The sequence below is a fragment of the Klebsiella sp. DY2415 genome, from assembly GCF_026314315.1.
Classification (GTDB): Bacteria; Pseudomonadota; Gammaproteobacteria; order Enterobacterales; family Enterobacteriaceae; genus Klebsiella; species Klebsiella ornithinolytica.
Genome location: NZ_CP111115.1, coordinates 1,086,622 through 2,009,367, shown reverse-complemented (window position 1 = coordinate 2,009,367; position 922,746 = coordinate 1,086,622). Strand labels below are relative to the sequence as shown.

803 protein-coding genes, 22 tRNA genes, 3 rRNA genes, 3 other RNA genes, 11 pseudogenes, 1 riboswitch and 2 other annotated features (1 of these 845 only partly in view) are annotated in these 922,746 nt (G+C 55.4%); of the genes and pseudogenes, 348 read left to right on the top strand and 494 right to left on the bottom strand.

Annotated elements, in window-relative coordinates; genetic code table 11:
• Window positions 1-232: 232 nt before the first annotated feature.
• From OQV00_RS09330 to yobA, 3 genes are read right to left on the bottom strand one after another with little or no spacing between them, the layout of a single operon-like run.
• Complete coding sequence (locus tag OQV00_RS09330; protein ID WP_015584012.1) at window positions 233-571, bottom strand: YebY family protein; 339 nt, start codon at window positions 569-571, stop codon at window positions 233-235.
• 16 nt (window positions 572-587) lie between these two features.
• A complete protein-coding gene (copD, locus tag OQV00_RS09325; protein WP_004863974.1) occupies window positions 588-1,457 on the bottom strand; it encodes a copper homeostasis membrane protein CopD in 870 nt (289 codons plus the stop codon).
• Between the two features lie 3 nt (window positions 1,458-1,460).
• Window positions 1,461-1,835 carry a CopC domain-containing protein YobA gene (gene yobA / locus OQV00_RS09320; protein ID WP_004863975.1) on the bottom strand — a complete coding sequence of 125 codons (375 nt, stop codon included), beginning with the start codon at window positions 1,833-1,835 and terminating at the stop codon, window positions 1,461-1,463.
• Between the two features lie 126 nt (window positions 1,836-1,961).
• Here yobA and OQV00_RS09315 point away from each other — a divergent pair, with 126 nt between their 5' ends.
• Both OQV00_RS09315 and exoX read left to right on the top strand, forming a co-directional pair.
• Window positions 1,962-2,192 (top strand): DNA polymerase III subunit theta, encoded by a 231-nt coding sequence (locus OQV00_RS09315; RefSeq protein WP_004863978.1) that lies wholly within the window; start codon window positions 1,962-1,964, stop codon window positions 2,190-2,192.
• A gap of 78 nt (window positions 2,193-2,270) precedes the next feature.
• A complete protein-coding gene (gene exoX / locus OQV00_RS09310) occupies window positions 2,271-2,930 on the top strand; it encodes an exodeoxyribonuclease X (protein ID WP_004863981.1) in 660 nt (219 codons plus the stop codon).
• A 5-nt stretch (window positions 2,931-2,935) separates the two neighbouring features.
• On the opposite strand, the gene ptrB is transcribed toward exoX, so the two are convergent.
• The 3 genes from ptrB to OQV00_RS09295 all read right to left on the bottom strand — a co-directional run bounded on the left by ptrB (window position 2,936) and on the right by OQV00_RS09295 (window position 6,272).
• Window positions 2,936-4,996: an oligopeptidase B gene (gene ptrB / locus OQV00_RS09305; protein ID WP_032724251.1), complete on the bottom strand. Its 2,061-nt coding sequence runs from the start codon at window positions 4,994-4,996 to the stop codon at window positions 2,936-2,938.
• Between the two features lie 117 nt (window positions 4,997-5,113).
• Window positions 5,114-5,800: a tellurite resistance TerB family protein gene (locus OQV00_RS09300; protein WP_004863985.1), complete on the bottom strand. Its 687-nt coding sequence runs from the start codon at window positions 5,798-5,800 to the stop codon at window positions 5,114-5,116.
• Window positions 5,801-5,897: 97 nt separating this feature from the next.
• Complete coding sequence (locus tag OQV00_RS09295) at window positions 5,898-6,272, bottom strand: YebG family protein (protein WP_015584009.1); 375 nt, start codon at window positions 6,270-6,272, stop codon at window positions 5,898-5,900.
• 135 nt (window positions 6,273-6,407) lie between these two features.
• Here OQV00_RS09295 and purT point away from each other — a divergent pair, with 135 nt between their 5' ends.
• Window positions 6,408-7,586 carry a formate-dependent phosphoribosylglycinamide formyltransferase gene (gene purT, locus OQV00_RS09290; protein ID WP_088911373.1) on the top strand — a complete coding sequence of 393 codons (1,179 nt, stop codon included), beginning with the start codon at window positions 6,408-6,410 and terminating at the stop codon, window positions 7,584-7,586.
• Window positions 7,587-7,647: 61 nt separating this feature from the next.
• Here purT and OQV00_RS09285 read toward each other — a convergent pair whose 3' ends face one another.
• The 3 genes from OQV00_RS09285 to zwf all read right to left on the bottom strand — a co-directional run bounded on the left by OQV00_RS09285 (window position 7,648) and on the right by zwf (window position 11,837).
• Window positions 7,648-8,289 (bottom strand): bifunctional 4-hydroxy-2-oxoglutarate aldolase/2-dehydro-3-deoxy-phosphogluconate aldolase, encoded by a 642-nt coding sequence (locus OQV00_RS09285; protein WP_004863992.1) that lies wholly within the window; start codon window positions 8,287-8,289, stop codon window positions 7,648-7,650.
• Window positions 8,290-8,328: 39 nt separating this feature from the next.
• Window positions 8,329-10,140, bottom strand: a complete 1,812-nt coding sequence (edd, locus tag OQV00_RS09280) for a phosphogluconate dehydratase (protein ID WP_004863996.1) — start codon at window positions 10,138-10,140, stop codon at window positions 8,329-8,331.
• A gap of 221 nt (window positions 10,141-10,361) precedes the next feature.
• The gene (gene zwf / locus OQV00_RS09275; RefSeq protein ID WP_004863999.1) at window positions 10,362-11,837 is read right to left on the bottom strand and encodes a glucose-6-phosphate dehydrogenase; all 1,476 of its coding nucleotides are present in this window, start codon (window positions 11,835-11,837) and stop codon (window positions 10,362-10,364) included.
• Between the two features lie 319 nt (window positions 11,838-12,156).
• On the opposite strand from zwf, the gene OQV00_RS09270 reads away from it, so the two are divergent.
• Window positions 12,157-13,062, top strand: a complete 906-nt coding sequence (locus OQV00_RS09270; RefSeq protein WP_160873290.1) for a MurR/RpiR family transcriptional regulator — start codon at window positions 12,157-12,159, stop codon at window positions 13,060-13,062.
• A gap of 126 nt (window positions 13,063-13,188) precedes the next feature.
• Window positions 13,189-14,631 carry a pyruvate kinase gene (gene pyk, locus OQV00_RS09265; protein WP_004864005.1) on the top strand — a complete coding sequence of 481 codons (1,443 nt, stop codon included), beginning with the start codon at window positions 13,189-13,191 and terminating at the stop codon, window positions 14,629-14,631.
• Between the two features lie 64 nt (window positions 14,632-14,695).
• On the opposite strand, the gene OQV00_RS09260 is transcribed toward pyk, so the two are convergent.
• A complete protein-coding gene (locus OQV00_RS09260; RefSeq protein WP_004864007.1) occupies window positions 14,696-16,030 on the bottom strand; it encodes a 2-hydroxycarboxylate transporter family protein in 1,335 nt (444 codons plus the stop codon).
• Window positions 16,031-16,457: 427 nt separating this feature from the next.
• Here OQV00_RS09260 and OQV00_RS09255 point away from each other — a divergent pair, with 427 nt between their 5' ends.
• From OQV00_RS09255 to dcuR, 3 genes are all read left to right on the top strand, one after another.
• Entirely contained in the window at window positions 16,458-17,405 is a 948-nt protein-coding gene (locus OQV00_RS09255; RefSeq protein ID WP_004864011.1) for an AEC family transporter, read from the top strand.
• Window positions 17,406-17,477: 72 nt separating this feature from the next.
• The gene (locus tag OQV00_RS09250) at window positions 17,478-19,163 is read left to right on the top strand and encodes an NAD-dependent malic enzyme (protein WP_004864014.1); all 1,686 of its coding nucleotides are present in this window, start codon (window positions 17,478-17,480) and stop codon (window positions 19,161-19,163) included.
• A gap of 79 nt (window positions 19,164-19,242) precedes the next feature.
• Window positions 19,243-19,959: a two-component system response regulator DcuR gene (gene dcuR / locus OQV00_RS09245; RefSeq protein WP_100663346.1), complete on the top strand. Its 717-nt coding sequence runs from the start codon at window positions 19,243-19,245 to the stop codon at window positions 19,957-19,959.
• A 55-nt stretch (window positions 19,960-20,014) separates the two neighbouring features.
• Here dcuR and lpxM read toward each other — a convergent pair whose 3' ends face one another.
• The 3 genes from lpxM to znuA form a co-directional block, all read right to left on the bottom strand.
• Window positions 20,015-20,989: a lauroyl-Kdo(2)-lipid IV(A) myristoyltransferase gene (lpxM, locus tag OQV00_RS09240; RefSeq protein ID WP_004864019.1), complete on the bottom strand. Its 975-nt coding sequence runs from the start codon at window positions 20,987-20,989 to the stop codon at window positions 20,015-20,017.
• 176 nt (window positions 20,990-21,165) lie between these two features.
• Window positions 21,166-22,485 (bottom strand): murein DD-endopeptidase MepM, encoded by a 1,320-nt coding sequence (gene mepM, locus OQV00_RS09235; RefSeq protein WP_004864022.1) that lies wholly within the window; start codon window positions 22,483-22,485, stop codon window positions 21,166-21,168.
• A 15-nt stretch (window positions 22,486-22,500) separates the two neighbouring features.
• Window positions 22,501-23,445 carry a zinc ABC transporter substrate-binding protein ZnuA gene (gene znuA, locus OQV00_RS09230; RefSeq protein WP_032717095.1) on the bottom strand — a complete coding sequence of 315 codons (945 nt, stop codon included), beginning with the start codon at window positions 23,443-23,445 and terminating at the stop codon, window positions 22,501-22,503.
• A gap of 78 nt (window positions 23,446-23,523) precedes the next feature.
• Here znuA and znuC point away from each other — a divergent pair, with 78 nt between their 5' ends.
• Both znuC and znuB read left to right on the top strand, forming a co-directional pair.
• Entirely contained in the window at window positions 23,524-24,276 is a 753-nt protein-coding gene (znuC, locus tag OQV00_RS09225; RefSeq protein ID WP_004864029.1) for a zinc ABC transporter ATP-binding protein ZnuC, read from the top strand.
• Entirely contained in the window at window positions 24,276-25,061 is a 786-nt protein-coding gene (gene znuB, locus OQV00_RS09220; protein ID WP_004864032.1) for a zinc ABC transporter permease subunit ZnuB, read from the top strand. The genes znuC and znuB overlap by 1 nt, the downstream gene beginning before the upstream one ends.
• A gap of 93 nt (window positions 25,062-25,154) precedes the next feature.
• On the opposite strand, the gene ruvB is transcribed toward znuB, so the two are convergent.
• The 6 genes from ruvB to aspS all read right to left on the bottom strand — a co-directional run bounded on the left by ruvB (window position 25,155) and on the right by aspS (window position 30,458).
• Complete coding sequence (gene ruvB / locus OQV00_RS09215) at window positions 25,155-26,165, bottom strand: Holliday junction branch migration DNA helicase RuvB (RefSeq protein WP_004864035.1); 1,011 nt, start codon at window positions 26,163-26,165, stop codon at window positions 25,155-25,157.
• Window positions 26,166-26,173: 8 nt separating this feature from the next.
• Window positions 26,174-26,785, bottom strand: a complete 612-nt coding sequence (gene ruvA, locus OQV00_RS09210) for a Holliday junction branch migration protein RuvA (RefSeq protein ID WP_004864039.1) — start codon at window positions 26,783-26,785, stop codon at window positions 26,174-26,176.
• Between the two features lie 79 nt (window positions 26,786-26,864).
• Window positions 26,865-27,386, bottom strand: a complete 522-nt coding sequence (gene ruvC, locus OQV00_RS09205; RefSeq protein ID WP_004864044.1) for a crossover junction endodeoxyribonuclease RuvC — start codon at window positions 27,384-27,386, stop codon at window positions 26,865-26,867.
• Window positions 27,387-27,423: 37 nt separating this feature from the next.
• Entirely contained in the window at window positions 27,424-28,164 is a 741-nt protein-coding gene (locus tag OQV00_RS09200; RefSeq protein WP_004864047.1) for a YebC/PmpR family DNA-binding transcriptional regulator, read from the bottom strand.
• Window positions 28,165-28,225: 61 nt separating this feature from the next.
• Window positions 28,226-28,669 (bottom strand): dihydroneopterin triphosphate diphosphatase, encoded by a 444-nt coding sequence (gene nudB, locus OQV00_RS09195; RefSeq protein ID WP_004864050.1) that lies wholly within the window; start codon window positions 28,667-28,669, stop codon window positions 28,226-28,228.
• Between the two features lies 1 nt (window position 28,670).
• Window positions 28,671-30,458, bottom strand: a complete 1,788-nt coding sequence (aspS, locus tag OQV00_RS09190) for an aspartate--tRNA ligase (protein ID WP_048023979.1) — start codon at window positions 30,456-30,458, stop codon at window positions 28,671-28,673.
• Between the two features lie 268 nt (window positions 30,459-30,726).
• On the opposite strand from aspS, the gene OQV00_RS09185 reads away from it, so the two are divergent.
• Genes OQV00_RS09185 through cmoB form a run of 5 tightly spaced genes read left to right on the top strand, consistent with a single transcriptional unit; the run spans window position 30,727 to window position 34,350 of the window.
• Window positions 30,727-31,293: a hydrolase gene (locus tag OQV00_RS09185; RefSeq protein ID WP_004864056.1), complete on the top strand. Its 567-nt coding sequence runs from the start codon at window positions 30,727-30,729 to the stop codon at window positions 31,291-31,293.
• On the top strand, window positions 31,290-32,108 hold the full coding sequence (locus OQV00_RS09180; RefSeq protein ID WP_266280216.1) for a DUF72 domain-containing protein: 819 nt from the start codon (window positions 31,290-31,292) through the stop codon (window positions 32,106-32,108). Before OQV00_RS09185 ends, OQV00_RS09180 begins: the two co-directional genes overlap by 4 nt.
• 53 nt (window positions 32,109-32,161) lie before the next feature.
• Window positions 32,162-32,557: an MAPEG family protein gene (locus OQV00_RS09175; RefSeq protein WP_004864064.1), complete on the top strand. Its 396-nt coding sequence runs from the start codon at window positions 32,162-32,164 to the stop codon at window positions 32,555-32,557.
• Between the two features lie 39 nt (window positions 32,558-32,596).
• A complete protein-coding gene (gene cmoA / locus OQV00_RS09170) occupies window positions 32,597-33,340 on the top strand; it encodes a carboxy-S-adenosyl-L-methionine synthase CmoA (RefSeq protein ID WP_004864067.1) in 744 nt (247 codons plus the stop codon).
• The gene (cmoB, locus tag OQV00_RS09165; protein ID WP_064367723.1) at window positions 33,337-34,350 is read left to right on the top strand and encodes a tRNA 5-methoxyuridine(34)/uridine 5-oxyacetic acid(34) synthase CmoB; all 1,014 of its coding nucleotides are present in this window, start codon (window positions 33,337-33,339) and stop codon (window positions 34,348-34,350) included. Before cmoA ends, cmoB begins: the two co-directional genes overlap by 4 nt.
• Window positions 34,351-34,438: 88 nt before the next feature.
• On the opposite strand, the gene cutC is transcribed toward cmoB, so the two are convergent.
• Both cutC and OQV00_RS09155 read right to left on the bottom strand, forming a co-directional pair.
• Window positions 34,439-35,182, bottom strand: a complete 744-nt coding sequence (gene cutC / locus OQV00_RS09160) for a copper homeostasis protein CutC (RefSeq protein WP_100663037.1) — start codon at window positions 35,180-35,182, stop codon at window positions 34,439-34,441.
• Between the two features lie 75 nt (window positions 35,183-35,257).
• Window positions 35,258-35,827 carry a VOC family protein gene (locus OQV00_RS09155; RefSeq protein WP_032717090.1) on the bottom strand — a complete coding sequence of 190 codons (570 nt, stop codon included), beginning with the start codon at window positions 35,825-35,827 and terminating at the stop codon, window positions 35,258-35,260.
• A gap of 230 nt (window positions 35,828-36,057) precedes the next feature.
• Here OQV00_RS09155 and argS point away from each other — a divergent pair, with 230 nt between their 5' ends.
• Window positions 36,058-37,791: an arginine--tRNA ligase gene (gene argS / locus OQV00_RS09150; protein ID WP_004864079.1), complete on the top strand. Its 1,734-nt coding sequence runs from the start codon at window positions 36,058-36,060 to the stop codon at window positions 37,789-37,791.
• A 101-nt stretch (window positions 37,792-37,892) separates the two neighbouring features.
• Here argS and bglB read toward each other — a convergent pair whose 3' ends face one another.
• Window positions 37,893-39,032 (bottom strand): beta-galactosidase BglB, encoded by a 1,140-nt coding sequence (bglB, locus tag OQV00_RS09145; protein WP_015583999.1) that lies wholly within the window; start codon window positions 39,030-39,032, stop codon window positions 37,893-37,895.
• A gap of 4 nt (window positions 39,033-39,036) precedes the next feature.
• Entirely contained in the window at window positions 39,037-40,620 is a 1,584-nt protein-coding gene (locus OQV00_RS09140; RefSeq protein ID WP_032717089.1) for an MFS transporter, read from the bottom strand.
• 360 nt (window positions 40,621-40,980) lie between these two features.
• Here OQV00_RS09140 and uspC point away from each other — a divergent pair, with 360 nt between their 5' ends.
• Window positions 40,981-41,409, top strand: coding sequence for a universal stress protein UspC (gene uspC / locus OQV00_RS09135; RefSeq protein WP_004864087.1), 429 nt, complete (start codon window positions 40,981-40,983; stop codon window positions 41,407-41,409).
• A gap of 35 nt (window positions 41,410-41,444) precedes the next feature.
• Here uspC and otsA read toward each other — a convergent pair whose 3' ends face one another.
• The 5 genes from otsA to OQV00_RS09110 form a co-directional block, all read right to left on the bottom strand.
• Window positions 41,445-42,869, bottom strand: coding sequence for an alpha,alpha-trehalose-phosphate synthase (otsA, locus tag OQV00_RS09130; RefSeq protein ID WP_004864090.1), 1,425 nt, complete (start codon window positions 42,867-42,869; stop codon window positions 41,445-41,447).
• Entirely contained in the window at window positions 42,844-43,647 is an 804-nt protein-coding gene (gene otsB / locus OQV00_RS09125) for a trehalose-phosphatase (RefSeq protein ID WP_015583997.1), read from the bottom strand. Before otsB ends, otsA begins: the two co-directional genes overlap by 26 nt.
• Before the next feature lie 161 nt (window positions 43,648-43,808).
• On the bottom strand, window positions 43,809-44,789 hold the full coding sequence (araH, locus tag OQV00_RS09120) for an L-arabinose ABC transporter permease AraH (protein WP_004864095.1): 981 nt from the start codon (window positions 44,787-44,789) through the stop codon (window positions 43,809-43,811).
• Between the two features lie 14 nt (window positions 44,790-44,803).
• Window positions 44,804-46,318 carry an L-arabinose ABC transporter ATP-binding protein AraG gene (gene araG / locus OQV00_RS09115; protein WP_004864098.1) on the bottom strand — a complete coding sequence of 505 codons (1,515 nt, stop codon included), beginning with the start codon at window positions 46,316-46,318 and terminating at the stop codon, window positions 44,804-44,806.
• 62 nt (window positions 46,319-46,380) lie between these two features.
• On the bottom strand, window positions 46,381-47,361 hold the full coding sequence (locus OQV00_RS09110; protein ID WP_004864103.1) for an arabinose ABC transporter substrate-binding protein: 981 nt from the start codon (window positions 47,359-47,361) through the stop codon (window positions 46,381-46,383).
• An 894-nt stretch (window positions 47,362-48,255) separates the two neighbouring features.
• Here OQV00_RS09110 and OQV00_RS09105 point away from each other — a divergent pair.
• Both OQV00_RS09105 and OQV00_RS09100 read left to right on the top strand, forming a co-directional pair.
• Window positions 48,256-48,759, top strand: a complete 504-nt coding sequence (locus OQV00_RS09105; RefSeq protein ID WP_162661009.1) for a non-heme ferritin-like protein — start codon at window positions 48,256-48,258, stop codon at window positions 48,757-48,759.
• Between the two features lie 493 nt (window positions 48,760-49,252).
• A complete protein-coding gene (locus tag OQV00_RS09100; RefSeq protein WP_015583996.1) occupies window positions 49,253-50,764 on the top strand; it encodes an MFS transporter in 1,512 nt (503 codons plus the stop codon).
• Window positions 50,765-50,812: 48 nt separating this feature from the next.
• On the opposite strand, the gene OQV00_RS09095 is transcribed toward OQV00_RS09100, so the two are convergent.
• Together OQV00_RS09095 and azuC are read right to left on the bottom strand one after the other, a co-directional pair.
• On the bottom strand, window positions 50,813-51,064 hold the full coding sequence (locus OQV00_RS09095; RefSeq protein WP_004864113.1) for a DUF2766 family protein: 252 nt from the start codon (window positions 51,062-51,064) through the stop codon (window positions 50,813-50,815).
• A 79-nt stretch (window positions 51,065-51,143) separates the two neighbouring features.
• Window positions 51,144-51,227, bottom strand: a complete 84-nt coding sequence (gene azuC, locus OQV00_RS09090) for a stress response protein AzuC (protein WP_015583995.1) — start codon at window positions 51,225-51,227, stop codon at window positions 51,144-51,146.
• Between the two features lie 210 nt (window positions 51,228-51,437).
• Between azuC and OQV00_RS09085 the strand changes: the two genes are divergently transcribed.
• Window positions 51,438-52,859, top strand: coding sequence for an MFS transporter (locus tag OQV00_RS09085; RefSeq protein ID WP_004864116.1), 1,422 nt, complete (start codon window positions 51,438-51,440; stop codon window positions 52,857-52,859).
• 52 nt (window positions 52,860-52,911) lie between these two features.
• Here the strand turns inward: OQV00_RS09085 and OQV00_RS09080 are convergent, their stop codons facing one another.
• On the bottom strand, window positions 52,912-53,550 hold the full coding sequence (locus OQV00_RS09080) for an RpiB/LacA/LacB family sugar-phosphate isomerase (protein WP_162661007.1): 639 nt from the start codon (window positions 53,548-53,550) through the stop codon (window positions 52,912-52,914).
• A 434-nt stretch (window positions 53,551-53,984) separates the two neighbouring features.
• On the opposite strand from OQV00_RS09080, the gene ftnA reads away from it, so the two are divergent.
• Window positions 53,985-54,482 carry a non-heme ferritin gene (ftnA, locus tag OQV00_RS09075; protein WP_004864122.1) on the top strand — a complete coding sequence of 166 codons (498 nt, stop codon included), beginning with the start codon at window positions 53,985-53,987 and terminating at the stop codon, window positions 54,480-54,482.
• Window positions 54,483-54,518: 36 nt separating this feature from the next.
• Here ftnA and OQV00_RS09070 read toward each other — a convergent pair whose 3' ends face one another.
• Complete coding sequence (locus OQV00_RS09070; RefSeq protein WP_004864125.1) at window positions 54,519-54,758, bottom strand: YecH family metal-binding protein; 240 nt, start codon at window positions 54,756-54,758, stop codon at window positions 54,519-54,521.
• 194 nt (window positions 54,759-54,952) lie between these two features.
• Here OQV00_RS09070 and tyrP point away from each other — a divergent pair, with 194 nt between their 5' ends.
• On the top strand, window positions 54,953-56,164 hold the full coding sequence (tyrP, locus tag OQV00_RS09065) for a tyrosine transporter TyrP (protein WP_032717084.1): 1,212 nt from the start codon (window positions 54,953-54,955) through the stop codon (window positions 56,162-56,164).
• Between the two features lie 381 nt (window positions 56,165-56,545).
• Here tyrP and OQV00_RS09060 read toward each other — a convergent pair whose 3' ends face one another.
• The 9 genes from OQV00_RS09060 to uvrY form a co-directional block, all read right to left on the bottom strand.
• Window positions 56,546-57,214 carry a YecA/YgfB family protein gene (locus OQV00_RS09060; protein ID WP_015583992.1) on the bottom strand — a complete coding sequence of 223 codons (669 nt, stop codon included), beginning with the start codon at window positions 57,212-57,214 and terminating at the stop codon, window positions 56,546-56,548.
• 85 nt (window positions 57,215-57,299) lie between these two features.
• Window positions 57,300-57,875, bottom strand: a complete 576-nt coding sequence (locus OQV00_RS09055; protein WP_004864134.1) for a DUF805 domain-containing protein — start codon at window positions 57,873-57,875, stop codon at window positions 57,300-57,302.
• Between the two features lie 143 nt (window positions 57,876-58,018).
• Complete coding sequence (locus OQV00_RS09050; protein ID WP_224050135.1) at window positions 58,019-58,984, bottom strand: metallophosphoesterase; 966 nt, start codon at window positions 58,982-58,984, stop codon at window positions 58,019-58,021.
• A gap of 275 nt (window positions 58,985-59,259) precedes the next feature.
• A tRNA-Leu gene (locus OQV00_RS09045) sits at window positions 59,260-59,345 on the bottom strand.
• Window positions 59,346-59,358: 13 nt separating this feature from the next.
• Window positions 59,359-59,432 (bottom strand) — tRNA-Cys (locus tag OQV00_RS09040).
• A gap of 39 nt (window positions 59,433-59,471) precedes the next feature.
• Window positions 59,472-59,547 (bottom strand) — tRNA-Gly (locus OQV00_RS09035).
• A 151-nt stretch (window positions 59,548-59,698) separates the two neighbouring features.
• Window positions 59,699-60,247 carry a CDP-diacylglycerol--glycerol-3-phosphate 3-phosphatidyltransferase gene (gene pgsA, locus OQV00_RS09030; RefSeq protein WP_004864143.1) on the bottom strand — a complete coding sequence of 183 codons (549 nt, stop codon included), beginning with the start codon at window positions 60,245-60,247 and terminating at the stop codon, window positions 59,699-59,701.
• A gap of 57 nt (window positions 60,248-60,304) precedes the next feature.
• Window positions 60,305-62,137, bottom strand: coding sequence for an excinuclease ABC subunit UvrC (gene uvrC / locus OQV00_RS09025; RefSeq protein WP_004864146.1), 1,833 nt, complete (start codon window positions 62,135-62,137; stop codon window positions 60,305-60,307).
• Complete coding sequence (gene uvrY / locus OQV00_RS09020) at window positions 62,134-62,790, bottom strand: UvrY/SirA/GacA family response regulator transcription factor (RefSeq protein ID WP_004864149.1); 657 nt, start codon at window positions 62,788-62,790, stop codon at window positions 62,134-62,136. Before uvrY ends, uvrC begins: the two co-directional genes overlap by 4 nt.
• 465 nt (window positions 62,791-63,255) lie before the next feature.
• Between uvrY and OQV00_RS09015 the strand changes: the two genes are divergently transcribed.
• Window positions 63,256-63,480, top strand: coding sequence for a DUF2594 family protein (locus tag OQV00_RS09015; protein ID WP_004864152.1), 225 nt, complete (start codon window positions 63,256-63,258; stop codon window positions 63,478-63,480).
• Between the two features lie 66 nt (window positions 63,481-63,546).
• On the opposite strand, the gene sdiA is transcribed toward OQV00_RS09015, so the two are convergent.
• Entirely contained in the window at window positions 63,547-64,269 is a 723-nt protein-coding gene (sdiA, locus tag OQV00_RS09010) for a transcriptional regulator SdiA (RefSeq protein ID WP_004864155.1), read from the bottom strand.
• A gap of 145 nt (window positions 64,270-64,414) precedes the next feature.
• Here sdiA and OQV00_RS09005 point away from each other — a divergent pair, with 145 nt between their 5' ends.
• Window positions 64,415-65,773: a CoA transferase gene (locus OQV00_RS09005; RefSeq protein WP_152305708.1), complete on the top strand. Its 1,359-nt coding sequence runs from the start codon at window positions 64,415-64,417 to the stop codon at window positions 65,771-65,773.
• Between the two features lie 3 nt (window positions 65,774-65,776).
• Here the strand turns inward: OQV00_RS09005 and tcyN are convergent, their stop codons facing one another.
• The 4 genes from tcyN to tcyJ all read right to left on the bottom strand — a co-directional run bounded on the left by tcyN (window position 65,777) and on the right by tcyJ (window position 69,091).
• Window positions 65,777-66,529, bottom strand: a complete 753-nt coding sequence (gene tcyN, locus OQV00_RS09000; protein WP_004864162.1) for an L-cystine ABC transporter ATP-binding protein TcyN — start codon at window positions 66,527-66,529, stop codon at window positions 65,777-65,779.
• Window positions 66,526-67,194 (bottom strand): cystine ABC transporter permease, encoded by a 669-nt coding sequence (gene tcyL / locus OQV00_RS08995; protein ID WP_004864166.1) that lies wholly within the window; start codon window positions 67,192-67,194, stop codon window positions 66,526-66,528. The genes tcyN and tcyL overlap by 4 nt, the downstream gene beginning before the upstream one ends.
• Window positions 67,195-67,209: 15 nt before the next feature.
• Window positions 67,210-68,196, bottom strand: a complete 987-nt coding sequence (gene dcyD / locus OQV00_RS08990) for a D-cysteine desulfhydrase (protein ID WP_004864169.1) — start codon at window positions 68,194-68,196, stop codon at window positions 67,210-67,212.
• A 94-nt stretch (window positions 68,197-68,290) separates the two neighbouring features.
• On the bottom strand, window positions 68,291-69,091 hold the full coding sequence (tcyJ, locus tag OQV00_RS08985; RefSeq protein WP_004864171.1) for a cystine ABC transporter substrate-binding protein: 801 nt from the start codon (window positions 69,089-69,091) through the stop codon (window positions 68,291-68,293).
• A gap of 200 nt (window positions 69,092-69,291) precedes the next feature.
• On the opposite strand from tcyJ, the gene amyA reads away from it, so the two are divergent.
• Window positions 69,292-70,779, top strand: a complete 1,488-nt coding sequence (gene amyA, locus OQV00_RS08980) for an alpha-amylase (protein WP_004864174.1) — start codon at window positions 69,292-69,294, stop codon at window positions 70,777-70,779.
• A gap of 46 nt (window positions 70,780-70,825) precedes the next feature.
• On the opposite strand, the gene yedD is transcribed toward amyA, so the two are convergent.
• The gene (gene yedD / locus OQV00_RS08975; protein WP_160873412.1) at window positions 70,826-71,242 is read right to left on the bottom strand and encodes a lipoprotein YedD; all 417 of its coding nucleotides are present in this window, start codon (window positions 71,240-71,242) and stop codon (window positions 70,826-70,828) included.
• Window positions 71,243-71,711: 469 nt separating this feature from the next.
• Between yedD and rcsA the strand changes: the two genes are divergently transcribed.
• The gene (gene rcsA / locus OQV00_RS08970) at window positions 71,712-72,335 is read left to right on the top strand and encodes a transcriptional regulator RcsA (RefSeq protein ID WP_004864179.1); all 624 of its coding nucleotides are present in this window, start codon (window positions 71,712-71,714) and stop codon (window positions 72,333-72,335) included.
• Window positions 72,336-72,389: 54 nt separating this feature from the next.
• Here rcsA and dsrB read toward each other — a convergent pair whose 3' ends face one another.
• On the bottom strand, window positions 72,390-72,578 hold the full coding sequence (gene dsrB / locus OQV00_RS08965) for a protein DsrB (RefSeq protein WP_004864183.1): 189 nt from the start codon (window positions 72,576-72,578) through the stop codon (window positions 72,390-72,392).
• 183 nt (window positions 72,579-72,761) lie between these two features.
• Here dsrB and yodD point away from each other — a divergent pair, with 183 nt between their 5' ends.
• A complete protein-coding gene (yodD, locus tag OQV00_RS08960; protein WP_015583989.1) occupies window positions 72,762-72,989 on the top strand; it encodes a YodD family peroxide/acid resistance protein in 228 nt (75 codons plus the stop codon).
• Between the two features lie 268 nt (window positions 72,990-73,257).
• Here the strand turns inward: yodD and dgcQ are convergent.
• The 3 genes and pseudogenes from dgcQ to OQV00_RS08945 all read right to left on the bottom strand — a co-directional run bounded on the left by dgcQ (window position 73,258) and on the right by OQV00_RS08945 (window position 76,226).
• Window positions 73,258-74,951 (bottom strand): annotated as a pseudogene (gene dgcQ / locus OQV00_RS08955) (cellulose biosynthesis regulator diguanylate cyclase DgcQ).
• Between the two features lie 107 nt (window positions 74,952-75,058).
• Window positions 75,059-75,238 (bottom strand): YodC family protein, encoded by a 180-nt coding sequence (locus OQV00_RS08950; protein ID WP_015583987.1) that lies wholly within the window; start codon window positions 75,236-75,238, stop codon window positions 75,059-75,061.
• A gap of 76 nt (window positions 75,239-75,314) precedes the next feature.
• The gene (locus OQV00_RS08945; RefSeq protein ID WP_004864193.1) at window positions 75,315-76,226 is read right to left on the bottom strand and encodes a DUF808 domain-containing protein; all 912 of its coding nucleotides are present in this window, start codon (window positions 76,224-76,226) and stop codon (window positions 75,315-75,317) included.
• Between the two features lie 228 nt (window positions 76,227-76,454).
• Here OQV00_RS08945 and yedA point away from each other — a divergent pair, with 228 nt between their 5' ends.
• A complete protein-coding gene (yedA, locus tag OQV00_RS08940) occupies window positions 76,455-77,366 on the top strand; it encodes a drug/metabolite exporter YedA (protein ID WP_015583985.1) in 912 nt (303 codons plus the stop codon).
• Here the strand turns inward: yedA and OQV00_RS08935 are convergent.
• From OQV00_RS08935 to drpB, 4 genes are read right to left on the bottom strand one after another with little or no spacing between them, the layout of a single operon-like run.
• Window positions 77,341-77,841 (bottom strand): very short patch repair endonuclease, encoded by a 501-nt coding sequence (locus OQV00_RS08935; RefSeq protein ID WP_180862551.1) that lies wholly within the window; start codon window positions 77,839-77,841, stop codon window positions 77,341-77,343. The genes yedA and OQV00_RS08935 overlap by 26 nt on opposite strands.
• Window positions 77,816-79,249, bottom strand: coding sequence for a DNA cytosine methyltransferase (locus tag OQV00_RS08930; RefSeq protein ID WP_064359125.1), 1,434 nt, complete (start codon window positions 79,247-79,249; stop codon window positions 77,816-77,818). The genes OQV00_RS08935 and OQV00_RS08930 overlap by 26 nt, the downstream gene beginning before the upstream one ends.
• Before the next feature lie 56 nt (window positions 79,250-79,305).
• Window positions 79,306-80,001 (bottom strand): phosphohydrolase, encoded by a 696-nt coding sequence (locus OQV00_RS08925; protein ID WP_004864205.1) that lies wholly within the window; start codon window positions 79,999-80,001, stop codon window positions 79,306-79,308.
• A gap of 41 nt (window positions 80,002-80,042) precedes the next feature.
• Window positions 80,043-80,324, bottom strand: a complete 282-nt coding sequence (gene drpB / locus OQV00_RS08920) for a cell division protein DrpB (protein ID WP_004864207.1) — start codon at window positions 80,322-80,324, stop codon at window positions 80,043-80,045.
• 614 nt (window positions 80,325-80,938) lie between these two features.
• Between drpB and OQV00_RS08915 the strand changes: the two genes are divergently transcribed.
• Window positions 80,939-82,009 (top strand): porin, encoded by a 1,071-nt coding sequence (locus OQV00_RS08915; protein ID WP_032717073.1) that lies wholly within the window; start codon window positions 80,939-80,941, stop codon window positions 82,007-82,009.
• Between the two features lie 294 nt (window positions 82,010-82,303).
• Here OQV00_RS08915 and OQV00_RS08910 read toward each other — a convergent pair.
• A tRNA-Ser gene (locus OQV00_RS08910) sits at window positions 82,304-82,393 on the bottom strand.
• Window positions 82,394-82,480: 87 nt separating this feature from the next.
• On the opposite strand from OQV00_RS08910, the gene mtfA reads away from it, so the two are divergent.
• The gene (gene mtfA / locus OQV00_RS08905; protein WP_160873414.1) at window positions 82,481-83,281 is read left to right on the top strand and encodes a DgsA anti-repressor MtfA; all 801 of its coding nucleotides are present in this window, start codon (window positions 82,481-82,483) and stop codon (window positions 83,279-83,281) included.
• Between the two features lie 100 nt (window positions 83,282-83,381).
• Window positions 83,382-83,457 (top strand) — tRNA-Asn (locus tag OQV00_RS08900).
• A gap of 118 nt (window positions 83,458-83,575) precedes the next feature.
• Here OQV00_RS08900 and OQV00_RS08895 read toward each other — a convergent pair.
• The 9 genes from OQV00_RS08895 to nac all read right to left on the bottom strand — a co-directional run bounded on the left by OQV00_RS08895 (window position 83,576) and on the right by nac (window position 93,380).
• Window positions 83,576-84,439: a ribokinase gene (locus tag OQV00_RS08895; RefSeq protein WP_032717843.1), complete on the bottom strand. Its 864-nt coding sequence runs from the start codon at window positions 84,437-84,439 to the stop codon at window positions 83,576-83,578.
• 2 nt (window positions 84,440-84,441) lie between these two features.
• Window positions 84,442-85,299, bottom strand: coding sequence for a MurR/RpiR family transcriptional regulator (locus OQV00_RS08890; protein ID WP_004864376.1), 858 nt, complete (start codon window positions 85,297-85,299; stop codon window positions 84,442-84,444).
• Window positions 85,299-86,270, bottom strand: coding sequence for an ABC transporter permease (locus OQV00_RS08885; RefSeq protein ID WP_004864377.1), 972 nt, complete (start codon window positions 86,268-86,270; stop codon window positions 85,299-85,301). The genes OQV00_RS08890 and OQV00_RS08885 overlap by 1 nt, the downstream gene beginning before the upstream one ends.
• 35 nt (window positions 86,271-86,305) lie before the next feature.
• On the bottom strand, window positions 86,306-87,808 hold the full coding sequence (locus OQV00_RS08880; protein ID WP_004864380.1) for a sugar ABC transporter ATP-binding protein: 1,503 nt from the start codon (window positions 87,806-87,808) through the stop codon (window positions 86,306-86,308).
• A gap of 16 nt (window positions 87,809-87,824) precedes the next feature.
• Entirely contained in the window at window positions 87,825-88,865 is a 1,041-nt protein-coding gene (locus OQV00_RS08875) for a sugar ABC transporter substrate-binding protein (RefSeq protein WP_004864381.1), read from the bottom strand.
• Between the two features lie 58 nt (window positions 88,866-88,923).
• Complete coding sequence (locus OQV00_RS08870) at window positions 88,924-89,904, bottom strand: TIM barrel protein (RefSeq protein ID WP_015583980.1); 981 nt, start codon at window positions 89,902-89,904, stop codon at window positions 88,924-88,926.
• A 450-nt stretch (window positions 89,905-90,354) separates the two neighbouring features.
• Window positions 90,355-91,296 carry a L,D-transpeptidase gene (gene ldtA / locus OQV00_RS08865; RefSeq protein ID WP_162786332.1) on the bottom strand — a complete coding sequence of 314 codons (942 nt, stop codon included), beginning with the start codon at window positions 91,294-91,296 and terminating at the stop codon, window positions 90,355-90,357.
• A 109-nt stretch (window positions 91,297-91,405) separates the two neighbouring features.
• Window positions 91,406-92,356, bottom strand: a complete 951-nt coding sequence (gene cbl / locus OQV00_RS08860) for an HTH-type transcriptional regulator Cbl (RefSeq protein ID WP_015583978.1) — start codon at window positions 92,354-92,356, stop codon at window positions 91,406-91,408.
• Between the two features lie 106 nt (window positions 92,357-92,462).
• Complete coding sequence (gene nac / locus OQV00_RS08855; protein ID WP_004864391.1) at window positions 92,463-93,380, bottom strand: nitrogen assimilation transcriptional regulator NAC; 918 nt, start codon at window positions 93,378-93,380, stop codon at window positions 92,463-92,465.
• A 185-nt stretch (window positions 93,381-93,565) separates the two neighbouring features.
• Here nac and OQV00_RS08850 point away from each other — a divergent pair, with 185 nt between their 5' ends.
• Window positions 93,566-93,688, top strand: coding sequence for a hypothetical protein (locus OQV00_RS08850; RefSeq protein ID WP_255555508.1), 123 nt, complete (start codon window positions 93,566-93,568; stop codon window positions 93,686-93,688).
• Between the two features lie 21 nt (window positions 93,689-93,709).
• A tRNA-Asn gene (locus tag OQV00_RS08845) sits at window positions 93,710-93,785 on the top strand.
• Window positions 93,786-94,180: 395 nt separating this feature from the next.
• Here the strand turns inward: OQV00_RS08845 and ybtS are convergent.
• The 4 genes from ybtS to ybtP are packed head-to-tail and all read right to left on the bottom strand — an operon-like array spanning window position 94,181 to window position 100,293.
• Complete coding sequence (gene ybtS, locus OQV00_RS08835) at window positions 94,181-95,491, bottom strand: yersiniabactin biosynthesis salicylate synthase Irp9/YbtS (protein WP_103072746.1); 1,311 nt, start codon at window positions 95,489-95,491, stop codon at window positions 94,181-94,183.
• Between the two features lie 27 nt (window positions 95,492-95,518).
• Complete coding sequence (gene ybtX / locus OQV00_RS08830; RefSeq protein WP_004864395.1) at window positions 95,519-96,799, bottom strand: yersiniabactin-associated zinc MFS transporter YbtX; 1,281 nt, start codon at window positions 96,797-96,799, stop codon at window positions 95,519-95,521.
• The gene (gene ybtQ, locus OQV00_RS08825) at window positions 96,792-98,594 is read right to left on the bottom strand and encodes a yersiniabactin ABC transporter ATP-binding/permease protein YbtQ (RefSeq protein WP_064367680.1); all 1,803 of its coding nucleotides are present in this window, start codon (window positions 98,592-98,594) and stop codon (window positions 96,792-96,794) included. The genes ybtX and ybtQ overlap by 8 nt, the downstream gene beginning before the upstream one ends.
• The gene (gene ybtP / locus OQV00_RS08820; RefSeq protein WP_004864400.1) at window positions 98,581-100,293 is read right to left on the bottom strand and encodes a yersiniabactin ABC transporter ATP-binding/permease protein YbtP; all 1,713 of its coding nucleotides are present in this window, start codon (window positions 100,291-100,293) and stop codon (window positions 98,581-98,583) included. Before ybtP ends, ybtQ begins: the two co-directional genes overlap by 14 nt.
• Before the next feature lie 455 nt (window positions 100,294-100,748).
• Between ybtP and ybtA the strand changes: the two genes are divergently transcribed.
• The 7 genes from ybtA (at window position 100,749) to OQV00_RS08785 (ending at window position 123,211) form a co-directional block, all read left to right on the top strand.
• Complete coding sequence (gene ybtA, locus OQV00_RS08815; protein ID WP_004864402.1) at window positions 100,749-101,708, top strand: yersiniabactin transcriptional regulator YbtA; 960 nt, start codon at window positions 100,749-100,751, stop codon at window positions 101,706-101,708.
• 190 nt (window positions 101,709-101,898) lie between these two features.
• Window positions 101,899-108,006, top strand: a complete 6,108-nt coding sequence (gene irp2, locus OQV00_RS08810; RefSeq protein ID WP_266280202.1) for a yersiniabactin non-ribosomal peptide synthetase HMWP2 — start codon at window positions 101,899-101,901, stop codon at window positions 108,004-108,006.
• Between the two features lie 87 nt (window positions 108,007-108,093).
• Window positions 108,094-117,585 carry a yersiniabactin polyketide synthase HMWP1 gene (irp1, locus tag OQV00_RS08805; protein ID WP_266280200.1) on the top strand — a complete coding sequence of 3,164 codons (9,492 nt, stop codon included), beginning with the start codon at window positions 108,094-108,096 and terminating at the stop codon, window positions 117,583-117,585.
• Window positions 117,582-118,679 (top strand): yersiniabactin biosynthesis oxidoreductase YbtU, encoded by a 1,098-nt coding sequence (ybtU, locus tag OQV00_RS08800; protein WP_099843878.1) that lies wholly within the window; start codon window positions 117,582-117,584, stop codon window positions 118,677-118,679. The genes irp1 and ybtU overlap by 4 nt, the downstream gene beginning before the upstream one ends.
• Entirely contained in the window at window positions 118,676-119,479 is an 804-nt protein-coding gene (gene ybtT, locus OQV00_RS08795; protein WP_075808391.1) for a yersiniabactin biosynthesis thioesterase YbtT, read from the top strand. Before ybtU ends, ybtT begins: the two co-directional genes overlap by 4 nt.
• Window positions 119,480-119,482: 3 nt before the next feature.
• Entirely contained in the window at window positions 119,483-121,060 is a 1,578-nt protein-coding gene (ybtE, locus tag OQV00_RS08790; RefSeq protein WP_004864412.1) for a yersiniabactin biosynthesis salycil-AMP ligase YbtE, read from the top strand.
• Window positions 121,061-121,189: 129 nt separating this feature from the next.
• Window positions 121,190-123,211, top strand: coding sequence for a TonB-dependent receptor (locus OQV00_RS08785; RefSeq protein WP_064359029.1), 2,022 nt, complete (start codon window positions 121,190-121,192; stop codon window positions 123,209-123,211).
• 243 nt (window positions 123,212-123,454) lie between these two features.
• On the opposite strand, the pseudogene OQV00_RS27130 reads toward OQV00_RS08785, so the two are convergent.
• The 4 genes and pseudogenes from OQV00_RS27130 to OQV00_RS08770 all read right to left on the bottom strand — a co-directional run.
• Window positions 123,455-123,568, bottom strand: a pseudogene (locus tag OQV00_RS27130) (IS3 family transposase); the annotation flags it as partial.
• 167 nt (window positions 123,569-123,735) lie between these two features.
• Window positions 123,736-124,497: a DeoR/GlpR family DNA-binding transcription regulator gene (locus OQV00_RS08780; protein WP_048023871.1), complete on the bottom strand. Its 762-nt coding sequence runs from the start codon at window positions 124,495-124,497 to the stop codon at window positions 123,736-123,738.
• 54 nt (window positions 124,498-124,551) lie between these two features.
• Entirely contained in the window at window positions 124,552-125,478 is a 927-nt protein-coding gene (locus OQV00_RS08775; protein ID WP_048023869.1) for an ROK family protein, read from the bottom strand.
• Between the two features lie 47 nt (window positions 125,479-125,525).
• Entirely contained in the window at window positions 125,526-126,557 is a 1,032-nt protein-coding gene (locus OQV00_RS08770) for an SIS domain-containing protein (protein WP_048023867.1), read from the bottom strand.
• Window positions 126,558-126,774: 217 nt separating this feature from the next.
• On the opposite strand from OQV00_RS08770, the gene OQV00_RS08765 reads away from it, so the two are divergent.
• The 6 genes from OQV00_RS08765 to OQV00_RS08740 all read left to right on the top strand — a co-directional run bounded on the left by OQV00_RS08765 (window position 126,775) and on the right by OQV00_RS08740 (window position 134,090).
• Entirely contained in the window at window positions 126,775-128,256 is a 1,482-nt protein-coding gene (locus OQV00_RS08765; protein WP_048023866.1) for an APC family permease, read from the top strand.
• Between the two features lie 16 nt (window positions 128,257-128,272).
• Window positions 128,273-129,868 carry a choline dehydrogenase gene (locus OQV00_RS08760; protein WP_266280195.1) on the top strand — a complete coding sequence of 532 codons (1,596 nt, stop codon included), beginning with the start codon at window positions 128,273-128,275 and terminating at the stop codon, window positions 129,866-129,868.
• A gap of 331 nt (window positions 129,869-130,199) precedes the next feature.
• Window positions 130,200-131,132, top strand: a complete 933-nt coding sequence (locus OQV00_RS08755; RefSeq protein ID WP_015583967.1) for a nucleoside recognition domain-containing protein — start codon at window positions 130,200-130,202, stop codon at window positions 131,130-131,132.
• A 105-nt stretch (window positions 131,133-131,237) separates the two neighbouring features.
• Window positions 131,238-131,492: a histidine kinase gene (locus OQV00_RS08750; protein WP_004864420.1), complete on the top strand. Its 255-nt coding sequence runs from the start codon at window positions 131,238-131,240 to the stop codon at window positions 131,490-131,492.
• A 134-nt stretch (window positions 131,493-131,626) separates the two neighbouring features.
• Window positions 131,627-133,081 (top strand): AMP nucleosidase, encoded by a 1,455-nt coding sequence (locus tag OQV00_RS08745; protein ID WP_004864423.1) that lies wholly within the window; start codon window positions 131,627-131,629, stop codon window positions 133,079-133,081.
• 199 nt (window positions 133,082-133,280) lie between these two features.
• Window positions 133,281-134,090, top strand: coding sequence for an HAD-IIB family hydrolase (locus tag OQV00_RS08740; protein WP_104896786.1), 810 nt, complete (start codon window positions 133,281-133,283; stop codon window positions 134,088-134,090).
• A gap of 305 nt (window positions 134,091-134,395) precedes the next feature.
• Here OQV00_RS08740 and OQV00_RS08735 read toward each other — a convergent pair.
• The 3 genes from OQV00_RS08735 to OQV00_RS27125 form a co-directional block, all read right to left on the bottom strand.
• Window positions 134,396-134,471, bottom strand: a tRNA-Asn gene (locus OQV00_RS08735).
• Between the two features lie 126 nt (window positions 134,472-134,597).
• Window positions 134,598-136,034 carry an EmmdR/YeeO family multidrug/toxin efflux MATE transporter gene (locus tag OQV00_RS08730; protein WP_064359032.1) on the bottom strand — a complete coding sequence of 479 codons (1,437 nt, stop codon included), beginning with the start codon at window positions 136,032-136,034 and terminating at the stop codon, window positions 134,598-134,600.
• 8 nt (window positions 136,035-136,042) lie between these two features.
• Window positions 136,043-136,222, bottom strand: a complete 180-nt coding sequence (locus OQV00_RS27125) for a DUF5951 family protein (RefSeq protein WP_219173556.1) — start codon at window positions 136,220-136,222, stop codon at window positions 136,043-136,045.
• A 6-nt stretch (window positions 136,223-136,228) separates the two neighbouring features.
• Here OQV00_RS27125 and OQV00_RS08725 point away from each other — a divergent pair.
• Window positions 136,229-136,304, top strand: a tRNA-Asn gene (locus OQV00_RS08725).
• Window positions 136,305-136,491: 187 nt separating this feature from the next.
• Here OQV00_RS08725 and OQV00_RS08720 read toward each other — a convergent pair.
• Window positions 136,492-137,391 (bottom strand): alpha/beta hydrolase, encoded by a 900-nt coding sequence (locus OQV00_RS08720; RefSeq protein ID WP_015583965.1) that lies wholly within the window; start codon window positions 137,389-137,391, stop codon window positions 136,492-136,494.
• Between the two features lie 290 nt (window positions 137,392-137,681).
• Here OQV00_RS08720 and OQV00_RS08715 point away from each other — a divergent pair, with 290 nt between their 5' ends.
• The 4 genes from OQV00_RS08715 (at window position 137,682) to OQV00_RS08700 (ending at window position 141,751) form a co-directional block, all read left to right on the top strand.
• On the top strand, window positions 137,682-138,386 hold the full coding sequence (locus tag OQV00_RS08715) for an IclR family transcriptional regulator (RefSeq protein WP_015583964.1): 705 nt from the start codon (window positions 137,682-137,684) through the stop codon (window positions 138,384-138,386).
• A gap of 97 nt (window positions 138,387-138,483) precedes the next feature.
• A complete protein-coding gene (locus tag OQV00_RS08710; protein ID WP_004864432.1) occupies window positions 138,484-138,879 on the top strand; it encodes a GlcG/HbpS family heme-binding protein in 396 nt (131 codons plus the stop codon).
• Complete coding sequence (locus tag OQV00_RS08705) at window positions 138,876-140,072, top strand: MFS transporter (protein ID WP_128320966.1); 1,197 nt, start codon at window positions 138,876-138,878, stop codon at window positions 140,070-140,072. Before OQV00_RS08710 ends, OQV00_RS08705 begins: the two co-directional genes overlap by 4 nt.
• A gap of 158 nt (window positions 140,073-140,230) precedes the next feature.
• Window positions 140,231-141,751, top strand: coding sequence for an MFS transporter (locus OQV00_RS08700; protein WP_004864436.1), 1,521 nt, complete (start codon window positions 140,231-140,233; stop codon window positions 141,749-141,751).
• 58 nt (window positions 141,752-141,809) lie between these two features.
• Here the strand turns inward: OQV00_RS08700 and OQV00_RS08695 are convergent, their stop codons facing one another.
• Genes OQV00_RS08695 through OQV00_RS08685 form a run of 3 tightly spaced genes read right to left on the bottom strand, consistent with a single transcriptional unit; the run spans window position 141,810 to window position 144,568 of the window.
• The gene (locus OQV00_RS08695) at window positions 141,810-142,595 is read right to left on the bottom strand and encodes an aldo/keto reductase (protein WP_266280190.1); all 786 of its coding nucleotides are present in this window, start codon (window positions 142,593-142,595) and stop codon (window positions 141,810-141,812) included.
• On the bottom strand, window positions 142,592-143,770 hold the full coding sequence (locus OQV00_RS08690; RefSeq protein WP_266280188.1) for a glycerate kinase: 1,179 nt from the start codon (window positions 143,768-143,770) through the stop codon (window positions 142,592-142,594). The genes OQV00_RS08695 and OQV00_RS08690 overlap by 4 nt, the downstream gene beginning before the upstream one ends.
• An 18-nt stretch (window positions 143,771-143,788) precedes the next feature.
• Window positions 143,789-144,568, bottom strand: a complete 780-nt coding sequence (locus OQV00_RS08685; RefSeq protein ID WP_004864443.1) for a 3-ketoacyl-ACP reductase — start codon at window positions 144,566-144,568, stop codon at window positions 143,789-143,791.
• Window positions 144,569-145,053: 485 nt separating this feature from the next.
• Between OQV00_RS08685 and OQV00_RS08680 the strand changes: the two genes are divergently transcribed.
• The 5 genes from OQV00_RS08680 (at window position 145,054) to OQV00_RS08660 (ending at window position 150,805) form a co-directional block, all read left to right on the top strand.
• The gene (locus OQV00_RS08680) at window positions 145,054-146,169 is read left to right on the top strand and encodes a sugar ABC transporter substrate-binding protein (RefSeq protein WP_004864444.1); all 1,116 of its coding nucleotides are present in this window, start codon (window positions 145,054-145,056) and stop codon (window positions 146,167-146,169) included.
• A gap of 67 nt (window positions 146,170-146,236) precedes the next feature.
• A complete protein-coding gene (locus OQV00_RS08675; RefSeq protein WP_004864446.1) occupies window positions 146,237-147,202 on the top strand; it encodes an ABC transporter permease in 966 nt (321 codons plus the stop codon).
• Between the two features lie 5 nt (window positions 147,203-147,207).
• On the top strand, window positions 147,208-148,713 hold the full coding sequence (locus OQV00_RS08670) for a sugar ABC transporter ATP-binding protein (protein WP_032717863.1): 1,506 nt from the start codon (window positions 147,208-147,210) through the stop codon (window positions 148,711-148,713).
• A gap of 19 nt (window positions 148,714-148,732) precedes the next feature.
• Entirely contained in the window at window positions 148,733-149,749 is a 1,017-nt protein-coding gene (locus OQV00_RS08665) for an ABC transporter permease (RefSeq protein WP_015583959.1), read from the top strand.
• A gap of 12 nt (window positions 149,750-149,761) precedes the next feature.
• Window positions 149,762-150,805, top strand: coding sequence for a zinc-dependent alcohol dehydrogenase (locus OQV00_RS08660; RefSeq protein ID WP_032717864.1), 1,044 nt, complete (start codon window positions 149,762-149,764; stop codon window positions 150,803-150,805).
• A gap of 117 nt (window positions 150,806-150,922) precedes the next feature.
• Here OQV00_RS08660 and OQV00_RS08655 read toward each other — a convergent pair whose 3' ends face one another.
• On the bottom strand, window positions 150,923-151,951 hold the full coding sequence (locus tag OQV00_RS08655) for an aldo/keto reductase (protein ID WP_004864455.1): 1,029 nt from the start codon (window positions 151,949-151,951) through the stop codon (window positions 150,923-150,925).
• A gap of 183 nt (window positions 151,952-152,134) precedes the next feature.
• Here OQV00_RS08655 and OQV00_RS08650 point away from each other — a divergent pair, with 183 nt between their 5' ends.
• On the top strand, window positions 152,135-153,643 hold the full coding sequence (locus tag OQV00_RS08650; RefSeq protein WP_004864457.1) for an acyl CoA:acetate/3-ketoacid CoA transferase: 1,509 nt from the start codon (window positions 152,135-152,137) through the stop codon (window positions 153,641-153,643).
• 21 nt (window positions 153,644-153,664) lie between these two features.
• Here OQV00_RS08650 and OQV00_RS08645 read toward each other — a convergent pair whose 3' ends face one another.
• Complete coding sequence (locus OQV00_RS08645; protein WP_004864459.1) at window positions 153,665-154,309, bottom strand: TetR/AcrR family transcriptional regulator; 645 nt, start codon at window positions 154,307-154,309, stop codon at window positions 153,665-153,667.
• Between the two features lie 332 nt (window positions 154,310-154,641).
• On the opposite strand from OQV00_RS08645, the gene OQV00_RS08640 reads away from it, so the two are divergent.
• The 6 genes and pseudogenes from OQV00_RS08640 to OQV00_RS27115 all read left to right on the top strand — a co-directional run bounded on the left by OQV00_RS08640 (window position 154,642) and on the right by OQV00_RS27115 (window position 161,244).
• Complete coding sequence (locus OQV00_RS08640; RefSeq protein WP_032717865.1) at window positions 154,642-156,159, top strand: aldehyde dehydrogenase family protein; 1,518 nt, start codon at window positions 154,642-154,644, stop codon at window positions 156,157-156,159.
• A gap of 21 nt (window positions 156,160-156,180) precedes the next feature.
• On the top strand, window positions 156,181-157,767 hold the full coding sequence (locus OQV00_RS08635) for a GMC family oxidoreductase (protein WP_044351168.1): 1,587 nt from the start codon (window positions 156,181-156,183) through the stop codon (window positions 157,765-157,767).
• 111 nt (window positions 157,768-157,878) lie between these two features.
• Window positions 157,879-158,628 carry an electron transfer flavoprotein subunit beta/FixA family protein gene (locus tag OQV00_RS08630; protein ID WP_004864465.1) on the top strand — a complete coding sequence of 250 codons (750 nt, stop codon included), beginning with the start codon at window positions 157,879-157,881 and terminating at the stop codon, window positions 158,626-158,628.
• A 1-nt stretch (window position 158,629) separates the two neighbouring features.
• Window positions 158,630-159,559, top strand: coding sequence for an electron transfer flavoprotein subunit alpha/FixB family protein (locus OQV00_RS08625; RefSeq protein ID WP_160873433.1), 930 nt, complete (start codon window positions 158,630-158,632; stop codon window positions 159,557-159,559).
• 24 nt (window positions 159,560-159,583) lie between these two features.
• A pseudogene (locus tag OQV00_RS27120) lies at window positions 159,584-160,449 on the top strand (NAD(P)/FAD-dependent oxidoreductase); the annotation flags it as partial.
• Window positions 160,438-161,244: an electron transfer flavoprotein-ubiquinone oxidoreductase gene (locus OQV00_RS27115; RefSeq protein WP_416309818.1), complete on the top strand. Its 807-nt coding sequence runs from the start codon at window positions 160,438-160,440 to the stop codon at window positions 161,242-161,244. The pseudogene OQV00_RS27120 and the gene OQV00_RS27115, both read left to right, overlap by 12 nt.
• Before the next feature lie 143 nt (window positions 161,245-161,387).
• Here the strand turns inward: OQV00_RS27115 and OQV00_RS08615 are convergent, their stop codons facing one another.
• Window positions 161,388-162,521: an acyl-CoA dehydrogenase family protein gene (locus tag OQV00_RS08615; protein WP_015583953.1), complete on the bottom strand. Its 1,134-nt coding sequence runs from the start codon at window positions 162,519-162,521 to the stop codon at window positions 161,388-161,390.
• A 277-nt stretch (window positions 162,522-162,798) separates the two neighbouring features.
• On the opposite strand from OQV00_RS08615, the gene OQV00_RS08610 reads away from it, so the two are divergent.
• Window positions 162,799-163,962: a dihydrodipicolinate synthase family protein gene (locus OQV00_RS08610; RefSeq protein WP_266280185.1), complete on the top strand. Its 1,164-nt coding sequence runs from the start codon at window positions 162,799-162,801 to the stop codon at window positions 163,960-163,962.
• 56 nt (window positions 163,963-164,018) lie between these two features.
• On the opposite strand, the gene OQV00_RS08605 is transcribed toward OQV00_RS08610, so the two are convergent.
• From OQV00_RS08605 to OQV00_RS08585, 5 genes are all read right to left on the bottom strand, one after another.
• Window positions 164,019-164,852, bottom strand: coding sequence for a sugar phosphate isomerase/epimerase family protein (locus OQV00_RS08605; protein WP_266280183.1), 834 nt, complete (start codon window positions 164,850-164,852; stop codon window positions 164,019-164,021).
• Between the two features lie 355 nt (window positions 164,853-165,207).
• Window positions 165,208-165,546, bottom strand: a complete 339-nt coding sequence (locus OQV00_RS08600) for a DUF1869 domain-containing protein (RefSeq protein ID WP_004864476.1) — start codon at window positions 165,544-165,546, stop codon at window positions 165,208-165,210.
• A 10-nt stretch (window positions 165,547-165,556) separates the two neighbouring features.
• Window positions 165,557-165,889 (bottom strand): TehB family protein, encoded by a 333-nt coding sequence (locus OQV00_RS08595; protein ID WP_004864478.1) that lies wholly within the window; start codon window positions 165,887-165,889, stop codon window positions 165,557-165,559.
• A 210-nt stretch (window positions 165,890-166,099) separates the two neighbouring features.
• Entirely contained in the window at window positions 166,100-168,022 is a 1,923-nt protein-coding gene (locus OQV00_RS08590; protein ID WP_004864480.1) for a putative bifunctional diguanylate cyclase/phosphodiesterase, read from the bottom strand.
• A 10-nt stretch (window positions 168,023-168,032) separates the two neighbouring features.
• The gene (locus tag OQV00_RS08585; RefSeq protein WP_004864483.1) at window positions 168,033-168,530 is read right to left on the bottom strand and encodes a putative pterin-binding protein; all 498 of its coding nucleotides are present in this window, start codon (window positions 168,528-168,530) and stop codon (window positions 168,033-168,035) included.
• A gap of 291 nt (window positions 168,531-168,821) precedes the next feature.
• On the opposite strand from OQV00_RS08585, the gene shiA reads away from it, so the two are divergent.
• Together shiA and OQV00_RS08575 are read left to right on the top strand one after the other, a co-directional pair.
• Entirely contained in the window at window positions 168,822-170,144 is a 1,323-nt protein-coding gene (shiA, locus tag OQV00_RS08580) for a shikimate transporter (RefSeq protein WP_004864485.1), read from the top strand.
• 44 nt (window positions 170,145-170,188) lie between these two features.
• A complete protein-coding gene (locus OQV00_RS08575; protein ID WP_004864487.1) occupies window positions 170,189-170,929 on the top strand; it encodes a lipoyl protein ligase domain-containing protein in 741 nt (246 codons plus the stop codon).
• Here OQV00_RS08575 and OQV00_RS08570 read toward each other — a convergent pair.
• A complete protein-coding gene (locus tag OQV00_RS08570; protein ID WP_015583950.1) occupies window positions 170,922-171,845 on the bottom strand; it encodes a LysR family transcriptional regulator in 924 nt (307 codons plus the stop codon). The two genes, OQV00_RS08575 and OQV00_RS08570, sit on opposite strands and share 8 nt — an antisense overlap.
• A 116-nt stretch (window positions 171,846-171,961) precedes the next feature.
• On the opposite strand from OQV00_RS08570, the gene OQV00_RS08565 reads away from it, so the two are divergent.
• Complete coding sequence (locus OQV00_RS08565; RefSeq protein ID WP_015583949.1) at window positions 171,962-172,351, top strand: tautomerase family protein; 390 nt, start codon at window positions 171,962-171,964, stop codon at window positions 172,349-172,351.
• A 20-nt stretch (window positions 172,352-172,371) separates the two neighbouring features.
• On the opposite strand, the gene OQV00_RS08560 is transcribed toward OQV00_RS08565, so the two are convergent.
• The gene (locus OQV00_RS08560; RefSeq protein ID WP_004864493.1) at window positions 172,372-173,103 is read right to left on the bottom strand and encodes an HPP family protein; all 732 of its coding nucleotides are present in this window, start codon (window positions 173,101-173,103) and stop codon (window positions 172,372-172,374) included.
• Between the two features lie 204 nt (window positions 173,104-173,307).
• Between OQV00_RS08560 and OQV00_RS08555 the strand changes: the two genes are divergently transcribed.
• On the top strand, window positions 173,308-174,417 hold the full coding sequence (locus OQV00_RS08555; protein ID WP_004864495.1) for an adenosylhomocysteinase: 1,110 nt from the start codon (window positions 173,308-173,310) through the stop codon (window positions 174,415-174,417).
• A 43-nt stretch (window positions 174,418-174,460) separates the two neighbouring features.
• On the opposite strand, the gene cobT is transcribed toward OQV00_RS08555, so the two are convergent.
• The 5 genes from cobT to dacD form a co-directional block, all read right to left on the bottom strand.
• The gene (gene cobT, locus OQV00_RS08550; RefSeq protein ID WP_032717871.1) at window positions 174,461-175,519 is read right to left on the bottom strand and encodes a nicotinate-nucleotide--dimethylbenzimidazole phosphoribosyltransferase; all 1,059 of its coding nucleotides are present in this window, start codon (window positions 175,517-175,519) and stop codon (window positions 174,461-174,463) included.
• Between the two features lie 164 nt (window positions 175,520-175,683).
• Window positions 175,684-176,007, bottom strand: coding sequence for a DUF496 family protein (locus OQV00_RS08545; protein ID WP_004864499.1), 324 nt, complete (start codon window positions 176,005-176,007; stop codon window positions 175,684-175,686).
• 168 nt (window positions 176,008-176,175) lie between these two features.
• Window positions 176,176-177,234: an FUSC family protein gene (locus OQV00_RS08540; RefSeq protein WP_004864501.1), complete on the bottom strand. Its 1,059-nt coding sequence runs from the start codon at window positions 177,232-177,234 to the stop codon at window positions 176,176-176,178.
• Window positions 177,235-177,346: 112 nt separating this feature from the next.
• The gene (gene sbmC, locus OQV00_RS08535; RefSeq protein WP_064367671.1) at window positions 177,347-177,820 is read right to left on the bottom strand and encodes a DNA gyrase inhibitor SbmC; all 474 of its coding nucleotides are present in this window, start codon (window positions 177,818-177,820) and stop codon (window positions 177,347-177,349) included.
• A gap of 146 nt (window positions 177,821-177,966) precedes the next feature.
• Window positions 177,967-179,103 carry a serine-type D-Ala-D-Ala carboxypeptidase DacD gene (gene dacD / locus OQV00_RS08530; protein ID WP_225612343.1) on the bottom strand — a complete coding sequence of 379 codons (1,137 nt, stop codon included), beginning with the start codon at window positions 179,101-179,103 and terminating at the stop codon, window positions 177,967-177,969.
• On the opposite strand from dacD, the gene OQV00_RS08525 reads away from it, so the two are divergent.
• Both OQV00_RS08525 and sbcB read left to right on the top strand, forming a co-directional pair.
• Complete coding sequence (locus tag OQV00_RS08525; protein ID WP_223306675.1) at window positions 179,033-179,203, top strand: hypothetical protein; 171 nt, start codon at window positions 179,033-179,035, stop codon at window positions 179,201-179,203. The genes dacD and OQV00_RS08525 overlap by 71 nt on opposite strands.
• A gap of 110 nt (window positions 179,204-179,313) precedes the next feature.
• The gene (gene sbcB, locus OQV00_RS08520; protein WP_015583944.1) at window positions 179,314-180,738 is read left to right on the top strand and encodes an exodeoxyribonuclease I; all 1,425 of its coding nucleotides are present in this window, start codon (window positions 179,314-179,316) and stop codon (window positions 180,736-180,738) included.
• 114 nt (window positions 180,739-180,852) lie between these two features.
• Here sbcB and fusA read toward each other — a convergent pair whose 3' ends face one another.
• Window positions 180,853-182,955, bottom strand: a complete 2,103-nt coding sequence (fusA, locus tag OQV00_RS08515) for an elongation factor G (protein WP_015583943.1) — start codon at window positions 182,953-182,955, stop codon at window positions 180,853-180,855.
• Between the two features lie 240 nt (window positions 182,956-183,195).
• Between fusA and OQV00_RS08510 the strand changes: the two genes are divergently transcribed.
• Window positions 183,196-183,495, top strand: a complete 300-nt coding sequence (locus OQV00_RS08510) for an ArsR/SmtB family transcription factor (protein WP_004864510.1) — start codon at window positions 183,196-183,198, stop codon at window positions 183,493-183,495.
• Between the two features lie 108 nt (window positions 183,496-183,603).
• Here the strand turns inward: OQV00_RS08510 and OQV00_RS08505 are convergent, their stop codons facing one another.
• The 4 genes from OQV00_RS08505 to OQV00_RS08495 form a co-directional block, all read right to left on the bottom strand.
• Entirely contained in the window at window positions 183,604-184,962 is a 1,359-nt protein-coding gene (locus tag OQV00_RS08505; protein ID WP_004864512.1) for an APC family permease, read from the bottom strand.
• Window positions 184,952-185,017 carry a membrane protein YoeI gene (gene yoeI / locus OQV00_RS27110; protein ID WP_099002043.1) on the bottom strand — a complete coding sequence of 22 codons (66 nt, stop codon included), beginning with the start codon at window positions 185,015-185,017 and terminating at the stop codon, window positions 184,952-184,954. The genes OQV00_RS08505 and yoeI overlap by 11 nt, the downstream gene beginning before the upstream one ends.
• Window positions 185,018-185,253: 236 nt before the next feature.
• The gene (locus OQV00_RS08500; protein WP_032717873.1) at window positions 185,254-186,144 is read right to left on the bottom strand and encodes a LysR family transcriptional regulator; all 891 of its coding nucleotides are present in this window, start codon (window positions 186,142-186,144) and stop codon (window positions 185,254-185,256) included.
• A 37-nt stretch (window positions 186,145-186,181) separates the two neighbouring features.
• On the bottom strand, window positions 186,182-187,006 hold the full coding sequence (locus OQV00_RS08495) for an SDR family oxidoreductase (protein ID WP_015583941.1): 825 nt from the start codon (window positions 187,004-187,006) through the stop codon (window positions 186,182-186,184).
• 175 nt (window positions 187,007-187,181) lie between these two features.
• On the opposite strand from OQV00_RS08495, the gene hisL reads away from it, so the two are divergent.
• The 9 genes from hisL (at window position 187,182) to hisIE (ending at window position 194,437) form a co-directional block, all read left to right on the top strand.
• On the top strand, window positions 187,182-187,232 hold the full coding sequence (hisL, locus tag OQV00_RS08490; RefSeq protein WP_099130698.1) for a his operon leader peptide: 51 nt from the start codon (window positions 187,182-187,184) through the stop codon (window positions 187,230-187,232).
• Window positions 187,208-187,330, top strand: a sequence feature (His leader region). (Overlaps the previous gene by 25 nt.)
• Before the next feature lie 46 nt (window positions 187,331-187,376).
• Complete coding sequence (gene hisG / locus OQV00_RS08485; RefSeq protein ID WP_015583940.1) at window positions 187,377-188,276, top strand: ATP phosphoribosyltransferase; 900 nt, start codon at window positions 187,377-187,379, stop codon at window positions 188,274-188,276.
• Window positions 188,277-188,332: 56 nt separating this feature from the next.
• Entirely contained in the window at window positions 188,333-189,637 is a 1,305-nt protein-coding gene (gene hisD, locus OQV00_RS08480) for a histidinol dehydrogenase (protein WP_048756280.1), read from the top strand.
• Complete coding sequence (gene hisC, locus OQV00_RS08475; RefSeq protein ID WP_064367668.1) at window positions 189,634-190,695, top strand: histidinol-phosphate transaminase; 1,062 nt, start codon at window positions 189,634-189,636, stop codon at window positions 190,693-190,695. Before hisD ends, hisC begins: the two co-directional genes overlap by 4 nt.
• On the top strand, window positions 190,692-191,759 hold the full coding sequence (gene hisB / locus OQV00_RS08470; protein WP_015583937.1) for a bifunctional histidinol-phosphatase/imidazoleglycerol-phosphate dehydratase HisB: 1,068 nt from the start codon (window positions 190,692-190,694) through the stop codon (window positions 191,757-191,759). The genes hisC and hisB overlap by 4 nt, the downstream gene beginning before the upstream one ends.
• Window positions 191,759-192,349 carry an imidazole glycerol phosphate synthase subunit HisH gene (gene hisH, locus OQV00_RS08465; RefSeq protein ID WP_266280178.1) on the top strand — a complete coding sequence of 197 codons (591 nt, stop codon included), beginning with the start codon at window positions 191,759-191,761 and terminating at the stop codon, window positions 192,347-192,349. The genes hisB and hisH overlap by 1 nt, the downstream gene beginning before the upstream one ends.
• Window positions 192,349-193,086 carry a 1-(5-phosphoribosyl)-5-[(5-phosphoribosylamino)methylideneamino]imidazole-4-carboxamide isomerase gene (hisA, locus tag OQV00_RS08460; protein ID WP_044348427.1) on the top strand — a complete coding sequence of 246 codons (738 nt, stop codon included), beginning with the start codon at window positions 192,349-192,351 and terminating at the stop codon, window positions 193,084-193,086. Before hisH ends, hisA begins: the two co-directional genes overlap by 1 nt.
• Window positions 193,068-193,844 carry an imidazole glycerol phosphate synthase subunit HisF gene (gene hisF / locus OQV00_RS08455; RefSeq protein ID WP_004864530.1) on the top strand — a complete coding sequence of 259 codons (777 nt, stop codon included), beginning with the start codon at window positions 193,068-193,070 and terminating at the stop codon, window positions 193,842-193,844. Before hisA ends, hisF begins: the two co-directional genes overlap by 19 nt.
• Complete coding sequence (gene hisIE / locus OQV00_RS08450) at window positions 193,838-194,437, top strand: bifunctional phosphoribosyl-AMP cyclohydrolase/phosphoribosyl-ATP diphosphatase HisIE (protein ID WP_015583934.1); 600 nt, start codon at window positions 193,838-193,840, stop codon at window positions 194,435-194,437. Before hisF ends, hisIE begins: the two co-directional genes overlap by 7 nt.
• Before the next feature lie 106 nt (window positions 194,438-194,543).
• Here the strand turns inward: hisIE and OQV00_RS08445 are convergent, their stop codons facing one another.
• From OQV00_RS08445 to OQV00_RS08410, 8 genes are all read right to left on the bottom strand, one after another.
• On the bottom strand, window positions 194,544-195,551 hold the full coding sequence (locus tag OQV00_RS08445) for an acyltransferase family protein (RefSeq protein WP_044023510.1): 1,008 nt from the start codon (window positions 195,549-195,551) through the stop codon (window positions 194,544-194,546).
• Window positions 195,552-195,899: 348 nt separating this feature from the next.
• The gene (locus OQV00_RS08440) at window positions 195,900-197,204 is read right to left on the bottom strand and encodes a glycosyltransferase family 2 protein (protein WP_048336082.1); all 1,305 of its coding nucleotides are present in this window, start codon (window positions 197,202-197,204) and stop codon (window positions 195,900-195,902) included.
• Window positions 197,205-197,325: 121 nt separating this feature from the next.
• A complete protein-coding gene (locus tag OQV00_RS08435; protein ID WP_023157139.1) occupies window positions 197,326-198,471 on the bottom strand; it encodes a glycosyltransferase family 4 protein in 1,146 nt (381 codons plus the stop codon).
• On the bottom strand, window positions 198,472-199,362 hold the full coding sequence (locus OQV00_RS08430) for a glycosyltransferase (RefSeq protein WP_152308763.1): 891 nt from the start codon (window positions 199,360-199,362) through the stop codon (window positions 198,472-198,474).
• Window positions 199,359-200,513: a UDP-galactopyranose mutase gene (gene glf / locus OQV00_RS08425; protein ID WP_044352105.1), complete on the bottom strand. Its 1,155-nt coding sequence runs from the start codon at window positions 200,511-200,513 to the stop codon at window positions 199,359-199,361. Before glf ends, OQV00_RS08430 begins: the two co-directional genes overlap by 4 nt.
• An 18-nt stretch (window positions 200,514-200,531) precedes the next feature.
• A complete protein-coding gene (locus OQV00_RS08420) occupies window positions 200,532-202,424 on the bottom strand; it encodes a DUF4422 domain-containing protein (RefSeq protein ID WP_048023819.1) in 1,893 nt (630 codons plus the stop codon).
• Window positions 202,425-202,438: 14 nt separating this feature from the next.
• Window positions 202,439-203,179, bottom strand: coding sequence for an O-antigen export ABC transporter ATP-binding protein RfbB (gene rfbB, locus OQV00_RS08415; RefSeq protein WP_000433876.1), 741 nt, complete (start codon window positions 203,177-203,179; stop codon window positions 202,439-202,441).
• Complete coding sequence (locus tag OQV00_RS08410) at window positions 203,179-203,946, bottom strand: ABC transporter permease (protein ID WP_015583927.1); 768 nt, start codon at window positions 203,944-203,946, stop codon at window positions 203,179-203,181. Before OQV00_RS08410 ends, rfbB begins: the two co-directional genes overlap by 1 nt.
• A 1,383-nt stretch (window positions 203,947-205,329) precedes the next feature.
• Between OQV00_RS08410 and OQV00_RS08405 the strand changes: the two genes are divergently transcribed.
• A complete protein-coding gene (locus tag OQV00_RS08405; RefSeq protein ID WP_064359046.1) occupies window positions 205,330-206,334 on the top strand; it encodes an NAD-dependent epimerase in 1,005 nt (334 codons plus the stop codon).
• A 384-nt stretch (window positions 206,335-206,718) separates the two neighbouring features.
• On the opposite strand, the gene ugd is transcribed toward OQV00_RS08405, so the two are convergent.
• The 4 genes from ugd to gndA form a co-directional block, all read right to left on the bottom strand.
• The gene (ugd, locus tag OQV00_RS08400) at window positions 206,719-207,885 is read right to left on the bottom strand and encodes a UDP-glucose 6-dehydrogenase (protein ID WP_044350299.1); all 1,167 of its coding nucleotides are present in this window, start codon (window positions 207,883-207,885) and stop codon (window positions 206,719-206,721) included.
• Window positions 207,886-208,046: 161 nt separating this feature from the next.
• On the bottom strand, window positions 208,047-209,417 hold the full coding sequence (rfbK, locus tag OQV00_RS08395; protein WP_097357877.1) for an O9 family phosphomannomutase RfbK: 1,371 nt from the start codon (window positions 209,415-209,417) through the stop codon (window positions 208,047-208,049).
• A gap of 23 nt (window positions 209,418-209,440) precedes the next feature.
• Window positions 209,441-210,856: a mannose-1-phosphate guanylyltransferase/mannose-6-phosphate isomerase gene (locus OQV00_RS08390; protein ID WP_266280172.1), complete on the bottom strand. Its 1,416-nt coding sequence runs from the start codon at window positions 210,854-210,856 to the stop codon at window positions 209,441-209,443.
• A 282-nt stretch (window positions 210,857-211,138) separates the two neighbouring features.
• Window positions 211,139-212,545: an NADP-dependent phosphogluconate dehydrogenase gene (gene gndA / locus OQV00_RS08385; RefSeq protein ID WP_266280170.1), complete on the bottom strand. Its 1,407-nt coding sequence runs from the start codon at window positions 212,543-212,545 to the stop codon at window positions 211,139-211,141.
• Window positions 212,546-212,790: 245 nt separating this feature from the next.
• Here gndA and wcaM point away from each other — a divergent pair, with 245 nt between their 5' ends.
• Entirely contained in the window at window positions 212,791-214,134 is a 1,344-nt protein-coding gene (gene wcaM / locus OQV00_RS08380) for a colanic acid biosynthesis protein WcaM (protein ID WP_266280168.1), read from the top strand.
• A 254-nt stretch (window positions 214,135-214,388) separates the two neighbouring features.
• Here the strand turns inward: wcaM and wcaJ are convergent, their stop codons facing one another.
• From wcaJ to OQV00_RS08285, 19 genes are all read right to left on the bottom strand, one after another.
• Window positions 214,389-215,786 (bottom strand): undecaprenyl-phosphate glucose phosphotransferase, encoded by a 1,398-nt coding sequence (wcaJ, locus tag OQV00_RS08375; protein WP_266280166.1) that lies wholly within the window; start codon window positions 215,784-215,786, stop codon window positions 214,389-214,391.
• A gap of 241 nt (window positions 215,787-216,027) precedes the next feature.
• On the bottom strand, window positions 216,028-217,251 hold the full coding sequence (locus OQV00_RS08370; RefSeq protein ID WP_266280164.1) for a glycosyltransferase WbuB: 1,224 nt from the start codon (window positions 217,249-217,251) through the stop codon (window positions 216,028-216,030).
• Window positions 217,252-217,271: 20 nt separating this feature from the next.
• Window positions 217,272-217,718 (bottom strand): GDP-mannose mannosyl hydrolase, encoded by a 447-nt coding sequence (locus tag OQV00_RS08365; RefSeq protein ID WP_032695387.1) that lies wholly within the window; start codon window positions 217,716-217,718, stop codon window positions 217,272-217,274.
• A gap of 2 nt (window positions 217,719-217,720) precedes the next feature.
• Complete coding sequence (gene fcl / locus OQV00_RS08360) at window positions 217,721-218,686, bottom strand: GDP-L-fucose synthase (protein WP_032695388.1); 966 nt, start codon at window positions 218,684-218,686, stop codon at window positions 217,721-217,723.
• Window positions 218,687-218,692: 6 nt separating this feature from the next.
• Window positions 218,693-219,811: a GDP-mannose 4,6-dehydratase gene (gene gmd / locus OQV00_RS08355; RefSeq protein WP_032695389.1), complete on the bottom strand. Its 1,119-nt coding sequence runs from the start codon at window positions 219,809-219,811 to the stop codon at window positions 218,693-218,695.
• Window positions 219,812-219,904: 93 nt separating this feature from the next.
• Window positions 219,905-220,447: a putative colanic acid biosynthesis acetyltransferase gene (locus OQV00_RS08350; protein ID WP_266280160.1), complete on the bottom strand. Its 543-nt coding sequence runs from the start codon at window positions 220,445-220,447 to the stop codon at window positions 219,905-219,907.
• The gene (locus OQV00_RS08345) at window positions 220,428-221,195 is read right to left on the bottom strand and encodes a glycosyltransferase (RefSeq protein WP_032695606.1); all 768 of its coding nucleotides are present in this window, start codon (window positions 221,193-221,195) and stop codon (window positions 220,428-220,430) included. Before OQV00_RS08345 ends, OQV00_RS08350 begins: the two co-directional genes overlap by 20 nt.
• Window positions 221,196-221,199: 4 nt before the next feature.
• The gene (gene wcaD / locus OQV00_RS08340) at window positions 221,200-222,414 is read right to left on the bottom strand and encodes a putative colanic acid polymerase WcaD (protein WP_266280158.1); all 1,215 of its coding nucleotides are present in this window, start codon (window positions 222,412-222,414) and stop codon (window positions 221,200-221,202) included.
• Window positions 222,401-223,651, bottom strand: coding sequence for a glycosyltransferase family protein (locus tag OQV00_RS08335; protein WP_266280156.1), 1,251 nt, complete (start codon window positions 223,649-223,651; stop codon window positions 222,401-222,403). Before OQV00_RS08335 ends, wcaD begins: the two co-directional genes overlap by 14 nt.
• 18 nt (window positions 223,652-223,669) lie before the next feature.
• Window positions 223,670-224,647, bottom strand: a complete 978-nt coding sequence (locus OQV00_RS08330; protein WP_032695392.1) for a polysaccharide pyruvyl transferase family protein — start codon at window positions 224,645-224,647, stop codon at window positions 223,670-223,672.
• Window positions 224,644-225,738, bottom strand: a complete 1,095-nt coding sequence (locus OQV00_RS08325; protein ID WP_266280154.1) for a glycosyltransferase family 4 protein — start codon at window positions 225,736-225,738, stop codon at window positions 224,644-224,646. The genes OQV00_RS08330 and OQV00_RS08325 overlap by 4 nt, the downstream gene beginning before the upstream one ends.
• Window positions 225,728-227,035, bottom strand: a complete 1,308-nt coding sequence (locus OQV00_RS08320) for a lipopolysaccharide biosynthesis protein (protein WP_080724309.1) — start codon at window positions 227,033-227,035, stop codon at window positions 225,728-225,730. Before OQV00_RS08320 ends, OQV00_RS08325 begins: the two co-directional genes overlap by 11 nt.
• Window positions 227,036-227,093: 58 nt before the next feature.
• Window positions 227,094-229,277, bottom strand: a complete 2,184-nt coding sequence (locus OQV00_RS08315; protein ID WP_032695395.1) for a polysaccharide biosynthesis tyrosine autokinase — start codon at window positions 229,275-229,277, stop codon at window positions 227,094-227,096.
• A gap of 15 nt (window positions 229,278-229,292) precedes the next feature.
• Window positions 229,293-229,727, bottom strand: a complete 435-nt coding sequence (locus OQV00_RS08310; protein ID WP_072009503.1) for an arsenate reductase/protein-tyrosine-phosphatase family protein — start codon at window positions 229,725-229,727, stop codon at window positions 229,293-229,295.
• A 2-nt stretch (window positions 229,728-229,729) separates the two neighbouring features.
• On the bottom strand, window positions 229,730-230,866 hold the full coding sequence (locus OQV00_RS08305; RefSeq protein ID WP_032695396.1) for a polysaccharide export protein: 1,137 nt from the start codon (window positions 230,864-230,866) through the stop codon (window positions 229,730-229,732).
• Window positions 230,867-231,011: 145 nt separating this feature from the next.
• Window positions 231,012-232,445 (bottom strand): capsule assembly Wzi family protein, encoded by a 1,434-nt coding sequence (locus OQV00_RS08300; RefSeq protein ID WP_054829255.1) that lies wholly within the window; start codon window positions 232,443-232,445, stop codon window positions 231,012-231,014.
• Between the two features lie 950 nt (window positions 232,446-233,395).
• Window positions 233,396-234,025 carry a phosphatase PAP2 family protein gene (locus OQV00_RS08295; protein ID WP_180862520.1) on the bottom strand — a complete coding sequence of 210 codons (630 nt, stop codon included), beginning with the start codon at window positions 234,023-234,025 and terminating at the stop codon, window positions 233,396-233,398.
• Window positions 234,026-234,498: 473 nt separating this feature from the next.
• The gene (gene galF / locus OQV00_RS08290; RefSeq protein WP_004864586.1) at window positions 234,499-235,389 is read right to left on the bottom strand and encodes a UTP--glucose-1-phosphate uridylyltransferase GalF; all 891 of its coding nucleotides are present in this window, start codon (window positions 235,387-235,389) and stop codon (window positions 234,499-234,501) included.
• 171 nt (window positions 235,390-235,560) lie between these two features.
• On the bottom strand, window positions 235,561-235,854 hold the full coding sequence (locus OQV00_RS08285; protein WP_266280146.1) for a hypothetical protein: 294 nt from the start codon (window positions 235,852-235,854) through the stop codon (window positions 235,561-235,563).
• A 447-nt stretch (window positions 235,855-236,301) separates the two neighbouring features.
• On the opposite strand from OQV00_RS08285, the gene OQV00_RS08280 reads away from it, so the two are divergent.
• On the top strand, window positions 236,302-237,888 hold the full coding sequence (locus OQV00_RS08280; RefSeq protein WP_075808353.1) for a TerC family protein: 1,587 nt from the start codon (window positions 236,302-236,304) through the stop codon (window positions 237,886-237,888).
• Window positions 237,889-238,022: 134 nt separating this feature from the next.
• On the opposite strand, the gene asmA is transcribed toward OQV00_RS08280, so the two are convergent.
• From asmA to alkA, 4 genes are all read right to left on the bottom strand, one after another.
• Complete coding sequence (asmA, locus tag OQV00_RS08275) at window positions 238,023-239,870, bottom strand: outer membrane assembly protein AsmA (protein ID WP_015583899.1); 1,848 nt, start codon at window positions 239,868-239,870, stop codon at window positions 238,023-238,025.
• 27 nt (window positions 239,871-239,897) lie between these two features.
• Window positions 239,898-240,479 carry a dCTP deaminase gene (dcd, locus tag OQV00_RS08270; RefSeq protein WP_004864592.1) on the bottom strand — a complete coding sequence of 194 codons (582 nt, stop codon included), beginning with the start codon at window positions 240,477-240,479 and terminating at the stop codon, window positions 239,898-239,900.
• Window positions 240,480-240,569: 90 nt separating this feature from the next.
• On the bottom strand, window positions 240,570-241,211 hold the full coding sequence (udk, locus tag OQV00_RS08265) for a uridine kinase (RefSeq protein ID WP_004864593.1): 642 nt from the start codon (window positions 241,209-241,211) through the stop codon (window positions 240,570-240,572).
• A 229-nt stretch (window positions 241,212-241,440) separates the two neighbouring features.
• Window positions 241,441-242,289, bottom strand: coding sequence for a DNA-3-methyladenine glycosylase 2 (gene alkA / locus OQV00_RS08260; RefSeq protein ID WP_044350028.1), 849 nt, complete (start codon window positions 242,287-242,289; stop codon window positions 241,441-241,443).
• A 137-nt stretch (window positions 242,290-242,426) separates the two neighbouring features.
• On the opposite strand from alkA, the gene yegD reads away from it, so the two are divergent.
• From yegD to OQV00_RS08235, 5 genes and pseudogenes are all read left to right on the top strand, one after another.
• Window positions 242,427-243,779: a molecular chaperone gene (yegD, locus tag OQV00_RS08255; protein ID WP_032717933.1), complete on the top strand. Its 1,353-nt coding sequence runs from the start codon at window positions 242,427-242,429 to the stop codon at window positions 243,777-243,779.
• Window positions 243,780-244,289: 510 nt separating this feature from the next.
• A pseudogene (locus OQV00_RS08250) lies at window positions 244,290-246,217 on the top strand (sensor histidine kinase).
• Entirely contained in the window at window positions 246,214-246,909 is a 696-nt protein-coding gene (locus OQV00_RS08245; protein WP_015583895.1) for a response regulator transcription factor, read from the top strand. The pseudogene OQV00_RS08250 and the gene OQV00_RS08245 overlap by 4 nt, the downstream one beginning before the upstream one ends.
• Before the next feature lie 416 nt (window positions 246,910-247,325).
• The gene (locus tag OQV00_RS08240; protein ID WP_054829388.1) at window positions 247,326-247,463 is read left to right on the top strand and encodes a small membrane protein; all 138 of its coding nucleotides are present in this window, start codon (window positions 247,326-247,328) and stop codon (window positions 247,461-247,463) included.
• Window positions 247,464-247,614: 151 nt separating this feature from the next.
• Window positions 247,615-248,232, top strand: coding sequence for a helix-turn-helix transcriptional regulator (locus tag OQV00_RS08235; RefSeq protein ID WP_015583893.1), 618 nt, complete (start codon window positions 247,615-247,617; stop codon window positions 248,230-248,232).
• A 316-nt stretch (window positions 248,233-248,548) separates the two neighbouring features.
• On the opposite strand, the gene OQV00_RS08230 is transcribed toward OQV00_RS08235, so the two are convergent.
• Together OQV00_RS08230 and OQV00_RS08225 are read right to left on the bottom strand one after the other, a co-directional pair.
• A complete protein-coding gene (locus OQV00_RS08230) occupies window positions 248,549-249,775 on the bottom strand; it encodes a dicarboxylate/amino acid:cation symporter (RefSeq protein ID WP_155075235.1) in 1,227 nt (408 codons plus the stop codon).
• Window positions 249,776-250,054: 279 nt separating this feature from the next.
• Window positions 250,055-251,173, bottom strand: coding sequence for a succinylglutamate desuccinylase/aspartoacylase family protein (locus OQV00_RS08225; RefSeq protein ID WP_071359664.1), 1,119 nt, complete (start codon window positions 251,171-251,173; stop codon window positions 250,055-250,057).
• 14 nt (window positions 251,174-251,187) lie between these two features.
• Here OQV00_RS08225 and OQV00_RS08220 point away from each other — a divergent pair, with 14 nt between their 5' ends.
• The gene (locus tag OQV00_RS08220) at window positions 251,188-251,643 is read left to right on the top strand and encodes an Lrp/AsnC family transcriptional regulator (protein WP_004864612.1); all 456 of its coding nucleotides are present in this window, start codon (window positions 251,188-251,190) and stop codon (window positions 251,641-251,643) included.
• On the opposite strand, the gene OQV00_RS08215 is transcribed toward OQV00_RS08220, so the two are convergent.
• The 5 genes from OQV00_RS08215 to OQV00_RS08195 all read right to left on the bottom strand — a co-directional run bounded on the left by OQV00_RS08215 (window position 251,644) and on the right by OQV00_RS08195 (window position 256,415).
• The gene (locus OQV00_RS08215; protein ID WP_015583890.1) at window positions 251,644-252,369 is read right to left on the bottom strand and encodes an ABC transporter permease; all 726 of its coding nucleotides are present in this window, start codon (window positions 252,367-252,369) and stop codon (window positions 251,644-251,646) included.
• Window positions 252,366-253,058: an ABC transporter permease gene (locus tag OQV00_RS08210; protein WP_266280143.1), complete on the bottom strand. Its 693-nt coding sequence runs from the start codon at window positions 253,056-253,058 to the stop codon at window positions 252,366-252,368. The genes OQV00_RS08215 and OQV00_RS08210 overlap by 4 nt, the downstream gene beginning before the upstream one ends.
• 64 nt (window positions 253,059-253,122) lie before the next feature.
• Complete coding sequence (locus tag OQV00_RS08205) at window positions 253,123-253,896, bottom strand: ABC transporter substrate-binding protein (protein WP_015583888.1); 774 nt, start codon at window positions 253,894-253,896, stop codon at window positions 253,123-253,125.
• 30 nt (window positions 253,897-253,926) lie between these two features.
• A complete protein-coding gene (locus OQV00_RS08200) occupies window positions 253,927-254,688 on the bottom strand; it encodes a dimethylarginine dimethylaminohydrolase family protein (protein WP_032717915.1) in 762 nt (253 codons plus the stop codon).
• Between the two features lie 188 nt (window positions 254,689-254,876).
• Window positions 254,877-256,415, bottom strand: coding sequence for an EAL domain-containing protein (locus OQV00_RS08195; RefSeq protein ID WP_032717916.1), 1,539 nt, complete (start codon window positions 256,413-256,415; stop codon window positions 254,877-254,879).
• Between the two features lie 346 nt (window positions 256,416-256,761).
• Between OQV00_RS08195 and OQV00_RS08190 the strand changes: the two genes are divergently transcribed.
• The 8 genes from OQV00_RS08190 (at window position 256,762) to yegS (ending at window position 270,572) form a co-directional block, all read left to right on the top strand.
• Window positions 256,762-258,012 carry an MdtA/MuxA family multidrug efflux RND transporter periplasmic adaptor subunit gene (locus OQV00_RS08190; protein ID WP_015583885.1) on the top strand — a complete coding sequence of 417 codons (1,251 nt, stop codon included), beginning with the start codon at window positions 256,762-256,764 and terminating at the stop codon, window positions 258,010-258,012.
• On the top strand, window positions 258,012-261,134 hold the full coding sequence (locus tag OQV00_RS08185) for an MdtB/MuxB family multidrug efflux RND transporter permease subunit (protein WP_128321126.1): 3,123 nt from the start codon (window positions 258,012-258,014) through the stop codon (window positions 261,132-261,134). Before OQV00_RS08190 ends, OQV00_RS08185 begins: the two co-directional genes overlap by 1 nt.
• Window positions 261,135-264,212, top strand: coding sequence for a multidrug efflux RND transporter permease subunit MdtC (mdtC, locus tag OQV00_RS08180; protein ID WP_266280140.1), 3,078 nt, complete (start codon window positions 261,135-261,137; stop codon window positions 264,210-264,212).
• A 1-nt stretch (window position 264,213) separates the two neighbouring features.
• Window positions 264,214-265,629, top strand: a complete 1,416-nt coding sequence (gene mdtD, locus OQV00_RS08175; protein WP_032717919.1) for an MFS transporter — start codon at window positions 264,214-264,216, stop codon at window positions 265,627-265,629.
• The gene (gene baeS / locus OQV00_RS08170; RefSeq protein WP_015583881.1) at window positions 265,626-267,143 is read left to right on the top strand and encodes an envelope stress sensor histidine kinase BaeS; all 1,518 of its coding nucleotides are present in this window, start codon (window positions 265,626-265,628) and stop codon (window positions 267,141-267,143) included. The genes mdtD and baeS overlap by 4 nt, the downstream gene beginning before the upstream one ends.
• Entirely contained in the window at window positions 267,140-267,862 is a 723-nt protein-coding gene (gene baeR / locus OQV00_RS08165; RefSeq protein ID WP_004864635.1) for an envelope stress response regulator BaeR, read from the top strand. Before baeS ends, baeR begins: the two co-directional genes overlap by 4 nt.
• Before the next feature lie 170 nt (window positions 267,863-268,032).
• Window positions 268,033-269,394, top strand: coding sequence for a prephenate-dependent tRNA uridine(34) hydroxylase TrhP (trhP, locus tag OQV00_RS08160; protein WP_137055990.1), 1,362 nt, complete (start codon window positions 268,033-268,035; stop codon window positions 269,392-269,394).
• A 284-nt stretch (window positions 269,395-269,678) separates the two neighbouring features.
• On the top strand, window positions 269,679-270,572 hold the full coding sequence (yegS, locus tag OQV00_RS08155) for a lipid kinase YegS (protein ID WP_015583876.1): 894 nt from the start codon (window positions 269,679-269,681) through the stop codon (window positions 270,570-270,572).
• Window positions 270,573-270,655: 83 nt separating this feature from the next.
• On the opposite strand, the gene OQV00_RS08150 is transcribed toward yegS, so the two are convergent.
• The 4 genes from OQV00_RS08150 to dalD form a co-directional block, all read right to left on the bottom strand.
• On the bottom strand, window positions 270,656-271,318 hold the full coding sequence (locus OQV00_RS08150; protein WP_015583875.1) for an HAD family hydrolase: 663 nt from the start codon (window positions 271,316-271,318) through the stop codon (window positions 270,656-270,658).
• A gap of 52 nt (window positions 271,319-271,370) precedes the next feature.
• The gene (locus tag OQV00_RS08145; RefSeq protein WP_064356845.1) at window positions 271,371-272,648 is read right to left on the bottom strand and encodes an RbtT/DalT/CsbX family MFS transporter; all 1,278 of its coding nucleotides are present in this window, start codon (window positions 272,646-272,648) and stop codon (window positions 271,371-271,373) included.
• Between the two features lie 69 nt (window positions 272,649-272,717).
• Window positions 272,718-274,181, bottom strand: a complete 1,464-nt coding sequence (gene xylB, locus OQV00_RS08140) for a xylulokinase (protein ID WP_266280137.1) — start codon at window positions 274,179-274,181, stop codon at window positions 272,718-272,720.
• 9 nt (window positions 274,182-274,190) lie between these two features.
• Entirely contained in the window at window positions 274,191-275,558 is a 1,368-nt protein-coding gene (gene dalD, locus OQV00_RS08135) for a D-arabinitol 4-dehydrogenase (RefSeq protein ID WP_015583872.1), read from the bottom strand.
• Between the two features lie 268 nt (window positions 275,559-275,826).
• Here dalD and OQV00_RS08130 point away from each other — a divergent pair, with 268 nt between their 5' ends.
• Window positions 275,827-276,768: a sugar-binding transcriptional regulator gene (locus OQV00_RS08130; protein ID WP_032717927.1), complete on the top strand. Its 942-nt coding sequence runs from the start codon at window positions 275,827-275,829 to the stop codon at window positions 276,766-276,768.
• 32 nt (window positions 276,769-276,800) lie between these two features.
• Here OQV00_RS08130 and OQV00_RS08125 read toward each other — a convergent pair whose 3' ends face one another.
• Window positions 276,801-277,811 (bottom strand): LacI family DNA-binding transcriptional regulator, encoded by a 1,011-nt coding sequence (locus OQV00_RS08125; RefSeq protein WP_004864654.1) that lies wholly within the window; start codon window positions 277,809-277,811, stop codon window positions 276,801-276,803.
• A 267-nt stretch (window positions 277,812-278,078) separates the two neighbouring features.
• Between OQV00_RS08125 and OQV00_RS08120 the strand changes: the two genes are divergently transcribed.
• The 3 genes from OQV00_RS08120 to OQV00_RS08110 all read left to right on the top strand — a co-directional run bounded on the left by OQV00_RS08120 (window position 278,079) and on the right by OQV00_RS08110 (window position 281,838).
• Window positions 278,079-278,828, top strand: coding sequence for an SDR family oxidoreductase (locus OQV00_RS08120; RefSeq protein WP_004864656.1), 750 nt, complete (start codon window positions 278,079-278,081; stop codon window positions 278,826-278,828).
• 32 nt (window positions 278,829-278,860) lie between these two features.
• Window positions 278,861-280,468, top strand: coding sequence for an FGGY-family carbohydrate kinase (locus OQV00_RS08115; RefSeq protein ID WP_015583869.1), 1,608 nt, complete (start codon window positions 278,861-278,863; stop codon window positions 280,466-280,468).
• Window positions 280,469-280,560: 92 nt separating this feature from the next.
• Window positions 280,561-281,838, top strand: coding sequence for an RbtT/DalT/CsbX family MFS transporter (locus OQV00_RS08110; RefSeq protein ID WP_155074973.1), 1,278 nt, complete (start codon window positions 280,561-280,563; stop codon window positions 281,836-281,838).
• Between the two features lie 242 nt (window positions 281,839-282,080).
• Here OQV00_RS08110 and fbaB read toward each other — a convergent pair whose 3' ends face one another.
• Window positions 282,081-283,133, bottom strand: coding sequence for a class I fructose-bisphosphate aldolase (gene fbaB, locus OQV00_RS08105; RefSeq protein ID WP_015583867.1), 1,053 nt, complete (start codon window positions 283,131-283,133; stop codon window positions 282,081-282,083).
• A 247-nt stretch (window positions 283,134-283,380) separates the two neighbouring features.
• Here fbaB and OQV00_RS08100 point away from each other — a divergent pair, with 247 nt between their 5' ends.
• Genes OQV00_RS08100 through OQV00_RS08090 form a run of 3 tightly spaced genes read left to right on the top strand, consistent with a single transcriptional unit; the run spans window position 283,381 to window position 286,621 of the window.
• Window positions 283,381-284,658, top strand: a complete 1,278-nt coding sequence (locus tag OQV00_RS08100) for a nucleoside permease (RefSeq protein WP_015583866.1) — start codon at window positions 283,381-283,383, stop codon at window positions 284,656-284,658.
• On the top strand, window positions 284,655-285,659 hold the full coding sequence (locus tag OQV00_RS08095) for an ADP-ribosylglycohydrolase family protein (protein WP_064356844.1): 1,005 nt from the start codon (window positions 284,655-284,657) through the stop codon (window positions 285,657-285,659). Before OQV00_RS08100 ends, OQV00_RS08095 begins: the two co-directional genes overlap by 4 nt.
• The gene (locus OQV00_RS08090) at window positions 285,656-286,621 is read left to right on the top strand and encodes a PfkB family carbohydrate kinase (protein ID WP_032717943.1); all 966 of its coding nucleotides are present in this window, start codon (window positions 285,656-285,658) and stop codon (window positions 286,619-286,621) included. Before OQV00_RS08095 ends, OQV00_RS08090 begins: the two co-directional genes overlap by 4 nt.
• Here the strand turns inward: OQV00_RS08090 and OQV00_RS08085 are convergent.
• Genes OQV00_RS08085 through thiM form a run of 3 tightly spaced genes read right to left on the bottom strand, consistent with a single transcriptional unit; the run spans window position 286,595 to window position 288,956 of the window.
• Window positions 286,595-287,341, bottom strand: a complete 747-nt coding sequence (locus OQV00_RS08085; protein WP_015583863.1) for a GntR family transcriptional regulator — start codon at window positions 287,339-287,341, stop codon at window positions 286,595-286,597. The two genes, OQV00_RS08090 and OQV00_RS08085, sit on opposite strands and share 27 nt — an antisense overlap.
• Before the next feature lie 41 nt (window positions 287,342-287,382).
• Entirely contained in the window at window positions 287,383-288,183 is an 801-nt protein-coding gene (thiD, locus tag OQV00_RS08080; RefSeq protein ID WP_015583862.1) for a bifunctional hydroxymethylpyrimidine kinase/phosphomethylpyrimidine kinase, read from the bottom strand.
• Window positions 288,180-288,956, bottom strand: coding sequence for a hydroxyethylthiazole kinase (gene thiM, locus OQV00_RS08075; protein ID WP_044350880.1), 777 nt, complete (start codon window positions 288,954-288,956; stop codon window positions 288,180-288,182). The genes thiD and thiM overlap by 4 nt, the downstream gene beginning before the upstream one ends.
• A gap of 34 nt (window positions 288,957-288,990) precedes the next feature.
• A riboswitch (TPP riboswitch) is annotated at window positions 288,991-289,087 on the bottom strand.
• Window positions 289,088-289,318: 231 nt separating this feature from the next.
• Between thiM and OQV00_RS08070 the strand changes: the two genes are divergently transcribed.
• Entirely contained in the window at window positions 289,319-291,295 is a 1,977-nt protein-coding gene (locus tag OQV00_RS08070) for an alkyl/aryl-sulfatase (RefSeq protein WP_266280133.1), read from the top strand.
• A gap of 37 nt (window positions 291,296-291,332) precedes the next feature.
• On the opposite strand, the gene OQV00_RS08065 is transcribed toward OQV00_RS08070, so the two are convergent.
• The gene (locus tag OQV00_RS08065) at window positions 291,333-291,968 is read right to left on the bottom strand and encodes a helix-turn-helix domain-containing protein (RefSeq protein ID WP_182952299.1); all 636 of its coding nucleotides are present in this window, start codon (window positions 291,966-291,968) and stop codon (window positions 291,333-291,335) included.
• Between the two features lie 216 nt (window positions 291,969-292,184).
• Here OQV00_RS08065 and OQV00_RS08060 point away from each other — a divergent pair, with 216 nt between their 5' ends.
• A complete protein-coding gene (locus OQV00_RS08060) occupies window positions 292,185-294,161 on the top strand; it encodes an alkyl/aryl-sulfatase (RefSeq protein ID WP_064359070.1) in 1,977 nt (658 codons plus the stop codon).
• A 190-nt stretch (window positions 294,162-294,351) separates the two neighbouring features.
• Complete coding sequence (locus OQV00_RS08055; protein WP_032724796.1) at window positions 294,352-294,774, top strand: universal stress protein; 423 nt, start codon at window positions 294,352-294,354, stop codon at window positions 294,772-294,774.
• On the opposite strand, the gene OQV00_RS08050 is transcribed toward OQV00_RS08055, so the two are convergent.
• Window positions 294,758-295,699, bottom strand: a complete 942-nt coding sequence (locus OQV00_RS08050) for a LysR family transcriptional regulator (protein ID WP_015583858.1) — start codon at window positions 295,697-295,699, stop codon at window positions 294,758-294,760. The two genes, OQV00_RS08055 and OQV00_RS08050, sit on opposite strands and share 17 nt — an antisense overlap.
• A gap of 124 nt (window positions 295,700-295,823) precedes the next feature.
• Here OQV00_RS08050 and OQV00_RS08045 point away from each other — a divergent pair, with 124 nt between their 5' ends.
• Complete coding sequence (locus tag OQV00_RS08045) at window positions 295,824-297,635, top strand: adenine deaminase (protein WP_228399907.1); 1,812 nt, start codon at window positions 295,824-295,826, stop codon at window positions 297,633-297,635.
• 2 nt (window positions 297,636-297,637) lie between these two features.
• Window positions 297,638-298,981: an NCS2 family permease gene (locus tag OQV00_RS08040; RefSeq protein WP_015583857.1), complete on the top strand. Its 1,344-nt coding sequence runs from the start codon at window positions 297,638-297,640 to the stop codon at window positions 298,979-298,981.
• On the opposite strand, the gene OQV00_RS08035 is transcribed toward OQV00_RS08040, so the two are convergent.
• Window positions 298,978-299,904 (bottom strand): LysR family transcriptional regulator, encoded by a 927-nt coding sequence (locus tag OQV00_RS08035; protein WP_004864695.1) that lies wholly within the window; start codon window positions 299,902-299,904, stop codon window positions 298,978-298,980. The genes OQV00_RS08040 and OQV00_RS08035 overlap by 4 nt on opposite strands.
• Window positions 299,905-300,091: 187 nt before the next feature.
• Between OQV00_RS08035 and OQV00_RS08030 the strand changes: the two genes are divergently transcribed.
• Window positions 300,092-300,409: an RcnB family protein gene (locus OQV00_RS08030; RefSeq protein ID WP_004864698.1), complete on the top strand. Its 318-nt coding sequence runs from the start codon at window positions 300,092-300,094 to the stop codon at window positions 300,407-300,409.
• Between the two features lie 101 nt (window positions 300,410-300,510).
• On the opposite strand, the gene apbC is transcribed toward OQV00_RS08030, so the two are convergent.
• Entirely contained in the window at window positions 300,511-301,620 is a 1,110-nt protein-coding gene (apbC, locus tag OQV00_RS08025) for an iron-sulfur cluster carrier protein ApbC (RefSeq protein WP_071359672.1), read from the bottom strand.
• 153 nt (window positions 301,621-301,773) lie between these two features.
• Between apbC and metG the strand changes: the two genes are divergently transcribed.
• Window positions 301,774-303,807: a methionine--tRNA ligase gene (gene metG / locus OQV00_RS08020; protein ID WP_015583855.1), complete on the top strand. Its 2,034-nt coding sequence runs from the start codon at window positions 301,774-301,776 to the stop codon at window positions 303,805-303,807.
• Between the two features lie 193 nt (window positions 303,808-304,000).
• Window positions 304,001-304,462 carry a YehR family lipoprotein gene (locus OQV00_RS08015; protein ID WP_004864707.1) on the top strand — a complete coding sequence of 154 codons (462 nt, stop codon included), beginning with the start codon at window positions 304,001-304,003 and terminating at the stop codon, window positions 304,460-304,462.
• A gap of 76 nt (window positions 304,463-304,538) precedes the next feature.
• On the opposite strand, the gene OQV00_RS08010 is transcribed toward OQV00_RS08015, so the two are convergent.
• From OQV00_RS08010 to OQV00_RS08000, 3 genes are read right to left on the bottom strand one after another with little or no spacing between them, the layout of a single operon-like run.
• Window positions 304,539-305,006: a YehS family protein gene (locus OQV00_RS08010; RefSeq protein ID WP_004864709.1), complete on the bottom strand. Its 468-nt coding sequence runs from the start codon at window positions 305,004-305,006 to the stop codon at window positions 304,539-304,541.
• A gap of 53 nt (window positions 305,007-305,059) precedes the next feature.
• Window positions 305,060-305,779, bottom strand: a complete 720-nt coding sequence (gene btsR / locus OQV00_RS08005; protein ID WP_004864711.1) for a two-component system response regulator BtsR — start codon at window positions 305,777-305,779, stop codon at window positions 305,060-305,062.
• Window positions 305,773-307,461: a sensor histidine kinase gene (locus OQV00_RS08000; RefSeq protein WP_004864713.1), complete on the bottom strand. Its 1,689-nt coding sequence runs from the start codon at window positions 307,459-307,461 to the stop codon at window positions 305,773-305,775. Before OQV00_RS08000 ends, btsR begins: the two co-directional genes overlap by 7 nt.
• Window positions 307,462-307,670: 209 nt before the next feature.
• Here OQV00_RS08000 and OQV00_RS07995 point away from each other — a divergent pair, with 209 nt between their 5' ends.
• A complete protein-coding gene (locus OQV00_RS07995) occupies window positions 307,671-308,402 on the top strand; it encodes a MerR family transcriptional regulator (protein ID WP_004864715.1) in 732 nt (243 codons plus the stop codon).
• A gap of 59 nt (window positions 308,403-308,461) precedes the next feature.
• A complete protein-coding gene (locus OQV00_RS07990) occupies window positions 308,462-308,575 on the top strand; it encodes a protein YohO (RefSeq protein WP_004103838.1) in 114 nt (37 codons plus the stop codon).
• On the opposite strand, the gene OQV00_RS07985 is transcribed toward OQV00_RS07990, so the two are convergent.
• The 5 genes from OQV00_RS07985 to bglX form a co-directional block, all read right to left on the bottom strand.
• The gene (locus OQV00_RS07985) at window positions 308,550-309,287 is read right to left on the bottom strand and encodes an ABC transporter permease (RefSeq protein ID WP_044350051.1); all 738 of its coding nucleotides are present in this window, start codon (window positions 309,285-309,287) and stop codon (window positions 308,550-308,552) included. The two genes, OQV00_RS07990 and OQV00_RS07985, sit on opposite strands and share 26 nt — an antisense overlap.
• Window positions 309,271-310,218: an ABC transporter ATP-binding protein gene (locus tag OQV00_RS07980; protein ID WP_015583852.1), complete on the bottom strand. Its 948-nt coding sequence runs from the start codon at window positions 310,216-310,218 to the stop codon at window positions 309,271-309,273. The genes OQV00_RS07985 and OQV00_RS07980 overlap by 17 nt, the downstream gene beginning before the upstream one ends.
• Window positions 310,211-311,368, bottom strand: a complete 1,158-nt coding sequence (locus tag OQV00_RS07975; protein ID WP_004864722.1) for an ABC transporter permease — start codon at window positions 311,366-311,368, stop codon at window positions 310,211-310,213. Before OQV00_RS07975 ends, OQV00_RS07980 begins: the two co-directional genes overlap by 8 nt.
• 7 nt (window positions 311,369-311,375) lie before the next feature.
• Complete coding sequence (osmF, locus tag OQV00_RS07970; RefSeq protein ID WP_004864724.1) at window positions 311,376-312,293, bottom strand: glycine betaine ABC transporter substrate-binding protein OsmF; 918 nt, start codon at window positions 312,291-312,293, stop codon at window positions 311,376-311,378.
• Between the two features lie 200 nt (window positions 312,294-312,493).
• Window positions 312,494-314,791 (bottom strand): beta-glucosidase BglX, encoded by a 2,298-nt coding sequence (gene bglX, locus OQV00_RS07965; protein WP_015583851.1) that lies wholly within the window; start codon window positions 314,789-314,791, stop codon window positions 312,494-312,496.
• Between the two features lie 194 nt (window positions 314,792-314,985).
• On the opposite strand from bglX, the gene dld reads away from it, so the two are divergent.
• Complete coding sequence (dld, locus tag OQV00_RS07960; protein ID WP_086816110.1) at window positions 314,986-316,731, top strand: D-lactate dehydrogenase; 1,746 nt, start codon at window positions 314,986-314,988, stop codon at window positions 316,729-316,731.
• Window positions 316,732-316,816: 85 nt separating this feature from the next.
• A complete protein-coding gene (locus tag OQV00_RS07955; RefSeq protein ID WP_004864731.1) occupies window positions 316,817-317,371 on the top strand; it encodes a GNAT family N-acetyltransferase in 555 nt (184 codons plus the stop codon).
• 39 nt (window positions 317,372-317,410) lie between these two features.
• Here OQV00_RS07955 and pbpG read toward each other — a convergent pair whose 3' ends face one another.
• Entirely contained in the window at window positions 317,411-318,358 is a 948-nt protein-coding gene (pbpG, locus tag OQV00_RS07950) for a D-alanyl-D-alanine endopeptidase (RefSeq protein WP_048023187.1), read from the bottom strand.
• Window positions 318,359-318,558: 200 nt separating this feature from the next.
• Window positions 318,559-319,146, bottom strand: coding sequence for a Yip1 family protein (locus tag OQV00_RS07945; RefSeq protein ID WP_004864735.1), 588 nt, complete (start codon window positions 319,144-319,146; stop codon window positions 318,559-318,561).
• Between the two features lie 405 nt (window positions 319,147-319,551).
• On the opposite strand from OQV00_RS07945, the gene OQV00_RS07940 reads away from it, so the two are divergent.
• A complete protein-coding gene (locus OQV00_RS07940) occupies window positions 319,552-320,121 on the top strand; it encodes a DedA family protein (protein WP_004864738.1) in 570 nt (189 codons plus the stop codon).
• 63 nt (window positions 320,122-320,184) lie between these two features.
• On the opposite strand, the gene mdtQ is transcribed toward OQV00_RS07940, so the two are convergent.
• Window positions 320,185-321,630, bottom strand: a complete 1,446-nt coding sequence (gene mdtQ / locus OQV00_RS07935; protein WP_004864740.1) for a multidrug resistance outer membrane protein MdtQ — start codon at window positions 321,628-321,630, stop codon at window positions 320,185-320,187.
• Window positions 321,631-321,753: 123 nt separating this feature from the next.
• Between mdtQ and OQV00_RS07930 the strand changes: the two genes are divergently transcribed.
• A complete protein-coding gene (locus OQV00_RS07930; protein ID WP_032717953.1) occupies window positions 321,754-322,488 on the top strand; it encodes a class I SAM-dependent methyltransferase in 735 nt (244 codons plus the stop codon).
• 123 nt (window positions 322,489-322,611) lie between these two features.
• On the opposite strand, the gene OQV00_RS07925 is transcribed toward OQV00_RS07930, so the two are convergent.
• The 5 genes and pseudogenes from OQV00_RS07925 to dusC form a co-directional block, all read right to left on the bottom strand.
• Window positions 322,612-324,006: a glycoside hydrolase family 1 protein gene (locus OQV00_RS07925; RefSeq protein WP_266280125.1), complete on the bottom strand. Its 1,395-nt coding sequence runs from the start codon at window positions 324,004-324,006 to the stop codon at window positions 322,612-322,614.
• Window positions 324,007-324,021: 15 nt separating this feature from the next.
• Window positions 324,022-325,991, bottom strand: a pseudogene (gene bglF, locus OQV00_RS07920) (PTS beta-glucoside transporter subunit IIABC).
• Between the two features lie 31 nt (window positions 325,992-326,022).
• Window positions 326,023-326,856, bottom strand: coding sequence for a transcriptional antiterminator BglG (gene bglG / locus OQV00_RS07915; protein ID WP_004864750.1), 834 nt, complete (start codon window positions 326,854-326,856; stop codon window positions 326,023-326,025).
• A gap of 176 nt (window positions 326,857-327,032) precedes the next feature.
• Complete coding sequence (locus OQV00_RS07910; protein ID WP_088883761.1) at window positions 327,033-328,397, bottom strand: carbohydrate porin; 1,365 nt, start codon at window positions 328,395-328,397, stop codon at window positions 327,033-327,035.
• 352 nt (window positions 328,398-328,749) lie between these two features.
• Window positions 328,750-329,682: a tRNA dihydrouridine(16) synthase DusC gene (gene dusC, locus OQV00_RS07905; protein ID WP_004864755.1), complete on the bottom strand. Its 933-nt coding sequence runs from the start codon at window positions 329,680-329,682 to the stop codon at window positions 328,750-328,752.
• Window positions 329,683-330,052: 370 nt separating this feature from the next.
• Between dusC and OQV00_RS07900 the strand changes: the two genes are divergently transcribed.
• The 4 genes from OQV00_RS07900 (at window position 330,053) to sanA (ending at window position 332,997) form a co-directional block, all read left to right on the top strand.
• Entirely contained in the window at window positions 330,053-330,460 is a 408-nt protein-coding gene (locus OQV00_RS07900) for a CidA/LrgA family protein (RefSeq protein WP_004864758.1), read from the top strand.
• Window positions 330,450-331,145: a CidB/LrgB family autolysis modulator gene (locus tag OQV00_RS07895; protein WP_004864760.1), complete on the top strand. Its 696-nt coding sequence runs from the start codon at window positions 330,450-330,452 to the stop codon at window positions 331,143-331,145. Before OQV00_RS07900 ends, OQV00_RS07895 begins: the two co-directional genes overlap by 11 nt.
• A 127-nt stretch (window positions 331,146-331,272) precedes the next feature.
• On the top strand, window positions 331,273-332,157 hold the full coding sequence (gene cdd, locus OQV00_RS07890; RefSeq protein ID WP_004864761.1) for a cytidine deaminase: 885 nt from the start codon (window positions 331,273-331,275) through the stop codon (window positions 332,155-332,157).
• A 126-nt stretch (window positions 332,158-332,283) separates the two neighbouring features.
• The gene (gene sanA / locus OQV00_RS07885) at window positions 332,284-332,997 is read left to right on the top strand and encodes an outer membrane permeability protein SanA (RefSeq protein WP_004864763.1); all 714 of its coding nucleotides are present in this window, start codon (window positions 332,284-332,286) and stop codon (window positions 332,995-332,997) included.
• Between the two features lie 239 nt (window positions 332,998-333,236).
• On the opposite strand, the gene mglC is transcribed toward sanA, so the two are convergent.
• From mglC to folE, 6 genes are all read right to left on the bottom strand, one after another.
• Window positions 333,237-334,247: a galactose/methyl galactoside ABC transporter permease MglC gene (mglC, locus tag OQV00_RS07880; protein WP_004864765.1), complete on the bottom strand. Its 1,011-nt coding sequence runs from the start codon at window positions 334,245-334,247 to the stop codon at window positions 333,237-333,239.
• A gap of 15 nt (window positions 334,248-334,262) precedes the next feature.
• Window positions 334,263-335,783: a galactose/methyl galactoside ABC transporter ATP-binding protein MglA gene (gene mglA, locus OQV00_RS07875; protein WP_004864767.1), complete on the bottom strand. Its 1,521-nt coding sequence runs from the start codon at window positions 335,781-335,783 to the stop codon at window positions 334,263-334,265.
• A gap of 176 nt (window positions 335,784-335,959) precedes the next feature.
• Complete coding sequence (gene mglB / locus OQV00_RS07870) at window positions 335,960-336,958, bottom strand: galactose/glucose ABC transporter substrate-binding protein MglB (protein ID WP_004864769.1); 999 nt, start codon at window positions 336,956-336,958, stop codon at window positions 335,960-335,962.
• A gap of 293 nt (window positions 336,959-337,251) precedes the next feature.
• Complete coding sequence (gene galS / locus OQV00_RS07865; protein ID WP_004864771.1) at window positions 337,252-338,274, bottom strand: HTH-type transcriptional regulator GalS; 1,023 nt, start codon at window positions 338,272-338,274, stop codon at window positions 337,252-337,254.
• A gap of 155 nt (window positions 338,275-338,429) precedes the next feature.
• On the bottom strand, window positions 338,430-339,587 hold the full coding sequence (gene yeiB / locus OQV00_RS07860) for a DUF418 domain-containing protein YeiB (protein ID WP_004864773.1): 1,158 nt from the start codon (window positions 339,585-339,587) through the stop codon (window positions 338,430-338,432).
• Between the two features lie 17 nt (window positions 339,588-339,604).
• Window positions 339,605-340,273: a GTP cyclohydrolase I FolE gene (folE, locus tag OQV00_RS07855; RefSeq protein ID WP_004864775.1), complete on the bottom strand. Its 669-nt coding sequence runs from the start codon at window positions 340,271-340,273 to the stop codon at window positions 339,605-339,607.
• A gap of 370 nt (window positions 340,274-340,643) precedes the next feature.
• Here folE and fghA point away from each other — a divergent pair, with 370 nt between their 5' ends.
• Window positions 340,644-341,480, top strand: coding sequence for an S-formylglutathione hydrolase (fghA, locus tag OQV00_RS07850; RefSeq protein ID WP_004864777.1), 837 nt, complete (start codon window positions 340,644-340,646; stop codon window positions 341,478-341,480).
• A gap of 75 nt (window positions 341,481-341,555) precedes the next feature.
• Here the strand turns inward: fghA and OQV00_RS07845 are convergent, their stop codons facing one another.
• From OQV00_RS07845 to yieE, 5 genes are all read right to left on the bottom strand, one after another.
• The gene (locus tag OQV00_RS07845; protein ID WP_266280122.1) at window positions 341,556-343,079 is read right to left on the bottom strand and encodes an EAL domain-containing protein; all 1,524 of its coding nucleotides are present in this window, start codon (window positions 343,077-343,079) and stop codon (window positions 341,556-341,558) included.
• Window positions 343,080-343,504: 425 nt separating this feature from the next.
• Window positions 343,505-345,478, bottom strand: a complete 1,974-nt coding sequence (gene cirA / locus OQV00_RS07840; protein WP_015583841.1) for a catecholate siderophore receptor CirA — start codon at window positions 345,476-345,478, stop codon at window positions 343,505-343,507.
• A complete protein-coding gene (locus OQV00_RS07835) occupies window positions 345,466-345,732 on the bottom strand; it encodes a hypothetical protein (RefSeq protein ID WP_004864783.1) in 267 nt (88 codons plus the stop codon). The genes cirA and OQV00_RS07835 overlap by 13 nt, the downstream gene beginning before the upstream one ends.
• A 58-nt stretch (window positions 345,733-345,790) precedes the next feature.
• On the bottom strand, window positions 345,791-347,260 hold the full coding sequence (locus OQV00_RS07830; protein WP_032686702.1) for an amino acid permease: 1,470 nt from the start codon (window positions 347,258-347,260) through the stop codon (window positions 345,791-345,793).
• A gap of 191 nt (window positions 347,261-347,451) precedes the next feature.
• Window positions 347,452-348,318: a DNA-binding transcriptional regulator YeiE gene (yieE, locus tag OQV00_RS07825; RefSeq protein WP_004864789.1), complete on the bottom strand. Its 867-nt coding sequence runs from the start codon at window positions 348,316-348,318 to the stop codon at window positions 347,452-347,454.
• A 371-nt stretch (window positions 348,319-348,689) separates the two neighbouring features.
• Here yieE and OQV00_RS07820 point away from each other — a divergent pair, with 371 nt between their 5' ends.
• Complete coding sequence (locus OQV00_RS07820) at window positions 348,690-349,739, top strand: YeiH family protein (protein WP_004864791.1); 1,050 nt, start codon at window positions 348,690-348,692, stop codon at window positions 349,737-349,739.
• 93 nt (window positions 349,740-349,832) lie between these two features.
• Window positions 349,833-350,690 carry a deoxyribonuclease IV gene (gene nfo / locus OQV00_RS07815; protein ID WP_004864792.1) on the top strand — a complete coding sequence of 286 codons (858 nt, stop codon included), beginning with the start codon at window positions 349,833-349,835 and terminating at the stop codon, window positions 350,688-350,690.
• Between the two features lie 115 nt (window positions 350,691-350,805).
• Here nfo and fruA read toward each other — a convergent pair whose 3' ends face one another.
• The 3 genes from fruA to fruB are packed head-to-tail and all read right to left on the bottom strand — an operon-like array spanning window position 350,806 to window position 354,583.
• Window positions 350,806-352,497, bottom strand: coding sequence for a PTS fructose transporter subunit IIBC (gene fruA / locus OQV00_RS07810; protein WP_004864795.1), 1,692 nt, complete (start codon window positions 352,495-352,497; stop codon window positions 350,806-350,808).
• Window positions 352,498-352,513: 16 nt separating this feature from the next.
• Window positions 352,514-353,452, bottom strand: a complete 939-nt coding sequence (gene fruK, locus OQV00_RS07805; RefSeq protein WP_004864796.1) for a 1-phosphofructokinase — start codon at window positions 353,450-353,452, stop codon at window positions 352,514-352,516.
• The gene (gene fruB / locus OQV00_RS07800; RefSeq protein ID WP_069475767.1) at window positions 353,453-354,583 is read right to left on the bottom strand and encodes a fused PTS fructose transporter subunit IIA/HPr protein; all 1,131 of its coding nucleotides are present in this window, start codon (window positions 354,581-354,583) and stop codon (window positions 353,453-353,455) included. It lies immediately after the preceding gene.
• A 331-nt stretch (window positions 354,584-354,914) separates the two neighbouring features.
• Here fruB and setB point away from each other — a divergent pair, with 331 nt between their 5' ends.
• The gene (setB, locus tag OQV00_RS07795; RefSeq protein ID WP_032717962.1) at window positions 354,915-356,096 is read left to right on the top strand and encodes a sugar efflux transporter SetB; all 1,182 of its coding nucleotides are present in this window, start codon (window positions 354,915-354,917) and stop codon (window positions 356,094-356,096) included.
• Here setB and OQV00_RS07790 read toward each other — a convergent pair.
• Complete coding sequence (locus OQV00_RS07790) at window positions 356,093-356,347, bottom strand: YkgJ family cysteine cluster protein (RefSeq protein WP_015583834.1); 255 nt, start codon at window positions 356,345-356,347, stop codon at window positions 356,093-356,095. The two genes, setB and OQV00_RS07790, sit on opposite strands and share 4 nt — an antisense overlap.
• Before the next feature lie 149 nt (window positions 356,348-356,496).
• On the opposite strand from OQV00_RS07790, the gene yeiP reads away from it, so the two are divergent.
• The gene (gene yeiP, locus OQV00_RS07785; protein WP_004864815.1) at window positions 356,497-357,069 is read left to right on the top strand and encodes an elongation factor P-like protein YeiP; all 573 of its coding nucleotides are present in this window, start codon (window positions 356,497-356,499) and stop codon (window positions 357,067-357,069) included.
• A 585-nt stretch (window positions 357,070-357,654) separates the two neighbouring features.
• Here yeiP and uxuA read toward each other — a convergent pair.
• Window positions 357,655-358,845 carry a mannonate dehydratase gene (gene uxuA, locus OQV00_RS07780; protein ID WP_004864817.1) on the bottom strand — a complete coding sequence of 397 codons (1,191 nt, stop codon included), beginning with the start codon at window positions 358,843-358,845 and terminating at the stop codon, window positions 357,655-357,657.
• 206 nt (window positions 358,846-359,051) lie between these two features.
• Here uxuA and OQV00_RS07775 point away from each other — a divergent pair, with 206 nt between their 5' ends.
• The 9 genes from OQV00_RS07775 to yejF all read left to right on the top strand — a co-directional run bounded on the left by OQV00_RS07775 (window position 359,052) and on the right by yejF (window position 370,690).
• Window positions 359,052-360,518: a mannitol dehydrogenase family protein gene (locus OQV00_RS07775; protein ID WP_004864819.1), complete on the top strand. Its 1,467-nt coding sequence runs from the start codon at window positions 359,052-359,054 to the stop codon at window positions 360,516-360,518.
• A 121-nt stretch (window positions 360,519-360,639) separates the two neighbouring features.
• Window positions 360,640-361,617, top strand: coding sequence for a CobW family GTP-binding protein (locus OQV00_RS07770; protein ID WP_015583833.1), 978 nt, complete (start codon window positions 360,640-360,642; stop codon window positions 361,615-361,617).
• A 42-nt stretch (window positions 361,618-361,659) separates the two neighbouring features.
• Window positions 361,660-362,367, top strand: coding sequence for a phosphatase PAP2 family protein (locus OQV00_RS07765; protein ID WP_004864822.1), 708 nt, complete (start codon window positions 361,660-361,662; stop codon window positions 362,365-362,367).
• Between the two features lie 425 nt (window positions 362,368-362,792).
• Window positions 362,793-363,365, top strand: coding sequence for a bifunctional murein DD-endopeptidase/murein LD-carboxypeptidase (gene mepS / locus OQV00_RS07760; RefSeq protein ID WP_004864824.1), 573 nt, complete (start codon window positions 362,793-362,795; stop codon window positions 363,363-363,365).
• Between the two features lie 187 nt (window positions 363,366-363,552).
• Window positions 363,553-365,115 (top strand): cyclic di-GMP phosphodiesterase, encoded by a 1,563-nt coding sequence (locus tag OQV00_RS07755; protein ID WP_004864826.1) that lies wholly within the window; start codon window positions 363,553-363,555, stop codon window positions 365,113-365,115.
• 43 nt (window positions 365,116-365,158) lie between these two features.
• Window positions 365,159-366,970 (top strand): extracellular solute-binding protein, encoded by a 1,812-nt coding sequence (locus OQV00_RS07750; RefSeq protein ID WP_113990930.1) that lies wholly within the window; start codon window positions 365,159-365,161, stop codon window positions 366,968-366,970.
• Window positions 366,971-366,979: 9 nt separating this feature from the next.
• A complete protein-coding gene (locus OQV00_RS07745; protein WP_004864831.1) occupies window positions 366,980-368,074 on the top strand; it encodes a microcin C ABC transporter permease YejB in 1,095 nt (364 codons plus the stop codon).
• The gene (locus tag OQV00_RS07740; protein WP_004864833.1) at window positions 368,074-369,099 is read left to right on the top strand and encodes a microcin C ABC transporter permease; all 1,026 of its coding nucleotides are present in this window, start codon (window positions 368,074-368,076) and stop codon (window positions 369,097-369,099) included. The genes OQV00_RS07745 and OQV00_RS07740 overlap by 1 nt, the downstream gene beginning before the upstream one ends.
• A 1-nt stretch (window position 369,100) precedes the next feature.
• Window positions 369,101-370,690 carry a microcin C ABC transporter ATP-binding protein YejF gene (gene yejF / locus OQV00_RS07735; protein ID WP_032717967.1) on the top strand — a complete coding sequence of 530 codons (1,590 nt, stop codon included), beginning with the start codon at window positions 369,101-369,103 and terminating at the stop codon, window positions 370,688-370,690.
• A gap of 3 nt (window positions 370,691-370,693) precedes the next feature.
• Here the strand turns inward: yejF and OQV00_RS07730 are convergent, their stop codons facing one another.
• From OQV00_RS07730 to rsuA, 3 genes are all read right to left on the bottom strand, one after another.
• Window positions 370,694-371,038: a YejG family protein gene (locus OQV00_RS07730; protein WP_004864837.1), complete on the bottom strand. Its 345-nt coding sequence runs from the start codon at window positions 371,036-371,038 to the stop codon at window positions 370,694-370,696.
• A gap of 333 nt (window positions 371,039-371,371) precedes the next feature.
• Window positions 371,372-372,568, bottom strand: coding sequence for a Bcr/CflA family multidrug efflux MFS transporter (locus tag OQV00_RS07725; RefSeq protein WP_004864839.1), 1,197 nt, complete (start codon window positions 372,566-372,568; stop codon window positions 371,372-371,374).
• Window positions 372,565-373,284: a 16S rRNA pseudouridine(516) synthase RsuA gene (gene rsuA, locus OQV00_RS07720; protein WP_004864842.1), complete on the bottom strand. Its 720-nt coding sequence runs from the start codon at window positions 373,282-373,284 to the stop codon at window positions 372,565-372,567. The genes OQV00_RS07725 and rsuA overlap by 4 nt, the downstream gene beginning before the upstream one ends.
• A 147-nt stretch (window positions 373,285-373,431) precedes the next feature.
• Between rsuA and OQV00_RS07715 the strand changes: the two genes are divergently transcribed.
• Together OQV00_RS07715 and rplY are read left to right on the top strand one after the other, a co-directional pair.
• Window positions 373,432-375,189: a DEAD/DEAH box helicase gene (locus OQV00_RS07715; protein ID WP_123629505.1), complete on the top strand. Its 1,758-nt coding sequence runs from the start codon at window positions 373,432-373,434 to the stop codon at window positions 375,187-375,189.
• Between the two features lie 137 nt (window positions 375,190-375,326).
• Window positions 375,327-375,611, top strand: a complete 285-nt coding sequence (gene rplY, locus OQV00_RS07710) for a 50S ribosomal protein L25 (protein ID WP_004864846.1) — start codon at window positions 375,327-375,329, stop codon at window positions 375,609-375,611.
• A 56-nt stretch (window positions 375,612-375,667) separates the two neighbouring features.
• Here rplY and OQV00_RS07705 read toward each other — a convergent pair whose 3' ends face one another.
• Entirely contained in the window at window positions 375,668-376,558 is an 891-nt protein-coding gene (locus OQV00_RS07705; protein WP_032717969.1) for a LysR family transcriptional regulator, read from the bottom strand.
• Window positions 376,559-376,663: 105 nt separating this feature from the next.
• Between OQV00_RS07705 and OQV00_RS07700 the strand changes: the two genes are divergently transcribed.
• The gene (locus OQV00_RS07700; protein ID WP_032717971.1) at window positions 376,664-377,977 is read left to right on the top strand and encodes a serine hydrolase domain-containing protein; all 1,314 of its coding nucleotides are present in this window, start codon (window positions 376,664-376,666) and stop codon (window positions 377,975-377,977) included.
• Here the strand turns inward: OQV00_RS07700 and OQV00_RS07695 are convergent.
• Complete coding sequence (locus tag OQV00_RS07695; RefSeq protein ID WP_015583826.1) at window positions 377,974-378,594, bottom strand: NUDIX domain-containing protein; 621 nt, start codon at window positions 378,592-378,594, stop codon at window positions 377,974-377,976. The genes OQV00_RS07700 and OQV00_RS07695 overlap by 4 nt on opposite strands.
• Before the next feature lie 81 nt (window positions 378,595-378,675).
• On the opposite strand from OQV00_RS07695, the gene OQV00_RS07690 reads away from it, so the two are divergent.
• Entirely contained in the window at window positions 378,676-379,440 is a 765-nt protein-coding gene (locus tag OQV00_RS07690) for a DeoR/GlpR family DNA-binding transcription regulator (protein ID WP_004864854.1), read from the top strand.
• 48 nt (window positions 379,441-379,488) lie between these two features.
• Here the strand turns inward: OQV00_RS07690 and yejK are convergent, their stop codons facing one another.
• A complete protein-coding gene (gene yejK, locus OQV00_RS07685) occupies window positions 379,489-380,496 on the bottom strand; it encodes a nucleoid-associated protein YejK (protein ID WP_004864857.1) in 1,008 nt (335 codons plus the stop codon).
• 189 nt (window positions 380,497-380,685) lie between these two features.
• Here yejK and OQV00_RS07680 point away from each other — a divergent pair, with 189 nt between their 5' ends.
• The 5 genes from OQV00_RS07680 to eco all read left to right on the top strand — a co-directional run bounded on the left by OQV00_RS07680 (window position 380,686) and on the right by eco (window position 385,035).
• Window positions 380,686-380,913 (top strand): YejL family protein, encoded by a 228-nt coding sequence (locus OQV00_RS07680; RefSeq protein ID WP_015583825.1) that lies wholly within the window; start codon window positions 380,686-380,688, stop codon window positions 380,911-380,913.
• Window positions 380,914-380,932: 19 nt separating this feature from the next.
• Complete coding sequence (gene yejM, locus OQV00_RS07675; protein ID WP_032717972.1) at window positions 380,933-382,693, top strand: LPS biosynthesis-modulating metalloenzyme YejM; 1,761 nt, start codon at window positions 380,933-380,935, stop codon at window positions 382,691-382,693.
• 77 nt (window positions 382,694-382,770) lie between these two features.
• Window positions 382,771-382,847 (top strand) — tRNA-Pro (locus tag OQV00_RS07670).
• 232 nt (window positions 382,848-383,079) lie between these two features.
• Complete coding sequence (locus OQV00_RS07665) at window positions 383,080-384,189, top strand: AI-2E family transporter (RefSeq protein ID WP_004864864.1); 1,110 nt, start codon at window positions 383,080-383,082, stop codon at window positions 384,187-384,189.
• 354 nt (window positions 384,190-384,543) lie between these two features.
• Complete coding sequence (gene eco, locus OQV00_RS07660; protein WP_004864866.1) at window positions 384,544-385,035, top strand: serine protease inhibitor ecotin; 492 nt, start codon at window positions 384,544-384,546, stop codon at window positions 385,033-385,035.
• Between the two features lie 52 nt (window positions 385,036-385,087).
• Here the strand turns inward: eco and mqo are convergent, their stop codons facing one another.
• A complete protein-coding gene (mqo, locus tag OQV00_RS07655; protein ID WP_266280113.1) occupies window positions 385,088-386,719 on the bottom strand; it encodes a malate dehydrogenase (quinone) in 1,632 nt (543 codons plus the stop codon).
• A gap of 274 nt (window positions 386,720-386,993) precedes the next feature.
• On the opposite strand from mqo, the gene OQV00_RS07650 reads away from it, so the two are divergent.
• Window positions 386,994-388,241: a SulP family inorganic anion transporter gene (locus tag OQV00_RS07650; protein WP_004864870.1), complete on the top strand. Its 1,248-nt coding sequence runs from the start codon at window positions 386,994-386,996 to the stop codon at window positions 388,239-388,241.
• On the opposite strand, the gene mgtE is transcribed toward OQV00_RS07650, so the two are convergent.
• The 6 genes from mgtE to OQV00_RS07620 all read right to left on the bottom strand — a co-directional run bounded on the left by mgtE (window position 388,204) and on the right by OQV00_RS07620 (window position 395,555).
• Window positions 388,204-389,640: a magnesium transporter gene (mgtE, locus tag OQV00_RS07645; protein WP_004864871.1), complete on the bottom strand. Its 1,437-nt coding sequence runs from the start codon at window positions 389,638-389,640 to the stop codon at window positions 388,204-388,206. The genes OQV00_RS07650 and mgtE overlap by 38 nt on opposite strands.
• 142 nt (window positions 389,641-389,782) lie before the next feature.
• Complete coding sequence (locus OQV00_RS07640; RefSeq protein WP_104897094.1) at window positions 389,783-391,426, bottom strand: multidrug ABC transporter permease/ATP-binding protein; 1,644 nt, start codon at window positions 391,424-391,426, stop codon at window positions 389,783-389,785.
• Between the two features lie 68 nt (window positions 391,427-391,494).
• Window positions 391,495-392,151 (bottom strand): DNA oxidative demethylase AlkB, encoded by a 657-nt coding sequence (gene alkB / locus OQV00_RS07635; RefSeq protein WP_015583823.1) that lies wholly within the window; start codon window positions 392,149-392,151, stop codon window positions 391,495-391,497.
• On the bottom strand, window positions 392,151-393,215 hold the full coding sequence (gene ada / locus OQV00_RS07630) for a bifunctional DNA-binding transcriptional regulator/O6-methylguanine-DNA methyltransferase Ada (RefSeq protein WP_266280111.1): 1,065 nt from the start codon (window positions 393,213-393,215) through the stop codon (window positions 392,151-392,153). The genes alkB and ada overlap by 1 nt, the downstream gene beginning before the upstream one ends.
• Before the next feature lie 72 nt (window positions 393,216-393,287).
• Entirely contained in the window at window positions 393,288-394,340 is a 1,053-nt protein-coding gene (gene apbE, locus OQV00_RS07625) for an FAD:protein FMN transferase ApbE (RefSeq protein ID WP_015583821.1), read from the bottom strand.
• A 102-nt stretch (window positions 394,341-394,442) separates the two neighbouring features.
• Window positions 394,443-395,555, bottom strand: a complete 1,113-nt coding sequence (locus OQV00_RS07620; RefSeq protein WP_004864882.1) for a porin OmpC — start codon at window positions 395,553-395,555, stop codon at window positions 394,443-394,445.
• Window positions 395,556-396,329: 774 nt separating this feature from the next.
• On the opposite strand from OQV00_RS07620, the gene rcsD reads away from it, so the two are divergent.
• Together rcsD and rcsB are read left to right on the top strand one after the other, a co-directional pair.
• On the top strand, window positions 396,330-398,987 hold the full coding sequence (gene rcsD, locus OQV00_RS07615; RefSeq protein ID WP_015583820.1) for a phosphotransferase RcsD: 2,658 nt from the start codon (window positions 396,330-396,332) through the stop codon (window positions 398,985-398,987).
• A gap of 16 nt (window positions 398,988-399,003) precedes the next feature.
• On the top strand, window positions 399,004-399,654 hold the full coding sequence (gene rcsB, locus OQV00_RS07610) for a response regulator transcription factor RcsB (protein WP_002913007.1): 651 nt from the start codon (window positions 399,004-399,006) through the stop codon (window positions 399,652-399,654).
• Window positions 399,655-399,717: 63 nt separating this feature from the next.
• Here rcsB and rcsC read toward each other — a convergent pair whose 3' ends face one another.
• Complete coding sequence (gene rcsC, locus OQV00_RS07605) at window positions 399,718-402,573, bottom strand: two-component system sensor histidine kinase RcsC (RefSeq protein ID WP_097357955.1); 2,856 nt, start codon at window positions 402,571-402,573, stop codon at window positions 399,718-399,720.
• A gap of 167 nt (window positions 402,574-402,740) precedes the next feature.
• On the bottom strand, window positions 402,741-405,380 hold the full coding sequence (gene gyrA / locus OQV00_RS07600; RefSeq protein WP_004864890.1) for a DNA topoisomerase (ATP-hydrolyzing) subunit A: 2,640 nt from the start codon (window positions 405,378-405,380) through the stop codon (window positions 402,741-402,743).
• 234 nt (window positions 405,381-405,614) lie between these two features.
• Here gyrA and ubiG point away from each other — a divergent pair, with 234 nt between their 5' ends.
• From ubiG to yfaE, 4 genes are all read left to right on the top strand, one after another.
• On the top strand, window positions 405,615-406,343 hold the full coding sequence (ubiG, locus tag OQV00_RS07595) for a bifunctional 2-polyprenyl-6-hydroxyphenol methylase/3-demethylubiquinol 3-O-methyltransferase UbiG (RefSeq protein WP_004864892.1): 729 nt from the start codon (window positions 405,615-405,617) through the stop codon (window positions 406,341-406,343).
• A 356-nt stretch (window positions 406,344-406,699) separates the two neighbouring features.
• On the top strand, window positions 406,700-408,985 hold the full coding sequence (gene nrdA / locus OQV00_RS07590; protein ID WP_004864894.1) for a class 1a ribonucleoside-diphosphate reductase subunit alpha: 2,286 nt from the start codon (window positions 406,700-406,702) through the stop codon (window positions 408,983-408,985).
• A gap of 103 nt (window positions 408,986-409,088) precedes the next feature.
• A complete protein-coding gene (gene nrdB, locus OQV00_RS07585; RefSeq protein WP_015583818.1) occupies window positions 409,089-410,219 on the top strand; it encodes a class Ia ribonucleoside-diphosphate reductase subunit beta in 1,131 nt (376 codons plus the stop codon).
• On the top strand, window positions 410,219-410,473 hold the full coding sequence (gene yfaE / locus OQV00_RS07580) for a class I ribonucleotide reductase maintenance protein YfaE (RefSeq protein WP_004201692.1): 255 nt from the start codon (window positions 410,219-410,221) through the stop codon (window positions 410,471-410,473). The genes nrdB and yfaE overlap by 1 nt, the downstream gene beginning before the upstream one ends.
• Window positions 410,474-410,550: 77 nt before the next feature.
• On the opposite strand, the gene glpQ is transcribed toward yfaE, so the two are convergent.
• Both glpQ and glpT read right to left on the bottom strand, forming a co-directional pair.
• Window positions 410,551-411,621, bottom strand: a complete 1,071-nt coding sequence (glpQ, locus tag OQV00_RS07575; RefSeq protein ID WP_004864899.1) for a glycerophosphodiester phosphodiesterase — start codon at window positions 411,619-411,621, stop codon at window positions 410,551-410,553.
• 9 nt (window positions 411,622-411,630) lie between these two features.
• Window positions 411,631-412,977 (bottom strand): glycerol-3-phosphate transporter, encoded by a 1,347-nt coding sequence (glpT, locus tag OQV00_RS07570; protein ID WP_004864901.1) that lies wholly within the window; start codon window positions 412,975-412,977, stop codon window positions 411,631-411,633.
• Between the two features lie 270 nt (window positions 412,978-413,247).
• On the opposite strand from glpT, the gene glpA reads away from it, so the two are divergent.
• From glpA to glpC, 3 genes are read left to right on the top strand one after another with little or no spacing between them, the layout of a single operon-like run.
• Window positions 413,248-414,870, top strand: coding sequence for an anaerobic glycerol-3-phosphate dehydrogenase subunit A (glpA, locus tag OQV00_RS07565; RefSeq protein ID WP_032717980.1), 1,623 nt, complete (start codon window positions 413,248-413,250; stop codon window positions 414,868-414,870).
• Window positions 414,860-416,119, top strand: coding sequence for a glycerol-3-phosphate dehydrogenase subunit GlpB (glpB, locus tag OQV00_RS07560; RefSeq protein ID WP_266280106.1), 1,260 nt, complete (start codon window positions 414,860-414,862; stop codon window positions 416,117-416,119). The genes glpA and glpB overlap by 11 nt, the downstream gene beginning before the upstream one ends.
• Window positions 416,116-417,294 carry an anaerobic glycerol-3-phosphate dehydrogenase subunit GlpC gene (glpC, locus tag OQV00_RS07555; RefSeq protein ID WP_266280104.1) on the top strand — a complete coding sequence of 393 codons (1,179 nt, stop codon included), beginning with the start codon at window positions 416,116-416,118 and terminating at the stop codon, window positions 417,292-417,294. Before glpB ends, glpC begins: the two co-directional genes overlap by 4 nt.
• 240 nt (window positions 417,295-417,534) lie before the next feature.
• Here glpC and yfaU read toward each other — a convergent pair whose 3' ends face one another.
• The 6 genes from yfaU to OQV00_RS07525 form a co-directional block, all read right to left on the bottom strand.
• Entirely contained in the window at window positions 417,535-418,338 is an 804-nt protein-coding gene (yfaU, locus tag OQV00_RS07550) for a 2-keto-3-deoxy-L-rhamnonate aldolase (protein WP_015583814.1), read from the bottom strand.
• Between the two features lie 14 nt (window positions 418,339-418,352).
• Window positions 418,353-419,642: an MFS transporter gene (locus tag OQV00_RS07545; RefSeq protein WP_015583813.1), complete on the bottom strand. Its 1,290-nt coding sequence runs from the start codon at window positions 419,640-419,642 to the stop codon at window positions 418,353-418,355.
• Window positions 419,643-419,694: 52 nt separating this feature from the next.
• A complete protein-coding gene (gene rhmD, locus OQV00_RS07540) occupies window positions 419,695-420,900 on the bottom strand; it encodes an L-rhamnonate dehydratase (RefSeq protein WP_015583812.1) in 1,206 nt (401 codons plus the stop codon).
• Window positions 420,901-420,913: 13 nt separating this feature from the next.
• The gene (locus OQV00_RS07535; RefSeq protein ID WP_015583811.1) at window positions 420,914-421,696 is read right to left on the bottom strand and encodes an IclR family transcriptional regulator; all 783 of its coding nucleotides are present in this window, start codon (window positions 421,694-421,696) and stop codon (window positions 420,914-420,916) included.
• 204 nt (window positions 421,697-421,900) lie between these two features.
• On the bottom strand, window positions 421,901-423,097 hold the full coding sequence (locus OQV00_RS07530; RefSeq protein WP_015583810.1) for a nicotinamide mononucleotide deamidase-related protein YfaY: 1,197 nt from the start codon (window positions 423,095-423,097) through the stop codon (window positions 421,901-421,903).
• Window positions 423,098-423,200: 103 nt separating this feature from the next.
• Window positions 423,201-423,743, bottom strand: a complete 543-nt coding sequence (locus OQV00_RS07525; protein ID WP_266280102.1) for a YfaZ family outer membrane protein — start codon at window positions 423,741-423,743, stop codon at window positions 423,201-423,203.
• Window positions 423,744-423,972: 229 nt separating this feature from the next.
• On the opposite strand from OQV00_RS07525, the gene nudI reads away from it, so the two are divergent.
• Window positions 423,973-424,398: a nucleoside triphosphatase NudI gene (gene nudI / locus OQV00_RS07520; protein ID WP_015583808.1), complete on the top strand. Its 426-nt coding sequence runs from the start codon at window positions 423,973-423,975 to the stop codon at window positions 424,396-424,398.
• 32 nt (window positions 424,399-424,430) lie between these two features.
• Here nudI and menE read toward each other — a convergent pair whose 3' ends face one another.
• The 7 genes from menE to OQV00_RS07485 form a co-directional block, all read right to left on the bottom strand.
• Window positions 424,431-425,807: an o-succinylbenzoate--CoA ligase gene (menE, locus tag OQV00_RS07515; protein ID WP_266280100.1), complete on the bottom strand. Its 1,377-nt coding sequence runs from the start codon at window positions 425,805-425,807 to the stop codon at window positions 424,431-424,433.
• A complete protein-coding gene (gene menC / locus OQV00_RS07510; RefSeq protein ID WP_048756673.1) occupies window positions 425,804-426,769 on the bottom strand; it encodes an o-succinylbenzoate synthase in 966 nt (321 codons plus the stop codon). Before menC ends, menE begins: the two co-directional genes overlap by 4 nt.
• Window positions 426,769-427,626, bottom strand: coding sequence for a 1,4-dihydroxy-2-naphthoyl-CoA synthase (gene menB, locus OQV00_RS07505; protein ID WP_032686654.1), 858 nt, complete (start codon window positions 427,624-427,626; stop codon window positions 426,769-426,771). Before menB ends, menC begins: the two co-directional genes overlap by 1 nt.
• A gap of 14 nt (window positions 427,627-427,640) precedes the next feature.
• A complete protein-coding gene (gene menH, locus OQV00_RS07500; protein WP_048023224.1) occupies window positions 427,641-428,399 on the bottom strand; it encodes a 2-succinyl-6-hydroxy-2,4-cyclohexadiene-1-carboxylate synthase in 759 nt (252 codons plus the stop codon).
• Window positions 428,396-430,066, bottom strand: coding sequence for a 2-succinyl-5-enolpyruvyl-6-hydroxy-3-cyclohexene-1-carboxylic-acid synthase (gene menD, locus OQV00_RS07495; RefSeq protein ID WP_064359090.1), 1,671 nt, complete (start codon window positions 430,064-430,066; stop codon window positions 428,396-428,398). The genes menH and menD overlap by 4 nt, the downstream gene beginning before the upstream one ends.
• A 76-nt stretch (window positions 430,067-430,142) precedes the next feature.
• Window positions 430,143-431,438 carry an isochorismate synthase MenF gene (gene menF / locus OQV00_RS07490; RefSeq protein ID WP_032717988.1) on the bottom strand — a complete coding sequence of 432 codons (1,296 nt, stop codon included), beginning with the start codon at window positions 431,436-431,438 and terminating at the stop codon, window positions 430,143-430,145.
• Between the two features lie 160 nt (window positions 431,439-431,598).
• Entirely contained in the window at window positions 431,599-432,060 is a 462-nt protein-coding gene (locus tag OQV00_RS07485) for a GNAT family N-acetyltransferase (RefSeq protein WP_015583801.1), read from the bottom strand.
• Window positions 432,061-432,114: 54 nt separating this feature from the next.
• Here OQV00_RS07485 and rnz point away from each other — a divergent pair, with 54 nt between their 5' ends.
• The gene (gene rnz / locus OQV00_RS07480; protein ID WP_015583800.1) at window positions 432,115-433,035 is read left to right on the top strand and encodes a ribonuclease Z; all 921 of its coding nucleotides are present in this window, start codon (window positions 432,115-432,117) and stop codon (window positions 433,033-433,035) included.
• 109 nt (window positions 433,036-433,144) lie between these two features.
• Here the strand turns inward: rnz and nuoN are convergent, their stop codons facing one another.
• The 14 genes and pseudogenes from nuoN to OQV00_RS07410 form a co-directional block, all read right to left on the bottom strand.
• Window positions 433,145-434,602, bottom strand: coding sequence for an NADH-quinone oxidoreductase subunit NuoN (nuoN, locus tag OQV00_RS07475; RefSeq protein ID WP_015583799.1), 1,458 nt, complete (start codon window positions 434,600-434,602; stop codon window positions 433,145-433,147).
• A 6-nt stretch (window positions 434,603-434,608) separates the two neighbouring features.
• Window positions 434,609-436,138 carry an NADH-quinone oxidoreductase subunit M gene (nuoM, locus tag OQV00_RS07470; RefSeq protein WP_015583798.1) on the bottom strand — a complete coding sequence of 510 codons (1,530 nt, stop codon included), beginning with the start codon at window positions 436,136-436,138 and terminating at the stop codon, window positions 434,609-434,611.
• Between the two features lie 239 nt (window positions 436,139-436,377).
• Entirely contained in the window at window positions 436,378-438,219 is a 1,842-nt protein-coding gene (nuoL, locus tag OQV00_RS07465; protein ID WP_015583797.1) for an NADH-quinone oxidoreductase subunit L, read from the bottom strand.
• Window positions 438,216-438,518, bottom strand: coding sequence for an NADH-quinone oxidoreductase subunit NuoK (gene nuoK / locus OQV00_RS07460; protein ID WP_004865088.1), 303 nt, complete (start codon window positions 438,516-438,518; stop codon window positions 438,216-438,218). Before nuoK ends, nuoL begins: the two co-directional genes overlap by 4 nt.
• Window positions 438,515-439,069, bottom strand: a complete 555-nt coding sequence (gene nuoJ, locus OQV00_RS07455) for an NADH-quinone oxidoreductase subunit J (RefSeq protein ID WP_015583796.1) — start codon at window positions 439,067-439,069, stop codon at window positions 438,515-438,517. The genes nuoK and nuoJ overlap by 4 nt, the downstream gene beginning before the upstream one ends.
• Before the next feature lie 10 nt (window positions 439,070-439,079).
• A complete protein-coding gene (nuoI, locus tag OQV00_RS07450) occupies window positions 439,080-439,622 on the bottom strand; it encodes an NADH-quinone oxidoreductase subunit NuoI (protein WP_004865092.1) in 543 nt (180 codons plus the stop codon).
• A gap of 14 nt (window positions 439,623-439,636) precedes the next feature.
• Window positions 439,637-440,614, bottom strand: coding sequence for an NADH-quinone oxidoreductase subunit NuoH (gene nuoH, locus OQV00_RS07445; RefSeq protein WP_004865093.1), 978 nt, complete (start codon window positions 440,612-440,614; stop codon window positions 439,637-439,639).
• Complete coding sequence (gene nuoG / locus OQV00_RS07440) at window positions 440,611-443,337, bottom strand: NADH-quinone oxidoreductase subunit NuoG (protein ID WP_015583795.1); 2,727 nt, start codon at window positions 443,335-443,337, stop codon at window positions 440,611-440,613. Before nuoG ends, nuoH begins: the two co-directional genes overlap by 4 nt.
• A gap of 85 nt (window positions 443,338-443,422) precedes the next feature.
• Window positions 443,423-444,760 carry an NADH-quinone oxidoreductase subunit NuoF gene (gene nuoF, locus OQV00_RS07435; RefSeq protein WP_015583794.1) on the bottom strand — a complete coding sequence of 446 codons (1,338 nt, stop codon included), beginning with the start codon at window positions 444,758-444,760 and terminating at the stop codon, window positions 443,423-443,425.
• Entirely contained in the window at window positions 444,757-445,257 is a 501-nt protein-coding gene (gene nuoE / locus OQV00_RS07430) for an NADH-quinone oxidoreductase subunit NuoE (protein ID WP_004104075.1), read from the bottom strand. The genes nuoF and nuoE overlap by 4 nt, the downstream gene beginning before the upstream one ends.
• 2 nt (window positions 445,258-445,259) lie before the next feature.
• Window positions 445,260-447,068 (bottom strand): NADH-quinone oxidoreductase subunit C/D, encoded by a 1,809-nt coding sequence (nuoC, locus tag OQV00_RS07425; protein ID WP_015583793.1) that lies wholly within the window; start codon window positions 447,066-447,068, stop codon window positions 445,260-445,262.
• A gap of 89 nt (window positions 447,069-447,157) precedes the next feature.
• Entirely contained in the window at window positions 447,158-447,832 is a 675-nt protein-coding gene (gene nuoB, locus OQV00_RS07420) for an NADH-quinone oxidoreductase subunit NuoB (protein ID WP_002913178.1), read from the bottom strand.
• Window positions 447,833-447,847: 15 nt separating this feature from the next.
• Window positions 447,848-448,292: pseudogene (gene nuoA / locus OQV00_RS07415) on the bottom strand (NADH-quinone oxidoreductase subunit NuoA).
• Window positions 448,293-448,942: 650 nt separating this feature from the next.
• The gene (locus tag OQV00_RS07410; protein ID WP_044348174.1) at window positions 448,943-449,869 is read right to left on the bottom strand and encodes a LysR family transcriptional regulator; all 927 of its coding nucleotides are present in this window, start codon (window positions 449,867-449,869) and stop codon (window positions 448,943-448,945) included.
• An 891-nt stretch (window positions 449,870-450,760) separates the two neighbouring features.
• Here OQV00_RS07410 and alaA point away from each other — a divergent pair.
• Together alaA and yfbR are read left to right on the top strand one after the other, a co-directional pair.
• Window positions 450,761-451,981 carry an alanine transaminase AlaA gene (alaA, locus tag OQV00_RS07405; RefSeq protein ID WP_004865108.1) on the top strand — a complete coding sequence of 407 codons (1,221 nt, stop codon included), beginning with the start codon at window positions 450,761-450,763 and terminating at the stop codon, window positions 451,979-451,981.
• 84 nt (window positions 451,982-452,065) lie between these two features.
• Window positions 452,066-452,665: a 5'-deoxynucleotidase gene (gene yfbR, locus OQV00_RS07400; RefSeq protein WP_004865109.1), complete on the top strand. Its 600-nt coding sequence runs from the start codon at window positions 452,066-452,068 to the stop codon at window positions 452,663-452,665.
• 56 nt (window positions 452,666-452,721) lie between these two features.
• Here yfbR and OQV00_RS07395 read toward each other — a convergent pair whose 3' ends face one another.
• The 4 genes from OQV00_RS07395 to yfbV all read right to left on the bottom strand — a co-directional run bounded on the left by OQV00_RS07395 (window position 452,722) and on the right by yfbV (window position 456,338).
• Window positions 452,722-454,554, bottom strand: a complete 1,833-nt coding sequence (locus tag OQV00_RS07395; protein ID WP_266280096.1) for an SLC13 family permease — start codon at window positions 454,552-454,554, stop codon at window positions 452,722-452,724.
• Between the two features lie 76 nt (window positions 454,555-454,630).
• Entirely contained in the window at window positions 454,631-455,302 is a 672-nt protein-coding gene (locus tag OQV00_RS07390) for a sugar phosphatase (RefSeq protein WP_155074965.1), read from the bottom strand.
• On the bottom strand, window positions 455,302-455,796 hold the full coding sequence (locus tag OQV00_RS07385) for a YfbU family protein (protein WP_004865120.1): 495 nt from the start codon (window positions 455,794-455,796) through the stop codon (window positions 455,302-455,304). The genes OQV00_RS07390 and OQV00_RS07385 overlap by 1 nt, the downstream gene beginning before the upstream one ends.
• 86 nt (window positions 455,797-455,882) lie before the next feature.
• On the bottom strand, window positions 455,883-456,338 hold the full coding sequence (gene yfbV, locus OQV00_RS07380) for a terminus macrodomain insulation protein YfbV (RefSeq protein ID WP_015583789.1): 456 nt from the start codon (window positions 456,336-456,338) through the stop codon (window positions 455,883-455,885).
• Window positions 456,339-456,675: 337 nt separating this feature from the next.
• On the opposite strand from yfbV, the gene ackA reads away from it, so the two are divergent.
• On the top strand, window positions 456,676-457,878 hold the full coding sequence (ackA, locus tag OQV00_RS07375; protein WP_004865128.1) for an acetate kinase: 1,203 nt from the start codon (window positions 456,676-456,678) through the stop codon (window positions 457,876-457,878).
• Window positions 457,879-458,077: 199 nt separating this feature from the next.
• A complete protein-coding gene (gene pta, locus OQV00_RS07370; protein ID WP_015583788.1) occupies window positions 458,078-460,222 on the top strand; it encodes a phosphate acetyltransferase in 2,145 nt (714 codons plus the stop codon).
• A gap of 109 nt (window positions 460,223-460,331) precedes the next feature.
• Here pta and yfcD read toward each other — a convergent pair whose 3' ends face one another.
• The 4 genes from yfcD to OQV00_RS07350 all read right to left on the bottom strand — a co-directional run bounded on the left by yfcD (window position 460,332) and on the right by OQV00_RS07350 (window position 463,709).
• A complete protein-coding gene (gene yfcD / locus OQV00_RS07365; RefSeq protein ID WP_015583787.1) occupies window positions 460,332-460,883 on the bottom strand; it encodes an NUDIX hydrolase YfcD in 552 nt (183 codons plus the stop codon).
• A 58-nt stretch (window positions 460,884-460,941) separates the two neighbouring features.
• Window positions 460,942-461,493: a phosphodiesterase gene (yfcE, locus tag OQV00_RS07360; RefSeq protein WP_015583786.1), complete on the bottom strand. Its 552-nt coding sequence runs from the start codon at window positions 461,491-461,493 to the stop codon at window positions 460,942-460,944.
• 56 nt (window positions 461,494-461,549) lie between these two features.
• Window positions 461,550-462,194, bottom strand: a complete 645-nt coding sequence (gene yfcF, locus OQV00_RS07355; protein WP_015583785.1) for a glutathione transferase — start codon at window positions 462,192-462,194, stop codon at window positions 461,550-461,552.
• Between the two features lie 96 nt (window positions 462,195-462,290).
• Window positions 462,291-463,709 carry an aldehyde dehydrogenase family protein gene (locus tag OQV00_RS07350; RefSeq protein ID WP_266280094.1) on the bottom strand — a complete coding sequence of 473 codons (1,419 nt, stop codon included), beginning with the start codon at window positions 463,707-463,709 and terminating at the stop codon, window positions 462,291-462,293.
• A gap of 103 nt (window positions 463,710-463,812) precedes the next feature.
• Here OQV00_RS07350 and OQV00_RS07345 point away from each other — a divergent pair, with 103 nt between their 5' ends.
• From OQV00_RS07345 to OQV00_RS07320, 6 genes are all read left to right on the top strand, one after another.
• Entirely contained in the window at window positions 463,813-464,727 is a 915-nt protein-coding gene (locus tag OQV00_RS07345) for a LysR family transcriptional regulator (protein ID WP_015583783.1), read from the top strand.
• Between the two features lie 71 nt (window positions 464,728-464,798).
• A complete protein-coding gene (gene yfcG, locus OQV00_RS07340; RefSeq protein ID WP_015583782.1) occupies window positions 464,799-465,428 on the top strand; it encodes a GSH-dependent disulfide bond oxidoreductase in 630 nt (209 codons plus the stop codon).
• A gap of 66 nt (window positions 465,429-465,494) precedes the next feature.
• Window positions 465,495-465,857, top strand: coding sequence for a dihydroneopterin triphosphate 2'-epimerase (gene folX, locus OQV00_RS07335; RefSeq protein WP_015583781.1), 363 nt, complete (start codon window positions 465,495-465,497; stop codon window positions 465,855-465,857).
• Window positions 465,858-465,875: 18 nt separating this feature from the next.
• On the top strand, window positions 465,876-466,769 hold the full coding sequence (locus tag OQV00_RS07330) for a TIGR01777 family oxidoreductase (RefSeq protein WP_015583780.1): 894 nt from the start codon (window positions 465,876-465,878) through the stop codon (window positions 466,767-466,769).
• Between the two features lie 475 nt (window positions 466,770-467,244).
• Window positions 467,245-467,811, top strand: a complete 567-nt coding sequence (locus OQV00_RS07325; RefSeq protein ID WP_032718026.1) for a hypothetical protein — start codon at window positions 467,245-467,247, stop codon at window positions 467,809-467,811.
• A 67-nt stretch (window positions 467,812-467,878) separates the two neighbouring features.
• Window positions 467,879-468,376, top strand: coding sequence for a GNAT family N-acetyltransferase (locus OQV00_RS07320; protein ID WP_032718027.1), 498 nt, complete (start codon window positions 467,879-467,881; stop codon window positions 468,374-468,376).
• Between the two features lie 42 nt (window positions 468,377-468,418).
• On the opposite strand, the gene hisP is transcribed toward OQV00_RS07320, so the two are convergent.
• The 15 genes from hisP to pdxB form a co-directional block, all read right to left on the bottom strand.
• Entirely contained in the window at window positions 468,419-469,192 is a 774-nt protein-coding gene (gene hisP / locus OQV00_RS07315; protein WP_015583777.1) for a histidine ABC transporter ATP-binding protein HisP, read from the bottom strand.
• Window positions 469,193-469,199: 7 nt separating this feature from the next.
• A complete protein-coding gene (gene hisM, locus OQV00_RS07310; protein ID WP_004865184.1) occupies window positions 469,200-469,916 on the bottom strand; it encodes a histidine ABC transporter permease HisM in 717 nt (238 codons plus the stop codon).
• Window positions 469,913-470,599, bottom strand: coding sequence for a histidine ABC transporter permease HisQ (locus OQV00_RS07305; protein WP_015583776.1), 687 nt, complete (start codon window positions 470,597-470,599; stop codon window positions 469,913-469,915). Before OQV00_RS07305 ends, hisM begins: the two co-directional genes overlap by 4 nt.
• Before the next feature lie 66 nt (window positions 470,600-470,665).
• On the bottom strand, window positions 470,666-471,448 hold the full coding sequence (hisJ, locus tag OQV00_RS07300; RefSeq protein WP_137056018.1) for a histidine ABC transporter substrate-binding protein HisJ: 783 nt from the start codon (window positions 471,446-471,448) through the stop codon (window positions 470,666-470,668).
• Window positions 471,449-471,714: 266 nt separating this feature from the next.
• Window positions 471,715-472,497, bottom strand: a complete 783-nt coding sequence (gene argT, locus OQV00_RS07295; protein ID WP_004865192.1) for a lysine/arginine/ornithine ABC transporter substrate-binding protein ArgT — start codon at window positions 472,495-472,497, stop codon at window positions 471,715-471,717.
• A 273-nt stretch (window positions 472,498-472,770) separates the two neighbouring features.
• Window positions 472,771-473,355, bottom strand: coding sequence for a UbiX family flavin prenyltransferase (locus OQV00_RS07290; protein WP_015583774.1), 585 nt, complete (start codon window positions 473,353-473,355; stop codon window positions 472,771-472,773).
• 134 nt (window positions 473,356-473,489) lie between these two features.
• Window positions 473,490-475,007, bottom strand: a complete 1,518-nt coding sequence (purF, locus tag OQV00_RS07285; RefSeq protein ID WP_015583773.1) for an amidophosphoribosyltransferase — start codon at window positions 475,005-475,007, stop codon at window positions 473,490-473,492.
• Between the two features lie 33 nt (window positions 475,008-475,040).
• Window positions 475,041-475,529, bottom strand: a complete 489-nt coding sequence (gene cvpA / locus OQV00_RS07280) for a colicin V production protein (RefSeq protein ID WP_004865201.1) — start codon at window positions 475,527-475,529, stop codon at window positions 475,041-475,043.
• Between the two features lie 198 nt (window positions 475,530-475,727).
• The gene (dedD, locus tag OQV00_RS07275) at window positions 475,728-476,426 is read right to left on the bottom strand and encodes a cell division protein DedD (RefSeq protein ID WP_044350107.1); all 699 of its coding nucleotides are present in this window, start codon (window positions 476,424-476,426) and stop codon (window positions 475,728-475,730) included.
• The gene (gene folC, locus OQV00_RS07270) at window positions 476,416-477,684 is read right to left on the bottom strand and encodes a bifunctional tetrahydrofolate synthase/dihydrofolate synthase (RefSeq protein WP_163980596.1); all 1,269 of its coding nucleotides are present in this window, start codon (window positions 477,682-477,684) and stop codon (window positions 476,416-476,418) included. Before folC ends, dedD begins: the two co-directional genes overlap by 11 nt.
• A gap of 189 nt (window positions 477,685-477,873) precedes the next feature.
• Window positions 477,874-478,788 carry an acetyl-CoA carboxylase, carboxyltransferase subunit beta gene (gene accD, locus OQV00_RS07265; protein WP_015583770.1) on the bottom strand — a complete coding sequence of 305 codons (915 nt, stop codon included), beginning with the start codon at window positions 478,786-478,788 and terminating at the stop codon, window positions 477,874-477,876.
• 200 nt (window positions 478,789-478,988) lie between these two features.
• On the bottom strand, window positions 478,989-479,648 hold the full coding sequence (locus tag OQV00_RS07260; RefSeq protein ID WP_015583769.1) for a DedA family protein: 660 nt from the start codon (window positions 479,646-479,648) through the stop codon (window positions 478,989-478,991).
• 149 nt (window positions 479,649-479,797) lie between these two features.
• Window positions 479,798-480,610: a tRNA pseudouridine(38-40) synthase TruA gene (gene truA / locus OQV00_RS07255; protein WP_015583768.1), complete on the bottom strand. Its 813-nt coding sequence runs from the start codon at window positions 480,608-480,610 to the stop codon at window positions 479,798-479,800.
• On the bottom strand, window positions 480,610-481,623 hold the full coding sequence (locus tag OQV00_RS07250) for an aspartate-semialdehyde dehydrogenase (RefSeq protein ID WP_015583767.1): 1,014 nt from the start codon (window positions 481,621-481,623) through the stop codon (window positions 480,610-480,612). Before OQV00_RS07250 ends, truA begins: the two co-directional genes overlap by 1 nt.
• A 62-nt stretch (window positions 481,624-481,685) precedes the next feature.
• A complete protein-coding gene (gene pdxB, locus OQV00_RS07245; protein ID WP_048023246.1) occupies window positions 481,686-482,822 on the bottom strand; it encodes a 4-phosphoerythronate dehydrogenase PdxB in 1,137 nt (378 codons plus the stop codon).
• A gap of 108 nt (window positions 482,823-482,930) precedes the next feature.
• Here pdxB and flk point away from each other — a divergent pair, with 108 nt between their 5' ends.
• Window positions 482,931-483,905: a flagella biosynthesis regulator Flk gene (gene flk / locus OQV00_RS07240; RefSeq protein ID WP_044023501.1), complete on the top strand. Its 975-nt coding sequence runs from the start codon at window positions 482,931-482,933 to the stop codon at window positions 483,903-483,905.
• Window positions 483,906-484,000: 95 nt separating this feature from the next.
• Here the strand turns inward: flk and OQV00_RS07235 are convergent, their stop codons facing one another.
• The 4 genes from OQV00_RS07235 to OQV00_RS07220 all read right to left on the bottom strand — a co-directional run bounded on the left by OQV00_RS07235 (window position 484,001) and on the right by OQV00_RS07220 (window position 487,816).
• Complete coding sequence (locus OQV00_RS07235; RefSeq protein ID WP_128320482.1) at window positions 484,001-485,674, bottom strand: carbohydrate porin; 1,674 nt, start codon at window positions 485,672-485,674, stop codon at window positions 484,001-484,003.
• 59 nt (window positions 485,675-485,733) lie between these two features.
• A complete protein-coding gene (locus OQV00_RS07230; protein WP_004865228.1) occupies window positions 485,734-486,045 on the bottom strand; it encodes a PTS lactose/cellobiose transporter subunit IIA in 312 nt (103 codons plus the stop codon).
• Between the two features lie 21 nt (window positions 486,046-486,066).
• Complete coding sequence (locus OQV00_RS07225) at window positions 486,067-487,389, bottom strand: PTS sugar transporter subunit IIC (RefSeq protein ID WP_064368171.1); 1,323 nt, start codon at window positions 487,387-487,389, stop codon at window positions 486,067-486,069.
• Window positions 487,390-487,501: 112 nt separating this feature from the next.
• Entirely contained in the window at window positions 487,502-487,816 is a 315-nt protein-coding gene (locus tag OQV00_RS07220) for a PTS sugar transporter subunit IIB (RefSeq protein WP_004865232.1), read from the bottom strand.
• A gap of 196 nt (window positions 487,817-488,012) precedes the next feature.
• Between OQV00_RS07220 and OQV00_RS07215 the strand changes: the two genes are divergently transcribed.
• Window positions 488,013-488,732 carry a GntR family transcriptional regulator gene (locus OQV00_RS07215; RefSeq protein WP_004865235.1) on the top strand — a complete coding sequence of 240 codons (720 nt, stop codon included), beginning with the start codon at window positions 488,013-488,015 and terminating at the stop codon, window positions 488,730-488,732.
• 15 nt (window positions 488,733-488,747) lie between these two features.
• On the opposite strand, the gene OQV00_RS07210 is transcribed toward OQV00_RS07215, so the two are convergent.
• Together OQV00_RS07210 and fabB are read right to left on the bottom strand one after the other, a co-directional pair.
• Window positions 488,748-489,923: an MFS transporter gene (locus tag OQV00_RS07210; protein WP_004865239.1), complete on the bottom strand. Its 1,176-nt coding sequence runs from the start codon at window positions 489,921-489,923 to the stop codon at window positions 488,748-488,750.
• A gap of 922 nt (window positions 489,924-490,845) precedes the next feature.
• Complete coding sequence (gene fabB, locus OQV00_RS07205) at window positions 490,846-492,063, bottom strand: beta-ketoacyl-ACP synthase I (RefSeq protein ID WP_004865242.1); 1,218 nt, start codon at window positions 492,061-492,063, stop codon at window positions 490,846-490,848.
• Between the two features lie 158 nt (window positions 492,064-492,221).
• Here fabB and mnmC point away from each other — a divergent pair, with 158 nt between their 5' ends.
• The gene (gene mnmC, locus OQV00_RS07200) at window positions 492,222-494,210 is read left to right on the top strand and encodes a bifunctional tRNA (5-methylaminomethyl-2-thiouridine)(34)-methyltransferase MnmC2/FAD-dependent 5-carboxymethylaminomethyl-2-thiouridine(34) oxidoreductase MnmC1 (protein ID WP_015583760.1); all 1,989 of its coding nucleotides are present in this window, start codon (window positions 492,222-492,224) and stop codon (window positions 494,208-494,210) included.
• 108 nt (window positions 494,211-494,318) lie between these two features.
• On the opposite strand, the gene OQV00_RS07195 is transcribed toward mnmC, so the two are convergent.
• Genes OQV00_RS07195 through prmB form a run of 6 tightly spaced genes read right to left on the bottom strand, consistent with a single transcriptional unit; the run spans window position 494,319 to window position 498,859 of the window.
• A complete protein-coding gene (locus tag OQV00_RS07195; RefSeq protein ID WP_004865246.1) occupies window positions 494,319-494,594 on the bottom strand; it encodes a YfcL family protein in 276 nt (91 codons plus the stop codon).
• Window positions 494,595-494,625: 31 nt separating this feature from the next.
• Window positions 494,626-495,174 (bottom strand): elongation factor P hydroxylase, encoded by a 549-nt coding sequence (locus OQV00_RS07190; protein ID WP_004865249.1) that lies wholly within the window; start codon window positions 495,172-495,174, stop codon window positions 494,626-494,628.
• Window positions 495,174-495,983, bottom strand: a complete 810-nt coding sequence (locus OQV00_RS07185) for a sulfite exporter TauE/SafE family protein (RefSeq protein ID WP_004865251.1) — start codon at window positions 495,981-495,983, stop codon at window positions 495,174-495,176. Before OQV00_RS07185 ends, OQV00_RS07190 begins: the two co-directional genes overlap by 1 nt.
• Entirely contained in the window at window positions 495,983-496,807 is an 825-nt protein-coding gene (gene mepA, locus OQV00_RS07180) for a penicillin-insensitive murein endopeptidase (protein ID WP_004865256.1), read from the bottom strand. The genes OQV00_RS07185 and mepA overlap by 1 nt, the downstream gene beginning before the upstream one ends.
• 3 nt (window positions 496,808-496,810) lie before the next feature.
• Window positions 496,811-497,896, bottom strand: coding sequence for a chorismate synthase (aroC, locus tag OQV00_RS07175; protein ID WP_004865259.1), 1,086 nt, complete (start codon window positions 497,894-497,896; stop codon window positions 496,811-496,813).
• Between the two features lie 30 nt (window positions 497,897-497,926).
• On the bottom strand, window positions 497,927-498,859 hold the full coding sequence (prmB, locus tag OQV00_RS07170) for a 50S ribosomal protein L3 N(5)-glutamine methyltransferase (RefSeq protein ID WP_015583759.1): 933 nt from the start codon (window positions 498,857-498,859) through the stop codon (window positions 497,927-497,929).
• Between the two features lie 166 nt (window positions 498,860-499,025).
• Between prmB and smrB the strand changes: the two genes are divergently transcribed.
• On the top strand, window positions 499,026-499,577 hold the full coding sequence (smrB, locus tag OQV00_RS07165; protein WP_015583758.1) for an endonuclease SmrB: 552 nt from the start codon (window positions 499,026-499,028) through the stop codon (window positions 499,575-499,577).
• Window positions 499,578-499,597: 20 nt separating this feature from the next.
• Here smrB and sixA read toward each other — a convergent pair whose 3' ends face one another.
• The 4 genes from sixA to OQV00_RS07145 all read right to left on the bottom strand — a co-directional run bounded on the left by sixA (window position 499,598) and on the right by OQV00_RS07145 (window position 504,190).
• Complete coding sequence (gene sixA, locus OQV00_RS07160; protein WP_015583757.1) at window positions 499,598-500,083, bottom strand: phosphohistidine phosphatase SixA; 486 nt, start codon at window positions 500,081-500,083, stop codon at window positions 499,598-499,600.
• Window positions 500,084-500,292: 209 nt separating this feature from the next.
• Window positions 500,293-502,437, bottom strand: coding sequence for a fatty acid oxidation complex subunit alpha FadJ (gene fadJ, locus OQV00_RS07155; RefSeq protein WP_266280088.1), 2,145 nt, complete (start codon window positions 502,435-502,437; stop codon window positions 500,293-500,295).
• Window positions 502,437-503,747 carry an acetyl-CoA C-acyltransferase FadI gene (fadI, locus tag OQV00_RS07150; protein ID WP_032718007.1) on the bottom strand — a complete coding sequence of 437 codons (1,311 nt, stop codon included), beginning with the start codon at window positions 503,745-503,747 and terminating at the stop codon, window positions 502,437-502,439. Before fadI ends, fadJ begins: the two co-directional genes overlap by 1 nt.
• Window positions 503,748-503,905: 158 nt before the next feature.
• Complete coding sequence (locus tag OQV00_RS07145; RefSeq protein ID WP_004865274.1) at window positions 503,906-504,190, bottom strand: YfcZ/YiiS family protein; 285 nt, start codon at window positions 504,188-504,190, stop codon at window positions 503,906-503,908.
• Between the two features lie 371 nt (window positions 504,191-504,561).
• Between OQV00_RS07145 and fadL the strand changes: the two genes are divergently transcribed.
• Entirely contained in the window at window positions 504,562-505,902 is a 1,341-nt protein-coding gene (gene fadL / locus OQV00_RS07140; protein WP_193757884.1) for a long-chain fatty acid transporter FadL, read from the top strand.
• 68 nt (window positions 505,903-505,970) lie between these two features.
• On the opposite strand, the gene mlaA is transcribed toward fadL, so the two are convergent.
• Window positions 505,971-506,732 (bottom strand): phospholipid-binding lipoprotein MlaA, encoded by a 762-nt coding sequence (mlaA, locus tag OQV00_RS07135; RefSeq protein WP_015583753.1) that lies wholly within the window; start codon window positions 506,730-506,732, stop codon window positions 505,971-505,973.
• A gap of 268 nt (window positions 506,733-507,000) precedes the next feature.
• On the opposite strand from mlaA, the gene OQV00_RS07130 reads away from it, so the two are divergent.
• Window positions 507,001-507,906 carry a formate/nitrite transporter family protein gene (locus tag OQV00_RS07130; protein WP_004865281.1) on the top strand — a complete coding sequence of 302 codons (906 nt, stop codon included), beginning with the start codon at window positions 507,001-507,003 and terminating at the stop codon, window positions 507,904-507,906.
• Between the two features lie 74 nt (window positions 507,907-507,980).
• Window positions 507,981-508,055 (top strand) — tRNA-Arg (locus tag OQV00_RS07125).
• 22 nt (window positions 508,056-508,077) lie between these two features.
• On the opposite strand, the gene OQV00_RS07120 is transcribed toward OQV00_RS07125, so the two are convergent.
• The 23 genes and pseudogenes from OQV00_RS07120 to tssB form a co-directional block, all read right to left on the bottom strand.
• Window positions 508,078-509,427 (bottom strand): VasL domain-containing protein, encoded by a 1,350-nt coding sequence (locus OQV00_RS07120; RefSeq protein WP_266280084.1) that lies wholly within the window; start codon window positions 509,425-509,427, stop codon window positions 508,078-508,080.
• A 37-nt stretch (window positions 509,428-509,464) separates the two neighbouring features.
• Window positions 509,465-509,938, bottom strand: a complete 474-nt coding sequence (locus OQV00_RS07115) for a hypothetical protein (protein ID WP_266280082.1) — start codon at window positions 509,936-509,938, stop codon at window positions 509,465-509,467.
• 19 nt (window positions 509,939-509,957) lie between these two features.
• Window positions 509,958-510,428, bottom strand: coding sequence for a type VI secretion system baseplate subunit TssE (gene tssE, locus OQV00_RS07110; RefSeq protein WP_004865289.1), 471 nt, complete (start codon window positions 510,426-510,428; stop codon window positions 509,958-509,960).
• Window positions 510,428-510,973 carry a type VI secretion system lipoprotein TssJ gene (gene tssJ, locus OQV00_RS07105; RefSeq protein ID WP_004865293.1) on the bottom strand — a complete coding sequence of 182 codons (546 nt, stop codon included), beginning with the start codon at window positions 510,971-510,973 and terminating at the stop codon, window positions 510,428-510,430. Before tssJ ends, tssE begins: the two co-directional genes overlap by 1 nt.
• Entirely contained in the window at window positions 510,951-512,036 is a 1,086-nt protein-coding gene (gene tssG, locus OQV00_RS07100) for a type VI secretion system baseplate subunit TssG (RefSeq protein ID WP_142631404.1), read from the bottom strand. The genes tssJ and tssG overlap by 23 nt, the downstream gene beginning before the upstream one ends.
• Entirely contained in the window at window positions 512,000-513,754 is a 1,755-nt protein-coding gene (gene tssF, locus OQV00_RS07095; RefSeq protein ID WP_266280078.1) for a type VI secretion system baseplate subunit TssF, read from the bottom strand. Before tssF ends, tssG begins: the two co-directional genes overlap by 37 nt.
• A gap of 37 nt (window positions 513,755-513,791) precedes the next feature.
• A complete protein-coding gene (tssA, locus tag OQV00_RS07090; protein WP_004865303.1) occupies window positions 513,792-515,393 on the bottom strand; it encodes a type VI secretion system protein TssA in 1,602 nt (533 codons plus the stop codon).
• Window positions 515,393-518,878, bottom strand: coding sequence for an ImcF-related family protein (locus OQV00_RS07085; protein WP_100663490.1), 3,486 nt, complete (start codon window positions 518,876-518,878; stop codon window positions 515,393-515,395). The genes tssA and OQV00_RS07085 overlap by 1 nt, the downstream gene beginning before the upstream one ends.
• The gene (locus tag OQV00_RS07080) at window positions 518,875-519,216 is read right to left on the bottom strand and encodes a hypothetical protein (protein WP_137056028.1); all 342 of its coding nucleotides are present in this window, start codon (window positions 519,214-519,216) and stop codon (window positions 518,875-518,877) included. The genes OQV00_RS07085 and OQV00_RS07080 overlap by 4 nt, the downstream gene beginning before the upstream one ends.
• Window positions 519,217-519,456: 240 nt before the next feature.
• Window positions 519,457-519,729: pseudogene (locus OQV00_RS07075) on the bottom strand (PAAR domain-containing protein); the annotation flags it as partial.
• Window positions 519,730-520,333: 604 nt separating this feature from the next.
• Window positions 520,334-521,494, bottom strand: a complete 1,161-nt coding sequence (locus OQV00_RS07070) for a hypothetical protein (protein ID WP_227699800.1) — start codon at window positions 521,492-521,494, stop codon at window positions 520,334-520,336.
• A 98-nt stretch (window positions 521,495-521,592) separates the two neighbouring features.
• Window positions 521,593-522,087 carry a hypothetical protein gene (locus OQV00_RS07065; protein WP_128319042.1) on the bottom strand — a complete coding sequence of 165 codons (495 nt, stop codon included), beginning with the start codon at window positions 522,085-522,087 and terminating at the stop codon, window positions 521,593-521,595.
• A gap of 542 nt (window positions 522,088-522,629) precedes the next feature.
• Window positions 522,630-523,085 (bottom strand): hypothetical protein, encoded by a 456-nt coding sequence (locus tag OQV00_RS07060; RefSeq protein WP_137056031.1) that lies wholly within the window; start codon window positions 523,083-523,085, stop codon window positions 522,630-522,632.
• Entirely contained in the window at window positions 523,066-523,506 is a 441-nt protein-coding gene (locus tag OQV00_RS07055; protein ID WP_137056032.1) for a hypothetical protein, read from the bottom strand. The genes OQV00_RS07060 and OQV00_RS07055 overlap by 20 nt, the downstream gene beginning before the upstream one ends.
• Before the next feature lie 92 nt (window positions 523,507-523,598).
• Window positions 523,599-524,279 carry a hypothetical protein gene (locus OQV00_RS07050; protein ID WP_086816057.1) on the bottom strand — a complete coding sequence of 227 codons (681 nt, stop codon included), beginning with the start codon at window positions 524,277-524,279 and terminating at the stop codon, window positions 523,599-523,601.
• Window positions 524,280-524,282: 3 nt separating this feature from the next.
• A complete protein-coding gene (locus OQV00_RS07045) occupies window positions 524,283-526,823 on the bottom strand; it encodes a type VI secretion system Vgr family protein (protein ID WP_266280072.1) in 2,541 nt (846 codons plus the stop codon).
• A complete protein-coding gene (gene tssH / locus OQV00_RS07040; RefSeq protein WP_266280070.1) occupies window positions 526,820-529,474 on the bottom strand; it encodes a type VI secretion system ATPase TssH in 2,655 nt (884 codons plus the stop codon). The genes OQV00_RS07045 and tssH overlap by 4 nt, the downstream gene beginning before the upstream one ends.
• A 176-nt stretch (window positions 529,475-529,650) precedes the next feature.
• Window positions 529,651-530,142 carry a type VI secretion system effector Hcp gene (gene hcp / locus OQV00_RS07035; protein ID WP_004865348.1) on the bottom strand — a complete coding sequence of 164 codons (492 nt, stop codon included), beginning with the start codon at window positions 530,140-530,142 and terminating at the stop codon, window positions 529,651-529,653.
• A 13-nt stretch (window positions 530,143-530,155) separates the two neighbouring features.
• On the bottom strand, window positions 530,156-531,859 hold the full coding sequence (locus tag OQV00_RS07030) for an OmpA family protein (protein ID WP_004865351.1): 1,704 nt from the start codon (window positions 531,857-531,859) through the stop codon (window positions 530,156-530,158).
• Window positions 531,856-532,545 carry a type VI secretion system protein TssL, short form gene (gene tssL, locus OQV00_RS07025; protein WP_004865354.1) on the bottom strand — a complete coding sequence of 230 codons (690 nt, stop codon included), beginning with the start codon at window positions 532,543-532,545 and terminating at the stop codon, window positions 531,856-531,858. Before tssL ends, OQV00_RS07030 begins: the two co-directional genes overlap by 4 nt.
• Entirely contained in the window at window positions 532,542-533,882 is a 1,341-nt protein-coding gene (tssK, locus tag OQV00_RS07020) for a type VI secretion system baseplate subunit TssK (RefSeq protein ID WP_086816050.1), read from the bottom strand. The genes tssL and tssK overlap by 4 nt, the downstream gene beginning before the upstream one ends.
• Window positions 533,883-533,898: 16 nt before the next feature.
• Window positions 533,899-535,449: a type VI secretion system contractile sheath large subunit gene (gene tssC / locus OQV00_RS07015; protein WP_266280066.1), complete on the bottom strand. Its 1,551-nt coding sequence runs from the start codon at window positions 535,447-535,449 to the stop codon at window positions 533,899-533,901.
• Window positions 535,450-535,484: 35 nt separating this feature from the next.
• On the bottom strand, window positions 535,485-535,982 hold the full coding sequence (gene tssB, locus OQV00_RS07010) for a type VI secretion system contractile sheath small subunit (RefSeq protein ID WP_004865361.1): 498 nt from the start codon (window positions 535,980-535,982) through the stop codon (window positions 535,485-535,487).
• 631 nt (window positions 535,983-536,613) lie between these two features.
• Between tssB and OQV00_RS07005 the strand changes: the two genes are divergently transcribed.
• Together OQV00_RS07005 and OQV00_RS07000 are read left to right on the top strand one after the other, a co-directional pair.
• A complete protein-coding gene (locus OQV00_RS07005) occupies window positions 536,614-537,096 on the top strand; it encodes a WbuC family cupin fold metalloprotein (RefSeq protein ID WP_015583750.1) in 483 nt (160 codons plus the stop codon).
• A 208-nt stretch (window positions 537,097-537,304) separates the two neighbouring features.
• On the top strand, window positions 537,305-538,105 hold the full coding sequence (locus tag OQV00_RS07000) for a MipA/OmpV family protein (protein ID WP_004865368.1): 801 nt from the start codon (window positions 537,305-537,307) through the stop codon (window positions 538,103-538,105).
• 10 nt (window positions 538,106-538,115) lie between these two features.
• Here OQV00_RS07000 and cynR read toward each other — a convergent pair whose 3' ends face one another.
• Window positions 538,116-539,015 (bottom strand): transcriptional regulator CynR, encoded by a 900-nt coding sequence (gene cynR / locus OQV00_RS06995; RefSeq protein ID WP_064359098.1) that lies wholly within the window; start codon window positions 539,013-539,015, stop codon window positions 538,116-538,118.
• Window positions 539,016-539,156: 141 nt separating this feature from the next.
• Between cynR and OQV00_RS06990 the strand changes: the two genes are divergently transcribed.
• From OQV00_RS06990 to ypdK, 3 genes are all read left to right on the top strand, one after another.
• The gene (locus OQV00_RS06990; RefSeq protein WP_044349625.1) at window positions 539,157-539,615 is read left to right on the top strand and encodes a nucleoside deaminase; all 459 of its coding nucleotides are present in this window, start codon (window positions 539,157-539,159) and stop codon (window positions 539,613-539,615) included.
• Complete coding sequence (locus OQV00_RS06985) at window positions 539,612-540,808, top strand: cyanate transporter (RefSeq protein ID WP_265104072.1); 1,197 nt, start codon at window positions 539,612-539,614, stop codon at window positions 540,806-540,808. The genes OQV00_RS06990 and OQV00_RS06985 overlap by 4 nt, the downstream gene beginning before the upstream one ends.
• A gap of 377 nt (window positions 540,809-541,185) precedes the next feature.
• Entirely contained in the window at window positions 541,186-541,257 is a 72-nt protein-coding gene (gene ypdK, locus OQV00_RS06980; RefSeq protein ID WP_099130696.1) for a membrane protein YpdK, read from the top strand.
• 74 nt (window positions 541,258-541,331) lie between these two features.
• On the opposite strand, the gene alaC is transcribed toward ypdK, so the two are convergent.
• Window positions 541,332-542,570 carry an alanine transaminase gene (alaC, locus tag OQV00_RS06975; RefSeq protein WP_004865380.1) on the bottom strand — a complete coding sequence of 413 codons (1,239 nt, stop codon included), beginning with the start codon at window positions 542,568-542,570 and terminating at the stop codon, window positions 541,332-541,334.
• 381 nt (window positions 542,571-542,951) lie between these two features.
• Here alaC and OQV00_RS06970 point away from each other — a divergent pair, with 381 nt between their 5' ends.
• Window positions 542,952-544,649, top strand: coding sequence for a sensor histidine kinase (locus OQV00_RS06970; RefSeq protein WP_015583745.1), 1,698 nt, complete (start codon window positions 542,952-542,954; stop codon window positions 544,647-544,649).
• Between the two features lie 11 nt (window positions 544,650-544,660).
• Complete coding sequence (locus OQV00_RS06965; RefSeq protein WP_015583744.1) at window positions 544,661-545,404, top strand: LytR/AlgR family response regulator transcription factor; 744 nt, start codon at window positions 544,661-544,663, stop codon at window positions 545,402-545,404.
• 68 nt (window positions 545,405-545,472) lie between these two features.
• Here the strand turns inward: OQV00_RS06965 and glk are convergent, their stop codons facing one another.
• Entirely contained in the window at window positions 545,473-546,438 is a 966-nt protein-coding gene (glk, locus tag OQV00_RS06960; protein ID WP_064356794.1) for a glucokinase, read from the bottom strand.
• A 264-nt stretch (window positions 546,439-546,702) separates the two neighbouring features.
• Between glk and OQV00_RS06955 the strand changes: the two genes are divergently transcribed.
• Window positions 546,703-547,938, top strand: a complete 1,236-nt coding sequence (locus tag OQV00_RS06955; protein ID WP_004865391.1) for an ion channel protein — start codon at window positions 546,703-546,705, stop codon at window positions 547,936-547,938.
• Here the strand turns inward: OQV00_RS06955 and OQV00_RS06950 are convergent.
• Window positions 547,935-549,596: an alpha-keto acid decarboxylase family protein gene (locus OQV00_RS06950; protein WP_004865393.1), complete on the bottom strand. Its 1,662-nt coding sequence runs from the start codon at window positions 549,594-549,596 to the stop codon at window positions 547,935-547,937. The two genes, OQV00_RS06955 and OQV00_RS06950, sit on opposite strands and share 4 nt — an antisense overlap.
• A 177-nt stretch (window positions 549,597-549,773) precedes the next feature.
• Between OQV00_RS06950 and mgrA the strand changes: the two genes are divergently transcribed.
• Window positions 549,774-550,766: an L-glyceraldehyde 3-phosphate reductase gene (mgrA, locus tag OQV00_RS06945; protein WP_048023293.1), complete on the top strand. Its 993-nt coding sequence runs from the start codon at window positions 549,774-549,776 to the stop codon at window positions 550,764-550,766.
• 153 nt (window positions 550,767-550,919) lie between these two features.
• Entirely contained in the window at window positions 550,920-551,270 is a 351-nt protein-coding gene (locus OQV00_RS06940; protein WP_004865399.1) for a DUF2502 domain-containing protein, read from the top strand.
• Window positions 551,271-551,319: 49 nt separating this feature from the next.
• Here the strand turns inward: OQV00_RS06940 and OQV00_RS06935 are convergent, their stop codons facing one another.
• Window positions 551,320-552,558, bottom strand: coding sequence for an Nramp family divalent metal transporter (locus OQV00_RS06935; RefSeq protein WP_004865403.1), 1,239 nt, complete (start codon window positions 552,556-552,558; stop codon window positions 551,320-551,322).
• A 346-nt stretch (window positions 552,559-552,904) separates the two neighbouring features.
• Here OQV00_RS06935 and OQV00_RS06930 point away from each other — a divergent pair, with 346 nt between their 5' ends.
• Window positions 552,905-554,107 (top strand): NupC/NupG family nucleoside CNT transporter, encoded by a 1,203-nt coding sequence (locus tag OQV00_RS06930; RefSeq protein ID WP_004865408.1) that lies wholly within the window; start codon window positions 552,905-552,907, stop codon window positions 554,105-554,107.
• A gap of 42 nt (window positions 554,108-554,149) precedes the next feature.
• Here OQV00_RS06930 and OQV00_RS06925 read toward each other — a convergent pair whose 3' ends face one another.
• From OQV00_RS06925 to OQV00_RS06915, 3 genes are all read right to left on the bottom strand, one after another.
• Window positions 554,150-556,330: a sensor domain-containing phosphodiesterase gene (locus tag OQV00_RS06925; RefSeq protein WP_069476541.1), complete on the bottom strand. Its 2,181-nt coding sequence runs from the start codon at window positions 556,328-556,330 to the stop codon at window positions 554,150-554,152.
• Window positions 556,331-556,541: 211 nt separating this feature from the next.
• Window positions 556,542-556,617, bottom strand: a tRNA-Ala gene (locus OQV00_RS06920).
• 40 nt (window positions 556,618-556,657) lie between these two features.
• Window positions 556,658-556,733 (bottom strand) — tRNA-Ala (locus tag OQV00_RS06915).
• Window positions 556,734-556,952: 219 nt separating this feature from the next.
• On the opposite strand from OQV00_RS06915, the gene OQV00_RS06910 reads away from it, so the two are divergent.
• Together OQV00_RS06910 and OQV00_RS06905 are read left to right on the top strand one after the other, a co-directional pair.
• Entirely contained in the window at window positions 556,953-557,306 is a 354-nt protein-coding gene (locus OQV00_RS06910; protein ID WP_004865414.1) for a YfeC-like transcriptional regulator, read from the top strand.
• A gap of 4 nt (window positions 557,307-557,310) precedes the next feature.
• Entirely contained in the window at window positions 557,311-557,703 is a 393-nt protein-coding gene (locus tag OQV00_RS06905) for a YfeC-like transcriptional regulator (RefSeq protein WP_015583740.1), read from the top strand.
• A 60-nt stretch (window positions 557,704-557,763) separates the two neighbouring features.
• Here the strand turns inward: OQV00_RS06905 and gltX are convergent, their stop codons facing one another.
• The gene (gltX, locus tag OQV00_RS06900) at window positions 557,764-559,182 is read right to left on the bottom strand and encodes a glutamate--tRNA ligase (RefSeq protein ID WP_004865422.1); all 1,419 of its coding nucleotides are present in this window, start codon (window positions 559,180-559,182) and stop codon (window positions 557,764-557,766) included.
• Between the two features lie 259 nt (window positions 559,183-559,441).
• On the opposite strand from gltX, the gene OQV00_RS06895 reads away from it, so the two are divergent.
• The 6 genes from OQV00_RS06895 to OQV00_RS06870 all read left to right on the top strand — a co-directional run bounded on the left by OQV00_RS06895 (window position 559,442) and on the right by OQV00_RS06870 (window position 560,168).
• A tRNA-Val gene (locus tag OQV00_RS06895) sits at window positions 559,442-559,517 on the top strand.
• A 42-nt stretch (window positions 559,518-559,559) separates the two neighbouring features.
• Window positions 559,560-559,635: transfer RNA gene (locus OQV00_RS06890), tRNA-Val, on the top strand.
• Window positions 559,636-559,681: 46 nt separating this feature from the next.
• Window positions 559,682-559,757, top strand: a tRNA-Val gene (locus tag OQV00_RS06885).
• A gap of 4 nt (window positions 559,758-559,761) precedes the next feature.
• Window positions 559,762-559,837, top strand: a tRNA-Lys gene (locus tag OQV00_RS06880).
• Window positions 559,838-559,880: 43 nt separating this feature from the next.
• Window positions 559,881-560,017: non-coding RNA, RtT sRNA (locus OQV00_RS06875), on the top strand.
• A gap of 26 nt (window positions 560,018-560,043) precedes the next feature.
• Window positions 560,044-560,168: non-coding RNA, RtT sRNA (locus OQV00_RS06870), on the top strand.
• A gap of 56 nt (window positions 560,169-560,224) precedes the next feature.
• Here the strand turns inward: OQV00_RS06870 and OQV00_RS06865 are convergent.
• The gene (locus tag OQV00_RS06865; protein ID WP_266280060.1) at window positions 560,225-561,151 is read right to left on the bottom strand and encodes a LysR family transcriptional regulator; all 927 of its coding nucleotides are present in this window, start codon (window positions 561,149-561,151) and stop codon (window positions 560,225-560,227) included.
• An 89-nt stretch (window positions 561,152-561,240) separates the two neighbouring features.
• Here OQV00_RS06865 and OQV00_RS06860 point away from each other — a divergent pair, with 89 nt between their 5' ends.
• On the top strand, window positions 561,241-562,239 hold the full coding sequence (locus OQV00_RS06860) for a bile acid:sodium symporter family protein (RefSeq protein WP_004865433.1): 999 nt from the start codon (window positions 561,241-561,243) through the stop codon (window positions 562,237-562,239).
• On the opposite strand, the gene OQV00_RS06855 is transcribed toward OQV00_RS06860, so the two are convergent.
• From OQV00_RS06855 to zipA, 3 genes are all read right to left on the bottom strand, one after another.
• Window positions 562,236-562,454: a DUF3820 family protein gene (locus OQV00_RS06855; RefSeq protein WP_004865436.1), complete on the bottom strand. Its 219-nt coding sequence runs from the start codon at window positions 562,452-562,454 to the stop codon at window positions 562,236-562,238. The genes OQV00_RS06860 and OQV00_RS06855 overlap by 4 nt on opposite strands.
• A 1-nt stretch (window position 562,455) precedes the next feature.
• Window positions 562,456-564,471 carry an NAD-dependent DNA ligase LigA gene (gene ligA, locus OQV00_RS06850; RefSeq protein WP_004865440.1) on the bottom strand — a complete coding sequence of 672 codons (2,016 nt, stop codon included), beginning with the start codon at window positions 564,469-564,471 and terminating at the stop codon, window positions 562,456-562,458.
• A 74-nt stretch (window positions 564,472-564,545) separates the two neighbouring features.
• Window positions 564,546-565,580: a cell division protein ZipA gene (zipA, locus tag OQV00_RS06845; RefSeq protein ID WP_015583739.1), complete on the bottom strand. Its 1,035-nt coding sequence runs from the start codon at window positions 565,578-565,580 to the stop codon at window positions 564,546-564,548.
• 230 nt (window positions 565,581-565,810) lie between these two features.
• On the opposite strand from zipA, the gene cysZ reads away from it, so the two are divergent.
• From cysZ to crr, 5 genes are all read left to right on the top strand, one after another.
• The gene (gene cysZ / locus OQV00_RS06840; protein ID WP_064356788.1) at window positions 565,811-566,572 is read left to right on the top strand and encodes a sulfate transporter CysZ; all 762 of its coding nucleotides are present in this window, start codon (window positions 565,811-565,813) and stop codon (window positions 566,570-566,572) included.
• Window positions 566,573-566,771: 199 nt separating this feature from the next.
• Window positions 566,772-567,743 carry a cysteine synthase A gene (cysK, locus tag OQV00_RS06835; protein WP_004865450.1) on the top strand — a complete coding sequence of 324 codons (972 nt, stop codon included), beginning with the start codon at window positions 566,772-566,774 and terminating at the stop codon, window positions 567,741-567,743.
• Window positions 567,744-568,122: 379 nt separating this feature from the next.
• Window positions 568,123-568,380, top strand: a complete 258-nt coding sequence (gene ptsH, locus OQV00_RS06830; RefSeq protein ID WP_000487600.1) for a phosphocarrier protein Hpr — start codon at window positions 568,123-568,125, stop codon at window positions 568,378-568,380.
• Window positions 568,381-568,424: 44 nt separating this feature from the next.
• Window positions 568,425-570,152 carry a phosphoenolpyruvate-protein phosphotransferase PtsI gene (ptsI, locus tag OQV00_RS06825; protein ID WP_004866073.1) on the top strand — a complete coding sequence of 576 codons (1,728 nt, stop codon included), beginning with the start codon at window positions 568,425-568,427 and terminating at the stop codon, window positions 570,150-570,152.
• Window positions 570,153-570,194: 42 nt separating this feature from the next.
• Window positions 570,195-570,704 (top strand): PTS glucose transporter subunit IIA, encoded by a 510-nt coding sequence (gene crr / locus OQV00_RS06820; protein WP_003861316.1) that lies wholly within the window; start codon window positions 570,195-570,197, stop codon window positions 570,702-570,704.
• Between the two features lie 42 nt (window positions 570,705-570,746).
• Here crr and OQV00_RS06815 read toward each other — a convergent pair whose 3' ends face one another.
• Both OQV00_RS06815 and pdxK read right to left on the bottom strand, forming a co-directional pair.
• Window positions 570,747-570,986 carry a cytoplasmic protein gene (locus OQV00_RS06815; RefSeq protein ID WP_266280057.1) on the bottom strand — a complete coding sequence of 80 codons (240 nt, stop codon included), beginning with the start codon at window positions 570,984-570,986 and terminating at the stop codon, window positions 570,747-570,749.
• Entirely contained in the window at window positions 570,983-571,849 is an 867-nt protein-coding gene (pdxK, locus tag OQV00_RS06810) for a pyridoxine/pyridoxal/pyridoxamine kinase (protein ID WP_065906906.1), read from the bottom strand. The genes OQV00_RS06815 and pdxK overlap by 4 nt, the downstream gene beginning before the upstream one ends.
• 82 nt (window positions 571,850-571,931) lie before the next feature.
• Between pdxK and ptsJ the strand changes: the two genes are divergently transcribed.
• The 3 genes from ptsJ to OQV00_RS06795 are packed head-to-tail and all read left to right on the top strand — an operon-like array spanning window position 571,932 to window position 574,375.
• Complete coding sequence (gene ptsJ / locus OQV00_RS06805) at window positions 571,932-573,227, top strand: MocR-like B6 salvage transcription factor PtsJ (protein ID WP_266280055.1); 1,296 nt, start codon at window positions 571,932-571,934, stop codon at window positions 573,225-573,227.
• Between the two features lie 14 nt (window positions 573,228-573,241).
• Window positions 573,242-573,958 (top strand): type 1 glutamine amidotransferase, encoded by a 717-nt coding sequence (locus tag OQV00_RS06800; protein WP_044349523.1) that lies wholly within the window; start codon window positions 573,242-573,244, stop codon window positions 573,956-573,958.
• Window positions 573,959-573,973: 15 nt separating this feature from the next.
• Window positions 573,974-574,375, top strand: coding sequence for a YybH family protein (locus tag OQV00_RS06795; protein ID WP_004866092.1), 402 nt, complete (start codon window positions 573,974-573,976; stop codon window positions 574,373-574,375).
• Here the strand turns inward: OQV00_RS06795 and cysM are convergent.
• From cysM to OQV00_RS06750, 9 genes are all read right to left on the bottom strand, one after another.
• Window positions 574,372-575,283 carry a cysteine synthase CysM gene (gene cysM, locus OQV00_RS06790; RefSeq protein WP_004866094.1) on the bottom strand — a complete coding sequence of 304 codons (912 nt, stop codon included), beginning with the start codon at window positions 575,281-575,283 and terminating at the stop codon, window positions 574,372-574,374. The two genes, OQV00_RS06795 and cysM, sit on opposite strands and share 4 nt — an antisense overlap.
• Before the next feature lie 119 nt (window positions 575,284-575,402).
• Window positions 575,403-576,497 carry a sulfate/thiosulfate ABC transporter ATP-binding protein CysA gene (gene cysA, locus OQV00_RS06785; RefSeq protein ID WP_004866097.1) on the bottom strand — a complete coding sequence of 365 codons (1,095 nt, stop codon included), beginning with the start codon at window positions 576,495-576,497 and terminating at the stop codon, window positions 575,403-575,405.
• A complete protein-coding gene (gene cysW / locus OQV00_RS06780) occupies window positions 576,487-577,362 on the bottom strand; it encodes a sulfate/thiosulfate ABC transporter permease CysW (RefSeq protein WP_004866100.1) in 876 nt (291 codons plus the stop codon). Before cysW ends, cysA begins: the two co-directional genes overlap by 11 nt.
• Complete coding sequence (gene cysT, locus OQV00_RS06775; protein WP_004866101.1) at window positions 577,362-578,195, bottom strand: sulfate/thiosulfate ABC transporter permease CysT; 834 nt, start codon at window positions 578,193-578,195, stop codon at window positions 577,362-577,364. The genes cysW and cysT overlap by 1 nt, the downstream gene beginning before the upstream one ends.
• Complete coding sequence (locus tag OQV00_RS06770) at window positions 578,195-579,211, bottom strand: sulfate ABC transporter substrate-binding protein (protein ID WP_044349522.1); 1,017 nt, start codon at window positions 579,209-579,211, stop codon at window positions 578,195-578,197. The genes cysT and OQV00_RS06770 overlap by 1 nt, the downstream gene beginning before the upstream one ends.
• Window positions 579,212-579,491: 280 nt before the next feature.
• A complete protein-coding gene (locus OQV00_RS06765) occupies window positions 579,492-580,391 on the bottom strand; it encodes a Dyp-type peroxidase (RefSeq protein WP_004866106.1) in 900 nt (299 codons plus the stop codon).
• A 94-nt stretch (window positions 580,392-580,485) separates the two neighbouring features.
• The gene (locus OQV00_RS06760) at window positions 580,486-581,061 is read right to left on the bottom strand and encodes an RpoE-regulated lipoprotein (RefSeq protein ID WP_004866110.1); all 576 of its coding nucleotides are present in this window, start codon (window positions 581,059-581,061) and stop codon (window positions 580,486-580,488) included.
• Window positions 581,062-581,122: 61 nt separating this feature from the next.
• Entirely contained in the window at window positions 581,123-581,572 is a 450-nt protein-coding gene (locus OQV00_RS06755; protein ID WP_004866113.1) for a DUF2919 domain-containing protein, read from the bottom strand.
• A complete protein-coding gene (locus OQV00_RS06750) occupies window positions 581,559-581,984 on the bottom strand; it encodes a GNAT family acetyltransferase (RefSeq protein WP_004866116.1) in 426 nt (141 codons plus the stop codon). Before OQV00_RS06750 ends, OQV00_RS06755 begins: the two co-directional genes overlap by 14 nt.
• 210 nt (window positions 581,985-582,194) lie before the next feature.
• On the opposite strand from OQV00_RS06750, the gene amiA reads away from it, so the two are divergent.
• Complete coding sequence (amiA, locus tag OQV00_RS06745) at window positions 582,195-583,070, top strand: N-acetylmuramoyl-L-alanine amidase AmiA (RefSeq protein WP_015583734.1); 876 nt, start codon at window positions 582,195-582,197, stop codon at window positions 583,068-583,070.
• Window positions 583,067-583,966: an oxygen-dependent coproporphyrinogen oxidase gene (gene hemF / locus OQV00_RS06740; protein ID WP_075808317.1), complete on the top strand. Its 900-nt coding sequence runs from the start codon at window positions 583,067-583,069 to the stop codon at window positions 583,964-583,966. Before amiA ends, hemF begins: the two co-directional genes overlap by 4 nt.
• 623 nt (window positions 583,967-584,589) lie before the next feature.
• On the opposite strand, the gene maeB is transcribed toward hemF, so the two are convergent.
• A complete protein-coding gene (gene maeB / locus OQV00_RS06735) occupies window positions 584,590-586,869 on the bottom strand; it encodes an NADP-dependent oxaloacetate-decarboxylating malate dehydrogenase (RefSeq protein ID WP_004866124.1) in 2,280 nt (759 codons plus the stop codon).
• Between the two features lie 288 nt (window positions 586,870-587,157).
• Here maeB and tkt point away from each other — a divergent pair, with 288 nt between their 5' ends.
• Complete coding sequence (gene tkt, locus OQV00_RS06730) at window positions 587,158-589,152, top strand: transketolase (protein ID WP_004866125.1); 1,995 nt, start codon at window positions 587,158-587,160, stop codon at window positions 589,150-589,152.
• Here the strand turns inward: tkt and OQV00_RS06725 are convergent.
• The 3 genes from OQV00_RS06725 to aegA form a co-directional block, all read right to left on the bottom strand.
• A complete protein-coding gene (locus OQV00_RS06725; RefSeq protein ID WP_054829095.1) occupies window positions 589,121-590,188 on the bottom strand; it encodes a DUF1176 domain-containing protein in 1,068 nt (355 codons plus the stop codon). The two genes, tkt and OQV00_RS06725, sit on opposite strands and share 32 nt — an antisense overlap.
• Before the next feature lie 66 nt (window positions 590,189-590,254).
• Window positions 590,255-590,851 (bottom strand): GDP-mannose pyrophosphatase NudK, encoded by a 597-nt coding sequence (gene nudK, locus OQV00_RS06720; protein ID WP_004866133.1) that lies wholly within the window; start codon window positions 590,849-590,851, stop codon window positions 590,255-590,257.
• Between the two features lie 57 nt (window positions 590,852-590,908).
• Window positions 590,909-592,891, bottom strand: a complete 1,983-nt coding sequence (gene aegA, locus OQV00_RS06715) for a formate-dependent uric acid utilization protein AegA (RefSeq protein ID WP_266280050.1) — start codon at window positions 592,889-592,891, stop codon at window positions 590,909-590,911.
• A gap of 378 nt (window positions 592,892-593,269) precedes the next feature.
• Here aegA and acrD point away from each other — a divergent pair, with 378 nt between their 5' ends.
• Window positions 593,270-596,383, top strand: a complete 3,114-nt coding sequence (gene acrD, locus OQV00_RS06710) for a multidrug efflux RND transporter permease AcrD (RefSeq protein ID WP_004866137.1) — start codon at window positions 593,270-593,272, stop codon at window positions 596,381-596,383.
• Window positions 596,384-596,520: 137 nt separating this feature from the next.
• On the opposite strand, the gene ypfM is transcribed toward acrD, so the two are convergent.
• Window positions 596,521-596,580: a protein YpfM gene (ypfM, locus tag OQV00_RS06705; protein WP_100181659.1), complete on the bottom strand. Its 60-nt coding sequence runs from the start codon at window positions 596,578-596,580 to the stop codon at window positions 596,521-596,523.
• 408 nt (window positions 596,581-596,988) lie between these two features.
• Here ypfM and OQV00_RS06700 point away from each other — a divergent pair, with 408 nt between their 5' ends.
• The 7 genes from OQV00_RS06700 to OQV00_RS06670 all read left to right on the top strand — a co-directional run bounded on the left by OQV00_RS06700 (window position 596,989) and on the right by OQV00_RS06670 (window position 602,564).
• A complete protein-coding gene (locus OQV00_RS06700; protein ID WP_015583730.1) occupies window positions 596,989-597,345 on the top strand; it encodes an ArsC family reductase in 357 nt (118 codons plus the stop codon).
• A gap of 3 nt (window positions 597,346-597,348) precedes the next feature.
• Window positions 597,349-598,476 carry a succinyl-diaminopimelate desuccinylase gene (gene dapE, locus OQV00_RS06695; RefSeq protein ID WP_004866142.1) on the top strand — a complete coding sequence of 376 codons (1,128 nt, stop codon included), beginning with the start codon at window positions 597,349-597,351 and terminating at the stop codon, window positions 598,474-598,476.
• A gap of 29 nt (window positions 598,477-598,505) precedes the next feature.
• The gene (locus tag OQV00_RS06690) at window positions 598,506-598,706 is read left to right on the top strand and encodes a YpfN family protein (protein ID WP_004866145.1); all 201 of its coding nucleotides are present in this window, start codon (window positions 598,506-598,508) and stop codon (window positions 598,704-598,706) included.
• Window positions 598,707-599,207: 501 nt separating this feature from the next.
• Window positions 599,208-599,579 carry a carboxymuconolactone decarboxylase family protein gene (locus tag OQV00_RS06685; RefSeq protein ID WP_004866148.1) on the top strand — a complete coding sequence of 124 codons (372 nt, stop codon included), beginning with the start codon at window positions 599,208-599,210 and terminating at the stop codon, window positions 599,577-599,579.
• Window positions 599,572-600,507, top strand: a complete 936-nt coding sequence (locus tag OQV00_RS06680; RefSeq protein ID WP_048024156.1) for a tripartite tricarboxylate transporter substrate binding protein — start codon at window positions 599,572-599,574, stop codon at window positions 600,505-600,507. Before OQV00_RS06685 ends, OQV00_RS06680 begins: the two co-directional genes overlap by 8 nt.
• Window positions 600,508-600,579: 72 nt before the next feature.
• The gene (locus tag OQV00_RS06675) at window positions 600,580-601,014 is read left to right on the top strand and encodes a tripartite tricarboxylate transporter TctB family protein (RefSeq protein ID WP_048024157.1); all 435 of its coding nucleotides are present in this window, start codon (window positions 600,580-600,582) and stop codon (window positions 601,012-601,014) included.
• Between the two features lie 29 nt (window positions 601,015-601,043).
• Entirely contained in the window at window positions 601,044-602,564 is a 1,521-nt protein-coding gene (locus tag OQV00_RS06670; protein WP_163980612.1) for a tripartite tricarboxylate transporter permease, read from the top strand.
• 49 nt (window positions 602,565-602,613) lie between these two features.
• On the opposite strand, the gene ypfH is transcribed toward OQV00_RS06670, so the two are convergent.
• From ypfH to dapA, 6 genes are all read right to left on the bottom strand, one after another.
• Window positions 602,614-603,312: an esterase gene (gene ypfH / locus OQV00_RS06665; protein WP_004866158.1), complete on the bottom strand. Its 699-nt coding sequence runs from the start codon at window positions 603,310-603,312 to the stop codon at window positions 602,614-602,616.
• Between the two features lie 76 nt (window positions 603,313-603,388).
• Window positions 603,389-605,389, bottom strand: coding sequence for a tRNA(Met) cytidine acetyltransferase TmcA (locus tag OQV00_RS06660; protein ID WP_113990919.1), 2,001 nt, complete (start codon window positions 605,387-605,389; stop codon window positions 603,389-603,391).
• A 12-nt stretch (window positions 605,390-605,401) separates the two neighbouring features.
• On the bottom strand, window positions 605,402-606,271 hold the full coding sequence (gene ypfJ, locus OQV00_RS06655) for a KPN_02809 family neutral zinc metallopeptidase (RefSeq protein WP_266199353.1): 870 nt from the start codon (window positions 606,269-606,271) through the stop codon (window positions 605,402-605,404).
• Window positions 606,272-606,392: 121 nt separating this feature from the next.
• Window positions 606,393-607,106, bottom strand: coding sequence for a phosphoribosylaminoimidazolesuccinocarboxamide synthase (purC, locus tag OQV00_RS06650; protein WP_004866167.1), 714 nt, complete (start codon window positions 607,104-607,106; stop codon window positions 606,393-606,395).
• Between the two features lie 109 nt (window positions 607,107-607,215).
• Window positions 607,216-608,250, bottom strand: coding sequence for an outer membrane protein assembly factor BamC (gene bamC / locus OQV00_RS06645; protein ID WP_004866171.1), 1,035 nt, complete (start codon window positions 608,248-608,250; stop codon window positions 607,216-607,218).
• Between the two features lie 16 nt (window positions 608,251-608,266).
• A complete protein-coding gene (dapA, locus tag OQV00_RS06640) occupies window positions 608,267-609,145 on the bottom strand; it encodes a 4-hydroxy-tetrahydrodipicolinate synthase (RefSeq protein WP_015583724.1) in 879 nt (292 codons plus the stop codon).
• A 153-nt stretch (window positions 609,146-609,298) separates the two neighbouring features.
• On the opposite strand from dapA, the gene OQV00_RS06635 reads away from it, so the two are divergent.
• Both OQV00_RS06635 and bcp read left to right on the top strand, forming a co-directional pair.
• Window positions 609,299-609,868, top strand: a complete 570-nt coding sequence (locus OQV00_RS06635) for a glycine cleavage system transcriptional repressor (RefSeq protein WP_266280615.1) — start codon at window positions 609,299-609,301, stop codon at window positions 609,866-609,868.
• A 3-nt stretch (window positions 609,869-609,871) separates the two neighbouring features.
• Window positions 609,872-610,342, top strand: coding sequence for a thioredoxin-dependent thiol peroxidase (gene bcp / locus OQV00_RS06630; protein WP_004866178.1), 471 nt, complete (start codon window positions 609,872-609,874; stop codon window positions 610,340-610,342).
• A gap of 80 nt (window positions 610,343-610,422) precedes the next feature.
• On the opposite strand, the gene OQV00_RS06625 is transcribed toward bcp, so the two are convergent.
• Entirely contained in the window at window positions 610,423-611,490 is a 1,068-nt protein-coding gene (locus OQV00_RS06625; protein WP_004866181.1) for an AI-2E family transporter, read from the bottom strand.
• A gap of 226 nt (window positions 611,491-611,716) precedes the next feature.
• On the opposite strand from OQV00_RS06625, the gene bepA reads away from it, so the two are divergent.
• Together bepA and arsC are read left to right on the top strand one after the other, a co-directional pair.
• Window positions 611,717-613,180: a beta-barrel assembly-enhancing protease gene (gene bepA / locus OQV00_RS06620; protein WP_004866184.1), complete on the top strand. Its 1,464-nt coding sequence runs from the start codon at window positions 611,717-611,719 to the stop codon at window positions 613,178-613,180.
• Between the two features lie 9 nt (window positions 613,181-613,189).
• Entirely contained in the window at window positions 613,190-613,549 is a 360-nt protein-coding gene (gene arsC / locus OQV00_RS06615) for an arsenate reductase (glutaredoxin) (RefSeq protein ID WP_004866188.1), read from the top strand.
• Between the two features lie 89 nt (window positions 613,550-613,638).
• Here arsC and OQV00_RS06610 read toward each other — a convergent pair whose 3' ends face one another.
• The 5 genes from OQV00_RS06610 to bglK all read right to left on the bottom strand — a co-directional run bounded on the left by OQV00_RS06610 (window position 613,639) and on the right by bglK (window position 618,965).
• On the bottom strand, window positions 613,639-614,340 hold the full coding sequence (locus tag OQV00_RS06610; RefSeq protein ID WP_071824600.1) for a DnaA inactivator Hda: 702 nt from the start codon (window positions 614,338-614,340) through the stop codon (window positions 613,639-613,641).
• Between the two features lie 94 nt (window positions 614,341-614,434).
• On the bottom strand, window positions 614,435-615,724 hold the full coding sequence (uraA, locus tag OQV00_RS06605; RefSeq protein WP_004866193.1) for a uracil permease: 1,290 nt from the start codon (window positions 615,722-615,724) through the stop codon (window positions 614,435-614,437).
• A 96-nt stretch (window positions 615,725-615,820) separates the two neighbouring features.
• Entirely contained in the window at window positions 615,821-616,447 is a 627-nt protein-coding gene (gene upp, locus OQV00_RS06600; RefSeq protein ID WP_004866196.1) for a uracil phosphoribosyltransferase, read from the bottom strand.
• Window positions 616,448-616,630: 183 nt separating this feature from the next.
• Entirely contained in the window at window positions 616,631-618,061 is a 1,431-nt protein-coding gene (locus OQV00_RS06595; RefSeq protein ID WP_220668097.1) for a 6-phospho-beta-glucosidase, read from the bottom strand.
• Window positions 618,062-618,071: 10 nt separating this feature from the next.
• Entirely contained in the window at window positions 618,072-618,965 is an 894-nt protein-coding gene (gene bglK / locus OQV00_RS06590; RefSeq protein WP_004866201.1) for a beta-glucoside kinase BglK, read from the bottom strand.
• A 265-nt stretch (window positions 618,966-619,230) separates the two neighbouring features.
• On the opposite strand from bglK, the gene purM reads away from it, so the two are divergent.
• The 4 genes from purM to ppx all read left to right on the top strand — a co-directional run bounded on the left by purM (window position 619,231) and on the right by ppx (window position 624,782).
• Window positions 619,231-620,268 (top strand): phosphoribosylformylglycinamidine cyclo-ligase, encoded by a 1,038-nt coding sequence (purM, locus tag OQV00_RS06585; protein WP_004866203.1) that lies wholly within the window; start codon window positions 619,231-619,233, stop codon window positions 620,266-620,268.
• Entirely contained in the window at window positions 620,265-620,906 is a 642-nt protein-coding gene (purN, locus tag OQV00_RS06580; protein WP_004866205.1) for a phosphoribosylglycinamide formyltransferase, read from the top strand. Before purM ends, purN begins: the two co-directional genes overlap by 4 nt.
• A 273-nt stretch (window positions 620,907-621,179) precedes the next feature.
• Entirely contained in the window at window positions 621,180-623,240 is a 2,061-nt protein-coding gene (gene ppk1, locus OQV00_RS06575) for a polyphosphate kinase 1 (protein ID WP_004866208.1), read from the top strand.
• 3 nt (window positions 623,241-623,243) lie between these two features.
• The gene (gene ppx / locus OQV00_RS06570; protein WP_015583721.1) at window positions 623,244-624,782 is read left to right on the top strand and encodes an exopolyphosphatase; all 1,539 of its coding nucleotides are present in this window, start codon (window positions 623,244-623,246) and stop codon (window positions 624,780-624,782) included.
• A gap of 42 nt (window positions 624,783-624,824) precedes the next feature.
• Here the strand turns inward: ppx and OQV00_RS06565 are convergent, their stop codons facing one another.
• A complete protein-coding gene (locus tag OQV00_RS06565; RefSeq protein ID WP_048024164.1) occupies window positions 624,825-627,062 on the bottom strand; it encodes a sensor domain-containing phosphodiesterase in 2,238 nt (745 codons plus the stop codon).
• A gap of 352 nt (window positions 627,063-627,414) precedes the next feature.
• Here OQV00_RS06565 and OQV00_RS06560 point away from each other — a divergent pair, with 352 nt between their 5' ends.
• Entirely contained in the window at window positions 627,415-627,606 is a 192-nt protein-coding gene (locus OQV00_RS06560) for a YfgG family protein (protein ID WP_015583719.1), read from the top strand.
• Between the two features lie 42 nt (window positions 627,607-627,648).
• Here OQV00_RS06560 and OQV00_RS06555 read toward each other — a convergent pair.
• Window positions 627,649-628,568 (bottom strand): annotated as a pseudogene (locus OQV00_RS06555) (LysR family transcriptional regulator).
• Between the two features lie 72 nt (window positions 628,569-628,640).
• Between OQV00_RS06555 and OQV00_RS06550 the strand changes: the two are divergent.
• Window positions 628,641-629,843: an MFS transporter gene (locus OQV00_RS06550; RefSeq protein WP_075808326.1), complete on the top strand. Its 1,203-nt coding sequence runs from the start codon at window positions 628,641-628,643 to the stop codon at window positions 629,841-629,843.
• A gap of 26 nt (window positions 629,844-629,869) precedes the next feature.
• On the opposite strand, the gene OQV00_RS06545 is transcribed toward OQV00_RS06550, so the two are convergent.
• A complete protein-coding gene (locus tag OQV00_RS06545) occupies window positions 629,870-630,754 on the bottom strand; it encodes a LysR family transcriptional regulator (protein ID WP_266280042.1) in 885 nt (294 codons plus the stop codon).
• A 94-nt stretch (window positions 630,755-630,848) separates the two neighbouring features.
• Here OQV00_RS06545 and OQV00_RS06540 point away from each other — a divergent pair, with 94 nt between their 5' ends.
• Window positions 630,849-631,841, top strand: a complete 993-nt coding sequence (locus tag OQV00_RS06540) for a nitrilase family protein (RefSeq protein WP_075808328.1) — start codon at window positions 630,849-630,851, stop codon at window positions 631,839-631,841.
• Window positions 631,842-631,905: 64 nt separating this feature from the next.
• Here OQV00_RS06540 and guaA read toward each other — a convergent pair whose 3' ends face one another.
• Window positions 631,906-633,483 carry a glutamine-hydrolyzing GMP synthase gene (gene guaA, locus OQV00_RS06535; RefSeq protein ID WP_048024172.1) on the bottom strand — a complete coding sequence of 526 codons (1,578 nt, stop codon included), beginning with the start codon at window positions 633,481-633,483 and terminating at the stop codon, window positions 631,906-631,908.
• A 65-nt stretch (window positions 633,484-633,548) separates the two neighbouring features.
• On the bottom strand, window positions 633,549-635,015 hold the full coding sequence (gene guaB, locus OQV00_RS06530) for an IMP dehydrogenase (RefSeq protein ID WP_004866245.1): 1,467 nt from the start codon (window positions 635,013-635,015) through the stop codon (window positions 633,549-633,551).
• A gap of 158 nt (window positions 635,016-635,173) precedes the next feature.
• On the opposite strand from guaB, the gene xseA reads away from it, so the two are divergent.
• Window positions 635,174-636,544 carry an exodeoxyribonuclease VII large subunit gene (gene xseA / locus OQV00_RS06525; protein WP_044349492.1) on the top strand — a complete coding sequence of 457 codons (1,371 nt, stop codon included), beginning with the start codon at window positions 635,174-635,176 and terminating at the stop codon, window positions 636,542-636,544.
• A 6-nt stretch (window positions 636,545-636,550) separates the two neighbouring features.
• Here the strand turns inward: xseA and OQV00_RS06520 are convergent, their stop codons facing one another.
• From OQV00_RS06520 to OQV00_RS06465, 12 genes are all read right to left on the bottom strand, one after another.
• Complete coding sequence (locus OQV00_RS06520; RefSeq protein ID WP_086816030.1) at window positions 636,551-636,769, bottom strand: zinc ribbon domain-containing protein; 219 nt, start codon at window positions 636,767-636,769, stop codon at window positions 636,551-636,553.
• Window positions 636,770-636,818: 49 nt separating this feature from the next.
• Window positions 636,819-637,910, bottom strand: coding sequence for a Gfo/Idh/MocA family oxidoreductase (locus tag OQV00_RS06515; RefSeq protein ID WP_266280039.1), 1,092 nt, complete (start codon window positions 637,908-637,910; stop codon window positions 636,819-636,821).
• 137 nt (window positions 637,911-638,047) lie between these two features.
• On the bottom strand, window positions 638,048-639,526 hold the full coding sequence (gene der / locus OQV00_RS06510; protein ID WP_004866324.1) for a ribosome biogenesis GTPase Der: 1,479 nt from the start codon (window positions 639,524-639,526) through the stop codon (window positions 638,048-638,050).
• Between the two features lie 192 nt (window positions 639,527-639,718).
• Window positions 639,719-640,897, bottom strand: a complete 1,179-nt coding sequence (bamB, locus tag OQV00_RS06505) for an outer membrane protein assembly factor BamB (protein WP_004866328.1) — start codon at window positions 640,895-640,897, stop codon at window positions 639,719-639,721.
• 10 nt (window positions 640,898-640,907) lie between these two features.
• Entirely contained in the window at window positions 640,908-641,528 is a 621-nt protein-coding gene (locus OQV00_RS06500) for a YfgM family protein (RefSeq protein WP_015583712.1), read from the bottom strand.
• 34 nt (window positions 641,529-641,562) lie between these two features.
• On the bottom strand, window positions 641,563-642,837 hold the full coding sequence (gene hisS / locus OQV00_RS06495; protein ID WP_004866334.1) for a histidine--tRNA ligase: 1,275 nt from the start codon (window positions 642,835-642,837) through the stop codon (window positions 641,563-641,565).
• Window positions 642,838-642,928: 91 nt separating this feature from the next.
• Complete coding sequence (gene ispG, locus OQV00_RS06490) at window positions 642,929-644,050, bottom strand: flavodoxin-dependent (E)-4-hydroxy-3-methylbut-2-enyl-diphosphate synthase (protein WP_004866336.1); 1,122 nt, start codon at window positions 644,048-644,050, stop codon at window positions 642,929-642,931.
• Window positions 644,051-644,076: 26 nt separating this feature from the next.
• On the bottom strand, window positions 644,077-645,045 hold the full coding sequence (rodZ, locus tag OQV00_RS06485; protein ID WP_004866341.1) for a cytoskeleton protein RodZ: 969 nt from the start codon (window positions 645,043-645,045) through the stop codon (window positions 644,077-644,079).
• A gap of 272 nt (window positions 645,046-645,317) precedes the next feature.
• Window positions 645,318-646,484: a dual-specificity RNA methyltransferase RlmN gene (rlmN, locus tag OQV00_RS06480; protein ID WP_004866345.1), complete on the bottom strand. Its 1,167-nt coding sequence runs from the start codon at window positions 646,482-646,484 to the stop codon at window positions 645,318-645,320.
• Between the two features lie 333 nt (window positions 646,485-646,817).
• Window positions 646,818-647,249 carry a nucleoside-diphosphate kinase gene (gene ndk / locus OQV00_RS06475; RefSeq protein ID WP_004866348.1) on the bottom strand — a complete coding sequence of 144 codons (432 nt, stop codon included), beginning with the start codon at window positions 647,247-647,249 and terminating at the stop codon, window positions 646,818-646,820.
• A gap of 161 nt (window positions 647,250-647,410) precedes the next feature.
• Window positions 647,411-649,735, bottom strand: coding sequence for a peptidoglycan glycosyltransferase PbpC (pbpC, locus tag OQV00_RS06470; protein WP_004866351.1), 2,325 nt, complete (start codon window positions 649,733-649,735; stop codon window positions 647,411-647,413).
• Window positions 649,736-654,685 carry an alpha-2-macroglobulin family protein gene (locus OQV00_RS06465; RefSeq protein ID WP_266280035.1) on the bottom strand — a complete coding sequence of 1,650 codons (4,950 nt, stop codon included), beginning with the start codon at window positions 654,683-654,685 and terminating at the stop codon, window positions 649,736-649,738.
• Window positions 654,686-655,309: 624 nt separating this feature from the next.
• Here OQV00_RS06465 and OQV00_RS06460 point away from each other — a divergent pair.
• The 3 genes from OQV00_RS06460 to sseA all read left to right on the top strand — a co-directional run bounded on the left by OQV00_RS06460 (window position 655,310) and on the right by sseA (window position 658,708).
• On the top strand, window positions 655,310-656,518 hold the full coding sequence (locus OQV00_RS06460) for a hypothetical protein (protein WP_015583708.1): 1,209 nt from the start codon (window positions 655,310-655,312) through the stop codon (window positions 656,516-656,518).
• A gap of 37 nt (window positions 656,519-656,555) precedes the next feature.
• Window positions 656,556-657,740: an amidohydrolase gene (locus OQV00_RS06455; RefSeq protein WP_004866358.1), complete on the top strand. Its 1,185-nt coding sequence runs from the start codon at window positions 656,556-656,558 to the stop codon at window positions 657,738-657,740.
• Window positions 657,741-657,862: 122 nt separating this feature from the next.
• Window positions 657,863-658,708: a 3-mercaptopyruvate sulfurtransferase gene (sseA, locus tag OQV00_RS06450; protein ID WP_004866360.1), complete on the top strand. Its 846-nt coding sequence runs from the start codon at window positions 657,863-657,865 to the stop codon at window positions 658,706-658,708.
• 34 nt (window positions 658,709-658,742) lie between these two features.
• Here sseA and sseB read toward each other — a convergent pair whose 3' ends face one another.
• The 11 genes from sseB to trmJ form a co-directional block, all read right to left on the bottom strand.
• Window positions 658,743-659,519: an enhanced serine sensitivity protein SseB gene (gene sseB / locus OQV00_RS06445; RefSeq protein ID WP_032718057.1), complete on the bottom strand. Its 777-nt coding sequence runs from the start codon at window positions 659,517-659,519 to the stop codon at window positions 658,743-658,745.
• A 93-nt stretch (window positions 659,520-659,612) separates the two neighbouring features.
• Window positions 659,613-660,899: an aminopeptidase PepB gene (gene pepB, locus OQV00_RS06440; protein WP_266280033.1), complete on the bottom strand. Its 1,287-nt coding sequence runs from the start codon at window positions 660,897-660,899 to the stop codon at window positions 659,613-659,615.
• A gap of 197 nt (window positions 660,900-661,096) precedes the next feature.
• Window positions 661,097-661,297 carry a Fe-S cluster assembly protein IscX gene (iscX, locus tag OQV00_RS06435; RefSeq protein WP_004866369.1) on the bottom strand — a complete coding sequence of 67 codons (201 nt, stop codon included), beginning with the start codon at window positions 661,295-661,297 and terminating at the stop codon, window positions 661,097-661,099.
• Between the two features lies 1 nt (window position 661,298).
• The gene (fdx, locus tag OQV00_RS06430) at window positions 661,299-661,634 is read right to left on the bottom strand and encodes an ISC system 2Fe-2S type ferredoxin (RefSeq protein WP_004866372.1); all 336 of its coding nucleotides are present in this window, start codon (window positions 661,632-661,634) and stop codon (window positions 661,299-661,301) included.
• A 1-nt stretch (window position 661,635) separates the two neighbouring features.
• Complete coding sequence (hscA, locus tag OQV00_RS06425) at window positions 661,636-663,486, bottom strand: Fe-S protein assembly chaperone HscA (RefSeq protein ID WP_004866374.1); 1,851 nt, start codon at window positions 663,484-663,486, stop codon at window positions 661,636-661,638.
• 15 nt (window positions 663,487-663,501) lie between these two features.
• Window positions 663,502-664,017, bottom strand: coding sequence for a co-chaperone HscB (gene hscB / locus OQV00_RS06420; RefSeq protein ID WP_004866378.1), 516 nt, complete (start codon window positions 664,015-664,017; stop codon window positions 663,502-663,504).
• A 193-nt stretch (window positions 664,018-664,210) separates the two neighbouring features.
• On the bottom strand, window positions 664,211-664,534 hold the full coding sequence (gene iscA / locus OQV00_RS06415) for an iron-sulfur cluster assembly protein IscA (RefSeq protein WP_004866380.1): 324 nt from the start codon (window positions 664,532-664,534) through the stop codon (window positions 664,211-664,213).
• A 15-nt stretch (window positions 664,535-664,549) separates the two neighbouring features.
• Window positions 664,550-664,936 (bottom strand): Fe-S cluster assembly scaffold IscU, encoded by a 387-nt coding sequence (iscU, locus tag OQV00_RS06410; protein ID WP_004866383.1) that lies wholly within the window; start codon window positions 664,934-664,936, stop codon window positions 664,550-664,552.
• A 26-nt stretch (window positions 664,937-664,962) separates the two neighbouring features.
• Window positions 664,963-666,177, bottom strand: a complete 1,215-nt coding sequence (iscS, locus tag OQV00_RS06405) for a cysteine desulfurase (RefSeq protein ID WP_048024182.1) — start codon at window positions 666,175-666,177, stop codon at window positions 664,963-664,965.
• Window positions 666,178-666,354: 177 nt separating this feature from the next.
• Window positions 666,355-666,846 (bottom strand): Fe-S cluster assembly transcriptional regulator IscR, encoded by a 492-nt coding sequence (iscR, locus tag OQV00_RS06400; protein ID WP_004866388.1) that lies wholly within the window; start codon window positions 666,844-666,846, stop codon window positions 666,355-666,357.
• Between the two features lie 235 nt (window positions 666,847-667,081).
• Window positions 667,082-667,816 carry a tRNA (cytosine(32)/uridine(32)-2'-O)-methyltransferase TrmJ gene (gene trmJ, locus OQV00_RS06395; RefSeq protein ID WP_015583705.1) on the bottom strand — a complete coding sequence of 245 codons (735 nt, stop codon included), beginning with the start codon at window positions 667,814-667,816 and terminating at the stop codon, window positions 667,082-667,084.
• A 120-nt stretch (window positions 667,817-667,936) separates the two neighbouring features.
• Here trmJ and suhB point away from each other — a divergent pair, with 120 nt between their 5' ends.
• Complete coding sequence (suhB, locus tag OQV00_RS06390) at window positions 667,937-668,740, top strand: inositol-1-monophosphatase (RefSeq protein WP_004866394.1); 804 nt, start codon at window positions 667,937-667,939, stop codon at window positions 668,738-668,740.
• A gap of 40 nt (window positions 668,741-668,780) precedes the next feature.
• On the opposite strand, the gene OQV00_RS06385 is transcribed toward suhB, so the two are convergent.
• On the bottom strand, window positions 668,781-669,761 hold the full coding sequence (locus tag OQV00_RS06385) for a nickel/cobalt transporter (protein WP_004866396.1): 981 nt from the start codon (window positions 669,759-669,761) through the stop codon (window positions 668,781-668,783).
• On the bottom strand, window positions 669,752-670,390 hold the full coding sequence (locus OQV00_RS06380; protein ID WP_015583704.1) for a DUF1007 family protein: 639 nt from the start codon (window positions 670,388-670,390) through the stop codon (window positions 669,752-669,754). Before OQV00_RS06380 ends, OQV00_RS06385 begins: the two co-directional genes overlap by 10 nt.
• 124 nt (window positions 670,391-670,514) lie before the next feature.
• On the opposite strand from OQV00_RS06380, the gene csiE reads away from it, so the two are divergent.
• Window positions 670,515-671,792 carry a stationary phase inducible protein CsiE gene (csiE, locus tag OQV00_RS06375; protein WP_004866400.1) on the top strand — a complete coding sequence of 426 codons (1,278 nt, stop codon included), beginning with the start codon at window positions 670,515-670,517 and terminating at the stop codon, window positions 671,790-671,792.
• Here the strand turns inward: csiE and OQV00_RS06370 are convergent.
• From OQV00_RS06370 to OQV00_RS06340, 7 genes are all read right to left on the bottom strand, one after another.
• The gene (locus OQV00_RS06370) at window positions 671,789-672,922 is read right to left on the bottom strand and encodes a 3-phenylpropionate MFS transporter (RefSeq protein ID WP_004866402.1); all 1,134 of its coding nucleotides are present in this window, start codon (window positions 672,920-672,922) and stop codon (window positions 671,789-671,791) included. The two genes, csiE and OQV00_RS06370, sit on opposite strands and share 4 nt — an antisense overlap.
• A 90-nt stretch (window positions 672,923-673,012) precedes the next feature.
• A complete protein-coding gene (locus OQV00_RS06365; RefSeq protein WP_266280612.1) occupies window positions 673,013-673,894 on the bottom strand; it encodes an aldose 1-epimerase in 882 nt (293 codons plus the stop codon).
• A 9-nt stretch (window positions 673,895-673,903) separates the two neighbouring features.
• Window positions 673,904-674,965 carry a zinc-dependent alcohol dehydrogenase family protein gene (locus tag OQV00_RS06360; protein ID WP_004866406.1) on the bottom strand — a complete coding sequence of 354 codons (1,062 nt, stop codon included), beginning with the start codon at window positions 674,963-674,965 and terminating at the stop codon, window positions 673,904-673,906.
• A 26-nt stretch (window positions 674,966-674,991) separates the two neighbouring features.
• Entirely contained in the window at window positions 674,992-675,990 is a 999-nt protein-coding gene (locus tag OQV00_RS06355) for an ABC transporter permease (RefSeq protein ID WP_004866408.1), read from the bottom strand.
• A gap of 27 nt (window positions 675,991-676,017) precedes the next feature.
• Complete coding sequence (locus OQV00_RS06350) at window positions 676,018-677,532, bottom strand: sugar ABC transporter ATP-binding protein (RefSeq protein ID WP_015583701.1); 1,515 nt, start codon at window positions 677,530-677,532, stop codon at window positions 676,018-676,020.
• Window positions 677,533-677,564: 32 nt separating this feature from the next.
• On the bottom strand, window positions 677,565-678,548 hold the full coding sequence (locus OQV00_RS06345; protein ID WP_015583700.1) for a substrate-binding domain-containing protein: 984 nt from the start codon (window positions 678,546-678,548) through the stop codon (window positions 677,565-677,567).
• Window positions 678,549-678,688: 140 nt separating this feature from the next.
• The gene (locus OQV00_RS06340; protein ID WP_266280027.1) at window positions 678,689-681,967 is read right to left on the bottom strand and encodes a DUF5107 domain-containing protein; all 3,279 of its coding nucleotides are present in this window, start codon (window positions 681,965-681,967) and stop codon (window positions 678,689-678,691) included.
• Between the two features lie 115 nt (window positions 681,968-682,082).
• On the opposite strand from OQV00_RS06340, the gene OQV00_RS06335 reads away from it, so the two are divergent.
• Both OQV00_RS06335 and OQV00_RS06330 read left to right on the top strand, forming a co-directional pair.
• Entirely contained in the window at window positions 682,083-683,276 is a 1,194-nt protein-coding gene (locus tag OQV00_RS06335) for an ROK family transcriptional regulator (RefSeq protein WP_004866415.1), read from the top strand.
• A 73-nt stretch (window positions 683,277-683,349) separates the two neighbouring features.
• A complete protein-coding gene (locus OQV00_RS06330; RefSeq protein WP_266280025.1) occupies window positions 683,350-683,772 on the top strand; it encodes a DoxX family protein in 423 nt (140 codons plus the stop codon).
• 68 nt (window positions 683,773-683,840) lie between these two features.
• Here the strand turns inward: OQV00_RS06330 and glyA are convergent, their stop codons facing one another.
• A complete protein-coding gene (glyA, locus tag OQV00_RS06325) occupies window positions 683,841-685,094 on the bottom strand; it encodes a serine hydroxymethyltransferase (protein ID WP_004866418.1) in 1,254 nt (417 codons plus the stop codon).
• 323 nt (window positions 685,095-685,417) lie between these two features.
• Here glyA and hmpA point away from each other — a divergent pair, with 323 nt between their 5' ends.
• Window positions 685,418-686,608, top strand: a complete 1,191-nt coding sequence (hmpA, locus tag OQV00_RS06320; RefSeq protein ID WP_004866421.1) for an NO-inducible flavohemoprotein — start codon at window positions 685,418-685,420, stop codon at window positions 686,606-686,608.
• A gap of 94 nt (window positions 686,609-686,702) precedes the next feature.
• On the opposite strand, the gene glnB is transcribed toward hmpA, so the two are convergent.
• From glnB to purL, 5 genes are all read right to left on the bottom strand, one after another.
• A complete protein-coding gene (gene glnB / locus OQV00_RS06315) occupies window positions 686,703-687,041 on the bottom strand; it encodes a nitrogen regulatory protein P-II (RefSeq protein ID WP_002914032.1) in 339 nt (112 codons plus the stop codon).
• Window positions 687,042-687,254: 213 nt separating this feature from the next.
• Window positions 687,255-688,592, bottom strand: coding sequence for a two-component system response regulator GlrR (gene glrR / locus OQV00_RS06310; protein WP_004866424.1), 1,338 nt, complete (start codon window positions 688,590-688,592; stop codon window positions 687,255-687,257).
• Window positions 688,579-689,283 (bottom strand): two-component system QseEF-associated lipoprotein QseG, encoded by a 705-nt coding sequence (gene qseG, locus OQV00_RS06305; RefSeq protein ID WP_032718077.1) that lies wholly within the window; start codon window positions 689,281-689,283, stop codon window positions 688,579-688,581. The genes glrR and qseG overlap by 14 nt, the downstream gene beginning before the upstream one ends.
• A 17-nt stretch (window positions 689,284-689,300) precedes the next feature.
• Window positions 689,301-690,737, bottom strand: coding sequence for a sensor histidine kinase (locus tag OQV00_RS06300; protein ID WP_015583696.1), 1,437 nt, complete (start codon window positions 690,735-690,737; stop codon window positions 689,301-689,303).
• A 711-nt stretch (window positions 690,738-691,448) separates the two neighbouring features.
• Entirely contained in the window at window positions 691,449-695,336 is a 3,888-nt protein-coding gene (gene purL / locus OQV00_RS06295) for a phosphoribosylformylglycinamidine synthase (protein ID WP_048024202.1), read from the bottom strand.
• 256 nt (window positions 695,337-695,592) lie between these two features.
• Between purL and mltF the strand changes: the two genes are divergently transcribed.
• Window positions 695,593-697,125: a membrane-bound lytic murein transglycosylase MltF gene (gene mltF / locus OQV00_RS06290; protein ID WP_048024195.1), complete on the top strand. Its 1,533-nt coding sequence runs from the start codon at window positions 695,593-695,595 to the stop codon at window positions 697,123-697,125.
• Here the strand turns inward: mltF and tadA are convergent.
• A complete protein-coding gene (gene tadA, locus OQV00_RS06285) occupies window positions 697,122-697,628 on the bottom strand; it encodes a tRNA adenosine(34) deaminase TadA (protein WP_004866434.1) in 507 nt (168 codons plus the stop codon). The two genes, mltF and tadA, sit on opposite strands and share 4 nt — an antisense overlap.
• A 59-nt stretch (window positions 697,629-697,687) precedes the next feature.
• On the bottom strand, window positions 697,688-698,260 hold the full coding sequence (gene yfhb / locus OQV00_RS06280) for a phosphatidylglycerophosphatase C (RefSeq protein ID WP_230132538.1): 573 nt from the start codon (window positions 698,258-698,260) through the stop codon (window positions 697,688-697,690).
• Between the two features lie 281 nt (window positions 698,261-698,541).
• Between yfhb and OQV00_RS06275 the strand changes: the two genes are divergently transcribed.
• Window positions 698,542-699,390: a MurR/RpiR family transcriptional regulator gene (locus tag OQV00_RS06275; RefSeq protein ID WP_004866439.1), complete on the top strand. Its 849-nt coding sequence runs from the start codon at window positions 698,542-698,544 to the stop codon at window positions 699,388-699,390.
• 56 nt (window positions 699,391-699,446) lie between these two features.
• Window positions 699,447-699,707 carry a YfhL family 4Fe-4S dicluster ferredoxin gene (locus OQV00_RS06270; RefSeq protein WP_004866440.1) on the top strand — a complete coding sequence of 87 codons (261 nt, stop codon included), beginning with the start codon at window positions 699,447-699,449 and terminating at the stop codon, window positions 699,705-699,707.
• 18 nt (window positions 699,708-699,725) lie between these two features.
• On the opposite strand, the gene acpS is transcribed toward OQV00_RS06270, so the two are convergent.
• From acpS to rpoE, 11 genes are all read right to left on the bottom strand, one after another.
• A complete protein-coding gene (gene acpS / locus OQV00_RS06265; protein ID WP_004866442.1) occupies window positions 699,726-700,106 on the bottom strand; it encodes a holo-ACP synthase in 381 nt (126 codons plus the stop codon).
• Window positions 700,106-700,837, bottom strand: a complete 732-nt coding sequence (pdxJ, locus tag OQV00_RS06260) for a pyridoxine 5'-phosphate synthase (RefSeq protein ID WP_004866444.1) — start codon at window positions 700,835-700,837, stop codon at window positions 700,106-700,108. The genes acpS and pdxJ overlap by 1 nt, the downstream gene beginning before the upstream one ends.
• 8 nt (window positions 700,838-700,845) lie before the next feature.
• A complete protein-coding gene (gene recO / locus OQV00_RS06255; RefSeq protein WP_032686559.1) occupies window positions 700,846-701,589 on the bottom strand; it encodes a DNA repair protein RecO in 744 nt (247 codons plus the stop codon).
• 131 nt (window positions 701,590-701,720) lie between these two features.
• On the bottom strand, window positions 701,721-702,626 hold the full coding sequence (era, locus tag OQV00_RS06250) for a GTPase Era (protein ID WP_004866448.1): 906 nt from the start codon (window positions 702,624-702,626) through the stop codon (window positions 701,721-701,723).
• A complete protein-coding gene (gene rnc, locus OQV00_RS06245; RefSeq protein WP_004866451.1) occupies window positions 702,623-703,303 on the bottom strand; it encodes a ribonuclease III in 681 nt (226 codons plus the stop codon). Before rnc ends, era begins: the two co-directional genes overlap by 4 nt.
• Window positions 703,304-703,598: 295 nt before the next feature.
• A complete protein-coding gene (lepB, locus tag OQV00_RS06240) occupies window positions 703,599-704,573 on the bottom strand; it encodes a signal peptidase I (RefSeq protein WP_044351455.1) in 975 nt (324 codons plus the stop codon).
• Between the two features lie 16 nt (window positions 704,574-704,589).
• Window positions 704,590-706,389, bottom strand: a complete 1,800-nt coding sequence (gene lepA / locus OQV00_RS06235) for a translation elongation factor 4 (protein WP_004866454.1) — start codon at window positions 706,387-706,389, stop codon at window positions 704,590-704,592.
• 187 nt (window positions 706,390-706,576) lie between these two features.
• Window positions 706,577-707,056, bottom strand: a complete 480-nt coding sequence (rseC, locus tag OQV00_RS06230; RefSeq protein ID WP_266280022.1) for a SoxR-reducing system protein RseC — start codon at window positions 707,054-707,056, stop codon at window positions 706,577-706,579.
• Window positions 707,053-708,009, bottom strand: coding sequence for a sigma-E factor regulatory protein RseB (rseB, locus tag OQV00_RS06225; protein WP_004866458.1), 957 nt, complete (start codon window positions 708,007-708,009; stop codon window positions 707,053-707,055). Before rseB ends, rseC begins: the two co-directional genes overlap by 4 nt.
• Window positions 708,009-708,659: an anti-sigma-E factor RseA gene (gene rseA / locus OQV00_RS06220; RefSeq protein WP_004866460.1), complete on the bottom strand. Its 651-nt coding sequence runs from the start codon at window positions 708,657-708,659 to the stop codon at window positions 708,009-708,011. Before rseA ends, rseB begins: the two co-directional genes overlap by 1 nt.
• A gap of 31 nt (window positions 708,660-708,690) precedes the next feature.
• Window positions 708,691-709,266 (bottom strand): RNA polymerase sigma factor RpoE, encoded by a 576-nt coding sequence (rpoE, locus tag OQV00_RS06215; protein WP_004866461.1) that lies wholly within the window; start codon window positions 709,264-709,266, stop codon window positions 708,691-708,693.
• A 421-nt stretch (window positions 709,267-709,687) separates the two neighbouring features.
• On the opposite strand from rpoE, the gene nadB reads away from it, so the two are divergent.
• Window positions 709,688-711,307: an L-aspartate oxidase gene (gene nadB / locus OQV00_RS06210; protein WP_266280020.1), complete on the top strand. Its 1,620-nt coding sequence runs from the start codon at window positions 709,688-709,690 to the stop codon at window positions 711,305-711,307.
• Here the strand turns inward: nadB and trmN are convergent.
• Window positions 711,292-712,029, bottom strand: a complete 738-nt coding sequence (trmN, locus tag OQV00_RS06205; protein WP_004866466.1) for a tRNA(1)(Val) (adenine(37)-N(6))-methyltransferase TrmN — start codon at window positions 712,027-712,029, stop codon at window positions 711,292-711,294. The genes nadB and trmN overlap by 16 nt on opposite strands.
• 131 nt (window positions 712,030-712,160) lie before the next feature.
• Here trmN and srmB point away from each other — a divergent pair, with 131 nt between their 5' ends.
• Complete coding sequence (srmB, locus tag OQV00_RS06200) at window positions 712,161-713,486, top strand: ATP-dependent RNA helicase SrmB (protein ID WP_004866469.1); 1,326 nt, start codon at window positions 712,161-712,163, stop codon at window positions 713,484-713,486.
• A gap of 47 nt (window positions 713,487-713,533) precedes the next feature.
• Here the strand turns inward: srmB and grcA are convergent, their stop codons facing one another.
• The gene (grcA, locus tag OQV00_RS06195; RefSeq protein WP_004866471.1) at window positions 713,534-713,917 is read right to left on the bottom strand and encodes an autonomous glycyl radical cofactor GrcA; all 384 of its coding nucleotides are present in this window, start codon (window positions 713,915-713,917) and stop codon (window positions 713,534-713,536) included.
• A gap of 315 nt (window positions 713,918-714,232) precedes the next feature.
• On the opposite strand from grcA, the gene ung reads away from it, so the two are divergent.
• Window positions 714,233-714,922, top strand: a complete 690-nt coding sequence (gene ung, locus OQV00_RS06190; RefSeq protein WP_004866475.1) for a uracil-DNA glycosylase — start codon at window positions 714,233-714,235, stop codon at window positions 714,920-714,922.
• Window positions 714,923-714,988: 66 nt separating this feature from the next.
• Here ung and OQV00_RS06185 read toward each other — a convergent pair whose 3' ends face one another.
• Window positions 714,989-716,059: a tRNA/rRNA methyltransferase gene (locus OQV00_RS06185; RefSeq protein WP_004866478.1), complete on the bottom strand. Its 1,071-nt coding sequence runs from the start codon at window positions 716,057-716,059 to the stop codon at window positions 714,989-714,991.
• Window positions 716,060-716,262: 203 nt separating this feature from the next.
• On the opposite strand from OQV00_RS06185, the gene trxC reads away from it, so the two are divergent.
• The 5 genes from trxC (at window position 716,263) to OQV00_RS06160 (ending at window position 721,985) form a co-directional block, all read left to right on the top strand.
• Window positions 716,263-716,688 carry a thioredoxin TrxC gene (gene trxC, locus OQV00_RS06180; protein WP_004866483.1) on the top strand — a complete coding sequence of 142 codons (426 nt, stop codon included), beginning with the start codon at window positions 716,263-716,265 and terminating at the stop codon, window positions 716,686-716,688.
• Window positions 716,689-716,758: 70 nt separating this feature from the next.
• On the top strand, window positions 716,759-717,457 hold the full coding sequence (gene tapT / locus OQV00_RS06175) for a tRNA-uridine aminocarboxypropyltransferase (RefSeq protein ID WP_004866485.1): 699 nt from the start codon (window positions 716,759-716,761) through the stop codon (window positions 717,455-717,457).
• A 35-nt stretch (window positions 717,458-717,492) separates the two neighbouring features.
• The gene (locus tag OQV00_RS06170; RefSeq protein WP_015583688.1) at window positions 717,493-720,150 is read left to right on the top strand and encodes a bifunctional acetate--CoA ligase family protein/GNAT family N-acetyltransferase; all 2,658 of its coding nucleotides are present in this window, start codon (window positions 717,493-717,495) and stop codon (window positions 720,148-720,150) included.
• A 114-nt stretch (window positions 720,151-720,264) separates the two neighbouring features.
• A complete protein-coding gene (pssA, locus tag OQV00_RS06165; protein ID WP_032718074.1) occupies window positions 720,265-721,620 on the top strand; it encodes a CDP-diacylglycerol--serine O-phosphatidyltransferase in 1,356 nt (451 codons plus the stop codon).
• A 41-nt stretch (window positions 721,621-721,661) separates the two neighbouring features.
• Window positions 721,662-721,985 carry a YfiM family lipoprotein gene (locus OQV00_RS06160; RefSeq protein WP_004866495.1) on the top strand — a complete coding sequence of 108 codons (324 nt, stop codon included), beginning with the start codon at window positions 721,662-721,664 and terminating at the stop codon, window positions 721,983-721,985.
• A 2-nt stretch (window positions 721,986-721,987) separates the two neighbouring features.
• Here the strand turns inward: OQV00_RS06160 and OQV00_RS06155 are convergent, their stop codons facing one another.
• The gene (locus OQV00_RS06155) at window positions 721,988-723,286 is read right to left on the bottom strand and encodes an MFS transporter (RefSeq protein ID WP_004866498.1); all 1,299 of its coding nucleotides are present in this window, start codon (window positions 723,284-723,286) and stop codon (window positions 721,988-721,990) included.
• Between the two features lie 532 nt (window positions 723,287-723,818).
• Between OQV00_RS06155 and OQV00_RS06150 the strand changes: the two genes are divergently transcribed.
• Window positions 723,819-723,977: a hypothetical protein gene (locus OQV00_RS06150; protein WP_266280017.1), complete on the top strand. Its 159-nt coding sequence runs from the start codon at window positions 723,819-723,821 to the stop codon at window positions 723,975-723,977.
• A gap of 19 nt (window positions 723,978-723,996) precedes the next feature.
• Here the strand turns inward: OQV00_RS06150 and rrf are convergent.
• The 7 genes from rrf to rluD form a co-directional block, all read right to left on the bottom strand.
• Window positions 723,997-724,112, bottom strand: a 5S ribosomal RNA gene (gene rrf / locus OQV00_RS06145).
• Between the two features lie 93 nt (window positions 724,113-724,205).
• Window positions 724,206-727,108 (bottom strand): 23S ribosomal RNA (locus OQV00_RS06140).
• 218 nt (window positions 727,109-727,326) lie between these two features.
• Window positions 727,327-727,402, bottom strand: a tRNA-Glu gene (locus OQV00_RS06135).
• A gap of 85 nt (window positions 727,403-727,487) precedes the next feature.
• A 16S ribosomal RNA gene (locus OQV00_RS06130) occupies window positions 727,488-729,026 on the bottom strand.
• Together the 16S, 23S and 5S rRNA genes with 1 tRNA gene alongside form the textbook arrangement of a ribosomal RNA operon.
• 450 nt (window positions 729,027-729,476) lie before the next feature.
• Window positions 729,477-732,050 (bottom strand): ATP-dependent chaperone ClpB, encoded by a 2,574-nt coding sequence (clpB, locus tag OQV00_RS06125; RefSeq protein WP_015585933.1) that lies wholly within the window; start codon window positions 732,048-732,050, stop codon window positions 729,477-729,479.
• 128 nt (window positions 732,051-732,178) lie between these two features.
• Window positions 732,179-732,910, bottom strand: a complete 732-nt coding sequence (gene yfiH, locus OQV00_RS06120) for a purine nucleoside phosphorylase YfiH (RefSeq protein ID WP_088402229.1) — start codon at window positions 732,908-732,910, stop codon at window positions 732,179-732,181.
• On the bottom strand, window positions 732,907-733,887 hold the full coding sequence (gene rluD, locus OQV00_RS06115) for a 23S rRNA pseudouridine(1911/1915/1917) synthase RluD (protein WP_004866507.1): 981 nt from the start codon (window positions 733,885-733,887) through the stop codon (window positions 732,907-732,909). The genes yfiH and rluD overlap by 4 nt, the downstream gene beginning before the upstream one ends.
• A gap of 131 nt (window positions 733,888-734,018) precedes the next feature.
• Here rluD and bamD point away from each other — a divergent pair, with 131 nt between their 5' ends.
• The 4 genes from bamD to pheA all read left to right on the top strand — a co-directional run bounded on the left by bamD (window position 734,019) and on the right by pheA (window position 736,784).
• Window positions 734,019-734,756: an outer membrane protein assembly factor BamD gene (bamD, locus tag OQV00_RS06110; protein WP_004866513.1), complete on the top strand. Its 738-nt coding sequence runs from the start codon at window positions 734,019-734,021 to the stop codon at window positions 734,754-734,756.
• A 269-nt stretch (window positions 734,757-735,025) separates the two neighbouring features.
• Window positions 735,026-735,361: a ribosome-associated translation inhibitor RaiA gene (raiA, locus tag OQV00_RS06105; RefSeq protein WP_004866516.1), complete on the top strand. Its 336-nt coding sequence runs from the start codon at window positions 735,026-735,028 to the stop codon at window positions 735,359-735,361.
• A gap of 106 nt (window positions 735,362-735,467) precedes the next feature.
• Window positions 735,468-735,592, top strand: a sequence feature (Phe leader region).
• Complete coding sequence (pheL, locus tag OQV00_RS06100; protein WP_193312497.1) at window positions 735,469-735,516, top strand: pheA operon leader peptide PheL; 48 nt, start codon at window positions 735,469-735,471, stop codon at window positions 735,514-735,516. It overlaps the preceding feature by 48 nt.
• Before the next feature lie 31 nt (window positions 735,593-735,623).
• The gene (gene pheA / locus OQV00_RS06095; protein WP_266280014.1) at window positions 735,624-736,784 is read left to right on the top strand and encodes a bifunctional chorismate mutase/prephenate dehydratase; all 1,161 of its coding nucleotides are present in this window, start codon (window positions 735,624-735,626) and stop codon (window positions 736,782-736,784) included.
• Here pheA and OQV00_RS06090 read toward each other — a convergent pair.
• From OQV00_RS06090 to aroF, 3 genes are all read right to left on the bottom strand, one after another.
• Window positions 736,781-737,653 (bottom strand): SMP-30/gluconolactonase/LRE family protein, encoded by an 873-nt coding sequence (locus OQV00_RS06090; RefSeq protein ID WP_004866520.1) that lies wholly within the window; start codon window positions 737,651-737,653, stop codon window positions 736,781-736,783. The two genes, pheA and OQV00_RS06090, sit on opposite strands and share 4 nt — an antisense overlap.
• Before the next feature lie 66 nt (window positions 737,654-737,719).
• Window positions 737,720-738,841: a bifunctional chorismate mutase/prephenate dehydrogenase gene (gene tyrA, locus OQV00_RS06085; RefSeq protein ID WP_004866523.1), complete on the bottom strand. Its 1,122-nt coding sequence runs from the start codon at window positions 738,839-738,841 to the stop codon at window positions 737,720-737,722.
• Between the two features lie 9 nt (window positions 738,842-738,850).
• Window positions 738,851-739,921: a 3-deoxy-7-phosphoheptulonate synthase AroF gene (gene aroF / locus OQV00_RS06080; RefSeq protein WP_004866527.1), complete on the bottom strand. Its 1,071-nt coding sequence runs from the start codon at window positions 739,919-739,921 to the stop codon at window positions 738,851-738,853.
• 347 nt (window positions 739,922-740,268) lie between these two features.
• Between aroF and OQV00_RS06075 the strand changes: the two genes are divergently transcribed.
• The 3 genes from OQV00_RS06075 to OQV00_RS06065 are packed head-to-tail and all read left to right on the top strand — an operon-like array spanning window position 740,269 to window position 742,488.
• A complete protein-coding gene (locus OQV00_RS06075; protein WP_032718208.1) occupies window positions 740,269-740,778 on the top strand; it encodes a regulatory sequestration protein YfiR in 510 nt (169 codons plus the stop codon).
• Window positions 740,771-741,994 carry a diguanylate cyclase DgcN/YfiN gene (dgcN, locus tag OQV00_RS06070; RefSeq protein ID WP_104895855.1) on the top strand — a complete coding sequence of 408 codons (1,224 nt, stop codon included), beginning with the start codon at window positions 740,771-740,773 and terminating at the stop codon, window positions 741,992-741,994. Before OQV00_RS06075 ends, dgcN begins: the two co-directional genes overlap by 8 nt.
• Before the next feature lie 11 nt (window positions 741,995-742,005).
• Complete coding sequence (locus tag OQV00_RS06065; protein ID WP_015585930.1) at window positions 742,006-742,488, top strand: OmpA family protein; 483 nt, start codon at window positions 742,006-742,008, stop codon at window positions 742,486-742,488.
• Between the two features lie 4 nt (window positions 742,489-742,492).
• Here the strand turns inward: OQV00_RS06065 and OQV00_RS06060 are convergent, their stop codons facing one another.
• The 7 genes from OQV00_RS06060 to ffh form a co-directional block, all read right to left on the bottom strand.
• On the bottom strand, window positions 742,493-743,857 hold the full coding sequence (locus tag OQV00_RS06060) for a PepSY-associated TM helix domain-containing protein (RefSeq protein ID WP_075808287.1): 1,365 nt from the start codon (window positions 743,855-743,857) through the stop codon (window positions 742,493-742,495).
• Between the two features lie 53 nt (window positions 743,858-743,910).
• Window positions 743,911-744,351, bottom strand: a complete 441-nt coding sequence (locus tag OQV00_RS06055; RefSeq protein ID WP_004866543.1) for a DUF2946 domain-containing protein — start codon at window positions 744,349-744,351, stop codon at window positions 743,911-743,913.
• Between the two features lie 121 nt (window positions 744,352-744,472).
• The gene (rplS, locus tag OQV00_RS06050; RefSeq protein WP_002914145.1) at window positions 744,473-744,820 is read right to left on the bottom strand and encodes a 50S ribosomal protein L19; all 348 of its coding nucleotides are present in this window, start codon (window positions 744,818-744,820) and stop codon (window positions 744,473-744,475) included.
• A 39-nt stretch (window positions 744,821-744,859) separates the two neighbouring features.
• The gene (trmD, locus tag OQV00_RS06045) at window positions 744,860-745,627 is read right to left on the bottom strand and encodes a tRNA (guanosine(37)-N1)-methyltransferase TrmD (RefSeq protein ID WP_004866546.1); all 768 of its coding nucleotides are present in this window, start codon (window positions 745,625-745,627) and stop codon (window positions 744,860-744,862) included.
• Between the two features lie 31 nt (window positions 745,628-745,658).
• The gene (rimM, locus tag OQV00_RS06040) at window positions 745,659-746,207 is read right to left on the bottom strand and encodes a ribosome maturation factor RimM (protein ID WP_004866548.1); all 549 of its coding nucleotides are present in this window, start codon (window positions 746,205-746,207) and stop codon (window positions 745,659-745,661) included.
• Between the two features lie 18 nt (window positions 746,208-746,225).
• A complete protein-coding gene (rpsP, locus tag OQV00_RS06035; protein ID WP_004866550.1) occupies window positions 746,226-746,474 on the bottom strand; it encodes a 30S ribosomal protein S16 in 249 nt (82 codons plus the stop codon).
• A 249-nt stretch (window positions 746,475-746,723) separates the two neighbouring features.
• The gene (ffh, locus tag OQV00_RS06030; RefSeq protein WP_004866553.1) at window positions 746,724-748,088 is read right to left on the bottom strand and encodes a signal recognition particle protein; all 1,365 of its coding nucleotides are present in this window, start codon (window positions 748,086-748,088) and stop codon (window positions 746,724-746,726) included.
• Between the two features lie 166 nt (window positions 748,089-748,254).
• Here ffh and OQV00_RS06025 point away from each other — a divergent pair, with 166 nt between their 5' ends.
• Complete coding sequence (locus OQV00_RS06025) at window positions 748,255-749,046, top strand: cytochrome C assembly family protein (protein WP_004866556.1); 792 nt, start codon at window positions 748,255-748,257, stop codon at window positions 749,044-749,046.
• A 118-nt stretch (window positions 749,047-749,164) separates the two neighbouring features.
• Complete coding sequence (locus OQV00_RS06020; RefSeq protein WP_032718085.1) at window positions 749,165-750,451, top strand: HlyC/CorC family transporter; 1,287 nt, start codon at window positions 749,165-749,167, stop codon at window positions 750,449-750,451.
• A 133-nt stretch (window positions 750,452-750,584) separates the two neighbouring features.
• Here the strand turns inward: OQV00_RS06020 and grpE are convergent, their stop codons facing one another.
• Window positions 750,585-751,175, bottom strand: a complete 591-nt coding sequence (grpE, locus tag OQV00_RS06015) for a nucleotide exchange factor GrpE (RefSeq protein ID WP_004866563.1) — start codon at window positions 751,173-751,175, stop codon at window positions 750,585-750,587.
• A 123-nt stretch (window positions 751,176-751,298) separates the two neighbouring features.
• On the opposite strand from grpE, the gene nadK reads away from it, so the two are divergent.
• From nadK to bamE, 3 genes are all read left to right on the top strand, one after another.
• Window positions 751,299-752,177, top strand: coding sequence for an NAD(+) kinase (gene nadK, locus OQV00_RS06010; protein WP_004866566.1), 879 nt, complete (start codon window positions 751,299-751,301; stop codon window positions 752,175-752,177).
• A gap of 86 nt (window positions 752,178-752,263) precedes the next feature.
• Entirely contained in the window at window positions 752,264-753,925 is a 1,662-nt protein-coding gene (gene recN / locus OQV00_RS06005) for a DNA repair protein RecN (protein WP_044348888.1), read from the top strand.
• Window positions 753,926-754,072: 147 nt separating this feature from the next.
• Window positions 754,073-754,414 carry an outer membrane protein assembly factor BamE gene (gene bamE / locus OQV00_RS06000; RefSeq protein WP_004866572.1) on the top strand — a complete coding sequence of 114 codons (342 nt, stop codon included), beginning with the start codon at window positions 754,073-754,075 and terminating at the stop codon, window positions 754,412-754,414.
• A 68-nt stretch (window positions 754,415-754,482) separates the two neighbouring features.
• Here bamE and OQV00_RS05995 read toward each other — a convergent pair whose 3' ends face one another.
• Entirely contained in the window at window positions 754,483-754,773 is a 291-nt protein-coding gene (locus tag OQV00_RS05995) for an RnfH family protein (RefSeq protein ID WP_004866575.1), read from the bottom strand.
• Window positions 754,763-755,200, bottom strand: a complete 438-nt coding sequence (locus OQV00_RS05990; RefSeq protein ID WP_004866577.1) for a type II toxin-antitoxin system RatA family toxin — start codon at window positions 755,198-755,200, stop codon at window positions 754,763-754,765. The genes OQV00_RS05995 and OQV00_RS05990 overlap by 11 nt, the downstream gene beginning before the upstream one ends.
• Before the next feature lie 152 nt (window positions 755,201-755,352).
• On the opposite strand from OQV00_RS05990, the gene smpB reads away from it, so the two are divergent.
• From smpB to OQV00_RS05975, 3 genes are all read left to right on the top strand, one after another.
• Window positions 755,353-755,835 (top strand): SsrA-binding protein SmpB, encoded by a 483-nt coding sequence (gene smpB, locus OQV00_RS05985; RefSeq protein WP_004866580.1) that lies wholly within the window; start codon window positions 755,353-755,355, stop codon window positions 755,833-755,835.
• A gap of 146 nt (window positions 755,836-755,981) precedes the next feature.
• Window positions 755,982-756,346: a transfer-messenger RNA gene (gene ssrA / locus OQV00_RS05980) on the top strand.
• A gap of 184 nt (window positions 756,347-756,530) precedes the next feature.
• Entirely contained in the window at window positions 756,531-757,727 is a 1,197-nt protein-coding gene (locus OQV00_RS05975) for an integrase domain-containing protein (RefSeq protein WP_032445284.1), read from the top strand.
• A 36-nt stretch (window positions 757,728-757,763) separates the two neighbouring features.
• Here the strand turns inward: OQV00_RS05975 and OQV00_RS05970 are convergent, their stop codons facing one another.
• From OQV00_RS05970 to OQV00_RS05955, 4 genes are all read right to left on the bottom strand, one after another.
• Window positions 757,764-759,173: a hypothetical protein gene (locus OQV00_RS05970; RefSeq protein ID WP_180242225.1), complete on the bottom strand. Its 1,410-nt coding sequence runs from the start codon at window positions 759,171-759,173 to the stop codon at window positions 757,764-757,766.
• 518 nt (window positions 759,174-759,691) lie between these two features.
• Window positions 759,692-760,258, bottom strand: coding sequence for a phage polarity suppression protein (locus OQV00_RS05965; protein WP_266280009.1), 567 nt, complete (start codon window positions 760,256-760,258; stop codon window positions 759,692-759,694).
• Window positions 760,259-760,275: 17 nt separating this feature from the next.
• Complete coding sequence (locus tag OQV00_RS05960; protein ID WP_266280007.1) at window positions 760,276-760,521, bottom strand: ogr/Delta-like zinc finger family protein; 246 nt, start codon at window positions 760,519-760,521, stop codon at window positions 760,276-760,278.
• Window positions 760,518-761,255 (bottom strand): glycoprotein 3, encoded by a 738-nt coding sequence (locus OQV00_RS05955; protein WP_266280005.1) that lies wholly within the window; start codon window positions 761,253-761,255, stop codon window positions 760,518-760,520. The genes OQV00_RS05960 and OQV00_RS05955 overlap by 4 nt, the downstream gene beginning before the upstream one ends.
• 539 nt (window positions 761,256-761,794) lie before the next feature.
• Between OQV00_RS05955 and OQV00_RS05950 the strand changes: the two genes are divergently transcribed.
• The 6 genes from OQV00_RS05950 (at window position 761,795) to OQV00_RS05925 (ending at window position 766,912) form a co-directional block, all read left to right on the top strand.
• Window positions 761,795-762,061: a helix-turn-helix transcriptional regulator gene (locus OQV00_RS05950; RefSeq protein WP_004174792.1), complete on the top strand. Its 267-nt coding sequence runs from the start codon at window positions 761,795-761,797 to the stop codon at window positions 762,059-762,061.
• Entirely contained in the window at window positions 762,058-762,615 is a 558-nt protein-coding gene (locus OQV00_RS05945; protein WP_266280003.1) for a host cell division inhibitor Icd-like protein, read from the top strand. The genes OQV00_RS05950 and OQV00_RS05945 overlap by 4 nt, the downstream gene beginning before the upstream one ends.
• Window positions 762,612-762,839, top strand: coding sequence for a hypothetical protein (locus tag OQV00_RS05940; RefSeq protein ID WP_265796127.1), 228 nt, complete (start codon window positions 762,612-762,614; stop codon window positions 762,837-762,839). The genes OQV00_RS05945 and OQV00_RS05940 overlap by 4 nt, the downstream gene beginning before the upstream one ends.
• Window positions 762,836-763,156 (top strand): DUF5375 domain-containing protein, encoded by a 321-nt coding sequence (locus OQV00_RS05935; RefSeq protein ID WP_265796128.1) that lies wholly within the window; start codon window positions 762,836-762,838, stop codon window positions 763,154-763,156. The genes OQV00_RS05940 and OQV00_RS05935 overlap by 4 nt, the downstream gene beginning before the upstream one ends.
• 11 nt (window positions 763,157-763,167) lie before the next feature.
• Window positions 763,168-765,501 carry a primase-helicase zinc-binding domain-containing protein gene (locus tag OQV00_RS05930; RefSeq protein ID WP_266279999.1) on the top strand — a complete coding sequence of 778 codons (2,334 nt, stop codon included), beginning with the start codon at window positions 763,168-763,170 and terminating at the stop codon, window positions 765,499-765,501.
• 700 nt (window positions 765,502-766,201) lie between these two features.
• The gene (locus tag OQV00_RS05925; protein WP_032445253.1) at window positions 766,202-766,912 is read left to right on the top strand and encodes an RES family NAD+ phosphorylase; all 711 of its coding nucleotides are present in this window, start codon (window positions 766,202-766,204) and stop codon (window positions 766,910-766,912) included.
• A gap of 38 nt (window positions 766,913-766,950) precedes the next feature.
• Here OQV00_RS05925 and OQV00_RS05920 read toward each other — a convergent pair whose 3' ends face one another.
• Window positions 766,951-767,595, bottom strand: coding sequence for a hypothetical protein (locus OQV00_RS05920; protein ID WP_032445252.1), 645 nt, complete (start codon window positions 767,593-767,595; stop codon window positions 766,951-766,953).
• An 842-nt stretch (window positions 767,596-768,437) separates the two neighbouring features.
• Between OQV00_RS05920 and OQV00_RS05915 the strand changes: the two are divergent.
• From OQV00_RS05915 to OQV00_RS05900, 4 genes and pseudogenes are all read left to right on the top strand, one after another.
• Window positions 768,438-768,583: pseudogene (locus OQV00_RS05915) on the top strand (integrase core domain-containing protein); the annotation flags it as partial.
• Between the two features lie 731 nt (window positions 768,584-769,314).
• Window positions 769,315-770,502 carry an ROK family transcriptional regulator gene (locus OQV00_RS05910; RefSeq protein ID WP_004866608.1) on the top strand — a complete coding sequence of 396 codons (1,188 nt, stop codon included), beginning with the start codon at window positions 769,315-769,317 and terminating at the stop codon, window positions 770,500-770,502.
• Between the two features lie 35 nt (window positions 770,503-770,537).
• Window positions 770,538-771,815: a hypothetical protein gene (locus OQV00_RS05905; RefSeq protein WP_266279996.1), complete on the top strand. Its 1,278-nt coding sequence runs from the start codon at window positions 770,538-770,540 to the stop codon at window positions 771,813-771,815.
• Window positions 771,816-771,832: 17 nt separating this feature from the next.
• Window positions 771,833-772,996: an MFS transporter gene (locus OQV00_RS05900; protein ID WP_004866618.1), complete on the top strand. Its 1,164-nt coding sequence runs from the start codon at window positions 771,833-771,835 to the stop codon at window positions 772,994-772,996.
• Here the strand turns inward: OQV00_RS05900 and OQV00_RS05895 are convergent.
• Window positions 772,974-773,189 (bottom strand): annotated as a pseudogene (locus OQV00_RS05895) (hypothetical protein); the annotation flags it as partial. The gene OQV00_RS05900 and the pseudogene OQV00_RS05895 overlap by 23 nt on opposite strands.
• Before the next feature lie 112 nt (window positions 773,190-773,301).
• Here OQV00_RS05895 and uraH point away from each other — a divergent pair.
• A complete protein-coding gene (uraH, locus tag OQV00_RS05890; protein ID WP_004866621.1) occupies window positions 773,302-773,703 on the top strand; it encodes a hydroxyisourate hydrolase in 402 nt (133 codons plus the stop codon).
• Between the two features lie 418 nt (window positions 773,704-774,121).
• Here the strand turns inward: uraH and OQV00_RS05885 are convergent, their stop codons facing one another.
• A complete protein-coding gene (locus OQV00_RS05885) occupies window positions 774,122-774,475 on the bottom strand; it encodes a helix-turn-helix domain-containing protein (RefSeq protein WP_004866624.1) in 354 nt (117 codons plus the stop codon).
• Window positions 774,476-774,808: 333 nt separating this feature from the next.
• Here OQV00_RS05885 and OQV00_RS05880 point away from each other — a divergent pair, with 333 nt between their 5' ends.
• Together OQV00_RS05880 and oqxB are read left to right on the top strand one after the other, a co-directional pair.
• Entirely contained in the window at window positions 774,809-775,984 is a 1,176-nt protein-coding gene (locus tag OQV00_RS05880; RefSeq protein WP_015585913.1) for an efflux RND transporter periplasmic adaptor subunit, read from the top strand.
• Window positions 775,985-776,007: 23 nt separating this feature from the next.
• Window positions 776,008-779,160, top strand: a complete 3,153-nt coding sequence (gene oqxB, locus OQV00_RS05875; protein WP_015585912.1) for a multidrug efflux RND transporter permease subunit OqxB — start codon at window positions 776,008-776,010, stop codon at window positions 779,158-779,160.
• A gap of 573 nt (window positions 779,161-779,733) precedes the next feature.
• On the opposite strand, the gene OQV00_RS05870 is transcribed toward oqxB, so the two are convergent.
• The 3 genes from OQV00_RS05870 to OQV00_RS05860 form a co-directional block, all read right to left on the bottom strand.
• Window positions 779,734-780,213 (bottom strand): RrF2 family transcriptional regulator, encoded by a 480-nt coding sequence (locus OQV00_RS05870; protein WP_004866631.1) that lies wholly within the window; start codon window positions 780,211-780,213, stop codon window positions 779,734-779,736.
• Between the two features lie 185 nt (window positions 780,214-780,398).
• On the bottom strand, window positions 780,399-780,746 hold the full coding sequence (locus OQV00_RS05865; RefSeq protein ID WP_064367829.1) for a DUF6404 family protein: 348 nt from the start codon (window positions 780,744-780,746) through the stop codon (window positions 780,399-780,401).
• Between the two features lie 130 nt (window positions 780,747-780,876).
• Window positions 780,877-781,788, bottom strand: coding sequence for a LysR family transcriptional regulator (locus OQV00_RS05860; protein ID WP_004866636.1), 912 nt, complete (start codon window positions 781,786-781,788; stop codon window positions 780,877-780,879).
• A 112-nt stretch (window positions 781,789-781,900) separates the two neighbouring features.
• Here OQV00_RS05860 and speB (OQV00_RS05855) point away from each other — a divergent pair, with 112 nt between their 5' ends.
• The 8 genes from speB (OQV00_RS05855) to OQV00_RS05820 all read left to right on the top strand — a co-directional run bounded on the left by speB (OQV00_RS05855) (window position 781,901) and on the right by OQV00_RS05820 (window position 789,713).
• On the top strand, window positions 781,901-782,851 hold the full coding sequence (speB, locus tag OQV00_RS05855; RefSeq protein ID WP_004866639.1) for an agmatinase: 951 nt from the start codon (window positions 781,901-781,903) through the stop codon (window positions 782,849-782,851).
• A 12-nt stretch (window positions 782,852-782,863) separates the two neighbouring features.
• Window positions 782,864-783,724 carry a sugar phosphate isomerase/epimerase family protein gene (locus OQV00_RS05850; protein WP_015585911.1) on the top strand — a complete coding sequence of 287 codons (861 nt, stop codon included), beginning with the start codon at window positions 782,864-782,866 and terminating at the stop codon, window positions 783,722-783,724.
• Window positions 783,724-784,800 (top strand): isopenicillin N synthase family dioxygenase, encoded by a 1,077-nt coding sequence (locus tag OQV00_RS05845; RefSeq protein WP_015585910.1) that lies wholly within the window; start codon window positions 783,724-783,726, stop codon window positions 784,798-784,800. The genes OQV00_RS05850 and OQV00_RS05845 overlap by 1 nt, the downstream gene beginning before the upstream one ends.
• A 9-nt stretch (window positions 784,801-784,809) precedes the next feature.
• A complete protein-coding gene (locus OQV00_RS05840; protein ID WP_044023589.1) occupies window positions 784,810-785,613 on the top strand; it encodes an ABC transporter substrate-binding protein in 804 nt (267 codons plus the stop codon).
• A gap of 33 nt (window positions 785,614-785,646) precedes the next feature.
• Window positions 785,647-787,167, top strand: a complete 1,521-nt coding sequence (locus OQV00_RS05835) for an amino acid ABC transporter permease/ATP-binding protein (protein ID WP_004866653.1) — start codon at window positions 785,647-785,649, stop codon at window positions 787,165-787,167.
• Complete coding sequence (locus tag OQV00_RS05830; RefSeq protein ID WP_004866655.1) at window positions 787,168-787,896, top strand: class II aldolase/adducin family protein; 729 nt, start codon at window positions 787,168-787,170, stop codon at window positions 787,894-787,896.
• Between the two features lie 5 nt (window positions 787,897-787,901).
• Window positions 787,902-788,834: a 2-hydroxyacid dehydrogenase gene (locus OQV00_RS05825; RefSeq protein ID WP_266279993.1), complete on the top strand. Its 933-nt coding sequence runs from the start codon at window positions 787,902-787,904 to the stop codon at window positions 788,832-788,834.
• An 84-nt stretch (window positions 788,835-788,918) separates the two neighbouring features.
• A complete protein-coding gene (locus OQV00_RS05820) occupies window positions 788,919-789,713 on the top strand; it encodes an SDR family NAD(P)-dependent oxidoreductase (RefSeq protein WP_004866661.1) in 795 nt (264 codons plus the stop codon).
• A 22-nt stretch (window positions 789,714-789,735) separates the two neighbouring features.
• Here OQV00_RS05820 and OQV00_RS05815 read toward each other — a convergent pair whose 3' ends face one another.
• The 6 genes from OQV00_RS05815 to speB (OQV00_RS05790) form a co-directional block, all read right to left on the bottom strand.
• Window positions 789,736-790,062, bottom strand: a complete 327-nt coding sequence (locus OQV00_RS05815; protein ID WP_004866665.1) for a MerR family transcriptional regulator — start codon at window positions 790,060-790,062, stop codon at window positions 789,736-789,738.
• A gap of 50 nt (window positions 790,063-790,112) precedes the next feature.
• Window positions 790,113-790,568, bottom strand: a complete 456-nt coding sequence (locus OQV00_RS05810; RefSeq protein ID WP_004866667.1) for a PTS sugar transporter subunit IIA — start codon at window positions 790,566-790,568, stop codon at window positions 790,113-790,115.
• Window positions 790,565-791,929 carry a PTS galactitol transporter subunit IIC gene (locus OQV00_RS05805; RefSeq protein WP_004866671.1) on the bottom strand — a complete coding sequence of 455 codons (1,365 nt, stop codon included), beginning with the start codon at window positions 791,927-791,929 and terminating at the stop codon, window positions 790,565-790,567. The genes OQV00_RS05810 and OQV00_RS05805 overlap by 4 nt, the downstream gene beginning before the upstream one ends.
• 3 nt (window positions 791,930-791,932) lie before the next feature.
• Window positions 791,933-792,214, bottom strand: a complete 282-nt coding sequence (locus OQV00_RS05800; protein WP_004866676.1) for a PTS sugar transporter subunit IIB — start codon at window positions 792,212-792,214, stop codon at window positions 791,933-791,935.
• A gap of 223 nt (window positions 792,215-792,437) precedes the next feature.
• Window positions 792,438-793,256 carry an ABC transporter substrate-binding protein gene (locus OQV00_RS05795; protein ID WP_266279991.1) on the bottom strand — a complete coding sequence of 273 codons (819 nt, stop codon included), beginning with the start codon at window positions 793,254-793,256 and terminating at the stop codon, window positions 792,438-792,440.
• A 13-nt stretch (window positions 793,257-793,269) separates the two neighbouring features.
• A complete protein-coding gene (gene speB / locus OQV00_RS05790) occupies window positions 793,270-794,241 on the bottom strand; it encodes an agmatinase (RefSeq protein WP_015585905.1) in 972 nt (323 codons plus the stop codon).
• A gap of 135 nt (window positions 794,242-794,376) precedes the next feature.
• Here speB (OQV00_RS05790) and OQV00_RS05785 point away from each other — a divergent pair, with 135 nt between their 5' ends.
• Complete coding sequence (locus tag OQV00_RS05785; protein ID WP_015585904.1) at window positions 794,377-795,279, top strand: LysR family transcriptional regulator; 903 nt, start codon at window positions 794,377-794,379, stop codon at window positions 795,277-795,279.
• 27 nt (window positions 795,280-795,306) lie between these two features.
• Here the strand turns inward: OQV00_RS05785 and OQV00_RS05780 are convergent, their stop codons facing one another.
• Window positions 795,307-796,059, bottom strand: a complete 753-nt coding sequence (locus OQV00_RS05780) for an AraC family transcriptional regulator (RefSeq protein ID WP_004866685.1) — start codon at window positions 796,057-796,059, stop codon at window positions 795,307-795,309.
• Window positions 796,060-796,273: 214 nt separating this feature from the next.
• Between OQV00_RS05780 and OQV00_RS05775 the strand changes: the two genes are divergently transcribed.
• From OQV00_RS05775 to OQV00_RS05760, 4 genes are all read left to right on the top strand, one after another.
• Window positions 796,274-798,373 carry a TonB-dependent siderophore receptor gene (locus OQV00_RS05775; protein ID WP_266279988.1) on the top strand — a complete coding sequence of 700 codons (2,100 nt, stop codon included), beginning with the start codon at window positions 796,274-796,276 and terminating at the stop codon, window positions 798,371-798,373.
• Between the two features lie 74 nt (window positions 798,374-798,447).
• A complete protein-coding gene (locus OQV00_RS05770; protein WP_226951612.1) occupies window positions 798,448-799,233 on the top strand; it encodes an ABC transporter substrate-binding protein in 786 nt (261 codons plus the stop codon).
• Complete coding sequence (fhuB, locus tag OQV00_RS05765; RefSeq protein ID WP_075808279.1) at window positions 799,226-801,208, top strand: Fe(3+)-hydroxamate ABC transporter permease FhuB; 1,983 nt, start codon at window positions 799,226-799,228, stop codon at window positions 801,206-801,208. The genes OQV00_RS05770 and fhuB overlap by 8 nt, the downstream gene beginning before the upstream one ends.
• A gap of 33 nt (window positions 801,209-801,241) precedes the next feature.
• On the top strand, window positions 801,242-802,834 hold the full coding sequence (locus tag OQV00_RS05760) for a cyclic peptide export ABC transporter (protein WP_266279983.1): 1,593 nt from the start codon (window positions 801,242-801,244) through the stop codon (window positions 802,832-802,834).
• A 76-nt stretch (window positions 802,835-802,910) separates the two neighbouring features.
• Here the strand turns inward: OQV00_RS05760 and OQV00_RS05755 are convergent, their stop codons facing one another.
• On the bottom strand, window positions 802,911-803,672 hold the full coding sequence (locus OQV00_RS05755; RefSeq protein WP_004866701.1) for a transporter substrate-binding domain-containing protein: 762 nt from the start codon (window positions 803,670-803,672) through the stop codon (window positions 802,911-802,913).
• 316 nt (window positions 803,673-803,988) lie between these two features.
• Between OQV00_RS05755 and OQV00_RS05750 the strand changes: the two genes are divergently transcribed.
• From OQV00_RS05750 to OQV00_RS05720, 7 genes are read left to right on the top strand one after another with little or no spacing between them, the layout of a single operon-like run.
• The gene (locus tag OQV00_RS05750) at window positions 803,989-804,858 is read left to right on the top strand and encodes a MurR/RpiR family transcriptional regulator (RefSeq protein ID WP_004866702.1); all 870 of its coding nucleotides are present in this window, start codon (window positions 803,989-803,991) and stop codon (window positions 804,856-804,858) included.
• Window positions 804,859-804,895: 37 nt separating this feature from the next.
• Window positions 804,896-805,480 (top strand): D-alanyl-D-alanine dipeptidase, encoded by a 585-nt coding sequence (gene ddpX / locus OQV00_RS05745; RefSeq protein WP_004866705.1) that lies wholly within the window; start codon window positions 804,896-804,898, stop codon window positions 805,478-805,480.
• A gap of 2 nt (window positions 805,481-805,482) precedes the next feature.
• A complete protein-coding gene (locus OQV00_RS05740; RefSeq protein ID WP_369974013.1) occupies window positions 805,483-807,039 on the top strand; it encodes an ABC transporter substrate-binding protein in 1,557 nt (518 codons plus the stop codon).
• 54 nt (window positions 807,040-807,093) lie between these two features.
• On the top strand, window positions 807,094-808,113 hold the full coding sequence (locus OQV00_RS05735) for an ABC transporter permease (protein WP_004866710.1): 1,020 nt from the start codon (window positions 807,094-807,096) through the stop codon (window positions 808,111-808,113).
• On the top strand, window positions 808,114-809,010 hold the full coding sequence (gene ddpC / locus OQV00_RS05730) for a D,D-dipeptide ABC transporter permease (RefSeq protein ID WP_032724284.1): 897 nt from the start codon (window positions 808,114-808,116) through the stop codon (window positions 809,008-809,010).
• Window positions 809,007-809,993 carry an ABC transporter ATP-binding protein gene (locus OQV00_RS05725; protein ID WP_004866715.1) on the top strand — a complete coding sequence of 329 codons (987 nt, stop codon included), beginning with the start codon at window positions 809,007-809,009 and terminating at the stop codon, window positions 809,991-809,993. Before ddpC ends, OQV00_RS05725 begins: the two co-directional genes overlap by 4 nt.
• Entirely contained in the window at window positions 809,986-810,951 is a 966-nt protein-coding gene (locus OQV00_RS05720; RefSeq protein ID WP_004866718.1) for an oligopeptide/dipeptide ABC transporter ATP-binding protein, read from the top strand. Before OQV00_RS05725 ends, OQV00_RS05720 begins: the two co-directional genes overlap by 8 nt.
• Here OQV00_RS05720 and OQV00_RS05715 read toward each other — a convergent pair.
• The 5 genes from OQV00_RS05715 to exaC all read right to left on the bottom strand — a co-directional run bounded on the left by OQV00_RS05715 (window position 810,948) and on the right by exaC (window position 818,278).
• Window positions 810,948-812,054, bottom strand: coding sequence for a fimbrial protein (locus tag OQV00_RS05715; RefSeq protein ID WP_266279980.1), 1,107 nt, complete (start codon window positions 812,052-812,054; stop codon window positions 810,948-810,950). The genes OQV00_RS05720 and OQV00_RS05715 overlap by 4 nt on opposite strands.
• Window positions 812,055-812,070: 16 nt before the next feature.
• On the bottom strand, window positions 812,071-814,566 hold the full coding sequence (locus OQV00_RS05710) for a fimbria/pilus outer membrane usher protein (protein WP_099844185.1): 2,496 nt from the start codon (window positions 814,564-814,566) through the stop codon (window positions 812,071-812,073).
• Window positions 814,567-814,640: 74 nt separating this feature from the next.
• On the bottom strand, window positions 814,641-815,309 hold the full coding sequence (locus OQV00_RS05705; protein ID WP_375545083.1) for a fimbrial biogenesis chaperone: 669 nt from the start codon (window positions 815,307-815,309) through the stop codon (window positions 814,641-814,643).
• 96 nt (window positions 815,310-815,405) lie between these two features.
• Window positions 815,406-816,002: a fimbrial protein gene (locus OQV00_RS05700; RefSeq protein ID WP_004866728.1), complete on the bottom strand. Its 597-nt coding sequence runs from the start codon at window positions 816,000-816,002 to the stop codon at window positions 815,406-815,408.
• A 755-nt stretch (window positions 816,003-816,757) separates the two neighbouring features.
• The gene (exaC, locus tag OQV00_RS05695; RefSeq protein WP_004866732.1) at window positions 816,758-818,278 is read right to left on the bottom strand and encodes an acetaldehyde dehydrogenase ExaC; all 1,521 of its coding nucleotides are present in this window, start codon (window positions 818,276-818,278) and stop codon (window positions 816,758-816,760) included.
• A gap of 250 nt (window positions 818,279-818,528) precedes the next feature.
• On the opposite strand from exaC, the gene OQV00_RS05690 reads away from it, so the two are divergent.
• Window positions 818,529-820,325 carry a sigma-54-dependent Fis family transcriptional regulator gene (locus OQV00_RS05690; RefSeq protein WP_266279978.1) on the top strand — a complete coding sequence of 599 codons (1,797 nt, stop codon included), beginning with the start codon at window positions 818,529-818,531 and terminating at the stop codon, window positions 820,323-820,325.
• Between the two features lie 7 nt (window positions 820,326-820,332).
• On the opposite strand, the gene OQV00_RS05685 is transcribed toward OQV00_RS05690, so the two are convergent.
• Entirely contained in the window at window positions 820,333-820,929 is a 597-nt protein-coding gene (locus tag OQV00_RS05685; protein ID WP_048025127.1) for an undecaprenyl-diphosphatase, read from the bottom strand.
• Between the two features lie 88 nt (window positions 820,930-821,017).
• A complete protein-coding gene (locus tag OQV00_RS05680; protein WP_152292601.1) occupies window positions 821,018-821,938 on the bottom strand; it encodes a LysR family transcriptional regulator in 921 nt (306 codons plus the stop codon).
• A 106-nt stretch (window positions 821,939-822,044) separates the two neighbouring features.
• Here OQV00_RS05680 and OQV00_RS05675 point away from each other — a divergent pair, with 106 nt between their 5' ends.
• The 4 genes from OQV00_RS05675 (at window position 822,045) to OQV00_RS05660 (ending at window position 823,832) form a co-directional block, all read left to right on the top strand.
• Window positions 822,045-822,650, top strand: a complete 606-nt coding sequence (locus OQV00_RS05675; protein WP_004866743.1) for an FMN-dependent NADH-azoreductase — start codon at window positions 822,045-822,047, stop codon at window positions 822,648-822,650.
• A 78-nt stretch (window positions 822,651-822,728) separates the two neighbouring features.
• A complete protein-coding gene (locus OQV00_RS05670) occupies window positions 822,729-823,028 on the top strand; it encodes an ArsR/SmtB family transcription factor (RefSeq protein ID WP_004866746.1) in 300 nt (99 codons plus the stop codon).
• A gap of 9 nt (window positions 823,029-823,037) precedes the next feature.
• A complete protein-coding gene (locus OQV00_RS05665) occupies window positions 823,038-823,559 on the top strand; it encodes a rhodanese family protein (RefSeq protein ID WP_004866749.1) in 522 nt (173 codons plus the stop codon).
• A 93-nt stretch (window positions 823,560-823,652) separates the two neighbouring features.
• Window positions 823,653-823,832, top strand: coding sequence for a hypothetical protein (locus tag OQV00_RS05660; protein ID WP_015585895.1), 180 nt, complete (start codon window positions 823,653-823,655; stop codon window positions 823,830-823,832).
• 84 nt (window positions 823,833-823,916) lie between these two features.
• On the opposite strand, the gene stpA is transcribed toward OQV00_RS05660, so the two are convergent.
• Window positions 823,917-824,318 carry a DNA-binding protein StpA gene (gene stpA, locus OQV00_RS05655; protein ID WP_004866755.1) on the bottom strand — a complete coding sequence of 134 codons (402 nt, stop codon included), beginning with the start codon at window positions 824,316-824,318 and terminating at the stop codon, window positions 823,917-823,919.
• A gap of 715 nt (window positions 824,319-825,033) precedes the next feature.
• Here stpA and alaE point away from each other — a divergent pair.
• On the top strand, window positions 825,034-825,483 hold the full coding sequence (gene alaE / locus OQV00_RS05650) for an L-alanine exporter AlaE (protein ID WP_004866758.1): 450 nt from the start codon (window positions 825,034-825,036) through the stop codon (window positions 825,481-825,483).
• Window positions 825,484-825,571: 88 nt separating this feature from the next.
• Here alaE and OQV00_RS05645 read toward each other — a convergent pair whose 3' ends face one another.
• Window positions 825,572-825,934: a DUF2002 family protein gene (locus OQV00_RS05645; protein WP_004866760.1), complete on the bottom strand. Its 363-nt coding sequence runs from the start codon at window positions 825,932-825,934 to the stop codon at window positions 825,572-825,574.
• Between the two features lie 150 nt (window positions 825,935-826,084).
• Between OQV00_RS05645 and OQV00_RS05640 the strand changes: the two genes are divergently transcribed.
• Window positions 826,085-826,411 (top strand): DUF883 family protein, encoded by a 327-nt coding sequence (locus OQV00_RS05640; RefSeq protein ID WP_004866763.1) that lies wholly within the window; start codon window positions 826,085-826,087, stop codon window positions 826,409-826,411.
• 130 nt (window positions 826,412-826,541) lie between these two features.
• Here OQV00_RS05640 and pdxR read toward each other — a convergent pair whose 3' ends face one another.
• On the bottom strand, window positions 826,542-827,903 hold the full coding sequence (gene pdxR / locus OQV00_RS05635; protein ID WP_015585893.1) for a MocR-like pyridoxine biosynthesis transcription factor PdxR: 1,362 nt from the start codon (window positions 827,901-827,903) through the stop codon (window positions 826,542-826,544).
• Between the two features lie 111 nt (window positions 827,904-828,014).
• Here pdxR and OQV00_RS05630 point away from each other — a divergent pair, with 111 nt between their 5' ends.
• From OQV00_RS05630 to leuA, 14 genes are all read left to right on the top strand, one after another.
• Complete coding sequence (locus tag OQV00_RS05630; RefSeq protein ID WP_015585892.1) at window positions 828,015-828,446, top strand: carboxymuconolactone decarboxylase family protein; 432 nt, start codon at window positions 828,015-828,017, stop codon at window positions 828,444-828,446.
• A 183-nt stretch (window positions 828,447-828,629) separates the two neighbouring features.
• Window positions 828,630-828,872 (top strand): glutaredoxin-like protein NrdH, encoded by a 243-nt coding sequence (gene nrdH / locus OQV00_RS05625; protein WP_004866773.1) that lies wholly within the window; start codon window positions 828,630-828,632, stop codon window positions 828,870-828,872.
• Window positions 828,869-829,279, top strand: a complete 411-nt coding sequence (nrdI, locus tag OQV00_RS05620) for a class Ib ribonucleoside-diphosphate reductase assembly flavoprotein NrdI (protein WP_004866776.1) — start codon at window positions 828,869-828,871, stop codon at window positions 829,277-829,279. Before nrdH ends, nrdI begins: the two co-directional genes overlap by 4 nt.
• The gene (nrdE, locus tag OQV00_RS05615; RefSeq protein WP_032718130.1) at window positions 829,252-831,396 is read left to right on the top strand and encodes a class 1b ribonucleoside-diphosphate reductase subunit alpha; all 2,145 of its coding nucleotides are present in this window, start codon (window positions 829,252-829,254) and stop codon (window positions 831,394-831,396) included. Before nrdI ends, nrdE begins: the two co-directional genes overlap by 28 nt.
• A gap of 10 nt (window positions 831,397-831,406) precedes the next feature.
• Window positions 831,407-832,369 carry a class 1b ribonucleoside-diphosphate reductase subunit beta gene (gene nrdF, locus OQV00_RS05610; RefSeq protein WP_266279974.1) on the top strand — a complete coding sequence of 321 codons (963 nt, stop codon included), beginning with the start codon at window positions 831,407-831,409 and terminating at the stop codon, window positions 832,367-832,369.
• A gap of 355 nt (window positions 832,370-832,724) precedes the next feature.
• Window positions 832,725-833,927: a glycine betaine/L-proline ABC transporter ATP-binding protein ProV gene (proV, locus tag OQV00_RS05605; protein ID WP_004866784.1), complete on the top strand. Its 1,203-nt coding sequence runs from the start codon at window positions 832,725-832,727 to the stop codon at window positions 833,925-833,927.
• Window positions 833,920-834,984, top strand: a complete 1,065-nt coding sequence (gene proW, locus OQV00_RS05600; protein WP_004866787.1) for a glycine betaine/L-proline ABC transporter permease ProW — start codon at window positions 833,920-833,922, stop codon at window positions 834,982-834,984. The genes proV and proW overlap by 8 nt, the downstream gene beginning before the upstream one ends.
• Window positions 834,985-835,055: 71 nt before the next feature.
• The gene (gene proX, locus OQV00_RS05595) at window positions 835,056-836,054 is read left to right on the top strand and encodes a glycine betaine/L-proline ABC transporter substrate-binding protein ProX (RefSeq protein ID WP_069476493.1); all 999 of its coding nucleotides are present in this window, start codon (window positions 835,056-835,058) and stop codon (window positions 836,052-836,054) included.
• Between the two features lie 207 nt (window positions 836,055-836,261).
• Window positions 836,262-836,990: an AzlC family ABC transporter permease gene (locus OQV00_RS05590; protein WP_015585890.1), complete on the top strand. Its 729-nt coding sequence runs from the start codon at window positions 836,262-836,264 to the stop codon at window positions 836,988-836,990.
• Window positions 836,980-837,321 carry an L-valine transporter subunit YgaH gene (gene ygaH / locus OQV00_RS05585; RefSeq protein ID WP_004866795.1) on the top strand — a complete coding sequence of 114 codons (342 nt, stop codon included), beginning with the start codon at window positions 836,980-836,982 and terminating at the stop codon, window positions 837,319-837,321. Before OQV00_RS05590 ends, ygaH begins: the two co-directional genes overlap by 11 nt.
• A gap of 84 nt (window positions 837,322-837,405) precedes the next feature.
• Window positions 837,406-837,936 carry a transcriptional repressor MprA gene (gene mprA, locus OQV00_RS05580; protein ID WP_004866799.1) on the top strand — a complete coding sequence of 177 codons (531 nt, stop codon included), beginning with the start codon at window positions 837,406-837,408 and terminating at the stop codon, window positions 837,934-837,936.
• A gap of 130 nt (window positions 837,937-838,066) precedes the next feature.
• Window positions 838,067-839,239, top strand: coding sequence for a multidrug efflux MFS transporter periplasmic adaptor subunit EmrA (gene emrA, locus OQV00_RS05575; protein WP_004866802.1), 1,173 nt, complete (start codon window positions 838,067-838,069; stop codon window positions 839,237-839,239).
• A 15-nt stretch (window positions 839,240-839,254) separates the two neighbouring features.
• Window positions 839,255-840,793 (top strand): multidrug efflux MFS transporter permease subunit EmrB, encoded by a 1,539-nt coding sequence (emrB, locus tag OQV00_RS05570; RefSeq protein WP_004866805.1) that lies wholly within the window; start codon window positions 839,255-839,257, stop codon window positions 840,791-840,793.
• Between the two features lie 146 nt (window positions 840,794-840,939).
• Complete coding sequence (gene leuA / locus OQV00_RS05565; protein WP_088402248.1) at window positions 840,940-842,616, top strand: 2-isopropylmalate synthase; 1,677 nt, start codon at window positions 840,940-840,942, stop codon at window positions 842,614-842,616.
• Here the strand turns inward: leuA and OQV00_RS05560 are convergent.
• From OQV00_RS05560 to mltB, 20 genes are all read right to left on the bottom strand, one after another.
• Window positions 842,574-843,362 carry an AraC family transcriptional regulator gene (locus tag OQV00_RS05560; RefSeq protein WP_004866811.1) on the bottom strand — a complete coding sequence of 263 codons (789 nt, stop codon included), beginning with the start codon at window positions 843,360-843,362 and terminating at the stop codon, window positions 842,574-842,576. The two genes, leuA and OQV00_RS05560, sit on opposite strands and share 43 nt — an antisense overlap.
• A gap of 51 nt (window positions 843,363-843,413) precedes the next feature.
• The gene (gene luxS / locus OQV00_RS05555; RefSeq protein ID WP_004866815.1) at window positions 843,414-843,929 is read right to left on the bottom strand and encodes an S-ribosylhomocysteine lyase; all 516 of its coding nucleotides are present in this window, start codon (window positions 843,927-843,929) and stop codon (window positions 843,414-843,416) included.
• 163 nt (window positions 843,930-844,092) lie between these two features.
• Window positions 844,093-845,649, bottom strand: a complete 1,557-nt coding sequence (gene gshA, locus OQV00_RS05550; protein ID WP_015585888.1) for a glutamate--cysteine ligase — start codon at window positions 845,647-845,649, stop codon at window positions 844,093-844,095.
• Between the two features lie 198 nt (window positions 845,650-845,847).
• Complete coding sequence (locus OQV00_RS05545; protein ID WP_004866820.1) at window positions 845,848-846,276, bottom strand: YqaA family protein; 429 nt, start codon at window positions 846,274-846,276, stop codon at window positions 845,848-845,850.
• Window positions 846,273-846,839, bottom strand: coding sequence for a fructose-1-phosphate/6-phosphogluconate phosphatase (yqaB, locus tag OQV00_RS05540; RefSeq protein ID WP_004866822.1), 567 nt, complete (start codon window positions 846,837-846,839; stop codon window positions 846,273-846,275). Before yqaB ends, OQV00_RS05545 begins: the two co-directional genes overlap by 4 nt.
• Before the next feature lie 120 nt (window positions 846,840-846,959).
• Window positions 846,960-847,274 (bottom strand): BON domain-containing protein, encoded by a 315-nt coding sequence (locus tag OQV00_RS05535; RefSeq protein WP_004866826.1) that lies wholly within the window; start codon window positions 847,272-847,274, stop codon window positions 846,960-846,962.
• Between the two features lie 473 nt (window positions 847,275-847,747).
• A tRNA-Arg gene (locus tag OQV00_RS05530) sits at window positions 847,748-847,824 on the bottom strand.
• 227 nt (window positions 847,825-848,051) lie between these two features.
• Window positions 848,052-848,128: transfer RNA gene (locus tag OQV00_RS05525), tRNA-Arg, on the bottom strand.
• 225 nt (window positions 848,129-848,353) lie between these two features.
• Window positions 848,354-848,430 (bottom strand) — tRNA-Arg (locus OQV00_RS05520).
• Window positions 848,431-848,628: 198 nt separating this feature from the next.
• A tRNA-Arg gene (locus OQV00_RS05515) sits at window positions 848,629-848,705 on the bottom strand.
• A gap of 4 nt (window positions 848,706-848,709) precedes the next feature.
• Window positions 848,710-848,802 (bottom strand) — tRNA-Ser (locus OQV00_RS05510).
• 323 nt (window positions 848,803-849,125) lie between these two features.
• Window positions 849,126-849,311, bottom strand: a complete 186-nt coding sequence (csrA, locus tag OQV00_RS05505; protein WP_000906486.1) for a carbon storage regulator CsrA — start codon at window positions 849,309-849,311, stop codon at window positions 849,126-849,128.
• 238 nt (window positions 849,312-849,549) lie between these two features.
• Complete coding sequence (gene alaS, locus OQV00_RS05500) at window positions 849,550-852,177, bottom strand: alanine--tRNA ligase (RefSeq protein WP_032718140.1); 2,628 nt, start codon at window positions 852,175-852,177, stop codon at window positions 849,550-849,552.
• A gap of 254 nt (window positions 852,178-852,431) precedes the next feature.
• The gene (gene recX, locus OQV00_RS05495; protein WP_015585887.1) at window positions 852,432-852,932 is read right to left on the bottom strand and encodes a recombination regulator RecX; all 501 of its coding nucleotides are present in this window, start codon (window positions 852,930-852,932) and stop codon (window positions 852,432-852,434) included.
• 68 nt (window positions 852,933-853,000) lie between these two features.
• The gene (gene recA / locus OQV00_RS05490; RefSeq protein WP_004866835.1) at window positions 853,001-854,065 is read right to left on the bottom strand and encodes a recombinase RecA; all 1,065 of its coding nucleotides are present in this window, start codon (window positions 854,063-854,065) and stop codon (window positions 853,001-853,003) included.
• 80 nt (window positions 854,066-854,145) lie between these two features.
• The gene (gene pncC, locus OQV00_RS05485; RefSeq protein WP_004866836.1) at window positions 854,146-854,643 is read right to left on the bottom strand and encodes a nicotinamide-nucleotide amidase; all 498 of its coding nucleotides are present in this window, start codon (window positions 854,641-854,643) and stop codon (window positions 854,146-854,148) included.
• A gap of 138 nt (window positions 854,644-854,781) precedes the next feature.
• On the bottom strand, window positions 854,782-855,660 hold the full coding sequence (locus OQV00_RS05480; protein WP_004866838.1) for a metal ABC transporter substrate-binding protein: 879 nt from the start codon (window positions 855,658-855,660) through the stop codon (window positions 854,782-854,784).
• Window positions 855,661-855,669: 9 nt separating this feature from the next.
• Window positions 855,670-856,533, bottom strand: a complete 864-nt coding sequence (locus OQV00_RS05475) for a metal ABC transporter permease (protein ID WP_004866839.1) — start codon at window positions 856,531-856,533, stop codon at window positions 855,670-855,672.
• Window positions 856,530-857,240, bottom strand: coding sequence for a metal ABC transporter ATP-binding protein (locus OQV00_RS05470; protein ID WP_162098167.1), 711 nt, complete (start codon window positions 857,238-857,240; stop codon window positions 856,530-856,532). Before OQV00_RS05470 ends, OQV00_RS05475 begins: the two co-directional genes overlap by 4 nt.
• Before the next feature lie 201 nt (window positions 857,241-857,441).
• Complete coding sequence (gene mltB / locus OQV00_RS05465; protein WP_004866842.1) at window positions 857,442-858,515, bottom strand: lytic murein transglycosylase B; 1,074 nt, start codon at window positions 858,513-858,515, stop codon at window positions 857,442-857,444.
• A gap of 299 nt (window positions 858,516-858,814) precedes the next feature.
• Between mltB and srlA the strand changes: the two genes are divergently transcribed.
• The 7 genes from srlA (at window position 858,815) to gutQ (ending at window position 863,752) form a co-directional block, all read left to right on the top strand.
• Window positions 858,815-859,378, top strand: a complete 564-nt coding sequence (gene srlA / locus OQV00_RS05460) for a PTS glucitol/sorbitol transporter subunit IIC (RefSeq protein WP_004866844.1) — start codon at window positions 858,815-858,817, stop codon at window positions 859,376-859,378.
• A complete protein-coding gene (gene srlE / locus OQV00_RS05455; protein ID WP_004866845.1) occupies window positions 859,375-860,352 on the top strand; it encodes a PTS glucitol/sorbitol transporter subunit IIB in 978 nt (325 codons plus the stop codon). The genes srlA and srlE overlap by 4 nt, the downstream gene beginning before the upstream one ends.
• Window positions 860,353-860,365: 13 nt before the next feature.
• Complete coding sequence (srlB, locus tag OQV00_RS05450; protein WP_015585885.1) at window positions 860,366-860,728, top strand: PTS glucitol/sorbitol transporter subunit IIA; 363 nt, start codon at window positions 860,366-860,368, stop codon at window positions 860,726-860,728.
• A gap of 17 nt (window positions 860,729-860,745) precedes the next feature.
• Window positions 860,746-861,525 carry a sorbitol-6-phosphate dehydrogenase gene (srlD, locus tag OQV00_RS05445; protein WP_004866849.1) on the top strand — a complete coding sequence of 260 codons (780 nt, stop codon included), beginning with the start codon at window positions 860,746-860,748 and terminating at the stop codon, window positions 861,523-861,525.
• Between the two features lie 64 nt (window positions 861,526-861,589).
• Window positions 861,590-861,949 (top strand): transcriptional regulator GutM, encoded by a 360-nt coding sequence (gene gutM / locus OQV00_RS05440; protein WP_069476488.1) that lies wholly within the window; start codon window positions 861,590-861,592, stop codon window positions 861,947-861,949.
• Window positions 861,950-862,020: 71 nt separating this feature from the next.
• Window positions 862,021-862,794 carry a glucitol operon DNA-binding transcriptional repressor SrlR gene (srlR, locus tag OQV00_RS05435; RefSeq protein ID WP_004866853.1) on the top strand — a complete coding sequence of 258 codons (774 nt, stop codon included), beginning with the start codon at window positions 862,021-862,023 and terminating at the stop codon, window positions 862,792-862,794.
• A complete protein-coding gene (gene gutQ / locus OQV00_RS05430) occupies window positions 862,787-863,752 on the top strand; it encodes an arabinose-5-phosphate isomerase GutQ (RefSeq protein WP_266279967.1) in 966 nt (321 codons plus the stop codon). The genes srlR and gutQ overlap by 8 nt, the downstream gene beginning before the upstream one ends.
• Here gutQ and norR read toward each other — a convergent pair.
• A complete protein-coding gene (gene norR / locus OQV00_RS05425) occupies window positions 863,715-865,259 on the bottom strand; it encodes a nitric oxide reductase transcriptional regulator NorR (protein ID WP_266279965.1) in 1,545 nt (514 codons plus the stop codon). The genes gutQ and norR overlap by 38 nt on opposite strands.
• A gap of 187 nt (window positions 865,260-865,446) precedes the next feature.
• Between norR and norV the strand changes: the two genes are divergently transcribed.
• Together norV and norW are read left to right on the top strand one after the other, a co-directional pair.
• A complete protein-coding gene (gene norV / locus OQV00_RS05420) occupies window positions 865,447-866,895 on the top strand; it encodes an anaerobic nitric oxide reductase flavorubredoxin (RefSeq protein ID WP_044349640.1) in 1,449 nt (482 codons plus the stop codon).
• Window positions 866,892-868,025, top strand: coding sequence for an NADH:flavorubredoxin reductase NorW (gene norW, locus OQV00_RS05415; protein ID WP_004866860.1), 1,134 nt, complete (start codon window positions 866,892-866,894; stop codon window positions 868,023-868,025). Before norV ends, norW begins: the two co-directional genes overlap by 4 nt.
• Window positions 868,026-868,288: 263 nt before the next feature.
• Here the strand turns inward: norW and OQV00_RS05410 are convergent, their stop codons facing one another.
• From OQV00_RS05410 to OQV00_RS05395, 4 genes are all read right to left on the bottom strand, one after another.
• Window positions 868,289-869,335, bottom strand: a complete 1,047-nt coding sequence (locus tag OQV00_RS05410) for a HoxN/HupN/NixA family nickel/cobalt transporter (RefSeq protein ID WP_004866862.1) — start codon at window positions 869,333-869,335, stop codon at window positions 868,289-868,291.
• A complete protein-coding gene (gene hypF / locus OQV00_RS05405; RefSeq protein ID WP_266279962.1) occupies window positions 869,332-871,566 on the bottom strand; it encodes a carbamoyltransferase HypF in 2,235 nt (744 codons plus the stop codon). The genes OQV00_RS05410 and hypF overlap by 4 nt, the downstream gene beginning before the upstream one ends.
• 12 nt (window positions 871,567-871,578) lie before the next feature.
• Entirely contained in the window at window positions 871,579-872,106 is a 528-nt protein-coding gene (gene hydN, locus OQV00_RS05400; protein WP_004866866.1) for an electron transport protein HydN, read from the bottom strand.
• Between the two features lie 147 nt (window positions 872,107-872,253).
• On the bottom strand, window positions 872,254-873,267 hold the full coding sequence (locus OQV00_RS05395; RefSeq protein ID WP_015585878.1) for a LacI family DNA-binding transcriptional regulator: 1,014 nt from the start codon (window positions 873,265-873,267) through the stop codon (window positions 872,254-872,256).
• A 266-nt stretch (window positions 873,268-873,533) separates the two neighbouring features.
• Here OQV00_RS05395 and ascF point away from each other — a divergent pair, with 266 nt between their 5' ends.
• From ascF to OQV00_RS05380, 3 genes are read left to right on the top strand one after another with little or no spacing between them, the layout of a single operon-like run.
• A complete protein-coding gene (gene ascF / locus OQV00_RS05390) occupies window positions 873,534-874,976 on the top strand; it encodes a PTS cellobiose/arbutin/salicin transporter subunit IIBC (protein WP_266279960.1) in 1,443 nt (480 codons plus the stop codon).
• Between the two features lie 28 nt (window positions 874,977-875,004).
• Complete coding sequence (locus tag OQV00_RS05385; protein WP_004866872.1) at window positions 875,005-876,429, top strand: 6-phospho-beta-glucosidase; 1,425 nt, start codon at window positions 875,005-875,007, stop codon at window positions 876,427-876,429.
• Between the two features lie 23 nt (window positions 876,430-876,452).
• The gene (locus OQV00_RS05380; protein WP_266279958.1) at window positions 876,453-876,752 is read left to right on the top strand and encodes a hypothetical protein; all 300 of its coding nucleotides are present in this window, start codon (window positions 876,453-876,455) and stop codon (window positions 876,750-876,752) included.
• A 254-nt stretch (window positions 876,753-877,006) separates the two neighbouring features.
• Here the strand turns inward: OQV00_RS05380 and hycI are convergent, their stop codons facing one another.
• From hycI to hycA, 9 genes are all read right to left on the bottom strand, one after another.
• Window positions 877,007-877,477 (bottom strand): hydrogenase maturation peptidase HycI, encoded by a 471-nt coding sequence (gene hycI, locus OQV00_RS05375; RefSeq protein ID WP_004866873.1) that lies wholly within the window; start codon window positions 877,475-877,477, stop codon window positions 877,007-877,009.
• Window positions 877,470-877,880, bottom strand: coding sequence for a formate hydrogenlyase maturation HycH family protein (locus tag OQV00_RS05370; RefSeq protein ID WP_015585877.1), 411 nt, complete (start codon window positions 877,878-877,880; stop codon window positions 877,470-877,472). The genes hycI and OQV00_RS05370 overlap by 8 nt, the downstream gene beginning before the upstream one ends.
• Entirely contained in the window at window positions 877,877-878,644 is a 768-nt protein-coding gene (locus OQV00_RS05365) for an NADH-quinone oxidoreductase subunit B family protein (protein WP_004866877.1), read from the bottom strand. The genes OQV00_RS05370 and OQV00_RS05365 overlap by 4 nt, the downstream gene beginning before the upstream one ends.
• Window positions 878,644-879,186, bottom strand: coding sequence for a formate hydrogenlyase complex iron-sulfur subunit (locus OQV00_RS05360; RefSeq protein WP_004866880.1), 543 nt, complete (start codon window positions 879,184-879,186; stop codon window positions 878,644-878,646). Before OQV00_RS05360 ends, OQV00_RS05365 begins: the two co-directional genes overlap by 1 nt.
• Window positions 879,187-879,195: 9 nt before the next feature.
• Complete coding sequence (hycE, locus tag OQV00_RS05355; RefSeq protein ID WP_004866882.1) at window positions 879,196-880,905, bottom strand: formate hydrogenlyase subunit HycE; 1,710 nt, start codon at window positions 880,903-880,905, stop codon at window positions 879,196-879,198.
• A 16-nt stretch (window positions 880,906-880,921) separates the two neighbouring features.
• On the bottom strand, window positions 880,922-881,845 hold the full coding sequence (locus OQV00_RS05350) for a respiratory chain complex I subunit 1 family protein (protein ID WP_088402250.1): 924 nt from the start codon (window positions 881,843-881,845) through the stop codon (window positions 880,922-880,924).
• 2 nt (window positions 881,846-881,847) lie between these two features.
• The gene (gene hycC, locus OQV00_RS05345) at window positions 881,848-883,674 is read right to left on the bottom strand and encodes a formate hydrogenlyase subunit 3 (RefSeq protein WP_015585875.1); all 1,827 of its coding nucleotides are present in this window, start codon (window positions 883,672-883,674) and stop codon (window positions 881,848-881,850) included.
• Window positions 883,671-884,279 (bottom strand): 4Fe-4S dicluster domain-containing protein, encoded by a 609-nt coding sequence (locus OQV00_RS05340; protein WP_004866887.1) that lies wholly within the window; start codon window positions 884,277-884,279, stop codon window positions 883,671-883,673. The genes hycC and OQV00_RS05340 overlap by 4 nt, the downstream gene beginning before the upstream one ends.
• An 82-nt stretch (window positions 884,280-884,361) precedes the next feature.
• Entirely contained in the window at window positions 884,362-884,811 is a 450-nt protein-coding gene (gene hycA, locus OQV00_RS05335) for a formate hydrogenlyase regulator HycA (protein WP_004866889.1), read from the bottom strand.
• Window positions 884,812-885,022: 211 nt separating this feature from the next.
• Between hycA and hypA the strand changes: the two genes are divergently transcribed.
• The 11 genes from hypA to sitD all read left to right on the top strand — a co-directional run bounded on the left by hypA (window position 885,023) and on the right by sitD (window position 895,123).
• Window positions 885,023-885,373, top strand: coding sequence for a hydrogenase maturation nickel metallochaperone HypA (gene hypA, locus OQV00_RS05330; RefSeq protein ID WP_004866890.1), 351 nt, complete (start codon window positions 885,023-885,025; stop codon window positions 885,371-885,373).
• An 81-nt stretch (window positions 885,374-885,454) separates the two neighbouring features.
• Complete coding sequence (hypB, locus tag OQV00_RS05325; protein WP_015585874.1) at window positions 885,455-886,327, top strand: hydrogenase nickel incorporation protein HypB; 873 nt, start codon at window positions 885,455-885,457, stop codon at window positions 886,325-886,327.
• Window positions 886,318-886,590: a HypC/HybG/HupF family hydrogenase formation chaperone gene (locus OQV00_RS05320; protein ID WP_004866894.1), complete on the top strand. Its 273-nt coding sequence runs from the start codon at window positions 886,318-886,320 to the stop codon at window positions 886,588-886,590. Before hypB ends, OQV00_RS05320 begins: the two co-directional genes overlap by 10 nt.
• A complete protein-coding gene (gene hypD / locus OQV00_RS05315) occupies window positions 886,590-887,711 on the top strand; it encodes a hydrogenase formation protein HypD (protein ID WP_004866895.1) in 1,122 nt (373 codons plus the stop codon). The genes OQV00_RS05320 and hypD overlap by 1 nt, the downstream gene beginning before the upstream one ends.
• Window positions 887,708-888,718 (top strand): hydrogenase expression/formation protein HypE, encoded by a 1,011-nt coding sequence (gene hypE / locus OQV00_RS05310; protein ID WP_004866898.1) that lies wholly within the window; start codon window positions 887,708-887,710, stop codon window positions 888,716-888,718. Before hypD ends, hypE begins: the two co-directional genes overlap by 4 nt.
• Window positions 888,719-888,969: 251 nt before the next feature.
• Window positions 888,970-891,027, top strand: a complete 2,058-nt coding sequence (gene flhA / locus OQV00_RS05305; protein ID WP_266280604.1) for a formate hydrogenlyase transcriptional activator FlhA — start codon at window positions 888,970-888,972, stop codon at window positions 891,025-891,027.
• A 38-nt stretch (window positions 891,028-891,065) separates the two neighbouring features.
• Window positions 891,066-891,494, top strand: a complete 429-nt coding sequence (locus OQV00_RS05300; protein WP_004866901.1) for a TOBE domain-containing protein — start codon at window positions 891,066-891,068, stop codon at window positions 891,492-891,494.
• Window positions 891,495-891,691: 197 nt separating this feature from the next.
• Window positions 891,692-892,609, top strand: coding sequence for a metal ABC transporter substrate-binding protein (locus OQV00_RS05295; protein WP_044347427.1), 918 nt, complete (start codon window positions 891,692-891,694; stop codon window positions 892,607-892,609).
• Window positions 892,606-893,427: a manganese/iron ABC transporter ATP-binding protein gene (locus OQV00_RS05290; protein WP_004866905.1), complete on the top strand. Its 822-nt coding sequence runs from the start codon at window positions 892,606-892,608 to the stop codon at window positions 893,425-893,427. Before OQV00_RS05295 ends, OQV00_RS05290 begins: the two co-directional genes overlap by 4 nt.
• A complete protein-coding gene (gene sitC, locus OQV00_RS05285; protein ID WP_004866907.1) occupies window positions 893,424-894,275 on the top strand; it encodes an iron/manganese ABC transporter permease subunit SitC in 852 nt (283 codons plus the stop codon). Before OQV00_RS05290 ends, sitC begins: the two co-directional genes overlap by 4 nt.
• Window positions 894,266-895,123, top strand: a complete 858-nt coding sequence (gene sitD, locus OQV00_RS05280; protein WP_004866908.1) for an iron/manganese ABC transporter permease subunit SitD — start codon at window positions 894,266-894,268, stop codon at window positions 895,121-895,123. Before sitC ends, sitD begins: the two co-directional genes overlap by 10 nt.
• A 68-nt stretch (window positions 895,124-895,191) precedes the next feature.
• Here the strand turns inward: sitD and OQV00_RS05275 are convergent, their stop codons facing one another.
• Both OQV00_RS05275 and OQV00_RS05270 read right to left on the bottom strand, forming a co-directional pair.
• On the bottom strand, window positions 895,192-895,542 hold the full coding sequence (locus tag OQV00_RS05275) for a nitrous oxide-stimulated promoter family protein (RefSeq protein WP_004866910.1): 351 nt from the start codon (window positions 895,540-895,542) through the stop codon (window positions 895,192-895,194).
• Window positions 895,543-895,617: 75 nt separating this feature from the next.
• Window positions 895,618-895,911: an Rdx family protein gene (locus OQV00_RS05270; RefSeq protein ID WP_004866911.1), complete on the bottom strand. Its 294-nt coding sequence runs from the start codon at window positions 895,909-895,911 to the stop codon at window positions 895,618-895,620.
• Window positions 895,912-896,128: 217 nt separating this feature from the next.
• Here OQV00_RS05270 and OQV00_RS05265 point away from each other — a divergent pair, with 217 nt between their 5' ends.
• The 6 genes from OQV00_RS05265 to OQV00_RS05240 all read left to right on the top strand — a co-directional run bounded on the left by OQV00_RS05265 (window position 896,129) and on the right by OQV00_RS05240 (window position 904,070).
• Window positions 896,129-898,498, top strand: a complete 2,370-nt coding sequence (locus OQV00_RS05265) for a TonB-dependent receptor domain-containing protein (RefSeq protein ID WP_266279954.1) — start codon at window positions 896,129-896,131, stop codon at window positions 898,496-898,498.
• Window positions 898,499-898,682: 184 nt separating this feature from the next.
• Window positions 898,683-899,714, top strand: a complete 1,032-nt coding sequence (locus OQV00_RS05260; RefSeq protein WP_004866914.1) for a hemin-degrading factor — start codon at window positions 898,683-898,685, stop codon at window positions 899,712-899,714.
• Window positions 899,711-900,529, top strand: coding sequence for a heme/hemin ABC transporter substrate-binding protein (locus OQV00_RS05255; RefSeq protein ID WP_004866916.1), 819 nt, complete (start codon window positions 899,711-899,713; stop codon window positions 900,527-900,529). The genes OQV00_RS05260 and OQV00_RS05255 overlap by 4 nt, the downstream gene beginning before the upstream one ends.
• A complete protein-coding gene (locus tag OQV00_RS05250) occupies window positions 900,529-901,524 on the top strand; it encodes a FecCD family ABC transporter permease (protein ID WP_004866917.1) in 996 nt (331 codons plus the stop codon). The genes OQV00_RS05255 and OQV00_RS05250 overlap by 1 nt, the downstream gene beginning before the upstream one ends.
• Window positions 901,517-902,305 (top strand): heme ABC transporter ATP-binding protein, encoded by a 789-nt coding sequence (locus tag OQV00_RS05245; RefSeq protein WP_004866920.1) that lies wholly within the window; start codon window positions 901,517-901,519, stop codon window positions 902,303-902,305. The genes OQV00_RS05250 and OQV00_RS05245 overlap by 8 nt, the downstream gene beginning before the upstream one ends.
• 427 nt (window positions 902,306-902,732) lie before the next feature.
• Window positions 902,733-904,070 carry an MFS transporter gene (locus OQV00_RS05240; RefSeq protein ID WP_004866921.1) on the top strand — a complete coding sequence of 446 codons (1,338 nt, stop codon included), beginning with the start codon at window positions 902,733-902,735 and terminating at the stop codon, window positions 904,068-904,070.
• On the opposite strand, the gene OQV00_RS05235 is transcribed toward OQV00_RS05240, so the two are convergent.
• On the bottom strand, window positions 904,039-904,734 hold the full coding sequence (locus OQV00_RS05235) for an IclR family transcriptional regulator domain-containing protein (protein ID WP_032718161.1): 696 nt from the start codon (window positions 904,732-904,734) through the stop codon (window positions 904,039-904,041). The two genes, OQV00_RS05240 and OQV00_RS05235, sit on opposite strands and share 32 nt — an antisense overlap.
• A 63-nt stretch (window positions 904,735-904,797) precedes the next feature.
• Between OQV00_RS05235 and OQV00_RS05230 the strand changes: the two genes are divergently transcribed.
• Window positions 904,798-907,056: an FAD-dependent oxidoreductase gene (locus tag OQV00_RS05230; protein ID WP_266279951.1), complete on the top strand. Its 2,259-nt coding sequence runs from the start codon at window positions 904,798-904,800 to the stop codon at window positions 907,054-907,056.
• A gap of 528 nt (window positions 907,057-907,584) precedes the next feature.
• Window positions 907,585-908,202, top strand: coding sequence for a Fic/DOC family protein (locus OQV00_RS05225; protein ID WP_266279949.1), 618 nt, complete (start codon window positions 907,585-907,587; stop codon window positions 908,200-908,202).
• Here OQV00_RS05225 and OQV00_RS05220 read toward each other — a convergent pair.
• Together OQV00_RS05220 and OQV00_RS05215 are read right to left on the bottom strand one after the other, a co-directional pair.
• On the bottom strand, window positions 908,199-908,369 hold the full coding sequence (locus OQV00_RS05220) for a hypothetical protein (RefSeq protein WP_004866926.1): 171 nt from the start codon (window positions 908,367-908,369) through the stop codon (window positions 908,199-908,201). The two genes, OQV00_RS05225 and OQV00_RS05220, sit on opposite strands and share 4 nt — an antisense overlap.
• Before the next feature lie 140 nt (window positions 908,370-908,509).
• Window positions 908,510-908,722: pseudogene (locus OQV00_RS05215) on the bottom strand (Arm DNA-binding domain-containing protein); the annotation flags it as partial.
• Window positions 908,723-908,865: 143 nt separating this feature from the next.
• On the opposite strand from OQV00_RS05215, the gene mutS reads away from it, so the two are divergent.
• On the top strand, window positions 908,866-911,427 hold the full coding sequence (mutS, locus tag OQV00_RS05210) for a DNA mismatch repair protein MutS (protein ID WP_213894811.1): 2,562 nt from the start codon (window positions 908,866-908,868) through the stop codon (window positions 911,425-911,427).
• 405 nt (window positions 911,428-911,832) lie between these two features.
• Here mutS and OQV00_RS05205 read toward each other — a convergent pair whose 3' ends face one another.
• Window positions 911,833-912,720, bottom strand: coding sequence for a LysR family transcriptional regulator (locus tag OQV00_RS05205; protein WP_266279946.1), 888 nt, complete (start codon window positions 912,718-912,720; stop codon window positions 911,833-911,835).
• Window positions 912,721-912,828: 108 nt separating this feature from the next.
• On the opposite strand from OQV00_RS05205, the gene OQV00_RS05200 reads away from it, so the two are divergent.
• Window positions 912,829-914,043, top strand: coding sequence for an MFS transporter (locus OQV00_RS05200; RefSeq protein WP_266279944.1), 1,215 nt, complete (start codon window positions 912,829-912,831; stop codon window positions 914,041-914,043).
• Complete coding sequence (locus OQV00_RS05195) at window positions 914,040-914,417, top strand: DUF4440 domain-containing protein (RefSeq protein ID WP_004866936.1); 378 nt, start codon at window positions 914,040-914,042, stop codon at window positions 914,415-914,417. Before OQV00_RS05200 ends, OQV00_RS05195 begins: the two co-directional genes overlap by 4 nt.
• Window positions 914,418-914,472: 55 nt before the next feature.
• Here the strand turns inward: OQV00_RS05195 and rpoS are convergent, their stop codons facing one another.
• The 11 genes from rpoS to cysN all read right to left on the bottom strand — a co-directional run.
• Complete coding sequence (gene rpoS / locus OQV00_RS05190; protein ID WP_004866938.1) at window positions 914,473-915,465, bottom strand: RNA polymerase sigma factor RpoS; 993 nt, start codon at window positions 915,463-915,465, stop codon at window positions 914,473-914,475.
• Window positions 915,466-915,618: 153 nt separating this feature from the next.
• On the bottom strand, window positions 915,619-916,743 hold the full coding sequence (nlpD, locus tag OQV00_RS05185) for a murein hydrolase activator NlpD (protein ID WP_004866940.1): 1,125 nt from the start codon (window positions 916,741-916,743) through the stop codon (window positions 915,619-915,621).
• Window positions 916,744-916,866: 123 nt separating this feature from the next.
• Entirely contained in the window at window positions 916,867-917,493 is a 627-nt protein-coding gene (locus tag OQV00_RS05180; RefSeq protein ID WP_004866942.1) for a protein-L-isoaspartate(D-aspartate) O-methyltransferase, read from the bottom strand.
• Window positions 917,487-918,248, bottom strand: coding sequence for a 5'/3'-nucleotidase SurE (gene surE, locus OQV00_RS05175; RefSeq protein WP_104896439.1), 762 nt, complete (start codon window positions 918,246-918,248; stop codon window positions 917,487-917,489). The genes OQV00_RS05180 and surE overlap by 7 nt, the downstream gene beginning before the upstream one ends.
• Window positions 918,229-919,278, bottom strand: a complete 1,050-nt coding sequence (gene truD / locus OQV00_RS05170; protein WP_048023747.1) for a tRNA pseudouridine(13) synthase TruD — start codon at window positions 919,276-919,278, stop codon at window positions 918,229-918,231. Before truD ends, surE begins: the two co-directional genes overlap by 20 nt.
• A complete protein-coding gene (gene ispF / locus OQV00_RS05165) occupies window positions 919,275-919,754 on the bottom strand; it encodes a 2-C-methyl-D-erythritol 2,4-cyclodiphosphate synthase (RefSeq protein WP_004866948.1) in 480 nt (159 codons plus the stop codon). The genes truD and ispF overlap by 4 nt, the downstream gene beginning before the upstream one ends.
• Window positions 919,754-920,464 (bottom strand): 2-C-methyl-D-erythritol 4-phosphate cytidylyltransferase, encoded by a 711-nt coding sequence (gene ispD, locus OQV00_RS05160; RefSeq protein ID WP_004866950.1) that lies wholly within the window; start codon window positions 920,462-920,464, stop codon window positions 919,754-919,756. The genes ispF and ispD overlap by 1 nt, the downstream gene beginning before the upstream one ends.
• Before the next feature lie 19 nt (window positions 920,465-920,483).
• A complete protein-coding gene (ftsB, locus tag OQV00_RS05155; protein ID WP_004866952.1) occupies window positions 920,484-920,795 on the bottom strand; it encodes a cell division protein FtsB in 312 nt (103 codons plus the stop codon).
• Window positions 920,796-920,935: 140 nt separating this feature from the next.
• Complete coding sequence (locus OQV00_RS05150) at window positions 920,936-921,262, bottom strand: DUF3561 family protein (protein WP_004866953.1); 327 nt, start codon at window positions 921,260-921,262, stop codon at window positions 920,936-920,938.
• 48 nt (window positions 921,263-921,310) lie between these two features.
• Window positions 921,311-921,916: an adenylyl-sulfate kinase gene (cysC, locus tag OQV00_RS05145; protein ID WP_032718167.1), complete on the bottom strand. Its 606-nt coding sequence runs from the start codon at window positions 921,914-921,916 to the stop codon at window positions 921,311-921,313.
• On the bottom strand, window positions 921,916-922,746 hold the 3' portion of the coding sequence (gene cysN / locus OQV00_RS05140; protein WP_004866956.1) for a sulfate adenylyltransferase subunit CysN. It continues 597 nt past the right edge of the window; only the last 831 of its 1,428 coding nucleotides appear in the window; the start codon falls outside the window, past its right edge; the stop codon is at window positions 921,916-921,918. Before cysN ends, cysC begins: the two co-directional genes overlap by 1 nt.

Sequence of the window (922,746 nt, the reverse complement as noted above, 5' to 3'; positions counted from 1 at the left end):
TCGGTCCAGGGAAATGGCTCTTGGGAGAGAGCCGTGCGCTAAAAGTTGGCATTAATGCAGGCTAAGTCGCCTTGCCTTATAAGAATAGTTTACCGCGTCAGGTTTTCCAGTCCGCAACAAAAGTGGTCGAATAATTCCTGACAAAATGGCCGGTGCCAACAAAAAACCGCCGCTTCCTGAAAGGAATGCAGGCGGTTTTTTATATGTTAATACAGTAAGATAGGTTCGGGTATCAACAAAGCTTCTGCGCGCGCTCAATAAATGGCGCGAGGCTCATTTTTTGTCCCGGATGTTGCGGATCGTCGACCAGGATCACTGAGATCGGCTGAGCGCTGGTTTTCCCCGCTTTCACCTGCTGCTCAGCAACATCATTCAACGGATACTGCACCAGCGTGCTGGGGTTAATGGCAAACAGCGCATTCCCCGGGCGACAGGTCAACATCACCTCTTCGCGATTGAACGCCCAATTATCTTTCCCCACTTCGAAGCGGCTAACGGTGATAATCTGCGGTGCTGCCAGCGCGACGCCAGAGCTTGCCAGTAACAACATAGTTAAAAGAGTTTTTTTCATGATTTAGCCAGTTAATTCAGTAAGGTTCCCAGGTCGCAAACAGGCTGACGGCCAGCAGCGCCAATGCTCCGAGCGCCATTTCAACCTGCGTGGTGCGCAAAATGAGCTGCTCCGCTCGCGTTCCGTTCACCGACATACGTGGCACCAGAACATACCTGTTCACCAGCGCAATTGCTACCATCCCTGCGACCAGGGCACATTTGATCAATAGCATCTCTCCCCACAGCGAATCACGGAATAATCCGCCCTGGATCAGCAGCGCATTTATCACGCCGCTGGCGATCGCGCCCGCAACCGCCAGATGTCCGTAGCGAGAAAAGCGCATCATGGTGCCGATAGCGGCCTGACGCCAGCGCCCGCGCGCGAGGCGCAGGCAGTAGATGAACGGCAGCAGCCCGCCAAACCAGCCGGCGACACAGAACAGATGCACAGCATGGTTAGTCCGCTGCACCACGCCCCGTCCCCCCTCGCTCATTGCCGCATGGCCAACGCCCGCCATCAGCAAGATCTGCGCGCACAGCAGCACCAGCAGCAGACGCGCCGGACGACGAGGTTTGAGCCACGCGATCGCCAGCGCAATCCACGCCAGCAGAATCTGCCAGACCCAGACGCTGCCAAAGCGAGTACCGGCAACGGCTTGCCAGATAGCAGGCTGCCAGAGATCCGCCCAACCATTCCCCATCAGACCGCCCTGTACCATCAGCATCAGCAGCGCAGAAACCGCGCTGAGCAGCAGAAGGTGGCGCAGTAGCGGGAAGAAACGCTGCATCAGCAAACGCCGCAGCGTCAGCGGCGCCCACCACGCGCCGTACAGCACGCAGCCAAACGCCACCATCAGCGAGAGAAAGTGGACGAAGCGCAGACCGATATAGATTCCCGTGAGCATGCGTTATTTCACGGTAAAGTGATATTGCCCTTTGGTTTTGTGGCCATCAACGGAGACCACGTGCCAGTCAACGGTATACTCCCCCGCCGCCAGCGGCTGCGTCAGCGGAACAATCAGCTGGGCTTTATTGCTGTCGCTGCGGGTAAGCTTACCGGTCGCAACGGCTTTCTGCTGCGGGCCGGTCAGGGTCACGGCGCTAAAGGCCGTTTCGATACCTTCAGAAAAGCTCAAGGTCAGTGATTCGGGAGAGGCGGCGACAGTCGAATCTGCGGCTGGCGTTTGCTGTTGAAGATGCGCATGGGCAAAGGCCGCGGTGCTGACGAGGAAACCGGCGAAAAAAGCAGAGGCGCGCAGCGCGCGCCCGGCGATGGTACGCATAATCGTCATTCCTTTTCGTTATGTATGTAGCACAGAGAATAACCCTGTATAATGGCGTAGTCGAGCGATGCGTCCCGGTCCGACGTCGCGCCCGATCGGTTTTCAGCATCATGAAGGAGAAACCATATGGAAAAAAATCTGGCCAAAATTTCGCAGGACGAGATGGACAAAGTGAACGTCGACCTTGCCGCGGCCGGTGTCGCCTTTAAAGAACGCTACAATATGCCCGTTGTCGCCGATTTAGTGGAGCGGGAGCAACCGTCACACCTGCGTGACTGGTTCCGTGAACGCCTGATCGCCCATCGACTGGCGTCTGTTTCGCTGTCGCGCCTGCCCTATGAACCCAAAGCGAAATAATTCTCGTCCCTTACGGACGTCCCGGTTGGCAAGCGCTGCGCATTCATTTACGCTGGTTTCTTTGGGCCGGAGTGAGCCATGCTACGCGTAATCGATACGGAAACCTGCGGACTGCAGGGAGGCATTGTGGAAATCGCCTCTGTTGATATTGTCGATGGTCAGATAACCAATCCCATGAGTCATCTGGTTCGTCCCGACCGACCTATCAGCCCCCAGGCCATGGCAATTCACCGTATCACCGAAGAGATGGTCGCCGACAAGCCGTGGATTGAAGAGGTTCTGCCGCATTACATCGGCAGCCGATGGTATGTCGCCCACAACGCCAGCTTCGATCGCCGGGTGTTACCGGAAATGCACGGGGAGTGGATCTGCACCATGAAGATGGCCCGCCGTCTGTGGCCAGGCATTAAATACAGCAATATGGGGCTGTATAAATCGCGTAAGCTCAGTGTCGCAACGCCTGCCGGACTGCATCAACACCGCGCGCTGTACGACTGCTATATCACCGCCGCGCTGCTTCTCGATATTATCAACGTTTCCGGCTGGCAGCCTGAGGAGATGGCGACCATTACCGGTCGTCCGGCGCTGCTGACCACCTTTACCTTCGGTAAATATCGCGGCAAGGCGGTGGCCGAAATCGCAGAAAACGACCCGGGCTATTTACGCTGGCTGTTCAATAACCTGGATCGGATGAGCCCCGAGCTGCGCTTAACGCTCAAGCACTATCTCGGGGAGTAGCGACGCTAAACGTCCGCCTGGCCGGGTAACGTCCCCTGCGCCAGGCCAATCAGAAAGGCATACTCCAGCGCAACCCCTTCATAGCTTTTAAAACGCCCCGACTTACCGCCGTGCCCTGAATCCATATCGGTGCACAGCAGTAACAGGTTATCGTCCGTTTTCAGCTCGCGCAGCCTGGCCACCCATTTTGCCGGTTCCCAGTATTGCACCTGGGAATCGTGCAGGCCGGTGGTAACCAGCAGATGGGGATAGGCCTGCGCCGTGACGCCATCGTAAGGACTGTAGCTCTTCATATAGCGATAGTACTCTTCGTCCTGCGGATTTCCCCACTCTTCAAATTCCCCGGTCGTCAGCGGAATCGACTCGTCGAGCATGGTGGTCAGGACATCGACAAACGGAACCTGAGCCACTACGCCGTGAAACAGCTCCGGCCGCTCATTAATAGCGACGCCCATTAACATGCCGCCCGCGCTGCCGCCCATGCCGTAGCACAGGCGAGGATCGCCATATCCCTGCGCCAGCAGCGCATCGCAGACATCAAGATAATCATTAAAGGTATTCTTTTTACACAGGAACTTGCCGTCTTCGTACCACTGCTGCCCTAATTCACCGCCGCCGCGAACGTGGGCGATCGCAAACACGAAACCACGATCGAGCAGGCTCAACCGGCTGGCGCTGAAATCAGCATCTTCGCTGGCGCCGTACGACCCGTAGGCATAGACCAGCAGCGGGCTGACGCCCTTGCGGAAATGCTCACGCCGATAAACCAGCGAAACAGGAACCTCCACACCATCCCGAGCCTTAATCCACAGATGTTCACTGCGATAATGGCTGGCCTCAAACCCTTTCACTTCCTGCTGTTTCAGTACCCGCCGCTCACCGGTATCCATATCCAGCTCAAAGAGCGTATCCGGCGTGGTCATGGATGAGTATCCGTAGCGTAAGCGCGAAGTTTCCGGCTCCGGATTATAGGCAAGCCAGGTCACGTAGGCCGGGTCATCAAAGGCAATGCCAACCGCTTCCCGGGTCTTGCGGTTAATCTGGCGCAGGCTGGTTAACCCGCGCTGGCGCTCTTCAACCACCAACCAGTCGGTAAACAGGGTGAATCCCTCGAGCATCACATCCTGGCGTGGCGCAATCAGCGTCTCCCACTGCTGTTCGTCGCGTTCATGGGTACGATAGAGACCAAAGTTTTTCCCCTCGCGGTTGGAGCGAAGATAAAAAGCATGCTGGTAATGATCGAGACTGTACTCGTGATCTTTACGTCGCGGCAGGAAACACACCGGTTCCGCATCCGGCATTTCGGTATTCAGCAGCCGCACTTCACTGGTTGTCGCGCTGGCAAGATAGATCACGGCGAATTGCCGGGAGGTGGTCGTATGGAGGCTGACGTAGAAGGTTTCATCCTTCTCCTCGTAGACCAGCACATCGGAACGCGGCGAAGCGCCCACGGTATGCCGCCAGACCTGGTAAGGCAGCAGCGTAGTCGGGTGCTTGCGGACATACCACAGCGTTTGCGAATCATTGCTCCAGGCAAATTCCGGGGAGACGTTTTCCAGCACTTCAGGATACCATTCGCCATTTTGCAGATTGCACAAACGCAGGCCATACTGCCGACGGGAGAGATAATCCTCCGCCAGCGCCATGATCATGTTATCCGGCGAAATGCCCAGCCCACCGAGAGTATAGAATTCACTCTGCGCCGCGCGCTGGTTGCTATCGAGCAGCACCTCCCATTCATCCCACTCCTCTTTCAGCACCGACTGACGCTGATAAATAGCGTATTCACAGCCCGGCTCATATACCTGACGATAGCGGTAGCCATTTTTGCTGTAGGGCGCGGAGACTTCGCGCGGCGGGATACGATCAATAATCTCTTTTAGCACCCGCTCCTGCAGGCTACGTTGAGTCGCCATGACCTGCCGGCCGTACTCATTTTCCTCGCGAAGATAATCAAGCACTTCCGGCCGCGAACGCTCATCGTCGCGCAGCCAGAAGTAATTATCGATACGGGTATCGCCATGAAGGGTCATGGCGTGGGGGATTCGTTTTGCTTTTGGTGGCATCTTTTGGTCTTCTGCATCCTGTATTTCATACACAAAATCATTCAAGAAGCGGCTTGAAGGATGGCGTGTGTATAAGGGTGGCAAAAGTGGCCCACGTTGCAAGCAAAACCTGCTGATTTAGGTAGAAAGCGCCTGTTTTTGTGCCTGAATATCCTGTTCGATGTCGGCACGCACTTCTGGCGGGAGGCCTAAAGCTTCGCCCAGAGCGTTGAGATAGCTACGCTCCATAAAATGGTCGATATCGATCGCCGCACAGCTGATGTAATAGATCTCCAGCGCCTCTTGCTCGCTGTTGAGGCCCTGCGCCAGACGCTGCGGATCGAGAGGCTGGGACAGCGCGCGATCGATCAGAACGCGCCCCTGCACGGCAATACCGGCCGCGCGCAGCTGCTCTTCAATGTTTGCCCGCTCGCTGTCATCAATGTGCCCGTCGCTTTTAGCGGCAAACACCAGCGCCAGAATGAGCCGTTCGCTGCGGGCATCAAGCCCGGAGGCTGGCGAGGTTGACGCCCCGGTGGCTTGCCCCGGCGAAGCGACAGATTGCGCAGGGGAATTTTCCCGCATTTTCTGCTGATACTTGTTCCACAGTACGCTTCCCGCCACCGCCCCGCCGCCAACCAGCAGTGCGCTGGTGCCATATTTGGCCAGCAGCTTGCGCGATGATTTACTGGCCACCAGCAGCCCCGCCAGGCCGCCCAGCGCCCCGGGCAGAAGGAAGCTTTTACCATCCGGCCGCTCGCCTGATGAGGAAGACGGTCCCTGCTGGCCCAGCAGGGACTGGAGTTGATTAAGCCAGTTAGCCATGATTTCCCTCGTTGCTTTTTAAGCGATGTCATCAGCCTAAACGACGAGATGTCAGGAAATGTTATGAGCAGCTAAAGATGCGCAAATTCGGCCGGACTCAGGCGGCCTTTACCTTGCGCGATTTTGCCGGCGCGGTTGCCGCGGGTTGTTCGCTTGCCCCCTCGGCTACGGCCTCTGAGATTTCAGCCGCGGAGCTCTCATCCTGAGAAGCCTGTCCGGTTGCCCCGTCTTCTGCTTCCGGGCGTTTTCCTGACCTCAGAATGTGGTGCAATGTCTCTTTGCGTTCCGCCAGCCACATTGCCATTTCATCACGCTGGGTTTCATCCAGCGTCAGCGGGCACTCTACCAGCCAGTCGTTGAGGACCTCGGCAAGATCGAGCATTTTGTCGTAAGCATCGGCCTCTTTTTTGCTGGTAAACGACATCTTTTCCTCACCTTCGCGGATCACCACATATTTAATTTCAACCGCCATTCTGCAGCCTCTTTATACTGTATTTTTATACAGTATAGCAAATTTTCACCCAGGACTCAACCAACGGTCATAAAGACAGACGCAAACGTTTTCGTTTATAATGTGGCGCATGTTTTTTTACTGTGGAAAAGAGTCATGACGTTATTAGGCACAGCGCTGCGTCCGGCAGCGACACGGGTGATGTTGTTAGGTTCCGGCGAACTGGGTAAAGAAGTCGCCATTGAGTGCCAACGGCTGGGTATTGAGACCATCGCAGTCGACCGCTACCCCGACGCGCCGGCGATGCAAGTGGCGCACCGTTCGCACGTCATCAACATGCTGCATGGTGAAACGCTGCGCGCGCTGATTGCGGAAGAAAAACCTGACTTTATCGTGCCGGAAATTGAAGCTATCGCCACGGATACGCTGGTGGAGCTGGAGCAGGCCGGGCAAAAAGTCGTTCCCACCGCTCGCGCGGCGAAACTGACCATGAATCGCGAAGGTATTCGCCGCCTGGCTGCGGAGGAGCTGCAGCTTCCCACCTCGGCATACCGCTTTGCCGACAGCGAAGCGGCCTTTCGCGAAGCCGTCGCGGAGATTGGCCTTCCCTGCATTGTGAAGCCGGTCATGAGCTCTTCTGGCAAAGGTCAGAGCTTTATTCGTCACGCTGATCAGCTGGCTGAGGCCTGGCGCTATGCGCAACAAGGTGGCCGCGCGGGCGCCGGTCGGGTTATCGTCGAGGGGGTGGTGAATTTCGATTTTGAAATTACCCTGCTTACCGTCAGCGCGGTCGATGGCGTCCATTTCTGCGCCCCGGTCGGCCATCGCCAGGAGGATGGCGATTATCGCGAATCCTGGCAGCCGCAGCAGATGAGCGAGCTGGCGTTGGCCCGCGCCCAGGACATTGCCAGCAAAGTCGTGCTGGCGCTTGGCGGCTACGGTCTGTTTGGCGTAGAGCTGTTCGTCTGCGGCGATGAGGTGATTTTCAGTGAAGTCTCCCCTCGCCCACACGACACCGGGATGGTGACGCTGATTTCCCAGGACCTCTCGGAATTTGCTCTGCACGTTCGCGCCTTCCTCGGTCTGCCGGTTGGCGCGATTCGCCAGTATGGCCCGGCGGCCTCCGCGGTCATTCTGCCGCAGCTCACCAGCCAGAACGTCACCTTTAGCAATATCCAGGGCGCGGTAGGGGCGGGACTGCAGCTGCGCCTGTTCGGTAAGCCGGAGATTGACGGTTCTCGTCGACTGGGCGTCACGCTGGCCGTCGCCGATAGCGTCGAGGAGGCGGTGGCGCGCGCGAAAGCCGCCGCGTCGGCCGTGCTGGTTCAGGGATAAAAAAACCCGGTCGCCTCAGCGCTACCGGGTCTGGATTTCGCTCGTTATCAGGGCGTGAAAATTACTTCGCGCCTTCCACCGCTTCGCGAGCAATTTTGGTAATACGGTCGTAATCGCCCGCTTCCAGCGCATCCGCCGGAACCAGCCAGGAACCACCGATGCACAGCACGCTGTTCAGTGCCAGGTAGTCGCGGTAGTTCGCCGGAGAGATGCCGCCAGTCGGGCAGAAACGGATATGGGCGAACGGACCGCCAATCGCCTGCAGCGCTTTCACGCCGCCGTTAGCTTCTGCCGGGAAGAATTTGAACTCTTTCAGGCCATACTGCATGCCCAGCATCAGTTCGGACACGGTGCTGATCCCCGGGATCAGCGGGATGGTGCCTTCTTCAGTCGCCGCTTTCAGCAGGGACTCGGTCAGACCCGGGCTGATAGCGAACTGCGCGCCAGCTTCGGTGACGGCTTTCAGCTGCTCAACGTTTGTTACGGTACCTGCGCCGACAATCGCCTCCGGCACTTCTTTCGCAATCGCGCGAATCGCATCAAGCGCGCATGCGGTACGCAGCGTGACTTCCAGTACGCGTACGCCGCCGGCAACCAGCGCTTTGGCCATCGGCACAGCGTGTTCCAGCTTTTTCACCACGATCACCGGGACAACCGGGCCGTTGGTGAGGATTGCTTCTGCAGTTGTTTTCCAGTTTTTCATCAGAGTTTCTCTCTCGCCAGATCTACAAATTGTATCGTCTTAAAAAGTGATGCAGGTTGCGCCCTGTTCGGCTCCGGAGAGTTTTTCACGCAGCGCTGCGAACATTTCCCGGCCGCTCCCGACGCGCGAACTGCTGAGGTCAGGAACATGCGGCTGGCGTGCAGCCAGTTCAGCGTCATCCACCAGCAGCGTCAGTTCGCCCGTCTGCCCGTTGACGCGGATGATATCGCCATCACGTACTTTTGCCAGCAGCCCGCCATCATACGCTTCCGGCGTAACGTGGATTGCTGACGGAACCTTGCCGGATGCGCCAGAGAGTCGACCATCGGTAACCAGCGCAATTTTGAAACGGCGGTCCAATAATACACCAAGTGGCGGCATAAGTTTATGTAATTCTGGCATGCCGTTCGCTTTTGGCCCCTGGTGGCGAACAACCACCACGCAATCCTTGTCCAGCATTCCGGCCTCGAAAGCAGGCAAAACGTCGTGCTGGCTTTCAAACACCACCGCCGGCGCTTCAATGATCTGGTTCTCAACCGGTACGGCCGAGGTTTTCATCACCGCACGCCCGAGGTTGCCGCTCAGCACTTTCGTCCCGCCATGGCGAGAGAATGGCTTGTCGAAAGTTGCAATAACCTGATCGTCCAATGGCGCCGTCGCCCCTTCACGCCAGTCCAGTTCGCCGTTATTCAGCCAGGGTTCCATGGTGTAACGCGAGAGACCAAAACCGGCTACGGTGTTGACATCTTCGTGCAGCAGGCCGCCTTTCAGCAGCTCACGGACCAGCACCGGTACGCCGCCCGCGGCCTGGAAGTGGTTTATATCCGCCGGACCGTTCGGGTAAAGGCGCGCCAGCAGCGGCACAACGTCGGAGAGATCGGAGAAATCATCCCAGTTAATGATAATGCCCGCCGCGCGAGCCATCGCCACCAGGTGCATCGTATGGTTGGTCGAACCGCCGGTTGCCAGCAGCGCCACGATCCCGTTGACCACCACTTTCTCATCAAACATTTTGCCTAACGGCATCCATTCATTACCGTTACCGGTCATGCGCGTCACCTGGCGTGCGGCGGCGGCGGTCAGCGCCTGGCGCAGTTCGGCATCCGGATGCACAAACGACGAGCCCGGAAGCTGCATGCCCATAAACTCCACCACCATCTGGTTGGTGTTCGCCGTACCGTAAAATGTGCAGGTACCCGGGGCGTGGTAGGACGCCGCTTCAGACTCCAGCAGCGCCATACGATCGACTTTACCCTCAGCATACAGCTGGCGGATGCGCACTTTTTCTTTATTTGGCAGGCCGCTGGCCATCGGGCCCGACGGTACGAAGACTGACGGCAGGTGGCCAAAGGAGAGCGCGGCCATCGTCAGTCCGGGGACGATTTTGTCACATACGCCCAGATACAGCGCGCCGTCGAACATGTTATGCGACAGGCCGATAGCGGCCGACATTGCAATCACTTCGCGGCTCAGGAGGGAGAGTTCCATCCCATCCTGACCTTGAGTGACACCATCGCACATCGCCGGAACGCCCCCCGCGACCTGGCCTACCGCATTTACCGAATGCAGCGCTTTGCGAATGATATCCGGGTAATACTCATAGGGCTGGTGGGCGGACAGCATGTCGTTGTAAGAGGTAATAATGGCGATATTGTTACGCAACATGCTTTTCAGCGAGGCTTTATCGTCCGACTGACAGGCAGCAAAGCCGTGGGCGAGATTACCGCACGCCAGCTGCGCGCGATGGACGGTATCGGTCTTCGCCTGGTTAATCCGTGCGAGGTAGGCGGTGCGGGTATCGCGCGACCGTTCGATAATGCGATTTGTTACCCGTAACATTGTCGAATTCATAAAGGCTCCTGAATTTTTATCTGTCCGGCCACAGCATTTTAGCAACCTCTTAGAAGGTGAAAGGCACCAACACTGCAGCTCAGCGGCAAAATATCTATCCGCAGTGTAATAAAAAAAGCCCCGGGGGTGAATCCTCCCGGGGCTTAAAAGAGCAAAAATTATGCGACTTGCTGCGTCAGATCATGTTACCGGTAAAATAACTCCTCCGGATAACCCGCAAACTATTCAAATTCGTTCCAGGAACGACCGTCGCGGGTGATCATCGCCACAGAGGCGACCGGCCCCCAGGTACCTGCCTGATAGGGCTTCGGCGCATCGCGGTCGGCAGCCCAGGCTTCAGTAATGGAGTCAACCCACTTCCACGCCTCTTCGACTTCATCACGACGCACGAACAGCGCCTGGATACCGCGCATGGTTTCCAGCAGCAGACGTTCATAGGCATCCGCCAGGTGAGTCTGGTTGAAGGTCTCCGAATAGCTCAGATCCAGCTTGGTTATCTGCAGATTGTGTTTGTGGTCAAGGCCCGGCACTTTGTTGAGGACCTGAATATCCACGCCCTCATCCGGCTGCAGACGAATCGTCAGCTTGTTCTGCGGCAGCTCCTGCCAGTTCTCTTTAAACAGGTTCAGCTCCGGGGTTTTGAAATACACCACCACTTCAGAACATTTGGTCGGCAGGCGTTTACCGGTACGCAGGTAGAACGGCACGCCGGCCCAGCGCCAGTTATCGATATCGACGCGGATAGCCACAAAGGTCTCGGTATTGCTGGATTTGTTCGCCCCCTCTTCTTCGAGGTAGCCCGGGACTTTTTTACCCTGGGCGAAGCCGGCGGTGTACTGGCCGCGGACCGTTTTCTCACGCACGTTGGAGCGGTCGATACGGCGCAGCGACTTCAGCACTTTTACTTTTTCGTCACGAATACTGTCGGCACTGAGGTCTGACGGCGGCGACATCGCGATCATGCACAGGATCTGCAGCAGATGGTTCTGGATCATGTCGCGCATTTGCCCGGCCTGATCGAAGTAACCCCAGCGACCTTCGATACCCACTTCTTCCGCTACGGTGATTTCAACGTGGTCGATCGTGCGGCAGTCCCAGTTATTGACAAACAGGGAGTTCGCAAAGCGCAGCGCCAGCAGGTTGAGCACCGTTTCTTTGCCGAGGTAATGGTCGATACGGTAAACCTGGCACTCTTCGAAGAATTCGCCGACCTGATCGTTGATCTCGCGGGAGGTATCCAGAGAGGTACCCAGCGGTTTCTCCATCACCACGCGCGCAGGTTTGGCGTTCAGTTTCGCCTGGCCGAGGCCTTTGCAAATGGCGCCAAAAGTGCTCGGCGGCATGGCAAAGTAGTTGATGGTGACGCGGTTTTCCTGATCCAGCATTTTGCCCAAACGGGAAAACGCTTTGGTATCGTTCACATCGAGGTTACAAAAATCCAGACGTCCGCTCAGGGTTTCCCACAAACCTTCATCAATCTTTTCCTTCATGAAGGTTTCAAGCGCTTCACGGACGACTTTGGTGTAAGCATCTTTATCCCAGTCAGCACGTCCGACCCCGATGATCCGGGTCTCAGGGTTGATCTGGCCAGCTTTTTCGAGCTGATACAGGGAAGGCAACAATTTACGACGCGCCAGGTCACCCTTCGCGCCGAAAATGACCAGATCGCATGCCTGGGCCGTTTGCGTTACCGCCATGTCATTCTCCTCAGTTGATAGTCTGGTGCTTATGCCAGGCTATATTTGTAATTTTCTTACACTGCACTGTACTGTGTTTACGAACTTCCCGAAACCCTCAGGCCGCCATTCCCGACGCTAAACCGCACGCGGAGAAAAGTTCCGGCGACTATTTGGGCAAACGGCTAAACTTGTTCGTTCTTTCGACCGGTTTTAAGTTAATAAAATACGACTCTGATCATGTAATGAAAAAAAACAACATTTTTTAACGTCATTCCTCCCCGCTTAGCGTAACGGAGGGGTATATTCTTGCTAAAACGCCTGATGATTTCATCCATTAATGAAATCGCTTCCACTGATGAGCGCTCCGTTACCCATGAACATGCTGGAAAAAATCCAGTCCCGGCTGGAACACCTTAGCAAATCCGAACGCAAAGTGGCGGAAGTCATTCTTGCTACGCCTGCTCAGGCAATTCATTCAAGCATTGCGGCCCTGGCGCTGGAAGCTGGCGTCAGCGAACCGACCGTTAACCGTTTTTGCCGGAGTCTGGAAACCCGCGGCTTTCCTGATTTTAAACTTCACCTGGCACAAAGCCTGGCACACGGTACTCTCTATGTTAACCGCAATGTCGATGAAGACGACAGCGTAGAGTCCTATACGGGGAAGATTTTCGAGTCAGCCATGGCCAGTTTAGATCAGGTCCACCACTCTCTCGATATGTCAGCGGTTAATCGTGCCGTCGACCTTCTGACCCAGGCCAAGAAAATTGCCTTCTTTGGCCTCGGCTCCTCGGCAGCCGTCGCGCATGACGCCATGAACAAATTTTTCCGTTTTAACGTTCCGGTTATCTACTCCGACGACATTGTCCTGCAACGCATGAGCTGTATGAATTGCAATGATGATGACGTTGTCGTGATTATCTCACATACTGGCCGGACAAAAAGCCAGGTCGAACTGGCGCAGCTGGCGCGTGAAAACGATGCCATGGTCATCGCCATCACGTCGGCGGGTACCCCGCTGGCGCGAGAGGCAACCTTGTCGATTACGCTTGATGTCCCCGAAGATACGGATATCTATATGCCCATGGTTTCACGTCTTGCTCAGCTGACGGTAATAGATGTGCTGGCCACCGGTTTTACCCTCCGTCGAGGAGCGAAATTCAGAGATAACTTGAAGAGGGTCAAGGAAGCATTGAAGGAATCGCGTTTTGATAAAGAGCTGCCTGTACACAGCGACAACCCATAAAACTTGATAATTAGGTAGTGACCCATTACACCTTCGGTAACGTTCCGGCAGAGCGACATTGCTGACCGGCACCGCCGATTCCATGTTCACGCAACACCAAAGTTGTTTTAGTCAACGGAGTATTACATGTCCAGAAGGCTTCGCAGAACCAAAATCGTAACGACCTTAGGCCCGGCAACCGATCGTGATAACAACCTTGAAAAGGTGATCGCCGCAGGCGCTAACGTGGTACGTATGAACTTCTCTCACGGTACCCCGGAAGATCATCAGATTCGCGCGGATAAAGTCCGTCAGATCGCGGCAAAACTGGGCCGTCATGTGGCCATCCTCGGCGATCTGCAAGGCCCCAAAATTCGCGTATCCACCTTCAAAGAAGGCAAAATTTTCCTTAATATCGGCGACAAATTCCTGCTTGATGCAGAGCTGGGCAAAGGCGAAGGCGACAAAGAGAAAGTCGGTATTGATTATAAAGGCCTGCCGGCGGATGTCGTGCCAGGCGATATCCTGCTGCTGGACGATGGCCGCGTACAGCTGAAAGTCATCGAAGTTAAGGGTCTGAAAGTGTTCACCGAAGTCACCGTCGGCGGACCGCTGTCAAACAATAAAGGTATCAACAAACTGGGTGGCGGCCTGTCTGCCGAAGCGCTGACTGAGAAAGACAAGGCTGACATCGTCACCGCGGCGAAAATCGGCGTTGATTACCTGGCCGTCTCCTTCCCACGCTGTGGCGAAGACCTGAACTATGCCCGCCGCCTGGCGCGCGAAGCCGGCTGCGATGCGAAGATCGTCGCGAAAGTTGAGCGTGCGGAAGCGGTTTGCGATCAGGACGCAATGGACGACGTAATTCTGGCCTCTGACGTGGTGATGGTTGCCCGTGGCGACCTTGGCGTTGAAATCGGCGACCCGGAGCTGGTGGGTATCCAGAAAGCCCTGATTCGCCGCGCTCGTCAGCTGAACCGTTCGGTCATCACCGCGACTCAGATGATGGAGTCGATGATTACTAACCCGATGCCAACCCGCGCGGAAGTCATGGACGTCGCTAACGCCGTCCTCGACGGTACCGATGCCGTGATGCTCTCAGCGGAAACCGCCGCCGGTCAGTATCCGTCAGAAACCGTGGCCGCTATGGCGCGCGTCTGTCTGGGCGCCGAAAAAATCCCAAGCCTCAACGTCTCCAAACATCGTCTGGATATCCAGTTCGATAACGTTGAAGAGGCGATTGCCATGTCAGCGATGTATGCGGCGAACCACCTGAAAGGCGTCACCGCGATCATCACCATGACCGAGTCCGGTCGTACCGCGCTGATGACTTCACGCATTAGCTCTGGCCTGCCCATTTTCGCCCTCTCCCGCCATGAACGTACGCTGAACCTGACCGCCTTGTATCGCGGCGTGACGCCGGTTCACTTCGACAGCACCAACGACGGCGTCGCTGCGGCGCACGATGCGGTGAATCTGCTGCGTGATAAAGGCTATCTGGTCTCCGGTGACCTCGTTATCGTGACCCAGGGTGACGTGATGAGCACCATCGGCAGCACTAACACCACGCGTATTCTGACCGTCGAGTAATACCGACCTCGTGGTGAACGCCCAACCTGCCAGCATCATGCTGGCAGGTTTTTTTTATCCGTAATCAGACAATCCAGCTCAGCAGCAACGTCGCGGCAATCACCGTTGAGGCGCCGCCAATACGGGTGGCAATCTGTGCAAACGGCATCAGCGACATGCGATTCGATGCCGAGAGTATCGCCACATCCCCGGTGCCGCCCAGCCCACTGTGGCAGCTGGTCACAATCGCCGCTTCAACAGGATACATATTCAGCCGGGAAGCGATGAAAAATCCGCTTAATGCCATGGCAATCACGATGGAACCGCAAACCACGACGTAGCCAATCGAGAAGACGGAAACCACGCTCTCCAGAGGGACATACAGCATCCCAAGGCCGATCATCAGCGGCCAGACGAGGGCTGCGGACACAAATTTGTAGCAGCTATGCGCCCCCAGCTCCATCGCTGCGGGGATAATTTTGGTGTATTTGCACAGAACGGCGGCCAGAATCATCAATACCGGTCCCGGGATGTGCAGCACTTTCTCCAGCAGCCCGCCAACGATGAAAAATGCGCAGATCATTAGCAGCCCGGCCCCCATCAGCTGGAAATCGGTGGGCTGCCCTCCCTGAGACTGCGAGAAAACGTGGTTATCATCATGGCTGCGAATTAACATGCCATCGCCGGACAGCGCCGGGCGGCGGACGCCCAGGCGAGCCAGAAAGCCTGCGCAGATAATGGCGAAGATATTCCCCACCACCGCAGCTGGCGCCAGCTGTGCCACATACACGTCCGGCGTTTGCCCAAGGATCGCAGAATATGCCAGCGACAGCGGCAGGATGCCTTCCCCAATACCGCCGCCGATAATCGGCACAATAATAAAGAAAAAGGTATGGTACATGCTGTAGCCAAACAGGCTTCCCACCAGCAGCCCCGTCGCGATCGCCGCTCCGGTCCCCACAACCAGCGGAACGAACATACGCACCATTCCCTGGATAAGAATGGTTCTGTTCATTCCCAGAATACTGCCAACCACCAGACAGGCGATGACAAAATAGAGTAAATTGGCCTCTTTCATCAACAGATGCACGGTGCCCAGAGTGTGGGGATCAAATACCCCGAAATAGACCAGTACCGACGGCATCATCAGACACAAAATGGCCGGGCCGCCGATATCTTTAAGCACCGGCACCATTCGCCCGATTTTGGCCAGCGCGAATCCCAGGGTCATAATGACCGCCAGCCCGCCAATCATGTTCTTTGGCAACAGTCCCGCCATTGATGAGACGGCGACAATCATTGCAATACCGACAAACAGCGTTAAAGGTACGGCGCCGACATCAACGTTGGATAAGAACCGCGGAGTTTGCCCACTCGAGTGCGTTTGTTCTACCGGATGGTTGAGTGAATTATTTTTCATGTTTCACCTGAATTGTGATAGATGGCGTAGGATCGAGGCGCAATATTAAAATTGCGCAGTCAAATAAAAATAAAAAGAAACAAAAAATGAAGAAGCATTCGAATTAAAACCACGTAAACGGTAGCACAGGAATTTTCGCTAAAAAAGAAAACAACGTTCTCCGTTCACGACTTTGTGACTGAGTTAGAAACTCCCTTTTAAGTAATTTAAATTATTACGCCGTAGTTAAAGTTATTGGTTACGACATTGCGTTATCGACAGCCATGAAAAACAAGGAGTTAATCTCCGCACCGCTATTTGTAAGTAAAGTTCCCAAGGCGAAATTATTTAAATACCCGCCATTGTGATTTCAATCACCTTTCATTCCATAGGGGATCGTTAGATTAAAAACCACAAGCAACCCTACACCCTATTTTCAGGATAATTTATGCCTACGCTGCTATTGCAATCATTGTTCCCATTAGTTTTTATCATGTTACTCGGTTGGCTCAGCGGTAAGTTAGGCTATACCCGTCGTGAAGATGCTTCGGTGTTAGCCACCGTGGTCATTCGGTTTGCTCTGCCCTTTCATCTTTTTATTGGCGCGTTAAATACCAACCCGGATAAAATTAAAAACTTCGCCTTTATGGCCGTATTAGTGATTGGCCTGATGGGGTCTTATTTCCTTACTCTACTGATCTCGCGCTACGTATTCCGCCATGACATCAAAACCAGCGCGATCCAGTCCCTGGTGTGCGCATTTCCTGATATGGCCTATTTCGGTGCGCCGGTCCTTGCCGTCCTGATTGGACCCGAAGGCTTTCTGGGCGTGCTTATCGGCAACTTAATCACCAGCGTGTTCATGATTCCCCTGACGATAATCCTGATTCGGATGGGCGATAAACATGCCGCTGGCGATAGCGAGGAGATTCATGCTGGTAAGCTGATTGTGCAAAACCTGCTGAAAGCCATAAGAAATCCAATCGTCTGGATCCCTATCTCAGGGGTGCTGCTGAGCCTTGCTGGCGTACAGCTTCCCCATATGCTCAGCATGCCGATTGAAATGGTCGGGAAAATTGCCGGCGGCCTGTCGCTGTTTGCTCTTGGCCTGCTGTTTTATGGCGAACGCCCGACGGTTAATATTCAGACCTGCACCAATATCAGTATTAAAAATCTGATTCAGCCCGCCATGATGGCCGCGGCAGGCCTGGCTTTTGGTCTTAGCCACACGCTGATGCAGCAGGTCATTATCATTGGCGCAACCCCTTCAGCCATCGCCGCCGGTATGTTTGCACTGCGCAGCGATACGTATATTGAGCCGGCCTCATCCTCTATTTTACTCGGCACCGCCATTGGCGTGGTCACCGAAGGGATCATGATTTATTTAATTTCTTAATTACCGTCTCAGGGCAACATTTCTATCAAGTTAAAACCTGTTTTTATTTAAACAATGTTCAGGAGTCATCAAATGTTAGTCAAAGAAACATTATATACCCCTTATAATGGCGCAGTCCTGCTGGAAAATCCGCTGTTAAATAAAGGGCTCGCATTTACCGAGGGGGAAAGAACGGCGTTTAATCTCCAGGGATTGCTTCCGCATAATGTTGAAACTATCGAAGAACAAACGGAGCGCGCGTGGAAGCAGTTCAGTGAATTTAAGCGCGATATTTCCCGGCATATCTATCTGCGGAATATTCAGGATACTAACGAGACACTATTTTATCATTTACTGCGCCGTCATATGAAAGAGATGCTGCCGGTGATTTATACGCCAACCGTCGGAGAAGCCTGCGAACACTTCTCTGAAATTTATCGTCGCGGCCGCGGCCTGTTTATTTCCTGGCCTAACCGCCATCACATTGACGAGATGCTGCAGGGCTTCTCGCGCAACGATATTCAGGTGATCGTCGTCACCGACGGCGAGCGTATTCTTGGTCTGGGCGATCAGGGCATCGGCGGGATGGGTATTCCGATCGGTAAACTCTCGTTGTATACCGCCTGCGGCGGCATTCATCCCGCCGCGACGCTGCCAGTGATGCTGGACGTCGGGACCAACAATGCGAAGCTCCTTGAAGACCCGCTGTATATGGGCTGGCGTCATCCGCGCATTAACGACGATCAGTATATGGAGTTTATGGATATGTTTGTCGATGCGGTAAAACGTCGCTGGCCGCATGTCCTGCTGCAATTCGAAGATTTTGCCCAGAAGAATGCCAGCCGCCTGCTTAATCGCTATCGCAACCAGCTGTGCTGTTTCAACGATGATATCCAGGGAACCGCTGCCGTCACGACAGGTACGCTGATTGCCGCCGCCGCGGTGGCAGGTACCCGTATGCGCGACCAGCGCGTTGTCTTCCTCGGCGGCGGTTCCGCCGGCTGCGGTATTGCTGAAAAAATTATTGCGCTGATGGTTGATGATGGTTTGTCGGAGGAAGAGGCCCGCAGCAAAGTCTTCATGGTCGATCGTTTTGGTTTACTGACCGATGAGATGCCCAATCTGCTCGATTTTCAGCAACGCCTCGTGACGCCGCGGGACACTACTGCCCACTGGGATGTCACGTCTGCCAACCTGTCGTTGATGGATGTCGTGCGCAATGTGCACCCGACCGTGCTCATTGGCGTATCCGGCCAGCCGGGTCTGTTCAGCGAAGAGATTATCAAAGAGATGCACCGCCACTGCCCGCGGCCAATCGTGATGCCGCTCTCTAACCCAACTTCCCGCGCCGAAGCGCAGCCGAAAGAGTTGCTTGAATGGACTCAGGGTAACGCGCTGATCGCCACCGGCAGCCCGTTTGAACCGGTGTTCTGTCAAGGTGCGACTTACGATATCGCTCAGTGCAACAACGCCTATATTTTCCCGGGACTGGGGCTAGGCATCCTGGCGACCAAAGCAGAACGCGTCACCGAAGCCATGCTGATTACCTGCAGTAAAACGCTGGCGGCGCACTCGCCGTTAGCCACAACCGGAAAAGGCGGATTATTACCCCCGGTAGAAGAGATTGAGATGATTTCCCGGGCCATTGCCCTTGATGTCGCTCTGGTGGCCCAGGCCGAAGGCGTCGCCGCAAAACTCAGCGAGGAAGAGCTGATCGCGAATATTGATAAAACCTTCTGGCACGCGCGTTACACCTCCTATAAGCGTTCATCGCTATAGCGACACGTCTCTTCATTAATCCTGCGGGAAGCATCGAGGCGTCGACTCCCCTGCTTCCCGATAGTCAAAGGAACCACGCATGTTCAATGTGCTTATTGTGGATGATGATTCGATGGTTGCGGAGCTGAACCGGCTGTTTATCAGCAGGGTCGCCGACTTTCGCTGCTGCGGTATCGCCTCAACGCTGGCGGAAGCTGAGCAGATGCTGAACCATTTGCCACCGATCGATTTGGTTCTGCTGGATGTGTACATGCAGCGAGAGAACGGGCTGGATCTGCTGCCCACCCTGCGTACGAGCGCCCGCAGCATCGATGCGATCATGATTACTTCCGCCGCCGATGCGGCAACCGTCCAGGCGGCAATGCGCTATGGCGTGGTTGATTATTTAATTAAACCGTTTCAGTTCCCGCGCTTTGAAGAGGCGCTGCTGACATGGCGTAAACGACGCGAGCTGCAGCGCGCCAAATCCCGCTACGAGCAGTCCGATGTTGACGATTTACTGCGCAGCGGTATTCAGCGCCCGGATAACGCCCGCCGCTTACCTAAGGGATTAACGCCGCAAACGCTGCGCCTGGTATGCCAATGGATCGATACCCATCAGGAGAGTGCCTTCTCGACAAATGAGATCGCCACCGCGCTGCAAATCTCCAGAGTTTCGTGTCGTAAATATTTAATCTGGCTAGAAAAAACGGGGATTCTCTTCACCAATAACCACTATGGTCTCACCGGCAGACCGGAATACCGCTATCGGTTGATTAGCGAGCATATCGCTTTACTCAGACAATACAGCCAATGAACCCGACAGGTTCATTGGCTCTCTTTTGCTACGTCGGTGCAGGAACAGGCGGGCGCTATTTCTTTTTCGGGAAGAGCTCTTTGCGCTTATAAGGCTCGATTTCCCCCGGTTTACGCGTCTTCAGCAACTTGAGGATCCAGGTATATTGCTCGGTATGCGGCTTGACGAAAATCTCGACCTCTTCGTTCATCCGCCGCGCGATCGTGCGATCATCGGCGTCCAGCAGGTCATCCATCGGCGGACGCACCAGCACCGTCAGACGATGAGTTTTCCCATCATAGACCGGAAACAGCGGCACCACGCGCGCACGGCAGACTTTCATCAGCCGGCCAATCGCCGGCAGGGTGGCTTTATAGGTCGCGAAGAAATCGACGAATTCGCTGTGCTCGGCGCCGTGATCCTGGTCGGGCAAATAGTAGCCCCAGTAGCCCTGGCGGACCGACTGGATAAACGGTTTAATGCCATCGTTACGCGCGTGCATGCGCCCGCCAAAGCGACGTCTGACGGTATTCCACACGTAGTCGAAGACCGGATTCCCCTGGTTATGGAACATTGCCGCCATTTTCTGACCGCCCGAGGCCATCAACATGGCTGGAATATCCACCCCCCAGGCGTGCGGCACCAGGAAGATCACCTTTTCGTTATTGCGCTGCATCTCTTCGATGATCTCTTTGCCCTGCCAGTCGACGCGGGAAAGAATATGAGCAGGATCCCGCAGACCCAGCTCGGCCATCATGACCATCGCCTGCGGTGCCGACATATACATTTCATCGATAATTGCCTCGCGCTCCTGCTCGCTCTTTTCCGGGAAGCAGTACAGCAGGTTTATCTGCGCACGCCGGCGCGAGCTTTTCGCCAGCCGACCCACCGCCCGTCCCAGTTTACCGAGGATCGGATCGCGAAAAGAGGGAGGCGTCAGAGCGATACCGGCAAACGCAAAAACCCCCAGCCAGGCGCCCCAGTAGCGCGGGAGTAAAAAGGATTTTTCAAACTTTGGAATAAACTCAATATTATTTTTTTTCGTTTCCATGCCCAGTCCACAGCCGTACTGCATAAAAAAGATAATGGGGTAATCCCGTCAAACCGCAAGTTGCAGCCTCAGAAGCCGTAAGACGACTTATTGTGGGTATAGTTTAGCGATACGACGGGGAACCTACAAAAGAAAAAGCCGGCGCGCGACAGGCACCGGCTTGCATTGACATCCTGCTAGTCAAACCGCAGCTGCGGGATGACCTCTTTGACCTGCGCCAGATAATCGGTGCGATCGGAACCGCTCAACCCTTCGGTACGCGGCAGTTTCGCCGTTAATGGGTTCACGGCCTGTTGGTTAATCCACACTTCGTAGTGCAGATGCGGACCGGTAGAACGGCCGGTGTTACCCGACAGCGCAATACGATCGCCGCGCTTCACTTTCTGCCCCGGTTTCACCAGCAGTTTACGCAGGTGCATATAGCGAGTGGTATAGGTGCGACCATGGCGTACGGCCACATAGTATCCCGCCGCGCCGCTGCGCTTAGCGACCACGACTTCACCATCGCCGACCGCAAGAACCGGCGTCCCCTGCGGCATAGCAAAATCGACGCCGCGGTGCGGCGCCACGCGCCCGGTCACCGGATTCAGGCGACGCGGATTAAAGTTCGAAGAGACGCGGAACTGGCGCGCCGTCGGGAAGCGCATAAAGCCCTTCGCCAGACCGGTACCGTTACGATCGTAGAACTTACCGTCTTCCGCACGAATCGCGTAGTAATCCTTGCCTTCTGAACGCAAACGCACGCCCAGCAGCTGGCTCTGTTCCCGTTTACCGTCAAGCATTTCGCGCGACATCAGTACCGAGAACTCATCGCCTTTTTTCAGCTTGCGGAAGTCCATCTGCCACTGCATCGCTCGGATCACCGCGCTGACTTCCGTACTGGTTAACCCGGCTTCACGAGCGCTGGCAACAAAGCTGGCGCCCACGGTGCCTTTCAACACGTTGTTGACCCAATCCCCTTTCTGCAGCTCGCTGCTCATTTTAAAGCCGTTCGCAACCCGGGTATAGGTGCGGGTTTCACGGCGCGACATTTCCCATGTCAGACTTTGCAAATCCCCCTCTGCCGTTAAGGTCCACGAGAGCTGTTGACCAATTTTCAGGTTTCGCAACTCTTTGTCGGCTGAGGAGAGCTGGGCGATATCGCCCATATCGATGCCGTACTGGTTGAGGATGCTGCTCAGCGTATCGCCAGTGGAGACCACATATTCGTGGCCGCCTGACTCACTGTCGGCTTTATCATCCAGTTCATCCTGGGGAATGGCTTCTTCTTCCTGCGGCGCCTGGTCGATAGGTTCGGAGGCTTCCGGCAGCAGAGAGCGGATTTCGCTTTTTTCCAGCTCAATCGTCCTGACGATAGGGGCGGATTCTGGATGGTAGATATAGGGTCGCCAGACGGCGACCGCTAATGTCAGAACGCTCAACGACCCCAGCATGACGCGGTGAGGTCGTGGCAAATTGTTGAATGCCTGAGTGACAGCGCGGGCTATCTGTTGCACGTATTCACTTCCTCGTTAATCTCCTTTCAGGCAGCTCGAATACTGTTTCGCCAGTTGGTCGAGGAACTGCGGGTAACTTTCTTTACCCAGCTTAATCCCGGTACCGAGAGGGTCCAGAGTCCCCATGCGCACAGAGGTGCCCCTGGCAACAGCTTCTATAACGGCTGGCCTGAACTGTGGCTCAGCAAAAACGCACGTTGCTTTTTGCTCAACCAGCTGTGTTCTGATTTCGTGTAAACGCTGCGCACCGGGCTGTATTTCAGGGTTTACGGTAAAATGCCCCAGAGAGGTCAGACCGTAGTGTTTTTCAAAGTAGCCATAGGCATCATGAAAAACGAAATACCCTTTTCCTTTCAGCGGTGCGAGCTCGTTACTCACCTGCTTATCGGTTGAGGCTAATTTTGCCTCAAATTCTTTCAGGTTAGCGTCAAGTTTGGCTCGACTCTGCGGCATAAGTTCCAATAATTTATCGTGGATTGCAACCGCTGAAAGCCGCGCTATCTCTGGGGATAACCACAGATGCATATTGTAAACACCATGATGGTGATCACCGTCACTATTTTCACCTGCGGCGTGTTCGTGGCCATGATCGTCATCGTCGTCATCCGCCCCTTTCATGAGCAGCGGTTTCACGCCGGCAAGCTCAGCGATGGTCACCTTTTTATTCGACGCAATGCTTTGCGTTGACTTGTCCATGAACGCTTCCATCTCTGGACCAATCCAGACCACTAAGTCTGCGTTCTGTAAGCGTTTTGCATCGGAAGGACGCAGTGAATAATCATGCTCTGAGGCACCGTCAGGCAGGAGCACCTGGGTCTCCGTGACCCCATCCGCGATAGCGGAAGCGATAAAGCCTAAGGGTTTCATTGAGGTAACCACGGCAGCATTCGCCGTAGAGGTCTGAGCGAACAAAAAAACGGCGCTAAGTCCAGCGCAAAGAAGCGTATTTTTATGTAACATAATGCGTCTAGTCATCGTAATGAATGAGAAAGATGTGATATTATAACATTCACTCGCTTGTGCAACCCTTAATTTGACATGACAAATCTTGTAACTCTCGAAAACGTCTCGGTCGCCTTCGGCCAACGACGCGTACTGTCTGACATTTCGCTGACGCTAAAGCCCGGCAAAATTTTGACCTTACTCGGCCCTAATGGCGCAGGCAAATCCACGCTCGTGCGGGTGGTTCTTGGACTGGTAGCACCGAGTGACGGTGTTATCAAGCGCGAGAACAATCTGCGGATTGGCTACGTCCCGCAAAAACTGCATCTGGATGCCACGATGCCGCTGACCGTTAGCCGGTTCATGCGCTTACGTCCCGGCACCCGCAAGCAGGACATCCTGCCGGCGCTGAAACGTGTCCAGGCCGGGCACCTGATTGAAGCGCCGATGCAAAAACTCTCCGGTGGCGAAACCCAGCGCGTGCTGCTGGCCCGGGCCCTGCTGAACCAGCCGCAGCTGCTGGTGCTGGATGAACCCACGCAGGGCGTCGACGTTAACGGGCAGGTTGCCCTGTACGATCTGATAAACCAGCTGCGCCAGGAGCTTGATTGCTCGGTGCTGATGGTCTCCCACGACCTGCATCTGGTGATGGCAAAAACCGATGAGGTGCTGTGCCTGAATCAACATATTTGCTGTTCCGGCACCCCGGAAGTGGTCTCCACGCATCCGCAGTTTATCTCGATGTTTGGCCAGCGTGGGGCGGAACAGCTGGGAATCTATCGTCACCATCATAATCACCGCCATGACCTGCAGGGGCGGATCGTACTGCGTAGGGGAAATGAGCGCTGATGATTGAACTTCTGTTACCCGGCTGGCTGGCCGGGATGATGCTTGCCTGTGCGGCAGGCCCGCTCGGGTCGTTTGTGGTCTGGCGCCGGATGTCCTATTTCGGCGATACCTTAGCGCATGCCTCTTTGCTTGGCGTGGCCTTCGGGCTGTTGCTTAACGTCAATCCGTTTTATGCGGTGATCGCCGTGACCTTAATGCTGGCAGGCGGTCTGGTGTGGCTGGAAAAACGTCCGCATCTGGCGCTCGATACCTTATTGGGGATTATGGCGCACAGCGCGCTGTCGCTTGGTCTGGTGGTGGTTAGCCTGATGTCGAATATTCGCGTCGACCTGATGGCCTATCTGTTTGGCGATTTACTGGCGGTAACGCCGGAAGATTTGATCTCTATCGCCATTGGCGTGGTGATTGTGCTGGCTATCCTGCTCTGGCAGTGGCGCAACCTGCTGTCGATGACCATCAGCCCCGATCTGGCGTTTGTCGATGGCGTGAAGCTGCAGCGGGTGAAACTGCTGTTAATGCTGGTCACCGCGCTGACCATTGGCGTCGCCATGAAGTTCGTCGGCGCGTTGATTATTACCTCGCTGCTGATCATTCCTGCCGCCACGGCGCGCCGCTTTGCCCGTACGCCGGAACAGATGGCCGCCGCTGCCGTTGGGGTGGGGATTATCGCGGTGACCGGTGGACTGACCTTCTCGGCGTTTTACGACACCCCCGCCGGCCCGTCCGTGGTGCTGTGCGCCGCGCTGCTGTTTATCTTCAGCATGATGAAAAAATCGGCCGCCTGAGCCGCGCCCTCTTCCCCGGTCGCGGCGAGTTGACCGGGGTCCTCATCCCTGCCCTGCCGGAACAAGCTCACCGCTCATCTGCCGGCAGCCAGGTTACGGCATTGCCGGCGGCGTAATACCGAAGTGATTCCAGGCGCGTACCGTCGCCATACGCCCACGCGGCGTGCGCTGCAAAAAGCCTTGCTGGATCAGATACGGTTCCAGAACATCTTCGATAGTTTCCCGCTCTTCGCCAATCGCCGCCGCCAGGTTATCCAGGCCGACGGGGCCGCCGAAGAATTTATCGATGACCGCCAGCAGAAGTTTGCGGTCCATATAGTCGAACCCTTCCGCATCAACATTCAGCATGTCCAGCGCCTGAGCGGCAATCTCCAGCGAAATGGTGCCATCATGGCGCACTTCGGCAAAGTCACGTACCCGGCGCAGCAGGCGGTTGGCGATACGCGGCGTGCCGCGCGCGCGGCGGGCCACCTCCAGCGCACCTTCGTCGCTCATTTCCAGCCCCATAAAGCGCGCGCTGCGGCTGACGATATGCTGCAGGTCAGGAACCTGGTAAAACTCGAGGCGCTGTACAATCCCGAAACGGTCACGCAGCGGCGAAGTTAATGACCCCGCGCGCGTCGTGGCGCCAATCAGGGTAAACGGCGGCAGATCGATTTTGATCGACCGCGCCGCAGGCCCTTCGCCGATCATAATATCCAGCTGATAGTCTTCCATTGCCGGATACAGCACCTCTTCCACTACCGGCGAGAGGCGGTGTATTTCATCAATAAACAGCACATCGTGGGGTTCGAGGTTGGTGAGCATGGCGGCCAGGTCACCCGCCTTCTCAAGCACCGGACCGGAGGTGGTTCGCAGGTTGACGCCCATCTCATTGGCGACGATGTTTGCCAGCGTCGTCTTTCCCAGCCCCGGTGGACCAAAGATCAGCAGGTGATCGAGTGCGTCCCCGCGCAGCTTTGCCGCCTGGATAAAAATCTCCATTTGCGAACGCACCTGCGGTTGACCGACATACTCTGCCAGCAATTTCGGGCGGATTGCGCGGTCGGCCGTCTCTTCAAACCCGGCGCTGTCTGCCGATACCAGCCTGTCTGCTTCAATCATCCCTTACCTCACAACGCGGCGCGGAGCGCTTCGCGAATTAGCATTTCACTGTTGGCATCCGGGCGAGCGATTTTACTCACCATCCGGCTGGCCTCCTGAGGTTTATAGCCCAGCGCCACCAGCGCAGCAACCGCTTCCTGCTCCGCATCGTCATCAGACGGACCCGCCGGTGAAGTCAGCACCAGATCCGTCGCCGGCGTAAACAGATCGCCGTGCAGACCTTTGAACCGGTCTTTCATTTCAACAATCAGACGCTCAGCGGTTTTCTTACCGATACCCGGCAGTTTCACCAGGGCAGCCAGCTCCTCGCGCTCTACGGCGTTAACAAACTGCTGCGCCGACATACCGGAGAGGATCGCCAGCGCCAGCTTTGGCCCGACGCCGTTGGTTTTAATCAGCTCTTTGAACAGGGTGCGTTCCTGCTTGTTATTAAAACCATAGAGCAGCTGCGCATCTTCGCGAACGACAAAATGGGTAAAAACGATGGCCTCGTTGCCCACATCCGGCAGTTCATAAAAACAGGTCATTGGCATATGTACTTCATAGCCTACGCCTCCCGTTTCCAGTAATACAAGCGGGGGTTGTTTTTCGAGAACGATGCCTCTGAGTCTGCCTATCACATGGAGCTCCTGCGTTAAGGGCTAAAGTATCTGCGGTATCATAAAAAAAGGCTGGATGAATATCCAGCCTGATTTGACGTTATCGTAAGCGCCCACGCGCCAGATTGAGCCGCGTCTCGCTGATCTGAGCCGCGTTCTGACTGACGTGGCAGTGGGTAATGGCGATAGCCAGCGCATCCGCCGCGTCCGCCTGGGGGTTGGCGGGAAGCTTAAGCAGCGTGCGCACCATGTGCTGCACCTGGCTTTTTTCCGCGCTGCCGATGCCGACAACGGTTTGCTTAACCTGCCTCGCGGCATACTCGAACACCGGCAGGTCCTGATTCGTCGCCGCGACAATCGCCACGCCGCGCGCCTGCCCCAGCTTCAGCGCCGAGTCGGCGTTTTTCGCCATAAACACCTGCTCGATGGCGAAATAGTCCGGCTGAAACTGGGTGATAATTTCCGTCACGCCTGCGTAAATCAGCTTCAGGCGCGACGGTAAATCGTCGACTTTGGTCCGAATACAGCCGCTGCCAAGATAGCTCAGCTGCCGCCCGACCTGACGAATAACGCCATAACCGGTAATGCGTGACCCCGGGTCAATGCCGAGAATAATGGCCATCACGCACCTCCGGTTAGTGATTTAACGGTCAGCAACATTAGAGCGTTGCGGCGACCTCATCAGAGATCTCGCCGTTATGATACACTTCCTGCACGTCGTCGCAGTCTTCCAGCATATCGATCAGACGCAGCAGTTTGGGTGCCGTTTCCGCATCCATATCCGCCTTGGTCGAAGGAATCATGGAGACTTCAGCCGCATCAGCCTTCAGGCCAGCCGCTTCCAGCGCATCGCGCACCGCGCCCATCTCTTCCCACGCGGTATACACGTCAATCGCGCCGTCGTCATAGGTCACAACGTCTTCCGCGCCAGCTTCCAGCGCGGCTTCCATGATCACGTCTTCGTCGCCGGCTTCAAAAGAGATGACCCCTTTTTTGCTGAACAGATAGGCTACGGAGCCATCGGTGCCGAGGTTGCCGCCGGTTTTGCTGAAGGCATGGCGCACTTCGGCAACGGTACGGTTGCGGTTGTCGCTCAGGCATTCAACCATGACCGCGGTGCCGCCAGGGCCGTAACCTTCATAAATGATGGTTTCCATGTTCGCGTCATCATCGCCGCCAACGCCACGGGCGATAGCACGGTTCAGGGTGTCGCGGGTCATGTTGTTGGACAGTGCTTTATCTACTGCCGCACGCAAACGCGGGTTAGAAGCGACATCGCCGCCGCCCAGACGCGCAGCGGTAACCAGCTCACGAATGATTTTAGTAAAGATCTTACCGCGCTTGGCATCCTGTGCCGCTTTGCGGTGTTTGGTGTTGGCCCATTTACTATGACCTGCCATAAAAAACTCTCCAAAAATGCCTGCTTCCCGCAGCCTTTCGACCTGCAAATGGCTGGGAAGACTAGTCGGCGTTAATTACAAATTCTTCAATCGCCTGCCGGTTACTCCACGACTTGGTCAGGGCGGCGGCTTCTGCCGCATTGACCCAGCGGTAATCCAGATGTTCCGTAAAGACAATCTGGCGTTCATGAGGGAGCGCAAGACAGAACCAAAATTCCGTATTGCGCTCAACGCCCGGCGCGTAGCGATGACGTAAATGAGAAAAAATCTCGAAATCCACCGTGCGCTGACAGTCCATTAAGGTCAGCTGCTCATGAGCAACATCAATCGCGACCTCTTCCTTTACTTCACGCACGGCGGCTTGCGCTGCGGTCTCCCCCGCTTCCAGGCTGCCGGTTACCGACTGCCAGAAAGCGGGATCGTCGCGTCGCTGCAACATCAGCACCCGCTTCGTATCTTCGGCATAAATGACCACCAGAACGGAAACGGGAAGCTTGAATGACATCTTACTTATTCTCCAGAGACTCTTTTGTCTCTTTCGCCACAACCTGAATACCTAACTCACCCAGGGATGTCGGGTTAGCAAAGCTCGGCGCTTCGGTCATCAGACAGGCCGCGGCGGTCGTTTTCGGGAAGGCAATAACGTCACGGATATTATCGGTACCGGTCAGCAGCATGGTCAGACGGTCAAGACCGAAGGCCAGACCCGCGTGCGGCGGCGTACCGTACTTCAGCGCGTCCAGCAGGAAGCCGAATTTTTCACGCTGTTCCTGTTCGTTGATGCCCAGAATACCGAAGACGGTCTGCTGCATGTCGCCATTGTGGATACGGACGGAACCGCCGCCCACTTCATACCCGTTGATCACCATATCGTAGGCGTTAGCGATCGCCGTTTCCGGCGCGGTTTTCAGTTCATCCGCAGTCATGTCTTTCGGCGAAGTGAACGGGTGGTGCATCGCGGTCAGACCGCCTTCACCATCATCTTCGAACATCGGGAAGTCGATAACCCACAGCGGCGCCCATTTGGTTTCGTCGGTCAGGCTCAGGTCTTTACCCAGCTTCAGACGCAGCGCACCCAGCGCATCGGCAACCACTTTCTTATTGTCCGCGCCGAAGAAAATCATGTCGCCATCCTGGGCGCCGGTGCGCTCAAGAATGGCGTCGACGATCTCTGCGTTGAGGAATTTCGCTACCGGGCTGTTGATGCCTTCGAGACCTTTCGCACGCTCGTTGACTTTCATGTACGCCAGGCCTTTCGCGCCATAGATCTGGACGAACTTGCCATACTCATCAATTTGTTTACGGGTCAGCGCAGCGCCACCCGGTACGCGCAGCGCAGCGACGCGCCCTTTGGCATCATTGGCCGGGCCGGAGAAGACGGCAAACTCTACGGCCTTCACCAGGTCGGCAATATCGACCAGCTCCATCGGGTTACGCAGATCCGGCTTATCGGAACCGAAGCGGCGCTCGGCTTCCGCAAAGGTCATCACCGGGAATTTGCCCAGGTCGACGCCTTTCACGTCCAGCCACAGCTGGTGAACCAGCTCTTCCATAACTTCACGCACCTGCGGCGCGGTCATAAAGGAGGTTTCCACATCGATCTGGGTGAATTCCGGCTGGCGGTCTGCACGCAGGTCTTCGTCACGGAAGCATTTCACTATCTGATAGTAACGGTCAAAGCCGGACATCATCAGCAGCTGTTTAAACAGCTGAGGAGACTGCGGCAGCGCGTAGAATTTGCCTTTGTGAACGCGGCTCGGCACCAGATAGTCGCGCGCGCCTTCCGGGGTCGCTTTGGTCAGCATCGGGGTTTCGATATCGAGGAAACCGTGATCGTCCATAAAGCGGCGCACGAAGCTGGTGATTTTCGCACGGGTTTTCAGACGCTGAGCCATTTCCGGACGACGCAGGTCCAGGTAACGGTATTTCAGACGCGCTTCTTCGGTGTTGACGTGATTGGAGTCAAGCGGCAGCGCTTCTGCACGGTTGATGATCGTCAGCGAAGAGGCCAGCACTTCGATGTCGCCCGTAGCCATCTCGCTGTTGACGTTTTTTTCGTCGCGCGCACGCACGGTACCGGTGATTTGGATGCAAAACTCATTGCGCAGTTCGGAAGCCAGCTTTAACGCCTCCGCACGATCCGGATCGAAAAACACCTGCACGATGCCTTCGCGGTCACGCATATCAATGAAGATAAGGCTACCAAGATCACGACGACGGTTGACCCAACCACACAGAGTCACCTGCTGCCCCACGTGGGACAGACGTAGCTGTCCGCAATATTCTGTACGCATGAGATATCCCTTAACTTAGCCGCAGGCGGATTGTTGCCTGCCTCGCAGGCGACGGAGTCGCAGCTTTAGCTGAATGTCACAACTGAATGAAAAAAGGCGGTCATTATAATAGAATTTCCGCCGCACGATAAGCCCGATGCAGTTTGTACGTTGCTTTGCTGTACGCTTATTGCCTGTGCTCACAAAAATTAACAAAAATTGTTACCCATGAGCCGGATCGGCAACGGTATTGTAACGGTCAAACCACAGAAGAAGATACGGGGATACCATGTTAGAACTCAATGCGAAAAAAACTGCGCTCGTTGTCATCGATCTGCAAGAGGGTATTTTGCCCTTCGCCGGTGGGCCGCATCGTGCCGATGACGTGGTAACGCGCGCGGCCCGTCTGGCTGAAAAGTGCCGTCAGCAAGGCTCGCCGGTCATCATGGTCCGCGTTGGCTGGTCCGCTGATTTTGCCGAAGCGCTAAAGCAACCGGTTGACGCGCAGGCCGGCGGGCACGCGCTGCCGGATAACTGGTGGACCTACCCGCAGGCGCTGGGCAAACAGGACGGCGATATCGAAGTCACCAAACGCCAGTGGGGCGCCTTCTATGGTACCGACCTCGAGCTGCAGCTACGTCGTCGCGGTGTTGATACCCTTATTCTCTGCGGCATCTCCACCAACATCGGCGTTGAATCCACCGCGCGTAATGCCTGGGAGCTGGGCTTCAACCTGGTTATCGTCGAAGACGCCTGCAGCGCCGCCTCTGCCGAGCAGCACCAGGGCAGCATGACGCATATTTTCCCGCGCATCGCCCGCGTGCGCAGCACCGAGGACGTCCTCGCCGCCTTATGATTTATATCGGGCTCCCGCAATGGTCGCACCCGAAGTGGGTGCGTCTGGGCATCACCAGCCTTGCAGACTATGCTCGCCACTTTAACTGCGTGGAGGGTAATACGACCCTTTACGCCCTGCCGAAGGCGGAGATTGTCGCCCGCTGGTATGAGCAAACTCACGATAATTTTCGCTTCTGCTTTAAATTTCCGGCCACCATTTCGCATCAGGCCGCTCTGCGCCATTGCGACGACCTGAGCCACGAGTTTTTTACTCGTCTGGCGCCGCTGGAAACGCGTATTGGCCAGTACTGGCTGCAGCTGCCCGCCACCTTTGGCCCCGGAGACCTCCCTGCCCTGTGGCACTTTCTCGATACGCTGCCGACCCAATTCACCTATGGCGTCGAAGTACGGCATCCAGAGTTTTTCGCCAAAGGGGACGCCGAAAAGGCGCTCAATCGCGGGCTGCATCAACGTCACGTGAATCGCGCCATCCTCGACAGCCGCCCGGTGCATAGCGCCCTCGCGCGAAATCCGGCCATGATCGACGCCCAGCGTAAAAAACCCAAACTTCCGGTTCATGCCGTGGTCACGGCGGGGAATCCGCTGGTTCGCTTTATCGGCAGCGACGACATGGCCCACAATCACCGGCTGTTTGGCGTCTGGCTGCAGACCTTACCCCAATGGAGCCAGTCGACAACGCCCTATTTATTTCTCCACACCCCGGACATCGCGCAGGCCCCGGAGCTGGTCAGCACGCTTTGGGAAGATTTGCGCCGGGTGATGCCAGAGGTCGGGACCGCACCGTCAATTCCGCAGCAAACCGCGCTTTTCTGATATCCTGCTATGCTAATCGGAGCCATCTGAAAGAGTGAAAGGGAGTTTTTTGTATGGTCAGCGCGCTGTACGCGGTGTTGGGTGCGTTATTGCTAATTAAGTTTTCTTTTGATGTTGTACGTCTGCGCACGCAATACCACGTCGGGTATGGTGACGGAGGGTTTAGCGAGCTGCAGGTTGCTATCCGCGTGCACGGCAACGCCGTTGAGTATGTCCCCATTGGCATCATCCTGCTGCTGTTTATGGAGATGAATGGCGCGCAGAACTGGATGGTGCACGTCTGCGGTATTTTGCTGATTGCCGGACGACTGATGCACTCTTACGGTTTTCACCACCGGCTCTTCAGCTGGCGTCGCTCCGGAATGAGCGCCACCTGGTGCGCCCTGTTGCTGATGGTGCTCGCGAATCTGTGGTATATGCCCTGGGAGTTGGTTTTCTCCTTACATTAGCGCACAATACGCCGTTTTCGTTTTTTCGGGTTTAACGTTATGTCTCACCGCGATACGCTTTTTTCCGCGCCGATTGCCAGCCTCGGCGACTGGACCTTTGATGAACGGGTTGCTGAAGTCTTCCCGGATATGATCCAGCGCTCCGTGCCCGGCTATTCCAATATCATTTCTATGATCGGCATGCTGGCTGAACGCTTCGTTCAGCCCGATACCCAGGTTTATGACCTCGGCTGCTCGCTTGGAGCGGCAACGCTCTCTATCCGGCGTAACATTGCCCACCCTGGCTGCAAAATTGTGGCGGTGGATAACTCTTCGGCGATGGTCGAACGCTGCCGTCGCCACATCGATGCCTATAAAGCGCCGACGCCCGTCGAGGTTGTGGAAGGCGATATTCGTGATATCACCATCGACAACGCCTCCATGGTAGTGCTGAACTTTACCATTCAGTTTCTGGCCCCCGATGAACGCCAGGCTATTCTGGATAAGGTTTACCAGGGGCTGAATCCCGGGGGCGCGCTGGTGCTGTCCGAAAAATTCAGTTTCGAAGATGCGCATGTTGGCGAACTGCTGTTCAACATGCATCACGACTTTAAGCGTGCCAATGGCTACAGCGAGCTGGAAATCAGCCAGAAGCGCAGCATGCTGGAAAACGTCATGTTGACCGATTCGGTCGAAACGCACAAAGCCCGCCTGCATAAAGCCGGGTTTGAACATGCCGAATTGTGGTTCCAGTGCTTTAACTTTGGTTCACTGGTGGCGGTGAAATCAGAGGAAAAAGCATGATCGATTTCAATCATTTTTATCAACGCATCGCTCTCAGCCCGCTATCTCACTGGCTGGAGACGCTCCCTGCCCAGGTCGCGGCGTGGCAACGGGAAGCTCTGCACGGCAAATTCCGCGAGTGGGAACGGGCCGTAGAGTTTCTGCCGGAGCTGGCCCCGTATCGTCTGGACCTGCTGCATAGCGTCACCGCCGAAAGCGAAGCGCCGCTAAGCGAAGGCCATCGGCTGCGCGTAGAGAACCTGCTGAAAAACCTGATGCCCTGGCGCAAAGGGCCCTACTCGCTTTACGGCGTGAATATCGATACCGAATGGCGTTCTGACTGGAAATGGGAGCGCGTGCTGCCGCATCTGTCCGATCTGACCGGGCGCACGATTCTCGACGTTGGCTGCGGCAGCGGCTACCACATGTGGCGCATGATCGGCGCCGGCGCGCATCTGGCGGTCGGGATTGACCCGACGCAGCTGTTTTTATGCCAGTTTGAAGCGGTGCGTAAGCTGCTGGGTAACGATCAGCGCGCCCACCTGTTGCCGCTGGGCATTGAGCAGCTTCCGGCGCTCAACGCCTTCGATACCGTCTTTTCGATGGGCGTGCTGTACCATCGCCGCTCGCCGCTCGACCATTTATGGCAGCTCAAAGATCAGCTGGTCGACGGTGGCGAACTGGTGCTGGAGACGCTGGTGGTCGAAGGGGATGAAAATAGCGTTCTGGTACCAGGCGACCGCTATGCGCAGATGCGCAACGTCTACTTTATTCCGTCGGCCGCGGCGTTGAAAATGTGGCTGGAGAAGTGCGGATTTGTCAATGTGCGGATTGTCGATGTCTGCGCCACCACCACCGAAGAGCAGCGCCGTACCGAATGGATGATTACGGAGTCGCTGGCTGACTTCCTCGACCCCGAAGACAGCAGTAAAACGCTTGAAGGTTACCCGGCGCCGGTGCGCGCGGTGATTATTGCCAACAAACCTGAGACCCAGCAATCGCTGGCGAAAAAGTCAGCCGGGGGCAAATAAAGGTGAAAAAAAGACCCCTGTTGAAATTGCAGGGGCCTGGTACGGGCAATCATCATATTGGGCGACATGATGTGCAGCAAAAAACGGTTTAACTTCTCTGCGCAGAAATGATTTGCTTCATTTCTGCCACCGCTACGCCATTAACGGCATAGCGTGAATATTCATCTGCGTCGGCATCGGCGGACATCGATAATCCGGAATGACGGAAGCGCATTGGCGATGGCACCCAGTGTCCGGCCGAGCTGTGGACCTCTTTGACACCTGCCTGAAGAAACTTCGCCAGGTTGGCCGCTCGAACACCTGCACCAGCCATAATGGTTGGAGTATCCCCCAGGGCAATAAGTTCCGTAATTAATGAAAGACCTTTTTCAGCGCTGGCCTGCTGACCCGATGTCAGGATACGGGCAACGCCGGAATCGGCCAGCGTGCGATAAGCCTGATACGGATCCGCACACATATCAAAAGCCCGGTGGAACGTGACCGCCAGCGAACCGGCCGCCGCCTTAATTTTTTGCATGCGCGCGGTATCGACCCGACCATCCACATCTAACACCCCGATGACCACGCCGGGAAAACCCAGCTCCCTGACCGTCGCCACATCGTCGAGCATCGCCGCAAACTCGCTTTCGGTGTAGCAAAAATCACCACCGCGCGGGCGAATAATCGGATGCACCGGAATGGTCACCGTTTCGCGTACTGTTTTCAGCACGCCCAGCGACGGGGTTAATCCCCCTTCATGCGGCGCGGCGCAGAGCTCAATGCGATCGGCTCCACAGCGCTGCGCCTCTTGCGCACAGGCCATGCTATAACAGCAGACTTCCAGTAGCGTCATTTCCTTCTCCTTTACGCTGCGGGCAACACAGCATGTCATGATTTATCCGTTCAAAAACCGCGTCGCTTCACACTGTTACGCATCAGATTGTTCGCTGGCGACAATTTGCTCAATTGACCACGGGTGAAATTTAATCGTGACGCGGCCATCCGTCACCGCCAGGGTCGGGTTTGGCAGCCGTTCGCGCTCTCCTTTCGGCGAGCTGGTTTTGACAAAAATCCCCGGCTGACTCAATCCCTCATCAGACAGCAGCGCCAGCGCGCGAGCATTGAGCGCATCCGGCTCGCCCGGCAGCACAATCTCAACGTGCTCCCATCCTTCATGCGGATAGCGTTTCTCGCCCGGCCACGGCAGCTCAACCACGCTGAAACGCCAGTGGGCCACCGAAACCGGCTCATCCAGTTTGAACAGGCAGATAGGTCGACCGTTGATCGTGTTTTCCGACAGCAGCGTGCCGCATTGTTCAAAACCGCGACGCCAGCGCTCTGCCGTGGCGTTTTGGTGGCAGCGCAGGGAAATATGGTCGGCATCCAGCGGCGCGATATCCAACCCAAGTCGGTCGGCCAGCCCGCTTAGCGCGTCGGTGAAACGCGGCAGATCCGCGGAAATATCGTTAAGCTCATCAATTTGCTGCCAGTTTGCCATACTGCACCTCAATGCACGTCAAAGGGGGGTAATTTAGCGTGTTTCCCGGCGGCGACCAACCGGGAATCTTCTGTGGGGTTCGCCGAGTGGCTATTCATTAAGCGTGCTGCCCGGCAACGCGCGCACGGTGCTGACGCATGGGCGCAAATGCAGTATACTCCTGCCCTAATTTGTCCACATTCCGGCGCTGCCCCACAGGGGTTATAGCGCCTTAAACGTAAGGTATTCCGGTGAATATTCAGGCTCTTCTCTCAGAAAAAGTCAGCCAGGCCCTGATCGCGGCAGGTGCGCCTGCCGATTGCGAACCTCAGGTCCGCCAGTCAGCAAAAATCCAGTTCGGCGACTATCAGGCCAACGGCGTGATGGCAGTAGCGAAAAAACTGGGTATGGCGCCGCGACAACTCGCAGAGCAGGTACTGTCTCATCTCGACCTTAACGGGATTGCTAACAAGGTTGAAATCGCCGGGCCCGGCTTTATCAATATTTTCCTCGATCCGGCCTTTTTAGCGGAAAATGTGAACAGCGCGCTGGCGTCTGAGCGTCTGGGCGTCGCCCGGCCGCAGGCGCAAACTATCGTCGTTGACTACTCCGCCCCGAACGTCGCCAAAGAGATGCACGTCGGCCATCTGCGTTCCACCATCATCGGTGACGCTGCCGTCCGTACGCTTGAATTCCTCGGTCATAAGGTGATCCGTGCGAACCACGTCGGCGACTGGGGCACTCAGTTCGGCATGCTGATCGCCTGGCTGGAAAAACAGCAGCAGGAAAACGCCGGTGAAATGGCGCTGTCCGACCTCGAAGGCTTCTACCGCGATGCGAAAAAGCATTATGACGAAGATGAAGTTTTTGCCGAACGCGCCCGTAACTACGTAGTAAAACTCCAGGGTGGCGATGCTTACTTCCTGGAGATGTGGCGCAAGCTGGTTGACATCACCATGACCCAAAACCAGATTACCTACGATCGTCTGAACGTCACCCTGACCCGCGATGACGTCATGGGTGAAAGTCTCTACAACCCGATGCTGCCGGGCATTGTTGCCGATCTGAAAGCCAAAGGTCTGGCCGTCGAGAGCGAAGGCGCGACCGTGGTGTTCCTTGATGAGTACAAAAACAAGGAAGGCGAACCGATGGGCGTCATCATCCAGAAAAAGGATGGCGGCTACCTCTACACCACTACCGATATCGCCTGTGCGAAGTATCGTTATGAAACGCTGCACGCCGACCGGGTGCTCTACTACATCGATTCCCGTCAGCACCAGCACCTGATGCAGGCGTGGACGATCGTGCGTAAAGCGGGCTATGTACCGGAATCCGTGCCGCTGGAACATCACATGTTCGGCATGATGCTGGGCAAAGACGGGAAGCCGTTCAAAACTCGCGCCGGCGGTACCGTGAAGCTGGCGGATCTGCTGGATGAAGCGCTGGAACGCGCGCGCCGCCTGGTGGCCGAGAAAAATCCGGACATGCCTGCCGATGAGCTGGAACAGCTGGCCAATGCGGTCGGTATTGGCGCAGTGAAGTATGCCGATCTGTCCAAAAACCGGACCACCGATTACGTATTTGACTGGGATAACATGCTGGCCTTCGAAGGCAACACCGCGCCGTATATGCAGTATGCCTATACCCGCGTGCTCTCCGTCTTCCGTAAAGCGGAAGTTGACGAGCAGGCGCTGGCTGCGGCACCGGTGATCATTACCGAAGCGCGCGAAGCGCAGCTGGCCGCGCGCCTGCTGCAGTTCGAAGAGACGCTGACCGTTGTGGCCCGCGAAGGCACGCCGCACGTCATGTGCGCCTATCTCTACGATCTGGCGGGCCTGTTCTCCGGTTTCTACGAGCATTGCCCGATTATCACCGCCGAGAGCGAAGCCGCACGCAACAGCCGTCTGAAGCTGGCGCAGCTGACGGCCAGAACCCTGAAACAGGGTCTGGATACGCTGGGTATTGAAACCGTCGAGCGGATGTAAGTCGGCGGGGGATTTTGTCGCCCCGGCTAGCCGCGCGCTGCCGGGGAAATGCCTGATGGCGCGGTGCTTGTCAGCGTCTGTCAGGGCGAGCAAATCCTGCCTTAGAAGTATTTGCGCAAATACTCCGTCAGACACAATATCGCCATTGCCTGACCATACGGCATCGAAGTCAGCGGGATCTCGCGGTAAAAGTCGAGATTGCCGCCCATCCCGGTCCCAAACGAGGTCTGTAACAGCTCGCCTTCCGGGGAGATATTTTTCACCACCCCGCGAATCGCCTTCTCCGCCACCTCGGCGTACTCCGCCGCGACATAGCGCTTACGCACCGCTTTCAGAATGCCATAGGCAAATCCGGCGGTGGCCGATGCTTCCAGGTACGAGTGCGGATCGTCCAGCAGCGTATGCCACAGGCCGCTGTCATCCTGACATTTTGCCAGCGCGGCAATTTGCGCATTCAGCACCTGGATCAAATAGCGTCTGACGGCGCTGTGCTCAGGTAAATCAACCAGTTCAAGGAAATCGGGGATCACCATCGTCAGCCAGCTGTTACCCCGCGCCCAGCGAGCGCGGGCGAAGTTATGCTGACCGTCATAGCTCCAGCCGTGAAACCACAGCCCGGTTTCCCGATCCATCAGGTTCTGAACGTGAAGTAAAAACTGATACACCGCCTCTTCCACATACTGCGGACGATTGAGCAATTTGCCGATTTTAGCCAGCGGCAGTACGGTCATCATCAGCGTATCGTCCCACATCTGCTGATGGTTCTCTTCCGCCAGCGTGATGTGCTGCATTCCCCCATGCTCCGTGCGCGGCATCTCATGCATCGCCCACTCCGCCCAGCTATCGAGCCAGGGCAGATACTCCGGTCTCCCGGTCTCTTCGTAGCGCCAGGCCAGGGTCAGGAATGGGGCCATGGTATTAACGTTCTTCGTGGTCGCCCCTTCGGCGAAGCGATCGGCAAACCAGCTGTCGATAATATCGCGCATCGCCGTGTCCCCGGTCTGCTGGTAGTACTGATGAATACCGTACAAACCTACGCCATGCGTCCACTCCCAACCGGCCCACCCTTTGGTATCAATGACCCGCCCGTCGTCCAGCCGCAGCAGAAACGTCCCCGCTTCATCGCGAATATTGACCAGATTATGGGTCACTTTTTGGATCAGCGACTGCAGTTCATGGCGGCTAATAAAATGCGCCGGCTGACGCAGTAACGGGCTATGTTTGACAGGCCACACCTTCATCTCTTTACCCTCTGTTGTATGTCGATTTCATTTCAGCACCCTGCTTCAGCGATGGCGCGGCAGGTTTATTGCGGTTCAGATAACCAATATTGTTATTTCCCCACAGCGCGTCGAACGGCATGCCGGCCAGCATCTCAACCACCGCGCGATCTTCCGCTGTCGCCAGCTCTGGCTGTGCGCGGCCCGAGCGACGCATTTTGAGCGTCTCCGCCCGCAGCACGCTATGCGTGGCAAGATTGAGCCTGAAGCGCAGGGAGACGAGGAAACCGCAGGCCAGCACCGCCAGCGTGCCGACGCTCAGGATCAACAGGATGGTATGGCTCACTTCATAGGGCTGGGTCTTCTGCCCGGAAACAAACCCCGAGAGCTGCATAATGATACCCACCAGCATCACCGCGCCGGCCTGAGAGGCTTTGCGCGTCAGCGTCATAATGCCGGCAAAAATCCCTTCACGACGCTGCCCGGTGATGACCTCATCCACATCCGCGATATAGGTGTAGGTATTCCATGGCACATAGTTGATTCCGCCACGCCCAAGTCCCGCGACGGCAGAGATCAACAGCAGCAGCGAGTAGACATCGCTCAGTCCGGCGTAATAGAGAATCGCGTAGGACAGCGAGCTCAGGCCAAACAGCACGACCACCATACGATACGAAGGGGCGGGCCCGAAGCGAATACAGAGCGGAATCATGGCGATGACGGCAATAAACTGGAAGATAGCCATGGTGCCCAGCAGGTTGGACGCCATTGAGGCCTCCTGCATCAGCACAAACACCACGTAGTAGGTAAACACGGCATTAAAGACGTCCTGAGCGATATAGCCGCCAAGGTACATCCCCAGGTGCTGGCGGAAAATCTTAATCCGCAGCGTCGAACTCAGCTCAATAAACAGGCGATTGAGGCTCTGAGCCAAAGACAAATTGCGCTTCTCTTCTTCCGCCCGCAGCGCGGCTTCGGACCACTCTTCCCGCGGACGTTCCCAGGTAAAGAACCAGACGAAGGTCAGCATCAGCGCGCACAGCACGGAGAAGACGAGACTTGCGTAGAAAAAGGAAACCGCATTGTCCTTACCAAACTGGGTCAGCAGAATGCCCGGCAGGAATGACGCCAGAATGGCCGACATCTGCGCCATCGAAATACGCGCGCCGGAGAATTTGGTTTTTTGTTTAAAATCATCCGTCATTTCCGGTACCAGCGTTTCATACGGCACCAGAATCATGGTGTAGACAATATCGAACAGCAGATAGGTGAGCAGGTAATACCAGAATCCCATATCGCCAACCCACATGATGGAGTAGCTGAACACGCAGGGGATGCCGAGCAGAATAAAGAACTTACGTCGGCCAAAGCGTTTGCCGAGCCACGTGGTCCCAAAGTTATCGGTCAGAAAGCCCATCAGCGGGCTGATCACCGCATCCAGCACTCTCGCCGTGGCAAAAATCAATGTTGCTTCAATAGGGGAAAGGCCGCAGAAGGTGGTGTAGAAGTAGAGGAGCCAGGCCGCGGTCAGCGCGGTGGTCCCGGCGCCGAGGAAGTCGCCCGAGCCATAGGCCAGATAATTAACTAAACCGATTTTACGTGTTTTCATCGCCGTAAATCCTGTGTCTTTTTTTTAGTGAACTCCGACAAGCTTTCTGGCTTAGCCAAAAGGGAGTGGATACATGGCTACAGTAGAAGTATGAGAACAGGGTTACCTTTTCGTTTTTGCCAGCTCGCCCCCGTCCATGGCAAAAATACAAAGAGTCGACGAACACGCATCACCTATTTATAAAACAGCATTTCCTTTATAACAAAACGCATGTCCAAAACTAAAACTTGGTCGATGAAAACGTGATTTATCTCCACCAGAAATCAGTCGCTTAATGTGTGATGAACAGGGATTGCGGGAGATAAAAAATGAGAGTAAAGAAAGTATGAAGGGTTAATTCGCGTATCTGAAGGAGGCCTGATGTCCTATTCTCATCTGCTCGTTGCCGTCGCCCCAACGCCGGAAAGCCGCGTGCTTATCAATAAAGCGGTCTCTATCGCACGTCCGCTGGATGCCAAAGTCAGCCTGATCACGCTGGCCACCGATCCGGAGTTATATAACCAGTTTGCTGCGCCGATGCTGGAAAACCTGCGGGACTTGATGCATGAAGAAACGCGAGATTTTCTCTCCGGACTGGCGAAAGAAGCCAATTACCCTATCGACAACGTGACGATTGCCAGCGGCGAACTCAGCCACCACATCAAAGATTTTTGCCAGCAGCATCACGTGGACCTGGTGATATGTGGCAATCACAACCACAGCCTGTTTTCGCGCGCCACCTGCTCGGCGAAAAGCATCGTCGGCAGCAGCGGCGTGGACGTTTTACTGGTCTCTCTGGAAAAAGGCTGACGCCAAAGGCGTCAGCCTTTTTCCCGCTTACCGCGCTACGCCAGTTTGGGGAAAGTTGAGACTTTGCGTTGCAATCGGCTCTCCTCACTGCGCGGTTCGATCTGCTGCAAATCGCTGATGAACCGCTCCTGCCAATGATGGATATCGTTATCCTTGATGACCGCCAGCATCTCCGCATGACGCGCAATGCGTTCCGCCAGCGGCATCGTCAGACCACGATCCAGCGCCGCGGCCACCTCATCGCGATCGTAGGGATTGACGATCAGCGCACTGGTCAGCTCATTCGCCGCCCCGGCAAACTGCGACAGGACCAGCACGCCCGGGTTCTGCGGATCCTGGGCAGCAATAAACTCTTTCGCCACCAGATTCATCCCGTCGCGTAGAGGCGTCACTAACCCGACATCGGAATAGCGGAAGATCTTCATCAACAGTTTGCGTTCAAAATGTTGATTCAGGTAGTACAGCGGCGTCCAGCCCAGCTGTCCGTACTGGCCATTGATTCTGCCGCTGGCGGTCTCCAGCTGATGGCGAATATCCTGATAGGCCTGTACTTCGCCGCGGGAGGTTGGCGCAATCTGCGTATAGCGAATCTTGCCATGGTGCTGCGGGTATTTCTCCAGCAGGGCTTCATAGGCGAGAAAGCGCTCCGGCAGGCCTTTAGAGTAATCCAGTCGCTCAACGGAGAAGATATTTTTTACCCCCTTAAGCTCGCTTTTCAGCTGTGCCAGTTTGGGCGGCAGCGGCCCCTTCGCACTGCGCGCAATCTCGTCAGGATCGATGCCTATCGGGTAAACCTCGGTGCGGAAATGTTTGCCCCATGCCTCATGGCGTCGGCCATCTCGCGTTACTACCCGGGTCTGTAGCGAGACGCTATCAAGAAACGCCACTCTGTCGTTATCGGTCTGGAAGCCAAGCAGATCGTAGTCACAGAGCTGCTCAAGAAGCTCGGCATGCGGAGGCAGCGCGTTAAAAATCTCTGGCGTCGGGAACGGAATGTGCAAAAAGAAACCGATACGGTTATTGACCCCGAGCTTGCGCAGCTCGCTGGCAAAAGGCAGCAGATGATAATCATGAATCCACAAAATATCATCGGGCTCAATCAGCGGGAGAAGCTTCTTCGCCAGGTTGGCGTTAACCCGCAGATAGCCGTCCCATGACGGACGCTGGAAGTCCACCAGATCCAGGCGATAGTGAAATGCCGGCCACAGCACGGCGTTGGAAAACTGGTTGTAGTATTCGTCATGATCCCGTTCATTGAGCGTAAACGAGGCCCAGGTGATATTGCCTCGCGTCACCGTGTTTAGCGGTTTCTGGTCATCGCCAATCTCTCCGCTCCAGCCAAACCATAATCCACCGGCGGCCTTCAGCGCGCCCAAAATGCCCACGGCCAGGCCACCCGCGCTGGCCTTTTTATCATCCGGTGGCGCAATACGATTAGATATTACGACTAAGCGCCCCATAACCCTCCCTCCTGTCATTTTGCGCATCAGGTTGTTGCTTATTATTTGCGATGCTGATTAACCAATGCTGAACGGCCGCGACATCCGGCAGACGCCATTGCGCCTGGGTGTCGCCCTTGCCAACTTTTACCGACATGCCGCCGAGCTGATTCACGACGTTGAACCCGGCTTCGTCCGTCAAATCGTCGCCAACGAATACCGGTTTACGCCCCTGAAACGGCGCCTCCTGCATAAACGTCGCAATCGCTTCCCCTTTATTGACCCCACGCGGCTTAATCTCCACCACGCACTTACCCAACTGCAATGCGAGGATGGGGTAACGTTTGACAATCCCCTGCGCCAGCGATAGCGCCGCGCTCTGGTACGTCGGCGCCTGGCGATAATGCAGCGCAAACGCCATGCCTTTGTGTTCCAGCTCACATCCCGGCATCGTCTCCAGCGCCGCCCGCAGCTGCTCATCCAGTTCCCGGAGCAGCGCATCAGGAAGCGTGACGATGTGCGTTTTACCATTGATATCGCGGCGTTCTGCCCCGTGAACACCGGCCAGCGGCAGCCGGTATGGATGGGTAAGCGCATCAAGCTCAACCATTGAGCGCCCTGAAATCAATGCCACCGCCCCACCGTGCTGCTGCGCAAGCTGCCGCAGCGCCTGAAGCGCCTGTGTGGGGATAACAACCTGATCGGGATGAGGTTTGATATCGGCAAGCGTGCCGTCGAGGTCAAAGAAAAATGCATGATGTTCGGTTGGCACAGGCGGTACAGATATCTTGTCAGCCACCCTGTTCTCCTCCTTTCATGGCCAGCACAACGCTGGTTGTTAACGGATTGTTAGCCATGTAAGTATAGACAGTGTGACCGGGATCGCCATTTTTGATAGCTATCGCCAGCGTAGCGGGCGCTGGCGATAATCAGGGATTAGACTAAAAGGTTGGGGGATTATTAAGCAGCCCGTTTTGCTTTTTGTTTATAACGGTCGAAGATAACCGCCGCCAGCAGAATCACCCCGCGCACCACGTACTGAGAGAACGGCGAGATATTGAGCAGGTTCATGGCGTTCTCTACGGTGCCGAGGATCAGGATCCCGGCAACCACATAAGAGATCTTACCGATCCCGCCTTTCAGCGACACGCCACCCAGCACGCAAGCTGAGATAACGATCAGCTCATAGCCAATCGAGGTCATCGGCTGGCCGCTGGTCATGCGCGAGGCGAGGATAATCCCCGCGGCCGCAGAAACCACGCCTGAGATCACGAAGATAATAATTTTGGTCCGCACCACCGGCACCCCCGCCAGACGGGCCGCCTCTTCATTGCCACCGATAGCCAGCGTATTGCGGCCAAAGGTGGTTTTGTTGAGCAGTAAACCAAAAACAATCAGGCAGGCGACGGTCAGCCAGATCGGGGCCGGCAGGCCAAACCAGTTGGCATAGCCTAAGGTAAAGAAGCGCTCATCTTCAATGCCGACCGCCTTTCCGTCGGAGATAATATAAGCCAGGCCGCGCACAATCTGCATTGTGGCCAGCGTCGTGATCAGGGCGTTAATTTTCAGCCGGGCAATCACGAAGCCGTTAACCAGCCCGCTGATTGCCCCCAGCAGCAGACCGGCGGCAATCCCTATCCACATGCTTTCCGTCAGATTAATCACCACTGCCGTCGTTACGCCAGCGCAGGCGATGACCGATGCCACCGACAGATCAAAATCCCCGGACGCCAGGCAAAACAGCATGCCGCAGGCCACCATACCGGACATTGAAATCGCCAGCCCCAGCCCTTTCATATTGATAAACGAGGCAAAATTGGGTACAAAAATCACGCAGCCGATAAACAACACGGCAAAAACAACCAGCATGCCAAACTGATCCCAGATTCGGGCAAAGCTAAACGAACTCTGGCGGGCATTAGGGGTAGTAACAGAGGACATTATTGACTCCTTACTCAGGCGACCGCCTGGCTCACTTTTGGCATCGCAAGGCTTAACGCCTGCTGTTCATTGGCATCATCATGCAGCAGTTCGCCCGCCACCTCACCTTCGCGCATCACCACGATACGATCGGCCACGCCGAGCACTTCGGGCAAATCGCTGGAGGCGAAAACGACGGCGACACCGGAGGCCGCCAGGGCATAGATAACGTTATAAATTTCATGCTTAGCGCCCACATCAATGCCGCGGGTCGGCTCATCCAGCAGGATCACTTTCATCTCTTCCGACAGCCAGCGTCCCAGAATCGCCTTCTGCTGGTTGCCGCCGGAGAGATTCATAATCAGCTGTTCGGGGCCCGGGGTTTTGATATTAAGCGACTTAATATGCCGATCGGCGTTGTGCGCTTCCCAGCCGTTGTTAATGATGCAGCCCGCGTGAATATGCCGGCGACGCGCGCTGATATTGATATTGTCGCGTACGGAATGGACCGGAATAATGCCCTCCGCTTTGCGGTCTTCCGGGCACAGCATCATTCCGGCCTCGATAGCCTGTGCCGGTTTGCGAATATCGATCGCCTGCCCGTCGATATACACCTGACCGCCGGTGATACGGGTTCCGCCAAACAACCCTTTCATCAGCTCGCTACGCCCGGCCCCGACCAGCCCAAACAGGCCGACGATTTCCCCGCTGCGCACCGACAGATCTACCGGCCTGCGGACGCCGGGCGCTTTGACCTGCTCCAGGCGCAGACGCTCTTTGCCATACTCACGCGGTTTCCAGCCGTAAACATCGCCCAGCTCGCGCCCGACCATCGCCTGCACCAGCGCGTCATGACTCACGGTCTGCATATCATCGAAGGTGCGTACGTAGCGGCCATCTTTAAACACGGTGATCGCATCGCTGAGCGCAAAAATCTCCTCCATGCGGTGCGAAACATAAATAATCACGCGCCCTTCCTCACGCAATTCGCGGATGACGCGAAACAGATGGTCGATCTCGCGCGCCGAAAGAGAGCTGGTCGGTTCATCAAATGCGATAACCTTTGCGTTACGGGTGAGCGCCTTAGCAATCTCAACCATCTGCCACTGGCCGATGGAGAGGTATTTCAACGGCGTTTCCGGGTCGATATCCAGCCCCAGATGTTCCAGCTGCAGCCGCGCTTCGTAGTTGAGCAGCGAGCGGTTCACTAAGCCGTACTTATGCGGGATTTGGCCGAGGTAGATATTCTCCGCGACGGTCATTTCCGGAATCAGGTGCAGCTCCTGATAAATGATTGCCACTCCGGCGTTCAGCGCTTCGGTAGTGTTGCTGAATACGCGCGGTTGGCCGTCTATCTGCAGGTCGCCGGCGGTAGGTATATAGTTGCCGCTGAGAATTTTCAGCAGCGTCGATTTTCCGGCTCCATTTTCCCCCATCAGGGCGTGGATCTGTCCGCTATAGCAGTCAAAGCTAATATCGGAGAGCGCCTTAACGCCGGGAAAGGTCATGGTAATGCCGCGAAATGAGAGATAAGGGGTAGACTGTTGCATAACAACTCCGCTCTTCTATGCTCAGCCTCCCGCAGGCTGCGGGAGGCAGGGTCAACCAGGCCTTACAGCCCTTTTTTCGCCAGCTCTTCTTTGAAGTTGTCGCGCGTGATCAGCACCACATCGGTGACCGCAGTGAATTTCGGCGGTTCTGCGTCTTTTGTGACCCAGTTGTAGAGCATCTCGCTGGTTTTATATCCGTGGATATCCGGGCTAGGCAGCAGAGAACCGTAGAAACCGGTCGCCTGCGCTTTGGAGAGTTCGTTAACCGCATCCACACCATTAATGCCAATGCCAATCACATCCCCGGCTTTAAAGCCCTGACCTTCGGTGGCGCGCACGCCGCCCAGTACAGTGTTGTCATTCATCCCCACGATCAGCCAGTGCTTCACCTGAGGATGCTGTACCAGCATCGAGTTACCGGCGTCGAAGGCGCCCGGGATATCGTTGGATTTAGTCGGCACGCGGTAGATCTGTTGGTCAGGGAAACCGGCCGCTTTCAGCGCGTCGATGGAACCCGTGGTACGACGACGGGCGGTATCGAGTTCATCAGCGGTAATCGCCATCACGCCGGTATCCTTCACATCCCAGCCGCGTTTTTGCATCTCTTTGTACAGCTCCTGCCCCTGACGGGCGCCAATTTCACTGGCGGCCATCATCACCAACGGTACGCTCTCCATCGGTTTACCTTTCGCATTCACGAACTGGTCATCGACGGTGATGACTTTCATATCGTATCCGCGCGCTTTAGCGACAATCGCCGCCCCGAGTTTCGGGTCAGGTGTACAAATAACGAAGCCCTTTGCCCCGCTGGCCGCCAGGCTGTCGATGGCATTCAGGGTTTTCTCACCATCCGGGACCGCAATTTTAATTACCTCAAAGCCCAAATCTTTGCCGGCCTTATCGGCAAATTTCCACTCGGTTTGAAACCAGGGTTCTTCCGGTTGTTTGACCAGAAATCCGAGTTTAAGCGTTTCAGCCATAGCTGATTGTGACATAACCGCAGCGAGACCGATCGCCGCCAGCGCTTTAGTAAATTTGTGCATGGTAAACTCCAGCTTTATTTCGCTTTTCTGTAGGGAAGTATCGGACTTAATTTTTTTATCGGACGTAAAACAAGGCATTAGAAAAATCGCACACCGAACTGCCGTTGTTCATTAAGTAATAACTGGAAATCAATTCTCCATACGAGAGCATTATCACATCGCGGAATTACAGTAATTGCGTGCATAGATTTAGCGAAAAATGACATAAAAAAAGAGCCAATTGTCAGACAATTAGCCCTGCATATAGCAATATTATCCATATCATCAGCAGACTTATCCTTGTCGCTACCGCCGCCTGCTCTCAGGAGATGTCCCGAAAGTGCTGTGCCCCCTTTTTCAGCCGTTTCCCTTACCGATACGACTTCTCACAAGATGAAATATCGCACAGGAGAATTTTATTACCGTTAATAACAGAATACACCTCATCACCCCGCTTATCTGGTCCTGTAAAAATGACGTCACTCAATCATTTCTCGTGATTTCTTTTTTACCGAATGGTTGATGCGACATGACCGAATTATGACCTCAGGATTAAATTCATATTTAATTAATATGTCGTAGGCATCATCCATATCATAAAAAAAGCCATAAAAATAAATTCAATAAAATCATCAAGATATAGATATTAAAATCAAGTAAAAGACAAAAACAACACGCTTTATAAGGATGTTGTAACGAAACGTAAACAGATGCACTTGAGAGTTTTCTTAGTCTATTATTGAGGGTATTCTATATATATCGGCAGGCGCTAATTAATTACCGATACACATAGGGAAAGTGCAAATTCATTATTTTGCCGACAATGTTACGCGTAAAGAGTCTCGCATTTTATCGTTCACCGGCGAAGATTCCCGACGCGTGAATGATACCTCCAGCTTAATAAGGATATTTTTTATGGTCGTTTCAGGAATGGCTCAAAAACTCAATAATCAGATGAACCTTGAGTTTCATGCCTCAAATTTATATCTGCATCTCAGCGAATGGTGCGAACAGCACCGTCTGAACGGCACCGCCATCTTTTTGCGCTCCCGGGCACAATCCCACGTGACGCAGATGATGCGCGTATTCGATTTCATGAAGACCGGCGGAAACTGGCCGATCGTCAAAAATGAAGGCAGCTACAGCTATAACTGTCACTCCCTCGAAGATCTGTTTACCACCACCCTGGCCGATTATGAACAGCGTAGCAGCATGCTGTCCGGATTGACCGAAGAGGCTAAAGCGCAACGCGACGACACCACCTGGCGCTTCCTGACGCTGCTGGAGAAAGAGCAGCAGCAGGACGGCGTGCTGTTGCAAAGCGTGCTTGAAGAGGTTCGTAACGCGGATAAAGCCGGCCTGGGTATGCTTCAGACCGATCACCGCCTGCTCAGTCTGGTGACACGTCGCCAGGATTAAGGCCATCGCGCCGGCATCACATCAACCGTTCTCTCAGCGAGTATGGATCCCGAGAGAACGGCTTTCGCATCGCAGCATAGCGCTCGCCCTGGCCGGCGCAACCGCGCAGCGTTGGCACTAAAACCCGCCGGACGATGCCCTGCAGACCGCCGTATGGCCACCGTTCCGCTGCGCGAATAAACGACACCGGATCATCAATCCCTCCGCTTCACGCCTCCGTCCATCGCGGATAACGTTCCAGCGATCGCTGTTTCTGACACATCATTTCCGCCGTTCAGGCGCCGTTCTTATTCCTGAAAAGCATTAAAAACTTTTAAGCCGATCGCATTCCTGCTCTGGGAAATGGCGCAGCGGGTGATTAGTGACGGCGATCACTTTTCGCCATCGACTTTAAGAATATAAAAACAGCGTTTCAAAAATTTAAAACATGAGGTTTATATTAATGGCAAGATACGCGGCTTCAACCTCACAAGGGTTGCAGGGAAGACCGATTTTGTTACGCCATCAGCTAGCCTACGGCGGCGGTAATTTACTGGGGAGCGGCGCGCTGGCGATCAGCGGCGCCTGGCTACTTTATTTCTACACCACGTTCTGCGGACTGACGCTGATTGAGGCGTCGTTCATTTTCTCCGTCGCCAGCATCATCGATGCGATCAGCAATCCGTTAATGGGCTACCTGACCGATAACTTCGGTAAAACGCGGCTCGGCAAACGCTTCGGACGCCGACGTTTCTTTTTATTGATCGGCATCCCGCTGATGATGTTTTACCCGCTGCTGTGGGTTGAGGGGCTGGGTTTCTGGTACTACCTCTGCACCTACGTCGTCTTTGAGATTATTTATACCTCAGTCATGGTGCCTTATGAAACCTTAGCCACCGAAATGACCGACGACTTCTCATTACGCTCTAAACTGACCGGCTATAAAGCCATTTTCGGCAAGCTTGCCAACTTCCTGGCGGCGTTCATCCCAGGTCAGTTTATCCTGTTGTACGGCAAAGATTCCGCCACACCGTTCTTCCTGACCGGGCTGACCTACGGGGTTATTCTGATTATCGCCATCTCCTGCCTGTGGTTTTGCAGCTGGGAGCGCCCGCGTGAAGAAGACGTTCGCGTGAATGAGAAAAAAGGCCTGCTCACGACCCTGCTGATGCTGGCGAAGGATATGCGTTCAACCTTCTATCTACGCGTGTTCCGCAAACATCTTGGGATGTATCTCTGCGGTTTCGGCGCAGAATGGCTGTTTGCCTCGATCTTTACCTACTTCGTTATCTTTGTCCTGCAGCACGATCCGGCGATGGTCGCCGGGCTGAACAGCCTGAACTCGATTCTGCAGCTGCTCTCTACGGCGTTGTTTATCGGCCTGTGTGTGAAAAAGGGATTCAGCAAGCCCTATATTCTGGCGCTGAGCATCGTGATTTTCTCCGTGTTGCTGTACACCTCGCTGTGGTTTTTCCATCTGCCCGCTCATCTGGCAACCATCCTGATGTTTGGGATCACGGTGCTGTTTGGCCTGGGTACCGGCGGCGTGTACTACATTCCATGGACCGTTTACACCTTCCTCGCCGATGTTGATGAGATCTATACCGGCCGCCGCCGCGAAGGGATCTACGCGGGCGCCATGACCTTCTCCGGAAAAATCCTGCGTTCGATTATTGTCTTCACGATGGGAGCTATTCTCAGCTTTTACGGGTTCCAGTCTAAAGCGCATACGCAACCAGAAAGCGCCGTGACCGCCATTGCGGTGGTGTTCTGTAGCGGCGTGATCCTGCTGGCGCTGGCGGCCATTGTCTTCAGCAAGCAGATGAAACTGGATCGCAAAGCGCACCTGGTCGTATTGCAGGAAGTGGCGCGGATTAAAGCAGGGGGTAAGGTTAGCGATATCCCGTCCGATGTGCGTATTATCGTGGAGGATTTAGTCGGCCATCGTTATGAAGAGTGCTGGGGCAACAGTAAGCTATTTAAAGATGAACAGCCGGCGTCGGCAAGGGCCGCTATCTCTCATTAACGTCTGGTTTTCGCCCCGCCATCGACAGCGATAGCGGGGCGAAACAACTTAGTGTGCTTCACCCTGCGGCGTAAACTTAAGCTCAATCAGCGCAATCGCTTTTTGGACCGCGCGCAGCGTCACCGGATCGGCCGAAGCCGGATGGCTGGCAAAATCGATGGCTTTCAGCTGCGTGGTCATTTTTTCGCGGACTTCAACAGGGGCGATGACATCAATGACGTCGAGAATCTGTTTGATAACCAACTGGCAGGCGACAACGTCAGAAACCAGTTCGTCTTGTTCGGTGAGATGTTGAGACATTTATTACTCCTTTTTCGAGGAGCGTAATAGTAACCTAAATCCCGAGAGATAAAAAAACCTGCCGCAGCAGGTTTTTTTATCAGAACATACCGGCAGGCGGTACATCTTTGAATGTTTTGCAGTACTGCTCGAACATGCTCTTCAGAATTTTGCGCAGTTTCATGAAGCGACTCCGGTTTTGTTATGCAGGTGTTACCATTGATGGGGTCTATAATATGACTTGCATCACATAAATCAATAGAAACATGCGCTAAATCACAATTTATTTACAAGAATAATTTATAAATTAAACAAAAGTGAGGGAAATCGCAGAGTTAAGAGCCTGCACGTTTTTCCCGCGATAGGCACCTCACCAGGCGATGGCAAACACACAATGAGTACAGATATCTCTTCACGAGAAGGCCGCGCCTTCTCTGCTCCTGCGCTGCTGGTCGCCGGCGCATTTTTCATGGAGTTTCTTGACGGGACGGTAATCGCTACCGCGCTGCCGGACATGGCAAAAGATTTTGGCGTTGCGGCGGTTGACCTCAATATCGGTATCAGCGCCTACCTGATTACGCTGGCGGTATTGATCCCGGCCAGCGGCTGGATTGCCGATCGCTTCGGCGCGCGTAAGATCTTCACGCTGGCGTTGGCCATTTTTACGCTTGCCTCCGTTTTTTGCGGCTTTGCCGGCAACGTGGACACCTTTGTCGCCATGCGAATCCTTCAGGGTATTGGTGGCGCGCTGATGGTGCCCGTCGGCCGCCTGGCGGTACTGCGTACCACGCCAAAAGATCAGCTCATCAAAGCCATTGCCACACTGACATGGCCGGCGCTGGTTGCGCCGATCATCGGTCCACCGCTGGGTGGCTTTATTACCCGCTATGCCAGCTGGCACTGGATTTTCTTTATTAATGTTCCTCTGGGATTGATCGCCATCGCGCTGTCGCTGCGAATTATTCCCGATATCCGCGAAGCGCAGCGACGTCCCTTTGACCTTCCCGGCTTCTTTGCGACATCGGTTGCTATGGTGAGCCTGGTGAGCGCCATGGAGTTGCTTGGCGATACCCGACCACAAGGCTGGACAACCCTGGTCCTGCTGGGGATCGGTACGGGATGCATGCTGTTCGCTCTGCGCCATTTCCGCCGGGCAGAGTGGCCGATGGTGCGTCTCGATGCGCTACAGGTGCCCACCTTTCGGGTTACGATGTACGGAGGATCGCTTTTCCGTGCTTCCATCAGCGCCGTCCCCTTTCTGTTACCGCTGCTGTTTCAGGTTGGCTTTGGTATGGATCCGTTCCATTCCGGGCTGCTGGTGCTGGCGGTGTTTGTCGGCAACTTCACCATTAAACCCGCCACCACCCCGCTCATCCGTTGGCTCGGCTTCCGTCGGCTGCTGTTAATAAACGGGACGCTAAACGTCATCTCGCTGCTCGCCTGTGCTTTTTTAACGCCGCAGACCCCGGTCTGGCTTATTTGTATGATCCTGTATCTCGGCGGCGTATTCCGCTCGATTCAGTTTACCGGTGTGAGCACGCTTGCTTTTGCCGATGTTCCGCCTGCGCAGATGAGCTACGCCAATACGTTGTTCAGTACCGCGTCACAGCTGGCCGTGGGTCTGGGGATCACCCTCGGCGCGATCGGCATTCGCATGGGTGAAAAAGCCAGTGAGTGGTTAAGTCTGACGACCCTACCGGGGATCAGCTTCCGGCTCTCCTTTGTCTTTATTGCCTTAATTTGTCTGGTGGGAATGGTAGATAGTCTGCGATTGAGCAAAGATGCCGGTAGCAGCGTCTCGCAGAGCAAAAAATAGCAGCAAAAAGGCCAGCGGAGGCTGGCCTTATTCGAAAAAAACGAGAGCTTGCTTAGCCGACTATCTGGCGGACAAAAGCTTCGATCTCTTTATCCTGGCAGTTCTCGAAGAAGCACTGCTGGAAACGCGGGCCGGAGACAGCCGTTTTGACCAGTTCCGGATCGATAGCGCGCAGAGTATCCAGATAGTTATCTTTCACCACGGCAGCTTTCACCGTATTCAGGATCCCGGCGTTACGCACCTGCGGCTCTTTGCGCTCCGGTGGGTAACCTTCGCCATTGCGACCGGTGAAGGCTTTTTCAAAAATAAAGCGCACGTTCAGCTCGGCACCCCAGCCAAAACCTTTGGCAAACGGCAGGGACAGCGCATTACCGTTATTAATCTGCGCAAACAGGAAGGCATCAGCCGGATCAATACAGTAGCCGCACACTACGCCTGGGTGGATGTTCAGCGACATCAGCGCGCCCTGTCCGGTTCCGCAGCCGGTTACCACGAAATCAACCGCTTTCGAATTCAACAGAATGCTGGCCATGATGCCCAGATGAATATAGGTCAGATGATGGTCGTGCTCATCGCTCATCCCGACGTTGTATACCGGGAACCCTTTTTCATCGGCAACGGCGTTTAGCTCGTTGAGGATGACGGCGTTTTTGCTGGCCTGGCTGTTTTCCATCATCAGTGCAATTTTCATGCTTTACTCTCCTGAATGCTGTGCGGGCACTCCCGCGATAGTTCGTTAGCGTTATGATGGACTCTACTACTTAACAAACACACTTTCAAATTTTATGAAAAGTTGTTTTATAAATTACGTAGCGCTTCACATTTTTCGCCTTCGCCCCCGCCCTCCCGGTACCAGCCGCCACAGGCAGAGACGCAGTCAGCTCCCTGGCAGCCCATCTTCCTGCCAACGCCAGACACCTTATTTCTGTTTTTTATTTTGATAATACGAACTGACTAAAATATTAAACCGAAACCATTCTCATTACTTATTAAATTGCCAATGCGTTTTATTCCCATTTTCATTTTTAATAAATAAGTTTTTTAATTTACTTTTTGCAAATAAATTAATAACAAATTATAGTAACCGCACAATTACGTTGACCCTTTATTTTCGGAGCACACGCGATGCTGAAAACAGAAATGATCGATAAACTGAATGAGCAGATGAATCTTGAACTTTATTCTTCTCTGCTTTATCAGCAAATGAGCGCATGGTGCAGCTACCACAGCTTTGAAGGCGCCGCCGCATTCCTCCGCCGTCATGCGCAGGAAGAGATGACCCATATGCAGCGCCTGTTTGATTATTTGACCGATACCGGCAGTCTGCCCTGCATCAACGCTATCTCCTCGCCGTTTGCCGAGTACGCATCGCTGGATGAGCTGTTCCGCGTCACCTACGAACACGAACAGCTGATTACCCAGAAAATTAATGAGCTGGCCCACGCCGCCATGACTAATCAGGATTATCCGACGTTTAATTTCCTGCAGTGGTATGTGGCTGAACAGCACGAAGAAGAGAAATTATTTAAATCTGTTATTGATAAGCTGACCCTCGCCGGTAAAAGCGGCGAAGGCCTGTACTTTATTGATAAAGAGCTGGCGACGCTCGACACGCAGAATTAATTATCCCGGCGGCGAAGTTTCGGCTTCGCCGCTAAATTAATGCCGGCAGATCTTACTCTCACGCGTATTAAACCCCGCCTCTACGGCAACAAACTTCCCCTTTTTCTGTAGAAATGCCACCAGCTCCGCCGCGCTTAAATTTTCTGCCGAGCAGGTATGAAAACGTGCATCTGCGCCGAAGCGGGCGATGATTGCCGCCTCAAGACTGGCCGTTGAGTAAGGTTCGCCCGAGGCGATCATCATCTGCAGCACTTCATGACCATGAATCGATTGCATAGCTCCTCCTGTAAAACGCCCAGCATAGCCCGGCGAACGGCTGGAAGCTTTGCGCCAGCGCAGCCTTCAGGCGGCCTTCGCGGAGTGTAAATATTTAATTACAACCACTGTAACCCTCATTTGACGAGAATGATAATTTCACATACTCTGCGCGACATATTTTATTGTTAATTCCTTCATGGATAGAGAGAAACGTGAAGAACCGCACTCTGGGTAGTATTTTAATCGTGGCCGGGACCACAATCGGCGCAGGGATGTTGGCAATGCCGCTGGCTTCCGCGGGCGTGGGTTTCGGCGTCACCTTCTGCTTACTGATCGCGCTGTGGGCGCTGATGTGCTACACCGCGTTATTACTGCTGGAGGTCTATCAGCACGTGCCCGCCGATATGGGGCTCGGTTCGCTGGCGGCACGTTATCTCGGACGTTACGGGCAGTGGGTGACCGGCTTCTGCATGTTATTCCTGATGTATGCGCTAACCGCAGCCTACATTAGCGGCGCGGGCGAACTGCTGGCCTCCAGCCTCAACCAGTGGCTGGGCTGGTCGCTTCCTCCTGCGGGCGGCGTATTGCTGTTTACCGCCATTGGTGGCGCGGTAGTCTGCCTCGGCACATCGCTGGTTGATCTGTTTAACCGCTTCCTGTTTAGCGCCAAGATCATTTTTCTCGCCATTATGCTGGCGCTGCTGTTGCCGCATATCCATCGCATCAATCTGCTGACGCTCCCGCTCCAGCAGGGCCTGGCGCTATCGGCGATCCCGGTGATTTTTACCTCTTTCGGTTTTCACGGTAGCGTGCCGAGCATCGTCAGCTATCTTAACGGCGATATTCGTAAGCTGCGTCGGGTCTTTATCATCGGTAGCTTTATCCCGCTGGTCGCCTATATTTTCTGGCAGCTGGCGACGCTCGGCAGTATTGACTCCCCGGCGTTTACCGCGCTGCTGGCGCAAAATGCCGGCCTGAACGGACTGCTGGAAGCACTGCGCGAAGTCGTGGCGTCGCCGCACGTTGAACTGGCAGTGCATCTGTTCGCCGACCTCGCGCTGGCCACCTCGTTCCTTGGCGTGGCGCTTGGACTGTTTGATTATCTGGCCGATCTGTTCCAGCGTAAAAACAGCCCCGGCGGTCGTCTGCAAAGCGGTGCAATCACCTTCCTCCCGCCGCTGGCGTTTGCCCTGTTTTATCCGCGCGGCTTCGTGATGGCGCTGGGCTATGCCGGCGTCGCGCTGGCGGTGCTAGCGCTCATGCTGCCTTCGCTGCTGGTGATGAAGAGTCGGAAACAGCACCCTGACGCTCCCTGGCGGGTCGCCGGGGGAACACCGGCGCTGTGGCTGGTGCTGTTGTGTGGTATTGCGATTGTCGCTATTCAGTTTTGCATCGTCGCGGGTTTGCTCCCGGCGGTAGGATAAAAAAAACGGCCTCTGGCCTAATGCGGGTCACTTAAAGGCGACCCGCATTTTTTTGGTTTATCGCCGGCCAGAGCGATGCCGGGTTCCCAGGGCCGGGCGAAACCGGCCCTGGGAAGTTCACCTGTCGCGCAGGAAACAGAAATACGCGGACGGAATATTCCCCGGAACCCACGCGACAGACCCCTTTCGCGCAAACCAGCGTAAAACCGACATCCCTGGCTTAACAGCGATCTCCAGGACAGACTTGCCCGCAGACGTGTTGAAAACCTGACAGCGCCGGATAAAAATCGGCAATCTCTTTGAGATGACGGATACTTCCCCCTCTGCCGGAGCGGTCAGCCGATCCTTAAACGATCGGCATCAGACCAGCAGACCCGTTATTTATTTCGCTAAGCAACACTGCTTATATTTTTTGCCGCTGCCACAGGGACAGGGATCGTTACGCCCGACCTTGACTTCATTGCGGATCGGTTGCTGCACGACTTCCGGCTCAGCATGCTCAGTCCAGTATTGGTACAACGAGAGCGCTGCCGGGCGGATATGATCCACGCTGGCGATAAACTCATCGACAGAGAGCGCCTCAACCGCTGTAAACTGCGCTTCCGTGCCGTGCAAAGCAATGCTGTCCAGCGCCGACTGCGGCTCTTCCGGCAGGGCGGGCCAGTTTCCGAGAGCGACGCCGCGCATATAGCCGAAGCACCACTCCTCAACAATCGTCAGCTCCTGACCTTCCTCTTCGCGGGTCCCAAACAGCGGTTCAAACTGATCGGGATACTCGTCCAGACGCTCGGCAATGTCGCTCATGTGCTGCAGAGTCAGGTTAACAAAGTGGTCACGCTCGCGGTCATTCGCCCAGCGCGGCACATTGTCCGCTCCGCCCCAGATAGCCAGCAGCCACTGAGCCGGTTCAATCTCTTTCGGGCCGGAGAGAATGGCCGTCAGCAGGCCGTCAAGCTCTGAGACATCAAGGATGGCGCCCTCGGTGGCGTATTTCGACAGGATATCGTCCAGCCATTCAAGTTCGCTTTCGTTCAGGGGTCCGGTTTTCATAAACAGGCTCGTCGTGGTAGAAAAATGGCGCATACAGTAGCGGAAATGCCGGGAGAAAACCACCCGGCAGCGTACTCAGCAAGCGTTAAATGTCTTTAATGATGCTGGCGCGCATCGTTTCGTATTCGCTCTCGGTAATGGTTCCGTCATCGAACATTTTTTTCGCCTGCGCGAGGCGTTCCCGCACATCATCGGCGGATGAGAGCGGCGCGCTCTGCCGGGCTGCTGACGGGCTGTATTCACTCTCTTGTTGAATGTCGCCATAGCGGTTAACACCATCGGTGCCGCGGGCAAACAGCAGCCAGATAGACAACGCCAGCGCCGCCATGCCTCCCGCCGCCGTTATCCATACCCAGACGGCCGCCTCGCCGTTATCAACGGTGGCGATAATGCCGATAAAGCCAACCAGCAGAACAGCATAGGGTGACAGCAGCCACCAGCCTGATTTGTTCAAATCGTGCAGACGGCGCACCGCAACCGCGATGCCGGGGATAATGATGATCAGGCCAAACAGGCCTCCCACGATCGGAATCAACCCCAGTACGGCCGAAAGCACAAAGTTGGCGACGGTAAAAACCACATACTCCTTGCGCGCCGAACGCCCGCGAAAGGTGGCATATTTGCGGAAGCAATCACCGTAGCTTTCAAGCAATGTAGCCATAAGATCCCTCATTTAATTTGTTTTTATTGCCATAACGGCGTTCCGTTCCCAAAGGATAATAGTCCGGCGAACCGGAGCGCTATTTTACCGCAGTTTGGCCATACCGCGCCTGAGAAAAATGGGGGAAACGCTGAATACCGGTACTACCCGGCAGGATGGCGGGAGAGGATTGTGGGCTGGCGGACAAACGTCCCCGTTATCGCGCGCCGCGAACCGGGTTCCTGAATCCAGGCGTAAAGCGGGTTATCGGCTTTCGCCGCGTTGTAATCGACGCAGACAACACGCTCGCTCAAGGAGCAAGGTTCACCGGATAAAGTGTAGTGACCGATCACCACCGGGACATCTGTTGTGTCCAGATGGGTCTGCTCCAGAGGAATATCCGGGATCCGGCCGATCATTTCCGGCTGAACCTGGGCTATCTGGCGATAGGTTTTCGCATCATCCCGCCACCAGCGCAGACGAATATGGCGGCGCTCGACGCCCGTCTTATCCACGAAGCTAAAGCCTGCAGGTAGTTTCAGTTCTGGTCCTTTAAGCACGGTCTCGATCATCCGGAACAGAGGATGCTGTTGATCAAAAGCAGCGACCCAGTTTTCGGGTTTCAACCGATTCTGCTCATCCAGCCACGGTCGCAGTCGGGCAATCGTCTTGTCCTGCCAACAGGCATGTACCGCCCGAATATCGCCATAATCAACAAACAGCGGCAGCGTTTTAAACCAGTCGATCCAGAAATCATGCCGCGGAGTGTCTTCGACGACATCGGCCAGAAAGGCCTGATGCTGACGTCGATTATTCGGGGAGTGCGACAGCAGCGGCTGAGCGCTATGCGGATGGCGCAGTGCCCAGCCAACGGCGTTAAATTCATGATTGCCCATCAGACATATCGCCTGTCCCGATTCCACTTCCGCCCTCACCCGCTCCAGCACCGCCAGGTGGTCGATCTGCGCCCCTGGCTGATTATCAATCAGATCGCCGACGAAGATCAGTAAACGCTCATCCGGTTGGTACAGAGCATCAAGGTGTTCCAGCAAAGCGGCGAGCTTGTGGTACTGACCGTGGATATCGCCGATGAAAATTCTACGCCTCGCCGGCTGGCCAGAATGCAGCATATGAACACCTTTTCCGAAGAACAGAGACATTGATGATATCAGTTTAAGCGGCTGGCCTGGCGGGATTTCACCCGGCGTAAATTACCCCGTCATGAGATCTTCGGGAAACGGTCGGTATGGCAGAATAATTGCGGTCGCTCCGTCAGTCGACGGACCGTGCGACAAGAAAGATGTTACGCCGTGATATCAGGAATGGAGGGATTTCAGGAATGAAAAAACCACCCGTAGGTGGTTTCACGACACTGCTTATCATTGATTTTATTCTATAATCCCAATGGTACCCGGAACGAGACTTGAACTCGTACAGCCTATGGCCGAGGGATTTTAAATCCCTTGTGTCTACCGATTCCACCATCCGGGCTCGGGATGTAAATTGGAGGCGCGTTCCGGAGTCGAACCGGACTAGACGGATTTGCAATCCGCTACATAACCGCTTTGCTAACGCGCCTTAATACTTAAACACCCGCATCTGCCGATGTTTTTAATCTGGAGCGGGAAACGAGACTCGAACTCGCGACCCCGACCTTGGCAAGGTCGTGCTCTACCAACTGAGCTATTCCCGCATTATCAAGCAAATTTGCTAATCACTTGATTTTGTTATCGTCTGGCAAGCTGTGCTGCCGTTCGATGCGTTGCATTCTACTTACCTGGCGAAATGAGTCAACGATATTTTTTAAATCCTTGTGTCGTTTGCTGAAATTTGCGGCGAAACGATCACTGATCAAGCAAATCTCCGCGTGCGGCGTTCAAATACTGCAGCATAGACCACAGCGTCAGCACCGCTGCCACGAGGAACAGGGCGATTCCGGCCCACTCTACCCAGGCGTTTGGTCGCCACAGCATCCACACCAGTGCCGTCATCTGCGCGGTTGTTTTCACTTTCCCGATCCAGGAGACCGCCACGCTGCTGCGTTTGCCCAGTTCGGCCATCCACTCACGCAGCGCAGAAATAATAATTTCACGGGCAATCATGGTCGCGGCCGGCAGGGTTACCCACCAGGTGTGATAGTGCTCAACCACCAGCACCATTGCAATCGCCACCATCACCTTATCGGCAACCGGGTCTAGAAAAGCGCCGAAACGGGTGCTCTGATTCCAGCGGCGGGCCAGATAACCATCAAACCAGTCGGTAACGGCAGCGACAAAAAAGATCAGGGCGCAGGCAAAAGGGGCCCAGACGAAAGGCAGATAAAACGCCAGCACAAAGAACGGTATCAGGATGACGCGAAACAGAGTAAGCAATGTAGGGATATTAAATTGCATAGTGACAGGTAACTATCTGTTAGAAGTAAAAATTAGCCCTATGTTGCTACAGAGCCCCTAATGTTTCAACGAGTAGAAGATCTTTTCTGCCAGACCGTGAGATATACCCGGTACTTTGGCTATCTCCTCGACGCTGGCTTGCTGTAACCCTTGCAATCCGCCCATATACTTCAGCAGCATCTGGCGGCGTTTCGGCCCTACCCCTTCGATAGTCTCCAGTGAACTGGTGCTTTTCACTTTTGCCCGTTTTTTACGATGCCCGGCAATGGCATGATCGTGGGATTCATCGCGAATGTGCTGAATAACGTGCAGCGCAGGCGAATCAGGCGGCAGGTTAAACCCTTCGCCTTCTGGTTCGAAGAATAACGTTTCCAGCCCGGCTTTACGATCGCTGCCTTTTGCCACCCCCAATAAGAGAGGATGCTGTTTATCCCAGGGCACATCCAGCCCGGCAAAGACGCTTTTCGCCTGCCCAAGCTGCCCTTTACCGCCGTCTATCAGGATAACGTCAGGAATCTTGTTCTCTTCTATTGCCTTACCATAGCGGCGGCGCAGAACCTGGTTCATCGCCGCATAATCATCGCCCGGGGTAATGCCGGTAATATTGTAACGTCGATACTCGGCACGCAGTGGCCCGTTACTGTCGAACACCACGCAGGAAGCCACCGTCTGTTCACCCATAGTATGGCTGATATCAAAGCATTCCATACGTTTAACGGCCGGCAGTTTCAGTACGGTAGCCAGGGCCTGCAGACGTTGATGGATCGTCGACTGTTGGGAAAGTTTCGTGGTGAGCGCCGTGGCCGCATTGGTACGTGCCAGCTTCAGATAGCGGGCCCGGTCGCCGCGCGGTTTCGTCTGGACGTTCACCCGGCGCCCCGCCAGTTCAGAGAGGGAATCCGCCAGCAAGGTTTTATCGCCAAGATTAAAATCGAGCAGAATCTCTCCCGGCAGGGTACGCATCTGGCTGCCCTGCAGATAGAACTGGCCGACAAACGTCTCCACCACTTCACCAAGCTCCGTACCGCCGGGCACTTTCGGAAAATAGCTGCGGCTACCGAGAACCTTGCCCTGACGAATAAACAGAACGTGGACGCAGGCCATGCCCGCATCAAAGGCGACGCCAATAACGTCGAGGTCATCCCCGGTATTCGAGACGAACTGTTTCTCGGTCACCCGGCGTACGGCCTGAATTTGATCGCGAATGCGCGCCGCTTCTTCAAACTCCAGCGCCTGGCTGGCCTTCTCCATCCGGGCAATGAGCTGCGTCAGCACCTGATCATCCTTACCCGCGAGGAACAGCCGCACATATTCAACCTGCTGCGCGTACTCCTCTTCACTCACCAGGCCTGACACACAGGGTCCCAGGCAGCGGCCAATTTGATACTGCAGGCAAGGACGCGACCGGTTACGGTACACGCTGTTCTCGCACTGACGCACAGGGAAAATTTTTTGTAGCAGTGCAAGCGTCTCGCGAACCGCATAACCATTCGGGAAAGGACCGAAATACTCGCCCCTGGCGTGTTTCGCCCCGCGGTGCATTGCCAGGCGTGGGTGGGTATCACCGCTAAGGAAAATGAAGGGGTAGGATTTGTCATCACGCAGCAGCACGTTATAACGCGGCTGATACAGCTTGATGTAGTTGTGCTCCAGCAGCAGCGCTTCCGTTTCCGTATGGGTTACGGTCACGTCGATTTGCGCAATCAGCGCCACCAGCGCTTCGGTTTTACGCGAAGCCAGGTTGCTCCGAAAATAGCTGCTCAGCCTTTTTTTCAGATCTTTTGCTTTGCCAACATAGATGACGGTGCCGCCAGCATCATACATGCGATAGACGCCCGGCTGGCTGGTTACCGTTTTCAGGAAAGCTTTTGCGTCAAAAACATCACTCACTGACTTGCTAACGACTCCGCATTGCACAGACCATGTCGAATGGCCAGGTGGGTCAACTCGACGTCACCGTGGATGTTTAATTTACTGAACATCCGGTAGCGATAGCTGTTCACGGTTTTGGGACTCAGATTTAGCTGCTCTGAGATCTCATTCACCTTCTGACCCTTGGTGATCATCAGCATAATCTGCAATTCGCGTTCAGACAAACTGGCAAAAGGCGATTCTGTCTTTTCCGGTTCAATCTGGCTAAGCGCCATTTGCTGGGCGATATCGGAAGCAATATAACGCTGGCCGGACGCTACGCAGCGAATGGCATTCACCACTTCCTGAGGCGCAGCACCTTTACTCAGATAACCTGCGGCACCAGCCTGCATCACTTTTGCCGGCAGCGGATTTTCGGTATGCACGGTGAGCATAATCACTTTGGTATCGACAATGGAACGCGCAATCTTGCGCGTGGCTTCCAGACCACCCATTCCAGGCATGTTCATGTCCATCAGAACAACATCAACGGAATTGGCGCGGCACCATTTCACCGCATCCTCGCCGCAGCAGGACTCACCGACAACTTTAATCCCTTTTATATCTTCCAGAATGCGTCGTATCCCTGCGCGCACTAGCTCGTGGTCATCAACAAGAAGGACGTTGATCAAAGGAATAATCTCCAGAATTAGGGATAACGCTACGGATAGCTTATCTCATACATATTACCGGGTTTTCTCGTCACTTTAAAAGGCAAAAAAATGCCCTACGGAAAGTTTCTTCCCCGGATATGTCAATTTGTCTGCACAGCAAGTGGAAACTTATAGATAACAGTAAGTTGTATTACGCTTCATTTTTAACATTTGCCCTACAAAAACACCCGCAGGGCGCCGCGATACCGCAGGGCAAAATACGAAACAAAATATGTAACAATAATTAACGATGAAAACACACTACCGCAAAAATTAACCTGCGATGCGCGGAGAGAGTACGTATTATTCAGGCAATTAATGCGCCTACACCTCTGATGAGAGGACACAAATTACGCGCTCCTTTTTTTCCCGTCGCTTGTGGTATACTGCGCCGCCTTAACATTTAGTATTGCGCAAAAGCGCCGATAGCAAACGAGGATATCGATGAGCACTCCAGATTTTTCCACTGCAGAAAATAATCAAGAACTGGCGCAGGAAGTGACCTGCCTGAAAACGCTGCTGACGCTGATGCTCCAGGCAATGGGCCAGGCGGATGCGGGTCGGGTGATTATTAAAATGGAAAAACAGATCACGCAGATGGAAGATGAGGCTCAGGCTGCCGTATTCTCCAGCACCGTTAAGCAAATTAAACAAGCTTACCGCCAGTAACAGTCAACCGGCTGTGAGTTCAGCACAGCCGGTCCCCACGTCTGACACGCAGAACACCCTACCTGCTCAAATTAAACCGGTCGCCACCGCATAACAGGCGATTTGCGTTTTATTTGGCGCATTGAATTTTCGTTGCATATTTTTTTGATGGAAATTAACGGTATTTTCTGAGATAGAGAGAATAATCGCCACTTCAGCCGATGTTTTTCCCTCCGCAGTCCATTTCAATATTTCCAGTTCACGACGACTAAACTTCATTTCCGGCGGCATGACCATCGCATCTTCCAGCCGCAGTAACGTCAGCAGGCTCAGCTCGGTCAGCGTTCTTAAGCGCATCTCCTGCTCGTCTTCATGAAACGGCCCTGCGCTGCGGCTGCGGCCGGAAACGGACAAAAACCCCTGAGCATGATTAGGCAAGGTCAGACACTGGGTAACCCCCTTGTTCAACCCGTGATCCCGCGCGCCATCCCACAATTCCGGCGTATCGCGGAAGAGTCTGTCATCCCACGGCAGATGGCCACGGAGAAAGTTTTCGGGACGCAATACCGGATCGATAGCAAAATAATTCTCCGCCTGGTAGTGTGTCATCCACGCCTGCGGGTAGGTCGATTGCAGCGTAATCCTGGGCCGGGTAAAAGGCACGGGGTGGCGTACGCAAAGCGCAAAATAGTCATATTCCAGCCCTTCCGTTTGTTGTTGCAGGAGATTATAAACTTCCCCTCCCGTCGCGATTGACTGAAATTGTTGCAGCATTTCCCGCCGCCAGCTGAAAAAATCAATGTCCCTCATAACCGACCAAATAACTCCTGAGTAATAATCATTATTAGAAATACAGAAAACTAACACATAAATCTTATTTATATGTATAAAATATCGTATGCATCGCACTTATTAGGCCATGACTGGCGCTCCTCACCCGTTACCGGAGAAAAGTATGTCGGATCCATTATCGCTAAACACGATATATTCCCGGCTATGGCAGGCCTTTAGTTCCCACCCGGCCCCGGAAGTCGAATTTACCCAGACGGGAGCGTTGCGTTCCTGCTTTGCCGTCACCGATTTTGCCTCAGCTTCTATTGCCGTCGTGGGCGGTCAACTGGCACAACTCTCAGGCTCTCCCTCGCCCATCCGGATCGACCGGCGCCTCGCGTCTTACTGGTTTAATCATAGCCTGTATCCTGTAAACCGGCCGCCCCAGTCGCTTTGGGATCCCCTGGCCGGCGACTACCCGACTGAGGAAGGCTGGATCCGTTTGCATACCAACGCACATCACCACCGTCGTGCCATGGCGCGCGTTTTAGGTGAACATGACTCCCGGGCTTCTCTGGCGTCCGCGGTTAGCCAGTGGCAGGCTGAGGCGCTTGAACAAGCGGTCGTCGAAGCAGGCGGTTGTGCGGCGGCAATGCGCAGCGCCCGACAATGGCAGGCGCACCCGCAGGGCATGGCGGTCAGTCAGGAACCGCTGCTGATCGAAACACCGTTACCGTCTGGCTCCCCCGTCGACTGGCGTTTATCTCGCAGCAGGCCGCTGCTCGGCATTCGGGTTCTCGATCTGACGCGGATTATTGCCGGACCGGTGGCCACCCGTCTGCTCGCCGGCCTCGGTGCGCAGGTGCTGCGGATCGATCCGCCAGACTGGTATGAGCCGACGCTCGAAGAGGAAATCACGCCCGGCAAGCGCTGCGCACGACTGAATATTAAAACAGCAATCGATAAGCAACGTTTAATAGATTTGCTCTCTCAGGCTGATGTTATCGTACACGGCTACCGTGCCGATGCGCTGGACACCCTGGGATTCGATAGCGAAACGCGGGCTCGACTCAGACCAGGGCTGGTCGATGTGTCGCTGAATGCCTGGGGATGGAGCGGTCCGTGGCGTAACCGCCGCGGTTTTGACAGTCTGGTGCAGATGGCCTGCGGCATTGCCGCAGCCGGTCAACAGTGGCGCCTGGCGGATAAACCGGTGCCTCTGCCGGTTCAGGCCCTGGATCATGCCACCGGTTATTTAATGGCTGCCGCGGTACTCAAAGGTCTTTATCGTCGTGCGACCTGCGGTGAGGGTTACCGCGCGCGCCTGTCGCTGGCTCGGGTGGCGGCATGCTTAATGCAATATCCCACGCCAGAAAGCCCCCTCTCTTTTCGTGAACCGCAGCGGGGCGATTTCCAGCCGGCGCTGGAGTGGTCAGCTTTCGGCCTGGGTGAGCGTCTGCGCTTTCCGTTACAGCTGGCGGGAACACCGGTGGTCTGGTCGCGGCCGCCCTCGCCGCTGGGGACGGCCGCCGCGAGCTGGTAAAAATTACTGCATCAGAAATTTTTCAAGGAACTGGCGGGTGCGCGGCTGCTGCGGGTTAGCAAACAGCGCTTTCGCCTCACCCTGTTCGACGATACGCCCCTGGTCCATAAAAATAGCGCGGTCCGCGACATCGCGGGCAAAGCTCATTTCATGAGTCACAATCACCATCGTGCGCTTCTCCTGCGCCAGCTGGCGAATGGTGTTCAGCACCTCGCCAACCAGCTCAGGATCGAGAGCCGATGTCGGCTCATCAAACAGAATCACATCCGGGCGCATCGCCAGCGCACGCGCGATGGCCACACGCTGCTGCTGGCCGCCGGACAGACGGCGGGGATAGCTGTTTTCTTTACCGTTCAGCCCCACTTTTGCCAGCAGTTCCCGGGCGCGAACAATGGATTCGTTTTTATCCTCACCCTTGACGATAACCGGCCCCTCAATGATGTTTTCCAGTACCGTACGATGCGGGAACAGGTTAAAGCTCTGGAACACGAAACCCACATGCTGGCGCAGGCGGCGAATCAACCCTTTTTGCTGGCTGAAACTGCGCGCGGTATCAATGGTCACATCGCCCACCCGGATGGTCCCGCTTTCCGGCTGTTCCAGCAGGTTAATACTGCGCAGCAGCGTCGTTTTACCGGAGCCGCTGGGGCCGATGATCGCCACCACTTCCCCCTCCTGGACATTGAGGTCGATACCGTGCAGTACCGTCTGGCCGTGGAATTTTTTCACCAGGTTTTTGACTTCAATGGCACTCATTTTGGATCACGCTCCTGGCGATTCAGCTGGTTTTCAAAATAGTTCTGCAACGAGGACAGCACCGTCGCCATCACCCAGTAAATCAGCGATGCGGCCAGATACATAGTAAATACCTCCAGGGTGCGCGAGGTAATCAGCTGCGCCTGACGGAACAGTTCCGGAACCTGAATGGTGGCCGCCAGCGAGGTATCTTTTACCAGGCTGATAAAACTATTGGAGAGCGGCGGCAGCGCCACGCGCGCAGCCTGCGGCAAAATCGCCCGGCGCAGGGTTTGCCACGGCGTCATACCGATACTGGCCGCCGCTTCCCACTGCCCTTTGTCAATCGAGGCGATCGCCGCCCGCAGCGTTTCCGCCGCGTAGGCCGCGGTGTTAAGCGACAGGCCAATCATCGCCGCCGGGATCGGGTCGAGCTCAATACCAAACTGCGGCAGACCATAATAGATCATAAACAGCTGGGCAATCAGCGGGGTACCGCGGAAGATGGAGATATACATTCTCGCCAGCCATTTCACCGGCCACAGAGGCGACATCCGCATCAAAGCGAGGATAAAGCCCAGCACCAGGCCAAAGAACATACCGCCGATGCTCAGCTGTAAAGTAAACACCGCGCCTTTCAGCAGATAAGGCGCGGAATCGATAACCAGTTGGATACTCTCTTGCATTCTGTATGTTCTGCTTTAGATATGGGGATGATAGGCAAACAGCGCCGGCGCTCCACCCGTGTGGATAAATAAAATCGGCCCTTCATCCTTAAAGCGCTTCTGATTAATGCCGTCAATCAACCCGGCCATCGCTTTGCCGGTATAAACCGGATCCAACAGAATGCCTTCCAGCTGCGCCAGCAGCTTCACGGCTTCCATTCCTTCGTCGTTCGGCGTGCCATATCCCGGCGCAAAATAGTCATCCCACAGCTTAATCTCCGCATTGGCCTGGAGCTCCAGACTGTTCGCCACCGCCTGCTGAAGCGCAACGACTTTCGGCAACTGATCCGCCACCTTGCGTGATACGGTGACGCCAATCAGCTCAGCCCCTGGCATCAGCTGTTCCAGTCCTACGGCCAGTCCGGCATGAGTACCCGCGCTCCCGGAGGCGACCACCACGGAAGAGAGTTCCACGGCGCCTTCGCACTGCTGAGCGATTTCGAGGGCGCTTTCCACATAGCCCAGCGCGCCAAGCGCATTTGAGCCCCCCACCGGAATGACATAGGGCCGATAGCCCTGCGCTTCAATGCGGGTTGCCAGCTCCTCCAGCTGAACATCGGGTTGGGTCAGCGCATCGCACATCTCAACCTGAGTATTAAACAGATCCAGCAGCAGGCGGTTACCGTTGGTCAGGTAGTTCTCGGCGCGAGTGCCAATAGGGTTTTCCAACAGCGCCACACAGTGCAGACCCAGTTTCGCGGCCACCGCCGCCGTTTGACGAACGTGGTTCGACTGAATCGCGCCGGCGGTGATTAACGTATCCGCACCTTCACGCAGCGCATCTGCCGCCAGGAACTCCAGCTTACGCAGCTTATTGCCGCCCATCGCCAGCGGGGTCACGTCGTCACGTTTTATAAAAATCTCGCGGCCCAGATGATCGGACAAGCGCGGTAGATATTCCAGCGGCGTCGGCGCGCCAATCAATTCCAGGCGCGGGAAGCGCGTTAAATTTTGCAGTGACATGGTACCTCCTGACTGAGTTATCTTTATTATGCACACACTGGCGTACGAAATAAAAAAAGGCGCTATCAATAGCGCCTTTTTTCACCGCCCGCCGTTACATCGTCACGTCAGCGCCAAACCATTTTTCCGACAGCGCTTTCAGGCTGCCATCTTTCTGCATATCTGCAATCGCGCCATCAACCGCTTTCAGCAGGTCTTCGTTGCCTTTACGCAACGCCACGCCAGACTCCTGACGGGAGAACGCTTCGCCGGTCACCGCCAGGGTATTGCCGGTTTTCTTCACCAGATCCAGCGCCGCCAGGCGATCGACCAGAATCGCGTCAATACGGCCCACGCGCAGATCCTGATATTTAGTCGGGTCATCATCATAGGTACGAATATCTACGCCCTGGACGTTCTGGCGCAGCCACTCTTCGTAGTTGGTCCCCAGACCGACGCCGACTTTTTTACCTTTCAGGTCCGCTGCGGTTTTGATAATGCCTTCATTGCCTTTTTTCACCAGCGCCTGGATACCCGACACCGTATAGGGGGTAGAGAAGTCATACTTTTGCTTGCGCTGGTCGGAAATGGTGACCTGGTTAATCACCACGTCAATACGTTTAGAATCGAGGGAAGCCAGCATGCCGTCCCATTTGGTCGGTTTCAGATCGGCCTTCACGCCCAGATGTTTCGCCAGTTCATTAGCAAAATCAACCTCGAAACCAGTCAGCTTTCCGTCGTCGCCCTGATAGCTGAACGGCGGATAGGTCCCTTCCAGGCCTACGCGCAGCGTCCCGCGCTCTTTAATCTGCCCGAGCAGATTTTCCGCAGCAAACGATTTTGCGCTGACGCCGGCCATTAAAACTACAGCCATCGCGCCCATCAGCGCCTGACGACCCAGAAGTGCTAATTTCATAGATGCCCCTGATAAGTGATATTTTCCAGTAGTGTAAGGCGTTTAGTTTCGCTCACCAACACCTATACGCTACATCTTATTCCGAAATATTATATATGCAGCGATTTAAGACATAGCGAAAAGAGAGCCAAAATTGATCGGATTTGCTGGAGATATCTCATACTGCAAAGGTCAGCTTGATGACGTCTGGAGCATGGAAGATGAAAAACCCCACGTTACTGCAGTGCTTTCACTGGTATTACCCCGCCGGCGGCGAGTTGTGGCGCGAAGTCGAAGCCCTGGCCCCGAACCTGAATGAAATTGGCATTAACATGATTTGGCTACCGCCGGCTTACAAAGGGGCGTCCGGCGGTTACTCCGTCGGCTACGATAGCTACGATCTGTTTGACCTCGGCGAGTTCGACCAAAAAGGCTCCATTGCCACGAAATATGGTGATAAAGCCCAGCTCCTTGCCGCCATTGCGGCCCTTCACCAGCACGATATTGCGGTGCTGCTTGATGTGGTGGTCAACCACAAGATGGGCGCAGATGAGAAAGAGCATATTCGCGTGCAGCGCGTCGATGAGCAGGACCGGACGCAAATCGCGGAGGAGATTATCGAGTGCGAAGCCTGGACACGCTACACCTTCCCGGTCCGGGACGGGCAGTACTCTCAGTTTATCTGGGACTACAAATGTTTCAGCGGCGTCGATCACATCGAGAATCCCGACGAGGACGGCGTTTTTAAAATTGTTAACGATTATACCGGCGAAGGCTGGAGCGATCAGGTCGATGATGAGATGGGTAATTTCGATTACCTGATGGGCGAGAATATTGATTTCCGCAATCATGCGGTCGCCGAAGAGCTGAAGTACTGGGCCCGCTGGGTTATGGAGCAAACCGGCTGCGACGGTTTTCGTCTCGATGCGGTTAAACATATTCCCGCATGGTTTTATAAAGCGTGGATTGACCACGTCCAGGAAGTGGCGACAAAGCCGTTGTTTATCGTGGCGGAGTACTGGTCGCATGAAGTTGATAAGCTCCAGCAATATATTGAGCGCGTCGACGGTAAAACGATGCTGTTTGACGCCCCTTTGCAGATGAAGTTTCACGAGGCGTCACGTCAGGGGCGCGACTACGATATGAGCCAGATTTTTAGCGGCACGCTGGTTGAAAGCGACCCGTTTCATGCCGTTACGCTGGTGACCAACCATGACACTCAACCCTTGCAGGCACTGGAGGCCCCCGTCGAACCGTGGTTCAAACCGCTGGCCTATGCGCTCATTCTGCTGCGCGAAAACGGCGTCCCCTCGGTTTTTTATGCCGACCTCTTCGGCGCCAGCTATGAAGATACCGGTGGTGATGGCCAGACCTATGCCATTGAGATGCCGGTTATTGAGCAACTGCATGAACTGATTGATGCCCGCCAGCGTTTTGCCCACGGCGTCCAGACGCTGTGGTTCGATCATCCCAACTGCATTGCGTTCAGCCGCAGCGGCACCGATGAAGATCCGGGATGCGTCGTTGTATTGTCTAACGGCGATGAGGGAGAGAAGCAGCTGCCGCTGGGCGCCAACTATGGCAATAAGCGCTGGAAAGATTTTCTGGGCAATCGCCAGGAGGTGGTAGAAACCGACGACGAAGGCTGCGGCACTTTTACCTGCAACGGCGGAAGCGTCAGCGTTTGGGTCATTGAGGAGGTGCTGTAGTCGTTGGAAGCTCGCGGGCTGAACGTTGCCTCAGCCCGCACCTGCATTAGTTCACGCTTTTCCCTGCCGCGGCTTTTTTCCACGCCTGCTCGCACTCGGCGGTCAGGCGGTCAACGCGAGTCAGGGTCATGCGATCGTATTGCAGCGTATTACCAGAGCGCTCAACAGGATAAACATCGAGTCTGGAGGTGACGTTATAGACCTGCTCGTCACGCAGCATTAATTTACCCGGCGTGGCGATGACGCGCTGCCACTGACGACAATCCAGGGTGTCGCCATTTTTCGTCACAATCAGGCTGGCAATCGCGTCCGGGCTCATCATTTCGCTCTGCGGGCCTTTTGACTGCCAGTATCCCTCTAACCCGGCGGGCGCTGGCGCTTTAACGACGGTATCGTAATTATCAACCTGGACACACCCGGCCAGCATCAACAGCGCACCGACAATCACTAACTTTTTCATCATCCATCCCACAAACCGATAAAAAAGTATTGTGGCATTAAAGCGTTAAGCCCGCCACCCCTGCCGTTGACCGGCGTCAAACTTGCCAACATGACCGTACGCAAAACGCCACCGTCGCTCCAGGAAAAAATGCAGCCGACCGCCGCATTATTAATTAATAACGATCATGAAGGGCCGATGACAAAGCGCTGGCTATTTACGCAATCAACATAAGGAAAATCCTAAAAATATTTATTATTTGTGGCCCACGCTCTCTGGAAAAGAGGCAATTTTGCTTTTAATTCCCTCACATAACCCGGGCCACACATTACTTTGGGAGTATTCCTGGCAAATTATGGGCAATATTACGGAATAGTTTAGACTCTCTGATGGTTCCTGTGCTGAACCGGGTTTTTATTACCCACTTAAATGGATTTCATCGCGCTTGTCGGCGAGGGATAAATTATCGTTACGTGTTGATTGAGGATGGGTCATGTCAACGATTATCATGGATTTGTGTAGCTATACCCGGCTGGGATTGTCCGGGTATCTGACAAGCCGGGGAATAAAAAAGCGCGACATTAGTGAAGTACATTCTGTGGAATGCCTGAAAGAGGCCTGTGAATTCATGCATCCGGCAGTGGTATTTATCAATGAAGATTGCTTTATTCATCATCCGGACAGCAACCAGCTTATCCGGCATATCATTACCCAGCACCCTGGGACGTTATTTGTTATCTTTATGTCGTTAGCTAACATTCATTTCGATCGCTATCTGCTGGTGCGCAAGAATTTACTTATTAGCTCCAAATCACTGACGCCAAAAGACCTTGATGAAATTCTGGGTAATCGTCTTAAATACGATAACTACAGCAGCGCCCGTATCAATATACCGACACTGTCGCTCAGTCGTACCGAATCGAATATGTTGCAAATGTGGATGGCGGGCTATGGTACAGCGCAGATTTCAAGCCAGATGAACATCAAGGCAAAGACGGTTTCGTCGCATAAAGGAAATATTAAAAAGAAAATTCAGACCCACAATAAACAGGTGATTTACCATATCGTACGCCTGGCGGAAAACATTACCAGCGGAATACACGTTAACCTGCGCTGAACCAGGCGCAGGCAAAACTGGCGGTGCTCTCCGCCAGTTCAGATGCCTTACGAACTAATCTTCTCTCTCAACAAAGATCCCGTCCGGGTGCCCTGCTTCGTTAAAAAACCAGATCCCCAGCGGGTAGTCTTCCAGCGAAACCAGATACATTGTCCCTTCACTAAACGACTCTATTGCCAGAACTACACCCGATCGACGTGGGCCACCGTCGGTCTTCACCGTGACACGATCGTTCACCTGCATAACTTATCTCCTCTATTTTTGAGCCAGTGTAGAACAAAACTGCCCGCTGTGCAGCGCCCTGCCCGGTGAGTGCGTTTTTATCGACCATCCGCCATTACGACGGCCCCTATGCCGCGCCGACCATCCGGTGATTTTTTGCCTATACTTAAACAGGCACGATCTGAGCCAAGCGAGGTAGCCATGATGAAAACCGCCAAAGATAGTGGATATGCGGGAAGTCGCGGGGTGAATGTCGATGTTGATGCCCTGCTGGCGGCGATTAATGAAATCAGCGAGAGCGAGATACGGCGTTCGCGCGACGATCCGCATCACGTCAGCGTTGATGGCCGCGACTATCACACCTGGTGCGAACTAGCGGAAGCGTTTGAACTCGATATTCATGACTTTAGCGTCACGGAGATCAACCGCTAGGTACAGGTGAAAAAAATCCCGACTCGCAGGAGTCGGGATGAAACTTGCTAATGCAAGAAGCACTTGAAAATTCGTTACACCGGGATATCCGTTGCGGGAAAACATTATCCTCAATTATTTTGCATGACAAGAGCTATTCATGAAGAAAATAATTGAGAAATGGGATGAACTTTCTGTCACTCTCCCAGAATGCTGATGGCGCAAGGGTTTGTTGCGTTCTTTTTTCTCCAATCGCGCATTGGTCACGGGTGTTTTTTTAAGATAAATCTCATTTCCGCAAACCAGCGCACGACGGCAAATCGTTAAAGCAGACCTGGTTGCGTCCATTTTGTTTGGCGAGGTAGAGCCGGTGATCGGCCGTTGACTGCAGGTTTTCAAAATTAAATCCGGCACAATCATCGCTGCTGCTGACCCCCAGTGAAGCACTGATCCGCAAACTGGTGTCGTTGCAGAGCAGAATTTCACGGCTGTAAATGCGGATGCGGATACGTTCGGCGATGGCTGTTGCCACCTGTAAGGTGGTGTCAGGCATCACAACACAGAACTCTTCACCGCCGACGCGGCCAGCCAGATCGCCTTCACGGATATTGCTCGCGATGGTACTGGCAACCAGCGACAGGACCCGGTCGCCCGCCTGGTGCCCGTGCTGATCATTCACCTTCTTAAAGTAATCGAGATCGAGCTGGATCACCGAGATCGGCCGCCCCGTCCGCTCGCACATTCTGGTGGTAGCGATTGCCCTTTCAAATAAGGCCCCGCGATTCAACAGGCGGGTTAACGCGTCATGCCAGGCCTGCCACTCCAGCGACTTTTGCAAAACACTCATATTACGCACCATCCGCAGAATCACCAGCCAGGAGATGATCAGCATCAGCGTAAAGAGTAGCCACATCAGCGTCAGCGCAATAGTAATGGTCCCGAAAGCACCGCGCACGCCTTCCTGCAGCGTATGGATCCTCAGCAGCACGCCATCAAAGTTGTTTAATTTCTGCCAGCTGATATAGCGCGTTAATAAACGAATCCCCCCCTGGTTTTGATGCAAAAACGCGTAGCTAAGCATCGCCTGTTCACGGGCGGACAACAGGGTCAGTACATTCCCCGACGCCGAGGAAGCAATCAGGTTAAGCCGACTATCATACAGCTGATATTCCCCCTCCTGGCCCCCTTAATGGCGCTGACCAGAAACGCTTTCATCTCTCGCACCGAAAAATCCATCGACAGCACCCCGAGCCAGTCATGTCGGAAATCAAGGGGAATGGAGGCCGTCACTACCGGATCGTCGTTTTGCGCATGCTCATCGAGAACGGTCTGCCAGAACACGCCGCGACCGGGATTATTGCGCTGCGATTGCCGGGTAAACCACGGGGCGGCGATCGCATGGGTATATAACGTCTGGGCCTGTACCGCGTTTTTTGGCAACGTGGTGCTGGTAAAAAAACCGCTGCGCGAAATGTACAGCATGCGTTCGTTAAATCCGCGGTTATTCTCGACCAGACGCAGGAGATACCCCAGCTCCAGAACCGCCATCAGCTCATTACCGGTCAGGGCATCGTTGCGCGAGAGCGAGCTCTGACTGTCGACAAAGTCATCGGAAACGCCATACACCGGCAGAGTACGCCGGTTATGTAACGCGACGGACCAGATCGGTTCATGGCGTTTGCTCATGTATTCCTGTTCTGCATTACGCAAAATCTCAAAATCCAGCGGCGTTTCCAGCGCCGACTGCATCCCGTTGCGAAAAAACACCATTCTGTCGATGTTGAACAGCAGCAGACTGTCCAGTTCATCGGCGACGTTTTCAAGATTGTTGCGCTGGTTGGTGACGTAGGCCCCTTCCAACACCATCACTTCGCGCCAGATCAGGAGCGTAGAAAAAAAGAGTACTGCGACAAAACAATAATTAACCACATGTCCCGGGCGAGAAACGCGGCGAAGTTTTCTTACCCACAGTGGTTTATCCATTGTTCTCTCGCAGTACAATCAAAGCAACAAACGTCATCAACGCTCCCTGTTGGTTAACTAAGCAGCATAACGACAAAGCGCCCGGCTTTTGCCGGGCGCTATAGGGGTCAGGCACTCTTCTGTCGCTGCCCTTCCCCACGCACTAACTCATCTTCACGAAACGCCTCGCGTTTTACGACATAACCGTCGTACCAACGACACTCGACCATTCCGCTGGCGAAGCCCGTCACAACCATGCGCGGCCCTCCGCTTTTTCGCCTCACTTCATCACTGACCAACAATACCATTTTTTAGTCCGTCATCTGGGAGAAACCGTTTCACCATAGACGAAGCTGAGCAATTTTGCATAATCGCCGGGCGATTTTACTCTGCCGTAGCGCGAAAGCCGCTGATAACCTTCACGCCCGCCAGCACTACCGCACCGACGATAAAGCCCAGCACCAGGTGGACGCCGGTCGGCAGCAGTGAGGCGATGAGGGCGGACTGTTCACCAGCCCACTGTTCAACCGCATGATGAAGCGGCGCGATGCCGTGTACGATAATGCCGCCGCCGACCAGAAACATCGCCAGTGTCCCGACGATGGAGAGCAGCTTCATCAGGCGCGGCGCAACCGCCAGTAACCCGTTACCGACCCAGCGCGCCAGCGCGCTGCTCTTCTTCACCAGCCAGTAGCCCATATCATCCAGCTTCACGATAATGCCGACCAGGCCGTACACGCCAACGGTCACCAGGATGGCAATCCCGGATAGAATCAGAATCTGATTGAGCAGCGGCGCGTCGGCCACGATTCCCAGCGTAATGGCCACGATTTCAGCGGACAGAATAAAGTCTGTGCGTATCGCCCCTTTCACTTTATCGCGTTCAAAGGCCTGCGGATCTTGCTGCGCCAGCGCTTCCAGACGCTGCTGACGGGCCTGCGGATCTTCCTTGTGTTTGCGCGCCTGCAGACTGTGCAGCACTTTCTCAACGCCTTCGTAGCACAGGAATGCGCCGCCCAGCATCAGCAATGGCGTAATCGCCCAGGGAATAAACGCGCTGATCAGTAAGGCCAACGGCACTAAAATCACTTTATTGACCAACGATCCCTTTGCAACGCCCCAGACAACGGGGAGCTCACGATTGGCCCGTACGCCCGTCACCTGCTGAGCATTGAGAGAGAGATCGTCTCCCAGTACGCCGGCCGTTTTTTTCGCTGCCAGTTTCCCCATCACGGAGATATCGTCAAGCAAGGTGGCGATATCATCCAACAGCGTTAAAAGACTACTTCCTGCCAAAATTGTATTCCTTCATTTATTGAGGGTTAATCCCCTGGCGTCCAGCCGCAGCCTGAACGCTTAGCGGCCATGTCCGCATAAGTATGAGGTAAAAGTGCTTTTTCGCCCAGAGATGCGCGGAGTCAATATAAATTTAACAATTATCGATCAATTAAAGCGCTCGCCAGCGCAGTAGTTTTCACGTTTACTATATGTCTCCTTTCTATCTCTGTACCGTCGTGAGGACGTATGTCTACCCGCCAGCTTCTGCCCCTTATCGGCGCCCTGTTTGCGCTTTATATCATCTGGGGATCGACCTATTTTGCCATTGCCATTGGCGTTGCCAGCTGGCCGCCGTTGATGATGGCCGGTATCCGTTTTCTCTCCGCCGGCGGGCTACTGCTCGCTTATTTGCTGGCAACCGGCCACTCGCTTCCACCGCTCAGGCCTCTGCTCAATGCGGCGCTGATCGGCATCCTGCTGCTGGCCGTCGGCAATGGTTTTGTCACCCTGGCCGAGCACCAGCATGTGCCTTCTGGCATTGCGGCGGTCATGGTGGCGACCGTGCCGCTCTTCACGCTCTGCTTTAGCCGTTTTTTTGGTATCACCACCCGCAAGATTGAGTGGCTGGGGATTGCTATTGGTCTGGCGGGCATCATTCTGCTTAACAGCGGCGGGAATCTGAGCGGTAATCCGTGGGGGGCGCTGTTGATCCTTATCGGTTCAATGAGCTGGGCATTTGGTTCGGTTTACGGCTCCCGAATTGAGCTTCCAACGGGCATGATGGCTGGGGCGATTGAAATGCTCGCCGCGGGCGTGGTCCTGGCGGTCGCCTCCTGGGCGACCGGCGAAACCCTGAGTCAAATGCCGTCATGGTCCAGTATTTTTGCCGTTGCCTATCTGGCGATTTTTGGTTCTCTTATCGCCATTAACGCCTACATGTATTTAATTCGTAACGTTACCCCCGCCGTCGCCACCAGCTACGCTTACGTGAATCCCGTGGTGGCGGTCCTGCTGGGGACCGGATTTGCCGGAGAGAGCCTTTCGTCCATCGAGTGGCTGGCGCTGGGCGTCATTATTTTTGCCGTGGTGCTGGTCACGCTGGGGAAATACCTGTTCCCCGCCCGAGCTGAAGTTACGCCTTGTGAGGTGGAGAAGTAAGCTCTGGCTCGCCAATGCCCTGCGTGTCGATCTGCGCGCGGTGACCGCCGCCGCAGATCCACTCTTCCAGACGCTCAGTCAGCGCCTCATCGCTCAGCTTCAGTCGCCCGCGCAGCGCACATTCCCAGACGATCAGCACCCGCCACCCCTGCTCTTGCAAGCGCATGATATCGCGGCTATCGCGCTCGACGTTCTTGCCAATTTTCTCCAGCCAGAACGCCGTGCGCGTTGCGGGCACTTTAAACAGATAGCAACGATGGTGATGCCAGAAACAGCCGTGGGCAAAGATAGCGCAGCGGTACTCTGGCACGACAAAATCCGGCCGCCCCGGCAGGGTCGCATCCTGAACGGTAAACGTAAATCCGGCCTGAGCGAGCAGCGCGGCAAGGCGTTTTTCGATCGCCGTATCGCGCTGGCCAATCGCCCGCATGTTTTTACTGCGCGTGGCTTTATCGTGGACGTCCACCGGCTTCATCCTCGGATTCACGCTGCGCCACGGCCTGCGCGATTCGCGGCGCAAGTAATTTCGCGACGGCCGCAAACACCGGCACCACCACCGAATTGCCGAACTGACGATAGGCCTGGGTATCGGAAACCGGAATACGGAAGCGATAGCCCTGCGGGCTTTCAAACCCCATCAACCGCGCACATTCGCGCGGCGTCAGCCGGCGCGGACGACGAAGCTGATTTTGCGCATCGTCGAAGTGTTGTTCCCCCAACGGGCGGTCCCAGCCGCGATCGACCAGAATCTCGGCTCCGTCTTTGTAATAGCGTGCGGATAGCGTGCGCGCCACGCTCTGAGGATTGCGCGGATCAACCAGGCCGTAACCGAACCCGTTGCCCAGCGCCTGGTGCTTGCGCGCATAGTGATACAGATACTTCCACAGCACCGGCGTCAGAATAAATTTAGCATCCACCGTCGGTTCCAGCAGATCGCCAAAGGTCGGCCGCGCGGTCGGGTAATATTTTGAGATATCGCGCAAGGTAAAACCGTCGTGCAGCTGGAGATCGCGACGGAAGCCCACCAGTACAATACGTTCGCGGTGCTGGGGTAAGAAATGACGTCCATCGATCACTTTCGGATCGTCGGCGCCGCTGTGGTCGGCATCGGAGACTTCATAACCCAGTTCATCCAGCGTCTGCATGATAATGCGGAATGTCCGTCCTTTATCATGGCTTTTCAGGTTTTTAACGTTCTCCAGTACAAAGATGGCAGGCCTGCGGGCGGCGATAATTCTGACCACATCAAAGAACAGCGTGCCCTGGGTTTCACACGCGAAACCGTGGGCCCGGCCCAGCGCATTTTTCTTCGATACCCCGGCGAGCGAAAAAGGCTGGCAAGGAAAGCCCGCCAGCAGAACATCGTGGGGAGGAATGGTCTCGCGAATATGCTGCGCGGCTTGTTCATCGCTGACATCCGGGCGATGGCTGAGGGTAATATCACGAATGTCTTCGTTGAAGCGGTGCTGATTCGGGTCACAATACCAGTTGGCTTTGTAGGTGCGCACCGCGTGCTTATTCCATTCGCTGGTGAAAACACACTGCCCGCGGATCGCCTCAAAGCCGCTGCGGATCCCGCCGATTCCCGCAAAGAGATCGACGAACCGAAAAGCATAACGGGGATGGTGGGCCGGCGGTGGCGGCAGCAGCGTTGCCAGACGGGCATACTCATTGGCCGTAATACGGCTAGCCGCCCGCTGAACCGTCGCCACGCGTTTTAAGATCGCCGGGCTCCAGTGGCGATCGCCAACGGCCAGCAGAAATGCCACCAGCGTTTTCACATCGTATATTGCCATCAGCTGGCGTAACAGCGCCTGAGCCTCTTCCCCGGCAGGTTCCGGAGGCAACAACAGGCTCTTTTCCTTCGATAAATTTTGCGGCATACCCTCAACCAGCCCGGACAATTTTGCAGAGATTACCATAAATCATGCGGGCAGTTTCAGGCCAGTGGCTCAAAGCGCCTTAAAACCGCCTCATCGACCGACAGCGGGTCGCCGCGAAGTTCAGCGCTAAGCTTGGCCATAAATTGCACGAGGAAGCGCGCATTGTGTATCGCCATCTCTTTGCCTTTGTCCGTTTGCATCGTGTCGGGTAAACGCAACAGCTTGCACTGGAAATGGTCCAGCGCATATTTTTTGTCATCCAGTTTACGCTGGTCAGCAAAGGGATCGTCAGCATCAAACAGGATGTTGTTCAGCGCCCCGGAGACCGCGAAGACGCGGGCCAGACCAATTGCGCCAAGCGCCTCCAGCCGATCGGCGTCCTGGACAATTTTCGCCTCCGCGCTTTGTGGGGAAATACCGGCACTGAAACTGTGCGCTTCAATCGCATGATAAACGGCTGGATAGCGGTCGTGCGGAAAATCAGGGAATGACGACTGGAGAATAGCCAGCGTTTTTTCTGCCGCCATCACCGAGGAGCGGCTGCGCTCGGGATGGTTTTTCGGCAGGCTAACAATGTCATGAAAATAACAGGCGGTCAGAATGACCAGGCGATCGGCCTGACTCTCTTCAGCCAGCCGCTGTGCGGTTCCCCACACGCGACGAAAGTGCGAAATGTCGTGGGCGGAGTCGCCCTGGGTGAGATGTCCCGCAAGCCAGGCTTCAAAGCGTTGCTGCCAGTCTAGTTGTTGCATACGCGTTCCTCTGAGAGAAGTCAGCGTTGAGCATAGCAACTTTAATCGTGTTGTTCATGCATCCTGGGGTCAGGGCGGGTGTACCAGGCTATCGCCCCCAGAATAGCGCCAACCACGCTCAGCACAAGGAACCCGAGCAGAGCGCCAAGCCACTTACCTGACGTCGATCCCAGATCGCCGTCAATTGTCGCACCGGGGACACTTTCAATTTTGCCAACGACCCACCAGTAGCGCGCCATTGCCCACAGAAAGTAACCACAAAAGGCATAAAAGACCCACAGGGCAAGTTTCCCACCCGGGCTTCGTTTCGCTTTCTGCTCCATTAACTCCTCTCCTTTAACTGACAACGAAACCGCGGCACCCGGCAAAAAGGTGACGCACGTCACATTATACTGTGAAAAAGATAACGAAACAGCACCTTCCTCCGGTGAACAAGCGCTTTTAACCATCGCGAGATAGCGATACTTACGTGCCACTGCAGCACAGGATTTATTATCCATCGCCATAAATCTGTGGCGGATAATAATAACCAGCACGCTGGCTCACTACCGTTCGTATAGCGGAGAGATATTTCTCCATCCTCAAAGCCCGTATAAATCCGCACGCACATTGCAGCATCACGCATTATCCGAGAATTAAATAACCCACCCAAATCATTTAAATGACACTCATAATTTATGATAATTAAATTAATGACATGAATACATCACCACAAACACCTAACATATTGTTATTAAAAACAATAAACCACAAAAATACATCATTTCAAAATGATAAATTTTTAATATAAAAATTCAAAATGAAACATTTTGTAATATTGGATATAATTTATTTACATTTTTATTTTAAATAAAATTGAACCTTGCCGATACTATGAAATTGCTTTTTGCAACACGCACACCTATTCATATTAATGATGATTAAAAGGGAATATATAATGAAAAGAAAAACACTGGCACTTTTGATTCCGGCATTATTAGTGGCCGGAACCGTCAATGCAGCAGAAATCTACAATAAGAACGGAAACAAGCTGGATTTCTACGGCAAAATGGTGGGTGAACACATTTTCACCAACACCGATCGCAACAACAGTGACAATAACTCCAAAGATACCACTTATGCCCGTTTCGGCGTAAAAGGTGAAACGCAGATTAACAGCGATCTGACCGGCTATGGACAGTTTGAATACAACATCAAAGCCGATAAACCAGAAGGCGAACAGGGTAGCGCAACGCGTCTGGCGTTTGCTGGTTTAAGATTCGCCAACTACGGCTCATTTGATTATGGTCGTAACTATGGTCTGGTTTATGACGCGGCAGGTTACACCGATATGCTGGTCGAATGGGGTGGCGATGGCCTGGTAGCAACCGACAACTTTATGACGGCTCGCACCAACGGCGTCGCCACTTATCGTAACAGCGACTTTTTCGGCCTGGTTGATGGCCTGACAATCGCACTGCAATATCAGGGTAAAAATAATAACCGCGATCGTTTGAAAGCTAACGGTGACGGGTATAGCACGTCAGTCGATTACAACATCGATGGATTTGGTTTTGCCGCCGCATACAGCAATTCAGACCGTACCGACGAGCAGGCGGCAGATCGTAAAGGTGAAACCGCAGAAGTCTGGAGTTTAGCCGCCAAGTATGATGCCAATAGCCTTTACACGGCGGTGATGTATGCCGAATCGCATAATATGACGCCAATGGAAAATGGCGTTTTCGCCAACAAAACGCAGAATATCGAGGCCGTTGTTCAGTACCAGTTTGATTTTGGTCTGCGCCCTTCTCTCGGCTATGTTTATGCAAAAGGCAAAGATCTCGGCACTAATGGCGACAAGACTGCCGAAATGAAGAATTATATCGAGCTGGGTACCTGGTACTACTTCAACAAAAACTTCAATGTCTACAGTGCTTACAAATTTAACCTGATCGATCACAAAGACAGCATCGTAACTGGTGCCGCCGAAGACAATCAGTTTGCTGTCGGTATTACCTATCAGTTCTGATGCAATTTACGTTTTAAAGCCCGCCGCGTGCGGGCTTTGTTTTTCAGATTCGACTTCTGCCCTGCCCACCTGCTCTTGCCTTAACGTCAGCACCCCCCCCTTCTCTCATCTATAGCGACGAGGAGAGAAATCTTCTGCCAGCAGGAAGCATTCGGATATCCTCGAGGTAAGCGCTTCCCGTCGACGAGAAATCAGAGGATGATGATTGATGGACTTGCGACGCTCCGTTATACCAACACAATAGAAGTGTGTGACGCGGGTCGTTGAAAGGAATTGACGTAAGTGTTTGAATAGTGGCGGAGAGAGGGGGATTTGAACCCCCGGTAGAGTTGCCCCTACTCCGGTTTTCGAGACCGGTCCGTTCAGCCGCTCCGGCATCTCTCCGCTGAGGTTGCTATAATGCCAGGTTCTTTGGCACTTTAATAGTTCCTGTCTCTTTAATTATGTTCAAGTGACGACTTTGCGAGCAATATGATGTTTAAATGGCCCTGGAAAGTAGATGAAGAGTCCGGCAACGCAGAAATGCCCTGGGAACACGCGCTTGCCATTCCTGTTTTAGCCAATCTTTCTGCGCAAGAGCAGCAGGAACTGGTGCAGATGGCGGCACGCTTTCTGCAACAAAAACGCCTGGTTGCCCTGCAAGGGCTTGAACTCACTCCGCTGCAAAACGCCCGCATTGCCCTGCTGTTCTGTTTGCCGGTTCTTGAGCTTGGCATTGAGTGGCTGGATGGCTTCCACGAGGTGCTAATCTACCCTGCCCCATTCGTGGTTGATGATGAATGGGAAGACGATATTGGTCTGGTCCACAATCAACGGATTGTCCAGTCCGGCCAGAGCTGGCAACAAGGGCCAATCATCCTGAACTGGCTGGATATTCAGGACTCTTTCGATGCATCTGGTTTCAACCTTATCGTGCACGAAGTTGCACATAAGCTGGATATGCGCAATGGCGATCGCGCCAGCGGCGTGCCGCTGATTCCGTTACGTGAAGTCGCCGGCTGGGAGCACGACCTCCACGCAGCGATGAACAACATTCAGGATGAGATCGATCTGGTTGGCGAGAGCGCCGCCAGTATTGACGCCTATGCGGCGACCGACCCGGCCGAGTGTTTTGCCGTGTTATCCGAATATTTCTTTAGCGCACCAGAGCTGTTTGCCCCGCGCTTTCCGGCTCTTTGGCAGCGTTTTTGCCATTTCTATCGCCAGGATCCCTTACAAAGATTACGTGAGAATGGCCGGCTAGATACAGATGACGAACACCTTGTGCACTAAAACAACGGGTTGACTTAAATTTAGCCATTTGAATCAGTGAGTTAATTTTAGTGTTGACACAAAAATGCCAGGCCAGTAGTATGCGCCTCGTTCACACGATTCCTCTGTAGTTCAGTCGGTAGAACGGCGGACTGTTAATCCGTATGTCACTGGTTCGAGTCCAGTCAGAGGAGCCATATTTAAGAAGCCCGCTTAAGGAAACTTAAGCGGGCTTCTTGCTTTTCAGCCTTCTTCTGAAGACAAATCAGCTGTTAGTTTTGCCATACAAAAGGCTCTGGATGGCGGAAGACCTGTTTATGCCCGGGGTTGAGAGACATGGCGGGCGGCAGCTTCATTCGCACGAAATACCGCATCGCTAAGCGCCTCTCCATGCATCAGGCTGGTGCATAAAACCCCCATAAAACAATCACCAGCGCCATGAGTACTCACCAGCGTTATCCGCCTGGCGGCTAACGTCGAGCCTGCAATGCCCGCTTCACAAAACGCGACACCATGTTCGCCGGCAGTGACAACAACCTGAGAGAAACGTTTAGCCAATGATTCAGCGGCCTCCAGAGCTGAAGAAAGGTCGTTCACCGTCACGCCACTCATATCACGCGCCTCTATGGCATTAACCACCAGCAAAGTGATGCAGCTTTCCAGCTGCGGACTCAGTTCTCTGGCCGGCGCCGCATTGATACAGACCGGAATCCCCCGCTTGCTGGCTTCGATGGCCGCACATAGATTTATCGTTTCCGGAACTTCATTTTGTAGAACCAGCATTCCGGCATCTTGCCAGATGTCACCCCGTTGAAAGAGTTTTGCCGGAATATGCTGATTCGCATTTGAGACGACAACCGCACCATAATCACCATCGACATCAGAAATCGCCACGCTCATCCCGGAAGGTATCTCATCTATTTTGGCGACTGACTCGATATTGACTCCGGCATCACGAAGCGTCTGCAGAAGAAACGCCCCTTGCGCATCAGCCCCTACCGCACCAATAAAAATGACGTCCCCTCCCGCACGAGCAGCGGATATGGCTTGATTGCCCCCTTTACCGCCAAACTTGTAAGCACAGCCCGTGCCCATTACCGTTTCACCTTTTTCCGGGCGATGATGCGCATCCAGCATGATGTCGTAATGGAGGCTGCCCGCCACAACAATTTTACCCATAGTTAATATTCTCGCAGGTCCTGAACCGCATGCTGGGTTTTCATCAAATTCTTCTCCGCCTGCTTCAGATCCTTCTTCGCAATGGCCACAAACAATGCATCCAGAATGTTGAGCTGAGCAATGCGTGACGCGGCGTTTTCCCCTAGCAAATGCGATCCCTGAGACGTTGAATTGAGTACCACATGCGCATTACGCGCAATAGGCGATTCGGCATAATTCGTAATCGCAATCACTTTAGCGCCATTGCGTGCCGCCAGTTTTACCGGATCGTTAACGGCACGCGTTGCGCCAGAGTGACTGATTGCAAGTACAGCATCGTCGTCAGATAGCACCGCAGCGGACATCAACATAATATGGGCGTCGTCATAGACCGTCGACTTAATACCAATCTTTAAAAGCTTGTGGGATAAGTCACGTGCTACCGTGGCAGAACCACCGACAGCATATAAGTCAATATGTCGAGCCTTGAATATAATGTCCGCAGCGCGGTCAAACTCTGCAATATCCAGAATAGACATTGTCTCTTCAATAGCCTGAATCGATGTTCTGAATACTTTTGACAACAGTTGTTCCGATGAATCATCAGGCTCAATTTCCGCGTGTAAACTTGCCACTTCAGACTGGTTATAATAAATCAAGCCAGTTCTGAAGTTTCTAAAACCTGAAAAGTTAAGCTTCTTGGCTATTTTGACAATCATCGCTTCTGAAACATTATTCTCCTGGGCAATTTCTTTTAGAGAGGTTTGCTCAGTAATATCGGTTCGGGCGATGATCGCCTCAACCACACGTCGCTCTAAGGGTGTCAGCTGGGGCAGTCGCATACGGATTTGAGCACCAATGGCTCGTGGATCTTGCTTCATTACTTGCCTCTGGTCGCTCTGTCAATCAACATAGCTATGATAATAATAAGACCAGTAGCAAGCAATTGGTAAAAGGCCTGAATATTTAGTAACGTCAAACCATTGCGTAATGCGCCGAGAATGATCGCGCCAATAATTGTGCCTACAACGCTGCCTTTCCCTCCCATCAGTGAAGCCCCACCGATGGCCGCGGCGGCAATGGCATCCAGTTCCCACAGATTGCCAATCGTTGGTTCCGCAGCGCCTAACCGGCCAATCAAGATCAGAGAGGCCAGAGAGGCCAGGGTTCCTGAGATAACAAATACCGTGACCTTGGTTCTTTTCACCGGCACGCCGGCAACGCGAGCGGCTTCTTCATTGCCGCCAACAGCCAGAATATATTCTCCTAACGGCGTTTTATTCATGACGGTCCACAGCACTAAAGCAATAACGGCGACAATAACGATAGGCGTTGGAATGCCAAAGATTTCACTGTTAATCAGGCTACGGAATTCCGTCGGGATGCCAAATACCGGATTGCCGCCGGTATAAATCAGCGCGACAGCACGGAACAACGACAGCCCCCCGAGGGTAACAATGAAGGGTTGCAATCCGGCATAGGCAACCAGCGAACCGCTAAAGACGCCGCAGATAGCCCCAATTCCCAGCGTTGCCAGAATGGCCAGCGGCACGGGGACGCCGGCTACCATCATGGTTGCCCCTAAAACCGCCGATAATGCTGCGGTCGGACCAACCGAAAGATCGATCCCTCCGGAGATAATGACCAGAGTCATCCCGAGCGCAATTAATGCGTTAATGGATGATTGCTGTAAAATATTCAACAAATTAGGGATGGTGAAAAACACCGGTGATAGAAAAGAAAACGTAATAATGATAATAAGCAAACCAATTAATGTTCCGGCATCGCGAAGGTTAAATTTAAACGGCAGTGCACGAAGCTTTTCGGGCCGGGAATTACTTTGTGAAATCATGATTATGGCCTTTCAAATTAATACGGGTAAGAAGTTTAAATGGTCTCTTCGACATCTTTAATGGCAGAGCGTGCAATATTATCTTCAGTGATGGCATCACCTTTCAGTTCTTTAGTAATCTTCCCTTCACGCATAACCAGTACGCGGTCAGAAATACGAATAATCTCTGTCATCTCTGAAGAGACAACAACAATCGCTTTGCCTGCACGGGCCAGTTTTTCTATCAGATTATAAATTTCTGATTTTGCCCCAATATCAATTCCCCGGGTTGGCTCGTCAAACAGAAAAACCTGAGCATCTGCGGCGACCCAGCGTCCAATAATAACTTTCTGCTGATTACCTCCACTTAATGTGCCAATCGTTTTATCAATGTTCAGTGGTCGTAGCTTCAAATCGCTCATCACTTCATGCGCCACCCGATTAAGCTTAACTTTACTGATCATTCCCGAAATGGTGAAGTTACGCATTGAAGGCAGCGCCATGTTCATCTTCACCGCACGTTCTTTAATAATCCCTTCTTTCTTGCGGTCTTCAGGCACCAGGCCGATACCGGACCTGATGGCAGCAGTGACGTTGTGATTGCGTACTGCCTTACCGTTAACAAACACGTTGCCGCTGCTGCGCTTATCAATACCGGCAATCAGTTTCATCAGTTCCGTACGCCCGGCTCCGACCAGACCCGCAATACCGAGCACCTCACCCGCACGGACGGTAAAACTGGCATCGCTCACAGCGCCACCCCGAGAGAGATTCTCTACGCGAAGCACTTCGCGCTCGGTCACATATGAGTTGTGCTCAAGTTTCTCAATCTTGCGCCCGACCATCTTTGAGACGATGCTCTCTTCATCCTCATCACAAATATTCACCACCCCAACCTGCCTGCCATCCCGCATAATGGTGGCCCGGTCGCAGACTTTGAAAATTTCGTTCATCTTATGAGAAACATAGATAAGCGATACCCCCATAGCTTTCAGATCCGAAATCAGCTCGGCCAACCGGTCGAACTCTCTCGGAGTCAGACTGGATGTCGGCTCGTCCATCGCGATAATTTTTGCATCGTCGAGCATGGCGCGAGCTATTTCCACAATCTGCTGCTGTGAGACTTTCAGGTTCTTGATCGGCTCATTGGGATCGATTGTCGGATCCAGTTGCTTGAGGATCAGCTCAGCTCTTTCCAGCTGAGCCTGTTTATCCACCCATAGACCTTTTGCTTTGGTTAGCGGTCGGCCAAGAAACATATTCTGCGCGACGGAGAGTTCCGGAACATGCTGTAATTCTTGATGAATCATGGCAATGCCGGCATGGCGCGCACTCAACGGATTCTTCATCTGAACGGTTTGCCCGTTGACGCTAATCTCACCGCTATCGGCCTCTCGTACACCTGAAAGAATATTTAACAGCGTGGATTTTCCCGCGCCATTCTCACCAATCAGAGCATGTACCTCTCCAGGTTTGACCGCAAAGTCCACGTCCTGCAATGCCGCCGCATTACCGTATGTTTTACTAATTCCACGCATCATTAAGCGATACTGTTCCATACACCCTCCGCCTGGCTTACTGCTGAGCCAGCAGTTGACGCAGCTTGTCGTTATCTTTGGTTGAGAAGGCGTCCGCATTCTCTTTGGTGATTAAAGCCTGGGGCGTCGAGACCACGCGGGAGATTTTCTGACCATCAATCAGACGCAGCATAACTTCCATTGCAACTTCCCCCGTCAGCACCGGGAAGCTATCCACCGTTCCTGTCAGCTCACCGCGTTTAATCGAGGCATAAGCATCTGAAATACCATCGGTACCGAAGACGGCCACCTGCCCGGCTTTATTCAACGAACGAACCGCTTCCACGACCCCCAGCGCCATGGTGTCGTTATTCGCGTAAAAGCCAATCAGATCGGGATGCTGCTGTAAAATGGTTGAGGCGGCATTAAACGCCTGTTCGCGACTCCAGTTCGCCGGCACGCTGGCGACAATATTGAATTTGCCATTGGCCTGCAGCGTCTCTTTGAAGCCACTGGTACGCTGACCGGCAGCATAGACTCCTGGCTGGCCCTCGATCACCGCGACCTTGCCGCCCTGCGGATGATGTTCAATGAACCATTTCGCCACCCGTACACCGTTATCCTTCTGCACATTACCCACGTAATACGGAGCATTTGGCATCACGGCATCGTTAACGTTGACCACGGGAATTCTTTTACTGGTGGCACTTTCGAGAGCGGGCTCAAGGTTAATATCGGTCTGGGGTGATACCAGAAGACCATTAAACCCTTGGGAGATAAGCGTTTCCGCAATTGATAACTGGCCCAGCTGATCGTCCTCATTTGCAGCTGCCTGATAAGCCACGGTGAAACCATATTTTTTACCGACGTTTTGGTAACCTTCGCCAAGTGAACGCCAGTATTCATTGGTCAGCGTTTTTGATACGCCGCCTATTTTTAGTTTGCTGTCGACTTTCGGCATTGGACCATATTTGCTGCTGAGCTGGGTCCAGTCCGTGCGATCGGGCTCAGTATCCGATTTCAGCGGGGCTAAATCGGCGGCATAAGCCATCGAGCACAGTAAAGAAGAGGCGAGTACAGAGAGTATGAGTTTTTTCATTTTTCAGCCTTCTATTGTCACGTAGGGAACGCTTTCTTATTTTTGCTAATGCTTGCCACTATCTGGCTAGCATGATGTCATTGACGATTCGTTGAGAGGCCACCGCATCCTGACGGCTGATGGCTGAGGTCAGTTCATCATTATCATTAAGCCGGGCACACAGTTTGAGCAATCGAGTAACGGTAGCAATGTTGATTTCAGCTTCACGAACCGGATCAAGACCGCTGGCATCCGGGAAGGTGTCAAAGTAATAGGCGCCCTGATAACCATCTCTCTGCATCTGCCAGAGGAATTCCAGCGTGGCACGCGGATTTACCGACCCCACCATCAAGCCATCGTCACGTTTCCCCCAGCCATCATTGAGATCAAGCCCCAGCAGGCGTGAACGGCGAGCGACCATCGCGGCTGCGTAGGCCGGGATCTCATTAGCAAACAGCACATGAGCAAAATCGAGCGTGATACCCAGGTTCGGGCAACCCGCCTCTTCTACCGCCAGCAAACAGGTCGTGGCATTGGGGAAAATACTGTAAGCCCGCGGTTCATTCGGTTTGTATTCAATACTGATATCAACGTCCGGCGCATATTCGGCAATTTCGCGGACCGCACTCACCGCATCGTCCCAGATTTTTTTGTAATCGGCCTGGAAGCAATAGTCATAGCCATCCTGCCCCATCCAGAGCGTCATCAGGCGGGAACCAAATTCCCGTCCGGCATCAATCCCGCGTTTTGTCAGTTCAATGGCCTCGCGGCGGATCTGCGGATTAGGGTTTGTAAATGCCCCGATTTTAAATTGCGGTGCATCCCAGCGCATTTGCATTCCGTTGACCGCCAGCCCCGCATCTTCAATGGCCTGGCGCAGCGTTTGAATATCCGTCGTGATGTGTTGCGGGTAGTTCAGATCAAGGTGGGTTAACCCCTTAACCGTACCGGCACGAGCAATCATCTGCAGTACAGAGGGTTTTCCCTGAAGATCCGGCCAGTAGAGGTTAGCTCCTGAGGCAAAAGAGTTTAAACGCGTGGCAAATTTCAGTTCGGACATAAGGGTGGATCCTTCAAAACAGGTTTGTGATGTACTTTCCATCTTCACAATTATTTGTGAAGTTATATGCTAAAATACACTTCGCCACATAGTTAGCAAGAGTGACCATTTGAAAAATGGATAAAATGGGAGTCGGGTCACGAAATGAACAGGGGGGTATTCGTGGAAATGATCCCGCTAAGGCGCGAAAGAAAGTGGCTTCAAAGAGGCATGACAAATGAAGACATTCCCGGCTGACAGAGACGGGTTTCATGCTTTGGGGTGGGTATGATTGGTTGTAAAATGATCTGTATTACATTGATAAAATAGATAATTTATTGAAAATGACAGGCCAGAGCGATCTTCTGGCCCTGGCCTGTCATAAATAATACCGGAGACTAAATTTTGATCTGAAAAAACCGCAGGTCAGTGATGCCTTATGCAACAAAGGCCCCAAAAGAAGCGGGCTCGCTAGCTCCCGATATGACTTTGCGTGCCGGCCTCGCTGATATTGACCGGCATTCCGGAGCGTCGTTCGAGAGCCTGCTCCGCCCGAATCACATTGACGCCTTCCCCCTTCACAAACGCCTGGATGCCTGTGGTCGTGGGTAACGGCACTTTTCTGTCAGATTCGTATTCTGCGCGGTTACGCGATAGCGGCTCATGAACTTCCACCCAGCGGCTACCGTCCGGCTCTGCGGTAAACTTCACCGGCCGATCGATAATCTGCACGCGAGTGCCAACCGGGACGTTATCGAACAGATATTTGATATCGTCATTACGTAAGCGAATGCATCCCTGACTGACGCGCAGCCCGATACCAAAATTGGCATTGGTGCCATGAATCGCGTACAACCTGCCGATATAAATTGCGTACAGTCCCATTGGGTTATCCGGCCCCGCCGGAACGAACGCTGGCAGGCTCTCACCTCGGCGGGCATATTCACGCCGGGTATTAGCCGTTGGCGTCCAGGTCGGCGCTTCCTGCTTACGTTCTACGGTCGTCACCCAGTTGCGCGGCGTTTCGCGCCCCGCCTGGCCGATGCCAATCGGCAAAACTTCAACGGTGTTGCCTTCCGGCGGATAGTAATAGAGGCGCATTTCCGCAACGTTGATCACAATACCTTCGCGAACCGTGTCAGGTAAAATCAACTGCTGCGGGATCACCAGCGTCGTCCCCGACTTCGGGAGAAAGACATCAACGCCGGGGTTGGCCTCCAGCATGTTGCTCAGCCCCTGGCCATATTGCGCCGCAAAGGCCTCCAACGGTTGCGTATTGTTGTGCGGTACGGTAACCCGCTGCGGGCTTCCCACCAGGCGGCTTCCTTCCGGCGGCAGCGGATAACTGACGGCCAGCGCACACTGGCTTGAGAGAATAACTAAAAGAGAGCAAAACCATTTCACACGCCGCACCATTTATTTCCCTTCCTCAGTCGCGACAATCGTGAATGAATTATAGCGTTTTTCTCACCTCCTCGTGGCAGCGGACCGCTGTTCCTTTATCCGCCACCGCGATGGCATTTTAAATCTGATAATCAATGGCCGCTTCTTCCGGCTCCATTGCCTGGCGTTTAATTTCATCCAGCGACAGCCCGGCGTTGCACAGCTCGATAAACCGCCAGACGTAATTACGCTGCAGCTGCCCGCGTTTAAGCCCTAACCAGACGGTATTGGCATCGAAAAGGTGCCGGGTTTCCAGGCGGGTGAAGGTGTCTGACTCCCGGGCATCGCCCGATTGTTCCGCCACCAGCCCGACGCCGAGTCCGAGCTCAACATAGGTTTTAATGACATCGGAGTCCTGTGCGCTAAGGACAATATCCGGCATCAGCCCTTTACGGTTAAAGGCTTCATCAATACGCGAGCGCCCGGTGATGCCCTGGCGGTAGGTAATTAACGGCCAGCGGGAAATAGCTTCCAGGGTTAAAGGGGTGGTTTGCACCAGCGGGTGATCTTTCGGCACCAGCAGGCTGTGATGCCAGCGGAACCAGGGAAAAGCCACCAGCGTCGGATCGTTACTCAGACGTTCACTGGCGATACCGATATCTGCGCCACCGTTATGCAATAGCGCTTCAATCTCCTGAGGGGTACCCTGAATCAGCTCCAGCCGCACATCGGAAAAGAGCTCCCGGAAAGCTTTAATCACCGGCGGCAGGCTGTAGCGCGCCTGGGTATGAGTCGTCGCAATCGTGAGCACACCGGAGGCATCGTTGGTAAACAGGTCGGCAAGACGGCGGACATTGCTGGCTTCATTGAGAATGCGTTCGGCAATGGATAAGAGCGCTTTACCCGGCTCCGTCATCCCCAGCAGACGCTTACCGCGTCGGATGAAGATCTCGATCCCCAGCTCTTCTTCCAGTTCACGAATATGACGGCTCACGCCCGATTGCGATGTATACAGCATATTTGCGACTTCCGTCAGGTTGTAGTCCTGACGGGCAGCCTCACGAATAATTTTTAGTTGCTGGAAATTCACCCTTTCCTCCGGGCTATCAGACATAACATATGCTCTATTGTTAAAGTCTGTTGTCCTTACTAACAAATAATAAAAACCAGCAACTTATTCCTTTCGGGAATATAGATTAACTTACCAACAACAATTCACGATTCTCCAGCGAAGGACGACTCACCAGCGAAAGCAGAATCTCTTTCACCGCCTGTGCCTGCGGCGACAGGCTGCCCTTCGCCGACATGTTCAGCGATAACGACAGACTCATCGATGGGGTACTGATCCGCGCCATCCAGCCGTTTGCCGCCCCGCACAGCGATCGCGCCGCGGACTCAGGCAGCACGGTGACGCCCATTCCGCTGGCAATCGCCGCGGTTAGCGTCGTAATGGATTCGATTTCGCCGATAATTTTCGCCGACAGACGACGCAGGGTGAACGCTTCCGTCACTCGCGCACGTACTGCGCTGTAATCGCGCGGCAGGAACAGGTTCATCTCCGCCACTGCGGTCAGATCGACGCTCTGGCCCGGGCAATCGCGGGTTCCCACCAGATAAAGATCTTCTTTCAACAAAGGCTGGCTGATGATGCCAGCGACCGGCGAGCGCTCGTAGAGCACGGCCATATCCAGCTGGCCGCTGAGCAATTTGTCGTTCAGGATTGTCCCGCTACTTTCCTGCAGATAGACCATCACTTCAGGCAGCTCATTGCGGACCGTCTGCAGCAGCGGCATGGTAATGGCAGAAGCCGCGGTCCCCGGCGCAAGGCCAATCGAGACCTGGCCGCTGAGCGTATGACCCACGTTATTCACCGCCAGCTGCGCCTGCTCGCACTGACGCAGGATTGTACGCGCATGGGTGTAGAGAATCTTCCCGGCTTCGGTCGGCGTCACGCCGCGCTTTGTCCGAATCAGCAGCTGCTGGTCCAGTTCGCCTTCCAGGGTCGCCACCTGCTGGCTCAGCGCCGGTTGTGCGATGTGCAAGACTTCAGCAGCCTGAGTCAGACTGCCGATATCGACGATTTTCACAAAATACTTCAGTCGTCTTAAGTTCATTTTGCCTCCTGTAAGGAAAGCCAGTACCAACGCTGGCTATTGAGTTACAGAGGTTTTGCAATTTGCTTGCCAGTTTTTTCGCAACGGTGCAAAGGCCGCGCCAGGCGGCGTGATAAGCGATTCTGATAGCAACAGAGCATTTATTTGCCCGGTAAGCGGATTACGCTATGCTCCATTAGGGGTATATGTGCACCACAACGGTGCGCATTGATGGAAAACAGCGCAAACGCATCGCCATTGCTGAAATTGTCAGCAATCAAACAGATTCGGGTGATTCTGTCTTTGACAAGGTCATGCGCCGCCGTTAATATGCGCCCCGTTCACACGATTCCTCTGTAGTTCAGTCGGTAGAACGGCGGACTGTTAATCCGTATGTCACTGGTTCGAGTCCAGTCAGAGGAGCCATATTTAAGAAGCCCGCTTAAGGAAACTTAAGCGGGCTTTTTGCTTTGGCGTATCCTTATGAATCCTTATATCGCGTTGATTCAATAAGCTAGCGTGAAAATTTTCCCGGTGCGTTTTGATGTCATCCTCAGCATCGGAAAAATGCGTCGTCAAATCCGGACAGGTCAGTTCGACCGCCAATAAAACTCGTCATCTCATTGACCGACTGAAAGGAATTGAAGAAAAGTTCTGCGGGAAGTGGCTTCCTGCAGACGGCCGTACCACGGTAATAACAAGCGCCAGGCTATCCATCAGGGATTAATCGACAGCAACCCGGTGACCAGTCGCGATGACATCGCCCATCGGCGCCACTCTTCCGCCCTTGTCCCGGAGGGACGACCGGAACGGCTTAGCCATCACTCCGATACCATGAGATAGGGCGCAATGCTCGCTAATTTCTCCCGGGTTTCCGTCAGTTCACGTTCCGGCGTAGATTGGGCAATGATCCCTGCTCCCGCCTGTATCCAGCACCGTTGACTGTCCTGAAATACGGAACGCAGGACTAACGCCGCATCGAAGCGCGCATCTTCCAGTAGCAGGATTGCGCCGGAATAGAGCTCTCGCGGGGTCTTCTCAATTCGCATAATGGCGTTCAGAGCAGCATTTTTAGGGATACCCGAGGCGGTAATCGACGGGAACAGCACGGTAAATGCATCCCAGGCATCTTTGTTTTCCGCAAGCTGACCGCTCACGCCAGAGCCCAGATGCTGAACGCTGCCACGCTTGCGGACCGACATTAAATCTTCAACCACCACGCTGCCCGGCCGGCAAACCACCGCCAGTTCAGCAAGCGCTTCTTTGACAGAAAGGATATGCTCAAGCACCTCTTTACTGTCGTGCAGCAGCTCTGCCTCTTTCGCCTTATTTTGCTCCGGGCTTCCCATGCGATCGCGGGTGCCCGCAAGCGGTTCAGTGACCACTTTATTGCCCGTTACCGACATCACCAGCTCCGGGCTAAACCCTAGCGCTTCGCGTCCTTGCTGGCGGAACATAAACGACCGCGTGGGCGTGTTTGCCTGCCGCCCGTATAACAGGGTGGCGGGCATATCAATCCGCGATGGCAGCGGAATGGCGCGCGAGATAATCACTTTGACATATTCGCCCCGGCTGATCTCCGCAACGGCGCGCGCCACCTGTTGTTTATACACCTCACCATTGAGGGCGGTATCCACAGCCATGGAGTCCCCTCGCGTGGTTGTACTGGCCTCTTTTACCCACTCGCACAGACGTCGACATCCCTCAGCGGAGTCCGTATAAACGGTGACATTTCCCTTTTCAAACACAAGCTCTTCCCGGGGAACGGTTAATGTCAGCAGCGGCCACTCGCCGGCGTCGAAGGCAATCCCCCGCGCATGCGCCGCAAAGTTGAACCCAACCTGCCCATATACCCGACGCCCTTGCACCTGCGGATGCGCCATAAAACGACGCGCGCAGTCGACAATGGAATCCACCGCCCATTTTTGCTCCCCGGCATCATCAATGAATGTCGCCTGCGTTCCGTCGGCATTAATGTGCAACCGTGCCAGGCATCCTTTACCTAAATACCAACAGGGTTGACGCTCGTAGACATAGCACTCTTCATCTCCGAACTGGCGTAAGACGCCAGAAATCGTCGGCAGCCATTGTTCCTCTGGTAGCGCCAGGTGTAAAAATTCACTGATTTTCATCCCTTACCTCTCTGTGTTATTCCCGGTTCAATCAATTGAGCTGGTCATCAGTTTGTTTGCCGAATGCAGCCGGATATGGGCAACCCACGCCGCCAGTAACGTGAATATCCCGGCAAACAGGAAGCAGGCCGCATAGCCAAAATGTTGGGCCACAATGCCGCCGACAACGCCAGCCAGAATGGCGATTGCCGCGTCAGTACATTGAAAGAGGGTGAAGTCGACGCCGGCCTGTAAGGGTGATGAAAGCGACATCAGCGTGGCATAAAGACAGACCAGCGCGCAGGCCAGCGAAATGGACTGGATAATGACCAGACACTGGAGAACGGGCAGCAGCAGATGACCCGGCGCCATCATCAGCGTCACCACCACCGCCAGCAGTGCGATCCCCTGGACGCCATAAGCCGTCAACAGCGCTCTGCCGGGTGAGGTGTACTTCATCAGTAATCCGCCGGCCAGCGTTCCTGCTATGCCCGCCGCAATATTACCGCCGCTAAACAGCGCACCCAGCGCTGACATACTCAGCCCATGATCCAACAACAGCGGCGCCAGAAGAGGCAGCACAAACCGCATACCGGAATTCAGCATCAATACCAGCAGTAAGCCCAGACGCGCCTGTCTTCGCCTTAGCGCATAACCTAACGCCGGAACATGCGGGACCGTCACCGTTCGCGTCGGCTCCGTAATGCGCCACAGCGGGAGTGACAACACCATAATCAGCAGCGCCATGATCAGCATGGCGACAGGCCAGCCGGATGCCGCCGACAGCATCAGGAACACCCCGCCACCGCACATCATCCCCAGATAGCTACCGCCAACCTGCACGCTGTTTCCCCAGCCATAACCCGCGCGGGTCAGCTGATCGACGCAAAAACCGTCGCTGGCGATATCAATGGTGGAGGCGACCGTGCCTGCCACCATGAACAGAACAAATAACGCCACGATTTGCGTATCGGGAAATCCCCCTTCTCGCCCGAACCAGCCGATCGCTGCGGCCATCATCAGGAGCGCCGCTAACGCGACCTGACCACGCAGGATTAACATGCGGGAACGGCGCTCCGGGCTATCGGGCGGGAGCCGCCAGCGCTCGATCCACGGCGCCCAAATAAACTTCAGCGCCCAGGGCAACATAAACAGCGTTGTCGCCCCAGCAAGTGCCAGCGATCCGCCGGCAGCGCGCACCAGCGCGGGTAAGGACTGCATAGACAGCGCCGATACCAGACTCTGCGTCACATAAACGCCGGCAATAGCAAAAATCACCCGCCCGGTTGTTAACGTCAGCGGTTTCACATTCGACTGAAGGTCACTCATGAGCCCATTCTCCAGGCGCAGAAGCCCCTTCGTCGCGCCACGCGCGCGCGGCCATTTGCGCTTGCCACAGCGCCTGATAACGTCCTGGACGGGAGAGCAATTGCGCGTGAGTGCCCTGCTCAACCACGCGCCCCTCTTCCATCACCAGGATGTTTCCCGCTCCGGCGATGGTTGATAAACGGTGGGCGATAATAATCACCGTCCGATTGTGAACCAGGTTATCGATAGCTTTCTGTACCGCCAGTTCGCTTTCAATATCCAGTGCGGCGGTCGGTTCATCAAGAATGACGACCGGCGCATTTTTCAATAACGCTCGGGCAATGGAAATCCGCTGGCGCTCGCCGCCCGATAACTGCCCACCCATCTCACCCATTGGCGTCAACCAGCCTTGCGGAAGACGGGAAATAAACTCAAGGCACTGCGCCGCGCGGGCGGCTTCCTCCACCTCCTGCTGCGTCGCCTGTGGGCGCGCGATACGGATATTCGCCAGCAGCGTGTCATCAAACAGCCAGACATCCTGGAAAACAACAGAAATCAGGCTATTGAGCTGTTCTGGCCTCAGGCGGCGAATATCGACGCCGCCAATAGAAATCTGTCCTTGCTGCGGATCGGCGTAGCGCATTAACAGTTTTGTGACCGTGGTTTTGCCTGCCCCAGAGGCGCCCACCAGCGCGCTCATACTGGCTGCGGGGAACGTCAAAGAAACGTTATTGAGTGCCTGCCCGTCGCCTTCTTCGTAGCGATAGCTGACATGATCAAAACGGATATCGTAACGTTCCGGCAGCTCGCTTTGTTCTGTGACGGCAAGCGGCGCAATCGCCATAAACTGCTCAATCCGCTGGAGGGCGCTGGCGATCAGTTCCACGACCGAGGTGTAGCTGATAAACATCGCCATCGGTTCTGCGAAGCGCATAATCATCGCGACGGCGGCAATCAGGAAGGCGAGGTTCAGGGTCCCCGTCACCACCCAGACGATCCCGGATAACACCACCACCTGCAGACCCAGCTCTACGACGCTGGCGATCAACATCGTCGCGCCAGCGCTTTGACGGTGAGTGCGGGTCTGTAAGTTTTCCAGCGCATCGAAATGCGCCAGCAGCGCCCGGCTTTTATCGGCATCGCTACCGCAGGTACGCAATACCATCATCCCCTGAGCAAATTCAACGATATCACCGCTCAGCTGCTGATGCGCTTTCCCCAGCATCTGCATCTGTCGCCGCATCGCTGGACGGCGCCAGTAATAAAACGGCACCAGCAGAGGGAAGACCAGTAGCATCACCAGCCCCAGTCGCCAGTCTATCCACAAAGTCGCCAGCGACGCCGTCAATGGCGTAACAAGGGTGAGTAACAAAATATTGGCTATCGCAATAACATAATTAAGGTTTTCATCCACGCTGCCCAGCAGCAAAGCGTTCATTTCCCCTGCCCGTCCGCGCTGGAGTTTCTCCAGCGGCACGCGGCGTAATTGCTCGCCCAGGCGCAGACGTAACTCATGGGTAGCCTGCGCCAGATGGCCGCGGTATTCAAAGCCCAGGCCATACCAACGTAGCGCCAGCGTCACAATCGCGGCAACGCTGAAGGCCACTGCCCAGTTGAGAAGTGACGATGCATCCCCCCGTAACAGCGCATCAATGATCGGATAAAGACAGGCAAAGGCGATCCCCTGCATGAATGCCGCCAGCAATAGCGCCAGCATACTGCGCCGCAGCATCCCGGCCTGGCTGCCAACGCTGGAGATAAGCTGACGCCAGATGACGCGCCAGGCCAGGTTATCCGCAGGATTATTGTCTTCCATTTTCCACTCCCTCTTCCTGTACGCCACCCGGTACCCAACGCTGCGCCTGCTGATAGTGTTGCCAGAGCCGTTGATACAAGCCGCCCTGTTCCAGAAGTTGCGCATGGTTGCCCATTTCCCTGAGCCGACCGTCGGAAAACAGCAATATCACATCAGCCTGAGTCACCATTGAGAGGCGATGCGCGACCATGATGACCGTCCGGCCGCGCATCGCCGCCGCCAGCGCCTTGATAAGCGCGGCTTCGTTTTCCGGGTCAGCAAACGCCGTCGCCTCATCGAGCACCAGGATGGGGCGGTCCTGCAAAAGCGCCCGGGCGATGGTGATGCGCTGTCGCTGACCGCCGGAGAGAAATACCCCGCGTTCCCCGACTCGCGTGTTGTACCCCTCTGGCAGTGCGCTAATAAATTCATGGGCCTGCGCCACCCTGGCCGCCGCGACTACCGCCTCCAGCGGCGTATCCGGCGCGCCCAGACGAATGTTATTGGCGATTGTGTCGGCAAAAAGGAAGTTATCCTGAAACACAAAAGAGAGTTGCTTCATCAAGGTGTTCGTCTGCATATCGCGAAGATCCACGCCGCCAATACGGATGTGGCCTTTGTCGGGATCGGCGTAACGCAGCAGCAAGCGTGCCACGGTGCTTTTCCCGGCGCCGCTTGGCCCGACCAGCGCCACAATTTGCCCGGCAGGTACATGAAAGCTCACCTCCTGCAACGCGGCATCAGCCCGCGCTTGCGGATAATGGAAGCTCACCTGCTCAAAGGTAATACTCGCCTCTTTCGGCTGTTGGTCAGATAGCGGCAGCGATAACTCCGGCATTGCGAGAACCTGATAAATACGCTGAATGCTTAAACGCGTTTGCGCGACCAGGTTATTGAGCATCATCATTGGCATCACGGCTTCGGCCATTCCGCTGCCGAGCAGTAAAACGGCCACCCACGCGATAAAGTCGAAACCGCCATAGTGCAACAGGCCGTATCCCGACCAGATCAGGACAAATAAGGTCGGGAGAGGATTCAGAATCGAGAATGAAAAACGTGCTGAAAAACCGGCTTTGCGATACCAGGTTTTGAGCACGCCAACCCACTCTTCAAGGGCATGTTGGTAGCGCAAAAAACTGCTGCTGCCGCTGTCAAACGTTCTCACTACGGGCATGGCCTGCACGAACTCAATAACCGCCGCGCTGACTTGCTCGCGCGCCTGATGATAACGCTGGGCCAAATCTTCCGAACGCTGGCGGGCGAGCACGAGAACAACCGAGCCAAACGCCAGTACCCCCAGCGTCGCGATAGCCAGTCGCCAATCCAGCCAGAACAAGATAACGATAGTCGCCAGCGGCATGATGACCGCGCGGGCGTAGAGCGGCGTGCTGTCAGCCACAAAAATATGTAACGACTTCACATCATCCAGCATCACTTTCGCCACTGATCCGCTGCCCATTTGCTGTAACGCGCCAGGCGAAAGCTGCAATGCTTTACGGGCTAACCTGCTGCGCAGAATGTTCTCCAGATGAAAAGCCGCGTAATGAGAGATATTGAATGCCTGCAGGCGCAGGACAAAAGTCAATACCACGCAGCTAATCAGGCCACTCAGCGGCCAGGCAGGAATCGCGTCAGGCGTCGCGCGGATGTCGCGCAGACTCCACGCCAGAAAAAGGAGCGCTCCCAGGCTGGTTAATGCCGCCAGCCCCGCCAGCGCCATCGCTAAAATAACCTTCCGGCGAACCGGTGTAATCACCTGCCAGAGCGGAAATCGGGATAGCGATTCAGTATTTGATGATTGAGATGACATGGGAATGGCTGAATTTCCTGATGAATTTTTACGCACACCAAAAACGACAATTCAGAGTGGCGTTCTGATAATTAATGTGAATAATAACCATTATCAATTACTCATCTACCCCATTCGGTTCTATTTTTACCCTAAATAGTTCGAGTTGCAGGAAGGCGGCAAGCGAGGGAATCCCAGAAATTTATAGCAATCATTGACGGGGGGGCGGGACAAATCTGTCTGGAACAGAGTTGAATGCCGTGTCGCGGCGGCCCGCCAGGGTAAAGCTCATGAATGAGCCGAGTAACCCAATCAACGCACATGCAGCTTGAAGTATGACGGGTATATACCCGCATTGGACTAAGCCACAGGGAGATAACCAGGTCATGACGGAGTCACCACAAACGCAATCTGAAATCTCTATTCATCAGTTGGTAGCCGGGAAACCCGTAAAGGATGGCAATATTCCTGCCCAGTGTGAACTGCTACGCTGTTCGTTGCAGGAAGGGATGGATATTTTGCTCTGGAGGGGGAATTTTGCGCGGCCTGAGACGTTGCAGCTACATGACGATCTGGGCAGGATTAACTTCTCGTGCATTCTGGAAGGCACATCTCACTTTGCTATCCAGGGACTCAGACGCCATACCGACTGGGAGCTTGCGCGTAATCGCCATTACATTACCCATACGCCCGGCTGCCGCGGCAGCGCCTCCTATTGTGGCCGCTTCGAGAGCATTACGCTCTCCTTCAGCCCTGAAACCCTCGCGCTGTGGGTGCCGGATATTAGCGCGGTCATTAAGAAGAAGATCGACTCCCACTGCTGCTGTCAGCAGCAGCGTTGTAATGCTGAAACCCACTTAACGGCTCAAGCCTTGCGTCACGCGCTGATGCGGATGCACAGCGGCTTCAGTCATGAGCAAAAGCCATCGACGCTTTGGCTACAGGGACAAAGTCTGGTGATGCTCAGTCTGGTGCTGGATGAACATCGCGAAGACACCGGTTGCCTCTCCTGCCACTTCAACCCAATGGAACGCCAGAAACTGCTGCGGGCGAAGGATCTGCTGCTGGCAGACCTGACGCAAGCACCGGGCGTCGCAGAGCTGGCCAGAGAGTCCGGTCTGAGCGTGCTCAAAATTAAGCGGGGGTTCCGCGTTCTGTTCAACAACAGCGTCTATGGTCTGTTTCAGGCAGAACGCATGCAGGAAGCCAGAAGACGCCTGGCCAATGGCAATACCTCGGTCATGACGGTGGCAGCCGATCTGGGCTATGCCAACGCCAGCCATTTCTCTGCCGCCTTCCAGAAACAGTTTGGTGTTACCCCTTCGACCTTTAAACGCGTGATGTAATCGGGGTTGTCTCCTCATCAATTCCTCCCTGACAGAGGCCCGGATATCCCATCCGGGCCTCTGCGCTTTCTGCCTGCCGCCAACCCGAAACGGGCATAAATAAACCCGTTTCGGGTAGCACTCAATTGTTAATAATTATTATTCTCATGTAGACAATGCTTTTTGGTAAGACGTGCCATCAGGAGGAAGAATGATTTCTGGCGCACCCTCTCAGGATTCGCTGTTACCGGGCAACCGCCACACGGCTGATTACCAACAATTACGCGAGCGGCTCATGCAGGAGCTGAATTTAACGCCGCAGCAGTTACATGAAGAGAGCAATCTGATCCAGGCAGGCCTGGATTCAATCAGGTTGATGAGATGGTTACACTGGTTCCGTAAAAAAGGCTATCGCCTTACCCTTCGCGAACTGTATGCCGCCCCCACGCTGGCCGCATGGCGCCAGTTGATGCGCAGCCGTAGTGTTGAAAAACCGGACGACGAAACACCGCCGGACGAAACCGCCTGGCCGAAAATGGCTGAAAGTACCCCCTTCCCTCTGACGCCGGTACAGCACGCCTACCTGACGGGCCGTATGCCGGGACAGACGCTTGGCGGCGTGGGGTGCCACCTGTATCAGGAGTTTGCAGGCCATTGTCTGACGGCGTCGCAGCTGGAGCAGGCCATCACGACCTTGCTGCAACGCCACCCGATGCTGCATATCGCCTTTCGCCCCGACGGGCAGCAGGTCTGGTTGCCGCAACCTTACTGGAACGGCGTCACCCTTCATGATTTACGCCATAATGATGCTGAAAGCCGCGAGGCCTATCTGCAAGCGCTGCGCCAGCGCCTGAGCCACCGTCTTTTACGCGTGGAGATCGGCGAAACGTTTGATTTTCAGCTAACGCTCTTACCGGACAATCGCCACCGCCTCCATGTCAATATTGACCTGTTGATTATGGATGCCTCCAGCTTTACGCTTTTCTTCGATGAACTCAACGCACTGCTGGCCGGAGAATCGCTATCGGCTATCGACACCGGCTATGATTTCCGCTCGTATTTACTGCACCAGCAGAAGATTAATCAACCGCTGAGAGACGAAGCGCGCGCCTACTGGCTGGCGAAAGCACCGACGCTTCCTCCCGCGCCTGTCTTGCCGCTGGCCTGCGAACCCGCCACGCTACGTGAAGTCCGTAATACCCGGCGCCGCATGATTGTCCCGGCAACACGTTGGCACGTCTTTAGCCAACGGGCTGGCGAATATGGCGTCACGCCGACAATGGCACTGGCGACCTGTTTTTCCGCCGTTCTGGCTCGCTGGGGCGGCCTGACGCGTCTGCTGCTTAACATCACTTTATTCGACCGCCAGCCGCTGCACCCGGCGGTTGACGCAATGCTTGCCGACTTCACCAATATTCTTTTGCTGGATACCGCCTGCGACGGCGATACCGTCAGCAACCTGGCGCGGAAAAACCAGCTGACGTTTACTGAAGACTGGGAGCATCGCCACTGGTCCGGCGTCGAACTGCTCCGTGAACTCAAACGCCAGCAGCGCTACCCCCACGGCGCCCCGGTGGTATTTACCAGCAATCTGGGGCGTTCCCTCTACAGCAGTCGCGCAGAGTCACCGTTGGGCGAGCCTGAATGGGGCATCTCGCAAACGCCGCAGGTCTGGATAGATCATCTGGCGTTCGAGCATCAAGGCGAGGTCTGGCTGCAATGGGACAGCAACGACGCGCTGTTCCCTCCGGCCTTAGTCGAGACGTTGTTCGACGCCTACTGCCAGCTGATTAACCAACTCTGCGATGACGAAACCGCCTGGCAAAAGCCGTTCGCCGATATGATGCCCGCCAGCCAGCGCGCGATACGCGAACGGGCCAACGCCACCGACGGCCCCATTCCCAAAGGCTTGCTGCATGAAGGCATTTTCCGTATCGCTCTGCAACAGCCGCAGGCGCTGGCGGTGACGGACATGCGTTATCAGTGGAGTTATCGTGAGCTGACAGACTACGCCCACCGTTGCGCGGGCAGGTTAATTGAGTGCGGGGTTCAGCCCGGCGACAATGTGGCTATCACGATGTCGAAAGGCGCGGGACAACTTGTTGCCGTTCTGGCCGTCCTGCTGGCCGGCGCGGTTTACGTTCCGGTTTCGCTGGACCAGCCCGCCGCCCGGCGCGAGAAAATCTACGCTGACGCCAGCGTCCGGCTGGTGCTCATTTGCCAGCACGACGCCGGCGTCTGGTCAGACGCGATACCCGTCCTTGCCTGGCAGCAGGCCATTGAGGCGAAGCCGATCGCCAACCCGGTGGCACGCGCCTCCACGCAACCGGCCTACATTATCTACACCTCCGGTTCTACCGGCACGCCGAAAGGCGTAGTCATTTCGCACCGGGGAGCGCTCAACACCTGTTACGACATCAATAGCCGCTATCAGGTTGGCCCCGGAGACAGGATGCTGGCGCTGTCCGCCCTGCATTTTGACTTATCGGTTTACGACATTTTTGGCGTGCTGAGCGCCGGCGGCGCGCTGGTTATGGTGATGGAAAATCAACGGCGCGATCCTCACGCATGGTGTGAGCTGATCCAACGCCATCATGTCACGCTCTGGAACAGCGTCCCGGCGCTGTTCGATATGCTGCTGACCTGGTGTGAAGGTTTCGCCGACGCCACGCCGGAAAATCTGCGCGCGGTGATGCTTTCCGGCGACTGGATCGGTCTTGCGCTCCCCGCCCGTTATCGGGCCTTCCGGCCGCAAGGACAATTTATCGCCATGGGCGGCGCCACCGAGGCGTCGATCTGGTCTAACGTCTGCGAGGTTAAGCAGGTCCCTGACCACTGGCGTGCCATCCCTTACGGTTTTCCTCTAACCAACCAACGCTACCGGGTGGTGGATGAACAGAACCGGGACTGCCCTGACTGGGTGTCAGGCGAATTATGGATTGGCGGCATCGGGGTCGCGGAAGGCTATTTCAACGATCCCCTGCGCAGCGAGCAGCAATTTTTGACGCTCTCCGGCGAGCGCTGGTATCGCACCGGCGATCTCGGCTGCTACTGGCCAGACGGCACAGTAGAGTTCCTCGGTCGTCGTGACAAGCAGGTCAAAGTCGGAGGATATCGCATCGAGCTGGGCGAAATAGAAAACGCGCTCAGCCAGCTGACGGGCGTGAAACAATCAACCGTGGTGGCGGTTGGCGAAAAAGAAAAGACGCTGGTGGCATATGTTGTTCCTCAAGGCGAGGATTTTTGCGTTACCCATCATCGAGACCCGGCACTACCGCAGGCATGGCACGCGCTTGCGGGCGCATTGCCCTGCTGCACGCTCTCGCCAGAGATATCCGCCGAACAGGTCGCCGATTTCCTTCAGCATCGGCTGTTAAAACTGAAGCCGGGTCAAACCCCTGGCGCCGATCCGCTCTCCCTGATGAACACACTCGCTATCCAGCCACGCTGGCAGGCCGTGGTGGAGCGCTGGTTAGCATTTCTCGTCACGCAACAGCGCCTGAAGCCCGTAGCTGAAGGGTATCAAGTCTGCGCTCATGAAGAACGCGAGGATGAACACCCGCATTTCAGCGGGCATGATGTCACCTTAGCGCAAATTCTTCGCGGCGCCCGCGACGAACTGTCATTACTGAACGATGCCCGGTGGTCGCCGGAAAATCTGGCCTTCGACCATCCGGCCAGCGCCTGGTATATTCAGGAACTGGCGACAATTTGCCAACGGCTTGCGTCACGTTTACAGCGCCCGGTACGCCTGCTTGAGGTGGGAACCCGCACTGGCCGCGCCGCAGAATCGCTGTTAACACAGCTTAATGCTGAACAGATTGAGTATGTCGGGCTTGAGCATAGCCAGGAGATGCTGCTGAACGCCCGGCAGAGGCTTTCTCCCTGGTCCGACGCCCGGCTGCTCCCCTGGCATGCAGACACGCTGGCGGCGCACGCCCACTCGGCGGACATTATCTGGCTTAACAACGCTCTGCATCGTCTGTTGCCAGAAGACCCCGCTCTCCTGGCAACATTACAACAGCTTGCCGCCCCCGGCGCACTGCTCTACGTGATGGAGTTTCGTCAGTTAACGCCGTCTGCCCTGCTCAGCACGCTCCTGTTAACCGATGGGCAGCCGGAGGCTTTGCTCCATAACAGCGCAGACTGGGCGGCATTATTTACCGCCGCCGCCTTCAACTGCCAGCATGGCGATGAGGTCGCGGGGTTACAACGCTTCCTCGTACAATGTCCTGATAGCCAGGTGCGTCGCGATCCTCGTAAACTTCAGGCCGCCCTCGCCGAACGCTTGCCGGGGTGGATGGTGCCGCAACGAATGGTCTTCCTCGATGCCCTACCGCTGACGGCTAACGGGAAAATTGACTATCAGGCGCTGAAGCAGCGTCATACCCCGGAAGCGGAAAACCGGGCCGAGGCGGATTTACCTCGGGGCGACATTGAAAAACAGGTTGCCACCCTCTGGCAACAACTCTTATCGACGGGCCCCGTCACCAGAGAGACCGACTTCTTCCAACAAGGCGGCGATAGTTTGCTGGCTACCCGTCTGACCGGGCAACTCCGTCAGGCAGGTTACGAAGCGCAATTAAGCGACCTGTTTAATCAGCCCCGGCTGGCAGATTTTGCCGCCACGCTGCGTAAAATCGACGTTCCTGTCGAACAACAATTTGTCCACTCCCCTGAAGAACGCTACCAGCCCTTTGCGCTTACCGACGTGCAGCAGGCTTACCTGGTGGGGCGTCAGCCGGGCTTTGCCCTGGGCGGCGTCGGCTCTCACTTCTTTGTTGAATTTGAAATTGCCGAACTGGACATCACCCGGCTGGAGACGGTCTGGAACCGATTAATCGCCCGCCACGATATGCTGCGCGCCGTTGTGCGTGATGGTCAACAGCAGGTTCTCGCACAGACGCCCCCTTGGGTGATACCCACGCACACCTTCCATACGCCTGAAGAGGCGTTGCGGGTACGGGAAAAACTGGCGCATCAGGTACTCAATCCCGAAGTCTGGCCGGTATTCGATCTCCAGGCCGGATTTGTGGACGGGATGCCCGCCCGCCTGTGGCTGTGTCTGGATAATCTGCTGCTGGACGGGCTGAGCATGCAGATCCTGTTGGCGGAGCTGGAACACGGCTATCGCTATCCGCAACAGCTCCCTCCGCCGCTTCCCGTCACCTTCAGGGACTATCTACAGCAATCCTCGCTCCAGTCGCCCAATGCAGACTCTCTGGCCTGGTGGCAGGCGCGACTTGATGATATTCCGCCAGCGCCTGCGTTGCCGCTGCGCTGCTTGCCTCAGGAGGTTGAGGCGCCGCGCTTCGCTCGCCTGAACGGTGCAATGGACAGTGCGCGCTGGCGTCGTCTGAAAAAACGGGCGGCTGACGCACGCCTCACCCCATCGGCCGTGCTGTTGTCCGTATGGTCGACGGTTCTCTCTGCATGGAGTGCGCAGCCTGACTTCACGCTTAACCTTACGCTTTTCGACAGACGGCCACTGCACCCGCAAATCAACCAGATCCTCGGCGATTTCACCTCGCTGATGCTGCTGAGCTGGCATCCCGGCGAGAGCTGGTTGCACAGCGCGCAGTTACTGCAGCAGCGACTGAGCCAAAACCTCAGCCACCGCGATGTGTCGGCAATCCGCGTGATGCGTCAACTGGCGCAGCGGCAAAACGTGCCCGCCGTTTCGATGCCCGTCGTCTTTACCAGCGCGCTGGGCTTTGAACAGGATAACTTCCTTGCCCGGCGCAATCTGCTCAAGCCGGTCTGGGGCATTTCCCAGACGCCGCAGGTCTGGCTCGATCACCAGGTTTATGAGTCCGAAGGCGAACTGCGCTTCAACTGGGATTTTGTCGCTGCCCTGTTTCCTTCGGGCCAGGTGGAACGCCAGTTTGAACAGTATTGCGCATTGCTCAACCGAATGGCCGAGGATGAAAGCGCCTGGCAACGGCCGCTCGCCGCGCTGGTGCCCCCCGCTGAGCACGCGGGGCAACGCGCAGAGCGCCCACAGCGCGTATGCCCTGAGCACGCTCAGCCACACGGTGCGGCGGACGAACGCACGGTCAGCCTGATTTGCGACGCCTTCCGCGAAGTGGCTGGCGTGCCAGTCACCCCAGCTGAAAACTTCTTTGAGGCGGGCGCAACGTCGCTGAATCTGGTGCAACTGCACGTTTTATTACAGCGTCACGAATTTTCCACCCTGACGTTGCTGGATCTCTTCACCCACCCTTCTCCTGCCGCCCTGGCTGATTATCTGACCGGCATCGCCTCGGTGGAGAAAACCCAACGCCCTCGCCCTGTTCGCCGTCGTCAGCGACGGATATAGCGCGAAGCAAACTGATTTTCCCCGGAACGCTATTGTGCATGCATGGCGTTCCATTGACTTTGTGAATCTTAGGAAACGGGACCGATTATGGATAACTTGCGCTTCTCTTCTGCGCCGACAGCAGATTCCATTGATGCATCGATCGCTCAACACTTCCCGGACTGCGAACCTGTCGCGGTTATCGGCTATGCCTGCCATTTTCCTGAATCGCCGGATGGCGAAACGTTCTGGAAAAACCTGCTGGAAGGTCGTGAATGCAGCCGACGCTTTGCGCGCGAAGAGCTTCTGGCCGTCGGTCTGGAAGCCGCCACCGTTGACGATCCTCATTACGTCAATATCGGTACGGTTTTAGAAAATGCCGATTGCTTCGACGCCACTCTGTTTGGCTATTCACGACAGGAAGCGGAATCGATGGACCCGCAGCAGCGCCTGTTTTTACAGGCGGTCTGGCATGCGCTGGAGCATGCCGGTTATGCCCCCGGCGCCGTCCCGCATAAGACCGGCGTTTTCGCCTCTTCCCGGATGAGTACCTATCCCGGTCGTGAGGCGCTGAACGTGACTGAAGTCGCGCAGGTAAAGGGCCTGCAATCTCTGATGGGCAACGACAAGGACTATATTGCCACCCGCGCCGCCTACAAACTCAATTTGCACGGTCCGGCACTCTCAGTACAGACCGCCTGCTCCAGTTCGCTGGTTGCCGTGCATCTGGCTTGCGAAAGCCTGCGCGCAGGTGAATCCGATATGGCGGTTGCCGGCGGCGTGGCGCTCTCTTTCCCCCAGCAGGCGGGCTACCGCTACCAGCCCGGGATGATTTTTTCTCCCGATGGTCACTGTCGTCCTTTTGACGCCTCAGCGGAAGGTACCTGGGCCGGTAACGGTCTGGGTTGCGTGGTTTTGCGTCGCCTGAGAGATGCGCTGCTGTCAGGCGATCCGATTATCTCGGTGATCCTCTCCAGCGCGGTCAACAACGACGGCAACAGAAAGGTCGGTTATACCGCCCCTTCCGTCGCAGGACAGCAGGCGGTCATCGAAGAGGCGTTAATGCTGGCGGCCATCGACGACAGGCAGATCGGTTACATTGAAACGCACGGCACCGGCACACCGCTGGGCGACGCGATTGAAATTGAAGCGCTACGCAACGTCTACGCGCCACGTCCGCAGGAGCAACGCTGTGCGCTGGGTTCCGTGAAAAGTAACATGGGCCACCTGGATACCGCAGCGGGTATTGCCGGATTGCTGAAAACCGTTCTGGCGGTAAGCCGCGGCCAAATTCCGCCAATGCTGCATTTTCACTCGCCCAACCCGGCGCTTAAGATTGAAGAGAGCCCTTTTACCATACCGGTGTCGGCACAGGCGTGGCAGGACGAAATACGCTATGCGGGCGTCTCCTCCTTTGGTATTGGTGGCACCAACTGCCATATGATCGTCGCCTCGCTGCCCGATGCGCTCAAAACGCGCCTCCCCAATGCCGATGGCGACAGAGAGAGCACCGCGCTACTACTCAGCGCCGCCAGCGACAGCGCGCTGCGGCAACTGGCGACCAATTATGCCGGGGCGCTGGCGCAGAATGCAGATGCCAACAATCTGGCCTTTACGGCCATGCACGCGCGCCGTCTCGATCTTCCCTTCCGCCTGGCGGTGCCATTAAACCGTGAAACCGCCGCTGCGCTCAGTGCCTGGGCTACTGATAAATCGGGGCCGCCTGTTTACAGCGGCCACGGCGCCAGCGGCAAGCAGACATGGCTGTTTACCGGGCAGGGTTCGCACTGGCGCACGATGGGCCAGGCAATGTACCGACATTCGACGGCGTTTGCCGACACGCTGGATCGCTGTTTTTCCGCCTGTAGCGAAATGCTCACGCCATCACTGCGGGAAGCGATGTTTAACCCCGACTCGACGCAGCTGGACAATATGGCCTGGGCCCAGCCGGCGATTGTCGCGTTTGAAATCGCAATGGCGGCGCACTGGCGCGCTGAAGGGCTAAAACCAGACTTCGCTATGGGTCATTCCGTCGGTGAATTTGCCGCTGCCGTCGTCTGCGGACACTATACGATTGAACAGGTCATGCCACTGGTTTGTCGGCGCGGCGCGCTCATGCAGCAGTGCGCGAGCGGCGCCATGGTGGCGGTATTTGCAAACGAAGACACGCTAATGCCGCTGGCCCGCCGCTTTGAGCTGGATCTCGCCGCCAACAATGGCACGCAACATACGGTATTTTCCGGGCCGGAGGCCCGTCTCGCGGAATTTTGCGCCGCACTTTCTCAGCATGACATCAACTATCGTCGTCTGAGCGTAACCGGCGCCGCGCACTCCGCTTTACTGGAACCCATACTCGACCGCTTTCAGGAAGCCTGCGCGGGGCTGCACGCTGAGCCGGGACAAATACCGCTTATCTCCACGCTCATCGCCGACGTCATCGATGAGTCAACGCTCAATCAGGCGGACTACTGGCGCCGACACATGCGCCAGCCGGTACGTTTTATCCAGAGTATTCAGGTGGCGCATGAACTCGGCGCCCGCATTTTTCTTGAGACAGGGCCTGATGCTCAGCTGGTTGCTTGCGGGCAGCGCGAATATCGCGATAACGCATACTGGATAGCCAGCGCCCGACGTAGCAAAGAGGCGAGCGATGTCCTCAATCAGGCCCTGCTCCAGCTTTACGCGGCCGGCGTCGCCTTACCGTGGGCCGACCTGCTGGCGGGCGATGGACAACGTATCGCTGCCCCCTGCTATCCGTTTGATACCGAGCGTTACTGGAAAGATCGCGCCTCCCGCGCCAACGAGCCTGCCGACGCAGCGCTGTCCGCCGGGCTGGCGGTGGCGAGTCGCGCCGCGACAGCGCTCGATCTCCCCCGTCTGGAAGCGCTTAAACAGTGCGCCACGCGACTGCACGCCATCTATGTCGATCGGCTGGTTCAACGCTGTACCGGCGATGCCATTGAGCACGGCGTGGACGCCATAACCATCATGCGCCGTGGCCGTCTGCTGCCCCGCTACCAGCAGCTGCTCCAGCGCCTGCTCAACAACTGCGTGGTCGACGGCGATTACCGCTGCGCCGACGGACGTTACACCCGCGCCCGTCCCATAGATCATCAACAGCGGGAATCACTGCTGACGGAACTTGCCAGTTATTGTGAAGGTTTTCAGGCCATTCCCGACACCATCGCCCGTGCCGGCGATCGGTTATATGAAATGATGAGCGGCGCGGAAGAACCGGTGGCGATTATCTTCCCGCAAAGCGCCTCCGACGGCGTGGAGGTGTTGTACCAGGAGTTCAGTTTTGGCCGCTATTTCAACCAAATCGCCGCTGGGGTATTACGCGGTATCCTCCAGACGCGTCAGCCCCGCCAGCCATTGCGCATTCTTGAAGTCGGCGGCGGAACCGGCGGGACCACCGCGTGGCTACTGCCGGAACTCAGAGGCGTTCCAGCGCTGGAGTACCATTTCACCGATATCTCCGCGCTGTTCACCCGCCGCGCGCAGCAGAAATTCGCCGACTATGAGTTTGTGCATTACAACGAGCTGGATCTCGAAAAAGAGGCCCAATCTCAGGGTTTCCAGGCGCAGTCTTACGATCTTATCGTGGCGGCGAACGTGATTCATGCCACGCGCCATATTGGCCACACGCTCGACAATCTGCGCCCCCTGCTCAAACCGGGCGGACGCCTGCTGATGCGCGAAATCACCCAGCCAATGCGTCTGTTTGATTTCGTTTTCGGTCCGCTGGTCCTCCCGCTACAGGATATCGGCGCCCGCGAAGGTGAGTTATTCCTCACCACCGATCAGTGGCAACAACAGTGTCGCCGGGCCGGATTCAGCAAAGTGGAGTGGCTACCGCAGGATGGCAGCCCAACCGCCGGGATGAGCGAACATATCATTCTTGCCACGCTGCCCGGTCAGGCGGTTTGTGCAACCTCAGGCAGCGCGCCATCAGACCCGGTGTTGGGACAGGCGTTGACGGATAGCGCTGACTACCTCGCCGACTGGTCTGATTGTGCTGGTCAGCCTGAGCGGTTTAACGCCCGCTGGCAGGAGGCCTGGCGCCGGCTCTCACAGCGTCATGGCGATGATTTTCCCGGGGAGCCGCCCCTCGTCACCGCCCCGGAATGGCTGGGGGACGTTCGTTTAAGCTGGCAAAACAACGCGTTTTCCCGCGGTCAGATGCGCGTTGAAGCCCGTCGTCCTGATGGCGAGTGGCTGCCGCTTTCGCCCGCCGCGCCTCTTCCTGCCCCGCAAACGCATTATCAATGGCGCTGGACGCCCTGCAACGTCGCCAGCGTTGACCATCCTCTTACCTTCAGCTTCAGCGCCAATACGCTTGCGCGCGGCGACAAGCTGGCGCAATACGGCATCATCCACGATCCGCAGGCCTCTTTGCTCCTGATGGTTGTTGAGGAGAGCGAGGATACTCTGGCCTTAGCGGAGAAAGTGATGGAGGCACTTACCGCCAGCACAGCCGGTTTGATTGTGGTTACTCACCGCGCGTGGCGAATCGAGGAAAATGAGGCGCTTTCTGCCTCCCATCATGCTCTATGGGCCTTGCTTCGTGTCGCGGCCAACGAACAGCCAGAACGGTTGATTGCCGCCATCGATCTCGCCGAAAACACCCCGGGAGAAACGCTGCATCGAGGGTTGAGCGCCGTCTCCCTCTCTCAGCGCTGGCTCGCCGCGCGGGGTAACACCCTCTGGCTCCCTTCACTGGCGCCCAATACGGGATGCGCCGCCGAATTACCGGCAAACGTGTTTGCTGGCGATAACCGCTGGCATCTGGTAACGGGAGCGTTTGGCGGATTAGGCCGTCTTGCCGTGAACTGGCTCAGAGAAAAAGGGGCGCGACGCATCGCCCTGCTGGCGCCGCGCGTGGATGAATCATGGCTACGCGACATCGAGGGTGAGCAGACCCGCGTCTGCCGTTGTGATGTGGGCGATGCCGGACAACTGGCCACGGTTCTTGATGAACTGGCGGCCAACGGCGGCATTGCCGGGGCGATTCATGCCGCTGGCGTATTGGCTGATGCCCCCTTGCAGGAGCTTGATCACCCCCCGCTGGCCGCCGTTTTCGCGGTAAAAGCGCAGGCGGCAACCCAGCTATTGCAAACCCTGCGCAACCACGGCGGACGTTATCTTATTCTCTACTCCTCCGCTGCCGCCACCCTCGGCGCCTCGGGTCAAAGCGCCCATGCGCTGGCCTGCGGTTATCTCGACGGGCTGGCCCAACAGTTTTCCACCCTTGATGCGCCGAAAACGCTCTCTGTCGCCTGGGGCGCATGGGGGGAAAGCGGTCGGGCGGCCACGCCGGAAATGTTGGCGGCGCTCGCCAGCCGTGGCATGGGTGCGTTAAGCGATGCTGAAGGCTGCTGGCACCTGGAACAGGCGGTGATGCGCGGTACTCCGTGGCGGCTGGCGATGCGCGTTTTCATCGACAAAATGCCCCCGTTACAACAGGCTCTGTTTAACGTCGGTGCTGCCGGAAAAACCGCAACGCCCGTCATCCCTCCTGCTGATGACAACGCCTTTAACGGCAGCCTGAGCGATGAAACGGCGGTGATGGCATGGCTGAAAAAGCGGATTGCGGTTCAGCTACGACTAAACGATCCGGCGTCATTGCTCCCTAACCAGGATCTGTTGCAACTTGGCATGGACTCGCTGCTCTTCCTTGAACTCAGTAGCGATATTCAGCACTACCTGGGCGTACGCATCAATGCGGAACGGGCATGGCAGGATCTGTCGCCTCATGGCCTCGCGCAGCTTATCTGCGGTAAGCCCGAGGCGACGCCTGGCGCTTCGCAGCCGGAAGTATTGCGGCACGACGCCGGTGAGCGTTATATGCCCTTCCCGCTGACACCCATTCAGCACGCCTACTGGCTGGGGCGCACACATCTCATTGGCTATGGTGGCGTTGCCTGCCACGTCCTGTTTGAGTGGGATAAACGCCACGATGAGTTCGATCTCACCGTGCTGGAGAAAGCCTGGAACCAGCTCATTGCCCGTCACGATATGTTGCGCATGGTGGTGGATGCCGACGGGCAGCAGCGAATCCTGGCGACAACGCCGGAATATCGCATCGCCCGTGATGATCTGCGCACGCTTTCTCCGACAGAACAGCGCATAGCGCTGGAAAAACGGCGGCATGAACTTAGCTATCGCGTTTTGCCTGCCGACCAGTGGCCTCTCTTTGAGCTGGCGGTCAGCGAAATCGACGATTGCCGCTACCGCCTGCACATGAACCTCGACCTTTTGCAGTTCGATGTGCAGAGTTTTAAAGTCATGATGGACGACCTGGCGCAGGCCTGGCGCGGCGAAACGCTGGCGCCGCTCGATATTACCTTCCGTGATTATGTGATGGCTGAACAGGCGCGTCGACAGACCCCGGCATGGCACGATGCCTGGGACTACTGGCAGGAAAAACTGCCGCAATTGCCCTTAGCGCCCGAGCTCCCGGTGGTTGAAACAGCCCCGGAAACGCCACGCTTCACCACCTTCAAATCGACGATCGGCAAGAAAGAATGGCAGGCAGTAAAACAGCGCTGGCAGCAGCAAGGCGTCACGCCGTCTGCCGCGCTGCTCACGCTGTTTGCCACCGCCCTTGAACGCTGGAGTCGCACCCCGGCCTTTACGCTAAACCTGACCTTCTTCAATCGCCAGCCGATCCATCCGCAAATCAACCAGTTGATTGGTGATTTTACCTCCGTCACGCTGGTCGATTTTAACTTCTCAACACCGGTGACGCTGCAGGAGCAAATGCAACAGACCCAACGGCGCCTCTGGCAAAACATGGCACACAGTGAAATGAACGGTGTTGAGGTGATCCGTGAGCTGGGTCGCCTGCGCGGGTCACAACGTCAACCGCTCATGCCGATAGTCTTTACCAGCATGCTGGGGATGACGCTGGAAGGGATGACTATCGATCGGGCAATGAGCCATCTGTTTGGCGAACCCTGCTATGTGTTCACCCAAACGCCGCAGGTCTGGCTGGATCATCAGGTCATGGAGAGCGACGACGAGTTGATGTTTAGCTGGTACTGCATGGACAACGTACTGGAGCCAGGCGCTGCTGAAGCGATGTTCAATGACTACTGCGCCATTCTGCAGGCCGTCATGACCAGCCCTGAAAGCCTGAAGACTAGCACCAGTGGCATCGCCGGGCATATTCCCCGCCGACGCTGGCCGCTGAGCGCGCAGGCCGACTACGATCTGCGGGATATTGAGCAGGCGACGCTCGAACATCCGCACATCCAACAGGCCAGGGCGGAAATAAGCGATACAGGCGCGTTAACGCTGGATATTGTGATGGCCGACGTTCCGCCGCGCTTAACCGCCGCTTCTGACGGGCACGATCTTGCCCGGCTGGCGCTGCCGTTGCCTGAGCAGGCGCAACTTGATGAGCTGGAGGCGACCTGGCGCTGGCTGGAAGCGCGTGCGCTGCAGGGTATTGCGGCCACGCTAAATCGCCACGGCCTGTTCACCACGCCGGAGATCGCCCATCGCTTTACCGGGATAGCAGAGGCGCTGTCCGCGCAAGCGTCTCACCAGCGCCTGCTGCGCCAGTGGCTACAGTGTCTGACGGAAAGAGAATGGTTAATCCGCGAAGGTGAAAGCTGGCGCTGCCGTATTCCGCTCAGCGAGATTCCTGAACCTCAGCAGGCATGCCCGCAAAGCCAATGGAGCCAGGCGCTGGCGCAGTATCTGGACACCTGCATCGCCCGGCACGACGATCTCTTCTCCGGACGCTGTTCTCCGCTGGAATTGCTGTTCAACGAGTCGCTGCGCGTCACTGACGCACTGTATCGGGACAACCCTGCCAGCGCCTGTCTGAATCGCTACACCGCGCAGATTGCCGCCTTGTGCGGCGCAGAACGGATTCTGGAGGTTGGCGCCGGAACCGCGGCCACTGCCGCACCGGTGCTGGAAGCCACGCGGAACACGCGGCAGTCGTACCACTTTACCGACGTCTCTGCGCAATTCCTCAACGATGCCAGAGGCCGTTTCCACGATCAATCATGCGTCACTTACGCATTGTTCGATATCAACCAGCCGCTGGATTTCAGCGCCCACCCGGAGGCGGGTTACGACCTGATCATTGCCGTCAACGTGCTCCACGACGCCAGCCATGTCGTCCAGACGTTGCGCCGATTAAAACTGTTGCTGAACGCCGGCGGACGCTTGCTGATCGTTGAGGCGACGGAGCGAAACAGTGTATTCCAGCTGGCGAGCGTGGGCTTTATTGAGGGATTAAGCGGATACCGCGATTTCCGCCGTCGGGATGAGAAGCCGATGCTCACCCTTTCGGCGTGGCAGGAGGTTCTTGTTCAGGCCGGGTTTGCCAACGAGCTGGCGTGGCCCGCGCAGGAGTCGTCACCGCTGCGCCAGCATCTGCTGGTGGCCCGTTCACCCGGTGTAAATCGCCCGGACAAAGAAGCCGTGCGCCGCGATTTACAGCAGCGTTTCGGCAGCGGTCTGCCCGTTTTACAGATCCGGCAAAGAGAAACGCTGTTTGCGCCGCTGCATGCTCCATCTGATGCGCTGGTTGAACCTGCTGAACCCATGCCAGCTGCCGGGGGGAACCCGGCGCTGGAAAAACAGGTGGCTGAACTCTGGCAATCGCTGCTGTCTCGCCCTGTGGCAAGACATCACGACTTTTTCGAGTCGGGAGGCGACAGTCTGATGGCGACAAGGATGGTGGCGCAGTTGAACCAAAGAGGGATTGCGAGGGCCAACCTTCAGGATCTGTTCACCCATTCAACGCTGAGCGACTTCTGCGCCCACCTGCAGGCCTGTTCGGCGGGAGAGGACAACCCGATCCCCATTTGCCAGGGCGATGGCGACGAAACCCTGTTCGTCTTCCACGCCTCGGACGGCGATGTCAGCGCCTGGCTCCCACTCGCCAGTACGCTGAATATGCGCGTTTTCGGCCTGCAGGCAAAATCACCGCAGCGCTTTGCAACGCTTGACCAGATGATCGACGAATATGTCGAGTGCATCCGCCGCCAGCAGCCTCACGGCCCGTACGTGCTGGCGGGTTGGTCGTACGGCGCTTTTCTCGCGGCGGGCGCCGCACAGCGCCTGTACGCCAGGGGCGAGCCGGTTCGGATCGCGTTAATCGATCCCGTGTGTCGACAGGATTTCTGTTGCCAAAACCGGACAGCCCTGCTGCGCCTGTTAGCTGCAGGACAAACGCCTCTGGCGCTGGCGGAACATTTCGACCAACAGGCGCCCGACAGCCAGCTGGCCGACTTTATCAGCCTCGCTAAAACGGCCGGTATGGTGTCGCCAAACCTGACGCAGCAAGCGGCAGAAGCGTGGCTCGACAACATCGCGCATCTGCTGCGTTTGCTGGTTGAGCATACGCCAGGCGAAAGCGTTCCGATCCCCTGTCTCATGGTCTATGCCGCCGGGAGACCCGCGCGCTGGACGCCGGCAGAAACCGAATGGCAGGACTGGATAAACAACGCTGACGACTATGTGATTGAAGCCAGCCACTGGCAAATCATGCTGGAACTTCCCCACGTTCAGGCCTGCGCACGACACATTAAGCGCTGGCTTGGCGCCACCTCAACGCAACCGGAGAACACGTTATGATGCAGTCTGCCATCCCAAAACAACGCGTACTGATTGTGGGCGCCAAATTTGGCGAAATGTACCTTAATGCCTTTATGCGGCCCGGGAAAGGGCTGGAACTGGTTGGCCTGCTGGCCCAGGGAAGCGCGCGATCGAGGGAGCTGGCTCATGCCTTTGGTATTCCGCTGTATACCTCGTCGGAGCAGATAACCGAGATGCCGGATATTGCCTGTATTGTCGTGCGTTCGACCGTCGCCGGTGGCACCGGTACGCAGCTTGCCAGACACTTTCTGACGCGCGGTGTGCACGTCATTCAGGAGCATCCCCTCCATCCGGATGACATCAGTTCATTACAAACGCTGGCGCAGGAACAGGGCTGCTGCTATTGGGTCAACACGTTTTATCCGCATACGCCTGCAGGACGCACATGGCTTAGCGATGCGCAGCAGCTACGGCGCTGCCTGGCGAAGGCGCCGCCGGTAGTCCACGCCACCACCAGCCGACAGTTGCTCTACTCGACCCTGGATTTGTTGCTGCTGGCGCTGGGCGTGGATGCCGCCACCGTAGAGTGCGACGTGGTCGGCAGCTTTAATGATTTTCACTGCCTGAAACTCTGCTGGCCGGAAGGAGAAGCCTGCCTGCTGCTTCAGCGCTATCTCGACCCTGAGGATCCGGATATGCATAGTCTTATTATGCACCGCCTGCTGCTGGGCTGGCCGGAAGGCCACCTTTCGCTGGAGGCGAGCTACGGCCCCGTCATCTGGTCATCCAGCCTGTTTGTCGCAGACCATCAGGAGAACGCCCACAGCCTCTATCGCAGGCCGGAGATCCTGCGCGACCCACCCGGTCTGACGCGCAGCGTAGCCCCTCTGAACTGGCGTGACTGTTGCGAAAGCGCCGGGCCGGAGGGCGTCAGTTGGCTGCTGCAACAGCTGTGCGGCCATCTGGCGGGCGAACATCCGCCAGCGGCCTGCCACAGTGCTCATCAGATAGCGCTATCCCGTTTATGGCAGCAGATATTACGTAAGGCTGGCAGCGCGGAGATCAGACGCCTTACGCCGCCGCACCACGACCGCTTAGTCGGTTTCTACACCGATGATAAGGAGGCGCAGTGATGCAATCTACAATGTGTATCCCGCTGTGGCCCGCCCGGGGCGCCAATACTGCGCATCTGGTCATGTGCCCTTTCGCTGGTGGCAGCAGTAGCGCGTTTCGCCACTGGCGAGATGCTCAAATGGCGAACTGCGCGCTTTCCCTGGTGATCTGGCCGGGGCGCGATCGCCTTCGCCATCTGGCGCCGGTCAGAAGCATTACGCAACTGGCGGAGCTGCTGGCCAACGAACTGGAAGAGACGCTATCGCCTGATACACCGCTTTTACTCGCCGGGCACAGCATGGGCGCTCAGGTGGCGTTTGAAACCTGCCGACTTCTGGAACAGCAGGGGCATGCGCCGCAAGGACTGATTATTTCCGGGTGCCATGCCCCGCATCTGCGTTCTGAACGCCAGCTCAGCCACCGCGATGATGCCGACTTTATCGCTGAGCTGATAGACATTGGCGGATGTTCTCCTGAACTACGGCAAAACAAGGAGTTAATGTCGCTGTTTCTTCCTCTCCTGCGCGCTGACTTTTACGCCACCGAGAGCTATCACTACGACTCGCCCGATGTCTGTCCCCCCTTGCGCACTCCCGCGCTGCTATTGTGCGGCAGCCACGATCGCGAAGCCTCCTGGCAACAGGTCGATGCCTGGCATCAGTGGCTGCGCCACGTTACAGGCCCGGTCGTGATTGACGGCGACCATTTCTATCCCCTTCAACAATCCCGGTCTTTTTTTACGCAGATTGTCCGCCATTTTCCCCACGCATTTTCTGCGATGACCGCTTTGCAAAAACGGCCCAGCATTTTAGAAAGGTGATGTATGCATTCTTCTTTTGAATCTCTGATTAAACCGTATCCCTTCCCCATTGCCGAGCAGTTGCGCCACTGGGCGGTCCGCTATGCCTCGCGAATTGCCGTCGTTGATGCACAGGGTTCACTTACCTACAGCGCGCTTGATGCACGGGTCGACGAACTTGCCGCAGGTCTGTCCTCACTGGGTTTACACCCGGGGGAGCAGGTGATTGTGCAGCTTCCTAACGGCAACGCGTTTGTGATCCTGCTGTTCGCCTTGTTAAGACTGGGCGTTATCCCGGTTCTGGCGATGCCCTCCCAACGGGCGCTGGATATCGACGCGCTGATGGCGCTGGCGCAACCCGTCGCTTACGTTATTCACGGGGAAAACCACGCAGAGCTGGCCCGCCAGATGGCGCACAAACACGCCTGCTTACGTCATGTTCTGGTTGTAGAAGAGCGCGCAGGCGACGATTTTACGCCTCTCTTCTCGCTGCGCGGTGAACGGCAGGAGTGGCCGCAGCCTGATGTTTCCGCCACCGCGCTGCTGCTGCTCTCAGGCGGCACAACCGGGACGCCAAAGCTTATCCCGCGCCGGCATGCCGACTATAGCTATAACTTCAGCGCGTCTGCCGAACTGTGCGGCATCAGTCAACAGAGCGTGTATCTCGCCGTCCTCCCCGTGGCGCATAACTTTCCGCTAGCCTGCCCCGGCATTCTGGGAACGCTGGCCTGCGGCGGAAAAGTGGTGCTGACCGACAGCCCCAGTTGCGATGAGGTGATGCCCTTAATCGCTAATGAAGGAGTCACCCACGTTGCTCTGGTTCCGGCATTGGCGCAATTGTGGATCCAGGCCAGAGAGTGGGAAGAGAGCGATCTCTCCTCTCTGCGCGTCATTCAGGTGGGCGGCGCCCGGCTCGACCCGACGCTTGCTGAGCAGGTTATCGCCACCTTTGACTGCACCTTGCAACAGGTCTTCGGTATGGCGGAAGGGCTGCTCTGTTTTACCCGGCTGGACGATCCGCGAACCACCGTTCTCCACAGCCAGGGACGTCCGTTGTCTCCCGAGGATCAAATCCGAATCGTTGATGAAAACGAGAACGACGTCGCCCCGGGCGAAATCGGGCAGTTGTTAACACGCGGCCCTTACACCATTTCGGGCTATTACCGCGCTCCTGCTCACAACGCGCACGCTTTTAATGCGCAGGGGTTTTACCGCACTGGTGACAATGTCAGGCTGGATGAGGCGGGAAACCTGTGCGTTGAGGGGCGCCTAAAAGAGCAGATCAATCGTGCCGGAGAAAAAATCGCCGCGGCGGAAGTCGAATCGGCATTGATGCGTTTAGAAGAGGTGAAGGATTGCGCCGTGGTCGCCGCGCCGGACACGCTACTTGGCGAGCGGATTTGCGCATTTATCATCGCGCAACAAACACCATCTGACTATCAGCAGCTACGTCAACAGTTGACCAGTATGGGGCTCAGCGCGTGGAAAATCCCTGACCAAATCGAGTTCCTGAACCACTGGCCGCTCACCGCCGTCGGCAAGATAGACAAAAAGCGCCTGACGGCTCTCGCCATCGACCGCTATCACCCTTCTGCCCAATAAGCGTAACCCTACCCGAAACAGGTTGAAATAAACCCGTTTCGGGTAGCAGCGCAATTAGAAATGGTTATCATTTTCAACTCAATATTGTCGGTATTTTGGCGCTTCGCCGTTTTACAGGGACTCATAACAATGAAAATGACACGGTTTTATCCTCTGGTTCTGGGAGGTTTTTTGCTTCCTGCCATTGCCCATGCCCAAACTTCCCAGCCGGACGAAAGCACGATGGTGGTAACCGCCAGTAAACAATCTTCTCGTTCGGCCTCAGCCAACAATGTCTCTTCTACCGTTGTCAGCGCGCCGGAGTTAAGCGACGCCGGCGTGACCGCCAGCGACAAACTCCCCAGAGTCTTGCCCGGGCTCAATATTGAAAATAGCGGCAACATGCTTTTTTCAACGATCTCGCTACGCGGCATCTCTTCAGCCCAGGACTTTTATAACCCTGCCGTCACCCTGTATGTCGATGGCGTCCCTCAGCTTTCCACTAACACCATCCAGGCGCTAACCGATGTGCAAAGCGTAGAGTTGCTGCGTGGCCCGCAGGGAACGTTATACGGCAAAAGCGCTCAGGGCGGGATTATCAACATCGTCACCCAGCAGCCGGACAGCACGCTTCGCGGCTATATTGAAGGTGGCGTCAGCAGTCGCGACAGTTATCGTAGCAAATTCAACCTGAGCGGCCCCATTGAGGATGGCCTGCTGTACGGTAGCGTCACTCTGTTACGCCAGGTTGATGATGGTGAGATGATTAACCCCGCGACGGGAAGCGATGATCTAGGCGGCACCCGCGCCAGCATAGGGAATGTGAAACTGCGTCTGGCGCCGGACGATCGGCCCTGGGAGATGGGTTTTTCCGCCTCACGCGAATGTACTCGCGCCACCCAGGATGCCTATGTGGCATGGAATGATATTAAGAGCCGTAAGCTGTCGCTCGGCGAGGGTTCACCAGACCCGTACATGCGGCGCTGCACTGACAGCCAGACCCTGAGCGCGAAGTACACCACCGCTGACTGGGTTTACAATCTGATCGGCGCCTGGCAGCAGCAGGATTATTCGCGAACCTTCCCTTCTGGCTCGTTAATCGTCAATATGCCCCAGCGCTGGAATCAGGATGTGCAGGAGCTGCGCGCCGCCACCCTCGGCGATACGCGTACCGTTGATATGGTGTTCGGGTTGTATCGGCAGAACACCCGCGAGAAGATAAATTCGACCTACGACATGCCGACAATGCCTTATTTAAGCAGCACCGGCTATACCAGCGCTGAAACTCTGGCCGCCTACGGTGACCTGACCTGGCATTTAAGCGATCGTTTTGATATCGGTGGCGGCGTTCGCTTCTCACATGATAAGGCCAGCACGCAATATCACGGCAGCGTGCTCGGTAGCCCATTTGGCGACCAGGGTAAGAGCAATGACGATCGGGTGCTCGGGCAACTCTCCGCAGGCTATATGCTGGCCGACGACTGGAGAGTGTATACCCGCGTAGCCCAGGGATATAAACCTTCCGGATATAATATTGTGCCTACGGCGGGTCTTGATGCCAAACCGTTCATGGCAGAGAAATCTATTAACTATGAGCTTGGCACTCGCTACGAAACCGCCGATGTTACGCTACAAGCCGCAGCGTTTTATACCCATACCAAAGACATGCAGCTCTACTCAGGTCCGGTCGGGATGCAAACTTTAAGCAATGCGGGGAAAGCCGACGCCACCGGCGTTGAGCTTGAAGCAAAATGGCGGTTCGCACCAGGCTGGTCATGGGATATCAATGGCAACGCGATCCGTTCCGAATTCACCAATGACAGTGAGCTGTATCGCGGTAACCGGGTGCCGTTCGTGCCGCGTTATGGCGCAGGAAGCAGCGTAAACGGCCTGATCGATACCCGCTATGGGGCGCTGATGCCCCGACTGGCGGTCAATCTTGTCGGGCCGCATTATTTCGATGGCGACAACCAGCTGCGGCAAGGCGCTTACGCCACTCTGGACAGCAGCCTGGGCTGGCAGGCGACTGAACGGATGAATATTTCCGTTTATGTCGATAACCTGTTCGATCGTCGTTACCGTACCTATGGCTATATGAACGGCAGCAGCGCCGTAGCGCAGGTCAATATGGGTCGCACCGTCGGTATCAATACGCGCATTGATTTCTTCTAAGAGTGTATAAAGGGGTGCTGTCACCGCACCCCTCTCACAACTGAATTGGTATTGTGATCATCACAGACCAAAAACCTTATTTACCCATCCTCGGGAAGCCGCGGAAATTTAAACCTCTCGTAGAACAACCCGTACCTGGATGCCCAAATTACCCCTCACCGCAATATCTGCAATATTTCCCGAAGTAAAAAGTCACCTCTCCGGTTAACTTATTTAGCGTTCTGACCAGTTAAAAATTCAGTATTCTGTCCGGTGCATCCGGTTGCACCGTTCGATAAAGGTATTCGGTGCTGTCCGACCGGGTTTGATAAATACCAACATGACACCATCCCTTTCAACCTGTTGCGTCAGGGCCAGCACCGGGTCATATTTAACAAGGTCGCTTAAAGAAACTTAAGCGGCCTTTTTACTTTCTCTCGCTACGCCTGTTCCCTACTCTTTGGTTTCGGATCGTGAGTGCCACAGCCTTCCATCTGATTTGAAAAGACCTCGCCGCGTAATAGCCCTCGTGACCTCCCCGCCCTTTACATACTCACTATTTCCAGTTTATCACCGTAGCGCTTAACATCTTTGATAGCGCGCCGATCGTCAGTGATAACCCGGGTAATAAGATCCAGGCCGCATACATGTGAGAATGCTTTATGACCAATTTTAGAACTATCGGCTAGCACTATTGTCTGGTTTGCCGCTGCGATCATCGCCTGTTTTACAGAGACTTCTACCGTATTGATGTTGGTAATCCCGCTATCGAAATGAACGCCCTCAGCGCCAAGAAACGCCCAATCAGTATGCACGTTCGCAAATTTACTGAGGGTATCCGGTCCAACAAGGGTATACACATTATTGAGCATCACTCCGCCAGCGACATGCAAAGTGATAGACGGATGCTGAGAGAGTTGCATGGCGATCATCAAATCGTTAGTAATAACGGTAATATTTTTTCTTTCCCGCAGCGCAACGGCCAGCTGATATACGGTTGAGCCATTATCCAGAATCAGCGTCTGACCATCTTGAATACAGGCCAATGCCGCCTGGGCTATTGCACATTTGGCCTGAACGTTCATATCACGCCGCACGTTCCAGGGAGAATCGCCATCCAACGAGTCTTGCTGCGGCAGAACGCCGCCGTGGGTGCGCAACAGGCGGCCATTCTTTTCAAGAAACGCTAAATCACGGCGAATGGTTGAGCTATCAACAGAAAAAAAAGCGGATAGCTCGCCGCTATTGATGTATCCCCGCTCATTGATCAGCTCGATAATTTGATTTCTGCGCTCTGTCGCGGTCATTGACTACATCCCATGTGATATGCACGATTTCGTGTGAATAGTAATAGTAATCAGCTAAATAAGCAAAGTCGCATCAGGAAGAAGCCGGGTTGCTCCCATGGCTCCGGCAGTATCGCCAAGCAGCGAAATATGAATATCGCGATTAATCTCGAAACCCGCAGCGCGCTGAAGAACACTTTGCAGACCCTGTTCGAACAACGGATAGAGTGACGCCGCGCTGCCGCTCAATACCGTCGTGTCAGGACCGTACGCCATCAAGAGAGATCCCAACCCTTTCCCGACCTGCCGTCCATACTGATAAAACACGCTGGCTATCTCCGGAGACTGCCGGCAAATTTCCAGCCAGTCGACCAGGCGTTGCCGCCGATAATCAACCTCTGGCACTCGTTCCATGAGCGTAGTTTGCAACCAGCTACGTGCAGCCAGGCTTTCCCAACACCCGGTCAGACCGCAGTAGCAAACCCGCTCATCATCACTGACAGCAATATGCCCGGCTTCCGGATGGCTGCCGTTTGCCATCCGAAACGGCTTACCGCGATCGAGCAATGCGACCCCTACTCCGGTACCCAGTGTCACCATCAACATCCGCGAGCTGCCAATCCCCGCGCCAAAATGGTGCTCGCCCAATGCGGCTGTCGTAGCATCGTTATCCATTCTGACCGGTACCTGCAGACAGGTTTCCATCTGTGCCGCGAGAGGAAAACCTGAAAAAGCTGGCAAGGTATACGGATTATCAATCACCCCCGTCTCGACATTAACCGGCCCGCTGGCCCCGATACCCACGCCAATAAGTCGGGTACCGTAGGGAAGCAAGCCGAGAATACTCTGCGCTAATATCGAAACTCGCTGTCGTTGCGCGAGATCGGCAAACGATGCTGTCGATATCGTCGTGGAGGCCAAAACACGCTCTTCACGCATAATAACAATCCGGATGCCCGTCCCCCCCATATCAAGGCCAGCACAAACATTTGGCTGCATCATCTCAACCTACTCTCCCTACCGTGTATGCCGACAGCGCCGACGGAATATTAAATTTTTACCGTAATTTTCTGTCCATAGAAAAACTGGCCTGGCACCAGTCCTTTCGCTTTCGCAAACGCTACGGTCATGTGCTGGATGTACAGCATCCCGCCAATCAGGCGTAATAAAGCTTCACCGGACGAGGTCGGTAGATGTACTCCATTCCCATAACGTTCTGGTCCAATAGTCACCACGGTCGTACCATTGGCACCCAGCTCCTCAGCAAGGTGGGTCAGCGTTTCACTGCCTTTATCGCCAATCAACAGAGCCAGCATTCCTTCGCCGGAGGTTTCCATTGGACCATGTCGGAACTCACCACCAAGATAACCTTCTGCGGTCATTTTGCTGGCCTCTTTCAAAATGAGTGCCCCCGTCATAGCTGTTGTGCCATCAGCCCCAATACCAATTAACGCAATGCGCGGCTGTGAATGGCGAAATAGCGCCTCGGTTAAAGGATGTACGAAGGTATCTTCGGCAATTAGTCCGGCAACATGTGGTAAAAATGCCGTCAGTTCTGCCAGTAATGAAGCTTCACTCTGCCCGGTCAGCGCCAGGAAAATACGATACTGCGCGACCAGAGTATTGAGATAGCTTTTCGCGCTGACGGTGGACTCATGCCCAGATTTCAGCGTAACCACAATATCGCTTTGCTTTGCCAGCTCGCTGGTTTCGCCATTCGTGACGCCAATGATAGTCGCCGGTCGCCGTTCCCCTTTCAACATATCCAGTAGTGCCACCACTTCACCACTCATTCCTGACTGAGACGTTAGCCACAGCAGGGTATCCGACGTAACAAGCTCAGGCGTATCCATCAATTTCCCTGCATCCACGCGCCATACGGGTAATCCCATCGCCAGCAGTTCACGCTCCACCGGGATGGTTGCATAGTCTGATGAGCCCATACCTGATAACACAATTCGCCCGAAAGCGTGCAAATCCAATTCACCTAATGCCGGCGGTAAGGTATAAGCAAGCTGCGCCTTTAGCGCAGTGACCTGTTCATGAAGATCGGCTTCGTATGGACTGTCCTTAAGTGACATAAGTTTACCCTCTTTGTTGATGATGTTTTCATGCTACATGCACGAATTCGTGCAGTCAATATTAAAAAAACGCTATACAAGTCACAAAAAGGCGAATAAATCATCTCGACACACAATATCAGGCGTTGACTTGCACGATTTCATGCATACATACTCCCCAACGAAACATATCAACAACATTTGATGAATTTTCCTAACACTGAACCAGGAGTTTTCAATGAAAGCCGATCGTTCTTCCATTGGGCAAGAGACGGGTTTGCAGCGTAACTCGATTGGCCTGCCTACCGTTTTGATGCAAAGCATTGCGCAGATAGCCCCCGCCGTGGGGGTACTGACCACGATTGCATTTAATACTCAGCAGGCAGGCCTGAGCGCACCTTCCGCCTACATTGTGGCTTTCATCATCGGCCTCATCGTCGCGGTTTCGCTGGCACAGCTGGGGAAACACTTTCCATCTGCGGGAGGGTTCTATACCTACGTGAGCGCCACCGTCGGCCCGAGCGCAGGTTTTATCGTCGGCTGGATGTATTCATGGATAGTGGCACTGATTCCAGGCGGACTGGCTGCCTATACCGGTTTTGTTATGCAAAATGAAATTGCCAGGAACTACGGAATTCATATTCCCTGGCAGGCTATCACGTTGTTTATTTTGATTCTGGTCGGAACGGTGGCCTACAGAGGCATTAAAACCTCCGGAAAAATGCTGACTGTCTTATCGGTTTTCGAAATTCTTATTGTCGCTGCCCTGGCATTATGTGGTCTGCTTTCACCCGGTGAAGGGGGCGTCACACTTGCTGGCTTCCTGCCAACCAACGCGCCAACCTCTCACGGTTTTTTCCTGGCCGTGGTTTTATCCATCTTTGCGTTCACCGGCTGGGAAGGTGCGGCCGCCGTTGCAGAAGAGGCACGCAACCCGCGGAAAGTCATTCCTCAGGCTATCGTAGGCTCTGTCATTTTACTGGGTATTTTTTATGTCTTCTGCGCATGGGGAATTCAGTCCGGCTGGGGAATTGCCCATATGGACACGCTAGGAGCGGCAACGGAGAACCCGGCATTAACCGTCGCGCATCGTTTGTGGGGACCGGCGTGGGTACTGGTATTACTGGCGTTACTGAACTCTGGTATCGCGGTCTGTATTGCTTGCACGGTTGATGCCACGCGTAACTGGTTTGCCATGGCTCGTTCAGAGACCATGCCGGTATGGTTGAAAAAAGTGCATCCACAGCATCGTACGCCGCACATCGCAATTCTGACCCAAACCTTGTTAAGTCTGGTGATTGGCCTCATTGCGGGATCTCTTGTCGCCCCCGATCAGGTGTTCTTTATGCTGGCCACGCTCGCGACCATTATTTATGTTTTCGTCTACATAATGGGCAATATCGGCGTGATCCGCTTTTTCACCACAACCATGCGCAAATCGTTAAGCATTACGATGCACATCCTGTTCCCCATCTTTTCCAGCGCAGTCCTGCTGTGCGTCCTCTACTATTCTCTGTTTCCTTTACCGGAGCCGCCGGTCGGTTACGCGCCGGTTGCCTTTGCCGGGCTATTACTCATCGGCTTATGGCGCTTATATAAGCTGAAAAGCAGCGGTCAGCGCCGTTGGGAAGCGTTATCACTATATGTTGTCGCCAATGAACCCGAACATACCGATATTACGTCATCTGCCAGACAACAATCCGTATCCATTAAGTCATAAGAGTCAGGTTAAAAACATGGTTAAACATATTCAGGAGTTTGATTATCTGGTGATTGGCGCAGGTTCCGCAGGCTGTGTGATGGCAAACAGACTCACGGCCAATCCTGAAATACGCGTCTGCCTGATAGAGGCGGGCCCACGAGATAACAGCATCTTTATCAAGATGCCCGCAGCGCTGACCTTTCCGATTGAGAGCGATATCTATAACTGGAAATTTGAAAGCGAACCAGAAACAGAACTCGGCGGTCGCACCATCGGTCAGGCGCGCGGGCGCTGTCTGGGAGGAAGCTCATCGATCAATGGGATGGTTCATGTCCGAGGCCACCACAAAGATTATGACAACTGGAAAAATCTAGGCGTCAGCGGTTGGGATTTTGCCGACTGCCTCCCCTTTTTCAAAAAACTGGAAAACTTCGAGGATGGACGCGACCCCGAACGCGGGGGTCATGGTCCAATCTCCGTAACACGCAGTAAAGCAGACCATCCTTTGTATCAGCGTTTTCTCGACGCTGGCCAACAGTTTGGCCTGAAAAATGCCGGGGACTATAACAGCGGTTCTCAAGAAGGCGTCCACGTCACTCAGGCAACGATTCGCAACGGGGTACGGTGCAGTACCAGCCTGGCTTATCTCAAACCTGTGGCAAACCGACCGAATCTGACCGTGATGACCGACTGTCTGGTCGAGCGTATTCTTTTTTCTGGTACAGAGGCGACAGGCGTGACATTGCAACATGGCGGAACACGCCAGGATATTCACGCCTCTCGCGAGGTTATTGTGTGTGCAGGAAGTATTGGATCTCCTCATCTACTCCTGCTGTCAGGCGTGGGCGACCGGGCGCAGCTCAGCAAGCACGGCATAGATCTCGTCACCCATCTTCCTGGCGTCGGCGCCTGCTTGCAGGATCACGTTGTGGCCCCTCTGCGTTTTCGCTCCCCGGCAGGAGTCTCTATCTGCAAACAGCTTAATATGCTGGGACGTCTCAAGCTCGGAGCTGAATGGTCATTATTCAAATCCGGGTTAGGGGCGACGAATTTCTTCGAAGTTGGCGCTTTCTTTAAGAGCAGCGATGACGTTGACTACATCAATATGCAGCATGAATTTTTACCTTTCCTGGCCGATTTCCAGTCAGGAAAAGTGCATATCGCCGATGGGTTCCAGTATTTTGTCAGCCAGATGCGTCCTTACAGTCGGGGGTCCGTCTCACTTCGCTCGGCAGATCCTCGGCAAAAACCCGTGATTCGCTTCAACTATTTATCCGATAAACGGGACATTACGGAGATGATTCAGGGGATCAGGAAAACATTGGAAATGGTTCATCAGCCCGCATGGGAGGGCTATCTTAGCGGATTTGTCGACACGCCTTCGCTCTCCGCAAGTGATAGCGAGATAGAAGCCTGGCTACGCCGGGTAGCAAATACGGAACATCATCCGACCAGCACCTGTCGTATGGGCAGCGATGAGATGGCGGTTACGGACAATCAGGGCCGGGTTCATGGTCTGTCGAAATTACGTATCATCGACGGTTCCATCCTGCCGCGTGTCCCCACCGCCAATATCAATGCGCCTATTATTATGGTGGCTGAGAAAATTGCGTCCGAAATGATTCGCTAACTTCCTCCGGTGACGATATGTGTCGTCACCGGGTTATTTTCTGATGGCTTCGCTGATGACGTTAGTTGGCCATATAGTTGACCATATTTTTCCAGATAGCATCCCAGGTCGTTAACGCATCGAATGAAAAAATATCTCACCAACAGCCCTCCTCATTCAAAACCGAAACACGACATATAAACCGCAAGCCGTCATATTATGAAGTCATATCGTTAGCTTATTCTTTCATTTCATTGCTGGACGGCTGATAACGGGTAGCCGTATCATTTCCGTCTGACGAGGATTATGATGATGACCATTATCATTTCGCTATTCGATGATTGAGAGTTAAATGGATCTTATCGGCATTATTATGTCGGCGGGAAAATCTTCCGTTGATGTCGCGCTTTATACGCTATTGCCCATTATGGTCGTCATGCTGATGATCATGAAATATCTGGAAGTCCGCGGAGTACTGGACGTTATCGTCCGCTGGGTCGCGCCGCTGCTCAAACCTTTTGGCCTTGGCGGGATGAGCGCCTTCGCGTTGATTCAGATTAACTTCGTGAGTTTCGCCGCCCCGTTGGCGACGCTGGCCATTATGGATAAGCGTGGCGTCTCAGATCGCCAGATGGCCGCCACGCTCGCTATGGTCTTTGCCATGGGCCAGGGCAACGTCTTTTACCCTCTCACTCCTTTCGGACTGCACTGGATGGCCTCGATTTGCATTTCGATTATCGGCGGTCTGTGTGCGGGGGCGGTCACCTGGCACGTCATCGGGCGCCGTCTGTCAGTGATGGAGAATGCCCGGGCGGAGGCGCTACCCAACGCCGAACAAAACAGCCAGGGGGTGATTGCGGTCATTAACAATGCGGGATCAGATGCCATTCGTCTTGCGCTCGGCGCGGTGCCGATGCTGATCCTGTCATTAACCATCGTCGGGGTGATGCAAGCGGCCGGCATCATCGGCATGCTTCAGCATCTGCTGATGCCGCTGCTGCAGTGGCTGCATATTCCAGTCAACTTTGTCCTTCCTGCGCTGGTCAAATGTATCGCAGGCGGTACCGCCTATTTTGGCGTGGTCTCTGAACTGCTGCAGCAAGGCAAAGTCACCGTCAGCCAACTCAACGCCTCAGCCGGACTATTAATTCAGACCTTCGATCTGCCCGGCATTGGTATATTCCTTGGCGTGAGCTCGCGCTTTGTTCGACTGTTCCGCTTTGCCGCCCCTGGCGCGATCATTGGTATTCTTATTCGGACCATTATGCATGTGACGATATTCTGAATCTTTTCAGATTAAACGCATCCTAAACCATTAGGCTATTCTTATTGTAAGAAAAGAGGTAACGGGCAATTATCGCCAGGAATAGCGCAGATCAGGGAATGTCTTATGGAATGGCGGATAAAAAAAGTACAATCATCTAAGAACGCACAAGACTATTACGCAGTATTACAAAGCGCGCATTTATTGGTGATTGCCGAAATCACCACCCGGCAATGCGCTTTGCAGTGTGGGGATAAACTCACGCCGCTGGCAAATGCCCTGTATTGCCTCAATGACAATCCTGCTATGACATTAAAAGTGATAAAAGCCACGCACTTCAGCAGCGAACGTTGGGCGGAAATCACCCAGCCTGGGCAATAAATCAGCACCCGACCCTGCAGCAACAATATTTAATTCAATCACTTTCACCGTGGAACGGCTGAAATTCCCCTTCGCTCTTTTCCGTCTGTGACATACTATCAAGCATGTCAGCAGACCTGAAAAAAGGAGCGAAGATGAACCACAAGGCCGCCAGTCTGACCCCGGAACAAGCGCTGAATCAGCTTGAACTGCAGTATGAGCGTTCGGTCAATGCATTACGTAAAGCCATCGGCGAATATATCAACCACAGCGTTCTCCCGGATGACGACGATCGAGCTAACGGCTTGTTTGTCTATCCGCAGCTGTCCGTTTCGTGGGACGGCGCAGACCATAAAGCGCTAAAAACCCGGGCCTGGGGCCGCTTCACCCATGCCGGTTGCTACACCACCACCATTACCAATCCTAAGCTGTTTCGCGCCTATCTGCTGGAGCAGCTCACGTCGTTGTATCAGGATTACGGCGCGCATATCAGCGTCGGGCTATCGCAGCATGAAATCCCTTATCCGTATGTCATCGACGGCTCCGCCTTAACGCTCGATCGTTCGATGAGCGCGGGCCTGACCCGCCATTTCCCGACCACCGAGCTGTCGCAAATTGGCGATGAAACCGCAGACGGGCTGTTCCATCCCACCGAACATCACCCGCTTTCTCATTTTGACGCCCGTCGCGTCGATTTCTCTCTCGCGCGCCTGCGGCACTATACCGGGACACCGGTCGATCATTTTCAGCCGTACGTTCTGTTTACCAACTATACCCGTTATGTTGATGAGTTCGTGAGCTGGGGGTGCAGTCAGATTCTCGATCCTGACAGCCCTTATATCGCGCTTTCCTGCGCCGGCGGGATCTGGATAACCGCCGATACGGAAGCGCCGGAGCAGGCCATTTCCGACCTGGCGTGGAAAAAGCATCAGATGCCCGCCTGGCATCTGATCACCAAAGATGGCCAGGGTATTACGCTCATTAATATTGGCGTCGGCCCGGCGAACGCCAAGAACATCTGCGATCATCTGGCGGTGCTGCGCCCTGACGTCTGGCTGATGATTGGCCACTGCGGCGGTCTGCGTGAAAGCCAGACCATCGGCGACTACGTGCTGGCCCACGCCTACCTGCGTGATGACCACGTTCTGGATGCCGTGCTGCCGCCGGATATCCCGATTCCCAGCATTGCCGAAGTACAGCGCGCGCTGTACGACGCTACCAAGCAAATCAGCGGTATGCCTGGCGAAGAGGTTAAACAGCGGCTGCGTACCGGTACGGTGGTGACCACGGATGACCGCAACTGGGAGCTGCGCTATTCCGCCTCGGCGCTGCGTTTCAACCTCAGCCGTGCCGTGGCCATCGACATGGAGAGCGCCACCATCGCGGCCCAGGGCTACCGCTTCCGCGTCCCGTACGGCACATTGCTATGCGTCTCCGATAAACCGCTGCACGGCGAAATTAAGCTACCGGGCCAGGCCAACCGCTTTTATGAAGGGGCGATTTCCGAGCATCTGCAGATAGGTATTAAAGCTATTGATCTGCTGCGCGCCGAGGGTGACCACATGCATTCGCGCAAGCTGCGTACCTTCAACGAACCGCCGTTCCGCTAACCTTTCACCCTCTTTATCCGACGCCATTACGGGTAAAGAGAAAGCGACGAAGCGGTCTCGCGACCGACCACCATCGGCCCGCCCACCGGCGGGCTTTCTCCCAGCGCCGGACTTCAGCCACGGTATAACTCATCGCCTTCCGTTATAACGCCTGCGACCCAAAGCGCGATAACATCGTTTCTTTATATTGGGAGTGGATATGCGACCGCTTGCGCTGGCATCACAGGGACTCTTCTCTTCGGTGCAATATGTTCTGACCGATATGGATGAAACGCTCACCTTTCGCGGACGGCTTTCCGCCGCCACCTATGCGGCATTAGAGCGGCTGCAGTCTGCCGGTATCCGGGTGATACCCGTTACCGGCGCCCCGGCAGGATGGTGCGATCAGATGGTCAGAATGTGGCCTGTCGATGGCGTCATCGGCGAGAATGGCGGCTTTTTCTTTCAGCGTGCCGCCGATGGCCATGGGGTAAACCGCTATTTTTGGCATGCGGACAAGCAGGCCGACGTGCAGGAAAAACTCGCCGCGATTGCGCGGAAAATCACCGAACAATACCGGTGGGCAACCCTTGCGGCAGACCAGCCCTTCCGCCTGTCCGGCCTGGCCTTTGACCTGCCCGCTCATACCGCGCGCACTGACACGCTGCGTGAGTCGTTGCACGAGGCCGGGTTAAAGACTACGGTGAATAATCTATGGGTGCTGGCCTGGTCCGGGGAATACGATAAGTTAATCATGAGCCGTCACGTCCTCAGGACCTTTTACCACCTGGATGAACGGGCCGGACTGGAGAGCGTCTTTTATAGCGGAGACTCTGAAAATGACGCCCCGATGTTTGCCGGATTCAGACATACCCTCGGTATGAGTACCCTACGCCATCACCTGGCGACCATCCCGGCGCTGCCTGCGTGGATAAGCGTGGGCCCCGGAGGAGACGGTTTTATCGAAGGGGTGGATAAAATACTGGAGCACAAAACAGCGCCGGCATCGCGGCTTAAGGCCGGGCTTTAATCCGCCGGTAGCCGTCAGCAGGCATAGAGAGAGTTGACCTTCCCGCCAGGCGGAAATCGTTTTATCCCGGCGGTCGCTTTGGGGGCGGGTATCGGCACTCTCTTTTCACCGCCCGGCATCCGGAGCACATCTTGCGGGAACGGCGAAGTCAGTAGATGAAAGCGAATGCCTGACGGCGATAGCAGCGCCCCCCTCAGGGCCCAGCAGTCGCGTGGGTAGGACGACGCGGGATTGTGGTCGGCTATCGGGGATAGCGTTGAAAGCAAAAAGCCCGCTTAAGTTTTCTTAAGCGGGCTTCTTAAATATGGCTCCTCTGACTGGACTCGAACCAGTGACATACGGATTAACAGTCCGCCGTTCTACCGACTGAACTACAGAGGAATCGTGTGAACGGGGCGAATATTAACGGCGCCGCCGGGCCTTGTCAAAGGCTGTTTTCACAATTTAAATCGTTTGCCGATTTATTCTCCACTTTGGGCAAAAAGTACCGTTACGCCCGAAAAATGGTTATGTTTCGTCCACTTGAATCTTGCTACGCGGATATTTCCATAGCCAGCGCCCGCTGACCATTCGACTATAGAACAGCACGCCGCGCACCGCCCAGTCGAGCACCATTCCCAGCCAGACGCCAATCACCCCCATTCCCAGCACAATGCCCAGGGTATAACCCGCCACGACACGGCAGCCCCACATTCCCAGCATCGATACCCACATGGTGTAGCGCACATCGCGCGCGCCTTTAAAGGCGCAGGGCAGGATCCACGAAGTCGCCCAGATAGGCATAAAGAAGGCGTTGAGCCACAGAAGCTCTTTAACCACTACTTTGACATCTTCTTCGCTGGTGTAGAAAGAGGCAATAAGATTGGCAAACGGCGCCGTCCCCCAGGCAATCACCGTCAGAACGATGGTGGATAACCAAAAAACATGCCACGCCTGGCGCTCTGCCTGTCCGATTTGCCCTTTCCCCAGCCGTTTACCGGTAATAATCGTCGAAGCGGAACCCAGCGCGTTCCCCGGCAGGTTAATCAACGCAGCGAAGGAAAAAGCAATAAAGTTGCCGGCGATAACGTTGGTCCCCATCCCCGCAACAAACATCTGCGTCAGCAGCTTGCCACCATTGAACAGGACCGACTCAATACTCGCCGGGATGCCAATGCCCATCACTTCCCAGATAATCGCCAGATTGAACGGCTGGAAGTAGCTCTTCAGCGAGATGCGCAGCGCCGGGTTAAAACCAATTGCCAGCACCCAGACTATCGCCACGGCGCCAATATAGCGGGCGATGGTCAGCCCGAGACCGGCGCCGACAAACCCCAGACCCGGCCAGGAAAAAATGCCGTAGATCAGGATGCTGCTGATAATGATGTTGAGGATGTTCATCCCGCCATTGATCAGCAGGGGAATTTTGGTATTCCCCGCCCCGCGCAGCGCTCCGCTGCCAATAAGCGCAATGGCCGCCGCCGGGTAGCTCAAGACCGTCAGCTCCAGATAGGTCAGCGCCATGGCCTTCACCTGCGCCGAGGCATCGCCGGCGACAAAATTAATGATCTCGCGGCCAAATGCATGGATCGCGACCGCCAGCAGAACCGAGAACAGCGTCATAATCGCCAGCGATTGTCTTGCCGCCGCTCTCGCCCGCCGCCGGTCGCGTTTGCCGAGGCTAAAGGCGACCACCACCGTGGTGCCGAGATCGATGGCGGCGAAGAACGACATAATCACCATATTAAAACTGTCGGCCAGCCCCACCCCGGCCATGGCCTCTTTTCCCAGCCAGCTGACGAGGAACGTACTCAGGACGCCCATCAGCAAAACACAGGTGTTTTCGAGGAAAATCGGCACCGCAAGAGGGCTGATTTCACGCCAGTAAAGTACACGATAACTTTTACGCTTTTTGAACCAGGTGGTGCGTCCCAGGACCTGGCTTACTGCGGAGGTGACGTTCAAAGGAGACCTTAGTGAGAAAAGTTGAAACTACATTTCAAATAATGATAGAGAATGAGGGATCCTGCAAAACATTTTTCCTTATTAATTGTCGGTAATAGCAACAAATTGTTGATGGAAGCGGCAGTTGAACATTTGCGGGCAAATTGATGTTTGACAAAATTTTTTTCGCCGCTAAGATACGACTCCACAACGATTCCTCTGTAGTTCAGTCGGTAGAACGGCGGACTGTTAATCCGTATGTCACTGGTTCGAGTCCAGTCAGAGGAGCCATACATAGAAAAGCCTGCTTTCGAGCAGGCTTTTTGCTTTTCTGCGCTCAGCGAAACAGCCCCTGCCATCGGGAGGAAGATGCCCCCCGATGCGACAGACCGCGCCGGCGGCTCGCTTAAATTATCACCTCGCGCCCCCTCAGTGACAGCGCGTCAGGAGAGATGCCTCGCCGAGCACACCGTTCGGGCTAGCGGTGTTCGCACCGTTGCTCACCGCTCTCGCCAGCCGTAGCGATATGCAGCAAAGCACTCCGGAAGGAGGCATTAAACATCGGCCCGTGCGTCAGCCCCGGATAATGCCAGTAGGTGGCTGCCAGCCCCTCCTCCTTCAGGAGGGAAACCGTGTTACGCACTCTGCTCAGCACACCGGCCGCACCGGCGGCGGCGCTGCTTCCCGACGGGTCGTCGCCCTCCAGTAAATAGAGCTGCTTGTGGCAGGCCTCTTGCTTATTAAGCGATTCCATTCTCGTCAGCAGGGCGAAATTATCTCTGCCCAGAGAGGGGCTGGCCGCATAATAAAAGTGGAAGAAAGAGGAGCTTAACCAGCTGTCCAGTACGAACAGCCCGCCGAAGGAGTGTCCCCAGAGGCCTCGTTTATTGGGGTCGATGTTAATATTTTTTTCTACCGTCGGGGCGATACGCCCTTCCAGCAGCCGGCGGAACGTCGCGCTGCCGCCGCCCTCGCGCGTATAATGGCCGACGGCAACGGCCCCGGCCCCCTGCTGCACCGCAGGCGTATAGTCGTAGGCTCTGGCGCGGGTGTCGAAAGGCAGCGGCGTCTGGTAGCCAATCGCCACAATCACCGGCGGCGTTTTTTGGGTCAGCTGTTTCAGTAGCTCATCAGACAAGCGGTCCATCAGCGCATTACCGTCCAGCATATACAGGACCGGGTAGCCCGATGGCGGCGGCGATGTGTCAGGTACGCCGGTCCAGACCCGGTAGTGCCTTTTGCCATCCGCAGAGTCAAACTGATGAACGCTGAAGTGATATACCGCAGACCCGCGATCGGCAATATTCGGCCCCAGCGGTTTCATATCCGGTTTCGCCGCGCTTTTTCCGGCGTACAGCAGCGCCATACAGGAGAGCATGCAAGATACCGCGATGCGCTGGACCCTGTTTCGGGACGGATGATCCTTCCCCTGTTGATACTCTCTCTTCACCTGTTTTTCCCGTATCACTCTGGCGGATAAGCCTTATTCACGTAGCGCCATGATGATAATGGTTAGCAATATCATTTTCAATTACGCAAAAAAGTGACGGCACAGGAGCGCGCGGCAATCGACACGCCGTATTGTATCACCGGTCTTTTTTATTCATTATTCGCCCCATTATCTGCCCCGCCATTGAGCGTCGGGATCGGCAACAGAGAGAAACATCGATGATCGATGAAAGTCGTAAAATTCAGTCCGTAGAACGGGCGATGAATCTCCTTGAGATCATCGCTGAGCAGGGTGGCGATGCCCGATTAGTCGATCTGGCCCGCCGGTCGGCACTGCATAAAAGTACGATATACGGGTTGCTGAATACTTTAGCGTCAATGGGGTATATCACCCGTAACGGCACCCGCTACTCGCTGGGTCTGCGCTTAAGAACCATTGCCCAGACGCTGATTGATGCCGACCAGGAGGTGAAATCCTTTTTCGCCCCGTTGCTGCAATATGCGGCGGAAATCAGCGGCGAGGTGTGTTATCTGGCGGTGCCGTGCGGAACGCGCGAATACCTCTACCTGGATGCCATCGATGCTAACGGCCCGCTGCCGGTATTCAGCGCGCGTGGCCGCAGAGAAGGCATGACCACCTCAGCCATCGGCAAAGTGCTCCTCGCCGATAAAGCGGAAATTATTCGCAGCCTGCGCCGGGCGGACGGGATGTCCGCGGAGCTGGAAAAAGAGCTGCAGGCGATTATCCGTCAGGGCTATGCCGTTGATCTCGAAGAAGCTGAATGCGGATTGCACTGCCTGGCGCTCCCGCTACGTCAACACGGGAAAATTGTTGCCGCGCTGGGTATTTCCGGCCCCTCTCAGCGCCTGAGCGCAGAGCGAATCAACCACCTCGTCACACAATTGATGCGGTGGAAAGTTTGACATTATCAAACAATAAGCGGATATCTCCCTCCCCTGTTTCTTCATCCCGGCCGTTCTGGAATCATCAAAACACCTGTTAACACGAGGAGTTTTGAAAATGAAATTAGAGCAGCTTTCCCGGGATGTTATTTTACGTGCCTCAACCCTGGCCCGTGAGCGAGGTTTTTCGGTTTCAATTTGCGTCGTCGACGATTCAGGCCTGCTGCGTCAGTTCCTGCGTATGGACGGTGCGGTTGCCGGAACCATTGACGTATCGATCAAGAAAGCGCGCACCGCCGCCTTATTTGGCGTCGACAGCATTGACCTTGGCGAACACGCCCAGCCCGGCGGGGCCATCTATAGCCTGGAATACACCAACGGCGGATTAATCAGCTTTGGCGGCGGCGTGGTACTACATGATACGAATGGCGACATACTGGGCGCCGTCGGTGTCGCGGGCGCCACGGTTGAACAGGATCAGTCTATCGCCCAGGCCGCTGCAGGTGAACGATGAGTCAGAAAACGCCAATACATCCGGGGATTTGGGCCCTGGCGGTGACCTCTTTTGCCATTGGCGTAGCTGAGTTCATTGTTGTCGGGGTTCTTCCGGCCATCGCGCAAGATCTCCACGTCTCGTTGGCCGCGGCGGGTAAACTGGTCGGACTCTATGCGCTCGCACTGGCGATTGGCACGCCGCTGGCGGTACTGGGTCTGGCGCGGTTAGCGCGTAAAACGGTGTTGTTGAGCCTGATAACGCTATTCCTGGCCGGCAATATCCTCTCCTCGCTGGCGGACAGCTACCCGCTGCTGCTGGCAGGCCGGGCCATCACCGCGGTGGCGCACGGCAGTTTCTTTGCCATCGGCGCGACCGTGGCCAGCCGCCTCGCGCCACCTGGGCAAGGCGGACGAGCGATTGCCCTGATGTTTTCCGGCCTGACGTTAGCCATGGTGATCGGCGTCCCGCTGGGCAGCCTGATCGGTAATAGCGTCGGGTGGCGGCTACCGTTTTACGCCGTCGCCGGGCTGACGGTGATAGCGTGGGTCGCCACGGCAATCTGGGTGCCCCGGCTGGCCGTACCTGAGGCCGGTAAAACCGTCACGCAACTCGCGGCGTTACTGCGGCCGGAAATTCTGGCCATGATGGCGATAACCGTCACCGGCTTTGGCGCCAGCTTTGCCGCGTTCACGTTTATTACGCCGATCCTGACCGACATCAGCGGCTTTTCATCGCAGACCGCGAGTTTACTGCTGATTATTTTTGGCATCGCCACGCTAATCGGGAATCAACTCGGCGGCAAACTGACGGTGACCCAGGGCTGGACATCCGCATTACGCCGGATGCTGTTGCTGCTGGCAGTCACCCTCATTTTACTGGCCGTGGCATTACCCTGGCGCCTGCCTGTGATGGTCCTGTTATTCCTGTGGGGACTGCTGGCGTTCGGGATGTCACCGGCTTTTCAGGCCGGCATGCTGAGCACCGCTGAACGCTGGACGCCAAAAGCCGTCGATTTTGCTTCAGCCTTAAATATTGCGGCGTTTAATTTGGGGATAACCCTCGGTGAAACGCTGGGCAGTGCTGTCGTGGCGAAGGGGCTGATGGCGATGACCCCCTTAGCCGGTGTACTCCTGGTGACGATAGCTCAGCTTCCGCTGTTTTGGTTAAGCAGCCGATTTACCCGGGATGCACGCCGCGCCCATCGGGCGTAGACCGCTGCTTTTTTCACGTTCCCCTGCTGCCGGTAACGGCGTGACTGGTGGTTAATGAAATGTGATCCACGATCAAAAGTAACTAACAAGTTGGTTACTTTTAGATATCAGTGAACTATGGTACTGCGAACTCGTTACTCAGATAACAGGCGTATATCATGGCAAGAAAAATCACGTTAAAACACTATCTCAGCTACGGCTCAGGGGATTTTTTTGGTATGGGAACGACGGCACTCACCGGTGCCTGGCTGCTGTTCTTTTATACCAATTTCTGTCACCTGAGCGCGGTTGAAGCGGCATCCATTTTCGCCATTGCGCGAGTCTTCGATGCCATCGCCAGTCCGTTAATGGGCTATATTACCGATAACTTCGGCCATACTTTTCTGGGGAAAAAGTTTGGTCGCCGCAAATTCTTTATTCTGTCGGGTATCCCCGCCGTCTTTTCCTACTGTTTTATCTGGGTCAGCGATATGGGTTACCTCTATTATCTGTTGACCTACCTTGTCTTCGAACTGGTCTACAGCATGGTTCTGGTGCCGTATGAAACCCTGGTTCCGGAAATGACCGATGACTTCAAAAAGAAAACCCGCTTCTCAGGGGCCAGAATCTCTTTCGCCCAGCTGTCGTACATCATCACGGCCTACCTGCCGGCCCTGTTTTTTAGCTGGTATGGAAAAGATAACCCCCACGCCTTCTTTTATGCCGGGCTGGTGATTGCCATCATCTGCGCCATCGCCCTGACGTTGGTGTATTGCAATACGTGGGAACGAGAGCGCAGCGTTGACCAGCAGGCGCCGCCTGCGGCGTCCGGATCTTTACTCAAGCGTTTTTTCAGCGACGCACTCTCCACCCTGAAAGTGAAGGCCTTCCGCACCCATCTTGGGATGTATCTCGGCGGGTTTATCGCCCAGGATGTATTTAATGCCGTTTTCACCTACTACGTCATCTACGTCCTGTTCCAGACCGCCACCGTCTCCTCCGAATTGCTCGGCATCATGTCCATCATGCAGCTGATCGCCGTACTCTGCATGATCCCACTGTGTATTCATTGGGGCCCCGCCCCGGCCTATCGTCTGGCGGTGGCCTTTTTTGCGCTTGCCTGCCTGACCTACGGTTTTTTATGGCTCGGGGATTTTACCCATCTTGCCGTATTGATGCTGGTCTCGGCGGTAGCGGGCTTCGGTCGCGGCGGTATTAACTATATCCCGTGGAATACCTACACCTATATGGCCGACGTCGACGAAGCGATCACCGGTCTGCGGCGCGAAGGTATTTTCGCCGGCGTCATGACCATGACGCGTAAGGCATCGCAGGCGGTCGCGGTGATGCTCGTCGGCGTTCTGCTGCAGCTGGCGCATTTTAATCCCGGCCAGCCACAGCAACCGGCGTCGGTGCATTACATTATCCTGGCCGTACTCAGTCTCGGCACCACTCTGCTTCTGATTGGCGGTTACCTGGCGTCACGTCGCTTTACGCTGAATATCAAAACGCATGCGGTACTGCGCGAGGAGTGCGACAGAATGCGCCTCGCCGGCGGGCCACTCGCCCCCGCAAGTCCGCAAAACCAGCGTATTCTCGAGGAGATTACCGGTCTGCGTTATCAGGAACTGTGGGGGAACAACTCGGTTTCACGTCTTAGCCGCCAGCCAGACGCTGACACGGTCACAGCGTCAAAATAAACAATAACGGGGAAGGCGATACTCGCCTTCCCCGTCAGACACCGCCGCATAACGCGGCTTACACCATCACAACGCGATAATTGGCACTTTTTAATTCGGCTATCTGCTGCATGTGGATATGGGACAGCGTAAAATCGAGGATCGCGAAGTTCTCAGCCATTCTCTGCGGATCGGAGGACATGGTATTTGACTGCACGCCCGACTGTAAAATCCAGCGCAAAATAATTTGCGCCGGCGTGCGGGCATAATATTCCGCCAGACTCTGAATAAGCCGGTATTTAAGCACTTCCCCCCGGGCTATTGAACAGTATGAGGAGAGCGGGATTTGCGTAGCGACCGCGGCCTGCAATAAGTCGCTTTGATCCAGCAGCGGATGGAACTCCACCTGATTGACAACCAGCGGCGCGGCAATGGCTTCACGTGCCCTTACCATCTGCTGCGGAGAGAAATTACTTAAGCCGATATATTTCGTCAGCCCTTGCCGCTGCGCCTGTTCCAGCAAACGCAACGTGGCGCTGAAATCCTGCTTTGGCGGACTATGCAGCAACAACACATCCACCTGTTCAACATTCAATGCCACCAGGCTTTGCGCCACCGAAGCCATAAACCGCTCAGCGGAGTAATTCGCCGGCAGCACTTTGGTGGTAATACAAAGTTCGCTGCGAGCAACGGGATGATGACGCAGGACTTGCCCAATCTCCTGTTCATTTTCGTACATCTGCGCGGTATCAATCGCCCGATAGCCCACGTTCAGAGCCTGTTCCAGGGCCGTCATTAATCTCTCTGCGCGCAGTTTATAGGTGCCAAAACCGCGGATAAACTCGGGCCGATAAAGAATATTCATGCTTTTTCCCTCAACGGAGGGCGCTGGCGACAAACCGCCTGGCTCGCAGCCAGATGCCACAACGAGGCAATATTGAACGCCGTCGATTCCAGCAGAGCGGCGGCTTCGCGCAGCGCGCGTTCATAGGAGATAATGCCAGGAACCAGCGAAAATGCCGAACGGAGCCCGAGCGCGTACAGCGCTTCATAACCACTGCCGAGCGACCCGGCCAGCGCAATACTGGGGCAACCGTGGGCATGCGCACGGCTGATCACGCCGGCAGGCCCTTTGCCGCGACTGGTCTGGGCGTCAAGGCGCCCTTCACCGGTAATCACCAGATCGGCCCCGCGCACCTGCTCATCAAAGTTAAGCGTGTTGAGCACAAGATCGATGCCGCTGGAGATATCGGCTCCCAGTATCCCCTGCAGCGTAGCGCCCATTCCGCCGGCCGCACCGCCGCCCTTGAGGCTGGCGATATCCGTTCCGGAGCGGCCCCTGAGAACGCTGGCGACCCGGGCGAGGTTGTTTTCAATTCTCAGCGCCGTGTGCGCGGTCACCCCTTTTTGCGGACCAAAAACGGCCGTAGCGCCCTGCTCGCCGAGCAACGTATTGTTCACATCGCAGGCCAGCTGGAACGTTACCCCGGCTAATCGCGGATCGAGACCGGAGCAATCAATCTCAGCCAGTTGATCAAGTCCTCCAGCGCCCCACGAGACCTCGTCTCCGCCGGCGGTGGTACAGCGACAGCCCAACGCCTGCAGCATGCCAATCCCCCCCTCATTGGTGGCGCTGCCGCCCAGACCAATAATGATTTTGTCGACCTCGCGATCCAGCGCCGCGCGAATGAGCTCCCCGACCCCATAGCTGGTCGCTATCAGCGGGTCCCTCTCCTGCGGCGCCACCCACTGCAAACCGCAGGCGGCGGCCACTTCAATGACCGCCGTTTTCCCATCCCCCAGCAGGCCAAAAAAGCCGTTCACCGGCCTTCCCATCGGCCCGGTAACCGGGACGAAAATCAGCTGTCCGGCGGTGGCATTAAGCAGCGCGTCAACCGTGCCTTCGCCGCCATCGGCGATCGGCAGTTTCACGTATTCCGCATCTGGCAGCGCTCTGCGCAGACCGCGTTCGATAGCATCAGCCACCGCGCTGGCGGAGAGGCTCTCCTTGAAGGAGTCCGGGGCAATAATTATTTTCATCGCATTTACCTGCTTAAATCAGAAACGGGGAACCAGCATTCCGCCATCGGCGCTAATCACCTGACCGGTTAAATAGGGCATTCCCCCGCTGGCGAGGGTGGTCACGATCGTGCCTATCTGAGCGGGAGTCCCCAGCTCCGGCAACAGCGTTAAGCCTTCATCAACGCGCTGTTGATACATGGCCAACGAGGGCTGGGTCATTTCGGTGACAATCAGCCCCGGCTGGATATCAAAAACCTGCACTCCGGCCTGCGCCAGTCGCGCGGCAAACAGTTTCGCCACCATCGCCGCCCCGGCTTTCGACACGCAGTACTCTCCGCGATTGATGGAGGCCGCGGAGGCGTTCGAAGAAGAGACCACGATCAGGCTGTAGTGCAGTTCTGGCTGGCAGGTGCGCGCCAGCAGGCGTCTGGCAAAAGCCTGACAGAGGAAGAACGTGGCGCGGGCGTTAACCGCCTGACAGCGATCGTAGCTTTCCGGCGTCACGTCGAGGAGATCGCCGCGGCTGGTCACCGAGACGCCGGCGTTATTCACGAACGTCGTCAACGGTCCAAGCGCATTTTCCGCCCGCGCCAGCATCCTGTCGTGCAGGCTGATATCCGCCACATCCCCGGGGATCGCAACCGCATTCACCCCCCAACCTTCCAGCCGCGCTACGGATGCCTGTAGCGTGGCGGAATCCTGATAATCATTCAGCGCAATATCAAAACCGGCCTGCGCCAGCTTCGCAGCAATCTCAAAACCAATGCCGCGAGCCCCGCCGGTGATAAACGCAACCTGTCGTGTTTTAACCGTCATTTTTTCGTCCCATTGTTGGTTGAGCATACGCCGAAATCATAGCGACGGCCCTCGCCACTTGTAAATAAATAGTTACTTACAAATATCAAATATGCGATCCAGGTAGATAGCGGAGTTGAGGGCAAGATCGTCAGCAAAATCTTTGTGACTGATCTCCCAAACGCAAGCAAAACACCACCGGCAGAAAAATAACAACAAAAACAATATAAATCATAGCGATAAGAGTAATTCGCTGGCAAAGAACCGTCACACCGGCGCTGACGCATTTGCCAACGGTACATTCATAAATAATCAATAAAAACAAATAACTAGATAATTCATAATCAGATAAAAACGCCAGGCAAACTGTCTCTCTCCCCCTTCATTGCCAATTACTTTCCTGGATGATATATCCTCAACTTGTAAGTAATTAGTTATTTACATGTTACACGTTTTATCACCAGAAACGATCCTCCATGTGAACCGAAAAGACAGGAAATATCGCTATGTCATTTATTAAAAAATTCGTTGAAAAAAGCGTGATTAGCCGACGTGAATTCCTGCTGAAAAGCGCCCTTGGCATCGGCGGCATGGCTGCGCTCCCGCTTATCAGCCCACTCTCGAAAGCCATGGCTGCCGAAGGGGGGAATTTCACTCTGGCCTGGGGCTACCGCGATCCTGATAACTCCTACTGGAACGCGATTGCCGCCGGGGGGCAATCTTATGCGAAGACGCAAAACTCGCCGATGGTGAGTCTGATTAACGGCGGTAATAACGAGAAGGTGCTCTCTGATATCAAAGCCCTGCTCTCGAAAACCGAAGGGAAGCTGGCGATCGGCTGCGATCCGAACGATGCCCCTAACGCCCGGGCGGTGGTGACGGCCTGTCAGCAGCGCGGCGCATTTATTACCACTATCTGGAACAAAACCGACGATCTGCATCCGTGGGATTTTGGCGACAACTACGTCGCCCATATCAGCTGGTCTGATTTCGAACCGGCCCAGCAGTGCGCGCAGCTGCTGTTTGACGCGATGGGCAAAAAGGGCGGGATTGTCGGGCTGGGCGGTATCGCCTCTAACGTCCCGGCGATTGAGCGCAAAGCGGGGTTGATGCACAAGCTGAAGGAGAATCCGGATATCAAGCTGCTGGACTGGCAGGATGCGGACTGGAGTACGTCAAAAGCCAACGACATGATGTCAACGATGCTCACCCGCTTCGGGGATGATATCAAAGGTATTTTCTCCTCCAACGACAGCATGACTCTCGGCATTATTGAAGCGCTGCGCGCTGAAGGCCTCGCGGGGCAGATACCCATTGTCTCCTACGACGGTACCCCGGACGCCGTCAAGCTGTGCATCAGCGGTGAAATACTCTGCACCGTGAGCACTGACCCCTACTGGGCCGGCGGCATCGCGCTTTCCCTGGCTCACCATGCGGCTATCGGCAGCTTCAAACCATCCGCCGAACCGCATGAGCATCGCGAATTTTATGGCCCGACGATCATGATAACCAAAGATGACGCGCAGAAATGGTATCAGGAGAATATCGTGAATACGCCGGTGGTCGACTGGAACAATTTCTGGCAGGCGTCGAAAGGCCCCATTCAGTATCGCAAATTATAGTATTCCCCCTTCTGCGAATATTTATTCTCAATGAAGACGTTATACATTCAATGAGTGAAGGTCGAACATGTCATCACATTCAAGCTATAAAGAGTTTTTGCGCAAATGGGCGCCGCTGATGGTGCTGCTGCTCCTGTGCACCATCATCAGCGTGATTTATCCCGGATTTTTATCGGTGCGTAATTTCTCGCGTTTACTGACCGCCAGCGCCGCGCCGTTAATGATCGCGATTGGCGTGACGTTTATCATCATTATGGGTTCGATCGACCTGTCAATTGAAGGCATTATGGCTTTCTGCGGTTCGATGCTGGCCATTATTATGGTGAAGCTGGGCGGCTTTAGCGAACTCGGTTATTTAGCGATCCCCGCAGCGATTCTTATTTCGGCCGCCTGTGGGCTCATTAATGGTCTGATTCACGTCACGCTAAAAATCCCCTCGTTCCTGGTCAGCCTGGGAATTGGTTTCAGCTTAATTGGTGTCACCATGGTGATTACCGGCGGCGAACGCATTCCCCTGCCCGACCGGACATTCCGGCTCCTGCTGACCGAACGCATTTTTGATTTCCCGCTGATGGTCTATCTCGCCGGGGCGGCCCTGCTGTGCGCCTGGTTTATTCAACGCTATACCGCGCTGGGACGTAATTTTTATGCGGTCGGCGGCGGCGAGCACCTGGCCTACGCGTCCGGTCTGTCGGTAAAACGTATTCGCGTGCTCGGCTTTGCGCTGGCCGGGGTCTTTTACGGCCTGGGCGCCGTCTTTGCGGTGGCCCGCCTGGGGTCGGTCGCCAGCAACCTGGGCGACGGTTACACCTTTATCGCCATCACTTCCGTGGTCGTCGGCGGTACCTCCTTAATGGGCGGCAACGGCGGCGTATGGCAAAGCCTGATCGGCGTGCTGATTATCAACGTGATTAACAATGGCATGGTGCTGGTCGGTTTCCCGACCTATATCCAGCAGGGCGTTTTAGGCGCGTTAGTTATTATCTCGGTGGCATTAGTCACTAATCGTAAACGTCTGCAAATAGTGAAGTGACGATTATGCTTGAATTCAAAAATGTTGGTAAATCGTTTCCGGGCGTTCTGGCTTTGCAAAATATTAATCTGCAAATTAATCCCGGAGAAATTGTTGGATTAGTCGGTGAAAACGGCGCCGGAAAATCTACGCTGATGAAAATCATATATGGCGCCTATCAGCACGATAAAGGCGAAGTGCTGATTAATGGCCAGCCGGTGGTATTTCGCTCACCGCGCGATGCCATGATGCAAGGTATCGGGATGGTGTTTCAGGAGCAGTCGCTAATTTCCAATCTGAGCGTAATGGAAAATATTTTCCTCGGCTTTGAACAACCGTTTAAAAAACTTGGGGTGATTAACTGGAAAAAAATGGCGGCGGCCGCCAGAAAGCAGCTGGCGAAAGTCAAACTGGATATCGACCCGAAAACAATCACCTCAGAGCTTTCGTTTACCCAACGTCAGCTGGTAGAGCTGGCGAAGGTTTTAACTCTCGAGGAGAGGAGCAGCGGCCATTTAATCATCCTGCTCGATGAGCCGACCTCGGTGTTACCTGCCCAGGAGATAGAGCTGCTGTTTGCGCTGGTCAGAGAGCTAAAAAGCCGGGCCTCTTTCATTTTTGTTTCGCATCGTCTTGACGAAGTGATGACCCTTTCCGACCGCATCTACGTGATGAAGGACGGGCAGGTCATGGATATGCTCACCCGCGACCGTTTTGATGTGGTGAATATTCAGCGCCAGATGGTCGGTCGGGATATTGATGAACGCTATTATCGCGAGCATCGCAAGCATGGCATTCATAAAGCGACCACCCTCGTCGAGTTAAAAAATATCTCATTACCGGGCCATTATCAGAATGTCTCGCTGTCGCTGCACGCCGGCGAAGTGCTGGCGCTGGTTGGCACCGAAGGGGCAGGTACCGAAGAGATTATCCGCACCATCTTCGGTTTGCTGCAGCCCGAGCAGGGAGAAGTGATCCTCAACGGTAGAGCGGTACGTAAATTCAGCCCCACGCACAGCATCGCTGAAGGGGTGGGATATATCCCGCGCGAGCGCAAAATCGAGGGTATCGTCGAAGGAATGTCGGTGGTGGAAAACATCACTCTCGCCAACCTGCAGGACTATTCCCGCGCCGGACTGCTGCAGGTGCATCACGAGCGCCAGATGGCCAATGAGTGGGTTAAAAAGCTGTCGATTAAAACCGCCAGCATTGATACACAGTGCGGCAAGCTCTCCGGCGGCAATCAGCAAAAGGTGGTGCTGTCTAAATGGCGAACCGCCGAGGCGAAAATCATCCTGCTCGACCACCCTACCCGCGGCCTCGATATCGGCGCCAAAGAGGATGTCTACGACTTAGTCCGCGACTTCACCGATGAACAATGCGGCGTCATTTTGATCGCCGATTCTCTGGAGGAGGCCATCGGTCTCGCCCATACCATCGCTATTTTTAAGGACGGCCAGCTGAGATATCAGTTCACCGGCTGTGAAGAGAAGCGTCCGGAGCAATATGAATTATTGCAGCACTTCGTCTAGGTTATTAAGGCAAATCTCCATGAAAATCATCCGTTCTGATTTATTAGCAGTGCCGACAAAAAATAATACCGGCAGCCCGACCCGGCCGCCGTTAACCGGGCGTGAAAAAATCACCCGTTATTTACCCATTCTGACCCTGGTGGTATTAGTCGCCCTCGTCAGCCTCTATAACCCGGATTTTCTTAAACCCGACAATATATTCCAGCTCCTGCAGGATGCGTCGACGCTGTTTATTATGGCGATTGGCATGACTTTTGTGATTTATATCGGCGGCATAGATTTATCCGCCCAGTCGATTGCCAGTATGTCAACGGTGGTGCTGGTCATTCTGTTGTCGCAAACCGGCGTGCTGGCGATTCCGCTCACCCTGGCGGTCGGCGCGCTGTTCGGCGCGATCTCCGGCTGGGTGCATACCCGCTTCAAAATATCGTCATTCATAACCACGCTCGCCGTCGGCGGAATTGCCTATGCCAGCGGACAGGTCATTTCCGGACAACGCGCGTTTTATATTCCAGGGGATATTCGCAGCCAGACGGTTGGCTGGATGACCTCCACTGTCTTTACGCTGCCGATGGAAATCATTATCGCGGCGGTACTGCTGCTGCTGGCCCTGCTGATGGAAAGACGCACCGCGCTGGGACGCCACATGAAGGCGATTGGCGCCGGCGAGTCCGCGGCGCTCGCCAGCGGCGTGAAGGTTATCAAGGTGAAGATTATCACCTTCGCCATTGCCGGCGCGTTCTCCGCCGCCGCCGGGGTGCTGCTGGCGACGCGTCTTTCCGGCGCATCGCCGACCATGGCCGACCAGTTCCTGCTACCGGCCATCGTTGCGGTGCTGCTGGGCGGCACGCCGCTGACCGGGGGCGTGGGCGGCGTATTGAGCACGCTTATCGGCACCCTCATCGTGGCCGTTATTCGTACCAGTATGACTTACCTGAACGTCGAAGCGCAGGCGCAGCAGATCTTCTTCGGCGTGCTGATGATTGCGGCGATCGCGATGACCATCGATCGCGCCAAAATTTCCACCGTTAAATAACCGGAGCAGGCGATGATCCCCAAATTAATGAAGGCCGCGGTGCTGACGGCACCTAAAACGTTCGAAATACGCCAGGTTGCGGTCCCCGCCTACGGCGACGACGAGGTACTGATTCGCGTCACCCGCTGTTCAATCTGCGGAACCGATATTCATATCTATAATGGCCATTACTCCCAGGATAAGCTGCCGTTAATTCCCGGCCACGAGTTCAGCGGGGAAATTGTTGCCGTTGGTCGCCAGGTCTCGACTCTGACGCCGGGCCAGCGGGTGGTCGCCGATATCAATATCGGCTGCGGCCACTGTTATTATTGTCGGCGCAACGAACTGCTGAACTGCCCGGAGATCCGCCAGCTCGGCATTCACACCCACGGCGCGTTTGCGCAGTATGTGGCGATTCCAGCCCGTCTGGTGATCCCGATCGGCGATGAGATTGCGGATAGCGTTGCCTGCCTGACCGAACCCTTCTCTTGCGTGGTGCGCGCCAGTAAAAAAATCGGCCTCAGCGTGGCAGAGTCCGTGGTGGTGATTGGCGCGGGCCCGGTGGGCAACATGCATATTCAGATGGCGCGTTTGCTGGGCGCCGCGCCGATTATTGCCGTGGAGCTGAATCCGCAGCGGGCCGAGCTCGCCAGACAGTGCGGTGCGGATAGCGTCATCACCGACCCCGAACGCGCGCTGGAGCAGATCAAGGCGCTCACGGAGGGACGCGGCGCCGACGTGGTCATCGAAAGCGTCGGCCATCCGGAATTGTATCAACAGGCGCTGACGTTTATGCGCCCAGGCGGACGGCTGCTGGCCTTCGGTTTAACCGATGCGGAAACCGAGATAGCCATTAAACCGCTGGAGATAATTTTAAAGGAGCAAAGGATTCAGGGCAGCGTGGCCGGGATGGGGGAAGATATGCACCAGGCGCTGCATCTGCTGAGCCATCAACGTTTTATTACCGCCCCGTTCCGCGAGTCCGTTCACCCGCTGGAGGATATTCAGCAGGTTTTCTCCACCCTGCTCGCTCATCCGCAGCACCTGAAAATTCAGCTACGTATTGCCGAGGAGTAAGATTTTCGCCGCACGGATAAGACGGCAGAATCAATCACCACCTCCCCAGGAGGTGGTTAGGGATGACAATAAAAAAAGGTGCTCCTGATGAGCACCTTTTTTGCCTTCCCGGGTCACTCAGGCCTTGCGGTCGGCTGGCGTCGGCGCCCCTTCATCCAGCAGGCCCTGTTGTTGCAGCGTACGCCAGAAATCATCCGGGATCGGCGCGGCAATCCACTCCAGGCAGTTTTCCAGCTGCGCTACCGTGCGGGTGCCGGGAATAATCGTGGGCACCGCCGGGTGAGCCAGGACAAACTGCAGCGCGGCCGCTGGCAGACTGACGTGATAATCGCGGCAGACGTTTTCAATTTTGCTGACTTTTTGCAGAATCGCCGGGCTGGCCGGGCCATAGTTATATTTCGCGTTCTCAACCGCCCCGGTCGCCAGTATCCCGCTGTTGAATCCCCCGCCAATCACCACCGCCGCATTACGCTCTTCGCACAGCGGCAGGAACGCTTTTAACGCCTCCTGTTCCAGCAGCGTATAGCGCCCGGCCAGCAGGAAACAGTCAAAGTCGGCTTCCTGCAGCGCAGCATGGCACACCTGCCATTCATTGACGCCCATCCCTACCGCCTTAATCACGCCTTCATCGCGCAGCTGCGCCAGCGCGCGCCATGCGCCATCCATCGCCTGACGAAAGTAGTGCGGCTGTTTATCCCCGTGAGTATAAAAATCGCAGTCGTGAATAAACGCGATATCGATATGCTCCAGCGCCATGCGCTGCAGACTGTCTTCGATGGATCGCATCGTTGCCGAATAGGAGTAATCAAAGACCGCCTCAAACGGCAGCGGGTTGACCCACACCCCGGAATCAATTTCGCTACGTTTTTTCGGCTTCAGCAGACGACCGACCTTAGTGGACAACACATACTCATCGCGTGGATACCAGCGCAAACCGTGGCCAATCCTCGCTTCGCTCAGACCATGGCCATACAGCGGCGCGGTATCAAAATAGCGCAGACCGTTGTCCCACGCCTGGCGAATCATGTTCTGCGATTCTTGTTCACTGATGGGACGGAAAATATTGCCAATTGGCGCGGCACCGTAACCCATTGCCGTAACCTGAACAGCGGTACGGCCAAACGCATTCTTCTGTGATGGATCCATGTCTGTGCTCCTGCAGGTTTAGAGTTTAATTAACTAACAAGATAGTTATATCAAAACGAATGTTGTGAAAATGTTACCTGGATAACAAAGCGGCATTAATGACGTTGATCCGGCTTTTACTTTCTGCAATTGTAACTAACTAGTTAGTTTATTTTTGTGCTGAGTTCAACGAGGATAACGAGCATGCATGGCAAACTAAAAAGCGTCGAAGAAGCGGTTGCTTTGATTAAAGATAACTCCACCGTTGCCTTCACCGGCTCCGGCGGCGGCCTGCTGGAGTCTGACTACGTCATGGCGGCCATCGCGACGCGCTACCGCGAAACCGGACATCCGCGGAATCTCACCCTGATTCATGCTTTAGGGATTGGCAATGGCAAAGGATCCGGTCTTGGCCGCCTCGCTATACCGGGACTGGTGAAACGGATCATCGGCGGCCACTGGTCATGGTCTTCCGAGCTACAAAAAATGGCCCGCGACAATGAGATCGAGGCCTACTGTCTGCCCACCGGCATCATCATGACGCTGTATCGCGAAAGCGGCGCCGGGCGACCGGGCGTCATTTCCAGCGTCGGGCTGGGCACTTTTGTCGACCCGTTGATAAGCGGTGGCAAATGCAATGACATCACCTGCGAGGATATCGTTTCGCGTATTGAACTCGACGGTAAAACCTGGCTGCATTACAAACCGTTTAAAGTGGATGTTGCGGTGATTCACGGATCGCAGGCGGACGTCGTGGCGAACATATCCACCAGCGAAGAGCCCGCGGAGCTGGATACTTATGCCGTCGCCTTAGCAGCACACAACAACGGTGGGATGGTTATCGCCCAGGTGAAATCCACCGCCGATCAGCACTTTGTCCCGGCCCGTAAGGTCACCGTTCCCGGCGTGATGATCGACCATATCGTTGAATGCCCGGCGCAGTGGCAGAGCTATCTTGCCGAATACGATCCGGCCATCTCCGGACAGGTCGCCCCGCCGGATGAACACCCGCTCGACGCGCCGGCAGAGGGCATTCGCCGCCTGATCTCGGGTCTGGCGGTACGGGAACTGAAGCCAAATATGCGGGTCAATTATGGGTTCGGCATCCCCGGCGGGATCTCAGCCATGGCGGACAAATCGCTGGTCGACTCCTGCTGGCAAATGGTGGAACAAGGCATTCACAACGGCCAGCTTCTCGACGGCGCGCTGTTCGGCGCGGCAAAATATCCGCATGCCATTGTCAGCTCGCTCGATCAGTTCGATCTGTTTAGCGGCGGCGGGCTGGATATCACCTTCCTCGGCATGGGCGAGATGGACGCTGAAGGGAATGTCAACGTTTCGCAGCTGGGCGACACTATCGTCGGACCGGGCGGCTTTATCGATATTACCTGCGGTGCCAAAAAGGTCGTTTTCTGCGGCACCTTCGAAGCAAAAGGCCTACAGGTGTGCCAGCAGGGTGCGCGTTTACAGATCGAGTCCCATGGGCAAATTCCCAAACTGGTGCGGAAAGTTCGCCATATCACTTTCAGCGGGCCGGAAGCCATAAAACGCGGACAGGAAGTGTTGTACGTTACGGAGCGCGCCATTTTCCGGCTGACGGAAGAAGGCGTGGAGCTGGCGGCAATCGTCAGCGGGGTTAACCTCGAGCAGGATGTATTGCAGCGTATGCAATTCTGCCCGAAAGTCGACAGCCCCGCGGTCGTCTCTCTCTGAATGAGCAAAGCGATGCGGATATCAGGGCTGTAATATCCGCATTATCGTTTCGACGTTAAAATCAAGGCGCTGCTGAAGGGAATCAGCATCCATGAAATTGCGATCGAACAGAATGGCGCCGGTATATTTATTATTGAAGTAATAATAGTTGACCGCCGCAATGGTGATCACCAGCTGTTCAGCATCAACGCCCGCCCGGAAAACACCCTGCTCCACACCGCGCTGCAGAATCCCCTCCATCAGGGTAACCATTGATTTCTGTGCCGACTTGATCGCCACTGATTTTTTCAGATGTACGGCGCGATGCAGGTTTTCGCTGTTCACCAGCGTCAGAAACTCCGGGTTTTTCAGGTAGTAGTTCCAGGTAAACCTGACCAGCGCTTCAACCGCTTCTTTCGGCTCCAGACTGTCGAGATTTAATTTTTTTTCCGCGGCACGAATATCAAGGTAGGAATCTTCGACCACTTTCTGGAAAAGCTGCTCCTTGCTACCAAAATAGTGATAAATCATACGCTTATTTGATTTTGCTTTTTCAGCGACAACGTCAATGCGTGCGCCGCCGAGTCCCTTTTGCGCGAACTCTCGTTTCGCGGCTTTCAGGATCCGATTTTGTGTCGCAACAGGGTCACGGACCTGTACTGTTTTTTCCGTAGCTGATTTAGTCATTACATCGTTTTGGTTGCGGATCTGGCTGATGATTAACCCTTACTCATTGGCGGAAATCAAGAAAAATTTTTCGCTAATCTCCTTTCTGCTAGCCGCTTAACAATTTCATTACAAGGGCTGGCGTTTCCTTATTCAATCCAAAAACAGCATGCTAATATATGTAACCATATAGTTATATATAAATAACATTATACTTATAAAACATAAAGTTAAACACAAACACAATCAACCCATCTTGTCCCCATCTAAAAATGCGATGGACAGGATGACAACGATCACTCGCTGGCTCTTACCGAGCGGTAAGGAAGGCTATGAACGATGGGAAGAGGACGATGAGTAATACATTTCACCCTGTAGACGTTAACCACCCTTTGCTGCCTGAAAAAGCGCGTGAATTTCAGATGTTCATCAATGGCAAATGGACCACGGGCCACAGCAGCGAAAGTTTTGTCCGTAAAAGCCCGGCCCACGATATTGTCGTTAGCACCTATCCGGCGGGAACCGTTGAAGACGTTGATGAGGCGGTAAAGGCAGCCAGAGACGCTTTTGACTGCGGAAAATGGTCGCGCATTAGCGGCGCAGCGCGTGCGGCGGTATTGCTGAAAACCGCCCAGCTCATTCGCGAGAACCTTGCGGAACTGGCGCTGCTGGAAACGCTGGAAACCGGTAAACCTATCGCCCAGTCGCGCGGCGAGATCCAGGGCGCGGCCGATATCTGGGAATATGCCGCCGGCCTGGCGCGCAGCATCAATGGCGACAGCTTTAATAATCTCGGCGACAACATGCTGGGTCTGGTGACTCGCGAACCCATCGGCGTCGTCGGCGTCATCACGCCGTGGAACTTCCCTTTCTTTATTGGCGCAGAACGCTACCCCTATATTCTGGCCGCCGGCTGTACGCTGGTGGCGAAAGCCGCCGAGATCACATCCGGTACGACTCTGCTGTTGGCCGGTATTCTTAAAGAGGCGGGGCTGCCCGACGGCGTATTTAACGTCGTCACCGGCAGCGGTTCGGTCGTCGGCCAGCGGATCACCGAACATGTCGATATCGATATGGTCTCTTTCACCGGATCCACCGCCGTCGGACAGATGGCGCTGCACGCGTCGGCAAAAAACATCAAACGCCTTGGTCTGGAGCTGGGCGGTAAAAATCCGCAGGTGGTTTTTGCCGATGCCGATATTGACGCCGCGCTGGACGGTACGCTGTTTGGCTTCCTGTTCAATACCGGGCAGTGCTGCGTCAGCGGCAGTCGTTTACTGGTTGAACGTTCTATCCATAAAGATTTCTGCCAGAAGCTGGTTGAACGCGCGCAGAAAGTGCGCAGCGGCGATCCGCTGAATGAAAGCACCCAGATTGGCGCGATCGTTACGGAGAAACACTACCAGACCGTGCTCGGCTATATCGAGCAGGGGAAAAATGAGGGGGCGACCCTGCTCACCGGCGGCAAGGCGGTTCCCACCGGGAATGGGCTGTTTATCGAACCGACCATTTTCGATGATGTGACCCCGGAAATGACTATTTTCCGCGAAGAGATCTTCGGCCCGGTGCTCTGCGTTACCCCGTTCGACAGCTATGAAGAGGCGATCGGCATTGCCAATGACACCTGCTACGGGCTGGCGGCCAGCATCTGGACGTCGAATCTGGATAAGGCGGTGCAGGGCTTCCGCGATCTGAAGGCGGGCAGACTGTGGGTGAATACCACTATCGCCGGCGGCCCCGAGCTCCCTTCCGGCGGCTTTAAACAGTCCGGTATCGGGCGCGAAAGCGGCAGCTATGGTCTGGATGAATATACCGAGATTAAATCCGTACATATCCAGTTGGGCAAGCGCGCTAAATGGCTCGCTGAGTGATTTTGGGGCAGAGGATCAGACATGTACGACTACATTATTATTGGCGGCGGTTCGGCGGGCAGCGTCCTTGCGTCGCGCTTAAGCGAAAACGCCGACTGCAAAGTGCTGCTGGTTGAGGCCGGTCCAAAGGACAGCAACCCCTACATCCATTTACCGGTTGGCTTTAGCAAACTCACCGCCGGGCCGCTGACATGGGGTTATAAAACGGTACCGCAGCCCCAGCTCGGCAATCGTGAGCTGCTGTTTGCCCAGGGGCGGGTGCTGGGCGGCGGGAGTTCTATCAACGCCGAAGTATTCACCCGCGGTACGCCGGCGGACTATGACCGCTGGGCGGCGGAAAAGGGCTGTGACGGTTGGTCATTTGCCGATATTCAGCGCTATTTTATTAAATCCGAAGATAACGACACCTTTTCTGACGCCTGGCACGGCGTCGGCGGCCCGCTCGGCGTCTCCAGCCCGATCGGCGCTAATCTGATGAGCAAAACCTTCAGTCAAGCCTGCCAGCAGGCGGGACTGCCCTACAATCCCGACTTCAACGGCGCGACCCAGGCCGGCTGCGGTCTGTATCAGACCACCACCCGCAACGCCCGTCGCTGTTCTGCGGCGGTGGGCTATCTGAAAGACGCGCGCCAGCGGAGCAATCTCACGATTAAGACCGGCTGCCATATTTCCCGGCTGCTTATCGATAACCAGCGCGCCGTCGGCGTGGAGATCTATCAGGATGGCACACCGCAACGGCTGCATGCCAGCCGTGAAGTCATCGTCAGCGCCGGAGCCATTGGTTCTCCTAAACTGCTGCAGCTTTCGGGAATTGGCGCGGCCGATGAGCTGAGTAAAAAAGGCATTCCGGTGGTTGCCGATCTCCCGGGGGTCGGGGAAAACCTGCAGGACCATCTGGGCATCGACCTGATCTTTGAGCTCAGTAACGCGCTGAGCTATGACAAGTACAAAAAGACGCACTGGATGCTGTGGGCCGGGCTGGAATATCTGCTGTTCCGCAAAGGGCCGGTATGTTCGAACATCGTCGAAGGCGGCGCGTTCTGGTATGTCGATAAACAGTCCGTCACTCCCGATACGCAAATTCACTTCCTGGCGGGTGCCGGGGTGGAAGCCGGTATCGAACCGGTGCCTTCCGGCTCCGGGGTGACGATTAACAGCTACTTCCTGCGTCCGCGCAGCCGCGGTCGGGTCACATTACGCTCGGCTAACGCCAGCGATGCTCCGCTGATCGACCCGAACTATCTCAGCGATCCGTACGATCTCAAAATGAGTGTCGAAGGCTGCAAGCTGATGCGCGATATCATGCAACAAAGCGCCTTCTCGCCCTATATTCGCCGCGAACATATGCCGGGACAGGACGCGCAAAGCGATAAAGATCTGGAAAACTACATCCGCCAGTTTGCGCGCACCTGCTATCACCCGGTGGGCACCTGCAAAATGGGCGTCGACGAAATGTCGGTGGTCGATACCCAATTACGCGTTCGCGGCATTGAAGGGCTGCGCGTGGTGGACTCGTCGGTGATGCCCGATCTGGTCAGCTCCAACACCAATGCCCCCACCATTATGATCGCCGAGAAAGCCAGCGATCTGATTATCGCGTCGCACTGATCACAAATTGTCGCCCATGTTCGTTTTCATGGGCAAAAACCGGTTGAATAAATAACTAAATAGTTATTTACTTAAAACCAGAAAGACATGTCAACATCCCGAGAGGTAACGATGAAAGTTCTCGTCCCCGTAAAACGCGTTGTCGATCATAACGTTAAGATCCGCGTACAAAACGATGGCAGCCAGGTTGATCTGAGCAACGCGAAAATGGCGCTCAACCCGTTCTGCGAAATTGCGGTTGAAGAAGCCATTCGCCTGAAAGAGCTCGGCATCGCCAGCGAGATCGTGGTGGTCACCATCGGTGAAGAAGTGGCCCAGGAGCAGCTGCGCAGCGCGCTGGCGATGGGAGCCGACCGCGGGTTGCTCATCGCTACCCCTTCGTCCCTCGAACCGCTCAACCTGGCAAAGCTGCTGGCGAAAGTGGTCGAACGGGAGCAGCCGTCGTTAATCCTGATGGGGAAACAGTCCATCGATGGCGACAATAACCAGACCGGGCAAATGCTTGCCGCGCTGTGCGGTTATCCGCAGGGAACTTTTGCCGCCGAGCTGCGTATTGAGAATGGCCAGGCGCTGGTCACCCGTGAAATAGACGGCGGCCTGCAGACCGTGTCGTTGACGCTGCCGGCAGTGGTCACCACCGACCTGCGCCTTAACCAGCCGCGCTATACCTCCCTGCCCAACATGATGAAAGCGAAAAAGAAACCGCTCAGCATCCTGCCGGTGGAGGAGTTTGGTCTTGAGCTACGCCCGCACACGACCCTGTTAAAAGTCGAAACCCCGCCAGTGCGCGAAGCCGGCGTACGCGTCGATAGCGTGGATGAACTGTTGAACAAGCTGAAAAACGAAGCGAAGGTGATTTGATATGGCTACTTTACTCCTTGTCGAACATGACAATAACCAGCTCAACGCAGTGACCAAAAATGCGGTCAGCGCCGCCCGGGAGCTGGGTGGCGAGGTGACCCTGCTGGTGGCGGGCGAAAACTGCCGCGCGGTGGCGGAACAGGCTGCGCGCATTGCCGGGGTGGCGAAAGTGCTGCTCGCTGACGATAGCGCCTTTAGACATCAGCTGGCCGAAAACGTCGCCGCGCTGATGCTTTCGCTCCGCGGGGATTACAGCCATCTGCTCGCCGTCGCCAGCGCAAACGGGAAAAACATCCTGCCGCGCGTTGCGGCCCTCGCCGACGTCGCGCAAATCTCCGACGTGATTGCAGTGGTCGGCCCCAGGGTCTTCAAACGTCCGGTTTATGCGGGCAGCGCAATCGCCACCGTTGAGAGTCTCGACCCGCAGGTGGTCATGACCCTGCGCGCCTCCAGCTTCCCGGCAGCGCAAGAAAGCGAGTCTGCCGCGCCCATTGAGCAGGTCGCCGGCGTCGCTCACCAGCCGCTATCCCGTTTTATTCATGAAGAGCTGGCGCAATCCGATCGCCCGCAGCTTGCTACCGCCCGCGTGGTGGTTTCCGGCGGCCGCGCGCTGGGCAGCCGCGAAAACTTTGCCCTGATCGAACAGCTTGCCGACAAACTGCACGGCGCCGTCGGCGCATCCCGCGCAGCGGTCGATGCCGGGATGGTCGCCAACGATCTGCAGGTCGGGCAGACCGGAAAAATTGTCGCGCCGGAGCTGTATATCGCAGTGGGTATTTCCGGGGCCATTCAGCACCAGGCCGGGATGAGCAATGCCAAAGTCATCGTGGCGATCAACAGCGACGAAGAAGCGCCAATTTTCAAAATCGCCGACTACAGCCTGGTGGGCGATCTGTTTGAGATTGTGCCGCAGCTGGTCGCGAAACTGTGATGAGCATGGGGCAGGCAACAAAAGATGGAGGTTATGGTGGAACGTGAAACGATGGAATTTGACGTCCTCATTGTCGGTGGAGGACCCGCCGGGCTATCGGCAGCCTGCCGATTGATGCAAATGGCGCAGCAGGAACAACGTCAGCTGAGCGTTTGCGTCATTGAAAAAGGGGCTGAGGTTGGCGCGCATATTCTTTCCGGAGCACTGTTCGAACCCCGGGCGCTCAACGAACTCTTCCCCGACTGGTCGTCGCTCGGCGCACCGCTGAACACGCCGGTGACGCAAGATGAACTCTTGTTGCTGCGCGATGGTGAAAAAGCGTGGAAGATCCCGGCGGCTTTTATCCCTGCCCCAATGCATAACGCGGGTAATTACGTCATTAGCCTGGGGGATTTTTGCCGCTGGCTGGCCCGCCAGGCAGAAGCGATGGGAGTAGATATTTTCCCCGGTTTTGCCGCCGCCAGCATCCTGTATGACGATGCCGGCGCCGTCGCCGGCATCACCACCGGCGATATGGGGATTAATGCCCGGGGGGAAGAAAAACCCGGTTTTACCCCGGGTATGAACCTGCTGGCGAAATATACGCTGTTCGCCGAAGGCTGCCGCGGTCATCTGGGCAAACAGCTGATCGCGAATTATCAACTTGATGCCGGCCGGGATCCGCAGCACTACGCGCTGGGTATTAAAGAGCTGTGGGAGATCCCAGCGGAAAAAAGCCGCCCCGGAGAGGTTATCCACGCTTCCGGCTGGCCGCTGAGCGACGGCGCATCGGGGGGAGTTTTCTCTACCACGCCGGGAATAATCAGGTGGTCGTCGGGCTGATTGTCGATCTCAACTACCGTAACCCTTATTTAAGCCCGTTCGATGAGTTTCAGCGTATGAAGCATCACCCGGCCTTTAGCGAAACCCTCAGCGGCGGAAAACGTCTCTCCTACGGCGCGCGCGCCATCACCAAAGGGGGTATCAACGCGCTGCCCAAAATGCATTTTCCCGGCGGGCTGCTGATTGGCTGCGACGCGGGCACGCTCAATTTCGCCAAAATTAAAGGAAGCCACACGGCGATGAAAAGCGGGATGCTGGCCGCTGAATCGGTCTATCGGGCGCTGATACAAACCCCCGATGACAAACGGGACCTTGCTGATTTTGCGCAGGCGTTTCATCAATCATGGCTCGGGGAAGAGCTACGCCAGTCACGTAACTTTGGCCCGCTGCTGCACCGCTTTGGTACGCTGACAGGCGGGGCGCTTAACTATATCGATCAGAACTGGTTTAAAGGCAAGCTACCGTTCACGCTGCATGACCGTCAAGCGGATCACTTGCAGCTGCAGACAGCGGAACAAAGCACCCCCATTAACTATCCCAAACCGGATAACCAGCTGAGTTTTGATAAGCCCTCCTCCGTCTATCTGGCGAACACGTCGCACGATGAAGATCAGCCCTGCCATCTCAGGTTAAAAGATCCTGAGCTGTCGGTACGGGAAACGCTGCCGCGTTTTGCTGAACCGGCCCAGCGTTATTGCCCGGCGGGGGTTTATGAAATCATCACCCTTGCCGGAAAGCCTAAATTGCAGATTAATGCGCAAAACTGCGTGCACTGTAAAACCTGCGATATCAAAGATCCTCTGCAGAATATCGTCTGGACGGTGCCCGAAGGGGGCAGCGGCCCCAACTACCCGAATATGTGATCAGTTCTTTACCCCGGCAGCGCCGGGGTTTTCTTTATCGGGGTTTGCTTTGCCTGCGTTCTGCCCCCTTCCCGCCATATGCCGGTGACAGGCAAAAAAAAAGCACCCCGTCTGGAGTGCCTGTTCTTCCGGGTAACAGAGGATTACGCCAGTAAATTGCGACCGATAATCATGCGCTGAATCTGGTTAGTCCCTTCATAGATCTGAGTTATCTTGGCGTCGCGGTACAGGCGTTCCACCTCCACGCCGCGAATATAGCCGCCGCCGCCAAAAATTTGCACCGCATTGCCGCTGTGCTGCACCGCAACATCGCCGGCAAAGCATTTCGCCATCGAGCAGGCAATCGAAGTATCCGCGGCGTCAGTGTCAATTTTATAGGCCGCGCTGTGCACCAGCAGACGAGCGGCTTCGGTATCTTTGGCGATATCCGCCAGCATAAACTGCACGCCCTGGAAATCAGCAATCGGTTTGCCGAACTGTTCGCGCTGTTTCGCATACTCAATCGCCGCTTCCAGCCCGGCGCGGGCAATACCGACTGCCAGCGCGCCGATGCCCACCCGACCTTTATTCAGCACGCTCATCATAATGTGAAAGCCGCGGTTTTCCGGCCCCAGCAGCGCGTGTGCCGGCAGCCTGACCTGGTTGAAATGCAGTTCGCCCACCTGCGATGAGCGCTGACCCATTTTGTGCTCTTTCGGGCCACGGGAGACGCCATCGCGGGAGCAATCGACAATAAAGATGCTCATGCCGCGGTGACCAGCCTCTTTATCCGTGCGCGCCAGCACAAAAGCCACATCGGCCACCGGCGCATTATGGATCCACAGCTTACTCCCGTTCAGCACCCAGCCATCCGCAGTACGGGTCGCGGTGGTTTTAATTCCTGAGACATCGGAACCGGCCCCGGCTTCGGTGATGCAATAGGCCCCTTTCAGCGAGGCATTCAGCAGGCCCGGCAGCCACTGGGCGCGTTGCGCATCATCCCCGTATTTTGATAACAGCGTTCCCAGCAGTTCGACCAGGCCGCACTGATCGGCAATCGAGGCGTAACCGCGCGACAGTTCTTCCATCACCACGGCATAGGCCACCGCATCCAGTCCGACGCCGCCATACTCTTCCGGAACGGTGATACCGAACAGCCCCAGCTCCCCCATTTGTTGGTAGATCTCCGCGGCAAAGCGCTCTTCTCTGTCCAGCTCTTCCGCCTGAGGCCGAATCACTTCGTCGGCAAACTTACGGGTCATCTCGCGGATCTGTTGATGGGTTTCAGTCAAATACATGGTCATCCTCCTGCCAGCTATTAGTCATGCCGTCTGTTTCTCACGACATTCGAACACATTAATTAAATAACCAGATAGTTACTACATTGGATAAATATGGTTGTCAATCCAGTTAAATAATTGTTGTTAACCAATCGACAAATATTGCAATCACAGGCAGCGGTCAGCTCACCATTCGCTGCCCGGCTTATCACTTTAGTCGTGAGTATCTTGACTTTTCCGCGGGCAAAAAGTACACCTAAAAGTAACTAAATAGATACTTAACTGAGGAGTCAATATGCTTAGCATTCACCTGCCAACCCCACAAGGGATCATGACGAATTATCCGCTCGTGACCACAGAAGAACGTCCGACGGTTATCACCCCCGCGTTTAACCGTATCGCCTATGCCGCCGCCCACGTGGTGATCGACCCGCGGCATCAGGGAGCGGACTGGCTGAACAATCCGCGCATAGACTGGGACGCGACGCTGGCCTATCGCCACCATCTCTGGCGACTGGGGTTTAATATTGCCGAAGCAATGGACACCGCCCAGCGCGGCATGGGAGTCAGCTGGGAGATCGCCAAAGAGCTGATTATCCGTTCGCTGCAAGAGGCGCAAACCGTACCCGGCGCCGATCTTGCTGCCGGCGTGGGGACCGATCAGCTGGAGGCGGCCCACGCCACCACGCTGGAACAGGTTATCGCGGCCTATGAAGAGCAGATGGAACTGGTCGAACAACATAACGGCAAAATCATTTTGATGGCCAGCCGGGCCTTAGCCAAAGTGGCAAAAACGCCGCAGGATTATCTTGCCGTCTATAACCGTCTGCTGGAACAAAGCCAGGATAAAATTATCCTCCACTGGCTGGGAGAGATGTTTGACCCGGCGTTAGCCGGCTACTGGGGGTCGACGGATTTTGCTGCCGCCGCGGATACCGTGCTGGAGATCATCGCCAACAACGTTGATAAAGTGGAAGGCATTAAGATTTCGCTGCTGAGTAAAGAAAAAGAGGTCGCCTTCCGTAAGCGCCTGCCTTCACAGGTGAAAATGTACACCGGCGACGATTTCAACTATCCCGAACTGATTGCCGGAGAGGATGGCCATTACTCGCATGCGCTGTTAGGTATTTTCGACGCTATCGCCCCGGTAGCCGCCGCCGCACTCAACGAACTGGCGCTGGGCAATAGCGGGGAATACTATCGGCTGATGAACCCCACTGTCGCCCTGTCGCGGGAAATCTTTAAAGCGCCGACGCAGTATTACAAAGCGGGCATTGTATTTCTGGCCTGGCTCAACGGTCACCAGAGTCATTTCTCGATGGCCGGCGGCATGCAGGCGGCACGCGAGATTAGCCACTATGCCGAAATTTTCCGCCTGGCGGACCAGGCCGGTCTGTTGCAAGATCCGCAGCTGGCTACCCGGCGAATGAAAAATCTGCTGACGGTTTATGGCCTCTGAGTATTATGCGACGAGGCGTTTATTTCCCAGAGTCACCGCTCTGGGAACCCCCTCCCCTAGCCAAATTCGCGGTGCCGCTGCTTGCAGATAGCAAGCACCTCATCCGGGTCCCGCTGCCACCAGTTGTTACGGGAGAATATCTCCACTTCGTGCAGACCGCTGTAGCCCAGCGCCTCGATAGCCTGGCGATGGCTACGAATGTCGATAACTCCGTCCCCCATCATGCCGCGATCCAGCAGCATATCCGTAGTGGGCACTAACCAGTCGCAAATATGGAAAGCCAACAGCCGATCGACGCCTGCCCGTTCAATCTGCTGCTGAAACTGCGGATCCCACCAGGTGTGATAGAGATCCACGGCGATACCCAGCCCCTCGTCGCCTAGTTCGTCGCAAAGATCGTTGGCCTGGGCCAGCGTATTTACGCAGGCGCGCTCGGCGGCGTACATCGGATGCAGGGGCTCAATCGCCAGCGGCATGCCGAGCGGGCGCGCGTAGTCCAGCAGTTCACTCAGCCCATCACGCACCTGCTGCCTGGCGGCGAGTAAATCTTTCGATCCCGCAGGCAGCCCTCCGACCACCAGCACCAGGCAAGGTGCGCCAAGCTCCAGAGCTTCATCCACTGCCCACCGGTTATCCAGAGCCTTCTCCCGACGCTCCTCCGGGGTGCTGCCGGGAAACATACCGCCGCGACAATAGCCGCTCAGCAGCAGGTCATGGTGGCGGATAAGACGTGCGGACTCTTTCAGCCCCAGCGCCTGGACCTGATCGCGCCAGGGCGCAATGCCGCGAATCTCATGCCGGGCACAGCCTTCAATGATCTGATCAAGTGTCCATTTCTCCCGCACCGTGGCGGTATTGAGGGATAGTTTACGGCTGTCGGGTTGACTCATCTCTGTGACCTCAGTGTTTTGTGCCTGAAAAACGTTAAACCAGATAAGTTGAGCATCATTTTTCTCAACAAAGCATTATAGAAATTAATATGTTGTGTAAATACGACAGCAATCACATAACCAACTAGTTAGTTATATTTACAAATAAAAACGCGCATAAAGCGAGGGAACGGCAGACGACGGATCCGTGCCGGGACAATAAGCTTGTCGTACGAAAATCGATCCGAAGGAGCGTCAGATGCTGCTTTTCAGGTGACAGCGGAAAGAGCGGAAGTGACAATACCGCCAGCTAAGATGGGCTGGCCGGTGAAGAAAGCAGACACCCGGGGTGTCTGCCCGATATTTCGCTTGTAAACTACCAGCCGCAGACGTTGGTCTCTTCATCCGATTCATAACCGCGCACGATATTAATCAGATCTTTGACGGCATCGGCAGCCACCCCCGGCGCCTGCAGCTCATTCAGGGAGGCAAACTCTTTATCCACCGATACACCATTATTATTATTGGTCACCGACAGCGTGAACCCCTTCCCCTGGCTATTGTCAGACGACAGCGGGGCAACAAGTTCTGCCAGCGCCTGCTCGGCCATGGCGGGAATATATAGCGCCATCGGCTTCAAATAGACTTTCTCTTGTCTGTCATTATTGTTGCCATTAGCAACAGCCAGTGAATAACCTCTATTTTCGTTGTTCATACGTGCAGCCTTATCCCTCTATCAGAATTTGAGGATCGACATAAAAATCTACGTTGAAGACGGTGTCTTCAGTCAATGCTTCAATTCGGTGCCATTTCTCCGGCGGAAATACGCCAAACTGTCCGGCTTCAATGGTCAGCGTTTCCACCGGCTGCGGGCTGGTCTCATCGGCATAGCCGTAATAGCGGATAGCCCCCTGCATCACAGCCAGACGGGGATAGACTCCCTGCCGGGTTCCGGCATCAAGATGCCGCTGCCAGATAGAGGCGGGCGCCGTCTCTGTAGTCCACAGGGGCGTAGTTCGCGTATGAACATAGTGGGTGGGAATAATAATTCGCTGCATGATTCGGCCTCGCTTTCCGCACCCTTGCGTGCGGTGGGAACGGTGAAATATGTTGCATATGATATACCCCTTTTAATCACTAAGGGTATTATTTTTAAAGATGAGAATTTTCTACCCCCGTTAATACTCAATAAGGGTTAGTTTTTCTGAAATATAAGAATGGACGGACCTGGTGAATCAGATCCGCGATAAGACAGGAGAGAAGATGATTTATTTTACCGGCGTGTTCAGGGGCCCGGGTTTACCAATTAGATAACCCTGAACCAGATCGCAACCTAATTGTTGCAGCGAATGGAGTTGTTCTTCTGTTTCGACGCCTTCGGCGACAATACGCATATGTAAACTTTTTCCCATGCTGATGATCAGACGCACAATATCAAGATCGTCTTTTTGCAGCGGAATATTAATCACAAACGAGCGATCGATTTTTATCTTATCGAACGGGAAATAGCTCAACCGCGACAATGACGAGTAGCCGGTACCAAAATCATCAATCGAAATCTGGATCCCCAGCTCACGCAGCTGGCTGAGAATCTCTAAAGAGCGGGTGTTTTCATTGAACACATCCGACTCGGTAATTTCCAGATCCAGACGATGCGGATCGAGGCCCGTTTTTTTCAATACGCTGACAATCACATCGGTCAACGAGCTGTTAATCAACTGAATAGGCGACACGTTTACCGAGACCTTAAGCGGCGATGACCAACGCGCCGCCTCTTCGCAGGCGGTGCTGAGCACCCACTCGCCGAGGGCGTTTATCATGCCCGTTTTCTCGGCAATCGGAATAAAGGTGCTCGGCGGAACCACGCCGCGTACCGGATGGAACCAGCGCACCAGCGCTTCGTAACCGTAAATTTCACCGCTGACCGTGTCGGCTATCGGTTGGTAATACACCCGGAATTCACCATTACCGAGCGCCTGCAGCAGATCATCCTCGAACGATTTATTCTCCTGCAGACGTTGCAGCATGCCGGCGCGGAAGACCTTGACGGTACCTGCGCCCTCTTTTTTCGCCTCATACAGCGCCAGATCGGCACATTTATATAAATAATCGGTGCGCGTTTCGCGATCGGAAAGCACGATGCCGATGCAGGCATCGATGTTGATCATCGAGTCATAGATTTGATAGGGCTGGATGATTTTTTCCCGGATCACCATCGCCCGTTCCAGCGCCATCTCTTCGCTCAGGTCACAGGAGATCAGGGCGAATTCATCGCCTCCCAGACGATAGAGCGTTTCCGCAGTTTTACGGAAAAACGACAGGCGGCTGGCCAGTTCCTGCAGCAGTTTATCGCCGGAATCGTGGCCCAGCGTATCGTTTACATCTTTAAAATTATCGAGGTCGAAAAGCATCACCACGGCACAGCCATCGTAAGGCCTGACCTGATTGACAATTTCCTGCAACTTTTGCCAGAAGGAGAGCCGATTCGGCATACCGGTCAGCGAGTCATGGTAAGCATCGTACTGCAGACGGCGGTTTTGCACCTGCAGCTTCTCTTTTGACAGCTGCAGATCGTCGGCCAGCAGCTTCATTCGCACATGGGCACGCCGCAGATTGTTATTCTGCCGCAGCATCAACAGGCCCAACGTGATACAGGTTGTAATCAACAGGATGGAGATAATTGAATAGATGTAATACAGATTCTGAATTTTATCGTGAGTATGATTAACAACGTCAATCCCCTGCACCAGCGAGGTGGAGGCGAGCGAGGTCATCGGGCCGTCAATCTCTCTCATTTTGCCTAACACCGTCTTAATCTGAGCAGGTGTCATTTTATCCAGCCCGCTATCGAGCTGCTGCAAAATAGCGAACAACGTATCGACGGTAGCCTGGCGCCCGGCATCTTTATGAATAAAATTCCTCAGTTCGCCCTGCTGCAACAGTTCAATCTGGCTCAACATAATATCCAGGCGCAGACGTACCTGATCGCGGTCAGCGCTCTCCACGCCAAGTGCGAATGCGCCTAAACTCGACTCCAGCCGCATATACTCGGATACTATCTGGGCGACTGACCAGGAGTCCGTATAGCGGGTTAATTTCTGTAACTCACTTTGCCGCTCATGCACCAGATAGGTAATGTATCCGGTGATGATGAACAGCGACAAAATAATCCCGGTAAGTATTCGATTCAAGATCAAACCCTTACTCAATGATAATTTTTGAAACTTGCCACGCTGAACGGGAATAATAAACCTGGTTTTGCAGTTCAGGGCTGCTATCGTACGGATAAACAATAAATAAAGGGCCTTTATCACGGATGTGCATATATTCGCCATTTAATTTTAGCGCGAGGATAACAGGGAACTGGCGAAAATCATCGAGCGGGACCATCGTCGTATAGTCGTTCAAGGCAATAACCTTGGCCGTCTTGCCCCTGGCACCGACTAAATCCATGAGTTTGCTAAGGGAAACGCCCTCAAAGCGCACTTTTCCTGAGTACCAGGGCGTGGTGGTGACAATGGTCTCCATCCCCAGTTTTTCTAATGCCGCCAGGTCAAAAACCGCGGTATCGCCTGCATTTGTATTTCCAATCAAGCCGGAAATGGTTAAAACGGGCTTCCCCGTAGGGGCAGGCAGTTTTTCTGCAAAAGCATTAGGCAAAACCATAACACAAAATAAAACTGCGAAAAGTAGACGCATTTAGCTCACCATTCCGGAATTGGAGATAAGTTAATTGTAAACCATTAAGGTCAATTCTTAAAAGACGTCAGCAGCGGGTTGTGAGGTTCTCGATTAAAAATATTTTCTCTTTCCAGAACACTCTGAACCTGTGTTTACGCCTGACGATAAAAAGCACATTTTTTGCCATTAAGGCAGCACTTTCGGTAAAAATCTTTTCTCTCATCCTGGAGCGCGGTAGTCTTTGTACAGACGCCGCTAAGACTGCGTCTCATTCCAATAATGATAAACACGGCAACAGACAGGACAGGTATGGACTCAACGCTTATTTCCTCCCGCCCCGGCAAGGAGACATGTTCACTCAATCGCGCCAGAAGAGCGGCCTGGGGCAGCTTTGCCGGCGCGGTGGTTGACTGGTACGATTTTTTACTCTACGGCATTACCGCCGCGCTGGTTTTTAACCGCGAATTTTTCCCGCAGATTAGCCCGGCAATGGGTACGCTGGCCGCCTTTGCAACTTTCGGCGTCGGCTTCCTGTTTCGTCCCCTCGGCGGCATTATCTTCGGTCATTTCGGCGATCGCCTCGGCCGCAAACGGATGCTGATGATGACCGTCTGGATGATGGGGATTGCGACCGCCTGCATTGGTCTGCTCCCTTCTTTCAATCAAATCGGCTGGTGGGCCCCCGTGCTGCTTGTCACCCTACGCGCTATTCAGGGCTTCGCCGTCGGCGGAGAATGGGGCGGCGCGGCGCTGCTGGCAGTAGAAAGTGCGCCCAAAAATAAAAAAGCCTTCTACAGCAGCGGAGTTCAGGTGGGTTACGGCGTGGGTCTGCTGCTTTCCACCGGCCTGGTCTCGCTGATCAGCGCCAACACCACCAACGAGCAGTTTCTCAGCTGGGGCTGGCGCCTGCCGTTCTTGTTCAGCGTGGTGCTGGTGTTAGTTGCGCTGTGGATCCGCAACGGCATGGCCGAATCCGCCGAATTTGAAAATCAGCAGCAGGAAGCGCAGCTGAAGACGGCCAAAAAGCGCCTGCCGGTCGTCGAAGCCCTGTTTCGTCATCCCGGGGCGTTTTTACTGATTATCGCCCTGCGTTTGTGCGAACTGCTGACCATGTATATTGTCACCGCCTTCGCCCTGAATTACTCAACGCAGAACCTCGGCCTGCCGCGTGAACTGTTCCTTAATATCGGCCTGCTGGTCGGTGGGATTAGCTGTCTAACAATCCCCTGCTTCGCCTGGCTTGCGGATCGCTTTGGCCGCCGGCGGATCTACATTACCGGTGCGCTAATCGGCACGCTCAGCGCGTTCCCGTTCTTTATGGCGCTGGAGAGTCAGTCGTACTTCTGGATCCTCTTTTTCGCCCTGATGTTGGCCAATATCGCCCATGATATGGTGGTTTGCGTTCAGCAACCGATGTTCACCGAGATGTTTGGCGCCAGCTATCGTTACAGCGGGGCCGGCGTCGGCTATCAGGTCGCCAGCGTCATTGGCGGCGGCTTTACGCCATTTATTGCCGCAGCACTGGTCACCTTCTCCGGTGGCTCCTGGCACAGCGTGGCGATTTACCTGACCGGCGGCTGTCTGCTCTCTGCCGTCACCGCCATGTTGATGAAAAAGACCCCTCACCCCTGATTGCGCGGTACGCGGCGGGGAACCGCCGCGTACATGGAGACCTTATGATTCAGGACAACCGCCCGGCCTGCTGGCCCGCACAGTTTCATCCCCAGCCGCTACCGCTGCTCTACTGCCCTGACCCGACGCTGGCTGAGCAGCCGCTGTTTGAACAGGCCCGCCGCGGCGATGCGGTGGCGCAGATCTGGCAGGCGCCGCAAGGACTGGTGGTGCCTGGCAGCTATCGCAAATTCAGTGAGCTCAGCGCCGTCAGCGCGCTTTTTTCCCGCCGCGGCTGGCCGGTGTGGCTTCGCCGCTCCGGCGGTGGACTGGTCCCGCAGGGCCCCGGGATTATCAATCTCAGCCTCGCCTGGCCTATCGCGCAACCGCTGGGCGAAGCGGCAGAACCTATCTATCAGCAGCTCTGCGGGCTACTTCAGCGCACGCTGGCAACGTTTGGCGTCGGGAGTCACTATCAGGCGGTGACGGGATCATTTTGCGACGGGCGCTACAACCTGGCCTGCGGCGAGGGTGACCATGCCCGCAAAATTGTCGGTACTGCCCAGTACTGGCGACCGCTGGCCGATGATCGAGGACATGTTGTCCTGGCGCATGCGGTGATTTTAGTGGATACCGATCTGATCGGCGCGCATCAGGCCGCGAACGATTTTGAAGCCCGCCTCAACAGTGGCCGGGTCTATCGTGCTGATAAAACCGTGACGCTGGCGCAGCTGCTGCCCGGCGAAACAGAGTTACTTCCCCGCTTTCACCAGGCGTTGGCGGAACAGCTGGCGCTGTTCAGCTGAAGGTGTGCTTCAAATAGTGGCTGAATGTCTCTACCGCGCGTGATACGCGCGGCGCATAGGGGCGGATAACGTACAGATTTGGCGCGAAAACCTCGACCGGCCGCCAGCCAGGAAGCAACTCCTGCACCAGCCCACGGCCGATGGCCTCCCGGGCGCTGAAATCAGGCAGCAGCGCAATACCCAGCCCTGCCAGCACCGCATCACGAAGCGATTCGCTATTGTTGGTCGCGAAGGGGCCATGAACCTTGACACTCACCCGTTCGGCCGGTTGCTCGCTGGACTCGAACGTCCACTGCGGGCTTTGCGCCCCGCGCGGATAGGTCAGACACTGATGATGGCGCAACGTCTCCGGGGAATCCGGACGGCCAAAACGGCGGATATACTCTGCCGAGGCGACGATCAGCGTCGCCGTACTGCACAGCGGCCAGGCCACGTGGGTCTCCGGCAAGGCTTCGCGGCGGCAGTGACGTATCGCCAGGTCAAATCCCTCGCTGGCCAGGGATACCAGCCGGTCGGTCACCTCCAGCTGCAGTTGCAGCTGCGGGTGCTGGTGCAAAAATGGCGTAATCGCCGGTACCAGCTGTTGACGGGAAAAGGCGACCGGCGCCGTGACCCGTAGCGTTCCCCGCAGCGGCCCGCCTTCATCACAGGTACCGGCAAAAATATCGCGCAGCTGTCCGAAAGGTTCGTTCAGCTCCGCCACCAGCCGCAGGCCATCCTCGCTGAGCGTCACATTCCGCGTCGTGCGATGCACCAGCTTTTTGCCGGTGATCCGTTCCAGCTCGCTAATTTTCTGACTGATCGCCGACTTGCTGACCGCCAGTTTTTCCGCGGCGCGGGTATAGCTTTTTTGCTCTTCCAGCACCGTCAGCCAGTACAGATGGGTCCAGTAACTCTCCGGGCGAATCTCATTCATCTCGATTGTTCACCTGTATAAACAATGAATTCCACTATAGCGGTTTTTGCCCGGCAGAACATGGATTAGCATCGCGGAAGTCAGCTTACCAACCGCGGAAGTAAGGAGTACCTGCCATGCCGTTACTGATATTTGATGTGATTGAAGGCCGTAGCGAACGCGAACTTAATACTCTGCTGGATGCCGCACATCGCGCGGTTATTCATGCGTTTAAAGTGCCGGAGCGCGATCGCTACCAGATTGTTCACGAAAACAAGGCCCACCATATGGTGATTGAGGATACCGGACTGGGATTCACGCGCAGCAACAAGCTGCTGGTCGTGCGGGTGTACACCAGCCCGCGCAGCGAAGAACAAAAGCAGCTCTTCTATGCCACCCTGCTCGCTGAGCTGCAGGAACATTGCGGACTCAGCGCTGATGACCTGATGATTTCCATGATCGGTAACCAGAAAGGCGACTGGAGTTTTGGCCGCGGCGTCGCCCAATATATGACCGGAGAGCTTTAACCTTCCCGGGCCCCGTGCCGTTATGCTTTCGGCGCGGCGGCCATCCGCATACGTGCCTTTTGCTCGATGTTTTCCAGCAGTTCCTGCACGTCATCCTCATCAATATCAAGGAACTGACCGTCGAGTAATGCGGCATGAATATCTTCACGAGTCACCGGGATCCCCAGCGGCACAACCTTGGGTTTGACCTCTTCAGCCGCCAGAGGGTGGGGATAGCGGCGCCCGACCAGGTTGTTGAAGATGATTGCCAGTAGCGCCAGCATCGCCGAATTTAGCAGTACCGGCGTCAGCACAAAGTGGTATCCCGCGCTGTGTACGCCCGCTCCGCCGAGGATAGCCGTCAGCGCAACGGCACCGCCGGGCGGATGCAGACAGCGGAGGAAGTACATGGCGGCGATAGCCAGTCCGGCTGCCAGACCACAGGCCAGGGCAAGCTGAGGCACCCACATCCCGACGGTAACACCGATCAACGCCGAAACCACATTCCCCCCGACGATTGACCACGGCTGCGCCAGCGGACTGCTCGGCACGCCGAACAGCAGCACTGCAGAGGCCCCCATCGGCGCAATAAACCACAGATTCATCTCACCCAGCAGCCAGTGGCTGAACATACTGGTGACGGCCAGCCCCGTACCGGCACCTATCGAGCCGAGGAGAATATGTTTTCGGGCAACGGGCAGAGCATGCGGCTTTAATCGGCCAAGAAAAATGCGGACCCGCGAAAACAGTGCGGTCGGTAAAACGCTTAACATCGAACGGCTCACTCACGTCATATAAATTACTTATATTTTATTTTCATTTTTTAACCATATTTTAACAACCATATCTTTCGAAGGGCTACTTCCCTCCCCCCTGAATTTAGCGATGCGCCGCCGTTATGTGATCCCGGGACACTACGTTAGAATCATTTCCCCACCGGGATTTAACCCACTCTACGGATTGAAGGTCACAATACAGTGAATAATAAGACAAATTTAGTGAAAGACGTGGCATGGGCCAGCCAGAATATGCCGCGCACGCTGCGTCAGGTCGCCGCCCTTCCCGATCTGAGCCATGTCCGCCTGGCCTGCTGCATGCATCTGGATATGAAAATGATTCCGCTGGTGCAGGGGATACTGGAGAAAGGAGCGAAAGTCTTTCTGACCACCTGTAACCCCACCACCGTTCAGGACGACGTTGTCGCCTGGCTGGTTGAGCGCGGTGCACAAGCCTGCGCCTGGCGCGATATGAGCGATGCCGACTGGCAGCAGTCCTGGGAAAAAGCGATCGCCTGGGGCCCGACCCATCTGTGTGAAATGGGCGCCGATATCACCACCCTGCTGCACCAGCGCGGGGAATTTGGCAACATCGTCGCCGGTCTGGAAGCAACCGGCTCCGGCGTCAGCCGCCTGGGCGATATTCGTCCCGGCTACCCTATCTTTAACTGGGACGATCTCCCGGTTAAAGAGGGACTGCATAACCGCCATATGGTGGGTCTCACGGCCTGGCACACCTTCTTCCAGACGACTCACCTGACGCTGCATGAGAAGAAAGTGCTGGTCATTGGCTACGGTCTGGTGGGACAAGGCGTTGCCGCCGCAGCAAAAGCCTTTGGCGGACAGGTGATGGTGGCAGAGATCGATCCCGCCCGTCGCCTGCAGGCGGCCTACGATGGCTGGCATGTTGTTGATTTACAGGATGCCATCGCCTCGGCAGATGTGGTCGCTACGGCAACCGGTGCGAAAAAAGTGGTCAATAGTACGGCGCTGGATAACGCCAAAGATGGCGTCTTTATTCTCAATGTCGGCCACGTTGCGGAAGAGATCGACTGCGGCTACCTGCGTCAGTTCAGCCACGATGAGGTGATGCCGTATATTAATGCGTACCGGGTGGGCGATAAAACCGTCTACCTGATGGCCAACGGCTCAATGCTGAACCTGACTGCGGGATTTGGTGACAGCCTGAACGCCTTTGACGTGACCCTCGCCGTCATGGCCAGCGGGATTCATCACATCGTCACGGACGGCATGAACGCGGAAGCGAATGTCTATCTGCTGCCGCAGAGCGTATGGCAAAAAGCGCTGTAAATCCGCAAAAATTCAGGGCGACGGCCGTCGCCCTGAATCTGGCTTAGCGGCTTTCCGGCAGCACGATATTACTCTCCGCCAGGGTGCCCATTTCGTTAAATACGGTGCACGCCGCCTGCACAAGATGCATCGCCAGCGCGGCACCGCTCCCCTCTCCCAGCCGCATATCCATATCCAGATAGGGCTTCAGCTGCAGATGTTCCAGCGCAATACGCGCCCCTTTTTCCGCCGACAGATGTGAAGGGATCAGATACGAATGCACGCCTGGAGCCAGACGGCAGGCTGCCAGTGCGGAGGCATAGGAGAGGAAACCGTCCAGCACAACCGGCAGTCCGCAGGAGGCGGCACCCAGCATCACGCCGGTCATCCCCACCAAATCAAATCCGCCAACTTTCGCCAGCACGTCAAGACCATCGTCGGCCTGCGGCTGATTCACAGCAATCGCCCGACGGACGACATCGGCTTTGTGTCCCAGCTGCGAGACCGGCAGGTTAGCGCCGATGCCCACCACATCCTGCGCATCGTTCCCGGTAAGAACGCTGACGACCGCCGCCGCCGGCGTGGTGTTCGCCATCCCCAGTTCGCCAACGCCGAACACGCGTACGCCCTGCGACGCCAGTTCTCGCGTATAGCGAATGCTGGCCAGCAGCAGCGCCGTCGCCTGTTCCCGGCTCATTGCCGCCGTGCGGGCAATATTACCGCTGCCGCGCGCCACTCTCATATCCACCAGCCCAGGGATCGGATCCGCGTCGATACCGGCATCGACTACATGCACCTGCGCGCCCGCCTGGGCCGCCAGCACGCAGACGCCGGTATTCTTGCGGGTCATGTTTATCGCCTGAATCGCCGTAACGGCCTGCGGCGAGATCGCCACCCCTTCGTGCCAGACGCCGTGATCGGCGCACATCACCACAATGGCTTTTTCCGCCAGCTGCAGCTGTCCCTGCAGCCCTGGCATTCCGGCCAGCTGTACTGCCAGCGCCTCCAGTCGTCCCAGACTGCCCGGTGGTTTCAATAACCCATCCAGATGTTGTTGCGCCTGAGCCATCGCCGCGCGGTCCGGCAGCGGAATGTCGGCGATGAAGGCCGAAAGATTGTCCATCATGTTCCTCGTAGCACTTGCAGGTGATTTGCCATAGCCCGTCGTGAACGCCGTCGCGCATGAAAGCTGGCGTGACGCAGCGGTTCGCCACCGGGAGAAGGAGATAAATCAGAGAGGGGATAATTCCCGACGGCGAGAGCCGCCGCCGGGCAGGTACGATGCGATTACTCTTCGACCTTCGCTTCGCCCATGACTTTCAGCTTTTTGGAAATGTCACGACGTTCTTTCGACAGTTCGGCATTTTTGATGATGTAGTCATCAACACGATCTTCGTAATCGCTTTTCATGCTGGCGATGATGCCCTGAATAGCTTCAACGCTCATGCCCGGTTTGATGTAGTCACTGAGGTTGTCCAGCAGCAGTACGCGCTTCTGGTTATCACGGATCTTTTTCTCAACGTCCTGAATTTCACGCTGCAATTTGTTCTTACGACGATACAGACGAACAAACTCCAGTACGTCCTGGAAAGAAGGCTTAGTTGTTTCCATTTTTACACCCCTAATATTTGAGATTCGGATTCGCTAAAGCGACTGCTATATAGGGCTAACATAACTGTTAGCAGCCGCGGATGACAATGTTTTTTCCTTTACGTTTATCATAACCCTAAATGCTGCTGAATCGAAGCAACCTGTGGGCAAATTGCGCGCATCTGGTTTTTATTTACGCAAAGCCCGGCAGATTAAATTCGACAGCAGTTCAAGCTGGCGCGCCAGTTCTATCGTCAGCCAGACGTAGCCGTGGATCGGGGTTTCCGCCAGGCTATCTCCCTGATGCTCTTTCATTAGTTCGCGCAGTTCGGCGACGATATCATTGAGTTTTTCCGTGTTGGCGCGAATCGGCTGCGGATTACCTTCATACAGCGCATGCGCAATCGTCAGCAGCGTTTGCTGGGTCATCTGCTGGGTCTCGCGCAGCGTGTGGGCGTTCAGCATCACAAAATGGCCGGGACGCGAGCTCCAGTATGCATTGATCTGCAGTTCCAGCATGCAGACCAGGTTACGACTCACGGTTTGAATAGCTTCAAAGATGGCTTTCTGGATATGGGTTTCTTTACTCGCCGGGGTAATCAGCCCGCGCATCTTCACCACATCGTTAAGCACTTTTTGCAGATGTTTTTCCAGCCGCGGTCTTTCCACCAGATTGGGGGAGAACCCGGCCTGATAAAGACGGTTGAAGGCGGTGACGTAATTTGCCATCTGGATTCGCCAGTGCAGGAACGCCCGCTGCGGCCAGATGCCGGTGAACAGCATGGCCAGCAGGGAACCAAAGATAACATCGCCGCTTCGCCATAGCGCGGTGTGCATATCCCCTGGCGGCGCGCCCACCACCACCGCCAGCGTAATGCCGATGAGCAGCGCCTGATACGGTTTTTTCCCTAACGCCAGCCAGCCGCAGAGGAACATCGCCACCGCGCACCACAGCACCATGACGGGTAAGGAGATAAGCTCAAGCTTTAACGCCACCAGCCCGAGCGCCGAGCCCAGGATAGTGCCGCCGATACGCTCAAAGGCGCGCGGTACGACGTTGCCCCAGAACGAAATCGGCCCCATCACCACCACCAGAGTGATCAGAGGCCACGTCCCTTCCGGTACATTCAGCAAACGAACCAGCAAAAAGGTAAGGACAAAGGCCAGAGCAATTCGAATACCATGCACCACGCGATAGTGGCGATACAGACGGATTTCGAAAGGCTTAAGTGATTTATCAGCGCGCACAGACCTCTCCAGCAAGCAAACGGCGGCAGGAAGCAAAGGCCAATTGTAACTGCTTTTTCAATGTAAGCAGTACGCTAATGTAAAAAACCTTGTCCACTGCAGGGGTAAGCGCTTATTTCGCCACCCGTTCCACCGCGACATACATTTCGATGTCCCAGTAACCGTCCTGATTGCCGTCGTTGAGATAGACCTCAAAACAGGGTTTTTCCGCCAGCCGATACGCCTTGCTCTGCACCAGGCTATTGAAGAACGCCAGCCACGGCGTCGAGAAGTCGTGATTTTCCACCCGCGCGCTGGCGACTGCATACTCTCCCCCGGCAATCTCAGTGAGAATAACCCCTTCGCTGTTGGGCGGAATGACGAAATCGTCTGCTACGGTGACCACCGTATCGCAGCGCAGCTTCTCCGGTGGAACCTGATCGGGATTGTCATAGTAAACGGCCACCCACTCCTGTGCCGGAATCTGACGGCCGCTGACCCACGCCATAAGCTGCTCAAAACCCAGCTTAACGGTCTGCTCCCAGGGCCCCACCATATGAAAACCGGCAATGGTTCGTTTGCCGACGGACTTCACGCTGTAGTTCATATTGCCTCCACCAGTGATAACAACTGTATAAATGTACATATAATGTAGCCAGGTGATGCACATCAGTATGTGCGCTGATTCACAGAGTGGCCAATGAAGGGGGGCGAAAAATGAGCAAAAAAAACGCCCCGTGCGGGGCGTTGCGGTTACAGCGCGTGATGCAGATAATCGCTCATCCGCGAGAACACCCCGCCCTTGCCGACGCTTTCCAGCGTCACCAGCGGCCAGTGAGCGACCACTTTATCGCCGTCATAGAGTGAGATTTCCCCGACCCGTTGATTTGCGGCAATTGGCGCCTCAAGATCTTTTTTATCCAGCACATATTTGGCTTTAATACGCGGCACTTCCGACTTTGGCAGCGCCAGCCAGAAATCCTGATCGGTGCCCAGCTGGATTTGTTCTTTATCACCGTACCAGATACGTTCGCTGCCGACCTTTTTGCCCTTTTGCAGCACCTGAACGGTGTCGAAATTTTGCTGACCCCAGTGCAGCAGTTTTGCCGCCTGCTGTTCGCGCCCTTTCGGGCTATCGGCCCCCATCACTACGGCAATCAGGCGCCGCTGGCCGTCCACCGCGGAGGCAATCAGGTTAAAGCCGGCGCCGGAGGTATGCCCGGTCTTTAATCCATCAACATTCATGGTCTTATCCCACAGCAGCCCGTTCCGGTTCTGCTGGGTGATCCCGTTCCACGTCAGGCTTTTTTGGCTGTACATGTGATAAACGTCAGGCTCGCCGTGAATGATCGCCCGCGACAGCACCGCAAGATCGTACGCCGAGCTGTGTTGACCCGGCGCATCCAGGCCATGCACGGTTTCAAAGTGGGTATCCTGCAGATGCAGTTTTTTTACGTACTCATTCATCATGGCCACGAACTGCGGCTGGCCGCCTGCGACATAATCAGCCAGCGCCACGCAGGCATCATTGCCGGAGTCGACGATGAGGCCGCGGCTTAAATCCCGGACGCTGACCCGATCGCCGGCCTTAAGGAACATCAACGACGAGCCGTCAAAGACAGGGTTGCCTTTCGCCCAGGCGTCGCGGCCGACGGTCACAATATCGTCAAAGGAGATACGATGACTGTCGATGGCGCGATCGACGACGTATCCGGTCATGAGTTTGGTCAGGCTGGCAGGGTTGCGCTGCTGGTGTTCATTACCCGCAGTCAGGATCTGCCCGGTCGTGTAATCCATCAGTACCCAGGAGCCCGCCTGAATGGACGGTGGCGGCACGGTGACGGGGAAATCATTGGCAGCAAATGCGCAAGAAACGCTCGAAGCGAGCAAAGTTACAGCAATAAAAAAACGGCCTTTCAACGGCATATCCTCTAAATTGACAGATTCGCCGTCCTTTTTACGGAAATTCTCCTTTCAAATCAGGGTTTAATTGCAAGAAAATATGACACGGCAAAAGCGCCGCGCAGCCAACGCCCTTCTGATGCCCAGGTAAATCGTTTACCATAACGGGTGCCAGCCACCATGGAAAATGAACAGATTATGCAAGATAGCGCCAACCAGCCCGGATTTTTATTCCACGATTACGAAACCTTCGGTACCCACCCTGCGCTCGATCGGCCGGCCCAGTTCGCCGCCATTCGCACCGATGCCGAACTGAATATCATCGGTGAGCCGGAGGTTTTCTACTGCAAACTGGCCGACGACTATCTGCCGCAGCCGCAGGCGGTGATGATAACCGGGATCACCCCGCAGGAAGCGAACGCCAAAGGCGATAATGAAGCCGCCTTTGCCCGCCGGATTCACGATCTGTTCACGGTGCCGAAAACCTGCATCGTCGGCTATAACAACGTGCGCTTCGATGATGAGGTCAGCCGGAATATTTTCTATCGTAACTTTTACGATCCCTACGCCTGGAGCTGGCAGCACGACAACTCTCGCTGGGATCTGCTGGATGTAATGCGCGCCTGTTACGCCCTGCGCCCGGAAGGGATCAACTGGCCGGAGAACGACGACGGACTGCCAAGCTTTCGCCTTGAGCATCTGACTGTCGCTAATGATATTGAACACAGCAACGCCCACGACGCGATGGCCGACGTTTACGCCACCATCGCCATGGCAAAACTGGTCAAAGCCCGGCAACCGCGTCTGTTTGACTATCTCTATAGTCATCGCAACAAGCGCAAGCTGGCGACGCTGATCGACGTTCCGCAAATGAAGCCGCTGGTCCATGTTTCCGGCATGTTCGGCGCGGCGCGCGGCAACACCAGCCTGGTGGCTCCGCTGGCCTGGCATCCGGATAACCGCAATGCGGTGATCATGGTCGATCTGGCCGGCGATATGACTCCGCTACTGGAACTGGATGCCGATACCCTACGCGAGCGTCTGTACACGCCAAAAGCCGATCTGGGCGAACTGGCGGCGGTACCGATTAAGCTGGTTCATCTCAACAAATGCCCGGTGCTGGCTCAGGATAATACGCTACGCCCGCAGGATGCCGACCGCCTGGGGATTAACCGCCAGCGCTGTCTGGATAACCTGCAGCTGTTGCGCAGTCATCCGCAGGTGCGGGAAAAAGCGGTGGCTATTTTCGCTGAAGCGGAGCCGTTTGTTCCCTCCGACAACGTCGATACTCAGCTCTATAACGGCTTTTTCAGCGATGCCGACCGCGCGGCGATGAAAATTGTGCTGGAAACCGAGCCGCGCAACCTGCCGGCGCTGGATATTACTTTTGCCGACAAACGGATCGAGCGTCTGCTGTTTAACTACCGCGCCCGCAACTTCCCCGGCAGCCTTGACGAGGCCGAGCAGCAGCGCTGGTTAGAACATCGTCGCGAGGTGTTTACGCCGGCGTTTTTACAGGCCTATGCCGATGAGTTGCAGATGCTGTATCAACAGCATGAACAGGACAGTGAAAAGCTCGCGCAGCTGAAGGCGCTGTGGCAATACGCGCAGGAGATTGTTTAATTTGCGGGAGCGCCCGGAGGCGGCGCTTGCTGTGTCTTGTCCGGGCGATAAAATCTAATACAGCACGCTCCCGTCTCCCGGGTGAGGCAAGAGCCACGACCCGGGAACGGTGATTTAGCCTTTGGCGCGGCTGGCGATAATCGCGTCAGCCACGTTGCGCGGGGCTTCCGCGTAGTGATGGAACTCCATACTGTAGGTCGCTCGTCCCTGCGACATCGAGCGCAGCGTAGTGGAATAGCCAAACATTTCAGCCAGCGGAACATCCGCGCGGATAATCTGGCTGCCGAATCGCTCTTCCATCCCCTGCACCATGCCACGACGAGAAGAGAGATCGCCCATAATATTCCCGGCATACTCTTCCGGCGTTTCCACCTCCACATGCATCACCGGTTCGAGAATCACCGGATCGGCTCTGCGCGCCCCCTCCTTGAAGCCAAAAATCGCCGCCATGCGGAAGGCCATTTCCGATGAGTCGACATCATGATACGAACCAAATGTCAGGGTCGCTTTGACATCGACGACCGGATAACCCGCCAGCACGCCGGTGCCCATCGCTTCACGCAAGCCTTTCTCCACCGAAGGAATGTACTCGCGTGGCACCACGCCGCCTTTCGTTGCGTCTTCAAACACAAAGCCGCTCCCCGGCGCCAGCGGTTCGAGGGTCAGCACAACATGACCATACTGCCCTTTCCCGCCGGACTGACGGACAAATTTACCTTCCACCTCTTTCACCGTTTTACGCAGTGTTTCGCGGTAGGTGACCTGTGGACGGCCGATATTCGCCTCAACGCCAAACTCACGCTTCATCCGGTCGACGATAATTTCCAGGTGCAGTTCGCCCATCCCGGAAATAATTGTCTGTCCGGACTCTTCATCCGTATGCAGACGGAAAGAGGGATCCTCAGAGGCCAGCCGCTGTAGGGCAATCCCCATTTTCTCCTGATCCGCTTTGGTTTTCGGCTCAATCGCCAGCGAAATCACCGGCTCCGGGAACTCCATCCGTTCCAGGGTAATGATCGCATTCGGATCGCACAGGGTGTCGCCGGTGGTGACATCTTTCAACCCGACGCAGGCGGCAATATCCCCGGCATGCAGCTCATCTACTTCATGGCGATCGTTGGCATGCATCAGCACAATACGCCCGATGCGTTCTTTCTTGCCTTTGACCGGATTATAGACCGCATCGCCTTTTTTCAGGGTGCCGGAATAGACACGAATAAAGGTCAGCTGGCCGACGTACGGGTCGGTCATCAGTTTAAACGCCAGCGCCGAGAACGGTTCGTCGTCGCCAGGATGGCGTTCCGCCGGCAGCCCTTTCTCATCAACGCCGTCAATCGCCGGCACATCCTGCGGCGAAGGCATCAGTTCGATAACCGCATCCAGCATCCGCTGCACGCCTTTATTTTTAAAGGCGCTGCCGCACAGCACCGGCTGAATTTCGCCGCCGACGGTACGTTTACGCAGCCCGGCCACAATATCGGCCTCGCTCAACTCGCCGCTCTCGAGATATTTATCCATCAGCTCATCGTTAGCTTCCGCCGCTGCGGAGACCATTTTTTCTCGCCACTGCCGGGCGGTTGCCAGCAGCTCGTCCGGTACCGGCGCATAGCTGAAAGTCATCCCCTGGGTTGCGTCATCCCATAAAATGGCGCGCATTTTGATGAGATCCACCACGCCGGTGAAATGCTCCTCGGCACCAACGGGGATTACGATCGGCACGGGATTCGCTTTCAGGCGGTCAATCATCATCTGCACGACGCGGAAGAAGTCGGCGCCCGGACGGTCCATTTTATTGACGAAGGCCAGTCGCGGAACGTGATATTTATTCGCCTGTCGCCACACGGTTTCCGATTGCGGCTGCACGCCGCCGACGGAGTCATAGACCATCACCGCACCATCCAGCACGCGCATCGAGCGCTCTACTTCGATGGTGAAATCCACGTGGCCCGGGGTATCGATAATATTGATACGATGCGGCTCGAAGCTACGGTCCATGCCGGGCCAGAAGCAGCTCACCGCAGCGGAAGTAATCGTAATTCCGCGCTCTTGCTCCTGCGCCATCCAGTCAGTGGTTGCCGCGCCATCGTGTACTTCACCCAGTTTGTGGCTCATTCCGGTGTAAAACAGAATGCGCTCGGTGGTGGTGGTTTTACCGGCATCGATATGCGCGGAGATACCGATGTTGCGATAACGTTCGAGAGGGATGGGTCGGGGCATGATGCGTCCTTAGTCATTTTGACTGTCAGTAAGCGGCCAAATGGTGCCGCAGAGTGGTTAACTGCCGTCATCATAGTACAACTGTACGAGTATATTCGAACTATTTTTGCTATTACTGTCATTGGTGAAGCGACGGCTTGCACGCGTGGCGTTAGACCCTCAGTTTGGATATATTAGCTGCCAGCCGCCGATACGGGCCGCGACTCCCGGGAGCCGCGCAACCGCCGACACAGGATTATTATGATCGCCAATCACCCCGAACGTGAACACATTCGCCTGGAAAATGTTCTTTTTGCCCTTGGTAACCCGATGCGCCTGGAGATCGTTCGCATCCTGGCCGACGGCAGCGAGCAGAGCTGTAACGCATTGCGTCATGAAGACATCGCCAAGTCGACGATGACCCACCACTGGCGCGTCCTGCGCGATAGCGGCGTCATCTGGCAGCGCCCTCAGGGGCGGGAGAATATGATTTCCCTGCGCCGGGAGGATCTCGACGCGCGCTTTCCCGGGCTGCTGGATGCGCTTCTGAAGGTGATGTAGGAAGGCGTGATTCGGGTTATCAGCCGCAGTCAGGCCGGGAACGGCCGAGGACAAAAACAAAAAAGCCGGAGGTTTCCCTCCGGCTTTTTTAATCACAACGGGCGATGGTTACGCTACGTCTTCGTACTGCGGTACCGGGTTGCGGAAACTTTTGGTCACGCAGGCCAGGTACACCAGACCAATACCGCCCCAGATCAGGCCCAGAATCATTGAGCTCTCTTCCAGGTTAATCCACAGCGCACCCACGGTCAGGGCGCCGCACACCGGCAGGATCAGGTAGTTAAAGTGATCTTTCAGCGTCTTGTTACGCTTTTCACGGATCCAGAACTGGGAGATGACCGACAGGTTAACGAAGGTAAATGCCACCAGCGCACCAAAGTTAATCAGCGCCGTCGCCGTCACCAGGTCGAATTTAATCGCCAGCAGAGCAATCGCGCCAACCAGCAGCACGTTCCACGCCGGAGTACGCCATTTCGGGTGTACGTAGCCGAAGAAACGGGTCGGGAACACGCCATCGCGGCCCATGACGTACATCAGACGAGAAACGCCTGCATGTGCGGCCATGCCGGAAGCCAGCACGGTCACGCTGGAGAAGATCAGCACGCCCCACTGGAAGGTTTTACCCGCGACGTACAGCATAATTTCAGGCTGCGATGCGTCCGGATCTTTAAAGCGCGAGATATCCGGGAAATAGAGCTGCAGGAAGTAAGAGGCACCGATGAAAATCAGGCCGCCAATCAACGCAGTCAGGAAGATAGCCTTCGGAATCACGCGCTCAGCGTCTTTGGTCTCTTCAGACAGCGAAGAGATGCCATCGAAGCCCAGGAACGAGAAGCACAGAATGGTCGCACCGGTAATCATCGGCACCACGTGCGCCCCTTCAGACCAGAACGGACGGGTGCTGGTCAGTGTGCCTGCGCCTTCGCCGTGCATCACGCCGTAGATAATCAGGCCAACAATCACCGCCACGATCCCCATCTGCAGGATAACGATCAGGGTGTTGAAGTTTGCTACGGTCTTGATGCTGCGCAGGTTAGAGATGGTCATAAAGGCCACCAGCGCGACAACGAAGATCCACGAAGGAATAGAAGGCACCAGCGCTTCAAAGTAAATTTTGGCCAGCAGAATGTTGATCATCGGCATGAACAGATAGTCCAGCAGCGATGACCAGCCCACCATAAAGCCCACGGCCGGGCTGATGGATTTCTGAGCGTAGGTGTAAGCGGAACCCGCTGACGGGAAACGACGAACCAGTTTACCGTAGCTGAGTGCCGTAAAGAGAATGGCGATCAACGCGAAGGCGTAAGCCGTCGCGACGTGACCGTCGGTCAAACCAGAGACGATACCAAACGTATCGAACAGCGTCATCGGCTGCATATAGGCCAGGCCCATCATTACAACCGGAATCAACGTAAGCGTTTTACGTAATTCCACGCGAGAGGTTTTTGGAGTAGCGTTATGCGACATGGTGGTTATCCCCTTTTACGGCGAAGGCCAGCGCGTAAGCAAAAAATTGCCCCATTTTAGTGTATTCCTCAGCGACAACGACTGTCGGTTTTTAGTAAATATCTATCCGGTACGAAGCCCGGCCTCTTGGTATTGAATGATGTGTCTTTAAAGCAAAAAAATAACCGACACTTTAAAAAAGCGTCGGCTAGTTTCTATTTTTTCAGGCCGCGTATTTTGCAACACTTACTGGCCAAATGACAAGATGTTGAAGCGGCAAATCGTCGCCACAATTACTTAACAGATTAATATTTATACAATTTTAATATCATAGATCGTATGGATAGCATTATTTGCTAAAATCTCGCTGCGCCACCATGCGCAAGAGAGTCCGGCGGCGTCTTCATTCCAGCCAAGCCATGCCCGATGCGCGGGTAAATGAGAGGCCACCTCTTTCTCTATCAGCTCACCGCTTTCCAGCTGATCCTGCACCAGATACCTGGGCACATATCCCCATCCGAGCCCCGCGCTAATCAACATCAGCTGGCCGGCAAAATCGTACGTCACGAGGCTTTCCTGATCGTCAACCGGCGGCCATTCTCCCCCGCTGACGATAGCCCGATAGTGTTTCATCGCCCGCCAGCTTAACGGCGCATCCATTTTTGCCAGCGGGTGCTGCGGCGCGATAACAAAGATGTGCGCCAGCTCGCCCAGCGGGCTAAAACCATAGCCGACGAGCGCCGGCGGGTCGCTTAAGACCCCTACGACGATATCAGCCCGCCCTTCCACCAGCGCACTCCAGCCGCTGGCCGGCGTATCGCGGACAAAACGCAGTCGGGCAGCGGTATGCTGCTGATAGAAGCGGCTCACCAGAGGCGCCAGTAAAAAGAAGGGAAAGGTGTTATCCACCGCCAGCACCAGCGCATTTTCCCAGCCCTGATGCAGTTTAATCGCCTGTTTTTCCAGCTCGCGGACGGTATGCAGAACTTCGCGCCCCTTTTCCAGCAGCATCTGTCCGGTGGGGGTAAAGCGCGCCCGATGGCCGCTGCGGTCAAGCAGCTGAATATTGAGATCGCTTTCCAGCTTATGAATGGTATAGCTCAGCGCAGAAGGCGTTTTGTACAGCTTTGCCGACGCAGCGGCAAAGCTCCCCTCTTTTTCCAGCGCATCCAGAATGACGAGCACATCCAGCAGTGGTTTCATCGCCGCCCCCTTAGGTTCGCGATTCCCCGCTGGCGGATTACTCCATCGGCATCACCAGCGGATCGGGGTACTGATAGTCAAACCCCAGTTCATAGCAGATACGGTTACCATCGATAATTTTTCCGCTGCCGCCGTTTGGGCTATCGGCAAACACCGGGGCCGGTAAGCCAAGTTCACGGGCCATTTGCGGGTAGAACACGCCGCGCGCCGGATGTTTGGGCGCACATATATTATAGATGTGTCCGCCCTTCGGAGCCTGCAGCAGCAGCTCGATAGCCGAAATGACATCCTGCAGGTGTACCAGGTTCACGCCGTGCTGACCGTCCGGCGCGGACTTCCCGGCAAAGAAACGCCCGGGATGACGAGAGGGCCCTACCAGTCCGGCCAGACGCAAAATATCCACCGAGGTGCCCGGAAGGTTGTGCAGCCAGTCCTCCAGCTCCTTCAACACCCTGCCGCTGGCGGTTTGCGGATCGCGCGGCGAATTTTCTTTTAACGTCCCGCTGGCATTGCCGTATACGGAAGTGGAACTGGTGAAGACGATCCGCGGGATATGGTAGGCCAGCGCCGTATCGACAAGCTCCTGTACCGCCTGCAGATAAAAATCCTCCCCGGGCCCGCTGCGGCGAGCCGGCAGCGTAATCACCAGCGCATCCACGTTCATCAATGCATCCAGATCTTCGGCATCGCAGACCAGCTGCGGCTCCAGGCGTAACGGAAAGCTGTCGATACCGCACATCCTCGCCGCCTCCACGCCGTCCTGGGTGGTTTTGCTGCCGGTAACCTGCCATCCCCGCGCGCTCAATGACAAAGCGAGCGGCATGCCCAGCCATCCTAAACCGACAATTGCGACCTTTTTCATACCTGGCTCCTGACTCTTTCGCTGTGCTGACTTAAGGCTACGCCAGCCAGCGGCAACTGACAATTTCTTCAGTGAAGATGAAATGAATTAATGATGGTAAAAAGCCCTTGCTTTCTGCGCTTGAAGTGGTTTAGGTTAAAAGGCATCAAATGCATAGTCATTCAAAGAGAATTTTATGAACAGCGTTCAATTTAAACACCATCATCATCACCATCATCCTGACTAGTCTTTCAGGCGATGTGTGCTGGAAGACGTTTAGATCTTCCAGAGGTGCATGAGCGCGAATAGAGCCCCCGGAAGATTTACTTCCGGGGGCTTTTTTTTGAACCAAATTCGGACAGATTCAGACAGGAATTAAGAGGAAACAAGAATGTTAGACAACAGCCGTTTACGCATAGCTATTCAAAAATCAGGCCGCCTGAGTGAAGATTCACGCGAATTACTGAGCCGTTGTGGCATTAAAGTGAATTTGCACACCCAGCGTCTGATTGCGCTGGCGGAAAATATGCCGATCGACATTCTGCGTGTCCGCGATGACGATATCCCGGGCCTGATTATGGACGGCGTGGTGGATCTGGGCATCATTGGCGAGAACGTGCTGGAAGAAGAGCTGCTGAGCCGTCGCGCTCAGGGTGAAGACCCGCGCTATTTCACTCTGCGTCGTCTTGATTTTGGCGGCTGCCGCCTGTCGCTGGCCACTCCGGCGGATGAACGCTGGGACGGCCCGGCGTCGCTGGACGGCAAACGTATTGCCACCTCCTACCCGCACCTGCTGAAGCGCTACCTCGATCAGAAAGGCATCTCCTTTAAATCCTGTCTGCTGAACGGTTCCGTTGAAGTCGCCCCGCGCGCTGGCCTGGCCGACGCCATTTGCGACCTGGTCTCCACCGGCGCCACCCTGGAGGCCAACGGTCTGCGCGAAGTGGAAGTGATGTTCCGCTCTAAAGCCTGCCTGATTCAGCGCGATGGCGAAATGGCCGATGCCAAACAGCAGCTAATCGACCGCCTGCTGACCCGTATTCAGGGGGTGATTCAGGCGCGCGAATCCAAATACATCATGATGCACGCCCCGACCGAACGTCTGGAGGAAGTGGTGGCCCTGCTGCCTGGCGCTGAGCGCCCGACCATTCTGCCGCTGGCAGGTGACAAACAGCGCGTTGCCATGCACATGGTCAGCAGCGAAACCCTGTTCTGGGAAACCATGGAAAAACTGAAAGCGCTGGGTGCCAGCTCCATTCTGGTACTGCCCATCGAGAAAATGATGGAGTAATCCACGGGGAACAGGCCCGACGGGTCTGTCTCAGAGATTAGACAGGGGAAACGACCATGAGCTTCAATACCATCATCGACTGGAACAGCTGTAGCGCACAACAGCAGCAGCAGCTCTTAATGCGCCCGGCGATTTCTGCCTCCGACAGCATCACCCGCACGGTGGCGGACATTCTTGATAACGTCAAAAACAATGGCGACGCGGCGCTGCGTGAATACAGCGCAAAGTTTGATAAAACCGACGTCAAAACGCTGCAAGTCAGCGAAGAAGAGATTGCCGCCGCCGGCGCGCGCCTCAGCGATGAGCTGAAACAAGCCATGGCGGTCGCGGTCAGCAATATCGAGACCTTCCACAACGCGCAAAAACTGCCGGGCGTGGATGTGGAGACGCTGCCGGGCGTACGTTGCCAGCAGGTGACTCGCCCTATCGCCTCCGTCGGCCTCTATATTCCCGGCGGTTCTGCGCCGCTGTTCTCGACGGTACTGATGCTGGCGACGCCGGCGCGCATCGCGGGATGCCAGCAGGTGGTTCTGTGCTCGCCGCCGCCGATTGCCGATGAGATTCTTTACGCGGCCCAGCTTTGCGGCGTGCGCACAATCTTCAACGTCGGCGGCGCTCAGGCGATTGCCGCCCTCGCTTTCGGCACCGAGTCGGTGGCAAAAGTTGATAAGATTTTTGGCCCGGGCAACGCCTTCGTCACCGAAGCCAAGCGCCAGGTCAGCCAGCGACTGGACGGCGCGGCGATCGATATGCCGGCGGGACCGTCGGAAGTGCTGGTGATTGCCGACGGCGGCGCGACGCCGGACTTTGTCGCCTCTGATCTGCTGTCGCAGGCGGAGCACGGCCCGGATTCTCAGGTGATCCTGCTGACGCCGGATGTGGCGATGGGGCAACAGGTCGCCCGCGCCGTTGAGCGCCAGCTGGCGGAGCTGCCGCGTGCGGAGACCGCCCGGGAAGCGCTCTCGGCCAGCCGTATTATCGTGGCCCGCGATCTCGCCCAGTGCGTAGAAATCTCCAACCAGTACGGTCCGGAACACCTGATTATCCAGACCCGTAACGCCCGTGAACTGGTTGACAGCATTACCAGCGCCGGTTCGGTGTTCCTCGGCGACTGGTCGCCGGAGTCCGCCGGTGATTATGCCTCCGGCACCAACCACGTGCTGCCGACCTATGGCTATACCGCCACCTGTTCAAGTCTGGGACTGGCGGACTTCCAGAAACGAATGACCGTGCAGGAGCTGTCGCGCGAAGGTTTTGCCGCCCTCGCCTCGACCATTGAGATCCTCGCCGCCGCAGAGCGCCTGACCGCCCACAAAAATGCCGTTACGCTGCGCGTTGCAGCCCTTAAGGAGCAAGCATGAGCATCGAAGATTTAGCCCGCGCTAACGTGCGCGATCTGACGCCTTATCAGTCTGCTCGCCGTCTGGGCGGCAAAGGCGATGTCTGGTTGAACGCCAATGAATTCCCGACCGCCGTCGAATTTCAGCTGACCCAGCAGACGCTGAACCGCTATCCGGAATGCCAGCCCAGGGCGGTGATTGAGAATTATGCCCGCTATGCCGGCGTTAAGCCGGAGCAGGTTCTGGTCAGCCGCGGCGCCGATGAAGGTATCGAGCTGCTGATCCGCGCCTTCTGCGAACCGGGACAAGATGCGGTGCTCTATTGCCCGCCAACCTACGGCATGTACAGCGTCAGCGCCGAAACCATCGGCGTGGCCTGTCGTACCGTGCCGGCCCTGAGCGACTGGCAGCTCGATCTGCCCGGTATTGCCGCCAATCTCGACGGTGTGAAGGTGGTTTTTGTTTGCAGCCCCAATAACCCGACCGGACAGATTATCAATCCCGACGACATGCGTAAGCTGCTGGAGATGACCCGCGGGAAGGCGATCGTGGTGGCCGATGAAGCCTATATCGAATTCTGCCCGCAGGCGACGCTGGCCGGCTGGCTGAGCGACTATCCGCACCTGGTGGTGCTGCGCACGTTGTCAAAAGCCTTTGCCCTCGCCGGGCTGCGCTGTGGGTTTACCCTCGCGAACGCCGAGGTGATTAGCCTGTTAATGAAGGTCATCGCCCCCTACCCGCTGTCAACGCCGGTAGCCGACATTGCCGCCCAGGCGCTCAACGAGCAGGGTATCGCCGCGATGCGCGCGCGCGTGGCGCAGATTCTCGACGAGCGCGAGTATCTGATCGGCCAGCTGCGCGGTATCCCGTGCGTTGAACAGGTCTTTGACTCCGAGACTAACTATGTCCTCGTGCGCTTTAAAGCGTCCAGCGCAGTGTTTAAATCTTTGTGGGATCAGGGCATTATCTTACGAGACCAGAATAAACAACCCTCATTAAGCGGCTGTTTGCGTATCACTATCGGTACCCGTGCAGAGAGCCAGCGCGTGATTGACGCTTTGACTGCGGAGAATGTATGACCCAGAAGTTTCTCTTTATTGACCGTGACGGTACGCTGATTTCCGAGCCACCGGTTGATTTTCAGGTAGACCGCTTTGAAAAGCTGGCCTTTGAGCCGCAGGTGATCCCGGCCCTGCTGAAACTGCAGCAGGAAGGTTACAAACTGGTGATGATCACCAATCAGGACGGTCTGGGGACCGACAGTCTGCCGCAGGCGGAGTTTGACGGCCCGCACAATCTGATGATGCAGGTGTTCTCTTCCCAGGGCGTCAGTTTCGACGACGTGCTGATTTGTCCGCATCTGCCGGCTGACAACTGCGAATGCCGTAAGCCGAAAACCCAGCTGGTGCTGCCGTGGCTGGAAGAAGGCGTCATGGATAAAGCTCACAGCTATGTTATCGGCGATCGCGCCACCGACATCCAGCTGGCGGATAACATGGGCATTACTGGCCTGCGCTATGATCGCGAGACGCTGAACTGGCCGACTATCTGCGAACAGCTGACTCGCCGCGACCGCTATGCCCACGTTGAGCGCAACACCAAAGAGACCCAGGTGGATGTCAAAGTCTGGCTGGATCGCGAAGGCGGCAGCAAAATCCACACCGGCGTCGGCTTCTTCGATCATATGCTCGATCAAATCGCCACCCACGGCGGCTTCCGTCTTGAAATTAACGTTGGCGGCGACCTCTATATTGACGATCACCACACCGTGGAAGATACCGGTCTGGCGCTGGGCGAGGCGTTGAGGCTGGCGCTGGGCGATAAGCGCGGGATCAACCGTTTTGGGTTTGTGCTGCCGATGGACGAATGTCTGGCCCGCTGCGCGCTGGATATTTCCGGTCGCCCGCATCTGGAATATAAAGCCGACTTCGCCTATCAGCGCGTCGGCGATCTGAGCACCGAGATGGTTGAGCACTTCTTCCGCTCGCTCTCCTACACCATGGCGGTCACGCTGCACCTGAAAACGAAGGGCAAGAACGACCATCATCGCGTCGAAAGCCTGTTTAAGGCCTTTGGCCGTACGCTGCGTCAGGCCATTCGCGTGCAGGGCGATACGCTGCCCTCGTCGAAAGGAGTCCTGTGATGAACGTGGTGATCCTCGACACCGGCTGCGCCAACCTCAATTCGGTAAAGTCGGCAATCGGCCGCCACGGCTACGAGCCGGCGGTCAGCCGCGATCCGGATGTGGTGCTGCGCGCCGATAAACTGTTTTTACCCGGCGTCGGTACCGCGCAGGCGGCTATGGACCAGATTCGCGAACGCGAGCTGATTGAGCTGGTGAAAGCCTGCACCCAGCCGGTGCTCGGCATCTGCCTCGGCATGCAACTGCTGGGGCGGCGCAGCGAAGAGAGCAACGGCGTGGATTTGCTGGGCATTATCGAAGAAGACGTGCCTAAAATGACCGACCACGGGCTGCCGCTGCCGCATATGGGCTGGAACCGGGTCTATCCGAAAGCCGGGAATCGTCTGTTCCACGGTATCGATGACGGCGCTTATTTTTATTTCGTTCACAGCTATGCCATGCCGGTGAATCCTTACACCATCGCCCAGTGTCATTACGGCGAGCCGTTCACCGCGGCGGTACAGAAAGATAACTTTTTTGGCGTCCAGTTCCACCCGGAACGCTCGGGCAGCGCCGGCGCGCAGCTGCTGAAAAACTTCCTGGAGATGTGATGATCATTCCTGCTTTAGATTTAATTGACGGCACGGTTGTCCGTCTCCATCAGGGCGATTACGGCCAGCAGCGCGACTACGGCAACGATCCGCTGCCGCGCCTGCAGTCGTACGCGGCGCAAGGGGCCGAAGTGCTGCATCTGGTCGACCTGACCGGCGCGAAAGACCCGGCCAGGCGCCAGATCCCGCTGCTGAAAACGCTGGTGGCCGGCGTGAACGTACCGGTGCAGGTTGGCGGCGGCGTGCGGACGGAAGAAGATGTGGCGGCCCTGCTTGCCGCAGGCGTGGCGCGCGTGGTGGTGGGTTCGACGGCGGTGAAATCGCCGGAAGTGGTAAAAGGCTGGTTTAAGCGTTTTGGCCCGCAGCATCTGGTGCTGGCGCTGGACGTGCGTATCGACGCGGAAGGCAACAAGCAGGTGGCAGTCAGCGGCTGGCAGGAAAACTCCGGCGTGACGCTGGAAGAGCTGGTGGAGAGCTATCAATCCGTCGGGCTGCAGCACGTCCTGTGCACCGATATCTCTCGCGATGGCACTCTGGCGGGGTCCAACGTCGCGCTGTATGAAGAAGTGTGCGCCCGCTATCCGCAGGTGGCCTTTCAGTCTTCTGGCGGTATCGGCGATCTGCAGGATATTGCCGCGCTGCGCGGAACCGGTGTGCGCGGCGTGATTGTCGGTCGCGCGCTGCTGGAAGGTAAATTTAATGTAACGGAGGCCATTCAATGCTGGCAAAACGGATAATCCCCTGCCTCGACGTTCGTGACGGCCAGGTAGTGAAAGGCGTGCAGTTCCGTAATCACGAAATCATCGGCGATATCGTCCCGCTGGCGAAACGCTATGCCGACGAAGGCGCTGATGAGCTGGTGTTCTACGATATCACCGCCTCCAGCGACGGCCGCGTCGTCGATAAAAGCTGGGTGTCGCGGGTAGCGGAAGTGATCGATATTCCTTTCTGCGTCGCGGGCGGAATTAAATCCCTCGACGATGCGGCGCAGATTCTCTCCTTCGGCGCCGACAAGATTTCGATTAACTCCCCGGCGCTGGCCGATCCGACGCTGATTACCCGTCTGGCCGATCGTTTTGGCGTGCAGTGTATTGTGGTGGGTATCGACACCTGGTTTGATGCCGAGAGCGGTAAATATCACGTCAACCAGTACACCGGCGATGAGAGCCGCACGCGCGTGACTCAGTGGGAGACTCTCGACTGGGTGCAGGAAGTCCAGAAACGTGGCGCCGGCGAGATCGTGCTGAACATGATGAATCAGGACGGCGTGCGTAACGGCTACGATCTTGAGCAGTTGCGCAAAGTCCGCGCCGTCTGCCACGTACCGCTTATCGCCTCCGGCGGCGCCGGCACCATGGAGCACTTCCTTGAAGCCTTCCGCGACGCCAACGTCGACGGTGCGCTGGCGGCGTCGGTGTTCCACAAGCAGATTATTAATATTGGTGAACTAAAAACGTACCTGGCAGCACAGGGCGTGGAGATTAGGGTATGTTAACTGAACAGCTGGACTGGGAAAAAACCGACGGCATGATGCCGGCCATCGTACAGCACGCCATCTCCGGCGAAGTCCTGATGTTGGGCTATATGAATCAGGATGCGCTGGCGAAGACCGAAGAGAGCGGTAAAGTGACCTTTTATTCGCGGACCAAACAGCGTCTGTGGACCAAAGGGGAAACCTCCGGCAACTTTCTCAACGTGGTGAGCATTACGCCGGATTGCGACAACGATACCCTGCTGGTGCTGGTTAACCCAATCGGTCCGACCTGCCATAAAGGCACATCAAGCTGCTTCGGTGACGCCGGGCACCAGTGGCTGTTCCTGTATCAGCTGGAGCAACTGCTGGCCGAGCGTAAGCATGCGGATCCGCAAAGCTCATATACCGCGAAGCTGTACGCCAGCGGTACCAAGCGTATTGCGCAAAAGGTCGGGGAAGAAGGCGTGGAAACCGCGCTGGCCGCGACGGTGCATGACCAGTTCGAACTGAAGAACGAAGCGTCGGATCTGATGTATCACCTGCTGGTACTGCTGCAGGATCAGGGGCTGGATTTGACGGCAGTGGTCGAGAACCTGCGTAGCCGGCATAAATAAATCGATGAAGGGAGGGGATTCCCCCTCCCCTTTTAAGCGTCGCAACGCTACTCCGGCGACAGCGCACTAATCAGTCAACTACCGTTCAATAAAATCCAAACCATAATTAACTTATTTTGGCAATCTGACGCTTTAATGCCCGATAGAGAGGATAATCGATAAATCGGGCATAAATATAGGCAATGAATATTGAGGCAAATGCCGCTAATGATATCGATACCCAGGCATTCTCAGCGTCAAAAATGAATCCGGATACGATAACCAGCTCATGCAATAAATATAAAGGGAAACTAATATAACCGAGAAATAAGAATAAATTTGAAGTGAAAACTCTCTTTATTAGTTGATTATCCGGAAGATGATCGATAAATAGCATCGGGATAAATGCAACGAATAAAAAGTAATCCAGTCGGCTATGGTTCATAGCATATACGCCAACGATCGATACGACAGCCGCTGCGGTAATAAAAAATGCCATGAATTTTTCTTTCATCAGACACTTAAAATACTCTGTCTGTGATAAAGAAAAAAACAATGAACCAATCAGCATTGACAGCATTGCTGTCAGCATTGATGGGGGTATCCCTGATGGATGTTTATGCCACAGGAAAATAAAAAACAATCCTGCAACAACAGCGCGAGTCATATTTCCTAATCGCGTAAAGATCAGAGGAATTAAAAGCGATACCCAGAATTCAATACTGATACTCCACGATGGTTCATTGACCAACTTGAAGTCATGCCAATAAAGACCATGAAGAAATAATATATTTTTTAATATCACGCTAATAGAAAAAACATCCGGGCTGGAAACGTAGCCGCCATGGTGCGCATTATAGTAATAAATGGCTACCATCAGCATCGTCGACAGAAAATGAAGCGGCCATAATCGGGCAAATCGTGTAAGAACGTATTTGAAAAAGTTTCCTGATGCGTGGGCATAGGTTAGAACAAAGCCGCTCATGATGAAAAAATATACCACACACAGATAGGCACCGCTAAATGGTCTGACTTGCGGCCAACCCATAAAGCTGCCAAACATATGGCTGAGCATGACCATACCCGCCAATATCCCACGAGTGCCATCAATGGCATCAAATCTGTTAACAGACAATCTACACCCCATATTCCAATGAGTAAAACTACATTCTTTTAGAAGAAAGAATTTATTAGTAATAAAAAGAATAGCTATCAATATTCAAAGGTGATTACTGCCCAATAGGAAAAACTTTAAAGGCAGGAAGTCACAAAAAACACAAGTACACACATCGAAATTTTACTGCCCCCAGTAAAACTCGACAAAAAATCTATTACTCTCTAGCTAATAAATCATTAATCTAACAGGAATAGAGACTCGCAAATCATGTGACCACGAGCTCTTTTATTTAACGAAAAAAAATTTTTATTGAAAATAACAAGATCACTGACAAAGAAGTGAAACTTGCTTAACTTCTTTTTGAAATTATTTAAAAAAACGTCTTACCACGCGTAGCGGCTTAGTCAACTTCCAGGATAAAGAAGAGATTAAATTTTTGTGATGCTGATAAATTTCATTGAACTCTTGCTGTTTGATAGTCATCTCATGATGCATATCATTATTTTTGTCGGTTAACTGACGAATATTCTGTTCCTGTTCAGTTACCCGCTCTTCAATCTCATGCAATTGATTATGCAATATCGCATTTTCATCCTTTTGCCCGGCGAATGAGTGGGTAAGCGTCTCAACTTCTTGCTGTAATGCGGAGCTCCTGGCCTGGAAAAACTCAAGTTCCTTCAGAACCCGATCTTTAAGAGAGAATAGGTACTCTTCAGCTGACAGCGTGGTGATCCTATGATGGGCGGCGGCGATAAATTCATCATAAAAATCATCACTCTTTGCATCCAGGGCAACAACAAACTCTTTCACTTGCTGATAAAACGGGTGAAATGCCGGACCAGAAATCGTGTTTAAATGCCACTCAAGGAACACGACAACATAGTTTTTATAATCTCTGAGACGGTGTTCCATCATCCCCTGCTGACAGATAAACGCTTTAAGCGCCACCAATGCTTCAACAGCACAGCGGTGCGACTCTGCTCGCGTGGCGGATAGGGATTCACTACGGTTGATGGTATGAGAAATTAACGTTTCATTTAAGACCGAAATTCTGTTCGCCATGAGCATAAATGCGCAGACGAAGAAAAGATCGTTGGTCGTCCTGATTTCCTGAAAGCGAAGCTGATGACTAGTAATAAATTGACGCCTGAGAAGCTTGTCCCATGGCCACCAGACAAAGGTGCGGAAAAAGTCAGAGGGAATATCCTGGGATGAAAAAAACTTGAGATCAGGTAACAGCTCCTGGCGCACTGACCACGGCATCGGAGCATAAACCTGCAAGGCGGGATCAAAAGACTGGCTGCGACAGATAACGACATCCGCTTGTATATCGCTAGCACGTGCGTACATGCGCTCCAACATCATGTTATCGGCATAATCGTCGTCATCAAGAAAAATAACGTACTCACCGGTAGCAGCATCCAACCCGATGTTTCTTGAGCCTCCCCCACCAAGATTTGTCGTGTTGTTAATGACTCTAATTCGTGAATCAGTTTCAGCCAGCGCCGAGACAATCTCTAAGGTATTATCGTCAGAACAATCGTTGACAATAATGATTTCAATATCATTTAATGTTTGCGACAAAACAGTGCTCAATGTGTCGGAAATATATCCCGCCGCATTGTGCACAGGGATAATAACGGAAACAGCTATACTCTCTTTTTCAGACATGCAATCACCTTGACGCTTAGCTTATAAACGCAATTATATTTATTTATGGGTAGCGTTTAATTTGTAGGTTGCCAGTTTATTAAGGATGGGTAAGATGAAAGCGACTGAGCTTCATCAAAAATTACTCTTCAACAACATCACGATATGTTTTTAATGTTTTATTAATGATCATCACGCTCGAGAATTTATCTTGAATGCGTTTTCTGCCATTGATACCCATTGCGACGCGCGTTTCTGGGTTATCCAACAGGAAACCGAGTTTCTCCGCTAATTCCTCGACAGATTTACTTTTTACAATCAACCCATTATCGTTATTGATAATTAAGCTATCACAGCCACCAACATCATAAGCGATACAAGCGCGCCCGACAGAGGAAGCTTCCAGCAAGATACGCGGTACGCCTTCGGCGTAGACCGACGGCAAAGCAACGATATTTGATTCTTCAATTAAATCAAATACATTAGAGCAATGACCGAGCCAGTTAATCACGCCTTCGCTTTGCCACTTCTGTATCGTCGCCAGCGGAATCGCGTCTTTATCATTCTCAACTAAAATACCGGCAACATTCAGCGTAAAGTGAATATTTTTATTACTCAGTATTTTTTTGGCTTCAATCAGGTCACCCAGTCCTTTACTCCACAACATACGGCTGGCAAAAAGGACGACCGGAACATCACGCTGCTGCTCCAGAGAGTATTTGTAAATCTCTGGATTAATACCCGCGCCATCAATAACAATAGTCTGTTTGTAATCGATACCAACCAGATCGGCAAGTTTAGCTCTGTCTTTATCATGTTCGAACATAAACAAGCTGCATTTATTACTGGCGATATACTTATATGCCATGACAGTAAAACTTCGCAGCAGCTTAAGACAGGCAGACTCTGCGGAAAATACTCGGCCCAAACCGACAAAACTCAGAATAACAGGACGATGGGTACTTTTAGCCAGAAAACCGCCGATCAAACAGGGCTTGATGGTAATGCAGTGCAATAAATCTGGATTGATGTTTTGGATAATTTTTCGAGCCTTAGAAAAGGCCCGAAAGAAAATCAAAACGTTGAATGATTGGGCGACAAGTGGAATGTTATGGCAAACAAAACCTAATGTCCTGAATTTTTCCGCTATTTTATCATCGACAAAATGGCTAATAATGTGAATCTCATAACCGGCATCTCGGGCGGCAATTGCACGATCGGTCCAATGCAAATCAAAATACCAATCCGAATTTATGAAATAACACAGTTTTTTCATTGCTATGTCCACTTAGTGAAACTTACCGCTGATTCCTTTTACACCATGTACAATCCCACGGCATAAAAACTTTAGATATACCCATTTCCGGCGCTGCACAGGGAATATGGTGATATACTTACACAGGCGCAAAAGGATTGATGAACTACTAAAAATGTCCACTTCCGTGAATATTCTCTTAGCCAAAATCAAGTTCCGACAAAGATAGTAAACCTTCCACTCTGGCGATATAACCTTTCCCTGAATACTCACGTCATGAGTAAAAACAAGCTCCGGTTGATAAGTGATTTTCTCGCCACTTAAAGTTAATTGATAACCAAAATAGAGATCATCAAAATAAAGGAAAAGTTCATCATAAATATGATGAAGGTGCTCATTCAAGACTTCACGCTTAATGATCATGCCAACAAATGAAACGGTTTGCACCAGCATTTTCTTATTATCTGGTACATATCGTTGGGGATGTTTGATATATTGCAAGGTATCACTAAACGAGGTCGGGACTTTTGCAAATGGAACATTCATCGCACATGTCCGGCCCTGTAAATCTTTAACTAAAGCCGTAAAAACACGACAATCTTCTTTATTTATCGTCGCGAACTTATCAAGAATATCACTTTGCGGATAAGCATCATCGTCATAAAAGAAGACCCAATCGCTATCAACAGAACTGCATATATATTGACTACCGGCCTTAAACCCGCCGGCCCCCCCGTTATTACTGGCCAGATTTAAGACAATGACTCGGGGATCAGTGATTGTCTGCAGCCAGTCAGAGGTCCCATCCGTGGACCCATTATTGACAATAACGATAGAGGTAAAGTGCAGCTTAACAGTTTCAGCAACCGTCTTTTTTAGCTTCTCAAGACGGTTGAAAGTGACTATTAGTGCAGTATGTTTCATCGTACATCGGCCACAAATACAGGCATTGCTTCGTCATTGGACAATGAAGACAGGTATTTATCGGCCGTTTTTAAGGCTTCTGCAATCGTTACATCCATATCAAGATAGCGATATGTCCCTAAGCGTCCGACGAAAGTAATATTTTTCTCACCTTCCGCCAGTGATAGATATTTATCCAGCAGAGCCATCTCGCCCATCTGGCGGATTGGATAGTAAGGAATATCATTTTCACCGCAGGCGCGACTATATTCTTTATAACATACGGAGCCTTCGTGGTTTTCCCACGGGGAAAAATATTTATGTTCGGTAATGCGCGTATACGGGACATCAACTGAGCAATAGTTCATGACCGCGCAGCCCTGATAATCACCTTGCCAGGTAAATCGCTCAAAGTCCAGAGTACGGTAGCCAAGACGCCCATGCTGGTATGAATAGAAGGCGTCTAACGGCCCGCTATAAAATACATGATCATAACTTTCGCGATTTTCAGCCGCAAACTCACGCTGTAATTGCAGAGTGATATTTTCATGATCGGCGATCGCTTCAATCATATGGGTATAGCCTAACTTCGGCATGCCCTGGAATTTATGATTGAAATAATTATCGTCATAATTGAAACGCACAGGCAAACGTTTGAGTATAGATGCCGGAAGCTCGGAAGGCTGCATCCCCCACTGTTTTATGGTGTAGCCTTTGAAGAACGCTTCGTATAATTCTTTACCAATGAAGCGCAAGGCCTGCTCTTCAAAAGTCTTCGGTTCCAGAATGGAACTATCACCTTTTTCGCTAATGAGCGCGCGAGCTTCATCAGGAGAACAGGTTTTAGCAAAGAACTGATTAATAGTATGCAGATTAATCGGCAGTGAAAAAACCTGACCATTAACAGTAGCTTTTACTCTATTCACATAGGGCATCATTTCCGCATACTGATTGACATAGTTCCAGACGGTTTCATTATCCGTATGGAAAATATGCGGACCATAGACATGAACCATGACATCAGTCTGAGGATCGCGAGTGTCATAAGAGTTTCCTCCAATGTGGTCCCGCTGATCGATGATTTTAACCTTGTGACCTTGTTCAGCAAGCTGGCGGGCAATGACCACACCTGAAAAACCAGCGCCGACGATGAGAATATTGTTACGCTTCATAATGTATCTCCAGTTGTATTAGCCAAGAATCGAACGGCGAACTTTATAATAATATTTGGTGAGCTTATTTCTTCTTGGCGAACCGACAGGAGCATATTTGTTAACATATGGCATTAAAGCTCTTTTAATCTTTGTCTGCAGTAACACGGTTTGCTGCAGTTCAGTATGTTGGTTAGGTACTACCGTGGCCACAGGTAACTGGCGATAGTAGATTTCTTTTTCCCATGGCGTATTTAAAACATTCTCAAGAAAATCATCATAGAAATCGACTTTCTCAGTATTCCATGGTTTGTTTTCACCCGCATAGTGAATCATTTTTGGATTTCTTCTGGCTTGTAAAAAGCGCATATAGGTTGAAAACTTAAGATTCGGGAAGAAATCATCGGTATTACCATTACCATGGTACACGTTCCATTCTAATGGTAAGAATTTGACTCGGCCAAAGAAGACTTTGTTCATGATATCCTGATCTAAGAACCAATACTTTTTGGCTTTCAATGCTGACATCAATTGAGCAAAGGTATTCTCTGTAACCATTTGTTCGACATTAAAAACAATAATCCCGGCCTGAAAATATTCGTCAGGATTAGTCATTCCTAATGTCTTTTTCAGGTATTGCTCTGCAGGCATAATGCCATCATCTGATTCTGACATGGTACCAAACTTCACAAACCCTTCCATGACGATGTCTTTAACAGCGGCAACCAGGTTAGTGCCGATCTCGACATCCAGAAGTGTCGCCAAATCAGCCTTCACCACGGTGTCAGAATCGATAAACACAACTTTTTTATACTCGCGGAAAAGTTGCGGGATGAACAAGCGCGCATAGGTCGACGCACTAAAATGTGCACGGGTATGAACATCACTCATCTCAGTGAATGAATTCACATCAAAAAAGCGCAATGATATGTTGTTATGACCAGCAACTAGCTTGATAAGGCGTTGTTTATTTAAATGACTGACCTTATTTTCCAGAACAACGATATCATAGTTTCTGTTCGCATCAGAATGGCGAACAATTGAATTGATTAATGCCCCGCCACTTAATGCATAGTTATTATCAAAACTGATAACAACCGGTACGCTTTCGTCAAAAACGGGCTTTAATTTACCATTAAATGTTTCAGCAGTAACAAACGTGCGCTGTAGTTCTTTTATTTTTAGCTGTTTATCTTGTTGACATTTGATGATATAGATATTGAATAAACGCTCAGCAATGTGTCCTATAACTCGTTTTTCTTGAGCGTTGTAGTTATTCATCGAAATCCGATCTTCAAGATTAGACAAAATAGCAAAAAGCCATTCAGAATAATCCAGGAACATGTCTTTGCGCATAACAAACATGTTCGTATAATAACCATCAGTTGCATTATTGAATTGTTGAATCGCAGCTTTATATTGTGGATACAGCTCTTCAACGACATCCAGGGCAGACTGATAGTCTTTAATGTGTAAAAACTCACCTTTTGCATAATGATCAAGGTTATTCTTACTTCCTGCCGATGTTACCGACCATTTTTTGGGTAACAGCAGATCATATCCATCAACGCAGGTGCTTATGGATTCATCACTTAATCCAAACTGGCTTTCGTATTCGGCATTGATGAGCGGGTAGTTGACCACCCCCCAGTTATCCTCAGGATGATTTTGTTGTTCTGCAAAGTTCAAGTGTCTGCGGTAATGCATGAATCCCACATAGTCAGCCAGGGATTCATTCTTCCACACCCAGTAGTGGGCCGTCAGCTCACAATAGAATGGGTTTTTAAAGGAAATGTTGTCTCCGCTATCATCCCCTTCACAGCCAATATCATTATAAGTATTAGCCTTCCCGACATGCAGTGGTTTAATAATAGAGGCATTTAGAAAAGCACTGGGTTTGTGGTGACATGTATAAATTTTGATACTATTCATCTTATTACCAATTATTAAGCCATTGCTTGCTTGTAAAGTTCAATGATTCTCTCTGCTGAGCCAATTTCACGGAGTTTATGGTTTTCGATCCAAACAACTCTGTCACAGATTTTTTCAACATCACTCATATTGTGGCTAACGAATAATATCGTTACACCCTTATTTTTGAAGTCTCGTATTGTTTGTATACATTTGGCCTGGAACGAAATGTCACCGACAGCAAGTACCTCATCGATAATAAGTATATCGGGTTCTACCTGGCTGATGACAGAGAATCCAAGCTTCGCAAGCATACCACTTGAGTACACGCGAATAGGTTCGTCAATGAAATCACCCAGCTCGGAGAACTCAATTATCCGATCCATCCGTTGCTGAACCTCTTTGCGGCGTAGCCCAAGCAGGGTCGCATTGAGATAAATATTTTCTCGCCCGGTTAATTCAGGGTGAAAACCGCCGCCTAGCTCAAGCATTGAGGCAACGCGCCCCTGGGTTGTAACAGTGCCTTTTGTTGGCTTAATGACGCCGGCCACCAGCCCGAGGGAGGTACTTTTCCCTGCGCCGTTACGACCAATCAGCGCTACGGCCTCGCCTTTACCCACGGTGAAGGTAATGTCTTCGATCGCAAGATATTTACGCCCTTTTAACAGCTGAAAAGCTCTTTTAGGGTGAAATACGAGATCCTTAATTCCTGAGCCAATATGGTGGTAAAGAGGATACTCTTTCGTAACGTGACTAAAGTTTATTACTGGTTCCATTACAAAATCTCTGCAAATCGATATTTTAATTTATTAAAAATACTCAGGCCCACAATTGTCAGGACTAAACCTGTAATGTAAAGGATTGAAATATATTCATAATTTAAGACGCCATCCATGAACAGCTGCCGCCAGCTGAGGATCATGCTTGCCAGAGGATTATAGGTAATAATCCAGCTAAATTTTTCAGGAATCATATCTGACGCATATAATATCGGCGTGCAATAAAACATGAGCATGATACCAAGGCTGACAAATCGCTCTAAATCCCTGAAGAACAGATTTAGCGTAGAAAATATGATTGAAATACCAAATGTAAAAATCACCTGACCAAGCGCAATAATTGGTACGCCCCAGAGCCATGAGAGCGATGGACGCATACCATACACGAACAGGAATGCAATAATCACAGGAATTGTACACAAGAAATGTAACCCTTCCATCATGACATTACTCAATGGAATAACTGAGCGCGGAAAAACTGTTTTTTTGATTATTTGTGCATTGGCTATAAACGAAAACAAGGAATTTGTCGCCGAGCTGGCAAACCACTGCCACGGAAATAAACCGGTAATCAAGAAAAGGGTATAATTCGGGATCTGCACTCGCATAACGAGTTTAAAAATGAAATAATATATCATTGCAAAAAGCAGTGGATTCGCAATTGACCATAAGTAACCAAATACGCTGCTTTTATAACGTACCTTTAAATCTTTGTTTGTTATAACAACAAGAAGATCAAACAAATACCCTATATTATACTTCATTTTTATACTCATAAATTATTCTACAAAAAATTCCGTACGTAATATGTATCAAACAGAATTATCGATAAGATCTGCTGTGCTCGAGAGACGAACAGCTATTCCCATAAACAAAGACCAATTGTAACATTATTTTGCACAAGCAATATGTAAACAATCTTTCCTGCGCATTAGCACTCCGGAATCGGAGATGATCGCTAACCTCAGTCACCGCTGAATGAAAATGTGATTCTCGTGGAAGACACATAAACCATCCTTTAAGATTGTAAATAAAATGTTAAATCGAACAATGAGTTTATTCTAAAATTCAGACACGCTACCGCCATTGGCTATCGCAACCAAAATGCGGACTCCCCTCTCTAAAGTGTCTGTCTTACCCGGTCTTACCGTAACGAAGAGGATACGCTCGTCGTTAGCTCCACAAGCATTACCGGCGCAGCATTCATGAAGCCACAAACAGCCTAGTCAGCGTTCGGCAAAAAAGCTAAAAACCAACGGATATCTGTACTCAGCGCCCCTCTCCGGACTCACATCCATCGCTACACCGCAACAAATGCACCGCTACTCTCCTCAGTTTATGGCATCCTATCCATCAGGACTTTCTCATTTCACCCTTGAAACCAACAAAAAGCGTCACTCTCGGCAGTATGACTTCAACAGCCATGTAGCAGGGCGCTCCGCATCTCTACATAAGTCAGGCAGAGTATTAAGTTCGCGGGCAGGCAGCGGCAACACCACCAGGATAACGTACTTCCTCATCCTATCTTGCATAAAAGTGAATTTGACTTTTCTTCAAAAGTGGTCAAATCCGAGCGTCGTAGGGTACGTTTGCTGCGCATTATCAATAATGCATCCGTAGGATGTGAATTACGCGCGCATTATAGCTCTGGTCTGGAAGAATAAAAATGAAAAAGCATGACCAATCCATTCAGCCAAAAAATACACAGTTGCTGCACATTATTCGAACACTTCAGCGCACCCGCTTAACAATATGATTATAAAAGAAAAAATAGATTTCATTACTATCATTACAATAGTAATACTGACTGATTATTGAGGAATTGTTCGGAAAATATATAAAAAGAAACAATATTGACCAGACTCAGCCTTTCCGCTGCTTTGCTTGCGAGGCGAACAGAGTACGGTAACTATCAAAGAACAGCAGTAACAATTATTCAGCTAACTTATTTTCATGTAATAATGATTATCATTTGCGAACTTACCCTAAAATCTTCAGCACCCACCTGGACCCGGGAAGCGTGCAACCCTGCGCTTTCTACGGTACCCGCTTATATCCTGCAACGGTAAAGCAGATGATCCCGAAGGCAAGCCAGTGTAAAATCGACAAATATATATAGCGGGGAACACCGAACCCGGAGGATGAATATGAAGTTTTTAGTCACTGGAGCCGCAGGATTTATCGGCTTTCATGCAAGTCAGCGCCTTCTGGAGGCGGGTCATGAGGTTGTTGGCATCGACAACATGAACGATTACTACGATGTCAATCTCAAGCAGTCTCGCCTGGATCTTTTACAGTCCCCTCGGTTCAGTTTTTACAAAATCGATCTTGCCGATCGCGAAGGCATGGCGCAAATTTTTGCTACTGAGAAGTTTGATCGGGTGATCCATCTGGCAGCGCAGGCTGGCGTGCGTTATTCGCTGGAAAATCCGCATGCCTATGCCGATGCCAACCTGATTGGTTATCTGAACATTCTGGAAGGCTGCCGACACAACAAAGTACAACATTTGCTGTACGCCTCTTCCAGTTCAGTATATGGCCTGAACCGCAAGATGCCGTTCTCCACGAATGATTCGGTCGATCACCCGGTGTCACTGTATGCGGCAACCAAAAAAGCCAATGAACTGATGGCGCATACCTACTCTCATCTCTATGGCATCCCCACCACCGGCTTACGTTTCTTCACCGTGTATGGCCCGTGGGGGCGTCCAGATATGGCCCTGTTCAAATTCACTAAGGCGATGCTGGAAGGTAAGAGCATTGACGTCTACAACTACGGCAAGATGAAGCGTGATTTCACCTACATCGATGACATCGTAGAAGCGATTGTCCGCGTGCAGGATGTCATTCCGCAGGCAGATCCTGAATGGACCGTAGAAAACGGCTCACCGGCCACCAGTTCAGCCCCTTATCGAATCTATAATATCGGCAACAGCTCGCCGGTGGAGTTGATGGACTACATCACCGCTCTGGAAGAAGCGATGGGGATGGAAGCTGAGAAAAACATGATGCCGATCCAGCCGGGCGATGTCCTGGAAACCAGCGCCGATACCAAGCCACTGTATGATCTGGTTGGCTTTAAACCGCAGACATCCGTTAAGGATGGCGTGAAGAAATTCGTGGAGTGGTACAAGGCATATTACAACGCCTGAGTGGTTACCTGATTCTTTCTGAACCGCAATCGATGGTTGCGGTTTTTTTGTTCCCGCGTTTTACAGAAGCTTTGATGAGCCTCTGCTTTGGTCAGCTCCTGTTTATTTCGTGCCCAATCCCTGAATACAAAAACAAAAAAAGCCCGCATAGCAGGCTTCTTTTCCCTTCCGGCGCTTATCTCCGGCATCTACATCTCAGTGACGGTAGCTCTTCACAAGGTATGATTTAACATATCTGACCACCGTAAGCCGGGCAATGGTTTTAGCATAAAATTACAGACTGCATCACACTACCGAGGTCGTCGTTATAGAAAATTTGTAAAAGCGGAGGCAAGGGAGAGATCAGACCAGCGGCAGCACCGCTGGCACTCAGGATCGAAAGGGCTAATCGTTGCCAAAGAGATCGCGGGTATAAACCTTATCCGCAACATCAGCCAGCTCTTCCGCCATACGGTTAGAAATGATGACATCAGCTTCTTGCTTAAAGGCATCCAGATCGCGAACGACGCGAGAATTAAAGAATTCATCTTCTTGCATCACCGGTTCGTAAATAATAACCGGGATACCTTTGGCTTTAATACGCTTCATAATCCCTTGGATTGAAGAGGCGCGGAAGTTATCTGAGCCGCTCTTCATGATCAGACGATAAACCCCAACCACTTTCGGTTTACGCGCAAGGATAGAGTCAGCAATAAAGTCTTTACGGGTACGGTTAGCATCCACAATAGCGCCAATGATATTGTTTGGCACCGATTCGTAGTTCGCCAGCAGCTGTTTAGTATCTTTCGGCAGGCAGTATCCACCGTAACCGAATGACGGGTTGTTATAGTGATTGCCGATCCTCGGGTCCAGGCACACGCCTTCAATAATCTGCTTGCTGTTGAGACCCTGGCTTTCCGCATAGCTATCCAGCTCATTAAAATACGCTACCCGCAGAGCAAGATAGGTATTAGCAAACAGCTTGATCGCCTCCGCTTCGGTCGAATCGGTAAACAGTGTCGGGATATCCTGCTTGATAGCCCCCTCTTTCAGCAGACTGGCAAAACGCTCTGCCCGCTCCGAACGTTCACCGATGACGATACGAGAAGGATGAAGGTTGTCATACAGCGCACGGCCTTCACGCAGGAACTCCGGGGAGAAGATGACATTGTCGATCCCCAGACGCTCTTTAATATCACGGGTGAAACCGACCGGAATGGTCGATTTGATGATCATGACGGCGTTGGGGTTAATCTCAGTGACATCACGAATAACGGCTTCAACGGTTGAGGTATTGAAGTAGTTGGTTTTCGGATCGTAGTCAGTCGGTGTGGCGATAATGACATAGTCAGCATTGCGATATGCATCTTGTTTGTCAGTTGTCGCACGAAAATTCAGCGGTTTTTCGGCCAGATATTCCTGAATCTCTTTATCGACAATCGGCGACATCTTCTGGTTAAGCATATCGACTTTAGATTGTACGATATCCAGCGCAACCACTTCGTGGTTCTGCGCAATCAGGATGCCGTTCGATAAACCAACATAACCGGTACCGGAAATAGTAATTTTCATTCGATCACACTTTAATCAGTTAACTGGACGGCGGCATAGTAGCCACCCTGTAATCAACACTTCTGGCGGTTTTACTCTCAGAAAAATAGGAAGTCAAGGAAGAGCCATAAGGTGATGTATAATCCCACACATCAGCCCTATAGCTCTAAGTAAAATAAGTTCTATTTAAGTAGAGCTAATATTTCTTCTGTTTTAGCCTTCATTAATGCATCATCTGCTTTTGACTCCACGTTGAGACGCACTACCGGCTCAGTATTCGAGCTGCGCAGGTTAAAGCGCCACTCCGGGTATTCAATACTGATACCGTCGGTGGTATCCACGTTGACGGCATCTGGTTCATAGCGTTCGCGGATACGCGCAATAGCCGCCGCCGCATTACCCAGCTTGCGGTTAATCTCCCCTGACGCCGGGAACGCCGCCTGGCGATCCGCCACCAGCGACTTCAGCGAGCTGTTTTTCAGACACAGCAGCTCCGCCACCAGCAGCCACGGGATCATCCCGCTGTCGCAGTAGGCAAAGTCGCGGAAGTAATGGTGCGCACTCATCTCCCCGCCGTAGATGGCGTCTTCCTGGCGCATCCGCTCCTTGATGAACGCATGCCCGGTCTTCGACATCACCGGCTGACCACCGCTGCAGGTCACGATGTCCACCGTGTTCCACGTCAGGCGCGGGTCGTGAATGATTTTCGCCCCCGGTTGCTTCTGCAGGAACGCTTCCGCCAACAGCCCGACAATGTAGTACCCCTCGATAAACGACGCCTCGTCATCAAACAGGAAGCAGCGGTCGAAGTCGCCATCAAAAGCAATCCCCATGTCCGCCTGATGCTCGCGCACCGCGTCGGCAGTATCCTGGCGACACTCCGGCAGCAGCGGGTTCGGAATACCGTTCGGGAAATGCCCGTCCGGCTGGTGATGCACCTTGATAAAAGTCACCGGCGCCCCGGCCGCCGCGAAGCGTTTCTCCACCTCATCAATCACGTGCCCTGCCGCCCCGTTGCCGGAGTTCACCACCAGCTTCAGCGGACGGGTGAAGTTCGCCAGGTTTACATAGCCCATCAGGTGGTCGACGTACTCCTTCAGCACCGAAATCTGACGCAGGGTGCCGCGGCGCTCCGGGTCCACCGGTGGGAACTGGTTCTGCTCCGCCAGGCGCTGGATATCACGCAGGCCGGTGTCGCCGCTGATGGGCTTCGCGTTCTCTCGCACCAGCTTCATGCCGTTGTAGTTCATCGGGTTGTGGCTTGCCGTCACCTCGATCCCGCCGTCTACCCCGAGGTGGAAGGTGGCAAAGTAAATCTCTTCGGTACCGCTCAGGCCGATATCAAGCACATTGGTACCGGCGTCCATCAGCCCCCGAGCCAGAGCCAGCTTCAGCGACTCGCTGGTGAGGCGCACATCGCCCCCGACTACAATCTTCCCGGGTTTCAGAAATTCGCCATAGGCGCGCCCGATACGGTAGGCGATGTCCTCATTCAACTCTTCGCCCAGTTCACCACGGATGTCATAAGCCTTAAAGCATGTTAACTGTGTCATTCTGCGTCTTGTCCCGAAAAATATTAGCAACGACCATACTGGTCTTTAATACGGATAATGTCGTCTTCACCGAGGTATGACCCCGACTGGATCTCCAACACTTCCAGCGGAATACGGCCCGGGTTTTGCAGACAGTGCTCGGCCCCGATGGGAATAAAGGTGGACTGGTTCTCCGTCAGCAGGAATTGCTTCCCGTTCACCGTCACCTGGCCAGTGCCAGCGAGAATAACCCAGTGCTCTGCGCGGTGGTGGTGCATCTGCATAGAGAACGCCCCGCCCGGTTTCACCGTGATGCGGTTGACATTAAACCGCGGAGTCTGCACCACAACATCGCAGCGGCCCCAGGGACGGTAAATCTCGCGGTGGCGCTTGTACTCGCTGCGCTGGTTCTGTTTAAGGAACTCGACCGCCTTCTTCACGTCCTGGGCGCGCTCGCGGTTCATCACCAGCACTGCGTCCTTGGTACTGACAATCACCAGGTTTTCCACGCCAATCGCCGCCACCAGCTTCTCGTCGCTGTTGATGTAGCAGTTTTCGCTGTTATGCACCCACGCATCGCCGCTGAGCACGTTGCCCTGCGCATCTTTCGGGCTGACGTCCCACAACGCCGACCACGAGCCAACGTCACTCCAGTCGGCATCGAGGCCGACCACCACCGCATCGGCGGTTTTTTCCATCACCGCGTAGTCGATGGATTCGTCTGGACACTCGCAGAAAATGTCATGCGGAATACTGATGAAGTCGCTGCCGTTATCCGCGGCGCTGACTGCGGCCTGGCAGGCCTCAAGGATATCCGGGCGAAATTTGGCCAGCTCGGAGAGGAATTTTTTGGCACGGAACATAAACATGCCGCTGTTCCAGTAGTACTCTCCGGAAGCGAGGTAGGTCTCGGCGCGCTCCCGGTCTGGTTTCTCAACGAAGCGAGCCACATGGTAAGGGGTGTGGTCACTGTCGGTAAGCGCCACGCCGCGCTGGATGTAGCCGTAGCCGGTTTCTGGAGCGTTTGGCACAATCCCGAAGGTGACCAGATGCCCTGCATCGGCATACTGCTCGGCGACGCGGATGGCATCGTGGAAGACCGGTTTGTTATTGATGATATGGTCTGCGGCAAGAACCAGCATCAGCGGGTCGTCCCCATGGCGAGTGGCCTGGAGGGCAGCCAGGGCAATGGCCGGGGCGGTATTGCGCCCGACTGGCTCAAGAATGATGTTATTAGACAGTTTATTGAGTTGGCGCAGCTGTTCGGCCACCAGGAAGCGATGCTCTTCGTTACAGATGACCATCGGTTCATGAATTTCAAGGCCCGAGAGTCGGGTGATGGTTTCCTGCAGCATGGAGTTCTGCCCGTACAGCCGGAGGAACTGTTTCGGGTAAAGCTCGCGAGACATCGGCCAGAGACGACTGCCAGTACCGCCAGCCATTATCACAGGAAGTAACATATTAATTTCCTTTAATTAAAACCCTGTTATTTAACACCCAGTAAATTACTGAGGCCAGAAGCGAACTAATATAGGAGCACAAGATAATAAATATGGTGATTTCTTAAAAAGATTTAAAAATACACATTAAAGTATTTTCAGAAAGGAAAAGTATTTAGTCAGCTTATAGAACCAAATATAAAGGTTAAGATAAAAATAAAGGTAAAGGTAAAGGTAAAGGTAAAGGTAAAGGTAAAGGTAAAAAATAGTCAGGCCGAATGGCCTGACTGCGACAAATAAAGATTATGCCATCCACTCAGTATGAAATACGCCTTCTTTATCAGTGCGCTTATAGGTATGAGCACCGAAATAGTCACGCTGAGCCTGAATCAGGTTAGCAGGCAGGACTGCAGAACGATAGCTATCGTAGTAGGCAATGGCAGCAGAGAATGTCGGAACAGGGATGCCGTTCTGAACAGCATAAGCCACAACATCACGCAGCGCCTGCTGATATTCATCAGCAATCTGTTTGAAGTACGGCGCCAGCAGCAAGTTGGCAATACCCGCATTCTGCTCGTAAGCATCAGTGATCTTCTGCAGGAACTGAGCACGGATAATGCAACCGGCACGGAAGATTTTGGCAATCTCACCGTAGTTCAGATCCCAGTTGTATTCATCAGACGCAGCACGCAGCTGGGAGAAGCCCTGAGCATAAGAAACGATTTTGCCCAGATACAGAGCGCGACGAACTTTCTCGACAAACTCAGTCTTGTCACCAGCCGGTTGAGCTTTTGGCCCCGACAGGACTTTAGACGCTGCAACACGCTGCTCTTTCAGTGAAGAGATGTAACGCGCAAAGACAGATTCGGTGATCAGGGACAACGGTTCACCCAGGTCGAGTGAGCTCTGGCTGGTCCATTTACCGGTACCTTTGTTGGCCGCTTCATCAAGAATCACATCAACCAGGTATTTACCTTCTTCATCTTTTTTAGTGAAGATGTCTTTGGTGATATCAATCAGGTAGCTGCTGAGCTCGCCTTCGTTCCACTCGGTAAAGGTTGTTGCCAATTCTTCATTAGAAAGCGCCAGACCACCTTTCAGTAACGCATAGGCTTCGGCAATCAGCTGCATGTCGCCATATTCGATACCGTTGTGGACCATTTTGACATAGTGACCCGCACCGTCAGCACCGATATAGGCGACACAAGGTTCACCGTCTTCGGCACGTGCAGCGATCTGCTGAAGAATTGGCGCTACCAGCTCGTAAGCTTCTTTCTGCCCACCAGGCATGATAGACGGGCCTTTCAGTGCGCCCTCTTCCCCACCAGAAACACCGGTACCAATGAAGTTAAAACCTTCGGCAGACAATTCGCGGTTACGACGAATTGTGTCCTGGAAGAAGGTGTTACCCCCATCAATGATGATGTCGCCTTTGTCCAGATACGGCTTAAGAGAATCGATCGCGCTATCAGTACCAGCGCCTGCTTTCACCATCAACAGGATGCGGCGTGGAGTTTCGAGGGATTCAACAAACTCTTTAACGGTATAATGCGGGACCAGTTTCTTGCCCGGATTCTCGGCAATCACTTCTTCGGTCTTTTCACGGGAGCGGTTGAAAACAGAGACGGTATAACCACGGCTTTCGATGTTGAGCGCAAGGTTGCGCCCCATCACTGCCATACCGACAACCCCGATCTGTTGCTTGGACATTACATACTCCTGTCTGGTGTGGTCACTGCGACACGTTCGCAGCTTAAATGTGATGATTATGTTAGCTCAAAAGAAACATATACGATAGTTAATATTGCTAATAAACATTGGGCTCTAAGGTAAATTATTGAACAAAGTCAATATCGAAAACATGTAAGGAAATGAAATAAAAAATCAATGCACCTTGATTATCACGGATATCGATTTAGAATCAGAACTGTAAAAGTATATAGGAGATATTAGAAATGATTAGTAACATATCATTGTCGCGTCGTAATTTCTTTAAGTTTAAGATATCTTTTTTTGTATATGTCTACAGCATACCATCAATAGCTAGATCAATTGAGAGTACAAAGCAAGCCTTAATCACAGATTACTATAGGGGTGATTGGGAGGATGCATTCCATAGAGCATTTCAGAATTCAACTGTAGTTATAATACCCGAAAATGTTGAATGCAAGAATTTTAATTTTAATCTAAAAATCCCCTCAGATAAAAAAATAATAATCAAGGGAACCATTAGTGGTAATGGCAAAGGCACAATACAAATTAGTGGTAATAACCAAATTGAAGGTATCAATGGGAAAATAATAGATGTTATGATTATAATTTCCGGAGGAACTCCATCACTGACAGGACTAGAATTATCAGGATTTACCCGAACGGCCAGAGTTTTTATCGATGGAGCGGATGGAAACATTGAAAATTTATTGATACACAACGTCGTGTTCCGTGATGCAAACTATGGAATTCTCAGGCAAGGACATTCATCCACCTTAACAAAAGGAACAATTACTAACTGTAGATTTTATAACCTACAAGGCGATGCCATAGAGTGGAATGTTGCTATAAATGACGAACAATTATTAATAGCGAATCACATTATTGAAAATATTAATAATACAAATAAAAAACCCTATTGGGGAATAGGAATAGGACTTTCAGGGGCACATTATGATAATTTATATCCAAAAAATAAAACAGTGAAGAACTTTATCATTGAAAATATAAAGGGAACAAATTTAAGACAACTAATACATGTAGAAAATGGAAGCAACTTTACAATCCGAAATATTACAGCAGAAAATATTCTCAGTGAGTATAGCGATAATTCCGGATTAGAACCATCAACAATTGCAATTTATGGCTCTGAAAAATTCAACATACAAAACATTACAATGAAAAACAGTAACGGGATTATTATCGGATTTGGCGTCAATTACGGAAAATATATATCAGCCCCTCAAAATTTCACAATAAAAGATGTCAAAATTAACAATACAACTCAACTCAACGTTGGAATAAAGCTTGCACTAGGAAATAAAAAAAGCAGTGTATCAATTGAGAACATAAATATCATTGGTGCTAGTATGAATATCTTAAATAAACCAGAAAACTTGACTTTAAAAAACATATCAATCAAGTCAATGGATCTTAAAGAATCAGCTATAACACTAAACCTAGATAAAAGACAAGATTCAAGATATAAATTCAACGTCATCGATAATAATTTAATAGCAATTACAAATGTGCAAGGGATCAGTGCAAGTGGAGAAAAAAGAGTTTATACCCAAAAAGATCTAAAATGAATCTTTCAATCTAATTAATTATTGCACCTGCATAAACATCGAACATCAAATAATATAATGACTACGGATAACCATCTAATAAAATGAGGTTATCCAAAGTCAACCCCTTGCAATTAAAATAAGTTTATTCTATCTCAATTTAAAAATTGCCAATATCAATCTAAACATTATTTAATCAGTAATTAGAAAATTTCTAGCAGAATATATAAATTCCATCAAAAGAAAAATTTATAAAAAATGGCAATAAAAATTATTTAGTAAACTGTTTTCCCTACAAACCCTTTAAATATAGTTAAGAATACAATTTTTAAATCAAACCAGATACTCCATTCCCTAATATACTCCAAATCATATTCAACTCTTTTCTCCATTTTATCTAGGGTATCTGTTTCACCACGCCAGCCATTCACTTGTGCCCATCCAGTGATTCCTGGTTTGACTTTATGCCGTAGCATATAGCCCTGTATTAAATTACGATATTGCTCGTTATGAATTATTGCATGAGGTCTAGGCCCAACAATAGACATTTGACCGCAAAAGACATTAAAAAACTGAGGAAGTTCATCTAATGAAGTCCGCCTTAAAAAACGACCAATTTTCGTAACCCGAGGATCATTCTTTGTCGCTTGAACAACAATACTTTCATTTTCCATGACGTGCATTGTTCTAAATTTCCAAACTTGAATTGGTTTACCATCCATTCCGTATCTTTTTTGCCTAAAAATTACAGGTCCGGAACTAGTGGCTTTGATCAAAATAGAAATAAGCAGTAAAACGGGAGATATTAACAATATAATAACAACAGACAATATGATATCTTCCAGCCTCTTAAAAACCATATTTATGCCATTAAGAGGTGTATCAAACAATGGCACAACAGGAACTCCATTAACCTCTTCGGTTCTTGACTGTAGTATATTAAAGGTAAATATATCGGGTATGAGCATTACTGAGCACGTCGAATCAGTTAATTGCTGAACTAGATTTTTCATAAGTAATTCATCACGCATGCTCATAGCTATATAAATTTTATCAATCATTCCAGCCTTAGCATCTTTTACAAGCTTATCCAAATTGCCAACATATGGAACTTCAGTAGATGATTCTAATGGATTATTATCATAAACCCCAACAATAATAAAACCTAACCAAGGTTCATTTGCGAAACTCTTTAATAAATTGATACCTGCTGGTAATGTTCCCGCAACAGCAACACGCCTAGTATTATAGCCCAAGTTTCTAATTATTCGTGCACAATAACGTATCGCCATCCGAGAAATAATAAAACCCAAACATACTATGATATACCAGGTAATATAGAATTTAAAATCGGCATCAAAAAAAGAGAAGAAAGACATTAACCCAACTGCGAAAACTAGGCTCAAAGTCCAATTCTGCAAAATAAGATTAAGTTCAACAGAAATTTTAACTCCACGCCATGAACGATAAAAGTCAGTTATCCCTCCTATCATTTGAAATATTACTAAAACCAAAAAAGACATCATGAGATACTGTAGTGAAAAAACTAACCCATAATAAAAACAAACTGCACCAACACCAAGAAAAATAACTGATATATCTGAAAAGCGTTGCATTATAGATATTATCGAGGCGTTAGTTTTTGAGCGTGCTCTATGTTGTAAAATTGGCATGACAACCTCATGTACTTATTAATCTTGTTAGATCTCGCATACTCTAGAGAATATTTTAGCACATCAAAGTAAGGAACAGGCCTAACACATAATAATCCTTAATATTTTACAAATACTATAGTAGTGAGTCATTACTAATAAAATGATTGGTATATAACAATATGCTCAACGATAATATCTTGTCGAATAAGAATAAATAAAAATTATAAGACTATAAATTAATCCTGTCCAGCTTATGCTATCAGATATTAGAATTGAGACTGTCGATTAGCTTACCCAATATTGAGTTTTTATTTAAGTTTGTCTCAGCATATCGCGAAGCTACTTCATTCTCTCTATTAAGGGTCAAGCTCTCTGTAATCCCAGAAGCTAAGGCACTGGCAGATTCAGGCTCAACATTTATCGCAATTCCTGGATATAATGAGCAAAGCTTTCCAAGCTCAGTATCTGGATCAGCCGTTATCACAGAATTTCCGCCTACTGCTAAAATATTGGTTAGCTTAGATGGAAGCACAGAATCAGCAGCACCTCTTCGTTGAATAACCAAATGACAATCAGCTAACTTTAATAAAGCTGGCAAATATTCATAAGGCTGCAATGGTCTAAATAATATATTAGTAATCCCCAAACTATAGCATCGTTTTTCCAACTCATGTTTACCAAGACCATCGCCTACAATCAGAAATATAATATTTACATTTGATTGCATCATTTTCGCGACTTCAAGGATAATTTCTAAGCCTTGTTTCTCTCCAATATTACCTGAGTATAAAACTATCTTTTTAGTCCTTGAAACACCCAATATTGATGCAATTTTATCAATAGCACCTTCTGTAACATTTCTAAATCTTTCTACTTCAGACCAATTCGGAAAATACAGAATTCTATCCTTTGAAACGCCCTTAGACACAGCCTTATCGACCATTGAGTTTGATATAGTTGATACAATGTCAGCTTTCCTCAAACACCAGCGTTCAAAAGCACTTGCCATCAAACCTAATTGTTTATGCTTAGTCATTCCTAACCCTAGCATTGCATCCACTTCATAATCTTGTATATGCAACATAAGCTTTGATGAAGTTATTTTTTTTAAAAAATAAGAGCCTGGGAAACAAAACATGGTAGGAGCAATACATATAATGTAATCAGGTTTCCAAGAGGTTTGCTTTAACAATGAAAAGAATGACGTAAATGAGAAACTCAGCAAATGCAGAATTCGCTTAACTGTAGATTTTTCGCGTGGAACATAGAGTGGACATCTATATATGGGGTACCTTGTATTCTCAAGTTTGTAACGAATGCTCGAATACCCCTTAGAAATTTTCCACTCTGGATAATATGGGGGTGCCGTAATTACGTGGACATCAACGCCATGATCAGTCATCCACTCGACCATTTCGCCAGTATATTTTCCAATACCTGTTAGCTCAGGAGAGAAATTTATCCCATAGACAAGCACTTTCATATTATAGTGTCCTTCCTTTGCTAAAAATAGGCTTTAGTATTATGATGAACAAACTCACTTGTTAATATATCATCCTTTTTAATCCATAAATATTCATTATGTTGCTCGTGATTAGATGGAATGAATTGCTTTAATGTTATTAATTTAAAAGCTAACACAACGTAATGAGTTGAAAACATCTCTTCCGAAAAGTTATCGTCATAAAAATGCTCGTAAACCCCCATAAAATGGGCGGAATTCCTATCAAAAGATATTCCTAATTCAGATGAAGTAATTCTTAGAAACGCGTCATCTAACGATTCGTTTTTTAGTATACGCCCCCCCGGTACGAACCAAAAGCCCCTTGCGGGGCGATTGTTCCTTCTTCCTAACAAAAAGGAATTATTATCATCTTCAATAATTAAATCAATTGAAATAAGAGGAGCATTTCTTACAATACATTTAAATAATGCAGTGTCTAAATACATTTCTAGCCTCTAAATATATTTTGGTTCTCCAAAAACCATTTATATGTACTTTTCAAACCATCTTCTAAAGTTATTTTATACTCCCAACCCAAACTGGACAATCTAGACACGTCGAGTAGTTTTCTTGGTGTACCATCAGGTTTGGTGGCATCAAAAGATATAATCCCCTGATATCCAACAACCTTCGCAATTGTTTCTGCTAATTCTTTAATAGTACAATCAACACCAGTACCCACATTTATATGTGACAGCATGGGACTTGTTTTAGATTTCCAAATTTCTTTTTCTAATTCCATAACATAAATACTGGCACTCGCCATGTCATCAACATGTAAAAACTCTCTCATGGGATTACCACTTCCCCAGACAACCACTTCAGGTAACGAAGCGGCAGTAGCTTCATGAAAGCGTCGAATCAATGCAGGAATAACATGTGAATTCTGAGGATGGAAATTATCGTTTTCTCCATATAAATTAGTTGGCATTACAGATCTATAATCACGTCCAAATTGTCGATTATATGACTCACATAATTTTATCCCGGCAATTTTCGCTATTGCATAAGGCTCATTTGTTGGTTCTAATGTCCCCTGCAATAACTCAGACTCTGCAATGGGTTGATTAGCATATTTTGGATAAATACATGAGGACCCGAGGAACATCAATTTGTTAACATTATTCAGATGCGCAGAATGAATTACATTATTTTGTATAACGATATTTTGATAAATGAAATCAGCAGGATATGTATTATTCGCAATAATTCCACCTACTTTAGCTGCAGCTAAATAAACTTCATCAATGTGCTCTGATTCAAAAAAATGCTGAACAGCCGTTAAATTTAAAAGATCTAATTCATTTCTATTTTTAAAAACTACTTCGACATCATCTCGATATTGTAATTTCCGCAAAATTGCAGAACCTACCATACCATTATGGCCCGCAATAAAAATATTCTTTTTGCTCATTGAAAATTACTCCAACGCGATGGAAACATCGTAACCATGAGATTTAAGTAAGGAAAACTTCTTCGCTGCTTCGAGATCTTTCTGTACCATTTCGGTAACCATCTCTTGAAGGGTAGTTTCTGGCTTCCACCCCAGAACTTCATGAGCCTTCGTAGGATCACCTAACAATGTTTCAACCTCTGCTGGACGGAAATAACGAGGATCTACAGCAACAATTACATCACCGACATTAACACCAGGAGCATTTTCCCCTTCAACAGCTACAACTACTGCTTTTTCATGAATGCCTTCCCCCTCAAACCGAAGAGTAATACCCAATTCAGATGCAGAAAACTCAACAAATTGGCGTACAGAATACTGAACACCAGTAGCTATAACAAAATCTTCAGGTTTATCTTGTTGTAACATAAGCCATTGCATTTTTACATAATCGCGTGCATGCCCCCAGTCTCGCAATGAATCCATATTGCCAAGATATAAGCATTTCTCTAGCCCTTGTGCAATGTTTGCTAGTCCACGCGTAATTTTTCTTGTAACAAACGTTTCTCCACGACGAGGTGACTCATGATTAAAGAGAATACCATTGCATGCGTACATTCCATACGACTCACGATAATTAACAGTAATCCAATATGCATAAAGTTTAGCTACGGCGTACGGAGAGCGTGGATAAAATGGTGTAGACTCTTTTTGAGGTATTTCCTGCACTAATCCATATAATTCAGAAGTCGATGCTTGATAAAATTTAGTTTTTTTCTCTAAACCAAGAAAACGTATAGCTTCTAATAAACGTAGTGTACCAATTGCGTCAACATCAGCCGTGTATTCTGGTGATTCAAACGAGACAGCAACATGACTCATAGCACCCAAATTATACACTTCATCTGGTGAAATTTCGGATAGAAGACGCGTCAGATTTGAAGTATCAGTTAGATCACCATAATGTAAGTGAAATTTAGGATTTTTTTCATGAGGATCTTGATAAATATGATCAACCCTTTCAGTATTAAAAGATGATGAGCGTCTTTTGATACCATGAACCTCGTATCCTTTCTCAAGTAAAAGTTCAGCAAGATAAGAACCATCCTGCCCAGTAACACCAGTAATTAAAGCTACCTTAGTCATCATAACTCCTTAATATATTAGTTGAGGCGTGCATACAAGCATCATCAATAAAAATGATGATTTTAAATAACATACTATTATGATTTAAAATTATTAAAATCTTGCTTTTATTTTCTTGGCAGGATTCCCGACGTAAACATAATTTTTATCTAAATCGTTAAATACAGAACTGCGAGCACCGACCAGGCAGTCATCTTCGATAGAAACACCTGGAGATACAAAGACGTCGGTTGCTAGCCAACACCCATTTCCGATAATTATATCTTTAGAGAAAATATCGAAACGATTACTTAAATAATCATGACTTCCAGCGCATAAATAACTTTTTTGGGAAACAACTGTATTTTTTCCAATTTTGATATGTCCTAAAGAATAGATAACAACATCATCACCTATCCAAGAATAATCTCCAATTGAAACCTTCCATGGATAAGTGATCTTGACAGAAGGACGAATTAATACTCCCTTTCCAATTTGGGCTCCAAAAGCCCTCAATATTAATCTCCGCCACTTATAACAAAACTGTGGTGACCAAGCAAATAGCGTTGCTTGTACCAGCCACCATAACTGGACATATAATGCACTTTTCCCACGAAAACCGTTAGGCATTGAAAACTTATTTAATTGCTGTCCCATCTACTTTTTCCCAATTTTTTTTAACTCTATTTGTCATTAACCTTCTAAAAAAATAAGATAGACATATAAACGGCTTGGGCATTTTCAGTATTTCTTTTTGAACTTTCATTGCATCTAGACATAATTGTTCACTATTTACTGTGGATACGCCGCCTATGGAGAAAGAGGAAAGTATCTCAGAAAATCTAATAAACTTAAATCCTTTTTTATATAGTTTTGCTGTCAGTGCATAATCAGATGATACTTTATATGACAAATCATACCTTACTTCCTTTAAAACTGACAATGGATAAATAATTGCCTGATGGCTAGCAGGTAAACTATGATATATATATATAATTTTTTTAGCCTTTCTTATTTTAGTAAAGCTATTCCCAAAATTAAGAATGGCATCACAAAGAAAAACCGTATTATCTATTTTTGATATACAAATTTCATGTATTAAATCTGCTGCACCTGCAACTATCGAATCTCCCGAATTTAGAAACAAGGCATACTTACCAGTACTAATTGCAATCCCCTTATTCATTGCATCATATATCCCTTTATCACTTTCAGATATATATTTTAAGTTATATACACTCCCTAATTTCGAAAGATATTCAGAAGTTCCATCCGAAGAACCACCATCAATTACAACCCACTCAATATAGTCGTAATCCCTTCCATTAATATGGGACAGCGATTCATATGTTTCTTTAATGCCTTCTAAATTATTGTAAGCGACGGTAATAATTGAGAGCTTTATCATGTTAATTTCCGTAATCTTTATTTATTTTTCGGGCAATAACTGGTGCAATAATAGTAAATATATATTCAGGACTAAAAATTGCACCAGTAAACATTAACGAGAGCGGAACGAAAAGTAAAAGAATGACTATCCCTTTATCTTTTCCGTTTCTATTAATTTTAACTTCAGAACAAAATATTTTCATAAAACAAAACAAATATACCGCTATTGCTAAAATCGCTAACCATGAAAAATGCACAATAAGTACATAAATACCATTATCAAGTGTTTTGCCAACTTGTGAACCATTCAGAATACCAAATGAGCTAACCAATTCATACAATGAACCAAACTGAATGATTCCATCAATGTTAGTGAGTGCACTAGAAACGATTTTCAGGGGACCGATAATGCGATAATATGAAGATGTACCAGCGCTACCTAATTCACCGAGTCTAATCAATATATATGGTAATAAAAAGTATATAACTATAATTAAAACCAATAATGATAGTATTATATATGGTATCTTTTTCTTCAAACTTTTCCTTTCAGAATAAACTAGAATCATTTCAATTCCAAAAAGAATAATGAAAGTCATAAGTCCGGAAAAAGATCCTGATGATAACACCCCGACAAAAACAATAATATCAAATAACTTATTCCTATATTCTAATTGTCTCAAACACAACCACATAGAAATTAAAACTAAAGAATAAAATGCCGGTTCAAAGTATAGTGAATTAGAACGTAGTGCTCCATACTGTAAAAAATTTATGAGGTATTCATTAGAATAAATTAATACTTTAGAAAAAAAGCTGATTAACTGACTACTACCCAATATTAATAATTCTAGCACCTCTAGCACCGATATAGCTACAACTATGAGTATAACGCGTTTTACTGCGTAAATCAGTGTATTATTATTTTTTAATTTTATAAAAGTAGAGCTATAAATTAAGGAAGAAACTGTCCCAACATATATAAATAGCATTAAAGAAGTAAAATATTTACTTGGATCTAATGGGCGCCCAAATATTTTATTAAATAGCACAAGACATATTAGTAACCCAAATGAAAGCAATATTTTATTTTTACTAATTCCTCTAACACAAAATGCAATAAACAAAATGGTAAAAGTAGCAAGAGTAATAGGAAATGTTTCTCCCAGCGATCCAATCTTAACATTCAGAAGTAAATATGTTAAGGGTATGTATGAGTATTTAGATAGTTTCATATATTTTCATATACTCTTTCAGCATCATATTTCCACTAAATACATCCGAGGCTCGGGCTTTCAGTTCACTTAATGTTTGGTTATATAGATACTGACATAACTGTATCTTGTCCATAGATAGACACTTACTAAGCTCATCCTCTGAAATTACTCTTCCATTTACCTTAGATAATACTTCAATAGAGGCTTCACTTCTTGTAGCCACCACAGGAATTCCCAAAGATAGACATTCACAAAGAATCAATGGATAATTATCCACTTTTGATGTAAAAATCAAAGCATCCATATGTCTTAAATGCACAAGTAAATCATCTTTATTACTTATATATCCGTGATTGACAAACACATCATTGTTAAATGGAGAGTTCTTACCAAATGTATGAATTTCTATATCGTGCATTGGTACTGAGTTTATTAAATTAGCATCAGTTTTACCATCATATGCAAGATCATGCGCAACTACTGCAAATTTTCGCTTCTTATCATCGTTAATTTCTTTCCTTTTGTAATTATCGCTTTTTTCCAAAGATAGTGTTGAAATAAAATTCTCACTGTCAATATCGAATCCATTGTTAATCACGCGACATTCTGATATTCCAATATGACTGTATTGCATATTAAACGATTTTGCGACATGTAAGCTTGGAGAAATAAATTTGCACCCTAACAAACTCATTTTCTTTACAAAATCAATCTTATTACTAAGTTCATTACGTGCATTATCAATTCGGACTGGCGGATAATTATTTTTTTGAGGACATTCATAACAATTATTTTTCCAATTTTGGCAATTATTCAGAAAGGCACAGCGGCCAGTAATTGCCCAGTGATCGTGCAATGTCCATACATAGGATATATTATATCTAGAGCTAATCTGTGAAAATATATCTGTCAGAATATGATAATTAAGCCAATAGCTATGTAACACATGGAGATGTACAATAATCTTTTCTTTAGGGTCAGACTGCTCTATTTCTTTTCGTAGTTTATTAATATTCCCAAAAAGATCATAATTGATAAAAGGGAAACATAGTAAATTCAAATATGACTTAAATATACTAGTATTTTTAATTACGTTAGGAACTGATTCATGACTTTTGCTTTTGAGTCCACTTTTCCCATAGCCATATACAAAAAAAGATGGGACACCATGTTTAAGTGCTCGTCGATGTAAGTCAAGAGCAACGCCAGCTGCCCCCCCTTCAGCCAGACGAACATTTAATTGGAATATTTTCATTATTGTTACCATTCAATATCAAAATACAGAATCTAATTTAGATAATTGTTCTCTAAAAATTCTAATTTCATTATCTTTCAAGTTTATGCTTGTTTTTTCGCCAGATGAAATCCAAGCTCGCATTGCATCAGTATCACCACGTTCGCAGATTGGTAGATTTGTATCTGACGATATTTCTTTGGCTCTATTATCTATAGCAACAACAAGTGTTCTTCGTAAGTGTTGAAGCGCAAAAACACCAGCATGTAATCTTGTACCAATGTAATCAATACCTTCATCTCTTTTCAAGATCTTTTCATAAGAATATAAATTAGGTGGTACTATCTTCACTTTATTTTCATAACCTATTTTTTTCAAGAATTTTAAATCTCCATCTCCCTGCAACCATAAATATACCGAATCGTAATTATCAATTAGAAGATCAAGCATTTGTTTATCATTTTTAATATCTGTATTATAATCTGTGATAGTTGTAATTACATCGTTAGCTTTCTCTCCAGGGATTTTATCACAATGGCTTTGGTTTAAATCCCACATAGTTGGGCAACCTGTGTTGATTACATTCTTAATACCAATAGACTCTAGCATATTTGCTGTATATTGATCTCGCACACTATGATAATACTCTTTCGAAAGTACTTTTTTATATAAAAATGATGTATATAAGTTAGGTTTGCTTTGATACTGCCACCAGCCTGTTCCAAATAAAATACAGTTCTTGAGAATGAATGGATCGGTTAATCTTATCTTCCATTGCCGATAAAATGGCATATTAGATGAAAGTAAATTTGAACCACCAACAAATGAATATTTACTTTTGAGTACTTTTTTATAAGCAGGAATACTTAAATAATCATGTGATGGTATATTAACAATTTGATTATTCGAAACTATATTATTCAGCTCACGCATTACAGCCCTGGTTATTATTTGATCCCCTAAATTAGTACTGCACGAAGATACATCAAACAAAGTAAAAAGATTTTTATATTTCATGCCTTAACAACCTCATCAATTGCATTTAAAGTATTATTTACAAAAATATTCGATTCAAATCTCTTTAAAAATTTTTCCCTAGCACCATAACACATATTCTTATGTACTGCTGAATTAGAACTTAACCACATTATTTTTTCAGCTAACATAATTGGGTCATCTGCTAGTAAGCCATCTACTTCATTTTCAATTAATTCAGGAAAGGCCCCTTTATTATAGCAAAGTGTAGGTACTAAATATGCCATTGCTTCGGTGATGACTCTTCCAAAAGCTTCATCTTTTGATAGCATAATATGCAAGTCATTGTTTGTATATATCTCCGACAAATCACGAACATAACCTCGGATATTGATCTCAATGATCTCACCAAAATCATATTGAAGTTTTTCTACAAAATAAAGTAATGGTCCTTCTCCATATATATTAAACACTATTTTTCTTGATGTATTTGCTATTTTATTTTTTAGTACTTTTATTATATGCTCAAGATCAAGAAGGCCTTTTCTTTCAGTTAATTCACCTACAATACAAATCCTAAACTCTGTTCCTGACTCCTTCCCGTCTAAATAATTATCAAGAATGGTTTCCCCAAAAAATGGATCTTCAGATCCATTATATATTACTTTTCCAGATATTTTTTTAAGTTTTAAATTATTGCGTATGTTTTCCTTTACAAACTCGGAGATAAATATACATAGATTGGCATTACTCAATGCATTCTTATATATCTTGCGATGTATTTTGCTTTTCAAGCCAATTTCATTATACAGCGGAGAATGTACAGTAATTATATATGGAATATTTAGTAACTTAAGTAACAAGTAAAATCGGATACACACATTTGGTAAATGTAGATGGACATAGCGAATATTTTTCCTTTGTTTAATGATTTCTTTCGCAACCCTTCCCCATTCATTTGTATTTACATAATCAAACGGAACCTTATCAGCATCAGAATATTTATCTGAGATCGGAGATTTAGGAATAAATGTTTTTGTAACTAATTTTCTTTTTTTAAGCTCATCATTTAAAATATAGCAATAACGCCTAGCTCCCCCACTAAGGTTCATTCCGACAATTCTATATATCATTATTTCCCCTTGAATAAAACAGTTGTTCCGACTCCCATTTTTTGGTCATTACAAAAACATAGGCTATTAATATAAAATTACTTATTGCATTTACCCCACAAAAGACTGCAACTGATAAGGCTGCATTATGTGTTACATAGCCTACCCACCATATAGGTATTAATCTTACTGGGAGCATAAGCAACATATAATATAATAAAAATTTTTGTTTACCTATAATAGGTACTAACACTATAGCCGGCACATTTATGAATAGAGAAAAAACCCAAATAGATATCCACTTAGAATATTCACCAGCGACCTCCCATCCAGCGCCAAAGATTAATGCAAAGGCATCCCCACCCCATATAACAACAAAAAGAATGGGAATTATTCCTATCAATGATAATGCTAAGGTAGCTTTTAAAGCTGGAGTTAGTAATTTTTTATTATGATTATGTAGTTCACTTAACTTCTGATATAGGACCTTACGAACAGCCTCTGAAATTAACGAGCTTGGGAGTCTTAATACTCTATTAGCTAACCAAAAAAAACCAACAATTCTGGGCTCAAATATATAGCCTAATATCAAACTAGGCATATTTTGTGATAACGAGTTTATCAAATCCTGTGGTGCTCTATATATGACAAAGTCTTTATATTTAATAGCATTAGATTTTATATCACTTAGCGAAAGCCCATTCCTCTTATAATCGAACGGTGACTCTTTAATAGTTTTCATTAAAATAAAAATTATTTTCGCCACGTTATTAAATATACTACCTAATAATAAAGTAACGATACTTGCACCAATCCCCCATCCTAATAACATTACAATGGATGATGCCAAAGTGCCAATTATAGTGGAAATTGATAGTAACCGAAAATTTTTATTTCTACTTAACCATGAATCATAGAGCGATGAAATAGTAAAAAAAAGTACGCCGATCGGGATTAAAAAATATAAATGGGCGATATCTCCTAATCCGATCATTGACATTAATGGTTTATTAATGAACTGAAATAAGAGAAGTAAGATACAAATAAAGGTACAAATTAATAGTCCAAGAACAAATATTGCACGTGAATCTTTAATTTCCTTTGGTAATACTATCGCTAAATCGTATCGTAATGCAGCTACTGTACTAATTACAGTTACTGTTGCAACAAATATCCCCATTACACCAAAAGATTCAGCGCCATAGATCCTCGTTAAAAGTGGGCTGATTAATACTGATATTAATTGAGCTATTGCTGTGCCCGACATTACGATTGTAACATTTCTTACAAATTCACTTTTTTTTAATGACCCAATCATATTTTTACCAATAACTCAAAAAGTTATTTGGGCATATATACATATGCCCTCAGGTTATTTATTTTTTGTCAGTGTATGAATAGTCGTAGTAGCTATAGCCATAACCATAGTAGCTGCTTGCTTTCTTTACTACACCATTCAAAATACACCCTTTGACAACAACCCCACTTTGTTCAAATCTTTTTATGCTTACATCTATCTCTTTTGCTGTATTAACCTCGAATCTAGCGACTACTAATGTAGTTCCTACATATCGACCAATTATGGCAGCATCTGTCACTGCCAAAATTGGGGGTGTGTCTACAATTACCAAGTCATAACTCTTCGTTGCCCAACAAAAAAAATCGCTTAGTCTGTCATGCATTAATAGTTCTGCTGGATTCGGTGGTGACATACCTCTAACAACAAAGTCGAATCCTAATTCATCATTTCTATTTATTATAGCTTCTTTACTAGTCTTACCAGAAAGAAAATCTGACAGGCCTATATTTTCAGTTATACCGAACATTTTATGCACATATCCTTTACGCATATCTGCATCGATAAATAAGACTTTCCTTCCACTTTGAGCAATTACTTCCGCTAAATTAGTGCTAATAAATGTTTTACCTGCATCTGGACTAGCTCCAGAGATCATCAAAATGTTGTTTTTTGCTTCCATCATTGCAAAGTGTAAACTAGTTCTCAATCCTCTAATAGCTTCTATTGCTAAATCTGCTGGATTATCTATTGCTAAAAAACTTAAAGAGTTTTTACTCTTGGATATAACCCTTGCTGCTTTGTATCTACTTTCTTTATTAGTATTTTTGCTCAACAACCACTCTGACACTGGAATACTCGCATAAACGTTAATACCCAATTCTTCCAGTTGCTCCGGTGATTCTATTCCTCGCCTCAACATAATACGGCATAATACAATACATACTGATATGATCAAGCCTATAAATATACCCAGTAAGACTATTAAGAGTTTCTTTGGTTTTATCGGAGTAGGATCTGTAACAGAGTTATCAATAATTCTTACATTTCCTATTGCACTCGACTTCGCAATATTAAGCTCTTGCTGCCGGTTAAGCAATTGCATATATACTGCTTGACCTGATTCAACATCTCGACTAAGCCTTAAAATCTCTTGTTGAGTTTTAGGCATAACAGAAACTGCTTTGTTTAATTTTTCTCTTTCTTGCTGTAAAGTTTTTCTTTTTTCCATAAGAGCCTTATAACTTGGATGCTCTTTTGTGAACAACTGAGAAATCTCTGCTTCTCTAAAAGTCAGTTCATTTAGTTGATTATCAACATTAACTATCTGATCTAAAACAGATTTAGCTTCTAACGAGAGATCAACAGAATCATTTTGCCTTCTGAATGTATTTAATTTTTCTTCAGCACTATCTAAATCTGCTCTTACTTTCGGCAATTGTTGCTGTAGAAAATCCAAACTTTTTGCATCTTGAGCTGCTTGTCTAGCAATATTTTGTGCTAAATAACTTTGGCTTATACTATCCAGAATATTTGATATCAGGATTGGATCGCTGCCAACAAAATTTAATGTCAACATTCCAGTATCTTTACCAAGATCAGATACGGAAAATGCATCGACTAACTCACCAATTGCCTTTAACTTTGATTGCAGCGTCAAGACAAATTTGCTACCCGGTTGCGCGTCTATTTTGTCCACCATTATGGTAATATATTTACCACTGGTTAACACTCCTGCTTTGCCTTTTATTTTCTCATCATTATTCTCAACAATGTAATGTTCATTATCAATAACAGTTAATTTTATTGGGTCATCACCAGTATTGGAGTTTTTATCTATATATAGTCTTGAAACATTTAAAGACCCCTCACTTTTCCCTGTTAATCTAGCGAAACCTTTGCCAAAAATGGGAAAATAATCAGGTTCAACGACAATTTGTAGGTTAAGCTCATCAACTGTTTTCCCCATAATCATTCTTGACTGCAATAAGGCAATCTCTGGAGCAGATTGTGGTGCGGTATTAGGCAAGACTTGACTGAGACTATCAAGTATCGCATTACCTTGCTTTTGTTCTACCTGAACTAGTGCGTTAGCTTGATAAATCGGGGTACTGAACAACGCAAAAATAAATGCTATAGCGGTCGCCAACAATGTTAGCGAAATTATTAATTTCCGATGATCAATTAATTCACCAATTAAACGTCCGAGATCTATCTCATCTGTTTCGACATTCTGAGGCTTATTTGTAAGATGTGAAGGCATGAGTTTTTCCTTAATTTAGTCGCTCAGCTTTTCTACCCAATCTTGGCATGATTTATCAATCAGCGTATATACAGATTCAAACGCTTCATCACTTTTTCTATAAGGATCAGGTATATCACGCCCATTCATCCAATGACCTAAAAGCATTGTCTTACCTCTTGCTTCAGGAGAAATACGTCCAATTTTTTCAAGATGTTTACGTTCCATAACTAATATTAATTCATATTTTTGAGCTAAAGATGACGTGAATTGCTGACCCTTATGGTCTTCTAAAGATACACCATGCTTACTTGCCACAGCTACAGCGCTGGAATCAGCTGCATGCCCTACTAATGCATCCGTCCCCGCTGAATCGATCGTTCTTCCCTTGAGGATGCTTCGCAATAAACGTTCAGCAATAGGTGAACGACATATATTCCCAGTGCAAACTATTAGTATTGAATTAAACATTGTTATGGCCATGTTTTGATATAGCGTAAAGTTTCTGTCATATCATGTACGCCCGTAATTGTAGGCACTAACTGTGAAATTACTCGATTCCAGCGAACAAGTGGTGCACTTGTCACATATACAATATCATATGGTTGTAATTGAAACTCTGTTCCAAGTACCATTGCGGAAGCATCCTGTGCATTAAGCTGGTATATATTAGCAATTTTTCCTGTTTTATCACCCTTCAGTTGACGCACAACAAAAATTCCAGTCGCATCACTAAGTGATTGAGACAATCCTTCAGCATTTCCAATCGCCTCAGCTAATGTCATTCCACTTCTGTCCATCCGCAAGGTACTCTGTTTCCCGACTTCCCCCATAACGAAAACTTTCAAATCATCATTACGTGGGATAAATAATATATCGCCTGGATAGAGTAAATGATTCTGTTTTAAATCACCTTTTTGCATTAGCTCATATAACGACACTTTTGTATCTTTCCCATTATGGGTCAATACTACATTACGCCAATCTGCATCTGGAGCTAAACCGCCAGCAGCGTTTATTGCATCCATCACAGTTAACGGAATATTAGTTATTGGTTGTTGACCAGATTTTAGTACCTCCCCTGTAACATATACTTTTTGGGAGCGAAACGCAGCAATGCTTACATCAACCTGCGGGCTTTCAATATATGTTGTTAGTCGGCTAGCTATATCTTGTCTCACTTGAGCTAACGTTTTACCTGCTACTAGGACTTTACCAATATAAGGATAAAATATTGTACCATCAGAATTAACCCAGTTCCCCGTATCACTGGCACTTCTATACTGACCTGCAGGTGTTGTCAATTCTGGATGATCCCATACAGTAACCATAAGTACATCGCCAACACCAATACGATACTCATAGTTTTGAAGTAAATTATCCAACTGGGGATTAGAACGAGCTATAACAGGTTCTGGACGCAATTGATCAATGAGGCCTGGTGTCATAGGGTAAACATTAACCAGTTTGTCCAGATCATAATCGCTATCAGGTAGTTCAACTACATTCTTCCGTAAGCTATTTAATCCCTGACCTGGAATAATTGTACAACCCGATAAAATACCTATTGCCAATGCTAACGCCGAAAATCTAACAATTTTTTTCTTCATAATGTCACATCATCAGTAAACCAAAATTTGACAATTTCTGAGCAGCTGTTTGATTTTCCAACACATCCTTGTGTGGTCATGTACAGAGATCGATTCGTATCCTATGACAGTCATTTAATCTCTTTACCAATCTGCCGCATTCAGCCTATAAACTAAATGGGATCTCAATCCCTGCACCTGCACCCACATCATCGCTTTGACTATGATCGGTATCGGTATACCAGAGTGAGGTATTCAAACGCACCGACTTATAGACGTCACCACTCCATCCAAGTTGTACTCCCTTCAAGCTATCGGAGTGTGGAAACGCCTTATTAAATGATTGATTATCAGGGTTCACTTTGGCGTAGACTAGACGCGTACTCCAGCGCTGATTATCTTCAGTAATCAGTTCGACTTTACCAGCAAACAGTTGCCCATCCCCTCCCATGGCATCACCCAATGGATAACCCTGCTGATAGTATCCGCCTTTATAAATATGATGCCAGTAACTATATCCTGTCCTACTCATATTCGTACGAGTATCATGTGCTTCCAAGTACCAGTTAACTGCATTTTTTCCCCAACCATGATGACCTTCAATACCAGCAAGAAACATATTTGCCGATGGTAAATATCCTGCTTCATCCTCACCGACTAGTTGACCATATATACTAACAGGCCAACCCAATGTAGGTTCTAACTTAAATTTAAAATCAAAACCCGCCAGTTGGTTACCTGGCTCATTGTCCGTCCCGGTATTATCATGCCCGGTAAAACCATCCCAAAAGCTGCTAAAGGATTGAGGGCGTCCCTCCCCGCCCCACTGCATAATTCGTGAAGCCCCCAGTTCAAGAGACTGAAACGGAGTGAAGGTCAAACGGCCGCCGATAATCTTGGTATGCGGTACCGCCGTGTACTGGTTCATCTGGCTGGCGGAGATCTGGTACTGCCAGGGACCAATCCAGCGTAGCCACCAGGTTTCCGGCGCGGTCTGTTCTGCGCGCTGCATCAGAAATCCGGTCATTGGTCTGGCGGCATCGCCGCGGATCAGGCTCCCTTCATAGCCAGGCCCCCACCACTGCGGCATCTGGCCAAACGACAGCCACTGATTCCAGAATTTTACCGCGCCGTACGCGCCGTTGGCATTGAAACGGGAGCCATTGCTGATACGCTCACCGCCTTCAACATTGCCCTGCAGATGAACATCCCACCAGTCACCGCTGTTATTAAAGGCCAGCGATAGCGAATTATCTGCCGGTTGGCTTTGTGCAAAGCCCTGCGGAGTTCCCGGCTGATCGGTAGAAGTGTAGCCGCTGGCGCGGAAATCAGCCTTTAATGAGGAGAGACGCTGATTAATACGCGCCAGCACCACCTGTTCAGAAGAATAGGAGGGTTTGGCCTTTTTTAACGCCCGAGTAATCTCTTCCTGACTCAGGGGCCAGGTCGAAAGGCTAAGCTGGATAACTCCCCGGTCAGACAGCCAGGAGAGATCGTTGCGCAGTTCGTTATCATTGAGTACCAGACCAGAGGCATACACCTGCGCACTCACCGATGTCAACAGCCCCAAAGCAAGTGCAAGACGCGCGATTTTCATCATTATACAAGATCCATTTTTAGCCCCGTTTCCGCAAGCTGGCGAGTCATGGGGAATATGAGTTTAGAGAGCGCACGCTGACGCCAGTCGTAGTATGTTTGTTCAGCAGTGATGATGCAATAAGCAGTCTCTTCGAACGCAATCAGCCACGCACATTTGAAATGTCAGTACAGTAGTCTAAACGCCAGCGACGCCCCTCACACCGATCGCTGCCGACCGTGGACATGCTCAGGTCAACCAGAGGTATAAAACGCTGTTGAGTCAGAAAGAGTGTCGATTATATACCGCTGCTGCGGATAATCATCCGTCGCTACCGGTTTTAGGAATTTCGAACATATGATGATGACTGCGGAATTGAGACTGACGGTTTCGATACGCTACCGCCCTTGGCTTAACAGCTACCAATGCACTGTACTTCATTTATACATTTTTGCTGGCGCAGCGCCCGCCGGATTATTAGTCACTGACAATATTTTAGCGGCATCAAGTTTACGAGATTCTGCCGTAAAATGGGAGTAAAAATGACAACTATTCGCTTATAAAAACAACCAAATCTTACTCCCCCGACAAGCGGACGACATCACAATAAGATTGTTTAATAATATCTCGCTGTTCCAGCCAGCGAAACTTACCCACGCATCAATACAAAATTAACACCATGTTTTTTAAGGGTTTTACTGACAAAATAAACTATCTACTCGAATTGTCGTCACTTTCGTCAACTACAAAAATTAATACCTTTCATTCACTTTTTATACTTGACAAAGATAATTTAACTTCAGGCATCAGGCGCTGGCTGTCTATTTAGGATTGTTCTCAGCCACGTTATTTCCTGTGCCAGCAAAACATTGCTGCAGAATGTAGTATCAATTATTTATTTCATGAATATGAATGCGTGAGGCCGGGACTGATTCTATTATTTTCGCTGGTCTCATTCATTGTCAGCAGCACACTCAGTAAAAATGCTTATGCATATCCGCCCGGGTAAAGGGTTTTTCCAGCGGACCAATCTTGACGGCAATTTCGCCCAGCAGTGACTGGGTCGGCGCTTTAGTGCCAATATTTAGCAACACGACGGGGATGATAATCAGACTGAGCACCCCGCCCCAGGAGAGCTGCGCATCGACGACACGTGATGAGTTCCGCTGCAGCAGCAGAAACAGCGCGCTACCGCAGGCGCCAAGCAGCAACCCTGCAATCACTTCTGATGGGGAGTGGGCATGAATCGCCAGACGGGAATACCCCACGAGGCCAGCCAGCAGATACCCCATCACCATGGCAGTCCGGCGTAAAGCAACGCTACCGCGAGCGCAGAGCAGCCATAAGAAAATAGGCCAGAAGGCGGTAGATAAAGCGGTGTGCCCGCTAAAACCGGTGAAATCTAACTCGCGGATGCCGATGCCCCAGCCCATAAACGCCAGTTTTGATGCACTGACGATGGCGCCGGTAATACCAAATAGCAATCCCCATTGCCAGGCAATCTGTCTGGAAGGCCTGCGCAGAAATAAAACCATGAACACGGCTGCCGCGCTGGGTAACAACACGGTACTATCACCAAAAAAAGAGACCCACTGCCAGTTCATTTATTTTTCATCCTTTGACGATTTTCCAGTTCGCAGCGCCTTTGTCCATGACGTTGGTATGGGCATACACATCCGATAACTTCACATTTTTATGCATGCATCACTGTTGTTTAATGCGTAAGCATGATCTCAGTCAAGTTTTATTTTTTTATGACAGCCAGCGGCAGGCATACTTTTTTAAGAATATTCTTACTAACTCATTAATAGCAAACATAAAATTATGCTACTCCGACCATTCCATCACAGGAGGGCCAGCACAACAACCAGATGTCTCTGAAGACGCTTTTTGTTTACACATTAAGCGTGTTTCAGCAAATCAGCATAACCATCTGATTTATATTGATTAATATTTATCTAGAATAGCCTTATTTAATCCGCAGGGCTGTCTACAGAAGCATGCAACATCGCGGACTTAAGCCACATACTTCTGTAAACCCTACATTTTCACACTTCTGAAATCCGGCAGAGCCTATTTACGCGAGTAACTTCTTAATGCTCTCGCGGAATTTCGTGCCTTCTTTATGGTTACGCAGCCCGTAGTTTACGAAGGCCTGCATATAGCCCATTTTTTTCCCGCAGTCGTAGCTATCGCCGGTCATTAGCATCGCGTCAACGGGCTGCTTCTTCGCCAGTTCCGCGATCGCATCGGTCAGCTGAATACGGCCCCATGCGCCAGGTTGAGTCCGCTCCAGCTCGGCCCACACATCGGCGGAAAGCACATAGCGTCCTACGGCCATCAGATCGGAATCCAGGGTCTGCGGTTCGTCAGGTTTCTCGATAAACTCGACGATCCGGCCAATCTGCCCTTCCACGTTCAGCGGGTCTTTGGTCTGGATCACGGAATACTCCGACAGGTCGCCGTCCATTCTCTTGGCCAGCACCTGGCTGCGCCCGGTTTCATTAAAACGGGCCACCATCGCGGCCAGGTTATAGCGCAGCGGGTCAGCGCTGGCATCGTCCAGCACGATGTCCGGCAGCACCACAACGAACGGATTATCTCCGACGATCGGGCGCGCGCAGAGAATAGAGTGTCCCAGCCCCAGCGGCTGCGCCTGGCGTACGTTCATGATAGTCACGCCCGGCGGACAGATTGCCTGTACCTCAGCCAGCAGCTGACGTTTAACACGCTGCTCAAGCAGCGCTTCCAGTTCATAGGAGGTATCGAAATGGTTTTCCACGGCATTCTTAGACGAGTGGGTAACCAGTACAATTTCCTTGATGCCTGCCGCCACAATCTCGTCGACGATATACTGAACCATTGGCTTATCAACGATTGGCAGCATCTCCTTCGGAATCGCCTTGGTGGCCGGCAACATATGCATCCCCAATCCGGCTACCGGAATAACTGCTTTCAAACTTGCCATTCTCATATCCACCCATATAGTGATAAATCTTCGATACCCGCCTGATTACAGGTTCCCCTGGTATCAATCTATGATATTACCGTTTTGCTATCAGTCCGACTTCCAGCAAAATTCCGAAACTACATGTTTCATCAGAGAATACACTCAAAGTATTAGCTCCGACAGAGCGGTTTAAGAAAATTCTGATGACTCAGGTGTCATATGGCGCGCTGCCTCAGGATTTTCATCTGCACTTTCTTCACCCGCAGGACTTATCGCTGTATTCCCGGCAGAGAATACTGTAGAAGAAGCGTTTGGATAATGCGTAAAATGCAGAAAAAAAGAGGGTTTATTCCCATGAACACTAGGACATAATTCATAAAAATAATCTGCAGACACTATTTTCAATAGAAAATAGCGCAGAAAGCTCACCGCTGCGCTCATCATGCCCTCCTTCACCTGTTGCCCGCTATCCATGTCATCCATCGGCACTGGCTTTTACACCTGATTAAAAGCTGCTGATATCGTCTGATTAAACAAGATATTTTGCAAGCCACGACATTCAGTAGTATGAAAACCTGGATCGCTACGATTGAGTGATTGAATCGGGTGTTTACACCTCTGCTTCTGAATCCGTCTGATTTTCATACTTCTGTTTGGTCAGAAAGGGCAATAACCGCCATTATTGATCCAGTGCACTCTCTGCAAGTTTATATTCAGTCTTCCACAGTCATATCTTTTATTAATAAGCTTATTTGCATAAAAAATAAGCGCGCACGGCTATAATTCATGCAGTTTAATATTGCCAGCCGCGGCATTTCTCCCGTCCCCGCGCCAGCCTGACGTCATAAGACGAGAATATATTGCAATTTATCGGTCGCTTATCCATGATCGTCGGATGGCACTCTCAGGTAGTATAGGTTTTAGCGAATGATGGAATGGATTGCCGACCCCTCAATTTGGGCCGGTCTCATAACGCTGGTGGTTATAGAGCTGGTCCTCGGTATTGATAACCTCGTTTTTATCGCGATCCTCGCGGAAAAGCTCCCTGCGACTCAGCGTGACCGCGCGCGGGTGATTGGCCTGCTGCTGGCGATGATGATGCGTCTGCTGCTGCTCGCCTCGATCTCCTGGCTGGTCACCCTGACCAAACCGCTGTTCTCCTACCACGATCTCAGCTTTAGCGCGCGAGATTTGATTATGTTGTTTGGCGGGTTATTCCTGCTGTTTAAAGCGACTGTTGAGCTCAATGAGCGACTAGAGGGCAAAGACAGCGATAATCCGGTTCAGCGCAAGGGCGCGAAGTTCTGGGGAGTGGTCGCTCAGATTGTGGTGCTGGATGCCATCTTCTCCCTCGATTCGGTGATCACCGCCGTCGGCATGGTCGACCATCTGGCGGTGATGATGGCAGCGGTAGTTATTGCCATGAGTTTGATGCTGCTCGCCAGCAAAGCGCTGACGCGTTTTGTCAACAGCCACCCGACTATCGTTATTCTCTGTCTGAGCTTCCTGCTGATGATTGGTTTCAGCCTGATTGCCGAAGGATTTGGATTCCCCATCCCGAAAGGTTATCTGTATGCGGCCATTGGCTTCTCCGTCATCATTGAGTCGCTGAACCAGCTGGCGCTGTTCAACCGCCGTCGCTTCCTCTCCGCCAATCTCACGCTCCGCCAGCGCACAACCGAAGCGGTGATGAATCTACTTAGCGGGCATAAAGAACACGCCGAGCTCAGCAGCGATACGGCAGCGCTGATCGACAGCCAGGCCGATAACCCGCTGTTCAACCCCCAGGAACGCCGGATGATTGAGCGGGTGCTTAATCTCAACCAGCGCACCGTCAGCAGCATTATGACCTCGCGCCATGATATCGAGCATATAGACCTTAGCGCCCCGGAAGAGGAAATTCGCGCCTTGCTGGAGAAAAACCAGCATACCCGACTGGTCGTCACCGGCGGAAATGATGATGAAGATCTGCTCGGCGTGGTTCACGTCATCGACCTGCTACAGCAATCGCTGCGTCATGAACCGCTCGACCTGCGCGTCCTGCTTCGTCAGCCGCTGGTGTTCCCTGAGACGCTGCCTCTGTTGCCAGCGCTGGAGCAGTTCCGCCATGCCAGGACCCATTTCGCCTTCGTGGTGGATGAGTTTGGTTCCGTTGAGGGGGTGGTGACCCTGAGCGATGTGATGGAAACCATCGCCGGCAATTTACCCAACGAAGCTGAAGAGATTGATGCCCGCCACGATATCGCAAAAAATCCTGACGGCAGCTGGACCGCCAATGGGCATATGCCGCTGGAAGATTTAGTGCAGTACATTCCCCTGCCGCTCGATGATAAGCGCGAGTATCACACGATTGCCGGTCTGTTGATGGAAAATCTGCAGCATGTCCCCGAAGCGGGAGAAGAGGTGAAAATCGGCGACTACATCGTACGTACGCTGCAGGTCGAGAGCCACCGGGTACAGAAAGTGCAGATTATCCCGCCGCCGCCGCGGGAAGATGAACTGAGCTACGAAGTGTAATCCCCGCAGTCGGTAGATATGCCCCGCTGGCGCTGCGCTTATCGAGGCTACAGGGAGAGTGCGATCAGGTGGCCCGGATAAGGCATTAGCGCCGCTATCCGGGCCGGTAAAGTCGCTCCACCGGTCAACCCCGGTTAGTGTTTCTCAAGCAACTTCTTCACTTCTTTCCCGTCCTGGCTGTTTTTATTACGTTCAATCCAGTCATTAAGCCGCTGTTTAGCTTCATCCTGCAGCTGTTTACGCAGTACCTGGTCAACCTGCAGACTGTAGCTCAGCGCCTGCCATTTCCCGTAGATACGCAGCGGAATCGCGGTCTGTTTGAGCTTGTCGATAAGCTTGCTTTCGCCTTTCCAGCCGCCCAGCACGCGCACGTTAAAGCGCATATCGCACTCTTCTTTCAGCAAATTCAGGTCGCCCTGCCCGGTCAGCGCCATCATCTCTGATTGCCCCTGCAGGCTATGCAAGGTGACCTGTCCCTGCGCCAGCTGCAGCTCGCTGCTCATGGCATCGAGGCGGGTCGCGTTGTCGTAATTTTCCTGCGCCTGCACATTGGTGCTGCGCTCAACGGCCTGCTGCACGAGCTGCTGGAAGTTAAGCCCTTCAGTGCGGGTATTCGCCATCTGTATCTGCGCATCCCCTTGCCAGCGACGACGGAAATCGTCGGCATCAATTCTTTCGCCGGAGAAATCCCCGGTTAAAGAGAGCTTACCGGTCAGATTGAGCGAATAGTTAAAGGCTTTCAGGATGGTGGCAATCTCAACGTTATCCAGTTTGGGCTGGAAAGAGGCTTGCGAGGTCTCTCCCCGCGCGTCGAGGGTGCCGGGCAACGATATCAGGCCGCCATCCAGTTCGCCCTGAAGCTGGTTGATGGTCAGCAGTCCGAGCTGATTACTGATGTCGCTTTTCACCTGAGTAAAGGTCATCCCACGCCACTGAAGCTGGTCGGCCGTCAGCGCCATATGGGCGGTAAAGCCGCGCAGGCTGTCGTAATCTTCCTGAATATCGCTGTCGGCAATCACCGGGCGCAGCTGCCTCGGCTGGCTTTGTCCCTGCTGGCTGGCGCCAGAGTCCGTCGCCGGTGAGCCGTGCGTCAGCAGACTGTCAAGGTCAAGAGTCGTGGCGTGAAGATTGAGATTCCAGTCGGCCCGGTCGCCTAAAATCACGCTGGCGTTGCCGGCAATCGTGCTGCCGTTCGCCGTCAGATTGAGGTTATCGAAGCTCAGCTTTTTCTCGTCCTCCTGCCAGTTCGCCTGCATACTGCCCTGCCCGCTCACCCCGTTAGCCGGCAGCTCGGCGCCGCGCAGCTGCCAGTCGAGCCGGGAGATGTCAGCCTTCAGAGAGTGCGGATAGTCACCGCCCTGAACCTCAGCGGTGAAAGAGAGCGCCAGATCGCGCTGATCGCGGTTGATTCGCCCGGCAAAGTCGAGGGTCGCGTGATGATGTTCATCTTGATCCATCTGCAGACGAATATCGCGCACGGTCACCTGTTCGCCATCTTCATGCTGGAAAAAGAGGACGCTGTCCACCACCTGCAGCTGCCGCACGTCGTAGGACCAGCCGCTGTCTTCCGCCACCAGCGGCAGCGGATTATCATGAGGAACCACCGGCGCATCCTGGCCGCGAACGGCCTCGGTCTTCGGCGTCAGCTGAATGACCGCGCCCTTGAGCATCACCTGTTTGACCTGCAGCTGATGGGAAATCAGCGGCATAAGGGCGACATCGAGACGCATATTGTCCGCGCGCACCACCGGTTCAGCCGCCCCCGGCGCCGTCAGCGTCATGCGGCCGGAAAGAATACTCAGCTGCGGCCAGACGTGCCAGCGCAGCGGGCCATCGAGTTCGAGCTGATAACCGCTACGTTCCGCCACCTTATGCACCATATAGGCGCGAAAATCGTTGGGATTGACCAGCAATACCAACGCGGTCAGCCCGGCGACAACCACCGCCAGCAAGATCATCAGCGTCGTCAGAATTCGTCTCATGGCACCCTCAGTACACCGCTTACGTTATCAATCCTTGTCGATTCGGCTCGCCACCGCGCCCTGCTGGTCGCGATATTTGGCGTCTTCACGGCGGTTATAGGGCCGTGCCGCAGGGCCTGACAGCGGTTCAAAACTCAATGCGCCGATCGGCATCCCCGGACGCAGCGCCAGCGGCAGCTTGCCGGAGTTAAAGAACTCGAGCACGATGCAGCCAGACCAGCCGGGATCGATACGGTGAGCGGTGACGTGCACCATCAGCCCCAGACGCGCCAGAGAGGAGCGTCCGTCCAGCCAGCCAACCAGATCGGCCGGTAGCGTCACCGACTCATAGGTCACCGCCAGCGCCAGCTCTCCCGGATGCAGATAGAAGGCTTCGCCTTCCGGCAGCACGATCTCTTCGCTCATCACCCGATCCAGCGCCGCGGTCACTTCCGCTTTTGGCCCGCTCAGATCGATAAAGGGCGCAGTGTGGCCGCGAAACGTGCGGAATTTATTCCCCAGCCGAACGTCTACGGTCGCGCCGTTAATACGTTCAATGGGCGGGCGCGGGCTGATAGATAGCCGCCCCTCATCCAACCAGGCTTCTATATCTCGGTCGCACAGACGCATGAGCTCTCTCCTTTATGGCATCGCGCCCCTACACCTTCCGGGGCTAAGGGCAATTTGGGTTCTCTTTGCACGTTACACAATTCGTCTGTGTTATTCAAAGAACTGGCTGATTTTTGCCTTCAGAATATCAATCGCGATGCGGTTTTTACCGCCGCGAGGCACAATAATGTCGGCATACTGCTTGGAAGGGTCAATAAACTGCAGGAACATCGGACGAACCGTTTTCTGATATTGCGCCATCACCGAGTCCATCGAGCGCCCGCGTTCATTCACATCGCGCTTGATGCGGCGCATCAGGCAGATATCCAGCGGCGTATCAACGAAGATCGAGAAGCTCAGCTCATTGCGCAGGCGAACATCCGTCAGCAATAAAATCCCTTCGAGGATGATCACTTTCTTGGGTTCAATGTGGATCGTTTCCGGCATACGCGTATGTTCAACGTAGCTGTAAACCGGTAATTCAATCGGCTGGCCGCTTTTCAACATCTGCAAATGTTGAAACAGTAAACTGTGATCCATCGAGCTGGGATGGTCATAGTTCGTTTTAACACGCTCTTCCATCGACAAATGACTTTGATCTTTGTAGTAGCTGTCTTCCGGAATAACGCCAATATGTTCATCACCAACCTGTTCACGCAATTCGCGATACAGCGTGCTGGCGATAAGACTTTTTCCCGAAGCCGATGCGCCGGCGATACCTATAATGACGCACTGATGAGACGTATCAGTCATAACTTTTTTGCGACCTGATTAACCTGGATGTATATACACATAACCCTTCGAGCTGCCGCCGCGTGACTCGGCTTGCAGCCTCGCCCCTGTGGGGTTTGTTCAAAACGCTAACGAGTTTTGAGGCGCATCTCGAATAATTTCATGTATTGGAAGGGTGACGTTTGACCGTCAAACGCGGCAATTATAGGGATTTCAGCGCGTCGATACCAGTGATATGCACCCTGCATGGCTATTCCTCAGTCGGCGCCCATCCTTCGCTATACCAGATATGCAACAACGCATAGGAACGCCACGGCTGCCAGCGGCTGGCGTAACGGGCAATGCGCGCCGGGGTCATACCGCTAAACCGCTGCTTAATCAGGTAATCATCCGGCAGAAAAATGTCCTTCGCCTGCCAGCCGCGCAGGGCAAAATAGCTGGCGGTCCAGCGGCCGATACCGGGCAGCGTTTGCAGCTGTTTCATCCCGGCCTCAATGTCGTCCGGCGCCACCAGCGGCAGCTGACCGTCAATCACCGCCTGCGCCAGATGGATCAGGGCCTCGGCGCGCCGCAGCGACATCCCCAGCGCTTTAAGCGCTAACGGATCCGCTCGCGCCAGGCTTTGTGGTTCAGGAAAGAGCCTGTATTCCGGCGCCTCCGCCAGCGTTTCCCCGTAAGCCGCCGCCACTTTTGCCGTCAGCTTCGCCGCCATCGCCACGCTGACCAGCTGCCCCAGCACCGCGCGCACTCCTTGTTCAAAGGCATCAAGCGATCCCGGCAGGCGCAGCCCAGGACGCGCGCTGGCCAGCGCGCCCAGCGTCTGGGCCACCCGATGCGGGTCACAGGCTAAATCAAACAAGCGCGCAACCCGGTCGTGGCATGCATCGGCCACCGGCTGCAGGCCGTCAGATAGGGTTACGCGTAATCCCTGCGCCGCCATATCGGGCTCAACCACGATCAGGCCGCGATGGCCCGCGAGGGAAAAGCTGCGGGTGTAACGCCCCGCGCTGAACGTTTCAATACCCGCCACCGCACGGGCGCGTAAAAAACCGAATATCCATTCCGGGTCGTAGGGGGCGTGCCAGGGTAACAGCGTCATCATTTCTCCTTCTTTAATTGCCTCAATGATAGACGCTCCACGTCCGACATACCTTGCTTTTAAATTCCAGTTGTCGCCGTGGCGGCAATCCGCTAAAGTCGCCCCCCTTCTTCACTGGCATGGGGATTTTTCAGGTCATGTTTATTGGTTTTGACTACGGAACCGCCAACTGTTCGGTTGCCGTAATGCGCGATAACCTTCCGCAATTGTTAACGCTGGAAAACGGCAGCAAGCTGCTGCCATCAATGCTGTCGGCGCCGACCCGCGAAGCGGTCAGCGAATGGCTCTATCGCCATCATGACGTGCCGACCAACGGCGCTGAAAACCAGGCGCTGCTGCGTCGCGCCATCAACTATAACCGCGATGAAGACATCGACGTCCTCGGCAACAGCGTCCAGTTCGGTCTGGCCTCGCTGCATCAATATGTCGACGATCCGGAAGAAGTGTACTTCGTTAAATCCCCGAAATCGTTCCTCGGCGCCAGCGGCCTGAAGCCGCAGCAGGTTGCGCTGTTTGAAGACCTGGTATGCGCCATGATGCTGCATATTAAACAGCAGGCGCAGACCCAGCTTCCGGAGACGATTGACCAGGCGGTAATTGGCCGGCCGATCAACTTCCAGGGGCTGGGCGGCGATGACGCCAATGCCCAGGCGCAGGGGATCCTCGAGCGCGCGGCGAAACGCGCCGGTTTCCGTGACGTCGTTTTCCAGTTTGAACCGGTTGCCGCCGGGCTGGATTTCGAAGCGACGCTCAGCGAAGAAAAACGCGTACTGGTCGTCGATATCGGCGGCGGCACCACCGACTGTTCGCTGCTGCTGATGGGGCCGCAGTGGCGGCAGAAAGCCGATCGTCAGCAAAGTTTACTCGGCCACAGCGGCTGCCGCGTCGGCGGGAACGATCTCGACATCGCGCTGGCCTTTAAATGCCTGATGCCGCTGCTGGGGATGGGTGGCGAAACTGAAAAAGGGATCGCCTTACCGGTGCTGCCGTGGTGGAACGCCGTGGCGATCAACGATGTGCCGGCGCAAACCGATTTCTACAGCAGCGCCAACGGTCGTTTGCTCAATGACTTGCTGCGCGATGCCCGCGATGCCGATAAAGTGGCGCTGCTGCTGAAAGTCTGGCGCCAGCGTCTGAGCTATCGCCTGGTGCGCAGTGCGGAGGAGAGTAAAATCGCCCTCTCCGCGCAGGAGCAGGTGACCGCCGGGCTGCCGTTTATCGGCAATGAACTGGCCACGGCTATCAGCCAGCAGGGACTGGAAGCGGCGTTGAATCAGCCGCTGACGCGTATTATGGAGCAGGTTCAGCTGGCGCTGGACAACAGCCGCGAAACGCCGGATGTGATCTACCTGACCGGGGGGAGCGCCCGCTCACCGCTGATTAAGAAAGCGCTGGCGGCCCACCTGCCGGGTATTCCGATCGCCGGCGGAGATGATTTTGGCTCCGTTACCGCCGGTCTGGCCCGCTGGGCGCAGGTCGTTTTCGCTTAACGTTCACGGGGCAGCCCTGCCCCGTTTTCCTCTGTGGCTTCTCCTCCCGGAACGCCACCGCCGAAAATCGCGCCATGGCATAAATCAGCTTCCCGGAAATGGGCTCTCGCCAGGCAAACATGCGCTCCCCGCGGTTTTATCATCGCCCTGCTTTCCCGGCAGTAGCGTTTTATATCGCAGCATAGCCAGAGCGACATCATGTTACCCCGTTTGGGGCTCGTCATGCCAGATACCCTCACCGCGCATGCCTTGTCTGACGCGGCGTAGCGAACAGGTCTGGCCAGTATGACCTGCTGCAAATAACGCTGGTACAATCTCCCCGCCCCCTGCAGAATGCTGTGCCGTCTGAAACTGCGCTTTTATTTCCCGACATCCGGGGGGACCGCCTGTGCATGTCGCAGACATGATTGATTATTCCAGTCACCGTTATTCATCCATGCCGCAGGGGGGAGTTTGAATCGTATACGCGCCGTTCCTGGCTTCGCCGCGTCGTTCGCCTGGGGCTACAGAGTGCTCTTCTGGGTCGGCTTTAGCATTGCGGCCAGCCTGTCGTTTTCTTCCCCCGTCGCGGCGCAAAGTCGTCAGATTGGCATTGATATTCCCGTGCAGTGGGTGACCGATATTGACGGGTCGATGACGCTGGAGGCGTTTCTCGCCCTGCCGGAGAGTAAGCTCAATTCGGGGCAGCGCATCCCCTCATTTGGCTACTCATCGAAAACGTACTGGTTTAAGAGCGCCTGCCGGCGGCCGATTTTGACGGTGAATCTCGCTGGCTGCAGCTCGGCCCCTCCTTTATCGATCATCTCAGCGTTTTCTATCGTCCTGCCGGCAGCGATCTTCCGTGGACGCACAAAGAGTTTGGCGACCACGCCTCGACCCGCGATAGCGACCTGGACTATCGTGAAAGCGTTCTGATCTTACCGCCGCCCCCTGGCGACGCGGGATACGAGATGGTTTTTCGCCTGCGCAGCAGCAGTACCCTGATTCTGCTGGCGACACTCTCTTCTCCACAGGAGTTTGTCAGCAACGCAACCCGGGATACCGCATTCTGGAGCTTCTATTTTGGCCTGGCGGCGATTGCCAGCGGAATTGCCCTGTGGCTTGCCTTAGTGTTACGTCGCCGCCTGCTGTGGGGAATATGCCTGTTTTCCCTCAACTATCCGCTGGTGGCGGCGCTACACGGCTACCCGGAATGGTTTTTTGGCGATGCCGTTCTCCCCGTGCAGGATGCGATGATCAGCTACCTGTCATTGCTCAGCTACGCCACCGCGCTGTGGTTGCATAGCGAGGTTTTTGATCTTAAAAACAATATGCCGCGCCTGCACCGGCTGCTGCTCGTTGCTATTGGCGTCAATATTGTGCTTCTCGCCAGCGTGCCCCTCGGCTTTTACGGACAGGCCATGCAGATCGAGGCGGCGATGTTCTTTATTGCCGCGCCGATTCTGCTGATCACCTCATGGCTGCTCTGGCGACGCAAAGCCATCGATTTAAATACGCTGCTGTTGGGACTGCTTCCGCCCGTCTACGTGGCCTCCGCCGCGCTGGTGCTTCTCTCGATACACGGGGTGATCCCTTTTCATAACACCATCTATTCCGCCTGGCAGTACGCGCTGATTGTTCATATTGTCACCGTCCTTATCATTGCGGTCCTGCGAGTACGGGCCGAAAATCGCAGGCTGGTGCAAAAACAACAGCTGACGCGCGAACTGCAGATCGAACGCGAAGCAAGCTTTCATCAACGTCAGTTTATGGGGATGGTGGCGCACGAGTTCAGAACGCCGCTTTCGGTTATCCAGGCCGCGCTGGAGAACCTGCGCCTGTGCTCTCCGGAGCCGGCGCAACGGCCGCGCCTGGACCGCATGCAGCGCGCCACCACGCGTCTGGTTCAGTTAACCGATAACTGTCTGGCCGATGCCCGGCTCTCATCCAGCGCGCTGCATGTCGATAAGCAAAATGCCGATCTGCTAGCGGTCATTCGCATGGCGGCAACAGTGGTTGAACTCTCGTCAAACCATTTTCTGACGATCACCCTGGCCGGGCGCACCGTCGACGCGACGACCCGTTCGCCCCCCCTCTTTGCCGATAGCGCGCTGCTGTGCATTGCGCTGGCCAATCTCCTGGACAATGCGGTGAAGTATACGCCGTCCGGCGAGATTGCGATTGCCATTCGCCCAAACGCGAACTGCTGTGAAATTGCGATCCGTGACCAGGGACCGGGTATTGCCGTCGATCATATCGACCAGATCTTTGAGCGTTACCGTCGCGGCGCAGTCCGCACCGCGACGCCCGCCGGCACCGGTCTTGGACTGTATGTCGCCCGGCAAATCATACAAGCTCACGGCGGCGAGCTTTGGCTGGCCAATAACGGTCCGACGGGATGCGAATTTGCGCTCACGCTGCCCCAGGATGACCTACCACAGCAGAAGGGTAAATCATGACATTACGCGTGGCCATCATTGAAGATAGCGCCGATCTCCTCGATGAACTGCTGGCCTTCCTGCGCTTTCGCGGCTTCGACGCATGGGGGGTACACAGCGCGGAAGCCTTCTGGCGGCAGCTGCATCGTGACCCGGTGGATATTGTACTGGTTGATATTGGCTTGCCTGGCGAAGATGGCTTCAGCGTTCTGGACTATCTGCATGAGCTTGGCGAGTACGGGCTGATTGTGATGACGGCCAGGGGGCATGAGCAGGATAAACTGCAGGCGTTCAATCTTGGCGCAGATTTCTATCTCATCAAGCCGGTGAATTTTTCCGTTCTGGCAGAGACCATCCATGCGTTGGGCGCCCGGCTGATGCAGCAACACCCCGGCTCCCCGGTCGCGGCCCCCGTAGCCGAGAAATTAGCCTCTTCATCCTGGGTACTGCAGCCGGAAAACCTGGTGGCGCCGTCCGGCATAGCGCTGCCGCTGACCCAGCAGGAGCATCGGATGATGGCGCGCTTAATGCGCAATCCAGGCGAGGTCTGTCGCAAGGTCGATCTGCACGCGTTTCTTTTCCCCGATGAAGTTGAGGCGGAGCTGCACCGCATTGACGTGGTGATCAGCCGACTGCGCAACAAAGCGCGACTGCACGGCGTAACGTTGCCCATCCGGGCCATTTTTGGCAAAGGCCTGGCGTTTATTCCCTGAGGTTTCTCATCGCCGTCGTGCCAGCGGGCAGACGCACTCTTCGCCAGTTTTATTATCCATAAGTTATTCATTTTGCTGTTGTTGTTAATTTTTCTTATTTTTTGAGAGAAATGAGAGAAATGAGACTGACAGTGAATTAAGAATTTTCTTACATTGACCTCATGCCGCAAATGTCGTGACCGAAATCAGCCATGCTGCGGAAGGGGAACGCGCCCCCCTTTCGCACTAGCCAACCTGCGGACAGGCGGGGTTTAACCCTGCCAGGGTTTCGTTCAAGGCGGCGACGTTACGCGAATATTCTCTGCGGCAGACGCCGCGACGCTAGCAGCTTCACGCGGAATAACAGAATAATAATATTCGCATTCACGCCGAGGCGTATTTATCACAGCATAAAACTCAGTTAAGGATTATTCATTATGGCCTTACAAACGTGGCTGGCCTTATTGCTATGCCTGTTTTTCCTCGCTGTCTCCGTTTACAGCCTTATTTCTTATATAAAAGACAGGAGAAAAGAGCGTATTCCTTTCGCGAACAGAAAAATGCGCAGAAAATAATCGTGGCAGCCTCCTGCCACTGCCGTCGTGGTTATGAAAGGTTATTCTTCCGTTCATAAATACGATATTCCTGAGACACGGCAATTGCCGTAAACGCCCGAAAGGTTGCTCGCAGCATGGCTATATGCCAGTGCCGCAGGATAGTCACGTCATGAGAAAAATAAATATCGCGATTATCAGCCGCAACACCTTCCTCAGGGCGTCGCTAATGGCAATTATCCACGATCTCACCCGGGCCAGCGACGCCCTGACGATTGAGTTCAGCGGTCACTCCAGCGAGTTGTCCGCGCAGGACATCATCATCGCTGAGATTCTCCCGGGTGAGATTCACCTCTGTAATACCAGCATTAAAAACCGTAAGAAAAACAGTTCAGTGATCATTTTGCACCGCTATGATGAGCTGCCGGAAAAGACGCGGATCGTCAACTGCCTGAAAGATGTCACCTTCGTTCCCGTGAGAACGGTCAATATTGACAGCCTGCGTGAGATTATTGGCCGGGCGCTCGCCAGGAGTGAAGAGCCGGAGTCAAAACGGGCGCTCGACTCAACATCAATATGCGCCAACTGCCCGCACAAAAGCCTGTCGCCTTCGCAGGTCGTCGTTGCCCATGGTCTGATGAATGGCTTTGATATTGGTAAAATTTCCGCCCTTCATCAGCTCAGCCCGAAGACCGTGATTTATCATAAAAATCAGATCATGGAAAAATACGGACTGAATAATCATTATGACTTCTTTCAGTTCATTAGCGTGTTAAAAGAACGCGGATAAAATCAATCAGCGCATCTGCACGCACAATTGAAACAGGGAAAATTAGGAATTCAACGGGTTGCTCAGGTTATCCGTTCTGAAAACAAGCTTACCCGCGGGAAATAACTTCTCATCCACCGTAGCTAACCGATAAAATTATTCACCACCCGGGTATAAAGATACTGCCGCGTATTTTTGTACCATGAAAATAATAGGTTAATCGGGGTGGATTCGTTTCGTCACATTGCCCCTTGCGTGCCTGTTGGGGGCCTCTTTTTCCGCAACATTTTCCCGCGCTATACGAGAGAACGCCCTCCGCGAAGAGGGCGTTGAGCAATCAGGCCTGCACCTGCTGAGGTTGCGCTTCCGGCTCCTCTTCCTGCAACAGCCCTTCGTTTTTCGACAGCATCGCCGTGGCAATTCCGTTGCCCAGCACATTGATCGCCGAACGGCCCATATCAAGGAAATGGTCGATGCCCATCAACAGCAAAATCCCGGCGACGGGGATATTGAAGCTCGGGATCGTGGCGGCCAGTACCACCAGCGCAGAACGCGGGACCCCGGCAATCCCTTTTGATGCCAGCATCAAGGTCAGCATCATGACGGTAATTTCGCTAAAACTCAGCTGGATGTTATAAGCCTGGGCAATAAACATCGAAGCGAACGAGCAGTAGACCATCGACCCCACCAGGTTAAAGGAGTAGCCAATGGGCAGCACGAAGGAGACGATGTTGCGCGAGCAGCCAAAACTGACCAGCCGCTCCAGGGTCTTCGGATACGCCGCCTCAGAGCTGCTGGTGGTGAACGCCACCAGCACCGGATCTTTGAGCATGTTGAGCAGGCGGAAGACCTCTTTTTTCAGCACCATATAACCTACCGCCAGCAGCACCGCGCTGGTCAGCAGCACCGCGATGTAGTAGCCGCCGATAAAGGAGGCGTAGTTAAGCAAAATGCCCATCCCCTGCGAGGCGATAACCGATGAGATGGCGGCAAAAATAGCCAGCGGAGCCACGTACATCACATATCCGGTGACCTTCAGCATAATATGAGAGACGACGTTGAGCGCGGCGACCAGCGGCGCGTTGAATTTCTCCCCCAGCGAGGCCCCGGCGATACCGAAGAACATCGAGAACACCACGATTTGCAGAATTTCGTTGTTCGCCATTGCCTCGGTAATACTGGTCGGGATGGTGTGAGACAGGAACCCTTTTAAGCTCATTCCGCTGACCGCAAGGCCGGTATCCACCGACTCTTTAGGAATCGCCAGGTTTAAGCCTGCGCCGGGATGTTCAATGGTCACAATCACCAGCCCGACCAGAATAGAGAGGATCGACGAGGTGATGAACCACACCATCGCCTTACCGCCCACTCGCCCGATAGTCGCGGTTTCTCCCAGACGCATAATCCCCACCGTCAGCGTACTGAAGACTAATGGCGCAATGACCATCTTAATCAGCCGCAAGAACATGTCGGTAAAGAGCGTAATATTTTCTGCCCATGAGGTAATTGTGCCCGGAGAGGCATACGCATGAATCACCGCGCCGGAGAGGATCCCCAGCAGCATGAAAATAACGATAAACAGCGTGAGTTTGTTTGCACTTGCCACAACAATGAACCCCTGATTTATTTAATGTATTGATTTTAATGCACATATGTTTTTTTTATCCGTATGCATTAAACATTCACCACATAAATTGAATAAAAGACGCAAGGGTTACAACTCTTTTTTAGTTATTTATCTCTGCAGTTGATAAAACTGTTGATGCATATCAATCCTCATCCACTCCGCGGCCGCCGCCGCGGATTCTGACGCCCGATGGCTGAGGTCTCCCGGCCGCCCGTTTTACATCGCCAGCCCCCCGCCGCCGGCATAAGGCTGCCTGCCGACTATTTTCATCACCTCGGCGCCAAAGGTGACAAATGGCGCCCGCCGGCTGGCGTAAATCAACCCGCCGACCTGCGGACGGACCGATTGAATCATATCGGTGAGAGGGTCGATAATCTCGGCCACCACCTCATCGGCGCTGACCCACTCGCCGGGCTGTTTCAACGGTACGAGGATCCCGCTCGCCGGCGCGGTGACAATCTCTCCCCCTGAAAAGGGCAACATCAGCGTCTCCTGCTGTGGGACCGGCGGGCATGCGCCCGCCAGCACGCCGCGGTATTGCAAGTAACGGTACAGACGTTCGGCATCCTCACGAGCCAGCGCGTGATTCACATCCTGCTGACCGCGCAGCTCCACGGTCACCGCCATACAGCCAGGCTGGCCGTGCTGCCATTGCGGAAAGCGGGCGGCCAGGCGATGCCAGGGCAACCCGCAGGCTTCATCAAACGAGTAACCGCCGCTCTCTTGCGACAGCAGTACCGTTTCAATACCTAAAAAGGCGGCCACCACGCCGGCCTCCGCCTGCCAGGCCGGATCGGCATACAGGTGCAAAATGGCCCGATCGTCGCAGTGCAGATCCAGCACCACGTCGGCATCACAGGCCAGACTCAGCAGATGGTGGCGTAGCGCCTGAACTTCGCTGCGCAGCGGTTCGGCGGCCAGCGCCTCACGCATCGCCTCGCGCACCTGCTGCAGGTATGCTTCACGGGTCAGCGGTTCATCGGCGCAGAGATACCGCTGCGCAAGGGGGGCCAGATCGGGAAAATCTCGGTTAAAGTTGCGACCGCTCGCCAGGTCAAATCGCCCGATACCGCCGTTGAGCACCACCTGAGCCAGGCCCGGCGGGTTAGCGACCGGGACGAGGATAATTTCACCGCGCAGCTCGGCGCGCCGTTCCGCCTGGTTGAGTAATCTTTTAAGATAATGCAGAACCAGCATGCCCGGGATTTCATCGGCGTGCAGTCCCGCCTGGAGATAGATTTTTTCTCCACGGCCGGGTTCGCCAAAGTGAAAATGGGTTAATTGCCGCTGCCCACTCAACGCATGTTCGGGTAAGGTATAGTGTTTAATTTTCATTGGACATCCTATCTGTGGAAAAGAAAGCCCGGCTTGACCGTATCGATCACAAGATCCTTGAAATCCTGCGCCGGGATGGCCGCATTTCTTATCAAAAGCTCTCGGAGCAGGTAAACCTCACCGCCCGTCCCTGCCTGGAACGCGTACGTGGCCTTGAGCGTGACGGCATTATCCGTGGCTACAGCGCGGTGATTGAACTCCCCGAACCGGAGCATGCCTTCGTGGTGCAGGCGCAAATTGCGCTGGCCGACCACGGCCGTTCACAGCCGGTATTTGAACAAGAGATGCGCCAGACGCCGGAGGTGCTCGACTGCTGGCTGGTCAGCGGCAGCTTTGACTTTCTGGTGCGTATCGGCTGTCGCAGCATGGCGCACTACTGCCAGCTGGCCGACAGCTGGCTGACCAGCAAAAAATTTCGCGTCGATAAAATCGTCACCCTGACGGAACTGCAGTCCATCAAACGCTCCTGATCAGGGGCGCTTGATAAACGCCAGCCAGCGTCGTTCCGCCCGCGAAAAGAGGTAAATCAGCAAAAAAGTGCACACTAAATAGAGCGCGGCGGCCATCAGGAACGGGATAAACGGCGAGTAGGTAATGGCATAAAAGGCGCGCGCCACGCCGGTGATATCCAGCAATGTCACGGTACTGGCGAGCGAAGTGGCGTGCAGTAAAAACACCATCTCATTGTTCAGCGCCGGGATCCCGCGCCGCAGCGTAGCGGGCAGGACCAGCCGGCGAATAATCTGCCACTTAGTCATGCCATAGGCTTCCCCGGCCACCCACTCCTGACGCGGAAACGTCGCCATCATCCCCGCCAGCAATTCCGCGACATACGCCGCGGTATTCAGCACCAGCGCCAGGGTGGCGCAGAAGGTTGCGTCGCGGAACAGCAGCCAGAACGGCCGATCGTTTTGCCAGCCCAGCTGGACGATGTCGAACTGAGACAGCCCGTAATAGATCAGCATCAGCTGCAGATAAAGCGGCGTGCTGCGGAAAAACCAGGTGAAGCCGCGCACGGGCCAGGCCAGCAGGCGCGGACCGTAGGCCTGGCCAATCGCCAGCAGCACCGCCAGCACCATGCCGGGCGCCAGGGCGAGCAAAAACAGCTCCGCCGTCATCGCCAGCCCGCTCGTGGAACCGTTGCCGTCACTCCACAGATAGCCCGGTACCGCCTCGATAAAGGTCTGCAGATTCATTGCGTCGCCCTCGCCGTTGACGAACGCAGGGCGTAGCGCTTCGCCAGAAGGCTAAACAGCCAGCTGGACAAGGCGGTGATGACCATATAAATCAGCGAGACCAGGAAGTAGAACAAAAAGGGTTTCTGCGTGGCGCGCCCGGCCTGTTCCGCCAGCCACACCATATCTTCTAAACCGAGAATGGAGACCAGCGCCGACGCCTTCATCAAACCCAACCAGTTATTATTGATGCCTGGAATGGCAAAGCTCAGCATCTGCGGCAGCATAATCCGCCGGAAGACCAGCCACGGCCGCATGCCGTAGGCTTCAGCCGCTTCGGTTTGTCCCCGATCGACGGTGAGAAACGCGCCGCGAAACGTCTCGGTGTAATAGGCGCCAAACACGAAGCCAATCGCCAGCACGCCGGAAATAAAGGTATTAAAACGCACCGGCCCAAGTCCTGCCAGCGACAGCAGCGCGTTGACCAGCATCTCGCCGCCAAAAAACAGCAGCAGCATAATCACCAGCTCCGGAATGCCGCGCACCAGCGTGGTATAGCCGGTGGAAAACCAGCGCAGCCAACGCGGTCCGAACAGCTTAATCAGCGCATTCACCAGCCCCAGCAGCAGCGCCACCAGCAGTGAGACCAGCATCACGCACAACGATACCCCCGCGCCGCGTAACAGTAGCGGTAAATAATCTGCAACCATATTCTGTCTTCCACCCGTTGCGTAAAGGGGCGCCGCTCGCCGACCGCGCCCTCCCCTTTACGGCTTAATTGCCGTAGATATCGAAGCTAAAGTACTTTTTCTCAATCGCGGCGTAGGTGCCGTCGGCGCGGATCTGCTTGATGGCCTCGTTGAGGGCGTCGCGCAATGCCGGATTGTCTTTATTGACCGCAATGCCGACATCAGACGAGATGCTGCCGTCGCTGATAACCGGGCCAGCGAAGGCGAATTTTTGCCCGCGCGGCGTGTCAACAAAGCTGGTCGCCGCCTGGATATTATCCTGTAAGGAGGCATCGATACGCCCGGAGAGCAGATCCAGATAGACGTTGTCCTGGTTGGCGTAACCGACGATCTTCACGCCCTGACCGGCCCAGTGGGTTCTGGCGTAGGCTTCATGGGTTGAGCCGGTTTGTACGCCGACGGTTTTGCCCTTAAGACTGGCGGCCTCCGGCAGCAGCGGACTCCCCTTGCGCGCCACCAGCTGCGCCGCGCTGCGATAGTAGCGATCGGTGAAATCCACTTCCTTCTTACGTTCGTCGGTAATATTCAGCGAAGCAATAATTGCATCAAATTTATGCGCATTCAGCGCGGCGATCATGCTCTCAAACGGCTGCTTGACGAAGACGCACTTCGCTTTTAGCTGCGTACAGAGCGCATTGGCAATGTCGATATCAAAGCCGGTGATCTCGCCGCTGGGCGCCAGCACGTCAAAGGGCGGATAGCCACCGTCAACGCCGAAGCTGATGGTGTCAAACTGCTGGGCGGCGAGCGGCGCGCTCAGCGCCATACAGGCCAGTAAAGCGGTAATGCGTGTTTTCATATTCTGTTACCCCTGATGTCAACGACGTGGCTAAAAACGCAGTGAAAGGCAGGTCAGGCCGCCATCCATTTTCTTAAATTCGCTGGTATCGAGTTGCACAACCGGCATCCCCAGCTTGCTGATTTCGCCCAGGGTATAGGGGTACCCCTGAGGCGTAATTAATGTGTCGTTGATCCAGAGCGTATTCCCGGCGTACGACTCCTCTTCCGGGATCACAATGGTATTGAACCCGCTAAACGCCGGGTGATTGACGTACCCTTCCGTCAGCAGCAACGTATTGCGTCCGACATAGTTGACGATGGACTTCAGGTGCAGCCCGGCGCTCACGTCAATGGACGTCACCTGATAGCCATGCGGCTCAACGGCAGCGGCAAACTCGCGGATCCCCTGCTCATCGGTACGCGCCGTCTGGCCAACAAAGAACTGTTTACCGACCAACAGCACATCGCCGCCATCCATATGACCCCGCTCGCTCATGTGCACCAGTGGACGAAAACCGGCAAGCACCGGCGCTATCGATGCCACTTCCCCCTGGCGACTCGGCGCGCCGGGATGAGTGATGACCGCCAGTTCCGGCATGACGACCGCGGTATCTTCAACAAAGTGGGCATCCGGATAATCCGCAGCCGCAGGCAATACGGTCACTTTCAGGCCGAGCTGCAGCAAGGTTTCGACATAGGCGAGGAACTGACGCGTGGTGCCGGCAATATCCGGCGCGCCGAGCCGGGCGGTGGTTTGACCGGCGGCACAGGTTGCGGCCGGCAGGCGGGCGATAGCCTGGTTAAAATGCATAGAGAACCCTCAGGTGACTAGTGATCGTTGTTGTTCCCGACATGCCGGTAAAGCAACGGGTTTTCTTGATTATCAAACAGATGTTGTCACCAGTCCGGCTGAATAGCCGGCCACAAAGGTCAATTTACGCTGTATATTGCCGGGGAAACGACGCATTCCGCTGTCGGATGACGGGCTCTTGCCGAAGGCTAGCGCGGCGCGTTTGCCGCCGGATGAGAGGGAGAGACGGGAAGGAGCAGCGCGGTGAGTTTTTCGATTGGCATCGACCGGTAAAAATACCATCCCTGAATTAACGCATTTTCATCGAAGGATTTGACGAACTCAAAATCCGCTTTACTCTCCACGCCTTCAAAAACGATTTGCTTATTCAGCCTGCAAACGACATCAAGAAGCGAGGTCAAAATAGCTCGTTTATACTCATTCTTAAGTCCGTTGACGAAAAATTTATCCAGTTTTATCTCATCATAAAACACTTCGGTTAACCACTGCAGGTTTGAAGAGCCGGTGCCGAAATCATCGAGGGCGATGCGCAATCCGCGGTTCATCGCCTGTAAAGAAAAGGCGGCGATTTTTTTATAGTATTCGCCGCTTCTTTCGGTAATCTCAATTTTAATCTGCTGAGGGCGAATACCTTTATGTTGCAAAACCCGCAGGAGATTATCTAAATAAAGCGGGTCATTAATTTCATATTTGCCGATATTAATCGCGAGGGTAAAGCGGGCGTCGGCGAGCAGAATGGTTTTCAACTCGCTGGTGGCCTTCTCCATCACCAGCTGCGAAAGATCGTGGTAAACATTCAGCTGTTCGGCCATTGAAATAAACAGCTCCGGAGAGATGTGACCATAGCGCGGATCATGCCAGCGAACCAGCGCCTCGACGCCGACTATGCGTTCATTTTTAGCGCACACCAACGGCTGATATTCCATGTAAATGCGCTGATTAATAATCGCTTTTTTTAAGCGAAACTCCAGCGATCGCCGTTCGCTGAGATAGCTCAGAATGGAATAGACAATCGCGGCGCCGAGAATAAAAGCCGCGCCCACCATGAGGACGATAAGGAGCGGAGAGAGGGACAAAAATCCCTGTTTTCGCTCCGTCAGATGAGTGCAAATATCGAATTTACTGCTGCATAAGCTAACGCTTATCGACGACCTTGCCCCGATCGCGGATTTCATATTATTAAGAAAAACATGTTCACCGTTCAGGCTGGTTAAAGAAAAATTAAAACCGTGGTGCTGGCGGGAAAATGTGCTAAAGGCAAATGATGAGGTAAAGGAAATAATATTGCCTTGTTGGGTCATATCGAGAACCACCCCGTACGGGAGATAGTTTTTTACGCCCGGGTAAATACGGTATCCATTCGGTACGACATATTTTTCGGCGGGGAGCGGCAGCGGTTTATCCAGCCTGCCCCAGTTGGCGGTGCAGGCCAGCTTACCGTTCTCCACGATGCCAATGTCTTCCACGCTGGCATACTTCCAGATAACCTCTCGCAAGGCCGCGATCGCCTGTTTGTTACAGCCATCAAGATGTCGCTTCTGCGCGTGATCAATAGAAGAGATGATTTGCGTGGTCACATCTTCGGCGTGGGCGAGAAGCTCATGGCTCAACGTATCAAGCTGAGCGCGCTGGTTGTTTAACATCACAGCGTTGGTCAGCAAAACGGAAAGGAGCACGGCGATGCCGCCGCCCGTCAACAGCCATTTCGTCTTATGGATAAATTTCATCGTCTCTGCACAACTCCTGGTGGATGCCGGTATTCGCGTGACAAATCCGGACACCCGACGTACCCGTCCCTGCAGTACAGATCTATAATCTTGATAATAATGGCGTCAGGGCGGTTATACCAGACATGAAAAATCGCCTCGTCCAGCCAGAACCTGGAGCAAACGCGCAGGCTACGGCGAATGACGGGTCAGTTTTGCCCTCTTTTTTAGCCTAACCAGCTCATCGAAAAGCGTTTTATCCAGACATATCTCAACAGTCTTTTCATAATTCCTCCATTTTTGCGGGGCGTTTGGTCACTAAACTAGTATCATTTCGCGAAACGTTTCAGGATGAGATAGCAAATTAATGAAAGGCAGTCATACACTCCGTTGGGGCATCGCGCTGGCGGTCATCGTCATTGCCGGTGCCGGGTACTGGTTCTGGCAGAGTCGTGAAGCGACAAACGCTACGCCTGCGGCGGCAAATGGCTCACAGCCGCAGGCGCCAGGCGGCGGTCGCCATGGCCGCTTCGGCGCGGCCCTGGCACCGGTTCAGGCGGCAACAGCCACCAGCGAATCGGTGCCTCGCTATCTCAGCGGCCTCGGTACGGTGACGGCAGCCAACACGGTGACCGTACGCAGCCGGGTGGATGGCCAGCTGTTAGCTATCCACTTCCAGGAAGGCCAGCAGGTCAAAGCGGGCGATCTGCTCGCCGAAATCGACCCCAGTCAGTTTAAAGTCGCGCTGGCGCAGGCCCAGGGCCAGTTGGCGAAAGATAAAGCCACGCTCGCTAACGCCCGACGCGATCTCGCCCGCTATCAACAGCTGGTGAAGAGCAATCTTGTTTCCCGCCAGGAGCTGGATACCCAGCAGTCGCTGGTCAGCGAAACGGAAGGCACCATCAAAGCCGACGAAGCCGCCGTGGCCAGCGCCCAGCTGCAGCTGAACTGGAGCCGCATCACCGCGCCGATTGACGGCCGCGTTGGCTTAAAACAGGTGGATATCGGCAATCAGATTTCAAGCAGCGATACCACCGGCATCGTGGTGTTAACCCAAACCCACCCAATCGATTTGGTCTTCACGCTGCCGGAAAATGATATCGCGACCGTTGTCCAGGCGCAGAAAGCCGGGAAAACGCTGCAGGTTGAGGCCTGGGACCGGACCAACAAACAAAAAATCAGCGAAGGGTCGCTGCTGAGTCTGGATAACCAGATTGACGCCACCACCGGGACCATCAAACTGAAAGCGCGCTTTAACAACCAGGACGACACCCTGTTCCCGAACCAGTTCGTGAACGCCCGTATGCTGGTAGACACGGAACAGAACGCCATCGTCATCCCGACTGCCGCACTGCAGATGGGCAATGAAGGCCATTTCGTCTGGGTATTGAACGATGAGAATAAAGTCAGCAAGCACACCGTCACGCCGGGTATTCAGGACAGTCTGAAGGTGGTGATTACCGCCGGGCTGTCGGCGGGTGACCGGGTGGTTACTGACGGTATCGATCGTCTGACCGAAGGGGCAAAAGTGGAAGTGGTGGACCCGCACAGCGCGCCGGCGGCTGCGGCGGAGAAAGCCACCAGCCGTGAGTATGGCCATAAAGGAGCGCGCTCCTGATGCAGGTATTACCCCCGAGCAGTACGGGCGGCCCTTCCCGACTGTTTATTCTGCGCCCGGTCGCCACCACGCTGCTGATGGTGGCGATTATGCTGGCGGGGATCATCGGCTATCGATTCCTGCCGGTTTCCGCCTTGCCGGAAGTGGATTATCCGACCATTCAGGTAGTCACCCTCTATCCCGGCGCCAGTCCGGACGTCGTCACATCGGCGATTACCGCCCCGCTGGAACGCCAGTTTGGCCAGATGTCGGGCCTGAAGCAGATGTCGTCGCAAAGTTCCGGCGGCGCCTCGGTGGTCACGCTCCAGTTCCAGCTGACCCTGCCGCTGGACGTGGCCGAACAGGAGGTCCAGGCCGCGATCAACGCCGCCACCAACCTGCTGCCATCCGACCTGCCGAACCCGCCGGTGTACAGTAAAGTCAACCCGGCCGATCCGCCAATCATGACCCTCGCGGTCACCTCTTCCGCCATTCCGATGACCCAGGTGGAAGATATGGTGGAGACCCGCGTGGCGCAGAAAATTTCCCAGGTCTCCGGCGTCGGGCTGGTGACCCTCGCGGGCGGTCAACGCCCGGCGGTCCGCGTGAAGCTCAATGCGCAGGCGATTGCCGCGCTGGGGCTGACCAGCGAAACCATCCGCACCGCTATCACCAGCGCCAACGTCAACTCGGCCAAAGGCAGCCTTGACGGCCCTTCCCGCGCCGTGACCCTCTCCGCTAACGATCAGATGCAGTCGGCGGAAGATTATCGCCGCCTGATCGTCGCCTGGCAGAACGGCGCGCCGATTCGTCTCGGCGATGTCGCTACCATTGAGCAAGGGGCGGAAAACAGCTGGCTCGGCGCATGGGCGAACAACCAGCAGGCGATCGTCATGAACGTTCAACGCCAGCCGGGAGCGAACATCATCGCCACCGCCGATAGCGTGCGTCAGATGCTGCCGCAGCTGACCGAGAGCCTGCCGAAGTCGGTCAAGGTGCAGGTCCTTTCCGACCGCACCACCAACATTCGCGCGTCGGTGAGCGATACCCAGTTTGAGCTGATGCTGGCGATTGCGCTGGTGGTGATGATCATCTACCTGTTCCTGCGCAACGTACCGGCGACCATTATCCCCGGCGTCGCCGTGCCGCTGTCGCTGGTGGGCACCTTCGCGGTGATGGTGTTCCTCGACTTCTCGATCAACAACCTGACGCTGATGGCGCTCACTATCGCCACCGGCTTCGTTGTCGATGACGCCATCGTGGTGATCGAAAACATCTCGCGCTATATCGAAAAGGGCGAAAAGCCGCTCGCCGCCGCGCTGAAAGGTGCCGGAGAGATCGGCTTTACCATCATCTCGTTGACCTTCTCGCTGATTGCGGTGCTGATCCCGCTGCTGTTTATGGGCGATATCGTCGGCCGGCTGTTCCGCGAGTTTGCCATTACCCTCGCGGTGGCAATATTAATTTCCGCCGTCGTCTCGCTGACGCTGACGCCAATGATGTGCGCGCGCATGCTCAGTCACGAGTCGCTGCGTAAGCAAAACCGCTTCTCGCGGGCCAGCGAGCGCTTCTTCGATCGGGTCATCGCCGCGTATGGTCGGATGCTTAGCCGGGTGCTGAATCACCCGTGGCTGACCCTGAGCGTGGCCTTAGGCACGCTGGCGCTGTCAATCATGCTGTGGGTCTTCATTCCGAAAGGCTTCTTCCCGATTCAGGACAACGGCATTATTCAGGGGACGTTACAGGCTCCGCAGTCCGCTTCGTTTGCGAATATGGCGCAGCGCCAGGAGCAGGTTTCCGCGGCGATCCTCAAAGACCCGGCCGTCGAGAGCCTGACCTCCTACGTCGGAGTGGACGGCACCAACCCGGCGCTGAATAGCGCCCGCCTGCAGATTAACCTCAAACCGCTGGATGAACGCGACGACCGTGTGCAGGCCGTGATTAGCCGCCTGCAAAAATCGGTGGACGGGATCCCCGGCGTCGAGCTCTACCTACAGCCGACCCAGGATCTGACTATCGATACCACCGTCAGCCGGACCCAGTATCAGTTCACCTTGCAGGCGAACTCGCTGGATGCCCTCAGTAACTGGGTGCCGCAGCTGCTGACGCGTCTCCAGGCGCTTCCGCAGCTCTCCGACGTCAGCAGCGACTGGCAGGATAAGGGCCTCGCCGCCTATATCAAAGTCGATCGCGACAGCGCCAGCCGTCTCGGCATCAGCATGGCCGATGTCGATAATGCGCTGTATAACGCCTTCGGCCAGCGGCTGATCTCGACCATCTACACTCAGGCCAACCAGTATCGCGTGGTGCTGGAGCATGACACCCGGGAGACGCCGGGGCTGGCGGCGCTGGACAATATTCGCCTGACCAGCAGCGGGGGCGGCATCGTGCCGCTGAAGTCCATCGCCAGCGTCGAGCAGCGCTTCGCGCCGCTGTCGATTAACCATCTCGATCAGTTCCCGGTGACCACCATTTCGTTCAACGTCCCGGATAACTACTCGCTGGGCGATGCGGTCGACGCCATCCTCGCCGCCGAACAGGCGCTGGATTTGCCGACCGATATCCGCACCCAGTTCCAGGGCAGCACCCTCGCCTTCCAGTCGGCGCTCGGCAACACCGTCTGGCTGGTGGTGGCGGCGGTCGTGGCGATGTATATCGTGCTCGGCGTGCTGTATGAAAGCTTTATCCACCCGATAACCATTCTGTCGACCTTACCGACCGCCGGCGTCGGCGCGCTGCTGGCGCTGTGGCTGGCAGGCAGCGAGCTGGACGTTATCGCCATTATCGGGATTATCCTGCTGATTGGTATCGTCAAGAAGAACGCCATCATGATGATCGACTTTGCGCTGGCCGCCGAACGCGAACAGGGCATGCCGCCACGTGAGGCGATTTATCAGGCCTGCCTGCTGCGTTTTCGCCCGATTCTGATGACCACGCTTGCCGCTCTGCTCGGCGCGCTGCCGCTGATGCTGAGCACCGGCGTCGGCGCCGAGCTACGGCGTCCTCTGGGTATCGGTATGGTGGGCGGTCTGATGTTAAGCCAGGTGCTGACGCTGTTCACCACCCCGGTTATCTATCTGCTCTTCGACCGCCTGTCGCTGTATATCAAGAGCCGCTTCCCACGGCATGAGGAGGAGGCGTAAATGAAGTTTTTCGCCCTCTTCATTTACCGCCCGGTGGCGACGATTCTGATTTCGCTCGCCATCACCCTGTGCGGGGTACTCGGTTTCCGTCTGCTGCCGGTCGCCCCGCTGCCGCAGGTGGATTTCCCGGTGATCATGATCAGCGCCTCGCTGCCTGGCGCGTCGCCGGAAACCATGGCCTCGTCGGTGGCCACGCCGCTTGAACGCTCGCTCGGCCGGATCGCCGGCGTGTCGGAAATGACCTCCACCAGTTCGCTGGGCAGCACGCGCATTATTATGGAGTTCAATTTCGACCGCGATATTAACGGCGCCGCCCGCGATGTGCAGGCGGCGATCAACGCCGCGCAAAGCCTGCTGCCGAGCGGCATGCCAAGCCGCCCGACCTATCGCAAGGCCAACCCTTCCGATGCGCCGATTATGATCCTCACGCTCACCTCGGATACCTACTCCCAGGGCGAGCTGTACGATTTTGCCTCGACTCAACTGGCGCAAACCATCGCCCAGATTGACGGCGTTGGCGACGTCGACGTGGGCGGCAGCTCGCTGCCCGCGGTGCGCGTCGACCTCAACCCGCAGGCGCTGTTTAACCAGGGCGTGTCGCTGGACGCCGTGCGCACCGCTATCGATAACGCCAACGTCCGTAGACCGCAGGGGGCGCTGGAAGATCACAGCTCGCGCTGGCAGGTACAAACGAACGATGAGCTCAAAACCGCCGCGGAATACCAGCCGCTGATCGTACACTACAACAACGGCGCGGCGGTGCGTCTTGGCGACGTCGCGCAGATCAGCGATTCGGTGCAGGATGTGCGTAACGCCGGGATGACCAACGCGAAGCCGGCAATTTTGCTGATGATCCGCAAGCTGCCGGAAGCCAATATCATCCAGACGGTCGACAGCATTCGCGCCCGCCTGCCGGATCTGCAAAAAACCATTCCGGCGGCTATCGACCTGCAAATCGCCCAGGACCGCTCGCCGACCATCCGCGCCTCGCTGGAGGAAGTCGAGCAGACGCTGGTGATCTCGGTGGCGCTGGTGATCCTCGTGGTGTTCCTGTTTCTGCGCTCCGGCAGAGCCACGCTGATCCCGGCGGTGGCGGTGCCGGTCTCGCTGATTGGTACCTTTGCGGCCATGTACCTTTGCGACTTTAGCCTCAACAACCTGTCGCTGATGGCCCTGACCATCGCCACCGGCTTCGTCGTCGACGATGCTATCGTGGTGCTGGAAAATATCTCCCGCCATCTTGAGGCCGGGATGAAACCGCTGCAGGCGGCGCTGCAGGGGAGCCGTGAAGTCGGCTTCACCGTGCTATCGATGAGTCTCTCGCTGGTGGCGGTCTTTTTACCGCTGCTGCTGATGGGCGGCCTGCCGGGGCGGCTGCTACGCGAATTCGCCGTCACCTTATCGGTGGCGATCGGCATCTCGCTGGCGGTCTCCCTTACCCTGACGCCGATGATGTGCGGCTGGCTGCTGAAGAGCGGTAAACCTTCTCAACCCACGCGTAGCCGCGGTTTCGGCCGCCTGCTGGTCGCCGTGCAGGGCGGCTACGGTAAATCGCTGAAATGGGTCCTCAGACACAGCCGCATGACCGGTCTGGTGCTGTTGGGGACCATGGCGCTCAGCGTCTGGCTCTATATCTCTATTCCAAAAACCTTCTTCCCGGAGCAGGATACCGGCGTGCTGATGGGCGGTATTCAGGCCGATCAGAGTATCTCTTTCCAGGCGATGCGCGGCAAACTGCAGGACTTTATGCAGATCATCCGCGAAGATCCGGCGGTGGATAACGTGACCGGCTTTACCGGCGGCTCACGGGTGAACAGCGGGATGATGTTTATCACCCTTAAACCTCGCGACCAGCGACATGAAACGGCGCAGCAGATTATCGACCGGCTGCGTAAAAAACTGGCGAAAGAACCGGGCGCCAACCTGTTCTTAATGGCGGTGCAGGATATTCGCGTCGGCGGCCGTCAGGCCAACGCCAGCTATCAGTACACCCTGCTGTCAGACGATCTTTCGGCGCTGCGCGAATGGGAACCGAAGATTCGTAAAGCGCTGGCCGCGCTGCCGGAACTGGCGGACGTCAACTCTGACCAGCAGGATAACGGCGCCGAAATGGACCTCATCTACGATCGCGATACCATGTCGCGCCTCGGGATCAGCGTTCAGGATGCCAACAATCTGCTGAATAACGCCTTCGGCCAGCGGCAGATCTCGACGATTTACCAGCCGCTGAACCAGTATAAAGTGGTGATGGAGGTCGATCCGGTTTATACCCAGGACGTCAGCGCGCTGGATAAGATGTTTGTGATCAACAGCGAAGGTAAGCCGATCCCCCTCGCCTATTTCGCCCGCTGGCAGCCGGCTAACGCGCCGCTGTCGGTCAACCACCAGGGATTGTCGGCAGCGTCGACGATCTCCTTTAACCTGCCGACCGGTAAATCGCTGTCGGAAGCCAGCGATGCCATCAACCGCGCGATGACTCAGCTTGGAGTGCCTTCCAGCGTCCGGGGCTCCTATGCCGGCACCGCGCAGGTCTTCCAGCAGACCATGAACTCGCAGGTTATTTTGATTCTGGCCGCCATTGCGACGGTCTATATCGTGCTGGGGATCCTCTACGAAAGCTATGTGCATCCGTTAACGATTCTCTCCACCCTCCCCTCGGCGGGGGTAGGCGCGCTGCTGGCGCTGGAGCTCTTTGGCGCGCCGTTTAGCCTGATTGCGCTGATCGGCATCATGCTATTAATTGGGATAGTGAAGAAAAACGCCATCATGATGGTCGACTTTGCCCTCGAGGCGCAGCGCAACGGCAATCTGCCGCCGGAAGAGGCAATCTTCCAGGCCTGCCTGCTGCGTTTCCGCCCGATTATGATGACCACCTTAGCGGCGCTGTTTGGCGCCCTGCCGCTGGTGCTCTCGGGCGGCGACGGCTCGGAACTGCGTCAGCCGCTGGGGATCACCATCGTCGGTGGGCTGGTGATGAGTCAGCTGTTGACCCTCTACACTACGCCGGTGGTCTATCTGTTCTTTGACCGTCTGCGGTTGCGTTTTTCGCGAAAACTCAGCCAACCGGTAAGCGAATAACATGACAGAACTGCCCTCCAGCGTCCGCTGGCAATTATGGATAGTGGCTTTCGGCTTCTTTATGCAGTCGCTGGACACCACCATCGTGAATACCGCCCTCCCCTCGATGGCTAAAAGCCTTGGGGAGAGCCCCCTGCACATGCATATGGTTATCGTCTCCTATGTCCTGACGGTGGCGATTATGCTGCCGGCCAGCGGCTGGCTGGCGGACCGGGTGGGGGTACGCAATATCTTCTTTAGCGCCATCATTCTGTTTACGCTCGGGTCGCTATTTTGTGCTCAGGCCGCAACCCTCGATCAGCTGGTGCTGGCCCGCGTACTGCAGGGCGTCGGCGGCGCCATGATGGTACCCGTCGGTCGCCTGACGGTGATGAAAATCGTTCCGCGCGCCCAGTATATGGCGGCCATGACCTTTGTTACGCTCCCCGGCCAGGTCGGCCCGCTGCTTGGCCCGGCCCTCGGCGGCCTGCTGGTGGAATACGCCTCCTGGCACTGGATTTTCTTAATCAATATTCCGGTGGGCATTATCGGCGCCATCGCCACCTTGTGGCTGATGCCGAACTACACGCTGCAGACCCGGCGCTTCGATATGTTTGGCTTTATCCTGCTGGCGCTGGGGATGGCGACCTTAACCCTCGCGCTCGACGGTAAAAAAGGGCTGGGGATATCCCCGCTGCTGCTGAGCGCGCTGGTGGTCATTGGCGTGGCCTCGATTGTGCTCTATTTATGGTACGCCCGGGGCAACGACAACGCCCTGTTCAGCCTGAACCTGTTTCGCAACCGCACCTTCTCCCTCGGGCTCAGCGGCAGCTTTGCCGGGCGCATCGGCAGCGGTATGTTGCCCTTTATGACGCCGGTATTCCTGCAAATTGGCCTTGGCTTTACGCCGTTTCACGCCGGGATGATGATGATTCCGATGGTGCTTGGCAGCATGGGCATGAAACGTATCGTGGTGCAGGTAGTGAACCGCTTTGGCTACCGCCGCGTCTTAATGGTGGCGACCGTGGGTCTCGCGCTGGTTAGCCTGCTGTTTATGGCCGTCGCCCTGGCCGGTTGGTACTGGCTGCTGCCGGTGGTGCTGTTTGTGCAGGGGATGATCAACTCCAGCCGCTTTTCATCGATGAACACCCTGACGCTGAAAGATTTGCCGGATGATCTCGCCAGCAGCGGCAACAGCATGCTGTCGATGGTCATGCAGCTGTCGATGAGTATTGGCGTGACCCTCGCCGGGATGCTGCTCGGCCTGTTTGGTCAACAGCATATCAGCGCCGATGCCGCCACCACCCATCAGGTCTTTCTCTATACCTATCTGAGCATGGCGGTGATTATCGCGCTGCCGGCATGCCTTTTTTCCCGCGTTCCGGATGATACTGCAAGCAATACCGCTATCGCCCGACATAAAAGGAGTGAGCCGTGAAGCTATGGCGTCCCGGTATTACCGGCAAGCTGTTCCTGGCGATTTTGGCCACCTGCATCGTGCTGCTGATCAGCATGCACTGGGCGGTGCGCATCAGTTTTGAACGCGGATTTATCGATTATATCAAGCGCGGAAATGAACAGCGGCTGACGATGCTGGGCGATGCGCTGAGCGAGCAGTATGCCCTGCACGGCAACTGGAAATTTCTGCGCAATAACGATCGGTTTATTTTCCAGCTGTTAAAGTCGTTCGATCGCGATAACGACGATCGCTTCCCCGGCGGGCGCAAAACAAACGCCGGCGGCACGCCTGACGGCCGCCTGGACATCGGCCCCCCTGACACCGATGGTCCTCCGCCGGATGGTCCTCCGCCGGACGGTCCACGCGGCCCCGGCCCGGATATGCCCCCGCACGGCTGGCGCACGCTTTTCTGGGTTGTCGATCAGAAAGGACGAGTGCTGGTTGGCCCCCGCGAGCGGGTGCCTGAAGACGGCAGCCGTCGCAACATTGTGGTTAACGGCGTGTCGGTGGGCGCGGTTATCGCGTCACCGGTCGAGCGTCTGACGCGCAATACCGATATTAACTTTGACCGTCAGCAAAAGCGCACCAGCTGGCTGATTGTTGCTCTGTCGACGATCCTTGCTGCGCTGGCAACCTTCCCGCTGGCGCGCGGCCTGCTGGCACCGGTCAAACGTCTGGTCGAAGGGACCCACCGCCTGGCGGCGGGAGATTTCACCACCCGCGTGGCGGTCAGTAGTAGCGATGAACTCGGCCGCCTGGCGCAGGATTTTAACCAGCTCGCCAGCACCCTGGAACGCAACCAGCAAATGCGTCGCGACCTGATGGCGGATATTTCTCATGAGCTGCGGACCCCGCTGGCGGTGCTGCGCGGCGAACTGGAAGCGATTCAGGACGGCGTACGCAAATTCACCCCGGATTCCGTGACCTCGCTCCAGGCGGAGGTCGCCACCCTGACCAAACTGGTCGACGATCTACACCAGCTATCGATGTCCGACGAAGGCGCATTGGCCTATCAAAAAACCTCCGTGGATATCATTACGCTGCTGGAAGTCGCGGCGGGCGCTTTCCGTGAACGCTTTGCCAGCCGGGGGCTGACCATCGCCGTTTCGCTTCCGGAAAACGCGACGGTATTTGGCGACGGCGATCGCCTGATGCAGCTTTTTAATAACCTGCTGGAAAACAGCCTCCGCTATACCGATAGCGGCGGACGTCTGCTGATCAGCGCCAGCCAGACAGGCCGTCGCATCATCCTTGATTTTGCCGACAGCGGTCCGGGCGTCAGCGATCAACAGCTGGAACGGCTGTGCGAGCGCTTTTATCGTGCCGAAGGTTCACGCAACCGCGCCAGCGGCGGCTCCGGACTGGGGCTGGCTATTTGTGTCAACATCGTGGCTGCCCACGGCGGCACCTTACGGGCCGACCATTCGCCTTTTGGCGGGGTTAGCATTAAAGTAGAGTTACCTCTGGAACGTGATACACCGAGAGACGTATGAGTGAATTACCTGTTGATGAAAATACCCCACGCATTCTTGTCGTGGAAGATGAACCCAAACTGGGTCAGTTGCTGCTCGACTATCTGTTCGCAGCAGGTTATGCGCCAACGCTGATTAATCACGGCGACAAGGTTCTGCCTTACGTTCGCCAGACCCCGCCGCACTTGATCTTGTTAGATCTGATGCTGCCGGGAACCGATGGCCTGACGCTATGTCGGGAGATCCGTCGCTTTTCCGACGTTCCGGTGGTGATGGTGACGGCGAAAATTGAGGAAATCGATCGCCTGCTTGGGCTGGAGATCGGCGCCGACGATTATATCTGCAAACCCTACAGCCCGCGCGAAGTCGTCGCCAGGGTGAAAACGATCCTCCGCCGCTGCCGGCCGCGTCGGGATCTGCTGGCGCTGGATGCGGAAAGCCCGCTGATTGTCGATGAGGGCCGTTTTCAGGCCTCATGGCGCGATAAGCTGCTGGATCTGACTCCTGCCGAGTTTCGTCTGCTGAAAACCCTGTCGCAGGAGCCGGGCAAGGTTTTCTCCCGCGAGCAGCTGCTCAATCATCTGTATGATGACTATCGGGTGGTGACCGACAGAACGATCGACAGCCATATCAAAAACCTGCGGCGTAAGCTGGAGTCGCTGGACGCCGAGCAGTCCTTTATCCGCGCCGTCTACGGCGTCGGCTACCGCTGGGAGGCCGACGCCTGTCGCCTGGCGTAGGTCCCCTCCTCGTTTCACACGGGTAGATTGGGGTAAGGGGAAGGTTTACTCTCCTTACCCACAGCGCTACAATGCCCGCCCTTAATGTGTGGGCACTGTTCATAACGGTGCTTCCCCAAGTCGCCGCATCAGGTGTGGCGAATCTGACCTGTCATCAGAACGAGAACATCATGTTTAAACCGGAACTCCTTTCCCCGGCGGGAACGCTGAAAAATATGCGTTACGCCTTCGCTTATGGCGCAGACGCCGTTTATGCTGGCCAGCCGCGTTACTCTCTGCGCGTGCGCAACAACGAATTCAACCATGAAAACCTGCAGCTGGGCATCAATGAAGCCCATCAGCTGGGGAAAAAATTCTACGTGGTCGTCAACATTGCGCCGCACAACGCCAAGCTGAAAACCTTCATTCGCGATCTGAAGCCGGTGGTGGATATGGGGCCGGACGCGCTGATTATGTCCGATCCGGGTTTGATCATGCTGGTACGGGAAAACTTCCCCGATATGCAGATTCATCTGTCGGTCCAGGCCAACGCCGTTAACTGGGCGACCGTTAAATTCTGGCAGCAGATGGGGCTGAGCCGGGTCATTCTTTCCCGCGAACTGTCGCTGGATGAAATCGGCGAAATCCGCAGCCAGGTCCCGGAGATGGAACTCGAGATTTTCGTCCACGGCGCCCTGTGCATGGCCTATTCCGGCCGCTGCCTGCTCTCGGGCTATATCAACAAACGCGATCCGAACCAGGGCACCTGCACCAACGCCTGCCGCTGGGAATATAACGTCCAGGAAGGCAAAGAAGACGACGTCGGCAATATCGTCCACCAGCATGAGTCGATTCCGGTCAAGACCGTCGAACCGACGCTGGGGATCGGCGCGCCAACCGACCGGGTGTTTATGATTGAAGAGGCCAAACGACCTGGCGAATACATGACCGCCTTCGAAGATGAACACGGCACCTACATCATGAACTCCAAAGACCTGCGCGCCATTGCGCACGTCGAGCGCCTGACGCAGATGGGCGTGCACTCGCTGAAAATCGAAGGCCGCACTAAATCGTTCTATTACTGCGCGCGCACCGCTCAGGTTTACCGCAAGGCTATCGATGACGCCGCGGCGGGTAAACCGTTTGACGAAAGCCTGCTGGAAACGCTGGAAGGGTTGGCCCACCGCGGCTACACCGAAGGCTTCCTGCGTCGTCATACCCATGACGACTATCAGAACTACGAGTACGGTTATTCCCTCTCCGAGCGCCAGCAGTTTGTCGGTGAATTTACCGGCGAGCGCAACGGCCAGCTGGCCGCCGTGGCGGTGAAGAATAAATTTTCCGTCGGCGACAGCCTTGAGCTGATGACCCCGCAGGGCAACGTTAACTTCACCCTTGAACATATGGTGAATGCCAAAGGCGAGGCAATGCCGGTCGCCCCTGGCGATGGCTATACAGTATGGTTACCTGTGCCGGAAGAGATGGAGCTGCAGTATGCTCTGCTGATGCGCAACTTTACTGGTCAGACGACCAGAAATCCGCATAGCAACTAGTTTATCAGGGTTATTTTTTCAGGATGCACGGATATTAGAAACGGATCACACACCGCTTCGTTTGAAGCGGGTATCATCCATCCTGCTGAAAAACATAACCCATAAATGCTAGCTGTACCAGGAACCACCTCCTTAGCCTGCGTAATCTCCCTTACGCGGGCTTATTTTTTATCACGCCGCTGTGCGCTCCTTCTTTTCTCGCCGCCGTCCGGTTTTACAAAATGTCCATCCTCGCCTTCATGGGGTACACTTTCTGCATCTCGTACAAAAAGGAAGCCATAACTATGCCCGTGTTTCCAGCCAGCTTACTGATTCTCAATGGCAAAGGAGCTAACGAGCCGCAGTTGCGCGAAGCGATCGCGCTGTTGCGCGAGGAAGGTGTCGACATCCATGTCCGTGTGACCTGGGAAAAAGGCGATGCCGTCCGTTTTGTCGATGAAGCGCTGCAGCTTAAGGTGGGGACGGTGATTGCCGGCGGCGGCGATGGCACCATCAATGAGGTCGCCACGGCGCTGGTCCAACGTCAGAGCCAGGTGCCGCTCGGTATTCTGCCGCTGGGTACCGCCAATGATTTCGCCACCAGCGTCGGGATCCCGCAAGATCTCGCCAGCGCCCTGAAACTGGCGATCGTCGGCCGCGATATCGCCATAGACGTGGCGCGAGTGAATGACAAAACCGGCTTTATTAATATGGCAACCGGTGGCTTCGGCACCCGGATCACCACCGAAACGCCGGAAAAACTCAAAGCCGCGCTGGGCGGCGTCTCCTATCTGATTCATGGCCTGATGCGTATGGACACCCTGAAACCCGACCGCTGCGAAATCCGCGGCGAAAACTTTAGCTGGAGCGGAAACGCGCTGGTTATTGGTATCGGTAATGGTCGTCAGGCCGGTGGCGGTCAGCAGCTTTGCCCCCAGGCCCTGATTAACGATGGTCTGCTGCATTTGCGGGTTTTTACCGGCGAAGAGCTGCTCCCCGCGCTGTTTACTACCCTGGCGAACCCCGACAACTCCCCTAACCTGGTGGACGGCGTGTCGTCGTGGTTTGAAATCACCGCGCCGCACGAGATGACCTTTAACCTCGATGGCGAGCCGCTGAGCGGTAAGCATTTCCGCATGGAAATTCTCCCGGGCGCCCTGCGCTGCCGCCTGCCGCCGGACTGCGCGCTGCTGAAATAATACCAGGTGGAAAGTGAGCGCAGAACGAAGAGATTAAAAGACCGTTTACATCTCCAGGGCTTCTGCGCTCACCGATAAGGTCGTTACCCGAGGGCCAGAGCAGGCTCAGAGCGCGTCTGCAGCAGTTCCGGTAACGAGCGATGGCGGGCGACGGCGGCGGCAAAACGCGGATGCTGGCAGTCTGGCGCAATCACGACCGTGGCAATGCCCGCCGCCTGCGCTGCGCAAAAGCCATGAAAACTGTCCTCGATAACCAGACACTCCCCGGCGCTCAGCCCCAGCTTGCCCAGGGTCGAGAGGTAGACCGCCGGGTGCGGTTTGCCCCACGCCTCATCATCGGCGCTGGAAATCACATCAAAACAGGAGCGCAGAGAGAGCTTATCGAGTACCGCGGAAATCACCTGGTGAGATGAGGAGGTCGCCAGCGCAATCCGGTAGCCCAGGCCACGAAAATGCGCCAATGTCTCGTTGACGCCGCTCATCGCCGCTCCTTTGGCGGTAATTAATCCAACGATGCGTTGTAAAATGAGCGCTTCCAGCTGCTGTGGCGCAATCGCCAGCCGGCAGTGCCGACACCACACGCGGGCAATATCGTCCAGTCGTTTACCTTTCGTCAGCGTTTCACACTCCTCCTCGCTGACCGTCGCCCCCCAGCTGGCCAGCGCCTCCCGTTGCGCCTGCCGCCACAGGGCTTCTGAATCAATAATCACCCCATCCATGTCAAAAATAACCGCTTTGATGCTCATCTTCTACCTCAAACCGGGCTGACGGGGCTCGCCTGTCAGCCCGGGAACTGTGTCAGGAAAACTCAACGCTTTTGCGCGCAGGCACAGGCTTCAGGGTAAAGCCCGGCTGCTCGACGCGAATATAGGCGCAGAGGAAAAAGGCCAGCACGTACAGCGCGGTGTACGCCACCACCACCCCAATCGTACTGAAGTACGGCAGCAGCACCACCGCAATCGCCGGCGCCAGGAAGTTGGACAGCCCCGCCGACAGGTTGTAGACCGAAATGGCCGCCCCTTTATGCTGCGGCTCCAGCGCCGGGAAGACCGCCGCCATCGGCACAAACGCCGCCACGAAAATCCCCAGCGCAATCGCCGGCACCAGCGCCATGGCAAAGTTATGCCCGAAATGCTGCGGGATGTAGTAAAACGCCAGACTCGACAGCGCCATCCCGATGCAGCCAAACCAGCGCACTACTTTCATCCAGCCCAGTTTCTCGCCGAGGATCCCCCACAGTACGTTGGAGAAAATGGTGGTGAAGAAGAAAGCCGCCCACACCTGGAGCCACTCGGAGGTGGTAAAGCCCAGCTCATCGACAAACATCAATGGCATGATCACCGCAAAGCCAAACAGCGACAGGGTGTTGATGATGCGCACCATGCTGGAAAGCAAAATATTACGGTTGGTGTAGAGCAGGGTGGCAGCGCGCCCCAGCTCGGCAAACTTCTCGCGGGTGGTGAGGTTCTGCATATGGCGCGGCGTCTGAATATGGCGCAGCGAGACCAGGGCGATAATGCCGCCGGTGACGCAGAACACCAGCGCCAGCCACAGGGTGCCCAGCTCGCCAATATGCGGGATGGTAAAGCTCGGGATATAGCTGCCAAAGACGCCAATACCAATTGAGTAAACCGCCCAGAACCAGCCCAGCGCCGAGCTGGCGCCGTCGCTTTTCACGTTGTGCACGATGGCGACGATAAAGGAGTAGAGGAACAGCGGGTAGGCAAAGCCGCGAATACCGTAGAACAGCAGGATCAGCGGGTAGTTGGCGTGGCCGAGGCCAAAAATCAGGAACAGCACGTGGAACACGCACCACAGCACAAAGCCGATCAGCATGGTTTTCTGCGGAGTGATGATCTCGGCGACCACGCCGGAGATCCACGCCGACAGGGCGGCGGCGAGGCCGTAGAGGGTAAAGGCGAAGGAGGCCTGGGCCGGGGTGAAACCCAGCTCCTTGATGTAGTGCGAGAGAAAAGCCAGCTCAAAGCCGTCGCCGGTCATAAACACGGCGATGGCGATGTATCCCCAGATCAGATTCAGCGGCAGACCGAACCACTGTTTGCTATTCACGGACATAATGACCTCGTTTTCAGGGTGCAGGAAGACTCTCCGGTGCAACCACCGGAGGATTTTTTATTATTAAAATCAGTGATGTCGGTAATTCAGGTCGTTGAGATATAGCGCTTTAAATTGCGCATAGCGTTGCATCAGAATGTGATGGCGTTCAGGCGCGGCGCGCCAGGTCTGGTAGACCTCTGGTTTTTCGCAGACGGCAGCCAGCGGTTTCCCTGCCGCCAGACAGGCCAACCGCGCCGCCCCCAGCGCACCGCCGGTTTCGCCGCCTTTGTGGGTCACAACCGGCATAGCAAGAATATCCGCCAGCAGCTGCGCCCAGAACGGACTGCGGGCGCCGCCGCCGACCAGCGAACACTGTTCAATCCGCGTGCCGCTCTCTTTCAGTACCTGCAAGCCATCGTTGATACCGAAACTCACCCCCTCCAGCACCGCGTAACCCAGCTGGGCACGTAGGCTGGAATGGGTCATCCCCCAGAACATTCCGCGCGCGTCCGGATCGTTATGCGGCGTACGTTCCCCGGAAAGATAGGGCAGAAAGAACGGTGCGTTGGCTTTCTCTTCCTCGCTCAACTGGGCAATCTCTTCCAACAGCGCCACTTCGGTGGTACTGGTTAAACGGCAGAACCACTGCAGGCAGCTGGCGGCGCTGAGCATCACGCTCATCTGATGCCACAGGTTCGGTAAGACGTGGCAGAAGGCGTGCACCGCCGACTGCGGCGCCGGCCGATAGGCATCGGTCACCACGAACAACACTCCGGAAGTGCCCAGCGAGATAAATGCATCGCCCGGCGAGACCGCGCCGACGCCGATCGCGCTGACCGCGTTATCGCCACCGCCGCCGGCCACCACCACCGAGGGATTCAGGCCCCAGCGCGCGGCAACCTGCGGGTCCAGGGTGGCGGACACCTCGCAACCTTCAACCAGCGTCGGCATCTGACTGCGCGACAGGCCACACTTATCCAGCAGCGCATCGGACCAGTCGCGTTTCGCCACGTCCAGCCACAGCGTCCCGGCGGCATCCGACATATCGGAGATTTTTTTACCGGTCATTTTGTAGCGCAGATAATCCTTCGGCAGCATCACCGTTGCCGTGCGCTGAAAGTTTGCCGGCTCGTGACGGCGCACCCACAGCAGTTTTGGTGCGGTGAAGCCCGGCATCGCCAGGTTTCCGGCGACCTGATGCAGCTCAGGCGCCCTCTCCTCCAGCTCACGACACTCCTGGGCACAGCGCGTATCGTTCCACAAAATGGCCGGACGGATCACCTCCCCGCCGCTATCCAGCAGTACCGCCCCGTGCATCTGCCCGGAGAGGCCAACGGCCTTAATCGCGGACCAGTGATGGCCACATTTTTCCCGCAGTGTGGCGACCAGATATTCCGTGGCTTCCCACCACGCCTGCGGCGCCTGTTCTGACCAGTGCGGATGAAGCCGCTGAATAGTCAACGGCGCGCTATGGCTGGCGACAACCGCATTATTCTCATCAATAACCAGCGCTTTCACTTCCGAGGTGCCAAGATCGATGCCTAAGTACATAGCCCGCTCCTACTGAATCAGGGAATAGACGGCGGCAATCTTCTCGCGCATCAGCGCCAGGAAATCAGCCCGTTCAGCCAGGGAACCAAACAGCGCCCGATCTTTGGCATAAAGCGCAATCGGGTCGCTGGATTCAAACATTTCATGGACCGCCTGAGCATCGAGAATGCCATCCTGGTATTCGTAAGGCAGAGTGCCTTTGTGCCACTGTTCCATAAAGACAAAGAACAGCGCGGGCAGCATGGCCGTCGCCTCCGGGCGGGCACCGCGCTGATAGCACTCCTGTAGGGTCGGGGCGATCATCGCCGGGATTTTTGAGAACCCATCCGCCGCAACCCGCTGGTTGGTGTCCTGAATATAGGGGTTGGTGAAGCGCTTAAGGACCACGTCGCGGTAGGTCGCCAGATCGATTCCGTTGTCGCCGAGGCACGGAATCACATCTTCGGTGACGTAGCGGTCGGCAATAGCGTAAATAAAATCGGTCAACGTGCTTTCGTGGATATAGCGTTGACCCATTAACGTACCGGCCCACGCGATACAGCTGTGCGACGCATTCAGAATGCGGATTTTAGCCTCTTCGTAAGGGATAACCGAGTCAACCATCTCCACGCCGACGGCCTCCAGGTTCGGACGCTCAGCGCGGAAATTATCTTCGACCACCCACTGAATAAAGGTCTCGCCCATCACCGGCGCTTTATCGTCAATACCGGTTTGCGCCTTGATGCGCGCCGGCAGATCGGCCGCTGGCCGCGGCGTGATGCGGTCCACCATGGTGTTCGGGCAGGTCGCATTCGCCGCCAGCCATGCTATTACCGCCCGCTTGCCGGTTAACTGGAGAAACTCCACCAGCCCGTCGTGAAAGCGCTCGCCGTTGTGGCGAACGTTATCGCAGTTGAGCAGCGTCAGCGGTCCGGCGTTATCCGCCATGCGTTTTTCCAGAATGCGTGCGATGGTGCCGTAGATGGTTTTGCAGCCCCCCTGCAGATCGTTAATTAAATCCGCATTGCTGGTCTCCAGCTTATGGCTGGTATTCAGGTAGTACCCCCCTTCCGTCACGGTAAAGGCGATAACTTTGGTCTGCGGGTTTGCCCCTTCGTCAATCAGCGGCTGCAGTCCGTTCTGCCACGGCAGCAGTTTTTGAATCGAGGCGATCTCTTCATATTCGCGCTCCCCTTCCGGGCTGACGGTTTCCAGAACGTAGCGCCCGTTCTGGGCGATAAGCGCCTCAACCACCTGCTCGGCATCCTGACGAATATTGCCCGCCGCGATATGCCAGCGCGTATCGCCGGATGCGATCAACCGATGCAGATACCACGCCTGGTGCGCACGATGAAATGAACCCAGACCGATGTGAAGCCATGTGAATTGCTGATTCATATTCTGATCTCCTTGAGTGATGGGACTCACTGTAGATGATCATTTGTTCCAAATAAGAGCCATAGATCACAAAAGAGCAATTACCCAATAAAATTACAAATGACCAAATAAGAGCAAAAGCTTGCCTGATTTAAAAACCGCGGCGAGAATGCGGCTATCACCTGAATCATTCGCCATGCAGACTCCTGACGCCAGAGACCGCGGGAACCCTTTATCGGATCGAATGAGGCCGGGCCTGTTTATGACCATACGCTTAAGGCAGGGAATCATGGGTAAAGAAGAAGATATCAGGCTGGATCAGAAGGTCCGCGCCGCATGGATGTACTATATTGCCGGTCTGAATCAAAGCGAGATCGCCAGCCAGCTGGGGACTTCAAGGCCGGTGGTACAGCGAATGATCGCCGCCGCTAAAGAAGAGGGAATCGTCTCGATCGGCCTTCACCATCCGGTGGCCAACTGCCTCGACTACGCGCAGCTGTTGCAGGAGAAATACCGGCTGGTCGACTGCAATATCGTTCCCGCGTGGAGCGAAGAGAGCACGCTGGACAGCGTCTCTTTCGGCTGTTACCAGCTGATGGCCCGCTATCTGCAGGATGATAAAGCGAAAATTATCGGCATCGGCTCCGGGCTGACGCTGAAAAAGACCATGCAGCGGATCGACTTCGACAGCCTGAATACGCGCTGCGTGGCGCTGATCAGCGCCATGGACGCCGACGGCCAGTGCAACTATTACGACGATGTTCCTCTGCTGCTGGCGCGAAAAATCCAGGCCAAATATTATCAATGGCCCGCGCCGCGCTACGCGCAAACCGTAGATGAACATGAAATGTGGTGCACCAGCCGCCTGTTCCGCAACGTCTCAGGCGTGGCGCAGCAGGCGGACGTGATTTTCGTCGGCATCGGCCCGCTTGGCACCAACAGCCCCATCTTTAAAGACGGCTTTATCAACCAGGCGCAGCTGGATGAGCTGACGGCCCAGGGCGGGATTGGCGAAATTCTCGGCCGCTTCATTGATGCCGACGGCGGCGTGGTGGAGAGTAATATCAACCGGATGATCACCAGCTACGATATTCGCCAGAATCAGTGCCCGCGCATTGCGGTGGCCTGCGGAGAATATAAACGTCCGGCGATTCTGGCGGCGCTGAAGGGGGGCTGGATCAATGGCCTGGTCACGGATGAGCACACCGCCCGCTGGCTGCTGACGCGCTAGCGGCAGGCCATGCCGCCGCCGCGCTCAACGACTCAGAGGTGTTCGCGGCTACCGATCAGCAGCGGCGGGATCTCGACCAGCTGTTGGCGGGCCTCGCCGGCATCAATAATGCTGAACACCGCCTCCAGCATCGCCGGGACATTCTGCTGCACCATATCGATATCGTGACCGAGAAGATAGACAAACGGGTCCCAGTCGAAGCAGCCCATCGGCGGCTGCTCGGTGCCGGTTAATCCCAGCTGCGCCAGCCATCTGACCACCCCTTCCAGCGAAATCGTCGAGTTGACGAAGAGCCCCTGCAGATGTTCCTCCGGGGTACTGAACCGGGCCTGCATACAGGCCTCGACTTTGCCCTTTGAATAACCGGGAGCCAGCACGTTCTCATCGGGAACGCTCAGGCCCCGCGCCTGGTGCGCGTCGCGAAAGCCGCGCAGACGTTCGAGGGTATTGTGGTCGCTGCTGCGCCCGCCGACGAAGGTCAGCGGCGCCAGCCTGCCGTGACGCCTGGCGCTGTTGTCGAGGATCTTATCCGTCAACGCTCGGGCGCCGGCGTAGTTGTCCGAAATGACCGACGGCGCAAGCGTCCCCGGCAGATCGAGATTCACGGTAGGCACCCCCGCCTGCTGACAAAGCTCGGTAATTTTATCCGGGTTCGTCGCCCCGGTCGCTACCACCCAATCCACCTGCCAGGAGAGCATCGCCTTCACCGCTTCGATCTCCAGCTCAGGGCGACGACGGGTACAGGTGATAATCGGCAGCAGACCGCGCTCACGCGCCATCTCTTCAAAGCTTTCCGCAACGGAGCCGAAGTAACGGTTGTCGTATTTGGGAACAATCATGCCGATCACATGCGATTTTTTACTGCGCAGCATGCTGGCCTGGCGGTTTATCGCGTAGCCCTGCTCTTCAGCAATCCGCGTCACCTTTTCCGCAAGTTTGGCGCTGATACGCCGTTTTTTCCAGTTGCCATTGAGGATTGCACTGACCGCGCTGGCCGAAACGCCGGACAATTCCGCCAGATCGTAGATAGTGATTTTTTTCATTTTCCCAACTTGCGTCACAAATTCATTTCGCTGTTAATTTCCCCACTTGCTCAATCGATGAAGCTGGCGCAACATTAGCTTCATCGATTGAGCAACCATTATGCTCCATGGCGAATGACGTTATTCATCGCTCAGTTTTCAGCGCATATTTATAAATAACGCTTTGATTCAACACCTTAACAATTTTTCATGCATAACATCAACGCTGGCCCATGCTTATCGAGGACCAGATCGACTGACCAAACAGACTCAATGAAGGATTATAAAATGAACCACTCTGTATCCTCTATGAATACTTCTCTCAATGGTAAAGTCGCCGCCGTCACCGGTGCGGCATCCGGTATCGGCCTCGAATGCGCCAGAACCCTGCTCGCGGCGGGCGCCAAAGTGGTGCTGATCGACCGGGAAGGCGAAAAACTCACTAAGATTGTGGCTGAACTCGGCGAAAACGCCTTCGCGCTGCAGGTGGATTTAATGCAGGCCGATCAGGTCGATAATATTCTGGCCGGCATTCTCAATCTCACCGGGCGACTGGATATTTTCCATGCAAATGCCGGCGCCTACATCGGCGGACCGGTGGCCGAAGGCGACCCGGACGTCTGGGATCGCGTCCTGCATCTCAATACCAACGCCGCCTTCCGCTGCGTGCGCAGCGTACTCCCGCACATGATTGCGCAAAAGTCCGGTGACATCATCTTTACCAGCTCCATCGCCGGCGTCGTGCCGGTCATCTGGGAACCGATTTACACCGCCTCAAAATTCGCCGTGCAGGCCTTTGTACACACCACCCGCCGCCAGGTTTCGCAGCACGGCGTGCGCGTCGGTGCCGTCTTACCGGGCCCGGTAGTAACCGCCCTGCTTGACGACTGGCCGAAAGAAAAAATGGAAGAGGCGCTGGCCAACGGCAGCCTGATGCAGCCGATTGAAGTCGCGGAGTCGGTGCTGTTTATGGTAACGCGCTCGAAAAACGTGACCGTACGCGATCTCGTTATCCTGCCTAACAGCGTCGATCTGTGATTATTTAACCCGGGAGGCTTAAGGACGGCTTTATGAATAACGATACCCAAACCATTATTGGCGTTGATGTCGGCTCCGGCAGCGTGCGCGCCGGCATCTTCAACCTTCAGGGCAAGCTGCTTGCCCATGCCACGCGGGAAATCACCCTGTTTCGCAGCGCGGGAAACCAGGTGGAACAATCCAGCCGCCAGATTTGGCAGGCGGTCTGCGAGTGTATTAAAACCGCCGTGGCGCACTCCGGCATGCCGCCGGAGTCGGTCGCCGGGATTGGTTTTGACGCCACCTGTTCGTTAGTCGTGGTTGGTGAAAACGGAGAGCCGCTGGCGGTCGGGCCTTCCGACGATCCTGACCGCAACATCATCGTCTGGATGGATCACCGCGCCATCGGCCAGGCGGAGCAGATTAACACCACCGGACATGCCGTATTGCAGTACGTCGGCGGCAGGATTTCGCCGGAGATGGAAACGCCGAAAATCCTCTGGCTCAAGGAGAACCGCCCGCATATCTATGAGCAGGCGCGCCACTTTTTCGACCTGGCCGATTACCTGACCTGGCGCGCCACCGGCGACTTAGCTCGTTCGGTGTGTACCGTCACCTGCAAATGGACCTACCTGGCCCATGAGCAGCGCTGGGATGCCGGCTACTTCCGGCAGATTGGTCTGGGAGATCTGGCCGAAGATAACTTTGCGCGCATTGGCCAGCGTATTGTCGACCCGGGAACGCCGTGCGGTCAGGGCCTTTGCGCAGAAGTGGCGCACGAGATGGGCCTGCCGGTCGGTACCCCTGTAGCGGTGGGCATGATTGATGCCCACGCCGGCGGTATCGGCACCGTGGGGGTTCTCAACGGCGCGGTCAGCAACATGGCCTATGTTTTCGGCACCTCCTCCTGCACCATGACTACCACCCCAGACGCCGTCTTCGTGCCCGGCGTCTGGGGGCCTTACTACTCTGCCATGGTACCGGGCCTGTGGCTGAGCGAAGGCGGGCAAAGCGCGGCAGGCGCCGCCATCGACCAGCTGTTAAGTTTCCATCCTGCGGCGGCGCAGGCACGCGAGCTGGCACAGGAAGCGGGCGTACCGCTGCCGGTCTATCTCGCCGATCGGGTGCTGGCCCAGGTGGCGACCCCTTCCGAGGCCGCCGGACTCGCCGCCGGACTGCACGTGGTGCCGGAGTTCTTAGGTAACCGCGCGCCGCTGGCGGACCCGGATGCCAAAGCGGTCATTGCCGGATTGGGCATGGAGCGCGATCTGGATAATCTGCTGGCGCTCTACGTCGCGGGATTATGCGGTATCGGCTACGGCCTGCGGCAGATTGTTGACGCGCAAAAGGCCTGCGGGATTAACAGCGAGAATATCGTCATCAGCGGCGGCGCAGGGCAGCATCCGCTGGTGCGCCAGCTGCTGGCCGATGCCTGCGGTATGACGATTGTCAGCACCGAATGCAGCGAACCGGTGCTGTTAGGTTCGGCCATTCTGGGCGCCGTGGCCGGCCGGGTTTCCGCCTCGCTGCCGGAAGCGATGAAGCAATTCACCCGGGTAGATAAAACCTACCGCTGTACGACGCAATATCAAGCGCTTCATCAGCGTCGCTACGAAGCTTACCTGGCGTTGCAACAGGCCGCCCGGCTGATTCGGGAGTAGCGTCCCGAGACTCTGCCCCACTCTTTTAATAATAAAAAAACCTCCGGTGACGACACCGGAGTGTCTTCCTGCACCCTGAAAACGAGGTCATTATGTCCGTGAATAGCAAACAGTGGTTCGGTCTGCCGCTGAATCTGATCTGGGGATACATCGCCATCGCCGTGTTTATGACCGGCGACGGCTTTGAGCTGGCTTTTCTCTCGCACTACATCAAGGAGCTGGGTTTCACCCCGGCCCAGGCTTCTTTCGCCTTTACCCTCTACGGCCTCGCCGCCGCCCTGTCGGCGTGGATCTCCGGCGTGGTCGCCGAGATCATCACCCCGCAGAAAACCATGCTGATCGGCTTTGTGCTGTGGTGCGTGTTCCACGTGCTGTTCCTGATTTTTGGCCTCGGCCACGCCAACTACCCGCTGATCCTGCTGTTCTACGGTATTCGCGGCTTTGCCTACCCGCTGTTCCTCTACTCCTTTATCGTCGCCATCGTGCACAACGTGAAAAGCGACGGCGCCAGCTCGGCGCTGGGCTGGTTCTGGGCGGTTTACTCAATTGGTATTGGCGTGTTCGGCAGCTATATCCCGAGCTTTACCATCCCGCACATCGGCGAGCTGGGCACCCTGTGGCTGGCGCTGGTGTTCTGCGTCACCGGCGGCATTATCGCCCTCGTCTCGCTGCGCCATATTCAGACGCCGCGCCATATGCAGAACCTCACCACCCGCGAGAAGTTTGCCGAGCTGGGGCGCGCCGCCACCCTGCTCTACACCAACCGTAATATTTTGCTTTCCAGCATGGTGCGCATCATCAACACCCTGTCGCTGTTTGGCTTTGCGGTGATCATGCCATTGATGTTTGTCGATGAGCTGGGCTTTACCACCTCCGAGTGGCTCCAGGTGTGGGCGGCTTTCTTCTTCACCACCATTTTCTCTAACGTTTTCTGGGGGATCGTGGCGGAGAAGATGGGCTGGATGAAGGTGATTCGCTGGTTTGGCTGTATCGGGATGGCGCTGTCGAGCCTGGCGTTTTACTACATCCCGCAGCATTTCGGGCATAACTTTGCCATGGCGCTGGTGCCGGCGATTGCGCTGGGGATTTTTGTGGCGGCGTTTGTGCCGATGGCGGCGGTCTTCCCGGCGCTGGAGCCGCAGCATAAAGGGGCGGCCATTTCGGTCTACAACCTGTCGGCGGGGCTGTCCAACTTCCTGGCGCCGGCGATTGCGGTGGTGCTGCTGCCGTACTTCAGTACGATTGGGGTGGTGGTGGCGTACACCGCGCTGTACGTGCTGGCCTTTTTCCTCTGCGCCTATATTCGCGTCGAGCAGCCGGGCGTGACCCGCCCCTCCGTCGCCGTCGCGCTGAAAACGAGCGTCTCCTGAGCATAAAAACCCCTTCCCGACAGAGAGTAATGCCGATCGTTTACGGGTCGGCTGACCGATCCGGCAAAGGTGTAAGAATCCGTCACCTCACAGAGATTGGCGGTTTTTTATGCGGCGCTGTCAGGTTTTCAACACGTCTGCAGGCGAGGCTGTCCTCGCCGGTGATAAAGCAAAAAAAATGCTGGTCACCTTAAGTGGCCAGCATGACGCCCGACAGAGCAATTTTTTTACCGCATACAGGATCAGGCGATCGTCACTTTGCCATCGAGGTAAACATCCTGTACGGCGTTGATCAGCTTCACGCCGTCGCTCATCGATTTTTTAAACGCTTTACGACCGAGAATCAGCCCCATCCCGCCCGCACGCTTATTGATGACCGCCGTACGTACGGCATCAGACAGGTCAGTTTCACCGCCCGCCGCGCCGCCGGAGTTAATCAACCCGGCGCGTCCCATATAGCAGTTCGCCAGCTGATAACGGACCAGATCGATAGGATTCTCCGAGGTCAGCTTGCTATAGACGCGATCGTCAGTGTAACCAAAGTTCACCGCCTTATAGCCGCCGTTATTTTCCGCCATTTTCTGCTTCACGATATCGGCGCCAATGGTGGCCGCCAGATGGTTAGCCTGCCCGGTTAAATCGGCCGACACATGATAATCGACGCCATCTTTCTTAAACGCCGGGTTACGCAGATAGGCCCACAGCACGGTCACCAGCCCCAGTTCATGCGCGCGTTCAAACGCCGCGGAGATCTCTTCAATCTGCCGACGCGACTCTTCGGAACCGAAATAGATCGTCGCGCCCACCGCCACCGCCCCCATATTAAAGGCCTGCTCAACGCTGGCGTACAGCGTCTGGTCGAAGGTGTTCGGGTAACTCAGCGTCTCGTTATGATTTAGCTTCACCAGGAAGGGAATGCGGTGCGCATACCGACGCGATACCGAGGCCAGTACGCCATAGGTGGACGCTACGCAGTTACAACCGGCTTCGATAGCCAGTTCGACGATATTTTTCGGATCAAAGTAGAGCGGGTTGGCGGCAAAAGAGGCGCCCGCCGAGTGTTCCACGCCCTGGTCTACCGGCAGGATGGAAAGGTATCCGGTTCCGGCCAGGCGCCCCGTATTGTACAGGGTCTGCATATTACGCAGCACCGCCGGCGGACGATTGTTATCCACCATGACCCGGTCAACGTAATCCGCCCCCGGCAGATAAAGCTGGTCGGCTGGAATGGTCATACAACGGTGCTGTAAAAGGCTGTCGGCATCTTTGCCAAGCAACTGCGTAATATCAGTCATAGCTATGCTCCCGTAAGTGCCGGCCGCAGCCGGCATGTATTATCCTGACCCACTTATTTGGGCAGGTTAAGCCTGGTACCGTCTTAGCATATTTTCCAGCCGGAATCGCACTTTTCAGCCATTTCAGCTGGCACGATTCAGGGACAAAAAGTGTTAGCCTGCTCAAACAATCCGCTCAAAGGTATTTTAAAGGTATTATCAAGTGGTATCTTAAAGGCGTACCATACCTGTCATGAAGGATCTAAAGATGAAAACTACAGCAAAGCTGTCGTTCATGATGTTCGTTGAATGGTTTATCTGGGGAGCCTGGTTTGTCCCTCTCTGGCTGTGGCTGAGTAAAAGCGGCTTCAGCGCCGGTGAAATCGGCTGGTCCTATGCCTGTACCGCCATCGCCGCGATTCTTTCGCCGATCCTGGTGGGATCGCTGACCGACCGCTTCTTTTCCGCACAGAGAGTGCTGGCGGTGCTGATGTTCGCCGGGGCGATATTGATGTACTTCGCCGCGCAGCAGACGACCTTCGGCGGCTTCTTCCCGCTCCTGCTCGCCTACTCGTTAACCTACATGCCGACCATTGCGCTGACCAACAGCATCGCCTTTTCTAACGTGGCGGACGTTGAGCGCGATTTCCCGCGGATTCGGGTGATGGGGACGATCGGCTGGATCGGCTCCGGGCTGGTATGCGGATTTTTACCGCAGATGTTCGGTCTGAGCGACATTTCGCCCACCAATGTCCCGCTGCTGATTGCCGCCGGCAGCTCTGCGCTGCTCGGCGTCTTTGCCCTGTTCCTGCCGGACACGCCGCCGAAAAGCCGTGGAAAACTGGACCTGAAAGTGATGCTGGGGCTGGATGCGTTAATCCTGCTGCGCGACAAAAACTTCCTCGTCTTTTTCTTCTGCTCTTTTCTGTTTGCCATGCCGCTGGCCTTCTATTACATCTTCGCCAACGGCTACCTCACCGAAGCCGGCATGAAGCACGCCACCGGATGGATGACCCTCGGCCAGTTCTCTGAAATCTTCTTTATGCTGGCTCTGCCGTTCTTTACTAAACGGTTTGGTATTAAAAAGGTTCTGTTACTTGGTCTGATCACCGCCGCCATTCGCTATGGCTTTTTTGTCTTCGGCGGCGCGGAGAACTATTTCACCTATACGCTGATGTTCCTCGGCATTCTGCTGCACGGCGTCAGCTACGATTTTTACTACGTTACCGCCTATATCTACGTTGATAAGAAGGCGCCGGTATCGATGCGTAATGCGGCCCAGGGGTTAATTACGCTCTGCTGCCAGGGCTTTGGCAGCCTGCTCGGTTACCGCCTCGGCGGCGTGATGATGGAAAAAATGTTCGCCTACCCGCAACCCGTCAACGGGCTCACCTTCAACTGGGCGGGCATGTGGACGTTCGGCGCCATAATGATTGCGATTATCGCCGTGCTGTTCATGGTGTTTTTCCGGGAATCGGACAAAGAAATTACGACCATCGACGTCGATACAGAAAATGCTGAGCTTAAACAAGGGGAAGTGAAATGAAAGCAGAACGTATTCTCGGTGCTCTTTACGGGCAGGCGTTAGGGGATGCGATGGGCATGCCGTCAGAGCTATGGCCACGATCGCGGGTGAAAGCCCATTTTGGCTGGATCGACCGCTTCCTGCCGGGCCCGGCGGAGAATAACGCCGCCTGCTACTTTGCCGAGGCGGAATTTACCGATGACACCTCGATGGCCCTGTGCCTCGCTGACGCCATTATCGAATGCGACGGGCAGATCGTCCCGGATGTCATTGGCCGACATATTCTGCGTTGGGCAGAAGGCTTTGATGCATTTAATAAAAACGTCTTAGGACCGACATCGAAAATTGCTCTCAACGCGATTCGCAACGGCAAACCGGTAAGCGAACTGGACAATAACGGCGTGACCAACGGCGCGGCGATGCGCGCCTCGCCGCTGGGCTGCCTGCTGCCGGGCGACAATCTTGATGCATTTATCAGCGACGTGGCCGCGGCCTCCAGCCCGACGCATAAATCGGATTTAGCCATCGCCGGCGCGACGGTTATCGCCTGGGCAATCTCCCGCGCCGTTGACGGCGCCGGCTGGCCAGCGATTGTTGACGCCCTGCCGGCCGTGGCGCGCCACGCGCAGGAACAGAAGACCACAACCTTTAGCGCCTCGCTGGCGCTGCGTATTGAGCTGGCGTTACGCACCGTACGCCAGGCAGATGGCCTCGAGTCTGCCAGCGAGCAGCTTTATCAGCTGATTGGCGCCGGAACCAGCACCATTGAATCCGTCCCGTGCGCGATAGCGATGGTGGAACTGGCCGGTACCGACCCTAACCGCTGCGCCATTCTCTGCGCCAATCTGGGCGGCGATACCGATACCATCGGGGCCATGGCGACGGCGATTTGCGGCGCGTTACACGGGATTTCCGCCATCGATAGTGCTTTCAAGGCACGCCTGGACGAGGTCAATAAGCTGGACTTCACGCGCTACGCCGATGCCCTGATGCACTATCGTCAGCAGCGGGAGGCCGAATGAATGCCCAACAGTTAACGGATAAACTGGCCACGCTGAAGGCGCAACGTCCGGTCACCGTCCTCGGCGCCGCGGTGATTGACGTGATCGCCGACGCCTATGCTCTGCCCTGGCGCGGATGTGATATCGAACTGCAGCAACAGAGCGTTAATGTCGGCGGCTGCGCGTTAAACATCGCCGTGACCTTAAAAAGGCTGGGGATCGATGCACAAAATGCGCTGCCGATTGGCCAGGGCGTGTGGGCGGAAATTATCCGCCAGCGCCTCGCCAAAGAGGGGTTAACCAGCGTCATCAGCCAGGCAGACGGCGACAATGGCTGGTGCCTGGCGCTGGTAGAGCCGGACGGCGAGCGGACCTTTATGTCCTTCAGCGGTGTGGAAAATCAGTGGTGTGATGCGTGGCTCGAACGCGTGCATGCCCCCTCCGGCAGCCTGGTCTATCTTTCCGGCTATCAGCTGGCATCCGCCAGCGGCGAACGACTGGTCTCCTGGCTGGAACGGCAGCCGCAGGTAAGCGCCTTTATCGACTTTGGCCCGCGGATTGCCGATATTCCCGAAACGCTGATGACGCGTCTGATGGCCCTGAAGCCACTGGTTTCCGTCAACCGCCAGGAAGCCGTCATCGCGGCTGAAGCGCACGGATTTTCGCCCGAGGTCAGCGCATTTGGCGCCGCCTGGCTGAAGAAATATGCCGCACCGCTGATTGTGCGTCTGGATAAAGAAGGCGCCTGCTATTTCAGCCCGCAGGAGAGCGGTCTCGCCGCCCCTTTCCCGACCACGGTCGTCGATACGATCGGCGCCGGGGACAGTCACGCCGGCGGTACGCTTGCCGGGCTGGCCGCCGGCTGGAGTCTGGGGGAGGCGGTGACGCTGGGGAATGCCGTTGCGGCCTGGGTCGTGGGCCATCGGGGCGGCGATTGCGCCCCGCACCGCGAAGCGCTACTCCTCGCACACAAAAACGTATAGATCGCTGCGGCAGTAGCTGATGCTGTATTCAATGGGGTGCTGGTACTGATCGAGGGCAACCTGTTTGATCACCAGCACCGGGATGGCGCTGTCCATTTTAATATGCGACTGAAATTCGGCGTCCGGCATCCGGGCGCTGACGCGCGAGCGGGTCCGCTGCGGCAGAATCTGCTGGCTGCGAAAGTAGTCATACAGCGAGACGCTGATCGCATCGACGTCATGGATCAGATGCGCAGGCACCCAGGACTCTTCGAGCGAGACCGCGTCCTCGTCAACATACCGAATGCGTTTGAGCATAAATACATCGCTGCCCACCGCGATTGCCAGCTGGCGGGCAACCTCCTCCGGACATTTGACAACGCGTTTATTCACCCACAGCGTATCCGGCTTCTTGCCGCGTAAAACCACCTGCTGAGTAAAGCCGCGCGCTTCTTTCAGCGAATATTCAAAGATATTGTTGATCTGCGTCCCGTAACCCCGCGAGCGGGTCACCACGCCTTCGTCTTCCAGCAGCTGGAGCGCTTTGCGGACGGTGATGCGCGACACGCCGGTCAGCTGGCTGAGATCGCGTTCACCGGGAAGAATATTGCCATTTTCCAGCCAGCCGCTGCGCACGGCATCCTTAATCGTGTCGGCAAACTTCAGATAGAGCGGCGCGTTATCCGACGCCGCAATCCGTTCAACAAGCTGGCTAATTAACCGGGTATGCGCCTGTTCCATTTATCTTTTCCTGGCAGAATTCTCACGCCAGTATATCAGGCTTACCACCACGCGTGGAAATGGTGAACCGGCCCGATACCGTGGCCCACCTCCAGCGAATCCGCCTGCGCCAGCGCCGCAGAGAGCCAGCCTTTCGCCTCGGCAACCGTCTCTCCCCAGTCGCGATAGCGCGGGCGCAGCGCCGCCAGCGCCGCGGAGAGCGTACAGCCGGTTCCGTGCGTATTTTTAGTCTGGACCCGCGGCGCGGTGAAGCGCTGCTCGCCATCGCGGGTAAACAGCCAGTCCGGGCTTTCCGCGTTGTCGAGATGACCGCCTTTCATCAGCACTGCGCCGCAGCCCATCGCCAGCAGCGCCCGCCCCTGCTCCAGCATCTCTTTCTCGCTCTGCGCGTGCGGCGCATCCAGCAGCGCCGCCGCCTCCGGCAGATTCGGCGTGATCAGCGAAACCTGCGGCAGCAGGCGGGTGCGTAGCGTCGCCACCGCCGAAGCCGAGAGCAGCGGATCGCCGCTTTTCGCCAGCATGACCGTATCCAGGACAACGTTGTCAATCTGATAGCGCGCCAGACGCTCCGCCACGGCTTCCACGATATCCGTTTCCGCCAGCATGCCAATTTTCGTGGTATCGATACGGACGTCGCTGAATACCGAATCCAGCTGTGCGGCAACAAAATCCGGGTCGATGCGATAGACCGACTGCACGCCGCGGGTGTTTTGCGCCACCAGCGCGGTGATCACCGAACAACCATAGGCCCCGAGGGCAGAGAAAGTTTTCAGGTCGGCCTGGATCCCCGCGCCGCCGCTGGGATCAGTACCGGCAATAGTCAGCGCATTAATTCGTTTCATCCGTTGTTCTCCCCGTACAGCGCGTCAAGAAATGCCGGGGTAAAACTGCCCGGCCCTCTGCCGCGCGCCGCCGCGCCGCCCGCCTGTTTCATCAGCCCGCAGGCGGCAGCAACGTTTTCGAGGCGATCGCCAGGCATGGCGGTACTGGCCGCCACCACCGCCGAAAGCGCACAGCCGGTCCCCACGACCCGGGTCATCAACCGATCGCCGCCGCTGACCGCACGCGTACGCTGGCCGTCGGTGACGTAATCTACTTCGCCGGTCACCGCGACAATGGTATTGATCTGCCGCGCCAGGGCCTGTGCGGCGGGCAGCGCCGCCGCCGCGGTATCGGTAGTATCGACCCCGCGTCCGCCGGCGCTCATTCCGGCCAGCGCCATAATCTCAGACGCATTGCCGCGAATGGCGGCGGGTTGCAGGCTCAACAATTCATGGCAAAACGCGCTGCGCAGGGTTAACGCCCCGACCGCCACCGGATCCAGCGCCCACGGTTTGCCCGCGTTTTGCGCGCTGAGTGCCGCGGCGCGCATCGCCTGCGCACGGTCGACGGTTAAGGTTCCGACGTTAATCAGCAGCGCATCCGCGAGCGCCGCAAACTGGCTCGCTTCCTGCGGATCGATCACCATCGCGGGCGAGGCGCCGACCGCCAGCAGTACGTTGGCAGTAAAGGTCTGTACCACATCGTTAGTCATGCAGTGAACAAGGGGGGAATGACGGCGAAAAAGATGTTGCAGATGCGCAATATGCGCGGGATTGAGAGGCTCAGCTTGCATCGTTTGCTCCAGCCAGGCGATGAAGAAGCAACGACCCTTTGGTCTCTGACTTCCCTACGCTGGCATTATCCAGATCAGGTGGTACGGGTCTTTCTCAGCCTTCACCAGGAAGGGCACCCCGAGTCATTGAGAAGATATAAACGTTCTCTGCAGGCAGGTTACGGGAAGCCGACGCCTGACGCAAGCGCCCCGCCGCGATCCCCCCAACGCCGCCAATACCATTTATTAACTAAATAAACATTTTTGTAACCATAAACTTGATCAATGGAAACAAGCGGTTATTGTTTAAGTAAGTGTTACAAATCTTAACATGACGTCATATCGAAAATACCGAGTGAATCAACGAAAACATGAGGATTCCAATGAGCTTAACCCCCATAGTGAAAGGAATGGCATTAGCAGGAATGCTATCGGCCATTACCCTTCCCGCCTGGGCTGAGGTTGCACCGGGAGAGGCAACAGCAGCAACAAAGCAAGCGAATGACGCACTGTATAATCAGCTCCCTTTCTCCGATAACACCGATTTCACCAACGCCCACAAAGGCTTTATCGCCGCCCTGCCTACCGAGGTCATCAAAGGCGAGCAAGGCAACGTGGTCTGGGATCCGCAGCAGTACGCCTTCATTAAAGAGGGAGAAAAAGCGCCGGATACCGTTAACCCGAGCCTGTGGCGCCAGTCTCAGCTGATCAACATCAGCGGTCTGTTTGAAGTCACCGACGGCGTGTACCAGATTCGTAACCTCGACCTGTCCAACATGACCATCATCGAAGGGAAAGAAGGGATTACCGTGGTTGACCCGCTGGTTTCCGCCGAAACGGCGAAAGTGGGGATGGATCTGTACTATAAAAACCGCGGTAAAAAACCGGTCGTGGCGGTTATCTACACCCACAGCCACGTTGACCACTACGGCGGCGTGCGCGGCGTGATCGATGAAGCCGACGTGAAAGCGGGCAAAGTCAAAATCTATGCGCCGTCCGGCTTTATGGAAGCCGCGGTGGCGGAAAATATCATGGCCGGTAACGTCATGAGCCGTCGCGCCAGCTACATGTACGGCAACCTGCTCAAGCCTGATGCCAAAGGCCAGGTGGGCGCCGGGCTGGGGACCACCACCTCCGCCGGTACCGTGACCCTGATTGCCCCGACCAATATCATCGAGAAGGACGGGCAGAAAGAAGTTATCGACGGCCTGACCTACGACTTTATGCTGGCGCCGGGCTCCGAAGCGCCGTCCGAAATGCTGTGGTATATCGAAGAGAAGAAACTCATCGAATCGGCGGAAGATGTCACCCATACCCTGCACAACACCTACTCCCTGCGCGGCGCGAAAATTCGTGAACCGCTGCCGTGGTCGAAATATATCAACGAAGCGATTGTACGCTGGGGTGATAAAGCTGAGATCATCATGGCTCAGCACCACTGGCCGACCTGGGGCAACGAAAACGTCGTTAACCTGCTGAAAAGCCAGCGTGACCTGTATCGTTATATCAACGACCAGACCCTGCGCATGGCCAACGAAGGGCTGACCCGTGACGAAATCGCAGCCAAATTCAAGCTGCCGGACAGCCTGGCACAGACCTGGGCGAACCGCGGTTACTACGGCTCCGTCAGCCATGACGTGAAGGCCACCTACGTGCTGTATCTCGGCTGGTTTGACGGCAACCCGGCGACCCTCGACGAACTGCCGCCGGAAGAAGCGGCGAAGAAATTCGTGGAATACATGGGCGGCGCCGATGCCATCATGAAGAAAGCGAAAGAAGACTACTCGCAGGGTAACTACCGCTGGGTCGCCCAGGTGGTCAGCAAGATTGTCTTCGCCGATCCGCAAAACCAGGATGCGCGTAACCTCGAAGCGGATGCCCTGGAGCAGCTGGGCTATCAGGCCGAATCCGGTCCGTGGCGTAACTTCTACCTCACCGGTGCGCAGGAATTGCGTAACGGCGTGCAGAAACTGCCGACGCCGAACACCGCCAGCCCGGACACCGTGCGCGCCATGACGCCAGAAATGTTCTTCGACTACCTGGCCGTGCATATCAACGGTGAAAAAGCCGGTAAGGCCAAAGCGGTATTTAACATCGACCTCGGCAATGACGGCGGCAAATACAAGCTGGAGCTGGAAAACGGCGTGTTGAACCACACCGCCAATGCCGAAGCGAAAGATGCCGATGCAACCATCGTGCTTGACCGCGCGACGCTCAACAAAATCATCCTGAAAGAAGAGACCCTGAAACAGGCTGAAGATAAGGGCGAAGTGAAGGTCACCGGTAACGGTGAGAAGCTGAACGAGATGCTGGGCTATATGGACAAGTTTGAATTCTGGTTCAATATCGTCACGCCGTAACGCCTCGCTCCCGCAGCCCCGGCTGCGGGAGTATCCCCTAGTACTCCTCCGGCAGCGGCCGATCGATGGAGATCAGCTTGCCCCTCACCATCGTGATGTAGCCCCCGGCTTTCAGGTCAGCCAGCACCCGGAAAACGTGAGTCCGCGACAGGTTCGTTCGCTTAATGATAAACAGCGCCAGCCCTTCATTTTCGCCTTTATGGGTTTGCTGGCGGTAAAGATACCGAAAAAGCATCGGCCGAATCGTCTGATAGCTGGTCAGCTGCCGACGTTCGTTGTGCAGATCGAGCGTGAAGATAGTCATGTACGCCATGATCGTCACCAGCTCCTGAACGCGCTGCGGGTTATTGTGGATAAAAATACGGTCGAACGCGGCATAGGGTATTTTGATCAGTTCTACCGGCGTCACCGCACTATATTCAAACTTCGCCAGCGGACAATACCTTTCCAGCAGGCCAACCGGCATATGTTCAATGGTATTACCGACAATTAATCCATTCCCGGGCATGAACATCGCGATCGATCCAGCCATGCAAAAATAAATATAGCCGGGGTTTAATTCTATTTTTTTATTTATTCCTACGGATAACGCTTCGCCTTCCTCGATTATTTCTGCGAGATAGGTATCTATTTTCAGCGTTTGATAATAGCTGTGTACTTCCTGAAAATTCACGCGTTTCTCCTTCCAGCACCGGTGGCTGTCGGCTTTAGTATAGCAGCGAATATCACGCTTATTCACTACGGTATTACTCCGCTTGCTGACCAGTCCCATATGGGACTATCGCCCGCATGCATTTTCCTTACAATGGTCAACAATGAATCCAGATTTGCTTTCGTCGTTTCATCATTATTCTTTACCGCCGACGATAATTATCCAAGAGGCCCTTCAATGAAATTAAATAAAATCGCAAAACATCTGGCACTGGCCGGTGTTTTAACAACGCTGTCGGTTTCTGCTTTCGCGCAGATTATGCCGAAAGAGGCCACCGCAGCCACTCAGCAGGCAAATAACGCGCTGTATAACACGCTGCCGTTTGCTGATAAAACCGACTTTGACAATGCACATAAAGGCTTTGTTGCCGCCCTGCCACAGGACGTCATTAAAGGCGAACAGGGTAACGTTATTTGGGACCCGGCAAAATACGACTTCATCAAAGAAGGGGAAAAAGCGCCGGCCACCGTCAATCCGAGCCTGTGGCGTCAGTCGCAGCTGATCAACATCAGCGGTCTGTACAAAGTCACCGACGGTGTTTATCAGATCCGTAATCTTGACCTCTCCAATATGACCATTATTGAGGGCGCGAAAGGGATCACTATTATTGACCCGCTGCTGAGCGCAGAACCGGCAAAAGAAGGTCTGGAGCTGTACTTCAAAAACCGCGGTAAAAAACCGGTGGTGGCCATTCTGTTCACCCACAGCCATGTTGACCACTACGGCGGTATCCGCGGGGTGGTGGATGAAGCCGATGTGAAATCGGGCAAAGTTAAAATTTACGCCCCGGCCGGATTTATGGAAGAAGCCGTATCAGAGAACATTATGGCCGGCAACGCCATGAGCCGCCGCGCCAGCTATATGTACGGTAACCTGCTGAAGCCTGATGCTAAAGGCCAGGTCGGCGCCGGACTGGGCACCACCACCTCCGCCGGTACCGTGACCCTGCTGCAGCCAACTCACTATATTACGCACACCGGGCAGGAAGAAACGATCGACGGCCTGACCTACGACTTTATGATGGCCCCCGGCTCTGAGGCACCGTCAGAAATGCTGTGGTACGTCAAAGAGAAGAAAATGATCGAAGCCGCGGAAGACGTGACCCACACGCTGCACAATACCTATTCGCTGCGCGGCGCAAAAATTCGCGATCCGCTGGCCTGGTCGAAATATATCAATGCCGCCATCGAACGTTGGGGCAACGATGCCGAAGTCATTATTGCCCAGCACCACTGGCCGACCTGGGGTAACGACAACATCGTTAAGCTGATGAAAGGTCAGCGCGATATGTATCGTTATATCAATGACCAGACTCTGCGCATGGCCAACGAAGGGCTGACCCGTGATGAAATCGCCGCTAACTTTAAGCTGCCGCCATCGCTGGAAAAACAGTGGGCAAGCCGCGGCTACTATGGTTCGGTAAGTCATGATGTGAAAGCCACCTACGTGTTCTATCTCGGCTGGTTCGATGGCAACCCGGCAACCCTTGACGAACTGGCGCCAGAGCAGGCGGCGAAGAAGTTTGTCGAATACATGGGCGGCGCGGATAAGGTGCTGAAAAAGGCCCAGGACGATTACCGCCAGGGTAACTACCGCTGGGTCGCTCAGGTCACCAGCAAAGTGGTCTTTGCCGACCCGAAAAACCAGCAGGCGAAAAACCTGGAAGCGGATGCCCTGGAGCAACTGGGCTATCAGGCCGAATCCGGTCCGTGGCGTAACTTCTACCTCACCGGCGCCCAGGAGCTGCGTAACGGCGTACAGAAACTGCCGACGCCGAACACCGCCAGCCCGGATACCGTACGCGCCATGACGCCGGAAATGTTCTTCGATTATCTGGCCGTCCATATCGATGGCGTGAAAGCCGGCCATGCTAAAGCGGTGTTTAATATCGACCTCGGCAAAGACGGCGGGAAGTACAAACTGGAGCTGGAAAACGGCGTGCTTAACCACACCGCCAACGTCGAAGCGAAAGATGCCGACGCCACTATCACGCTGAGCCGCGACACGTTGAACAACATCATCCTGAAACAGGAGACGCTGAAGCAGGCTGAAGAGAAAGGCGACGTAAAAATTAGCGGTAATGGCGCGAAGCTGGACGAAATGCTGAGCTACATGGACAAGTTTGAGTTCTGGTTCAACATCGTCACCCCATAATTTCCCGGGCTACGCTGCTCCACGACCTTCGGCCGTGGGGCATTTTGTCTTTTCCCTCGGCTTTAACCTTCATCTCTCTTCAGCGAACCGGCGCCCGCTCTCCCGCGCCATTTGCATTCCCACTGCGGCGGGCACAAAATGAACATCAGGGAGCGACGTTCCCGGTCCCTCCACTCGTCGAGGTACGGCTATGCCCGTTTATCACCATGCCCTGGTGCTGATTAACAGCAGCCAGGACGGCGTTCCGCTGCTCCAGCATGCGGCCAGAATGGCGGAAGAGAACGCTATGCGCATCACGCTCGCCCATATCAGCACCGATTATCGGGCGCTGAATTACGTCTCCGACAGCCTGCTGAACGACGATGTGTCTCAGGAGGTGATCCAGGCGAAAGTGCTGCTCAATGAGCTGGCGACCAGCGTCTCGCTGCCGGTGCAAACCCTGTCGCTGGTCACCACCCGCCGTTTTGAAGATGTTGAAGCCTGCGTAAACCAGCGGGGGATTGACCTGATTATCGCCGGGCATCACAACCGCCTGCTGGGAGTCATGGCATCTCATTCGCTGGAGTATATTAATCATCTGACGATAGACGTGCTGATCAGGCATCTGCCCTGAGCCGCGCCGACGACTCGCGTAGCGAATTGAGCAGCAGCGTAAAGCACTGCTCAATCAGCGGCGGCAGCGGCTGCGGCCCACGCATTATCGCCACCGTCCGCGCCAGCGCCGGCTGCTGGAGCTGCGCGATTTTCAGCACCGGATCCTGCAGATGGGTGGTATACAGCTCGGGCAGAATAGCAATCGCCAGACGCGAGCGCACCAGGCCATACAGCGTTTCAATATAGTCGACCTGAAACCGCGTGTTCAGCGTCAGACGATGGCTTTCCGCCAGCGCGCCAACCAGTCGCTGAATGTTCCCTTTCGAGAACACCGCAATATCGCGTCCGGCGAGAAGTTTCCACGGCAGGTGCGGCTGGTCTGCCAGCGGATCGTCACCGTGCAGCACCGCCACAAACGGATCTTCACGCAGCGGGTAGACCTGTAGCGCGGCGGGTAGCGAGCTGTCGATGGCGCCGATACCGAAATCAATCTGCCCGCTTTGCAGCTCACGCACCAGCGCATCATTGGTCTGATCGTGAAACTCGACCCGCAGCCGGGGAAAGGTTTGCGCCAGCACCTGCGGCAGAAGCGGAAAGAGCAGCGAGCTCACCGAGGGCACCAGACCAATACGCACGGTACCATCGCCGCCGGCCGCGACAATCTGTTCCATGTCATGAAACGCCAGCTGGGCCACGCTCAGCACGCGCCGGGCGTGCGGCAGAATGGCGGCGCCCAGTTCGGTCAGCGTGACCGACGAGGCGGTGCGGTTCACCAGCTTGCCGCCCAGCACCGTTTCGATTTGCCGCAGGGCGCTGCTCAGCGCCGGTTGGCTGATAGCCAGACGGTTGGCGGTATCGGTAAAATGACGCAGCTCCGCCAGGGTAACAAAGTACTGTAGCTGTTTAAGAGAAAGCGCAGGCAGGCGCTGCCACGGTTCGGTCATCTTATTCTTCGCTAAGGGTAATCGGGCAGAATAACCCGAGCTTATCGGGTGATAAATTTATTCATCTGGGCAAACGTTTGCCGTGCCCCTAGAGTACCCCCATTATCCTTGTGCCGGAGTTGTTATGTCCAGCAATGCTGAAAACCGCCGCCGCGCCGTCATGGCCGCCCGGGGCGAAATACCTTTTGACCTGTTGTTGACCGGGGCGCAGATAGTCGACATGGTCACCGGTGAAGTCCGCGAAGCCGATGTCGGCATCACCGGCGAGATGATCGCCAGCGTGCACCCGCGCGGCAGCCGCGCCGATGCCCACCAACGCCATGCGCTGGACGGCGCCTACCTGTCACCGGGGCTGATGGATACCCATGTCCATCTCGAGAGTTCCCACCTCCCTCCCGAACGCTACGCGGAAATTGTCCTCGCCCAGGGAACCACCGCGGTCTTCTGGGACCCGCATGAGCTGGCCAACGTCCTCGGAGTCGAAGGCGTGCGCTATGCCGTCGCCGCCAGCCGCCATCTGCCGCTGCAGGTGATGGTCGCCGCCCCCTCCAGCGTACCCTCGACGCCGGGGCTGGAAATGTCCGGCGCCGATTTTGCCGGAGCGGAGATGGCGACCATGCTGGCATGGCCGGAAGTGCGCGGCGTGGCGGAAGTGATGGACATGCACGGCGTGCTCAACGGCAGCGCCCGGATGCAGGAGATTGTTCAGGCCGGTCTCGACAGCGGCAAGCTGATTGAAGGCCACGCCCGCGGCCTGAGCGGCGCCGATCTCCAGGCCTACCTCGCGGCGGGCGTCACCTCCGATCATGAGCTAACCTCCGCGGAAGACGCGCTGGAAAAGCTGCGCGCCGGTTTGACCCTCGAAATTCGCGGCTCGCACCCCTATCTGCTGCCGGATATCGTCAAGGCCCTGAAAACCCTGCCGCATCTCTCCTCGCAGATCACGGTGTGCACCGATGATGTCCCGCCGGATATGCTGCTGGAAAAAGGCGGCATTATCGCCCTGCTCAACCTGCTGATTGAACACGGTCTCGCCGCCACCGACGTCCTGCGCTTCGCCACCCTCAACGCCGCCATTCGCCTGCAGCGTCACGATTCAGGGCTGATTGCCGCCGGCCGCCGCGCCGACCTGGTGGTATTTGATTCACTGGAAAGGCTTGAGGCCCGGAAAGTGTACGTCGCCGGGAAACTGGTCGCCCGCGACGGCGCGCTGCTCCAGCCCATTCCAGCCGCAGAGGGCGTCACTCCGCCGCGTAATACGCTGCAGCTGGCGCCGCTGAATACCGAGGATTTTGTGCTGCGGGTCCCCGGTATTGTCCACGGCGTTGCCCGCCTGCGACATATCCGCGGCGCGCGCTTTACGCAGTGGGGAGAAGTCGAGGTGCAGGTACGCCATGGCGAAGTTCAGCTGCCCGCTGGATTTAGCCTGATTTGGGTGAAGCATCGCCACGGCCGCCATCAGGCGACGCCGCAAATCGCCCTGCTCGAGGGCTGGGGAGAGCTGCGCGGCGCTATCGCCACCAGCTACTCGCACGATTCACACAACCTGGTGGTGCTGGGACGTAACGCTGAGGATATGGCGCTGGCCGCCAACCAGCTGATTGCCTCCGGCGGCGGGATGGCGCTCTCCCGTCAGGGGGATATTCTTGCCCACGTGGCGATGCCGATTGCCGGCATGCTCTCCGATCTGCCGGCGGCAGAACTCGCGCGGCAGTTCCGCGAATTACGCGACCTGAGCGCAGAAATCGCCGACTGGGAGCCGCCCTACCGGGTATTTAAGGCCATCGAAGGCACCTGCCTCGCCTGCAATGCCGGACCACATTTGACCGATTTAGGTTTGACCGACGGCACCACCCGCCAGATTGTCGAACCGCTGATAGACTGCCGGGAAACCCCGGCCACCGACCCTCACAACAATAATCTCCGGGGAGCCTGAGCATGGCCGACAACACACTGCATACCTCAACACAAGGAAGCTGGCTGGAGCGCCGTTTTGCCCTGCGCTCCCGCGGCAGCACGCTGCGTACCGAGTGCCTCTCGGGGATCACCGGCTTTCTTGCGGCCGCCTATCTGCTGGTGGTCATCCCCGGCCTGCTGGCGGTGGGCGGCATGGACAAAGGCGCCGCCACCACGGGCACGATTCTGGTCTTCGTCGCCGGTACGCTGCTGATGGCGTTTTACGCTAACCTGCCGTTTATCGTCGGCCCAGGCATCGGCGGCTCGGTGCTGGTGGGCGTCACCCTGGCCGGTAGCGAAGGGATCGGCTGGCAAATTGGCCTCGGCATCGCCTGCTGGTCAGGTATTCTGTTCTTTCTGTTAACCAAATTCGGCCTGCGTGAAGTGGTCACCCGTTCGGTCCCCCAGTCCATCAAGCTGGGACTGACGGCTTCAATCGGTTTGTTCGTGGCGGTGCTCGGTTTTCGCAATGCCGGCCTGGTGCTGGCGAATGCCAAAACCAATGCCCTGATGCTGGGTGATTTCTTATCTCCCGGCGCGCTGGTGGCGCTGTGCGGCCTGTTTCTGGCGATTGCGCTGCAGGCGCGGCGCATCCCGGGCGCCATTTTATGGGCGATTCTGTTTGCCACCCTGGTGGGGATTCCGGCGGGGGTCACCCGTCTGCCGGACAGTTTTATCGCAATGCCGCACTCGCTGGCGCCGGTCTTCGGCCACGTCGATATGCTGGGCGCGCTGAATATCGCTTTCCTGCCGTTCCTGTTTGTCTTTTTCGCCTCTGAGTTTTTCTCCACCATGGGGACCACGCTGGCGGTGGGCGGCGAAGCGGGACTGCTGGATGAAGAGGGCAATATGCCGCATATTAACCGGCCGTTTATGGTCGACTCGATTGCGGCAGCCCTCGGCCCGTGGCTGGGGATCCCGGCGGCGACCGCGCTGATTGAGTCTTCCGCCGCCGCCGAAGCGGGCGGTAAAACCGGGCTCACCGCGCTGGCCGCGGCGGTTATGTTCCTGCTGATGCTGCTGTTTACGCCGATCGCCCTGATGATCCCCAAAGAGGCCACCGCTCCGGCGCTGATCCTGATTGGTCTCAACATGTTTAGCGGCCTGCGCAAAGTCGATCTCTCCAGCTTCACCGACGGGCTGCCGGTATTAATGATGGTGATGATCACCCTGATCGCCAACAGCTTCGGTACCGGTATCGCCGGCGGGCTGCTGTTCTACATCATGATTAAAACGGTCGCCGGAAAGTGGCGAGAAATCCCGCTGGGTTTATGGATCCTTGCCGTTCCGCTGGTCTACTATTTCGCCACCCTGGTGAGGCACTAAACGTCCACAGGCCCGCGTAGCGCGTCGGCCTGCACCGTTTCACAGTGCGCTTTGACCTCTTCATAGAGTAACCGCACCGCCGCAGAAAGCTGCTTGCGGTGCGGGCAAATCATATTGAGCGGGACTCTGTCGCCCTGATAGTGCGGCAGCAGAATCTGCAGGCGTCCTGCGCGAATATCATCGCTGACATCCAGCGCTGACTTATAGGCAAACCCCTCCCCTGCAATGGCCAGGCGGCGAATCACCTCGGCGTCGTCGCTGATGATGTCGCCGGAAACCTGCATATGTTCAACCACGCCGTTGAGACTTAAGGTCCAGCGATCGAACTGCCTGCCGCGCAGTACGTACAGGAGCGCAGGGTGTTGCGCCAGCGCCTCCGGCGTCTGCGGCTCGCCGTGCCGGGCAATCCACTGCGGAGAAGCCACCAGCACCCGCCGGTTTTCCGGCGCGACGGGGAGAGAAATAAACGAAGCATCGTCGTTGTCACCGTAGCGAAAGGCGACATCGACCGGATCTTTAAACACATCGGTCCGATGGTCGGAAAAGAGAATGCGCAGCTTCAGCGCCGGGTGCCGCTGGCGAAAGGCGCGGAAGACGTTCAGCAGCAGATTACGCCCCAGATCGGAGGGTACCGCAATTTGCAACGTCCCGCGGACCTCGTCGTCCGGCACCTGAATTTTTTGCAGCCCGGCATGCAGCGTATCCAGCATCTGGGTGGCATAGGGCAGCCAGGTTTCCCCTTCGGGCGTCAGACGTAAGCTGCGGGTAGAGCGCGCAAAAAGACGAATATTGAGCGTGGTCTCCAGGCGCTTAATCGCCGCACTCACCTGCGCCGGCTGCTGCCCGACCTCCCGCGCCGCATCGCTAAAACTCCCCAGCGCCGCCGCACGAACAAATAGCGTCAGATCTTCCAGTCTGAACATATTGACTCCCGAATCCTGCTACCAGGATTGTTCTCAAAACCGCCGCTCGACGCCAAATCCGGCAACCGGCCCATCGTTTTCTTACATTTTTAACGCAACCAACGCTTGCCTTCCCGGCCATGCTTCAGGAATGATACGAGGCTGCGATTTTGTGTCCAGGGTAATCCAGGATAATAATGAGGAAATTATGCGTAAAACAAAAATGATGCTTCTGGGCGTACTGTTGGCCAGCACCAGTACCGTCTGGGCAGCATCCACCAGCGGCGTACAAAAATATGAACTTGATGGTTTCACCGCAGACTTCACGCAGTTTCGCGTAGGCGACACCGTGCCGCCGCTTTATCTGACGCCAGAATACACCATTAAACAGTGGCAGCAGCGTAACCTGCCCGCGCCGGACGCCGGTACTCACTACACCTATATGGGCGGCAGCTACGTGCTGATCACCGATACCGAAGGTAAAATTGTCAAAATTTACGACGGCGAAATCTTCTATCAGCACTAATGGCTGACGGTCCGTCGGCTGACGGACCAACAAAAACGCCCTGTCCTTTTGCTGTCCGCTGCGGATCAGAAAAGTCCAGGGCGTTGTGCTATCCGCCGACGCTACACCGCGCGGAAGGCAATCTCACCGGGAATCACTTCCCCCTGCCAGTAGAGCCGGGCCGCCACGCGTCCCGCCAGCTGACGGTAAATTTCGGTGAACTCGCTCTCCGGACGGGCAACCACGGTCGGCTTACCGTTATCCAGATCTTCACGCAAATTGATGTGCAGCGGCAGCTGGGCCAGCAGCTGAGTGTGGTATTGCTCCGCCAGCTTTTCGGCGCCGCCGGTGCCGAAAATCGGCTCATGGTGACCACAGTTGCTGCAGATATGGATACTCATGTTTTCGACGATGCCGAGGACCGGAACTTCCACCTTCTCAAACATCACGATGCCTTTTTTCGCATCGATCAGCGCGATATCCTGCGGCGTCGTCACCACTACCGCGCCGGTGACCGGGATATTCTGCGCAAGAGTCAGCTGAATGTCGCCGGTGCCTGGCGGCATATCCAGCACCAGATAATCCAGATCCGGCCACAGCGTCTCCTGCAGCATCTGCAGCAGCGCCTTGCTGGCCATCGGACCGCGCCATACCATGGCGTTATCGTCGGTCACCAGGTAGCCGATGGAGTTGGTGGCGAGGCCAAATTTCATGATCGGCGCCATATGGGTGCCATCTGGCGAGGTGGGACGCTGATCTTCCGCACCGAGCATGGTGGGAATCGACGGACCATAAATATCGGCATCGAGGATCCCGACTTTCGCCCCTTCCGCGGCCAGCGCCAGCGCCAGGTTCACCGCCGTGGAGGATTTACCCACCCCACCTTTGCCGGAGCTGACGGCAATAATATTTTTGACCCCGTTGACGCCCGGCTGATTTTTTACCCGCTTCAGCGTGGCAATGTTATGCGACAGCTTCCAGTCAATCGCCTGCGCGCCGGTAATGCGCAGCAGGTCGGCGCTACATTGCTCTTTTAAATCTTCAAAAGCACTGTGCCAGACAAACGGCATCTGGATCTCGATATGCACGGTATCGTCGAGCCAGGCGACGTGGTGCAGTGCCTTCAGCGCGGTGAGATTATGCTTCAAAGTGGGGTGCTGGAAATTAGCCAACGTTCCGGCGACCATCGCACGTAGACGTTCGGGGGATTTGGCCTGGGATTGCGAATTCATCCCGACTCCTTTGTTGTTATGAGAGGCTTTCAGTAATCATTGAGTTTATCACAGCTGAGGATTATCCATATATGGTCAGCCATTTATGGCGCACCCAGTGCCCTTTTGGTAATATCAAAAGCCCTTTTTACAACAGAAGATGTAATGCTCACTATGACTCAAGTCGCGAAGAAAATTCTGGTAACGTGCGCGCTGCCGTACGCTAACGGCTCAATCCACCTCGGCCACATGCTGGAGCACATCCAGGCTGATGTCTGGGTCCGTTACCAGCGAATGCGCGGCAACGAGGTCAATTTCATCTGTGCTGACGACGCCCACGGCACGCCTATCATGCTGAAAGCCCAGCAGCTTGGCGTCTCTCCGGAGCAGATGATTGGCGAAATGAGTCAGGAGCATCAGACCGATTTTGCGGGCTTTGATATTAGCTACGACAACTACCACTCGACGCACAGCGACGAGAACCGCGAGCTGTCTGAGCTGATCTACGGCCGCCTGAAAGAGAACGGTTTTATCAAAAACCGCACCATCTCTCAGCTTTACGATCCGGAAAAAGGGATGTTCCTGCCGGACCGTTTCGTGAAAGGCACCTGTCCGAAGTGTAAATCACCGGATCAGTATGGCGATAACTGCGAAGTGTGCGGCGCGACCTACAGCCCGACCGAGCTGATCGACCCGAAATCGGTGGTTTCCGGGGCGACCCCGGTGATGCGTGAATCCGAGCACTTCTTCTTCGACCTGCCGTCCTTTAGCGAAATGCTGCAGGCGTGGACCCGCAGCGGCGCGCTGCAGGAGCAGGTGGCGAACAAAATGCAGGAGTGGTTCGAGTCCGGTCTGCAGCAGTGGGACATTTCCCGCGACGCGCCGTACTTTGGCTTCGAAATCCCCAACGCGCCGGGCAAATATTTCTACGTCTGGCTGGATGCGCCGATCGGCTACATGGGCTCCTTCAAGAACCTGTGTGACAAACGCGGCGATAGCGAAAGCTTTGACGCCTACTGGAAGAAAGACTCCGACGCCGAGCTGTATCACTTTATCGGCAAAGATATCGTCTACTTCCACAGCCTGTTCTGGCCGGCGATGCTGGAAGGCAGCGGTTTCCGCAAGCCGACCAACCTGTTCGTTCACGGTTACGTCACCGTCAACGGCGCCAAGATGTCCAAATCACGCGGCACCTTTATCAAGGCCAGCACCTGGCTGAACCATTTTGACGCCGACAGCCTGCGTTATTACTACACCGCCAAGCTCTCTTCGCGCATCGATGATATCGACCTGAACCTGGAAGATTTCGTGCAGCGCGTGAACGCCGACATCGTCAACAAAGTGGTAAACCTCGCCTCGCGCAACGCCGGTTTTATCAATAAGCGTTTCGACGGCATGCTGTCCGCTGAGCTGGCCGATCCGGCGCTGTACAAAACCTTCACCGATGCGGCAGCAAGCATTGGCGAAGCGTGGGACAGCCGCGAGTTCGGTAAAGCCATCCGTGAAATCATGGCGCTGGCCGACGTGGCTAACCGCTACGTTGACGAGCAGGCACCGTGGGTCGTCGCCAGACAGGAAGGCCGCGACGCCGATCTGCAGGCTATCTGCACCATGGGCCTGAATATGTTCCGCGTGCTGATGACCTGGCTCAAGCCGGTCCTGCCGCAGCTGACCGCCCGCGCCGAAGCCTTCCTCAACAGCGAACTGAACTGGGATGCTATCCAGCAGCCGCTGCTGTCGCATAAGGTCAACACCTTCAAGGCGCTGTACAACCGCATCGAGATGAAGCAGGTTGAAGCCCTGGTCGACGCGTCGAAAGAAGAGGTGAAAGCCACCGCCGCACCGGTTACCGGTCCGCTGGCGGACGATCCGATTCAGGACACCATCACCTTTGACGATTTCGCCAAAGTGGATATGCGCATCGCGCTGATTGAAAACGCCGAATTTGTTGATGGTTCTGACAAGCTGCTGCGCCTGAGCCTCGATCTGGGCGGCGAGAAACGTAACGTCTTCTCCGGCATTCGTAGCGCCTACCCGGATCCGCAGGTGTTGATTGGTCGCCTGACGGTGATGGTGGCCAACCTGGCGCCGCGTAAAATGCGTTTCGGCATCTCGGAAGGGATGGTGATGGCAGCGGGCCCTGGCGGGAAGGATATCTTCCTGTTAAGCCCTGACAGCGGCGCCCAGCCGGGTCAGCAGGTAAAATAATCCCGCATCAAGCGCTGCTCCGGCAGCGCTTTTTTTTGTCCCTTCCGCCTTCCCTTCCGCGCCGCCACCGCCGGACCATTCAGCCCCCTGCTGCCTTTTCTGTGCGTTGCGCGCTACGGCAATCCTGACAATAATCAACCAGTCTGCCGATTGAAAAACCGGTACGTGATTCACTATCAACCAAGGGACCGTGATGAACATTTACCGCAGGATGGTTACCGCTCTGGCGGCTTCGCTTGTGATTGTCGGCCTCGCAGGCTGCGATAACCCCGACGAAAAGAGCAAAACCTTTACCCGGATGGAAAACGGCGTCGGGCTGGTGTTTACCTACCATTATGTCGGTGACAAAGTCCTGCGTCAGGAAGCTAATAACACCATTCCCTATCAGACCATCGGCGCGGCGAATCAGGAGCAGGCGCGGGCGTTAATTGAACCGATGAGAAGCGTTTATCTCGACGTTAAAGGCGTGGAACAGAGCATCGATTACAAAGATAGCGAGGCGCTGGAACATCTCAGCGTGGATTTTACCCGGGCTGACATGAGCGAACTGTGTAAGCTGCCCGGCTCAATGGTGACCAACTGCGCGCTGCAGGAGGTGTCGATGTCGGTGTCCGAGAAGCTCCTCGCCGAACAGGGTTTTACAGAGGTGAAATAGGTCTCGCAGATCCGGGGCGGCACAGAGGACTTGCCCGGCCGGCACAGCGCCGACCGGGCAAAACAGGAGAGGAAGATTACGCTTTGCCGTGGATGCGCTCGGTCAGACCGCGCAGGAAATAGCGCAGGAACTGGTCACCGCATTCGCGGAAGTTTTTATGATCCGGCGCGCGCATCATGGCGGTGATTTCCGGCATCGAAACGCGAAACTTTTGCTGAGTCAGAATGGCGAGGATGTCATCGCTCTTCAGCGAAAAGGCGATGCGCAGCTTTTTCAGCACGATATTGTTATTCACCCGACGCTCAACCGCCAGCGGCGGGGCCGCCTCATCTTTCCCGCGTTTGTCATAGATCAGGCCGTTGAGGAAGATCGACAACATAATGTCCGGGCAGCGCTGGAAGCCCTCTTCGTCCTCCTTTTTCAGCCACGGTACCAGCTGCTCTGCGCTGACGACGGAATCGCCCAGCGCAAAAATGCGCACCAGGTCGTTATTATTGGTTTTCAGGGTGTAGCGCAGGCTACGTAAGATATCGTTACTGATCATAATGCCTTCATGATGAAAAATGCTGGCGCTAAGTCTACCATGATTCCGTCGTTTTACAGACCAATCGCCTCTTTCAGACTTTTTAAGTAGCGACGGCTCACCGGCACCGTTTGCCCGGCCCGCATCAGCAGCTCCGCCTGGCCGTTTTCCTCAAGGCGAATCTCTTTCAGATGGGCCATATTCACCAGATACTGTCGATGACAGCGCAGCAGCGGCGTCCGGCTCTCAAGGGTGCGTAAGGTCAGCTCCGTAAACCCCTCCTTCCCCTCACGATCGGTGACATAAATTCCGCTCATCCGGCTGCTGACAAAGGCGACATCCTCCATCTGCAGCAGCCAGATTCGGCTGTGGCCGGTACAGGGAATATATTTCAGCGCCTGCTGGGTATCGTCGAGCAGCGAGATATCCTGCAGGCTACGCTCCTGGCGCAGACGCGCCAGCGTCTTCTCCAGCCGCGGTGCTTCGATGGGTTTCAGCAGATAATCAAACGCATGCTCTTCGAACGCCTTCACCGCATACTCGTCAAAAGCGGTCAGAAACACGATGTAAGGCCGGTGTTCAGGGTCGAGCATCCCGACCATTTCCAGGCCGCTGATCCGCGGCATCTGAATATCGAGAAACAGCACGTCCGGGCGCAGCTTGTGCACCGCTCCAATCGCTTCAACCGCGTTCGCGCACTCCCCGACGATCTCAATATCGCTGGCGGACTCCAGTAAAACACGCAGATTTTCTCGTGCCAGCGGTTCATCATCAACTATCAACACTTTTAACACGCGTTCTCCTCCAGAGGCAGTCGCAGCGTGACGCGGGTGAAACGTTCCGCTTCACAGGTCACGGTAATGCCGCAGTCGGCGCCGAAGCGCGCCCGTAAACGGCGATCTACCAGGCTCATTCCCAGCCCGCTGGCGTTGGGATTGTCCTGGTACAGGCCGGCGTTATCCTCAATATCTAACTGCAGCCAGCGCTCGTGCTGGCTGGCGCGAATGGTAATCTCCCCTACCCCGAGATGCTGCGACGTGCCGTGTTTAATGGCGTTTTCAACAATCGGCTGCAGCGTAAACGCCGGCAGCTGATGGTGAGCCAGCGCGTCGGGCACCAGCATCTGAATCTGTAAATTGGCCTGGAAACGCGCTTTCTCAATTTGCAGATAGGCATTCACGTGTTCAATCTCATCCGCCAGCGTCACAAACTCCGACGGCCGCTTCAGATTCTTGCGGAAAAAGGTCGACAGGTACTGCACCAGCTGCCCGGCCTGATCGCTGTCGCGGCGAATCACCGCCTTCAGGGTATTCAACGCATTAAACAGAAAATGGGGATTCACCTGCGCGTGGAGCAGCTTGATCTCCGATTGCGTCAGCAGCGCCTTCTGCCGCTCATACTGCCCGGCGAGGATTTGTGCCGACAGCAGCTGGGCGATCCCCTCTCCGAGCGTGCGGTTGATGGAGCTGAACAGGCGGTTTTTCGCTTCATACAGCTTGATGGTGCCGATCACCCGTTGATTTTCACCGCGCAGCGGGATAACCAGCGTCGACCCCAGCTTGCAGTTGGGATGAATGGAACAGCGGTAGGGGACTTCATTGCCGTCGGCATACACCACTTCGCCGCTATCAATCGCTTTTTGCGTATAGGATGAAGAGATAGGTTTGCCCGGCAGGTGGTGGTCGTCGCCGATACCGGTAAACGCCAGCAGCTTGTCGCGATCGGTAATGGCCACCGCGCCGATATCGAGCTCCTGAATAAGCACCTGCGCCACCTTCATGCTGTTCTCTTCGTTGAATCCCTGGCGCAGGATCCCCTCGGTCGAGGCCGCCACCTTGAGGGCGGTGGCGGAAAAAGCCGAGGTGTACTTCTCAAACATCGCCCGCTTATCCAGCAGGATACGCATAAACAGCGCGGCGCCTACGGTGTTGGTCACCATCATCGGCGCGGCGATGCTTTGCACCAGATGCAGCGCGTCCTGAAATGGCCGGGCGATCAGCAAAATGATCATCATCTGCACCAGCTCGGCAAAGAAGGTGATCGCCCCGGCGGTGAGCGGGCTGAAGACCTTATCCGGCCGCCCGCGCTTGACCAGCACGCTGTGAACCAGGCCGCCCAGCAGCCCCTCGACTATAGTGGAAACCATGCAGCTTAACGCCGTCATACCACCGAGCGAGTAGCGGTGCAGCCCGCCGGTCAGCCCCACCAGGCCGCCGACCACCGGGCCACCGAGCAGGCCGCCCATCACAGCGCCGATGGCGCGGGTATTGGCGATCGAGTCTTCAATATGCAGACCGAAATAGGTCCCCATAATGCAGAAAATGGAGAAGGTCACGTAGCACAGCAGCTTATGCGGTAGACGAACGGTAACCTGCATCAGCGGGATGAACAGCCGTGTCTTGCTCATCAGCCACGCAATGACCAAAAACACGCACATCTGCTGAAGCAGCAGCAACACCAGATCAAACTCGTACATACCCACAGACCACGCTTCACTCGAAAGCGCGTAACATACACTGCCGGGTCATCACTTTCTTTGAAGCACTACAAGAAAATCACAAATCATGGTCAGGATCACACTTCTTGCCCGCCTCTTGTCACTTAAACGAACAAAAAATGAGCGAATATTTCCTCTTCCGTAAACAGCTTCTACAGTTATAGGGGAGACTTTGCGGGAGAGGATATATGGCGCTTTATACGATTGGTGAAGTGGCTCAGCTCTGTGACATTAACCCCGTAACGCTTCGCGCCTGGCAACGACGCTACGGATTGCTGAAACCGCAGCGCACCGACGGAGGGCACCGCCTGTTTAACGAGCAGGAAATTGACCGAATCCGCGAGATTAAGCGCTGGATTGATTCCGGCGTTCAGGTGAGTAAGGTCAAAACCTTGCTTAACGACAACACGAGTGGAGAGGAAGACGGCTGGCGGGAGCAGCAGGAGATTCTGCTGGGGTATCTCCACGACGGCAGCTACCACCGTTTACGGCTGTGGATCAAAGAGCGCAGCCATAGCTATACGGCGCTGACCCTGGTTAACCATCTGTTTATCCCCTTACGCCACCGCCTGCTCAGCCCGCAGCCGACGCTTACCGCGCTGCGCAGCATCCTCGACGGGATTCTCATCAACCATGTCGCGCACAGCCTCGCCAGCGCCTGGAAACGTCCGGGCAGCCATGCGCTGGTGCTCGGCTGGAATGTCAACGACACCACGCGGCTGTGGCTGGAGGGCTGGATCGCCTGCGAACAAGGCTGGCGGGTCGATGTCCTCCCCCACTCTCTGACCCAGATCCGTCCCGATCTGTTTCCTGACAGCACGCTCCTGGTATGGTGCGGCGAAACACCGACCCTGGCGCAGCAGGATCAGCTCCAGGCCTGGCAGCAGCAGGGGCACGTTATCTGGCTAAATAGCAATTAATGTTTCATTAACACCTGTGCTTCACCGTATAATCCCTCCGTTAACATCAGGAGCCTATTATGAAGCCAGCGAAAATTGCGGTTATCACCCTCTTCTTATTCATGGCCATCAGCGGCATCGGCGGCGTCATGCTGGCCGGTTACTCGTTTATTGTGCGCGGTGGTGTCGGCTGATTCGCCGGTTCAACCGTTCAAAGCCGCGGTCGACGATAATCGCCGCCAGCGCGACCAGCAGCGCCCCCTGAATGACATAAGCCGTATTGAATCCGCTCAGGCCGATAACGATCGGCGTGCCGAGCGTATTCGCCCCGACCGTTGACGCAATGGTCGCCGTTCCGATATTGACGATGGTCGATGTCCGGATACCGGCCAGCATCACCGGCGCAGCCAGCGGCATCTCCACGCGAATAAGTCTCTGCCAGCCCGTCATGCCCATCCCGTTGGCGATACTCACGACCCCCGACGGCACGGCGCTCAGCCCGGCCAGGGTCCCCTGCAGGACCGGTAATATGCCATACAGCGCCAGCGCAATCAGCGCAGGCTGCCAGCCAAACCCCAGTACCGGAACGGCAATCGCCAGCACCGCCACCGGCGGAAACGTTTGTCCCATCGCGGCGATGGTCTCCACCAATGGACGAAACTCGCGGCCTGCGGGACGCGTCACCGCCACCCCGGCCCCGACGCCCACCACCGTCGCCGCCAGGCTGGAAAGCACCACCAGCCAGCAGTGGGCGAAAGTCAGGGCGACAAAACTCTCCTGCTGATACACCGGGCGCGGCAGCTCGGGGAACAGCGCGCTGAATAGCGGCGTGCTATAAGGCAGCAGCAGCAAAATGGCGATAAACAGCGCCAGCAGCCACAGCAGCGGATCACGAAGTACGCGCATGCCGCACCTCCTCGCCGAGCAGATCGGCAAAATGCAGCGTTCCGCACGCCTCCCCCTGTTCATCCACTACCGGCAGGACGTCGCAGCGATGGGCAATAAACTGCGACAGCGCTTCGCGCAGCGTCATCGCGACGTTGAGCGTATCGCCGGCAAGCCGTTCATTACGCCGCAGATAGTCGCCCACCCCGCGCAGCGACAACAGCCGGACGCCCAGTTCGCTGCGGCCAAAAAAAGTCTCGACGAAGGTATTTTCAGGCTCGAGCAGCATCTGCAGCGGCGCCCCCTGCTGGATCACTTCGCCACCGTCCATCAGCACCAGGTGATCCGCCAGCCGCAGGGCTTCATCAATATCGTGGGTCACCAGCACAATCGTCCGCCCGAGCAGCCGATGGATGCGGATCATCTCCTGCTGGAGCGCTTCCCGGGTGACCGGATCCAGCGCGCCAAACGGTTCGTCCATCAGCAGGACTTCAGGATTGGCCGCCAGCGCCCGCGCCACGCCAACGCGCTGCTGCTGACCGCCGGAGAGCTGATGCGGATAGCGCTCCCGCAGCGTCGGCTCCAGCCCCAGCAGCGCCATTAATTCGTCAATGCGCGCCGCGATTTTGCGCTGCGGCCATTTTTGCAGCTGCGGGACGGTGGCGATGTTCTGCGCCACCGTCCAGTGCGGAAACAGGCCGATAGACTGAATGGCATAGCCCATGCGTCGACGTAGCGCCAGCACCGGCTGCTGGCGAATATCCTGCCCGGCAAAACGGATGGTGCCGCTGTCATGTTCGATCAGCCGGTTAATCATTTTCAGGGTGGTTGATTTCCCCGAGCCAGAGGTTCCGATCAGGACCGAGAATGCGCCTTCGCGCAGGTGCAGGTTCAGGTTTTTCACCGCCGGCAGCCCGGCGAAGGATTTGTTGACCCCGTTAAATTCAATCACCCGCTTCTCCTTTCAATAATGCCCCCCACAGCGCAAACAGCGCGTCGACCACCACCGCCAGCGCAATCGTCGGCATCACTCCCAGCAGTACCAGATCCAGGGCGCTGCTCAACAGCCCCTGGAAGACCAGCGCACCAAACCCACCGGCGCCGATCAGGGCGGCGACCACCGCCATTCCGACGGTTTGCACGCTCACCACCCGCAGACTGCGCAGCAAAACCGGCAGCGCCAGCGGCAGCTGCACGTGCCAGAAGCGCTGCGCGCCGCTCATCCCCATCGCCGCGGCGCTCTCAAGCACATCGCGCGGTACCTGCTGTAAACCGGTCACCACCCCGCGAACCAGCGGCAGCAAGGCATACAGCACCAGCGCAATCAGCGCTGGCGTCATCCCGGTGCCGGAAATGCCGCGCTCCGCCAGACCGGGGAAATGGCGGGCGAGACCGGCCAGCGGCGCGATCAGCAGACCAAACAGCGCCACGGAGGGAATCGTTTGAATAACATTGAGAAAGGTAAACACCGGGGCCTGCCACCGCGGCCGGCGCCAGAGGCCGATGCCTACCGGCAGCCCGATCAGCAGCCCCGGCAACAGCGTGCCAAACAGCAGGGTCAAATGTTGACGCAGCGCGTCATCAAACACCTCCTGACGGTTGGCATACTCTTTCAGTAGCGAGAGCTGATTCAGCGCTCCGCTGCCGAGCAGCACGCAGGGAATCAACCAGATTTGCACATTGAGCAGCCAGCGCCAGTGCGCCCGCGTGGTCAGACGCCGGATTGTCTCGCTGGCCAGCAGTAAGCACAGCGCCAGCGCCAGCCACAGGCCGCTTCCCGGCGAGGTGCGGGCCAGCGAGGAGCCGCTGTGCGCCAGCTGTACCGCCGTCTGCCCCGCCCCCCAGAACAGCAGCGCCAGCAGCGCATCCAGCATCAGCAAGCTCAGCAGCAGCGGCCTGCGTCCCGGTAGCCAGCAGAGCAGAATCAGCAGCAGCGCGCCGCAGACCTGCACCGCCGTCAGCCACGGCGCGAGTTGCCAAAGCCAGCGTCCCTCCCCGGAGAGCAGACGGTTAGGCGCATAGTTGACGAACGGCAGAGCCACCACCAGCAGCAGCAGACAGGCCAGCAGCAGCGATACGCGGTTATAACAGCGAATAGCCACCAATAATCTACTTCAGCAGCCCTTTTTGCTGCAGATAATCTGCGGCAACTTTTTTCGCGTCCAGCCCTTCCACGGCAATACTGGCATTGAGCTGTTGCAGCGTTTTCTCGTCAAGGCTGGCAAAGACCGGCTGGAGCCATTGCGCGATCTGCGGATAGGCTTTCAGCACCGCTTCGCGCACCACGGGCGTCGGGGCATAAATCGGCTGTACGCCCTGCGGATCGCTGAGCGTTTGCAGCCCCAGCGCCGCCACCGGCCCGTCGGTTCCGTAGGCCATTGCCGCATTCACCCCGGAAGTCTGCTGGGCCGCCGCTTTGATGGTCACCGCCGTATCGCCCCCCGCCAACGACAGCAGCTGACTTTGCTTGAGCTTGAAGCCATAGGCTTTTTCAAAGGCCGGGAGCGCATCCGGACGTTCGATAAATTCGGCGGAGGCGGCGAGCTTAAAGTCGCCCCCTTTTTGCAGCCAGGCGCTGAGATCGGCCAGCGAGGTCAGATGATTTTTTTCCGCCAGATCCTGACGCACGGCAATGGTCCAGGTGTTATTGGCCGGCGCAGGCGTCAGCCAGATAAGCTTATTCTTCTGCGCGTCGAGGGTTTTGACCTTCTCATAACCCTGCTGCGCGTTCTTCCACGCCGGGTCGTTTTCGTCTTTAAAGAAGAAGGCGCCGTTGCCGGTGTATTCCGGATAAATGTCTAATTCCCCCGCCGTAATCGCCCCGCGTACCACCGGGGTGGTTCCCAGCTGGATCTTATTCACGGTTTTCACGCCATGACTTTCCAGAACCTGCAAAATAATATTGCCCAGCAGCGCCCCTTCGGTGTCGATTTTTGAGCCAACTTTGACCGGCTCCGCCGCCTGAAGCGGCAGGCTGACCAGCGCGACCAGCGCCAGCGCGCCTGACCAGATACGTGCCTTTATCATCCCCGCGTCCCTCTTAATTTGCGCTCCATTAACAGGAGCTTAAGAGAAAAGCGTAGTTCATTTAGTGCATCCGGAAAAAGAAAAGGCCGAATATTCGGCCTTTGAGAAGGATGACAACGCTGTTTTAAACAGGGCGCCCGCGTTTCTGCCGGGAGGCGGCTGGCGCCTGGCCCGGCCGGCGAAACCCGCCGTTTCCTCGCTTACAGCAGCTCGAATTCACTCTGCTTCACGCGGGCGGAGTCGACGCCAATAAAGACGTTGAATTTTCCCGGCTCGGCATCGTATTTCATTTTCTGATTCCAGAACTTCAGGGCGTCAATTTCAATCGGGAAGGCGACGGTTTGCGTCTCTCCCGGCTTGAGGGTCACGCGCTTAAAGCCGCGCAGCATTTTCACCGGACGGCTCATCGAGGCGGTCACATCCTGCAGATAGAGCTGAATCACCGTTGCGCCTTCGCGCTTGCCGGTGTTGGTCACCTGTACGCTGGCGGTGACGCTACCGTCGCGCTGCAGGGTCGGCGCCGACATTTTGACGTCGGAAACGCTAAAGGTGGTGTAGCTCAGGCCGTAGCCGAACGGGTACAGCGGGCCATTCGCTTCATCAAAGTAGCGGGAGGTGTATTTGTTCGGTTTATCGGCATTGTACGGACGGCCGGTATTAAGATGGCTGTAGTACACCGGAATCTGCCCCACCGAGCGCGGGAACGACATCGGCAGTTTACCGGACGGGTTGGCATCGCCGAACAGCACATCGGCAATGGCATGGCCCCCCTCGGTCCCGGCGAACCAGGTTTCGAGGATAGCGTCAGCCTGCTGATCTTCTTTCACCAGCGCCAGCGGACGACCGTTCATCAGCACCAGTACCAGCGGCTTACCGGTGGCTTTCAGGGCGCTAATCAAATCGCGCTGGCTCTGTGGCAAGGTGATGTCGGTACGGCTGGAGGCTTCATGGGCCATACCCTGCGCCTCGCCCACCACGGCCACCACCACGTCGGACTGTTTCGCCGCCGCCACCGCTTCATCGATCATCGCCTGCGGCGAGCGCGGATCGACCTGCACCGCTTTCTCATACAGGTTGAGGAAATCGACAATACCTTTATCGTTGGTGACGTTAGCGCCGCGGGCATAGATAACCTTGCCTTTGTCGCCCAGCGCCTCTTTGATGCCGGTCAGCACCGTCACCGACTGATCCGCCACCCCTGCCGCCGACCAGCTGCCCATCATGTCACGTTTGCTGTCAGCCAGCGGCCCGATAACCGCAACGGTTCCCGATTTTTTCAGCGGCAGCGTCTCCAGACGGTTCTTCAGCAGCACCAGGCTTTGCCGGGCGACTTCGCGCGCCTCCTGGCGATGCAGGCGGCTTTCGGCGTTGGTATCCTGCGGATCGGATCCCTGCGGACCGAGATGGCTGTACGGATCGTTAAACAGCCCCATATCATATTTAACGTTGAGCACGTGGCGGGTGGCGTCATCCAGCTCCGCCATCGTCACCTTGCCGGATTTAACCAGCCCCGGCAGGTATTTGCTGTAGTACTCGTCGCTCATACTCATGTTGATGCCCGACTTCAGCGCTACCCGCACGGCATCTTCCGGATCGGCAGCAACGCCGTGCTTGATCAGCTCTTTGATCGCGCCGTGATCGGAGACGGTGATGCCTTTAAAGCCCCAGTCATCGCGCAGCACCTCTTTCAGCAGCCAGGCATCGGAGGTCGCCGGCGTGCCGTTCAGCGAGTTGAGCGCCACCATCACCGCGCCGCTCCCGGCATCCAGCCCCGCTTTATACGGCGGCATATAGTCGTTGAACAGGCGCTGCGGGCTCATATCGACGGTGTTGTACTCTTTGCCCCCCTCCACCGCGCCATAGGCGGCGAAGTGCTTCACGCTGGTCATCACCGAGTAGCGATCCGCCGGGCTTTTGCCCTGCATCGACTCAACCATCGCCCGTCCCATTTCGGTGGTCAGATAGGTATCTTCGCCGAAACCTTCCGAAGCGCGGCCCCAGCGCGGATCGCGGGAGACGTCGACCATCGGCGCCCAGGTCATGTTGAGACCGTCGTCGGCGGCTTCATACGCCGAAATACGCCCCACCGTCTTTACCGCGTCCAGGTTAAAGGAAGAGGCCAGACCAAGGCTTATCGGGAACACGGTGCGCTGACCGTGAATCACGTCATAGGCGAAAAACAGCGGGATTTTCAACCGGCTGAGCTGCATGACCTGGTCCTGCATCGCGCGGATATCCGGGCGGGTCACGGTATTGAAAATGGCCCCGACCTGGCCATCTTTGATCATCTCGCGGATCGCCTCTTTCGGGTTATCCGGCCCGACGCTGATCAGCCTTAGCTGGCCAATTTTTTCATCGACGGTCATCTTCTTGAGCAGTTCACTCACGAACGCATCGCGGGCCTGCGGCGTCAGAGGGTGATTGCCGAACAGTTCATCCGCCAGCGCGGGTTGCAGCGCCAGACTGACGGCGACGCCTATAGTGCAGAGCCATTTCATTTTTATCTCTCTTTCTCTCAGGCCGGGGTTACGGCAAAACATAATAAAAACCGCAGTTTGCCATATATATAAACAAGACGCCTGCACAATGCTAAGGTTCTTCTCTGATTTTTCGACACATTGGTGCACAAAATTGTCATACAAAGCGCTATGCTTAATTCCGATATTTTCGGTACCACCACAAGGAGTGGATCATGTCATCGGCAACAACATCGAATAATTCTGGTTTTCTGGCGGAACTGGCAAGACTGGTTGGCTCCTCCCATCTGTTAACCGATCCGGCAAAAACCCAGCGCTACCGTAAAGGTTTCCGCTCCGGCCAGGGCGACGCGCTGGCGGTGGTCTTCCCGGGAACCCTGCTGGAACTGTGGCGCGTGCTGAGCGCCTGTGTCGACGCCGATAAAATCATTTTGATGCAGGCGGCGAACACCGGGCTGACCGAAGGTTCAACCCCAAGCGGCAACGACTACGACCGCGAGATCGTCATCATCAGCACCCTGCGCCTCGATAAGCTGCACCTGCTGGATAAAGGCGAACAGGTGCTGGCGTTCCCGGGCACCACGCTCTACTCGCTGGAAAAAGTGCTGAAGCCGCTGGGTCGCGAGCCGCATTCGGTGATCGGTTCTTCCTGCATCGGCGCCTCGGTGATCGGTGGGATCTGCAACAACTCCGGCGGTTCGCTGGTACAACGCGGCCCGGCCTATACCGAGATGTCGTTATTTGCGCAGATTGACGAAAACGGCAAGCTGCGGCTGGTGAACCACCTCGGGATTGACCTCGGCGCCACGCCGGAACAGATCCTCAGCCGCCTCGACGACGACCGTATCAAAGAAGATGATATTCAGCACGATGGCCGCCACGCCCATGACCACGATTACGTCACCCGCGTGCGCGACGTCAATGCCGATACCCCGGCGCGCTACAATGCCGACCCGGATCGCCTGTTTGAATCCTCCGGCTGCGCCGGCAAGCTGGCGGTATTCGCCGCGCGCCTCGATACCTTTCCGGCGGAAAAACGCCAGCAGGTCTTTTACATCGGTAGCAATAACCCGGCGGTGCTGACGGAGATCCGTCGCCATATTCTCGCCGAGTTTCAGCACCTGCCGGTGGCGGGTGAGTACATGCATCGCGATATCTACGATATCGCCGAGCGCTACGGGAAAGACACCTTCCTGATGATCGATAAGCTCGGCACCGACAAAATGCCGTTCTTCTTCACGATGAAAGGCCGCACCGACGCCATGCTGGAGAAAGTGTCGCTGTTTAAGCCCCACTTTACCGACCGCTTCATGCAGAAGCTCGGACATGTCTTCCCGGCGCATCTCCCGGAGCGGATGAAAAGCTGGCGCGATAAATATGAACATCACCTGCTGCTGAAAATGGCGGGCGATGGCATCGACGAAGCCCAGACCTGGCTGACGGCATACTTCCGCGAGGCCGAGGGCGATTTCTTTGCCTGCACGCCGGAAGAAGGCAGCAAAGCGTTTCTTCACCGCTTCGCCGCCGCAGGAGCCGCCATCCGTTACCAGGCGGTACATGCCGACGAAGTGGAAGACATTCTGGCGCTGGATATCGCTCTGCGCCGTAACGATACCGAGTGGTTTGAGCATCTGCCGCCGGAGATCGACAGTCAGCTGGTACATAAGCTCTATTACGGTCACTTTATGTGCCACGTCTTCCACCAGGACTACATCGTCAAAAAAGGCGTCGATGCCCACGAACTGAAAGAGAAGATGCTGGAGCTGCTGAAGGCGCGCGGGGCGCAATACCCCGCCGAGCATAACGTCGGCCATCTCTATGAAGCGCCGGAGAGCTTAAAACAGTTCTACCGCCAGAATGACCCGACCAACAGCATGAACCCGGGGCTCGGAAAAACCAGTAAGCAGAAGTACTGGGGTGAGCGCCAGGCGGACGGGAGTCACGGCGCTGAAGAGCACTAATCAGGGGTGACGAGTTACGGGATTCTGTATTACGCTGCACGCCGGAGAAACGCCTCTCCGGCAAACCTGGTTAAGGAGTCCCATCATGTCCGAAGCGGATATGTTACACGGCGCTGAATTAGAGATCCGCGAAGCCCTGCCCGATGACGCGCACGCCATCGCGGCGCTGTACGTCTGGCACGTGCTGAACGGACGCGCCTCCTTTGAAGATATTCCCCCGACCGTCGATGAAATGCGCAAGCGCATCAAAACCGTGCGTGACAACGGGCTGCCCTGGCTGGTGGCGCTGTGGCGCGGCACCATCGTCGGCTACTGCTACGCGACGTTTTACCGTCCCCGCCCCGCCTATCGCTACACGCTTGAAGAGTCGATTTATGTCGAGTCCGGCATGGGCGGGCGCGGCATCGGCAGCGCCCTGCTCACGCAGCTGATTGCAAAGTGCGAACAAGGCCCGTGGCGGCAGATGCTGGCGATTATCGGCGACGGGCATAACAATGCCGGCTCGCTCGCCATTCACAAAAAATTTGGTTTTACCGTGGCGGGTCAACTGCGTAGCGTCGGGTACAAGATGGGCGACTGGCGGGATACGTTAATTATGCAGCGCCAGCTCGGCGAGGGCGACTTAACCATACCGGAATAAAAAATCCCCCGCCCGCGTGCGCGAGTCGGGGGAGAGGCATTAATCGTTTTGCGCGGTCTGCGCGCCGCCTTTCAGCATCGCATCCGCCATCTGCGCCTCACGCTGTTTTTTATAGCTCAGCGCGGAGGCCGGAACCGGCATCACCTTCCCGGTTTCAACCCAGGTACGCAGACGACTGGCGTCGGCAAAGTGGGTATATTTCCCGAACGCATCCATCACCACCAGCGCCACCGGGCGCTGATTAATCACCGTTCTCATGACCAGGCAGTGGCCCGCGGCATTAGTAAAGCCGGTTTTGGTCAGCTGGATATTCCAGTTATCCCGATAGACCAGGTGGTTGGTATTACGGAACGGCAGCGTATAGGCCGGATGGGCGAAGGTGGCGGTATCTTCTTTGGTGGTGCTCAGCTGGCCGATCAGCGGATACTGCTCGGTGGCCATCAGCAGCTTCGTCAGGTCGCGCGCGGTCGATACGTTGTGAATCGACAGGCCCGTCGGCTCAACGTAGCGAGTATGGGTCATGCCCAGCGCCTGGGCCTTGACGTTCATGGCGCGAATAAAGGCGTCATAGCCGCCAGGATAATGGTGGGCCAGACTCGCGGCAGCGCGGTTTTCGGAGGACATCAGCGCCAGCAGCAGCATATTGCGGCGGCTGATTTGGCTGTTCAGCCGCACGCGTGAATAGATGCCTTTCATCTCCGGCGTGTGGCTGATATCTACGGTGAGCATCTCGTCTAACGGCAGATGCGCATCCAGAACCACCATCGCCGTCATCACTTTGGTAATCGACGCGATGGGGCGAACCAGATCCGGCTGGCTCTGGTAAATAATCTTTTTGCTGGCAAGATCAACGATCATCGCACTGCCGGAAGCAATTTCCGGCTGCAGGGCCGTGGCGGCCACGGGGGTTTTTGCTATCGCCTGGGGCGCAAAAGGCACAGCCAGAAGCAAGGTCAGGCTGAGCAAAGAAACTCGAAATTTCGGCATCGTGAGCATTCTGAAAAGTATTCTTGCACGTTATTAACGTACGCTGCGTCGCCGGGCAACAGGCAACGCTGGCAGACCCTATCATACCCCGGCAGAACGCGACCTGACTAATAAGAATCGTGAGCAAATGCTGCATTGCTGGCATAAAAATCCATTTATGCCAGCAATAGATTCACTCATCAAACGGTTCAGCAACAGAATTAAAACAGTCGGTAGCCGTATCCCCAGAGAATAACGGTTATCGCCAGCAGGACTTCAAGCACCAGCACCCCGATGGCCAGGGTGGAACTGGCAAAGCTGAGTCCCTCTTCTTTATTAATACTCAGGAAGGTCGGGATGCCCAGATACAGCAGGTAGCCGGTGTAAAACAGCGCGATCGTCCCCACCAGTGCGCACAGCCAGACCAGCGGATAAAGCGCGACCAGCCCGCTGAGAAACAGCGGCGTAGCGACATACCCGGCAAACACCATGCAGCGCTTAAGCGATGGCCGCTGCGGATAGTTTCTGGCCATCCACCAGATAATCCTCCCCATCACCGCGACCCCGCCCAGCATCACGGCGTAGAACACCACCGCCAGCGCCAGACCGGTCATCAGCGAAAGTTTTACCACGGTGCCATCGCCAAAGTTCCAGCCAAGCTGCGTGGTGCCGATAAAGGCGCAGATAACCGGAACCGCTGCCATGACCAGCACATGGTGCGTATAGTGGTGCGAAATCGTCTCGTTTTCGCTCTTGATAACGCTCATCTCTTGATTCGGATGAGAGAATAGTCCCCAGACATGGTTCATAGCGTCCCCCTTGTCACGGCCTCGTACAGCACTGATCCAAGTATAATTCACCCTGCGCGATTCGTTTATGTACAGCACTAAAAATGCGCTCAGAGCCTGTCCTGGCAGGCGTTTTTGGCGCAGGCGGTTTGAACACCGACAGCGCGGAGAAAGCGCCGCGTAGGCGTAGCACGTGCAGGCGGGTTCCCCCTGGCAGGCCGCCATAAATCGTTGAGATCCCTGCCCTGCGGCAAAATGACCAGCAAAAGCGTCCTGATGAGATAGACGCTTAACCTCGTTTTAAGCCCCAGGGTGTATGATTAACCCATTGATGATTGATCCCGTTGATGCTTCGCGCTGCACAACCGGCCCCGCTGGTCGCCAGACATGCGCGGAAGCATAAGGGGTAAGGGAGTTTATTTTTGTATGGATATCAATAACCTGATTTCCCAGTATGGCTACGCTGCGCTGGTCATTGGCAGCATGGCGGAAGGTGAAACCATCACTCTGCTGGGCGGCGTGGTCGCGCATCAGGGGTTATTAAAATTTCCCCTGGTCGTTCTCTCCGTTGCCCTCGGGGGAATGATCGGCGATCAGCTGCTGTATCTGCTGGGCCGACGCTTTGGCGGCAAGCTGCTGAAGCGATTTTCCCGCCATCAGGCGCGGATACGCAAAGCGCAGCGCATGATTCAGCGCCGCCCCTATCTGTTTGTGATTGGGACCCGTTTTATGTACGGTTTCCGGGTCATCGGGCCGTTATTGATCGGCGCCAGCCGCCTGCCGCCAAAAGTGTTCCTGCCGCTGAATATTCTCGGCGCGCTGGTGTGGGCGCTGTTATTCACCACGCTGGGCTATCTGGGCGGGGAAGCCATTGGACCGTGGCTGCATCATCTTGATGCGCATCTGAAGCACTGGATCTGGCTGATTCTGGTGGTCGCGCTGGTGGTAGCCGCGCACTGGTGGTTCCGACGCCGCGAGGCGAAAAAGAAAGAGTAGCGCCGAGCCGGCACCGCCTGACGACCGGAAAGCCCGGCCGCGCAGAGGGTGCCTTGCCAGGCGTTAACCTGACTTCGTGGTCTGGTGGTAGCCGCCGCCCAGCGCCGAGGTCAGCTGAATGCTGGCATCCAGCCACTGGCCGCGCAGACGCAGCGCGGCAATGCGCTCCTGAAGCGCAGGCAGCCTGGCCATACTGACACGTGACCCCGGAAGAATCCCGGCGCTCATGCGAGCCTCCGCCAGATTCACCGTCCGCTGCGCATCTTTTTCAACCTGCTGCTGCTGCTGATTCTTCTCCATCAGGGTCTCAACCTGGCTGGCGGTCTTCGCCACCTGGTTCACCGCGTCCACAACCGCTTTGTTATATTTTGCCACCGACAGATTATTCTGCGCGCTGGCAATATCGAGGTTGGCATTCAGTCTGCCGCTATCAAAGACAGGCAGCGTCAACCCAGCGGACAGCCCCATCTGCTGGGCGGAATGGCGGAACAGATCGCTCAGGTGCAGCGCATCCTGCTGCAGGAAGGCCATCAGGTTGATGTCCGGATAGAACGCCGCTTTCGCCGCATCCACCTCGCTCAGCGAGGCCTCAATATACCAGTGGGCCACCTGCAGATCCGGGCGGCGCGCCAGCAGCTCATACCCCAACTCCGTCGGCATCTGCGCGCTCACCTGCGGAAGATTAGCCGGATGCAGATTCAGCGCCTGACTCTGGCTGTTGGTCAGCGCCATCAGGCGCGCTTCGATCTCTTTCATGCTGCCCGCAACGTCCGCCAGCTGCTGGTCGGTTTTGCTGACATTGATATCGTTTTCAGCCCCTTCGGCCGAGTTGGTGATCCCGCGCTGATACAGCGCCTGGTCAACGCTGACAATATTATTCTGTTCGCTTTTAACCTGCTGGAGCACGGTTTTCACCGCGGCTTCGGTCTGCCACTGCCAGTAGAGTCGCGCCACGCTGCTGGCCAGCAGTTCGCGGGTTTGCGCCTCTTCCGCCACTTGTGCTTTAAGTTCACCGATGCGGGCTTTCACCAGCGCCCGGTTTTTCCCCCACAGATCCAGATCCCAGCCCGCCGTCAGACCAAAGGTGCCATTGGTGTACCAGGGCCCGGTATTGCCGTCGGTATCCGTGGCAAACGGCCCCATCAGCCCCTCCGCCGACATTTTCTGCCGTTCAACATTGGCAGAGAAATCCATCTCCGGCCCAAGACTGGCTTGCGACATACGAGCCTGAGCTTCCGCCAGCTTGATACGCTGTTCGGCAATCTGCATATCCGGGGCATTCGCCAGAGCGCGCTGGATCAAATTATTCAGCTGCGGGTCGTGGTAATCCTGCCACCAGTTGCTTTGCGGCCAGCCATTTTTAACCGCCGCGGGCAGATCCATTGACACATGGGAGGCAGGTATCTGCTGCGGCGGCGGCTCGCCAATATCATGGGACGGCGCGCAGCCAGCCAGAGCGATGACCAGGGGGAACCCAGCCAATACGCTTTTTCTCAGAGTAAGATTCATTAGACAGGTCAGGTAACTAAACAAGGTTGGTTATACTAAGTTAAATAAAATTAAGCCGTTTAGTAAAGTGTGTGACTAAACACCTGGATAATTAAAAATAAACAAATAATTCATGGAGTGATAATGAGCCAGAACATCTACGATGATCCTGATTTTTTTGCAGGATATGCCACTCTCGACCGGTCGGTTAAAGGGCTCGACGGCGCGCCGGAATGGCCGGCTATTCAACGTATGCTGCCGGCTTTACGCGGCCTGCGCGTCGTCGATCTCGGCTGCGGCTACGGCTGGTTCTGCCGCTGGGCGCGTGAACAAGGCGCCGCCCAGGTGACCGGCGTGGATCTTTCCAGCCGGATGCTCGACCGCGCGCGTGAAATGGGCCAGGGAGACGATATTGACTACCGCTGTGAAGATTTGCAGACGCTGACCCTGCCGGCCGACTCATGCGAGCTGGTCTACAGTTCGCTGGCCCTGCACTATCTCCCCGATGTCGCCCCGCTGTTCGCCGTGATTTACCAGGCGCTGACCCCCGGCGGCACGCTGCTCTTTTCCGCAGAACACCCTGTCTACACCGCCCCCCTCCGCCAGGGCTGGCAGAACGATGACGCCGGACAGAAAATCTGGCCGGTGAGTCACTATCAGCAAGAGGGAGAGCGAATCAGCAACTGGTTTGCCGACGGGGTGAAAAAACAGCACCGCAAGCTGGCCAGCTGGATAAACCTGCTGGTTGCCGCCGGTTTTGTCATTGAGCATCTCGATGAATGGGGGCCAACGGCGGAGCAAATCGCCGCCCAGCCGGGGCTGGATGAGGAAAAAGAGCGGCCGATGATCTTTCTGCTGCGCGCCCGCAAACCGGCATGATAAGTAAAAGGCCCGGAGAATCTCCGGGCCTTGAACGGGGTGACGACGCGATTTTAGCGACGGTGATCGCCTCTCTGTCGGGGGCGGTTAATACCTTCCCTGACCACCAAAGCCATCAGGCGATTACTCTTTCAAGCTGCCGCCACGGCTGGCAATCACCTCTTTGTACCAGTAGAAGCTTTTCTTCTTGCTGCGCGCCAGGGTCCCGTTGCCGCTGTCATCGCGATCGACGTAGATAAAGCCGTAACGTTTGGACATCTCCGCTTTCGACGCGCTGACAAGGTCGATGGGGCCCCAGCTGGTAAAGCCCAGCAGCTCCACGCCGTCTTCAATGGCTTCTCGCGCCTGCACCAGATGGTCGTTCAGGTAGCTGATACGGTAGTCATCGTTAATGCTGCCGTCAGCTTCAACTTTATCTTTCGCCCCCAGCCCGTTCTCAACGATAAACAGCGGCTTCTGATAGCGATCCCACAGCACGTTAAGCAGCGTCCGCAGACCCAGCGGATCGATCTGCCAGCCCCACTCGGAACTCGCCAGATGCGGGTTCGGCACCATGCTGAGAATATTACCACGCGCCTTTTTGTTCAGCTCCTCGTCGGCGGTGACGCAGCCGGTCATGTAATAGCTGAAGGAGATAAAATCGACGGTCTCTTTCAGCGCCGCGCGGTCGGCATTGGTGATGGTAATCGTCATTCCCTGGTCGCGGAAGTAGCGCAGCATGTAGCCCGGATACTCGCCCCGACACTGCACGTCACCGAAGAACTGCCAGCTGCGATTCTGTTGCAGGGTTTCAAAGATATCTTCCGGTTTACAGCTTAGCGGGTACATTAAACCGCCCAGCAACATATTGCCGATTTTGCCCTCGGGCACGATCTCATGACAGGCTTTTACCGCCAGGGCGCTCGCCACCAGCTGATGGTGAATAGCCTGATAGACCGCCTCTTTACTGCTCCCTTCCGGCAGGCCGACGCCGGTCATCGGGGCATGCAAAGACATATTGATTTCGTTAAAGGTCAGCCACAGCTTGACCTTATCTTTATAGCGGGCAAACACCGTTCTGGCGTAGCGTTCGAAGAAGCCAATCACCTCGCGGCTGCCCCAGCCGCCGTAGTTTTTCACCAGCGCCCACGGCATTTCATAGTGCGATAGCGTCACCAGCGGCGTGATATTGTGCTGAGCCATTTCAGCAAACAGGCGGTCGTAAAAGGCCAGCCCGGCCTCATTTGGTTCGGCATTGTCGCCGTCCGGAAAAATCCGCGTCCAGGCAATCGACACCCGCAGGCAGTTGAAGCCCATCTCCGCAAACAGGCGGATATCTTGCGGGTAGCGATGGTAAAAATCGATCGCGATATCTTTGATGCCGCTGTCGCCCGGCACCCGTTCAACGACGTCGCCAAAGACGCCATGCGGCTGTACATCTGAGGTTGATAATCCTTTGCCATCTTCCAGATACGCGCCTTCCACCTGATTTGCCGCGGTTGCGCCGCCCCATAAAAAGGTCTGCGGGAATCTCTTCATCTTTCTCTCCTCTGATTAATGGCTGACGGACAACAGCGGCTGGCCGGCATCAACCACGCGGGTGGATTCGATGTCTACGGAACGATAATCGTCGCTGTTGCTGATAATAATCGGGGTCGCCAGGTCATAACCGGCGTCCAGAATGGCCTGGCGGTCAAATTCAAGCAGCACATCACCGGCTTTGAACTTATCGCCTTCTTTAACATGGGCGGTGAACGGCACGCCATCGAGTTTCACGGTGTCAATACCAACATGGATTAACAGTTCAATGCCGCTATCGCTGAGCAGACCAATCGCATGTTTGGTCTGAAAGAGTGACGCCACTTCTCCGGAGAACGGCGCAATCACTCTGCCGACGCTGGGAATGATCGCCACGCCTTTTCCCAACAGACCGCTGGCGAAGGTGCTATCGGGGACCTGATCCAGCGCCAGTACGGTACCAGTCATCGGGGCAAGAATATCGTTTTCCGATACCGGAGCAAGCGGAAGGTCCGATGCTTCCGCCCGACTTGCCGGCAGTCCGGCGATAAAGGTCAGCGCGCAAGAGATAACCAGTGCAGCCACGATGCCAATCACCCCGCCCCATACGGTGTTGTCGATTCCTTGCGGCGGAATCATCTGCGCCAGAGTGAAAATATTGGCAAAGCCAAAGGAGTAGACGTGGCTGTCGCTCAGCCCAACGATGGCCCCACCGATGGCGCCGGCCACACAGCCGAAGATAAACGGACGACGCAGCGGCAGAGTCAGACCATAAATCGCCGGCTCGGTGATACCAAAGATCCCGGCGGATACCGCAGATCCGGCCAGCACTTTTTGCCGCGCATCGCGGGTGCGCAGGAAGATCCCCAGCGCCGCCCCAACCTGGCCCATCACCGCCGGCAGTAGCATCGGCAGCATCGAGTCCTGTCCCAGCACCGTCAGGTTATTAATCATCAAGGGGATCAGCCCCCAGTGCAGGCCAAAAATAACGCATACCTGCCATAGCGCGCCCATCGCCGCGCCCGCCAGCCACGGCGCGACGGTGTAGATAATCTGGTAACCGTGGGCCAACAGCTGACTGAGCCAGGTGGCCACCGGGCCGATCGCGAGGAAGGTCAGCGGAACCACTACGGCGATGCAAAACAGCGGCGTAAAGAAGTTTTTCATTGCTGAAGGTAGCAGCGCGTTGCTTTTGCGCTCCAGCCAGCAGCTCACCCACGATGCGAGGATAATCGGGATCACCGAGGAGCTGTAGTTGATAAAGGTTACCGGGATGCCGAGAAAGTGCGCCGCCTCGCTACCGGGAAGCTGGGCCGCGTCAAAGGCCTGAATCATCATCGGATGGGTCAACGCCCCGCCGATCACCATGGTAATAAACGGATTACCGCCGAATTTTTTCCCGGCGGTATAGCCCAGAAACAGCGGGAAGAAAAAGAACAGCGCGTCGCTGGCGGCAAACCAGATTTTATAGGTCCCCTGCTGCGGAGTCAGCCAGCCGCAAACCACCGCCAGCGCCAGTAGCCCTTTCAGGATCCCCGAGGCCGCCAGCACGCCGATAAACGGCGTAAAGATACCAGAGACCACATCAATCACCTGGCCAAGCACCGAGGTTTTTTCCGCGGAACCGGTCACCGGTTCGCTGTCGTCCGTCAGACCCGCTTCAGTGCGTACCGCCTGCCAGACATCGTGGACGTGGTTACCAATCACCACCTGGAACTGACCACCGCTTTCCACCACCATGATGACGCCAGGGTTGGTCTTCAGTCCTTCCGCGTCCGCCTTCTTGTTCTCTTTGAGCTTAAAGCGCAGCCGTGTGGCGCAGTGAACCAGACTCACGATATTCTCTTTGCCACCAACCCGGCTAAGAATATCCTGCGCGAGTGCTTTATATTCCATGCTGTTTTCCTTACTTCCGCTGCCCGCAGGCAACCGTGACTGAGTGTAAAAATAAAAAAAACCCGAGAACCACGCCGGATGGCGTCGCGCTCAGGTTTTGCCTGCGTTATGCAGTAACAATCCAGTTTTCAGTAAAGGGAATTAACGCCCTTCTTTTCTCACCCGCTCGATATGAATGGCGAGAAACATAATTTCTTCCGTCGTCAGCGACCGCTGATAGCTTTTCTGTAGATGAATCGCGACGGTTTCGGCACATTTCCACGCTTTGGCGTAGTTATCTTTCACCGCGCTGTGCAAAGTGACGTCATCATCTGCCACCACCGTGCGCGTCAGCATCCGCTGGGCAAAAAACTTCAGATGAGTGACAAAGCGCTGGTAGCTCAGCGACTCTTCGTCATAGTTCAACTGCAGTTGATACTTCACCAGCTGCAGGATCTCCTGCATCACCCGGGTGACATGCATCACTTCCGGCATTTCGCTGTTGAGCTGCGCGGTGACCAGGTGCAGCGCAATAAATCCGGCCTCATCTTCGGCGAGCTCAACGCCGAGCCGCCTGGCGATAATCGCCCGCGCCTCCTGCCCGAGCTCAAACTCTTTCGGATAAAGCCGCTTAATTTCCCACAGCAGTACGTTGCGGATCGTCACCCCATTCTTTTGCCGTTCAATGGCAAAATGGCAGTGATCGGTCAGGGTGATATACAGGCTCTCCTGCAACTTACCCAACCGCCCGCGCGCCAGTTCAATAATCCGATCGCAGGTGGTCATCACTTCTAACGGTATCTGACTGAGTAATTCACCTAAACGGCCAACCAGTTCATCGCTCTGCAGCGCGAAGATCTTTTCAATTTTACTTTCGTCCAGTGAGTCACCGACGCGTTTCTGAAAGGCTAGCCCTCGCCCCATCACCACCTGTTCGCGTCGCTGCTCATCTAAAACAACCACCACATTATTATTAAGAACTTTGGCGATTTGCATATGAACCCCAGAAACAAAAAAACCTGACCCCCGACAAAGCCGGGAAATCAGGTTTTGCCTGCCGAAGCAGTAGCAATCCAACACCCGCACTGTAGCAATTTCTTCCGTCGGCTCAACCTGCGAAGCCGAAAAACGTGATACGGATCGCGACTAATCACTCGACGCGGTATAGACCGTCAGAAAGTCACCACGGTTTTCCACTCGATGACCCAGGCATCCTGAGTCTGAGCGACGCCGCCCGGACGATGCCAGTACTGCAGTCCTGGCTGCAGCTCAAGCCACGAAACCGGACGCAGGCGGTAGTACAGTTCAGCATTCACCGAATGCCCGGCCACCGGCTGATAGTTCGCCGCGTAGTAGTCCGTGGCCCCGCTGAGCTCATTCATATACTGCTGATTGCGCGCGTAATGGTTGCTCATATCCATCCAGGTCAGGCCAAAGCCCAGCCAGTCTTGCGGACGGGCGTCAAACAGGCCACGATAGCGCATTGATGCGGCTACGGCGGTATGGATGTAGTTGCTGCGCTGATCGCTATAGCTGCCGCTCAGCGAGACGCTCATCCCGCGATCGGGGTCGTCGGCATGGCGGGTTATCTGCTGGTTCATCCCGGCATACAGAAACCAGGTGCTATCGTGTTGCGCATATCCTTGTGGGTCAGTGGCTCCGGGGCCGCCGGATTTTCCGCTATACAGATCGCTCTGCGGCGCGTTGGTGTAGAGCACACCGAGGTTATACGCGCCGGAAAGGCCATTGATGACCGGCCGCGCTTCAATCTCTACCGGCAGCAGAATGCCTTTGCTGCCTTTTGTCGACCAGCTCCACGCGTGGCTACGGGAAGAGGCTTCCGGGTTTTGCTCCATGACACCGCCCTTCAGCGTCAGCGTCGGGGTCAGCTTATATTCGACGGTCGTTCCCCAGGTATGGACGTTCCAGTTGTTCCAGGTCATCGAGTTAGCGGACTTGCCGCCGCACTGTGAAAGCAGCTGGAAATCGCAGGGGATAATCTGATCGAAGGTCTGCACCTTATTCATCATCCCGATACGCCACGTCAGACGACGGTCATCGAAGCTACGGGCAAAGGTCAGCCAGCCAAGACGGGTAATAGACTGGCCTCCCCAGCTCTCCTGCGCCAGATCGTTAAAATTAACCCGCGGATCCTGCAGCCGCTGGGTGGTCAGGTTGTCATCGTGGTTACGGTTAACGATATTACCTTCGATACGTGCATCCGGGATCCCGGTCCAGCGCTCCAGGTCCTGCGTAAAGGTCAGAGCGACCTGATCGATATAAGCCAGCTGTTTATCATGGTTATATCCGCCGCCCGCGTTGTAACCCATTTCATTGAGGTAGCCGAGATTATAATGAAATCCGTTATTTTCAAGGATTGGACGAATCCCTGACATCTCCCCGAGCAACCCTTTTTGCGGGTTCTCAAAACCTAATACCGTACCGTTCCATTTTTCCGTTTCCGCGGCAAAAGCGCCGGGCGTTAACAGCGAAAATGTCACTATCAACAGGAGGGGATTTATTTTTTTGTTGTGCATAATGATATCCGTTGTGACTGAATAAGGGTAATAGCTGGCCCCAGGCAATAAACCCGCCCGTTTTTCGTCTTTATATTTATTTTTTCAATACCTGCCCGTCAGCCATTCAACGGCGTTGTTGATACACCTGGGCAGATCATAAGTCATTGCTTTAAATGAACATTTAATTCCTCAAAAATAAAAGGCAAAAAAAAACCTAAGCACTCCAGCCACAAATGGCGGAAGTGCTTAGGTTTTGCCTGTATCAGTAGCAACCCTGAATATATAAGTTACACAATATCACTCAGCGACAGAAATGCCCATCAGCAGATGGTTCCCGAGTAATAAAGTGTGAGCGATTTAACAATCTTCCCTAATAACGGGCAATGGCTAGCGCAATGTCCGCCGAGGTTTTCAGCGTGCGTATTTCATTAAACACGACCAGCGCCTCATCATATTCTTTGCGTAAATAACTGAGCCACTGTTTAATTCGCGCAACATGATACAGCCCGGTATCGCCCTGTTTTTCCAGACGCGTATATTTTTTCAGTAGCTCCACGACCTGCGGCCACGGCATGCGCGGTTCGTTATATTTGATGACCCGACTTAAATTTGGCACGTTTAGCGCGCCGCGACCAATCATTACCGAGTCGCAACCGGTGACCGCCAGACACGCCTGTGCGCTTTGCCAGTCCCAGATTTCGCCGTTAGCGACAACCGGAATTGACAGCCGCTGGCGGATTTCGCCAATCGCCGCCCAGTTGATCCGCTCCGCTTTATAAGCGTCTTCTTTCGTGCGGCCGTGAACCACGAGCTCCGTCGCGCCGGCCTGCTCTACCGCATCGGCAATTTCGAACTGCCGCGCTCCGCTGTCCCAGCCCAGGCGAATTTTGACCGTCACCGGCAGATGGTCCGGTACCGCTTCGCGCATTGCTTTTGCGCCGCGATAGATAAGCTCCGGGTCTTTAAGCAGCGTCGCCCCGCCGCCGCTGCCGTTCACCAGCTTTGACGGACAGCCGCAGTTCAAGTCAACGCCCCAGGAGCCCAGCTCCACCGCCCGCGCGGCATTTTCCGCCAGCCACTGCGGATATTGCCCCAGCAGCTGCACCCGAACGCGGGTACCGGAAGGGGTGCGGCTTTGATGATGGAGTTCCGGGCACAGTTTATAGAACGATTTTACCGGCAGCAGCTGATCCACCACCCGCAGAAACTCGGTGATGCACAGATCGTAATCGTTAACCTCGGTCAGCAGCTCGCGCACCAGCGAATCGAGCACGCCTTCCATCGGCGCCAGTAATACACGCATATTATTACCCGGAAAAAAAAGAGGCGCTATGGTAGCGCCTCTGTGCGTCGGTTGAAAGATCTCAATGTGGTTCGGCTGCGCCTGGCTGGTCGAGAGGTGCGATAAGGCAGGGATACCGCCCTTCGCGTCACGCGTAATTTGTCACGCCGCGAACAGCAGAGTTGCGCCGGGGCGGCGGGATAAAAGCGCAGCGCCCCGCTCTCCCCGCGGCGCTTTCACTATTATTTATCGCAGGATTCATCAACATGCATTCCGCATGCCCGAAGGTTCCATTACTCTATTAAATCTATGCCTGGAATTCATGATGTGATCGGTAGCACATTTCAAGGTTTAATTGTATGATGAATACGGTTCATCAAGGGTTATTACCATGAGTAAATCGCTGAATATTATCTGGCAGTACCTGCGGGCTTTTGTCCTGATCTATGCTTGTTTATACGCCGGGATTTTTATTGCTTCCCTGCTGCCCATTACCATTCCAGGCAGCATCATCGGCATGCTGATTTTGTTCGTTCTTCTGGCGCTACAGATTATGCCGCCGAAGTGGGTCAACCCCGGCTGTAACATATTGATTCGCTATATGGCGCTGCTGTTCGTGCCTATTGGCGTTGGCGTCATGCAATATTGGGATCTGCTGCGTGCGCAGCTCGGCCCGGTGGCAATCTCCTGCACGATCAGTACATTAGTGGTCTTCCTGGTGGTGAGCTGGAGCTCACATCTGGTTCACGGCGAACGTAAAGTGGTCGGTCAAACGGAGGACGTCAAAGATGATGCATGAAATCTGGTGGTCCTTGCCGCTGACGCTGATCGTCTTTTTCCTCGCCCGCAAGCTGGCCGCGCGGTTTAAATTTCCGCTGCTGAATCCTCTGCTGGTGGCGATGGTGGTGATCATCCCCTTTTTGTTGCTCAGCGGTATCTCCTACGATCGCTATTTTCAGGGCAGTAAAATTCTCAACGATTTACTTCAGCCTGCGGTTGTGGCGCTGGCCTTCCCGTTGTATGAGCAGCTGCATCAGATCCGCGCCCGCTGGAAATCGATCATTACGATCTGCTTTATCGGTAGCGTCGTGGCGATGGTAACCGGCACTACCGTCGCGCTGCTGCTCGGCGCGACACCGCAAATCGCCGCGTCGATTATGCCGAAGTCGGTCACCACGCCGATTGCGATGGCGGTCAGCGGGAGCATTGGCGGTATTCCGGCCATCAGCGCGGTGTGCGTCATTTTCGTGGGGATTCTCGGCGCGGTTTTCGGCCACAGCCTGCTTAACCTGATGCGCATTCGCACCAAAGCCTCGCGCGGCCTGTCGATGGGGACCGCATCGCATGCCCTCGGGACCGCCCGCTGCGCGGAGCTGGATTATCAGGAAGGGGCTTTCAGCTCCCTGGCGCTGGTGCTGTGCGGGATTATCACCTCGCTGGTGGCCCCCTTTTTGTTCCCGCTGATTCTGGCTATCGTCGGATAATTGTGACTTACGTCACATTTATCAGTGCAACATAAACATGTTGCATAAACAATGAGATATTAATCACATATACGGGCTACCCCCGCCCGTACACTAGATTCCCATTACATTGTTATGAGGCAACGCCATGCACCCACGTTTTCACGCTGCTCTTCCCCACCTGGCGGCAGACCTGCAAACGGCCATCGCACCGATGCTGATCGACCCACACTTCCCGGCTTTGCTGGATGCCGGTCAGGTCGCCACGCTGCGGAATGCAACAGGCCTCGATGAAGACGCGCTGGCCTTTGCGCTGCTGCCGCTCGCGGCGGCCTGTGCGCGCGCCGACCTGTCCCATTTTAACGTTGGCGCCATCGCCCGCGGTATTAGCGGTACCTGGTATTTTGGCGGCAACATGGAATTCCTCGGCGCCACGATGCAGCAAACCGTGCACGCCGAGCAAAGCGCCATTAGCCACGCGTGGCTGCGCGGCGAACGCTCGCTCAATGCTATTACCGTCAACTACACCCCCTGCGGCCACTGTCGTCAGTTTATGAATGAGCTGAACAGCAGCCAGGTTCTGCGTATTCATCTGCCGGGTCGCGAAGCGCATTCTCTACAGCACTATCTGCCGGATGCCTTCGGTCCGAAAGATCTCGAGATTAAAACGCTGCTGATGGATGAACAGGATCATGGTTTCCCGCTAACCGGCGACACTCTGGCGCAGGCGGCCATTCAGGCAGCCAACCGCTGCCATATGCCGTACAGCCAGTCGCCTTCCGGCGTGGCGCTGGAGTTGAAAGACGGCACCATTTTCGCCGGTAGCTATGCGGAAAACGCGGCATTTAACCCAACGCTGCCGCCGCTGCAGGGAGCGCTCAACCTGCTGAGCCTCAACGGATATGACTATCCGGATATTCAGCGCGCCATTCTGGCTGAGAAAGCCGATGCGGCGCTGATTCAGTGGGATGCAACCGTAGCAACGCTGAAAGCGTTGGGTTGCCACAATATTGATCGCGTCCTGCTCGGCTAAGTGACCCGTCATGCGGGCCCTGTTGGCCCGCATTGTTGAAAATCCCCGCAATTAAACGATGGTTTCTTGCTCTTGCCCGGCGGGTAAAGTAGCCTGATAGCTCCATTGTCCACATGAGTCAGGTGAATGTTAAAGCGTGTGTTATACAGCCTGTTAGTCCTGTTCGGCCTGCTGCTGTTGACCGTGCTGGGTCTTGACCGTTGGATGAGCTGGAAAACCGCTCCCTATATCTATGATGAACTCCAGGATCTGCCCTACCGCCAGGTTGGGGTGGTGCTCGGTACCGCCAAGTACTATCGCACCGGAGTGATTAATCAGTATTATCGCTATCGTATTCAGGGTGCGCTGAACGCTTACAATAGCGGCAAGGTGAACTACCTGCTGCTGAGCGGCGATAATGCGCTGCAAAGCTACAACGAACCGATGACCATGCGCCGCGATTTAATCAAAGGCGGCGTCGACCCTGCCGATATCGTGCTCGATTACGCCGGGTTCCGCACCCTCGACTCTATCGTGCGCACCCGCAAGGTTTTCGATACCAACGACTTTATTATCATTACCCAACGCTTCCACTGCGAACGGGCGCTGTTTATCGCCCTGCATATGGGGATTCAGGCGCAGTGTTACGCCGTACCTTCGCCGAAGGATATGTGGAACGTGCGTTTACGTGAGTTTGGCGCCCGGTTTGGCGCGCTGGCGGATTTGTACGTGTTCAAACGCGAACCCCGCTTTTTAGGGCCGCTGATACCGATACCAACTTTGCAGGAAGTGCCGGAGGGAGCGCAGTCCTATCCTGCCGTAACGCCAGAACAGCTGCTGGAACTGCAAAAGAGTAAATGACGGGCCGTTGATGGCGGTATGCTTTCCGCCGGCCCACTCCGCCTTGCGCGGTCAGCTATTTATCGTGGTCTGGTTCAGGTAAACGGGTGTTCGGGCGAAGCGTTGCGCTAAGTGCGCTCTACAGCGGCCCGCCAGTAACCAGGCAGAGACCGCGACACCCCCTCCCGCTTTCACCCTGGCCGTGGTAAACAGACGAAAAAAAGCCCGCGCAAATGCACGGGCGGGATAACAACGGACGGTTATTTTTTGCGCGCGTATTTCAACGAATCCAGCGCCACGGCGAAGATAATGATCGCCCCTTTGATGATGTACTGCCAGTAGGGGTTTACGCCGATATAGGTCAGGCCGTAGTTGATAACGGTGAAGATGATCACCCCGGTCACCACACCAAGCACCGTCCCCACACCGCCGCTGAACGACACGCCGCCGACGACGCAGGCCGCGATCGCATCCAGCTCATACATAAAGCCGAGGTTGTTGGTCGCCGAACCGATACGCCCGGCCTCCAGCAGACCGCCAAAAGCATAGAACACACCGGACAGGGCATAAATCATCAGCAGGTTCAGCGCCACGTTAACACCGGAAACTTTGGCCGCTTCCGGGTTACCGCCGATGGCAAAAATGTTTTTACCAAAACGGGTTTTATTCCACAGGATCCACACGAAGAAGACCGCAATCGCCGCGTAGAACGTAATGTACGACAGGCGGAACGACCCCAGCGCGATAAACCCTTGGGCAAAGTGTGAGAAGTGGCTGTCAAAGCCGGAAATAGGCGATGCGCCGACAAAATCGTAGTACAGGGAGTTGATGCCATAGACGATGATCATCGTACCGAGGGTGGTGATAAACGGCGTCACGTTCAGGTAAGCGATAATGATCCCGTTAATCAACCCGATAACCGCACCGATTGCGCAGACCAGCAGGATCACCAGCGGAATCGGCATAGTCGCCATCTCCGGGAACACCTTGTTGGCATTATCGACCGCCTGGAGCATGGTTGCGGCGATAACCGCCGCCAGCCCGACCTGACGACCGGCAGAGAGGTCGGTACCCTGGGTCACAATCAGCCCGGCAACGCCGAGCGCGATAATAATACGCACCGAAGACTGAGTCAGGATGTTACTCAAGTTCAGCAAACTTAAGAACGTGGGGTCCTGGAAAATAATAATCGCCAGCAAAACCAACAGCACAACGTAAATCCCACCGTCTTTCAGGTACGTGAGAAAACTTTTTTTATTTAACGCACTCATGAGAAGCCCCTGCTCTTAAAGATGCAACGACGCAAGACGTAAAATTTCGTTCTGCGTAGTAGTTTTTGTCTCAACAATTCCGGCAACAAGACCGTTGCTCATAACCAGAATACGGTCGGTAATACCCAGCAGCTCCGGCATCTCGGAGGAAATAATGATGATCCCTTTATTTTTCTTCGCCAGCTCAGCAATCAGCTGATAAATTTCGAACTTCGCGCCAACATCAATCCCGCGCGTGGGTTCATCAAGCATCAGAATTTCCGGCTGGGTTAAAAGCCAGCGACCAATAATAACCTTTTGCTGGTTACCACCGGACAACGAACCAATTTGCGTATGCTGTCCGGGGGTTTTCACGCGCATCGAGTCAATCACCCACTGGGTATCGCTTTTCATGCGGGAATTGTCCAGCAGACCCACCTTGTTTTTATATTTCTTAATATTGGAGATCAGCGAGTTAAAGCCGATATCCAGATAAGCATAAATACCGGTGGAACGGCGTTCTTCGGTGACTAACGCAAAACCGTGGTTAATGGCTTCATTCGCGCTATGGTTATTGATCTTCTTGCCGTGCAGCGTAATCGTGCCGCCTGATTTTTCGCGGATGCCGAAAAGGGTTTCGACAATATCGGTACGCTTCGCTCCCACCAGCCCGGCGATACCGAGGATCTCCCCTTTTCGCAGATCGAAGGAGACATCGCGAATCGACGGCTGACGCAGCGAGGTCAGGTTGCGCACTTCCAGAATGGTTTCACCGGGCGTGTTGTGCTTCTCCGGGAAGCGCTGGGTTAACGAGCGCCCGACCATCATGGCGATGATCTTATCCATATCCAGGCCTTCCAGCGGCTGGGTGGCAATCCACTGACCATCACGCAGAATCGTGATTTCATCGCATAGCTGGAAGATCTCTTCCATCTTGTGAGAAATATAGACAATACCGCAGCCGCGTTCTTTCAGCTTACGGATAATCTTAAACAGGTGATTAACTTCTTTCTCCGTCAATGATGACGTAGGCTCATCCATAATGACAATTTTGGCGTCATAAGAAAATGCCTTGGCGATTTCAATCATCTGCATCTGCGATACTGATAACGTGCCGACGCGAGCGCGCGGATCGATATCAATATCCAGTTCATCAAATATTCCCTTGGTATCGCGATACATTTTTTCCTGATCGACAAACACGCCTTTGGTGGGATAACGCCCCAGCCACATGTTGTCCATCACCGAACGTTGCAATACCAGGTTTAACTCCTGGTGAACCATTGAAATACCGTTTTCCAACGCTTCTTTCGCGGAATGGAAATCGATCTCTTTTCCCTGAAAAAGAATACTACCGGAATCTTTTTGATAGATTCCAAAAAGGCATTTTAATAATGTCGACTTACCCGCACCGTTCTCTCCCATTAATGCATGAATAGAATGAGGACGGACTTTCAGATTGACATTATCGAGTGCCTTGACGCCAGGAAACGATTTGTTGATATTGCTCATTTCCAACAAGAATTCGCCTGACCGTTCGCTATTATTGCTGACCATAGTTATACCTGGCTGCGTTCATGCACACCCCAACCGACGCAGACGCGTCGCTATCAGGGTCGGGTTCTGTATCAGGAATAATCGGGCGTGAATATCCGGGTATTTCCGCTTGCCGCAGCATTCGCTGTTCGGCAAGCGGAGCTGTTCCGGGAGCGCTCACGCCCGTAACTCAATAATTATTTACCGATAAACTGGCTCAGATTGTCTTTATCTACGCCAACATAAGGTACGCGGACGATCTTATTCTCAATCTTCCAGTTAGTACCCGCTGCCGCTTCTTTACCATCGGCCAGGTTTTTCGCCAGATCGAAGGTCGCTTTCGCCTGGTTGTTAGCATCGTTCAGCACGGTACCGGCCATCGCGCCAGATTTTACCAGCGCCAGTGCTTCAGGCAGGGCATCGACGCCGAATACCGGAATGCTGCTCTTATTGTGAGCCTTCAGCGCTTCAACCGCGCCCATTGCCATCGCATCGTTGTTGGCGATAACCACTTCGATTTTGTTCGCGTTCGGACCTGACAGCCAGGCATCCATCTTATCTTTCGCCTGAGCGGTATCCCACATCGCGGTGTCCATCTGCAGCTGCTGAGTCTTCAGACCTTTGTCATTCAGCTCTTTAACCACGTAAGTGGTACGCGCTTCAGCATCCGGGTGGCCCGGCTCGCCTTTCAGCAGGACATACTGAATCTGACCATCTTTGTTCAGATCCCAGTTCGGATTGGCTTTCCAGTGCTTGGCAATCAGGTCGCCCTGAATAATCCCGGACTCTTTGGAGTCAGTCCCGACGTAGAAGGCTTTGTCATAGCTATCCAGCGCTTTGCGAGACGGCTCTTTGTTAAAGAACACCACCGGTACGTTCTGGCCGCGCGCTTTTTCGATAACGGTGCCAGCCGCTGCCGGGTCCACCAGGTTAATCGCCAGCGCCTTCACCCCTTTTGCCAGCAGGACGTCAATCTGATCGTTCTGTTTGGACTGGTCATTCTGCGAGTCATTCATCAGCAGCTGAACGTCTGGCGCTGATTTGCCGTCTTTCTCAATCGCCTTGCGCACGACCGACATAAAGTTGTCGTCATATTTATAAATGGTTACGCCGATGCGGGTATCCGCTGCGTGTGCCGCGGCACCAAATAACATGCTAGCCATAACAGCAGACAGGGTTAACACCTTCTTATTCATGGAATCTCCGGTTTTATTATGCAGGGTCGTTGGTGTGAAAATAGCCGGCGGGGACTTGTTACATTAGTGTTACCGCACAACAACATTCACGACTGTAAATTCTGTCTTCCGTGTAGGGTAACGCTCCAGAAATAGGACTTAATTAAGCGTTTAGCGCCTTATTGCTACGGTAAAAGTGATTAATCACCGTGACATAGTGGTTCAGACTGGTAAACGAGGCCATCATAATCAGTTGAATGTTAATATACTGTGAATTTACTCACAGATTGAAAGCGGTTACATAAGGCACATCATCAGTTAGTGATCGGCCCCGCAATTTGTCGCGGCATCACCGAATGACGGCGTACCAGCGTTGGCATAAAGCAATGACGCGCTTCATGATCCAGTTTGCCTGCCGCCCCCAGCAGAGCCAGCTCCGTTGCCAGCTTTGCCATTGACATAACAGGATAGCGCACGGTCGTCAGCTGTGGGTCGGTGTAACGAGAAATAGGGATGTCGTCAAAGCCGATCAGCGACAAATGCTGCGGTACCGCAATGCCGTTATCTTTGAGCGTCGTCAGCGCCCCGGCCGCCATGCTGTCATTGTAGGCAAAGACCGCGGTGAGGCCTAAATTGCGCCCCAGCAGCTCAACCATAGCCGCTTCTCCACCCTGCATATCCGGCGTGCCCGAGCCGATCCAGCTGTCTGGTGCAATAATATTTTGTTCCTGTAACGCCTTACACCACCCTTCCCGGCGCATATCGTCATCTTCAATGCCGTGGTTTGAGGAGAGGTAGCCTATGCGCTGATGGCCGTGGTTCAGCAGCATCCGCGTGGCCATCAGCGCCCCGCTGACGTTATCCAGCCCCACGCAGCGGTGCGCGTAGCCGGGCACAATGCGGTTAATCAGCACCATCCCCGGAATATGCTCCATAAAGTCGCCAAGCTCTTCATCGCTGAGGGCTTTGGAATGGACGATCAGCGCGGAACAGCGCTGGCGAATCAGCACCTCGATGGCATGACGCTCTTTTTCCGCCTCATGGTAGCTATTGCCGATCAACACATATTTCTGGTGCTGCTGAGCGACCGTATCCACCGCTTTGACCAGCGCGCCGAAAAAGGCATCCGACACATCCATCACCACCACGCCAATGGTGTCGCTGACCTGCGTCGCCAGCGCCTGGGCGTTGGCGTTCGGCCGGTAGCCCAGCTGCGTTACCGCTTTCATTACATTTTCCCGCGTATCCGGGCTCACCAGCGCGCTGTTGTTCAGCACGCGCGAGACGGTCGCCACGGAAACGCCCGCCTGACGGGCGACATCACGAATGGTGATCATGCTTACCGCCCTTAAGAGAATTGCAATACGTCACACCCACCTCCTGTGTTCAGCAAGGTGGCTATTCTGGCAGCGACGTGCTGCACGCTACGTGAGAGAGGTCACAAGCCTGGAAACGGTTACATCCGTTTTGTTAATGATTGTGATCGAGATCGTTATCTGGATGTGTTTTTTAGTGATGTCCCCGACGCACGCAGGGTTAACTGACGCCACAGCCATTCCACCGGCCCCTGACGGAAATGACGTAGCCAAAAGAGAGAGAAGGTGATATTTACCGCCCAGACCGGCACCACGAAAGCCAGCAACTGCAGACGGTCAAACTTCATAAACAGGCCAAAACGGTAAAAAATAGTGGTGCAGACCAGCGTTTGCAGCAGATAGTTGGTAAGCGCCATCCGCCCGACGCAGGCGATAGCCCCCACCAGCCGCAGCCTGCACAGCTGCGGCCAGAAGCCCCATGCCAGCGCGGCATAGCCTATGGTCTGCAGCGGGGCGCCCAGTTCGCGAGGAGCCTGTAACAGGAACGCACACCAGCGAGGATTCCACCCCAGATGCCACTGGGCAAAAATAGCCGGCAGATTGACGGCCATGCCGGCGACAATCAGCAGGGCGCCGGTGCGGCGATAGTGGCTAAGGCTAAACTGCCCTTTTAACCAGCCGCTGCGCATCAGCGCCGCTCCCATTAGCATCATCCCCGCCAGCTGCCAGCCGTACTGCGCCCCCAGCGCCAGCAGGTTATCGGAGAGCATATCGGCACGGTTGCTGACCGCCTCCAGCCCGCCGTTCAGCTTCCAGTATTGCTCATACTGTAAGTTGGCCGCATCGGGCACCCATGAACGGTTCGGCGCGCCGCCGGAAATCACGCCGAGCAGCACGAGCACCGCAACACCGATGACGTAGAGCACGACGCCGGTGTTAAACAGCGATTTGATGTGATGCGCATCGCGCACCATGCGCCACGCCACCAGCCCCACCAGCGCATAGGCCAGCAGGATATCGCCATCCCAGAACAACAGACCGTGGATAAAACCCAGCAGCGCCAGGAGCGTCAGGCGCGACTGGATCCAGCGCTTGCCGCGAGGCAGCAGCATCTGTAGTCCGGCGCCAAACAGCAAGGCAAACAGCGTCAGAAATTTGACCTGCGCAAACAGATCGAGAATTGCCCAGGTCCAGGCATCGCTGAGGGAAATGCTCCCGGACCACGCCGGGTTGAGGTAGGCGGCCTTCGGCAAGCCGAAGGCGCTGATATTGAGAAGCAGGATCCCAAGGATGGCGACGCCGCGCACAAAGTCCAGCGTGACATTTCGCTCCATCTGCCCTGCTCCGTATTTTAGTTGTGGTGACGTACGGCGCGCAGGAACTCCTGGCGAGTATTCTGGCTGGATTTAAACAGGCCGCCCAGAGAGGTCGTCGTCGTGGCACTGGTGGCATCACGGATGCCGCGCGCTTTGACGCAGTAATGCACCGCATCAATGGATACCGCAACGTTGCTGGTGCCCAGCAGCGTCTGCAGCGCCGTTAAAATCTGCTGAGTCAGTCGCTCCTGCACCTGCGGGCGCTGAGAGAAGAACTGCACGATACGGTTAATTTTCGACAGGCCGATGACCGAATCTTTCGGGATATAGGCTACCGTCGCTTTACCATCAATAGTGACAAAGTGGTGTTCACAGGTGCTGGTCAAGGTAATGTCACGCACGGTGACCATTTCATCGACCTGCATTTTGTTTTCGATAACGGTGATTTTTGGGAACCTGGCATAATCCAGCCCGGAAAAAATCTCATCGACGTACATCTTGGCGATGCGTCGTGGCGTTTCCATCAGGCTGTCATCAGTTAGATCAAGATTCAGCAGTTGCATAATCTCGGTCATGTGTCCGGCAATCAAGCTCTTGCGAGTTTCATTATCAATTTCTTGTACTGGCGGACGCAGCGGCGTCTCCAGCCCACGAGCGACCAGCGCTTCATGAACGAGTATGGCTTCTTTACTCAGTGCTGACATTTAGGTTCTCCTGCAGGTGTGGCGCTCTTTGCTCTTCTGCGGGCAAAGTTTGCATTCATTGTGCGTGAGGTGGCGCACATAATCCAGTAGCCGAAACGATAATTATTGAAATTTGCGTGAGCTATTGATCCCTCGCGACGGGCCCTGCCTGCCGCTAATTAAACTTGCCCTACTCGCCTTTCACTCAGCCACTTAGCGCCACGCGGTATGGCACCGTTTCCGGCGGGCGGGCAGCTGCGGGCATGTTGGCTAAAAGTTGCATTAATGATGCAATATGTTCCTCAAAGGAGGAAGTGAAAGTTACTCACGGGTAGATGAAATATCTGTATTATGACCTGACACCCGCATTTACCTTCCTGAGGAGCCCTGCATGGAATTGCTTGAAGAGCATCGCTGTTATGAAGGTCGGCAGCAACGCTGGCGGCACGACTCCAGTACCCTGAACTGTGCAATGACGTTCAGTATTTTTTTACCTCCCCTGCGTGATGAGACGCCGCCGCCGGTGCTCTACTGGCTGTCGGGGCTGACCTGCAATGATGAAAACTTCACCACCAAAGCGGGCGCCCAGCGTATCGCTGCCGAACTTGGCCTTGTGCTGGTGATGCCGGATACCAGCCCTCGCGGCGATGATGTCGCCGACGATAGCGGTTGGGATCTGGGCAAAGGCGCAGGTTTTTACCTGAATGCCAGCCAGGCGCCGTGGTCTGCGCATTTCCAGATGTACGACTACCTGCGTGACGAACTGCCGCAGCTCATCCGTTCGCAGTTTCACGTCAGCGAGCGCTGCGCAATCAGCGGTCACTCGATGGGCGGGCACGGCGCACTGATCATGGCGCTGAAAAACCCGGGTCGCTTTACCAGCGTTTCCGCTTTCGCGCCCATCGTTAACCCTACGCAGGTTCCCTGGGGGCAAAAAGCCTTCACCGCCTATCTGGGGGCCGATGAATCGACCTGGCAGGCGTGGGACAGCTGCGCATTAATGCAGGCCAGCCAGCCCGGCGATGCCATTCCGACGCTGATAGACCAGGGCGATAACGACACATTCCTCGCGCTACAGCTGCAGCCGGCGGTGCTGGCAGAGTGCGCGCGGCAGAAGGCGTGGCCGTTAACCCTGAGAATTCAGCCCGGCTACGATCACAGCTACTATTTCATTGCTTCATTTATCGAAGATCATCTGCGTTTTCATGCCCGCTATCTGCTGGCCTGATTGCCTGCCGGTGTGCCGCAGCCTCGTCGCGGCGCACCGTTTCCCGCTGGCCCGACCGCCGCGCAATGGCATGCGTCATTCAACAATCACCGTTTCTTTATTCTTCGACAGCAGGATCTTTATCAGCTCAATATAAGAAACCGGTTTAAAAAAATAATAACCTTGTAACAGCGTGATATTTTTCCGGTTGAGATAATTCAGCTGCTCTACGGTTTCAACGCCCTCAGCCACAATACGCAATGAGAGCTTGCGCGCCATTTCAAGCACGCAGTCCAGCAGCTTCGTCGATTCATCGAGGCCGTTCACCCGACCGACAAAGCTTTTATCGATCTTTATGTAGTCAATGTTCAAATCATGAAGATAAGACAGCCCTGAATACCCGGTGCCAAAATCATCCAGCGCAATTGTAAAACCGCGGGCGTGCAGAGTGTTCAGATTCGCGATCAGCTGCTCATCGACGTGGAGCGGTTCACGTTCGGTGACTTCAAGCACCAGCGTTAAATTCTTGTTCTGGAAACCGTCGCGGTATTTCAGACAGTCATGCATAAACTGAGGCGAACTGATATGTGAAGCGCTGAAGTTGATACCAATATGAAAACCATCGGGCAGCTTGCTGGTGATTTTGTTCATCTGCACCACCACCTGCGCCATCAGGCTTTGGGTTAAGGGAATAATCAGTCCCGTTCGTTCCGCGAGGGGGATAAATGTCACCGGTGAAATAAGCCCCAGTCGCGGATGTTTCCATCTGGCCAACACCTCGACGCCATAGATAGCCCCGCTGCGGCCATTAACCACCGGCTGGTAAAAAGGAACGATCTCCCCGTTTTCAATGGCTTTACGCAAGTTATCCTCGGGGGTCGTGTATTTGTTCGCATACTTCAGCAGGATCCAGGCCAGGGCGCATGCCACGAACAGAATAAAGATCAACAAACCAGCCCCCTGATTAATCATTCGTTTAACACTAAAAAACGCCGGGAGATTGTATTCAATAGCAAACATAAATTCGGCCGATCGGAAATATGCGGTGGTACTGCGGCTTAAGTCGGTGTTTCTGACATCGCCTGCCGTTCCGATAGTGCGGTCACCCACCACTAAGGCAAATTGCGTATTCTGTATATTGCTGCTCAGCGCATCGCGAATATGTACATCGCTGATGCTGATGACGGCTTTTCCGGCCGGAAAACGCGTTTGCCAGGCGAGAATCGGCCGACTGTTCACGGTATTTCTCGCGGGAATCAGCATTAACCGGGTGTCCGGCATATCGTTGAAATTCAACAGCAGAACCCGATTTCCCGGCAGGGAAGAACACCAGATTTTATCGTCCTTAATAATCAAAATCGTTCTGAGGTGTGGTTTAAGCGCCGCCTCCGTCCCAAGTTGAAACTGGCCTTCCGGCGTACAGCCTCTGCTCGCCACCTCCAGCGCGGTTGTTGTCGCCTGGCGCGCCTCCTCAAGGATGGCATCAATTCTTTTCGCGGCATGATGTGCGGCATTGGCGCTATTTATTCTGGCGGAGTACCACAGCTGTATATTCAAAATAGACACGCCGATGAGGATAAAAAATACAGCAACGAAAACAGGGAGTATGACATTGCGCATTATTGTTCTCTGTCAATGGAGATGCGATTAATGAATAACGTCGACATGCTCACCATTGATCCTCATGACGTCAGTCATGTTCTCAATCTTAACCCTGCCCTCTGAATGTGTTCTGGACACCAGCGGAAATAACCGGCGGATATTACCACTCACCGTCGAATTTCAGTTCTGAACAAACCGGAGGAAGTCATCCATCCTGATAGAGAATGGGAGCGTCTCTCCCTATAGTGTATACGCCATTTCGCGCCGCGCCTGTTTGTGTGATAACGGCGCCAGCGCATTGAAAAACATCCGCAAAAACAACTCACCGTCGGCATTGTGGAAACACCGACGGCGATGTAAGGTCAGGCCATCATGATGCAAAGCCGGCCAGAGGTTTATCCAGGGGCAGACAGCAGTCGCCATCTGCCCTCTTTCCGCTTCGATCAGAAGCGGTAGTCCACGGCCATAAAGTAGCGACGACCTTCTTCGGTATAGCTATAGTCGTCGCGGCTCAGATCTTTATCCCCCACGTTCAGCACGCCTGAACGCAGCTTCACGCTCTTCGTCACCTGCCAGGCCGCACCGATATCAAACATGGTGTAGCCGCCCGGGGTTTTCGAGGTGGCGCTGACAGCGCGCTGCTCGCCGGTATAATTCGCGGTGACGTAGAAGGACCAGTCATCCAGCGGCTTCCAGTCCAGCGTCCCGTTGGCGGTGTGGAACGGCAGCGATTGCAGCGGTTTGTCGCCACCGTTGCTGAGATCGCGGCCATCGTTATAGGTGTAGTTCACCGTCAGCTTCCACTCGTCGCCGAACGGCACTTTGACTTCGGTTTCCACCCCTTTAATACGCGCTTTGTTGACGTTGAAGTAGCGGAAGACCGGTACGCGTTTGCCGTTGACCGTTTTCCAGCCGACAAAGTTCGGGTAGCCCGGCGCTTCGCTGGCGCTGGAGGTTCGCAGAATATCGATCATATCGTCGACGTTATTCTGGAAGGTGGTCACGCTGCCTTCTACGCCATCCAGCAGCCCCTCTTCGCCGCGGTAGTAGAGGCCAAGTTCGAAGCTTTCGCTGGTTTCCGGCTTCAGGTCCGGGTTACCAATGATGCTGCACGAGCCACGGCAGGAGTTGGTGGTCCAGTCCGGGTTCAGCTGCAGCAGCGACGGCGCTTTAAAGGCCGTGGCCCAGCCGCCTTTTACGGTGACCGTATCGGTTGCGTTGTAGACGAGGTAAGCACGTGGACTCCAGTGATCGCCGTAGGTTTGATGGTCGTCCATACGAATACCGGTGGTCAGCGCCAGCGGTTCGAAAATACGCCACTCATCCTCAACAAACAGCGCGTACTGGCTGGCAGAGGTGGATTTTCCGCCGCTGCTCAGGTTGACCGGATCTTTCAGTTTATCGTGGCGCCATTCGCCACCGAAGGTCAGCAGCTGGTTAATCATCCCCAGCGGCAGAACGTACTTGCCGTCAACGGCATTGCTTTCAGAGGTGATCGTCCCGTCCTGGCCTGGGTTTTTGTTATCGACTTTTTCGCCATAAAACTTCAGTTCGCTATTGCCCACGTCCCAACGGCCGTTATGGCTCAGGGAGTAGTTCTGGCGTTCCAGACGGTTGCGGTCGAGGGAGTCGGAATCGCGATCCTGGCGATCGAAGCCATAGCCGGCGGTGATGTCCTGGTTATCGGTCGGCGTCCAGGCAAACTCAACGTTGCCATCGCGGCTGGTAAAACCTTCAATACGCGGCGTTTCGCCGGCGGCATTGCTGGAGGGCTGCTGATCGTCTTTCGCGCGTTTTGCCAGGTTGCCGTAGGCTTTCATCCCCAGCACGCCGTCAATCAGCGGGCCGCTGGTAAAGAACTGACCGTTGTAGGTATCACCGCGATCGCGATGTTCCTGAATCGTGGTATCGGCACTCAGGGTTCCGGTCCACTTCTGGCCGACTTTTTTGGTGATGATGTTCACCACGCCGCCGAGGGCGTCGGAACCATAGAGGGAAGACATCGGCCCGCGGACCACTTCAATGCGTTCGATGGCATCGACCGGGATCCAGTTTAAATCGAAATCGTTATGGCGGAAGACCGCGTTGCGCGAGTTGACGCGTTTGCCGTCGACCAGAATCAGCGTATAGCTGCTGTCGAGGCCGCGAATGCTGACGCCCTTGCGGTTGTCGCCTTCGTTGGTGAGCTGCACACCTGGCACGTCGCGCAGGACATCCTTCAGGTTCTGGACCGGGCGGCGCTGCAGATCTTGCTGAGTAATAACGCTGATACTGGCTGGCGCATCTTTGACGCTCTGTTCAGTCGCCGCGGCGGTGACGACCAGCGTTTCTTCATTCACTTCGGCTGCGGCCGGAAACGCCAGCGATACGACGGATGCGCACAATCCCGCCCGGACAAAAGGGTTTAACCTGAACATTCCATATCTCCATGAGGTCTATAACGAATCAAACAAAAGGTGCAATTAACACGTACTGTCGGCGCACCGCTCATTGGCGGTACGCGCGGTCTTTTTTTACAGTTGACGTGGCTGGTCGCCCCTTGCTGGTTGTTCATGACCGGCAAGACAGGGAGATTGGCTTCATCCTGATTTTGATGAGGATGATAAAGATAATGATTTCGATTATCAATAAAATTATGAAGAACTGTATCAATTTGTAAGGCGTACAGCATAAAAAAAACCCTCTTTAAAAGAGGGTTTTGCGGGAACGATTACAACAAACTTCGGCCGTCAGCCTTTAAATCGCTGTGGGAACTTCATTTCGCTATAGCGGACGAAACGGGTACCTTTTGCCAGCTTATAACCAAACCAGATCACCAGGAACAGCGGGATACCGATATAGGTTGCGGCCACGCCACCCCAGTCGATGGTGTCTTTCAGGAACGCTTCATAGTTCTGGCCCAGCGTGATAATCAGGCACAGCACGAAGGCAAAGATCGGCCCCAGCGGGAAGAACCCTGAACGGTACGGCAGATTGTTAAGATCGTTGCCCTGCAGCACGTAGCCGCGACGGAAACGATAGTGGCTGATGGCGATCCCCAGCCAGGCGATGAAACCGGTCATCCCGGAGGTGTTCAGCAACCACAGGTAAACGGTCTGGTTACCAAACATCGAGCTCAGGAAGCACAGCGCGGCAATCACCGTCGTGGCATACAGCGCATTACGCGGCACGCCGCCACGGGACAGCTTCGAGAAGATGCGCGGAGCTTTGCCATCGCAGGCCAGGGTATAGAGCATACGCGTTGACGCATACATTCCCGAGTTACCCGCCGACAGCACCGCCGTCAGGATAACCGCGTTCATGATTGCCGCCGCAGACAGCAGGCCCGCATGCTGGAACACCAGGGTGAACGGGCTGACGGAAATGTCTTTCACGTCGTTACGCAGCAGACTTGGATCGGTATACGGAATGATCAGACTGATAATCAAAATCGCGAAGACATAGAACAGCAGGATACGCCAGAACACCTGGCGCACCGCACGCGGAATATTCTTTTCCGGATTTTCGGATTCGCCCGCGGCAATACCAATAAGCTCGGTGCCCTGGAACGAGAAGCCGACGATCATCGCCACGCCTATCATCGCGGAGAAACCACCGGCAAACGGCGCGTCATCGATGGCCCAGTTGCTCCAGCCCGCAGGCTGCGCGCCTTTAAAGATACCGACGATCATCATCACGCCGACAACAATAAAGATAATTACGGTGGCCACTTTGATCAGCGAGAACCAGTATTCCGCTTCGCCAAAGCCTTTAACCGAGATCCAGTTCAGCAGGAACATAATACCGAGGAACAGGGCGCTCCAGATCCAACCCGGCGTATCCGGGAACCAGTAGCTCATTACCAGCTGAGACGCCACGAGGTCAACGGCGATGGTCACCGCCCAGTTATACCAGTAGTTCCAGCCCAGCGCGAAGCCAAAGCCCTCTTCGACATAGTTCTGACCGTAAGTCGCAAAGGAACCAGATACCGGCATATACGCCGCCAGTTCACCCAGGCTGGTCATCAGGAAATAGACCATCAGACCGATCAGAATATAGGAAAGCAGTGCGCCGCCAGGGCCTGCCTGAGAAATAGTTGCACCAGATGCAACGAAAAGACCTGTACCGATGGAACCGCCAATAGCGATCATGGTCAAGTGGCGCGCCTTCAGTTCACGGCGTAGGCCGGGCGCTTCTGTGGTTTTAGTATCCGAAACCATGTGAAAATGCTATCCATCCAAAAAACGAGGCGCGATTGTAGCAGACGATCCGGGTTCTATCCGGTACAAATGCGAAGTTATAAGAGAGCTTCATGATCGACAATGGATTATTAGTAAAGCACTAATCCCCGGAAATGCCAGTCATAATCTGCTGATCTCTCACGATAATACCCTTGCTAGCCGCCGATGATTTATACCTGACAGTAGCGCAGAAAACGTTGTAATGCCTTGGAAATATGCTTTTGCCGATGGTGAATCCGCCACAGAGTGCGGGTCAGATTAGGCAGCGGGACCGGCAGTTCAACCAGCGATCCCACCTCCAGCTGTTCGGCGATAACCCGCCGGGAGAGGCAGCTGATGCCCAGGCCGTGACGCACGGCGTGTTTGATAGCTTCCGAATTGCCGAGCTCCATGCCCAGATGAAACGCCGGCAGATGCGACAGCAGCAGGTAGTCAACGATTTCGCGGGTGCCGGAGCCATGTTCACGCAGGATCCACGGCGCTTCCGCCAGCCGTTGCAGCGTCACCTCCCCTTCCAGCAGCGGCGAATCCGGTGCGGCGAACACCACGAGCTCATCTTCCAGCCATGGCTCGGCGATAATGTCTGCCGCATGACATGGCCCTTCGATAAGCCCGATATCCACCCGCAGATCGGCGACCGCATTAATCACGTCCTGGCTATTGCCCACGCTCAGCTCCAGCGGCAGGTCGGGAAAATCTCGGCGATAGTGGGCGATAATTTCCGGCAGGATATAGTTGCCGATCGTGCTGCTGGCATAAACCCGGATCGCGCCATTGTCGCCGCGAAACAGCTGCTCAATCTCTAGCGCGCGCTCCAGTAATGCCAGCGCCCGCGGGTAGAGAAGCCGGCCATGTTCGTTTACCACCAGCCGCTTGCCGACGCGGTCAAACAGCTGCACGCCCAGCTGCCCCTCCAGATCGGTCAGCGCCGCGCTGACCGCCGATTGAGAAAGCGCCAGCATCTGTGACGCCTGGGTCGTTGACCCGCTCTTTAGCACCTCAGCAAATACTTCCAGCTGCCGTAGCGTGATATGCATAACTCATCCTGCCTTCATTTATATACAGCGTGGCTCTCCGACAACCGGTCGATGGTGAGAATGCCACTCCAGACGCGAAAATATTCGCATATACCCTGAATAATTCGAGTTGCAGGACAAGACGGTTAACCGTCCTGAACAGCGTTTACGCTGGCCCCAAAGGGTTCAGGCCATAGGCCGAATCATGCGGCCAGAGAGCAAGTCCCCCAGGCACTTACTGAAACATGTGACTGGGGTAAGTAAGCGCAGCCAACGCACAGCACCTTGATGTATGGCGGGTATACCACTTATTCCGATTGATTATAAATATATAATCAATTTTATATTTAAACCAGTCCGTCGTAATCTTTACACAGACAAAGGAGAAGGTTATGACAGCACTCACTTTACCGACTAAACATCGCACCCTATGGCATTTTATCCCGGGACTTGCGCTGACCGCCGTTCTGACCGGCGCTGCGCTTTGGGCTGGTAGCTTTTCCGCTATCGCCGGCGCCGGCTTCAGCGCCCTGACGCTGGCCATCTTATTCGGTATGGTCATCGGTAACACGATTTACCCTAAGCTCTGGCAATCCTGTGATGGCGGCGTGATCTTTGCCAAACAACATCTGTTACGACTCGGCATTATTTTATACGGTTTTCGCCTGACGTTCGCCCAAATCGCCGATGTCGGCGTCAGCGGTATCACTATCGACGTACTGACGCTGACCAGCACCTTTTTTATCGCCTGTTACCTCGGGCAGAAGGTCTTCGGCCTCGACAAACATACCAGCTGGCTGATTGGCGCCGGTAGCAGCATCTGCGGCGCCGCCGCAATTCTGGCTACCGAGCCGGTCGTCAAGGCGGAAGCCAGTAAAGTGACCGTCGCGGTGGCTACGGTAGTCATTTTCGGTACCCTGGCTATCTTCCTCTATCCGGCGATGTATCCGATGCTGGCGCACTGGTTCACGCCGGAAGCCTATGGCATCTATATGGGCTCTACGATGCATGAGGTGGCGCAGGTCGTAGCCGCAGGACATGCAATCAGCCCGGATGCGGAAAATGCCGCGGTGATTGCGAAAATGCTGCGCGTGATGATGCTGGCTCCGTTCCTGCTGTTTATGGCCGCTCGCGTCAAACAGCTGGCGCCAGAGGGTCAGGGAGAAAAAAGCAAAATCACCATTCCGTGGTTTGCCATCCTGTTCATTCTGGTGGCGGTGTTTAACTCTTTCCACCTGTTGCCAAAACCGGTCGTCGACATGCTGGTGACGCTCGATACCGTCCTTCTGGCGATGGCGATGGCGGCACTGGGGCTGACCACTCACGTCAGCGCGCTGAAAAAAGCCGGTGCTAAACCGCTGCTGATGGCCTTGATACTGTTCGTCTGGCTGATCGTCGGCGGGGGTGCCATCAACCTGGTGATTCACAGCCTGATGGCATAACCCGGTCGCGTGAACGCACGCATTCGTTGATGTAACTCTGCAGTTAAGCCGCTATCATTACTCTCCACCCAGCGGCTTAACTGGAGCTTTTTTATGAAATACATTGGAGCGCACGTCAGCGCCTCCGGCGGACTGGCCAATGCCGCCATTCGCGCCGCCGAAATCGACGCCACCGCCTTCGCGCTGTTTACCAAAAACCAGCGGCAATGGCGAGCTGCCCCGCTCAGCGACGAAACAATTGCTGAATTCAAAGCCGCCTGCGAAAAATACCGCTTTGGTCCCGGACAAATCCTGCCGCACGACAGCTACCTGATTAACCTCGGCCACCCGGTTGAGGAGGCGCTGGAAAAATCTCGCGATGCCTTTATCGATGAACTGAGCCGCTGCCAGCAGCTCGGACTGACGCTGCTCAATTTCCATCCCGGCAGCCACCTGCAGCAGATACCGGAGGACGAGTGCCTGGCGCGTATTGCCGAGTCCATTAATATTGCATTGGCTAAAACCGAAGGCGTGACCGCCGTCATTGAAAATACCGCCGGCCAGGGCAGCAATCTCGGTTTCCAGTTTGAACACCTGGCCGCCATTATTGACGGCGTGGAGGACAAATCCCGCGTCGGCGTCTGCATTGATACCTGCCACGCCTTTGCCGCCGGTTATGACCTGCGTAGCGCAGAAGCGTGTGAGAAAACCTTCGCCGACTTCGAACGTATTGTCGGTTTCCGCTATCTGCGCGGCATGCACCTCAACGATGCTAAAAGCGCCTTCGGCAGCCGCGTTGACCGCCACCACAGCCTGGGCGAAGGCAATATCGGCCACGACGCTTTCCGCTGGATCATGCAGGACAGCCGCTTCGATGGTATCCCGTTGATTCTGGAAACCATTAACCCGGATATCTGGGCAGAAGAGATTGCCTGGCTGCGAGCGCAACAAACGGAAGAGGCCTCGGCCTGACGCCAGCCGCGTGCGGGCCGTGTGAAACGTATCGCTACGTAGAGAAGTAGAACAGAAAAAGGGCCGAATATTCGGCCCTTTTGTTTTATTACGACGCTCTATCGCGGAGGATAACTCAGGCCGCTTTTTCCGCGGTCTGTCCTTCCGGACGTTTCAGCACCGCATAGGAGAGACCGGCCACCAGGGTACCGGCAACAATCGCCAGCAGATAACCAACCACTGGGGTAATCGCGCCAGGAATCAGCAGGACGAACAGACCGCCGTGCGGCGCCATCAGTTTCGCTCCGATAGCCATAGAGATTGCACCAGTCACCGCGCCGCCTACGATACAGCATGGCAGGACACGCATCGGGTCACGGGCAGCAAACGGAATGGCCCCTTCAGAGATAAAGCACAGACCCAGAACCAGCGCCGCTTTCCCCCCTTCCCGTTGCCCTTTATCAAACTTATTGCGGGCAACCAGCGTGGCGATACCCATTGCCAGCGGTGGCACCATACCGGCCGCCATAATCGCCGCCATCGGTGCGTAGGTTTGGGTACTCAGCAGACCGACGCCGAAGGCATAGGCTGCTTTGTTCACCGGGCCCCCCATGTCGGTACACATCATCGCGCCGAGAATTGCGCCCAACAGTACGGCGTTCGCCGTTCCCATCGTTTGCAGCCAGTGGGTCAGCCCTGCCAGAATACCGGCAACAGGTTTGCCAATCAGGTAAATCATCGCCAGGCCGACGATCAGGCTGGAGACCAGCGGAATGATCAGAATCGGTTTCAGCGCTTCCATGCTCGGCGGCAGCTTCAATTTAGTGCTGATCAGTTTAGCAACGTAACCGGCAAGGAAACCGGCGATAATCCCGCCGATAAAGCCGGAACCGCCGCTGACGGCCAGCATCCCGCCGATAAGACCCGGCGTCAGGCCCGGACGGTCGGCAATGGAGAAGGCGATAAAGCCCGCCAGCACCGGAACCATCAACGCAAAGGCTGAACCTCCGCCAATCTGCATCAGCGCGGCGGCAAGGGTATCCTTCACTTCAAAGGCTTTGATACCAAAGGCAAAGGAGAGCGCAATACACAGACCGCCGGCAACGACCATCGGCAGCATATAAGAGACGCCGGTCAGCAGGTGACGATAGGCACCGCCGCCCTCTTTCTTCGCCGCATCAGCCTGCTTGCCGCTCTGACCGGATGGCTGGTACGGTTTCGCTTCAACAACGGCTTTATCCAGTTCCTGGGCCGTTTTCTTCAGCGCCAGACCGGTAGTGGTGCGATACATCGGTTTGCCGGCAAATTTTGCCAGGTCGACTTCAATATCGGCAGCCACAATCACCAGATCCGCCTGCGCCACCTCTTCCGGCGTGATGGCGTTACCTGCGCCGACCGAGCCGCGAGTTTCCACCTTCACCCACCAGCCGCGTTTTTTGGCTTCGGTTTCAATGGCTTCTGCCGCCATAAAGGTATGCGCAACGCCGGTAGGGCAAGCGGTGATCGCCACGATGCGTTTTGCACCACCGGTCGCGGCCGGCAGTGACGCAGCTGCCGGAGCAGCGTACGGCGTCGCATGGCTTTTCGCTTCGCTCAGGAACAGCTCCGGATGCGCAACGGCGCGATTAATATCGCCGAGGAACACCTGTTTACCGCTCAGCGCGCTATCCGCCGGCAGGGCAGTGCCGAGAACGATCGCCAGTTCAGCGTCGTTCGGGTTATCGGTCAGTTCAAGATGCGCTTTATGCGCTGCGGTACCCAGCAGGGTTTTCGCCATATAGGCGCGCGCCTGTCCAAGTCCGGCATCAATAATCAGCAGCGTTTTCATTATGCCTCTCCTGCTGTCAATTAAAGGGTTTTAAGTCGACACGCGCCATCATGGCGGCCAACTGGGTACGATCGGTAATACCGACATTGCTCTGGCTAACCGCCAGCGCCGCAACGGCAGTGGCCAGACGCAGCGTATGCTCGCTGGATTCACGCATCAGCAGGCCGTAGATCAGACCGCCAACCATGGAATCCCCGGCACCAACGGTGCTGACCACTTCGACGGAAGGCGGTTTCGCAATCCATTCGCCCGAGGCGTTAACCCACAGCGCACCCTCTTCGCCGAGGGAGATAACCACGTGGGCAATGCCCTGCTCGCGCAGCGCATGCGCCGCATCAATCACGTCTTTCATTTCCGGCAGCTTACGGCCCGCCCAAATTTCCAGCTCGCGACGGTTTGGCTTCACCAGCCACGGCGCGGCTTTCAGACCGGCAACCAGCGCTTCGCGGCTGCTGTCAAAGATAATGCACGGACACTGGCTGCGCAGGCGAACCATCCAGTCAGTGAAGGCTTCCGGGCTAACGCCTGACGGCAGACTGCCGCTGACGCACACCATGTCGAACTGACCCAGCCAGCTCAGGGAGTCATTCACAAAGCGTTCCCAGTCGGCCGGGGTCACTTCAAAACCGGAGAAGTTGAAATCGGTCACTTCACCATCTTTTTCCGTCAGCTTGACGTTGATGCGCGTCCGCCCCTGCACCACCTGGAAACGGTTGGCAATCCCCAGCTCGCTGAACAGCTGCTGAAAACCATCCTGGTTATCTTTACCAAGAAATCCGCCAACGGTGACGTCAATGCCGAGATCTTTCAGCACTTTCGCCACGTTGATACCTTTCCCGGCGGCATGCAGACCGGTGGTCCGCACAAGGTTGACCTCCCCGCGTTCAATTTCCGGTGTGAAACCCACCAGGTCATACGCCGGGTTTAATGTAATCGTTGCTACACGTCTGCTCATTTATGCGCCCTCCCCAAGGCCTGCGGCGATCGCTTCGCCAATCGCATCCAGCGCCTGTTGCGCATCTTCACCCTGCGCGGTGAAGCGCAGACGGTGGCCTTTCTTCACGCCCAGCGCCACGACTTTCATCAGGCTGCGGCCATTTGCCGGCTTGCCGGATCCGTCCAGATTGGTGACGGTAATGTCGCTGGAAAATTGTTTAATGGTGTTCACCAGCATCGTGCCCGGACGGGCGTGCAGCCCGTGCTCATTGCGCACCACATACTCGGCGCTCAGCACGTCGTCGGCGATAGCCTCGTCGCTGGTCAGCAGCGCCAGCAACGTCGCGCCATCAGACTTCAGCAGACGGTCAGCTTTTTTATCAATAAGCAGATTGCTCAGGCGATTCAGTACCGCGGTAGGCTGTTCATCTGCCATCGCGACGGTTATCAGCAGCGAGACCGGCTGCTCATCGGCGGTAAATGTGCTGGCGGCACGGCTGACCGCAATCGCGCTGCGCAGGTTGCCTTCCGCGCTGTCGTTCAGCCAGATGCCCTGCCCGAGGTTAAGCGGTTTATCATTGATGGTGCGGCTGACGAAAGAGGCGTCAACGGCGCCAGCTTCTTTCAGACGCGCGGCGTTCAGCGCCTGTAAGGTCATCAGGTCGCTGGCAGCGATATCCAGGCTCAGCGTGTCATTATCCAGTTTCAGCGCTTCGCTCTGCTTTTCACCCATCAACAGGGCCCGCAGCTCTTCCGCCGTGGTCGCTGATTTAAGTTGTTCAGCGACTGAATCATCGCTCAGGACGTGGGTCAGCTGACGCAGAAGCCCCAGATGTTCATCCGAGCTGGCGGCGATACCGATTGCCACGTACGCGGTCTGCCCCTCTCCCCAGGTTACGCCCTGCGGAAACTGATAGACCTGAACGCCGGTTTTCAGCACCTGGTCACGCGTGTCGGTAGTCCCGTGCGGGATGGCAATGCCATTGCCAAGGAATGTGGAGGTTTGCTGCTCGCGAGCCAGCATCCCGTTAACGTAGCCTTCCGCCACGTTGCCCGCGCTGACCAGCGCTGCGGCAACCTGACGAACCGCCTCTTCTTTATTACCGGCCTGCTGGCCGGGATGAATATCCTGCACAGATAACTGGAACATGGTTCTCCTCTCCTGCTGTATTGAATCGTTTCAGCTATTTTGCGAAAAAAGGCGTCATCTTCCTGATGGAGAAACTCCCGATGACGCTGAAACGTTTCAATGAGTCTGTACCTTTCTTATCCACTGCGCAAGATCTGTTATCAACCTGATAACGGAAATTAGAGGTGCAGCACACTTTTGCTGAAGCCCGACGTTCGCATTCAGCCAGGCTTCAGCTTTTTGCTGAAATGACTAATTTGAAACTGCTTTTTAATTTTACATACCATACTACTGTTCATTTTCTGAGTGACGGCGTAAACTCCGCTGCTCAGACAATTACAGATAACCACCCATGCAAAACAGTAGCGCCGCCCTCCCCCGACGCGGGTTCGATTTAACCTCTTCTGCTTTCCTGATCGTTGCCTTCCTGACGGGCATTGCCGGCGCGTTGCAAACGCCGACCCTGAGCCTGTTTTTAACCAACGAAGTGCATGTGCGCCCGGCGATGGTCGGCTTCTTTTTTACCGGTAGCGCGGTGATCGGTATTCTGGTCAGCCAGTTTCTCGCCGGACGCTCGGACCGCCAGGGCGATCGCAAGCAGCTGATTGTCTTTTGCTGCCTGCTTGGGGTCCTGGCCTGCCTGCTGTTCGCCTGGAACCGCAACTACTTTATTCTGCTCTTCGTCGGGGTCTTCCTCAGCAGCTTCGGCTCCACCGCCAACCCGCAGATGTTCGCCCTGGCGCGCGAGCATGCTGATAAAACCGGCCGCGAAGCGGTGATGTTCAGCTCCATTTTGCGTGCCCAGGTCTCGCTGGCGTGGGTGATCGGCCCGCCGCTGGCCTACGCGCTGGCCATGGGGTTCGGCTTTACCGTGATGTATCTCTGCGCCGCGATCGCCTTTGTGGTCTGCGGAGCGATGGTATGGTTCTTTCTGCCCAGCATGCGCAAAGAGAAACTGGCGGCAGTCGGTCATCTGGAAGCGCCGCGTACCCATCGTCGCGATGCGCTGCTGCTGTTCAGCGTTTGCACATTAATGTGGGGTATTAACAGCCTGTACATTATTAATATGCCGCTCTATATCATTAATGAGCTGCATTTATCCGAGAAGCTGGCCGGGCTGATGATGGGGACCGCCGCCGGGTTGGAAATCCCGACGATGCTGATTGCCGGCTATTATGCCCGGCGCTTTGGTAAGCGCTTTTTGATGCGCCTCGCCGCGGCCGCCGGAATACTGTTTTACGTAGGGATGCTGCTGGTGCATACGCCCGCTTTACTGCTGGCTCTGCAGGCGCTGAACGCGATATTCATCGGTATTCTGGCCGGTATTGGCATGCTCTACTTCCAGGATCTGATGCCCGGCCAGGCCGGCGCTGCCACCACGCTGTATACCAATACCACCCGCGTCGGCTGGATTATCGCCGGTTCGCTGGCGGGCGTGGTGGCAGAAATCTGGAGCTATCACGCTGTTTTCTGGATTGCCCTCGGCATGGGCGCGGTGTCATTGCTTTGCCTGTGGCGCATTAAAGACGTTTAAGGCGCGGTGCTCGCTTCCAGCTGGATAAGATAGGTCATGGCCGCTTCGCGATTTGTCGAACACATCTCAAAGACAGGCTGCAGGCTGGCGCAGACTTTCGGTCTGAGCGGCGACGTGAAGATGTTGCACAGATTCTGTTCCGAAAGCTGGACGCAGCGCGTGTTAGCAGGCTTGCCGTCAGGCATTCCGGGGATCGGGGATGAAATAGAGGGGGCGATACAGCAGGCACCGCAATCGATACGACATTCCATAAATGACTCTCTTGATGTTGCGGTTCACGGCCCAGCCTAAACGTTTTGTCCGGAGATAGCAAAACTCGCGAATTCCACTTGCCTGAAAGCCCCGGCACGAGTAGTTTTACGCGATATTTTTTGAACCGTTAAGTGACAGGATTACTGCAATGCCAAGAGCGAATGAAATTAAAAAAGGTATGGTGCTGAATTACAACGGCAAGCTGCTGATTGTAAAAAATATTGATATTCAGTCACCGAGCGCCCGTGGCGCAGCAACGCTGTACAAAATGCGTTTCTCTGATGTACGTACCGGTCTGAAAGTGGAAGAGCGCTTTAAAGGCGACGATATCGTTGACACCGTGACCCTGACCCGCCGTTTCGTTGACTTCTCCTATGTTGACGGCAACGAGTACGTGTTTATGGATAAAGAAGATTACACGCCGTACACCTTCACCAAAGAGCAGATTGAAGAAGAGCTGCTGTTCATTCCGGAAGGCGGCATGCCTGATATGCAGGTTCTGACCTGGGATGGCCAGCTGCTGGCGCTGGAGCTGCCGCAGACCGTGGATCTGGAAATCGTGGAAACCGCACCGGGCATTAAAGGCGCCTCGGCAAGCTCTCGCACCAAACCGGCGACCCTGAGCACCGGCCTGGTGATTCAGGTTCCGGAATACCTGACCACCGGCGAGAAAATTCGTATTCATATCGAAGAAAGCCGCTATATGGGTCGCGCGGACTAATATCGCGTCGTGGCGGATAAGGGCGGAAACGCCCTGTCCAGACCGCCCGCCGCATGAGCCGGGCAGTAAGACAAAAAAACGGCCAGAGGCTAATGCGGGTCACTTAAAGGTGGCCCGCATTTTTTTGCTTTATCTCAGGTCAGGGCGATGCCGGTAAACGGTGGTTGGTACGAAAGGGGTCTGTCGCGTGGGTGCCGTGGAGTATTCCGTTCACTTTTGTGGCATGTTCCGTTCACGATGCATCCGATACTGTTCTCACACCCGCTGCAGGTGAACGGCATTGCGCTGAAAACAGAAATACGCGGGACCGGTGGTGAACGGAATATCCCACAGAACACATGCTCGGAGTGCGAAGCCCCCTTTCACGCAAACCACCATAAAAACGCCATCCCCGGCTTAACAACAATCTCCAGGACAGGCTCGCCTGCAGAAATGTTGAAAACCTGACAGCGCCACATAAAAAACCGGCAATTTCTTTGAGATGACGGATTCTTACACCTCCGCCGGATCGGTCAGCCGACCCGTAAACGATCGGCATCAATCCAGAGGCTGTCCTTTCTACTTCTTACCTTCCCGCCGCCAGAATTACAGCAGTTCCGGATACTTCGTCATCTTCAGCGCCAGCTCAACGCCGCGTACTTCCGCCATCCCCTTCAGACGACCAATCGCCGAATAGCCCGGGTTGGTTTTCTTACGCAGATCGTCCAGCATCTGATGTCCATGGTCCGGACGGAACGGAATCGGACGCAGATCGCCCGCGTGCTTGCGACGCAGCTCTTCGCTCAGAATCGCATCCACCACCGCCACCATATTGACGTCACCGGTCAGATGCGCCGCTTCGTGGAACGTTTTGGGGTTCTCTTCACGGCAGGTCGAACGCAGATGAGTGAAGTGGATCCTGTCGCCGAAGGTTTCGACCATTTTCACCAGATCGTTATCGGCACGCACGCCGTAAGAACCGGTGCACATCGTAAAGCCGTTGTTGATGCTGTCCACGGTCTCTTTCAGCCATTGCATGTCTTCGATAGTCGAAACGATACGCGGCAGACCGAGGATCGGACGCGGCGGATCGTCCGGGTGTACGGCCAACCGTACGCCAACCTCTTCGCATACCGGTACGATAGCACGCAGGAAGACGGCCATGTTCTCACGCAGCTGCGCTTTATTGATATGGTCATATTCCGCCAGCCGCGCGCGGAACTGTTCGAGGGTATAGCCCTCTTCTGCGCCCGGTAAACCGGCAATAATATTGCGGGTCAGCTTTTCAATATCTGCTTCGCTCATCGCCGCAAAACGAGCCTGCGCCTGGCGCTGCTCCTCTTCACTGTAATCCGCCTCGGCGCCAGGGCGCTTAAGGATATGTAACTCAAAAGCGGCAAACGCGATTTGGTCAAAACGCAAGGCTTTCGAACCGTCCGGCAGCTGGTACTCAAGGTCAGTGCGCGTCCAGTCGAGAATTGGCATGAAGTTATAGCAGACGGTATCAATCCCGCAGGCTGCCAGGTTACGAATGCTCTGCTGGTAGTTGGCGATCCAGGTCGCACACTGCCCGCTTTGGGTTTTGATCTCTTCGTGTACCGGGATACTTTCCACGACCGACCACGTCAACCCTTTTTCCGCCAGCAGCGCCTGACGCTGTTTAATTTCGTCAACCGGCCAGACTTGACCATTAGGAATATGGTGCAGTGCGGTGACCACACCCGTCGCGCCAGCCTGCCGTACATCATCAAGCGACACCGGATCGTTCGGTCCATACCAACGCCAGGTTTGTTCCATCGCTATGCCCTCTCAAAGTTGTTATACCAATAACGCCAACATCAATGATGACTACCATACAGGCTTCTCGCCGGGGATCAATTTATCCCGCTAAATTGATTGATCCAGCTCACACTAAGCGTATAAATACGGCTCACCAATTTAATTTGTTGTCATATAACTTTACACTGGCATTGTTAATCATTGGTTAATCAGGTGTGTAAAGAATGACAACTATTGCTACCGCTACGCTGCCAGAAAGCGTGCAGCTTCCTCAGTACGATCGCAGCCAGCTGCGCTCGCGCATTGTGCACTTTGGCTTCGGGGCGTTTCATCGCGCTCATCAGGCCCTGCTTACCGATCGGGTGCTGAACGCCAGCGGCGGAGACTGGGGGATCTGCGAAATTAGCCTGTTCAGCGGCGACCGGCTGATGAGCCAGCTCCGTCAGCAGGACCACCTGTTCACCGTGCTGGAAAAAGGCGCGCATGGCAACCAGCCGATTGTCGTGGGCGCCGTTCACGAATGTCTGAATGCAAAGCTGGACTCTCTGCCCGCTATCATTGAAAAATTCTGCGAACCGCAGGTGGCCATCGTCTCACTCACCATTACAGAGAAAGGCTACTGTATCGATCCCGCCAGCGGCACGCTGGACCTGACGCAGCCGCGCATTATTCACGATCTGGACAATCCCACGCTGCCGCAGTCGGTGCCGGGGATTCTGGTCGAAGCCTTGTCCCGCCGCCGCGAACGAGGCCTGCCGCCGTTTACGGTACTCTCCTGCGATAATATTCCTGATAACGGCCACGTGGTTAAAAATGCGGTTCTGGGCATGGCGGAAAAGCGCGCCCCCGAACTGGCGCAGTGGATCGCTGAACACGTCAGTTTTCCCGGCACCATGGTTGACCGTATTGTGCCCGCCGCCACCGATGAGTCGCTGGCTGAAATCAGCGCCGCACTCGGCGTAGAAGACCCATGCGCCATCAGCTGTGAGCCATTTATTCAGTGGGTGATTGAGGATAACTTCGTGGCGGGCCGCCCGGCGTGGGAAATTGCCGGCGCCCAGATGACCGATAACGTGCTGCCGTGGGAACAGATGAAACTGCGGATGCTCAACGGCAGCCACTCCTTCCTTGCCTGGCTCGGCTACCTTGCCGGCCATGCGCATATCAGTGACTGCATGCAGGATGCGGTGCTGCGCAGCGCCGCTCGCCGACTGATGCTTGACGAACAGGCCCCGACGCTGGCTATCGAAGGCGTCAATCTGACGCACTATGCCGACAGTCTGATCGCGCGCTTCAGCAATCCAGCGCTTAAACATCGCACCTGGCAGATAGCGATGGACGGCAGTCAGAAGCTTCCACAGCGTATGCTTGACGGTATTCGCGTTCACCTGCAGCGCGGTAGCCGCTGGCCGTTGCTGGCGCTCGGCGTGGCGGGCTGGATGCGCTACGTCAGCGGTATAGATGATGCCGGTCAGGCTATCGATATTCGCGACCCGCTGAGCGAGAAGATTCAGGCTCTGGTTGCCGGCAGCCGCAACGAGGAACGCGTCAGCGCCCTGCTATCCCTGGAAGAAATCTTCGGTCGCGACCTGCCGGGCAATACGCAGTTTGTAGACAACATCACCGCCGCCTGGCATCAGCTTTGTACCGTCGGTGCCCGCCAGGCTATCGCCAACGTGCCCGGGATTTAACAATTGCTGCTCTTTTGCGGACAGAATTCTTTTCTGTCCGCCGTAGCCCTTCTCTTTTCCCCTTTTTTTCGTCAGGATAGTCTCAACTGTTACAACATTACATTTGTATCCTGGAGAAAATGTGACCAAAACCAACTTGATCACGGGGTTTCTCGGCAGCGGTAAAACGACCTCGATTCTTCATCTGCTGGCCCACAAGCCTGCAGATGAAAAATGGGCCGTGCTGGTTAATGAGTTTGGCGAAGTGGGTATCGATGGCGCTTTGCTGGCCGATAGCGGCGCCCTGCTCAAAGAAATTCCCGGCGGCTGTATGTGCTGCGTCAACGGCCTGCCGATGCAGGTGGGGTTGAATACCCTGCTGCGCCAGGGGAAACCGGATCGTCTGCTGATTGAGCCTACCGGGCTCGGCCATCCCAAACAAATTCTCGATATTCTGACCGCCGCCGTCTACGAGCCGTGGATCGATCTTCGCGCCACCCTGTGCGTGCTGGATCCCCGCCAGCTGCTGGACAGTAAAGTCATGGCGAACGACAACTTCCGCGATCAGCTGGCGGCGGCCGATGTCATTATCAGCAATAAAACGGACCGGATGACGGCGGAAAGCGAACAGGCCTTTGACGCCTGGTGGCAGGAACACGCGGGCGAGCGACTGCATATTGGCGCCACCCACGGCAATATCGACCCGAAGCTGCTGGATTTACCGCGCCGGAATCTGACACCGCTGCCGGAAAGTGCCGAACATGCGCACAGTCACGGGCAGAAAAAAGGTCTGGCCGCGCTCAGCCTGCCGGCCCACCAACGCTGGCGACGGAGCCTCAACAGCGGTCAGGGCTACCAGGCCTGCGGCTGGATCTTTGATGCCGATACGACCTTTGATACGATTGGCCTGCTTGAGTGGGCTCGTCTGGCGCCGGTTGCCCGCGTCAAAGGCGTGATGCGTATTGCCGAAGGCCTGGTACGTATTAACCGTCAGGGACTTGATCTGCATATTGAAACCCAAAACGTTGCGCCCCCGGACAGCCGTATTGAGCTGATTACCGAATCCGAGGCGGACTGGAATGCGTTACAAGCCTCTTTGTTGAAACTTCGTTTAGGTTAAGGCGGGTATGTTTCCCGCCGTCTTACACAACTCGCAACTGTTATGATTAAAAACCGAATTCCCCTGATCCTGCTGCTTAACGCTGCGGGCTTTGCCCTCTTTTTTTCGTGGTATTTGCCCGCGAATCATGGTTTCTGGTTGCCGCTGGATTCCGCCATTTTCCACTTCTTTAACCAGGGTGTGGGAAAGAGTCAGGCCTATGCCTGGCTGCTGGCTATCATCAATAACCGGGCTTTCGACGCCTGCTCTTTGCTGGCGATGGGCGCCCTGATGCTGAGCTTCTGGTTGAAGGAGCAAAGCGCCGGTCGCCGTCGGATCGTCATTATCGGCCTGGTCATGCTGCTGTTCGCGGTAGTCATTAATCAGCTGGCGCAGCATCTGATGCCGGTTAAACGCGCCAGCCCGTCGCTCGCGTTCAGCGATATTGTAAAAGTGAGTGATGTTGTCGCCTTCCCGACCAAAGATGCGTCGAAAGACAGTTTTCCCGGCGATCACGGCATGATGCTGCTGATCTTCGCCACCTTCATGTGGCGCTATTTTGGCCGTCGGGCGTTTGCTATTGCCCTGACTATTTTTGTTGTTTTCGCTTTTCCGCGGGTCATGATCGGCGCCCACTGGTTTACCGATATTGCCGTTGGCTCATTGACCGCCGTCCTCATTGGCATTCCCTGGGTTCTGATGACACCGTTAAGCGACATATTGATCGCCTGGTTTAACCGTTCGCTTCCCGGCGGAGTGGGTAAAAATTAATCTCTTCCTTACATATTATTAACTATATCCATAAGGGATCGTTCTCGGTCCCTTTTTTATTTGCCCGTGTTTTTATCGCCAACGTCATCTTCCTGTCACATTAATCGTCTTACAAATGAAGCAATTGCATATTTTTTACCCACAATTGCCGCTATTTTGCGCTTTCCCGACGATTCACTTTTAGATGCACAAATTCTTATAAGAAATCTCGCAAAACCGCTCGCCATCCCACGTTTGATAGGGTAATCTCAATCTCGTTTTGCCTTTCCAGTAACCTCAATCCGGCTCAAAAATAAATTTGTGCGGTATCCCACAAATTTAGGTTTAAGGAATTGTCTCATTGCTGGCAGGTATTTAGGCTCTAACACGTTTGGCATTTTTTATAACGACATTGTCGTTAAGGACAACAAGGGAAAACAAACCACATGGTCAAATCTCAGCCGATTTTGAGATATATCTTGCGGGTAGTGCCCGCGATAGCAGTGGCAGTTTTGCTCTCTGCCTGTAGTTCGACAAGTAGTACCGCAAAGAATATGCATTCTGAGACGCATGCTGTGGGTAGTGGCGATTTATCATCACTGCAAGCCTCTCAGGATGAATTTGAAAAGATGGTCAGCAATCTGGACGTTAAGTCCCGTTTGATGGACCAGTATGCCAGCTGGAAAGGCGTGCGTTACCGCCTCGGCGGCAGCACCCGGAAAGGCATTGATTGCTCTGCTTTCGTGCAGCGTACTTTCCGTGAACAATTTGGTCTGGAACTGCCGCGCTCCACTTCAGAGCAGCAGGATTCCGGCAAGTCCATTTCACGCTCTCAACTGCGTACTGGCGATTTAGTTCTGTTCCGGGCGGGTTCCACCGGTCGCCACGTCGGTATCTATATCGGCAACGATCAGTTCGTCCATGCTTCCACCAGCAGCGGTGTGACTATCTCCAGCATGAACGAGCCGTACTGGAAGAAGCGCTATAACGAAGCGCGACGAGTTCTGAGCCGCTCGTAATCCTTTCTGTCGTCAGTTATCCCTTGGCTGACGTTCAGAACAAAAAAACACTGCTGAGGCGGTGTTTTTTTTTGCCTGTTTACATATGAATGCCGCAATATAAGCTATCCCTTTTAGTGGCGATAGAGAAAACGTTTTCTATCAACCCATTGGCGCAACTCATTAACACGGACCGACTATACAGCCTATGCTTACCCGTTACCTGTCACCCCGGCGTAATATCTGGCTGACCAGCATACTCATCGGAGTGATCGTCGCCCTGCTGGCCGGTAGCATTCAGGTTATGGTGATTTACCATAGCCGGTCTGAACGTTTTGACAGTATCATCGACAACGTCAACGTCTACCTGACCGATTACTTTAGCCAGCTCGAGAAGACCATGGCCGACCTGCAGCCGCTGGTCGATCAAAAATGTGAAAATATTGCGTCAGGCCTGACCGCACGGGCAGCCTTTAGCCCAAACGTGCGCGCGTTTTTGCTGGTGAAAGATGGCGTCGCCTTTTGCTCCTCCGCCACCGGCCCCATGAACACCCCTCTGGTACAGCTCATTCCACATCTCGATACCCATAAAGCGGTCGATATGCTGCTCCTGCCGGGGACGCCGATGATGCCTGGTAATGCCGCCCTGGCGATGTGGGTACGCAACCCGCACGGCGGTAACGATGGCGTTTTCGTCTCAATCAATACCAACCTGACACCCTATATTCTTTACTCCGCCCGACAGAACGATTTCAGCAGCATCGCGCTGGTTGTCAACGATACCGCCCTTTCCACCCTGACCAACCGCCTTATTGACCCGCAAAGCCTGCACGCAGAGCCCATTCGCCAGATACAAATCAAAGGGGTGCCGCTGAAGGTCTATCTCTATGCCAACAGCTGGCTCTCGGAAAATACACAATTCTCGCTGCTGCTCGGCGTCATGTGCGGTCTGCTGGCAGGCCTGGTGAGTTACTACGTGCTGACGCTGAAATCCGATCCGCGTAAAGCCATTCTGCTGGGGATAAAAAACAATCAGTTCTATGTTGTTTATCAACCGGTAGTCAAAGCCGATACCCTGCGCATTAGCGGTATTGAAGTACTGATGCGCTGGCGCCATCCGGTAGCCGGGGAAATTCCGCCCGACGTGTTTATTAACCTGGCTGAAACGCAGCAAGTGATTGTGCCGCTCACGCATCATTTATTAGCGCTGATCGCTCGCGACGCGCCGGCCCTGCAAAAAGTTCTGCCCGCCGGCAGCAAGCTGGGGCTGAATATTTCACCGTCCCATCTGCACGCCGACGAGTTTCAGGATGATCTTCGGCAGTTCGCTGCATCCATGCCAGCCAACCACTTCAATGTGGTTCTCGAAATTACCGAACGTGCGATGATCGATAAAAACAAGTCGCTGGCCATTTTTGACTGGCTGCATGAGCAGGGATTTGAGATTGCGATTGACGATTTTGGTACCGGGCATAGTGCGCTTATCTACCTCGAGCGTTATAAATTTGACTATCTGAAAATCGATCGCGGCTTCGTGCAGGCTATCGGAACCGAGACCGTCACCTCCCCGGTGCTGGATGCGGTACTGACGCTGAGCCGCCGCCTGCAGCTCATGACCGTTGCGGAAGGGGTCGAAACGCCGGAGCAAGCGGAGTGGTTACGCAAACATGGCGTAAACTTCCTGCAGGGCTATTGGCTGAGCCGTCCGCTGCCGCTGGAAGAGCTGATCGCGGCACATGATGAACCGGCTAAATATTTTGCCGCCCGGTAACGGCCCTTTATGATGTCTGCCCACAGAGGATATTAATCTGGCTATGTTTGCGCGTGTCTGCCTGATATTACTGACCCTGTTCAGCCTGAATAGTCAGGCGCAAACCATAACCATAAAAGAGGGCAGCACTTTTGCCATCATTGGCGAACCGAAATACGCCGCCGGCTTTGACCATTTTGATTATGCTAATCCCCATGCCCCGAAAGGGGGAACCCTGGTCAACGCCACCATTGGCACCTTCGACAACTTCAACCGCTATGCGCTGCGCGGCAACCCGGGAGTACGTACCGACGCGCTGTACGACACGCTGTTCACTACGTCCGATGATGAACCGGGCAGCTATTATCCCCTCATTGCCGCGGACACGCGCTACGCCGATGATTTCTCGTGGATGGAGATAACCCTCAATCCGCGCGCCCGTTTTCATGATGGCAGCCCGATTACCGCCGGCGATGTCGCCTTCACGTTCCACAAATTTATGACCGAAGGGGTGCCGCAGTTCCGCTTGTTCTACAAGGGGACCCGCGTCGAGGCCATTGCGCTGCGCACCGTGCGTATTACCCTGGCGCAGCCCGGCAAGGAGAACATGCTGAGTCTGCTCTCCCTGCCGGTGATGCCGGAGGCATTCTGGCGTCACCATAAGCTCAGCGACCCGCTCTCTACCCCGCCGCTGGCCAGCGGCCCCTATCGGATTACCGACTGGCGGATGGGTCAGTACATCATCTACTCCCGGGTGAAGGACTACTGGGCGGCCGACCTGCCGGTGAACCGCGGGCGCTGGAACTTCGACACGCTACGCTACGACTACTACCTCGATGATAATGTCGCCTTTGAAGCCTTTAAGGCCGGCGCCGTCGACCGGCGAGCAGAGACGATGGCCAAAAACTGGTCGACCCGTTATGTCGGACGCAATTTTACCCACGGCTATATCGTCAAAGATGAGTACCCGAATACCTCGGCACAGGATACCCAATGGCTGGCATTCAATATCCAGCGCCCGGTGTTCAACGACCGCCAGGTCCGGGAAGCCATCACCCTCGCCTTCGATTTCGAGTGGATGAACAAGGCGCTGTTTTATGGCGCCTACAGCCGGGCCAGCAGCTACTTTCAGAATACGGAGTATGCGGCGCGTCAGGCGCCCGATGCCGAAGAGCTCGCTCTGCTGATGCCAATGAAAGCCGATCTGCCGCCGGAGGTCTTCACCTCCGTCTATCAGCCGCCGCGATCCCGCGGCGATGGGTTCGATCGCACCAATCTGCTGCAGGCCGATGCGTTGCTTAAGCAGGCGGGCTGGGTGCTGAAAAACCAGCGCCGGATCAACGCCGTCACCGGTAAGCCGCTGCGCTTTGAACTGCTGCTGCCTTCCGGGGGCAACGATCGCTGGGTGCTGCCGTTTCAGCATAATCTCCAGCGCCTCGGTATTACGATGGATATTCGCCAGGTCGATAATTCGCAGTACAGTAACCGCCGACGCAGTCGTGACTACGATATGATGCCCATCGTCTGGCGCGCGACGCCCTGGCCCGGAACCGACCTGCAAATCTCCTGGGATTCGTCATATATTCACTCCAGCTACAATGCGCCCGGGGTTCAGAGTCCGGTGGTAGACAAACTGATTGCGCAGATCATCCGCTGGCAGGGAAATAAGCAAAAGCTCCTGCCCCTGGGTCGCGCGCTGGACCGGGTGCTGACCTGGAACTATTACATGCTGCCGATGTGGTATATGGCGCAGGACAGGACGGCGTACTGGGATAAATTCTCCTTCCCGCAGACCCGTCCCGTTTATTCATCCGGGTTTGACACCTGGTGGTATGACGTGAACAAAGCGGCAAAACTGCCCGCGGACAAACGGTAAGGAATAACGATGGGCGCATACCTGATCCGCCGGCTGTTGCTGATAATCCCCACGCTGTGGGCGATCATTACGATCAACTTTTTCATTGTCCAGATAGCCCCGGGTGGCCCGGTCGATCAGGCCATCGCCGCCATTGAGTTTGGCAACCGCGGCGGCTTACCGGGCGCCGGAGAAAGCGGTATGGCCGCCAGCCATGCCCGGACCGGCGTCGGCAACATCAGCGAAGGTCATTATCGCGGCGGCCGCGGGCTCGATCCGGAAGTGATTGCCGAAATCACCCACCGCTACGGCTTTGATAAACCGCTCCACGAACGCTACCTGAAAATGCTCGGCGACTATCTGCGCTTCGATTTTGGCGACAGCCTTTTTCGCAGCGCGTCGGTCTTGCAGCTGATCAAAAACAGCATGCCGGTCTCCATCACCCTGGGGCTGTGGAGTACGCTGATTATCTATCTGGTCTCGATTCCGCTCGGCATCCGCAAAGCCGTCCATAACGGCAGCCAGTTTGATATCTGGAGCAGTACGCTGATCATTATTGGCTACGCCATCCCGGCCTTTCTGTTCGCCATTATCCTGATCGTGCTCTTCGCGGGGGGCAGCTATCTGGATCTGTTTCCGCTGCGCGGGCTGGTGTCCGCTAATTTCGATAGCCTGACGTGGTATCAGAAGGTTCTCGACTATCTCTGGCATATTACGCTGCCGGTGCTGGCGACGGTCATCGGCGGCTTTGCGGCGCTCACCATGCTGACCAAGAACAGCTTTCTTGATGAGATCCGCAAGCAGTATGTCGTGACCGCTCGCGCCAAAGGGGTGGGCGAAAAGCAAATTTTATGGGGCCATGTTTTTCGCAATGCCATGCTGCTGGTGATCGCCGGTTTCCCGGCGATGTTTATCAGCATGTTTTTCACCGGTTCCCTGCTGATTGAGGTGATGTTTTCCCTCAACGGCCTGGGACTGCTGGGCTATGAGGCGACCGTTTCCCGTGATTACCCGGTGATGTTCGGTACGTTGTATATTTTTACGCTGATCGGCCTGCTGCTGAATATTGTCAGCGATATCTGCTACACGCTGGTCGATCCGCGTATTGATTTTGAGGGCCGCTGATGTCTTTCCTGAGTCCCGTTAATCAGGCCCGCTGGGCGCGTTTTCGTCACAATCGCCGCGGCTATCTGTCGCTGTGGCTGTTTATGCTTCTTTTCCTGTGCAGCCTGGGCGCCGAGCTGATTGCCAACGACCGCCCGCTGCTGGTGCAGTATCGCGGCAGCCTGTACGTTCCGGCATTGAAAAATTATAGCGAGACGACCTTTGGCGGCCCGTTTGCTACCGCCGCCGACTACCAGGATCCGTGGCTGCAAAAGCAGCTGGATGATAACGGCTGGGTACTGTGGGCGCCGATCCGATTTGGTGCCACCACTATCGACTTCGCCACCCAGACGCCCTTCCCTTCCCCTCCCTCGACGAGAAACTGGCTGGGTACCGATGCCAACGGCGGCGATGTGCTGGCTCGTATTTTATACGGCACGCGAATATCGATTCTGTTCGGCCTGCTGCTGACCTTTTTCTCCAGCGTGCTGGGGGTACTGGCGGGTGCGATTCAGGGATACTACGGTGGCAAGATTGACCTGTGGGGCCAGCGATTTATCGAGGTGTGGTCAGGCATGCCAACCCTGTTCCTGATTATTTTGCTCTCAAGTGTCGTCCAGCCGGGCTTCTGGTGGCTGCTGGCCATTACGGTGCTGTTCGGCTGGATGGCGCTGGTCGGCGTCGTGCGGGCGGAATTCCTGCGCACCCGTAACTATGACTATATTCGCGCGGCGCAGGCGCTGGGGGTCAGCGATCGCCATATTATTTTCCGCCACATGCTGCCTAACGCCATGGTCGCGACCCTGACCTTCTTGCCGTTTATTCTGTGCAGTTCAATCACCACCCTGACTTCACTCGATTTTCTCGGCTTCGGCCTGCCGTTAGGTTCGCCCTCTCTGGGGGAGCTGCTGCTGCAGGGGAAAAACAATCTGCAGGCGCCATGGCTGGGCATCGCCGCCTTCCTGTCGGTCGCGGTGCTGTTATCGCTGTTAATTTTCATTGGTGAAGCCGTCCGCGACGCCTTCGACCCCGGTAAGGCGGTATAACATGACGCAGCCTTTGTTAGAGATAGACAACCTCTCCATCGCCTTCCGCCAGCAGGGGAAAATGCAGACCGTCGTCAGCGAGCTCTCCCTGGATATTGGCGCCGGGGAAACCCTGGCGCTGGTGGGAGAATCCGGCTCCGGTAAAAGCGTCTCCGCGCTCTCGGTGCTGCGCCTGCTCCCCTCTCCGCCGGTCTGCTACCCCGGCGGAGACATTCGCTTTCACGGTCAGTCGCTGCTCCATGCCGATGAGCGCACGCTAAGTAAGGTGCGCGGGAACCGTATCGCGATGATTTTTCAGGAACCAATGGTCTCGCTCAATCCCCTGCATACGCTGGAAAAACAGCTGTATGAAGTCCTGTCTTTGCATCGCGGTATGCGTAAAGAGGCCGCGCGTGGCGAGATCCTTAACTGCCTGGAACGAGTCGGTATCCGTCATGCCGTACGCCGACTGGCGGACTACCCGCATCAGTTTTCCGGCGGCGAACGCCAGCGGATCATGATTGCCATGGCGCTGCTCACCCGTCCAGAACTGCTGATTGCCGACGAACCCACGACCGCCCTCGACGTGACCGTACAAGCGCAAATCCTGCAGCTGTTACGCGAGCTGAAAAATGAACTGAATATGGGACTGCTGTTTATTACCCATAACTTAAGCATTGTTCGCCAGCTCGCTGACCGCGTGGCGGTGATGCAAAACGGCCGCTGCGTCGAACAAAAGGCCTGTCGGGCGCTTTTTGCCGCCCCCGAACATCCTTATACCCGTCGCCTGCTGGACAGCGAACCCTCCGGCAGTCCGGTACCGCTGGCCGCCGATGCGCCGCTGCTGCTGAAGGCCGTCGATCTGAGCGTCGCCTTCCCGGTGCGCAAAGGGCTCCTCCGCCGGGTGGTGGATCATAACCGGGTGGTCAACGCGCTGAACTTCCAGCTGCGCGCCGGGGAAACCCTGGGCCTGGTGGGCGAGTCGGGATCGGGGAAAAGCACTACCGGGCTGGCCCTGCTGCGCCTGATTGCCTCGGAAGGGACGATCGCCTTTGAAGGGCAAGCGCTGCAGGGACGTAGCCGTCGGCAAATGCTGCCGCTGCGCCGCCAGATGCAGATAGTTTTCCAGGATCCCAACTCGTCGCTGAATCCCCGGTTGAACGTGCTACAGATTATTGAAGAGGGTCTGCGCGTCCACCGCCCAGGGTTAACGCCGGCCGCGCGTGAACACGCGGTGATACAGGTGATGCAAGAGGTGGGGCTCGATCCGCAAACGCGGCATCGCTATCCGGCTGAGTTTTCCGGCGGCCAGCGTCAACGTATTGCGATTGCCCGGGCGCTGATTGTGAAGCCTCAGCTTATCGTGCTGGATGAGCCCACGTCGTCGCTGGACAAGACTGTCCAGGCGCAAATTCTGGCGTTGCTGAAAGCGTTACAGCAAAAACATCGGCTGGCCTATATTTTTATCAGCCATGATTTACGCGTAGTGCGGACGTTGTGTCATCAGGTGATGGTGTTACGGCAGGGAGAAGTCGTCGAGCAGGGAGAGTGCGAACGCGTTTTTACCGCTCCGCAGCAGGAATATACCCGCCAGCTTCTGGCGCTGAGCTGACGGTCAGAATGGGTTGTGGCCTGAGAACGGTTCGGCAATCGCCACGCCGAAATTTTTCAGTCGACAGGTTGCCGCAAACTCGTCCTGTAAATTGACAAACAGGCACGGCTCCCCTTCACACTCAACGATGGAGCAATCGACTTCGATGTCGCTGAGGGCCTGGCTGAGCTTATGCATCACCGGCCACGCTTTCTCCCCGTCCGGGCTGAGTAGCTTCAGCGCAACGAGGCTGTTTTCACTTTCGGCGCCGTTTTGCGGAATCGGTTCAACTCTTGAACCCGCAAAACCGGCCAGCCAGCGATAGCTCTGCGGCAGACGGTGTACGATAGAGAGTTGCTGTGTATTCACTTAGTTTCCCCGGAAGCAAAATGCTTCACAATAAATTTACATCAATATTAACACATCGTTGACAAATAGTCCTGCATCAGCATAGAAAACGTTTACACCCGCGTCACGCCAGGGTTAACGACTTATAATCCAGAACTTTATAGTTTCTCTGCGGAAACAGATCGGGGCTATATGTACCCGTTTCTGTGATCCAAAACAACTTTTTTATCGCAACAATGCGACTTTTTACACTAATTGATTTTACATAAAAGAAACAAATTACAGAACCGGGAAGCCCATCGCGGTTGATGTGCATCAAAAAAGGGGCGGAAATCGCCCCTTGTGGAAGGTATTTTAGTGCGCGTTTTTGCGCCGCCGGCTGGCGTAGAGATAAAAAAGGATGGAGCTGCTGGCACAAAAGGCGATCGAAATCAGCATCGGCCAGGCGGTAGTAAAGGTGGCCATGGAGAGCAGTGCGCCAATAATCGCCCCGATGCCAAAGCGGAAGGTCCCCGCCAGCGATGAGGCGGTGCCCGCCATATGCGGAAACTCGTCGAGAATGACCGCCATCGCATTGGAGGAGACCATTGAAACGCAGCCAACAAACGCCGCAACGCCGACCACCAGCGCCCAGAATCCGACATCCAGCAGCGCGCAGACCACCATCCATACCGCCATCACAAACTGAATCCACAGCCCGGCGCGGAACATATTCAGCGCCCCGACCCGTCGGACAAAGCGGCTGTTAATGATGGTCATGATGAACAAGAAGACAATATTCAGCGCAAAATAGTAACCAAAGTGCTGGGGCGAAACATGGTTGATATTGATGTAGACAAACGGCCCGGCGCTCAGGAAGGAGAACATCCCGGCAAAGCTGAAGCCGCTCGCCAGCATATAGCTCAACACCCGCTTATGACGGAACAACGTCGCAAAGTTGCCCAGCGTGGTACGCAGGCTAAATTTTTGCCGCCGTTCAACCGGCAGCGTTTCGCTGATGAAAAAAGCGATCATCGCGGAGGCCAGCAGCGCCGCCAGCGCAAGAATCCAGAAGATCGCGTGCCAGCTGAACCACACCAGCACGGCGCCCCCCACCATCGGCGCAACCAGCGGCGCGATAGTGGTGACCAGCATGACAAACGACATCATCCGCGAAAACTCTTCTTTCGGATAGATATCGCGCATCAGGGCGTTGATGACCACGCTCGCCGCCGCGGCCGCCAGACCGTGGAAGAAACGCATGGTAATCAGCATGTCGATAGTCTGCGACAGCGCGCAGGCCACCGCAGCCGCCGCAAAAATCAGCGTTCCTCCGAGGATCACCGGCTTACGGCCGATGCTGTCCGCCATCGGGCCATACAGCAGCTGACCGAAAGCAAAGCCCAGAATATAGGTACTGAGCGTCATCTGCGCACTGCCGTCCGGCACATTAAACTGCGCCGAAATCACCGGCAGCGCCGGGAGATACATATCAATCGACAGTGGCATCAACATGGCCAGCAGGCCAAGAATAAACACAATCCCCAGTGAAGAATTCTGCTTTGCCGTCACGTTTTACTCCGTGCATGCTGGAGGCCAACGCTGGCGATCTCGTCTTCCGTCAGCGGGCGATACTCGCCAGGCTCCAGAGACTCATCCAGCATAATGTCGCCAATACGTTCACGATGCAGGCCGACGACGTGGTTACCCACCGCCGCGAACATGCGTTTCACCTGATGGTAGCGCCCTTCGCTTATCGTTAAGCGAACTTCCGTTGGCGTCAGCACTTCCAGACGCGCAGGTTTCGTCAGATCCTTTTCATTGTGCAGCTGAACGCCTTTAGCAAACTGTTCCGCCGTTTGCTCATCCACCGGGTTTTCCAGAGTCACCAGATAAGTTTTCTCGCAGTGATGGCGCGGAGAAGTGATGCGGTGCGACCACTGCCCGTCATCGGTCATCAGCACCAGTCCGGTGGTGTCGATATCCAGTCGACCTGCGGCGTGCAGCTTATGCGCGACCGGGACATCCAGGAAATAGAGAATCGTTGGATGATCCGGATCGTCCGTGGAGCAGACGTACCCCTGCGGCTTGTTGAGCATAAAGTAGCGCGGGCCGTTCTGCTGGGTCAGCGTATTGCCGTCATACTCCACGTCGTGCTCCGGCTGGAGCTTAAACGACGCATCTTTGACGATTTCGCCGTCTACGAGAACGCGGCTGCTGCGGATTTCACGCCCGGCAATAGCCCGACTGACGCCAAGTTGCTGAGCGATAAACTTATCAAGTCGCATGAGATTTTTTTAGCCTGTAATAATGCTGGAGCGGGCAAACGCCCGAAAAAGAAGAAGTTCGCTGGCTAGTATAACGGGCTCTTAACGCCACTCAAGGGAAAAGATTCGTGGCATACTATTTGCGAGTTAATTAACGCCAGTATAGCCATGACTTTTACATTACGTCCCTACCAAAAAGAGGCCGTCGACGCCACGCTCGCCTGGTTTCGTCGCCATCATGAGCCTGCCGCAATCGTCCTGCCCACCGGCGCGGGTAAAAGCCTGGTCATCGCCGAGCTGGCACGCCTGGCGCGCGGCCGCGTTCTGGTGCTGGCGCACGTCAAGGAGCTGGTCGCGCAAAACCACGCCAAGTATTGTGCGCTTGGGCTGGAGGCGGATATTTTTGCCGCTGGGCTGAAGCGTAAAGAGAGCCACGGCAAGGTGGTCTTCGGCAGCGTGCAATCGGTAGCCCGTAACCTTGAACAGTTCCAGGCCGAGTTTTCACTGCTGATTGTCGATGAATGCCACCGCATCAGCGACGATGATGACAGCCAGTACCAGCAAATTATCAGCCATTTGCAGCAGGTCAACCCGCAGCTGCGCCTGCTCGGGTTAACCGCCACGCCGTTCCGCCTCGGCAAGGGCTGGATCTACCAGTTTCATTATCACGGCATGGTTCGCGGTGATGAGAAGGCGTTGTTCCGCGACTGTATTTACGAACTGCCGCTGCGCTATATGATCAAGCACGGGTATCTGACGCCTCCGGAACGGCTGGATATGCCGGTCGTGCAGTACGATTTCAGCCGCCTTCAGCCGCAGAGCAACGGTCTGTTTAGCGAAGCGGACCTGAACCTTGAGCTAAAAAAGCAGCGGCGCATTACGCCGCATATCGTCAGCCAGATCGTCGAATTCGCCCACACGCGTAAGGGCGTGATGATTTTCGCCTCCACGGTAGAACACGCGCGGGAAATTACCGGCCTGCTGCCCGCCGGCGAGGCGGAGCTGATTACCGGTGAAACGCCCGGCCCGCAGCGCGATCGCATCATCGAAGCATTTAAAGCGCAGCAGTATCGTTATCTGGTGAACGTGGCGGTGCTCACCACCGGATTTGATGCCCCGCATGTCGATCTGATCGCCATCCTGCGCCCCACGGAGTCGGTCAGCCTTTATCAGCAAATTGTCGGCCGCGGCCTGCGCCTGGCGCCGGGGAAAACCGACTGCCTGATTCTCGACTATGCCGGAAATCCTCACGATCTCTACGCGCCGGAGGTGGGTTCGCCGAAGGGCAAGAGCGATAACGTCCCCGTACAGGTATTCTGCCCGGCCTGCGGCTTTGCCAATACCTTCTGGGGAAAGACCACCGCCGACGGTACGCTGATTGAACACTTTGGCCGCCGCTGCCAGGGCTGGTTTGAAGATGACGACGGTCATCGTGAACAGTGCGATTTTCGTTTTCGCTTCAAAAACTGTCCGCAGTGCAATGCGGAAAATGATATTGCCGCCCGCCGCTGCCGCGAGTGTGACACAATTCTGGTCGACCCCGACGATATGCTGAAGGCCGCGCTGAAGCTCAAAGACGCGCTGGTGCTGCGCTGCAGCGGCATGGACCTGCAGCACGGTGGCGACGATAAAGGTCCGTGGCTGAAAATCACCTATTACGATGAGGACGGCGCCGATGTCAGCGAGCGCTTCCGCCTGCAGACGCCGGCCCAGCGTACCGCGTTTGAGCAGCTGTTTATCCGTCCCCATACCCGCACGCCGGGCGTGCCGCTGCGCTGGATAACCCCTGCCGACATTGTTGCCCAGCAGCCGCTGTTGCGGCATCCGGACTTTGTCGTCGCGCGCATGAAGGGCCAGTACTGGCAGGTCAGGGAAAAAGTCTTCGACTATCAAGGCCGCTTCCGCCGGGCAAATGAACTGCGTTAATCACCGCCGCGCCTGAGGTTTTCATTGCCGTCAACGCCATAGGTGGATATAATGCCGCCCGCTTTTGCATTCGCAAAGCAGATCATCTGCCTGCTGCTGGGTCGCCTGTAGCAGGATTTAAATATAGAGAGACATCAATGTTTACTATCAACGCAGAAGTACGTAAAGAGCAGGGTAAGGGTGCGAGCCGCCGCCTGCGTGCAGCTAACAAATTCCCGGCCATCATTTATGGCGGTGAAGCTACTCCGGTAGCAATCGAGCTGGACCAGGACAAACTGTGGAACATTCAGAGCAAAGCTGAGTTCTACGGTGAAGTTCTGACCATCGTTATCGATGGCAAAGAAGAAAAAGTAAAAGTTCAGGCTGTTCAGCGTCACGCGTTCAAGCCAAAACTGACTCACATCGACTTCGTTCGCGCTTAATCGCGATAGCAAGTTGAGTGGCAAACGCCCCGGCCCGCAAGGTCCGGGGCGTTTTGTTATGCGTCTTGTTTCCATAGCAAAGGCGCAAAATCAACCACCTCTCCCAGCGTCGGATGCTTGTTCATTCCCGGCTGCCACAGCATCACCATCGTGACATTCAGCCCCTGGGTACCGACTTCGGTATCGATCTCCTCCACGCCTTCCCAGCCGGCCGCCTGAAAATGGTCAGGTAAGAATCCCCACCCCTGCCCCTGCTGCAGCGCATGGCGCAATAACGCTTTTTCATTCATGTACAGCGTATGTCCCGAAATTTGCACCCGGCGGGCAATTTGCTCGTCTGCGCGGCGATGCATCACCAGCTGCGGGACCAACGACAGATTGAGCAGAGTCAACGGACGCGCGCAGTCCGCAAACAGTCGCTCGGCCGCATAAAAGCGCAGATCGACGGTTCCCAACGCGCGCCACTCCATTTCGCTGCCGAGAGTCCGGTTATTGGCCTGGCAAATAGCCAGATCGGCCTGCCCGTCGGCCAGCGCCTGCTCCGCCTCGCGGCGCGATGCGCTCCAGCAGCTCATTCGCAGCTGACATCGGGCAAGGCGATCTACCAGTGCGCAGAGAAAGGATCGCGGTACAAACGGATCGTACACCACCCGCAGCCCCTGCCCCGCGGTGCGCGGTAGCGTCTGCGCAAACGACTCAAAGGCCTGGGCCTGGCGCAGCAATAAATGCGCCTGGCGAAAAAGTTGTTCCCCTTCGGCGGTTAACGCCAGGCTTCGCCCTTCGCGCAGGAACAGCGCATATCCCAGCGCATCTTCCAGGTAATCCAGCAGATCGCGCAGCGTGGTGCGGTCTTTTCCGAGCCGAATCGCCGCCCGCGAAAGACTCCCGGTTTCCGCGATGGTGGCAAAAGCCTCAATCTGGGCAAATGAGTAATGCAGCGTTTTCATCCTGTGGTTTCCTTTGGGGGAAAATCCCCCATCGGCTGATTTTAGCCTGCCGAAGGCGATTTATATACTGCAGGCCTGGTTGTTATGGCTAATAAGGAATCTCTGATGACAAAGATAAAAAAAACCACACCGCTGGCCCTGGCGTTGCTGTTCGCGCTTTGCCCTACCGTCAGCATGGCGCAGGCCCCGTCACCGCAGGCCTGCGGCGGAGTCATGCTGGATGTCTGCCCGACACCTTTTGATCCCGTTCTGCCTGCAACAAAAGATATGCTCAACTGGGATCGGTCCGCCCGGGTTATCGGTTTTCGCAACGACTACCGTAACTATGCCGGCGATATCTTCCATCACGGTAACGCCACGCCGCTGTCGCCGTCAGATAAGCCGCTGACCGACGTCAGCTATACGGTAAACGGCCAGACATGGAACCTGCAGGATTACCTGAAGCGCCAGAACGTCACCGGTTTTCTGGTACTCAAAGAGGGTAAGATTGCCTACAAATATCTCGGCGCAGGCAATACCGACACCACGCTGTGGACCTCCCGCTCGGTAGGTAAAGCGGTGGTCTCCACCCTGGTCGGTATAGCGATTCAGCAAGGTAAAATCCATTCGCTTAATGATCGGATCACCGATTACGAGCCCGACCTGAAAGGCAGCGCCTGGGACGATGTCACCCTTAAACAGCTGATTCAGCACACCTCCGGCGTCGAGTGGAATGAAGATTACACCAACCCGCAATCCCATTTCGCCCGCCTGACTCAGTGTGAAGCCCATCCAGGTGCCTACGCGTGCGTGCGCAAGATCGTGGCCTCCCTGAAGCGCACGCATCCCGCCGGCGAGCAGTGGTCCTACTCGTCAGGGGGCGCCTGGCTATTGGGTGATGTTCTGGAGCGGGCCACCGGAATGCCGCTTGCCGCATGGCTGGAGCAGGCCCTGTGGCAACCCGCCGGAATGGCGCATGACGGCGTCTGGCACGCTTATCAGCAGGGCAAGCATGACGTCGGGGCGCACGGCTTTAACGCTACGCTGGAAGACTGGGGTCGTTTCGGCGAGTTTGTCGCCCGGGATGGACGTCTGGCCGATGGCCAACGGCTGGTGCCTGAAGGCTGGTTTGACCAATCCTCCGCCTGGACCCAGGCGCAGAAATCAGTCTCCCCGGCACACCCGGAAGGTATTTACGGCTATCAATGGTGGAATAACGCGATTCCGGCCAACGCACAGCATGTCGACCCCAGCGCCCGCCAGGGCCTGAAAGGTTCGCTGTGGGCGCTGGGTATCTACGGCCAGGTGATTATGGTCAACCGCGCGGAACATCTGGTGATCGTACAGTGGTCAACCTGGCCGCAGGCCGAACCTTCGTTTAACGCCCAACCGCTGGAAGCCGCGCTGATGTACAGCGCTATCGCCCGCAAACTGCACTAAGGGTTATCGCGCCTTGTTTCATCCGGGGCAAGGCGCGACGAAATCGTGAGAGCCAGGTGTTGCAGTAGCATAATGGTTTTGGCATCCACAATTTCCCCCTCGCGTATCGCTTGTAACGCCCGGGCCAGTGGCCACTCCAGCACTTCGATATCCTCCCCTTCCGCCGCCAGCCCGCCGCCTTCGCCGCGGCGATCGTCCGCCGAATATTCGGCAATGAAAAAATAGAGCTTTTCGGTGACCGACCCCGGACTCATGTAGGCGGTAAAAACCGGTTCAATGCCGGTGACGCGGAAGCCGGTCTCTTCTTCCGCCTCGGCGATAATGCGCTCTTCCGGCGACGCATTATCCAGCAGCCCGGCAGCCGCCTCGATCAAAAAACCATCATGACCATTAATCCACACCGGAAAACGAAACTGGCGTATAAGTACAACGGTTTGCTTTACCCGGTTATAGAGCAGAATCACCGCGCCGTTGCCGCGATCGTAGGCCTCACGGCTCTGTTCCTGCCAACGGCCATCCCGGCGCAGCAATTCAAAAGTGTATTTTTTTAACGTATACCAGTTGTCGGACAGCAGCGTTTCACGCACGTGGCGAACGCGGGAGGTATCCCTGGACATATTTTTCTCCTGATGAGATGACAGCGGCCACGATAACATGCAAAATAACGCACAAACAAGATCAAACATGAAGGAAGGAATATGTTTGCCAGCCAACGAAAACAGCAAATACTGCAGATTCTCGCCGTCGAAAAACAGGTGATGTCCGGCGAGCTTAGCCAGCGGTTTAACGTCTCTGAAGACTCTATCCGCCGGGATTTACGCGAGCTGGCGGGGGAAGGCAAGCTGCAGCGGGTCCACGGCGGCGCGCTGCCGGTTTCGGCGGCCATCGCGCCGATCGAAACAAGAAAAAACGTGCAAATCGCTTCAAAGCAGGCCATTGCCCGCCGGGCGGCGGCGCTGATCCAGCCGGGGCAGGTGGTGATTATCGATGGCGGGACCACGACAGAAGAAATGGTCCGCTGTCTGCCGGCTGATTTGGCCTGTACCGTCGTAACCCACAGCCCAGGTATTGCCGTCGCGCTGGTGGAACGACCGTTGATTGAGGTCATTCTGATCGGCGGGCGGCTGTTTAAACATTCGGTGGTCACCGTCGGCGCCAGCGCGCTGGAAGGTATTGCGCGGATCAATGCCGATCTGTTTTTTATGGGCGTTACCGGGGTGCATGACCGCGCGGGTTTCACTACCGGCGATTATGAAGAGGCGGCTATCAAGCGGGCACTCGCCGCGCGGGCAGCGGAAACCATTGTGATGGCGTCGCAGGAAAAACTGAACTCGGCATCGGCGTTTGCCATCGGCGAGCTAAGCCTTGCCAGTACCCTGATTATCGATGGTTTGCTGGATGAGGCCCTGCAGGCGAAGCTGACTCAGCACGGGATCGAGACGATCCGCGCCGACGCTGAGTAACAACGCCGCGGGCCGCCAGCCCCGGCCTTCACCGGGGCTGGCGGAGAATCAGCTACCGCCGGAAGTCCGACGCTGCAGCTGATCGCGCAGGTTAGGCGGCGTGCCTTTGATGGTCAGCGTATCCGTTGCCGGATCCCAGAACACCCGCTCGCCCAGCAGCATGGCATCAAAGTTGATCGTTAACCCGCCGCCGCTGCCGGCAAACTTGGTCAACTGACGCAGCGTGCTGCGATCCGCCGGGAAGCTCTCTTCCAGCTCATACCCCTGTTCAGCGGTAAATTGCTGGAAGCTCTTCTCGCTGACGCCGGCCAGCTCTTTGGATAAAGATTCCAGTTCAATCTCTTCTCCCGCCTGCAGCTGCTCGTTGCAATAAGCATATACCTGCTGACGAACGTTCTGCCGTTCGGACTTATCGAGCTGAGCATCGGAGGCGAAATCATCGACCGCCTGGAGCAGGCCGCGGTTCTGCGCTTTGGCATTCAGCCCTTCGCTGGCGCCGAGGAAGTCCATAAAGAAATCGGCCACTTTACGCCCGACCCGGCCTTTGAGGAAGGTCAGGTAGCGGGTCGACTCCGGATTGGTTTCCCATTCAGTTAAGTCAATGCGCGCCACAATATCGGCATGATTGATATCCAGATAGTGGGTTGAGCTGATATCCAGATCTTCATTAACGCGCATACTGCTCAGGTTGTTCAGCACCGCCACCAGCAGATACTCAACCGCCAGATAACGATACTGACAGAACAGAACGATACCGCCTTCTGCGAAAGGATATTTCGCCAGTTCATCACGCAGACGGCCGGTTGCCGCCCGGCTGAACGGGAGAAATTCTTCTTCGCCCTGGCGCTGCAGGCGAAGGGCCTGCGCCAGCTCGCTCTCTTCGTTAAACAGACCGTAGGCCTTGTTTTTAGCGCTGTAGACACGATGCAGCTCGGCCATCATTTCCACGACCGTCGCATTCGGCTCCAGTAAGGAATCGCGCAGCACCAGTTCGAGGTTTTGTTCATCACGTTTAATTAACTGATGCAGGGCAATCTGGTCGATATCCAGACTCATGTTAAACTCTCCTTTTAGACCGGCCGGTATTCAACCACCGCCGGGACGGCGACGCAACCGCCGCGTGACTCTTCGACGACCAGAGACTCGCGATCGTGCGCGCTTTTGCGCCGTGGCGAAAAAATGCGGAAAAAAAGCTGCTGCTACGGTAATATGTTGCCCTTTCACGAACAAACAGATTTTGAGTTTATGCCGCAATTATCCCGCTATAGTGATGAACACGTCGAACAGCTGCTTAGCGAGCTGACCAACGTGCTGGAAACACACAAAGCCCCCGTTGACCTTTCACTGATGGTGCTAGGCAATATGGTGACTAACCTGATCAATAGTAGCGTCGCGCCGGCGCAGCGTCAGGCTATCGCCCGTTCTTTTGCCCAGGCTCTGCAGTCTTCAATCAACGACGATCCGGCGCACTAAGGATAACCAACAACTGTATATGGTGACTCTTCGTCAGCCCTACCGAGAAAAAATCTCCCAGATGGTCAGCTGGGGGCACTGGTTCGCCCTGTTCAACATGTTGTTGGCCATGGTGCTCGGCAGCCGCTATCTTTTTGTCGCCGACTGGCCCACGACTCTGGGCGGACGTATTTTCTCGTATGTCAGCCTCGTGGGTCACTTCAGTTTTCTGGTATTTACCAGCTATGTCCTGATTCTCTTCCCGCTGACCTTTATCGTCGTATCGCAGCGATTGATGCGCTTCCTGTCGGTCATTCTGGCGACCGCGGGCATGACGCTCCTGCTGATCGATAGCGAAGTCTTTACCCGTTTCCACCTGCATCTTAACCCTATTGTCTGGGAACTGGTCATCAACCCTGACCAGAATGAGATGGCGCGCGACTGGCAGCTGATGTTTATCAGCGTGCCGATTATCTTCCTGCTGGAAATGCTGTTTGCGACCTGGAGCTGGCAGAAGCTGCGTAGCCTGACGCGTCGCCGCCACTACGCCCGGCCTGTCGCCTGGTTTTTCTTTCTCTCTTTTATCAGCAGCCACCTGATTTATATCTGGGCGGATGCGAATTTTTATCGCCCGATCACCATGCAACGGGCGAATCTGCCGCTCTCCTATCCGATGACGGCCCGCCGTTTCCTTGAGAAACATGGCCTGCTCGACGCCCAGGATTACCAGCGTCGTCTGGTAGAACAGGGGGCGCCGGAAGCCGTCTCCGTTGAGTATCCGCTGAGCACCCTGCGCTATCGCGATCTGGGGGCTGGCTACAACGTTCTGCTCATTACCGTCGATAACCTGAACTATTCGCGGTTTGAGAAAAATATGCCGGAACTGGCCCGTTTCGCGCAAGAGAACGTCAACTTTACCCAGCATATGAGCTCCGGCAATACCACCGATAGCGGGATGTTTGGCCTGTTCTACGGGATTTCGCCGGGCTATATGGATGGCGTCCTGTCAGCCCGCATCCCGGCCGCGTTGATTACGGCCTTTAACCAGCAGGGATATCAGCTGGGGCTGTTCTCCTCCGATGGTTTCAGCAGTCCGCTCTATCGCCAGGCGCTGCTGTCCGATTTCTCGCTGCCAAATGAGAAAATGCAAAGCGATGAGCAAACGGCGGACCAGTGGATTGGCTGGCTCAATCGCTATGCGCAGGATGAAAACCGCTGGTTCTCATGGATTTCGCTGAACGGCACCACGCTGGATAACAGTCAGCAGCAAAACTTCGCGCGTCGCTACAGCCGTGCGGCGGGAGATGTTGATAACCAAATCAGCCGGGTACTGAGCGCCCTGAGCGATGCCGGAAAACTGGATAATACGGTGGTGATTATTACCGCCGCGCACGGTATGCCGTTGAATCCGCAGCGCGGTAAGTTTGACTGGTCCCGGGAGCAGCTGCAGGTTCCGCTGGTTATTCACTGGCCAGGGATTCCGGCGCAGAACATCGCGACGCTGACCAGCAACAAAGATGTGATGACGACGCTGATGCAGCGCCTGCTGCACGTCTCCACGCCTGCCAACGAATACTCACAGGGTGAAGACCTGTTCAGCCCCGCGCGTCGTAGGGCCTGGGTGACGGCGGCCAACGGCGATACGCTGGCGGTCACGTCGCCAGAGGTGACCGTGGTGCTGAACCACAACGGCACCTACAGCACCTGGAACAGCGACGGCAAAAAGATTGATAACCGCAAACCTCAACTCAGCCTGCTGCTGCAGATCCTGACTGACGAAAAACGCTTTATCGCTAACTGATTGATTAATTATGAATCAATCAGCCGTTCCCCGGCTTGCATTCGGTCGGGGAACGGGTAATATTGTCCTCCATACGTCGGCACGTAGCGCAGCCTGGTAGCGCACCGTCATGGGGTGTCGGGGGTCGGAGGTTCAAATCCTCTCGTGCCGACCAAATCATTCACCGGTAAGTTATCTTAACAACCGGTAACCCCTTAAGAACCCGCATCCTCTCTGAGCCTGCGGGTTTTTTAATGCCCGAATCACCCCGCCGACACGGTCGCGGTCCGCGGTCGAATCTATCCCCGTTTCCGTACTGCTGATGAAGAAACTCCGACCTTACTGATTGTAAATCGAAGAATAGCTTCTATTATTCGTCGTACTTGCCTGACACCGGAACAATTAATATGAGAGTTAATGGACTTACGAAGGGATTTTTTATCCTGATTTTGCTGATGGTCAGCCTCGCCTTTTTTAATGTTCTTTCCCCCTATTATTCAGCCATACTGTGGGCCGCGATTCTGTCGGTCATCTTCAACCCGGTGAAGAACAAGTTGCGTACTCGCCTCGGTGAGCGCAATGGCCTGGCCTCGTTGTTGACCGTCGTGATTATCTGCCTGATTGTTTTCACGCCGCTGGCGATCATCATTTCATCGCTGGCGATTGAGCTCAACCTGGTTTACACCCAGCTTCAGCATAACGACACCCAGTTTCCTGTGGTGGTGGCCAATCTGTTTGCCCATCTGCCTGAGTGGGCCAGAAGCTTTCTCTCCGAACATAACCTTGACAGCGCAGAGCAGATTCAGAAACAGCTCTCTGACGCCGCTCTGAAAGGCGGGCAATATCTGGCCGGCAGCGCGTTCCTGATTGGTAAAGGGACTTTCGGCTTTACCGTTAGCTTCGGCATCATGCTGTATCTGCTGTTTTTCCTGCTCAAAGATGGCCCCTATCTGGTCATGCTCATCCTTGAGTCCCTGCCGCTGTCTAACTACGTTAAGCAGCATCTGTTTGCTAAATTTGCCGCCGTATCACGGGCAACCGTAAAAGGTACCGCCGCCGTCGCCCTCGCCCAGGGGATACTTGGCGGCATCGCGTTTTCTATCGCCGGCCTCGACGGCAGCATTTTGTGGGGCGCCATCATGGCGTTTCTGTCGCTGATTCCGGCGATCGGTTCCGCCATAGTCTGGGTACCGGCTGCCATCTTCCTGTTTGCCACCGATCAGCTATGGCAAGGGGCGTTTATCGTCGGCTTCTTCGTGATTGTGATAGGCCTGGTGGATAATATTCTGCGCCCGCTGCTGGTGGGCAAAGATACCAAAATGCCGGACTATCTGATTTTGATTGCCACCCTCGGCGGCATGGAGATTTATGGGATTAATGGCTTTGTCATCGGGCCGCTGATCGCCGCCCTGTTTATTGCCTGCTGGAATCTGCTATCGGGGCGCGAGCACGCGGGCAACACCGACGAAATCGATGAAGAGTTCATCGAGGAAGGAAAAGTCAGTCGCGATGAGTAGGCATCGGGGGGAGCATTTCGCTTCCCCCGTCTCCCCTTCTGTTACTGTTATAGCGCCCCTTATTCGCGGGTATTGGCCGGTCGGACTGGAATCATCGCACCTGAAAACGTCTTCGCTTGCTGATGATTATTAACGCCGGGTTGCCGGTTGCCGTTGGCGGCAATATCCCGTCAGGGATACCCAAAGAACCTTTCGCTCAGAGAGTGAATTTGGGTAGTGAATACTTGCAAACCAGCCAATAAAGCCAGTCAATCAGACCACAATATATGAAAATAATGGTAAATTATTCTTACCATTACGCAAAAGAGTGCTAGTCTTTTGCCGTTAAAGATCGATAACAAAGGATGATGAATCGTGAAGAAAATCTCTACGCTTGCTGTTTCTCTGCTGGCCGTTGCCTGTGTTTCCACCAGCGCGCTGGCCGCTGAACAGCCTCTGGAAAAGGTCGCCCCCTATCCGAAGGCGGAAAAAGGCATGAAGCGTCAGGTGATTCAGCTGCCGCAGCAGCAGGACGAATCCGCATTTAAAGTCGAGCTGATGATCGGCCAGACCCTTGAGGTTGACTGCAACCGCCATCGCCTCGGCGGTCAACTGGAAAGCAAAACGCTGGAAGGCTGGGGTTACGATTACTACGTTTTTGATAAAGTGACCGGACCGGTTTCAACCATGATGGCCTGCCCGGACGGCAAAAAAGAGCGTAAATTTGTGCTGGCAGGCTTGGGTGATGATGCCATGCTGCGCTACAACAGCAAGCTGCCCATCGTGGTCTACACCCCAGATAACGTCGAAGTAAAATACCGAATCTGGAAAGCAGACGAAACCATCGGCAATGCCGTTGTACGCTAACGCGAAGCGATAAACAGTCACTATCCGGCGGCATCAGCCGCCGGATGTCGTTCTACAGCGCAATATCCGCCATAGGTTTGTCACCGGAGAGCGGCTTCAGCTCCGCCAGCGGGACCTGATCAACCACCGCTACCGGCTCGTAATGCAGCTGCAGTACTTCACTGGTCCACGCCAGCGCCTGTTCAATCGCCGCCGGGTTACCATCCAGACGCAGACCGTAGGAGGGAACGATCTCTTTCAGTTTCGCCTGCCAGGCGGCCGACTGCACCTTCTCTTTAAAGACCTTCTCCATCAGCTGTAGCATGATAGGCGCCGCCGTCGATGCTCCCGGAGAAGCTCCCAGCAGCGCTGCAACGGTACCTTCGTCATCGCTGACCACTTCCGTGCCCAGACGCAGTACGCCCTTCTTACCGTTGCGTTTGATAATCTGTACACGCTGGCCGGCCTGCCACAAGCGCCAGTCCTCTTTACTCGCTTCCGGATAGTATTCGCGCAGCGCCTCGTGACGATCGTTATCTTTCTGCATCACCTGGCTAATCAGATATTTCACCAGATCGAAGTTATCCAGACCGACATTGAGCATCGGCAGAATATTCGAGGTGTTGGTTGATGCCAGCAGATCCCACAGCGAACCGTTTTTCAGGAAGCGGGTCGAGAAGGTCGCGAACGGTCCAAACAGTACCACCCGCTTGCCATCGATAATCCGCGTATCGATATGCGGAACCGACATCGGCGGCGCGCCCACTTCGGCCTGGCCATAGACTTTCGCCAGATGATGGTTCACCACCTCCGGGTTTTCGCACACCAGGAACTGTCCCCCCACCGGGAAGCCCGCGTACTCTTTCGCCTGAGGAATACCGGTTTCCTGAAGCAGCGTCAGCGCGGCGCCGCCGGCGCCAATAAAGATAAATTTGGCTTTAATAACGCGCTTCTGGCGACGATTATCGGCATCGGCCAGGGTCACTGTCCAGCTCTTGTCCGCGTTGCGCTTAAAGCGACGCACAACGGTACCAAGCTGCAAAGAGAAGTTATCATGGGTCTGCAGTCCGGCAATCAGCTGGCGGGTGATTTCCCCGTAGTTGACGTCGGTCCCGACTTCGGTGCGGGTCGCGGCCACTTTTTGCTGCGGATCTCGCCCTTCCATCACCAGCGGCGCCCACTCTTTGATCTGCTGATGATCTTCAGAATAGCGAATCCCGCGGAACAGCTCACTCTGCTGGAGCGCCGCGTAACGCGCGCGCAGGAAATTCACATTGTCTTCGCCCCACACAAAGCTCATGTGCGGCACGCTGTTAATAAACGATTTCGGCTTACTGAGTATGCCGCGTGTCACCTGGTGAGCCCAAAATTGCCGGGAGATGTGGAAGGATTCGTTGATATCGACCGCTTTGTCGATATTAATCCCACTGGCGGTTTGTGGCGTGTAGTTCAGCTCCATCAAAGCCGCATGACCGGTACCCGCATTGTTCCAGCCGTTCGAGCTCTCTTCAGCCACGCTGGACATCTGCTCGACCATGGTAATAGACCAGTCCGGCTCAAGTTCCTGAAGCCAGGTTCCCAACGTGGCGCTCATGATGCCGCCGCCAATCAACAATACATCCGTCTCTTGCTCATGGCGGGTGTTGGTCCGAGGTGTATTTGAACCAACAGCCGGTGAGCTGGGTACGGCCATCTTTTTCTTCATCGGATTTGAGCCTTACTTTACTCGCTTTTGGATTTAGCGCAGGTGAAACGATTATCGAGAATCAAGGTAACACCGAAGATCAAAAAATTAAATATTGTTTAAAATTTAAGTTGAGTTTTGAGATCTGTTATAAAAATGTTTAATAAATGTGTACGCTAAATCATATTTTGTACTGGTATATGTCACGTCCACGCGCTATCATCCCCTGTTTTGTGACAGACCGCACACAAGCTCCGGCTCGTGGTTCCGGCTTTTATCTACCAGCGAAACGCTTATGCATCAGGCCACCAACCCCGCACCACCCTCTTCGAACGGCGCGCTTCGCCATGTATTACGCTCGCCGTCGCTACTGACCCGCGAAGCGCTGGCTGGCGTACTCACCGCGCTGGCCCTGATTCCAGAGGTTATCTCCTTTTCTGTGATTGCCGGGGTTGACCCGAAAGTCAGCCTGATTGCGTCCGTCGTGCTCTGTCTGGCGATGTCGGTGCTTGGCGGCAGACCGGCCATGGTCACCGCAGCGGCGGGGTCGGTGGCGCTGGTCATTGGCCCTATGGTGCATCAACACGGCGTGGGCTATATCCTGCCCGCTGTCATTTTGGCTGGTATTATTCAAATTTTGTTTGGGTTGTGCGGTATGGCCCGACTGATGCGATTTATTCCGCAATCGGTGATGACCGGATTTGTGAATGCGCTGGGGATACTGATCTTTTTTGCCCAGCTGCCACATTTCTGGAGCACACGGCCGCTGATCCTCGGCCTGTTCGTGCTGACGCTGCTGATTGTGCTGTGGGCGCCACGCTATATCAAAGCCATCCCTTCGCCGCTGATCGCCATCATCCTGCTGACCTTGTTTACCGTCACCAGCGGCCAGCTGCTGCCCACCGTCGGTGATGAAGGCACTATGAGCGGTGGACTGCCCGGACTTACCGCTCTGCGGGTACCGCTCGATCTGCACACGCTGAGCATTATCTGGCCCTGCGCGTTGAGTATCGCCTTCGTTGGCCTGCTGGAGTCGCTGCTGACGGCTAAACTCGTGGATGATCTGACCCACACGCCATCCAGCAAAGCGCGCGAGAGCACCGGGCTGGGCATCGCCAATATTCTCGCCGGATTGTACGGCGGTATCGCCGGCTGCGCCATGATCGGGCAGACCATCGTTAACGTCGAAATGGGCAAGGGCCGAAGCCGCGTCTCAACCGTTGCGGCAGGCCTTGTACTGCTGCTGCTGGTCACCGCGCTGAGTGAAGTAATGGCTAAAATTCCGATGGTGGTGCTGGCCGGAGTGATGGTGATTGTGGCGGCAAAAACCTTCAGCTGGCACAGCATTCGGCCGGCGGAAGTGGCGCGCCATCCGTGGCCGGAAACGCTGGTTATGCTGGCGACCGTCGGCGCGACGGTCGGAACCAGCAATCTGGCCATTGGCGTTGTGGCCGGACTGGCAGTGATGGCGCTGATTCCTCGCCGGCTGCGCAGCAGGCCGGCGCTTACATCAGAAATATCGTCGCCAGACCGAGAAAAATAAAGAAGCCGCCGGTGTCGGTGATCGCGGTGATCATCACGCTGGAGCCGACCGCCGGATCGCGCCCCAGCTTGACCATCACCATCGGAATAATCACCCCCATCATCGCGGCCATCAGCAGATTCAGCATCATCGCCAGCGTCATCACGCCGCCCAGCTGCGGGTCCTGATACAACCACCAGGTGATCGCCCCCATGATCCCGCCCCATACCAGGCCGTTAATCAGCGCGACGCCCATCTCGCGCAGAATCAGAAACGAAAAGCTGCCGGGCTGAATGTGCTGTAATGCCATAGCGCGCACGATCATGGTGATCGTCTGATTGCCGGTGTTGCCGCCGATCCCGGCGACGATCGGCATCAGCGAGGCAAGCGCCACCAGCTGTGAAATGGTGTGTTCAAACCCGTCAATCACCCGCGAGGCGATAAAGGCGGTGCACAGATTAACCGCCAGCCAGGCCCAGCGGGTCTTCACCGCTTTGCTGACCGGCGCAAAGACATCCTCTTCGCTGCTCAGACCGCCCATACCGCGCAGATCGCTGTCCGTCTCTTCATAGACGACGTCAACAATCTCATCGATGGTCAGACGGCCCATCAGCTTCCCTTCTGCATCAATCACCGCGGCGCTGATCAAGTCGTCACGTTCAAAGGTACGCGCCACCTTTTCAGCCTCTTCGTGCGGCTGGAAGGTGACCGGGTCCCCTTCCATGACGTCGCCGACCCGTTTTTGCGCCGCATTGAGCAGAATCGTTTGCAGCTGAAGCTCACCCAGCAGAAGCTTATTGCGGGTGGTCACAAACAGCTTATCGGTGTTCGCCGGCATTTTGCCCAACCGCCGCAGATAGCGCTGTACCGCCGCCAGCGTCATTTCCGGACGCACGACAATCACTTCGAACTCCATGATTGCCCCAACGGTATTGTCGGCGTAACGCATAATCTGGCGGACGCGCGCGCGCTTATCCGGCGGCATCGTCGCCAGTAAGCGACCGGTCAGGTTACGCGGCAGGTGCTGAACCAGATAGACCTGTTCGTCGATATCCAGGGTTTGCAGCGCGTCGAGCAGCTCGTGGTCGCTCATCTTATCGATGAGATCGCCCCAGACGTTTTCCGATGCCTCGAGCAGCACCTCGCCGCGTTTGTCGTTGCTGACCAGCTGCCAGAGCGCATTACGCCCGTCGTACGGCAGCGCTTCGAGGGCATCGGCAAGGTCCGGTGGCGGCAGGTGAGAGACCAGCACCTCGACCTCCGCCAGATCGTCTGCCAGCGTGCCGTCGTCATAGCGTTCAGCAAGCGTCAGTTTTCCCAGCAGCGCCGAGGTGACGGCTTTATCGGTGGTCAGCAGCCAGATAAGGCGGGCACGCTCTTCATCACGTAATCTGGCACTTTTTTTATGCGAAACGGACATCGGTCAGGCAATCCTTTTGAGAACATGTGGCAGGCCAGGAGCCATAAGCATAGCGCGGGGAGGGAGAAAAAATAACCGTCGCCGCGTTCAGGCGGCGGAAAAATCAACAACCGCGCCGCCGGCGAGCCGGCGACGCGATCAATCAGGCGGTGCGGGCCACCGCATCCCGGGTAGCCAGCTCGCGCTCTTCTCCCGTCAGCTCTGTCAGCTGGCCGCTTCGCATCTCCAGCAGGCGGTCGGCATGTTGGAAGTAGTGATCGTCGTGGCTAATGGCGAAAACGGTTTTCCCCATTTGCTGCAGCAGCGGCAGCAGCAGCTGGTAAAACTCGCGCCGGAAATGCGGGTCCTGATCCGCCGCCCACTCATCAAGCAGAATGATATCCCGCTCCTCCGCCAGCGCCAGCAGCAGCGCAACGCGTTTTTTCTGCCCTTTCGACAGCTTCAAATCGACAATCCTGCCGTTATCCAGCTGCAGTTTATGCGTCATTTTCAGGTACGCCATCCACTGGTCAACCAGCGCGGAGTCCGCCGCTTTTCCGCCGGGGCCCAGCAGCCGATCGAACAGCCAGACATCGGTAAAGACCGCCGAAAAAAGCTTGCGGTAATCTTCGGGCTTGTCTGCCGCAAGGGGCTGGCCATCGAGCAGAATCTGCCCGGAAGCCGGTTGATACAGCCCGGTCAGCAGCATCGCCAGCGTCGATTTACCGCTGCCATTGCCGCCAATTAAAAACACCAGCTCGCCGCGCTGCAGGGTCAGGTTAATCGGCCCGACAGCAAAGCTGTTATCCGGATAGTGGAAGCAGACGTCGCGCAGCTCCAGAGTCTGCCAGTGCGGGTGCGGTTCCGGCTGCGGGAAGTCGGCGCGATACGGTGCCAGCGAGAAGGTATTCAGCTTGTTGAACGCCACCTGGGCGCTGAGCAATGTCGGCAGCGCTCCGACCGCCGAGAGCAGCGGCGTGCGCAGGAACAGCAGAGTCAGCGAGTAGGTCGCCGCCACCGCGGTATTCGCCCAGCCGAGGCTGTTTGCCATCCAGAACACCAGTCCGATGGCCCCCAGCATCATAATATTCGACCAGTTCACCGCGCTGAGATGGAACGTATCGGCGCGGATAATATGGTGACGATATTCGCGGGCATCCGGCAGATAAAGCTGATTAAACACGTATTCCGCGCGTTCCCGGTTAAGGGTTAACTCTTTGCGCCCCTCCAGCACCGTCTGGTAGTCGTGGTACAGCTTGTCTTCCGTTTCCCGCAGCGTCGCCATATGCCTGTAGACGCGAGCCACCAGCACAAACCCGCCCCAGATGGTCAGCGCCATCCACAGCGCGGTCACCATCATCATTTTGCCCGACAGCCACGCCAGATAGGCGGCGGAACCAAAGGTCAGGATAATCCCCTGCACCAGCTCCGGCAGGCGCACAAAAGCGATGGTGATATTGCGAATGTCGCTGGTTAAACCGGCAAGCAGCGAAGCGCTACCGATCTTCTCGACCTTTTCGATTTGGGTATCAAGGATGCGTTTGATAAATTCGCCGCGCAGGCGGAAGACAAAATGGTGGCCCAGGGTGGTCAGGGCCAGCTGGGAACCCAGCGTCACGACCATCAGCAGCAGCAACAAACCGAGAAATTCCGGCAGCACCGCCAGCGAGGTATCGACCACGGTCATCAGACGCAGATTAATAAAGGCAATAAGCCCGATTCCCAGCGCCGCACTGAGCAGACTCAGGGCAATGACGGAGATAAACGGCCAGCGATACTGGCGCCAGACAAGCAGCAGAAGTTCCATAACTCACAATCCGGGCAGCAAAACAGCCAGCAGTTTAAACTGCTCGCCCATGACATCAAGAATAATTCTTATTTTTGTTCTCTCGCACCGGCAAGACGGAAGGTGAGGTTATAGCGACAGGCGCCGGTCTGCGGATGGTCGCCCTCTTTCAGCGGCTGGATACCGTGGTAAAACAGGCGCGATTCTCCCCCCCAGACCACCACATCGCCATGCTCCAGCAGCACGCGCTGCAGCGGATCGCTGCGCCGCAGACCGCCAAACTGAAACACGGCGGGCAGCCCCAGTGACACCGACACAATAGGCGCCCGCAGATCGCGTTCATCTTTATCCTGATGCAGAGACAGCTTTGCCCCGGGCTGATAGCGATTAATCAGACAGGCATCGGGAGCAAAATCAGGATAGCCGCAGGCAAGCGCCGCCTCCGCAGCCAGTTGACGAAAGATCGTCGGCATCGACGGCCAGCGCTGACCGGTTAACGGATCGTCAGGAGCATAGAGGTAGCCGTGCATATCGGTGGTCCAGCCCACTCTGCCGCAGTTGGTCATCGCCACCGACATGGTATAGCCTCCCGGCGTCACCATTTGACGAAACGGCGACCGGCTGGCGACCTGCATTATCGCCTGCAGCAACGCCGCCGCGCGCCGGTGGGCGAAGCGCCGCAGAATGGTGGCCCCAGGCGCCAGCGGCTCCTGCCAGGGGGGCGTATCGGCGAATAAATCGAGCATCACTTCTCCTCGGTTTGCGCTTCCCGGGCCAGCAATTGCGCTTTACGGGCCGTTCCCCAGCGATAGCCTGAGAGCGCCCCGCCCTCGCGGACCCCCCGATGGCACGGGATAACAATGGCGAGTTTATTGGCCGCGCAGGCGCCTGCCACGGCTCTCACCGCACGAGGTTGGCCAATGCTCTGCGCGACCTGACGATAGCTGCGGGTCTCTCCTGCCGGGATCTGGCGCAACGCCTGCCAGACGCGCAGCTGAAACGCGGTACCGCGCAGATCCAGCGGTAGATTAACGGCCTTGCGAGGATCGTCCAGATGGGCGAAAACCTCGGCTACCCGCTGGCAAAAATGCGCATCCCCCGGCAGAAGCCGGGCGTGAGGGAAGAGACGGGATAACGCATCAACCAGCGCTGCGTCCTCTTCCCCTGGTAAAACGGCGCACACCCCCCGTTCACTTTCCGCAACCAGGCAGCGGCCGACCGCGCAGTCGCCGACAGTATAGATAATGTCGGTATCCTCGCCGCCGCGGCGAAACTGGCGGGCGGTCATCCCAAGCGCGGCATCCGCCTGACGATAATAACTGCTGCCTCCGGGAAAGCCTGCCGCTAGCACGGCGGGCGTCACTTTTTCCCCCTGCCCCAGCGCTTCGCGCAAACGTCGCGCACGCCATGCCTGTTGCCAGGCTTTCGGCGTCATTCCGGTGACGGATTTGAATAAACGATGAAAATGAAAGGGGCTGACCGCCAGTTCCTGCGCCAGTGCCTCAAGGGTCACGGGCGATTCCTGTTCCAGCAGGCGACAGGCCCGGGTGACTTTGTCCACCTTCTGCTGCTGCGGATCGCGTTTATCCGGCTGGCAGCGCTTACAAGGACGAAAGCCAGCGGCGATCGCCGCCTCAACCGCGGGGTAAAAGCGCACATTCTCCCGCAGCGCTCGCCGCGAACGGCAGGACGGGCGGCAACAGATACCGGTGGTCAGTACGGCAAAGACAAACTGACCATCGGCTCGCACATCGCGATCGCACACCGCCTGCCAGCGGCGATCGTCGGTATCAGCAATTATCGGTTTCATAACGGGCTCCTGCTTTAAGTGTATCGTCAGTCTGAATCCGCGCCCGATGAAAAAAACCCGAAATCTTGCTGTTTAATTCTTTTCGCCGACGAGGAAAGTGCGGAACTGCGGCGACATCCAGGTTGTAAACCCGTCGCCCTCTTTGACGATCATGTAAACCGCCAGCCCCTGCTGGCGCACCACTTCCTGCGCCCTTTCCGGCCCCAACACCATCAGGCCGGTATCCCAGCCGTCCGCTTCCAGCGCCGTCGGGGCGATGACCGTGACCGAGACCAGCTTATGATCAATCGGCCGGCCGGTTTGCGGATCGATAACGTGGGAAATACGTTTACCGTCCAGCTCATAGTAGTTGCGATAGCTGCCGGAGGTGCTGATCCCATGTCCGTTGATATCAACAATCGCCTGCACGGCATTTTCGCGATCGGTTGGTTTCTGGATGGCCACCCGCCACGGCTGCCCGTCGCCGTTCATTCCCCGGCTGACCAACGCCCCGCCGACCGAAACCAGGTAACGGGAAATGCCCTCCTGCTCCATCAGGCGAGCCAGATGATCGGCGGCATAGCCTTCGCCAACGGTGGAGAGATCGACAAACAGATCCGGGATGTCTTTTTGCAGATATTGCCGATCCGCGTGGTTAATGACCGTCAGATGCTGGAGCCCCGTGCGCGCTTTCGCGGCGGCGATCTGCTGAGGATCCGGCGTTTTAACCGGTTGCTTGTCGGGGCCAAACCCCCAGAGGTTCACCAGCGGCCCCACCGTAATATCCATGGCGCCCGCGGTTTTGGCGCCGATGCGCAGCGAGAGAGTGACAATATCAGCCATCGCTTCGCTGACCGGCCACGGCTCGGTCGTGGTGGCATGGTTAAAGCGCATCAGCGCAGAATCGTTCTTCCAGGTGGAGAGCAGACGATCGTCGGCATCGAGCTGCGCCTGGACCTTCTGTCGCAGCGCCTCGGCTTTGGCTTCATCAACGCCAATGACGCTGACCCGCCAGAATGTGCCCATCGTCTTACCATCCAGTACGGTCGCGGCACTTTTTGGCGCAGTGGGAGTTGTGGCTGAATCGCAGCCGGAAAGCAGTACGCAGACGCTGAACAGCGCGCTACGGAAAAAAGTGATATCCATACAATCAGGTTCCTCTTGCTAAGGCAGCAAGATTACACCAGCGAGGTTAAACCGGGCATAAAAAAAGGCGCCAGAGGCGCCTTTTTCGTCACTTCAGCGTGCTTAGAACTGGTAAACCAGGCCCAGAGCAACCACGTCGTCGGTAGAGATACCGGCACGACGGGTGAATTCATTGTCGTCCAGCAGGTTGATTTTGTAATCAACGTAGGTAGACATGTTTTTGTTGAAGTAGTAGGTCGCACCCAGGTCAACGTATTTCAGGATATCCTGATCGCCGAAACCTTCGATGTCCTTACCTTTAGACTGCAGGTAAGCAACGGACGGACGCAGACCGAAGTCGAACTGGTACTGAGCAACCACTTCGAAGTTCTGCGCTTTGTTTGCATAACCGCTAATAGCGTCTGCATTGCCATTACCGCTGAAACGGGTCGCGTTGTAGGTCTGGGTGTACTGAGTTGCCAGGTAAACGTTGTTCGCGTCGTATTTCAGACCACCGGTGTAGGTTTCAGCGTTATCACCACGACCTTTGGACAGAGAGTTCTGATCATCAGTACGTTTGGAGTGGCTGTAAGCGAAACCAGCGCTGATGCCGTCCCAGATGTCATAAGTTACGGAAGTACCGAAACCGTCGCCGTTCTGTTTCAGAGCGCCACGACCGTTGTTGGTTGCGCCTTCGCCGCTAACGCTGCCGTTTTTACCCTGATACTGCAGAGCAAAGTTCAGGCCGTCAACCAGACCGAAGAAGTCAGAGTTACGGTAGGTTGCAACGCCGTTAGCACGGGACTGCAGGAAGTTGTCAGAACCGTAGGTGTCTCCGCCGAATTCCGGCAGAACGTCGGTCCAGGAAGTTACGTCGTAAACAACGCCGTAGTTACGACCGTAGTCGAAAGAGCCCGCGTCGCCAAATTTCAGACCAGCAAACGCCAGACGAGTCCATGCCTGATCGCTTGAGCTTTCAGTGTTGTTCGCCTGAACGTTGTATTCCCACTGGCCGTAACCGGTCAGCTGGTCATTGATCTGAGTTTCGCCTTTAACGCCTACACGCATGTAGGTCTGGTCGCCGTCAACGCTCTTGTCGTCAGAGAAATAGTGCAGACCGTCGATTTTACCGTACAGGTCTAATTTGTTGCCGTCTTTGTTATAAATTTCAGCCGCATTCGCTGCGCCTGCTACCAGCAGAGCCGGTACCAGGAGGGACAGTACTTTAACTTTCATGTTATTAACCCTCTGTTTGTTATATGCCTTTTATTATTGCCACTGCTTACTGATTACCCTTCTAATCAGTCGGCTATATTCATTGTGCTGTAAAATGCAGAATAATCCAACAAGAATATGATACGAAAACTTCTAAGGTGTTTCAAAATGCGCACAAGATGTTTCAAATTGTAAACACAGGGGAACTTTTCTTCATCGCTAAAAAGCACTAAAATAAGCACCAATAATCAAGAAAATAAATTTTTTCAATGAAGTTCATGCAGTTACACGTTGTTTCATGTATAGCACTGAATGACAAAACAAAATCCACCCCGGCGACTAGAATAACTCTCGCTATCATCATTAACTTTATTTATTACCGTCATTCAGTTCTGAATGTCTGTTTACCCCTATTTCAACCGGATGCCTCGCATTCGGTTTTTTTTTACCCTTCTTTACATAACTTTAATTACCCGGCGATATCCACGGAAAAAAATAACGGTTATTAATCAATCACCTCGCAAGTGAGTAAAGTCTTATCCAGATAATTTCTTGTTATTTAGTGCTATTTATTGCCAGAAACGGGTAAATAATTGTACAAGGTTCGCCCTGGTGTACATCTTATTGCGCGCGATTTTTTAAGATAATTCTTACGATTAAAAAAAATTGCAGAACCGCAATCTGTAGTATGGATTTGATAAATTAGCCTTTATACTGCTTAGCGTATTCACTCTGCTAGCAGCTACCTGGGGCGATGCCCTGCTTACAAACCTTGATGAGTCGCTCCGTCACACGATGACCCAGAAAAAATTCTCCCTGATGCCAGGCAGCATCACCCGCTTCTTCATTTTAATGGTCATCGTCCTGCTGGCGACCATGGGTGTTATGATCCAAAGCGCGGTCAATACCTGGCTGAAAGATAAAAGTTATCAGGTCATTGATGTCAGCCACGCGCTGCATAAACGCATCGATACCTGGCGCTACGCAACCTGGCAGATTTACGACAATATCGCCGCCACCCCTTCCAGCACCGTCAGCGATGGCCTGCAAGAAACGCGGTTGAAGCAGGATGTTTACTACCTGGAAAAACCGCGGCGGAAAACCGAAGCGCTGATCTTTGGATCCCACGACAGCTCCACCCTGGAGATGACGCAGAAAATGTCCAGCTACCTCGACATCTTGTGGGGAGCGGAAACCATCCCCTGGTCGATGTACTATCTGAATGGTCTGGATAACAGTCTGATCCTTGTGTCGACGCTGCCGCTGAAAGATCTGTCATCCAGCTTTAAAGAGTCAACGATTACCAGCGTGGTTGAATCCCGTCGCGCAGAAATGCTGCTGCAGGCAAACACCCTGGACGAGAGGGAAACCTTTTCCTCTCTGCGCCGCCTCTCCTGGCAGAATGGCCACTATTTTACCCTGCGCACCACCTTTAACCAGCCGGGCCACCTGGCAACCGTTGTCGCCTTTGACCTGCCGATTAACGACCTGATTCCGCCCGGCATGCCGCTGGATAATTTCCGTATTGAACCCGACCCGGCGCAAAGCGCGGTCAGCAACCCGGAAAAAGAGGCCACCGATAGCGTTAATATCGACTTTAACGGGGCGCGAATTGAGATCATCACCAGCATTAGCACCACCGGTATGCGCCTGATCTGGGTGGTTCCCTTCGGGTCGCTGCTGCTGGAGTCACTGCAGAACGTTCTCCTGCCGCTGCTGCTGATTATCGGCCTGCTGGCGTTAACGCTGTTCGGTTTTACGACGTTTCGCCATTACAATGGCCGCGGCCGTCAGACCGGTACCGCCGTCTCTCCCGCCGCCAATAGCGAATTGCGCACCCTGCGCGCCATTAACGAAGAGATCGTCTCGCTGCTGCCGCTGGGGCTGCTGGTTCACGATCAGGAAGCCAACCGTACAATTATCAGTAACCCGATTGCCGATCATCTCCTGCCGCACCTCAATCTGCAAAACATCACCAACATGGCCGATCAGCATCAGGGGGTTATCCAGGCGACAATCAATAACGAGCTGTATGAAATACGTCAGTATCGCAGCCAGGTCGCGCCGCGGACGCAGATCTTCATTATTCGCGATCAGGACCGGGAGGTTCTGGTCAATAAAAAACTGAAACAGGCCCAGCGCCTGTACGAGAAAAACCAGCAGGGGCGCATTGCATTTATGCAGCATATCGGCAGCGCCTTAAAACAGCCGGCGCAGAGCCTGGCCGAAGAAGCGGCTGCCATTGGGATTGCCCAAAGCCTTCAGCTTGCGCAGCATGCTGACCAGCTGGTACAGCTGGTCGATGAAATTCAGCTGGCGAATCTTCTGGAGAGCGACAGCTGGAAAAGTAATCCTGGGCTGTTCTCCATTCAGGAGCTGATCGATGAAGTGGTGCCTGAGGTGCTGCCGATCATTAAACGCAAAGGTCTGCAGCTGCTGATCAACAATGCGCTGCCGGCCAATGAACAACGCTATGGCGATCGCGATGCGCTGCGCCGCACGCTGCTGTTACTCATTCAATACTCGGTGACCACGACGCAAATTGGCAAAATCACGCTTGAAGTGAGTAAAGATGAGTCCGCTGACGACCGGCTGACCTTCCGTATTCTGGATACCGGCAACGGCGTTTCCGGCAATGAAATCGACAATATGCACTTCCCGTTCCTGAACGAGACCCAGTCCGACCTGTATGGTAAAGCCAACGCCCTCACCTTCTGGCTCTGCGATCGCCTGACGCGCAGGCTTGGCGGTCAGATGAACATCAAGGCGCGCGAGTCGCTGGGAACCCGCTATTCTCTCCATCTCAAAATGCCGGCCAGCGAAGAAGAGAGCGATTCCGGCGAACATCTGCTGGATGATGTCGTGGTGATGCTCGATATTACCGCCAATGAGGTCCGCCGGATTGTGGTGCGCCAGCTCGAAAGCTGGGGAGCAACCTGCATCACGCCGGATGAAAGGCTGGCAAGTCAAGAATACGATCTCTTTTTAACGGATAATCCGTCTAATCTTACTGCTTCGGGCTTGCTTTTAAGCGATGATGAGGTCGGGATACGCAAAATTGGCCCAGGCCAGCTGCGTGTCAATTTTAATATCAGCACGGCTATGCAGGAAGCGATTCTGCAACTGATTGAACAGCAGCTGGCGCAGGAAGAGGGGCAATCTCCCTCTGCGGGAAGCGAAAGTAACGCCGAACTCCATGCCAGCGGCTATTACGCACTGTTTGCCGACACAGTTCCGGATGATGTTAAGAGGCTGTATACTGAACTGGCAACGAGCGATTTAGCTGCGCTGGCGCAGACAGCGCACCGCCTCAAAGGGGCGTTTGCTATGCTTAATCTGATACCCGGCAAACAGTTATGTGAAACGCTTGAGCATCTGATTCGCGAGAAAGATGCGCAAGGCATAGAAAAATATATCAGCGACATTGACGTTTACGTCAAGAGCTTGCTGTAGCAAGGTAGCCTAATACATGAACACTATGAACGTAATTATTGCCGATGACCACCCGATCGTACTGTTCGGTATTCGTAAATCCCTTGAGCAAATCGAATGGGTCAACGTAGTCGGCGAATTTGAAGATTCAACGGCACTTATCAATAATCTTCCTAAATTAGACGCACACGTTTTGATTACCGACCTGTCGATGCCTGGCGATAAATACGGCGACGGGATCACGTTGATCAAATACATCAAACGCCATTTTCCGGATCTGTCTATCATCGTTCTGACGATGAACAACAACCCGGCGATCCTTAGCGCAGTGCTGGATCTGGATATCGAAGGGATCGTGCTGAAACAAGGCGCCCCGACCGATCTGCCTAAAGCGCTGGCGGCGCTGCAGAAAGGCAAAAAATTCACCCCGGAAAGCGTTTCGCGCCTGCTGGAAAAAATCAGCGCCAGCGGTTACGGCGACAAGCGCCTGTCGCCGAAAGAGAGCGAAGTGCTACGCCTGTTCGCCGAAGGGTTTCTCGTGACCGAGATTGCCAAAAAGCTGAACCGCAGCATTAAAACCATCAGTAGCCAGAAGAAATCGGCGATGATGAAGCTGGGCGTGGAAAACGATATCGCGCTGCTGAACTACCTGTCTTCCGTTTCTCTGAGCGCCACCGACAAAGAGTAACGCTGCCTGCCCGGATAACGGCTCTGCGCCTTATCCGGGCAAGTCCACCACCGCTTCCCTGCCCTACTCCCTTTCCTGACGTTCTTTGCGCACCCGCGCGGCGTAGATCGCCAGCGTCTGCTTGATAATATCGAGCGTCACCGGTTTCGACAGACAGTTATCCATACCCGACTCCAGGCAGCGCTGTTTCTCCTCAGCCAGCGCGTTGGCGGTCACCCCGATGACCGGCAGGGTCATTCCCAGCTCGCGGATACGCTGCGTCAGGCGATAGCCATCCATATTCGGCATGTTGACATCGCTCAGCACGATATCGATATGCTGTTTGCTCAGCACGCCCAGCGCATCGACCCCATCGTTTGCCGTCACGCACTGATAGCCCAGCGAGCCAAGCTGGTCGGCCAGCAGCCGGCGGTTAATCGGATGATCGTCCACCACCAGGATCATCATATCGTCATTGCTGGCGACCTGCGTTTCCGGAGCGGCGAGCGCCGGGCCGTGTTCGGTGGTCGTCACCGCAATCCGCAAGATACGTCCCAGCAGCGGCAGCAGTTCGTGCGGTGTCGTCACGCTGTGTATCCACACGCCAGGCGTACGTTCCAGCGGAATACCGATATGACGACGACAGAAAATCACCGCCGCACTCCCCTGCCAGCGCGCGTCCGGCTCATCATCAGTCAGCAAAATATCATCTGCGCCGGGCCGTTGGCCGTCATAGATTTGGCAGTGAAGACCGTGACAGGTGAGCAGCGACTCGACAAACAGCGCCAGGGAGGCGTTGCGGATCGCCAGCCAGCAACACGTACCCGCCAGGCCATCAATCACCAGCGGCGAGCGGTTTTGCACGCCGTACAGCGGAATACGAATGGTAAAGCGACTGCCCATTCCCGGTTCGGTTTCGACGGCAATATCGCCGTCCATCATGCTGATGAGCTTTTCACATATCGCCAGCCCCAGACCGGTCCCCTGGAAGTTGCGCTGCACGCCGGTCCCCACCTGGAAGAACGGGTCAAACAGGCGCACCACCTCTTTTGCCGGGATCCCTTCGCCAGTATCGCGCACGCTAATTTGCAGGTAATCCCCGGCGCACTGCACGTGCAGGACGATGCAGCCGGTGTCGGTAAACTTAATGGCGTTGCTCAACAGGTTAGAGATGACCTGCTGCAAACGCATCGGGTCGCCGGACATCAGCTGCGGAACGTCAGGCTCGATAAAGCAGTAAAGCCCCAGCTGTTTACGCACCACCAGCGGTAAATAGTTGGCCGAGATATGGTTCATCACCTCACGCGGCGAAAACTCACCGGGTTCGATTTTCAGCTGCTCGGATTCGATTTTCGAGAAGTCGAGGATATCGCTGATGATTTTCAGCAGCAGGCTCGAGGAGTTATTCATCGCCGTGACCAGCCTGTCGACGCCCTTCGGCAGCTCTTTAGTTTGCAACAGGTCAAGGTTACCGATTATTCCGTACAGCGGCGTTCGCAGCTCGTGGCTGACGGTGGCGAGGAACATCGATTTCGACTGGCTGGCCTGCTCCGCAGCCTGCGCCATCTCCTGCAACGACTCCTCCATCTTGACGCGGGCGCTGACGTCCACCAGCACGCAAATCGCGACGTTTTCATTGCGATAGCGCGAATGGACGAAGCTAATCTGCAGGTTGGTGTTGTTGCTGGTCAACACATCCACAAAGTTGACCTGCTGGCCGCAAATAATCTGCGTTAACCGCTGCCGATCCTCATGGGTCAGCATATTGAGGTAGTTGTGCGCCAGTTCGTTGCTCAGAATATTGGTGCCATCGAGGGTGCGCAGAATACAAATCCCCACCGGCGCCGATGCGACGATTTTACGGTTGAACTGCTCATGCTCTTCCAGCCGCTGGGCATCATTCTCCGCCGGGATAAAGATCCGCCGCTCATACATCCGCGCCAGGGCAAACAGAATCACCCCGGTGAGGATATTCAGGACAATCGCGTTGATAATCAGCATCCGGATACGTTCGAGCACCTGATCGACCGACACGGAATAGACGATGCTTAACGACGACGGCGGCAGACTCTTCTTCAGCGCCAGCTCGCGGAAACCCGAGGTGTAGCCAAACCAGATCCGCTCCTGCATCCAGCGGGCTTCGCTCTTGATTTTGTTATCCTGCCCGGCAAGAGAAATAAGCGGCTGTCCGTTGTCGTCGAGAATCGTGACGCTCATTGGCAGACTGCCCGGCGTAAAGAAGCTCTCCATACGAATGGTCTGCTCAATACCCAGCAACGCCTGCAGGCGGTTTGCCATATAAACCGGCGTCAGGGCGTAAAAATAGCCCACGCCCGGACGCACGCCCTGGCTTATCCAGAACAGGTTGTTGCCGCGCTCGTTTTGCGGCGCATCGCGGTACTGCTCAATACGCTGGTGCAGCACTTTCAGCGCCTGATCGCGCTCCAGCGGCATCTCCCGCAGGCCAAAGTTGGCCATACACAAATTATCGCTGCCAATGAGAAAGATGCGGTTGAGGTCATAGGCCGCGGAAAAGTTATCGCGCCAGTAGCGCATAAACCACGCCAGCGACTGCAGGGAGTTGCGCCAGGTCGCGCCCATTGTCCCGCAATCAGAATCAGGGTACAGCGGTTCAAAATCAGGAACGGCGATATTGCCGCCCGGAGCGGGAGTCGCCCCGCCCTCGTCGCCGCTGGTCGGACGGTTGCCGGCCACGTATTTCAGCTCTTTAATCACATCCGCGGTTCGCTGAATATAGCGCTGCGCCTGATCGGCATTGAGGTTAAATTCCTGGCGGATCTCCGACTCTCTGTCATGCAGGGCGTTGACGATATAGAACACGGAAACGAAAGCGATCAGCATCCAGAGCAGTACCGCCAGCGCTCTGAACAGGTAGCGTGAAACCTTTAGCGTGGTATGAAAAGAGGCAAGATATTTCAATGGGGCGATACTCGGCCGTCAGGGACTCAACAGAATGGGGTTAAGGTAGCGGTAAACACGTTTCGTCGCAACGTTATACTCTCTGGATTTCGCCTCGGATAAAGGCGCAGCGTACAAATAAAAAGGGCCGGAGTCTCTCCCGGCCCTTTTCGCATCACTAGCGCAGATTATTCTTCATCTTCGACAGCGTCATCATCGGCGTCAGCGTCAGTTTCCGGCGCGATCTCGTCGTCGCCTTCCGCTACGCTGCCGTCGATGGCATCCAGCTCTTCGTCATCAACCGGCTCGGCTACGCGCTGCAGGCCTACGACGTTTTCATCTTCCGCGGTACGGATCAGAATAACGCCCTGCGTGTTACGACCGACGATGCTGACTTCCGACACGCGCGTACGCACCAGGGTGCCGGCATCGGTGATCATCATGATCTGATCGCAATCATCGACCTGCACAGCGCCGACCACGGAACCGTTACGCTCGGTGACCTTAATGGAGATCACGCCCTGCGTTGCACGGGACTTAGTCGGATACTCTGCCGCCGCCGTACGTTTACCGTAACCATTCTGCGTGACGGTCAGGATAGCGCCTTCGCCGCGTGGAATGATCAGCGAAACCACTTTATCGTCACCCGCCAGCTTGATGCCGCGAACGCCGGTAGCGGTACGGCCCATGGCACGGACCGCGCTCTCTTTAAAGCGCACCACTTTACCGGCGGCTGAGAACAGCATCGCTTCATCATTACCGTTGGTCAGGTCAACGCCAATCAGCTCGTCGCCTTCGTTCAGGTTCACCGCGATGATCCCGGCAGAACGTGGACGGCTGAACTCGGTCAGCGCGGTTTTCTTCACGGTACCGCTGGCGGTCGCCATAAAGACGTTCACGCCTTCTTCGTATTCGCGTACCGGCAGAATAGCGGTAATGCGTTCGTTAGCTTCCAGCGGCAACAGGTTGACGATTGGACGCCCGCGCGCACCACGGCTGGCTTCCGGCAGCTGATAGACCTTCATCCAGTACAGGCGGCCACGGCTGGAGAAGCAGAGGATCGTGTCATGGGTATTGGCCACCAGCAGGCGGTCGATAAAGTCTTCTTCTTTAATACGTGCGGCCGATTTACCTTTGCCACCGCGACGCTGCGCCTCATAGTCGGTTAGCGGCTGATACTTCACATAGCCCTGGTGAGACAGGGTGACCACCACATCTTCCTGGTTGATCAGATCTTCGATGTTGATATCCGCGGTGTTGGCGGTGATTTCGGTACGACGCGCGTCGCCGAACTGTTCGCGCATGGCTTCCAGCTCTTCACGAATCACTTCCATCAGACGGTCGGCGCTGCCGAGGATATGCAGCAGTTCAGCGATCTGTTCCAGCAGCTCTTTGTATTCATCGAGCAGTTTTTCATGCTCAAGCCCGGTCAGTTTCTGCAGACGCAGATCCAGGATCGCCTGGGCCTGCTGTTCGGTCAGATAGTATTGACCGTCGCGCACGCCGAACTCTGGCTCCAGCCACTCCGGACGCGCGGCATCATCACCGGCACGTTCCAGCATCGCCGCCACGTTGCCCAGATCCCATGGACGCGCGATCAGGCCAGCTTTCGCTTCCGCAGGCGTTGGCGCACGGCGGATAAGCTCGATGATCGGGTCGATGTTGGCCAGCGCAATCGCCAGCGCTTCAAGGATATGCGCGCGATCGCGGGCTTTACGCAGTTCGAAAATGGTACGACGCGTCACCACTTCGCGGCGGTGGCGCACGAACGCTGAAAGAATATCTTTCAGGTTCATGATCTTCGGCTGACCATGGTGCAGCGCAACCATGTTAATACCGAAGGAGACCTGCAGCTGCGTCTGGGAGTAGAGGTTGTTAAGCACCACTTCGCCCACCGCATCGCGTTTCACTTCAATCACGATGCGCATCCCGTCTTTATCAGACTCGTCACGCAGCGCGCTGATGCCTTCAACGCGTTTGTCTTTCACCAGCTCGGCAATTTTCTCGATCAGGCGCGCTTTGTTCACCTGATACGGAATTTCGTGCACGATGATGGTTTCACGACCGGTCTTCGCATCGGTTTCCACCTCAGCGCGGGCGCGAATATAAATTTTGCCACGACCGGTGCGGTAAGCTTCCTCAATCCCACGACGACCATTAATAATGGCGGCGGTCGGGAAGTCCGGACCCGGGATGTGCTCCATCAGCCCTTCGACGGAGATATTTTCATCGTCGATATAGGCCAGGCAGCCGTTGATCACTTCCGTCAGGTTGTGCGGCGGAATGTTGGTTGCCATCCCGACGGCGATACCGGACGAACCGTTCACCAGCAGGTTAGGGATTTTCGTCGGCATGACGTCAGGAATACGTTCCGTACCGTCATAGTTATCAACGAAATCAACCGTCTCTTTTTCCAGGTCGGCCATCAGCTCGTGGGCGATTTTCGACATACGGATTTCCGTATAACGCATCGCTGCGGCGGAGTCGCCATCGACAGAACCGAAGTTACCCTGGCCATCGACCAGCATATAACGCAAGGAGAATGGCTGTGCCATACGTACAATGGTGTCATAAACGGCGGTATCACCATGAGGGTGGTATTTACCGATTACGTCACCAACGACACGGGCGGATTTTTTATAGGCTTTGTTCCAGTCATTGCCCAATACGTTCATGGCGTAAAGTACGCGACGGTGTACCGGTTTCAGGCCATCTCGGACATCCGGCAGCGCACGGCCAACAATGACCGACATCGCATAATCCAGATACGAGCTCTTAAGCTCTTCCTCAATGTTGACCGGTGTAATTTCTCTCGCAAGGTCGCTCATCTAACCGCTATCCCTCTACTGTATCCCGGATTCAAAGGTCGCAAATTATAACACAGCCACGGTGATACGGGTAAACCTATACCCAATGAATTTCGCGCCGCATCGTGGCGGTAAACGCAGGCGCTCCGATTCGCGTCATCGGGTCGCGGCAAAAGGCGATGGGGATAGACGGTTTATTCATGTCGGTCACCTGATATACTCGCCGGTCTGAACAGAAAAGGAGTCGAAGCGCCCATGAATGCCGAAAAACAGCCGGTGGCCCACAACGTTGATCATCATGAAATTGCTAAATTTGAAGCCGTCGCCTCGCGCTGGTGGGACTTAGAGGGCGAGTTCAAGCCCTTACATCGTATCAACCCGCTGCGTCTTGGCTATATTGCGGAGCGTTCTGGCGGCCTGTTTGGTAAAAAGGTACTCGATGTTGGCTGCGGCGGCGGCATCCTTGCCGAGAGCATGGCGCGTGAAGGCGCAACGGTAACCGGGCTCGACATGGGCTTTGAACCGCTGCAGGTAGCGAAGCTGCACGCGCTGGAAAGCGGCGTTCAGGTCGACTATGTCCAGGAGACGGTAGAAGAGCACGCGGCGAAGCACGCCGGTCAGTACGATGTGGTGACCTGCATGGAGATGCTGGAGCATGTTCCGGACCCGCGCTCGGTGGTTCACGCCTGTGCACGGCTGGTGAAGCCCGGCGGTCAGGTCTTCTTCTCGACCATTAACCGCAATGGTAAAGCGTGGCTGATGGCGGTAGTCGGCGCTGAATACGTGATGAAAATGGTGCCCAAAGGGACTCATGACGTGAAAAAATTCATTAAGCCGGCGGAGCTGATTGGCTGGGTTGATCAGACTACTCTGAAAGAGCAGCATATTATCGGCCTGCATTACAATCCGCTGACCAATACCTTCAAGCTGGCACCGGGGGTAGATGTTAACTATATGTTGCATACAACCGCGAAAAGCGCATAACGTCAGCAGTTTTTCATATGATGATTATTTGATGATTGCGCGGCATCAAGCCGCGTAATTTTTACATCCGTCGAAGAAATCAGCATTCGATCAAATTTTCATATTTATTTTCCAGTTTATTGACATCTCCGCCAGGCCTTACGCGGCGTGGACTTAGCGATCATTACGCTTCCGCAACCTCAAATTAACGCCAAAATCAACCCTTGTACTCAAAAGAATCCTTACTAAAATACTCACCATATAGCGTTTCTTTTATCTACAACCCCCTACATATAGTATTTATCCACAGAGTTAGTCACAACGGCGTTCTGTGGATAAGCGGGGGATATTTTCTCTCACGGACAGGTATAATCCACATGAATCAGAGTCTGCTGGTGACAAAGCGTGACGGTAGCACCGAGCGCATTAATCTCGATAAAATCCATCGTGTACTGGATTGGGCGGCAGAAGGACTGAATAACGTTTCGATTTCTCAGGTAGAACTGCGCTCTCACATTCAGTTTTACGACGGCATCAAAACTGCCGATATCCACGAAACCATCATTAAGGCAGCGGCGGACCTGATCTCCCGCGAAGCGCCGGATTACCAGTATCTCGCCGCGCGCCTGGCGATCTTCCATCTGCGTAAAAAAGCCTACGGCCAGTTTGAGCCGCCAGCGCTGTATGACCACGTCACGAAGATGGTGAAAAAAGGCAAATACGATACTCATCTGCTGGAAGACTACACGGAAGAAGAGTTCAAGCAGATGGATTCGTTCATTGTTCACGATCGCGATATGAGCTTCTCCTACGCTGCCGTTAAGCAGCTGGAAGGTAAATATCTGGTCCAGAACCGTGTTACCGGCGAAATTTACGAGAGCGCCCAGTTCCTCTACATTCTGGTTGCCGCCTGCCTGTTCTCCAACTACCCGCGCGAGACGCGTCTGGACTACATCAAACGTTTCTATGATGCCGTCTCCACGTTTAAAATCTCGCTGCCGACGCCGATTATGTCCGGCGTGCGTACCCCAACGCGTCAGTTCAGCTCCTGCGTGCTGATCGAGTGCGGCGATAGCCTCGACTCCATCAACGCCACCTCCAGCGCCATCGTGAAATATGTTTCCCAGCGCGCAGGTATCGGTATTAACGCCGGTCGCATTCGTGCGCTGGGCAGCCCGATCCGCGGCGGCGAAGCGTTCCACACCGGCTGTATCCCGTTCTATAAGCACTTCCAGACCGCGGTGAAGTCCTGCTCGCAGGGCGGCGTACGCGGCGGTGCCGCCACGCTGTTCTACCCGATGTGGCATCTGGAAGTCGAAAGTCTGCTGGTGCTGAAAAACAACCGGGGTACCGATGCCAACCGCGTTCGCCACATGGACTACGGCGTACAGATCAACAAACTGATGTACACCCGCCTGCTGAAAGGTGAAGACATTACCCTGTTCAGCCCGTCCGACGTCCCGGGCCTGTACGACGCCTTCTTCGCCGATCAGGACGAATTCGAACGTCTGTACACCCTGTACGAAAAAGACGACAGCATTCGTAAGCAGCGCATCAAAGCGGTTGAGCTGTTCTCCCTGATGATGCAGGAACGCGCCTCCACCGGCCGTATCTACATCCAGAACGTTGACCACTGCAACACCCACAGCCCGTTTGACCCGGTGGTGGCGCCGGTTCGCCAGTCCAACCTGTGCCTGGAAATCGCGCTGCCGACCAAACCGCTGGATGACGTCAACGACGAAAACGGTGAAATCGCGCTCTGTACTCTGTCTGCCTTTAACCTCGGCGCCATTGAAAGCCTTGACGAGCTGGAAGAGCTGGCGGTACTGGCGGTGCGTGCGCTGGACGCGCTGCTGGATTATCAGGACTACCCGATTCTGGCGGCTAAACGCGGCGCGATGGGCCGTCGTACGCTGGGTATTGGCGTGATCAACTTCGCCTACTACCTGGCGAAGCACGGTAAACGCTACTCTGACGGCAGCGCCAACAACCTGACGCATAAAACCTTTGAAGCTATTCAGTACTACCTGCTGAAAGCGTCAAACGAGCTGGCCATTGAACAGGGCGCGTGCCCGTGGTTCAACGAGACCACCTATGCTCAGGGCGTGCTGCCGATCGATACCTATAAAAAAGATCTCGATGCCATCGTCAACGAGCCGCTGCACTACGACTGGGAAGCGCTGCGCGAATCCATTAAAGAGCACGGCCTGCGTAACTCTACGCTCTCTGCGCTGATGCCGTCAGAGACCTCTTCGCAGATCTCCAACGCCACCAACGGTATTGAGCCGCCGCGCGGACATGTCAGCATTAAAGCCTCGAAAGACGGCATTCTGCGTCAGGTGGTACCGGACTACGAAAAACTGCAGGGCAGCTACGAGCTGCTGTGGGAAATGCCGAACAATGACGGCTACCTGCAGCTGGTTGGTATCATGCAGAAGTTTATCGACCAGTCGATTTCGGCCAACACCAACTATGACCCGACGCGTTTCCAGTCGGGTAAAGTACCGATGCAGCAGTTGCTGAAAGACTTGCTCAATGCCTATAAATTCGGCGTAAAAACTCTGTACTATCACAACACCCGTGATGGCGCGGAGGATGCCCAGGACGATCTGGCGCCGTCCATCCAGGACGACGGCTGCGAAAGCGGCGCATGTAAGATTTGATAATATTGCCCGGCGGCGCCTTGCTTGCCGGGCTTACGGTCTATTGTAGGCCGGGTTTGCGAAGCGCCACCCGGCGTATAATTCCAGGACAGGATCCCCACTCATGGCATATACCACTTTTTCACAGACGAAAAACAACCAGCTGCTTGAGCCGATGTTTTTTGGCCAACCGGTTAACGTCGCCCGTTACGATCAGCAAAAATATGACATCTTCGAAAAGCTGATCGAAAAACAGCTCTCCTTCTTCTGGCGTCCGGAAGAAGTTGACGTCTCCCGCGACCGTATCGACTACCAGGCGCTGCCGGAACACGAAAAACATATCTTCATCAGCAACCTGAAGTATCAGACGCTGCTGGACTCTATCCAGGGCCGTAGCCCGAACGTCGCCCTGCTGCCGCTGATTTCGATTCCGGAACTGGAAACCTGGGTGGAAACCTGGGCATTCTCAGAGACGATTCACTCGCGCTCCTACACCCATATCATCCGTAATATCGTGAACGATCCGGCAATGGTCTTCGACGATATCGTCACCAACGAGCAAATCCAGAAACGCGCGGAAGGTATCTCCCACTACTACGACACGCTGATCGAGCTGACCAGCTACTGGCATCTGCTGGGTGAAGGCACGCACACCGTCAACGGGAAAACCATCACCGTTAACCTGCGCGAGCTGAAAAAGAAACTCTACCTGTGCCTGATGAGCGTCAACGCGCTGGAAGCGATTCGCTTCTACGTCAGCTTCGCCTGTTCGTTCGCATTCGCCGAGCGCAAGCTGATGGAAGGCAACGCCAAAATCATCCGCCTGATCGCCCGTGACGAAGCGCTGCATCTGACCGGCACCCAGCACATGCTGAATCTGCTGCGCTCCGGCGTCGACGACCCGGAAATGGCGGAAATTGCCGAAGAGTGCAAGCAGGAGTGCTACGATCTGTTCGTGCTGGCGGCGCAGCAGGAGAAAGAGTGGGCGGACTACCTGTTCCGTGACGGTTCAATGATCGGCCTGAACAAAGATATTCTCTGCCAGTACGTGGAATACATCACCAATATCCGCATGCAGGCGGTGGGTCTCGACCTGCCCTTCCAGACCCGCTCCAACCCGATTCCGTGGATCAACACCTGGCTGGTGTCCGATAACGTGCAGGTTGCGCCGCAGGAAGTGGAAGTCAGCTCCTACCTGGTTGGCCAGATCGATGCCGAAGTCGATGCCGACGATCTGAGCAACTTCCAGCTCTGATGAAACGCATTTTTCTGAAAATCTCTGACACTCGTCTTGAGTGTCAGGATGAACACCCTTCCCTGTTGGCCGCCCTGGAATCACATAATATCGACGTGGAGTATCAGTGCCGCGCCGGCTATTGCGGATCCTGCCGCACGCGGCTGGTTTCCGGTCAGGTTGACTGGCTGACCGAACCGCTGGCGTTCATCCAGCCGGGAGAGATTTTGCCCTGCTGCTGCCGGGCGAAAGGCGATATTGAAATCGAGATGTAGTTTTGTCGGGTGGCGCTGCGCTTACCCGACAAAACCGCAGTTCACAGGCCGGGCAAGGCGCAGCGCCACCCGGCTTTTTAGTGCTTCGCTTTCAGAAACTGCACCGCTTTATCCGGGAAATCGGTAAACAAGCCGTCGACGTCAGCCTGGTGGTACAGCAGGTCAAACAGCTGATTCACATCGGTGACATAATCCGGTAGCTGGTCAGCGCGGACGGTATACGGGTGCACCACCAGACGCTGGCGATGCGCCTCTTTCACCATCTCGTTGAGCGCAACCTGACCCGGCCTGGCATTCGCCGCCACCAGCATATGGTAGTCCGGACCAATTCCGTCGGCATATTGCGCAATCTGCGTCATCGCGCCGGGCTTAAACATCCAGTCATAGCTGTAGTTAACCCATTTGCCATCCGCCTGGCGTTGCCGGGTTTCATTCCAGTCGGTGTAAGCGATCAGCTGCACCAGCTTCAGGTCCATCCCCATCTTCGGCTCCAGCTCATGCTTAATCCGCTTGAGCTCGTTAGCATCAAAGCACTGCAGATAGATCTTATCCTGCTTGCGGGTGTACCCGTATTTCTTCAGCACCTGCAGGACGCTGACGGCGATATCCTTGCCTTCCTGATGGTGGAACCACGGCGCCTTAATTTCCGGGTAGATTCCGATATTTTTCCCCGTTGAATGGTTCAGCCCCTGAACAAACTCAATCTCCTCTTCAAAAGTATGAATGCGGAAGTCTGATTTCCCCATCGGGAAGCGGCCAGGGAAGGTCTGTATATTCTTGCCGTCCTTCGGCTCAAACCCTTCGCTGAACCGCAGTGATTTTATCTCCGCGAGGGTAAAGTCGATGGCGTAGAAGCGCCCATCCTGCCGTGCGCGCTGCGGGAAACGCTCCGCGACGTCGGTCACCCGATCGAGATAGTGGTCATGGAGCACCACCAGCCGATCGTCTTTGGTCATGACCAGGTCCTGCTCAAGATAATCGGCGCCCTGAGCGTAGGCCATCGCTTTTGCCGGCAGCGTATGCTCCGGCAGATAGCCGCTGGCGCCGCGGTGGGCGATGACCAGCTTATCCGCCGCAGAGGCGGAGAAGCTCAGAGTAGAACCGGCCAGTAAAATCGCCGTCATTAACGTTGTGGCTACCGTTTTCATGCGCATTCCTTAAGCCTGTTTCAGTTGTTGGTGATGGCGTTTTTCGCCAATCATCACCACCACCAGCAGCAGAACCGCCAGCACGCTGCCGCCGATCATCACCATGAAACCGCCGTCCCAACCGAAGAAGTCAACGGTATAGCCTACGATCGCGCTGGCGGCAACGGAACCGCCCAGGTAGCCAAACAAACCGGTAAAACCGGCGGCAGTGCCAGCCGCTTTTTTCGGCGCCAGTTCCAGGGCATGCAGGCCAATCAGCATCACCGGGCCATAGATCAGGAAGCCAATCACAATCATACAGGTCATATCGATACCCGGATTACCCGGCGGGTTGAGCCAGTAGACCACGGTCGCAATCGTCACCAGCGTCATAAAGAAGACGCCGGTGGCTCCGCGATTACCCCTAAACACCTTATCGGACATCCAGCCGCAAATCAGCGTGCCTGGAATCCCCGCATACTCATATAAGAAGTAGGCCCAGGAGGATTTATCCAGCGCAAAGTGCTTCACTTCTTTCAGGTAGGTTGGCGACCAGTCGAGAATGCCGTAGCGCAGCAGATAGACAAAGACGTTCGCCACGGCGATATACCACAGCAGCTTGTTCGGCAGGATATACTGCTTAAAGATCTGGCTGGCGGTCAGCTCCTGTTCATGCTCTTCGCTGTAATCATCAGGATAGTCATTTTTATACTCTTCAATTGGCGGCAGGCCGCAGGACTGTGGCGTATCGCGCATCATCGCGAAGGCAAACACCGCCAGCAGAATCGCGCCGAATGCCGGCATATACAGCGCCGCGTGCCAGTCGTTAAACCAGGCCATCCCCAGCAGGAACAGCAGCGGCGGGATCCCGCCTCCCACGTTATGCGCGCAGTTCCACACCGAGACAATGCCGCCGCGTTCTTTCTGCGACCACCAGTGCACCATCGTCCGCCCGCACGGCGGCCAGCCCATCCCCTGGAACCAGCCGCAGAGGAACAGCAGCACGAACATCACCATAATGCTGGAGGTCGCCCAGGGCACAAACCCCATCACCAGCATCACCAGCGCAGCCAGGATCAGCCCCGCGGGCAGAAAAATGCGCGGATTCGAGCGATCCGAAACCGACCCCATGATGAATTTCGAAAATCCATAGGCAATCGAAATACCGGAGAGGGCGAAACCCAGATCGCCGCGGGAAAAACCTTGCTCCACCAGATAGGGCATAGCCAGAGCAAAGTTCTTACGCACCAGATAGTAAGCAGCGTATCCAAAGAAAATACCGATGAAAATTTGCCAGCGCAGTCGACGGTACAGCGGATCGATTTCCGCCGCGGGCAAACGCGCTTTGTGTGGCGCAGGTTTAAAAATAGTTAACATAGCAGCCTCCGTGGCCATCTCTTCTCTACTGACAGCGATAAGAAAAATCTAATCTAATCACCCACTTCTGATGAGGCGGGATGGTAGGCAAAGCTGGCCCTGGATACTGTGAAACATCGCACGCTTTGTTACAAAAATATGACAAAACATTCCATTATGAGCATGAAATCACATAAACCGCTCGAATAACGCGCGAATATGCTCGAAATCAAACAATACGTACTATTTGTATGGCTAAATGGCGTAAAACGAAAGCAGAGGGACAGGAAGATGGCCGAAACCCGTGAATGCGATGTTATTATCATCGGCGGCGGCGCCACCGGCGCAGGGATTGCGCGGGACTGCGCGCTCCGCGGGCTGCAGGTAACGCTGCTGGAACGTCACGATATTGCCACCGGAGCAACCGGCCGTAATCACGGTCTGCTGCACAGCGGCGCCCGCTATGCCGTCACCGATAGTGAATCGGCCCGCGAGTGCATCACTGAGAACCGGATTCTGCGCCGCATCGCCCGTCACTGCGTTGAACCGACCGGTGGACTCTTCATTACTCTTCCCGAGGACGATCTGGCCTGGCAACGAACCTTTATCAACGCCTGTCAGCAGGCGGGGATCGAAACCCGGCCGCTGTCGCCAGCAGAGGCGCTGCGCCTTGAACCCACCGTCAATCCGGCCCTGCTTGGCGCCGTACAGGTCCCCGATGGCACCATCGATCCGTTTCGCCTGACGGCGGCCAATATGCTCGACGCCCGGGAGCATGGCGCGACCATTCTGACCGGTTGCGAAATGACCGGGCTCATCCGCCGTGGAGAACGCGTTTGCGGGGTCGAGTTTTATGATCATCAGCATCGTGAGAGACGTACGCTACACGCCGGGGTTGTGGTCAATGCTGCCGGGATCTGGGGACAGCGGATCGCGGAATATGCCGATCTGCGCATCGCCATGTTCCCGGCCAAGGGATCGCTGCTGATCCTCGACCATCGTATCAACCGACAGGTCATCAACCGCTGCCGTAAACCTGCCGATGCCGATATTCTGGTGCCCGGCGATACCATTTCGCTGATTGGCACGACGTCGGAACATATCCCTTACGAGGAAATTGATGACAACCGGGTCACAACGGCCGAAGTCGACACGCTGCTGCGGGAGGGAGAAAAGCTGGCTCCGGTACTTGGGCGTACTCGCGTGCTGCGCGCCTATTCCGGCGTGCGCCCACTGGTGGCCAGCGATGATGATCCCAGCGGACGCAGCGTCAGCCGCGGTATCGTTCTGCTCGACCACGCCAAACGCGATGGCATGGAGGGCTTTATCACCATTACCGGCGGCAAGCTAATGACCTACCGTTTGATGGCAGAGTGGGCCACGGATGCGGTGTGCCGTAAGCTGGGCAACAGCGTCCCCTGCTCTACTGCCGACACTCCGCTCCCGGGCTCAACGGAGTCCCCCGAAGCCACGGTAAAAAAAATCATCTCGCTACCCGCGCCGCTGCGCGGTTCCGCCCTCTATCGCCACGGCGACCGCACGCCTGCCTGGCTGGGCGATACCCGCCAGCATCGCAGCTTGATTTGTGAATGCGAGATGGTGACCGCCGGAGAAGTGCAGTACGCGGTGGAAAACTTAGCGGTTAACAGCCTGCTCGATCTACGCCGCCGCACGCGCATCGGCATGGGCACCTGCCAGGGAGAGCTGTGCGCCTGCCGGGCGGCCGGGCTTCTGCAACGGTTTAACATCACCACTCCCGCCCAGTCGCTGACCCAGCTTTCTGATTTTTTAAACGAACGCTGGAAAGGCGTGCAGCCCATTGCCTGGGGCGATGCGCTCAGGGAAAGTGAATTCACCCGCTGGGTCTACCTCGGACTGTGCGGGCTGCAAAAGGAGTCTCAGGATGAAATTTGATAGCGTGATTATCGGCGGTGGCCTCGCGGGCCTGCTCTGCGGGCTAACGCTTAATCAGTTCGGCCTGCGCTGCGTCATCGTCAGTCGGGGTCAAAGCGCGCTGCACTTTTCCTCCGCTTCGCTGGATCTGCTCTGCGCCCTTCCCGACGGGGAACGCGTCAGCGATGTGGCTCACGGGATAGACCGCCTGGCAGAACAGCTTCCCGAACATCCCTACGCGATGCTGGGCGCCGAACGGGTGATGGCGTACGCCGCGCAAACCGAGGCGCTGCTGGCTATCAACGGGATCGCGATGCGCGGCGCGGCCAGCCAGCCGCATGAACGCGTTACGCCGCTGGGCACCCTGCGCCCGACATGGCTTTCGCCGCTGGAAGTTCCCGTGGCGCCACTGTCCGCACGTAGCGTTGGCGTGGTGGGTATCGGCGGCTTCGCCGACTTCCAGCCGCATCTGGCCGCCGCCTCGCTCACCCGGCAGGGGGGGAAGGCGACGGCCAGCGAGATAGACTTACCGATACTGGATGTTCTGCGGGATAACCCGAGCGAATTTCGCGCGGTGAATATCGCCAGAATGCTCGACGAAGAGTGTCATTGGCCCGCGCTCCTCGCCGCGTTACGTCCGCTGGCGCTGGCGCACGACCTGCTGATCATGCCCGCCTGTTTCGGTCTGAATGACGCCGGGCTGTATCGCTGGCTACAGGAACAGCTACCCTGCCCGCTGCGCCTGCTGCCGACGCTGCCGCCTTCGGTTCCCGGCATACGCCTGCATAACCAGCTTCAGCGTCGTTTTATTCGAACCGGAGGTACCTGGCTGGCTGGCGATGAAGTCACGCGGATCGGCCATCAGGAGGGGAAAGTCAACGAAGTCTGGACCCGGCAGCACGGCGATGTTCCGCTGCGTCCCCGTTTTGCCGTTCTGGCCAGCGGCAGTTTCTTCAGTAATGGATTGATCGCCGATAAAGCGCGCGTTCGGGAACCCATTCTCGGCCTCGACCTCCAGCAGACCACTCCGCGTGAGAACTGGTATCAGCGCGATTTCTTTGCTTCGCAACCCTGGCAACGCTTCGGCCTGAAAACGGATACGATGCTGCGCCCGCTGCTCGACGGCCAGCCGCTGGGCAACCTGTTCGCCATCGGTTCGCTACTCGGCGGTTTTGATGCCATCCAGCTTGGATGCGGCGGCGGCGTTTGCGCGGTCACCGCGCTGCACGTCGCGAAACAGATTCATGACCTTGCCGGAGGCACGCGATGAACGATACCCGCTTTGAGAGCTGCATTAAATGTACCGTTTGTACGACCAGCTGCCCGGTCAGCCGGGTTAATCCCCGCTATCCGGGCCCGAAACAGGCGGGCCCCGACGGTGAGCGCCTGCGGCTGAAAGATGGGGCGCTGTACGACGAAGCCTTAAAATATTGTATTAACTGCAAGCGCTGTGAAGTCGCCTGTCCCTCTGATGTAAAAATTGGCGATATTATCCAAAGGGCACGGGCGCAGTACAGCCAGCAAAAACCCACGCTGCGCGATGCTATCCTCAGCCATACCGACCTGATGGGCACTCTCTCCACGCCGTTTGCCCCGCTGGTCAACGCCGCAACGGGGCTCAAACCGGTGCGCCGCCTGCTCGATGCGACGCTAAAGATTGACCACCGCCGGACGCTGCCGAAATATGGTTTCGGCACTTTTCGCCGCGCTTACCGCCAGCAGGCGGACCGCCAGGCGCAGTTCAGTGAACAGGTCGCTTTTTTTCACGGCTGTTACGTCAACTACAACCATCCGCAGCTTGGCCACGACCTTATCCGCGTGCTGAATGCGATGGGCACCGGCGTACAGCTGTTAAGTAAAGAAAAATGCTGCGGCGTGCCGCTTATCGCCAACGGCTTTTTTGCCAAAGCCCGCCGCCAGGCGCAGAGCAACGTCGCCGCCATGCGAGAGACTCCGCTGACGGTCATTGCCACCTCATCAACCTGCACGTTTACCCTGCGCGACGAATACCCGCATCTGCTGGATGTCGATAATCAGGACCTTCGCGACCGGATTGAACTAGCAACTCGCTGGATCTGGCGCCAGCTTGATGCCGGGCGTACCCTGCCGCTTCGGCCGCTGCCGCTGAAGGTGGTTTATCACACGCCGTGTCATATGGAGAAGATGGGCTGGTCGCTGTATACCCTCGAACTGCTGCGGCTGATCCCGGGTTTACAGCTGGAAGTGCTGGATTCACAGTGCTGCGGCATCGCCGGTACCTACGGGTTTAAATCGGAAAACTACCCCTCTTCGCAGGCCATCGGCGCACCGCTGTTCCGGCAAATTGAGGAGAGCGGCGCCGACCTGGCGATCACCGATTGCGAAACCTGCAAATGGCAAATCGAGATGTCCACCAGCAAACGCTGTGAACATCCCATCACTCTGCTGGCGCAGGCGCTGGCCTGACATCGGCGCCAGAAACCAGTAAAACCAATGCGGCTGATGACAAACCGGGTTTGAATACGGAGCCCGGGTTTGTGCCGGGTGGCGGCTAACGCCTGACCCGGCCTACTGGTGCTGGCGGATTCAGAACGGAAATTGCCCCGGCTGACTACCAGCCTGATACCCATGCAGACCCCGTAGGCCCGGTAAGGCGCAGCCGCCACCGGGCAATTTCTCAAGAGCGCGTTTTGTCAGTAGTCTTAACTAATAGCTCCCCTTTCCTTCCGCCGGTTCGGCGACCGGTCTGAACATCGCCAGCCGTGTATCCAGCGCCCGGGTATAGAGGTTGGTATCGACGCCAACGGCGACAAAATTTGCCCCCCACGCCAGCGCGTTGTGCGCCATTTCCGGGTCAACGGCGAGGAAACCTGCGGCTTTCCCCGCCGCGCGAATGCGGCGGATACTCTGTTCAATGATGCGCTGCACTTCCGGATGGCCGGCGTTGTCCGGGTAGCCCAGCGAAGCCGATAAATCAGCCGGGCCGATAAAGACGCCGTCAATACCCTCCACTTCGAGGATGGCATCCAGGTTGTCGAGAGCGGTTTTGCTCTCTACCTGAATCAGCAGGCACAGCTCATCGTTGGCCAGCGCCATATAGTTTTCCACCCGTCCCCAGCGTGCGGCGCGCGCCACCCCGGCCCCGACGCCGCGGGTGCCCAGCGGCGGATAGCGGGTCGCCGAGACTATCTCCCGCGCCTGTTCGGCGGTATCGACCATCGGGATCAGCAGCGTTCTGGCGCCAATATCCAGCACCTGCTTAATCAGGCTGCGATTGCCCTCCACCGGGCGAATCACCGGCTGGCTGGCATAGGGTGCGATGGCCTGCAGCTGATGATAAAGGTCCTGGATGGTATTGGGCGCATGTTCGCCGTCAATCAGCAGCCAGTCGTAACCCGAGGTGGCGGCAATCTCAGCCATATACGAAGAGGTCGAGCTCAGCCACAGGCCAATCTGCGCTTCTCCTTGCAATAATCCCGCTTTAAATGGGTTCGATAAAATTGCGTTCATAGTTCTCCCTTACATTAATGCTGTACGCTGCCAGCCTGTGGCACCGTGCGATTCACGCGCAGTGAAAAGATAATAACCACCCCGACAATCGCCACGCAGGCGAGCGTCAACAATCCGGCAGAATTATTGCCGAACATCGTTTCGGCCTGAACCCGAATGATGGGGGCCAGAAACCCACCGATGGCGCCAAACAGGTTGACGAAACCAATGCCCGCGGCCAGCGCCGTGCCGGACAATAGCTGCGTCGGCATGGTCCAGAAGACCGGCTGCACGGCAATGACGCCGACGGCGGCGACGCACAGCGCGATAATGGCCAGCACCGGCGACACCAGCCCGGAGACCGCGATGCCAATGGCCGCCGCCAGCAGGGTGAATGCCGCAATATTACGCCGCTCGCCGGTGCGATCGGAGTACCGTGGAATCAGCCAGGTCCCGAACAGCGCCGCCACCCACGGGATGGCGGTCACCACCGAGGCCACGAACCCGACTTTGGTGCCCAGCAGCGCGGCAACCTGGGTCGGCAGAAAGAAAATCAGACCGTAAACCGCCACCTGAATAGTCAGGTAGATAATGGCCAGTTGCCAGACGCGACCGTTGCGCAGCGCATCGGACAACCGCGAGGTGACCTTTTTCTGCTCTTCTCTGGCCAGCTCGCTAATTAACGCCTGCTTTTCGACAGAAGTCAGGAAACGCGCATTTTGCGGCGTATCATCGAGCCAGAAGAAGGTGAAGAATCCTGCGCCGACGGCCAGCAGCCCTTCAATGATAAACATCCAGAACCAGCCGGGATGTCCCATAAAACCGTGCATTTCCAGCAGGGCGCCGGATAGCGGTGAACCGAGGGTCAGCGCCAGCGGCGCGCCCATATAAAACAGCCCCATAATGCTGGCGCGGTTCTGCTGGGGAAACCACTGAGAGGTCAGGTAGATCATCCCCGGGAAGAAGCCCGCTTCGGCGGCGCCAAGCAGAGTGCGCACCAGCAGAAATTTCGCTTCCGTATCCGCCCATGCCATCGCCGCGGAAAGAATGCCCCACAGCAAGGTGGTGCAGCCAATCCATTTTCTGGCGCCGAATTTGCGCATCAGCAGGTTGGCCGGCACCCCGAGAAAGGCATACACCACAAAGAAAATCCCTGCCCCCAGCGCATAGGCTTCGTTGCTGAGACCGGTATCCAGCTGGTAGGTCTCCTTGGCAAAGCCGATATTCGAGCGGTCAAGAAACGCCAGCACATACAGCGCCAGCATAAAGGGGATCAAACGGGCGCGGTTTTTCTTCACCACGCTCTCAAGCAAGGTGTTGCTCATCGTAATATCCTCAACATGGGGCCGCACATCAGCGCGGTGCGGCACGACGGGATCAGTGGCTGTAAGGGCGTTTCAGGTTGCAGTCGCGGTTCAGCTCGACGCCGAAGCCCGGTTTATCCAGCACGGTTTTATGAATGCGACCTTTCACAGGTACCGGCTCGTCAACCAGAATCGGATCAAACTGCGGACGCATCGTTGAGCAGTCCGGGCTGGTCATCAGGAACTCGCTGAACGGCGTGTTGGTAAAGGTAATGACCGCATGGTGCGAATAGACCGATGAGCCGTGCGGAACCACCAGCTGGCCGCGCGATTTGGCGATCGCCGCAATCTCCACCAGGGTGGTCAGGCCGCCGCACCAGCCCACGTCAGGCTGCATAATATCGATGCCGGTTTCCGACAACGTGCGGAAGGATTGCAGCGTGCCGTGGTGCTCGCCGCTGGTGACCATCATTCCGGCTGGCGCATTGCGTTTAAGCTCGCGATAGCCTTCATACTGCTGCGGCGGCAGGCACTCTTCGATCCACTTGAGGTTATAGGGCGCGCAGGCGTGGGCCAGTTTAGTGGCGTAGTTAACGTCCTGGCTCATCCAGCAATCCAGCATCAGCCAGAAGTCCGGGCCGCATTTTTCACGCATATCGGCCACCATGGCGGCATCTTTGCGGATCCCCGCATCGCCATCGTGCGGCCCCCAGTGGGTCGGCATTTTGCCGCCAATAAAGCCCATCTCTTTCGCCAGATCCGGACGTGCCCCGGTGGCGTAGAACTGAATTTCATCGCGCACCGCGCCACCCAGCAGTTTGTAAACCGGCAGTCCAACCACTTTGCCAAACAGATCCCACAGCGCCAGGTCGATACAGGAGAGGGTATTCATCACCAGGCCGCCGGAGCCGGAGTAGTACAGGGTGGCGTTGAGCATCTGGTCATGGATCAGTTTGATATCGCTGACGCACTTGCCTTCGATAAAGCGGCTCAGGTGCTTTTCGACGATAAAGCAGCCCATCTCACCGGCGGTCGACACCGCAAAGCCGGTCTGTCCGTTTTCGGCTTCGACTTCCACAATCAGCGTGCCGAGAACGTTGATGCCAAACGACTGACGGGACTGTTCATACTGTGGATATTTGCTCATCGGCGTGGCGATATGATCGTCAATCCAGTGGTTTGCCCCCTGGTCATGATAATCGCCGCCGCCAGCGCCTTTCTCTGCGGTAGCTCCGCCGATAAACCAGGCGCGGACGTGTTTAATTTTCGGTAGGGTCATGATCTTCTCCTTATTATGAGGCCTGTTGTTCGAAGGGGCTCTTCCACCCCAGCAGACGGGAAATATCTTTAGCGCAGGCAATCGCCCTACCGGCGAGGTAATCGCGATTGTCTTCATTGATTTGCAGACGGGTACCCACCACGGAAATGGCGGCGGTCAGCTCGTTGTTGGCGTTAAAAACCGGCGCGGCCACGCAGCGAACGTCGGGATAATCTTCACCGTTATCGAAGCTCCAGCCGCGGGCGCGGATACGCCCCAGCTCATCGCGAAGCTGCTGGGCGCTGGTGATGGTGGTTGGCGTCGCCCGCTCCCACTGCAGCTCGCTGATAATCGACTCCTGAACCCGCTCGGGCTGCCAGGCCAGCAGGCATTTACCAATACCGGAACGATACAGCGACAGGCTCTTACCCTCGTGCGAACGCACGCTGATGGTCGCCGGGGATTCAATCTTCAGAATGTAGTAGGCGTTGCCGCTGTCGATAATGCCCAGGTGGCAGAGTAGACCGCACTGATCCATCAGTTGCGTCAGGCGCGGCCGCGCCAGTTCGCGCAGATCCATTTTGCTCAGCGCCTGCCCGGCCAGCTCAACCAGCTTGGTCCACAGGCAGTAGTTATCCTGATTATCCATGCTGAGGAAGCGCTGTTTTCTCAGCTCTCCCAGCAGCAGATAGGCGGTGCTTTTCGGAATACCCAGTTCGTCAATAATGGTCGCCGCGCTGCAGGGGCCGATACGGGCGATTAAATTGAGAATGTCGATGGCGCGGGTCAGCGCCGGGACTTTGCTTGATTCCAACATGCTGGACTCCAATCCTGAATACTGGAATCAGTGTTGCGGTTGTCCGGGCGGTAAATTGTGAGCGACTTCAAATGACGACGCTATTCCAGCCGGGTGGACATTCGGAGGGAGGAAAATGCGAGATGGCGCACAGAATATTTAAAAGCAAGTACAACAGGTTAGACTCATTGCGCGTCGGGAGAGGTTCCCGACGCAGAGGTTGGTTTAAACCGAGAGCGATTCGACGACGTTAATCCAGCCGTGTTCACCGGCGACCGGCTGACCGTGCAACCAACGGCGCAGCATATTCAGCGCCATCATGGCACAGACTTCCTGACGCACTGCCAGGCTGTAGCGCGTGGCGCTGAATTTAACCCGCAGCGCATGGGTGCCTTCCGGCGTAGAGAGGACGAAATTCAGGTGATCGGCTTCCTGGCCGCTCACCGCCAGCGCCAGACCGGCGAAATGATTGACCCGCCGTTCTGCGGCCCAGCGGGCGGACTGCGCCAGCGACTCCTCCTGGCAAGGGACAATTTCACTTGCCAGCAGCGGCGCATTTGCCCGCGAAAGCTGAAGCGCCAGCAAACCGCCGGTAAACTGTTCACTCAGCGTCAGACTCAGCTGGCGCTCCTGTAAACAACGCGCGATCTGCGCGGGCAGCCCTTCGGTGCCCTCGAAAATCATGCTCTCTCCCGCCACTTTTTTCACTTCCGGCCATATCGCCAGCATCGCTTCGCGCTGCTCCGCCGGCCCGGTGAGCTTCAGCTCAATAATCGGCATTGAAGAGCGGTAGCCCATGACGACGCCCGGCGGCAGCGCCAGCGGATCGAGGCTTTGCGCCAGATCGCTTTCCGAACGGCCAAACGTCGTCAGACGCAGACACAGCGGCGGGGCAGAGAGCGGGAAACGCTCACGCAAGCGGGGTAAAATTTCCTGCTCGACCATGATTTTGAATTCCGACGGAACGCCGGGGGTGAAAAACATCAGACAGCGGTTGAGCTGAACGGCAAAACCGCAGGCCGTCCCCACCGGATTGTTGATCATCTCCGCGCTGGCGGGGATCTCCGCCTGCTTACGGTTACTTGCGGCCATCGGGCGACCGCGCTCGGCAAAGAAACGGGTCATCGTTTCCAGCCACTCTTCGTGCAGAATCAGCCCTTCGCCCTTGGCGGTCGCCGCGGCCAGCGCGCTCAGATCGTCACTGGTTGGCCCCAGGCCACCGTTGACGATCAGCACATCCGCCTGTTCACTGCGCTCACGTAGCACCGTGACCAGGGAGTCAAGGTCATCGCCCACGGTGTTGCGGCGCGTTAGCGGTAATCCCTGATTGAAAAAGAAATCGGCCAGCCACGCGGCATTGGTATCGACGATTTGCCCGTGCAACACTTCATCGCCGGTGGACAGCATTTCCACATTTATCATTATTCACTTCACTCCTTGCCTGCCAGGTGGCAATACTATAGCGCAAGGCGCAGGCGGAGTAGACAGGAATACGGCGCGGGAAACGTTCGCGCCGTTGGGGGGATTAGAAGCTGGCGCTGACGCCGAGATACGGACCGTCTGCAATCGTGCTGTCTTTGTTGCCGTCCTTCCCTTCGAGGTTCAGATAGCGATAACCGGCTTCGATGCTCAGAGGACGCATAATCGTCCAGCTCGCACCGGCGTTAGCTTCCTGATAGCTCTGAATGCCGCTGGAGAGAGAATCCGGGGAATAATAGTATTCGCCGAACAGACGGAAGCTGTCGCCAATTTTCCACTGCAGGCCGCCGCCGACGGCCGCCGCATACCCTTCATCGCCGCTCTTCGGGTTGGTATAAACGCCCTTGCCGCCAACCGTCGCGAGGAACGGCCCCAGCGGAATATTCAGACCAAGGCCTAACCCCACCGCGTCGCCGTCATTGTCGCTGTGCATCCAGTTGCCGGTCACTGCCAGACCAGATGACTCAGTCCCGAAACCGACGCCAAGGTTGGTGTAGTGCTCGCCAGCCTGCCCGGTTACGCTGATTGCATGGGCCGCCGTAGAGACGAACATCATGCCGGCAAGACCTAATAAAATGCTCTTTTTCATTTTTACTCTATCCAGAAAACAAGAATCAAAAAAGTCCCAAAAACCGCAGAATTGTACTGCCGAACGCTGAGGAATCAATGCACTAAAACGACCTTTACTCTCGTGATTGTAACCAGTTGCTACGGATAATGTCGGCTAAATACGGACAATGCAGCTTGCGGTTTAGCGAGACGGCTCGCAAACTGGTGCTCCAACATCTTTTCCCTACCGTTTAGTCAAGGAGATCACCATGCGCCAAAGGACCATCGTCTGCCCGCTGATTCAGAATGAGGGACACTATTTGCTCTGCAAAATGGCTGACGATCGCGGCGTTTTTCCCGGACAGTGGGCGCTTTCCGGTGGCGGCGTTGAACCGGGCGAACGCATTGAAGAGGCGCTACGCCGGGAAGTTGCTGAGGAGCTTGGCGAGGCGCTGCAGCTGACGCAGATTACGCCGTGGACCTTCAGCGATGATATTCGGGTCAAAACCTATGCCGACGGCCGTCAGGAAGAGATTTATATGATTTACCTGATTTTTGATTGCCTTAGCGCCAACCGCGAAATCACCCTCAACGACGAGTTTCAGGCGTATGCCTGGGTGAAACCGGAAGATTTGCCCCGCTACGATCTGAATGTGGCGACCCGCAAAACATTAACCCTGAAAGGCCTGCTCTGAGCGCCCCGGCACCGTGCCGAGGCCAACCCCGGTTAACTGGTCTGGCTGCCTGGCAACGCATTAACCCAGTCACGTAATGCCCGGCGGGAGATTTTAATCCCGCCGGTTTTCAGCGACTCAGGTAACGTCACCCAGCGTACCGGCTGCTGAAAACGTGCCAGCTTATCCTGTGCCCAGGCCGCCAGCGCGGCGACATCGCACTGCGCATCGCACTCCACCACCGCCACCGGACGCTGGCCAAACTCCGCATCGTCTAACGGCACGATAAACGCCTGCTGAATCTGCGGATGAGCCAGGAGTACTCTTTCCACCTCTTCAGGCTGAATCCCTTCCCCTCCGCTGAAAAAGAGGTTATCCATCCGCCCAAGCAGAGTCAGTTTGCCCTCCCTGATCTCGCCGCGATCGCGCGTGGCAAACCAGCCCTGTTCGTTGACCAGCGGCTGCACCCCGCCATCGCGCCAGTAGCCAGCGGCCATGCTGTCGGCCCGCAGCCAGACTTCGCCGGCAACAATTTTCAGCGCGCGCCCCGGCAGCGGCTGGCCGACGTCCGGCGCGCCATCCGCCTCTTTACCACAAACCGTCGAGGCGAACTCCGTCAGGCCATAGCCACACCAGCAGCGAATGCCCCGGGCGCGCGCCTGTTCGGTCAGCGCGACGGGAATCGCCGCGCCGCCCAGCAGCACCGCCTTCAACGACACATCAGCCTCGCTATTGAGCAATCGCCAGAGCTGAGTGGGCACCAGCGAGGCATGCGTACAGCCTCGCAGCGCCTGTTCCAGCGGTTGTCTTTCTCCTACCGTCAGGCGAGCCCCCGCCAGCAGCCAGCGCCAGAGAATGCCCTGGCCGGAAACATGAAACAGCGGCAGCGACAGCAGCCAGTCGTCATCCGACGCCAGCGGAATCATCGCCAGCACGCCTTCAGCGCTGGCAAGATGCGCCCGACAGCTGTGCACGGCGGCCTTCGGCAGCCCCGTAGAACCGGAGGTGAGCGTCATCGACGCCAGACGTTCTTCGCGCCAGGGCAACGTCGAATCCCCCGCCGCCCGTTGCAGCGTCAGCGGCGTAAAGTCGAGGGCGAGCGGATCGCCGTTCAGCACCAGCGCATAACGCAGATCGAGGGAGGGTAACAATGCCGCCAGCAGCGAAGGCGGTAGCTGAGGATTCAGAGGAAGCACCCGGGCGCCGCACTGAAGCAGCGCCAGCCATGCCAGCAATGCCGACGGCTGGTTATAGGCCCGCAGCAGCACGCCCTCCCCTTCGTTGACCCCTTGAGCGCGGAATCCCGCGGCCAGCGCCTTAACCTCAGCGCACAGCTGCCGCCAGCTCAGGATAACGTCGTTCAGACGTACCGCCGGCGCATCGCCACGCAGCCGGCACCAGTGGCGCCATGGCCAGTCGCTAAAGGTCACAGCAGCGGCTCCAGCTCATCACGACTCAGGCAGGGTAACGGGCTGTCAGGCCAGGGGCGAATCAGCTGCGCGCGCATCAATGCCAGCGTATCCAGGCCGGGAAGGGTCTGCGGCGTCAGCCAGGCGGCAATCCGCGCCAGCTGCGTCAGTCCAAGGCTTGATTCGATCGATGAGCTGATCACCGCCGTCAGCCCCAGCGCATGAGCCGTGGCAACCTGCTCCCGCACTTTACGCAGGCTACCGGTGAGCGTCGGCTTGATCACCAGCGCACGCAAACCCGGCTCTGCCTGAAAACGAAAATCCGCCTCACGCAGGCTTTCATCCCAGGCAATCGCGATGCCGGTTTCCCGGGCAAAAGCCCGTGAGTCGTCGCGGGTTTTACACGGTTCTTCAAGGAAGGCAATACGGTCGCGGTACTGCGGGTGGACATATTTCGCAAACTGCTGCGCTTTGAGCGGCGTCCAGGCGCGGTTGGCGTCCAGACGTAGCTGCAGGTCGGGAATCGCTTCCAGCAGCAGGTTAACCACCATGCCGTCACGCACCGCTTCATACAGCCCGATTTTGACCTTCGCGACCTTTTCACCGGGCAGTGCCGCCAGCCTGGCAAACAGTTCGTCCGGGTCGCCGGTGCACAGCGGCACCGCGCGATACTCCGCCTCCAGCGGCAGTTCATCGTTCAGCTCCGCCAGCGCACAGCTGACGCCGAAGGCCACGGAAGGCAGAGACGGCTCGGGCGGGTTCTCGCCCTGCCGCCAGGCAAGCGACCACGCCACCAGCGCGGACTGCGCCTCCTCCAGCGTTTCCACGCTAAAGCCCGGCAGAGGCGCAATTTCACCCCATCCCTGACGTTCACCGTCCTGTAGGTGGATGAACAGCCCATCGCGAGTTTTTAACCGCCGTTCACGCAGTACCACGCCCGCGTCCATCGGTACCTGCCAGCGGTAAACCTGCGCCTGACGCATTATGGATTCCGTTTAAATTTGCTGAAGTCCGGCTGACGTTTCTGGTTGAACGCGTTACGCCCTTCCTGCCCCTCTTCGGTCATGTAGAACAGCATGGTGGCGTTCCCCGCCAGCTCCTGCAGCCCCGCCTGACCATCGCAATCGGCATTCAGCGCCGCCTTCAGGCAGCGCAGCGCCATCGGACTGTTTTGCAGCATTTCGCGACACCAGCGTACGGTCTCTTTTTCCAGATCCGCCAGCGGGACGACGGTGTTGACCAGCCCCATGTCCAGCGCCTGCTGCGCATCGTACTGACGGCACAGGAACCAGATTTCGCGCGCTTTTTTCTGGCCGACGATCCGCGCCATGTAGGATGCGCCCCAGCCGCCGTCAAATGAGCCGACTTTCGGACCGGTCTGACCGAAGATGGCATTTTCTGCGGCAATCGTCAGATCGCACATCATATGCAGAACGTGACCGCCGCCGATGGAATATCCCGCCACCATCGCCACAATCGGCTTCGGACAGGTGCGGATCTGGCGCTGAAAATCGAGCACGTTCAGGTGGTGAACGCCGGAATCATCCTGGTAGCCGCCGTAATCGCCGCGGACCTTCTGGTCGCCGCCGGCGCAGAATGCTTTGTCGCCTTCGCCGGTAAGGATAATGACGCCGATATTATCGTCATATCGGGCATCGGACAGCGCCTGAATCATCTCTTTCACGGTCAGCGGGCGGAACGCATTGCGCACCTGCGGACGGTTAATGGTGATTTTAGCAATCCCGTCCGTCGACTTCTGGTAACGAATGTCGGTATAGCCTTCGGAGCAATCGTGCCATTCCACAGGGGCGTAGAGCATTGCTTCATCAAGAGAGATCATAGAATGTCCTTTGGTTAACTCGCTAAAAACTGGGCCAGACATGACACCACCGCCGCGGGATTTTCCCGATGCGCGTTATGCCCGGCATGATGAATAATATGTGTCGTGGCGGCGACGTCGCGCGCAATGGCGCGAAACTTCGCATCGCGCTCGCCGCAAAGATAATGAAAAGGGTAGCGCCGGGCGCGGAGTTGCGCACGCAGGTCGGGCTGTACGGCAAGGGAAGTTGCCTCCAGCATCGCGGCAAGACTGGTGCCGCAGTTGTGGCTGCGCAGCGCCACAAGCGCTTCCCGCTGCGCCGTACTTAAGCCGGCGAAAACCGGCTGCTGGTACCAGTCGGCAAAAACCTGCGCCAGCGGCTCGCGACGAAAACGCTCCGCCCAGGCGGCATCGCTACAAGCACGCTGGCGGCGTTGGTGCGCATCCTGGAGACCGGGATGGCCGCCCTCTACGACCAGCCCGCACAGCCCGCGCCGCGGCTGGCTGGCAAAAAACATCGCAATACGCCCGCCCAGCGAATAGCCAATCAGCCAGTAGTCCCGAACATGATAGTGCGCCAGCGTTTTCTCCAGCCGCAGGCTAACCTCGGCGAAACCACCAACCCTGACCTCGCGCGAACCACCGTGACCCGGCAGATCGATATACAGCTGCGGATAAGCGCTGAACGCGGCGCCTACCGTTTGCCACTCCCGGCTGTCGCCGGAAAAACCGTGTAAAAAGACCAGCCAGGGATAGCCCGACTGCCCCTTTTCGCACCGGGCGTGCAGACTCATAACCGGCTGACCTGCGCCAGCAGCTGTTGCAGAGTATGGGTGCCTTCCGTCTCATTCACCACCAGCTCAATCAGCGTGGCGCCAGGAAGACGCCAGGCCCCGACCAGCGCCGCTTCCAGAGCCTCCCAGGTGCCCGGGCGGTGATAATGAAGACCAAACATCGCCGCCGCATGGCCGAAATTGACATCCTGCGGCATCAGATAAAACTGGCGCCGTTGATCCTGCGGCGTCGGCAGCAAAGAGAAGATCTGCCCGCCGTTGTTGTTGACCACGATCAGCACCAGCGGCGCAGAGGCCTGACGCAGCAACGCCAGCGAGTTCAGATCGTAGAGCGCGGAGAGATCGCCGACGATCGCCAGAGTCGGGCGGGCGCTGGCGCGCTGAACCCCTGCCGCCGTCGCCAGCAGACCATCAATACCGCTGGCGCCGCGGTTGCTATAAACCGGGTATCCCGCCGGAAGCTGCGCCAGGGCATCAATCAACCGAACCACCAGGCTGTTACCGACAAACAGCTGCCCCTGATCCGGAAGATAGCGGTGGATTCGGTGAGCCAGCTGGGCTTCGCCAAATGCCTCGCTGCGGTCGGCCGCCGCCTGCCAGGCCTGCCGCGACAGCACAGGGATCGTCGTCGCCCACGGCTGGCGGCTTTCCGCCGGATGCAGATCCAGCCACTGTCCCACCGGGCAGACCAGCCGACGACCGCGGTGATGAGCCGGGTCGAGGCGGCCGGGGAGATTATCCACGACCCAGTACTCTTCCGGTTCACAGGTGGCCTGCCACTGCAGTACGCGTTTACCGGTGAGGCTGCTGCCCAGCTGCACAACGATTTGCGCCTGCTGCAGTTCGCTCACCGCTTTGCCGTTCGCCAGCCACAGGTCGGCGCACGGCAGCGGCTGCCCGGTCTGGGAAAGGACGTCACCAATCAGCGGCCAGCCGAGCGTTTTTGCCCACTCGGCGACTTTTTTACCTTCGGCGGCGCTCATGCGGCCCGCGACGACCACGCCCCGCTTTTGCCGCCAGAAAAACCAGTCGCGCTGCTTTTCGCTTTCCAGGTGCAGGGACTGACGCAGCCAGGGTTTATCGCTTTGCCACCACGCGCCGAGCTGCTGCTGCCACTCCACGCCGGTGTCATCCATCTCGCCGTACAGCGGCTCGGCGAACGGACAGTTAATATGGATACCGCCGGAATGCAGGGCGCCCAGCGCCTGGTCAATCGTCGACACCAGCCAGCGCGCGGGCACATCCTGCGACGGACGCGGCAACGACAGCGTCTGCGAGGGATGAGAAGCAAACATGCCCGGCTGGCGGATCGCCTGGTTCGCACCGCAGTCAATCAGCTCCGGGGGACGATCGGCGGTAAGCAGTATCAGCTTTTCACCGGTCAGCCCCGCCTCAATTAAGGCCGGATAGAGGTTAGCCGTCGCCGTTCCGGACGTGACAATCACCGCCACCGGCTGCCGGCTGGCTTTTGCCAGCCCCAGCGCCAGATGGCCAAGACCGCGTTCATCGAAATGGGTATGGGGAATAAACGCGCGGTTTTCCGCCGCTGCCAGCGTAAGAGGTGTCGAGCGCGAACCCGGCGCAATACAAATATGCTGCACGCCGTGGCGAGTTAATGCTTCGAGGATCACCGCCGCCCAGCGTCGGTTAAATGCGCTTACTGACATGAAATTGTCCGGTATCAAATATTGAGGCTAAGTATAGGTAATACAAAGCAATGGAGTATTGATATGCATCGTTTATCTACGTTTTTGTCAATAACAAGGAACGCAGCCCCGCCGCCTTATTTTCTATCTCCTGCCACTCCTGCTCAGGATCGGAGCCGCTGACAATCCCGGCTCCGGCATACAGCCTGAGCGTGGCGTTTTCGACTTGCGCCGAACGCAGGGCCACGCAGAATTCGCTTTGCGCCAGCGACAGGTAGCCAGCGGAACCGGCGTACCATTCCCGGGTAAAAGGTTCATGGCGGGTAATAAATGCCAGCGCCGCCCGGCGCGGTAATCCGGCGACCGCGGCGGTCGGCTGCAGCTGATGCAGGCAGCGGGTATCGTCAGGCTGAGAGAGTTCAGCCCAGATGCAGCGGCGCAGATGCTGCACTTTACGCAGCCGCACCACCTGCGGCGGCAGGACATCCAGCGAACGGACCTCATCCTGCATACGCTGGCAGATATCCTCCACCACCAGCATATTCTCGCGCTGATTTTTATCATCTTTCATCAGCCAGTCGGCCAACAATTGCGCCTGGCGATCGTCAGGATGGCTGGCAACGGTCCCGGCCAGTGCTTCGGTGCGCAGCAGCGTCCCGCGCCGGCGCCAAAGCCGCTCCGGAGTTGAACCAAAGAATGTCCGCTGCGCGTTAAAGGCCATCATGAAATGAAAACAGCGGTGATTACTGCGCCGGCTGGCGGCCACGATGGCCAGCGGATCCGGCGGCGCCGCAAACTGAACATCCGTGGCCCGCGCCAGCACCACTTTATCCATCTCCCCTGCGGCAATCGCCTGAGTTGCCTGTTCAATCAGCGCATGCCATTGCGGATAGTCCGGGGAGTGTTGTTCGCTGAGCACCGGCGGCAGAGCGGCGGGCTGCGCCTGGTCAGGCGTTAGCGCCTGAAGAAACGCCCGGGCCGCAATGGCATCTTCGCGCAGTGACGTCTCGCTATTCAGCAGCAGACGCAGAGTGGCTTTTCCCCCGACCCGACGCCACTCCAGCCGCGGCAGAAAGAGCCTCCCTTCCTGCGGATTAAACGCATTCAGGCCACAAATACGTAAATCAGCCAACCCCTGACGCTGCAAGAAGTCGTGAGCCCCGGCCAAAGACGGGAAGGTTTTAACCGCGCCAAGCGCGGCAAGCTCTTCATCGCCATTGCGCTGCAGCCAGTAAAACTGTGGCCACTGCGCTTGATGACCGCACCACAGAAGAGGGTCAAAAGCGTCATGAAGAGGGAAAGGAATATCGAAAATTCGCGTACCGGACGACGGCGGAAAATCGTCAGACAGGCAGTCACGTAAGCGTTCCAGCGCAGTGGAAACAGACAGCACGCAAACCTCCAGAGAATAAAAACCACAGATTATACGGGGTACTGGCGTGAAATTGCAGTACCCATAATGAGGGAGCGGACTTTCCGCAGGTGGCTGCCGCCAGCCGGAGCAGGCTGAGGGGAAAAAGTATTGAGCCTTTACGCGGTTACGCTAACGGCGCTTAACCGGTGACCGCCTCGCGGGCCATACCGATATGCGCAATCCCGTCCTCATCGTAAATGTCGGTCACCGGCTGAAAACCGAAGCTGGCGTAAAAACGCTGCAGATGCGCCTGGGCGCCGAGATAAATGGCCTTGTGCGGCCAGTGACGACGACAGCTGGCCAGCGCTCGCTCCATCAGCTGATAACCCAGCTTTTCGCCGCGCACCGCCGGGCTGACAATGACCCGTCCAATCACCACCGGCTCAATATCATCGTCGCTTTTCAAAATGCGCGCGTAGGCCACCAGTTCATCCCCTCGCCAGCCGAGCAGATGGCGGTTTTCACCGATCAGGTCATCACCGTCAACATCCTGATAGGGGCAGGTTTGTTCGACGACAAATACCGCGCAACGCAGCTGTAGCAAAGCGTACAGCTGCGGGACGGTCAGCTCTGCGTGGTGAAGATCCTGCCATGTAATCATTGACTGCTCCTGTATACTTGAGTTTTTTCACCCACGCCCTGAGGACACTGGACGATGGAATTGACATTTTTGGGGACATCCGCAGGCGTGCCGACCCGTACACGTAATATGACGTCTATCGTGCTGAATTTGCAACAGCCGACGGCAGCGGAGATGTGGTTGTTCGACTGCGGAGAAGGTACCCAGCATCAGTTTTTACATACCCCGTACCACCCAGGAAAACTGAATAAGATTTTTATTACCCACCTCCACGGCGATCATCTATTCGGCCTTCCCGGCCTGCTGTGCAGCCGCTCCATGCAGGGCAACTCGCTGCCGCTGACGCTGTACGGCCCGACGGGACTCAGGGAGTTTGTTGAAACCGCGCTGCGCTTAAGCGGCTCATGGACCGATTATCCGCTCACCATAGTGGAAGTGGGGCCCGGCCTGGTCTTTGATGAAGGGGGCTATCGGGTCAGCGCTTATCCGCTGAATCATCCGGTTGAATGCTACGGCTATCGTATCGAAGAGCATGCCCGCCCCGGCACTCTCGATGCTGCGCGACTGGTTGCCGACGGCGTCCGCCCGGGTCCGCTGTTTCAACGTCTGAAACAGGGGGAGACGGTGGAGCTGGAAGACGGGCGGAAGATCGATGGTCGGCACTATCTCGGCCCGGCGACGCCCGGCAAAACGCTGGCGATTTTTGGCGATACCGCCCCCTGCGAGACGGCGCTTGAGCTGGCGCGCGGCGTTGACCTGATGGTTCATGAAACGACGCTGGAGCAGGCGATGGCGGAAAAAGCCAATAGCCGCGGTCATTCGTCGAGTCAGCAGGCAGCGGCGCTGGCCCGCGATGCCGGCGTCAGCATGTTTATCGCGACCCATTTTAGTTCGCGCTATGACGCTGAAGGCTGTCTGCGCCTGCTGGCGGAGTGTCGGGACGTTTTTCCCCGGACGCTGCTGGCCGAAGACTTTATGGTGTACAGCCTGAGCTAGTCGATCTGGAGGGGAGAAAACAGCGAAAGGCGGCAAAAAAAATGCCTGCCCGTATCACAACGGGCAGGCAGAGTGACAGGACCGGTAGTGTTAACCCCGGCCCTGGCGATTACATCAGCGGTGTTGCCAGCTGCACAATGCTAATCAGCGGCTGCGGCCACACGCCAAGCACGAGGACCAGCAGCGCGGAGATCAGCACCACGATACCGCCGGCGCTGTACTGCCAGTTCGACGGCGCATCGCGATTCAGTTTATCCGGCGCGCTCAGGTACAGACTCACCGCCACGCGCAGATAGTAGTACAGACCAATCGCCGAACCGATCACCACAGCGGCAACCAGCCACCACAGGTGCGCATGTACACCGACGGCCAGCACGTAGAATTTACCGATAAAGCCCAGCGTCATCGGGATACCCGCCAGCGACAGCATCATCACCGTCATGACCGCCGACAGAATCGGACGATGCCAGAACAGGCCACGATAGGAGTACAGCGAGTCGGCATCCGGACCACGGTATGGGCTGGACATCAGGCTCACTACGCCGAACGCGCCGAGGCTGCTGAACAGATAGCCGGCCAGATAGACACCCACGGCTTCCATCGACATTTCACCGCTCTGCAGGGCAATCAGCGCCACCAGCAGATAGCCAAGATGCGAGATGGAGGAGTAGCCGAGCAGACGTTTAATATTGGTCTGACTCAGCGCCATCAGGTTACCGAAGATGATAGAGGCAAAGGCAATCAGGCCCAGCACCACGCGTACCGCTTCGCTGTTGCCCACCGGCATGTACAGGAACAGACGCATCACCACGCCGAAGATAGCAATCTTGCTGGCGGTTGCCAGGAAGGTTGATACCGGCGCCGGCGCGCCCTGGTAAACGTCCGGCGTCCACAGGTGGAACGGAACCAGAGACAGCTTAAAGCCGAGGCCGACGATCATCAGGCCCAGACCCGCCAGCAGCAGCGGTTCGTGCAGGGTGTTATCAGCCAGGCTTTTACCCAGCGCCAGGAAGGACAGGTTGCCCGAGTTCGCATAGACCAGCGCCATACCGAACAGCAGGAATGAAGAGGCTGCGGCAGACAAAATGGTGTATTTAATACTCGCTTCCAGCGAACGCTTCTGGCGGAAGGCATAACCGATAAGGCCGAACAGCGGCAGCGAAATCAATTCGATACCGAGGAACAGCGCCGCCAGATGGTTGGCGCCCGCCAGCAGAATGCCACCCAGCGCGGCGATAAGCACCAGCAGGTAGAACTCTTCTTTGTTGTCCTTGTATCCCTCAAGCCACGGGTACGCGAAGGTACAGGTGGCCAGGCTTGCCAGCAGCACCAGCCCGGTATAGAGCATGGCGTAGCCGTCAACGCGAATCAGCGGCGTCACGTCCATCGCGCCGTTCTGACCCACGAACCAGAGTGAGATCAGCGCAGCGTTCAGACCAAGAACCGACAGCGTGGCATTAAGGAAATGATTGCGTCGCCACGCAATGGAGAGCATCACAACCACCACCGTCAAGCCGACGATCAGCAGCGGTAGCAGTGCGATCAGTTGTTGTGGAGTTATTGTCATGGCGAATTACGGCCTTGTAGTAGAAACGGAATTAACAAACCACTGCTGAATGTTGCTCATCGCAGCGTGTGAGGTGTCCAGAATCGGCTGAGGGAAGAAGCCCAGCAGCACCAGCAGAACCACCAACAGCAGAACAATCGACAGTTCACGCAGAGACATTCCCCGCATCTCCTGCGCCGCGATCTCGCTCTTCGCTTTACCGAAGTACGCGCGATGCAGCATTGAGAGCGAGTAGACGGAAGCGAAGACCAGTCCAAAGGTGGAGATCACGGTAATCACCGGCACCACTTTGTAGCTGCCGAACAAAATCATGAATTCGCCGACGAAGTTACCGGTACCCGGCATCCCCAGCGTTGCCACGGCGAAGAACATCGACAGCGCCGGCAGCCACTTAATTTTGCTCCACAGACCGCCCATCAGACGCATATCGCGGGTGTGCAGGCGTTCATACAGCTGGCCGCACAGAATAAACAGGCCCGCCGCGGACAGACCGTGGGCAATCATCTGAATCACCGCCCCCTGGTACGCCAGCTGGCTGCCGGTGTAGATAGCAATCAGCACGAAGCCCATGTGGGAAACGGAGGTGTAAGCAATCAGGCGTTTGATATCGTACTGGCAGAAAGCCATCCACGCGCCGTAGAAGATACCGATAACGCCCAGCCACATGGCGATGGGAGCAAACTCGGCGGAGGCATTCGGGAACAGCGGCAGCGCAAAACGCAGCAGACCGTAGGCCGCCGTTTTCAGCAAAATACCGGCGAGGTCAACGGAACCAGCGGTCGGTGCCTGAGAGTGGGCATCCGGCAGCCAGCCGTGCAGCGGAACCACCGGCATTTTCACCGCAAAGGCGATGAAGAAGCCGAGCATCAGCATGTATTCGACGCCATGGGACATCGGGGTTTTCAGCAGGTCTTCATAGTTGAAGGTCCACACGCCGGTCGCGTTAAAGTGAACGAAGGCCAGCGCCAGGATGGCAATCAGCATCACCAGGCCGCTCGCCTGGGTATAGATGAAGAACTTGGTTGCCGCCGTGATACGCGTTTTACCGTCGGAAGCCTTATGGCCCCACAGCGCGATCAGGAAGTACATCGGCACCAGCATCATTTCCCAGAAGAAGAAGAACAGGAACATGTCGATGGCAAGGAACACGCCGATAACGCCGCCCAGGATCCACATCAGGTTGAGGTGGAAGAAGCCCTGGTATTTTTCGATTTCGCGCCACGAACAGAGCACGGCCAGCACGCCGAGCAGACCGGTCAGCACCACCATCAGCAGCGACAGACCGTCGATAGCCAGATGAATGCTAATACCGAAGCGTGGGATCCACGGCATCACGAATTCTGACTGCCACTGCGGAATACCCGCGGATTGCGTCAGCGAATAACCGCCCTGTAGCCACAGCTGCAGGGAGAGCACCAGCGTCAGTCCCATGGTAATCAGCGCAATCCAGCGCGGCATCTTCACGCCAAAGCGTTCAGTCTGCCAGCACAGAAACCCGCCGATAAAGGGGATGAGTATTAACCAGGGTAATAACATAGCTGAGTATGTCCCTTATATTTACTCCTGCTCAGGCTATCTCGCTCGTCAGCCCGAATTCCGGCAGTGCTCGCACTCCTCACGTACTTTAGTACGCTGCGGTTGCTCTGCGCTGGCGGTCTCCGGTCTGACTTCGCCGATGACGCCTGTACCTCAGGAACAGATTTTCAACGAATTCTAAAATTCTTTTAGGGTTTGTCGGCCGGATAAGCAGGCAATCGCTCACCCAGCCAACAAACTCAACGCAATACCATCAGCAACGCCAGCACGACAACCGCGCCGATGCTCATTGACGCCACATACCAGCGTAGATAACCGTTCTCGCTTAGCAGCAGGCCTTTACCTGCAAAGCGGGAGAGGATGGCCGGAATGTTCATCATGGCGTTCAGCGGATCGCTCTTCAGCAGCCAGGCGATGCCGAGGAATGGTTTCACGAACACTTTGTCGTACAACCAGTCGAAGCCCCATGCGTTGTACCACCAGGTACCCAGCAGACGGCCCGGCGCGCTGTTGGCGACAGAGGTCACCAGCGTGCGTTTACCCAGCCACAGCCAGGCGGCGATCAGAATACCGGCAATGGCGATAATCCCGGAGGCAATCTCCAGCGTCATCACACGGCCGTGCTCAAGTTCGGTTGTCTGCGGCAGTACGCCCTGCAGCGGCGGAACAATCAGCGCGCCAACGAAGGTCGACAGAATCAGCAGCACAATCAGCGGCAGGTGGTGGGTAATCCCCTTCCCTGCGTGCGCATGGATTTGCTCTTTGCCGTGGAAGACGATGAAGATCATCCGGAAGGTGTAGAGCGAGGTCATAAATGCGCCGACCAGACCCGCAACCATCAGGTTGATATGACCATTCGCCATCGCGCCGGCGAGGATTTCGTCCTTACTGAAGAAGCCTGCGGTGATGAGCGGCAGTGCGGACAGCGCCGCGCCCCCCACCAGGAAGCAGACATACACCAGCGGAATCGACTTACGCAGGCCGCCCATTTTGAAGATGTTCTGCTCGTGGTGGCAGGCCAGAATGACCGAGCCGGACGAGAGGAACAGCAGCGCTTTAAAGAACGCGTGGGTCATCAGGTGGAAAATCGCCGCATCCCATGCCTGGACGCCCAGCGCCAGGAACATGTAGCCAATCTGGCTCATAGTGGAGTAAGCGAGTACGCGTTTGATGTCCGTCTGAACCAGCGCGGCAAAGCCTGCCAGCACCAGCGTCACCGCTCCGACGATACCGACCAGATGGAGAATTTCCGGGGTCATCAGGAACAGGCCATGGGTACGGGCAATCAGGTAAACGCCCGCGGTAACCATGGTGGCGGCGTGGATCAGGGCAGAAACCGGCGTCGGGCCGGCCATAGCGTCCGCAAGCCAGGTCTGCAACGGCAGCTGTGCCGATTTACCGACCGCACCGCCCAGCAGCATCAGGGTTGCCCACCACAACATATTATTGCCGGCTTCAAAGTGCGCAGGCGCCAGTTCGACCATTTCGCGGAAGTTCAGGGTGCCCAGCTCGTTGTAGAGAATGAACAGTGCGAACGCGAGGAAGACGTCACCGACACGGGTCACCACGAAGGCTTTCATTGCGGCGGCACCGTTCTTCGGATCGGTATAGTAGAAACCGATCAGCAGATAGGAGCACAGGCCCACGCCTTCCCAGCCGAGGTACATCAGCAGCAGGTTATCGGCCAGTACCAGCACCACCATGCTCGCGATAAACAGGTTGGTGTAGGCGAAAAAGCGGGAGTATCCCTCTTCCCCGCGCATATACCAGGAGGCGAACATGTGGATCAGGAAGCCAACGCCGGTCACCACGGAAAGCATGGTCAGCGAGAGACCGTCCAGCACCAGGTTAAAACCGATGTTGAAATCACCCACCGACATCCAGGTCCACAGCGGTACGCTGACCGCCTGTTTGCCGTTAGCGAAGAAGTCGACGCCGACAAACGCGGTCACCAGCGCCGCCAGGCCGACTGACCCCATTCCCACGGTGGCGGAGAGGTTTTCCGACCAGCGGCCACGGGAGAACGAGAGCAGAACAAAGCCAATCAATGGCAGAAGAATGGTTAAGGCAAGCATGTTCATCCACGCAACTCACTTACTGAATCGATGTTCAGGTTCTGGCGGCGACGATGGAGCTGCAGCAACAGCGCCAGGCCGATACTCGCTTCCGCAGCCGCAAGGCTGATGGCGAGGATATACATTATCTGACCGTCGGTCTGACCCCAGTAGCTGCCTGCCACCACGAAAGCCAGCGCCGCGGCGTTGATCATGATTTCCAGGCTAATCAGCATAAACAACAGATTGCGGCGGATAACCAGACCCGTCAGGCCGAGCACAAACAGGATCGCGGCGAGGATCAGCCCATGTGTTAAGGGAATCATGCGTGTTCCTCCGTTTTTCTTTTGTCGCTATCGCCCTGACGGTTGCTCAGCACTTCACCGGCGCGCTCTTCGCGGCCAATGTGGAAGGCAACAACCAGACCGGCCAGCAGCAGCATGGAGGCCAGCTCCACCGCCAGTACATACGGCCCAAACAGCGTAATACCGACCTCTTTCGCGCTTATCGCGTTGCCTTCAATGCCCTGATCGTTAAGACCGAGGATGGCATACACGATAACCACCAGCAGTACCGCGGACAGGATAGCCGGGCCAATCCAGATCCCCGGCTGCAGCCACTTGCGCTCCTGCTCGATTTCGCTGCCGCCCAGGTTGAGCATCATCACCACGAAGACGAACAGCACCATGATGGCCCCGGCGTAGACGATGATTTCCAGCGCCCCGGCGAAGTAGGCGCCCAGCGAGAAGAACACCCCAGCAATCGCCAACAGCGAAATAATCAGGTACAGCAGCGCATGCACCGGATTGGTGTGGGTGATCACCCGCAGGGTTGCGAGGATGGCGATGAGGCCACAGATATAAAAAGCGAATTCCATTGCCCTCTCCTTACGGTAACAGGCTCTTGACGTCGATAGGCTTAGCTTCGTTCTCTGCTTCGCCCTTATCTTTGCCGTCGATTGCCATACCCGCCATCCGGTAGAAGTTATATTCCGGGTATTTGCCCGGACCGGAAATCAGCAGATCCTCTTTTTCGTACACCAGATCCTGACGCTTGTATTCGCCCAGTTCGAAGTCCGGGGTCAACTGAATCGCCGTGGTCGGGCACGCTTCTTCACACAAACCGCAGAAAATGCAGCGTGAGAAGTTGATACGGAAAAACTCCGGGTACCAGCGGCCATCTTTGGTCTCTGCTTTTTGCAAAGAGATACAGCCTACCGGACACGCTACCGCACACAGGTTACAGGCAACGCAGCGCTCCTCACCGTCCGGGTCGCGCGTCAGCACGATACGGCCACGGTAGCGCGGCGGCAGATATACCGGTTCTTCCGGATACATCTGGGTCTCACGTTTGGCGAAGGCATGCATCCCGATCATCCAGATACTGCGGACCTGGGTGCCAAACCCCACCAATAATTCTTTTAAGGTCATGGTCAATTCACCCCTTATTGCGCCTGCCAGAGAATGACAGCCGCCGTTACCAACAAGTTGATCAGCGTTAACGGCAGGCATACCTTCCAGCCAAAGGACATTACCTGGTCATAGCGCGGACGCGGTAATGATGCGCGGATCAAAATGAACATCATCATGAAGAACGCGGTTTTCAGCGCGAACCAGATGAACGGAGGTAACCATGGGCCATTCCAGCCGCCGAAGAACAGCGTGACGATCAGCGCTGAAACGGTGACAATCCCGATGTATTCACCGACAAAGAACAGACCGAACTTCATGCCGGAATATTCGATGTGGTAACCATCGGCCAGTTCCTGCTCGGCTTCCGGCTGGTCAAACGGGTGACGGTGACAAACCGCAACGCCGGCGATCGCGAAAGTCACGAAGCCGAAGAACTGCGGAATCACGTTCCACAGATGCGCCTGGTTGTTGACGATATCGCTCATGTTGAACGACCCCGCCTGTGCCACCACGCCCATCAGCGACAGACCGAGGAACACTTCGTAGCTCAGGGTCTGCGCGGAGGCGCGCATTGCGCCCAGCAGCGAGTATTTGTTGTTACTCGACCAGCCGGCGAACAGCACGGCGTAAACCGCCAGACCGGCCATCATCAGGAAGAACAGGATGCCGATGTTCAGGTCGGCGACCACCCACGTCGGGCTGACCGGCACGATAGCAAAAGCCAGCAGCAGAGAGGTAAAGGCGATAACCGGCGCCAGAGTAAAGATCACGCGGTCCGTAAAGCGCGGAACCCAGTCCTCTTTAAAGAACATTTTGATCATGTCGGCGACGAGCTGCAGCGAGCCGCCCCAGCCCACACGGTTAGGTCCGTAGCGGTTCTGGAACAGCCCCAGCAGACGACGTTCGCCAAAGCTCATGAACGCGCCGCAGGTCACCACCACCAGCAGAATCACCACTGCCTTAAGGATGCTTAACAGAATGTCGATGAGATCCGGTGTTAACCAACTCATGCTTTCGCCTCCTGCAGAGTGTCAATACGTGCTCCGGTCAGTACCGGCGCAATACCCGGCATGCCCATCGGTAAACCCACCTGCCCTGCCGTCAGACCCGCAGAAATCACCAGCGGGAGGCTGAGCGTCTGACCATCAACGCGGAACGAAATCATCGCCCCCTCATTGACGCCCAGCTTCGCAGCATCGGCCGGGTTCAGCTTGATGTACGGCTGCGGCATGCGGCTCTGGAAGACCGGAGAACGCTGCGACAGTTCATCGCTGCCGAACAGATGGTAGTACGGCGCGATACGCCACTGACCTTCTTCAGCCTGGAAGCCTGCCGGCACCGCGGTAAAGTACTCAAGACCGCTGGCGGAAGCTTCGATCAGACGTACGCCCGGATCGCCATGGCGCAGTTTGCCACCCACTTCATCCTGGAACTTGTTCCACGCCTGCGGGGAGTTCCAGCCTGGAGCCCAGGCGAACGGGATTTGCGAACGCGGTGCAGACGGCTGGTTGTTCCCTTCCATCGAGAAGGCAAACATGGTGTCTTTATCCTGCGGCTGGCGGGGTTCATGCACGCTGATATTGGCGCGCATCGCCGTACGACCGCTATAACGATGCGGTTCACGAGCCAGTTTCTGCCCGCGAATGCGGAAGGTCGCGTCCGGCGCGGCATCTTTAATACCCGCCAGCTGCGGCAGCTTAGCAATGGCGGCATCAATCACATGATCCAGCTGCGTCCAGTCAACCTGACGGTTGTCGACGGTGCTGTGTAGCGAGTGCAGCCAGCGCCAGCTTTCCAGCATCACGGTATTCGCATCGTAGTAGGACGGGTCGTAGACCTGGAAGAAACGCTGCGCGCGCCCTTCGTTATTGACCACGGTTCCGTCGCTTTCGGCGAAGCTCGCCGCAGAAAGCACGAGGTGCGCTTTGTCCATAATGGCGGTGCGCTGATGGTCAACGACCATCACCAGCGGCGCTTTGGCCAGCGCGGCGTCAACGCGCGCGGCAGAAGCATGGCGATGCAGATCGTTTTCCAGCACCACAACCGCATCGGCAGCGCCGGTTTCCAGCTCGCTCAGCGCCTCTTCCAGAGAGCCGCCGCCAATCATGCCAAGGCCAACGCTGTTCACTGCCCGGGCGACCATGGTGACGCCGACGTCAATACCGCGGCCTTTCAGCGCTTTCGCGACGTTAGCCGCTGCCTGGATGATTTCAATGCTGCCGGCGTTAGTCCCGGAGACAATCAGCGGTTTCTTCGCCCCGGCCAGCGCCTGGACGATCACGTCAATTTTGCCTTTCAGATCGCTGCTCAGTCCGTCCACCGCCGGGGCGGTTTCATCCAGCGCATGGGCAATCGCAAAGCCCAGACGCGCCTGATCTTCGACCGGCGCGCGATAGGTCCACGCGGCGATATCGTCAAGACGGGTGTCATCGATATTGGTGACGAACAGCGGATGCTTCGCGCGCTGACCGATGTTGAGGATCGCGGCGATCTGCCAGTCGGCGACTTTCTGCGCCGCGGCCATTTCACGCGCTTTTCCTTTCACCGCCTGGCGTACGGCCAGGGCAACGCGGGCGCCGGTCTGGGTAATATCTTCCCCGAGTACCAGAACCGCATCGTAGGATTCAATGTCGCGCAGCGTCGGGGTATGAATACCGCCGTCACGCAGCACGGTCAGCATCATCTGCAGACGTTCCTGCTCAGCCTTCGCAATGCCGGTATAGAAGTTCTCCGCGCCCACCAGCTCACGCAACGCAAAGTTGCTTTCAATGCTGGCGCGCGGCGAGCCGATACCAATCACTTTTTTCGACTGACGCAGAATATCCGCCGCGCCCTGCATGGCCTGCTCGGCGTTAAGGGTGATCAGATCGTCGCCACGGCGCTGAACCGGCTGACGCGGGCGGTCTTTCAGGTTCACATAGCCATAGCCAAAACGGCCGCGGTCGCAGAGGAAGTAGCGGTTAACGGTACCGTTGTAACGGTTTTCGATACGGCGCAGTTCGCCATAGCGCTCGCCCGGGCTGATGTTACAGCCGATGGAACACTGCTGGCAGATGCTGGGTGCAAACTGCATATCCCATTTACGGTTATAGCGCTCGGAGTGCGTTTTATCGGTGAATACGCCGGTCGGGCAGACCTCAACCAGGTTGCCGGAAAATTCGCTTTCCAGCACGCCATCTTCCGGACGACCGAAGTAGACGTTGTCATGCGCACCGTAAACGCCCAGGTCGGTACCGTCAGCGTAATCTTTGTAGTAACGCACGCAGCGATAGCAGGCGATGCAGCGGTTCATTTCATGAGAGATGAACGGCCCCAGGTCCTGGTTACGGTGGGTACGCTTGGTGAAACGGTAGCGACGGAAGCTGTGACCGGTCATGACGGTCATATCCTGCAGGTGGCAGTTGCCCCCTTCTTCACAGACCGGGCAGTCGTGCGGGTGGTTGGTCATCAGCCACTCCACTACGCTCTCGCGGAACTGCTTCGCTTCGCCGTCGTCGATAGAGATAAAGGTGCCGTCGGATGCCGGTGTCATACAGGACATCACCAGGCGACCACGCGTGTCTTCCGCGTTTTGATATTGCTTCACCGCACACTGGCGGCAAGCACCGACGCTCCCAAGCGCCGGATGCCAGCAAAAGTATGGAATATCAAGACCAAGAGAGAGACAAGCCTCTAACAGGTTGTCCGCTCCGTTGACCTCGTATTCTTTGCCGTCTACATGAATCGTAGCCATTAGCATGCTTCCAAATTAAAAAATCGTTACCACTTTGTCGTTCAGGCCGCCGCGTTGGCGCAGGCTGAACGAGCTTGTGGAGACATTACCAGCGCGTCTTAAGCAGGTTCGGCTGAATCCCGTTGATAGCATGGGTATTACTGAACTGCTGCTTAATGCCTGCTTCGAATTCGTCGCGGAAATATTTAATGGCGCTCTGCAGCGGTTCTACCGCACCTGGCGCATGCGCACAGAAGGTTTTGCCCGGACCAAGGAACCGACACAGTTGCTCAAGTGTCTCGATATCTCCCGGCTGGCCTTCACCGCGCTCCAGAGCGCGCAGAATTTTCACGCTCCACGGCAGACCGTCGCGGCACGGCGTACACCAGCCGCAGGATTCGCGGGCAAAGAACTCTTCCAGATTGCGCACCAGCGACACCATACCAATCTCATGGTCAACGGCCATCGCCAGCGCGGTACCCAGACGGCTCCCCGCTTTACCAATACTTTCGAACTCCATCGGCAGGTCAAGATGCGCTTCGGTCAGGAAGTCGGTGCCCGCGCCGCCCGGCTGCCAGGCCTTAAACTTCAGGCCATCACGCATGCCGCCGGCATAATCTTCCAGAATTTCGCGCGCGGTGGTGCCGAACGGCAGTTCCCAGACGCCCGGATTTTTCACCCGGCCAGAGAAGCCCATCAGCTTGGTACCGGCATCTTTGCTGGTTGAAATGTTCTGATACCACTCAACGCCGTTGGCCAGAATCGCCGGGACGTTACACAGGGTTTCAACGTTGTTCACGCAGGTCGGTTTACCCCACACGCCGGAGCTCGCCGGGAACGGCGGCTTGGAACGCGGGTTGGCGCGACGACCTTCGAGGGAGTTAATCAACGCGGTTTCTTCGCCGCAGATATAACGCCCTGCTCCGGTGTGCACGAACAGTTCGAAATCGAAACCGGTGCCGAGAATGTTTTTGCCCAGCAGACCGGCTTCGGTCGCTTCGGCAATCGCGCGGCGTAAATGGACCGCCGCTTCAATATACTCGCCGCGCAGGAAGATGTAGCCGCGGTACGCTTTCAGCGCAAACGCGGAGATCAGCATGCCTTCCACCAGCAGGTGCGGCAGCTGCTCCATCAGCAGACGGTCTTTATAGGTGCCCGGCTCCATCTCATCGGCGTTACACAGCAGGTAACGGATGTTCATGGATTCGTCTTTCGGCATCAGGCTCCACTTCAGACCGGTGGAAAAGCCCGCGCCGCCGCGTCCTTTCAGACCGGCGTCTTTCACCTGATTGACGATCTCATCCGGCGCCAGGCCCAGCAGCGCTTTACGCGCGCCCTCGTAGCCGTTTTTGCTCTGATACTCATCCAGCCATACCGGCTGTTTATCATCGCGCAGACGCCAGGTTAAAGGATGCGTTTCGGGAGTGCGGATCACTGTCTTCATTTATACCGCTCCAACAGGTCAGGAATCGCCTCCGGCGTCAGATAACTATGAGTATCCTCATCAATCATCATCGTCGGTCCCTTGTCGCAGTTGCCCAGGCAGCAGGTCGGCAGCAGAGTAAAGCGGCCATCAAAGGTGGTTTGACCCGGTTTGATGTCGAGCTTTTTCTCGATAGCTGACTGAATGCCCTGGAAGCCAGTGATATGGCAAACCACGCTATCGCAATAGCGGATCACGTGACGGCCAACCGGCTGGCGGAAGATCTGGCTGTAGAAAGTGGCGACCCCTTCCACATCGCTTGCCGGGATACCCAGTACGTCAGCGATCGCGTAGATCGCGCCATCCGGCACCCAGCCGCGCTGTTTCTGAACGATCTTCAGCGCTTCGATGGACGCCGCACGCGGGTCTTCGTAGTGGTGCTTCTCGTGCTCAATGGCCTCACGCTCTGCCGCACTCAGCTCAAAAGCCTCGGTTTGTGGTTGTTGATTCTCGTGCATAATTAGCGGTCCACGTCTGACATAACAAAATCGATACTACCCAGATAAACGATCAGGTCGGATACCAGGCTGCCGCGAATCGCCGACGGGATCTGCTGCAGGTGCGCATAGCTCGGCGTGCGGATACGGGTACGATAGCTCATGGTGCTGCCGTCGCTGGTCAGGTAGTAACTGTTAATACCCTTCGTCGCTTCAATCATCTGGAAGGATTCGTTGGCCGGCATGACCGGGCCCCAGGAAACCTGCAGGAAGTGCGTAATCAGGGTTTCGATATGCTGCAGCGTGCGCTCTTTCGGCGGCGGCGTCGTCAGCGGGTGATCCGCTTTGAACGGGCCTTCCGGCATGTTATCGAGACACTGCTGAAGAATGCGCAGGCTCTGGCGCAGTTCTTCGACTTTCAGCATCACGCGGGTATAGCAGTCAGAGATACCGCCACCGGTTGGCACTTCAAAGTCAAAGTTTTCATAGCCAGAATATGGACGCCATTTCCGCACGTCGAAGCCAATCCCCGTTGCGCGCAGGCCCGCACCGGTCGTGCCCCACTCCAGCGCTTCTTTGGCGTTATAGGCGGCAACGCCTTTTGAACGGCCAATCAGAATGCTGTTGCGCAGCGCGGCTTTCTCGTAAGAATCCAGACGCTTTGGCATCCACTCAAGGAACTCGCGCAGCAGGCGATCCCAGCCGCGCGGCAGGTCGTGCGCGACGCCGCCGATGCGGAACCACGCCGGGTGCATACGGAAACCGGTAATGGCTTCCACCAGATCGTAGATCTTCTGACGGTCGGTAAAGGCAAAGAACACCGGCGTCATCGCACCGACATCCTGAATAAAGGTCGAAATGTACAGCAGGTGGCTGTTAATGCGGAACAGCTCGGAGAGCATCACGCGAATCACATTCACGCGATCCGGTACGGTGATCCCCGCCAGCTTTTCGACCGCCAGCACGTACGGCATCTCATTGACGCAGCCGCCGAGGTATTCGATACGGTCGGTATACGGAATGTAGCTGTGCCAGGACTGACGTTCGCCCATCTTCTCAGCGCCACGGTGGTGGTAGCCGATATCCGGTACGCAGTCGACGATCTCTTCGCCATCAAGCTGCAGAACGATACGGAAAGCACCGTGGGCAGACGGGTGGTTCGGGCCGAGGTTGAGGAACATAAAGTCCTCGTTTTCGGTTCCGCGCTTCATGCCCCACTCTTCCGGTTTGAAGGTCAGCGCTTCCATTTCCAGATCCTGCTTGGCTTTAGTCAGCTCAAACGGATCGAATTCGGTGGCGCGCGCCGGATAGTCTTTGCGCAGCGGATGGCCTTCCCAGGTCGGCGGCATCATGATGCGCGTCAGGTGCGGGTGGCCTTCGATATCAATCCCGAACATTTCCCACGTTTCGCGCTCATACCAGTTGGCGTTCGGGAACAGTTTGGTAAAAGTCGGCACGCGCAGATCGTTTTCGGACAATGCTACCTTGAGCATAATGTCACGATTGCGTTCAATGGAAATCAGGTGATAGAAAACGGAAAAATCCGCGGCGGGAAGTCCGTCACGGTGGGTGCGCAGACGTTCGTCCATCCCGTGCAGATCGAACAGCATAACGTAAGGTTTCGGCAATTTCTTCAGGAAATCACCCACCTCCAGTAGCTGTTCGCGCTTGACCCAGACCACCGGAACGCCGGTGCGGGTAGGTTGAACGGTAAAGGCATCCGGCCCAAAACGATTGCGCAGTTCGCCGATCACCGGGTCATCAAGGTGATCGCGGGTTTGCCAGGCTGGTGCGGCGTCATGCGCATGTAAATCGGTCATATTGTTCACCATTGCAAAAGGTCCGTGGTGACTGCCGGGCGAGGCTTCGCGCTGTTGTAGATTGATTTGCGAAGTGTTATTCCGCCGCCCGCAGGCGCAAGTTAAATCTCGTCCGGTGTCCGCAGATTGGTCACTGCAATGCGTTCACCACGTTTACGCTCGCGTTCCGACTGCATGTTGGCGCGGTACACGCCCTGATCGCCAACCACCCACGAGAGCGGGCGACGTTCTTTACCAATGGACTCCTGCAGCAGCATCAGCGCCTGCATATAAGCTTCCGGACGCGGCGGACAGCCCGGGATGTAAACATCAACCGGAATAAACTTGTCCACGCCCTGGACGACAGAATAAATATCGTACATCCCGCCGGAGTTGGCACAGGCGCCCATGGAGATAACCCACTTAGGCTCCAGCATCTGGTCATACAGACGCTGAATGACCGGCGCCATTTTGGTGAAGCAGGTGCCGGCGACAACCATCAGGTCCGCCTGACGAGGAGAAGCACGCAGTACCTCGGCGCCAAAACGCGCAACGTCATGCACCGCAGTGAATGACGTTACCATTTCAACGTAGCAGCATGACAGGCCGAAGTTGTAGGGCCAGATTGAGTTCTTGCGGCCCCAGTTCACCATGTCATGCAGCGCATGTTCGAGTTTCCCCATATACACGCTTTTATTGACTTCTTGCTCCAGGGGGTCGGTTACGATCTCCTGTTTCTGCAGGGGGTAACGGTCGTTCTCACCGTTAGGATCTATGCGGGTGAGCGTATAATCCATCTTATTGCCTCGCTTTTACTGCATATGACGGTTAGTGGGACTGTCTGTTTCTGAATTAACCAGCGTGCGACGGGAACGCGCAGGCGTCCAGTCCAGTGCGCCGATACGAACGAGGTAAACCAGACCTGCCAGTAGCACTAAAATGAAAATTGCGGCTTCCACAAAGCCGACCCAGCCGCTTTCGCGGATAGAAGTCGACCATGCGTAGAGATACAGAGCTTCCACGTCGAAGATAACGAAGAACATGGCAACCAGATAAAACTTCGCAGAAAGACGTAAGCGAGCCGAACCAACGGAGTCGATCCCCGATTCAAACGGCGTGTTCTTGCTACGCGCGCGCGCGACCGCCGAGGTACCAGCCCCCGACAAGCATCAGGCAGCACAGGCCGATGGCAATGATGAGAAATATAGCGAATGCCCAATGATGAGCGATGACTTCAGTGGATGTTGACATACGCATTGCTTAACCAAAAAAGTGTAGCGCTAAACCCTCTGCTCTTGCTGGCAGATGAACGCCACAGCGTTTCACGGGGAGGAATAAAAAAATAACCTTGCAAAAAAGCGTCCCTACTTATCGTAGAAGGCTGTATGCGGTGGCTTTTTACCCCTTTCTTTAACCTTTTGTCAACTTCAACAAAAGTTTTAACAACATTAATTTACATTAGATTTTTTTCATTAACATTAAATGCCCTTTTATGCGGAATAACCTTGCATACAAACCGGATTTAGTGTTGTTGAATCGTGTCCGTTTCTGGTGTAAATCAAAATTACCCGTCTATTTTGACAGGATTTAGCCTCGATTCCTCCCCCTAAGGAGGGGTATTTTTTTGATCTGTGACACGGTTTTGTTAATTAAACCTATAAAACAGCAACAATCCGGCCGGTTTTTTAACATTAGCATGAAGTATTGAAAGTGCAGGGAAAAGTCGGAGAACGAACGCTACATTGAATGTAAGCAATTGATAAATATATCAATAAAACGACAAAATATTAAAAATCCCTGTAAAATAAGAAAAAAAAGAACCGCAAGGTATAATTCAGACCTTAGCGGCTCATTTTTACACTTACAATTTGTTACCAGCTTTTTGTGATCTGTGTAACTAATTCCACTCAGGAAATGAGGGAATTATCTCCCCCTTCCGGGGTAAGCGCAGGCTCAGACGACCAGGGGTTATAATCCTGGGTCAGCGACTGGAAAATAGCCTGCGCCGACTCGCTTATCCTGTGCGCGTTACAGCTCAGCACATATTGCGTATCCGGCAGCGCAGGAAGCCCCTCATTCTTGCCGACAACCCGTAGCTCGGGACTCATCATTTCTACCGGACGAGCGGTAACACCAAGCCCTGCTTTTACCGCCGCTTTGACACCCGCAAGCGTCGAGGCGGAATGGGCCAGATGCCACGGCGCGCTGGCGGCATTCAACGCGGCAATGATGTCCTCACGGAACGGGCCTGGCGCTTCAAGCAGGATCAGCGGGATCGACTCTTCCCGCGGCAATACATAATCGGCAGCGCAGTACCATAGCGTTGGCGAGGTGCGCAGGATCAGCGTATCAAACTCCGTTGCCTGGTGAGTCGTCAGCGCGAGATCAATCTCCCCGCTCGCCAGCATATCCACCGCTTCAGTATGATTAAGAACCTTAATTTCCAGCGTCAGTTTCGGGTAAAAACTGCCGATCCGGTTCAACAAAAACGGTAAAATAGTCTCGGCTGTTTCATCAGATGCGCCAATCGTTAAGATCCCTTGCAGGCTACTGAACATCAGCGACATACAGGCTTCGTCATTAAAACGCAGGATTTTGCGTGCGTAGCCCAGCAGTTGAATACCCTGCTCGGTCAGCAATTTATTCCGCCCATGGCGGGCAAAGAGCTCTTTTCCGACCAGCTGTTCCAGACGTTGCATCTGTTGACTTACGGCTGACTGAGTCCGGCATACCGCTGCTGCGGCAGCGGCAAAAGTACTCAGATCGGCGACGGCAACGAATGTTCTCAGCAGATCGAGGTCGAGATTCAGTATCGGACGATTTGCATTTATCATATTTCTTCACTTACAGGTGGCGAATGCGGACCTGCCTTGTTGATGCTGTGCTCCAGGTTTCCGGCTAATCCTTGAGCCTTGTGCAATTCACAAACGGAATGTGCAGCTGGATGAACGTTATTGCATGTGAAAGTACTCGCCCGCGACAAGTGCGCGAAACGTCTGAGTCATATATTGTTCGTAGTTCTACGCTTTCTATTACACCGTTTTGATTTCTGTGACGACCTTCAAAAAAAGGCGCCTACGGCAAAGGATGATGTCATCAGCACCCCAGCACATCCATTGTAAAAAGCGAAAAAAACAAACAAAAAAAGCCTGCAATAACAATATATTAATAACTTAACCTGCAAAAAAACAGGTTCTTAATCGATATTAACGCCGGTATCCTAACCGAAAACTGAATTATTTATAAGGTCTAATCATTATTATTAAAGCCAATTTTAAACTTTTTTTCATGACTTTAATTTAATTAACAAAAAGAAAATTCCAGATTGCGAAAAAATAAAAGCTTTTTAATTAATTAAATATTCTTATTAAGCATATTTAACATTACCGTTACAGCCACCACCTTTTACCCGTTATACGCCTTTTCATACGCGCCTGCGTACCATGCGCAAAAAATAACCTCCGGCGCTACACCCTGGACGAAAAACCATATAAATGTTCACAAAAAAGCGAATTCAACACAATTATTAACCACTAAAACACCACTTAAAGGCATATTCTATAAAAGACAACGGCAATCACCAGACAAATCAATTAAACCAAAAAAATCACATAAGCAAAATCTTCTCCTGCTAACCCTTCAAAACCTCGGGGATGAAGAGTACATTGTTCCGTGCTGACTTCCACGGCAGGGAGTGGCGATAACAGCTAAAAGGTCAAAGATTCATGTCCCCTATCGAAAAATCCAGCAAGTTAGATAACGTCTGTTACGACATCCGTGGCCCGGTTCTGAAAGAGGCAAAACGCCTTGAAGAAGAAGGCAATAAAGTCCTGAAACTGAACATCGGCAACCCGGCGCCGTTCGGCTTTGACGCCCCCGACGAGATCCTTGTTGATGTTATTCGCAATCTGCCTACCGCCCAGGGTTATTGTGACTCGAAAGGCCTGTACTCGGCGCGTAAGGCTATCATGCAGCACTATCAGGCGCGCGGTATGCGCGATGTGACGGTCGAAGATATTTATATCGGTAACGGCGTCTCAGAACTGATTGTTCAGGCCATGCAGGCGCTGCTGAACAGCGGCGATGAAATGCTGGTTCCGGCACCAGATTATCCGCTGTGGACTGCCGCCGTCTCGCTCTCCAGCGGCAAGGCGGTGCACTATCTGTGCGATGAATCTGCCGACTGGTTCCCTGACCTCGACGATATTCGCGCCAAAATCACCCCGCGTACGCGCGGCATCGTGATTATTAACCCGAATAACCCGACCGGTGCGGTGTACTCGAAAGAGCTGCTGATGGAGATCGTGGAGATTGCCCGCCAGCACAACCTGATCATCTTCGCCGATGAGATCTACGACAAGATCCTCTACGACGAAGCCCAGCACCATTCGATCGCCGCGCTGGCTCCCGACCTGCTGACGGTGACTTTTAACGGCCTGTCCAAAACCTACCGCGTTGCCGGTTTTCGCCAGGGCTGGATGGTACTGAACGGACCGAAGAAACACGCGAAAGGCTATATCGAAGGCCTGGAGATGCTGGCCTCTATGCGTCTGTGCGCTAACGTACCGGCACAGCACGCGATTCAAACCGCATTAGGCGGCTATCAAAGCATCAGCGAGTTTATCGTTCCCGGCGGCAGACTGTACGAACAGCGCAACCGCGCCTGGGAGTTGATCAACGAGATCCCCGGCGTCTCCTGCGTGAAGCCGAAAGGCGCGCTCTACATGTTCCCGAAGATCGACGCAAAGCGTTTTAACATTCACGACGATCAGAAGATGGTGCTCGACTTCCTGCTGCAGGAGAAAGTCCTGCTGGTTCAGGGAAGCGCCTTTAACTGGCCGTGGCCGGATCATGTGCGTATTGTCACCCTCCCGCGTGAGGACGATCTGGAAATGGCGATTTCTCGCTTTGGCCGCTTCCTCTCCGGCTATCACCAGCTCGGATAACCCTTGCCCGGCCGCCGGTATTTGCATCCGGCGGCAATCCCTGCGCACAATAGGACCCGATGTTGTCACTGATTAAGGGTTGCTATGAGTCAGAGTCATTTCTTTGCCCACCTCTCTCGCCTGAAGTTAATTAACCGCTGGCCGCTGATGCGTAATGTACGGACAGAAAACGTCTCCGAGCACAGTCTGCAGGTGGCGATGGTTGCCCACGCGCTGGCCGCGATCAAAAACCGGATGTTTGGTGGCAAGGTTAACGCCGAGCGAATCGCCCTGCTGGCGATGTACCACGATGCATCGGAAGTGTTAACCGGCGATCTGCCGACTCCAGTCAAATATTTCAACTCGCAGATTGCGCAAGAATATAAAGCCATCGAGAAGATTGCCCAGCAGAAGCTTATCGACATGGTTCCTGACGAACTGCGCGATATCTTTGAACCGCTGATCGACGAGCATCGCTATAGCGAAGATGAGCAATCGATCGTCAAGCAGGCCGACGCGCTCTGCGCCTACCTGAAATGTCTGGAGGAGCTGTCCGCCGGCAACAACGAGTTTCTACTGGCCAAGGGCCGGCTTGAGAAAACGCTGGAATCCCGGCGCAGCGAGGAGATGGACTACTTTATGCAGGTCTTCGTCCCGAGCTTCCAGCTGTCGCTGGATGAAATCAGCCAGGATTCCCCGCTGTAACTATACCGTGCCCCGGTCTGCGCTATGCGCATCAGACCGGGGCTGTGCCGAAGCGGTTAAAACGGAAACAGCATCGGAACGAGCAGCACGCAAACCACCATCACCAGGACGGTGAACGGCACGCCAATCTTCACAAAATCGCTGAAGGTATATTTTCCCGGCCCCAGCACCAGCGTATTTACCGGTGAAGAGACCGGCGTCATAAAGGCAGCCGAAGCCGCCATCGCCACCACCATGGCAAAAGGATAAGGCGAGACGTCCATGGATTTCGCCGCCGCCAGGGCTATCGGCGCCATCAGCACCGCCGTGGCAGTGTTGGAAATAAACAGACCAATAGTGGCGCACATCACGAACAGACAGCCCAGCATCACGTAAGGGCCTTTGCTGCCGGCAACATCCATCAACCCTTCCACCACCAAATCGACGCCGCCGGTTTTTTGCAACGCCAGCGCAAAGGGCATCATCCCGACGATTAATATAATGCTTGGCCAGTGAATCGCTTTATAAGCGCTCTCAGCATTAATACAGCGGAATTTACCCATCAGCAGGCAGGAAATAATCGCCGCTATCGGGTTGGGGATCTCGTCGGTGAGCATCAGGGCGACCATCAGGACCAGGCAAAAGATAGCGTGCGGCGCCTGGCTGTGCGCGGGCGAGGCATCGTTCACCTCCATGGGCATATTCAATACGACGAAATCGCGACCGCGTTTCGCCAGCAGGGCTATCTGGCGCCAGTTTCCGACCACCAGCACAATATCGCCAAGCTGCAAAGACTCGTCGACGACCGACCCATCCATGGCTTTACCGTCGCGCTTCAGGCCGACAATATTGAGCCCAAAGCGGGTGCGAAAACCGATCTCGCGGACCGTTTTACCGATCAGTTCCGAATCCGGAATCAGCGCGACTTCGGCCATCCCCACATCCAGCGCCTGATCTGAAAAGTATTCGCCGCGCAGTACCATCGGTTCAAGCATTTGCTCGCCGCAGAACTGGCGTAAATCAACGTCTGACGCGGACATGTCGATCAGCAGCACGTCGCGGGCACGAAACTCGGATACACCGTTCACATTGACGATAACCCGACGAAAACGGCGCCAGCGCTCTACGCCGATCACGTTGGCGCAGTAGCGTTCACGCAGCTTGAGGTCATCAAGCCGCTGGCCGATCATGGGAGACCCCGGACGAATGGCCAGACGGCGGGCCCGGCCGGTCAGGTGGTACTCTTTGATTAAATCGCGAAAGGTGCTCCTTTTCCGCCCGTCCCGCGCGTGGTCGCTCTCCCCACCTCTGAGCATAAAGCGCACCGCCAGCATATAGACGACGCCCAGCAGCAGCACCACCAGGCCAATCGGCGTGACGCTAAAAAAGCTGAAGCCATGCAGCCCTTCACGTAACAGCTCGCTGTTCACAACCAGGTTAGGCGGCGTAGCCACCAGCGTCATCATCCCGCTGATTAGGCCAGCAAAGCTTAGCGGCATCATCAGACGCGATGGCGAGGTATTCATCCGCATGGAGACGCTGAGAACCACCGGAATAAAAATAGCGACCACGCCGGTCGAGCTCATAAACGCGCCAAGCCCGGCGACGGTCAGCATCAGAAAGACCAGCATTTTCGTTTCGCTGTTGCCGGCCACGCTCACCAGCCAGCTGCCGACTTTGGTCGCCACCCCGGTACGGACCAGACCATCGCCGATAATAAACAGCGCCGCAATAAGGATCACGTTCGGATCGCTAAAACCCGAGAACGCTTCGCTGAGCGTCAGCGTATCGCTGAGGACAAAGGCGACAATCACCAGCAGCGCAATCGCATCCATGCGCACTTTCCCACTGGCAAAGAGCACAACCGCGACGGCAAGAAGAGACAACACCCAAATCAGTTCACCGTTCACAACCTATCCTTGTCTGAAGAAGGAGCTGGAATTTTTGCATAAAAAAGCCCCGGCCATGCGGGGCTACGTCATGAGATTAGTCTTTAACCGTCACATTCACCTTCCCGTCCGACGTGCGGACGACAGCCAGGTTTTCGAGGGAGGTTAAGACCAGATCCGCCTCGTTCAGACGCGGCGCATCTGCCGGTACGTTCACCGCGATTGTCCGGCAGCCTGCCGTCAGGCCGGAAAGCAAACCGGCGGGCGCGTCCTCGACCACGACGCACTCTTGCGGCGCCAGCGCTAAGCGTTCCGCCCCGAGCAGATAGGCATCCGGGGCCGGTTTACCCTGTTTCACCTGCTCAGCCGTCACAAAAACGCGGGCATTTGGCAGGCCCGCCGCGCGATGGCGCGCATGGGCAACAGGTACCGAACCGGAAGTGACGATAGCCCATGGGATCGCGGCTTCATCGAGAGTAGTCAGCAGCGCCACCGCACCCGGCAGGGCAGTGATTCCATCGGTATCCGCCGCTTCAACCGCTTCAAGCCAGCGGAACTCCGCCTGCACTTCCTCTTCGCTGCGCCCCGGTAGAAAATGGCGTAAAGAGGTTATCGCCTGCTTGCCATGAATGAAGTTCAGCACCTCATCGTGCGGGATGTCGAAACGATCCGCCCATTTGCACCACGAGCGCTCCACTACGGGTAATGAATCGACTAACGTCCCGTCAAGATCAAACAGGAAACCTTTACACTGCACGGAAACCTCCATCAGGCATTAATAATTTGATTAATTTCGTTGCTGCTTAAATGGTACTGACGCGGGCAAGCGTGCCAGGCGTTGAGCATGCGCTGGTATTTATCCCACATCGGCGTCTGTGAGTTAAAGCCATGGGTGCCGGCGTCAAAGTGGCTGTAGCGCCCCTCAACGTTGACGATAAAGCGAACATAGCCGAGGAAGCGCGCTTCGGTTGCAACATCAAATCCGAGGAAGGTGACCCGGCGTTCGTCGATTTCACTTGCGTCCTTCAGGTTCGTCCAGGAGACATGCAGCGCATGATACATTTCCATAATATCGATGATGGTACGGCAGGTTTCTTCCGTCAGTTGGCCAAACTCGCGATCCAGTTCGCGCATTTGCAATCCGTATCCACGCTCGATGATGGTCTGTAGACGGCGGTAACGTTCAGCGTTGTCCGGGTCGAGCATCGTCATCATCTTGTACTGATTAGATAAAATCAGACGCTGCGCATTGGTCATTTCCATTTTTTGACTCCTGTAGCACTTTACGGCGTGAAAAAAGAAGGCGCATTAATCATGCGCCTTCTTTTATATGCGTTTTCCTTAGTGAATTACAAATCATCAAGGAAAGTTTTATCCAGTTGTTTGAAGGCGCGCTTAAGCGTGTCAGCTAATGCCTGATAATCCGGCTTACCCTCGACCGGCGCCAGCGCCTGTCCTGCGTCCTGCAATTTGCCACGCACTTCATAAAACCAGTTCAGTACCGACGGCGGCAGCGGCGTCACCGAACGCTTACCCAGCCACCATAATCCCTGCATCGGCAAACTCAGGGCAAACAGCGCCGTCGCCACCGCCGGACCCAGCTGCCCACCCAGCGCGATTTGCCAGCACAGCGTAAAGACCGCGATCGGCGGCATGATGCGGATAGCGTAACGGGTTGCGCGAATAATGCGGTTTTCAATAAATACCGGGGCGAGGCGTTTGTCCAAAGGCCAGGTCTTTGCGTAGTGCTGCCCGCGGCGGAACAAGCTAAAGAAGCTGACGGGACGATTATCGGGGGTCGACATGGCTTTACCTCAACTTTACATATAAAACTTAAAAAATTCGTGCAAAACACCAACTGTGCATGACAACGTTCAAAACATTTTGGCAATGGCTGCGGCAATCAGGTATCCTGTGCCCGCCTGAAAGGGCGATAGACCCTTTGACCAGGTTAGTCAAATTATCGCACATTCTGCCATTGGCTGAAAATTATCCAAAATGGCATAAAATCAAATGTACTTCTCCCATCGTGCCCGAAAACAGAACAAGGCATGATGTTAATCATAAATGTCGTTGTCATCCTGCGCTACGCTTTGTGACACACTGACGTTTTTTTAGCCACGTATCATAAAAGGTACTTCCATGTCGAGTAAGTTAGTACTGGTTCTGAACTGCGGTAGCTCCTCACTGAAATTTGCTATCCTTGATGCCGTAAACGGTGACGAATATCTGTCTGGTTTAGCCGAATGTTTCCATCTTCCTGAAGCACGTATTAAGTGGAAAATGGACGGCAGCAAACACGAAGCAGATTTAGGCGCTGGCGCCGCTCACAGTGAAGCGCTTAACTTTATCGTTAACACTATTCTGGCACAAAAACCAGAACTGTCTGCTCAGCTGACCGCAATCGGCCACCGTATTGTTCACGGTGGTGAAAAATACACCAGTTCCGTGGTCATTGATGATTCCGTTATCCAGGGCATCAAAGATTCCGCCTCTTTCGCTCCGCTGCACAACCCGGCTCACCTGATCGGTATTGCTGAAGCACTGAAATCATTCCCGCATCTGAAAGAGAAGAACGTTGCCGTGTTCGACACCGCGTTCCATCAGACTATGCCGGAAGAATCCTATCTGTATGCTCTGCCGTACAGCCTGTACAAAGAGCACGGCGTACGTCGCTACGGCGCGCACGGCACCAGCCACTTCTACGTGACTCAGGAAGCGGCTAAAGTCCTGAACAAGCCGGTTGAAGAGCTGAACATCATCACCTGCCATCTGGGCAACGGTGGTTCTGTATCCGCTATCCGCAACGGTAAATGCGTTGACACCTCTATGGGTCTGACCCCGCTGGAAGGTCTGGTCATGGGTACCCGCTCTGGCGACATCGACCCGGCTATCATCTTCCACCTGCACGACTCCCTGGGCATGAGCGTTGATGCTATCAACAAAATGCTGACCAAAGAGTCTGGCCTGCTGGGTCTGACCGAAGTCACCAGCGACTGCCGTTATGTTGAAGACAACTACACCGATAAAGCCGATGCTAAACGTGCAATGGACGTTTACTGCCATCGTCTGGCCAAGTACATCGGTTCCTACACCGCGCTGATGGACGGTCGTCTGGATGCCGTTATCTTCACCGGTGGTATCGGTGAAAACGCGGCAATGGTTCGTGAACTGTCTCTGGGCAAACTGGGCGTTCTGGGCTTCGAAGTTGATCACGAGCGTAACCTGGCTGCCCGTTTCGGCAAGTCTGGCTTCATCAACAAAGAAGGCACCCGCCCGGCTCTGGTCATCCCGACCAACGAAGAGCTGGTTATCGCGCAAGACGCCAATCGTCTGACTGCCTGATTCCACACCGCCAGCGAAACCCTAAATAATTCGAGTTGCTGGAAGGCGGCGACCCAGAGAATCTCCGGTCACGTACAGGTAGTACGTGACCGGGGTGAACCAGGAAAGCCAACGCACATGCAACTTGAAATATAACGGGAAGCTGGTGGTGCAGTTTTGTATCCCGCCTGATACTGGCGGTAACGAAAGAGGATATATCGTGTCCCGTATAATCATGCTGATCCCGACCGGAACCAGCGTTGGCCTGACCAGCGTCAGCCTCGGTGTTATCCGTGCAATGGAACGCAAAGGCGTTCGTCTGAGCGTCTTTAAACCTATCGCCCAACCGCGCGCTGGCGGCGATGCGCCAGACCAGACGACCACCATCGTTCGTGCTAATTCAAGCCTTCCGGCCGCCGAGCCGCTGAAGATGAGCCACGTCGAGTCGCTGCTGTCCGGCAACCAGAAAGATGTGCTGATGGAAGAGATCATCGCCAACTATCACGCCGCGACTCAGGATGCAGAAGTGGTGCTGGTTGAAGGTCTGGTCCCGACCCGTAAACATCAGTTTGCTCAGTCTCTGAACTTCGAAATCGCCAAAACGCTGAACGCGGAAATTGTCTTCGTGATGTCTCAGGGTACCGACACCCAGGAACAGCTGAACGAACGTATCGAGCTGACCCGCAACAGCTTCGGCGGCGCGAAAAACACCAACATTACCGGTGTTATCGTCAACAAGCTGAACGCACCGGTTGACGAACAGGGTCGTACCCGTCCCGATCTGTCGGAAATCTTCGATGACTCTTCCAAAGCGAAAGTCGTGAAGATCGATCCGGCTCAGCTGCAGTCTGGCAGCGCGCTGCCGGTTCTGGGCGCGGTACCGTGGAGCTTCGATCTGATCGCAACGCGTGCGATCGATATGGCTCGCCACCTGAATGCCACCATCGTCAACGAAGGTGACATCAACACCCGCCGCGTGAAGTCTGTCACCTTCTGCGCGCGCAGCATCCCGCACATGCTCGAACACTTCCGTGCCGGTTCTCTGCTGGTGACTTCCGCAGACCGTCCTGATGTTCTGGTCGCCGCCTGCCTCGCCGCCATGAACGGCGTTGAAATCGGCGCGCTGCTGCTGACCGGTGCTTACGAAATGGACGCGCGCGTCAGCAAGCTGTGCGAACGTGCATTCGCGACCGGCCTGCCGGTCTTTATGGTGAACACCAACACCTGGCAGACCTCCCTGAGCCTGCAGAGCTTCAACCTCGAAGTTCCGGTTGACGATCACGAGCGCATTGAGAAAGTTCAGGAATACGTTGCCAACTACATTAACGCTGACTGGATCGAGTCTCTGACCGCGACCTCCGAACGTAGCCGCCGCCTGTCTCCGCCGGCCTTCCGCTACCAGCTGACCGAGCTGGCGCGCAAAGCGGGTAAACGCGTCGTTCTGCCGGAAGGTAACGAGCCGCGTACCGTTAAAGCCGCAGCAATCTGCGCAGAACGCGGTATTGCGACCTGTGTCCTGCTGGGTAACCCGGATGAGATCAACCGCGTTGCTGCCGCTCAGGGCGTCGAGCTGGGCGCTGGTATCGAAATCGTCGATCCGGATGTGGTTCGCGAAAGCTACGTCGCTCGTCTGGTCGAACTGCGTAAGAGCAAGGGGATGACCGAAGCGGTTGCCCGCGAGCAGCTGGAAGACAACGTCGTTCTCGGCACGCTGATGCTGGAACAAGACGAAGTCGACGGCCTGGTTTCCGGCGCAGTTCACACTACCGCCAACACCATCCGTCCGCCGCTGCAGCTGATCAAAACGGCACCGGGCAGCTCTCTGGTCTCTTCCGTGTTCTTCATGCTGCTGCCGGAACAGGTTTACGTTTACGGTGACTGCGCCATCAACCCGGATCCGACCGCAGAACAGCTGGCTGAAATCGCTATTCAGTCCGCCGATTCCGCCATCGCTTTCGGCATTGAGCCGCGCGTAGCGATGCTCTCCTACTCCACCGGTAATTCTGGTGCCGGTAGCGACGTCGAAAAAGTTCGTGAAGCGACCCGTCTGGCACAGGAAAAACGTCCTGACCTGATGATCGACGGCCCGCTGCAGTATGACGCGGCGGTGATGGCTGACGTGGCGAAATCCAAAGCGCCAAACTCGCCGGTTGCCGGACGTGCGACCGTGTTCATCTTCCCGGATCTGAACACCGGTAACACCACTTACAAAGCCGTACAGCGTTCTGCTGACCTGATCTCCATCGGGCCAATGCTGCAGGGTATGCGTAAGCCGGTAAACGACCTGTCTCGTGGCGCGCTGGTAGACGATATCGTCTACACCATCGCCCTGACCGCGATTCAGTCTTCTCAGCAGCAGCAGTAATTTAGCGCTGAGATCAAAAAAGGCAGCCCGATGGCTGCCTTTTCTTTTGCTCGACTTCCGTGCCGAATCGACATCTGAGCGGTGACGACTTCCCGATGCCTGGCAAAAGCTACTCTTTACCCTCATCGTCAGAGTCCGCGTAGTCATTCCCGGCATTGCGCGTCATCCACAGCGCCAGCGCTTTTAATGAATCCGGGGTGAATTCATCGCAGCGAGCGGTAATCTCTTCCGGCGTCAGCCAGCACACTTCGCTCACCTCCTCTTCCTGCAAGGCAAAGGGGCCGTGCGACACACAGCTAAACAGGCTTCCCCAGACGCGACAATGCTTATCTTCGTAATAGAACTGGCCATGATCGGCGAACGGCACGCCGGCAATCCCCAGCTCTTCTTCCGCTTCCCGGCGAGCCGAATCCAGCAGCTGCTCATCGGCCTGCACCACGCCGCCGGCGGTAGCATCCAGCATGCCCGGCTGGAAATCTTTGGTCTCGGTACGACGTTGCACCAGGATTTTGCCCATCCCATCATGAACAACAATATAGGTTGCCCGATGACGCAGGCACTGCGCGCGCATTTGCTCGCGGCTGGACTGCGCTATCACCTCATTGTTTTCATTAACAATGTCTACCCATTCTGTGCTTGCCAAATCGTTCTGTTCCGCCATCAGGAAACCTTACTTTTGAAAGCGCTCTCGCGGCGCGTCTTTACGGTTGGGGGGTAAATTACGGGTTAATTGCAACCTCTGCAATAACCTGATGATCATCAAGTGCTAAAACCTGTAGTCGGTCCCCTTCCAGGAGGCCGTAGCTGGCGGAAAATCCCCCTTTGGGAATGCTGACCGAGCCGGGATTGAAGAGAAAAATATCGCCGCGCTTCTCGGCTACCGGAATATGAGTATGACCATAAACCAGGACATCGCCAGCGGCGAGAGGAGGCATTTTTTCGGGGCTGTACAGATGCCCGTGGGTCAGAAACAGGCGGGTGCGTTCGCTCAGCACCTGCTGCCAGGGCGCAGTGATGGGGAAGTCCAGCAGCATCTGATCGACTTCGCTGTCGCAGTTACCGCGAACGGCGATCACCCGTTGCGCGACGCCGTTGAGCTTCACAGCAACGTCCGCCGGCGCATAGCCTTCGGGTAACGCATTCCGCGGCCCATGGTTCAGCACATCGCCAAGAATAATCAGCCACTGCGCCCCACTTTGCGCGAACCGTTCCAGAACGCGTTCAGTAGCGGGCAGGGAACCATGAATATCCGATGCAAACATCAGCTTCATTTCTTCCGTCTCCACGCATTTCGATGCGCCTATGATAGCGGAACCGCTGCCTCGAATCAGCCCGCGCGTTTAGCTGACAGTGCGACAAAACGCTGAACCGACGCCCGCTGCCACTGGAATGTCGCATAGTCCGCCAGCGGCTCCGGGACCGCATCACCGTTAAGCACCAGCCGGTTGATCATCAGGGCAAGATCGGTATCGGCAATCGACCACTCCCCGAACAGATTATTGCCGCCGTGGGCCAGCAGTTCAGACGCGGTTTCGAATAATTTGTCCGCGCTTTTACGGCCCGCGGCGCTAAGCTCCGGTTTCTTTTGCCCCGCGAATACCACGTCGGTAGATCGCTCCTCGCGAATGGGCATCAGATCGCTGCGCAGCCAGGCTTGCACCTGCCGCGCCCGGGCCCGCTTTTGCAGATCGTGGGGATAGAGCCGCTCCCACTCCGGCGGTGCGAAACGTTCATCCAGATACTCGCTAATCGCGGACGATTCGCTAAGCGCGAACTCCTCCACTTCTAACAACGGCACGCGGCGGGTCACGGTATAACCTTTCCAGCCAGGCTGCTGGTTTTCGCCGCTATCGAGATCGATGGTTTTGAGAGCAAATGGCAGGCTTTTTTCCTGCAGGGCAACGTAGACGGACATCACGTACGGCGAGAAAAAACGCGAATCGGACCACAGGGTAATGACGGGCTGGCTCATGGCATCCTCAATAAATTATGGGGCGATAAGTCAACATATCCTGTCTTTTAAGGGATGTCACTTACCGCACCATGAGGATTTTGCATCCCCTGACGGCTAGCCGATGATCATCGTTTTCGGCTCCAGATAAGCCTGCATTCCCCATTTGCCCATTTCACGTCCCAGCCCGGATTGCTTGAAGCCACCGAACGGCGCCTGCGGTTCATGTTCAAGGGTATTGACCAGCACGCGCCCGGACTCTATCGCCAGCGCAACCTCCTGACCACGCTGCCGATCGCCGCTTAATACCAGGGCGCTCAGGCCATAGGTCGTATCGTTGGCTATCGCGATGGCTTGCGCCTGATCCTGATAGGGAATCAGTACCAGCACCGGGCCAAAGATCTCTTCTCGCGCAATGCGCATCTGGTTGTGGACATCGCTGAATACGGTCGGTTTCACGCACCAGCCTTTTTCCATTCCCTGCGGTCGCCCTTCACCGCCGATAAGCAATCTTGCCCCCTCCTGCTGCCCCAGGCGAATATAATCCTGCACCCGTTGCCACTGTTTCCGGCTGACCATCGGGCCAATTGTCGTCTGCGCGTCGCGCGGATCGCCGGAGATATAGTCCGCCATCGCCTGCACAATAGCCTGTTCAAACTCCGCCAGACGCCCGGCGGGCACCAGAATTCGCGTCCCGGCGATGCAGGCCTGCCCGCTATTCATAAATCCGGCCGCCAGCGCCAGCGAAACCGCCTGCTGCATATCGGCATCATCCAGAATGAGGGTCGGTGATTTACCGCCAAGTTCCAGCGTGACGCGTTTCAAGGTTTGCGCACCGCTGGCGATAATATGTTTCCCTACGGCGGTAGAACCGGTGAAAGAAATTTTAGCAATATCGGGATGATGGTTAATAATATCCCCCACCACTTCGCCCCGTCCGGTCACGATGTTAACGACTCCGGCGGGGATCTGCGCCGCGTGCAGCGCTTCGGTGACGATCTGCGTCTGCCAGGCGCTCATCTCGCTGGGTTTAATCACCGTCGTACAGCCTGCCGCCATCGCCGTCGCCAGCTTGCTACAGATAAAACCAGCACCGCTGTTCCACGGCGTAATCAACCCCGCCACGCCGACCGGCGTCATCACAACCTGCGCACGCCCCGCCGGTTCAACAAATTCGAAGCTCGCCAGCGTCTCCATCGCCTGTTTAATGGTTTGCGCCGGCCATGCCGCCATCCATTGCGAGCGCGAAGCCGGGGCGCCATATTCGGTCACAATCGCCTCACGTAAATCCGCCTCTCTCGCCCGGACGGCCTGGTACATCCGCTCAAGGACATCCAGACGCTGCTGTTTCGTCGTCCGTGACCAGCAAGGAAACGCTGCTTTTGCTGCGGCAATCGCGCGCCGGGCATCCTCTTCATCCGCCAGCCGTGCCTGGCCAATCACCTCTTCCGTCGCCGGGTTGAACAGCGCAAAGGTTTCGCTGCCGTGCGGGGTGACAAATTCACCGTTGATATAAATTTTATCGATGTGCAGCATATTCGTCTTCCTCATTGATTTGATGAAGGGAAGTATAGAGTCGACGTATTGCCCCGATAAGAGGGTATAATCAACACAGCCTGTCACGAAAATCGGGATAATTATGCACCGTAGCGGTCTGACTGAACTGGAAGTCCTCCTTGCCGTAGCCCACCGCCAGAGCTTCCGAGCGGCCGCCCGGGAGCTGGGCATGTCGGCCACCGCTATCAGCAACGCCGTCGCCGGACTGGAGGCGCGGCTCAACGTACGTCTGTTTAACCGTACCACCCGCAGCGTTGCGTTGACGGAGGCCGGGCGACGCTACGTCGAGCGCGTGGCGCCTGCGCTGGCAGAAATTCAGCGCGCATCGGAAGAGATTGCCACTCAACCGGAAATGCCGACCGGTACACTGCGCATCAATGCGCCACGCGAGAGCGTTGCCCTGCTGTTCGGGCTGTTCGATGCCTTCCTCAAGCGCTACCCGGACATGCGTCTCGACATCACCACCGAGTCCCGGCTGGTCGATATTGTCGCCGAGGGTTACGACGCCGGCATCCGCCTGGCAGAGTCGCTGCCGCAGGATATGATTGCCGTTACGCTGACGCCCGATGTGCGGATGCGTATCGTCGGTACGGCGGAATATTTTGCCCGCTGCGGCATTCCGCACAGCCCGGAAGATCTGCTGCATCATCAGAGCATCGGGATGCGTATGTCGCACGGCGGTCTCTATCACTGGGAGCTGGAGCGCCAGCAACAAAAGCTGACGGTTAACGTCCCGCCGCGTATTACCCTCAGTGAAATGGGCGCCATCCACCGTGCGGTACTTGCCGGCCTCGGCCTGGCCTTTATCTCGGACTGGTTTATCAAAGAAGATCTGGCCTGCGGCAGGCTCGTCAGCGTGATGGATGAGTGGTGTCCGTCGTTTGCCGGCCTACGCCTCTATTATCCCGGCCGCCGCCACGTTCCGCCCGGGCTGAAGGCTTTTATCAGCCTGGTGCACGAGTTACGCGACCGTCCCGATCCTGCCGGCAAAATTTAGCGCCCCTCCTCCCGGATAGCGGCAGGTCGCCTATACTCGAACACGTGCGACCTACGACGGCGGGAGTCACCATGATCGACCTTTACTACGCACCCACCCCTAACGGCCAGAAAATCATTCTCTTTCTCGAAGAGGCGCAGCTGGCCTATCGCCTGATTCGGGTCGATATCAATAAAGGGGAACAGTTTCGCCCGCAGTTTCTCGCTCTCTCGCCGAATAATAAAATTCCCGCTATCGTCGACCACCTCCCCGTCGACGGCGGAGCGCCGCTCGGCCTGTTTGAGTCCGGGGAAATCCTGCTCTATCTGGCGGAAAAATCAGGAAAACTGCTTAGCGGTGAGCTGCGCGAGCGCCATACCACGCTACAGTGGCTGTTCTGGCAGGTCAGCGGATTAGGCCCTATGCTGGGGCAGAATCACCATTTCAATCACAGCGCGCCGCAGGCGGTGCCCTATGCCATCGAGCGTTATCAGGTCGAGACCCAGCGGTTGTACAACGTACTGAACCGTCGTCTGGAGGTCAGCCCATGGCTCGGCGGCGAACATTACAGTATTGCCGATATTGCCTGCTGGCCGTGGATTCGCGCCCACCCTCGCCAGCGTATTGATCTCGCGCATTTTCCGGCGATTCATAACTGGTTTGAACGCATTCGTCAGCGTCCGGCCACCGGGCAGGCGCTGATAAAAATACAACACCAATAACCCCCCTGCTCGCATGGCTTGCTTTCATGTATGATTGCGGAAATGACAACACGGAGGAAGCCTGCAATGTCCCAGCCAGACGCCATTATTCGTATAAAGAACCTACGCTTACGTACTTTTATCGGAATCAAAGAAGAAGAAATCGCTAACCGCCAGGATGTGGTGGTCAATGTTGCGATTCACTACCCGGCGGAGCGGTCACGCAACAGTGAAGATATCAACGATGCGCTGAATTACCGCACGATTACCAAGCGTATCATCAGCCACATTGAGAATAACCGCTTCTCGCTGCTGGAAAAATTAACTCAGGATGTGCTCGATATCGCATGCGAACATCACTGGGTCACTTATGCTGAAGTTGAGATCGATAAACTTTATGCACTGCGCTACGCCGACTCCGTCTCAATGACCATGAGCTGGCGGCGCTAAGCTTCTTAGGGAGGCGCTATGAGGATTCTGCTTACTGGCGGTACTGGCCTGATTGGCCGGCATCTGATCCCCCGGCTGCTGGAGCTTGGGCATCACGTAACGGTATCAACGCGCAGCCCGGAAAAAGCGCAAACCCGGCTGGATGCCCGCGTCACCTTGTGGCGCGGCTTCGAAGGCCATCATCACCTCAATGAGATTGATGCTGTCATCAATCTGGCAGGCGAACCTATCGCCGACAAACGCTGGACGGCGGAGCAAAAGCAGCGTCTGTGTCACAGCCGCTGGGATATCACTCAAAAGCTGGTAAATCTGTTCAACGCCAGCGATACGCCACCCGCCGTGCTGATCAGTGGCTCTGCCGTAGGCTTTTACGGCGATCTCGGGGAAGTTGTGGTGACCGAAGATGAGCCGCCGCACAATGAATTTACCCACAAACTCTGCGCCCGCTGGGAGCAGCTGGCCTGCGAGGCGCAAAGCGATCGCACCCGCGTCTGCCTGCTGCGCACCGGCGCGGTGCTGGCGCCGACGGGCGGGATCCTGGCCAAACTGATGCCGCTCTTCAGGCTTGGACTCGGCGGCCCTATTGGTAACGGCAGGCAGTATCTGGCCTGGATTCATATCGATGATATGGTCAACGGCATTCTGTGGCTGCTGGATAACGATCTCAGCGGGCCTTTCAATATGGTTTCCCCTTATCCGGTCCGCAATGAACAGTTTGCCCATTCTCTCGGGCATGCGCTGAATCGTCCAGCAATTTTCCGCGTACCGGCAACGGCGATTCGCCTGCTGATGGGAGAGTCGTCGGTACTGGTGCTCGGCGGGCAGCGGGCGTTGCCCCGGCGCCTGGAGGATGCCGGTTTTGGCTTCCGCTGGTACGATCTGGAAGAAGCGCTGGCCGACATGCTGCGCTAGTTCATTTCGCTCAGGGAGATCGCATCGGTCTCCCTGAACGATTACCTTGTGGAACCCACCTCACAGCGCGTAAAACGTGCCCGTTTAGCCCCGCCTTAATTGTGAATTCGCTTCCGGTGAATCTCCTCTCACTCTGTCATAACCCCCGCTCTACAACTCAACACCCCCAACCGTTGACAATCGTCAACACCTCATTCAGGATGACCAGGACCCAGCGATGAAGGAACATCCGGATAAACATATCAGAGCAGCCATTGACTACACGCTGGTGCAGGTCTGGATTTTTCACCCTGGCGGCAAAAGCGCCCACTGTTTTGGCCGGTTAATATGCGGTATGGCCCATCATCCGGAGTATATGATGAGCATCTGGAGTACACCTGCGGTACCCATTAACCACGCCCGGCAACTCATCAGAATGGTCGACCGCTGCCAGCCGCCTACAGCGAATAAAATTCACCACCAGAAGGATTTAACCATGGCGCTGTATAATTTTACGCTCACCCTCTCCGGCGTCACTGTTCATACCGAGGGGCTTGAGGATGCGCTGCATACGGCAGGCTGCGCTGATGCGCTGGTCTGTTTTTACGGAACCGCGGTCTATCTGGAGTTCGCTCGCGAAAGCGACTCTCTCGAGCGGGCCATTCTGTCAGCCATTGCCGATATCGAATCCGCACCGGCTCTGAACGCGCGGGTCGAATCCGTCGATTCCGCGCTGGTAGGATTAAGCGATATTGCCGAACTCGCCGGCCTGACGCGACAGGCCATTGCCCTGCTGAAAGATGGCGCGAGAGGTTCGGGCCAGTTTCCGGGACCGGTACAGCGCGTTAAGGGCAATTCGCCGCTGTGGCGCTGGAAAACCGTCGTCAGATGGCTGGTTATGGAGGGACGTCTTGCCGAAGACTCACCGCTGGTCGCCCACGCGGCAGTACTGGATAACCTCAACCTGGCGTTACAATTGAGGGCTACACCAGAGAGCAAAACCGTGCTGCGCTACCTTCGCGGGCTCGAAAATCAGCGCCAGGCTTCGCCGACGGTCGGTTAGACGCGTAAACATTCCGGCGCTTTATGGTGTTAAGGTGGCGGAGTCATTCACCTTTATGGACTGCTTTATGACAATACTCACTACTCCGCGCCTGCGCCTCTCGCCGTTTAGCTTATCCGACTGGCCTTTTTTCCTCCGTCTGCGTCGCGATCGTCAGGTCATGCGCTTTATGGGTGAAATGCTCGATGAACCCGCGCTGCGTACCCTGTTTGCCGCGCGCTGCGCGGATCCCGGCGTGTTTGTGCTGCGCGATAAAAAAGGTGTGGCCATCGGTGATATCGGCCTGCGCATCAGCAGTAAAAATCCGCATGAAGCCGATGTCGGATATGCCCTCATCCCGGAGGCGCAGGGTCAGGGATATGCCAGTGAAGCGCTGCGGGCGATATGTGATTACGGCTTTAGCCAGCTCGGCGTCAATGCGATCAACGCCTGGGTACTGGGTGACAATATCGGGTCGGCGCGTCTGCTGGAAAAACACGGTTTTGTGCGGATTCAGGTGCTGGAAAAAGCCTACCACCTGAACGGCGTCGATTACGATGACTGGGTATATCGGCTGGAGCGGTAATCTGCTCCCGGCGAGCGGTTTCGCCGGGAGAGACAGCAAGGCTTACTTCAAGGAGCCTTTCAGGAACTGCTGCAGGCGTGGGCTTTTCGGATTGCCGAACAGCTCATCCGGATGGCCTTCTTCTTCAATCTTGCCCTGATGCAGGAAAATGACGTGCGAAGAGACATGGCGCGCAAAGCCCATTTCATGGGTCACTACCACCATGGTTTTGCCCTCTTCCGCCAGCTTCTGCATGATACGCAGCACCTCCCCGACCAGTTCAGGATCAAGCGCGGAAGTCGGTTCGTCAAACAGCAGCACATCGGGCTCCATCGCCAGCGCACGCGCAATGGAGACGCGCTGCTGCTGACCGCCGGAGAGATGCACCGGGTATTTGATCTGCTGGCGCTCATCGATACCCACTTTCGCCAGATATTTCACCGCCCGCTCGCGCGCTTCCTGCTTGCTCAGCCCGAGAACCTGAATCGGCGCTTCCATGACGTTTTCCAGCACCGTCATATGGCTCCACAGATTGAAATGCTGGAACACCATCGTCAGGCGCGTACGCAGCAGACGCAGCTGGTTTTTATCCGCGACCTTCAGCTGGCCGTCTTTGTCGCGAACCAGACCAATATTCTGCCCGTTAACCACTATGGTGCCTTCGCTGGGCTTTTCCAGGAAGTTAATGCAGCGCAAAAAGGTACTTTTACCGGAACCCGATGAACCGATAATGCTGATAACGTCTCCGGCTTGCGCCCGTAACGAGACGCCTTTCAGCACCTCATGCTCGCCGTAACGTTTATGGAGATCGATAACATTTAATTTATTGTCGGACATGGCGGTCTCAATGCGTCGAAGAAGGTTTTATATGCTGCAACCAGCGCTTTTCCGCCTTGCGGAACAAGCTAATCAGCACATACGAAATAATTAAATAGAGCACCGCGGCAATCCCGAAGGCGGTGAACGGCTGATAGGTCGCCGAGTTAATATCCCTGGCGATTTTCAGCAGATCCGGCACGGTGGCAGTAAAAGCCAGCGCGGTGGAGTGCAGCATCAGAATCACTTCGTTGCTGTACGCTGGCAGCGCGATACGCAGCGCAGACGGCAAAATAATGCAGCGATACATTTTGACCGATGAGAAACCATAGGCCCGCGCCGCTTCAATTTCCCCGGGAGGGACGGAACGGATCGCCCCGGCAAAAATCTCCGTGGTATAGGCGCAGGTATTGAGCGTTAAGGCCAGCACCGTACAGTTGAGGCCGCTGCGGAAAAAGGCGTTCAGCAGCTCGGTGCCTTTGACGATTTCCAGCGTATACATCCCGGAGTAAAACACCAGCAGCTGTACGTACAGCGGCGTACCGCGGAACACATAGGTAAACAGCCAGATCGGAAACTGAATGTATTTATTGCTAGAGACACGACCGATAGCGAGAAATACTGCCAGTATGCCGCCCATCACCACCGAGGAGATCAGCAGCCACAGCGTGATAGCCACCCCGGTAAAGCGATAGCCGTCGGTCCACAGCAGCGATTTCCAGTACTCCTGAATAATCTCAATCACAGGTCAGCCCTCTTCACGCCCACGGAGTAACGGCGTTCAAGCAGCAGCAGTACACCATTGGAAACTGTGGTAAACACGAGATAAACCAGACCGCAGACGATCGCAAAGTAGAACGGCTGCCAGGTACTTTTCCCCGCCAGCTGGGTGGCTTTGACCACATCTTCCAGCCCCAGCAGAGAGACCAGCGCCGTTGCCTTGAGGATAACCTGCCAGTTGTTGCCAATTCCCGGTAACGCATAGCGCATCATTGCCGGAAAGAGGATCCGCCGGAAGGTCTGCCCGTTGCTGAAGCCAAAGGCCGTCGCCGCTTCGATGTGTCCTTTCGGAACCGCCATGAAAGCGCCGCGGAAGGTTTCAGTAAAATAGGCACCGTAGATAAAGCCCAGCGTAATAATCCCCGCGACCATTGGGTCAATATCAAACTGTGATAGTCCCAGTGCGTCGGTGAGCGTATTCAGCGCAATCTGCAGACCGTAGAAAATCAGCAGCATCAGCACCAGATCGGGCACGCCACGAATTAGCGTGGTGTAGCCTTCAAATACCAGCGCCAGCGGTCGATTGCTCGATAGCTTAGCTCCGGCACCCGCCAGACCAATGAGGACCGCCAGCACAACCGAACTAAGAGCCAGCTCCAGTGTGACAAGAGCGCCCTGTAAAATAACCTGTGAAAACCCGTACAGCATGCTGTCTGCCCTGTCTGTCATCGACCATCACGCGCCAATATGCGCGCGATGGGGTACGTATGATGCTTAGTCACCGTACACGTTAAAATCGAAATATTTTTTTGCCAGCTTGTCGTAGGTGCCATCTTTGCGCATATCCGCGAAGGCCTTATTTAACGCCTCGCGCAGCTCGTTGTCCCCTTTACGCAGGCCCATGCCGGTACCGACGCCAAACAGTTTTTCATCCTTAATCGATGGACCGCCAAACTGGTAATCTTTACCAACAGGCTGTTTGAGGAAGCCTTCACTCGCGGCGACTTCATCCTGGAACGCCGCGTCGATGCGCCCGGCGGTCAGGTCGGAATAGATATTGTCCTGGCCCTGATAAGAGACAATTTCAATCCCTTTCGGTGCCCAGTGCTCATTACCATAGGTCTCCTGGGTGGTCCCCTGAAGCACACCGATACGCTTGCCTTTCAGTTTCGCGAGATCCGGCGTGATATCACTGCCTTTTTTCACAACCAGACGGGAATCTGCAGCGTAAAGTTTGTCGGTGAAAGCAATTTCCTGCTGACGTTTTTCGGTAATGGACAACGAAGACATAATCGCATCGATTTTCTTCGCTTTTAAAGAGGGGATCAGCGCATCCAGCGGGTTTTCAACGAAGGTACATTGCGTATTGATACGCTTACACAGCTCTTTTGCCAAATCGATGTCAAAACCAATCAACTGACCCTGCGCATTTTTCGATTCGAACGGGGCATAAGTTGGATCGGTACCGATACGTAGTTTTTGCGGAATGGCTGCGAATACCGTGCTAACGCTGGAAAGGGCCAGCGCTAAAGAAAGAGACAACGCCAGTTTTTTCATAACTATCCTCAACAGACTGTCATTCTAACGAGTTTATTAGAAGTACTTACGGCAGTTATCGTGCCATTATTCGCCCCGGTAAGGCAAAGCATTCTGCGCCCGGAAGCCAATTATTTCGCACCATAAACGCTTAACTATGCATTAAGCGCCCGACAAAACCGCCTTTTATGCACCAAATCGGAACACCGCAGGCAAACTTGCACCAATTTAGTGCAATCGTGGACATGCGAAGTCCTCAGGCCCGGTTTCCCGGGCCAGCGGCGTGCTTAGTCACCGTAGACGTTGAAGTTGAAGTATTTCTTCGCCATTTTGTCGTAGGTCCCGTCTTTACGCATTTCAGCCAACGCACTGTCGAAAGCGGCTTTCAGCTCGCCATCGGTTTTACGCAGGCCAATGCCGGTACCATCACCGAAGAATTTTTTATCTTTGACAGAGGGACCGGCAAAGGCGAAATCTTTACCGGCAGGTTGTTTGAGGAAGCCTTCGCTGGCGGCGACTTCATCCTGCAGCGCAGCGTCAAGACGGCCGGCAGCAAGGTCGGAGTAGATCAGATCCTGGTTCTGGTAGGCAACGACATCCACGCCCTGGCTACGCCAGCGTTCATTGCCGTACGCTTCCTGAGTTGAACCCTGCAGTACCCCGACGTGTTTGCCCTTCAGGGATTCCAGCGTCGGCTGGATTGATGAACCTTTTGGCGCAATCAGACGGGAGTCAGCGGCATACAGCTTGTCAGAGAAGGCAATCTCCTGCTGACGTTTTTCAGTAATCGACAAGGAAGAGATAATGGCGTCAATTTTCTTCGCCTTCAGCGAAGGAATCAATGAATCAAAGTCGCTCCCCACCCAGGTACATTTTACTTTGATACGCGAGCACAGCTCGTTGCCCAAATCGATATCAAAACCAACGAAATCCCCTTTCGCATCCTTCGAAGAGAAAGGCGCGTAGGTGGCATCGGTACCGATACGAATGCTTTGCGGAAGCGCGGCAAAAACGCTGGAAGCGCTGCTGATTCCCATGATTAAAGAGAGGGCCAGGATCGTCTTCTTCATACAATACCCTTAAGTGTCGTGATGTTGTTATATGGTGCGTTGCTTCGTTATGTGTAGCCGACTCATCCTGCAGGTTTTATGCCATCTTCTCAGTGCGTGCTGGAAACAGCGTTAAATTTGTTAATATAAAGTTGCAGGATTGTCTTAAGAGGGAAGATAACAGCATTGACGGACAAACCGCAGTGGCCGAACGCAAAAAAACAAATTAAATGTTGAGGATTTGATCGGGGCGACAAAATTGCACTGCGGAGGCGCAAAAGTTCACGGCACGCACTACTTTAGTGCGCCTGAAGGTCCCTGCCAACGGGTAAAAAGATCCTGCGGAAGGGTAATATCGAACTGATCGATAACCCGGTTGACCGTCTGGTTAATCACATCGTCGAGGGTTTGCGGGCGATGGTAGAAAGCCGGAACCGGCGGCATAATCACCGCGCCCATCTCTGCGGCCTGCACCAGCAGGCGCAGATGACCAAGATGGAACGGCGTTTCCCGCACGCACAGGACCAGCGGACGACGCTCTTTGAGGACCACGTCCGCCGCACGGGTCAGCAGACCATCGGTATAGCTGTGAACAATTCCGGAAAGCGTTTTCACCGAGCAAGGCAGTATCGCCATGCCGGCGGTCTTAAACGACCCCGACGAGATACTGGCGGCGATATCGCGCGCATCATGTACCACATCCGCCAGCGCCTGCACTTCCCGTAGAGAATAGTCGGTCTCCAGCGCCAGCGTCTGCCGCGCTGCCTGGCTCATGATCAGATGCGTTTCGACATCAGGCACATCGCGTAAAATCTGAAGCAGTCGCACACCGTAAATGGCGCCGCTGGCGCCGGAGATACCAATAATAAGTCGTTTCACGATGATTGCCTCTTCCACATAATGGGGCAGACTTTGCCGGATTATAGCACCGGACGCAAGCCTTACGGCCACGCGGCAAAAACACAAAAGCCCGCGGTCGGATGACGGCGGGCTTTTCACAACGCTCGGGTTAATTAGCCTTCGTTGTGCATCTCCAGGTTTTCCACTTCGTTCAGACGCTGCACCGCTTTCGCATCGTCATTACGTAAGGAGTCGAGATAATCGAGGTACTGCTGGTCCACATCCTTAGTGACGTACACGCCGTTAAATACCGAACATTCAAACTGCTGAATATCCGGATTTTCCACACGTACAGCCTCAATCAGATCGTTCAGATCCTGGAAGATAAGGCCATCCGCGCCAATGATCTGGCGGATTTCGTCCACTTCGCGACCGTGGGCAATAAGCTCGGTTGCCGTCGGCATATCAATGCCATAAACGTTCGGGAAACGAATCTCTGGCGCTGCGGAAGCCAGATAGACCTTTTTCGCGCCGGCTTCGCGCGCCATCTCAATAATCTGTTCCGAGGTGGTCCCACGCACGATGGAGTCATCCACCAGCAGCACGTTTTTATCCCGGAACTCCGCGCGGTTGGCATTAAGCTTACGACGCACCGACTTCCGGCGCAGCTGCTGGCCCGGCATGATGAAGGTCCGGCCGACGTAACGGTTTTTCACGAAGCCCTGGCGATAAGGCTTATCGAGGATACGGGCAATTTCCAGCGCGATATCGCAGGAAGTTTCCGGAATCGGAATGACCACGTCAATGTCCAGATCTTCCCATTCACGAGCGATCTTCTCACCCAGTTTGGTGCCCATATTGACGCGCGCGCTGTAGACGGAAATCTTGTCGATAAACGAGTCCGGGCGAGCAAAATAGACGTACTCAAAGAGGCACGGGTTGCTGACCGGATTCTCCGCGCACTGACGGGTAAACAGCTGGCCCTTCTCGGTAATATAGACCGCTTCACCCGGCGCCACATCGCGCAGGAATTCGAAGCCCAGGGTATCCAGCGCCACGCTCTCGGAGGCCACCATATACTCGGTACGACCATCGCCAACATCACGTTTCCCCAACACCAGAGGGCGGATGCCGTTTGGATCGCGGAAGGCAACCATACCGTGACCAATGATCATCGCCACGCAGGCGTAGGCACCGCGGATTTGACGGTTCGTCGCAGCGATCGCGGCAAAAATGTTATCTGCTTCCAGAGGATAATGACGGAAGTTATCCAGCTCGCTGGCGAAGATGTTGAGCAGGATTTCAGAATCGGAAGTGGTGTTGATATGGCGGCGTTTTTCTTCAAACAGCTTCTTACGCAGCTCGTGCGCGTTGGTCAGATTGCCGTTATGCGCCAACGTAATACCATACGGTGAGTTGACGTAGAAAGGCTGCGCCTCGGAGGCACTTGAACTGCCCGCCGTAGGATAGCGAACATGGCCAATCCCCATATTGCCCTGCATACGCTGCATGTGGCGAGCTTCAAAAACGTCGCTCACCAGCCCGTTCGCCTTACGCAAACGGAAACAGTTATTTGCATCAATAGTGATGATGCCTGCGGCATCCTGGCCACGATGCTGAAGCACCGTTAACGCGTCATAAATCGACTGGTTTACCGGCATAACACCGGCGATACCGACAATACCGCACATACGTCTTTTCCTCGTTCAGCCACATCCCAACGCTTATGCTTTGGGCAAGAAACTTGACGAGCTTTGCAGATAGTCAAAAAACCATCTGATAACGAAACTGAACTGCGGGATAAGCTCTGACTTTTGCCAGTCTTCGCTTTTCGCCATACCGGTAAAACTATCGAGAAAGAACAGAATCGCAGAGACAATCAGCACGCCACGCAGGGCGCCAAAACAGATCCCTAACACCCTGTCGGTACCCGACAGGCCCGTTTTCTCAACCAGTGCGCCAATCACATAGTTAACGATGGCGCCAACGATAAGCGTTGCGATAAACAGTATCGCGATAGCAATCCCATTGCGGACCATTTCGTCTTCAAAGCCCGTGAACCAGACAGCCAGGTAAGTGTAGTAATGACTGGCGACAAAGAAAGCACATCCCCAGGTTACCAGCGATAACGCTTCACGAACAAAGCCGCGGATCAGGCTTACCAGACAGGAAAAACCAATCACCGCTATAATGACGTAATCAATCCAGACCATAAACATCCCACGATTTACGCCCTGTCATCCGGTTCGGGGCGCATTCTAACAGAAAAAGAAAACGTTTGCGTAGGGATTTCCGTGCCCTACAGAAATAAAAATGGCGCTGAAAAAACATTCAACGCCATGCTGTCTTGCGCCTCCTGAAAGCACGTCAGACAGGAGCTTCGCCCCTCACCAGCGCGGCGAGGGACAAGATTAGTTGGGGCTATATCCCATGACCACACCGCTCAGGCCGGAGATCTGTTTCAGGTCGCCAAGCTGCCCTTTCAGTTTATCTTTTGAGGTATCGGGACCGACCAGAATACGGGTAATTTTACCTTGAACCGGCGTCGAAGGCGACGTGTAGACCTTAAACCCGGAGGAGCGCAGCTTACCGACGATTTCATTGACCTTATCCGCATTCTTCAACGCACCGAGCTGCACCACATAGGCTTTGCCGGTCGGAGCAGGTATCTCGGCCGGTTTCGCCGGCGGCGTCTGGGCAACGGTTTGTTGCTGCGGCTGCGGCTTCTCCACCGGCTTCGACGGCTGAGGCTGCGGTTTCGGTTGAGGCTGCGGTTTGGGCTGCGGCTTCGGTGCGACCACCGGCTCCTGCACATCATCGAAACTGTTGCTGTTAACCGGGATACGCGACGGATCCAATGACGGCGCCGCGGCGTCTCCCGCTCTGACCTCTTCCGCCGCCCCTTCCGGCGGTTGAGCCGGAAGAGCCTGAGTCGCCGCCGGCAGCATATCCGGCTCATCGCGATCGCCCGGTTTTGGCACCAGTGGAATTGCCGCGAATTCGTCCTGATAATGCTTTTTCTGACCATCAAGCAGCCCCGGGAGGATAATCACCCCCAGCGCGACCAGCACAATCGTCCCGACTAAACGGTTCTGAAACTTACTCGCCACCGATTCTCCCCGCCTCTATTTCTTCCATTACATGCGCCACCGTATGGAATGAACCACACACCAGCACCGTATCTTCCGGTCTGGCATCGGCCATCGCCGCATGCCAGGCCTGAGCCACGTTGGCGTAAGCTTTTCCTGCCTGCAAATGCTCCTGCAGCTGTTGCGCCGTTGCACCACGCGGCCCTTCCAGAGGCGCACAGTACCAGCTATCCACTTCCGCCGTCAGGTTTGCCAGCGTGCCGGCAATATCCTTATCATGCAGCATACCAACAACCGCCAGCACGCGCCCCGTTTTCGACAGGCTTTTGAGACGTCCGGCGAGCCAGGCTGCCGCATGGGGGTTATGCGCCACATCGAGAATCACGCGCGGCGTTTCGCTGATTATCTGAAAACGCCCCGGCAGCATCGCCTGTTTAATACCGTCGCGAATTGCCCGATCGCTCACCTGGAGTCGGCTGGCTCGCAGCGCCGCCAGCGCCGTGGCGGCATTCGGCAGCGGAATCTGAGGCAACGGTAAATCCGCCAGTGTCCCCTCTCCGTCACTGAATGACCACGTCTGCTCGCCGGCGACATAGCGCCAGTCGACGTCGCGACGCAGAAGCGTTGCCCCTTTCCCGGCGGCCACCTCGGCGATGGTATGGGGCATCTCCGGTTCACCAACGACGGCCGGTTTGCCGGCACGGAAAATACCGGCCTTCTCACGGCCAATGCTTTCCCGATCCGGTCCCAGCCAGTCAGTATGATCCAGGGCGATGCTGGTTACCACCGCCACATCCGCATCGACGATGTTGGTGGCATCAAGACGCCCGCCGAGACCAACCTCAAGGATCACCACGTCGAGCTGCGCCTGCTTAAACAACCACAGGGCAGAGAGCGTGCCAAACTCGAAATAGCTCAGGGAAATCTCACCGCGCGCCGCTTCAATTTCAGCAAAAGAGGCGGTATGCGCCGCTTCCGGCAGCTCCACGCCCTGTACGCGTACGCGCTCGGTATAGCGCACCAGATGCGGCGAACTGTAAACCCCAACCTTGTAGCCCGCCGCGATCAGCACAGACTCCAGCGTGCGGCAGGTGGTTCCTTTACCGTTGGTTCCCGCCACCGTGAAGACGAACGGCGCAGGCTTTAACACCGCCATCCGTTCGGCGACTTCGCTCACGCGGGTCAGCCCCAGATCGATGGTTTTACTGTGCAGATGTTCCAGATAGGAAAGCCACGTAGCCAGGGGCGACGTGGCCTGAGGAATAGGTTCTTTTTCCATGATGTCCGCGAGTGTTAACGGTAAATACGCTTCATCCTTCAAACTGCCTCTTGCCGGCAGCGCTCGTCACCCGCGCTGTCCATTGGACCGGGCCCTGACGGGGCTTTAGCCTTTCCGCCGCGCCGCAGTTTGAATGATGGCGCATAGAATTAAAAAAGGGCAGCGCCGTCAGGCCTGCCCTCCGAATTATCAGGCCTCTGGTTCCTGATCCGGTGCCGGTGGCACCACCTCACCTTCGTGAGAGACGTCCTGGCTGGGTGCCGGAAGATTCATCAGCTTCGCCAGAATGCTGGCCAGCTTCAGACGCATTTCCGGGCGACGAACGATCATATCGATCGCCCCTTTTTCAATCAGGAACTCACTGCGCTGGAAGCCCGGCGGCAGTTTCTCACGTACGGTCTGCTCGATAACGCGAGGCCCCGCAAAGCCGATCAGCGCTTTCGGTTCCGCGATATTGAGATCGCCCAGCATGGCGAAGCTCGCCGATACGCCGCCCATGGTCGGGTCGGTCAGTACGGAGATATACGGTAAACCGCGCTCCTGCATTTTCGCCAGCGCGGCTGAGGTTTTCGCCATCTGCATCAGCGACATCAGCGCTTCCTGCATACGCGCGCCGCCGGAAGCGGAGAAGCAAATCAGCGGGCAATTATCTTCCAGCGCCTGTTCTACCGCGCGCACGAAGCGAGCGCCAACCACCGAGCCCATCGAGCCGCCCATAAAGGAGAATTCGAATGCTGCTGCGACAACCGGCATCTCGTGCAGAGTGCCCTTCATGACCACCAGCGCATCTTTTTCACCGGTCTCTTTTTGAGCGGACGCCAGACGGTCTTTGTATTTTTTCGAATCGCGGAACTTCAGCACATCTTTCGGCTCGAGCTCGCTTCCCAGCTCCACCAGGGAACCTTCGTCCAACAGGCTATGCAGGCGATTACGCGCCGACATACGCATGTGGTGATCGCACTTAGGGCAAACCTCCAGGTTGCGCTCCAGCTCTGCGCGGTACAGAACCTGCCCGCAGCTGTCGCACTTAGTCCATACACCCTCAGGAATGCTTGCCTTGCGGGTGGGAGTGATATTGCTTTTAATTCGTTCAATCCAGCTCATTGATAACCTTTCTGCCTGAACCTGGTCGATGCCAGTTTTGTCGTAAGGGGCGCATAATGCCATTTTTGACCCTTACAGACCATGAATGTTGCACATTAAATCATAACATCCCGTAACATGGGATAAAAAAGTGGTCGTACCGCTCACACTTCCCTCTTCGGGCAGCAGGCTGCTGCCCAACGCAGATAAAAGCAGGAGGGTTATTTCGTCTGCTTCGCCGCCGCGCGCTTGTGGCGAATAATTTCAATGACCCCAGGCAGCACCGACAGAACAATAATGGCGACAATCAGCAGCTTCAGGTTTTCCTGAACGATCGGCAAATCGCCAAACAGATAGCCTGCATAGGTAAACAGCAGAACCCACAGCAGCGCGCCAACCACGTTATACGCGGCAAAATGACGATAGGACATATGGCCCATTCCCGCCACAAACGGTGCGAAGGTTCTGACGATCGGCACAAAACGCGCAAGAATAATCGTTTTGCCGCCGTGACGCTCATAGAACGAATGGGTTTTATCCAGGTAGCTACGTCGGAAAATCTTCGAATCAGGATTACTGAAGAGCTTTTCGCCAAACAGCCGTCCGATAGTATAGTTCAGCGCATCGCCGACAATGGCCGCAATGACCATCAATGCCACCATCAGATGCACGTTCAGATCGTTCGTCGGCAGCGCCGACAGCGCGCCGGCCACGAACAGCAGCGAATCGCCGGGCAGGAATGGCGTCACTACCAGACCCGTTTCACAGAACAGAATCAAAAACAGAATGGCGTATACCCAGACGCCATAACTGGCAACCAGCTCAGCCAGATGAACATCAATATGCAGGATGAAATCAATTAAAAAGCGAATCAGGTCCATATTGTATGAGTCCTTAATGACACGACACAAAATCGGCCAGGATGCCGTGCGACAACAAACCGCTCGTTTCCGGTCGTAGAAATAATTCCCCGACCGGAACGCTCAGATGCGGCCAACAAGCGGGCAGCCTGAAGGATAAAGCGTTAATGTTAGTCCGCCAGAAACAGCGGGCCCATCGGCATCACCGGCAGATCGTAGCGGGCCGGATAATCTACCGACACCAGATACAACCCTTCTGCTTTTGCCGTCGCGGCGGCCAGCTTCCTGTCTTTCGCCGCCAGAAGTTCTGCTATCCAGCTCTCTGGCTGGTTCCCGGCCCCTACTTCCATCAGGCTGCCGACAATGTTCCTTACCATATGATGTACAAAGGCATTCGCTTTGATATCCACCACCACATACGCGCCATACCGCGTGACGCTAATATGGTTAATATTTCGCCACGGCGTGCGCGACTGACACTGCACCGCGCGAAATGAGGTGAAATCATTTTCACCCAGCAAACACTGGGCGGCGCGCTGCATCCGCTCCGCATCCAGAGGCTGATGATAATGGGTGACGCCCTGGCTTAACACCGCCGGACGCAGACGGTGATTATAGATGACGTAACGGTAGCGACGCGCGGTGGCGCTGAAGCGGGCGTGAAAATCGTCCGGGACATGTTTCACCCAACGGACGGCGATATCGCCCGGCAAATTCGCATTGACCCCCAGCGTCCAGGCCGCGTCTTTGCGCAGCGCGTGGGTCTCAAAATGCACAACCTGGCCGGTGCCATGAACACCGGCGTCGGTGCGACCGGCGCAGAATACGTTAATCGGTTCATTTGCCACCTGCGAGAGCGCCTTTTCCAGCTTCTCCTGCACGCTGCGAACTTCGTTTTGCCGCTGCCAGCCGTAATATTTGCTGCCGTCGTACTCGATGCCCAGCGCGATTTTATAGACCGGCTGCTGCTCCATCTCAGACATCAGTACAAATACTCCTGCACCAGTTTCTCCGCGATTTTCACCGCCATCAGCGCGCCGCCGAAGCGGACGTTATCGGCAACGGACCAGAACTGAATCTGTTCCGGCATGCCGTAATCATTGCGTACACAGCCGACGGAGAGTTGCGCAGTACCTGAAGCATCGCCGACCTGAGTCGGGAATTCGCGCTCGGCGGAGAGCTCAATATCTTCGCCGCGAGTGAAGGCATCGCGAGCCTCTTCCGCCGCCAGCGGACGCATCGCTTCGAAGTTCACCATCTGCGCATGACCGTAGAACACCGGCGACTGCACGACGCTGGCTGAAACCATCAATCCTTCATCCTGGAGGATCTTACGAACTTCATCGACAATACGGCGCTCTTCGCGCACGCTACCTTCACGATCCGGCAGCAGCGGCAGCATGTTAAACGCCAGCTGACGGCCAAAGAAATCTTCATCATCGATTGGCATACCGTTGAGCAGCTTCGCGCTCTGCCCCGCCAGCGCATCAACGGCTTTTTTACCGTATGCGGAAGCGGAGATCAGGCTGGTCACGCTGATACGCGACAGGCCGCCTTCATCGATCAGCGGTTTCAGCGCCGTCAGCAGCTGGCTGGTCAGGCTGTTGGCGACGGCGATGACGTTGCGATTGCGATAATCGGCCAGCACAAACGGGTTCACTTCCGGCACAACCAGCGGTACGTCCGGCTCCAGCGCAAACAGACCGCTGAGATCGATAACCAGACAACCGGCATTGGTCGCCTCATCAACATAGGCCGCCGTCGCTTCAACGCCGGCGGCAAAAAAGGCCAGCTGTACCTGGGTCCAGTCAAATACGGCAGCATCCTGCACGATCACCGACTTACCGCTAAAACGCAGATGCTCTCCCGCGCTCTCATTGCGCGCCAGCGCATAGATATCACCCACCGGGAACTGACGTTCAGCAAGGGTGTCGAGCAGGGCTTCGCCGACGGCGCCCGTTGCGCCCAGTACGGCAATATTCCAGCCTTCAGACATGGTGGTTTACTCCAGAGAAAAGCGACCCTGCCGGAGTATCCAACAGGGTCATTAAGAAGACATTAACGAATGGGGTGATGTACGGCATTAAAACCGAGCTGACGCAGCAGCGTCGCCGCCTGCACATCGCTGCACTGCACGTACAGTGATGACCATTCGCGGCGTTCCTGATAATTTTTGCGCAGCTTGTCAAACTCACCCGGCACGCCGGCCACTTTTCGCAGCGGCGCATCATCGCGGCGCACATCATACACCAAATGCACCAATCGTTTCAGCGTTGGCTGATCGAGCGCGCCGTGCAGGGTAATGCGGCCAAACTCCGGGGCGGGCAGCAACGTGTCCAGCGCCACCTGTTGCGGATGGCCGATAAAGGCGCTGTAGGCTTCAAACACCTGCGTCGTCCCGCGCGCTTTGCCTTCGAGGGTGTAGCCCGCGATGTGCGCGGTGCCAATATCTACGCGATCCAGCAGCGCAAGGTTCAAATCCGGCTCAGGTTCCCAGACATCAAGCACGACGCTCAACGCCTGCCCGCTTTGCAGACAGGCCAGCAGCGCGCCGTTATCCACCACCGGTCCGCGGCAGGCATTGATCAGTACGCTTCCCGGTTTCAGACGGCGAATCAGCGCCTCATCCGCCAGATGCAGGGTTTTGTAACGACCTTCTTTATATAAAGGCGTGTGGAACGTCAGAACGTCCGCTTCCTCTACCAGCTCATCCAGGGTACGGAAGTCGCCTTCATCGCCCCGGTCGGCACGCGGCGGATCGCACAGCAGCGTTTTGATCCCCAGCGCTTCCAGACGCTTTTGCAGGCGCCCACCGACGTTGCCAACGCCGACGATGCCGACGGTACGATCGGTCAGCGCGAAACCGTCGCGCTCAGCCAGCATCAGCAGCGCCGAGAAAACATATTCTACGACCGCTATCGCATTGCAACCGGGCGCGGCAGAAAAGCCAATTCCGGCCTGCTGCAGCCACGTCTGATCGACATGATCGGTACCGGCTGTCGCGGTGCCCACGAATTTAATTGCCTTGCCGGCGAGCAGCGCTTCATTGACTTTCGTGACCGAGCGAACCATCAACGCATCGGCGCCGGTCAGCGCGTCGACGGGGACGGGACGGCCGGGGACCGCCTCGACTTCGCCCAGGCGACTAAAAAGCTCGCGGGCATAGGGCATATTTTCATCAACGAGGATTTTCACGGTTCAGTACCTGTCTGAGAACGAGAGTAAACCGGGGAAGTGTGCCATAATCTCGCCGCCAGGAACATCATCACCGGGCCTCTGTACAGCAATACGGAAAGGATTAATATGACACAACCCGTTTCAGGTATGTCCGATCGTCCCCCGGGAACCGGCGCTTCCGTCGCCGGAGAGCCCGCGCTAACCATGCAACAACGTACCGTTCTCGAGCGACTGATTACGCGCCTGGTCGCGTTAACCTCGCAGCAGAACGCGGAAGTGTGGGCGGGAATCAAGCACGATCTGGGGCTCAAAGGCGATGCGCCGCTGCTGGCGTGCCACTTTAGCGCTGCCGAAAACAACCTGAATCAACGCGTAACCGTGGCGCAGCAAAATCACCATCAGCGCCAGATTCTGGCGCAGTTGAGCGAGTTGCTGAGTCAGGGGAACAACCGTCAGGCAGTGAGCGATTATATTCGCCAGCATTATGGGCAAACGACGCTGCATGCGCTGACGCAGGAGCAGTTGCAAAATATGCTGCAGCTCCTGCAAAACGGCCAGCTGTCGATCCCTCAGCCGCAGCAGCGCCAGCCGACTCTGCGCCCGCTGTTGCCCGCGGAGCACAACACGCTTAATCAGCAGGTAAGCCGTCTTGCCGCCGCAACCGGCGAACCCGGGAAACTGATCTGGCAGTCAATGCTGGAGCTGTGCGGTGTAAAAACCGGTGAGCTGATTCCGGCTACCCACTTCACTCCCCTCTCCTACTGGCTACAGGCGCGGCAGACGCTCAGCGCGCAGTCAGCCCCGACCCTGACCTCTCTGCAGGCGGCGCTGAAGCAGCCGCTGGAAGCGCAGGAGTGGCAAAAGATCGTCGATTTCGCCCAGCACAACTGGCACGTCACGCCGCAAACGGCGTTGAGCGCAACGCAGATTCTGACGCTGCTGAATAAGGTCTTTGTGCTTCGTGTCGCCCGGGCGCAAGAAACGCTGGCCATTCCCGCGCTGCCGCCGGAACCCTCTTCGCTCGTCGGGCGGCTCAAAAAGCCGGGAGTGATTGTTCTGGTATTGATACTGCTTATCGCTCTGCTCTGGCTGGTGATGTAATTCCGCGTTGCTGGCCGGCAGACAGGGTATCGGTGGCGGTTATCTTTATACTCAAACGCCCGCACGATGCGGGCGTTGGTGTCTTGATGAGGCAATTACCACCACACCTCGGCCTGCACGCCCAGCATCAATTCATCTTTGCTGTCGTCGTTGAACCGGTACTGTGACAGGTCGTTATCCAGAATATTGATATAGGTCCCGTAGAAACGAATTTCCGGTCGCGAACCTAACAGACTCGGCCCGACTTTCAGCGCATGATAGAGCGTCGTTTTATACGCCGATTCTTTCAAATCCTTGCCTTGCTCCGTTTTGTTTTTCTGCGCAAACCAGCCTAACTCCACCCCGGTCTGATTCCAGGTATCCCAAATCCACGCCGGACGAATCACCGCGCGGAAGCTGTCAAAATCGCTATGCGCGCCGCTTTCGTAACTGTAGATATCGTTCCCGTGCGACCAGACCAGCGCATTGGCCATAATCACGCGATCGGCCAGGTACATTTCGCCCTGTGAAATCAAACGTAAAGCGACGCCATTAGTATGATCGCCATAGTAGTAGCGCCCGTGAGCCATGGAGTTACTGGCGCCGGAGAAGTTCGAGAAACTGCTGGCATAAGCGTTATTCGCCACCTGGAGCGTAAATTCATTAAAGCCCTTACGCGCCAGCTCCTGACGGATGATCCCGGTGGCCATCCAGCTATCCTTGAGCGTAAAGTAGCTATTGTTCTCCTCGTTTTTCTCCTGTTCATCATTCTTGTTTGCAAAAGCATATTTGCCCATCAACGACAGCGAGCCGTTTTTCCACAGCGGAATGTTGCGATAGCGCAGATCCACCGAATTGGTGTTCATTTGTGTGGTCTGCGTGAAATCACGCGAATAAACATCCACATCATTGCGGCTGAGAGACGCGTCAAGCTGCCCGACGCCCAGCGCCCAGTTCTGGATCCCGACACCGGCTGCAACATCGGTGGTCAACGATTTCCAGTCAAGCATCTGGATTTCATACTCCGGCAGCTTGTGTTTACCGACCCAAAAATCAGCCTCCGGCGCAAACGGCAGGAATCCTTTGGTGGTGAGATAGATATCGCTGAACTGAAGAATATTTTCGTTATTGGTGTCGCCAAACCAGGCATCGTTATACTGCTCACCAACATTACCATCGTAGGTCACGACGGCGTTGGCGGTTTTCCCATCCTGGTTATAAACCCGCTGATTTAAGGTCAAATCAAACCAGCCGCTCATTTCATTACCAAAACGGCCCAGCGAACCCGCCGCATAGGTCTGCGACGACCCGTGATTTGAGGTGCCCCAGCCGGAACGTAGATAACCCTGATAGCTGAAGCCAATATCCTCTTTGACGAATTTGCTGAGATCCTTCATGGTCACGCTCTCAACTTTCGCCTTCTTGCCGTCGGTATTAATGACCGCCACCTGCTGTGTCGCTTTGACTTCTGCCGGCGCCGCCCGTTGGCTGATTTCATTATTTTCATTGGCGATATTTTCTGCCACCGGAGAGGTCGCCGTCGGGTAACCCGCGGTGACATTTCTTTGTTCATTCTCTTTTATACTTTTTTGCAACACGGCCACTTTATCTTTATATGTCGATAATTGTGATTGCGTTTTTTGCAATTCTTTTTTATTGGCTGATAATTCTGATTCCAGCAATTCAAGACGCTGTTCAATCGTTAATTTCGCTGCTAAAACAGCGGGTGACGAAATAGCCAGAAGTACCGATAGAGACAATAAGCTAACCTTCAATTGACTTGAATACATAGAGTACCTTGCATATTTTTATAATACGCCTTCAGCCGGATGACTGAAGGCAGGGAAAGTCAGGCAGAGATTTCTTGTCGCAGCGCAATAATTTCTTTGGCTAAGTCCTGGCACAGCATCGCGGTCATTAAATGGTCCTGCGCGTGAACCAGAATGAGATTGACGGTCATTTTCCCGCAGCCTTCATCCAGACCAATCAGCGCCGTTTGTATCTTGTGCGCCTCCCGGCAGGCCATTTCTGAGCTGGCCATTAGCGTCTCAACGGTCTCCCATTCCCGGCGGCGCGAGGCGGCGATGGCCTCCATTGCATCCGAGCGGGCCTGTCCGGCATGGATAAGCAGTTCCATCACCGTGCTTTCATCAGCAAACATATTTATTTCCCCACGTTTTTATTACTCAGCGGCCGCTGCGGTATTCACCTTGTTCGCCGCAATCACAAACGGTAAATAGATCAGCGTTGAAACAGCGAGGCACAGAATGCCGACAAAGAGCGCTAACCAGTTACCGCCGGTCCCAAAGAAGGCAATCAGCGGACCTGGCGTGGTCCACGGAACCGCATAGGCAATCGGCGGAATAAACTCCATGCTAATAAAGAAGTAACCAATCAACGAGTTAATGAAAGGAACCAGGATAAACGGAATCACCAGAATCGGGTTCAGGACGATCGGTAAACCAAACATCACCGGTTCGTTGATATTGAACAAACCCGGTACGAAGGCCATTTTCGCCAGATCGCGATAATCCTTACGCCGCGAAGCGATGAAGATGGCCAGCAGCAGCCCCAGCGTCATCCCCGAGCCGCCGCAGTTGGCGAACGCATCGTTGATGCCGGTCCAGGTTATCGGATAAGGCGCCCCCCATGTGGTGCCGTGTGAGGCCGCATAGGAGAGGTTTTCCAGATTCGCTTCCGAGAAAATAGTTTCCCGAATCGCCGCAACGGTATTGGGCCCGTGGATCCCCAGCACCCACAGGAAGTTTGCCACCAGCCCCAGAATCAGAACGGTGATAATGTTGGTCCCCATATCCTTCAGCGGCGCCTGAATCAGCGTATAGATCAGATCGTTAAGGCCGTTCGGCGAGATGCGGGTCAGCAGGTAGTTTATGATGGAAAAGAAAATCATCACAAAGAAGATCGGCAGCAGCACCTTGAACGAGCGCGCCACCGCCGGCGGTACCGCTGCCGGCATCGTAATGGTCACTTTCGGGTTACGCGCCAGCCGGCAAAAGACCTCGCTGGAGATCAGCGCAACGATAATGGCTACAAACAGCCCCTGCGGCCCGAGATATTTTGTCGTCAGATAAGCCTGACCATCGATGATGGTATAAGGTGTATAGACCACAAAAAAGGCGCCAATCGCCGTTAGTCCGCACAGCAGATCGTCCTGCTGGAAGCTAATCGCGATATTGCGCGCGACGAGAAAGGTAATCAATATTGCCATAATATTGACTGAGCCATTCATCACCGGGGTAAAAATTTGCTGCGCGTCAGCAAGATTCGGGAATATTGTTCCCAAATGTAAAATGCTGGCAATAAAACCATCAGGAGACAATATTGCAAAGTTAATTAAGATAATCAGCGAACTGGCCATCACGATTGGGAAGGATAAAATAAATGCATCCCGAATCGCCGATACGTGAATCTGAGAATTTAGTTTTATAGCCACGGGGACAAGGATTTTCTCCATGCCGCGTTCAAAGGCATTCATAAAACTCATGATGAACCCTTATTTTTATCGATAATCTGCGATAGCGCCCCAGCACTGGAGCAGAGGTATCCGGCGGCACGACGCTGAAATTCAGGCGTTAACCGGGGTAATAGACAAAGAATTATTTATTGGCCAGTAAGGTAAGCGCACTGTCTAACACCGCCGGGCCATCCATTTGCCCGTAATATTTCATATCAATAACCGCAACCGGCATTTTACCGTGAGCCACCTCTTCTATTTCACTTTTCTGGAAACGAACCTGCGGCCCTAATAAAACCACATCCACTGCGTTTTTTTTGATTTTTTCTTTGGCTTCAGAAATGGCCAGCGCATTGATATTTACCGCAATCCCTGACGCCGCAGCATGCTCCTGCATGCGTTTCACTAACATACTGGTGGACATCCCGGCAGCACAAACTAACAATATATTTTTCATTTTCCTTCCCTTTCCTGTTCATCAGTCTCAATTGACGAGCACTGTAATAATTGTTAATTTTCTTATCCGCAGTTGCGATCACAGTTAGCAAGAGAAAAGTTGTTCAGAAACCAGGAAAAAAATGAACGTGTTGGCGTAAATTTAACGATGCATAACAACAACCCAATGTTTTAAAAGGGATTATTGAGGTTCAAAAGTGGTTTATAAAAATGTAGTTAATTTACTGAAAAACAAAATTAATAGTCCGCTCTATAGCATTGGCGATCTTCTGCCATCAGAAAAAGAATTAGCAGAACTTTATGATGTTTCGCGAAATACACTACGTAAGGCGCTAAAGGCTCTGGAGGAGGAGGGTTTAATCGAGCGGCGACACGGTTCGGGGACCTGGATTAGAAATAAACATTTCCAGGCATCGGTGACGCATTTAGACAGTTTTACCGAAATTGCCCGCAACGAAGGCAAAACGCCCTCTAGTCAAATTCTCAAATTTGAATTGCAAACCGCCTCGCAAGAAATCGCGAAAGGTTTGCAGTTACAGCACGGTGAACTTGTATATTATGCTAAAAGATTGCGTTTTATCGATAACATTGCGATGCAATTAGAAGAAACCTGGCTCTCGGCAACGCGCTTTCCTGACCTGACCATCGCCCATATGAAAAAGTCGAAGTTCTCGTATATAGAAAACGAATGCGGGATACGAATTGACGGTTGCTACGAATCCATTGTGCCGATACTCCCCTCCCCGGAACTGGCCACGCTGCTGCATATCAGTACCAAAGATCCGATCATCAAAATGCAAACTCAGGCGATTGATGAGCAGCATCAGCCGATCGACTATTCCATTCTCTATACCAACATGTTTGAGTTTCAGGTGAAGTATTACCTTCCACGGAAAGCCCCCGGTCTCCCTCGCTGAAGACCGGGAATCACGTTATTGACGTAGGGAGAACAGCGTCATGAAAATGCCCAGAACCGCGCATATTGCCCCCGCCAGAAAAACAGAAGAGTAGCCCAGCGACGTGGCGAGCAGCCCGGCAAGCGGGCCGGTGACACCGTATGAAATATCCTGAAAGGCCGCATAGCCGCCGAGCGCGGTACCGCGAACCTGAGCCGGTACGCGTTTGACGACTTCAACGCCAAGGGACGGGAAGATGAGCGAGCAGCCGCAACCGGTCAACGCCGCACCGGCCAGGGCAACCCAGGCATCTGGCGCCAGCCACAGCAGCGTCAGGCCAATGGCCTCGATCAGCAGCGACACCATCGCCACTTTTATGCCGCCAAAGCGATCCGGCATCCAGCCAAACAGGATACGCATCAGCACAAAGGCGCCGCCAAACGCGGTCAGCGTGAAGCCCGCCATCGCCCAGCCGCGGCTGGCGAAATAGAGTGAGACAAAGGTACCAATCACGGCAAACCCCACCCCTTGCAGCCCCAGACCGATGCCCGGACGCCAGATCATACCGACGACGCTCCATAGCGATGGCCGTTCGCCGCCGTGCGCCGGAACTTTACTGACCGTACCATTGATTGCCAGCGCCAGCAGCGGTAGTCCCATCGTGACGCAGGCGAGAACCACAACGCCAAAATGCGAGTAGATCATCAGTCCCAGCGGCGCGCCCACGGCCAATGAGCCGTACATCGCCATCCCGTTCCAGGACATGACCTTGCCTGAACGCGCGGGGCCAACCAGCCCCAGTCCCCAGCTCAGGTTTCCGGTCAACAGCTGGCTTTCACCAAATCCGAGGATCAAACGCCCCAGTACCAGCAGCGCAAATTTGACCAGCACGGAAACCGGCAGTAACGCGGCCAGCAGCCACGCCGCCCCGGCTAATGCGCAGGCAAGCATACCCTGCAGCACCGAACGCTTGGCGCCATGTTGATCGGCCAGACGACCGGCGTAGCCACGGGTCAGCACCGTCGCCAGAAACTGAATGCCCACCGCTACGCCGACCAGCGTATTGCCGAAGCCCAGCTCATGGTGGACAAAGAGCGGGATCACGGGTAGCGGCAGGCCGACGGTCATATAGGTCAGAAAAACGGCAAAGGTAATACGAAATAATGGAATATTCGCTGACGAGGTATTTGTTGTTTCAGTCGCTGCGGACATGCTTTACTCCAGTTCGCAGAGTAAGGCGAGGTAGTAGCCACGCCCCCTCCACCTGATTATCAGGGTTAAGGCGCGTTGGTTGACGTTAAACGCTTACGCATTACCGGGGGGATAATGTTTCGCAGCAGTTTGCCTGTAGAGGTCCGGCTCTGTCAAGCCGACAAAAAGGGAGCCCGCAGGCTAATGGCGATGGTTTCAGGATCGGTTGAACGATCCGGCGAAGGTATAAGTATCCGTCATCTCAAAGAGATTACCGTTTTTGATGCGGCGCTGTCAGATTTTCAACACTCTGCAGGAGTCTCTCTCCTTTAGGCCGCGGTTGAGCCAGGGATGTCGTTTTTACGCTGGTTTGCGCGAGAGGGGTTTCGTACTCTGGAGCATGTGTTCCGTGGGATATTCCGTTCACTTTTGCGGTATGTTCCGTGCACGATGCATCCGCCACTGTTCTCACACCCGCTGCGGGTGAACGGCATGGCGGGCGTTTCGCTCGCCCCCATGCCCCCCGGCATTGCGCTGAAAACGGCCGCTGCGCGGTATGCTCCACTCCGGCTTCATCTGGCGGACCGGGCCGGACTCCCCCTGTCTCGACCTGCCCTCTGGCCGCCTTACAGGGAGGTTACCTCTTGCCGTCCCCGAACAGCCAGACGGCGGAGACGAAGGTATCGCGTCGCGACGATTTTCCTGCCGCAATGCCGGCGAAACCGGCCCTGGGCCGTTCACCTGCAGCGCAGGAAACAGAAATACGCGGGACTCATGGTGAACGGAATATTCCGCCGTTCTGGCAACAACAAACGTTGGCGCCAACCACCGTTTACCGGCATCGCCCTGGCCTGCGATAAGCAAAAAAAATGCGGGTCACCTTTCAGTGACCCGCATTAGCCCGCAGGCTACCTTTTGACATACCGGTTGGATAACCAGCCGATTATGCCGTGTGTTTACGCATCACCAGCGTGGCGTTGGTGCCGCCGAAACCGAAGCTGTTGGACATCACGGTCGTCAGCGCTTGTTCAGTCGGTTTGGTGACGATGTTCAGACCCGCCGCCTGCTCATCCATCTCTTCGATGTTAATGCTTGGCGCAATAAAGCCATGTTCCAGCATCAGCAGAGAGTAGATCGCTTCCTGCACGCCCGCGGCGCCCAGAGAGTGGCCGGTCATCGCTTTGGTCGCAGAGATAGCCGGGCTGTGGTCGCCGAAGACTTCGCGAATGGCACCCAGTTCTTTCACGTCACCGACCGGAGTCGAGGTTCCGTGGGAGTTCAGGTAGTCAATCGGCGTGTCTACACCGGCCATTGCCTGTTTCATACAACGTACTGCGCCCTCACCAGACGGAGCAACCATGTCCGCACCGTCAGACGTTGCGCCGTAGCCGACCACTTCGGCATAGATGTGCGCGCCGCGCGCCAGAGCATGCTCCAGCTCCTCAACCACAACCATACCGCCGCCGCCGGCGATAACAAAACCGTCGCGGTGCGCATCATAAGTGCGGGACGCTTTATCCGGCGTTTCGTTGTATTTGGTGGACAGTGCGCCCATGGCGTCGAATTCACAGGCCATTTCCCAGCACAGCTCTTCGCCGCCGCCAGCAAAAACGATGTCCTGTTTGCCAAGCTGAATTTGTTCAACCGCGCTGCCGATACAGTGAGCTGAAGTCGCGCAAGCGGAGCTGATAGAATAGTTCACACCGTGGATTTTGAACGGAGTGGCGAGGCAAGCGGATACCGCAGAAGCCATCGCTTTGGTCACAACGTAAGGACCAACTGCTTTCAGGCCGCGTGGGCTACGCATCGCATCTGCGCCAAACACCTGAGATTTTGAAGAACCGCCGGAACCGGCAATCAGGCCTACGCGAGGGTTGTTCTGATAAACTTCTTCTTTCAGTCCAGCATCGGCTACAGCCTGCTGCATAGAGAGATAAGCATAGATAGAGGCATCGTTCATGAAACGGACCACTTTGCGGTCGATAAGACCTGTGGTGTCCAGTTTAACGTTACCCCACACGTGGCTGCGCATACCAGAATCTTTGAATTCTTGAGAGAAAGTGATCCCCGAGCGCCCTTCACGCAGAGATTCCAGGACTTCCTGCTGGTTGTTACCGATGCTGGAAACGATGCCCAGGCCAGTAATCACTGCACGTTTCATTCAATACCTCTGTAAGTCACACTATTTTAAGTTTCGAGTCGCACAATAGCGTACACTTGTACGCCGAACAAGTCCGATCAGCCATTTTGTGTATAAATTTGCGCCCCCCGGCACACATCGTTAAGATCGTTCTACGCCTTGAGATTCGAGTAACTTACGTGAAACAAAACGCCATACAACCTGCCAACCTGGAATTCAACGCTGAGGGTACACCTGTTTCCCGAGATTTCGATGACGTGTACTTTTCCAATGACAATGGTCTGGAAGAGACGCGCTACGTTTTCCTCGGCGGCAACCGCCTCGATGCACGCTTCCCGGCCCATCCACACCCGCTGTTTGTGGTCGCCGAGAGCGGGTTCGGCACCGGTCTCAACTTCCTGACACTTTGGCAGGCGTTTGATGTTTTTCGCCGCGATAATCCTGAAGCTACCCTGCAAAGGTTACATTTCATCAGTTTCGAAAAATTTCCGCTGACCTCCGCCGATCTACGACGGGCTCATCAGCACTGGCCGGAACTGGCGCCGTGGGCAGAACAATTACAGGCGCAGTGGCCGCTGGCGATCGCTGGCTGCCATCGTCTGCTGCTGGATGACGGACGCATCACGCTGGATTTGTGGTTCGGGGATATCAACACGCTGACCCACGAGCTCGATGATTCGCTGAATCAGCAGGTCGACGCCTGGTTTCTTGATGGTTTCGCACCGGCGAAAAATCCGGATATGTGGACACCGGAGCTGTTCGGGGCAATGGCCCGCCTGGCCAGACCGGGCGGCACGCTGGCCACCTTTACCTCCGCCGGTTTTGTCCGTCGCGGCCTGCAGGAAGCAGGCTTTACCATGCAGAAACGTAAAGGGTTCGGCCGCAAACGCGAAATGCTGATCGGTGAAATGACCCGGACGCTGAATATCCCCGCCCGCACGCCCTGGTTTGCACGAACCGGTAGCCAGCAACGCGATGCGGCGATTGTCGGTGGCGGTATCGCCAGCGCCCTGCTTGCGCTCGCGCTGCTCCGCCGCGGCTGGCAAGTCACCTTGTACTGCGCGGATAACGCCCCGGCTGAAGGCGCATCCGGTAACCGCCAGGGAGCGCTCTATCCTCTGCTTAGCCAGCACGATCCGGCGCTGGCCCGCTTCTTCCCGGCGGCATTTACCTTCGCCCGCCGCCTGTATGACGCCCTTCCGATCATGTTCGACCATCAGTGGTGCGGCGTCACCCAGCTTGCCTGGGACGAAAAGAGCGCACAGAAAATCGCGCAGATGCTGGCACTCGACCTGCCGGAAGAGATTGCTGCGGCCGTCAGCGCGCAAACCGTCGCGCAGATCGCCGGCGTCGAAACCGGCTGCGGTGGAATCACCTATCCCTCCGGGGGCTGGCTCTATCCGCAGCAGCTGACGGCAGAACTTTTTGCGCTGGCGGCAACCCGGGGCCTGCGCACCCGATATCAGGTTAAGGTCACAACGCTGGCTGCTGACCATGACGGCTGGCAGCTCAATGAGCAGCTGCGTCATGAGGTGGTGGTGCTGGCAAACGGCCATCATCTGACCGACTTCCCTCAGACTGCGCGGCTGCCGGCGTATCCGGTGGCAGGACAGGTGAGCCATATTCCGACCACGCCTGCGCTGTCCGCTTTGCGCCAGGTATTGTGCTACGACGGCTACCTGACGCCACAAAACCCACGTTATCAGCAGCACTGCATCGGGGCCAGCTACCACCGCGGACAGACGGAGGCGACCTTTAGCGCCGATGATCAACAGCAAAACCGCCAACGGCTGATCGACTGCTTCCCGCAGGCAGCATGGGTGCAGGAGGTAGATACCCGCGGAAATGACGCCCGCTGCGGCGTGCGCTGCGCCACCCGCGATCACCTACCGATGGTGGGCAATGTACCGGATTATGACGCCACGTTATCGCAGTACGCGACGCTGGCCGAACACCAGACGCAGGCGCCGACGGCACCGGTTTACCGCAATCTGTTCGTGCTGGGGGCGCTGGGTTCGCGCGGGCTATGCTCCGCCCCGCTGACGGCGGAAATACTGGCGGCGCAGATGAGCCACGAACCGCTGCCGCTGGACCGAGAGACGCTGGCGGCGCTGAATCCGAATCGATTATGGGTGCGGAAGCTGCTGAAGGGAAAAGCGGTGAAATAAGCCGAACGGCGGCGATCGCCGTCGGTTGGGACAAAAAGCCGCGCGACATCAGGGCGATACCCGGCGTCACGCGACCTGGCCTGTTTTTCAGGCCAGGCAGTCAGGGGATTATTGCTTTGCCCGCTGATACAAATTATTCCACATTCCCTGCACCAGAATCTGGTCCGGCGGCGACAGTTCGCCTGCGCCGATCGCTTTCTCCAGGCTGCGAATCACCCGATCGTTGATGGCTTTCGCAGAGTGATCGTCCCCTCCTTCCAGCTCGGCTACCGCCAGCGTCAGGTGGCCGCGCAGATAGCCGCTGGCAAACAGTTCATCATCACTGGCGTGGTCTACCATTTCATCAATCAACGCCAGAATGCGTGATTCAAACTCCGCGAGCATTGTCTTTCCTCTTCTAGTGTCAAACGTGGCTTTATTGCAGGTCTTCCGGCCACGGGAATTGTTCTGCCGTCAGTGGCGGCGTCTGATAATATTCTTGTAACGCGCGGATAAACCGCGCCGGACGTTCAGGGATCCCTTGCTCCAGCAAGGTCATAACCTGTGCATGAACCCGCCGCTGAAAGGCAATGCGGTCAGGCTCGAAGTCGCCCTCCAGATTGTCACAGCTCACGTTGAACGGAAAACCTGCCGCCACGCAAAACAGCCAGTCCAGCGCCTGCGGTTTCACCTCAACATCTTCAAACTGACACTGGGTCATGGCATCACGGCCATCCGGGCAGTACCAGTAGCCGAAATCAACCTGCTCGCGACGCGCTTTGCCCGCGATGCACCAGTGGGAAATCTCATGCAGGCCGCTGGCGTAAAAGCCATGGGCAAACACAATGCGGTTATACGGCACGTCGCTATCTGCCGGAAGATAGATCGGTTCGTCATCGCCTTTAATCAGACGGGTATTAAAATCATCGGCAAAGCAGCCGTCAAAAATAGCGATCAGCTGCTGATAATGGTGTTGCTGTTGCATTAATGAATTCCCAACCACTGAAGAATTTCAGCACCGTGGCTGTCATAAAGAAGTTTCGCGCTCATCACGGCGGAGACAACCACAATCATCGGACGAATCAACGATTGTCCTTTACTCAGAACCAGACGTGAGCCGGCGCGGGCGCCAATAAACTGCCCCGCCATCATCACGAAACCGGTCGCCCAAATCACTTTGCCGCCAATGATAAACAGCAATAGCCCACCGACGTTAGAGGTCGCGTTCAGCACTTTGGCGTGAGCGGTGGATTTGGCGAGGTTAAACCCGGCAAGAGTGACGAAAGCCAACGCATAGAAAGAGCCCGCGCCTGGACCGAAGAAACCATCATAAAAACCTACGCAGCCGCCGGCGATCAGGGCAAACGGCAGGCCGTACAGCCGACGCTGACGGTCTGCTTCGCCTAATTTTGGCATCAGCAGGAAGTACAGGCCAATGCCGATCACCAGCACCGGCAGGATCTGGCGCAGAATATCGGACTGGACGTGCTGCACCAGCAGCGCACCGGTGGTTGAGCCGATAAACGTCATCAGGATATTGAGCTTCTGATCCGCCAGGTTCACCACCTTGCGGCGGATAAAATAGAGCGACGCGGAAAGCGATCCCCCGCAGGCCTGCAGCTTGTTGGTCGCCAGCGCCTGCGCCGGAGGCAGCCCTGCCGCCATCAGCGCCGGAACCGTCAACAGCCCGCCGCCGCCCGCCAGGGAATCAATAAATCCCGCCAGAACAGCCACGAAAAAAAGCGCCACCAGTACCGTCGGCGACACCATAAACAGCTCAATAAAGCTTTCCATTACAGCACATGCTCATCCAGTAGCGCCTGGCAGGAAGGCGGCAGCGGAGGCGGCGTCTTCTTCACAGGAGAGGTTGTTCCGGGTTTTGGGGGTTCAAACCAGCTTTGTAGCTCGGCACCGCAGCCATCGCCCGGTGGCGGTGGCGCCTGTTCTTCGCACTCCAGGCTGCCCGCCGGACAGCGCAGACGAACGTGCATATGTGCACGATGCTGGAACCATGGCCGGACTTTGCGCAGCCACCCGCGATCGTTGCCAGCATCCAGACAGAGCTGCTGCTTGATTGCCGGATTAACAAAGATGCGCGTGACGTCGTTATCTTCTGCCGCTAGCTTAATCAGATGGCTGATTTGCGGGCTCCACAGCGACGGCACCACGCGCTTGCCGTCGCGAGCCACCAGATCCAGCGCCTGTGGTTTCAGGAGCTGCGCTGAACTCCAGCGCGTCTGCGGGAGCTGAAGGAAAATATCAACATCCAGCCCGCTCTGGTGACTGGCATGACCGCCGTTAAAGCGTCCGCCCGCTGGCATCCCCATATCGCCAATCAACAGCGTCCCCATTCCCTGACTCTGCACCTGATTGCCCAGACGCTGAATAAACTGGATCAGGTCCGGATGGCCGAAGTAGCGGCGCTGGTCGGTGCGCATGACCTGATAACTGGTCGCGCTCAGCGGCAGCGCCTGCGCGCCGACGATACAGCCGTTGGCAAATGCGCCAATTGACTGCGCGCTGCCGCTAATCGGCTGGGTGATTTTTTGCCACGGCGTCGCCGCAAGGCAGGCAGAGCTGGCGACCAGCGCCAGCAGAGCGATAACGGTTTTTTTCATCGATTACCAGCGTGGAATTGATGTCGTCACGTCGCCATTTTGCGCGCGTTGACGCATAAAGTGATCCATTAGCACGATCGCCAGCATTGCTTCCGCGATCGGCACCGCACGGATGCCCACGCAAGGATCGTGGCGCCCTTTGGTGATCATCTCGACTTCTTCACCGTGACGGTTAATCGTATGACCCGGTACGGTGATGCTGGAGGTCGGCTTCAGCGCGATATTCGCGACGATCTGCTGACCGCTGCTGATACCGCCAAGAATGCCGCCCGCATGGTTGCTCTGGAAACCATTTTTAGTGATTTCATCGCGATTTTGGCTACCGCGCAGTTTCACCACCTCAAAACCATCGCCAATTTCCACGCCCTTCACCGCATTGATGCTCATCAGCGCATGGGCAATGTCGGCATCCAGACGGTCGAATACCGGCTCACCGAGTCCCGGTGGCACGCCATCAGCGACCACGGTCACTTTTGCTCCGATGGAGTCGCCCTCTTTCTTCAGACCGCGCATCAGTTCATCAAGCGCTTCAATTTTATCCGGGTCCGGGCAGAAGAACGGGTTTTGTTCAACCTGTTCCCAGTCTTTGATCGCCAGAGGAATATCGCCCATCTGGGTCAAACAGCCGCGAATCACAATGCCGAATTTTTCCGCGAGGTATTTCTTGGCAATCGCCCCGGCCGCCACCCGCATCGCGGTTTCACGCGCTGAGGAACGTCCGCCGCCGCGATAATCGCGCAGGCCGTATTTCTGCTCGTAGGTATAGTCAGCATGCCCTGGACGGAAAACGTCTTTAATCGCGCCATAGTCCTGAGAACGCTGATCGGTATTCTCAATCAGCAGACCAATGCTGGTCCCGGTCGTCACGCCTTCGAATACGCCGGAGAGGATCTTCACCTGATCCGGTTCACGACGCTGCGTGGTGTAGCGTGAGGTCCCCGGACGACGACGATCCAGATCGTGCTGCAGATCGGCTTCAGTCAGCGGAATGCCCGGCGGCACTCCGTCAACAATGCAGCCCAGCGCCAGACCGTGCGATTCGCCGAAGGTTGTGACGCGAAAGAGTTGTCCAATTGTGTTTCCTGCCATCACGGCTCCGTCATGTTTGCGTGTTGTTTTTTAGTCTTTATAAATGCCGAAATGCGCGCGGGCGGCGATCAGCTGCGGTTTGGTCAGCATGAAGACGCCATCCCCGCCATTTTCAAACTCAAGCCAGGTAAACGGCACGTCCGGATACTGCTCAATCAGATGTACCATGCTGTTACCGACTTCACAAATCAGAATACCGTCGTCGCTGAGATAATCCGGCGCATTACCGAGGATGCGACGCGTCAGCTTCAGACCATCGCTGCCGGAAGCCAGACCCAGTACCGGCTCATGACGATATTCGCCCGGCAGATCGGACATATCCTCTTCATCAACGTACGGCGGGTTGGTGACGATCAGGTCGTACTGCACTTTCGGCAGGTCGCGGAACAGGTCGGAACGAATCGGCGTCACCTGATGGATCAGGCCGTGCGCTTCAACGTTCTGCTCGGCAACGGCCAGCGCATCAACGGAGATATCCACCGCATCCACTTCCGCTTCCGGGAAAGAGTAAGCGCAGGCGATCGCAATGCAGCCGCTGCCGGTGCACATATCCAGAATGTGCTGCGGTTGATGGTCAATCAGGCCGGCGAAGTGATTATTGATAAGCTCGCCGATCGGGGAACGCGGCACCAGCACACGTTCGTCCACGAAAAATTCATGGCCGCAGAACCAGGCTTTATTGGTCAAATAGGCAACCGGAATACGTTCGTTGATCCGGCGAATCACGCGCTCAACAATGCGGTGTTTTTCGCTGGAAGTCAGACGCGCGGAGTGCATATCCTCCGGAATATCCAGCGGCAGGTAGAGCGAGGGCAATACCAGCTGTAGCGCCTCATCCCACGGGTTGTCCGTGCCATGTCCGTACCAGATATTCGCCGCGCTGAAACGACTGACCGCCCAACGCAGCATGTCCTGAATGGTATGCAGCTCATTGACCGCTTCATCAACAAAAATTTTATCCACGCCATCCTCCAGGACACGCTCTACTGTAAATTCGGCGGCTAGTTTGCCACGAAGACGGCGATAAATCAGCATTCTTACGTCAGGCGGACGGGGAAAAATACGTTTTGCTTGCCTGAACAGAGGCCGAGTCGGGTAAACTAGCGAAAAGAAATGATGAGAGTGGGCAATGAAAAAGAAAACATCGCTAAGCGACGAGGATCAGGCGTTGTTCCGCCAGTTAATGACCGGCACGCGTCAGATTAAGCAGGACACCATCGTGCACCGCCCGCTGCGCAAGAAAATCACCGAAGTACCGCCAAAGCGCTTACTTCAGGAGCAGGCCGATAACAGCCACTATTTTTCCGATGAGTTTCAGCCGCTGCTGAATACCGAAGGAGCGGTCAAATATGTTCGCCCGGACGTGAGCCACTTTGAACTGAAAAAACTGCGCCGCGGGGATTATTCGCCGGAGCTGTTTCTCGATCTGCACGGGTTGACCCAGCAGCAGGCGAAGCAGGAGCTGGGGGCGCTGATCGCCGCCTGCCGTCGCGAACATGTCTTTTGCGCCTGCGTGATGCACGGGCACGGGAAACACATCCTCAAGCAGCAAACGCCGCTCTGGCTTGCGCAACATCCGCACATCATGGCTTTTCATCAGGCGCCAAAAGAGTACGGCGGAGACGCCGCACTGCTGGTGCTGATTGAAGTTGAAGAGTGGCAGCCGCCGGAGCTTCCGTAATACGGACGCTCCGGGGGGAGTCAGATAGCCTTCGCCATCTTCAGGTTGCAGGGGCTCATCTGCCAGTTGAACTCGCCCTTGCCATCTGCATCAAGGGTGACACAGGCAATAGCCGAAGTGGTGAACATCGGGGGAGTTTCTCCCGGGCACAGCTCTGAGACGAGGTACCCAACCAGCGGCAGGTGCGAAACAACCAGCACCGTTGAAACACCTTCATTGTTCAGCGTCTGAAGCCAGGCACTGACCATGCCAACATCGCCACACGGCGTGAGCTCCGGCATCACGTCGACATTTTCAGGCAGGTCCATGCACTCTCTTACCACATCCAGCGTCTGTTCAGCACGCAGGTAAGGACTGACAAGAACCCGTTCAATATCCACTTTTTGACCTTTCAGCCAGGTTGCCATCTGACGGGACTCATCACAACCACAAACGGTTAAGGGACGAACCGAGTCACTGGCTGCATCGAGGGCAGCGTCGCCGTGACGCATGATAAAAACTTGCATATTGCACCGCTTTTGTTAACCAGAAGCACCGCAGTCTTACCTGCGTGGATAGCACGCAGTCGACCCGGTGGCCGGGCATTGTGCCTGATTCATCCAACGAATGAAACGCTGTTTTTTACCTCAATGGCGTAAGTATAGTCAATGATTGTTTACAAAACAGCCAACAGACCACGTCATTCATCGCCGGATTTATCTTCTTTGACCAGAACTTAGGTCGTCCGTTCAGCAGTGGGCCAAAAGGTTGCCCCCTGCCCGGCCATACGCAATAAATTCTCGCATGGGGTAAACCGTGGGCCGTACTGAGCGGCCAGACGTTGCAAGATGGCAACAACTTCACCCGCCCCGAGTTGATCCATATAACGGAACGGGCCGCCAAGAAACGGCGGGAAGCCAATACCGAACACCGCGCCAATGTCGCCATCGCGGGCGCCGCGGATGACCTGCTCATCGAAGCAGCGTGCGGCTTCGTTAAGCATCATCATGACGCAACGCTCAGCTATCTGCTGGCCGGATAAGCGCGCCTGCGGGGCAGAAACGCCCAGCAGCGAATAGACCGCAGCATCGGGTCGTTTTTTGCTTGTACGCCCTTTTGTCTCATAAAGATAGAAACCGCGGCTATTTTTTCTACCTTTGCGATCGTCATTCAAGATCGCATCAATGATGTTTGCAGGCGGGCTAAAACGCTCTCCCCACGCGGCTTCCAGTACCGGCAGAATTTTGGTCCCGGTATCAATTCCGACTTCATCCAGCAGTTGAATCGGCCCAACAGGAAAACCGAATTTCACCAATGATTTATCGATATGATCAAGGGGCTCACCTTCCACGAGTAAGCGCATCGCTTCGTTGATGTAAGGCGCCAGAATACGGTTGACGTAGAAACCCGCTTTATCCGCCACGACGATCGGCGTTTTCCCCTGCATTTTGGCCAGCTTGACTACCGTCGCAATCGTCTGCGGATCGGTATGCTGATGGGGGATCACTTCAACCAGCGGCATTTTCTCGACCGGGCTGAAGAAGTGCAGGCCAATCACCTGCCCCGGTCGACTGGCCTGCGCCGCAATGTCGCCGATAGGGAGCGAAGAGGTATTGGAGGCAAAGATCGTCTGCGGGCTACAGTGTGCTTCGATCTCGGCCACCATCCGCTGTTTAAGAGCTAAATCCTCGAAGACGGCCTCGATCACCACATCGCGATGGGCAAATCCCTGATAATCCGTGGTGCCGGAAATCAACGCCAGCTGACGATCCCGTTCACTGGCGCGCAGATAGCGGCGGCGCACCTGCTTGTCCAGCAGATCCCAGCTGTATTTCAGCGCATGGTTAATCCCCCGAGCCTGAATATCTTTGATACGCACCGGAAGCCCGCCTTTGCAGGCGGTAACATACGCAATTCCGCCGCCCATCAGACCGCCACCAAGAATGCCGATGCGATTCAGTGGCCCGGCCTGCGCATCGGCACCACGATCTTTTTTCAAATCCGTGCTGGCAAAGAATATCGATCGCAACGCCTGAGATTGCGAGGTCATCGCCAGCTCACCAAAGGCACGTGCTTCCTCGGCATAGCCGCTGCTACAGCCGTGAGCTAATCCATTTTCAATCACCTGCAGAATGCGCTCGGCGGCAGGATAGTTGCCCTGGGTTTTCTGTCGGGTCTTTTTCCCCACCAGCCGAAACAGCAGATTACGGCCCAGCGGTCCGGCCAGCACCCGCTCACGGATCGGCATACTGCGGCTCGCCGGCCGCCCTTTCAGCGCCAGTTCCACCGCCGTCTGCAGCAGAATTGATTGCGGAACCACCTCATCCGCCAGGCCCGCTTTTAACGCCTGGCGCGCGCGAAGCTGCTTGCCGGTCAAAATCATCTCCAGGGCGCCGCTGACACCGATCAGTCGGGGTAATCTCTGAGTACCGCCGGATCCCGGCAGCAGCCCCAGCTGGACCTCAGGCAGACCCAGACGCGTTTTCTCGTCATCGCTGCATACCCGTCCATGGCAGGCCAACGCCAGCTCAAGGCCGCCGCCCAGGCAGGCGCCGTGGATAGCGGCAATGACCGGAATCGCCAGGCCATGGATCTCCGCCATAATTTGTTGCCCCTGGCGGGCGAGCGCTTCCGCTTCCTGAGCAGTGGCGCAGCGGGCAATCATATTGATATCCGCGCCGGCGATAAAATTGTCCGGTTTTGCGGAAATCAGCACCACGCCGCGGAGGGTTTTATTATCACGAATCTGGCGAACGATCGCCCGCACCTGCTGGCCAAATTCGGCCTTCAGGGTATTCATCTTTTCACCGGGCGAATCGATCGTGATGACGGCAACGTTGTCCGGACGAATATCGAGGGTAAATGCCGATGCCATGTCCATTATTCCGCCTCCAGAATCATCGCCGCGCCGAGACCACCCGCCGCACAGGCGGTCACCAGGCCAAATCCGCCCCCCCTGCGCCGCAGTTCATGCAGCGTCTGGGTAATCATCCTCGCGCCGGTGGCTGCAAAAGGATGCCCGTAGGCAATTGAACCACCGAGGACATTGAATTTACTTTCGTCGACTTCCCCGGTCGCCTGCGAGCGCCCGAGCACGTCGCGAGCAAAGCGGTCGCTGGCCAGGCACTGAAGATTCGCCAGCGTCTGCGCGGCAAAGGCCTCATGCATGTCGATAAGCGTTAAGTCAGCCAGGGTCAGCCCCGCCCTTTCGAGCGCCAGCGGCGTTGACCACGCCGGCCCTAACAGCATATCCTGGCGGACATCGATGGCGGTAAAGGCGTAGCTGCGCAGGTAGCCAAGCGGGGTTAAGCCCAGCGCTTTGGCCTGAGACTCGGTCATCATGATCACCGCCGCGGCACCGTCGGTTAGCGGCGTACTGTTTGCCGCAGTGACCGTGCCATGCTTGCGGTCAAAAGCCGGACGTAACTTTTGGTAATCAGCCAGGGTTGAATTTTTACGAATATTGTTGTCGTTTTCCAGCGGTTCACGAAACGGCGGCGCATACGCGGTCATCACTTCAGAAGCCAGCTTCCCCTCTTCCCAGGCTTTCGCCGCCAGCTGGTGCGAGCGGTGTGCCAGCGCGTCCTGCTGTTCACGGGTAATACCCCATGTTTTTGCCATTTGCTCAGCGGTATCCCCCATCCGCAGCCCGGTCGAATACTCGGCAACCGCAGGCGGGACCGGTAAAAGATCGCGAAGGCGTAAACGGGAGAAGAGCTTCAGGCGCTGTCCGAGAGTGCGCGCTTTATTGGCATCCACCAGCGTACGGGCCAGCTTTTTACTGACGCCGATCGGCAGAACGGATGAAGAGTCTGCCCCGCCGGCAATACCTGCGCGGATCGTTCCCGCCATCAGGCTCTCCGCGACGTTGGCGACGGCCTGAAAACTGGTGGCGCAGGCGCGACTTACGCTGTAGGCATCGGTGTGTACGCTCATGCCGGCGCCAAGCACAATTTCGCGCGCAATATTTGGCGCTTCTGGCATCTGCACCACCTGGCCAAATACCAGCTGCTCAATCATTTCCGGGGGAATATCGCTACGAGCCAGCATTTCGCTGATAACCATTTTTCCCAAATCAACGGCGGGAACACCGTGAAATACCGTGGCCTGACGGGCAAACGGCGTACGTAAACCGCTGACAATGGCAATGCGATCGCCTTGACGGGTGACAAGCGGTAATGCCTGACTCATGACTTTCCCCTGTTAACCGATAAAACCAAGTGGTCTGACCTGATAACAGTTTTAACTAATTTTTTACATTAAGCCAATCGGCGAAGAGAAAAAGTGGGAGCCAAAACACATAGAAGGGAGGAGATAACGCCCCTGACGAGAGGGGCGTTGAGGAGAAATTAACGCAGAGCGAGCTGGAAAATCAGCGTTTCGGCTTCACAGCAGAAGACAAAATCGATATCCAGCTGCACACCGCCTTCAACGTCGGTAAAGGTCGGGGTAATTTTGCACGGTTCAGATTCCACGCCACGTGCTCTCTCAGTCAACGCGGCGAGAGTTTGTTCCGCTTCGGCGCGATTGGCAAAAACCCGGCTGTAAGAGGCGGTGCAATCGGTGTTGTCCATAATGGTGCCAACATCCATACAGCAGCAAACCGGGGTTTCATCAGCACTACATTTACTCATCGTAGATTTCCTCTGTATATGCACTCAAGGTGCCAGACAATTAATGAGGTTATTTTACGCGCGGCGCCTCCCGGCCTCCAGTCGTTAATGGCGACAAAAGTCCTAAGTGACCGAAATCACACTTAAAAATGATCCAAAACAAAAAATGCCCTGTTTAGATAATACGAACGAGGCCAATTTTGCTAACTGGATCGCTTTTTTCGTATCACAACTGAAAAATCTCATAAACAAACTTGCAACATCTCATCTGGTCAGACCTATACTCAGCGCACTGGTCTGATTTCTCTGTCGTAAAGCAGACCCTACACTTCGCGCTTCTGTTACGGCATGTAACATAGTTTAAATAAAAATAACTCAATGAGGTTATGGGCATGAGCCAGAAAACCCGCTTTACCCAATCTGCCCTCGCAGTGGCTGTAGCACTTGTTTCAACACAGGCCTGGTCAGCAGGCTTCCAGTTAAACGAATTCTCTTCATCAGGTCTGGGCCGCGCCTATTCCGGTGAGGGCGCAATTGCTGACGATGCGGGCAATGCCAGCCGTAACCCGGCATTGATTATGATGTTCGATCGCCCAACGATGTCCGCCGGTGCGATATTTATTGATCCCGATGTGAATATTTCTGGCAAGTCGCCATCTGGCAAAAGTCTGAATGCTGACAATATTGCCCCAACCGCTTGGGTGCCGAATTTACATTACGTTGCCCCGATTAACGATCGGTTTGGTTGGGGGGCTTCAATTACTTCTAACTACGGTCTGGCTACCGAGTACGCCGACGATTATGCTGCCGGGACCATGGGCGGCCAAACAGATTTGACAACTGTCAACCTGAACCTGAGCGGTGCTTATCGCCTTAACGACCACTGGAGTTTTGGTCTTGGCTTTGATGCGGTCTACGCCAAGGCGAAAATTGAACGTTATGCTGGCGATGCCGGTATGCTCGCTGCGGGCCAGATTATGCAGCAGGTGCCTAATTTACCAGCTGCTGCGCGGCCAGCAGCGATTGCCAAAGCGCAGCAGCTAGCAGCGATTCCAGCGGATCAACAGATTGCTCGCTTGAAAGGTGATAAGTGGGGATTTGGCTGGAACGCGGGTATTCTGTATGAAGTGGACAAAAACAACCGCTACGGCCTAACCTACCGGTCTGAAGTTAAAATCGATTTCGACGGTGATTATCGTAGCAATATGAATACGGCTGTCCCGGGCTTCCCTTACCCAACCGGCGGTTCGACAATCCCGGGCTCTTTGACGCTGAACCTGCCAGAAATGTGGGAATTGTCAGGTTACAACCGCGTCGCGCCAAAATGGGCCGTGCACTATAGCCTTGCTTATACCAGCTGGAGCCAGTTCCAGGAGCTGAAAGCTACTGGTTCCGATGGCCAAACGCTGTTCTATAAAGATGAGAGCTTTAAAGATGCCTACCGCATCGCTCTCGGTACCACCTATTACTACGACGATAACTGGACCTTCCGTACCGGTATCGCCTTCGATGATAGCCCGGTACCGGCCTCCAACCGATCCATCTCCATTCCGGATCAGGACCGTCTGTGGCTGAGCGCGGGTACCACCTACGCCTTCAATAAAGATGCCTCTGTTGACGTGGGCGTATCCTACATGCATGGTCAGCACGTAGAAATTAAAGAAGGTCCTTACACCTTCCGTTCTGAAGGCAAAGCCTGGCTGTACGGCGCGAACTTCAACTACCGCTTCTGATCGGTCTGGCAGTATAAAAAAAGGGTGAACGCAAGTTCACCCTTTTTTATTGTCATATTTAATCGCGTTTACTGCGAGTCGATATCTTTCAGATCGCCCTGAATCGCCTGAGCGTTAGGGTTCTCGACCGGCGTCAGTTTACCGCCGTTGGCAATAAAGTCATGACGCTGGAAGTAGGCTTCGCGAACCATGATATACGGGTCGGAAGACTGGCGCAGCAGGCCATCGGAGTCCAGCAGCTGAGCGCGAGTCTCAACCCCTTCAACCGCCCACTTACCGATGGACATCGGCCAGGTCAGCCAGGAAAGCACCGGATACAGACCATCAGCCATGTCACCGCCTTCATCACGCAGCGTAAAGCTGCCATAGAACGGCAGTTGTACATAAGGACCGTAACCCACGCCATAATGACCCAGGGTACTACCAAAGCGGTGCGGTTCAACACGCTGCAGTTTCGGGTTGGCCATCCCAGCGACATCAATCAGACCGCCCATCCCGAGAAGGGTGTTAAGGAAGAAGCGGGTAAAGTGCACCATACCTTTATAGGGATCGCCCTGCAGGAAGTAGTTCGCCATCACCGCCGGTTCTTCAAGGTTGCTGGTGAAGTTACTCAGCCCGTTGCGCGCCGGCTGCGGGACATAATCACGCCAGGCGACGGCAACCGGACGCAGCACGTACGGATCCACCACGTTAAAGTTGAAGTCGAACATCGTACGGTTAAACCCTTCAAGCGGGTCTGAACGCCCCTGCGGCAGATCGCCAGAGCTGGAACTGGCACATCCCACCAGCAATGTGGCGCCAAGCGCAAGCGCCGACAGGCGAAAATTCATAGGTGTCTCCCTGTTAATTTTGGCTATTGCTGTGGGTTATCCGGGGACTGCTGCCTCCATTACGATATCGCCCGAAGCAAATTGCAATCTGGTGCCTGCTTTCAGCATAGCCTTCTTTGGCATAATTGTTGCGCCCTGATTCTATACATATTTTGCAATATCCGTATTGCTATTCTTGCCATTAGGAAAAATTTAGGAGGTTATCCCGGGCCGGTCGGGTGAAACATCTCTACGCTTATGAGAACGAAAAAATGCAGGAGGAAATGCCATGACGACAGATCCCAAACCTCACGAACGTCCTCATAGCGAAGAGGTGGAGGTTGAAAGCGATGAAAAACAGGATGGCGAACCGATTGAGGTCAACGAGAAGCGCCTGCCCTCACGTGCGATGGCCACCCATGAAGAGATCCGTCAGGAGGGAGAAAAAGAGCTGGAGCGCGATGCCCTTGCTCTTCTGTGGTCAGCGGTAGCCGCCGGCCTGTCGATGGGGGCCTCGATGGTGGCGAAAGGGATTTTCCATGTTCACCTGAGCGAACTTCCCGGTGGTTATTTACTGGAGAATCTGGGCTATACCTTCGGGTTTGTTATTGTCATCATGGCTCGCCAGCAGCTGTTTACCGAGAATACCGTCACCGCGGTATTACCTATCATGCATAAGCCGACGCCCGGGAATATTGGCCTCCTGCTACGTCTATGGGGCGTGGTGCTTATAGGTAACCTGGTCGGTACGGCAATTGCGGCCTGGGCCTTTAATATGATGCCGATTTTTGACGATGCCACCCGCGGCGCGTTCCAGGAGATCAGTTTAAAGGTCATGGAAAATACGCCGTCTGAAATGTTTGCCAATGCGATTATTTCCGGCTGGCTGGTGGCGACCATGGTATGGATGTTTCCCGCCGCCGGCGCGGCCAAAATCGTGGTGATCATTATGATGACCTGGCTGATTGCGCTCGCCGATACCACCCATATCGTTGTCGGCAGCGTTGAGATTTTCTACCTGGTCTTCAACGGCTCGCTGCCCTGGCAAGACTTCATCTGGCCTTTCGCACTGCCGACGCTGGCTGGCAACATTTGCGGCGGCACTTTTATTTTTGCGCTGCTCAGCCACGCGCAGATCCGTAACGACATGAGCAACGACAAAAAGGAGCGGCTCAAGGCGAAAAAACACCCTTAAGTGGCGAGAGTTTAAGCAGTCAACCCATAGATGCTTAACGAACAAGGAAAAAAACGCTATACTCCCGCCGCTTCGTCCCCTTAGTTAAATGGATATAACGAGCCCCTCCTAAGGGCTAGTTGCAGGTTCGATTCCTGCAGGGGACACCATTCTGGTGTTGCCAGACGTTCACTAAAACCCCTCTTTACTGCCCTGTTCACCATATACCTGAATCACTCCATTCAGGTGGCGCTGGATTTGCTGCTGCGTCGCCAGCGCGGCGTCTCCTTGCTGGCTTTGCATCAGGCGCAGCTGTTCCTCCAGAGGAACCGTCTGGCTGAAGCTCCTGGTCATTTCATACACCACCGATTTCAGTTCGCTGACGGTAATGTATTTCCCCTTTTGCCCGTCGAGGCCGTTAAGTTTGTCAGTCAGCGCCTGCAGCTGCTGCATACCGTTATGCCATCCGGTGAGGGAGTCTGGCGGAAGCTTGCTTTCGGCCTGCCGCTGCTGCCATTTCAGCTGCAGCTCAGCCACTTCTGGCTTCTGAGGCCACAGCGCCTTTGCTTGTGCCAGCAGCCCGTTACCATAGTGATACGCCCAGTCAGGCGGCAGCACAGCCAGCCTGTCGAGCTGCGAAGACGCACTTTTCAGCCAGGCTGCCAGGTCTGGCCTCAGTTTATCTTGCTGTATCGCCTGAATTTGCTTGCTGTTCAGCGCCTGAGGCAGCGAAGCAATGGAAGCAACGAGCGCCCCTGCGGACTCATCTACCCGATGCGCATAGTGCCAGCCTGCTAATGCAATCGCGCAGACCACCAGAGCGGAACCAGCCCCCGCCAGAAACACCGGCCAGCGCTTCGGCGGTGGCGGTGTTTCGCGCACCACCTGTACGCTCACCTCAGGTTCAGGGCGATTGACGTACACGAGGCGACTGACGGGCAGGGCTTCTGCTTCTGCAGGCACTGCGGCCAGCGCCTGTGGCGGAAGCGTAACCGCAGGCTGCGTGCTGTCCGGTGTTGAACTGTTTTCCAGACGGGTCAGTACGCTATTTATCTGCTGCATCAGTGGTCCCGTCTGACAGGCATGCTTCAGCTCCTGGCGAGTCAGAATGTCATTCATGCCCTGCAGCAGTCCTTCGGTCTGCATCAGCGCCGGTAGATCTCCGTGCCCGAGCGTAAAAGTGCGGAACAGCTTCTGTAGGCGCTGAAAAAGACCGTTAAGGATCTCCACACGCGCATGTACCGACTGCGGCCAAAGCTGTGCCCACTGGTGGATCAGTAGCGCATTCAGGATCGTCAGCCCTTCATTCAGGCCGTTTATACGCGCCAGATGGCTGCGGGCAAGCGTGTACCACGCGCCGGTCTGCAACTCGACGCCGTTCAGTTCAAACAGAGAGAGACACAGCGTCTCCACCTGCGGCCAGTTCACATCCGGGCGCGCCGGATGCGTCAGCCTGGCCATCTCTTCGCGCAGCGCAATAAAGTCGGGAAGCTGACGTGGGTCACTGCCGGTTTTCACCGGGCGGGGTTGTACATCGTGCATAGTGGTTTCATCCCTGAGGATAAGAAAAAGGCGGGGATTAATCGGGCAGCAGCGCGCCAATCATGTCGAAAAAGGCATCTTCGTTAAAGGTGACGCGAGGTGCCGCCATATTACCGCTGACGCTGCAGGTCCAGCTCACGTCGTCGCTTGAGCGCATAAACAGGCGGTACATTGAGGTTATCTGCCCCTGCGCGCAGAGCGTCACTTCCACACAGCCGACAACCCCCTGCCCGTACAAAAACACCGGCGTGAACTTCATCATCCGGTTTTCATACCGCGGGTGGATCCCCGGCACGTTGAACGCCCTGCCACCAATCAAAAACTCGACCAGCAACACGGAAACGGCCTCTGCGGAAATCCCCGTATCGGTAAGCCAGCGTTCCATTGTTTCCTGAAGTTGTCCCATTCGTTCACAAAACTCGGCAATATCGGCTTCGCTTTTGCTGTCAAACGCGCGACTGCGGGGATGCTGCTCCTGCAGTTTTTTTAGAAATCGTGCTTTGGCTGACATGCTGTCCCTGTTGTCTTCGTCAGATGAAAGAGCCCTGCATATGGGCTTTGGTGTCCAGATAGTTTTGCTGTTTGAGGTGGCGAATCAGCACCCGGCCTTCCGGCATGAAATCGGTACCGTAGCGCACAAGGCCGATACCTTTCAGTTCGGTATCAATGGCGTAACGGAGTTCACCGGGAATGTGCTGGTCGAGCAGAATGACGTTAATGCTTTTCAGGCGTGGCTCATATTTGAGCAGCACGTCGGAGAGGGTCTTCAACAGCTGATGCGCAGTCCCTGGCATCCCTTGCAGGATTTTGGTCATATCCGGCAGACCGTAGTCCGGCAGATGCGCCAGCGTCCCGGCACGGCAGTTGAGAATGCGCTGCATATTGTCGAGTACCGACAAAATCACCTGGTTTTGCTCGTTGACCTGATGGAGATCGAGGCCACCGGTGAAGTTACCTGTCAGCATTTCATACAGCGAAGGCGTATTGTGTCCCTGAGACATCACTTGTCCTTAACCGGCTGTAATACCAGATGGTTATTACCGGCTTCCAGAATGCGAGGCTTATCCGGATCCAGCTCTTCTCGCTCAATGACCAATTTCCAGGTGTTATTCTCCATATCCGGATAACGGAACAACCCCACCACCGCCACGAACTGAGCATCAGCTTCCATCGGCATATCAAGACTTGCGTCGCCCCCGGGTTTTACCACCACATCGCGGCTGGCGAGCAAATCGGCTTTAAGGACAGTGTCCCCGTCCTTCAGCAGTTGTTGATAGACGGTCTTGTCGAAGGTTTTACGGTCCTTCAACTGATAAATTCGAACAACGACCGATTCTGACAGCGAATTATTCTCGCGAGCGTCGGTATTCAGCGCTTCACGCGCGGTAAAATCCAGATGCAGTATTTTAATTTTCTTATAAAAGACGGAGGTGAATGCGGATTTAGTGCCGTCGGTGACGCTTTGCGTCAGGCCGCATCCTGTCAGGCCGATCGCCACCAGAGGTAGCAACCAGAGAGCGGGTTTAGTCAAACTTGTACGTAACACGTCGGTTTCCTTGTTTTGGTATTGCGGACTGCAGGCCGCTGTAATAGCCCAGCTCAGTCGTAAAGCTTTCAGGAATATCTTCAGGGAGTTCATCTCCCTCAGCGCCCAGCACGCCGTTCATCCCCAACCAGAATACCCCGTCGCCGAGCGGCGGAGGCGTCAGGAGGCGGGTACTGACCGTCAGGCGGATTTTTGCCTTAAAACGCCAGCCTAAATACACTCGCAGCATCACCAGAAAGTCCTGATACAACAGCCCATCCGGCTTCCAGCCCTGCACTTCCTGTTCATTATTTGTCGACAGCGCTATCAACAGCTGGCTGTTGGCATCCATGGCTTCATCCCCCAATGGCGTGTTGCCATCGAGCAGAAAGTCATCATCAGCGTAAAAACCTAATGGCTGACTAATTTCCACAGGTCGCAGACAATAAGGGCTGACCTTTACGCTGGTATTCGGGGCCAGAAGAGTCACCAGCGCCTGCATGCCTTCCTGGGTTTTGCCCGGTTGTCGCAGCACGCCAAGCAGCGCCAGAAAGCGCGACACCGGTGTGGCAATATGATTTGCCGTGCCTGGAATGCCCAGCCCCACAAGGCCAAGCAGTGACTGTGAAATAGTGTCGGTGCCGCCGGGTTCAAACGTGGCCGGGTAAGAGTATTTACGCCAGATGCGGTAAAACTGCGTCAGGATGCGGTGACTGAAGATATCGAGGAAGCCCTGCAGCGCCTCATGGCCCTCCCTTCGTTGAGTGATGTCATCGAGATAGGCCGTCGGCAGCGGGGAGTCAACACCGTACATTCCCATAAAGGTGGTGCGTACCCGCGGCGGCTTGCTGTCATCATCCTCGTCATATTCAACGGCCTTCAGTTCACTCGCCGGGAAGCCCATTCCGGGATGCGGCGCAAACCGCACCGGGTCGTCGCCAGGATGGCTGGTTGAGCCCATCAGCGGCCGCTCCGGATTCCGTTTTTCCAGCAGCTGGCAGAAACGGTAAAAGTTAATCCGGTTGAGGTCAGCCTCCAGCCGCGGAGTCAGCCGGGGATACGGCGGTTGTGCTTCTCTTCCCATTCCAGGCGCTCTCCGGTTGGTTGCAGAATGATAATCAGGCGGTTAAACAGATAGATATCGGTGTAGAGCGCCAGGAAGCGGCTCAGCATCTCGCCGAACAGGCAGATATCGCCGCGTCCGGCAAAGCCGTGACTGTCCAGCGTCACCTCAATCTGCACGCCGCGCACCAGGTAGCCCTGTTCGAAGCGCTCAGTTTCGCTGTGCGTCACGTCAATGATGGCTTCCAGCCGGCGGCGGTTCATCTCGCTGTCGGTCCATTCATACAGCGCCAGGGTGCCTCGCAGCACGTCGGCATTATCCATCATCGACAGGAATCCGCTGCCGAGGTGACTCAGCACGCGCCAGTGGAAACGGTCCTGCGCCGGTGGATAACAGGGTAACGTTGGCGCACACAGGTTACGCACGGCGATACTGGCCGAGGTGGTTTTCATCACCGTATCGAGCACCGTGCTTTGCAGTGCTCGTCGGGGCAACTGGCCGTTGGTGCCGGTGAGCGTCAGCGACAGGCTTTCGTCTTCCGGTACCGTGTGGTTATCAAAGGCTTCACCGCCGAGGATAAGCCAGGTGTTATGCAGCCCGGACGGGCCACGGCGCACGCGCGTGTGGTAGTAATACTCCGGTGCTTCATGGCGCATCATTCCGCCTTTGTGGCGGAAGCTCGAAAACGGCACGTAGGTATGCTGGCTTGATGACATCACCGAATCCACGGCGTAAATCTCGGTATGGCCATCCTGCACGCGCATTGGACGCAACATATATTCGGCCTGCAATGAATTAAGCGTCAGCGGGTCGGATTCCAGCGGGAACAGGTTAATCACCGGCACGCAGTTCAGGCGCAGGTGCTTTTCGGTAAAGCTGAAGTCATGCGCCCAGCGCTCAGCCAGTACCACGTCGATTTCAAACCATGGGAGCTCAGCCGGGAATTCCACAGTCTCCAGCCCGCGCAGGCCGGTGAACATGAACTTCTCGCGAAAGGTGAAATATTCCAGCAGCAGTTGATAACCACTAAAACTGCTGTTCCCTTTCGGCCACAGAACGTCGTCATCGCCAAAACCCAGCGCGCTGAAATACCCGTCGAGCGGTCTTCTGCCCATGTCGCCCGGCATCCGCAACCAGAGGCGCGCCGTGTTCATGGTAAAGGCTTCATGCATAGCGCAGGCCAGCGGTGCGTCTGCGTTGAAATAGAACGGGAGCTGGCTGAGATCGACACGGCTCCAGTCGGCGAGATGGCTGCAGTTAAAGCGCAGGCTGATGACCGAACGTCCGTCAGGGTCAGTCGACAGGCGGGCGTGCTCCAGCGACAGCGGCTGAAGGGTGATTTCTTGGGTAGTGGTGTACCGGCAGCGCGTGCCCTTCTCACCGATCGGCCGTGAGTTCACCTCAAAGCCTTTGACGATGCGCATCTGCTCTTTCATCTCACGCCAGTCAGGGGTGAACTCCACCACCGACATTGACGGAATGGTGCGCAGGTAATGCGGCCACAGCAGGCTGACCAGCCCTTCGGTCAGTTCAGGCAGGTCGTCATCAAGCTTTTCACGCAGCCGGCCCATCAGAAAGGCAAAGCCTTCGAACAGGCGTTCCACATATGGGTCGCGCGCGCCCGCTTTGTCGAGATTGAGCATTGCCGCCTGCTCGGGGTGAGCACGGGCAAATTCTTCACCAGCTTCCAGCAGGTAGCGCATTTCAGCGTCGTAATAACGTAGGGTTAAATCATCCATAAACACCTGTTTTTTTTCTTTATTTTAAGTGGGATAGCTACCCGCATAGCACTGCACTGCTGGCCGGATCGAGCGCAATCAGACCGGACAAAAGAAGTTCCATCTCCGTCTGAAGGCGTGATTTATCGGTTTCACTGCGGGCGGCTTTCATGCGCAGCAGTCTTAGGCGACGGGATTTCACTTCAAACAACAACGCAGGTGTCCACTGCGTGAGGGTAATGGACTGTGACGCACCATCGAGTTCACCCAGCAAATGTAACGCCAGTTCATTTTTGCCCTTCTGCTCTGCCACACGAGCCATCAGCAGACGCAGCAGCCATTTGTCTTTTATGGAGTCCATACCCGGACGTGTCTGCAACCAGCGAAGCGTTGTATCAAGCCCTTCGCTGTCCGCTTTCTCCAGCGCTTCCGGCTCAAGGGCCAAAATGTCGTTATCCGTCTCACTGGCAGCAATAATCGGTTCATCCCGCCAGCCGACCATATCGTCCAGCACGCTCTGGTTTATCCAGTTCAGCGTGACCTCATCAGCAAACGGTGTACCGTCGTTGAAGGCCAGGGTTTCAAGCCCGGTGAGGCGGCGCAGCAGGCCTTTCAGGTCGGCGGCGATGATGTCGGCCAGCACATCCCGGCCCAATTTCATCAGGGCCTGATGCGTGTACCACTGCAAATCCAGCCAGAGATGGTTAGCGCCACGCGAGAAGGTGCTGTCCGCCTGCTCCAGAATTTCAAGCCAGCTTTGCTGCAGGTACAGCCGTTTAAGCATGGCACGCTGATCTGCCCGGGGCGGTTCGATGCGAGTCTTACCCTCTGCATCCGGTGCCGGTATCGCGCTCAGGGTGTCATGACGCAGGCTTTTCATCAGCCGGTGAGCAGCAAGCCAGCCATCCGGCTGTTCACGCAGGTAGCCCGTCAGGGTACGGGCCTGGGCCAGCAAATCCTGGCCTGAGGTGATACGGTTCAGGACAGGCGCGTCATGTTCTGTCGTATATGATGAAGCTGGCGACTGGGCCTTGTTACCAACGTTCTGCGGGACCACAGCATCCACGCCCCCAGACTTCATCAGACGGGATTCCAGTGCACTGTACAGCGCATTCAGCTCCGGCCGTGATGCTTCCGGCTCAGTTTCCAGGCCGTCACTGACGAGTAACAGCGCCCCAGCGGTACGCTGTGCATCTTCACGCACGACTTCCGGGTAAAGTGAAAGACTGTCCAGGACACGGGTACCCGCCAGCCACTCCAGTGCTGCTTTACGGCTGCGGTCACGCTGCGGGTAAAGCTGCCTACCATAGCGCTGCAGTAATCCCCCCAACAGTTCAAGCCCTTCGGCAAAACCTGCTTCACCATCCTGATGCAGACGAGCCCAACAGTAGTAAGTGGCAACCCGGATATCTTTAGCCGCGCTGGTCAGCAACTTTTCCGCCAACTGACAAATCAGTCCGGTATCAATGCCGGAGAGTTTGTTAACCTCCTCACGAATACGCTGGAAATCATCGTCATACCCAGGATCTTCCCCGGTCGGATTCGCATCGCTGACAGGAGTAAGCCAGGATTGCCAGTTTTCAGTGTGTGATTGTGCCTGCTCTCGCAGCAGGGCTTCATCCGCCTGACAGGCGGCAACCAGATTCGGCAAAGTGCTCATTATTCCATTCCGTCCATGTCGCTGTTCCCCGTATTGGCCATCAGCGCCTGGGCCATAGCGGCGCTATCCACGCTGAAAATCTGATCTGGCAGCGTAAAGCCGCGTAGGGCAAGCAGCGCCAGCGGGCCTTTTCCAAGTTGCGAGCGCAGCACCCACTGCAGGGTTCGACCGTCCGGGGCGGTAAAACTGATCATCCACTGGCTGCGGTCAAGCTGTTGACGCTTACCCTGATCCAGCCAGCGAATAAAGCCCCAGGTGCCGCTGTAATCCCCAAACAGGCGCGCACCGGCGTTGACCGTGGTCCAGGTGAGCATAGTTCCCGGCTTGTACGAATCTCCCGGCCAGCGGAAGGACTGCCAGTCGGCCATCTGATTGAAGTAGTGCAGCTGCTGCCCATCAATCGTCAGCTGGGTTTCCACCACCTGCGCTGCCGGGCGGGCCTGCAGCTCGAAGCTTATCCCCTGACTACCGTCGGTAAACAGAATGTCGGAGAGCTGGCTCAGCTGATTAACCGCTTTCAGGAAGGCCGGGTTAAAGGTCAGCCCCTGGCTGTGCGCGCTATCCGGCACCCACTGGCTGCCCTCTTTGTGCAGTACGCCGTTAAGCTCCGAGGTCAGGAAGCGGTCGATGCGCCCGTTGTCCTTACGGATAAACTCCGCCAGCATCGGTAATGAAGCGTCACTTTTACTCACCGAGAACGGGAAACGACCGTCAAAAGCCGTTCGCCAGTTCGCCACCACGGAGCGGCTCCAGCGGTCATTGAGGCTGGCCGCAGAGGGTTGTAAAACCGTTTCCCAGGCCTGGGTCAGCGGCTGGACAAACATCGTGCGGCCAAAACCGCTCCACTCTTCGCCAAGGCTTGCCGCCACCAGGCTGCCGTATTGTTGGGTGTCGGTCAGATCGACGCTCTTACCCTGGAACACGGTGTGGGCCAGGGTCTGCATCATCTCCTGCGGGTCGGAGGCGCTTGCCACCTGCTGCAGGCGTAAACGCACGCGGGTAATGCGGGTCAGATAGGTTTGCAGGCTCAGGGAGTTGTCCGCCGACATGACGTTACTGGCTTTGTTTTTACCCAGAAGCTGAAGCAGTGGTCCAAAGGTGTCATCCAGCGGCCCCTGCGGCCCTGCCGCAGACTGATCAATCGCAGGTTTGTCTTTCCCGCCTACCAGATCTTTAGCCGATTTGATGATGGAATCCGAAAGGCCTTCGCTTTGCTGGCCGGTCTGTCCCTGCCAGGCGAGGGTATTCATCAGGGCAATCAGTGGCGACTGACGGACATCACTCATCAGCGTCAGTTGATCGGTAACGTCAGCAATGTTGTTTGCCGGATTCCAGTGCAGGCTGTTGAGAAAGCTCAGCCAGCTGCCGGCAAAGTCGGTGAAGTAACGTTGCGTCAGACGTGCTTTCAGGGCTTCCGGCGACAAGTCAGCGGAGACGGCCTTATGGGAATCACTTAATACCCAGTCAATTTCATCGCGTCGGGAATTCGCCGCTTTCTCGATAGCCTGCTGAATCCCACCTTGCCACGCCTGACGGGTGAACATGCCCGGTACCACTTCATCAGTGGTGAACAGGCGGCGGGCATCAGTGCCGCTGGTCATGTCTTCCAGCGATACATCGGCAAAGTTACGCCGCACGGATTTGAGCATATTTTCATACAGCGTGCTTTCTGCATTGCGGCGGCCAATCTGCTGCAACAACACCTGACGGCTTTGGCTTACCAACTGCGAATCTGGCGTGATTTTCCACTGCGGCTGTTTTGGTAATTCGGAGATATAGAAGGCCCATAAATCCGGCGACAGGCTCTGCCACAGTCCGGTGGAGATACCCATCCGAGTCGGCTGCACGGTTTTCAGGGTTTGCGCATAGAACGCACCATCGACTTTATCCGGACGAGACATCATCAGCCAGGCCTTCAGTTGGTCATAACCTGGTTTCGCCAATTGAGCGCGCAGGTCGCTGTTCGGTGCAGAATTTGCCAGCGCGTTCAACTTTTGCGTAAGAGCAGTATTAGCCGGATCGCGGATCAGCCGATTGCTCGCCACGCCGTACCACGGCAGCATCGCACTCAGCAGCTGCTGATTATGATCGAGACCAAAGCGCTGATACCAGGGTGCGCCTTCCTGAATACGGTGCTGCAGGCGGCCGGCGTGATTACGCAGCGTATGCAGGGCCGTCAGCTGGTAATCCGATACGGAAGGATGCTCCACCAGAGCATGCGCCTGCTGCGCCACGGAGACAATCTGCAGACGGTTGGCCGCAAACGACAGCAGCGTTCCCGCCCCCCAGACACCGATAATGGCCATCAGCGTCCAGGCCAGCGTCTGTTCCCAGGCCATACCGACACGGCGACCACGCACGCGGGTGCAGTCATCTACAATGCCCTGCCAGGTTACCGGCAGGATCAGCGCATGGCGTTGTGATTCCGGGATATATTTCTCAGCGTCGGCAGGTGCGGCACCGGCTGTCTCTCCTGCGATAGCGGCGGGTTTATTCTCCGGCAGGCTGAACATCAGGCCTCGCAGCGGAACGCGCTGCTGTGAGGCAGACAGCCATGGCACCAGTTGCTGAACCCAGCGGGCGATGCCGCCGTCTTTGAGGTGCTGGCCCAGGCGCAGCAGGAAGTCGTGTCTGTTGTTCTCAGTGACCTGACTCACCCCCTGCGTTCGCAGGGCCGGCAGCATCAGCTCAAGCTGGCGGGTAATATCGTCAGGCTCAGCACGCAGCGGGAAACTGGCCCCTACCGGCTGTTCAGTGCGTTTTGCCTGCGACCACTTGCTGTCACACAGTTGCCATAGCCAGACCGGGGCGGAATAACGGAGCAGTTCACTGATTTTTTCCAGTCCGCGTAAATCGTTGTCGCTGATTTGCGGGGTCAGATTAAGCGACTGCGGCATGACGCGAACAATGCCGTCCAGTGGGCGCCCGCGACGCAGTTTACGCAGCGCGGTGTATTTATCACTGTCGATGTCTGAGGCCAAGCTGCCGCCGTAAATCAGGACCGTGCGGTTGCCTTCGAGCCACTGGTTTTCCTGCAGGCCAGGTACCAGCTGTTCGATTGCCGCCTCATCGCCGGTGATTAACAACAGACGGGTTTTCTGGTGCCAGAAGAAGGTATATCGACGGCGAAGGTAGGCGCGAATTTGTTGACTGATCGTCACCGTAGCAGATACGGGCACCGCCTCTTTCTTTGGAGACACCTTAACATCATCACCCTGCGCGTGTTGCAGCTCTTTACTGAAACTGCGCTTACCTTCAGCGCGAGCACCAAAGAACAGAAAGATGCCCATTACGACCAAAGCAATGCTTGCTGCAACAGTACCGCTCAGCCAGGTATACCAGACAGAAGTATCCCTGGTGAGCTGTAGCCTTTCAGGTCGCCAGTAAACGATGCCCACCACAACAATACTACCGACTAGCACTATTAACACCATAAGCCAGAATACAATTTCCGGTTTCTTAAACAGCGAGAAAAATCGCCTCATGCCTCACCCTCCTTAGCAGAAGTCACAGGGGATACAACCATATTCCAGACCTTTCCATTTGTGTTCACGACATACCAGTAAATGGTGTGCCAGTTATTGTATTGATTGTGTGGCAACAGCCAAAGCAAGCTAGAGTGCAGCGTTGGTAACACCAGAGAATAATGAAAGCTGTGAAGCCCCATCAACGAGTCAATACTTTTCAGGCCCTTAGCATCGATGGTTTTCATCAGCGTGGCATACACTTCGATTTCAGCAGCCGCACCACTGAGCCAAAGGTTATTTGGCATTTCAGCATTAGCCGGTCCCCAGAAGAGCATGGCAGAGTGCAGTGCATCCACCTAACCTTCACCGATTTCAGGGCAGTGAAGGAAGACAAGCGGCGGAAGAACGTCCTGTGCCAGGCAGTTTCCCTGTAGCACTCCGCTTATCGCCTCCACTGACCCTAGCCGTATTGACTGGTGTGTATTACCACGACACGATCAGAAGTACGGCCTCGCTGCGAATACCGATGGCCCGACATTGACAGGATTATCCGGTTCGGCGAAGTTATGACCGCCTTTGCTCTATTGGGGAATAAATTCATATGTGTCGGTGTATATCGATGGAATAAATTCAGCCCGGCACGGGCAGGTACTTCTGCTATGCAGCGTACCGGCGATACGGCGACCATGAATAAAATCGTCAGGTAAGCCCCCCATAATTTTAAAAAGACCGGGGTGTTTACCACAGGTTACGCTGTGCTCCTCGCAGGCCTGCAATCTCCCAAAATGCATGTGAGCGGGCATTCCTTCTGTGATCACCCCACCGCAGCTTGTCTTGTCATCCTGAAACAAAAAATGTCCAACCGCCATCGCGTTATCCTTACTTTTTTACTTTCATGCGTGTCTGCACTTCTGTCTGCACATAACGCCGTTTCTGCTGCCTGCGGCCCCATTCAGCCAGTGCATACAGCTCCATTTCTTCCCGTATCCGGCTCCGCTTTAGGGTCCCCTTCCCCCGGAAATTAGCACCTAGCCGTGGCCTTCAGCCCAATTGTGCTCACGCAGCTAATCCACATCCCCCCCAACCAGCAGCAGACGGACTTTTGAACACCAGACGAAGCTGTAAGCTGAGAGGAGATGTTCGCGCATGTCACGGGCGATATTGTATGAAAGCGAGAGAGCCACTGTGGCGAATTGATCGATTTCGCTTCTTCGTCGGTGGACGCATGGGCAAGATGCTGCTTAAACTCACTTAGCCCGCCAAAGTGAGTTTGCAGAAACACCAGCACGGTGAATGAAATCCCCAGTCGGGTAGCCACAAACAGTCTCATCTGCCAGTGGCCGTGCCAGCCATCAGACCCAGCGCATCAGGGTGCTGCAAGACAAGCCAGCTCAGAAAGGGCACCCCAGCCATTAAAAACGTAATGAAAACCCAGAGGAACAACCTGCTGTGAAACAAGCGTGAAAATATGTTTCACAATTTATGCTCCCTGTTTACCCCTGAATCAGACGGGGTAATGGCCTGTACCCAGAGTGCCCCGGTGCCACGATCGGCGCTGATAGCCAGTTGCGTGGAGTCGGTCTGCTGCGCAGCAAGGGTCGCTACGGCTGCGGCCAACCACGGGGACACGCAACCAGCATGTCCTATGATAAGATCGGTGTTATGACGGCCTGCCGGTGACGGTACGCCGGAAAGAAGCGGTATCGCCATCGCCGGGATAACGGCGGAAGCCTCCTCTACCGTCAGACCACTGAGCCAAAGGTGTTTAACCTGCCCTGCCTCCAGGGGTACCCAGTCAGCTGACTGCGCTATGCCTTCGTCAAGTAATTGTGGATCGGTTCGTTCCGGGCGGTGTAACCACGCCAGTGGCGGTACCGTGTTCTGCGTAAGTCTATTGCCCAACAGCAACGCCACTATTGCCTCTGCACTTCCCTGCCGAATTTCAGGGGCGATCTGAGCAGCAATGATGAGCAGTAGTGATTTGTCATTGATGCGGTTATCAAGCCACTCATCAATAAACTGCGCACCGTGGCCGTCAACATATTCAATCAGCTGCGCAATGCCGGCCTCTTTCAGGCTGTCATGCCAGGCCGGGATGAAACGACGTGGCAAAATAGAGGTGTCGACCTCAAACAGCACCGCGAGCGTTTGCTTCGGGGAAAATGGTGCAAGTGCAATTGCAACATCAGCCAGTAGCTTCTGAAGCCGGGCCTGAAACACCATCAGATCCTGCTGTTCTGGCTCCAGTGAATCATCACTCTCTTGCCCCGTCGGAGGGGTTGGAAAAAATGTATGTAAACAATAGTCTTCCCGACCGCGACCAGTCTGGCTTTTGAGTATTGAGGGCCCTTCCATTAACAATGTCACCGGAGTCTGTCCCGGTTCCTCTGGTAACGGAATATCCACGCTTGCATGCAAGATCTGGAGCGCCCGGCGGCCCCGTCGGGTCTCCCACAATAATGTTTCTTCACGCCTACTGTCCCAGCCATCAGCATTATTGTGCTGAAACAGCCAGAATAGCACTCTCAGAACAAACACTAGTAACCAGACCAGCATGATGGCCACAGCAAATAATATCCAAAGTTTTGTACTCTCTCCCCGCTGATCAAGTGCCAGACCTGTTACTGCAGCCACAACAACCAGCGCCCCCAGAGCCGAAAACCAGTAGCCAAAACGGATGGGAGCCGGACGCCAAGCTGCGGGGGGAATGATTTTAAGATTTACCGGCATAATCAGGGTATAAAGACTAGTTCAGGTGAAACAGTATTAAGATTCAGTTGTGCGCGGAGGTTGGTAAATTTAGGCGGCACAATCCAGTCAAATATAACCCCGTCCTTATTCCATATAATCGATGAGAAATTTTCTTGATTCTGCCAGCTATCTAACTCCAGTGAACGCCAGCAACTGACAACCATTATACGTTGTACCCTGGTCGCTTTTTTTGCTTCAACCTGGTAAATATCGGCATACATTTCCTGCCCGGCCCCGCACTGTGCTGTGGGGTTCCCCGGGTGTGAAGGAAAACCATTAATTAAAAGGAAATATTGTTTATTACCGACGGTATGCAGCATCCCATCACTGTATAGCGATGCTAGTTCTTTTTGAGGTGTAATCATTACACCTTCAATCCTTAATGGTTGCTGGCGGTTAAATATTTCTTTGATTTCTGACGCGGAGACATTCAAGGCTGCACCAAGAAAAAACACAAGAATTTGAATATATTTCATGTAGTTATTCTCCATAAATTTTATCGGTATAACACAATCCGGAATAAGCCCATGCATGCTCCGCAGACTGCCCAGAAGATCCAGAAGCATAGATAGCTGAACGGTTTGCTCAGGGCCTCGTCGCCTTCAACCGCCAGTACATCGAGCTCTGCTTCACATCGGCAGAAAAATTATGTTCTAAAAACCAGACATGTATTAATGAATAAGAGATTGTATATACTTACACACTGAATTCACTAACATCCCCGCAATTAATTCCAACTAATATTGCTGTTCTGATTAAATATTATTACGGAAAAATTAAAATAGTACTGATATGGATTTACAAAACATCCTGTTGCGGTGCTCTGATCTGTTCCCATTCCTTTGACAGGTCCGATCCCTGAAGGTGTAGACACCCCAAAGTCATTTAAATCATTTCTTCCTGCTTCAGCACATGGAGCATTCATAAGAACATAAAGCGTAATGCATCTAACTATATCATTTGGTAATAACAATATATTTAACTCACCATTATCAAAAGACACACAATAAATATATAGTTACTCGTCAAACTCAGAAATTATCTCAGAAAAATCTTTTTTAGTTAACGTGCTTTTTTGGAGTAAATGCACAAGATCATTTTTTGTTATAACTTTATTATCTTTCACCTTGAAATCAGCAGGAGGTTTAGACAGGTACAATTCATTTATAATACTGCTATCAGCAGTATCCGGAGAATACTCTAACTCACCAGAAAGGGATTGATAATTAACGTAAATCATATACTCGCCTTCAGGTTTATTATCGCCAACGATGGGGTAAAGAGCAACACCCTCGGGTAAAATAGAATATTTATCACCACGATAATCATGGATAATAAGAGGGGTTTCTGTGATTAGATATTCATTATCTACTGCCATTGTATTTTCCTCAAAATAAGGTTTATTTTCAATAAAAACATAAGAAACAGCAAAAAGGCACACTAATAACAAAAAATTATTTCTTTGCGATTTCATCGTCCCATCGTCTCAGTACATCTATTAATTGAGAACGCGTTATCCCACTATTCCTTATTATTGCCAAAAGATCTGATTTTGATATGGGATGATAAAGTGCCAAGCTTCCTATATCAACATCTGAAGCAGAAGACAACCAAATAGGGTGAATTATTTCATCATTTTTTTTATTGTAAATAAAACCTTTCTCAACTTTAACTTTCAATATATAACGAGAAAATCCTTCATCAAATATCTGCTGGGGAGCTAATGTTACTTTTGGTGGTAATATAGAATATTCTTGATAATCCATATTAGTTCCAAACAAAAGTGGAATTGTTGTATACTCTAATTTAGAAGATTTCAATGGAGTGCCTCTTGCAATATGAGCCATTAGGAGATATATAAAAAATACCATTAACACCTTAATTTTATATCCCATCCACACCTCTTATGATTATCAAATAGTCATCATATAATATGTCATGAAAAATTACCAAAGGTTTTGATTTTGCAACGTTAACTTTAGTATAATCACTTGCCATACTGATTGATCTTCACTGGTTTAGGGCTATCTCTATTTTTCAACATCGCACCTGCATCCGCTGGCATGAAGACTCTACCAGGCCATCCAGAAGCCTTTGCCGCGAGTTTTTCTGTCATACTAAGCCCTTGTCCATTATTGTATTGAGCTTGAGACTTATCAATATCTGAAATGCCAACTTTCGCCCCATCAAAACTAACCGTTGTGCAGTTCCTTTTCAGCGCATCATAATCGTATTTTGTCTTATACGATATCATCACCTTGTTTTTTGCAACAACACTGGCACCATTAACAAAATCATTATAATGATCAATGATTTTTTTTGCATCTTCATCTTTTATGCTAAACACATAACCGACAGTTTTCCTTCCTGTAGAATTTTCACCTGCTATATATTTTGAAAAATCTGACCAAACACGAATTATTCCATCACCTTCATCATTAAAGACTCCACGGGTTGCTCCATATCGGCCGTAGTCATAGGTATAATCCTTCTTTAACGCAATAACTCTTATCGCAACATGCCCATAAGTTTTATCTTCCCCGTCTTTTACATAAGGACCACCAATTAATATCTCCATTGATGCATTTTGGACTACAGCTTTATGCCGCTCACCCGTTTTAGCTTTAACGCTTTGATTTTTAGAGGTTACATTGGTTTTATCTACCATCTGTTAACTATCCCTTTTGATATTAGGAAATACCACATCACAAACCCCGGATGAAATATTTTCAATTCGTGCAACCCCGTCCTCCCCCAACATCCCCTCCATAACTAAACCATCGGGTGTAGTTAACCGATAATGTTCATAAGGGATTGGTTGATCGTAATCATCTACTAAAATTATTTCAAACCAGTCTTTCTCATCTAATAAGCCATCAATATCTGCTTGAGATGTTTTTGCTGCTAACACTGGTATTGTTGGTTTATTCTGCGCTCGCGTCTGTCTGGTATAATGCCCGGCTCTTGTTCTGAAATCGCCCATTGTCGCTGATTCAATGGCATTAACATCCAGTGTGATATAACTCCCGCCACCATTTAGCGTGATCTTCTTCTTCGCGATGATTTTGATTTCATCCTCCGTGCTGAAAATGCTGATTTCTTTACGTGCCAGCAATTCCATCAGGTCGTTCTGCGCCTGTACCTGCACCGGCCCCTGGTTCGCGATGAGCTTGATCCCCAGCTTTCTCACAAACACGCTCAGGGCATTACCCACCCCGATGAACAGATTTTTCACCACGCTGACGTCGGCATTTTTACCGGCTGTGGCTATCAGGTTCTGACCAGCAGATACCTGCAGATGTTGGCCGCTGGTCAGCGCTATTCCATCCGGCGCGCTGAGTAGCAGCACTGATTTTTTGAGGTCTATCAGTTGCTGTTCCAGTAGGTTGATTTGCGCCTGCAGGTCTGCCGGGTTGGCGGTGGCAGTCTGTGCATCCGTTGAAATGGAGGTCATTTGTTCCCGGGCATCGCTGAGATTACTGACCGCCGGGTCCATCTCCAGCACCTGGCCCTGCGCCTTCGCCTGGCCATCAGCGCTGATGAATATCCCTTTCTGCGCCCGGATGGCGCCCCATGAATCCGTGCGCAGCTCGAAGCCTTCCCCGCGCGGCTGCTTTTCGCTGTCCACTAAATGGCCGAGGTTCAGCTGGCTCTTGCCACCGTATTCGGTGGAGACCTTGATGTGCTCTTTCCCGCGCTCATCGTCGAGGCGAATTTTGTTGTTCGCCGGGGTGCGCAGCACGTTGCGTTTATTGTTGCGGATGGTGACATGGTCGCCGTGCGCCGAATCATGCAGCACGCCGGAGATATATGGCCTGTCCGGGTTGCCGTCCTCAAAGCCAATCGCCACTTCGGTGCCCGCCAGCAGCGGCAGGTGCAGGCCGTAAGTATCTCCTGCGTAGGGGCGCGACTGACGCACCCACAGGCTCTCGAACCCCGTCTCCCAGTTATCACGGTCAAACAGCATGTTGACGCGATAGCGGCCGTCTTTGTCGATATGGCCGTAGGTGTCGTTTTCGGTGGTACTGGTGACACGGGCCGGCAGCGTGCCGGCCATCACCGGACGTGAGCCTGGGTCAGGACGGAAGCCAAAATCGGTGCTGTCCGGGATACCGTCAAACCTGACGCCAAAATCTTCATCCCGCCGCGCATGGCTGTGCATCGCCGTGATGACCACTCCCTGAGCAAACACGTCTGCCACTTCGTACCCGCCGGTGACTTTCAGTACCTGACCCGGAGAGAGGGTCGGGCAGCTGGTGATGGCATGAATCTGCGTCTGGCCATTCAGGTAGCGCTCATGACGAATGCGGGCATAAAACGCCCCGGACTCCGGGGCAGGATTGCGGTCATATGCGCTGCCCTGGGTCAGGTAGTTGTCGGCATAGTGGTATGCCTCGCCGTAAGTCGTATTGTCGCCACGGGTCGCGTCCACCAGGGTGTTCATGTCATCCGTGGCCTGGCGGTAGTTGTAATCGCGGGTGCTGACCTGCTTCTGCACCACGTGGTGGTGGCTCTCCATCCCCCACACCGAATCCACGCCATCTGAATGCTGGCCAGACGGCGGAACCGAGGGTAGCGTCAGGCCTTTCTCATATCCCTGCTGGCTGTCGTAAAACTCCACCACGTCAATGTTCAGCCGGGTGTCGGTGGTGAAGCGGAACCAGATACCCACCTCACCCAGCAGACGGGTGATAAAATGCAGGTCGTCCTCGCCGTACTGCATCACCTGCTCGCGGCGCGGATATTCTTTGCTGAGCGAGAAAAGGAAATCCTGACCACGCAGGCCATGGCGCTCGCGGAGGATTTTGTCCACAATCTGCGGGACCGACATATCCTGGTAAATCGCGTTCTGGTGCGAGCGCCCCAGCAGTGCCAGGCGTGGCTGTAACGTCAGCGCATAACAGGTCTCGTCTTTCGAGGTACTGAGTCGCTCAAACCCGCTCACCACGCCCTGAATCACCCGCACCGCCTGCTGCATTTTGATGCCAAAGCCCTGGTTCACCGGAGCCTGCAGCGTCAGCGAGCCCGGTTTCATCAGCATCATCTCTTTGCTGATGGCATGGTCACAGCTGGTGAATTCAATCCGGTAGCTGAACGGTGTGCTCAGAGCTTCATCACCTTCAAAGGCCAGCACATCCAGCTCTGCCTCACATCCCTTCACCGACAGCAAGTGATGGTTGTGGCTGAATCTGATCGGGGGATTACTGCTCATGCGTGCACTCCTTGTGTACGGTCAAACTCCAGCCCGATACCCTCTTCCTCACTCCAGCTAAGGCATAACGACTGTGGTTTCTGTCTGGCGGCCATGTGGGTCAGCAGCTGCTGACTCAGTACCGGCAGAATTTGCTGGTTGAGCAGGCTGTCGACGTTACGTGCACCGGTATCCGGCAGCAGACAGACGGCGGTCAGCGCGTCGTACAGGCTCTCTTCGATGTGCATGGTCAGACCGTAGTGTCGATGTAAGCGCTTGCTGACCTGCGACAGCTTCATTTCCACGATGGTGCGCATGGCGGGCTCATTAAGCGGGCGGTAAATCACGGTCTGGAAACGGGCCAGCAGCGCGGGCTGGAAATGATCGCGTAGGATCGGGCGCAGCAATTCATGCAGATCCGCTTCGGTCGCTTCCGGATGTTCGTCCAGCAGCTGCATCAGATGGTCGCTGCCAAGGTTGGAGGTCATCAGGATCACCGTATTACGGAAGTCGATTTCACGGCCTTCGCCGTCGCGCATGAAACCGCGGTCGAACACCTGATAGAACAGGTTCATCACGTCGCGGTGCGCTTTTTCCACTTCATCCAGCAACACCACGCTGTACGGGCGTTTGCGCACGGCTTCGGTCAGGATGCCGCCCTGGCCATAACCGACGTAGCCCGGCGGTGAGCCTTTCAACTGAGAAACGGTGTGCGGCTCCTGGTATTCGGAAAGATTGATGGTGATTAAGGATTTTTCGCCGCCGTACAGCACGTCGGCCAGCGCCAGCGCGGTTTCGGTTTTACCGACACCACTCGGACCGACCAGCAGGAACACACCCTGTGGGCCGTTTTCAGACGTGAGGCCGGTTTTCGCTGCTCGCAGGCGTTGCGCGATGGCAGTCAGCGCCACGTCCTGTCCGACCACACGTTTGCCGATTTCATTTTCCAGGGTCAGCAGCCCGGTCTGCTCGTCTTTCATTAGCGAGGACAGCGGTACGCCGGTCCAGTCGGCGATCACGTTAGCCACGGTGCGCACATCCACATCGGCAGAAAGCAGCGGGTTGCTGTGCTGCATGGCGTTCAGCTGCTGTTGCAGCGCCTGAATCTCGCTCTGGCGCGAGATATCCTGGCGACTTTCCAGCAGCTGTTCGGTAAGTTTCAGCTCTCCGCCGTACCGGGTCTCCAGTTCGTCGAGCGCGACGATAAGGTCATTTTCTTCCTGCTCAATGGCGGCCAGGCGTTCGCCGTGCGTCTGGCTACCCAGCGCAATGTCTTCCAGCAGCGACTGCCTCTCCATTTCAAGCGAGGTAATCTGCGAGCGAATGTGGGTCAGCGGTTCCGGTACGGTATCGAGACTCATGCGCACCCGGGCGCTGGCGGTGTCGAGCAGATCAACGGCCTTGTCCGGCAGCTGGCGGCCCGTCAGGTAGCGCCGTGAAAGGCTGACGGCGGCGCGCACCGCATTATCGGTAATGTGCACGTTGTGGTGTTCGGCATAGCGGGACTTCAGGCCGCGCAGCATAAGGCAGGCGGTGTCATCGTCGGGCTCGTCAACTTTCACCATCTGGAAGCGACGTTCCAGGGCGGCGTCACGCTCGAAATACTGTTTGTATTCAGACCAGGTGGTGGCGGCGATGGTACGCAGTTCGCCGCGCGCCAGCGCCGGTTTCAGCAGGTTGGCGGCATCTGCGCCCCCCGCCTGGTTGCCCGCGCCGATGATAGTGTGCGCTTCGTCGATGAACAGCAAAATCGGCACCGGTGATTGCTGCACGGCATCGATGACGTTTTTCAGCCGCTGTTCAAATTCGCCCTTCACGCCCGCCCCCGCCTGCAGCAGGCCAAGGTCAAGCGCGCGCAACACAACAGGTTTGAGCGCTTCCGGTACATTGCCTTCGGCGATTCTGAGTGCGAGACCTTCCACCAGGGCGGTTTTGCCGACGCCGGGTTCACCGACCAGGATCGGATTGTTCTTGCGACGACGGGAGAGAATGTCGACCATCTGGCGGATTTCCGTGTCGCGGCCAAACACCGGGTCGATTTTGCCGTCCTTCGCTTTGGCGGTGACATCGAGAGTGAATTTATCCAGCGCGTTCTGCAGCGCCGGGGACAACTCGCCCTCTTTCACTTCTGCCCCAACCGGGCGCCCGACAAACGCCACTCCCCCGCCATGGCTCTGCGCCAGTTCAGCTTCCTGCTGCACGTCCGGACGTTCGTCGGACTGTGCATCGAGTAACGGACGCAGGCGATCCAGCTGACTCTGGCCCAGAGTCAGCAATGGCCACAGGCCATCACAGTGGGCCAGTTTTGGCTTATCGACCAGCGCCATCAGCAGATGCACGCTACGGATTTGCTCTTCTCCATTAAGGGAGGCCGTCAGCCAGGCTTCCTGCATCAGCGTCTGGATGTTTTCCGAGAGCTGCGGTCGGTGACGCACTGAGCGCGGTTGTTTGTCCAGCCAGACGAGCAAATCCTGCCACAGCGCCTCCATATCCCATTCGTAACGCCGGGCCAGCACGGTGAGGTCACCCTCGCCCTGCTCCAGCAGTTTCAGCAGCCAGTGCTCCGGCAAAATTTCCGCATGTGCGCGGGTCTGACAGAGCGAGGCTGCCCCTTCCATCGCACGGGCACAGTAAGGGTTCAGACGTCGCAGCAGGATGGCTGGATTTTCCATGAGTCTCTCTCTTTGTCGGTTCCTGGACACGCTACCGCCCCTCGCTGTTTCCCGAGAAGGGGACCAAAGCGCATACGGTCGGCTGGCAGATTGTGGGGTCTTTGCTCAACGCCCGTCGGCGGCAGACGTTCAGCAAAGACAAAAAAGCGGACAGAGAAGCTCTGCCCGCTCGTGACTTACGCAGTGGCGCGTTCGTTCCAGGAATCGGAATGAATGATGTTGCCGTCTTTGTAGGTCCAGGTGATTTTTTCGTAACGTAGTTCGATCTGTTCGAGGTGGTTATGCTTCTCGTAAGCAGGATCCTTGATGTCGTGCATCACCGGGTTCACTTTCACCACTTTCACGTTTTCGAGTCTGGTGTTGAAGTACTCCACTTCCTGGCCCGCGTCGTTGATTTTGTACCACTTAAATTCCGCGGATTTCAGGGTCTGACCGGTGGTCACCGCTTTGTACAGATACGGGCTGGACGAATCGATTTCCTTGGTGAACAGGAACGGGGTGTGGATACGGGTACCGGTCAGCTTGCCGGTGTTGTTGTCGGTCGGGATGTACAGGTTATGCTGCTGTGCCACCACTTCGATGCTGCCTTCGCGGTCCTGCACGTCCACAGACCCTTTGATGTCCGCGCCGCCGTCGTCTTTCAGCCAAAGATAAACAGGAATTGCCATCGGATTTACTCCATTAATGTTGAGAAACGTCATCATCCTGCGATGACGCTGTGGGTTCGCCCGGTAGCTGACAGGCGTTCGCCTGCGGTACCAGACTGATTTCGACACGACGGTTGAGCGCGCGCCCGTCCGCGGTGTCGTTAGTTGCGACAGGACGACTTTCGCCATAGCCCTGCACTGCAAAACAGCTTTCCGGCAGGTCGCCGGTGTCACGCATCCAGTCGCGCACAGCTGCGGCACGTTTCAGAGAAAGCGGCTGATTCAGTTGTGGAGTGCCGGTGTTATCGGTATGACCGGCGACCACGATCAGCCAGCCCGGCTTTGCCTTAACGCCGACCAGGGAATTGACCAGCATTTTGGTGGAGCCAGCCTTTAACACGGATTTGCCGGAATCGAACAACGACATGCTGTCGAGGCGGACAATTTTCGGTACCGGTTTGGGTTTTGGCTGCGGTTCAGGCGGCGGTGGTGGTGGCACCCAGGAACGGATCGCATCCAGCACAGGCATTCGCAGACGCTCTCCCTGATACAGACCGAGGCCCATCCGCGCCGGTATGCCATTGCGCGCCCAGTCATCCAGCTCTGCCGCATCGTCACGCAGGACGGCAACAGCATCGGCTTTTGGTCCGAAATCATGCATCGGGATACGGTCATAGCGGGCAATATCGAAGCTCACACGCTGCAGCAGCTGGCGATTGTTCCAGCCACTACTGAGCAGCGCAGCAATGGCTGCCAGCGTGAAAATCCAGAGTGCACAACGGAAGGCTCGCCCACGCGGCGTCAGGCCTCGCCCCTCTGGCAGCAGCGGCAGAATAAAATCCGGGAACGGGGAGATAACCGTACTGTCCGTACCCACCGGCTGCCAGCCGGCCACCTGCTGCATCGCAGTGTGACGGGAAAGCCACGCCGTCCAGGCAGATGTCGCCAGACTTCCGGCAAGGATCGGTCCCATTCCCCACAGCACCGCGGTAGGAGCAATGGCAGGAACGTCAGGGTTTTCATCCATAAAGACAGCTTTGACGTGCTGATGGAACCAGTTCATCAAGCTGTTCATCAGCACCTGTTGCTGCATCGCAGGCGACCCACCGGTGGTGACCCATGCAACGATTGAACTCGGCGCTGAAGACTCACGCCAGATCCTCACCCCTTCCCCCGGGATAGCCGCCTGCCAGAGCAGATCATTCGTCATCGCGCTGCCAACCTGACCATTCAGAACCAGCGGCACAGAATGACCCGTTTCTTTACGCAGCCGGCTGATTTGCCAGCGCAGGACCAACAGACGACTGGTCAGGGCTTCGCTGTCTGCGTGTTTCTGCGGGTAAACACTGACCATCACCGACAGCTGACGCCCCCAGTCAGGACGCAGCCACAGCAGTTGGCGTGCTACCTGCTCAACATCCTGATGTTCTTCAACGCGGATCCAGCAGCCATGCGTCACGGTCAGCACCTGCGACGCCTCTTGCCATGTCCAGGGAACATCACCACAAACCAGCACAACAGGCTGGCGGTATGTCACCTCCGGCAGATTATCGAGACATGCAGTATGATTTTGTTCTGAACGACGAGAGGACACATACAGCAGCGCCGCTATCCCCCCCCAGACGACCAGCAGGATAAGGATCGAAACCAGTCTCGAAAGAGGCAGAAAGCTCAGGCAGATCGTCCCTGTTAAAAGCGCTGCCCAGAGAGCAAGCCACCGCTGTTGCGCTGGACTCATTTCACCGCCCCAGGCAACAGGGTTGCCAGCATCTGATCCAGCCAGTTGTTCAGCCCCCACCACAGCGCAGCGACCACGATGACGCTCACGGCAATGCGAACCGGCCATGAGGAAAACCAGCTACCGACTCCCCGCCCGCTGCGGCTTTCAGCCAGTACCGGATGCGTTTGCGGATAAGTGAAAGGCGCCACGTGTTCGCTGAGCGCTTTCACCAGCTTCTGCCGCTCCGGATCGTTCAACGAACGGTAGCTACCGAGAAAGCCCAGCATCATGACCCGTTGGAAGCAGGTTAAAACGGCACTCTCTGATGCGGGTGCATACAATACGTCACGCATGCGGTCACACAGCGTATCGCCCGCTTCCATCGTGCCCAGAAAATGCCCCTGCAGTGGAATGTCATACCACTGAACGCAGGCATCATCCTGCAGGCCACGACTTTTAACAGCCTCATCGATCAGCGCACATTGGGCAGTAAGGATATGCTGGCAGCTTGCGTCATCCAGCCCCTTCTCTTTCAGCACCAGCTGAACGCGCTCGACATCTGCAACGCAGCGCTCCCACAGCACCCAACCTTCTCCCTCCTGGAACGTTGGCCCATGGCGCAGGCTGACTACCTGTAGCCACGTGTCCTGCAACAGGGCATCAATATCAATGGGCGCGATCACTCCACGCTTGGTTTTACTCATGTTCTCAGTACCGCAAAGAGTTCAAGTTCAGGTTCACCGAGCGTGCCCGGGGTGTAGAACATGCAACTGCCGCTCTCCAGCATTTCTTGTGCCGCCGGATGGGATAAATCGAGCGAGAAATACTGGTTTTCCAGACGCAAAGGAATGGCTGCCGGGACGTGATGCAATGGTTTGAGCGGGATGCCCTGTCGGGAGGCATTCACCAGGTTTGTGACATAATCAGGGCTGCCCACTTTGCACTGGCGAGGGAACTGCTCCTGCAGCTGTGCCACCGGAACAGGCGAGCGTACGGACAGGTAATAATCCGCCCCTTCAAGCAGGCGAGGATCCTGCAGACGAGCCAGCCATTGACGCAGGCGTTTGTCATGCGTCAGCTCAATGGACACCACGCGGGATGGAAGGCTGGCTTCCAGTAAATCGCTTAACAGGTCGAACAGCGGCGGGAAAACCGCATTCAGATGTTCGTGCTGGTAAGCCGGGATTGCGCTAACCTGGTGCTCAAGGGAGAAGGTCAGCAGGCCACCCGCCAGACGAGCCAGCTCCGGGAACAGGCGCTCGACGGCGCTTTGTGGAAAACGCTGGAACTGTGCCAGCACCGGTTCTGCGCTGTTGAGCGCATTGAGGAGCCAGAAAAGGGAGACGTCCGCCACAGCAAAGTCGGCCATTCGTTCGTTACTTTCACGACGCATGGCCATCAGACGTATCAGACGCGCCCGAAGCTGAGTCATCAGTTGATCAAGCTGCTTCATCAGCCAACGGCTACTTCGTACACTCAGTAACGGAGGTAAAAAGCTGTCATCCAGCGTCCAGACTCCCTGTGAGTCCTGCTGCAGACGCGCCACCGGGCAGGTCAGATAGTCGCTGTTATTCTGATGGGCAAAGCGCAAACTGAGTTCAGGCTGCAGAACCGCAATCTGGCGATTATCGTCACCAAACTGGTTGCGGACATCATGCCAGCGCTGACGATAGCGAACCGGACGTTCAGCTGCCTCGTCTGGCTTCAGGCAGTTACCGCCGTTGGCGCGCCATAGCGGTAACGCCAGTACCACGATGGTTTCGTGCGATTCCCCTTCAAGCGATAGCACCGAAGGCAGGCCGTCAGCATTATCACTATCAACCAGGGTGCCATCCTGAAAACGAATATGCAGCCTGCTGGCCTGTAAACGGCCCAGCTTCAGCATGTTTTGTTCAAATGCAGCCTCAATCACCCCCCAGGGGTGGCTGAGACTCATCTGCGCGATACCTTCGGCAGACCAGGCAGCATATGCGGCCTGTTGCTGGAAGTGCTGGGGCGAGACCATAATCCCTCTTCCCCATAACGGTTGCTCCGTTTTCATCGGCTTCCTGCCTTAATTACGATTTGGCTTTCGGCATCTGGGAAACCAGCGACAGGTTGACGTCCATCCCTTCCACCTGGAAGTGCGGGATGGCGAACAGTCGGACGCGGAAGAAGCCCGGGTTATCTTCGATGTCTTCCACCACCACTTTCGCATCGCGCAGCGGGTGAGACGCCTGCAGCTCATCGCCCGGATCCGTCATCTCCGTCACCAGGCCGCGAATCCAGGTGTTCAGCTCCAGCTCCAGCAGACGGCGATCTTTGGTGGTACCGATGTTTTCACGCTGAATAAGCTTCAGGTAATGCGCGATGCGCGACAGCAGGAAGATGTATGGCAAACGCGAGTTAATGCGGCTGTTGGCCGAGGCATCGGCAGTGTCATACAGAGCGGGTTTTTGGGCGGAGTTGGCAGAGAAGAAGCATGCGTAGTCGCGGTTTTTGTAGTATGACAACGGAATGAAGCCGAGGCTGGAGAACTCAAACTCGCGGGTTTCCGGGATCATCACTTCGGACGGGATTTTCACCTGGTTGCCGGTGCCGAGATCATACAGGTGGATCGGCAGCTCTTTCACTGCGCCACCGGCCTGCGGACCGCGAATTTGCACGCACCAGCCATTATTGATGAAGCTTTTCACCATATTGGCCGCAAAGGCAAAAGACGCATTCGTCCACAGGTATTTGTTGTGATCCGGGCCTTTCACTTCTTCGACATAGTTGAAACTGCGTACCGGTACGGTATCCGGACCATATGGCAGGCGACCAAGCACGCGCGGCATCACCAGGCCGATATACCGCGAATCGTCGGTGTCGCGGAAGGATTGCCACTTGATGTACTCGGCGCGGTCGAAGTAGTTGCTGATATCTTTGATAGCCGCCACCTCTTCCATCGACTCTTTGAGGAAGAATTTCGGCCCCGCAGAGCCAATAAATGGCATGTGCGCGGCGGCGGAGACTTTTGAAATATTACGCATCAGCGCCACGTCCTGCGCGGTGGCATCAAATTCATAAGCTGAAATCGCTGCCGCAATCGGCTCACCGCCAGGGGTGTCGTATTCCGCGATGTAGGTCTGCTTGTACAGGCCGCTCTGGACTATTTCCGCGGAATCTTCGAAATCCTGACGCAATTCTTCTTTGGACAGATCGAGGATTTCCAGCTTCACGTTCTGGCGGAAGTCGGTTTTATCCACCAGTGACTTCAGGCCACGCCACACGGACTCCACTTTCTGAAACGCGTCATTGTGCATGACTTCATCCAGCTGACGGCTGATCTGGAAATCCAGTTCAGCGATATGGTGATCGAGTAATGTCTTATCGAGCTTCTCGACCTTCTGGCCGGACTTATGCAGGCACTGCATGAAAACCTGAACAGCGGCAGTAACACGTTCATCGGCCGAGGTTTCCGCCATGACGGCATTATCTTCAAATCCATTCAGGCCACCCATTTCAGCAACCGGCGTTAAATTAATTTTGTCGAACAGTGAGGCATATACACCGTTCTGCGGCAGCATTTTTTCAACTGTGGCTGCCCTTCCCTCATTCTGGATTTCATTATTTACTGACATCAGCATTTTTCTCGTTAATATTCCGTTAAGGTTCCCAGAAATTAATCCTGGACCGGGGCAAGCGCATTCAATTCACTGCGTAGCTCATCGGACAGAGCAGGGTCTTTTAAAATGATTTCCAGTTCTTTCCTGAAAGTAACGTTGTCCAGCAGATTGGATTTCAAATCACGTAATAAATTACGCATAGCAAGCATCACACGTAGCTGTGGAATTTGCCGCGCTACCGCCTCAGGTTCAAAATCCTTCATATCCTGAAAGGCCAGTTTCACACGCTCTTCGGAGCCATCGTTGGCGAGGGTATTTTTAACGGTGAGATAAACTTCGGGATTGAGATCTGCGAGGACGCTATTGAAATTGCTCAAAGTGATATTGATTTTTTCGCGCTCTGAAAGCGTCCCTTGAGTCTTGCCATTGCTGAAGTCACCCACACTCAGGAGCTTCAACGGCAGCTCAACTTTCTTCTGAGCGCCACCCGTCACCAGATCCAGTTTTATATTTACACGCGCACGAGGTATCTCATTCTGAAATGATTCAGACATATATATTTATCTCCTGAATAAATTAGTCCCTTTGCCGGACAGACTGTCGCCATATAAAAAATATAGTTTTTATTCTAACCAGTAATTTGCGCCAAGGTAAAGCAGGCAAAAAAATGGTGATAATCCCAGCCCTCCACAAAATATTTAACCACGGTGTAAACACCGCGTCATCACTGGATTTCCAGATTAAATCACTCAATTACTCTAAAAATTTAAAACAACAACGACATTAAAATAAGAATAATCCTCAGGCAATGAGAAAAAATCTCACTTTAAAAAGACGAGTTATATAAAACCAGCCATATCTTAGTAAGATAGTTAATTCATAAAATGAATGCATTTTATTTTTGCACCGCTGACATAAGATAATAATCATCAGAATTTATGGAAGGTGTCATATATATAAAAAGGAGCAAGCTACGGTCCACCATGATCCAGGAAGTCGCCAAAAGGTCAATGGCGTGGCGGGTTGAATTTGCCACGTGAGACGACGCTTGATGAACCGAAAAACAGTGCGCGCCACTCAGGGGAAATGGATACAATGCGGCGACTGGCTTTCTGCAAAACAGTGCAAAGCTCATTCACGGTAGCGAAACCATTCGCAATCTCGGACCTCACGTCAGGCGGCTAAATGAAATACATCACTTTCAGCGACATGCAACAGCAGAGCGATGCGGCAGCGCGCTCACCTCGTTTGCGTGCACATCGTAATTTTCACCCGGAATTAACCGATCCCGTACAACGTCTGGCGATCGCGATGGAACCGGGCACCTACATTCGCCCTCACCGTCATCCGCACACCTTTGAACTGCTGTTAGCTCTCAGCGGGCGCTTTGTGGTACTGACTTTTGATGATCTCGGTTACGTCACTCGCCGCATCGTATTAGGTGAAGAGTGTACGGCGCTAGAGATGGATGCCGGGACCTGGCATGCGGTTCTGTCGCTGGACGCCGGCGGCGTTATTTTTGAGGTCAAACACGGCGGCTATCAGCCGGTTGCTGCCGGGGATTATGTCACCTGGGCACCTGCGGAAGGTGAAGAAGGAACGTTTGAACTGATGGAATGGTATCGTCAGGCTCAGGTTGGCGACGGCGGGCACATTCGCTCACTCTGACCAGGCCGGTTAAAAAACAGTCCGCTGCCGGGACGCGGCGGATTAAGACCTTTATAGCCCATAAAAAATGGTCATTATAAATTTAGAAAAAATAAAAAACTCGCCTACTGACTGACCCGCGCTGGTATATATTCACATTGGCAATATTTTATCTGCAAAGCATCTGCGCGTATTAGCGCCATAATCCCTCACCATATTTGGAATCCGGATGAAACCATTTCGCTACCCTGCTGCCACTCTCTGCTCCATGATGCTGTGTTGTTCGCCCGCCAGCGCCGAGGTTGACCTGGGTTCCATCGATATCTTCTCCGCATCGAATCCGAACAGTCCGGTCCCAAAAGGACTAGTGTTGGGAGCCGCAACGATTAGCGGAACGGCGCGCTACGAAAAGCAGAATAATGAAACTTACTTTATTCCCGGCGGGCTCTACTTCGGCGATCGGTTGATCTATCTCGGCGATCGCGCCCGCTACTATTTTCATATCGACGACAAAGTGGCTTTTTACGGCTATGGCCGCTGGCGATTTGGCAACTTAGATCCCAGCGATAATAGCGCGTTCAAGGGTATGGAGCAGCGAAAAGGCGAGTTTGAAGCCGGTATCGGCACCACGCTGATTACGCCCTATGCGCTGCTGAGCGCCCGTATCAGCTCCGACGTGACGGGGCGCAGCAATGGCCAGGAGCTGCTTTTGTGGGCAGATTTTCCCGTCATCAAAGATAATCTGCTGATCATGCCGGGGATGGGACTGATGATCCGCAGTAGCAATATGGCCAACTACTATTTTGGCGGCGTCTCGGCCAGCGAAGCCACCAGCCAGCGCCCGCAGTGGGATACCGGTACCACCGTCTCACCAATGGCGGCGATTATTACCAGCTACCGTTTCAGCCCCCACTGGGTTGGCATGTTCGCCGCCAACTACGAGCTGTATGATAAAGATATCGCCGACAGCCCCCTCGTTCAGCACAACGGCGAACTGTATGGCATTCTGGCCGTCGGCTATACCTGGTAAGCGGACACTATCACAAGGTTTTCCCACCGCTAAGCTCCCCGGCGATCTGTAATGCCATCGCGCTAAACGCGCGCGCCGCGGCACTCTGCCAGGCCTCTTTGTGCTGCAGCAGGCAAGCCGTTCGCTCCAGCAGCACCGGCATGAGCGTCACCGCCACCAGATCGTCGCGGTCCCGTACGATGGCGGCCGGTAACAGCGTCGCAAGCTGGGTATGTTGAATCACCGTCAGCACCGCGCTGATAGAGTTGGCCTCCATGTGCACCGTTGGCTGAATACCGTGCTGCCGGCAATAGCTGTCGATTTGCCCACGCGTCGCAAACTCCTCGCTCAATAAAATCAACGATTGCTGATTGAGCGCCTCCAGCTTCATACGGCGCTGACCCGCCAGCGGATGATGTCGCCCCACCACCAGCGCCAGCGTTTCGCTGAATAAAGGCGTGGCCACAATATCCCTTGAGCCGCTATCGGCAAAAGCAATCCCGGCATCCAGCTCGTCGTTAAGCAATAACGCTTCCATCCGCTGCTGGGCCATTTCACGCATCGTCAGCGTGATGTTCGGATAACGCTGATAAAAAGCCGCTACCAGCGGCCCCATAAAGTAGGTCGTAAACGTCGGCGTCATCGCCACCCGCAGCGTTCCCCGCTGCAGGTCTTCTACATCCAGCAGCGCTCGTTTACCCTCTTCCAGTTCCTGTAGCACCCGGCGGGCATAAGTGAGCCAGACCTCGCCGGAATCGGTCAAACGAATCTGCCGCCCGCTGCGGTCAAATAACAGGACGCCCAGCAGCTCTTCAAGCTGGCGGATCTGTTGAGAAAGCGCCGGCTGCGAAACATGCAGCGCCGTCGCGGCTCGGGTAAAACTGCGATGTTCCGCAACCGCCAGAAAACAGGTGAGATGGCGTAGCAGCATGGGCACCCCTATAAGTAAAACCAATAGAGTCAATCATAAATAAGTCTTTTAACTTATAAAACAAAATGCGTACTCTGCCCTGTGTACAGCCGTAAAGTTCCTCTTCCCGCAACATATCTGCCTTTCCTCTCCGGAGCCGCTATGTCAGTTCACGATAGTTATCTTCAGCACGCCATCGCCCTCGCCACAGCCAATGTTGAAAACGGCGGGCGTCCGTTTGGCGCGCTCATCGTCCACAGGGGTGATATTGTCGCCCGGGCCGTCAACACCCTGCATCAAAACGGCGATCCGACCGCACATGCCGAACTCAACGCCATTCGCGACGTCTCACAGCATCTGGGCAGCCAGGTGCTCAGCGAGTGCATCATTTATGCCAGCGGTCAGCCCTGCCCGATGTGCCTGAGCGCTATCTATTTGACCGGCATCCGCGAGGTTTATTTCGCCAACAGTAACCGGGATGGCGAGCCCTTCCGGCTCTCCACCGCCGCTATCTACCATCAGCTAAGTCAACCGCTGGAAACGCAATCACTCCCGATTCACCATAGCCCTCAGCCCGAAGGCCTCGCGCTTTATCAGCTGTGGGCGGATAAGCAAAAATGAGCCCGATGTCGCGCAACGGCCTGATGCTTCTGGTGCTGGTACTGATCGGCATCAATATGCGCCCGCTTTTGACCTCCATCGGCCCGCTTCTTCCCCAGCTACAACAGGCCAGCGGAATGGGATTTACCCTCGTTTCGCTACTCACCGCGATCCCGGTTATCGCGATGGGACTCCTGGCGCTGGCAAGTCCTTGGACTCAGCGCCATATCAGCGAAAGTCGCGGGATGGTACTGAGCCTGATAATGATCGCCTCAGGCGCCGTGCTTCGTGAATTCACGCCGCACAGCGGGCTGCTGCTGAGTAGCGCCCTGCTCGGCGGGATCGGAATCGGTATTATTCAGGCGACGATTCCGGCAGTGATAAAGCGTCAGTTTCCCCAGCGAACGCCGCAGGTCATGGGGCTGTGGTCAGCGGCGCTCATGGGCGGCGGAGGTCTGGGAGCCGCGTTGACGCCGTGGCTGGCGCGGCACAGCGCCCTTTGGCATCACGCGCTCGCCTGGTGGGCTCTGCCCGCCATCGCAGCGCTGCTCGGCTGGTGGTCAGTCAGCCGCATGCGACCTGCCGGGCAACATCAGGCCGCACCTCAGGTCAGCGGGTCCGTTTTCCGCCGCCGCCGCGCGTGGACGCTCGGGCTGTACTTCGGCCTGATTAACGGCGGCTACGCCAGTCTGATCGCCTGGCTGCCCCCTTATTACATGCAGTTGGGCTATAGCGCTCAGTTTAGCGGAACCCTGCTGGCCATGATGACCGTAGGCCAGACCGCCGGCGCGTTGCTGATACCGATGCTGGCACGTCACGACGATCGCCGCAGACTATTACTATTGACGCTGGTGCTGCAGCTTATTGGTTTCTGCGGGTTTATCTGGCTGCCGCTACAGCTCCCGCTGCTATGGGCCGTGTGCGGCGGCATAGGATTAGGCGGCGCATTCCCGTTGTGCCTGGTCCTGGCGCTCGATCACGCCCGCCATCCGGCGATTGCAGGCCGACTGGTGGCCTTTATGCAGGGCATCGGTTTTATGCTGGCCGGCGCCTCCCCGTGGTTGTCGGGTCTGCTGCGAAGCCTGAGCGGCAATTATGTGCTGGACTGGGCGTTTCATGCCGTCTGCGTCGCTGCTCTGATGGGCGTCACCCTGCGTTTTGTACCGGCACGCTATCCGCAGGCCTGGCACCGGCCTGAACACGCCGCCGATTAAGCCCGAATGTTGCGCCGCGGGAGAGCGTTTCCCGCAGCGCATCGTTGGCATCGCCAGGAGAATAAATCCCAAAATCAAACAGCTATCGCATCACGGCGGCAACGGCGAAAAGCCGTCGCCAGAATGGAATTTATTACCGAATGAAATTAATGTGTCGCCGAATCACGACACTCGTAAGTAACTAAAAATTAATAAAAAAATGCCCCTTGTTTCCCTCATTTTTTAGGCGTACATTAGCGCCATCTGGAGCAGTTACAGCACAGAATTTCGACCTGCCGCGGCCGCCGGAATCCTCTGGTTTTGCTGCGACGGATCAGAATCAACAATGAAGATTAAATTCATTTAGGCGTTTCGCCGAGAACGCGGAGTGATGAGTCGTGAAATACTTTATTATGGGCGTATCTTTTATGGTCATCGTTTGGGCCGGTACTTTTGCCCTGATGATTTAAGCACAGCCAGAGTCAAAAAAAACGGGAGCCAGCGGCTCCCGTTTTTTGTTGCTGCGTTTCTTTATTTCGCGCCGTTATTCGAGGCTTTCGCCGGCTGACTTGCCCGATGCTGGCAACAGCCCGTCGGCACGAAACATCGATTTGATCCCGCGAATGGCCTGGCGGATACGATCGCGATTTTCGATAAGCGCAAAACGCACATGGGTATCCCCGTAATCACCGAAGCCGATACCCGGCGAAACGCATACTTTCGCGTCCTGCAGCAGCTTTTTCGCAAACTCCAGCGAGCCCAGCGCCGCATACTGCTCGGGGATCTTCGCCCAAACGTACATGGATGCCTTCGGACACTCGACCATCCAGCCTGCTTCGTGCAGCCCTTTAACCAGCACATCGCGACGGCGCTTGTACTGCTCGGCGATATCGCGAACGCACTGCTGGTCGCCTTCCAGGGCCGCAATTGCCGCGACCTGCAATGGAGTGAAGGTGCCATAATCGTGATAGCTTTTAATACGCGCCAAGGCATTGACCAGCGTTTTATTACCGACCATGAAGCCGATACGCCAGCCGGCCATGTTGTAGCTTTTGGAGAGGGTAAAGAACTCCACGGCCACATCGCGCGCGCCGGGGACTTCCATAATCGAAGGGGCCTTCCAGCCATCATAAACGATATCGGCATAGGCCAGATCGTGTACCACCAGCACATCGTAACGCTTGGCCAGCGCGACCACTTTTTCAAAGAATTCCAGTTCGACGCACTGCGCGGTCGGATTGGACGGGAAACCGAGGATCATCATTTTCGGTTTCGGGTAGCTTTCACGAATCGCCCGCTCCAGCTCATTGAAGAAATCAACGCCTTCCACCAGCGGCACTGAACGCACCTGCGCCCCGGCAATAACCGCGCCATAGATATGGATCGGGTAGCTTGGATTGGGCACCAGCACCGTGTCGCCATGATCCAGCGTCGCCAGCATCAGATGCGCCAGCCCCTCTTTTGAGCCAATTGTAACAATCGCTTCCGATTCCGGATCGATCTCAACGTTATAGCGATCCTGATACCAGCGCGAAATGGCGCGGCGCAGGCGAGGAATACCGCGGGAGGTGGAGTAGCCGTGCGTATCGGGCCGCTGGGCAACGGTGCAAAGTTTTTCCACGATATGCGGCGGCGTCGCGCCGTCCGGGTTGCCCATGCTGAAATCGATAATATCTTCACCGCGCCGACGCGCAGCCATTTTCAGTTCAGCAGTAATATTAAAAACGTAAGGGGGCAGACGATCGATACGCGTAAAACGGCGTTCAGGACTGGATGCAGTCATAGATTCCTCAGAGTAACGTTAGCGCCCGGACCGTCCGAGCGACGCTGTCGCGTTTGCGACGAGCTTAGAAAATAACCCGAAAAAAATGATGCTGTCGAGGGGGTGAGAAAAAAATAATCGTCGGCGAAAAAAGCGGGCATCTGCATCATGGCATGCAGCGGCAGAGGTCCTCGATTTAGCCGGTACGAAAATTAGATGCAACATATTAATATCTATTAATTTACCTGTTTTTATCATTCACCCTCCGCTCATCAGGTTGACACCGGCCCGGCGATCAATCCCCTTTTTTTAGTATGACTTTTCCCTATTCGACGCTTCGGCTGGCCTTCTGCCGCGAGGTTTTTTATCATGTTGCTTTCCCGCGATAGACACGGCGCACCCATGCACGAAATATTCACAATGCTGCTGGCGGTTTTTGACCGCGCGGCACTCATGTTGATTTGCCTTTTTTTCCTTATCCGTCTGCGCCTGTTTCGCGAGCTACTGCATAAATCTGCACATACGCCGAAAGAGCTGCTGGCGGTTATCGCCATTTTTTCCCTGTTTGCGCTGTTCAGTACCTGGTCTGGCGTGCCGGTAGAGGGTTCTCTGGTCAACGTGCGGATTATCGCGGTGATGTCCGGGGGAATTCTGTTTGGCCCCTGGGTCGGAGCTATCGTTGGGGTGATTGCCGGCGTTCATCGCTATCTTATTGATATCGATGGTGTAACCGCTATCCCCTGCTTTATCACCAGTATTGTCGCCGGCTTGTTGTCAGGGCTGATTAATCGCAAAGTGCCGAAAGCTCAGCGCTGGAAGATCGGGATTCTCGCCGGGATGCTCTGCGAAACCTTAACCATGATCCTCGTGGTCTTTTGGGCGCCGTCGTTTTCGCTGGGCATTGATATCGTCTCCAAAATCGGCATCCCGATGATCCTCGGCAGCGTCTGTATCGGCTTTATCGTGCTACTGGTCCAGAGCGTCGAGGGTGAAAAGGAGGCCAGCGCCGCGCGCCAGGCAAAACTGGCGCTGGATATCGCCAACAAAACGCTGCCGCTCTTCCGTCATGTGAACAGCGAATCCCTGCGCCAGGTGTGCGACATTATTCGCCGCGATATCAATGCCGACGCGGTGGCCATCACCACTACCGATCGGGTTCTGGCCTACGTCGGGTTTGGCGAAAGCAACTATCACGATAGTGATAATGACATCAGCCCCACCACGCGCCAGGCTATCGAGAGTGGGAAAATCATTATTAAAAACAATGATGAGGCCTACAGAACGCCGGAGATTCACTCCATGCTGGTCATTCCGCTACGGGAGAAAGGCGTGGTGACCGGTACGCTGAAAATTTATTACTGCCATGCCCACCGCATCACCTCGTCCCTGCAAGAGATGGCCGTCGGCCTGTCGCAAATTATCTCTACTCAGCTGGAGGTCTCGCGGGCAGAACAGCTGCGTGAAATGGCCAACAAGGCCGAGCTGCGCGCCCTACAGAGCAAAATCAACCCGCACTTTCTCTTTAACGCCCTCAATGCGATTTCATCCTCGATCCGCATGAATCCGGATACCGCCCGTCAGCTCATTTTTAATTTGTCGCGCTATTTACGCTATAACATTGAATTAAAAGACGACGAACAGATTGATATCAAAAGAGAGCTGTACCAAATCAAGGATTATATTGCCATCGAACAGGCGCGCTTCGGCGACAAGCTGACCGTCATCTACGACATCGACGATGAGGTCAGCTGCGTGATACCGAGCCTGCTGATTCAGCCGCTGGTGGAAAATGCCATTGTCCACGGGATCCAGCCGTGCAAAGGCAAAGGCGTCGTCACCCTCGGCATCAACGAGTGTGGTAATCGGGTGCGGATTAGCGTTCGCGATACCGGGAATGGTATCGATCCTGCCGTGGTCGCGCGGGTAGAGGCGGATGAAATGCCGGGTAATAAGATCGGCCTGCTCAACGTCCACCATCGGGTAAAATTGCTGTATGGCGAAGGACTCCATATCCGCCGCATGAATCCGGGAACGGAAATTGCGTTCTACGTGCCTAACAAGCTTGCTTCCCAGACCACTCCGGTGTCTCTGTTGCCATGAACGGAGAAAAAATGAAAGTCATCATAGTTGAAGATGAGTTCCCGGCGCAGCAGGAGCTCACGTGGTTAATTAACACCCACAGCCAGATGGAGATTGTCGGGACATTCGACGACGGGCTGGACGTGCTGAAGTTCCTGCAGCACAACAAGGTTGATGCCATTTTTCTCGACATCAACATCCCTTCTCTGGACGGCGTTCTGCTGGCGCAGAATATCAGCCAGTTCGCGCATAAACCGTTTATTGTGTTTATCACCGCGTGGAAAGAGCATGCGGTAGAGGCATTTGAACTGGAAGCATTTGACTACATTCTGAAGCCGTATCAGGAATCACGCATCATTAACATGCTGCAAAAACTGGCCAGCGCCTGGCAACTACAGCAGCAGACAGGCAGCCAGACCGGGACGGCTGCCAATCCGCAGCGGGAAAATGACACGATCAATCTCATTAAAGATGAGCGAATTATCGTGACCAGTATTCACGATATTTACTATGCGGAAGCCCACGAAAAAATGACCTTTGTCTACACCCGACGGGAATCATTCGTGATGCCAATGAACATTACGGAGTTTTGCGGCAAGCTGCCGCCCGCACACTTCTTCCGCTGCCACCGCTCATACTGCGTTAACCTGAATAAAATTCGCGAGATTGAACCCTGGTTCAACAACACCTATATTCTGCGCTTACGCGATCTGGAGTTTCAGGTGCCGGTCAGCCGCAGCAAGGTCAAAGAATTTCGCCAGCTCATGCATCTGTAGCAGGGGTATGCCGAAGAGAGTAGCCCGCCCGCGCACGATTGCGCCGGAACGGGCTGGCTATGACAAGATTAGAGAATCTGTCCGAGCGTCTGGCGCAGATGCGCCCCGGAACCCAGCAGGCCCGGATTATCGTGCACGATCAGGTAGACCGGAATATCCTGGACGAAGGCTTTAAAGCGCCCCTTGTCTTCAAACCCGCCGCGGAAACCGGAAGCTTTAAAGAACTCCAGGAAGCGCGGGACGATGCCGCCAGCAATATACACGCCGCCGAAGGTGGCCAGCGTCAGCGCCAGGTTGCCGCCAAAGCGTCCCATAATCACGCAGAACAGCGACAGCGCACGACGGCAATCGATACAGGTGTCAGCCAGCGCGCGTTCGGTCACATCTTTCGGCTGGAGGTTTTCCGGCAGGCGGCCGTCTGATTTCACTATCGCCCGATACAGATTAACCAGCCCCGGGCCGGATAACACACGCTCGGCCGACACATGCCCCAGCTCAGCGCGCAGCTCTTCGAGGATAATCCCCTCTTCTTCGCTGTTCGGCGCAAAATCAACGTGCCCCCCTTCCCCCGGCAGACTCACCCAGCGTTTGTCGACATGCACCAGATGCGCAACGCCCAGGCCGGTTCCTGCGCCGTAGACGGCGATAGGTTTTCCCTCTACCGGCGTCGTGCCGCCAAACTGAATCAGATGCTCAGCTTTCAGCATCGGGATCGCCATCGATACCGCAGTAAAATCGTTGATGATCTCCAGATGTGAGAACCCGAGGTTCTTTTTCATCTCTGCGATGGAAAAGGCCCACGTATGGTTGGTCATTGCCACCCAGTCACCGGTGATCGGACAGGCGATGGCGATGCAACCGTCTTCAGCCTCAACGCCCTGCTCGTCAAGATAGACGCGGACAACGGCTTCAAGACTGGGGTAATCGAGCCCGGAATAGGTTTTTGCCCGGGAAATATCCCCGCTTGCAATATCGCATAATGCCAGTCGGGCATTGGTTCCGCCGACGTCTCCTACTAAAGCAAATTTTGTCATTCCGTTACGGCTCCACTAAAGTCAAAATGATTCTTTTGGCACACTGTAAATTCATGATGCCTTAACAACAACGACCAACGTATAAGTGCCCACAGTTTAGCGACCTATGTCACATTTAGGTTGTAATCTGTGCAAAATGATTGTCAACGCACTGCGGGATCGTCAGGCATAGCCATCAGTTTATCGTTTCAGCACCATTTGCATCGACGCCCCTCAGAGGCACGGGCAAAATCGTGCTTCACGACCTTTAAAAGGAAATGTTTCATGCTGCATCCGCGCGCCAGAACGATGCTGTTGTTATCGATACCCGCCGTGATTATAGGTATCGCTTCCAGCCTGGTATTGATTGTGACGATGAAGATTGCGGCCATATTGCAGCATGTTATCTGGTCCAGCGTGCCGTTGAGTTTAGGCATCGAGGCCAGCGGGCAGGTGTGGACTATCGCCGTACTCACGCTAACCGGCATCGCCGTGGGACTGGTGGTCCGTTTCAGCCCAGGACATGCCGGGCCGGACCCGGCCACCGAATCATTAATTGGCGCGCCCATCAGTACCGGCGCGCTGCCGGGTCTGGTCGCAGCACTCGTATTAGGTCTCGCGGGCGGCGTCAGCCTTGGGCCGGAACATCCCATAATGGTAATGAATATCGCCCTTGCGGTGGCAATCGGCTCTCGTCTGTTTCCCCGCGTCAGTTCGCTGGACTGGACCATTCTTGCCGCCTCCGGCACGATCGGCGCGCTGTTTGGCACCCCGGTGGCCGCCGCGTTAATTTTTTCGCAAACCCTCAACAGCAGTAACGATGTGCCGCTGTGGGATCGCTTGTTCGCCCCCCTGCTGGCGGCAGCGGCGGGCGCCCTGACGACGGATCTGTTCTTCCATCCTCATTTCTCGTTGCCCATCCCCGTTTATCCGCAAATGCATTTCGTTGATATCATAAGCGGCGCTATCGTCACGCTTATCGCCATTGCCGTAGGCATGGTGGCCGTCTGGTGCTTACCGCGGCTACATGCGTTGATGAACCGCCTGAAAAATCCGGTGCTGACGCTGGGTCTCGGCGGTCTGCTGCTGGGGATTCTCGGCGCTGCTGGCGGACATATAACGCTGTTTAAAGGCCTGGAGGAGATGCAGCAAATCGCCTTAAGCCAGACCCTGACGGCCGGCGACTTTTTACTGATTGCGCTGGTGAAGCTGGCGGCGCTGGTGATCGCCGCCGCCAGTGGTTTTCGCGGCGGGCGAATATTCCCCGCGGTCTTCGTCGGCGTGGCGCTCGGCTTTATGCTGCACGCCCATGTCGATGCCGTTCCGGCCGCTATCACGGTCTCCTGCGCTATCCTGGGCATGACTCTGGTGGTAACCCGCGATGGCTGGCTCAGCCTGTTTATGGCGGCGGTCGTCGTACCGGATACGACGCTGCTACCGCTGCTGTGTATCGTGATGCTCCCGGCCTGGCTGCTGTTGGCCGGGAAGCCGATGATGATAGCCAGGCGACGAAACGACTAGACGCGGCTGTTTCTCTCTTCCAGAGCCTGGGTTACCGCGCGCAGGAAGTCAGGAATATCCATTTTGGGCAGCATAACCTCCACCAGCGTCAGCTTATCGGAGCCAATACTGTCGGCCATCGCCTCTTCAAGCTCTTCCGTCCGCGTCACGCGCCAGCATCGGGAAGGAACATTGGGGGCGAAGGCTCCCGGCAAACGGTTCCAGTCCCACAGCGCAATATCGTTGTAACGCTGCTCCGGACCGTGAATCGCTCGTTCAACCGTATACCCCTCGTTATTAAGCAGCAGGATCAGCGGGTTCTGTTTATCGCGTAGCATCGACCCCAGTTCCTGAATCGTCAGCTGAGCTGCCCCATCGCCCACTATCAGCACAACCCGCCTGCCCGGCGCTGCGGTTTGGGCACCGTAGGCGGCCGGTAAGGTAAATCCTATCGATCCCCACAGCGGCTGGACCAGCAGGGTGGCATCTGAGGGAAGCTTGAGCGCGGCAACGCCGAAAGCCGCGGTTCCCTGATCGGCAAGAATAATATCCCCGGGACGCAGCTGCTCCTGTACGGTACTCCAGAAACTTCCCTGCGTAAGGCTACCGCCCGTCACGCTTTCCACCTCCGGCGCAGAGCAGTCTGGCAACCGCCACTCTGCTGACAGACCGGCGGACAGAATCATTAACTCATTAAGGGCTTGATCCATCGGAATACGGCTGAACCAGTGGTCGCCCACTCTGACGGCAAAAGGCTGAATTTCAATCGTGCGTTCAAGGGGTAAATGCTGGGTAAATCCGGCAGTGATGGTGTCGGTGAAGCGGGTACCCACGCAGATGATCGTATCGGCGTTTTCAATTGCCTCACGCGTTTGCGGCGCGCTGGCGATACCGCTATAGGTGCCGACAAAACCAGGCTGCTGTTCATCAAACAACCCTTTTCCCATCAGCATCGTGGCACAGGCAATCGGTGTTTTCGCCACCCACATCCGTAGCGTATCCTGCAGGCCATAGCGCTGGGCAAGGAAATCCGCCAGCAATGATACCTGCCGACTGCTGCGCAGCATCTGCCCGGCATGTTCACGAAACCCGGCCAGCTGATTCTCATCCGCAGGCGGCCCTTCGATCGCCAGACGACGAGCCGGCGGCGTCGCTTTTGCTTTCGCCACATCGGCAGGTAACATCAGATAACCGGGGCGATGGTGGGTAAGCATCTCGCTCAGCACGCGATCGATTTCGTGGCAGGCATTCCCCGCCGTCAACGTCGCCTGCGTGCAGGTGATCTGCTCGCTCATCCGCGCGAAGTGCGTGAAGTCGCCATCTCCCAGCGTATGGTGCAGCAGTTCTCCGCGCTGCTGGGCGCCGGTGCCCGGCGCGCCGACGATATGTAGCACCGGAATATGTTCCGCATAGCTGCCGGCCACGCCGTTAAGGGCGCTCAGCTCGCCGACGCCATAGGTCGTCAGCAGCGCCCCGGCGCCTTTAATGCGCGCATATCCGTCGGCAGCATAGGCCGCATTCAGCTCATTCGCACAGCCAACCCATCCCAACGCTTCGTGCGCGATGACGCGGTCGAGGAATTGTAAATTGTAATCTCCAGGTACGCCAAACAAGCGGTCTATGCCGCAATCTACGAGACGATCCAGCAGATAATCGCCAATGGTGTAAGTCGGTTGCATCTCCATACTCCTCTTCCCGTTGCAGGTGATCTGAGTATTGAATAAGCGATCCAACTGTCCAGATAGCGGTCAATAATCGGGGTGGAAAGCAAAATTTACGCCTTTGAAGTGTGTACTCCGCGCTGAACATTCTTTAGTGTAAACGTATACACAACCTGTTCTATCTGCGGAGGAAGTATGGTTTACCAGGCAAATGCGGCACGATATCAAACGATGGAATACCGCCGTTGTGGCCGGAGCGGATTAAAGCTACCGGCCATTTCACTCGGCCTCTGGCACAATTTTGGCGACGAAACGCGGGTGGAAACCAGCCGTCAGCTGCTGCGACATGCCTTTGATCTTGGCATAACCCATTTTGATTTAGCCAACAATTACGGGCCGCCTCCGGGCTCGGCGGAAAGCAATTTCGGCCGCATCCTGCGGGAGGACTTTTTACCCTGGCGCGATGAACTGATTATCTCCAGTAAAGCCGGTTACACCATGTGGGACGGCCCCTATGGCGACTGGGGATCGCGTAAATACCTGGTCGCCAGTCTCGATCAAAGCCTGAAGCGGATGGGGCTGGAGTACGTTGATATCTTCTATCATCACCGCCCGGATCCCGAAACACCGTTACAGGAAACGATGCGTGCGCTGGACCATCTCGTGCGCCAGGGCAAGGCCCTGTATGTCGGGCTTTCCAACTATCCGCTTGAGCAGGCTGCCGAAGCGGTACGCATCCTCAATGACCTCGGGACACCGTGTCTGATTCATCAGCCTAAATATTCCATGCTCGAACGCTGGGTTGAGGACGGACTGCTTGATTTTCTGCAGGCTGAAGGGGTGGGAAGCATCGCGTTTTCACCGCTGGCTGGTGGTCAACTCACCGACCGCTATTTACAGGGTATTCCGGCAGACTCTCGCGCCGCCAGCGGCAGCCGCTTCCTGCAAGCGGAGCAGTTAACCGAGGCGAAGCTCGAGAAGGTTCGTCAACTGAACGCGCTGGCCGCGGCCCGCGGGCAAAAGCTCTCACAGATGGCTCTGGCCTGGGTTTTACGGGAAGAGAAAGTGACTTCAGTACTGATTGGCGCCAGCAAAACCACACAGCTTGATGATGCCGTGGGGATGCTGGCGAATCGCCATTTCGGCACCGAAGAGTGTGCGGCAATTGACGCTATCCTTGCGGCGTAAACTCAATTTTACTTTAGCAAAAAGTGCTCTTATCCGCGATTTAGGAGTTCATCCAATGCTGCGGGGCTTTACCGCCCCGTACTATCACGTTAACAGGCCCAATGAGCGCCAATATCATCCGGCGCTCAGGCCCCGATCGTGAAGGAGAAGAGTATGTTCAGGTCACTGATTCTGGCTGCGGTGCTTTTGGCCACAGCGCCACTGGTTGCAAATGCCGGAGAGATCACCCTGCTGCCATCTGTAAAATTACAAATAGGCGATCGTGATAATTACGGTAACTACTGGGACGGTGGCGGCTGGCGCGACCGTGATTACTGGCGTCGTCACTATGAATGGCGCGATAACCGCTGGCGTCATCACGATAACGGCTGGCATCGCGGCTGGGATAAACGTAAAGCCTACGAACGTGGCTATCGCGAAGGCTGGAATGACCGCGATGACCGACGCGGCGGCTGGGGACGTGGGCCAGGCGGCGGTCGCGGCCACGGTCATGGCCATCATTAATCAAAAAGGGGAGCCAGATGGCTCCCCTTTTTCATGGCTATCGACATGATTACAGCCCGAAAATCGTACCGACCAGTAGCCAACCATTAAGCAACACCACAACGCCGACAATCACCCACCCCGTCCGTTTCACCCACAGGGTATTGACCAAATCGCCCATCAGCTGCGAATTACTGGTGAAAATCAGCAGCGGGACCAGCGCCAGGGCGATGCCAAAGCTCAGCAGCACCTGACTCATCACCAGAATTCTCGTCGGGTCCAGTCCCATCATAATGACAATAAACGAAGGCAGCATCGTTACCGCACGACGAAACCACAGCGGAATATGGAAACGAATAAAGCCCTGCATGACGACCTGTCCTGCCAGTGTTCCCACCACCGTCGATGACAACCCGGCGGCCACCAGACTGAGGCCAAAAATGGTGGCGGCCGCGTGGCTCAACAGCGGTTCCAGCGTCAAATAGGCCTGATCCAGGTCGGCAATCCCCGTGTGGCCGTTAAAGTGAAATGCGGCGGCGGCGGTGGCCATCATCGCCAGGTTGACAAACCCGGCAATGGTCATCGCAATCGCAACGTCCCAGCGGGTGGCGTGATAACGCTCTTTTCGCGTACCGTCGTGCAGATTCTGCGTTAACGACGAGTGTAAATAGATGACGTGTGGCATGATCGTCGCGCCGAGCACACCGGCGGCAAGGAACACGGCTTCACCGTTCGGCAAACTCGGGACGATCATCCCTTTCGCCAGCGGCGCCAGCGCCGGTTGCGAGAAAATCAGTTCCACAATGTAGGCCGCAGCAACAAACAGCAGTAAACCACCGATCGCTTTTTCCAGCGGCTTTTGTCCGCGACGCTGCAGCATCAGGATTAAGAAGGTGGCAATCCCGGTTAATATTGCGCCCTGCAGTAACGACACGCCAAGAATCAGCTTAAAGCCAATGGCTGCCCCAATAAATTCGGCGAGGTCGGTCGCCATGGCGATAATTTCCGCCTGCACCCAGTAAAACCACACCACCGGACGCGGATAGTGATCGCGAATCTGTTCCGCCAGGTTCTTACCCGTAGCAATCCCGAGTTTTGCCGATAGCACCTGAATCAGCATCGCCATCAGATTTGCCCATACCACTACCCACAGCAGCTGATAGCCGAAGCTGGCGCCCGCCTGAATATTGGTGGCGAAGTTGCCGGGATCGATATATCCAATGGCAGCAATGAACGCAGGCCCCATCAAAGCGAGCTTCATCTTGCGCGCTGCGCGACCGCTGCTATTCTCAACGCGACTGCTAGTCATTTTCTGCCTCTGAAATATAGCCTTTGCTATGTTTTATGTTATCAAAATGCGAATGATTATCAAGTTCATTTAGGAAGATGATCATTATTGCTTTGATAGGGGGGAACGATAGCGGCTAACAACGAAAAAAGTGGCATTGATGAATTTGCATCTCGCCAGATCACAGATTAGTACAATCTAAGCAACTTTTAAAACCTTTACGCTACATAACAAAAATGTATGTTTGATCACTAATTTGGTGATTAGTCACAGTTCATTGCAATAGTGTGGATTTGATCTCGTTTTCTTTGGTCTTGTTACATAGAATGTGCACAGAAATTTAACCTGCCTCATATTTGGAGCAAATATGGACCGCGTCTTGCATTTTATCCTCGCGATCGTAGTGGTGGCTATACTGGCCCTTCTGGTCAGCCATAACCGTAAACAAATTCGTATTCGTTATGTTATTCAATTACTTGTCATTGAAGTTTTGCTGGCATGGTTCTTCCTGAACTCTGATATCGGTCTGGGTTTTGTGAAAGGCTTCTCCGAGATGTTCGAAAAACTTCTCGGCTTTGCAAACGAAGGGACAAACTTTGTTTTCGGCAATATGAATGACAAAGGCCTGGCTTTCTTCTTCCTGAAAGTTCTCTGCCCTATCGTCTTTATCTCTGCGCTGATCGGGATTTTGCAGCATATTCGTATCCTGCCTATCGTCATTCGCGCCATTGGTACCGTGCTGTCCAAGATTAACGGCATGGGCAAACTGGAATCATTCAACGCCGTCAGTTCCCTGATTCTGGGCCAGTCAGAAAACTTTATCGCCTATAAAGATATTCTGGGCAAAATGTCGCGCAACCGGATGTACACCATGGCTGCGACCGCGATGTCGACCGTCTCCATGTCTATCGTCGGCGCCTACATGACGATGCTGCAGCCTAAATATGTCGTGGCTGCGCTGGTGCTCAACATGTTCAGTACCTTTATTGTCCTGTCGCTGATTAACCCGTATCGCGTCGAAGAAAGCGAAGAAAACCTGCAGATGTCCAACCTGCATGAAGGTCAGAGCTTCTTTGAAATGCTGGGTGAATACATTCTGGCAGGCTTTAAAGTTGCCATTATCGTTGCAGCCATGCTGATCGGTTTCATCGCCTTGATCTCCGCGCTGAACGCCCTGTTCGCTACCGTTACCGGCTGGTTTGGCTACAGCATCTCCTTCCAGGGGATCCTTGGCTACATCTTCTATCCGGTTGCCTGGGTGATGGGCGTACCGGCAGGGGAAGCGCTGCAGGTGGGCAGTATTATGGCCACCAAACTGGTTTCGAACGAGTTTGTGGCGATGATGGATCTGCAGAAAATTGCCAGCACGCTCTCTCCGCGCGCTGAAGGCATTATCTCTATCTTCCTGGTCTCCTTCGCCAACTTCTCCTCTATCGGGATTATTGCCGGGGCGATTAAAGGTCTGAACGAAGAACAGGGTAACGTGGTTTCCCGCTTTGGTCTGAAGCTGGTTTACGGCTCGACTCTGGTGAGCGTGCTCTCGGCGTCTATTGCCGCGCTGGTTCTGTAAGCTGACAAGATAATAAAAAAGCCGGGGCTTGCCCCGGCTTTTTTACGTCTGCAGCTCACTGAGCGGCCGCGGCCTGCCGATTAAATATCCCTGCAAATAGTCGACGCCTAATGCCAGCAGCTTCTCTTTTTGCTCTTCCGTCTCGACGTACTCCGCCACCACCGTCATATTTTTAACTTTCGCCACTTCAATAATGGATTTAATCATAATCGCATCCAGCGGCTCGCTCTCGAGATCGCGAACAAAGCAGCCGTCAATCTTTACGATATCCGCCTGCAGGCGCTTCAGGCGTTCATAGTTGGCATAGCCCGTACCAAAATCATCAATGGCGATAGCGCAGCCAAAATCGCGCAGCAGCTGAATGTTATGCATACTCCCTCCCGCATCGCTGAACGCCTGCTCTTCGGTAATCTCGATGGTAATGGCCTCCGGCGACAGCTGATAACGTTTAAACAAGGCGATAATCTGCGCGGCGCTATCATTTTGCATCAACGTGTAAGGCAGCAAATTAACGGAAAAATGTTGTCCCGGATATTGATACAGCGTGCTGAAAAGCATCTCCAGCACCAGCATGTCAAAACGCTGGCTCAGGTTGAACTGAACAATCAGCGGAATAAACTGGTCCGGCGTCATCATCAATTGGCCACATCGCATCCGCGTCAGGATTTCATGATACCCCTCGCCCGCCGAATTCTGGATGGGCTGAGCATACAGCTCAATATCGCGTTCATTCAGCGCCCGCTTCACCTGGGTTAACATCCGAACCTGCTCGCTGGTTTGGTCAGAAACCTGCTCTTGCGCGGCGTCCAGCGCCAGCACCTGCCGTCCGTTCCCCGCCTGTTCTGACAGCCAGCTCAGTTGGCCCAGCATGGGATGCAGGTCTTCTTCGATACCGCGATGTCTTGCCCACGCCGCGCCGAATTCCAGCTCCAGCGTTTGATTATGCCAGCTGAACTTCTTGTGATTCAGCATCGCCACCATATGGCCCAGCCGCGCGGAAGGCTCTGGCCCGCCTAAAACCAGTAATAACTCGCTCCCCGGCAGCTGGAAGAGTTCATCCCTTTCCCCCAGCAGCGGCCGTAGCTTGCTGGCAATTTGCTGTTTGCAATGCACCCGCATCATCATGCCGTAATGACGACTGAGAAAATCCAGGTTAGCGATCCGTAAGCTGCTGATGACGAAATCAGCATCCTGGCGTAGATAGCATTCCAGCGCGCGCAGATTCGGGAGCCCGGTTAATGGATCTTCCTGGGCCTGATCCCGCCATCTGAGTTTAATCCGTTCGTTCTGACCGTAAATATCTACCATATAAAACAAACAGATGGTAAATGAGATCAGCACGGAAAGCACAAATGACAGAGAGTATTCAGTCTGGACACCCTGCAGAAAATTTCGATTATAGGCAACGAGTAAAAACGCCGAAACGGACCAGGAAATACGAATTAATACATGGCCCAGGCGGCTAATGCCGATAAAATAGAGAATGAAAATAAGTGGGACTAAATAGCCTGCAATATAGTCAGCTTCATAGGGGGCGCAAAGCACCAGTAATATAGTCGCCAGCGCCATAAACCAGTACAGAGTAAATGCCCGACGCTCACGGGTAAACCACGGATGACAATGACGCCGCCAGAATAATTTAGCGTAACGTGGACTGATAATCATCCGCATTGGGTAATAAAAGAAGGTAGTAAATATTAATGCAGCGCTGATCAGGCTTTGTATATCAATAATGGTATATACAGCCGGCATCCCTTTGAAATAACTAGAGATAGCCAGCGGAAATGAAAAAAACACACCAACCAGATACATCGTCAGTTTCATTAACATCGGTGCAAAAAAACCGCCCCAGAAAATCCGCGTCCCCATATGTTTTGCCGTCAGCCCACTGCGCCAGGTTCTGCCAATCAGCATTCTGACAATCGCGCAGGACACCAGCACTGAGAATAGCTGGCAAAATAGCAGCAGCACCGACTGTAAGACCGTCAGGGGAAGGATGATATGATTAGTAATAGCAAAAGAAATAATTAATGGGGCGATTGCGTAGCGGCCAAAAATAAAGATAACAGCGTACATCATACTTAATGGCAGCCAGGCGAGAAAAACCTGATTCCCGTCGACAATAGTCAGAGGTGAAATAAATCTGGCTATTGGGATCGAAATTAAACAAACTACCAACGCAAGTAACGTTTTTCTAATATTAATGTTAAAGTTATCAATCATTATTGTTAATAAAAACTCCGGCGCTGGGCAATGCTGTTTTATATTAAATAAAATACTAAAGGGGATAATAAATTCAGGCAAGAAAATAACCTGAGGAAGAATCTTAAATTACATAGAATTCTAATGGCTGTAAGTTTACTGACTTAACCAGAAAGTGCTTTACATTCGCGATGGCAAAAAAAAACCCCCGCCGTAGCGAGGGTTCTGAATTTGGTGGAGCTAAGCGGGATCGAACCGCTGACCTCTTGCATGCCATGCAAGCGCTCTCCCAGCTGAGCTATAGCCCCACAAAGTGTTTTACGAACCAAACCTGATGGGAACAGAGTTTGGTGGAGCTAAGCGGGATCGAACCGCTGACCTCTTGCATGCCATGCAAGCGCTCTCCCAGCTGAGCTATAGCCCCGAACCGTAAAACGTGTCGTGTTGACGGGCGGCATAATATGAATTCCTTCGTCAGGTGTCAACGGCAAAATGAAGCCTCGCAATTTGATCGCTGAAAAAGCAGGCAACTCGCTGACATTGCGAGCCTTATCGCAGGTAGACGTTAAACATGTCACTCTTTCGCGTAAAAGGATGCTATAACATGAGCAACTAATTCCCACATTTTTACTCAGGAAATAGTATGCTCAAGGAACGAATGACACCTGAAGAAATTGCGCATCTTACCGGGTTCAGCCGGCAGACGATCAATAAATGGGTACGTAAGGAGGGATGGCAAACATCACCTCGTCCCGGCGTGCAGGGCGGTAAAGCGCGTCTCGTACACGTTAATGAGCAGGTCAAAGAATTTATTCGCAGCGCACAGCGCGTGGCGGAACCCTCCCCTTCTTATTCTCCGGCAGAAAACGACCTTGAACCCTTGCTGCTGACGCTCAGTAAAGAGATGACTCCCGGGGAACAAAAACAGCTGATGTCGCTACTGTTGCGCGAAGGTATTCGCGGGTTGCTCCAGCGACTGGATATTCGTGACCAGTAATATAATGATGAAACTAAAAGATAAAATGACGCCGGCAGAGCTGGCAGATTGCCTTGGTCTGGCCAGACAAACGATTAACCGCTGGGTCAGAGAACAAAAATGGCGCACCGAGACTATTCCCGGCGTAAAGGGTGGCCGCGCTCGCCTGATCATTATTGATAAGCCGGTCCTCGATTTTCTGGCCAATATTCCGGCACTCCGTCATCTGCTGACCGAGCATCAGCTGGCAGAACCGTCCAGCCACTATTTTGTTAACGATGCTGGCGCTATCTGGCGACAGATTGCCGAAACGCTGCATCTGATGACGACTGAAGAGCAGCAGCGCCTGCGGGACCTTCTCGCCCGTGAAGGAATCAGTGGGTTCTTGTCACGTCTCGGTATTGCCAGTCAGAAATAGGTAAAAAAAACGGCAGGATATACCCTGCCGCTTCGTTACGCTTCGAGGAGCAATTCTGAATCAGGATTGCTGGCTTTCGCGTTCTGCAATAAAGGTCAGCGCTTTATTGATACGCTCTACGCTGCGGGATTTACCGATCGCATGTACAGTCACATCAAGAGCCGGTGACTGGCCTGCCCCGGTCACTGCAACGCGCAGCGGCATCCCGACTTTACCCATCCCGACTTCCAGCTCATCCGCCGTCGCCTGAATAGCATGGTGAACATTTTCTGCTGTCCAGTCAGTGATCGCGGCCAGTTTGTCACGCACGACTTCCAGCGGCTGACGAGCAACCGGACGCAGGTGTTTCTTCGCCGCGTCCGCATCAAACTCGTCAAACTCCTCGTAGAAATAACGGCAGCTTGCCGCCATCTCTTTCAGCGTTTTGCAACGTTCACCCAGCAGAGTAACCAGTTCAGCCAGCTGCGGACCGTTACGGGTATCGATATTTTCCTGCTCAATATGCCACTGCAGATAAGTCGCTACGTATTCCGGCGCCATCGAATTAATATAGTGATGGTTCAGCCACAGCAGTTTATCCGTGTTGAATGCGCTGGCCGATTTGCTTACCGCTCCCAGGGAGAACAGCTTGATCATCTCTTCACGGCTGAAGATCTCCTGATCGCCGCTGGACCAGCCCAGACGCACCAGGTAGTTCAGTAGCGCTTCCGGCAGGTAACCATCATCGCGATACTGCATGACGCTCACGGCACCGTGACGTTTGGAGAGTTTCTTACCGTCATCACCATTAATCATGGAAACGTGGGCATATACCGGGACCGGCGCGTTCAGCGCTTTCAGGATATTGATCTGACGCGGGGTGTTGTTGATATGATCTTCACCGCGGATCACGTGGGTGATCTCCATATCCCAGTCATCCACAACCACGCAGAAGTTGTAGGTCGGAGAACCATCGGTACGACGGATGATCAGATCGTCAAGTTCCTGGTTGCTGAATTCGATTGGCCCACGGATCTGGTCGTCAAAAATAACGGATCCGTCCTGCGGGTTAGCAAAACGTACGACGCAAGGTTCGTTATCGGCATGATGTTCATGGCCGTGGCGGCAGCGTCCGTCATAACGCGGCTTTTCACCGTTTGCCATCTGCTCTTCACGCAGCGCGTCCAGACGTTCTTTGGAGCAATAGCATTTATAAGCGGTACCCGCTTCCAGCATTTCATCAATGACGGCGTTATAGCGGTCAAAACGTTTGGTCTGGAAGTACGGACCTTCATCCCATTCCAGATTCAGCCAGTTCATCCCATCCATGATGGCTTCAATTGCTTCCGGCGTTGAGCGTTCAAGATCGGTGTCTTCAATACGCAGTACAAACTCACCGTCGTTATGACGAGCAAAAAGCCAGGAATAGAGAGCAGTACGCGCGCCGCCAACGTGCAGATAGCCTGTCGGGCTGGGCGCGAAGCGAGTTTTGATTTTCATGAAATGGCCTTACGTTTAATAAAGATGCCGACAACCGGCAGAGTCCGTGGGTATTTATGGGTGAATATTCTAACACCGTGGGCTGATTCCTCAATGTTGTTCAGGTCTGAACGTCACGCTTTGCTATTTTTGTTTATAAATCATGCTCCGCGGATGCTTTTGCGATCGTTTTGGCTAATTTTACGACGAACAAACAAATTATTTAGAAAAGGCGTTGACTCATTTTCAACTCTCCCTATAATGCGACTCCACACAGCGGGGGTGATTAGCTCAGCTGGGAGAGCACCTCCCTTACAAGGAGGGGGTCGGCGGTTCGAACCCGTCATCACCCACCACTACTTATGTAGTCTCCGCCGTGTAGCAAGAAATTGAGAAGTGGGTGATTAGCTCAGCTGGGAGAGCACCTCCCTTACAAGGAGGGGGTCGGCGGTTCGATCCCGTCATCACCCACCACTTTCTCGCCAGCTGGATTTCTTGTTAAAATGTGAAGTACCGAAGTGGGTGATTAGCTCAGCTGGGAGAGCACCTCCCTTACAAGGAGGGGGTCGGCGGTTCGATCCCGTCATCACCCACCACTTCGGGTCGTTAGCTCAGTTGGTAGAGCAGTTGACTTTTAATCAATTGGTCGCAGGTTCGAATCCTGCACGACCCACCATATTTAGAAAAAAGCGCCTTCAGGCGCTTTTTTCGTTTCTGAACATCATGCCCGACCGTGCAGGATGAGAACCTGCCGCAGGTTCGACAAAATCGTCGGGAACGATTTTGCATCGCCGCCTGCGGCGACCCGTAGGGCGAGTCTCAGGATGGGACGAGTGATATCCTGCACGACCCACCATATTTAGAAAAAAGCGCCTTCAGGCGCTTTTTTCGTTTCTGAGCACCATGCTCAACCGTGCAGGTTCGAGTCGAGCAAAGCGAGACAACGGAGTCGCTCGCGGCGACGGCCCGAAGGGCGAGCAAAGCGCGTTATCCTGCCCGGGCCACCAGCCCTATCCCTCACTTTAGTTTCTGTATACCACGCTCGCCGCCACTGAAGCACGCTTCACCGCTGATACAGCGGATCGTCAGTTCTGCGCGCGGTCAGCGTATTTCCCTCTTCACGCACGACTTCCCATAACGCCTGCGCGGCGGTAGAGAGTGAACGATTTTTACGCTGCGCCAGCATCAGCTGACGCTCAACAACCGGAGTGAGTCGCTTGACCCGCAAATGGTTGCCTTGAGGCAGCGGTAGCGCCAGCGCCGGTAGAATGCTGATACCAATACCTGACTCCACCATCGGAAACAGCGTAGCCGGATGCCCAATCTCCTGCACAATATTGGCATCAATGCCAAAGCGCGCCAGCGCGGCATCAATCAGCGGCCGACTGCCGGAGGCGTAATCCTGCAATACCAGCCGCTGGCCGTGAAGCTCCTGCCAGTTCACCGATACTCTTTCGGCAAAAGGATGATCCTCCCGACATAAAAGCAAAAAAGGTTCCGCCAGCACCGTCTCACATTGCAGATCGGTCGCCGCACCGGGATCGATAACAATACCGAAATCCACCTCCCCCTGGCGGATACTTTCCAGCACCCACTGCTGCGGACGATCGTGCAGCACAAAGTCGATCTCCGGATAACGTTGGTTACTATGCGCAATGCATTGTGGGATCAGATGCGCTGAAATCGTCTGGCTGGCGGCCACCCGTACGGTTCCGGTTAACTGCTGTCCGACCCGTCCGGCATCACGCAGCGTGCTGTTCAGTTCATCCAGCAGCCGCTCAAGTCGACCGGCCAGCTGCTGTCCCGCCTCCGTCAGCACCACCTCCCGGGTCGTACGATCGAGTAAACGAACGCCGGTCTGGTGTTCCAGCTCTTTTACGCTATGGCTGACCGCAGACTGACTAAGACCAATGATCTCCCCTGCCCGGCTGAAGCTTTTTGCTCTGGCGACGGTGACGAAGACCTTCAACTGACGGAGCGAATAATTCATATTTTTTATTCATGAATGGATGCAATAAATTAATTTTATTTCTCAAAATAGAAAAAGCACAATAGCGATATCGATTTTCAGGAGCGTTTATGAAACTTTTCCGCATTCTTGATCCCTTTACTCTGACTCTTATCACCGTTGTGCTGCTGGCCTCTTTTTTTCCGGCCCGCGGCGGTTTTGTTCCCTTCTTTGAAAATTTAACCACCGCCGCCATTGCGCTGCTGTTTTTTATGCACGGGGCGAAACTCTCCCGCGAGGCCATCGTCGCCGGCGGCAGCCACTGGCGTTTACACCTGTGGGTTATGTGCAGCACGTTTGTGGTATTCCCTGTTTTAGGCGTGCTGTTTGCCTGGTGGGCGCCGATTAATGTCGACCCTGCGCTGTATACCGGATTTATCTATCTCTGCATTCTGCCTGCGACCGTTCAGTCAGCCATTGCCTTTACCTCGCTGGCAGGGGGTAACGTCGCCGCGGCCGTCTGCTCGGCATCGGCTTCAAGTCTGCTGGGGATATTTATTTCGCCGCTATTGGTCGGTCTGCTGATGAACCTGCACGGCGCCGGCGGCAATCTGGAACAGGTCGGTAAGATTATGCTGCAACTTCTGCTGCCGTTCGTTCTTGGCCATCTCTCTCGCCCATGGATTGGCGACTGGGTTGCCCGGCATAAAAAGTGGATCTCAAAAACCGACCAGACTTCGATTCTGCTGGTGGTCTATTCCGCATTTAGCGAGGCAGTAGTGAACGGCATCTGGCATAAAGTCGGCGTCGGCTCGTTACTCTTCATCGTGGTCGTCAGCCTGGTTCTGCTGGCTATCGTGATTGCCATTAATATCTTCGTCGCACGCAAATGCGGCTTTAATAAGGCCGATGAAATCACGATTGTTTTCTGTGGTTCGAAAAAGAGCCTGGCAAACGGGATACCGATGGCCAACATCCTCTTCCCGACGTCGATTCTGGGGATCATGGTGCTGCCGCTAATGATCTTCCATCAGATTCAGCTGATGGTGTGCGCCGTTCTGGCACGACGCTATAAACGACAGGCTGAAGCACGGCTGGCGCAGGAGAAAACCCGCGCCTCTGAGGCTTAACGAGGCTTCTTCAAGGGCTGAACCAGCTGGGTCAGCCCTTCTGTTTTAATCAACAAAGTTAATGCCATCAGCTCGCCAAGATGGCCGGCAGGAAACTGGTCTTTACGGGCAAACCACAGCAAATACTCTTCCGGCACATCAATCAGGCGACGGCCTTTGTATTTACCAAACGGCATGTCCGTATTAGCAATCTCAATGAGCTGATCCTTATCCACCTTATTCTCCCAGCAGCCGCAGCATTTCTGCTTCATCAATGACGGCGATGCCCAGCTCCTGCGCTTTAGCAAGTTTAGAGCCCGCCGCTTCGCCGGCAATCACCAGATCCGTTTTCTTCGAGACGCTGCCGGCGACTTTTGCCCCCAGCGCCATCAGCCGCGCCTTCGCATCATCGCGAGAAAGCTGGCTGAGACTGCCGGTCAGGACAACCGTTTTACCGGCAAACGGGCTATCAATCTCCTCGGCATTGACCACCACCGGCGCAGGCCAGTTGACCCCTTCCGCGCGGAGCTGCGCGATCACATCGCGGTTGTTCTCTTCAGCAAAGAAGTGAAAGACGTGCGTGGCCACGACAATTCCCACATCCGGCACTTTTTGCAGCTCCTCAATAGTAGCCTGCTCCAGCGCTTCAATCGTGGCGAAATAGGCCGCCAGCCCCGCTGCCGTTGCTTCACCGACCTCGCGAATACCTAATGCGTAGAGGAAACGAGCAAAGGTGGTTGCTTTTGATTTTTCCAGGGCATTAACCACGTTTTGTGCTGATTTAGGCCCCATTCGATCCAGACCGGTGAGTTTCCCGGCGGTTAAGCGGAAGAGATCTGCCGGAGTGTGGACGTACTCTTTCTCAACCAGCTGGTCGATAATTTTATCCCCCATGCCCTCCACATCTAACGCGCGGCGGGAGACAAAATGTTTTAGCGCTTCCTTACGCTGCGCACCGCAAATTAACCCGCCGGTACAGCGCGTTACCGCCTCGCCTTCGACCCGTTCAACATCAGAATTACACACCGGACAATGGGTCGGGAAGACGATCTCTCGCGTCTCCTCCGGGCGATCGGAGAGTACGACGTTGACGACCTGAGGAATCACGTCCCCCGCGCGGCGAATCACCACTTTATCGCCAATTCGCAGCCCCAGGCGCTCTATTTCATCGGCGTTGTGCAAAGTAGCATTGCTCACCAGAACACCGGCCACATGCACCGGCTCCAGGCGAGCCACTGGCGTGATGGCTCCGGTACGCCCTACCTGAAACTCGACGTCGCGCACAAAAGTCATTTGCTCCTGCGCCGGGAACTTAAACGCCACCGCCCAGCGCGGCGCACGGGCCACAAATCCAAGCTGTTCCTGAAGCGCCAGGGAATCGACTTTGATGACCACACCATCAATATCAAAACCTAAATTCGGACGGTCTTCTTCAACTTTACGGTAGTAAGTAAGCACTTCCTCTGGGGTATGGCAGAGCGTCACCCGGTCGCTAACCGGCAGCCCCCATGCCTTAAACTGCTGCAGACGGCCGGAATGGCTCTCCGGCAGCTCACCGCCAGTCAGCGCGCCCACGCCGTAACAAAAGAAAGTAAGCGGTCGCTTCGCCGTAATTCGCGGATCGAGCTGACGCAGAGAGCCTGCCGCCGCGTTTCGTGGGTTAGCAAACACTTTCCCTCCGGTACGGCGGGCCTCTTCATTAATTTTTTCGAAGCCGGCCTGCGGTAAGAAGACCTCGCCGCGAACTTCCAGCCGTTGTGGAATATTGTCGCCACGCAGTCTCAACGGGATGGCGCGAATTGTCCTGACGTTGGCGGTGATATCTTCGCCGGTGGTGCCATCGCCACGGGTTGCCGCCTGAACCAGGACGCCGTTTTCATACAAAATGCTGACCGCCAGCCCGTCCAGCTTTAGCTCACAGCAATAGATCAGGTCATCACTGCTCTTGAGTCGATCCTGAACGCGCTTATTGAAGGCAAGGAAGCTCTCTTCATCAAAGACGTTATCCAGCGACAGCATCGGAACCTCATGGCGGACCTGGCTGAATGACGCCAGCGGCGCCGCGCCCACGCGTTGGGTTGGAGAATCAGGGGTAATCAGATCCGGATGCTGAGCTTCGAGCTCGCGCAGTTCGCGCATTAACCGGTCATATTCCGCATCGGGAATCTCCGGGGTATCCATAACATGGTACAGATATTCATGATGGCGAAGCGTGGTTCGCAGTTCAGTTAGTTTTTGTTCGATCGGTTCCATATCACACCATCAATGATAAAAAACCCCCGGCAGGCGGGGGTTCTGGATTGGTAGACGAAACGCCGGGGAATAAATCAGGCGTTAGCCTCTTTAACTTCACGAATACGGTCCTGATATTCGCGCAGTTTTTGCGGGGTCATCATCCGACGCTGATCGTCCAGCACCACACCACCGACTTCATCGGCAATATACTGTGCAGATTGCAGCATCAGTTTAAAGTTTTGTAGCTCATCACCAAACGACGGCACCTGCATAAAGATCGTTACGCCAGGCGTAGTCATGTCGGCCATACCATCAGGATTGAAGGTACCCGGTTTAACCATATTTGCCAGGCTGAACAGAACCTGACCGCTGCCGTCCGGACTGAGATGGCGATGAAAAATATTCATATCACCAAATTTAAAGCCCGCCTGCTGGATGCTGTTAATCAGCACTTCGCCGTTAATCTGCGTGCCCTGGTGCGCAGAAACGTTCATGACGATAACCGTTTCTTTGCGTTCTTTTGGCTGCGGCGCTGGCGCTGGCTGCTGAGGCTCGGAGACCTGCGGTTCAGCTGCCGGCTGAGGCTGTGCGGCGACAGGCTGCGGCGCTGGCTGCTGTACCTGAGCAGGCTGTTGCGGCGCACTCTGAACTACCGGCTGCTGAGGCGACTGCTGAGGCTGATATTGCGGCGGCACAGGCTGCTGTGGCGCGACAGGTTGCGGTGGCTGTTGCACCTGAGGCGACGGTACATGAGGCTGCGGTGCCTGATGCTGAACGGGCTGCTGCCGTACCGGCTCTTCCGGACGCACAGGCTGCTGCACCTGACGCTCGTAAGGAGGCTGGTATTGGTGTTGCGGCGGCGCCTGACGAGGTGCTTCTTGCTCCCCATGCACGCCATTTGGGGCGTGGTTAACCCGGTGAACGCGAACTTCACCTACGCCTTCAACATCGTCATCAAAGTCATCGTTCTCAGACTCTTCGTCATCGCGAGACTTCATACGTTTCAGTGGGCGATCGCGAAACATCGAGGAACGTTCTTTACGGCTGGTCCAGAAACCGTGTACCAGTAAAGCGAGTATGGCGATCGCGCCAACAATGATTAATATCAGACGCAAATCCTGCATCATTATATTCTCTGTTGTTCTAACACCTTGCCACCACGGCAAACATTTACTCACTAAGAGTATTTGCCGATTACGTCGAGTGCAAGTGTGTCTACCGCTTTCACTACATAAAGATGAACTAAATCGTGCTTTTTGCTGTTTTTTCGAACATTTCCTAACTGGTTATTGTCTGACAACCCGATAAAATAAGCGGGCATTCAGTTAGGATGTCAAAAGAGGAGCATCGCCTGACCATGGTTTCAACATCCGCATCTACCCCGCGTAGCGGCGTCTACTATTTTTCGCAGGGCTGGAAACTGATCGGGCTGCCGGGGATTCGTCGTTACGTCTTTCTGCCTCTGTTAGTTAACATCATTTTGATGGGCGGCGCCTTCTGGTGGCTGTTCACCCGCCTGGATAGCTGGATCCCATCCTTAATGAACCATGTTCCGCAGTGGCTACAATGGCTGAACTATCTGCTGTGGCCCATCGTGGTCATCTCTATCCTGCTCGTGTTCGGGTACTTCTTCTCGACCATCGCCAACTGGATTGCCGCGCCGTTTAGCGGCCTGCTCGCAGAGCAGCTCGAAGCTCGTCTGACCGGCGCCACGCCGCCGGACGTGGGCATTTTTGGCATCATGAAAGACGTGCCGCGCATTATGAAGCGTGAGTGGCAAAAGTTCGCCTGGTACCTGCCGCGTGCAATCGTACTGCTGATACTCTATTTTATTCCCGGAATTGGCCAGACGCTGGCGCCGGTACTGTGGTTCCTGTTTAGCGCGTGGATGCTGGCGATTCAGTACTGCGACTACCCCTTCGACAACCACAAAGTGCCGTTTAAAACCATGCGCGAAGCGCTGCGGACCCGTAAAGTCACCAATATGCAGTTTGGCGCGCTGACCAGCCTGTTCACCATGATCCCGGTCCTCAACCTCGTTATCCTGCCGGTGGCCATTTGCGGCGCAACGGCCATGTGGGTCGATTGCTATCGCGATAAACACGCCATGTGGAAATAGCGCCCTCTCCTTGTGCCCAGTGCTTCAGGCCAGCAAACGCGTGGTCTGAAGCACAGCGGCTATATACCGCGCCTTATTCCTTCTGGCTTACCATTATTTCCCTTCCGAATATAGATATGCTAAATCCTTACTTCCGCATATTCTTTAAGCGGGTATGCTGAAGCCGTAATCCCAAATTTCATACAGTTAAGGACGGGCCATGAGTAAGATTTTTGAAGACAACTCCCTGACTATCGGCCACACGCCGTTAGTACGACTGAACCGAATCGGTAACGGGCGCATCCTGGCAAAGGTTGAATCACGCAACCCGAGCTTTAGCGTAAAATGCCGAATTGGTGCCAATATGATTTGGGATGCCGAAAAACGCGGTGTACTGAAAGCAGGCGTTGAGCTGGTTGAACCGACCAGCGGTAACACCGGTATCGCTCTCGCCTACGTTGCGGCAGCGCGCGGTTATAAGCTGACGCTGACTATGCCGGAAACCATGAGTATTGAACGTCGTAAGCTGCTGAAAGCACTCGGCGCGAATCTGGTACTGACCGAAGGCGCGAAGGGCATGAAAGGCGCGATTCAGAAAGCAGAAGAGATTGTCGCCAGCAACCCGGAAAAATATCTGCTGCTGCAGCAATTCAGCAACCCGGCAAACCCGGAAATTCATGAAAAGACCACCGGCCCGGAAATCTGGGAAGATACGGATGGCCAGGTGGATGTCTTTATCTCCGGCGTCGGCACCGGCGGTACGCTGACCGGCGTGAGTCGCTATATTAAAGGCACGAAAGGCAAAAAAGATCTGATCACCGTGGCGGTTGAACCGACCGACTCCCCGGTTATCGCTCAGGCGCTGGCGGGCGTTGAGCTGAAGCCAGGTCCGCATAAAATTCAGGGCATCGGTGCCGGCTTTATTCCAGGCAACCTGGATCTGAAGCTGGTTGATAAAGTGGTGGCTATCACCAACGAAGAAGCTATCTCCACCGCACGTCGTCTGATGGATGAAGAAGGTATTCTGGCCGGTATCTCATCCGGCGCGGCCGTCGCTGCGGCACTTAAGCTCCAGGAAGATGAGGCCTTTACCAATAAGAATATTGTGGTTATCCTACCCTCTTCAGGTGAGCGTTATTTAAGCACCGCGCTGTTTGCCGATCTCTTCACCGAGAAAGAACTGCAACAGTGATGCCAGCTCGTTAGCATCGTGTAAAAAAGCACCTTTTCAGGTGCTTTTTTGTGGCATACGTCAAAGTTTTACCCCTCCTGGCATTGATTCACCGCGTAGGGTCTGGTATTTAACCAACACATTTATTTTGATGCGCGAAATTATTCATAATCGGATTTCCGTAAGCTGAATCGATTTTATGATTTGGTTCAAGTCTTCCTTTCGCTGCATAATGTTTAATGACGTGCCAGACGTCCACGGCCAGATGGTCTTCACAGCGAACACGCTGCTGACACCTTAGCCAGACACGTAATGCCGGCGCTAACAATACAGGCTAAAGCCTGGCCGTTAGGCTAGACTTTAGGTCCACAACACTAAACCTATAAGTTGGGGAAATATAATGTTCCAGCAAGAAGTTACCATTACCGCTCCGAACGGTCTGCACACCCGCCCTGCTGCTCAGTTTGTTAAAGAAGCAAAAGGCTTCACTTCTGAGATCACTGTAACCTCCAACGGCAAAAGCGCCAGCGCCAAAAGCCTGTTCAAACTGCAGACTCTGGGCCTGACTCAGGGTACCGTCGTGACTATCTCCGCTGAAGGCGAAGATGAGCAGAAAGCAGTTGAGCATCTGGTAAAACTGATGGCTGAACTCGAATAAGTTCACGGGTTCTTTTTAATATCAGTCACAAGTAAGGTAGGGTTATGATTTCAGGCATTTTAGCATCCCCGGGTATCGCTTTCGGTAAGGCTCTCCTGCTGAAAGAAGACGAAATTGTCATCGACCGGAAGAAAATTTCTGCCGATAAGGTTGATCAGGAAGTCGAACGTTTCCTGAGCGGCCGCGCCAAGGCCTCCGCCCAGCTGGAGGTCATCAAAACCAAAGCTGGTGAAACTTTCGGTGAAGAAAAAGAAGCCATCTTCGAAGGGCACATCATGCTGCTGGAAGATGAGGAGCTTGAGCAGGAAATCATAGCCCTGATTAAAGATAAGCAGATGACTGCCGATGCGGCAGCAAATGAGATTATCGAAGGTCAGGCCACTGCCCTGGAAGAGCTGGATGATGAATACCTGAAAGAACGTGCGGCTGACGTACGTGACATTGGTAAGCGCCTGCTGCGCAACATCCTCGGCCTGGCAATCATCGATCTGAGCGCGATTCAGGAAGAAGTGATTCTGGTTGCCGCCGATCTGACTCCGTCGGAAACCGCACAGCTGAACCTGAACAAGGTGCTGGGTTTCATCACCGACGCGGGCGGCCGTACCTCCCACACCTCTATCATGGCGCGTTCCCTTGAACTGCCTGCCATCGTGGGCACCGGTAGCGTCACCACCCAGGTGAAAAACGGCGATTATCTGGTCCTTGATGCGGTGAATAACCAGGTTCTGGTTAACCCGACCAACGAACAAATCGAAGAGCTGCGTAAACTGCAGATTCAGGTCGCTGAAGAGAAAGCAGAACTGGCTAAGCTGAAAGATCTGCCGGCGATTACGCTGGACGGACATCAGGTTGAAGTCTGCGCCAACATCGGTACCGTACGTGACGTCGATGGCGCTGAGCGCAACGGCGCAGAAGGCGTCGGCCTGTACCGTACAGAATTCCTGTTCATGGACCGCGATGCGCTGCCGACTGAAGAAGAGCAGTTTGCCGCCTATAAAGCGGTTGCCGAAGCGTGCGGTTCTCAGGCCGTTATCGTTCGTACCATGGACATTGGCGGCGATAAAGAACTGCCGTACATGAACTTCCCGAAAGAAGAAAACCCGTTCCTGGGCTGGCGTGCCGTACGTATCGCGATGGATCGTAAAGAGATCCTGCGTGACCAGGTACGTGCCATCCTGCGCGCCTCCGCGTTCGGTAAGCTTCGCATCATGTTCCCGATGATCATCTCTGTTGAAGAAGTGCGTGCGCTGAAGAAAGAGATTGAGATCTACAAGCAGGAACTGCGTGACGAAGGTAAAGCATTCGACGAAAAAATCGAAGTCGGCGTGATGGTTGAAACACCAGCCGCGGCAACGATTGCCCGTCATTTAGCGAAAGAAGTCGATTTCTTTAGTATCGGAACCAATGATTTAACGCAATATACTCTGGCAGTTGACCGTGGTAATGATATGATTTCACATCTTTACCAGCCAATGTCGCCATCTGTACTGACGCTGATTAAGCAAGTCATTGATGCTTCTCATGCCGAAGGCAAATGGACTGGCATGTGTGGTGAGCTTGCGGGCGATGAACGTGCTACACTTCTGTTGCTGGGTATGGGGCTGGACGAATTCTCTATGAGCGCCATTTCCATCCCGCGTATCAAGAAGATTATTCGTAACACGAACTTCGAAGATGCGAAAGTATTAGCAGAGCAGGCTCTTGCTCAACCGACAACGGACGAGTTAATGACGCTGGTTAACAAGTTCATTGAAGAAAAAACAATCTGCTAATCCACGAGATGCGCGGCCCAAATTACTGCTTAGGAGAAGATCATGGGTTTGTTCGATAAATTGAAATCTCTGGTTTCTGATGACAAAAAAGACTCCGGAACTATTGAGATTGTTGCTCCGCTCTCTGGCGAGATCGTCAACATCGAAGACGTGCCGGATGTGGTTTTTGCGGAAAAAATTGTGGGTGATGGCATTGCCATCAAACCTACCGGCAACAAAATGGTTGCGCCGGTAGACGGTACCATCGGTAAAATCTTTGAAACCAACCATGCATTCTCTATTGAATCGGATAGCGGCATTGAGCTGTTTGTTCACTTCGGTATTGATACCGTTGAACTGAAAGGCGAAGGCTTCAAACGTATTGCCGAAGAAGGTCAGCGTGTGAAAGTGGGTGACCCGGTCATCGAATTCGATCTGCCGCTGCTGGAAGAGAAAGCCAAGTCGACCCTGACTCCGGTTGTTATCTCCAACATGGACGAGATCAAAGAGCTGATCAAACTCTCCGGTAGCGTTACCGTGGGTGAAACCCCGGTCATTCGCATCAAGAAGTAATTCTTGCCGCAGAAAAAATGGCGCCCTATGGCGCCATTTTTTTTACAGGATGGATTTTACCGGCCGAAAGCATTTCTCCCGGGAGAGTACCTTCATCCCCTCTGGCCCACTTTCCAGAATCCGCCGTTCGCTATCTGAAACCAACAGATCGCACTGGTATCCACCGGTGACGCCAAACAGCGACCGGGCCACGCAGACATCTTCCAGGGCCTCATTACCGGCGGTCTCAAAAAAACCAACAATACGCCCCTGCTGACGTACAACTAAACGATAGCTCTTCATGCTGTGACCTCCGGCGGCGGCAGGATCAGCTCATCACAGCCTTGCCGATCGGTCCAGGTCATCACTGCCAGCACCCGCTGCGCCGCAGCCTGCGTCGCCGCTCCCAGCGTCAGCCCCGACACCAGGCCGCTAATCAGCTCGGCGCAAAACAGGTCGCCGGTACCTTTCAGATCCGTTTCAACGCGCGGATGGACCACTACCTCAACCGAATCAGCCGTTACCACCAGAACGTTAATCGTCGCGCTGTCCATTCCCGGGGCGCTGGTAATCACGACCCACCTCAGCGAGTCGGATAACAGACTACGCGCGGCAGCGATGGCCTCCTGCTGATGGCGGCAGGGCATTCCGCTCAGCGTTTCCAGTTCGAACAAGTTTGGCGTTATCCCCTGCGCCAGCGGCAGCAGATGAGTACGATAGGCATCCGGAATCTCCGCCTTCACGTAGATCCCGCTGTCGACATCGCCAATGACCGGATCAACAAGAATACAGAGCTGCGGGTGAGATTCGCGGATCCGGCGTAACCACTGCGCCAGGCGTTCTATCTGTACCGCGCTGCCCATATATCCCGTGGTCACCGCCCGCAGTTCACGCAGCGCGTCACGCTCCTCCAGCGCCTGCAGGTAACCCACAAACCACGCTTCCGGAATCACTCCGCCATAGAACGTATCGTAGTGTGGCGTGTTACTGAATAGCACGGTCGGCACGGCCATCACCCGCAGTCCATGCTGTTTAATGGCCGGCACCGCGATACTGTTACCGACGCTGCCGTACACGACCTGCGATTGCACGGCGACGATGTCGACCTGCAGCGCCCGGCTCTTATCGTTGAAGAGCACCGATTGTATTTCGTCTTGTTGGCCCATCCCTTCTCCCCCCGCTGGACAGCGGGTCATACTCTGATTATCATTCGTCCTATGCTAAAATTCATTTTGTCATAGGTCAATAATGATCGTTGGAAAAACCGCCAGTGAAATTTTTGATAACATCCGTCATCTGATACAAAGCGGAGTATTAAAACCCGGAGAAACGCTGCCTCCGGTTCGTGAGCTGGCTGCTGAACTGACGGTTAACCGCAACACCGTCGCCGCGGTCTATAAACGGCTGGTCACCTCCGGGCTGGCCGTCAGTCAAGGGCGCAACGGTACCGCCATTAAATCCGCGAATGCTCCCCTGCCGCAGGAAGGCGGAGACCCCTCGTCGCCACTCAGAGATATCTCCGGTGGTAACCCGGATCCCCGCCGCCTGCCGGATCTCGCTCGCTATCTGAGTCAGCTCTCGCTGACTCCACACCTGTACGGCGATGCCGCCGTGGAACCTAAGCTGGCGGCCTGGGCGCAGCGCTGGATGCACCAGGACCTGGGAATCCATGCTGAGATTAACCTGACCAGTGGCGCCATCGATGCGCTGGAGCGGCTGCTTTGCGCCCTGCTTCTGCCCGGCGACGGCGTGGTTGTTGAAGACCCCTGCTTCCTCAGCAGTATCAATATGCTGCGCTACGCCGGATTCCATGCCTGTCCGGTGGCAGTTGACGGAGAAGGGATGTTGCCTGACGAGCTGGAACTGGCCTTACGCAGCGGCGCGCGAGCCGTCATTCTGACCCCGCGCGCGCACAACCCGACCGGCCGTAGCTTCAGTGAAGCCAGGGCAGCGGCTATTCGCGAGATACTGGCTCATTACCCGCAGGTGCTGGTGATTATTGATGACCACTTCGCATTGTTATCGGCAACGCCCTGGCACTCCCCTCTGCCCGCCACCACTCAGCGCTGGGCGCTGGTGCGTTCCCTGTCAAAAACGCTCGGCCCGGACCTGCGTCTGGCGTTTGTTGCCAGCGATAGCACCACCTCGGCAGCGCTACGTCTGCGGCTCAACGCCGGCAGCCAGTGGGTCAGCCATCTGCTGCAGGGCTTTGCCTTTGCCTGCCTGAATGATAGCGTCTTTACTGCCTCGCTGGCGGAGAGTCGTCGCCATTATCGTCGGCAGAATGAAAAACTGGCCGCGGCCCTGACCCAACGCGGTTTTCCCCCTTTCCCTCCGGGAGATGGCCTCAATTTCTGGCTGCCGCTAACGGAGCCGAGCCAGCCAATCGCCCTGCGCTTAGCCCGCGCCGGCTGGTTAGTCCGCGAAGGTGAAGCGTTCGGTATTCACACGCCATCGCACGGTCTTCGGCTATCGCCGGGAACGTTAAGCGATGATGAGATTGAGCGCCTGGCTGACGATTTACACCTCGTTCTCCAACCCTGACCGGAGTGACGTCTATGCACATTCATTTTATCGTCCACGAACATTTTGAATCACCGGGAGCCTGCCTCCACTGGGCACAGGATCGGGGCTACACCATCGGCTGGTCACGGGTATACGCCGGCGATCCGCTGCCGGCAAACGCCGATGGCTTCGATATGTTGGTGGTGCTCGGCGGCCCGCAGTCACCACGTACTACGCTGGCGGAGTGTGCTTATTTTGATACACATGCTGAACAAAATCTTATTGCCCAGGCCATCGCCGCCGGGCGAATTGTCATCGGCATCTGTCTTGGCTCACAGCTGATTGGTGAAGCGCTGGGCGCCCCCGTCATGCAAAGCCCGGAAAAAGAGATCGGCCACTACCCTGTCACCCTCAGCGTAGAGGGTTTACGTGACCCGAATATCGCTCATTTTGGCCCTGCTCTGGTCGTGGGGCACTGGCATAACGATATGCCCGGCATGACGCCGACGGCAACGGTGCTGGCCGCAAGCGAAGGTTGCCCGCGACAAATTGTGAAATATGGCGACCGGGTATATGGTTTCCAGTGCCACATGGAATTTGACGCAGAGGTCATTGAACGGCTCATCACCCATTCGCAGGAGGAGCTTGAGGCGGCAAAAGGCCGGCGTTTTATCCGTTCCGTACAGGAGATGCGCAGCTGGGATTATCGCGAGATGAACCAGAAGCTGTGGACATTTCTCGATAATCTGGTGACCCATTATCGGCACTAACCCCGGAGGGTATTCATGGTAAACCCGCAGCTAAAAGCCGTCATTGAAGCGTGCGACCGCGCAATATCGCAGGAAGACTACGATACGTTAATGGACTACTACGCGGAGGATGCCCTGCTGGTGGTGCAGCCAGAACGGCTGGTGAAAGGTAAGGAGAACATCCGCAAAGCCTTTCTCGCCATTGCCGACTATTTTCAGCACCGTCTGGTGGTGACACAAGGCAGAATGGAGATACTGGAAGGCGGCGACACTGCGCTGGTGATTATGGAAACCCGGCTGGATATCCCGACTCCGGAGGGAGGCACCACCCAGGTCACGCGCCGCGCCACCTATGTTTTTCGCCGGCAGGAGCAGCGCTGGCTGTGTACCGTAGATAACTCCTACGGTACCGACCTGCTGGACTCGCCAGCCCGTTAAATCCCCGCCCCCTGGCTGAAGTGCTCTTCGCCAAAAACCCCGGTAGACAGGTAGCGATCGCCGCGATCGCAGACGATCGCCACCACTACCGCGCCGGGATTTTCACGCGCGATACGTAATGCGCCGGCCACCGCGCCGCCGGAGCTAACGCCGCAAAAAATACCTTCCCGTACCGCCAGCATACGCATGGTGTTTTCCGCATCCTGCTGGTGAATATCCAGCACCGCATCAACCAGCGAAGCATTAAAAATCCCCGGCATATACTCTGCCGGCCAGCGCCGAATACCCGGAATGCTGCTGCCCTCTTCCGGCTGCAGTCCCACAATACTCACCGGCTTATCCTGTTCACGCAAAAAGCGGGATACGCCGGTGATGGTGCCGGTAGTTCCCATACTGGAGACAAAATGGCTGATTCGCCCGGCGGTCTGCTGCCAGATTTCCGGTCCGGTGGTGGTGTAATGCGCATAGGGGTTATCCGGATTATTGAACTGATCCAGCAGTTTCCCTTCGCCACGCTGCGCCATTTCCGCCGCCAGATCGCGCGCGCCTTCCATCCCCTGCTCTTTGGTGACCAGAATCAGCTCGGCACCGTAGGCCAGCATCGCGGCCCGGCGCTCCTGGCTCATGTTGTCCGGCATCAGGAGCTTCATCTGATAGCCTTTCAGCGCGGCAATCATCGCCAGCGCGATACCGGTATTCCCGCTGGTGGCTTCAATCAGGACGTCGCCAGGCTTTATTTCACCGCGTTTTTCGGCTTCAACGATCATTGAAAGCGCGGCGCGGTCCTTTACTGAACCCGCCGGGTTATTGCCTTCCAGTTTGACCCAGATTTCACTGCCATTGTCCGGTCCCATGCGCTGAAGCTTGACCAGAGGGGTATTACCGATGGTGTGTTCAAGTGTATTCACGATTTTTACTCAATAAAAAAGCCGGGTGGCGCTTCGCTTACCCGGCCTACAAGACGCAGTGATAACTGTAGGCCCGGTAAGCGCAGCGTCACCGGGCGATAAACATATTCAATAAACTATCAGGCTGACTCCGCCAGAGCAATATCCTCACGCGGCTCTATCCGCTGATTGCCGTTATAGAGTCGCGCATTTTGTAAGCCGACAAACAGCCGTTCACCGCGATACGGCGCGTCATCGCCCGACAGCACGACGGTCAGCGGTTCGTCATACCACCCTAATGGCTGAACAACTAATTGGGTGTAGTGCCCTTTCGGGCTGGCTTCCAGTACCTGAACCGGCAGAGGTGAATCGAGGCTGGTACGGCGACTGATATCCACTTCCCAGGGGCGGAGGAACAGATCCACCGGCCCTTGATACGCCGGGGTATACCCCAACGGCCAACGATGCGCACCGACATGGAACTGGCCACCGCGAACAATCCCTTTCAGGCGGTTAACTTCGCCCATAAACTCCAGCACGAAGCGGGTGGACGGTTCACGCCAGACCTGTTCCGGTGCATCGGCCTGTTCGATATTGCCCTGGCTCATGACCACCACGCGGTCGGCTACTTCCATCGCCTCTTCCTGATCGTGGGTCACAAACACGCTGGTAAACTTCAGCTCTTCATGCAGCTGACGCAGCCAGCGGCGCAGCTCTTTGCGCACCTGAGCGTCCAGCGCACCGAAGGGTTCATCGAGCAACAGAATCTGCGGTTCAACGGCCAGCGCACGCGCAAGAGCCACGCGCTGCTTTTGCCCGCCGGAAAGCTGCGCCGGGTAGCGATCGGCAAGATGCGCCAGCTGCACCATTTCCAGCAGCCGGGTGACTTTCGCTTTGATCCCGGCGGCGTTCGGACGTTCACGACGCGGCAACACCGTCAGGCCGAAGGCGATATTCTCAAATACCGTCATATGGCGGAACAGCGCATAGTGCTGGAAGACGAAGCCCACTTTACGGTCACGGGCGTGAACGCGGCTCACGTCGGTGCCATGGAAACGAATATGACCGCTTGATTGATTCTCCAGACCAGCAATAATACGCAGCAGCGTGGTTTTTCCGGAGCCGGACGGCCCCAACAGCGCGACCATCTGTCCGGAAGGGATATCCAGAGAGATATCATTCAGCACCTGAGTGCGTCCAAAAGATTTCTTAATATTGACAATCTCAATGCTCATGATTCCCCTCCAGTTGCGCGCGTTTTTCCTGATTAGCCAGGCGCCATTGCAACATACTCTTTAAAAACAAAGTCAAAATAGCCATTAACGTCAGCAGAGCTGCGGCGGTAAAGGAACCGACGGTATTGTAATCCTGCTCCAGCAATTCAATCTGCAGCGGCAGCGACAGCGTTTCACCGCGAATCGAGCCCGAAACCACCGAAACGGCGCCGAACTCCCCGATAGCGCGAGCGTTGGTCAGCACCACGCCGTATAACAGCGCCCAACGGATATTCGGCAGAGTCACCCGGCGGAACATCTGCCAGCCGGACGCGCCGAGCAGGATCGCCGCTTCATCTTCATTACTGCCCTGACTGATCATCACCGGAACCAGCTCGCGCACCACAAATGGACAGGTGACAAAAATGGTGGCCAGCACCATTCCCGGCCAGGCAAACATGATTTGCAGGTTATGCGCGTCCAGCCAGCCGCCGAGCGGGCCGTTGGAACCGTAGAACAACAGATAGACCAGCCCCGCCACCACCGGCGAGACGGCAAAAGGAATATCCAGCAGCGTCAGCAGCAGCTGGCGGCCAGGGAAGTTAAAACGCGTTACCAGCCACGCCAGCAGAGTACCGAAAACCAAGTTAACCGGTACGGTAATCAGCGCAATCATCACCGTCAGCCAGATTGCGTGCAGCATGTCCGGGTTGGCCAGGTTTTGCAGTACCGGCATCAGCCCTTTGCTGAAGGCCTGGACGAAGATATAGACCATCGGCACGATCAGAATGAAAGCGGAAACCAATATTCCGGTGCCAATCAGAAACCATTTCCCCCAGTTGATGCGGGGAGCATCGTAACGCTTCAATTGAGTAACTTCCGCCATTAGTGACCTACCACACGTCGACCAAAGCGACTTTGCAGGGTGTTGATGGAAAACAGCAGCAGCAGCGAAGCCGCCAGGATCACCGACGCAATCGCGCTCGCCGCCGGGTAATCAAACTCCTGCAGGCGCACGAAAATCATCAGGGAAGTGACCTCGGTTTTCCATGCGATGTTGCCGGCGATGAAAATCACCGCGCCAAACTCGCCAAGGCTACGCGTAAATGACAGCGCGATCCCGGCCAGCAGCGCCGGAGAGAGCTCAGGCAGCACCACTTTACGGAAGCTCTGCAGGCGCGTGGCGCCCAGCGTTTCCGCCGCTTCTTCATATTCCGGCCCCAGCTCTTCAAGTACCGGCTGAACCGTCCGGACCACGAAAGGAATACTGGTAAACGCCATGGCGACCGCGATACCGAGCCAGGTATAGGTCACCTTGATATCAAACTTCGCCAGCCACTCGCCGTAAAAGCCGTTGACTGAAAACAGTGACGCGAGGGTCAGGCCGGCGACTGCCGTCGGCAGAGCAAACGGCAGGTCCATCAGCGCATCGAGCAGCGTCCGGCCCGGAAAGCGATAGCGCGTCAGAATCCAGGCCATCAGCAGGCCAAATACGCCATTAAAAATTGAGGCGACAAACGCCGACAGCAGCGTGACTTTGTAGGCCGCCACCACCTGCGGGTTAGTCACTACTTCCCAGTACTGACCCCAGGTCATCTGCGCCAGCTGCATCACCAGCGCACTCAGGGGGAGCAGTAAAATCAAGCAGACAAACAGCAGGCTGGTGCCGAGGCTCAGGGTAAAGCCCGGCAGCACGCGCTTAGATGCAGCAGCAAACATTACTTACGCCCCGCCGCCAGCAGTTTGTCCAGCTCACCGCCGCTGACAAAGTGGGTTTTCATTACCTGCGGCCAGGAGCCAAACTGATCTTCGACGCGGAACAGTTCGGTCTGCGGGAATTTATCCTTCAGCGTCTCCATCACCTTCGGGTTGTTCACACGATAGTAATAGTCGGTAATGATCGTCTGCGCCTGAGGGCTATAGAGCCAGTTCAGGTAAGCCTTCGCCGCCTTCTCGGTTCCGTTGGCCTTGACGTTTTTGTCCACCCAGGCGACCGGGAACTCCGCCAGAATATTGACCTTCGGCACTACCACTTCGAAGCCCTGGTCTTCATACTGCTTGCGAATATTGTTCACTTCCGATTCAAAGGTAATCAGGACGTCGCCGAGTCCACGTTCAACGAAGGTCGTAGTCGCGCCGCGGCCGCCGGTATCAAATACTTCGACGTTTTTCAGGAACTGGGTCATAAACTGCTCGGTTTTTACTTTATCGCCGCCGTCGGCTTTATCTGCGGCTCCCCATGCAGCCAGATAGGTATAGCGCGCGTTACCGGACGTTTTCGGATTCGGGAAAATCAGCTTCACGTCCGGGCGCACCAGATCGCTCCACTCATGAATATTCTTCGGGTTCCCCTTACGCACCAGAAACGCCATGGTGGAGTAGAACGGCGAGCTGTTGTTCGGCAGCCGGCTTTGCCAGTCGGCGGGAATCAAGTTGCCTTTGTCATGCAGGATCTGTACATCCGTCACCTGGTTATAGGTCACCACATCGGCTTTTAAGCCCTGCAATATGGCCAGCGCCTGTTTCGACGAACCGGCATGAGATTGTTTGATCGTCAGCTTATCGCCGGCATTATCTTTCGCCCACTGCTGTTCAAACGGCGGATTAAGGGCGGCAAACAGCTCGCGGGAGACATCATAAGAGCTGTTCAGCAGCTCAGTCGCCTGCGCCTGCGCAACCAGCAGCATCGAAGCAGCCAGTGCCAGATATCCTTTGTTCAGTGATTTAACCGCCATTGCGCACCCTTATCAGTTTGATGACTTTCTTATAGCCATAATATTTATAACGAGGATGAAAGGAGTAACGGTTTTATATACCGTTTGGCGATTTGGAAGTCGAAAAGAGAATAAGCCGTTTACAAACCATTGTGGAGACGGGTTTTCGGCGTGATTTTCCCTCTATGGGGCGGAGCAGGAGGTCAGGGAGAACAAGGGGTTAAGCCGAACGTGGTCGTCAGACTGGGGGAAAGTTATCTGCCCTCTCCCGAGTGGAAGAGGAGCAGTGTCAACCCGGAGATTACAGCGCCTGGAGACGATCCAGTGACGGAGCAAAGTAGTAGCCGCCGGTCACGGGTTTGGTAAAGCGCAGCATGGCATCACGTTTGCCGTCGGTATCGCCAAACATGCTCAGCAGCTGCTGTTCAATGTTATGGATACGTGCGCAGTACGCACAGAAATAGAGGCCATGAGTGCCGCTGGCGGTGCCGTAAGGCAGGCTTTGACGAACAATCTTCAGCCCTTTGCCATCCTCTTTTAAGTCGACGCGACTCAGGTGTGAGGTTGCCGGACGATCGTCGCCATCAATCTCTTCATTGGCTTCTTTGGTCCGGCCAATCATCATCTCCTGGTCCGGAACGCTCATGCGATTCAACTGCTTGAGGTTATGCTCCCAGCGCTGAACGAAGACATAGCTGCCGCCGGCATCCACGCCATCTTTGATGATCGCCACTTCACGGCGGGTCTCAAGACCGGCCGGATTTTCCGTGCCGTCAACGAAACCGCTCAGGTCACGCTCTTCAATCCAGCGGAAACCGTGAACCTCTTCTTTCACCTCAATCACATCGCCAAAGGCCGCCATGGCTGCCTGAGCAACGGAGAAGTTCACCTCATGACGCGCGGAGAGGATATGAATCAGGACATCATACTGGGTAGACGGCGCCAGGCCCTTGCCGTATACCGGGAAATCTTTAAGCTCTTCGGCGCCCACACCGCCGCTCAGCTCACGCCAGACGTTATTGCCAAAAGCCACCACGGCGCCCAGCTGTGCGTCCGGAAATTGCGTTTGAAAGGTCGCTAATTTATCAATAAAGACTTTGCTGGCTTCGCGCAGGGCGTTGACGTCCCCTTTGACATTGGCTTCAATCCAAATCGCCGCACGGCAATGTTCCGGCAAAATGCCGCTCTGAACCTGAGACATCGCTCCTCCTGAAATGATACAACCACAACACTGTGGCACTTTTATCGCGCTATTGTACCCGTTTTTTCCCTGTGCCGTGTCCGTTCAGATCAAATTAGCCGCGCCAGATAATTTTGCTGACCTTCCAGTTTTTCAGCGTGTCGTCGGAAGGCATCAGCTCTTCCGGACCATTCCAGTGGCCGGTAAAGGCGTAGCTGATATGCTGACTGCCGTCCGCCTGGCACTCCACCACGGCACCATTATCATTTGCGCCTTTCTGACAATGACCAAAGGCTTTGCTGTACAGCTCGCTAAACGGAGTGCCGACCTGAACGCCGCGGTCCGTTTTAATCTCGCTATCCCGCACTTCGATACGGTTGATGGTGCCGCCGTCGCCGTTAATGGTCATCGCGACCTTGTCATCTTTCAGCGCCTCAAAGTAGCGCACGATATTACCGTTGGCCGCTTTCATGCCGCTGCGCAGACGATAGCTCCCGCCCAGCGCATCGCTGATGGCCTGTTCATTCAGCGGCGTTGTGGCCGTTAGTTTACCCACGCCCTGCTCGGTCACTTCCATTGAGGAACCAAACCAGTTCCATGGGTAGGCCGCTGACCAGTTAACCGCACTCATAGTGGAGCAGCCGGTTAATGCCAGCGGTAACGCGCAGAGAAGCAAACGTAGCGATTTCATGACTCGATCCTTTCTTGTTTATTTGACGCCTGTTGGAGTGCAGGATCGGCAAAAAGTGCCGTTAAACCCGATCTTCCTGAAAACAAGCTTTGAGTCGACGGCTGGCTAACAGCCACCAGAAGGCATAGAGATCGGCGATCAGCAGGCCGATAGTCAGCATCGAAGGTGACTCGCCGCTCAGCCATAACAGCGGCTGCCAGAGCAGCAGCAGCGTCTGCGACAGCACCAGCAGCCAGCGCATTAGCGGCCAGAGACGGGGAAAACGCTGCCGCTGCCCGCTGACGATAAACGCCAGTACCGCCGGGATACCCGGCAATAATCCTAGCCAGAAATTATCGTGATCGGGATAGAACAGGTTCAGTAACACATCGCCCTGCTGGCGGGAGGCCCCCGCCATAATGAACAGCACCCAGGTTCGCGCCTGCAGCAGCAGTACGCACCAGAACAGAAACGGTAGCCTGAGCCGGCCGTGGGCATCGAAATCAGAAGGGATAAACTCAGTATTCTTCATCTTCAATCAAACGTTTACCCAGACTCAGGATATCGGCATATTCGTAACCAAGCCGTTCATACATCCCCTGCACCACCTCATTATCATCGCGAACCATGATGTTAATTTTCGGGCAGCCGCGAGCAATCAGCTTTTTTTCCAGCCGGTTCAGCAGCGCATTGGCGATACCACGCCCGCGATATTCCGGATGCACGCCCAGGTAGTAGGCGGAACCGCGATGACCGTCATAGCCGCCCATCACCGTGCCAACCACCTCGCCATTCACTTCCGCGACGAGAAACAGGCTGACATCGTGGTTAACTTTACGCTCAATGTCCATTTCCGGGTCATTCCACGGGCGCAGAAGCTCGCAGCGCTCCCACAGCGTAATCACTTCTTCAAAATCTTGCTGGCGAAAAACGCGTATCTCCATGGTATTCCCCATTTTTCAAGCTTAAAAACAGCGATTATGGCGCGATTTCAGCGGATAGCCAATATCAGGCGAAATGAAGTGGAAAAAATGACATAATACGCACTGTCATGTATTGAAATGAAAAGTAAAACAATTCTTGTTTTGAATGGTCGTAACGGAAAACGCGATACGATATAACACCAGGTACCACTTGTTTGCAATTCAGGCCGAATGAGCACTTTTAAACCATTAAAAATACTTGCTTCGCGCCGCCAGGTGCTGAAAGCAGGACTGGCTGCCATGACCCTTTCCGGGGTTTCATCGCAGGTCATCGCAAAAGAACAGCCGCTGACGACGTCCAACGGCCACAGTAAACCCGCGGCGAAAAAGGCGGGCGCGAAGCGCATCGTTATGCTCGACCCGGGCCATGGCGGTATTGATACCGGCGCTATCGGTCACAACGGTTCAAAAGAGAAGCATGTCGTACTGGCGATTGCCAAAAACGTACGCAGCATTCTGCGCAATAACGGTATTGACGCGCGCCTGACGCGTTCTGGCGATACCTTTATCCCGCTGTACGACCGCGTGGAAATTGCCCACCAGCACGGCGCCGATCTTTTTATGTCGATTCACGCCGATGGCTTTACCAACCCCAGCGCGGCCGGCGCGTCGGTATTTGCCCTCTCCAACCGCGGTGCGAGTAGCGCGATGGCGAAATACCTCTCCGATCGCGAAAACCGCGCCGATGAGGTCGCCGGTAAAAAAGCCACGGCCAAGGACCATCTTTTACAGCAGGTGCTGTTTGACCTGGTGCAGACCGATACCATTAAAAACAGCCTGACGCTGGGTTCGCATATCCTGAAAAATATTAAGCCGGTGCATAAGCTGCATAGCCGTAACACTGAACAGGCCGCCTTCGTGGTATTGAAGTCGCCGTCAATCCCGTCCGTACTGGTTGAAACCTCATTTATCACCAACCCGGGCGAAGAAAAACTGTTAGGTACCACCGCGTTCCGGCAAAAAATCGCCAGCGCGATCGCGTCCGGCATCATCAGCTATTTCCACTGGTTCGATAACCAGAAGGCCCACTCGAAGAGACGTAAATGAAGCCCGACGCGCAACAGGTAAAACGCTATCTCCTCCAGCTCCAGGAGACCATTTGCCAGAAACTGAGCGCCATTGACGGCGGTGAATTTGTCGAAGACAGCTGGCAGCGCGAAGGCGGCGGCGGCGGTCGCAGCCGGGTTCTGCGCGATGGCGGCGTGTTTGAGCAGGCGGGCGTAAACTTCTCCCACGTTCACGGCGACGCCATGCCGGCTTCGGCAACGGCGCATCGCCCGGAACTGGCCGGTCGCAGCTTTGAGGCGATGGGGGTTTCTCTGGTGGTACATCCGTGGAATCCCTATGTGCCGACCAGCCATGCCAACGTGCGTTTTTTCATTGCTGAGAAGCCCGGCGCAGAGCCGGTGTGGTGGTTCGGCGGCGGGTTTGACCTGACGCCCTTCTACGGCTTTGAGGAGGATGCGGTTCACTGGCATCGCACGGCTCACGATCTGTGCCAGCCCTTCGGCGCAGAGGTTTATCCGCGCTATAAAAAATGGTGCGATGACTACTTCTATCTGAAGCATCGTCACGAGCAGCGCGGAATTGGCGGCCTGTTCTTTGACGATTTGAATACCCCGGACTTTGACCACTGCTTCAGCTTTATGCAGGCCGTTGGCAATGGCTACACCGATGCGTATCTGCCGATCGTTGAGCGGCGCAAAGCCACGCCATATGGCGAGCGGGAGCGTCAGTTTCAGCTCTATCGTCGCGGCCGCTACGTGGAGTTCAATCTGGTGTGGGATCGCGGGACGCTGTTTGGCCTGCAGACCGGCGGGCGCACGGAGTCGATTCTGATGTCGATGCCGCCGCTGGTGCGCTGGGAGTATGACTACCGGCCGGAAGAAGGCAGCCCTGAGGCTGCCCTGAGTGGGTTTATTCAGGTTCGCGAATGGATTTAATGCCGGACGACGCCTTCGCTTGCCCGGCCTACGCTATCCCGTAGGTCGGGTTAGCGCAGCGCCACCCGACAGATCCCTTACAGCGGCTGAGTCTGAGCCTCGACCACCGCCAGCGCGACCATAGTGCCGATGCATCTCCAGCATCAGAAAGTGAGTCTATTCAGGTTCGCGAATGGATTTAATGCCGGGCGACGCCTCCGCTTGCCCGGCCTACACTATCCCGTAGCTCGGGTTAGCGCAGCGCCACCCGACAAATCCCTTACAGCGGCTGAGTCTGAGCCTCGACCACCGCCAGCGCGACCATAGTGCCGATGCATCTCCAGCGTCAGAAAGTGAGTCTATTCAGTTCCACGAATGGATTTAATGCCGGGCGGCGCCTTCGCTTGCCCGGCCTACGCTATCCCGTAGCTCGGGTTAGCGCAGCGCCACCCGACAAATCCCTTACAGCGGCTGAGTCTGAGCCTCGACCACCGCCAGCGCGACCATAGTGCCAATGCATCTCCAGCGTCAGAAAGTGAGTCTATTCAGTTCCACGCATGGATTTAATGCCGGACGACGCCTTCGCTTGCCCGGCCTACGCTATCCCGTAGGTCGGGTTAGCGCAGCGCCACCCGACAGATCCCTTACAGCGGCTGAGTCTGAGCCTCGACCACCGCCAGCGCGACCATATTGACGATGCGACGCACGGAAGCGATAGGCGTCAGAATATGCACCGGCTTCGCCACTCCCATCAGCACCGGTCCGACGGTCACCCCTTCCGAACTGGAGACGCGCAGCAGGTTATAGCTAATGCGCGCGGCTTCCATATTCGGCATCACCAGAATGTTAGCCGAACCTTTCAGCGGGCTGTCCGGCATCCGCTCATGGCGAATACTTTCCACCAGCGCAGCATCGCCGTGCATTTCACCATCGATCATCAGATCCGGCGCCAGCGCTTTCACCCGCTCCAGCGCTTCGCGCATTTTGCTTGCAGACGGGCAGTCAGAGGAACCGAAGTTGGAGTGCGACAGCAGCGCCACGCGCGGCTCAATACCAAAACGACGGACGCTTTCCGCCGCCATCAGCGTAATTTCCGCCAGCTGCTCCGGCGTAGGATCGTTATTGACGTAGGTGTCGGCGATAAAGGTGTTTCCGCTTGGCAGCAGCAGCGCATTCATGGCCCCCGCGGTGCTGACGCCGTCACGGTAGCCAAACAGCGGCTGAACGACCCCATAATGCTCATGGTAGTCGCCGATGGTGCCGCAGATCATGGCATCCGCCTCGCCACGGTGCACCATGATTGCGCCAATGACCGTCGTATTGGCAATCACCGCCCGCTGCGCCTGCTCCTGAGTCACGCCGCGGCGTTTCATGATCTGGTAATACTCGCCCCAGTACTCTTTAAAGCGCGGATCGGATTCGTTATTGACGATCTCAAAATCCACGCCGGCTTTGATCTGCAGCCCCAGCTTCTGGATGCGCATTTCAATCACGCTCGGACGACCGATCAAAATCGGTTTTGCCAGCCCCAGCGATACCAGCTCCTGTGTGGCGTGCAGGACGCGCGTCTCTTCGCCTTCCGCCAGCACAACGCGCTTAGGCTCTTTGCGCGCCTGGGAGAAAATTGGCTTCATGAACAGGTTGGTTTTGTAGACAAACTCGCTGAGCTTCTCAATATAGGCGTCGAAGTCGGCAATCGGACGCGTGGCGACGCCGGAGTCCATCGCCGCTTTGGCGACCGCCGGCGCGATCTTGACGATCAGGCGCGGATCGAACGGTTTTGGAATGATATATTCCGGACCAAAGCTCAGATCCTGATCGCCGTAGGCAGAGGCGACCACTTCGCTCTGCTCGGCATGCGCCAGTTCAGCTATCGCGTGGACCGCAGCCAGCTTCATCTCTTCGTTAATCGCCGTAGCGCCAACGTCCAGCGCCCCGCGGAAAATGAACGGGAAGCACAGCACGTTGTTGACCTGGTTCGGGTAGTCAGAGCGCCCGGTGCAGATGATGGCATCTTCGCGGACCTGCTTCGCCAGCGGCGGCAGAATCTCCGGTTCCGGGTTAGCCAGGGCGAGGATCAGCGGCGCGCGGGCCATTTTTTTCACCATCTCCGGCGTCAGCACTTTCGGGCCTGAACAGCCGAGGAAAATATCCGCCCCGTCAATCACATCGTCCAGAGTGCGTTTGCCGTCATCTTCTACCGCGTAGGCCGCCTTGGTCTCTGCCATATGGGGCTCACGGTCTTTATAGATAACGCCTTTGGAGTCGCAGACCACGATATTGTGTTTCTGCATCCCCAGCGCCACCAGCAAATTCATGCAGGCAATCGCCGCCGCGCCCGCGCCGGATACCACCATCCGAACGTCGGAAAGATTCTTCTCAACCACCCGCAGGCCGTTAATAATCGCCGCGGTGCTGATAATGGCCGTGCCGTGCTGATCGTCATGGAACACAGGAATGTTCATGCGCTCGCGCAGCTTTTGCTCGATGTAGAAACACTCTGGCGCTTTGATGTCTTCGAGATTGATGCCGCCGAAGGTGGGCTCCAGCGCCGCCACGACATCGATAAATTTATCCGGATTCAGCTCATCGACTTCGATATCGAACACATCAATCCCGGCGAATTTTTTAAACAAAACGCCCTTGCCTTCCATCACCGGCTTACCGGCTAGCGCACCAATATTCCCCAGTCCCAGCACCGCGGTGCCGTTGGAGACAACGGCCACCAGGTTGCCACGGGCGGTGTATTTGTAGGCGGCCAGCGGATCTTTCTCGATTTCCAGACAAGGTGCCGCCACGCCTGGCGAGTAGGCCAGCGCCAGATCGCGCTGGGTGGCCAGAGGCTTGGTAGGGACAACCTGAATTTTCCCGGGAACGGGAAACTCATGGAAATCGAGGGCGCTTTGTTTCAACTGCTCATCCATTTTATTGTTCCTTTCACGTATCGGTCGTAGGGGGTGTGCGTAATGACTATCCTGGTGCCCACCCTAAGGTGGCGCATAGTATCTCGCCTGACGGCTTTTCAAACTTTGAACGCCGCCAAACTCTCGCCATCGCAATGGTATATTTGTTATCGATTTATAACATTTATGTAACCTGATTTCGAAAGCAATGATAGTCCCGTCTGCTATGCTTTTTAGTTATCCACCCGATAAACACCTCGACAAACAATCAACAAAAACTCATGCAACATCTTGTTTCAGGAGTCCATTATGTCCCGAAGAGAACTTGCCAACGCCATTCGCGCCCTGAGCATGGACGCCGTACAGAAAGCCAACTCCGGCCACCCCGGCGCCCCGATGGGGATGGCGGATATCGCCGAAGTCCTGTGGAATGATTTCCTTAAACACAATCCGGAGAATCCGCACTGGTATGATCGTGACCGCTTTGTGCTCTCTAACGGTCATGCGTCGATGCTGTTGTATAGCCTGCTGCATCTGACCGGCTACGATCTGCCGCTGTCCGAATTGAAAAACTTTCGCCAGCTCCATTCGAAAACGCCCGGCCACCCGGAACACGGCTATACCCCCGGCGTCGAGACGACCACCGGCCCGCTTGGCCAGGGGCTGGCCAACGCCGTCGGCATGGCGATTGCCGAGCGCACGCTGGCGGCGCAGTTTAACCGTCCCGGCCACGACATTGTCGATCACTATACCTGGGTGTTTATGGGCGATGGCTGTCTGATGGAGGGGATCTCCCACGAAGCCAGTTCGCTGGCGGGGACGCTGGGTCTCGGTAAGCTCATCGGCTTCTATGACCATAACGGCATCTCAATCGATGGTAAAACCGACGGCTGGTTCACCGACGATACCGCCGCGCGCTTTCGGGCCTATCACTGGCACGTGATTGGCGATATTGACGGCCACGACCCGCAGGCAGTGAAACAGGCGATTCTCGAGGCGCAAAGCGTCACGGATAAACCTTCGCTGATCATCTGCCGAACCGTGATCGGCTATGGCTCACCGAATAAAGCCGGTTCGGAAGAGTCCCACGGCGCAGCGCTGGGGGAAAAAGAGGTGGCGTTAACCCGCGAGAAGCTGGGCTGGAAATATCCACCGTTTGAGATCCCCAAAGAGATTTATCAGCAATGGGACGCCCGGCCGCGCGGCGAGCAGGCAGAACAGACGTGGAATCAGCGGTTCGCCGCTTATCAGCAGCAGTATCCTGAACTGGCGGCGGAGCTAAAACGCAGAATGGACGGCGCGCTGCCGGCGAACTGGAGCGATGCGGCGCACGATTATATCGCGCAACTGCAGGCCGAGCCGGCGAAAATTGCCAGCCGTAAAGCGTCGCAAAATGCCCTGAACGCCTATGGCCCGCTCCTGCCGGAACTGCTGGGCGGATCGGCCGATCTGGCGCCGAGCAACCTCACCATCTGGTCCGGATCAACATCCATCAAAGAGGATATGGCGGGTAACTATATTCATTATGGCGTACGCGAGTTCGGCATGACGGCGATCGGCAACGGCATTGCTCTCCACGGCGGCTTTATCCCCTATACCTCCACCTTCCTGATGTTTGTCGAATATGCGCGTAACGCAGCGCGAATGGCGGCGTTGATGAAAGCCAGACAGATAATGGTCTATACCCATGACTCGATTGGGTTAGGGGAAGATGGCCCCACTCATCAGGCGGTCGAACAGCTGGCCAGTCTGCGACTGACGCCGAACTTCAGCACCTGGCGCCCCTGCGATCAGGTCGAAACGGCGGTCGCGTGGCAGGCGGCGATTGAACGACAAACCGGCCCCACCGCGCTGATACTGTCGCGGCAAAATCTGGCGCAAATGGCGCGGACGCCGCAACAGGTACAGGATATTGCCCGCGGCGGCTATGTGCTGAAAGATGCGGGGGGCAAACCAGATTTAATCCTGATAGCCACCGGCTCCGAAGTGGAGATAACCGTGCTGGCGGCGGAAAAGCTGCTCGCCAAAGGTGTTAACGTGCGGGTAGTCTCCCTGCCTTCAACCGATGTTTTCGATGCGCAAGATGCGGCATACCGGGAATCGGTTCTTCCGGCTAACGTCAGCGCCAGAATTGCCGTTGAGGCCGGTATCGCCGACTACTGGTATAAATATGTCGGGCTGAAAGGCGCCATCGTGGGAATGAGAAGCTACGGTGAATCGGCGCCGGCGGATAAGCTCTTCCCGTTCTTTGGCTTCACCGTCGAGCATATCGTCAGTCTCGCGGATGAAATATGTAACGGGTAACCCATAGCGTGGGCCAGGCATCTGGCCCCTGCCAGTTATCACACTGCGGCTGCTGCGCATAGCGAACCAGGCTAAACCGCTGGCCATCATAGCGCCAGCGGGTCTGAACCCCGCAATCGCCGGGGCCGCGCCCTTTATCCAGAGTCACCAGCTCGTGACGTCGCTCATCAATACTGGCATTAATCAGCTCAATATCACGCGCCGCATTGCCCGGCGGCTGGAAGGGCAGCGTCAGACGAACCTGGCGGGCCGCATACGGCTGCTGGCGCGACACCAGCCAGGCCAGCCAGATGGTGTTGTACGCCCCGGCTTCGCAGCTGACCATCAGTAACACCTTCTCATCCGTCAACGCGGTAACCCGAATCTCGCGGCGGAAAGGGTCCAGCGAACAGGCGCTATTGTTCATCCGCTCGTTGCCGTAATCCATCAGGTCATTGAGCTCCTCCCGACTGAGCGGTGATTGCGAGAGATCGACTTTGCCAACCGCCCGCAGCGCAGGTGCCGGCGGTACGCTAAGCGGCGGCTCTTCGCCCTTCCCTACCCACGCGGTTTCACTGCCGACACGCTTTTGATGGCTATCGATAAACAGCAACGCGGCTTTCAGTCCTTGCAGAGAAATGCTTTGCAGCCCGTTAACCAGGGTGATCGCCTGCCCCTCCTGCACCTTCTGGAGAAAAGCATCGATCGTCACGCTATCCCCGGTTTTGAGCAGCTTATCCGCAACCTGCCAGTGTTTATCGGTCAACGCCAGCGGTTTACCATCAAGCAAAAGACGAGGAGCGATTGGCGCCAGGGCGGCAACCGGGTTACCGATACCGCCCAGCTCAATGCGCAGGCTGGCATCCGTGACGGCGCCGGCGCTACGGCTGAGAGTCATAACCAGTCCGTGATGCAGACCAACGTTGCGAGCGACGCAGAAATTCTGATTATTGCAGGTGACCAGCCAGTCGTCGAAGAGCTGTTGTACCGGCGCCGCCCACGCCCATGACGTCGGTAGCAAACCGAAAAACAGAAAAAAAAGAACCCGATAAAGCATGCGCGGCACAACCCCAGAGAAGAACGCTCAAAACAGCAGCCATCTTCACCAGCGGCGACATGTTACTCAATCAGATTTATCAGATAACCCCGCCATCAGTCCCGATGTTTGCAAATATTGCAGCAGGATCACCGCCTTCCCATCGCGTATCTCGCCGCTGGCAACCATCTGCAATGCCTGGCTGAAAGGCAGCTCCAGCACATCGATATCTTCATCTTCAACGCCGCCGCCGCGCGTTTTGCGCTGCGCGTCGCTGTACTCGGCGATAAAGAAGTGGACAATTTCGGTCACCCCGCCGGGAGACATATACAGCTCGAACAGCTTATGCGCATCGCCCACTTCGTACCCGGTCTCTTCGATGGCCTCTTTGCGGATGCAGGCTTCGGGCTCGTCGTTATCCAACAGCCCGGCGCAGGTTTCGATCAGCATCCCGTCCTCGTTACCGTTAACCCAGGTGGCAACACGAAACTGGCGGACCAATACGACGGTTTGCTTACGGCGGTTATACAACAGCACCGTGGCGCCGTTGCCGCGATCGTAAACCTCGCGCTTATGACGGACCACGCTGCCGTCGCTACGCGTCAGCTCGTAGGTCATATTGCGCAAAATAAAGTAGTTTTCAGAGAGGAGTTTATCTTTGATAACGTTGATGTTGAGTGACATACGGCCCCGCAGCGTGGAATGACGCTGTCATACTACGCTGCGAGGCCGGGTTTGTCGTTAGTGAAGCAGGGCCGATTTTACACCGAGATAATCCATGATCCCCTGCGCCGCATGGCGACCTTCGGCCATCGCCGTCACCACCAGATCGGCGCCGCGGACGGCATCTCCGCCGGCAAAAATTTTGTCGTGCGTGGTCTGATAGCGGTAGCGGCTCTCGATACTGGCCTTAATCCGCCCCCGGTTATCAAGCTCTACGCCGACGGACTCCAGCCACGGCATCCCGTGGGGATGGAAACCAAAGGCCATAATCACCGCATCGGCCGGCATCACGAACTCGCTGCCCGGCAGCGGCGACGGGCTGCGGCGCCCCTGCTCGTCCGGTTCACCCAGCTGTGTGCGCAGAAAACGTACGCCGTTAACCCGACCGTCGCTATCCAGCTCCAGCGTCACCGGCTGAACGTTGAATTCGAACTCCGCCCCTTCTTCACGCGCGTGTTTCACCTCTTTTTTCGACCCCGGCATATTGGCCTCATCGCGACGATAGGCGCAGGTGACCTTTTTCGCCCCGTGACGCAGCGCGGTGCGCACGCAGTCCATCGCCGTGTCGCCGCCCCCCAGCACCACGACATTCAGCCCGTGGGTATTGACGTAAGGCTCTTCGGGTTTCTCGCTCAGCCCCATGACTTGTTTCGTATTGGCAATCAGGAACGGCAGCGCATCATAGACCCCCGGGGCCTCTTCATTTGGCAGTCCCGCTTTCATGGAACGGTAGGTTCCGGCGCCAATAAATACCGCATCGTATTCTGCCAGCAAGGTGGTTAACGCCACGTCCTTGCCCACTTCACACTCCAGTTCAAAGCGGATACCCATCTCAGTAAAAATCTCCCGTCGCCGGGCCAGCAGTGACTTTTCCAGCTTGAAGGCCGGAATGCCAAAAGTCAGCAAACCGCCGATTTCCGGATGACGGTCGAAGACCACCGGCTGCACGCCGTTTCGGATCAGCAGGTCAGCGCAGGCCAGTCCCGCCGGCCCGGCACCGATAATGGCCACCTTTTTCCCGCTATCGATAACCCGGGAGAGGTCCGGTCGCCAGCCCTGTGCCAGCGCCTGGTCGGAGATATAGCGCTCGATGTTGCCAATCGTCACCGCGCCCTGTTCATCGCGCAGCGTACAGGCCCCTTCACACAGGCGATCCTGCGGGCAAACCCGGCCGGTTATCTCCGGCAGGCAGTTGGTTTGATGGGACAGCGCCACGGCGGCGTCGATATCCCCCGCTTGTACCCGCTCAATCCACTGGGGAATATGGTTATGCAGCGGGCAGGTCCATTCACAGATACTGTGTTCGCCGCACTGCAGGCAGCGCTCCGAGGCCTGCTGCGCCTGCCCGGCGTTAAAGGGCAGAACGATCTCGGCAAAATCCCTCTTGCGGATCGCCGCGGCCCGTTTATCGGCCTCGCTGCGCGGCGGCGTTGCCGCCATCTGGCGGGCTTTTGCGTCAGCTGCCGGTAATGCCATGTCGCCGGGATGCGCATGCCACGGCCGCGCATCCATCCGCGCCGTACGCAGGCGTCGCTGTCTGGCCATCGCGGACAGGGTCGCTTCCGTCGCCAGCTGCAGCGCCTGCGCCGGGCAGTTTTGCACGCAGGAGGGCCCGCCTTCACGGCCGCTGCACAGATCGCATTTATGCGCGGTGGCTTTCACTTTCCCCGCCGCCGCCGGTAACAGCACGATCTCCATGACGCCAAACGGACAGGCCACCATGCAGGATTTACAGCCGATGCACTTTTCCTCGTCAACCTGCACGCTATCATTTACCTGGCGAATGGCATCATTCGGGCAGCTGCGGGCACAGGGGGCGCTTTCACAATGCCGACATGTTATTGCGTTACGTTTTTGCTCGTGCTTCATCACGGTAATGCGCGGTAAGAAGCGCTGCGGGGTCAGGACGTGCTGTTCGTCGTTGTGTGCCATCACGCAGGCCACTTCGCAGGCTTTGCAGCCGATGCATTTGCGACTATCGCTGATAATAAAGTGGTTCATGGTATCCTTCGGTCTTCGCTAAATAACCCCTCGATTCGCATGACTATTTATTACCCGACAAAACGGGGCAGGAACAATGTTCATTTGCCCGGAAGCGTATTTTTCTGGAGATAACCCGTTTTGGATCAAATTCTTTGACTTAAATGAAATTGCGTTTTATTTAACGTAGCAAGCAGAAGGCAGTTTAACGATGACAAACGGACGCCGGGGTAAGCGGCGGTTTGCGCAGAGAGTCGGAGAGTTCTTTACGGTGTCCGCTAAAGCCACACGATAAATTACACTATCTCCTTAATTTCTCCACGTTTGCCCGTGGAGTTGCCTATAAAGTGTCACGGACTGTGCGGTAACAAAAATGTACACAATGAGGTCTCAATTCTGATGGCGAATTTTTTTATCGATCGCCCCATTTTCGCGTGGGTTCTGGCGATCCTGCTATGCCTGACCGGAACGCTCGCAATCTTGTCACTTCCCGTCGAGCAGTATCCCGATCTTGCGCCGCCTAACGTGCGCATTACCGCCAATTATCCAGGTGCCTCCGCACAAACGCTGGAAAATACCGTCACCCAGGTTATCGAGCAGAATATGACCGGCCTCGATAACCTGATGTATATGTCTTCCCAGAGCAGCTCTTCGGGTCAGGCGACGATTACGCTGACCTTTACCGCCGGAACCAATCCCAACGAAGCCATGCAGCAGGTACAAAACCAGCTGCAATCGGCAATGAAAAAACTGCCTCAGGATGTGCAAAATCAGGGGGTGACGGTACGTAAAACCGGCGATACCAACATTCTGACTATCGCGTTCGTCTCGACTGACGGCAGTATGGATAAGCAGGATATTGCCGACTACGTGGCCAGTAACATTCAGGAACCGCTCAGCCGCGTGAACGGAGTTGGCGACATTACGGCCTACGGCTCGCAATACTCAATGCGCATCTGGCTTGATCCGGCCAAACTCACCAGCGTGCAGATGACGGCGAAAGATGTCACCGACGCCATCGAATCACAGAATGCGCAGATCGCGGTCGGCCAGCTTGGCGGTACGCCGTCGGTCGATAATCAGTCGCTCAATGCCACCATTAACGCCCAGTCGCTGCTGCAAACGCCGCAGCAGTTCCGCGATATTACGCTGCGCGTGAATCCGGACGGCTCGCTGGTGACGCTCGGCGATGTGGCGAAAGTTGAACTGGGCGCGGAAAGCTACGATTACCTCAGCCGCTACAACCGCAACCCGGCCTCCGGCCTTGGCGTGCAGCTGGCCTCCGGGGCAAACGAAATGCAGACCGCGGAGCTGGTGCTCAATCGTCTGGATGAGCTGTCGCAGTATTTCCCTCACGGCCTTGAATATAAAATTGCCTACGAAACCACCTCCTTCGTGAAGGCCTCTATCCATGACGTGGTGAAAACGTTGCTGGAAGCCATCGTGCTGGTGTTCCTGGTGATGTACCTGTTCCTGCAAAACATCCGCGCAACGCTCATCCCAACCATTGCCGTACCGGTGGTTCTGATGGGGACTTTCGCCATCCTGTTTGCCTGCGGCTACAGTATCAACACCCTGACGATGTTCGCGATGGTGCTGGCGATAGGTCTGCTGGTGGACGATGCTATCGTGGTCGTCGAAAACGTTGAGCGCATCATGAGCGAAGAGGGCCTTTCGCCGCGTGAAGCGACGCGAAAATCCATGGGCCAGATTCAGGGGGCGCTGGTCGGGATCGCGATGGTACTGTCGGCGGTCTTTATCCCGATGGCCTTCTTCGGCGGCACAACCGGCGCCATTTACCGCCAGTTTTCTATTACCATCGTCTCGGCGATGGTGCTGTCGGTACTCGTGGCCATGATCCTCACGCCGGCCCTGTGCGCCACCTTGCTGAAACCCATGAAGAAAGGCGAAGAACACGGTAAAAAAGGCTTCTTCGGCTGGTTTAACCGTATGTTCAACCGTAACGCCAGCCGCTACGAAACCGCCGTGGGCAAAATTCTTCACCGCTCGCTGCGCTGGATCGCGATCTACGCGCTGCTGTTGGGGGGGATGGTCTTTATGTTCTTACGCCTCCCGACGTCGTTCCTGCCCCAGGAAGACCGCGGCATGTTCCTGACCTCGGTGCAGCTGCCGAGCGGCGCAACGCAGCAGCAGACCTTAAAAGTCGTGCAAAAAGTTGAGGACTATTTCTTTAATCATGAACAGGCCAACGTTGCTTCGATTTTCGCTACCGTGGGCTCTGGCCCGGGAGGCAACGGTCAGAACGTCGCGCGTATGTTTATCCGCCTGAAGGACTGGGATGAACGCGATGCGAAAACCGGTACCTCGTTTGCGATCATTGAACGTGCGACAAAAGCCTTTAACAGCATTAACGAGGCGCGGGTGTTCGCCACTAACCCGCCGGCAATCAGCGGACTGGGCAGCTCCGCCGGTTTTGATATGGAGCTTGAAGACCACGCCGGCAACGGGCACGCGGCGCTCATGGCAGCCCGCGACACGCTGCTCGATCTGGCGGCGAAAGATGAGCGGTTGACCCGGGTTCGCCATAACGGCCTTGACGATAGCCCACAGCTGCAGATTGATATCGATCAGCGGAAAGCCCAGGCGCTGGGCGTGGCTATTGACGATATCAACAACACGTTGCAAACCGCCTGGGGCTCAAGCTACGTGAACGATTTTATGGATCGTGGCCGCGTGAAGAAAGTCTACGTCCAGTCCGCCGCCCCTTACCGCATGCTGCCTGACGATATTAATCTGTGGTACGTGCGCAACAGCAGCGGCACCATGGTGCCCTTCTCGGCATTTGCCACCTCGCGCTGGCAAACCGGCTCCCCGCGCCTGGAGCGCTATAACGGCTACTCGGCGGTGGAAATCATCGGCGAAGCGGCTCCGGGCATCAGTACCGGTACCGCGATGGCTATCATGGAAGATCTGACCAGACAGCTGCCAAACGGCTTTGGGCTCGACTGGACGGCCATGTCCTATCAGGAACGGCTGTCCGGCGCGCAGGCACCGGCGCTGTACGCCATTTCGCTGCTGGTCGTGTTCTTGTGCCTGGCTGCGCTGTACGAGAGCTGGTCTATCCCCTTCTCGGTCATGCTGGTGGTGCCGCTGGGGGTTATCGGGGCGCTGCTGGCCACCTGGATGCGCGGTCTTGAAAACGACGTGTACTTCCAGGTTGGCCTGCTGACGGTCATCGGCCTGTCGGCGAAAAACGCCATTCTGATCGTCGAGTTTGCTAATGAGCTAAACGAGAAAGGGGAAGATTTACTCGCCGCCACGCTGTCGGCCTGTCGCCAGCGTCTGCGGCCGATCCTGATGACCTCGCTGGCCTTTATTTTTGGGGTCCTGCCGATGGCGACCAGCACCGGCGCCGGTTCCGGTAGCCAGCATGCCGTGGGTACCGGGGTCATGGGCGGGATGATTTCCGCCACCGTCCTGGCTATCTTCTTCGTTCCGCTATTCTTCGTACTGGTACGTCGACGCTTTCCGCAAAAAGAGCGCCCGCAATAACCCGGCAGGATCCTGAGGGTCCCGTTTCTTACCCGGGAAATAACAAAAAGGCGACTGTTATAGTCGCCTTTTTTATCTGCTTACAGCCGCCGGGCTATTATTTTAGCCGTACGATTACCCTGCTCACATTGAGGATTTTATTTACGAAGCATACCTTCAATAAAATCTTTCCAGTTCCCTAGTTCATGTTCAATCATAATAGCCTCTCTTATTATTATGGGTGATTCTATGCAAATCGGTTTGGGAAAGGAAGTGCACTAAGGTTATCGCTGCGATTGCTGGTAACCCCTTCTACGCCATCATCTCTCTGATTTGCTGGTACTATGAGCCTGGGAGTGGAAATTTAATGTGATGCATAGCAACATTTCGCAACATTAAGCCTGTTTTCAGATAATTTCCCCTGCCGATATCCTGCTCTTTTATCCCCCGCCGGCGAACGATTTCCAGGTTATCGTTAGCGGACTGGTTAATATTCGCCCAGTGCATACATAGAGGGTAAAAAAGGATATTTATTCACGCGGTTCACGTATTATTTTATACCGGCTTGTGTATTCGGATATTTCTGAGTTAATCGCGTAAATCAACGTAAAAGAAAAGGTTTCATTATGCTGACTATGTACGGAATCAAAAACTGCGACACCATTAAAAAGGCCCGCCGCTGGCTGGAAGCTAATCACATTGCCTATCAGTTCCATGATTATCGTGCCGATGGCCTGGATCGCGAGTTATTAAACACCTTTATCGCTGAGCTGGGCTGGGAAGCACTGCTCAACACGCGCGGGACAACCTGGCGGAAACTGGATGAAACCGTGCGTGCCGGTATCAATAACGCCGATGCCGCCGCCGCGCTGATGCTGGAAATGCCGGCAATTATCAAACGCCCATTGCTCTGCGCGCCCGGGCAGCCTATGCTGCTGGGTTTCAGTGAACTCACTTATAAGAAGCTTGTTAACGAGGTATAGTCTATGTCTTGCCCGGTCATTGAGCTGGCTCAGCAGCTTATTCGCCGCCCTTCCCTCAGCCCCGATGATGCGGGATGCCAGGCGTTAATGATTGAACGCCTGCGTGCGATTGGCTTTACCGTGGAACCGATGGATTTCGGCGATACGCAAAATTTCTGGGCCTGGCGCGGGCGCGGTGAAACGCTGGCCTTTGCCGGCCATACCGACGTTGTTCCGGCCGGTGATGCTGACCGTTGGATTAACCCGCCTTTCGAACCCACCATCCGCGACGGCATGCTGTTCGGCCGCGGCGCGGCAGATATGAAAGGCTCGCTGGCCGCGATGGTGGTTGCCGCCGAGCGCTTTGTCGCCCAGTACCCGAATCATAAAGGTCGTCTGGCCTTTTTGATCACCTCTGATGAAGAGGCCAGCGCGCACAACGGAACGGTGAAAGTGGTCGAAGCGCTGATGGCCCGCAACGAGCGCCTGGACTACTGCCTGGTCGGCGAACCGTCAAGCACCGAAGTCGTCGGTGACGTGGTCAAAAACGGTCGTCGTGGCTCACTCACCTGCAACCTGACCATTCACGGCGTGCAGGGCCATGTTGCTTACCCGCATCTCGCCGATAACCCGGTGCACCGCGCGGCCCCTATGCTGACGGAGCTGGTAGCAATCGAGTGGGATAAAGGCAATGAATTCTTCCCCCCCACCAGCATGCAGATAGCCAACGTGCAGGCGGGTACCGGGAGCAATAATGTGATCCCCGGCGACATGTATGTTCAGTTCAACTTCCGTTTTAGCACTGAACTGACCGACGAAATGATTAAAGCCCGCGTCGTCGAGCTGCTGGATAAATATCAGCTGCGCTATACCCTTGACTGGTGGCTGTCTGGCCAACCGTTCCTCACCAGCCGTGGCAAGCTGGTCGAAGCGGTGGTGAACGCCATTGAGCACTATAATGAGATCAAACCCCAGCTGCTAACCAACGGCGGCACCTCTGACGGTCGCTTTATCGCTCGCATGGGTGCGCAGGTGGTTGAGCTGGGACCGGTGAATGCGACAATTCACAAAATCAATGAATGTGTTAACGCCGCCGACCTGCAGCTGCTGGCGCGGATGTATCAACGCATCATGGAACAACTGGTCGCCTGACGACCTCGACCTGAAAAGAGGAAGCGCACATGGAATGGCTAATCAACCACTGGTGGATTCTGGTGCTGGTATTTTTGGTGGGCGTCATGATTAACGTCATTAAGGATCTTAATCGCGTTGACCACAAAAAGTTTCTCGCCAATAAGCCGGAACTGCCGCCCCATCGTGATTGTAACGATAAGTGGGACGATGACGACGACTGGCCGAAGCACGACCAGCCGAAGAAGTAAGATTTCGCTCCCGCTCCCCGGTTAGCGCAACGCTACCGGGGATTTGTCGAGCTTACGGCGATGCGCCTTAGTCGGGTCACCAACTTCGCGAAATCATATACCCGCAGGGTGCGCTCAGAAATCTCACCTTTCGTCGTTAGACTGCCTTGCGCAACGTTCATTCCCGACGATTGCCCGGCACGCCAGAATCATTCCCAACCCCATCGTCAATGAAAAAACCGCGACGCTCATTCGTTATCAGGCAATATTTTATTTCCCCCTGCGTACCCGCTGAAATTACCTATGGAAAACCATAATTTAATATAAATAAGAATAAATATATTCACACGACATATATATAAACGCCCTCAGCACACCGCATTCGCCGTGGAATATTAAAACAATGATCTCACCCGCATCGGCCAATAAAAAATAATGCCATATTAGCCAGGTCCCCACGGGATATATCGTCAATCTCTTGCCCCAATTCTATACCGCAAATACTCGGGATATTTAAACATCATGAAGGATTATCAACAACTCGATGCCAGCGTCGCGCATAGTGCGGAGATGCTGGAACAGGCGCTCCCTGCTGTGCTGCAACCTTTTCAGGACATGGCGAAATCAGCCAAAGGTGAAGGCGCGATTCCTCATCAATCCAGGCTGCTTATTGCGCTGGGTATTGCCATTTCCACCCACTGCGATCCCTGTATCGCTCGACACGCTCGTAAGCTGGCAGAATGCGGCGCCAGCCGGCAAGAAATCGCCGAAGTCGCCGGTATTTGTATCAGCATGAGCGGAGGACTCTCACTCACCTATGCCAACTCAGCGCTGGAGGCATTTGACTACTTCAGTCTCCGTATCACTACAGGACAGGGGGCTGGAAATGAGTAAATGCCTGCTGCTGCTTATCGGACTGTGTGTTTTTTCTCCGCGGATACTCTCTGCCCAACACTTTCCCACGGCACCGGTGAAAATTGAAGTGGGTGCCGCTGCGGGTGGCGGTATGGATATCGTCGCCAGAGCCCTCGCCGAGCGGCTCTCCCCGCTTCTGGGCCAGCCCGTGTTGGTCAGCAATCGCGCCGGCGCGGGAGGCGCTATAGCCATGATGGCGCTAAAAAATGCACAGCCGGATGGGTATACCCTCGCCCTGGTGCCTTCCTGGACGTTAAGTTATCAGCCGCTGATAAGCACGCATTATCGGGCCGAAGACTTTACTCTCCTGGCCGTACTCTATCGCTCTCCGGACGCGCTCATTGCCAGAGCCGATACGCCATGGAACTCGCTGTCGCAGATGCTCGACTCGGCTCGTAACGAACAGAAAACGCTACTGTTCGCCTCTCAAAGCCCGGTAGATCAGCTCATTATTAACTGGCTGGCCCGTCAGACTGGCAACAAAATTGCCGCGCTGCCAACCCGAGGCGGCGGCGAAATGATCCCAAAACTGCTGGGCGGCCACGTTGATTTCGCTTACAGCGCGACAATGCATACGCAATATGTCAGTTCAGGGAAAATGAAAGTCCTGGCCTCGCTCACCGACCAACGTCAATCTATTGCCCCTGATGTGCCGACGTTAAAAGAACAAGGGTGGGATATCGCCATTAATACCTTTTTTATCGTCGTACTTCCCGCTGGCGTACCGCAGGCTATTACAGAACATCTCTCCTCAGCATTTGCCGACATCATGCGCGACGAACATATTCGATCTCTGATTGAAGATAAGCTTTTTATGAATATTGATGTTCATCTGATGAAAGATGCCTCCAGCCTCATCGTCGGGCAACAATCTAAAATGCGGACCTTATTCGACACATTGCAGTAAACGCTATGCGCACAGAAGGGGGACGGGATAACAAATTATTTCCCATACGTATAAACAGAGAGCGAGGAAAACATGAAAGATCGCATTCAAACTGTTGCATATCTCCTGTGCCTTGTCGTATCCCTGCTCATTCTGTCAATGCTTATTTTCCAGGAGGATTCGGGCGCTAACACGTATGGCATGCCCTCCTCGCGACTCCCCTGTATCTATAGCGGCGTAATGGCGTTCGCTTCGCTGGCGTTATTTATTCAAGCCAGACATCGGCAAACCAAAATATTTCAGTTCCCTCACGCGTGGCGAAATATATTACCGATCCAGATCGCAATACTCCTCTATGCATGGGCGCTCTACTTCTTTGGTTTTATCGTCGCAGGTATGGGAATATTGTTTATTTTACAATGGGTAATGGGGCAACGACGCTGGAGCATTCTGTTATTACTTTCGCTGTTACCTCCGCCACTTTTATGGTTGGCCTGCACGCGCCTGCTGGGTATGGCGCTGCCATAGTGGTCCATGGAAAACACAGGAAATCAAAAATGGAACTCATTGTTTCCGCACTCCTCACCAGTATATCTATCGATAATCTGCTTTATATTGTCGCCGGTGTCGCGCTGGGAAATATCATTGGTGCGATCCCAGGCCTGAATGCCGTAATGGCTATCGCGATTGCCGTACCGCTGACCTACTATATGCCCGCGGTGGGCGCAATGGGTTTTCTTGTTGGTATCAACAAAGGGGCGGCTTTTGGCGGCTCGGTTTCCGCTATTATCTTAAACGTCCCCGGCTCGCCTGATGCGGCGGCTACCTGCTTTGATGGTTATCCCATGCATTGTCAGGGCAAGGGAATAAAAGCGCTCAAGCTGTCTTTATTTGCCTCGGCATTTGGCGATTTTTTTTCCACCTTGATACTTATTCTTATCGCGCTCCCCCTTGCCAGCCTGGCGATTCAACTGGGGCCGGCGGAGCTCTGCGCACTGATTATCTTCACATTGATCCTGATAGCCGATCTTGATTCCGACAATATCTGGAAAGGCATACTGGCGACAGCTTTCGGCCTGCTGCTTAGCACCATCGGACTGGATCCTGTCTCTTCTCTTCCTCGCCTGACGTTCGGTTACTACCCGTTGGAAAACGGAATACCGCTGGCCCCTGCCGTTATCGGGATTCTGGCGCTGACGGAGATATCCCGACAAATGGCGGAGTACGATCGGCATAAAGCGCAGGTTCAGCCCCACAATTTACCGCCTGGCGATATGCAGGCAGATCGGTTGGGATTCGTTGAGTTTTTCCGCTTACTGCCCGCGCTGATTCGCGGTTCGCTGGTTGGCGTGATTGTCGGTATTGTTCCGGGCATCGGAGGGACCGTTTCCGCCTTTCTAAGCTACGGCGTGGAAAAAAAACGCGCCAAAGATCCGGATACTTTTGGCAAAGGACGTAGCGAAGGCGTGGTAGCCCCGGAAGCCGCAAATAACGCCGTGATCTGCGCCAGCCTGATACCGCTGTTTACCCTGGGTATTCCCGGCAGCCTCATTTCAGCCCTGTTGATTGGTGCGTTCATTCTGCACGGCATCACACCCGGCCCGCTGATGTTCGAACAGCATACTGAAACCGTTTACGCCATTTACAGCACCATGATGCTAGGCAATCTCTTTAATTTGATTGTGGGTTACATCGGGTTATTTTTCTTTATTCGCCTGCTCTCTTCCCCGCGCAAACTCCTCTTCCCGATGATCATTTTCCTGTGCTTTAGCGGGATTTGCGTCATGGACAGCAGTTTTACCGCGATCGTCATCGCCATTTTGTTTATGTTCCTTGGCTACGGGATGAAGGTACTGAACCTTTCTGTCGTTTCGTTAATTATTGGCCTGGTACTGGGGCCACAGCTTGAGCTGTATATGCAGCAAACCGTGATGATGGGCGAAGGTACGCTTGCGCCGCTGTTGACCCGACCTCTGGCCTGCATACTGATTCTTCTGAGCCTTCTGATAATGGCTAAAAAGCTGGTCTCGTATTCGGCAAAAAGTCTTCGCAATGGCAGAAGAAGCGCCGGGGAATAGGGAAGGCTCTGCCTGAGCCCCGATGCCACGACAGCACCGGGGCGCACTGTCAGAGTAGTTCTATAATATCATCGTCTTTCGGCGTACTGCCGCTCAACGCTTCGTCAAAATAGTGCTTCGGCACGGTATAGCGCAGGCGCTCAAGGGCAAACTGCATGCTGCGATCGTCAATCGCGTGCCCCAGATCCTCGACAATATCCAGCGTCACGTCGCCGCCCGCCTGCTGAAGCGCCTCCTGGGCCGAAACCGCCCACGCCAGGTCGATAACGCGATCCTCGCCGCCGTGAATCAGATGGATGGTTGTCGCGGTAGTCGCCGACTGCGGAAGCGTCGCATACCGTCCGTTAAAGGCGATCACCCGCGATGCCAGCCCCGGCTCAGCTTTGATACTCTCCAGAGACATAATCGCCCCCTGCGAGAAACCAATCAGCGCCGTCGCCCGCGGACCGACGCCGCTCTGTTTCTGCCAGTAGCGAACGGTCTCAATAAAGGTCGGCATAATGGCATCAATACGCGACTGGCGATTTTCCTCCGTCACCCCCTGAACCGAAAACCACTGACGGCCCGGCGGCGGACCGCAAGGTTCCGCGCCACCGATGCTGACGATCAGCGCATCCGGGAACTGCGGCGCAAACAGACTGCCGATTTGCCCCATTGCAACCGGGTTATCGCCGACGCCATGAAACAGCAACAGCAGCTGTTGGGCAGGTGTCGCAGGGCTTTGTACAATAAAATGGTCGTGTTTCATGGCTGTCTCCTTAGTTTACGTGGGCAGTTTACGCCGCGCGCGGAATATGACCATGACATTTAACTGAATGAGTTAGTTAAAAAAATTGCAGTTCCCCGACCTGCTGACGCAGCCTCTCCGCCCGCGATGCGTCGAGGTTCAGCAGCGCCAGTCCCGCTTCTTCGCGCAGCCTGGCCAGCAGCGCTTTGCGTCCGGACAGACGCAGCCCGGTGCAAATCTCCGCTTCGTCCTGGCGTTGCAGGCGGGCGCGAAGCGCCGGAAGCGGCAGCCCGGTGTGTAGCAGCAGGCGGTTCAGGCTGCCAACCACCGCCAGCAGCGGACGATGGGCAAACGCAAAGCCCGCCACATCCAGCCAGTCGTCATCCGTAAGCATAGCTGCTGGCGCTACCGGCCGCGGGAATAACGCTTCCCGCCACTCCCACAGCCAGAACTCATCGCGCGCCAGACGCTGCGACTCCCGTAAAACCAGTTCGTGCCCCGCCGAAGTTAACGGATGAAGTGCCATCGCCGTGTAGCACCCGCTACTTGCCTCACGATGGGTACCTAAACGCACCAGCGTAAAACCGCAGCGCTGCCAGAAGCGCCCTAGTTCTGGCGTATAGCCAAAGCTGACCGATAGATAATCGAGGCCGTGGCTTTGCGCTACCGCCCGGGCAACCAGAGCCTGACCAAGCCCCTCGCGCTGGCGGGTCGGGTGCACGGCGATACGAGTGATTCGCTGCCCCAATAGCGTGGCCGCCAGCGGACTTCCGCCGTGAGCCGCCAGCGACTGCGCCACCAGATTACCGCGCGGGCGGCGAAAACCGGCCCATACCGCCCGACTGAGCGCGGGATCAAGCCCTCCCTCCGCCACCCGCCATAGCGCACCGGCCACGCCGTTGCTGGTGCGGGCGCAGGTAAAATGCTGGCCCGGCGCATCCATCATCCGCCGTAAATCCAGCGGCGATGTGCGGTAATGCGCGCCGGAAAGGAGCTGATACATCGCCTCGGCCAGCCCGTCCTGCTGCCGCCAGCTGTCCTGACTCACCGCCTCAAACGTCACCTCCCCCGCTGGAGATTGCGTAAAGCTTTCATCACCAAACAAGAGTAATTCACTGACCACTGCTTCCAGCGGACAGCCTGCGGCCCAGCGGATAGGATCAAGCAGACTAAACTGGCGCAAATGGGGGAAGCTGGCGCAAAACTTGAGCAGAAAACCGCGGCCGGTCCCTTCATAGCCCTGCACGGTCGTGGTCAGTAAGGTGCGAGGAAAACGGGTGACCAGCTGGCGAAGCAGCGGCCCGGGAATGGCGGCCGCTTCATCAACGATCAGCCATGACGCTCGCATATCGCCAGCCAGCAACGCATCCGGCGCTATAAAGCGAAAACCTTCACCGGCGAACGCCGCCATCACCTCGGTCGCGCCGCGCGCCGGGGCGGTAACGATGGCATCGCCCGCCAGCTGACGTATCAACATTCCCGCCAGCGCGGATTTTCCGCGTCCGCGCTCGGCGGTAACCACGGCAATGCCCGCAGGGAGTGTGCTCAGACTGGCCAGAATAGCGGCCTGTCCGGCCTGAGGATGGCCATCAGCCGGATGCCAGCGCGGTCGTGGCACCTCCTCCGGTAGCGTCAGCGGTTCATTCTGACGCCAGACGATCGCCTCAGGATTCGCGCAGACCCGCTGACAAAAACGGTGGACAAAATGGGGAGTGGGAATAGGCTCCGGCGCGTCGCTCCAGCGCAGAGAGTCCGCATCTGGCCGCGTTGGCCAACGGGTGAAAGAGGGGGTCAGCAGGATCAGCCAGCTTCCCGCTTTCAATGTCCCGCTCAAGGCGGCAAAAGCCGCCGCGTCGAAGCCGCTGCGGGCATCAAAGAAGGCGTGGCGGTACTCGCGCCCGAGGAGAGATTTGAGGGCCTCCGGCGAGATACAGGGCGCTTCCATAGGCTGCGGCCCCACCCACAGACCATCGCCGGCCAGCCGTTTACGCAGCAGCAGCGCCTGCTCCAGACTCCACGCATCGTCGCCGCTGAGTACCAGCAGACGACGAATGCCCTGCTGCGCCATCCGCGCCGTCAGGTTAAGTAATTGATCCATTTACAGCGGCAGTCAGAGCGCATTACCAAATGTATTGCACTGCGCCGGGTCTCCGCTGTCAAACCCGCGCTTAAACCAGGTATAGCGCTGCTGCGAAGTACCGTGGGTAAAGCTGTCCGGGACCACGCGTCCCTGGCTTTGCTGTTGCAGGCGATCGTCGCCGATGGCCTCTGCGGCATTCAGCGCTTCCTGCAGATCGCCGGTTTCCATAACATCCTGATTCTGCATGCTGTGACCCCACACGCCGGCAAAGCAGTCGGCCTGCAGCTCCATTTTCACCGACAGGCGATTCGCTTCAGCCTGCGACGCGTGCTGCTGCAGCTGACGCACTTTGGATTCAATACCCAGCAGCTTCTGCACGTGATGCCCGACTTCATGAGCAATCACGTAGGCCTGTGCAAAATCGCCGTCCGCGCCGAGCTTGTTTTTCATCTCATCGTAGAACGAGAGATCGATGTAGACCGTGCTATCGGCCGGGCAGTAGAACGGCCCCATAACGGACTGGCCGGTACCGCAGCCGGTCCGGGTGGCGCCGCGATAGAGCACCAGCTTCGGCTGCGGGTACTGACGGCCCATTTTTTGGAAGATGGCGCCCCAGGTGTCTTCGGTATCCGCAAGGATCACCTTAGTGAACTTCGCGGCCTGCTCTTCCTGCGGGCTGATGGAGCGTTGGGTGGTGGTTTGCTGCTGTGAAACGGGCTCCCCGGTCAGCATGCCGGTCAAATCCACGCCGTAATAGCCCGCAACCAGCACGATAATCAGCAGGACGATACCGCCCTTCCCGCTGGGAAGACGGAAACCGCCGCCACCGCCCAGGGGGGAGCCGGAATCATTACGTCGATCTTCTACATTGTCGCTTTCGCGACGTCCTTGCCAGCGCATAGGCACCTCAATCCATCAAATTCTCGAATATGAGAGATCGTAGGCGGTTCGGCGCAGGATTACCACTGGAAACAACAAGGAGAGCGCCAGAAGGTAGAGCGACCTTCTGGCGAGAGGAGGATTAGTCGAGCTTAACACCAAGGCGATGGGCCACTTCTTCGTAGGCCTCAATCAGGCCACCGAGGCTCTGGCGGAAGCGGTCTTTGTCCATTTTATCGAGGGTATTTTTATCCCACAGACGGCTGCCATCTGGCGAGAACTCATCGCCCAGCACCACTTCGCCCTTGAACAGACCAAACTCAAGCTTGAAATCGACCAGGATCAGGCCGGCATCATCAAACAGCTTTTTCAATACGTCGTTGGCTTTGAAAGTCAGTTCCTGCATGCGCGCGAGGTTCTTTTTGCTTACCCAGCCAAAAGTCTCGCAGTAAGACTCGTTGACCATCGGATCGTGCATCGCATCATTTTTCAGGAACAGGTCAAACAGCGGCGGATTGAGTTCAATCCCTTCTTCAATACCCAGACGCTTAACCAGAGAACCGGCGGCGCGGTTACGGACTACGCACTCCACCGGAACCATCTCCAGTTTTTTTACCAGACATTCGGTATCGGAGAGCAACGCTTCCATCTGAGTCGGGATACCGGCTTCTTCCAGTTTGCTCATAATGAAATGGTTAAATTTGTTGTTCACCATGCCTTTACGATCGAACTGCTCAATGCGCGCGCCATCCCCTGCTGAAGTATCGTTACGGAATTCGAGTACCAGCAGATCCGGATTCTCCGTGCTGTAAACGGTTTTCGCTTTACCACGATACAACTCAGCTTGCTTTTGCATCTTTGTCACTCCAGTGAAGATATAGACGATAAATATTGCGCTTTTCTGCCGACGCACACGTTTGCGTCACTATACATGAAAAAGGGCTGGATTGCTCCAGCCCTGTTTATTACTTACTGAATGCGGCCTGGAATACGGCTACCAGGGCGTCATTCTGCGACTGCGTCAACGTATGGCCTTTCGGATCGATGAACTGCAGACTGCTGCGGTTATCGAGATCGCCGACCTGCAGTTTGTAGTCACCGGAAACCAGCTGCGGATCGCTGGCGCCCAGCGCCTGCCAGCTGCTGTCAGACAGCGGCTTGTAGGTCAGCGCCATGCTGCCTTGTGAGCGGGTGCTATCCGTCACCTTCATGCCCACTTTTTCCAGTGCGCCCGGCAGACGTTGCCACACCATGTTGAACGGTGCGCGAACAACCAGCATTGGCAGACCCGTATCGTCGGCAGCACTCTGCACATCGAAGGTCGCGCCAGCATTTTTCTGCGCCGCATTCTGTGCGCTGGTGGCGTTCATATCCAGACCTTCGGAAATGACGTTCAGCATCGACGTGCTATAGCGTTGCAGAGAAGCCGGATCGGATACCGGTTTCCCGGCCTGCTCAAGATTCACCAGCTTCACGATAACCGCCTGCTGATAACCCTGAGGTTTCACTGAGATTTGATAGCGACCACGATACTGCTGGTCTTCATCGAGGCGATTCCATTCAACCCAGTCGGTATTCAGCGTCTGGCTGGCATCGTCACGTTTGGTGATGACATAGTTCTTAGACTGTATGATGCTGGCTACCTGCGCCCACAGCGAACCGCTACGACCGTTCTCGACCATCAGCGTGGCGGTATCGCCATTGAACTGAGTACGAGCGCCGCTCACCAGTGCCAGAGGCTGAGCCGGTGGGCGGATGTCCAGAGCTTTGCCCACTGCGCCTTTGCTGGTCGCAACCGGAATATTATAATCACCAACCTGAACCGGCAGAATCATGCCAGCAGGTGCGTGAAGTTCACTGAGCGGCGTAGCTTGCAGATAGACCTCATCGCCTCCCACCTGACGTTTGTAGCGTGAGTCGGAACTACAGGCCGCGAGAAGCAGGACCAATGAAACACCCGCAACCTTCGTCAGGCGCGACTTCTGTACTGAGTAAGCCATCAAATCTCCCTAAACTTTACAGCAAACCGGCATGCTTCAGCGCTGCGGTAACGGCCTGAGTACCCTGTTCGGTAATCGGCGTCATCGGCAGGCGCAGCGTATCGGTTGCCACAAGACCCAACGCCTTACATGCCCATTTCACGGGGATCGGGTTGGGTTCGACAAATAATTTTGTATGCAATGGCATCAGACGTTGGTTAATTGCACGAGCTTGCGCAAATTGGCCTTCTACAGCCAGTCGGCACATATCCGCCATTTCGCGAGCCGCAACGTTCGCCGTTACGGAAATCACGCCCTGACCGCCGAGCTGCATAAAGTCCATTCCGGTGGCATCATCGCCGCTCAACAGAATAAAGTCATCTGAAACCAGCTCTTTGATCTGATGAACACGACTTAAGTTCCCCGTCGCTTCCTTAATACCAATAATATTTTTTACTTCCGCCAGGCGACCGACGGTTTCCGGCAGCATGTCGCAACCGGTACGGGACGGCACATTATACAGAATTTGCGGCAGGTCGGTGTGTTCTGCGATGGCTTTAAAGTGTTGGAACAGCCCTTCCTGGGTCGGACGATTGTAATAAGGAGTGACCGTCAGGCAACCGACAACACCGCTATTGTTAAAACGTTTGGTCAGGCTAATCGCCTCTGCGGTTGCATTTGCACCGGTACCTGCGATGACCGGGATACGCCCGTCAGCAAGTTCAAGCGTCATCATCACGACATCGCCATGTTCTTCATGGCTCAGGGTCGCGGATTCTCCGGTAGTCCCTACCGAAACGATCGCCGAGGTTCCGCTGGCGACATGGTAATCAATCAGTTTTTTCAGGCTTGACCGGCAGACATTACCGTTTTCATCCATCGGCGTGACAAGCGCTACAATACTTCCCGTGAACATGGGCCATCCTCAGAGCTGAAGTGCGACAAGATTCTCAATGTTACGTTTGGTGCCGTAATAAAAGCAAGAGACCCGATGCCATCAGGGATGTTGTATGCCGGTTTTTTTTATGCTTTCCTAATGTTACCTCACCTTTTTAAAGGAAGAACAGGTTTGACCGCCTCATTACAACACTATCTGGTTATTACCGCTTTGGGCGCTGACCGTCCCGGCATCGTGAACACCATCACCCGCCACGTCAGCAGCTGCGGCTGTAATATCGAAGACAGCCGGCTGGCCATGCTTGGTGACGAGTTTACGTTTATCATGCTGCTTTCAGGTTCATGGAACGCGATTACGCTGATCGAATCGACCCTGCCGCTGAAAGGTGCTGAGCTGGATTTGCTGATCGTGATGAAGCGGACGACCGCGCGGCCTCCTCAGGCCATGCCAAACACCGTCTGGGTCCAGGTTGAGGTACCGGACTCGCCGCACATTATCGAGCGTTTCACTGCCCTGTTTGACGCGTGGAATATGAACATCGCCGAACTGGTTTCTCGGACCCAGGTCAGCGGTGATGACGATTCAGCGCAGTTGTTCATTAAGATAACCGCACACAGCCCTGCAACACAAAATGCATCAAATATCGAACAAGCGTTCAAAGCCCTATGTACAGAACTGAACGCACAAGGCAGTATTAACATCGTTAATTATTCACAACATGATGAACAGGATGGAGTTTGAGTAATGAATCCACTGAAAGCCGGTGATCTTGCACCGAAATTTAGCTTACCGGACCAGGACGGCGAGGAAGTAAATTTGACCGACTTCCAGGGACAGCGTGTTCTGGTTTATTTTTACCCGAAAGCCATGACCCCGGGTTGTACCGTTCAGGCCTGCGGCCTGCGCGATAATATGGATGAGTTAAAAAAAGCGGGCGTTGAAGTCCTGGGTATCAGTACTGATAAACCGGAAAAACTCTCCCGTTTCGCCGAAAAAGAGTTGCTGAACTTCACGCTGCTGTCTGATGAAAATCACCAGGTATGCGAGCAGTTTGGCGTCTGGGGCGAAAAATCGTTTATGGGGAAAACCTACGACGGTATTCACCGCATTAGCTTCCTGATCGATAGCAACGGCAAAGTCGAACACGTGTTTGATAACTTTAAAACCAGCAATCACCACGATGTGGTGCTGAACTGGTTGAAAGAAAACGGCTAACGTTCTACCCGACGCAGGACGCCGGGTCACCATTCACTGACCCGGCGTCCGTTTTCTTCCCCGCGTTTTCCGGCCACAGACTATTTCTCTTCTTCCACCGCCAGGCCATCCGGCCACGCATGCACTACCGCTTTGATAAGGGTTGCCAGCGGAATCGCAAAGAAGACTCCCCAGAATCCCCACAGCCCACCGAAGATAACCACCGACAGGATAATCACCAGCGGATGCAGGTTGACCGCTTCGGAAAACAGCACCGGTACCAGCAGGTTACCATCCAGCCCCTGAATAATCAGGTATACCGCAAACAGGCTCCAGAACTCCGGACCTGCGCCAAACTGGAACAGCGCCACGCCGACGACCGGAATGGTCACCACGAAGGCGCCGATGTACGGAATCAGCACCGAGAACCCGACCAGCACCGCCAGCAGCAGCGAATAGTTGAGATCGAACAGGATAAAGCCAATCCACGTTGCCACGCCGACGACAATCATCTCCAGCACCTTACCGCGGATATAGTTGGTAATCTGCTGGTTCATCTCTTTCCATACCTGCCCCGCCAGCCCGCGGTTGCGCGGCAGCACGCGGCGCACGGCGTTCAGCATCTGCTCTTTATCTTTTAGCAGGAAGAACACCATCAGCGGCACCAGCACCAGATAGACCGCCAGAGTCAGTAAGCCGACCAGCGAAGCCAGAGAGTATTTGACGACCGAGTCGCCGACGGTGAGCACGCGGTTACGCATATTGTCCGCCATGGCGTCGATAATCCCGGCGTCCATCAGCGCCGGGTAACGGCGCGGAACCGTGGCGGCAAAATCGGACAGCTTATTGAGCATGCCCGGCATATCGCGAATCAGATAGATGCCCTGCTGCCAGGCAACGGGCATCACCACAAACGCCATCAGCAGCAAGACGCCCACGAACAGAATCAACACGAACGAGGTTGCCCAGGTTCGCGAAAGCCCTACGCGCTCCAGCCTGACGGTTGGCCATTCCAGCAGATAAGCCAGCACGATAGCAACCAGCAATGGCGCCAGCAGGCCGCTGAAAAAGAACATGATTCCGAACCCGGCCAGCAAAATAACCAGCAGCGCTATCGCTTCCGGATCGCTAAACCGACGACGATACCACTGCATTAACATCTCAAGCATAAAACCCTTCCCTGAAGCGCGTAGCGGCAAAAAAACCGAGGGAATTGTATCTAAATGTCACCTGAAAGACTTCGCTTTTATTAGCAAAGCCACAAACATTGACGCTGGCGTGAATATCATATTTTCAATAGCCTCAACGCCAGCTAAACTCGCATGACGCGCGGAAATGGAACATTACGCCGCCCAATCGGTCAAACTGGCACACCCACATTACAGGACAGAGGTTATGTTCAGGCAGTTAAAGAAAACGCTGGTGGCAACCGTCATAGCGTCGCTGACGCTGGGTTCGATTTTGCCTGCTTTTGCTGACTCCGCAGATACCCTGCCCGATATGGGAACCTCTGCGGGAAGCACGCTCTCTATTGGCCAGGAAATGCAGATGGGGGATTACTATGTGCGCCAGCTACGCGGTAGCGCGCCGCTCATCAACGACCCTCTGCTGGTGCAATATATTAACGGATTAGGGATGCGTCTGGTCTCGCACGCTAACTCTGTTCGCACCCCTTTCCACTTTTACCTGATTAATAACGACCAGATAAACGCCTTTGCTTTCTTCGGTGGCAATGTCGTGCTGCACTCCGCTCTGTTCCGCTATTCAGATACCGAAAGCGAGCTGGCATCGGTAATGGCGCATGAAATCTCACACGTCACCCAGCGCCACCTCGCGCGAGCAATGGAAGACCAAAAGCGCAACGCCCCGCTGACCTGGGTCGGTGCGCTGGGCTCAATTCTGCTGGCGATGGCGAGCCCGCAGGCCGGTATGGCGGCCCTCACCGGTACGCTGGCGGGAACCCAGCAGGGGATGATCAGTTTTACCCGGCAAAACGAAGAAGAGGCTGACCGCATCGGGATTCAGGTGCTGCAGCGCTCCGGTTTTGATCCGCAGGCGATGCCGGCCTTTATGGGCAAATTGCTCGACCAGTCGCGCTACTCTACCCGTCCGCCGGAAATGCTGCTGACTCACCCCTTGCCGGAAAGCCGTCTGTCTGACGCCCGCAACCGCGCCAACCAGATGCGTCCTGTGGTTGTTCAGTCTTCCGCCGATTTTTACCTCGCCAAGGCCAGAACCCTGGGAATGTATAACTCAGGGGAAAATAAGCTTGGCGACGATCTGCTGAACGCGTGGGCGAAAGGCAATATCCGCGAACAGCACGCCTCCCAGTACGGGCGAGCGCTGCTGGCCATGGGAAGCAATAATTACGATCTGGCGCGCAAAACGCTGCAGCCTCTGCTGAGCGCCGATCCGCAGAACGCCTGGTATCTCGACCTGGCAACCGATATCGATCTCGGACAGAAGAAAACGGCCGATGCGATTAACCGCCTGAAAAATGCCCGCGAAATTCGTACCAACCCGGTTCTGCAGCTGAACCTTGCCAACGCATACTTACAGGGCGGACAAGCGGCGGAAGCGGCGAAAATCCTCAACCGGTACACCTTTAGCTACAAAGATGACGGCAACGGCTGGGATCTGCTGGCGCAGGCTGAAGCGAGCCTCGGCAATCGTGACCAGGAGCTGGCGGCACGCGCAGAAGGTATGGCGCTGGTCGGCCAGCTCGATCAGGCGATTACTCTGCTGAGCAGCGCCAGCTCGCAGGTGAAACTGGGCAGTTTGCAGCAGGCGCGCTACGATGCGCGTATCGACCAGCTGCGCCAGCTGCAGGAACGATTCCGCCCCTATCAAAAAATGTAAGGAGACGACATGTCTGACGCGGTAAAAATCTATCACAATCCCCGCTGCTCCAAGAGCCGCGACACCTTAAGCCTGTTGAAGGCTAACGGTATCGATCCTGAAGTCGTGCTCTACCTGGAGACGCCGCCGGATGCAGACACGCTCCGCCAGCTGTTAAAAATGCTCGGAATGGTCAGCGCCCGCGAACTGATGCGCCAGAAAGAGGATCTGTATAAATCCCTGGAGCTCGCCGACCCGCAGCTTAGCGAGGAGGCGCTGATTCAGGCCATCGTCGATAATCCGAAGTTGATGGAGCGCCCGATTGTCGTCAGCCATGGCCAGGCGCGGATCGGCCGACCGCCGGAGCAGGTTCTGGAAATCGTCAACTGATGCCGATGCGCCATTGCGGTTTGCCGTGATGGCGCAGCGGGTGAAAGACGAAGGGCGCGGATTGGGCAGATCGCAGAGATCCGGCCCGGCTAGAGCTTGAGGATCTCTTTCACGAAAGGAATGGTCAATTTACGTTGCGCGGTAATCGAAGCGTGATCGAGCTGATCGAGCGTCATAAACAGCGAGCGCATTTCACGATCTAACCGTTTGAGCAAGAAACGACAGACGTCTTCCGGCATCTCAAAACCCCGCAGACGCGCGCGCAGCTGTAGCGCCTGCAGCTTATCTTCGTCCGACAGCGGCTGTAGCTTGTAGATTTGCCCCCAGTCGAGGCGCGACGCCAGGTCCGGCAACCCGAGATTCAGCTGGCGCGGCGGACAATCGCCGGTAATCAGCAAACGCGTTTTACCCGATTCGAGGATCCGGTTATAGAGGTTGAAAATGGCCATTTCCCACGGCTCGTCGCCGGCCACGCACTCGATATTGTCAATACAGACCAGCGAAAGCTGCTCCATCCCATCGAGCACTTCCGGTACAAACCACGTACGCTTATCCAGTGGAACATAGCCCACCGCATCGCCGCGCTGGGAAAGCTCCGCACAGGCGGCATGTAACAAGTGACTGCGCCCCGCCCCTTCGCGTGACCAGATATAGATGTACCCGCTATGTTCCTGCCGCAACACATTCTGTAAGGCAGCAAGAAGAGAAGGATTATCACCCGGCCAAAAACTCGCGAAAGTTTCATCATCGGGAAGATACAGTGGCAGAGAGAGCTGTGCCGGTGCGTTCAGATGGACCTCATCATAGGCTTACAGAAAAACGCGATGAGTTTATCACGAAGTATGCCTTGAGAGAACCGGGCGGGATCGCCGCCCGGTTGCAGGATCAATGTTTTACTTCTTCACTGTCGGCGGCATCCAGCACAACCTCTTCCGGACGCAGGACGCTGATCAGTTTGAAAATCAGACTCAGACCCACGCCGACAATTGTCGCCAGCGCCATGCCTTTCAGCTCCGCCGCACCAATGTGCACTTTCGCGCCGCTGACGCCAATGATCAGAATCACGGAGGTCAGAATCAAATTCTGCGCCTTGTTGTAGTCCACTTTCGATTCGATCAGGACGCGAATACCGGAGGCGCCAATCACCCCGTACAGCAGCAGCGAAACGCCGCCCATCACCGGCAGCGGGATAATCTGAATCGCAGCCGCCAGTTTCCCTACGCAGGAGAGCAGAATCGCGAAGATTGCCGCGCCGCCGATAACCCAGGTACTGTAGACACGGGTGATCGCCATAACGCCGATGTTCTCGCCATAAGTGGTGTTGGGCGTCGAACCAAAGAAGCCGGAGATCATCGTCGACAGGCCGTTAGCAAACATCGAACGATGCAGCCCGGGATCGCGGATCAGATCTTTTTTAACGATATTCGCCGTCACCACCAGGTGGCCGACGTGCTCGGCAATCACCACCAGCGCAGCGGGCAGAATGGTGAAGATAGCAAACCATTCAAAGCGCGGGGTGTAGAACGTCGGCAGGGCAAACCAGTGCGCCTCGGCGATCGGCGTAGTGTCGACAACGCCCATCACGAAAGAGAGCGCGTAGCCGACCAGCACGCCGATCAAAATCGGGATAATGGCCATGAAACCGCGAAACAGCACCGAACCGAAGACCGTCACCGCCAGCGTCACCATCGAAATAATGATGGTTTTGCTGTCCGGCGATTGCCCGTCAGCCGGCAGCAGGCCAGCCATATTGGCAGCGACGCCCGCCAGTTCGAGGCCGATAACCGCGACAATGGCCCCCATAGCCGCCGGCGGGAACATCACGTCCAGCCAGCCGGTGCCGGCTTTTTTGACAATAAAGGAGACGATGCAGAACAGAGCGCCGCACATAATGAAGCCACCCAGCGCCACCTCATACCCCAGCGGCAGCAGCAGCAGCACCGGGGATATAAATGCGAAGCTCGATCCGAGATAGGCCGGGATTTTTCCCTTACAGATGAAAAGATACAGCAATGTCCCAATGCCGTTAAACAGCAGGACGGTAGCCGGGTTGATGTGAAACAGAACGGGCACCAGAACCGTTGCGCCAAACATAGCGAACAGATGCTGCAAACTCAGTGGGATAGTCTGTAAAAGCGGCGGTCTTTCACTCACCCCGATTGCGCGGCGCGTCATAGCGTTTTCCTCTAAGAGTCGTTTATTAGTTGCTGTGAGTTTGTTTTATTCAAAAAAAAGCCGACTCTTAAAGTCGGCTTCTTATTATCTATGTAATCACTTGGTACCAAAAATCTTATCGCCGGCATCGCCGAGCCCCGGAATAATGTATCCGTGCTCGTTGAGGCCCTGGTCAATGGATGCGGTATACATCTCAACATCCGGATGCGCTTTCTCCAGCGCGGCAATCCCTTCCGGCGCCGCCACCAGAACCAGCACCTTAATGCTGGAGCAGCCCGCTTTTTTCAGCAGGTCGATAGTGGCGATCATCGAACCACCGGTTGCCAGCATCGGGTCAACCACCAGCGCCATGCGTTCGTCGATATTCGACACCAGCTTCTGGAAATAAGGAACCGGCTCCAGCGTCTCTTCGTCACGATAGATCCCTACCACGCTGATACGCGCGCTCGGTACGTGCTCCAGAACCCCTTCCATCATCCCCAGACCGGCGCGCAGAATCGGCACAACGGTGATTTTCTTCCCTTTGATCTGCTCGATTTCTACCGGACCATTCCAGCCCTCGATGGTGACTTTCTCTGTCTCCAGATCGGCAGTGGCTTCATAAGTCAGCAAGCTACCTACCTCTGAGGCAAGTTCACGGAAGCGTTTGGTGCTGATGTCGTGCTCACGCATCAGGCCCAGCTTGTGTTTGACGAGCGGGTGTTTCACTTCCACAATCTTCATTCTCTTTCTCCTCTGAGGGGCAGCCACAAAAAAAATCGCGGGATTATACCGCTTTTTTCCATTTGCGCCATAGCCGATATGTTTGACCGGGATCAACCAAAATGCTTTGCGCTGCCTGAGCCAGTATAAAACAAAATAAAAAAACCCCGCACAGGCGGGGTCACACAAGACTTGAGGGGTGTTTTACAATGTTTCGCCGTTGCTGCTGATAACCTGTTGATACCAGGAGAAAGATTGCTTCCGGCTGCGGTCCAGCGTTCCGTTGCCTTCGTTATCTTTATCGACGTAGATAAATCCGTAGCGTTTCTTCATTTCACCGGTACCGGCGGAAACGAGGTCGATACATCCCCACGGGGTATAGCCCATCAGGTCAACGCCGTCCTCAACCACCGCTTTTTTCATCTCGGCAATATGCGCGGAGAGATAATCGATACGGTAACGATCGTTCACCGTGCCGTCAGCTTCGCGCACGTCGATGGCCCCGAAGCCGTTCTCAACAATAAACAGCGGCAGCTGGTAATGATCCCAGAACCAGTTCAGGGAGTAGCGCAGACCCACCGGGTCAATCTGCCAGCCCCAGTCTGACTTCTGCACGTACGGATTAGAGACAAGGCTTTGGGTCTCGTCATAATCCAGCTGCGGGTTATCATCGGTCGCTTTCGTGGCAAACGACATATAGTAGCTAAAGCCAATATAGTCGACGCAGCCTTCGGCCAGCGCCTGACGATCTTCTGCGGTGATATCGAGCGTAAAACCGCGGCGCGCGAAGTAGTTCAGCAGATGCTGCGGGTACTTACCGCGAACATGAACGTCGGTAAACCAGTAACGGCGATGCATGGCGTTCATTGCCATCATCATATCATTCGGGGAACAGGAGAACGGATAAATCGGGCACATGGCAATCATGCAACCCACCTGCAGCGAGGGATTTATCTCGCGGGCAGCTTTTACCGCCAGGGCGCTGGCCACCAGCTCATAGTGCGCCGCCTGATACATCACCGGTTCGCGATCTTCATCCGGCAGATACTTCAGACCTGAGTTGGTAAACGGGGCAAAATCTTCGTGGAAGTTAGCCTGGTTGTTGATCTCATTAAAGGTCATCCAGTACTTCACTTTGTGCTGATAGCGATCGAACACCACTTTCGCAAAGCGGACGAAGAAATCGATCAGCTTACGGTTACGCCAGCCGCCATACTCGGTCACCAGATGGTAAGGCATCTCGAAATGAGAGAGCGTGATCACCGGTTCAATGCCGTACTTCAGGCATTCATCAAACAGGTCGTCATAGAACTGGAGCCCTGCTTCGTTAGGCTCCCGCTCATCGCCCAGCGGGAAGATACGAGTCCAGGCAATCGAAGTGCGGAAGCATTTGAATCCCATTTCAGCAAACAGCTGAATGTCTTCTTTATAACGATGGTAAAAATCAATCGCCTCATGGTTGGGATAATTTTTCCCCGGCAGTACGCCATCGGTGATTTCACGCGGCACGCCGTGTGCGCCGGCGGTCATCACATCAGCCACGCTGACGCCTTTACCTCCTTCCTGCCAGCCACCTTCCAGCTGATGCGCCGCCACCGCGCCGCCCCACAGAAAACCTTCTTTAAATCCAGACATGTTCTCTTCCTTATGCGCGATCGCCGTTAAGCGATCGGTTTTGCTGATTAAAATGGTAAACCGCCCCCATCAAACCGGCGTCGTTGCCGTGGCTGACGGTGTCGAGATAGTCCGCGATACCGAACCAGGCCAGATGTTCACGCAGCAGCGCCAAAAAGCCCGGCCGTTCCACAATGCCGCCGCCGATGAAAATGGCCTGCGGATCAAAAATGTTCACCAGGTTATACAGACCGCTACCGAGACCGTTGAAAAAGTCAGCCACCAGCCGCTGGCAGGTCACGTCGCCCGTATCGTAGCGATCGAATATCTCTTCCCCGGTCACCTCTTCCAGCGTTTTGCCGAAATGGTCGGCATAGCGCTGGCGCAATACGCGCATCGTGCAGTTTTCATTCATCGAATAGCGGCGCACATCGCGGGTGCCCGGACGATCGGTCTGCATATAGCCGAATTCGCCGGCGCGAAAACTGGCGCCGTGCACCAGTCGGTTATTACAGAAGATCGCCCCGCCGATGCCGGTGCCAATCGTCAGGACCAGAAAATCACTCATCTCGGCGGCTTTGCCCCGCCAGCGCTCGGCGAGCAGGACGCAGTTAGCATCGTTTTCGATGGCGACGGGAAGCCCGGTCTGTTGCTCCAGCCAGCGCTTAATGGCGAAATTATCGAACTTACGGATTGCGCCGCCCATTTCGATAAAGCCGGTGTGCGGGTTGACATAGCCAGGCGCGCTGATCGCCACGCCTTCACACGCCGGGTGAGCGGCAATCCACGCCAGCATCGCTTGCAGTATCTGGTCGCCATCGCTATCGATAATCGACTGCTTGCCTTTTTCACGCAGTTCGCCTGCAGCGGTGCTGACGCCCATTTTCAACGCCGTTCCACCGATATCAAATGCGGCAATGCTCATCCCGTCTCTTCCTCCTGAATCCCCGCAGAATCTACCTTCGGCTCTCTTGAACAAAAACAGAAACCGGTTTCAGTGGCATGATGGCTATTCCCGATGTCAGAGGCAAGCACAAGAATGTACCCGGTTTCATTTTCGTGAACCGCTTCAAATTTGTTCATATCGCTGCCGATTAACGCCGACTGCAAAGCAGGCTCGCAAACGTTTGCTTTCCCTGTTAGAATTGCGCCGATTTTTCTTGCTACCGCAAATGTGTGGAGATTTCGCAGTGACCGATAAAACCTCTCTCAGCTATAAAGATGCCGGCGTAGATATTGATGCAGGCAACGCGCTCGTCGACCGTATCAAGGGTGTGGTGAAGAAAACCCGACGCCCGGAAGTGATGGGTGGACTGGGCGGATTCGGCGCACTGTGCGCATTGCCGCAAAAATACCGCGAGCCGGTTCTGGTTTCCGGCACTGACGGCGTCGGCACCAAGCTGCGGCTGGCAATGGACCTGAAGCGCCACGATACTATCGGTATTGACCTGGTGGCGATGTGCGTCAATGACCTGGTGGTCCAGGGTGCAGAACCCCTGTTTTTCCTCGACTACTATGCAACCGGTAAACTGGATGTCGATACGGCAGCCAGCGTCATCAGCGGCATCGCGGAAGGCTGCCTGCAGTCAGGCTGTGCGCTGGTTGGCGGCGAAACGGCAGAAATGCCGGGCATGTACCACGGCGATGACTATGACGTCGCGGGCTTTTGCGTCGGCGTAGTAGAAAAATCAGAAATTATCGATGGTAGCAAAGTTGCCGATGGTGACGTGCTGGTCGCGCTGGCCTCCAGCGGTCCGCATTCCAACGGCTACTCGCTGGTGCGTAAAATTATCGAAGTCAGCGGCGTCGATCCGCAGACGACCGATTTGAATGGTTCGCCGCTGGCCGACCATCTGCTGGCGCCGACCCGCATCTACGTTAAGTCGGTTCTGGAGCTGATTGCTAACGTTGAAGTCCACGCCATTGCCCACCTGACCGGCGGCGGCTTCTGGGAAAACATTCCGCGCGTTCTGCCGGATAACACCCAGGCGGTCATCGACGAGTCCTCCTGGCAATGGCCAGAGGTCTTCAACTGGTTGCAGCAGGCCGGTAACGTCAGCAGCCATGAAATGTACCGTACCTTTAACTGCGGCGTCGGCATGGTTATCGCCCTGCCGGCTGAAGTCGCCGACAGCGCCATCGCGCTGCTGAACGAGAAAGGTGAAAACGCGTGGAAAATCGGCTATATCAAAGCTTCTGATTCCGAACAGCGTGTGGTCATTGAATGAAAAACATTGTGGTGCTGATTTCCGGTAACGGAAGCAATTTGCAGGCGATAATTGATGCCTGCGCCCGAAAGCAGATTAACGGCACCCTGAGAGCGGTATTCAGCAATAAGGCCGACGCGTTCGGCCTTGAACGCGCGCGTGAGGCCGGTATTCCGGCCCATGCGTTATCGGCCAGCCAGTTTGCCAATCGCGAAGCCTTCGATCGCGAGCTGATGCATGAGATCGATGCTTATGCGCCGGATCTGGTGGTGCTGGCAGGCTATATGCGGATCCTTAGCCCGGCGTTTGTCGCCCATTATCAGGGGCGCCTGCTGAATATCCACCCATCGCTGTTGCCAAAATACCCGGGGCTGCATACGCATCGCCAGGTACTGGAAAACGGCGATGAGGAACACGGTACATCGGTGCATTTCGTCACCGATGAGCTCGACGGTGGTCCGGTGATTCTGCAGGCCAAAGTGCCGGTTTTTGCCGGGGATAGCGAAGACGAGATTACCGCCCGCGTGCAGACACAGGAACATGCCATCTACCCGCTGGTGGTGAGCTGGTTTATGGACGGTCGTCTGCGCATGGAGGGAAATCAGGCCTGGCTTGACAACGCTCCTCTGCCGCCGCAGGGCCATGCGGCCGAAGAATAATCATCAGCGCCTCCGGCACTCGCCAGAGGCGCATTTTATCGGTTCAGCCTCAGCCGCTTTCCCTCTGTTTTGTTTAAATCAGCGATGATTTTTGCCCGGTTTCTCTCCAGGCACAGCCTCGTTTTGCACACAATATCGGCACTTGCTCGCCACCGTTTTTGTTCACAGCAGATTGAAAGAAAACTGTCATACTTCTTTGACATAGTTGGACATTCAATGGCAAAGCTCGCCATAATGAAAAAGCAACATCAATCAACCGGAGTGTGAGTTGTAATGGGCCAGGAAAAGCTATATATCGAGAAAGAACTCAGCTGGTTGTCCTTTAACGAACGCGTACTTCAGGAAGCGGCGGATAAAAGCAATCCACTGATTGAGCGCATGCGCTTTTTGGGCATCTACTCCAACAACCTCGATGAATTTTATAAAGTGCGCTTCGCTGAACTTAAGCGCCGTATCATAATTAGCGAAGAACAAGGGAGTACCGCCCATTCTCGCCATTTGTTAGGCAAAATTCAGGCCCGCGTTCTGAAGGCCGACCAGGAATTTGACAGCCTGTATAATGAGCTGCTGCTGGAGATGGCGCGTAACCAGATCTTTTTGATCAATGAACGCCAGCTTTCGGTGAATCAGCAGTCCTGGCTACGCAACTATTTTAAACAGTACCTGCGTCAGCACATCACCCCGATCCTGATTAACCCAGAAACGGATCTGATCCAGTTCCTGAAAGATGATTACACCTATCTGGCGGTCGAAATCATCCGCGGGGAAACCATCAATTACGCCCTGCTGGAGATTCCGTCAGATAAAGTCCCGCGGTTTGTCAATCTGCCGCCGGAAGCACCGCGTCGCCGCAAACCAATGATCCTGCTTGATAACATCCTGCGTTACTGCCTGGATGATATCTTTAAAGGCTTCTTTGACTACGATGCGCTGAACGCCTACTCGATGAAAATGACCCGCGACGCCGAGTACGATCTGGTGCACGAGATGGAGTCGAGCCTGATGGAGCTGATGTCTTCGAGTCTGAAGCAGCGTCTGACGGCGGAACCGGTGCGTTTTGTTTATCAGCGCGATATGCCGGACACCATGGTGGAAATGCTGCGCGAGATGTTCTCCATTTCACGCTACGATTCAATGCTGCCAGGCGGGCGCTATCATAATTTTAAAGACTTTATCGGCTTCCCGAACGTCGGTAAGGCCAATCTGGTCAACAAGCCGCTGCCGCGCCTGCGCCACACCTGGTTTGATAAGTTCCGCAACGGGTTTGACGCCATTCGCGAACGCGACGTGCTGCTGTACTACCCGTATCATACCTTTGAGCACGTGCTGGAGCTGCTGCGCCAGGCCTCATTCGATCCGAGCGTGCTGGCAATCAAAATCAACATTTATCGCGTTGCCAAAGACTCACGGATCATCGATTCGATGATCCACGCAGCCCATAACGGCAAAAAAGTCACCGTGGTGGTGGAGCTTCAGGCGCGTTTCGACGAAGAAGCCAATATCCATTGGGCGAAGCGTCTGACCGAAGCCGGCGTCCACGTTATCTTCTCTGCGCCAGGGCTGAAAATTCACGCCAAGCTATTCCTGATCTCGCGTAAAGAGGGAGAGGAAGTCGTCCGCTACGCGCATATCGGGACCGGCAACTTCAACGAAAAAACCGCCCGTCTGTACACCGACTATTCGTTGCTGACGGCAGATGCACGTATCACCAATGAAGTGCGCCGCGTCTTTAACTTTATCGAAAATCCATATCGCCCGGTGAGCTTCGATTACCTGCTGGTTTCGCCGCAGAACTCGCGCCGCCTGCTGTATGAAATGATCGACAGAGAAATCGCCAACGCCCAGAACGGTCAGCCTTCTGGCATCACGCTGAAGCTGAATAACCTGGTTGATAAAGGACTGGTGGATCGACTTTATGCCGCGTCAAGCTCCGGGGTTCCCGTTAACCTGTTGATTCGCGGCATGTGCTCTTTGATTCCTGGGCTGGAAGGGATCAGCGAAAATATTCGCGTCACCAGTATCGTCGATCGTTTCCTTGAGCACGACCGCGTCTATGTTTTCGAAAACGGCGGCGACAAACAGGTTTGGCTCTCCTCTGCTGACTGGATGACGCGCAATATTGATTACCGTATTGAGGTCGCCGCGCCGCTGCTGGATCCGCGGTTGAAGCAGCGCGTACTGGATATTTTTGATCTCTTATTCAACGATACGGTCAAAGCACGCTATCTTGATAAAGAACTGAGTAATCGCTATGTGCCGCGCGGCAATCGCCGTAAAGTGCGCGCACAGCTGGCGATTTACGATTATCTCAAATCACTCGAACAACCCGACTAACCTATGCCAATAAACGAAAAAACCCCTCGTCCGCAGGAGTTCGCTGCGGTCGACCTTGGTTCAAACAGTTTTCATATGGTGATCGCCCGCGTCGTCGACGGAGCCATGCAGATCATCGGTCGCCTGAAACAGCGGGTTCACCTGGCCGATGGACTGGATGAAAACTCCGTGCTCAGCGAAGAGGCGATCGCCCGTGGGCTTAATTGCCTGTCGCTGTTTGCCGAACGCCTGCAGGGTTTTTCTCCCTCCAGCGTCTGCATCGTCGGGACACACACCTTACGTCAGGCCGCCAACGCCGCGGAATTTCTCAAGCGCGCGGAAAAGGTGATTCCCTATCCGATAGAGATAATCTCCGGTAACGAAGAAGCGCGCCTGATCTTTATGGGCGTCGAACATACGCAGCCGGAACGTGGCCGTAAGCTGGTCATTGATATCGGCGGTGGTTCGACGGAGCTGGTGATTGGCGAGGATTTCGAACCGCGTCTGGTTGAGAGCCGTCGTATGGGCTGCGTCAGCTTCTCGCAGATCTATTTCCCCGGCGGCACCATCAACAAAGAGAATTTCCAGCGCGCGCGTCTGTCGGCGGTGCAGAAGCTGGAAACGCTGGCGTGGCAGTTCCGCATCCAGGGCTGGAATGTGGCGCTGGGCGCATCCGGCACCATTAAAGCTGCGCAGGAAGTGCTGGTCGCCATGGGTGAGAAAGATGGTTTTATCACCCCGGAACGCCTTGAAATGCTGGTGGATGAAGTGTTGAAGTATAAAAACTTTGACGCGCTCAGCCTGCCGGGTCTGTCGGAAGAACGCAAAGCGGTGTTTGCTCCTGGGCTGGCTATCCTCTGCGGCGTTTTCGATGCGCTGGCGATCAAAGAGCTGCGCTTGTCCGATGGCGCGCTGCGTGAAGGCGTGCTGTATGAGATGGAGGGACGTTTTCGCCATCAGGATATCCGCAGCCGCACCGCGCAAAGTCTGGCAAACCAGTACAACATTGACCGTGAGCAGGCGCGTCGGGTACTGGAAACGACCACCCATATATTCGAACAGTGGCAGGAACAGAACCCCAAACTGGACAACCCGAATCTGTCGGCGTTGCTGAAATGGGCGGTAATGCTGCACGAAGTGGGGCTGAATATTAACCACAGCGGAATGCACCGCCACTCGGCTTATATTCTGCAAAACAGCGATTTGCCGGGCTTCAATCAGGAGCAGCAGATGCTGATGGCGACGCTGGTTCGCTATCACCGTAAAGCGATCAAACTGGATGATTTGCCCCGCTTTACGCTGTTTAAGAAAAAGCAGTTCCTGCCGCTCATTCAGCTTTTACGCCTGGGTATTTTGCTGAATAACCAGCGTCAGGCGACCACCACACCGCCCACGCTCAGGCTGAAGACCGAAGCCAATCACTGGACGCTGATCTTCCCGCATGACTGGTTCAGCCAGAATGGGCTGGTGCTGCTCGATCTGGAAAAAGAGCAGCAGTACTGGGAAGGCGTGCCTGACTGGCTGTTGAAAATCGCCGAAGAAGAGCCGGAAAGCAAAAACTAGTCCCGAGGCCGGGTTGCTCTCACCCGGCCCGCTTCTTCCCCATCAGCTCGCTTCAGCCGTTACCGCCGTCACCAGAGACGCCAGTGGAACCGGCTGGCCAATCTCGTACCCCTGCAGATAATCAATCCCCAATGACAGCGCCGCCTGTCGAATCTCCGGCGTTTCCACACACTCCGCCACCACCTGCATATTCTTCATCCGCGCCAGATGGCAAATCGATGCCACGACCTGGTAATCAAGACTGCTGGAGTGCAAATTACGAATAAAGCTACCGTCAATCTTCAGCAGATCAACGTTCAGCGTTTTCAGGCGCGCGTAGCTGGCGTAGCCGGTACCAAAGTCATCGATCGCCACCCGACATCCCAGCGCCTGCAAATGCGCCAGCGTTTGCCGTGCCTGCTCAGGGTTGCTGAGCGAGTGGTTTTCCGTTAACTCAAATAATAACTGCCACGGTTCAACATGATACTGCGCCAGCAGCCGCTCCACTTCGCCGGGAAACTGGCTCCGGCTGACGGAGACCGGCGAAAGATTCACCGCCAGCCGCAAACCGGGTAAAATTGTCCGCTGCTGGTTCATAAAGGCGAGCGTATTCTCCAGTACCCACAGGTCAATACGGGATGACAGGCCAAACTCATGCGCCACCGGGAGGAAATCATCCGGGTAAATGAGTTCCCCGTCATCTCCCGCCATACGCAGCAGAACTTCATAATAGTTGTCACCGCGAATACCGACGATCGGCTGCGCCATCAGACAAAAATGGTTCTGCTCCAGCGCCTGCTGGATCTGGTTCATCATCACCACTTTATCCCGTAAGCCGTGCTGAATATGTATAGCCCCGCGACGCTGCATATTTTCTGGCTGGCCGCTGGTCAGAGACATATCAGCAATGTTATTCAGCTCGCCTAAAAGCAAATAGAGGTGCTTCACCGGTGAGCGCACGCTGCAGTAACTAATCCCTACCGCGGGCTGCAGAGGTATACCGTCCCAGATAAAGCGAAACCGTTGGATACGTTCATCCAGCGCGGCAATGCGCGCCTTATGATCGCCGCTGTTCAGACGGAGCACCAGATCGTGTCCGGCCAGATGGTGAACGGCCTCGTTCGGCTGGAGTAAGTCGCCCAGATGTTCAGCCAGTTTTTGTTTATATTGAATGCGCAGCATAACGCCATAATGGCGCCCCAGCAGCTCCAGCTCAGGAATGCGTAAAAAGCACAGCACCGACCACATTGCGCTGTCCAACGACCGACTCAGCGCCCGTAAATTGGGCATATGGACAACCGGATCGAGAAAAGCCATCCGCCGTACCCTGGCATGAATCAGACGCTGCCGGGTCGCCAGCATGGCCATATAAGTAATAATAAAAGAGAACACCAGATAGCTCGAAGAGGTTATGGCCAGCTGATGGGCATATCCCGGAGAGAAAGGCAAATAGCGATAATGAAAGTGAATAATGATGATTAAAACCGGCGTCCAAATCATTGCGATACAGCGATAGCCAAAGCGCATCGCGCCCCACAACATTACCGGCATGAGTAATGACAATGTATAGTTTGTGCTAAATATCGTACTCTGACCATTCAGCGGTATTAATAACAAACCCAATAACATTAACAATGTTATCGACCATAAAACAAATTCACCACATTTTATTTTTGGATCAACCTGTAACTTCGCCTGTGAAATAAAACTACGCAGATAAAAAGGATTGCGAAGAATACGAATCAATAAATAGCACAGCGGAACGCCGGTTAAACCTCCTACCATCAAGGCTTGAAAAGTAATCAGGGAGCGTAAACTTAGCGGATCGATCCCGACCAGCCCCGTCGTCCGCGGATGCATGCCGAGATACTCGGCAATCTGAGAAAGTATGAGAAAAATGAGCGATGGCAGCAGCATCTGCCAGAACAGGCGATACGGCATCAGGCTCACGTTACCGTGGTAAATATGCTGGCGGCGCGGCACAAAAATCCGATAGCCGCCCCAGCACAAAACCGCCGGGATAAGAAAATGGAAAACGACCACAATCGCCTCCCACGGATTCATTCCCCGGGCCACGGTGCACAGCAGACCGATGATAATACCGGGCAGCGCTGCCACATCAAAAAACAGCATAAGACTCTGCACCAGCGCCAGCGGTAAATAGTAAAGCGAAACTTCACTACCATCCAGCACGGCATAGGAATTTGCCCCTCGCGCCAGAGGCAGTAAAAGCAGGGGTAAAATCAGCGGAAGCGCCCACCATTTATCCCGATACAGTCTGTATTGTTTAATTATTTTCATTGATGCTCTACAGATAACCCAAATTCCCGCTGGGTATATTCAGGTAGGCATCCAACCTAACCATCCTAGCCGCATAAGGAATACCTACGCGGAACAGGCAAGAGATTTTAGTTATCAGCACACGCGGACTGTTGATATAAATCAATAAATCTTTTAGCTATGATTAATAAAGCTTATTTTTATGCATCTGTTCGAATGAAAGAAAAAGGATGTGAATGTGATAATTATCTTACATAACATTAAGTAATGTTTGAGCGGCGGATTTTTACATCCCCATCAATTGACCCTGCTGCATTCCTGTGCCTTAATACCCTTATCGCCCCAGTTGTGGGTATACCTCAAGGAACCTTTTGTGAGTCAGGCACCCAGTATGCGTAAACGACATCGATTTAACCGTCGCATGACCCGTATCGTACTGCTTATCAGCTTTATCTTCTTCTTTGGACGCTTTGTCTACTCTTCTATTGGCGCCTGGTATCATCATCAGGACAAGATCGAGTCCCAGCAATCGACGATCCCGGTTGATACCACGCCGCGGGAATAAGCCAGCACATTACGGTGCCAGCCAGTACGGCATAACATTGCTTTAAACGGTAAACTGCACCTCTCGCAGCAGGCGCAGCATCTCGCCGATCCCTTTGCTGAGAATTTTATCCTGACGCATCACGACCCCCAACTGACGGTGGAGTAGTGGCGTCAGCGATTGAACGCGTAACCCCTGCCGATCGTCATGATGCGCCACCGCCATGCGTGGAACAATGCTGTATCCCAGTCCGGCACGCACCATTCGCTTGATGGCTTCAATGCTGCCCAGCTGCATCACCGGCGAAATATCCCGCCCGCTGGCACGAAACCAGCCATCAATCAGCTCCCGGGTTCCGCTCCCGGCCTCAAAGGCAATCAGCGGCAGCGCCTGCAGCACTTCCGCCGTCAGCTCCAGCGGCAGCGCATCCTGTCCACAGGCAAAAATAAACACAAACTCCTCATCCACCAGCGGATCTATTGCCAGGTTGCGCCCGTGGGCCGGAAGCGTGACCAGTCCGAGATCGAGTCGGTTCTCCTCCACGGCGCGCACGATATCCAGCGTATTTCCGGTCGTCACGCCTACCGTCAGCAGCGGATGCGCCTGCCGCAGCTGCTGTAAGACCGGCGGTAAAAGATGTATGCAGGCCGTGGCCCCCGTTCCGAGCGTTATCGCGCCGCTGATTTCGCGATTAAACTCGCTCACCGACAGTACCGCCGCGCTGACCGCCCGTTCAATATTGTCACCGTGAGCCAGCAGAGCCATACCGGCCGCCGTCGCTTTAATCCCCCGTCCGGTCCGCTCAATCAGCCGGGTCTGCAGAAACTGTTCCAGCTGACGTACCTGCAGGCTGACCGCGGGCTGCGATAGCCCCAGGACATCCGCAGCAGCCGAGAAGCTCCCCCGCTGTACCACCAGCCGGAAAGTAGCCAGATGTCCCAGATTAAGCGTCGTCATCTCAAAGTTTCTCTTATAAGGGTCATAAACCAACGAGTCTGCCTGCACAATAGCGCGCAGGTTATGCTGCCGGCAACTGCATAACAGACTGAGATACGATGAAAAATATGGAAAACAGACGCGCCGCGTCCGGCATGCTGACGCTTGCCGCTGGATGCAATCAGCTGATTAACTGGGGGATCTCATTTTATATGCCGGGCACTTTTTCCCGGGCTATCGAGCAGGACACCGGCTGGCCAACGACGCAAATCTACCTCGGCCTGACGATCGCCATGTTGATAATGGCGTCGATCTCCCCGTTTGTCGCCCGCCTGCTGGCCCGGTTTGGCGGCCAGCACATTGTGGTCAGCGGCACGCTGGCGATCGCCGCAGGATGCTTCATCATGGCGGCCGTACCGACTCTCTCCGGTTGGCTGGGCGCCTGGCTACTTACCGGTATCGGAATGCGTCTGGCGCTGTATGATACGCTGTTTGCCGCGCTGGTGAATCTTTACGGTCAGCAGGCAAGACGCACCATTTCCCGCGTGACGCTGGCTGGCGGCCTGGCTTCCGCTCTGTTCTGGCCACTGGGCGCATTTTTGCTGACGATGATGAGCTGGCGGGAGGCGTTGCTGGTTTATGCCCTGCTGGGCCTGTTCAGCGCGCTGCTGCTCTGGCGAATGCCGAACGCCAGGCGACCCGCGGCGATACGGCCAGAAGCGCACCGGCCCGCTTCCCGCCAGCAGAGACAGGTTGCTCTGCTGTATGCGGCGCTGATCGCGCTGGTGACATTTGTTTCTAATGGAACCTCCACCCACCTGCCGGAATTTATCGCCCACTACGGTCTGCCGGTGGCGGCGGGGATGCTTTGGGGCATTGGCCAGACCGGCGCCCGCTTTCTGGAGGTCGCCTCGGGTTCGGTGCTCACGCCACTTCGACTTACGCTGCTGACCACGTTGCTGATGCCGGTCTGTTTCGCCCTTGGCCTCAGCGGGCCTTATCTCCTCGGCACCGCCGGCGGATTTGTGCTGGGCTATGGCGCCATCAATGGGTTAACGACGGTATTTAAAGCCACGCTACCGCTAGAGCTTTTTGCCGCCGAGGATTACGCCAGACGCACCGGTATCCTGTTGATCCCCGCCCAGCTACTGGCTGCCGCCTCCCCGTTTGCCTACGCCTGGTTAACTCAGCAGTTCGGGGTTCAGGGAAGCTTAGGTTTTTCCGCTGCGCTGACGCTGGTGGTCGCCGGGCTGGCGCTCGCCATTGCCCGGAGCCAGTCCCGTCGGCCACCCGAGACGATGCCGGCAGCCATTGATTCCTGAGCTTCGTGGCGATACCTGCACGCCCCTTAGCGAGGAGGTATCTCCCCGTTTTTCCGACAGACCATTGCGATAAAACGATCGCGGACGGCGTCCGCCGCCTGAGGATTCCAGGCCAGGCCAACCTGCCATTGCGCGCCCTCCCCCGTCACGGTAACGAGCTTTATGCCTGCCGGCAGAAGATGACATGCGCCGGCAGGAAGCAGCGCAACACCATTTCCGGCGGCAACCAGCGCCAGCAGGGTGTGAATATCGTCAGCATCCGCCACGATGTCAGCGGACAGGCGGTTGATTTGCAGGAAATGCGCCGTTTGCTCTGCTAACCCCCGGCCGCGCCGTGGGTTAATTTGCAGCAGCGGGAACTGTCGGAGCACCGAGGCGATATCCGGGAGCGCCTCCGTTGCGCCAGCGGGCACGGCAAGCACCAGGCTCTCTTCCATCAGCGCCCGGGCCTCCAGCGCCTCCGGAACAGGCATCCGCACGAACCCGGCATGCAGCTGCCCCTCCAGTAACATTCGATACTGCTCGTGGGAAGAGATATCGTTGAGGGAGACCTCAATATCGGGAAACTGCTGGCGAAAGGCTTTAACTTGCGCCGGGGCCAGCTGGAAGGTTGAGATGCCGAACCCCAGCGCCAGCGTGCCGACGTTTCCGCGCCGGACCTGCTCCGTCCAGGCACAAAACTGGTCATGCTGCGCTACAAAATGGCAGGCCTGAGAATAGATAGCCTCCCCCGCCGCGGTCAGCTGTGCTCCCTGCCGCCCCCGCTGAAAAAGAGTCATGCCCGTCAGATGTTCCAGGGTCTGGATTTGTTTCGTCAGCGCCGGCTGGGTCAAACAAAGCCTCTCCGCCGCCGCATGGTAGCGTCGCAGCTGGGCCAGAGTGACGAACGCCCGTATTAATCTGATGTCCATTCCAGTCCCTTATCAAACGCGGAGAAAGCGTGATTATACATCCTGTGTCTCTGCTGGCGTAATGAGCTCAGTTTTTCGCAACGAGAAGAGACCTATGAACAACGAACTCCAGGTGGCTACGGTACAGTTCTGCCACCGCGCTAATGATAAGTCCTATAACCTGGGCATTATGGAACGCTTTATTCATCAGGCAGCCGGCGAAGGGACCCGCATTCTGGCCTTTCCCGAAATGTGCATTACCGGCTACTGGCACGTTATCGATCTCAGCGCCGAGGAGGTAAGCTCGCTGGCCGAGACCATTGACGACAGTCCTTCCCTGGCGAGAATTGCCCGCCTGGCGCAAAGTTATGAGATGGCGATTGGCGTAGGGCTGATTGAAAGAGCGAGTGACGATCGTCTGTATAACACCTACGTCGTTTGTATGCCGGATGGCCAGAGGCATATCCACCGCAAGCTGCACGCCTTTGAACATCCGGCGATAGACCGGGGGAATAGCTTCACCGTCTTCGATACGCCGTGGGGAGTGAAAGTTGGCGTTCTGATCTGCTGGGACAATAACCTGACGGAAAATGCCCGGGCTACCGCGCTGCTGGGCGCGGATATTCTGCTGGCCCCCCATCAAACCGGCGGCACGAACTCCCGCAGCCCGTTCGGGATGAAGCCCGTTCCCGTTGCCCTTTGGCAGAACCGGTATCAGGATCCTGACGCGCTGAAAGCCGCATTTCAGGGCCGTAACGGTCGGGAATGGTTGCTCCGCTGGCTGCCCTCAAGAGCGCATGATAATGGGATGTTTATCTTATTCAGCAATGGCGTCGGGCTGGACAACGGGGAGGTGCGTACCGGAAATGCGATGATTATCGATCCCTATGGCCGCATTATTGCCGAGACCGATGCGTTTGAAGACACCCTGGTCTGCACCACGCTGGATTTAAACCTGCTGGCCATGTCCACAGGCCGACGCTGGATTCACGGCAGACGCCCCGAGCTCTATGCGATTCTGAGCCAGAATCAGGGTTATGAACGCGATGCCCGCAGCGCGCGTTTCTCAACGGAAGTGCCGCAGTTCAGCGATAACACTCAGCATTAATCCGGCGGTCAAAAAGAAAAGCCCCCTGATAAAACAGAGGGCTTCGTTTAACCACGCCGGGGAGTTATTCCCACTCGATGGTTGCCGGCGGCTTGCCGCTGATGTCATAGACGACGCGGGAAATGCCGTTCACTTCGTTGATAATGCGGTTGGAAACGCGGCCAAGGAAGTCATATGGCAGGTGCGCCCAGTGGGCGGTCATAAAGTCGATGGTTTCGACCGCACGCAGGGAAACGACCCAGTCGTACTTACGGCCATCGCCCATTACGCCGACAGAGCGGACCGGCAGGAACACGGTGAACGCCTGGCTCACTTTGTTGTACAGGTCAGCTTTATGCAGCTCTTCGATGAAGATAGCATCCGCACGACGCAGCAGATCGCAGTACTCTTTCTTCACTTCGCCCAGTACGCGAACGCCGAGACCCGGCCCCGGGAACGGATGACGGTACAGCATGTCGTACGGCAGGCCCAGCTCCAGACCAATCTTACGCACTTCGTCTTTGAACAGCTCACGCAGCGGTTCAACCAGCCCCATTTTCATCTCTTTCGGCAGGCCGCCCACGTTGTGGTGAGATTTGATGACGTGTGCTTTACCGGTTGCAGACGCTGCGGATTCGATGACATCCGGGTAGATGGTTCCCTGCGCCAGCCATTTAACATCTTCCAGCTTCAGCGCTTCTTCGTCGAACACTTCGACGAACACGCGGCCGATGATTTTACGTTTGGCTTCCGGATCGTTCTCGCCTTTCAGCGCGTCCAGGAAGCGCTTCTCGCCTTCCACGTGAACGATGTTCAGACCGAAGTGGTCACCGAACATGTCCATAACCTGCTGGGCTTCGTTCAGACGCAGCAGACCATTGTCCACGAAGACGCAGGTCAGGTTTTTACCGATAGCGCGGTGCAGCAGCATGGCGGTCACGGAGGAGTCCACGCCGCCGGAGAGGCCGAGGATCACTTTGTCATCGCCAACCTGCTGGCGGATACGCTCAACGGCATCGTCGATGATTTTTGCCGGCGTCCACAGAGCTTCACACTGGCAGATGTCACGCACAAAGCGCTCCAGCATACGCATACCCTGACGGGTGTGGGTCACTTCCGGATGGAACTGCACGCCATAGAAGCGTTTTTCTTCGTTCGCCATAATGGCAAACGGGCAGCTTTCAGTGCTGGCAACGGTTACGAAGTCAGACGGGATCGCGGTGACTTTGTCGCCGTGGCTCATCCAGACGTCGAGCAGCGGTTTACCTTCAGCGGTCAGGGAGTCTTCGATACCGCGCACCAGCGCGCTATCGGTAACAACTTCAACCTGCGCATAGCCGAACTCGCGCTCATTAGAGCCTTCTACGTGGCCGCCCAGCTGCATTGCCATGGTCTGCATACCGTAGCAAACGCCAAACACCGGTACACCGGCGTCGAAAACATACTGCGGCGCGCGCGGGCTGTTATGTTCAGTGGTGCTTTCCGGGCCGCCGGAAAGAATGATGCCGCTAGGATTGAACTCACGAATCTGAGCTTCCGTTACGTCCCAGGCCCACAGCTCGCAATACACCCCTAATTCACGTACGCGACGCGCAACCAACTGGGTGTACTGAGAACCGAAGTCCAGGATTAGAATGCGATGTTTATGAATGTTATCCGTCATTGACGTTTATTCCAGAGCAGTAGCGATTAAATAAAATCGCCCGGCGCATGACCGGGCGATGAAAATCAGGAGCCCATGCGGTAGTTCGGGGATTCCTTGGTGATCGTCACGTCGTGAACGTGACTTTCCTGGATGCCAGCACCGCTGATACGCACGAATTCCGCTTTAGTACGCAGGGTGTCGATGGTACCACAACCGGTCAGCCCCATACAGGAGCGCAGGCCACCCATCTGCTGGTGAATGATCTCTTTCAGGCGACCTTTATAAGCAACGCGGCCTTCGATACCTTCCGGCACCAGTTTGTCCGCGGCGTTGTCGCTCTGGAAGTAACGGTCAGAGGAGCCTTTGGACATCGCACCCAGAGAACCCATCCCGCGATAAGATTTGTAAGAACGCCCCTGGTAGAGCTCGATTTCACCCGGGGACTCTTCGGTGCCCGCCAGCATGGAGCCGACCATCACGGCAGCAGCGCCAGCAGCGATTGCTTTGGCGATATCGCCGGAGAAACGGATACCGCCATCGGCGATAACCGGAATGCCGGTACCTTCCAGCGCTTCTACCGCGTCTGAGACGGCGGTAATCTGCGGGACACCAACGCCGGTGACGATACGGGTAGTACAGATAGAACCAGGGCCGATACCTACTTTCACCGCGCTCACGCCCGCTTCAGCCAGGGCACGCGCGCCGGCGCCGGTAGCCACGTTACCGCCGATGATTTGCAGGTCAGGATATTTAGCACGGGTTTCACGAATGCGCTGCAGAACGCCTTCAGAATGGCCGTGGGAGGAGTCGATCAGCAGAACATCAACGCCTGCAGCAACCAACGCATCTACGCGCTCTTCGTTGCCCGCGCCTGCGCCAACCGCTGCACCGACGCGCAGACGACCATGCTCATCTTTACACGCATTCGGCTTACGTTCCGCTTTCTGGAAATCTTTAACGGTAATCATGCCGCGCAGATGGAAGCCAGCATCAACAACCAGCGCTTTTTCAACGCGTTTTTCGTGCATTTTGGCAAACACGACTTCGCGGCTTTCGCCTTCACGCACGGTAACCAGACGCTCTTTCGGCGTCATGTAAACGCTGACGGGCTGGTTCAGGTCGGTCACGAAGCGAACGTCGCGACCGGTGATGATACCGACCAGTTCGTTGTCTTCGGTCACTACCGGATAACCGGCAAAGCCGTTACGCTCGGTCAGCACTTTTACTTCACGCAGGGTGGTTGTAGGCAGTACGGTCTGCGGATCGGAAACCACGCCGGACTCATGTTTCTTCACGCGGCGAACTTCTTCCGCCTGACGCTCGATGGACATGTTTTTGTGAATAAAGCCGATGCCGCCTTCCTGTGCCAGGGCAATTGCCAGGCGCGCTTCTGTTACGGTATCCATGGCTGCGGAGAGCATAGGAATATTCAGACGAATGGTTTTCGTCAGCTGGGTGCTGAGATCGGCAGTATTCGGCAGAACGGTAGAATGAGCGGGAACGAGGAGGACGTCGTCAAACGTCAGAGCTTCTTTAGCGATACGTAGCATGGGCAATATCTCGACCAGGGTGGATAAATATTGCCGTGGCATTATACAGAGCGTAACCGATTGCATCTACCCTTTTTTGAAAATAATACTTGCGATCGTCCATCAGCAGGTTACTATCGACTGAATAACCTGCTGATTTAAAATTTGATCTTGCTCACATGTTACCATCTCAATCCCCTGCAATTTTCACGGTCAGCCGCCTAAACCAGACGGTTCGCCTGCTGCTGGAACAGGAAATGGGTCAGGTCTGGATCAGCGGCGAGATCTCCAACTTCAGCCAGCCCTCTTCCGGCCACTGGTACTTCACCTTAAAAGACGATAACGCCCAGGTGCGCTGCGCGATGTTCCGCAACAGCAACCGTCGGGTCACTTTTCGCCCGCAGCACGGCCAGCAGGTACTGGTGCGTGCCAATATCACCCTGTATGAGCCGCGCGGCGACTATCAGATTATCGTTGAGAGTATGCAGCCTGCCGGCGAAGGGCTGTTACAGCAAAAGTATGAACAGCTAAAAGCGCTGCTGGCGGCGGAAGGTCTTTTCGATCGGCAGTATAAGCAAGCACTCCCCTCCCCTGCGCGCTGCGTGGGCGTCATCACCTCGAAAAGCGGCGCGGCGCTACACGATATTCTGCACGTGCTGAAAAGACGCGATCCGTCGCTGCCGGTCGTTATCTACCCCACGTCGGTTCAGGGCGACGATGCGCCAGGGCAAATCGTTCGCGCCATAGAATTAGCCAACCTTCGCGAAGAGTGCGATGTGCTGATCGTTGGCCGCGGCGGCGGTTCTCTGGAAGATTTATGGAGCTTCAACGATGAGCGGGTAGCGCGGGCGATTTTTGCCAGCCGCATCCCGGTCGTCAGCGCCGTCGGCCATGAAACCGACGTCACCATCGCCGATTTTGTCTCCGACCTGCGGGCGCCAACCCCTTCAGCGGCCGCAGAGATTGTCAGCCGCAATCAGCAGGAGCTGCTGCGCCAGCTGCAATCCGGACAGCAGCGTCTGGAAATGGCGATGGACTATTTTATCGCCAACCGTCACCGTCGTTTTACCCAGCTGTTCCATCGTCTTCAGCAACAGCATCCGCAGCTACGATTAGTGCGCCAGCAAACGGCGCTGGAAAGGCTACGGGAGCGAATGCGCCTTGCGCTTGAGACGCAGATGAAACGCGCCGATCAGCGTCAACAACGCGTCATTCAGCGTCTGAACATGCAAAACCCGCAGCCGCGCATCCACCGTCATCAGTCGCGCATTCAGCAACTCGAATACCGCCTCGCCGAGAGCATCCGTTCGCGTTTAAGCGAGCGCCGCGAGCGCTTCGGCAACGCGGTGACCCATCTGGAGGCGGTGAGTCCGCTGGCAACGCTGGCCCGCGGCTATAGCGTCACCTCAGCCAGCGACGGCAAAGTGCTGAAGCAAACCAAACAGGTGAAGGCAGGCGATATGCTGACCACTCGTTTAAATGACGGCTGGGTCGCAAGCGAAGTCAAAACGATTACGCCCGTGAAGAAAACCCGGGCGAAGAAAAAGTAACAACGGTTATTCTACCGCCGCCCACTCCACGCGTTTTTTCGAAATCAGCCCGTGTCCGTTCTGGCAAAAATAATCCACTGCGCCACACGCTTTTAAAACCTCCAGCGGTTTGTGGCAATCCGGGCAGCGGGCTTGCAGGGCAAACTCTTTCGCACAGTGCTGACAGCGTGCATTCTGATCCTCTACTGCCAACGGCGCGCGACAGATGGGGCATGCAAGTTCCATGATGATTCCTTACCGAATGTTCGTCCGCCCAGTTTACCACGGCGGTGGTTCAGTGTGGCCCACGCAATTGCTGCTGTAGCTCAAGCAAGAGCGCCACTTCGTTGATCCGTCGCTGCGTTAACCGGGATACTTCCTCAGGAGCGCGAACAAACAGGCTCTCTGTTCCCAGAATATGCTCGCCCAGGCAATGCTCATAGATAGCGCCCGGACGCCGCCAGCGCTCAATACGATCGCCAGCAATCAGCTCCACCACTTCGCAATTATCGCGCCGGTCCTGATTGATAATGCGCCCATCGCGTAGCCAGATGCGCAGCCCTTTTTGTCCTCCCGCCGGTCCGGCATATTTGTTCAGCCAGATATTGAGCGGGATGCCGCTGAGTTGCCCCTGCAGATGGGTCTTGCCTTCCGCGGTTTGCGTATCTCCCCGGGCAATGGCATGGCCCAGGCGATCGCTGACCTGCCGGACTTCAAGGTGCATCTCATCCGTCCCACCACAGTAGCGGATTGTTTCGCGCAGCATCGCCAGCACATGCGTACCAATATCAAGAATCACGCCGTCAGGATGACGCAGCTGGCGCGTATCCGGCTCACCGGTAGCAAAATTGAGCGCCACGGGCTCGCCCTGGTCGTTAAATCCGCTGGGCTCCTGCAAAAATCCGTCAATACGGGCGATATCCTGGATTGATGACAGCAGAGGCCGACGGGGCTGCGCCGCATCTTCCCCCTGCCAGCGCTCGTCCAGCTCACCCAATGCCAGCTTCAGCGCACCGTCCCGCGCCATCCAGTGATCGAGCGCCAGTACCCGCCGCGCATGCTGCGGCTGGTTGAGCAGCTCACGCAGACGGGTCATTTGTTCAAGAGTCGCAACAACCGGTTTTTCCACCACAATGCGCGGACAGGCTGATGCCAGCGCCGCCTCCAGCACCGGAAGATGCTGCAACGACGCGGTGGTGATAAATAGCAGATCTAACGGCTTTCCGAGCACTGCCGCTAGTGACGCACAGCGGGTTATTCCCGGTAATCTTCTGCCAGGATTCGCATCGAAACCCCAGCATTCGTTCATGGGGATCCCCAAATGCCTCAGCGCGGGAAGATAAGCGGTTTCGACTACCGCGCCCAGCCCAACAAATCCAGTCTGCATAGTGACCTGCCAGTAAGTCGGTGGAAATAATATGGGTATTATACACATCGAACGGGCGGCGAACGTGGATTCACCAATGTCGCGAGTTGTTACGAGATAAAAAAAACCCGCCAGCGGCGGGTTTCTCTATTACTGGATTACTTGCTTTTCTTGATGTGTTTAATCAAGCGTTTACGCTTACGCATCTGGTTCGGCGTCAGGGTATTGCGTTTGTTGGCAAACGGGTTTTCCCCTTCTTTGAACTGGATACGAATTGGCGTACCCATTACGTCCAGCGACTTGCGGAAGTAGTTCATCAGGTAACGCTTATAGGAGTCCGGCAGATCTTTTACCTGATTACCGTGGATGACCACAATCGGCGGGTTATAACCGCCGGCATGGGCATATTTCAGTTTCACGCGACGACCACGCACCAGCGGCGGCTGATGATCTTCTGCCGCCATGGTCATGATACGGGTCAGCATCGCCGTCCCGACGCGACGGGTCGCGCTGTCATACGCTTCGCGTACGGATTCGAACAGGTTACCTACGCCGCTGCCGTGCAGTGCGGAGATAAAGTGGATACGTGCAAAGTCAATGAAGCCCAGACGGAAGTCCAGCGTCTCTTTAACCTGCTCTCTCACTTCCTGGCTCAGGCCATCCCACTTGTTGACCACAATCACCAGCGAACGGCCGCTGTTGAGGATAAAACCGAGCAGAGAAAGATCCTGGTCGGAAATCCCTTCACGCGCATCGATAACCAGCATCACCACGTTGGCATCTTCAATGGCCTGCAGCGTTTTGATGACCGAGAATTTTTCGACCACGTCGGTAATTTTACCGCGCTTACGCACGCCCGCGGTGTCGATGAGCACGTATTCACGTTCATCGCGCTGCATCGGAATGTAGATACTGTCGCGCGTGGTTCCCGGCATGTCGTAGACCACCACGCGGTCTTCGCCCAGGATACGGTTGGTCAGCGTGGATTTACCCACGTTCGGACGACCCACAATCGCCAGCTTAATCGGCAGATCTTGCGGGTTGAAGTCGTCTTCCGGCTCTTCCGCTTCTTCACCGTTCTGTTCCGCTTCAAACTGCGCCCAGTACGCCGCATCTTCATCGACCTCTTCCGACGGGTCGATCTCTTCGGCCCACGGCAACAGGACGTGCTCCAGCAGGCTGGTCACGCCGCGACCGTGAGACGCAGCGATCGGATGGATATCCCCGAGACCCAGCGACCAGAAGTCGGCAATGGCCTGATCGGCATCAATGCCGTCGGTTTTGTTCGCCACCAGGAAAGTCGGCTTTTCACGCGAGCGAAGATGTTTGGCGATCGCGGTATCAGCAGGCATCAGGCCCGCACGCGCATCGACCATAAACAGCACGACGTCCGCCTCTTCAATCGCCAACAGCGACTGTTCAGCCATACGGGTTTCAACGCCATCTTCTGTGCCATCGATACCGCCGGTATCGATACAGATAAATTCACGACCTTCAACTTCAGCACGACCGTACTTACGGTCACGAGTCAGCCCCGGGAAATCCGCGACCAACGCATCACGAGTGCGCGTCAAACGGTTGAAAAGCGTGGATTTTCCAACATTAGGGCGCCCGACAAGCGCGACCACAGGTATCATGTTAAATGCCTCTTACAAATTGCTATGCAACATCGATTTAACGACGTTTTTAAAAAAGTCAAAACGGCCCCTGTCTGCCAGGAGCCGTTTCTCAATTCGCACTATACCCGTTGTCTCTCAGTGAACGTCGCCGCCGGCTGCGTTGCCGGCCGCCGCGAAGAAACTCAAGAGCCGCGGGGTAAGCCGCCACGACTAACGCGTAATAGAATACAGCGTGCCGTCGGTTGCCTGGATCAGCAGTCGACCATCGGCTACCACCGCGTCGGTACGGAAGCCGGAGCTATCCACTTTCTGCTGAGCCACAAAGTGACCATCTTCCGGGTTCACCCAGTGCATATAGCCTTCGCTATCACCGACCACCAGGTTGCCATTATACAACACCGGCGCGGTCAGCAGGCGATGCAATAGATCGCTTTGCGTCCACAGCGTCACGCCACCTTCGGTGGAGAGCGCCAGGATGCGGTCATTCTGATCGACCAGGTAGATACGGTTGCCGTCAACGATAAAGTCGTTCACGGAACCCAGCTCACGCTTCCACATGATCTGGCCGCTGCGCAGATCCAGCGCGGTCAGGTTGCCATTATACGCCAGCGTGTATACCACACCGTTGACGATAACCGGGGTCGTATCGACGTCATTCAGACGATCGATTTCCGTCGGTCCGGTCGCCTGGGAGATACGCTGCTGCCAGATAATCTGCCCTTGCTGCATCAGCACGGCGCTAACGCGACCGTTATCGCCGCCAACGATGGCTGCGCCATAGGCGGTCGCCGGAGCAGATTCACCGCGCAGAGAGAGCGCCGGCATATCCAGGTTAACGGTCCACTTCACCGCCCCATCCGCTTCATTCAGCGCCTGCAGCTGACCGTTACTGGTGTGAACCAGAACCATGCCGTCGCTGACGACCGGGCGAGAAATCGCTTCACCCGCAACGCGAGCCTGCCACGCCACCGTACCATCGCTGGTATTCAGGGCGAACAGCTGCGCTTTTTCGCTGCCGATATAGACATGACCACCGGAAACGGTGATACCGCCAGAGAGCAGCGCAGGCGTGCGAGAGAACCAGCCGTCTTTTTCAGCCAGGTTCACCGACCACACCTCTTTCCCGTCGTCAGCGTTCAGCGCTTTGACGGTGCCCTTACGATCGGCCGCATAGACTACGCCGTCGGCAAAAGCCGGGTGCAGGTTAGAATAGAAATCGCCGATACCATCGCCAACAGAGGTGCTCCAGGACGTGGACGGCGTAAACTGATTTTCCACCGTCGGCAGCGGTGACATTTTCACCACATCTTCTTCGCTGTTAAACAACGAACAACCGCTTAATAAGGTAACGGAAAGCAGCCCTGGCAAAAGTAATTTACGCAATTGCATCGAGTCCCTCTCAGATGGACAGATTATTTATTTTCATACGCATCATTTCGCTGAGCGCAGGTGAAGCATCGCTTTTCACGCCAGCTTCCCAGGCCGCGCGAGCGCCTTGCTTATCGCCTTTGTTAAGCAGAATCTCACCACGGAGATCGGCAACAATAGCGACCCAGCCTTCACCTTTAATACCATCAAGGGTTTTCAGCGCTTCATCAGGTTTCTTCAGCTGCAGCTGCACACGCGCAAGACGCATATTGATAACCGACTTCAGGTTATCATCCGGCGCGGCGGCCAGGCCCTGCTGAAGCTGCTTTTCGGCATTTTGCAGATCGTTCTTATCGACAAAACGCTGGGCCAGCTCCAGAGAAGCAAACGCGCCATAGCTGTTTTTGCTATCGGCAGCAAACTTTTCCGCCGAACCGATCGCTTCCGGCTTGTCTGATTTGAGCGCGGAAATGGCGTTTTCATAGGCTAAAGAGGATTCTCTCGCCGTATCCTGCTGATGAGAACTCCAGTAGCGCCAGCCAACCAACGCGCCAATCCCTAAAATCACACCAACGGCCAGCGCCTTGCCATTTTCGGCAAAGAAACGCTTGAGCGCATCGACCTGATCGTTTTCGTTGTTATACGTTTCCACGCAGTCCTTCTCCTGACTAATGATTCCCGGGAGATTAACCCAGAAGTGCGCGCAAATGCGCAGCAACGCTATCCTGCGTTACGGTAGTTTGCTCACCTGAGCGTAAATCCTTCACTACCACGTTTCCGTCAGCAATTTCTGATTCACCGACCACCAGAGCAACGCGAGCGCCCCATTTATCCGCGCGGGCAAACTGTTTCTTAAAGTTGCCGCCGCCGTGGTTGGTCATCAGCTTAGCGCCGGGCAGCTCATCGCGAACCCGCTCAGCCAGACGCATCGCTGCAGACTGGGTATCGGTTCCGGAAGCCACCAGGTATATATCGACAACAGGATCGGCTTTAAATTCCGGATTTACTGCCTGAACCAGTAAAACAAGACGTTCCAGCCCCATAGCGAAGCCTACGGCCGGCGTTGCGCGCCCGCCCAGCTGCTCTACCAGACCATCATAACGACCGCCGGCACAGACCGTTCCCTGGGAACCGAGGCTGGTGGTGACCCACTCAAACACGGTACGGTTATAATAATCCAGGCCGCGCACCAGGCGCTGATTGACGGTATAGCGAATCCCAGCATCGTCCAGCAGGGCACACAGGCCCGCGAAATGCGCTCTGGAGTCTTCGTCCAGGTAGTCGCCCAGCGCAGGCGCATCGTTGAGCAGCGCCTGTACTTCCGGATTTTTGGAATCGAGGACGCGCAGCGGGTTGGTATACATGCGGCGTTTGCAGTCTTCGTCGAGCTTATCTTTAAACTGCTCAAGATAGGCGACCAGCGCATCGCGATAGGTTGCACGCGCTTCCAGCGAACCGATGGAGTTCAGCTCCAGCGCAACGTGGTCAGCGATGCCCAGCTCACGCCACCAGCGAGCGGTCAGCATGATCAGCTCAGCATCGATATCCGGACCCTGCAGGCCAAAGACTTCAACGCCCATCTGGTGGAACTGGCGATAGCGCCCTTTCTGCGGACGTTCGTGGCGGAACATCGGCCCGACGTACCACAGACGCTGTTCTTGATTGTACAGGAGACCATGTTCGATGCCGGCACGTACGCAGCCCGCCGTCCCTTCCGGACGCAGCGTCAGGCTATCGCCATTGCGGTCCTCAAAGGTGTACATCTCTTTTTCAACCACGTCGGTCACTTCGCCGATCGCGCGTTTGAATAACGGGGTCTGCTCTACAATCGGCAAACGGATTTCGCTGTAACCGTAGCTGCCGAGCACCTGTTTCAGTGAGCCTTCAATGCGCTGCCAGAGAGCGGTCTCGCCCGGCAGATAATCGTTCATGCCACGGATGGCTTGAATGTTCTTTGCCACGTTTATTCTCTTTATTTATATACAAAAATGAACCCCGACGCCGCGCGTCTGCGGGTTCAATCATACACGGGAAGTGATACACCGCCCCGGATTATTTCTCTTCAACCTGCTGAACATTGATGCGACGCGCTTCATCAAGCATCGAGGCTTTAGCACGAATCCGTGCTTCCAGCTGATCGATCATATCGTCGTTGTCCAGCCTGTCTTTACGCACGCCATCTTCATAGAGGCCGCTTTTTTTATTGCCGCCGGTCACGCCAAGCGTTGAAACCAGCGCTTCGCCCGGACCGTTCACCACGCAACCGATAATCGAAATATCCATCGGCGTAATAATGTCTTCCAGACGTTGCTCCAGCGCGTTAACGGTGCCGATAACGTCGAACTCCTGACGCGAACAGGTCGGGCAAGCGATGAAGTTGATCCCGCGGGCGCGGATGCGCAGGGATTTCAGAATGTCGAAACCGACCTTGATCTCTTCAACCGGATCCGCCGCCAGGGAAACGCGCAGGGTATCGCCGATCCCTTCAGACAGCAGCAGCCCCAGGCCGATCGCCGACTTCACCGCGCCGCTGCGGGCGCCGCCGGCTTCAGTGATCCCAAGGTGCAGCGGCTGATCGATCTGCTTCGCCAGCAGACGATAAGATTCCACCGCCAGGAAGACATCGGAAGCCTTCACGCTGACCTTAAAGCGATCGAAGTTGAGACGATCGAGATGATCGACATGACGCATGGCTGATTCCAGCAGCGCCTGCGGCGTTGGTTCGCCGTACTTTTCCTGCAGATCTTTTTCCAGAGAACCGGCGTTGACGCCGATACGGATAGGAATATTTTTATCGCGGGCGCAATCAACCACCATGCGGATACGTTCTTCGTTTCCGATGTTGCCCGGGTTGATACGCAGGCAGTCCACACCGTACTCCGCCACTTTCAGGGCAATACGGTAGTCAAAGTGGATATCGGCGACCAGCGGGACGTTGACCTGCTGCTTGATGAGCCTGAACGCTTCCGCTGCATCCATCGTCGGTACGGAGACGCGGACGATATCCGCGCCAACGCGCTCTAAGGCTTTGATTTGGTTTACCGTCGCAGCCACATCGGTGGTGCGAGTATTGGTCATCGACTGTACGGCGATGGGAGCACCATCGCCAATCGGCACATTCCCAACGTAAATACGTTTTGATTTTCTACGTTGAATCGGAGCCTGGTTATGCATGAAAAATCTCCCGCGTTACCCGTCTGTTACTGCGCCGGTGATGTTTCGGCATTAAGGGTCAGACGCGCAACCTGGTTAGTTCTGATAAAACGACTCAAATCGACGGGTTTACCCAGATACTGAATCTGTACCGCTGCCGGCGCGCCAATTTTCAGCTTATAAGGCGCCTGACCGCTCAGGTTCAGATTACCGCCCTTACGTTGCAAACCGCTGAACAGTTTTTTACCGGTTGCATCGCTCACTTCCAGCCAGCAGTCGGCAGAGAAGTTCAGGACCAAATCCTGGGCCGCAGCGGCGGTAGCGGCGGCATTAGCCGGGGCGGTTGGCAGTGGAGAGGTCGGCGCCGCGGCAGCCGGTGCGCTATCCACATTGGCCTGAGACGGCGCCACAACGGCGTTATTATCAACCGGCGCCTGGGTAGAGGCCGTCGGCGCAGGGGTGGTATCAACCGGCGCGCTGTTGGCAGTGCTGTCCGCTGCCGTGCTGCCGGCACCGGTATCCAGCGGAATACTCTGGCTGCTGTCGCCCGCATTCAGTTCAGCGGTTGACTGGTCGGCCATTGAGGTAATTTCTTCCTGCTGGGCCTTATGGTCTTGCCACCACCAGGCGCCGCTGAGGCCAATGACCACAAACAGCACCAGCCAGGTGAAGCTCATCAGCCAGCCGTCACGCTTTTTACGGCGTTTTCCCAGGGAGAAGCTCTGCATCGGCGCAACTTTCGCGGCACGAATCGGGGCCTGTTTTGCCATCATTGGCAGCAGTTCATCTTCCGGAATGTGCACAAGGCGCGCATAGGAGCGGATGTAGCCGCGCAGGAACGTAGAGGCCAGGTCGGCCGGCGCCTTGTCGTCTTCAATATCACGAACCGTGGAAACTTTCAGGCATAAGCGCTCCGCCACCGCTTGCTGGCTGAGTCCGAGTTGTTCACGGGCATGACGTAGACGCGTGCCCGTCGTATTTGCTTCTTGATGGTCTTGAGTGGCTTCAGTGTTCATTCGACAACTACTGGTACGTGAATTTAAAGTTCAGCGCCGGTTAACCCCGCGCCGCGAAACATCTGCTAAACGTCACACGAAGAGTATAAGTCCGTATGACCCACTATCACAGATACTTATCAATATTGAATGCTAAGCGGTTGTAGTGCCGCTACATACTGCCTCAAAGTCGACAAAAACGCACCGTAATTATTGCCCGAATCAGCGTATTTCGCCTGGCGATTAGGCATAAATCCGCAGCGCATGCTTCATGCCGTGCGCTGCGTCATTTATCAGACCGTCTTCACATCGATGGCTTCGCCCTGCATGCGTTTACGCAGCGTACGCTTGGTCCGGTCGATAACATCGCCGGCCAGCTGTCCACAGGCGGCGTCAATGTCATCGCCGCGCGTTTTACGCACGATAGTGGTAAAGCCATATTCCATCAGCACCTTGGAGAAACGGTCGATACGGCTGTTTGAACTACGGCCGTACGGCGCCCCCGGGAACGGGTTCCAGGGAATCAGGTTGATCTTGCACGGCGTATCTTTCAACAGCGCCGCCAGTTCATGGGCATGCTCGGTACCATCGTTGACGTGATCCAGCATGACGTACTCAATGGTGACGCGACCCTGGTTAGCGTTGGATTTCGAAATATAGCCGCGAACCGAGTTCAGGAAGGTCTCAATATTATATTTCTTGTTGATCGGCACGATCTCATCACGAATCGTATCGTTGGGGGCGTGCAGGGAGATCGCCAGCGCCACGTCGATCATATCGCCGAGCTTATCCAGCGCCGGGACCACGCCAGAAGTAGAAAGCGTCACGCGACGTTTCGACAGGCCAAAACCGAAATCGTCCAGCATGATTTCCATCGCCGGAACGACGTTAGTCAGGTTCAGCAGCGGCTCGCCCATCCCCATCATCACCACGTTGGTGATCGGGCGTTGGCCGGTAATTTTGGCCGCACCGACGATTTTCGCCGCGCGCCATACCTGGCCGATAATTTCTGAAACTCGCAGATTGCGGTTAAAACCCTGCTGCGCGGTCGAGCAGAATTTACACTCTAAAGCGCACCCAACCTGCGACGAAACGCACAGCGTCGCACGATCGTCTTCCGGAATATAGACCGTTTCCACGCGCTGATCGCCGACGGCAATCGCCCATTTAATGGTACCGTCGCTGGAGCGCTGCTCCTCAACGACTTCCGGCGCGCGAATCTCCGCGACTTCCTTCAGCTTGTTGCGCAGCACCTTGTTGATATCGGTCATATCATCAAAGTTGTCGCTGCAGTAGTGATACATCCATTTCATCACCTGATCGGCGCGGAAGGGTTTTTCACCCATGTTTTTGAAAAACTCGCGCATCTGCTGACGGTTCAGGTCCAGCAGGTTGATTTTGGCATCTTTGTTCGGCACCGTCAGAGCGGCGGTATCAGGTGTGACAATATGTTCAGACATAATCTATTCCGGCCTCGTTGTTACACGTTATGGCCCCAGGAGGGTTGAAAAAAGAAACGCCCCTATGAACGAGTGCTCGTCCAGGGGCGCTGCATTGTACAAATTCTGCTGCATCAATACCACGTTTGCACGCGGCAATGATGAAAAAATCTGTTGCTGCGTACTTCATCCTCTATGGCTTTTCGATTGGCGAAAAGACGAGGACCAGGATCGCCAAAGTATTTCAGCTCACGGCGAGACGGCACGTTCGCAAATCCCCGGGAACAGAGATAACTATGTGACCCGGGTGCGCGAATGAAGCCAACAAAGCAGTGGCCTGAAAGACGCAGGAGATTAGCGAGTGCGCGGGCAAACCTCGCCTTCGGCGAAGAAGAACGCAATTTCGCGAGCGGCAGATTCAACGGAGTCGGAACCGTGGGTGCCGTTCTCGGTGAAGCTGTCGGCGTAGTCTGCGCGCAGGGTGCCTGCCAGGGCGTTGTCCGGGTTGGTTGCGCCCAGCAGGTCACGGTGACGCTGAACGGCGTTTTCGCCTTCCAGAACGGAGACCACGATCGGGCCGGAAGTCATGAACTCAACCAGACCGTCAAAGAACGGGCGACCTTCGTGCTCAGCGTAGAAACCGCGAGCCTGTTCAACGGTCAGGTGCAGCATTTTGGTGCCGACGATTTTGAACCCTGCAGCTTCAAAGCGAGAAAAGATGCTGCCAATAACGTTTTTTGCCACCGCGTTTGGTTTGATGATGGAAAAAGTACGTTCAATAGCCATGATTACCTCTAATAAAATGTTCTGTTGTTGCGCATACGATCGTATGGCCTGGCGCGCATTATAATGAGCAACACCGGCGCTGCCTATGGATGAAGGTAACATTTTGTTAAAATAAGACGAGTTTTAGCAACACATAAAACAGGGGAATTGGGCATCTGCCGCTATTGCAGGGTAAAATTCGCCGTCGCCACCTGGCCACTCTCGTCCATGACGACCAGTTGATAACGGTCGGGTCGCTCCAGCGGCAGCGTGACGCTGGCGCCAGCGGCAGTCTGGGATTCGCCATTAAGAAACCACCAGCGCCGCCCTTCGCCACCGGTTGTCTGCAACGCCAGCATGACCCGCGCCGTTCCCGGTAAACGTTTAATCACCGCCCCCTCGCGCACGCCTGACAGCACCAGCGGCGCCACATCCGTCGCCTGCGGCGGCGGGCAGTCCGGTGAAACCGCGCCCAGGCGGGCTGCCCGCCGCTCCGCAGGGGGCAGCCAGGACTCCAGCGGCAGCGGCCAGACATCGACGACTTTCCGCACCGCGCCGGGGCAATCCGCCGCCACCCGCCGTCCCTGCTCATCTAACCAGATGGGGAAGCGAATACCGCGCCCCTCTTCCTGGCCCGGCAACAGCAGCGTCGGCGGCTGGCTGTCTTCCAGCAGCCATGTCGCCAGTCGACGTCGACAGTTGCTATCGCCTGATGCCAGGCTCTGCCCGCCGGGCCAGCAGATCGTTGCCGCGCTGACCGTCTGCGGACGCGGATCGGTGGGCAGACCGCCGCGTCCCATGGCCGGTCGCGCCAGCAGCATATTATTGACCTGGTTCAGCAGAGGCACCGCGCTGGCAAAACCAAACTGCCCCACCACCGGGGTGCCGTCCGGCCGTCCGGTCCAGATACCGATCAGGTAGCGGGCATTGACGCCAATGGCCCAGGCATCGCGGTAGCCGTAGCTGGTCCCGGTTTTCCACGCCAGCGGAACCACCTGCACCAACGAAGCGTCCGGCACCGGCTGGGCCTCGCCAGCCAAAATTCGCCGGACTATCCAGGCCGCCCCCGGCGACAACAGCGGTCTTTCCACCAGCGGGTCATCCGGCGTCATCCGCAATCGCGCGACCTTGCCATGGCGGGCGAAGGCGCTATATCCGGCCACAATATCTTCCAGTTTTGCTCCCGTCCCGCCGAGGATCAGCGACAGGTTGGGTTCCGCGCCGGCCGGTAATATCAGCGGCAAACCGGCATTGCGTAAGTTGGCGGCGAAGCGCTTCGGCCCATAGGCTTCAAGCACCTGAACCGCCGGAAGATTCAGCGAGCGCACCAGCGCTTCGCTGGCGCTGACCGGCCCATGGAAACCGCTATCAAAATTTCCGGGCCGGTAATCACTAAAGCGGCGCGGCACATCCTGTAATAAAGATGCCGGATGAATAAGCCCGTCATCCAACGCCATACCGTAGACAAACGGTTTTAAGACTGAACCCGGCGAACGAATCGCCGAGACCATATCGATATGCCCGAAGCGACTATCGTCGGAAATATCTGCCGACCCGACCCAGCCCCGCACTTTCATACTGGTATGGTCGACCACCACCATCGCCAGCGAGCTACGCGGCGGCAGGCGCGATTTCCAGTTGAGCGCCAGATCTTCCAGCTGACGCTGGAGCCCGGCATCCAGCGTCGTCACCACTTTCTCCCGGCGGCCGCTCGCCAGTGCCCGCCGGGAAAAAAGCGGCGCCAGCTGCGGCATCTGTCGTGGAAACAGCCATACCGGTTCTTCAATCGCCTCCTGTACCGCCTTATCGGGCCAGACCCCCTGACTGCGCATCCGCGTCAGTACTTTATCCCGCGCGGCCTGAGCCCGCTGCGGCCAGCGGTCCGGACGTAGGCGGCTCGGCGCCTGCGGCAGCACGGCCAGCAGGGCCGCTTCACCATAGCTGAGCTGCGCGGGGGGTTTACCGAGATAGGCCCAGCTGGCAGCGCCAATTCCCTGCAGCGTCCCGCCAAAGGGGGCGCGGTTAAGATACAGCGTCAGGATCTCGCTTTTTGATAAATGCCACTCCAGCTGCAGCGCGCGCCAGAGCTGGCGCAGCTTGCCGCCGAAGGTTCGGGGATGGGGATCGAGCAGCCTCGCGACCTGCATAGTCAACGTGCTGCCACCGGAGACGACTCGCCCGGCGGTCAGGTCTTGCCAGGCCGCGCGAATAACCGCAAACGGGTTCACCCCCGGATGCCGCCAGAACCAGCGATCTTCATACTGGATCAGCGCCTGCAGATAGCGCGGCGACACATCATCGAGAGCGACCGGATAGCGCCAGACTCCCTGCTTATCCGCAAAGCGCCACAGCGGCGTGCCATCTTCCGCTACCACCACCCGAGCCGGCGCCACCTCATGCAGCGGCAACGGCCACAGACGATCGGCCGCCAGCACCGCCAGCCATAGCATAATGATCAACGCCGCCAGCCAGCGCCAGCGGCGTTTTATCTGTCGCAGCCGCCGCATTTACGGGGTAACAGTCAGCGGGCCGCTGGCCGCGCCGGTCGCCCGCCACTGCGGAATATACATCGACTCTACCTGCGGCTGCGGAACCTGATATGTTCCCGGCGTGACCGCGCGCGCCAGATACACCAGCGTCACCGGCTGCCCTTCGTTAATTGCCACGGCGGCGACAAAGCGATCGTCACGAAACTCGATGTGCTGAATATCCGCCTGCTGCATCTGGTTAAGCAGGTTCTGCACCGCGTCGCCGTTCTCCTGCAGGCTGGCGCTGCTGTTCGCCAGGTTCTGGTTTTCCAGCTCCAGTCCCGCCGGCAGCAGGTCCACCACCAGCGCATCCGGAACATTGCGTTTGGCGGTTACCTCCAGCTTCACCAGCACCAGCTCGCCGCTACGCAGCGAGGTCAGCGACTTCTGCTGACCGCGGGTATCAAAGATTTGACGCTCAATGCCCAGTACGTTCCCCGTGGCCTGCGGCGCAGCGAGCGGGTATCCGCTGCTATCAAGGCGCAACCAGAGCGGACGATCGCCGGTGTTGCTGACCTGCAGGGTCGCCAGCTGTTCAGCGCTCAGGTTGCGGGTCTGCGCTTTATCCGCCGCCAGCGGCTGCGCCTGCAATGAGGTTTGCGCCTGCCAGCTGCCGGGTAAGCCCTGTAATGTCCGGCCGGCCAGGAACAGCGCATTGGTCTCCTGGGTTGAAAGCCAGCGCTGACCGTAGGCCTCTTCCGCAAGGGTGCTCAGTAAGGTGTTCTGCGCATCCGGCAGCAGTTGATTCTCCTCCAGCAGGGCCAGCTTCAGCGCATCATCGCGCAGGGCGCTGCCATAATCGCCCAGCCAGCGGTCCGTATCCTGACGCGGCGTACTCATCGCCAGCGTCAACGCCTGCTCAGCGCGCGGCGCATCGCCCATCGCTTTAAGGGCGATCCCCAGCTGCAGCAGAGGCAGGCCAGAACGCGCCTGCTCATGACGACTCCAGATTTCGCGGAGGGCACCAAGGGGGGCTTTTTGCTGACGGGCCAGCACCAGGGCGGCATAGGCCTGAGCGGCGAAACGGCTGGCCGCCGCGTCATCGCTGTAGCGAACGGTTATCAGTCCCGGCTCCTGCAGATAGCGCAGCAGACGCTGGTTACCGTTATTCATCGCCTGAGTCGGTACGCTATAGCCCTGCTCGCCTGCTCTCACAAGGAAATCCATGGCATAGGCGGTCAGCCAGTACTCTTCCGGCCCCTCTTTGTCCCACAGCGCAAATCCGCCATCGTCACGCTGCATATGCAGCAGTCGGGAAATACCGATCTCTACCGCCGCACGGCGCTTTTCATCACTGTCGCCGGCGATGCCCAATGCTTTGAGCTGCGCGGCGTTGGTGTAAAGCGACGGGAACAGACCGCTGGCGGTCTGTTCCAGGCAGCCATAGGGATAGGCTTTCAGGTCGCGAATATAGCGGGCGAGATTCAACGGCGGCTTACCGCTGAACACCAGCTGTCCCTGCAGCGTCGCCGGTGAGAACCCCTGGGTTTGCCCGACTGGCGCCTGCCAGCGTTCCCCCGGTTGCAGCACCACGCCACTATTCACGGTTTGCGCCGGGAAGGCCGGACGTACGCCAATTTTCCACTGTTTCTGCATCGGAGGGAAGGTCTCACCCGGCAGAGCCACGCCGGTAATCGTGGCATTCACCTGACCATCGCCAAAACCATCGCGGGCGCTCACCGGGACAAACAGCGTACTGCGCGCGCCGGGCGCCAGCTGTAGCGGAGGAATGGCCGCGCCATCGAGCTGCAGCAAACCGCTGGCGCTCAGCGCGACGTTCAGCGTTTGCGGCCTGTCGGTGAGGTTACGCAGATCCAGCGCCAGCCGGGTTGCGTCGCCATTGGCGAGGAAGCGCGGCGTATTCAGCTCGGCAATCAGCGGCGCGGCCACCACCACTTTCTCGTCGCTGCTGCCAAAATCATCGGCGGTCCACGCCTGCGCCATCACCCGCAGCTCGCCGTTGAAATCGCCAATCGGCAGCGTCACCGCGCCTTCGCCACGCTCGTCCAGGATCACCGGCTGCGCCTGCTGGGCAATAATCGTGACGTGGTTAACCGGCGGTTTACCGCCGCGTTTGAGTTCATCGCCGTCACCGCCGAAGCGCAGGCTGGCGAGACGCCCCTGCCCTTCAATCACCTGACCGTAGATATCATAAATATCCGCGCCGTAACGCTTCTGACCAAAGAAAGCCTTCCACGGATCCGGAGTGGCGTAATCGGTGATATTCAGCACGCCGCTGTCCACGGCGGAGAGCAGCACATTGACCTGTTTTGGCACCTCCCCCTGCGCCACGCTGGCTTTGATTTTCACCGTCAGCGGCTGATTCGGGCGTATTTTTTCTGGTGCATCCAGCGCAAGCGTCAGGCGGCGGTTTTCATCGCCCAGCGGCAGGTGCAGCAGACCCACCGCCCGTTTTGGCGTCGCCGAGCGGGATTTATCCCCGGGGCGAATCACCAGGGTGCTGAGGTAGAGATCGTGACGGTTCCAGGTTTTATCGACCGGAATCGACAGCGCCATACCCTCCGCCGGGACGTCAATTTCCTGCCACCACAGCGGCCCTTCGCTGGATTCAACCATCGCATAACCTTTTCCCGCCGCAGGCGCGGCGATATGCAGTTTGATAGTGTCCCCCGGTTTATAGGCCGCTTTGTCCAGCTTCATGGTGACCCGATCCGGACGCGCGGCTCCTGTGCCATCGCTGTTATCCTGCCAGCTGTAGCCCGCCCAGAAGCGCACGCTGCTGATCACGTCATCAGGCCCCTTCACTTCCAGGCGGTAGGATCCCCACTCCACCGGGAAACTCACTTTCGCCGTTTGCCCGGCCTGCAGATCCAGAGACTGTTCGCCTTCCTGCAGATCTTTTTGATCGAACTGCGACTGCCAGCCTTCGCCGTCAGACCAGTTCCAGTAGTAGTCGCGGCGCTCGCGAATCAGCCGTACCTGTAGCCCGGAGACCGCTTTTTTCTCGCCTTTGGCATCGGCGTAGACAATCTCAAACGCCGCGGTGCTGTTTTCTTCTACCACCGGCTGTTTCACCGTACTGTCGGTGCGATAGTCGTAGACCTCTTTGAGGGCAAATTCAGGGCGGATCCCCGGCAGCGTACCGGCCGGCCAGATCGGCTGCTGTACGGTACGGGTAACCGGTCGGCCGCCCGACTCCAGCAGGCTGGCCTGTAAAACCACCTGCAGCGGCGAATGGCTATCCTGCCACTGGCTGGCGGTAGTCACGTCGGCATGGCCTTTTTCATCCAGCGTCGTCTGGACTTCATCCAGGCTGCGGGAGAGGTTTTCTTCGGCAATATCACCAAACTGGAAGCCCGGCAGCGCCGCAACCGCATCGCGCAGCGGACGCAGGAACAGTTTTCCCTGGAGCTGATTGCCGCTGGCCGGGGCGCCATACAGATAGGCGCCGGCAACGTTAAAGCGCACATCGGCATCCATGGCCAGCGGGGTATTTTGCGGCGTCAGATTCAGCGCCATACGCTCAGGCATAAAATCTTCGACGTGGAAATCCCACTCGCGCGGCTGATTGTCGCCGGTGCTGGCGCGGATATGCCACATACCGGTCGCCGCCCCGCTATCAAGCGGCCAGGTAAACTGATACAGACCATTGACCGGTTTGCTGACCAGCGAGCGGATCACCTGACCGTCCGGCTGAACCACGTCGAACTTCACCGGCTGCTCGGCCAGCGGTTTGCCGTCGCCGTCACGGAGCAGCGCGTTGAGGATGACCGTCTCTCCCGGGCGATAAAGATCGCGCGGACCAAACATAAAGAACTGCTTGCTGAATCCCGGGGCGCCGGCAATCGAGAACTCGGCCAGATCCAGTGCGGGAAGTTTGAGATCCAGCAGGGTGGTCTGCCCGTCTTTTCGCGCCAGCAACAGCGCCGCTTCTTTATCATCGGTTTGCAGGGTCACGTGCCCCTGGGCGTCGCTTTTCGCCTGGGCGAGAGTTTGCCCTTTCGCATTCAGCAGCTGCACATCGATACCCGATTGCGCCGCACCGTCTTCGAGACTCTGGGTAAAGACATCCAGCCGGTTACGATAACGGTGCGCCGATACGCCGATATCGCTCAACGTAAACAGCGTCGCAGCGTTGCTATAGCTGTAGCGTCCCGCCGGATTCATCACCGCTACGTAAACGCCCGGCTGCTGCAACGGCTTAATATCCGCCAGCGGCAGCAGCAGTTTCTCCCGCGTGTTGCGCGCCGGATTGAGATCGAAACGCCCGGTATAGACCAGATCGGCCATTTTCAACAGCTCGTCAGACTCCCAGTTACTCAATGAGTTACGATATTCCCACTGGCTGACAAAAGCGGACAGCGACTCCGGCTTGATACGGAAAAAGTTGACGTCGACGTTATCGACGTTCAGCGCCATAACCGGCAGCCCGGCAACCACTTTGCCCGGCAGCAGCGAGCCGCGGCTGGCAAAACCGACGCTCGGAGCAATATCGCGGGTGGTAATGGTTTTTTCAAAATGGTTATCAAAGGTCGCCGCGTTCAGCGCACTCAGCGTCGGGTCAACGGAGACAATCAGTTCGCGTTTCGGCTCAAGATGACGTAGCCGCAGCGCTTTCAGGTCAGGAGAGAGTTCCCAGGCACCATCCACCTTGCCGCTTTTTTTATCGACAAGATGTACGCTGCGTGAGAAATCCTGATCGGGATTAAGCGGCACAGAGAAGGTGAGCACCATCGCCGCCGCGCCGTCCAGCTGGATTTCCGAGGCGTCGAGCAGCGTCAGCGCTTTACCTTTGCTTTTTTCCGCCAGCGCCGCCAGCTGCGCGCTATCCGGTTTTGCAGTGCCCGTTTGCCCAGCGGAAGAGCCGGCTGGCGCGACGGCCTGCGGTTTACCGCTGTCATCGCATCCGCTGAGAGAGAGTGCCGTCAACAGTGCCAGCGACAGCGCCGCTAAACGAAATGGTTTCATCCTTTAACCCCTTGGCCTGAACAGCCAGATGCCTGTAGTGAACACATTATTATGCGCTAACGGCGGAATTACCAATTGCTTATGCTATCGGCATCGCACAGGCGGTCTGATGTTCCGATAATACGCTTTCGGCAATATGCTTTATCTGGTACCCGATGAGAATAATAACGACAGTGTATTTGAGTCCGCGGAGGGCGAAAAATTGCCGCCCCGCACGACAAATATAAAATATGTGACCACGCGCATTTAAAAAAGCAGAAACGGACAATGTGGCAATTTAATTACCGCCTGAGAGTATAATTTCCCTCCTTGATTAATTCCGAAATTAAATGCACTACCGCTTTATAAATTGACAATACGCCAGTTTTCTCTTATCTGAACGCTATACCGCCATATTTCATGCCCTCTGATACTGCTGGCAGTCGTCAATTTTCATCTCCAGACGGAGAAATGACCTCATTGCCGAAGCCCGTTCAACCGCATGATTACCGGTATCTTTCAATATGCCCACGTTGGCTAAAAAAACGGATAGTCGTTCTGACCGCCCGCTCTGCTGATTCAATAACGGCACAACCGTCATTCGTTCCGTATTGATATATTAAATAAGTAATATGGGAATTATTTATGTCACAAATGAACGCGCTGTTAATTATTATTTTCATTCTTTATACAGGCGATGTTATCTCTACCCGCACCAAAGCCTGGATCCCTTCCGTCTTTGTCTGTGCGGTCCTGTTTCTGGGCGGATACTGGACGTTTTTTCCGCCTGATATTATTAGCCGGGCGGGGATCACGGCGCCCGTTGCCATCATGCTGATGTATCTGCTGATTACCAATATGGGTACCCTGCTGTCACTGCAGGAGCTCATGCGCCAGTGGAAAACGGTAATCATCGCGCTTGCCGGTATTGCCGGGATAACGGTAGCCGTCTTCGCGGTGAGCCTGTTGCTATTTGACCGCAACACCGCGCTGGTGACCATCCCGCCGCTGGTCGGTGGGATCGTGTCATCATTAATTATGTCGCAAGGTGCAAGCAACGCCGGGCTGGTCGATCTGTCCGTACTGGCGATTCTGATTTACGTGATGCAGGGATTCGCCGGCTATCCCCTCACCGCCATCATGCTGCAACGCGAAGGAAAATCGTGGCTCAGGCGCTACCGCAGTAACAAACAGCATCATGAAAACGCTGAAGAACAGCCCCTCCTCCCCTGCGGCGAAGAAATAATGCCGCGTTTGTTTAGCCGCCTCCCCGCAAGCTACAACAGTAGCTATTTTAAATTTCTGCGCCTGGCGATGGTCGGCTGTCTGGCCTGGTTTATCTCCGACCTGGCAAAACCCATCGTTAGCATCAGTCCGTTCGTGCTGTGTCTGTTTTTTGGCGTGGTCTTTACTTCCGTAGGGTTTCTCGAAAAACACACGCTACAAAAAGCGAACGGGTTCGGCTTTGCCGTCATGGCATTGATGCTGTTTATCTTTGATACCCTGAACAAAGCGACGCCGGAGATGCTGCTACGCCTGCTTTATCCGATGGCGGTGCTCATCGCCACGGCGGTTATCGGCATGTTTATGGTTTCCTGGCTCGTGGGGAAAGCGCTCGGCGTCAGCGGCGCCATGTCATTCGCCATCTCCCTGACCGCGCTGTACGGCTTCCCGGCGGATTACATCATCACCAACGAAGCCATTAACGCCCTTACCCAGGATGAAAAAGAACGCCAGATGCTGACTCAGCACATGCTGGGGCCAATGCTGGTTGGCGGGTTTATCTCCGTGACGATTGTTTCCGTCATTCTGGCCGGAATACTGGTGGGTTATCTGGCGCCGGTGATCGACTGAACCGTTTCATTTTCTACGAACCTATGGAGTCCGTTTTATGATTAACCCCGTTATTACCGCCATCATCGCCAGAGAAGAGCAGGCAACAATCGACTTTCGCCGCGATCTACACGCCCACCCGGAGCTGCCGTGGGAGGAGCGACGAACGACGGATCGCGTCGTGGCGGAACTGGAGAATATCGGCATCGCCTGTCGCCGTACCGTTCCGACCGGCGTCATTGCAGACATTACTGGCAGTAAACCGGGCAAAACGGTGGCACTGCGCGCCGATATGGATGCGCTGCCGGTGCATGAGCTCAACGATCGGCTCAGCTATAAATCGCTCACCGCCGGGAAAATGCACGCCTGCGGGCATGATTCCCATACCGCAATGCTGCTTACCGCCGCCCGCGCGCTGTATGAGGTTCGCGAGCAGATGGCCGGTAACGTACGGTTAATTTTTCAGCCCGCCGAGGAGATTGCCGAAGGCGCCAAAGCGATGATCGCCCAGGGGGCCCTGGATAATGTCGACAACATTTTTGGCATGCACATCTGGTCCGGCTCGCCTTCCGGCAAAATATCCTGCAACGTGGGGTCGTCATTTGCCTCCGCAGATTTACTCAAAGTCACCTTTCGCGGCCGCGGCGGTCACGGTTCCATGCCAGAGGCCTGCATCGATGCGGCGGTTGTCGCCTCCGCCTTCGTGATGAATTTACAGGCTATCGTGGCGCGTGAAACTTCGCCGCTGGACTCCGCAGTGGTCTCTATCGGTCGCATGGATGTCGGCACCCGGTTCAACGTGATTGCCGAAAATGCGCTCCTGGACGGTACAGTACGTTGCTTCAGCATCGAAACCCGTCGGCGCCTGGAGGCCGCAATCACGCGCTATGCGCAGCATACTGCGGCGATGTATGGCGCCAGCGTTGACGTCGACTACTGCTACGGCACGTTACCGGTGATTAACGAAGAACGCAGCGCATTGCTGGCGCAGTCCACGATCCGCGAAGCCTTCGGTGACGACGTGCTATTCAGCGAAAAACCCACGACCGGCGGGGAGGATTTCAGCTTCTATCTGCAAGATATTCCCGGTTGTTTTGCCCTGCTCGGCTCCGGTAATAAAGCGAAAGGGAGCGACTACGCCCACCATCACGGATGCTTCAATATCGATGAGCAAGTGATGAAAACCGGCGCCGGGCTGTACGCTCAGTACGCCTGGCGCTATCTGCATCAAGACCGCTTCTGATCGCTTCTCCCCGGTGTACGCCGGGGACATATCACATTACGATATGTATTACGTGAAAATGCCTTGTCGGTAAGGGCAAAAACATCAACAATCTACCTATTGTTGATGACACGGAGACAGCCATGTCCACTTCGTTTTTTGTCGCCGCTGACTGGTTAGCGGAACATATTGATGACCCGGAAATTCAGATTATCGATGCGCGAATGGCGCCGCCTGGGCAGGAAGATCGCGATTTGCACGCCGAATATCGCGCGGGTCATATTCCCAACGCCGTATTTTTCGATATTGAAGCGCTTTCCGATCGCACCAGCCCGCTGCCGCATATGATGCCGCGAGCGGAAGCCTTCGCCGTTGCGATGCGCGAGCTGGGGGTCAGCAGCGATAAACATCTGGTGGTTTACGATGAAGGCAATCTCTTCTCAGCCCCGCGCGCCTGGTGGATGCTGCGCACATTTGGCGTCGAAAACGTCTCGATTCTCGCCGGCGGCCTGGCCGGCTGGCAGCGCGATGAGTTGCCTCTTGAGCAGGGAGTTCCCGATATTCCGGAAGGCGAATTTGACGGACGCTTCGATCCGGAAGTGATCAAACGGCTGACCGATGTACTGCTGGTTAGCCATGAGGGATCGGCGCAGATCGTCGATGCGCGTCCGGCCGGGCGTTTTAATGGCCTGGTGGATGAGCCTCGTCCAGGACTGCGTCGCGGTCATATTCCCGGCGCGCTCAACGTACCGTGGAGCGATCTGGTGATTAACGGCGAACTGAAAACTGTGGATGAGCTGAATGAGATTTTCATTCGCCAGGGCGTGGATTTCGAGCGGCCGATTATTGCCAGCTGCGGCTCCGGCGTCACGGCGGCGGTTGTGGTGCTGGCGCTGACGACGCTGGGCGTCAACGGCGTCTGTCTCTATGACGGCTCGTGGAGCGAATGGGGCGCACGTAGCGACCTGCCGATCGAACCGGCGCAATAAGAGAACAACAGCGGGGGCCGAAGCCCCCGCTGCTTTAGATAATGCGGTTCTGTTTGAAATCGCGCAGGAAACTGCCCCAGCGCTTTTCATAAAATGGCGTGATATGGGCAATCATAAAATGGCTGATCCCCTTTTCACCTTCAACCACCTGACAGATATCAACCGGCTCATCGCCAGGTAACGTATCGGTCGCCACGCTGCCTGCCGCCTGGATCACCTCTTCGATATCGCCTTCGGCTTCAATCCCGATCAGCAGGTTTGCCGGCGCATCAGCGCTATCTTTAATTGAGCAAAGAAATGCCCGTCTGACGGTCTTCATCGTTTTAAACAGCGTCGTCAGCGAATCAATCATCTGCGCCGGTGGCTCGGCGACTTCAGACAACAGCAAAGACTCGCCGCCTTCAAGCACGGTTTGGGTGCTGAGCGGGCTGCCCTCTTCCCCCAGCAGATGGCGGATCTCATTGGGCATAAACTCTTTACCGGTTGCCAACTTCGCATTGAGGAACAGCGTTTCGCCGAGCGTCATCGCAAACAGCGTCCGTGCCGGCATCACCACAAACGATTGTTCATCTTCCACCGCCTGCTGCAGCGCTTCCAGAGAAGAGAAAAACGGAATCACCGAAGCGCCATCATCTTTCTCCCAGTGCTGCAGATCGACGGCACTCTCTTCGACAATCGGCTCACCTTCCGCTGCCGCCCCCGGAACCCACACGGTGGATTCCAGCAGCGTACGGAAAAATGCCGGGCGGTGACCTGGCTCGGTCGCCGCCTTTTCCAGCAGAGTTTCTAATTCATTTTTAGTTTCGGACATATTTTCATTACTTTAAATTGCCCGGCGGCGCTGCGCTTGCACGGGCCTACGAATTTCCCCGGCCGGATAAGCGCAGCGCCACCGGCAAGAGCATTACTCTGCGGTTAACAGATGAGCAATCGCGCGCACGCCGAGGCCGGTGGCGCCGGCAGACCACTGCTCAACCGCCGCTTTGCGATAGGTCGCCGAGCAGTCGATGTGCAGCCAGCCCTGGTGATAATTTTCAACGAAATGCGACAGGAAACCGGCTGCAGTGCTGGCGCCAGCCGGATAGGCCGCGCTGCCGGTGTTGTTCAGCTCGGCGAAGTTAGACGGCAGCTGGCCGCGGTGGAACTCGGCCAGCGGCAGGCGCCAGAAGGCTTCGTTTTCCGCCTGCGCACTCGCCAACAGACGGTTAGCCAGCGAGTCATCAAAGCTGAACAGCGCGTGATAGTCATTACCGAGCGCGGTTTTCGCCGCCCCGGTCAGGGTCGCGGCATCGATGATCAGCTCAGGTTTCTGCGTCGAGGCATCAATCAGACCATCCGCCAGCACCAGACGACCTTCAGCGTCGGTGTTCATGATTTCCACAGTCTTGCCATTGCGATAGCGAATGATGTCGCCGAGTTTAAAGGCATTACCGCTGATCAGGTTGTCCGCACAGCACAGATACAGCTTCACGCGTTTGTTCAGGCCGCGGGTAATCGCGAACGCCAGCGCGCCGGTAACCGTTGCCGCGCCGCCCATATCGGACTTCATCGAATCCATAAACGCGCTTTGTTTGATGCTGTAGCCGCCGGAATCGAAGGTGATACCTTTCCCGACCAGGCAAGCGTACACCGGGGCCTCTTTATTGCCGGTTGGGTTGTAATCCAGCGCCAGCAGTACCGGCGGACGCTCGGAGCCGCGGCCAACGGTATGCAGGCCAAGATAGCCTTGCTCACGCAGGTCTTCACCTTTCGTGATGCGGTATGTCACGTTGTCGCAGGCGACGCTGCACAGCAGATCGACCGCGCGCTGAGCCAGCTGTTCCGGGCCAAGCTCTTCCGCCGGCGCGTTAATGGTATCCCGCACCCAGTCAATAATCGTCAGCCGATTGTCCAGCTCGCTTTTCTGCGCGTCGTCCAGCGCCGGCCATTCCACCTTGCGGCTGCCTTTCGGCCCTTTGTAACCGGCCCAGAATGCCCACGCGCGGTCGGTATCCCAGCCTTCGCCGCTCAGCGCGACATGTTTGATCCCCATCCCGTCGACTTTACGCGCCGCGCGCTGAATCAAACCGAGGTCGTCTTTACCGTTCAGATGCAGGGTGATGCCGTCATTATTAATGCTGTAAGCCGCTTTTTCTCCCCAGCGCGCGTCGGCGGGTTGGGTCGTCAGCGTAATCTTCATGGCTTCGGTCATTTTATCTTTATCCTTATTTGGCAAAGGAGCCGCATTTGGCAAAAGGGCCGCCAAAAGGCAGCCCATATTATTTTTCCGATGTTTCACGCTGCAGGAGAAGGCGGTCAGCCGCTCATTCACCGGGCCCACAGATTACTGTGCGGCGGGAGTGAGCAAACACGACCCACGCATCTGCAGCGTGAAACATGTTGCGGAAATTATTCTGCTTCATCTAACCAGACTAGCAGAATCGCCTCCAGAATTTTTTCATTGGATGCGGTCGGATTGTCATCAAAATCTTCCAGCTCGCAAATCCACTGATGCATATCGGTGAAGCGAACGGTTTTCGGGTCGAGATCCGGGAAGGCGTCATACAGCGCTTCGCCAATTTCACGACTATCGGTCCATTTCAGTCCCATATTAATGCTCGCGTGCGTGGTTGATAGTATAACGCGGGATCTCGACGACCAGATCATCGTGGGTCACGCGCGCCTGGCAGCTCAGACGGCTGTCGGGCTCCAGCCCCCAGGCCTTATCCAGCATATCATCTTCATCTTCGGTACTTTCGGCCAGCGAGTCAAAACCTTCACGCACGATGCAGTGGCAGGTGGTGCAGGCACAGGATTTTTCGCAAGCGTGTTCAATCTCAATGCCGCTACGCAGAGCAGCATCCAGAATGGTCTCACCGATCTCAGCTTCCACAACTACGCCATCCGGGCACAGGTCCTGATGGGGCAGAAAAACAATCTTTGGCATATTAAACCTCGTCCACGGATTGGCCTTTCAGCGCAGTACGGACCGACTGGTCCATGCGGCGTGCGGCGAATTCCTGGGTTTGTGTGTCTGTATTTTTAATCGCATCTTTAATAGCGTCGGCGTCATCGCCTGCGGCAACCGCACGCAGCTGCGCCGTTGCTTCATCGATAGCCTGACGTTCTGCGGCGCTTAGCAGCGCGGCATCGGCGGCCAGCGCACTTTCCAGGCTCTCAAGAACGCGTGCGGCTTCCACTTTTTGCTCGGCCAGCATACGCGCCTTGATATCCTGTTCGGCGTGACTCATCGAATCTTTAATCATGGTGGCGATTTCGCTGTCGGTCAGACCGTAGGAGGGCTTGACCTGAATGGAGGCTTCGACGCCGGTCGATTTCTCCATCGCGGTCACGCTCAGCAGGCCATCGGCGTCCACCTGGAAGGTGACGCGAATGTGCGCCCCGCCCGCCGGTAACGCCGGAATACCACGCAGCGCAAAACGCGCCAGCGAACGGCAGTCCTGCACCAGTTCGCGCTCGCCCTGCATAACGTGGATAGACATTGCCGTCTGACCATCTTTAAAGGTGGTGAACTCCTGCGCACGCGCCACCGGAATCGTGGTGTTGCGCGGAATCACTTTCTCCACCAGGCCACCCATCGTCTCCAGCCCTAAAGAGAGCGGAATAACGTCGAGCAACAGGAGTTCGCTGTCCGGTTTGTTGCCCACCAGGATATCGGCCTGAATCGCGGCGCCAATGGCCACCACTTTGTCCGGATCGATAGTGGTCAGCGGCGTGCGGCCAAAGAATTCACCGACGCGCTCACGCACCAGCGGCACGCGGGTTGAACCGCCAACCATGACCACTTCCAGCACCTCTTCCGCCGCCACGCCCGCATCTTTCAGCGCGCGACGGCAGGCTAACAGCGTACGTTTCACCAGCGGCGCAATCAGCTCGTTAAACTGCTCACGGGTAATATCGCCTTGCCAGCCGCCGACGTTGACGCTGACCGAATCGGCATCGCTGAGGGCGATTTTCGCCGCGATGGCCGCATCCAGAAGTTCGCGCTGCAGGCGATTGTCGCTACGATCGCTCAGCCCGGCCAGTTCACGGAGATAATCCGCCAGCAGATGGTCAAAGTCATCGCCGCCCAGCGCGGAATCCCCGCCGGTGGCCAGCACTTCAAATACGCCGCGGCTTAAGCGCAGCACCGAAATATCAAAGGTGCCGCCGCCGAGATCGTAAACCGCAATCACGCCTTCCTGACCGGAGTCCAGGCCGTAGGCAATGGCCGCGGCGGTCGGTTCGTTCAACAGGCGCAATACGTGCAGACCGGCCAGACGCGCGGCGTCTTTGGTGCCCTGACGCTGAGCATCGTCAAAATAGGCCGGGACGGTAATCACCACGCCGTCGAGTTCGCCGGACAGGGCTTCCGTTGCCCGGGCGGCCAGCGCCTTCAGGATGTCGGCGGAGACGCGAACCGGGTTGAGCAGACCGCCGGCGGTCTGAATCATCGGCAGACCATTTTCGCTGGCCTGCAGTTGGTAAGGCAGATGGGGGTAACGCGTCTGGATATCGGCCAGCGAGCGTCCCATCATCCGTTTCACGGAGCTGATGGTGTTAACCGGGTCGAGGGCCGCATTGTGTCGGGCGTCGTAGCCGACGCTCAGGCCAGATTCATGGTAATTAACCACGGAAGGCAGCAGGTAGCGTCCCTGATGGTCGGGCAGAGTTTCGGCCTGACCGCTACGCACGGTAGCGACCAGAGAATTGGTGGTGCCCAGGTCAATACCCGCCGCCAGACGACGCTGGTGCGGCGCGGCACTCAGACCAGGCTCACTAATTTGTAATAAGGCCATAATTGCTTCCGAAAATTAAAAATCGAGCAGCTTTTCTTCGAGTTGTTCTGCAACGCTCTGAAGTTTATCGAGAAAACGCAGTTTACGCACGGTATCCGCCGCCGCGTCCCACGTCTCGCTATTTAATTGTTCGACAACCTGCTGATGACGAACGTCGTACATCCCCTTCACGCGTTTGATAAATGCCGCCAGTCGTTCTTCATCCTGCGATTTTTCAATCTCATCCAGCTCTTCACGCAGCTCCAGCTGTTCCATCAGAAAAGCGGTATCGCGCACGGTGTGCTGCTCGCAGGCCAGGTCATAGCCGTGGAGTGAAAGGAGATATTCGGCGCGGGTCAGCGGATGACGGAGCGTTTGCCACGCCTGATTGATCGTGGCGGATTGCTGCACGGAGGCGAGCTGTTCGGCCGCGCTCGCGCTGGCGAACTTATCGGGATGATACTGGCGCTGCAAATCCTGGTACCGGACAGCCAGCTGTTCTTGCGAAAGGGTATAACTGACCGGTAACCCGAAGAGGGTGAAATAGTCCATAGTAACCTCAGGGTTAACGAGATAAAGCAAACCCCACTCACGATTCACCGCGGTGGGGTCCTCTACCCGTGCACATCGGGCCGCCTCTGCGTGGGCTGTAGTCGCTTACCCGCAGGACCGACTGCTGTCAGCCCCCGGGATTCACGCATTTACCGCCCTGATGCGGCCTGAAATACGTCGGATAGTGTCGGGATTATACGTTAAAGCTTTCGCCGCAACCGCACTCATCTTTAACATTCGGGTTTGTGAATTTAAACCCTTCGTTCAGGCCTTCTTTGACGAAGTCCAGCTGAGTGCCGTCGAGGAACTGCAGGCTTTTGCCGTCGATCACTACCTTGACGCCTTTATCTTCAAACACGGTGTCTTCTGCCGCCGGCTCGTCAACAAATTCCAGCACGTAGGCCATACCTGAGCAGCCCGAAGTGCGGACACCTAAGCGCAGACCGAAGCCTTTGCCACGGTTGGCCAGGAAGGAATTAACTCGCGACGCTGCGCTGTCGCTAAGAGTAATCGACATACAATAACCTCTTAATTATTTCGCTTCACGTTTGCTTTTATAATCCGCAATCGCGGCTTTAATCGCGTCTTCCGCCAGGATGGAGCAGTGAATTTTCACCGGCGGCAGTTCCAGCTCATCGGCGATATCGGTGTTCTTGATAGCCTGAGCTTCGTCCAGAGATTTCCCTTTCACCCATTCGGTAACCAGGGAGCTGGAGGCGATAGCAGAACCGCAACCATAGGTCTTGAAGCGCGCGTCTTCAATGATACCTTCATTGTTGACTTTAATCTGCAACTTCATCACGTCGCCGCACGCCGGTGCGCCAACCATGCCGCTGCCGACGCTGTCGTCGCTGTTGTCAAAAGAGCCGACGTTGCGCGGATTCTCGTAATGATCGATAACTTTTTCGCTGTATGCCATGATGAATTCTCCTTATACCCTACCGATTAATGATGTGACCATTCGATGCTGTTCAGATCCACGCCCTGTTTGAACATATCCCACAGCGGAGAAAGATCGCGCAGACGGCCGATGGATTTACGAACCAGATCAATGGTGTAGTCAATCTCTTCTTCGGTAGTGAATCGACCTAAAGAGAAACGGATAGAACTGTGTGCCAGTTCGTCAGTCATGCCCAGTGCACGAAGCACATAGGACGGCTCAAGGCTTGCGGAGGTGCAAGCAGAACCGGAGGAAACGGCCAGGTCCTTCAGCGCCATAATCAGCGACTCGCCTTCAACATAGTTGAAGCTGACGTTGAGAATGTTCGGCGCGCCCTGCTCGAGGTCGCCGTTAAGGTAAACCTCTTCCATATCTTTTACGCCGTCCCACAGACGGTTACGCAGACCGCGCAGACGCGCCATCTCGGTGTCCATCTCTTCTTTCGCGATACGGTAAGCTTCACCCATACCGACGATCTGGTGGACTGGCAGAGTACCGGAACGCATGCCGCGCTCGTGACCGCCACCGTGCATCTGCGCTTCAATGCGGATACGCGGTTTGCGGCGAACGTACAGTGCGCCAATACCTTTAGGACCATAAATTTTGTGACCGGAGAAGGACATCAGGTCAACTTTCAGCTGGCTCAGATCGATAGGCAGTTTGCCCACGCTCTGGGTGGCGTCAACGTGGTAAATGATGCCACGCGCGCGGCACAGTTCGCCGATGGTGGCGATATCCTGCACCACGCCGATTTCGTTGTTCACGTGCATGATGGAGACCAGGATGGTGTCGTCACGCATCGCGGCTTCCAGCTCTTTCAGATCGATAATCCCGTTGCTCTGCGGCGCCAGGTAGGTAACGTCGAAACCTTCACGCTCCAGCTGGCGACAGGTATCCAGAACCGCTTTATGCTCGGTTTTGCTGGTGATAATGTGCTTGCCTTTTTTCTGATAAAAGTTGGCTGCACCTTTAATCGCCAGGTTGTCGGATTCCGTTGCACCGGAGGTAAAGACGATTTCACGCGGATCGGCACCGACCAGTTCAGCAATCTGATTACGGGCGATATCAACCGCCTCTTCAGCCTGCCAACCGAAACGGTGTGAACGAGAGGCCGGGTTACCAAAGGTCCCGTCCAGGGTCAGGAACTGCATCATTTTCTCGGCAACACGCGGGTCCACCGGCGTTGTTGCGGAGTAATCGAGGTAAATCGGTAATTTCATTGCTCTTTAACTCCGTACATCACTCAATGCAAGGAACCAGGCAACCGGCTTGATGTACGACCGGGGACACGGGATGTCGCAACATCCCGGCCTGATTCTGAAATCTCTTTTTTATCGTTTTTACTCTGACTATTTCAGCCTGCCGCAGCGGTGCCGCAAGCTGAAACAAGACGAGTATTATGCACGCAGCTTGACGTCAATGGCGTCCTGAGTGCGGGTATTGCGCTGGGATTCATGGCTATGCTGACGACCTGAAACATCGAGGATTTCCTGGTTATTCACCAGTTCACCCAGGGTGATGTTGTTCAGGAAGCCGGTCAGACGTTCGCTCAGGTCGCGCCACAGCGCGTGGGTCAGGCATTTATCGCCGCCCTGGCAGCCGCCTTTACCCTGACAGCGGGTCGCGTCAACCGATTCGTCTACTGCGCTGATCACTTCGCCTACGGCGATGCTGCCAGCTTCTTTACCTAACAAATAACCGCCGCCTGGACCACGTACGCTGGATACCAGACCATTTTTACGCAGGCGGGAAAACAGCTGTTCCAGATAGGACAGCGAGATTCCCTGACGTTCAGAAATATCAGCCAACGGAACCGGGCCCGATTCAGAGTTGAGCGCAACGTCCAGCATCGCGGTCACAGCATAACGCCCTTTAGATGTCAGTCTCATGTCTTACTTAACCTCAAACTCGCCCCTGCCCGGGCTTTTTATTAATATGGGTATTGCATAGCAGGGCCAAGTCTGACATTCCCGAGTAATTTGGTCAACTATTTACTTGACTGTTTTAGTCAGGTATTTAACCATCCGTGCGGTCTGTATTTGCCCGGCGGCGCTACGCTTGTGCAGGCCTGTGACGATGCAGGCCGCGTAAGGCGGAGCCGCTCCCGTCAAGGGATGCAGGCGCTTACTTCTCTTTCTTTAACTGATCGATAGAGGCCAGCATACCGCGCAGGATATTCAGCTCCTGGCTTTCCGGGCGGGCGCGGGTGAACAGACGACGCAGTTTGTTCATCACCTGCCCTGGATGGCTGGCGCGAATAAAACCGGTGGCGAGCAGGGTTTGCTCGAGGTGGCCATAGAAACGTTCTAAATCGTCAACCAGCGGATACGGCGTCTCTTCGTGCGCCGCTGCCGGTTCGTCCTGTTCCTGGGTGGCCAGCCAGGCCATGCGGACTTCGTAGGCGATAACCTGCACCGCCATTGCCAGGTTCAACGAACTGTATTCCGGGTTTGCGGCAATCGCGACATGATAATGACATTTCTGCAGTTCATCGTTGGTCAGCCCAACGCGTTCGCGGCCAAAGACCAGCGCGACCGGTGCATGCTGCCCTTCCGCCACGCTCTTCAAACCGCACTCGCGCGGGTCAAGCATCGGCCACGGCAGAGTGCGTGAACGGGCACTGGTTCCCACCACCAGGCTGCAGCCGGCCAGGGCTTCATCCAGGGTATCAACGATCTGCGCATTGCCAATCACGTCACTGGCGCCAGCGGCCAGCGCGATAGCCTGAGAATCAGGTTTAACCAGCGGATTAACCAGCCACAGGTTGGTTAACCCCATGGTTTTCATTGCCCGGGCGACGGAACCCATGTTTCCAGTATGTGATGTTTCTACCAGTACAATTCGAATATTTTGTAGCATTATGGTTCTTCGGCTAAAGATTATTCACGCATGCTATCATAAAACGGAGACATAGGCAGATTTCACTGTTACTATGTGCGCCGTTTTTTCCCGTTCTTTAACATCCAGTGAGAGAGACCGATGCATCCGATGCTGAACATCGCCGTGCGCGCAGCGCGCAAGGCGGGTAATTTAATTGCCAAGCACTACGAAACCCCAGACTCCGTAGAAACGAGCCAGAAAGGCAGCAATGATTTTGTGACCAACGTCGATAAAGCAGCCGAAGCGCTGATTATTGAAACCATTCGCAAATCTTACCCGCAGCACACCATTATCACCGAAGAAAGCGGTGAACACGCAGGTGAAGATCAGGATGTTCAATGGGTTATCGATCCACTGGATGGCACCACCAACTTCGTCAAACGTCTGCCACACTTCTCCGTTTCCATCGCCGTACGCATCAAAGGCCGTACAGAAGTCGCGGTGGTTTACGATCCAATGCGTAACGAACTGTTCACGGCTACCCGTGGTCAGGGCGCACAGCTGAACGGCTACCGTCTGCGCGGCAGCAACGCTCGCGACCTGGATGGCACGATTCTGGCGACCGGCTTCCCGTTCAAAGCAAAACAGCACGCGACGGCGTACATGAATATTCTCGGTAAGCTGTTTACCGAGTGTGCTGATTTCCGCCGCACCGGTTCTGCTGCTCTGGATCTGGCTTACGTGGCCGCAGGCCGCGTTGACGGTTATTTTGAAATCGCGCTGAAACCCTGGGATTTTGCGGCAGGTGAGCTGATCGCTCGTGAAGCAGGCGCGCTGGTTTGCGATTTCACCGGCGGCCACAACTACATGCACACCGGCAACATCGTTGCCGGTAACCCGCGTGTCGTTAAAGCTATGCTGGCGAATATGCGTGACGAACTGAGTGAAGCGCTGAAGCGCTAATCATTCTCCCCTCACCCCGTTCGCGGGGTGAGGGGATTCTTCAAAACGGTCGTAACCCCCCGCCAACAGGCGCCGCACTGCTCCACATCACCAGCGCCGCAACCAGTAAAATCACCCCGCCCGCCAATGCCAGCGTCGCCCAACCAACGTGTTGCCACAGCGGTGGCGTCTTATTGCCGCTGAGCTTAACGGCCAGCTGGCGGAAACCATGAACCAGCAGCGCCAGCCCGCTGATGGTCAACGAAGTGCCTGCCGCCATCGCCAGCGCCGCCGCCATTCCCCAGTTAAACACGCCAATCACTTTACTAAACAGCAGGACCATAATCGCCCCGGAACAGGGCCGCATCCCCATCGAAAGGATAATGACCAGCCGCGCGCGCCAGTCGTCGCCGCTTTGGAGCTGTTCCGGCGCGGGCATATGCTGATGTCCGCATCCGCACTGAGCATGATGAACGTGGTGCGGCGTAAAGGCGATAAACGTCGGTCGTCGCAATACCGCGCGCAGCTTTTTCACCGCCCGCCAGCACAACAGCAGGCCCAGCGCCCCCACCAGCAGATAGCTGCCTTTCTCCAGCCAGAAGCTGCTGAGATGCAGCTGTCTGGCCGGCAGTTGCAGGAGAGTTAATACCACCACGACCAGCGCAATCGCCACAACGCCCTGCAGGAGCGAGGCTGCCAGGGTCAGCATAATACTGGATTTAAGTTTTGCCGGATGCGTGGCCAGCCAGGTGGTAATCACGATCTTGCCATGACCAGGCCCCAGGGCGTGCAGCACACCGTAGATAAAACTGAACGCCAGCAGCGATAATCCCGCCGCTGAGGGATTATCCGCAACCGCTTTCAGCAGACGGCTGAGCTCAAGATTTAACGCCCGCTGCCAGACGGCGCTTTGCAGCAAGACCTGCGGCCAGGCCTGCCACAGCCAGATCCCCGCCGCTGTCGCCAGCAGCAAAAAAAGCGCCAGCGGCCACATCTGGCGCAGACGCGAAGTGCGTGCGGTGTGAGAGAAAATTACGGACATGTCAGCGTCACCTTCTGGGCAAAGTAGGTTCCCAGCGCCATATCTTCCGGCGGCGCGTCGGCTTTATCGAGAGACTGGGCAAAAGCCGCCATTTTTTCATTCGGTTCCGGCGTGACCACCTTGACCTTGCATGTCGTGCGTAACGCGGCGGGCAAGGTGACATCGCTCGCTTTGTCATAGTGCATATCAACATAATAGGTCGGATCGAATGTCGACAATGTTAGCGTCTGTCCGGCCAGCGGCTGAGGTTTTGCCAGCGGCAGCGTAAACGTCAGCACCGCCTGGTGACCATCGCGTTCGAGGCCATAGCCATCAGGTCGATTATCAAACTTCACCCGCTGGCCGTTGTGCCATAGCTCGCTGAAGTAATGCTGGCCGAGCACATTGGCCATCACCTCTGCCGCCAGTTTTTTCCACACCTCATCCCCTGGCTTTGCGTTCCCCGCATCGTAGAGCAAGTCTGCCGAAGTGATTTCATCCATCGTCCAGCGCATGTTAAAACCGGTGAGCAGCCCGTTGTCCGCCACGACTTCCGTTTTCAGGCTAATGAAGCTATGCGGGTGCGCTAGCACACTAAATGATAAAACCATGAAAAATGCCGCACTGGTGCATTGTTTCACTCTCTTCATCCGATCCTCACGTGAAAAATTCTGTGAACTTAGCCAGCAATCCTGACGTAAAGGCGCCGAACTGCCCTGATCTCCATTCATCCATTAGCTATTCTTAGCAAAAACCCTAACTGGAACTCACCAGATGATGACCGTCATTGAACCACCATCTGCGCTTTCCAGTCCACAGCGCCGTAGTCAGGTACTGCTGATGTTTTATCTGCCCGGGCAGCCAGTGACGCCAGAACAGCTTAGCCACATCAACCAGGTTGATGAGTCAACGGCCCGGCAGGATATCGCAGAGACCGCACGCGAAATTCAGCGTTACCACCGACTGACGCTTTCGTCACAGGTGGACGGCAGCTACCGGATTGAAGGTGCTGTCATCGATCAACGACTGTGTCTGCTGCACGGCCTGCGGAGGGCATTACGTTTATGTCCGCATTTTATTGCCCACCATTTTACGCCGGCATTAAAAACGCAGCTTAAACTACAGGGCATTGCGCGGACGCTGTATGACGACACCAACCTGCAGGCGCTGGTCAACCGCTGCTCGCGGATGCTCAACCGGCAGTTTGACTGTCGCGATGTTCATTTCCTGCGTCTGTATCTGCAATATTGCCTGCTGCAGCATCATCTTGGACTGACCCCGGATTTTACCCATGAGCAGCAGCGCTGGACGCAACAAGCGGCGGAGTTCGCTCTCGCCCAGGAGATCGTTCGCCACTGGCAACGCCGGGTCGCCAGCACGCCGCACGCGGGCGAACAGCTGTTCCTGACGCTGCTCTTTATGTTGTTGAAAACGCCCGATCCCATCCGCGACGGCCATCACCAGGACCGGCGGTTACACCTGGCAATCGATCGCTTAATTCATCGCTTCCAGGATCTGGCGGGTCGGCCGTTCAGCGATGACCAGGGACTGAGCGATCAGCTTTATATTCATCTGTCGCAGGCGCTCAACCGCAGCGTGTTCGCCATCGGTATTGATAACGCCCTGCCGGAAGAGATTAGTCGTCTCTACCCGCGGCTGATGCGCACGACCCAGGCCGCGCTACGCGAGTTTGAAGCGACCTACGAGATTACGTTTAATCAGGAAGAGGTGGGGCTGATTGCGGTGATTTTCGGCGCATGGCTGATGCAAAAAAGCGACCTGCATGAAAAGCAGGTCGTGCTGCTTACCCACGATAATCCCGTTCTTGAACAGGCGCTTGAACTCCAGCTGCGCGAACTGACGCTGCTGCCGCTGAATATCAAATATCAAAGCGTGCAGGCTTTTGAGAAGGAAGGCGCCCCCAAAGGCGTGGCGCTGGTCGTCACACCGTACGCCACCGCATTACCGCTGTTCTCACCGCCGCTGTTTCACACTGAAGAGATGTTCAGCGATCACCAGCGGCAGCATATTTGCAAAATGCTGGAGGATTAGGCAACCGCCTTCGGCCGCAGCACCAGCGCCGGGAGGGCCACCAGCGCCATCACCCAGAATACGCCCTGATGCAGGTGCTGATAGAGGAAGCCGGCGAAAACCGTCATCACCGCAATACTACCGCCCATCGCCACGGCAGAATAGACCGCCTGCAAGCGTATCACTTCGCTGCCCTGGCGCGCGGAGATATAGCGCATCGCCGCCAGGTGGCACACCGTAAAGGTGCCGCAGTGCAAAATCTGGGTGACGATCAGCCACGGAAGAGCCGTGGTTGCGCCCATCAGCGTCCAGCGAATCAGACCGCACACGGCCGAAAGCAACAGCAGCTCCCGGGCGCTGAAGCGACTAAATACTTTTTTACTCAGTGCAAAGATAACCACTTCCGCCACCACGCCCAATGACCATAAATAGCCCACGGCAGAGGCAGAGTAACCGGCTTCCTGCCAGTAAATCGCGCTGAAGCCGTAGTAGGCGGCGTGCGCGCCCTGGAGCAGACAGACGCAGGCGAGAAAGCGCCAGCTTTGCCGTATCAGCGACAGCCAGGCCGCCACTCCCGCCCCTTCCTGATGACGAGACTCCCCTTGCGGCATCACCGAGGGTTTCAGCAGCATCCCCAGCAGCATAGAGGCAACGCCGAGGCTGAGCAGCAGCAGAATCGCCCGATAGTCAAACAGGCTGACCAGTTTACCGGTAAGCGCCGAGCCGATAACAAACGCCACTGACCCCCACAGACGCACGCGCCCGTAGTCCATGGTTATCTGTTTTTGCCAGGTGTTGGCCAGCGCATCGGTCAACGGCACCAGCGGAGAGAAAAAGAGGTTGAACCCCACGATCACCACCGCCAGCCAGGCAACGTGGTTTCCGGCCCAAAAGGCCAGGGCAAACAACAGCACCAGTAGCGCGAGGATACGCAGAGCGGAAATCAGCCGCGCGGGATCGCTGACCCGCGGCGCGATGAGCAGGCTCCCCAGGAAACGAGCCACCAGCCCCGCGCCCAACAGCATACCGATGGTTTCCGGCGTTAAACCGGTTCCCGCCAGCCAGACGCTCCAGAATGGCAGAAAAATGCCGTAGCTGAAAAAATAGGTGAAGTAACTAAGCGCCAACCAGCGCGTGGAGTGCAAGACCATGATTCCCTCCCGAATGGAGTCGATAGTCTGGCGATAAAGCATGAATGCCGCAAGGTGAAGTTGACCTGCCCGCTTCCGGGCAGGTCGGGCTTAAAGCGGACGAACATTCAGCACCATTTTTTGCCGCAGGCTTTCACCGCGTGCCAGCACGGTTAGCTGGCCAAATCCCGGACGATGATGATCGTCAGGCGCGTGGCTCATCGGCTCAAAACAGAAGAAATCAAATTTATAGCCTTGATCAAACGCCGGATCGGACACAAAAACAAAATAGCATGGCGCCGGCGGTTCGGTGGTCATAGAGAGCTGGTACCCCAGTTCCGGTTGCCGGATCGTCGCGATGCCATCCCAGCCGGAGAACCCATTATTCACCCAGAGCCCGGGGAGTGGCGCAGACTGATTGAAATCCAGTTCCTGCGGCAAACTCTCCTGATACTCCCCGGTAAGCCACTGTTCTTTCTCCAGCCAGTAGCCCGTGGCCCGCGCCTGCACCCGCGTTTCCTGTGACAGCGGTAGATAGGGATGCCAGCCCAGGCCAAACGGCAGCGCGTCGCCATCATTCGTCACACGCAGTTCCATCTCCACGCCGCTTTCGCTTAGGGTAAAGCGCTGCTGCGCGGTGTAATGATAGAGCCCCTGGCGATGAACATACTCTAGCGTGAGGTGCGTGGGAGATTGATCCATACAGCGCCAGCTATTCAACCAGCCATCGCCGTGAAGATAGTGGCTATCCCACTCGACGTTTGGCGCCAGCCGATGCTCCCCAGCCGGCGAAGAAAACTGATTGCCACTCACCCGGTTGCCAAACGGCACCAGTGGAAAGCAAGAGGACTCCACCGCCACCCCGCTATTCAGCCCAGGGCGCAGCAGCGGGAATGTTTTCCCCTGATGCTGCCACCATAACCCCTCGATCGCGCCGCCGCGCTCCGCAACCTGCAGCCTTACCCGATCGTTATCCAGTGTAAAAAGCGTCATCATGGCTCCTTAATCGGGGAAATTAATCACCACTTTGCCGCATTTACCGCTGGCCATCAGCGCGTAGGCTTCTCCCGCCTGGGCAAGCGAAAAACGATGGGTAATCGCGCTATGCGGCCACAGTTTCCAGTCGGTCAGATCGCGGGCGCACTTCTCCATATGGAACAAACTGGTCACCCAGGAGCCAATAATACGCCGCTGGTGGTGCATCAGATCGGCGCTCACCTCGAACTCAACCTTCCCGGTTTCACCGATGTACACCACTCTTCCCCAATCCGCCGTAGACTGCAATGCCAGCAAACGCCCTGCGGCATTACCAGAACAATCCAGCGCCACATCCGCGCCGCCGTGCGTCAATTCGGCAATCCGCGCCGGGAGGTTCTCCGTTGTCGCCAGGAAGCCGTTATCCATCACCCCCAGCTGTTTCGCCGTCGCCAGACGCTCCGGCAACATATCGACGCCAATCACGCGTTTTGCACCGCGTCCTTTCGCCAGCATCATCGCCATCATGCCAACGGGCCCTAACCCGACAACCAGAACGTTGTCACTGCCGGAAACCTCGCCGCGCAAAATGCCTTCATAGGCGGTTCCTACCCCGCAGCTAATAAACGCGCCATCTTCATAGCTCAGTGCGTCCGGCAGATGAATAAGGTCTTTTTCCTCCGCCAGTAAATATTCTGCATGGCCGCCATCGCGCTGCCAGCCATAGGCCGCTTTGCCCTCTCCGGTGCAGGAGATAGGAAAACCACGGCGGCAGTTGGAGCAAAAACCACAGCCGGAAATATGGTAAACCAGCACTCGGTCCCCTGCTTTAAAGTGTCGGCATCCGGCCCCGGTCTCTATAATTTGCCCACAAGGTTCATGGCCATTAATAAAGCCTTGATACAACGGCTTATCCGGCGCGGCGGCGGTACCACGATGCTGATGATAAATATAATGGACATCGCTGCCGCATATTCCTGAGGACTTCATTTTAATCAACACCTGGTTAATCCCCGGCGTTGGTACGGGAACTTCGCGTAGCTCTACGCTTGAGTTGCCCGGTAAAAAAGCAGCCAACATTGTTTTCATAATTCCCTCTAACAAATTGATGAATATTAATGTTTATGTTTACTGTTGCGCTGGGTCAGTAATATATTTGCCAGAACAGCAACCACGATAATTAATCCGCGAACGACCTGCTGGAAGAATGAGTTAATACCCAGAAGCACCAGTCCATTGCCAATAAGGGTAATCACCAGCACGCCTAATAAGGTGCCAAATAGCGAACCGCGGCCGCCGGACAGTGCGGTACCACCGACCACCACCGCGGCGATAACATCAAACTCGAGGCCGTTGGCAGCCCCCGCATTGCCCGAACCAAGACGCGCCGCCAGCAGAATACCGGTAATCGCCGCCAGCAATCCTGAAAGCGTAAAAATCAAAATACGCACCCGCTTAACGTTAATCCCGCAGAGCTGCGCCGCCGTTGCGTTGCCCCCGGTGGCAAACACGGAACGGCCAAAGGCGGTTTTACGGCTGATAAACACAAAGATGACGAACAGAATCAGCATAATTAATGCCGAAACGGGTATGCCAAAGAGCTGCCCGCCGAGCCAGTCCAGCACCTCATTTTCATCGATGGGAACCGGCAGGGCGTTGGTCATGAAGAGCCCCATGCCACGCAATGCACTCCATAAACCTAAAGTTGCGACAAAGCTCGGCACGTTGAATACGCCTCGCAACACGCCAGCGAGAGTCCCCAACGCAGCACCGAGGATTAACACCAGCAGGCAGGCAAGACTAAGCGGAACCTGAAACTGCAGCAGAAAGGCGAGGCAGACGGAGATAAACGCCACCATCGGACCGACGCTGACATCAATCTCGCCAGAGATAATAATCAGCGTCATCGCCCATGCGGCAATACCAATCGTTGCCGCATCGCGCAGCACGTTCATTTGATTGTTTAAAGAAATAAATCCCGGCGCGTTAAATGAAAACACCAGATATAAAATAGCGATCACCACCAGCAGGCCAATTTCATTAATATGACGGCTGATAAACTGCTTGGGTGTGGCACTTTTGCCTTGCGGCAGCGTTAATGATGAGGCAGACATCTGTTAATTCCTCAATAAACGTAATGGCTAATGCATGGATAAAATTGCCGACATTAATTCATCGACATTTACGGGGGCTAAAAGCTCACGGGTAAATTCACCGTTTTGCAGCAGCAAAATACGATCGCAGACCAAGGGCAGTTCCTCTATTTCACTGGAAATGAATACAACGCTTTTTCCTTCAGCGGCGAGTTCCCTCACAATTCGATAAATCTGCTGCTTGGCTTCGATATCAACCCCGCGCGTAGGCTCATCAAGAAGTAAAATGTCACTTTCGGCATAAACCCAGCGGCCAATCACCACTTTTTGCTGGTTCCCCCCCGATAGCGTCCCGATAGCAGTCTCTGTATTTGCCGCCTTGACCGTCATTCGGTTCATGACCGCGGCAGTTAACTGCTGAATCCGCTGCCAGTTCAGGACGCCACGGCGGCTAACTTTGTGCCGGTTGGTCATCACCGTATTTTCATCCACGCCCAGCAGCGGAATGATGCCCGCTTCCTTACGGTTTTCCGGGGTATAGCCCACGCCACTCTTGAGCATCGAGGTATACCGTGGACGCGAAATGCGCACACCATTGAGCGTGATCTCCCCCTCAGCAAACGTTTCTAAGCCGATGATGGCCTTAAGTAGTTCACTACGACCCGATCCCAGCAGCCCGGCAATACCCAGCACTTCGCCACGGTGCAGGGTAAAATTAATCTGCTGAAGCTTAGGGGGATGGCGTAGCCGGGCCACCTGGAGTACCGGGGTTGTCAGGGCGATTTCAGATTTCACCCGCGGTAGATCGATGTGCTCCCTTCCTAACATCAGCGACACGATTTCCTGGGTTGTCGTCCTCTCCAGAGTGACATCACCTGCCACCTGGCCATCGCGCATAATGGTGGCGCAAGAGGCGATACGGCGTATCTCCTCCATTCGATGACTGACATAAATCACGGCAACGCCCAGAGCTGACATTTTCTTTACCGCGTTGATCACCAGTTCGACCTCCGCATTCGCCAGGGAACTGGTCGGCTCATCAAGAATCACCACCTGAGGTTGACCTTTCATCACACGGGCGATTTCTACCAGCTGCTTTTGTGCCGGACTAAGCGTGTCGACCAGCGCATCTGGCGGGACATCAACCCCAAGAGAGGCAAGAGCCTCTGTGGCCTGGCGGGCCATGGCGTTTTTGTCGATCGTGCCATTGCGACGCGGCCACTGACCAAGACAGAGGTTCTCCGCCACCGTTAGCCCCTCGACCAGGCTTAACTCCTGGTATACGGCTCTGACGCCCAGCTCCGCAGCCCGGCGGGTTAGCGTTGCATCGTTCCCTTCAAGACGGGTCCCGGCCAGCCAAACCTCGCCGCTATCGGGACTTTCGCTTCCGGTCAGCATGCGAATTAAGGTGGACTTACCCGCGCCATTTTTCCCCAGTAGCGCCCGAACTTCGCCTTTTGACAGGGTAAAATCAACGTTATCCAGGGCGACGACGCCGGGATAGCGCTTATTTCCCCTCAGGATCTGCGCCACCGGCACCGCCGTTTTTTCTGTTGCCGTCATCGAGTCTTTACCTCAGTTATTCGACAGGGGAATTAAGGCAAGCCATCGACATGCGTAGCCAGCCACTGCTTACCGTCTTCAGATTTGGTATAGGTATCGATAGCAACAGGGATAATTTTATTGGCTGGCGGAGTTTTATTAATCACATTCAGGGTTTGCGCGAAAACGGCGTTACCCATTTTCTTGCCGGAAATATCCACCACCGCTTTTAGTACCTGATAGCTGTTTAACTCCTGGGCTATTTCCGTGGTCATATCGGAGCCAAATACGGCGATTTTCCCGACCTTATTTTGGTTGCGGACCGCTTTTACCGCCCCCAGCGTTGCCCCTCCAGACTCTCCCATAATGGCGTCCAGATCAGGCGAGGAGATAATCAGTTTCTCACCAACTGAAATAGCCTTATCCAGAACGGTTCCCTCCTGATTCGCAACAATCTGCATATCCGGAACTCGCGCCTTCAGCGCGGCTTCAAAACCTTTGCGCCGCTGTACGCATACTTCAAATGCTTCACAGTTGATGACCGCAATTTTCGGTGCGCTAATATTGTTGGCAATAAAATAATCTGCCGCCGCCTCGCCAAGCTTTTTACCGAACTCAAGTGGGTCGCCAACCAGGTAGGCAGAGACATATTTGTCGACACCTTTCTCATTAATACAGGTGTTGTAGCAAATCACCGGAATACCGGCTTCATTAGCCCGACGCACCGCGCGGCTACTGCCATTTTCTGAAACGGCGGAAAGAATGATGGCATCCACGTTACGCGCGACCAGCGTATCGATAAATGAACTCTCTTTAGAAATATCGCCTTGCGCGTTGGTTTCAATCAGCTGAATTTTCGCATCGGTGCTTTTGGCTGCATCCTGAACCCCTTGCCGTACCCCGGCGTAATAGCCCTGGGTATCAAGGTAGATAGCACCAACGGTGATATCCTTTGTCGCGCTATAGACGGGGAGTGAAATACTCAACGACGTTAACAGTAAACATAAAAAACATGAGACTGCCTTACTTTTAGACATACGTGCCTCCTGTAGGGTCAGGCATTTATTGTTGTTTGGATTCTGCGGCATTCGGGCCTGCCGCAGAACGATTTCACATATTCTAAACATCTCGAGAAGCGCGGCGGGTCAGACCGCTCAAAAATTACAGTAAACGCTCTTTAGTTAATGAGGTGCAGTACAAACGGCAGCGTTTTACGGAATAATGCCGCCTTCGCCCAGGCCGGGTTTAGCGCTTCCAGCGCCGACAGCGCCTGTTCATGCCTCGAACCGCCGCCTAATCCCGCGGTCGCCAGAACTCGCACCAGCAAACACTTCTCCTGATGCTGTTTTTGGATATCGGCATATAGCGCCAGCAGGTCAGGCTGCGACACCGCGAAGAAGTCGGCCTCTATCTGTGCCGTTTCCATATGCTCAGCCCACTGCAACATTTCAGTGAAAAGACGCTCGCTGCTCAGACGATCGCCGAGCATCCGCAAAGCCACGCCTTGCCAGAAGAGATAGTCCACCGGCTGATCGTTGTAGTAGCTATGAATATTGATCGTCCGATCGCCTGACGCCGCCTTGCGGAAACACTCAAGCGCGCGTTCCTCCATGCCCTGCTGCCTGGCGCAAATCCCCAGCCAGAACCAGATATCGTTATCCGTCTGTCCCGGGAGACGCCCTTCGCTGAGGTTTTCCGGATAGCGCAGCGCCGATAGCAGCAGCGTTTCCGCCTGCTGCGGCTGCGGCTGGAGATACGGCCAGGCACGTAATAACTGGTTGATAACAAACTGGCTGGTCACCTTGCCTTCGCCGCCTTCCCAGGGGTGGAATTTACGCGAAGCAAGCACATTTGCCGCCTGCTCAACGTTGCCCGCCAGGTGCCACAGATGGAGCAGCTCCGCCGTTAAATCATCGCGTTTCAAGGCGGTTGCGAGATTGGCCTCCAGGCGGGCAAGGCGTTTTTCCGGCTCAACGGCGGTCAGCTTATCCAGCAGGTCGCGTTCAAAAAGCAGACGCGCATCCTGCGGCTGCCGGGCGCAGGCTTTCTCCAGATACGCTGCCGCCAGGTGGGCATCACTCTGTTTATTCCATGCATGAATCGCCAGCCCTCGCCAGGCATCGGCAAAATCAGGAGCCATTTCAACGCAGCGATGCCATAGCTGCGTCGCTTTCTCATAATGACGCCGGCTATAGTGGAAACAGGCGAGCAGATGCTGAGCAAAATAGCACTCGGGTATCTTCTCCAGCGCAGCCACTTCCACCAGCAGATTGGGGAAACGCACGAAGTCAGCGAACACTTCGCGAGCGCGGTTGATCAGCGCGATACGCTCGTTACCTTCAGCCAGACTGGCCTGTAAATAGAGCGGCAGCGTTTTTTGACAGTTCAGCGCCGTCAGTACGGCTTTCGCCCGCGCCGCCATTCCCCAGCTCAACAACAGCCCGGCCGTCAGCAGTGCGTTAATATCCCGCGACTGGCATACGGCGAACCAGCGCGCCGTATCCGCTTCAGCCTCTGATATTGTTGCGTTGAGCCACCACAGGGTGGGATTCAGCGGATAGTCGCCCAGCAGCTTTTCAATCTGCTGTAAGGCCTGACTGCAACGGCCGGTGAGATGCAGCAACAGGGTTTCCAGCGACAGGACATCCTGGTTGGTGGGACACGCCAGCAGGCTCTGCCGGCAAAATGCCAGCGCATCATCGTAGCGCTCGCTGCGCGTCGCCAGTCGGGCAAGTCCGTAATATCCCCCGGCCTTGCTATTGCCGCTCCACACCGCGCGCCAAAAATCCTCCTGCGCATCATGCCACTGCTGTAGACGCTCTCTCGCACTGGCACGAATCAAACTTGCCTGCCCACACTGCGGATTTTTGTTTAACCGATGCGCGCGCGACAATGCCCGGCTCGCATACTCGATGGTTTGCGAGTAATCCGCGCGGTTGTATTCCAGCATCGCCAGCGCCAGATTGCAGCGGTAGTCCTGCGGGTCCAGCTCAATTCCCCGCAGGTAATAATCAAACGGTGAGCGACTGGCGTGGTGATACTGCTCCAGATGCTGGCCGATAAACCACGCCTCATCCACGCTGCTTATGGCTCCGGCGTGTAAGGGCGTAACCGCCACTTCCGGCAGCGGCAACTCCTGCGGCTGATGCTCCTGATAGCGCAAAACGCACCTGCCGTGACTGTCCAGCAGCTCCATCGTCAGACGAGATGGGTCAATACCGGCTAACGTTCCCTGAACGGCAGCGCATGGCGTCAGCTCAATCACTTCATCAAGCAGCGGCTGCGGGTTGCCCTCTTCGCGAACCGTAAGCCGGTGGGCGACCAGAGGCGAAATAGCATATACGCCCCATATAATGTTGTCCTCTTCGCGTTGCAGTTTGATCACCGCATCGCGCGAAGCGTTCTGTACCATGCCCAGCGAATGGTAAGGCAGGAAGTATTGTTCGAAGCGCTTTTCTTCAAACGGATCGAGCCAGGTAAAATCCGGTTGGTTATCGGCAAAAATGCCGGTCATCAGCTCGATGTAAGGACCATTATCATCCGTCAGATTTTTGTCCCACGCCTGACCAAACTCGCTGTAACCCCAGCTCCACTGTTTTTTCCCTGGCGCAATGTGATGATCCGCGACGTGCAGCAGCCCACCATCTTCATCGTGGCACCAGGCGCCGACGAAATCGTACTCTGACTTTTCCGCCATATAGGAGGTCGGTACAGGGACATTTTTATAGCGCGAGATGTCGACGCCGGCCGAATAGTCCACCTTGTAATAGGTGCCGGTAGCAATCGGAAACGCGGAAACCGCGCGCTTGCCGTGATCAAATACCGCCGTCACATCCGGCGGGAATACGCTTTGATGTCCATCGCCCCCCTTAACCGCAGGGTTCGCCCACCACAAGAAATGGCGCGGCGTGGCGTTGCTGTTGTAGACCCGGCTACCAATCTCTAATGCTGCGCGCTGCGGACGCAGAGTAAACCCGGTCATCACCTGCAACCCATGCATCGGCTCCGTCTCGCCAACCCAAACGGTTTTTGAGCCATCGTCATTTTCGCTAATCGTAAAATCAACCGGCATATAGGTGGTGGGACGGTGGTGCTGCGGCCAGTTAAACTCAATTCCTCCGGAAATCCACGGGCCAAGCAGGCCAACCAGCGCGGGCTTGATGACATCATTGTGATAAACGAAATCACGCTGTCTGACCTTATCCCACGCTCGGTGCACCCGGCCTCCCAGCTCGGGCAGGATCATAATTTTGATGTAATCATTTTCCAGCCACACCGCCTGCCAGGCCTTTAGCGTTTTTTCCTCACTCAGCGTATCCGTCACACCATAGGGATACACCGCCCCGGAAGACCCCTGATAAACCCGATTTTCCAGGAACATGGGGTGAATATCCTGCGCCCCCGTTTCATAGGTTGGAATATGTACCGTTTCCTGCCAAACATTTACTGAACTCATAATGCCCTCAAAGTTAACAAGACATACTGAAGTGAAATAATGAGAGCAGTTTAATAGACAGAATCAGCGCATTTACGCACAATAATCACGCAATTTAGTTAACAAGGTTTAGTTTATGAAAGCCTGCATTAACAATCAGCAAATCCGCCATTACAACAAGGGTGTGCTGCTGGAGTATCTGTACCGCAAAAAACGAGCCAGTAAATCGTCGCTCGCGCGGCTGGCGCAAATCTCAATTCCCGCGGTCAGCAATATCCTCCAGGAGCTGGAAGAGGAAGGACGCGTGGTCAATGTACAGGATGAGCATCTGGCCCGCGGTCATAGCAGCGGCGCCTGGCTTATTGCGCCCGACGGCGACTGGACCCTGTGTATGAACATCACGCCCACCAGTATCGAGTGTCAGCTTGGAAATGCCTGTCTGAGTGCGAAAGGCGACGTCGAATACCACGCCATTGACGCCCCAACGCCTCAGGCATTGCTGGCAGCGATTGAGAAATGCTGGCATCAGTACCGTAAGAACTGGCCCAGGCAGAAAATCAATCTGGCGCTGGCGGTTCATGGGCAGGTTGATGCGGGAACGGGAGTATCACAGACCATGCCGCAGGCTCCCTGGAAGCAACCCGTGGAGATGAAATATCTGCTGGAAGAAAAACTCAATGTCCGCGTAATGGTCGACAACGACTGCGTCATGCTGGCGCTGGCGGAAAAATGGCAAAATGAGGGACAGTATCGCGACTTCTGCGTCATCAACGTCGATTACGGCATTGGTTCGTCATTTGTCATCAACGACCAGGTCTGGCGCGGTAGCCTTTATGGCAGCGGCCAGATTGGACACACCATTATCAATCCTGATGGCGTTGCCTGCGACTGCGGACGCTATGGCTGCCTGGAAACGGTGGCATCACTGAGCGCATTGAAAAAACAGGCGCGGATATGGCTTAAAACACAGCCCGATCTCGCCAATAATCCAGAGGCGCTGACCATCGATGCCCTGATCGAAAAATGGCAGCAGGGTGATTCTCGCCTTCATACATGGGTGGAAGACTCCGCAAATGCCATCGGGCTCAGCCTCTACAACTTTCTTAACATCTTAAATATAAACAATATCTTATTGTACGGCCGCAGCTGCGGATTTGGCGAAGAGTGGTTGAATACCATCATCAGGCAGACAGGCTTTAACCCTTTCGATCATCGTGACGCGCCGCGCACCAGAGCAACGCAAATCGGCTTCGGACAGCTGAGTCGTCAACAGCAGCTGCTCGGCATTGGCTATCTGTACGTGGAAGAGCAACTGCAGACATTACGTTGATCGCACAAGGTATGTGGCAGATCACAAAATTGTGTATTACGTTTAAATCACGCACCTTCACAACGGATTGATTATGAACACACTACGCTATTTCGACTTTGGCTCTTCCCGTTCCGTTCTGCTGCTGATCGCCCGTATTGCCGTCGTACTGCTGTTTATTATATTTGGCTATCCCAAACTGATGGGCTTTAGCGGTACGGTACAATATATGGCCTCCTCCGGCGCTCCGCTTCCGACGTTAGCGGCGATTATCGCGATTGTGATGGAGGTGCCGGCGACAATCCTGATTATCCTGGGTTTCTTCACCCGTCCGCTGGCGGTGATCTTTATTTTTTACACCCTCGGTACCGCCGTCATTGGCCATCATTACTGGGATATGAGCGGTGATGCCGTACTTCCCAATATGATTAACTTCTACAAAAACATCAGTATAGCTGGAGCCTTCCTGCTTCTGGCCATCACTGGCCCGGGCGCTATCTCCCTCGACCGTCGTTAACCTCTGAACGCCGGACGTAAAAAAGGCCGCACTGGCGGCCTTTTTCTTTACGCTTGCGTCGTTAAACGTTACGCATAAACCGGGAAGCGTGCACAGATATCCAGCACTTTACCCTTCACGCGCTCAATGACCGCTTCGTCATTGATGTTGTCCAGCACGTCGCACATCCAGCCGGCCAGCTCTTTCACTTCCGCTTCTTTAAAGCCGCGACGGGTTACCGCCGGAGAACCGATACGGATACCGGAGGTCACAAACGGGCTCTTCGGATCGTTTGGTACGCTGTTTTTATTGACGGTGATGTTAGCACGGCCCAGCGCAGCGTCAGCTTCTTTACCGGTCAGGTTTTTATCGACCAGATCCAGCAGGAACAGATGGTTTTCAGTACCGCCGGAAACCACTTTGTAGCCGCGATTCAGGAACACTTCAACCATCGCTTTGGCGTTTTTCGCAACCTGCTGCTGATAGACTTTGAACTCTGGCTCCATCGCTTCTTTCAGCGCAACTGCTTTACCCGCGATAACGTGCATCAGCGGGCCGCCCTGTGCGCTAGGGAATACGGCAGAGTTCAGTTTTTTATACAGCTCTTCGCTACCGCCCTTCGCCAGGATCAGGCCGCCGCGCGGACCCGCCAGGGTTTTATGGGTAGTGGTCGTCACAACGTGAGCATGCGGAACCGGGTTTGGGTAAACGCCCGCGGCAATCAGGCCAGCAACGTGGGCCATATCGACGAACAGGTATGCGCCGATGCTGTCAGCGATTTCACGCATTTTTGCCCAGTCAACGATACCGGAGTAAGCAGAGAAACCACCGATGATCATTTTCGGTTTATGTTCCTGAGCCTGCTTCGCCATGTCTGCATAGTCGATTTTACCGGACTCATCGATGCCGTAAGGAATGATGTTGTACAGTTTGCCTGAGAAGTTAACCGGAGAGCCGTGAGTCAGGTGACCGCCTTGCGCCAGGTTCATACCCAGAACGGTATCGCCCGGTTGCAGCAGAGCGGTATAGACCGCGAAGTTAGCCTGGGAGCCGGAGTGCGGCTGTACGTTAGCGTAATCAGCGCCGAACAGCTCTTTTGCACGGTCAATCGCCAGTTGTTCAACGATATCAACATATTCGCAACCGCCGTAGTAGCGCTTGCCCGGATAACCTTCGGCATATTTATTGGTCAGCTGAGAACCCTGTGCCTGCATAACACGCGGACTGGTGTAGTTCTCGGAGGCGATCAGTTCGATGTGCTCTTCCTGACGTACTTTTTCCTGCTCCATAGCCTGCCACAGTTCGGCATCATAATCGGCAATGTTCATTTCACGCTTTAACATCCGCATCTCCTGCTCAGCTAACAATAGATTACAGCTCTAAAAGGGGGGCCTTTTTGGGCGACGGCCCACAGTATAACCGAATCGTTCTGTGATAACAGGTCTTGACAAAGGATTTTACGCAAACGATTGGCTCCCCATTACACAAGGCTTTGAGCAATAACGACTCAACGATTATCAACGGATTTCTTTTCAGGTTTGTGATGCAAATTCTTCATGTTGTTACCGCTACGGGGAAAAGTGTTAAGGAACCATTTACAGTGCAGGGTTATTTTTATAAGATGCATATAAAATACATCATTTAAATAACACCGAAGGAAGCTGCTATGCTCGACGCCCAAACCATCGCAACGGTTAAAGCCACTATTCCCCTGCTCGTCGAAACAGGTCCTAAGCTGACCGCCCATTTTTACGATCGCATGTTTGCCCATAACCCGGAGCTCAAAGAGATCTTCAACATGAGCAACCAGCGTAACGGCGACCAGCGTGAAGCGTTGTTTAATGCCATTGCCGCTTACGCCAGCAATATCGACAACCTGCCTGCCCTGCTGCCTGCCGTCGAGAAAATCGCCCAGAAACACACCAGCTTCCAGATCAAACCGGAACAGTACAATATTGTCGGCGGCCATCTGCTGGCGACGCTCGACGAAATGTTCAGCCCGGGCCAGGAAGTGCTTGACGCATGGGGCAAAGCCTACGGCGTGTTGGCCAATGTCTTTATTCATCGTGAATCTGAAATCTACCGGGATAACGCCAGCAAAAACGGGGGCTGGGAAGGCACGCGCGCGTTTCGTATCGTGAAGAAAACCCCGCGTAGCGCCCTGATTACCAGCTTCGATCTCGAGCCGGTAGACGGCCAGCCGGTGGCGGATTATCAGCCGGGCCAGTATCTGGCGATTTGGCTGAAGCCGCAGGAGTTTGAATATCAGGAAATTCGTCAGTATTCGCTGACCCGCAAGCCAGACGGCAAAGGCTACCGAATTGCGGTTAAACGCGAAAACGGCGGTCAGGTATCAAACTGGCTGCACAACGCCTCACAGGAAGGAGATATTGTGCATCTGGCTGCCCCGGCAGGTGACTTCTTCCTCGCCGTTGAGCCGGAAACGCCGGTTACGCTGATTTCCGGCGGCGTCGGACAAACACCGATGCTGGCCATGCTCGACACGCTGGCAAAAACGCAGCATGCGGCCCAGGTGAACTGGTTCCACGCGGCAGAAAATGGCGATGTCCATGCGTTTGCCGACGAGGTGGCAACGCTCGGCGCCAGCCTGCCGAAATTCACATCCCATATCTGGTATCGCACGCCGACGGAAGCCGACCGCCAGGCGGCACGCTTTAACAGCGAAGGTCTGATGATGTTATCGGATCTGGCGGACACGCTGCGTGACCCGCAAATGCAGTTCTATCTGTGCGGCCCGGTGGCCTTTATGCAACATGCAGCGAAACAGCTGGTGGCGCTGGGCGTCAATAACGACAACATTCACTACGAATGTTTTGGCCCGCATAAGGTGCTGTAATGAAATAACCCGGAGGCGGCGGAGATGCCGCCATTCGGGAATATTCCCCGGTCGCGCAAAGCTGACCGGGGAATGCGTCAGAATACGGCCCGGCTTAAATTGCCGCGTCGTCCTCTTCCCCGGTACGAATACGAATCACGCGGGCGACGTCAAAGACGAAGATTTTACCGTCACCGATTTTACCGGTCTGCGCCGTGCGGATAATGGTATCCACGCAGGTATCAACGATATCGTCAGTGACCACAATTTCGATTTTCACTTTCGGCAGAAAATCCACCATGTACTCCGCCCCGCGGTACAGTTCGGTGTGGCCTTTCTGACGGCCAAAGCCCTTCACTTCCGTCACCGTCATCCCGGTGATGCCGACTTCGGCCAGCGCTTCGCGCACGTCATCCAGTTTGAAAGGTTTAATAATCGCATCAATCTTTTTCATGGTTTTCCTGTCTTGGAGCCTATCCCATTAAGGCTATTTTACTTGCCATTTTGAACCTGGGCAGCGCTCAAAATCCTCACGTACTACGTGTACGCTCCGCTTTTTCCGCGCTGTCCGTGTTCAAACTGCCTGCGACAATAACGCCTACTGGGATAGGCTCTTAGTCGCGTAAACGGTTGCTTACCGTATCATAACTTGCGCCATGCTGCGGAGCTACTCTTTAAAGTCGTTGGCGTCGAGCTCGTGGCGCGACAGCAGCTTGTAGAATTCAGTACGGTTGCGCCCCGCCATTCTTGCTGCATGGGTGACGTTGCCTTTGGTGATTTGCAGCAGCTTGCGCAGATAGTTGAGCTCAAACTGATTGCGCGCTTCGACGAAGGTCGGCAGCGCGGTATTTTCCCCTTCCAGCGCCTGTTCCACCAGCGCATCACCGATCACCGGCGAGGTGGTCAACGCCACACACTGCTCAATCACGTTCACCAGCTGGCGGACATTGCCGGGCCATTTGGCTGCCATCAGCCGTTTCATCGCATCGGTTGAAAACGCCCGTACAAACGGCTTATGCCGATCGGCAGACTGGCGCAGCAGATGGTTTGCCAGCAGCGGGATATCCTCCGCGCGCTCGGCCAGCGGCGGGATCTTCAGGTTCACCACGTTCAGGCGATAATACAGATCTTCACGAAACTCGCCGCGCGCCATTGCCTTCGGCAGATCGCGGTGAGTGGCCGAGATGATACGTACATCGATATCGATGTCGCGGTTGCTACCCAGCGGGCGCACTTTACGCTCCTGCAGTACCCGCAGCAGCTTCACCTGCAGCGCCACCGGCATATCGCCAATCTCATCAAGAAACAGCGTCCCGCCCTCAGCGGCCTGGAACAGCCCTTCCCGGTTGCTCACCGCGCCGGTAAATGCGCCGCGCGCATGGCCAAATAGCTCGGATTCCAGCAGTTGTTCCGGCAGCGCGCCGCAGTTAATGGCGATAAAAGGTTTGGCGTGGCGCGGGCTGGCATTATGAATCGCCTGCGCGACAATCTCTTTCCCGGTCCCGCTCTGACCGTTAATCAGTACGCTAACGTCCGACTGCGCCACCATCCCGGCCTGTTCCAGCAGACGCAGCATCAGCGGACTGCGGGTTACGATAGCCTGACGCCAGCGCTCATCCGTCGCCGGCGCACTGTGTTCCAGCGCATCATCGATGGCTTTATACAGCGCATCTTTGTCCACCGGTTTGGTCAGAAAACCAAACACGCCTTGCTGGGTGGCCGCCACCGCATCGGGAATAGAGCCGTGAGCGGTAAGGATAATCACCGGCATCCCCGGATGAACTTTCTGGATTTCGCTGAACAACTGCAGGCCGTCCATCTCATCCATGCGTAAATCGCTGACCACCAGTTCGACTTTATCGCGCGCCAGAATACGCAGCGCCTCCGCACCGCTTTCGGCGGTCACGACGCTGTAGCCCTCGCTGGTCAAACGCATTCCCAGCAGTTTTAACAGACCCGGATCGTCATCCACCAGCAGCAAATGCGCAGGTTTACGGATCGTCATGTATGACCTCCGGAACCTTATCGCCGCTGTGACTGCCGTCGGAATTAAAATTGCCTCCGGGCTTGCGGCTGGAAAGCTGGCGTTCAATATCGGTGAGATTTTCCAGCTTGCGGGTAGTTAGCTCCAGCTGGCTGCGCAGCTGCTGTTCCTGCAGGCGCAGCGCCTCCAGCTCGCTATCGCTGGATTGCTGTAACTTCGCGTAACGGGCGCGCTCATCCACCAGCTGAAGCTGCCTGTTCTGACCATCACGCCAGAGCTGATACAGCGGACGCACCTGCACGGCAATTTGCGGACTGAAGGTATTCAGGCGGGATACCAGTTCACGGCGTTCATCCGGCGTAATCTTCGCATCCGCCAGTAAAATGCCGCGCTTAAAGGCATCCTGCCAGCTGTCATCATCATGCCGCCTGGCTTCCGCCCGCGCCTGAACCGGCGCCAGACGATCGGCACAATCAATCCCGCGCAGCCAGTACAGCGGGTTTTTATCGCTGGCTTCGCTCTTCAGCGACCAGATATCGGCGCAGTCGACTGAGAGAAAATCCGCAACCTGATGCTGCGGCAGATCGGGTTGTGCTTTGTCATTTGCCGTGTGCGGCGAAAAAGCGGCGGAACACCCCGCCAGCGCCAGGCAAGAAAGGCCGGGCAACAGCCATCCTTTGAAAGCACGAACCACTACGAAAAAGTGGGACATATTCACCCATTGTTGATTCATGTGTTGGTTTTTCCCGGCTCAGCGGCGGGTAGCGTTATGCGAAAACAGATAAGCCCGGGCTCACTCTCTTCCAGGCTCAGCTCACCCTGCATTTGTCGGACGCAGTCCCGGGCAATACTCAGCCCCAGACCGCTGCCTTTTACCGCCCCTTTACGCTGATGGCTTCCCTGATAAAAAGGCTCAAAAATCATATTTTTTTCCGCCTGCGGGATCGGTTCGCCGCTGTTTATCACGTCTATACGAACCTGCTCGCCGTGCCGGTAGCTATGAATACGAATGTTACCGGATTCAGCCCCATAGTGCACCGCATTGGAATAGAGATTATCCATCACGCTGATCAATAATGCCGGTTCTGCCAGGCAGGTACGCTCCGCCAGTTGAATCGCGGTATGCATCATTTTTGCGCGTGCGGGCAAACTGTGAGCGGCCACAACGTTATCAACCAGCTCTGCAATATCAACGATTTCACGCGGGACCGGGCCATCGGCCTGTTTACGATTGTAGTCCAGCAGTTGCTCAATCAGTTTTTGCAGATTGCGGCTGCTGTTATCGAGAATTTCGACGATCTCCTGCTGTTCCGTGGTCAACGGCCCGGCCACGCGGTCGGCCAGCAGCTCCGTGCCTTCCCGCATGCTGGCGAGGGGCGTTTTCAGCTCGTGTGAAAGGTGGCGTAAAAACTGATGGCGCTGCGACTCCAGCCAGGCCAGACGTTCGCTCAGCCAGATGATACGCTCGCCGACGGAACGCAGTTCGCGCGGACCGGTAAACAGCGCCGCGTTATCCAGCGATTTCCCCTCTCCCAGGCGGTTAATCATTTTCTCGATCCCTTTTACCGGGCCGATAATCATCCGGGTAAACAGCAGAACCAGCGCCAGGCTCAGCAGAAAAAGAACCAGCGCCTGCCAGCCAAAAAACTGCCCGCGTTCGGCAATCTCCTGCTGAAGCTGTTGTCCGCGCGAGTAAACCACCGTTCGGGTGGCCTGAACCATCTCGCTGTTGGCGGCGGCAAAGGCTTCAAGGCTGGCTCCCGATGGCGCATCCGGACTGCTGTTTTTACACCTGAGCTGCGCCAGGTCGTTCAACTGCTGGCTCAGCGCCTGCCAGATTTTTTCGTCCGGTAGCACCCCGGCATGAGCGTCAAGCATCTCGCTATAGCGTTTACGCTGATTTTGATAGACCTTCGCCAGCGTCGGATCGTCCAGTACGCAGTACTGCCGGTAGCTACGTTCCATTTCCAGCGACGCGTTCATCATTGCCTCACTGCGCCGGGCATCGACAAGCGTCGTGCGGTTAATATGCGCGGCCTGCGCGCTCAGCGCATTCAGGCTCTGCCACGCCTGCCAGGCCAGAACCAGCAGCGGCAGCAAAATCAACACAAACGAGAGCGTGACCAGCTGACGCAACGAACGGGGGAAAAGAGAGATTCGCTTCAAGGATAGGGTCTCAATCATTTGCTCACTATGATGCTACCTGAATATACCCAATATACTCTATGGATTTTGAGTTACAGGAAGGCGGCAAAGCTGAGAATCCCCGGGAGCTTACTCAAGTAAGTGACCAGGGTGAACAGATGCGGCCAACGCACCTGTAGCACAAAAGACGACGAGTATAACAAAGCCAGGCACAGGCCTGGCTTTGTTATGGAATAAGGCGGTGCCTAACTCGACGTTTCGCCCGATGGTTGATAAAGCAAAGCTGTTATCAGAAGTTGGACGGCAGGCACCTTGTTGTGCGTCATTCGAAGTTTATGTAGCGCGTCCCGAAGGGGCTGACATAAGAAGGTGAATGAGCCACTGCGTATTATTATGCATTAACTATGCCACATAGCAAAACAAATTGTTAACACAATGAAATATAATGAATTTATAACATTTAACCCGCACTTCGGTTGCGGTGACTTTTTAACCAGAGTGTCGCCGTTTAGCAACACATCGTGAGGCGTTTTTACACCTCTATATAAATCAATAAGTTAAATGTCTCTAATTGGCGACACCCCTCACCGGCGTTTGTCGGCAATTCCCGACACCGGCAGGCGACCGCCGTCACAAACGAAAAGCCCCCGCTCAACGTCGGGGGCCTGATACATTACGCTTCAACCGGGAAGGCTTTGCGAACACGGCGGATCCTGTACAGCTCGCCGGATATTAGCCCAGCTGTTTACGTGCGTTGCGGAAGATGCGCATCCACGGACTATCCTCGCCCCAGTTTTCCGGGTGCCAGGAGTTAGCCACCGTGCGGAATACGCGCTCAGGATGCGGCATCATGATCGTCGCACGACCGCTTTCGCTGGTCACGGCGGTGATCCCGTTCGGTGAGCCGTTCGGGTTAGCCGGATAGCTCTCCGTCACCTTACCGAAGTTATCGACAAAGCGCAGCGCCACCAGACCTTTGCTCTCCAGCTGGGCCAGATGCGCGCTGTCACGCACTTCCACCTGCCCTTCACCGTGAGAAACGGCAATCGGCATCATCGAACCGGCCATGCCCTGCAGCAGCAGAGACGGGCTTTGCGTGACTTCGACCAGGCTGAAGCGCGCTTCAAAACGGTCGGAATAGTTACGCACAAAGCGCGGCCACAGGTCGCTTCCCGGGATCAGCTCACGCAGGTTGGACATCATCTGACAACCGTTACACACGCCCAGCGCCAGGGTCTGCGGACGGTGGAAGAAGGTGGCAAACTCATCGCGCACCCGCTCGTTAAACAGAATGGATTTCGCCCAGCCTTCGCCCGCCCCCAGCACGTCGCCATAGGAGAAGCCGCCGCAGGCAACCAGCGCCTGGAAATCAGCCAGCCCGGTACGGCCCGCCAGCAGGTCGCTCATGTGCACGTCGATCGCATCAAAGCCCGCGCGGTGGAAGGCTGCCGCCATCTCCACGTGGGAGTTAACGCCTTGCTCACGCAGTACCGCTACCTTCGGACGTGCGCCGGTGGCGATGTACGGTGCGGCAATGTCTTCGTTGATATCGAAGGTGAGCTTCACGTTAAGGCCCGGATCGTCCTCGCGACGTTTCGCTTCGTGCTCGCTATCGGCGCACTCCGGGTTGTCGCGCAGGCGCTGCATCTGCCAGGTGGTTTCTGCCCACCAGATACGCAGCGTGGTGCGGCTTTCGCTGAACACCGGATGCCCTTCAGCGGTGATGACAAAGCGGTCACCTTCCGTCGCCTGGCCCAGGTAGTGGACGCAGTCTGCCAGGCCATGAGAAGCCAGCAGCGCTTCAACCGCTTCGCGATCCGCGGCACGGACCTGGATAACCGCCCCCAGCTCTTCGTTAAACAGCGCCGCCAGACGATCGTCACCTAGCGCGGCAATATCTGCCGTCAGGCCGCAGTGGCCGGTAAAGGCCATCTCAGCCAGGGTTACCAGCAGGCCGCCGTCAGAGCGGTCGTGGTAAGCCAGCAGCTTACGATCGGCCACCAGCGCCTGCATCGCATCCCAGAAGCCTTTCAGCTGCGCGACATCGCGTACGTCGGCCGGAACATCGCCCAGCTGACGGTAAACCTGCGCCAGCGCGGTGGCGCCGAGCGCGTTACGGCCTTTGCCTAAATCAATCAGCAGCAGGGCGTTATCTTCCGTGGAGAGCTGCGGCGTCACGGTATGGCGCACATCTTCCACGCGGGCAAAGGCGGAAATCACCAGCGATAGCGGCGAAGTCATCTCGCGCTGCTCGCTGCCTTCCTGCCAGCGGGTTTTCATCGACATCGAATCTTTACCCACCGGAATGGTCAGTCCCAGAGCCGGACACAGCTCTTCGCCAACCGCTTTTACCGCTTCATACAGACCGGCATCTTCACCCGGATGACCCGCTGCGGCCATCCAGTTTGCGGAAAGTTTCACGCGATTTAACGCGCCAATTTGCGTTGCCGCGACGTTGGTCAGCGCCTCACCGACGGCCAGGCGAGCAGAGGCGGCAAAGTCCAGCAGCGCAACCGGCGCACGTTCGCCAATCGCCATCGCTTCGCCGTAGTAGCTATCGAGGCTGGCGGTGGTTACCGCGCAGTTTGCTACCGGAATCTGCCAGGGGCCGACCATCTGATCGCGCGCCACCATCCCGGTTACGGTGCGGTCGCCGATGGTGACAAGGAACGTTTTCTCTGCAACCGCCGGCAGGTGCAGCACGCGATTCACCGCATCGGCGAGAGTGATATCCCGACGATCCAGCGCGTCGCCTTTCACTTTCAGGGTCTGCACATCGCGGGTCATTTTCGGCGTTTTGCCCAGCAGCACATCCAGCGGCAGGTCGATCGGCTGGTCGTTGAAGTGAGCATCGCTCATATTGAGATGCAGTTCTTCGGTGGCTTCACCGATCACCGCATACGGTGCGCGCTCACGGCGGCACAGCTCGTCAAACAGCGGCAGCTGTTCCGGCGCGACCGCCAGCACATAGCGTTCCTGGGATTCGTTACACCAGATTTCCAGCGGGCTCATCCCCGGCTCATCGCTCAGGATATCGCGCAGCTGGAATTTACCGCCGCGACCGCCGTCGCTGACCAGTTCCGGCATGGCATTAGACAAACCGCCCGCGCCGACGTCGTGGATAAACAGAATCGGGTTTGCATCGCCCAGCTGCCAGCAGCGGTCGATCACTTCCTGGCAGCGGCGTTCCATTTCCGGGTTATCGCGCTGCACCGAGGCAAAATCAAGATCCGCGTCGGACTGACCGGATGCCATCGAAGAGGCTGCCCCGCCGCCCAGGCCGATATTCATCGCCGGGCCGCCAAGGACAATCAGTTTCGCCCCAACGGTAATTTCGCCTTTCTGCACGTGCTCGCCGCGAATGTTACCAATACCGCCCGCCAGCATGATCGGTTTGTGGTACCCGCGCAGCTCTTCGCCGTTGTGGCTGGTCACTTTTTCTTCATAGGTACGGAAATAGCCGTTCAGCGCCGGGCGACCGAATTCGTTGTTAAACGCGGCGCCGCCCAGCGGGCCGTCGGTCATGATATCCAGCGCGGTCACAATACGATCCGGCTTGCCGAAATCTTCTTCCCACGGCTGTTCAAAGCCGGGAATCCGCAGGTTAGAGACTGAGAAACCGACCAGACCGGCTTTCGGTTTCGCTCCGCGACCGGTTGCCCCTTCATCGCGGATTTCACCGCCGGATCCGGTCGCCGCCCCCGGCCACGGAGAGATGGCCGTCGGGTGGTTGTGCGTTTCCACTTTCATCAGGATATGGGCGTCTTCCTGATGGTAGTCATAGCGGCCTTTTTCGCGATCGGCGAAGAAGCGCCCTACCTGAGAACCTTCCATGACCGCGGCGTTGTCTTTATAGGCGGAGAGAACGTAGTCCGGGGTCTTCTCAAAGGTATTTTTGATCATCTTAAACAGCGACTTCGGCTGCTGTTCGCCGTCGATGACCCAGTCGGCGTTAAAAATCTTGTGGCGGCAGTGCTCGGAGTTCGCCTGGGCAAACATATACAGTTCGATGTCGTTCGGGTTGCGGCCAAGCCTGGTAAACGCATCCTGCAGATAATCGATTTCGTCTTCCGCCAGCGCCAGCCCCAGACGGAGGTTGGCGTCAATCAGCGCCTGACGTCCCTGACCCAACAGATCGACGCTGGTCACCGGCGTCGGTTGATGCTGAGCGAACAGCTTTTCGCCCTCTTCCAGCGCGTCAAAGACGCTTTCCATCATCCGGTCGTGGAGTTCACTCGCGACAGCGGCCCATTGTTCTTCGCTCAGCGTAGTGGCTTCCACATAGTACGCCACGCCGCGTTCAAGACGCACAACCTGCGACAGGCCGCAGTTATGGGCAATATCGGTAGCTTTAGAAGACCAGGGGGAGATGGTGCCAGGGCGGGGGGTGACGAGCAGTAATTTACCGGTTGGGGTATGGCTGTTTAAGTTTGGGCCATACTTGAGCAGTCGTGCCAGCCTCTCACGCTCATCACCGCTTAACGGCGCGTTCAGTTCGGCAAAATGAACATACTCTGCATATATTGTGCTAACCGGCAGGTTGGCCGCCTGGAAACGTGCCAGCAGTTTATTAACACGAAATGCCGACAGTGCAGGTGAACCACGCAAAATTTCCATCATAAGTCTCTCGTCTTCGCAGCTTTCAATATGAGCCAGGGGGGAAACGGGCGCCATTATAGTGAATCCTGAGCCTCGACGAAACCGTTTGCGTGGAAATAAAATCATTCCCCTGGTTTATCAATTAATGTGACCTTCCTCGCGAATAAGTTGCCAACTGACGCATTCTTAAGCAAAATGCCGCTCATTCGAGGACTCTCTTTTAACTTTATCCGCTAATAGCCTGCTGAGGAACACAGAGCTGCAGAAGATTAACTCTCTGAAAAAATTAAAGATTAATTATCTGCTCATCGGCATTGTGACCTTATTGCTGGCGGCCGCCCTGTGGCCGTCGATCCCGTGGTCAGGAAAGCCGGAGAACCGTGTCGCCGGAATTATGGCGCGCGGCGAGCTGCGCATCAGCACCATCAATTCGCCGCTCACCTTCGCGACCATCAATAACAAAACCTACGGACTGGATTACGAGCTGGCGGAACAGTTTGCCGATTACCTCGGCGTCAAGCTGAAAGTGACCGTCCGCCAGAATATCAGTCAGCTGTTTGATGACCTTGATAACGGTAATGCCGATATGTTAGCTGCCGGACTGGTCTACAACTCAGAACGGGTCAAAAACTATCAGGCCGGGCCGGGCTACTATTCGGTGTCGCAACAGCTGGTCTACCGGGTGGGCAACACGCGCCCACGCAGCCTCGCCAACCTCACGGCGGAACAGCTGGTGATTGCCCCGGGCCACGTCGCCATTAACGACCTGCAGACACTAAAAGGAAATAAATACCCGGATCTCGGCTGGCGCGTGGATGAAAAGCGCGGGACGACAGCGCTGATGCAGGCGGTTATCGATGGCGAAGTGGCTTACACCATTGCGGATTCGGTGGCCATTAGTCTGTTCCAGCGCGTGCATCCGGAACTGGCGGTCGCTCTGGATATCAGCGATGAACAGCCGGTGACCTGGTTTAGCGCCAGGAGCGAGGACAACTCGCTTTCGGCGGCGATGCTGGATTTCTTCAACAATATGAATGAAGACGGCACCCTGGCGCGACTGGAAGAAAAATACCTTGGACACGGCAACGATTTCGATTATGTCGACACCCGGACGTTCCTGCGCGCCGTCGATAATATTCTGCCGGACCTACAGCCGATGTTTGAGAAATACGCGCGCCAGATCGACTGGCGCCTGCTGGCGGCCATTTCATGGCAGGAGTCGCACTGGGATCCGCAGGCTACTTCGCCCACCGGGGTGCGCGGCATGATGATGCTGACCCGCAATACCGCGCAGAGCCTGGGATTAACCGATCGTACCGATGCGGAGCAGAGCCTCAGCGGCGGTATGCGCTACTTGCAAGATATGATGAATAAAATCCCGGACTCGGTCCCCAAAGATGAACGAATCTGGTTTGCGCTGGCGGCTTACAATATGGGATACGCCCATATTCTGGACGCTATCTCACTGACCAAAAAACAGAAAGGCAATCCCGACAGCTGGGCGGACGTCAAGCAGCGCCTGCCGCTGCTCAGTCAGAAACCTTATTACAGCCGGCTGAAATATGGCTACGCGCGCGGTCACGAGGCATACGCCTACGTCGAGAACATCCGCAAATACCACATCAGCCTGGTGGGCTACCTGTCGGAGAAAGAGAGAAAGGATGAACAGCGGCTGGCGCTGGCCGGGGACTATCCGGCGGTGATGCCGGATGAACTGGATAAAGAACAGCGGGCGCTCCCCTTTTTCCAGTTTCGCGCGGAATCGTTAGTCGACAACGCCAGGCTGAAGATTCCCGGATTGGGACACTAAGCGTCTTCGACCCGACGCGCCTTTTTTAAGGCTTTTTTCTCTTCCCGCCGCCAGCGGAAAAAGTCGCTGAGCATACCTGAGCACGACTCCGCCAGAATCCCCTCGCTGATCTCCACCCGATGATTCATACCCGGATGGTGCAGAACATCAATTAGCGAGCCGGCCGCGCCGGTTTTTGCATCCCGGGCACCAAATACCAGCCGTGAAATCCGGCTATGCACCATCGCACCCGCGCACATCACACAGGGTTCAAGCGTGACATACAGCGTCGCGTCAATCAGGCGATAGTTTTGCAGGACCAGTCCACCCTGACGCAGCGCCATAATTTCGGCATGCGCCGTAGGATCGTGACGCCCGATAGGCCGGTTCCACCCTTCGCCGATAACCTGATTGTTGTACACCAGCACGGCGCCGACCGGCACTTCGCCCTCTTCCCAGGCGCGTTTAGCCAGCGTCAGGGCGTGACGCATCCAGTATTCATCGTTCAGTTCATGGTCAGACAAAACGGGCACTCCTGCGGAAAAAGCGGGCCGCATTATACATGGCCGACAGACATTGCACACTATTCTAACTGGTGGAGATCGCCCTGCGGGGTGACCCGCCAGCGATGCTGGCAAAAATGAAGCAGCGGATTATCCTGTTCGCTATCGCTATAGCCGCTGTACAGCTGCAGCGGCGCACCGATCTTCTGCTCCAGTTGCACCACCTTTTCATGGCCCAGACAGCGTAGCGACAGCCCCCAGCCTCCGCAGCGACGTTCCATCCGACTGGCGATGATGTTCACCCTGGGCAGCCAGGCAGTATCCCCGTAGACCTGTTCCACCAGCGATTGCGGCGATCCGGTAATCAGCCAGACGTCAGCATCGTGCCGGGTCAGGTAGTCCGACAGCCGGGCCTGCACCACCGGAAAAGCCGTCACGCGCTGGCGAAACCAGCGGACAAAGTCGGCCTCAAGCCGCTTTAGCGCGCGCTCACTGCGTCCGAACGTCGATGCCCACAGCAGCAGGCTCATCGGCCAGCGCGCCGCCCGGCCATTTACCGCCAGTCCTGCCAGGATCACCGGCAACAGCGGTACAACCAGCAGCAGGTTCAGGGGCTGGTGACGCAAGACGTACCGTAAGAAGCTGCCGAACATATCCTGTTGATGCAACGTTCCATCGAGATCAAAAAAAACCACTCGCTGCGTGCTGCTCTTCAAACCTGACCTCTTTTTATCGAATTTTGTCTCTGATACCGCTAGCTTAACAGTCTTGTGCCATAAACAGAGAAAACATCCGCTGACGTTAAGCCTGCGTTGAGGCAGTTCCTCCGCCGTGAATAAATCTCAGCGGTAGAATTTTTAATTCGCCGCAATCCTCTTATAATCGAATACAAAATTCTTTCAGCAGAGGGCGAAAGTTGTCCTGAGGAAAACCGATGAACTGTTTAATCCGCATCCGCCAGCGCTACCCGTCGCTGGCAGCAAGCGATAAGAAGCTGGCAGACTTTATTCTGGCTCAGCCGGACCAGACCCGCCACCTCAGTTCGCAACAGCTGGCAGGTGAGGCAGGCGTCAGCCAGTCCAGCGTCGTGAAATTCGCGCAGAAGATGGGGTTTAAGGGTTTCCCGGCGCTAAAGCTGGCGCTCAGCGAAGCGCTGGCCAGTGCACCCGATCCTCAGTCGGTGCCGGTCCATAACCAGATCCGCGGCGACGATCCGCTGCGTCTGGTCGGCGAGAAACTGATTAAGGATAACGTGGCCGCCATGCACGCCTCGCTGGATGTGAACAGCGAAGAGAAGCTGCTGGAAGCCGTGGCGCTGCTGCGGAATGCGCGCCGGGTGATTATTACCGGTATTGGCGCATCCGGCCTGGTGGCGCGCAATTTTAGCTGGAAGCTAATGAAGATCGGCATTAACGCGGTTTCCGAACAGGATATGCATGCCCTGCTCGCCACCGTACAGGCCATGTCGTCAGACGACCTGCTGTTAGCTATCTCCTACTCTGGCGAACGTCGTGAAATCAATATGGCCGCCGGAGAAGCGCTGCGCGTGGGCTGTCGGATCCTGGCGATCACTGGCTTCACCCCCAACGCCCTGCAACAGCAGGCCACGCAGTGCCTGTATACTATCGCCGAAGAGCAGGCGACCCGCAGCGCGGCGATCTCCTCCACCAGCGCGCAGATGATGCTCACCGATCTGCTGTTTATGGCGCTGGTTCAACAGGATCTTGAACATGCGCCGGACCGTATCCGGCACAGCGAAGCGCTGGTGAAAAAACTGGTGTGAACAGAAAATGGGCGTATAATGCCCGCCCTGTTTGTGTTGTTTCTGAGAATTTCCCGATGGCGCTGTTAATCACCAAAAAATGCATCAACTGCGATATGTGCGAACCGGAATGCCCTAACGAGGCCATTTCGATGGGTGACAGCATTTATGAAATTAACAGCGACCGCTGCACGGAATGCGTGGGCCACTATGAAACGCCCACCTGCCAGAAAGTGTGCCCGATCCCGAATACGATTCTGAAAGACCCGGCACACGTTGAAAATGAAGAGCAGCTGTGGGACAAGTTCGTGCTAATGCATCACGCGGACAAAATCTGATACCGCGGACAGCGGGCGCTAACTCTCCACGATAACCGTTGCACAAGCGTAATGGCGCTCATCGGCCAGCGTCACGTGAATGCTTCTGACGCCCAGACGCTCCGCCAGATTCTTCGCTTCGCCCCACAGCCGTAGCTTAGGCTTGCCCAGTTCGTCGTTGTAAACCTCAAACTGATTAAAAGCCAGACCGTTACGGATACCGGTCCCCAGGGCTTTCGCCGCCGCCTCTTTCACCGCAAAACGCTTTGCCAGAAAACGAACCGGCTGCTGGTGCTGTGCCCATATCGCCCACTCGTTGTCGCTGAGCACGCGCCGGGCGAGACGATCGCCGCTGCGGGCGATCACCGCTTCAATACGGGCAATTTCAACAATATCGGTACCCAGCCCCAGAATAGCCATTACGCGCGAGCTTCCTGCATCAGGCGTTTCATCTCGGCAACCGCTTCTTTCAGGCCGCTCATCACCGCACGACCGATGATCGCATGACCAATGTTCAGCTCATGCATCTCCGGAATACGGGCGATCGCCTGCACGTTATGGTAGGTCAGGCCGTGACCGGCATTAACCTTGAGGCCCAGGCTCGCGGCATAGGCGGCCGCCGTGGCGATACGCTCAAGCTCTGCGGCCTGCCGGGCGTCGGTTTCGGCATCCGCATAGCAACCGGTATGGATTTCGATATACGGCGCGCCGACGTCCGCCGCAGCCTTAATTTGCTCAACATCGGCATCGATGAACAGCGAGACCAGAATACCGGCATCGGCAAGGCGCGTGCAGGCATCGCGCATTTTGTCGCGCTGACCCGCCACATCCAGACCGCCTTCCGTCGTCACTTCCTGACGTTTTTCCGGAACCAGACAGCAGAAGTGCGGTTTGGTCTCACAGGCGATGGTCAGCATCTCTTCGGTGACCGCCATCTCCAGGTTCATTCGGGTATCCAGCGTCTGGCGCAGGATACGCACATCGCGGTCGGTAATGTGACGGCGGTCTTCGCGCAGGTGCACGGTAATCCCGTCGGCGCCAGCCTGCTCGGCGATAAAGGCCGCCTGCACCGGATCCGGATAGGCCGTGCCGCGAGCGTTACGCAGTGTCGCAATATGGTCAATATTGACCCCTAACAGTAATTCAGCCATGACAATCCTCATTGATCGTTATTCGTTTTATCTGCTGCTCGCGCCGCGCGGGCGGGCATAAACTGGCGAAACAGCTCCCGGCTCTTTAGCGGTTTACCGCCAAGATACGGTTTCAGGGCGATACGGGTAAAGCGCTTTGCGGCACGTAGCGCGTCGCTATCCGGGAACTCACGGTTAGCCAGCGCCTTCAAATGGTGCCCGGTAAAGGTGTTGTTATCAATAACCACGCTGGCAATAAAACCTTTTTCTTCACGGTAGCGATAGGTCATGGTGTCATCCACCGCTTCGCCGCTGCCGGCACAGTGGAGGAAGTCAACGCCATAGCCCAGGTGTCCCAGCAGCGCCAGTTCAAAGCGGCGCAACGCCGGCTCTGGTGTACCGCTTGCGCCAGCCAACGCCTGCAGACAGTGCAGATAATCGAAAAAGAGTTCGGAGAAGCGCGTTTCATGTTCGAGCACGCGGGAAAGCAGCTCATTGACATACAGACCGCTGTAAAGCGTGATGCCGCTGAGCGGAAGCGCCAATGAAACGGCTTCGGCGCTGCGAAGCGTTTTCACTTCGCCACGCCCGCCAAAGCGCAGGAGTAAGGGGGTAAAAGGCTGGAGGGCGCCTTTGAGGTTGGAGCGTCTGGAACGTGCGCCTTTTGCTACCAGGCGCACGCGACCCGACTCTTCCGTGAAGACGTCCAGCATCAGGCTGGTTTCGCTCCAGGGACGACTATGCAGAACGAAAGCGCGCTGCCAGCCTTCCATCATACTCGTCGTCTTTCAGGTTGCAGGTGCGTTGGCCGCACCCTTTCAGCCGAATCACTGACTAAAGTAAGCTCCCGGGGACTCACGGTCTTGCCGCCTGCCTGCACCACGAAAGCCATGGTGTATCAAACTCAGAGATCGTCAACGTAGCCGAGGCTGCGCAGCGCGCGCTCGTCGTCGGCCCAGCCGGATTTGACTTTCACCCACAGTTCGAGGTGAACCGGCGCTTCGAACATATCCTGCATGTCTTTACGCGCTTCAATACCGATGGTTTTGATTTTGGCGCCTTTGTTGCCAATGACCATCTTCTTCTGACCTTCACGCTCAACCAGAATCAGGCCGTTAATATCATAACCGCCGCGTTCGTTGGTCTGGAAACGTTCGATCTCAACCGTCACCGAATACGGCAGCTCGGCACCAAGAAAACGCATCAGCTTTTCGCGGATGATTTCAGAGGCCATAAAGCGCTGTGAGCGGTCGGTAATATAATCTTCCGGGAAGTGATGAATCGCTTCCGGCAGATGTTTGCGTACGATCCCGGCGATGGTATCGACATTCATCCCTGTTTCCGCAGAAATTGGCACGATATCGAGGAAGTTCATCTGGCTCGCCAGGAACTGCAGGTGCGGCAGCAGATCGGCCTTCTCCTGCACGTTATCTACTTTATTGACCGCCAGAATCACCGGCGCTCTGGCATCACGTAATTTGCCCAGCACCATTTCGTCATCGGCCGTCCAGCGCGTGCCTTCGACAACGAAAATCACCAGTTCAACGTCGCCAATGGAACTGCTCGCCGCTTTGTTCATCAGGCGGTTGATCGCCCGTTTCTCTTCCATATGCAGGCCCGGGGTATCAACATAAATTGCCTGATACGGTCCTTCGGTATGGATGCCGACAATGCGGTGACGGGTGGTCTGCGCTTTACGGGAAGTGATCGAAATCTTCTGCCCAAGCAGTTTGTTCAACAGCGTGGATTTACCCACGTTCGGGCGGCCAACGATGGCGACAAACCCACAATAACTTTTATCGATGCTCATTCCAGCTCCAGCTTTTTCAGCGCCTGTTCGGCGGCAGCCTGCTCCGCCTTGCGACGGCTGGAACCTGTGCCTACCACCGGTTCACTCAGGCCACTGACCTGGCAGTGGATAGTAAATTCCTGATCGTGTGCTTCACCGCGCACCTGCACTACCAGATAGGAAGGCAGCGGCAGGTGGCGACCTTGCAGGTACTCCTGCAAACGGGTCTTTGGATCTTTTTGCTTATCGCCAGGACTGATTTCGTCCAGACGAGTTTGGTACCAGGTGAGAATCAGGCGCTCAACGTTCTGGATATCGCTGTCGAGGAATACCCCGCCAATCAACGCTTCAACGGTATCTGCCAGAATAGACTCGCGACGGAAGCCGCCGCTTTTCAACTCACCCGGGCCAAGGCGCAGACACTCACCCAGTTCAAACTCGCGGGCGATCTCCGCCAGCGTGTTGCCTCGTACCAGCGTTGCGCGCATGCGGCTCATATCGCCTTCGTCCACCCGAGGGAAACGGTGATAGAGCGCATTCGCGATCACAAAACTCAAAATTGAGTCACCTAAAAATTCCAGGCGCTCATTGTGTTTGCTGCTGGCACTGCGGTGAGTTAATGCCTGTTGCAACAGCTCCTGATGATGAAAAGTGTAGCCCAGCTTCCGTTGAAGCCGATTAATTACGATGGGGTTCATGCGTTACCAATAAATGAATGCGTCAAAAATGCAGCACACGAAACCGACCTGGGCAGCCCTGTCCCCATTCAGATTGCCTGTGCGCTTGCCTGCCGCCTTTCTGCAACCCAAATTATTCAGAGTAAAATCAACCAACGCGGTTTCGTGTGCAGTGTCACTCTTACGAGAGACAACCAAAACTTCGGGGGGATATTCTATACGCAACGACAAGGGATGTCGTTAGTTTGAATAGATTTAAATATTAAATAATTCACGCTGCCAATATTGCAGCGGCAGCGTGAATAAGGCAGGGAAATTAATGAATGCTACCGATACGCGATAAACGCACGCCGGTCGGCCATTCACCTTCCTGTTTTTCGAAGCTCATCCAGATCGCCGTGGCTTTACCCACCAGATTGGCCTCTGGCACAAAGCCCCAGTAACGGCTGTCAGCGCTGTTATCACGGTTGTCACCCATCATGAAGTAATGACCCGGCGGCACAATCCAGGTGGCCAACGGCAGGCCGGACTGGCGGTAGTACATTCCAACCTGATCCTGAGCAATCGGCACGGTCAGAATGCGGTGAGTCACCTCACCCAGCGTCTCTTTGCGCTCGGTCAGACGAATACCGTCAGCCTTGCTTTCGCCTTTCGGCAACTGCCAGAAACCGCTGGTCGCTTCCCCACCGTTCTGACGCGAGAACGTCTGGACGAAATCGCTGGGCTCAACGTTGGAGTAAGTCACCGGCAGTGCATTACCACATGCCTGACCGGAGCTGCAGCCCGGCTGGATAGTGACCTGTTTTGCCACCGGATCGTAGGTAATCTTATCGCCCGGTAAGCCAACAGCGCGCTTAATGTAGTCCAGACGCGGATCTTCCGGGTATTTGAACACCACGATATCGCCACGTTTCGGATGACCGGTTTCGATCAGCGTTTTCTGGTAGATCGGATCTTTGATGCCGTAGGCAAACTTCTCGACCAGAATAAAATCGCCGATCAGCAGCGTTGGCATCATCGAACCTGACGGGATTTGAAACGGCTCATAAATAAATGAGCGCACCACCAGGACGATCGCCAGCACCGGAAATACCGAGGCTCCCGTTTCCAGCCAGCCCGGTTTCGGGCCGACTTTCTTCAACGTTTGCTTGTCGAGGCTATCACCGGTCGCTGCCTGAGCAGCGGCCTGACGTTCACGACGTTTTGGTGCAAAGATGAATTTATCCAGGCACCACAAAAGCCCCGTGATCACGGTTGCAATCACCAGGATCAGGGCAAACATGTTCGCCATGCCAACTCCTTAATGGTTATTTTCCGTCTTTACCGACGTGCAGAATGGCGAGGAACGCTTCCTGCGGCAGCTCAACGTTACCCACTTGCTTCATACGTTTCTTACCGTCTTTCTGCTTTTGCAGCAGCTTTTTCTTACGGCTGACGTCGCCGCCGTAGCATTTCGCCAGTACGTTTTTACGCAGCTGTTTGACGGTCGAACGGGCAATAATGTGGTTGCCGATAGCCGCCTGAATCGCGATATCGAACTGCTGGCGTGGGATCAGCTCTTTCATCTTCTCCACCAGCTCACGACCGCGGTACGGCGCGTTATCGTTGTGGGTGATCAGCGCCAGCGCATCAACACGCTCGCCGTTGATCAGCACGTCCACGCGCACCATGTTGGATGCCTGGAAGCGTTTGAAGTTGTAATCCAGCGACGCGTAGCCACGGGAGGTGGACTTCAGACGGTCAAAGAAATCGAGAACCACTTCCGCCATCGGAATTTCATAGGTCAGCGCAACTTGTTTACCGTGATAAACCATGTTGGTCTGCACGCCACGCTTCTCAATACACAGCGTGATGACGTTGCCGAGGAACTCTTGCGGCAGCAGCATATGACATTCCGCGATCGGCTCACGCAGCTCCTGAATGTTATTCAGCGGCGGCAGCTTGGACGGGCTATCGACATAGATGACCTCTTTCGACGTGGTTTCCACTTCGTAGACAACCGTCGGCGCGGTGGTAATCAGATCCAGGTCGTATTCGCGTTCCAGACGCTCCTGGATGATCTCCATGTGCAGCAGGCCGAGGAAGCCACAGCGGAAGCCGAAGCCCAGCGCCGTTGAACTTTCCGGCTCATAGAACAGAGAGGCATCGTTCAGGCTCAGTTTGCCAAGCGCATCACGGAAGGCTTCATAATCATCGGAGCTCACCGGGAACAGACCGGCGTACACCTGCGGTTTCACTTTCTTAAAGCCTGGCAGAGCCTTGTCCGCCGGGTTACGTGACGTCGTCAGGGTATCGCCAACCGGCGCGCCGAGGATATCTTTAATGGCACACACCAACCAGCCTACCTCGCCGCATTTCAGCTCGGTACGGTCAACCTGTTTTGGCGTGAAGATACCCAGGCGATCGGCGTTATAGACCTGACCGGTGCTCATGACTTTGATTTTGTCGCCTTTGCGCATCGTGCCGTTCTTGATACGCACCAGCGACACAACGCCAAGATAGTTATCAAACCAGGAGTCGATGATCAGCGCCTGCAGCGGGGCATCCGCATCGCCTTCCGGCGGTGGGATATCACGCACCAGACGTTCCAGAACATCGGGAACGCCGACGCCGGTTTTCGCCGAGCAGCGCACCGCATCGGCCGCATCGATACCGACGATGTCTTCGATTTCATCGGCTACGCGCTCCGGATCGGCAGCAGGCAGGTCGATTTTGTTGAGAACCGGCACCACTTCCAGATCCATTTCCATGGCGGTATAGCAGTTGGCCAGCGTCTGAGCTTCCACTCCCTGACCCGCATCGACCACCAGCAGCGCACCTTCACATGCGGCGAGCGAACGTGACACCTCATAAGAGAAGTCGACGTGCCCCGGGGTATCGATGAAGTTCAGCTGGTAGGTTTCGCCGTTGGTCGCCTTGTAATCCAGGGTGACGCTTTGCGCCTTAATGGTGATGCCACGCTCACGTTCAAGATCCATGGAGTCCAGTACCTGGGCTTCCATTTCACGATCGGAAAGGCCACCGCAAATCTGGATGATACGGTCAGACAACGTCGATTTACCGTGGTCGATATGAGCGATGATTGAAAAGTTACGTATATTCTTCATATTTTAGAGTTAATTATGCCTTACGCGTATCATGAGGCCGCTGTTCTGTGCCTGACGTTTTTTAATCCGAAAACGCCGCATTCTACACTACATCCGCGAAACCAGGAAATGCTCTTACCAGCAGCATAACCGTAGCAAATGATGTGTTCTGGCGGGGGTAATAAATCAAAAATAAAGGCCAGTGGATTCACTGGCCTGGTTCTGAAGAGGGAGTCTCTACACGCACCAAATCTGGCGGCAGGCCAACGCTAATAATAACGGGCTGCCACGACTGGCGAGCGGCTAATCCGGGCGAAAGCCCGCGCGCCACCAGAAATCCACCGACGCCGCCGAGTAGCGCACCACACAGCGAAGCGAAATCATTTGCAAACAAGACCTGAAAAACAGACGCCATTGCAAACAGCCCAACCAGCGGCGCCATATAGACTAAAACCGCCGAGCCCAGCAGGCTGCTTTCGGCAATCCCCAGCTCGACTTTTTGCCCGGCGGACAGCGGCTGTTCGCTGGGAACGCTGATCGTGTGGCTGGTTTGCGGCCCCAGCTTGTTCAGCACCCGGCTACCGCAGCCGGCGCGCGAGGCGCAGCTGCTGCACGAGGCTTTAACATCACAGTGTACTTGCGCCATTCCATTACGCCAGGAGACGACCGTGGCCCACTCTTTAATCATTGCACAGCCCTGAATTTGATGCTGTCGGAGATGCGTTTAGCCGTCTGCGGCGGCAGCTCGCCAACCACGGTTATCTCGGCGTTATCACGTACCGTCGTGCTCACGGTACGACGCCCGGTACGCAACAGCTGATCGCTGCTGTTTGCCGATGCGCGATTCACGTTAATCGAGAAGCTAAACAGCCCATCAGAGTAAAGGCGGGACTCAACCGGACCATCAAAGGTCGGCAGACGGCGCTGGCTGCTGGAGACTTCGGAAACGCCCTGCGGTAGCCAGGTCGGCGCCCAGTTAAAGTTGGCTTTATCGCCCCCTTCCGGCACCGACAGCTGAGGCGGCAGGCTTGCTTTCGCTAAGGTTTCCATGCTGCTGCTGACCTTGTCGCCAACGTTAAAGGATACGACCCGGAACTGCTCCAGCGTTTCCCCGTCGCGGTCAAGCAAATCGACGCGCATGGGCAGTTTGGTTTCCGCATCCAGCCAGACGATATAGCTATAGCGCGTACCGTCCCGCGCGACGACGCGAATCACTTCGCAAAGCCTGTCGGCAATACGGGTTCGCCCAACGGAGATAAAGTCGTAGTAGGCAGCCAGTCGCTTAAAATCGGTGTAGGCCAGCGAGGGTAACGAATCGACGATATAGTCGCCGTTCAGCGTGAACGGATCGAGCCCCGGCTCAAAATAGCTGATTTCATTGCCGCGCAGTACAACTTCCCGGCGTGGGCCATCGAGTTGTAAAAGCTGGGCAAGAGGTTGATTGTTCAGCCGCGCGTGACGATAACGCAGCGACTCAACGCCCTGTTTGTTGATGCTGACGAAAGACAGCTCATAGTTAAGGGACTGGCTGGCCAGGTTCATTTGCTGCAACAACGCCCCGGACGATGTATCAGCCGAGGCGTTGACAGAGAAGAACAGGCTGCCTGCCATGAGCGACATGGCACACCAAAGTTGCTTCATTACTGCGATTGCGTTCCTAAAGTTTGATAGCCTGGCACCTGAACAGCGGCTTGCTGAGTCTGGGCCTGACCAAACTGAAGCTGTTCTGCGTGCAGGCGACGCTGCAATTCATAGTCCTGCAGCATAGCATTAATACGGCGGCGCTGTTCTTGCACCTGAGCCTGCTGGCCGCTCCCTGCGGAAGCATCAGCCGGAACGCCGAGGCTTACCGGGCTGGCTTTACCCATCATCGGCATGGTGTTGAAAACAGGCGCTTCGGGCTGCTGAGCAGATTCGCTATGCCCATTATACTGCTGGACGCCGACGATAACAGCAAGCGAAACGCATGCCGCAACCCCCATCTGAGTCAGAGAACTGGCCCACGGGCGGACTTTCTGCCAGAAAGGCATCTGACGCCACTGATGTGGTGCTGGCTGAGATTCAGGAATAAGCGGCACCGCCTGACGAACGGGCTCGTTCTCAATGGCGGCCATGACGCGGGCTGAGATATCAAAATGGAGCATCTCAGCGGTATCGCCTCGCAGCGAATCGCGGATGAGATGGTAGCTCTCCCAGGTCTTTTGCATTTCAGAAGAACGGCTCAGCTCATTGAGCAGCTCGTTATCCAGCGTTTCACCATCCATTAAGGCCGAAAGTTTTTCTTTCTGCATGCCTGATACCCTTTTCAGTATTCCGCTATCGTCAACGCCTGATAAGCGGTTGAACTTTATTATCAATAGCTTCTCGTGCCCGGAAAATGCGCGAACGTACCGTTCCTACCGGGCAATCCATGATAGCGGCTATCTCTTCATAGCTCAGGCCATCCAGCTCCCGCAACGTAATTGCCATGCGTAAATCTTCCGGGAGTGATTCAATGGTACGAAAAACTATTTGTCTCAGTTCTTCTGACAACATTAAGTTCTCAGGGTTCGAAATTTCTTTCAGCGCCCCACCACTTTCGAAGTTTTCTGCCTCATTGGCGTCAACATCGCTGGACGGTGGGCGGCGTCCCTGAGCTACCAGATAATTCTTCGCCGTATTTACGGCGATGCGATATAACCAGGTATAAAAAGCACTATCCCCCCGGAAGGACTCCAGCGCGCGCCATGCTTTTACGAACGACTCCTGAACAACGTCAGGGATATCGCCCGGTGGCACATAGCGGGAGACCAGGCTCGCGACCTTATGCTGATAGCGCACCACCAGCAAGTTAAACGCTTTCTGATCTCCTTTCTGGACCCGTTCGACGAGGACCTGATCCGTTAACTGCTCGCTCATCCGAGGTAATGTCTCCCCAAACCCAATTCCCATGCGTCTTCAAAGCACTACCCAATCACTGCAATATGAGCAAGCAGACGATTGGAGTGTCTGAAAACAATAAAGTTCCGTTACGCCTTTGATTTTTGTCTGGCAACGGCGGACGATTTGTTATCTCTCATTATATGTCCCGCAACTCAACGCCAGGTAAGATGATGAAGAAAAAGCGTAAGGTCCGCCAGAAGGGTAACGTAACATCGCTTTTATTTCACTATAAAATCTGAAGCTAACGATCTGCTTCGCAAATATTTTCTTTCGTTTACACAGCCCCGCCCCGCCCGCTTATGTTTAGTTTCCACAACGTTCAGTAAAAAAAATGTACGATTCATCACGACCTGGTGCTATTGTGGCAAAAATGTGTTTAGTAAATTAAACAAAGACAATGAATACGACTCCTGACTTCTCCTGTGATGTGCTGATTATCGGCAGCGGCGCTGCCGGTTTATCCCTTGCGCTACGTCTGGCGGAGCACAGCTCCGTCGCCGTACTGAGCAAAGGCCCTGTCAGCGAAGGTTCAACGCTCTACGCGCAAGGCGGCATTGCCGCCGTTTTTGATGAAACCGACAGCGTGGAATCTCACGTTGAAGATACGCTCATCGCCGGAGCCGGCCTGTGCGATCGCCATGCAGTCTCTTTCGTCGCCAGCAACGCCAGGCCTTGCGTGCAATGGCTTATCGACCAGGGCGTGCTGTTTGATACTCAGACCCAGGCCAACGGCGAACAGAGCTATCACCTGACCCGTGAAGGTGGCCATAGCCATCGCCGTATCCTCCACGCTGCCGATGCCACCGGTAAAGCGGTGGAAACGACGCTGGTAGGCAAGGCGCTCGCGCATCCGAATATTCGTATTCTGGAGCGAAGTAACGCCGTCGATTTGATCATTTCCGATAAAATCGGCCTGCCGGGGACACGTCGGGTGGTTGGCGCCTGGATCTGGAACCGGAATAAAGAAAAGGTCGAGACCTGCAGCGCGAAATCCGTGGTGCTGGCCACCGGCGGGGCGGCGAAAGTCTATCAGTACACCACCAACCCGGATGTCTCCTCCGGCGATGGTATTGCTATGGCCTGGCGCGCCGGCTGTCGCGTGGCCAACCTCGAATTCAACCAGTTTCACCCCACCGCGTTGTACCATCCGCAGGCGCGCAATTTCCTGTTAACCGAAGCATTGCGCGGCGAAGGCGCATACCTGAAACGTCCGGACGGTACCCGGTTCATGCCCGATTTTGACGAACGCGGCGAGCTGGCGCCACGCGATATCGTCGCCCGCGCGATTGACCATGAGATGAAACGCCTCGGCGTCGATTGTATGTATCTCGACATCAGCCATAAGCCTGAAGCTTTTATTCGTCAGCATTTCCCGATGATCTACGAAAAGCTGCTCGGCCTGGGTATCGATCTGACAAAAGAGCCCGTACCGATTGTCCCCGCCGCCCACTATACCTGCGGCGGCGTGATGGTTGATGACAACGGACGTACCGATGTTGACGGGCTGTATGCGATTGGCGAAGTGAGCTACACCGGACTGCACGGGGCTAACCGCATGGCGTCAAATTCGCTGCTCGAATGCCTGGTTTACGGCTGGTCCGCGGCCGAGGATATTCTCCAGCGCATGCCGCTGGCTCAAGCGGTTAACGCCCTCCCTTCCTGGGATGAAAGTCAGGTTGAGATCCCCGATGAACTGGTGGTGATTCAACATAACTGGCACGAGCTGAGACTGTTGATGTGGGACTACGTGGGGATTGTCCGCACCACCCGTCGGCTGGAGCGTGCGCTACGACGAATCACCATGTTACAGCAGGAACTCGACGAATATTATGCCCGCTTCCGCGTGTCGAATAATTTGCTGGAGTTACGCAATCTGGTGCAGGTGGCCGAACTGATCGTTCGCTGCGCAATGCAACGTAAAGAGAGTCGCGGGCTGCACTATACCCTGGATTACCCGGAACAACTTGCGGATAGCGACCCGTCAATTCTGTCGCCTCTGGCTCACATAAAGAGGTAAAAGTCCTGGGTCAGGGCAGTAAACCCTTCGGAGTATTGCTGTTCAGGCCCACGGACAATCAGCCGATCGCTGAAACACTCCCCCGCGGTCGGCGAGAAAGCCAGCAGTACGCGGTGCGGCGGGCGCATTTCCGTCTCCGCGACATCGGTGCGCAAACGCAGATGCCAGCCCATGGTTTGGGCGCGTTGAACAAACGCATTGCCAATATCCACCGGTAACACCACGCAGAAAAAGCCCTCTTCGGTAATCGACTCTGCGGCGCAGGTTAAGAGCGTGACGTGATCGAGCGTCGTCGTATATCGCGCCTGTTCGCGCTGCGATGTTGCACAGGGCACACCTTCGGCAAAAAAAGGCGGGTTGCTGACAATCAGTTCATAGCGTCGGGTTTGCGCGGGCTGCCACTGTTGAATATCCCCCTGATGCACCTGGATACGCGCCCCCCACGGGGAGGTCGCCACGTTTTCGCGCGCCTGCGCCGTCGCCTCTTCATCGAGTTCTACCGCATCCAGCATGACCCGATCGTCGGTTCGCTGAGCCAGCATTAAAGCCAGTAAACCGCTACCGGTCCCGATATCCAGCACGTGTTTTACCTGGGCGATCGGCGCCCACGCGCCTAGCAGAATGCCGTCGGTGCCCACTTTCATCGCACAACGGTCGTGAGCAACAAAGAACTGTTTAAACGTAAAACCATTGCGCGGCAGCGCAAACTTCGACTGAGACATCCTGAATAACCTTGCGAACAAAAACTCCTGAGACTGAAGCTATGCACAATACCGGAGAACAGATAGCCTTACAAACAGATGAACATTACGCCCGTAACGTCTATAATCGTCGGTCCACTCAGAGGTAGATCATGACTGTAACGACTTTTTCCGAACTTGAACTCGACGAAAACCTTCTGGAAGCCCTCCAGGAAAAAGGTTTCACACGCCCGACAGCCATTCAGGCCGCCGCTATTCCGCCTGCGCTTGATGGCCGTGATATTCTCGGTTCAGCCCCGACAGGTACCGGTAAAACAGCGGCGTATCTGCTGCCAGCGTTGCAGCACCTGCTTGATTTCCCGCGTAAGAAGTCGGGACCACCGCGTATTCTTATCCTGACGCCGACCCGTGAGCTGGCAATGCAGGTTGCCGACCATGCCCGTGAGCTGGCCGCACACACGCACCTGGACATTGCCACCATCACCGGCGGTGTCGCATACATGAACCACGCGGAAGTATTCAGCGAGAACCAGGATATTGTGGTCGCGACCACCGGCCGACTGCTGCAATACATTAAAGAAGAAAACTTCGACTGCCGGGCGGTCGAAACGCTGATCCTCGATGAGGCGGACCGTATGCTGGATATGGGCTTCGCGCAGGATATCGAGCACATTGCCGGTGAAACCCGCTGGCGTAAGCAGACCATGCTGTTTTCCGCGACTCTCGAAGGCGATGCGATTAAAGACTTTGCCGAGCGCCTGCTGGAAGAGCCCGTTGAAGTTTCCGCCAGTCCTTCCACGCGCGAACGTAAGAAAATTCATCAGTGGTACTATCGCGCCGATGACATTAAGCATAAAACCGCATTACTGGTTAACCTGCTGAAACAGCCGGATGCGACCCGCTCTATCGTCTTTGTGCGTAAGCGCGAGCGCGTTCATGAACTGGCCTCCTGGCTGCGCGAAGCGGGGATCAATACCTGCTGGCTGGAAGGCGAAATGGTGCAGGCCAAGCGTAACGAAGCAATCAAACGTATGACCGACGGTCGTATGAATGTGCTGATTGCCACCGATGTTGCTGCCCGCGGGATAGATATTCCGGACGTTAGCCACGTTTTCAACTTCGACATGCCGCGCACGGCGGATACCTATCTGCATCGAATCGGACGCACCGGCCGCGCGGGGAAAAAAGGCGTCGCCATTTCTCTGGTTGAAGCTCATGACCATCTGCTGTTGGGTAAAATTGGTCGCTATATCGACGAGCCGCTCAAAGCGCGCGTTATTGATGAACTGCGCCCGACGACCCGCGCACCGAGTGAGAAGCTGACCGGTAAGCCGTCCAAAAAGGTACTGGCTAAACGCGCCGAGCAGAAAAAAGAGAAAGATAAAGAGAAACCGCGAGTGAAAAAACGTCACCGCGATGCCAAAAATATTGGCAAGCGCCGTAAACCAAGCGGCAGCGCTGGTGAAAATCAGCAGTAACAAAAAAACGCCGGGATATCCCGGCGTTTTTAGGTTTAAGCGTCGACTTACAGGCTTTCAGTAAAGGTACGAGCTATAACGTCGCGCTGCTGTTCTGGTGTCAGGGAGTTAAAGCGTACCGCGTAGCCAGAGACACGAATCGTCAGCTGCGGGTATTTTTCCGGATGTTCAACCGCATCCAGCAGCGTTTCACGACGCAGCACGTTAACGTTCAGGTGCTGGCCACCTTCTACACGGACTTCCGGTTTCACATCGAGCGGAATTTCGCGGTATTCGATTTCACCCAGTTTATTAACCGCAACCACGTCATCTTCAGCAAAACCCCCTTTAGCGCACAGGCAGCGGGCTTCGCCTTTTTCGCTGTCCAGCAGCCAGAAAGAGTTCAGCAGGTCGTCGTTTGCAGCTTTAGTAATTTGGATACCAGTAATCATTTGATGCCTCCCTTAGGCAATATTTATTCGTTTTCCTGGCCCGTTCCCGGCCAATTGGTAAAACCATTGTTGTCTGAGTGTATGTATATCAGCCAAACAACCGGCATTCATTGACTTAAATCAACAAAAACCACTCAATAAAAATGGGTATAGGAGGATATTATTGTTTTACATCAAGTTACGCCAGAGCCAATGCAAAATATTTTTGTAAATTTTCAATTTTTTTGCATACAAACCGTCAGTCAGACACCGGGGATTTTGTTATGCAGAAAGAAGCAGTTAAGCTATAGCAATGACACTTTGCAGGAGAGCAAGATGACCACCCCGTTGACCTGGCACGACGTGCTGGCGGAAGAGAAGCAGCAGCCCTATTTTGTGAATACCCTCAAAACTGTCGCCGAAGAGCGCCAGTCGGGTATGACGATTTATCCGCCGCAAAAAGATGTCTTCAATGCCTTTCGTTATACCGAACTTGGCGATGTCAAAGTGGTTATTCTTGGGCAAGATCCGTATCACGGGCCCGGACAGGCTCACGGCCTGGCCTTTTCCGTGCTTCCGGGGATTCAGACGCCGCCGTCGCTGCTCAATATGTATAAAGAACTGGAAGGGACGATTCCGGGATTCAGCCGTCCGACGCATGGTTATCTGGAGAGCTGGGCACGACAAGGGGTACTGCTGCTTAATACGGTCCTGACGGTGCGGGCAGGTCAGGCCCATTCGCATGCCAGTCTTGGCTGGGAAACCTTTACCGATAAGGTCATTTCATTGATCAACGAACATCGGGAAGGGGTTGTATTTTTACTGTGGGGCGCCCATGCGCAGAAAAAAGGGGCGATTATCGACAGGCAACGCCATTGCGTGCTGAAAGCGCCGCATCCTTCGCCGCTTTCCGCCCATCGCGGCTTCTTTGGCAGTAATCACTTCGTCCAGACTAACCAGTGGCTGGCCGAGCGCGGCGAGTCTCCCATTGACTGGATGCCGGTATTACCGGCCGGAGATGCCTGACCTCCGCCTTTTGCAGAAACAAAAATGCCAGCGTAACGCTGGCATTTTTTCAACTGAACTCGGCCATCAGACCTTATTCTGACGCCACCACTCGGCCAGCAATACGCCGGTCGCTACGGAAACGTTCAGGCTTTCAACATTGCCGGTACCTTCAATGGCAACGTTAAGATCGGCACTGGAGATCGCCGCATCAGACAGGCCATCGCGCTCCTGGCCTAATGCCAGCACCATTTTCTTCGGCAGCTCAGCCTTATGTAACGGCGTACCGTTATGGCTGGAGGTCGAAACAATAGCGTAGCCCGCTTTGCGGAACTGCTCCAGAGTGTCGATAAAGCTGTCGCCGGTGATCGGTTCGACGTGTTCTGCACCACCTTCTGCGGTACGGATTGCCGCGCCAGATTCCAGCATGCCGGCATCCTGCACCACCACACCCTTGACACCAAAATGCGCACAGCTACGCATGATCGCACCGAGGTTGTGCGGATTACCGACATCTTCCAGCGCCAGAACGCAATCTTCGGCATCAGCTTTGGCGACCCACTGAGCCACGGAGGTACCGTTACGTTTCTTAATCAGGAAGCAAACGCCGCCGTGATGCTCGGTACCGGACGCTTTTGCCAGTTCAGCTTCATCAACCACGTGATAAGCTTTGCGGTTCGCCGCCATCCAGCGCAGCGCCTCTTTGAAACGCGGGGTAACGCTCTGCACAAACCAGGCGCGAACAATCGCTTCCGGACGGCTCTGGAACAGCGCCTGACAAGCATTCTCACCGTAAACGCGGGTCTCTTCCGCGCGCTGGCGACGTAATACTTCCGGATCGATAAAGCTTTTACCGCTGATCCCGCCGTGATCCGGCTTCACCGCCGCATCATCGTTTGGTGCTCGCGAGACGGTACGCCACGGAGAAGAGCTGTCACGATCGAAATCATCGCGTTTACGATCGTCACGTTTGCGGTCATCGCCGCGGCTGTTACGTTCATCGCGGGCAGGGCGGCTACGGCCGTCAACACGAGATTTTCCTGGGCGTCCTCCCCCTTTCCCGGTACGCGGGTTATGGGTGCGTCTGTCAGAATCATCATCACTGCGGACATACATCACTTTGACCTTGCCGCTTTTATTTTTCAGTTCGTCGCTCATCAATTTTCTCCACCTGCGCTGCGCGAAGCGCGAAGATTACCCGATGTGTCACCGCTGCGCCATGATTTCGTTTAAAAGATAGGGTCTATCGTATTCATCGAACAAAACGCATTGTTGTTTAATCGCTGCTAATCGATAATATGTAACATTAAAGAAACAAATCGGCCACGTGCCACGTTGCAACCCATAACCAGAGGTTAGTTATGAATACCGTTTGTGCCAGTTGTCAGGCTCTGAACCGCATCCCCGACGATCGTAGTGCCGATGGCGCTAAATGCGGACGCTGCGGCCACGATCTTTTTGACGGCGACGTCATCAACGCGACCGGGGCAACGCTGGATAAACTACTGAAGGACGATCTGCCCGTTGTAGTCGATTTCTGGGCGCCATGGTGCGGTCCTTGCCGTAATTTTGCGCCGATCTTTGAAGACGTCGCGGAAGAACGCAGCGGCCAGATGCGCTTCGTAAAAGTGAACACCGAAGCTGAACGCGAGCTGAGCGCGCGTTTCCGCATCCGCAGTATTCCGACCATTATGATCTTTAAAAAGGGCGAAGTCATCGACATGCTTAACGGCGCGGTACCAAAAGCGCCGTTCGACAGCTGGCTTAATGAAGCCAACGCGCAGTAAACCTACCGGGGCACAGCTTGTGCCCCTTTTTCACCTCTGCGACAATGTCGTTTTTTCTTAGCGACACTTTATGATTGATAACGCCGTCCTTCGCCTTCGCGCCGAACGTCTCGCTCGCGCGACCCGGCCTTTTCTCGCGCGCGGTAACCGGGTCCATCGCTGCCAACGCTGTCTGTTACCGCTGAAGCAGTGCCTGTGCGCAACCCTGGCGCCAACAACGGCCGCCAGTCGTTTCTGCCTGGTGATGTTCGATACCGAGCCGATGAAGCCAAGCAATACCGGGCGTCTTATTGCCGACATTCTGCCGGATACGGAAGCCTTTCAATGGTCACGAACCGAGCCGCCGCAGGCGTTACTCGATCTGGTCGCCAACCCGGATTACCAGCCAATGGTGGTCTTCCCGGCCTCTTACGCCGGGGCGGAACGCCAGGTGCTGAGCGCCCCGCCGGCGGGGAAACCGCCGCTGTTTATCATGCTTGACGGAACCTGGACGGAAGCGCGCAAAATGTTTCGTAAAAGCCCGTATCTTGACGCGCTGCCGGTCATCTCTGTCGATCTGTCACGTATTTCGGCCTATCACCTGAGAGAAGCGCATGCCGAGGGGCAGTATTGCACCGCGGAAGTGGCCATTGCGCTGCTGGATCTTGCCGACGATCGGAAAGCCGCCCGCGCACTTGGCGATCATTTTAGTCTGTTCCGTACCCGCTATCTGGCGGGAAAAACGCAGCATAAGGGCAGCATCACAGCACAAATGGCAGAAAGCGTTTAAAATCATTCGGTCACTGGGGATCAAAGGAGACCGGTATGAGCCAACGAGGCCTGGAAGCACTGCTGCGGCCGAAGTCGATCGCCGTTATTGGCGCATCAATGAAACCACAGCGCGCCGGTTATCTGATGATGCGTAACCTGCTGGCCGGGGGATTCAACGGCCCGGTCCTGCCCGTCACCCCGGCCTGGAAGGCCGTTCTGGGCGTACTGGCCTGGCCAACCATCGACAGCCTGCCATTCACCCCGGACCTGGCCGTGCTTTGTACCAACGCCCGGCGAAACCCCGAGCTGCTGGACGCGCTGGGGCAAAAGGGGTGCAAGACCTGCATTATTCTCTCCTCCCCGCCGGAACAATATCCCGTGCTGCTCGAATGCGCCGCACGCTATCAAATGCGTCTGCTTGGCCCCAACAGTCTGGGCCTGCTTGCGCCCTGGCAGGGGCTGAATGCCAGCTTTTCGCCGGTACCGATTCATCGCGGCAAGCTGGCGTTTATCTCCCAGTCCGCAGCGGTTTCCAATACCATTCTTGACTGGGCGCAGCAGCGCGAAATGGGCTTCTCTTACTTTATTGCGCTTGGGGATAGCCTGGATATTGATGTCGACGACCTCCTCGACTTCCTTGCCCGCGACAGTAAAACCAGCGCCATTCTGCTCTACCTTGAACACCTGAGTGACGCCCGACGCTTCGTGTCCGCGGCGCGCAGTGCATCGCGTAATAAACCGATCCTGGTGATCAAAAGCGGCCGCAGTCCAGCCGCGCAAAAGCTGCTCCACGTCAATTCGGGTATGGATCCGGCCTGGGACGCCGCGATTCAGCGAGCGGGCTTACTGCGCGTGCAGGATACTCATGAGCTCTTCTCGGCGGTTGAAACCCTCAGCCATATGCGCCCGCTGCGCGGTGAGAAACTGATGATCATCAGCAACGGTGCCGCTCCTGCGGCGCTGGCGCTGGATGAACTGTGGCTACGAAACGGCAAGCTTGCTACTCTCGGCGAAGAGACCTGTGAAAAACTACGCCAGGCGCTGCCGGGCGGTATCGGCATCGCTAACCCGCTGGATCTCCGTGACGATGCCAGCAGCGAACACTATCTCAAGGCGCTGAACGTTCTGCTGGATAGCCAGGATTACGACGCCCTGTTGGTGATTCATTCCCCCAGCGCCGCCGCCCCGGGAACCGAAAGCGCCCTCGCCCTGATCGACGCGCTGAAACAACATCCGCGCGGTAAATATGTCACGGTACTAACGAACTGGTGTGGTGAATACTCTTCTCAGGAAGCCCGCCGCCTGTTCAGCGATGCTGGCTTGCCAACCTACCGCACGCCGGAAGGAACCATTACCGCTTTTATGCATATGGTGGAGTACCGACGTAACCAAAAACAGCTCCGGGAGACGCCGGTTCTGTCGGATACGGTGACCGCCAATAGCGCAGAAGCCCATATGTTGTTGCAGCAAGCGATTCGCGAAGGCGCCCGTTCGTTAGACACCCATGAAGTGAGCCCGGTATTGCACGCTTACGGGATCCACACCTTACCGACATGGATTGCCGCCGACAGCGCCGAAGCGGTGCACATCGCCGAACAAATTGGCTACCCGGTGGCGCTGAAACTGCGCTCGCCGGATATTCCGCACAAATCGGAAGTTCAGGGCGTGATGCTCTATTTGCGTACCGCCACGGAAGTGCAGCAGGCGGCGGATGCTATTTTCGACCGCGTGAAAATGGCCTGGCCCCAGGCACGTATTCACGGTCTGCTGGTACAAAGTATGGCCAACCGCGCCGGCGCGCAGGAGCTGCGGGTCGTCGTTGAGCACGATCCGGTGTTCGGCCCGCTGATTATGCTGGGCGAAGGTGGCGTCGAATGGCGTGCGGAAGATCAGGCCGCCGTCGCCCTCCCGCCGTTAAATATGAATCTGGCCCGATACCTGGTGATCCAGGCGATCAAAAGTAAGAAGATCCGTGGCCGCAGCGCGCTGCGCCCGCTGGATGTGTCTGGCCTGAGCCAACTTCTGGTCCAGGTATCGAATCTCATCGTCGATTGTCCGGAGATCCAGCGGCTGGATATTCACCCGCTGCTCGCTTCGGGTAACGAGTTCACCGCGCTTGACGTCACGCTGGCCCTTGCGCCGTTTAGCGGCGACAGCGAAAGCCGGCTGGCCATCCGCCCTTATCCGCAGCAGCAGGAAGAGTGGGTGGTGATGAAAAATGGCGAGCGCTGTCTGTTTCGCCCGATCCTGCCGGAAGATGAGCCGCTGCTTCTGGCCTTTATCGGTCAGGTAACGAAAGAAGATCTGTACTATCGTTATTTCAGCGAAATCAATGAATTTACTCACGATGACTTAGCCAATATGACGCAGATCGACTACGATCGAGAAATGGCGTTTGTTGCCGTACGCACCAGCGCCGAAGGCAATGAGATCCTGGGCGTAACGCGAGCCATCTCCGATCCTGATAACATTGATGCGGAATTTGCCGTACTGGTTCGTTCCGATCTGAAGGGGTTAGGTTTAGGCCGGCGGCTGCTGGAAAAGCTGATTGCCTACACCCAAAGCCACGGTCTGCAGCGGCTAAATGGCATCACCATGCCCAATAACAGAGGCATGATCGGCCTTGCCAGGAAGCTGGGGTTCGCGGTTGATATTCAGCTGGAGGACGGGATTGTGAGTTTGTCCCTGCAACTGGCACCACAACAATCATAAACTGGCGACCGCAATTGTTGACCACATTCGCGAACAGTAATGTTATTATTGCCCGCTTACGTCGTCTGCATGGTACAGAAGACCCTTCAATAAACAGAGAAGAAACGCACTGTGATGTTGTCAAAATTTAAGCGTAATAAACATCAACAACACCTTGCCCAACTCCCTAAGCTTTCTCAGTCAGTTGATGATATCGAGTTCTTTTACGCTCCTGCGGATTTTCGGCAAGCGTTACTGGCAAAGATAGCCCACGCCACCCAGCGTATTTGTATTGTTGCGCTCTATCTGGAGCAGGATGATGGCGGCAAAGGAATTCTGCAGGCACTTTACGATGCCAAGCGTCAGCGTCCGGAGCTAGATGTTCGCGTTCTGGTTGACTGGCATCGCGCCCAGCGTGGACGTATTGGCGCAGCGGCAGCGAACACGAATGCCGACTGGTACTGCCGCATGGCGCAGGAAAACCCCGGCGTCGATGTCCCGGTTTATGGCGTGCCGGTCAATACCCGGGAAGCCCTCGGCGTGCTGCACTTCAAAGGTTTTATTATCGATGATTGCGTCCTGTACAGCGGCGCAAGCCTGAACGATGTCTATCTGCATCAGCATGATAAGTATCGTTACGACCGCTATCAGTGTATTCGCAATGGCAAAATGGCCGATGTGATGTTCGATTGGGTCGAACACAATCTGGTTGAAGGCCGCGGCGTAAACCGTCTCGACAGCGCCGATCGCCCGAAAAGCCCGGAAATCAAAAACGATATCCGCCAGTACCGCCAGGAACTGCGTGACAGCGGCTATCATTTCTCTGGCAATGCGGATGACGATCGGCTGTCGGTCACGCCGCTGGTCGGCCTGGGCAAATCGAGCCTGCTGAATAAAACCATCTTCCACCTGATGCCCTGCGCTGAGCGTAAGCTGACGATTTGTACGCCCTATTTCAACCTTCCGGCTCTTCTGGTGCGTAACATCATTCAGCTACTGCGTAGCGGGAAGCAGGTAGAGATTATCGTTGGCGATAAAACAGCGAATGACTTCTATATTCCTGAAGATCAGCCGTTTAAGATTATCGGCGCACTCCCCTATCTGTATGAAATCAACCTCCGCCGCTTCCTCAGCCGACTGCAGTATTATGTTAATACTGACCAGTTGATTGTTCGTCTGTGGAAAGATGACGACAACAGCTATCACCTTAAGGGAATGTGGGTTGATGATGAGTGGATGCTGCTCACCGGTAATAACCTCAATCCGCGCGCCTGGCGCCTGGATCTGGAAAATGCGATTCTGATTCACGATCCGCAGCATCAGCTCGGCGCGATGCGTGAAAAAGAGCTGCATCTGATTCGTCAGCACACGACGGTCGTTAAACACTATCGCGATCTGCAAAGCATTGCGGATTACCCGGTCAAGGTACGCAAACTGATTCGCCGCCTGAGACGCATCCGTATCGACCGCTTGATCAGCCGTATTCTCTGAATATCTGCCCCGTATCGCCGGGGCTTTTTTCTGGAATGTGTATGCGCACTTTTATCATTATGACCCCGTTGCTGCTCACCGGCTGTAGCCATATGGCACATGATTCATGGAGCGGTCAGGATAAGGCCCAGCATTTTCTGGCCTCGGCAATGCTCTCGGCGGCCGGTAACGAATATGCCCAGCATCAGGGCTACAGTCGCGATCGAAGCGCGGCCATTGGCCTGATGTTTTCCGTCAGTCTGGGGGCTTCGAAAGAACTCTGGGACAGCCGTCCGGCAGGAAGCGGCTGGAGCTGGAAGGATTTCGCGTGGGATGTGGCCGGCGCCACGACGGGTTATGCCGTGTGGCAGCTGGCGCACCAGTAGACCTAAAGTCGTAATCCCTTGCCCTTACGATGCAGCATCAGAGAGACCAGAAACGCAATCGCGCTCATCACGGTAACGTACCAGTAAAAGACATGCTCAACGCCGACCGATTTTAGCGACAGGGCGACATATTCAGCCGAGCCGCCAAACAGAGCATTTGCCACCGCATACGACAGGCCAACGCCCAGGGCGCGTACCTGAGCCGGGAACATCTCCGCCTTCAGAATACCGCTGATCGAGGTATAGAAACTCACGATCATCAACGCGCAGATAACCAATCCAAATGCGGCGTAGGGTGAGGTTACGCCCTGCAGCGCACTCAGGATCGGCACGGTAAAGAGCGTCGCTAATGAGCCAAAACAGAGCATTGATGTCCGGCGACCTATTTTGTCCGATAGCGCGCCAAATAACGGTTGGGCCAGCATATAGACAAACAGTGCCGCAGTCATAATCACACTGGCTGTACCGGCGCTCATGCCCGCCGTATTGACCAGGTATTTCTGCATATAGGTCGTGAAGGTATAAAAGCTTAACGACCCGGCGGCGGTGAAACCCAGGACCATCAGAAATGCTTTCCGATTGCGCCATAACCCCTTGAACGAGCCGGCTTCTTTTAATGCCCGCGTCTCCTGCTTAGATGTTTCATCCAGCTGGCGACGTAGCCACAGGGCCACTACAGCAAGTACCGCCCCAAGCGCAAACGGTATCCGCCATCCCCAGGCGTGCAGCTGCTCATCGCTAAGAATTTGCTGTAGGGCCACCACCACAAGCACCGCCAGAAGCTGACCACCGATGAGCGTCACGTACTGGAATGATGCGTAGAAGCCTTTCTTGCCTTCTACGGCAACCTCACTCATATAGGTTGCACTGGTACCGTACTCCCCCCCGACGGATATCCCCTGAAACAGGCGCGCCAGAAGTAATAATGCCGGCGCCCATGTGCCAATCGTTGCATAGCCGGGCAGACAGGCAATCACCAGCGAGCCCATGCACATCATGCATACGGAAATGAGCATAGAGGCTTTACGTCCGCGGCGATCGGCAATACGACCAAACAGCCAGCCGCCAATCGGGCGCATCAGGAACCCGGCGGCAAAAACCCCGGCAGTTTGTAGTAACTGAGTGGTGGTGTTTCCGGAAGGGAAAAAGATATGTGCAAAATAGAGAGAGCAGAATGAATAGACATAAAAATCAAACCATTCAACCAGATTCCCCGAAGATGCGCCTACAATCGCCCATATGCGGCGGCGGGTATCGCTTTGCTCCAGCGTTCCCCGTTCATTAATACTGCTTTCTGCCATTGTCATCCTGCTCCAGCAAAGACTGCAATCTGTCTTATCGGGCGTGCCACGTCACTGAGACAAATCAATTAGTAAACCAAATGTTATATAATTGTTATTTATTTATATGTGATTAAACTCACATTTTTTTTCGTCGCGTGGTTTTCGGGATTAACGCTAAAGCCTGAACGGGGATAAAGTGAAATATGGTGATGAGGGGGCTACGGCAGGCTTTTATGTTGTCTGAACAAACAGATAGATTGCTGCTTAGCAGTCCGAACGCTTTGTATCGGGACAAAAACGCAAAAAGCCCGTCCGTGAGGACGGGCTTCTGACTGATTTGATGCCTGGCCGTTGTATGCCCGGCAGCACGCCGTGCTGTGCAACATTGTTCCCGACTGAGTATCGTATCATCCGGATACTCACCCCTGCGGAGCCGCCGTTAGCGGCGTTCAACATTGTTCCCGACAATTTTGTCCTGCCCCGGTGAGCGTTTCCCGGCAAACAGCAGGCAAACAAAAAAACCCCATGCTTTCGCATGAGGTTTCTTCGCGTGTTTGATGCCTGGCCGTTTATGGCGGGCTTTCCTGCCCGCCACCCTTCGGGCCGTTGCTTCGCAACGTTCAAATCCGCTTCCGGCGAATTTGTCCTGCTCAAAGAGTCACTCTCCGACAAACAACAGATAAAACAAAAGGCCCAGTCTTTCGACTGAGCCTTTTGTTCTATTTGATGCCTGGCAGTTCCCTACTCTCACATGGGGAGACCCCACACTACCATCGGCGCTACGGCGTTTCACTTCTGAGTTCGGCATGGGGTCAGGTGGGACCACCGCGCTATCGCCGCCAGGCAAATTCTGTTTCACCCCGCATTTCTGCGTGATGATTTAATCTGTAATCAAGCTGAACATTTCGTCTCTTCGCCAAAACAGCTTCGGCGTTGTAAGGTTAAGCCTCACGGTTCATTAGTATCGGTTAGCTCAACGTATCGCTACGCTTACACACCCGACCTATCAACGTCGTCGTCTTCAACGTTCCTTCAGGACCCTTAAAGGGTCAGGGAGAACTCATCTCGGGGCAAGTTTCGTGCTTAGATGCTTTCAGCACTTATCTTTTCCGCATTTAGCTACCGGGCAATGCCATTGGCATGACAACCCGAACACCAGTGATGCGTCCACTCCGGTCCTCTCGTACTAGGAGCAGCCCCCTCAATTCTCCAGCGCCCACGGCAGATAGGGACCGAACTGTCTCACGACGTTCTAAACCCAGCTCGCGTACCACTTTAAATGGCGAACAGCCATACCCTTGGGACCTACTTCAGCCCCAGGATGTGATGAGCCGACATCGAGGTGCCAAACACCGCCGTCGATATGAACTCTTGGGCGGTATCAGCCTGTTATCCCCGGAGTACCTTTTATCCGTTGAGCGATGGCCCTTCCATTCAGAACCACCGGATCACTATGACCTGCTTTCGCACCTGCTCGCGCCGTCACGCTCGCAGTCAAGCTAGCTTATGCCATTGCACTAACCTCCTGATGTCCGACCAGGATTAGCTAACCTTCGTGCTCCTCCGTTACTCTTTGGGAGGAGACCGCCCCAGTCAAACTACCCACCAGACACTGTCCGCAACCCGGTTCACGGGTCTACGTTAGAACATCAAACATTAAAGGGTGGTATTTCAAGGTTGGCTCCACGCAGACTGGCGTCCACGCTTCAAAGCCTCCCACCTATCCTACACATCAAGGCTCAATGTTCAGTGTCAAGCTATAGTAAAGGTTCACGGGGTCTTTCCGTCTTGCCGCGGGTACACTGCATCTTCACAGCGAGTTCAATTTCACTGAGTCTCGGGTGGAGACAGCCTGGCCATCATTACGCCATTCGTGCAGGTCGGAACTTACCCGACAAGGAATTTCGCTACCTTAGGACCGTTATAGTTACGGCCGCCGTTTACCGGGGCTTCGATCAAGAGCTTCTCCTTACGGATAACCCCATCAATTAACCTTCCGGCACCGGGCAGGCGTCACACCGTATACGTCCACTTTCGTGTTTGCACAGTGCTGTGTTTTTAATAAACAGTTGCAGCCAGCTGGTATCTTCGACTGATTTCAGCTCCACGAGCAAGTCGCTTCACCTACCATCAGCGTGCCTTCTCCCGAAGTTACGGCACCATTTTGCCTAGTTCCTTCACCCGAGTTCTCTCAAGCGCCTTGGTATTCTCTACCTGACCACCTGTGTCGGTTTGGGGTACGATTCGTTGTTACCTGATGCTTAGAGGCTTTTCCTGGAAGCAGGGCATTTGTTACTTCAGCACCGTAGTGCCTCGTCATCACACCTCAGCGTTAAAAGAAGTCCGGATTTACCTAAACTTCCCGCCTACATGCTTAAACCGGGACAACCGTCGCCCGGCTAACATAGCCTTCTCCGTCCCCCTTCGCAGTAACACCGAGTACAGGAATATTAACCTGTTTCCCATCGACTACGCCTTTCGGCCTCGCCTTAGGGGTCGACTCACCCTGCCCCGATTAACGTTGGACAGGAACCCTTGGTCTTCCGGCGAGCGGGCTTTTCACCCGCTTTATCGTTACTTATGTCAGCATTCGCACTTCTGATACCTCCAGCAACCCTCACAGGCCACCTTCAACGGCTTACAGAACGCTCCCCTACCCAACAACACATAGTGTCGCTGCCGCAGCTTCGGTGCATGGTTTAGCCCCGTTACATCTTCCGCGCAGGCCGACTCGACCAGTGAGCTATTACGCTTTCTTTAAATGATGGCTGCTTCTAAGCCAACATCCTGGCTGTCTGTGCCTTCCCACATCGTTTCCCACTTAACCATGACTTTGGGACCTTAGCTGGCGGTCTGGGTTGTTTCCCTCTTCACGACGGACGTTAGCACCCGCCGTGTGTCTCCCGTGATAACATTCTTCGGTATTCGTAGTTTGCATCGGGTTGGTAAGTCGGGATGACCCCCTAGCCGAAACAGTGCTCTACCCCCGAAGATGAGTTCACGAGGCGCTACCTAAATAGCTTTCGGGGAGAACCAGCTATCTCCCGGTTTGATTGGCCTTTCACCCCCAGCCACAAGTCATCCGCTAATTTTTCAACATTAGTCGGTTCGGTCCTCCAGTTAGTGTTACCCAACCTTCAACCTGCCCATGGCTAGATCACCGGGTTTCGGGTCTATACCCTGCAACTTAACGCCCAGTTAAGACTCGGTTTCCCTGCGGCTCCCCTATACGGTTAACCTTGCTACAGAATATAAGTCGCTGACCCATTATACAAAAGGTACGCAGTCACCTAACAAGTAGGCTCCCACTGCTTGTACGTACACGGTTTCAGGTTCTTTTTCACTCCCCTCGCCGGGGTTCTTTTCGCCTTTCCCTCACGGTACTGGTTCACTATCGGTCAGTCAGGAGTATTTAGCCTTGGAGGATGGTCCCCCCATATTCAGACAGGATACCACGTGTCCCGCCCTACTCTTCGAGTTCACAACGTGTGCATTTTAGTGTACGGGGCTATCACCCTGTACCGCCGGACTTTCCAGACCGTTCCACTAACACACGCGCTGATTCAGACTCTGGGCTCCTCCCCGTTCGCTCGCCGCTACTGGGGGAATCTCGGTTGATTTCTTTTCCTCGGGGTACTTAGATGTTTCAGTTCCCCGGTTCGCTTCGTTAAGCTATGTATTCACTTAACGATAGTGTGACGAATCACACTGGGTTTCCCCATTCGGAAATCGCCGGTTATAACGGTTCATATCACCTTACCGACGCTTATCGCAGATTAGCACGTCCTTCATCGCCTCTGACTGCCAGGGCATCCACCGTGTACGCTTAGTCGCTTAACCTCACAACCCGAAACTGTTTCGTAAAACAGTCCACGTTGCGAAAATTTGAGAGACTCGAACACACCGCTTTTCCTCTCTTATTACGGAGAAAGGAAACAGTGTGTCGTTTCAATTTTCAGCTTGATCCAGATTTTTAAAGAGCAAATATCTCAAACGTGATTCCTGAGAATCAGTTTTGAGATATGGAGGTCGGCGACTTTCACTCACGAACCAGCAAGTGGCGTCCCCTAGGGGATTCGAACCCCTGTTACCGCCGTGAAAGGGCGGTGTCCTGGGCCTCTAGACGAAGGGGACACTGAAGTCTCAATCGCAAGACGCCTTGCTATTTACTTTTCATCAGACAATCTGTGTGAGCACTACAAAGGCAGGTTCTTTCAGGTAAGGAGGTGATCCAACCGCAGGTTCCCCTACGGTTACCTTGTTACGACTTCACCCCAGTCATGAATCACAAAGTGGTAAGCGCCCTCCCGAAGGTTAAGCTACCTACTTCTTTTGCAACCCACTCCCATGGTGTGACGGGCGGTGTGTACAAGGCCCGGGAACGTATTCACCGTAGCATTCTGATCTACGATTACTAGCGATTCCGACTTCATGGAGTCGAGTTGCAGACTCCAATCCGGACTACGACATACTTTATGAGGTCCGCTTGCTCTCGCGAGGTCGCTTCTCTTTGTATATGCCATTGTAGCACGTGTGTAGCCCTACTCGTAAGGGCCATGATGACTTGACGTCATCCCCACCTTCCTCCAGTTTATCACTGGCAGTCTCCTTTGAGTTCCCGACCGAATCGCTGGCAACAAAGGATAAGGGTTGCGCTCGTTGCGGGACTTAACCCAACATTTCACAACACGAGCTGACGACAGCCATGCAGCACCTGTCTCAGAGTTCCCGAAGGCACCAAAGCATCTCTGCTAAGTTCTCTGGATGTCAAGAGTAGGTAAGGTTCTTCGCGTTGCATCGAATTAAACCACATGCTCCACCGCTTGTGCGGGCCCCCGTCAATTCATTTGAGTTTTAACCTTGCGGCCGTACTCCCCAGGCGGTCGACTTAACGCGTTAGCTCCGGAAGCCACTCCTCAAGGGAACAACCTCCAAGTCGACATCGTTTACAGCGTGGACTACCAGGGTATCTAATCCTGTTTGCTCCCCACGCTTTCGCACCTGAGCGTCAGTCTTTGTCCAGGGGGCCGCCTTCGCCACCGGTATTCCTCCAGATCTCTACGCATTTCACCGCTACACCTGGAATTCTACCCCCTCTACAAGACTCAAGCCTGCCAGTTTCAAATGCAGTTCCCAGGTTGAGCCCGGGGATTTCACATCTGACTTAACAGACCGCCTGCGTGCGCTTTACGCCCAGTAATTCCGATTAACGCTTGCACCCTCCGTATTACCGCGGCTGCTGGCACGGAGTTAGCCGGTGCTTCTTCTGCGAGTAACGTCAATCGCCAAGGTTATTAACCTTAACGCCTTCCTCCTCGCTGAAAGTACTTTACAACCCGAAGGCCTTCTTCATACACGCGGCATGGCTGCATCAGGCTTGCGCCCATTGTGCAATATTCCCCACTGCTGCCTCCCGTAGGAGTCTGGACCGTGTCTCAGTTCCAGTGTGGCTGGTCATCCTCTCAGACCAGCTAGGGATCGTCGCCTAGGTGAGCCATTACCCCACCTACTAGCTAATCCCATCTGGGCACATCTGATGGCATGAGGCCCGAAGGTCCCCCACTTTGGTCTTGCGACGTTATGCGGTATTAGCTACCGTTTCCAGTAGTTATCCCCCTCCATCAGGCAGTTTCCCAGACATTACTCACCCGTCCGCCGCTCGTCACCCGAGAGCAAGCTCTCTGTGCTACCGCTCGACTTGCATGTGTTAGGCCTGCCGCCAGCGTTCAATCTGAGCCATGATCAAACTCTTCAATTTAAGTTTGATGCTCGTGAATTAAACTTCGTAATGAATTACGTGTTCACTCAGAGACTTGGTATTCATTTTTCGTCCGAGGACGTTAAGAATCCATGTCACTTTGAGTGCCCACACAGATTGTCTGATAAATTGTTAAAGAGCAGTGCGACGGCGCTGAGCGCTCTGTCGCGAGGTCCCGTATAATACGTTTTCCTCATTCAGAGTCAAGCATTTATTTTTGCTTTTCTCTGCCGGCGTTCATCGCTGAACCCCGCTAACCCGGCGGCCTGTAAGCCGTTGTTCCGTGTCAGTGGAGGCGCATTATAGGGGGTAATTCTGATGTGGCAAGTCTAAATTCAAATAAATGTTCCGTTCGCTCACTTATTAAACAATACCGCATCCGGACTTTAATTCTTGCCTGGTTTTTAAACAAAAACGAGCCCAGAGGGCCCGTTTTTGTCGTTTTGTGATTTACTGCACTGCCACTATATGGTCATCTTTCACCACCAGCTGAACTTCTTTACCGGGGATCAGCTCGCCGGAAAGAATTTGCTGTGCCAGCGGGTTTTCGATCTGCTGCTGGATAGCGCGTTTTAACGGACGAGCGCCATACACCGGATCATAACCATTCGCACTCAGCAACTTCAGCGCCTCATCGGACATGTGAACTTCGTAGCCACGTTCTTCCAGACGTTTGTACAGACGCTGCAGCTGAATCTGAGCAATAGAAGCAATGTGTTTTTCACCAAGCGGGTGGAAGACCACGACTTCATCGATACGGTTGATGAATTCCGGGCGGAAGTTTTGACTGACCACACCCAGAATCAGATCTTTCATATGACTGTAATCCAGCTCGCCGAAACGCTCCTGAATCAGATCTGAACCAAGGTTAGAGGTCATAATCACAACCGTATTACGGAAATCGACCGTTCTCCCCTGCCCATCGGTCAGACGACCGTCATCCAGCACCTGCAACAGGATGTTAAACACATCCGGATGAGCCTTTTCTACTTCATCCAGCAGGATGACAGAGTAAGGACGACGACGTACCGCTTCCGTCAGGTACCCGCCCTCTTCATAACCGACATATCCCGGAGGCGCACCGACCAGACGCGATACGGAGTGTTTCTCCATAAACTCAGACATATCGATACGCACCATGGCATCATCGCTATCAAACATAAAGTTCGCCAGCGTTTTGCACAGCTCCGTTTTACCGACACCGGTTGGTCCAAGGAACAGGAACGACCCGATTGGACGGTTAGGATCGGACAGCCCGGCCCGGCTACGACGGATCGCATTGGATACGGCTTCAACCGCTTCGTTCTGACCAATCACCCGGCTATGCAGTTCCTGCTCCATACGCAGCAGTTTTTCACGCTCGCCTTCCATCATTCGCGCGACCGGAATACCGGTCCAGCGCGCCAGCACTTCCGCAATTTCCGCATCCGTCACTTTATTACGCAACAGACGCATCGTTTTACCTTCAGACTGCGTAGCCGCTGCCAGCTGTTTTTCCAGCTCCGGGATTTTGCCGTACTGTAACTCGGACATCCGCGCGAGATCGCCGACGCGACGCGCCTGCTCAATCGCAATTTTAGCCTGCTCCAGTTCGGCTTTAATTGTCTGCGTACCGGAAAGAGAGGCTTTCTCCGCCTTCCACTCTTCTTCTAATACGGAATACTGACGTTCTTTATCTGCCAGCTCTTCATTCAACATATCCAGACGTTTCAGACTGGCCTCATCGGCTTCTTTCTTCAGCGCCTGCTGTTCCAGCTTGAGCTGAATAATACGTCTGTCGAGTCGGTCGAGCTCCTCCGGCTTCGAGTCAATCTGCATACGAATGCTGGATGCCGCTTCATCGATCAGGTCGATAGCTTTATCCGGCAGCTGCCGGTCAGCAATATAACGATGCGACAAGGTTGCCGCTGCGACGATCGCCGGGTCAGTGATCTGTACATGGTGGTGCAGCTCATAACGCTCTTTCAGACCACGCAGGATCGCGATGGTATCTTCAACGCTTGGCTCAGCCACAAACACTTTCTGGAAACGACGCTCCAGCGCAGCATCTTTTTCAATATACTGACGATACTCATCGAGCGTCGTTGCGCCGACGCAGTGCAACTCTCCGCGCGCCAAAGCAGGTTTGAGCATATTACCGGCATCCATCGCGCCGTCCGCTTTCCCCGCCCCGACCATGGTGTGCAGCTCGTCAATAAACAGAATGACGTTGCCTTCCTGTTTCGCCAGATCGTTCAGCACCCCTTTCAGGCGCTCTTCGAACTCGCCGCGATATTTCGCCCCGGCCACCAGCGCCCCCATATCCAGCGCCAGTACCCGGCGACCTTTCAGCCCTTCCGGTACTTCACCGTTGACGATACGCTGTGCCAGTCCTTCAACAATGGCGGTTTTACCGACGCCAGGCTCACCAATCAGCACCGGGTTATTTTTAGTCCGCCGCTGCAGAACCTGGATCGTACGACGAATCTCTTCGTCACGACCAATGACCGGATCCAGTTTGCCTTGTTCTGCCCGTTCGGTCAGATCGACCGTAAATTTCTTCAATGCCTGACGTTGGTCTTCGGCACCCTGATCGTTCACGCTTTCACCTCCGCGCATTTGTTCAATCGCCTGAGTCACGTTGGCGGTTGTTGCTCCGGCGGATTTTAAAAGGTCGGTCAGCGTACCGCGTGATTCAAGCGCCGCCAGAACGAAGAGTTCCGACGAAATAAAATTGTCCTTCCTCTTTTGCGCCAGCTTGTCGCAAAGGTTCAGAATACGCACCAAATCCTGGGACGGCTGTACGTCACCACCGGTGCCTTCCACCTGTGGTAAACGGCTCAGCGCCTGAGTAATACTGGTGCTTAACTCTCCGGCGTTAATGCCCGCAGAAGTTAATAAAGGACGTACCGATCCCCCTTCCTGATTCAGCAAGGCGCTCATTAAATGAAGAGGTTCGATGAATTGGTTGTCGTGCCCGAGTGCAAGCGACTGGGCATCGGCAAGAGCAAGCTGGAATTTATTGGTAAGACGATCCAGACGCATAACTCCTCCCATAACAGGTCAAATTTGCTACTGGAGATTAAATGAGGTCATCCCTCAATTATTCAAGGTTAAAGACCTGAACTATGCGAAAAATAAGTTTGCCTTCTGGACCGTCTTGATTCGCCAGGTTATCTCAACCAGATAAAACTCGCCATACGACCCGTCATCTTATCGCGACGATAAGAGAAAAAATCATCCTTTTCGCTTAGCGTACAGCGATCGCCACCGAAGATCTGCGTCACGCCGATATTGGCTAAGCGCTGACGAGCCAGCCGATAGATATCAGCAAAATATTTTTCGCCGACGGGGCGGAAAGCGTCTTCCGCTTTCCCGTCCTTGATTATAAACGCATCCCGCACTTCCGGACCGACTTCAAAAGCCTCGGGACCGATCGCCGGGCCAAGCCAGGCCAGAATGTTTTCCGGCTTATCGGCGAAACATGCGACCGTAGCTTCCAGCACACCGTCGCATAATCCGCGCCAGCCGGCATGAGCGGCGGCAACTTCCGTCCCTGCGCGATTACAAAAAAGAACCGGCAGGCAGTCCGCCGTCATCACCGCACACACCGTGCCCGGTGTATTGCAGTATGACGCATCCGCCCGTTTTGACTCATATGGCCCGCCGTCCAGCGTGAGCACCGCGGTACCATGAACCTGCTCCAGCCAGACCGGAAAGGACGGTAGCCCGCCTGCGGCAAACATCCGCCGACGGTTTTCTTCCACGTGCTGCAGATTGTCTCCGCAATGGGCGCCCAGATTGAGCGAATCGTACGGAGGCAGACTGACGCCGCCAATACGCGTGGAGCTACAGGCCGCCACGCCTTCCGGCACAGGCCATTGCGGTACAATCAGTTTAGTCATAGCCAGTCAATATCGTCCTTGTGATCTTCATAATCTGCACGCATTGCCTCAATCAGCTCAACCATATCCTGAGGAATCGGCGCATGCCATTCCATCTCGATGCCGCTGATCGGGTGGTACAGACGTAACATCGTCGCGTGCAGTGCCTGACGATCAAACTTGCGCAGGGCGGTGATAAACGCTTCCGATGCACCTTTCGGCGGACGCGGACGGCCGCCGTAGACCTGATCGCCCACCAGCGGATGGGTGATGTGAGCCATATGCACACGAATCTGGTGAGTACGGCCGGTTTCCAGACGCAGACGCAGACGCGTGTGAATACGGAAGTGCTCCATAATACGGTAATGCGTTACCGCCGGTTTCCCCATCGGGTGCACCGCCATATGCGTGCGTTTCGTCGGGTGACGGCTGATAGGTTCTTCTACCGTCCCGCCCGATGTCATGTGACCAATTGCCACCGCCTCATACTCACGGGTGATTTCACGCAGCTGCAGCGACTCCACCAGACGCGTTTGCGCCGGGATGGTTTTCGCTACGACCATCAGACCGGTCGTATCTTTATCCAGACGGTGAACAATACCCGCGCGCGGTACGTCGGCAATCGGCGGATAATAGTGCAGCAGCGCATTCAGCACAGTACCGTCGGGATTGCCCGCGCCCGGGTGAACAACCAGATCGCGCGGTTTATTGATCACGAGGATGTCATCATCTTCGTAGACGATATTGAGCGGAATATCCTGCGGCTCGAAGCGCACGTCTTCTTCGATTTCAACATCGATGGAGACGCTCTCTCCCCCTAAAACTTTTTCTTTCGGCTTGTCGCTGACAGCGCCGTTTACCAGCACTCGCTGGTCGAGGATCCATTCTTTTATGCGCGAACGCGAATAATCCGGGAACATTTCGGCCAAAGCCTGATCTAAGCGTTGACCGAGTTGATTTTCGGACACCGTTGCGGTGAGTTGTACTCGTTGTGCCATATACAGCTTCTTCGTTTAACGTTGGGTTTTACGGCTTTGCCGTTTAATATAGTGTGCTATTGTAGCTGGTCTTAATCGGGAGCAGGAACAGAGATTCTCCCGCATAAACATTTTGAGGAAGTCAAAACGTCATGACGCGCATGAAATACCTGGTGGCAGCGGCCACACTGAGCCTGGCTTTGGTGGGTTGCTCCGGCTCAAAGGAAGAGGTGCCTGATAATCCGCCGAATGAAATCTACGCGACCGCCCAGCAAAAGCTGCAGGACGGTAACTGGAAACAGGCAATAACGCAACTGGAAGCGTTGGATAACCGCTACCCGTTCGGTCCTTATTCCCAACAGGTACAGCTGGACCTGATTTATGCGTATTACAAAAATGCCGATCTGCCGCTGGCTCAGGCAGCCATCGACCGCTTCGTTCGTCTGAACCCTACGCATCCTAACATTGATTACGTCATTTATATGCGTGGTCTGACAAATATGGCGTTGGATGACAGTGCGCTGCAAGGATTCTTCGGGGTCGATCGCTCCGACCGCGACCCACAGCACGCTCGCGATGCCTTCAACGACTTCTCCAAACTGGTACGCGGCTACCCGAACAGCCAGTATGCGACCGACGCCTACAAACGTATGGTGTTCCTGAAGGATCGCCTGGCGAAGTACGAACTGTCAGTGGTTGATTACTACACCGACCGCGGCGCATGGGTTGCCGTCGTGAACCGTGTCGATGGTATGCTGCGCAGCTACCCGGATACCCAGGCGACTCGCGATGCGCTACCGAAAATGGAAAACGCCTACCGCCAGATGCAAATGAACGCTCAGGCAGACAAGGTGGCGAAAATTATCGCCGCTAACGGTAAAAACACCTGATCGTTTTCAGATAAGCAAAACGGCAGCTATGAGCTGCCGTTTTTTATTGCTCAGGCGCCAGAGCTGAAGCGTTTTAGCGCCGAGTCATCCTATCAAATATGACTCCCTTTCCCCTTTCCGACAAGAAAAATCTCACCTGTTCCTGCCCTGCCTCACAAAATGAATTCGTTGACAAAAAGTGACATTAAAATGTGATACAGATCACACATCTTGACATTGGGAGAGGTATGCTGGGTTCACCAAGACGGGAAAGACAAGAGGTAAAATTTATGACAATGAACATTACCAGTAAACAAATGGAAATTACTCCGGCAATTCGCCAGCATGTCGCAGACCGTCTCGCCAAATTGGATAAATGGCAAACCCACTTAATCAACCCGCACATCATTCTCTCTAAGGAGCCGCAGGGTTTTGTCGCTGATGCAACCATTAATACGCCAAACGGGCATCTGGTCGCCAGCGGAAGAAGCGAAGATATGTACGTCGCAATCAACGAATTGATCAACAAGCTGGAACGGCAGCTGAATAAAGTGCAACACAAAGGGGAAGCCCGCCGCGCCGCAACATCGGTGAAAGAGGCAGGCTTTGTGGAAGAAGAAGAGTAATCCTTAACTTAATATTGTGTAACGCCACGCGCCTTCGGGCGCGTTTTTTATTGACAGGATGAAAACAGTACGGGTACTGTAATCTCAACTGAGCCAAGGAATTCATCGTGAAACGACTAGCGTTCTTCTTCGCATTCTTTTTTACCTTCCCCTGAACGGGAGGCGATTCGTCGTGTGATAAAGAATGCGAAGACGAACAACAAGGCCTCCCAAACGGGAGGCCTTTTTTATTGATAAATCAATAACAAGAAAGGCAACACATATGACCGAGGAAAACCCGTTACTGGCTCTGCGCGATAAGATCAGCGCACTGGATGAAAAACTGCTCGCGCTGCTGGCAGAACGCCGCGGACTGGCTGTAGAGGTCGGTAAAGCGAAGCTGACATCACACCGTCCGGTTCGTGATATCGACCGCGAGCGCGATCTGCTGGAGCGTCTGATAACGCTGGGGAAAAGCCACCATCTGGATGCCCACTACATCACCCGCCTGTTTCAGCTGATTATCGAGGATTCCGTTCTCACCCAGCAAACCCTGCTGCAGCAGCATCTGAATAAAATCAATCCGCATTCAGCGCGCGTGGCTTTCCTGGGACCAAAAGGGTCATATTCGCATCTGGCCGCCCGCCAGTACGCGGCGCGCCATTTCGAACAGTTCATCGAGAGCGGCTGCGCAAAATTTGCCGATATCTTTAACCAGGTGGAAACCGGCCAGGCCGACTACGCGGTCGTTCCTATCGAAAATACCAGCTCCGGTGGCATCAATGATGTCTACGATCTGCTGCAGCATACCAGCCTGTCGATCGTCGGTGAGCTCACGATCCCAATCGATCACTGCGTTCTGGTCTCGGCGTCAACCGATCCGCAGCACATTCAGACCGTATATAGCCACCCGCAGCCGTTCCAGCAGTGCAGCCAGTATCTGAGCCGTTATCCGCACTGGAAAATTGAATACACGGAAAGCACCTCTGCAGCGATGGAAAAAGTGGCTCAGGCAAACTCACCGGGCGTCGCCGCGCTGGGTAGCGAAGCCGGTGGCGCGCTGTACGGCCTGCAGGTTCTTGAACATTGCCAGGCCAATCAGACACAAAACATCACCCGTTTCCTGGTGCTGGCACGTAAAGCGGTGAATGTTTCCGAACAGGTACCGGCAAAAACCACGCTGCTCATGGCAACCGGACAACAGGCCGGTGCGCTGGTTGAAGCGCTGCTGGTGTTGCGCAATCACAACCTGATCATGACCAAGCTGGAATCTCGTCCGATTCACGGCAACCCGTGGGAAGAGATGTTTTATCTGGATATCCAGGCCAACCTGGAATCAATGCCTATGCGTAAGGCACTAAAAGAGCTGGCCGAGATTACCCGTTCCATGAAAGTTCTGGGTTGCTACCCAGGCGAAAACGTCGTGCCGGTCGATCCTATCTAACGCTCTGTAAATACGGGTTTCTTCATCCCTGCCACCGTCACCGGCAGGGTGAAGATAGCGCCGGAAAGCGGATATTGCTGGACTTCGTCGGCAGACATATTTTCGCGCGTGGTCGTGATGTATAACGTGCGCATATCCGCTCCGCCAAAACAGACCATTGTCGGGCAGCGCACCGGTAATCGATGCTCTTCCAGCTGTTCACCGGTCGGTGAAAAACGGGCAACACGCCAGCCATCAAACATTGCGCTCCAGTAGCAACCCTCTTCATCCACGGCCGCCCCGTCTGGAATCCCCTCTCCAGGCTGAAAACGCCGAAAGACTTCGCGTTTACCGGGTTCGCCCTGTTCATCCAGCGGAGTGCGGTAAATAACCGCGTTTGGCGTATCCGAGGTGTACATCCAACGCTTGTCTGCGCTAAAGGCCAGACCGTTGGCGCCATGGATATCGCACTGAATCACCCGCGGAGTGAGATCGTGGTTGATGCGCATCAGCAGCGCGCCGTTATAATCTCCTGGCCCCCAGAATGTACCGGCATAAAAACGCCCGTCGCGATCGGTGCCGCCATCGTTAAAGCGTGCCAGCTGCGGGTTGCTCGGATTATCACAAATTTTGCGTCGCAACAGACCATGGGCATCGGTAAGCCAGATAGCGCTGCGTAGCGCCACAATAAAGCCCCCTTTCTCGCGCAGGGCAAAGCAGCCCACTTCTTCGGGAAACTGCAGAACCTGATGTTCGCCGCTGCGGATGTCGTAACGGTGAATTTCGCACTCCAGAATATCGGCCCAGTAGAGCGCCTGCTCGGCGTCACTCCAGGTCGGACATTCCGGCAGATGTCCTGCGTAATCAAACAGCGGTTGTGGTTCAGCCATCGTTTTCATCCCTATAAAAAAAGCCAGCGGGTTTCCCCTCTGGCTTTGATTATATACGGTTTTCCGTTACTGCCGGTTATCATTCGCCTGACGCAGCAGCGTCCGACTTTCGCTCTGGAAGCGCTGGGCATAATCGCCAAACCAGTGCTCCACTTTGCGGAAGCTGTCGATAAACGCCTGTTTATCCCCCTGCTCCAGCAGGCCAATCGCTTCACCAAAACGCTGGTAGTAGCGTTTAATCAGCGCCAGATTGTTTTCCGATGACATAATAATATCCGCATACAGCTGCGGATCCTGCGCAAACAGGCGGCCAACCATCGCCAGCTCAAGGCGGTAGATCGGGGATGACAACGCCAGCAGCTGTTCGAGGCGAACGTTTTCTTCCGCCAGATGCAGGCCATAGGCAAAGGTCGCAAAGTGACGTAGCGCCTGAATAAAAGCCATATTCTGATCGTGTTCAACGGCGCTGATACGGTGCAGGCGGGCGCCCCAGACCTGAATTTGCTCAAGGAACCACTGATATGCCTCCGGCTGACGACCATCGCAGTAAACCACCACCTGCTTCGCCAGGCTGCCGCTGTCCGGCCCGAACATCGGGTGCAGACCCAGTACCGGACCACGGTGCGCGGCCAGCATCGCCTGCAAAGGTTCCGCTTTCACCGACGCCAGGTCGACCAGGATACAGTCCGCCGGTAACGGCGGCAGCTGACCAATTGTATCGACCGTCGCATGGATAGGCACGCTAACGATGACCATTCCGGCATCAGCAACAATGTCCGCTGCCCGCGCCCAGTCGTCTTTCTCCAGGATACGTACCTGGTAGCCTGAAAGCGTCAGCATTTTCTCAAACAGACGCCCCATCTGCCCACCGCCGCCGACAATCACCACCGGGCGCAGATTCGGACACAGCGTTTTGAAGCCTTTATCATTCTCGCTGGAATATGACTCGCGCATGACGCGACGCAGCACGTCCTCGATAAGATCGGGCGGAACGCCCAGCGCCGACGCCTCTTCCCGTCGGGAAGCCAGCATCGCCGCTTCCCGTTCCGGGACGTAAATCGGCAGCCCATACTGGCTTTTGACCTCTCCGACTTCGGCAACCAGCTCCAGGCGGCGCGCCAGTAGCCCCAGCAGCGCCTTATCGACTTCATCAATTTGATCGCGTAACGCGGTCAGTTCAGCAACCATACTATCCTCTTACCCCAGACGAGCCGCCAGATGACCGCGCAGATCCTGATCCAGTTCGCGCAGCAGGGCATCAGTCGTTTCCCAGCTGATGCAGGCATCGGTGACGGACACGCCGTATTTCATATCACAACGCGGCTGTTCAGAAGACTGATTACCTTCGTGGATATTACTTTCGATCATCAGGCCAATGATGGAACGATTACCATCTTTAATCTGTGCGACGACGGATTCCGCAACCGCAGGCTGGCGGCGGTAGTCTTTATTAGAATTCCCATGGCTGCAATCTACCATCAGTGACGGTTTCAGTCCCGCCTGAGCCATCTCTTTTTCACACTTCTCGACATCTTCCGGGCCGTAGTTAGGGGCTTTACCGCCGCGCAGAATAACGTGGCCGTTCGGATTGCCCTGGGTTTGCAGCAGACAAACCTGGCCGGCCTGGTTAATCCCGACAAAACGGTGCGGCATCGCCGCGGCGCGCATCGCGTTAATTGCCGTCGACAGGCTACCGTCGGTACCGTTTTTAAAGCCAACCGGCATTGACAGACCTGACGCCATTTCACGGTGAGTCTGGGATTCGGTCGTGCGTGCGCCGATAGCAGACCAGCTAAACAGATCGCCGAGGTACTGCGGGCTGTTTGGATCCAGCGCTTCCGTTGCCAGCGGTAACCCCATGTTAACCAGCTCTACCAGCAAGCGACGCGCAATCTTCAGACCGCCTTCAACATCAAACGAGCCATCCATATGCGGATCGTTAATCAACCCTTTCCAGCCCACGGTAGTACGAGGCTTTTCAAAATAGACGCGCATGACCAGGTAGAGGCTATCGCTGACCTCTTCGGCAAGTGCTTTAAAACGATGAGCGTATTCAATTGCCGCCTCTGGATCGTGGATCGAGCAAGGTCCACACACCACCAGCAGACGCGGATCGCGGCCGGCAATAATGTCAGATATGGTCTGACGGGACTGCGCGATTTGCGCTTCTTGTTCGAGGCTCAGCGGGAATTCAGCTTTCAGCTGATCCGGCGTGATCAGAACCTGTTCGTCGGTAATATGTACGTTATTCAGCGCGTCTTTTTGCATGATTGCGATCCTGTGTAGCTCGTTTGCGATAGTTGGTTCCTCGGTGAGGAGTGACGTAACGATACCACACAAAGTAAAGATTTCAATCCATAATCCGTAAATTTTACTTTACACCAGCAAATTAAATGGCCCTTTATTTCGCCATAAGTGTAAACTTATTGGTACGACACCATGTTTACCCCTGCTGACGCTCACCTTTCCCCCACCTTCGTTTACGAATAATCCTGGTCAGAATTATCTCAAAGCAAAGTGGGCGGTTAATGACGCTCCCCACCAACAATGGTATCCTGCGCCCGGGCATCAGCGATCTGCAATTCATGCACCCGACGAACCTGACGGATCCGTTAATGAAAGAGTTCTACCGTCTTTTTTTTATTTTTTTGTTATTTATCGTGGGCTACCCCGCTTTTGCCGCTGACGCACCTAAAAATGTTCGGGCTATTGTTTCGGGTATTGTCACCTATACCCGCTGGCCAGCGTTATCTGGCCCACCGAGGCTGTGTATTTTTTCTACCTCGCGTTATACCTACAGCCTGGCTCAGGAACATCCTGAGGCTTTACCGTACAAACCGGTCATTGTGCGTAATACAGAAGAAGCGTTGAATACGGTTTGTGATGGATTTTATTTTGGCAGCGAGTCGCCCTCTCAACAGGCGAAGCTCACGGCAGAATATCCATCACGCCCCTTATTACTCATTGCGGAACAAAATAGCGAGTGTGCAATCGGCAGTGCTTTTTGCCTGATCATAAATGACAAAAGGGTCAGATTCTCCGTGAATCTGGATGTCCTGACACACAGCGGTGTGCGGGTTAATCCAGACGTACTGATGCTTGCCCGGAATAACGCACATGAATAAGGATTTCTCTCAGGCTCCGCGCCCCACCTTTAAACGCGCACTACGCCGCATCAGCGTAATAAGCGTAGTGATCTCTATGACCCTGGTCTGGCTATTGCTGAGTACCGCGTCAGTCTTTACCTTGAAACAGTATGCGCAGAAGAATCTGGCGCTGACGGCCGCCACGATGAGCCGTAGTCTTGAAGCCGCGCTGGTTTTCGATGACAGCGCTGCGGCAGAAGAGACGCTGGCGACGCTCGGCAGGCAGGGGCAGTTTTCCGAAGCGCTGGTGCTGGATAGCCAGCAAAATCACTTCGCCGTCTGGCGTAATACGGACCTGGTTCGGAAAGAGAAATTCAGCGGCCTCATCAGCAAATGGCTGTTTCCTGAACCCACAACCCAGCCAATCTTGCATCTGGGGAAGGTCGTCGGCGAACTTCGGCTGACGGCGCTGGACAGCCTGATAAGCCACTTCCTCGGCATATCTATTATTGTTTTGACCGGCAGTATTCTGCTGGCCTCATTTATCGCCTTATTGCTGACGCATTCTCTGCACCACGGTATCGTCACCGCCTTACAAAGCATTACCGAGGTGGTACATGACATCCGGGAAAACCGCCACTTCTCCCGTCGGGTCCCTGAAGAGCGTATCGAGGAGTTCCATCTGTTCGCCCAGGACTTTAATAGCCTGTTGGGTGAAATGGAGGACTGGCAGCAACAGCTGCAGGCTAAAAATGCCCAGCTGTTACGCACCTCGTTACATGATCCCCTCACCGGACTGGCCAATCGCGCTGCGTTTCGCAACGTTATCAGTACATTAATGAAAGATGAGGCTGCCCGACGCAGTTCGGCATTGCTCTTTCTTGATGGCGATAATTTTAAGCTGATTAATGATAACTGGGGTCATGCGACGGGAGACAAGGTCCTCATCGAAGTCGCCAGCCGGCTGATGAATTTTGTCAGCAAGCGCCATCAGGCCTGGCGTTTAGGCGGTGACGAATTCGCGATCTTGTTGCGTGACGTACACTCAGAGGCGGAAGTCAAGACGCTCTGCACATCGTTATCCAGCCAGTTTCTTGAACCGTTTAATCTGCATAACGGCCATACTGCGACCCTGTCGCTCAGCATTGGCTATGCGCTGGCCTGGGAACATGCGTCAGCGGAGAACCTGCAGGAGTTCGCCGATCAACATATGTATCGGATGAAACACCGGCGTATTCCTCAAGTACAAAAATAAAAGGAACAACCATGCTCAGGAAATATTTTGCTCCCGCACTGATGGCCGCAGTTTTACTCACCGGCTGTCAGGCCCCGCAAGGGAAATTCTCTCAGGAACAGGTTGCTGCCATGAAGTCCTACGGCTTTACAGAAAGTGATGGCGACTGGTCGCTGGGTTTGTCCGACAGCATCCTGTTTGATAAAAATGACTACCATCTGCGCAGCGATAGCCAGGCGCAAATCCAGAAAATGGCCTCTCGTCTGGCTTCTACCGGGATTACGCACGCCCGGTTAGACGGACACACCGATAACTACGGTGAAGACGGCTATAACGAAATGCTGTCGCTTAAACGCGCCAACATCGTCGCGGATGACTGGGCGAAGGGGGCCAATATCCCGCGTAGCAATTTAACGACCCGCGGGTTAGGGAAAAAATATCCTATCGCCAGCAACGATACGGCGAAAGGGCGTGCTGAAAACCGTCGCGTTACGGTGGTCATCAGCACGCCGTAGGCACCTAGTCGACCGACTTCGCGAGCATGACGGCCGTTGCCGCCCGCCAGCGCAGATAGTCAATCACCAGTCCTGCCGCGAGGCTGGCGCCCATTAACGGTAACGCCAGCCCCAGCATCACTGCCATCGCCAGCGTGAGCGCGCGGGCGGGCCATCCCAGGTTGAACCACGCCTGAATCAGGGTATTCGCCGGGTTAAACGCCGCATGAGCCGGCCGCCGGATCCACCACAGGCGATACCCCACCACAATCATCACGCACAGCGCGATCCCAAACGCGATCAGCAGCAGTTGATTGGCAAGACCAAACAGAATCCCCATATGGAAATCCACGCCCCAGCGGGTGAGCTTCGCCATTAACGGGAAATCGACAAAGCGGGTGCGATCGACAACCTGCATGGTCTCCCCATCAATCGCCACAGCATCCACCTGCGTGGGCCAGCTTCGGTCAATTTCATTGACCGTCCACGCCCGCCCCGCCGCAGCCGGAGGGCGGATTTCCAGCTTGCTGGCAGCGAGACCCGCCGCACGCGCGATCGTCAGCACCCGATCAAACTGTTCGCCTTTCGCCGCCGGCGCCGCATCTGCCCGATGCCCCATATGGTGTTCGGCATGCGGATCATGCGGCATCGGCATGGCACTATGCAGCTGCGTATTCACCTGCGGGGTCAGCCAGCCGAATGCCGCGCGCATTTTATCCACATTGCCGCCGGCCCACTGCGACCAGGTCAGCCCGGTGGCGGAGAAAAGCAGCATACCTGCCAGTAGCCCCCAGCCCAGAGAAACATGCAGACGACGGCTATTCTGCATACGATTATTTATCCGCCTGCGGGGACGAGTCATCGCCCAGAGGACAATGCCACCGAGAGCCGCAACCCACATCCATGATGCAGCCAGCTCGCTATAAAGCCGGCCGCTATCCCCGAGCAGCAATGATTTATGGGCGTAATCGATCCACTGGCGCAGCGGTAAAATTCCGCTGGTACCATAGACCGTCATATCGCCCTTCACTTTCAGCGTTACCGGGTCGATAAAGATCGCCCGGGACTCAGACTCTCCCAACTGCGGATCGGCAAACATCACCCGCGTGGTCTCCCCGGCCTTAATCGCCGGGCGCAACGCCTGTAAACGAAGATTCCCCTGAGTCGTCTCTTCCGCGACCGCCAGCTGGGCGCTAAGCGGCTGACGATCGCCGCTCAACGAGCCACGAAGGGCATCCTGATAGAGCCAGTTCTCCAGCTGTGGAGTGGCCACGTACAGCGTCCCGGTAAGGGCCGCCACGAAGATAAACGGCCCGACAAACAGACCAATATAGAAATGGAGGCGTCGCAGCAGGTTCAGCCATGCCGCGCGCGAGGTGCAGGTAGTCATACTTTTCCTTTCTGAAAGCAAAAAGAGAACGTGGCGCTGTGCGCCTTGTTATTTTAGAAAGCAGAAAAAGCAGACCGATGCGGCGGCGCGCGGGTTTCGGGGTACAGCCAGGGGAAGAAATGCCGGCGCTTCAGCACCAGACAGGGGAAAAGCACGCGCACGCGGCGCAGGATAACGGAGATAAGCAGCGCCAGCGCAAACAGCAGCCCCGGAACGTGAGCCAGCAGCACGCAGTAGCCACAGGCCTCCGCATGGTCGAGCGGCATCGTGTGCGTCGACTGGGGCGCAGGAGAATCCACCGGGTGGGACATCATCTGCTCATGCGGCATATCCGCCATCATCATGGCATGATGCATGCCGGGCATAGCGCTCATCGGATCTTTTTGCAATGAGACCGAGATCAGCGGCGCAATCACAATCAGCAGGATCGAAAACAGCGCCAGCCATGCGGCCCGCCGTATAAACGCTGAGTGTAGAGAAAGTTTGCTGACCACCGCCCCTCCGAAATGAGAGCGATATTGTAAATGATTTACATCAGAATGGTTAAATTGAAGATAAAAAAAGGGCCGGCCCAACGGGCCAGCCCTTTTCATCAGGATGTCGCGAAAGCGAATCTTAGTTAAGACGCTCTTTGATACGAGCAGACTTACCGGTACGCTCACGCAGGTAGTACAGTTTAGCTTTACGTACAGCACCACGACGTTTAACAGCAATGCTGTCAACTACCGGAGAGTGAGTCTGGAAGACACGCTCAACGCCTTCGCCGTTGGAAATTTTACGAACAGTGAATGCAGAGTGCAGACCGCGGTTACGAATAGCGATAACCACGCCCTCGAATGCCTGCAGACGTTTTTTGGAACCTTCAACAACCCATACTTTCACTTCCACGGTATCACCCGGACGGAAGGAAGGTACGTCCTGCTTCATCTGTTCTTGTTCAAGTTGCTTAATAATGTTGCTCATAATTTAATCTCTTATCCTGGGTAAACTGATATTAGGGGCTTACGCCATCCCATCATGTTTATGCTGCTGTTTTGCGTGTTCAGTTTTGAACTCCGCCAGCAACTTTGCTTGCTCTTCAGTCAGAGCCAGGTTTTCCAAAAGTTCAGGTCTTCTAAGCCAGGTACGGCCCAGCGACTGTTTCAAACGCCAGCGACGAATCTCAGCATGGTTTCCCGACAGCAAAACTGGCGGTACTTCCATCTCTTCTAACACTTCAGGACGGGTATAGTGTGGGCAGTCCAGCAATCCATCGGCAAAGGAATCTTCCGTTGCCGATGCCTCATGACCCAGAACCCCCGGAATAAACCGGGAAACGGAGTCAATCAGCGTCATGGCTGGTAACTCACCACCGCTGAGGACGTAATCACCGATTGACCATTCTTCGTCAATTTCGGTCTGGATTACGCGCTCATCTATGCCTTCATAGCGACCGCACACCAGAATCAGTTTCTGATTCGTTGCCAGTTCGCTGACGCCCGCTTGATCAAGCTTGCGTCCCTGAGGTGACAGATAAATCACCTTTGCGCCTTCACCTGCCGCGGCTTTTGCTGTGTGAATGGCGTCCCGTAAGGGTTGCACCATCATTAGCATCCCCGGTCCGCCGCCGTAAGGACGATCGTCCACGGTACGGTGCCGGTCATGAGCAAAGTCACGAGGACTCCAGCTCTGGATACTCAGCAGGCCATTTTTTACTGCCCGGCCAGTTACCCCGTAATCGGTAATTGCGCGGAACATTTCAGGAAACAGGCTAATTATGCCAATCCACATAGCGCCGTCTTTTACCGTTTATCCGGAGAATTTAAAAACCAGGATCCCAGTCTACTTCGATTGTGCGAGTAGCGAGATCGACTTTCTTGATAACCTGCCCATCGAGGAACGGAACCAGCCGCTCCTTGATACCAAATGCATCTTTCAGGTTTGCCTTAATGACGAGAACGTCATTTGACCCGGTTTCCATCATGTCGATGACTTTACCAAGGCCATAGCCTTCTGTGGTTACTACCTGGCAGCCCATCAGGTCTTTCCAGTAATAGTCACCCTCTTCGAGCTTCGGCAGCTGCGAGGAATCCACGACAATTTCGCAATTAGTCAGCAGATTCGCAGCATCACGATCGTCAATGCCTTTCAGCTTAATAACGATGTCCTGATTATGGTGGCGCCAGCTTTCCAGCTCAACGACCTGCCACTGACCCGCCTTCTGGATTAACCAGGGCTGATAGTCAAAAATGCTTTCGGCGTCTTCGGTGGAGGAAAACACTCTGAGCCAACCACGGATACCGTAGGAAGAACCCATCTTGCCCAATACGATCGGATCAACAGGTGCTTGTGCGGTGTGTTGCTTGCTCATCATGACCACCGTGACAGATTAAGCTGCTTTGTTTGCTGCTTTGATCAGCGCTGCAACGCGATCGGAAACGGTAGCGCCCTGGCCAACCCAGTGAGCGATACGATCCAGATCCAGACGCGTTTCTTCTTCGTTCGCAGAAGCGATCGGGTTGAAGAAACCAACGCGCTCAATGAAGCGACCGTTGCGTGCATTACGGCTGTCGGTGACAACAACCTGGTAGAACGGACGCTTTTTAGCGCCGTGACGAGCTAAACGAATAGTTACCATAACATCCTCTTGTGTGAATAGAACACCCGGGCCCCATCGAGGAACGGAGCCCGGGTGTCATATTAAAAGCCCGAAAATTTTACTCATTTTTGGGGAAATTGCAATCAACAGTTGATAAGTCTGCTATAAAAGGCCGTCGGCGGTGCGGTCAGTTCGGTGCCGACGTGCGCGCAGCCACCGGAGCGTACACGTAGTACGTGAGGATGGCGAGCACACCCCGGTGCCGAAATGGCAAACAAGCCAGGCCGATTAGCGACCAGGGAATCCTGGCGGCATCATCCCTTTCATCCCACGCATCATCTTCATCATGCCGCCTTTCGACTTCATCTTCTTCATCATGCGCTGCATATCATCAAACTGTTTGAGCAGACGGTTCACATCCTGCACCTGCATCCCGCAGCCGGCGGCGATACGGCGCTTACGTGAACCTTTAATGATTTCCGGCTTAGCGCGCTCTTTCAGCGTCATCGAGTTGATGATCGCTTCCATCCGCACCAGCACTTTGTCATCCATCTGGGATTTCACGTTGTCCGGGATCTGCCCCATGCCTGGCAGTTTGCCCATCAGGCTGGCCATGCCGCCCATGTTTTTCATCTGACGCAGCTGCTCAAGGAAATCGGTCAGATCGAAACCATCGCCTTTCTTCAGTTTGGAGGCCAGTTTCTCGGCCTGCGCGCGGTCAACCTTGCTCTCGATATCTTCGATCAGCGACAGCACGTCGCCCATGCCGAGAATACGGGAAGCAATACGATCCGGGTGGAATGGCTCCAGCGCTTCGGTCTTTTCACCGACGCCAAGGAACTTAATCGGTTTACCGGTGATGTGTCGAATCGACAGCGCGGCACCGCCGCGGGCGTCGCCATCGACTTTAGTCAGCACCACGCCGGTTAGCGGCAGCGCTTCGTTAAAGGCTTTGGCGGTATTCGCGGCATCCTGACCGGTCATCGCATCAACGACGAACAGCGTTTCTACCGGGTTAAGAGAAGCGTGGACCTGTTTGATTTCGTCCATCATCGCTTCATCGACGTGCAGACGACCGGCGGTATCCACCAGCAGCACGTCGTAGAACTTCAGCTTCGCTTCTTTCAGCGCGGCGTTAACGATATCGATCGGCTTCTGGCCCACATCGGACGGGAAGAAATCAACGTTAACCTGCTCAGCCAACGTTTCCAGCTGTTTAATCGCCGCCGGGCGATAAACGTCCGCAGAGACCACCAGCACTTTCTTCTTGTGCTTCTCACGCAGGAATTTACCCAGCTTCGCGACGCTGGTGGTTTTACCCGCACCCTGCAGACCCGCCATCAGCACGACGGCCGGCGGCTGAGCGGCTAAATCCAGCGCCTGGTTCTCTTCGCCCATCGCCGCAACCAGCTCGTTACGTACGATTTTGACAAACTCCTGACCCGGGGTCAGGCTTTTGTTTACTTCATGACCCACCGCGCTCTCTTTGACGCGGCTGATGAAGTCACGGACGACAGGCAGCGCGACGTCCGCCTCCAGCAGCGCCATGCGGACTTCACGCAGGGTATCTTTAATATTGTCTTCGGTAAGGCGTCCGCGGCCGCTAATGTTGCGCAGCGAACGCGACAAACGATCGGTTAAATTATCAAACATTGTCTCTCGCCTGAGGTGGAAACTGTCGGTCGCAGCAGCGACACGAAAACACGGATTTGGCGCAGTATAACACGACATGAAGCGCGATGTGATGCAACGGTTGGAGCAGACGTCGCGTGACGCTATACTGCTTCTCTTTCTTATTTAGTCAACAGTCGACACCCATATGCCTGTTTTTGCTCTGCTCGCGCTTGTCGCCTACTCCATCAGCCTTGCGCTGATCATCCCCGGCCTGTTGCAAAAAAACAGCAGCTGGCGGCGGATGGCGATTCTTTCCGCAACTATTGCGTTGATTTGTCATGCTTTTGCGCTGGAGTCACGTATTTTCCCCGGCGGCGAGAGCGGACAGAATCTCAGTTTATTAAACGTCGGTTCGCTGGTCAGTCTGATGATCTGTACGGTGATGACTATCGTCGCGTCGCGTAACCGCGGCTGGCTGCTGCTGCCTATCGTCTACGCATTTGCGTTGATTAACCTGGCTTTCGCCACTTTCGTGCCGAACGAATACATCACCCATCTGGAAACCACGCCGGGAATGCTGGTGCACATCGGCCTGTCGCTCTTCTCTTATGCGACGCTGATTATTGCCGCGCTGTATGCGCTCCAGCTGGCATGGATCGATTATCAGTTGAAGAACAAAAAGCTGGCCTTCAGCCATGAAATGCCGCCGCTGATGAGTATCGAGCGTAAAATGTTTCATATTACGCAGGTCGGCGTGGTCCTGCTGACGCTGACGTTGTGCACCGGTTTGTTTTATATGCATAACCTGTTTAGCACGGAAAATATCGATAAAGCCGTGCTGTCGATCGTCGCGTGGTTTGTCTATATCGTTCTGTTGTGGGGCCACTATCATGAAGGATGGCGCGGTCGTCGGGTCGTCTGGTTTAACGTCACCGGCGCAGGCCTGCTGACGCTGGCTTACTTTGGCAGCCGCGTGCTTCAACAGTTTATTAGTTAACCCCGAACACCCGCCTGTCCCGGCAGGTGTCATCATTGCAGAAAGCCTGAAGACTGGCGCGCTCAGCGCCAGCAGGCTCATAAAATAGCCTACCGGGCCAGGCGTTAAGGAGTCCCCCCTGGAACACATATCTACCACCACGCTGATCGTGACGCTGATTATCATGGTGATTATCTCCGCCTATTTCTCCGGTTCTGAAACCGGGATGATGACCCTGAACCGCTATCGACTGCGGCATATGGCGAAACAAGGCAACCGCCAGGCAAAGCGCGTAGAAAAGCTGCTGCGCAAACCCGACCGTTTAATCAGCCTGGTGCTGATCGGCAATAACCTCGTCAACATCCTCGCCTCCGCGCTGGGGACGATTGTCGGTATGCGTCTGTATGGCGATGCCGGGGTGGCCATTGCCACCGGCGTACTGACCTTCGTGGTCCTGGTTTTTGCCGAGGTCCTGCCTAAAACCATCGCGGCGCTGTATCCGGAAAAGGTCGCCTACCCGAGCAGCTTCTTACTGGCGCCGCTGCAGGTGCTGATGATGCCGCTGGTCTGGCTGCTGAACACCATCACCCGCCTCCTGATGCGCATGATGGGCATCAAAACCGATATCATCGTCAGCGGCGCACTGAGCAAAGATGAGCTGCGCACCATCGTGAACGAGTCGCGGACCCAAATCTCCCGCCGTAACCAGGACATGCTGCTGTCGGTGTTGGATCTCGAAAAGGTCAGCGTCAATGACATCATGGTCCCGCGCAATGAAATTATCGGTATTGATATTAACGACGACTGGAAATCAATCGTTCGCCAGCTGACCCACTCTCCTCACGGACGCATCGTGCTGTATCGCGGCTCGCTGGACGACGCCATCAGCATGCTGCGCGTACGTGAAGCCTATCGCCTGATGACCGAGAAAAAAGAGTTCACCAAAGAGGTGATGCTGCGCGCCGCCGATGAAATTTACTTCGTGCCGGAAGGAACGCCGCTCAGCACGCAGCTGGTGAAGTTCCAGCGCAATAAGAAGAAAGTAGGCCTGGTAGTCGATGAGTACGGTGACATCCAGGGGCTGGTGACGGTAGAAGATATTCTCGAAGAGATTGTCGGTGACTTCACTACCTCAATGTCGCCGACGCTGGCTGAAGAAGTCACGCCGTTAACCGACGGAACCGTCATCATTGATGGCAGCGCCAACGTGCGTGAAATCAATAAAGCGTTTAACTGGCATCTGCCGGAAGATGAGGCCCGAACGGTTAACGGGATTATTCTGGAGGCGCTGGAAGAGATCCCGGTTCCCGGCACGCGCGTGCGCATCGAGCAATATGATATCGATATTCTCGACGTCCAGGACAATATGATTAAGCAGGTGAAGGTCAAGCCGGTGAAGCCCCTTCGCGAGAGCGCCGCCGAGTAATCGACAGGCCTGACGCAGAGACGGTGGACCCTGGGTTCGCCGTTTTTTTTGCCCGCTGCTTTCCGGGCAACAAAACCGCAACGCGATAAAAACAATAAAAAACGGCCGCCCTTGGGCGGCCGTTGGAGGCGAATTATTTCGCTTTCGCTACGGTTACCATCGCTGCGCGAATGGTACGACCGTTCAGGGTATAGCCCTTTTGCATCACGCCCAGCACGTTGCCAGCCGCCACATCGTCAGACTCAACCATGGCGATGGCCTGGTGCACGTTAGGATCCAGCGGCACGTTGGTATCGGCAATCACTTCCACACCGAATTTGCGTACGACATCCAGCATCGACTTCAGCGTCAGCTCAATACCTTCAACCATGGAAGCCATGTCCGGATTGGCTTTATCGGCCACTTCCAGCGCGCGGTCCAGGCTGTCGATAACCGGCAGCAGTTCGTTAACGAACTTCTCCAGAGCAAATTTGTGCGCTTTTTCCACGTCCAGCTCGGTACGACGACGCAGGTTTTCCATTTCCGCTTTTATGCGCAGGACACCATCGCGTTCACGAGTCTGAGCTTCAGCCAGCTGCGCTTCCAGATTCGCAATTTTTTCATCGCGCGGATCCACCTGCTCAGCAGAAACTTCAGGCTCAACCGCCTCAACGTTTTCGTGCTGTTCCGTGATAATTTCTTCCGGGGCTTGCCCGTCAGGCGTTTTCTGTTCTTTACTACTCATGAATTTCTCCGCGTTTTTTTCGCATTCATCTCGCTAACTTCGCTTATTATGGGGATCCGTTTCCGGGTTTCAAGGGAAGCTGTCAGATTGTCATCATTCATTTAACGCAAGGACATCCAGAACATGAAGAACCATTTCAAGTGTATAGGCATTGTGGGACACCCTCGTCACCCAACCGCGCTGACCACACATGAAATGCTCTGGCGCTGGCTCTCCGGCAAAGGCTACGAGGTTCTGGTCGAACAACAGATTGCCCATGAGCTCCAGCTTAGCAACGTCAAAACGGGCACGCTGGCGGAAATTGGTCAGCAGGCGGATCTGGCGGTAGTGGTGGGCGGCGACGGCAATATGCTCGGCGCAGCGCGAACGCTGGCACGTTACGATATCAACGTCATCGGCATTAACCGCGGCAACCTCGGTTTTCTGACCGATCTCGACCCGGATAACGCTCTGCAGCAGCTCGCCGACGTCCTGGAAGGCCACTACATTTCGGAAAAACGTTTTTTGCTGGAAGCCCAGGTCTGCCAGCAAGATTGCCAGAAGCGCATCAGCACAGCGATTAATGAAGTGGTCCTGCACCCGGGCAAAGTCGCGCATATGATTGAGTTCGAAGTGTATATCGATGAGGTGTTTGCCTTCTCCCAACGTTCAGACGGCCTGATTATCTCCACGCCGACGGGCTCCACCGCCTATTCATTATCCGCCGGAGGCCCCATCCTGACACCCTCCCTGGATGCCATTACCCTGGTCCCTATGTTCCCGCATACCCTCTCGGCGCGTCCGCTGGTGATTAACGGCGACAGCACCATTCGCCTGCGTTTTTCCCAGCGCTGCAGCGATCTGGAGATCAGCTGCGACAGCCAGATAGCGCTGCCGATTCAGGATGGCGAAGATGTCCTTATCCACCGCTGCGATTATCATCTGAATCTCATTCACCCAAAAGATTACAGCTATTTCAATACATTGAGCACTAAACTCGGCTGGTCGAAAAAATTGTTCTGATTTTAGCAGTCGCCTCTTTACTGGATAAAAAACCAGTCTATACTGTACGAAAACACAGTAATGGTTTTTCATACAGGAAGGCAGCTATGCTGGCGCAACTCACCATCAGTAACTTTGCTATCGTTCGTGAACTGGAAATCGATTTTCACAGCGGAATGACCGCGATCACCGGGGAAACCGGTGCAGGGAAATCTATTGCCATTGATGCGCTGGGGCTGTGCCTCGGCGGAAGAGCCGAAGCAGACATGGTGCGAAGAGGCGCCAGCCGCGCAGACCTGTGCGCCCGCTTCGCCTTAAAAGATACTCCGGCGGCGCAGCGCTGGCTGGAAGAGAACCAGCTGGAAAGCGGACGTGAGTGTTTACTTCGCCGCGTCATCAGCACCGACGGTCGTTCGCGCGGCTTCATTAACGGTACCGCCGTTCCCCTCTCCCAGCTTCGCGAGCTTGGTCAGCTGCTTATTCAGATCCACGGCCAGCACGCGCACCAGCTATTAACGAAGCCAGAACACCAAAAAACGCTGCTCGATGGTTATACCGGTGAGTATGCGCTTACTCAGCGTATGGCTGAACACTACCGCCAGTGGCATCAAAGCTGCCGCGAGCTGGCCCAGCATCAGCAGCAGAGCCAGGAACGCGCAGCCCGCGCCGACCTGCTGCAATATCAGCTGAAAGAGTTGAATGAGTTCAATCCGCAGCCGGGTGAGTTCGAACAAATCGATGAAGAGTACAAACGTCTGGCCAACAGCGGCCAGCTGCTGACCACCTGTCAGCACGCGCTGACGGTGCTCGCAGATGGCGAAGAAGCCAACCTGCAGAGCCAGCTCTACACTGCCAGGCAGCTGGTGACCGAGCTCGTCGGTATGGACAGCAAGCTCTCGGGCGTGCTGGATATGCTTGAAGAGGCGGCTATTCAGCTCAGCGAAGCCAGCGACGAACTGCGTCACTATAACGACCGTCTGGATCTCGACCCGAATCGTCTGTTCGAGCTCGAGCAACGCATCTCTCGCCAGATAGCCCTGGCGCGTAAGCATCAGATCACCCCGGAAGAGCTCCCCGCATTTTATCAGGGTCTGCTGGAAGAGCAGCGGCTGCTGGACGACAGCGCGGGCTCGCTGGAATCACTTAGCCAGACCGTGATAGAACACCATCAGCTGGCGCTAGAGACTGCTCAGCAGCTGCACGCTCTGCGTCAAACCAGTGCGCAAGAGCTGGCGCAGTTAATCACGGAGAGTATGCGCTCACTTTCCATGCCTCACGGGGTGTTTGCCATCGAGGTTGCCTTTGATGAGCGTCATCTCACCGCCGAAGGGGCCGACCGTATCGAGTTTCGCGTCACCACCAACCCGGGACAGCCGCTTCAGCCCATTGCTAAAGTCGCTTCCGGTGGCGAACTGTCGCGTATTGCGTTGGCCATTCAGGTCATTACCGCGCGGAAGATGGAAACGCCGGCCCTGATTTTCGATGAGGTAGATGTCGGTATCAGCGGCCCGACGGCGGCAGTCGTCGGCAAACTGCTGCGTCAGCTGGGCGAATCGACCCAGGTCATGTGCGTCACTCACCTGCCGCAGGTTGCCGGCTGTGGCCATCATCATTTCTTCGTCTGCAAAGAGACCGACGGCGAGATGACGGAAACCCATATGCACCCGCTCGACAAACGGGCGCGACTGCAGGAACTGGCCCGTCTGCTGGGCGGTAGCGAAGTCACTCGTAATACGCTGGCAAACGCGAAAGAGTTGCTCGCGGCGTAAACTTTTTGATTTTCGCAGAGTCATAGTGAACAGCAAATTGCCGCAAGACCTGCAGTCGAAGGTTTCCAACTGGGCAAAGGTCTATTATTATCGGCATATTACAGATGAGCCACGTACTGCTCGGGCCCGAAAAGGAATAAAATCACTATGCGCTGTAAAACGCTGACTGCTGCCGCAGCGGTTCTTCTCATGTTGACCGCAGGCTGTTCCACTCTGGAACGAGTGGTTTACCGTCCTGATATCAACCAGGGTAACTATCTGGCACCCAACGATGTAGCAAAAATTCGTGTCGGCATGACGCAACAGCAGGTTGCTTATGCGCTGGGTACCCCAATGATGTCGGATCCGTTTGGTACCAACACCTGGTTCTATGTTTTCCGTCAGCAGCCTGGGCATGAAAAAATCACCCAGCAGACGCTAACGCTGACCTTCAACAGCAGCGGCGTGTTAACCAACATTGATAACAAACCGGCTCTGACCAACGAGTAATGCAGTAAATACCTTGCTGCAAAAAGACAAAAAGCGCTCACTGAGCGCTTTTTTTATCCCTTTCGCCGCTATTTCCCGGCGTTTTTCTCCGCGCGCTGACGACGCAGCTCTTTCGGATCGGCAATCAGCGGGCGGTAGATTTCCACCCGATCGCCATCATGCACCACATCATTCAGCTTAACCGGACGACTGTATATTCCGACCTTGTTCTTCGCCAGATCGATATCGCCGCGCAGCGCCAGCAGGCCGCTGGCAATAATCGCCTGTTCAACCGTTGCGCCCTCTTCAAGCTTTACGCTTTGCAGGTACTGCTTCTCCGGCAAGGCATAGGCAACTTCCACCACGATGTTAGCCGACACGATAGACCTCTTTGGCCCTGGCCGTGAAAGCCTGAACCATATTTAATGCCAGCTCTTTGAAGATGCGACCAAACGCCATCTCAATCAGCATATTGGTGAATTCAAAATCGAGATGAAACTCAATTTTGCAGGCATCCGAGCTCAGCGGGATAAACTTCCAGCCGCCAATCAGCTTTTTAAACGGGCCATCGACCAGGCTCATTAAAATGCTCTGGTTACTGGTAAGGGTATTACGCGTCGTAAAGGTCTTACTGATGCCTGCTTTGGACACATCAACCGCCGCCATCATCTGCGTCGGCCCAGACTCCAGCACACGGCTCCCGGTGCAGCCAGGCAAAAAATCAGGATAGGACTTCACGTCATTTACGAGTTGATACATCTGTTCCACACTGAAGGGCACCAGCGCAGTACGGCTAATCTGAGGCATAGCAAGTTCCACATTTATACACATCGCAAATAATATCATTTATCTGCCGCTAAAAAAAACGCTGTGCCGCAACTCGTGCTAAGATAGCGCATTACACCTCGCAGGATGGATTGAGGTACTGTGTTCCCGTTTAGCAATGACTTCAGGACATTATGACCAAGAAAAAAGCCCACAAACCTGGATCAGCCACCATTGCGCTGAATAAACGCGCCCGCCATGAATACTTTATCGAAGATGAATACGAGGCTGGTCTTGCCCTGCAAGGGTGGGAAGTCAAATCTCTGCGCGCCGGCAAAGCCAACATCAGCGACAGCTATGTCATCCTGAAAGATGGCGAAGCCTATCTCTTTGGTGCCAACTTTACGCCGATGGCCGTGGCATCGACCCACTACGTCTGCGACCCGACGCGTACCCGTAAGCTGCTGCTTAATCAGCGCGAGCTGGATGCCCTGTACGGCCGAATCAACCGTGAAGGCTACACTGTCGTAGCCCTGTCGCTGTACTGGAAGAACGCCTGGTGCAAAGTGAAAATCGGCGTCGCCAAAGGTAAGAAGCAGCACGACAAGCGTACCGATCTCAAAGATCGCGAGTGGGCGCTGGATAAAGCCCGTATTATGAAACACGCCGGTCGCTAATCCCCTCTTTTTAAGGGCCGGCTCAGCTGGCCCTTATGCGCTATATCGTTGTTGATGCTGCTTTTTCACCCACCCAGCCCCCATAATCGTGCGAACGAGTGCTGGTAACTCCATTCACAAATCTGTTATACTCGCCTTAACACATTGGGGCTGATTCTGGATTCGACGGGATTCGCGAAACCCAAGGTGCATGCCGAGGGGCGGTTGGCCTCGTAAAAAGCCGCAAAAAAATAGTCGCAAACGACGAAAACTACGCTTTAGCAGCTTAATAACCTGCTAAGAGCCCTCTCTCCCTAGCTTCCGCTCTTAAGACGGGGAATAAAGAGAGGTCAAACCCAAAAGAGATCGCGTGGAAGCCCTGCCTGGGGTTGAAGCGTTAAAACTAATCAGGCTAGTTTGTCAGTGGCGTGTCCGTCCGCAGCTGGCCAGCGAATGTAAAGACTGGACTAAGCATGTAGTGCCGAGGATGTAGGAATTTCGGACGCGGGTTCAACTCCCGCCAGCTCCACCACTTGCTCTTCCGGATACGTCCGGGGGAATCCTGAAAGCCCGCACGGCACAAGCCCTGCGGGCTTTTTTGTGTCTGTCGTTGTCCGAGAGCATCCGGCTAAATCCGGTGATTATTGGTATACGTTTAGGTATACGGTAGGATGTATACCTAAAAGCGTATACCAATTCATGAAGGAGCGGCCACAGTGGCACGGACAACACGCCCCCTGACCAACACCGAAGTTCTGCGCGCTAAAGCGTTAGAGAAGGATCTGACGCTGCATGATGGCGATGGACTTTTCCTGATAGTAAAAACCAGTGGCAAGAAACTCTGGCGCTTTCGCTACCAACGTCCAGCAACAAAACAACGGACAATGATGGGACTTGGTGCTTTCCCTGCCCTTTCACTTGCTGATGCCCGAGGGTTAAGAGCGGATTACCTTGCATTATTAGCTAATGGAATTGACCCGCAAATTCAAGCTGAAGTTGCAGAGGAAGAGCAGCAAATCGCTCTGGACAGTATTTTTTCGACAGTCGCCGCTAACTGGTTCAAGCTCAAAAGCAAAAGCGTTACCCCAGATTACGCAAAAGACATTTGGCGCTCACTGGAGAAAGATGTATTCACTGTGATTGGTGGGATCCCCGTTCAGCAAATCAAAGCCCGAACATTGGTTGAAGCACTTGAGCCAATCAAAGCTCGTGGAGCGCTTGAGACTGTGCGTCGACTGGTACAACGCATTAACGAGATAATGATTTATGCCGTAAACACTGGTCTGATTGATGCCAATCCAGCATCAGGTGTTGGTATGGCCTTTGAGAAGCCCAAAAAACAAAACATGCCGACGCTGCGCCCAGAGGAATTGCCAAAGCTAATGCGTTCTCTAGTCATGTCAAATCTATCTGTTCCGACTCGCTGTCTTATTGAGTGGCAGCTCCTGACCCTTGTGCGCCCTTCTGAGGCCTCCGGCGCTCGGTGGTCAGAGATCGATCTCGATGCCAAGCTCTGGACAATTCCAGCCGAACGGATGAAGGCCAAGCGAGAGCACATTGTTCCTTTATCCACTCAGGCATTAGACATTCTAGAGGTAATGAAGCCTATTAGTGCGCATCGTGAGCATGTTTTCCCAAGCAGAAATGACCCTAAACAACCAATGAATAGCCAGACTGCCAATGCAGCATTAAAACGGATTGGGTATGGAGGAAAGTTGGTAGCTCACGGATTACGCTCCATTGCCAGTACATCTATGAATGAAGCTGGATTTAATTCAGATGTCATTGAGGCCGCATTGGCACATATTGATAAAAATGAAGTTCGGCGAGCATACAACCGTTCAACATATCTTCAAAAAAGAATTGAATTAATGAGTTGGTGGGGTGAGTTAATTAGAATATCATGCAGGTAAAAATAAGGTGGTGATAAATCACCACCTTCCACATACTTAATTAAATTCTTTGAATTTATCACGCAACATACTGAAATGCTGCTCACCAATTTTATAATACTCGTCTAAAATACCATTAATAACCGCACTATTTATAATAAAAACATACTTACCTTTACTTTTTGCCAACGCCTTTATCTTGTCTTTTTGCAGTTCGTTTGTTGCTTCACAGCAGGACAACAAACAAACTGATGTTTTAATAACATCCATTTCTTGAACTAGGTTTTCCAGATAACCCTCACTAATATGAGAGCTTGACATCACAATATTAACTAAAATTTTATCAGCCGGAATTTCAAAAACCGAAAAATCAAAAAAGAATCCCGCACGAGATTCATTTAACATTGTAAAGCTATAACCATGCATATTTCTCTTTATCAAGCACGGATAAAAAAGAGAAGGATAAAATATAGTCAGAAATATTTTTTTAAGGCTTTCAATATACAATTGCTCATCATTTTCTTTTATTGCAAGCTTGAGATTCTCAACATCTGATGATAGTGGACCAGTTACAGCCCCTGTTGAATCATCAAAGCTTTTATGGGGAAGAGGCGGTGGCGGTGAAAGCAATAGTTCTTCTTTGTATTGCTTTATTGCATCAGGATATTTTACTATCTGTTCCTCAATAAACTCCTTAGACTGCCCAAATTCTTCGATAATCTTTGTAGCTGTTACTGTTTGCTTCCCTCTTAAAAGAGTTACAAGCGCAGACCCTGCTTTAAGATGTTCTGCTCTAATCTCTGGAATTATATATTTCCGATAAAATTTGGAGTGTGAATAAGCTATCTTTTCTCTAGCCAGTACCTTTGGGATAAGTATAATTTCTTCACCATTGTAAACAGGGAGCTTGAATGTTCTCTTCCCCCATCGCCCACTATTCGGATCCCACAAACGAATACCAGAAACATCTGACATATCCACATTATAAAATTCACAAATCTTTTGTGTATATTCTATAAACGGAAGCTTAAGTATATTACATACAGAATCAGAAATCCTGTCAGATGCAATCCCATCAATAGTTAATGCTGTATCCTCAAGATCATGCAGTAATCCTGTTTGAGCTGCTTTACTATTTTTCAATGACTCTAAAATTAGCTCTGCCGTTTTAACTCCTAAGGCTTTGCCAGAGGATTTTTTAGAAGAATACCCAAGATGAAATGAATTGGATTCTTTCAATGAAGATAATAATACTCCTGCTCTTTTAAGGTCTCCGTTTTTTATACTAGCCATAACATCTGCGAAATAATCCTGAATTAATTTCTCAAGACTATCTCCCCAATCTGTTTTTAACGCTCGAATAGAGGTGGGATCTATAAAAAATTGTAAATCAGTATCCAAAGGGATATCAATAAAATCTAAATTTGATTGCTGAAATTCCATATTAAAAGCTTCAGAAAACTTCATACAGCACTCCTTACTTTGAGCATCTAGCAATGGGAACACTCTCATTTGTATTACATTAAGAAAAAGATCACAAGTTAGACAGAGTAAAGTTGTTTTAAAAATCACAAAGAGAATAAGTTACTCTTTAATTTCAATTACATATATTGAAACAAAGGCTTTTTGAACACTGTAACGACTATTTTCATAATCAATAATACGTTCACTACTCACTGTTCCTGAGCTCTTCAGATACGCACTACATTGTACTTATCCCTCCAAACCAATATCGCACTCAATCGAGACCATTGGGGGATGCACTAAGTCAGCGAATTTAAATGCAGCGCGCAGTGCTTTCCCCTCCTCGCCTGCCCGCTTCGTGGGTCGGTTTTCATGCAGATGCATCGGGGGGCTCAGACCGCGCCGGGACAGGGGCCGGACAGGAATAACAGGGCGAGGAAACGCATGCAAAACCATGCACCCTGTGGATGCATGGCTTAATTCGGGAAAAATAGCGGTATTTTCGGGGATTTTTTGCGGAGCTACTTACTGGCCAGTTCCGCGCGCCGGCGGGAATAAATCAGGCTCTGTCCGGGGGTGTATTTTTCCTGATTATCCACCCGCGAAGCCGCGTCAGGCCTGAATCCGATGGCCGTTAAAATATCGCTGTCTTCTGCGGCATAATTAATTTCTTCACCGGTACTCAGCCACACGGACAGGGCTTCCCTCAGGTAATGCGCCGAACGGTCGAGCGCATGGCCGGTCAGGAGCGCAGGCTGCTGACTGAGTCCCATCAGCTCCGGGGCGAGCGTGGCCGCCAGCTCTGTCCCGTGCGCCTGCATGAAGTCATTCAGCCGGTTGCGGATACTGATGCGCTGTACCGCTTCATGGGAGCGGATATAGCGCCCGGCGGCCTGATTTATCTCCCATTTTTTGACATCGATAATGTCGCGCAGTGTCTGCATTCTGCCCGGTATACGGTCATCCCCGGCCAGCACCTGCTCGCGGTATTCCTGCTCTGCGGCCGCCAGTTCGGCTTTACGGTTCAGCCAGGCGGTTTCGTTATTCTGACAGGCCTCAAAGGCCTGCTGTAGCGTAAGGGTGGTCATGGTCAGTTCTCCCCTGATTAATGGCGGTATGTCGAGCTATAGCAGCCCTGCACTTTACGGGGTGCCGGGGGTGTGACCGGCTCCGCGACAGGCGGCGCTTTCTCCGCCGGGGGCCGGATAACCTCGTCGATGGCTTCAGTGGTGCGGAACGTCGCCGAGCACTCAATATTGGTGCACTGGTGATAGCGCTGTTTGACGTTCTCCGACAGATAGCGGGAGGTGCGGGCATGCGCCGACTTTTTGCAGAACGGACAGTGCATCATGGCAGCAGCCCCCGCGCTTTCAGGTCAGCCTTGCGCTGACGGATTTTCTCCTGCCAGACCCTACGCTCGCCGGGTGTGCTGGCGGCGTCGTGGTCCATGTGCGGAAGCGCAACGGCCGGGAAGCCGGTCAGGGAGAGCACCGGCTCATCGGCTGGCGTGACGGAGAAGGCGCTCACTTTCCTGGTCAGGAAGGTCACCACCTGATGCATGACCTCTTTCTCCGGCTCGGTGTAGCCCTGATGGCCGGTGGTGTTGGCGAGCGGGTTTTCCATCACGTCCGCTTTCAGCACCATCGCCCGGACCAGTGGCCCGAGGGTGTCGTTCAGCGCGCGGTCGAGCTCTTCCTTCGCATATTCAGACAGTACGGCATGATGCGCCTGGCGGAATGCCTTTGCGGTGCTGTTGCAGGCGACTTTCAGCAGGTCACGTTCAAAGGCCAGCACTTCGGTCAGATTGTCACATTCCTGCGCCAGCTCCCGGCGGGCCACGCGTTCGATATGGCCGCTTTTCAGCTCATCGGTCAGCATGGCGCCCCCGGCACGGAAAGCGGCGCGCCATGTGCGGGTATCGCTGCCGTTGTCCTGCTCCAGCGCCGCTTTCTGCTCCTCTGCGCGGGTGATGGCCGTCAGGGTGTCCTCCATCCGGCGGGCCTGTTCAAGATGGGCCTCTCTGGCTGCGGCCAGTCGCTCCAGCGCCGGTTTCAGGTAATCAGGGATAAAGGTGGTGTCGGTCATGGCAGGTTTCCTCGTGGTTTCAACATGAGGTGATTCTGCCGGGGCACACACAACAACACGACCTGTTACGGTTGTGGCAGTTCTGGCACAAACAGGACTTTAAAACCCGGCTTGCCAGAGAAAGGTCTCAGGAAAAGCATACTCACCGTTTGTTTTTTTACATATAACTGTTCACTACTGTTCACTTTAAATAAAAGAATAAGTAATACAGTAAGTTAAGTGGTGAACAGTTGAGGTCAGAAGTGTTCACCGACTGTTCACTACTGTTCACTTTTCTGTTTTAACGGAGCTCTGCTCCTTTAGTCTTTTTTGCGATTAAAAATGAAGAATATATAAATAAAAGCAATCATAGGTTTTCCATCAATTGCCAACGATTGCCAACAGTTGCCAGTGTTTTCCACTTTCAAAAAATCAATATGTTGTGTGGTGGGCCACTACAAAATGACTTGTTGCCCTCAGAGAAAATATTCACAAAATAGAGAGCTACCCGAGGCCGGACGGACACGACCGGCACTGTATGGACTTTATGAGGTAGCCCGATGCACACCGCTTTTTCTTCCCCGTCTTCTGCTCCTGCTGCGCCGCTGATGCCGGTCTCTGATGCCGTTCACGAGCGATTTATTCGCCTGCCCGAAGTGATGCATCTGTGCGGGCTGTCCCGCTCCACGATTTACGACCTCATCAGCCGGGAGGCTTTCCCGAAACAAATCTCCCTCGGCGGAAAAAACGTGGCGTGGGCGCAGTCGGAAATCACCGGGTGGATGGCCGACCGTATTGCCGAACGCAACCGGGGTTATGACGCATGATGATGCCCGTTCTGCAAAAAGCCCCTTTTTCTGGCTTGCTTCCCTTCGCCGTTTCCAGGTATAGTTTTATCGCTGTCGCAAAATCGGCAGCCGGGCGTAGGAACCCGAGTTACTCAATGGCGACACCAGACGCGCCATGCGTCTTTTTTTACGTCGTTGCTCAGGCACACCCATTTTTCGGGCTGTGGTGTTTATGCACACACCGCAGCTCCGGCAAGATAATGGTGGCCCGGGCGGGGCAGCCTTCGGGCTGGCCGGTACCCATTGAGGCCGGTATTCCTACCCCCGTCCGGGTCACCACCCATGAGCGTAGGAACTCCGGTGGTGGCAATAACCGCTACTCAATGGAGGCTGCCATCATGGCTACTATCCTCGCCCCGTCACACCCGCAGTTTGTCTTTGTATTTGCCGCCGTTCGTCGCGCAGACCGTCAGCCTCGTATCTGTATGCTCCGCGCCATCGCCGGGGATGAACACGCCGCACGCCTTTCCCTCGTTCGCGATTACGTCCTCTCGTTTGCCGGTCGTCTGCCGGTGGCGGAGGTGCGCGAATGAAACAGCCCGCCATCACCGTCAAAGACCTCGAATGCCTTGAGCACCTGCGCAACGTCGGCCACTTTGTCAGCGCGATGATGCAGGAGCAGGACTGCACTACCATTCGCCGCGACCCGGCGCAACAGTCGCAGCTTACCTCCGTGATTTACCTGATGACTGCCCAGCTCGACGGCGTGGTCGAGCGCTGCAACCAGCGCTGGCTGACCGGGGAGGGTAACGTATGAAAACGCCTCTGCCGCCCGTATTGCGTGCCGCCCTGTATCGCCGCGCTGTCGCCTGTGCCTGGCTGACCCTGTGCGAACGTCAGCACCGCTATCCCCACCTCACCCTCGATGTGCTGGAAAACGCCATTGCCGACGAGCTGGAGGGCTTCTACCTGCGCCAGCACGGCGAGGAAAAAGGCCGCCTGATTGCCTGTGCGCTGCTGGAAGATTTGATGCAGGCCGGGCCGCTGAAGGCCGCCCCGTCGCTGTCCTTCCTCGGGCTCGCCGTGATGGATGAGCTCTGCGCCCGCCATCTGACATCGCCTGTACTGCACTGAGGGAGAAAACCATGAAAATGAACGTAACGGACACGGTAAAACAGGCGTGCGGCCACTGGCCGCTCATTCTCCCGGCGCTGGGAATGAAAGTGATAAAAAACCGCCATCAGGCCTGCCCGGTGTGTGGCGGCGCTGACCGTTTCCGCTTTGACGATAAAGAGGGGCGCGGCACATGGTTCTGTAACCAGTGCGGCGCCGGTGACGGCCTGAAACTGGTTGAGATGGTGTTCGGCATATCGGCATCCGAGGCCGCCGGGAAGGTGAACGCCGTCACCGGCCATCTGCCACCAGTGGCCCCGGAGGTGGTGGCGGCCGCAGACGCCGGAACGGAGGCCGACCGCAAAGCGGCGGCCGCGCTGGCCGTCGGGCTGCTGGAGAAAACCCGCCCGGCCACCGACAACGCCTACCTGACCCGCAAGGGCTTCGCAGGTCGTGAGTGTCTGACGCTGACCGAGTCGCACAAAACCGGCGGCGTGGCCTACCGCGCCGGTGATGTGGTGGTGCCGCTGTATGACGGGACCGGCGCGCTGGTTAACCTCCAGCTTATTAATGCTGAGGGGCTCAAGCGCACCCTGAAAGGAGGCGCGGTAAAAGGAGCGAGCCACACTATCGAAGGGAAAAAACAGGCGGGAAAACGCCTGTGGATAGCGGAGGGCTATGCGACGGCGCTTACCGTGCATCACCTGACTGGCGAAACCGTTATGGTGGCGCTGTCGTCCGTGAACCTCCTTTCTCTGGCGAGCCTGGCCCGTCAGAAACACCCGGCCTGTCAGATTGTGCTTGCCGCTGACCGTGACCTGAACGGCACCGGCCAGAACAAAGCCGCTGCGGCCGCTCAGGCCTGTGAGGGCGTTGTCGCCCTGCCGCCGGTATTTGGTGACTGGAATGATGCAGTGATGCTCAGAGGCGAAGACGCCACGCGGAAAGCCATTTATGCCGCCATCCGGCCAGCGGCACAAAGCCCCTTCGACACCATGAGCGAGGCGGAATTTACCGCCATGAGCGCCAGCGATAAGGCGATGCGGGTGCATGAGCATTACGGCGAAGCGCTGGCCGTGGACGCCAACGGCCAGCTCCTGTCCCGGTATGAAAACGGCATCTGGAAGGTGATAACGCCGTCTGATTTTGCCCGCGATGTGGCCGGGCTGTTCCAGCGCCTGCGCGCCCCGTTCTCATCGGGGAGAATTGCGTCGGTGGTGGAGACCCTGAAACTGATTATTCCGCAGCAGGATGCACCGGCACGCCGTCTGATTGGTTTTCGCAACGGGGTGCTCGATACAAGCTCAGGTATATTCAGCCCGCACAGCAAATCGCACTGGCTGCGCACCCTGTGCGACGTGGATTTCACCCCGCCGGTGGAAGGGGAAACGCTGGAGACCCATGCGCCGAACTTCTGGCGCTGGCTCGACCGGGCGGCCAGTGGCAACCCGACAAAACGTAACGTGATTCTGGCCGCGCTGTTTATGGTGCTGGCGAACCGCTACGACTGGCAGCTCTTTCTCGAAGTCACCGGGCCGGGCGGCAGCGGGAAAAGTATTCTCGCTGAAATCGCCACGATGCTGGCCGGAGAGGATAACGCCACGTCAGCCGATATCGACACGCTGGAAGACCCCCGTAAGCGCGCCTCCCTGATTGGCTTCTCGCTCATTCGTCTGCCAGACCAGGAGAAATGGAGCGGGGACGGTGCCGGACTCAAGGCCATCACCGGCGGCGATGCGGTGTCGGTCGACCCGAAATACCAGAATCCCTACTCGACGCATATTCCGGCGGTCATTCTGGCCGTGAACAATAACCCGATGCGCTTCACCGACCGCAGCGGCGGTGTGTCACGTCGCCGGGTGATTATCCACTTCCCGGAGCAGATTGCGCCGGAAGAACGCGACCCGCAGCTCAGGGATAAAATCGCCCGTGAGCTGGCCGTCATCGTGCGCCAGTTAATGCAGCAGTTCAGCGACCCGATGAGTGCCCGCGCCCTGCTCCAGTCGCAGCAGAACTCCGATGAGGCGCTCAGTATTAAACGCGACGCTGACCCGACGTTTGATTTTTGCGGCTATCTGGAGGCGCTACCGGAGCCGGACGGAATGTATATGGGGAACGCCAACATTATCCCGCGCCAGCCGCGCCTGTATCTGTATCACGCTTATCTGGTGTACATGGAAGCCCACGGTTACAGGAACGCGCTCAGTCTGACCATGTTCGGCAAGGGGCTCTCAGCCATGCTGAAAGAGTACGGTCTGAATTACGATAAACGCCGCACAAATCAGGGTATGCAGACCAATCTCGCTCTCAGGGAGGAAAGCAACGCCGACTGGCTGCCGAAGTGCGACGAACCCACCGCAACATAACCTACCCGGACCGGCATTGCCGGTCTTTTTTTACCTGCATACCGGCCAGAGTGAACAGTAAAGTGTTCACTGCTCACCGAGTATTAACCAACTAACATTATGAAAATAAACAATAAAAAAAACCGAGTGAACAGTGTGAACAGTTTTTCCAGAAAAAACTTTTTACCACCAAAGTGATCAGACCGCTCAGTGCCATAAGCGGAAGTATTAGGCCTTCGACGGCTGCGGAAAACGCGTTGTGAACGGTGAGTCTGGGCCGATAAGATTACCTGTTCTTCGGCTGGGATCATGGAGGCGATCGTGGCGCGTCATCCTGCCCGGGGAATAATCTCCGGGTCATGCTGCCAATACGGCTCTCGTTAGACGCTTATTGAGAGGCTCAAACTATCTTCACTAAAAATACAGTATCCAGTGAAGTTATCATTTCTAATTCTCCTGATAAGGATCTGCATGGTCCTCCTTTCGGTAAAACTCTCTGCGTTATTTCTTATTTTCAAACCTACCAATATATCGAGAAGGCACGCGAAGTATTTTAAAAAAAAATTTTAACTTTCTGAAACATAAAATTTTTTCTTGGTATAATCGAGATTGAGATGAACGTGGTCTCGCGAACCCTGCTGGGCAAGCACGGCAGGGATTTTTTTCAATCAATATGGAGAGGAGCCTATGGCTTAATCTGTTTATAGAAGGAGAATTAAAAATGACCAAATGGACATTTGAAAAAACTGTTGTTGCACAAGGGATTGCTGCACAAAACAATTCTGGACGTATTCCGGCGATTGACATTCAACAAGGCCCTGGTCTTTTGAAGCGTCATCAAAGGAAGTTGTATAAAAGCGCAATCAACTTCAGCGCGCCAATTGAGAAAGACGACTGTGGGCGATACAACCCTCTCGGGGGAAGTGTGGCGGTATGGTATGCTTCTGACTCGGCGTTAACGGCGGCGGCGGAAGCATACGGGCGTTTGTTCCATCTCAAAGGAACGATTTCTTATCCTGAATCGGTACTTTCACAACATTATATGTGCTCTGTGGATGTCGCGAGAACGGTGAAAGTGATTGATGTTGTGGCACTCTGTGAGTTGTTACATATCCCTTTGGATAGCTTAGAGAACGAAGATTACACCTTTCCTCAGTGGCTAATGGAACATCTTTATACGCATTTCGGGCGTGACTATGACGGGATTGCCTATACCTCAAGACATAAGCGCTATAAGCGTTGTTATGCCTTTTGGGAACGACCGGGTAGTACACCAGCCTTTACCGATACCCCTCAGGGGATGTGGCCTTATGCTAGTTACGTCGAAACTGACGAAGGCATGTTCCCTAAGGGGTGGCACAAAGGAACGATGTCAGGTGAAGAGATGTTCGAAGAATTGCTTGGATTCGAAATTACGCCAGAACCAATGTAAATCAAAGAGGGGCGGGCTGGCCCCTCTTTTTAAATCCGTTAACTGGCTACTTGATTTCCGAACTGTTTAGCTGCACGTATGGCCAGACTAAGTTCACACTTTTTAGCACCGTCCAGCATGATTTGAATCGGCGTCTTTTGTAGGCCTTCACTATTAACCTCTATCGGTGATTTCAGCACACCCAACCGCAACATTGGATGTGTATCCTCTTCGAATGCCGCCATCACGTCTTCAAAGCCGGGAATTAGCCCATTATCAGCGAACTGAAATTTCGGGAAAATAAAATCCCCGTTTTGTTTGAATGCTAAAAGCTTGTTCTTCTTAACGCGAATGTTGATCGCCTGGCGTGTGATACCAAGGATATCGACCACATCGTTCACCTTAAGCGTACCGCCCAATTCCTGAAGCTCACGATAAAATCTTTCCAGATTTTCGCGACGACGGCGCACTTTACGCATTTCGTAGTCGTTGACGCGTGTCTTCTGCTCGAGTTGAACGGTATAGAGCAATTGCATCAGAGAACCGTCATCCAGCGTGATAGCATCCATAGCCTGATTTTTGTCTTCAAATTCAGGCATCAGGGAAATAGCGAGGTTGTTAATCCTTTTCAGAAGGTTCAACTGGTACTCATTCAGCTTAGCTGAAGTGTTGATTTCTCTTTCTGCTGTGGTGTGTTTAATCATTATGCACCTCCATTTGACGATTATCATAATTCATTTTTGAGGAATGGTCAAATGAAGGGTGTTTTTCGAACAATCTATGATCACGCAAGGTGTAAGACTTTGACCTGCTCCCGGTCGATTCATACACCGTGATTGCAGCATGCATACAATTATGGATGTCCGCTTTTCGCTCACAGCAGACTATAACGCCTGTACCTGTAGCCTGCTGAGGTGAACAGTAAAGTGTTCACTGTTCACTGGGTATTCACGCCCTAATACATTGAAAATAAATAATAAAAATCAGAAGTGAACAGTGTGAACAGTTTTCACCAAAAAAACTTTTTACCCCCGCCATCATCATCATCGTATTGTGGTAATTGTCGCCGAAAACAGGCCAGAGATGCGCTAAGGTGAAGAGTTGACTGTTCACTCTTCACCAACTAATCACCATCTATCATTTTGATATTAAAAAGAAAAACAAGGAGGTGAACAGTGTGAACAGTTTTTCTAAAAAAAAGTTTCTTCCTTGATGTGGACTGTTCAGAAACAGGTCTGTTTAACTAAAAGAAGGAATGCAACAAACCACCATTGGTATACGCTTAGGTATACCAATAAAAGTTGAATTAATAAAAACCCAATAAAAACATACCATTAATTATTTTATTCAGACTCCGCCAGCCCACCAAAATTCTCCATCGGTGATTACCAGAGTCATCCGATGAAGTCCTGAGAGCCCGCACGGCGCAAGCCCTGCGGGCTTTTTTGTGCCTTGAATTTGTCCCGCGAAGTCTGATGCCAACTAATTAAATCCGAACCTTTTAGGCACCTCATAAAGCTTTCTTGTTTTTGAGGTATGAACCGCCACAGACAACGAACTGGTCGAGCCATTTAATGGTAGCCTTCGCGATGAATGTCTGAATGTGCACTGGTTCCTGTCCCCGAAGATGCTCAAGAGAGGAGCGACTGCTGGCGACATGAATATAACCAACAACGCCCCTGTTCATCATAAAATAACCAGACACCAGAGGAATTTATCCGGAGTCTGCAAAAAGGTCCGGATCTCTGATGTAGCACTGAACTGATTTTGGGCCAGGGTCATAAAGCGGGTGATAACATTTTGCTTTGTCTTGGTTCAGTTAACAGGGATGAAACGGCATTTGATGAAGCTTCGCGTTCCATACCGGGGCGCAAAAACGCTCAGCGGTATCTGGACCCTGACGCGGGAATACATCAATGCATCGGCCAAATACTGGTGCGGTTTCAGGCTGAAACCTGGCCATGACGTGGAGCCGCAGAGTCATTACTTCTCTGCACGGGGATGCTAAATGGTCTAAAAGAAGCCTGACTATGCGAAAGCTAGATGCGTTACCCATGCAAATTAATGAAATAACTGGCTGATAAACCTCATTTTATTAAGTGAGCTTTGATCATTTTCGGCTTTAGCAGCCATGACGGTTCACAGGATAATTTCAGAAACCGTGCGCAGATATTCCGCTACTCTTACCATAGGTAATTGATTAAAAAAAGTTCGTTCGGTGACTTACCTCGCGACTCTCATATCAGCCCGACAATCGCCTCCTCCTCATTATGTGATCCCTTTCATAAAATATACAAAGCAAACTATATGATCAAAAATAACGCTTTATAAGCCGCTTAAAAAAGATGTAATGTGTTTTTAACGAGCTAAATAAGCATTTTTTCGATTAATTAGTTTAGTTTACAAACTAAAGGAATGGCACTTTGAAGCTGAATGTTCCCAACACCTTAAGGCAGATGAATGCCTCCGTAGTCCTCAACGTCATCCGTGAGAACTCCCCCCTTTCTCGCGCCCAGATAGCCAAGGTTACTGGCATCACTAAAGCAACGATTTCTGAAATCGTGAGCGATCTGCTGGAAGAGAAAATTATCTATGAGAGCGGCGTCAGCGAAGACGCCGGCCTGGGGCGCAAAGGTATTCTGGTTAACTTTGATCCCAACCATGGGCTCGGTATCGGCATTGATTTAGGTGGAACTAAAATCACCTTCTCACTCTTTAATCTCAATGCGGAGCTGCTGGCGCAGCATCAGGAGTCGACCTATGACGTCACAACCCGTCGGGAATTTCTCGATCTGTTCAGCGCCAGTATTGAGTCATTTATTGAACAGAATCATATACCTCGTGACAAGCTGAAAGTGATCGGCATCGCCACACCGGGCATCGTTGATTATCGCAGCGGAACGGTTCTGGAAGGCTCCCCTAACCTGCCTGAGTGGGACAACATTCCGCTTGCCGATGAATTAAACGCGCGCCTGAATATCAGAGTGGTGCTGGAAAACGATATTCGCGCAGCGCTGATCGGCGAAATGTGGAAAGGAAAATGTCGCCACGTTCATAGCGCCGCGCTTATTGGTATTGGCACCGGGCTGGGATCGGCGCTGCTGATGGATGGAAAAATTATCCGGGGCATCAATAATGCTGCCGGTGAAATTGGCTATATGCTCTTCGAACGCAACCATCTGACTCAGAACTGGAAAAATAAGGGCTGCTTCGAAAATTACTGCTCCGGATCCGGACTCAAAGAGAGAATGTCCGCGCTAAGCGGCCAAAGCATGAACGCCCATGAAATACTTATCGCCGCCGCCCAGGGTGAAACACTACCCGCTATGTTGCTGGAGGAGATGGCGGACTACTTAACCATCGGCATTCTCAACATGGTGACAATAGCCAACCTTGAGAAAGTCATTCTTACGGGTGGCGTCTCGCAATCCGCTGAACTCTTCATGCCAAGAGTACAGGCCAATCTCGACAGGCATCTGTTTGCCAATACCCGTGTATCCGTCGAACTTTCTGAATTAAAAGAAAAAGCACCGCTATACGGAATGGCTATGCTGGCGCTCCATGCGGTCTACCCATCGATTCAATTTATGCCGGACACACAGCTTATCTAAATACCACCAGCAGCCAGAACAATGAGGAGCCGCAAATGGCCGGGATCCATCTACACCCACACGATATTCTTGATGAAGGCGTCGACTCAATACTTGAACGTATTACTAAAATGAACGGCGTCGATCGCCTCTTTGTTGAGGTCAACACGATTTTTGAACGCAACCCTTACCCCACGGGCCGCCTGCCGCACAATCCGAAACATGAATTTGTGCAAGGCACCGCCACGCTGCATGTCAAACTCGATTTGCCCCCACAGCGGCTGAATCAGCGCGTTGATCCCACTATTGTTACGGGGTCCGATCCTCTGCGGGATCTGAAGCAGGCAACCGATAGCGGTCCTTATAAAGTGATCCCCTGGGTTAATATTCTCAACGGCGATTTTGCCGGACAGATCGAAAACAATCAGGTGATCGATTTTCGCGGCACCCCGGTTGAACACTGGCTATGTCCTAATGGCCCGGACGTTATTGAACTCTGGATAGCGACTTTCAGCGCTATCAAGGCACAGTATGGTTATTCGACTTTCCTGATTGACCGCATCCGCTATCCCGACTGGGCGGGTAAGAGCGTCAGCCCCAGAGGATTATTCACCTGTTTCTGTCCGCACTGTCAGAGCGAAATGACCCGGACAGGCATCAATGTCGAGGCGGTACGCCAACGTCTGGAAACCCTGGCGGCTCACATGCGCTCCGGCGAGTACGAGGCGACGGTCGATGCCTTATTAAATGACGAGCTCCTGCAGCGCTGGATGGCGTTTCGCCAGCATAGCGTCTCTCGCTTTGTACAGAACCTGCTGGCCGGAATCAGCGACAGGGAAGCCGGGGAAAGCGAACTTTGGCTCGATCTCTGGCCACCAGCCTATTCCTGGATCTTAGGTCAGGACTATCAGTCACTGACTCGTTCCTCTAAGGTCCTGAAGCACTTCCCCTACCATAAGCTCGGCGGCGGCGCGGACGTTCAGGGACTCATTGAATATTTCGCCAACGATGACGCCCAGCGTGAAAGCGCCTTTCGCGCCTTTATGCGCCTGTTCAACCTGCCCTACGACATCACATATCAACAGTTCAAAGCAGAAGGTTTCCCGATTGAATTTGTAAAACAGCAAAACAATCTGGTGCGTGAAAAATCGCAGCCCGGCACCTTCATTTACAGCGGAATTCAGATGTGGAACCTGCCTCCGGCAGCGCTCCTGGAAGCGATTAATGCAGCAGAACAGAGCGACTGCGACGATCTGCTCTATTACTGCTACGGCTGGGCGGAGCAGCCGCTTTTCGACGCCGCAGGCAACCATTACCAAAAGCCCATTTGCTAATACAGGGGAAATTCACAATGGCTAACCAACAAAAATGGAAAGTATTTTTCCTGCTGTTCGTCACCATGTTCCTTCTTGGCGGCATACAGAACACCAAAGGTCTGATACTTGAGCAGGTCCAGCACGATATCAATCTCAACATGGGTCAGATAGGCACACTGATCATGTTCTTCCAGATAGGCTTTCTGGTCGCCAGTCTGCTCACCGGCTACTTTACCGATAAAAAAGGGCTGAAGATCATGATGCTGATTGGCTCGCTGATGATGGCCGTTGGTCTGGTCGGCACCAGCCTGGCATTCAGCGTGCTGCTGTTTTTCGGCTTCTATTTGATTGTCGGCCTGGGCATCGGCTCGATGCTGGTCTCCATCATTACCGTTATCCCGACCTTCTACAAAGAAAAAGCCGGCATGATGTTCAACGTTTCCAACGCCATGTTCGGCGTGGGGATGATCGCCACTCCGCTGATTTTACAGCAGCTTTTCTCTCATCATGTCTCATGGCGCCTGTTCTATGTCGGGATTGCCATTATTGTTGCGATTATCATTCTGGTCCTCAGCAGCCTGAAGCTGGAAAAAGCGCAGGGGATGGACATGCAGCTCTCTGATTTTGTCCATATCCTTGGCCAGAGACGCCTGATGCTGGTGATTGGCTTTATCCTGTTCTACGTCGCCGCCGAAGCCGCTTTCCTGAACTTTTTCCCGATATTCTACAGCTCGCTGGATATTGCTGGCGCGTCTGCGGAAGACAAGATGGTGACGGCCGCCTATGTCATATCCAGTTTTGCCATGCTATTCACCGTCGGCCGCTTTATCGGCGGGTTTATCAACCTGAAGCTGGGCGACCGCAAAACCTTAATCCTGTTTTCTCTGTTCTCGCTGATTGCCATTATTGCCAGCCGCTACTTTGCCAGCCAATTTGTCTACCTGTTTATGGTGTTTGGTTTCGCTATGTCGGTGCTGTTCCCTACGGCCTCCGCCGTGGCGACGAAGCTCACCGATAAAAGCGGCTCGACCATGGGATTGATTTACGTCGCCTCAGGAATGGGGGGAGCCTTTGCTGGCTGGCTGATAGGCCAGGTATCCCAGATGTATGGCGTCTCGCTGGGCTTCAACTTGATTATCGCTTTTGTGGCGATCTTCTTTGTGCTGACTTTGTTTGTTAAAGAGAACCCGCAAAACTAAGCGGGCTCCTCCGGCATAGCCTTCTGCTATGCCGGGTATTTGACACAACGGCTGAATCTGAGCCCCCCAGCCAATACTCTCGCGTATAGGTGGTATGGTTTTTTGCCGCAATCGTCAGCTCCGTCCGCACCTCTGACGCAAATTCATCGCCCGGGTTTTCCTCTAACCAGCGGCGCATGGTGAGCCATTTAGCCACCTATCCTTGCTGATATTACCTGCTAATTAATAACAAAAAGTTTAATTTTATTTCCCGCCACGCTGACTATAGTTGAGACAAATTCACTTGCTAATTAAGGTCACCGAACGTGAAGTCACTTATCGCATCCATTATTTCATTGCTGAGTTTCAGCGCGCTTGCCGCACCAGAAGGGACATTAAGCGTACATATTCTCAACCAGCAGACCGGGCTGCCTTCTCAGGGGGTACAGGTTGAACTCGATAAGCAGCAAGGCAGTAGTTGGCAGCATATCGCTAGCGGTAAAACGGACGCTGATGGCCGTATCAAGACACTCTATCCGCGGGCAGATAATATGGAGCCGGGAATCTATAAAGTGACATTTAAAACGGGAGAGTATTTTAAAATTAATAATATGAGCACCTTCTTCCCCGTCATTCCAGTTATTTTTAATGTAACGAAACAGAACCAAAAGCTGCATATCCCGCTGTTGTTAAGCCAGTATGGCTACTCCACCTATCGCGGCAGCTAATTGTATTGGGTCACGCTAGAATTGCCGTGTTGAAACAGAAGATAGCGGGAGTGTGTGTATAGCGTCGTGAATTTCTGGGCTCACCTGCCTTGTGCGACGCTGCCAGCATTAGTATCACCCTGAATAAAACCAGCTAAAATGATCACTCACTCTTGGGGAATGAGAGCAAACGATGAAAACGACCAAACCCCGACTGAATACGCCGATCGATAATCTGGCCTCCTGATTGGCGAGAATAGCCTGCTGACGCCTACAGCACGTGAGGGGCTGGTTCTTACGCTCACGGCCATGAGCGTCTAAAAGTCCGGGTCAGCATAAAAAGCGCGTCTCCGGCAACCAGTCAGCCGCCGGCAGAGAAAAAGAAGCGCACACTCGCCTGCCGTTAAGCCGGCACTTCCTGATGAAATCCCGCCCACTATCAGCCTGGACGCTGGCACGATGGAGCCATTCCCATGCTGCGGCGCCAGACCCCCGGCGCCTGGCCATACTGGCGCTTGAAGCTGCGATTGAAGGATTGCTGGGAGTCAAAACCCAACGCGATGGCCACGTTGAGGATCGGTTCGTCGCTACGGGTTAAGCGCTCAAGCGATTTTTGCAGCTTCCGGGCGCGGATGTATTCGCCAATGGGATGACCGGTATGCTCTTTGAATATCCGCTGAAGATGCCATTTTGAATAGCCTGCCCGCCTGGAGACCGTGTCGATATCGAGGCGGCTTTCAAGGTTATTATCAATCCAGTCAAGTAAATCATGTATAAAAGCGCCAGTGTTCATGTCGGGTTCCCCTGGGCTGTTAATAAAAGTATCTTTATCTAATACATTTAAAAGTGACCTGCTTTTGCATAAATTGCAAGTTTTATTGTTACATTAAAACCCCTGCCTGAAATGTGTCTTTTCCGCTCAACGGAAACAGCACATAAAGTGCAACAATTATTCTTGCACTTAGTTAAGCGCCTTCCTACAATCGCCGCGATAGTGTATTCGCAACTGTTACAGTTTTGTGGCGATGAACGACACAAATGGCCTTAAGCCAGACCGGACATAGGAAGTCGCGCAGCGCCCTTCGCTGCGTCTTGCCCGGCGGCAACAATTACCGGAATAAAAATAATGAGCCTGCAAAAAACCTGGGTTAACTTTTATCTGCGCGGACTGGGGAGCGCGGTCATCGCCATGCTGCTTGCCAGCTGCGATAACAGCGCGGCGCAAAACGCCGCCCCGCAAGCCCCTGCCGTCAGCGCCGCTGACGTGGTGGTGAAATCCATTAGCCAGTGGGACAGCTTTAACGGCCGAATTGAAGCGGTAGAAAGCGTTCAGCTCCGTCCACGCGTCTCCGGCTACATTGAAAAAGTGAACTACACCGACGGCCAGGAAGTGAAAAAGGGCGAGGTGCTATTCACTATTGATGACAGAACCTATCGCGCCGCCCTCGAGCAGGCGCAGGCAACGCTGGCACGAGCCAAAACACAGGCCAGCCTGGCGCGCAGCGAGGCCAGTCGTACCGACAAATTAATCCACACCAACGTGGTATCCCGCGAAGAGTGGGAGCAGCGTCGTTCGGCCGCAACCCAGGCGCAAGCCGACATCCAGGCCGCGCAGGCAGCCGTTGATGCCGCTCAGCTTAACCTTGATTTCACCAAAGTGACCGCCCCTATCGATGGCCGCGCCAGCCGCGCGCTGATCACCAGCGGTAATCTCGTGACCGCAGGTGACAGCGCCAGCGTGCTGACAACGGTGGTCTCGCAGAAGACGGTCTACGTCTATTTTGATGTCGACGAATCGACCTACCTTCACTATCAAAACCTCGCCCGTAGCGGCCAGGGGGCGGCCAGCAATCATCTTGCGCTGCCGGTTGAAATTGGTCTTGTCGGTGAGGACGGCTACCCCCATCAGGGGAAAGTGGATTTCCTTGATAATCAGCTAACGCCGAGCACCGGTACTATCCGTATGCGCGCGCTGCTGGATAACACCCAGCGTCAGTTCATACCGGGCCTGTTTGCCCGCGTGCGCCTGCCGGGCAGCGCCGAATTCCAGGCCACGCTGATAGACGACAAAGCGGTCCTGACCGATCAGGATCGGAAATACGTCTATATCGTTGATAAAGATGGTAAAGCGCAGCGCCGTGATATCAAGCCAGGTCGCCTGGCCGCCGGTTTACGCATCGTCCAGCAGGGGCTGAATCCTGGCGATAAAGTCATCGTCGAGGGTTTACAAAAAGTGTTTATGCCCGGGATGCCGGTTAACGCGAAAACCGTGGCGATGACCACCCGCACTGCCCTCAACTGATCCCTTACCAGAGAATCCGACGCATGGACTTTTCCCGCTTTTTTATCGACAGGCCAATTTTCGCCGCGGTGCTGTCGATTTTGATTTTTATTACCGGGCTCATCGCCATTCCGCTGCTGCCGGTCAGCGAATACCCTGACGTCGTACCGCCGAGTGTGCAGGTACGCGCGGAGTATCCGGGCGCCAACCCGAAAGTGATCGCCGAGACCGTGGCGACGCCGCTGGAAGAAGCGATCAACGGCGTCGAAAACATGATGTACATGAAGTCCGTCGCCGGCTCCGACGGCGTACTGGTTACCACCGTCACCTTCCGTCCTGGCACCGACCCCGATCAGGCGCAGGTTCAGGTACAAAACCGGGTATCACAGGCCGAAGCGCGTCTGCCGGAAGATGTACGCCGTCTGGGGATCACCACCCAGAAACAGTCGCCGACGCTCACCCTGGTGGTGCATCTGTTTTCGCCCAACGGAAAATACGATTCGCTGTATATGCGTAACTACGCCACCTTAAAAGTGAAGGACGAACTGGCGCGCCTGCCCGGCGTCGGCCAAATCCAGATTTTCGGTGCCGGCGAATACGCCATGCGAATCTGGCTGGATCCGAATAAGGTGGCCGCACGTGGGTTGACCGCCTCCGATGTGGTGACGGCGATGCAGGAGCAAAACGTGCAGGTGTCCGCCGGGCAGCTTGGCGCCGAGCCACTGCCGAAAGAGAGCGACTTCCTGATCTCGATTAACGCCCAGGGGCGTCTGCACACGGAAGAAGAGTTCGGCAATATCATTCTCAAAACGGCCCAGGATGGTTCGCTGGTACGTCTGCGCGACGTTGCACGCATCGAAATGGGGTCGGGCAGCTACGCGCTACGTTCCCAGCTTAACAATAAAGATGCGGTCGGGATCGGCATCTTCCAGTCGCCGGGGGCCAACGCCATTGATTTGTCGAATGCGGTACGCGCCAAAATGGACGAACTGTCCACGCGTTTCCCGGAAGACATGAAGTGGGCCGCCCCTTACGACCCCACCGTTTTTGTGCGCGACTCTATTCGCGCGGTGGTGCAAACCCTGCTCGAAGCGGTAGTGCTGGTGGTACTGGTGGTGATCCTGTTCCTGCAAACCTGGCGCGCATCGATTATTCCATTGATTGCCGTACCGGTCTCGGTGGTGGGGACGTTCGGTATTCTCTATCTGCTTGGCTTCTCGCTTAACACCCTGAGCCTGTTCGGTCTGGTTCTCGCCATTGGGATCGTGGTGGACGACGCGATTGTGGTGGTGGAAAACGTCGAGCGCAATATCGAGGAGGGGCTCGCCCCTCTGCAGGCGGCGCACCAGGCGATGCGTGAAGTTTCCGGGCCGATTATCGCCATCGCCCTGGTGCTGTGCGCGGTGTTCGTACCGATGGCCTTCCTCTCCGGCGTAACCGGGCAGTTCTATAAACAGTTTGCGGTGACGATCGCGATTTCGACGGTGATCTCGGCCATCAACTCGCTGACCCTCTCCCCGGCGCTGGCGGCCCTGCTGCTGAAGCCGCACGGCGCGCCAAGAGATCTCCCGACCCGGCTTATCGATCGTCTGTTCGGCTGGCTGTTCCGCCCGTTTAACCGCTTTTTCCATCGCAGCTCGCACGGTTACCAGGGGCTGGTTGGCAAAACGCTCGGACGACGTGGCGCCGTGTTTATTGTTTACCTGCTGCTGCTCGGCGCCGCCGGGGTGATGTTTAAAGCCGTGCCGGGCGGTTTTATTCCCACCCAGGACAAGCTTTACCTGATTGGCGGCGTGAAAATGCCGGAAGGTTCTTCGCTGGCCCGCACCGACGCGGTCATCCGTAAAATGAGCGAAATCGGGATGAACACTGAAGGCGTGGATTATGCGGTGGCGTTTCCAGGACTTAACGCGCTGCAATTCACCAATACGCCGAACACCGGTACGGTATTTTTTGGCCTGAAGCCGTTCGATCAGCGTAAACATTCTGCGGCGGAAATTAACGCCGAGATCAATGCCAAAATCGCGCAAATCCAGGAAGGCTTTGGCTTCTCAATCCTGCCGCCGCCGATTCTCGGCCTCGGCCAGGGGTCCGGTTACTCGCTGTATATTCAGGATCGAGGGGGCTTAGGCTACGGTGCGCTACAAACGGCGGTGAATACCCTGTCCGGGGCAATCATGCAAACGCCGGGAATGCACTTCCCTATTTCAACCTACCAGGCAAACGTACCGCAGCTGGATGTGCAGGTCGATCGCGACAAGGCGAAAGCGCAGGGGGTATCGCTGACCGATCTGTTCGGTACGCTGCAAACCTACCTGGGATCATCTTATGTGAACGACTTTAACCAGTTCGGCCGAACCTGGCGCGTCATGGCGCAGGCCGACGGGCCGTTCCGCGACAGCGTGGAGGATATTGCCAATCTGCGCACCCGGAATAACCAGGGTGAAATGGTGCCGATCGGCAGTATGGTCAATATCAGCACGACCTACGGGCCGGATCCGGTGATCCGCTACAACGGCTATCCGGCGGCGGATCTGATCGGCGACGCCGATCCTCGGGTACTCTCTTCCGCTCAGGCGATGACCAAACTGGCCGCGATGTCCGGCCAGCTGCTGCCGAATGGTATGAACATCGAATGGACGGATCTGAGCTTCCAGCAGGCCACTCAGGGCAACACGGCGCTGATTGTCTTCCCGGTGGCGGTACTTCTGGCGTTCCTGGTGCTGGCGGCGCTGTATGAAAGCTGGACGCTGCCGCTGGCGGTGATCCTCATTGTTCCGATGACTCTGCTCTCCGCCCTGTTCGGCGTCTGGCTCACAGGCGGCGATAATAACGTCTTCGTGCAGGTTGGACTGGTGGTGTTGATGGGGCTGGCTTGTAAAAACGCCATCCTGATCGTTGAGTTTGCTCGCGAGCTGGAAATTCAGGGGAAAGGGATCATGGAAGCCGCGCTGGAAGCCTGCCGCCTGCGTCTGCGTCCAATCGTGATGACCTCCATCGCCTTTATTGCCGGAACAATTCCGCTGATCCTCGGCCACGGAGCGGGCGCAGAAGTGCGCGGCGTCACCGGGATTACGGTGTTCTCCGGGATGCTCGGCGTGACGCTGTTTGGTCTGTTCCTGACGCCGGTGTTCTACGTCACGCTGCGTAAGCTGGTCACACGCGGTAAACCGGCGCTGGAAGCGCAGCCTGAATAGGTCACAACAAAAAAACCGCCTTCTGGATGAAGGCGGAGACGGGTGACAAATCTGTTTTGAACACTGCGCGCGCGTTTTGCCGGGTGGCGGCTGACGCCTGACCCGGCCTACGAAACCCGCACTATCAAACGATGAGACAATCTCTGTTGGCCAACAAAACCCGCACTATCAAACGATGAGATAATCTCTGTAGGCCCGCGCAAGCGAAGCGCCGCCGGGCAATATAAGAAGCTCGCTTGTTATCAATAACCTACCCCACCCGGTAAAGGCGGAGACGGGTTACAAATCTGTTTTGAACACTGTGCGCGCGTTTTGCCGGGTGGCGGCTGACGCCTGACCCGGCCTACAAAATCCGTAATATCAGACGATGAGATAATCTCTGTTGGCCAACAAAACCCGTAATATCAGACGATGAGACAATCTCTGTTGGCCAACAAAACCCGCACTATCAAACGATGAGACAATCTCTGTAGGCCCGCGCAAGCGAAGCGCCGCCGGGCAATGTAGGAAGCTCGTTTATTATCAACAACCTATGCCTTCTGAGTGAAGGCATTTTTTGTGCTGACGGCAGGATTAATGCGTTTTTTTATACAGGCTATCCAGTTCTGGCAGCAGCTCGCAGCCGCTGGTATCGCCTTTTTTGACCTTTTCCAGCGCGCTTGCCACGGTATGGCGAGCTAACACATCCAGCGAAGCCTGCTCTGCTTCGTCGGCGATAGACTTGAAGTACCAGCAGGCGTTGGCGCTGACCACGCAGCGGGCCGGCACATCGGGCCGCGACGCCCACAGCTTTTTATCTTCAATCACCGACACGTAGATATCGCGCAGGGTGATGCTCTCCGCCGGGCGACCAAGGTGGATGGAACCGTTGCGTCCCAGCGTGGAGACAATAATACCGTCACGGGTGAGCGGCACCATTAATTTGCGGATAAAGCTCGGGTTGGCTTCCAGGCCGTAGGCCAGAATCGCACTCGTCGAACGTTGACCCAACTGCTCCGCCATCGCTACGCTGAGAACCATCTGCAAAGCTGTCGGGAAGCGATAATCTAACATTTTATCTTCCTGGGTTGCGGTGAATCTTGTTCTTTTTGGCACCGCAGAGGTGAATAAGCAATGAACAACAATATAACAAATACGGTCATTTTTTTGAAGCAATCTGCGCGCGACCCGTTGCGTAAAAGACACTTTCCGCACCACACACATCGCCATCCAGGGTATTTAACCGCCCACGTTTATCGCTAAAGACGATCCCAGTCCGGCAGCTTGTTGGCACGCTTACGCCAGGCATGAAATAGTGCCATCAAAAAGCCGAATAAGCCTCCGGCGGTCACGCTGGCAAACAGCGCGTCAAGGGCGCTATAGCCTTCACTTTGCCAGGTGCTAAACCACATAAAAACGCCCCATAAACAGCCAAACCAGGCGGCGAAGAACAGCATATTGCGCCAGAACGGGGCAAACGGCGGCGGCGGCATTTTACCGCCGAGTTTCCAGAAAAGACGCAGCAGCGGAGGCGCATAGTTGCTCCGCCACATCTTTTTCTCTTCCATCAGCGCAATCGCTTTTTTCTTCTTCTCTTCAAATGCCATCGTTCAGCTCCTTCCTCTGGAGATAAATAATGCCTGTTAAGGGTGTTCAATATTCAGCCACAGGCCCGGAAAAACAGCAATACTCAACATTTGCCTTGTTGCGCTCCGGAGGGCCAGACTGTCACCGCCCTCAATAATTCCACTTCGGCCTGGCCACCGTATTCTTCTTCAGTAAATTGCGGAACTCTTTCAGATAGGGCTCGTTGCTGCGCCCGCGTTTGCAGATCGCCGAAAACGGCGACTGGAAGCCAAATTCGTTAGGCAGCAGCACCCGCAGCCGGTTCTCCTTGATCCACGGCCAGGCATAATGCTCAGGGAGATAGCCGATATATTTTCCTGAAAGAATCAGCAGCAGCTGCGCATCGACGGTTTCCACGGTGGCGCTGCCTTTACTGAAACCGCGCCGCCGCAGATCGCTGGTATTCCAGTAGCTACGGGTCACCAGCGGACACTGGCTGATGTGGTCTTTATCGAGCTGGCGGCTGAAAAACATCGGATGAAGATCGCTGCAGTAGAGCCAGTGCTGCTCGCGATAGAGCGGCTCGCTGATAATGTTATGCACCTGGGAGTTGTAGCTGCCGATCGCCAGATCGATATGGTTGTTCAGCACGCCGTTCAGCTGCTCCGCCGGGGTGCGGATAATCAGCTTGATATGCACATGGGGAAACTTATCGCTGAAGCTACGCAGCACCACCGGCAGCGACAGCGCGGTTTCAGTTTCAATCGAGTCCAGCGTTGAAATACAAATCGTGCCGCTGTGCTCGCCTTTTAGCAGCGCCGACTGGCGCTCCAGCTCGTTCAGCTCGCTCAGCACCCGAATCGCCTGCTGTAAAAACTGCTGCCCTTTCTCGGTCAGGGCGAAGCCTCCGCGCCCGCGCTGGCACAGGCTGAACCCCAGCTGCCCTTCCAGCTGAGACATCGCGTTGCTGATCGCCGACACGGAAATCCCCAGCTCCTGCTGGGCTCTGCTATAGCTTTCCAGGCGCGCCACCGCCTCAAAAACCTGCAGCTGCCGAATGTTGAGACTGCCGTCGTTGAGCATACTTAGTTCACCAATAAATGAACTAAGTATTTACGGCAGACGATGTAAAGTCCAGCCCATCTTTCGCACTATCTCCCTGTCGAGTATTTGTGTGTCAGATTCAGGAGCTGAAATGGATAACGTCTTTCATCAACCGCAGGGTGGCAACGAGATGCCACGTTTTGGCGGCCGCGCAACGATGATGCGCCTGCCGTTTATTGAAGATTTACAGGGACTTGATGCGGCATTCGTCGGCATCCCGTTAGACATCGGTACCTCTCAGCGATCCGGCACCCGCTACGGGCCGCGCTATATCCGCACCGAATCGGTGATGATTCGCCCCTATAACATGGCAACCGGCGCGGCGCCTTTCGAATCGCTGTCGGTGGCCGACATTGGCGACGTACCGATAAATACCTACAGCCTGCTCAAATCGGTGCAGATCATCGAGGATTACTACACCGGTTTAAATAGTTTCCCGCTGATCCCGCTGACCCTTGGCGGTGACCACACCATCACCCTGCCAATCCTGCGCGCCCTGACTAAAAAACATGGCCCGGTTGGCCTGATTCATGTCGATGCGCATACCGATACCAACGATGAAATGTTTGGGGAAAAAATCGCCCACGGCACCACCTTCCGCCGCGCCGTTGAAGAGGGGCTGCTGGACCTCAAACGGGTGGTGCAGATTGGTCAGCGTGCCCAGGGTTACGCCGCCGGCGACTTCCAGTGGGGCGTCGACCAGGGCTTTCGCCTGGTACAGGCGGAGCAGTGCTGGCACAAATCCCTCGCCCCGCTGATGGCCGAAGTCCGCCAGCAGATGGGCGACGGTCCGGTCTATCTCAGTTTCGATATCGACAGTCTCGATCCCATCTGGGCGCCCGGTACCGGCACGCCGGAAGTCGGCGGCCTGACATCGATTCAGGCGCTGGAAATCGTTCGCGGCTGCCGCGGCCTGAACCTGATTGGCGGCGATCTGGTCGAGGTCTCTCCGCCCTACGACGTGAGCGGCAACACCTCCCAGCTGGCGGCAAACCTGCTGTACGAAATGCTCTGCGTCCTGCCCGGCGTGAAATACCCATAGAGGATTCGGCTCATGCAACTCACGGTTTTTCGTACGCTTTGGGGGGTCACCACCCCGTGGCAGCAAACGGTCAGCGAGCTGAAAAGCGTCGGCTGCGGCGGCATCGAAGCACGCGTACCGCTGATCCCGGAAGAGCAGCAGACGCTGGCCCGACGCCTGCAGGAATCGGCGCTGGAATATATCGCTATCGTATTCAGCGGCGGCGGCGTGATCCCCGCTCAGGCCGACACGCCCCGGCAGCATCTTGAACGCCTGAAAGGTCGTTTTGATGATGCCAAAGCGCTGAACCCTCGCTTCGTTAATCTGCTGGCCGGCAACGACCGCTGGCCGCTGGCGCAGCAGGTGGATTTTCTTGGCCAGGCCCACGAGCTGGCGGCGGCGTATGAGCTGACCTGCAGCTTTGAAACCCATCGCGCCACCTCGCTGTATAGCCCGTGGCTGACTCTCGAGATTATCCAGCAGCTGCCTGAGCTGCGGTTTACCGCCGATATCAGCCACTGGATTGTGGTGAGTGAACGTCTGCTGGATGACCCCTGCGATGATTTCAGCGCGTTTATCGACCGCGTGCACCACATTCAGGCCCGCGCTGGTTATGACCAGGGGCCGCAGGTGCCCCATCCGGCCGCGCCGGAATATCGGGCCGCGCTGCAGTTTCAACAGCGCTTCTGGCAGCAAATCTGGCACTCGCAGCGCCGGCGTGGGTATCAGCACACCACGCTGACACCCGAGTTTGGCCCCGACGGCTATCTGCATCACCTGCCGTTCACCAACGTCCCGGTGGCCGACCTGTGGTCGCTGAATGCGTGGATGGCGAAACATCAACAGCAGCATTTCGCCGAGTTTTTATCGCTAACCGAAAAGGATCTGTCGTAATGAGCGTCGCAAAAAGTTCTTTCACTGAGTTACCGACCATCGATATCAGCGATCTGGCCAGCGACAGTCTGGCAAAGCGCCAGGCCGTCGCCGACACCATCGGCAAAGCGGCGCGGGAGGTCGGTTTTTTCTATATCACCGGCCACGGCATTGCCCCTGAACTGATCGCCGGCATCCGCGCGGCGGCAAAAGCGCTCTTCGCCCTGCCGATGGAGCAAAAGATGCAGTACTACATCGGCCATTCCCGCAGCCATAAAGGCTACGTCCCCGAAGGCGAAGAGATTTACGGCTCCGGCAAACCGGACCATAAAGAGGCGTTCGATATTGGCTTCCAGGCGGCGGACGACCATCCGTTTGTGCTGGCCGGCACGCCGCTGATTGGTGCCAACGAGTGGCCGGAACTGGCGGAATTTCAATCCCGGGTGCTGGCCTACTATGACGCGGTTTTCGCCCTTGGCCATCGCCTGTTTGACGCCTTCGCCCTCGCCCTTGGCCTGCCGGAAGGATATTTCAAGGCGATGGTGACCTGCCCGCCGTCGAAGCTGCGCCTGATCCACTATCCCTTTGACGCCAGCGCCGAGGATGTTCCCGGTATTGGTGCACACACCGATTACGAGTGCTTCACCCTGCTGCTCGCCGACCAGCCGGGCCTGGAAGTCCTGAACGAAGAAAGCGTCTGGATCGATGCGCCGCCGGCGAAGAGCGCCGCCGGAGAAGAGGCTTTCGTGATCAATATCGGTGACATGCTGGAAGTATTAAGCGCTGGCACATTTGTTGCTACAGCTCACCGTGTTCGCAAGGTGCCGCAGGAACGCTACTCCTTCCCGCTGTTTTTCGCCTGCGACTACCACACGCTGATTCGGCCGCTGCCCAATTTTTTAGCCGCCGGGGAAGCCAGCGACTACCAGGAATTAAGCATTGGCGAGCATATGTGGAGCCAGGCGCTGCAAACCTATCGCTACCTGCGTGAGAAAGTCACCCGCGGCGAGCTGCAGCTTCCGGAGCGCGCGCGCGGCACCAACACCTTTGGTCACCTGAAGAAACAAGCACAGCAAAAAACCGTTAATAACCCGTGAGGATACATGATGAAAAAAACGCTTAAGTCGCTCTCGCACCGTGTGGCTTTGGGCATCGCCGTCGCCGCTTGCTTTTCTCCGCTGACCCAGGCCGCAGAACTGCTGACCGATGGTGTCTTTAAAGTCGGCATGGAGGTCACCTATCCGCCGTTTGAATCCTATGACAGCAACAACAACATCGTTGGCCTCGATCCGGAGTTTGCCGCGCTGATTGCCGAACAGCTCAACGCGAAGCCACAGCTGATCGATACCAAATTCACCAGCCTGATTTTAGGCATCGGCAAGAAATACGACGCGGTGATATCCGGGATGTACGTCACGCCTGAGCGCCTGAAACAGGCCGATGCGATCCCTTACGCCCTCTCCGGCGCGTCGATTATCGCCCTGAAGAGCAGCGCGATTCAGCCCAAAACGGAAGACGAACTCTGCGGCGTCAAGGTGGGCCTGCAGCAGGGCACCACCTGGGTCACCAGCCTGAAGAATCACTCGGACGAGTATTGCCTGAAGAACGGTAAACCGGCCATCAGCATCCAGGAGTTCCCGACCGCGCCGGAAGCCTCGCAGGCCCTGCTGTCGAAAAACATTAACGCGCAGTTAGAAATCGCCCCGGCGGCGCAAATCATTGTCGATAAAAGTCGTGGACGGCTGGCTATCAGCTCCACGCGGCTGGTCTACCCGTTGCCTCTGGGGATTTACGTTGCGAAGGGAAATAGCGAACTGGTGACTGCCATTAAATCAACATTAACCACCTTAAAAGCCAACGGCAAATATGACGCCATTATCAAGAAATACAATTTAGAGCGCATCGATTAAATACAATAAAGCACACGAGCAACAGGAGTCGGTATGGAGTTCGATTGGGGATACTTTTTCTCATTATTTAGCGTTGGGGCATTCTGGCAGGCGTGTATCACCGTCATCGTCGTCAGTTCATTGTCCTGGTTTATTGGCCTGGTATTAGGATTTTTATTAGCCTGCGCGAAGCTCTCAGGTCCGCGCTGGCTAAAGGTTCCCGTCGAACTCTATATTTGGTTTTTTCGCAGCGTGCCGTTAATGGTGCTGCTGGTCTTTGTCTATAACCTGCCGCAGCTCTTTCCGGTTACGCAGCCGCTGCTCGGTATTCCGTTTATTGCCGGATTAGTGTCGATGACCGTTACCGAAGCAGCGTATATGGCGGAAATCCATCGCGGCGGATTAATGTCAGTGGCGAAAGGACAAAGTGAAGCCGGTCACGCATTAAGTTTCAGCTTTATTGGCATTCAGCGCTTAATTATTATTCCGCAGGCGTTTCGTATTTCGTTACCCACCCTGATTAATGAATACATCACGATTATTAAGCTCAGCTCAATATTATCGGTTATTTCGCTTCCGGAGCTGCTGCTCACCGGACAGCGCCTGTATGCGCAAAACTTCCTCGTCATGGAGACGCTGCTGGCGGTCGCGGTCTACTACGTCATGGTGGTAACGGTCTTCACCTGGCTGTTCCGGGCGCTGGAAAATGTGCTGGATATTCAGCAAAAGCGCCCGCAGACCTTCAATGACGCCGAGTGTGACGCCCTGCGTCAGTCGCTGAAGGCGCCGCAGCATACGGCGAAAGCCGAACCCACCAGCGGCAACCCGCCGGCGCTCGATCTGCGCGCGATCGAGAAATCCTGGGGCCAGCATCAGGTCCTGAAGGGTATCGATCTGAAAGTCGAAAACGGTCAGGTCATCAGCATCATCGGGCCGTCGGGGTCCGGCAAAACCACCCTTATCCGCACCATTAACGCGCTGGAAAGCATCGATGCCGGGGAGATCGTGCTCTATGGCGAAGATTACCTTAAGGGGGCGGCAATCGTGGATAAGCCGCAGATGCGCGCCGGCGTGCGGCGTATCGGCATGGTTTTCCAGAGTTTCAACCTGTTCCCTCACCGCACGGTGCTCGATAACGTCATGCTCGCCCCGCTGTATCACAAGCTGGTTGAGCAGCGGGTGGCCAGAGAGCAGGCCCTCTATCTGCTGGATCGCGTCGGCCTGCTGGCCCATGCCGAAAAATACCCCTGGCAGCTCTCCGGCGGCCAGCAGCAGCGCGTCGCCATCGCCAGAGCGCTGGCTTTAAAACCGGACATCATGCTGTTTGACGAACCCACCTCCGCGCTGGATCCCGAACTGGTGGGGGAAGTGCTGAAGGTGATTCAGTCTCTTGCCCGTGAAGGGATGACGATGCTGATCGTCACCCATGAGATGGACTTCGCTTTATCCATCTCTGACCGGGTGGTGATGATGGAAAACGGCGTCGTGGCGAGCGATGTGCCTCCACAGCGCATCCGCAACGGCGCGGAAGATCCGGCGCTGAGCCGCATACGTGAATTTATGGGAGTGCAATAAATGACGACTGAACGTGAACTACGCCAGGATCTGGCTGCCGCCTACCGGCTTGCGGCGCTGTTTGGCTGGGAAGATACGCTTTACACCCACTTTTCCGTGCGCCTGCCGGGCGACGGCGAACCGCGGTTTCTGATTAACCCGTTCGGCATGATGTTCGATGAGGTGACGGCCAGTAATCTCATCGTCGTCGATATGCAGGGAAAGGTCGTAGAGGGCCATGCTCCGGCCAACTCGGCCGGCTTTACCATCCACAGCGCGGTGCATATGGCGCGGGAAGATGCGCATTGCGTCATCCATACCCATACGCTGCCGGGCATGGCGGTCGCCGCCTGCCAGCAGGGATTGTTACAGCTTAACCAGATCAGCACCGAGTTTTATCAGCGCGTCGGCTATCACCCGTATGAGGGCGTGGCGTTTGACCTCGACGAACGCGAACGTATTCAGCGCTCGCTGGGGGATCATATCGCCATGATTCTGCAAAGCCACGGCCTGCTGTCGGTCGGGCGTACCGTCGCCGACGCGTTTTACATCATGTACTACCTCAACCGCGCCTGCGAAATTCAAATGGCCAGCGCCCAGCTCGCTCCGCTCAGCGCCATCCACACCATTCCTGCCCACCTGAGCCAGCATGCCTGCGAACAGCTGATGGGCGTGGAACATGAGCGCCAGCTGGTCTGGCAGGCGTGGTTGCGCCGCCTGAACCGTCTCGACACTTCTTACAAAGACTAACGCCTATGCCAAACCTGACTATCGTTGTCGATTGCAATGACCAGAACTATGCCCGCGAGATTTGCGAGGCGCTGCGGCTGTTCCCGGACGTAACCGCGGTCTTGCCCGAACATCCGGCGGCACGCACCGCGGAATATGCCAGCTGCTGGTTTCCCGATGCCAGCCTGCTGACGCGTTCGCCGGCATTAAAATTAATCCAGGCCGCATCGGCCGGGGTAGACCATCTCCCCGATAACCTGTTCGCCAGCTCTGTTCCGCTCTGCCGGGTGGTGGATGAGGATTTCCGTCACGGGATGTTCGAGTACGCGCTATGGGGCGTGCTGTGGTTTCAGCGCAGCTTCGACCGCGCGTTGGCGCATCAACGCCAGCGGGTCTGGAAGATCTATCCGCAGCGGGCCGCCAGCGATTTTCGCATTGGCGTGATGGGACTTGGCGAAATCGGCGGTTATATCGCCACCCGCCTCGCCGGGCTGGGGTATCACGTTTCCGGCTGGGCGCGCAGCGAGAAACAACTCCCCGGCGTCCGGTGCTATCACGGCGATGCGCAGGCCGGTGAATTTTTTGCTGAGCTGGATGCGCTGATCAACGTTCTGCCGCTCACCGAACAGACTCGCGGTATTCTCGCCCGGCCGCTGCTCGATCGGCTTCACGCAGGCGCGGTACTCATCAACTGCGGGCGCGGCGAACATATGGTGAATCACGATATTCTGCAGGCGCTGGATAGCGGCCGGCTGGCGGGCGCGGTACTGGATGTCTTCCCCGTTGAACCCCTGCCGCAGGATGACCCGCTCTGGCTGCATCCGCAGGTGGTCATCACCCCACATATGGCCTCGATCGCGCCGGCGGAGGTGATTGCCCGCCAGCTGCTGGAGAACATTCACCGCCAGCAGCGTGCGCTGCCGCTGAACAATCTGGTGGATAAACAGCGGGGATATTGAGCCTTTACTCAGGCGATCCCCGGCCTGCGCCCTCATCAGCTGCTACGCTTAATGGTCTGTCTGACAACACATAAGGCCAGAGTTATGAAGATTGATCTTTCGGGGAAAGTTGCGCTGGTGACCGCATCCACGGCCGGAATTGGCTTTGCTATCGCCAAAGGGCTGGCGGCCAGCGGCGCGGAGGTGGTGGTCAACGGGCGCAGCGAGCGTAGCGTCAACGAGGCCATCGCTCGCCTGCAAAACGAGGTACCCGGCGCCAGGCCGCGCGCTGCCGTTGCCGACCTCAGCGGTGGCGAAGGGGTCGCGCAGCTCCTGCAGGCGGTAAACGGCGTCGATATTCTGGTCAATAACGCCGGGATTTATGGCCCGCTGGACTTCTACGACACCGACGATGCCATCTGGGAAAACTACTGGCAGACCAACGTTATGTCCGGCGTAAGGCTGTCGCGTGCGCTGCTGCCGGCGATGGTGCAAAAAGGCTGGGGCCGGGTGGTGTTTATCTCCTCGGAGTCGGCGCGCAACATTCCGGCGGACATGATCCACTATGGCGTGACCAAAACCGCTCAGCTGTCGCTGGCGCGCGGGCTGGCGAAATTTGTAGCCGGTAGCGGCGTGACGGTGAACAGCGTGTTGCCCGGCCCGACGATTTCCGATGGCTTTGCCGAAATGATGAAAGACGAGGTAGCGAAAACCGGTAAACCGCTGGACCAGCTCGCCAAAGAGTTTGTGATGACCCATCGCCCCAGCTCGGTGATCCAGCGGGCGGCATCGGTTGATGAAGTGGCTAATATGGTGGTGTACGTCTGCTCAACTCAGGCCTCCGCCACCTCCGGCGCGGCGCTGCGCGTCGATGGCGGCGTGGTAGATGATATTGTCTGACCGCTTAGCGCCCGCCCGCTGACTAGCGGCCGGGCTTTTTGGCCGGATCGTTAACCGACGTCATTTCGAACTGACCTTCAGGGTCCATGGCGTTGACCGCCTTTTGCAGTTCCGCAAGGGCAAACTTGAGGGAAGCCACCTCCTCCCGTAGCGCCTGCATCTCCTGCTCTTGCGTGGTGCTGCGGCTGGTTTTTGGAAAGGCTTCAAACACATCCTCTTCAAGGAACATACGAACCTGGCGGTTATCAACATTCACCAGCTGATACTTCAGCCGGCCGCTGTTGATCGCGTTATAGATAGTCTTGCGACTGACCATCGCTAACTCTATGACGTCGCTGATTCGTAACATCTTTCCCCTCTCCGCTTCCGGCCTCACCGTCTGGCGCCCATCATTTTATCTTACTGCGTGACGACGGCATCGGTGAACACTTTTGCAATCTCCTCTGGCGTCATTTTAACGATATCGTTAACGCGATCGCGATCGGCTAATAATGCGAATAAGGATTGAATAATTGCCACTTTTTCGCAAGTTTTATCAATGGCCATCATGACCACGATCTCCGGCACCACCCTCTCTTCCGGCTCATCGGTACGGTGAAACGCCACGCCGGCCCGATTGATACCGATGGCAAACCCGGTGTGGTTAACATGCTCAAACTCGGTATGCGGAATGGCGACGCTGTGGGTCTCCATAAAGATCCCCGTCGGGTAGCGCTCCTCACGAGCGAGCACGCCGTCGGTGAAACTCGGTTTTACCAGACCATCCGCCAGCAGACTTTGGGCAAGGCGGGTTAGTAAGGCCGTCCGACTCACGGCCTCGTTAAATGTCACCACTCGCTGAGCGCTAAACATCATTTTCCTGCCTCCGTCGCCGCTTCTGCCGGCTGTTCATTTTCCTGGGCCAGTTTGCGACGATTCCACAACACCAGCGCGAGGGTGCACAGGGTCAGAATCCCGACGCCAATCTCTTTGAGGTGGAAGCTCTGGATAATCGCCCACGGCAACATGGCCCCGGCATAATCCACGCTACTGATACTGGTGGTGCCCTGCGGCAGCGAGAAGCCGGTGCTGACCGCGGTGCTGGTGACAATCGGCGCCAGGTTGGTACCAATCAGCAGCGCCAGGCTCAGGGTTAACAGCCCGGTCAGCAGCGTGCGGAACATATCGCCGCGGCATACCGCCGTTACCAGAACAAAGGCAAAGGGTAAACCGGTTAATGACGCAAAAGGCAGGAACTGGTTGCCGGGAATGATGGCCGCGAGAACCAGCATCACCGGAATCATCAGCATCGAAACGGACAGCGTGACCGGATGCCCGACGCTGACGGCAGAGTCCAGACCAATGGCAATTTTACCGAACGATCCGGCTCGTGACTGGGCAATTTCCTGAATACGCTCACTGATCGGATAGACCCCTTCCATCAGCATCTTCGCCATCCGCGGAATAATGGTCATCACCGCCGCCATGGTAATCGCAGTTTGCAAAATAGCCTTGACTTCAATGCCGGCAATAATGCCGAGCAGCGCGCCGATAATAGCCCCGAGGGAAGCCGGGTCGCCGAGAATAGATAATCTCCGCTGAATCACTTCCGTATCAATTTTAATATCACGCACCACCGGAATACGGTCGACAATAGCATTCACCAGCCATGCCGCCGGAACAAATGAAGCGGAGAAACCGTGTGGCACCGAAATAGAGGGCAGATTTAAATATTTTTCAACATCGCCGCTGGTACGGTCGGCAATCACCATCGTAATAATGCAGTTAATCCCGGCGGCAAATATCCCCAGCCACAGGCTATCGGTAATAATCGTCACCAGTGAGCCGGTAAACGCGTGATGCCACAGGTTCCAGATATCGACGTTCAACACCCGGGTGGTTTTGGTGTACAGCATCAGCACGTTAATCGCCACGCACACCGGAATCACCAGCGCTCCGACGCGCGTCCCCATCGCCACCGCCGCTGCCGCGGGCCAGCCCACATCCAGCACGTTCAGATTCAGACCGAAACGCTCTACCAGCGCGTGGCTGACGGGCGTCAGAGAATCGATCATCAGGTTCACCGTAATGCTTAAGCCGATAAACCCGATCCCCACCATTAAGCCCGCTTTCAGGGCTTTACTGAGGGACAGACGTAATAATAGACCGAGGAGCATAAATATCAGCGGCATCATCACCGATGCGCCTAAACCCACGATGTAATCAACAATAAACATGGCTTAACCCTCGGCGAGAATTAATTCTTTCACGCTGCTGAACACTTTATCGGTACCCATGCCGGTTAATAGCGGCAGAGCGTTAATGACCGGAACGGACAGCGCAACGGGCGACGTCGAGACGATAAAATCGACATCGTCACGGGTTTTGGCTTCCGCCACGGTACCTTGTGAAATACGAACCTTATCGAGGATATTTTCTTTTTTCAGGAAGTCCTGCAGTTTATTTAAGGCGACGGTGCTGGTCGCTACGCCAGCGCCGCAGCAAATCATCATGTGTTTCATATGAATTCCTCTCTGTTTTGGTGAGGGGAATTAAAACATGCGGAGGGGAGAGGAATTGTGATCAGTGTGTAATTTTACACACTGAATACACAAAGGATGGTAAAAAGACAGTAATCAATTGATAACTATGAGAATTAATTTTTACCTGAGCGATAATCAGGCAAAAACCGTGATATAGATCTCATTAAATGGCTCGTTCATCACAACATTTCCGCTTTTCATCTCAGGGCTGCGGCGCGTTATCCGTAATACCATAGGCGGCATATTTCTGCAGCAAAGCATGATATTCCCCGTTGTCACGCAGCGTTTTCAATGCCGAAGTCAGCTGCTGCGCCAGCGCCGTGTTGCCTTTGCGAACGTAAATCCCCAGCGTTTGCGGGTAAATCGTCTGCGGGGAACTCACCTTCAGGCGGCCTTTACTACGCTGGGTAAACAGGCTGACCACGCCAGCGATATCCACCTGGGCCTGAATATTTCCGGAGAGCAGCGCCTGCAGCGTCTCCGGCGAGGTCGGGAACTCTTTAATCTCAATAGCCCCTTTGCCCTCCTGCTGGCAATCGCCTGCCGAAAGCGCCTGCAGCTTTTTCACCCATGAAGTCCCCTGCTGTAGTCCGACGGTTAGCCCACAGAGATCGTGTTCCGTTTGCGGCGCCACGGGACTGTCGCTGCGCACCATAATATAGGCCCCGGTGTTGGCGTACGGGATAGCATCCGCCTGACGGGTACGTTCCTCGGTGATATAGAGCGCCGAGATCACCGCATCCTGGCGCCCGCCGCTCAGACCAAGGATCAGGCTGCTGAATTTCGTATCCACCAGCTGGAGCGTTAAGCCTGTTTGCTGGCTGAGCAGCGCCGCCAGTTCGGCATCGAACCCCACGATGGCGTCATCCTGCCAGGATTCAAATGGCGGGTAGGCCACTTCCATAGCTATTTTTATTTTTCCCGGTGAGAGAGTGGCATCGGCCGCATTGGCCGCCGATGCCAGCCCCAACGCCAGTCCCAGCGTGGTCGCAAGATAACCTAGTGAGAGACATTTTTTCATCAGTTGGCTCCGGTTAAGCAGAAATGCGCCGATGATGAGCATCGGCAAGCTGGCAAAGCAGTTCGAACATCAGGGTCGCGCCGGTCAGGCTGGTGAGATTGCCCTGGTCAAACGGCGGCGACACCTCCACCAGGTCGGCACCAATCAGGTTCAACCCGGCAAGCTGGCGGAGACAATGCTGCGCCTGCAAGGTGGTCATACCGCCAATTTCCGGCGTTCCGGTGCCGGGGGCATAGACCGGATCCAGCACGTCGATATCAAAGCTGATGTAGGTGGGCTGGTCGCCGACAATCTCCCGCGCCCGCTGCATCACCCGCTCGACGCCCAGTTCATTGACCTGCTCCATACGGATAATCGTGATGCCGTTTTCCTCCGCCCAGCGGTGTTCATCCGCGGAGAACAGCGCGCCGCGAATACCGATTTGCACCGTGCGTCTCGGGTCGAGAACCCCCTCTTCCACGGCGCGGCGAAACGGGGTGCCGTGGGTAAAGCGCTCACCGCCAAAATAGCTGTCGTTGGTGTCCGAATGGGCATCAAAATGGATCATGCCCAGCGGCTTATTCCGTCCCAGCGCCCGCAAAATCGGCAAGGTGGTGAGATGGTCGCCCCCCGCGGTTAACGGCATTACCTGCTGCTGATTAAGGGCGTGATACCAGGCCTCAATGCGCGCCAGGCTATCCTGCATATCCACGGGATTAATCCGCACATCGCCCAGATCGCCTACCCGCGCATAATCGTAGGGAGAGCGGCGGGTCACCGGATGGATCCGCCGCACCAGGCTGGAGGCATTGCGCAGTTCGCGCGGCCCGTGGCGTGTGCCGGCACGGTTAGTGGTTCCGCCATCCCACGGCACCCCCACCACGCTGATATCCAGTTCGCTGGTCTGCGGGGCAAACGGAAGACGGAAAAAGGTCGGTAATCCGCTGAAGCGCGGAATTTCACCATCCTGCGGCTGCGGGTACTCATGTTCAGTTGCGGATGTCATTGCAGTTTCTCCATGGCTTATCGGGGCGATAAAGAGATACTGCGGAACGTAGTACAGAGAAAAAATAGTCAAAGCCAAAAAATTAGTTTAGAAAAATAAAAACAAAACCCGGGACTTACAGTGGAGTATTCCCCTATGTCAGTGGGCAAATTTCCCAATCTGCGCCTGTTACACGTTTTTATCACCGTCGCAAAATATCAGGGCTACGCCAATGCCCAGCAGGAGCTTAACCTGACGGTTTCGGCCATCAGCAACTATATGAGTGAGCTTGAAGAGAAGCTGGGAATCATTCTGTGTCGCCGTGGCAGAGGCGGATTTTCGCTGACGGAAAAAGGGGAAACCGTCCTTCAGCAAAGCATCGATTTGCTGAATTCGCTGGAGGATTTCGAACGCAATACGGCCACTCTGCGGGGCGAGCAAACCGGGATCTTTAATCTTGGCGTCATCGATTCTACGATTACCGATCCGATGCTGCCCATGAGCGATATTATTGCGACATTCAGCGAACGCTTCCCGCGGGTACAGATAAACCTGCAGGTCAGAAGTCCGAACGCGCTTTTACAGGGCGTGTTGAATAACGAACTGGATCTCGCCGTCGGGACCTTCTCACTTCAGGCCAACAGCGTGATTTCTCATCCGCTCTATCGCGAACAAAACTGGCTCTACTGCGGCGATAAGCACCCGCTCTTTACCGTTAAACATCTGACGGAAGCGCTGATTTCGCCGATGCGGATGGTCACCCGCAGCTACTGGAGCAACAGTGATTTGGGGCGTAAAGGCTTTAAGCAGAGCGAAGCCAGCGCCGAAAGTATGGAAGCACAGCTGATGCTCATCTTGTCCGGCAAATATATCGGCTATCTGCCGGAGCACTATGCGCTGCCGTGGGTACAAGCGCAAAAGCTGCGCGCCCTGCTGCCGACAGAATATGGCTACCAGGCTCCCTTTTCGCTGATCTTTCGCCGCGGGCGCAGCAAAGAGACGTTAATTCGCGCGATGCGGGATACCGTCCGCGCTCGCGTGAAAGGGCGAAAAGGCTAAAGGCCGCAGGGCGGAAAAATCTGACGCTTACTCCCGGCCGCCGGTGGCCAGAATGTAGCGCTGCGGCGACACGCCAAGCTTTTTACGGAACATCGCGATAAACGCGCTGGCGCTAGCGTACCCCAGTTCATGAGCCAGTTTGCTCACCGTCACGCCGCGCGCGAGATTGCATACCGCCTCCAGCAGACGAATCTGCTGACGCCATTCTGAGAAACTGAGATGGGTCTCTTCGCGGAACAACCGCGCCAGCGTGCGCTCGCTGGCCCCCACTTTTTGCCCCCACCACGCCAGCGTGGCCGCATGGTCCAGCTCGCGGCAAAGGGTATCGCACACCTGGCGCACGCGCCGGTCGCTGGGGAGAATGACATGGCACAGCATGCTGGCAGGCAAGCGGGCCAGCTCGTCGCTCAACAACGCCAGAATCAGCGCCTGACGTTCCGTCGACACGGTCTCTTCCAGACCGGCTGCAATCAGGGTATGCAGTAGCGGGGTAGCGGCCAGTCCACGGCACTGAAGGCCAAACTGACGCGAGGCCTGAGGGGTTAAATAGAGATTTTGCGTCACGACGTGATCAATCGCCTGCAGACCGTGCGACAAACCGCCGGGCAGCCAGATGGCACGACCGGGCGACAGCAGCCAGATATGCTGCGGAGTCACAATTTTTGCCACACCGCGCAGCGGGTAGATCAGTTGCCCTTGTTCATGCTGATGAACCGGCTCTTCGCTGCCGGGGGTATATTTCAGCTGGCGTAGCCCTTCAATAGCGTGCGGGATTGTCATCTTCACCTGCCCTTTGTCCGATTCTCACCATTTATCCGTACTGCTGCGTTTAGAGACAACTTTTGTCCGAATGGCGACATCCATGTGACCAGTCGCGCCATTCTGCCATGGACAGGCTTCTCTTTTGAAGTTGAATAATTATCATTTCCATCCAATTCTAATAACAGTCGGAAATGCTATGAGACAGATTGGCAAGTTTCTCAGGGATAAACCGTTGAAAGTACTGGCATGTACGATCATCGCAGGATACAGCGGGCAAGCGTTCACTGCGGATAACGGGCAGGATAGCACAAAAGAACAGACGATAGTGGTTACCGCCGATGCCGGTGCGCAGGGGCAGGATGACGAGAGCAACATCGTTGCGCACAGCGCGACGGCGGGCAGTAAATCCAGCCAGTTGATTAGCCGGACGTCGCAAAGTATTGCCGTCATCACCCAGGCGCAAATTGAGGCGCAGGCGGCAAAGACGATTCCGGAAGCACTACGCTACGTCTCCGGCGTCGCCTCGGAAAACGCCGGGCCGGATACCCGTTTCGACACCATTATCGTGCGTGGATTCGAAGCCGACGAATATCTCGACGGCCTGCGTCTGCCGCGTGAAGCCTGGTGGAGCCGCCCGGCGTGGGATCCGTTCCTGCTCTCGCGCATAGAGGTGGTCAAAGGGCCGGCATCGGTGCTCTACGGGCAGGCCAATCCGGGCGGGATCGTCAATATGGTGAGCAAAACCCCGCAGGCTGACGCCGGCGGTCAGGTGTATGTCACCGCGGGCAATAACAACCTGTTTGGCACCGGTTTCGACGTTACCGGCCCGCTGAACGCCGACAAAACGCTACTGGGCCGCGTCGCAGGGACCTTTTTCGATACGCAAACCCAGGTCGATCACACCCGCTACCAGCACTATGATATTGCCCCTTCGCTGACCTGGCAGCCGAACGAGCGAACCAGCCTGACCCTCCTTGCACAGCTGCGCAAAGACCCGGACAGCGGCTTCTACAACCAGATGCCGATCTCAGGCACCCTGACCCATAACCCTAACGGGCAGATCTCCACCAGCTTCTACGGCGGACAGCCCGGTTTTGATAAGTACGAGCGTGAACAGGGCAGTATTGGCTATCAGTTCCGCCATGACTTTAACGATACGGTCACCTTCCGTCAGAACCTGCGCTATATCAGCAGTACAGGTAACTATCTGATGGTTTATCCGTGGGGCGAGCACGCCGACGCGCCGTTGATAGACCGCTATTCGATGAACCTGAAAGAGACCATGTCCAACTTTGCGGTGGACAACCAGGCGGAGTTTCACCTGCAAAGTGGCCCGATCGCTCACGTTCTGCTGGCGGGGATCGACCGGATGCACACTTCGGTACGCAGCCAGGCCGGCTACGGCGATGCCAGCCCGATCAACTATCTCGATCCGGACTACAGCACCCCGGTTGAAAAACCGGCCTTCACCAGCAATACCCACTCAACTCTGGATCAAACCGGGTTCTATTTACAGGATCAGCTGGAGTGGAATAACTGGATCGTCAATCTCGCCGGGCGGTACGATGCGGCGAAAACGAAAAGCACCGATCTGCTTACCGATAGCCGCAGCGAACGTAACGATTACGCCACCACCGGCCGCGCCGGGCTGCTCTACCACTTCGACAACGGACTGGCGCCGTACATCAGCTATTCGACGTCGTTCGTGCCGAGCAGCAATATCGATTTCTACGGCCACGCCTTTAAGCCCACCGAAGGTAAACAGTCGGAGATTGGTCTGAAGTACGATCCGGTTGGCCTCGATGCGCTGTTTACCCTTGCGCTGTTTAACCTGCGTGAAACCAACGTCGCCACTCCGGACCCGGATCATGCCAACTTCAGCGTGCAAACCGGTGAGATCCGTTCTCGCGGCGTCGAACTGGACGGCAAAATCAACCTCACCCCGGCCTGGTCGGTACTGGCATCCTGGGCCTTCACCGACCCGAAAGTCACCAGCGCTAACGACGGCACGGAAGGCAAACATCCGGTGGGGATTTCCCGTCACAGCGCCAAACTGTGGACCCAGTATGCGCTGAGCGGCCCGCTCGACGGTTTCTCGCTGGGCGGCGGCGTGCGTTATATCGGCAGCAGCTATGCCACCAGCGATAACAGCCTGAAAGTCCCGGCGGCGACGGTGTACGACGCGCGAATTGGCTACCAGTGGCGTGAATGGGGCGTGGCGCTTAACGCCGCCAACCTGACGGATAAAACCTATCTCGCCTCGTGTCAGGATAACGGCTGCGAATATGCGATGAAACGCCAGCTGATTGCCACCGTGAACTACAAGTGGTAGCCATGCTGTCACGACGCAGGTTGCTCACTGCTGCCCTACTGGCCCCCGCTCTGTCGTGGGCCAGCAGTTCGCCTGTGCCACAGCGACTGGCGGTACTGGACTGGGGGCTGACCGAAATGATCCTCGCTCTCGGCATTACGCCAGCGGGGGTTTCGGCGCCGGACTGGTATCGCAAACTGATCTCCGTTCCGACTCTGCCGGCAACGGTGCAGGATTTAGGCCTGTTGTTTCAACCTAATCTGGAAACGCTCTATGCGTTGAAACCGGACACAATTGTGATCACTCCCCAACACGCCCTGTTAAAACCGGCTCTGGCGCAGGTGGCCCCCCTCGTGACGCTGCCCGCCCACGGCCTCAGCGCCTTTATTAGCGCCACGCAACAGCTGGGTATCGTACTTAAACGTGAACCCCAGGCGGCCGCGCTGATCGCCGCTCTGTCCCAGCGCATTATCCGTGCCCGCGGCTATGCGCAGAAACTGCTTCAGCCGGTCTTGTTCGCTTCCCCGGTGGATGCGTTACACCTGCGGTTGTATACCGCCGGTAGTCTGCCGGGCGATGTACTGGCGGCCTGCGGGATGCGCAACGCCTGGCGTGCAAGCGGCGGCGCCGAAGGCAACGTCCTGGTGGAGCTCACCCGTATCGCCACCCTCGATGCCCGACCGATCCTGCTGGTCGCGGCGGATCAGCGTGAGGCGGTAGCGCACTGGCAGCAAAGCCGGCTGTGGCGAAGCCTGCCGCTGACCTCACGCTATCCACTCGCGCTGATTGAGCAGCCCATCAGCGACGCCGGCGCACTGATCACCGCCGGGCGTTTTGCCGATATTTTCAGCCAGCTGATGGCGGGGTGGCGCGATGCATGAGCCCTTTTCCCGTCATCTCTCCTGGGGCGTTATCGGCATGCTGTGGCTGGCTTCTCTGCTGCTGGCGGTCGGCGATGTGCGGCATCAGGGCGGGTTTGCCGCGCTGTTCGATGCCCACAACGTTCAGCCGACGACGATTATCCTGCACAGCATGTGGCTTCCACGACAGGGGATGGCCATCGTAGGCGGCGCGACGCTCGGGCTGTGCGGCTGGCTGATGCAACGCGCGCTGCGCAACCCGCTGGCGGAGCCGATCACCCTCGGGATGACTTCCGGCGCAACCCTGGCGATGGGCCTGGCGTCGCTGTGGCTACCGGCGCTGACCGGCGGAATGCGGATGGGGATGATTATCGGCGGCGAGCTGGTCGCACTGCTGCTGGTTCTGCTTCTGAGCTGGCGCCAGCGCCTCTCTCCGCTGGTGATGATTCAGGCGGGAATGATGATTAACCTGTGGTGCGGTGCGCTGACCATGCTGATCGCCATTATCAACGACCGTTTCCTGCTGACCGTGCTGATGTGGGGCGGCGGTTCGCTGGCGCAGGAGGACAGCCATCTGCTGCTGGCGCTGCTGCCGTGGCTGGCGCTGTGCGTCGGGCTACTGATGCTGCTATTTCGCCCGCTGGAACTGCTGCAGCTCCCGGAAACCATGGTGAATAGTCTTGGCGCTTCACCGCTGCGGATTCGTGCCGCCGCGGTGCTGCTGGCGCTGGTGATGAGCGCGCTTATCATCAATGCCGTCGGCGTCATCGGCTTCATTGGTCTTGCCGCACCGCATCTCGCCCGTTTTGGCGGCGCGCGCACCTCGCGCCAGCTGGTGTTGCATAGCGCCCTGACCGGCTCAGGCCTGCTGTGGTTTACCGACCTTTGCGTTTCACGTGTTTCCCTGTTTAACGGCCAGCTGCTGCCGGTGGGGATGTTAACCGCTCTGACCGGCGGACCGCTGCTGATCCTGCTGGCGCGCTTCGCCCGTCAGCAGAGTCTGGATACCGCCCCGCCGCCGCAGATGTCGTCCCACACCAGCCGTTGGATTCCCTGGGCGGCAGTGCTCGCCCTCGCGGTATCCGTGGCTATCTCGCTGTTTTTCGGCCATGGTCTGGCCCACTGGCACTGGGCGCATTCGACTGAGCTGGCTCAGCTGCTGCCTTTACGGCTGCCGCGTCTGCTGGCGGCCATTAGCGCCGGCGCGTTGCTGGCTGGCGCGGGGGTACTGATGCAGCGGGTTAGCGGCAATCCGCTCGCCAGTCCTGAAGTGCTGGGTATCGGCGGCGGCGCGGCGATGGGGGTGACCGTGTATATTTTGCTATTTCCCACCCACGGCAGCACTTTTTTGCTGTTCAGCAGCCTCTGCGGCGCGCTTATCAGCCTGCTGCTGACGATGTGGAACAGCCGCCGCAGCGCCTTTAATCCGCAGCGGGTGTTACTCAACGGCGTCGCCCTCAATGCCCTGTGCCAGGCGGCGGTGAGCATGGTCATGCTCAATAACCTTGCTGCCAGCTCGGTGCTGCTGCCGCTGATGACCGGCAGTACCTATTACATCAGCGCCCCTCTGGCGCAGTGGCTGTTTATTGCCACCCTGATTTTGCTGACCCTGACGCCGCTGTTCCGCCGCTGGCTGGTGCTGCTGCCGCTCGGCGGGGTTGCCGGTTCGCTGGGGCTTTCCCTGCCCCGCGCCCGTTTCGGGGTACTGACGCTGGCGGCGCTGATGACCGGGCTCGCCACGCTGCTGGTTGGCCCGGTGTCGTTTATTGGCCTGCTCGGGCCGCATCTGGCGCGTAAAACCGGTGTCAAAGGCGCGCTGGCGCAGCTCTACACCGCCGCGCTGCTCTCCGCCTGCATTATGACCCTCGCCGACTGGCTGGGACGCAACGCGCTCTATCCGCGCCAGCTTCCGGTCGGACTGGTGGCCTCGCTTATTGGCGTCCCGCTGCTGGTCTGGCCGTTGATTCGCGCAAAGGGCCAGCGTGGGGCTGAATAACAGATAAAAAGCCATGAAAAAAAGGAATGCCGCATGTCGGTTTTGTTGATTTTATTTCGTATGGTCGGCGGCTGGCTGCTGCTGGCGGTTGTCGCCGGGTTAATCAGCGGGTTTAGCAATGCGTCGCTGCTGGCTATGATTAACCACAGTCTGACGCTGCCGCAGGAGAAAAGCGCTCTCGCTCCGGGAATACAGTTTGCGCTGCTGGCGTTGCTGATGCTGGCGACCCGGATTGTCTCGCAGACCACGTTTATGTTTCTCGGGCAGAAAGTAAAGGCGCACCTGCGCGGCGAGCTCACCCGCCACGTCAGCGAGACCCGCTGGCTGTCGCTGGAGCGTGCCGGGATGGCGAAAACGGTGTCAGTGCTGACTCAGGATCTTGACACCCTGGTGGTATTTTTTGTCAGCCTGCCAAACCTGTTTATCTACGGCGCGGTCATTATCGGCTGCCTGATTTACCTCGCCACCCTCTCCGCCAGCGTTCTCGCACTGGCGCTGGTGGCGATAGCCCTCGGCACTCTGGGCTATCGCGCCGCCCACGGCCGGGCGATCGGCCTGCTGCGCCGGTCGCGACAGCGGGAAGACACCTTGATTCAACAGTGCAAAAAACTGTTCGACGGCGGACGCGAATACCGGCTTAATGCCGCTCGCCGCCAGCGATTTGTGTATGGCGAGCTGGCGGACAACATTGAAGCCGTCCGCCGGGAACGGACCCGCGGGTATGTCCTCTACGGGCTGGCCACCAGCTGGGGAAGTATTCTGTTTTTTGCCTTTATCGGCCTGGTGCTGTTCGGCCTGCGGGACTCCCTGACGCTGGATCCGGCGGCCATCACCGGCTACGTCATGATCTTTCTCTACATGATTGTGCCGGTCGAAGGCGTGCTGTCATCGCTGCCAACGATTGCCAGCGCCCGGGTGGCGCTCCAGCGGGTGCAGCACCTGCGTGACCATCTGCCCCCGGAACAGCCGCAGCGCCCGCTGCCTGCGGTGCCCTTTCGCTCCCTGACGCTGCAAGAGGTTCGCTATCAGTACCAGGGAGAAGATGGCGAACGCTTTACCCTCGGGCCGCTGAATCTGCAGTTTACGCCCGGGGAACTGGTGTTTGTGGTCGGCGGCAACGGCAGCGGCAAAACCACGCTCGCCAATCTGCTGGTCGGCCTTTATCCTCCGGATAGCGGGGCCATTTTACTGAACGGCAGCAAGATTGCCGCCGACCAGCAGGCAGGCTATCGCCAGCTGTTCTCTGTGGTTTTCAGCGATTTTTTTCTTTTTGACGACGTGGCGTTTATCCATGAGCGGACGCCCGCGCAGGTGGCGCATTTGCTGCATCTGCTAAAGCTCAGTCATAAAGTACGTTTCCAGAACGGCCGTTTTTCGACGACCGCCCTCTCGCAGGGACAGCGCAAGCGGCTGGCGCTGCTGCAGGCCTGGCTGGAGGCGCGCCCGCTGTATCTGTTTGATGAGTGGGCCGCCGATCAGGACCCGGAGTTTAAGGCCGTGTTTTACCTGGAGCTGTTGCCAATGCTCAAATCCGAAGGCCGGACCATCGTCGCGATCACCCACGACGACCGCTACTTTTACCTGGCGGATCGGATTATCAAGCTGGAGTCTGGGCAGGTTGTGTAGTCCGCGCGTGCTCCGCGCAGAGGCGCGATTTCGCGGAGATATCTTTACCCGTCGGTAAGGTTATCTCCGCCGGCACCTATTCGTGAATCTTCCATTTTTGTTTGAGGATATTTTTATCCTGACTGTCCAGCCAGCGGTTCACCTTCTCCAGCAGCGGCTGATTATCTTTGTTCATCATATAGACTTTAAAACTGGCGGTGCCCGGGAAGGGTTTATCCGTCGCGACGCAGAAGACACCGGGCTCTTTGTTCTCGTAATAGACGCCTTCAATCAGGTCGGTGACCATCATATCGGCGGTTTTCTGGCGTAACGCCTCGAGATTATCGACGTTGTTTTTGACCCTGATAATCTGCGCATGTTTGAGATGAGCATCGACGTAGCTCTGATTGGTGCCGCCCGGGTTAACAATCACTTTCACATTGGGGCGGTCAATCTTTTCCAGGCTGCCGAGTGCCGGGGCCGCCATACAGTTCGCCAGGGCGATTTTTCCGTTTGCCACCACCGGATGGCTGAGGGCGAAATCTTTAGCCCGTTCCGGGGTTTCAGTGACACCGCCCATCGCAATATCAAACTTATCGGCCTTCAGATCGCTGGAAAGCGTCGGCCAGCTGGTCAGCACAAAGGTGACCTTAAGCCCCAGCTTCTGCCCCAGATCCTTTGCCATATCCACGTCGTAACCACGCAGTTCGCCCGCTTCGTTGTGGAACGCCAGCGGAGCATAGTCGCCCGGAACGCCCACTTTCAACTCACCGCTTTGTTGAATCGCCTGCAGATCCCGCGCCTGGCTACCGCAGGCAATACTCGCGAGTACGAAGGTCAGACAGACCTTTAAGTTCATACCATCATCCTTATCAATACGTGGGTTTTGTGAAGGTTTTGCACGATTCCAGCGCGCTTTATTTTCTGCTCATTTGTTGCACAGATTACAACATTGTTAATCGTATGTTTTATTTTTGTGATGCACAACCAGGAAACGTTGCACTTTCTTTGTGCATATTCTGGCGAAAATATACGCTCTTTGTTCGCCTGCCTCGCGCATTTTCCCAGTGATACCGCAAAAAACGGTTTTCCGGAACAGATGGCATGCATCGTGCTTTGTTAGTTGAGTAACACAATGCGGGTTCATGAGAGAGAAATCTCATTGAGAGGCGGGTATGAACGATAACTCCAGGCTGTTTCGCACCATCGAGTCGATATTTAGTCAGCTGACGCCAAGTGAAAAACGCATCGGCAGCTGGCTACTGAGCCATCGGGAACATATTCCCTATGAAACGGCCGATAGCATTGCGCTGGCGACCGGTACCAGCGGGATCACCGTCGGCCGCTGCCTGCGCAAACTCGGCTATCGCAACCTCGACGACGTCAAAAACGGTCTGAAAGATCATACCCCGGCGCCCTATAAACACTGGGGCGTCATCGACCGCCTCGACTCCTGGGCGCAGCAGCAAACCCAGCCCGATCGCGCCAGCCTGTCGCTGCAGATGGAGCTGGATGCGATCCGCTATGTTTATCAGCTGGCGCAGGAAGAGACCTTCGCCCGGGTCAGCACGCGGATCGCCCAGGCCGATACGGTGATTGTGCTCGGGATCCAGTCCACGCGAGGCATCGCCAACAGCTTTTTTAGCCATCTCGAATACCTGCGCCCGCGCGTGACCTATGCCGACGGCAGTTCCGGTAGCTGGCTGGAGTCGCTGAACTCCGAATACGCACACCCTTACATCATCCTGACGGATACCCGCGCCTACTCCAGCACCGCCCGCCAGTTCTGTCGGGTTGCCGCCGAGCGGCGCATTGCCACCGCGCTGGTCACCGATATCTGGTGTCCGTGGGCCCGCGACTATCCGGTCGATCTGCTGCAGGTCAAAACCGATACCGGTCATTTTTGGGATTCCCTCGCCCCAATCAGCTGTCTTTTCAACCTGCTGCTCTCCGCGGTCGTCGAGCAGCTCGGCCCGACGCTGTCGCGCCGGCTGGCCGAAAACCGGGCGCTGCAGCAGGAATTTGGTCAATTTGAACGTGAATAAGCGCCTGCTCGTCAGGCTCCAGGACAGGAAACAACAGATGAATCAGCAAGTCACTCTGGTCGATATCCGCGCGCGCTTTCCGGCGCTGGCTATCGATCTCAAGTACGCCAGCGCCGATAACATTACCGGCCAGCCCATCTATGCCGAAGCCCGCTGCCTGCTGCACCCGGATGCGGCGGCGGCGCTGGAGAGATCCCTGCGCATCGCGCAGCTGGCGGGCCTGAATCTGCAGGTTCTCGATGCCTATCGTCCGCAGCAGGCGCAGCAGTTGCTGTGGAACGCCTGTCCGAACCAGGACTACGTGGTGCCGATTGCGCTGGGTTCGAACCACAGCCGCGGTACCGCTATTGATGTGACGTTAATCGACGAAAACGGCCAGCCGCTGGATATGGGCACCGCCTTCGATGAGATGGACGATCTCTCTCACCCTTATCACCCGGCGGTTCCCCAGGCCGCCCAACGTAACCGCCTGCTATTGAACGCCATTATGTTTGGCGGCGGCTTTAAGGGTATTTCCACGGAATGGTGGCACTTCGAATTACCGGATGCGGCCGGTTATCCGCTCCTTGACGATGTTTTCGCCTGCCTGTCCCCCGCTCACACTGACGGAGTCATTCCATGAATATGAGTCGCACCTCTTTTACCGGTTTTCGCCCGCTGCTGTTGGCCGTTGCGCTGGCAGCGGCTATCGCCCCGGCTTATGCTGCCGTGCCCAAAGATATGCTGGTCATCGGTAAAGCCGCCGATCCGCAGACGCTCGACCCGGCCGTCACTATTGATAATAACGACTGGACGGTCACCTACCCGGCCTATCAGCGGCTGGTCAAATACAAAACCCAGGACGGGAAAGGCTCAACGGACGTCGAGGGCGACCTGGCCGAAAGCTGGCAGGTCTCTGATGACGGTAAAACCTGGACCTTTTCACTGCACAAAAACATGCAGTTTGACGACGGCACGCCGGTCACCGCCGAAGCGGTAAAACTCTCTTTCGAACGCCTGATGCGCATTAAGCAAGGTCCTTCGGAAGCCTTCCCGAGCGGGCTGAAAATTGAGGCCGTGGATCCCGCCACGGTGCGCTTCATCCTGCCGGACTCGTTCGCTCCGTTCCTCCACACCCTGGCCAATGATGGCGCGTCGATCGTCAACCCGGCGGTCCTGAAGGCCAACGCCGCCGATGACGCCCGCGCCTGGCTGGCGGAACACACCGCCGGCTCGGGAGCCTATATGCTGCAGCGCTGGCAGAAAGGCCAGCAGCTGGTGCTGGTGCCCAACCCGCACTTCAGCGGCACGAAGCCGACCTTTAAACGCGTGACGGTGAAGATTATTGGTGAAAGCGCCGCCCGCCGTCTGCAGCTGACCAAGGGCGATCTGGATATTGCCGATGCGCTGCCGGTCGACCAGTTTGCGGCCCTGAAGAAGCAGGATAGCGTGGCGGTGTATGACTATCCGGCGCTACGCGTGACCTACCTGTATCTCAACAACAGCAAAGCGCCGATGAATCAGGTCGATTTACGCCGCGCCGTCTCCTGGGCCACCGATTATCAAGGGATGGTCAGCGGCATTCTCGGCGGCAACGGCAAACAGATGCGCGGCCCAATCCCCGACGGTATGTGGGGCTTTGACCCGAGCGCGATGCAGTATTCCCTTGATATGGATAAAGCCAAAGCCGCGCTGGCCAACGTCGCCGATAAGCCAAAAACCCTGTCGTTCCTCTACTCCGATAACGACCCGAACTGGGAGCCGATTGCGCTCTCCACCCAGGCAAATCTGCAAACCCTCGGCATCCAGGTGAAGCTGGAAAAACTGGCTAACGCCACCATGCGCGAGCGCATTGGTAAAGGGGATTACGATATCGCTATCGGCAACTGGAGCCCGGATTTCGCCGACCCCTATATGTTCATGAACTACTGGTTCGAGTCAGATAAAAAAGGGCTGCCGGGCAACCGTTCGTTCTATGCCAACCCGCAGGTTGACGCGCTGCTCAAACAGGCCGTCGCCACTACCGACCAGACAGAACGCACCCGGGATTATCAGGCGGCGCAGAAAACCGTTATCGATGAGGCCGCCTACGTCTATCTGTTCCAGAAGAACTACCAGGTGGCGATGAATAAAGAGGTCAAGGGCTTCGTCTTCAACCCGATGCTTGAGCAGATTTTCAATATTGCCGATATGCACAAATAGCGCATCTTAACCTTGTGATGCCGGGCCGTCGCGGGCCCGGCAGAGGGCGTCATCATGAGTTTCTGGGGTTTAATTCGACAACGCAGTTGGGGGCTGGTCCTCGTCGTCGCCGGCGTCTGCGTGATCACCTTTATTATTTCGCACCTCATTCCCGGCGATCCGGCGCGGCTGCTGGCAGGCGATCGCGCGAGCGACGAAATCGTCCGCCATATCCGCCAGCAGCTGGGGCTGGATTTGCCGTTATGGCAGCAGTTTTTCCATTATGTCAACGCCCTGCTGCACGGCGATCTGGGGACCTCCATCCGTACCGGGCGTCCGGTGCTGGAAGATTTAAAGACCTTTTTCCCGGCCACGCTCGAACTGGCGATCTGCGCCCTGTTTATCGCGCTGGTGGTCGGCATTCCGCTGGGGGTACTTTCGGCGGTATATCGCAACCGCTGGACCGATCACCTGGTTCGCCTGATGGCGCTGACCGGAATCTCGACCCCGGCGTTCTGGCTGGGGCTGGGAGTGATTGTCCTGTTTTACGGCAAACTGGACTGGCTGCCCGGCAGCGGGCGCCTTGACGACTGGTTTGACCCGCCCACCCGCGTGACCGGCTTTTATCTGATCGATTCGCTGCTGGAAGGCAACATCGACGTGTTCTTTAACGCGCTGCAGCATCTGATTCTGCCGGCAACCACGCTGGCCTTCGTCCACCTGGGGATTGTCGCCCGGCAAATTCGCTCCGCCATGCTGGAGCAGCTGAGTGAAGATTATATCCGCACGGCGCTGGCCAGCGGCCTGCCAAAATGGACCATCGTGATGCGCTATGCGCTGCCTAACGCGCTGATTCCCTCAGTCACGGTGCTGGGGCTGGCGCTGGGCGATCTGCTGTACGGCGCGGTGCTGACCGAAACCGTCTTTGCCTGGCCCGGAATGGGCGCCTACGTCGTCTCCTCTATTCAGGCGCTCGATTTCCCGGCGGTGATGGGCTTTGCCGTGGTGGTGTCCTTTGCTTACGTGCTGGTCAATCTGCTCGTTGACCTGCTCTATTTATGGATAGACCCGCGCATGGGTCGGGGAGAAAACTAAGTGATGATGACCCAGGAACGCCCCGGCGCTATCGAAAAAACCCGCCGCAACACCGTGTGGAAGCGCCGTCTGTGGCTGATACGCAAAAGCCCGCTGACGCTGATCGGCGGCGCCATTATGTTGATCATGCTGTTTTTGATGATCTTCTCGCCGTGGCTGGTACCGCACGATCCCAACGCAATCGATCTCACCGCCCGTCTGCAGGCGCCGTCGCTGTCCCACTGGTTCGGTACCGACGAGGTCGGTCGCGATCTGTTCAGTCGGGTGCTGATCGGTAGCCAGCAATCGATCGCCGCCGGCCTGGCGGTGGTGCTGATCGCCGGGATCAGCGGTTCGCTGCTGGGCTGCCTTTCCGGCGTGCTCGGCGGACGCAGCGATGCGCTGATCATGCGGCTGATGGATATCATGCTGTCGATCCCTTCGCTGGTGCTGACGATGGCGCTGGCCGCCGCGTTAGGCCCAAGCTTATTCAACGCCATGCTGGCGATCGCTATTGTGCGTATTCCGTTTTATGTCCGTCTGGCGCGGGGACAGACGCTGGTGGTGCGCCAGCACAGCTTCGTCGAAGCTTCGGTAACCTTCGGCGCCTCCCGCTGGCACCTGATCAGCTGGCATATTTTACGCAACGCCCTGCCGCCGCTGGTGGTGCAGGCATCGCTGGATATCGGCAGCGCCATTCTGATGGCGGCAACGCTGGGCTTTATCGGCCTCGGCGCGCAACAGCCTACCGCTGAGTGGGGCGCGATGGTGGCAAACGGTCGCAACTACGTCCTCGATCAGTGGTGGTACTGCGCCTTCCCGGGAGCGGCGATCCTGATCACCGCCGTCGGTTTTAATCTGTTTGGGGACGGGATCCAGGATTTACTGGATCCGAAGTCCGGAGGACGCAACGCATGAGTAATCGGGTTCTGACAATCGACAACGTCCGTTTGAGCTTCCCCGTCTACCAGGGGGAAGTACATGTACTGAACGCGGTCTCGATGCATATTGACCGCGGCGAAATCGTCGGCGTGGTGGGGGAATCGGGCTCCGGCAAATCCGTCACCGCTATGCTGGCGATGCGTCTGCTGCCGCCGGCAAGCTATCAGATTCACAGCGGTCAGGTGACGCTGATGGGAAACGATATTCTCAAGGCTTCAGAGCAAGAGATGCGCGATATCCGCGGCCGTCGGGTGGCGATGATTTTTCAGGAGCCGATGACCGCCCTGAATCCAACGCGGCGAATCGGCAAGCAGATGGTCGACGTTATTCGTCAGCATCGTCCCCTTTCTGCCCGCGAGGCGCGCGCCAGGGCGGTGGCGCTGCTGGCGGATATGCAGATCGCCGATCCGCAGCGGGTGATGGAGCGTTACCCCTTCGAACTCTCCGGCGGGATGCGCCAGCGGGTGATGATCGCCATCGCCTTTTCCTGCGAGCCCGACCTGCTGATTGCCGATGAACCGACCACCGCGCTGGACGTGACCGTTCAGCGCCAGGTGCTGCGCCTGCTAAAACAGAAAGCGCTGGCCACGGGCACCGCGGTGCTGTTTATCAGCCACGATATGGCGGTGGTTTCACAGATCTGCGATCGGCTGTACGTCATGTATGCCGGCGCGGTGATTGAAAGCGGATTAACACAGCAGGTGCTGCATCAGCCTCTGCATCCCTACTCCGTCGGCCTGCTCGACAGCGCCCCGGATAACGGCGAGCCGCGTTCGCTGCTGCGCTCAATTCCCGGCACGGTGCCGAATCTGGCGCGATTACCGGGCGGCTGCGCCTTTCGCGAACGCTGCTTTGCCGCCGGCGAGGGCTGCGGCATCACGCCGGTGCTCCGCCCGATAGAACAGACCGGGCAGCAGGCGGCCTGCTGGTACCCTCAACGGGAGAAAACGCATGTCTGAGATGCTGCTGAAACTGAACGATGTTCATCTTAACTTCCCGGCGCGTAAGAACTGGCGCGGCAAAGTCGTCGAACGGGTATATGCGCTAAACGGGCTGGATATCACGGCGTATCGCGGTGAAACCTTAGGTATCGTCGGCGAGTCCGGCTGCGGGAAAAGTACCCTTGCAAAGCTGCTGATGGGCATGCTTAAGCCCTCTCACGGCCAGTTTGAGCGCGCGACGACGTCCGGCAGCGGGCGTATGCAGATGGTGTTTCAGGATCCGCTCTCCTCACTGGATCCACGGCTCCCGGTCTGGCGCACTATCACCGAGCCGGTATGGATCCAGTCGCGCCCCAGTGAACAGGCCCGACGCCTTCTGGCTGAGCAGCTGGCGTTGCAGGTAGGTATCCGCCCGGAGTATCTCGACCGCCTGCCGCACGAGTTTTCCGGCGGCCAGCGCCAGCGCATTGCCATTGCCCGCGCGCTGTCGGCAAAGCCGGATATTATCGTGCTGGATGAGCCGACCTCGGCGCTGGATATTTCGGTACAGGCGCAGATCCTCAACCTGCTGGTCGAGCTGCAAAAACAGCAGAACCTGACCTATGTCCTGATTTCGCATAACGTGTCCGTAGTGCGCCATATGAGCGATCGCGTCGCCGTGATGTATCTCGGACAAATCGTTGAGATGGGCGAGGCGCGTCAGGTCCTCGATAACCCGGCCCATCCCTATACCCGGCTATTGATGGATTCGGTACCGCGTATCGGCTCAGCGCTGGGCGAAGCGCCGCGCAACACGGAATTACCCGGCAATCGCCATCTGCCCGAGGGCTGCTACTTCCGCGATCGCTGTCCGTTCGCCGGCGCGGGCTGCGAGAAACCGCAGCCGCTACGCCCGTCGGGTAACGGGACCGCGGCCCGTTGCTGGCAGGCGGAAGCGCTAATCGGCCAGCCGCTCAACGCCGGGAAGGCCCTCTAGTTGTATTCGAGCGCGAAGGTCGCCAGACCGTTAGCCCGTCCGGGCGTCACGACATCTCCCGTTTGCACGTATCGGGCGGTGAAGTTGATGCTTTCGGCCGCGGCGGCGTTCCCGCCCGCGATATGCTTAAGAACCGGCAGGTTGCTGGATTCGTTGATTTTCACCGGCGTTCCCGCAGAGGGCGCCGGCGCGGGATTGTTGCCATAGCTTAGCTCGATTCCTACACCGCTCGCGGCCCCGTCGACTTTTTCCAGCGCCAGGGTATCGCTGACGCCGGGATCGGCGGTCACGCCAAAAAAACCAATACGGATATCGGTGGGCGTGGTGCAAGAGACCGGGATGCTGAAGGTCTGCGCCACCCCGGCGGCGGTGCTTTTGCCTTTGAATTCCGCTTTATTGACCGTACCCAGATTAACGTTAATCGTCGGGCGAGCCACCTGACAGCTACCGCTGGCGCCGATATCCACGTTGAGCGCAGCGAGGTCGATACTCACCGGCGCGCTGGCCGTTCGGGAGGTGCGGCTGCTGTCCTGCTCCTCGATGTATAAATTTCCTACCTGCGGCAGCCCCGGGACACTGGCGTGGTTGCCGCTGACCAACGCGACATCGCCGGTTTTATAAAAGGTGATATACGCCTTCACCACCACCTCCCGCAGGGCAAGCAGCGTTGACAGCTGTGAACTCTCGCAAACCGTCACGGATTCACTTCCAGCGGGTGCATTGCTGCCGTCAATATAGTGAACAGGACCGCCGCCGCACTGAAAGCCCAACGAATAGCCCATCCCGCTGAGCGCGGAGGCATAAACATGCTGGCCGTTAATGATTCGCGGCGAGCCGGCCGTGTTGCTCTGCCGGTACACAATACGTTTCCAGCTGGCGCCGGGCAGCTGCAGATCGCAAACGAAGTGAATACCGCCGCCGCTATCGGCCATTGCGTTGGTCATCTGCGTATCGGCGCGTAGCGTCGGCAAATAGCGAATGTTCGGCACGTTAATCGTCATCTGCCCTACGCGACCGCCGCAGCTCTCGGCCCATCCGGGTTGACTATAGATTGCCGACAATAACAGGCACAGCAACGCGACTAAACGAAAGCCGTAATACATGGCTTTTCTCCTCGGTTTACAAACAAAGACCCGCCGCAGTTTTCACCGCATTCTGCTGCTGACGGTCGGAAAGATGAAAATGTAGCGAGCATTTCCGCGAAATGTTGTTATCGACCCAGTCCGCGTCGAGCGTACCCTCTTCCGGTATCCCACTGAGGTACACCTGGCCGCTATCGGCCACCATGCCTCCCGCTGCCGCCCCGGTGTCGTCCCCTTCGGGGTGCAAATGTACGCTGGCGCCAAACGGAATCGCCCCGTTCCTGTCGTGGAGGGTAAACAGCACGCGATTACCGATATGGGTCCGGTAGTTCGCCAGGACTATCGCGCCGCCGCCGGGAATCACGGTTTGCCCTTGTAGATCGACATCGGTGTCGTTGGTCATCGATTCAGTATCCAGGGTCAGGGTATTTTTTCGGTACACCGTTAAGGTCGGCACCACGGCATAGCCCCGCCCATCGGTGTGGATATTGCTCCCGTTCTGAATGGCCACATTCGCCGCGCCGGGCGCCCGAACGATAGCAAAGCTGTCGCCAACCGGTTGGCCTAATGTCACGCCGTAGGGATGCGCCACGAGCGAGCCGGCGGCTCCCCAGGTCAGCTGGTGACTTACGCGGTCATGGCGATAACCCAGCTGGGCGCTGCCGTATCCACCGTGGTAATCCAGAGCGGCGCTACTGTTGCTCCCCTGCCCGGCATTAGCGTACCCCTGCTGAACGGAATAATAGAGATGAGGACGATGTGGCACCGAGCCATACATCGAAACCTGCTGCGAAGTGTGCCCATTGTTATCGGAGGTCGTGCTGTAACTCAGGGAGCTGTCCGCCAGCGGGCCACCCAGCGGAATATTGAGGTTAAATGACCAGGCGCTGTCCGCTTGATCATGATCGGCAGATTGCGTGTAGTAATAGCCCACTCCCCACGCGATCCCTTTCCAGGCGCTATAGAACCCCAGGTGCACCGTTTCATCGTGGCCGCTGCTGTGCCAGTAGTGCTGCGAGTAAGCAGAAATGGCCAGACTACTGAGAGAACCAACCGCCTGGGCAACGGAGAGCTCTTCCCGGCTACGTTTGTGATCAAGCTGTCCGTCCGGGCTTTCGAGCGCATTGGCCTCGCTAAAGTCGTCATAGCCGCTCGACGAGTAACGATAGCTGGCGAGGCTAAAAGAGGTGCCGGTCCGGACAAAATCTTTCTGATACTGCACGCGAAACGACTGCCCCACGGAGCGCGTGCTGGAAGGAGCGGTAGTGCTGGCCCAGGTGACGTCGCCGCCCAGCGATCCCAGCTCACCAAATCCTCGCCCGGCCCCCAACGCCCAGGCCTGATAATTCTGCGCCAGCTGAGTACCGCCGTATAAAGTCAACGCCGCAGGTAATCCATAAAAGAACGTTCCCTGCACAAATTCCGGCGCTCGAACCTGATGCTGACCGGCGTGATAGCGCCCGCCGCTAAGGCTGAATTTGCTTCGCCCCTCCCGGAGCATAAACGGCACGGCGGAATAAGGCTGGGTAAACGTCCGAACCGACCCGTCGCTCTCTTTCACCTGCACATCCAGATCGCCACTTTGTGCCGTCGGGTAGAGGTCTTTGATGGCAAAGGCCCCCGGCGAGACGAAGGTTTCATAGATAACGTAGCCGTGCTGCGAGACCGTTACTTTGGCATTGCTGTGCGCCATACCGCGAATCACCGGCGCAAAACCCCGCTGGCTGTCGGGCAGCATTTCATCGTCAGACATCAGCTGTACGCCGCGAAATGGCACGCTATCGAATACATCGCCGGTTGTGAAGGTATCGCCAATCCGCAGCAGGCTGTTGAGTGATTTCACATCTCGCTGCAGCCAGGTGGTTTGGGAATGCCAGCGATACTGCCGATCGTACTGCATCGCCGAAATATTGCGTAAGCGCCAGGGCCCCAGGTTCGCCCCGCTGCGTAAATTCAGATAGCTTGACTGGGTGCGGGTATCAGACTGGCGAGTTTGCGCTCCGGTCAAATTGTAATTAACAAACGCCGCCGGGATCCCGTCATCCCAGCGCACCGGATCGACATAGCCGCGGCTTTGCGTGTTCATCGCTGCCTGAGGAATACGCATATTCAGACGCTGGCTGGCGAAATCAAAGCGGCTGCTGGCATCGGGAATATAGTGTTCAATCCGGGTGAAAGTTTCACCGTCATGCAGCGTGTTAAATGCGGTAAAGGCGCTGACGTTCACACCCAATTCGGCCAGTTGCGCGACGGTTAAAACCGGCTGCAGCGCCCCATTTTCCTCCACAAAGGTGATGGCCCCCTGACCGGCGTCCTGGTTGTTCACCCAGATGTTGACCGAATAAACCCCGGGCTGTTGGCCACCGGATTTAGCAAAATAGTGCAAGTCCGCCATTTTTTGCTGCGGGCTGGCAAACTCTAAGGCGGCCGGATCGAAGTAATCATCCGCCGATACCCGGGCGCTCTGACACAATAAACAGAGCAGCGGCGGCAGGCTTGCGATCAATCGGGAATCCCCGAACGGGGTCGCCATCACGGAATAGCCGTGAAGAATTACAGGGGACTTTTTTTTCACAATCGCTGACCTGGCAATGCAAAGCGCAAGGATTACTGCTGCGCGCTATCCGTAATACCGCCAAAATCATTAATGGCGCGCCACCTAATCGTCCCTGCACCGTTAACCGGCCACTTTTTGCGGGTTAACGGTCCAATCATGCCGGGTTCATCTATCTCTTTACCGCCCACCGAGAGGGAGAAAAAGGAGACAAAATAAGGCGTTGGGTTGTGCGCCACCAGTCGATTACCCTCCACTTTAAAGGTTAATTGCTGCCAGGCTTTCATCGGATCCCCGGCAAGGCTATTCGGTCGATAAAAAATCTTGAATTTAGATTTAATATTGACCTGGAGTTTATTCACATCCCCTTTTTGCGTCGGGGCTATGCTTTTTACATTCAGCCAATAAACGGATTCGCGATCGCGAGGAAGATCGGCGCCAATGAAATTAATTCGCAATACGTTTTCTTGATCCGGGTCGAGACGAAACAGCGGCGGCGTGACAATAAAAGGGACTGGTCCCTGCTCTTTTTCCACATAGTTTTCTACCCACGACTGCACCAGATAGGGGGAATGCGGATCCGCATTGCTCACTGAAATAGAGGCTTCACGTTTTCCTTCCTGATATATAACCCGGGTGCCGCCCATAATAATACCGGCCTGGGCCGCAGCGGCTAACAATAAAAAGGCAGCCGCGATACCGGCCAGCATGTTTTTCATAATCACAACCATCAGATAAGCGTCTGGAAAACAACGAATAAAAAAGAAACTATCCAGTAAATGCATAATAATGAGCAGGTAAACCTGCTCATTGATGTGTTAGTTGTAAACCATATTGAAGTTTGCCGTGCCGTTTGCCGCCCCGGCGGAAACCGCGCTGGTGGAGATATAATCGGCAAAAAACTCCAGATCCGCGGTCCCGGTGCTGGCTCCGCCGGCACCCGCAAGTACCGTCTGGTCACGTGATACCGTTCCGAGGTTAATCGGCGTGGCGCGGTCATCCTCATACAGCTTAATGGCTACGCCCTGGGCGCCACCGTTAACCGCCAGCAGATTGCTGTTGTTACTATCTCGGGTGCCGTCAAACAGCACCGCCACTTTGGTGACGGAGGCTGGACAATCTTTCACTTTAATGTGGAAGGCGGTTTTCGTGGTCTCAGAACCTGCGCCAGTAAAGAAGTTGCTTGCCCATTTGCCCAAATCGATTACCTGGCTGGCGCTGTTGCTATCAATATCGCAGGAGGTATCGGTAATTGAACCGGAGAATTCGATCTGGCCGCCCGTGCTTTGCGTCCCTGTGCTGGCGCCAGGGTTAACGGACAATGCGGAACGCGCGGGTTGTGACGGTGATGCTAATACTACGCCGGACACCAGAGCACCGACAATCATTGCCATAATACGAAATTGTGTCTTCATTATTTATCTCATTTCTAACATATATTTATAACAGATCGCGCCCAGGGCGGTGATGACCTGAGTGGCTCTGCTTGCAGATTGTCCATGTTAAAAATAATCGCGTTCCCTCTGCAGGATATTAAATGCACAGCAGGACCTTCCATTTAATTTATTTCAACACGTTCGTGAAATAATTTTTAAACGGAGGGACATAGCAAAACATTTAACACTGGAAGAAATGTTATTCCTGATAAAAATAAAAAACAATAATTTGTTATGTTAATGAAATAACGTTTTATTTTACATTTAAAATGTAATTCATCATTTTTGCCTGAATTGTTAATTATCAAACCCAAAAAACCAAACATCATAACAATAACGCACAACAACGCCACTTATTAATTAACAAATTTAATAAAAACCGCGCTATTCTGGTGAGATTTTTTCTGTGCAGGCGCAAGGCATAAACCCAGAATTAGGAATATTCTTAGTCGGGGTCATGTTATTTATTTTGTCACCCCCGAAATCATAATAACACTAATAAATACCTGTCCTTGTTTTCTCACGGTGGCATATTTCAAATGAAAGAATAAGTTGAATAAATTTCATATTTATCGATTTAATAAACATCATGCAAAGGCGCGGATCGCCGTTTTTAAAAGACGTGACAAGGATTGCCGACCAGTGGGACAGCCGACGGCATAAAAAACCCGTCACCTCAGATACCGGTGACGGGTTTGAGCCCCCCGCAGCAGGTCAGATATTCAGACCGGCAATTAAAACAGTCCTAACGGCGCGGTACCGTAGCTCACCAGCAGGTTTTTCGTCTGTTGATAGGCATCAAGGGCCATTTTATGAGTTTCACGACCGACGCCTGACTGTTTATAGCCGCCAAACGCGGCATGGGCCGGGTAGACGTGATAACAGTTGGTCCAGACACGACCGGCTTTAATCCCACGCCCCATTCGGTACGCCAGATTGCTGTCGCGGGTCCAGACGCCGGCGCCGAGCCCAAACTGAGTCTGGTTGGCTATTTCCAGCGCTTCTGCCTCATCTTTGAAGGTCGTGACGCCGATGACCGGGCCAAAAATCTCTTCCTGGAAGCTGCGCATATCATTGCGCCCCTTAATCAGGGTTGGCTGAATGTAGTAACCATTATCCAGTTCAGCCGTAATACTGGCGCGTTCTCCGCCGGTCAGGATCTGCCCCCCCTCTTCGCGGGCAATCTTAATGTACGACAGGATCTTATCGAACTGCTGGCGTGATGCCTGTGCCCCGATCATGGTGTCGGTATCAAAGGGATCGCCGCGGCGAATCTGGGCCACCTTCGCCATCACTCGCTCCATAAACGGCTCGTAGATGGATTCATGGATCAGGGCGCGCGATGGGCAGGTACATACTTCGCCCTGGTTGAAGAAGCCCAGCACCAGCCCCTCCACCGCCTTCTCGATAAACTCTTCTTCTCCGTCCATCACATCGGCAAAATAGATATTTGGCGACTTGCCGCCCAGCTCAACGGTGGCGGGAATAATGTTCTCCGCCGCGCAGGCCAGAATATGCCGTCCGACGGGCGTTGAGCCGGTAAAGGCAATTTTGGCAATACGCTTGCTGGTTGCCAGCGCTTCACCGGCCTCTTTACCGAAGCCCTGCACCACGTTCAGGACGCCCGGCGGGAAGAGGTCGCCAATAATTTCCAGCAGCAGCGTGATGCTCAGCGGCGTCTGCTCTGCCGGCTTGAGCACCACACAGTTCCCGGCCGCCAGCGCCGGCGCCAGCTTCCAGGCCGCCATCAGCAGCGGAAAGTTCCACGGAATAATTTGCCCGACTACGCCCAGCGGTTCATGGAAGTGATAGGCCACGGTAGTTTCATCAATTTCCGCAGTACTCCCCTCCTGTGCCCGCAGACAGCCGGCAAAATAGCGGAAGTGATCGACCGCCAACGGCAGATCGGCATTCAGCGTTTCGCGCACCGGTTTACCATTGTCCCAGCTTTCAGCAATCGCCAGATATTCCAGGTTCTCCTGAATCCGATCGGCGACCTGAAGCAGCAGGTTGGAACGATGCTGTACCGATGTTTTCCCCCAGGCTTCCGCGGCGCGGTGTGCGGCATCAAGAGCAAAGTCGATATCTTTGGCATCGGAGCGGGGAAATTGTGCAATGTCACTCCCGTCCACGGGGGAGGTATTCATAAAGTATTCGCCGCCGAGCGGTTCGACAAATTGACCGTCAATATAGTTACCGTATGCGGACTTGAATGAAACTAAGGCGCCCGGGGTGCCAGGATGTGCATAACGCATTGCAATCTCCTTCTGTAGGGTTGAGGCGCAGCGGCGTATTGGTTTTTTGCTGTTGCCTGCTGCACAGAAGCTTATGCAGAGGTTATGCCAGATTTATTGAAGGAATAAATAGCTAAACAATTCAATGCCATAAGATGTAATCCTGTATCGCATGGAGACGTAATTTTGCTTATGTGTCGCAAATCGCAACACATGAGAAACCATAAAGCTACAATATTGCAACATCATCCATCCGACCCCGAGGTGCTCCGTGCAAGGTAATTCGTTTACTCTCGATCCCGAGGTAAAAACCAGCCCGTTGCTCAGCGATTCCTGGTTTCGTAGCCAGCAGTACGGCCTGGATCCCGCGACGGATGATTTCCCGCGCCTGGGTTCCGGCGAACTGGCGGATGCGCTGGCCAGCCATGCCCGCTTACAGCAGCTGACCCAGCCGGTGGTGAACACCCTGTCGCGAAAAGTGAGCGATCTCCAGTCGGTGGTGATCCTCTCTGACGCCAGCGGTCTGGTGCTGCAAACCTTCGGTAACATGCACGCCATGCAGAAAGCACAAAGCTTCGCGCTGGCTCCGGGAAATCTGTGGAGCGAGAGCGGGCGCGGTACCAACGCCATCGGTACCGCGCTGGCCATTGACGACAGCTGTGAAATCGACGGTCGCCAGCACTTCCTTACCCGCAATCAGGATCTCTATTGCGCCGCGATGCCGGTTCAGAGTCCGGACGGAAAAATTGCCGGGGTGCTGGATATTTCCGGCCCGGCCCACTTCCCGCACCCCCACACGCTGGCGTGGGTAAAAGAGGCCGCGAAGCAGATTGAATATCTGTGGGTAAAACAGAGTCTCCATCCGCAGCAGTGGCTGATGAGCCTGCACCTTCACCCCCACAAACTCGACAGCGTTGAAGAGCTGCTTCTGGTCTTTTCCGATAACGTGCTGACCGCCGGCAACCGCCTGGCGATGCGCGATCTGGGTCTGGATAGCGGACAACTCGGCCATATCACCTTTCAGCAGCTGTTTCCTCAGCTGGCGCAAACGGCGGTGAATGTTCCGCTGCCGCTGACCCACCAGCGACAAACCTATTACTACCGCCTGCGCGCGCCAACCCGAACCCACGTTGCGGTACCGGCTCCGGCCCCCGCGCCGACGCTGCCGGCCATCGAGCTGCCTTTCGCCAGTCAGCGTGAGGGGGAGAAGATGGTGCGTCTGCTGAATGCCGGCATTGCCCTGTGTATTGAAGGCGAAACCGGATGCGGCAAAGAGTTTGTCAGCCGCACGCTTCACCAGCACAGCCGCTGGCGCCACGGTAAATTCGTGGCTATCAACTGCGCGGCGATCCCCGAATCGCTGATTGAATCGGAGCTGTTTGGCTACCAGCCTGGCGCCTTTACCGGCGCCAGTAAGAATGGCTATATCGGTAAAATTCGCGAGGCGGATGGCGGCGTGCTGTTTCTCGATGAGATTGGCGATATGCCGATGCTGCTTCAGACCCGGCTGCTGCGGGTGCTACAGGAAAAAGAGATTACGCCGCTCGGCGCCAGTCAGAGCGCTCCGGTCAGCTTTGCGCTTATTTGCGCCACCCACCGTAACCTGATGCAGCATGTTGCCGACGGTACGTTTCGCGAGGACCTGCTCTATCGCCTGCGCGAATTCGCCCTCACTATTCCGCCGCTGCGGGAGTGGCCACAGCTGCCGGCGTTTCTTCAGCAGCTATGGCAAACCCTCGGTGCCGAAGCACGACACGTACAGCTCTCGCCTGCGCTCCTGACCCATCTCGCCACCCTTCCCTGGCCGGGCAACGTGCGCCAGCTACAAAGCCTGCTGAAGGTGCTGCTGGCGCTGGCTGATGAAGGAGAGCAACTGGAGGTGGAGGATTTACCGGCGGAGTACCGGTCGGCCCCGGCTCCGGCTCCGTCGCGCGGATTGCAGCAGCACGATGCCCAGCTGATTGCCGACACGCTGTCGACGTATAACGGTAATGTCAGTAAAGCGGCGCAGGCTCTGGGAGTCGCGCGCAGCACGCTCTACCGGCGCGCCGCGCGGACAAGAAACTAAACCTTAGCTACGGCGTAAAACGGGCCGGCAGCCAGGAAAACATGCGCTGGCTGATGGCTTCACAAATCCGCACCATTGCCGGCCCAAAGGCCTGCCAGACCCCTTTGCTCACCCAGACGGCAACCGCCGCCACCGCCGCTGCGCCGGCCATATCCAGCGGAAAATGGACCCCGAGGAAAATGCGTGACCAGGCCACCGGCAGCGATGCGAGCAGGACAAACAGCCCGAGGCTGCGTAGACGCAGCGAAAGCAGCGCAAATGCCGCGCTGAACATCACCAGGCCGTGATCGCTCGGGAAGCCATTATCCGCCGGATGGCTGATCCAGGTATGGCCCAGCGGCATCATAAACGGCCGGGGGTGGAACCACAGCGAGCCGCAGAGATAGCCCAACGCAAGCGCCATCAGAATATTCAGCGTGCAAAACAGCGCCTGCCGGTGCCCCTGGCGGCCGCCTAAAAACCACAGACCGATCAGAATAGCCGGAACGATAAAGATCATTCCGCTTGCGCAGAAGCGGGCTAGCGCCAGAAGGCTCTCCGACGTTCCCGGCTGAGCATTCAGCGCCAGAAAAGCGCTTTGGTTAACCGTTTCGAGTACATTCATTGCGAGGGTCCATGCCAGTCATATTACTGTCATTATCGCAATTCTCTCTTAAGTTACGCTTAACCCCACGCCGAAGAGATGACGCGTTTTATGGGTGGCCTCCGGTCTGGCGGATCGCCTGGGGCAATCCGGCGAGCAGCGCATCGATGGTGACCCGGATCTTCTGCGGCACCCACGGCGCCTCGGGCCAGACGGCGGAGATCGCGAAGGTGACGTTGGCGCTTTGCGGCAGAATACAGCGCAGCCGCCCCTGTTCAACCTCCTGGGCAGCCAGCCAGTCCGGAATCCAGGCAATGCCCAGCCCGCTCACCGCCGCCGCCGCTATCGCCGTAAAATCATCCATCACCAGTTGCGCCTGCGGCTGCCAGGCCACGGGACCGCTTTGCGGATCGTACAGCCGCCATTTCTGAAGCTGCCCGCCGCGCAGGTAACCGATGGTCTGGTGTCCGGCCAGTTCAGGGAGAGTCGATGGTTGCGGATGCGCCTGTAAATAGGCGGGCGAGGCGCAAAGTACCATGCCATGGTGGCCGAGGTGACGAGCTTTCAGGAAGGTGGAATCTGCCAGCGTGCCAATACGAATCGCCAGATCGAATCCCTCTTCAAAAAGATTAACCTGGCGGTCGCTGAAAGAGAGCGCGAGTTTTAGCTGCGGATAGCGCTGGCTGAGAGAAAAGAGAATCGGGGATACGCAGCGTTGGCCAAACAGCACCGGCAGGCTGATCCGCAGCCGCCCTTGCACCCGCATTTTGCCGCGATGGATTTCATCCTCCGCCTCGCGAATACTGTCCAGCGCCTGACGACATTGCAGGTAGAACAGCTCCCCCTCTTCCGTCAGGGTCTGACTGCGGGTCGTTCGCTGGAAAAGCGCCGCCCCCAACCGCGCCTCGAGACGAGCGACCGTTTTACCGACCGCCGAGCGGGTCACGTGCAGCCTCTCCGCCGCCTTAGCAAAGTTACCGCACTCCACGACGGCGACAAAAACCGGAATACCGCTCAGGTCGGTGTTCATAAGATTGGTTCCTGAAAGGATACAATTGAGAAAAATAATGTCACTACTGGCGCCAAAAAGACAGTGTTAGCCTTTGCGTAACCACGATAACCAGAGGCCACGTCCCATGAGTCAGGTTTTACTTTTGAAATCCAGCATCAACGGTCAGGCATCGCTGACCAACCGGTTAATAGATGACTATATGCAGATGCGCAAAGCGTCTGGCCAGCAGGATAGCGTGACAGAACGCGATCTGACGACCATGGCGCTGCCGGCCCTCGATCGGCCGCTGTTTGCCGCCCTGCGCGGCGCCCAGGATCCGACTCCGGCGATCCAGCGGGGCGTCGCGCTATCGGATAGGCTGATTGATGAGCTGAAAACCAGCGATCTGCTGGTGATCGGCGCCCCCATGTATAATCTCAACGTCCCTACCGATCTGAAAAAATGGTTTGATCTGGTCGCCAGGGCCCGCGAAACCTTCCGCTACACCGACAGCTGGCCTCAGGGGTTGGTCGAGGGTGTACGCGCGGTGGTGATCAGCTCCCGCGGAGGCGTACATTGCGGGCAGGATACCGATGCCGTAACCCCTTATCTCCGTTCGGTACTGGGTCTGATGGGCATCAGCGAAGTGACATTTATCTATGCCGAAGGTCTGGATATCCAGCCTCACGGCCGCGATGCTGGCATCGCCCAGGCCACAGAACAGCTTATCCGACTGACGCAAGCGTCCTGACCGCGACGGCATTTTCTGCGCTGGTACCGCGCCGTTTTTTATTTTAGACTTATCTAAATTTAGAAAAGACTAAAATACATGAATACACCAGAACAGCTGCAGTCCAGCGCCGGGGAAGCCGCCGCCCTGTTGAAAGCCATGAGCAATCCGAACCGGCTGATGATTCTGTGCATGCTGTGCGAGACGCCGCGCGCCAGCGCAGGCGAACTGGCGCAGATCACCGGCCTGAGCCCTTCGGCCACCTCTCAGCATCTGGCGCGCATGCGCGATGAAGGCCTGATCGGCAGTGAGCGCGAGGCGCAACGTATCCACTACTTCATCACCCACCCTGCGGTTCAGCAAATCATTACCACGCTGAAGACCATTTATTGCCCATAAGGAGCCGTCATGACTATTGTCACCCTTTCTCCTGAAGAGGCCCGGGCGCAAATTGCGCAAGGGGCCAGATTAATCGATATTCGCGATGCCGATGAATACGCCCGCGAACACATCCCCGATGCCGAGCTGGTGCCGCTGGCTGCTCTGAATAACGGCGCAATGCTGCGCACTGCCGCGGATGAAACGGTCATTTTTCATTGTCAGGCGGGATCGCGTACACAAAATAATGCCATTCGTCTGCTGGCTGCGGCAGCTCCGGCACAGGTGAAACTGCTGGCCGGCGGTATTCAGGCCTGGAAAGCAGCAGGATTGCCCGTCAAAGAGGATAAAACCCAGCCGCTGCCGTTAATGCGCCAGGTGCAAATCGCCGCGGGAGTGCTCATTCTGCTGGGCGTGGCGCTGGGCTATGGCGTCAGTAGCGGCTTTTTCCTGCTGAGCGCTTTTGTCGGCGCCGGCTTAACCTTCGCCGGCATCAGCGGTTTTTGCGGGATGGCGCGCCTGTTGGCCATCATGCCCTGGAACCGACGCTGACGCCAGCGGCATCAGGCCTGTTGTATGCTGATATTCAGCTACGCTAAAGTGAAGGCGAACAGCGGCATTAATCCATGCCAGAGGAGAAAAACGATGTATTCAGTAGGTGATCTGGTTCAGCCTCGTATGGGCGGACCAAAACTCAAGATTGTGGCCGTCGGTGAAGATCATATTGTCGCCGTACAGGCCAGTAATGAACAGGGTGAGAAATATACTCTGAAGCCTGCAGACGTCACACCTTATAAAGAAGAAGGTGATTTTGGCGTTTGCTAATACACACGGTGGGATTCCCCACCGTTATTTTTTCGCTATCCGACAGCAGCCTTAACTCCTGCCGAATATCATTTTCGCTAACGCTTAAATCAGAAAACTTTCCAGCGTCGCGCCGGCTTCAATCGCCCGAGCGATCGGCTTCGGCATACGTCCCTGGCCGGTCCAGGTTTTTTGCGCACCGGAAAAATCGGTAAACCGGTATTTTGCCGGACGCGGCTGGCGTTTTTTCGCCTCCTTCGACGGGCCTGCATTCTGCGTGACAAGCTCATCAGGTGTAATACCGTCGGCAATCATCAATTCCAGCCAGGTATTAATTTTTTCCTGGTATTCCGCCTGCTGTTGCAGGGCAGACTGCTGCTCTGACCGTTTTTCTTCAGTGACGACCCTGAGTTTTTCCAGCATTTCTTCAAGTACGTCAATGGAGAATTCACGCGACATCGCCCGCAGTGAACGGATATTATTCAACTTCTGTAACATTAAAGACATAAATTATTAAACGTTCCCAAATTACATATAAGACAATACTACCGGGGTACTTTAATATATGAAGCCATATATTACCACCTTTAATGGCGAGTGATAAATATATTCAGACCACGACGTCCATATTTTATTTAAAATAACCACAGCGGTTATCCAGTTAATCCCCGAAATTAATTCAGCGACAATCTGAATAGAGTAAAAAAAACGCAAAAATATCATTACTCAGTATATTACCTGCATGGTCAGCAGGTTAGCGGGATATGTCCGACGGAAGGATGAGGTCACAACGCTCTGCCAGTGAATGAACATGCATGAAAATCGAATACACACCAACGAACAAAAACAGAATCTAATGCTATTTAAATCGCATTTATGGCATAAATTATTCTAAAAGTGACAGAAATCACATTGGAACGTGACTTCAGGCGGTAGTCGGCACAATCGTGGCTTCGCGTGAGCCTCCCTTCCTGCTCACCAAAAACATAACCAATTGATAAATAAATAAAAAATTAAGAGTCAGGACAAAAGTAGCGCAGCGAAGACAAAACCACCTTTCGCAGAGTATTTTATCGACAAAAAGCCATTAAATAAAAATTTACAGCTAGTTGTCTCTTTCAGCACAGAGAGATAATCTACGCACATCAAAACAGGCAACCCAAAACGCTGTAAAAGAGCGCATTTTGTGGCGTATCAGACTTCATTTTCGAGGAGCACACCGATGTTCTCTGCGCAGTCCCGCTTGCGTCATGCGGTAGCAGACACCTTTGCGATGGTGGTTTACTGCACCGTTGTGAACATGTTGATCGAAATTTTCCTCTCCGGAATGACCTTTGAGCAGTCGTTATCCTCGCGCCTGGTGGCGATTCCGGTGAACATTATTATTGCCGTGCCTTACGGATTTTACCGCGACCGCGCCATGCGCCTGGCACGTCACATTAGCCCTTCCGCCTGGATGAAGAGTATTGCCGATGTTGTGGCTTATGTGACATTCCAGTCGCCGGTGTATGTTGCTATCTTATTTTCCGTCGGTGCCGACTGGCATCAAATTGCCGCGGCGGTGAGCTCAAATATTGCGGTATCGATGATGATGGGAGCGGTTTACGGCTATTTCCTTGACTACTGCCGCCGTCTGTTCCGCGTCAGCGCTTACCAGCAGGCTAAAGCCTGAGTCCCGATGCAACCTGCGACTGACCACCGTCAGTCGCCTGCTCGTCTGCTTTCCCCTACTTCACATCCAGGCACGGGTCTTCATACGATTAGTTATGAGACAGGCTCGGCTGCGCTTCGCCATATAATCCCCGCAAAAAACGCTCAAGCGCCATGCGTGAACTGAAGCCATGTGGAATACCATAATGCTGCTGTACATCTCCGGCTAAATACAGCGGAAACTGTTCATAATGATCGCAGGTTTTGATATCCGAGGCGGGTTCCGCCAGCGAATTACTGCGCTCTTTTAACGCCGGATGAATAATTAAAGCGGTCCGCCCCATGCGCGCTTCGCGGTTCACATAAACATAATTATCGCCACGGCGATAGCCGTACGCTTTTTGCGTCACAACATCCATGGTGAAGCCGGCTTTTTCAAGAACACGCGCCACCTCATCGGGTCTTAAATACATACTCATTCCTCTTTATCTTTTACCGCACCTTTACCTTACCTTATTCATCATTGATAGTGCTTTCGGAAAATTCCAGAAACGGCACTGCAAAAGCATAATTCAAAATCTTGTTCTACACTTAATGACTCAATGGAATTAAGGGAGAAATCGATGGCTAACCGTCTGAACCGCAACAATGTCGATGAAAGCGCTGAAGATATTCATAACGATGTCAGCCAATTAGCGGATACGCTAGAAGAGGTGCTGAAATCATGGGGCAGCGATGCGAAAGATGAAGCTGATGCCGCACGGAAAAAAGCCCAGGCGCTGCTGAAAGAGACGCGAGCCCGTCTGAACGGGAACAACCGTGTGCAGCAGGCCGCTCGCGATGCCGCAGGCTGTGCCGATAGCTACGTGCGGGATAAACCGTGGCAGAGCGTCGGAGCCGCTGCCGCAGTTGGACTATTTATTGGCGTATTATTGAATTTACGTCGATAATATAAACGATACATGAAGATAACAAATACGCGTCTGCCCCTGTGAGCCTCTGGCCCGGGGGCTTTTTGTTGCCTCAACGCACGATCGCTACTTCAGGAAGCTCAATCCCCCGAATCCTCAATCAGCGACTTTACTTATCAGCAGAAAACAGCGCGACTTTGAGTTGACGCACCGCCTCCGTTGCCATCGCCATCGATGTCAGATTAGTAAAGCTCACCAGCAGCCCCCCTTCGCCGCGGCTTTGTATCCGCCAGTCGCTCAGCGCCTGTACCGACAGGCCGGCCTGCCGGGCTTTCAGAGCCAGCGCCCGATCGTCACCGTTCACCGTAATAACCAGCTGAATCCCCCCTAACTGAGGGACGACGCTGAACCCCTGCGCCAACAGCGCGGACTCCAGCCACTGTCGGCGCTGCGCATAGCAGGTACGCATTTTCTTCAGATGACGCCAGAAATGACCTTCGTGGATAAAGTCAGCCAGCGTCTGCTGCCACAGCGTCGGTACGCTACAGCTCATCCATTCGGCCTGCTGGCGAAAGGCGGCCACTTGCGGGAGGGGCACCACCAGCCAGGCGGCGCGTAATGCCGGAAAAAGCGATTTACTGAAGGTGCCGGCGTAAATTACCCGCTGCGGGGCATCAAGACTTTTCAGCGGCGGCAGCGGCTTGCCCCGGTAGCGAAATTCGCTATCGTAATCATCTTCAATAATCCAGGCGTCGCGCCGGGCCGCCCATGCCAGCAGCTGCCTGCGTCGGGCCAGCGACAGCGCAACCCCCAGCGGACTCTGGTGCGCGGGAGTGAGAAGCGCAAAATGCGCATCGGGGTAATGGCGTTGCGCCCACGCCACATCCATCCCCTCTTCATCGACAGGAACCGGATCGATGACCACCCCTTCCCCGGTTATCACCGGCCGAATCAGCGGAAACCCCGGATCCTCCATCCACATATGCTGACCTGGCTGCGCCAGAGTGCGGAGGAGCAGCCTCATGGAAGCGGCATAGTTGCCGGTCACCAGTACCTGTTCGGGCAGGCATTCAATACTGCGGGAAAGCCGCAGATAATCGACAATGGCCCGCTGCAGGATCATCTCACCGCACGGATCGCCGGGCGCCAGGTCAAAACGCGTTTGCGTTCGCAGTCGCCGCCCCATCACCCGCGCCCACAGGCCGCGGGGGAAAAGATCCAGCGCCGGCAGACCCAGTTGAAACGGCTGCAGCGTCGTCGGTTCAATGCCCGACGGCAGACGCGCCGGTTCCTCCCGCAGCGGACTCAGACGCTCGCTGACAAAGGTGCCCGCCTGCCCTCGTCGCTCCAGCCAGCCCTGAGCCACCAGCTCACCCCAGGCATTCTCCACGGTTGCGCGGGAGACGCCCAGCTCCTGCGCATAAACCCGACTGGCGGGCAGGCGGCTGCCCGGCGCGAGTTCGCCGTGTTCAATCGCAGATTTGAGCTGTCTGGCAATGCGCTGATAGTGCGGGACTTTTTTGATTTCCATTATGGTCTGCTTTTTCCATTAAAATATGGCTATCTTTTGCAGTCCATTATAGTGCTATTTTGCTGCGGTCTTAGAACCCATTCCCCGCGGTTCAACATTGAGGAAAACATCATGAGCACACTCCGTCAGCCCTATAACGAACTGAGCCCGGAAGTCTATAACGCGCTGGTACAGGCCAAGATTGCGCTGGAAAAAAGCGAACTGGACGGCGCCCTGCTGGAACTGGTTTACCTGCGGGTATCACAGATTAATGGCTGCGCCTTCTGTCTGGAAATGCACAGTAAAGCGCTGCGTAAATCCGGCGTGGCGCAGACTAAACTGGATGCGCTGGCCGGCTGGCGGGTAAGCGGGCATTTCAGCGCCGCAGAACAGGCGGCGCTGGCGTGGGCGGAATCGGTGACGCATATTGCCAGCACCCACGCAGAAGATGATGTTTACCTGCCGCTGCTGGAGCATTTCAGCGCACGCCAGATCAGCGACCTGACCTTCGCCATCAGCCTGATGAACGCGTTTAACCGCCTTGCGGTCAGCATGCGCCTGTAATTTCAGGCGTACCCGTCCGGCCCTCATGGCGTGCTTCCGTGAGGGTTCCCCTTATCTAAAAACGCTATATATTGCGTGGTTGAACTTTTAGATAACTACATCTAGTATTTCCTGAACAGTTAACCGATAGCGGACGTCGCACTTTTTTGCGCCGTTCTGTTATCTTAAATGGAAATACGAATCATGCGCATTACTATTTACACTAAAAATGACTGCGTCCAGTGCCATGCCACTAAGCGGGCCATGGAAAGCCGCGGATTTGCCTTCGAGATGGTGAATGTTGAGCATCATCCGGATGCCGCTGACATGCTGCGCGAACAGGGCTTTCGTCAGCTGCCGGTCGTGATAGCCGGTGAAACCCGCTGGTCCGGTTTTCGCCCGGATATGATTAACCGCCTGCGCCCCGAACCGGTGGCCAACGCATGAGCCTGATCGTCTACTTCTCCAGCAGTTCCGAAAATACGCATCGGTTCGTCCAGCGTCTGGGGCTGCCCGCGGTGCGCATTCCGCTTAACGAGCGGGAACGCATCCAGGTAGACGCCCCCTACATTCTCATTGTCCCCAGCTACGGCGGCGGCGGCACGGCTGGCGCGGTGCCCCGGCAGGCGATCCGCTTTTTAAACGACCCGCATAACCGCCAGCGGATACGCGGCGTGATTGCTGCCGGTAACCGTAACTTCGGCGACGCCTATGGCCGGGCCGGCGACGTCATCGCGCAAAAGTGCGGCGTACCGTATCTGTATCGCTTTGAGCTGATGGGCACCCCAACCGATGTCGATAACGTGCGTAAAGGAGTAAACGAATTTTGGCAACGACAACCGCAGAACGTCTAACCACCGGGGCGGCAGATTTCCACGCCCTCAATGCGATGCTGAATTTGTATGACAGTAATGGCCGTATTCCGTTTGAAAAAGACCACCAGGCGGTAGACGCCTTTATGGCGACGCACGTGCTGACCCATACCGTCTCTTTCACGACGCAGAATGAAAAACTGGAATGGCTGATCGCCGAAGGCTATTACGATGCCAGCGTGCTGGCACGCTACGATCGCCGTTTTGTGCTGACGCTGTTTGACCACGCGCACGGCTACCCGTTCCGCTTTCGGACCTTTCTCGGCGCCTGGAAATTCTATACCAGCTATACCCTGAAGACCTTTGACGGCAAACGCTACCTTGAGCATTTTGCCGATCGCACCTGCATGGTCGCCCTCACCCTCGCGCAGGGAGATGAGACTCTGGCCCGGCAGTTGACCGATGAGATCCTCAGCGGGCGCTTTCAGCCGGCGACGCCCACCTTCCTCAACGCCGGTAAACAGCAGCGGGGCGAGCTGGTTTCCTGTTTCCTGTTGCGCATTGAAGACAATATGGAGTCGATTGGCCGGGCGGTGAACTCGGCGCTGCAGCTGTCTAAGCGCGGCGGCGGCGTGGCGTTTTTATTGTCCAATTTGCGCGAGTTCGGGGCACCGATTAAGCGCATTGAAAATCAATCTTCCGGCGTAGTGCCGGTGATGAAAATGCTCGAGGATGCCTTCTCCTACGCCAACCAGCTCGGCGCCCGCCAGGGAGCCGGGGCGGTCTACCTGCACGCCCATCATCCGGACATTCTGCGTTTTCTGGACACCAAGCGGGAAAACGCCGATGAGAAAATCCGCATCAAAACCCTGTCGCTTGGGGTCGTGATCCCGGACATTACCTTCCAGCTGGCAAAAGACGACGCGCAGATGGCGCTGTTCTCACCCTATGACGTCGAGCGCCTGTACGGCAAGCCGTTTGGCGATATCGCCATCAGCGAGATGTATACGCAGCTGGTCGCCGACGAGCGGGTCCGCAAACGTTGGATCCGCGCCCGGGAACTGTTCCAGCGGCTGGCAGAGATTCAGTTCGAGTCCGGCTATCCCTACATCATGTTTGAAGATACCGTCAACCGCGCCAATCCGATTGCCGGGCGAATTAACATGAGTAACCTGTGCTCGGAAATTTTGCAGGTCAACACCCCGTCGACCTTTGATGAAAATCTGGATTATGCCAGCGTAGGCCAGGATATCTCCTGCAACCTTGGGTCGCTGAATATTGCGCATACCATGGATTCGCCGGATTTTGCCCGCACGATCGCCGTGGCGGTGCGCGGCCTGACGGCGGTTTCCGACATGAGTGATATACGCTCGGTGCCATCGGTGGCGGCGGGCAATGCCGCCTCCCATGCCATCGGTCTTGGCCAGATGAACCTGCACGGCTATCTGGCCCGGGAAGGTATCGCCTACGGCAGCCCGGAAGGGCTGGACTTTACCAACTTCTATTTTTATACCGTCACCTGGCATGCGCTGCATACGTCGATGCAGATAGCCCGCGAGCGCGGTGAGTATTTTGCCGGATTTGAACAATCGCGCTATGCCAGCGGCGAATACTTCGAACGCTATCTGCAGGGCGACTGGCAGCCGAAAACGGCAACAGTGCGCGCGCTATTCGCCCGCGCCGGAATCCGCCTTCCCGACCGCGATATGTGGCTGAAGCTACGCGATGACGTCATGCGCCACGGTATCTATAACCGTAATTTGCAGGCCATCCCGCCTACCGGATCGATCTCCTATATCAACCATGCGACCTCGAGTATCCACCCGATTGTCTCAAAGATAGAGATCCGCAAAGAGGGGAAAACCGGGCGGGTTTACTACCCCGCGCCATTTATGACCAATGACAACCTGGCGCTCTATCAAGATGCCTGGGAAATCGGCCCGCAAAAAATTATCGACACCTATGCCGAAGCCACGCGGCACGTCGATCAGGGGCTGTCGCTGACGCTCTTTTTCCCCGATACCGCCACCACCCGCGATATCAACAAGGCGCAAATCTACGCGTGGAAGAAGGGAATCAAAACGCTGTATTACATCCGTCTGCGCCAGCTGGCGCTGGAAGGTACCGAAATCGAAGGCTGCGTGTCCTGCGCGCTGTAAGGAGAACAGGATGACCCATTTAACGCGTATTCGCGCTATTAACTGGAACAACATTGAGGACGATAAGGATCTGGAGGTCTGGAACCGTCTGACCAGCAACTTCTGGCTGCCGGAGAAAGTGCCGCTGTCTAACGACATTCCCGCCTGGCAGACGCTGACGCCAGTGGAACAGCAGCTTACTATTCGCGTGTTCACCGGACTGACGCTGCTCGATACGATTCAGAACACCATCGGCGCGCCGGCGCTGATGGCGGATGCGCTGACCGCGCACGAAGAGGCGGTGCTCTCCAACATCAGCTTTATGGAGGCGGTGCATGCCCGCTCCTACAGTTCGATTTTCTCCACCTTGTGCCAGACCAAAGATGTCGATGCCGCCTACGCCTGGAGCGAAGAGAATCCGCCGCTCCAGCACAAAGCCCGGCTGATGCTGGAGTATTATCAGGCGGATAATCCGCTGAAGAAGAAAATCGCCAGCGTGTTTCTCGAATCCTTCCTCTTCTATTCCGGATTCTGGCTGCCGATGTATTTTTCAAGCCGCGGCAAAATGACCAATACCGCCGACCTGATTCGCTTGATTATCCGCGATGAAGCGGTGCACGGCTATTACATCGGCTATAAGTACCAAAAGGGGCTGGAAAACATCGCGGCCGACGAGCGGGAGCAGCTGAAGAATTTTGCCCTCGATCTGCTGATGGATTTATACGATAACGAACTGGCCTACACCCGGGATCTGTACGCCGACAGCGGCTGGATTGAGGAGGTGAACGCCTTCCTGTGTTACAACGCCAACAAAGCGCTGATGAACCTGGGCTACGAGGCGCTGTTTCCGGCAGAGATGGCGGCGGTCAACCCGGCGATTCTGGCGGCGCTTTCGCCAAATGCCGATGAAAATCATGACTTTTTCTCCGGCTCCGGTTCCTCGTATGTGATGGGCAAAACGGAAGAAACCGCCGACGACGATTGGGATTTTTAACCTTACTTTCACCAGGAATATATTGTCCGGTTTCCTGGTGATCTATTTCACATAATTAACTTTTATCACACAAAAAAACCACGCGATATTTTCCTGACATATTGCCGTAATATTCAGCAAGAATCGCGTGGTTCACCAGTTATTCCCCTGTCATCTGTAAAAAATATCACCTGCCAATAATCAACGCTCAGCCCTTCTATCATGGGGAATACGCCGAAGTGCGGCCCTCTCATTTCGCCGCCGATGGGACATTGAGGGTTGTCACAGAATCTGAGTATGTTAGGGTGTAAAAAGGTAATTATCTCCACCAGGTACTATATTGACATAATACAAATAACAGGAAACTCTCTATTGCATGGCAATTAAATTAGAAATTAAGAATCTCTATAAGATATTTGGCGAGCATCCACAGCGAGCGTTCAAATATATTGAAAAAGGATTTACTAAAGAACAACTACTGGAAAAAACGGGACTTTCGCTTGGCGTAAAAGACGCCAGTCTGACCATTGAAGAAGGCGAGATATTCGTCATCATGGGGCTTTCCGGCTCAGGAAAATCCACCATGGTTCGCCTTCTCAATCGCCTGATTGAACCCACCCGCGGGCAGGTGCTGATAGATGGCGTCGATATCGCCAAAATCTCAGAAGCCGAGCTGCGTGAGGTGCGCAGAAAAAAGATCGCTATGGTATTTCAGTCATTTGCGCTGATGCCGCATATGACCGTGCTCGACAATGCCGCCTTTGGTATGGAGCTGGCGGGCATGTCGACCCAGGAGCGCCAGCAGAAAGCGCTGGAGGCGCTGCGTCAGGTCGGCCTGGAGAATTACGCGCATGCTTACCCGGATGAGCTCTCCGGCGGAATGCGCCAGCGCGTCGGCCTCGCCCGTGCGCTGGCCATCAACCCTGATATCTTATTAATGGACGAAGCCTTCTCGGCCCTTGACCCATTAATTCGTACAGAAATGCAGGATGAGCTGACAAAATTACAGGCGAAACATCAGCGTACCGTGGTATTTATTTCCCACGATCTTGATGAAGCCATGCGCATTGGCGATCGCATCGCCATCATGCAAAATGGCGAAGTCATTCAGGTCGGTACCCCGGATGAAATACTGAATAATCCCGCCAATGATTATGTCAAAACCTTCTTCCGCGGTGTCGATATTAGCCAGGTGTTCAGCGCTAAAGATATTGCCCGACGAAGCCCGGTAGGCTTAATTCGTAAAACGCCAGGTTTCGGTCCGCGTTCAGCATTGAAATTATTGCAGGACGAAGACCGTGAATATGGTTATGTGATTGAACGTGGTAATAAGTTTGTCGGTATTGTCTCTATTGATTCACTGAAATCCGCCTTGAGCGAAGGTCAGGGAATTGATGCGGCGTTACTCGCATCCCCGCAGGCGGTAGATGCGCAAACGTCGCTCAGCGACCTGCTCTCCCACGTCGGCCAGGCACCGTGCGCGGTTCCGGTTGTGGATGAAGGGCACCAGTACATCGGCATTATTTCTAAAGGAATGCTGCTGAAGGCTTTAGATCGCGAGGGGGCAAACAATGGCTGATCAATCTAACCCGTGGGATACCGCACCGGCGGCGGATAGCGCCGCACAATCTGCCGATGCCTGGGGCACCCCGGCATCCGCACCGACCGATGGCGGCGGTGCCGACTGGCTAAACAGCGCGCCGGCGCCGCAGCCGGAACATTTCAACATCATGGATCCGTTCCATAAAACGCTGATCCCGCTCGACAGCTGGGTGACGCACGGTATCGACTGGATCGTGGTGCACTTCCGCCCGCTGTTCCAGGGCATCCGTGTGCCGGTGGACTACATCCTCAGCGCTTTCCAGCAGCTGTTATTAGGCATGCCGGCACCGGTCGCCATTGTGCTGTTCGCGCTTATCGCCTGGCAAATCTCCAGCGTGGGGATGGGCGTAGCGACGCTGATCTCTCTGGTTGCGATCGGTGCCATCGGCGCCTGGTCGCAGGCGATGGTGACTCTGGCGCTGGTTCTGACCGCACTGCTGTTCTGTATGCTGATCGGCCTGCCGCTGGGGATCTGGCTGGCGCGTAGCCCACGAGCGGCGAAAATTATTCGCCCGCTGCTGGATGCCATGCAGACAACGCCGGCGTTCGTCTACCTGGTACCGATTGTCATGCTGTTCGGGATTGGTAACGTTCCAGGCGTGGTGGTGACTATTATCTTCGCCCTGCCGCCTATCGTCCGTTTGACCATCCTCGGGATTAACCAGGTGCCCGCGGACCTGATTGAGGCTTCGCGCTCGTTCGGCGCCAGCCCGCGTCAGCTGCTCTTTAAAGTGCAGCTTCCGCTGGCAATGCCGACCATCATGGCCGGGGTTAACCAGACGCTGATGCTGGCGCTGTCAATGGTGGTGATCGCCTCGATGATCGCCGTGGGCGGTCTTGGCCAGATGGTGCTGCGCGGGATCGGCCGCCTCGATATGGGGCTGGCGAGCGTCGGCGGCGTCGGGATCGTCATTCTGGCGATTATTCTCGACCGCCTGACCCAGGCCGTCGGCCGCGATTCCCGCAGCCGCGGCAACCGTCGCTGGTACGCAACCGGTCCTCTGGGGCTGATTACCCGCCCGTTCTGTAAATAGTCTTCTCATCGCCCGGCGGCACTGCACCTGCCGGGCCCGCAGCTCTCCCTTCTCATTCATAAGGAATAACGATGCGACATAACACGATTATTGCCACAACGTTTGCCACTCTGCTCGCCACCAGCGCTACCTGGGCAGCCGACCTACCGGGAAAAGGCATTACCGTCAAACCGATTCAAAGCACCATTACGGAAGAGACCTTCCAGACCCTGCTGGTGAGCCGCGCGCTGGAAAAACTGGGCTACACCGTCGATAAGCCCAGCGAAGTGGACTACAACGTTGGCTATACCTCGCTTGCCTCCGGCGACGCGACCTTCACCGCCGTCAACTGGCAGCCGCTGCATGACGATATGTACGCTGCCGCCGGTGGCGATAAAAGCTTCTATCGCGAAGGCGTTTTTGTTAACGGCGCGGCACAGGGCTACCTGATTGACAAAAAAACCGCCGAACAGTATCACATCAAATCCATCGATCAGCTGAAAGACCCGAAAATTGCCAAACTGTTCGACACCAACGGCGACGGTAAAGCCGATCTGACCGGTTGTACGCCGGGCTGGGGCTGCGAAGCGGTCATTAATCATCAGATTGATGCCTATGGCCTGAGCAAAACGGTGGTGCACAACCAGGGGAATTATGCGGCGATGATGGCCGATACCATTGCCCGCTTTAAAGAAGGTAAGCCGGTTATCTACTACACATGGACGCCGTACTGGGTCAGCGACGTGCTGAAGCCGGGCAAAGATGTCGTCTGGCTGCAGGTTCCGTTCTCCTCCCTGCCGGGAGTGCAGAAAAATATCGATACCAAACTGGCTAACGGCGCGAACTATGGCTTCCCGGTAAGCACGATGCACATCGTGGCCAACAAAGCCTGGGCAGAGAAAAACCCGGCGGCGGCAAAACTGTTTAGCATCATGAAACTACCGATTGCCGACATTAACGCCGAAAACGCCATGATGCATGAAGGTCATGCCTCAGAAGCGGATATTCAGGGTCACGTTGATGGCTGGATCAAAGCCCACCAGCAGCAGTTTGACGGCTGGGTGAAAGAAGCGCTGGCCGCGCAGAAGTAACCTGCCCTCAGGCCCGGAGGCAGCGCGCAGTCCGGGTACCTGAGCGCGCCACTCCGCTACCCCGGCGCGGCCGGGGTAACGTTCAGACGGTCCCACTCACCCGCCAGCGCCGTTTAACAAGGTGTCAAAGCGCCCCGCTCTCTGCTAAGGTAATCTCACCTGTTCAATCATGTGATATTCACGTGAGTTATCAATAAATAACGCGCTATGGAAAAACCTGCCCCTGCCAGTGAGGCCACGCTGCCTGAAGGGATTAAAGACAGCCTGCCGATTGTGATTAGCTACATTCCCGTGGCCTTCGCCTTTGGCCTGAACGCCACCCGACTCGGCTTCACGCCGCTGGAAAGCCTGTTCTTTTCCTGCATCATCTACGCCGGCGCCAGCCAGTTCGTCATTACCGCGATGCTCGCCGCAGGCAGCTCGCTGTGGGTGGCGGCCCTCACCGTGATGGCGATGGATGTGCGTCACGTTCTGTACGGCCCTTCGCTACGTAGCCGCATTCATCGCGCGCTGGATAAACGAAAAACCGCGCTCTGGGCTTTTGGCCTGACCGACGAAGTTTTCGCGGCGGCCACCGCAAAGCTGGTTCGCGACAACCGCCGCTGGAGCGAAAGCTGGATGCTCGGTATCGCCTTCACCTCCTGGATATCATGGGTGTTCGGCACGCTGATCGGCGCCTACTCCGGTAGCGGCCTGCTGGTCGGTTTTCCGGCGGTGGAAGCCGCGCTGAGCTTTATGCTACCCGCGCTGTTTATGAGCTTCTTACTGGCCTCGTTCCAGCGGAAACAGTCTCTCAGCGTGACGGCCGCCCTGGCCGGTGCCCTGGGCGGCATTATTCTGTTTTCTATTCCAGCGGCCATTCTCGCCGGGATTGTCTGCGGCTGTCTGGCCGCGCTGATTCAGGCCAGCATTCAGGGGATGCCCGATGAACAATAACGTGCTGATTATCGGGATAGTGGTCGGCTGCGTGAACTATCTGTTTCGCTATCTGCCGCTGCGCCTGCGCGCAGGAAACGCGCGCCCGACGCGACGCGGTCCGCTCAGCGTGCTGCTCGATACCATCGGCATCGCCTCCATCTGCGCCCTGCTGATCGTCTCCAGCGTGCCGGAAATCCTCAGCGATTCCAGACGGCTGCTGCCTACGTTGGTTGGATTCACGGTGTTGGGACTGGCGTTCTGGAAGACGCGCAGCATTATTATGCCCACGCTGCTGAGCGCGTTGGCCTATGGAATAGCATGGAAAATCACAACTTTTTTATACTTTTAAAGTATCAATTTTAGTCAATAATTGATTTGATTTATTTGTCACAATAGTTATTATATCGGCTGTAATTAATGAGGTCATACCCAAATGGATAGTTCGTTTACTCCCATTGAGCAAATGCTCAAGTTCCGCGCCAGCCGTCACGAAGATTTCCCTTTCCAGGAGATTCTGCTCACCCGCCTCTGTATGCACATGCAAGGTAAGCTACTGGAAAACCGCAATAAGATGCTGAAAGCGCAGGGGATTAACGAGACATTATTTATGGCGCTGATCACGCTGGAGTCTCAGGAAAACCACAGTATTCAGCCTTCTGAGCTGAGCTGCGCGCTGGGATCGTCACGGACCAACGCAACCCGTATTGCCGATGAACTGGAAAAACGCGGCTGGATTGAGCGTCGCGAAAGCGACAACGATCGCCGCTGCCTGCATCTGCAACTCACCGACAAAGGTCATCAGTTTTTGCGCGAAGTTTTACCGCCGCAGCACAACTGCCTGCATCAGCTCTGGTCTTCTCTGAGCACCAGCGAGAAAGACCAGCTCGAGCACATCACCCGCAAACTGCTTAGCCGCCTTGACCAGATGGAAGAGGATGGCGTACTGGCGGAGTCGCTGCGTTAAGCGCGGGAACTGCTCAAAACTTTTTCTGGATTGACAAGGAAAAACAGACAGGCCAGCAGATCATCTGCTGGCCTTTCTGATAAACAGGTCGGCTCAGCCGATGTGAAATAATAAGATCGTGGAGAATAACATGAGCGCAAATGCGGAGAGCCAAACCCCGCAGCAACCGGACAGCAAGAAGGGCAAACGCAAAGGCGCCCTTCTGCTACTGACATTGCTCTTTATTATTATTGCCGTGGCATACGGAGTTTATTGGTTTTTGGTACTGCGTCATTATGAAGAGACCGATGACGCTTACGTGGCAGGGAACCAGGTGCAAATCATGGCGCAGGTGTCCGGCAGCGTGACGAAAGTCTGGGCCGACAACACCGATTTCGTGCAGCAAGGCGACCCGCTGGTCACCCTGGACCAGACCGATGCCCAGCAGGCATTTGAAAAAGCGAAAACCCAGCTGGCCGCCAGCGTTCGCCAGACGCGTCAGCAGATGATCAACAGCAAACAGCTGCAGGCGAATATCGACGTCAAGAAAACGGCGCTCTCTCAGGCACAGACCGATCTCAATCGTCGTATCCCGCTGGGCGCCGCCAACCTGATTGGCCGCGAAGAGCTGCAGCACGCTCGCGATACCGTCGCCAGCGCCCAGGCCGAACTGGATGTCGCCATTCAGCAATTCAACGCTAACCAGGCTATCGTGCTGAATACCCGCCTGGAACAACAGCCGGCGGTTCTGCAGGCGGCGACGGATGTCCGCAACGCCTGGCTTGCGCTGCAGCGTACGCAAATCGTCAGCCCGATTAGCGGCTACGTTTCCCGTCGTGCCGTGCAGCCCGGCGCCCAGATTAGCCCCACCACGCCGCTGATGGCGGTCGTACCGGCCACCAATCTGTGGATCGACGCCAACTTTAAAGAGACTCAGCTGGCGCATATGCGCATCGGCCAGGAAGCGACCGTCATCAGCGATATTTACGGCGATGATGTGAAGTACACCGGCAAGGTCGTCGGGCTGGACATGGGGACCGGCAGCGCGTTCTCACTGCTGCCGGCACAAAACGCCACCGGTAACTGGATCAAAGTGGTCCAGCGTCTGCCGGTACGTATTGAGCTCGATGCCAAACAGCTGGCTGAACATCCGCTGCGTATTGGTCTTTCAACGCTGGTTGAAGTGAACACCACCAACCGCGACGGCGAAATGCTGGCTAACCAGACGCGCAAATCCCCGGTTTATGAAAGCAATGCCCGCGAAATCGCCCTTGAGCCGGTGAACAAACTGATCGACGGTATCATCCAGGCTAACGCGGGATAATTCGGAGTGAGCGTAATGCAACCGCAAAAACCGCTGGAAGGCGCGCAGCTGGTCATCATGACCATTGCGCTGTCGCTTGCGACCTTCATGCAGGTGCTGGACTCCACTATCGCCAACGTGGCCATTCCGACCATTGCCGGTAACCTTGGCTCATCGTTGAGCCAGGGGACCTGGGTTATCACCTCCTTCGGGGTGGCGAATGCTATCTCTATACCGATCACCGGCTGGCTGGCAAAACGCGTCGGGGAAGTGAAGCTGTTCCTGTGGTCGACGGTGGCGTTTGCCATCGCCTCCTGGGCCTGCGGGATGTCCAACAGCCTGACGATGCTGATTTTCTTCCGCGTGATTCAGGGGATCGTCGCCGGTCCGTTGATTCCGCTGTCGCAAAGTCTGCTGCTCAGCAACTATCCGCCCGCCAAACGTTCTATCGCGCTGGCGCTGTGGTCGATGACGGTGATCGTCGCGCCGATTTGCGGCCCTATTCTCGGCGGCTATATCAGCGACAACTACCACTGGGGCTGGATCTTCTTCATCAACGTACCGATTGGCATCGCGGTGGTGGTGATGACGCTGCAAACCCTGCGCAGTCGCGAAACCCGTACCGAACAGCGGCGGATTGACGGCGTCGGCCTGGCGCTGCTGGTGATCGGTATCGGCAGCCTGCAGGTGATGCTTGACCGCGGTAAAGAGCTGGACTGGTTCGCCTCCAACGAGATTATCGTGCTGACAATCGTCGCGGTGATCGCCATCAGTTTCCTGATCGTCTGGGAGCTGACCGACGACAACCCGATCGTCGACCTCTCGCTCTTTAAATCGCGAAACTTCACCATTGGCTGTCTGTGCATCAGTCTCGCCTACATGCTCTACTTCGGTGCTATCGTGCTGCTGCCGCAGCTGCTGCAGGAGGTGTATGGTTATACCGCCACCTGGGCCGGTCTGGCTTCCGCACCGGTGGGGGTAATCCCGGTTATCCTGTCGCCAATTATCGGCCGCTTTGCCCATAAGCTCGATATGCGCCGGCTGGTGACCTTCAGCTTTATCATGTACGCGGTGTGCTTCTACTGGCGCGCCTGGACTTTCGAGCCCGGCATGGACTTCGGCGCCTCGGCGTGGCCGCAGTTTATCCAGGGCTTCGCGGTGGCCTGCTTCTTTATGCCGCTGACCACCATCACCCTGTCCGGCCTGCCGCCGGAACGGCTGGCGGCGGCATCAAGCCTGTCGAACTTCACCCGTACGCTGGCAGGGTCAATAGGCACCTCGATTACCACCACCATGTGGACTAACCGCGAGGCGCTGCACCATGCGCAGCTCACCGAGTCGGTGACGCCCTATAATCCCAACGCCCAGCAGATGTATGACCAGCTGCAGGGATTAGGGATGACTCAACAGCAGGCGTCCGGCTGGATAGCGCAGCAGATAACTAACCAGGGGCTGATTATCTCCGCCAACGAAATCTTCTGGTTCTCGGCGGCGATCTTTATCCTGCTGCTGGGGCTGGTGTGGTTTGCCAGACCGCCGTTTAGCGCCGGGGGCGGCGGCGGCGGTGCGCACTAAGGTTTGACCTGAAGGGATCTGCGGATCCCTTTTTTATTGCCGGCGCTACGCCAACCTTGTCCAGTTCTCGCTAGTTTCTGTCCAGTTTGCTAAAGCAGCCCGCTCTGCGCTTCGGCAGGATAAAGATCCGACACAAGGAGAGAACTATGCTGACAAATCCCGGTGAAAAATATCGCCCCTGGCCGCCCATTTCCCTGCCCGACCGCCGCTGGCCGGACAACCCGATAACTCACGCGCCGCGCTGGCTCTCAACCGACCTGCGCGATGGCAACCAGGCGCTGGCCGAACCGATGGACGGCGCACGTAAGCTGCAGTTCTGGGATCTGCTGCTGGAGTGCGGATTTAAAGAGATTGAAGTCGCCTTCCCCTCGGCATCTCAGACCGACTTCAACTTCGTCCGCCAGCTGATTGAGGAACGGCGCATTCCAGAAGATGTCACCATCCAGGTGCTGACCCAGGCGCGAGAAGATCTTATCCTGCGAACCTTTGAATCGCTGCGCGGCGCCCATCGCGCCACCGTCCATCTGTACAACGCCACCGCCCCGCTGTTCCGCAAGCTGGTTTTCGGGATGGATAAAGCGCAGGTCATTGAGCTGGCAACCCGCGCCACTCGCCTGATTCGCCAGCAGTGTGAAGAGCAGCCGCAGACCCGCTGGCAGTATGAATACTCCCCGGAAACCTTCTGCTTTACCGAACCGGAATTTGCCCTGGATATCTGCGAAGCGGTAGCGGATATCTGGCAGCCCTGCGCACAACGACCGATGATTATCAACCTGCCAGCCACCGTCGAGGTCAGTACCCCGAACGTTTACGCTGACCAGATTGAGTTTTTCTGCCGCCATTTCTCCCGCCGGGCCGATGTCTGCATTAGCGTTCATCCGCATAATGACCGGGGGACCGGCGTTGCCAGCGCGGAGCTGGCGGTGATGGCCGGCGCCGACCGCGTAGAAGGCTGTCTGTTCGGCAACGGTGAGCGTACCGGTAACGTCTGTCTGGTCACCCTGGCCATGAACCTCTACAGCCAGGGGATTACGCCGCGGCTCAGCTTCCCGGAGATGAAACGGGTCGTGGAAGTGGTGGAGAATTGCAATCAGCTGCCGGTTCATCCTCGCCATCCGTGGGCCGGCAGCCTCGCCTACACCGCCTTTTCCGGTTCTCATCAGGATGCCATTAAGAAGGGATTCGATGCCCGTCAGCCCGGCGATCGTTGGGAGATGCCCTACCTGCCCGTCGACCCGCAGGACATCGGCTGTAGCTATGAAGCGGTTATCCGCGTCAACAGCCAGTCCGGTAAGAGCGGCAGCGCCTGGTTAATCGAACAGAATCACGGACTGAAGCTGCCCCGTGCGCTGCAGCAAGATTTCAGCCTGCACGTTCAGCAAGAGACCGATACGCATGGCAAAGAGATGACGCAGAATGCCCTCTGGCAGCTGTTCCGTTCCCGTTACGGGCTGGTTACTCAGCCACCGCTGGCGCTGCTGGAGTATAAAACTGACAGCCGACAGGACGGCCAGCTTGCGTTGCAGGGTACGCTGCGGGTCAACGGTGAGACGCGTCGCCTTCAGGGCCACGGTAATGGCCTGCTCTCCGCGGCCGCCAGCGGCCTCAGCGCGCTGCTGAAGCAAGCGTTCGTCATTAAGGACTACCACGAACATACTCTCGGTGAACGTAGCGACAGCCGTTCAGTGGCCTATATTCGCTGTATTTTCCCCAATGGCGACAGCCGCTGGGGCGTTGGAATCGATAATGACGTGGCGCGCGCCTCATTGCAGGCGCTGTGTCATGCGGTCGGCGCAGACGCGCAAGCCGGCGGACGGAAGTAATCGCTGGGGGCGACGCCCATCACCCGACGAAACATCGCGCTGAAGGCGCTATGGCTGCCATAGCCCAGATCGAGCGCCACCCGCAGCACCGATTGTCCCTGCGCCAGGCGAACCAGCGCTTCCATCAGTTTCGCCCGGCGCACCCATTCACTCCAGGTGAGCGTGGTCTGCTGCTGAAAATGGCGGTTGAGCGTGCGTTCGCTCATATTGCTCTCTTTCGCCGCCTGCTGGCTGCTCCAGGCTTGTCCCGGCATTTCCCGCACCTTGTGACATAAACGGCGCAGCGCCTCGCTCCGGGGCTCCAGCAGGCCAAATGGCAGCACCGCCATACCGCGAATCTCATCGAGAATGAGTTCATAAATGCGCTCATCGCGACTGCCGGGTTGATAGCGCTCCGCCAGGGCCAGCGAGGTGACGATCAGCTCACGCAGCAGCGGAGTGATCTGCACGATCTGGCACGAAGACGGCAGATCGGCCCGGGCGAGCGGATCGATAAACAGCGTGCGGGCCGCGACCTGTCCGGTGACACGCAGCGCGTGGGGCGTACCTGCCGGCAGCCAGACGCCGCGTCCGGGCGGGACAACCCAGTAGCCCACCGGCGTGTCAACCCGCACCACGCCGCTGAGAATATGCAGCAGCTGGGCGCAGTCATGCTGATGCCACGGTTCGCTATCACCGTGAGCGTAATCATGGGCAAATGGCACAAGGGCGCGGTGTTGAAACGAGAAGGTGAGGGTCGTCGACATAGCGGCGCAGGAATAGCGGCCCGGCGGAAATCGCCGGACCGACAATAAGCACTAGATGTGCAGTTCTTGCAGGGTTTCTTTCGGCAGGGCCAGCTCATCGTTACTGTTGATGCGCACATCGCGCTCGATGATATGGCGTGCGATCTCCTGAGCTTCTTCCAGCGAGTGCATAGTATAGGTACCGCACTGGTAGACGTTCAGTTCCGGGATCTGCTTCTGATCTTTCACTTTCAGCACATCGGCCATCGCCGCTTTCCAGGCGTCGGCTACACGCTGCTCATCCGGCGTACCAATCAGGCTCATATAGAAGCCCGTACGGCAGCCCATCGGAGAGATGTCGATAATTTCCACACCATTGCCGTTCAGGTGGTCGCGCATAAAGCCCGCGAACAGGTGCTCAAGAGTATGAATCCCTCTTTCCGGCATCACTTCCTGGTTTGGTACGCAAAAACGCAGATCGAAAACGGTAATTTCATCGCCGTGCGGCGTGTTCATTTTCTTCGCAACGCGCACCGCCGGTGCTTCCATGCGGGTATGGTCGACTGTGAAACTATCTAACAACGGCATTCTTCACCTCCGATAGTGATTTTTTTTAAAATAAAATGAACTCTTCTTACACCCGCGAGTCTGAGTATATGAAAGACGCGCATTTATTATCATCATCATCCCTGAATCAGAGATGAAAGTTTGGCCACATTGATGTGGCCTTTTTCTTTTGTACCGCTTTTTGCTACGCGTGTCTTGCTAACAGGGCTTCAAACGGCTCGCTATCTTCCGCTTCCACCTTCTGCTGGCGCATCACTGAAGCTTCACGTTCAGCGATAAAATCATCTTCACGCAAAATTTCCAGCGGCTCTTCCCGCAGCATCGTACGATATCGATCGGCCAGCTCCCTACCGGTGCCGCCAATCCCCTCTTCAAGCATAGAACGCAGAATGCGGGCTGAGAAAGTTAATTCCGGATCGTCGAAGCTGGCAACCAGCTCATCACAAACCTGCTGGTAGGCTTCGCCACCGTGGATGCTATCTAACGTCTGCGCCACGCGGCGCAAATCACGGAACAGATCTTTACCCACTTGAGCCAGCGGGAACTGCGCGCTTTCGCAGCCGATACCCAGCGTCAGCCCCGGCTTACGGCCTTCCAGAATCACGCGATTCCAGTTGGTGCGCGTACACAGCAGCTCATCGCTGCTCATTTCCGGCGCATCGGCCAGCACGCACCAGACCATAAACAGGTCGAGGAAACGCACCTGCTGCTCGTCAACGCCAATCGGCGAGAACGGGTTGATATCCAGCGAGCGGACTTCGATATATTCAATACCGCCGCGCAGCAGCGCGTCGGAAGGCGTCTCACCGCTGCGGGTCACACGCTTCGGCCGAATTGGCGCGTAGAGTTCGTTCTCAATCTGCAGAATATTGCTGTTGATTTGCAGATGCTTGCCATCTTTCTCGAGGCCAATCCGGGCATACTCTTCCGACGGCGTTTTAATCGCCCGCTTCAATCCTGCCACATACTCGTGGAGATCGTTAAACGTAATCCCGAGATTGCTTTGCGACTTATTGGTATAACCCAGATCGCTCAGGCGCAGCGAGGTCGCATAAGGCAGGTAGTACATACCATTTTCCGCTTTCTCAAACGGCAGCGTCGTCGGTTTGCCCTGCAGGAACGAAGAGCAGATAGCCGGAGAGGCGCCGAACAGGTATGGGATCACCCAACCGAAGCGGTAATAGTTACGAATTGAACGGAAATAGCCGGCGGAAATCGCCTCTTTGCCGCTTTCCGCATCGTCAACGCCGCACTTCGCCTGCCAGAAAGCCATCGGCAGCGAGAAGTTATAGTGCACGCCGGAGATAGTTTGCATCAGCGCGCCATAGCGGTTCTTCAACCCCTCGCGGTACAGCGTTTTCAGACGGCCAATATTCGAGGTGCCATACTGCGCCAGTTCGATATCCTGACCAGGAGCAATATAGCAAGGCATGCTCAGTGGCCACATCCGCTCATCGCCCAGTTGACGAGCGGTATAGCGATGAACATCGCGCATAAAGGTGAGCATATGCTGAATGTCGCCATCAACCGGCGTAATAAACTCCAGCAGCGCTTCAGCAAAGTCGGTAGTAATCCATTTATGGGTCAGCGCCGAGCCAAGGGCCTGAGGGTGACCGGTCGTCGCCAGTGAGCCATCGGCATTGACGCGCAGCGTTTCACGCTCAAGACCACGTTGGATACCCTGAAGAGCCTGTGGATTTTTTTCCAGCCAGGCCAGCGCCTGTGATACATCCGGGATCAATTTGACCTCCCGCCTGTCGAAATCGTTTGAATAAGCATAATTGTAATGGTGACCATACAGGTTATCCCAGAAGACGTTACTGTTGCCGGTTCCGCGCGCGAAAACCGGATCGCACTGGCAGTACGTGCGGATTTCGGGCACAGCCGAGGTGTAAAATAACCGGTAACACGGCCTGTCGGGATAGTCTTAGTTCCACAATTAGTGCCACCACGTCATGCCCTGAAGCGTTACCACCGCAATGACGATATAGCGTAACGCTTTACCAAGGCATAAGAAAAAAAGTACCGGCCCCCAGGAGATGCGCATCCATCCCGCCAGCAGACACAGTAAATCGCCGATGACCGGCGCCCAGCTTAATAATAATGTGACCGCGCCGTAGCGCTTTAACCAGCCGGTTGCTTTTTCCTGCCAGCGCGATGTTTTGCGCAGCGGAAACAGGCGCCCCAGAATAACGTTAGTTACCCCTCCAAGGCTATTGCCGATTGTTGCTATTAATACCAGGGCCCACGGTTGGCTTGCCCCCGTAAGTAGCATAGCAACCAGCACAACTTCCGAATTGCCGGGAAGTAATGTGGCGCTCAAAAAACTACTGGCAAACAGCGATATCAGCGACAGTGCGTCGCTCACAGCAGCCGAACGTCCACGGCATCCATCCCCGCACGCTTCGCCGCCTGCAGACCAAAATCAGCATCTTCAAAGACGACGCATGTTTCCGGCGCGACGCCCATGCGCTCCGCGCACAGCAGGAAGGTATCGGGCGCGGGTTTATGATTCTGGACATGATCGGCGGCAATCACCGCCGCAAAGTAGTGACGCAGGCCGAGGTGCGCCAGCAGCGCCTCAGCGACGGCGCTTTCGCTGCCGGTCCCGACCGACATCGGACGACGCCCGTGCCATGCCTTCACAACGTCTATCAACGGTAAGGGACGCACGCTGTCCAGCAGCATGGCCTTCACGGCCACGGTTTTTTCCTCCGCCAGACGGTGAGGATCTAAATCAGCGTGATTCAGTTCGATAATCGCCTGGGCTATACGCCAGGTCGGAGAACCATTGAGCGCGACCATCGCCTGCTCGTCGAAACGCATTCCGTAACGGCCCAGAACCTCGTGCCACGCTTTACGATGCGTCGGTTCGGTATCAAGGATGGTGCCATCCATATCAAAGATCAGTCCTGCGTAACGTTCGTACATCGTGTTCTCACAAACCGGGTAAGAAAACGTTACTTTATCGCAAAAGGCGCATGTTGTCGCGGCCAGCGCCTCAGGCAATAAAGGCGCCTTCGGGCGCCTTTATGTGACTCATATCATGATTTATTTGATTTTTAAATCGTTCTCAACCAAACGAACGCCCTGCACTCTGCGGGTGACTTCCACCGCGCGGCTGGCGTCCTTCGCTGATGAGACAAAACCACTCAACTGAACACGTCCTTTAAAGGTCTGTACGCTAATTTCAGAAGACTTAATATCTTTTTCGTTAAACAGCGCCGTTTTAACCTTCGTGGTGACGACGGTATCGTCAATATAGCCACCGGTACTTTCCTTTGTGGGCGATCCCGCACAGCCAGCTAACGATACGGCTACCAGAAGCGTCGCACAAAACGCAGGTATTGCTTTGAACCATTTCATGGATTTCTCTCCTTGCACTCATCTCACCCAAATCAGGCCGATACATACGGGTAAATTATAGTGGAAAGAGTCACTTGCCAATAAAAAAAGATCGCTCAGCATCGTTGAAAGAGATCCGCCGCCTGAATGGTCCAGGCCGCTTTTGCCAGAAAAGGCAGGCACAGAACGGATAAACGGTTTGGGGTTTTAAGAAAAAGGAGAAACTGAAGAAGATGGTGCATCCAGGAGGATGACTCGTTTTACTCACCCTGCGGGCCGTTGCTCACGCAACGTTATCCTCCCTGGTACTGGCGATAATTTCGCAGACCATGAAGCGATAAATTTAATGTGAATCTGGAGAAGATGGTGCATCCGGCAGGATGACTCGTTTTACTCACCCTACGGGCCGTTGCTCACGCAACGTTATCCTCCCTGGTGCTGGCGATGATTTCGCAGACCATGAAGCGATAAATTTGATGTAAATCTGGAGAAGATGGTGCATCCGGGAGGATTCGAACCTCCGACCGCTCGGTTCGTAGCCGAGTACTCTATCCAGCTGAGCTACGGATGCATCAGGGAGAACTGCTTTACTACATTGTCTTCCCTGGTGCTGACGATTATCTCGCAGACCATGAAATAACAGTTCCGCTGTCATTTCGGAGAAGATGGTGCATCCCCGGGAGGATGACTCACTTCGCTCGCCCTGTGGGCCGTTGCTTACGCAACGTTATCCTCCCTGGTACTGGCGATTATTTCGCAGACCATGAAATAACAGTTCCGCTGTCATTTCGGAGAAGATGGTGCATCCGGGAGGATTCGAACCTCCGACCGCTCGGTTCGTAGCCGAGTACTCTATCCAGCTGAGCTACGGATGCATCAGGGAGAACTGCTTTACTACATTGTCTTCCCTGGTGCTGACGATTATCTCGCAGACCATGAAATAACACTTTCGTTGTTATCTCGGAGAAGATGGTGCATCCGGGAGGATGACTTACTTCGCTCGCCCTATGGGCCGTTGCTTACGCAACGTTATCCTCCCTGGTACTGGCGATTATCTCGCAGACCGTGAAATAACAGTTCCGCTGTCATTTCGGAGAAGATGGTGCATCCGGGAGGATTCGAACCTCCGACCGCTCGGTTCGTAGCCGAGTACTCTATCCAGCTGAGCTACGGATGCATCAGGGAGAACTACTTTACTACGCGTCAGTGTCACATCTAACACTTGCCACACTGAGTAAGATGGTGCATCCAGGAGGATGATTCGGCTTTCGCCTCGCCCTACGGGCCGTTGCTAATGCAACGTTATCCTTCCTGGTGCTTGCGGTTATTACCGCTACCCCAACCACCTCTTCATTGCTGAAGAAATGGGAAAATATGGTGCATCCGGGAGGATTCGAACCTCCGACCGCTCGGTTCGTAGCCGAGTACTCTATCCAGCTGAGCTACGGATGCAAAATGGCGGTGAGGCGGGGATTCGAACCCCGGATGCAGCTTTTGACCGCATACTCCCTTAGCAGGGGAGCGCCTTCAGCCTCTCGGCCACCTCACCACACGCCTCTTACGAGTGCTTCGAAGAACTTGTTTCTGCTCTTCGTCGCTGCGATGGCGCACATATTACTTTCTGGTACTTATAAGTCAAACAATTTTTCGAGACCTTTTTCCGTTTGCACACTTACCGCGCAATTAGCCTGCAAAAACGGCAAAAAGAGTGTTTTATCAACAGGAATTCAGGGCTTTCGGCCAGCGGCAGGCAAAAGATAAATGTCGCGATCGATAGGCAATAAACAAAAATGGGAGAGAGCAGAAGAAGAAAAGTCAGAAAGAAGGACGGGAGCGGGGATGCGCCTCACGGAATCGCGAGGCGCGAAAACCTTAGTAACTGGACTGCTGGGATTTTTCAGCCTGGATACGCTGGTAGATCTCTTCACGATGCACGGAGACTTCTTTAGGGGCATTAACGCCAATACGTACCTGGTTACCCTTAACCCCTAAAACTGTCACAGTGACCTCATCTCCAATCATGAGGGTCTCACCAACTCGACGAGTCAGAATCAGCATTCTTTGCTCCTTGAAAGATTAAAAGAGTCGGGTCTCTCGTATCCCGGCATTATCCATCATATAACGCCAAAAAGTAAGCGATGACAAACACCTTACGGTGTAAGCAGTCACGGCATCACATTCTGTTAAACCTAAGTTTAGCCGATATACACAACTTCAACCCGACTTTATCGTTATCAGTGCTTCTCTCGCAAGCTACCGTTATCCAGGGATAACGGTAGCTATGCATTTATAGTTATTACAGTTTTGCGCTGACCCAGCCTTTCACACTGGCTAACGCTGCAGGGAGAGCAGACGCGTCGGTACCGCCGGCCTGAGCCATATCCGGACGACCGCCCCCTTTGCCACCCACCTGCTGGGCGACCATTCCAACCAGCTCCCCTGCTTTCACGCGATCTGTCACATCCTTAGACACACCGGCAATCAGAGAAACCTTACCATCCGCCACCGTGGCTAACACAACGACCGTAGAACCGAGTTGGTTTTTCAGGTCATCAACCATGGTACGCAGCATTTTCGGCTCAACGCCGGCCAGCTCGCTGACCAGCAATTTGACGCCGTTAATCTCTTCTGCTTTGCTGGAGAGGTTTGCGCTCTCCTGCGCCGCCGCCTGCTCTTTCAGCTGCTGCAGCTCTTTTTCCAGTACGCGAGTACGTTCCAGCGCGGCACGCACTTTATCGCCAAGGTTATGGCTGTCGCCCTTCAGCAACTGTGCGATATCGCCCAGCAGATCGCTCTGCGCATGCAGATACGCAATTGCGCCTTCGCCGGTCACTGCCTCGATACGGCGAACGCCCGCAGCGGTACCGGATTCAGAGGTAATACGGAACAGGCCAATATCACCGGTACGTGAAGCGTGAGTACCGCCGCACAGCTCGGTGGAGAAATCGCCCATGCTCAGTACGCGAACGCGATCGTCATATTTCTCACCGAACAGCGCCATCGCACCAGACTCTCGCGCCGCATCGATATCCATGATGTTGGTTTCAACCGGCAGGTTGCGACGGATCTGAGCATTGACCAGATCTTCCACCGCGCGAATCTCTTCCGGCTTCATGGCTTCGAAGTGAGAGAAGTCAAAGCGCAGCGCTTTGTCATTCACCAGCGAGCCTTTCTGCGCCACATGCGTACCCAGAACCTGACGTAATGCCGCATGCATCAGGTGAGTTGCCGAGTGGTTCAGACGAATACGCTGACGGCGAGCCCGATCGACATCAGCCTCCAGCGCATCGCCCACTTTCAGCGTGCCGTGGCTCAGTTTACCAATATGACCAATGGCCTGGCCGTATTTCTGCGTATCGTTGACCGCGAAGGAGAAACCGGCGCCTTTCAGTTCGCCTTTATCGCCCACCTGGCCACCGGATTCTGCGTAGAACGGCGTTTGATCCAGAATGACAACCGCTTCCTGGCCCGCAGTCACGGCATCAACGGCTTTGCCATCGATGAACAGTGCGGTCACTTTCGCATTCAGCTCCAGGTGGTCGTAGCCTTTAAATTCAGAAGCGCCGTCAACGCGAATCATCGCATTGTAGTCTGCGCCAAAGCCACTGGACTCACGCGCACGACGACGCTGCTCTTCCATTGCGGCCTCAAAGCCTGCTTCGTCGACTTTAATATTGCGCTCGCGGCAAACGTCGGCGGTCAGGTCAACCGGGAAACCATAGGTGTCATACAGACGGAAAGCGGTTTCGCCATCCAGCGTATCGCCCTTCAGCTTGCTCAGCTCTTCATCCAGCAGCGCCAGACCTCGCTCCAGCGTACGAGCGAACTGCTCTTCTTCGGTTTTCAGCACATGCTCAACCTGAGCCTGCTGCTGCTTCAGCTCTTCACCGGCGGCGCCCATGACATCAATCAGCGGAGCAACCAGTTTCCAGAAGAAGGTCTCCTTCGCACCCAGCATGTTGCCATGACGCACGGCACGACGAATGATACGACGCAGCACGTAGCCACGGTTTTCATTCGACGGGATTACGCCGTCGGCAATCAGGAATGCGCAGGAACGAATATGGTCAGCGATAACGCGCAGCGATTTGTTCGTCAGGTCGGTTGCGCCGGTGACTCTCGCGACGTTCTCAATCAGAGTGCGGAACAGGTCGATATCATAGTTGGAGTTGACGTGCTGCAGAACGGCAGCAATACGCTCCAGGCCCATACCGGTGTCGACAGACGGCTTCGGCAGCGGCTCCATGGTGCCGTCGGCCTGACGGTTAAACTGCATGAAGACGATGTTCCAGATCTCAATGTAGCGATCGCCGTCTTCTTCCGGGCTTCCCGGAGGGCCGCCCCAGATGTGGTCACCGTGGTCGAAGAAGATTTCGGTACACGGACCGCACGGCCCGGTATCGCCCATCTGCCAGAAGTTGTCAGAAGCGAACGCCGCGCCTTTATTATCGCCAATGCGGATAATACGCTCACGTGGAACGCCGACCTCATTCGCCCAGATATCGAAAGCTTCGTCATCGGTTTCGTAAACGGTCACCCACAGTTTATCTTTCGGCAGCGCGAACCAGTTTTCCCCGGTCAGCAGTTCCCATGCGTATTTGATGGCATCCTGCTTGAAGTAGTCGCCGAAGCTGAAGTTACCCAGCATTTCAAAGAAAGTGTGGTGACGCGCGGTGTAACCGACGTTTTCCAGATCGTTGTGTTTACCACCCGCACGAACGCAACGCTGCGCGGTCGTCGCGCGAGAATAATGGCGTTTGTCGAGACCCAGGAAAACATCCTTGAACTGGTTCATCCCGGCGTTGGTAAACAGCAGGGTCGGGTCGTTATGCGGCACCAGGGAGCTGCTCGCAACGACCTGGTGTCCCTTGCTATGGAAAAAATCGAGAAACGCCTGACGGATCTCAGCAGTGCTCTTGCTCATAATTATCCTGAAATCAAGCTATACACTTCACCTTTCACGCCGCCTCTACGCGGGCTGCGCTCGTTCACCCCGACCACGTACCTCTGTACGCTCCAGGTGACTCACTCTCCTGCCGCCTTGACGCAGCGCGAATGATTTTGTGTATAAGGAATAATCGTCGTGGGCGCTGATTGCCTGTTAACAGCCAGCGACCGGACGGAATAAAGTGGGAATAAGATAAGTTTTCTTTACTGGGAAGTAAAATACCCGATGGGTCAATCTGCAAAATTTCGCCAGATTTCCTGAATATCTTCCATCAGGTAGCCACGGTACAGCAAAAACCGCTGGATTTTGACTTTATCGGCAAATGTCGTCGGGAGCGGTTCGCCATACTTACGCTGCGCCTGCTCTTTCGCCAGCGCGGCCCAGTCAATATCGCACTCGCGCATCGCGCTTTCGCTAACGTCGCGGGGAATACCTTTCTGATTGAGCTCCTGGCGGATACGCGCCGGGCCATATCCTTTGCGGCTACGGCTGCCAATAAACTGGCGAACAAAGCGACCGTCGTCAAGGTAGCGGTTCTCAATGCACCAGGCGACAACGGTGTCTACCTCTTCCGGCGTGACGTCCAGCGTCTCCGGGCCATTTTTTCCCAGTACCGGAGCAGCGAGTTTACGCCGCAGCTCCTGTTCGCTATGGTCGCGCATCGCCAGGATACGGATTGCGCGGTCCAGCAGGCGGGCATAGCCGGAACGGCGGGATGAAGGTTCAGTCACGGGCACCTCGACAATCAAAAAGCAAAAGGGCCGCATTCGCAGCCCTTCGTTATCTTTCGATGAGATTATCAGAAATCTTCGTGGGTTTCTTCTGCACCCGCACCGTTACCGTCAACCACGAAGTCCGGTGTGGAATCCTGGTTATTCAGCAGCAGCTCACGCACTTTTTTCTCAATCTCTTTTGCCGCAGCCGGGTTATCTTTCAGCCAGGAGATAGCATTTGCTTTACCCTGGCCAATCTTATCGCCGTTGTAGCTGTACCATGCGCCCGCTTTCTCGATCAGCTTCTCTTTCACGCCCAGGTCAACCAGTTCGCCGTAGAAGTTAATACCTTCGCCGTAAAGAATCTGGAACTCAGCCTGTTTGAACGGCGCGGCGATTTTGTTTTTCACGACTTTGACGCGGGTTTCGCTGCCGATGACGTTATCGCCATCTTTTACCGCACCGATACGACGGATATCGAGACGCACAGAGGCGTAGAATTTCAGCGCGTTACCGCCGGTGGTGGTTTCCGGGTTACCGAACATCACGCCAATTTTCATACGAATCTGGTTAATGAAGATCAGCAGCGTATTGGACTGCTTCAGGTTACCGGCCAGCTTACGCATCGCCTGGCTCATCATACGCGCCGCGAGGCCCATGTGAGAGTCGCCGATTTCGCCTTCGATTTCCGCTTTCGGCGTCAGCGCCGCCACGGAGTCGACAACGATAACGTCTACGGCACCCGAGCGCGCCAGCGCGTCACAGATTTCCAGCGCCTGCTCGCCGGTGTCCGGCTGAGAGCACAGCAGGTTGTCGATGTCGACGCCCAGCTTACGCGCATAAACAGGATCCAGCGCGTGCTCTGCATCGATAAATGCACAGGTTTTACCTTCACGCTGCGCGGCGGCGATAACCTGCAGGGTCAGTGTCGTTTTACCGGACGATTCAGGCCCGTAGATTTCGACGATACGGCCCATCGGCAAACCGCCGGCGCCCAGGGCGATATCCAGGGAAAGCGAACCGGTGGAGATAGTTTCCACGTCCATGGAACGGTCTTCACCCAGGCGCATGATGGAGCCTTTGCCGAACTGTTTTTCAATCTGGCCTAGTGCTGCCGCCAACGCTTTCTGTTTGTTTTCGTCGATAGCCATTTTTACTCCTGTCATGCCGGGTGAAACCGGGTGGTGAATTCTGTTCTGTTGAGGCAATTATACTGTATAGTCATACAGTATCAAGTATTTTGTAGAAATTGTTGCCAGAGGAGATTTAGCGCATAAGCCGTTGCCTGACGACGCACCGCCTCCCGGTCTCCGGCAAAACATTCACGCCGGGTCACGCCCTGCCCGTTCGCACAGGCCACGCCAAACCACACCGTTCCGACAGGTTTTTCCTCGCTGCCGCCATCCGGTCCGGCGATGCCGCTCACCGAAATAGCATAGGTGGCGCGCGCAGCGCGCAGCGCGCCAACGGCCATCTCAACCACCACCGGCTCGCTCACCGCGCCATGGCCGAGGAGCGTAACCTCGCTGACGCCGATCATCTGCGATTTGGCTTCATTGCTGTAGGTCACGAACCCGCGTTCAAACCATGCTGAACTGCCGGCGATGTCGGTGAGCACTTTCGCGACCCAACCGCCGGTACAGGACTCTGCCGTGGTCACCGTCGCACCGCGAGCTTTTAATGCCAGCCCGACCTGCTCACTCAGTTGCTTTAATTCAGAATCTGTCATTAGCGCCCCGTTTAAGCCAGATAAAGAGGCCATCAAAGATAGCACTTTCAGCACAGATATGGGGATGAGGTCATCAATTTACGAGGGGGCTTCCGAAAATGAGCGGCCCCGACGGCGTCGGGACCGTTAACGCGCGCGTTACTTCATGCTGGCGGCGATCAGCTCGACGTTATGGCGTAACATTTTCACGTAGCTATCCGCCACGCCGCCCGGTTTCGAGAGCGCTTCCGGATAGAGCTCCCCGCCCGGCTGTGCGCCAGTCGCGGCCGCAATTTGTTTCACCAGACGCGGATCGAGCTGGTTTTCCATAAACCAGGTGTGGACGCCGTCGGCCTTAATTTGTTGAATCAGTGCCGCCACCTGCGCCGCGCTGGCTTCGCTTTCTGACGACAGCCCCTGTGGTGCCAGGAAGGTCACGCCATAGGCGCGGCCAAAGTAGCCAAACGCATCATGGCTGGTGAGCACTTTGCGTTTTGCCAGCGGAATTGCCGTAAACTGTTTTTTTGCCCAACCGTCGATCTCCGTCAGTTGGCCGATGTAGCGCTGCCCGGATGCCTCCAGCGCAGCCTTATCCTGCGGATCGGCTTTGATCAGGCCGTTGAGAATATTTTGCGCATAAATCGCGCCGTTAGCGGCGCTGTTCCACGCATGAGGGTCAGTAACCGTTTTCCCCTCCTCATTGAGCGTGTGCGTTTTTACCCCGGTAGAGGCCACCACCAGCTCACCTTTAAAACCCGAAGCTTTGATTAATCTGTCGACCCAGCCTTCCAGTCCCAGACCATTAACCACCACCACATCGGCTTTGCTCAGCAAAGCGCTATCCTGCGGCGAAGGTTCAAAGGTATGCGGATCGCCGTCCGGTCCCACCAGCGTATCAACATGCACATGTTCGCCCCCCACCTGCTGCACCATATCGCCCAGCACTGAAAAACTACTCACCACGTTGAGCGTTTTTGCCATCGCCCCCTGCGTTGCGAGGCCTAACGCCAGCGCCAGAATGACTGCGGTACGTTTCATCATATTTCCTTACCCCATTAATTTACGCCAGCTGACGACCAGTCGGCTGCGCGTGCCAAAAAACACCGAAATAAAAAAGATCCCGCTGGCGGTCAGTACGATGGACGGCCCGGCCGGTAAATTCGCGGTCCACGACAGGCTTAACCCCATCCAGGCACAAAAGCCGCCTATCAGCGCCGCCAGCAGCAAGGTTCCGGGCAAGGTTCGCGCCCAGCAGCACGCCGCTACCGCCGGCAGCATCATCACGCCAACCGCCATCAGCGTCCCCAGCACCTGGAACCCGGCGACCAGATTGAGCACCAGCAGCGCCAGGAACAGACCGTGCAGCAGCGCCGGGAGCCGCGGGTGGTTAACCTGCAGCCAGGCGCTATCAAAGGCTTCGCTGACCAGTCCACGATAAAGCAGCGCGATGCAGAGCAGCGTCAGGCTGGCCACCCCGCTGACAAACAGCGCAGCGTCGTTATCCACCGCCAGAATCGAGCCAAACAGTAGATGCAGCAGATCAACGCTGGAGCCGCGAAGCGACACCAGCGTCACTCCCAGTGCCAGTGACCCGAGGTAAAACCCGGCAAAACTGGCATCCTCTTTCAACGGCGTGCGTCGGCTGACCCAGCCCGCCACCAGCGCCACGGCAATTCCGGCGATAAACCCGCCGATAGTCATTGCCAGCAGCGACATGCCGCTCACCAGGTAGCCCACCGCCACGCCGGGTAAAATTGCGTGCGACAGCGCGTCGCCCATCAGACTCATTCGTCGCAGCAGTAAGAAGACGCCAAGCATGGTCGTGCTCAGAGAGAGCGCGAGGCACACCAGCAGCGCGCGGCGCATAAAGCCGAATTCAATGAAGGGCTGAAAAAAGGTATGCCAGATCATGCCAGCCTCGCAGAGCCGAAGGCGGGCAGCACATCGTCGGTGTTACCCCAGCGAGCGCGCTGCGGTTCCAGCAGCAGCGTTTCCGGGAAATATTCAGCGACGCGCTGGTTATCATGCAGCACCGCCAGTACCGTCTGCCCCTGTTGATGCATCTCAAGGATCAGCCCCATCAGCTCGCGGCTGGTTGCTTCATCAATCCCGGTAAAGGGTTCATCCAGCATAACCAGCGGCGCCTGCTGCACGATAACTCTGGCGAACAGCATGCGCTGGAACTGCCCGCCGGAGAGCGCCTCAATCGGCGTTTTCGCCATTGATGTCAGCCCCACGCGCTCCAGCGCGGCGCCGATACGCCGCCGGAACTCGCTGCGGATCCCCCCCAGTAAAGAGACATGCGGCCAGGCCCCCTGACTCACCACGTCCTGTACCGTCAGCGGAAACTGCGATTCGAGGGCATGGCGCTGCGCCAGCCAGCCAATTACCGGACGCGAAACCGTCCAGCGCAGCCTGCCGCTGACCGGAGGAATAAAGCCGGCCAGCGTTTTCAACAGCGTTGATTTACCGCAGCCGTTCAGGCCGACAATGGCCGTCATGCTGCCTGCCGCAATAACGCCGCTCAGGGCCGGCGTAATAGCCAGTTCTTCGTAACCGGCTACCAGATGATCCAGTTCAATCATGGCAGGGTTACCGCCCACCAGGTCGCCAGCCACAGGAGCGCCAGCAGCACACAGGCTATTCCTACGCGTACCGCTGCGGATGTCATAAAAAGAGAAGTCACAGCCTTATCCAATTAATATGTTATAACGTAACAATATTGGATTGACGGAAAAATGTAAATCAGCGTCAACGGCGGGAAATGCTGCAAAATGTAACAGAACTCCCCTCACGACGAGGGGAGTATCAGGGAAGGGTTACTGTCCGCGGGCCTGAGAAACGGCCAGACCCAGCTGCCAGACGGCCATCGCGTAGTGGGTACTGTGGTTATAGCGGGTAATGGTGTAGAAGTTCGGCAGACCATACCAGTACTGGTAACCGGTTCCGATGTCCAGACGCAGCAGGCTGGCCTGCTGATGGTTGCCTAGTGGTTGCGTCGGCGTCAAACCTGCCGCCGTAAGCTGCGAAATGCTGTAGTTGGTTTTGAAGCCATTCTCCAGACCCGGCGCCTGACCCAGCGCCTGTACCGCAACCTGATCGCCACTCACCCAGCCGTGCTGTTTGAAATAGTTCGCCACACTGCCAATCGCGTCCACCGGATCCCACAGATTAATGTGCCCGTCGCCGTTAAAGTCCACCGCATACTGTTTATAAGAAGACGGCATAAACTGACCGTAACCCATTGCTCCGGCGAAAGATCCTTTCAGGTTTAACGGGTCATCTTGCTCGCTGCGCGCCATCAGCAGGAAGGTTTCCAGCTCACCGGAGAAATAGTCGGCGCGACGCGGGTAGCTAAACGACAGCGTCGCCAGGGCGTCGAGAATGCGGGTTTTGCCCATCACGCGACCCCAGCGGGTTTCTACGCCAATAATGCCGACAATAATTTCCGGCGGCACGCCGTACACCTGCCAGGCGCGGTTCAGCGCATCCTGATACTGGTTCCAGAATACGACGCCGTTCTGCACGTTATCCGGAGTAATAAACTGTTTTTTGTAACGCAGCCAGGCGCCGTTAGGTCCTGACGGCGGCAGTCCGCTCGGCGCCTGGCGGTCCATCAGGCGCAGGACGTAATCCAGGCGTTTCGCCTGGGAAAGGATCTCATGCAGCTGCTGTCTGTCGAAGCCATGCTTGCTCACCATTTTATCGATGAACTGCTCCGCCGCCGGGTTGTTAGCGAAATCGCCTCCCATCTCCATCACATTGTGCTGCGGCTCCAGCAAAAAACCGCCGCCTCCCGCCGTCTGGGGTTCTGCGGTGGTTTTAGGTTTGCTGCTACAGGCAGCGAGGAGAACACACAGGGGAAGTAAAGCCAGATAGCGACGCTTCAACATGGGACATCCGTTTAACAAATTTGGCAAAGGATAATTATGGTAAAGCATGCGGCCGTCAACAAGGAAGCGGCAATGTATTTGCGGACAAAATAGTCCCGCCAGCACCGCCCTTTCCGGTTCATTATCTACCCGTTCATCTCCCCTTTGCCTCGGTTAGCATTCCCCTTCATCACGCACAAACTTTCAAAATAAAATATTTACCTTTCATTTTGCGATCAATTTAACACTTTTAAACCTTTCAAAATGATTAAAATGAGCTGCCAGTTAGCAAGAAAAATAACACTCTGAAGGAGAGAACAATGATTGAAGTCATTACCCACGGCGCCGAATGGTTTATCGGCCTGTTTCAGAAGGGGGGCGAGGTATTTACCGGTATGGTTACCGGGATCCTGCCGCTTCTGATCAGTCTGCTGGTGATCATGAACGCGCTGATCAACTTTATCGGTCAGCAGCGGATCGAAAAGCTGGCGCAACGCTGCGCCGGCAATCCGATCTCACGCTATCTGCTGCTGCCCTGCATCGGCACCTTTGTGTTCTGTAACCCTATGACCCTGAGCCTCGGGCGCTTTATGCCTGAGAAGTACAAGCCCAGCTACTACGCGGCAGCCTCTTACAGCTGCCACTCTATGAATGGCCTGTTTCCCCATATCAACCCCGGCGAGCTGTTTGTCTATCTCGGGATTGCCAGCGGCCTGACCACGCTTGGCCTGCCGTTAGGTCCGCTGGCGGTGAGCTATCTGCTGGTAGGACTGGTCACCAACTTCTTCCGCGGTTGGGTCACCGATCTGACCACCTCGATTTTTGAGAAAAAAATGGGCATCCAGCTTGAGCAAAAAGTCCATCTTTCCGGAGCAACCTCATGACCCGTATTCGTATTGAAAAAGGCGCCAGCGGCTGGGGCGGCCCCCTTGAGCTGGACGCCGTTGCCGGTAAAAAGATCGTCTACATTACCGCCGGTACCCGCCCGGCAATCGTCGACAAGATCGCCAGTCTGACCGGCTGGCAGGCCGTCGACGGGTTCAAAGAAGGCGAGCCGCCGGAAGAGGAGATCGGCGTTGCCATTATCGACTGCGGCGGCACCTTGCGCTGCGGCCTCTACCCAAAACGTCGTATCCCGACCGTCAATATCCACGCCACCGGCAAATCCGGCCCGCTGGCGCAATATATCGTCGAAGATATTTACGTCTCCGGGGTGAAAGAGGAGAACGTTCGCCTGTTGACCCACGATGGCGCAGCGGCGCCCGAAACCAAGCCGGGCCAGTCGGCCCCGCGGGATTACGATACCAGCAAAAAAATAACCGAGCAGAGCGATGGCCTGCTGGCGAAGGTCGGTATGGGAATGGGCTCCGTGGTGGCGGTGCTGTTCCAGTCCGGACGCGACACCATCGACACGGTGCTGAAAACGATCCTGCCGTTTATGGCTTTCGTCTCGGCACTGATCGGCATCATCATGGCCTCCGGCATCGGCGACTGGATTGCCCACGGTCTGGCCCCGCTCGCCAGCCATCCTCTTGGCCTGGTCACGCTGGCCCTGATCTGCTCCTTCCCGCTGCTGTCGCCGTTCCTCGGCCCTGGCGCGGTTATCGCTCAGGTCATTGGCGTGCTGATCGGCGTGCAGATTGGCCTCGGCAATATTCCCCCGCACCTTGCGCTCCCGGCGCTGTTCGCCATTAACGCCCAGGCCGCCTGCGATTTTATTCCGGTTGGGCTGTCGCTTGCCGAAGCCCGTCAGGACACGGTGCGCGTCGGCGTTCCTTCGGTGCTGGTAGGACGTTTTCTGACCGGTGCGCCGACGGTGCTGATCGCCTGGTTTGTGTCCGGATTTATTTACCAATAAGAGGTTCCTGAAGATGACCGTGATTTACCAGACCACGATTACGCGCATCGGCGCCAGCGCGACGATGGCGCTCGAAGAACAGATGTTGATTACCTTTCGCGAAGGCGCGCCGGCGGACATTGAAGAGTATTGCTTTATTCATAACCACGGCGAATTTTCCGGCGCGCTGGCGCCGGGCGCGGAGCTCCAGCTTGGCGAACAACGCTTTCCGGTGACCGCCGTCGGCGATGTTGCCGAGCAAAATCTGCGCGAGCTGGGCCATATCACGCTGCGCTTTGATGGCCATAGCGAAGCGGAGTTTCCGGGGACGGTCCACGTGTCTGGCCCCGTGCCGGACGCGATCGCCCCCGGCTGTATATTGAAATTTGTTGCATGAGTTGTCAGGAGAAGACTATGAATCAGGTTGCTGTTGTCATCGGCGGTGGACAAACCTTAGGCGAGTTTCTGAGCCGGGGCCTTGCCGCACAGGGGTATCGGGTTGCCGTTGTGGATATCCAAAGCGATAAAGCCACGCGCGTCGCGCAGGCTATCAACGACGAATATGGAGAAGGAACGGCGTACGGTTTTGGCGCCGATGCCACCAGCGAGGCCAGCGTGATGGCCCTCGCCCGCGGCGTGGACGAAATATTCGCGCGGGTGGATCTGTTGGTGTATAGCGCCGGGATCGCCAAAGCGGCCTTTATCAGCGATTTCGCGCTCGGTGATTTTGACCGCTCGCTGCAGGTGAATCTGGTGGGCTACTTCCTCTGCGCTCGCGAATTTTCACGGCTGATGATTCGCGATGGGATCAAGGGGCGTATTATTCAGATCAATTCCAAATCCGGCAAAGTCGGCAGCAAGCACAATTCCGGCTATAGCGCAGCGAAGTTTGGCGGCGTCGGGCTGACCCAGTCGCTGGCGTTGGATCTGGCGGAATACGGCATTACCGTTCACGCATTGATGCTGGGCAACCTGTTGAAATCGCCGATGTTCCAGTCACTGCTGCCGCAATATGCCAGCAAGCTGGGCATTGCCGAGGACGAAGTCGAGCAGTATTACATCGACAAGGTGCCGCTGAAACGCGGCTGCGACTATCAGGATGTCCTGAACGTACTGATGTTTTACGCCAGCCCGCAGGCCTCTTACTGCACCGGGCAATCCATCAACGTCACCGGCGGGCAGGTGATGTTTTAACCGCCGGTTCCCGGGTCGCGTCGCGATCCGGGTTCTTCCCGACGCCACGCCTTAAGGAGATTTTATGGTTAGCGCATTAATCACCGTCGCCGCCATCGCCTGGATCGCCCAGCTCGCCTTCGGCGGCTGGCAGATCCGCCGCTTTAACCGCGAGTTCGATAAACTCTGTCAGCAGGGCCGCGTCGGCGTCGGGCGTTCATCGGGCCGCTTCAAACCGCGCGCGATCGTCGCCATCGCCTTTGACGACCACGATCGCGTCAGCGATACGCTGCTGATGCGAGGAGTGACCGTCTTCGCCCTCCCGCAAAAAATCCCCGCGATAAAAGGGCAATATCGTGAGGAATTGCGGCCAGATATGATCTTTCCCCAGGATCCGCTCTGTCAGAATGCTCTATCATTAGCGCTTAAACCGAAACATGTATAATTTCGTTGTAAAAGTAAATATCTTGCGAAATTATCACTTCGAAACTTAACGCAGGATAGGATATTACCGCTATGAAACCACGTCAGCGCCAGGCAGCCATTGTTGAGCACCTGCAAGCGCAGGGTAAATGCTCGGTTGAAGAGCTGGCGCAACACTTCGACACCACCGGCACCACCATCCGCAAGGATCTGGTGATCCTCGAAAATGCCGGCACCGTTATTCGCACCTACGGTGGCGTGGTCCTCAACAAAGATGAGCCCGACCCGCCTATCGATCATAAGACGCTCATTAACACCCATAAAAAAGCGCTGATCGCCGAAACCGCGGTGCACTACATCCACGATGGCGATTCGATCATCCTCGATGCCGGCAGCACGGTGCTGCAAATGGTGCCGCTGCTCAGCCGCTTCAATAACATCACGGTCATGACCAACAGCCTGCATATCGTCAACGCCCTCTCCGAGCTGGATAATGAACAAACGATCCTGATGCCCGGCGGCACCTTCCGTAAGAAATCGGCCTCCTTCCACGGACAGCTGGCGGAAAACGCCTTCGAGCAGTTCAGCTTCGACAAACTGTTTATGGGGACCGACGGCATCGACCTGAACGCCGGCGTTACGACCTTCAACGAGGTTTATACCGTCAGTAAAGCGATGTGCAATGCCGCCAGAGAAGTGATCCTGATGGCCGACTCATCAAAATTTGGCCGTAAGAGCCCGAACATCGTCTGCGGCCTCGAGCGCGTGGATAAGCTGATTACCGATGCCGGTATTGACCCGACATTCCAGCGGGCGCTGGAAGAGAAAGGCATCGAAGTGATTATTACTGGAGAAGAACATGAGTAACTTTCTGTTAGAAGCCGGACGCCAGACCCTGATGCTGGAGCTACAGGAGGCCAGCCGCCTGCCTGAACGCCTGGGCGACGACTTCATCCGCGCGGCGGAAACCATCATCCACTGCGAAGGGAAACTGGTAGTCTCCGGTATCGGTAAATCAGGCCATATCGGCAAAAAGCTGGCGGCCACTTTCGCCAGTACCGGCACCCCGGCCTTTTTCGTCCATCCGGCGGAGGCGCTGCACGGCGATCTCGGGATGCTTGATGGTCGTGACGTGATGTTATTTATCTCCTACTCCGGCAGCGCCAAAGAGCTGGATCTTATCGTCCCGCGCCTGGAAGAGAAAGGGATCCCGCTGCTGGCGATGACCGGAAAATCGCAATCCCCGCTAGCGCTGGCGGCAAAAGCGGTACTGGATATCGCCGTCGAACGCGAAGCCTGCCCGATGCATCTGGCCCCCACCTCCAGCACCGTCAACACCCTGATGCTCGGCGACGCGCTGGCAATGGCGGTGATGCAGGCCCGCGGTTTCAATGAAGAAGATTTCGCCCGCTCACACCCCGCCGGCGCCCTCGGCGCGCGGCTGCTGAACAAGGTTCACCATCTGATGCGCCGCGATGACGATGTCCCACGCGTCGACCTTGGTACCCGCGTGATGGACGCGATGCTGGAGTTAAGTCGTACCGGGCTGGGTCTGGTCGCGGTCTGCGATGCGCAAAACCGCGTGCAGGGCGTCTTCACCGATGGCGACCTGCGCCGCTGGCTGGTCGGCGGCGGGACGCTCAACGATGCCGTTGCCCAGGCGATGACCCGCAACGGCGTCACCCTGCAGGCGGAAAGCCGCGCGGTCGAAGCCAAAGAACGGCTGATGAAGCACAAAATCAGCGCCGCCCCGGTGGTCGACGAAAACGGCCTTCTGGTTGGGGCAATTAACCTGCAGAACTTCTATCAGGCCGGGATTCTTTAAGCCCCAGACGCTTCGCCAGCCGGTGCAGGTTGGCGACATCAAGCTCCAGCGCGCGGGCGGCAGCGGCCCAGTTGCGATGGTTATCCGCTAACGCGCGGGAAATCGCCTCGCGCTGGAATGCCTCGGTCGCCGCGCGCAGATTGATCGCCGGCATCGGCAGCGCCGGTGTCGTGGCCGGCAGCCCGGGCGCGTCGACGGCAAACTGAAAATGCGCCGGATCGAGCCGCACCTCGTCGCCAGCCTGCGTCGCCCGCGCCAGCACCACCCCGCGATGAATCGCATGTTCCAGCTCGCGCACGTTGCCAGGCCACGGCCAGCTGCGCAGACTTGCCCGCGTGGCATCGCTCAGCACCACCTGCGCCAGCCCCATCCGCAGGCGGCACTGTTCGCAGAAATATCCCGCCAGCAGCACCACGTCATCGTCGCGATCGCGCAGCGCCGGCACCGAGAGCGGAAACACGCTCAGGCGGTGATAGAGATCGGCGCGAAAACGGCCGGCAATCACCTCCTGGCGCAGATCGCGGTTGGTGGCCGCCAGTACCCGTACATCAACCCGCAGGCTGCGATCGTCGCCCACGCGTTGGATATCGCCATACTGCAATACGCGCAGCAGTTTGGCCTGTAGCGCCAGCGACAGCTCCCCAATCTCATCAAGAAACAGGGTCCCGTTATCGGCCATTTCAAACTTGCCGCTGCGGTTGCTGATAGCCCCGGTAAACGCCCCTTTCACATGCCCGAACAGCTCGCTTTCCGCCACGCTCTCCGGCAGCGCCGCACAGTTCAGATAGATCAGCGGATTGGCCGCCCGCGGCGACCCTTGATGAACCGCTTTCGCCACCAGTTCTTTGCCGGTGCCGGTTTCGCCGCTAATCAACACGTTCAAATCCGACGCGGCGACGATATCAATCTCTTTTTTCAGCTGCTGTATCGGCGCCGACAGGCCGATAATCTCCTGACGGTCGGGGGGCGTATAGCTCGCGCTCGCCTCCGGCAGCACGTTCTGATTTTCGAGACGGGCAATGAGCAGCGCGTTATTCAGCGCTCCTGCCACCAGGGCGGCAATCAGCCGTAGCTCCTCATCGCTAAAGCTATTGAAACGGTCGGCGTCCATACCGTCCAGGGTCAATGCGCCTATCAGGGTTTGTCCGGCAAACAGCGGCAGCCCAACGCAGGCGTGAACCTTGAGACTCTCCTGGCCGGGAATCAGCCCGTCATAAGGGTCGGGCAGATCGCTGTCCGCCGGGAAGCGCACGACGTCCCCCGCGCGAGCAATCGCCTCCAGCCGCGGGTGCCCGGCCAGCGCAAAGCGTCGCCCCAGCACATCCTGCGCCAGTCCGTCGATCGCTAGCGGCACAAACTGATGGGCGTCGTAGCGCAGCAGCGCCGAGGCATCGCATCCCAGCACCTGCCGTAGGGTGGCGATCAGACGCGAGAATCGGTCGGCGTGACCAATATCGCTTTGTAAATCAATGGCGATTTTCGCCAGTACCTGCAGGGAAAAGCTCATTGCAGCCTCATTGTCATTTTGACACCATTAATTGTCATAACGACTATTTTAACCATTGTCATTTTGACATCAATTAGTTTAGCGAAAAACATTAAAAACATTAAAAATCAATCAATTAAAAAGTTGGCACGTAACTTGATATAAGCAACTCATCTTATTTGAACACGCTGAATTAATTGAGGTTGCTATGTCTATTCTGGTTAAAAATAACATTCATTGGGTTGGCCAACGTGACTGGGAAGTGCGTGATTTTCACGGCACCGAATACAAAACGCTGCGCGGCAGCAGCTATAACAGCTATCTCATCCGGGAAGAGAAAAATGTCCTGATTGATACCGTCGATCATAAATTCAGCCGCGAGTTCGTGCAGAACCTGCGTAGCGAGATCGATCTTGCCGATATTGACTACATCGTGATTAACCACGCGGAAGAAGACCATGCCGGCGCGCTGACCGAATTGATGAACAGTATCCCGGATACGCCGATTTACTGCACCGCCAATGCCATTGACTCCATAACCGGCCATCACCATCACCCGGAGTGGAATTTTAAGGTGGTGAAAACCGGAGACAGCCTCGACATCGGCAACGGCAAGCAGCTGATCTTCGTCGAAACGCCCATGCTGCACTGGCCGGACAGCATGATGACCTATATGACCGGCGATGCGGTCCTGTTCAGCAACGACGCCTTCGGCCAGCACTATTGCGACGAGCACCTGTTTAATGACGAAGTCGACCAGACCGAGCTGTTCGAGCAGTGCCAGCGCTACTATGCCAACATCCTGACCCCGTTCAGCCGCCTGGTGACGCCAAAAATCACCGAAATTCTCGGCTTCAACCTGCCGGTCGACATGATAGCCACCTCCCACGGCGTGGTCTGGCGCGACAACCCGACCCAAATCGTCGAGCTGTACCTGAAATGGGCCGCCGATTACCAGGAAGACCGCATCACGCTCTTCTATGACACCATGTCGAACAATACCCGCATGATGGCCGATGCTATCGCCCAGGGAATTACCGACGTGGACCCGCGCGTGGCGGTGAAAATCTTCAACGTCGCCCGTAGCGATAAAAACGAAATACTGACCAACGTCTTCCGCTCAAAAGGGGTGCTGGTCGGCACCTCGACCATGAATAATGTGATGATGCCGAAAATCGCCGGACTGGTTGAAGAGATGACCGGCCTGCGTTTTCGCAATAAGCGCGCCAGCGCCTTCGGCTCTCACGGCTGGAGCGGCGGTGCGGTCGATCGCCTGTCCACCCGCTTACAGGATGCCGGTTTTGAAATGTCCCTGAGCCTGAAGGCCAAATGGCGCCCGGACCTCGACGCGCTGGAGCTGTGCCGCGAACACGGCCGTGAAATTGCCCGCCAGTGGGCGCTCTCCCCGCTGCCGGTCGCCGCAGTACAAACCGCGCCGGAACAAGAAAACTGCGCCTGTGCCGCGGCAGCAGCAGCCGATCTCGGCCCGTCGATGCAGTGCAGCGTCTGCCAGTGGGTTTACGATCCGGCGAAAGGCGAACCGAACCAGGATGTCCAGCCGGGGACGCCGTGGAGCGAGGTCCCGGATAACTTCCTGTGCCCTGAGTGCTCTCTCGGCAAAGATGTCTTTGACGTTCTGGCAACGGAGGCAAAATGAGTGATGGCATCGTCATCATCGGCTCGGGCTTTGCGGCCCGTCAGCTGGTGAAAAATATCCGCAAGCAGGATACCCACATTCCGCTGACGCTGATCGCCGCCGACAGCATGGATGAGTACAACAAACCGGACCTCAGCCATGTGGTCAGCCGCGGCCAACGTGCCGACGATCTGACCCTGCAAACGGCGGGCGAATTCGCCGAGCAGTACCATCTGCGTCTGTTCCCGTACACCTGGGTCAGTGACCTCGACGCCGCAGCGAAAGTGGTGAAAAGTCAGGATCGCGAATGGCGCTACGACAAGCTGGTACTGGCCACCGGCGCCGCACCGTTTATCCCGCCGGTACCCGGGCATGAACTGATGCTGACCCTCAACAGCCAGCGCGAGTACGGCGCCGCGCAGAGTCAGCTCCACGATGCGCAACGCGTGCTGATCGTCGGCGGCGGCCTGATTGGCTGCGAGCTGGCGATGGACTTCTGCCGCGCCGGGAAGGCGGTGACGGTAGTCGATAACTCCGCCAGCGTGCTCTCAGCATTGATGCCGCCGGAGGTCAGCAGCCGTCTGCAGCATCGGCTCACCGATATGGGCGTACACCTGATGCTGAAAACGCAGCTTGAAGGGCTGGAGCAAACCGCCGACGGCATTCGCGTCAGCCTCGACCGTCAGCGCAGCGTCACCGTCGATGCGGTGGTCGCCGCCGCCGGTCTGCGCCCGGAAACGGCGCTGGCGCGCCATGCCGGGTTGATGATTCGTCGTGGCGTGGTGGTGAACAGCCGGTTGCAAACCAGCGATCCGGCAATTTACGCCCTCGGCGACTGCGCGGAAATCAATGGCAGCGTCCTGCCGTTTCTGCAGCCGATTTTACTGAGCGCGATGTGCCTCGCTAAAAACCTGCTGTCGCAGGCGAACGAACTGACGCTGCCGCCGATGCTGGTGAAGGTTAAAACGCCGGATCTGCCGCTGCATCTGGCCGGTGAGACACAGCGGGACGATCTGACGTGGAATCTGGTTGCCGCCAAAGAGGGGGTGGTGGCGAAAGGGGTGGATGCCGCCAACCAGCTGCGCGCCTTTGTGGTCAGCGAGGACCGAATGAAAGAGGCCTTTGCGTTGCTCAAACAATTGGTGCGTTAAGCGGCCCGAACGGGCGTTATTCCCGGGTCGCGGCGTAAACGCCCTACCCGGGCGACCGATTCTGCGCCGTTATTTTGCCGGGTGGCGCGATGCTTACCCGGCCTACATTTCGACCCTCACCCCGTAGGCCCGCGCAAGCGTAGCGCCGCCGGGCAGCACACCCGCTGTGCGCTTTTGTGGTCATACAGCTCGCCCCTCACTCCGTAGGCCCGCGCAAGCGCAGCGCCGCCGGGCAGCAGACCGGCCTGGCTCAGGTAGCCCGGCTAAACGCCGCGAGAGCCGGGGGAATCTGCAACCTGGCGCGCCAGATTATCGTATCCGCGCCAGCGGTAGTTCAGCACCGACAGCACCCAGCAGGCGACAAACAGCCCGATGACCACAAAACCGGCGTCGCCGAGATTATCGTTCAGCGCGGCGACCCAGCGCCATAGCCCGCCGCTGAACGAAAACTTGTCCATCAGCAGCCCCAGCGCTTCCAGACCACCGATAAATAACGCCACCACTACCGACGTGCCGGTAATGGTCATATTGTAATAGAGCTTGCGCTGCGGCTTGCTAAACGCCCAGCCGTAGGCGCCGACCATCAGCACATTATCGAGGGTATCCACCAGCGCCATCCCGCTGGCAAACAGCGCCGGGAAGACCATGATCGACCAGATAGACATTCCGCTTGACGCGCTGGCGGCAGAAATCCCCAGCACGCCGATTTCGGTGGCGGTATCAAATCCGAGGCCAAACAGAAAGCCCACCAGATACATCTGCCAGCTACGGCTAATCAGACGAAAAGTTTTACCGAACAACCAGCTCATCATGCCGCCGCCGGTCGCCACCTCATCGCTCACCTTACCGCCTCTCTTCCACGTGCGAAAGCTGCGCCAGACGCTGCGTAAAATCACCAGGTTGATAAACGCCATCAGCAATAAAAACAGCGCCGACACCGCGGTGCCAATCACGCTGCCGGTATCATGCAGCCAGCTCATCTGCTGGCCGAAAGCGGTGGCGGTGGCGGCAATCGCCGCCGAAGCCAGCACCACAATCGACGAGTGGCCAAACGAGAACCAGGCTCCGACGGCAAAAGGCCGACGCCCCTGCTGCATCATTTTGCGGGTGACGCTGTCGATCGCCGCAATATGGTCGGCATCGACCGCATGGCGCAATCCGTATCCCCAGGCCAGCAGACTCGCCGCCATCAGCGCGCCGCTATCGCCAAACGCCTGCCAGGCCCAGCCCCAGGCGAGCAGATTTGCCACAACCAGTCCCAACACCAGCGCAGCGGCACGCGGCTGCTGGCGTAAAATTGTCACTATCATGATGATACCCTGTGAGCCTGCCAGCGGGCTGCGGCCACGACCGCCTGACCAAACGCGATGGCCCCATCTCCGGCAGGGAGCTGCTGCGGAAACAGCAGAGTAAAATCCGCCAGATAAAAGGTCAATCGTGAGACCAGCAGCCGGTTATGCAACACGCCGCCGCTGAATGTCAACGTAGTCATCCCGCGCGACGTTGCACAATCGCGCGCCATCGCGGCCACTCCGCAGGCCAGCGCATCATGAAAGGCCCAGGCTTTTTGTTCGCGGCTCGCCCGCCATCCCAGCCACTGCGGCCAGAAGGTGGCCAGATCCAGCTCGCCCGCCTGCCACGGCAGGCGAACAGGATGCGCAACGCCATCGCAAGCGGTGGCCTGCGCCTCCAGCCGGCAGGCCGCCTCCCCCTCATAGCTCAGGCAGTCCGGCGCGCAGCCCAGCGCGCAGGCCACGGCATCGAACAGGCGTCCGCAGGATGACGCCTTCGGCGCATTCATTCCCCGGTCAATAGCCCGCGCCAGCAGCGGCCAGTTGTGCTGGCGCAGCGCCGCGGTTTGCGCATCGTTTTGCCAGTCGTCAACGTAGGCCAGGCAGTGGGCCAGCAGATTACGCCACGGCTGACGAGCCGCCAGGTCGCCGCCGGGAAGCGCCACCGCCGGCAATCCGCCCAGGCGTTCACACTCCCGGTAATTCACCCGCAGACACTCGCCGCCCCACAGCGCACCGTTTTCCCCCATGCCGATACCGTCGAGGACCACGGCAATCACATCGCCGCCATCCAGCGGCCAGCCGTGTTCCGCCAGGCAGGCGGCGGCATGGGCATGATGATGCAGGACGCGCTCAACCGGCAGCGCCAACGAGGTCGCCCACTGCGTCGAACGGTAGCCCGGATGCGTATCGCTGACCACCAGGCTGGGGTTAAAGCCATAAACCGCCTGCATCAGACGCCGCGCCTGATGCCACTGCTGTTCTACGCCCTCATCGCCGAGGTCGCCGAAGTGCTGACTCAGTACCGCCTGCTCTCCGCGCGCCAGACAAAAGGTATTTTTCATATCGGCGCCGAGGCACAGCAGCGGCGGCACGTCGCGAAACCCCGGCGGTAACGGCATCGCATCAGGCACATAGCCTCGCGAACGACGTAGCATTTCACCACTTTGCCGCATCACCGAGTCGTCCATCCGCTGCACGATGTCGCGGTTGTGCAGCAGAAAACCATCGGCAATCCCGGCCAAATCACGCAGCGCATCGACGTTGGCGATCGCCGGCGGCCGCCCGCTCAGGTTGCCGGAGGTCATCACCAGAGGGCGCGCCAGCGCCTGCAAAACCAGATGCTGCAACGGATTAGATGGCAGCATCACCCCCACTTCATTCAGCGCTGGCGCAATGTCGTCACACAGGCCATCGACCTGCGATTTCTCTATCAATACGATGGGTGCAGCGGGTGACGTCAGTAACGCCTGCGCCGCTGCCGGCAGGCTATCCGCCGCCGGCAGCATCACCGCCAGCGGCTTTGCCGGACGATGTTTGCGTGTGCGTAACGCCGCCACCGCGCGCGGATTACCGGCATCGCACACCAGATGAAAACCGCCCACGCCCTTGATGGCGACAATCTGCCCGGCCTGTAGCTGATGAATCGCCGCCTGCAATGCCGCTTCTCCGACCAGCGACTCGCCTTCCGCGCGCCACTCCAGACGCGGGCCGCAGTCGGCGCAGGCCACCGGCTGAGCATGAAAACGTCGGTCGCCAGGGTGGCGGTACTCGGCCTCGCAGCGCGGACAGAGTGGAAAAGGCGCCATCGAGGTAAAGGGGCGGTCATAGGGCATCGCGCGAATAATGGTGAAACGCGGCCCACAGTGAGTACAGTTAATAAACGGGTAGCGATAGCGGCGATCCCGCGGATTGTTCATCTCCGCCAGGCACGCCGGGCAGGTGGCCGCATCGGGCACAATCTGGGTACGCATACTTCCGCCGCCGCTTTCACGAATGGCGAAATCCTGCGGCAGCGTACGCCAGTGAAACGGCCGGGTTTCCACGCTGTCGATACGCGCCAGCGGCGGACAGCGGCGGGTCAGCGCGGCGAGAAACGCCGCCTCATCGCCCAACAGGCGCACCAGTACGCCGTCACCGTCGTTACATACGTCGCCGCAGCGTGCTGACTCTTGCGCCAGCTGCCAGACAAAGGGGCGGAAGCCCACCCCCTGCACTTTACCGCGAATGCGAATCTGCACCCCGTTCATCGTGCCGCCGCCTTACCAGGCCAGCGCCGTACGACGACGTTTTTCGCTATTCATCTGCTCAAGCTTATTGCGGTCCACGCAAATCAGCGCATGCGTCGGGCAGGCCTCTATACAGGCGGGGCCCTCTTCCCGGTGATGGCAAAGATCGCATTTATTGGCTTCCGCTTTTTCCGCCATCACGTTCAGCCCGGCACCGCTATGACGAATCACCGGACGCACGACCACCTCCATCGCGCCATAGGGACAGGCCACCACACAGGTTTTGCAGCCGATGCAGCGCTCCTGCATCACGTGAATAAAGCCTTTATCCCGGGCGATCGCGCCGTTCGGACAGACGTTGGCGCACGGCGCGTCTTCACATTGGCGGCAGGCGGTGGCCGTCGACACGTTAACGCCTTTGATCACATGGATACGCGGTAAGAAGGATTTTGGCGTCAGCGCGGCGCAGTCCTGATTTTCCTGATGAGAGACCACGCAGGCCACTTCGCAGGTGCGGCAGCCGATGCATTTGCTCGCGTCGGCAATAATGAAACGGTTCATCCATTTCTCCAGCTGTAAGAAGGTTACGCGGCGGAGTATGCATAATACGTTCCAACTTTTATCACGCTGATAATAAAGGAAATGAATAACCTAAAGACGGGGAACAGATTCTGTCATCGTCACATCTGACGATGACAGATGACGACGTCAGGCGAACGGTCCCGGGGCAATCGAGTCACGTTCAAGCAGCTCACCGGGGAAGGTTTGCTGATATTTTAAATCGCCGCCGTCGAGCATAAAGATCAGTCGGTTAATACTCTCCTTGATCATCTCCGTCACCGGTATTTTGACGCTGGAGAGCGCCGGAACCATATACGGCGCCAGCACGATATCATCGAAGCCGATGACCGAGACCTGCTCCGGAATCCGCACGCCCTGCTGATGTAGCTGCTTCATCGCGCCAATCGCCATGTCGTCATTGCTCGCCACCAGCGCACTGTAACGGGCATCGCGCTGACGCAGCGTCGCTACGCCAGCCGCGCCGCTTTCCGGCGTCCACTTGCCCTCAACGATCAGCTCATTATTCAGCGAAATCCCGTGTTTCGTCAGCGCATCTTTATAGCCGGAAAGGCGTTCAATCCCGGTAGGCGAATCCAGCGAGCCGGTGATAAACGCGATATCACGATGGCCGCGGGCAATCAGTTTTTCGACCGCCGTAAATGCCGAGGCTTTTTGATCGGACCAGACGCAGTGGCTGGCGTTGCGCCGCAGGCGGCGGTTGAGCACCATAATCGGCTGCGGCTGGTTTTCCACGATTTCGTCCATTTCATCAACGCTGAGAAAACGCGGATAGATGATAATCGCGTCGCAGCGCAGGTCGAGCAGGTACTGGATCGCCTCGCGCTCTTCTTCCGCGCTGTGCTTGCCGTCGGCCAGAATCAGCTGCCGTCCCTTGTCTTCCGTCATCCGCGCAACGTGAAACAACAACTCGCTAAAATAGACCCCGTGATAAAGGGTGTTGGTCACCACCAGCCCCAGCGTCTGGCTCTTTTTGGTCGCCAGATTACGCGCCAGCAGATTGGGCCGGTAGCCGCTTTCCGCCACGGCCTGAAATACGCGATCTTTCGTTTCCTGGCTGACATAGCCGTTACCCGACAGTACCCGGGAAACGGTCGCTTTCGAGACTCCCGCGCGTTTCGCCACCTCCAGCATCGTTGCCATGTTGTTCTTCCTGTTGCAAAAGATGCCCGCAGTGTACTGCACACCTCGCCGTTTTACAGCTTTGACTCGCGCTCAGCGCAGATTCTTAGCTGGCTTACATAGCGATCAAAATCACAAAACGAAAAAATGATTTTTTTATATCTTGTTAGAACTAATGAAACTCATCATGATTTTGTGGAACCGGTTTCCTATATATCCCTGATAGCGCACGATCCTCAGGTGCGATAACCAGCCAGTACCCTATTGATTAAACAGGATAAAATCCGATGTCTAAAAATTACGCAGCCCTGGCAAAGCAAATTCTGACGGCAACAGGCGGGGCGGATAACATCACGGCAGTCACCCACTGTATGACCCGCCTGCGTTTTGTGGTCAAAGATGATGCGCGGGTGGACAGCGCCGCGCTGAAAAGCCTGAAAGGCGTGCTTGGCGTGGTGCGCAGCGACAATCAGTGCCAGGTCATCATCGGCAATACGGTATCGCAGGCGTTTCGCGAAGTGGTCAACCTGCTGCCGGACAACATGCGCCCCGCGGAACCTCAGGGAAAACCGCCGCTGACGTTAAAGCGTATCGGCGCCGGGATCCTCGATGCGCTGATCGGCACCATGTCACCGCTGATCCCCGCCATCATCGGCGGATCGATGGTCAAACTGCTGGCGATGATCCTTGAGATGAGCGGCGTCCTGCCTAAAGGTGCGCCCACGTTGACTATTTTGACCGTCATCGGCGACGGCGCCTTTTTCTTCCTGCCGCTGATGGTCGCCGCCTCTGCGGCGGTAAAATTCAAAACCAATATGTCGCTGGCGATTGCCATTGCCGGGGTGCTGGTCCATCCGAGCTTTATTGAGCTGATGGCCAAAGCGGCCCAGGGTGAGCACGTCGAGTTCGCCTTTATTCCGGTGACGGCGGTGAAATACACCTATACCGTTATTCCGGCGCTGGTGATGACCTGGTGCCTGTCATATATCGAACGCTGGGTCGATCGCATTACTCCGGCGGTGACGAAAAACTTCCTCAAGCCGATGCTGATCGTGCTGATCGCCGCTCCGCTGGCGATCCTGCTGATAGGCCCGCTCGGGATCTGGATCGGCAGCGCCATCTCCGCGCTGGTGTACACCATTCATAGTTATCTGGGCTGGCTGTCGGTGGCCATTATGGGCGCCCTGTGGCCGCTGCTGGTGATGACCGGGATGCATCGCGTTTTCACCCCAACCATTATTCAGACCATTGCGGAAACCGGTAAAGAAGGGATGGTGATGCCGTCAGAAATCGGCGCCAACCTGTCGCTGGGCGGCTCATCGCTGGCGGTAGCCTGGAAAACCAAAAATCCGGAGCTGCGCCAGACTGCGCTGGCGGCCGCGGCCTCCGCCATTCTGGCCGGTATCTCCGAACCGGCGCTGTACGGTGTCGCGGTGCGCCTCAAACGTCCGCTCATCGCCAGCCTGATCAGCGGCTTTATCTGCGGCGCGGTGGCCGGTATCGCCGGGCTTGCCAGCCACTCGATGGCGGCACCGGGCCTGTTCACCAGCGTCCAGTTCTTTGACCCGGCTAACCCGATGTCTATCGTCTGGGTCTTCGGCGTGATGGCGCTGGCGGTGGTGCTCTCATTCGTACTGACGCTGCTGCTCGGCTTTGAAGATATCCCGGTGGAAGAGGCCGCAGCCGATGCCAGAGCGCTCCAGACCACGACCCGACCATCACACGTCTGAACACTATTTTTTGTAAGCGAGGTAACGCATGTCGACTTTTCCACACGGCTTTTTATGGGGCGGCGCGCTGGCCGCAAACCAGTCTGAAGGGGGGTATCTCGAGGGCGGCAAAGGGCTGACCACCGTGGATACGCTGCCCCATGGCGCGAACCGCATGCCGGTAAAGCTCGGGCTGGAGAAGCGTTTTCAGCTGCGTGACGATGAATTTTACCCGAGCCATGAGGCCATCGATTTTTATCATCGCTATAAAGAGGATATCGCCCTGATGGCGGAGATGGGCTTTAGCGTCTTCCGCACCTCAATTGCCTGGAGCCGCCTGTACCCTAACGGCGATGAGCTGGAGCCGAATCAAGAAGGGATCGCCTTTTATCGCTCGCTGTTTGAAGAGTGCAAAAAGTACGGGATTGAGCCGCTGGTAACCCTTTGCCACTTCGATGTGCCGATGCATCTGGTCATTGAATACGGTTCATGGCGCAATCGTAAAATGGTGGAGTTCTTTACCCGCTACGCCCGCACCTGCTTTGAAGCCTTCGACGGGCTGGTGAAATACTGGCTAACCTTCAATGAAATCAACATCATGCTCCATAGCCCCTACTCCGGCGCCGGGCTGGTGTTTGAAGAGGGAGAGAACCAGGAGCAGGTGAAGTACCAGGCGGCGCACCACGAGCTTATCGCCAGCGCGCTGGCGACCCAAATCGCCCACGAGGTCAACCCGCATAACCAGGTCGGCTGCATGCTGGCGGGCGGCAATTTTTATCCCTGGTCCTGCAAGCCTGAAGATGTGTGGATGGCGCTGGAGAAAGATCGCGAAAACCTCTTCTTTATTGACGTACAGGCGCGCGGTGCTTATCCGTCTTATTCGGCGCGCGTGTTCCGCGAAAAAGGCGTGACCATTGAAAAGCAGCCGGCCGATGACGAGATCCTGAAGAACACCGTCGATTTTGTCTCATTCAGCTATTACGCCTCTCGCTGCGCGTCGGCAGACATGAACGCCAACAACACCAATGCGGCAAACATTGTTAAATCGCTGAAAAACCCGCACATCAAAGCCAGTGAATGGGGCTGGGGCATTGATCCGCTCGGCCTGCGCATCACCATGAATATGATGTATGACCGCTATCAGAAGCCGCTGTTCCTGGTCGAAAACGGCCTCGGCGCCCGGGACGAGATCGATGCCAACGGCGAGATTCACGATGACTATCGCATCAGCTATTTGCGCGAGCATATCAAAGCGATGCGCGATGCTATTGAGGACGGGATCCCGGTGATGGGCTACACCAGCTGGGGCTGTATCGATCTGGTTTCTGCTTCAACCGGCGAAATGAGCAAGCGCTATGGCTTTGTCTATGTCGATCGCGATGATGCCGGCAACGGTACGCTGGAGCGTAAGCGTAAAAAATCGTTCTGGTGGTACAAGAAGGTGATTGCCAGCAACGGCGAAGACCTCGAGTAGAGCGTATATTGCCGGGCGGCACTGTGGCTGCACCGGCCTACGGTTTTGTCGGCCGGATTCGAGTAGTGCGCGTATTGCCGGGCGGCACTGTGGCTGCACCGGCCCACGGTTTTGTCGGCCGGATTCGAGTAGTGCGCGTATTGCAAGGCGGCGCTGTGGCTGCACCGGCCTACGGTTTTGTCGGCCGGATTCGAGTAGAGCGCGTATTGCCGGGCAGCGCTGTGGCTGCACCGGCCTATGGTTTTGTCGGCCGGATTCGAGTAGAGCGCGTATTGCCGGGCAGCGCTGTGGCTGCACCGGCCTATGGTTTTGTCGTTTTGTAGGCCGGATAAGGCGTTAGCCGCCATCCGGCGCGGGCATGGCCCGCAGATGCCGCGGCGCGCGTTTGCGGCCATACTCCGCGTCGCTCATCGGCAGACAGCCAACAAATCCACGCACCAGCGCTTGAGCGGCATAGCCAACCCGCTATTAACCCATCCACGTTAGCCTTGTCACCCCCAGCTCCTTGAGATGGCGTAGGCGAAAAAGCGTATTGCCTGACCCGGCTAAACATTCGCGTAAGCCCGGATGCCAGACGCTATGCGTCTGCCGCCTCCAGCTGTGCAAAACCGCCGTTCCCCTGCCAGCCGCTAAGCTGGTGATATACCACCTCGACCGCATCCTTAATTGGCTGGGTCATCGGGTAATAAAAGCCGACGATATCCGGCTGAATCCCGAGAAAAATGACCTCACCAACATCCTCTTGCAGCTGATCGATCAGATAGTTGAGCGGCATATTGTGGGTGGTCATCATAAACATTTCGGCAATATCGTCCGGGTCAACGAGGCGGATTTCTCCGGGGTTGAGCCCCATATCGGTAGCATCGACGATCAGCAGGCGATCGGGACGTAGCTCGCGAATGGCGACGATGTCGTTTTCCGGGGCGCTGCCGCCATCGATCACCACCCATTCACCGACCGGCCTGGCGGCGCACATCTCCGCCAATAGCGGGCCTGCGCCATCATCGCCCATCATGCTGTTGCCAACACAAAGTAAAACATCAGTCACGGAGTCTCCTCACCATCAGATAGATGGCGCTTTCCTGGTGAATATCGTGCAGCATGCTGAGCATCGTTTTGCTCCACGCCTGCTGTTCGGCGGTCTGCCGGGCCTGCGCTTTATCGAAGGCGTTGGCGAGCATCGTGACATGATTGCTGTCGATCACTATCTCGCCGTACTTCGGCACGCCCTCCATTTTACGCCGTGCGGTGCTGCCCTCTTCGAGAGTGGCAATCCACGCCAGATAGTCCTGCCACGGGCAGCTTAGCGCTGCCTCCAGGCAGTCGATGACGCCGAGGTGGTGGCCAATCGCCAGGCTGTAATAGACCACCTGTTGCGCCTGATCGGGCGTCGCGTCGTTCTCATCAATAAATTTACGGCTCAGCTGACTGAACACCACCGTCTCGCTCATCGGATACGCGCCCCCTCGACCACCTGGTTCAGATGGGTGACGATCTCAGTCAGACGCGGATCTTTCTCCGCCTCCAGCCAGCGCACCACCTGACTATCGCCCTGCGCCAGCAGACGCATGTAGTCATCGGCAATCTGGCGGCCATAGCGATAGCCCGCCAGGCGACGCGCTTCACGATCGATGCGCACCCGCAGCGGCTGCACCATGCCGGGGTGGAGAATTTCCGCCGCTTTGTCATCCTGCTCGCCCGGCAGACGGGCGTGAATTTTCTGTTCCAGCAGACCCAGCGCCATCGCAAAGCCATATAGCGTGGCGGCAGGCGTCGGCGGACAGCCCGGAATATAGACGTCCACCGGGACAATTTTGTCGGTTCCGCCCCAGACGCAGTAAAGGTCGTGGAAGATACCGCCGCTGTTGCCGCAGGCGCCGTAGGAGATGCAGATTTTCGGATCCGGCGCCGACTGCCAGGCACGCAGCGCCGGTGAACGCATGGCGCGGGTCACCGCGCCGGTAAACAGCAGAATATCGGCATGGCGCGGTGACGGCACCACTTTTATCCCAAAGCGTTCGGCATCAAACAGCGGTGACAGGGTGGCGAAAATCTCGATTTCGCAGCCGTTGCAGCCGCCGCAGTCCACGCGATAGACATAGGCGGAACGCTTAATTTTCTTCAGCAGCGATGCCTTCATGCTGGCGATGGACTCCTCCACCGTCATCGGCAGCGGAATGCCGTTTTCATCGCGCGGGCCTGGTAAATTGCTCATCAGCTGGCCTCTCTCATATGACGAGTCAGTTCAATACGATCGGACGGCACCAGGCACTTCTGGCGTTTACACTCCGGGCAGGTCTCGAAGCTTTCGCGATGCAGCTCGGCGCGAGTATCTCCGTTGTGCCCGAGCAGCGCGATGGCGTAGTCGATCTCTTTTTGTACGGCGAACGGGCGTTCACACACCCGGCAATGGCAAATGGCAAAGCGCGACTGCTGGAGGAAATCCTCTTTCTTCCACACCGCCAGTTCATACTCCTGCGACAGCTTGATGGCCGCCGTCGGGCACACCTCTTCGCAGCGACCGCAGAAGATGCAGCGCCCGAGGTTGAACTGCCAGGCAAGCTCGCGCGTCACCAGGTCCGTTTCCACCGTCAACGCGTTCGACGGGCAGGCGTTCACGCAGGCCGCGCAGCCGATACACTGCTGCGGCGTATGTTCCGGTTTGCCGCGAAAGTTTTTATCTACCGGCATCGGCTCCAGCGGATAGGCGTGCGTCGCGTTGCCGGTTTTGATCACTTTTTTGATAAAGGTAAACATGGCGATTCCTTATTTCAGCGGCGAGTTTTTACGCTCGATGCTGTAGCGCTCCAGCTCTTTGTACGGCACCACTTTGCTTTTTTTCTTCCGCACATCGACCACGGTCATGCGGTCGGTACAGGAGTAGCAAGGATCGAGGCTGCCGATAATCAACGGGGCGTCGGAGACGGTGTTGCCGCGCAGCATATAGCGCAGGGTCGGCCAGTTGGCGTAGGTGGCCGCACGACAGCGCCAGCGGTACAGCTTCTGGTTGTCGCCGGTCATGCTCCAGTGGATATCATCCCCGCGCGGCGCTTCCGAGAAGCCCAGCGCAAAACGGTGCGGGATATAGGTAAAGCCTTCCACCGCCAGCGGACCGCCCGGCAGGTTATCGAGGCCGAAGTCGATCATATTCAGCGCGGTATAGACCTCGTTGATACGCACCTTCAGGCGCGAAATGACGTCGCAGCCCTGTTCGCTGTGAACCGTCATCGGCAGCAGACCGTAGCCGACAAACGGATGGTCGGCGCGGGTGTCGCGAGCGTGGCCGCTGGCGCGGACCATCGGACCGACGTTGCTGAAATCACGGGCGATTTGCGGGTCGAGGCGGCCTATCCCCACGGTACGCTGCGCCATATTCGGCGTGCTGAGCAGCATATCGACCAGCTCCTGCACGTCACGACGCATCTGCTGCGCCAGCGCTCTTGTCTGAATCATGTCATCTTTCAGCAGGTCGCGACGGATGCCGCCAATCAGGTTCATACCGTAGGTTTTACGCGCCCCGGTGAGGATCTCCGCCATCTTCATTGAGGTCTCACGCACGCGGAAGAACTGCATAAACCCGGAGTCAAAGCCGGTGAAGTGGCAGGCGAGGCCGAGGTTCAGCAGGTGCGAATGCAGGCGTTCCACTTCCAGCAGGATGGCGCGGATCATCTGCGCGCGTTCCGGTACCACGATCCCCATCGCATTCTCGACGGAGGTGGTATAGGCCGTACTGTGGGCAAAGCCGCAGATACCGCACACGCGGTCGGACAGGAAGGTCACTTCGTTATAACCCATGCGGGTTTCCGCCAGTTTTTCCATGCCCCGGTGGACATAGAACAGGCGGTAATCGGCGTCGATAATATTCTCGCCATCAACGAACAGGCGAAAATGACCGGGTTCATCGGAAGTGACGTGCAGCGGGCCAATCGGCACCACGTTGTTTTTCTTACTGCCCAGCTCGTTGATGAACTCGTAGGTTTCCGCATCGGTGGTCGGCGCCGGGCGCTGACGATAATCCATGCTGTCTTTACGCAGCGGATAGAGTTCATCCGGCCAGTCGTCCGGCAGTACCAGACGGCGCTCATCCGGCAGCCCCACCGGTATCAGACCGTACATATCGCGCACTTCACGCTCGCCCCAGACGGCGGCAGGCACGCGCGGCGTCACCGACGGATATTCCGGTTTGTCGGCATCCACTTCGACGCGCACGGTTACCCAGCACCGGGTCCCCTGCTCCATCGACAGCACGTAATACACGGCATAGTGGCCGTTAAGCTTACGTTCGTCGTTACCGAACAGCACCGACAGCCAGCCGCCCTGCTGGTAGTAGAGAAACTCCACAACTTCCGGGAGATAGTTGACCTTCACCGTCACGGTGAGCTGATCTTTGGTCTGCCAGGCTTCGTCGAGCACCACGCCCGGGAAGGCCTGATGCAGCGCGGCGAGATAGTGTTGACCGATTTTTTCTTCAGACATGCTCAAACTCTCTTAATCACGCCGCCAGCAAGGAGACGAAAGCTAAAAACGCAAAGCCAAAACCGGCCCAGGTAACGCGGGAAGTGGCACAAAAACGCAGACGCGCCATGCTGTTTTCAAACAGCGCGATAACCAGCACGCCCGCCACCAGCTTGGCGATGGCGGCGACCAGCGCCAGCAGCAGGCCACCGAGGCTAAAACTGGTCATCGCTCCCCACGGAATAAAGACGCCGACAAACATCTGCAGCACAACCAGCTGTTTGAGGCTGATGCCCCATTTCAACACCGCAAATCCGCTGCCGCTGTATTCGGTCAGCGGCCCTTCCTGCAGCTCCTGCTCCGCTTCCGCCAGGTCGAACGGCAGCTTGCCCATTTCGATAAAGGTGGCGAACGCGCAGGCGCACAGCGCCAGGACCAGCGGTACCGAGCGGGCAACGGGCCAGTGATAAATGGTGGCGACGATCTGGCTGAGGTGCGTGGAGCCGGCAACCTGCGCCGCAACCCACAGGCCCAGCAGCAGAATCGGCTCCGCCAGCACGCCGAGCATCGCTTCGCGGCTGGCGCCGATCGCCGTAAACGGGCTACCGGTGTCCAGACCGGCAATCGCAAAGAAGAAACGGGCAATCGCGAACAGGTAGATCAGGGTGATCAGATCGCCCAGTCCCGCCAGCGGCGACGAGACGGTTACCACCGGCAGCGCGCTGGCAATGGTCAACATCACGCCGACCATCACGAAGGGCGTCAGGCGGAAAACCCAGCCGGAAACATCCGGCCCGACGCTCTGGCGACCCAGCAGCTTGAAGATATCCCGGTACTCCTGCAGCACTCCCGGACCGCGGCGATTATGCAAGCGGGCGCGGGCTACGCGGGTGATGCCGGACAGCAGAGGCGCGGCGGCAAACAGCAGCAGCGCCTGCAATAATGCAATTAAAACGCTCATTCTCAGGCTCCTCGCGAAATGACAATAACCACCAGCGCCGCCAGCTCAAGCAACGCCACGCCGCGGAACAGCGCAGGCGCCGAGGCGGACTGCCAGCCGGGAACCAGACGCACCGGATTCAGCCAATGACGCAATTTCAGCAGCGGCGCAAAGGCCTCTTTAACCGGCATGGCAAAACCATGAGCGGTAATGACCATCGATTTTTCATGGTCGTAGCCGCAGACCCATGCCGCACCGCGGGAGCGTGCGGGCAGACGATCGCCTTTAAAGAAGATCATCAGCAGGAACGGCAGCAGCGGACAGGCCAGCAGCAGAATGGCGATCAGCGGCTGCGACACCACGCTTGAGATCTGCGCCTGAACCGGTAGTACCCCGCCGACCAGCGTCAACAGCCACGGCGCGGCGACCCCGCCCGCCACGCAGCAGAGCGCGGCGAGTAGCACGCTGACCGTCATCAGCAGCGGGGCGCCGGTGGCGTTCTCCGCTTCCGGAGTCCGCGGGGCGCCGAGGAAGGTCACGCCGTAGACTTTCGCCATACACATCACCGCCAGCGCGCCGGTCATTGCCAGGCCAACGGCCAGCAGCGGCCCAAGCAGACGGCCGATAAAGGCGTCGCCGGTGCTCAGTTTGAAGAAGGACTGGTAGATAACCCACTCGCCGGCAAAGCCGTTGAGCGGCGGCAGCGCCGCCATCGCCATCAGGCCGATCAGCATAGCGAGCGAAATCAGCGGCATTCTTTTGCCCAGCCCGCCCAGCTTTTCGATATCGCGGTGGCCGGTACGGAACCACACGGCGCCGGCGCCAAGGAACAGCGTCGTTTTGAACAGACTGTGGTTGATCAGGTGGTACATGCCGCCGATGAAGCCCAGCACCATCAGGCTACTGCTGTTGAGCGCCAGACCGGTGACGAAGGCGCCAAGTCCCAGCAAAATAATGCCGATATTTTCGAGGGTGTGATAAGCCAGCAGGCGCTGAATATTGTGCTCCATCAGGGCGTACAGTCCGCCGATAAACGCGGTTATCATCCCCACGACCAGCAGCAAGACGCCCCACCACAGCGGCGGCGTGCTCCCGGCAAGCGAGACCGTCAGCATGCCAAACAGCCCGACTTTCATCACCACCGTGGAGAACAGCGCGGCGGCCGGCGCGCTGGCCCCGGCGTGCGCCTGCGGCGCCCAGCCGTGGAGCGGGATAACGCCCGCCAGCAGCGCGAAACCGACGAGCGCCGGCAACCACAGCAGCATATTTTGCGGAGCGTGGGCGGCGAGCAGACTAATCTGCCCCAGGTCAAGAGTGCCGTAGAAAGACCACACCAGCCAGCAGCTCCACGCCATCAGCAGCGTGCCCAGACGTCCCAACGCAAACCACAGCTTTGCGGATTGCGCGCAGCCGGTCAGAAATGCTCCGCACAGGGCCATCATCTCCGCCATGACCACCAGCGTGCCGAAGTTTGTTGCCACCACGGCGCAGGTTGCTGAAGCCAGCAGCAGATTGACCAGCAGGCCGTTGGCTTTCACCTGCGAATGACGGTGCCAGGCGATATTAAACAGGGCGACAGGCAGGGCGCTGAGGCCAATGGCGAGCAGCCATAGCGCATTGATGCCGTTCACCCGAGCCGGTAAAGAGAGCATCTGCAGCATGCCGTCGCTCACCTGCTCCGGGGTTATCAGCGTCGCGATAGCGGCGACGATCAGCATGGCGCTGGCCACCGCGCCGCCGATCCCGGCAATCGCACCGCTTAACGGTTTTCTCAGGGTAAAGATAAATGCCAGCACGCCGCTGGCGGCATACCACAGCACCGCCTGGTTGACTAAAGAGATCGCGCTCATTTCACGCCCTCCTGTTGCGACTGAAACAGCGACAAATCGCCGAGGTCGGTATTAAAGGTCAGCTCACGCTTGCGCTTGCTGGCCTGGGCGATATCGCGGATATCCACCAGCAGCAGCGCTTTCGTCGGACATGTACGCACGCAGGCGGGTCCCTGCTCATCGAAATGGCACAGGTCGCATTTCACGGCGATAGCGCGCACGCCGGGTACCCAGTCGAGCAGCGAACTGACGCGAGCGGGCGCCGGCGGCGCAGCGGGTGCCATAGGGGTATTGGCATTAGCCGGAATATCCAGCGGACGACTGCCGGAAAATTCAATCGCCCCGAACGGGCAGGCAATGGCGCACAGCTTGCAGCTCACGCACAGGCTTTCATTCAGCTGAACCGCGCCATCGACGCGATTGATCGCATTAACCGGACACACGGCGGCGCAAGGGGCGTCTTCGCAGTGGTGGCACATTTGCGGCGCCGATTCTTTTTCATTACGCATGACCTGTAGTCGCGGCATGGCCTGCAGGCCGTACTGGCGATGCGTCTCTGAGCAGGCGGCTTCGCAGGTGCGGCAGCCGATACAGACGGTGGAGTCAGCAATTACAAAACGGTTCACCGGGCAATCCTCGGGTGAAAGTCATTTTTGACGAAATCAGGGAGTTCAGATGTCATTTTCGACACGTGTCGACACCTTACGATTAATGGGCCAGCGCCAGATGGCTTAAATCCACCGGCTGGTCGTGTTCCATGGCGTCATACAGACGGTCATAGACGCTGGCAATAATGGCCAGGTAATGTTCCAGCACCTGTTCGCGCGAACGGTTGCTGATCCGGCCGTCAACGGTACCGTCGGATGCCAGCGTTGCCTGAGCAATCAAGCGTTTATCATCACTATTACGCGTTTCGACGTAGTACTCGATGGTGTGGTTGTTGAACCCTTCTGCCAGCGCGACATACACCTGAAAATGTTCAAACAGGACGAAGCACAGCTCTTTGTCCGGCGCGCAGCTCATCGCATGATGCAAACGCGCTTTTGACAGGGTGATGCCCTGAACCAGCGAATTGCAGTACTGGCGCCACTGATCCTGATAGCGGCGGTGACGGTCGGCGATGTAGTCCGCCTTTTCACTTATTTCCCAAATAGTCATCTCGGTCTCCCCGGTTGCATGAGATGCACCGTACAAGCATTTTCCATGCCAAATTTTAATTTATTGATATTTAATGATTTTAATAAAAAAGCCGCCCCGTACTGACATGTCGATGACATCCGTCAGCTGTCGTCATCGACAGTTCATCCGACAGTAGATATGACCTGGCATCGTTATTGCATATATGGCCCATCGCGATACGGAGGCGACCATGCACGAAATCACTCTTAGCCAGCGGGCGCTGGAAATTATTGAACAGCAGGCGCAGCAGGCCGGCGCGCGTCGGGTTACCGGCGTGTGGCTGAAGGTCGGCGCATTTTCCTGCGTGGAAGCCAGCGCATTGACCTTCTGTTTTGAGCTGGTGTGCCGCGGCACGCTGGCGGAAGGCTGCGAACTGCATATTGCCGAACAACAGGCCGAATGCTGGTGCGAATCCTGCCAGCAGTACGTGCAACTCATCTCGCAGCACGTGCGGCGCTGTCCGCAGTGCCACAGCGACACGCTGCAGATTGTGGCGGACGACGGCCTACAGATTCAGCGAATAGAAGTGATCCACCGTTAATTCGGGTTATCTCACGGCGGCCCGCGAGTCAGCCGGCAAAGAGACAACGCGAGGATGACGGGACAGACCAGGAGTAAAACTATGTGTACGACTTGCGGCTGTGGGGAAGGCAACCTTTATATCGAAGGTGATGAGCATAACCCCCACTCGGCGTTTCGCAGCGCCCCCTTCGCGCCAGCCCCGCGCCAGACCATGACGATTACCGGCGTCAAAACCGATAGCTTCTCCCCCACCCGCTCAGCGCACGGCGACCTGCACTACGGCCACGGCGAAGCGGGTACCCATGCGCCGGGTCAAAGCCAGCGCCGGATGCTGGAAGTCGAAATCGACGTGCTGGATAAGAACAATCGTCTGGCGGCCCGCAACCGCGCGCGCTTTGCCGCACGCGGCCAGCTGGTGCTGAACCTGGTCTCCAGCCCGGGATCCGGCAAAACCACGTTACTGAGTGAAACCTTGCTGCGTCTGAAAGGAAAAACCGCGTGCGCGGTCATCGAAGGCGACCAGCAGACGGTCAATGATGCGGCACGCATTCGCGCCACCGGCACGCCGGCCATTCAGGTCAACACCGGGAAGGGCTGCCACCTGGATGCGCAGATGATTGCCGATGCCGCCCCGCGTCTGCCGCTGGTGGATAACGGCATTCTGTTTATTGAAAACGTCGGCAACCTGGTATGTCCGGCGAGCTTCGACCTCGGCGAACGTCACAAGGTGGCGGTGCTGTCGGTCACCGAAGGCGAAGATAAGCCGCTGAAGTATCCACATATGTTCGCCGCCGCCAGCCTGATGGTGCTGAATAAAATCGACCTGCTGCCGTACCTCAACTTTGATGTAGAGAAATGTCTCGCCTGCGCGCGGGAGGTTAATCCCGATATTGAGATCATTATGCTGTCCGCCACCAGCGGCGAAGGCATGGATAAGTGGCTCAGCTGGCTGGAGGCGCAGACATGTGCATAGGCATTCCAGGGCAGATCTGCGCCATTGACGGCAATCTGGCGAAGGTCGAAGTGTGCGGTATCCAGCGCGAAGTCGATCTGACGCTGGTAGGAAGCGTTGATGAACAGGGGCAGCCGCGGCTCGGCCAGTGGGTTCTGGTCCACGTGGGCTTCGCCATGAGCATCATTAATGAAGCGGAGGCCCGCGATACCCTTGAGGCGCTGCAAAATATGTTTGAAGTCGAGCCTGACGTGGGCGCGCTGCTGTACGGTGAGGAGCGATAATGCGTTTTGTTGATGAATATCGCGCGCCGGAGCAGGTGATGCAGCTGGTTGAACATCTTCAGGCGCGCGCGCATCTGCTGCCTCATACCGCCGGGCATCCGCTGCGCATTATGGAAGTGTGCGGCGGCCATACGCACGCCATCTTTAAATTCGGTCTCGACCAGCTGCTGCCGGAGAATATCGAATTTATTCACGGCCCCGGCTGCCCGGTCTGCGTTCTGCCGATGGGGCGAATCGACACCTGTATCGATATCGCCAGTCGCCCGGGGGTGATTTTCTGCACCTTCGGCGACGCCATGCGCGTGCCCGGCAAAAACGGCTCCCTGCTGCAGGCGAAATCCCGCGGCGCCGATGTGCGGATCGTCTATTCACCGATGGATGCGCTGAAGCTGGCGCAGCAGAACCCGCAGCGGGAGGTGGTCTTCTTTGGCCTCGGTTTTGAAACCACCATGCCCGCGACCGCGCTGACGCTGCGTCAGGCCCGCGAGCGCAACGTGGATAACTTCTTCTTTTTTTGCCAGCACATCACCCTGCTCCCGACCCTGCGCAGCCTGCTCGACCAGCCTGATAACAGCATCGATGCCTTTCTTGCCCCGGGCCATGTCAGTATGGTCATCGGCACCGAGGCCTACGGGTTTATCGCCAGCGACTACCGGCGTCCTTTAGTGGTGGCTGGTTTCGAACCTCTTGATCTACTGCAAGGCGCGGTGATGCTGGTTGAGCAGACAATAGCGCAGCGCAGCCAGGTCGAAAACCAGTACCGCCGCGTGGTACCTGATGAAGGCAACCCGCTGGCGCAAGCGGCGATTGCCGACGTTTTCTGCCTGTCGGGCGATAGCGAATGGCGCGGGCTGGGGGTCATCAACAACTCCGGCGTACGCCTGACGCCCGCCTATCAGCGCTTTGACGCTGAAGCCCATTTTCAGCCGGCGCCGCAGCGCGTCTGCGACGATCCGCGCGCCCGCTGTGGCGATGTGCTGACCGGCCGCTGTAAGCCGCATCAGTGTCCGCTGTTCGGGCAAGTCTGTAACCCGCAAAGCGCGTTTGGCGCGCTGATGGTCTCATCAGAGGGCGCATGCGCCGCCTGGTATCAATATCGCAGTCAGGAAAATGAAGCATGAAAAGCGTCCAGTTAGCTCACGGTAGCGGGGGACAGGCGATGCAACAGCTGATCGCCTCCCTGTTTATGCAGGCTTTCGCCAACCCGTGGCTGGCGGAGCAGGAAGATCAGGCGCGTCTCGATCTGGCGCAGCTTACCGCTCAGGGCGATCGTCTCGCCTTCTCCACCGACAGCTACGTTATCGATCCGCTGTTTTTCCCCGGTGGCGACATCGGCAAGCTGGCAGTATGCGGCACCGCCAACGATGTGGCGGTCAGCGGCGCCCTGCCGCGCTATCTCTCCTGCGGGTTTATTCTCGAAGAGGGGCTGGAGATGGCCACCCTGGAACGCGTGGTTAATAGCATGGCCCGTACCGCGCAGGCCGCTGAGATTGCCATCGTCACCGGCGATACCAAAGTCGTCCCGCGCGGCGCGGCGGATAAACTGTTTATCAATACCGCCGGGATCGGCGCCATTCCGGCGGATATTCGCTGGGGGGCGCAACAGATCGCTCCCGGCGACGTGCTGCTGGTCAGCGGCACGCTGGGCGACCACGGCGCGACCATTCTCAACCTCCGCGAACAGCTGGGGCTGGACGGCGCGCTGGCCAGCGACTGTGCGGTGCTGACGCCGCTTATTCAGACGCTGCGCGCCCTTCCCGGCATCAAAGCGCTGCGCGATGCGACCCGCGGCGGAGTAAACGCGGTAGCTCATGAGTTCGCCGCCGCCAGCGGCTGCGGCATTGAGCTACATGAACAGAAGCTGCCGGTGAACGAGACCGTGCGCGGGGTGTGCGAACTGTTAGGCCTGGATGCGCTTAACTTCGCCAATGAAGGCAAACTGGTGATTGCCGTCGCCCGGGAAGCGGCTGAGGCCGCGCTGGCGCAGCTTCAAAGCCACCCGCTTGGCCGCCACGCCGCGATTATCGGCGACGTGGTTGAGCGTACCGGCGTGCGCACGATCGGCCTGTATGGCGTGAAGCGGACGCTGGACCTTCCCCATGCCGAGCCGCTGCCGCGAATTTGTTAACGGAAGTCGGGTCCCCGGGTTGCGGCTAACGTCTTATCCGGGCTACCGACTACGCACGGACCTGTAGCCCGGCCAGGCACAACGCGAGCCGGGAAAAGTCAGCACCATTATCCGGCCCAAATCCGCGGACAACCACGGAAGAGCTGGCGGCGGCAACAACCGCTTTATTAACATACTATTATTTGTGTCACCACTTTCTTACGTGCCGCTTTGCGGGTGCGTTTTGGACTTCAGTAATGTCGTATACCCCATTGGGCGATTTCGGGCAGCAAGGGCTGTTCGATATCACCCGTATTTTATTACAGCAGCCTGACCTGGCGGCGCTGAGTGAAACGCTAACCCGTCTGGTTCAGCAATCTGCGCTGGCGGATCGTGCGGCGATTATTCTGTGGAACGCCGGGAACCATCGTGCGGCAAGGTATGGCTGTGACGAAGCGGGCCTGCCGGTCAGCTATGAAGATGAGACCGTACTGGCACACGGGCCGGTGCGTCGCCTGCTGTCGCGTCCCGATGCGCTGCACTGCGACAAGGCGACCTTCGTCGAGGCCTGGCCTCAGCTGGCCAGCAGCGGACTCTATCCAGCGTTTGGCTATTACGGCCTGCTGCCGCTGGCTGCGGAAGGCCGCATCTTTGGCGGCTGCGAGTTTATCCGCCACGACGCCAGACCGTGGACCGAGAAAGAGTTCCAGCGGCTGCATACCTTTACCCAGCTGGTTGCGGTGGTGACCGAACAGATCCAGAGTCGGGTCAGCAACAACGTCGATTACGATCTGTTGTGCCACGAGCGCGACAACTTTCGCATTCTGGTTGCTATCACTAACGCCGTGCTCTCCCGGCTGGATATCGATGAGCTGGTCAGCGAAGTCGCCAAAGAGATTCACCACTATTTTCGTATCGACGCTATCAGCGTGGTGCTACGCAGCAACCGCAAAGGCAAACTGAATATCTACTCGACCCATTATCTCGACGCCAGCCATCCGGTTCACGATCAGAGCGAGGTGAATGAAGCCGGTACGCTGACCGAACGGGTGTTTAAAAGCAAAGAGATGCTGCTGCTCAATTTACACGAGCACGACTCGCTGGCCCCGTACGAGAAAATGCTTTTTGAGATGTGGGGCAACCAGATCCAAACGCTGTGCCTGCTGCCGCTGATGTCCGGCGATACGCTGCTGGGCGTGCTGAAACTGGCGCAGTGCGATGAGAAGGTGTTCACCACCACCAACCTCAAGCTGCTGCGGCAAATTGCCGAACGGGTGTCGATCGCCATTGATAATGCTCTCGCCTACCGCGAAATTCAGCGGCTAAAAGAGCGGCTGGTGGATGAAAATCTGGCGCTCACCGAACAGCTGAATAATGTCGAGAGCGAGTTTGGTGAAATTATTGGCCGCAGCGAAGCCATGCACAGCGTACTCAAACAGGTCGAGATGGTCGCCCAGAGCGACAGTACCGTCCTGATCCTCGGCGAAACCGGTACCGGCAAAGAGCTGATTGCCCGCGCCATTCATAATCTCAGCGGTCGTAACGCGCGACGAATGGTGAAGATGAACTGTGCCGCGATGCCCGCCGGGCTGCTGGAAAGCGATCTCTTCGGCCATGAGCGCGGCGCGTTTACCGGAGCCAGCGCCCAGCGCATCGGCCGTTTCGAACTGGCGGATAAAAGCTCATTATTCCTTGATGAAGTGGGCGACATGCCGCTGGAGCTTCAGCCGAAGCTGCTGCGGGTTCTGCAGGAGCAGGAGTTTGAACGTCTCGGCAGCAACAAGCTGATCCGCACCGACGTCCGGCTGATCGCCGCCACCAACCGCGATCTCCGGCAGATGGTCGCCGATCGTGAATTCCGCAGCGATCTCTACTATCGCCTGAACGTCTTTCCGATCCATCTGCCGCCGCTGCGCGAGCGTCCGGAAGATATCCCGCTGCTGGTCAAGGCGTTTACCTTTAAAATCGCCCGCCGCCTCGGGCGTAATATCGACAGCATTCCGGCAGAAACCCTGCGTACGCTGAGCCACATGGAGTGGCCGGGTAACGTTCGTGAGCTGGAAAACGTGATTGAACGCGCGGTGCTGTTAACCCGCGGTAGCGTGCTGCAGCTGTCGCTGCCGGAGATGAATATCGATGCGGAGACGATGACGGCCGAGGTGCTTCCGCAAGAGGGCGAGGATGAATATCAGCTGATCGTCCGCGTGCTGAAAGAGAGCAACGGGGTGGTTGCCGGGCCGAAAGGGGCGGCGCAGCGGCTGGGATTAAAGCGTACGACGCTGCTATCCCGCATGAAACGCCTGGGTATTAACAAAGATGAGCTAATATAAGTCCTGTACTCATTTAATCAGCCACACAAGGAGATTTTATGGCGGTATCAGCACGTAACCAGCTGACCGGCACGGTCAGCGCAGTTGCCGCCGGCGCGGTCAACGATGAAGTAGAATTGACCCTCGCCGGTGGCGCAAAACTGGTGGCGATCGTCACCCATAGCAGCAAGGAGGCGCTGGGTCTGGCTGCCGGTAAAGAAGCCATCGCGCTGATTAAAGCGCCGTGGGTCACCCTGGCCACCGAGGATTGCGGCCTGAAGTTCTCCGCGCGCAATCAGTTTGCCGGGAGCGTCACCCGCATCACTGAAGGGGCGGTCAACGCGACGGTACACATCAAAACCGACGCGGGCTTCGAGATCATCGCCGTCGTCACCAATGAAAGTCAGGAAGAGATGAAACTGGTCGACGGCAGCCGGGTGATTGCGCTGATCAAAGCCTCTGCCATTCTCCTCGCCACCCGCGCGTAACCCGGACTCAAACGCCGTTTCACACGAAACGGCGTTCTTCGAAGTACCTGGCCATTTTCCCCGCGACAGACCGTTTTGCACGGCTTACCTCCCATCATTTAAATAATAATCATTTTCATTTATAAATAGCCTGTGCTATATAACATAGCAATGGCTATAACAGATGATTAATTAACCACATTGATGTGAGGGATCCTATGCTGCACCTGCCGCCTCTGAAGCACCTGATCTTTACCGCTCTGCTCGGCCTGCTGGCGATCGCCCCGGCTCAGGCCAGCGAAAAATTCAAAGTGATCACCACCTTTACGGTGATTGCCGATATGGCGCAAAACGTCGCCGGGGAGGCGGCCCAGGTCAGCTCGATTACCAAACCCGGCGCCGAGATCCACGAATACCAGCCGACGCCTGGCGATATTAAACGCGCCCAGGGGGCACAGCTGATCCTCACTAACGGCCTGAATCTCGAACTGTGGTTTGCCCGCTTTTATCAGCACCTGAAAGGGGTCCCGGAAGTGGTCGTCAGCGAGGGCATTCAGCCAATGGGGATCAGCGAAGGTCCCTATAACGGTAAGCCCAATCCCCATGCGTGGATGTCGGCGGATAATGCGCTGATCTACGTCGATAACATCCGTGATGCGCTGATCAAATACGACCCTGCGAATGCGCAGACCTATCGTCAGAATGCCGCCCTCTATAAAGAGAAAATCCGCCAGACTATGGCGCCGCTGAAGGCGGAGCTGGCGAAACTGCCGGCAGAGAAGCGTTGGCTGGTCACCAGCGAAGGCGCGTTCTCCTATCTGGCCCGCGACAACGGGCTGAAAGAGCGCTACCTGTGGCCAATCAATGCCGACCAGCAGGGCACGCCGCAGCAGGTGCGTAAAACCATTGATATCATGAAAAAAGAGCATATCCCGACCATCTTTAGCGAAAGCACCATTTCAGATAAACCGGCGCGCCAGGTAGCGCGGGAAGCCGGCGCCCACTATGGCGGCGTACTTTATGTTGACTCCCTGAGCACCGCCGATGGCCCGGTTCCCACCTACCTGGATCTGCTGCGCGTCACGACGCAAACCATCGTCCAGGGCATCAACGATGGGATGAGGAAGCAGCCATGAACGCCGATATGCCTGGTCTCGCGGTCAACCGGGTCAGCGTAACCTATCGCAACGGCCACACCGCGCTGCGCGATGCCACCTTCAGCGTACCGCGCGGCTCAATTGCCGCGCTGGTGGGCATCAACGGTTCGGGAAAATCGACGCTGTTTAAAGCGCTGATGGGCTTTGTTCGTCTGTCCCATGGCGAGATTGCCATACTTGGCCAGCCGGTTCATCGCGCGCTGCGCCAGAACCTGGTGGCCTATGTCCCGCAATCAGAGGACGTTGACTGGACCTTCCCGGTGCTGGTGGAGGATGTCGTCATGATGGGCCGCTACGGGCATATGGGCTGGCTGCGACGGGCCAAAGCCCATGACCGGGAAGTGGTTGATGCGGCGCTGGCCCGCGTCGGGATGAGCGACTATCGCCACCGGCAAATCGGCGAGCTGTCCGGCGGGCAGAAAAAACGGGTGTTCCTTGCCCGCGCTATCGCCCAGCAGGGCAAGGTCATTCTGCTGGATGAGCCGTTTACCGGCGTTGACGTCCAGACCGAAACCCAGATCATCACCCTGCTGCGCGAACTGCGCGACGACGGCTGTACTCTGCTGGTTTCGACCCATAATCTCGGTTCGGTCAGCGAGTTTTGCGATTACACGGTGATGGTCAAAGGTACCGTGCTGGCCAGCGGACCGACGGAAACGACCTTTACCGCCGCCAATCTCGAACTCGCTTTCAGCGGCGCGCTGCGCCACGTGGTGCTCAGCGGCGGAGAAGAGCAGATTATCACCGACGATGAACGGCCGTTTATCAGCCGCCGGACGGCGGGAGGTGAAGGATGAGCTGGCTAATCGAGCCGTTCGGCTATCAGTATATGCTGAATGCGATGTGGGTATCGGCGCTGGTGGGCGGCGTGTGCGCCTTTCTCTCCTGCTACCTGATGCTGAAAGGCTGGTCGCTGATTGGCGATGCCCTCTCCCACTCCATCGTACCGGGCGTGGCGGGAGCGTATATGCTCGGCCTGCCCTTCGCCGTCGGCGCTTTTCTCTCCGGAGGACTGGCGGCGGGCAGCATGCTGTTTCTCAACCAGCGTTCGAAGCTCAAAGAGGATGCCATTATCGGTCTGATTTTTTCGTCGTTCTTCGGTATCGGGCTGTTTATGGTGTCACTCAACCCAACTTCGGTGAATATCCAGACCATTATTCTCGGCAATATCCTGGCGATCGCTCCGGAAGATATTATTCAGCTGGCGGCCATCGGCTCGATTTCAATGGCAATTCTGCTGCTGAAATGGAAAGACCTGATGGTCACCTTTTTCGATGAGAGCCACGCCCGTTCCATTGGCCTGAACACCACCGGGCTCAAGCTGCTGTTCTTCACCCTGCTGGCCGCCTGTACCGTGGCGGCATTGCAAACCGTGGGCGCCTTTCTGGTCATTTGCCTGGTGGTCACTCCGGGAGCGACCGCCTGGCTGCTGACCGACCGCTTTCCACGGCTGCTGGCGATTGCCGTCGCTATTGGCAGCCTGACCAGTTTTTTCGGCGCCTGGCTGAGCTACTATCTGGATGGCGCAACCGGCGGCATTATCGTCGTGGCTCAGACTTTGCTCTTCCTGCTGACCTTTGTCTTTGCCCCTAAACACGGCCTGCTGGCCAACCGCCGTCGCGCCAGGGAGGGCTCATGCTGCTGACCACGCTCCTCGAACCGTTCCAGTTTTCGTTTATGGTCAACGCCATGCTGGTGGCCACCATCGTCGCCATTCCCTGTGCGCTGCTGTCGGTTTTTCTGGTGCTGAAAGGCTGGGCGTTGATGGGGGATGCCATGAGTCATGCGGTCTTTCCCGGCGTGGTGGTGGCCTATATCGCCGGGATCCCGTTTGCCATTGGCGCCTTTGTTGCCGGGCTATTCTGCGCCATCGCGACCGGCTATCTCGACGATAACAGTCGCATCAAGCGCGATACCATTATGGGCATTGTCTTTTCCGGGATGTTTGGCGCCGGGCTGGTGCTGTATGTCGCCATTCAGTCCGAAGTCCATCTCGACCATATTCTGTTTGGCGACATGCTGGGGATTTCCGCCAGCGATATTGGGCAAACATCGGCGATTGCACTAGTAATTGCGCTGATTATCGGACTAAAGTGGCGCGACTTTCTGCTTCACGCCTTCGATCCGCATCAGGCTAAAGCCAGCGGATTACGCTGCGGCCTGCTGCACTACGGATTGCTGTGCATGATTGCCCTGACTATCGTGGCGACGCTCAAAGCGGTGGGGATTATTTTGTCAATCTCGCTGCTGATTGCCCCCGGAGCCATTGCTCTGCTGCTGACCCGGCGTTTTATCAGCGCGCTGCTGCTGGCGGTGGGGATTGCGCTGAGCTGTTCGTTGGGCGGCGTGTGGCTCTCGTTTTACCTTGATAGCGCACCGGCGCCGACCATCGTGGTGTTGTTTACCGCGCTGTTTATTATCACCTTTGTCTGGACGTCGGTTCGCGACAATCAAACTCAGGCGATGTCCGCAGAGGCTCCGGAGCGCCGCTGACGCCTTACCCGGGCGACGACAGACCGCACGCGTTGTAGCCCGCCTGAGCGCAGCGCTAGCCGGGGAAATCACCGCGACTTTTTAGGCCGGTATTTTTCCGGAAGCGCTGGCACGGGACGCCGGTCATCAATCAGGTGACGAATCGTCAGAATCGGGTGGCGCCAGAGCATTCGCGGCCCCGCCCAGCGCATGATTTGCTTCATTTCTTCGCGTTTTGCCGGCTGGTAGCAGTGAACCGGGCACTGCTTACAGGCCGGCTTCTCTTCGCCAAACACGCATTTATCCAGCCGCTTATCGGCATAGGCGTTTAGCGCCTGGTAATGTTCCACGTCGGCCTGCGCGTCCGGGCAGCGGCGCTGATAGAGCGAAATCATGCTGCGGATAGTCTTTTTTTCCCGGTCGATGCGTTGACCCGCCATTGCGTTTCTCCATCAATAAAGATGCAAAAATAATACACCTTTATAGCCTCTGGCGCAGCCGTTTTCCCCTATCGCTTACGCCGGATCGGCGGACTTATCGAGGTGACCCAGCGACTTCTCCGGGAAGCAGACATCCCGTACCCGACGCTTGAGTTCAGCCGCATCCGGGAAACCCTCATCCTGCTTGCGGTCCCAGATTTGTACGTCGTCAACGGTAATGGTGAAGATACCGCCGGTGCCCGGAACCAGCGTGACCGAGCCGATATCGGTACTGAACGTATGCAGCAGCTCCTGAGCCATCCAGCTGGCGCGCAGCATCCAGTTGCATTGAGAGCAGTAGTTGATCGTAATCGCGGCTTTGTGACTCATGATTTTCTCGCTGTATCTAAAAGGACTGATTGTAAACAAATTGCAGATTAAATGAGGAAGACATGATTATTTTGTTGCAAACGATAATACCTATCATTACCATTCGCAATCAATAATCATGGAGAAACAGAGTCCGCTAACGGAAGCAACGGGACTCACCTGCAAATCTGGAAGTAACGCGTGAGCCGATACTAATAATTATCAAGGCGTGGCTACTATGTATAAATCCACTCAATCACCGGCCTGGTTTAAGAAAAGCCTGCTGGTGACTTCGTTGCTTGCAGCAATCTATCAGACGACCGCCGGGGCAGCTGATACCACCGCACACACCACCACCAGCGACACATCATCGGATAGCTCCGAGCAGATGACCGTTACCGCCCCCGCTCCGCTGCTCAAAGCCGGTAGCGAACATTCGGTCAGCGCGCAGGAGCTCCAGGACAAAGGGGCCAAAGATTTTGGTTCCGTCATGCGTTACGAACCGTTAATCAGCGCGACCGGCGCCAGCGGCGGCTCGGGTAATGGCAAAAGCGGCTTCGACCGCGGCGGCTATACCGGTTATAACATTCGCGGGCTGGAAAGCAACCGCGTCGGGATTGATGTCGACGGCATCGCGCAGCCGGATGCGACCGGACGCGGCTACGTCGGCCGTGCCGGCCTGAATACGTTTGGCATCGGTCGCGATTACATCGACCCGTATATGTATGGCAGCATCGATATTCAGTCCGGCGCCACCTCGACTGAAACCGCCAACACCTCTATCGGCGGCAACGTCTCCTTCCAGCCGAAATCTGCCGATGACTATCTGCGCCCGGGAAAAACCAGCGCCTTCGGCTACCGGAGCGGCTACGACTCTGCCGACCGCAGCTGGCATAACGGCGTGACGGTGGCCGGCGGAGATGAAACCCTACGCGGCATTTTCGTCTACAGTCGCCGCGACGGCCAGGAAACGGCAAATAACAGCGATAAGATTGACGCCTATCCGGCCAACTGGCACTCCGATGCGTTTATGGCCTCCGGCATCTGGCAGCCCAATGATGAACACAAGCTGACCAGCACGCTCGACTACTACCATAAAACCAACCACACCCACTTTGACAGCTGGGATAGCAGCGGCAACAGCATTATTGGCGATGCCAATCAGACCAGCCAGACTCGTCGCTGGGGCATCAGCCTGAAAGACGACTGGACGCCAATGAATGACTATCTCGACAGTATGTCGACCAAAGTCTACTACCAGCACACCGAGGCCCATGACTGGACGTGGATGCCGGACAGCACCACCAGATCGATGGAAACGGTCAACTCCAACTACGATACCGACACCTGGGGTATTCAGACCGCGCTGGCGAAATCCATTGGCCGCCACGACCTGAGCGCCGGGCTCAACGCCAGCACCACCAAAACCCAGCGCCCGTTCAGCCAGTCGCCGGTCCCGAGCATCTACAGCGAAATCATGCAGCCGGAAGCCGACAGCCAGGGCTACACTCTTGGCGGCTTCGTTCAGGATAAGATCAACTTCGATCTCGACAGCCACAACTTTGCGGTGATCCCGGGCGTGCGCGTGGTGCATCAATCCACCAAACCGGAGAATCTCGGCGATCTGACCACCAACAGCAGCGTGCTGACGGAGTCCTCCGTCGCCAGCCTGTACGGTAAAAATTCCGATACTCAGGTGCTGCCGTCCCTGACGTTCCAGTACGATATCACTCCGCGTACCATGACCTACCTGCAGTATAAACGCGGCGCCGAGTTCCCTAACGCCAGCCAGCTTTACGGCTCCTGGAACCTCGGATCCAGCTACGCCGGACGAGCGCAGTATGCGCTGATTGGTAACACCGATCTGAACACGGAAACCAGCGACAACTTCGAATGGGGCTTAAAAGGCGAAGTGGTCGAAGGGATCACGATGCGCACCGCCCTGTTCTATAACAACTACAAGAACTTCATCGCCTATAGCCGCTACACCCGTTCCGGTAACCCCGACCACTTCACCAACGTCCCGTCGAATATCTATACGATTTATCAGGCGGAAAACCGCGATAAAGCCTATATCTACGGCGGCGAAATCAGCGCCAAATTCAACTTTGGCACCTGGTTTGAAGAGGTTAACGGCCTGAGCGCGACGCTGGCCTACGGCTATAGTGAAGGGAAATCGAAATCCAGCTATCTCGGCGACAAGTACATCGACCTCGACAGCGTGGCGCCGATGAAAGCGATCGTAGGCGTTGCCTGGGACGATCCGGCGAAACGCTACGGGACCGCGTTGACCGCCACTTTCGTGAAAGGTAAGCAGGCCAGCGCCACCAACCGCGAAAGCTATACCAACACGGGCTCTGCCATTACCGACTCCTCCAGCGAATACATGCGCGTGCCTGGCTACGGCATGCTGGACCTGACGGCCTGGTGGCAGGTCGCGAAAAACGTGCGTCTTAACGGCGGCGTTTACAACATTACCGATCGGCAATACTGGGATTACCTGAGCAGCCGCAATATTGAGACGTCCACGAATCAGGATGCCTACGATAAAGCGCTGGCGACGATGCCGGGCCGGACCTGGCAACTGGGCGTCAACGTCGATTTCTGATAGCCCGGAGAATAATAAACCCCATGGATTTCAACATATCGACGGGCAGCAGCAGCGTGGGTCGCGATACGCAGACTCAGACCGGCTCTGCACCATCCCGTTCGCATCATGCTGAAAGACAGCGGGGATAAACCTGCTCCCCGGCCTCGGCCGGGGATATTCATCGTAGAGAAGGAGATGAATCATGCAACACAACGCAAACGCACTGTGGCAGCGCTATCAGGCCGCCAAAACGCAGGCTTCCGCTAAATATGCCCGCGATATCGCCGCTGAAATGGGCATTAGTGAGGCGGAATTAACCGCCGCTCGCGTTGGCCACGACGCCGTTCGCCTGCAGGACGATATACGGGCAATCATCGCCGGACTGGAAGGCGTCGGCGAGACCAAATGCATCTGCCGGAATGAATATGCGGTGCATGAGCAGGTGGGTCAGTTTACCCACCAGCACCTGAGCGGCCACGCCGGGCTGGTGCTGAACCCGCGCGCACTCGATCTGCGCCTGTTCCTCAGCCAGTGGGCCAGCGCCTTCCACCTGAGTGATAACGGCCGCCAGAGCATTCAGTTCTTCGACCATCACGGTGACGCGCTGTTGAAAGTCTATGCGACAGCGCAAACCGATATGACGGCGTGGGAAGCGCTGATTGTCGGGCAGACCCAGGCCGACCCGGCGCCGCTGGCAATCCGCCCCGTCGATACCCCCCGCTACGCCGCCTCCGCCGACGGTGCGGCGCTGGAAAATGAATGGCGCGCCATGACCGATGTCCATCAGTTCTTCGGGCTATTGCGAAAATATAACCTCTCCCGCCAGCAGGCTTTCCGCCTGGTCAGCGATGATCTGGCCTGCCGCATTGACCACGATGCCCTGCCGCACCTGCTGGAAACCATTCGCGAAGAGGGCAATGAGATCATGATTTTCGTTGGCAACCGCGGCTGCGTACAAATCTTCACCGGCGCCCTGGAAAAGCTGGCCCCGATGCGCGGCTGGCTCAACATCTTCAATACCACCTTCACCCTGCACCTGCGCGAAGACAGTATTGATGAAATCTGGGTAACGCGTAAGCCGACCTCGGATGGCCATGTCACCAGCGTAGAGCTGTTTGCCCATGACGGTACGCAAATCGCCCAGCTGTACGGCCAGCGTAGCGAAGGGCACCCGGAGCAAGCGACATGGCGTAGCCAGGTTGACCGTCTGACGACGGAAGGACAGAGCGCATGAAACGCTGGCTGATGTTCATTGCCGCTCTTCCACTGTTTGCGCATGCCGCCGCAGAACGCATCATCTCTCTGGGCGGCGATGTCACAGAGATCGTCTATGCCCTGGGAGCACAGCAGCAGCTGGTCGCTAAAGACAGTACCAGCACCTGGCCTGCCGCCGCGCGATCGCTGCCGGACGTCGGCTATATACGCCAGCTGAACGCCGAGGGGATCCTGTCGTTACGCCCGACGATCGTCCTGGCAAGCGCACAGGCCCAGCCTTCGCTGGTCCTGCAAAAGGTAGAGGACAGTCGGGTAAAAGTGGTTAATATCCCGGGCGGTAACGATCTGTCGGCGATTGATAAAAAAATCGTCGCGGTGGCCGACGCGCTGGGTAAGCAGACTGAAGGTGACGCCCTGCGCCACGCCGTCGCCGCACAGATCGCGCAGATCCCCACGCAGCCGCTCGGCAAAAGGGTGCTGTTTATTCTCAGCCACGGCGGAATGAATACGATGGTCGCCGGGCAAAAGACCGCTGCGGATGGTGCTATTCAGGCCGCCGGGCTGCAGAACGCGATGCAGGGATTTGACCATTATCGCAGTATGTCTCAGGAAGGCGTGATCGCCAGCCTGCCGGACCTGGTAGTGATCTCCGCCGACGGGCTTAAAGGCATGGGCGGTGAAGCCGGCTTATGGAAGCTGCCGGGGCTGGCGCAAACGCCGGCCGGTCGCCATAAACAGCTGCTGGTGATTGACGATATGGCCCTGCTCGGCTTTGGACCACGGACGCCGCAGGCGATTAGCGCGCTGAGAAAAAAAGCGGAGCAGCTCCCCTGATGCGCCCCACTCTCTCTCGCCATCTGTGGTTAATGACGCTGCTGCTGGTGAGCCTGACGCTGTTCGCGACGACCCTCGGCGCGATGCCTCTGCCGCTCGCCAGTCTGTGGCCGCCGGGGGATGAGGTGTTGCGCCATATCTGGCTCACCATTCGTCTGCCGCGCGTCCTGCTGGCGCTGCTGGTCGGCGCCGCGCTGGCGCTCTCCGGCTGCGTCATGCAAGGGCTGTTTCGCAATCCGTTAGCCGATCCCGGCCTGCTGGGGGTCAGCAGCGGTGCAGCGCTGGCGGTGGCCTGCTGGCTGGTTCTGCCGCTGTCCGTTCCGGCGCTGGTGGCGCTGTATGCCCCGATGCTGGCGGCGTTTATCGGGAGTATCGCCGTCATGGTGGTCATTTTTATCCTCAGCCAGGCGAGTGAGGGTTCGCTCTCGCGTCTGCTGCTGGTCGGGATCGCCATCAACGCGCTGTGCGGCGCGCTGGTGGGGGTGCTGGCCTGGATAAGTAATGATACCCAGCTGCGCCAGCTGTCGCTATGGGGAATGGGCAGTCTCGGCCAGGCAGAGTGGTCCACGCTGCTGGTCGCGGCCACCTTAATCTTCCCTGCTTCGCTGGTCATCTGGCTAATGGCCTCCCGCCTCAACCTGCTACAGCTTGGCGATGAAGAAGCCCACTACCTGGGGATTAACGTCCGGGCCGTGCAGCGTCTGCTGTTACTGTGCAGCGCGCTGCTGGTGGCCTCTTCGGTGGCGATCAGCGGAGTGATTGGTTTTATTGGTCTCGTGGTGCCGCACCTGATACGAATGTGGCTGGGGCCGGACCACCGCGCGCTGGTGCCAGGATCGCTGCTGGCCGGGGCGATCTTACTGCTGCTGGCCGATACCCTTGCCCGCACCGTCGCCGCACCGGCCGAAATGCCGGTGGGTCTGCTGACCAGCATGCTCGGCGCGCCGTGGTTTTTGTGGTTAATTTTCCGCCAACAGAGGACGACATATGGATAATCGCGATCGCACCTGGCACGCGACGTCGCTCTCTCTGTTGCTGGGCAAACGCCGGGTCATTGACGATGTGTCGGTCCGGCTATGCGGCGGAGAGATGACCGCGCTGATTGGCCCAAACGGCGCCGGTAAATCAACGCTGCTGCGGCTGTTAACCGGTTTCTTATCCCCGAACAGCGGCGAACGTCATGTGGAAGGACGTGCGCTGGAACACTGGTCGTCGGAAGCGCTCTCCCGCCGCCGGGCGGTGATGTTGCAACGTACGCAGCTCCATGCCGACTGGCCGGTGGAAACGGTCATCGCCATGGGACGCTCTCCATGGGGTAAAAATCCGGACCGGCAGATGATTCAGCAGGTGATGGTGGAAACCGGCTGCGACCACCTCGCGGGCAGGCGCTATCCTTCGCTCTCCGGCGGCGAACAGCAGCGGGTGCAGCTGGCTCGCTGCCTCGCTCAGCTGTGGCATAACGACGCTCCACGGGGCTGGCTGTTTCTCGACGAACCGACCTCGGCGCTGGATCTTTACTATCAACAGCATCTGCTGCGTCTGCTAAAACGGCTGACCCGCAGCGGACAGCTGCACGTCTGCGTCGTGCTGCACGACCTCAATCTCGCCGCGCTATGGGCAGACCGCATTCTGCTTCTCCATCAGGGAAAGCTGGTGGCCGAGGGAACGCCGCAGGAGGTTATTTGCCAGTCGGTTATCAGCCGCTGGTACGGAGCGGAAGTGAGAATGGGTGAGCATCCAGACATCGCCATTCCCCAGGTTTACCTTGCGCCATAATCCCATCGTGAGCCGCGCGGCCGTCCGCGCGCTCCACATCAATTACATCACTTTCTGGCATTGTAAGTGCAATTCACGGCATTACCTGCTGAGCAACCGGCATAGCAACAAGCGATAACCAGCTACCGGAATACAGCCATTACAGCAGCGGGCACTTGTGAGCGAGTTTCGCTATGTTAGCTTTAGGATAATCGCCTGCCGCTATTTTTCCCCGCGCGCTCAGGGGCGGGTAAAAAATTGCCCCGCTGCATTATCGCCTCTCCTTTCTTTCTCTGACTCAGTTAGCTCATAAGTTTTACTCTGATCACATTTCAGACGATTTCTCTTTGCCTGCCACCATGTGTTTCTATAAAAGAAACACAGAGAAATAAAAAACCACTCTGTTGCGAAAACAGGTCGTGAGAACAAAAATAAAGAGAACATCGATATGGCAGAACAACCGCTTTCTACAGCAAAGGTAAAAAATACCGGACGCGTCCGATTTCTGGTGCTCGGGCTAGTTTTTATCAACATCATCATTAACTACATGGATCGCACCAATCTTTCCGTTGCTGCCACACAGATGGCGGGAGATTTGCAGTTCACGCCGTTGCAAATGGGGCTGGTGTTTTCAGCCTTTGGTTGGATTTATGCCGCACTGCAAATACCCGGCGGATTTGTTATCGACCGCTTCGGCTCGCGTATTGTTTACGGCGTAGGGTTGTTTATCTGGTCGTTAATAACCGCCCTGCACGCGATTGCCAATAGTTTTGGCGGCCTGGTTGGCTTACGCCTGGGCGTCGGCGCATTTGAAGCGCCTGTCATGCCTTCCAATAATCGCGTGATTTCCAGCTGGTTCCCGGAAAACGAACGCGCCAGCGCCATCGGTATTTACTCTTCTGCGCAATTTGTTGGCCTGGCCTGCATGACGCCGCTACTGTTCCATATTCAGGAACTGTATGGCTGGCGCGGTTTATTTCTGATTACCGGCGTCGTCGGAATGGTTTGGGCAGTGGTGTGGTATTACCTGTACCGCGAACCGCTGGAACATAAAAGCGTTTCAAAGGCAGAGCTTGATCATATCCGCCAGGGCGGCGCAATTCTGGAAAGCCGTCAGGAAGCAGCCAAACGCAAGTTTGCATGGAGCGACCTGGCACTGATGTTTCGCAGCCGCAAACTGATTGGCATTTACTTTGGCCAGTTCACTATCTCCGCCACCTTCTGGTTTTTCCTGACCTGGTTCCCGACCTATCTGGTGCAATATCGCCATATGGATTTTATTAAATCTGGCTATATCGCCTCCGTTCCTTATCTGGCTGCCTTCTTCGGGGTATTGCTGGCAGGGTTTGTTTCAGACCGTTTAATCAAACGTGGTGTCAGTGCAAGCTTTGCGCGTAAAGCCCCGGTGATTCTTGGCATGTCTTTAACGCTGTTTATCCTGGGTGCCAATTACACCGACAACCCGACGCTAATCATTCTTTTCATGTCGATCGCCTTCTTTGGTAACGGCCTTGCCACCATCACCTGGGTGTTTGTGACGGCACTCGCACCGCGTCATTTAATTGGTCTGGCAGGTGGCGTGTTTAACTTTACCGGCGCGCTGTCGTCCATCGTGGTGCCCATTGCGATTGGCGCGTTAATCGATGGGCATAACTTTGCCCCTGCGCTGGCATTCATCGCCATTCTGGCAGGGCTTGGGATTTGCTCTTACCTGTTTGTGGTTGGGCGCATCGACCTGGACACGCCACAAGAGGTTAAGCCGCAGGAGTCACGAGTTGGGCGGTGAGTTGATTGAGCTGAGCAAGGCGCGGGGCAACGTGTTTTTCATCGGCGTCCCACATTCCGGCAAAAGCGATGGCAGCGTTATGCGCCCCCAGAGGCTGAGCCATCGAAAGTTCGCCATCGTCATGGCGCCAGACAACGTGGCCAGACTCTCGCTGTTGGGCAAGTTTAGGGGCCATTTCCTGCCAGTGTTCAGGCGAGAAACGCGCTTGCAACGCCTCGTCGGTTTCGCTGGCAAGCAATGCCATTCCGATAACCGATTGCCATGCCGGAAGCGTGTGGAAACCGGCCAGCGCCTGGCTAACCTGGCTGCCCGGTTCAGAGTGATAGATATAGATAACCTGGTCTTCCCACAGCACGCCGAGCGCCACCACGATGTCTTTCGGCGCATGGCGTTCAAGCAAAGGCAAAGCCTGGGAAAACAGTGCAGAACCACGAATCGCCTGTGCTGCCAAAGCGTGAATACCCGGCCCTGGCAAATAGCGGCGGTGTTCATCCTGCTGGGTCAGACCAATCGCCGCCATAGTCATCAACAGGCGATTAACGCGGGTGGCATTAATACCCATCAGGCGCGCCAGCTCCCGGCAACCAATTGCCCGGCCACTGGTGACCAGATACTGCAAACAACGGATACCGTCGATAAGACTTTGATTCGGTTGTGATGACATAACGCGCTTCAAATTAATTTAAGAACCACGATTTTATCGTCAGTTTTACAGGAAACAAACTTTATGCAAATTTTTCAGCAAACCCACGCCCGGGAATTCCCTTCGCAACAATTAAAAACAGACTTGCTGGTCGCCGGCGGCGGCCTTGCCGGGTTATGCGCAGCTCTTGCCGCCGCTCGCGATGGTTTGAAAGTGGTTTTGGTTCAGGACAGGCCGATTCTGGGGGGCAACGCATCGAGCGAAGTCCGTCTGTGGGCCAACGGGGCTACTTCGCATATGGGGAATAATAATCGCTGGTCGCGCGAAGGCGGCATCATGGGTGAGATCATGGAGGAGAACGTTTATCGGAATAAAGAAGGCAATCCGGTGATGTTTGATCTCGTTTTGTTGGATATGGCCCGCAGTGAACCCCATCTGACGCTGCTATTGAACACCGCGTTATACGAGGTTTCCACCAAAGGTCAACGTATTACCAGCGCCAAAGGGTTCAACGCCATCAACGAAACCTTTTATGACATTGCCGCCAGCCAGTTTTGCGATGCGACCGGCGATGGTGTATTGGGGCATCTAGCCGGAGCTGAATATCGCGTAGGCGCAGAAGACCCGGAAGAGTTTGATGAAAAAATGGCGCCAGGCGATAACTTCGGTCATAAACTTGGGCACTCCATCTATTTTTACACCAAAAAAGGCAGCGCGCCGGTTAACTTCATTCCGCCCTCTTTTGCCCTGAAAGATATCAAAGAAATTCCCCGCTACACACGCCTGACATCAACACTTAACGGTTGTGATTTATGGTGGCTGGAATGGGGAGGTCGCCTTGATACCATCCATGACAGCGAAGAAATTAAGTGGGAACTGTGGAAAATCGTCTGGGGTGTCTGGGATTACATTAAAAACTCGGGGCAATTCCCGGATGCTGAAAACATGACCATCGAGTGGGTCGGCGCGATTCCAGGTAAACGTGAAAGCCGCCGCTTTGTAGGCGACCATATCCTTTGCCAACAAGATATCATTGAACAGCGTGACCACTACGACGCGGTGGGTTACGGCGGTTGGTCAATTGACCTTCATCCGGCTGATGGCGTTTACAGCAAGCACGACGGCTGCCGTCAGTTCCACAGCAAAGGCACCTACACCATTCCCTATCGCAGCCTATACAGCCGTTCTATGGAAAACTTATTCCTGGCCGGGCGTCTGATTTCCGCCTCACACGTCGCTTTTGGCAGTGCTCGCGTGATGTGTACCTGTGGTTTATTAGGCGAAGTGGTTGGCCGGGCGGCGGCGCTGTGCCACCAGCAGCAAATCACCGCATCGCAATTATCAGCACAAAACCGCATCGGTTCACTACAGCGGCATCTACAACAAACCGGTTGTTATATCCCTCGCCAATGGTTGAGCGACCCGGCGTCTGGCGCAAATGTGAGCACCAGCAGCGAATGGCAATTAACTGAGCTGCCAGCAAACGGTACATGGAAGGCATTGAATGAGCGCATGGCATTACTTCTGCCGCTTAAAGCCGGTGAAATCTTGCCTGAGTTGAGTTTCACCTTACGCGCAGGATCACCACAGCGGCTTAAAATCTGCCTGTCAGGCAGTGAACGCGCGGGTAATTTCACCCCTGATACGCCACTGGACGAGTGTGAAATTTCTGTCTTTGAAGCGGGCGAATACAGCGTGCAGTTCCATTATCAAAGCGCACGCGATGAATATTTGTTTATCGCTTATGAGAGCAATGAACACATCGATATCGCGCTAAGCGACGTGCAGCTTCCGGGAATTATGACGGTATTTAATGGCCTGAACGCCAGGGTTGCGAAGAATACGCGTCAGGTCCCTGATGGTAACTATGGCGTGGATGAGTTTGATTTCTGGTTGCCGCGCCGCCAGCCAAATCAAATTCTTCCGGCACTTCGCCTGGCTTCACCACTGCGTTGCTACGCGCCAGAAAACCTGGTCAACGGCCGTTTGCGCCCGGAGCAGTACACCAATGCATGGGTACCCGCCGCTGACGATAGTTTGCCGACTGTGACCTGGCGTTGGGAACAGCCGCAGACTTTGCACGCGCTAACGCTGGTGTTCGATAACGATTTTGATAATGCCATGGAAACGGTACAGATGGGCCATGCCCTGGCGGTGGCACCGCATTGCGTGACCCATTATCGTTTATGGGTCGATAACACCTTACTGGCAGAAGTGATCGACAACCGCCATTCCGTTTGCGAGCATCGTTTGCCCGAGGCCATCAGTGCACAACAGGTCAAACTGGAGATGGTAAAAACAGCCGGAAGCATTGCCGCCCTCTACGCTTTGAACGTTCGATAAGCGAAAGCCACCACCGTCTTAGCTGCGGTGGCTTACCTTCACCACAAATGAGCTAATCAATAAAATCGATTCTGGCCACCGAACTTGATTCCCATTTGACTCAGGGTGTTGATGCCAATCGTAAGCGCCCTAATCCCACCGTGAGCCGCGCGTCCGTCCGCGCGCTCCGCTTTGGCAACTGGAACGCGGATCGCTACATCTCATATCGTCACTTTCCCTGAAATACGTATCTCCGCTATGATGTCCCCTCAATGTGATAACAACGAAAACAAAAAGATCGCAATTAATTAAGAATCAGGGACCTGGATAATATCCTATGAGTACAATCGATAATCTCGGCGCCCATCCCCCGATGATGCATTGGTGTGTTAGTACTGATTAATAAAGATTATTTCCCACCATAATATAAAAACTATATTTTAACCTACACCTTTGTAACTATCTGATTTTAATAATATTGTTTGCTGTACTCATCCAGCGTTATACTCCATTTGTTTTCCCATCCTTCTAAAAACGCAGGGCATCTCCATGAGCCGATACCATGTATCCAGCAGTGAAGGCCAGTATGAGAAAGACTCTGGCGAGCAGGTTTTGGCTAATAAGCTGGGGATCGCTACTTCTGATGAGATGGATGAGGCTGAACTTGTCCTGTTAGAACAACTCTATCAGTCCGTTTTTGAAGAACAGTTCCCGGAAGGACTGCTCAGCGTAGCCATGCTAAAAAACTGGCATCGCCGCTGGTTAGGTAACATCTACGAGTGGGCTGGGCAAGAAAGAGCGGTTAACATCAGCAAAGGCGGCTTTATGTTTGCCCCTTCAGCGCAGTTGCCAAAACTGCTGAGCGAATTCGACGCCAAATATCTGGCTCAATACACGCCGTGTAGCGGCATGGACGAAGAACAACTCATCACCGCTATCGCCATCACCCATGTCGAGCTAATACTTATCCATCCATTCAGAGAGGGAAATGGGCGCCTGTCGCGACTGCTGGCCGACGTGATGGCCGTTCAGGGAGGGTACAAACCGCTGGATTATCAAAGCTGGGAGCAAAACAAAACCCAGTATATCTCGGCTATCCATGCAGGTGTATCAATGGACTACGAGCCGATGAAACACTGGGTCGGTGAAGCATTAAGAAGGGGTTAAACCGCAAGACGCAAATGAGCGAATTTTTTGCGCGTGGCTTCAAGTGAAGCTTCGATCTTCGCGGAGGACTGCCCTGTTTCAACAGCCGTAGATGTTGCTACTGAGCGAACGATATCAGCACGAGATGGCTTAACGTAGCTTGCCTGAGTTTTTTTGTTGTTGCTCATAATTACTCCTGAAAAGCAGAATCTGGGCTGAAAGACATCGTTCAAACAGTATACCAAAACTTCTACGCAAATTCACTGCAAGCCCTGTCAAAGACTCACTCATCGGGCAAGCCCTTTAAGTAATACTAGGGGCAGGTCACGAGAGAAGTCTGGGGGAAGTTACCAATTTTAACCTGAGCAAGCTTGCCAGTCAGAGAACTTGTGTAACGGTAGAAAAAAGACTTAACCCCAGTTGCACCACAGGAGACACGTAAGCCACGATTTTCGCCTACATCAGCCTTATCTTTGTCGCCAGGCTTCATCATTTCTACCGCTTTAAACGAAAGTGGCTTTCCCTCTTGTTTTCCTGCCATAAAGACTCCGTTATCATGCACCTTATGCAGTCATGAACATAAATGCAGGATTTCATGATATTCGATGAGACACCGTGAAACTTAATGATAACAATAAAAATCACTAACTCATTAAAAATTAAGAAAATGGACATCACAAACCGATGAGTACAATAGAAAATTTAGACTCTCACACCCCCATGATGCAGCAGTATCTGAAGCTGAAGGCTCAGCATCCGGAGATCCTGCTGTTCTATCGTATGGGCGACTTTTATGAGCTGTTTTATGATGATGCCAAACGGGCCTCTCAGCTGCTCGATATCTCGCTGACCAAACGCGGCGCCTCGGCGGGTGAGCCCATTCCTATGGCCGGGATCCCGCACCATGCGGTGGAAAACTATCTCGCCAAACTGGTCAACCAGGGTGAATCGGTGGCCATTTGCGAACAGATTGGCGACCCGGCCACCACCAAAGGTCCGGTCGAGCGTAAAGTGGTGCGTATCGTCACGCCTGGCACTATCAGCGATGAAGCGCTGCTGCAGGAACGTCAGGATAACCTGCTGGCCGCAATCTGGCAGGACAGCAAAGGCTTTGGCTATGCGACGCTGGATATCAGCTCTGGTCGTTTCCGTCTGAGCGAACCGGCCGACCGCGAAACCATGGCCGCCGAGCTGCAGCGTACCAACCCGGCTGAACTGCTGTATGCCGAAGATTTTGCCGAATCGACGTTGATTGAAGGCCGCCGCGGCCTGCGCCGTCGTCCGCTGTGGGAGTTTGAAATCGACACCGCGCGCCAGCAGCTGAATTTACAGTTTGGCACCCGCGACCTGGTCGGTTTCGGCGTCGAAAATGCGCCGCGCGGTCTCTGTGCCGCCGGCTGCCTGTTGCAATATGTCAAAGATACCCAGCGCACCTCCCTGCCGCACATTCGCTCCATCACCATGGAGCGCCAGCAGGACAGTATTATTATGGACGCGGCAACCCGCCGTAACCTTGAGATTACCCAGAACCTGGCCGGTGGTTTCGACAATACCCTGGCGTCGGTGCTCGACTGCACCGTGACGCCGATGGGCAGCCGGATGCTCAAACGCTGGCTGCATATGCCGGTACGCGACACGGCGGTGCTGGTCGAACGCCAGCAAACCATAGGCGCGCTGCAGGAGCGTTATACCGAACTGCAGCCGGTGCTACGTCAGGTGGGCGATCTGGAACGTATTCTGGCGCGACTGGCGCTGCGCACCGCGCGTCCGCGCGACCTCGCCCGCATGCGTCATGCGTTCCAGCAGCTGCCGATCCTGCGCGAGATGCTGGCTGACGTCAGCTGCGCGCCGGTCCAGCGGCTGCGCGATAAAATGGGCGAGTTCAGCGAACTGCGCGAACTGCTCGAACGCGCAATTATCGACGCGCCGCCGGTGCTGGTGCGCGACGGCGGCGTTATTGCCCCGGGCTACCATGAGGAGCTCGATGAATGGCGCGCGCTGGCGGATGGCGCCACCGACTATCTCGATAAGCTGGAAATTCGCGAACGCGAACGCCTGGGGCTGGACACGCTGAAGGTCGGTTACAATGCCGTGCACGGTTACTACATTCAGATCAGCCGCGGCCAGAGCCAACATGCCCCGATTCACTACGTCCGCCGCCAGACGCTGAAAAACGCCGAGCGCTACATTATTCCGGAACTGAAGGAGTATGAGGACAAAGTACTGACGTCGAAAGGGAAAGCGCTGGCGCTGGAGAAACAGCTCTACGAGCAGCTGTTCGATATGCTGCTGCCGCACCTTGCCGACCTTCAGCAAAGCGCCAGCGCGCTGGCGGAACTGGATGTACTGGTTAACCTCGCCGAACGCGCGGAAACCCTGAACTACTGCTGCCCGACCTTCAGCGACAAACCGGGTATTCGCATCAGCGAAGGCCGTCACCCGGTGGTCGAACAGGTGCTGAAGGAGCCGTTCATCGCCAACCCGCTGAGCCTGGCGCCGCAGCGCCGGATGCTGATTATTACCGGCCCGAATATGGGCGGTAAAAGTACCTATATGCGGCAGACCGCGCTGATTGCGCTGCTGGCCTATATCGGCAGCTACGTCCCGGCGGAGAAAGTTGAAATCGGCCCTATCGATCGCATCTTTACCCGCGTCGGCGCGGCAGATGACCTGGCAAGCGGCCGTTCCACCTTCATGGTAGAAATGACCGAAACCGCCAATATTCTGCATAATGCCACCGAACACAGCCTGGTGCTGATGGATGAAATCGGCCGCGGGACCTCCACCTACGACGGTCTGTCGCTGGCGTGGGCCTGCGCCGAAAGTCTGGCCAATAAGATTAAGGCGCTGACCCTTTTTGCCACCCACTACTTCGAACTGACCCAGCTGCCGGAGAAAATGGAAGGCGTGGCGAACGTCCATCTTGATGCGCTGGAACATGGCGATACCATCGCCTTCATGCACAGCGTCCAGGATGGCGCCGCCAGCAAAAGCTACGGTCTGGCGGTTGCCGCACTGGCGGGCGTGCCTAAAGAGGTGATTAAGCGCGCGCGGCAGAAATTACGCGAGCTGGAGAGTATTGCCCCAGGCGTCGCCGCCACGCAGGTCGATGGTACGCAGATGTCGCTGCTCTCCGCCCCGGAAGAGACCTCGCCGGCGGTAGAAGCGCTGGAAAATCTCGACCCGGATTCTCTGACCCCGCGTCAGGCGCTGGAGTGGATTTACCGGCTGAAGAGCCTGGTGTAACGCCTTCTTATTCCGCAGAAGTGACAAAAGGGCAGCCCGTAAAGCGCTGCCCTTTTCGAAAATAAATGGCTGCAAGGCTCATACGCCGGCCTCAGTGGATAGAATTATCTGCCGGGACTTACGTCTAGCCGGATCCTGTCAATGCTCAACGCCAGACAGCCTCAGGCACCCACCGCGATTCTCACTCCGCCGGTCGGCAGAAATTATCAGCTGGAAATCAAACGGGATGATTTTATTATCGATTGCGAGAGGGATCGCCAATACTCAAATGCTATTCACTTTTCCGTCATTTTAATTAATAAATAGTTTTCATTGATGATGCGAAATATAAAAACAGTGCGCTTGAGCGATAAATAACACCATCCGCTTGCGCCCTTCATCCACACGCTCATGACGCAAGAAGAATTAGCCCTGGCGCTCGCGTAAGAAATCAATAAACGCCCGGACCCGGGTCGGGACATGCTGCGCGTCCGGATAAACCGCATACACGCCCTGCGGGGGAAAGGTAAACCCGGGCATGACCTGAACCAGTCTGTGCTCCGCCAGTGCCGGCGCTACCAGCCACTCGGGCAACAGCGCAACCCCGCATCCCGCCAGGGCGAAAGCCAGCAGCGCGCTGGCGCTATCCGCCGACAGTCGCGGCACCGCTTTAACATCTAAAGCCACGCTCTCATCGCGCGGTCCGGTGAGCTGCCAATGGAGCGGCGCGGACAACCGTTCATGAATAATCCACGCTGCCCGGGCCAAATCCTCAATCGTCTCCAGAGGATGTTCCGCCAGCCATGCCGGCGCGGCAACCGGGACAATCGCAAAACGGGAGATCAGCGCCGCGCGGTAGCGCGAATCTGCCAGCGTTCCGAGGCGGATCGCTACATCAAAACGCTCAGAGATTAAGTCCGCATGGTGCGAGGAGGAGACGTGGCGCACCCGTAGCGCCGGATGCCGCTGACTGAACTCGGCCAGCGCGGGAATAATCACCTGGGTGCCATACTCCGGTGTCGTGGTGATACGGAGTTCACCGCTCAATCCGCTATGGCTGGCCCGCACCTCATCCTGCAGGTTTTCCGCCGTTTTCAGTAATGCCAGGCCGCGATGATAGAACAGCGACCCCGCTTCAGTCAGCGTGAGCCGTCGCGTGGATCGTAACAACAGCGTGACGCCAAGTTCGCTCTCCAGCTGACGCACGTTAAAGCTGACCACCGCCTTAGTTTGCCCCAGGGCCGCCGCTGCCGCGGTAAAACTCCCGCTTTCCACCACCGCGACAAACATGGTCATGCGTTGCAGATTCAGCATATTCACTTCACTTATTGTCAAAAATTTTCAGACAGTATATCCCCGGATGTCCTGTTTATCCGCCTGTCCCTGCGGTTTAGAGTAGCGGCCTTCTGATGAGGAATAAAAATGACAGCACGCAGCAAGGTCGCCACCGTTTTTTTACTGGGTTTCTTTCTCGATTTAATCAATATGTTTATCGCCAGCGTCGCCTTCCCCGGTATGAGCCGGGCGCTCAACGCCTCCGTCAGTGAACTGGCCTGGGTGAGTAATGGCTACATTGCCGGCCTGACGCTGGTCGTGCCATTCAGCGCCTGGTTGACGCAGCGCTGCGGAGCTCGCCGGCTCTTTATGCTCTCGCTCACGCTGTTCAGCGCCGCAGCGCTGGCCTGCGGACTGAGCGACTCGCTGGGCAGCCTGATTTTCTGGCGTGCCCTGCAAGGGATCGGCGGTGGCTTGCTTATCCCCGTCGGACAGTCTCTGACCTGGCAGCTGTTTCAGCCGCACGAGCGGGCGAAACTCTCGGCCGCCGTGATGCTGGTAGGTCTGCTGGCCCCCGCCTGTTCTCCGGCAGCAGGTGGACTGCTGGTTGAAACATTCAGCTGGCGCGGGGTCTTCCTGGTCAGCCTGCCCGTGGCGCTGGTCACTCTGGCATTAGCCAGCGTATGGCTAAAAAATGACGACGCCCCCGCACGGTCCTCCCGTTTCTTACATCTGCCGCTGCTGGCCGATCCGCTGTTGCGTTTCGCCATGTTGATTTATCTCTGCGTACCCGGCGTCTTTATTGGCATTAATGTGGTTGGCCTGTTTTACCTGCAGACAATAACCGGCATGTCGCCTTCGGCAACGGGCGCCCTGATGCTGCCCTGGTCGCTGGCGTCTTTTGTGGCTATCTCTCTGACCGGCCGTTTTTTTAATCGCCTCGGCCCTCGCCCCTTTATTCTCTTCGGTTGCCTGCTTCAGGCCGCCGGGATCTTGCTGTTGACCGGCGTCACGCCGCAAAGCTCAATGGCGTCGCTGGTTTTCGCCTTTATCCTGATGGGCGCCGGCGGCAGCCTGTGCAGCAGCACCGCCCAAAGCTGTGCATTTCTCAACATCGCCAATGGCGATATGCCGGATGCCAGCGCACTGTGGAACATCAACCGCCAGCTCAGCTTTTTGGCCGGGGCCGCGTTGCTGTCCGCATTGCTGGCGGTCCTGCAGGTTTATTATCCGTCAACGCAGGCCTGGCACGGAGTGTTTATCATCGCCGCGTGCCTGACGCTTATCCCGCTTCTGGGCTGTCTGCGCCTTAATAACCAGGCGATAGTCACGCGCCTGCATCAAAAAATGGAGACCCCATGAACCCATATATTCAGGAAACGATCGACGCCCATGTGGCTATTGAAAACTGGCTGAGTCGGAAACAAGGCGCGGCAGAGACCTTAATGACACGCTTTTCCCCTGATTTTTCAATGGTCGGTATCGGTGGAAACGTCATGAACCACCGGGCGCTCAGCGCTTTCTTTGCGGCCGCAGGCGGCAGTCGTCCAGGCTTGAGCATCACCATTGATAGCGCGACCACGCTCGCCGAATGGCACGATGGCGCGGTGATATGTTATCGGGAAAGGCAGCGTTTACCCGAGCAGGGCGAAACTATCCGCTGGTCAACGGTCCTGTTCAGGAAAGCTGAAGGGCGTATTTTGTGGCGCCATTTACATGAGACCCGGCAGGCGTAGCATGCAAAGAAAAAGGCCCGATCGTCCGATCGGGCCTTTTTGAGAGGAAAATTGCTTATTCGCGGAATAGCGCTTCGATGTTCAGCCCTTGTCCTTGCAGGATTTCCCGCAGGCGGCGCAGGCCTTCTACCTGGATCTGACGTACGCGTTCGCGGGTCAGACCAATTTCACGGCCAACATCTTCAAGCGTAGCGGCTTCATAGCCCAACAGGCCAAAACGACGCGCCAGGACTTCACGCTGCTTGGCGTTCAGTTCGAACAGCCATTTAACGATGCTTTGTTTCATATCATCGTCCTGCGTGGTGTCTTCCGGACCGTTGTCTTTCTCATCGGCCAGAATATCCAGCAGCGCTTTTTCCGAGTCGCCGCCCAGCGGCGTGTCCACTGAGGTAATGCGCTCATTGAGACGCAGCATACGGCTCACGTCATCAACCGGCTTATCCAGCTGCTCGGCAATCTCTTCCGCACTCGGCTCGTGGTCCAGCTTATGGGACAACTCACGTGCGGTACGCAGATAGACGTTCAGCTCTTTGACAATATGGATAGGTAAACGGATGGTACGGGTTTGGTTCATGATCGCCCGTTCAATCGTTTGACGAATCCACCAGGTGGCGTAAGTCGAAAAACGGAACCCACGTTCCGGGTCAAACTTCTCAACCGCGCGGATCAGCCCCAGATTGCCCTCTTCAATCAGATCCAGCAGCGCCAGACCACGATTGCTATAACGACGAGCAATTTTCACCACCAGACGTAGGTTACTTTCAATCATCCGGCGGCGTGAAGCCACATCACCACGCAATGCGCGACGGGCGAAATAGACTTCTTCTTCGGCCGTCAGCAGTGGGGAATAACCAATCTCACCCAGGTAGAGTTGCGTCGCATCAAGCACACGTTGTGTTGCGCCTTGCGACAGAAGATCTTCCTCGGCCAGATCGCTATCACTGGGTTCCTCTTCTACTAAGGCTTTCTCATCGAAAACCTCGACTCCGTTCTCATCAAATTCCGCGTCTTCATTTAAATCATGAACTTTCAGCGTATTCTGACTCATAAAGATGGCTCCTACCCGTGATCCCTGAGCAAAGCACCTTCGCTATACATCATTCAACGACGCCGGACGGAGACTTTTTGCCCCGGTGAAGGGGCTGTTGCGACCGGCCTGGCGTCTGCTAACTGATGTGACGCTTATCCGTACTTCGCCAAATTATCGCTGCGGTAAATACTGCAGCGGGTTGACGGATTTCCCCTTGTAACGAATTTCAAAATGCAATCTTGTAGAGCTGGTGCCGGTGCTACCCATGGTAGCGATTTTCTGCCCCGCTTTAACTTCCTGTTGCTCCCGGACCAGCATTGTATCGTTATGAGCGTAGGCACTCAGGTAATCATCGTTGTGTTTGATGATAATAAGATTACCGTAACCGCGCAGCGCGTTACCGGCATAGACGACGCGTCCGTCAGCGGTCGCGACAATAGCCTGTCCCTTACTGCCTGCAATATCAATACCTTTATTGCCGCCTTCTGCGCCACTAAAGTTCTCGATAACCTTGCCATCAGTCGGCCAGCGCCATGTGGAGATAGGCGAACTGGTTGACGTACTGCTTGCAGTCGGTTGGTTTGTGCTAACAGCGGGAGCCGTCACTGGCGCGACGGTAGTCGTCGTCGCTGGCTTATTGTTCGGCAACATCTTATTAGCATTCTGTTCACCTGAGGATTCAGAATACGTAATAGTTGGTTGTGACGCAACCACCGCGGTCGATTTTTGTGCAGTATTTGAGGCCGCCGTCGCACCTCCGCTTGCCCGTACGCTTGCCGCAGCAACGGCGTTATCACCGGTGATTGGCTGGCCAGCAGAGTTGCCAACCTGCAGCGTCTGACCGACGTTCAGACCGTATGGTGCAGGGATGTTGTTGCGTTGCGCGAGGTCACGGAAATCGTTACCTGTTACCCATGCGATATAGAACAGCGTATCGCCGCGTTTCACGGTATAGGTGCTGCCACCCGTATAGCTGCCTTTCGGAATATCGCCATATTTACGGTTATAGACTATCTTGCCGTTCACGGTCTGCACCGGCTGCTGAGCCATCGGCTGAACCTGCGTCGCAGGCGTCTGAACCGGCTGTACCTGAGGGGTATGCGGAACAATGGCGGATCCTGTTGTCGACGGCGGAGTGATCAGCATCCCGGAATTCGTTCCCGAGGATGAGGCTCCACCCGCCGAGCTAACCGGCGCAGGCGGATTATTGGTATTCGTACAACCTGCCAGCCAGAGTGAAACCAGTGATAACGCCGCAATACGGCTTAAGGTAAATTTTGGGCTTCCCGCGCTCATTTATCCCCCAGGAATATGTTAACTGCCAATATCTTGCTTACCGGACAACACCCGGCCAGGACACTAAAATGTGTCCACCCTACGCCTAAAGTCAGGCAAAAAAAACCTGGATAAATCCGGGTCTCACGCCAGCTCCCCTTGCACCAGAGGAACAAAGCGTACGGCTTCGACGGTATCCATCACAAACTCATTACCGCGACGACGGATCCGTTTCAGGAACTGATGCTCCTCGCCCACCGGTAATACCAGCACGCCTCCCTCATCCAGCTGCGCCAGCAGCGCTGGCGGCACTTCCGGCGGTGCGGCGGTGACGATAATCGCATCAAAGGGAGCGCGTGCCTTCCAACCCTGCCATCCATCGCCGTGACGGGTTGAAACATTATGTAAATCAAGTTGTTTCAGGCGACGACGCGCCTGCCACTGTAAACTCTTAATCCGTTCGACCGAACACACATGATGAACGAGATGCGCCAGGATCGCCGTCTGGTAGCCTGAACCGGTGCCAATCTCCAGCACCCGCGATTCCGGCGTCAGCGTCAGAAGCTCCGTCATCCGCGCCACCATGTAGGGTTGCGAGATGGTTTGCCCCTGGCCGATAGGTAGTGCCGTGTTCTCCCACGCCTTGTGTTCGAAGGCTTCATCAACGAATTTTTCACGCGGTACCAGGGTTATCGCCTCCAGCACGCGCTCGTCAACGATGCCCTGAGTACGCAGCTGATTCAGCAGGCTTTCTACACGTTTGCTTACCATTGTGTTGCCACTCCGACGCGATCCAGCCAGTCGGCCACCATCCCGTGAGCCTGGTGGGCGGTTAAATCAACGTGCAGCGGCGTCACGGAGACATAGCCTTCGTCAACGGCCGCAAAATCGGTATCCGGCCCGGCATCGTGCTTCTCTCCCGGCGGGCCAATCCAGTACAGCGTATTGCCGCGCGGATCTTTTTGCGGAATGACCTGATCGGCGGGATGTCGGCTGCCGCAGCGAGTGACGCGGATGCCTTTAATCTGCTCAAGTGGCAGATCGGGCACATTGATATTGAGGATGCGACCGGTACGCAGCGGCTCGCGGCCTAAAGCACGCAGGATAGAGCAGGTGATGGCCGCCGCGGTGTCGTAGTGCTGATGACCATTCAGGGAGACGGCCAGCGCCGGAAAGCCGAGGTGACGGCCTTCCATTGCGGCGGCGACAGTGCCGGAGTAGATGACGTCATCGCCGAGATTGGGGCCGGCGTTAATGCCGGAAACCACGATATCCGGACGCGGGCGCATCAGGGCGTTGACGCCGAGATAGACACAGTCCGTTGGTGTCCCCATCTGGACGGCGATATCGCCGTTATCGAAAGTGAAAGTGCGTAACGAAGACTCGAGAGTCAGGGAGTTCGATGCGCCGCTGCGGTTACGATCGGGTGCAACTACCTGGACCTCAGCAAACTCCCGTAAGGCCTTCGCCAGGGTCTGAATACCCGGCGCATGAATCCCGTCATCGTTACTCAGCAATATTCGCATAGTCACCCGTTGTATTGATAAGTTCCCTTACCACGCTGGTGGCGAAGCTGCCCGCTGGCAGCCAGAAACGCAGTTCAACGGTTACGTCATCCCACCAGTTCCAGCTCATCTGCTGCGGATAGAGCAGCATCGCCCGGCGTGCCGCTTCTACTTTTTCACGCACCAGCAGAGCCTGGAGCTGCGTCTCTTCGGCAACGGCCGCCTGCTCGGCGGCCAGCGCCTCGCGTTGGCTGCCCCACTCGCCGCTTCCCGGTAACGCCGCCGTAATCATCAGTTCACGGTTATCAACCCGCTCCTGCAGCTGCGCGCGTTCCTCAGGCGTAGCGACAAACCAGCTCCCGCGCCCCGCTAATTGTAGCGCATCGCCATCAACAACCTGATTAAATTCCGGTTTTTTTAATCTAATACTGACCTGTTGATTAAACAAGCCGCTACGCGCCGCCGACAGCCAAAAACTGCGTTTATTGCGATCGCGAAGCGGTGCGCCGCTCTCCGCCCAGCGCAGCGCGCCCAGCAGATTGCTGCCGCCGATACCAAAGCGCTGAGCGCCGAAATAGTTCGGCACCCCCTGTGCGGCAACAGCCTGCAGACGCCGCTCGACATCGTCGCGATCGCTGATTTCCCGCAGAATCAGGGTAAACTGGTTGCCCTTCAGCGCGCCGAGCCGCAGCTTACGTTTATGCCGCGCGTATTCCAGCACCTGGCAACCTTCCAGCTGAAACTTGCTCAGGTCAGGCATCTCTTTGCCCGGAAGCCGGGCGCACAGCCACTGCTCGGTCACGGCATGTTTATCTTTCTGCCCGGCAAAACTCACTTCCCGCGCATGGATTTTAAGGAACTTAGCCAGCGCATCCGCCACAAACCGCGTATTGCAGTCCGTTTTCAGAATCCGTACCAACAGATGCTCGCCTTCGCCATCCGGCGCAAAGCCGAGATCTTCGACCACCACGAAATCTTCCGGGTTGGCTTTCAGTATCCCCTGCCCCTGCGGTTTACCGTGCAGCCAGGTGAGTTCATTGAAGGCAATCATTGCTGCCCCTTACGCAGCAGCGCCACCGCTTCGCAGGCGATGCCTTCACCGCGGCCGGTGAAACCCAGCTTCTCGGTGGTGGTGGCTTTCACGTTGACATCATCCATATGGCAGCCGAGGTCTTCGGCGATAAAGACACGCATCTGCGGAATATGCGGCAGCATTTTCGGCGCCTGAGCAATGATCGTGACATCGACGTTTCCGAGGGTATAACCTTTGGCCTGAATCCGCCGCCAGGCTTCGCGCAACAGCTCGCGGCTGTCGGCGCCTTTAAAGGCCGGGTCGGTATCCGGGAACAGCTTGCCGATATCCCCCAGCGCCGCCGCCCCAAGCAGGGCATCGGTCAGCGCATGCAGCGCCACGTCGCCATCGGAATGGGCCAACAGCCCTTTCTCGTAAGGGATGCGCACCCCGCCAATAATGATTGGGCCTTCACCACCAAAAGCGTGTACGTCAAAACCGTGTCCAATTCGCATTAAGCCTTCTCCTGGTGTCGGGAACGGGTAAGGTAAAATTCTGCCAGCGCCAGGTCTTCCGGGCGCGTCACTTTAATATTATCAGCTCGTCCGGCCACCAGTTCGGGATGGAAGCCACAGTACTCCAGCGCCGAGGCTTCATCGGTGATGGTCGCGCTTTCATTGAGCGCGCGCGTCAGGCACTGGAGGAGTAATTCACGAGGGAAAAATTGCGGCGTCAGCGCATGCCATAAGTCATTCCGATCGACGGTGTGCGCAATAGCCACCTTGCCGGGTTCCGCGCGTTTCATGGTATCGCGAACCGGCGCAGCGAGAATGCCCCCCACGCGGCTGGTTTCGCGCAGCGCCAACAGGCGCTGGAGGTCATCCTGATGCAGGCACGGGCGCGCGGCATCGTGCACCAGTACCCATTCGGCTTCAGGCAGCGCCTGCAGACCAGCCAGGACGGAGTCAGCGCGCTCGGCCCCGCCGTCGACGACGGTAATCTGCGGATGAGTGGCCAGCGGCAGCTGGCGAAAGCGGATATCGCCGGGACTGACGGCAATCACCACGCGCTGCACGCACGCGTTCGCCAACAGCGCGGCGACCGCGTGTTCGAGAATCGTTTTGTTACCGATTGAGAGATATTGTTTCGGGCATTCCGTTTGCATGCGGCGGCCAAAACCGGCTGCCGGTACCACGGCGCAAACACCCGGAAAAGTGGCTGCCATGTCGTAATCCTGGGCTTGTTTATCGATTGTTCTGCGTCGACCCCTGGTTGCGCTTAGACGCATCCGGGACCAGACGATAAAATGTTTCGCCCGGGCGGGTCATGCTTAGTTCATTGCGCGCGCGCTCTTCGATCGCTTCCTGACCGCCGTTAAGGTCATCGATTTCCGCAAACAGTTGATCGTTGCGCGCCTTTAATTTGCTGTTAGTGGCTTGCTGCGCGGTGACGTCGTCATTCACCCGGCTATAGTCATGCAGACCATTTTTACCGAACCACAGCGAGTACTGTAGCCAGACCAGCAAAGCCAATAGTAGCAGCGTTAATTTACCCATTCTGCCCCCTGAAAAACGGCATCATCATCCCATAACTCGCCCGAGCATTTCACTCCGACGCGCGGACGACGCCGCGTAACGCGGGGACTGTAACACATTTCTGTCGCCGATACCCAGGCTTGATTCATACGCAGAAAGGACTATCCCAGCAACCAGAGGAACAGCAGACCAAACATCAGCCCCACGGTCAAAATGGTCGCGCATGCGCTGTACAGGAGCTTACCGTTCAACAGCGAGTGCAGCGCAATCCCGACGACCACGGCAACCGGCATTAAGGCGAGAAAAAAGGGCCAGGTGTAGAGGAGGAAAAAAAGCGTATTACTGCCATACATGAGGAAAGGAATACCCAGCGCCAGCAGCCATGAGATAAAGCCCACGGCGGCGCCTGACAAAGACCAGGTGGTCTCGTCATGGGCCACCGCGGGTGGTTCTGGACGAATGAGACTGATGTTCTGGGTATTGCGCATATCGAATCCTGTTGACCGGGCGACCGGCACCTCAATGCCGCCGCCGTTTCAGGATCTGATAATATCGCTCTGTCTGAGGAGGTCTAATAGTTGGTGCACCAAATTTGTTACCAATTGTTCACCATCCAGATGAATTTCCGCCTTTTCTGGTGGTTCATACACCGAATCTATGCCGGTAAAATTGCGTAATTCACCCGCTCGCGCCTTCTTGTATAACCCTTTTGGATCCCGCGCCTCGCAGATAGCCAGCGGCGTATCGACAAACACTTCGATAAAGCGCCCTTCGCCTAAACGCTCGCGCACCATCTGCCGTTCAGCGCGGTGTGGAGAGATAAACGCGGTCAACACCACCAGCCCGGCATCAACCATCAGCTTCGCCACTTCCCCGACACGACGAATATTTTCTTTACGATCGCTATCGCTAAAACCGAGATCGCTACACAGGCCGTGCCGCACGTTATCGCCATCCAGCAGATAGGTGCTGACGCCCAGCTGATGCAGCGCCTCTTCCAGCGCGCCGGCAACGGTAGATTTACCGGAGCCGGACAGCCCGGTAAACCACAGCACCACGCCGCGATGGCCGTGGTGTTGTTCGCGCTGCTCCCGGGTGACCGGATGGGCGTGCCAGACGACGTTTTCGTCATGCCGGGCCATTACTTGCCTCCCAGCAGGTCGCGCGCGTCCCAGTGCGGGAAGTGTTTACGGATCAGCTGATTCAGTTCCAGTTCAAACGCGCTGAAGGAGGATGTCGATGCCTGGCGCTGTTCCAGCGGTTCGCGCACCATGCCGGCACCTACCGTGACGTTGGTCAACCGGTCGATGAAGATCAGCCCGCCGGTTACCGGGTTATGCTGATATTTGTCCAGCACCAGCGGCTCGTCGAAGGTCAAATCGACAAGTCCAATCCCGTTCAGCGGCAGCGACTCGACTTCGCGCTGGGTCAAATTATTGATATCAACCTGATAACGAATCCCGTCGACACGCGCGCGCGTTTTCTTGCCGGCAATTTTAATGTCATAGCTCTGGCCCGGGGCTAACGCCTGCTCGGCCATCCACACCACATCCACGCTGGCGCTTTGCACCGCGGGCAGCGTCACCTGCGCATCGACCAACAGGTCGCCGCGGCTGATATCAATCTCATCTTTCAACACGATAGTGATGGCTTCACCGGCACCGGCTTCCTGCAGGTCGCCGTCAAACGTCACAATACGCGCCACGCTGGATTCAACGCCCGATGGCAGTACCTTCAGGCGCTGTCCGACCTTCACGCTGCCGGAAGCCACGGTCCCGGAGAAACCGCGGAAGTCGAGGTTGGGCCGGTTAACAAACTGGACCGGGAAACGCAGCGGTTGATTTTCCACCACGCGACGGATTTCAACGGTTTCCAGCACTTCCAGCAGCGTCGGGCCGCTGTACCACGGCATGCTGACGCTCTGGGTCGCGACGTTGTCCCCTTCAAGGGCAGAAAGCGGAACAAAGCGAAT

What these genes read in the sequence shown, in the direction of transcription:
- OQV00_RS09330 (WP_015584012.1), bottom strand. Translation starts at nt 571, where the DNA reads ATGAAAAAAACTCTTTTAACTATGTTGTTACTGGCAAGCTCTGGCGTC.
- copD (WP_004863974.1), bottom strand. Translation starts at nt 1,457, where the DNA reads ATGCTCACGGGAATCTATATCGGTCTGCGCTTCGTCCACTTTCTCTCG.
- yobA (WP_004863975.1), bottom strand. Translation starts at nt 1,835, where the DNA reads ATGCGTACCATCGCCGGGCGCGCGCTGCGCGCCTCTGCTTTTTTCGCC.
- OQV00_RS09315 (WP_004863978.1), top strand. Translation starts at nt 1,962, where the DNA reads ATGGAAAAAAATCTGGCCAAAATTTCGCAGGACGAGATGGACAAAGTG.
- exoX (WP_004863981.1), top strand. Translation starts at nt 2,271, where the DNA reads ATGCTACGCGTAATCGATACGGAAACCTGCGGACTGCAGGGAGGCATT.
- ptrB (WP_032724251.1), bottom strand. Translation starts at nt 4,996, where the DNA reads ATGCCACCAAAAGCAAAACGAATCCCCCACGCCATGACCCTTCATGGC.
- OQV00_RS09300 (WP_004863985.1), bottom strand. Translation starts at nt 5,800, where the DNA reads ATGGCTAACTGGCTTAATCAACTCCAGTCCCTGCTGGGCCAGCAGGGA.
- OQV00_RS09295 (WP_015584009.1), bottom strand. Translation starts at nt 6,272, where the DNA reads ATGGCGGTTGAAATTAAATATGTGGTGATCCGCGAAGGTGAGGAAAAG.
- purT (WP_088911373.1), top strand. Translation starts at nt 6,408, where the DNA reads ATGACGTTATTAGGCACAGCGCTGCGTCCGGCAGCGACACGGGTGATG.
- OQV00_RS09285 (WP_004863992.1), bottom strand. Translation starts at nt 8,289, where the DNA reads ATGAAAAACTGGAAAACAACTGCAGAAGCAATCCTCACCAACGGCCCG.
- edd (WP_004863996.1), bottom strand. Translation starts at nt 10,140, where the DNA reads ATGAATTCGACAATGTTACGGGTAACAAATCGCATTATCGAACGGTCG.
- zwf (WP_004863999.1), bottom strand. Translation starts at nt 11,837, where the DNA reads ATGGCGGTAACGCAAACGGCCCAGGCATGCGATCTGGTCATTTTCGGC.
- OQV00_RS09270 (WP_160873290.1), top strand. Translation starts at nt 12,157, where the DNA reads ATGAAATCGCTTCCACTGATGAGCGCTCCGTTACCCATGAACATGCTG.
- pyk (WP_004864005.1), top strand. Translation starts at nt 13,189, where the DNA reads ATGTCCAGAAGGCTTCGCAGAACCAAAATCGTAACGACCTTAGGCCCG.
- OQV00_RS09260 (WP_004864007.1), bottom strand. Translation starts at nt 16,030, where the DNA reads ATGAAAAATAATTCACTCAACCATCCGGTAGAACAAACGCACTCGAGT.
- OQV00_RS09255 (WP_004864011.1), top strand. Translation starts at nt 16,458, where the DNA reads ATGCCTACGCTGCTATTGCAATCATTGTTCCCATTAGTTTTTATCATG.
- OQV00_RS09250 (WP_004864014.1), top strand. Translation starts at nt 17,478, where the DNA reads ATGTTAGTCAAAGAAACATTATATACCCCTTATAATGGCGCAGTCCTG.
- dcuR (WP_100663346.1), top strand. Translation starts at nt 19,243, where the DNA reads ATGTTCAATGTGCTTATTGTGGATGATGATTCGATGGTTGCGGAGCTG.
- lpxM (WP_004864019.1), bottom strand. Translation starts at nt 20,989, where the DNA reads ATGGAAACGAAAAAAAATAATATTGAGTTTATTCCAAAGTTTGAAAAA.
- znuA (WP_032717095.1), bottom strand. Translation starts at nt 23,445, where the DNA reads ATGTTACATAAAAATACGCTTCTTTGCGCTGGACTTAGCGCCGTTTTT.
- znuC (WP_004864029.1), top strand. Translation starts at nt 23,524, where the DNA reads ATGACAAATCTTGTAACTCTCGAAAACGTCTCGGTCGCCTTCGGCCAA.
- znuB (WP_004864032.1), top strand. Translation starts at nt 24,276, where the DNA reads ATGATTGAACTTCTGTTACCCGGCTGGCTGGCCGGGATGATGCTTGCC.
- ruvB (WP_004864035.1), bottom strand. Translation starts at nt 26,165, where the DNA reads ATGATTGAAGCAGACAGGCTGGTATCGGCAGACAGCGCCGGGTTTGAA.
- ruvC (WP_004864044.1), bottom strand. Translation starts at nt 27,386, where the DNA reads ATGGCCATTATTCTCGGCATTGACCCGGGGTCACGCATTACCGGTTAT.
- OQV00_RS09200 (WP_004864047.1), bottom strand. Translation starts at nt 28,164, where the DNA reads ATGGCAGGTCATAGTAAATGGGCCAACACCAAACACCGCAAAGCGGCA.
- nudB (WP_004864050.1), bottom strand. Translation starts at nt 28,669, where the DNA reads ATGTCATTCAAGCTTCCCGTTTCCGTTCTGGTGGTCATTTATGCCGAA.
- aspS (WP_048023979.1), bottom strand. Translation starts at nt 30,458, where the DNA reads ATGCGTACAGAATATTGCGGACAGCTACGTCTGTCCCACGTGGGGCAG.
- OQV00_RS09185 (WP_004864056.1), top strand. Translation starts at nt 30,727, where the DNA reads ATGTTAGAACTCAATGCGAAAAAAACTGCGCTCGTTGTCATCGATCTG.
- OQV00_RS09180 (WP_266280216.1), top strand. Translation starts at nt 31,290, where the DNA reads ATGATTTATATCGGGCTCCCGCAATGGTCGCACCCGAAGTGGGTGCGT.
- OQV00_RS09175 (WP_004864064.1), top strand. Translation starts at nt 32,162, where the DNA reads ATGGTCAGCGCGCTGTACGCGGTGTTGGGTGCGTTATTGCTAATTAAG.
- cmoA (WP_004864067.1), top strand. Translation starts at nt 32,597, where the DNA reads ATGTCTCACCGCGATACGCTTTTTTCCGCGCCGATTGCCAGCCTCGGC.
- cmoB (WP_064367723.1), top strand. Translation starts at nt 33,337, where the DNA reads ATGATCGATTTCAATCATTTTTATCAACGCATCGCTCTCAGCCCGCTA.
- cutC (WP_100663037.1), bottom strand. Translation starts at nt 35,182, where the DNA reads ATGACGCTACTGGAAGTCTGCTGTTATAGCATGGCCTGTGCGCAAGAG.
- OQV00_RS09155 (WP_032717090.1), bottom strand. Translation starts at nt 35,827, where the DNA reads ATGGCAAACTGGCAGCAAATTGATGAGCTTAACGATATTTCCGCGGAT.
- bglB (WP_015583999.1), bottom strand. Translation starts at nt 39,032, where the DNA reads ATGAAGGTGTGGCCTGTCAAACATAGCCCGTTACTGCGTCAGCCGGCG.
- OQV00_RS09140 (WP_032717089.1), bottom strand. Translation starts at nt 40,620, where the DNA reads ATGAAAACACGTAAAATCGGTTTAGTTAATTATCTGGCCTATGGCTCG.
- uspC (WP_004864087.1), top strand. Translation starts at nt 40,981, where the DNA reads ATGTCCTATTCTCATCTGCTCGTTGCCGTCGCCCCAACGCCGGAAAGC.
- otsA (WP_004864090.1), bottom strand. Translation starts at nt 42,869, where the DNA reads ATGGGGCGCTTAGTCGTAATATCTAATCGTATTGCGCCACCGGATGAT.
- araH (WP_004864095.1), bottom strand. Translation starts at nt 44,789, where the DNA reads ATGTCCTCTGTTACTACCCCTAATGCCCGCCAGAGTTCGTTTAGCTTT.
- araG (WP_004864098.1), bottom strand. Translation starts at nt 46,318, where the DNA reads ATGCAACAGTCTACCCCTTATCTCTCATTTCGCGGCATTACCATGACC.
- OQV00_RS09110 (WP_004864103.1), bottom strand. Translation starts at nt 47,361, where the DNA reads ATGCACAAATTTACTAAAGCGCTGGCGGCGATCGGTCTCGCTGCGGTT.
- OQV00_RS09105 (WP_162661009.1), top strand. Translation starts at nt 48,256, where the DNA reads ATGGTCGTTTCAGGAATGGCTCAAAAACTCAATAATCAGATGAACCTT.
- OQV00_RS09095 (WP_004864113.1), bottom strand. Translation starts at nt 51,064, where the DNA reads ATGTCTCAACATCTCACCGAACAAGACGAACTGGTTTCTGACGTTGTC.
- azuC (WP_015583995.1), bottom strand. Translation starts at nt 51,227, where the DNA reads ATGAAACTGCGCAAAATTCTGAAGAGCATGTTCGAGCAGTACTGCAAA.
- OQV00_RS09085 (WP_004864116.1), top strand. Translation starts at nt 51,438, where the DNA reads ATGAGTACAGATATCTCTTCACGAGAAGGCCGCGCCTTCTCTGCTCCT.
- OQV00_RS09080 (WP_162661007.1), bottom strand. Translation starts at nt 53,550, where the DNA reads ATGAAAATTGCACTGATGATGGAAAACAGCCAGGCCAGCAAAAACGCC.
- ftnA (WP_004864122.1), top strand. Translation starts at nt 53,985, where the DNA reads ATGCTGAAAACAGAAATGATCGATAAACTGAATGAGCAGATGAATCTT.
- OQV00_RS09070 (WP_004864125.1), bottom strand. Translation starts at nt 54,758, where the DNA reads ATGCAATCGATTCATGGTCATGAAGTGCTGCAGATGATGATCGCCTCG.
- OQV00_RS09060 (WP_015583992.1), bottom strand. Translation starts at nt 57,214, where the DNA reads ATGAAAACCGGACCCCTGAACGAAAGCGAACTTGAATGGCTGGACGAT.
- OQV00_RS09055 (WP_004864134.1), bottom strand. Translation starts at nt 57,875, where the DNA reads ATGGCTACATTGCTTGAAAGCTACGGTGATTGCTTCCGCAAATATGCC.
- OQV00_RS09050 (WP_224050135.1), bottom strand. Translation starts at nt 58,984, where the DNA reads ATGCTGCATTCTGGCCAGCCGGCGAGGCGTAGAATTTTCATCGGCGAT.
- pgsA (WP_004864143.1), bottom strand. Translation starts at nt 60,247, where the DNA reads ATGCAATTTAATATCCCTACATTGCTTACTCTGTTTCGCGTCATCCTG.
- OQV00_RS09015 (WP_004864152.1), top strand. Translation starts at nt 63,256, where the DNA reads ATGAGCACTCCAGATTTTTCCACTGCAGAAAATAATCAAGAACTGGCG.
- sdiA (WP_004864155.1), bottom strand. Translation starts at nt 64,269, where the DNA reads ATGAGGGACATTGATTTTTTCAGCTGGCGGCGGGAAATGCTGCAACAA.
- OQV00_RS09005 (WP_152305708.1), top strand. Translation starts at nt 64,415, where the DNA reads ATGTCGGATCCATTATCGCTAAACACGATATATTCCCGGCTATGGCAG.
- tcyN (WP_004864162.1), bottom strand. Translation starts at nt 66,529, where the DNA reads ATGAGTGCCATTGAAGTCAAAAACCTGGTGAAAAAATTCCACGGCCAG.
- tcyL (WP_004864166.1), bottom strand. Translation starts at nt 67,194, where the DNA reads ATGCAAGAGAGTATCCAACTGGTTATCGATTCCGCGCCTTATCTGCTG.
- dcyD (WP_004864169.1), bottom strand. Translation starts at nt 68,196, where the DNA reads ATGTCACTGCAAAATTTAACGCGCTTCCCGCGCCTGGAATTGATTGGC.
- tcyJ (WP_004864171.1), bottom strand. Translation starts at nt 69,091, where the DNA reads ATGAAATTAGCACTTCTGGGTCGTCAGGCGCTGATGGGCGCGATGGCT.
- amyA (WP_004864174.1), top strand. Translation starts at nt 69,292, where the DNA reads ATGAAAAACCCCACGTTACTGCAGTGCTTTCACTGGTATTACCCCGCC.
- yedD (WP_160873412.1), bottom strand. Translation starts at nt 71,242, where the DNA reads ATGATGAAAAAGTTAGTGATTGTCGGTGCGCTGTTGATGCTGGCCGGG.
- rcsA (WP_004864179.1), top strand. Translation starts at nt 71,712, where the DNA reads ATGTCAACGATTATCATGGATTTGTGTAGCTATACCCGGCTGGGATTG.
- dsrB (WP_004864183.1), bottom strand. Translation starts at nt 72,578, where the DNA reads ATGCAGGTGAACGATCGTGTCACGGTGAAGACCGACGGTGGCCCACGT.
- yodD (WP_015583989.1), top strand. Translation starts at nt 72,762, where the DNA reads ATGAAAACCGCCAAAGATAGTGGATATGCGGGAAGTCGCGGGGTGAAT.
- OQV00_RS08950 (WP_015583987.1), bottom strand. Translation starts at nt 75,238, where the DNA reads ATGGTATTGTTGGTCAGTGATGAAGTGAGGCGAAAAAGCGGAGGGCCG.
- yedA (WP_015583985.1), top strand. Translation starts at nt 76,455, where the DNA reads ATGTCTACCCGCCAGCTTCTGCCCCTTATCGGCGCCCTGTTTGCGCTT.
- OQV00_RS08935 (WP_180862551.1), bottom strand. Translation starts at nt 77,841, where the DNA reads ATGAAGCCGGTGGACGTCCACGATAAAGCCACGCGCAGTAAAAACATG.
- OQV00_RS08930 (WP_064359125.1), bottom strand. Translation starts at nt 79,249, where the DNA reads ATGCCGCAAAATTTATCGAAGGAAAAGAGCCTGTTGTTGCCTCCGGAA.
- OQV00_RS08925 (WP_004864205.1), bottom strand. Translation starts at nt 80,001, where the DNA reads ATGCAACAACTAGACTGGCAGCAACGCTTTGAAGCCTGGCTTGCGGGA.
- drpB (WP_004864207.1), bottom strand. Translation starts at nt 80,324, where the DNA reads ATGGAGCAGAAAGCGAAACGAAGCCCGGGTGGGAAACTTGCCCTGTGG.
- OQV00_RS08915 (WP_032717073.1), top strand. Translation starts at nt 80,939, where the DNA reads ATGAAAAGAAAAACACTGGCACTTTTGATTCCGGCATTATTAGTGGCC.
- mtfA (WP_160873414.1), top strand. Translation starts at nt 82,481, where the DNA reads ATGATGTTTAAATGGCCCTGGAAAGTAGATGAAGAGTCCGGCAACGCA.
- OQV00_RS08895 (WP_032717843.1), bottom strand. Translation starts at nt 84,439, where the DNA reads ATGGGTAAAATTGTTGTGGCGGGCAGCCTCCATTACGACATCATGCTG.
- OQV00_RS08890 (WP_004864376.1), bottom strand. Translation starts at nt 85,299, where the DNA reads ATGAAGCAAGATCCACGAGCCATTGGTGCTCAAATCCGTATGCGACTG.
- OQV00_RS08885 (WP_004864377.1), bottom strand. Translation starts at nt 86,270, where the DNA reads ATGATTTCACAAAGTAATTCCCGGCCCGAAAAGCTTCGTGCACTGCCG.
- OQV00_RS08880 (WP_004864380.1), bottom strand. Translation starts at nt 87,808, where the DNA reads ATGGAACAGTATCGCTTAATGATGCGTGGAATTAGTAAAACATACGGT.
- OQV00_RS08875 (WP_004864381.1), bottom strand. Translation starts at nt 88,865, where the DNA reads ATGAAAAAACTCATACTCTCTGTACTCGCCTCTTCTTTACTGTGCTCG.
- OQV00_RS08870 (WP_015583980.1), bottom strand. Translation starts at nt 89,904, where the DNA reads ATGTCCGAACTGAAATTTGCCACGCGTTTAAACTCTTTTGCCTCAGGA.
- nac (WP_004864391.1), bottom strand. Translation starts at nt 93,380, where the DNA reads ATGAACTTAAGACGACTGAAGTATTTTGTGAAAATCGTCGATATCGGC.
- OQV00_RS08850 (WP_255555508.1), top strand. Translation starts at nt 93,566, where the DNA reads ATGTGCACCACAACGGTGCGCATTGATGGAAAACAGCGCAAACGCATC.
- ybtS (WP_103072746.1), bottom strand. Translation starts at nt 95,491, where the DNA reads ATGAAAATCAGTGAATTTTTACACCTGGCGCTACCAGAGGAACAATGG.
- ybtX (WP_004864395.1), bottom strand. Translation starts at nt 96,799, where the DNA reads ATGAGTGACCTTCAGTCGAATGTGAAACCGCTGACGTTAACAACCGGG.
- ybtQ (WP_064367680.1), bottom strand. Translation starts at nt 98,594, where the DNA reads ATGGAAGACAATAATCCTGCGGATAACCTGGCCTGGCGCGTCATCTGG.
- ybtP (WP_004864400.1), bottom strand. Translation starts at nt 100,293, where the DNA reads ATGGCGCTGGCGGGGCTGGCGGCATTAACCAGCCTGGGAGCGCTCCTT.
- ybtA (WP_004864402.1), top strand. Translation starts at nt 100,749, where the DNA reads ATGACGGAGTCACCACAAACGCAATCTGAAATCTCTATTCATCAGTTG.
- irp2 (WP_266280202.1), top strand. Translation starts at nt 101,899, where the DNA reads ATGATTTCTGGCGCACCCTCTCAGGATTCGCTGTTACCGGGCAACCGC.
- irp1 (WP_266280200.1), top strand. Translation starts at nt 108,094, where the DNA reads ATGGATAACTTGCGCTTCTCTTCTGCGCCGACAGCAGATTCCATTGAT.
- ybtU (WP_099843878.1), top strand. Translation starts at nt 117,582, where the DNA reads ATGATGCAGTCTGCCATCCCAAAACAACGCGTACTGATTGTGGGCGCC.
- ybtE (WP_004864412.1), top strand. Translation starts at nt 119,483, where the DNA reads ATGCATTCTTCTTTTGAATCTCTGATTAAACCGTATCCCTTCCCCATT.
- OQV00_RS08785 (WP_064359029.1), top strand. Translation starts at nt 121,190, where the DNA reads ATGAAAATGACACGGTTTTATCCTCTGGTTCTGGGAGGTTTTTTGCTT.
- OQV00_RS08780 (WP_048023871.1), bottom strand. Translation starts at nt 124,497, where the DNA reads ATGACCGCGACAGAGCGCAGAAATCAAATTATCGAGCTGATCAATGAG.
- OQV00_RS08775 (WP_048023869.1), bottom strand. Translation starts at nt 125,478, where the DNA reads ATGATGCAGCCAAATGTTTGTGCTGGCCTTGATATGGGGGGGACGGGC.
- OQV00_RS08770 (WP_048023867.1), bottom strand. Translation starts at nt 126,557, where the DNA reads ATGTCACTTAAGGACAGTCCATACGAAGCCGATCTTCATGAACAGGTC.
- OQV00_RS08765 (WP_048023866.1), top strand. Translation starts at nt 126,775, where the DNA reads ATGAAAGCCGATCGTTCTTCCATTGGGCAAGAGACGGGTTTGCAGCGT.
- OQV00_RS08760 (WP_266280195.1), top strand. Translation starts at nt 128,273, where the DNA reads ATGGTTAAACATATTCAGGAGTTTGATTATCTGGTGATTGGCGCAGGT.
- OQV00_RS08755 (WP_015583967.1), top strand. Translation starts at nt 130,200, where the DNA reads ATGGATCTTATCGGCATTATTATGTCGGCGGGAAAATCTTCCGTTGAT.
- OQV00_RS08750 (WP_004864420.1), top strand. Translation starts at nt 131,238, where the DNA reads ATGGAATGGCGGATAAAAAAAGTACAATCATCTAAGAACGCACAAGAC.
- OQV00_RS08745 (WP_004864423.1), top strand. Translation starts at nt 131,627, where the DNA reads ATGAACCACAAGGCCGCCAGTCTGACCCCGGAACAAGCGCTGAATCAG.
- OQV00_RS08740 (WP_104896786.1), top strand. Translation starts at nt 133,281, where the DNA reads ATGCGACCGCTTGCGCTGGCATCACAGGGACTCTTCTCTTCGGTGCAA.
- OQV00_RS08720 (WP_015583965.1), bottom strand. Translation starts at nt 137,391, where the DNA reads ATGCTCTCCTGTATGGCGCTGCTGTACGCCGGAAAAAGCGCGGCGAAA.
- OQV00_RS08715 (WP_015583964.1), top strand. Translation starts at nt 137,682, where the DNA reads ATGATCGATGAAAGTCGTAAAATTCAGTCCGTAGAACGGGCGATGAAT.
- OQV00_RS08710 (WP_004864432.1), top strand. Translation starts at nt 138,484, where the DNA reads ATGAAATTAGAGCAGCTTTCCCGGGATGTTATTTTACGTGCCTCAACC.
- OQV00_RS08705 (WP_128320966.1), top strand. Translation starts at nt 138,876, where the DNA reads ATGAGTCAGAAAACGCCAATACATCCGGGGATTTGGGCCCTGGCGGTG.
- OQV00_RS08700 (WP_004864436.1), top strand. Translation starts at nt 140,231, where the DNA reads ATGGCAAGAAAAATCACGTTAAAACACTATCTCAGCTACGGCTCAGGG.
- OQV00_RS08695 (WP_266280190.1), bottom strand. Translation starts at nt 142,595, where the DNA reads ATGAATATTCTTTATCGGCCCGAGTTTATCCGCGGTTTTGGCACCTAT.
- OQV00_RS08690 (WP_266280188.1), bottom strand. Translation starts at nt 143,770, where the DNA reads ATGAAAATAATTATTGCCCCGGACTCCTTCAAGGAGAGCCTCTCCGCC.
- OQV00_RS08685 (WP_004864443.1), bottom strand. Translation starts at nt 144,568, where the DNA reads ATGACGGTTAAAACACGACAGGTTGCGTTTATCACCGGCGGGGCTCGC.
- OQV00_RS08680 (WP_004864444.1), top strand. Translation starts at nt 145,054, where the DNA reads ATGTCATTTATTAAAAAATTCGTTGAAAAAAGCGTGATTAGCCGACGT.
- OQV00_RS08675 (WP_004864446.1), top strand. Translation starts at nt 146,237, where the DNA reads ATGTCATCACATTCAAGCTATAAAGAGTTTTTGCGCAAATGGGCGCCG.
- OQV00_RS08670 (WP_032717863.1), top strand. Translation starts at nt 147,208, where the DNA reads ATGCTTGAATTCAAAAATGTTGGTAAATCGTTTCCGGGCGTTCTGGCT.
- OQV00_RS08665 (WP_015583959.1), top strand. Translation starts at nt 148,733, where the DNA reads ATGAAAATCATCCGTTCTGATTTATTAGCAGTGCCGACAAAAAATAAT.
- OQV00_RS08660 (WP_032717864.1), top strand. Translation starts at nt 149,762, where the DNA reads ATGATCCCCAAATTAATGAAGGCCGCGGTGCTGACGGCACCTAAAACG.
- OQV00_RS08655 (WP_004864455.1), bottom strand. Translation starts at nt 151,951, where the DNA reads ATGGATCCATCACAGAAGAATGCGTTTGGCCGTACCGCTGTTCAGGTT.
- OQV00_RS08650 (WP_004864457.1), top strand. Translation starts at nt 152,135, where the DNA reads ATGCATGGCAAACTAAAAAGCGTCGAAGAAGCGGTTGCTTTGATTAAA.
- OQV00_RS08645 (WP_004864459.1), bottom strand. Translation starts at nt 154,309, where the DNA reads ATGACTAAATCAGCTACGGAAAAAACAGTACAGGTCCGTGACCCTGTT.
- OQV00_RS08640 (WP_032717865.1), top strand. Translation starts at nt 154,642, where the DNA reads ATGAGTAATACATTTCACCCTGTAGACGTTAACCACCCTTTGCTGCCT.
- OQV00_RS08635 (WP_044351168.1), top strand. Translation starts at nt 156,181, where the DNA reads ATGTACGACTACATTATTATTGGCGGCGGTTCGGCGGGCAGCGTCCTT.
- OQV00_RS08630 (WP_004864465.1), top strand. Translation starts at nt 157,879, where the DNA reads ATGAAAGTTCTCGTCCCCGTAAAACGCGTTGTCGATCATAACGTTAAG.
- OQV00_RS08625 (WP_160873433.1), top strand. Translation starts at nt 158,630, where the DNA reads ATGGCTACTTTACTCCTTGTCGAACATGACAATAACCAGCTCAACGCA.
- OQV00_RS27115 (WP_416309818.1), top strand. Translation starts at nt 160,438, where the DNA reads ATGAAGCATCACCCGGCCTTTAGCGAAACCCTCAGCGGCGGAAAACGT.
- OQV00_RS08615 (WP_015583953.1), bottom strand. Translation starts at nt 162,521, where the DNA reads ATGTATTTGACTGAAACCCATCAACAGATCCGCGAGATGACCCGTAAG.
- OQV00_RS08610 (WP_266280185.1), top strand. Translation starts at nt 162,799, where the DNA reads ATGCTTAGCATTCACCTGCCAACCCCACAAGGGATCATGACGAATTAT.
- OQV00_RS08605 (WP_266280183.1), bottom strand. Translation starts at nt 164,852, where the DNA reads ATGAGTCAACCCGACAGCCGTAAACTATCCCTCAATACCGCCACGGTG.
- OQV00_RS08600 (WP_004864476.1), bottom strand. Translation starts at nt 165,546, where the DNA reads ATGAACAACGAAAATAGAGGTTATTCACTGGCTGTTGCTAATGGCAAC.
- OQV00_RS08595 (WP_004864478.1), bottom strand. Translation starts at nt 165,889, where the DNA reads ATGCAGCGAATTATTATTCCCACCCACTATGTTCATACGCGAACTACG.
- OQV00_RS08585 (WP_004864483.1), bottom strand. Translation starts at nt 168,530, where the DNA reads ATGCGTCTACTTTTCGCAGTTTTATTTTGTGTTATGGTTTTGCCTAAT.
- shiA (WP_004864485.1), top strand. Translation starts at nt 168,822, where the DNA reads ATGGACTCAACGCTTATTTCCTCCCGCCCCGGCAAGGAGACATGTTCA.
- OQV00_RS08575 (WP_004864487.1), top strand. Translation starts at nt 170,189, where the DNA reads ATGATTCAGGACAACCGCCCGGCCTGCTGGCCCGCACAGTTTCATCCC.
- OQV00_RS08570 (WP_015583950.1), bottom strand. Translation starts at nt 171,845, where the DNA reads ATGAATGAGATTCGCCCGGAGAGTTACTGGACCCATCTGTACTGGCTG.
- OQV00_RS08565 (WP_015583949.1), top strand. Translation starts at nt 171,962, where the DNA reads ATGCCGTTACTGATATTTGATGTGATTGAAGGCCGTAGCGAACGCGAA.
- OQV00_RS08560 (WP_004864493.1), bottom strand. Translation starts at nt 173,103, where the DNA reads ATGTTAAGCGTTTTACCGACCGCACTGTTTTCGCGGGTCCGCATTTTT.
- cobT (WP_032717871.1), bottom strand. Translation starts at nt 175,519, where the DNA reads ATGGACAATCTTTCGGCCTTCATCGCCGACATTCCGCTGCCGGACCGC.
- OQV00_RS08545 (WP_004864499.1), bottom strand. Translation starts at nt 176,007, where the DNA reads ATGGAAACAACTAAGCCTTCTTTCCAGGACGTACTGGAGTTTGTTCGT.
- sbmC (WP_064367671.1), bottom strand. Translation starts at nt 177,820, where the DNA reads ATGAACTACAGCGTGAAGTCCGTCGGCAAACGAACCATTGCCGGTTTT.
- OQV00_RS08525 (WP_223306675.1), top strand. Translation starts at nt 179,033, where the DNA reads ATGGACGGTGGCGGCACGGTGACGGGGAAATCATTGGCAGCAAATGCG.
- sbcB (WP_015583944.1), top strand. Translation starts at nt 179,314, where the DNA reads ATGCAAGATAGCGCCAACCAGCCCGGATTTTTATTCCACGATTACGAA.
- fusA (WP_015583943.1), bottom strand. Translation starts at nt 182,955, where the DNA reads ATGCCCCGACCCATCCCTCTCGAACGTTATCGCAACATCGGTATCTCC.
- OQV00_RS08510 (WP_004864510.1), top strand. Translation starts at nt 183,196, where the DNA reads ATGATCGCCAATCACCCCGAACGTGAACACATTCGCCTGGAAAATGTT.
- OQV00_RS08505 (WP_004864512.1), bottom strand. Translation starts at nt 184,962, where the DNA reads ATGTCGCATAACGCTACTCCAAAAACCTCTCGCGTGGAATTACGTAAA.
- OQV00_RS08500 (WP_032717873.1), bottom strand. Translation starts at nt 186,144, where the DNA reads ATGAAACCACTGCTGGATGTGCTCGTCATTCTGGATGCGCTGGAAAAA.
- OQV00_RS08495 (WP_015583941.1), bottom strand. Translation starts at nt 187,006, where the DNA reads ATGAAAAAGGTCGCAATTGTCGGTTTAGGATGGCTGGGCATGCCGCTC.
- hisG (WP_015583940.1), top strand. Translation starts at nt 187,377, where the DNA reads ATGTTAGACAACAGCCGTTTACGCATAGCTATTCAAAAATCAGGCCGC.
- hisD (WP_048756280.1), top strand. Translation starts at nt 188,333, where the DNA reads ATGAGCTTCAATACCATCATCGACTGGAACAGCTGTAGCGCACAACAG.
- hisC (WP_064367668.1), top strand. Translation starts at nt 189,634, where the DNA reads ATGAGCATCGAAGATTTAGCCCGCGCTAACGTGCGCGATCTGACGCCT.
- hisB (WP_015583937.1), top strand. Translation starts at nt 190,692, where the DNA reads ATGACCCAGAAGTTTCTCTTTATTGACCGTGACGGTACGCTGATTTCC.
- hisH (WP_266280178.1), top strand. Translation starts at nt 191,759, where the DNA reads ATGAACGTGGTGATCCTCGACACCGGCTGCGCCAACCTCAATTCGGTA.
- hisA (WP_044348427.1), top strand. Translation starts at nt 192,349, where the DNA reads ATGATCATTCCTGCTTTAGATTTAATTGACGGCACGGTTGTCCGTCTC.
- hisF (WP_004864530.1), top strand. Translation starts at nt 193,068, where the DNA reads ATGCTGGCAAAACGGATAATCCCCTGCCTCGACGTTCGTGACGGCCAG.
- hisIE (WP_015583934.1), top strand. Translation starts at nt 193,838, where the DNA reads ATGTTAACTGAACAGCTGGACTGGGAAAAAACCGACGGCATGATGCCG.
- OQV00_RS08440 (WP_048336082.1), bottom strand. Translation starts at nt 197,204, where the DNA reads ATGTCTGAAAAAGAGAGTATAGCTGTTTCCGTTATTATCCCTGTGCAC.
- OQV00_RS08430 (WP_152308763.1), bottom strand. Translation starts at nt 199,362, where the DNA reads ATGAAACATACTGCACTAATAGTCACTTTCAACCGTCTTGAGAAGCTA.
- glf (WP_044352105.1), bottom strand. Translation starts at nt 200,513, where the DNA reads ATGAAGCGTAACAATATTCTCATCGTCGGCGCTGGTTTTTCAGGTGTG.
- OQV00_RS08420 (WP_048023819.1), bottom strand. Translation starts at nt 202,424, where the DNA reads ATGAATAGTATCAAAATTTATACATGTCACCACAAACCCAGTGCTTTT.
- rfbB (WP_000433876.1), bottom strand. Translation starts at nt 203,179, where the DNA reads ATGGAACCAGTAATAAACTTTAGTCACGTTACGAAAGAGTATCCTCTT.
- OQV00_RS08410 (WP_015583927.1), bottom strand. Translation starts at nt 203,946, where the DNA reads ATGAAGTATAATATAGGGTATTTGTTTGATCTTCTTGTTGTTATAACA.
- OQV00_RS08405 (WP_064359046.1), top strand. Translation starts at nt 205,330, where the DNA reads ATGAAGTTTTTAGTCACTGGAGCCGCAGGATTTATCGGCTTTCATGCA.
- ugd (WP_044350299.1), bottom strand. Translation starts at nt 207,885, where the DNA reads ATGAAAATTACTATTTCCGGTACCGGTTATGTTGGTTTATCGAACGGC.
- rfbK (WP_097357877.1), bottom strand. Translation starts at nt 209,417, where the DNA reads ATGACACAGTTAACATGCTTTAAGGCTTATGACATCCGTGGTGAACTG.
- OQV00_RS08390 (WP_266280172.1), bottom strand. Translation starts at nt 210,856, where the DNA reads ATGTTACTTCCTGTGATAATGGCTGGCGGTACTGGCAGTCGTCTCTGG.
- gndA (WP_266280170.1), bottom strand. Translation starts at nt 212,545, where the DNA reads ATGTCCAAGCAACAGATCGGGGTTGTCGGTATGGCAGTGATGGGGCGC.
- wcaM (WP_266280168.1), top strand. Translation starts at nt 212,791, where the DNA reads ATGATTAGTAACATATCATTGTCGCGTCGTAATTTCTTTAAGTTTAAG.
- wcaJ (WP_266280166.1), bottom strand. Translation starts at nt 215,786, where the DNA reads ATGCCAATTTTACAACATAGAGCACGCTCAAAAACTAACGCCTCGATA.
- OQV00_RS08370 (WP_266280164.1), bottom strand. Translation starts at nt 217,251, where the DNA reads ATGAAAGTGCTTGTCTATGGGATAAATTTCTCTCCTGAGCTAACAGGT.
- OQV00_RS08365 (WP_032695387.1), bottom strand. Translation starts at nt 217,718, where the DNA reads ATGTATTTAGACACTGCATTATTTAAATGTATTGTAAGAAATGCTCCT.
- fcl (WP_032695388.1), bottom strand. Translation starts at nt 218,686, where the DNA reads ATGAGCAAAAAGAATATTTTTATTGCGGGCCATAATGGTATGGTAGGT.
- gmd (WP_032695389.1), bottom strand. Translation starts at nt 219,811, where the DNA reads ATGACTAAGGTAGCTTTAATTACTGGTGTTACTGGGCAGGATGGTTCT.
- OQV00_RS08350 (WP_266280160.1), bottom strand. Translation starts at nt 220,447, where the DNA reads ATGGGACAGCAATTAAATAAGTTTTCAATGCCTAACGGTTTTCGTGGG.
- wcaD (WP_266280158.1), bottom strand. Translation starts at nt 222,414, where the DNA reads ATGAAACTATCTAAATACTCATACATACCCTTAACATATTTACTTCTG.
- OQV00_RS08335 (WP_266280156.1), bottom strand. Translation starts at nt 223,651, where the DNA reads ATGAAAATATTCCAATTAAATGTTCGTCTGGCTGAAGGGGGGGCAGCT.
- OQV00_RS08330 (WP_032695392.1), bottom strand. Translation starts at nt 224,647, where the DNA reads ATGAAATATAAAAATCTTTTTACTTTGTTTGATGTATCTTCGTGCAGT.
- OQV00_RS08325 (WP_266280154.1), bottom strand. Translation starts at nt 225,738, where the DNA reads ATGATATATAGAATTGTCGGAATGAACCTTAGTGGGGGAGCTAGGCGT.
- OQV00_RS08320 (WP_080724309.1), bottom strand. Translation starts at nt 227,035, where the DNA reads ATGATTGGGTCATTAAAAAAAAGTGAATTTGTAAGAAATGTTACAATC.
- OQV00_RS08315 (WP_032695395.1), bottom strand. Translation starts at nt 229,277, where the DNA reads ATGCCTTCACATCTTACAAATAAGCCTCAGAATGTCGAAACAGATGAG.
- OQV00_RS08310 (WP_072009503.1), bottom strand. Translation starts at nt 229,727, where the DNA reads ATGTTTAATTCAATACTAATAGTTTGCACTGGGAATATATGTCGTTCA.
- OQV00_RS08305 (WP_032695396.1), bottom strand. Translation starts at nt 230,866, where the DNA reads ATGAAGAAAAAAATTGTTAGATTTTCGGCGTTAGCATTGGCAATAGGT.
- OQV00_RS08300 (WP_054829255.1), bottom strand. Translation starts at nt 232,445, where the DNA reads ATGATGAAAATCGCGCGTCTTGCACTTGCTTTGGGGCTGTTGACATCG.
- OQV00_RS08295 (WP_180862520.1), bottom strand. Translation starts at nt 234,025, where the DNA reads ATGAACTGGCAGTGGGTCTCTTTTTTTGGTGATAGTACCGTGTTGTTA.
- galF (WP_004864586.1), bottom strand. Translation starts at nt 235,389, where the DNA reads ATGGCAAGTTTGAAAGCAGTTATTCCGGTAGCCGGATTGGGGATGCAT.
- OQV00_RS08285 (WP_266280146.1), bottom strand. Translation starts at nt 235,854, where the DNA reads ATGGATGACATGGATAGCGGGCAACAGGTGAAGGAGGGCATGATGAGC.
- OQV00_RS08280 (WP_075808353.1), top strand. Translation starts at nt 236,302, where the DNA reads ATGGAATGGATTGCCGACCCCTCAATTTGGGCCGGTCTCATAACGCTG.
- asmA (WP_015583899.1), bottom strand. Translation starts at nt 239,870, where the DNA reads ATGAGACGAATTCTGACGACGCTGATGATCTTGCTGGCGGTGGTTGTC.
- dcd (WP_004864592.1), bottom strand. Translation starts at nt 240,479, where the DNA reads ATGCGTCTGTGCGACCGAGATATAGAAGCCTGGTTGGATGAGGGGCGG.
- udk (WP_004864593.1), bottom strand. Translation starts at nt 241,211, where the DNA reads ATGACTGATACGTCTCATCAGTGCGTCATTATAGGTATCGCCGGCGCA.
- alkA (WP_044350028.1), bottom strand. Translation starts at nt 242,289, where the DNA reads ATGACGCTGTTACCCTGGCACGCCCCCTACGACCCGGAATGGATATTC.
- yegD (WP_032717933.1), top strand. Translation starts at nt 242,427, where the DNA reads ATGTTTATTGGTTTTGACTACGGAACCGCCAACTGTTCGGTTGCCGTA.
- OQV00_RS08245 (WP_015583895.1), top strand. Translation starts at nt 246,214, where the DNA reads ATGACATTACGCGTGGCCATCATTGAAGATAGCGCCGATCTCCTCGAT.
- OQV00_RS08240 (WP_054829388.1), top strand. Translation starts at nt 247,326, where the DNA reads ATGGCCTTACAAACGTGGCTGGCCTTATTGCTATGCCTGTTTTTCCTC.
- OQV00_RS08235 (WP_015583893.1), top strand. Translation starts at nt 247,615, where the DNA reads ATGAGAAAAATAAATATCGCGATTATCAGCCGCAACACCTTCCTCAGG.
- OQV00_RS08230 (WP_155075235.1), bottom strand. Translation starts at nt 249,775, where the DNA reads ATGCTGCTGGGGATCCTCTCCGGCGCGGTGATTCATGCGTATGCCTCT.
- OQV00_RS08225 (WP_071359664.1), bottom strand. Translation starts at nt 251,173, where the DNA reads ATGAAAATTAAACACTATACCTTACCCGAACATGCGTTGAGTGGGCAG.
- OQV00_RS08215 (WP_015583890.1), bottom strand. Translation starts at nt 252,369, where the DNA reads ATGAATCTGCAGACCTTTATCGAGGCGGTACCGGGCTATCTGTGGAGT.
- OQV00_RS08210 (WP_266280143.1), bottom strand. Translation starts at nt 253,058, where the DNA reads ATGGTTGCAGATTATTTACCGCTACTGTTACGCGGCGCGGGGGTATCG.
- OQV00_RS08205 (WP_015583888.1), bottom strand. Translation starts at nt 253,896, where the DNA reads ATGAAAACACGCATTACCGCTTTACTGGCCTGTATGGCGCTGAGCGCG.
- OQV00_RS08200 (WP_032717915.1), bottom strand. Translation starts at nt 254,688, where the DNA reads ATGCATTTTAACCAGGCTATCGCCCGCCTGCCGGCCGCAACCTGTGCC.
- OQV00_RS08195 (WP_032717916.1), bottom strand. Translation starts at nt 256,415, where the DNA reads ATGAAATTTATCCATAAGACGAAATGGCTGTTGACGGGCGGCGGCATC.
- OQV00_RS08190 (WP_015583885.1), top strand. Translation starts at nt 256,762, where the DNA reads ATGAAAGGCAGTCATACACTCCGTTGGGGCATCGCGCTGGCGGTCATC.
- OQV00_RS08185 (WP_128321126.1), top strand. Translation starts at nt 258,012, where the DNA reads ATGCAGGTATTACCCCCGAGCAGTACGGGCGGCCCTTCCCGACTGTTT.
- mdtC (WP_266280140.1), top strand. Translation starts at nt 261,135, where the DNA reads ATGAAGTTTTTCGCCCTCTTCATTTACCGCCCGGTGGCGACGATTCTG.
- mdtD (WP_032717919.1), top strand. Translation starts at nt 264,214, where the DNA reads ATGACAGAACTGCCCTCCAGCGTCCGCTGGCAATTATGGATAGTGGCT.
- baeR (WP_004864635.1), top strand. Translation starts at nt 267,140, where the DNA reads ATGAGTGAATTACCTGTTGATGAAAATACCCCACGCATTCTTGTCGTG.
- trhP (WP_137055990.1), top strand. Translation starts at nt 268,033, where the DNA reads ATGTTTAAACCGGAACTCCTTTCCCCGGCGGGAACGCTGAAAAATATG.
- yegS (WP_015583876.1), top strand. Translation starts at nt 269,679, where the DNA reads ATGCCCGTGTTTCCAGCCAGCTTACTGATTCTCAATGGCAAAGGAGCT.
- OQV00_RS08150 (WP_015583875.1), bottom strand. Translation starts at nt 271,318, where the DNA reads ATGAGCATCAAAGCGGTTATTTTTGACATGGATGGGGTGATTATTGAT.
- OQV00_RS08145 (WP_064356845.1), bottom strand. Translation starts at nt 272,648, where the DNA reads ATGTCCGTGAATAGCAAACAGTGGTTCGGTCTGCCGCTGAATCTGATC.
- xylB (WP_266280137.1), bottom strand. Translation starts at nt 274,181, where the DNA reads ATGTACTTAGGCATCGATCTTGGCACCTCGGAAGTGAAAGCGCTGGTT.
- dalD (WP_015583872.1), bottom strand. Translation starts at nt 275,558, where the DNA reads ATGAATCAGCAATTCACATGGCTTCACATCGGTCTGGGTTCATTTCAT.
- OQV00_RS08130 (WP_032717927.1), top strand. Translation starts at nt 275,827, where the DNA reads ATGGGTAAAGAAGAAGATATCAGGCTGGATCAGAAGGTCCGCGCCGCA.
- OQV00_RS08125 (WP_004864654.1), bottom strand. Translation starts at nt 277,811, where the DNA reads ATGAAAAAAATCACTATCTACGATCTGGCGGAATTGTCCGGCGTTTCG.
- OQV00_RS08120 (WP_004864656.1), top strand. Translation starts at nt 278,079, where the DNA reads ATGAACCACTCTGTATCCTCTATGAATACTTCTCTCAATGGTAAAGTC.
- OQV00_RS08115 (WP_015583869.1), top strand. Translation starts at nt 278,861, where the DNA reads ATGAATAACGATACCCAAACCATTATTGGCGTTGATGTCGGCTCCGGC.
- OQV00_RS08110 (WP_155074973.1), top strand. Translation starts at nt 280,561, where the DNA reads ATGTCCGTGAATAGCAAACAGTGGTTCGGTCTGCCGCTGAATCTGATC.
- fbaB (WP_015583867.1), bottom strand. Translation starts at nt 283,133, where the DNA reads ATGACTGATATTACGCAGTTGCTTGGCAAAGATGCCGACAGCCTTTTA.
- OQV00_RS08100 (WP_015583866.1), top strand. Translation starts at nt 283,381, where the DNA reads ATGAAAACTACAGCAAAGCTGTCGTTCATGATGTTCGTTGAATGGTTT.
- OQV00_RS08095 (WP_064356844.1), top strand. Translation starts at nt 284,655, where the DNA reads ATGAAAGCAGAACGTATTCTCGGTGCTCTTTACGGGCAGGCGTTAGGG.
- OQV00_RS08090 (WP_032717943.1), top strand. Translation starts at nt 285,656, where the DNA reads ATGAATGCCCAACAGTTAACGGATAAACTGGCCACGCTGAAGGCGCAA.
- OQV00_RS08085 (WP_015583863.1), bottom strand. Translation starts at nt 287,341, where the DNA reads ATGGAACAGGCGCATACCCGGTTAATTAGCCAGCTTGTTGAACGGATT.
- thiD (WP_015583862.1), bottom strand. Translation starts at nt 288,183, where the DNA reads ATGAAACGAATTAATGCGCTGACTATTGCCGGTACTGATCCCAGCGGC.
- thiM (WP_044350880.1), bottom strand. Translation starts at nt 288,956, where the DNA reads ATGCAAGCTGAGCCTCTCAATCCCGCGCATATTGCGCATCTGCAACAT.
- OQV00_RS08070 (WP_266280133.1), top strand. Translation starts at nt 289,319, where the DNA reads ATGAGCTTAACCCCCATAGTGAAAGGAATGGCATTAGCAGGAATGCTA.
- OQV00_RS08060 (WP_064359070.1), top strand. Translation starts at nt 292,185, where the DNA reads ATGAAATTAAATAAAATCGCAAAACATCTGGCACTGGCCGGTGTTTTA.
- OQV00_RS08055 (WP_032724796.1), top strand. Translation starts at nt 294,352, where the DNA reads ATGCCCGTTTATCACCATGCCCTGGTGCTGATTAACAGCAGCCAGGAC.
- OQV00_RS08050 (WP_015583858.1), bottom strand. Translation starts at nt 295,699, where the DNA reads ATGACCGAACCGTGGCAGCGCCTGCCTGCGCTTTCTCTTAAACAGCTA.
- OQV00_RS08045 (WP_228399907.1), top strand. Translation starts at nt 295,824, where the DNA reads ATGTCCAGCAATGCTGAAAACCGCCGCCGCGCCGTCATGGCCGCCCGG.
- OQV00_RS08040 (WP_015583857.1), top strand. Translation starts at nt 297,638, where the DNA reads ATGGCCGACAACACACTGCATACCTCAACACAAGGAAGCTGGCTGGAG.
- OQV00_RS08035 (WP_004864695.1), bottom strand. Translation starts at nt 299,904, where the DNA reads ATGTTCAGACTGGAAGATCTGACGCTATTTGTTCGTGCGGCGGCGCTG.
- OQV00_RS08030 (WP_004864698.1), top strand. Translation starts at nt 300,092, where the DNA reads ATGCGTAAAACAAAAATGATGCTTCTGGGCGTACTGTTGGCCAGCACC.
- apbC (WP_071359672.1), bottom strand. Translation starts at nt 301,620, where the DNA reads ATGAATTCGCAATCCCAGGCCAAATCCCCCGAACGTCTACGTGCGATG.
- metG (WP_015583855.1), top strand. Translation starts at nt 301,774, where the DNA reads ATGACTCAAGTCGCGAAGAAAATTCTGGTAACGTGCGCGCTGCCGTAC.
- OQV00_RS08015 (WP_004864707.1), top strand. Translation starts at nt 304,001, where the DNA reads ATGAACATTTACCGCAGGATGGTTACCGCTCTGGCGGCTTCGCTTGTG.
- OQV00_RS08010 (WP_004864709.1), bottom strand. Translation starts at nt 305,006, where the DNA reads ATGATCAGTAACGATATCTTACGTAGCCTGCGCTACACCCTGAAAACC.
- OQV00_RS08000 (WP_004864713.1), bottom strand. Translation starts at nt 307,461, where the DNA reads ATGTACGAGTTTGATCTGGTGTTGCTGCTGCTTCAGCAGATGTGCGTG.
- OQV00_RS07995 (WP_004864715.1), top strand. Translation starts at nt 307,671, where the DNA reads ATGGCGCTTTATACGATTGGTGAAGTGGCTCAGCTCTGTGACATTAAC.
- OQV00_RS07990 (WP_004103838.1), top strand. Translation starts at nt 308,462, where the DNA reads ATGAAGCCAGCGAAAATTGCGGTTATCACCCTCTTCTTATTCATGGCC.
- OQV00_RS07985 (WP_044350051.1), bottom strand. Translation starts at nt 309,287, where the DNA reads ATGCGCGTACTTCGTGATCCGCTGCTGTGGCTGCTGGCGCTGTTTATC.
- osmF (WP_004864724.1), bottom strand. Translation starts at nt 312,293, where the DNA reads ATGATAAAGGCACGTATCTGGTCAGGCGCGCTGGCGCTGGTCGCGCTG.
- bglX (WP_015583851.1), bottom strand. Translation starts at nt 314,791, where the DNA reads ATGAAATGGCTCTGCACTATAGGCGTCGCCGTCAGTCTGGCGCTGCAA.
- dld (WP_086816110.1), top strand. Translation starts at nt 314,986, where the DNA reads ATGTCATCGGCAACAACATCGAATAATTCTGGTTTTCTGGCGGAACTG.
- OQV00_RS07955 (WP_004864731.1), top strand. Translation starts at nt 316,817, where the DNA reads ATGTCCGAAGCGGATATGTTACACGGCGCTGAATTAGAGATCCGCGAA.
- pbpG (WP_048023187.1), bottom strand. Translation starts at nt 318,358, where the DNA reads ATGCCGAAATTTCGAGTTTCTTTGCTCAGCCTGACCTTGCTTCTGGCT.
- OQV00_RS07945 (WP_004864735.1), bottom strand. Translation starts at nt 319,146, where the DNA reads ATGAACCATGTCTGGGGACTATTCTCTCATCCGAATCAAGAGATGAGC.
- OQV00_RS07940 (WP_004864738.1), top strand. Translation starts at nt 319,552, where the DNA reads ATGGATATCAATAACCTGATTTCCCAGTATGGCTACGCTGCGCTGGTC.
- mdtQ (WP_004864740.1), bottom strand. Translation starts at nt 321,630, where the DNA reads ATGAATCTTACTCTGAGAAAAAGCGTATTGGCTGGGTTCCCCCTGGTC.
- OQV00_RS07930 (WP_032717953.1), top strand. Translation starts at nt 321,754, where the DNA reads ATGAGCCAGAACATCTACGATGATCCTGATTTTTTTGCAGGATATGCC.
- OQV00_RS07925 (WP_266280125.1), bottom strand. Translation starts at nt 324,006, where the DNA reads ATGAAGAGATTCCCGCAGACCTTTTTATGGGGCGGCGCAACCGCGGCA.
- bglG (WP_004864750.1), bottom strand. Translation starts at nt 326,856, where the DNA reads ATGCAAATCGCCAAAGTTCTTAATAATAATGTGGTGGTTGTTTTAGAT.
- OQV00_RS07910 (WP_088883761.1), bottom strand. Translation starts at nt 328,397, where the DNA reads ATGCACAACAAAAAAATAAATCCCCTCCTGTTGATAGTGACATTTTCG.
- dusC (WP_004864755.1), bottom strand. Translation starts at nt 329,682, where the DNA reads ATGCGTGTATTACTGGCGCCGATGGAAGGCGTGCTCGATTCGCTGGTG.
- OQV00_RS07900 (WP_004864758.1), top strand. Translation starts at nt 330,053, where the DNA reads ATGAGTAAATCGCTGAATATTATCTGGCAGTACCTGCGGGCTTTTGTC.
- OQV00_RS07895 (WP_004864760.1), top strand. Translation starts at nt 330,450, where the DNA reads ATGATGCATGAAATCTGGTGGTCCTTGCCGCTGACGCTGATCGTCTTT.
- cdd (WP_004864761.1), top strand. Translation starts at nt 331,273, where the DNA reads ATGCACCCACGTTTTCACGCTGCTCTTCCCCACCTGGCGGCAGACCTG.
- sanA (WP_004864763.1), top strand. Translation starts at nt 332,284, where the DNA reads ATGTTAAAGCGTGTGTTATACAGCCTGTTAGTCCTGTTCGGCCTGCTG.
- mglC (WP_004864765.1), bottom strand. Translation starts at nt 334,247, where the DNA reads ATGAGTGCGTTAAATAAAAAAAGTTTTCTCACGTACCTGAAAGACGGT.
- mglA (WP_004864767.1), bottom strand. Translation starts at nt 335,783, where the DNA reads ATGGTCAGCAATAATAGCGAACGGTCAGGCGAATTCTTGTTGGAAATG.
- mglB (WP_004864769.1), bottom strand. Translation starts at nt 336,958, where the DNA reads ATGAATAAGAAGGTGTTAACCCTGTCTGCTGTTATGGCTAGCATGTTA.
- galS (WP_004864771.1), bottom strand. Translation starts at nt 338,274, where the DNA reads ATGATCACCATTCGTGATGTCGCCCGTCAGGCGGGCGTTTCCGTGGCG.
- yeiB (WP_004864773.1), bottom strand. Translation starts at nt 339,587, where the DNA reads ATGGAGCGAAATGTCACGCTGGACTTTGTGCGCGGCGTCGCCATCCTT.
- folE (WP_004864775.1), bottom strand. Translation starts at nt 340,273, where the DNA reads ATGTCAGCACTGAGTAAAGAAGCCATACTCGTTCATGAAGCGCTGGTC.
- fghA (WP_004864777.1), top strand. Translation starts at nt 340,644, where the DNA reads ATGGAATTGCTTGAAGAGCATCGCTGTTATGAAGGTCGGCAGCAACGC.
- OQV00_RS07845 (WP_266280122.1), bottom strand. Translation starts at nt 343,079, where the DNA reads ATGCGCAATGTCATACTCCCTGTTTTCGTTGCTGTATTTTTTATCCTC.
- cirA (WP_015583841.1), bottom strand. Translation starts at nt 345,478, where the DNA reads ATGTTCAGGTTAAACCCTTTTGTCCGGGCGGGATTGTGCGCATCCGTC.
- OQV00_RS07835 (WP_004864783.1), bottom strand. Translation starts at nt 345,732, where the DNA reads ATGCTGTACGCCTTACAAATTGATACAGTTCTTCATAATTTTATTGAT.
- OQV00_RS07830 (WP_032686702.1), bottom strand. Translation starts at nt 347,260, where the DNA reads ATGGTTTCGGATACTAAAACCACAGAAGCGCCCGGCCTACGCCGTGAA.
- yieE (WP_004864789.1), bottom strand. Translation starts at nt 348,318, where the DNA reads ATGCATATCACGCTACGGCAGCTGGAAGTATTTGCTGAGGTGCTAAAG.
- OQV00_RS07820 (WP_004864791.1), top strand. Translation starts at nt 348,690, where the DNA reads ATGACAGCACTCACTTTACCGACTAAACATCGCACCCTATGGCATTTT.
- nfo (WP_004864792.1), top strand. Translation starts at nt 349,833, where the DNA reads ATGAAATACATTGGAGCGCACGTCAGCGCCTCCGGCGGACTGGCCAAT.
- fruA (WP_004864795.1), bottom strand. Translation starts at nt 352,497, where the DNA reads ATGAAAACGCTGCTGATTATTGATGCCGGACTTGGACAGGCGCGCGCC.
- fruK (WP_004864796.1), bottom strand. Translation starts at nt 353,452, where the DNA reads ATGAGCAGACGTGTAGCAACGATTACATTAAACCCGGCGTATGACCTG.
- fruB (WP_069475767.1), bottom strand. Translation starts at nt 354,583, where the DNA reads ATGTTCCAGTTATCTGTGCAGGATATTCATCCCGGCCAGCAGGCCGGT.
- setB (WP_032717962.1), top strand. Translation starts at nt 354,915, where the DNA reads ATGCAAAACAGTAGCGCCGCCCTCCCCCGACGCGGGTTCGATTTAACC.
- OQV00_RS07790 (WP_015583834.1), bottom strand. Translation starts at nt 356,347, where the DNA reads ATGGAATGTCGTATCGATTGCGGTGCCTGCTGTATCGCCCCCTCTATT.
- yeiP (WP_004864815.1), top strand. Translation starts at nt 356,497, where the DNA reads ATGCCAAGAGCGAATGAAATTAAAAAAGGTATGGTGCTGAATTACAAC.
- uxuA (WP_004864817.1), bottom strand. Translation starts at nt 358,845, where the DNA reads ATGGAACAAACCTGGCGTTGGTATGGACCGAACGATCCGGTGTCGCTT.
- OQV00_RS07775 (WP_004864819.1), top strand. Translation starts at nt 359,052, where the DNA reads ATGACAACTATTGCTACCGCTACGCTGCCAGAAAGCGTGCAGCTTCCT.
- OQV00_RS07765 (WP_004864822.1), top strand. Translation starts at nt 361,660, where the DNA reads ATGATTAAAAACCGAATTCCCCTGATCCTGCTGCTTAACGCTGCGGGC.
- mepS (WP_004864824.1), top strand. Translation starts at nt 362,793, where the DNA reads ATGGTCAAATCTCAGCCGATTTTGAGATATATCTTGCGGGTAGTGCCC.
- OQV00_RS07755 (WP_004864826.1), top strand. Translation starts at nt 363,553, where the DNA reads ATGCTTACCCGTTACCTGTCACCCCGGCGTAATATCTGGCTGACCAGC.
- OQV00_RS07750 (WP_113990930.1), top strand. Translation starts at nt 365,159, where the DNA reads ATGTTTGCGCGTGTCTGCCTGATATTACTGACCCTGTTCAGCCTGAAT.
- OQV00_RS07745 (WP_004864831.1), top strand. Translation starts at nt 366,980, where the DNA reads ATGGGCGCATACCTGATCCGCCGGCTGTTGCTGATAATCCCCACGCTG.
- OQV00_RS07740 (WP_004864833.1), top strand. Translation starts at nt 368,074, where the DNA reads ATGTCTTTCCTGAGTCCCGTTAATCAGGCCCGCTGGGCGCGTTTTCGT.
- yejF (WP_032717967.1), top strand. Translation starts at nt 369,101, where the DNA reads ATGACGCAGCCTTTGTTAGAGATAGACAACCTCTCCATCGCCTTCCGC.
- rsuA (WP_004864842.1), bottom strand. Translation starts at nt 373,284, where the DNA reads ATGCGACTTGATAAGTTTATCGCTCAGCAACTTGGCGTCAGTCGGGCT.
- OQV00_RS07715 (WP_123629505.1), top strand. Translation starts at nt 373,432, where the DNA reads ATGACTTTTACATTACGTCCCTACCAAAAAGAGGCCGTCGACGCCACG.
- rplY (WP_004864846.1), top strand. Translation starts at nt 375,327, where the DNA reads ATGTTTACTATCAACGCAGAAGTACGTAAAGAGCAGGGTAAGGGTGCG.
- OQV00_RS07705 (WP_032717969.1), bottom strand. Translation starts at nt 376,558, where the DNA reads ATGAAAACGCTGCATTACTCATTTGCCCAGATTGAGGCTTTTGCCACC.
- OQV00_RS07700 (WP_032717971.1), top strand. Translation starts at nt 376,664, where the DNA reads ATGACAAAGATAAAAAAAACCACACCGCTGGCCCTGGCGTTGCTGTTC.
- OQV00_RS07695 (WP_015583826.1), bottom strand. Translation starts at nt 378,594, where the DNA reads ATGTCCAGGGATACCTCCCGCGTTCGCCACGTGCGTGAAACGCTGCTG.
- OQV00_RS07690 (WP_004864854.1), top strand. Translation starts at nt 378,676, where the DNA reads ATGTTTGCCAGCCAACGAAAACAGCAAATACTGCAGATTCTCGCCGTC.
- yejK (WP_004864857.1), bottom strand. Translation starts at nt 380,496, where the DNA reads ATGAGTCTGGATATCGACCAGATTGCCCTGCATCAGTTAATTAAACGT.
- OQV00_RS07680 (WP_015583825.1), top strand. Translation starts at nt 380,686, where the DNA reads ATGCCGCAATTATCCCGCTATAGTGATGAACACGTCGAACAGCTGCTT.
- yejM (WP_032717972.1), top strand. Translation starts at nt 380,933, where the DNA reads ATGGTGACTCTTCGTCAGCCCTACCGAGAAAAAATCTCCCAGATGGTC.
- OQV00_RS07665 (WP_004864864.1), top strand. Translation starts at nt 383,080, where the DNA reads ATGAGAGTTAATGGACTTACGAAGGGATTTTTTATCCTGATTTTGCTG.
- mqo (WP_266280113.1), bottom strand. Translation starts at nt 386,719, where the DNA reads ATGAAGAAAAAGATGGCCGTACCCAGCTCACCGGCTGTTGGTTCAAAT.
- OQV00_RS07650 (WP_004864870.1), top strand. Translation starts at nt 386,994, where the DNA reads ATGCATCAGGCCACCAACCCCGCACCACCCTCTTCGAACGGCGCGCTT.
- mgtE (WP_004864871.1), bottom strand. Translation starts at nt 389,640, where the DNA reads ATGTCCGTTTCGCATAAAAAAAGTGCCAGATTACGTGATGAAGAGCGT.
- OQV00_RS07640 (WP_104897094.1), bottom strand. Translation starts at nt 391,426, where the DNA reads ATGGAACTTCTGCTGCTTGTCTGGCGCCAGTATCGCTGGCCGTTTATC.
- alkB (WP_015583823.1), bottom strand. Translation starts at nt 392,151, where the DNA reads ATGCTCGATTTATTCGCCGATACGCCCCCCTGGCAGGAGCCGCTGGCG.
- ada (WP_266280111.1), bottom strand. Translation starts at nt 393,215, where the DNA reads ATGAAACCGATAATTGCTGATACCGACGATCGCCGCTGGCAGGCGGTG.
- apbE (WP_015583821.1), bottom strand. Translation starts at nt 394,340, where the DNA reads ATGGATATCACTTTTTTCCGTAGCGCGCTGTTCAGCGTCTGCGTACTG.
- OQV00_RS07620 (WP_004864882.1), bottom strand. Translation starts at nt 395,555, where the DNA reads ATGAAAGTTAAAGTACTGTCCCTCCTGGTACCGGCTCTGCTGGTAGCA.
- rcsD (WP_015583820.1), top strand. Translation starts at nt 396,330, where the DNA reads ATGACCCAGAAAAAATTCTCCCTGATGCCAGGCAGCATCACCCGCTTC.
- rcsB (WP_002913007.1), top strand. Translation starts at nt 399,004, where the DNA reads ATGAACACTATGAACGTAATTATTGCCGATGACCACCCGATCGTACTG.
- gyrA (WP_004864890.1), bottom strand. Translation starts at nt 405,380, where the DNA reads ATGAGCGACCTTGCGAGAGAAATTACACCGGTCAACATTGAGGAAGAG.
- ubiG (WP_004864892.1), top strand. Translation starts at nt 405,615, where the DNA reads ATGAATGCCGAAAAACAGCCGGTGGCCCACAACGTTGATCATCATGAA.
- nrdA (WP_004864894.1), top strand. Translation starts at nt 406,700, where the DNA reads ATGAATCAGAGTCTGCTGGTGACAAAGCGTGACGGTAGCACCGAGCGC.
- nrdB (WP_015583818.1), top strand. Translation starts at nt 409,089, where the DNA reads ATGGCATATACCACTTTTTCACAGACGAAAAACAACCAGCTGCTTGAG.
- yfaE (WP_004201692.1), top strand. Translation starts at nt 410,219, where the DNA reads ATGAAACGCATTTTTCTGAAAATCTCTGACACTCGTCTTGAGTGTCAG.
- glpQ (WP_004864899.1), bottom strand. Translation starts at nt 411,621, where the DNA reads ATGAAAACGGTAGCCACAACGTTAATGACGGCGATTTTACTGGCCGGT.
- glpT (WP_004864901.1), bottom strand. Translation starts at nt 412,977, where the DNA reads ATGTTAACTATTTTTAAACCTGCGCCACACAAAGCGCGTTTGCCCGCG.
- glpA (WP_032717980.1), top strand. Translation starts at nt 413,248, where the DNA reads ATGGCCGAAACCCGTGAATGCGATGTTATTATCATCGGCGGCGGCGCC.
- glpB (WP_266280106.1), top strand. Translation starts at nt 414,860, where the DNA reads ATGAAATTTGATAGCGTGATTATCGGCGGTGGCCTCGCGGGCCTGCTC.
- glpC (WP_266280104.1), top strand. Translation starts at nt 416,116, where the DNA reads ATGAACGATACCCGCTTTGAGAGCTGCATTAAATGTACCGTTTGTACG.
- yfaU (WP_015583814.1), bottom strand. Translation starts at nt 418,338, where the DNA reads ATGAACGCAATTTTATCGAACCCATTTAAAGCGGGATTATTGCAAGGA.
- OQV00_RS07545 (WP_015583813.1), bottom strand. Translation starts at nt 419,642, where the DNA reads ATGAGCAACACCTTGCTTGAGAGCGTGGTGAAGAAAAACCGCGCCCGT.
- rhmD (WP_015583812.1), bottom strand. Translation starts at nt 420,900, where the DNA reads ATGACCCTACCGAAAATTAAACACGTCCGCGCCTGGTTTATCGGCGGA.
- OQV00_RS07535 (WP_015583811.1), bottom strand. Translation starts at nt 421,696, where the DNA reads ATGTTGGAATCAAGCAAAGTCCCGGCGCTGACCCGCGCCATCGACATT.
- OQV00_RS07530 (WP_015583810.1), bottom strand. Translation starts at nt 423,097, where the DNA reads ATGATAAATGTGGAAATGCTGTCCACCGGCGATGAAGTGTTGCACGGG.
- OQV00_RS07525 (WP_266280102.1), bottom strand. Translation starts at nt 423,743, where the DNA reads ATGAAAAAGAGCATTTTATTAGGTCTTGCCGGCATGATGTTCGTCTCT.
- nudI (WP_015583808.1), top strand. Translation starts at nt 423,973, where the DNA reads ATGCGCCAAAGGACCATCGTCTGCCCGCTGATTCAGAATGAGGGACAC.
- menC (WP_048756673.1), bottom strand. Translation starts at nt 426,769, where the DNA reads ATGCGTCAGGCGCAGGTTTACCGCTGGCAGGTACCGATGGACGCGGGC.
- menB (WP_032686654.1), bottom strand. Translation starts at nt 427,626, where the DNA reads ATGATCTCTCTTGATGAAGCAATGCTCTACGCCCCTGTGGAATGGCAC.
- menH (WP_048023224.1), bottom strand. Translation starts at nt 428,399, where the DNA reads ATGAGTCTGCACGCCCGGTGCGAAAAGGGGCAGTCGGGCTATCCCTGG.
- menD (WP_064359090.1), bottom strand. Translation starts at nt 430,066, where the DNA reads ATGTCAGTAAGCGCATTTAACCGACGCTGGGCGGCGGTGATCCTCGAA.
- OQV00_RS07485 (WP_015583801.1), bottom strand. Translation starts at nt 432,060, where the DNA reads ATGATTACATGGCAGGATCTTCACCACGCAGAGCTGACCGTCCCGCAG.
- rnz (WP_015583800.1), top strand. Translation starts at nt 432,115, where the DNA reads ATGGAATTGACATTTTTGGGGACATCCGCAGGCGTGCCGACCCGTACA.
- nuoN (WP_015583799.1), bottom strand. Translation starts at nt 434,602, where the DNA reads ATGACAATAACTCCACAACAACTGATCGCACTGCTACCGCTGCTGATC.
- nuoM (WP_015583798.1), bottom strand. Translation starts at nt 436,138, where the DNA reads ATGTTATTACCCTGGTTAATACTCATCCCCTTTATCGGCGGGTTTCTG.
- nuoL (WP_015583797.1), bottom strand. Translation starts at nt 438,219, where the DNA reads ATGAACATGCTTGCCTTAACCATTCTTCTGCCATTGATTGGCTTTGTT.
- nuoK (WP_004865088.1), bottom strand. Translation starts at nt 438,518, where the DNA reads ATGATTCCCTTAACACATGGGCTGATCCTCGCCGCGATCCTGTTTGTG.
- nuoJ (WP_015583796.1), bottom strand. Translation starts at nt 439,069, where the DNA reads ATGGAATTCGCTTTTTATATCTGTGGCCTCATCGCCATCCTCGCAACC.
- nuoI (WP_004865092.1), bottom strand. Translation starts at nt 439,622, where the DNA reads ATGACCTTAAAAGAATTATTGGTGGGGTTTGGCACCCAGGTCCGCAGT.
- nuoH (WP_004865093.1), bottom strand. Translation starts at nt 440,614, where the DNA reads ATGAGTTGGTTAACACCGGATCTCATCGACATTCTGTTAAGCATCCTT.
- nuoG (WP_015583795.1), bottom strand. Translation starts at nt 443,337, where the DNA reads ATGGCTACGATTCATGTAGACGGCAAAGAATACGAGGTCAACGGAGCG.
- nuoF (WP_015583794.1), bottom strand. Translation starts at nt 444,760, where the DNA reads ATGAAGACAGTGATCCGCACTCCCGAAACGCATCCTTTAACCTGGCGT.
- nuoE (WP_004104075.1), bottom strand. Translation starts at nt 445,257, where the DNA reads ATGCACGAGAATCAACAACCACAAACCGAGGCTTTTGAGCTGAGTGCG.
- nuoC (WP_015583793.1), bottom strand. Translation starts at nt 447,068, where the DNA reads ATGGTGAACAATATGACCGATTTACATGCGCATGACGCCGCACCAGCC.
- nuoB (WP_002913178.1), bottom strand. Translation starts at nt 447,832, where the DNA reads ATGGATTATACGCTCACCCGCATAGATCCTAACGGTGAGAACGACCGT.
- OQV00_RS07410 (WP_044348174.1), bottom strand. Translation starts at nt 449,869, where the DNA reads ATGATAAATGCAAATCGTCCGATACTGAATCTCGACCTCGATCTGCTG.
- alaA (WP_004865108.1), top strand. Translation starts at nt 450,761, where the DNA reads ATGTCCCCTATCGAAAAATCCAGCAAGTTAGATAACGTCTGTTACGAC.
- yfbR (WP_004865109.1), top strand. Translation starts at nt 452,066, where the DNA reads ATGAGTCAGAGTCATTTCTTTGCCCACCTCTCTCGCCTGAAGTTAATT.
- OQV00_RS07390 (WP_155074965.1), bottom strand. Translation starts at nt 455,302, where the DNA reads ATGGAGGTTTCCGTGCAGTGTAAAGGTTTCCTGTTTGATCTTGACGGG.
- OQV00_RS07385 (WP_004865120.1), bottom strand. Translation starts at nt 455,796, where the DNA reads ATGGAAATGACCAATGCGCAGCGTCTGATTTTATCTAATCAGTACAAG.
- yfbV (WP_015583789.1), bottom strand. Translation starts at nt 456,338, where the DNA reads ATGTCGACCCCCGATAATCGTCCCGTCAGCTTCTTTAGCTTGTTCCGC.
- ackA (WP_004865128.1), top strand. Translation starts at nt 456,676, where the DNA reads ATGTCGAGTAAGTTAGTACTGGTTCTGAACTGCGGTAGCTCCTCACTG.
- yfcD (WP_015583787.1), bottom strand. Translation starts at nt 460,883, where the DNA reads ATGGCGGAACAGAACGATTTGGCAAGCACAGAATGGGTAGACATTGTT.
- yfcE (WP_015583786.1), bottom strand. Translation starts at nt 461,493, where the DNA reads ATGAAGCTGATGTTTGCATCGGATATTCATGGTTCCCTGCCCGCTACT.
- yfcF (WP_015583785.1), bottom strand. Translation starts at nt 462,194, where the DNA reads ATGAGCCAGCCCGTCATTACCCTGTGGTCCGATTCGCGTTTTTTCTCG.
- OQV00_RS07350 (WP_266280094.1), bottom strand. Translation starts at nt 463,709, where the DNA reads ATGCTGCACATCGATAAAATTTATATCAACGGTGAATTTGTCACCCCG.
- OQV00_RS07345 (WP_015583783.1), top strand. Translation starts at nt 463,813, where the DNA reads ATGCACCGTAGCGGTCTGACTGAACTGGAAGTCCTCCTTGCCGTAGCC.
- yfcG (WP_015583782.1), top strand. Translation starts at nt 464,799, where the DNA reads ATGATCGACCTTTACTACGCACCCACCCCTAACGGCCAGAAAATCATT.
- folX (WP_015583781.1), top strand. Translation starts at nt 465,495, where the DNA reads ATGTCCCAGCCAGACGCCATTATTCGTATAAAGAACCTACGCTTACGT.
- OQV00_RS07330 (WP_015583780.1), top strand. Translation starts at nt 465,876, where the DNA reads ATGAGGATTCTGCTTACTGGCGGTACTGGCCTGATTGGCCGGCATCTG.
- OQV00_RS07325 (WP_032718026.1), top strand. Translation starts at nt 467,245, where the DNA reads ATGGCGCTGTATAATTTTACGCTCACCCTCTCCGGCGTCACTGTTCAT.
- OQV00_RS07320 (WP_032718027.1), top strand. Translation starts at nt 467,879, where the DNA reads ATGACAATACTCACTACTCCGCGCCTGCGCCTCTCGCCGTTTAGCTTA.
- hisP (WP_015583777.1), bottom strand. Translation starts at nt 469,192, where the DNA reads ATGTCCGACAATAAATTAAATGTTATCGATCTCCATAAACGTTACGGC.
- OQV00_RS07305 (WP_015583776.1), bottom strand. Translation starts at nt 470,599, where the DNA reads ATGCTGTACGGGTTTTCACAGGTTATTTTACAGGGCGCTCTTGTCACA.
- hisJ (WP_137056018.1), bottom strand. Translation starts at nt 471,448, where the DNA reads ATGAAAAAACTGGCGTTGTCTCTTTCTTTAGCGCTGGCCCTTTCCAGC.
- argT (WP_004865192.1), bottom strand. Translation starts at nt 472,497, where the DNA reads ATGAAGAAGACGATCCTGGCCCTCTCTTTAATCATGGGAATCAGCAGC.
- purF (WP_015583773.1), bottom strand. Translation starts at nt 475,007, where the DNA reads ATGTGCGGTATTGTCGGTATCGCCGGTGTTATGCCGGTAAACCAGTCG.
- cvpA (WP_004865201.1), bottom strand. Translation starts at nt 475,529, where the DNA reads ATGGTCTGGATTGATTACGTCATTATAGCGGTGATTGGTTTTTCCTGT.
- folC (WP_163980596.1), bottom strand. Translation starts at nt 477,684, where the DNA reads ATGGAAAAAGAACCTATTCCTCAGGCCACGTCGCCCCTGGCTACGTGG.
- accD (WP_015583770.1), bottom strand. Translation starts at nt 478,788, where the DNA reads ATGAGCTGGATTGAACGAATTAAAAGCAATATCACTCCCACCCGCAAG.
- OQV00_RS07260 (WP_015583769.1), bottom strand. Translation starts at nt 479,648, where the DNA reads ATGGACCTGATTCGCTTTTTAATTGATTTCATCCTGCATATTGATGTT.
- truA (WP_015583768.1), bottom strand. Translation starts at nt 480,610, where the DNA reads ATGTCTGAGATGGAGCAGCAGCCGGTCTATAAAATCGCGCTGGGCATC.
- OQV00_RS07250 (WP_015583767.1), bottom strand. Translation starts at nt 481,623, where the DNA reads ATGTCTGAAGGCTGGAATATTGCCGTACTGGGCGCAACGGGCGCCGTC.
- flk (WP_044023501.1), top strand. Translation starts at nt 482,931, where the DNA reads ATGACACAACCCGTTTCAGGTATGTCCGATCGTCCCCCGGGAACCGGC.
- OQV00_RS07235 (WP_128320482.1), bottom strand. Translation starts at nt 485,674, where the DNA reads ATGTATTCAAGTCAATTGAAGGTTAGCTTATTGTCTCTATCGGTACTT.
- OQV00_RS07230 (WP_004865228.1), bottom strand. Translation starts at nt 486,045, where the DNA reads ATGTTTGCTGATGAAAGCACGGTGATGGAACTGCTTATCCATGCCGGA.
- OQV00_RS07225 (WP_064368171.1), bottom strand. Translation starts at nt 487,389, where the DNA reads ATGAGTTTTATGAATGCCTTTGAACGCGGCATGGAGAAAATCCTTGTC.
- OQV00_RS07220 (WP_004865232.1), bottom strand. Translation starts at nt 487,816, where the DNA reads ATGAAAAATATATTGTTAGTTTGTGCTGCCGGGATGTCCACCAGTATG.
- OQV00_RS07210 (WP_004865239.1), bottom strand. Translation starts at nt 489,923, where the DNA reads ATGTCCGCAGCGACTGAAACAACAAATACCTCGTCAGCGAATATTCCA.
- fabB (WP_004865242.1), bottom strand. Translation starts at nt 492,063, where the DNA reads ATGAAACGTGCAGTGATTACTGGCCTGGGCATCGTTTCCAGCATCGGT.
- OQV00_RS07195 (WP_004865246.1), bottom strand. Translation starts at nt 494,594, where the DNA reads ATGCTCGCGGAGTTTGAATCACGCATTCTGGCGTTGATTGATGAAATG.
- OQV00_RS07190 (WP_004865249.1), bottom strand. Translation starts at nt 495,174, where the DNA reads ATGCAACAGCAACACCATTATCAGCAGCTGATCGCTATTTTTGACGGC.
- OQV00_RS07185 (WP_004865251.1), bottom strand. Translation starts at nt 495,983, where the DNA reads ATGGAAAGCTTTATTGAGCTGTTTATGGTGTCGCCGACGGTACTGGTG.
- mepA (WP_004865256.1), bottom strand. Translation starts at nt 496,807, where the DNA reads ATGAAAAAAACCGTTATCGCTCTGCTGGCGCTGGTCGCCAGCTCTGCC.
- aroC (WP_004865259.1), bottom strand. Translation starts at nt 497,896, where the DNA reads ATGGCAGGAAACACAATTGGACAACTCTTTCGCGTCACAACCTTCGGC.
- smrB (WP_015583758.1), top strand. Translation starts at nt 499,026, where the DNA reads ATGAAAAAGAAAACATCGCTAAGCGACGAGGATCAGGCGTTGTTCCGC.
- sixA (WP_015583757.1), bottom strand. Translation starts at nt 500,083, where the DNA reads ATGCAAGTTTTTATCATGCGTCACGGCGACGCTGCCCTCGATGCAGCC.
- fadJ (WP_266280088.1), bottom strand. Translation starts at nt 502,437, where the DNA reads ATGGACATGGCATCGGCATTTACCCTCGATATTCGTCCGGACAACGTT.
- fadI (WP_032718007.1), bottom strand. Translation starts at nt 503,747, where the DNA reads ATGAGTCAGGCATTACCGCTTGTCACCCGTCAAGGCGATCGCATTGCC.
- OQV00_RS07145 (WP_004865274.1), bottom strand. Translation starts at nt 504,190, where the DNA reads ATGAGTAAATGTAGTGCTGATGAAACCCCGGTTTGCTGCTGTATGGAT.
- fadL (WP_193757884.1), top strand. Translation starts at nt 504,562, where the DNA reads ATGAGCCAGAAAACCCGCTTTACCCAATCTGCCCTCGCAGTGGCTGTA.
- mlaA (WP_015583753.1), bottom strand. Translation starts at nt 506,732, where the DNA reads ATGAATTTTCGCCTGTCGGCGCTTGCGCTTGGCGCCACATTGCTGGTG.
- OQV00_RS07130 (WP_004865281.1), top strand. Translation starts at nt 507,001, where the DNA reads ATGACGACAGATCCCAAACCTCACGAACGTCCTCATAGCGAAGAGGTG.
- OQV00_RS07120 (WP_266280084.1), bottom strand. Translation starts at nt 509,427, where the DNA reads ATGCACGATGTACAACCCCGCCCGGTGAAAACCGGCAGTGACCCACGT.
- OQV00_RS07115 (WP_266280082.1), bottom strand. Translation starts at nt 509,938, where the DNA reads ATGTCAGCCAAAGCACGATTTCTAAAAAAACTGCAGGAGCAGCATCCC.
- tssE (WP_004865289.1), bottom strand. Translation starts at nt 510,428, where the DNA reads ATGTCTCAGGGACACAATACGCCTTCGCTGTATGAAATGCTGACAGGT.
- tssG (WP_142631404.1), bottom strand. Translation starts at nt 512,036, where the DNA reads ATGGGAAGAGAAGCACAACCGCCGTATCCCCGGCTGACTCCGCGGCTG.
- tssF (WP_266280078.1), bottom strand. Translation starts at nt 513,754, where the DNA reads ATGGATGATTTAACCCTACGTTATTACGACGCTGAAATGCGCTACCTG.
- tssA (WP_004865303.1), bottom strand. Translation starts at nt 515,393, where the DNA reads ATGAGCACTTTGCCGAATCTGGTTGCCGCCTGTCAGGCGGATGAAGCC.
- OQV00_RS07085 (WP_100663490.1), bottom strand. Translation starts at nt 518,878, where the DNA reads ATGAGGCGATTTTTCTCGCTGTTTAAGAAACCGGAAATTGTATTCTGG.
- OQV00_RS07065 (WP_128319042.1), bottom strand. Translation starts at nt 522,087, where the DNA reads ATGAAATATATTCAAATTCTTGTGTTTTTTCTTGGTGCAGCCTTGAAT.
- OQV00_RS07060 (WP_137056031.1), bottom strand. Translation starts at nt 523,085, where the DNA reads ATGAAATCGCAAAGAAATAATTTTTTGTTATTAGTGTGCCTTTTTGCT.
- OQV00_RS07055 (WP_137056032.1), bottom strand. Translation starts at nt 523,506, where the DNA reads ATGGGATATAAAATTAAGGTGTTAATGGTATTTTTTATATATCTCCTA.
- OQV00_RS07050 (WP_086816057.1), bottom strand. Translation starts at nt 524,279, where the DNA reads ATGGTAGATAAAACCAATGTAACCTCTAAAAATCAAAGCGTTAAAGCT.
- OQV00_RS07045 (WP_266280072.1), bottom strand. Translation starts at nt 526,823, where the DNA reads ATGAGCAGTAATCCCCCGATCAGATTCAGCCACAACCATCACTTGCTG.
- tssH (WP_266280070.1), bottom strand. Translation starts at nt 529,474, where the DNA reads ATGGAAAATCCAGCCATCCTGCTGCGACGTCTGAACCCTTACTGTGCC.
- hcp (WP_004865348.1), bottom strand. Translation starts at nt 530,142, where the DNA reads ATGGCAATTCCTGTTTATCTTTGGCTGAAAGACGACGGCGGCGCGGAC.
- OQV00_RS07030 (WP_004865351.1), bottom strand. Translation starts at nt 531,859, where the DNA reads ATGAGTCCAGCGCAACAGCGGTGGCTTGCTCTCTGGGCAGCGCTTTTA.
- tssL (WP_004865354.1), bottom strand. Translation starts at nt 532,545, where the DNA reads ATGAGTAAAACCAAGCGTGGAGTGATCGCGCCCATTGATATTGATGCC.
- tssK (WP_086816050.1), bottom strand. Translation starts at nt 533,882, where the DNA reads ATGAAAACGGAGCAACCGTTATGGGGAAGAGGGATTATGGTCTCGCCC.
- tssC (WP_266280066.1), bottom strand. Translation starts at nt 535,449, where the DNA reads ATGCTGATGTCAGTAAATAATGAAATCCAGAATGAGGGAAGGGCAGCC.
- tssB (WP_004865361.1), bottom strand. Translation starts at nt 535,982, where the DNA reads ATGTCTGAATCATTTCAGAATGAGATACCTCGTGCGCGTGTAAATATA.
- OQV00_RS07005 (WP_015583750.1), top strand. Translation starts at nt 536,614, where the DNA reads ATGAAATACATCACTTTCAGCGACATGCAACAGCAGAGCGATGCGGCA.
- OQV00_RS07000 (WP_004865368.1), top strand. Translation starts at nt 537,305, where the DNA reads ATGAAACCATTTCGCTACCCTGCTGCCACTCTCTGCTCCATGATGCTG.
- cynR (WP_064359098.1), bottom strand. Translation starts at nt 539,015, where the DNA reads ATGCTGCTACGCCATCTCACCTGTTTTCTGGCGGTTGCGGAACATCGC.
- OQV00_RS06990 (WP_044349625.1), top strand. Translation starts at nt 539,157, where the DNA reads ATGTCAGTTCACGATAGTTATCTTCAGCACGCCATCGCCCTCGCCACA.
- OQV00_RS06985 (WP_265104072.1), top strand. Translation starts at nt 539,612, where the DNA reads ATGAGCCCGATGTCGCGCAACGGCCTGATGCTTCTGGTGCTGGTACTG.
- alaC (WP_004865380.1), bottom strand. Translation starts at nt 542,570, where the DNA reads ATGACTGCATCCAGTCCTGAACGCCGTTTTACGCGTATCGATCGTCTG.
- OQV00_RS06970 (WP_015583745.1), top strand. Translation starts at nt 542,952, where the DNA reads ATGCACGAAATATTCACAATGCTGCTGGCGGTTTTTGACCGCGCGGCA.
- OQV00_RS06965 (WP_015583744.1), top strand. Translation starts at nt 544,661, where the DNA reads ATGAAAGTCATCATAGTTGAAGATGAGTTCCCGGCGCAGCAGGAGCTC.
- glk (WP_064356794.1), bottom strand. Translation starts at nt 546,438, where the DNA reads ATGACAAAATTTGCTTTAGTAGGAGACGTCGGCGGAACCAATGCCCGA.
- OQV00_RS06955 (WP_004865391.1), top strand. Translation starts at nt 546,703, where the DNA reads ATGCTGCATCCGCGCGCCAGAACGATGCTGTTGTTATCGATACCCGCC.
- OQV00_RS06950 (WP_004865393.1), bottom strand. Translation starts at nt 549,596, where the DNA reads ATGCAACCGACTTACACCATTGGCGATTATCTGCTGGATCGTCTCGTA.
- mgrA (WP_048023293.1), top strand. Translation starts at nt 549,774, where the DNA reads ATGGTTTACCAGGCAAATGCGGCACGATATCAAACGATGGAATACCGC.
- OQV00_RS06940 (WP_004865399.1), top strand. Translation starts at nt 550,920, where the DNA reads ATGTTCAGGTCACTGATTCTGGCTGCGGTGCTTTTGGCCACAGCGCCA.
- OQV00_RS06935 (WP_004865403.1), bottom strand. Translation starts at nt 552,558, where the DNA reads ATGACTAGCAGTCGCGTTGAGAATAGCAGCGGTCGCGCAGCGCGCAAG.
- OQV00_RS06930 (WP_004865408.1), top strand. Translation starts at nt 552,905, where the DNA reads ATGGACCGCGTCTTGCATTTTATCCTCGCGATCGTAGTGGTGGCTATA.
- OQV00_RS06925 (WP_069476541.1), bottom strand. Translation starts at nt 556,330, where the DNA reads ATGATTGATAACTTTAACATTAATATTAGAAAAACGTTACTTGCGTTG.
- OQV00_RS06910 (WP_004865414.1), top strand. Translation starts at nt 556,953, where the DNA reads ATGCTCAAGGAACGAATGACACCTGAAGAAATTGCGCATCTTACCGGG.
- OQV00_RS06905 (WP_015583740.1), top strand. Translation starts at nt 557,311, where the DNA reads ATGATGAAACTAAAAGATAAAATGACGCCGGCAGAGCTGGCAGATTGC.
- gltX (WP_004865422.1), bottom strand. Translation starts at nt 559,182, where the DNA reads ATGAAAATCAAAACTCGCTTCGCGCCCAGCCCGACAGGCTATCTGCAC.
- OQV00_RS06865 (WP_266280060.1), bottom strand. Translation starts at nt 561,151, where the DNA reads ATGAATTATTCGCTCCGTCAGTTGAAGGTCTTCGTCACCGTCGCCAGA.
- OQV00_RS06860 (WP_004865433.1), top strand. Translation starts at nt 561,241, where the DNA reads ATGAAACTTTTCCGCATTCTTGATCCCTTTACTCTGACTCTTATCACC.
- ligA (WP_004865440.1), bottom strand. Translation starts at nt 564,471, where the DNA reads ATGGAACCGATCGAACAAAAACTAACTGAACTGCGAACCACGCTTCGC.
- zipA (WP_015583739.1), bottom strand. Translation starts at nt 565,580, where the DNA reads ATGATGCAGGATTTGCGTCTGATATTAATCATTGTTGGCGCGATCGCC.
- cysZ (WP_064356788.1), top strand. Translation starts at nt 565,811, where the DNA reads ATGGTTTCAACATCCGCATCTACCCCGCGTAGCGGCGTCTACTATTTT.
- cysK (WP_004865450.1), top strand. Translation starts at nt 566,772, where the DNA reads ATGAGTAAGATTTTTGAAGACAACTCCCTGACTATCGGCCACACGCCG.
- ptsH (WP_000487600.1), top strand. Translation starts at nt 568,123, where the DNA reads ATGTTCCAGCAAGAAGTTACCATTACCGCTCCGAACGGTCTGCACACC.
- ptsI (WP_004866073.1), top strand. Translation starts at nt 568,425, where the DNA reads ATGATTTCAGGCATTTTAGCATCCCCGGGTATCGCTTTCGGTAAGGCT.
- crr (WP_003861316.1), top strand. Translation starts at nt 570,195, where the DNA reads ATGGGTTTGTTCGATAAATTGAAATCTCTGGTTTCTGATGACAAAAAA.
- OQV00_RS06815 (WP_266280057.1), bottom strand. Translation starts at nt 570,986, where the DNA reads ATGAAGAGCTATCGTTTAGTTGTACGTCAGCAGGGGCGTATTGTTGGT.
- pdxK (WP_065906906.1), bottom strand. Translation starts at nt 571,849, where the DNA reads ATGGGCCAACAAGACGAAATACAATCGGTGCTCTTCAACGATAAGAGC.
- ptsJ (WP_266280055.1), top strand. Translation starts at nt 571,932, where the DNA reads ATGATCGTTGGAAAAACCGCCAGTGAAATTTTTGATAACATCCGTCAT.
- OQV00_RS06800 (WP_044349523.1), top strand. Translation starts at nt 573,242, where the DNA reads ATGCACATTCATTTTATCGTCCACGAACATTTTGAATCACCGGGAGCC.
- OQV00_RS06795 (WP_004866092.1), top strand. Translation starts at nt 573,974, where the DNA reads ATGGTAAACCCGCAGCTAAAAGCCGTCATTGAAGCGTGCGACCGCGCA.
- cysA (WP_004866097.1), bottom strand. Translation starts at nt 576,497, where the DNA reads ATGAGCATTGAGATTGTCAATATTAAGAAATCTTTTGGACGCACTCAG.
- cysW (WP_004866100.1), bottom strand. Translation starts at nt 577,362, where the DNA reads ATGGCGGAAGTTACTCAATTGAAGCGTTACGATGCTCCCCGCATCAAC.
- cysT (WP_004866101.1), bottom strand. Translation starts at nt 578,195, where the DNA reads ATGTTTGCTGCTGCATCTAAGCGCGTGCTGCCGGGCTTTACCCTGAGC.
- OQV00_RS06770 (WP_044349522.1), bottom strand. Translation starts at nt 579,211, where the DNA reads ATGGCGGTTAAATCACTGAACAAAGGATATCTGGCACTGGCTGCTTCG.
- OQV00_RS06765 (WP_004866106.1), bottom strand. Translation starts at nt 580,391, where the DNA reads ATGTCTCAGGTTCAGAGCGGCATTTTGCCGGAACATTGCCGTGCGGCG.
- OQV00_RS06760 (WP_004866110.1), bottom strand. Translation starts at nt 581,061, where the DNA reads ATGAAATCGCTACGTTTGCTTCTCTGCGCGTTACCGCTGGCATTAACC.
- OQV00_RS06755 (WP_004866113.1), bottom strand. Translation starts at nt 581,572, where the DNA reads ATGAAGAATACTGAGTTTATCCCTTCTGATTTCGATGCCCACGGCCGG.
- OQV00_RS06750 (WP_004866116.1), bottom strand. Translation starts at nt 581,984, where the DNA reads ATGGAGATACGCGTTTTTCGCCAGCAAGATTTTGAAGAAGTGATTACG.
- amiA (WP_015583734.1), top strand. Translation starts at nt 582,195, where the DNA reads ATGAGCACTTTTAAACCATTAAAAATACTTGCTTCGCGCCGCCAGGTG.
- hemF (WP_075808317.1), top strand. Translation starts at nt 583,067, where the DNA reads ATGAAGCCCGACGCGCAACAGGTAAAACGCTATCTCCTCCAGCTCCAG.
- maeB (WP_004866124.1), bottom strand. Translation starts at nt 586,869, where the DNA reads ATGGATGAGCAGTTGAAACAAAGCGCCCTCGATTTCCATGAGTTTCCC.
- tkt (WP_004866125.1), top strand. Translation starts at nt 587,158, where the DNA reads ATGTCCCGAAGAGAACTTGCCAACGCCATTCGCGCCCTGAGCATGGAC.
- OQV00_RS06725 (WP_054829095.1), bottom strand. Translation starts at nt 590,188, where the DNA reads ATGCTTTATCGGGTTCTTTTTTTTCTGTTTTTCGGTTTGCTACCGACG.
- nudK (WP_004866133.1), bottom strand. Translation starts at nt 590,851, where the DNA reads ATGTCACTCAACATCAACGTTATCAAAGATAAACTCCTCTCTGAAAAC.
- aegA (WP_266280050.1), bottom strand. Translation starts at nt 592,891, where the DNA reads ATGAACCACTTTATTATCAGCGATAGTCGCAAATGCATCGGCTGCAAA.
- acrD (WP_004866137.1), top strand. Translation starts at nt 593,270, where the DNA reads ATGGCGAATTTTTTTATCGATCGCCCCATTTTCGCGTGGGTTCTGGCG.
- OQV00_RS06700 (WP_015583730.1), top strand. Translation starts at nt 596,989, where the DNA reads ATGCTGACTATGTACGGAATCAAAAACTGCGACACCATTAAAAAGGCC.
- dapE (WP_004866142.1), top strand. Translation starts at nt 597,349, where the DNA reads ATGTCTTGCCCGGTCATTGAGCTGGCTCAGCAGCTTATTCGCCGCCCT.
- OQV00_RS06690 (WP_004866145.1), top strand. Translation starts at nt 598,506, where the DNA reads ATGGAATGGCTAATCAACCACTGGTGGATTCTGGTGCTGGTATTTTTG.
- OQV00_RS06685 (WP_004866148.1), top strand. Translation starts at nt 599,208, where the DNA reads ATGAAGGATTATCAACAACTCGATGCCAGCGTCGCGCATAGTGCGGAG.
- OQV00_RS06680 (WP_048024156.1), top strand. Translation starts at nt 599,572, where the DNA reads ATGAGTAAATGCCTGCTGCTGCTTATCGGACTGTGTGTTTTTTCTCCG.
- OQV00_RS06675 (WP_048024157.1), top strand. Translation starts at nt 600,580, where the DNA reads ATGAAAGATCGCATTCAAACTGTTGCATATCTCCTGTGCCTTGTCGTA.
- OQV00_RS06670 (WP_163980612.1), top strand. Translation starts at nt 601,044, where the DNA reads ATGGAACTCATTGTTTCCGCACTCCTCACCAGTATATCTATCGATAAT.
- ypfH (WP_004866158.1), bottom strand. Translation starts at nt 603,312, where the DNA reads ATGAAACACGACCATTTTATTGTACAAAGCCCTGCGACACCTGCCCAA.
- OQV00_RS06660 (WP_113990919.1), bottom strand. Translation starts at nt 605,389, where the DNA reads ATGGATCAATTACTTAACCTGACGGCGCGGATGGCGCAGCAGGGCATT.
- ypfJ (WP_266199353.1), bottom strand. Translation starts at nt 606,271, where the DNA reads ATGCGCTGGCAAGGACGTCGCGAAAGCGACAATGTAGAAGATCGACGT.
- purC (WP_004866167.1), bottom strand. Translation starts at nt 607,106, where the DNA reads ATGCAAAAGCAAGCTGAGTTGTATCGTGGTAAAGCGAAAACCGTTTAC.
- bamC (WP_004866171.1), bottom strand. Translation starts at nt 608,250, where the DNA reads ATGGCTTACTCAGTACAGAAGTCGCGCCTGACGAAGGTTGCGGGTGTT.
- dapA (WP_015583724.1), bottom strand. Translation starts at nt 609,145, where the DNA reads ATGTTCACGGGAAGTATTGTAGCGCTTGTCACGCCGATGGATGAAAAC.
- bcp (WP_004866178.1), top strand. Translation starts at nt 609,872, where the DNA reads ATGAATCCACTGAAAGCCGGTGATCTTGCACCGAAATTTAGCTTACCG.
- OQV00_RS06625 (WP_004866181.1), bottom strand. Translation starts at nt 611,490, where the DNA reads ATGCTTGAGATGTTAATGCAGTGGTATCGTCGTCGGTTTAGCGATCCG.
- bepA (WP_004866184.1), top strand. Translation starts at nt 611,717, where the DNA reads ATGTTCAGGCAGTTAAAGAAAACGCTGGTGGCAACCGTCATAGCGTCG.
- arsC (WP_004866188.1), top strand. Translation starts at nt 613,190, where the DNA reads ATGTCTGACGCGGTAAAAATCTATCACAATCCCCGCTGCTCCAAGAGC.
- uraA (WP_004866193.1), bottom strand. Translation starts at nt 615,724, where the DNA reads ATGACGCGCCGCGCAATCGGGGTGAGTGAAAGACCGCCGCTTTTACAG.
- upp (WP_004866196.1), bottom strand. Translation starts at nt 616,447, where the DNA reads ATGAAGATTGTGGAAGTGAAACACCCGCTCGTCAAACACAAGCTGGGC.
- OQV00_RS06595 (WP_220668097.1), bottom strand. Translation starts at nt 618,061, where the DNA reads ATGTCTGGATTTAAAGAAGGTTTTCTGTGGGGCGGCGCGGTGGCGGCG.
- bglK (WP_004866201.1), bottom strand. Translation starts at nt 618,965, where the DNA reads ATGAGCATTGCCGCATTTGATATCGGTGGAACGGCGTTGAAAATGGGC.
- purN (WP_004866205.1), top strand. Translation starts at nt 620,265, where the DNA reads ATGAAAAACATTGTGGTGCTGATTTCCGGTAACGGAAGCAATTTGCAG.
- ppk1 (WP_004866208.1), top strand. Translation starts at nt 621,180, where the DNA reads ATGGGCCAGGAAAAGCTATATATCGAGAAAGAACTCAGCTGGTTGTCC.
- ppx (WP_015583721.1), top strand. Translation starts at nt 623,244, where the DNA reads ATGCCAATAAACGAAAAAACCCCTCGTCCGCAGGAGTTCGCTGCGGTC.
- OQV00_RS06565 (WP_048024164.1), bottom strand. Translation starts at nt 627,062, where the DNA reads ATGAAAATAATTAAACAATACAGACTGTATCGGGATAAATGGTGGGCG.
- OQV00_RS06550 (WP_075808326.1), top strand. Translation starts at nt 628,641, where the DNA reads ATGAAAAATATGGAAAACAGACGCGCCGCGTCCGGCATGCTGACGCTT.
- OQV00_RS06545 (WP_266280042.1), bottom strand. Translation starts at nt 630,754, where the DNA reads ATGGACATCAGATTAATACGGGCGTTCGTCACTCTGGCCCAGCTGCGA.
- OQV00_RS06540 (WP_075808328.1), top strand. Translation starts at nt 630,849, where the DNA reads ATGAACAACGAACTCCAGGTGGCTACGGTACAGTTCTGCCACCGCGCT.
- guaA (WP_048024172.1), bottom strand. Translation starts at nt 633,483, where the DNA reads ATGACGGATAACATTCATAAACATCGCATTCTAATCCTGGACTTCGGT.
- guaB (WP_004866245.1), bottom strand. Translation starts at nt 635,015, where the DNA reads ATGCTACGTATCGCTAAAGAAGCTCTGACGTTTGACGACGTCCTCCTC.
- xseA (WP_044349492.1), top strand. Translation starts at nt 635,174, where the DNA reads ATGTTACCATCTCAATCCCCTGCAATTTTCACGGTCAGCCGCCTAAAC.
- OQV00_RS06520 (WP_086816030.1), bottom strand. Translation starts at nt 636,769, where the DNA reads ATGGAACTTGCATGCCCCATCTGTCGCGCGCCGTTGGCAGTAGAGGAT.
- OQV00_RS06515 (WP_266280039.1), bottom strand. Translation starts at nt 637,910, where the DNA reads ATGCAGACTGGATTTGTTGGGCTGGGCGCGGTAGTCGAAACCGCTTAT.
- der (WP_004866324.1), bottom strand. Translation starts at nt 639,526, where the DNA reads ATGATACCTGTGGTCGCGCTTGTCGGGCGCCCTAATGTTGGAAAATCC.
- bamB (WP_004866328.1), bottom strand. Translation starts at nt 640,897, where the DNA reads ATGCAATTGCGTAAATTACTTTTGCCAGGGCTGCTTTCCGTTACCTTA.
- ispG (WP_004866336.1), bottom strand. Translation starts at nt 644,050, where the DNA reads ATGCATAACCAGGCTCCGATTCAACGTAGAAAATCAAAACGTATTTAC.
- rodZ (WP_004866341.1), bottom strand. Translation starts at nt 645,045, where the DNA reads ATGAACACTGAAGCCACTCAAGACCATCAAGAAGCAAATACGACGGGC.
- rlmN (WP_004866345.1), bottom strand. Translation starts at nt 646,484, where the DNA reads ATGTCTGAACATATTGTCACACCTGATACCGCCGCTCTGACGGTGCCG.
- ndk (WP_004866348.1), bottom strand. Translation starts at nt 647,249, where the DNA reads ATGGCTATTGAACGTACTTTTTCCATCATCAAACCAAACGCGGTGGCA.
- pbpC (WP_004866351.1), bottom strand. Translation starts at nt 649,735, where the DNA reads ATGCGGCGGCTGCGACAGATAAAACGCCGCTGGCGCTGGCTGGCGGCG.
- OQV00_RS06465 (WP_266280035.1), bottom strand. Translation starts at nt 654,685, where the DNA reads ATGAAACCATTTCGTTTAGCGGCGCTGTCGCTGGCACTGTTGACGGCA.
- OQV00_RS06460 (WP_015583708.1), top strand. Translation starts at nt 655,310, where the DNA reads ATGTCACAAATGAACGCGCTGTTAATTATTATTTTCATTCTTTATACA.
- OQV00_RS06455 (WP_004866358.1), top strand. Translation starts at nt 656,556, where the DNA reads ATGATTAACCCCGTTATTACCGCCATCATCGCCAGAGAAGAGCAGGCA.
- sseA (WP_004866360.1), top strand. Translation starts at nt 657,863, where the DNA reads ATGTCCACTTCGTTTTTTGTCGCCGCTGACTGGTTAGCGGAACATATT.
- sseB (WP_032718057.1), bottom strand. Translation starts at nt 659,519, where the DNA reads ATGTCCGAAACTAAAAATGAATTAGAAACTCTGCTGGAAAAGGCGGCG.
- pepB (WP_266280033.1), bottom strand. Translation starts at nt 660,899, where the DNA reads ATGACCGAAGCCATGAAGATTACGCTGACGACCCAACCCGCCGACGCG.
- iscX (WP_004866369.1), bottom strand. Translation starts at nt 661,297, where the DNA reads ATGGGACTGAAATGGACCGATAGTCGTGAAATTGGCGAAGCGCTGTAT.
- fdx (WP_004866372.1), bottom strand. Translation starts at nt 661,634, where the DNA reads ATGCCAAAGATTGTTTTTCTGCCCCATCAGGACCTGTGCCCGGATGGC.
- hscA (WP_004866374.1), bottom strand. Translation starts at nt 663,486, where the DNA reads ATGGCCTTATTACAAATTAGTGAGCCTGGTCTGAGTGCCGCGCCGCAC.
- hscB (WP_004866378.1), bottom strand. Translation starts at nt 664,017, where the DNA reads ATGGACTATTTCACCCTCTTCGGGTTACCGGTCAGTTATACCCTTTCG.
- iscA (WP_004866380.1), bottom strand. Translation starts at nt 664,534, where the DNA reads ATGTCGATTACTCTTAGCGACAGCGCAGCGTCGCGAGTTAATTCCTTC.
- iscU (WP_004866383.1), bottom strand. Translation starts at nt 664,936, where the DNA reads ATGGCATACAGCGAAAAAGTTATCGATCATTACGAGAATCCGCGCAAC.
- iscS (WP_048024182.1), bottom strand. Translation starts at nt 666,177, where the DNA reads ATGAAATTACCGATTTACCTCGATTACTCCGCAACAACGCCGGTGGAC.
- iscR (WP_004866388.1), bottom strand. Translation starts at nt 666,846, where the DNA reads ATGAGACTGACATCTAAAGGGCGTTATGCTGTGACCGCGATGCTGGAC.
- trmJ (WP_015583705.1), bottom strand. Translation starts at nt 667,816, where the DNA reads ATGCTACAAAATATTCGAATTGTACTGGTAGAAACATCACATACTGGA.
- suhB (WP_004866394.1), top strand. Translation starts at nt 667,937, where the DNA reads ATGCATCCGATGCTGAACATCGCCGTGCGCGCAGCGCGCAAGGCGGGT.
- OQV00_RS06385 (WP_004866396.1), bottom strand. Translation starts at nt 669,761, where the DNA reads ATGTCCGTAATTTTCTCTCACACCGCACGCACTTCGCGTCTGCGCCAG.
- OQV00_RS06380 (WP_015583704.1), bottom strand. Translation starts at nt 670,390, where the DNA reads ATGAAGAGAGTGAAACAATGCACCAGTGCGGCATTTTTCATGGTTTTA.
- csiE (WP_004866400.1), top strand. Translation starts at nt 670,515, where the DNA reads ATGATGACCGTCATTGAACCACCATCTGCGCTTTCCAGTCCACAGCGC.
- OQV00_RS06370 (WP_004866402.1), bottom strand. Translation starts at nt 672,922, where the DNA reads ATGGTCTTGCACTCCACGCGCTGGTTGGCGCTTAGTTACTTCACCTAT.
- OQV00_RS06365 (WP_266280612.1), bottom strand. Translation starts at nt 673,894, where the DNA reads ATGACGCTTTTTACACTGGATAACGATCGGGTAAGGCTGCAGGTTGCG.
- OQV00_RS06360 (WP_004866406.1), bottom strand. Translation starts at nt 674,965, where the DNA reads ATGAAAACAATGTTGGCTGCTTTTTTACCGGGCAACTCAAGCGTAGAG.
- OQV00_RS06355 (WP_004866408.1), bottom strand. Translation starts at nt 675,990, where the DNA reads ATGTCTGCCTCATCATTAACGCTGCCGCAAGGCAAAAGTGCCACACCC.
- OQV00_RS06350 (WP_015583701.1), bottom strand. Translation starts at nt 677,532, where the DNA reads ATGACGGCAACAGAAAAAACGGCGGTGCCGGTGGCGCAGATCCTGAGG.
- OQV00_RS06345 (WP_015583700.1), bottom strand. Translation starts at nt 678,548, where the DNA reads ATGTCTAAAAGTAAGGCAGTCTCATGTTTTTTATGTTTACTGTTAACG.
- OQV00_RS06340 (WP_266280027.1), bottom strand. Translation starts at nt 681,967, where the DNA reads ATGAGTTCAGTAAATGTTTGGCAGGAAACGGTACATATTCCAACCTAT.
- OQV00_RS06335 (WP_004866415.1), top strand. Translation starts at nt 682,083, where the DNA reads ATGAAAGCCTGCATTAACAATCAGCAAATCCGCCATTACAACAAGGGT.
- OQV00_RS06330 (WP_266280025.1), top strand. Translation starts at nt 683,350, where the DNA reads ATGAACACACTACGCTATTTCGACTTTGGCTCTTCCCGTTCCGTTCTG.
- glyA (WP_004866418.1), bottom strand. Translation starts at nt 685,094, where the DNA reads ATGTTAAAGCGTGAAATGAACATTGCCGATTATGATGCCGAACTGTGG.
- hmpA (WP_004866421.1), top strand. Translation starts at nt 685,418, where the DNA reads ATGCTCGACGCCCAAACCATCGCAACGGTTAAAGCCACTATTCCCCTG.
- glnB (WP_002914032.1), bottom strand. Translation starts at nt 687,041, where the DNA reads ATGAAAAAGATTGATGCGATTATTAAACCTTTCAAACTGGATGACGTG.
- glrR (WP_004866424.1), bottom strand. Translation starts at nt 688,592, where the DNA reads ATGACGATCCGTAAACCTGCGCATTTGCTGCTGGTGGATGACGATCCG.
- qseG (WP_032718077.1), bottom strand. Translation starts at nt 689,283, where the DNA reads ATGTCCCACTTTTTCGTAGTGGTTCGTGCTTTCAAAGGATGGCTGTTG.
- purL (WP_048024202.1), bottom strand. Translation starts at nt 695,336, where the DNA reads ATGATGGAAATTTTGCGTGGTTCACCTGCACTGTCGGCATTTCGTGTT.
- yfhb (WP_230132538.1), bottom strand. Translation starts at nt 698,260, where the DNA reads ATGTTCGGCAGCTTCTTACGGTACGTCTTGCGTCACCAGCCCCTGAAC.
- OQV00_RS06275 (WP_004866439.1), top strand. Translation starts at nt 698,542, where the DNA reads ATGAACTGTTTAATCCGCATCCGCCAGCGCTACCCGTCGCTGGCAGCA.
- OQV00_RS06270 (WP_004866440.1), top strand. Translation starts at nt 699,447, where the DNA reads ATGGCGCTGTTAATCACCAAAAAATGCATCAACTGCGATATGTGCGAA.
- acpS (WP_004866442.1), bottom strand. Translation starts at nt 700,106, where the DNA reads ATGGCTATTCTGGGGCTGGGTACCGATATTGTTGAAATTGCCCGTATT.
- pdxJ (WP_004866444.1), bottom strand. Translation starts at nt 700,837, where the DNA reads ATGGCTGAATTACTGTTAGGGGTCAATATTGACCATATTGCGACACTG.
- recO (WP_032686559.1), bottom strand. Translation starts at nt 701,589, where the DNA reads ATGGAAGGCTGGCAGCGCGCTTTCGTTCTGCATAGTCGTCCCTGGAGC.
- era (WP_004866448.1), bottom strand. Translation starts at nt 702,626, where the DNA reads ATGAGCATCGATAAAAGTTATTGTGGGTTTGTCGCCATCGTTGGCCGC.
- rnc (WP_004866451.1), bottom strand. Translation starts at nt 703,303, where the DNA reads ATGAACCCCATCGTAATTAATCGGCTTCAACGGAAGCTGGGCTACACT.
- lepB (WP_044351455.1), bottom strand. Translation starts at nt 704,573, where the DNA reads ATGGCGAACATGTTTGCCCTGATCCTGGTGATTGCAACCGTGATCACG.
- lepA (WP_004866454.1), bottom strand. Translation starts at nt 706,389, where the DNA reads ATGAAGAATATACGTAACTTTTCAATCATCGCTCATATCGACCACGGT.
- rseC (WP_266280022.1), bottom strand. Translation starts at nt 707,056, where the DNA reads ATGATTAAAGAGTGGGCCACGGTCGTCTCCTGGCGTAATGGAATGGCG.
- rseB (WP_004866458.1), bottom strand. Translation starts at nt 708,009, where the DNA reads ATGAAGCAACTTTGGTGTGCCATGTCGCTCATGGCAGGCAGCCTGTTC.
- rseA (WP_004866460.1), bottom strand. Translation starts at nt 708,659, where the DNA reads ATGCAGAAAGAAAAACTTTCGGCCTTAATGGATGGTGAAACGCTGGAT.
- rpoE (WP_004866461.1), bottom strand. Translation starts at nt 709,266, where the DNA reads ATGAGCGAGCAGTTAACGGATCAGGTCCTCGTCGAACGGGTCCAGAAA.
- nadB (WP_266280020.1), top strand. Translation starts at nt 709,688, where the DNA reads ATGAATACGACTCCTGACTTCTCCTGTGATGTGCTGATTATCGGCAGC.
- trmN (WP_004866466.1), bottom strand. Translation starts at nt 712,029, where the DNA reads ATGTCTCAGTCGAAGTTTGCGCTGCCGCGCAATGGTTTTACGTTTAAA.
- srmB (WP_004866469.1), top strand. Translation starts at nt 712,161, where the DNA reads ATGACTGTAACGACTTTTTCCGAACTTGAACTCGACGAAAACCTTCTG.
- grcA (WP_004866471.1), bottom strand. Translation starts at nt 713,917, where the DNA reads ATGATTACTGGTATCCAAATTACTAAAGCTGCAAACGACGACCTGCTG.
- ung (WP_004866475.1), top strand. Translation starts at nt 714,233, where the DNA reads ATGACCACCCCGTTGACCTGGCACGACGTGCTGGCGGAAGAGAAGCAG.
- OQV00_RS06185 (WP_004866478.1), bottom strand. Translation starts at nt 716,059, where the DNA reads ATGAGCGACGAACTGAAAAATAAAAGCGGCAAGGTCAAAGTGATGTAT.
- trxC (WP_004866483.1), top strand. Translation starts at nt 716,263, where the DNA reads ATGAATACCGTTTGTGCCAGTTGTCAGGCTCTGAACCGCATCCCCGAC.
- tapT (WP_004866485.1), top strand. Translation starts at nt 716,759, where the DNA reads ATGATTGATAACGCCGTCCTTCGCCTTCGCGCCGAACGTCTCGCTCGC.
- OQV00_RS06170 (WP_015583688.1), top strand. Translation starts at nt 717,493, where the DNA reads ATGAGCCAACGAGGCCTGGAAGCACTGCTGCGGCCGAAGTCGATCGCC.
- pssA (WP_032718074.1), top strand. Translation starts at nt 720,265, where the DNA reads ATGTTGTCAAAATTTAAGCGTAATAAACATCAACAACACCTTGCCCAA.
- OQV00_RS06160 (WP_004866495.1), top strand. Translation starts at nt 721,662, where the DNA reads ATGCGCACTTTTATCATTATGACCCCGTTGCTGCTCACCGGCTGTAGC.
- OQV00_RS06155 (WP_004866498.1), bottom strand. Translation starts at nt 723,286, where the DNA reads ATGGCAGAAAGCAGTATTAATGAACGGGGAACGCTGGAGCAAAGCGAT.
- clpB (WP_015585933.1), bottom strand. Translation starts at nt 732,050, where the DNA reads ATGCGTCTGGATCGTCTTACCAATAAATTCCAGCTTGCTCTTGCCGAT.
- yfiH (WP_088402229.1), bottom strand. Translation starts at nt 732,910, where the DNA reads ATGACTAAACTGATTGTACCGCAATGGCCTGTGCCGGAAGGCGTGGCG.
- rluD (WP_004866507.1), bottom strand. Translation starts at nt 733,887, where the DNA reads ATGGCACAACGAGTACAACTCACCGCAACGGTGTCCGAAAATCAACTC.
- bamD (WP_004866513.1), top strand. Translation starts at nt 734,019, where the DNA reads ATGACGCGCATGAAATACCTGGTGGCAGCGGCCACACTGAGCCTGGCT.
- raiA (WP_004866516.1), top strand. Translation starts at nt 735,026, where the DNA reads ATGACAATGAACATTACCAGTAAACAAATGGAAATTACTCCGGCAATT.
- pheA (WP_266280014.1), top strand. Translation starts at nt 735,624, where the DNA reads ATGACCGAGGAAAACCCGTTACTGGCTCTGCGCGATAAGATCAGCGCA.
- OQV00_RS06090 (WP_004866520.1), bottom strand. Translation starts at nt 737,653, where the DNA reads ATGGCTGAACCACAACCGCTGTTTGATTACGCAGGACATCTGCCGGAA.
- tyrA (WP_004866523.1), bottom strand. Translation starts at nt 738,841, where the DNA reads ATGGTTGCTGAACTGACCGCGTTACGCGATCAAATTGATGAAGTCGAT.
- aroF (WP_004866527.1), bottom strand. Translation starts at nt 739,921, where the DNA reads ATGCAAAAAGACGCGCTGAATAACGTACATATTACCGACGAACAGGTT.
- OQV00_RS06075 (WP_032718208.1), top strand. Translation starts at nt 740,269, where the DNA reads ATGAAAGAGTTCTACCGTCTTTTTTTTATTTTTTTGTTATTTATCGTG.
- dgcN (WP_104895855.1), top strand. Translation starts at nt 740,771, where the DNA reads ATGAATAAGGATTTCTCTCAGGCTCCGCGCCCCACCTTTAAACGCGCA.
- OQV00_RS06065 (WP_015585930.1), top strand. Translation starts at nt 742,006, where the DNA reads ATGCTCAGGAAATATTTTGCTCCCGCACTGATGGCCGCAGTTTTACTC.
- OQV00_RS06060 (WP_075808287.1), bottom strand. Translation starts at nt 743,857, where the DNA reads ATGACTACCTGCACCTCGCGCGCGGCATGGCTGAACCTGCTGCGACGC.
- rplS (WP_002914145.1), bottom strand. Translation starts at nt 744,820, where the DNA reads ATGAGCAACATTATTAAGCAACTTGAACAAGAACAGATGAAGCAGGAC.
- trmD (WP_004866546.1), bottom strand. Translation starts at nt 745,627, where the DNA reads ATGTGGATTGGCATAATTAGCCTGTTTCCTGAAATGTTCCGCGCAATT.
- rimM (WP_004866548.1), bottom strand. Translation starts at nt 746,207, where the DNA reads ATGAGCAAGCAACACACCGCACAAGCACCTGTTGATCCGATCGTATTG.
- rpsP (WP_004866550.1), bottom strand. Translation starts at nt 746,474, where the DNA reads ATGGTAACTATTCGTTTAGCTCGTCACGGCGCTAAAAAGCGTCCGTTC.
- ffh (WP_004866553.1), bottom strand. Translation starts at nt 748,088, where the DNA reads ATGTTTGATAATTTAACCGATCGTTTGTCGCGTTCGCTGCGCAACATT.
- OQV00_RS06025 (WP_004866556.1), top strand. Translation starts at nt 748,255, where the DNA reads ATGCCTGTTTTTGCTCTGCTCGCGCTTGTCGCCTACTCCATCAGCCTT.
- grpE (WP_004866563.1), bottom strand. Translation starts at nt 751,175, where the DNA reads ATGAGTAGTAAAGAACAGAAAACGCCTGACGGGCAAGCCCCGGAAGAA.
- nadK (WP_004866566.1), top strand. Translation starts at nt 751,299, where the DNA reads ATGAAGAACCATTTCAAGTGTATAGGCATTGTGGGACACCCTCGTCAC.
- recN (WP_044348888.1), top strand. Translation starts at nt 752,264, where the DNA reads ATGCTGGCGCAACTCACCATCAGTAACTTTGCTATCGTTCGTGAACTG.
- bamE (WP_004866572.1), top strand. Translation starts at nt 754,073, where the DNA reads ATGCGCTGTAAAACGCTGACTGCTGCCGCAGCGGTTCTTCTCATGTTG.
- OQV00_RS05990 (WP_004866577.1), bottom strand. Translation starts at nt 755,200, where the DNA reads ATGCCTCAGATTAGCCGTACTGCGCTGGTGCCCTTCAGTGTGGAACAG.
- smpB (WP_004866580.1), top strand. Translation starts at nt 755,353, where the DNA reads ATGACCAAGAAAAAAGCCCACAAACCTGGATCAGCCACCATTGCGCTG.
- OQV00_RS05970 (WP_180242225.1), bottom strand. Translation starts at nt 759,173, where the DNA reads ATGAAGTTTTCTGAAGCTTTTAATATGGAATTTCAGCAATCAAATTTA.
- OQV00_RS05965 (WP_266280009.1), bottom strand. Translation starts at nt 760,258, where the DNA reads ATGACCACCCTTACGCTACAGCAGGCCTTTGAGGCCTGTCAGAATAAC.
- OQV00_RS05960 (WP_266280007.1), bottom strand. Translation starts at nt 760,521, where the DNA reads ATGATGCACTGTCCGTTCTGCAAAAAGTCGGCGCATGCCCGCACCTCC.
- OQV00_RS05955 (WP_266280005.1), bottom strand. Translation starts at nt 761,255, where the DNA reads ATGACCGACACCACCTTTATCCCTGATTACCTGAAACCGGCGCTGGAG.
- OQV00_RS05950 (WP_004174792.1), top strand. Translation starts at nt 761,795, where the DNA reads ATGCACACCGCTTTTTCTTCCCCGTCTTCTGCTCCTGCTGCGCCGCTG.
- OQV00_RS05945 (WP_266280003.1), top strand. Translation starts at nt 762,058, where the DNA reads ATGATGATGCCCGTTCTGCAAAAAGCCCCTTTTTCTGGCTTGCTTCCC.
- OQV00_RS05940 (WP_265796127.1), top strand. Translation starts at nt 762,612, where the DNA reads ATGAAACAGCCCGCCATCACCGTCAAAGACCTCGAATGCCTTGAGCAC.
- OQV00_RS05935 (WP_265796128.1), top strand. Translation starts at nt 762,836, where the DNA reads ATGAAAACGCCTCTGCCGCCCGTATTGCGTGCCGCCCTGTATCGCCGC.
- OQV00_RS05930 (WP_266279999.1), top strand. Translation starts at nt 763,168, where the DNA reads ATGAAAATGAACGTAACGGACACGGTAAAACAGGCGTGCGGCCACTGG.
- OQV00_RS05925 (WP_032445253.1), top strand. Translation starts at nt 766,202, where the DNA reads ATGACCAAATGGACATTTGAAAAAACTGTTGTTGCACAAGGGATTGCT.
- OQV00_RS05920 (WP_032445252.1), bottom strand. Translation starts at nt 767,595, where the DNA reads ATGATTAAACACACCACAGCAGAAAGAGAAATCAACACTTCAGCTAAG.
- OQV00_RS05905 (WP_266279996.1), top strand. Translation starts at nt 770,538, where the DNA reads ATGGCCGGGATCCATCTACACCCACACGATATTCTTGATGAAGGCGTC.
- OQV00_RS05900 (WP_004866618.1), top strand. Translation starts at nt 771,833, where the DNA reads ATGGCTAACCAACAAAAATGGAAAGTATTTTTCCTGCTGTTCGTCACC.
- OQV00_RS05885 (WP_004866624.1), bottom strand. Translation starts at nt 774,475, where the DNA reads ATGAACACTGGCGCTTTTATACATGATTTACTTGACTGGATTGATAAT.
- OQV00_RS05880 (WP_015585913.1), top strand. Translation starts at nt 774,809, where the DNA reads ATGAGCCTGCAAAAAACCTGGGTTAACTTTTATCTGCGCGGACTGGGG.
- oqxB (WP_015585912.1), top strand. Translation starts at nt 776,008, where the DNA reads ATGGACTTTTCCCGCTTTTTTATCGACAGGCCAATTTTCGCCGCGGTG.
- OQV00_RS05870 (WP_004866631.1), bottom strand. Translation starts at nt 780,213, where the DNA reads ATGTTAGATTATCGCTTCCCGACAGCTTTGCAGATGGTTCTCAGCGTA.
- OQV00_RS05865 (WP_064367829.1), bottom strand. Translation starts at nt 780,746, where the DNA reads ATGGCATTTGAAGAGAAGAAGAAAAAAGCGATTGCGCTGATGGAAGAG.
- OQV00_RS05860 (WP_004866636.1), bottom strand. Translation starts at nt 781,788, where the DNA reads ATGCTCAACGACGGCAGTCTCAACATTCGGCAGCTGCAGGTTTTTGAG.
- speB (WP_004866639.1), top strand. Translation starts at nt 781,901, where the DNA reads ATGGATAACGTCTTTCATCAACCGCAGGGTGGCAACGAGATGCCACGT.
- OQV00_RS05850 (WP_015585911.1), top strand. Translation starts at nt 782,864, where the DNA reads ATGCAACTCACGGTTTTTCGTACGCTTTGGGGGGTCACCACCCCGTGG.
- OQV00_RS05845 (WP_015585910.1), top strand. Translation starts at nt 783,724, where the DNA reads ATGAGCGTCGCAAAAAGTTCTTTCACTGAGTTACCGACCATCGATATC.
- OQV00_RS05840 (WP_044023589.1), top strand. Translation starts at nt 784,810, where the DNA reads ATGAAAAAAACGCTTAAGTCGCTCTCGCACCGTGTGGCTTTGGGCATC.
- OQV00_RS05835 (WP_004866653.1), top strand. Translation starts at nt 785,647, where the DNA reads ATGGAGTTCGATTGGGGATACTTTTTCTCATTATTTAGCGTTGGGGCA.
- OQV00_RS05830 (WP_004866655.1), top strand. Translation starts at nt 787,168, where the DNA reads ATGACGACTGAACGTGAACTACGCCAGGATCTGGCTGCCGCCTACCGG.
- OQV00_RS05825 (WP_266279993.1), top strand. Translation starts at nt 787,902, where the DNA reads ATGCCAAACCTGACTATCGTTGTCGATTGCAATGACCAGAACTATGCC.
- OQV00_RS05820 (WP_004866661.1), top strand. Translation starts at nt 788,919, where the DNA reads ATGAAGATTGATCTTTCGGGGAAAGTTGCGCTGGTGACCGCATCCACG.
- OQV00_RS05815 (WP_004866665.1), bottom strand. Translation starts at nt 790,062, where the DNA reads ATGTTACGAATCAGCGACGTCATAGAGTTAGCGATGGTCAGTCGCAAG.
- OQV00_RS05810 (WP_004866667.1), bottom strand. Translation starts at nt 790,568, where the DNA reads ATGATGTTTAGCGCTCAGCGAGTGGTGACATTTAACGAGGCCGTGAGT.
- OQV00_RS05805 (WP_004866671.1), bottom strand. Translation starts at nt 791,929, where the DNA reads ATGTTTATTGTTGATTACATCGTGGGTTTAGGCGCATCGGTGATGATG.
- OQV00_RS05800 (WP_004866676.1), bottom strand. Translation starts at nt 792,214, where the DNA reads ATGAAACACATGATGATTTGCTGCGGCGCTGGCGTAGCGACCAGCACC.
- OQV00_RS05795 (WP_266279991.1), bottom strand. Translation starts at nt 793,256, where the DNA reads ATGAAAAAATGTCTCTCACTAGGTTATCTTGCGACCACGCTGGGACTG.
- speB (WP_015585905.1), bottom strand. Translation starts at nt 794,241, where the DNA reads ATGACATCCGCAACTGAACATGAGTACCCGCAGCCGCAGGATGGTGAA.
- OQV00_RS05785 (WP_015585904.1), top strand. Translation starts at nt 794,377, where the DNA reads ATGTCAGTGGGCAAATTTCCCAATCTGCGCCTGTTACACGTTTTTATC.
- OQV00_RS05780 (WP_004866685.1), bottom strand. Translation starts at nt 796,059, where the DNA reads ATGACAATCCCGCACGCTATTGAAGGGCTACGCCAGCTGAAATATACC.
- fhuB (WP_075808279.1), top strand. Translation starts at nt 799,226, where the DNA reads ATGCATGAGCCCTTTTCCCGTCATCTCTCCTGGGGCGTTATCGGCATG.
- OQV00_RS05760 (WP_266279983.1), top strand. Translation starts at nt 801,242, where the DNA reads ATGTCGGTTTTGTTGATTTTATTTCGTATGGTCGGCGGCTGGCTGCTG.
- OQV00_RS05755 (WP_004866701.1), bottom strand. Translation starts at nt 803,672, where the DNA reads ATGAACTTAAAGGTCTGTCTGACCTTCGTACTCGCGAGTATTGCCTGC.
- OQV00_RS05750 (WP_004866702.1), top strand. Translation starts at nt 803,989, where the DNA reads ATGAACGATAACTCCAGGCTGTTTCGCACCATCGAGTCGATATTTAGT.
- ddpX (WP_004866705.1), top strand. Translation starts at nt 804,896, where the DNA reads ATGAATCAGCAAGTCACTCTGGTCGATATCCGCGCGCGCTTTCCGGCG.
- OQV00_RS05740 (WP_369974013.1), top strand. Translation starts at nt 805,483, where the DNA reads ATGAGTCGCACCTCTTTTACCGGTTTTCGCCCGCTGCTGTTGGCCGTT.
- OQV00_RS05735 (WP_004866710.1), top strand. Translation starts at nt 807,094, where the DNA reads ATGAGTTTCTGGGGTTTAATTCGACAACGCAGTTGGGGGCTGGTCCTC.
- OQV00_RS05725 (WP_004866715.1), top strand. Translation starts at nt 809,007, where the DNA reads ATGAGTAATCGGGTTCTGACAATCGACAACGTCCGTTTGAGCTTCCCC.
- OQV00_RS05720 (WP_004866718.1), top strand. Translation starts at nt 809,986, where the DNA reads ATGTCTGAGATGCTGCTGAAACTGAACGATGTTCATCTTAACTTCCCG.
- OQV00_RS05715 (WP_266279980.1), bottom strand. Translation starts at nt 812,054, where the DNA reads ATGTATTACGGCTTTCGTTTAGTCGCGTTGCTGTGCCTGTTATTGTCG.
- OQV00_RS05710 (WP_099844185.1), bottom strand. Translation starts at nt 814,566, where the DNA reads ATGGCGACCCCGTTCGGGGATTCCCGATTGATCGCAAGCCTGCCGCCG.
- OQV00_RS05700 (WP_004866728.1), bottom strand. Translation starts at nt 816,002, where the DNA reads ATGAAGACACAATTTCGTATTATGGCAATGATTGTCGGTGCTCTGGTG.
- exaC (WP_004866732.1), bottom strand. Translation starts at nt 818,278, where the DNA reads ATGCGTTATGCACATCCTGGCACCCCGGGCGCCTTAGTTTCATTCAAG.
- OQV00_RS05685 (WP_048025127.1), bottom strand. Translation starts at nt 820,929, where the DNA reads ATGAATGTACTCGAAACGGTTAACCAAAGCGCTTTTCTGGCGCTGAAT.
- OQV00_RS05680 (WP_152292601.1), bottom strand. Translation starts at nt 821,938, where the DNA reads ATGAACACCGACCTGAGCGGTATTCCGGTTTTTGTCGCCGTCGTGGAG.
- OQV00_RS05675 (WP_004866743.1), top strand. Translation starts at nt 822,045, where the DNA reads ATGAGTCAGGTTTTACTTTTGAAATCCAGCATCAACGGTCAGGCATCG.
- OQV00_RS05670 (WP_004866746.1), top strand. Translation starts at nt 822,729, where the DNA reads ATGAATACACCAGAACAGCTGCAGTCCAGCGCCGGGGAAGCCGCCGCC.
- OQV00_RS05665 (WP_004866749.1), top strand. Translation starts at nt 823,038, where the DNA reads ATGACTATTGTCACCCTTTCTCCTGAAGAGGCCCGGGCGCAAATTGCG.
- OQV00_RS05660 (WP_015585895.1), top strand. Translation starts at nt 823,653, where the DNA reads ATGTATTCAGTAGGTGATCTGGTTCAGCCTCGTATGGGCGGACCAAAA.
- stpA (WP_004866755.1), bottom strand. Translation starts at nt 824,318, where the DNA reads ATGTCTTTAATGTTACAGAAGTTGAATAATATCCGTTCACTGCGGGCG.
- alaE (WP_004866758.1), top strand. Translation starts at nt 825,034, where the DNA reads ATGTTCTCTGCGCAGTCCCGCTTGCGTCATGCGGTAGCAGACACCTTT.
- OQV00_RS05645 (WP_004866760.1), bottom strand. Translation starts at nt 825,934, where the DNA reads ATGTATTTAAGACCCGATGAGGTGGCGCGTGTTCTTGAAAAAGCCGGC.
- OQV00_RS05640 (WP_004866763.1), top strand. Translation starts at nt 826,085, where the DNA reads ATGGCTAACCGTCTGAACCGCAACAATGTCGATGAAAGCGCTGAAGAT.
- pdxR (WP_015585893.1), bottom strand. Translation starts at nt 827,903, where the DNA reads ATGGAAATCAAAAAAGTCCCGCACTATCAGCGCATTGCCAGACAGCTC.
- OQV00_RS05630 (WP_015585892.1), top strand. Translation starts at nt 828,015, where the DNA reads ATGAGCACACTCCGTCAGCCCTATAACGAACTGAGCCCGGAAGTCTAT.
- nrdH (WP_004866773.1), top strand. Translation starts at nt 828,630, where the DNA reads ATGCGCATTACTATTTACACTAAAAATGACTGCGTCCAGTGCCATGCC.
- nrdI (WP_004866776.1), top strand. Translation starts at nt 828,869, where the DNA reads ATGAGCCTGATCGTCTACTTCTCCAGCAGTTCCGAAAATACGCATCGG.
- nrdF (WP_266279974.1), top strand. Translation starts at nt 831,407, where the DNA reads ATGACCCATTTAACGCGTATTCGCGCTATTAACTGGAACAACATTGAG.
- proV (WP_004866784.1), top strand. Translation starts at nt 832,725, where the DNA reads ATGGCAATTAAATTAGAAATTAAGAATCTCTATAAGATATTTGGCGAG.
- proW (WP_004866787.1), top strand. Translation starts at nt 833,920, where the DNA reads ATGGCTGATCAATCTAACCCGTGGGATACCGCACCGGCGGCGGATAGC.
- proX (WP_069476493.1), top strand. Translation starts at nt 835,056, where the DNA reads ATGCGACATAACACGATTATTGCCACAACGTTTGCCACTCTGCTCGCC.
- OQV00_RS05590 (WP_015585890.1), top strand. Translation starts at nt 836,262, where the DNA reads ATGGAAAAACCTGCCCCTGCCAGTGAGGCCACGCTGCCTGAAGGGATT.
- ygaH (WP_004866795.1), top strand. Translation starts at nt 836,980, where the DNA reads ATGAACAATAACGTGCTGATTATCGGGATAGTGGTCGGCTGCGTGAAC.
- mprA (WP_004866799.1), top strand. Translation starts at nt 837,406, where the DNA reads ATGGATAGTTCGTTTACTCCCATTGAGCAAATGCTCAAGTTCCGCGCC.
- emrA (WP_004866802.1), top strand. Translation starts at nt 838,067, where the DNA reads ATGAGCGCAAATGCGGAGAGCCAAACCCCGCAGCAACCGGACAGCAAG.
- emrB (WP_004866805.1), top strand. Translation starts at nt 839,255, where the DNA reads ATGCAACCGCAAAAACCGCTGGAAGGCGCGCAGCTGGTCATCATGACC.
- leuA (WP_088402248.1), top strand. Translation starts at nt 840,940, where the DNA reads ATGCTGACAAATCCCGGTGAAAAATATCGCCCCTGGCCGCCCATTTCC.
- OQV00_RS05560 (WP_004866811.1), bottom strand. Translation starts at nt 843,362, where the DNA reads ATGTCGACGACCCTCACCTTCTCGTTTCAACACCGCGCCCTTGTGCCA.
- luxS (WP_004866815.1), bottom strand. Translation starts at nt 843,929, where the DNA reads ATGCCGTTGTTAGATAGTTTCACAGTCGACCATACCCGCATGGAAGCA.
- yqaB (WP_004866822.1), bottom strand. Translation starts at nt 846,839, where the DNA reads ATGTACGAACGTTACGCAGGACTGATCTTTGATATGGATGGCACCATC.
- OQV00_RS05535 (WP_004866826.1), bottom strand. Translation starts at nt 847,274, where the DNA reads ATGAAATGGTTCAAAGCAATACCTGCGTTTTGTGCGACGCTTCTGGTA.
- csrA (WP_000906486.1), bottom strand. Translation starts at nt 849,311, where the DNA reads ATGCTGATTCTGACTCGTCGAGTTGGTGAGACCCTCATGATTGGAGAT.
- alaS (WP_032718140.1), bottom strand. Translation starts at nt 852,177, where the DNA reads ATGAGCAAGAGCACTGCTGAGATCCGTCAGGCGTTTCTCGATTTTTTC.
- recA (WP_004866835.1), bottom strand. Translation starts at nt 854,065, where the DNA reads ATGGCTATCGACGAAAACAAACAGAAAGCGTTGGCGGCAGCACTAGGC.
- pncC (WP_004866836.1), bottom strand. Translation starts at nt 854,643, where the DNA reads ATGACAGATTCTGAATTAAAGCAACTGAGTGAGCAGGTCGGGCTGGCA.
- OQV00_RS05480 (WP_004866838.1), bottom strand. Translation starts at nt 855,660, where the DNA reads ATGAAACGTACCGCAGTCATTCTGGCGCTGGCGTTAGGCCTCGCAACG.
- OQV00_RS05475 (WP_004866839.1), bottom strand. Translation starts at nt 856,533, where the DNA reads ATGATCTGGCATACCTTTTTTCAGCCCTTCATTGAATTCGGCTTTATG.
- mltB (WP_004866842.1), bottom strand. Translation starts at nt 858,515, where the DNA reads ATGTTGAAGCGTCGCTATCTGGCTTTACTTCCCCTGTGTGTTCTCCTC.
- srlA (WP_004866844.1), top strand. Translation starts at nt 858,815, where the DNA reads ATGATTGAAGTCATTACCCACGGCGCCGAATGGTTTATCGGCCTGTTT.
- srlE (WP_004866845.1), top strand. Translation starts at nt 859,375, where the DNA reads ATGACCCGTATTCGTATTGAAAAAGGCGCCAGCGGCTGGGGCGGCCCC.
- srlB (WP_015585885.1), top strand. Translation starts at nt 860,366, where the DNA reads ATGACCGTGATTTACCAGACCACGATTACGCGCATCGGCGCCAGCGCG.
- srlD (WP_004866849.1), top strand. Translation starts at nt 860,746, where the DNA reads ATGAATCAGGTTGCTGTTGTCATCGGCGGTGGACAAACCTTAGGCGAG.
- gutM (WP_069476488.1), top strand. Translation starts at nt 861,590, where the DNA reads ATGGTTAGCGCATTAATCACCGTCGCCGCCATCGCCTGGATCGCCCAG.
- srlR (WP_004866853.1), top strand. Translation starts at nt 862,021, where the DNA reads ATGAAACCACGTCAGCGCCAGGCAGCCATTGTTGAGCACCTGCAAGCG.
- gutQ (WP_266279967.1), top strand. Translation starts at nt 862,787, where the DNA reads ATGAGTAACTTTCTGTTAGAAGCCGGACGCCAGACCCTGATGCTGGAG.
- norR (WP_266279965.1), bottom strand. Translation starts at nt 865,259, where the DNA reads ATGAGCTTTTCCCTGCAGGTACTGGCGAAAATCGCCATTGATTTACAA.
- norV (WP_044349640.1), top strand. Translation starts at nt 865,447, where the DNA reads ATGTCTATTCTGGTTAAAAATAACATTCATTGGGTTGGCCAACGTGAC.
- norW (WP_004866860.1), top strand. Translation starts at nt 866,892, where the DNA reads ATGAGTGATGGCATCGTCATCATCGGCTCGGGCTTTGCGGCCCGTCAG.
- OQV00_RS05410 (WP_004866862.1), bottom strand. Translation starts at nt 869,335, where the DNA reads ATGATAGTGACAATTTTACGCCAGCAGCCGCGTGCCGCTGCGCTGGTG.
- hypF (WP_266279962.1), bottom strand. Translation starts at nt 871,566, where the DNA reads ATGAACGGGGTGCAGATTCGCATTCGCGGTAAAGTGCAGGGGGTGGGC.
- hydN (WP_004866866.1), bottom strand. Translation starts at nt 872,106, where the DNA reads ATGAACCGTTTCATTATTGCCGACGCGAGCAAATGCATCGGCTGCCGC.
- OQV00_RS05395 (WP_015585878.1), bottom strand. Translation starts at nt 873,267, where the DNA reads ATGGCAACGATGCTGGAGGTGGCGAAACGCGCGGGAGTCTCGAAAGCG.
- ascF (WP_266279960.1), top strand. Translation starts at nt 873,534, where the DNA reads ATGTCTAAAAATTACGCAGCCCTGGCAAAGCAAATTCTGACGGCAACA.
- OQV00_RS05385 (WP_004866872.1), top strand. Translation starts at nt 875,005, where the DNA reads ATGTCGACTTTTCCACACGGCTTTTTATGGGGCGGCGCGCTGGCCGCA.
- OQV00_RS05370 (WP_015585877.1), bottom strand. Translation starts at nt 877,880, where the DNA reads ATGAGCGAGACGGTGGTGTTCAGTCAGCTGAGCCGTAAATTTATTGAT.
- OQV00_RS05365 (WP_004866877.1), bottom strand. Translation starts at nt 878,644, where the DNA reads ATGAGCAATTTACCAGGCCCGCGCGATGAAAACGGCATTCCGCTGCCG.
- OQV00_RS05360 (WP_004866880.1), bottom strand. Translation starts at nt 879,186, where the DNA reads ATGTTTACCTTTATCAAAAAAGTGATCAAAACCGGCAACGCGACGCAC.
- hycE (WP_004866882.1), bottom strand. Translation starts at nt 880,905, where the DNA reads ATGTCTGAAGAAAAAATCGGTCAACACTATCTCGCCGCGCTGCATCAG.
- OQV00_RS05350 (WP_088402250.1), bottom strand. Translation starts at nt 881,845, where the DNA reads ATGAGCGTTTTAATTGCATTATTGCAGGCGCTGCTGCTGTTTGCCGCC.
- hycC (WP_015585875.1), bottom strand. Translation starts at nt 883,674, where the DNA reads ATGAGCGCGATCTCTTTAGTCAACCAGGCGGTGCTGTGGTATGCCGCC.
- hycA (WP_004866889.1), bottom strand. Translation starts at nt 884,811, where the DNA reads ATGACTATTTGGGAAATAAGTGAAAAGGCGGACTACATCGCCGACCGT.
- hypA (WP_004866890.1), top strand. Translation starts at nt 885,023, where the DNA reads ATGCACGAAATCACTCTTAGCCAGCGGGCGCTGGAAATTATTGAACAG.
- hypB (WP_015585874.1), top strand. Translation starts at nt 885,455, where the DNA reads ATGTGTACGACTTGCGGCTGTGGGGAAGGCAACCTTTATATCGAAGGT.
- OQV00_RS05320 (WP_004866894.1), top strand. Translation starts at nt 886,318, where the DNA reads ATGTGCATAGGCATTCCAGGGCAGATCTGCGCCATTGACGGCAATCTG.
- hypD (WP_004866895.1), top strand. Translation starts at nt 886,590, where the DNA reads ATGCGTTTTGTTGATGAATATCGCGCGCCGGAGCAGGTGATGCAGCTG.
- hypE (WP_004866898.1), top strand. Translation starts at nt 887,708, where the DNA reads ATGAAAAGCGTCCAGTTAGCTCACGGTAGCGGGGGACAGGCGATGCAA.
- OQV00_RS05300 (WP_004866901.1), top strand. Translation starts at nt 891,066, where the DNA reads ATGGCGGTATCAGCACGTAACCAGCTGACCGGCACGGTCAGCGCAGTT.
- OQV00_RS05295 (WP_044347427.1), top strand. Translation starts at nt 891,692, where the DNA reads ATGCTGCACCTGCCGCCTCTGAAGCACCTGATCTTTACCGCTCTGCTC.
- OQV00_RS05290 (WP_004866905.1), top strand. Translation starts at nt 892,606, where the DNA reads ATGAACGCCGATATGCCTGGTCTCGCGGTCAACCGGGTCAGCGTAACC.
- sitC (WP_004866907.1), top strand. Translation starts at nt 893,424, where the DNA reads ATGAGCTGGCTAATCGAGCCGTTCGGCTATCAGTATATGCTGAATGCG.
- sitD (WP_004866908.1), top strand. Translation starts at nt 894,266, where the DNA reads ATGCTGCTGACCACGCTCCTCGAACCGTTCCAGTTTTCGTTTATGGTC.
- OQV00_RS05275 (WP_004866910.1), bottom strand. Translation starts at nt 895,542, where the DNA reads ATGGCGGGTCAACGCATCGACCGGGAAAAAAAGACTATCCGCAGCATG.
- OQV00_RS05270 (WP_004866911.1), bottom strand. Translation starts at nt 895,911, where the DNA reads ATGAGTCACAAAGCCGCGATTACGATCAACTACTGCTCTCAATGCAAC.
- OQV00_RS05265 (WP_266279954.1), top strand. Translation starts at nt 896,129, where the DNA reads ATGTATAAATCCACTCAATCACCGGCCTGGTTTAAGAAAAGCCTGCTG.
- OQV00_RS05260 (WP_004866914.1), top strand. Translation starts at nt 898,683, where the DNA reads ATGCAACACAACGCAAACGCACTGTGGCAGCGCTATCAGGCCGCCAAA.
- OQV00_RS05255 (WP_004866916.1), top strand. Translation starts at nt 899,711, where the DNA reads ATGAAACGCTGGCTGATGTTCATTGCCGCTCTTCCACTGTTTGCGCAT.
- OQV00_RS05250 (WP_004866917.1), top strand. Translation starts at nt 900,529, where the DNA reads ATGCGCCCCACTCTCTCTCGCCATCTGTGGTTAATGACGCTGCTGCTG.
- OQV00_RS05245 (WP_004866920.1), top strand. Translation starts at nt 901,517, where the DNA reads ATGGATAATCGCGATCGCACCTGGCACGCGACGTCGCTCTCTCTGTTG.
- OQV00_RS05240 (WP_004866921.1), top strand. Translation starts at nt 902,733, where the DNA reads ATGGCAGAACAACCGCTTTCTACAGCAAAGGTAAAAAATACCGGACGC.
- OQV00_RS05235 (WP_032718161.1), bottom strand. Translation starts at nt 904,734, where the DNA reads ATGTCATCACAACCGAATCAAAGTCTTATCGACGGTATCCGTTGTTTG.
- OQV00_RS05230 (WP_266279951.1), top strand. Translation starts at nt 904,798, where the DNA reads ATGCAAATTTTTCAGCAAACCCACGCCCGGGAATTCCCTTCGCAACAA.
- OQV00_RS05225 (WP_266279949.1), top strand. Translation starts at nt 907,585, where the DNA reads ATGAGCCGATACCATGTATCCAGCAGTGAAGGCCAGTATGAGAAAGAC.
- OQV00_RS05220 (WP_004866926.1), bottom strand. Translation starts at nt 908,369, where the DNA reads ATGAGCAACAACAAAAAAACTCAGGCAAGCTACGTTAAGCCATCTCGT.
- mutS (WP_213894811.1), top strand. Translation starts at nt 908,866, where the DNA reads ATGAGTACAATAGAAAATTTAGACTCTCACACCCCCATGATGCAGCAG.
- OQV00_RS05205 (WP_266279946.1), bottom strand. Translation starts at nt 912,720, where the DNA reads ATGCTGAATCTGCAACGCATGACCATGTTTGTCGCGGTGGTGGAAAGC.
- OQV00_RS05200 (WP_266279944.1), top strand. Translation starts at nt 912,829, where the DNA reads ATGACAGCACGCAGCAAGGTCGCCACCGTTTTTTTACTGGGTTTCTTT.
- OQV00_RS05195 (WP_004866936.1), top strand. Translation starts at nt 914,040, where the DNA reads ATGAACCCATATATTCAGGAAACGATCGACGCCCATGTGGCTATTGAA.
- rpoS (WP_004866938.1), bottom strand. Translation starts at nt 915,465, where the DNA reads ATGAGTCAGAATACGCTGAAAGTTCATGATTTAAATGAAGACGCGGAA.
- nlpD (WP_004866940.1), bottom strand. Translation starts at nt 916,743, where the DNA reads ATGAGCGCGGGAAGCCCAAAATTTACCTTAAGCCGTATTGCGGCGTTA.
- OQV00_RS05180 (WP_004866942.1), bottom strand. Translation starts at nt 917,493, where the DNA reads ATGGTAAGCAAACGTGTAGAAAGCCTGCTGAATCAGCTGCGTACTCAG.
- surE (WP_104896439.1), bottom strand. Translation starts at nt 918,248, where the DNA reads ATGCGAATATTGCTGAGTAACGATGACGGGATTCATGCGCCGGGTATT.
- truD (WP_048023747.1), bottom strand. Translation starts at nt 919,278, where the DNA reads ATGATTGCCTTCAATGAACTCACCTGGCTGCACGGTAAACCGCAGGGG.
- ispF (WP_004866948.1), bottom strand. Translation starts at nt 919,754, where the DNA reads ATGCGAATTGGACACGGTTTTGACGTACACGCTTTTGGTGGTGAAGGC.
- ispD (WP_004866950.1), bottom strand. Translation starts at nt 920,464, where the DNA reads ATGGCAGCCACTTTTCCGGGTGTTTGCGCCGTGGTACCGGCAGCCGGT.
- ftsB (WP_004866952.1), bottom strand. Translation starts at nt 920,795, where the DNA reads ATGGGTAAATTAACGCTGCTACTATTGGCTTTGCTGGTCTGGCTACAG.
- OQV00_RS05150 (WP_004866953.1), bottom strand. Translation starts at nt 921,262, where the DNA reads ATGCGCAATACCCAGAACATCAGTCTCATTCGTCCAGAACCACCCGCG.
- cysC (WP_032718167.1), bottom strand. Translation starts at nt 921,916, where the DNA reads ATGGCCCGGCATGACGAAAACGTCGTCTGGCACGCCCATCCGGTCACC.